Raw genomic sequence first — 911,462 nt, 5'->3', positions numbered from 1 at the left:
CATTCGCCATCGCATAGCGGAGCGGGTGGTCTTCGATCGGCGGCATGGCCTGAACCTTTGCTAATAACTTTAAGTGTAAACTAGTGTCATTTCGCCGCATGTAAACTAAAATTGTGTTAATTATTAGATACTTACTAGAGTACAACAGTATACCGTAGCTTTGCAGGGATCGTCTAGACGCCACTTGCGCCCCACGTTAGGCAGGGTCATGGCACGTGTCATCCTTTTCAATAAACCATTTGGTGTGCTGTCGCAGTTCACAGACGCCAAAAGCCCAACACCCCGGCCGACACTGTCAGCGTTCATTGATGTACCGGGCGTCTATCCTGCTGGTCGGTTAGACCGCGACAGCGAGGGGCTGTTGGTGTTGACCGATGATGGAAAGTTGCAGGCGCGCATTGCGGCCCCCAAAAACAAGATGAGTAAAACCTATTTTGTGCAGGTCGAGGGCGAGCCGACCGAGAAAGACCTCAGCTTGCTGCGCGACGGTGTGACACTCAAAGACGGCCCCACCCGGCCCGCAAAGTTACGGTTGATTGATCCGCCACAGCTATGGGACCGTGATCCGCCCGTGCGGTTTCGCAAATCAGTCCCCGATACGTGGATCGAGATAACGATCAGCGAAGGGCGCAATCGGCAGGTGCGGCGTATGACAGCGCATATAGGGTTTCCGACCCTCAGGCTTGTCCGCTGGCGGATTGGGAATTGGACATTGGACGGGATTGAAAGCGGGACCTGGATTGAGACCTGACGCTACGGTCATGTCGATCTGCATGTCAGAAAGTTCTGGTGCGGTCGGGGGGACTCGAACCCCCACGAGTGTTACCTCACAGCGACCTCAACGCTGCGCGTCTACCAATTCCGCCACGACCGCGTGTCCAAGGCTGGTAAGTGCGGCACTCATAGACGAGCGGATTTGCGATGCCAAGAGAGAAATCACCCCCTTTTCATTGCGCAAACGCAAGGGTACGCCAACATCATGGTGGAATGGATCACAACTGACGGCCTGACCGACTATGATGAAGCGCTGGCTTTCATGGACGCTCGTGTTGCCGGGATCATCGACGGTACGGCGGATGAGTGCATTTGGCTGCTTGAACACCCGCCCCTTTATACGTCTGGCACATCGGCGAAACCTGACGATCTTGTCGATCCTGATCGCTTTCCCGTCTACGAGGCACGGCGCGGTGGCGAATATACCTATCATGGGCCGGGCCAGCGGGTGGTTTATATTATGCTCAATGTGGGCAAACGCGGGCGTGATGTGCGCCAGTTTGTTAAAGACCTTGAGACTTGGGTGATAGCGACCCTGGATACGTTCAACGTCAAAGGCGAAATCCGCGTCGGGCGTGTGGGCGTATGGGTGGAGCGCCCTGACAAGCCTTTGAGCCCGGACGGTTCGCTTGCCGAAGACAAGATCGCCGCCCTGGGTATCCGCCTGCGCAAATGGGTATCGTTTCACGGGCTATCGATTAACGTAGAACCGGACCTTAGCCATTTTGACGGGATCGTCCCTTGCGGTATCCGCGACCACGGCGTCACGTCACTGGTCGATCTAGGATTGCCAGTAACGATGGGTGATCTGGACGTGGCGTTGCAGGCTGCGTTCGACACGACGATGAGTAGTATGGATTAGGTCGCTCCAACCCATTTGCCGCCCAAGTCATATTTGCCAATGCGGGCACGCGATCACGCAGATCAAGAACCCCAAAATCAGCAAGTGCGGCGCATACCGTTGCAGCGGCACCGGCTTTGTCGACTTGGGTGTATAAGACTGATTATCTTATTGTTTTTTTTGAAACATCATCATCTTCGCTGAGGATGTCTGAGCTTTGTTCAGCACTGTTGACCCAAAGATTTAACCCTTCAGCAACCGAATAAAAGAAAGAGAAAAGAAGTTCCAACACGCTTCAAGAATAACCCGATGATTTCACCGCTGTTATTGTTAGATAATAACCGTGGCTGATTTTTCAAGATAATAGGGGTTCAACGGACGCTCACGATATACTGGGTTTTGGGGCCGATGCCGCGATAAAACTGGACGGCGACACCTTCGAGGTAGACGGGCATAGCAACACCTTGGAACAATCTAAAATTGCACTCGGTTTAAGGGATAAGTCCACCCAATGAAACCGTTGCGATGTCTGCGCCGACTATCGACCGATGCAGTTTGCGGTTACAAATCAGCGCCGAAATCGGCCACCAATGATGCCACGACGGCTTTCAGCGCTTCTTTCTCGCTTGCCCCGCCATCCATGGCCGCGGCGTAGACTTTGCGCTGTTGGTCCGCGCTTGTGCCGTTCGTCAGAATATCGCGGGCGGCGTTTACCTCGGCCACGCAATACAGTGCTTTGGCGTCTTCGCTAATCAGTTCAATGATCTCATCCACCGCCTGAGAAAACGGGATCAGTTCTTTGCGTCCGAAATCTATCAGCCCCTCGGACACACCATATCGTTGGGCCCGCCACCGGTTTTCGCCCACCATAAAGTTTTGCACAACGCGCCAGCCGTCCCCTTCGGTCGATTTGCGCCACAACATCCGTGTGAGGCATTGGGTCAAGGCGGCCAGTGTCAATGTGACTTCCATTCGGGGCGTCACGTCACAAATACGCGATTCAATTGTTGGGTATTTTGATGATGGCCGCAGATCCCACCAGATTTTTGAGGCGTCCTCGATCAAACCAAGATTAACAAGCGTTTCGACAGTAGACGAAAACTGTGCCCAGTCGTCCATCAGGGGCGGCAATCCAGTGCGCGGCAGGTTGTCAAACACTGTCAGGCGATAGGAATTCATCCCGGTGTCTTCGCCCTGCCAATACGGCGATGACGTTGAAAGCGCATGAAGATGCGGCAGGAAGTATTTGAGTTGATTAACTAATTTAATCCGCATTTCTTCATCAGGAATGCCGACATGCACATGCATCCCACAAATCAGCATACGCCGCGCGACCCCGGCCAGATCGCGGCGCAGTTGATGATAGCGTTCTTTATCCGTGTGGGTCTGGTCCTTCCAATCCGCAATGGGATGGCAAGAGGCGGCAATCGGTGCCAGCCCGTATTCTGCGGCATGGCGGGCCACGGTGCGCCGCAGATGGGCCAAATCTTCGCGGGCCTCGCTGATTGTATGACAAACGCCTGTCCCGATCTCAATCTGGCATTGCAGGAATTCTGGACTGACCTTGCTGGCGAGGTCTTTCTTACAGGCATCAATCAAAGCGTCAGGCGCATGGGCCAGCGCGTAGGTTTCCTGATCAACCAGCAGATATTCTTCTTCGATGCCGATCGTGAATTCTGGTGCCTGTGATGCCATTGCTACCCCCACTCTGAAACTTCAACCTAGACCGGATGTTGCGTCACGGCGAGGGGATTAGTAATAAAAAGAGGTTACAGGGCCTTTTCACGGTGTGATTTGTCGCCACTCAGTACCAATACAACAATGGTCGCAAGAACCGCGATACAGATAGCGGCAACCAACAAAAAACTGTACACGCCGTCGTCCAGCAACCAGATGCCCTGCGCGCTTAACACCGCCATACTGACCCCGAGACACCATCGCAGCCCTTTGGCATGTTGCCTGACACGCTTAAAAAACAAACTGATCGCGACCAATGCAGTAACCGACGGCAGCATTTGCAAAATGATGGTTACGATATTTCGCATATCCGCGTCGCCACGCAGTAGCACAAAGATTGTGAACACAAATATCAACAACATGATCATCAAGCAAAAGCTGACGCAGGTGCCTGCAATCACCAATAATCCTTGCAGCGCCACATATCGCGACCGTCGCCATAGTAAAAACAGCCCAGTGCCAATGCCAGCCAATCCTGACAGGAATATACCATCGCGGATCATCGCCCGGACCGGGTGCCGCACGCTGAAATAGAAATCACGGTTGCTGGAAAAACCAACGTAGTCAGACCAAATCGTGATTTGCATGTGCGCAACGGTGACAAGGACCAACAGCAGGCAAACAACAAAGCCGCACCACAACAGGTCAAATCGGGCTTTGGCGTCTGTCATCAGAGTGTTCGCTTTCGTTCTGGATCATGTGCCAACACATCGCCCATGATTGTTCAATTGCACAGGCCAATCTTGGTATTTTTTGTGCAAAGCCAGCTTTTTGACTGCGCCAATATAACCCAATGCAAAGGCGTATCGCTTATTGCTCCTTAAACCCCAACTCTTTAGAACGATGCCAAACGATTGCCGTGCAACGACTCGGCGGTGTTCAAAGTAGCCAATACGAGGAGAGCCAAATGGCAGACGCAGCCATCCACGGCGACACACACGAAGACGAGCGTGGTTTCTTTACCCGCTGGTTTATGTCCACAAACCATAAAGATATCGGCATTTTGTACCTGTTCACAGCAGGTATCCTTGGCTTTATCTCGGTCGCCTTTACCGTTTACATGCGCATGGAGCTGATGGAGCCCGGCGTGCAATACATGTGTCTTGAAGGCGCACGTTTGTTCGCAGCCGAGGCCGGAACATGTACGCCGAACGGCCACCTTTGGAACGTTTTGATCACCTACCACGGTATCTTGATGATGTTCTTTGTGGTTATTCCAGCCCTCTTTGGCGGCTTTGGTAACTATTTCATGCCATTGCAAATCGGTGCGCCGGATATGGCATTCCCACGTCTGAACAACCTGTCTTACTGGATGTTCGTGGCCGGTGCATCTCTTGGTGTGGCGTCCATGCTGGCCCCCGGTGGCAATGGTCAGGCCGGTTCTGGCGTTGGCTGGGTGATGTATGCGCCGCTGTCCACGTCCGAGACTGGCATGTCGATGGACCTCGCGATCTTTGCGGTGCACTTATCAGGTGCGTCATCAATCCTTGGTGCGATCAACATGATCACGACGTTCCTGAACATGCGCGCACCCGGCATGACGCTGCACAAGGTGCCGCTGTTTGCCTGGTCGATCTTTGTCACCGCTTGGTTGATCCTTCTCGCCCTGCCTGTTTTGGCCGGTGCGATTACCATGCTGCTGACTGACCGGAACTTTGGCACAACATTCTTCCAACCAGAGGGTGGTGGTGACCCGGTTCTTTATCAGCACATTTTGTGGTTCTTCGGGCACCCGGAAGTATACATCATCATCATTCCTGGTTTTGGTATCATCAGCCACATCATCGCAACCTTCAGCCGCAAGCCTATCTTTGGCTATCTGCCGATGGTTTACGCGATGGTTGCCATCGGTGTTCTGGGCTTTGTCGTTTGGGCACACCACATGTACACAGTGGGTATGTCGTTGACGCAGCAGTCCTACTTTATGCTGGCAACCATGGTCATCGCAGTGCCGACAGGTGTGAAGATCTTTAGCTGGATCGCGACCATGTGGGGCGGTTCTGTTGAATTTAAAACACCAATGCTTTGGGCAATGGGCTTTCTGTTCCTGTTCACTTTGGGCGGTGTCACAGGCATCGTGTTGTCACAGGCCGGTGTGGACCGTGTGTATCACGACACCTACTATGTTGTGGCCCACTTCCACTATGTGATGAGCCTTGGTGCGGTCTTCTCGATCTTTGCGGGTATCTACTTTTACCTGCCGAAAATGTCGGGCCGCATGTATCCTGAATGGGCAGGCAAGCTGCACTTCTGGGCGATGTTCATTGGTGCAAACCTGACGTTCTTCCCACAGCACTTTCTGGGCCGTCAGGGGATGCCACGCCGCTACATCGACTACCCAGAAGCATTTGCATATTGGAACTACATCTCAAGCTGGGGTGCATTCCTGTCATTCGCTTCGTTCCTGTTCTTCATCGGCGTGATGGTCTGGACCCTGACCAAGGGCAAGCGCGTGACCGAGAACAACCCTTGGAACGAATATGCAGATACGCTGGAGTGGACACTGCCGTCCCCACCACCAGAGCACACGTTCGAAACGCTACCAAAGCAGTCTGACTGGGATAAGCAGCATTCGCACTGACGGTTGTTGAGTATTGAATAGAAAAGGCCCTGCCAATTTGGCGGGGCCTTTTTCATTTGCGCCTAGGTTTCAACGCCAACGTCGTAGTCGCAAAACTGGGTGTATTGCAGGACAACTTTGTCGTTCTCAATCAGCAAAACGCCTAGTTGTGGGGCCTCTTTGGCCAGAACAAAACTGTCCCAATGCCAAGCTGGTTGGGGTGCTGGCGCCTGAAACGACAAGGCCCCGATCGTTGCAAATGGAATGCCTTTCACCGTCCCTGCCGTTGGGCGATGCACATGCCCCATGAACAAGTGTTTGACGTTGTTGTGTGCGCTGACGATATCCAGAAATGCGTCACTATCTTCCAGCATGATTTCATCTTGCGGTGGCAACCCCAAATTAAGCGGCGGATGGTGCATGAAGATATAGGCAGGCTTTAGCGGGTCTTTGGCAAGCACCTGATCCAGCCACGCTTGGCGCGCGCTGCAAAACTGCCCCGCATGCGATCCTACTTTATGTGTATCAAGGCAGATAAATGTCTGATCCGGGGTATCCACGACGTACTGTATGAAATCAGGCATCCCATCAGCGGGCAGCGGTAAATGCGCACGAAAGCTTTCACGTTCATCATTGTTACCCATCAGGGGGTAAATCGAAACCTGAGATTTCGCCAGGTATTCGGCAATGCCGGTGTAGTCTTCGACAATGTCGTCCCCCACCAAATCGCCCGTCAGCACCGCAAAATCAGCATCAGTGTAATGAGTATTGAGATACGTAATGGCGGCCTTCAACCGCACACGTGGATCCAACCCATCTATGGTACCGGTCATTTGGAAATGCGGATCTGACATCCAGATAATCTTTGTCATTGCGCGCCTGTTCTATGTCGATTGCTTACCCCACCAAGCTTGGCGTACACCCATCCGGATCGCAATGTTCCGCAGAAGCGACTGTCTGCCACGGTTGATCCTGACGCTGACCACGATAAAACCAATTTATGCCTTACGAATGGACCCCAGAACCACCATACGAAAAAGTCGAATGGCAACTTAGCCTTTGGCCCTATCGGTCATTGCTGCGTAAGGATTTTGTTCTGTTCATCGGCGGCACCGCAGCACTGGTATCGTTGCCTTTACTGACGCTGATCGGACAAGCTGTGATGTGGGGGCTGCTGCCGTTCTTTGGGCTAATGATCGCGGGCGTCTGGTATGCGCTGCATGTCAGCTACCGTCGTGGTGAGGTATTGGAAGAACTCACAGTGGATGAAGCGCGCGCGCAACTTACCCGGCACAATCCCAAAGGCGACACACAGGAATGGGAAGCGAACCGCTATTGGGTGACTGTGCATCTGCACCCGAAAGGCGGGCCGGTTGAGAACTATATCACGCTACGCGGCGGCGACCGCGAGGTTGAGATTGGTGCGTTTCTGGATGCCGAAGAACGGCTGGCACTCTACGATGAACTCAAAAGCGCGCTACGCCCTTAAGACGGACAATACCACCTATTCTATCCCAAGCGATCCTTGACCATCGGACCCGCTTTGCCGAAATCCATCCGACCAGTGTATTTGCCCTTCAGTACACCCATCACCTTGCCCATGTCCCGGATACTCTGTGCACCAACTTCGGCAATGGCCGCGTCAACGGCCCTGGTGGCTTCGGCTTCGCTCAGTTGCTTGGGCAGAAATTCCTCGATGATCTTGATCTCGGACAATTCCTTCTCAGCCAGCTCAAGCCGCCCGCCTTCTTCATAGGCGCGCGCGCTTTCTTGGCGCTGTTTGACCATCCGGCCCATAATCGCAAGGATATCGTCGTTACTGACCCCGGCCTCATCGTCGCCGGATCCGCGGGCGGCGATATCTTTGTCTTTAATCGCCGCATTGATTAGCCGTAGCGTTGAAAGGCGATCTGCTTCTTTCGAACGCATTGCATCCTTAAGGGCCGCATTGACCCGGTCGCGCATGTCCATAAATGTGTCCCGTACATTTTCGTCAAACGAATAGCCAACATAGTGGGCGCAGGGCCCGGTGACAAGGTCCATCGCCGCGACGTCACCCCTTGTTTGCAAGGCCGCAATCCGCCCTTGACCAAGGCCCCCGGCCTGCGTACACCCGGCACAATTTGACATCTGGGGAGATTGATTATGGCGCAGAAACCAACGGCTTGTCTGGCCCTCGCGGATGGAACCATCTTCTACGGTATGGGTTTTGGCGCGACCGGTGAAACCGTCGCAGAGCTTTGTTTTAACACAGCGATGACCGGTTATCAGGAAATCATGACGGACCCGTCTTATGCGGGCCAGGTTGTCACTTTCACGTTCCCCCACATTGGCAACACTGGTGTAAACCCCGAAGACGATGAAACTGCTGACCCGGTTGCCGAAGGCATGGTTGTGAAATGGGACCCCACCCAATCATCAAACTGGCGCGCGACCGAGGAGCTAACGACATGGCTGGCCAAGCGTAACCGTATCGGGATGGGCGGTGTGGACACCCGCCGTCTGACACGGGCGATCCGACAGCAAGGCGCGCCGCATGTGGCGCTGGCCCATAATCCTGACGGGCATTTTGATATTGAGGCGCTTGTCCAGAAAGCGCGGGCTTTCCAAGGGCTTGAGGGGCTTGACCTGGCCAAAGATGTAACCTGCGCACAGTCCTACACATGGAATGAAATGCGGTGGGCGTGGCCAGAGGGCTATTCACCGCAGACCGACCCTCAACACAAGGTTGTCGCGATTGATTTTGGCGCAAAGCGCAATATTTTGCGCTGCCTTGCCAGTGCAGGGTGCGATGTGACTGTATTGCCTGCAACAGCAACCGCCGAAGATGTATTGGCATTAAACCCCGACGGCGTGTTCCTGTCCAACGGTCCGGGCGATCCGGCGGCGACGGGGAAATACGCGGTGCCGATGATCAAAGGTGTTTTGGACGCGGACCTGCCCGTCTTTGGCATCTGCCTTGGCCACCAGATGCTGGCCCTCGCTGTCGGGGCAAAGACGATCAAGATGAACCACGGTCATCATGGGGCGAACCACCCGGTAAAAGACATGGAAACCGGCAAGGTCGAGATCACGTCGATGAACCATGGCTTCACCGTCGATAGCCAGACCCTGCCCGACGGCGTAGAGGAAACCCATGTGTCACTGTTTGATGGCAGTAATTGCGGGATTCGCATCGCCAACCGCCCGGTCTTCAGCGTGCAATATCACCCAGAGGCAAGTCCCGGCCCGCAGGACAGCTATTATTTGTTCGAAAGATTTGTAAAAGCAATGAGCGCTTAACCATCCATTAACCCATTTAGGTCAAATTGCACCCACGAAGTAGTTAGTTGTGTGTCGACGTGTTTAGGTTTGCTTCGTGCACTTTTCTAAGTGGGCTGCAGTAGGGCTATTCTGCAGCTTCCACAGCTTCTGCATCCAGTTTCAGGCGAGTCACAAACGCCTCTGATATGTGGTCGCGCAATGCCTGATAAGCGGCGTCCCCATCCCCGGCCTCAATCGCACTGACGATTGCTGCATGTTCTTGCAGCGTTTCATCCCCCCGGCCTTCTGCTGCGATGGATGTTGTTGCCAAAAGCGCCATAGATCGATGTACCAAATCCAACTGCTGGACCAAAAAACGGTTGTGTGACGCAAGATGTATTTGCTTGTGAAACCGTCTGTTGGCCCGACTTAACGCTTTTGGATCACCAACCAGCTTTTGATCATCATCAAGCATGTCGCGCAGCACCTTCACCTCTTCGGGGGTGGCGTGACGGGCCGCGAGCCGGGCGGCCAACCCTTCCAGTTCGCCGCGCACAACGTAAAGTTCTGATAGCTGGGAATGATCCAGTGACGCCACAATCAATGACCGCCCGTCGCGCGTCAGCAACGACTGCGTTTCCAGACGCTGCAATGCTTCTCGGATCGGTGTGCGCGATACGCCAAACCGTTCGGCCAGTTCACTTTCGACCAGCCGATCGCCGGGTTTATAAACATGGCTGTCAATCGCTTCGAGGATCAGGGCATAGGCGTCTTTCTGGGACGCGCGTTGGTCGTGCATGGGGTGGTACCTTTCGTGCTGTACCAAGCATACGCCCCTGCCCGCCCCGCAATCAAGCCAAAGCGATTGCGGTCGCCAACGACGCCGCATAATCTGCACCAATGGTAGCCAAACATTTTGCCCATGTGGACACATGGGTTTTTGATCTCGACAATACGCTTTACCCCCCATCGGCCGATCTTTTTGGCCAGATGGACGGGCGGTTTTCGGCATATGTGGAACGATTGACCGGGCTGGATCAGGCCGGCGCGCTAAAGCTGTGCCACGATTACTGGACCGCATATGGGTCGACCCTTACCGGGCTGATGGCGCATTATGACGTTGATCCGCATCACTTTCTGGCTGATGTGCACGACATCGACATCTCGCATCTGGAAGAAGATCAAGCACTGTCGCAGGCCATCAAAGCGCTGCCGGGACGCAAAATCGTGTTTACAAATGGCTCTCATAATCACGCCAAACGCGTACTGGCCGCCCGTGGTCTGACCGTACAGTTTGATGCGGTTTATGGGGTGGAACATGCTGATTTCAAACCGAAACCAACACAATATGCATTCTCTGCCGTTTTCGCCAAAGATGGGGTAACGCCCACAAAAGCAGCTATGTTCGAGGATGAGGCACGCAACCTCGCGGTGCCGCATGCCTTGGGGATGCGCACGGTTCATGTGCACGACGACCCGCAAGATGCTGACCACATTCACCATCATACGAACCATTTGCCGGATTTCTTGTCGCAGCTTGTGCGCTAACCCTTTCCGCCCCAAGGCCAAGGACCTATGTTATAGGCATGAAACGCCATTCAACTGATATCGTCATTGCCGGCGGCGGGGTCGCCGGGCTAACCGCTGCTGCGGCTTTTGGAACCGCCGGTTTCAACGTGACGATTATTGATCCGACCCCCCCCGTCACCACCGGCGACGCCGCAGGGTCTGATCTGCGCACAACTGCGTTTCTGCAACCTGCACAACAGTTTTTAGAAGCCGCCGGACTGTGGAACCACCTTGCCGCATTTGCCACCCCGCTACAGGTGATGCGCATTGTTGATATCGGAACAGAGGCGCACGTGACCCGCAACTTTAACGCCGCCGATATCTCAGAGTTGCCGTTTGGATGGAATCTGCCCAACTGGCTCTTGCGGCGGGAAATGGTTGCACGGCTGGCCGATCTGCCCAACGTTGACTTCCGCCCCGGTATTGGTTTCACCCAGATGCTGGCGCGCAGTGATGAGGCAATTGTCACACTATCCGATGGCAGCCAAGTAGCCACCAAGCTGTTGATCGGCGCGGATGGCCGCGGATCACCCGTGCGTCAAAGCGCGGGGATTGACGTAAAAACGATGCGCTACGGGCAAAAAGCACTGACTTTTGCTGTGACCCATGATGCCCCGCACGACAATGTCTCGACCGAAATTCACCGCTCTGGCGGGCCATTCACACTGGTGCCCCTGCCCGATCACGATGGCAAGCCGTGTTCTGCCGTGGTCTGGATGGAACAGGGGGCCGAGGTGAACAGGCTGGCCGCACTTGATGACGATGCGTTTGAGACGGCAGCAAACGACCGATCCGCATTTCTTTATGGCCCGCTTAAGCTGGTCAGCAGGCGCAGCGTTTGGCCGATCATCAGTCAGATCGCGCATGATCTGACCGCACCGCGCACAGCGCTGGTGGCTGAAGCGGCCCATGTTATGCCCCCCATTGGCGCGCAGGGGCTGAATATGTCATTGCGCGATTTGTCATGCTTGCTGGATCTTGCTGTGGCACAGCCCGATCAGCTTGGCGCGCCTGCGATGCTGGACGCCTACGCGCGTAAACGTCACCCTGATATCAAACTGCGCGTCACAGGTATTGATGCACTCAACCGCGCTTCGATTGCTGGCAGTCCTGCGATGCAGACCCTGCGCACCAAAGGGATCGAGGCGCTTTACGGCGTCGCACCTGTGCGTAAATCCTTGATGCAATTGGGGCTTGGCGCCGGTTAAAGCACTTTGTTCAGGACCGGCACCAAACGCGCGAGCGTTGCATCGACATCATACAGTTTATCCAATCCAAACAGTCCCAATCGGAACGTCCGGAAATCATCCGGCTCATCACATTGTAACGGAACACCGGCAGCAATCTGCATCCCTTCGGCTGCGAATTTGGATCCGTTCTGAATATCAGGATCGTCGGTATAGCTGACAACAACACCCGGCGCGCCAAAACCATCAGCCGCAACAGACCGAACCCCTTTCTCCTTCAACGCCTTGCGGACGCCATCACCCAAGGCCCATTGCGCCTGCTTCAGCTTTTCAAATCCGAATGCACGTGTTTCCAACATCGTATCGCGGAATGCCCGCAACCCATCTGTGGGCATCGTGGCGTGATAGGCATAGCCGCCATTCAGATAGGCCTGCATGATGCTGTGCCATTTCTTAAGGTCCACAGTGAAGGAATTTGACGTCGTCTCAGCCATGCGCGCTGTGGCGCGGTCGGACATCATCACCAGACCGGCACAAGGTGTGGACGACCACCCCTTTTGCGGGGCTGAGATCAGGACATCAACACCCGTCGCTTTCATATCGACCCAGGCACAGCCAGAGGCGATGCAATCCAGCACCATCAGCGCACCCACCTCATGTGCGGCATCGGCCAGTGCCTTGATATAGTCGTCCGGCAGGATGATCCCGGCAGACGTTTCCACATGCGGGGCGAAGACAACGTCTGGTTTCGCGTCTTTAATCGCGGCGGTCACGTCATCAATCGGGGCCGGGGCAAAGGGCGCGCGCGTGTCATTGCCTGCTTGACGGGCCTTCATCACGGTTGTTTTAGCAGTAAAATTACCCGCTTCAAAAATCTGGCTCCACCGGTAGGAAAACCAACCGTTGCGCACAACAAACGCATGCGCATCAGCACCAAACTGCCGTGCGACAGCTTCCATGCCATAGGTGCCACCACCGGGGATCAGGGCGATGTGATCGGCGTTATACACCTCGCACAACATGGATGAGATATCGGTCATGACGTCCTGAAACACCTGCGACATGTGGTTCAAAGACCGGTCAGTAAAAACGACCGAAAATTCCATCAGCCCATCTGGGTCAACTTGTGAATGCGCTCCGTCCATCGCCATCTCCTTCGCGTTTGCCTATGGCTAGTACCTGACGCGCGGCAACGCAAAGCCTATTTCGGTATACAACACATTGGTTCAGGCCACCGCATTTTCTTTATCCACTGATTTCAACGGCGCAAAGACGGTGCGGTTTCGACCATTTGCCTTGGCCTGATAAAGCGCCTGATCCGCCTGCTGAATAGCAAATTCCACATCTTTAAGACGTTCCTTGAGCGAACCGCCGATTGAAACGGTGACACTCAGGTTGTGACCGTCGAACTCGATCACCTCTTCCGCAATTGCTTCACGCATGCGTTCAGCAATAGCAAACCCATCAGCCTTGTCTTGTTGGTGCAGGAAGATCACGAACTCTTCGCCGCCAAAACGGCAGACAATGTCATCAGGACGGGTGTTTTCATACAGTATTTCGGCGACCCTGCTAATGACCTTGTCACCGGCGATATGCCCAAACGTGTCATTCACAACCTTGAAGAAATCAATATCAACCATCAGGGAAATACCGTAAGCATTGGGGTCACCACGCATACGCGCAAAGAAGAAATCGCGCGTCGCCACATCCGTTAACCTGTCGCGGTCAACAATTCTTTGCAGTTCAAAACTCAGTTGAATATTACTACGCACCTGCGACCAGATGAAGAACGTAACAGGAAAAGCGATAACAACTGAAATGACCGGCGCCAATCTAAGGGCCGCGTGCAGATCGTTACCTTGGAACAGAAAATAAACCATCAAGACCGACACGCAGATGCTTGCCAGCGTCGTTAAGGTCGCTGCGGCAAAAACGCCTCGCCAACTGCTCAAAAACTCTTTCATTTGTGCTGATCCGCATTCATGGCGCAGACCCTGAACCAAAAGCATCAGCAAATCGTAAATACCGGCAGATTAAATCGGGCCCGGCCTGCGCTCTTCTGACAAAAGCACATTTGCCTCAACATCGCCGACCCCCGGCATCGTCATAATGCGGCGGCGCAGGACGCGTTCAAAATCTGCAAGATCGCGGGCGACAACGCGTAAACGGTAATCATACAGGCCCAGCACATGATCAACGGTCTGCACTTCGGGAATGGCGCCAATGGCACGTTCAAAATCCTCAAGGCTGACGCGACCCTTTGTGGCAAGTTTGACCCCCAGAAAAACCGTGACACCAAAGCCAACCTTCTCGGCGTCCAACTCTAACCTGCGCCCCGCAATAACACCTGCATCCTGCAAACGCTTGATACGCCGCCATGTCGCAGGCTGGCTCAGCCCCAGTTTTTGACCCAATTGTTTCGTCGATTGATCAGCATTGGCTGATAACGCACGCAAAATTGCGAAATCCAGATCATCAGGCGTCATAACGGCAGGCTTTCGTCTGATTTGACCGAAGCCACAGTCATCAGCGCCTCAATATCCGCGATGTGCGGCAAGGTCAGCACCTGTTCACGGTAAATCCGCTGATAATCCGGCAGGTCTTTGGCGATGAGCGATAGGCGCACATCAATACGGCCCAAGAAGGTTTGAATCTCAATCACTTCAGGCACTTGGCGGGCCGCTGTGATAAACTCATCAAAGGCGCGCGAAACAGTTTTGTCCAACGTAATGCGCAGGCTAACAGAGACCGCATAACCTAAGGCCGCCCAATTGATAACGGCATGACTGCTTTTCAAAATGCGGTCTTCACGCAACCGGTCCAGACGGCGCGTGATCCGTGCGGGTGTCAGCCCTGTCGCGTCCGCCAAATCAGGCACGCCACGGGTCGGGTCCGCCTGTAAAAGGCGCAATAAACGGCGATCAACATCATCAAGCATAAAAATACTGTTAAAATGTTATATAGCGCATAACAATCACTATCTGAGCGAATAAATATATAATGTAACACTCCCACCATACAAAACAGTGGCTATAACGTTCTTCAGAAACCAACCAAAGGAATGCCAACATGCGCGTTTATTATGATCGCGATTGCGATGTGAATCTGATCAAAGACAAAAAAGTCGCCATCCTCGGCTACGGCTCTCAAGGCCACGCTCACGCGCTGAACCTGCGTGACAGCGGTGCAAAAAACCTTGTTGTGGCGCTGCGTGAAGGCTCCCCCTCTGCGGCCAAAGCCGAAGGCGAAGGCCTGAAGGTTATGGGCATCGCTGAAGCGGCTGCTTGGTGTGATGTGATCATGTTTACAATGCCCGATGAACTGCAGGCCGAAACCTATAAGAAATACGTCCATGACAACATCAAGGAAGGCTCCGCGATTGCCTTCGCTCACGGCCTGAACGTGCACTTCGGCCTGATCGAACCAAAGCCCGGCGTTGATGTGATCATGATGGCGCCCAAGGGCCCCGGTCACACCGTGCGCGGTGAATACACCAAGGGCGGCGGCGTGCCGTGCCTGGTGGCTGTGGATCGTGACGAAAGCGGCAAGGCGATGGAAATCGGCCTGTCCTATTGTTCGGCCATTGGCGGCGGGCGGTCCGGCATCATTGAAACCAACTTCCGTCAGGAATGCGAAACCGACCTCTTTGGTGAGCAGGCAGTTCTGTGCGGTGGTATCGTTGAACTGATCCGCATGGGTTTTGAAACGCTGGTCGAGGCCGGTTACGAGCCTGAAATGGCCTATTTCGAATGCCTGCACGAAACCAAGCTGATCGTGGACCTGATCTATGAAGGTGGGATCGCGAACATGAACTACTCCATTTCGAACACAGCCGAGTATGGTGAATATGTCTCTGGTCCGCGTATTCTGCCATATGACGAGACCAAGAAGCGGATGAAAGACGTGCTGACCGACATTCAGACCGGTAAGTTCGTGCGTGACTTCATGCAGGAAAATGCTGTTGGTCAGCCTTACTTCAAGGCGACACGCCGGATCAACGACGAGCATGAGATTGAGCAGGTTGGCGAGAAACTACGCGCCATGATGCCGTGGATTTCGGCCGGTAAAATGGTTGATAAGGCGAAAAACTGATCGACATGTAGGGTGGATCATGATCCACCTTACACCTCACAAAGGCCCGGGGCGTGCCCCGGGCCTTTTGCCTGCAAGGAAACTTGAATGACGTCGGCACCCACATCAGCCAATTGGCTGTCCATCGCGGCACTCGGCTTGATCTGGGGGGCGACCTTCATGGTGGTTACCATCGCGTTGGAAGGATACGGGCCGCTGACCGTCGCTTGCGCTCGCACCACATTGGGGGCTGCGGCACTGCTTGGGCTCATGGCCGTACTCAAACGCCCCTTGCCGGAATTTACGCCAACGATGCGCCGTTACCTTATCGTGATTGGATTGCTGAACACCGCTTTGCCCTTTGCGCTGCTTAGCTGGGGACAGCAATATGTGCCATCGGCCTTCGCCGGCATTTCAATGGCGGCATTGCCCTTATTTGTTTTACCGCTTGCGCATATCTTTACCGACGAAAAGATGAGTATCCGTAATACTTTGGGTGTGATCTTGGGCTTCATTGGTGCCGCCGTTCTGATTGGCCCCGGTGTAATGCGTCTTGGCACTGGATGGGAACCGCTGGGCCAATTGGCCTGCATCGGTGCGTCAATCGCTTATGCAGTGTCCAGCATCATGACGCGGCGCTGCCCGCCAATTGACCCGATCACAATGGCTGCACTTTTGCTGACCGTTGGGGCCGTTGCGCTGATCCCCGCGATGCTGATTGTCGAAGGCGTCCCTCGCGTGGGCGACATGCGTCCTACCGTTGCTATTATTGTGCTGGGGTTCATTCCAACGGCTCTTGCCGCATTGATCCGCGTTGCGACGATCCGGTCGGCGGGTGCCATTTTCATGACCTTGGTCAACTATCAAGTCCCGCTGTGGTCGATGATATTTGGCGCATGGGTACTGAGCGAGGTGCTGCCACTGCGCTTTTTCGTGGCACTTGGACTGATCCTTCTTGGTCTGGCCATCAGCCAGTGGAGCAATCTTAAAAGGCTTTTTGCGCGTTAAACGGCAGCTTCCACTTCGGCGACAATACCGTCAACGACTTGCGCCAAAAGCGCATCATCTTCGCATTCTGCCATAACGCGGATCAAAGGCTCTGTGCCGGATTTGCGGATCAGCAAACGGCCTTTGCCCACCAATTTGCTTTCGCCATCAGCGATGGATTTCTGAACCAGTTCCGCGCCAAGCGGATCCTGCCCTGCGGCGTAGCGCACGTTCTTAAGCATCTGCGGCACGGTTTCAAAGCTTTTGGTCAGCGCACTGGCAGGCTGACCCGTCTCAATCATCGCCGCCAGAAACTGCAAACCTGCCAAAAGACCATCGCCGGTAGTTGCAAAATCCGTCATCACAATGTGACCGGACTGTTCGCCCCCAAGGTTCCATCCGTTTGCACGCATCGCCTCTACCACATAGCGGTCACCGACCGCCGTGCGCGTAAGATGCAAACCACGCCCGTCCAGATAACGCTCTAACCCCAGGTTCGACATGACCGTCGCAACCAAAGTACCGCCGTTCAAGCGATCTTGGTCAGCCCAGCGCCCCGCCATCAGGGCCATCAGCTGATCCCCATCAGCGACTTGCCCTTTTTCATCAAGGATCATCACCCGATCAGCGTCACCATCAAGACAGATACCCACATGCGCACCCTCTTCAAGGATCGCTTTTGAGGCCGCTGCGGTGCTGGTCGAGCCACATCCATCGTTGATGTTGAAACCATCAGGACTGACCCCCACAGGGATCACAGTCGCGCCCAATTCCCACAGCACTTCGGGGGCCACGCGGTATGCCGCCCCATTGGCACAATCAATGACGACCTTTAGCCCATCAAGGCGCATCCCCGCAGGGAATGTCGATTTGATACGTTCCGCATAGCGGAAGCGGCCATCGTCAATCCGTTTGGCCCGGCCAATATTCTGTGCTTTCGCGGGTTCAATCTCGCTTGCGATCAGCGTCTCGATTTCGGTCTCTGCCTCATCGGACAGTTTGAAACCGTCCGGGCCAAAGAACTTGATGCCGTTGTCATGGTGGGGATTGTGACTGGCAGAAATCATGATGCCCACATCGGCGCGCATGGATGTGGTCAGCAAACCCACCGCGGGTGTTGGCACAGGCCCCAACAGCAGCACATTCATACCAGTGCTGGTCAAACCCGCCGTCAAAGCGTTTTCAAACATATATCCGGACAGACGCGTATCTTTCCCGATCACCACCCGGTGCCCGTTTGAGCCATCATTACGAAAGTATCGTCCAGCCGCCGCACCGATCTTAAGCGCCATATCAGCTGTCATCGGATGTGTATTCGCTTTGCCGCGCACACCGTCGGTCCCAAAGAATTTGCGTGTCATGTCATTGCTGCCCCGCCGATTGCCCATTCCAAGTCTAAAGCTTGTTTCGTGGCGAATATATCGTGAACCCGCAGGATTTGCACGCCCTGCCTTGCCGCAAAAAGGGCGACAGACACAGAACCGCCGACACGGTCGCGCGCGTCCGTACCGCCACCGATCGTGCCGATAAAGCGTTTACGTGAGGCACCCAACAGAATGGGACAGCCAAGTGCGTGAAAAATCGCAATGCCGCGCAACAGGATCAGGTTGTGTTCCAATGTCTTGCCAAAGCCAATGCCGGGATCGACCACGATCTGATCGTGTGGGATACCGGCCGCCACAGCCGCTTCGACCCTGTCACTCAAGAAATCATAAACGTCCAACAAAACATCGTCATAGCTGGGATCATCCTGCATCGTCTGTGGGGAACCTTGTGCATGCATCACGCAAACGGGCGTCCCGGCTTTTGCGGCAACTGACGCCAGTTCGGGATCAAAGGTGAAAGCTGCGACATCATTCACCAGCGTGGCACCAGCGGCCAATGCGGCGCGTCCTACCTCAGCTTTGCGGGTGTCTATCGAAATCGGCACATCGCTTTGGGCGCGGATTGCTGCAATCACAGGGGCGGTCCGCGCAATTTCGTCTTTGGTTTGTACTTCAGCCGCACCTGGGCGCGTGCTTTCACCACCGACATCAATAATCTCTGCCCCGTCAGACCGCATGGCAATGGCGTGTTCCAATGCGCGTTCTGGCGCGTTAAATTGTCCGCCATCGGAAAAGCTGTCCGGGGTCACATTCAAGATACCCATCAGGCGTGGGCCGGTCATCACCATCCCGGCTATTGGCGCACGTGCACGGACGATATTGTCCAATATATCAGCGGGCACCTCACCAGCTGGCACAGGCTGCATACCACCACCACGTTCGTGGGCCACGACCGTGTCAAACCAGCACAAGCCGCCAGCAAGGGGAAAGCTGCGCGGCGTTGGTACGTCGCCAAAGCGTGCAATGGGGCGGTAATATAAGGTCATATCAGGTCTTTTGTGTCTGAGGTGATCGCCCGCGCGGACACATCAGTTTGGGGTGCAGTATCGCCAATCACCAAAAGCTCTTTCGCCATCATGTCGCTGGCGAACCATGCAACCAATGCCACAGCATCGCGCGGGCTGGCCGAAGGGCCATCAACCGCATCCAAAACGATTTTCGAAGGGGCCCAGATGCAAATCTGGTCGTTCTTCATCGCCCAATCCAGTTCGGTGCGTGTGCCCACCACCATGCAACGCCGATTGCGGGCGGCCAGTGCCCAAGCGTTTTGTTCAATCGCCAGAAGGTCAATCCGGCGTTGCGCCAATGCATTGCCGGCTTTCGGGGCTGCCACATCAGGGGCACCGACACAGATGATCAAAGGCGCATCCATTTGCGCCAGTTGATCAATCCAATCCTTTAAATGCGCGCTCTGGATTGCCGCATTCGACAGATAGACTATACGCGGATGCGGTGCCTCAATATGTTCTTGTCCGGCGAGGCTGACACCATCACGCGAACGGACAATTTCAACCCCCAAGGAAAACGGTCCACGATCAAGTTTTTCAATCCGCACAAAAACGCGCTCGGCTTGTGGCTCAAGCAGGATACGCTCGGCCACGCGCCCGGCAAGGGTTTCAAGCAAGTTGATGCGCTCTGCCTCCAACTCAACGCTGATGGCTTCGGTCACTTTGTCGTATGATAAAATGCGGTCCACATCATCGTCGATGGGCCCGCTTAGCGGTAACACCTCAACCACCACGTTAAAGCGGACCCGCTGCAACGTACCGCGCTCTTGTTGGAATGCGCCGATTTCGACCTCAACGATGTAGTCGCGCAGGGATATCCGGTCGCAGGGTGTTTGGCTGCTGGCCTCTGCCCGTTCGCTTGGGTGGGCAAAGGCAAGGCGAATGTCATCGGTCATGGGGCATCCATCACAAAAAAATACCCCTCGTGAGATACAAGGGGTATTCAAAACCGGCAAGCGTCAGTGACGACACCTGCCCTTGTTCATGCGACCTTAGTTTGACGCGGTGCGCACTGGTTGGCGGTAAAAGTAGTGAAAACCAATCTCGGCAACGCGCGGATAGCGCTGCGCCCAAGATGGGTTCACGGCTTTCGTGTGATAATGCGTGGCACCACCTGTCAAAGCGCGCGGCGCACCGTCAATCAGGATGCGGGCCACTTTGCCAACACGTTCCCAAGAGCGTGGTTCGCCGATTGTCTCTGGTCTGCCATCGCAGGTGTATGTGAACTGGCAAGCATACTTGCGCCCTGTGCCTTGGTTGATCACGGCGCACAAGGTGTCAGGGTAAGCATTGCTATCAACGCGGTTCAGGATCACCTCACCAACAGCAAACATACCACGTACGCTTTCGCCACGCGCTTCGAAGTAAAGCGCTTCGGCCAGGCACTGCCAGTTTTCGCCGCCATCGGCCACAGGCAGCGCCGATAGAAAATCACGATTGTAAACAATACCGCTGCGCGTCACCACGTCGCTTTCTTGCGCCGGTGGCAAGCTGGTCAGCGTATTCGCGCGGCTTTCCGGCACGGCCGACAATGCGTCACGTTCCTGGCCCAAAATGGCACCCAAACGGTTCGCCAAAAGTTCATCAGCGGCAGCCGAGGTTGCCGCAATACAAAAAGTTGCCGCAAAAATAGCGGCATAAATTGCCTTCATAACAGTCATTTTTTCCCACCCAGGAAATGACGCGGGATTGCTCCGCGCTAGCGCGGCTGTCCTTAAGGGAAACCTGCCAAAAGGTCTACCCCTCGGCCTGAACTGTTCTGAATGGCGCAACACACTTGGCTTGAGCGGCAGGACTATTTCCCAAAATGCGGAATCCTGCGGCATATATGCCACAACATCTGGTATTGCGTCAGAGTGACACCCGGTCGGCCAATGCCAGCTGCGCGGCAGTGAGTCGCGCAACAGGCACGCGGAACGGTGAACACGAGATATAATCGAACTGTTGCGCACGACAGAACGCAATAGCAGACCGATCGCCGCCATGTTCCCCGCAAAGCGACAACACAACGTCCGGGCGGCCCAGGCGCCCGCGCGCCGCGCCCAGCGAAATCAATTCGCCAACACCTTCAAGATCAAGGGTATGGAACGGATCTTCGGCATAGACGCCCTGCTGCACATAGGACGACATAAAGCGACCTGCATCATCGCGCGACAAACCATAGGTCATCTGGGTCAGGTCATTCGTGCCAAAAGACAGAAACTCCGCATGTTCAGCGATATCCTGCGCGCGCAAGGCCGCGCGCGGCGTTTCGACCATGACGCCAAGGCGGTAATCCACCCCGTATTTATGCTTGGCCTGCACGGCATTCGCGACACCACCGATACGGGCCTTTTGCAATTCAACCTCGCGCATGGCACTGACCAACGGGATCATAATCTCTACGTTGATCGAGATACCCTTCTGGCCGACCGCGACCATCGCTTCAAAAATGGCCCGGGCCTGCATGTCATAAATTTCCGGTATCGCGATACCAAGGCGGACACCCCGCATGCCAAGCATGGGGTTGTATTCTGCCAACGCATCGACCCGTTCGATCACCTCTGGCAATGGCAACGCGACTTGCTCTGCCAAGTCACGCATACCTGCTTTGTCGGATGGCAGGAATTCATGCAAGGGTGGGTCAAAAAGGCGCACGCAAACCGTTTTGCCTGCCATAATCTCGAACAGCGCTTGAAAATCGGCGCGTTGCATTGGCAGTAGGCGATCCAGAACAGCGCTTCGGTCTTTGCTTTCTTCGGCAAAAATCATCTCGCGCATCACGCCCAAACGGTCGCCATCAAAGAACATATGCTCTGTGCGACAAAGACCGATCCCTTCGGCGGCAAAATTCTGCGCTGTCTGGGCATCCGCAGGGGTATCTGCATTGGCGCGCACGCCGATATCACGGAATTCGTCGGCCCATTCAAGCAACGTCTGAAACGCACTATCAAGGGCGGCTTCCAGCATGGGGGGCTGGCCTGCCAAAACCTGACCAGTGCTGCCATCAACCGTAATCATGTCACCGGCTTTGAACTTGCGGCCATCAACGCCGACGATCTGGGCATTCTTGCGATCAATCGTCAGATCCGACGCGCCAACGACACACGGCAAACCAATGCCGCGCCCGATCACGGCGGCGTGGCTTGTGACACCACCGCGCATGGTCAGGACAGCGCTGGCAGCATGCATGCCGCGAATGTCTTCTGGTGTGGTTTCACGCCGGACCAGCACACAAGGTTCACCGCGTGCGGCACTGGCTTGTGCCTCATGCGCGGTTAACACGATCCGGCCGGATGCAGCACCGGGGCTGGCGGCGATACCACCTACGATCACATCGCGGGCCGCATCCGGATCAACCTGTCTGTGCAATAGTTCTGACAGGGCAGACGGTTTGACCCGCATCACGGCTTCTTCGCGCGGGATCACGCCATCTTCGGCCAAAGCCACCGCGATTTTGACGGATGCACGCGAGGTCCGCTGTACCCGCACGGCATCCAAAATCTGGACACCACCGTCTTGCAGGGTGAATTTCACTTCCATTTCTTCGCGCAAGCGACGGCGGCAGATATCACCGTAGGATACCAATTGCGCGTATTGGTCCGGGCAGATGTCTTCAAGCGCGGGGCCACGCGGGTCGCGCGTCAGATATATCGCACCTTCAGTATCGGGCGACACTTCAGCGCCTTGGCCTTTGCTTTCACTCAGGTAACGGCCCACAACCTTGGGCTGACCTGTTGCAGTGTCGACAAACTGGATCACACCTTGCCCACATTCGCCCTGCCCGGCACCCAAAGCCATCGCCTGCACCACAAGGCCAAGCCCGGCGTTCGCAGGCGCGCCTTTCGCCTGCCGCAGCAAGCGGGCCGTTGTGCCATCCCATGCGCGGGCCATGGACCGCAGCACCTCGGCCAATTGCACGGCAGGGTTTTGGGGAAAGGTTTCATCCGTTTCCAATTCGAACGTATCCAGCATCGTCTTAAGGCTGGCGGCGTCGGCAACATCGGGCAGGTAAAACTCATCCGGGTCCAGACGGGCCACGTGGATTGCGTAGGACTGAACGAACCGCAGATAAAGCTTGGTTGCCGCCTCAGCCCCGATCCGCTGGGTCAGTTCGGCCAGACGCGCATCATTCATGCCCACGTTCAGAATTGCACTTGGCCCACCCCAATCGGGGTCCTGGCTAGAGGGGCGCACTGACAAAAGCGGGGCATCACCGAAAGGTGCCAAGAGCGCTTGCATATCAGGCAGATTGCCAATCGCCGCTTCGTGGACGGCGTCAAACGACAGGGCAACAGTCAAAGGCACTGGCAGATCCAGACGCACCAAACGCTGCAAGCACTTCGCACGCCCACCATGCACCGATGCCTTCATGGCGGCGGTGGGTGTGATCAGCGTCAATGGCCCATATGTCGTCTGTTGCTGCACTGCGGCACCGATTATTGTTCAAGTGCAGCATAGAAGACGAGACAGCGATCTGTATACCTAAGTTTACAGTTTTTATGTCTAGCCTTCGATTTTGGTCAGATCCGCCACGCTGAGGCAGATATTTCTGATCCGGGACAGCAGGTTAAGCCTGTTGCGGCGTAGAATCTCACTCTCGGCGTTGACCTGCACATCGGTGAAAAATGCATCAATCGGTGCGCGAAGTGCTGCCATAGCGGTCATCGCGGTGCTGAAATCTTCGGCTTTCATGGCTGGCGCGATCTTTGCATCCGCAGCATCAAGGGCTGCGAAAAGGGCCTTTTCAGCTTCGTCTTCCGCGAATTTGATGTCGGCACCGTAGGAATATTCCACCCCATCCTTTTCTTCGGCCTGGGTCAGGATGTTGTTGGCGCGCTTAAAGCCTTGGATCAGGTTTTCACCGTCGTCGGTGGCAAGGGTCGCGGCCAGCGCCTCGGCCCGTTTGACCAGCAGGGTGAGGTCGTCGTTACCCGGCATCGCGATACAGGCGTCGATTATATCGTGGCGGATGCCTTTGTCTTTGAGGAAGACTTTGAGGCGGTCGTGGAAGAAGGAGAGGAGGTCACGACTCAGATTTAAGGTTGGATGAGCCAAGTCATAGACAGGACTTGAGGAGTGCTGTGTTGTTGGATCAGTAATGAGAACTTTCTCGTGAGCTAAGGCTGCATTGACTGCATCTTTTCCAAGAAACCGATCTTCACCGTCGACTCCCTCAAAGAAATCGGTAACGCCCTTCTCATTTTGAGGATCAAGATATCGTCTCAATCGGTACTGCTTTGCCCACGCTAACGCATGTTCTTGATAGGCGGTTACAACAAGATCCCCAATTACGCAGCGATGACCATTCTCCAAAACCAACCGAATGACCCCCAACGCTGCTCTCCGCAGCGCAAATGGGTCCTTACTCCCGGTCGGCTTCTCGTCAATCGCCCAGAACCCGGTCAGCGTGTCGATCTTATCAGCCAGCGCGACGGCAACCGACACAGGCGCTGTCGGCACATCGTCCGATGGCCCCAGCGGGGAGTAGTGTTCTTCGCAGGCCGCCGCGACCTGCGCATCCAAGCCCGCCTCAGCCGCATAATACCGTCCCATCAGCCCCTGCAATTCGGGGAATTCATAGACCATTTCGGACGACAGATCGGCCTTGGCGACCTTTGCCGCCTGCGCGGCCAGATCAGGATCAGCCCCCACACTTGGCGCAATCTCGCGTGCCAAGGCGGCAATCCGTTCAATCCGGTCTTTCTGGCTGCCCAATTTGTTGTGGAAGGTGACATTCGCAAGGCTATCCAGCCACGGCTGCATGCCCGCTTTGGCCACGCGCAAATCGTTTTCCCAAAAGAACTTAGCATCCGCCAGACGCGCTGACAGCACCTTTTGGTTGCCTGCTAGAATGGTCGTGCCATTATCGGCGGTCTCCATGTTGGCAACGGTCACGAAACGCTCAATCCGCTCCGTCTTGGGGTTGCGCACGGAGAAGAATTTCTGATGCTCTTTCATCGAGGTTTGCAGCACTTCGGGCGGCAGCCCTAGAAAGGCGTCGTCAATCTGCCCCAGCAGCACGACAGGCCATTCGACCAGCCCGGCCACTTCAGCCAGCAACCCGCGGTCTTCGACCACGTCCAGACCCAGCGCAAAGGCCTGGGTTGTGGCCTCGGCCCAGATCGCCTCGGCCCGCTCGTCAGCGCGCAGCACGACATTGGCACGCTTGAGCTTCGCCTCGTAATCATCGAAATTTGCGACAGTAAATGCATCTGGTGCAAGAAAACGGTGCCCCTGCGTCGTATTCCCCGATTTGATGCCATCCACCTCTAGCGGCACAACCTCTGTCCCGGCTTCATCGCTGAGGATGCATAGGATCGCATGCAGTGGGCGCACCCATTTCAGGTTGCCGTTGCCCCAGCGCATCGACTTGGGCCACGGGAAGTTCCGCACGGTTTTTTCCAGCACTTCAGCGATGATATCCGCCGCCATCCGCCCCGGTTTTTCGATCACGGCGAAATAGACCTGCCCATTTTTGTCGTCGCGCACTTCAAGGTCTTCGCGCGCCACGCCTGCCCCTCGCAAGAACCCTTCAATGGCCTTGTCAGGTGCCCCAACCTTTGGCCCCTTGCGTTCTTCGCGTACCGCTTTGCTTTCTGCCGTCAGCCCCTCAACCGACAGCGCTAAACGGCGCGGCGTCGAAAACGCGGCCGCACCGGCGTAAGTCAATCCCGCCTCAACCAAGCCATCCGTGACCAGCTTGCGCAGATCATCCGCGGCACGGGTTTGCATCCGCGCAGGGATTTCTTCGGAGAAAAGTTCAATCAGAAGATCAGGCATTTACTGTGTGCTTTCAGGAAGGGGTGGGCAGTCTTCGGGAGGGCGGTTGCCATCAAAAACAACCTCGCCGCATGCGTTGATTTGGTGCCATGCATAGCCGCGCCCATCTGGGTAGACGGCGACGACCCGGTCAATGCCGTATTCGATATTCTCGACCCCCATAAAGGCGACCGCTTCGGTTCTCAGGTCCGCGCCAATCTGGACCGCATCAAAGCAATCGAACCAACCCGGTGCAACGCGTGGTTCGGCGTTATCCAAGATGAGAAATGTTTCAGTCAACGTCGCAAGGCTAAGAGAGACATCAAAGCAGGCGCGATAGCGCAAAGGGCTGCTGATCGCATCAATGCCTTGGAAATTCTGCACGACAACAGGTTCCGCTGTGCCGGTACTGACCGAGGTCAGCATCACCGCATCTGCGTTCGCCTGCACCTCATCGTAATAGGCATAGACCTGCTGGTAATAAAGGACACCACCAAGAACCGCCGCTGAGAGAAGCATCGCCACAATAATCACCCGTGCCATCAGGCCGCTGCCCCACCCGCTTTGGTTTGTACGAACGCATCGGCGCAGGCTTTCGCCAACGCGCGCACGCGTCCGATATAGGCTTGCCGTTCGGTGACCGAAATCACACCGCGCGCGTCCAGCAGGTTAAAGACATGCGATGCCTTGATACATTGATCATAAGCCGGATGCGCCATGATGATTTTGCGCCCTGTTTTGGGGTCATCTGCGGGCGCGTCTAGAATACGCTGGCATTCGGCCTCAGCATCCACGAAGTGCTGCAACAGCACCTCTGTTTCCGCGATATCGAAGTTCCAGCGCGAATACTCCTGTTCGGTCTGTTTGAAGATATCACCATAGGTCAGCGGGATCGGCGTTTGCGGGTCGTTAAAGGGCATATCCATCACGTGATCGACGCCCAAGATGTAGATCGCCAAACGCTCTAACCCATAGGTCAACTCACCCGACACAGGTTTGCAGTCATGCCCGCCGACTTGCTGAAAATAAGTGAATTGGCTGACTTCCATGCCGTCGCACCAGACCTCCCAGCCTAGCCCCCAAGCGCCCAAGGTCGGGCTTTCCCAGTCGTCTTCGACAAAACGGATGTCGTGGGCGGATGCATCAACGCCGATGGCTTCCAGTGATCCCAGATAAAGGTCCTGCATGTCGGGTGGTGATGGCTTCATCAACACCTGATACTGATAATAGTGCTGCAATCGGTTTGGGTTCTCACCATAGCGCCCATCGGTGGGTCGCCGACACGGCTGCACATAGGCCGCTGCCCAAGGCTTGCTGCCCAGCGCGCGCAAGGTTGTGGCAGGGTGGAACGTTCCTGCGCCCACTTCCATGTCATAGGGTTGCAGGATCGCACAGCCCTTGGCGGCCCAATATGTCTGGAGCCGCAGGATGATGTCCTGAAAACTGCGTGGTTTATCCGCCATCTTAAACCCTTCAAGTGCTTTGGCCGTTCAATAGGGTGCGCGGCGGACAGGGTCAATTGGGCAACGGGTGGCGATTATTTCGGCGATGCCCCTACGTTTCACATTCGTTTGACTTGCACTGCACTGTCTACGCCGCCAACAAAACAGCAACACACGCTTTTTTACCGAGGTTTTCGATGTTCAGAGCCCTGATTGCTGCCGTTCTTTTGTGTTTCTCTGTCACGCAGGCCCACGCCCAAGATCGTTTTTGGGTGCAGATCGAGGCACATCCAACCTTAAGCGAAGCGACTGAACGTGCCCGCGTTTATGCCCGTCGTTTTGATGACGTGCAGGGGTATTATCTGGGGCGCGGTTTTTATGGTATCGTTCTGGGGCCTTACACTGAAACCGTTGCAAGGCAAGAATTGCGCGAACTGCTGCGCGACCGGCAGATTCCTTCAGACAGCTATTTGCAGAATGGTCGCCGTTTTGAGCAGCAATTTTGGCCAATTGGTGGCGGGACAGCCACCCCGCGCAACGCGCCAGAGATCGACAACACCCCAGTGCCAGAGCTGAGCGCATTGCCACAAGCACCCTTAACTGCCCCGTTTGAGACATTACGCGAGGCCCGGGCCTCTGAGGCGGCTTTGCTGCGAACCGAACGAGAAGAGTTGCAAAAAGCGCTGCAATGGGCCGGTTTTTATGATGCGGCGATCGATGGCGCGTTTGGGCGCGGCACACGGCGCGCGATGGAAGCGTGGCAAGTGGCCTATGCACAAGATCCTACAGGAGTTTTAACAGCGCGCCAGCGTGAACAGCTTTTGCTGCAATTCAACGCTGTTTTGATTGACTTAGATATGCAGATGGTGCGCGATGCTGACGCCGGTATTCAAATGCAAATTCCCACCGCAGCGGTCGCGTTTTCCGGATACCAACCGCCCTTTGCAAAGTTTGACGGTCAGGGTTCTGTTCCAGACGCGCAAGTCCTGATGATGTCCCAACCGGGCGATGCCGGACGTCTGACCGGCCTTTTTGAAGTGCTGCAAGTGCTTGATCTGATGCCACCCGAAGGCCCGCGCCAGTTGCGCGGCAACAGTTTTTTTATCGAAGGCGCTGATGATGAACGCCACTCTTTTGCTACTGCGTCTTTGCAGGATGGCGAAATCAAAGGGTTTGTTCTTGTTTGGCCGGCAGGCGACAATCGGCGGCGCGCCCGTATTCTGGACGTGATGCAATCCAGCTTTGAACGTCTGGACGGCACGCTTGACCCCAATCTGATCCCACCAAGTGATGATCAGGCGATTGATATGGTTGCGGGGCTGGCTGTGCGGCAACCCAAGCTGTCCCGCTCTGGCTTTTATGTTACTGGCGACGGCATTGTTGTGACCACGCCAGAGGCGGTTGACGGCTGTAGCCGTATCACATTTGATCGTGCAACCAATGCAGAGGTCATCGAAACGAACCTTGATCTGGGTGTGGCCATATTGCGCCCTATTTCGCCGCTGACACCCATCGACGTGGCAACCTTTCAATCAGACACTCCGCGTTTGAAAGACCGCGTTGCAGTCGCGGGTTATCCGTTCAACGGTGTGCTGACGTCCCCGACGCTGACCTTCGGCACGCTGGAGGATATTCGCGATCTGCAAGGTGATGACCGTCTGAAACGTCTTTCGCTGCTTGCCCAAGCCAGCAATGCTGGTGGCCCTGTTCTGGACGCCAGTGGCGCGGTCCTTGGCATGCTGTTGCCCCAACAAGGCGCATCAAACCAAGCGCTGCCGGGCGATGTGCAATTCTCGCTTGATGCGGCACAGATTGCGTCTTTGTTGCAAGAACAAGGCATCGTCGCGGCACAAACGAGTGCAGGCCCCGCAATTTCGCAGGTGGCGCTGTCACGCAAAGCCGCTGACGTCGCAGTCTTGGTTAGCTGTTGGTAAGCGCGATATCGGATTTGATGCGAATGACGGTCGGGCCTTTGGTCTGCAAGGCCGTCTGAATGGCTGACTTGAACTGGTCCAGATCGGTGGGCTCAGCAGCGGCAGCCCCATAAGCCTCGGCCAATTTCAGGAAATCCGGATTGCGTTGAATGACAGCATTCGGCGCGATCTGGGCGCGGACCATGCTGTCCTCAATCTCGCCCAGTTTGCCGTTGTCCCAGATGATGATGGGCAAAGTCAGTTCCATCTCAACCGCCACGGCAAGTTCCTGCACGGTGTATTGGAAACCATAATCACCAAGGATGGCGATGACAGGTTGGTCACCCACCCCGATTTTGCCGCCAATGGCCGCGGGCAGCGCATAACCCAAGGTGCCAAAGCCGTAAGGATGATGCCAATGACCGGGGCGGTCCATCGGGTAGACCTCTTTCGCGGCATAGGCGAATTGGGTCATGTCGGAGTAGAACATGGTGTTCGCAGGCGCGGCTTCTTTCAGGGCATCGGCGACAGGCAAAATACCGGGGCGTTCTGTATTGATTTCCATATGCCAGCGCGCACGCGCCTCGGCCACTTCTTTCGTAGTCCAGGTTGTTTGCTTTTCGTCAGGAATAGCGGTCAAGCTTTCTGTCAGATGCGCGCTGGCATCGGCCAGTATCCGGGTTTCTGGACGATGCCGGTCTGATAGGGTTTCGTGATCAAGATCGATGCGGACCATTGGCGCTTTGTGCCCGAGATGATCGCGCCAAAGATCAACCTCACTCAACCTCGTGCCAACTGCGACGACCAAGTCAGCGGACGCAATCACATCAGCGCTGCCTGCCCGCGCGAGGGTCGCACCGAAGTGCAACGGACTGTCGTCGGGAATGATCCCGCGCCCTGCATAGGTTGTGAAGGATGCCGCATTCATCCGCAAAAAATGCGGCAGCCAGCGGGACACATTGCGCGATGCGCCACCACCGAAGATGAACAAGGGCCGCTTTGCTGCATTCAGTTGCTCTGTCAATGTGGTGCAGTGCAAGGGCGCAGGTTCTGGGCATACCGGCCAATCAACCGGGCGTGATGCGGCTGCGTCTGCGCGTGCTTCCAACTGCGCAATGGGTACTTGGATATGCTTTGGCGATGGGACGCCTGTTTCCATCTGCATCAAGGCCCGATCAATCAACTGATAACTTGCCTCAGCCGTTCGCGCCGTCACCGACCAGTCACAAACAGCCGCCGCTGCCCCTTCCTGATCCTTCATCTGGTGCAACTGTCCGCGCTTGGCCTCTGTCTCGTCCAATACCGACGATATCACCAGCATCGGCACGCTGTCCGAATAGGCCTGCCCCATCGGTGTCATGATATTGCACAGCCCCGGCCCCGAAATCACGTAAGCCACCCCCGGTTTCCCCGTCGCGCGGGCATAGCCGTCGGCCATAAACCCGGCCCCCTGTTCGTGGCGCGCCAGCACATGGATGATCCCGGCCTCTTCGATACCACGATACATCTCTTGGTTATGCACGCCGGGGATGCCGAAAATCACATCCACCCCGCGATCTTTCAGCATGTGCGAGATTTGGGCACCAAGGGGTCGGGTCGTCATCGTCAGTTTCTCCAGAATTTGACCGATAGGATCGTCAGGACCACCATGATTTCCAAACGGCCCACGAACATCGCAATCGCCAAGATCCATTTGGCCGTATCGTTGATATTGGCGTAATTCCCAGCAGGCCCAATTTCCAGGCCCAGACCCGGACCAATATTTGCAATAGCAGCCGCGGCACCGGAAACAGAGGTGATAAAATCCAGCCCCGTCAGACCAAGTAAAACCGCAGTGACACCCAACGACAGAATAAACGCGACCAGAAACGCAATGACCGAGTTCAGGACATCCTCACTGATCGGTCGCCCGTCATAGCGCGGGGTAAACACGCCATGGGGCGAATGGATTTGCCTGATCTGGCTTTTGATAGCGGCAAAGACCAATTGGTAACGAAAAACCTTGACCGAGCAGGATGTCGACCCCGCACAGCCCCCAATCAAGCCGATCAGAAAAAACAGGACAACCGGAAACGTGCCCCATGCCATGTAGTTTGCATTTGCATATCCGGTGCCGGTCATAATTGACGTGACATTAAAAAGTGCTTCACGAAACCCATATTCGGTCATGGCCCCGCCACGCCCCCAAAGCCAAGAGGTCATCAGCAAAACACAAAAGGTCACGATCATTAAGAACGCTTTGATTTGGCCATCCTTGAATAGCGGCTGTGCAGTGCCCGCCATCAACTGCACGAAGCGCACGAACGGCAATGCAGCAAGGATCATGAATACGACCGCAACATAATGCACCCCTGCCCCAAAGGCCGCAAATGACGCGTCGTAATTGGCCATACCACCAGTAGACACAGTGGTCATGGCATGCACGATTGCATCAAACCCCCCCATCCCCGTTGCGGAATAGGCGACAATGCAAGCAATAGTCAGGCCCACATAGATGAAGGAAATACTGGTCGCGATTTCACCTGCACGAGGCAGGATTTTGCCACTGGTATCAAACCCTTCCGAGCGGAAAATCTGCATGCCACCGACACGCAGCTCGGGCAAAAACACCATGGCCACAACAATAATACCGACGCCACCCAACCACTGTAGCACACCGCGCCACAGCTTTAGACCGTCTGGCAGCTCCTCCAGACCGTCAATGGCCGTCGCACCTGTTGTGGTCAGGCCTGACATCGCCTCAAAAAATGCGTCAGTGAAATTGGCTTCGGTGGCGCCCAAAACAAAGGGGATGGCGCCAAAGACCGGCAAGGTAAGCCACACCAACGAGGTCAGCAAGAATGTTTGCCGCAGCGACAGCCCCTTCGTCACCCCGTTTGACGATGCCAATGCAATCAAACCGCCGGTGACAATAGTGATCACGGCGCTTTCAAAGAAAACAAACCAATGGTCATTGCCCGCAAGCAAATCAGCCGCCAACGGGCCGAGCATGGTAATCCCAAGCGACGCCACAAGCAGACCGATCACATATCCCACTGGGCGTAAATCTATCATGGTGTCAGCGTTGTCTTGACCATCCGCCAGTGTCAAGAACAGCGCGTCCAGAATTGGACCGAACTGTCGCTTGAAAGCCCGTGTCGCTGAATTAGCTCAACCCTTATGTTTGAACCTACCTATACCGCCGGCCTTGAACGGCTCGCCGCCTTTGTCCCGCATGCTGGGCGCGACTATGCCAGCAAGCGCAACTATGACAATCTGGCGCATGTATCTGCCCTGTCGCCCTATATTCGCCACCGGATCATCACCGAAGAGGATGTGCTGAAAGCCACCCTTGCCCGCCACAGCCCGCAAACGGCAGAGAAGTTTATCCAAGAGGTTTATTGGCGGACCTATTGGAAAGGCTGGTTGGAAATGCGGCCCAGTGTCTGGGCGATGTATAGGTCAGACTTGCAGGCCGCGCTGAACCGGGTCCAGACCGAAAGCGGTTTGCGACAAGAATGGGAGGCGGCTTGCAAAGGTGACACCGGCATTGACTGCTTTGACCATTGGGCCAAGCAACTGGCCGACACTGGCTATCTGCATAATCATGCCCGCATGTGGTTTGCGTCAATCTGGATTTTCACGCTGCGCCTGCCATGGACCTTGGGGGCTGATTTTTTCATGCGGCATTTGCTGGATGGCGATGCTGCGTCAAACACGCTGTCATGGCGCTGGGTCGGTGGGCTTCAGACCATCGGCAAAACCTATCTGGCCCGGCCGGACAACATTACAAAATACACCGAAGGGCGGTTCCATCCAACGGGTTTGGCCACATTTGCTGCCCCGCTGGACGGTGCCCCACACCCTGCGCGCGGGCCTTTGCCTATCACTGACACGATTGACCCAAACCTGCGGACGGGTCTGTTGATCACCGAAGATGATCTGTCGCCCGGCTGGCTGCTTGATCAGGTAAAGCCCAGCGCCACCGCGATTGTCCAAACCACCCCAGCGCGCAGCCCACTGGCCGTCAGCGATCCAGTTTCGGGTTTTGTGACAAGCGCGCTGTCAGATTGTGCCGCCCGCTTTGAAGAACAGTTAGGGCCAATGACAGAATGCGCGCCCGACGCCTTGAACACATGGATGCAATCGCATGATCTAGAGCAGGTTGTTACATCGTATCTGCCGGCCGGTCCGACACGCGATGCGTTGCAAGGCGCGCCGCTTGCACAAATCATCCGCCCCTACGATATGTCCGCTTGGCCGCATGCGACTCACGGGTTCTTTCGGTTCAAGGACAAGATACCGAAACTGCTGGGACAGGTGCAAAACCACGCGGTATAGGCCCGGAACGTTATCCGGTTTTGCGCAAACCACGCGCGGCCCAGTTGCGGCATGCTTCGCCGAAACCTTCGAACAAGGGGCGCGATACAGGGTCCGCTTCGGCGTTCCATTCAGGGTGCCATTGGACTGACAGGGTGAAACCTGGCGCATCTTTCACATAAATCGCCTCTGGCGTGCCATCAGGCGCGTGGCCGTCAATAACAATCCGTGGACCGGGTTGTTTGATGCCTTGCCCATGCAGCGTGTTGGTCATCACTTTATCACTGCCAAACAGGCGGTGAAATGGGCCGCCTTCGGTCAGTGTCACTTCGTGGCGCAATTCAAATTTTTCTTCCAACGTCCCATCTGGGGGCATGCGGTGGTTATCACGCCCCGGCAAATCGCGAATTTCGGGGTAAAGCGTGCCACCCATCGCGACATTCATTTCCTGAAACCCAAGGCAGACACCCATCACCGGCTGCCCACGGGCCACACAGGCACGGATCAACGGCAAGGTTATACGGTCGCGATTACGTTCGAACGTGCCGTGCGCTTCGGTTTCTTCTTCGCCGTATTCTTCGGGATGCACATTGGGACGACCGCCGGGGAAGAAAAAACCATCGCAGTGGGTCATCAGTTCTTCAACCCGATGCACGTCCGGGTCCGAGGGAATGATCAATGGCGCAACATCAGAAACATTGGAAAGCGCATTTACGTTCATCGCGCCAGCACCTTGCACCAGGTATTCCTCGTTGATCAGATGAGAATTTGAAATAATGCCAACAACAGGGCGTGCCATCAGTGATCCTTTTTACGGTTTCACCTTACCTAGCGCCCAAAATGGATGTTTTAAAGGCAGTGTGGCGCGCAACCGTGCCAACCAAGGCGCACATGCCCGTTTTTGACCGGCATATGCGCTTTTTCGTCAGGATTCGCCCGTCAAACCAGCGGCCTCGATCCCGGCTATGGCTGCAATCACATCATTTTCGGATGTATCGCCTGTCACACCAACCGCCCCGATCACATTGCCGCGCTTGTCATGAACCAAGACGCCACCCGGCACAGGGACAACCTGACCACCGTAGACGCCGTTAACAGCCGCCATAAAATAGGCTTGGCTTTCGGCTCGCGCCATCTGCGCTGTACCGGCCATGCCCAGCATGATTGACCCATAGGCCTTGCCATGTGCAATGGCAAAGCGGCCCGGTGCGGCGCCGTCTGATCGCTCAAACGCCTTCACGTGCCCGCCGGCATCCAAAATCACCACTGACAGGGGCTTGAACCCCATCTCATCGCCTTTCGCCAATGTCTTGCGAATAATCGTGCGGGCTTTGTTTGCTGAGATTTCAGCCATGCGTGTCTCTCCCTTCGGACGTTAGTGATTGCGCTGCGCTTTCAACTCCAACCGGCGCTGATGCAAGACAGGTTCTGTATACCCAGACGGTTGAATGCGGCCCTTGAACACCAGATCGCAGGCTGCCTGAAATGCGATGCCGGTGAAATCAGGTGCCATAGGGCGATAGGATGGATCATGCGCGTTTTGTGCGTCCACAACAGCGGCCATTTTGCGCATGGCGTCCATCACCTGTTCTTCGCTGACGACTTCATGGTGCAGCCAATTGGCCAGCGCTTGGCTGGAAATCCGGCAGGTGGCGCGGTCTTCCATCAGGCCGACATCGTTGATGTCCGGCACCTTTGAACAGCCAACACCTTGGTCAATCCAGCGCACCACGTAGCCAAGAATACCCTGGGCGTTGTTTTCGACCTCTTTGATCTTTTGCGCATCCGTCCAGCGCTGATATTGGGCCAGTGGAATATCCAAGATTGATGACACATAGGCGCGCCGCCCGCCTTTAAGCAGCTTGGCCTGCACCGCCATCACATCAACCTTGTGGTAATGCAGCGCATGCAACGTTGCCGCTGTCGGGCTGGGCACCCAAGCGCAATTTGCACCTGACTGCGGGTGGCCGATTTTCTGTTCCAGCATCGCTGCCATCATGTCCGGCATCGCCCACATGCCCTTGCCGATCTGGGCTTTGCCGGAAAAACCACACTCAAGCCCGATGTCTACGTTCTGATCCTCGTAAGCGCCAATCCACTGCTTGCGCTTGATGAAATCCTTACGGCTGAATGGTCCTGCCTCCATTGAGGTGTGGATTTCATCACCTGTCCGGTCCAGAAACCCGGTATTGATAAAGGCCACCCGCGATTTTGCCGCGCGGATACATTCCTTAAGGTTCACGGTCGTGCGCCGCTCTTCATCCATAATACCGATTTTGACAGTGTTGCGAGGCAAACCCAGCGCATCCTCGACCATGGCGAAGATATCGCTTGTCAGGGCGACCTCATCAGGGCCATGCATCTTTGGTTTGACCACATAAATTGACCTAAGCGCGGAATTGCCACCATCACGTTTAAGATCATGCATGGCGATCAGCACTGTGATCATCGCGTCCATCAGCCCCTCGAACACCTCATCACCGTTGGCATCAAGGATCGCCGGGTTCGTCATCAAATGACCCACGTTGCGGATCCACAACAGCGCACGGCCCTTCAACGTCAGATCACTGCCGTCGGGTGCAACATAAGTGATATCGTCGGCCAAACGACGGGTCACTGTTTGCCCGCCCTTTTGAAACGCGGACGTCAGGTTGCCCTGCATCAGGCCCAACCAGTTTTCGTAGGCTGCGACCTTGTCCTCAGCATCCACGCAGGCGACACTGTCTTCGCAATCCATGATAGCCGATACAGCACTTTCAAGACGCACATCCGCCAGCAACGCCTGATCACGGCTGCCGATGGGATGCGCACGATCAAAGACCAATTCCACATGCAATCCGTTGTTGCGCAGAAGGACCGCATCGGGTGCTTTGGGATTGCCACGGTAGCCCGCGAATTTTTCTGGTTGGCGCAAAGGCTGATCATCAATAAGCAGCGCACCATCATGGACGTAGTAGCGGGACACATCCGCATGGCTGGTTCCTTCGATCGGAAACGCCTCGTCAAGGAATACCCGCGCACGTGCCACAACACGCGATCCGTGACCACGATCATAGCCGCCCTTTGGCGGCAGTTCGCCCATCGCATCGGTGCCATAGAAGGCATCGTAAAGGCTGCCCCAACGTGCGTTTGCCGCATTCAGCGCAAAACGCGCATTGGTGATCGGCACAACCAACTGCGGGCCAGGGACCGTCGCGATTTCGGGGTCAACGTTTGTCGTGTCGATGGTAAAATCGTCGCTTTCAGGCACAAGATAGCCAATCTCGCGCAGAAACGCCTCGTAGGCTGTCCGGTCCAGCGCCTGACCGCGGCGTTCCACATGCCACGCGTCTATCATCGACTGCATCTCTTCACGTGTGGCAAGGGCCGCGCGATTGCGGGGGGTTATCTGGGTGACAAGATCGGCAAAGCCGGTCCAGAACGTATCGCTGTCAATCCCGGTCCCATCCAAGGCCCGGGTATCAATGAAATCTGCAAGTTCTTTTGCGACCTTCAAACCTTGCTTTTCAATGCGATCTGTCATGACACACCCTTTCCTGAATTTCTGCATACCGCGGCACACGATTGCCGCGCTCGCAAACGAGGTAGTGCGAAAATTTCCGATAGGCAACTCGGCTCTGCCGGATTTGTTGTGCTTTGGTTCGTCGGCTATGCGTTGCGCTGCGATTTACAGCGGTCCGAGCAATAACGCACTTCATCCCAGACTTTGGCCCACTTCTTGCGCCATGTGAAAGGACGGCCACAGGTGGCACAGGTCTTTTGAGGCAGATCAGCTTTGCGACGCATCTTGGGCATACGTCCTTAAATGTAGCGGAGACAGCGTTTTTCAAAAACTTTATAAGATTTCAGCACCCGGTCGAATGATAGTGGCACATCGCCAAAGCGCGTCTTACCTTATCTATAACCAACCAAGGATCGCCTTATGAAAGACGCAGCCCCGCAAACGATTTACCTGTCCGACTACACACCGCCTGCCTATCTGGTCGACGAGGTGCACCTGACGTTCAAATTGGGGGCCACGGATACGCGCGTGATATCGCGCATCACGTTTCGGCCAAACCCGGATGCAAAGGACACAGATTTTTTTCTGCATGGCGATGATCTGAAACTGATCAATGCCGCCATTGATGGGCAAACGGTCCGACCGGACATCAGCAGCGATGGTCTGCGATGCGCTGTTCCCAACGCCCCGTTCGTCTTTGAAGCCGAGGTTGGGATTAGCCCCGCAACCAATACCGCCCTAGAAGGTCTTTATATGTCGAACGGCATGTATTGCACCCAATGCGAGGCCGAAGGGTTTCGCAAGATCACCTTCTACCCCGACCGCCCCGATGTGATGGCTGTGTTTACAGTGCGGATCGAAGCGGACCTGCCTGTCTTGTTGTCAAACGGTAACCCCACTGCGTCAGGTGTTGGTTGGGCGGAATGGCATGACCCATGGCCCAAACCCGCCTATCTTTTTGCGTTGGTTGCCGGCGATCTGGTTGCCCATTCCGATACATTTATCACCCAAACCGGTCGCCATGTTGACCTGAATATCTGGGTTCGCCCCGGCAGGGATGAGGCAAAATGCGCCTTCGGTATGGAGGCGCTGAAAAAGTCCATGACATGGGACGAAAAGGTTTATGGCCGCGTATACGACCTTGATCTTTTTAACATCGTGGCCGTTGACGACTTTAACGCAGGTGCGATGGAAAATAAGGGGCTCAATATCTTTAATGCCTCTGCGGTGCTTGCGTCGCCAGAAACCGCCACTGATGCGGATTTTGAACGGATCGAAGCGATCATCGCCCATGAATACTTCCACAATTGGACCGGCAACCGGATCACGTGCCGCGATTGGTTTCAGCTATGCCTGAAAGAGGGGCTGACCGTTTTTCGTGACCAGCAATTCACCGGCGATATGCGCAGCCATGCCGTCAAACGCATTGATGATGCAATGGTCCTGCGGGCCTATCAATTCCGCGAAGACAGTGGCCCCCTGGCGCATCCCGTAAGACCCGAAAGCTTTGTCGAGATCAACAATTTCTATACCGCGACGGTCTATGAAAAGGGGGCCGAAGTCATTGGAATGCTCAAGCTTTTGGTAGGTGATGACGCTTACGCCAAAGCGCTCGACCTCTATTTTACACGACACGATGGTGATGCCGCCACGATTGAAGACTGGCTGCAGGTGTTTGAGGACACGACCGGGCGGGACCTGTCGCAATTCAAAAGATGGTATTCGCAAGCGGGCACACCGCGCCTGACGTCAAGTGACACCTACGCGGATGGCATCTATCAATTGCACCTGCGGCAAGAGACCCCGGCGACACCCGGTCAGACCCAAAAAGAACCGCTTGTCATCCCTGTTGCTGTGGGCCTGTTGCATGAAAATGGCACGGAAGTTCTGCCAACAACCGTGCTAGAGATGACAAAGGCAGAACAAACCTTCACCTTTGATGGCCTGTCTAGCAAACCCGTACCGTCGATCTTGCGCAACTTTTCGGCCCCCGTGATCGTATCTCATGAAACGACAAACGCGCAGCGTGCCTTTTTACTGGCGCATGACACGGATCCGTTCAACCGATGGGATGCAGGCCGCACATTAGCGCAAGATTTACTGGTCCGCATGGTGCGTGACGACGCGACGCCTGACGCCGCCTTCTTGGATGGGATCGCGGCGGTGTTGCGGGATGATACGCTCGACCCGGCATTCCGTGCGCTGGTGTTGCGCTTGCCGAGCGAGGAAGACACAGCGCAGACGCTGTTTGACGCAAGCCACACGCCCGATCCCACGGTGATCAATCAGGCGCATGAGACGCTGAAACTGCATATCGCACAACATCTGCAAGATACCCTGCCGCGCGTTTATGCAGATATGATCATCACCGGTCCTTATACATCGGATGCAGGCCCTGCGGGACAACGCGCTTTGGGGAACGCAGTGCTGGCACTGATCAGCAAACTGGACGCAGGCAAACAGGCGTCGCAACAGTTTGCGGGTGCCGACAATATGACCCAGCAATTGGGCGCATTGCGCGCATTACTTCAAATTTCAAAGGGTGCGGACGAACTGGCAGCGTTTGAAGCGCAATGGCAGCATGACAGGCTGGTCATGGACAAATGGTTTGCCTTGCAGGTCAGCCTTGCTGCGCCACAGGCGGCTGCAACGACTGCGGCCCGTCTGACCAAACACCCCGCCTTTGACATCAAAAACCCCAATCGGTTCCGGGCTGTTTTTGGCGGTTTAAAGGCAAATACGGCAGGTTTTCATCATCCGCCTTATGCCGCTTACGATCTGCTGGCTGATTGGCTGATCAAACTGGATCCGCTGAACCCGCAAACCACGGCCCGGATGACGACCGCATTTGATACCTGGAAACGCTATGATGCTGATCGCCAGACAAAAATGCGGGCCGCCCTTACCCGTATTGCGAAAACGCCCGGGCTTTCGCGAGACACGGAAGAGATCGTGACCCGCATTTTGGGCTAATCCTTGCCTAAGAATTATGCGTTTTTTGCAAGCTTTTGCCGCCAGAAGGCCGTGACCGTTTTGTCGTGGAACCGTTACACAAGACTGCGCATTCATTGCGCATGGAACATCGCATTGACCCGCTGATCGCTGAACGCGCGCCGTGGCTTTACAGTGATCGGCCCGGAACCCAACTGGCCAAAAGGTGCCTGCATCGCCTGTTGGGATATGACACCACTGTGGATATTGCCAAGGCGCTGAAAGATGCGCCTTCGGACCTGATCATGCAGGCAATGTCGTTGCGGTTGGCAAAGATGGTGCAGGCCAATGGGTTGGGGCATATCCCGGCACATGGTTCCGCGCTTATCGTGGCGAACCATCCAACGGGGATCGCTGACGGCATCATCCTGAACGGGCTGATCAGTGCAGCGCGACCCGATGCATATTTCTTCGCCAATCGCGATATCCTACGGATTTTTCCGCAGATGCAGACCATGATCGCCCCGGTCGAGTGGCGCAAAAACCAGCGCAGCCTTGCCAAAGCGCGCGAGACAATGATGTATGTGCGCAAGGCAACTGACACCGGTCGCCTTGGTGTGATCTTTCCTTCGGGCCGTTTGGCCAAACGCCGGGGTCTGCGACTTTATGAACGCCCTTGGATGGCCTCTGCTGCGATGCTGGCACGCAAGTTCGATCTGCCGGTCATCCCGGTCAATATTCAGGCGCGAAATTCGGCTCTGTTTTATCTGTTCGATCTGATCCATCCAACATTGCGCGATATCACCCTGTTTCATGAAACGCTGAATAAGGCGCGACAACCTTTCAAAGTTACGGTTGGAGAGCCGATTTCAGCCGCCTCGATCCCAACCAAACCTGAGGACGGGATCGCCATGCTTCGCAAAGCGACGCTGGCTTTGGGTGGGAAAGACGCGCCGACCGTGAACCTTGTTGCCACCTCGCGGGCGTTTGCGCGGCCAGCGATTGGTGAATAGGACAATCATGTTCTCTTGAAGCTGACGGTCCCTTCTTTTAAACGAAGGCCAACGCAGTCAAAGGAAGCGCCACATGCTTGACCTCCAGTATACAGCCCCTGCCCCCAAAACCATCGCCGGTGCAACCAGCGACTGGGAGCTCGTGATCGGCCTTGAGGTGCATGCGCAGGTGGCAACCAATGCCAAGCTGTTTTCTGGCGCCTCCACCCTTTTTGGCGCAGAACCCAACAGTAACGTGGCCTTTGTGGATGCAGGCATGCCCGGTATGCTGCCTGTCATCAACGAAGGTTGTGTTGCGCAGGCGGTGAAAACCGGGCTGGGCCTGAACGCTGAGATCAACCTGTTCTCTGCCTTTGATCGCAAAAACTATTTCTACCCTGATTTGCCGCAGGGCTATCAGATTTCGCAGCTTTACCACCCCATCGTTGGCGAAGGCGAAGTGCTTGTCGAGATGGGCAATGGTGAGGCGCGCAATGTGCGCATCGAACGCATCCACCTTGAACAGGACGCGGGCAAATCCATTCACGACATGGACCCCACAATGTCATTCGTGGACCTGAACCGGACCGGCGTCGCCCTGATGGAGATTGTAAGCCGCCCTGACATTCGCGGGCCAGAGGAAGCCGCAGCCTATGTGCTGAAACTGCGCCAGATCCTGCGCTATCTGGGCACATGCGATGGCAATATGCAAAATGGCAACCTGCGGGCAGATGTGAACGTGTCGGTGTGCAAGCCTGGCGATTATGAGAAGTATTGGGAAACCCAAGACTTCAGCCATCTTGGCACCCGTTGCGAAATCAAGAACATGAACTCCATGCGGTTCATTCAGATGGCAATTGATTTTGAGGCACGCCGCCAGATCGCCTTGATCGAGGACGGTAGAGAGGTCGTGCAGGAAACGCGGCTTTATGACCCGGACAAGAACGAAACCCGTTCGATGCGATCCAAAGAAGAAGCGCATGATTACCGCTACTTCCCCGATCCTGATCTGCTGCCGCTGGAGATTGAGCAGGCTTGGGTAGACGACATCAAAGCGTCTTTGCCTGAATTGCCCGACCAGAAAAAGGCGCGGTTTATCAGCGACTTTGGCCTGTCAGACTATGACGCGTCCGTCTTGACCGCCGAAGTAGTCAATGCCGCGTATTTCGAAAAAGTTGCCGAAGGCCGCGACGGTAAGCTGGCTGCGAACTGGGTGATCAATGAGCTGTTTGGGCGCTTGAAGAAAGAGGACCACAGCATCGAAGACAGCCCTGTGTCCGCCGCCCAATTGGGTGAATTGATCGGCTTGATCAAAGCAGGTGATATCAATGGCAAGATTGCCAAAGATGTTTTTGAGATCAGCTATACGACAGGCCGTAACCCGGCAGAGATTGTTGAAACCGAAGGCATGAAACAGGTCACGGACACCGGCGCTATTGAAACAGCCGTGGATGAAATCATTGCGGCCAACCCTGCGCAGGTTGAAAAGGCCCAAGCCAACCCCAAATTAATCGGATGGTTCGTTGGTCAGGTGATGAAGGCAACGGGTGGCAAGGCCAACCCTGCGGCCGTTAACCAGATCGTTTCGGCCAAGCTAGGCCTGTAACGGCAAGGCGCATTGGCACGACGCGCGGGTTTTGATAGACCTGCTTGGGTGGAATGATAGGTGAAGTGATGAGCTACGAATATAAAGTCGTACCCGCGCCCGCGCGCGGATTGAAAGCGAAGGGCATTAAAACTGCCGAACATCGCTTTGCCCATGCGCTGGAGACAGCGATGAATGAACTGGCTGGCGACGGCTGGGAGTATTTGCGCGCCGACACATTGCCATGCGAACAACGCGAAGGATTGATGAGCAAGACGACCGTCTATCAGAACATGCTGGTTTTTCGGCGCACCAAGGTGCAGGCAAAACCCGCCATCGCAGCACCCAAACCGGCGATTGCACCGCCGCAGCCGCAACCAGAGCTGACCGAAGAGAAAAAGCTGATCGCGACGCGAAAAACTGATGACAACGCCGAAACCCAGCCAGACACAGCAACTGATGCTGGCAAAAAGTCCGGTTCTTCTGCTGATGTTGCCGCCGAATAATTATTGAATATCAATCGCTAAGGCGTGAATTCGTCCAATAATATCTTTACCAAGGGCTGCATGTACGGCGCGGTGGCGCGCAATACGCGACATATCGTCCAATGAAGCGGCCTTGATCACCACCCGCCAATGGCTTTCCCCTGATCCATCATCACCCGAATGGCCTGCATGCAAGGCGCTTTCGTTGATGACATCGACGTGCTGTGGCGAAAGGCTGCCCAATGCGTCACGAATTTCTGTTTCAAGTGCCATTATTTTCTGCCAGCCCTCTTCAATCTTCCGCTGCAAGGTTTATTGTATCTGCTCCGAACAGAAAAGGTAACGCGCCTCATGAAGAAAGATGACCCCTTTGGTTTCGACATGTCTGTGTCGAGTTCGAAGAAAAAGAACCCGCGCGGGCGGCGTGGGATGTCTGGTGCATCCGAGACATCAACGCGTATTTGCGATCATGAGGGCTGCCAAGAGGCGGGCAAGTACCGCGCGCCCAAGTCACCCGATGTGTTGGATGATTTCTTTTGGTTTTGCCAACAGCACGTGCGTGAATACAACCTGAAATGGAACTTCTTTGATAGCACATCCGAGGCCGAACTTGCGGCCCAAATGGATAGCGACCGTGTTTGGGAACGTCCAACCAAACCGTTCAAGCGCACAGTGGAAGAAGCAGCATGGGCACGGCTGGGTGTCGATGACGCGCATCAGGTGCTGGGCGAAAACGCGACCCGCAATCCGGGCCGCGGTGCGGCAACAGGGCGCAAACTGCCGCCAACCGAACGCCGCGCAGTCGAGATTTTGGAAGCCAAGGACAACATGTCCAAGCAGGAAATCCGCAAAGCCTATAAAGCGCTGATCAAGGTGCTGCACCCGGATATGAACGGTGGCGACCGCAGCCAGGAAGAGCAGCTTTCAGAGGTTGTCTGGGCCTGGGACCAGATCAAAGTCAGCCGCAATTTTCGCGATAAAGATTAAAGGCACCCAAGGGTACCTTTAACCAATTGCTTGGCACGTTAGATTTAGTCGCGGTGGTACAACTGTGCGCGTGACAACGTGCTCAATTGCGATGTTGCGCTGCGATGCGCCTCGCGACCGATACCAAAAGCACGCTCTTCTTCCACGATGGACATCAAATAATGCGCACCGAATGTCGCCGCCAGCCAAATCGCGGCCAACCACGGTTTCGCAATAAAGGCCGATAGCATCATCAGTGGTGCATAAAGCGTACCCTCAAACGGTACGGTCAAGCTGCCGGCCACAACTGCCGCGATCAAAGTTGCAATAACAATACCAACCATTGCACGCGCAATGCCCATCATGCCAAGGTTACCCATCCAGCCCCGCGCAAGGTACAGACCAACGCCAGCGCTGATCGCGCCGGAAATCGCGACCCAATAGACAAAGTTGGTAGGTTCAATAACCAAAGTATAAGGCGCGGCTAAACCAGCCATCACCACCAGCGCCACAATTGGCGCTACAAGAATGACAACAAGATAGCCAAGCAAATAAGCTTTTTCGCCTCTTGTCAGATAGAATTTCTTTGTAAAACGCTCAAACATAGCGTTCACCCCCATTTACTCTTTATCTCAAACGACTTTTACGCAGTAGCGTCGGTTGCTCTTGTGCAAACACCACGAGGCCACCGGCTCTATAGGCAAGAAATTGCCACAATTGAGCGCCTTATTCAAGGTAAATTCGGCGAATACTTGCCTATACCTAAACAACTATGTGTAATTCCTGATACTTTTTCCACCAACGAAACGTAACGCAGGTGGTACATGCGGCCTGTCAACAGCCAATTTAGCTAAGAATAGCAAGAATTTCAAATGCAGGCGAGCGTATAGCGCGCTTTGCAATCAGGGCGCGATTAGAATCGTTGGCACGCAATGATGGCTTTAGGCGCGAAACACGAGGCTTACGCCGTTCAGACAATGCCGTTTGCCAGTGGGTGCCGGCCCATCATCAAAAATATGACCCAGGTGGCTTCCGCATCGGCGGCAGTGCACCTCAGTTCGGACCCGCAACAGTTTGCGGTCCGGCTTTGTGCCAACCGCATTTGGCAGACTATCGTAAAAGCTGGGCCACCCGGTGCCGCTGTCATACTTGGTGGACGATGGATAGATAGCCAGGTCACAGCCACGGCAATGGTACGTACCCTCTGCATAGTTTTTATCCAAAGGTGAGCTTCCCGCCCGCTCCGTCCCTTCTTCACGCATCACCCGGTATTGCGCGTCCGTCAGCATCGCACGCCATTCGGCTTCTGTGCGGGTAATTTCAAAGTTTTGGGCGCGCAGTGCCGCAGGTGCGACAGCGCTCGCCAGCGTTGCGAGTGTGAAAGTGCGACGGTTCATCATAGTATAATCCTTTGTGTTGCAGATAACATAGGCCCCCAATCACACTGCCGCCTAGCAAAATGGCGCAAAACCACGGGCATGTGATCGGCTGTCATAAGGCGTGTGCCCTATCAGAAATGCGCCCTTTCCCTTGCAGCGCCGCGCGTTATGTTGCATCCCCGAACCAAAGACGGTTTGACGATGAAAAAAGGCACTCACGATGGCGGACGGTATGACTGACATGCAAGCAAAACCAACCGAAGAGATTTCGGTCCGCGAAGTGTTTGGCATCGACAGCGATATGAAGATCAAAGGTTTCGCTGATCGCTCTGACCGCGTGCCTGAAATTGACGGCACCTACAAATTTGATCCTGATACGACTTTGGCAATCCTTGCGGGTTTTGGCTATAATCGCCGTGTCATGATCCAAGGGTATCACGGCACGGGTAAATCCACGCATATCGAACAGGTTGCGGCCCGTCTGAACTGGCCGTGTGTGCGTGTGAACCTTGACAGCCACATCAGCCGGATCGACCTGATCGGGAAAGACGCGATTAAACTGCGCGACGGTGTGCAGGTTACCGAATTCCATGAAGGCATTTTGCCTTGGGCCCTGCGAAACCCCGTTGCGATTGTGTTTGATGAATATGATGCAGGCCGTGCCGATGTGATGTTTGTGATCCAGCGCGTGTTGGAAACTGACGGTAAGCTGACGCTGATGGACCAGAACGAAATTATTACGCCAAACACATATTTCCGCCTTTTTGCGACGGCGAACACGGTTGGATTGGGCGACACGACAGGCCTGTATCACGGCACGCAGCAGATCAACCAGGCGCAGATGGACCGTTGGTCGCTTGTCGCGACGCTGAACTACCTTAGCCATGATGCAGAGACAGCGATTATCCTGTCTAAGTCCCCTCACTTCAATACCGAGAAGGGGCGCAAGACCATCAGCCAGATGGTGACAGTCGCCGATCTGACGCGCACCGCATTTATGAATGGCGACCTGTCCACCGTTATGTCGCCGCGCACCGTGCTGGCATGGGCCGAAAACGCACGCATTTTCCAAGACGTCGGCTATGCCTTCCGCCTGTCATTCCTGAACAAATGTGATGAGCTGGAGCGGCAGACTGTGGCCGAGTTCTATCAGCGCTGCTTTGATGAAGAGCTACCTGAAAGTGCGGCAAGTCTGAGCTTGGGTTAAGCTAAGGTGGGTTAGAACCCACCTTACAAAAACAAAGCGTTTCCAAAATGCCTGATTGATAGACACAAAATTTACCGTCATGCTTTATGTATGGGCGGAATGAAAATCCTTGGCCATCACCTTACGCTATGCCTCGCGTTGCTTTGCGCCCCCAAAGCAGACGCGCAATCCATTGATACGGAACAACAACTACGCACATTCGCGACCTGCGCAGGCCGATTGTCCGCTGTGATGGAACACCAGTGGATATTTGATGGCCCAGCGTCAGAGCACACCAAAATTCAGCGCGCCGCTGTCATTGATCTGGTCGAAGCGATTATGCCAACCGACCGTGGGCGCGAGGTGTTGCATTGGCGCATCTCGGCCAAACTGGCACAATCAGCCCTTCTGACACGCGCGACGTTCAACGATGATGAACGCGATGCCGCTTGGGCGCACGAACGGGCGCAACGGCTGAGACAGGACTGTACAGGATTACTTCTGAGCTGATTTCAACAAGTTTGAAGAAAACACAGGGTTGTCTTAATGCGGTCGCTTTTCTACCCATGATGTTGAAAAATATCTGAACCGGAGCAGACCCATGAAAATGAAGATCGGCACACCGCTGCCTGCTGATTACGTGGTTAGCCACGAAGATTTGGCCGAAACGGCATCAACCTTGATTGCCCATGCGCTGTTGCCGCTGTTTGCAGAAAACATGAGCGAAGAAATGGCCAAAGCTAATGTTGAAGGCATTGTGACCGAACTGGCGTATCTGTTTGATGACGGCGAGATTGAGCTGGGCGGAAAAATCTTCCGACCCCGTTTGGCATTTATTGATGAAACCGGTGCCATTCTGCCAGGTGCAGCGCAATTGAACACACTGCACCAGCTTGCCGATGCCCCTTTTGAAATTGCGCCCGAAGCGGGCATCACTTTTGAAGAGCCGGAATTTGTCGACGAGTAGTTTCCGGCCTTCGGGGACTGGTCATTACCCCTTGTGAGTTCTAGTTTATGGCGGAGTAAAGGACCCCGCCATGAACAAACCATCCGACAACCCAGCCGATCCTTTTAAAAAGGCGTTGGCGGAAGCGACCAAAGTCATGGCGGATGACCCTGAATTGGCGGTCACCTATTCGGTTGATCCTGCGGGGCAAACCGCCGACACGATCCGCCTGCCCCAAGTGTCCCGTCGCATGACACGCGACGAGGTTTTGTTGGCGCGCGGCACTGCGGATGCCTTTGCTTTGCGTCATAAATTCCACGACCCCAAAGTTTCTGCCCGTTATATGCCGCAAGGCCAGATGGCGCAGGATCTTTACGAAGCGATGGAAACCGCCCGGATTGAAGCCGTGGGCGCGGAATATATGCCCGGCACAGCAGGCAATATCGACGCCAAGATTGGCACGGAAGCGATGCGCAAAGGCTATGATCAGATCAGCCAAGCCTCTGACGCGCCTTTGGCCGTCGCTGCGGGCTATTTGATCCGCCATATGGCGACAGGCCGTGATCTGCCCAAAGGTGCCGAAAACGTCATGGAACTGTGGCGCGGGTTCATCGAAGATCACTGCGGCGGCACGCTTGAAAACCTTGCCGACACGCTGAACGATCAACAGGCCTTTGCAAAATTTGCGCGCCAGTTGATCAGCGACATGGGCTATGGCGATCAGTTGGGGGATGATCCCGACACCCTTGATGATGATCAGGACGATGAAGCCGAAGAAGGGTCTGATGACGATCAGGACGAACCCGATAGCACCGGTGATGATGACAGCGAAGGCGACGAAGCTGAAGGCACGCCAGAGCAATCGCAGGAAGACCAACAAGACGCCAGCCAAGCGCAAGTCAGCATGGATGATCAGGCTGATGCGGAAATGGGCGAAGAGGCCGAGATGCCAGAAGGCGAGGCCCCATTAGAGCCACCTGCCCCGCAGCCTGTGTCGGATGCCGATCCTGACTACAAAGTTTCGACCGTTGAGTTTGACGAGGAGATATCGGCAGAGGATTTGGCCGAACCTGTCGAATTGGAACGCCTGCGCGCGTATTTGGATCAGCAGTTAGAGCCGCTTAAAGGGGCCGTGTCCCGGCTGGCAAATAAATTGCAGCGTCGATTGCAGGCCCAGCAAAACCGATCTTGGGAGTTTGATCGCGAAGAAGGGATTTTGGATGCCGGGCGTTTGGCGCGCGTTGTCGCTTCGCCGACCACGCCTTTGTCATTCAAAGTCGAGAAAGATACTGACTTTCGCGATACTGTCGTAACACTACTTCTCGATAACTCTGGCTCGATGCGTGGCCGCCCCATTTCCATTGCGGCGATTTGTGCGGACGTTATGGCGCGCACATTGGAACGTTGCGATGTGAAGGTCGAGATTTTGGGTTTTACCACGAAAGCATGGAAAGGCGGGCAAAGCCGCGAAAAGTGGCTGGCCGAGGGACGTGAAGCCACGCCCGGCCGTCTGAACGATTTGCGCCATATCATCTATAAGTCAGCAGATGCGCCATGGCGGCGGACGCGCCCGAATTTGGGGCTGATGATGAAAGAGGGCCTCTTGAAGGAAAATATCGACGGGGAGGCGCTGGAATGGGCGCACCGCCGCATTACGGGGCGCCAAGAGCAGCGTAAGATTCTGATGGTCATCTCAGATGGTGCGCCGGTGGACGACTCAACTTTGTCCGTTAACCCCGCGAATTACTTGGAAAAACATCTGCGTGACGTCATTGCAATGGTCGAGAAACGCGAAGCGGTTGAATTGGTCGCGATCGGTATCGGACATGATGTGACCCGGTATTATGAGCGTGCGGTGACAATCACGGATGTGGAACAGTTGGCCGGTGCGATGACCGAACAATTGGCAAGCCTGTTCGACAGCGATCCACGTAAACGTGCGCGCGTTTTGGGAATGCGCAAGGCAGGGTAGGTTCCATGTATGTTGCTGGCATCTGATGTCTGCAGCCGACATAAGATAGCCCGTAGAAAGAAAGCTGGTTTTACCTATGTTTCAGACGTTTGAGGCGCAAACTTCACCTGATCAAGGACCACCGCGGCTGGTGGCACTGCGCGCCTTGATGGCACAAAAGGGCTTTGATGCGTTTCTGGTACCCCGCGCCGATGCACATCAAGGCGAATACGTCGCACCGCGTGATGCGCGGTTGGAATGGTTGACTGGGTTTTCGGGGTCGGCTGGGTTTTGTGCGGTATTGGTTGATATTGCGGGCGTGTTCATTGATGGGCGCTACCGCGTGCAAGTCCGTGCACAGGTTGCTGATGTTTACACACCAGTGCATTGGCCCGAAATTCAGTTAAGCGATTGGCTGTTGGAACAAATGCCGCAAGGCGGGACATTGGCCTATGACCCCTGGCTTCACACCGCATCAGAGATTGCGGGGCTGCGTGAAAAGCTGACTGGATTTAAATTGGTCCCGACCACCAATCTGATTGATGAAATCTGGGATGATCAACCCGCACCCCCTGCCGCGCCGTTCACCGCGCATGCGCTGGAACATGCGGGCGAAACACATGATGCCAAGCGCGCGCGACTGGCAGTGGATATGAAGGAAAGCGCTGCTGCACTGACATTACCGGACAGCATTGCGTGGCTTTTGAACATTCGCGGCACTGACATCGCCCGCAACCCTGTGCCGCAAGCCTTTGCAATTTTGCATAATGACGGTCGCGTCGATCTTTTTGCAGGGCCGGGCAAAGCCGCTAACATTGCAGATCATCTTGGCGCTGATGTCACAGTCCATGACGTGGCTGACTTTCTTACCGCGCTTTCCGGGCTTGAAGCCAAGGTGCTGGTCGACAAACGCAGTTGCCCTGACAAAGTGGTCACTGCACTGAAAGAGGCCAATTGCGACGTGGTAAAAGGCCAAGACCCATGCGTCTTGCCCAAAGCCTGCAAGAACCAGACCGAGATTGCCGGTGCAAAAACAGCCCATGAACGTGACGCCATCGCAATGGTGCGGTTTCTGGCCTGGCTTGATGCAGAAACCCCCAAGGGTGAGCTGACCGAAATTGACGTGGTCAAGGCGCTTGAAGGGTTCCGCATGCAAACCAATGCACTGCGCGATATCAGTTTTGAAACGATCTGTGGTGCAGGGCCAAACGGTGCAATTGTCCATTACCGCGTCAGCAAAGACACGAACCGCCCGGTTGCGGAAGGTGATCTGTTGCTTGTCGACAGCGGGGGCCAATATGTGGATGGCACAACCGATATCACCCGCACAATGGCGATTGGCATGCCAACGGATGAACACAAGGCCTGCTACACGCGTGTTTTGCAAGGTATGATCGCAGTCAGCCGCATACGTTTTCCCAAAGGCGTGGGTGGGCAGCACCTGGATGCGCTGGCGCGGGCACCCTTGTGGATGGCAGGGCAGGACTATGACCACGGCACAGGTCATGGTGTCGGCAGCTATCTAAGCGTGCATGAAGGGCCGCAAGGGATTTCGCGGCGTTCTGAAGTGGCTTTGCAAAAAGGGATGATCCTGTCGAACGAGCCGGGTTACTACCGCGAAGGCGCGTTTGGCATTCGGATCGAAAACCTGATTGTTGTGATTGACGCGCCTGCCCTAAATGGCGCGGATGATCGCGCGATGTTGTCTTTCGATACACTGACCTATGTACCTTTTGACCGACGGTTGATCGACACCGCACGACTGACAAATGCAGAACGGGACTGGATTGATCGCTATCATGCCGATACATTGATGCTTCTTGCCCCCCGATTGGATGCACAGACGCGCGATTGGCTGACCAAAGCCTGCGCGCCGCTCTGACATCAGGCGAATAGCGTATTTTGACGTTGGTCCCGTCTGCCGGTCACTAACAATTTTGACGAAAAGGAAATCACCATGGCTGATCATATCAAAATCCGTCCTGCCACAGGCACGTGGGTTGTGCGTGCCGCAGGCGCCGTTATCGGCGAAAGCACCAATGCGCTGGAACTGGTAGAAGGTGATTATCCGCCCGTGATTTACTTTCCACGGGGTGATCTTGCGATGGCATTTCTGGAACCGACAGACGTGACCTCAAAATGCCCGTATAAGGGCGAAGCAAGCTATTTCACAATCGAAGCCAAAAGTGGGCCAATTGCAAATGCGGCCTGGTCCTATGAAACGCCGCTTGAGGCAGTGTCAGCCATCAAAGACCATATCGCGTTTTATTCTGAAAAAGTCGCGGTTGAGGAAGTCTAGGAATGTTCCTCAGCGGCGGTTTCTGACAAAGCGCGGTTCATGGCCCGCAACGCGTCAACCTGAAACAATGCGCCCCATAACTCTGGCGGGGCATCTTCACCGCCCAATGTCACAACGGGGATAAACCGGTGGCCTGCCCCTTCGAAGATCGGCATCGCCTGTTCCAACGTGGCGTTACCATCGACATAAACACCGTCGCGGATAAGATCCCAGCAGTCGTCCTCTGACGCTGCATTCTTGGCGTCCATCTGACGCATAACGGATGACACTTTGAAGGTGGCAAGCAGATAAGCCTGTGGACCCGCCGCAAGGTGCACGTTGCGACGTTCCAACTGGGTCAGAAAGAAGGACCGATCGACAAGGCGCGATGACAGGGCTGTGGAAAGCGACACAGCGACCATCACAGCAAGACCGGTCTGCCAGTCGCCCGTCAGCTCAAATACAATCAGGGTTGTGGAAATCGGCGCGCCCAGCACGGCCGCGGCAACCGCCCCCATGCCCGCCAATGCATAAAGCGTCTCACTACCGGATACAGTTGGGAAGATCGGGGTCGCGATCAGCCCAAAAGCTAAACCTGTCAGCGCCCCTACCATGAGGGATGGTGAAAAGACGCCACCACCCATACGACCCCCCATGGTGATTGCAACCGCTGCAACCTTGAGAATGACAAAGACAATCGCCTCATACAGCACTAACTCTCCGGTCAGCGCGGCAGATGTTGTTTCATAGCCAACGCCGATGATATGAGGCCACCAGATTGCCATAGCGCCCAACAGCGCACCCGCAATCGCAGGCCGCAGATAACGCGGGATGCCTGTTTCGCGTTGGATGTAGTTACCAAAATCCTCAGCCCAAAAGATCGCCTTCATCAGCGCGACGGCGACAAAGCCGCAAACAAGGCCAAGGATCAGGAACGCGGGCAGTTCCACGTAAAAACCTAAAGCATTTTGAACCGGCAAGGCGAACTCTGTCACGTCGCCAAAAACAAGGCGATTGATGACTGTACCAACAGCCGAGGCGATCACAATGGGTGCAAAAGCGTGAACCGCGAAATGGCGCAGGACGACTTCCAACGCAAAAAGGGCACCTGCGATGGGCGCGTTAAAACTGGCCGAAACAGCAGCAGCCACCGCACAGCCCAGCAAATCACGGCCGGTGATGCCGTTCGCATTGATCCATCGGCAAATACCGGTTGAGATTACAGCGGCCAGATGCACAACCGGCCCTTCACGACCGGATGATCCCCCGGTCGATAATGTAATCATCGAAGCCGCAGCAGACGCCAGACCGCGCCTGACCTCGACCCGTCCTTCAGAAAGGGCTGCCCCTTCGATCACATCCGCCACCGACCGCACGCGACCATCGTCGGTAAACCGATCCAAGATAAGGCCAACAACCAGCCCGCCGCAGATCGGGATGAGTAATATTTGGTACCATGCCAGCCCGGCAGCAAACGAATGCAGCGTCAGAACATCGTCGGTCCCGTAAGCCGTTGTCTGGATCGCATAGATACCAAGACGGAACAGTACGGCTGCAAAGCCTGCGGCGATCCCAATAGCCAAAGCAATAAACCAGAACTGAATTTGGTTGGGGCCGTGGGTTTTCATAACCTGCGCGGCATCACGGCAGGCCAGCGACGCATCAGCAATCCCTTGCTGCAGCAACGCTTTCACTGGCTTCCCCATGCGGTTTGCTTTCTTACGGACGGCTTAGCGCTGTCGAAAATTCACGGAGGGCGCAAACCCTGACGCCCTTTACACCTACTTGATGGGAAAGTCGCTTCCAAGAAAAAGTTCGCCTCGTCCAGCAACCGGATAATCCAGGCGCGAAACTGTGTTGTTCGTGCTGTTAGATACCTTTTTATACAATCCTTGCGTGTACATCGCAAAATTTTGACGTTGCGTCATGCAGATCGCCCACCGGGCGCTGCTGACTTAACCCCGGAAGGAAATCCGTCTGTTTCAAAGGATATCTGCATCATTTTCTTAGAAAATACAGGCGATTTGCAGGATTTGAGAAAGGCTTATTAATCAACTCTCGATAGTTATGTCAGGAATAGTGACATACTTTGGTACAGGTTGCCGACCACCTTTTGTCTTTGTATTTTCATTTTACGAGGTGTGTATTGCCTCAAAGGTTAGTGAGTGAATGAGAGTGCTGACCTGCTTTTTTCGCAACCAGTACTTGATGTTATCGGAAGGCCGCTTGTTTGGCCCTCCACAAATGAACGACGTGTATCGCGGAGGTGAGTGGCCGAGGTGCACTGGTATGAGTGGGATTGGTAACCGGTAAAAGTTCAGGGCGTCGCAGTTTTGCGGCGCCCACTTCTTTTCTAGGCATTCATCAGGGCGCGCGCTGCATCTCTTGCTGCGTCGGTAATGGTGTCGCCTGACAACATTCGCGCAATTTCATCCACGCGTGCACCCGTATCAAGTGCAACGACCGTTGATCGCGTCGCGTCTTTGGTCTGCTGTTTTTCAACGCGCCAGTGATGTCCCGCCAATGCCGCAACCTGTGGTGAGTGTGTCACCACCAAAACCTGTCCATCGCCCGCCAGTTCAGCTAAACGACGCCCAACCGCGTCCGCCGTCGCCCCGCCAACGCCGCGGTCAATCTCGTCAAAGATCATGGTCAATCCGCTGGCACCTGCTGTCAGGCAGACCTTCAGCGCCAAAAGAAAACGGCTCAATTCCCCACCCGACGCGATCTTGTTAAGCGGGCCTGCTGGTGCGCCCGGGTTTGTTGCAACGGTAAAGGCCACAACGTCGGTTCCGTCCGGCCCGGGTTGGTCGGCATCTGTTATTTGCGTCGCGAACACAGCCCGCTCCATCTTTAGCGGAGCCAGTTCTTTTGCCATGGCCGCATCCAGACGTTTCGCAGCTTTCACGCGTTTGTCGCGCAGCCCTGCGGCAGCGGCATCATAACTGGCCTGTGCTGCCTGAACCGCTGTGGTCAATTCCGCTAAATCGCGCGCGCCATCATCCAGTACAGCCAGACGCCGACGCAGATCATCAGCAAAACTGCGTAAATCATCTGGCAGCACATTGTGTTTGCGTGCGAGACCACGAATAGCGAACAACCGCTCTTCGGCGTCTTCAAGTTCAGACGTATTGAAAGACAATGCATCCAGACATTCGGCAACGCCGCGCTGTGCGTCATCCAAACCGGAAAGAACCCGTTCTAATGCTTCCAGTGGCGCATCAACGCGCCCTTCCGCTTCTGCCGCTACGCCTTGCAACCACCGCGAGGCATCACCGATCATGCCCTCTGCCCCCTGCAAGCCCAAAGCATCTGCGGCCTTAATGATATCAGTGCGAATCTTTTCAGCGGCCTGCATCAGGCGCCGCTGCGCGTCCAAGGTTGCTTCCTCACCGACCTCGGGCGCCAACGCATCTAATTCGGCAACAGCGTGACGCAAATAATCCTCTTCTACCCGTGCCTCGGCTATTTTGGTCTCAGCTGACTGCAAGTCGCGCTGTGACGCACTAAGCGCACGCCAACTGGTGCGTGTCTTATCGACAGCGCCCTCTAATGCAGCATAGCTGTCCAGCATCTGACGGTGACCACGTGGGTTCAGAAGACCGCGATCATCATGCTGGCCATGCAGTTCCACCAAGGTTTCCGACAGTGCGCGCAGGACCTCACCACTGACACGGCGGTCGTTGATCCATGCCGTCTTACGGCCATCTCGTGTGTTCACGCGGCGCAAGATCAGTTCATCGTCGGCACCAATGCCCGCTTCTTCAAGAACCGCAAAGCCCGGATGCCCGGGTGGCAATTCGAACCACGCGGTAACTTCGCCTTGTTCTGCCCCTTGCCGCACCAGTTCCGCACGACCGCGCCACCCCAGAACAAAACCCAAAGCATCCAATAAAATCGACTTACCTGCGCCTGTTTCACCTGTCAGCACGTTTAGACCGGGTTGAAACGCAAGTTCCAACCGATCAATAATCAGCATGTCCCTGATGTCTAATCCACGAAGCATATCATGGCCCAAAGGGCGGGGACGCCCCCATCATCATTACAACCACTCACCGCGCAGCACCTGGCGGTAAATCGACGAAAGCCAGTTGTCGCCAGCCACATCAGCCGACAGCCCCTGCCCCGTCAACAGCGCAAAGCTGGATTCGTACCATTCACTGGATTGATAATTATACCCCAGAATCGCCCCAGCTGTCTGTGCTTCTTCAAGCAGCCCCAGCGACAGATAGCTTTCGACCAAACGATGCAGCGCCTCTGGCGTATGTGATGTGGTTTGAAAATCTTCGACCACCGTACGGAACCGGTTGGACGCCGCGATATAGTTCCCGCGTTTCAGGTAAAAGCGCCCGATTTCCATTTCCTTGGCCGCAAGATGATCAAAGGCCAGATCAAACTTTAGCACTGACGTGCTGGCGTATTCGCTATCGGGATACTGTTCGATCACAAGGCGCAAGGATTGGAGCGCCTGAAATGTTAACCCCTGATCGCGACCAACCTCATCAATCTGGTCGTAGTAAGAGAGTGCAAGAAGATAGGCTGCATATGCTGCGTCTTCTTCGGCTGGATAAAAGTCGAGATATCGCTGCGCAGAGGCCCGGCTGTTTGGATAGTCTTCGTCACGATGATAGGCGAAGGCCTGCATAATCAAGGCGCGCTGTGCGAATTCAGAGTATGGGTAAAGCCGTTCAATCTCACCAAAGGTAAAGGCCGCATCATCGGGGTTACCCCGTTCAATCTGCCGCTCACCCCGTTCAAAGATCTGTTGCGCTGTCAGATCATCCAGCGGCTCACCGCCACGATCATTACCACTGCAAGCTGCCAGAACGGCCAAGCTGACAGCTGCGCCAAAACGGAACATCCAACGGCTGGCCTGGCCCTTTTTGACTGACATTCTTGCGTCCTCACTCACACGTGTTTGCTTGGCAACAGCACTCAACAGCTGCGGCTTCAGGTCGGTCTAACATAGAAAAATGGGGGGCAAAATGCCCTTTTGAACGCAATACGATCAACTGTCAGTGGGTAGAAATCAGGCGACAGCATCCAAGTCAGCCATGCTGACGCCAACACCGGGTAAACGTGCTGCAATTTTCGCATCACACTGCACAAAACGCCATGCGTCCGGCTGCGCAAATAAGGCGCGTAACAGCTTGTTTGTCATCGCATGACCAGCACGTGAACCTGTATAACGACCAAGGATCGGCGCGCCGGCGGTATAAAGATCACCCAGTGCATCCAACATCTTATGGCGCACGGCCTCATCCGCGTGGCGCAGCCCGCCGGGTGTCAGCACGTCTGCACCATCGACAACGACGGCGTTATCAACCGTGCCACCCAGTGCCAGACCATTGGCGCGCATCGCATCAACATCAGCAGATCGGCAGAATGTGCGGCTGTCGCAAAGTTCGCGCACAAACGCGCCATTCGCCATATTCAAAGTCTTCTTCTGGCGGCCAATCGCTGCATCAGCGAATTCAATCTCAAAATCAATCTGGAGCGTTGTGGCAGGCGCCAACGTCGCGGTGGCCCCGCCTTCGGATACAGACACTTCGCGCAAAATCTCGATCGCTTGTAACGGCGCGGAAAGGCGTGTCAGCCCCGCTTCTACAATACCGCGCACGAAAGTGGCGGCACTGCCATCCAAGATCGGCACTTCGGGGCCGTCGATATCAACCAAAACATTGTGCACACCACAACCAGCGAGCGCGGCCATCAGATGTTCGATCGTTGAAACCGTCACACCGTCCGCATTGCTTAACCGCGTGTTCAAGGGGGATACGATGACATCACGGAAATCGGCCCGCATGGTCGGGCGACCAGCCACATCGGTGCGACGAAACACGATCCCGCTGTTTGCAGCGGCAGGGTGCAGAACAACGCGCACATCTTCACCCGAGTGCAGACCAGTGCCCTCAAAGGTGACGTCAGTTTTCAATGTCGTTTGCACGTGTATTTCGCCCTTGCAGCATTTTTGGTGTTAAACTGAATTAGGCTGCAATAGCCGTAGCCTCAACTCACTCTTTGCGACGGTCTGAAACACTTGTGGCAGGAACTGTGGCAAGACTAAGGCACGCCCTGCAAGTTGTTCAAAACAAAAGAAAAAGGCCGCAAGATTGCGGCCTTTCCATTCTATGCTACGTCACGTCAGTGCAACAGTTATTTCAGATCAATTGGCCTGGCGGCGCAGGAACGCAGGGATTTCGATCTTTTCCTGGTCATCTGACTGCTCTGGTTCTTGATGCAACGCTGTCACCTGCGGCTGTGCGCGCGCTGGTTGTTGCGGGGCTCCTTCCGCTTGCGCACCCGTCATGCGGTTGATCAGGGAATTGATACCGAACCGTGGTTTGTCCGCTTCGGTGGGTGCCGCTGCCGCAGCTGGTTGTTGCGGCGCTTCCGCATTTGGTACACGGCTCACGGCGGCCTGCAAACGCGCCAATGCTTCCGGTGACGGTGTACCGGGTGTCCCGGCACGTGGGGCGACGAAAGTATCCGCCGCTGTCAGCGCCGGTTCTGGACGCGGTGTGTAAGCAGGCGGTGGCAGATCATCCGATGCCACCTGTTGCGGTGCAGGTGCGGCCTCTGGCGCAGGTGCAGGCTGATAAGCCGCAGCAGCAGCAGGTTCAGCAGGCGCATCCAGATTTTCAAACAAGGTACGTTCCTGCGCAACGGGTTGCGGTTCAGGCGCAGCTACGGCAGCGACAGCCGCGGGGGCCTCTGGCTGTGGTTCCGCGACTTCGGCGATTGGGGCCAATGGCGCTGCCATAGACCGGCGTGGCACGGGTGCTTCGGATTCTTTGGCAATCGCATCAATACCTGTTGCAACAACAGACACACGCATTTTGCCTTCCATGCCGGTATCCAGCGTCGAGCCCACGATGATGTTTGCATCACCGTCAACTTTTTCGCGGATTTTGTTGGCAGCTTCATCCAGCTCAAACAGTGTCAAGTCATAACCACCGGTGATGTTGATCAGCACACCCTTGGCACCCTCAAGTGAAATTTCATCCAAAAGCGGGTTGGCGATGGCTTTCTCGGCCGCCTGAATAGCGCGGTTTTCGCCGTCAGCCTCGCCAGTGCCCATCATGGCTTTGCCCATCTCATCCATCACGGCCCGGACATCTGCAAAGTCGAGGTTGATCAGACCGGGACGCACCATCAGATCCGTCACACCTTTGACGCCTTGATAAAGAACATCATCAGCCAATGCGAAAGCTTCTGTAAATGTCGTATTTTCATTGGCCAGACGGAACAGGTTCTGGTTTGGAATAATGATCAGCGTATCGACAACTTTCTGAAGGGCTTCAACACCTTCTTCGGCTTGCTTCATGCGCTTGGCACCTTCGAACTGGAAGGGTTTGGTCACAACACCAACGGTCAGAACACCCAATTCACGGGCGGCCTGCGCGATGATTGGCGCGGCCCCTGTCCCGGTGCCGCCGCCCATGCCCGCAGTGATAAAACACATATGCGCGCCAGCAAGATGATCAACGATTTGTTCGATGCTTTCTTCAGCGGCAGCCGCACCAACGGTTGCGCGTGCGCCAGCGCCCAACCCTTCGGTCACCTTTAAACCCATCTGGATTTTCGCACCTGCGCGCGATTGTTGCAGCGCCTGCGCGTCAGTGTTCGCCACGACAAACTCGGTCCCATCAAGCTCTTGCTCGATCATATTGTTTACGGCGTTACCGCCAGCACCACCCACACCGAATACGGTGATACGTGGCTTCAGTTCTTCGTGCCCTGGAAGGGAGAGATTCAATGTCATAACGCGTTCCGCCTGTTTTTTATTTGCCCGTGCCCGCGGGCGATTACTGCTTATTAAGACTCACATTAACGAAGTGATGCTGAAAGGTCACGACAAAAACACAAAATCGCCACCAAATCTGGACAAAAACCTGTGCCTACCCCCGGCATTTCGGCAGATGAGCAAGATATTGCGCATCACCAGTTGTCCTTAAACCATTTTACCGCCCGTTTGAGTGATCTTGCCGGGTAGTTTTCGGCAGGAATTTCAAAGTCCCACCATTCGTCTTGGGGATTTGCTGCGAACAACGTCAGCCCAACAGCGCTTGAAAAGGCCGGGCCAATCGCGGCCTGAGGCAGGCCCTGCACACGCAACGGACGGCCAAGACGGACCTGTTGGCCGAGGATCTTGCTCGCCAGCCCATCCAATCCGGGAATTTGGCTACCACCACCGGTCAACACAATCTGCTGCCCTGGCAGATGTTCAAACCCTGCCGCATCCAGACGTTCGCGGACTTCTTCCAAAATCTCTTCGACACGGGGGCGCATAATGCCGATCAGTTCGGCGCGGCTTACCGTGCGTCGGTCATGTTCCCAATCGCCGGTATCGCCACCAATCTCGATCATTTCGCGGTCGTCCATACCGGTTGCCATAACGCCGCCGTAAAACGTCTTGATCCGCTCTGCGGTTGAGGCCGGAATTTGCAGACCCATTGAAATGTCAGAGGTTACATGTTCGCCACCCATCCGCACGGAATCGGCATAAATCATATGCTTTTTCATAAAGACGGACAGACCGGTGGTGCCACCCCCAAGGTCGATACAAGCAGCGCCAAGCTCTTGTTCGTCCTCAACCAGCGACGACATGCCAGACACATACGCCGAAGATGCAATCCCGGCCAGTTCCAGATCACACCGTTTGATACAGTAAAAGATGTTGTGAACCGCCGTCGCATCAACCGTCAACATATGCATATCGGTCTTCAACTCATTGCCGATCTGGCCACGCGGGTCTGACAGACCAGAGCGGTGATCCAGCGCAAAATTGACAGGCTGTGCATGCAGCACTTCACGGTCAGCGCCATAATCCGGCACATCGCAGGACGCCATGACCTGGCTGATATCCTGTTCTGTGATCATCGCGCCTGACACGTTCAACGTGCCATCCAGACCATAAGAGCGTGGTCGCGCACCGGACAAACAGGCAATCACGTGATCAACACGGACATTGGCCATTTTCTGCGCGGCCTGCACCGCAGTACGGATTGCGCGTTCCGTTTCCTGCATCGCGTCGACTTCGCCAAACCGGACGCCACGTGACCGGGTTGTGGCGGCACCAATGACGCGAAACTGCGATTGCCCGGCAAGCGAGCCGACACCATCAGTGCGAAATTGTTCGGGCCCATCAAAGCGCAACACAAGGCAGGCGATCTTGGACGTACCGATGTCCAAAATGGCGACAACACCCCGCTGCATCGCCGCTTTGCGCATCTGCCGCATGGCCCGTTGGCTGTCGTAAAGATCGCCCATCAGTTATCTGCCCCATCATCTATTGTATTATTCACCCGGCGCAGTGCATCTGCTGCCTCTTCATTCATTCGCAGCGTCGGCCGATTGGTGTTGCGCATATCCACAATCGCCACATCACGGCTCAGCATGTCTTGCGCATCATTCAAGGCGATCACGCGATCAAGTGCTGCCGCCGGATTATCGCCAGGTAAAAGGATGCGTTGATCGCGATCCAGCACCATGTCCCAGCGCCGTTCGCCCATACGCACAAGGCCGCGCACCCGGTCAATCAACGGACCAGCCGCATCAAACAGTGTCAGTGCTTCGGCAATGTTATATTCCGCGCCGTCGCCTGCGATGAGCGGCAGATCAAGGCGTTCGGCACGTGCACCGATCTGGCCCGATTGCACACCATCGGCATCAATCAACCGCAGCGTTGCGCCATCACGCCAAAGTGCGACAGGAACGCGCGGGTTCAACGCGATCTCTAACGCACCGCCCTGCCCGACACGCACGCTTGCGGATTTGATCGGATCAAGCGCTTCGATATCAGCCCGGATTTTTTCTAGGTCGATATCAAACGAAGAGAATGGAAATTGGGTCGGCAGACGTGCAGTGACTTCGGCCAACGCAATTGCGTCACCGCCGGTTACATTCATGGTCTGCACCATGAATTGCGGGCGTTGCTGAAAGCTTTGCTTGGTGTCTTCGATTTTTGCTGCAAGCTCTGCCCGGTTTTCGGGTTGTGAATACCAAGACCCGAAAATTGCCACGATCAGCAAAAGTGGTACGCCAATACGGACAGTTCCGCGAAATCCCGGTGTCAGCATAAGGCGCTGGTAGCGATACCCTAGCTTTGATGGTGCGGGATCACGCGGTGCAGCGGCAGGTGCAGGGCGGCGGGTCAACGATCGCATGATGCGTCCTCCACCAACCAGCGGCAGAATTCCGGGAACGCGATGCCGACATGCGCCGCCTGTTCAGGCGTCAGCGAAGTTGGCGTCATTCCGGGCTGCGTGTTCGTTTCCAGCAGGATCAATCCATCAAGGCCCCGCGCCTCGTCCCAACGGAAATCCGTGCGGCTGACACCACGGCACCCAAGGGCATCATGGGCGCGCAAGGCGTAGTCCATACAAGCATCAAAAATGTCGACTGGAATGTCGGCTGGCAATTCATGGCGGGACCCGCCGGGGGCATATTTGGCATGATAGTCGTACCAGCCATCCGTGATGATGTCGGTAACGGTCAAAGCACGATCACCCATCACGGTGGTCGTCAACTCACGACCGGGAGCGAACGCCTCAACCATCACTTCATCTGGCATGTCATCGGCCAGTTGCGGCGGTCCGTTGGCGCCTTCATTTACGATATAAATGCCAACGCTTGATCCTTCGTTGTAAGGCTTCACCACGTAGGGCGGCGGCATCACATGCGCTGCGCGCACCGCATCAGCAGAGGCTAAAATGCTGTCCACAACGGGAAGCCCGACCTTACGATACACATCTTTGGTGCGTTGTTTGTCGAGCGTTAGCGCAGAGGCCAGTACGCCAGAATGCGTATAAGGAATTTGGAGCCATTCCAACACACCCTGAATGGCGCCATCTTCGCCCCAACGACCGTGGAGCGCGTTGAACACAACATCAGGTGCAATTTCGATCAGGCGCGCAGCAACGTCCGGGCCGGCATCGACCTCGATCACATTACATTCCGCGTCCCGTAAAGCCGCCGCACATTCACGGCCCGTACTTAGCGAAACGTCACGTTCCGCAGATGGGCCGCCCATAAGGACAACAACTTTCGGGTTTGTCCTGCTCGACATACCCTACCGCCTTTACGCGGGCCTTTTGCGGCCCGTCATTTATTGCGACCTTTGCCTAAGGTCATGACCATTTTGGTCTGTTATTTCACGGTATCTTCACCCAGACGATGACCGACCCGCTTGATTTCCCATTGTAGCTCAATCCCTTGGGAAGCGTAAACCTTTTTCCGCACCAGTTCGCCCAAATCCTCAAGGTCGGCAGCGGTTGCATCGCCTGCATTGGTCAGAAAGTTGGAATGCATCGCGTTCATCACAGCCCCGCCAATACGCGCCCCGCGCATGCCAGCGTCGTCAATAACCTTCCAAGCCTTCAAATCGTGCACGTCATCCGCATGCCCCGTTGAGGAAAAACCAGCCGGATTACGAAAGGTTGACCCAGCCGTGCGATCCTTGGTGGGTTGGGTTTCATCGCGCTTGGCCAGTTGATCCGCCATGCGCTGATGCAGCGTTGCAGGATCACCCTTCGGCGGTGACAGCCGCGTCGACACGATAACAGCGCCATCAGGCAACGCGCTTTGACGATAGGCCAATTGCAGCGCATCGGCGGCCATTTCAGTGATTGTGCCATCACGCAAAACAACAGTCACGGATTGCAACACGTCTGCGGTATAAGTGCCGTAACATCCGGCATTCATCCGCACCGCACCGCCAATGGTGCCGGGAATGGTACGCAGGAATGTCAGATCAAAACCGGCATCCGCCGCTTTGCGCGCCACATGCGCATCCAAGGCAGCCGCCCCTGCCGTGACCGTATCTTCACCAATCTCAATCCCGTTAAAGCCACGACCCAGACGGATCACAACACCGCTGATCCCGCCGTCGCGGACAATCAGGTTACTGCCAACGCCCATGGGAAACACAGGCGTTGCAGGATCAAGGGCTGCCAGAAAGTCAGAAAGGTCTTGCACGTCGGCGGGCTGAAACAGCACTTCTGCCGGGCCGCCAACGCGCATCCATGTCAGATCAGCGAGAGGTCGGTGCGGTGTCAGTGTGCCCCGCACGAGAGGAAGGTTGTTCATCTTGTTCTTTACTACCCTTTGCCCAACCCACGAGGGCGCCGACCAAACCACCAACCCCAACCGGAGCGCTGACCCCGATAAGAGCGGCGGCATAGCCAAGAACATCCCATCCGCTGGCGTTGTACATTCCAAAAAACGCGATGCCTGTAAAGGCAGCCCACATCACGCCTATAATCGACAGGCCCAGCTTGTTGCGGCGCTTACTAAAAAAGAACGAAAGCGATAGTGCGGCAAGAAAGGCCACGCCTACTACCGCAAATAATATGATTTCTTCACTAATCATGATTCTACTCCATTTTTGAACATAGTTCATGATTAGAGTAAATATGAACAGCGTTCAAGCATTATCTTTTGAGATGAATTTACTTAAATCTTGTGGTCATCTTGCCTGCGCAACAGCCAGCCCAACAGTGCCCCTGCTGTTCCGCCCAACAGTGCTGGTACACAGGCCAACAGCGCCACCGTCATGGCGAAAACCGGATCAACACCAAAGGGCCGCCCGCTGGCATAGATAAAGATCGCCAAAGTCGCGCCAATCACCGAAAGGATGGTCCACGCCAATCCGGTTTGCCCTTCACGCATCAGTTTGGTCAGCAACATAAACGGCAATCCCGCACAGGTCAGCATCACGCCAAGGACCAACACTTGTGTCATGTCACTTCACCCCTAGTTTTTGCTTCACGCGCTGCCACAGGAAATAGACCGGCCAGCGCAATATCGACCCGCCCGCCAGCAAGGCCAGTGCACCCATCAGAAACCCATCGTTCCAGAAAATCCAGATAACAAGAGGCATACCAACCGCAATCAGCACATAGGCCCGCCGCCAATGATTGTCGTTTGATGGTATCGCGGCCATGACGAAGGCCAGCACAACCCAAAGCCCGATTAGGATCAGCGGGTTGGTCACCCCTTCAGGCGGGCTGGCAATTCATTCGCCCAAGCACTGATCGTACCGGCTCCAAGGCAGACCACCATATCACCTGATTTGGCCTGTTCGCGCACTAGACGTTCCAGATCGTCCTCGGATTCGACCGTGCGTGCGTGGCGATGTCCGTGGCGGATCAGCCCGGCAACCAGATCGCGATGACTTGCGCCATCAATCGGCTCCTCCCCGGCAGAAAAAACCTCTGAGATGCCGACAACATCGGCGTCGTTGAAGCAGGCGCAAAACTCATCGAAATGGTGTGATAGACGGCTGAACCGGTGTGGCTGATGCACAGCAATGACACGACCTTCGGTCGATTGACGCGCTGCTTTCAATACCGCCGCAATTTCGACCGGGTGATGACCGTAGTCATCAATGATTGCCACACCGTCAATTTCGCCCACTTTGGTAAAGCGACGATTGACCCCTTTGAAGCCCGCAAGGGCCGCGCGGATTTCATCTTTTTTCATCCCCAAATGACGGGCCACAGCCACAGCAGACAGCGCATTCGAAACGTTGTGATCACCAGGCATTGGCAATGCGCAACCTTCGATTACCGCATCCTCTGCCTGCAAGGCGATATCAAAATGGGCAACACCCGCCTTGTAGTGCAAGTTCACGGCGCGAATGTCAGCTTGCGCATTGAAGCCATAGGTCACAACACGGCGGTCGGTGATCTTACCGACCAGCGACTGCACATCCGGGTCATCAGTGCAGCAGACTGCCAAACCGTAAAAAGGAATATTGGATACAAAGTCATAAAAGCCCTGATGCAGCGCTTCTTCTGTTCCCCAATGCTCCATATGCTCTGGGTCGATATTTGTCACAATCGCAATGGTTGCGGGCAGACGGTTGAACGTCCCATCGCTTTCATCGGCTTCAACCACCATCCACTCACCTTGCCCCATGCGGGCGTTGGACCCATAGGCGTGAATGATGCCACCGTTGATGACAGTTGGATCAATCCCGCCTTCATCCAGCAAAGCGGCAACCATCGTTGTCGTCGTGGTTTTGCCGTGCGTGCCCGCAACAGCAACATTCGACTTCAGGCGCATCAACTCTGCCAACATCTCGGCCCGGCGTACAACGGGCATACCTTTGGCCCGTGCTGCGTCCAGCTCTGGATTACCCGGCTTGATCGCGGAAGAAATCACGATAACTTCTGCTCCCTCAAGGTTCTCGGCACGCTGTCCTTCAAAGATGATCGCGCCCAAAGACTTCAGTCGATCGGTGATCTTAGAGGCTTTCAGATCAGACCCTTGCACCGTGTAGCCGTGGTTCAGCAACACTTCGGCAATGCCGGACATTCCAATCCCGCCAATACCCACAAAATGGATCGGGCCCACATCAAGGGGCAGTTTCGTTGCTGCATTCATTCTAGGGTCCCCATCCATCATGTCTTGCCCGCCTCTGCCAGATCATCAACCAATTCCACAAGGCGCTCTGTCGCGTCCGGTACACCGCAGGCCGCTGCCGCCTGCGCCATTTTCAGCATCCCGCGCTCGTCCGACAGCAATTCGGTCAGCTTAGCAGTCAGGGGTGCCACTTCAAAATCCGCCTCTTGCATCAATGTCGCAGCACCGGCCTCGACCAACTGCCGCGCGTTCGCCGTCTGCTCATCGCGGATCGCACCGGCATAAGGTACCCAGATTGCCGGGCGACCGATGACGCTGACATCGGCAACAGTAGATGCACCCGAACGTGAAATCACCAATTGCGCCTCGACCATCCGGCGGGGCACATCATCAAAAAAGGTCTGTACATCCGCCTGGATCAGCTCGCTTTCATAGTATTCGGTGACGCGTGCCAAATCCTCTGGCCGCGCCTGATGGCTGACCCTGATGTTGCGGCGTATTTCTTCTGGCAAAGCCGCAATCGCAGGAGGGACCACATCAGACATGATCCGCGCCCCTTGCGAACCGCCCATGACAAGGATCGACATCGGATAATCACCCGGTGGGATATATGGGGCATTGGTATGCGCCAAAACCGCTGCGCGCACCGGGTTGCCAGTATGCACACCTTCAATCTCGCCGGGCAGGTCGGTCGGCCAAGTCCCGCAAGCAATCTGATCGACGCGTTTGGCAAACAACTGGTTCACGCGGCCCAGAACACCGTTCTGTTCATGGATCATCCGCGGAATACGCAACGCCCAGGCCGCCGACATCGCCGGGATCGCCGGATAGCCGCCAAAGCCCACCACAACGGTCGGGCGGTCCCGAAACATGCGCCATTTGGCAGCACCAATACCGCCCAAGATCCGAAATGGCACCATCAGCTTGTGCGCGATACCGCCACGGGCAAAAGTTGCACTACCAACAATATTCACCTCAACCGCATCGGGAAAGCCGCTGGTATACCGGGCACCGCGCGCGTCTGTCGACAACTTCACCCGCCAGCCTTTCGCCAGCATCGCTTCGGCCAGGGCCTGCGCGGGGAACATATGGCCGCCCGTGCCACCGGCGGCGATAATCAAAAGCGGTGCGGTCATCGGTTTGCCCGGCGCAACAAAATATCCTCCATCGCACCCTGCGGCCGGCTGCGGGTGAAGGCCAACAGCATGCCAACGGCGATGCCGCCTGCGATCAGTGACGATCCACCGTAAGACACAAACGGCAAGGTCATGCCCTTCGCGGGCAGCAGGCGGACGGCGACGCCCATGTTAATCATTGCCTGTACGCCAAAGATGCAAACAAGCCCGGTCCCGGCGAGACGGATGAAAACATCCCGCTCCTTCATCAAACGCAAGAGCGAGCGAACAACGATCACCGCATAAAGCGCAATGATCACCAGCACACAGATTAGCCCGTATTCTTCCGCCGCCACGGCAATAATGAAATCGGTATGTGCATCCGGCAGCGACCACTTCACCTGCCCTTCGCCGACACCCACGCCGAAAAAACCGCCTTCGCGGATTGCGTTGGTGGCATAGCCAAGTTGGGTCGTGGGATCGACATCGGGGGACAGGAACCCATCAATCCGACGGGCGAAATGCTCAGAATTCGCATAGGCGATAGTCCCGCCAAAAACGACAAGCCCGGCGAGAATAATCAGCAAAATCATCGGCGCACCGGCCACAAAATACATCACACCCCACGCAAACAGGATCAATGCAGCTTGGCCAAAGTCGGGCTGCATCGCCAGCATCAGCACAATAATCATGGTCAGCACAAAGGAATAAGCTTTTCCCGGCGGACCACCCAACTGCTGGGACGCCGCCAATAACCACGCAGCCATGACAACAAAGCCCGGCTTAAGAAACTCAGACGGCTGGACCGACGCGAAACCCAGCGAATACCAGCGCGTCGCCCCTTTACCGAAATCCGTGCCAAACACCGGCAAAAACGCCAACGCCACAAAAGCACATAAAAAACCCAGTACAGCCAAACGGCGCACTAGCGTCGGCGACATCATTGACACGACAAACATCACCGTCATCGCCATCCCGCCAAAGATTGCCTGACGCGTTACGTAATGAAACGGCTCCAGTCCATTTTTGGCAGCCAAGGGCGGCGAAGATGCCAGCCCCAATAGCAAACCGATCCCGAACAACAACAGGATGCAAGACATCGTCCATTTATCAATTGTCCGCCACCACCGTGGCAGAACCGGGTCGCCGGATTGCACCGGGACCGTCCCATAGACCATTTCCGTCATGGATCACCGCTCTTTGCCTACATCGCCCGTTTGCCGGGTCTGCATGCATCTTAACCGTCAATTGACTACGATTCCACTGAAAAACCGCGGTCTTCCACTTTCTTCGCCCAATCAAACTTTCGTCGAAGGCATCACCAAAGCTGCAAAATTTGATCTCCCCCACAGCTTGCGCCATATGGGCCGCCATGAATGTAGAAACTCTGATCATCGGTGCGGGGGCCGCAGGCATGATGTGCGCGGCCCACGCAGGCCCCGGCGTGCTGATCGTGGATCACGCCAAGGCGCCGGGCGAAAAGATCAGAATTTCTGGTGGCGGGCGATGCAATTTCACCAACATGCACGCGAGCCCACGGAATTTCATCAGCCAGAACAAGCACTTCTGCAAATCCGCCTTGGGGCGCTATACCCAGTGGGATTTTATTGATCTGGTCGACAGATACGGCATCGCTTGGCATGAAAAGACCCTTGGCCAGCTTTTCTGCGACAATAGCGCCAAAGACATCATCGCGATGCTTCGGGCCGAGATGGAAAAGGCGGGCGCGCAGCTTTGGCTGCAAACCGAGGTCGGAGAGATTAGCCATGATGGCAGCCTGTTCACGGTTGAATTGACACGCGGAGGGCGCAAGCGAACCATTACAACACGCAATCTTGTCGTGGCCTGCGGTGGCAAATCCATCCCCAAAATGGGCGCGACCGGGCTTGGCTATCAAATCGCCGCGCAATTTGATCTGCCCATTATCACCCCGCGCCCCGGTCTTGTGCCGCTCACCTTTTCGGACGAAAAGTTCAAACCACTTGCAGGCGTTGCAGCCCCCGCACGCGTTTCGGCGGGAGACGCCAGCTTTGACGAAGCGATCCTTTTTACCCACCGGGGTCTGTCGGGACCTGCAGTCTTGCAAGCATCATCGTATTGGCATGAAGGCGAAGCGGTTAGCATCAACCTGATCCCCACAGATAATCTGCTGGCCAAACTACAGAACCAACGGCAAAGCGGCGGGCGCAAAGCGCTGACGACAGTGCTGTCACAACATCTGCCCGCCCGGCTTGTCGATCACCTGAGTGCAGAGCTGAAACTTAGCGGGAACATCGCTGACCAAAGCGATGCCAAACTGAACCAACTTTGCGAAAATCTGTCAGATTGGACGCTGACACCCGCCGGATCAGAAGGCTATCGCACTGCTGAAGTGACACTCGGCGGCGTCGATACGGGCGCTTTATCGTCGAAAACGATGGGAGCAAAAACCTTTCCAAGCCTCTACTTCATCGGCGAATGTGTGGATGTGACCGGCTGGTTGGGCGGATACAACTTTCAATGGGCTTGGTCATCTGGTTGGGCCGCCGGGCAGGCCATTGCCAATACGTCAGGTGGATCTTGATCCACCTTATCTTAACAGCGCTTTCACATTTTGAATGAAATCATCGCCCCGCGCCTCAAAGCTGTCATACTGATCAAACGATGCCGCCGCCGGGGCCAGTAACACAACCTCACCCGCCTGCGCATCTGCTGCAGCCTGTGAGACAGCGACATCCATTGTCCCGCACACCTCAGCCTCCGCGCCCATCAACTGACGCGCAAAATCTTCCGCTTCGCGCCCAATCACATAAGCCTTCGCGACATGATCCAGATGCGGCAATAGCCCGTCCAGCCCACCTTCTTTCTGCAACCCCCCGCAAATCCAGCGGACCTTGGGGAAGGCCTGCAAAGCCTTGGCAGCACTGTCCACATTCGTGGCCTTGCTGTCGTTCACAAAGGTCACGCCATCGCGCTCTGCTACGACTTGGCTCCGATGCGGCAGGCCCGGATAGCTTTGCATCGCCGCTTCAATTCCTTTCGGGCCCAACCCCAAAGTCCGGCAAGCGGCATAGGCGGCACAGGCATTTTGATGGTTATGCGCACCGGGCAAACCCGTGATCACGCGCAAATCAATCGACCCGACTTGCCGCCCTTTGCGGTGCTCTGACAAGAACCCTTTACGCGCAAAAACCGTCCAACCTTGCCCTGCCAGTTTCTGCCCAGAGGACACGCGGATCACCCGGTCATCCCCCGGACCTTCGATCAATTGATTGGCGATATAGCGCCCTTCGGCTTCATCCACACCAATCACGGCACGGTCAGGGCCACCTTCGGCAAACAGACGGCGTTTGGCCGCAAAATACCCGCCCACGCCTGCATGGCGATCCAGATGATCCGGACTGAGGTTGGTAAACACGGCCACATCCGGCGTCATACTGCGCGCAAGGTCGGTTTGGTATGAGGACAATTCTAACACCACCACCTCACCATCGTGGGCAGGCTCAATATCCAGCACCCCGCGCCCAATGTTGCCTGCCAATTGCGCGGGGCGACCGTTCTCGACCAAGATATGGTGGATCAGCGCTGCGGTGGTGGATTTACCGTTCGACCCGGTCACGGCAATCACCCGTGGCTGCGTATCAAAATCGTCCCAGCTGGCGGTCGCGAACGACCGAAAAAATAACCCAATGTCGTTATCGACAGGCACTTCCGCGTCCCATGCCGCCGCAATCACCGGGTTTGGTACTGGGTATAGATGCGGAATACCAGGGCTGACGATCAGACAGGCGATATCTTCAAATGCGCCTAATTTGGTCAAATCACGCAGGTTCAGGCCGACATCATCTGCGGCCTCGCGCGCCACAGCGCTATCATCCCACACAACAGGATGCGCGCCGCCAGCCTCAAGCGCCACTGCCGCCGCACGTCCAGACCGACCCAGCCCCAGAACTGCAACTGTTTTGCCTTCATACCCCTGAACCGCGATCATCCCGTTCTCCCTTTGTGCAGTGAACAGGTGCCATCAAAACAGGGGAAGTAGCAAGCCTACCTGATGTGCAAAGCGCGTTTGATGTCGCTGATCGCATCAATTTGCGCGTGGCTTAACTCATCCGAAACAAGACCGGTCAACACATCCTGTAAAAGATCCCAAGATACGTCGCCATTGATTTTGTATAACCGACGCGACAAGCGGCTGACGGCAGCATCTGGCGTCTGGCATTGCCCGACAAGCCAGCGGCCCAGAACCTCCATCTCTTCGGTGTCTTTTGCACTCAGCCGCATCTTTGCGCGCAATAAAACAGTGAGCTGCTTGCGCTGATCCAACGTGGGCAAATCGTCCAGCTCAAGAAAGGCCTGTGCCAACGCGCATATGGCGATATTGGGATCATCGATGCCTTCAACGGGGTGCGCGTTATGCTGGCGACGAAAGGCTAGCTTGCGCGGCGCATTCCGTGCGGTAGTCACCGCGTCTTGGGCCACGTGTACGGCATCGCGAGGGTTTTGGCGTATCCACCAATAAAGCGCACCACCAAGGGCACCTAAAATCAGAATAATAATCGGCATCTTTCATTTTCTCTTCGTTTTGCAGGCAGTATCAGCCGCAACAATGGCGAGAATATGAAAGGCCTTTGATGCGCATGGTCAACGTACCTTCAGCGTCGCCAACCCGATCATCGCGAGGATCAGCGAGATGATCCAGAACCGGATCACGATCTGCGGTTCGGCCCAGCCCTTTTTCTCATAATGATGGTGGATCGGGGCCATGAGGAAAACGCGTTTACCCGTGCGCTTGAAATAGAGGACCTGAATAATCACTGACAACGCCTCAAGCACAAATAAACCGCCTACAATCGCCAGCACGATCTCGTGCTTTGTGGCCACGGCAATCGCGCCCAACGCGCCACCCAAAGCCAACGACCCGGTATCACCCATAAAGACGGCTGCCGGTGGTGCATTATACCACAAAAAACCCAGTCCGCCCCCGATCAAGCCTGCTGCAAAGATCAAAATTTCGCCGGTCTGCGGCACATAGTGCACGTCAAGATATTCGGTAAAGTCGACCCGCCCGACAGCATAGGCAATAATCCCAAATGTGCCCGCGGCAATCATTACGGGCATGATCGCCAGCCCGTCCAGACCATCGGTCAGGTTCACCGCATTGGCCGCCCCCACAATCACAATCACCGCGAAGGGCACAAATAATATGCCAAGGTTGATCAGCGTGTCCTTGAAGATCGGCAAGGCCAGTTGATTGCTCAAATCATCAGGGTGGTAAGCCGCGGCCCAATAGCCAGCGATCGCTGCAATCAAAATGCCCAGCAAAATGCGTACCTTGCCAGACACCCCAGCGGTGTTTTGTTTGGACACTTTGGAATAGTCATCAGCAAAGCCGATGGCAGCAAATGACAGCGTCACAAATAACACCATCCAGATGAACGGGTTATCCAGCCGCGCCCACAGCAGGGTCGAAAACGTCAGCGCGCCCACGATCAGCAAACCACCCATGGTCGGTGTACCCGCCTTGACGAAATGCCCCTCTGGCCCGTCATCGCGGATCGGCTGACCCTTGCCTTGCTTGCGGCGCAGCACGTTGATCAACGGTGGTCCAAAGATGAACCCAAACAATAGCGCCGTCATAAAGGCCCCACCTGCCCGGAACGTGATGTAGCGGAAGAGGTTGAAAAAATCGCCACCATCCGAAAGCGCTGTAAGCCAGTATAACATGCCAGATACCTTATTGTTGTTGCGGACGGCGATGCCCGAGTTTTCGAATGGCGTCAACGACAAGGCTGACTTTGCTGCCTTTGGACCCCTTCACAAGCACCACGTCGCCTGCATCCACAAGGCGCGGGGCCTGTAGTACCAGTTCAGCCGCCGTTTCCGCCCAGTGTCCGCGCTGTTCTTCGGGCAAAGCCTGCCAGAGGTGCAGCATCAAAGGCCCGGCACAATGCACCAGATCAAGGGATTGCAGATGGCTGTTGCCCGCCATCTCGCGATGCATCTCCTGCTCGGCATCGCCAAGCTCCAACATATCGCCAAGGATCGCCACGCGCCGTCCTTTGACAATGCGGCCCACATTGTCGGTCGGCGTTGCGGCGGCGAGCACTTCAAGCGCGGCCACCAGTGATGTCGGATTGGCGTTGAACGCGTCATCAAGCAACTCAAGACTTTCGCCATCGTTGGCCATATCTGTCACGATCACCTCGCGCGTGCCGCGTCCTGCTGGTGGCACCCATGCCCCGATGTCCAGTGCAGCGGCCACAGGATCTGCGCCCAATGCCTCTGCCACGGCCAGCACACCGACCGCGTTCATGGCAAAGTGGCGACCGGGAACGGAAAGCTTGAAAAGATAGTTTTCACCGCCGCCCGACGCAGAGATCACTGTCACATCGTCTGTGATACGTACGTCTTTGACCACCCAGTCAGGCGCGGTTTCGCCAAACAGAACCTGCCTGGCACCCAGTTTCGCGGCGTGATCCTGCAATATCCCGCTAGTCTCAATATCACCGTTCAGCACCGCAACCCCGCCCGGTTCCAACCCATCCATGATACTGGCCTTTTCAACCGCAATCCCGGCAAGGTTGTCGAAAGACGCCAAATGCGCCGCCGCCACTGTCGTGAGCATCGCAACGTGCGGCTGCGTCATTTGCGAAAGCGGTGTAATCTCACCGGGGTTACTCATCCCAATTTCGATGACGGCATAATCCGCATCTGCGGGCATTCGCGCGAGCGTCAGCGGCACACCCCAGTGGTTATTGTAAGACGCTTCAGCCGCATGGCATTTGCCCTGCTTTTCCAGAACAGCGCGCAGCATTTCTTTGGTCGATGTTTTGCCAACCGAACCTGTGATGGCTGCAATCTTGGCCCCTGTTCGCGCACGTGCGGCGCGGCCCAGATCGCCCAGCGCCGCCAGAACATCCGGCACGATCAATAGCGGTGCATCTGCGGGTACATCCGCTGGCCTATGGGTCACAAGTGCCGCAGCAGCGCCTTGATCAAGCGCCTGCGCGACAAATTCATGGCCATCGCGCACATCCTTCAGTGCGACGAAAAGGTCGCCCTGCGCAATCGTGCGGGTATCAATCGAAACACCCTGCGCGTCCCATTCTTGTGTCGTGTGGCCACCGGTTGCAGCTGCCGCATCTGCCGATGTCCAAAGTGCGGTCATATCCAGCCCTCAAGGGCCGCAACAGCAACGCTTGCCTGCTCAACATCATCAAACGGCAGCACAGCATCGCCGACAACCTGCCCGGTTTCATGGCCTTTGCCTGCAATCAACAACGCATCACCTGCGCCCAGCATATCAATGCCGCGCAAGATTGCTTCGGCACGGTCGCCCACTTCGGTGATGCTATCGGACCCGCCAGCATCAACAGCGCCCGCCATGACGGCAGCGCGGATGGCAGCGGGGTCTTCGGACCGCGGATTGTCATCCGTCACAATCACGATATCAGCGTGCTGTGCCGCCGCGGCCCCCATCAATGGGCGTTTACCTGCGTCACGATCACCGCCCGCACCGACAATCACGATGATCCGGCCCATCACATGCGGACGCATGGCCCGCAGCGCCGTTTCAACCGCGTCCGGTGTATGGGCATAATCGACAAACACCGCCGCACCGCTTTGGCGCGTTGCGGCCAATTCCATGCGCCCGCGCACCGTTGTCAGATACTGCAAGGTGTCAAACACCTCATCCGGGTCCGCGCCAGCGGCGATCACCAATCCAGAGGCCAGCAAGACATTCTCGGCCTGAAACCCGCCGATCAGTTCCAACCGCGCCTGTCGCGCCCGGCCCTGCCATTCAAAAAGCAGATCTTGCCCTGTCGCATCAAACCGCTGCCCCGTCAGACGCAGGCGGGCATCCGTGTGACGGCCAACGCCGATCACCTCTTGCCCGCGCGCGGTACAAATCGCCGCGACTTCTTTCCCTTTGGGATCATCAAGGTTGATCACGGCAACGCCATCTTCGGACAGCACGCGCTGAAACAGCCCCATCTTGGCGTCGAAATACGCCTCAAACGTCTCATGATAGTCCAAATGGTCCTGGCTAAAGTTCGAAAACCCGGCAGCTGCTAGAATGACACCGTCCAAACGGCGCTGATCTAACCCGTGCGAAGATGCCTCCATCGCGACATGGGTGATCCCATTTTGCGCGGCTTCTGCCATGACGCGGTGCAGTGTAATCGGCTCTGGCGTGGTGTGTTTAAGCGGGTGGTTCCAAGCCCCCTCAACCCCCGTCGTGCCAAGGTTCACACCCGGCAAATCCAGCTCTTCCCAAATCTGACGGCAAAAGGTGGAAACAGATGTTTTGCCATTCGTTCCCGTCACCGCGATAACTGTTTTAGGATGTGCACCGAACCAAAGTGACGCCGTCTGCGCCAGCGCCTGACGCGGGTCTTGGGCCACAATGACAGCCGCATCAGAGGCTGCCAGTTCATCGGCCGCAATCTCGGCGCCCTTAGCATCCGTCAGAATGGCACCGGCCTTCATGCGCAGCGCATATTGGATAAATTCACCGCCATGCACACGCGCACCCGGCAATGCCGCAAACAAGAACCCCGGCTTCACATCACGGCTATCCACAGCCAACCCGGTGATCTGCGCCTCGCGCCCGCCCCGCGCTGTCAGCCCTAGTTCTGCCAGTGATTTCATTGCCCGCCCTCGCTTAGTTTGAGGTCAGTGTTACACCGACCTGTTGAGGCGTGTCCACTTGCGGACGCAAGCCCAAAAGTGGTGCTGTCCGGCGGATCATTTCAGCCGCCACAGGAACAGCCGTCCAGCCTGCCGTGCGACGCGGTTCATCGCCTGAATTTTCCGATGGTTCGTCCAAAGTGACGATCAAAACATATTGCGGGTCATTGGCGGGAAAGACGGTCGCGAAGGTCGAAATCACCTTGTCTTCATAGTATCCGCCACCTGCCGCGCGTGGTTTGTCCGCCGTCCCCGTCTTGCCACCAACCTCGTACCCCGGCACTTCGCCAAAAGACGCGGTGCCGCGGACCACGACCTGCCGCAGCATTTGACGTGACCGCGCGCTGACCGCTTCACTGACAATGCGCGGACCAACCTCTACGGCGTCGCGGCGCAGCAACGTCGGCTCAACCTTTGTGCCACCGTTCAACAACGACGCATAGCCCGCAGCCAGATGCACAGGCGACGACGAAAGCCCGTGCCCATAAGAAATCGTCATCGTCGAAATCTCGGACCAATTCGGCGGCAAGAGCGGCCGTCCGGTCGGCGCTTCAACCATCTCAAGCGGTGTGGGCTCCAAGAAACCAAGCGACGCGAGGAACGCGCGCTGCCGTTCGCCCCCGATTTGCATCGCGATGCGTGCAGTGCCGATGTTAGAGGATTTCACAATCACATCGGTTGTGCTCAACTCAGGTCCATAATCACGGAAATCACGAATACGGAAACGACCCCACGTCAGCGGCCCTTGGGTGTCGATCATCGTATTGGGGTTCACAAGCCCCAGTTCCATCGCCTGCGCGGTCGTGAAAATCTTGAACACGGACCCCAGTTCATACACACCCTGCACCGCACGGTTAAACAACGGGCTGTCGGACTGATCACCGGTCGTTTGTACCCGGGGGCGATTATTGGGGTCAAAATCAGGCAAAGAGACCATCGAGATAACCTCGCCTGTATGAATATCCATCAACACAGAGGTCGCGCCCTTGGCATTCATTATCGACATGCCGCCGGCCAAAACCTGCTCGGCCGCGGCTTGCACGGTCAGGTCCAGCGATAACGCCAATGGTGCGCCCTCATTGGCGGGATCCCGCAGATAGGCATCGAATTGGCGTTCAACGCCGGCCACCCCGATAACCTCAGCGCTGGCAACACCTTCACGGCCATAGCTGGCGCCGCCAAGGACATGCGCCGCGATTGGGCCGTTGGGATAAAGTCGCATCTCGCGCGGGCCAAACAGCAGGCCGGGCGACCCGATATCATGCACGGCCTGCATTTGTTCAGGGCTAATCTGGCGACGCACCCACAAAAACCGGCGGTCGCCTTCGAAATCCTCCAATAACTCGGCTTCGTCCAGTTCCGGAAAAATCATGGCCAGTTCTTTGGCGACATGTGCCGGGTCAATCATGTCGCGCGGATGGGCGTAAAGCGAATGCGTTTGTAGATTGGTCGCAAGGATACGCCCGTTTCTGTCAACAATGTCAGAGCGCTGGCCGATAATCGGATTACCAATCGCCGACGCCTGCGGCTCTTCGCGGACATCAGCGGCTAAAGCACCCATGCGCAGGCCAATCAGGCCAAAAGCGCAAAAGAATGCCAGACCAAGAACCAGCAGACGCCCTTCGGCGCGCTGGCGCTGCTTATCGGCCATGGCCTCATGACGGCGGGCACGGTTTTCAGCCTCTATCGTATCTGGGTTTTCACCCCGCGCGCGCGCTTTGAGGATGCGCGCCAGCGGGCGTAGCGGTGCGCGGCTCATAAGTCATTCTCCATCTGCTGAAGCTCATCAAAGGACAGCTCAATAGGATTTGTGATGGGCAAAATCGGCGGTAGCGGATAGATAATCTGGTCGACTGCACCAAAAGCATCGGGCATTAAAGGCAGCAACCCCAAGCGGTCAAAATTCAGATCGGCAAGATCGGCCAAACGGTCGGGACGGTTCAGATAGGCCCATTCCGCGCGCAACATGCCCAGACGCTCATGCGCTGCACCGATTTCACCGTGCAAGCCGCGTACCTCTGCAATGGCAGACTGGGTTTTATAGTTTTCCTGATAGGCCCAAAACGCGAGCCCCATAACGGCCAAAGCCGTCAATACGTAAAACAGACCACGCACCTTACCGGCCCCCCTTTTTCTTTTTCATCGGCATGCCGAGCTTCGCCGGATCAATCGGTTCAGCCGGCGCATCCGTGCGGCTCGCCACGCGCAGCTTGGCTGAACGCGAACGCGGGTTTTCGGCCAATTCCGCCTCATCTGGCCCAATCGCCTTGCGCTTTTCAATGCGCCAGGCGGGTGTCACCTGTTCAATCTCGGGCGCATAACGGTTCGCATTCGCCGTATTGCCCGACCGTGCCTGCAAGAAACGTTTCACCATCCGATCCTCGACCGAATGGAAAGTCACAACGGCCAACTGCCCGTCGGGCTTCAATGCACGTTCTGCGGCCATCAAGCCTTCGGCCAATTCGCCATATTCGTTGTTCACCGCGATACGCAGCGCTTGGAATGTGCGTGTTGCGGGATGTGATTGACCGGGCTTTGATCGGGGCAAACAGCCCTCAACGATTTTCGCCAATTGCAACGTGGTCGTCAGCGGACGCGCGTCCACAATGGCCTTTGCAATCCGGCGCGATGCACGCTCTTCCCCGTAAAGGTAGATGATATCAGCCAGTTCAGCCTCATCCGCGTCATTGCAAAGATCAGCGGCCGACGGCCCGTCTTGGCTCATCCGCATATCAAGCGGGCCATCGCGCATGAACGAAAAACCACGCTCAGCCAGATCAAGTTGCATCGAACTAACGCCAAGGTCCAACACCACACCGTCCAGATCAGCGCCATATTCGTCTAGTTTAGAAAATACGCCAGCCACCGTTTTGATCCGGTCGCCATAGTCGCCAATCCAATCGGCGGCCATTTCAAACGCCAGCGGATCACGGTCCACGCCAATCACCTTATCCGCCCCAGCGGCTAGCAATGCGCGCGTATATCCACCGTTCCCGAACGTCCCATCCAACCAGACCCCAGAAACGGGCGAGACCGCTGCGATGAGCGGTCTAATCAAAACAGGAATATGAGGTGAGGTTTCAGCGGCAGCAGACATCGTTAGCCATCCAACAGGATAAGCGGATCATAGCCATCCTCCTGTTCATCGAGCCAGCCGGAAAGGTCATCCGCGACCTCTTTATGAAATGTCTCGGCTTTCCAAATCTCAAAATGGTCACCCAGCCCGCTGAACGTCAGCTCACCATCTTTCAGCCCCAGCTTTTGACGCTGCTTGATCGGCATGACCGTGCGCCCGTCCTTATCAACGTCCAGCTTGATGGACTGACCAATGATCAAACGCGACAGTTTCTTCTTATCGGCAGACCCGCGCGGCAGCGCGTTGATCTGGGCCACAACCGCATTGAATTCATCGACCGTATAGCCATGCAGTTGGTTTTTCAGATGATCACCGTAAAGAAGGTACATGCGCGGGGATAGGCCTGTGGTCCATTCAGGGTCACCAGATTCGAGCACGCGACGAAAATCGGCAGGGATCGACATGCGCCCCTTACCGTCCACCTTTTGGGTGTGTTCGCCTGTAAAACTCAGAACCACTGTCCCTCGGTCCTCAACCTGCCCCCGGAAATTTGCCTTAGATGTGAGAACGGCGGATTGATCTGCTGCCACTGATCAATCCGCCGCCTCGTCCCATCGCTGGGAAGTCCGACTGCGCGTGCCACCTGGGGGGATGTCTGCTCGCTCACGCGCCGGATCTAATTGGGTAATGGCGAAGCCTGTATGAAACCTGCTTTTGCCGGTTGGGGTTCTTAAGTTGCCCCGTTTGAAAGTCTGTCCGTCATTACCGTGAGACCGTTGTGACAGCACATGCGCCACCAAGCAACAACTTTTTGGGAATTCATGGTACTTGATGGCTACTCGGAAGACATAGTGGAGCATATTCATGATGATCAACTGTAGTTTTCACAATAATTGTGGGGTTTATATAGTCATGTACTACTACATGTAGTAAGTGTTCGTTTTGCGCCTATGGCACATAAAATTCCCAATTATTTTGTAGAAAATGGGCTTTCGTCTGCTCAAAACAGCTTTTAGCGCCAAACTTTATATATAACGACCCGAATCGAATATTGATTCCATGAATTCCCGGTACTGTACCTCATTTACCAAAAAGGCAGCGGTCACGGCCTTAAAGCCGTCGATACATCACATAAGCATCCACAGGCCCAAGCTGCGGATGTGCAAAGGCATCCGGAATCGTGCCAATCGTCTGAAATCCCAACCGATGCCAAAGGCGCACAGCCCCATCGTTACTGGACAGTACAAAATTGTATTGCATTGCCTGATACCCCAAACGGCGGGCTTCATCTTGGCTGTGCGCGCAAAGTGTCGCCGCAATCCCCTGCCCGCGCGCCGACGGGCTGACGATATAACCACAGTTACAGATATGCGCCCCGCCACCAGGTTGATTGGTCTTGATATAGTAAGTGCCGACGATCCCATCGACAGTTTCAGCAACATAGGTCGCGCGCGCCTGCGCCATCCAATAAGCGCGCGCCTCTGCTTTGCTGATGTCAGGATCCACCGCGTAGGTATCGCCTGCACGAAACACATCGCGCAGCAATGGCCAGATCAGATCGAAATCGTCAGGCTTCGCTGCGCGGATATCAATCAAGCAATGCCACCTTCAATAAAGCGTCGCGCCATGGCACGGTACGCATCTGCCATAGGGCTATCGCCCGCTGCAATCGGCGTACCACTGTCACCCGCAAGGCGTGTCTCCAGATCAATCGGCAAAGCACCCAGAAACGGCACGCCGATCTTTTCGGCCTCAGCCGCAACACCACCCTGCCCAAAGATGTGCGATTCCGTCCCGCAGGTCGGACACACGAAAGTCGACATGTTCTCGATCATGCCCAGCACGGGCGTGTTTAATGAATTGAACATATCCAGTGCCTTGCGCGCGTCCAGCAATGCAACGTCTTGCGGGGTGCTGACAATCACCGCCCCTGTCAGTTCAGTCTTCTGGCAAAGCGTCAACTGCACATCACCGGTACCGGGCGGCAAATCAACGATCAGCACGTCCAATTCACCCCATTGCACCTGACCCAGCATCTGCTGCAAAGCCCCCATCAACATTGGGCCACGCCACACAACAGCTTTACCTTCTTCCATCATCAGACCGATCGACATCATAGTGACGCCATGCGCCTGCAACGGAATAATCGTTTTCCCATCAGGACTGCCGGGGCGTTTGTTCACGCCCATCATGCGGGGCTGGGACGGGCCATAAATATCTGCATCCAAAAGACCAACACGGCGCCCTTCACGGGCCAAGGCCACCGCAAGGTTTGAGGAAACGGTTGATTTGCCCACACCGCCTTTGCCTGAACCTATCGCCAATATGCGATCAACCCCCGAAACCTTTGCCGGTCCAGCCTGTGGCGTCGGGTGGCGCCCAATTTTCAACGATGGCGGCTCTGGTGCTTTGGGGGCCGGACCATGGGCGGTTAAAACAACAGTCGCACTTTCCACCCCTGGCAGACGGCGCACGATATCTTCGGCGGCCCGGCGGACACCATCCATCTTGGACGCTTCACCCGGATCCGCAGCCTCAATCACAAAACGAACCGTACCACCCTCTATATTTAAAGCGCGGACCATGTCACGCGACACCAGATCATCGCCGCCGGGCAAAGTGAGTCGCGACAGCGCGCCTAAAATTTCATCGCGTGTAACAGCCATATTGAGACCTCAAGTTTCAAAAGTGTCTAAATTCTATCCATCATCTGGCACGTTTTGGGCAAAGCACAAGGGCTTGGAAACAGATGCACAAAATTACGACAGATTGATGACAATAGGTCAGCAATGTTTATGCACTTTCTGCATGGCAGCATTGCGCAAAAGGTTATTGTGCAGCCGCAGCATAATCATACATCCTAGTCACAACAGCACGGCACAAGCCGCTGCATTCTAAATAATACTGAGTAGTAATATGACCGCACACACAGAAACATTCCTTGCTGGCACTTCCTTGTCCATGCGCTTCGCCGCCTTTCGCGCGCAGCTTGCTGACAACGCCGCAAAACGCAAAACCTACCGGACAACATTGTCCGAGCTGGAAACACTTTCCACACGCGACCTTGCCGATTTGGGCATTTCGCGCAGCATGATCAAAGCCATCGCCCATGAGGCGGCCTACGGCAAGTAATTCAAGCATTCGGATCTGCCGCCTCGTCCCTTTAGGCAGATCTGGACACGGCCCAACGCCTCACCTCCTCCCGAGGTTTTGGGTCTTCAATAAGGTGGCGGCATCCACCTCCTCCCGGATGTCGCCGCTTTATGAAACCAGTTTCGGAACCGCCCACCTCCTCCCGGGTTGGAACCGATCATACCGCTAGCCGCGCTCACCTCCTCCCGAGCAACGCCAGCGAGGACGCGTTTGCCCTCCTCCTCCCTTTTTGGGCGGGCGCTGATCAATAAGAACGGTCATGCCCACCTCCTCCCGGGCATGGCCGTTTTTTGTTGAGAAGGTCGGACAGGGCTTTATCGTACCTTATTAAGAACAATGTCTTCCGCACAAAGTCCGGTCTGAGCCTATAGTGATCAATGCTGCGTATTGCATGAACAACTGCCATTACATGGACATAGGCAGGAAATCCCACCCGACCGGGAACAGCTTTCACTCCTCTCGCAATAAGAATTCATTCGTGTACCAGTCAGACACATCAGGCATCACGTCAAGCGGGCGCCCGTCTTCGGCCCGCATGATCCCTGCCTCAAACAGGAATTGCGTAATATCGGCGATCATGCCGTCATCAATCAGCCCCACAGGTTCCCCTGCGTCTTGCAAATATCCGCCCGTAATCAGCGCTTGCATAGACGCGCGCACCAAGTCGGGGTTTGTGAGCATGCCTGCTGTTTCCGCGATCAGGATATCGGCGGCCTCGTCCGGGTTGTTTGCCGCAAAGGCATAGCCACGCTGTGCCGCTTGGACAAAGGCTGTGGCCATTTCAGGGTTTTCCGCCAACCATGTGGCGTTGGCACCCAGAAACGTGGTGTGCTGGTCGGGCACGCCATAGTCGGCATAGCGGAAGGCACGTTGTGGCCGGTTCAGCAGAACTGAATTAACGCCTTCCCATGTACTGACCTCTAGCGTGAAATCGACCCGGCCGTTTGCCAAGGCCTCGTAAGCTGAAGTGCCAAGTGTGACTGTGTCAAATTCGCCCGTACCCCCGTCATTGCGGATGATGGTTGAGATCAGCGCGTCTTCCCAGGCGCTGCCGAAGCCCGCATAGATCATCCCGTCCAGATCAGCGGGCCGCTGGATGTCGTCGCGTTCGCCGTTAAAGACCAAGCGCCCGGTTTCGTGCTGCACAACCGCCATCACGGCGGTTATATCCGCCCCCGTTGCGCGCTGTGTGTAAAAGCCTACCGCACTCAAAATGCCGAACTCTGCCACGCCCGCAGCGATCAAAGTGACCGACGATGTGTCTGTGTAAGGCAGGATATCGACGTCCAGCCCGGCCTCAGCAAACCAGCCTTTGGCTTGCGCCACATACAGCCCCACGTGGTTGGTGTTGGACGTCCAGTCCAGCGCGACGCTGAGTTTTTCCTGTGCTGTTGCAGGCAGTGCCAAGGCGATGAATGCAGCGGTGATGATGTGTTTCATGATCTTTCTCCGGTTTGGTGAAGCAGGATTTCAAGAAGTTGGGTTTCGATGTCGTGGGCTTGGGTGCTGGGTGGTCGTCCCAATCGCGGGCGCGGGATGGGCACGATGATTTCAGCAATCACACGCGCAGGGCGTTGCGACAGGACATAAATGCGGTCAGACAGTGCCACAGCCTCGCGCACGTCATGGGTGACCAGCAGGGTTGTCCAGCGTGCGGCGCGCCATCTATCCTCGAACCAAGTTTGCATCTGGGTGCGCGTCAGCGCGTCAAGCGCACCGAAGGGTTCATCCAGCAGTTGGATAGATCGCCCTTGGACGATTGTCCGTAAGAGGGCAGCGCGTTGGCGCATGCCGCCTGACAGTTGCGCAGGGAAATGGGTGGTAAAATCGGCCAGCCCGAAATCGGCCAGCAACGGCATGACCTGCGTGCGGGCATCTTTGCGCGCGACACCCTGCACCTCTAACCCCAGCGTCAGGTTATCAATGATCCTGCGCCATGGCATGAGCGCGTCGCGTTGGGGCATGAAGGCAAAGCTGTCTTCGTGACTAGCACAAGAAATTGTCCCAGTTTGCAGCGGCACCGCCCCGGTCAACAACCGAAAGATCGTGGATTTACCCGCGCCCGAAGGGCCTAGAATTGAGACAAACTCACCCTGTTTCACATGCAGGTTAATGCTTTCCAAGACAGGTGTATCGCCAAGCATAATGCTGACGTCTTTGAGCGAAAGGGCCGTCACCGATCCCCCTCCACATCGCGCCAGCGCAGCACAGTTTTTTGCAGCAGGGCAGTGGCGGCGAACAGCGCAAGCGTGAGCAAGGAACTGATCACGACAGCGGCCAGCACGATGTCGGGGCGAAAACTGTTTTTGGCGTTCAGGATTACGATCCCCAGCCCTGCACGCGCGCCGACATATTCCGCAAAGATCGCGGCGACGACGGCATAGGTGATCGAAATGCGCAGGCCTGCAAAGAAATATGGCATGGCCGAAGGGAAGCGTGCGGCGCGGAAGATTTGTCCACGCGTGGCCCCCATGGACCGCATCAGATCTTCAATTTCCGGGTCGGTCGATGCATAGCCGTCCACCAAAGCGACCAGCATCGGAAAGAAAGTAACCAAAGCGACCAACAGTACTTTGGGCGTCAGGTCGAACCCGAACCACAGCACTACCAGGGGGGCAATGGCAACCAGCGGCAAGGTCTGGCTGACCACAAAGATCGGAAACAGCGCGCGGCGCACATGCGGCATGAAGTCCAACATGATCGACAGACCAAAGGCTACGGTCAGCGACAGGGCAAACCCTGCAAATGTGGCTGTCAGTGTTGGCAAGGTGTTGTCCCACAGCAAGACACGGTTCTGCACCATCTGATCCAGCACGCGCGTGGGCGCAGGTAGCATCAGTGGTGAAATGCCCGACAAGCGGACATAGATTTCCCAGATCACAAAGGCACTGACCACGCTGAGAACGGCAGGAACGCCGCGGGCCAACTCTCTGCCAGTTTGGCGAGGTACGGGGCGCTGCATCGGATCAGCGCTTGGATGGGCTGTTGGCAGAAACCGTCAGATCAACCGTGACATGGCCATTTGGCGGGCCAAACTGGCAAAACGCCTGTTGCAGGGTGGCAAAAACCGGACCTGCATCGCCGGTCAGACGGGTGCAGAAGTTCTTGGACCGATCAAAGGTGCCGCTTTGTTTCAGAAAGTCGATACATCCCATGATCTCGGCCATGTGATCGCCTGCGCCCATCACGTATAGCGAAAATTGGGCATCAGCGATCTGCCCTCTTTCCGGGGTCGCCGCAATGGCGGCCAAAGCAGCCGCTTGGCGCTGAGTTAGCGGTTCTGATGGGTTCGCCAAAGCCCCAGTCTGGCAAATCGGATCATCCGGTTCGCCGGGGCAACCGCGCGACAGCGTGCAGCGCAAAACAACATGAGCCCCGGATGCAGCCGCGCTAACGTAAAGATCGCGCAAGGCGGGAAACAGCACCTCGGGCGGGCCAACAATGAGAGTTGAGATTTCATCCGTTTCAATCCGCAGCCGGTCGCGCCACGGATCAAGCGCGCTGAGCGATGATAAAATCACGTCAACGAACCCGTCGGTCATCGGATAAAGGGATACTTGTGCGCCTGCAAACATCTATATGTCCTCCTTGCTACGCTGGCATTATCCAGATCAGCTTTGAGGGTCCGAAGGCTTGCGCCCTCATCTCAGCCGCGGCATGACGCGGCTCCCCTGTGGTGACTTTTGTTTCGCAAACGCAGACACAGGTAGCAAGAGGAAATATTTTACTGCGTCACTTAGATGCGCCACCTGCGTTGAAAGCAGGTCATGGCCACACGACAATGACCGGAGAAAAATTCACCCTTGAGAACAATCAATCAGTTGGTCCACATCGACGGCGGCTTGGTGCCACGCAGAGCGGCAATTCAAGCGATAGACCTTTCGTTCACCCCCGCACATCCTTTGGCGTCCCCATCACCATATAGCTCGTGATTGACCGCACATGCGGCACCGTTCCCAATATCTCGGTATGAAAGGCCTTATAGGCAGGTAAATCAGCCACTTCGACCCGCAGCATGTATTCGAACGCCCCCGCCACGTTGTGACACTCGGCCACCTCGTCCGCGCCTGCCATGGCCTGCTCAAACCCGGTTTGGGCCGCTTTGGTATGTTCCGACAAACCGACTGCAACATAGACAACATACGCCCGCCCTGTCTGTGCGGGATCAAGCCGCGCGCGGTATCCCCTGATAACGCCGGTCCGTTCCAATTCTTGTACACGGCGTAAGCAGGCAGAGGGTGACAGGCCAACGTGATCGGCCAACTGTAAGTTACTCATCCGCCCATCGCGCGAAAGCGCACGCAATATTTTGTCGTTTATGGGATCAATGCTCATTATAAACTGCAGTTATAGTGTAATTTATCACAATTTGGCAATTTCATTGCGCTCTTTGCCGTCTAATGTTGCGCAATGACATATGAAATTCTCATCGCCCTGATCGGGTTTGCCTTTGCCAGCTCTGTGACGCCCGGGCCAAACAATTTGATGCTGATGGCGTCGGGCGCCAATTATGGGCTGCGGCGCACCGTACCGCATATGTTGGGCATATCGCTGGGGCATGCCTTTATGGTGACAATGGTCGGCGTCGTCTTGTTGCAGGTTTTTGACACCTATCCGGTGCTAAACATCATCCTCAAAGTGCTAAGTGCTGCTTATATGATTTGGTTGGCGTGGAAAATCGCCAACGCTGTGCCACCTGAAGCGAAAGAGGTGACTGGCAAGCCATTTACGTTCCTGCAAGCCGCGGCATTCCAGTGGGTAAACCCCAAAGCATGGTTCATGGCGATCACCGCCATCAGCGCCTACGCTCCGCAGGATCAGGGCATTGTGGTCGGCTCTGTTATCGTCGCACTGGTGTTTGCCGCCGTGAATTTGCCATCGGTCACGATCTGGGCATGGATGGGCGTGCAGGTGCGACGCTGGTTGGGTACGGCCAAGCGGTTGCGGGTCTTTAACGTATCTATGGCGGTACTGCTTGTGGTGTCACTTTATCCGATGCTGACGCATTAAAACGGCACATCATCGGCCTTGTCCGCACTGACAATGAATCGCGCGACCACATGCTTGGACCCGGCTTTGTCGAATTCAATCACCAGCTTGTCGCCTTCAATACCCATCACCTCGCCATACCCGAACTTTTGGTGAAATACTCGCTCGCCCTCGGTGAACGCACTAACGGCATCCATATCAATCGTCATATTACGTGCCTCGGATGGCATCGACATGCCGCGGTTTTGGCTACGCGATTGCAGGCGCTTCCAGCCGGGCGAATTATAGACATCCGCCTTATGCGCCTTTTCATGCAAGTCCGATCCGACCATCCCCGCCATGGCAGGCGAGGCCGAGGCGGACATGCCAGCAGCCCCATAACCCCCACCGTAAAGGCCGGGCGGCGTCAGCACCTCAACGTGATCCTGCGGCAGTTCGTCAATAAACCGTGACGGCATGGCTGACTGCCATTGGCCATAAACACGACGGTTTGCAGCAAAAGACACCGTGCAAATTTCTTCCGCACGCGTGATGCCGACATATGCGAGGCGGCGCTCTTCTTCGAGGCCCTTCATCCCGCTTTCATCCATAGACCGCTGCGACGGAAACAACCCATCCTCCCAACCCGGCAGGAACACGGCGGGAAACTCAAGCCCCTTGGCGGCGTGCAGTGTCATGATGCTGACCTTTTCGCCCTGCTCTTCGGTCTCATTGTCCATGATCAGGCTGACATGTTCGAGGAAGCCTTGCAGGTTCTCAAAATTCTCCAACGCTTTGACCAGTTCCTTGAGGTTCTCCAACCGCCCCGGCGCCTCTGGCGTCTTGTCGTTCTGCCAAAACCCGGTGTAGCCGCTTTCATCAAGGATCATCTCGGCCAGCTCCACATGGGTATCCGCCTCAGCGCGTACCTGTCCATGCCAGCGATCCAGACCGGCAACCAAAATCGTTAATTCCTTCAGGCCCCTGCCACCGAGCAGCTTGCCCTGACACACCAACCGCGCGCCCTCAACCAACGACACGCCATTGCTGCGCGCTGTCCGCTGGATCGTCTGCACCGCCTTGTCACCCAAGCCGCGCTTGGGCGTATTCACAATCCGCTCGAACGCCAGATCATCCTCTGGGCTCACGGCCAGCCGGAAATAGGCCATCACATCCCTGATCTCCATACGCTCATAAAAACGAGGGCCGCCAATCACGCGGTAGGGCAGACCGATGGTCAGAAACCGATCTTCAAAGGCCCGCATCTGATGCGACGCACGCACAAGGATCGCCATGTCATCAAGACCGATGGGGGACATGCCCCGCGTCCCGCGCTGCATCGCCTCAACCTCTTCACCGATCCAGCGGGCCTCTTCTTCGCCATCCCAATGGCCAATCAGGCGGACCTTTTCGCCATCCGTCCGCGAGGTGAAAAGCGTCTTGCCCAACCGCCCCTTATTGGCGGCAATCACGCCAGAGGCCGCAGCCAGAATATGCGGGGTTGAGCGGTAATTCTCCTCCAACCGCACCACATGCGCGCCGGGGAAATCTTTCTCAAAGCGCAGGATATTACCCACCTCGGCGCCACGCCAGCCATAGATGGACTGGTCGTCGTCGCCTACGCAGCAGATATTTTTGTGGCCGTCTGCAAGCAGGCGCAGCCATAAATACTGAGCAACGTTGGTATCTTGGTACTCGTCTACGAGGATGTACTTGAACGTTCTGCGCCATCGTTCCAGAACATCAGCATTCTCTTGGAAAATCGTAACGGTATGTAGCAAAATATCACCAAAATCGACTGCATTAAGAACTCTTAACCGTCGTTGATACTCCGCGTATAATTCGACACCTTTATGGTCGAAAGCACCACTCTCAGCGACAGGCACGTTGCTTGGAGTAAATGCCCTATTTTTCCAATCGTCAATAATGCCCGCAAGCATCCGCGCGGGCCACCTTTTTATATCAATTTCCGCAGCCTCAATAATCTGCTTTAACAACCTAATTTGATCGTCTGTATCCAGAATTGTAAAACTGGACTTCAAGCCGATCAGTTCAGCATGATGTCTCAACACTCTCGCACTAATAGAGTGAAAAGTGCCTAACCATTTCACCCCGGCTATTGGCCAAGGCATCATTGATCGAACTCGTTTCGCCATCTCACGAGCTGCTTTGTTTGTGAAAGTAACGGCCAGAATATCGTTCTCACCCGCTCTTCGCATGCTTTGAAGGTGAGCAATTCTCGCGGTCAAGGCCTTTGTTTTACCGGTACCTGCACCGGCCAGCATTAGGACAGGTCCATCCAAGGTCTCAACCGCCTCACGCTGTGGAGAATTGAGATCTTTAAGATATTCCATATCAGGCCGCGCCATCGCCTGCTGGCTTAACGGCACTGCGGCGGCTTCAAAGGCATCATCTTCGGAAAAACTGCTCATTTCCCAGACATAGCGCTATCAGCCCCGCGTGAAAACCCTTGTTCTACTTCCGTTCTACCCTTCTCATGTTCTTAAATACCTCCGCCGGAGGCTCCGACGCATTGCCAAACGCGCCATTCCGGTCATAGTTTGCACCCCATGACCTTGCACAGCCACTATCCCGCCATCGCTGATCTGAAAGCGCGCGCGCGTCGCCGCATCCCGCATTTTGTGTGGGAATACCTCGATAGTGCCACCGGGGTTGAAGCCACGCAAAGGCGCAACCGTGATCAGCTGGATCAGGTACTGCTGAATCCATCCATCCTGCACGGTGAATTTGACCCCGATCTATCCACTACCTTGCTCGGTCAAACCCACCCGCTGCCCATCGGCATCGCACCCGTTGGTATGTCAGGTTTGATCTGGCCCGGTGCGGAACAGATGCTGGCACGCACAGCCGCGCGCGAAAACATCCCCTTTACCCTTTCAACCGTGGCAAGTCAGTTGCCTGAAGACGTCGGCCCCCATGCTGGTGCGCACGCGTGGTTCCAGCTCTACCCGCCCCGCGACCCCGGTATCCGCGATGACATCCTGAAACGCGCCAAGGACAGCGGCTTTCACACGCTTGTGCTGACCGTCGATGTTCCTGTCGCCTCGCGCCGTGAACGGCAGACACGCGGCGGCCTGACCCAACCACCCAGACTGACACCGCGTTTGGCTATGCAGGCGGCGCAATGCCCCGCTTGGCTGAACGGCATTCGCAAAACGGGCATGCCGCGCCTGCGCCTGATGGAAAGCTATTCAGACGTGAAAGGCACCCTGCCCTCTAACGAACACGTGGGTTATTTGCTGCGCACGTCGCCCGACTGGGACTATTTCAAGTCTTTGCGTGATGTTTGGGATGGGCCGTTGATTGTCAAAGGCATCGGTAACGCCGATGACGCCGCGCGCCTGACCGACGAAGGGGCGGACGCGATCTGGGTCAGCAACCATGCCGGGCGTCAGTTCGACGGCGGTCCTGCCACCATTGAAACCCTGCCTTTGGTGCGCGCAGCAACGCACCTACCAGTTATCTTTGACAGCGGCGTCGAAGGCGGGCTGGATGTCCTGCGCGCTATCGCCCTTGGGGCAGATTTTGTCATGCTGGGCCGCGCGTTTCATTATGGGCTGGCTGCTTTGGGTGAACCCGGTGCAGCCCATGTCCTTGATATCCTGCGAAAAGACATGATCAGCAACATGGGGCAAATCGGCGCACGAAAGCTGGCCGATCTGCCCGGTTGTTTGCGCCGCTAGCGTAACGTCATACCGCCATCGACCATATATTCTGATCCGCTGACGTAGGATGCATCGTCTGACAGCAAAAAGCATGTGACAGCCGCGACTTCATCTGGCTTCCCCATACGGCCTAGCGGAACGGCCTCCGCGATCTGCTTTTTCATATCCTCGGCTTCATCGCCGCCTTTGCCCAACGCATCGAAAAAGTTTGTTTCAATGGGGCCCGGTGCCACCGCATTGACCCGAATGTTGCGCGGCGCCAAATCCTTGGACCAGCTGCGCGCCATGGCAAGGCAAGACGCTTTTGAAGCGGCGTAGATCGCACCCTTTGCCCCGCCCAGATATGGTGCAACCGACGATGTCACCAAAACGGCACCACCATCCTTGATCAGGGGCTTCAGTGCTGCCATCTGCAGCGCCACGCCACGCACGTTGACGTCCATCATCGCGTCAAATCCGTCGGCATCCACATCTTCGGTCGCCATGTTTTTACCGAAGCCTGCGTTCAGATACGCGCCATCAATCTGGCCCATCTGATCTTTGATCTTTTCTGCCAAATCCTTGGCCGCCTCTGGATCAGAGGCATCGTTTCGCAACACCAGACTGCCTGATGGCAAATCGCGCCCCGCCTCGTCCAAGTGGTCTTGGGTCACGCCGGTCACGGCAACCTCGCCACCTTCGGCGACGATACGCTTGGCAGTGGCCAGCCCGATACCGCTGGTTCCACCTGTAATCAAAATGCGTTTGTCCTTGAAACGTGTCATATCACTCTCCTTTTGGGGTCTTGGACCAACATCACGCCAACCAAATCGTTCCACCAAGGTTCAAGGTTTCCTGTCACTACCCGTTTACCTGCTTTCAGAAACGTCCTACCAATGCTGCAACTGCGAAAGGACGTGCCATGACCGACTTTACCAAAATCCTGATTGCCAACCGCGGCGAAATCGCCATCCGCATTATGCGGGCCGCTAATGAGATGGGGAAAAAGACGGTCGCGGTCTTTGCAGAAGAAGACAAACTAGGCCTGCACCGCTTTAAGGCCGATGAAGCCTATCGCATCGGCGAAGACCTTGGTCCTGTTGCTGCCTATCTGTCGATTGATGAAATCATCCGTGTCGCCAAAATGTCCGGCGCCGACGCGATCCACCCCGGCTATGGCCTGCTGTCCGAAAACCCTGATTTCGTGGATGCATGTGCCGCTAACGGCATCACCTTCATTGGCCCAAAGGCCGAAACCATGCGCGCCTTGGGCGACAAAGCCAGCGCGCGGCGCGTGGCGATTGAAGCAGGCGTGCCCGTTATCCCGGCGACCGAGGTCCTGGGCGATGACATGAAAGCGATTAAGAAAGAGGCCGCCGAAGTTGGTTATCCGCTGATGCTGAAAGCCTCATGGGGTGGCGGCGGTCGTGGCATGCGCCCGATCATGTCAGAGGATGAGCTGGAAGAAAAAGTCCTCGAAGGTCGCCGCGAGGCTGAGGCGGCATTCGGTAACGGCGAAGGTTATCTGGAAAAGATGATCATGCGCGCCCGCCACGTTGAGGTGCAAATCCTTGGCGACAGCCATGGCCAAATTTACCACCTGTGGGAACGCGATTGTTCCGTCCAACGCCGCAATCAAAAGGTGGTGGAACGCGCCCCTGCCCCGTATCTAAGCGGCACCCAGCGCGAACAGCTGTGTAATTTGGGCAAGAAAATCTGCCAGCACGTGAACTATGAATGCGCGGGCACTGTCGAATTCCTCATGGATATGGACAGCGGTGAATTCTACTTCATCGAAGTGAACCCGCGTGTGCAGGTTGAGCACACGGTGACAGAAGAGGTCACCGGCATCGACATCGTGCGCGCCCAAATCCTGATCGCCGAGGGCAAATCACTGGTCGAGGCAACGGGCTGCGCGTCGCAATATGATGTCAAACTGGACGGTCATGCACTGCAATGCCGGGTCACGACCGAGGACCCGCAAAACAACTTTATCCCCGATTATGGCCGTATTCAGATGTACCGCTCGGCTACCGGCCCGGGCATCCGGTTGGACGGCGGCACCGCATATTCGGGCGCTGTCATTACCCGTTACTACGACAGTCTGCTGACCAAAGTGACCGCCCGCGCGCCGACACCTGAAATGGCGATTGCCCGGATGGATCGCGCCTTGCGCGAATTCCGTATTCGCGGTGTTTCAACCAACATCGCCTTCGTCGAAAATCTGCTGAAACACCCCGTGTTCCTGAACAACGAATACCATACCAAGTTCATTGACGAGACACCGGATCTTTTCAACTTTACCAAACGACGCGACCGGGCCACGAAAATCCTGACCTATATCGCGGATATCACTGTGAACGGGCATCCCGAAACAGCGGGTCGTCCGCGCCCTGCGGCGGACGTGAAACCACCGCGTCCACCCGTCAAGCCCACGACTGACGTTACCCCCGGTACCCGCAATATCCTTGACCAATTCGGGCCCGAGGCCGTCGCCGACTGGATGCGCGACCAAAAGCAACTGCTGATCACCGACACGACAATGCGCGACGGGCACCAATCGCTGCTGGCCACGCGGATGCGGTCCATTGATATGATTAACGCGGCACCTGCCTACGCGGCCAAGATGCATCAGTTGTTCAGCGTGGAATGCTGGGGCGGTGCCACGTTTGATGTGGCCTATCGTTTCTTGCAGGAATGCCCATGGCAGCGCCTGCGCGATATCCGCGCCGTGATGCCCAATATCATGACGCAAATGTTGCTGCGCGCCTCAAATGGCGTCGGTTACACCAATTATCCCGACAACGTGGTGCAAAGCTTTGTGGCGCAGGCCGCCAATTCTGGCGTTGACGTCTTCCGCGTCTTTGACAGCCTCAATTGGGTTGAAAACATGCGCGTTGCGATGGACGCGGTGATCAAGGCCGAAAAGGTCTGCGAAGGCACGATCTGCTACACGGGTGACCTGATGGACCCGAACCGGTCAAAGTACGATCTGAAGTACTATGTCGACATGGCCAAAGAGCTTGAGGCGGCAGGCGCGCACGTTCTGGGCCTAAAGGATATGGCAGGGTTGATGAAACCCGCTGCTGCAACTGCGTTGGTCAAGGCCTTGAAGGAAGAGACAAATCTACCGATCCATTTCCACACCCATGATACATCCGGGGCTGCGATTGCGACAGTCCTCGCAGCCTCTGCTGCCGGGGTCGATTGCGTGGATAGCGCGATGGACGCGCTGTCTGGCAATACGTCACAGCCCACTTTGGGGTCTATCGTCGAAGCGCTGCGCGGTGACGCCCGTGACACCGGGCTGGACATCGCGGCGATCCGCGAGATCAGCAATTACTTTGAACAGGTGCGCGCCCATTACGCAGCTTTCGAATCCGGTCTTCAAGCGCCAGCATCAGAGGTCTACCTGCACGAAATGCCCGGCGGGCAATTCACCAACCTCAAAGCGCAGGCAAGATCACTGGGTCTGGAAGAACGCTGGCACGAGGTCGCGCAAACCTATGCCGACGTGAACGCCATGTTCGGCGATATCGTCAAGGTCACGCCATCATCCAAAGTTGTCGGCGATATGGCCTTGATGATGGTCAGTCAAAACCTCACCCGTGCCCAGGTCGAAGACCCAAAGGTTGACGTGGTCTTTCCCGACAGCGTGATCGACATGATGCATGGCGACTTGGGCCAACCACCCGGCGGTTGGCCAAAAGCAATCCAGAAGAAAATCCTCAAGGGTGAAAAGCCAAAAACAGACCGGCCTGGCAAGCATCTGGCGGCTGTCGATCTGGAAGCGGCGCGCGCTGATCTATCCGCGCAACTGGACGGCAAAACAATTGATGACGAAGATCTTAACGGCTACCTGATGTATCCTAAAGTCTTCCTTGATTATGCGGGGCGGCACCGGACCTATGGTCCTGTGCGCACGCTGCCCACACGGACATTCTTTTATGGAATGGAGCCGGGTGAAGAGATTGTCGCCGAAATTGACCCCGGCAAAACGCTGGAAATTCGCATGCAGGCCGTTGCCGATATGAACGAAGATGGCGAGGTCAAAGTCTTCTTTGAACTCAATGGTCAACCGCGCACAATTCGCGTGATGAACCGGTTGGCTGCTGCCGAAAAAATCTCGCGTCCCAAGGCGGAAGACGGCAACGCCAGCCATATCGGCGCACCCATGCCGGGTGTCGTGGCCACGGTTGCGGCGATGGCAGGCAAAGAGGTGAAAGAAGGCGACTTGCTGCTGACCATCGAAGCAATGAAGATGGAAACAGGCATCCACGCCGAACGCGATGCTGTGGTAAAGGCCGTGCATGTGCAAGCCGGTGGCCAGATCGACGCCAAGGACCTGCTGGTCGAGTTGGAGTGACACAGCACCTTGCCTTGATCGCTATTGTGGTTCCGGATTACGACGCCGGAATCGCATTTTTTGTGGGTCAAATGGGGTTCACGCTGTTTGAGGATACCGCACTGGAGAATGGCAAGCGTTGGGTCCGCGTGGGTCCGCCGGGCGCACAAACGGCGTTCTTGCTCGCCAAGGCAGTTGGCACCGAACAGGTTGCAGCGATTGGTCAACAAGGCGGTGGTCGTGTTTGGCTGTTTTTGCAAACTGATGATTTCGCACGCGATTATGCGGCGATGACGGCAAAGGGTGTCACCTTTGAAGAAGCGCCGCGCGACGAACCTTATGGTACAGTGGCCGTATTCCGTGATCCTTTCGGAAACAGGTGGGATCTGATCCAGTTCAGGAATTGACGTGACGCAGAGGACGATCTGCCGTTTGTGCCTCCAAATTTGCACAAAGGGTAAAAGAACCCCTGCGCTGGATTTCTCCGTCTATTCCTTTAGGGCTCTCACCATCGCGATAACCGCGCACCCCGATGCTGCTATCGCGGTACAGTGCTTGATCGGCGCAACGATCATGGCAACTTATTGGGCTTACATACACATGTATCAAACCATGTCGGCCAATACTACGGCGCGCCATTGATCGCCTTCAAGCCTCTTGCCACCAAGGCATTGTGAACCTGATCAACAAACTTTGGGGCTTCCGACAAAACACCGAGCCTCTATAGATTGAGCCCACTTGCATAAGGGTCGCCGATTATGCGCAACACTAATGTGCGTGTCGGCGTTCGGGTTGCACGCGAATACAGAACCCCCACTGTAACGGCCATCACGTCAAAATAGAAAAACGCGCGTTCAAGCGATTTTGGTCTTGCAGAACAGCACAACTCTTTATAGATCACGGCTCACGAATTGGCGCGCGGGCGTAGCTCAGGGGTAGAGCGAAACCTTGCCAAGGTTTAGGTCGTGAGTTCGAATCTCATCGCCCGCTCCAATTCAAAAAACCAAAAGGCCGCAGCGATCGCTGCGGCCTTTTGGTTTTTTGCATGGCGCCCAATCGCTGCGCACCGTGAACGGTTTGGCAAGATCGCCCCTAACCAGCTTTTGCTGCAAAAGACTGCGGCGGCTGCACCTGCTGGGGCGGGATGGGTCTACGGAACAAGGCCGCAACTTCGGCACTCACAGCATCTTCAACATGTTCCAGCATCACGTCTTTGGTCAGTGTCGCAGCATCGCCATCACGGATAACGTCCGCCACCCTTTCAAGCGTAATTCGGTTATCAGCCGCCGCAATTTCCGCCATTGCAGGCGCGGCAAATGACACATCAGCAAAACAAGGCACGCCACTATCGCTGTCATCGTCAGGGGGTGACATATCATTTGCGGCCAGGATCAGGGTATCCATTTCAACAGGTTCCATATCCTCTGCCGCGTCAGCGGCGGTGTTCTGTGCCACCCGGGCCGACGTCACCTCAATACTACTGACAGCTGATAGGGCCAACTTGCCCAATAAATCAGGCGCCGTATCGGCACCCGCCAACCCATAAAGACACGGGATCAGATCATACAGATCATCAGTTTCATCCGCCCCCCGATCGGTCAGCAAAATCGCACTGAGGTAAGGGTTTTTCCGCTCACCTGACAGCGCTATGGCATGGGTCAGTTGCCCTTCAATCCGTTCGTCCATCACCAACAGATCAATCGTATCCACCCGGATCAGCGCATGCGCCACCGCTTGGGTATCGACCGACAGGATCTGAAACCCCTTGTCGATCAACGCACGGGCGGTTTTGACGGATGCATTGGCATCGGCGCGTAGAATAAGGGCTTTCATCGGATTCTCCTGATTATGGGCAGCTTGGGGCCACCATAAGAATCAACTCCTTAAATTTTGTTGAAAATGTCACAGGCTGTTTTCGAGAGGCTTGGCCCCTGCCCCGGTTCCCCCTATAGAGCGGGGGCAACACCAAGGGACGCCGGACAAATGCGGACATCGACGATCACACGCAAAACAGCCGAGACGGATATCACCGTCACCATCAACCTTGATGGCACCGGCACCTACGACAACCAAACCGGCGTGGGGTTCTTTGACCACATGCTGGATCAACTGTCGCGCCATGCGCTGATTGACATGACAATCCGTGCGGCGGGTGACCTGCACATCGATGATCACCACACGGTCGAGGATGTGGGTATAGCACTGGGTCAGGCCTTGACCGAAGCGTTGGGCGACAAGCGCGGTATCCGCCGCTACGGTAGCTGCCACTTGGCCATGGATGACGCCCAAGTGCGTTGCGCGCTCGACCTGTCAGCGCGCCCTTACCTGATCTGCAACCTTGATCTGCCCTTCGGCAAGATCGGGACGTTTGACACCGAACTGGTACGCGAGTTCTTTCAAGCGCTCAGCACCCATGGCGGCATCACGTTGCACATCGACAAACTGCATGGCTTTAACGCGCACCACATTGCCGAGGCTGCGTTCAAAGCGGTCGCGCGTGCCTTGCGTGAAGCGGTCGAAACCGATCCGCGCAAGGCTGACGAGATCCCATCGACCAAAGGCAGCCTATGACTACGGTTCTTGTCGATTACGACAGCGGCAACTTGCATTCGGCGCAAAAAGCGTTTGAGCGGATGGCCGCAGAGGTGGGATCAGGGTCCATCATCGTGACCTCTGACCCTGATGTCGTGTCCAAGGCCGACCGGATCGTGCTGCCTGGCGACGGAGCCTTTCCGCATTGCCGGGCTGAACTGTTCGCGCGCACAGGCTTAGCCGAGGCGATTGTTGAGGCTGTGACGACCCGCGCACGGCCCTTCTTTGGAATATGCGTGGGTATGCAGATGATGGCGACCACCGGGCATGAATACGAAGAAACGCCGGGATTTGATTGGGTTGCTGGCGATATACGCAAAATCGCGCCCTCTGACCCGGCGATGAAAGTGCCCCACATGGGCTGGAATGATCTGGTGATCGATAACCCGCACCCTGTATTGGACGGGGTTGGCACAGGCGACCACGCCTACTTCGTCCACTCTTACGCGATGGACGTGACCAACCCTGCCGAACGCTTGGCGCATGTCGACTATGGTGGCGAGGTGACCGCGATCATCGGGCGCGACACCATGATTGGCACACAGTTCCACCCTGAAAAAAGCCAGGATGCCGGATTGCGTATGATCGGCAACTTCTTGCGCTGGACACCTTAAACCCGCAAGCCGCTGATATTGAATAGCAAAGCAGGTCCGGCAATTGTCAATCTAGCGTCAGCGATGCATTGATCCCATCGGTCATCTGGTCAGACTTGGCCAAGAGTGTTTCTATGCTGGCATAACAACAAAACGTCACCGCGCCACGCAAGAGCGCCACGAGAGAGCAGAAACCATGTTGAACCGTCGCCACTTCCTTATTGTCGCCGCAGGTGCACTCGCCGCCTGTGGACGCCGCCGTGATACGCCAACCGCCAGCCGCCGCACCTCCGATATCCCGCTTTACCCTAACGAAACGCCTGAACTACGCCGCCTGATCAACAAATATGCCGATGTGCATGGGATCCCTGTCACCTTGCTGCACCGCGTTATCATCCGCGAAAGCACGCACCGGCCGGGCGCACGCAACGGCCCCTATTATGGGCTGATGCAAATCCTGCCTGAAACGGCGCGGACGATGGGGTATCGCGGTTCACCCGAAGGGTTACTGGATGCAGAAACAAACCTGACTTACGCAGGACGATATCTGCGCGGGGCTTGGCTGATTTCTGATGGTGATGAACAAACGGCTGTAAACTGGTATGCGCGCGGGTACTATTTTGAAGCAAAACGGCGCGGGATGCTGGTTGAAACAGGATTGCGATCTGGCTGAAGCCCGCGTCTGCGGTGCGATGGTGTCACTGGTGTGGCACGGACTTGCACCAGTACCTATCCGCGATATTCTGGCGTGAAAAGGAGCCCTGACCAGTGTTCAGCGACAAACGGACAACGATCGCAATTGTCGTTACCTTGCTGTTCCTGGTCCTTGGCTTGGTGACAGTATTCAACGAGCCTTTGCAATCGCGACTTGTTGCCGTCTTCGTTGCTGAGTTGGGAGCTTTCAGATCAACTGTCGCGGTGTTCTTAGGTGCCGCCATCCTTGGAATAGTCATTGTCAGCTTGCCCGATAAAAGCAAGACACCGCCAAACGTGCCGCCTTGGCCCCATGCATATTCCCAAGGTGGTGACCTCGGCGGCGCAAAGAACGCTCAGGGCCAGCGTGATATCAAAACGACATCATCGGCCAGAGATACTGGTATTTCAACAACAGGCGATGGTGGGGCCGGTGGTAACGACGGCGGTGACAGCTGAACCTGTGCGTTGTCACTCAATAGAACACTGTCAGTAACTGAAAACTGACCTTTATTCTTTTTGCCGCAAAACGTCTGCCGCCATATCATCGCACAGGCGACACAACCTGATTAAGGGCAGCTTTCACCGCTACAGTCGAACAAAGCGGCGTTGACCCGGATCGCGCCCATATTGGGAACTTCCATGATGTAAGACCCATCTTCGACACCGACCAACTTGCCTTCTATCGCCGTCGCACCATTAGTCAGCACAACATCACCACCGAACTGGGATTGCGATCCGGTCAACGGGCATCCGTCGCCTGAACAGATTGCACCATCCACGTTCAAACGCAATTCACCAAGATTGGTCGCAAGGACATATTGATCATTGGCAATTTCAATCAATTGGCCTGTCACGGCGACCGAACCATCCGTAGTGGTGAAGGTCAGCTGTGGGCCGGTCGAAACAAACCGCATTGCGGCCGGGCAGGCCTGACCGATGCATGACAGACCTTCAACAGGAATTGTGACCAGCCCAACGGAACCTTTCAGCAAAACGACCTGATCATTTGCTTCGATAAGTTCACCGCTGATACCGTCGCCATCATCATACTTAAGCGTAACCATACGCGCTTCTTGTGCCACAGCAGACCCAGCGATGGTGACAAGCATGGCCACCACAAAGCAGCACTGACGGGCGAACCGCAGCCCCAGAGTAGCGACGCGATGAGGCTGCGGTGCGAATTGCATGATATTTTCCATAACTTAAATCGAACGCGATGTGGGCAGAAAGGCTACGCGGCTCACCAAAGGTGCAATGCTGCGGCGTCTGACCTCTCGCCGTACTTTTATATAAATCAAGACACCCATCCGACGGGTCAGATGGGTGTCCCAGTGGTCATGCAAGACTTTACAGGTTTGCCTTGCGGAACTCTGTCATGTGACGACGCACGGTCTGAAACCACACACCCGAAGCTTTGATGTTTTCCAAACCGTTGTTGACCGTATCAAGAATGGCTTCGTTACGCGGATGTGTTTTGGCGATAACGGCGTGCAAAACGTCAACAAAGGTCAGTGCTTCGTGCATCTGAACGTTTGATGCAGCGTTCAATGCGCTGATCCGACCGTCCGCGACGTCAACGGCAACCAATGCAATGTCAGCTTGACCGTCAATCAGATAGTCGATGCAGTCAGCCGCAGTCGGCGCACGCACGATAGTGATTGCCGGGGCCACAAGCTCAACCTCTTCAAGAGGGGCCAGTGTAAACGCCTCTGCGCGACAAATGCTTTTGCCGATCAGTTCTGCGTGGTCGGCAAAAACCGGATCGCTGGACAGGCTGTAATAGCCCAGCACTTCTTCATAAAGCGGCGCACTGAAGTCGAGGTTGTTGCAGCGGAACTGGGATTCGTCTTCCAGCTTGTCGATGATATCGCAGTTTGGCTGGCTCCAACCGATGCTGATGTCATAGGCGTGATCCACGATCAGCGGGTTCAGGTGCGCACCATCGTCATTGATAAAGTCGATCTGGTACGCAGGATTTCCATCAGCGTTTTCCAACGCGAGGTTGATAATCTCGGTCAGCAGACCGCCCTGCGCCTGATCTTCATTCATGAAGGGGGCCCAGCCTGTGGCCGTCAGAACGCGGATCGGCTTATCTTCGGCAGGCGCGGGCAATTGTTCTGTGGTCTGCACAGTGCGGATTACTGCGGTATTCGCAGCGGATTGTCCCAGATCACCATCAAGGCACGGGATAAACAGCACATCGCCCACGTTAATCAGGCCGGGGTTCGGGCCGATGACGTCTGCATTGGCGCTATAGATCAGGTTAAAGCTGCCCGTGTTGCCATATGCCGCGAGTGCAATGCTTGACAAAAAATCACCCGATTGCACGGTATAATCCTGCCCGCAGCTGATGCTTTGTGCCGAGGCAGCCGCCGCCGTAAGGCAGAGGCCAGTTGATAGGACGTAGGTTTGCAGATTGCGCATTGTATTCTATTGCCTTGCATTAATTGACTTGATGCTATTTTGGCTAAGATCGCTTTGTGGCAGAAGTGGGGAGCTTCATTGGCATTGACCTGACGTCGTCAACTTTGCGAAAATTCTATAGAAAGATTGTGCGACACATTTTTTCGGAACCCATACTATTCAGTAACAGCCAGATAGTGCGGACCCGAAAAAAAACGGCGGCATAGGAAAGTCACACATAAGAAAGGCCCCTGCATCGCAGAGGCCCTCTTTTTATATCTTGGAACGTGGGCTTTTACCCGACGCGCACCCAGTTCTGGCTGGAACATAACAGGCCGCCAGCAACACAGCCACGCAGGCGCAAAGCGTTCCCGCTCACATCCATCTTACCGATGTAGATTTTGTTATTGGACGGACGCCAGACTGATCCTTCGTATGCACCGCCACCTTGGGGCACCATGTCGATTACCAGTGTCTTACCGATATTTTCGGACTGGAATTCGCCATCAGCGTTGAAGGTGCGGCTGATCACGCCGCAAACCGCCGCGCCACATGGGGCGATTGTGATATGGGCATAGGCGCCGTCATCTACTTCGGTCTGCCACACACCAAGCGCTGCGTCCTGTGCAGAAGCCACCGTTGCAAAGGCAAACAACGATGCCGCCAAAATCAGAAATCGTTTCATACTCATTTCCTCCCTGAGTTCCTCGGGCAGAGCATGCGCGCCCGATGTGCCCGCAATCAAGTAAGACGTTGGGTCAAAGCCCCGCGTTGCAATCCGATACGCACCATGCATAAACGCAGAGAAACGCAAAAGGTGCCTGCCCCATGATCCTCTATCCTGCCATTGATCTTAAAGACGGAAACGCAGTGCGATTGGTACATGGCGACATGGATCAGACGACTGTTTTTAATGATGATCCGGCAGCACAAGCAAAAGACTTCGTCGCGGCGGGTTGCGAATGGTTGCACCTTGTGGACCTCAACGGTGCCTTCGCCGGCGCGCCCGTGAACGCCGCCCCGGTTGAAGCGATCCTCAAGGCCTGCCCCGTGCCAGCACAACTTGGCGGTGGTATCCGCGATATGGCCACGATTGAGCAGTGGTTGGACAAAGGCCTTGCCCGCGTCATCCTTGGCACGGTCGCGGTTGAAGACCCCGATCTGGTGCGCGCGGCGGCCAAGGCTTTTCCCGGTCAGGTGGCCGTGGGCCTGGATGCGCGTAACGGGCGCGTCGCAACGCGCGGCTGGGCTGAGGAAACCGATGTGATGGTCACCGATCTGGCAAAGTCGTTCGAGGACGCAGGGATCGCCGCCATTATTTATACCGACATCCTGCGCGACGGGGCGATGAAGGGGCCGAATATTGATGCGACCGCTGATTTGGCCCGCGCGGTGGATATCCCTGTCATTGCCTCTGGTGGGGTATCGTCAATGGATGATCTAACAGCGCTCCAGCAAACCGGTGTTATCTCTGGTGTAATCTCTGGCCGTGCGCTTTATGACGGGGCCATTGATCTGGCGGCAGCACTGGCGCAACTGAAGGGGTAAGCTTTGGGCAATCCGGTTAGTAAAATCACGCTTCCCATGGCCAGTGCCTTGCACAATCAGCGCGTAGCGGGTGATTTTTTGGATTGCTACAGCGTGGCTTCTGATTTGCCACCGCGGCGCGCTGCGGAAATCATCACAGCCTTTCCCGGATGGGCACAATTTCTGCTGGTGATCCGCCAAATCGTGACAGCGCCTTTCGGGCTTAGCCAAGACGGACCAGAGGCCGCAGACAAACTGGGCCCCTTCCCTGTGCAATCAGAAACAGAAACCGAAGTGATCGCAGGGTTCGACGACAAACATCTGAACTTTCTGGTGTCAGTCTTGTCGCATGAGGGGCAAATCAGTCTGGCGACATGGGTCGCCCCTCATAATGTCGGCGGCCGGATCTATCTGGCCGCGATCATGCCGTTTCACATCGCGATTGCGCGCAATGCGTTGGCAAGGGTGGCGCGCGCCTAGTTCGCGCTCATCGCCTTGTCGGTCAGCATATTCAGCGCGCCATTGATCTTGCCGATCACCTCGGCATCCGGCGCGATATCCAGCCCCTCCAACAACTCTTCTGCGGGGGTCCATGTCATCTGCGTATTGCCGTCTGCGTCTGTGTACGCCAGCACCTGCAAAGGCAGGACAAGACCAGCGCGAATATCCTGCTCCATCGCAAGGGTTCCCAAGGCGGGGTTTCCAAAGATCAGCAATGTGGCATCCGGGATCGACTTGTCAACACTTTGCGCACCGGCTGCGTGATCCACGCGGGCAAAGACCGTGGCACCTGCCCCGTTCACCGCGGCCTCAAGACCATCGATTGTTGCAGCGACAGAAAGCGGCGAGCGTTTCATCATATTTTCGGCCCATAAGGGTGCGGCGCAAAGCCCGATCAAGGCGGCAGTAATGGCAAGTTTCATTTGATAGCTCCCATGTTTCCAGTGGCCCCAGCTAACGACGATCTGCGCGCACGCACCACCCCACCCCTTCCCATTTCTCGTGATTCCGCCTAGAGATCACGCCATGTTGAAGACACGGATCATTCCCTGCCTTGATGTCGCTGAAGGGCGCGTCGTGAAAGGCGTGAATTTTGTCGATCTGATTGATGCAGGCGACCCGGTCGATGCGGCCATCGCATACAATGCAGCAGGCGCTGATGAGCTGTGTTTTCTGGACATCATGGCGACGCAGGAAAACCGCGGCACAATGTTCGATCTGGCCACGCGGACGGCTGAGCAATGCTTTATGCCGCTGACCATCGGTGGTGGGGTACGCACGCACCACGACGTGCGCGATTTGCTGTTGGCTGGGGCAGATAAGGTCAGCTTCAACTCTGCCGCTGTGGCGAACCCCGATGTTGTGGCAGAGGCCGCAATGCGCTTTGGTTCGCAATGCATCGTCGTGGCAATTGACGCGAAAACCGTGGCCCCCGGCAAATGGGAAATTTTTACCCACGGCGGGCGGCGCGAAACTGGCATTGACGCTGTGGATTTCGCCAAGACGGTTGTGGCAAAAGGGGCCGGTGAAATCCTGCTGACCTCTATGGACCGCGATGGGACCAAGGCAGGCTTTAATCTGCCACTGACCCGTGCGATCTCAGACGCGGTTGATGTGCCGGTGATCGCCTCTGGCGGTGTTGGCACCTTGGATCACTTGGTCGAAGGCGTCACCGAAGGCGGGGCATCCGCCGTCCTTGCCGCTTCAATCTTTCACTTTGGCACCTACACCATCGGCGAAGCCAAAGCGCACATGGCCGCCGCCGGTATTCCCGTGAGGATGACATGACCCTGAACGAGCTGGCCAAGACCATTGCGTCCCGCAAAAATGCTGATCCTGAAAGCAGTTGGACGGCAAAGCTATTGTCGCAAGGGCCTGAAAAATGCGCCGAAAAATTCGGGGAAGAGGCGATTGAGGCCATTATCGAAGCAGTCAAAGGCGACAAGGAACGGCTGACCGGTGAAGCGGCGGATGTGCTGTATCATCTACTTGTGATGTTGGCGGCGCGGGACGTTGCGCTGGATGATGTGCTCAAAACCCTTGAGGCGCGTCAAGGCATATCCGGCATCGCGGAAAAAGCCGGGCGCGCCTAATCCGGCTTTGCGCCTTTCACCCAGCCTAGAATACGAGACGAGCGCACGTCCTCTTTTTGTTTGCGCTGCCGCTCTGCCTCCAAGGCCGCATGTTTTGCCAACCTTGCCTGCTTGGCCAGCCGCGCCTCTTCCGCGCGGCGGGCTGCCTCTTGGGCGGCAGCCCGCTCTGCTTCGCGGCGCTTGCGCTCTGCTACCTCAACAGTCTCACGATTAAATTCCTCAACCCACTCTGGACGATAGCGTTCTGAACGCTGCGGGGCTGAGGTTTTGGGCGCGACAACCGGTTCCGCTGATATCACCGGGGTCACGTGTTTGTTTGTTTCCTCGATCAGTTCGCTGATCGTTTTTGTAAGGTGCTTATTTTCGGGAAACTGAACCTTCTTGGGTTTCTTGCTTTCTTGTGCAATCAGCGCCAGCCAGTCTTTGGCGGATTGAATCCGATCTTTGGGTGGAACGCTCATCGCTTTGTCGATGGCCTCCAGGAATGCCGGTTCATATTGCGGAAAATTCCCGGACAACGGCTCATACGGGTCATCATTCAGATCTGCGAGGGCAGCAACACGGGTCTGGCTGACCGGTGGTGCCTTGCCAGAAATCAAATGATACATCGTGGCCGCCAGCGCATACAGATCGCTGCATGGGCCCTGAATGCCGCCAGAAACATAAAATTCGTGCGGAGAATACCCGTCTTTCACCACAAGCATGGTCGACACGGCGCCGGTCTTTTGACTTGCATCTTCACGTGCAGCACCAAAATCAATCAGCGCCGGTGTGCCCCACTTATCCAGCAGGATGTTATCGGGTGAAATATCGCGGTGCAGCAGGTCATTGCTGTGTACCAGATCAATCGCATCCAACACCTTCAGCAGAATATCGCGGATCTGATCAGGCTTGAGTGTGTCATTATCATCTTCAATCGCATCCAGCAGATCACGACCTTCGAACAGGTCCAAAACCATATAGGCGGTGCCGTTCTCTTCGAACGCCTGATGAACGCTGACAATATTGGGGTGGCGCAAGCGGGCAAGGCTGCGGGCCTCGCGCATGAACATGTCAACAATTTTGCGATACTGCGCCTCATGGCTGGGCGCATTTACGGTGACGCGATTGCCAAAGCGCATGCAAATCGATTCAGGAAAACATTCCTTGATGACGACAGCGCGCTCAAGAAACGTATCTTGGGCGATATAGGTGATCCCGAATCCACCAGCACCGATCTGACGATCGATTTTGAACTTGCCACCAAGCAACTCCAAATTCGCGGGCAACCCCTGACCTTGCTGGTCATAGGTTTGCGAAGCGTCGATAATACGTGTCTCTTGCATTGATTATCCATGGTTGAGCGAACAACGGGGAAAACAAACACTGTTACGGGAACCTGTAATTATACATATGGTTACGTTTACAAAGTCAAATGCCAAGCGTCTTCAATTTGATACGTATGGAATCGGTTTGTGCAGCAACAATTCATGAATGTGCGACAATTGTGCCTTTGTTGTGGCACGCCGCCATTTTTTTATGAACAGCGCAGCTAAGGTGCTAATTTCGAAGATATAATCCCGGTCGCAAAGCCGCCCATGCGCAATTCCGAAAATAGCCGCTGGTATTCGATTTTGGGACATCGATCCTGAATGACATCAACACCCCGCGCCTCTGCCTGCGCTTCTGCTGCAGCATTCATGACGCCAATTTGCATCCAGATTGTCTGCAATTTAGGCCATCGGGCCAAAGCGGCAGTCACAATCGGCGGTACCGCCTCTGAACGGCGAAAGATATCGACCATATCGACATCATCAGGGATGTCGCTGACATCACCATAGACAGTTTCGCCAAGCAGTATCTGCCCCGCCAAACCGGGGTTGACCGGGATCACGCGATATCCTTTTAGCCCCAGATAACGGGCCACAAAATAGCTGGGCCGGATTTGATTGGCTGACACACCCACAATCGCAACTGTTTTGGTGCGTTCAAGAATGGTGCGAAGATGGTTATCTGAATACTGCATGACGCAACCCTACCCCGCAAATCACCGATAAAAAAGCGCCCGGTCAACCCGGGCGCCAGTTGCGGAACTGAGGGACAGTGAGTAAGCGCGCAGGTTCCGAAACGCGCGCTTATGAAGTTTATGTAAGAAGGCAGACGGGGTGCAAAAAGACATCTCAGCAAAACGTGAAGGCATGTGTCCTGAGCATCAAAGACCTTCAGCAGCTTGCGTTTGACCAATGGGTATCAGCTTGAGCCACGTATCGGGCTGGATCGCCTTTCCATGCCGTCATAGCATAGACTGATCGCGCTAAATATAAGCGCCCCTCATGGATCGCCCATGCCTCTGGCACGGTTTCGGATATGCCACCGCGTGCCATCGTGACCGCACAAAATCCGCCGTATCGTGGGGCATATCGGTGGGGATTGCGTTCAAAAGCAGCCATCGTATCAGGCGATGCAAAACGCCAGATCGCATTGCGCCAGCCCAAAAGATGACGGTCAATGCCGGCGATGGGTTCGCCTTCGGCAAAATAGCTGACCGGATCAACACCATGAATAGCCACGCCCCCGCTGCCAAATATACAAGGTTGCTTGGCCACGGCAGGTGCCGCCATAAAAGGCACGATAGCCAGACCGCCGACAAAAGCGCGACGGTTCAGCATGACAGGGTGAAAAGAGTATAAATCATGCAGCACAATCTGCGTGCAAGCGGCGTGCTTGCCTACCCCCCTCGCACAGGCGTGAAGGGCAGTGATGCAGCGCTAGTCGAAAATCTCTTCCACGACATCTTCGACAACATCCCAAATTTCGGACATCACGCGGCGACCAAAACCCTTGGATTTCTTGCGCTTTTTAGGGCGTTCCTTGCGATACTCGGGGTATTTTTCAACGCGCTTACGCTTGGTTGGGCGGGCTGGCGTCGCGTCAGGCACATGTGCACGTCCGGGTTGTTTTGGTAACATTTTCAAGGCGCGCAACGGCGCACCACAGTTACTACACGCCAGTTCATGCTTGTCTTTGCCACGCAGAACAAGTGCTGCTTTGGTGCCGCAATAACAGCAGGTCGCGATTTTTGTGGCACCCATGGGTCTTGTCCTAAAATTCAGCCTTTAACAGCATATAGGGCAACTGCGGCCGCATTTGAGACGTTGAGCGAACCAAATCCAGCCGCCGCGTCGATTTTGACCAATTCATTGCAAGTTTCGCGGGTCTTTTCACGCAAGCCAGGCCCCTCGGCCCCCATGACCAAGGCTACGGGACGGTCCCGTTTGCCTTCAACAGCCGCTTCAACTGTAAGGTCTGCCTCGCCATCCAAGCCCAGCACCAGATACCCCATGCCTTTCAACGCTTCCATTGCATCCGCAAGATTGCGCACGCGCAAATAAGGCTGACGCTCCAACGCGCCACTTGCGGTTTTTGCCAAAGCACCGGTTTCGGGCGCGGAATGACGCTGCACAGCCACAACAGCGCGTGCGCCAAAAACCTCAGCGGAGCGCAGGATCGCACCTACGTTGTGCGGATCGGTCACACGGTCCAGCAATACGATGCGCGGCGGCATCGGCCCGTCGCCCAGTGCAACATCTTCAAGGCTACCCCAATCCAGCGGTTTCACCTCCAAGGCGGCCCCTTGGTGCACAGATTGCGGATCAAGGGGGGCTGCAAACTTGCGCGGATCAGAAATCTCGGGTTCCATCCCGCTTTGTGCCACCGCATCCCCCAATCGTTCCAACGCGTTGCGGGTTACAACCAAACGCAGCTTTTGGCGGGCCGGGTTTTCCAGCGCATCACGCACCGCATGCAGACCAAACAACCAGACAGTTTCCTGCGCCGCCTGCCGCTTCGCTTGCTCTTTCGCGATCACCCACTTTGGCTTTTTCATCTGCGTTCCAACCTTTGCTGTCCTGCAGGCGATACCCGACAATTCGCAAGGTGTGAAGTGCTGCACATGATTGGCCATTTTTGCAGTTGACGCACCCTTGCACCGCGGGTAGTCAACCCGTCAGTGGGCGACAGGCCGCAAGGTGTGGCAGGGGACTGTAACTCCCTCGAGGCGACTCACGCCTGGTTCGATTCCAGGGTCGCCCACCATTCTACTTTACATACTGTTTTATGGTCTTGGGGTGCTACAGCGCATTAAGCGCCAAAGGGCCATGGTGAGCCTGCCCTTTCTTGCGTCCGACCCGGCTGCGCGTTTACAACGCTACAACTGGTTTTTGATCGGAACACCCATGGCTGCGTCGGCACCCAAGACACCGCATTTCAACATCATGATCGTTGGCCAAGGTGGACGGTTGGAATATGAGGCACTGTTGTTTGCGGCCTCTTTGCGGGCCTATGCCCCCAAGTTTCGCGGTCAACTATATGTGGCAGAGCCCCAGCCCGGCCCCCTGTGGGAGAATGATCCAACCATGTCTGTGCAGGTGAAAGACCACCTTGCCAGCTTGGGTGCGCAAGTGGTTCCGTTTGAAACAAAGCATTTCGGCAGCACGTACCCGCAAGGCAACAAGATCGAAGGGCTGCAAATCCTTCCCGAAAACGAACCCTTTGTGTTCTTTGACACCGACACCCTGATTACCGATGAGCTTGCTGATGTTCCTTTCGACTTCAACCACCCTGCTGCGTCAATGCAGCGAGAGGGCACGTGGCCTGTAGAAGAGCTGTATTGGCCTGGCTACACCGCAATTTGGAAATCACTTTATGACAAGTTCGGGCTGACGTTTGAAACCTCGCTCGATATGTCGCAACCGGATGAATACTGGGAGCGCTACCTGTATTTTAACGCGGGCTGGTTCTGCGGGGCGGACCCGGCAGCCTTTGGCGCGCGCTTTACGGAATACGCCGTCGGCATACGGGATGATCCACCAAAAGAACTCGTGATCCAACCCCTTAACCCGTGGCTAGATCAAGTTGCCTTGCCGCTGGTTATTCATGGGTTGGGCGGCGGGCGGCCTGCAACCGGGTTAGGGCTTGATGGCGCGGTTAGCTATCACTACCGCATGCTGCCACTGTTTTATGCAACGGCCACAGATGCCCAAGTGGCCAAGTTGGAAGATGTCACCGCGCCCAACAAACTGAAAAAATTGCTTAAGCTGCATGAGCCCTTCAAACGCATGGTTTATCAAGGACGCGGACACAAAGTGCGCGCGCTTTTTGATCGTGATAATCTGCCCCGCCATGAACGGGCGATCAGAAACAAAATTAAATCAGCCGGGTTCTGGATGCGATAAGCTTATAGACAGACGACATTCCAGCGGCACCGTCAGACGGAACCTGCTTTGCCCCAAGACCAAGTGATATTTTCCGTGCGAACGTCTAACGCCGCCAGGCGGTGTCTTACCAAAATTTCCACCACGCGTTTTTCGAAATTTTGAACCGCATGATTGGAATATTCGCCGGATCGCACACCCAGTCGTCAGGGTGCCCTTCAAACTGAAAACCCAAAGTGGCAAGAAGCGCCTCTTCTGACAGTTCCAGGGGGTGAAATGGCAATGGATATGGCGCGTCATCTTCAAACGCGTCTTCAATGGCGCGGGCGCCATCCCAAAATGGCACTTCAAAAGGTAGCTTGGCGCCAACATCTTCCTGAATGCCCCCATCGGGCGAAACACTTAGCGCGCGCGCTAACTCTCCATCTTTCCACAATGCAAAGGCGCACCAATCGACAGCCGAATGGGTGGCATGAACATAGGTTTTTGACCCAAAATCAGGGTTGCGCCAGTGTCCGCCGACCTTGGACGGATAATCACCGCTAAGATCGTCATGCGCAACAATTTTAAGATCGCCATAGACCCCGACAAATATCTCTTTTTTGTCAGGGTTCAGGAAATCCAAAGTTCCATCAGCCGCTTCTTCTAAATTCACGTCCGGCAGGACCTTATGTGCCAGCGCAATAGACGCATCCCGGTCAAGCTGTGGGGCATTTGCCAACGTATCTTTCGGGTCGTTATCGTAATAAGCGGCAAACCATGCTTTTGCTCCCATCAGGGCGTCTCCATATGCTGGCGTTGGGTTATCGGCGTAATCTGGTTCGCGCGCTATCCGCTGTCAATGCGAACCCTGTTCGGACATGCGCCTTTAAGTCGTGGCGAACACCCCGCTGATATCCGCATACCCTTTCACCTCAATCGGGTTTCCCGAAGGATCACGGAAAAACATTGTCCATTGTTCGCCCGGTTCACCCTTGAAGCGCACAGAGGGCGCGATGATGAAATCAGTTTGCCGCTCTTCCAGCCGCCCGGCCAATGCTGTCCAATCATCCAGCGGCAGCACGATACCAAAATGGGGCATCGGCACCATGTGATCGCCAACCTTACCGGTCGGTTCGTTGGCAAACGGTGTGCCAAGATGCAAGCTCAATTGATGCCCAAAGAAGTCAAAGTCCACCCATGTGTCGGTTGACCGCCCTTCGGACGCGCCCAGCGCACCGGCATAAAATTCGCGGGCTTCATCAAGGTCCGTGACATGAAAGGCAAGATGGAAGGGAACCGGCATGGTAATGTCCTTTATCAAAGCAGGGCTGCATCACAGTTTCTAACCCTGTGCCATTCAAATTCAATGGCCACGACCCTGACAAAAGAAAAGAGGCCGCAGCTTTCGCCAGCGGCCTCTCTCACTTTATGCAAGACGGATCAGTGTTTGAACTTCTTGATCTCACCTGACTTCAGGCGTGATGCGTAAGAATTCAATTCTTTGCGCACCACCTTCATCAGGAAATACAGGCAGAAGATGTTGACCACCGCCATCGCAAAGATCGCCGCATCAGAGAAATCGATGACAGGACCAAGGCTGGCCGCCGCACCGATCACAATGAAGATGCAAAAGATGATCTTGAAGATCAGCTCGGTCGTTTTGCCTTCGCCAAACAGATACGTCCAGGCCTTCAGCCCGTAATACGACCAAGAGATCATGGTCGAGAAGGCAAACAGGATCACCGCGATGGCCAATACAAACGGGAACCAGCTGATCGCTGATCCAAACGCCGCCGATGTCAAAGCAACACCACCAGTATCGCCCACCGTTGCGATGGCCGTGCCTGCGTCGTTCAGCATGTAAAGGCCAGTTGCTTCGTCGATGATCAACTGTTGCGAGATGATGATGACCAAAGCGGTCATCGTGCAGATCACAACTGTGTCGATCAATGGTTCGAGCAAGGACACAAACCCTTCGGTGATCGGCTCTTTCGTTTTCACGGCAGAGTGTGCAATCGCCGCAGACCCCACGCCTGCTTCGTTCGAAAATGCCGCACGCTTGAACCCTTGGATCAGCGCACCAACGAAACCGCCAGCGACACCCAGCCCAGTGAAAGCACCGGCAAAGATTTGACCAAAGGCCCACCCAATCATGTCGTAGTTCACGATCAGAACGACAATCGCTGCACCAACGTAAAGGATGCCCATGAATGGCACGATCTTTTCAGTCACCTTGGCGATGGATTTGATACCGCCGACGATGACCAAAAACACGACAGCGGCAAACACAAGGCCCGTAATCCAGCCCGGAAAATCACCCGTGATCTGCGTGATCTGCGCATGCGCCTGATTGGCTTGGAACATGTTCCCACCGCCCAGCGCACCAAGAATACAGAAGATCGAGAACATGACAGCAAGGATCTTGCCGCCCGGCAAACCCAGCTCATCAAACCCTTTTGAGATATAGTACATCGGACCACCGGACACGGTGCCATCAGGGTATTCATTGCGATACTTCACACCCAGCGTACATTCGGTGAACTTGGACGCCATGCCCAGCAGACCTGCAAGGATCATCCAGAATGTAGCCCCTGGTCCGCCAATCCCGACCGCCACGGCAACACCTGCGATGTTACCAAGACCAACGGTGCCTGACAGGGCCGTTGCAAGCGCCTGAAAATGGCTGACCTCGCCCGCATCGTTCGGGTCGGAATAGTCACCTTTGACCAAGCTGACCGCATGCCCGAAAAACCGGAACTGGACCGCGGCAAAATAGATGGTGAAAACGGTGGCACCAATCACCAGCCACATCACGATCCAAGGAAAGCTTGTGCCCGGAATGGCCATAAAGATGAAGTTGACGAACCAACCTGTAGCATTTGCGAATATTTCGTTCACGCGTGCGTCCAAAGACGCGGCAACCTCTTGCGCCTGCGCCGGCATTGCCAAGGCAAGATAGGCGATGATCGCCAAAAATATGGAGTGTAACTTTTTCATATGACCCGCTCCTTATGCGACAACAGTGACAGGAACGCGGGCGTTCATGACAAGGTTTGCGGTTGAACTGCCAAACAGGCGCGACGTCAGGCCGCCAGCACTTGAACGGGCAACAACGATCTGCGACGCCCCTTCGGCATGGGCAATCTCATCAATCGTGTCGGCGACATCGCCATGCCGCACAATTGCGCGCGCGGAAAGTCCGGCTTCTTTGAGCGACGTCACGGCTGGGTCAACGACCCGCTCCATTGCGACGGCGATTTCTTCTTCGCGCCGCTTATGGCGCTGCGCATTCTCCTCTGCCGTCTGGAAAGAAAACGGCGACCATTCGATCACATAAACGACGATCAGCTCACAGGTTTCGCTGTGCGACGCTATGCTCTTGGCAAATTCAAGGGCTTTTTCCCCCGAACCATGGCCATCAAGTCCGATAACTAGTTTCATGATTTCGTCCCTATTGTTTTAGTCTTTTGACTATTTTTTGGTAATCAACAGGCGCTTGAACGCGTCTTTCTTAGACAACCTGAGATTACGCTAGCGAAGGAAATTGCACCGGTCCAATGGTTTGTCTGATCGGAAAAAGGCCAAAATCCGCTGGGTTTGACCGTCTTTGCTTGGCGGAATTGCAAGAAATTTGCACAGTTGCTGTGAAAAGCGCCTTATGCATTGAAGCAAGCTTTCGTTGATTTTCACATGTTCCGACCCATGCTTTTCATCATCCACAGGAGAGGATTTTCAATAATGACAAGATTTTCGTATATTTCGTTTGCACTTTCAGTTGGTCTTGCAGGACCTTTGGTGGCGCAACAGGCGGCAGATACTGTCGCGCCCGAAGCGGAAAGCAACCTGTCCGCTTTTGCCACAGTATCCCAGGCTGCACAGGCCGCGTTGGCCGCCAAACAGGCAGGCACGCCCGTCACAGCGGAAAACTGGATGGTCGCTGCCGCAAACCCAGTGGCTGTTGAGGCCGGTGCAGCCGTGCTGCGTGAAGGCGGCACAGCGGCAGACGCAATGGTCGCAGTGCAGGCGGTGCTGGGTTTGGTCGAACCGCAATCCTCTGGTCTGGGCGGTGGCGCGTTTCTGGTCTGGTATGATGCGACATCAGGCGAAGTGACCACGTTGGATGGCCGCGAAACCGCACCTTTGGCGGTCACGCCAACGCTGTTTCAAACTGAAGAAGGTGAACCGATGGGGTTCTGGGATGCCGTTGTCGGGGGCCGATCAGTTGGCACCCCAGGCACACCGATGTTGATGGAAGAGGCGCACGCGCGCTGGGGTCTTGCGGAATGGGGTGGTTTGTTCACCCCCGCAATTTCTTTGGCCGAAGATGGGTTCACGGTATCAGAGCGCCTTGCCAGTTCCATCGCAGGGGGCGCGGAGCGGCTGCAAACCTTTTCACGCACCGCCGACTATTTCTTTCCCGGCGGCGAAGCGCTGCAAGCCGGCGACACGCTGGTGAACGCCGATTACGCCAATACGCTGCGTCTGATTGCAGCGCATGGTAGCGACGCCTTCTACGAAGGGCCGATTGCTGATGATATCGTCGCCACTGTCCGCACAGCAGCAGGCAACCCCGGCGTACTGACTGCGACCGATCTGGAAATCTACGAGGTGATTGAACGCGACCCGGTCTGCGTCCCTTACAGAACGATGGAGGTTTGTGGGATGGGCCCGCCCTCTTCTGGCGCGCTGACCGTTGGACAAATCCTTGGCATGCTGGACCGCTACGACCTTGCCGAAATGGGACCCGAGAATGCTGACACTTGGCGGTTGATCGGCGATGCCTCGCGTTTGGCCTTTGCCGACCGGGGGCGTTACATGGCGGATAGTGATTTCGTCCCAATGCCAACCGAAGGGTTAACAGCCAGCACCTATCTTGATGAGCGCGCAGCGTTGCTTAACACTGATGCAGCGTTGGCAGAAGTCGCACCGGGATCGCCCGAATGGGATCATGCAATGCTTCTCGCCGATGACATCTCGCTGGAATTGCCATCGACATCTCATATCTCGATCGTTGACCAGTACGGAAACGCGCTGTCGATGACCACAACCATCGAAAACGGCTTTGGATCGCGTTTGATGGTGCGTGGGTTCCTTCTGAATAATGAGTTAACCGATTTCTCATTCCGCACCCACACCGATGGCATTCCAATCGCCAATCGGATCGAACCCGGCAAACGCCCGCGGTCATCCATGTCGCCCACAATCGTGCTTGAAGATGGCGCACCCAGCCTTGTTATCGGCTCCCCCGGTGGCAGCCGGATTATTGGCTATGTGGCACAGGCCATCGTGGCCCATGTGGATTGGGGCATAGATGTGCAACAAGCCGTGTCGATGCCGCATCTGGTGAACCGCTTTGGCACCTATGATCTGGAAGAAGGCACTGACGCCACCGGCTTTGAGGGGGCGCTGACAGAACTGGGGTTTGAAGTGAACGTGCGCGGTCTGAACTCTGGCCTTCACGCCATTGCGATTGGCGACACGCTGAGCGGCGGGGCCGATCCGCGGCGCGAAGGCATTGCCTTGGGCGAGTAACAAACCGCGACAGCACTGCATCCGCAGTGCTGTCGCCACCAGTCACCTATTTCCCCCTCGCCCGTTGAGTACTTATGCGTTTGCGCCTAAACCATGCGACAACACATTCCAAAGGGAGACCAGACATGACCGACGGCCCAAGTTACGGCTTTGACACGCTGCAAATTCACGCAGGCGCACGCCCAGATCCAGCAACAGGCGCGCGGCAGGTTCCGATCTATCAAACCACCGCTTACGTGTTCCGCGATGCCGATCACGCCGCCGCTTTGTTCAACCTACAAGAGGTCGGCTATATCTATTCGCGTCTGACCAACCCCACGGTCGCCGCCTTGCAAGAACGCATCGCGACACTTGAGGGCGGTGTCGGCGGTGTCTGCTGCTCATCCGGTCACGCAGCCCAGATTATGGCGCTGTTCCCGCTGATGCAGCCGGGGCGTAATATCGTAGCATCAAGCCGTCTTTATGGTGGTACGGTCACGCAATTCAGCCAGACGATCAAACGGTTCGGCTGGTCTGCCAAATTCGTCGACTTCGACGACCATGATGCAGTGAAAGCCGCGATTGATAATGACACCCGCGCGGTGTTTTGCGAAGCCATCGCAAACCCCGGTGGGCATATCACTGATCTGGATGCGATCTCTGCCATCTCGGACGCCGCTGGCATTCCGCTGATTGTCGATAACACATCAGCCACACCGTACCTGTGCCGCCCGATTGAACATGGCGCGACGCTTGTGGTGCATTCCACCACCAAATACTTGACCGGCAACGGCACCGTGACCGGGGGTTGTGTGGTCGATAGCGGCAAGTTTGACTGGACAGCCAACGACAAATTTCCCAGCCTGAGCGAACCAGAGCAGGCTTATCACGGCCTCAAGTTCGCGGAAACGTTCGGGCCCCTTGCCTTTACTTTCCACGGCATCGCCATTGGTCTGCGTGATCTGGGCATGACGATGAACCCGCAGGCGGCACATTATACGCTAATGGGGATCGAAACTTTGTCTTTGCGCATGGAACGCCATGTCGAAAACGCAATGAAAATCGCCAAATGGCTCGAAGATGATCCGCGCACGGATTATGTGACCTATGCCGGGTTGGAAAGTTCGCCCTATTCCAAACTGATCCCCAAGATATGCCCCAAAGGTGCGGGTGCATTGTTCACGGTCGCGGTGAAGGGCGGTTATGACGCCTGCATCAAGCTGGTGGATAACCTTGAGATTTTCAGCCACGTCGCCAACCTTGGCGATGCGCGCAGCCTGATCATTCACTCGGCCTCAACCACGCACCGCCAGTTGACCGCAGAACAGCAAGAAGCTGCAGGCGCAGGCCCCGGCATCGTGCGACTGTCCATTGGGATTGAAGATGCCGAAGATTTGATCGCTGATTTGGATCAAGCGTTAACCAAAGCAACGGCATAAGCCGATCAAACCCGTCCTTGCCCTTGGCGTGGGCGGGTTTCTGCTATAGGGTTCGCACAGGGTGGCAAAACGCGTTTTGCCTGTGGGACCAACATGATAGAGCGTGATGATGATCACCAATTTTGCGCTATCCCTTTCGTTTGACGGCATAGAGTTGCTGCACCGGGTGCCGCGCGGCTGGCGACGCGTTGGGCGCGCTGATGTCGGCAGTGAAACGCTGGGCGATGATCTGAAAGTTCTACGCGAAAAAGCCCTGACGATCGAACCTGATGGGCTGCGCACAAAGATTGTGATCCCCCTTGATCAGATCAAATATGTTGCCCTCAACGGCACGATGACGACAGATGATGATATTCACGCAGCCCTTGAAGGGGCGACACCCTACGCGCTGGATGAATTGGTTATCGACAGCGAAAAATTCGGCGGGCGCACGCATATCGCGGCTGTAGCCCGCGAAACGCTGCGCGAGGCTGAAACCTTTGCCGCTGGTCACGGCTTTCAACCTGTTGCTTTCGTGGCCGTCCCAGAACCGTTTACTTTCCAAAAAGAGGTTTTCTTTGGTCCCACAGACATGGCCCGCAGTGTGGTTGGCCCTGACGCGCTGATCACGCGGGACGATCTACCGGTGATGATCGTCGGCACCCGCATTAAATCGCGGCTCTTGGTTTTTGATTTGCCTGAAGAAGTGAAAGAAGACGTCTATAAAGATGATCTGGCAGCCCTTTTGTCAGGGCAGACCACAACTTCGGCTGATGTTGATGATGTGACCGATAAGATGTCGGACGACGAACTGACACCAAAGGCTGAGGCTGAGGCTGAGGCTGAGGCTGAGGCTGAGGCTGAGGCTGAGGCTGAGGCTGAGGCTGTTGAAGATCCAACGCCAATGCAAGCCATTTGGGTGGACCACATCCCGGCAGAATATCACGCGCCAGTCATCACAGTGGCGGAACCAGAGCCAGTCAAAGACCCGCTCATTCCCGAAAACCCGGTCTTTGCCACCATCGCGCATCTGGACAGCATCATCGCAGAATATCATCCTGGACAACCCAGATCCGGAAAGCCAACTTTGGTCGCAGTGGCTGGCAGCGGGCCGGTGACAGCACCTAAACTTGGCGCTGCTGCTGATCGTAAACCGGCACCACGATCGACAAAAAACACAAACAAGCCAGCACTTATCGCTGCATCCATCGCCGCTGGTGTGCTGCTTATTGGCGGATTGATCTGGTCACAGCAGGACACAGCAGAAACGGCGGCCGTGCCAGTCCCGACCACGCAAGAGACTGCAACTGTTACACCACAGGCACCTGCCCCAACCGTTGCTGCATCGACCCCGACGCCCGAAACGGTTTTGGAAGCCGCGCCAATCACGCCAAACGTCGAAGTTGCCGGGTTTGGCGCCGCGGGTGACCAGCCTTCTGATCTACCGGAGTTGACCGCTGAAACGGCAGCACCCATCGTTCTTCAGCCTGCTCAAACTGTTGCTCAGGCCGCTGACCCGGCGATGGAACCAATGCAAAACCCACCTGCCCCGCAGTCACCTGAAACCGCACAGGCCAGTGTTGGTGCGCCGGTACTACGCGGTCAGGTTCTTAGCCCTGACGAGGCTTTGCGCATTTATCAGGCAACTGGCGTGTGGTTGCGTGCACCACGCTTTATTGACGTGCCTACAGGAACGATCCTACTTGCCTTCCAGCCGCCTGCGGTCAGCACACCGCCCGAACGTATTTTGCAGCCCGAGGTTCCCCCCCTGACGGGTCTGGATACGGACCTAAGCTTCATCGCACCGGCCAATCCGCCAGCCCCTGAAATCGTCTTTGCGCTGGATGAGGACGGCTTTATTCTGGCGACCGAAGAGGGCACGGTAACGCCCGAAGGTGCCGTTGTTTTCGCAGGCCTGCCCGATCAGACGATCACCCCCCGCCCTACATTGGACCAAGCTGATCTGGACCGGATGGCGTTGCTGGCACCAGCCCCCGAAGGCGTGATCATCATCGCTGGACGCCCGGACTATGCCACACCACTGCGCCCTGCGAACGCGCAATTACCCGAAGCCGAAGAAGAAAGCCCTACTGAAGCAGATTCTGTTGAAGCAGCGCTTGCAGAAGCTGTGCCAGATGGCGACGCCACACCAACACCCGGCAGCGTCGGTATAGCCGGGCTTGAGTTGCAAAATACTGGTGCCATTGCGTTGGATTCTGAAACCGTCGAAGACGGTGCCATCGTTGATCTGCGCCCGCGTCTACGCCCGCAAGGCATGTCACCGAATGTTGACCCCGGCACACCTGATATCACCGATATTATCGCTGGGATTGAGACAGACGACGCAACCCTGCGCTTTGATAACAGCACCGCGTTGGCGGTGGTCTTGTCCGTAAGACCAGATGCGCGGCCTTCAAATTTTGGCACTGTTGTGGCTGCCGCACAGGCCCGCCAGCAAACGCGTACCGTGGCACCAGCCGCTCCCGTTACCGCCGCAGCACCCGTTCCACCACAGAACTTTGCTCCTGTTCCCGGCGGCGTGGCCCGTGCCGCAACCCAAGAAGATGCCATTCGGCTGCGCGAAATCAATCTGATCGGTGTTTACGGACGCGCCAACGCACGCCGCGCGTTGGTCCGGCTAAGCAACGGACGCTATGTGCGTGTCGAGGTCGGCAGCGCCCTTGATGGCGGGCAGGTCACCGCCATTGGTGAAGACGCACTGAACTATGTCAAACGCGGGCGCACCTATGCTTTGGAAGTGCCGGAAGGATGATACGGTGACATGTCAGTGGTGTGTACCCAACTGTTCTTGGATGCACTCACCCGCCGCAACGTAATACAACCCTTTCACCCTTTCAAAGAAACAGATCACCGTTAAACTGATCAAAGCGACTTTAACCGATTAACAAGTGCACAAGCACCGGTTTTGGGCAGGCGGAGCGGCATGGAAACTTTTCTGTTTCAGGCGACAATCTATCTTGGGGCTGCGGTCATCGCCGTGCCATTGGCGGCGCGTCTGGGATTGGGCTCTGTGCTTGGGTATTTGCTCGCAGGCATCGTAATTGGGCCTTTGACCGGGCTGGTCGGGTCTGAAACCCAGGATTTGCAGCATTTTGCGGAATTCGGCGTCGTCATGATGCTGTTCCTGATCGGGCTAGAGCTGGACCCCCGTGCGCTATGGAACATGCGCCAGCGGCTGCTGGGTCTGGGGGGTATGCAAATCCTGCTGACGATGGCTGCAATCACGGCTGGCAGCATGGCGATGGGTTATCCGCTGTCCACTGCAACGGCAATCGGGATGATCTTTGCGCTGTCATCCACGGCTATCGTCTTGCAGACACTGACCGAAAAAGGGCTGATGCAGACCAGCGGCGGACGGTCAACATTTTCGGTTCTTCTGGCGCAAGACATCGCGGTGATCCCGATGCTGGCGCTGCTGCCCTTGCTGGCTGTTCCGGTTGTCGCATCCCTTGCCACAGATGGGTCTGTCACCCTTGCACCGCATGATGATGACCATCACACAACCCTGAGCCTTGTCGAAGGGCTGCCCGGTTGGGGTGTCACGCTGGTCACCCTTGGCGCGGTCGCGGTTGTTATTCTGGCCGGTGTTTTTCTAACCCGCCCGCTGTTTCGCTATATCCACCACGCGCGCCTACGCGAGATGTATACCGCCCTCGCCCTGCTCATGGTTGTGGCGACCGCCGTGCTAATGACAATGGTCGGCCTGTCCCCGGCCTTGGGCACATTTCTGGCCGGTGTCGTCCTTGCGAACTCTGAATTTCGGCACGAGTTGGAAAGCGACCTTGCCCCGTTCAAAGGCCTATTGCTGGGCCTGTTTTTTATCACTGTGGGCGCTGGCATTGATTTCGCCCTTCTTTTTGGCGATCCCGCGCGGATCATCGCACTTGCCGTCGCGGTGATGGTGATCAAAGGCGTGATCCTTTTTGGGCTCGCCTTTCTTTTCAAACTCCACAAAAAAGATCGCTGGCTTTTTACCCTTGGCCTTGCACAGGCCGGTGAATTTGGCTTTGTCCTGATTTCCTTTTCGCTGCAACAAGGCGTCTTGGGTGGCGATCTTGCCGGTCAGCTTTTGCTGATCATCGCCATGTCGATGCTGATCACGCCGTTGATGTTCATCACCTACGAACTGATCAGCAAACGCATGGGCGATCCGGATGAAACTGAACATGATGAAGTTGATGAACAAGGCACCGTGATTATCGCAGGCATTGGGCGCTTTGGGCAGATCGTAAACCGCTTGGTGCAAACTGCGGGGTTTGCAACCGTGGTTGTCGACAATGATCTGAGCACCGTGCAGATGATGCGTAAATTCGGGTTTCGCGGGTTCTTTGGTGACCCGACGCGGCCCGATCTTCTGAATGCCGCAGGGCTTGAGGATGCACGCGTGCTGGTCGTTGCCGCCGATGACCGCGAGGCGTGTAACAAGCTCGTCCGCTATGCACGCAAGGCCCGTCCTGATCTGCATATCATCGCCCGCGCCCGCGACCGGGTGCATGTGCACGAACTTTATGATGCCGGCGCCAATGACATCGTGCGCGAAATGTTTGACAGTTCTTTACGGGCGGGCCGTTACGCGTTGGAAAACCTTGGCTTGTCAGAATTTGAGGCGGCGGAACTGGAACAGGCGTTCTATCAACATGACCGCGCCGCTTTGCGTGAATTGGCCCAGCTTTGGCGCCCCGGCGTGCCGATCACGGATGTGCCGGAATACGTCGCACGCGCGCGCGAATTGAACAGCGCGTTAGAGATGGAATTGACCGCCCGCCAACAAGCCAGCGAGCGGAAAAAGAACGCGTCTTAGGCGTCGCTAACCCCGGCCTCTGCAAAAGTAGCCATGCCCGAATGGCAGGCAATCGCCCCTTTAAGGACCCCTATCGCAAGAGCGGCACCAGAGCCTTCGCCCAGACGCAAACCAAGCTGCAACAACGGTTCTTTGTCCAAAGCATCCAGCATACGCTGATGCGCACCTTCGGCGCTAAGGTGCCCCGCAACCGTATGATCCAGCGCACCGGGGGCGGCCTTGTGCAAGGCGGCGGCGGCAGCGCAACAAATAAACCCATCCAGGATCACGGGGATGCGGTGGTGGCGCGCTGCTGCAATCGCCCCCGCCATCGCCGCCAATTCGCGCCCACCAAGGCAGCGCAGCGCCTCTAACGGGTCAGACGTGGCATGTAACGCCAAACCGCGTGCGACAACATCGGTTTTACGTGCCAGTCCCGCGTCATCCACACCTGTGCCGCGCCCTGTCCAATTTGCGGCCTCACCGCCAAGAACGGCGGCGGCAACAGCGGCGGCGGATGTGGTGTTCCCGATCCCCATCTCACCGGTGACCAAAAGGTCGGCGTCTGGGTCAACGGCGGTCCAGCCTGTCTGCAAGGCTTCGACAAATGCGGCCTCAGTCATTGCAGGGGTTACGGTGAAGTCCGCGGTTGGTGTGTCCAGTGCCAGCGGATAAACATCCAGCTTCGCACCAAATGCTTTGGACAGTTGATTGATCGCCGCCCCGCCATGTTCGAAATTCGCGACCATTTGCGTCGTCACCTCTGGCGGAAAGGCCGAGACACCTTGCGCGCAAACGCCGTGATTGCCTGCAAAAATAATCACCTGCGGCGCGTTGATCTGCGGCTGCGCATCGCCGCGCCAACCTGCATACCAGATCGCCAGATCCTCTAACCGGCCCAGCGCGCCGGGGGGTTTTGTCAGCTGCCCATTGCGATCCTGCGCGCCGGTGGTGGCGGCAGCATCTGGTCCGGGGGCAGCTGTCAAAGCATCGCGGAATGTGGAAAGGCTGGTAAATGGCGCTTGCATCGCGTCCTCTCTGCGGTCAAATCTTGGTCTTGTTTAACGCAAGGGGCCGCGATGGAAAGGCCCCGAGGGACGCATTTTGTACAAACACGACAATGCTTTGATTGATCGGGTTGATCTGCCAGCCGCACTTGGTTTGCTGACAAGACTGCCAATTGTTGTCGACAGTGGGCGCGCTATGGAACGTGGGGCGGCAGCAGCTTGGGCGTATCCGCTTGTAGGTGTCGTCGTCGGCGTGATCCTGGCCGCGGCCACGGCGCTGATGCTGGCGATAAGCATTCCTACAGGGATCGTTGCAGGCTTGGTCCTTGCCGGATCGGTCGTCATGACCGGTGCGATGCACGAAGATGGGTTGGCCGATAGCGCGGATGGTCTGTGGGGCGGCTGGGAAAAGGCACACCGCTTGGCGATCATGAAGGATAGCCATATCGGCGTTTACGGCGTTTGCGCGATTGCGCTGTCGCTGCTGATCCGTTGGCTGGCCTTGGTGGTGATCGTTTCGATGGGGGCCTATTGGGTTGCCTTTATGACGACAGGTGCGCTCAGCCGGGCCAGTATGGTCGGTGTAATGGCTGTTTTACCCAACGCGCGCGATGGAGGCTTGAGCCGCACTGTGGGGCGCCCCGCATCTGGGACGGTGTGGTTGGCGGCGGGTATAGCTATTGGGTTTGCGCTGCTCTGCGGCTACCCTTGGGCCATATTGATCGCGCTGATCTCGGTTCTTTGCTGTACGCTGATCGCCCGCGCCAAGATCGGCGGCCAGACCGGCGACATCTTGGGGGCAACCCAGCAGATCACTGAAATCGCAGTTCTTATCGCAATTGTCGTGACGATCACCTAGGGCAGTATCCGACAGGCCAGTGCTGTTGTGAACGAGCCGCGGTCGATATGCGTGCCAATCGCGCGGGTTTGCAGCTGACCATCTGTTAAGGTTGTCGCCATCACTGTCGTCCAGTCCGCACTTGCCGTGATCATTTCGGGCCCCTGCCCGCAATCGCGGATACCGCCACCGATATCACGTTCGCCAATCCGGTGATTTGTCAGGCCGGGCAGGTCTGCGACAGGTTCCAACGCGCCATCAACGAAACGCCACACACGCAAGGTTTTTGCCAAATGCGGGCGGTCGATATAGGCGATTTCAACAAAGCCATCACCATCCAGATCAGCAACACCAATGGGGGCAAGCCATCTGTTCGTGCGCCCGATATGCGGGGTCGCGGCGATCTTGCCGGTTTCATCGTAAATCGCCAATTGCGCGCCTGCACTGTTAAGGGTCTCAACAACAATGACCTCAGGCGTTCCATCGCTATCAACATCGGCAAGCCGAGGGGAGACGTCTTCAAAAACCCGATCTGGCGATAGCACAAAACGACGCAGGCCGGTGTCTGTTGTGACCTCAAGCGTCCCCCACTCAATCGCATCACCCAGAATACCGTGGGCGTAGCGATCTGTAGGCATGCTGTATTCCGCCGATACAATCGTTTCGGCGCAGGCAGAGGTGGCCATCACAGCCACCAAAGCAAAGCTACGGATCAAATCTGTTTTTCCGGCATTTGCACGCGCAGCCCGTCCAGATCATTAGTCACTTTCAACTGGCAGGTCAGGCGCGATTTTGCGGGGTCAGGTTCATACGCGAAATCAAGCATGTCTTCTTCCATCGCGTCTTTGGCGGGCAGTTTTTCCACCCAAGCATCATCGACATAGACGTGGCAGGTCGAACAGGCACAGGCGCCGCCGCAATCGGCCTCGATCCCCGGAATGCCGTTGTCGCGCGCGCCTTCCATGACGGTCAGCCCGTTGGCAACATCGACTACATGTTCTTTGCCGCCATGTTCAACGTAGGTAATCTTGGCCATTCTTGTCTATCCCTTCCGAAAACAATTTGTCAAAAACTAACTAATGCACGTTTTTCATGCTCGCCACCCCAAATGTCGCGATCTGAAGCGGTAACAAGGTTGTGCACTGTGGACTCTGGCGTGTGAATGCCTACTTTCGCGTTACGTAGGGGCTGAGAGGCCCAACAATAGGGAGAAATCTATGCACTATTTATCCAAGGCCGTACTTGCGGCCAGCATTGCTGTGACAGCGCCAATGGCACAGGCCCAAGACGCTGAAGAGGCCAGCTATATCCTTGCGACAGCATCGACAGGCGGTACGTATTATCCCGTGGGCGTGGCCCTTTCGACGCTGGTGAAAGTGAAACTGGAACCAAGCCAAAGCATTGGTATGTCCGCCATCAGTTCCGCCGGATCTGGTGAGAATGTGCGCCTGATCCGCGAAGGCGAGGCACAGTTTGGTATTCTGCAAGGTCTTTTTGGATTTTATGCGGCGACAGGCACTGGCCCGGTTGACGAACCGCAAGACCACCTGCGCTCGGTCACGATGCTGTGGCAAAACGTGGAACAGTTTGTTGTGGCCTCTGATGTGGCAACTACCGGCACCATTGATGATATGCTTGCGCTGACAGGCGAAGGCATGGCCTTGGGTCGCCAGAATTCCGGCACGATCGGGTCCAATGCCACCATCATGGCGGGCTTCGGCATTGATATTGAGACTGACTATGAACTGGTCTTTGCAGGCTATGGCCCATCGGCCGAAGCGCTGCAAAACGGTCAGGTCAAAGGCATCAGCACACCTGCGGGCGTACCAACCGGTGCGGTCAGCCAGTTGATGGCAGCCGCCGGTGATGGCGTCACCATGCTCGACTTTACGGATGAGCAGTTGGCGATGGCCGATGGTGATCGCGGGTTGTGGACGCGTTATGTGATCGAGGCTGGCACCTATCCGGGCCAGACCGAAGATATCAACACGATTGCGCAGCCAAACTTCTTGGCTACGCATGCCGATCTGCCAGAGGAAAATGTCTATCAGATTACCAAGACGATCTATGAGAACCTGCCATTCTTGCAGGCGATCCACCCCGCAACCAAAGCGATGGCGCTAGAGGCCGCGATTGCAGGCCTGCCAGTGCCACTGCACCCTGGTGCGGCGCGGTTCTATCAAGAGCAGGGGATTGAAATTCCCGAGCGTCTGATCGCAAACTAAATTACCTGCGGCCCGCGCCATAATGGTGCGGGCCGTTTTGTATCTAAGGGGATGCCCATGTCTGATGAAACCCCCGTTGAGGCCGCAGCACAGCGTGACTTCACCGGCTTGACCAACACGGCGCTTTCCATTCTTTGCTTTCTGATTGCGGTTGGGCACATCTACGTTGCCTTTGACCCGGTCATTTCCGAATTCCAGCGCAACGCCTATCACTTCGCCGGGTTTGCGTTTCTGGCAGCGGTTCTGAACCCACTGATCAAAGGGCAGACGCGCAGCAAACCAATACTCGCCTTTGATCTGACACTGGGTGTGCTGGTGGCTGCAGCTGCGATTTATATGCCCTTTGCTGAACAAGGCATTTACGACCGTGGCGTCAAATTTTCGCCCCTTGATTGGATCGCAGCTGTGATCTGCATCATCGGCGCGATTGAGTTAACGCGCAGATTGACCGGTTGGGTCATCCCCGCCCTGATCATCATCGCGATTTCTTACGTTGGATGGTGGGGTCAGATGATCGGCGGGGTCTTTTCGTTCCCCGGTCTTAGTTGGGAATCCATCGCCTTTCGGTCGATCTTTGGCGATGACGCGATGTTCGGCACGATCGCGCGAATCTCATCAACCTTTGTGTTTTTGTTCATCATCTTTGGCGCATTTCTGCTGCGCTCTGGTGCCGGTGACTTTGTCATCAATATCGCCCGCGCGATTGCCGGGCGTTTGGTGGGTGGGCCAGGTATTGTGGCGGTCATCGCCTCTGGTTTGACCGGCACGATTTCGGGGTCTGCTGTGGCCAACACGGCATCGACGGGCGTCATCACAATCCCGCTAATGAAAAAGGCAGGATTCCCATCCAAATTTGCAGGCGGGGTTGAGGCCGCGTCTTCTACCGGTGGCCAGTTGATGCCCCCGATCATGGGGGCCGGCGCCTTTGTTATGGCAAGCTTCACACAGATCCCTTACGAAACCATTGTCGCCGTGGCGGCGTTGCCTGCCTTGCTCTATTTCCTGTCAGTCGTGTTCTTTGTCCGGATCGAGGCCCGTCGTTTACGCCTGCAACCGATGGAGAACGATGGTGAGACTGTGGGTTCAGCCTTCAAGAAAGGTGGCGCGAGCTTCGTCATCCCAATCGGCGGCCTTATCGCGATGCTCGTGTCAGGCTTTACGCCCGCTTACGCCGCGGTCTTTGGTATTTTGGCGGTGATCGCATCAAGCTGGCTGACACAAAATCCGATGGGCCCGCGCGCGGTGTTTGAGGCGTTGGTGATGGGCACCAAAGGCATGATTATGACTGCTGTGCTGCTATGTGCCGTGGGGCTTGTGGTCAACGTGATCGCGACGGCTGGCATCGGCAACACCTTCAGCCTGATGATCGCGGACTGGGCCGGTGGCAACCTGTTGATCGCCATTGTCATGGTTGCAATCGCAAGCCTTGTGCTGGGCATGGGTCTGCCTGTGACGGCCGCCTATATCGTGCTGGCAACGCTGTCGGCCCCTGCCCTTGCGGGCATGATTTCGGACCGGTTCGTGATTGAGGCTTTGGCGGCGGGCACATTGGGCGACGCAGGCAATGCGGTGCTGATGTTCGGCGTGCCAGATCCATCTGTACTGGTCGGGCCGCTGACGACAGAAGATGCAACGGCGATTATTCGCGCCCTACCTCTTGAAGTCGCGGCCCCCTTGCGCGACTTAGTGGTGCCACAAGAGGTTGCGGTGGCAGCCATTCTTTCCGCACATATGATCATCTTCTGGCTTAGTCAGGACAGCAACGTAACACCACCTGTCGCGTTGGCAGCTTTTACTGCGGCGGCCATTGCAAAGGCACCTGCGATGGCAACTGGCTTTGCGAGTTGGAAGCTCGCCAAGGGCCTATATATCGTGCCGCTGATGATGGCCTATACACCGTTTCTGTCGGGCGACTGGGGGGCCATGCTGGTGATCTTTGCCTTTGGCGTGATCGGTATCTACGGGCTTGCTGGCGCGTTGCAAGGCTGTATGGAAGCCCCGCTTAACCCGGTAACCCGCATCATTGCCGGGCTTGGCGGGGCGGCCTGCATTTGGCCTGCGCCGATTATGGTGCATGTTGGTGGGGCGGCTGTTGTGATCCTTTTGCTTGCTGTCAATGCGCGCCAACTCCGCCAAACTGCCGCGGTATAAGGAATTAGGCGGCTAGGTCACAACGACCACTAACCTTTTACGACAATGGATATGAAAAAGGCGGTCCAAACGGACCGCCTTTCTAACGCTATAGGGTGGGGACGCTTTATTCTTCCAGCACCAGTGCCACAAAGCGTGGATCGCCACCGCGACGCACCAGCAGCAAAAGCGACTTGCGCCCGGCCTCTGTCGCCGCTTCGATCCGTTCTTCCAGATCAGAGATCGTTGCGACAGCTTCCTGACCCGCTTCGGTGATCACATCACCTTCCAACAGCCCTTTGGAGGCCGCTTCGGAATCAGGGTTGATGCCGGTGATCACCAAACCGCTCTCGACGCTCAAAGAGAACTGATCGATAAGCTCTGGTGTGATCTCGGACAGAGCGAGGCCAAGGATTTCAGACTGCTCTGGTTCTTCTCCTTCGGTGGAGGCCGGGAAAGCGACCGCCTCTGATGTTTCGCGGCGACCCAGAATGACCGTCAGGTCTTCCATATCGCCATCGCGCAGAACAGCCACTGGCACTTCTTTACCGACCGGCGAATTGCCGACGATGCGAACCAGCTCACGTGTGTCCTCAATCGCGACACCATCAAAGTCCAAGATCACGTCACCCGCCAGCATACCTGCATTTTCAGCAGGGCCCGCAGGCACATCTGTGACCAGCGCACCGCGTGCCAGATCAAGACCTTCGATGGCATCAACCATATCAGGTGTCACGTCCTGAATGCGAACACCCAACCAACCACGGCGTGTTTCACCAAACTCTTTCAACTGATCGACAACATTGGTCACAACAGCCGAAGACATTGCGAAGCCGATCCCGATTGACCCGCCATTAGGTGACAGGATCGCTGTGTTTACACCAATAACTTCGCCGTCCATGTTAAAAAGCGGCCCACCAGAGTTACCACGGTTAATGGCCGCATCTGTCTGAATATAGTCATCATAGGTGCCTGACAGCGCACGGTTGCGCGCCGATACGATACCGGCAGATACCGAAAAGCCCTGACCCAGCGGGTTGCCCATTGCCATGACCCAATCACCCACGCGGGCGCCTTCGGCACTGCTATCGCCGAATTCGACGAATGGCAGCCCCTCAAGGTCAACCTTAAGCACGGCGATATCGGTGTTGGGGTCTGTGCCGATCAGCTCGGCCGGGACACCCGGTTCGCCACCGGGAAAGAATTCGATCAGGATCTCATCTGCGCCTTCAATCACGTGGTTGTTGGTGACAATAAACCCATCTTGGGAAATCACGAAGCCAGAGCCCAAAGCGGAAGACCGCCGCGTGCCTTCACCCGGGCCACGATCCAGATCGTTGAAAAAATCCTCAAAAGGTGATCCTTCCGGCACAAGGCCTTGTGGTCCGGTGCGGCCAGCGACCGTTGTGCTGGTCGTGATATTCACAACTGACGGGCTTACCTGTTCTGCCAGATCGGCGAATGTTGCGGGGCGCGATTGCGCGTTGGCCAGCGTGACCTGTGCCAGAACCATCGCAAAGGCGACAGCAAGCGTCGTCACGAAAGCCATGATCAGGCGGCGCGCCCGCAGTTGGTCTTGTTGAATTGCGATTGCCTTGGATTTCACGGGCAAATCTCCTTTGTCTTGAACATGGGGGCGTGGATCAGCACGCACCTATAATACGATGATGTTCTATGTAGTGCGCCGATTGTGCAACGCAAACTTCGGTACCGAACACTCAATAGGATGTGATGGGCCGTGTATACCTTGCAATATTTCTCTACTTGGACACCACGTAAGGTCGCAGCGATCACAGTTTGCAAATCGCAGGCGGCGATTTCACAGGCTATATCATCGGATGCAGACACCAGTGACCCCAAACGCAAAAGGGCCAACCCGTAGGCTGGCCCTTCGTTTGTTTTCACACAATGCGCTTACTCTGCCGCACGCCCCTGATCAGATTTCAGGAAGTTGAAGAACTCATTATCGGGCGACAACACCATTGTTGAATTCCCTGGACGCAATGACCGCTGATAGGCTGTCATCGAACGGTAGAATTCAAAGAACTCTGGATCGCGGCCAAAGGCCCCGGCGAAAATCTCGTTGCGCTGTGCGTCAGCCTCACCCTGTACGATCTGGCTTTCGCGTTCGGCCTCGGACACCAGTTCAATCACGGTACGATCGGCTTGCGCACGAATACGCTGCGCGGCTTCGTTACCGCGCGCACGTTCGTCAGCGGCTTCACGGTCACGTTCGGCCTTCATACGTTCGTAGGTAGCGTTGAGGTTTTCCGGTGGCAGGTCCGTCCGCTTCAAACGCACGTCAATGACTTGCAAGCCCAGCGCACGCGCTTGGGTAATCGCCTCGTTCCGGATGCGCAGCATCAGCGCTGCACGATCAACCGACAAGATATCGTTGGATGAGACAGAACCCAGCACCTCACGCGTTTCAGCACGCAGGATACTGTCCAGACGACGGGCCGCTGCCTCTTCTCCGCCGGCACCTACAGCGCGGCGGAACTGTTCAACATCAGAAATACGATACCGTGCAAACGCGTCAACAACCAAACGACGGTCATCCGATGGCGTCACTTCAAGCGGTTCTAGATCACGGCTGAGGATACGGTCGTCATAGCGCACGACCTCTTGGATCAGCGGGATTTTGAAACCCAGACCAGGTTCTTCCTGAACCTTCACAATCTGTCCAAATTGCAGAACAAGTGCTTTTTCACGTTCGTCCACGATAAACACCGAAGACAAGGCACCAATCACGACAACCGCAATTGCGGGTAGAAGAAATGCTGACTTACGCATTAGTTAGTCCCCTCGGATGTATTGCGGCGCAGATCATTGAGCGGCAGATATGGTACGACACCTTGCCCACTCCCGTTACCTTCATCCAACAAGATAATGTCAACGCCACCGAAGACGCTTTCCATCGTTTCAAGATAAAGACGCTTACGTGTCACCTCGGGCGCTTGTTCATATTCGCCCAAAACAGCAAGGAAACGGCTGGCTTCACCGGTGGCTTCGTTCACCACGCGGGCGCGGTAACCTTCAGCCTGTTCCAAGATTTGTGCGGCCTGACCACGCGCTTCGGCAACCACTTGGTTGGCATAGGCGTCAGCCACATTTTGCACCCTGTCACGTTCCTGTTCCGCATCCTGAACGGCACGGAAAGACGCGATAACAGGTTCTGGCGGATCGGCCTTGTCAAAGTTGACACGGATAATGTTCACGCCGGAATTATAGCTGTCCAGCGTTGTCTGGATTAGGTCACGCAGACGATCAGCAATCGCGCCACGATCCCGGTTCAGGATCGGGGCCAGATCAGACTGTGAAATAATTTCGCGCATCGCAGATTCAGCTGTTGCTTCAATCGTCTGCGGTGGATTGGCGAGGTTGAACAAATATGTCTGTGGATCGGTGATGTTCCAGACAACCTGAAAATCGATGTCCACGATGTTTTCGTCACCGGTCAACATCAACCCAGCATCCATACCGGACCGGCTGGTGCCAATGTCGATGTTGCGTTCCGTTGTCACCGCCAACACTTCGCGTGTTACTACGGGCCAAGGGGCAAAGTTCAGACCGGGTTCGCCCACGGCCAGAAAATCACCCAAGAACAGCTCGACTGATTTTTCTTCAGGACGCACAGTATAAAAAGAGGCTGCACTCCACGCGATCACTGCTGCAATCAGACCAAGGCCAATCATGCCGCGCGTGATCTGCGGTCCACCGCCACCGCCGCCAGCAGACCTGCCGCCGCCATCACCGCCGCCGCCCATCAGCACGCGCAATTGTTCGCGGCCTTTGTTTACCAGTTCATCGATCTCGGGAATATTCGGGCCATCATTATTTGGCTTCCGACCACCGCTATCGCGGTCATCATCATTCCTGCCGCCAGAGCCGTTGTTTCCACCGCCGCCCCAAGGGCCACCGTTATTTCCTGCCATTGTTTCCTATGCTTCCTTTCAGCGATACCCCACCATCGCGGGCTGTCCTCATGCCATGTGTGGCTTGATTTGTCGAAATCAAGCGGTGCGCATGGGTTCCTTCATTGTCACCAGTTCTTCGGCCATTGTAGGGTGAACTGCAACGGTCCGATCAAAGTCTTCTTTTGTGGCCCCCATCTTGACTGCAATTCCAGCCAATTGGATCATTTCACCCGCGTGATCCGCGACGATGTGACAGCCCAGAACCTTGCGTGTTTCGACACTGACCACAAGTTTCATCAACACTCTGTCATCGCGGCCCGCAAAAGCGTGGTTCATGGGTTTGAACGAGGTGCAATAAATCTCGACCGGTTCGATGTCGCGCGCTTCTTCTTCGGTCAGCCCGACCGTGCCCAGTTCAGGCTGCGTGAAAACCGCTGATGGGATCAGTTCGTGATCAACGGGCGTTGGGTTCCCTTTGAAGACTGTCTCAACAAAAGCCATGCCTTCGCGGATCGCAACGGGCGTCAGTTGTACCCGGTTGGTCACGTCGCCGATAGCGTAGATCGACGGCACAGCTGTCTGGCTGTATTCATCGACCACAATTTCGCCCCTGCGTCCCACTTCGACGCCAGCGGCCTGCAACCCCATGTCGTCAGTGTTTGGCGCGCGCCCCGTCGCAAACATCACATGGTCAAAAATCCGTTCCGTCCCATTGGTGGCCTTGACCCAAATCCCTTTGCCGTTTCCCGACCCTGCCATAGCAACCGGGCGTCCACCCTCCATCGGGACACCCTGCGATGCGCCTTCAAGATCGGCATCCGTTGCTTCGCGCATTTCGACGATGTTGGTGCCCAAATGCAGATCGACGCCTTTCGCACGCATGCCTTCGGCGACCAGACCGCGCGCTTCGTCATCAAAGCCGCGCAAGATCTGCGCACCACGATAGAATTGGGTCACTTTGACCCCCAGCCCATTCAGGATGCCTGCAAATTCAGACGCAATATAACCGCCACCAATGATCAGGATCGACTTTGGCATATTTTTGAGCTGAAAGATATCATTCGAAGTGATGCCCAGTTCCGCCCCCGGCATATCCGGTACAACGGGCCGCCCACCAGTCGCTACAAGGATGTGCTTGGCTGTGACGTCTTTGCCAGTCGACAACGTGACCGTGTGCGGATCTTTCACCTTGGCGCGGGCGTCAATAATCGCCACGTTGGAGCCGTCCAATAGCTGGCGGTAAATGCCTTCAAGCCGGTCAAGTTCAGTGTTCATTTTGGTACTGAACTTGGACCAGTCAAATGGGCCATCCTGCACATCCCAGCCATAGGCGCGGGCGTCGTCAAACATTTCCGAATAACCGGACGCGAAAACCATCAGCTTTTTGGGTACACAGCCCCGGATCACACAAGTCCCGCCCATGCGGTATTCTTCGGCCAGTGCCACTTTGGCGCCGTTGGCCGACGCCACACGCGCCGCCCGCACACCGCCAGAGCCGCCGCCGATGACGAAAAGGTCGTAGTCAAAAGTCATGTGGTGGCTCCGTTATTGGCGGCCTCAGGTGGGCCCGATGGTAGGTTTGGGCGCGCGGCATGCACTGCCGCCACAATTGCATCAATGGCATCTGGTGTCAGCGTCTTGCGACTGCAAGCCACGTAACGATCCTTCACGTCACTTTGATGCCGATACGCAAAGACCAGCGCGCGCCGGTCTTCGCCCATGCTGGCCCATTGCAGTTCATCCCATTTGAACGACACGGCCCGAAACGGGCGTTGCAAAGTCAGCCCATCGTCGTGAAGTTCGCCCAGATTTTGGGTGCGCAGATAGTTATAGGCAATTGTCGCCGCCCATGCGGCGCAAATCACGCCAAGGACCTTTTCCAACACACTGTCAGAAATGATAAAATCATACCACAGCCATGACAGCATCAGAAACGTCAGGATGATGAAAAAGTGCTGGCGCTGGGTGCGTTTGAATTCCATTGGTCAGGGGTCAATCTGCAACGTCAGAAAAGATATTATCATCATCAAGCACATCGAAGCGCACGACATTCGCAGTGTTATTGGTGATATCCCGCGTTGTGACCCGCCCATCACCATGGCCGACAATGACCACATCGCAAATGTCGATAAACAACCCGTTTTCAACCACACCCGGGATCTGATTGATCACAAGACTCAGCTGGCGCGGATTACCGATGCGCTTGAGGTGCAGATCAAGGATAAAATTGCCTTCGTCCGTCACAAAGGGCGCATCGCCCTTCATCCGCTGTGTAACCTCGCGCCCCAGCACATCCATGCCGATCAGCGTTTCTTCGATCAGCCCTTGGGTGACCGGCAATCCAAAAGGGATCACCTCAATCGGAAGAGGGAACGCCCCCAGCGTTTCGACCTTTTTGCTGGCGTCAGCGATCACGATCATGCGCTCGCTGGCGGTGGCGACCACTTTTTCGCGCAGATGCGCGCCGCCGCCGCCTTTAATCAGGGTCAGGTCACTGTCATATTCATCCGTGCCATCAATGGTCACATCAAGCCATTTCGCCTCTTCCAGCGTGATCACATCAATGCCGACCTTTTTTGCCAGAAGCCCTGTGCGTTTGGATGTCGGCACGCCTTTGATCTTAAGCCCCTCTTCACGGACCATTTCACCAAGACATTGCACCAGCCATTCGGCCGTTGACCCCGTGCCGAGGCCCACTTTCATACCGCTTTCGACAAATTCCGTTGCTTGCTTGGCGGCAACGAATTTTGCCTTTTCGACCGGGGACATTTCACTGGACATCAAACGCACTCCAAAAACTCGTTTTGCGGGTTTATATGCAAGATTGACGCAGGGTGCGAGACCTCAATTCAGGATCGGACCCCCGCAATTGATCAGGCGCGTTTTTCGAATTGAATGGTCGCATTTAGCAAGCAGGTCATGCGCCTGATGCGCTAGGTATCGGCCATGACCAAAGACTTGCGCCTTTACTATGCCCCGGACAACGCATCGCTGTGCGTGCGGCTGGCATTAGAAGAGTTAGGCTTGCCCTATGACACCACCCTTGTGGACCGGTCGGTCAAAGCACAAAAATCAGACGCCTATCTGGCGCTGAACCCCAATGGCTTGATCCCGGTTCTGGACACGCCACACGGCCCGCTTTTTGAAACTGCGGCAATCCTACTGTGGTTGGCGGAAACGCAGGGCCGGTTGATGCCACAGATTGGGACGCCTGCCCGCATGCATGCGGTGCAATGGATGGTTTGGCTGGCCAATACGCTGCATCCCAGCCTGCAGATAATGTTTTATCCCGCCCAATACGCCGATGGTGATCCCGATCCAACGCACCATATGGCCACGCGCAGGGTGACGGCGCATCTGGATGTCCTGTCTGCGGCACAAACGGCAGACTGGTTAGATAGCGGCGAACCCAGTGTTCACGCCTGCTATCTGGCCCCGATGCTGCGGTGGGCCGCCCTTTATGGCGGCGGCGATCAATGGTTTGATTTGACTCGCTGGCCCCGTCTGCATGAATTTGCAAAACGCTTTGAAGCGCGCGACAGTGCCTGCAAGGCCGCCTCTGCGGAAGGGTTAGGCGAGACGCCGTTTTCAAACCCCTCTGCCTGTCACCCACCCGAAGGATCAGCGCTTTAATGTTTCTCTCTGTCTTCGATATGTTCAAGGTGGGCGTTGGCCCGTCATCGTCGCACACCATTGGCCCGATGGTGGCTGCCGCCCGGTTTCTGGACCACTTGCGCGCACAACCCTTTGCGGTTGCAGGCGTACAGGCATCGCTGCATGGCAGTCTTGCCTTTACAGGCGTGGGCCACGCCACAGATCGCGCGGTTATTCTGGGTCTCGCGGGGATGCGTGCGGATGACTATGACGCCGAAAAAGCTGAGGCCGAGATGGCGCGCATCGCAGACGAGCATAATGTTGCGCCCAATGGTCTGGGCAAGCTGAAGTTTCACCCCAAAGATGACCTGATCTTTGACTATGGCCCCGCCCTGCCCGGCCATGCCAATGGGATGATCCTACGCGGGACAGACGCGCAAGGTGATGTCATCACGCAGGTGACCTATTATTCAATTGGCGGCGGCTTTGTCTTGACCGAAGCGGAACTGGCCGCAGGCAAGGACAGCGACACTGGCGCACCTGTGCCGTTTCCGTTTCATTCCGCCCAAGAGATGCTGGATATGGCCGATATGTCGGGTAAAAGCATTGCCGCGATGAAGCGCACCAATGAGTTGTCACGCATGCCCGGTGCTGATCTGGACAACGGGCTGGCCCGGATCTGGGAGGTGATGAACAATTGCATTGATCGGGGGTTGGCAACAGACGGGATTTTGCCCGGCGGCCTGCATGTCCGCCGCCGCGCCAAGGGAATCTATGATGCGTTGCAGGCCGAGCGGGGCATGAACCTGACGGCCCCCCATACGATCAACGACTTTATGTCGACCTATGCGATGGCAGTGAACGAAGAGAACGCCGCAGGTGGTCAGGTTGTGACCGCCCCCACGAATGGGGCTGCGGGCGTAATTCCCGCAACAATTCGCTATTGGCTGGATCACGTGCCCGGGGCGACCGCGACCCGCGTGCCGGAATTTCTGCTGACGGCTGCCGCGATTGGCGGGTTGATCAAATATAACGCCTCAATCTCTGGCGCTGAATGTGGCTGTCAGGCCGAGGTTGGCAGTGCCGCTGCGATGGCCGCAGCCGGCCTTGCGGCCGTTCTTGGCGGGACGCCGGAACAAATTGAAAATGCAGCGGAAATCGCGCTGGAGCATCATTTAGGCATGACCTGTGATCCGGTGAAAGGATTGGTGCAGGTGCCGTGTATTGAACGTAATGGCTTGGGGGCGATCAAGGCAGTGTCAGCCGCGTCGCTGGCATTACGCGGCGATGGGGTGCATCTGGTATCGCTTGATGTGGCGATTGAGACGATGCGCCAGACTGGTGTGGATATGAGCGAGAAGTACAAAGAGACCGCCTTGGGTGGCCTGGCAGTGAATGTGCCCAATTGCTAGATCAAACCTGTGCCCGATTTGATGCCGCCTGCCGGAATTTTCCGGTCAAGATGAGACATGTTTGGCAGTGATTGCCGCCTGCGTCCCGTGCGCTTAAGGTAACATCATGACAACGGATCGTCCCTTTCTTGGTGTGATGCTGATGCTGGCCTTTTGCGTGCTGGCCCCGTTGGGTGACAGCATTGCAAAATTACTGGGCGGTGTGGTGGCCTTGAGCGTGTTAATCTTTGTGCGCTTTGGTGTGCAGGCGGTGATCTTGCTGCCACTTGTGGCCTTGAGCGGTGCAGGGTTTCGTTTGCCCCCCGGTGTTCTGGCATGGACGCTTGTGCGGACCGTTTTGCATATTCTGGGGATCGGGTTGATGTTCAGTGCCTTGCGGTATCTGCCGCTAGCCGATGCGCTGGCGATTGCCTTTGTGATGCCGTTTATCATGCTGCTTCTGAGCCATTTCGCGATGGGAGAGCATGTGGGCATGCACCGTATGGTGGCGTGCACCGTTGGATTTATTGGCACGCTTTTGGTTATTCAGCCGAATTTCGTAGAGGTCGGTTATCCCGCCTTGCTGCCCCTTGGCGTGGCGGTGGTTTTTGCGCTGTTCATGATGGTCACGCGCAAGGTGGCCCGCGCGCTGGATCCGATCAAACTGCAAGCGATCAGTGGGGTGCAGGCGACTGTGATGCTGGTCGCTGTCATCGCGCTGCTGCCGACGACCTTTGGCACCGTGTCGTTTCAATTTGATGCATGGACCTGGGGGCTGTTGGGTGCCCTTGGGGTGATTGGTACGTTTGCGCATCTGTTTATGACATGGAGTCTGCGGTTCGCCCCTGCGTCCACACTCGCCCCGATGCAATACCTGGAAATTCCGTTTGGTACGGCGATTGGCTGGTTGATTTTTGCGGATTTACCCAATGGGCTGGCTGCCGTGGGTATCTGCATCACGGTGGGTGCCGGTCTTTACATTATTTTGCGCGAACGGCGGCTTGCAAGGCTGTCTGCAAATGCGCCCGCGGCAGTGTAATCAGCACCGGGCCATCTGTTTCCATCGTGACCGGACCGCCGGATGCCGCGTTTGAGGGGCTGGTAAAGCTGTCCGGTGTCATGCGCTGTGCATCAAAGGGCCATTGCACCCCGGCCACCGTGACCGTTGCCGTGCCCACAGGCATGATTGAGATGCGGGTGTCTTTGTCTGCCTGAAAGGTTGTGCGTCCCAAGGGCGCAATAAAACTGACATCTTCGGCGTCCAGCAAGATCACCGCCTTTTGCACATGCCGGGCCATGACGTTCAGCACCGAAAGCGTGTGATCAAGCCGCCCGCCCGTAAACCCAAGCCCAAGCATGCACGGCGCTTGCACGCGGATCAGCGCCTTTTCAAAATCTGTCGTCGATTGTTCCGCAACTTTGTGCAAACAGGCGCCAAATGTGGCACGGGCCTGATCCGACAGACTGTCAAGATCGCCAATAACTGCGGCGGGTGTCACATGGCCCGCCAAAAGATGATCCGCACCACCATCAACGCCAATAAAGGCGCTTACATGGGATAAAACCGCCGAAATCGCCCCTTCTTCAATCGGGGCTCCCCCCACAAGGCAGACTGTTTTATCACTTGAAACAATGATCTTATTTGGCAATGATTGCACCTCTATTCACAAACATTCCCCAAAAGGGTCACATTATGATCCTCAATGGAACGTCTTGTTGTTTTCAGTTAAGAACCAATGTGTGTCCAGCGCCAGCTGCTGATCAATGAAAGAAAGCGTTTATTCATGGATGAAAATAATCAAGTGCTTGATGTGACCTATGGCAACTTCTCTTGCCGGCTGGAAGGTTTTGACGATTCTGTCGAAACCATGAAGGTGGTCGTGTCATTCTTTCATGATTTGGCCGGGCATGACCGGTTCATGGATACTGAGCCACTTGCCCCTGATATGGATACGTTGGCACGCCTGGCAGAAGAACACACCGGACAGCCCGTCGAAGTCGAAGGGTATGACAATAAAGTCAGCCTGCGTGCGCAGCCCAGTGTGATACTGGATAACGTCGCAGAGCATGACACCGATGAAGACATGGCGGGCGATGTGTTGGCTGAAGAACCAGTCATCCAAGAGCCCGAGGAAGAAATCGAAGCAGAAGATGTTGCCGATGATCTGTCCAGTGTCGCCGACAAGTTGCAGCGTATGCGCGCCGCAGCCGCGCGCAAGACGCCCACGGCCAGCGATGATTACTCTGAAGATTTAAGCGAAGTTGCTGCAGTGCCGGCCGCGAACCCGCTCTCACAGCGTCTCAGCGAATTGGTGCAGCGCACAACGCAGGCTGAAGAAGAAACAGAACAAGTCGCGGCTACAATCGAAGATACCGCCGCCGCTGAGGATGACTTGAGCGACGATGATACGGTCGCACAGGCGCAGGTTTCCAAAGACGATACAACACATGGCGATGAGATGAATGTGTTTAGCGATCTGGGCGCTGACACAACAGAAGAGCCCGCCTCTGAAGATACGTTCCTATTGAATGATCCCATCGAAGAATCTGCCGATGACGTCGAAGAAATACAGGTCGCTGCCGCTGAGGCAACGACATCCGAGGACGAAATCAGTGACGAGATGCCGGACGATAAAGTTACGGCAACCCTATCCGACGACGATATGATCTTTGTAGACGACGCGTCAGAAGACACAGTGGATGATGAACTGTACGCCGACGACGACGCACCACATCACGATGCATTCGCCGCCATGGATGGCGCAGTGGGCACGGAAGACGATGTAGCGCCAGAAGCAGAAATCTATGATGCTGACGAAGGTGCTGATGATGTCGCAGATGCCGCTCAGACGGACGAGGCACCTTTGGTTCTGACATCTGCGGATGAAGCCAGCGACGCAGAGCCGCAAGAAGACCACGACGATTACAACGATGATGATGAATTCGATCTTGAAGCAGAAGTTGCCAAGGTCGAGGCCGAAATTGCGGCACGTCAGGGGACTGATCTGGCAAGCCGCGGCCTGCCCCGCCACGTTGAAGATGCCATGAGCCGGATCATGTCGCAGACCGATCAGCACCTTAATCAACCTGAAAACCGCCGTCACCGCGATGCCTTTGCACAGCTAAAGGCCGCCGTTGCCGCAACCGAAGCTGCACGCCAGCTAGGCGACAAGGGCACTGACAAGCGCGACCCTGATGAGGTTTATAAAGATGATCTTGGTGCGCACGGTGATAAAGATAAAGGTGAACGGAACCTCTCGACACCATTGAAGCTGGTCAAGTCGCAGGAAATACAACCTGCCGAAGAAACATCGCAGACAGATGCTGCAGCGTCGGACACCGCAACGCCTGTAGAAACGGATCAGACAGCGCCTGCATCGGCGCGGCTGCGTCAAATTGCGACGATGAAAGAAGCAGAAGTCACCGAAGACGGCGATGATTTCGCAGCCTTTGTCGCCTCTCACGGGGCGACCGATTTAGCAGACCAATTGGAAGCTGCTGGTGCCTATATCTGTTTTGTTGAAGGGGATGCTGACTTTTCCCGCCCGCAAGTGATGAAGCTGGTGCAGTCCGCATCAAGCGCTGAGATTTCACGCGAAGATGGTTTGCGCAGCTTTGGCCGCTTGTTGCGTCAGGCGCGCTTGATCAAGCTTGCCAATGGTCGTTTTCAGGTGGCGGACAACACGCAATTCCGGCCGGATGACAGCCAGGCTGCGCAGGGCTGATCAAACCCGAAACGCACGAATAAATCAGGCGGGGTATTCCCCGCCTTTTTCATTGTTGTTGTGGTGGTTCATCGGGGTCAGGTTGCCCGATACCCTTAAAGACCCACTTAAGCGGAAAAGCCCAGCCGATGCCCAAAGCCACGTAGATGAAAAATTCAACCACAAGCGGGAAACGTACCTCTTGTGTCATCATGTAGCTCATGATTGTGGCCGCCACGATGATGTAGATGGGTAACCCAACCACCAAAACAAAAAGTGCCAGTTTTTTGCGTGCTTTATAGGTCATCTATCCTCAATCCGCGAAGGGGTCTGTCACCAGAATGGTGTCATCTCTTTCAGGTGAGGTGGAAACTAGGGCGACGGGGCATTGGATCAACTCTTCGATCCGGCGCACGTATTTGATCGCTTGCGCCGGCAGATCCGCCCAAGATCGCGCGCCTTCGGTGGATTGCGCCCAGCCTTCGATTTCTTCGTAAACCGGCTTGCAACGCGCCTGTTGGTCAGCCGCAGTTGGCAAATAATCAAGGGTTTCCCCATCAAGATCATACCCAACACAAATCTTGAGCGTCTCAAATCCATCCAGAACATCCAGCTTGGTCAATGAGATACCGGTCACACCTGATGTCGCACACGTTTGCCGCACCAGTGCCGCATCAAACCAACCACACCGACGCTTGCGCCCTGTAACTGTACCAAATTCATGCCCTCTGGTGCCAAGACGGTGACCGTCTTCATCGTTCAATTCGGTTGGAAACGGCCCTTCGCCCACACGCGTTGTATAGGCTTTGACGATGCCCAGCACATAGTCGATGGCGTTTGGACCAACACCAACACCAGTCGCCGCTTGGCCAGCGATCACGTTAGAGGAGGTGACGAACGGGTATGTGCCAAAGTCGATATCAAGCAGCGCACCTTGTGCACCTTCAAAAAGGATGCGCTTGCCTGCCTTGCGCTTTTCATTCAGCACTTTCCAGACAGGGGCCGCGTAGGGCAAAATTTCGGCGGCGATCTCTTTAAGTTGCGCAACCAATGCGTCACGATCAACCGGTTCAATGCCAAGCCCTTTGCGTAAGGGATCATGGTGCTGCAAGGCACGATCAACGCGGGCTTCCAATGTGGCCTCATCCGCCAGATCCGCCACACGCACCGACCGACGCCCTACCTTATCTTCATAAGCCGGACCAATGCCGCGACCTGTTGTACCGATCTTGGTGCCCTTGCTGGCCGCCTCTTCGCGGGCGCGGTCCAATTCACCATGGATCGGCAGGATCAACGGTGTGTTTTCAGCAATCATCAGCGTGCTTGGATCAATCACAACACCCTGCTTGCGGATCGACGCGATTTCGTTGATCAGATGCCAAGGGTCCAGCACAACACCATTGCCGATAATCGAAAGCTTGCCACCGCGCACCACGCCAGAGGGCAGCGCGTTCAGCTTAAAAACCTCACCATCAATCACCAGCGTATGGCCTGCATTATGCCCGCCTTGGAAGCGTGCGATCACATCGGCCCGTTCAGAAAGCCAGTCAACGATCTTGCCTTTGCCTTCATCGCCCCACTGGGCACCGACGACCACAACATTTGCCATAAGATTCTTTTCCCTCAAAGATTGCGTGCCCCCTATATCGGCAGGGGTGCCCTTGGGAAACCGCAAAATGGCCGACTGGACAGCACGCCCATGACACCGCATTGTCTGCGCACAAAAAGAAGTGAGGCATATCATGGGTTTCGTTATTCGCTGGATCTTTGCATTCGTGCTGCTGACAGCGACTTATAATCCGACTGAATGGAATTATGTGCGCTGGAGCATGGCAAACTATGAAACCAGCCTGTCGCTCACGGTGCTCTTCGGACTTGTCTTGTTGATCGGCTACATCATCTATTTGCGCGCTACGCTGCGATCCATCGGCATTTTTGGCATGATCCTGATACTGGCGGTTGTCGGGACAATTCTATGGGTGCTGTTTGATCAGGGCGTGATGAGTTTTGAGGACCCGTCGATCAACACATGGATCGGTATCTTCGCGCTATCGCTCGTTTTGGCGATTGGTTTGTCTTGGTCCATTGTCCGCCGCAAGCTGACTGGCCAAGCGGATATGGATGATGTTGACGAATAAGCTTGGTTCAGGGGTTGCGGGAAAGCCTCGCAGCTTTTAGATACCGCGTGTTCGCGAACGCCCTGAAAGGCCTGAAATGGAAAACGTCGTCCTTATCATTCACCTGATCCTCGCGCTTGCGCTGATCGGCACCGTGCTTTTGCAACGGTCCGAGGGTGGTGGTCTTGGCATGGGCGGTGGTGGTGGCGGCGCGACCGGCTCGCGCCCTGCGGCAACCGCGATGAGCAAGTTTACATGGGCCTTGGCCGCAGCATTTATCTGTACGTCGATTTCCCTAACACTAATCGCGGCCAGCAACACGGCTGGTTCGTCTGTCGTGGACCAGTTGGGAATTGACCCCGGCAGTGATGCCCCTTTGCTTCCTGACTTTGGCGACAGCTTGCTGCCCCCGTCGTTGGATGGCGATGATCCTCTGGTTCCTGCCAGCGAATAACCACTAGCGGTTGCCCCGCTGCGACGCTGGGCAACATGATGTTGGGTCGGTGGTTGCCAATCGCGCCCGAATCCACTACACGTCAAATCCCGTGATGATGCGTATTCTCAGATGCGCTTTCCCACAGATTTTGGATGTTTTCACGGGGGTCTCCTGCCAATGGCGCGTTTCATTTTTATTACCGGCGGCGTTGTGTCCTCTCTTGGAAAGGGCCTTGCATCGGCCGCTTTGGGTGCATTGCTGCAAGCCCGCGGCTATTCCGTGCGCCTGCGCAAATTGGATCCTTATCTAAACGTCGATCCCGGTACGATGTCGCCATTTGAACATGGTGAGGTATTTGTCACCGATGACGGCGCCGAAACGGATTTGGACCTTGGCCATTATGAACGTTTCACCGGGGTCCCTGCCCGCAACACGGATTCGGTCAGTTCTGGCCGTATTTATTCGACCGTCTTGGAAAAAGAGCGCCGCGGCGATTATCTGGGCAAGACCATTCAAGTCGTCCCGCACGTGACCAACCAGATCAAAGAATTTCTGGCCATCGGCGAAGACGAAGTTGATTTTATGCTGTGTGAAATCGGCGGCACCGTGGGCGACATCGAAGGCCTGCCTTTCTTCGAAGCAATCCGCCAGTTCGCCCATGATAAACCGCGCGGGCAGTGCATCTTCATGCATCTGACGTTGCTGCCCTATCTGGCGGCCTCGGGTGAGTTGAAGACGAAGCCAACCCAGCACTCGGTCAAGGAATTGCAATCCATTGGTATCGCCCCTGATATTCTGGTTTGCCGGTCCGAACATCCGATCCCCGAAAAAGAGCGTGAAAAGATCGCGTTGTTCTGCAACGTGCGCAAACAGTGTGTCGTGGCGGCCTATGATCTGAAATCCATCTATGAAGCACCGCTGGCCTATCACGAACAGGGCCTTGATCAGGCCGTATTGGATGCCTTTGGCATTTCCCCCGCCCCACAGCCCAAGCTGGATGTCTGGCACGATGTCTACGACCGCATCCACAACCCCGAAGGCAAAGTGAAGATCGCCATCGTCGGTAAATATACCCAGCTAGAGGATGCCTATAAATCAATCGCAGAGGCGCTGACACACGGCGGTATGGCCAACCGTGTGAAGGTCAAGATCGAATGGGTCGATGCAGAGCTGTTCGATAATGATGACGCAACGCCTTACTTGCAGGGTTTTCATGCAATTCTGGTGCCCGGTGGCTTTGGCGAACGCGGCACCGAAGGCAAGATCAAAGCGGCCCAATTCGCCCGCGAAAAGAAAATCCCCTATCTTGGCATCTGCCTTGGCATGCAAATGGCCGTGATCGAGGCCGCACGGAACGTAGCGGGAATGGCCAAGGCGGGGTCTGAGGAGTTTGACCACGAAGCTGGTAAAAAGCGGTTTGAGCCTGTGGTTTATCACCTCAAGGAATGGGTGCAGGGCAATCACAAGGTCGCGCGCAAGGCCGATGACGATAAAGGCGGCACCATGCGCCTTGGTGCCTACGACGCAACGCTGATCGAAGGATCAAAAGTCGCCGAGGTTTATGGCGGCACGGCAATCGAAGAACGTCACCGCCACCGTTATGAGGTGGATATCAAATATCGTGATACGCTTGAAAAAGCAGGGCTTAAGTTCTCTGGTATGTCACCCGACGGCAAGCTACCCGAGATTGTGGAATGGACAGATCATCCATGGTTTATTGGGGTGCAGTTCCATCCAGAACTAAAGTCCAAGCCATTTGCGCCCCATCCATTGTTCGCTGATTTTGTGCGGGCCGCGGTAGACATGTCGCGTTTGGTATGATGGTCAGCCGCTAGAATCCGAACGTGATCCGCCGTGTCAAAACGATACTGGCACTGATCTGATCATCTGATTGTGTGATAGGGCTGTCAGCGGCGTCTTCCAGCAGCTGTTCGTATTCCACGGTGCCAACCACTTCCCAATCGTTGTTGATTGCATAAGTTGCTTCGGCTTTTGCGCCCGCGCTCATCAGACCGCCGCCCGCATCGAACGCATCAAACCTACTGGCGGCACCTTCTGTAGCTGAGACGCCAAAATAGGTTTGCGCATAATCATCATCACCCAGCAAGATACGCGGACCTGCCTTGAACGTCAGTTGGTCGCTGGGGCGGTACAGGATGTCAGAGCCAAGTTCGGCTACAAAAGCCTCGTGTCCAAAGGCACCATAGCGCAATTTGGCAAAAACTTCGTAGTCCGGCGTGCGGAAAGCCAAGCCACCGCCGACCTCTAGGGTGGGATCAATGTCGTCCAAACCGCTGAGTTCATCAAAATCATCCGCATCGCGCGCGCCGACAAAGCGCACCGAAGGCGCAAATCGCAGTCCGGTCGCGCGATCACCGCGGTCCCGTGAAATATCGCCAAACTGAAAACGCTCAAGGCGGAATTTCACGCCGACACCGGGATCAAAATCTTCGTCGCCAAAGTATCCCGGCTTTAACGCGGGCCCGACACCAAAGCGGAATTCAATGCCATTGGCCTGCTCTTGCGCCGTCGCCACCAAAGGCGATGTGATCAACAAAGCAGAGAGGATGGCGCGGTGTAGCATGTCTTGGTCCTTTTCAACGTCTTGATGAGGATAGCGCACCCAAGGGGCCAAGCAACCCTTGGGACCAATAGACAGCGCCGTCCTGCTGCTCTAAGCCCATTCTTGAGGATCAAAGGAGCTGGCATGCTATCTTATCAACATATTTACCATGCCGGAAATTTGGCTGATGTGCACAAGCATAGTTTGCTGGCGTGGGCGTTGGCTTACATGACCCGCAAAGATAAACCTCTGTCCTATCTGGAAACCCACGCAGGTCGCGGGCTTTATGATTTGCAAGATGACGCTGCACGTAAAACCGGCGAAGCTGCCAAAGGGATTGCCTTGGCGCAGGATTGGTTTGCCGCAGATCACCCCTATGCGCAGGTCTTGCACCGTATCCGGTCCAAACATGGGGCCGATGCCTACCCCGGATCGCCCTTGATTGCCGCCGAAAGCCTGCGTCCTGTCGATACAATTCACCTGTCCGAATTGCACCCGCAAGAATTTGCGGCCCTGCAAGAAAATATGACCCCCTATGGCGGTATCTTTCGTCAAAAGGACGGGTGGGAAATGGCGATGTCGCTTTGCCCGCCGGACCCCCGCCGTGGTTTGCTGCTGATTGATCCATCCTTTGAGGTGAAATCGGATTACGACACGATCCCTGACACGATCGCCAAGTTGCACCGCAAATGGGGCGTCGGGGTGATCATGCTGTGGTATCCGATACTTACCGACGGGCCGCATAAACCGATGATTAGGGCGTTACAGGCCGCAATCCCTGACGCCATAACCCATGAGGTCAGCTTTCCCCCGGCCCGCCCCGGGCACCGTATGATTGGTTCGGGCCTTTTCGTCGTGAATGCCCCTTACGGTTTTGCGCAAGAAGGTGCGCGACTGACTGCCCTCTTTCAAGATAGGCTGTCTCGTCCTATGTAAGACACATGTTTCAAGATTTACTCCGGCGTCTGACCGCCCCCGACCCTTCACAATTGCCCGAAATCGACTGCCGTCTGGCGCTGGGTGCCTTACTGGTGCGGATCGCCCGCACGGACGGCGATTATGCCGATGTCGAAGTCGCGCAAATCGACAAGGCACTGATGGCACGCTACAGCATGTCCCCGTTTGAGGCCGCAGCTTTGCGCAAAGAATGCGAAGTGCTTGAGGCCGAAGCCCCTGACACCGTGCGCTTTACCCGCGCGATCAAAGACGCCGTATCCTACGATGATCGCCTTGGCGTGATCGAGGCGCTGTGGTCCGTCGTTATGGCCGATGGTGTGCGTGACGACGAAGAAGACAGTATGATGCGCATGACCGCATCATTGCTGGGTGTGACGGATCAGGACAGCCACCGCGCGCGCCTGAAAGTCAGCGCTGGATGATTGCAAGTCTGCCGATGTATGCGCGCCCGTCCAACCGGGCGGCGCATGATGCTTTGTGGGCGCTGATCCGGGATGGCTTACGGCACCGCGGGATCGCAGCACCTGATCAGTTGGACCAAGATACCGACCATATGGAGGGTTGGGCGCGTGACGATCTGGTCTTGGGCCAAATCTGCAATTTGCCGTATCGCGCGCTTTTCAAAGACAAAGTCACCTTCATCGGTGCGGCAGATTACGAACTGGATGGTTGCCCGCCCGGATACTACCGCAGCGTCTTTGTTGTTCGAAAAGACAGCACCGCCACAACACCAAAAGACATGGCCATACAGCGATTTGCGTTGAACGAACCGCTGTCGCAATCAGGCTATGGTGCCCCACAGCTTTGGGCGCAGGCGCGTGGGTTTCAGTTTCAAGACATTCCCAAAACGAGCAGTCACCGGGGCAGTATCGCCGCTGTCGCGGAGGGCCGTGCTGATATTGCGGCAATTGACGCCCATACGTGGTGGATCGAACAGGCAGAGAACCCGCAGACCCATCAACTCAAAGTGATCGGTCACACGGATGCGACCCCCGGCATGAGCTTTATTACCCGCAAGGGCCAAAACCCAGCACTCTATTTCGATGCAATCGCAGCAGCTATTGCCGCCCTGTCACTGGACGCCTCGGCCATCCTTGGCCTCAAAGGCATCATTGCATTGCCCCAAACCGCCTATGATCTGCCATTTCCGCCAAAGCAGGCAGCAATCCCCGTTTAACGCAGGGTCAACACATCACTTGCCGTTGCAAACCTGCGCAAAATCGGCACAACTTGGCGCCGGAACTATGAAAAGCTGCCAAACGTGACAAACGCCGCCCCTGTTATCGAAATTCGTGACCTGCACAAAGCCTATGGCGATCTTGAGGTGCTCAAGGGCGTCGATATCGTGGCCCCTGCGGGCCATGTTGTGTCGCTGATCGGGTCATCAGGATCGGGCAAATCGACGCTTTTGCGCTGTGCCAATCTGCTGGAAGACAGCCAGCAAGGTGACGTCCTGTTCTGCGGTGAACCGGTCAGTTGGAAGGGGATGGGCGCCAATCGTCATCCTAGCGATCACGCCCAGATGATCCGCATCCGCACAAACTTGTCGATGGTGTTTCAGCAGTTCAACCTTTGGGCGCATATGACGATTTTGCAAAACGTCATGGAAGCCCCCGTTACCGTGTTGAAACGCGACAAGGCCGAGGTTGAGGCCGCGGCGCGTGAATACCTTGCCAAAGTTGGCATCGGTGACAAATGCGATGTCTACCCCGCCCAACTGTCTGGCGGGCAACAACAACGGGCCGCTATTGCGCGCGCCTTATGCATGGAACCCAAAGCGCTGTTGTTTGATGAACCGACAAGCGCTTTGGACCCTGAACTTGAACAGGAAGTTGTGAAGGTGATCAAAGATCTGGCCGCCGAAGGGCGCACTATGATCATCGTCACCCATGACATGCGACTGGCCGCTGATGTCAGCGATCACGTCATCTTTCTGCACCAAGGCAAAGTCGAAGAGGAAGGACCACCATCCGATCTTTTCAATAACCCAAAAACCGAACGGCTGCAGGGCTTCCTGTCAGCCACGGTTTCATAAAAACATCAACTCGGGAGAATACTGATGAAAAATCTTATCCTTACAACCGTGGCACTTGCCGTCGCAGGCTCCATGACATTCGCGGACGGTCACTCTGTTGTCCGTCTGGGCACTGAGGGCGCCTACCCTCCGTTCAACTTCCTGAACGATGACGGCGAAGTCGACGGGTTCGAGCGTGAAGTCGGTGACGAAATTTGCGCGCGCGCCGAACTGACCTGTGAATGGGTCACGAACGATTGGGACAGCATTATCCCGAACCTCGTGTCCGGCAACTACGACGTGATCATCGCAGGCATGTCCATCACGGACGAGCGCGACGAAGTCATCGATTTCTCAGACAATTACACACAACCGGACCCGTCCGCGTATCTGGCGACATCCTCTGACGTTGATCTGGAAAATGCCGTTCTCGCAGCCCAGACTGGCACCATTCAGGCCGCGTTCATTGCCGGCACAGGTGCCACACTGTTGGAATTTGCAACACCTGACGAAACCGTTGCGGCTGTTAAAGCAGGCGAAGCAGACGCCGTTCTGGCCGACAAATCGTTCTTGCAGCCGATTGCGGATTCAGATGGCGAAGTCATGCTGCTAGAGCAAGAAGAGTTGATCGGCGGCGGTGTTGGCCTTGGTGTGCGTGAAAGCGACGGCGAATTGCTGGCGACGCTGGATGCGGCGATCACATCGATGAAAGAAGATGGTTCGCTGAACGAGCTAATCGCAAAATGGGGCGTTGGCGAGCAGTTCTAAGCTGCCAATACCATTGAGATTGAAAGGGCTGCCAGAAATGGCGGCCCTTTTTTATGGGGCTGAAAACCGGTCTGGCCGATAAGGCGCAAGCATAGCGGCATCCGTGTTGTTCAGTCGTCCCGCTATGTCTTTGGCCACAAGTTCTGCAATGATTTGCCCCAATGTGATCCCTGAATGTAGCACGGCGACATAGGCGCCGTTAGCGACGGGTCCAATGATGGGGAAATCGTCCTGCGGCACTGGTCACATCTGTTCCGCCTACGCGGACGATTTGGACGGTATGGCCCGCCTTTGCCAACCGCAGCGCTGTTACAGCCCCGATGATTCCAGCGCCTATGACAATGACTGACTGTACCATTTTTGACATTCCCACCTGAAAACGGGCTGCGTTAACGCCCCGAATGTGACCGCAACGCGTTGACTCGCAACTGCAATTGTTGGACGGATGAGAGGACCAGCGCAACAAGGCGATTGATGTTCAGTTTCTGTACCGACCCGGCGGCATTGGAAGGGTTCCAATGGTTTAGCTGCTACCTGACCACCGGCAAGCATATGTCGATGTATTGGGCGGTAGGGACCGTGCTTTTGTTGCTGTCGATTACCGCCCCAACGGCACTTGCGTTTGGGTTTGCGGGGGCCTCTGCCGCGCGCAGTAATGTGGCCCCACTGCGGTGGATCGGAAAAACCTACATTGCTGTTGTGCGCGGCATTCCTGACATTGCGTTCTTTTTGTTCTTCGTGATCGCATTGGATCAGGCGTTTGAATACATCCGTCATCGGATCAAATGCCCCGACTGGGATGAACCCGTGCGCCAAGGCAACGACTTTATCGTTTGCACGGCGGCCAAGCTGCCCTTGGGCAATGCGCCCCAATGGGTGCATGAAACCTATGGCTTCCTGCTCGCGGTGCTGACCTTTGCGATTGTGTTTGGGGCCTTTGCGGCGAACGTGTTGTTCGGCGCGATGCGTGCTGTGCCAAAAGGTCAGCTCGAAACGGCAGAGGCTTATGGGATGAGCCGCCGCCAGACGTTTTGGCGCGTTCTGGTCCCGCAAATGTGGGTTTATGCCCTGCCCGGCCTGTCGAACCTGTGGATGGTGTTGATCAAAGCGACGCCACTTCTGTTCTTGCTGGGTGTTGAGGATATCGTCTATTGGGCGCGTGAATTGGGCGGGGCCAAGCAACCGCAGTTTACCGACTATCCGCACCCGGACTGGCGCATGTGGTATTTCGCAGCCTTGCTGGTGTTCTACCTGTGCTTCACGAAAGTGTCCGAGGTTGTGCTGGACAAGATCATGGCCAAACTGACCCACGGCCAAGCCACAGCGGCGGGCGAAGCCCAACGAAAGGCCGCAGCGTGAGTTGTTGGGAAACGATTGCGGACTACGCCCTACGCAGCCAAGGGATTGGTGAGCGCTTGCTGCCGCGTACAGACTTTACACTGTGCCAGCAGTTCACGCTGATCGGCTCTGGCATGATCTGGAATATCTATTTTGGGATCGTGGCGCTGTGTTCGGGCTTCTTCCTTGCCACCGCAGTGGCAATGGGTAAGGCGGCGCGCAACCCTTGGGTCCGTAAACCGGCAGAGTGGTTTATTTTTGTGTTCCGCGGCTCGCCTTTGTTTATCCAGTTCTTCTTTGCATATTTCGTCTTCCTCAGCCTCAAGGACGTCAGCAGCTTTTTTGATCCGCTAACCTCCGCTTGGGCTGGCGCCTTGGTCGTGCTGTTTCTGAACACTGCCGCCTATTCGGGCGAGATTTTCTATGGCGCCCTGCAATCCATTCCCAAAGGCGATACCGAAGCGGCAGACGCTTACGGCCTGTCCGGTTGGTCACGCTTTCGGCGGGTGATCTGGCCCACCATGCTGCGGCTGGCGTGGCCCGCCTATACCAATGAAGCGATTTTTCTGTTTCACGCCACAACGCTGGTATTTTTCTCGGGCTTTCCGGCAACGCAGCAACGGGGTGACGCGCTATACTACGCCAACTACTTTGCCGATAAGACATTCAACCCGTTCATCCCCTACCCGATCCTTGCGGGCTATTTCATTGTGCTGACCTTGGTCGTAATCGGTATCTTTGGATTGGTGAACAACCGTCTGAACCGTCATCTGCCACAGGATGCACGGCGAAAAATTAAGGTGAGGCCGCAGATTATTCGATGAGCTGGCTTGATGATCATCCCGAAATTCGCAACCTGCGCTGCGGTGCCGCTGACCTGAACGGGCAAGCGCGGGGCAAACGTGTGCCGCGCCGCTTTGCCGAAAAGCTGGAAAAAGATGGCACGCGCTTTCCGCTATCCGTTCTGAACCTCGATATTTGGGGGGAAGATATCGACGACAGCCCGCTGGTTTTCGAAACGGGTGACGCAGATGGCCTGCTGCTGCCGACCGAGCGTGGCTATGTGCCGATGCCTTGGCTCAGTTCGCCGACGGCCCTGCTTCCGCTGTGGTCGTTCACGGATGACGGCGTGCCCTTCTCTGGCGACCCCCGCCATGCTTTGGCCCGCGTGTTAGAGCAGTATAAAGAACGCGGGCTGACCCCGGTTGCCGCCACCGAGATGGAATTCTATCTGGTCGATGACAGCGGCCGCGAAATCCGCCAGCCAAAGTCGCCGCGATCCGGCAAGCGCCGCGCCGGGGCCGAGATATTGTCGCTGCGCGCCTTGGATACGTTCGATGCGTTTTTCAACGAACTGTATGATGCCTGCGACGCGATGAATATTCCCGCCGAAGCTGCTATTTCTGAAGGTGGCGAAGGTCAGTTTGAAGTGAACCTTGAACATGTACCGGACGCATTGAAGGCCGCCGATGATGCATGGCTTTTCAAAATGCTGGTTCGCGGTCTGGCGCGCAACCACGGGATGGCGGCCAGCTTTATGGCGAAGCCTTATGAGGATTATGCGGGCAATGGGCTGCACACGCATTTTTCGGTCTTGGATGAAGACGGCAACAACGCATTCGCCAATGATACGTTTGAAGGAACGACACTGTTGCAGCACGCGATTGCAGGATGTCTGGCCGGGATCCCTGACCTGGCCCTGATCTTTGCACCACACGGCAACAGTTATGAACGGCTGGTGCCCGGGGCCCATGCGCCGACCAGCATTTGCTGGGCCTATGACAACCGAACCGCATCGGTCCGCGTGCCCGGCGGCAGTTTTGCCGCCAGACGCATTGAGCATCGACTGGCCGGTGGCGATGTGAATCCTTACCTGTTCCTCGCAGCGGTACTGGGGTCCGCTTTGGTTGGCATTGAGGATCGCAAAACACCGCCTTTGCCGATCACAGGCAACGCCTATGATCAAGAACTGCCGCAAGTGCCCAGCACGTGGGAAGACGCAATAGAGGCCTTTGAACAAAGCCATCTGGCGCGCCGCATCTTTGATTCACAACTGGTTGATAATCTGATCCGCACCAAACGACAGGAAATGGCGCATTTTGCAGAGATGACACCGGAAGAACAGATCGACCATTATCTTGATCTTGTTTAGCCTCGGGGCTGGTGGTTTTATCCGTCCGCTTATCTTGATCGTAAATATTCAAAAGTGAGACAGCCCATGAAGATCGGCATCCTACAAACCGGCCACGCGCCCGAGCAGCTTTTGCAGACAACGGGCGATTATGATGTGCTGTTCGAACGGCTTTTGGCGGGTAACGGGTTCAACTTCAGCACATATAACGTGGTGGATATGGAGTTTCCCAAGGATATCAGCACCTGTGACGGTTGGCTGATCACCGGGTCGCGGCATGGTGTCTATGAGGACCACGCTTTCATTCCCCCACTCGAAACATTTATCCGCGATGTCTATGCCGCTGATATTCCGCTGGTTGGGATTTGCTTTGGCCATCAGATCATCGCGCAAGCGCTGGGTGGCACCGTCGTGAAATTCGCCGAAGGCTGGGCTGTTGGTCGCCAAACCTATGCTTGGGAAGGTGAGGAAATGGCGCTGAATGCATGGCATCAGGATCAGGTTGTCGTGCTGCCAAAGGATGCCACGGTCATTGCCAGCAACGCCTTCTGCACCAATGCCGCGCTGATCTATGGCAAACGCGTCTTTAGCACACAGCCACACCCCGAATTTGGCATTGAATATATGAGCAGCCTGGTCACATTCCGGGGCAAGGGGGTGGTGCCTGACGACTTGCTTGCCAAAGCCACTGACAGTCTGGAAGAACCCGTCGACAACGCACGCATCGCTGATCAGATTGCGCGGTTTTTCAAAGAGCGCGTCGTTGTCTAAATCAGATACGCGATAAACCCGCTTTACCGTAACGATCGTTCTGGCGAATTCCCGGAAAGCTGATGTATCGCGTCCGCTCCCCACGAAGGCCCACAGTTTACAGGTCGACGGCGTTCCACGAGTGGCAATCCCCATGCATTTTAGGTCTATGGTTGTTTGTGTCGTTCCTCACAATTCCCGCTGGGCATCGGACTTCGTGATGGAGGCGAAAGCAATTTCGGCATCGCTTGGTAAGAACCAGATTGCAATCCACCACATAGGGAGCACCGCAATCGCGGGTATCCTTGCCAAACCAATTATCGACCTGCTTGGCGTAGTCTCTGATCTTGATTTATTTGATGCCCGGTCAAACATGATACACGCGCTTGGCTATGAGGCTATGGGGTCATATGGCATTGAAGGTAGGCGGTACTTTCGTAAAAGCGATCCTACCGGGCGACGCACCCATCATCTTCATATATTCGCCGAAGGTTCCACTCATATTGAACGGCATCTCGCTTTTCGGGATTACCTCAGATGCCATGAAGAGGTCGCAACTGCATACTCGGCCCTGAAAGCGGCACTTACAGATGTGCAGTCGCCGCATCAGAACAGCTATATAGATGGCAAAGGCCCGTTCATTTCAGCAGTCGAAAAAGATGCCTTAAATTGGTATCGTCACAAGCGGTTAAAGTAACAGGACAATAGCACAAACTCTGCCTATTTACCCATCTTTGACAGCTTTTCCTGTAACGCGGCAAGTTGGTCTTTAATCTCGCCCAGATCGCCGTTTTCTTTGTTTTCGTCAGAATCTGATGCTGTGCCACCGGCCATCATACCGCCGGTCATGGCCTTGAAAAATGCTTCCTGCTGGGCGCGCATCGCGTCGAAACCAGGCATGTTTGCCATTGGGTTGGCTTTGCCCATGTTCTCCATCGCCTTCGACTGGCCCTCGCGCAGCATGTCAAAACTGGCTTGCAGGAACTGCGGCACAACGGATGCAGCCTGGCTGGTATAGCTGCGGACCAGATCGGTCAGTACATCAACAGGCAACACACTTTCGCCGCGGCTTTCGTGTTCTGCGATAATTTGCAACAAATATTGGCGGGTCAGATCATCACCGGATTTCAGGTCAACAATCTGCACCTCGCGGCCTTCACGGATGAAGGTCGCGATATCTTCAAGTGTCACATAATCGCTCGTCTCGGTGTTATAGAGACGGCGGCTCGCGTAGCGCTTGATCAGCAGCGGTTTGTCAGTCTTGGCCACGGGCGTCCCTCCCAAGGATGTTGCGGTGCAGAGAAGCCTATGCCGCGCCTGCTAAAAAAGAAAGCCTTTGCACAAAACAAAAGACGGCCCGCTTGCGCAAACCGTCTTTCAAATCAAACCCTGAGGGAGGTCAGGGCGATTTCGCTTTGCTTACTTTGCAGCAGCAGTTGCCTTCTTGGCAGCAGCTGTCAGCTCTGTCTGTGCTTTCTTGGCAGCAGCGTTCATGTCCTCGGACATGTCTTTGCCTGCAGCCATAACCAGCTCCATTGTTTGTGTCTGAACTTTTTTCGCGATTTCAGCGAAAGCAGACATGTGCTCGGCAGCGGATTCAGCAGATGCAGATGCGAAATCTGTCATTGCTTTTGCATAGTCAGCAGGCTCTGCCTTTGCTTTGGACATTGCTTCTACTTTCGCAAGTGTGTCCTGTGTCCACTTTGCGGACAGCTCAGCAGATTTGCCAGCAGCGTCGATTGCAACTGCAGACATTTTCTCGGCCAGGGCAGTCTGGTTCTTGAACTGCTCTTCCATTGCTTTTGTGTCTACAGGGAACGCGCCTGTCATGTCTTTGAAGATCGCGGTGAAGTCTTGTGCTTTAGCAGCCATGGTATCAACCTTTCAGTTATTCATCTGTGCGGGGGACACCCGCTGTTATCGTCTGACACCAATATGCATGCTGCAGCGCAGCATTTCAAGGGTTTTTTCTGCACTGCAGCATATTTTTTCTATACTTTCGATTTATCGTGAAATTTCCGCTATTTACCAATCACGTAGGTGCCGGGTGCCGATGCTAAAACAGGGTGATTGTCATCTCCCGGCGCGCGCGCCGTGACTTTTTTACCTGATTTTTTGGATAGCCACGCGTCCCAACGTGGCCACCACGACCCCTCATGCTTGTCCGCCGCATCCAGCCAATCATCGGCCGTCAGCCCAAGTTCAGGGTTCGTATAGTGCCCATATTTCTTCTTTGCAGGCGGATTAATAATACCCGCGATATGGCCGCTTTCTGACAGGATAAATGTCTTATCCTTCGCACCCATTTTGGCGACACCGGTATAGCTGCTTTTCCATGCAGCGATGTGATCTGTTTCGCAGGCAATGGCACAGACCGGCACGGTCACATCCTTGATGTGTACGGTCTCACCCGCGATTTCAAAACCTTTGGTCGCAAATTCATCGTTCTGACATAGCCCGCGCAGATATTCGACAGACATGCCCGCAGGCAAATTCGTCCCATCCCCGTTCCAATAAAGCAGATCAAAGGCCGGTGGTGCCTTGCCCATCATATAGCTTTTGATCGCTGGGCCGTAGATCAGATCATTGGACCGCAGGTAAGAGAAAGTGCGCGACATGAAGAACGAATCCAGCACGCCGTTTTCCTGAACCTCAGCCTCAATTCCATCAACAAAATCGTCGTCAAGAAATACGCCCACTTCGCCCCGGTCCGAGAAATCAGTGAGTGTGGTGAAGAATGTCGCGCTATTGATGGATTTGTCTTTGCGCTTTTTCATCAGTGCCAGCGTCAGCGACAGCGTCGTGCCTGCGATGCAATACCCCACAGCGTTCACCTTTTTCACGCCGCAGATGTCTTTGACCTCTTTAATCGCTGTCAGGTATCCATCTTCGACATAGTCGGTCATCGACGTGTCGCGATAGCCCGCGTCGGGGTTCACCCATGAGACAACGAATACCGTGTAGCCTTGTGCCACAGCCCATTTGATCAGGCTATTTTGGGGCTTGAGGTCCAAAATATAGAATTTGTTGATCCACGGTGGAAAGATGATCAGCGGGGTCTCGTACACCTTTTCGGTGCTTGGCGCATATTGGATCAGCTCGAACATGTGGTTGCGATAGACCACCGAACCGGGTGTTGTGGCCAGGTTTTCACCCAGCGTGAAGGCGTCCTTATCAGCCAGCGTGACAACCAGATCACCATCATTGGCTTCCAGATCAGCGATCATATTTTCTAGCCCTGCCACAAGGCTTTCGCCTTCGGTCTCTGCCGCCAAGGCCAAAGCCTCGGGGTTTGTGGGCAGAAAATTGGTCGGGCTGATCATATCGACCATTTGCTGGCTGAAATAGCGCAGACGCTTCTTTTCCTCAGAATCAAGCGTGTCGATATCTTCTACCGCCTGCTGCACTGCAGAAGCGTTCATCAGATACTGTTGCTTGATAAAATTGAAGTAAGGGTTTGTATCCCAAAGCTCGTGACTAAAGCGGCGATCTTTGGGCGTGTCGTCTGTTGGGGTCTCAAGCTTGCCTTGCGCCAGCAGGTGCTGTGCCTCAACGTAATGCTTTACTGATTTGCCCCAGAATTCCAGTTGATGCTCAATCAGTTTGGCCGGATTGTGCATCATTTCAGTCATATAGGCCGTCGCAGCCTTCATATAAAGTTCTTGGCTCGGCCCTTGTAGTGACGGCGCCACCGTACGGCCCTGCCCCATCACATTCAACAAACGTTGGGTCAGTTCTTCGACCCGCGCAAGGTTGGCCTCTAGTTTTGCGACATTCTGGCCGACACTCTCTTGCGCGTCTAAATCGTTTGTTGTCATTTTAACGTTCCTATGCGTATGCTGCAGGTGCAGCATATCGTCTGCGCCCGCCATCGGAGACTAAGTACATGAAGTATATGATGACCTACGACCTGATGGAAAGCATGCGTAACACCAATCAGTGGCTTGGGGCGACCGCAAATGCGTTTGCATCTTACCCGATGATGTCATGGGGGGCGAACCCTGCGATGGATTGGCTCAAGGCTTGGGGCGAAGTGACAGAGCGTACTTTTTCGCGGATGGTCATGAAGCCGGATTGGAATATTCCACCGGTGACAGGCGAAAAGGGCAAGGATTATCCTGTTGTCGTTGAAACCGTGGTTGAAAAGCCTTTTGGCGATCTGATCCACTTTACAATGCCGGGACGCAAACACAGCAAGCGCCGGGTTATGTTGGTCGCGCCTATGTCCGGTCACTATGCGACGTTGCTGCGCAAAACCGTGATCAGCCTTTTGCCGGATGCCGATGTTTACATCACCGACTGGCACAATGCCCGCGACATTCCAGTCAGCGCTGGCAAGTTCGATATTGAGGATTACACCCTTTATCTGATGGAATTCATGCGCGCACTTGGCCCTGACATTCACGTCATCGCTGTGTGCCAACCTGTGCCGCTTGCGCTGGCCGCAACAGCCTATCTGGCAGAACTTGATCCTGACGCCCAGCCACGGTCGCTGACCTTGATCGGTGGTCCCGTTGACCCCGAGGCGAACCATACCGAGGTGACAGACTTTGGCCGGTCCGTTACCATGGGCCAGCTTGAAGAAACGATGATCCAGCGGGTTGGTTTCAAATATTCCGGTGTGGGCCGCATGGTTTACCCCGGTCTTTTGCAACTGGCCTCTTTCATTTCGATGAATTCGGAAACGCACACCAATGCGTTCCGTGATGAGATTATTCGCGTCGCAAAAGGCGAAGCATCCGAGCATGACCGCCATAACGACTTTTATGACGAATACCTTGCCGTGATGGACATGACGGCAGAATTTTATCTTTCCACGGTTGAGCGTATCTTCAAAGGTAGCGAAATCGCACAGAACGAATTTGTGGTCGCAGGCCACAAGGTCGATTTCAGCAAGATTACAACCGTTGCCGTAAAAATCGTTGAGGGCGAGGATGATGATATTTCCGCGCCGGGCCAGTGTTTGGCCGCGTTGGGTTTACTAACCGGTCTGCCTGACGACAAAAAGGCGGCACATCTGGAACCGGGTGCCGGTCACTACGGTATCTTCGCGGGCCGTAGCTGGCGCAACAATATCCGGCCATTGGTGCTGGATTTTATTGATGCGAACGCTGATGCACCCAAGCGCAAATCGGCAAAAGTCGTCGCGATCAAGTAATCTGACGGGTTTAAAGGCGTAGCATCATCGGCTGCTTCATCCAACGTTGCAGCGCGTCTGTCGTGGCCTCTGGGGCCTCTAACGTTGGCAGATAGCCTGCCCCTTCGATGATTTCAAACTGTGCATAGGGGATCAGTTCAGCCAGAAATTCATGCCGTTTTAGCTGGTATTGCCCGTCATGGCGGCCGCAAATTACGGCCGTCGGCAGTTGGATCTGGCGCAGCATCGCCTGCTGATCTTTGCGGCGCTGCATTGCGCGGGCTTGTTTGACATAAACCTCAGGCCCAAGCTCGCGCCCCATTTCTGTCAGGACGCGCACCAACTCTACCTTATCAGTCGCAGACGCCATCCAGGTGGAGTTTATTTCATGTTGTAAAACATCGTCCCAGCGACCGGCCCGCGCTGCAATGATATGCGGCTCACGGGCGGCTGCGGCTTCTGGCGTATCCGCCAATGGGCTGGTGCTGACCAAAGCGATCCGGGTGATCCTTTCAGGCGCGCGGCGCATGATCTCCATCGCGACCATCCCGCCAAGGCCCATCCCGCACAGTGCAAATTTTGACGGTGCCCAGGACAGTATCTGACTGGCGATTTCCTCGATCCGTTCACCACATGTGGGCGGGGCCACCATCACGGCATGAGCCTGCGACATGACTTGAACCTGATGCGCAAACACACGCGCGTCAGATAAAATAGGTGGAATCATCACCAGCGTTTCACGCGGCATTTTGAAATAGCCCTAACAAACTGCTCAACCTCTTTGGGTCTTTGTAAACACCTTGACGTGGAAAACGCGTTGCCGCAAGTGTTTCAGCGCGCGGGCAATCCTTGCACCCAAGCGATCATCTGCTGAGCCAGTGGCAAAGTCTGGCCGGGTGAAAAAACGTCACCAGCCATCACATGCCCCATGTTATCGTCCTTTGGTGTCTGTTTAATCGCGATCGTATCAACCTGTGCGCGCCAGCGTGCGATAACTTTACGGGTGTCGTCGGGATGCACCACTTGATCGGCATCGTTGAAGCAAAACAATGCAGGTGTGTTGATCACGGACAGGTCCGCAGCACGCACCGCCCGCACGGCATCTGCCATCACATGCACAGCCGTCGTCGGGTATTTTACCGTCCAATAGGCCGCGTGCGTTTCACTGATCGGCGCAAACGACCGCGACGATCCAGCCACGTATTTCGACCAATGCCGTGATCCCGGCAAATCCAGCAAGGTCTGCACGGCCCGGTGCCGCAGTCCAAAGTTGGGTGAAACATGGATCATCGCCTTTGCCCGCGCGCCGCCCGCCAACGCCAGCGTCGCCAAGGTACACCCGGTTGAGCACCCCATGATAACCACATCATCACCGATGGTTTCTGCAACCATCACGGCCTCGGCCACATCACGCTGCCAATCCGCAAGCGTCGCCCGCCCCATCGCATCGCCGTCCTGACCATGCCCGGTCAAGCGCGTGAAATGGATGTTTGCACCCAAGGCTTGTGCGACAAGATCGGGCAATGGTCGCAGTTCTTCACCCGTGGCCGAAAACCCATGGATATACAGCAGGCAAACAGGCGTCTTGGTGGCTGGTGTATCGGCCCAGATGATCCGCTTTTCGCAGCCTTTGCGCAGGTGCGGCACCTGTGCTTCTGCGGCGGCGAGGGCCGCTTCTATGTTTGCCAGATCACGCAAGGGCGCGCCGTGCCATTGGCCGATAAATCAGGGTCAACCCAAAGATCGCAACCACCAGAATACCCGCCGGGATCAGCGTGATGGACAGCTGCAAGGTACTAAGCGCGGCATCCGATTGCGCCACCACCCCGTCTGTTGTTTCCTGCCATCCGGCCGCCGCCAGCGTGAGGCCCAGCACTGCGGGGGCGACCGCATTCGCCAGTTTCTGACCGAAAAGCCAGATCGCCGAAAACGCCCCCTCGATCGCCATGCCTGTGTCGCGCCGTGTCACATCCATCAGATCAGGGTAAATTGCCCACGGGATCTGCTGGTAAGCCCCGTTGGTCATACCTGCCAACACGAACATACCGGCAATGGCAGTGACGTTGACCGACGGCAGCATAGTGTAAAGCGCGTAAAGCAACACCACATAAAGGCTAAGACCCAAGATCAGCGCGCCCACTTTGCCCAGCCGGTTTGACAGCAGAACCCAGATCGCTTGGCTGAGGATTGATCCGACCACGAAAGTCGCGAACATCAAGCTTAGGGTGCTAAGCGCTTGGGCAGCACCCGACAGCATGGTGTCCCCGCTATCGACGATCAAATAAAGTGCCGCAAAGGGCAGCCCTACCGTGATCATCGCAATGGCGAGGGTCATAACACCATAGATCAGCACCAGCACGACAAAGGCTTTGTTTGAAAAGACCAACCCGAACATCCCCGACAAACTGACCGTTGCAGGCTGCGCAATACGTGGTGCGTTACGTGTGGACCACAATGACAACCACACAGCGCCTACCATCAAAGGTGTCACCGCCAAGGCCGCCAACGCATATCCGATGGATCCCGCCAGACCGGGCAACACTGCACCCCCAATCAGAATACCGATGCTGGCAAAGGCCATACGAAACCCTGTCATCGCCGACCGTTCTTTGGGATCTTGGGTGATTTCACCCGATTGCGCACCATAGGGGATCGCCACCATGGTAAAACCGATGGTCGCCAACACAAAGAACGCCACCACCCAGCCAAGGTTTGCGTTCATACCCATACCCGGCGGTACGGAAAACAGCCCCACCATGCCCGCAGACATCACCAGCACACCCAGAAACATCCAAGGGGCGCGGCGTCCAAAGCGGCTTTGCGTGCGGTCGCTGAAATAGCCGATCAGCGGATCGGTGATCATGTCAAAGATCAGGACAGCGGTCGTCACGAACCCCGCAATCCCGACCGGCACCCCTAAAAATGCAGTCATATAGGTCAGGATCAACAGTTGTTTGACGATGACAAAGACAACGATGCCCATATCCGCCAAGCCCCAGCCCGCCTTCTGCCCCAGTGATAGTGCCATGCGTCCTCTCCCAAGGATTTTGCGCACCTAAGCAGCGTGATGTTCGATCCCAAAGCGGAACGTTACGTAGGATGGGTGATTTCACCCATCTGCCGCGCGCAAGACCTCCTCAACCGAGGTGGCGATCAGATCCAAGCATGGCTCGGTTGAAAAGCGATGGTCGGCCCCATCCACCAGCGTCAATCGCATATCAGGGCTTTCGGCATGATCAAGCAGGCGTAAAGCGACCGACATATCAACATCGGCATCGGCGGTGCCCTGCAACGACCGCACCGGAAATGGCAGGAAGAGCGGATCGCGCAGCACCAAACGTTCTCGGCCCTCTTCAATCAGGCGGCGGGTGATGATGTAGGGTTCACCATACTCCGACGGCAAGGCCACCTGCCCGGCCATCAGTTCAACTTTCTGCGCGTCGTCGAATCCCATCCACATGCTGTCTTCGGTGAAATCGGGCGCAGCGGCGATTGTGACCAGGCCCGCCACGCGTTCCGGCATCACGCGCGCGACCAGCAAGGAAACCCAACCACCCATGCTAGAGCCGACCAAGATAACCTTGCCCGCAAGCAACCCTATTGCGGCACAGGCATCTTCAAACCAATCACCGATACAGCCGTCCGTAAATGCCGCGCTGCTTTCACCATGGCCAGAGTAGTCGAACCGCAAGAAGGCACGCCCCGAATCGCGCGCCCATTTTTCCAGATGCACGGCCTTTGTGCCGCCCATATCGGACTTGAAACCGCCTAAGAAGACGACAGCAGGGCCGGTTCCATCGGTCAAATGATAGGCAATCCGGCGCCCTTGCGGCGTGACAAAAGACGGGGTTTCACTAATGTTTTCCATAGGCTTACAGCACCACACCCGATAGCCAGCTGCAAGTATTTTTAAGTGACTCTATTGTCACGTGACTATTTGGTAACCTATAAGGTTTCTCATGGATGCGATTTTTAAAGCCTTGAACGACCCCGCCCGCCGCGACCTGCTCGACAGTTTGCGCAAGCGCGATGGCCAATCCCTCAGCGACCTGGAAGAGGTACTGGAGATGTCCCGTTTTGGCGTGATGAAGCATCTGAAGGTCTTAGAAGAGGCCAACCTGATCGTCACCCGCCGCGATGGCCGGTTCAAATACCACTATCTGAATGCCTTGCCCTTGCAGGACGTGATGGACAGATGGGCCGCCCCTTTTTTGCAACGCCAAGCGCGCGCGGTGACGGAATTGAAAGTCAAACTGGAAAGAGACACCGATATGGGAAAACCCGATTTCATGATGCAAACATTCATCCGTTGTAGCCAAGACGCGCTATGGGCGGCCCTGACAGAGGCTGACCAGATGGCTGCCTATCACTTTGCCTGCAATGTCGTCGAAGGCAACGCGGCAATCGATCAAAACACGGCCTTTATCCGCCCCGATGGCAGCGCGATGCTGAACCAGACCACCACAGCGATGGACCCAAAGACACGGATTGCAATGACGTTTGAGCCGCTGTTTATGGGCCCCGACGCGCCTGCCAGCCACATGGTCTATTTGATCGAACCGCAAGGCGAACAGTGCAAACTGACGATTGAGCATTATGACATGGCCCCCGGTCAGGAGGGTTTCGCCGAAGGCTGGGCGCGTCTGGCGTCATCGCTGAAAAGCTATCTGGAAACCGGCACAGCCCTCAAAGCGGCAATGTAAGGAGACAGCCCATGGAAAACTTTCCAACCGAACTTGGTATCCTGACATGCCTTGCCATCCTCGCCGCCTCTCTGTGGATCCCATATATCGTCGGCGTGAACACGGCACCCGAAGGCTCCCTACCCGCCGATGCGCCCGATGGTTTCACGCGTATTCCCAACCCGCGCCTGCATCGGCCATGGGTGCAGCGGGCGTACCGCGCGCATTTGAACCTGCTGGAACAACTGGTCCCGTTTGCATTGCTGGTGTTCCTCGTTGACCGGGTCGATGGTTTCACCGCAGTCACCTACTGGACCGCCATCGCGTTCTTCTGGCTGCGGGTGGCCCATGCTGTGGGCTATATCACCGGAAAAGCAACCTTCCCCCTGCGCCCGATCATCTTCACCGCAGGCTGGGTGTGCTGCCTGATCATGGCCTATGCAGTCTTCGCAGCGCGGTTCTGACAAAAAAGCACACAGCGGTCTATCGCTGTGTGCACATTTAGGCCGTCAGGGGATCACGTTTTAGCCCCCGACGTAAACAGCCTTTTTGGGACGATAAAATATCTTCTGATCATGCAGCCGCCCCAGCAGTTCTTCATTCTGGCGCTGATCCTGTTCAACCACCCGGATCGATTCCAGATGTGCTGGGTTATCGTCTTTCAATGCCAACCGCATACCGGACAGTTCGCGACCACGGGCGCGTAGGGCCTCTTCGATCATGTCCACGTCATTGATGCTCAGATCAAACGTCCGGTTGTAGCTTGGCATGCGTCACCCCCTATATCTGGGTTTCTGATTGGAAACACCGTCGCTTTTAACCGGTGGGATGTCGCAGTCAACGTATATCTAGGTATACAAAACTGTACCAAACTACTGCTCTGTATATATCGCGCCCTGCACCGCAATTGCGCTGCCACCGGTAGGTGTTGCCGTTCCCGATACTACACCCGAGAAGAACTCGACATTTGGTCCCGAAAAATTGCCCGCTAGTGTAGTACTGACATCCATCGCCCCAGCTGCAAATGTCACATTGCCATTCACGTTGCCAGTAACGACATTACCTAGGGCATCGACAACAAAACCGTTTTCGATTGAGACACTTCCTGCTGCCGCATTACCAGACAGGTCATAAAAATTATTCGCGCCTCCGGTAACCAGATCGGTGCCAAAATCGACATTTACCTGCGCCTGTCCAATCACCCCATCTGCACTGCCGTCCTGCAAAAGAAAGGTCATTGCGCCATCATATGTGGCACCACCCGTGTCCGGAATGGCATCTGCGGGGCTCGGACCAGCTGAAACAATCTTGTTGATGATACTGGTATTCGTAGTGTTCAGCTCTGCAAAGCTTAGCACGGGCGTTGGGTTGGCGTCGCTACTTGACGTCGTTTCGCAGGCCGCCGTCGCAATAAGGGCAAGGTAAGGTATCAGTTTAAATGTGTGCATGAATTCGCTCTCAGTTAGTCGTGAAATTGGGGAACAAAAATCACTCGCACATCCGATACGATACATCGCGCCGCAAACTTTGAAATCTGCAAACTTGACAGTATTTGCGCCACAGGCGAAACACCGCCACACACATAACCCGCAACCGGGCGTTTTGTAGGCGCCAAACAGACGAGGAGCTTGCCCTAAGATGGCACAGATTTCCCTAACTTTTCCCGATGGTAACAGCCGCTCTTACGAAGCTGGCGTAACAGCCGCTGATGTGGCCGCTGATATATCATCCTCCTTACGCAAAAAAGCGATCAGTGCGACCGTGGATGGTCAGCACTGGGACCTGCAATGGCCGATTGAGGCTGACAGCGCCATCGGCATCAACACCATGAAAGACCAAGAGCCTGCACTTGAACTGGTCCGCCATGACCTCGCCCACATCATGGCCCGCGCGGTGCAAGAGATTTGGCCAGATACACAGGTGACGATCGGCCCTGTCATCAAGGACGGCTGGTACTACGACTTTGACCGCAAGGAACCCTTCACGCCAGAAGACCTGTCCACCATCGAAAAGAAGATGAAAGAGATCATCAACAAGCGTGATGAGGTCCGCACCGAGATTTGGGAACGCAATGTCGCGATCCAATACTATAAGGACAGGGGCGAACCTTATAAGGTCGAATTGATCGAAAGCATCCCCGGTGAAGAACCCCTGCGCATGTATTGGCATGGCGATTGGCAGGACCTGTGTCGTGGACCGCATTTGCAGCACACAGGCCAGGTGCCTGCCGATGGCTTCAAACTGATGTCCATCGCCGGCGCATACTGGCGCGGCGACAGCGACCGCGCGATGTTGCAGCGGATTTATGGGACTGCCTTCACCAACAAAGAAGGGCTGAAAGCGCACCTGCATATGTTGGAAGAGGCAGCCAAACGCGACCACCGCAAGCTAGGCCGCGAAATGAACCTGTTCCATATGCAGGAAGAAGCCCCCGGTCAGGTGTTCTGGCATCCTAATGGTTGGACTGTTTATACTGAACTACAGGACTATGTGCGCCGCAAACAGCGGGCAGGCGACTATCGGGAAATCAACACTCCACAGGTGGTTGATCGCAAACTCTGGGAGGCCTCCGGCCACTGGGACAAATACCACGAGCATATGTTCGTCGTCGAAGTCGAAGAAGAGCACGCCAAGGAAAAAGCGATCAACGCGCTGAAGCCGATGAACTGCCCCTGCCATGTGCAGGTGTTCAATCAGGGACTGAAATCCTATCGTGATCTGCCGCTGCGTTTGGCAGAGTTCGGATCTTGCGCGCGGTATGAGCCGTCGGGCGCGCTGCACGGGATCATGCGCGTGCGTGGGTTCACCCAAGATGACGGTCACATCTTCTGTACCGAAGAACAGATCGAGACCGAATGCGCTCGCTTTATCAACTTTTTGGCGGACATCTATAAGGACCTTGGGTTTGAGGACTTTGAAATCGCCTTTGCGACACGGCCTGAAAAGCGCGTTGGGTCCGACGAAAGCTGGGATCACGTTGAAGGTGCGCTTGAGGCCGCGATTAAGTCCACCGGACGCGATTTCAGGCTGGAACCGGGTGATGGTGCGTTTTATGGGCCGAAGCTTGATTTCTATCTGACCGATGCACTTGGGCGGACATGGCAATGCGGTACATTCCAGGTTGATCCAAACCTGCCAGAGCGGTTGGGTGCGACCTATATTGGGCAGGATGGCAGCAAGCATCGGCCTTTTATGCTGCACCGCGCAACGCTTGGATCATTTGAACGGTTCATCGGTATCCTGATCGAAGAACACGCAGGCAAGCTACCGTTCTGGCTGGCCCCGCGTCAGGTGGTTGTCGCGACCATCGTGTCGGATGCGGATGACTATGCAATGGAAGTAGTCAACGCCCTCAAAGCAGTGGGTGTCCGCGCGGAGGCTGATCTGCGTAATGAGAAGATCAACTTCAAGGTCCGTGAACATTCGGTCGGCAAGGTGCCGGTAATTTTGGCTTTGGGTGCGCGTGAGGTGGAAGAAAAGACCGTGACCGCCCGCCGCTTGGGCGAAAACAAAACATCTGTAACATCTCTGACGGAAATTGTTGCAGAGCTGGGTCGGGCATCCACGCCCCCCGACCTTCTGTAACATTCCAGCGCTGGAAGCTGTAACAAACCCGCCGTTGCTTGCATCGGCGGGTTCTTTGTTTTTTAAGGTAAAATTCAGGTGCGGCAGGCCGCCGCAGTCCGCCTATCGCTCACATCACCTCACGGGAACGCGATGCACGGGCCTGTGAATGGCGCATGGACAACCGGGGCGGTTAGGGTTTGGGCATCGCCGGAACACGGTGACGATCAAATCTGACCTAACTTAAAGGAAAACTCGATGTCCAACGCTACAAAAACTCTCGTCCTCGCATCTGCTGTTGCATCTGCTGTTGCAGGCCTGTCCACAACGGCTGTTGCGCAAGAAAACGTCAAGTGCTTCGGTGTTTCACTCGCCGGTGAAAACGACTGTGCAGCTGGCCCCGGAACAACATGTGCAGGCACATCTACCGTTGATTATCAAGGCAACGCATGGACATTTGTTGCTGCCGGCACATGCGAAGGCATGGAACTGCCAGCAATGGCTGACGGCTCTGAGCGTATGGGTTCATTGGAAGAGCTGGATCGCGACCTGCCAGCATAAGCTGATTTATGGTAAGGTGGATCATGATCCACCTTACCTGCCCTCTACCCAAAGGCCTCTGACATGCTTGACGCGACACAAAACCACTCTCTGCCCGCGCGTCCCGGCGTTGGATATAAAGCCCAGCACTACAGCGACATCATGGAAAATCCCGGCCCTTTGGGGTGGTTGGAAATCCATGCCGAAAATTACATGGGCGATGGTGGCCGCCCGCTTGCGCAACTCCGTCACCTTGCAGAACGCTTCCCCATCTCGGTTCATGGCGTTGGCCTGTCCATTGGTGGTGAAGGCGATCTTGACGCCGACCACCTTGCCCGCCTCAAGCACCTTATCGGCTGGCTGAACCCGGCCAGCTTTTCCGAGCATTTGGCGTGGTCCACCCACGATAGCCACTTCTTTAATGATCTCCTCCCCCTGCCCTATACTGAACAGACGCTGGCCCGGGTCGCCACTCACATCAATCAAGTCCAAGACACGGTCGGTCGGCAAATGCTGCTGGAGAACCCTTCCAGCTATCTGGCCTTTGCCGAAAGCACGATGTCCGAAACAGATTTCCTGCGCGAATTGACCCAGCGTACCGGTTGTGGCCTGCTGCTGGACGTCAACAACGTCTTTGTCAGCGCAACAAACCTGAAAACGTCGCCTCAGGCCTATATTGACGACTTCCCGCTGGAAGCTGTGGGTGAGGTTCACCTTGGTGGCCATGATGAGGATGAGGACGAAACCGGCGCGCCCCTGCTAATTGACAGCCATGGCAAGGCCGTGGTTGATCCGGTTTGGGCGCTTTTGGATTATACGTTGGCCAAATCCGGCCCCAAACCTTTGTTGATTGAATGGGATACAGATGTTCCCCCATGGCCTATTTTGGCCGATGAAATCACACGTGCTGACCGCGCCCTTACGCTGATCACGTCATGACCGTTACGCAGTCCGCTTTTAAAGCTGCAGTGCTGGATCCTGCAGCGACCGTCCCGACCGGGATCGTGAACCCGGACGGGGCTGCGGCCAGCAAACGCTTTGATGTTTATCGTAACAATGTGGCTGTCAGCCTGTCTGATGCACTGGAATCTGCTTTTCCTGTTGTGCGCAAGCTGGTCGGCGACGAATTTTTCCGCGCCATGGCCGGTGTTTACCTGCGCAAGCATCCCCCGAAAACGCCGCTCATGATGTTTTATGGCGACGCGATGCCGCAATTCCTGCGCCGGTTTGAGCCGACAAAGTCCATCGGGTATTTGCCTGCAATCGCAAGGATCGAACTGGCGATGCGCCACGCCTACCATGCCAAGGATGTCGCGCCCGCCGATGCACAAGCGCTGACAACCCTCGCCTCTGACGCGTTGATGAGCACCAAATTGAGCATCGCGCCTGCAACACAAACCGTAACGTCCGATTTCCCAATCCACGCCATCTATCTTGCAAATACGCAAGCGGACGCCCCCAAACCGGTGATGCAGCCACAAGCGGTGGTGATCACGCGCGCTGGCTTTGATCCGCAAATCCATCTTGTCAACGCAGCCGCAGCCACCTGCATCGAGGCCCTTAAAAAAGGTCAGTCCTTGGGTCAGGCGATAGCGACAGCAGACGATACTCTTGATCTGGGTACGGTGCTGGGCCTGCTTTTGGCCCAAGGTGCCGTAACTGAAATTTACTGAAAGGCCATCCCTCATGACCACTTCCCCTTTGGCCGAGATGGCCCACCCTATCAACCGCGCTGGCGACGAAATTTTGCCAATCTTGGCACGCCTTGTCTTTGCCGGGGTGCTGACGCTGTATTACTGGAATTCCGGCCTGACCAAGCTGGGCGATGGGATATTCGGTATCTTTTCACCCTCGATCGGTGCCTATGGGCAGATTTTCCCCAAAGCATTGGAGGCGGTCGGTTATGATATCTCGCAACTGACTATCTTTCACTGGGCGGTTGTGACCGCTGGCACGATTGCAGAATTTGTCCTGCCCGTTTTGATCATCATTGGCCTGTTAACCAGATTGGCAGCCTTTGGCATGATCGGGTTTATTATTGTGCAGTCACTGACCGACCTTTTTGGTCACGGCGGCATTGCGCATGACGGCACGCTTGGCGCTTGGTTTGACCGCATGCCAGACGCGCTGATCCTTGATCAACGTGCGTTTTGGGTGCTGTGCCTGCTGATCCTTGTGTTCAAGGGCGCAGGTACACTGTCCATTGATCGCGGCCTGTTCAGAAATGGGCCTTAGGCTCGTCTGGTTGGCCAGCAGCAATTGCAAGGATACCGCCCAGCGCGACAAAACCAATCGGGAACATGGTGCCGACATTAAAGCCAAACGCCGCGTAAAAGCAAAAGGCGCTGACCAGCATCAAGATGCCACCCCACAAAGCGCGTGACTTGGCCATTGCACCACCGGCAATGGCCAATAAAGGCGCTATGAAGCTTGCAAAACGGATGAAACTTGGGTTCTCAAGAAGACCGAAAAGTTCACCCACTTCGGCATGGCGCTCTGATAGCTCCGCGTATCCGTAGCCAAACAGGCCAACGATGATACCGATCAAGCCACCGATCACTCCAAGCATACTTGCGGCGTTGCGCATGGGTCTTCTCCTTACTGCTCTTAATGTCACATAAGCAGTCGGGCGTCAGTCGCCAAGGTACTTTGCCTGTACGTCAGCCTTCCAGCCAATCGTCCACTGCCCATCCGCATCAATCACCGGACGTTTCATCAAGGTCGGATGTGTAGCCAGCAGCGTGGTGGGATCAGCCGCCTTTTCATCGTCAGACAGGCCCCGCCATGTCGTGGACGCCCTGTTGATTGCAGCCTCACCAAAGGTCGCAACAATAGTGGCAAGGTCGTTATCCCCAATGCCATCCGCGCGCACGTCAATGACGTTTGGCGTATGACCGGAAGCAGTCAGGGACTTGAACGCCTTACGGCATGTATCGCATGATTTTAGGCCAAAAAATCGCATTTTCGCCTCCTTCTTAGGCAGAAATTATCCAATATCGCTAATGCGACGACGTGTCATTTGCCTTTTTCGTAAATCAGATAATTCTAAAGATATGAAGGCCAAGGGAAGTCCGTTTGTCGCGGGGCCCAAGACCTGCCTAGCCCTGCGGGGTGCGAATATTATAGGAGAACGGACCATGCCAAACGGCACCGTAAAATGGTTTAATACAACAAAAGGTTATGGGTTTATTGCGCCCGATGACGGCGGCGCGGACATCTTTGTACATATCTCGGCGGTCGAACAATCGGGCCTGACCGGCCTTGCTGATGATCAAAAAGTGACGTTCGATTTGATCGAAGGGCGTGATGGCCGCCAGATGGCAGGTAATATCGCCAAGGTGGAATAACCTCTGTCATATGTCATTGGCGGGCCGCTCTGGCCTGTCGCTAACGGTTTTTTTGCTGCATTCTGCTGCGGATCAATTCCATGACGTCTTCTGACTGGACTTGTTTTTCAACCGGCTTCGACGCTGACATGGTTTCAAGATGAGCATCCATGGACATATCAAACGCATTTTGCTGATCTGAGAATTCTTCGGCTTGGTTCATATAGGCCAGCACACCGCCTGCGCTTTGCAAGCTGAACGCCCAGATGTAGAACAGCAGGCAAAGGCCAACAAAGGCCCATGTTTCCCAGCCGATAAGTTCAAGCGTGCCAACACTTGGCCGTGCTTCGAGCTGTGCAAGCTCATCAGTGATCGCGTCACCAAAACCGGCCAGATAGCTGACGGTCAGGGCGATGGGCACGGTGAATGTGGATAGAATATAGGAAATCGCCACAACGATCAGCAAAGAACCGAATTCGCTGCCGAACCCAAAAAACGGTGTATGGGGACGCCCGCTGGGGTCCATACCGATTGACGCGCCGGCCAATGGCATCAGCAAGGCGGCCCGTAAACCAATGATCAAAACACTGCCGACCCACAGGATCGACAAGGTGATCACGGGGTTTACAGAGGCGAGTTGCGCGAACACTAGTTCCGGCTCCATGTCGGTCAGCCGGGTCAATTCTTCCAGCGTCAGCGGTGTTGCAAACAGATAAATCCCAACGCCTGCGCCGATGATCAACAGCACGCAGAACGCTTCGAATATGCCGTATCCAATAGCCGGGAGCATCAGGCCGAAATAGCTGTTGCGCATGCTGGATTGCTTGGCCTGCAGGCCCAGACGCGCGCCCACAATCACGGGTAAAACACTGGCCCCAACGGCAAATGCAATGATCATGACGCCCGCCACGAGGGGCGAGATGAACGACATAATGATCACGAAAATCGTGGCAATAAAGCCAAAAACAAAGATCGCTATTAGCATGAAAGGAAACACGATGGCCAAGCGCCACAGGACGTTAAGCGAAAATGGGATCGCACGCAAAAGGGTCACGGGACAGGATCCTCCGACAGGTTTATTTGGCGCGAGTATGCCTGCGGTGCGGGGCACATGGAATGACTTTGTTGCATCGCGCGGGCCAAGTGTGACTTTGCTGCGATGGTGGGGCGCGCAACGTGCGGTGGGGTGTTTTGCGCCGCGCGCCGCAGTGGCGCTGCATTATGGTTAATCGGCAGGGAAATATGGGTTTTGGGGCGGTATGTTTCCCGTACACAAGGCGTACACAACCTGTACATACGGGTGTACGTGCCAAAGCCGGTTAACGGACCGCGCGGGCGAAAATGTTGCGCAAAGGTTAACCTGCGCTACGGGATCAGACCCTTGCCGCAACATCGGCGCGGCGGGTCATGATCACCTGATGGACAAAACGGGTCGCGATCGGGGCGTCGCGCTGGATGATGCAACGGCGGTCGGCCTCGGTGGTCAGACGATCAATCAGGTCGGACGGGATGTCCGAAAAACGGGTCGTGTCCCGCGTGGTGTGGCATGAAACGTCAATACGATATGTCGGCATGATACCCCCCGGCAGTTGTGCGACTGTGACCGTGCTAGCGCAAACAAGGTATCTGTGACGAGAGGAACCCCACGTCGGTTTTCCCCCAGTGACGTTGGGTTACTTTGATGCGCGCTGTTGCGATTGCCTTAACCAAGTCGCGCGATGATGGCCCCATGTCGCGATATCGCCGCCCCAAATGCCCCGGTGCGACCGTGTTCTTTACGGTGAATTTGGCGGATCGGTCGTCGGGGGTGTTGGTGGAGCAGGTTGATGTGTTGCGTGAGGCGGTGCGGCAGACGCGGGCCGCGCGGCCGTTTGTGATTGATGCGTGGGGTGCGCGCCGTCTTGGAAACGATCCGGGGGATCGTTTCAGGTACGCACGGGCGGAGCCCCGGATGTGTTGCCGGATCACATGCATTGCGTGTGGACATTGCCCGAAGGGGATGCGGATTACGCCAAGCGCATGGGTGCCATCAAAGGCAGGTTCACGCAGATGGTCCGTAGGTCGGGGTTCTCCCCGACTCTATCCGTGAACAACAGGCACGGTGTAATCGGTGGCAGGACAAGAGTCGGGGAGAACCTCGACCTACGTGCCGAAGCGTCTGCTTTTTCAAGTCCCTCTTATCCCGAACTCATGCCATAAAGCAGGGTGCACGCGAACTTGATAGTGCTCTTTGAAATAACTCTCACCACGATGTGCCCAGAAATAGTTTCCCGCCTCAGGCTGGAACCCTCCAACAACACCTAAAAGAAAAAGCTCATCGAACAACTTATCCTCATTTACACCAACGTCAGGCATACGACTTAAAAATTCATCCTTAGAAGTAAACGTTTTCTTCTGAATGGTTTTCTTTAACGCTGGTAGAATTCTTTTACCATGCGTAACACTTAACTCATCAATAAGCTCTTTTGTCGAAGTTCTGGAGTACTCATCCAAACCCGATTTAAACTCTTTTTCGCCCATTCTAGTAGCATTGGGACTGCCCTTAGCAACGCTGTTTAGAAGTCGTACTAAATCCCTAGGTCGACCCCAGGTATTTGTTTTAACAAATTCGTCCAGTGAATTCGCAATATTACCAAATTTTACAGTCTTGGCGGCAAATGCATCATAGTCTATTTTAGTTGAACTTTGAGATATATTGGAATGTTCAATCTTTTTCCTTAACACTTCTATCAAAAGAGGGCTGGCATCACTTCCTGTACTATACCAGTTGATACTAACATCCTTACCATCAACGATCTTACCAATCTCAGAATCAAATTCATTCATAATATTTCTAATTTCGGGACGAAGAGAACAAACAAAATGAATATCCAAATCTTCCTTGACAGAAAGTGCATTCAGCTCTCGCGCGGCTTTAATTATGTCACGAACCATTGCGGCTTTGATAGTGATTTGATCCGCATTAGCATCTAACCTTGAAAAAACCAATTCATCAATAAAGAAGTACATCTTTAGGTTTTTGCAGCATTGCGACAAAAGAACCCTTGCTATCCTATTAAAGTCACCAATTGATATCTCCCCATGAGAGCCGCCATCACCAACTTCCAGTCCAAGTCCCACAGCAATACCAAACGCATCACCACTTACCTTTATGCTTAGGTTCTTTGTTAACCCAGAGAATATATTTGCCAATTTATTCTTTTGAGGCAAAACAAACTTAGTGAAGTCATTTTCCTCTCCCGCATTGATCAGCGCTTCAGCTATCTTATTTACTATTATTCTTTCCCAAACATCTCTAAAGTCATAATTCAAAAACAGATTACGGTCATTAGATGAACTCACATATGCGATATGGCTTTGGGTTCTTGAAAGCTGCGTAAAATCTCCAGCTCGCATATCCTCTGCAAACCTAAAAAATACTGTCTTATAGCCATCCTTAATTAACTGGTTTGAGAAATACATCTGTAGCGCAGTCTTGCCAACGCCTTTGCGACCAACAATGATAAATTTTCTATTTTTTCTTAAAGTGGAAATACTAATTGAGTCAGGGATGACAAATGTATTTGAGAAATATTCTACTTCATTGTTAGCTTCGTCAAATGCTTCGAGCTCGCCAAAATATAGATCCGATAGCTTATACATCTAGATTACCTCTCCAGTATTGGCCACCATTGCTTACTCACCCAATAACCCCTTCAAACTCCCGCCATTCGCCTTTGGACATCCCAGAGGTCTCTTGCGTGACCTCTTCACCTTTAAGCATACGTCGCACGCAGTCAATCGCCTTAGACGAGAGTGTGGCCCCGCCCATGCGGTAGTCTTCGAATGCGCCGTAGGCTGCGGGCACCCAGTCGGCGACGACTTTGCAGATTTCATCGGCGTAGACCCGGATTTCGTATTGTGCGTGGCTGTCCGCCCGCAGCCGCAGGAAGTGGAAGAGGTTGTGCAGATCGACCTTCCAGTACCATTGGGTGTAGATGTTGGCGGGCAGGTTCATGCGGGCCAGTTCGCGGGCGAGGCCTTGTTGGCCGTCGTCCGAGATCATTTCCGCATAGTGGTCGTAGCAGCGCGCGGCGTCGCCTTTGAGGTATTCCAGCACGCGCGCGGCCTCTTCGCCGGTCAGTGCTTCGCCCCTACCCTGGTTGTTGATCACCGATTGGGCGGCGAGTTTATCAGGCTCGGGGATGTAGAATTCGCGGTCGAGGATCGAGTAGCGCGCGGAGTATTCGTTGACGTTGGCTGTCCGGTGCCGGATCCATTGCCGGGCCACAAAGACGGGCAGTTTGACGTGCAGTTTGATCTCGCACATCTCAAACGGGGTGGAGTGCCAGTGGCGCATCAGGTAGCGGATCAGCCCTTCGTCGTTTTGCACAGACTTGGTGCCTTTGCCGTAGGACACGCGCGCCGCCTGACAGATCGCCGCGTCGTCCCCCATATAGTCGATGACCCGGATAAAGCCGTGGTCGAGCACGTCGTAGGCTTTGTAAAGGTGCCCTTCCATGCCTTCGGCAACCGCCCGCAGCGTTGGTTTGGGGTTGCTGCGCAGCTCGTCGATTTCGGCCTGCTGGTCTGGGGTGATGGGCATCTGCGGTCTCCGGGGCTGTGCGTTGAGTCGCGCCACTATAGAAAATGGGAGGCTGTGATAAAACAACATATAGTGGTTGTGGTGTCGATTATATCAATGGATGTGTGTTGACTTCGGTTGGACGGGCCGTGACGTTGCCCTTTCAAAGGCTCGTTCAGGGCTGTCTATCGAGGGTCGATATGCGTCGTTTTCAGGTACTTGCCGTCGTGATAGCCCTGTGGGGTGCGGGTGCCGCCGCCCAAGAAACTACCGCGGTGCCGCTGGATCAGGCGGGCCAGATTGCCGCACAGGCGTTGCTCGCGGGTGAGGTGGAACTGGCATTGCAGATCGCCGAGGCGGTTTTGGCCCAGCTTCCTGACGATCGCGATGCGCTGATCGTCGTCGCAGCGGCGGCCCCACGTGTCGGTGATCCCGCGCGTGGTCGCAGTGCCGGTACGCAAGCCTGGAGGGTGTCAGAAACCGACGCCCAGAAATACGAAGCCGCCCGGTTGACAGCGCTGGCGGCGGCCAACGAAGAGCGGTTTACGCTTTCGACTTTCTGGCTGCGCCGTGCGTTGACTGTGGCGCCGAACGAAGAACAGCGCGCCCAGACGATCCGTGATGCGCGCAGTGTGACCCGCCGCAATCCATGGTCGACACGGTTATCGTTTTCGCTTGTCCCTTCCAATAATGTGAATGGCGGCGCTGATAGCGACGATTGCACCGATGCCGGAATTTTCAACTGCAGTCTGTCGGAAGATGCCGTGGCGCTTGCAGGCTGGCGCGCATCGCTGGGGTTCAGCGCGCAGTATCGCCTGCAAGAGGCGCAGGACAGCCGTACGTTTGTTGGCCTGCAATATCAGACAACGCGCGTGCGGATTACCGATGACGTTGATGTCCCTGACGAGGCTTTCACGACATCAAACTATACCCTATCACTGCGCCACGACCGCGCGCTGACAAACGGCACTTTGGGATTGAACGCTTCGCGCGGACGATTTGAGTATCGCAGCTTGATCAGCAGCACGAACACAACCGAAGCCGAAGAATACGACATCTGGCGGTTGGGCATTGATCGCCGCATCCCGATCAATGACAGGACGCTGCTTTCAGGATCGCTGGGGCGCGAATGGCTGGAGTACAGCGTCAGTGGTATCGGCGAGGTTGACCGACGACGCGCAAGCATCGGCCTGACCTATGCTTTGGACAGCCGGGACCGTCTGAGCGGGTCAATTGCGGTATCTGACAGTGTTGGCGAAACAAACAAGAACTACACCTCGCAAGACATTACAATAAGCGCCACCTACAGCTGGGCAGAGCCTATCGGCCCGATTAGCCTGTCATTGGGTGGTGGTCTACGATGGAATGAATTCCCCGAGTATCGCATTGGCTTTACCCCCGCTGACAAGCGAAACGACAGAACGATGTTTGTGAACGCCAATATCGGTTTTCCCCGCGTGTCCTATGCAGGATTTACGCCAAGCCTGCGCATTGATGCGTCCCAAACGGAAAGCGACGTCAGCCGTTTTGACCGCACAACATTGTCGGCTGGCTTCACGATCAGTTCGCAATTCTGAGAAATCCCGATGGTGCTGTGAGGGAGGATTGAACTCCCGACCTCACCCTTACCAAGGGTGTGCTCTACCACTGAGCTACCACAGCATCCGGTGAGGCCGGGAATTAGACGCAATCGCCCTTTGGTGCAAGCCCTCTCTGGACGGTTTTTGCCGCTATTGATAAGACCGCTACCATGAGCGACAAAGACAGCACGAGCAAAACAGGCAAGACCGCCGAAACCCGCGAAGATCGGTTGAAGGCGGCGTTGAAGGCCAATATGGCCAAACGCAAGGCGCAGGCGCGTGCACGCAAGCCTGATGCCCAAAAAGAAAAGAAAGAGTAGGCAGGCATGGATTCTATTGTGGTCACGGGTGGCACACCCCTGAACGGTCAGATTGCGATTGCGGGGGCAAAGAACGCAGCGCTGACCTTGATGCCTGCGACGCTGTTGTCGGAAGAGCCTTTGACGCTGACCAATGCGCCGCGTTTGTCCGATATCGCAACGATGACGGCGCTGTTGCAATCGCTGGGTGTTGAAGTGACCTCCATGCAGGATGGCAAGGTACAGGTGTTGTCGTCGCATGCCATGACATCGACCACTGCGGATTATGAGATTGTGCGCAAGATGCGTGCCTCGAACCTTGTTTTGGGTCCCCTGCTTGCCCGTCATCACAGGGCGGTCGTGTCCCTGCCCGGCGGCTGTGCCATTGGTGCCCGCCCGATGGATATTCACGTCACAGCGCTTGAGGCGATGGGCGCCGAGATCGAACTGAAAGACGGCTATCTGCATGCGAAGGCCCCCGGTGGGCTGAAAGGTGCAAAAGTCCCATTGCGCTTTGCATCTGTGGGGGCGACCGAGAATGTGCTGATGGCCGCGACCCTCGCCAAGGGGACGACTGTGATCGAGAACGCGGCGCGTGAGCCAGAGATCGTTGATCTGGCGAAATGCCTGCGCAGCATGGGCGCGCAGATTGAAGGCGAAGGCACCGCGACGGTGACTATTCAAGGTGTCGATCATCTGGGGGCTGCGACCCATCCCGTTGTCACCGACCGGATTGAACTTGGCACCTATATGCTGGCCCCTGTCTTTGCGGGTGGTGAGGTTGAATGTCTGGGCGGTCGCCTTGATCTGGTTGGGTCGTTTGTTGAAAAGCTGGATGCGGCGGGTGTTGATGTGACGGAAACCAAGGACGGTTTGAAGGTGAAACGTCGCACGGATCGCGCCAAGGCCGTTGATGTGACCACCGAGGTTTTCCCCGGCTTCCCCACGGATTTGCAGGCGCAAATGATGGCGATGCTATGCACCGCTGACGGCACATCGGTGCTGGAAGAGAAGATTTTCGAGAACCGCTTTATGCATGCCCCCGAACTGATCCGCATGGGTGCCGATATCGAGGTGCAAGGCGGCATGGCCACTGTGCGCGGTGTTGAGCGCCTGAAAGGTGCGCCTGTGATGGCGACTGATTTGCGCGCATCCGTGTCCTTGATCCTTGCCGGTTTGGCCGCCGAGGGTGAAACCAAGGTCAGCCGTATTTACCACCTTGATCGCGGGTATGAGCATATAGAAGAAAAGCTGAGCGGTGTTGGCGCAAAAATTGAACGGATTTCCGAATGACACAAGACGCAAGCTTTGAAGATGGCCGCGAAGCACCGCTGCGGTTGAAGGCATTGGATGCTGAGGATTTGTCAGTGATGGCCGCCCTTGTGCAGGATGCGGTGTTTCCCGCGGCTGAGATGCGATGGGACCGCAAGGCCCGACGCTTTGCCATTCTGCTGAACCGCTTTCGCTGGGAAGATGCACCCAACGCACAGGCACGCAAGCGCAGCTATGAACGTGTTCAGGCGGTTTTGGCAATTGAGGACGTGATGAAGGTGCAAAGCCAAGGCGTTGATAAATCCGACCCCGATATGGTGTTTTCCCTGCTGGCGATGGCCTTTGTGCCGGGTGAGGATGGCGCGGGCCGTTTGGAACTGACCCTTGCGGGTGACGGTGTGATTGCGCTGGAGGTTGAAGCGCTGGAGGTCATTTTGCAGGATGTGACGCGGCCTTATGTGGCGCCGTCTAACAAGGCGCCCTCGCATCCCGCATAAATCACGGGCCGACACCATTGAAGCACCCTGCCCGCCCCGCTATGTCGTGGCCCTGCAAGGAGCGCTATGATGCCACAGTTTCTATCCACCACTGACGCCGATTTTGAGACCCGCTTTGCGGCCCTTTTGGGTGCCAAACGCGAGGATAGCCCGGATGTGGATCATGTCGTGGCCGGGATTATTGCCGATGTACGCGCCCGGGGTGATGCGGCGGTGCTGGAACTGACGGCCAAGTTTGATCGGTTGGACCTGACGGCTGAAACCATGCGCTTTAGCGCGGCCGAGATTGAGGCCGAGTGCGCCAAGGTCGATGATGCGGATCGCGCGGCGTTGGAGATGGCGGCGGACCGTATCCGCGCCTATCACGCGCGCCAGATGCCTGATGATGCCTCTTGGACCGATGAGACGGGTGCGACGTTAGGCTGGCGCTGGACGCCGGTGTCTGCTGCGGGTCTTTATGTGCCCGGTGGGTTGGCGTCTTATCCGTCTTCCGTTTTGATGAATGCCATTCCCGCAAAGGTCGCCGGTGTTGGCCGCTTGGCAATCGTCGTGCCGACGCCAGATGGGGTGACCAATCCGCTGGTTTTGATGGCCGCTAGGATTGCTGGGGTGGATGAGGTTTACCGTATTGGTGGGGCGCAGGCCGTGGCGGCGTTGGCCTATGGGACCGAAACGATTGCGCCGGTGGATAAGATCACCGGACCGGGGAACGCCTTTGTGGCTGCTGCCAAGCGCCGTGTCTTTGGCAAGGTTGGCATTGATATGATCGCCGGGCCGTCCGAGATTTTGGTGATTGCCGATAAGGACAATGACCCCGACTGGATCGCGCTTGATCTGCTGTCCCAAGCGGAACATGACGAAAGCGCGCAGTCTTTGCTGATCACTGACGATGCTGCCTTTGGGCAGGCTGTGGCGGACGCGGTTGCGAAGCGGCTGGAAACGCTGGAACGCCGTGCCATCGCGGGCGCGAGCTGGCGTGATTTTGGGGCCGTGATCACAGTGAAAGATTTCGATGAAGCCGTGTTCCTATCGGATCGTATTGCACCCGAGCATTTGGAGTTGTGCACCGCTGATGCGGACGCTCTTTCAGAGAACATTACCCATGCAGGTGCGATCTTCATTGGGGGTTGGACACCCGAGGCGATTGGTGACTACATTGGCGGTCCCAACCATGTTTTGCCCACCGCGCGGTCGGCACGGTTTTCGAGTGGATTGTCAGTGATGGACTTTATCAAACGCACGACATTGTCACGCATGACACCTGATGCTTTGGCGGCCATTGGGCCTGCGGCTGAGCGCCTTGCGATTTCCGAAAGCCTTGAGGCGCATGGCCTATCTGTGCGCGCCCGTTTGGACCGGCTGAACAGAGGTGAGTTATGAGCAAGATCACCCATATCGAGATTGATGATCGGAACCTGCCGCCACCCACACCTGAGATTGATCAGGAACGCAAAGTGGCGATGTTTGATCTGTTGGAAGACAACAGCTTTGTCATGCCCGCGCGCGACGGACGGGATGTGCCGGAAGGCCCCTATAAGCTGAACCTGTCGATTAAAGAGCGTCGGCTGGTGTTTGATCTGAAGCTGGAAGACGACAATCCGGCAGGTGAATTTCACCTGTCGCTGGGGCCGTTCCGGCAGGTGGTGAAGGATTATTTTCAGATCTGCGAAAGCTACTTTGACGCTGTCAAATCCCTGCCCCCCAGCCAGATCGAAACGATTGATATGGCCCGCCGCGGCATCCACAACGAAGGGGCGCGGATCTTGCAGGAACGGCTGGAAGGCAAAGCTGACGTCGATATTGATACCGCACGCCGCCTGTTTACGCTGATTTGCGTCTTGCACTTTGGGGGCTGAAAACATGGCGGAGGGGGACAAATATCAGGACCTTCCGCAGTCAGTGCTGTTTTGTTGCGATCATAACTCTGTCCGGTCGCCGATGGCCGAAGGGATCATGAAAAAGCTGTATGGGACCGAATGTTATATTCAATCGGTCGGTGTCAAAAATGATCTTGAGATTGATGGGTTTTCCATCGCGGTTTGCGCCGAGATCGGGGTGGAACTGTCGCGCCACAGGTCGCGGTCTTTCGACGAGATGGAGGACTGGGGTGATGATCTATCGTCCTTTGATCTGGTGCTGGCATTGTCGCCTGCCAGCCAACGGCGCGCCCTTGATCTGACGCAGTTTTATCACCTTGAGGTGGAATATTGGCCTATCCTTGACCCCACTGGGCTGGGGGATAATCGCGATGCGCGGTTGGCGCTTTATCGTCAAGCACGGGATCAGATCAAAGACCGGTTAATCGCGCGTTGGGGGCCCGGGGTTGAAGGGCGCGTAAAGTAGCGGTGCCAGGGTATTGTGTTCAAAGGTAGCAACCCCGAAACTGCGGGCATGGCCAACGACATAGAATTCTCTTTCAATGCACTATCGGGGTCAGCGCGACGGCATATTCGGGTGTTTCAGATACACCAGTTTCTGGATCGCTTTGCCATGGGTCTGACGGTGGCCGTGGTAGCGCTGGCGTTGACAGATCGCGGCATGGATCTTTTCCAGATTTCGCTTCTGTTCGGGGTCTATTCGATCACAACGATTGCGATGGAACTCCCATTCGGCGGCTTAGCCGATAATATTGGGCGCAAACCTGTCTTTCTTGCTGCAGTTGTTGCCAGTTTGATCTCATTAGCGCTTTTCCTTTCAGCTAGCGATTTCTATGTTTTGGCTCTTTCGTTTGCCTTCATCGGGTTTGGACGCGCCCTGCGGTCAGGCACGCTTGATGCGTGGTTTGTTGAGACGTTCAAGGCCTCCGCGCCCAATGTGGATGTCCAACCCGCACTTGCCAAAGCGCAGTGGGCCAATGCGATGGGCCTTGCTATTGGTGCCATTGTGGGAGGCATCTTGCCCGATGCATTCGGTTCGGTCGCACAAAGGCATGGCATCAGCATCTATGATGTGTCTTACGCCGCAAGCTTTGCCGTGATGGTCGGCGTGCTGATTTACACCGTGTTCGCCATTACTGAGGAACCGCGCCCCCTTGATCCGGGTGCCCTCATAAAAGGGTTCACCAACGTCCCATCGGTGATCAAGGAGGCCAGTCGTCTTGCGTTGAAACATCCCACGCTTTCACTCCTTTTGACGGCTCTCGCATTTTTCCTCATGGCAACCAATCCGGTTGAGGTGATCTGGCCGACATACGCCAAACCCATGCTGGATCAGGGCTACGCAAATACTGCTATTGGCGCTTTGACGGCCGGTTACTTTTTCTCAATCGCGTTTGGTGCATCGTTGTCGCCCCGCATCAGCAGGATATTCAAGCGTCGCCACGCGGTCACACTTGCAGCAATTTTTGCGTGTCTCGCCGTTGTTCAGGTGGCGCTTGCGATGCAAGGCGAAATCGTCGGGTTTGTCGGCATTTTTATTTTGTATTCCGTCCTTCTTGGCGCAAGCGAGACGCCTGCGAGCAGCATCCTGCATAAGTGCGTGGAGGATCGCCAGAGGTCTACCATGCTGTCTCTGCGCTCTCTCATACAGCAGCTGGGGGCGGCACTCGGATTGGTCTTGGTAGGCGCCGTGGCGGAGGTTTACTCTACGCCTGTTGCATGGATTTTTGGGGCGGGTTTTCTGGGCCTGGCAGTGATCTTGATAAGCGTACTGGCGATGCGGCTAGGGGCAAAGCCAGAATAGCTAAAATTCGTGCGCGGCGCTGCATCATGAAATATGGGGTCGAAGCGGACCATTGGCGACATCATGCAGCACGTTTTTGACTAAGAATCTGCGCAGCCTTGAGAGGGACGGCTATTTGACACGGGAGGTAGACCCGGGACCACCCATAGCCGTCCGCTATACTTTGACAGACATAGGTGAAGAGCTGCTACCGCTGCTTAAGGCATTGACAGTCTGGGCGGCAAGTCGCCACAGCGATATCGCAAGATCACGCAAGGCGTTCGATGAAGCAAAGTAAGATAGGGTTCATAAATTATGCGCAACAAAGCTGCCGATCAGATAGGCCTGTTGCGTGGTTGCTTTCCGTTCTCCTTCAACGCGGCTTCTTGCCATTCCCTTAAAATTGGGGACAATTGTGTCAACCTTCATAACTTGAAGGATTCTAATCAGGGGAAATCGAATGAAGCCAACATCAGCTTTAACACTTGCCGCCGTATTAATGGCCACAGCCGCACCGCTTAGTGCGGAAACGCTACGTTGGGCACGCTCGGGCGACGCGCTCACACTTGATCCACATGCCCAAAATGAGGGACCGACACACACCATCCGCCACCAGATGTATGAGCCGCTGATCATCCGCGACGTGACTGGTGCGTTTGAACCTGCATTGGCCACGGATTGGGCACCATCTGCGGATGATCCCAATGTTTGGGTCTTCAATCTGCGCGAAGGTGCCACCTTTCATGATGGCGCGGCCTTTACCGCCGAAGACGTTGTTTTCAGTTTTGAACGCGCCCAACAGCCCAATTCCGATATGAAAGAATTGATCGGATCCATCACCGAGGTCCGCGCTGTTGATGATCTCACGGTTGAAATTGTGACAGACGGACCAAACCCGATCCTGCCGTCCAACCTGACCAACCTGTTCATCATGGACAAGGACTGGACCGAGGCGAATAACACCGTTTCCGTGCAGGATTTCGAAGGCGGCGAGATCACGTTCGCCACAACCAACGTCAATGGTACAGGGCCTTATGTGCTGCAAAGCCGCGAACCTGACGTCAAAACCGTCATGGTCCGCAATGAAAACTATTGGGGCATCGACCAATTCCCCATGGACGTGACCGAGATTGTCTATACCCCCATCCAGAACCCCGCCACCCGCGTGGCTGCGATGCTGTCGGGCGAGGTTGATTTCTTGCAGGATATGCCTGTGCAGGATCTGGAGCGGGTCAATGCCGCTGATGGTCTGGTGGTCAAGCAAGCACCGCAGAACCGCGTCATCTTTTTTGGTATGAACCAGGGTGCGGATGATGTCGAAGCGGATAACGTCGACGGGGCCAACCCGCTTGCCGATGTCCGCGTGCGCCGTGCCATGTCGATGGCAATCAACCGTGATGCGATCCGTCAGATTGTCATGCGTGGCCAGAGTGAGCCTGCGGGCATGATCGCACCGCCATTCGTGAACGGCTGGACGGCCGAGATGGACGCGGAATCCACCACAGATGTCGAAGGCGCAAAGGCGCTGTTGGCCGAGGCTGGCTATGCCGATGGTTTCTCTATCCGGCTGGATTGCCCCAACGACCGTTACGTGAATGACGAAGGCATCTGTCAGGCTGCTGTCGGCATGTTGGGTCAAATCGGTGTGACCGTGAATTTGGATGCCAAACCAAAGGCGCAGCACTTCCCGCTGATCAGCGATGGCCAGACCGATTTCTACATGCTGGGTTGGGGTGTGCCAACCTATGACAGCGAATACATCTTCAACTTCCTTGTGCACGGACGCGAAAGCGATATCGGCACATGGAACGGCACTGGCTATGATAATGACGATCTGGATGCGATGATTGCCTCTTTGTCCTCCAATACTGATCTTGAGGCACGCAACGCGGATATCGCCAGCATTTGGCGGGTTGTTCAGGACGAACAGCTTTATATCCCGATCCATCACCAAGTGCTGAATTGGGGCATGTCAGAAAGCGTGGGTATTGAGGTTGATCCAGAAGATCAGCCAAAGATCAAATACTTCACAATGAACTGATCTCAAATTGTGACGCGCCTTTACAACTGGCGCGTCACACCGCCCCTAAACGGGGCCCTTTAGGACAATCACACCATGCTGGCCTATACTATTCGCCGTGTCGCACAGTCTGCGCTCGTCCTGCTGATTGTTGGGCTTGTGGCATTTTCGATGTTTCGTTTTGTCGGCGATCCGATTGAAAACATGCTGGGCCAGGAACGCACGGTCGAAGATATCGAACGCCTGCGCGATCAGCTTGGCCTGAACCAATCGTTTGCCGTCCAATATTTCAAGTTCCTGGAAGGTGCCGTGCAAGGCAACTTTGGCGTCAGCTACAGGCAAGGGCGCCCCGTCGCCGAAATTCTGATGGAACGCGCGCCCGCGACACTGGAACTGGCAGCTGTGTCAGCCGTGTTCGCCATTATTCTGGGGATCGCATTTGGTGTGCTTACAGCGATCCGTCGTGACGGATTTGTTGCCAATTTCATCATGTCCGCATCCCTGATCGGGGTGTCGCTGCCGACATTCCTGATCGGGATACTTCTGATTTATATTTTCTCGGTCGAATTGGGGTGGCTGCCCAGTTTCGGTCGCGGTGAGACCGTGCAGATTGGCAATTGGTCGACTGGTTTCCTGACGACGTCAGGCCTGCAGGCGTTGATCCTGCCGTCCATCACCCTTGGGCTTTACCAGATGACGCTGATCATGCGGCTTGTCCGCTCTGAAATGCTGGAAGTGCTGCGGCAGGACTATATCCGCTTTGCCCGCGCGCGCGGATTGAAAAGCCGCGCGATCAACTTTCGCCATGCGCTAAAGAATACGATGGTGCCTGTGATCACCGTGATTGGCCTTCAACTGGGGGCGATCATCGCTTTTGCAATCATTACTGAAACAGTATTCCAGTGGCCGGGCGTTGGCCTGCTGTTTATCAACGCGATCCAGTTTGTCGATATCCCTGTGATGGCCGCCTATCTGATGCTGATTTCGGTGATGTTTGTCGCGATCAACCTGATTGTTGATATGCTTTATTTCCTCATCGACCCGCGTTTGCGTGTTGACCGGGCGGGAGGCCACTGATGACCGATCTTTCAGATCAAAAGATTGCACCAAAGGTTGCGCAAAAATCGCGCCTGCGCGTGTTTCTGGATAGCGATATCTACTATACATTTCGGCGGTCGCCGATTGCGGTCATCTCGACCATTGTGGTTACGATCCTGGTTCTATCCGCCATATTCGCCCCGCTGATTGCACCCACAAATCCGTTCAACCCGGCATCACTGAACCTGATGAATGGTTTTACACCACCAATGGCGCCCAACGCGTTTACCGGCGAAAGCTTTATTCTGGGGACGGATGATCAAGGGCGTGATGTCTTTTCGACCATCCTGTACGGTATGCGGATATCATTGTTTGTTGGTGTTGCTGCGGTTTTGTTTGCGATGGTGCTGGGGATCACACTGGGGCTGATCTCGGGCTATGTGGGCGGTTGGACCGAGACCATCATCATGCGCATCGCTGACGTACAACTGACGTTTCCGTCCATTCTTGTGGCGATGCTGATTTTTGGGATCGCCAAAGGCGTGACACCCATTGAATACCGCGACCAGATGGCGATTTGGGTTTTGATTATCGCTATCGGGCTCAGCGATTGGGTGCAATTCGCCCGTGTCGTGCGCGGGGCCACACTGGTCGAAAAGCGCAAAGAATATGTCGAGGCCGCGCGCCTGATCGGGCGCAAACCCTATGCCGTCATGTTGCGGCATATTCTGCCGAATGTGCTGTCGCCCGTCCTTGTCATCGCCACGATATCACTGGCGCTAGCGATCATTGCCGAAGCGACGCTTAGCTTTTTGGGGGTGGGTGCGCCACCCACGCAACCCAGCCTTGGCACCTTGATCCGTATCGGGCAGGGTTTCCTGTTTTCAGGCGAATGGTGGATTTTGCTGTTTCCGGCACTTACCCTTCTTACGTTGGCGCTGAGTGTGAATTTGCTGGGTGACTGGCTGCGCGACGCGCTGAACCCGAGGTTGCGCTGATGTCAGATGCCGTTTTGTCGATCCGGAACCTGTCTGTCGAAATCCCCACGCGCAGCGGTGTTGTCAAGCCAGTTGACGGTGTCAGCTATGACATATCCGCCGGTGAAATTCTGGGCGTTGTCGGCGAAAGCGGCGCGGGTAAATCCATGGCGGGCAATGCCGTCATTGGTCTGCTTAATCCACCTGCGCATATTGCGCAGGGCGAAATCTGGCTGAACGGCACCCGCATTGACGCGCTGAAGGGCGAAGCAATGCGCCGTCTGCGCGGCAAGGAAATCGGGATGGTGTTTCAGGACCCGCTGACATCGCTGAACCCGCTTTTGTCCATCGGGGATCAACTGACTGAAACGATGCTGACCCATCTGCCAATTAGTCGGGCAGAGGCGGGTAAGCGCGCAGTTGCAGCATTGGAAGAGGTTGGTATTCCCGGCGCTGCCGAACGGATTGACAGCTACCCCCATGAGTTTAGCGGCGGAATGCGCCAGCGTGTGGTCATCGCATTGGCGCTGTGCGCCGAACCATCGCTGATCATCGCGGATGAGCCGACAACGGCTTTGGACGTCTCTGTACAGGCGCAGATCATCGCCTTGCTCAAACGGCTTTGCCGTGACCGGGGCACCGCTGTCATGCTGATCACCCATGATATGGGCGTGATCGCGGAAGCGGCTGACCGTGTCGCTGTGATGTATGCCGGGCGTTTGGCTGAACTGGGCCGGGTCCGTGATGTGCTAACCCAACCACAGCACCCTTACACTGGGGGGTTGATGGCATCGACGCCATTGGCCTCGGCTGGCAAAGCGCGATTGCACCAGATCGAAGGGGCGATGCCCCGACTGGACAACGTGCCTGATGGTTGCCCTTTTCACCCACGCTGCACATACGCTGAAAGCAAATGCCGCGCGGCCCCAGCCCCGCAAATATCACAAAACCACGCCGCATGCTGGTTTCCGCTGATGGCCCAGAAAGTATCGTAATGGCGCTGATTTCCGTAAAGAACCTGACACGCGTGTTTGACGTGTCAAAACCTTGGCTGAACCGGGTGATTGAACGGCGCGGCAAAGCGTTGCTGACCGCCGTATCAGACGTTGATTTTGAGGTGGCGGAACGCAGCACCTATGGTCTGGTTGGCGAAAGCGGGTCTGGCAAATCCACCATTGGCCGTATGTTGGTGGGCTTGCTTACACCATCTGACGGCACGGTCGAAATCGGCGGCGTAAACCTGGCCGCAGAAACGAATGCGGGTAAAGTAGACGCCGTGCGTTCTGACATTCAGATGATCTTTCAAGATCCGTTTGCGTCGCTTAACCCGCGCTGGCGGGTACGCGATATTGTCGTCGAGCCGGTCGTGGCGCGTGGGGGTGATGCAACCGGGTTGGCTGAAAAACTGTTGGAACAAGTGGGGCTATCGGCGGCGGACGCGGGCAAGTTTCCGCATGAATTTTCCGGCGGACAAAGGCAGCGCATTTGCATTGCGCGCGCGTTGTCATCCGAGCCAAAACTGATCGTGTGCGATGAGCCGACATCGGCGCTGGATGTGTCGGTACAGGCGCAGGTGCTTAACCTGATGAGCGACCTGAAAGATAATTTTGGCCTGACCTATGTGCTGATCAGTCACGATCTGACGGTTGTACAGCATATGTCGGACGTCATCGGCGTGCTTTATCTGGGCCGACTGGTTGAAGAGGCGACACCGGATGAGCTGTTTAACAATACAAAACACCCCTACACGAAAATGCTGCTAGAGGCGGCCCCGCTGATGGATGGCTTTGGTCGCGAAGCTGCATTGCCCGAAGGTGAGATCCCAGATCCGATCAACCCGCCAAGCGGCTGCGCATTTCACCCACGCTGCCCGATTGCCGAAGATATCTGCAGGCAAGAACGGCCTCTACTGCGTCTAGTAGACAACGCACGGGTCGCCTGCCATTTAGCACAGTAGTGATAAATGCGCGCGGACGAAAAGGTGATCGCGTATCTTTAGGCGTGTGCGAAAGAATGCAGTGAAATCTGACTAGGAATGCAAGAAAAAACCGGACCTGCGCTGTAAGCAAACGAATAAGCAAGTTGAGCTCATGGCACCCATTCGCGGCTAGACCGCTTTGTCTGTTTCCAGCTGTTTCCCAATCGGAACCGCGACTGCCATCTGTCTTTCACCTGCAAAACACCCATGAACACGGATTAACCCTTGAAAATCCGCGCATTCAGGCGCATGTAAGCGCCGTCTGCAACAAGCAGATCACAAATATAGGAGATCACATGGCCAAGGAAGAACTGCTCGAATTCCCAGGTGTCGTGAAAGAACTTCTGCCAAACGCGACGTTTCGGGTCGAGCTGGAAAACGGCCATGAGATCATCGCGCATACGGCAGGCAAGATGCGCAAGAACCGCATCCGGGTTCTGGCTGGCGACAAGGTGCAGGTTGAAATGACACCTTATGATCTGACCAAAGGTCGGATTAACTATCGTTTCAAATAAGGGTGGCAAGGGTCTGCCATGACCACCCTGCCCCCGAACCGTGAATTGAAACTTGTTCTCGGCTCCGGCTCACCCCGGCGGCTGGAACTGTTAGCGCAGCTTGGGCTGACGCCAAGTGCTGTGCGCGCGCCTGATATTGATGAAGACGTGCGCAAAGGCGAATTGCCGCGTGATTACGTCAAACGGATTGCGGCGGAAAAGGTGGCGGCCGTTGACGCGGCAGAGGATGAGGTTGTTCTGTGTGCCGACACCACCGTAGCCCTTGGCCGTCGGATTATGGGCAAGCCTGCGGATGCCGCTGAGGCCGCGCAGTTTTTGTTTGCCCTGTCTGGTCGTCGCCATAAGGTGATCACCGCTTTGGCTGTGAAACGAGGCACGCAGGTCTGGACCAAGGATGTGCAAAGCACGGTCGCTTTCAAACAACTGTCGGACGCAGAGGTAAACACCTATCTTGCCTCGGATGATTGGCGCGGCAAAGCGGGTGGCTATGCCATCCAAGGGCCAGCGGGTGCCTTCATCCCATGGATCAATGGATCATATACAGGCATCGTTGGCTTGCCCCTGACCGAAACGGCCGGCCTGCTGACGGCAGCGGGCGTTGTCCTTTACGGAGATGCATCATGAAGGGCCGCACGATTGTTCTGGACCATATTGGCAAGGTCGAGGTAGCCGCGTATCTGGTTGACGGCAAACTGGATGACATCCTGATTGATCATGATGATGCCCAGCGCCCCGGTGCAATTTTCCGGGCAATCTGTGATCGCCCGATCAAAGGCCAAGGCGGGATGATGATGCGCCTGCCTGAGGGTGAGACAGCGTTTCTGCGACAGGGCAAAGGGCTACGCCCCGGTCAGCCGCTTTTGGTGCAGGTCACTGGGATCGCTGAGGATGGCAAGGCTGTCCCGGTCACGGACCGCGTTTTGTTCAAAAGCCGCTATGCGATTGTCACACCGGGCAAGCCGGGGTTGAATATCTCGCGCCAGATCACGGATGAAGACGTGCGGGATGGCTTGCTGGCCATCGCGCATGAGGTGTTTGACAGCCCGCATGGGTTGATCATGCGATCCTCTTGTGAAGGCGCTGATAAGGCAGAGGTCGCGGAGGATATTGTTGCGATGCTGTCGTTGGCGGATGCGGTATTAGACGACGCCGCAGGCACGACACCAGAGGCGCTAACCGAAGGTGATGGACCGCATGCTGTTGCCTGGCGGGAATGGACGGGGGCGGCAGACGTTGTGACCGAGGCGGGCGCTTTTGAGGGCTTGGGCGTGCTGGATCAGCTTGATGCGCTGGCGCAGCCACGTGTCGCGCTGGGTGAGGGGCATATGTATGTCGAACCCACACGCGCGCTGGTCGCCGTTGATGTGAATACAGGCAACGACACCTCGCCTGCTGCTGCGTTAAAGGCCAATCTTGCTGCCGCGCGCGCCCTACCCCGCGCCTTGCGCTTGCGTGGCTTGGCCGGTCAGATCACGGTTGATTTCGTGTCCATGTCCAAGGCGCACCGCAAGCAGGTCGAACAATCGCTGCGGGCCTCATTCAGGGCCGATCCAATTGAGACATCGCTGGTGGGCTGGACCCCAATGGGCCTGTTTGAGATGCAGCGCAAACGCGAACGCCCCCCTTTTCCTAAGCACCTTTTGAAGGACATCTGATGGCCTGCCCGATTTGTGATAAACCAACCGAAACTGCGTTTCGCCCTTTCTGCTCAAAGCGTTGCGCCGATGTTGATCTGGCCAAGTGGTTCACCGGTGGATATGCCATTCCGGCGGATGATCCTGAGGACGCGGAAGACCTGGAAAACCAGTTGCAACAGGCCGATACGCAGAAACCACACTAAGCTTTGGTTTTTCAAGAAGTTCCCTCTGGACACCCCCATCCCTCGCGTCTAAAACCGCGCTACCCAAGGTGGGATGCTCTTTGCACCCCGCTCCCGATGCCCGGGTAGCTCAGGGGTAGAGCAGTGGATTGAAAATCCTCGTGTCGGTGGTTCGATTCCGCCCCCGGGCACCATAAAATCAAAGAGTTAGCTGATGTGATGAATTATAAGGCTCTGAATAGGCTCAATAACCGGTACGTGCTTGGTATTCGCGCTTTAGTTACTTGTAGAGAAACCGCAAAAAAATCATCGTCTGACCGCGAGCGGAGCATATCTGACCTTTTTGGGTTTTAGTGGCACAAGTAGTTTATTGTAATGTAGCGACTTGGCGACCAGTCTGTACTAAGATAGGCTTCCTTAAGAAATGAACTTGCCGTTTAACAATTCTCCATTGAGGACGTTTTAATGCGGGAGCAGAATAGGTGGAAATTTGCAGGGCTGGCAGGGAACGTTTGATTCGCTCAAGCGAGGTTTTGCTTTCGCATTCATTGGGGTCATAATCTGGACTCTTGGATTGCTAGTCGCGTTGGACGAGATCAACGTCGAGAAAGTCAACCTACTTACTGAAGCTTTTAAAGTGCTAGACACTAGGGTGATATTTCCAACTGCATTCAACTTGGGATTTCTAATTTTATGGCTTCAGTTTGCAGCACCGAGGCGAGTTGGCTCAGGTCAACTCCGTGGATTTGCTTTCTTTTCGGGGGTTTGCCTCTTCGGACTAACGACCTACTTGATGGGTCGAACTCAGACTGCCAACGGGTTTGAGCTGGAACCGCTCAGACCGCTTTGGCAGTCCATGAAGTGGCATATCGTCCTAGCTCTCCCAGCCGCACTTTACTTTTTCCGAGGGAGGGTCTTGCCCTCCCTGGAAGGGGAAACACCCGACCTTGAAACGGACGCATCCGAAAGTGTTCACCTCAGCTTCCTGTATCAGATTTTTGCGCCATCGGTCTTGTTTTGCATGTCGCTCTTCTCGATGGGTGTTTTTGCAGCGGCCAGTTTGGGCTATGAAGCTGAGCTGAACACCTCGTTGATTATGTTAGGATTAGGTACGCTCTCATTTGCGCTGCTTTATTGGTTCGCAGGTCGGAGAGGGCAAGGCGTAGCGCTGTATGTGCCATTCGTTGCGATTGGATTGCTCGTTTCATTTTCCGCTTCCGTGATTGCAGATGCCACATGGGCGAAGCTTCTGACAATCTCGATTGCTCTAACTTTTGCACTCGGGGTGGCAGAGGTCAGCAAACGATACAGTCAGATCGCTTCTGGTACGCTTTGGCAGTATAAAACTACCGACGCCGAATACTTTCTTCTGGGTGCAAACTGGTCCGCAGCAGTGTTTCCAGCGTTCACACTTGTAATGATTTCAACTTTCAGAGATTTTGGATTTATCCTCACTGGGCTCATTGTAGCTGTCTTTGTAGTTTCTTGGCTGCATATGGCCACAGGTAGCAAACAATCGAAGTTTGGGGAACGGTTTGCCGTTGCTTATGGTTTATTACTTCCTGTTTCGGTAGGAACTGGAATTGTTTGGGGCGGGCCAGTAAACGACTGGTTTGGCAGTGAGGTGCAGATATCCGATGTGATACTAGCGTTGCTCGCACAAGTGGCATTTGCGGTTGGTCTACTTCGTTTGGCAAAAGACACTATCGGCGTTCCACTGGACGGTTTCTTTGCGAACCTGTGGTCACCCAAAAACTATCTATACAGACCACATTGCCTTTTCTTGCTTCTAACGGTCAACGCTCTCATAGTGATCCTGCTACTATTGCTCTTTGTCGTTGTTGTCATGTTCCCAGCATTCGCCACGTCAGAGGTGTCGATTACTTCACTCGGCAAACAGCTTGCAAACTCTGGGTTTTTTGTAACTTTCATCTCGTTACTAGCCCTAATGGGAACTTTTGCAACGCCGAGTAGTGTGTCTCGACTTCGAGAAGAACGTACCAGCAGTAAAGATCATCCTAATCACCCAGATAAAATGCCTTCCACAAGTGGTCCTATGTTGGAGTACTTTTCACTTTTTCTTGCAAGCGGTCGGCCAGGTATAAGCTGGATCGCCGGAACGGCCGCAACAGCATCTGCATTTGCCGCCTCGATTGGATCCAACATCGAACTCTTTTCGATCTTTGTTATCATGACACTTCTTACAATGTTTGGATTTGTCGTGAATGACGTATCCGATCTTGAAAAAGACAAAACTGCTGGAAAGTTGCGACCTATAACCTCAGGAGCTCTGCCTACCGATGTCGCAACGTGCTTAGCGGCGGGCGCTTTGAGCATAGCAATTCTTCTTTCCTGGCAGTTTGGCCTCTTGGCGCTATCCGCAACTTTGGTCATTGCGACAGCGCTAATTCTTTATTCTCCGTTCTCGTCTTCTTTTCCTCTTTGCAAGGGGCCGTATACAGCAGCGCTTTGTGTTTCACCGTTCTTATTTGCGGGAGCGGCGACTGGCATTGCTATAAGTGCTTTGACGTTAATTATTGTATTTCTTTTCGTTGTATTCAGAGAAGTTGTTTTAGACGCTGAAGACGCGGAAGGTGACAAAGCGTTCGATCTTTTCACCGTGGCACATCTCCTAGGACCTGAGCGTGCTAGAGTAATTGGTTGGACAGGTATGTTCGCAACATTGGTCCTCGGCCAAATTGCATTTGACAATCCGTTCTCTGTAGTAATTCTGTGCCTTGCGGCTGCCAACCTAGTACTAGCCCGATGGATATATAACGCTCAAGCGGGACTTGGGCTTAAGATTACTCGAGTCTCAATGCTGCTAGGCGTTTGCGCAGCTGCTCTCGGATAATGTTCTCTATAATCAAAACCCCGCTGGCACTACTAACTATATTGCTGAGCCTGGACGCACTCACGTTTTTGGGTCTGCTTCCTTCCAAAACGATACTTTTTGCATCGCTTTCAGAATGGCTAGCAGGATCCGGCCTTGCGTTTGTGCTACTCGTTTCATTCATCGAAAATATTCCCATTTTAAATGTTTATTTCCCCGGTTCCATCACAATCCTTGCAGCCATGGCTGGAACATCGGGTGATCCACTTAAGGTCTTTGCTGTATGGGGCGTGGTCTCACTTGGAGCGGTGGCTGGGCAATTCCTACTCTTTGCAGTCGGAATGAGATTTATCAAACGTTCTCAAGCACTTAATCAGCCTCACCAACGTGTCGAAAAGATGAACTATAAAGGCCCAATCTTACTTGGTTTGACCAGCTTTTGGCATCCGCACTTAGCCTCCATGGCCTGCCTTGCAATGATCGAAGCTAATGTGAAGTTCAAACGTTTTGCTACTATCTCCATCGTTTGGACATGCACTTGGAATATTTTCTGGACTTTCTTTGTACTGCTGTTTGGGAATATTTTTTCGGAGGGTTTCTTAGGCTTCCTGTTGGTGTACCTGTTTTTGGTCATTTGGATAGTTTTTCTACTCACCAAGAAGCCTGTCGCTAAGGCGCCAAGCTAGTTCTGTTGGACGAAACCACTAGATATCATCTTGCAGATGTACGGTATCTGTTTCGATGTATCCAGCGAGTCTACGCAGTCTTGGACTATCCGGCAGTCCAATGTGATGGTTTCTCTATGCATGATCTTCGTGGTTATCTGGTAAGTGCTCGACCGTGTTTCATTGTATTTGTTTGACCAAATGGTACTAGCAGTCACTATATAATAAAGGAGATAAATAAACTCATGGATATAGACATGCCCTTTTTGTACTTCACCATACAAGCGCCGGTGACACAGGCCGCAACTGATAAGACGTCGATATCGATGGTTGTGGACGACGTGCTTTTTGTGGTGCCGATCTTTCTTCAGGGCCTGAACACGATCAAAAAGCGCTTTCGTGATAATTGGTTCATGTATCCCACTATACATGCGGTTGGTGCGTTTCAGATAAATGGTGCCATAATAAAAACGGTTACTAAGTATGTTTTCTACACCATATTTTGTGACGGGTTTCCCATGACGGTTGCGCAGACCGCGTCTTTCAAGCTCACTGACGAGGCCTCGCAATGAGAATTGCTGGCTGGCGTATAGTTCAAAGGCTTGCCGAACAAATGGTGCACGCATCGGATCGTGCTTCTTTGGTTGACCTGGCCCAGTGTTGAGGTAGCCGATAGGTGCGCCAAACGGAAACAACCCCTGCTTCAAACGTCCCTCTATTCCTTTGAGTGTTTCCTCACGCAGGTTTCGAACATAGTCTGCTGCTATCACCGCCTGAATGTCAGCGGTCAACCGTCCACCACGAGATCGCAGATCAAGACTTTCGTGAGCGAAGTGAACGTCAATGCCGCTGTCAACAAGCTCACCGATACGCGCCCAATCCGAAAAGTTACGCGCAGAACGATCAATCTTATGAGCAATCAGCCCGACCGCATTCCCTGCCTGCAAGGACTGCACTACCGCATCAAAAACCGGGCGGCCGCGCTTAGCGGCGGTTTCTTTTTCTTCAAACCATTCAATGACGGTGAGGTTATTACGTTGCGCGAATATCGTAATTGCTTCGCGCTGCGCTTCCAAAGAAACACCATCACCTTGTTTGACGGTTGATACTCTCGTGTATGCGAAACAAGTCTTAGTTGTCATAGGCTAGGTATCTTCCGACTCTAACAAATCCTCGGAATTTGGCGAATCGTCGGGCCATGGCCAAACGCCGCTTTGCAGCATCTCCAGATAAATCTCATGACAGACACGCAAATACTCTTCGAAGGCTTCTTCAGACATATGCGGCGCAAATGGATCAAATCGTTGCATATTCATATTTTATGACAAAGAAGAGTCTGACCTAGCACCCACCGCATCACCCAGCCTGATATGGTGGATACATCGAGGCTGAAAACGGTGCCAGCCGCTCTCCATGGCGCATCACCTGCACGGCGGCGCGATGGTTGGGCTGGTTTTGCAGATCATGGGTGGTGAAGGGTTGCATTACACGCTGGATGATCGGTGCGTCTTTCGGACCAACGCGGAATGCCATCAAGTTGCCTACGTTTCCAAAAATCGCGTCTGATACATCATTGTCCGTCTGGGAGAGGTGCTGATGCGCCAACACCAGCCCCAAGCGATACTTCCGTGCCTCCGAGAGCATGCCTGCAAAGCTTTTGGTGGTGAGATTAGGAAACTCATCAACGTAGAGAAAAAACGGCCGTCTGGCGGCTTCTGGCAGGCCATGCCGGGTTGTTGCAGCATGCATCAGTGATGATGTGATGAGCCCGCCTAAGATGTTGGTGATATCAGACCCCAGACGACCTTTGGCCAAGTTCACCACAAGGATCTGCCCGGTATCCATGATGCCTCGAAACCGCAGCGGTTGCTTTGGTTCACATAGCGCTGTGCGGACAGCTGGCTGCGCCAGAAACCCACCCAGCTTATTGGCAATTGGCGTGATCCCGTCAGCGCTGCCTTGGTAGTTCAATGATGGGAACTCAGTTTTCCAGAAAAACCGCACCTGTTCGTCGGTAATCTGATCAACCACTTGCCGCCGATACCCTTTGTATGTGAGCAGGCGCAGCACATCGCGCAGATCGGCATCTTGCGTCTCAAGCAGTGCGAGCAAGGCAAAGCGCAAGATATGCTCCATACGCGCACCCCAAGCATCTGGCCATTGCTTTTTGAGGGTCTCAATGAGACCAGATGCAACCAGTGGCCGATGGATGGCTGAGACTTTCGAGAGCGGATTATATCCCAGCGGACAGTCAGGATCGCTGACGTCCCAATAATGATGCGGAACAATGAGGTCACGGCGCAGTGCTTCGGCCAGATCGCCATGAGGATCAATCAAACAAAACCCCGTGCCTTGCCTTGCGTCTTGCTGTGTGAGGTTGAGAAGCAAGGTAGATTTGCCGGTCCCCGTCTGGCCGATAATATACAAATGCTGCAACCGGTCAGTGGCCATGATGGCAAAGGGTTGGGGTGACTTATAGCGTTGATAAGCGAGCCCGAGGACGGCTTGGTGTTTGGTATACATGCCTAGATTGTCGGCGCTGCATCCATTTTGCGATAGCAGGCCGATTATCACCACCCGTGATATAGTGACTGCTTTGTATGCAAGAGACGATCAAGCATCATTAGACCCAGATCAGTTCCTTTCCGGTTTCATCCTTCGACCAGGCGCGCCTGAGCAATCCCGCTTGGACCCGCCTGATTGAAAGGTGATACTCATGGAAACCACACAAACAGCCGCGCCAGAAGCCATCAACTCTGTGCCAATATGCCGAACCTGCGCCTCCGAGCATGTCGTTAGAGATGCTTGGGCTTGCTTCAACCGCATGAGTGGCCTCTGGGAGCTGGAACATGTCTTTGATGCTGCGCATTGTCATCAATGTCAGGGCACAACCAAACTCGATTGGGTGCCGAGCCAAGCGTTGCAAAACCGGCGCGTACGGGCCCTCAATGATCGGTTCCGCACCAAGGGTCTTGGCAACGGCACCGTCACGCTCACCCAAGGCGTTCAAGAGGCTGGTCAAGCTTTTATCTTGGCCACAATATACGCCGTGCGGACCTTCAGTGACTTCTCTGAGGATAATGATCCTTGGGGTGAACATGACTTTGGCGCGGTAGAGATCGACGGTCAGAAAGTGTTCTGGAAGCTGGATTATTATGATCCATCGCTTGAACAAGGATCAGAGAATCCAGCCAATGATGCACTTACCCACCGCGTGCTGACCATCATGCTCGCCAGTGAATACTAAGTATGGCGGAGGAATATGAGACCTTCACGCTTGTCTGGGCTGATCGCACAATTGCGGTCAGCCATCAGACGAACTGGCTGGGTTCTGGTCATTGGCATATTGAGTTGCGCTGTGATCAACGGCTGCCCATCACAACAACGGGCTATCGGTCGATCTTTGTGCCGCAAGCGGCGTTTGCAGATGACGCAGAGATTGAAGCATTCGTTGTGGCACTGCTAGATGAGGCAGCGCAGTCGAAAAATTGGCTGGCCTATCTTGAAGACAGCAAACAGCTCAAGTTCTTTTGAAAAACGCCGCTCCTGATGGGAGTGGTGTTTTTTAGACAGATTTTGGAACAACGGGCAAAGTTAGCCTTCGCCGCGACCGCTCCAATGGCTGCTTTTGATTACCTTCGGTTCTTTTACAAGTCGCAAAACCGGACTTTCCTTGCCTCAGATAAAACCAGACCTTAATCTATAAATATGTTGAACCCTACGCGCCCTGATCAGCAACCTGAGGTGATCCTTGAGAAGAACCGGCGTAAGCGGTTCTTAATGCACCGTGGAAGAACGCCTCGAAATGATTTGGAACTTCAAAAATTTGACGAGGAAATGCGGATTGAAGCGGAGCGGCTAGATGCACTGATCACAGCGGAGAACGAAAAGGAGCGTGAGCAACTTCGTCAAAATAAAAGAGAGCGTGATGCACAGCAGCTTCGGAGATTAAGGACACGCTATGGTGAAATTGATGAAGATCAGCGTGTTGAATCGATAGATATTCTGAAGACTGGTCTTCAGAATGGAAGGGCAAATTTTTCCGGCATAAAACTCGTGGAGCTCACTGAAGACCAAACAACCCACATCGAAATAGCATCCTTGGATGCTTCAAATGTAAACATGAAGAATGGAACGTTTTCTAATCTGCGCTTTGGCAGCGGGTCGAATCTTTCCAAAGTTGATTTTTCAGGTAGCATATTCAGAGACGTAATTTTTGATGATGGTTCAAGTGTTGAAGGCTGCAATTTTACTGACACCAAGTTTTACAATACCTCATTTCGAGATGGCTCCGTTGTCACCAACGCAGATTTCAAAAGAGCATTTCTAGACGAAAATTGTTCTCTAGAATTTGACGCTAACTTTGTTTCTCAAGCCAACTTTGAAATGAGACCTAACACGTGGCAGCGCTTGATGAGAGCCTATACTGGAGTAACACAATTCCTAAATATTGTATTGGGGTTTCTGTATTTTGGTCCGCTTATCTTTAAGATATCATTTCTTGGTTTCATAAGCGGCTTGCAAAAATTGGAAGGTGTTCAGGATACATCAACCGTTTGGCTCGTAGTAATGGGAGGACAAGACTTTAATTTACGCGTTTTTTCCCTCGGTTTAGCGATCCTTGTTTATCAAGGATTGCGCGTTAGAGCGACTATGAGCTTAAGTCCACTGATCGACGCGTACAATGCCGGAGGGAGATCTCCAAGTATAGAAGAGTATCAACCGGCCTCAGTGCGACAGCGTTACATCAATGCTTTCGGCTATGTTGTGTTCGCGATGTTCCTCTATGATCTGTTTGTAGCAGCAACCGCGGAAATTTGTATTCCGCTCACCTCATGCTTTTAATGAATACACAATCGCTTCAAAGCCGACACTCGTTCGTCTTGCTGCAAGGGTCATTTTGCTTGCAACGCGATCATTCATCAATTTTGCTCCTAGCCTTGCCCGTGTTTTTGTCGTGCAACCGTTCTGGGCTGAAAGCCCACACTGATATTTCCGTCAAAACGTAGACAGCATGGGGTGGTTCAGCCGCTTATCCCTCTGTTGTACAGCATCAGTCGCACCTGCTGCACAGCCGATCAGATAGTAATGTAAGGATAAACACTTTCACTTTGGGTTGCTATGTGCGTTTGTTGCCGGAACACGCCAGATGTTCCGGTCCCGGAACGTCGCATATCAATGCAATGTGCGTCTCCTTCATGGAAAGCACTCACCGTATCATCCACCATGATATCCTGCCTGCTAGGATGTCGTTGTCTCTCACCATAGACTGAAGCTCTAAACGTTTAATCAATAAGTAATAGTCTATGAGAACCCAATTCTCCGCTGATCTGCGTCTTGCGCGCAGAAAGGCGGGTTATACCCAAGCGGATGTTGCCGCCCTGCTTTGTGACCACCAGTCAGTGGTCTCAGATTTAGAAAGCGGATCACAACGTCCCACGCTTGACCAAATTATTACCCTATCGCTGATCTATGGGCGGTCATTTGAGGCCTTCTTTGCAGAGGTGATGGAAGATTGCATCAGGCGGCTTAAACGCCGATTGAAGCATTTGCGACCGCAGACCCGTGAAACTGCCCATACGTTTAATCGCCAATCATCGCTCAAAGCCCTGCATGAGCGTCTGTCTAACCCCATACACCATGACTGCGCTTAGTGTGCTAGCGGTTGCGGTGGCCTCAGGCAAGGTGGGCTACGTGTATCTCTCTGGCGGTCGCCTGCAAGACTGGGGCATCACCCTCAAAGCCACCCGTTCGGCCAATGATCTGGTTGGCTTCGTGCAAGAGCTGATCAATGAGCTGAAGCCTGATGTGGTCGTGACCGAAAAGCGTACCACCGGGTGCCGCAAGGGACAGCGTACTAAGGCGCTGATACAAGCCATTGCAGAGCTTGCCAGCCATAATTCAGTGCTGGATGTGTCGGTACAACGGCCACGTGGCTTTCCCTCCAAGTATGAAGAGGCGCAGGCCTTGGCCATGGAGTACCCAGAAATTGAAGGATATTTACCGCGCCAACGCCGTCGCATCTTTGATTTTGAACCACGTAGTATGGTGTTGTTTGAAGCACTGGCATTGGCCGATGCGGTGATCAAAGAGCCGCCGACACGATTGGCTGCTGCGATGGGATAAAGTCGCCCGTTACGGTATCAAAGCCACCCTCAGTAGGGTGGCTTTTGTATGCTCTATACAAAGACAAAGTCACTTTCTGTAAGCTGACTCGCGGCAATGCCTGCAATGGTTACCGTCATGTCTCCGGCCCATTGCACAATAGCGCCGGTCGTACCATCAAAAATCATCAGATCGTCGTAAGTGAAGGATACGGCCTCAAACTCAATCATATCCAACCCGTCCTGAAAATCGGTGATGTAATCATGGCCTTGCTCCTCTCTGAAGACAAATACGTCCGCGTCGTTGGAGCCAGAGTCGCCGCGCATCGTGTCATTACCTGAGCCGCTGTCTATCCGGTCTGAACCAGCGCCCCCCCAAATGTGATCGCGGTCACTACCGCCGCTCAGAACGTCATCGCCACTCCCACCAAATAAGTTGTCTTCGCCGGAACCGCCAAAGATCGCGTCAACGCCACCGCGCCCTTCTAGTCTATTGTCATCCGCCGACCCGACAATGGTGTTTGCACCAGATGATCCAATAATGTTCTCAACGTTAACGATTAGCTCAAAGCCACCGGTAGATGGCCAGTCGATCCGGCCCGAGCTAAGATCAATGACATTGTCCTCACTAGAGTAGCTGAAATCGACAGTATCGACCCCTTCGCCACCATCAAACGAGTCCGCATAGCCGCTGCCGGTTAATAGGTCGTCGCCCGCACCGCCAAACAGCAGATCATCGCCGTTTCCACCTTCCAATACATCATCGCCATCACCGCCAAATAGGCTATCGTCGCCATCACCGCCTTTCAATGTGTCGTCGCCATCACCACCATACAGATGGTCATTTCCAGCCCTGCCTTCAATTGTATCGTCTCCACCCAAACCATAGATGTTATCATGAGAAATACTCCCATAAAGATTGTTGGCTGACGCGTCACCGGTTGTCTTTGCGTTTTGAATAATGTCATCGGTTGTCCAGATTTCACCGTCCGCAAATACGATACTCTCCAATCCAGATCCCTCATCCAAGGACGCAAACTGATTTTTGACCTCTAACAGATCAAACCGCTGGTCAACATCTGTGAAATTCGACTGATCAAGGAGGTGCGCTGCATCTGCGGCAACACCGAGAATACCACTTTGCAGGATATTGACGCGTTGATCGGCCGTATCCGGGCCTTGGACAAATACATTGAGAGTGCTCGAAGACGTACGCTCAAAGTAATTTACCTGAATGGTGTGTTGGCCCTGCTCTAAGTATACTGACCCTGATCGTTCTCTGTATTTGTGGGCCCCATCATTATCAATCAATTCTGTGCCGTCGATCCAAAGTACTGACCCATCGTCTGAACCGCTGGTAAATGTATAATAACCAGCTGTTGTAACTTCAACAACGCTCGCCAGCCTCAAACCATAGTTATCATAGCTTCCACTATGATTTTTCTTGATATCTGCTGGACGTGTCGAAAATGTAATTCCACTTCCATCTGCATTAGCGTCAGCTACGCTGCGTGCAGAGCCGGGATTTCCATCATAGTATTCGTAAAGAAATGACCCGAATGTTGATTGTTCGTTTTGCTGACCAGTTTCGCGAATGACAAATAGATCATCTCCGTGTGACATTCTTTTGAGTGTAATAGAGTCCGAACCAACATCCTGAAATAGCAACACATCGGTTTCATCGCTTTTGTTTTCAAGAATAATATCACTATCGTCGCCAACTGACCAGACGTAGGTGTCATTGCCGCTACCGCCTTTGAGCGTGTCATTTCCATCACCACCAACTAACGTGTCATCGCCAGCGCTGCCGTTGATCGTATCGTTTCCGGTCAGTCCATAAATGTTGTCATCATATGCAGTGCCGTCGACCAAGCCACTCTCGTTCAGATCTTCTACGACAGTAGCACCTCTAATTTCATCAAGCGTCCACACCACGCCGTCATCAAACTCGATGATTTCAATACCACGACCGTTGTTTGAGTCGCTGTAACGATTTTGGATCTCAATCATTTCGCCAGTGCTGAGTATTGTGATCTCAAGATGAGCACTGCCTTCTTGACGTCTTAGTTTCACGTCATCCGATGAGATATCGGTCAGGATCAATCGGTCAATTTCAGATGTATTGCTTTCATTGTCGCGAATGCTGTCATTGCCATCGCCTGCCAACCATTCGTAGGTGTCGTTCCCGGCTCCGCCTCGCATAATATCGCCGCCAGAGCCGCCAATAAGCAGGTCATCTCCACCATGCCCTTCGAGCGTGTCATTCCCGCCCAGACCAATCAGCGTATCCTCAAGGCCCCACCCATGCAGTGTGTTTGCCGCTTCGGTTCCCGTCGTGATGACTTCGGCCAATGCGCCGCCCAACACCTCAACAAAGACCCCATCGCTGAATCGAACAAATTCGACACCGTCGCCATCTCCAGTTTGTCCGACATCAAAACGATCTCGTACCGTGATCGTTTCATTGGTAGCAGTGATTGTCACGATCAGGTCATCGCTCACTTTACTAAGATCGGCTCCAGTAGAAGCAATGTCGCTTAACAGAAGAGTATCGGTCTCTGCATCTGTTGCACTGGTATCGATGATCAGATCATTACCGTCACCTTCTTCGTAGATATAAGTGTCGTTGCCACTGTCGCCGTAAAGTGTGTCGTTATCTTTGCCGCCGTAGAGCCAGTCGTCGCCTGACCCAGCATCCAGAACATCATTTCCAAGCAATCCATAAAGGTTGTCGCGCACACGGGATCCGTTGATCTCGGCGATACCAGTGTCGTTGTCATTTGTACCCTCAAGCCGTGTACGGCTCAGAATGTCTTCCCTGTCCCAAACCACGCCATCCGCAAATTCGACGTACTCAAGTCCTTCACCATTCGTTTTAAACTGGTCCCAAACAGAGATTTGTTCTTCACCGTTAACACTCAGCCTAAGATCGTTACGGTGTTCATCGTTGAACGTATTTTTCCGAGTAAGTTCAACTTCAGCGGAGTTCACATCTGTCAAAATGAGGCGATCAGTTTGAGTCCTATCCGATTGACCCTCTTCGTCAATAGTATCGTTGCCATGGCCTCGCGACCAGATATAAGTGTCGCTGCCGGAACCGCCTTCGAGATGATCGTTCCCAGAATCGCCAATTAGAACGTCATCGCCGTAACCTCCTTTAAGAATGTCATTGCCGTCATAACCCCTTAGAGTATTATCGCTGCCCAGTCCTGTAATGGTATCGCTGCTTTCTGTTCCCGCCATACTAGTGAGATCAATTATGTCCTGACGGTTCAGCACTATATCATCAAGAACTAGCAGTTCGATCCCTTCGCCTGATGCACCAAACTGATCCCAAACCCTTATAAATTTGTCATCCGACCAATCATCCGTCCAAATTATAAGGTCGTCTTTGACCTCGTTTTTATAGTGCCAGCTTTGCAGATTTATGTCGTTTAGGCTGATCCCCTTTAAAATCAAGGTATCAACGTCAGAGTCCCGATCCGGACCATCGTTCGAAAGCTCATTAATAATATCGTTACCATCACCAATGGACCAGACGTAGGTATCATCACCTGCACCACCTTTGAGTGTGTCATTGCCAGTGCCGCCCACCAAAGTATCATCACCAGCCTTAGCATCAATTGTATCGTCACCAGCAAGTCCATAGATGTGGTTGTTATTTGCGCCATTGTCTCCAAAAAGAGTGTCGCTGCCTGCCGTGCCAGTTTCGGTTGCGTGGTTAAAAATGTCCTCTAAGCCCCAGATCACACCATCGCTGAACGCAATGCTTTCCAAGCCGTAGCCGTCTGTTTCGGATTCATACTGCCGCTTGACGGTGATTTGCTCGCTAGTCTCGACAATCGTAATGACGAGGTTGAGGCTGCCGGGTGCATTTGTCAGCGTGACGCCATCGGATGCAACATCCTCAAACACCAGCCGATCCATATGGATGAGCGAAGTGCCGTTATCCTCAATAGAGTCGTTTCCGTCGCCCTTTTTCCAAAGGTAGATGTCAGAACCATGATAGCCACCAACGGTATCGTCCCCAGTTCCGCCGACAATGGTATCACTGCCTTCTTTGCCCCAAAGCGTATCGTCGCCTGCCAAACCAAGGATTTTATCTTGTCCGGATACTCCGGTGATCGTGTCGTCACCCGTAGAGCCAGTTGTTTCTGTCACAGTTGGCAGATTTGTCGCCGTATGGTTGTAGCCATCCAACTGGTTTTCTGTGCTCTGGGCTAGGGATGCGATGAACTGTCCGTTTGTGATGGCATCAGCAGACAGCAGGCTCTCCCAGATTTGTAATTCTTGAGCTGATGGCGCGCGGCCCGCCGCGTTTTGATATCCCTGTTCAACCAATGCTGAACCCGAAAGTCCTTTCAGACTATTGGCAGGCACATCTTGGATCAGACGGTCACTCCAAGACAGCATTTGGTCGACAACATCGCTTGCACTGTCAGTTCCGGTTAGCAACCGTTCGGAGAAATACGAAACTTCCTGCACGGTTGCATCACGGTCATAGAGCACATCAAAGATGTCCTTTATGACGGATTCAACATCAGCTCTGTCCAAACTCCGCTCAAACACGGCGGGGTTCATGATTACGTCAAAGTTATTGGTCCGCATGTGCTGATTGCCGACCACCAGATGCTCGGCTGAGACCGCAAGCTCCAGCGCAATATCTTCGCGCGTATATACGCCAGACTTTAGGCCATTCATATCCTGTGCAAGCTCGGTCATACTCGGCGCACGGCCAAAACTGTTCAGGTACATCTGCGTGACAAACTCTGCGTTGGTCATCGTACCGGTGGTTGTATCGCCATAACGCGTGCTGAATTCGCCGGAAGCGATCAGCTCGGTGACAAGCGCTGCCTGATCAAGCTGGCCATCGTTCATGTGCTCGATTAGCGTTTCCAGCTCAATGGTATCCAACCCGCGATCCAGCACGGTATCGTAGATTTGTGCGGCTTCATCCAACAATTGCTGTTTGGCTGCCGCATCAAGACGTACTTCCGTGGTTGTGGTGCTTGTTCCGGTCGTGGACGTCACGCTCCAGGTTTCAATGCCAAGCGCATCAAAGCTATGGGATGTTTTGGTTTGCCCATGGCTACCTTCAGCAATGCCATTATCCCATTCATAGCTGCCATTATCTAGGACGGACCGGGTTGTCGTCTGCACATTGCCCTGACGCAAAACGGTCGTGGTCAGCCCATCCGCGCTGGTGGTGGTGATAAACGTATTGCCCCGGTGGCCCACCACATCAAATGAACTGGTGACATCAACGGTTGATCCATCAGCGGCAATCGTTGTCTCGGAGATTCTGTCCGCAATCCTGTTGCCATCATAGTCCAACTCACGGGTCGTTGTGCGTCCATCCGCGCTCACCGTTTCCGAGACGCTGGAATGCAACTCTCCGTCAGCATAGGTGGTTTCTGTTTGGGTGCTGCGGCTGCCATCGCTGTGCAGTGTTGTGACGGAGGATGTCCTCCCATCAATGTCGCCATCACCGTCGGCATCAAAAGTCATCGTGTAGGACAACCCGTCGGCTGCGCTTATGGTCGTCTGTTGATAGCCAATCGTTCCGGCACCAAAACTCTCGGTTAAGGTCGAGACCATTGCGCCATCGTCGTCGTATGACGTCTCAGTGCTGCGGGTGATATCAACCGCGCCATCACCATCGACATCGATCGAGAAGACTGAGCTCGTGCCGTTAGCGGCTTCGGTCATGGTGACCTCACTGCTCACGAAGCCGTTGATCTCGACATCCGCATAGGTCGTCGTCGTATTGCCGCTCAGATCGATGGTCGCCTCGACGCGCTGATCGACAAAGCCATCGCCATCACGGTCAAGTGTCTGTGTGCTGTGACGCCCATCGGCACTGACCACTTGCGTTGCGGTCTGCTGCAAGTCATAGCCCGCGCCATACTGCTGTTCAGTACTGGCAAAACCACCGTCAGCACCACGCTCAACAGTTGTCACCCGATCCACGCTGCCGTTACCAGAGTAATCGGCTATGATGCTTGTATTGAGACCATCACCACTAGTAACAGTCGTGATCTCAGACAAGGCATTAGCTGTAATGTCTCGGGTCACCTGCGTTTGGATGACATCGCCATTGTCAGCATACTCCATCTCCACTTCCGTAATGAAGTCGAAGACATCATCGCCATCCAGATCAAGGAAGGATTGCGAGACCATCCCGTCATCGCTGATCACATACGCCTCGCGCCCCTCCAGCACATGATGCGGGCCGCGATGTTCCACAGTTTGGTTTACGGTGCCATCAACACCGACTGCGGTTGTCTCAACGGTGCGCAGATCAATCTCGCCATCCGCATTGCGATCTGTCAGGCGTGTCATGGTCCGCCCATCACCACTGATCGTGACCTCATAAGTGCTTTCAACAACGCCGCCAGAAGAGAGGAATTCTGTCGCTGTGGTTGTCGCACCATTGTCACCAATGGTCTGCGTCATGCGCACATCATCAAAACCGTTACCGTCAACGTCATTGTTGCTGGTGATCATGCGCCCATCTGCGCTGGTTTCAACTTGCAGAACACCAATTGTGCTGCCGTCCGCTGCTGTCCGTGTGGTCGTCTGTGTTTGAACGCCGGATGCAGATAAATCGGTTTCTGAAACGACCGTCATATCAACGACGCCATCTGCATCATAATCATTGATCCGGGTTACAGTGCGCCCGTCGTCGCTCGTCGTCACCGTTGAGGTGCTGTAAACATCACCATCCCTATCGCGGTCCGACATGATCTCGGTCAGGGAGCCATCTCCATTCAGCGTCGTCTCTTCCGTCATGATCAGATCGGCAGTACCATCACCATCCCGATCTTCCGTCCTGCTTGTACTGAGACCATTGGCACTGATAGCCGTCTCAGAAGACGATTGAAGCATGCCATCGGCTGCCACCTGCGACGTGGTCGACGTTACAGTGCCATCATCCGCCTCAATGGTCGCGCTGATCTGATCGGCATTGCCGTCCCCATTGGTATCGACCGACCGTGTCACCTTACGAGCGTTGTCCGAGGCTGTCGTGGTAGAACCACTCCGCAAAGCACCAGTCGCGTCACGCACCTCGTTCACCATTGTGGTGCCGCCATCCGCCTCCAGCGTTGTTGTCGTCTCGCTGATCAGATCATAGATGCCATTGCCATCCGCATCTGTCGCCTGTGTGACCACCAATCCATCATCACTGGTTTCCGTCAGGCTCTGCGACAGCAGATCACCATTTGCAGCCTTGCTTTGCGCAAGGGTTGATGTAGTTCCGTCTGCGAGTAATGAGGTCACAGAAGACCCGCTGGCTTCAAAGACACCGTTACCATCCGCATCACTCTGTGTCGTGACTGTCAGACCATCGCCACTTATGTTGGTGATCGACTGGCTCCGTAAGCTGTCATCGTTGTTGCGCAATTGTGCTGTTGTCGTGCGACCTCCATCACTGTCCAAGGTCGTGACGGAGCTTGATTTGGTTTCCGCGACACCATCACCGTCAGCATCTGTTTCCGCCGTTGTCTCAAGCTCATCTGCACTGACAAAGCTAGTCTGCTGGCTGGCCATCGTGCCATCCGCGTGGACGCTGGTTTCCTCAACAATGCGGGAGCCGTCCAGCGCCTGTTTGGAGGCAATGATCCTATCGGTTGCACCGTCGCCGTTCGCATCAACCGTCGTGGTGGTTTCCCGACGGTCAGCACTTTGCTTTGAAACGCTTTGGGAAAGAACTGTAACACCATCGCCTGCGAATGCGGTTTCTGTTTGTAGAATGCCTGCATCAGACTCTACAGAGTAAGAACCATCGGTCGATGTATAATAGGTGATGGTTTTAAGAGTTTCTACTGTAGTAACTGATTTACCATCCGCGACACCATCACCGTTTGTATCAATGGTCGTCGTGGTCTTGAGACCATCGGCACTGGCCTTGGATTCAGTAACGGAGCGTGTTGTCCCATCCTGATTGGTCGTCGTGACCGTGCGGACGGCTTCGCCTGATCCATTCACGACGGTCTGATCGATGATCTTGGTATCAAAGGCTGCCGGTGTATCCACCACGCCGTCACCGTCGGCATCACTGTCACCATCAGCGTCGATGGTTGTAGTGCGCAGTAAACCGTCAGCACTGGTCACTGACGTCGTTACACTGTTGATCGACCCATCCGCGTTGCGGTCCCAGGTCGTTGCGCTACGATCTCCGGTGGCCGCATCAACGCCCACAGAACGGACAAGATCCGTTGCTTCAAAAAGACCGTTCTGGTTGAGGTCGATATGTGTTTCTGAGCTAACTTTATCCGCGCCAAGCGTGACCTCTCGCAAGCTGCGCACGCTTCCATCAGCATTGGTCACAGACACCGTTGTCTTGCGACTGTCATCCGGATTGATCACGGTGTCTTCAACCGTGGTCACATCAACGATTCCATCACCGTCCAAATCCAAAACCGTCGTGCTTGTTAGCGCGTCATCCGACTGCGTGACCGTCGTCGAGGTCCGCGCAGACCCGTCACTATTGGTCACATCGATGGTCGAGGTCGTGCCGCTCGCCGACGTTGTGATATCCGTGTCCTCGACCGTATCAACGCTGCCATCGCCATCAACATCGCTTGCGATGGTTTTGGTCTGGCCGTCCGCACTGACCGTCTCTGTCACAACAGAGCGAACCGAACCGTCAGGATTGGTCACCGTCGTTGTCTCCGCGCGGCTGCCATCGGCATTGACAACAATCACATGGGTCATAGTAATGTCCGCAATGCCATCACCATCATTGTCGATAGCTTCCGTGCGGGTCAGCCCATCAGCGGACACAGCCTCATCAACGCTGCGGATCGTGGTGCCGTCCTTGCCAACATCCGTTGTGACAATCGTCATGCTGCCATCGGTGGCCGTCGTCCGCACTTCTATCTGATCAAACCAACCACCGCCGGTCGAGTCGCGTTCAATCGTGACCGTGTTCCCATCAGCGCTGGTCGTCGTCACGGTCTGGTTCAACAGAATGGCTGTAGCCACAGTGGCGCCCAGACTGTTCGTGACCGTCTTGGTTGTGGAGGCATCCGGGTTGGTCACGATGGTGATCGTCTGCAAGCGATCCACGACGCCGTCGCCATTGTCGTCATAGGTGTTCGATGTCTGGGTACCATCTGCCGACACAACAGTTGTGTTCTCAAAAGCGATAGAGCCATCCGCGTTATAGCCCGTCGTCACCTCGGAGCGCTGGCCATCCGGCGCGAATGTCTCAACCTGCTCAATACGGTGGCCATTCGCCTCCGCAATCAGCGTCACATCACCCGCGGTGCCCGTCGAGCCATCATCATAGGTAAAGGTGGTCTGGCCGGTAATGACAGAGCCATCGGGCAGCTCGATATTGGTCGTATCAACCGTCAGATCAATCGAGGTGATGCCAAGCTCCGCAAAGGTTTTGGCCACCAAAGAGCCATCGTCCTGCGTCACCATCAGTTTGAAGTCGAGCCAGGCATCATCATTGGCGTCAAAGACACCGTCACCATTGCTATCAAAGACCGAGGCCAGCGCCTCAAAATCCGAGTTCGCCGTGGGGTCCCACTCGGTAAAGATATACTGACGGGCCTCGGTAATTTTCCCGTCACCGTTGATGTCATAAAACAACACCGCATCGCCAGCACCCGCCCAGGCCGTGCGGTTCTGCAGGCCGTCGCCCGTGGCATCCATGTAGATGGAGGAGTTGGAGAGTTCGGTGATCTGAATGCCGTCGCCGGTCAGGTCGAAGAGAATGGGAAATGGTCCCGGCTTGTCATAATCCTCTACAGGCGGCGCGTTGCCGCCGGAACCACCAGTGCCATTCCCAGTTCCACCAGATGGGTCAATTGGTGAATTAGGGCCCGATACGTCTGGGCTGCTGCCTCCGCCGGAAGAAGACCCGGTCGGTGGCGCGGGTGGGCCAATGAAGCCGCCGCCAGTGCTCCCGGAGCCACTGCTGCCAGATGGTGAAAACGGATCGTCATCGTCATTATCGCCGCCCCAAATGGGGCCGATGCCACCCGGCCCGGTGTTTGTAGGATTGTTACTCGAGTGCCGCGGATCGTTGGGGGACAGTCGCCAGTCGTTGTCGTTGGTCGGGTCGCCGTCACCAAAACTATAGGGAGGGGTTCCTGGCGCTCGGTGCTGGGCCGCAGGACTCGTCAGCTCATTAACTGAGTTAGTAAGCTGACCAGTTTCGGCCATCACATCAAGTGCATTTAGCTCGTCGCCTGCACGCAAGCCTCGTCCGTCATCAAATCGCCCGCCATAGCCGGGAAGTCGTGCACTTCCCGGCGATTGGGCAACAGTGCCTGATCCACCAGCAGGGTCCGGTACGGGCTGTTGCCAAAGATCATGTTTCAGTTCTCCCGAAATTGTTGTCCAGATGGGACTTACGCTTGCCAGTGCGTGTGCACCGTCCGCTGTCGAGACTTCAGCAATTACTTCGCCACCAAATTTAAGCCCAAAAAGTTCGGCACTTCCTCCTAGTCCAACTCCCGCACCGAGATTGGTATCCTCAAAGGCGATGATTCCAGTAATGCCAGACTCGAGTGGATTGTGGATAGCAATAACCGTTTCGCCAAAAAGTCCAAGGCCGAGACCAGCTGAAATGTTAACCGAGTCCTCATCATAGCCACCTCTAAGATGACCGCGAAGAGGTCCCAATTTTATCGCACCACCTGCAACTGTAAAATCACCTTGGTTAATTCCCATCAGGCTTGCTGGTAAATCTTCGATCGTGGCATCAATGCTCCCGCTGATTTGATTGGTCAAATCGCCTTGCCAAAGATGAACAGATGTTCCGTCAGATGCCGTCGAACCTCGAGCCATATCAGTTTACTTCCTAGTTTGGTTTAGAAAACGGTCGATATCAAATCCGACCAGTAATAGTAGAGACCTAAAAGCAAAAAAAATTGCCAGACTTACTATAAGAAATGGAGTCGCCACAATTGCCTGCAAGACAGACCAGTTAAAAAATTCGGACTTGTTTGCGTCGACCAAGAGAACTGGTAATGCCACAATAAAGTATACGACGAAGTATCCAATCAAAAACCTGACAGGGTATTTGCCTGCTAAGCTCCAAAGTAATTGAATCTTAGACATGAGAATTCTTCCTAAATAGGTCACGAAAGACAAGAGATTGCGATACCCGTGCAATGCAACTACACAAAGGCGAAACTATCATAACGCTTAACGATGGAGCCAAACCAGAAGGACGTTTAGCCTTCATTACTTCGCCATTCGGGGCAAATGTGTCAACGTACTCAATCCGGTGACCATCCGCCTCGGCAATCAGGGTTACATCGCCCGCAGTGCCATCATCATAGGTAAAGGTGGTCTGGCCGACAATGACAAAGCCAGCGGAAAATTCAATCATTTCCAGGCAAACATCACAGCCTCTAAATACTGAGATTAGCTTAGCCCCTACCGTAGAACTGGCTAATCCAGAAAAGACAAATATTGAATAAAGTGTTGCTCTTTTGGGAGCACCGAAATCGTACAAATTTAATCCCCAGAAATGTAATCAATTAGCCTGCGACAGCTACCGCAAGTTGCATAAGCATCCGATACGTTTCCTTGATCCATGTCAAGTTGGAAACGAATTGATTGTGGATCGACAGATCAGTCCTTAAGCAAAAAAACCATCGTCAGCACCGAGGGTTCAGATCACCTCAACCTTTGGGGGCTTCATATCCTCACCAACGGAGTCGTCCGATGTACTCTCGGCACTTGCGTTTTGCACCGTCTCATCGTCCTTGGACACCACATCGCCGGACGCATCATCTTCCTCACTAACATCATCCGGTTTTCGATCACTGACGCCTGCCTCGCTGCCATACCGTTTCGTCCCCAACAGGCGGCAGTATTGGCGGCTGCAAACCTTCCTGCATGTACAGAGTTTTGGCAATGCGGTGCAACGCGATGCTGTCAATACCAACATCCAGCAGAGCCATAATCAGATCATCATGTGACGGTGAGAGTGCCTGGGCCCGCTTGTATAGCGCTTCGGTCCGCTCTCTGGCCTCCCGGCGAAGTTTCTCCGGCAAGTAAATATTATATGCGTAATACAAGCCTCCACCGCCAATGAGCGCGATCGGAGCTACAACCATCCCAATAAACATAATTGCCACCGCCACCATCATAAAGATGATGACGAGGCCAATGAGATTGCCAAACAGTTCAGCAAACTCATCCATTAGAGCTCAAAGCTCGCGGTTTCCTTTTCAACCTCGACATTGCCCACAATCCAGTCTTTAAGCGTGACAAGTCCAGCTTTGAGCACCTCCTCATACTCCTTGGCTTCCACTGGTTTAGCGAAGTGATAGAGATCTGGGCCTTTCATCAGTTTGTTCACTGTGAGATCAAAGTTGTTAGCATCGGCCCCGCTGACGGCTGCGGTGAGCAACCTACGCCCAAGGCCACGGCTGGCATGCTTTTCTATTGCCATGTCCGACATATCCGCCGGGTACCCTCGCTCCAAAATGATGTCGCCTGCCAGATTGCGTTCTTGAATCACCGCCAATTCTTCCGCGTTGAACTGCACGTGTACGGCCACGCCGTGGAAGGTAGACGTTGAAGCTTACGCTGATTGGCTGACAGATTGACAAATTGCGCCAAAGCCTTCTCCCTTTTCGGAATCAACTTGAGCGTCTTCTTGTTCTTTTTGGCTGCCGTCGGTTAGATGATCGCGACTGCGATGCCCACGCATTTGGGCCGCAGTGCCGCGCTTAGTTGAAATGTCTGGAAACTGGCCAGATCAAGCGCGCATGCAGATTTCTAAACCCGATCTTGCCCCGAAGGCGCCAGGAAAGACCTGCATGTCTTGCGAGGGGCGATGTTATCTTTGTAGCGTAAATAGCTTTGGGCGCCCGAAGGGCACGATTGTACTTCAAACTTGCAAAGTACTCAGTAGCATTGCTGGGCGTGGCGACACGCATAAGGCACTCGTCACGTTGCAACGCGGATACTGGCATTGCCTCAATAGCGCGGACAACATCTTTGGGAATCTTATCGGTAAAAGCATCAAGGATTGCCAACCCTATCTTGCTAAAACAATGCAGCTGGTACCTTTCGGTTAAGGTAAAAAACATTTGCCAGTCAATTTCGGCGCCGCGCTGATTGATCAACCAAAGGGCGTCCACCACCCACCGAATTGGAGAAACAACATTCGCACATAATCCGTGCTCAAACGCTTCTAGCAAAAGCCAAGTCGGGTTTGCGTAACTTGTGTCTTGGCTGCCCCCCTGCTCAAATATCCAGTTCATTGCTAAGGGATCGAAGGTAAATGGCAAACGCGGCATCCAGCACACATCGAGGTGAATGCCGCCGTCGATTTCCCAACTCATCTCGCTTCCGTGATAGCGCGCATTCCGCGCCACAACCCCCTGCCCCAACTTATACGTCCAACCACGTTTTGCAGCCAAATCTTCCAATGCGGCAAGGCTTTCCCAAGGGACCAATGCATCAAGGTCGCTGGACGGTCGCAAATGATGCTTTGGATATAGTTCATTCGCGAGTGCCGTACCCTTGGTCCACATGAATGGAATTCCCGCATCGTGTAGCAATACCTCAACAGAGGTCTGCGCTTCTCTTAGTTTCGTGCTGTGCGTCTCATCACAATCTGTGCTGAGGTTGAACCAACTCTGATTGTCCGCCTGATGCAGCTGGTCGCCGAGGTGATAGGCGACAATCGGGAAAAGTCTTATCTCTCCGGCGTCGGGGAATGTGTACCGGCTTTCGTAAGCATAGGCGTTCCACTCATCCAGAGCGTCGGTCTTATTGGTCGCTGCGTGGACAAGATGTGATAGCCGCCGACATGGTATAACACCGCTTTTGGCCCCATGCAGGATTTGCTTCAACTCTTTGGGCATTGAAAATACTTCATCTGACAGCGGCATATTTACCAATGAAACCTCTTGCAGATCAAAGCCTTATCAGAAACACTGCCCTCGCCGCTTATTTAGGCGCTATGTCTTGTGTGCCTTTTAGATATGATGTGATGAAACCCTAACTTTAACTAAGGTTTGTAACGATGCCTTCTTATTCAATCAACAGCAAAGACTTTGTTATCGAGTCCTTCGACTCTGACTTCATTTTCCTCGATCAACGCGACGGCAAATACTATGAGGCCGCTGAAAAAGTCGCAGATCTTTTTCGGGCGCTCAGCACTCGCATTTGCCCGATGACATTGCTCAACACTTTGGCCGAACGCGACAAGAACATCGCCAAAGAGGTGAGCGAAGTCATGACGAAGATGCAGGTTCTTGGCGTGATTAGTCTTGCCGAAGATCAAGAAGGGATCGTCGAAGATATTGATATGGTCGCCGCGACCATGCTTGGCGAAGGTGACTTTGTTCTGGAAGGGTTTGCTGAACTATCATCTTTCATGCTTGCTGACCCTGTCCATGACATCGACGCGACGACCGGGCGATTTGTTTGGGGCGAACAGGTCGCGGATTAATACACCCAGATGAAGTTTTTTCGTGAGCTGTGCCGTGAGATTATCCAATCAACGCAAGCAGAGTCCGGCCCAAGCCTAGGGTGCTATTGCGTCGGAACGGCAACGTTTAACTTATACGAAGCAGAGCCTACGCTTGCCCCGGCCGTTGCTGAACATTTTCCAGTTGCCAAACCAAACGCAGAAACAGCGAACGTCTATTTGCGCTATGACGGTGCGTTCATGGCACAGGTTGTTGACGCGTTGGACGGGCGGTGGTTTCAACAGATCGAACAGCTGTTTCAGGACTGCGGCCTTTATGGCTATCTCAACACAGAGACAGAGCAGTTTGAGTTCTTTGACCCATCTTCGCGGACCGCCATCCGCATTCTGCCGTCAGTCGAACATATACCCATTTGGGAGCGTTCATCCCCCATCAGTGTGATTGCAGGTTGGCTTAATCAGGCACATGGCAATGTGATGCTCCATTCGGGGACACTCGAGATTGATGGAACCGGTGCAATTCTTTGCGGGCCTTCGGGCAGCGGGAAATCACTGTTGACGTTGGCGGGCATTCGCACAGGCATGCGATCGGTCGGTGATGACTACATCATTGCCGAAAAAATTGCAGGGTCAGACTGTTATCAAGCCTATCCTTTTTCGCGCATGGCCAAGCAATCCCCGGCTGGATTGAAGTATTTATGGCGGGAAGACCCCCTCGCCAGACAGCGTCCCTTGAATTGGCAGGGCAAAGTTGTTTTTCCGCTTGGGGTAACATACGACGCGCCGCTTTCAGTCAACTGTGTGATCTCGCCTTTCATTGGCAAAACTGCCCGGTTGGAGCCCACAAACGCACGTGACACGGCGCGAAAACTGGCCGAAAGTACTATTTACCAACTGCCGGGCTCTCCAAGGCAGATCCTGCAATTTGCCAGTCAGATGGTGCGTGATCTTCCAGTCTATCAGTTTGAGATGGGCCCGGATGTCACAGCAAATGCCCAGATTCTGTTTGCGTTTCTAAAGGACGAGTTCAAATGATTAGCATCTTGATGCCCGCATTTAATGCAGAAACATTCATTCGGTGCGCCATTCAATCGATCTTGGATCAAGCTGTCGAGATGCCGATGGAGCTGATCGTTGTTGATGACGGGTCAACAGATGCAACGCCTGACATTGTTCGGGAAATGAGCCAAGACAGACAGTTTATTCGGCTGATTCAGACTGAAAACCAAGGTGTTTCCGCTGCGCGAAACCGTCTCTTGCAAGAGTTTAGCACGGCTAGCAAGTTTGTGGCCTTTCTCGATTCAGATGATGCAATGCCACCCAACCGGCTTAGTCGTGACTTGGCATTGTTGCAGGCGGACCCGGGTTTGGAATTCATCTATGGAAAGCAAGCACTTTTGACGTCTGAGGCGGCGGACATGATGCCGGAATTCACACCCCGGACCCCTACCATTCGCGGCGTTAGTGTGAATGTCGCAACCTTCAGGGCGCAGACAATCCGCGATCACGTGCCATTTAATACCACCTTCACGCACGGCGAAGACGCCGATTACCTCATGAAATTATTTGAGCGCAAACCAAAGGTACATTTTCTTGACGACGCATCACTCATCTACCGCCAACGCGCCGGTAGCTTGTGCCGCGACACCGCTGCGCTGAACAGAGGGGTGATGCGCGCGGCATTGGAAAGCTCGCGGCGGCGGCGCAAAGATCCCACACTTCACAGTATTGAAGGTATCTTTGAGAACGAAAATATCGGCGAACTGTTGTACCAAAGCAGGGCGCAAGCCCAGATGCGTAAGGGGCTGCCGGACTATTCGGTCATCATCCCCAGCCATAATGCAGCCGAGTTCTTGCCAGAGGCAATCGCATCAATCAAAGATCAAACTCATCCATCTTCACAAATCATTGTTGTGGACGACGGTTCAACCGACAATACCCAAGATGTTCTTAGCAAGCTCTTTCCCGACGTTGAACTTATCGCCCAACCACAAAGCGGACCGGGTGTCGCGACGAACACCGGAATCGCTGCCGCAAGACATGATATACTGGCGTTCCTCGATGCTGATGATCTGTGGCAGCCCGACAAAATGGAACGCCAGATTTGCCTGCTTTGTTTAGAGCCTTCAATAGATCTTGTTTTTAGCACTGTGGAGTCGTTTCAGCATGGCGATTGCCAATTGGCTGTTGACGACGAGGTCTCTGGCTTCTGTCGGACAAGCCTGTGCGCGCGAAAGTCCGCTTTCGATAAGGTTGGAAAGGTGACCGACTATGGGACGCGAGCCGGTGAAATGATTGATTGGTTCACACGTGCTGCCGAACAGGGATTGGTGACAAAGCTTATCGAGCTACCATTGGCAAGGCGGCGACTTCACAACAACAGCATGACCGCCAAAAAGAAAGATCATATCGCAGAAGATTATCTAGATGTTGTCAAAGATGCCATCCGCCGCAAACGCGCCCTGCGAAAGGCTCAGAAGTGATCCGCGGTCTGCGTTGGCAATCCGAAACTGATTGGCGGCTCTGCGCGGCAGCCTTGGCAAATAACGATACGCGCGCCCTACAATATGCCACAGCGTGGTTTGCCGAAACACCGATTGAAGACATCCAGTATCATCATCACCGGTTTGTCGCCGCTATAGGCCGCAGGTTTCCCAAGGCGCAAGAATTAGCAATGTTTCGCCCCACGATTGCGAATGTTTCAAAGCAACTTTGGATCAGAGCAACAGATAACCTGCGCAGCATAAGATGGATCACCGATTACCTGACTAAGGTTAACGTTCCATGGGCTTTTGTTGGTAATCTTACCTGGCAAGATCAAGAAGACGGGTTATTCAAAGATTGCGACTGCCCTGAACTGATGATCGCCTCGGAAGCTTTTTCTCATGTCGTCGTCAATCTTTGGCGCAATGAATGGGCCCCACCTGAAGGGACAGACATATACGATACTCACAAGCCTGTCGTTTTTTGGGGACCTAACCACAAAAGCATTCAAATCTGGAGCGACGCGGGTTTGCGTCAGCCAACGCGGACTTGTCGAACGGTGCACCATTGGGAGACAAGACAAACGCGCCGCATCTTCCATCATGACTATCCAGTTCTGGACTTACCATTCCTGATGCAACACACCCTATTGCGTGATACGCTTGACCTGCAGTGGCTTATCGATCTCAAGATGATATCCGATGCGAATATTACGTCTGAAATTACAGGTCCCTGGACACCGGGTGCACACTTTTTGAAACGCCGGATATTTCACAGACTGATAAACGCCTGATGTGTTTTTTGCTTGTATAAATATCACTGATTGAAAGGATTTATACCCAATGCGATTTAAGCCGTTTCGCAGTAAAGCCCCAGACAAAGAAGGGCTCTTTCATCAGCATCAGGCATGTTTTGGTCACTTGGACGGGTGGTTGGCGCCACCAGCCGCAGCCACGATGACCTTCCTTCTTGAACGTCAAAAAATGTTAAATATTCACGGAAACCTGATGGAACTAGGTGTCTACCAAGGTTTAGCCGCGACACTGATCTCGCTGCACGCAAGACAAGGTGAGATGTCGGTCTTTGGCGATTATCATCTCCCAACGGATGTGCGCGAGGTCATTGATAAAGCAAATGCCGGGAAGATTATCTTTCTCGAAAAAAGTACTGCGCTGATCAAGCCTGCAGAAGATTTTCCTAATAAAGATCGGAGTTTTCGCTTCATCCATATTGATGCGGGTCACGCTGGAACCGAGCTTATGATGGATTTGCGCCTTGCCGAAACGCTTCTTTCTGAAGATGGTATAATCTGTGTGGATGATTTCTTTAACGCGTTGTACCCGCAGATTTCTGACGCTGTGTTTCGCTATATCGCAAACAACCCGTATCAGCTCAGCCTGTTCATGTGTGGAGCTTCCAAAGCTTTTCTTGGCAGACCTCGCTTTGTCAGGCCTTATATGGAAGCGATCGCAAACGATCTACCAAGCTACTTGCAAGAGGTTGGACTAGAAAAATTTATTGTCGCAAAGTCGACAGTCCCAGATGAGCTGAATTGCTTTAGCGTTGTCGGGAATCCTGAAAAAAATAGCGATCGTAGGCGCGGTCCAGACTGGGCCAGAGATACGTTTCCATACTGAAGCTCGACATTTGCTCAGTATAGAAAGACGTGGGCGTGCAATTTGTTCAAAAGCGGCAGGAATGATCCGCCGATGCCTTTTCATGGAGATCAGTGGTCTATTGGTGTTCGATATTCTGTTTTTACTGGCGCATTTCTCAGCGTATGCCATCACTCTCGCCCCTCGCTTCAGTGCGTGATAAAGACGTCGTATGACCCTTAGACAGTTTCAGATTTTCACAGTTTTGGCCGAGGAATTGCATTTTGGCAGGGCCGCCGAAAAACTGCATTTGGCCCAGCCGGCCTTGTCCAATCATATCAAAGCGCTTGAATATGACCTTGGGGTAACGCTGTTTCATCGCACCACCCGCCGCGTGCGCCTGACGGCCGCAGGCGAGGCCTTTTTGCCCGAGGCGCTTGCCACCATTGCGCAAGCCGAAGCCGCCGTGCGGATTACCCGTGCCATGGGCGAAACGGGCGCGGATACACTTAAACTGGGGGGGGTCGATTCTGCGACGGCCGGTCTGTTGCCAAGTGTGATCCGGTCGTTCCGGCTGGCCCGGCCGGAGGTCGCGCTCAAGGTGTTTGAAATGCTGTCGGGGCCAGCGTTCAACATGCTTGAAAGCCAAGCGCTCGACATTGCCTTTGTGCGTAAACCGCCCCATGTGGATCACTTGTCATCGCGGCACCTGATGTCCGAACCCGTCATGGTCGCGCTGCCCGCCCAGCATCCCAAAGCCCGGCAACACAGCATTTCCACCGCAGATATCCGTGAAGAACAGCTGGTGATGTCCAGCCGGGCCAGTCGCCCAATCCTTTTCGATGTTATTATGGACTATTTGCGCAATAGAGATGTCACGCCGAACATCCTTCAGGAAGCTACGGAACGGCACATGATCATCGCCATGGTGGCCTCTGGCTTGGGGATTTCGCTTGTGCCGAAATGGGTCAGCAACTTTCGGCGTGAGGATGTTGTGTTCTTACCGCTTGATGATGGTGGCCCAGCCGTTGAGGTGCATGCGGTTTGGCGCACTGGCGAACAGTTGCAAACAGTGCATGACTTTCTTTCATTTCTGCCCAGCGTCACACAGCCATAACTGCCGCGCGCCCTGCATCATTTAAGGCGTTATGGAAAAAGTCGCGGAATGCAGCGATCACCTCTTCGGGCCGTTCTTCTGCCAGATAGTGACCGCCATCCAACGCCCAGCCTCGCACATCTTTGGCCCGTTCGCGCCACAAGGCAAGGCAATCAAAGTGCCGCTCGATTGCACCGTGACGGCCCCAAAGCGCCAAGACGGGAATGTCCAATGGCCCTGTTTCGGCGGCATCATGGCGGGCATCAACGGTAATCGCTGCGCGGTAATCCTCGCACGAGCCATGAATTACGGCAGGGTTACGAAAATAAGTCAGATATTCTGCAAGCGCCTGATGTGAAAACGGCGTCAGCCCAGCTGATCCTGACCCACATTTCTTAAGCCAATAAGCATCGCTTTCAGCCTCGATCAGGAACTCGGGAAAGGGGTGCGCCTGTGTCAGCCAGTACCAATGCCAATATGTCTGCGCGAACTGGCTGTCGCCATCGCGGTACATTTCTTGTGTTGGTGCAATATCAAGTGTCGCCAATGCCACAACCCGGTCACGGTGATCCGCCGCCAGTCGGTGCGCCACCCGCGCGCCCCGGTCATGCGCCCCGATGCAAAATCGGTTATGCCCGAGCGCTTGCATCAGCTGAACCATGTCTTGCGCTGTGGCCCGTTTGGAATAGGGCGTATGATCTGCATCCGTAACAGGTTTATGCGATCGCCCATAGCCCCGCAAATCGGCACATACCACCGTAAATTTTTGCGCCAGAACAGGGGCCACGCGATGCCACATGGCCGACGTTTGCGGATAGCCGTGTAGCAACAAAAGCGGTGGCCCATCCCCGGCGTGACGGCAAAAGATCGCACCCTCTTCAACCTCGATGGTGTCTTCGACGAAGCCTGTGAAAAAATCTTTGGCATGTGGGGCCGCCGAAAGAGCGGCGGTGGCATCAAGAAGCATTTGGATCCTGCCCATTTATCAGTTTCGGCGCAGCATACGTCAGCTGCGACCCGCAATTGATAGTAAAATATATATAAATCTTTCGCGCTAAATTCTTTGCCCAGTTCGCCCATAAAACTTGTCAAAGACAAGGGAGGACCTAACATGAAAACACTAAATAGACGCCAATTTGGCCAAACTTTGATCGCCACAGGCGCTGCGGCTTCAATGCCGGGCATCGTGCGCGCGCAAAGCTTTCCAAGCCGCGCCATCAATTACATTATTCCGTTCAATCCGGGTGGCGAAAGCGATGTGACAGCCCGCTTTCAGCAACCTTTTTTTGAACAGATCACCGGTCAAAGCGTCGTGATCCAATCCAAGCCGGGTGCCGGTGGCGCGACAGCCTGGGCCCAGCTTAACGGGTTTGAACCCGACGGCCATACGATCATGAACACAATTGTTCCGCACACTGTCCTGCAACCGGCGATGAAAGACGTGGGTTATCAGACAGCCGACATCAACAACGTCTTTTTCTTTCACTACACACCCGATGCGGTGGTTGTGAATGTCGATAGCCCCTACCAAACACTGCAAGACCTGATTGACGATGCCAAAGCCAATCCCGGCAGCGTTACTTTCGGCGGGTCTGGCACAAATACCGCCAACCACCTCGCCTCTGAAATCTTTGCGGATATGACCGACACGATTACGACCTATATTCCGTTCAAAGGCTCTGCGCCTGCGATGACTGCCGTTCTGGGTGGCCAGATTGCCGCCGCAATGAGCTATACGACACAGGGTGTAAAGGCCGGTGAACAGGTCCGCACGCTGGCCGTGGCGACCGAAGAGCGTGTGGCTGCCCTGCCTGATGCACCCACATTCAAAGAGCTGGGTTTCGATCATGTAGGCGGCGCGTATCGCGGTGTAGCCGTGCCTGCAGGCACACCGACCGAGATACAGCAAAACCTGTCCGACATCTTGCAGCAGATCAATGCGAACCCTGAATTCCAAGCGCAGATGACAGCCGCTGGGTATGAGGTGATTGATGTGCCATTGGGTGACATCCCGGCCTTCATTGAAGAACGCAAGACCGCCTATGGTCCTGCCATTGATCGTCTGAAGTCAGCTTAACGCTATCCCGTTCGACCTTGCGCGGCGCTTTGACGCGGCGCAAGGTCACTTTCCCCCAAAGGTTCCAATGCTCGAAGCCCTTCTCTCGGCGGCAACACCATTTAATCTGATGCTCGCTCTGATCGGGGTGGTGCTTGGAACAATCATTGGTGCCTTACCCGGTCTATCGGCGACCATGGCCGTTGCGGTGTTGGTGCCGTTCACATTCACCATGGACCCGGCGTCAGGCCTGATTGCGCTAGGCGCGGTTTATACAGGTGCGATCTATGGCGGCGCCTATGCCGCGATCCTAGTGAATACCCCCGGCACCCCGGCGGCCATTGCCACAGCGCTTGACGGTTTTCCCATGGCCAAACGTGGGGACGGCGACCTTGCCGTCACAATTTCATGCTTTGCGTCTGCCTTTGGGGGGCTGGTTGGTGCTTTGGCGCTTTTGATCGTGGCCCCGCCGCTTGCAACGATTGCGCTGAAATTTGGCCCGGTCGAATATTTCTGGCTTGCTATTTTTGGCCTGTCGCTGATTGCGGTGCTGTCCAAGGGGGCGACACTCAAGGGCTTGATCGGTGGCTTTCTGGGCCTTGGCCTGTCCACCATCGGATCTGCTGTTGTGGGCGGTGATGTGCGCTATACGTTCGGCAATCCGGTGTTGCTGGGCGGCATCCATATTATTCCCGCGCTTATCGGGCTTTATTGCGTGCCGGTCCTGCTGAACATGGTCGCCACGCAAGACCCCCATATTGAACGCGCCGCGACCGGCCGTGGCACCCGCGTTGGCGAGGCTTTGACGTTGATGTGGCGTTCGAAGTTCAATCTGGTGCGCAGTTCAGTTGTCGGGACAGTTGTTGGCATTCTGCCCGCCGCTGGCGGTGCCGTTGCAGGCCTTGTGGCCTATTCCGAAGCGCGCCGCACGTCCAAGCACAAAGACCAGTTCGGTAAAGGGGCTGTTGATGGGGTGATCGCGTCGGAATCCGCCAACTCTGCCACAGTTGGTGGCGGGTTTGTTCCAACACTGGTTCTTGGCATTCCAGGTACGCCGCCTGATGCGATTATTCTGGGTGCGTTGATGGTGCAGGGTATCCGCGTTGGCCCGCAATTGTTCGTCGAACAGGCCAGCACGGTCTATACCTTCATCTTTGGCCTGCTGTTTGCAACAGTGCTGATGATCCCTGTGGGTCTGCTGATCGGACGCACTGCTTTTCGCGCGATATCGTCGATCCCCAAGGCGGTGCTGGCCCCGTCAATTGGCGTACTGATCATGATCGGTGCTTTTGCGGTCGAACAGAACCCGACCCATGTGGTGATGATGGTCGCTTTGGGCGCTTTCGCCTGGATTTTGCTGAAATTCGGGTTTGAGGCCTCACCCATTGTATTGGGTCTGATCCTTGGCCCAATCGCCGAACAAGGCTTTGTGCAGGGTTACCTGATCGGCAATGCGGGCGGCAATATTTGGGGCGAATTCTTTGGGCGTCCAATCTCGCTTGCGATCATCGCGTTTACGTTGCTGACCCTGCTTTGGCCGCTTTGGTCCGACCGTAAAACCCGCATGCGCCTGAAGGGGGCCCCGGAATGACACGATTTATGCACCGCGATATCGCCGCAGCATTGGGCCTGCTGATTGTCGGAGCTTACGCACTGTGGGAGGCCCGCGAGATGTCGGTCTTTGGCGCGATCTTTCCGCAATTGGCTGGCGCGGGCATGGTTCTGGGTGCAATCCTGCTGGCCTTGCGTGCCGCCATTTGGATACCGGATGTGCCGCAGAACGATGGCGCGATATTGCGTCCGTTGTTGATGCTGGCGGCGCTGGCCAGTTGGGCAGTGCTGCTGCCGATTTTGGGTTTTGTGCCGACGTCCCTGATCGGCGCGGGGGCTTGCATGTTGATCGCCCAACAAGACCCCCTGCCCCTGCGCACCCGTGCGCTTCATTTTGCCGGATTGGCCACGCTTGTTGTCTCAGTAGCGTTTCTATTCGGGTATCTGCTTAATGTCCGTTTGCCCTAGTATGACCATGCCCAAAACACTTTATGAAAAGCTGATAGATCAGCACTGCGTCACCCGTATTGATGCCGATCATGTCCTGCTTTACGTCGATTTTCACATCATGAATGAATACACCAGCCCGCAAGCTTTTGCAGGGCTGCATAGCGCCGCTCGGCCCGTGCGCCGCGCGGGTGCGCATCTGGCTGTGATTGATCATGTGAACCCGACCCGTCCGATCACCGACCTGTCGCAAATCGCAGATAGCGGCGGCCGGCTGCAGATTGAGACACTTGGCCAGAACTGCGCGCGCCACGGTATCGAACTGTTCGACCTCTTTGATCCGCGCCAAGGCATCGAACATGTTGTCGTGCCCGAAAACGGTTTTGCATGGCCCGGTATGGTCATCGCCTGCGGCGACAGTCACACCACCACCTACGGCGCATTTGGCGCACTGGCCTACGGCATCGGCACCTCTGAGATTGAACACGTGCTTGCTACCCAGACGCTGGTTTACCGGGTCCTTGCCCCTATGCAGGTGCGCATTGATGGCGCGTTGCCTTTGGGCGTGTCGGCCAAGGATATCGTCATGGCCTTTGTCAAAGATGTCGGGGCCGCCGGTGCGTCTGGCTATGCGGTTGAATTCACCGGCAGCACTGTCGCAGCCCTTAGCGTTGAGGCCCGCATGACCCTGTGCAACATGGCGGTCGAAGCGGGGGCGCGCGCCGCCTTAATCGCGCCCGACGCCACAGTTTTCAACTATCTTCAGGGCCGTCCCCATGCGCCGAAAGGGGCAGATTGGGAGGCCGCGTGCGTTGATTGGCAAACGCTTCAGTCAGACCCGGACGCCCGCTTTGCAAAGACCGTGACCATTGATGCAAGCACGATTGCACCCTTGGTCACATGGGGCACAAGCCCGGATCAAAGCGTCCCGATCACCGGCTGCGTGCCTGAACAGGCTGATGCGCGCGCGCTGGATTATATGGGGTTGCATGCAGGCCAGCAGCTGACCGACATCACCATTGACCGCGCCTTTATCGGGTCTTGTACCAACGCCCGCATCGAAGACCTGCGCCGCGCCGCCACCATCCTGCGGGGTCGCCGCGTCGCGGGCGGGGTCACCGCATTGGTGGTGCCCGGATCAAAACAGGTCCGTGCCATGGCCGAAGACGAGGGGCTGGACCGCATCTTTAAAGACGCAGGGTTTGAATGGCGCGGGGCCGGATGCTCAATGTGTTTGGCCATGAATGATGATGTCATCCCCGAAGGTGAACGCTGCGCATCTTCGACCAACCGCAATTTCGAAGGGCGTCAGGGCCGCGGCGCCCGCACCCATTTGATGAGCCCAGAAATGGTCGCCGCGGCCGCGGTCACCGGCACTCTGACCGATGTACGCACGATGATGGACCCTGCCCCATGACCCCTTTTCAAACTGTAAGCGGCGTGGCCGCCCCGCTGCCGATGGCCAATATCGACACCGACGTCATCATGCCCAAACAGTTTCTTAAACGCATTGATCGTGAAGGGCTTGCCATTGGTGCTTTCCACGACCTGCGCTTTGATGAAACCGGAAAACCGCGTCCGGATTTCATCCTCAACAAACTGCCCTATAACGCTGCCAAATTTCTGATCTGCGGCGATAATTTCGGTTGCGGTTCTAGCCGTGAATATGCGGTCTGGGGGCTTCAGCAGCTGGGTATCCGCGCTATTATTGCGCCCTCAATCGCTGGCATCTTTTTCGGAAATTGTGAAAAAAACGGCCTGCTGGCGCTGACCTTACCGCAGCCCGACATCGACCACCTGATGCATTGCGCCATGTCTGGCGACACTTGTATGATGGTCATTGATCTGAACGCGCAGATCATTCACACCGCAAGCAAACGCATTTCGTTCGACATTCCCGATGCACGCAAACAACTATTGCTGTCGGGCGCCGATCATGTCCAGCAGACGCTGGATCAAACGGATCTCATCGCTACCTTTGAGGCCGATCAAGCCGACCGCCGCCCGTGGCTGTGGTCACGCGGTTGATTTGCCTCACCAACAGAAACGGACCATCTTATGAGCACAATTTATCGCATCGCCAGTATTCCCGGTGATGGTATCGGCACCGAAGTCATCCCGCACGGGCAAGCGGTGGCAGATGCTGCCGCAGCAAAGCACGGTTTCGCGATTGAATGGGGCACTTTTGATTGGTCCTGCGCGCGCTATCTGGAAACCGGGCAGATGATGCCCGATGACGGTATTGCACAGCTTAAAGCATATGATGCGATCTATCTTGGGGCCGTTGGTTGGCCCAGTGTGCCCGACCACGTTTCGCTTTGGGGGCTTTTGCTGCCGATCCGTCGTGAAATGAACCAATACGCGAATGTGCGCCATGTGCGTCTGCTTGAGGGTATCACGTCGCCGCTGGCAGGTCGTACCTCGGCGGATATTAATTTCGTGGTGGTGCGCGAAAATGTCGAAGGCGAATATTCCGAACTAGGCGGCCGGATGTATGCAGGCACCGAAGACGAATTCGCGGTGCAGGAGGCTGTTTTCACGCGCAAGGGGACAGATCGTATCATGCGATACGCCTTTGAACTGGCGCAGACGCGCGCCCGTAAACACGTCACGTCTGCCACCAAATCAAACGGGATCAAGCATTCGATGCCGTTCTGGGACGAACGATTTGCCGAAATGTCCAAAGCCTATCCGGATGTCAGCACTGCACAGTTCCACATTGACATCCTGACTGCGCATTTCGTGCGCAACCCCGATTGGTTTGACGTTGTGGTCGCGTCTAACCTTTTTGGTGATATCCTGTCGGACCTTGGCCCTGCGATTGCCGGGTCAATTGGCATCGCACCTTCAGCCAATATCAACCCAGAAGGCGAATTCCCCTCGATGTTTGAACCGGTTCATGGCTCTGCCCCTGATATTGCAGGCAAAGGCGTCGCCAATCCGGTGGCGGCCATATGGACTGCTGCGACCATGTTGCGCCACATTGGTGAAGATGCCGCCTCCGACACTATTGAAACCGCGATGCAGGCGTCGCTGCTTGATGATGCAACCCGCACCGCTGATTTGGGTGGCACGGCGACCACACAGTCCTGCGCGCAAGCTGTTCTTGCAGCGATCTAGGGGGCGTGAATATTCGGGATGCCGTGCCATGCATCGGCATCCCTGAATTATCAGGCGAACAGCAAACCATAGATGAACACAGGGGTTCCAAAAAAGAACCCAAGCCAAGCCATGCTGCGTAAAGGGTTTAACCCCAGCATATAGAACGGCACATAAAGGATACGGCCAACGATCATCGCGACTGACGCCCAATAGGTGAAACTGTTTGACGTGTCGGTTTGCAACGCGACAAGAACAAGTGGCATCCAGACAGCCGCCCCTTCGGTTTGATTGCGGACAGCGCGGGCCAAACGTTCGCCAATGACCCCCTCTTTCGGGGGCGGATCATCACGGCTGGACAGCGCGTATCCAACGCCAGACGTCAGATCCATGTAAGTGGCTTGTATTGCGATTGTCACAAACAGCATGCCACCGACGGCAAAAAGTGACCAAAGTTCCATAGACATAGTTGTTTCCTTTTCAGTGTTGATATGAGGAGAGTTTATTGGGGGCCAAACCAGGCGGCAGCTTTGTCGGGATGCAGCTTATCCGTTTCGGCGTAGTGTTTGAGGTCTTCCAGCGTATCATTGATCGCCTTCTGAAACTGTTGCCGTATCAGGGTGACGTTTGGCATCTTACGCTTTTATCTTCGTACCATTTTCAACCATTATATAACGAGTGTTATAAAATGATTAGCACTGGAAATTTTCTAAGGCAAGAGTAATATAACGCTTGTTATGAAATTATTGTGAGATAGCACATGGCCCGCCCCAGATCTTTTGACGAAGCAGAGGTGATTGACCGCGCGATGCGCACATTTTGGCAGCACGGCTATGATGCAACCGCCATTGGAGAGCTGGAAAAAACGACCGGTATCTCACGGATCAGTATCTACAATGCGTTTGGCGACAAGGAAGGCTTGTTCATTGCAGCGCTTGACCGATATCATCGCCAAGCCGTTGAGATATATGATGAAACAGTCGCAAAAGGATCCCTGAAAGAGGTTGTTGGCCTTTTTCAGATGATGTCAGCAGAGGCCCCCGAAGGATCCCCTGCGCATGCGGGTTGTCTGATGGTGAACACGGTTCTTGATGTGCGTCGGATGTCGGACCCGATCCGGGAACGCGTCATGGGATACCGCGAAATGCTGGTGCGGTCGTTCCGTTCAGCGCTTGCAAATGCCCGCGACGCTGGCGAAATCGAAGGGTCAGATGAGGTTATTGCGCAGCGCGCAGAGTTCCTTGTTGGTGTTTTGTGGGGCGCCCTGTCCACGATCCGCGTGAACTGCGCGACAACATCAGCGGCAGCAATTGCCCGCGAAGTCGCGCAAACGGTCAAGCAATGGACGCGACGCGAAACATGACATTACGCAGAACAAATTTCGAAATTTTCGGGGTCTGGATCGCCGCGGTTTAATCCCGTTTTGAATACGCGTTTGTGCCCTGTTACGCGAGAATGGATCGCGTCGCGGCCGCAATAGCACGGTGCAACAAATCAGCCGCCCGCCACCTATCAAACCTGACAAGGCTTTAGGGGTCAAACTGATCGATCACATCGACCTGAATGTTTCCTTGCACCGGTCCTGTCCATTGACTTGTCCGCCAGATACGCCCCGTGCCCGCATCCAGATAATGGATGTTATTCACGGTGTCGCCAGTGTCTGTTGTACACATTTCAATCACCTCAACAACGCTGCGGTTGGCACTGACAACATCAATGACCAGATCTCGACCCACTTGATTGCGGCACGTCATCGTCGTTTGCGCAAATTGCGTGCCCCGCTGTGACAGATGATAGGTTCGCGTAACCTGGTCAGGCCAAGTTCCTGCCCGTGCCTCCGTCACCAGCGGATCATTGCTTTGCGTCGTTACCGCTTGCAGGTTCGTGCCAAGGCCAAGGGTGGCATAGATCAGCCCGCCTTCAAGCGTGACACCACGATTATCGTTTGAGCTATAATTGATCCGGTCTTCACGCATCTGGATCGCAATACCGACGGTGCCCACACCGATGGTTGGGCTTAGCATCAACACAGCGGCAAGGTCAGCTTGCTCAATCGCGGCCCGATTGACCCGTGGGATCGTCATTTCGACCTCAGGATCGGGGTTCAGGATCGCGTCGCGAATTTGCGTAAGCTGACCCAGACACCCCGAAAGGGCCATGATCGCACCGGCAGAGAGAATACCCTTGATCAATTCCAGAACTCCCCAAAGCCATCCTCAATACGTCGTTTGTCTGACGCCCGCAGCTCATTATAAAGCAGCCCGGTCCCGCTGACACGAGAGCCAAAGTCACCCGACTGGCCGCCGACCGACAGGTTGGTTGTGCCGGTGCCGCCATCTGCTGATGTCCACGACAGTGGTATTGATATTTCGGCCCCGAACTTGAGCGCACTATCGCGTTCCTCGCTCCATCCTGTGGACGCCGCGATCCGCCAGCCGTTGCGGTAATTCCGGCCCACTGTCAGCCCAACTGCGAAATCTTCGGCAAGATGTTGACCGGCATCGACAATAACAAAATTCCCGTTCTGCCCAATATTGGCGTAAACGCTCCCGATCAGCGTGGTTGCATCCGCATCCTCGAACCCGAACCATCCTTCATAGGCGCGTTTGTGCACGTATGTTGCTTCAAGCCCCAAAGCAAAGTTCTGTGCGGGGTCCCGCCAGATCATTTCTCCGCTGATGCCGCCATAGGCCCGTTCAAAGTAGCCGGCAGATACCCGGCCGAAAACTTCTGGCGCAACCTGAAAGCGGTGTCGCACGTTCAAGGACTGCAAGAAAGCAATGTCAGGTTCATAAGACGTAAAGTCCGACCGGATGCCCGGTTCGGCTGGTGGATCTTGTTGGTCCCATTGATTAAGGAACCGATATCCTATTGTGCCAGCCACGAAGGTTTGCGGCGAAAACGTATAACGCGCATTGGCGTTCAGCGTACCTGTCAGCTCTAACGTGTCCGACGTGATAAAATCGGCTTTGAATGTCGGTGAAAACCCGTAGGTGAACCGCGGTTCAAATGCGCTCTCGCCCAGTGCCGCAGGCCGATTGAGCGGGCTGGGCGCAAAAGATGTCGCATCCCACGCCAGTTCAGCTGCGTTAGGTTTGCCAACCGCCCGGTCCAGCCCGGCACGATCCAGAACCACAACATTGCTGTCAAAGGCACCGGTGTTCTGTGTCACGCGAAATGTCGTGATGTTTGCCGGTGCAACCGCCGACAAAACCCGCGCCACACGGCCCACGATCCGGGCAAAGACCGCATCTGTGTTTGATGATGCGGTCACATCAATCGTGTTGCCCCGCATGGAAAAGCGGCTGATCTGAATGTTTTCTTTTTCCAGACGTTCGGTCAGGACTGCAAAAACCTGCGCTTCGGTTGGTTGAGGCTGACCTGCACGCGCAGGCCTATTTTCCACATAAGGGTGCGGCCCCCGCCCGATGTCAGTTTGCACGAAGGGCAGTCGTGGGTTTGCAGCAAATTCAAGCCGCAAACCAGTACTGCCTTGGTTGTTGACCAATCCGGTCACGCGCAGCCCTTCGATCAATTCATAAGACAGGCTGGCGGCAAAGGTATCGTCGGCTTCTGGACCGGCAACACCGCTGTATTCCGCCGCAGCGATCAGGCTGTTAACGCCCGTATCCCAAACGAAATTCGCAAATGGTTCTGTATCGCCTTCAAACAAATGATCGGTGCGAAAGACGCCGTCATCCTCGCCTCTGTCAACCACGGTTTGGTCGGCATACCGCCCCCAGCCCAGACCACCGGAAATCTGCGCCGGACCAAGGGATTTGCTGGCCAAAAGGTATTCGCCGGTACCACGATCATCGTTTCCCAGACCAACCACACCAACCGTCAAAGACGGAAAATAAGCACTTTCGTCCAAAAACCGCAGTCCAAAGCTTAATTCGTTGCCGCTCGAACTGCCGGTGCCCTCATCATATGTTGGAAAACTGATCCCGATTTCAAAGCGATCGCTGGGCTGGATGGCAAAAGACAAGGCGCGATAATCTTCGCGGTAATCAAAGATAATTGTCAGATCATCTGCCACACCACTTATCGCTCGCGGTGTGTCGATCGCTTGGGACAACCCACCGATCCCTTCGGCCATAAGACCAGACGCCAAACTGGTCGTAAGCAAAGCGGTGCAAGCAATCCCTTGGGCGGTTCTTTTCATCTGGTACTTTCCACCCGTTGGGCAACTGGTCCTTAATTGTGCCGTCAACCTAACGAAGGTCTCGACCGATTGTCGAGAGTATTACGCGGATTTCGGCCCCCATCGGCCCAAGAGAATTCTGGCGTTGGATTGTCTTTAAAAAACCTTTGGCGATTTACCCGAAATTAAGTGGCGCGGTTCATATCGGTAGCGACACCCATAGAAGCGTTTCCTCTGACAATGAGAGTGACCAAAAAATGAGCAACCGGATGGATTGCAAAACCGTTCGATGACGACGCTATATCCTCTGTGATCTGCCGTTTGGCGGGAACCCGATTGATGACGGACTCAGCCATTCTTGATGCATTGTTTAAAAAGTGCGCCGATCTTTTGGTCGCCTTATCCGATGGTCCTGACGATTTGCGCGAAAGCCGCGCTGACAGTGAAACTGTCATGCAGTATTCCGTGCCGTTCATTCCATCAAAGGCGCTACGAGTGCATTCTCTTTGGATGTACGCAACTTCACATTGAAAAAATTTGACCCGCCGGGTTCAGTTTACGCCAACAACTGGCGCTGCACGTCAGCTCCAGATTGCTGGTGAAGCACCAGTTGTTGTCCCGGACAAGAAAACTGCGCCGCAGCCAGATATCACATTGTTTTAGCAGATGAGGGTCGCGATCAGCCGATTGCTTGCAAGCGCTTGAGCAGTGACGATGTATCCCAACGGCCCCCGCCCAGTTTTTGGACATCCTTGTAAAACTGATCAACCAAGGCTGTCACTGGTAAGCTAGCCCCGTTTTCATCTGCCGTATCCAGACAAATACCAAGGTCCTTGCGCATCCAATCTACAGCAAAGCCATGCTCCCATTCGTCTGCCAGCATGGTTTGATAGCGGTTGGACATTTGCCAGCTTCCCGCCGCCCCTTGACTGATCACTTCGACCACGGCTTCACCATCAAGACCGGCCTTTTGTGCAAAATGCAGCGCCTCTGACAGGCCTTGCACCAAACCTGCGATCGCAATCTGATTGCACATCTTGGTCATCTGCCCCGCCCCGCTGTCGCCAATCCGGCGGCACAGCTTTGCATAGGCAGCGATGACAGCTTCTGCGGCCGCATAGCTGTCGTTTGCACCGCCACACATGACCGACAAGGCACCATTTTCCGCACCCGCCTGCCCGCCCGAAACAGGGGCATCAACAAAGGCGATCCCTTTTTCAGCAGCCAGATCGTGCAATTCACGCGTGACCGCCGCAGAAACCGTTGTGTGATCTACAAAGATTGATCCGGCAGCCATACCCGCGAAAGCGCCATCTTCGCCCAGACAGACCGAACGCAGATCATTGTCGTTGCCGACGCAGGCCATCACCATATCTGCGCCCTGCGCCGCAGCGCCCGGTGTTTGACCCATCGCACCGCCGTGCTGTGTGACCCATTTTTCCGCTTTTGCGGTGGTCCGGTTGTACACCGTCACATCATGGCCCGCCGCCTGAAGGTGGCCCGCCATCGGATATCCCATGACCCCCAAACCCAAGAATGCAAGTTTTGTCATCGCAACTGTCCCTTATTGCTGTGCTTGGTCATTCAACTAGTCCGCTAATTCCCATGGAATAGTATAGGCGTTCAACGCCTTGCCAATGTCAGCATCCGACGCATCACCGGTTTTACCAATACGTGCCACCAACCCGCGTTTCTTGTCTTCGCTCACTTCGCGTACTTCAGCAGCGGTTTCAGTCAGAGCAGCGTTATAAATTCGTGTAATCGCCCGCTTGCGCAGATCAGGTTTAAAGATTTTGCCAACGGCCGTTTTTGGCAGTTCATCCAACACTTCCAGATGCTTGGGGTGTGCCGCACGTTCGTGAATACGCTCTTTGGCATAAGCCATCAGATCATCCTGCGTCACTTCGGCCCCATCTACCAATTCGACATAGACGCACGGCACTTCGCCAGCGTGCTGATCAGGCTGACCAATGGCGCCCGCAAAGGCCACGGCATCATGCCCGGCCAAGGCTTCTTCGATTTCGGCAGGGTCGATGTTATGACCACCACGAATAATCAGGTCTTTCGCGCGCCCTGTGATCCAAAGATAACCATCAGCATCCACACGTCCCAAATCGCCAGTCCGCAGGTATTGATGGTCTGATTGTTTACCGGGGTAGAATAGGTCCTTGTTTTTATCGGCTTCGGTATATGTCTGACCGTCAAAGACACCTGGGTTCGATACACAGATTTCGCCGATTTCGTCGGTGTCCATAATTTCACCGTCCGCTGGGTTGACGATTTTGACGTCCGTATAAGGAAACGGCAAACCGATCGAGCCGACACGTTTTTCCCCCGCTGGTGGATTGATCGACACCAGACAGGTGGCTTCGGTCAAACCGTAACCTTCGCAAATGGTCACGCCTGCGGCCTGTTCGAACCGCCGATAAAGTTCCAGTGGCAGGGGCGCAGATCCGCAAAAAGCCAACCGCAGGGTTGAAATATCTGCGTCCACCTTGCGTTGCATCAGCGCGGACATGGCCGTGGGCACCGTGATCATAAAAGTGACCTTGTGCTTTTCCACCAGCTTCCAAAAATTGTCGAACACGCCTTCGCCGCGATAGCCCTGCGGCGTGGGAAAGACGATTTGCGCACCTGATCCCAGTGATGCGCCAAGCGATACGATGGTCGCGAATACATGGAACAAAGGCAGCGGGCAAATTTGCACATCTTCTTCGGTAAACAGCAGCCGATCCCCAAGCCATGCGTTATAAACAATGCCGGAATAGCGGTGTTGGACAACCTTTGGCATGCCGGTTGTGCCGCCGGTGTGGAAATAGGCCGCAACACGGTCAACCTTGCTGTCTTCAAAGCTGAGCGTTTTAGGCTGCTTATTCAGTTCGGCATTGAAATCCAGCACTTTGGCCGTGTGGGACACCGGGTTTTTAGGCCGGATAAGCGGTACGATCAAACGCTTGAGACCGGTGAGGTAACGGTGCAAATCCACTTCAAGCACATGGGTCACATTTGGGGCAAGGCGCACAGCCTCTGCCGCTTTTTGGGCCACATCAGTTTTGGGAAAGGCTTTGAGCGTGACCAGCACTTTCGCGTTTGTCTCGCGCAGGATCGAAGCGATTTGCTCGGCGTCCAAAAGCGGGTTGATCGGGTTCACAATGCCCGCCACCTGCCCGCCCAGATATGTCAAAATCGTCTCGGTCGCATTGGGCATCAGGTAGGCGACAACATCCTTTTCACCGATACCAAGGTTGCGGAACATATTTGCCGCCTGCCCGGTTTTGTCCCGCAATTCAGCCCAGTTCAGCGTTTCGCATTTGGCATTGGGATCAGAAAGAAGGCTGAAACTGGCAGCCTTGCGGCCCCCGTATTTGGATGCGGTCTGGCTTAGCAACGCGTAGGTGGTCGTCGGCGTATCGCGCGCCTCCCACGGCTTTTCGTTTTCGATGGCGTCCCGGTCTGCGACACTTGCAAAAGCCATGTCGTCTCCTCCCTTATGTTGTTACCTCGCAGCGCTGCGCGGCCTCCCTGACCTGACAGGTTGGGCAAAAATGAGCATAATCACAAGCCTTACGCTGCGAAAAAGCGTGGCTATTCCGCGGCAACGCCTTCGGTGAACTGCAAACGCGCGAGCCGGGCATAAAGCCCACCCTGCGCCACCAGCGCATCATGGGTGCCTTGGGCCACGATTTTGCCGTCTTCCAACACCACGATCCGATCTGCTTTTTTGACCGTGGCCAACCGATGCGCGACAATCAATGTGGTTCGCGTGCGCGCCAGTTCCTCAACCGCGCGCTGCACGGCGTATTCGCTTTCGGCATCCAGCGCACTTGTCGCCTCATCCAGCAGCAGGATCGGGGCGTCGCGCAAAATCGCGCGGGCAATCGCAATCCGTTGCTTTTGCCCCCCCGACAGCATGACACCACGTTCGCCGACATAGCTGTCAAATCCGTCAGGCAGCGCTTTGAGAAAATCATAAGCCGCAGCAGCTTTGGCGGCTTCTTCAACTTCAGCGTCCGTCGCTGTGGGTCTGCCAAAGCGAATATTCTCGCGCGCTGTGTCGGCAAAGATGACAGGGTCTTGCGGGACAAGCGCAATGTGCTTGCGAAAATCGGATCGGTCCAGATCACGCAGGTCTATGCCATCAATGCGCACTGCGCCATCCTGCGGGTCATAAAAGCGCTGTACCATCTGGATTATTGTGCTTTTGCCTGCCCCCGATGGCCCGACAAGTGCCACCGTTTCCCCCGGCGCGATATCAAGATCAATGCCGTCAAGCGCCGAAATCTGCGGCCGTGACGGGTAGTGAAACTGCACATTGTCAAAGTGCAGCGCACCTTTCACCGGCTTGGGCAACACCCCCGGTTGGGTGGGATCCTGAACCGTATCTTCGGCCGTCAGCAACTCGACCAACCGCTCGGTCGCGCCAGCGGCACGTTGCAGTTCGCCCCAAACCTCGGACAGGGCGGCAACAGCGCCACCGACCATGATGGTATAGATCATGAACTGTACAAGGCCGCCTTCTGTAATCTCACCGGCGACGACATCTTGCGACCCCATTTGCAAGAACAGCACAATCGCCGCGAACACCATGAAAATCACGATCGCTGTCAACGCCGCTCGGGTCATGATCCGGCGACGGGCCGAATGATAGCTTTGCTCGGTGACCTCATCAAACTTTGCGCGGCTCAGCTCTTCGTGGGTGAAGGCTTGTACGGTTTGCGCCGACAACAACTGCTCGGACGCGTCACCACTACTTTCCGCGATCAGATCCTGATTTTCCTTGGACAGGCTGCGCACGCGGCGGCCCAAGAACAGGATCGGAAACAAAACCACAGGGATGGGCCAAAGCACCATGATGCTCATCTTCACAGAGGTCAGAAGCATCAGAATGACACCACCGATGAAGATCAGGATATTTCGCAATGCGATTGAGACCGAACTGCCGATGACAGATAAGATCAGCGTGGTGTCTGTGGTAATGCGGCTCAGCACCTCGCCTGTCATGATGCGTTCGTAGAACGCCGGGCTCATGCTGATCATGCGGTTGAAGACGGCCTTGCGAATATCAGCCACCACGCGTTCACCCAGCCGTGTCACCAGATAGTATCGCAGCGCTGTCCCAAACGCGAGCAGCACGGCAATCGCCAGCATCGTAGTAAAATGCTGGCTGATCTCACCGCTGGCCAAACCAAATGTATCGACCACCTGCCCTGCTGCAATCGGCAGGCTCAACGACACCATTGCGGTAAACACCAGCGCAAAACTCGCGCCGATCATGTTCAGGCGGTATGGCTTCATAAATGGCCAAAGCGCCTTAAGTGCGCCGACACGTTTACCGACAGGCCGGTCCTCTGGTTTGGGCTTTTGGGTCTCGGCCATTCGCGGTCCTTTATTACGTTGACAGGGACATAAAACTGAACCGAGCGTTTCACAAGGCGACCAAATGCATCAGATGAAATTTGCTGGGAAAAATATGTGGAGCGGGCGAGGGGAATCGAACCCCTATCATCAGATTGGAAATCTGAGGTCTTACCATTACACAACGCCCGCGTAAGTGGTGGCGTGGTATTTGACCTTTCAGGTAAGGTCAAGACTTCCCTCAAACTAACGCAGCATCAACATTTCTGACGTCAGCACCGATAGACCCAGCAAGGGTCATTTGCGAAAAGAGGTCGAAAATTTGCGCAATGGAACAATCAATGTAAGGTGAACCGATCCAGGTAGGGAGTTTCTTTGATCGCATCCTTCAGTGCCCATATCGACAAGGTCGCACAAACGGTTGAATCCAGTGCTGCTGCGGCCCGGTCTTGGCTGGCGGCGTCGTGGCGGCGTTCGATGATCAACCACGGGCTTGATCCGGCGCGGCAACGGGCGGCTGAATACCTGCCAGATGCGGATATCGCCCAGCGCAGACAAGCGCTGGGGCGTGTTGCGGCCATTGCGCAGCCCAAGCTTGATCAACTTTTTTCACTGGTGGGCAGTTCAGGCTGCGGCGTTGTGCTGACCGACAATCAAGGTGTCGTCATTGACCACCGTTTCGAAGATGCCGACACGCATATCTTTCAAAATTGGGGGCTTGGTGCCGGGGCCGATTGGAGCGAGGCCGCCCAAGGCACCAACGGCATTGGCACCTGCCTGACAGAACGGCGCGAGGTCGTGATACACCGCGATCAGCACTTCATGGCCAGCAACATCGCAATGAGCTGCATTGACGCGCCGGTATACGGTGCAGAGGGTGAAATCGTGGCGGCACTTGATGTGTCGTCAGCGCGTGTCGACCAGACCGAGACGATGAATGGTATGATCTCGGCGCTCGTGCGGCAGGCGGCGCGCAGCATCGAGGCGGACAATTTCCAGGACAAATTCAGCAGCGCACGCGTGATGATGATCAACGACCCTTCCGACGGGGTTTCACTGTTGGCGACGAATTCTGATGACATCGTTATAGGTGCGACCCGCGCGGCGCGGCGGGCTTTTGACTTGCGGTCAGAGGGGAACCTGAAACCTGTCCCCCTTGGCGATTTGATCGGACGCGACAATAAATCAAAAGGCTTTGAGCGGGCACAAAGAGCCGCGGTTATGCGCGCTTTGGTCAGGGCCGAACAGAATGTCAGCCTTGCGGCGCGCGAACTTGGGGTTTCACGCGCAACGCTTTACCGACGCATGAAAAGCCTGAGAATAAGTGATTAGGTGCCGCTTGTCGCAGATTTGAGACAGACGACACAACTGATTGCGCGCCACTGTCTTCACACACGCCGCTATTCTTGCTGAACTGCCTGAACGATCAAACGGGGATATCCATGAACCTAGCCGACGCCAGGGACATCGCAGCGCCACGCACAGCCGTCTGGGCCGCCATCCTTGATCCAGAGGTTCTTAAGGCCTGCATTCCAGGCTGCAAAGAATTGGCCGGAACGGTCGATGAAGGTTTCGAAGCGGTCGTAGTACAAAAGGTGGGTCCAGTGAAAGCCACCTTCAAAGGCCAGGTCGACGTATCCGATATTGTTGAAGGCCAAAGCCTGACACTGACTGGCCAAGGCAAAGGCGGTCCTGCCGGTTTTGCCAAAGGGGCGGCCAAAGTCAGCTTTGCCGACACAGCCGAGGGCGGTACCCTGCTTACCTATGATGTAGAGGCCAAGGTTGGTGGCAAACTGGCCCAATTGGGCAGCCGTATCATTGACGGTTTCACCAAGAAACTTGCTGATCAGTTTTTTGAACGGTTTCAGGACGGGTTGGAGGACCCAACTGATGCCGATGACGTGGAAGAAGATGAAGAGAAACCAAAAAAGGGCTGGATCGGGCGCATGCTAGGCTGACACCCCAATCCGGCATTCTTAAGGGAGGAAGATATGCCAACAATAACCATGAATGTGAACGGAACAGCCGTTTCGGCAAACGTGGAGAACCGAACGGTTCTATCGGCTGCGCTGCGCGAAGAGTTGGGCCTGACCGGCACCCATATCGGTTGTGACACCAGCCAATGCGGCGCTTGCGTTGTGCATGTGAACGGCAAAGCCGTGAAAGCCTGCACCATGTTTGCGGTTGAGGCCAATGGCGCGGACGTAGACACCATCGAAGGTCAAGCCCATGTCGACGGATCGCTGAACGTTATCCAACAGGCGTTTCAGGATCATCACGGGCTGCAATGTGGGTTCTGCACACCAGGCATGATCATGAGTGCCGCAGCCCTTTTGAAAGAAAACCCAAAACCGACTGAAGCCGAAGTGCGCGATTATCTAGAAGGCAATATCTGCCGCTGCACCGGTTATCAGGGCATCGTTAACGCAATCATGGCAGCAAGCGGGCAAACCCCCGCCATTGCAGCCGAATAGGGAGGACAAGGATATGGCAGCAGACGGAGGAATGGGTCACGCGACCAAACGCCGTGAAGACGTGCGTTTCCTGACAGGACGTGGCAAATACACGGACGATTATACACCCGCCAAGACCACCTATTGCGCCTTTGCGCGCTCAACTGTGGCCAATGGCAAGATCAACAGCATCGACACAAAAGATGCCGCCGGCATGCCCGGCGTCGTGACTGTTTTCACCGGCGAGGATTTTGCCGAGGTTGGCGGAAACCCCGCAGGCTGGCTGATCAACAGCCGCGATGGCGAGCCGATGAAAGAACCCAAGCGGCCCGTACTGGCCCACGGCAAAGTCCGCCATGTGGGCGACGCTTATGCCGCTGTGATCGCGGAAACGTTGGAACAGGCGATGGACGCGGTTGAGGCAATTGACGCTGATATTGATGAGTTGGACGCCGTCGTCAACATGGTCGACGCTTTGGCCAATAGCACGACGCTGGTTCATGATGAAATCGGCACCAACCAGTGTTTCGACTGGGGCTGGATCGAAGATAATCGCGCCGCTACAGATGAGGCGATCAAGAATGCGCCGCATGTCACAACGCTGGAACTGGTCAACAACCGTTTGGTCCCTAATGCGATGGAACCACGTTGTTCAATCGGCGAATACGACCCCGGCACGGGCGACTATAAGCTGACCACAACCTCGCAAAACCCGCACCTGACGCGGCTTTTGATCAGCGCTTTCGTGATGGGCATTCCTGAAAACAAGCTGACGGTCCATGCGCCCGATGTAGGTGGCGGTTTTGGGTCGAAAATCTATCACTATGGTGAGGAAGCTTTGGTGCTGGCCGCCGCGAAAAAGCTGAACCGCCCGGTGAAATGGACCTCTACGCGGACCGAGGCGTTCCTCAGCGACGCGCACGGCCGCGACCACGTCACCAAGATCGAATTGGCTTGCGAAAGGGACGGCACCTTTATCGCCTTCCGAACTGAAACGATGGCCAATGTTGGGGCGTACCTGTCGAACTTCTCAACCGCGACGCCGACGTTCCTGCACGGCACGCTAATGGCGGGGAACTACACGGTGCCTAACGTCTATGTGAACGTGAAGGCCGTGTTCACAAACACGGCCCCCGTTGACGCATATCGGGGCGCAGGCAGGCCAGAGGCGACGTTTAGTCTTGAGCGTGTGATCGACAAGGCCGCGCGCGAATTGGGGATGGACCCCATTGCCTTACGGCGCAAAAACTTCATCAAGCCCGATCAGTACCCCTATGCGTCTGCGGCAGGTCTTGAATACGACAGCGGCAACTATGATGCATTGATGGACGGGCTGGAGGCCGCGGCTGATCTGGCCGGGTTCGAGGCACGGCGCGCAGAAAGCGCAAAGAACGGCAAACTGCGTGGCCTTGGAATCAACAGCTATATTGAGGCTTGCGGCATTGCGCCATCAAACCTCGTCGGTGTCCTCGGCTCTCGCGTGGGCCTTTATGATGCAGCTACGGTGCGGGTGAACGCCACCGGCAATATCTCGGTCATGGTGGGTGCACATAGCCACGGGCAAGGGCATGAAACCGCCTTTCCGCAAGTGGTGGCTGACATGCTGGGCGTTGATCCCATGTCGATTGAAATCGTGCATGGTGACACCTCGAAAATCCCCTTCGGGATGGGTACTTACGGATCACGCAGCCTTGCCGTCTGCGGCTCTGCCGTGTTCCGAGCGACGGAAAAGATCATCAAGAAAGCCACGCTGATTGCGGCGCATATGATGGAGGATAAACCTGAAAACGTCGATTTTGAAGACGGTGACTTCTCGGTCAAAGGCACCAACAAGAAGGTCAGCTTTGGGGACGTAGCGCTGAAAGCCTATATCCCGCATGATTTCCCGCTTGAGGATATCGAACCGGGGCTTGAGGAAACGGCCTTCTACGATCCGGCGAACTTTACCTATCCTTCAGGCGCATATGCCTGCGAGGTCGAGGTCGATCCAGACACTGGCAAGGTCGACATCTGTTCGATGATCGCGATGGATGACTTTGGCAATGTTGTGAACCCGATGATCGTCACCGGTCAGGTCCAAGGCGGATTGGCCCAAGGCATTGGGCAAGCGCTGCTGGAACACGGGATCTATGATGAGAACGGGCAGCTTTTGTCCGGGTCACTGATGGATTACGCCATGCCGCGTGCCGATGATCTGCCCAACTTTGTGGTCGATCACAGCCATGCCACCCGCTGCACACACAACCCCATCGGGGTGAAGGGCTGTGGCGAGGCAGGTGCCATCGGATCGCCCCCCACTGTGGTCAACGCCGTGGTCGACGCGTTGCAGCGCGGCGGACATGACGTGGAACACATCGACATGCCGGTCTCGCCCGCGCGTGTCTGGGAAGCGATGAACGGATGATCTGGACAGCGGTGTGGCAGCTTTGCCCCCGCCCCGCCCACCAGAGAGGAGAGATAGATGTACAATTTTGAATTTGCAAAACCCAAGACAGTGGAAGAAGCCGCCAGTGCGATGGCCGCAGAAGGTGCACAAGCACTGGGTGGCGGGCAGACCTTGCTGCCAACGATGAAACAGCGCCTTGCCTCGCCTGAGGTGCTGGTCAGTATGACCGGTATTGAAAGCATGGTTGGGGTCGCCGTGCGTGGTGACACGTTGACCATCGGCGGCGCAACAACCCATGCGCAGGTTGCAGCAGATGCCGCGGATCTTTACCCCGGTTTGGCCGCTTTGGCTGCCAATATTGGTGACCCGGCGGTGCGCAATCGCGGCACGATCGGCGGTTCGCTGGCCAACAACGACCCGGCCGCGTGCTATCCTGCGGGGGCACTTGGATCAGGGGCGACGATCACGACCAACACGCGTGACATCGCGGCGGATGATTATTTTCAGGGTATGTTTGAAACGGCGTTGGACGAGGACGAAATCATCACCTCGGTCAGTTTCCCGATCCCCGAAAAGGCCAACTATCAAAAGTTTGATCAACCGGCATCCCGATTTGCTCTGGTGGGTGTTTTTGTGGCCAAAACGGCAGATGGTGTGCGGGTTGCCGTCACTGGTGCATCGAACGAAGGGGTTTACCGCTGGACAGAGGCCGAAACCGCGCTGAGTGCCAGCTTTTCGGAAGGCGCGCTTGAGAGTATGTCTGGCAACCTCGATGATATGATCGCGGATTTGCACGGATCGGCGTCCTATCGGGCGCATCTGGTCGGGGTTTTGACCCGCCGCGCTGTCGCAGCCTGCGGCTAGATCTCACCATAGAAATTGACCGCGACGGCGTTTTCGTCGTGGTCTGCATCCGCCCATTGACGGCCTGACGCGCGCCGGGCAGGAACCACATTCATGAATACAGCCTTTCATCCGTCACCAACCGGGGGCGACCCGATCCGTGCCATCCTTGATGCGCCGGGGCCATGCGTGCTTGCCGTGATCGCAGGGGTGGAAGGGCCGTCTTATCGCCCGCTGGGGGCGATGATGGCGGTCATGACAGATGGCAGCCGGATTGGCACATTGTCATCAGGTTGTATCGAGGCCGACATTGCCCTGCACGCGGGTGAAGCATTGGCCGCGAAAACGCCACGGCTGATCCGCTACGGCATGGGGTCACCATTTGCAGACATCGAACTGCCATGCGGTGGGGGGCTTGATATTCTGCTGGTCCCTCACCCAGACAAAGACGCATTGGATCAGGTCGCACAGCTTACTGCGTCGCGCGCGACGTGCTGCATGCAAATTGATATCGAAAGCGGTGTCATCATTGTGCAAGATCAAGGTACGACGGCCCGTGATGGGCAAAAACTCATGGTGCGTTTTGATCCCGCGATCCGCTTTTTGATCTTTGGAAAAGGTCCAGAGGCCAGCACTTTTGCGGCGCTTGTCCAATCGGCGGGCTATCCCAACCTGCTGCTGTCGCCCGACACAGAAACCTTGCAAGCCGGTAACGCAGCCAGTTGCCAAACGCGACACATGACCCAACAAGGTTTTCCCGAAGATCTGCAAGCGGATGACCGCACCGCAATCGTGCTGTTTTTTCATGACCACGACTGGGAACCGCCGATCATGCAAGGTGCGTTGCAAACCGACGCGTTCTATATCGGATCACAAGGCAGCCAGCGCGCCCGCGACAATCGGATTGCCACGCTCAAGGCGATGGGTGTCTCTGCCGCAGATATCGCGCGGTTACGCGGCCCGGTCGGCCTTATCCCTTCGGCACGCGACGCAGGCACACTTGCGGTTTCGGTGCTCGCCGAGGTCCTTGCTGTGGCGATGCAGATGCCTAGAACATAACGGCCTGTATCATTCCGCCGCTTGTGCATAGTCCGCCATCGGGGGACAGGTGCAGGTCAGGTTGCGGTCGCCCCAGACATTGTCAACACGGTTGACCGGTGGCCAGTATTTATCGACGCGGAAGGCACCTGCCGGAAAACACCCCACCTCGCGGCTGTAAGGACGATCCCAGTCCTTGACGAGGTCTTCCATGGTATGTGGCGCGTTTTTAAGCGGGTTATTGTCGGGGTCCATGACCCCGTCTTCAATGGCCGCGATCTCTGCGCGAATGCCAAGCATCGCGTCGCAAAACCGGTCCAGCTCTGCCTTGGTTTCAGATTCGGTCGGTTCAACCATCAAGGTGCCCGCAACAGGCCATGACATCGTTGGCGCATGAAACCCACAATCAGACAACCGTTTGGCGATATCATCAACTGTGACATGCGCACTTTCAGCAAAGGGTCGGGTGTCAATAATGCATTCATGCGCGACACGGCCCGTTGGCCCCTTGTAAAGGACGTTGAACGCCCCTTCGAGGCGCTTGGCGATATAGTTCGCATTCAGGATCGCCACGCGTGTCGCCTGCGTCAGACCTTCGCCCCCCATCATCAGACAATACGCCCACGAAATTGGCAGCAGCGAGGGCGAGCCATAGGGGGCCGCGCTGACCGCGCCTTCACCGTCGTTCGGATCGCCGGGCAGATGCGCAATCAGATGATCCTTCACGCCAATTGGGCCCATGCCGGGGCCGCCACCGCCATGCGGGATGCAGAACGTCTTGTGCAGGTTCAGGTGGCTGACATCACCGCCCAGATCACCAGGGCGGCTCAGGCCGACCATCGCATTCATATTGGCCCCGTCAATGTACACCTGACCGCCCGCATCATGGGTGATCTGGCACACCTCTATCACCGTTTCCTCGAACACCCCGTGGGTGGATGGATATGTGATCATACAGGCGGCCAGGTTATCCTTGTGCTGTGCAACTTTGGCTTTGAAATCGGCCAGATCAATGTCGCCATTCTCGTCCGATTTCACCGGCACAACCTTCCATCCGACCATCTGCGCGGAGGCTGGATTGGTGCCATGGGCATTCATCGGGATCAGGCATATATTGCGTTGCCCTTCGCCGTTGGCGCGATGGTAACCGGCAATCGTCAAAAGCCCTGCATATTCCCCCTGCGCACCCGAATTGGGCTGCATTGAGATTGCATCGTAACCCGTGACGTCACACAGTTTTGCTGACAGATCTGCGATCATCTCGGCATAGCCTTCTGCCTGATCCTTGGGACAGAACGGATGCAGCAAAGAAAACTCGCGCCAACTGACGGGCATCATCTCGGCCGCTGAATTCAGCTTCATTGTGCAAGACCCCAGCGGGATCATCGCGCGATCCAGCGCAAGATCCCGGTCCGCCAACCTGCGCATGTAACGCATCATTTCCGTTTCGGCCCGGTTCATGTGGAACACCGGGTGCGTCAGAAAATTGCTGGTGCGGATCAGCTTTTCGGGCATGTTGTAGTGCGGGGTGTAATCCTTATCTGCGCGTTCAATGCCAAAGGCGCGCCAGACCTTTTCAATCGTGGCCGGGCGGGTGCGTTCATCCAACGTGATACCGATTGATGTTTTACCAACAGCACGCAGGTTCACCCCTTCATCCACAGCCGATTTCATCACCGCAGATTGCAACGGCCCCACATCAATCGTGATCGTATCAAAGAAGGTGGCGGGGCGCACATCGAAACCGCCCTGTTTCAACCCTTCTGCCAAACGCGCGGTTTTGCGGTGGATGCGTTGGGCAATTGCCTTAAGGCCCTCTGGCCCATGAAAGACGGCATAAAACCCCGCCATCACCGCCAGTAAAGCCTGCGCAGTGCAGACATTCGACGTCGCCTTTTCGCGGCGAATATGTTGTTCACGGGTTTGCAGCGACAAACGGTAGGCACGGTTGCCGTGACTGTCGATGGATACGCCCACAATGCGTCCGGGCATATTGCGCGCATATGCGGCCTTGGTCGCCATATATGCGGCATGGGGACCGCCATATCCGATGGGGACACCAAAGCGCTGGGTTGTCCCAACCGCAATATCAGCGCCCATCGCGCCGGGTTCTTTCAACAGTGTCAGCGACAATGGGTCGGCGGAAATAATTCCAATCGCCTTGTTTTCATGTAACTTCGCGATCTCATCCGTGAAATCGCGTAAATGGCCATAGGTGCCCGGATATTGAAAGATCGCACCAAACACGGCACTGGCATCCAGGTCATCCGGGCTGCCCACGATAACCTCGATCCCCAGTGGCTGCGCGCGGGTCCGCATTACAGCAATATTTTGCGGATGGCAGTTTTCGTCGACAAAGAACCCTGTCACCTTTGATTTGCTGATGCGCTGCGCCATGGTCATTGCCTCTGCGCAGGCTGTCGCCTCGTCCAGCAAAGACGCGTTTGCAATCTCCAGCCCAGTCAGGTCGGACACCATCGTCTGAAAGTTCAGCAGTGCTTCAAGCCGACCCTGACTGATTTCGGGCTGATAAGGGGTATAAGCGGTATACCATGCCGGGTTTTCAAGGATGTTCCGCTGGATCGCAGGCGGCGTGACCGTGCCGTGATACCCCTGCCCGATCAGCGAGGTCAGCACCTTATTTTTCGATGCTGTGACACGCATATGATGGAGCAGTTCACTTTCTGATTTGGGCTTACCAAAATCCAATGGCTGCTTTTGCCGGATTTTCGCAGGCAGCGTATCGTCGATCAGCGCATCAAGGTCTTTCGCGCCCACAACGTGCAACATTTCGTCCATTTCAGCAGGCGATGGGCCGATGTGGCGGCGGTTAGCAAAATCATAGGGCAGATAATCGGTCGGCGTGAAGGTCATGGGTCAGGTTCCTTAGCCAATCATCGCGTTATAGGCAGCTTCGTCCATCATATCGTCCAGTTGTGACGGATCCGACGGTTTGATCTTGAAAAACCACCCCGCGCCAACTGCATCGCTATTGGCAAGGCTTGGATCATCGGCAAGGGCGGTGTTCACCTCGATAATCTCGCCATCGACGGGGGCCATGATATCGGATGCGGCCTTTACACTTTCGATCACGACGATCTCATCATCTTTGCTGACGGTGGCGCCAACTTCGGGCAGTTCAACAAAGACCAGATCGCCCAGTTGGGTGGTCGCGTGTTCTGTGATCCCAACAACATAGACATCACCGTCGGCGCGCAGCCATTCGTGTTCTTCAGTGTATTTCATCGTCATCTTCCCTGTTATCGTTTGAAATTGGCCGGTGTGAACGGCAGTTTGGTCACGGTCAAAGGCTGGCGCTTGCCACGCAATTCACCGTAAATCCGGGTGCCAATACCGGCATAATCAGCGGCAACATAGCCCATCGCCATCGGCCCACCGATCGTCGGGCCAAACCCGCCAGAGGTAATGGCACCAAGGGGATCAGTTGCATCCTTATCAGCGAAAAGGACAACACCTTCGCGCATCGGCGCACGACCGTCGGGCAGCAACCCGACACGTTTGCGGGTCGGTCCGTTCTTTATGTCATCCAAGATGTGGTCAGCACCGGGAAACCCACCAGCGCGTTCACCGCCGGCGCGCCGCACTTTTTGAATGGCCCACGTCAGTGCAGCCTCTACCGGGGATGTCGTGGTATCAATGTCGTGACCGTATAAGCACAGCCCGGCTTCCAGTCGCAGGCTGTCACGGGCACCAAGTCCGACAGGTTCCACATCCGCATGATCAAGCAAGGCCTGTGCGACGCGTGCCGCGTCAGTGGCCGGTATGGAAATTTCATAGCCATCTTCGCCGGTATAGCCCGACCGCGATACCCATGCGGTCACGCCCGCCAGTTCCAGTGTCGCGACATCCATAAACGCCATGTCAGATGCACGCGCATCCAATGCTGTCAGTACCGCCTCGGCTGCCGGGCCCTGCAATGCCAGCAGCGCCCGGTCGGTGATTTCGGTGACGGTCAGTTCCGGCTTTAGGGATGCTTTCATATCGGCGATATCAGCAGCTTTGCAGGCCGCGTTCACAACCATAAAAATGTGATCACCACGGTTTGCCAACATCAGGTCATCTGTGATCCCGCCTGCGTCATTGGTAAAAAAGCCATAGCGCTGACGCCCCGGTGCAAGCCCCAGAATATCAACCGGGATCAGTTGTTCCAAACCTGCGGCGGCATCAGCATAAGTCGCACCCTGCACAATGACCTGCCCCATGTGGCTGACATCAAACAGGCCTGCCTTGGCACGTGTGTGCAAATGTTCTTTCATCACGCCAAGGGGGTACTGCACAGGCATGTCATACCCCGCAAAAGGGACCATCTTGGCACCCAATGACACATGCAATGCGTGAAGCGGTGTTTTGTGCAAATCAGCCATGTCGCGCGCGCCTTCTTTTGGCCGCCAAGACTTGCATCAAATCAAGCGGCACCTGCTTTACGCAGGACATGCCCTGCGCAATGGTGCCTCCTCTGTCCACTTGCCTGAGATCGCTATCCCTTCGGCGGGTGCATGCGCACCACTCTCCAGAGTGTTCATGTCCTGACGCTGGTCCTGTGGCCTGAGAGTTTCCGAGGCAGTTGCTCCTTCGGCACCAGTGAACTGGTTCTCCCAACGTCAAGCTGTGGGCATTTCGTATCGGAAACCAACAGGGCGTGGCAAGCGCTAACTGCGCCGCCGCCCCTGTCGTTCCGCGATAATGTTGTGACGGGCATTTACTGTTGCGCCTGAACGGCTAGGCTATCGGCCAAAGCAACCTGACAGGAGTAGCCAGATGTCCCTTAAATACCTGCACACGATGGTGCGTGTGAAAAACCTTGAAAAATCCATGGCCTTCTACGCACTTCTTGGCCTGAAAGAAACGCGGCGCTTTGATCATGAAGGCGGGCGGTTTACGCTTGTTTTCATGGCGCCGCCCGGCCAGGAAGAATGCCCGGTTGAGCTGACCTATAATTGGGATGGCGACGATGCGCTGCCTGATGACAGCCGTCATTTCGGGCACCTCGCCTACCGGGTGTCAAATATCTATGAGACCTGCCAGCACCTGATGGACAATGGTGTAACGATCAACCGCCCGCCCCGTGATGGGCATATGGCCTTTGTCCGTTCCCCCGACAACATCTCGGTCGAGTTGTTGCAGGAAGGGGATGACCTGCCACCGGCGGAGCCTTGGGCCAGTATGGAAAACACCGGCCATTGGTAAGAACGACGCTCTTATCTTGTCTATGCCTTGCGGCAGCCCCGGTCGAGGCCTGCCGCTTGGCGCTTATCCTTGCTGTTGATGTGTCATCATCCGTTGATGCCGACGAATACATTTTGCAGCGCAATGGATTGGCAAACGCCCTGCGCACGCCAGAGGTTGAGGCGGCTTTTTTCGCCAGCCCACAGCCTGTCGCGCTGCAGATTTTTGAATGGAGCGGGCGCGGGCATCAGACCGATTTGCTGGACTGGACGCTGATCAATACGCCTGCCGATTTACGCCGCGTGGCTGCCACACTGACCCGCACAACGCGCAGCACTGATGGTTTGCCAACTGCGATGGGCCATGCACTGGGCTATGCCGCGATCAAACTGCAAAACGCCCCGGCATGCCTGTTTCAAACAATTGATCTGGCTGGTGACGGCACAAATAACGAAAGCTTTGGGCCGCGCAGCGTTTATGCGACATTTCCCTTCGACGGGGTTGTCGTGAACGGGCTGGCCATCACCGGGACCGAAACAGCGCTTGAGAATTACTTTGAGACGCAGGTCATACGCGGCCCCACAGCCTTTGTCGAAGTGGCCCAGGGTTTTCAAGATTTTGAAAACGCAATGCGGCGCAAGCTGGTTCGCGAACTATCTGCGCAAATCATCGGCCGGGCAGCGACGCGGCAAGAGGTGCAAGGATGATCCGGTTATGCCTTTTGATCCTCCTGTTACCGACCATGGTGCAGGCAACCTGCCGGCAGGCGATATCGCTGGGGCTGGATGTGTCCAGTTCTGTGGATCAATCCGAATACACCCTGCAATTGGAAGGGGTCGTTGCGGCCCTGAATGCGCCGGTGGTGATAGATATCCTGTTTTTGCAGCCTGACGCGCCAGTTCGCATTCACGTCTTTGAGTGGAGCGGGCCAGTCAACCAAACCATCATCGTGCCATGGACAACGCTGAACACGCCAGCGGACTTGGCCACGGTCACCGCACGCCTGCGCGGGCATCAACGCGGTGTGCCTGCACCGACCACTGCGGTGGGGTCTGCGTTGCTGGCAGGGTTCGCTTATCTTGAACAACATCCGGAATGCTGGATTCGCACACTGGATCTGTCTGGTGACGGCGAAACAAATACCGGGCCCCTGCCCGAGGACATTCCCCTGACCCAGACCCCCGCGGGTGTTACCGTGAACGGGCTTGTCGTGGGTTCGGGTAATTTCTTTGGCGATCAGATCAGCCAGAATGCACTGGCTGATTTAGAGGTCTACTACCGCGAAAACGTCATTCGCGGGCCGGTGGCCTTTGTTGAGGTCGCCAAAAATTATGATGATTACGCCGCAGCGATGGAGCGCAAGCTTTTACGCGAACTATCAGCATTGGCTGTTGGACAGATTGAAACGCCGAACGGTTCGGATGGCTGATACGCTATGCCACCATCTTTCTGTTTCTACCCTATTGATAGACGCTGCCTGCCGACATGCCATGATTTTCAAAATGGAAAGTCATCAGCCCGAAAAACGAAATGGGCTGGCACTCCAGCGTACCAGCCCACTCAAACCGTTATCCTCGTTACCAACGTCTTTGTCTCTACTAAACTTTTGCGCGTTTTCCTACTGCGCAATGCAAGTAAAAACAATTTTTCTTACTTTAAAGTAAATCAGTAGATATAGCGTATTTGCTCTGTCCAATACCGCTCAACCCGTTTTAGTGCGGCAGTGATATCTTCCACCCCTTCCTGATCCAAAATGCCACGATCCATCAATCCTTCGGAATGGGTCCGAAACAGCCGGGTGACCAAGACATGGACGCCACGCCCCTTTTCGGTCAGGCGGACCCGCACGGAACGGCGATCAATCTCGCTGCGTTCGTGGTGCATGTAACCTGATTCGACCAATTTCTTAAGGTTATAGGACACGTTCGATCCCTGATAATAACCGCGCGATTTCAATTCGCCCGCCGTCACTTCGTTGTCACCGACGTTGAAAAGTAAAAGGGCCTGTACCGCGTTGATTTCCAGCAATCCCACGCGTTCGAATTCATCCTTGATGACATCAAGCAAAAGCCGGTGAAGCCGTTCCACCAGATTGAGCGCATCAAGATAGCTGTCCATGAACGCCGCACTGCGTGCTGGCGAAACATCAGACATGTCTGGCTGTTCCAGTTCCGGGTGAATGCTCATTCTTTCCTTGCTCCATTTTTTGTCCGCACTTGGGGATAAAACGAAACAAAGAAGAATCAGTTAAGCGCGATATTTTCGCTAAATCAGTCGGGTCGTGTGACCCCTTCAGCGCCTTTGGCGATTTGCGTGACAAGATCCAGATACTGTGCTGGCGTTGGGAATTGCCCACCAACCCAGCCATAAATGTCGTGATCATTTTCCGACAACAGTTGGTCATAAAGTACCAGATCTTCGTCTGAAAATGCATCAAGATGCGCATCCGCAAAGGCTTGCAGGATCAAATCCATTTCCTTGATACCCCGCCGCATGGATCGCATCCGCAGGCGTTTGATCATCGTGTCACGGCGCTCGGTCATCTTAGTCTTTCAGGGCAGTGCGCAAACGTTTTTCCAGCCGGCCCAGCTTTTCGCCGGATTGTGCAATTTGCCCGCGCAAAGCGCGCATTTCGGCTAGCAAATCCACAAGGTCATTACTCATCGGGCCATCATCATCGGGGGCTTCGGGGCCGTCACCTTCGCCGGTCAACAGCCAGCTCATTGATACACCCACAATGCCAGATACCATTTGCAAACGGTTCGCACGCGGTTCTTTCAGGTCCTCTTCCCAAGCCTGAATGACGGCAGGTTTTACGCCCAGCTTTTCGGCCAATCCCTTTTGATCCAGGCCTGCGGCCTCACGCGCACCGGCCAAGCGATCGCCAAATGTGGCGGTTTCCGCACTGTACCAATCTTGATCTTGCCCCATGATGCCATCCTTCAAATGCTTGCCATTCAACCTGTGCGCGTTCTATGTCACAAGCATTGCCTCTTTACCATTGGATCACCTGATGACCTTTCTTTCTGCGACACTCAACCGCGTCAAACCGTCCCCGACAATCGCTGTTACGACAAAAGCGGCAGAGCTTAAGGCCGCCGGGCGCGATGTCATTGGCCTTGGCGCGGGCGAGCCTGACTTTGACACCCCGCAGAACATTAAGGACGCGGCCGTGGCAGCGATTGCAGCCGGTAAGACGAAATATACCGCCGTTGATGGTATTCCAGAATTGAAAGAGGCGATCTGCGCCAAGTTCAAGCGCGACAACGATCTGGCCTACACGCCCGCTCAGGTCACCGTCGGGACAGGTGGCAAGCAGGTGCTTTACAATGCCTTTATGGCAACCCTGAACCCCGGTGATGAGGTCATCATTCCTGCCCCCTATTGGGTCAGCTATCCTGATATGGTGCTGCTGGCTGGCGGCACACCTATCACTGTCGAAGCTTCTTTGGACGCGAACTTTAAGATCACGGCGGCGCAACTAGAGGCCGCGATTACACCGAACACCAAGTGGTTCCTTTTCAATTCACCGTCAAACCCCACAGGTGCGGGCTATAGCTGGTCCGAACTCAAGGAACTGACCGATGTGTTGCTGCGTCATCCACACGTCTGGATCATGACAGATGACATGTACGAACATCTTGCCTATGGCAATTTCAAATTCTGCACGCCAGCACAGGTCGAACCGCAGCTTTATGACCGTACGCTGACCGTGAATGGTGTCTCCAAGGCTTACGCGATGACCGGCTGGCGGATTGGCTATGCCGCCGGACCAGAGATGTTGATCAAGGCGATGCGCAAGGTGCAGTCGCAATCAACCTCCAATCCCTGTTCCGTCAGCCAGAACGCCGCAGTCGAAGCATTGAACGGCACGCAAGCCTTTCTTGCGCCGAACAACACTGTGTTTGAGCGGCGGCGCGATCTGGTCGTTTCCATGTTGAACAAAGCGCCCGGTATCATTTGCCCAAAGCCCGAAGGCGCATTCTACGTCTATCCATCCATTGCGGGCTGCATCGGCAAAACCTCAGCGGCAGGGACGTTGATCGACAATGATGAAACCTTCGCCACAGCGCTGTTGGAGGAAACCGGTGTCGCCATCGTCTTTGGCGCGGCCTTTGGTCTAAGCCCCAATTTCCGGGTCAGCTATGCGACGTCAGACGCGGCGCTAAAAGAAGCGTGCGAGCGGATCATCACTTTTTGCGAAGGGCTGACATGACGGACCTACCAGAGCTATACTTTCGCGTCCGCGACAATGGCGCGGCTGTTTTTCGGATCAATACCGAAAACCGCGAGCGGCGGATCGAAATGGATCAGATCGCAGTTGTGAATACCAATCGCGGCGACTTCAAAGCGCAAGGCGATCACAAACTCAGCCCTGACGACGAGACGGTGATCAATGACTGGATGCAAGCGCGTCTGGCGGTTTTGGCCGCGCGGGACGTCGATGATATCCACCGCGCCATTGATCACCTGAACCTGACCGCCCAATGGGCGCAGGCCAAAGCCAGTGATGATCAGCTTGAACAGATCACGGATGATTTGTTGATGGCGATGCATGATTTGCGCAGCGTGTTGGTACGCAAGAAAGCGGACCGCCTAAGCAAAGGCTAGATATGGTTTAAAAAAGGTGGGAAAGCATTTGCTTCCCCACCCATTCAGCATCTGATTGCTATGTCGTGGTCCGGCTTAGTGATTGCTATGGTCCATCCCGCCATGACCACCCATTTTGCGTTCTTCAACGTTGAAGGTCACATCCAAACGGCCGGCATTTTCAAAGACCAGCGTGGCAGGCACTTTTTCGTCCACTTCAAATGGATCACCGCCAAGGCCCATGAACATCACATGAAATCCGCCCGGTTCCAGCGTCACGCTTTCGCCCGCAGGAACGACAATCCCGTCTTCCAGTTGCATCATACGGGCCACATCGCCATCCATTTCTGTGGTGTGGATTTCAACGCGAGGGAAATCTGCCTCGACTGCGACAAGCCGGTCATCGGCGTTGCCAGTATTGGTGATGGTCATGAACCCACCGGCAGTCTGCGCGGTTTGCGCTGTTTCAAAAGCCATCGGGTGATCGACAACAACATCACTCACTTTGTATTCATGTGCGATGGCTGCGGTCGCAAAGGTGCAAAAAGCAGCAACCGCTGCGTAAGATATACGTTTCATTTTCGGGTCTCCGGTGTGCGCCCACGGCGGGGTCGCTTGTGTTTGATCAATTCCGTTTCAAAAAGATCAAACAACCGGCGGTGCACGGACCGGGCAGGCAGGGTTTGCGACCTGCCCAATAGGGGCAACGGATGCGACAACAGGGGCGTCCACCACTGTGGCGTCGATTTCAGAAAGCACAGTTGCATGGCTGGTTGGAACGGCGGCCCCATCCACCAGACGACAGGCATCACAAGTTTCACCGCCGCCAGCACCAACGCCACCCTGACCACACAGATCATCAAGCGTACCGCCAGCGGCCACATAAGCCAGCAGGCTTTCGTCCATATCAGCGGGTGCCACGCGATGCGCAAAGCCAGATCCTGTCATCGCCACAGCAACGGCGAAAACGACAAGAAGGCGTGTAAGTGGGGTCATCAAACGGTGCATTTCATGTGCCGATATAAACCGACCAGTGCATGCCGACCAGACCCAAATTTCGGGGCCGCGTATCGTCCCGTTTGAAAACGTCTTAGTTGATATCAAACGATGGCAAAGCATCGAATGACGCAGCATAATTACAGCTTTTGCTAAAGATCGGTGTCGTAACACCATCTTGCATGACAACCAAACTTCGTCTCAAAACGTCGTAAGTACCTCCAACCGTATCGCGCGCACTTGAAGCAATGTAAGTGTACGCGCCGTTTTCGAATACAATCTCATCCAACCGACCTTGGTATTCAGGGCCCGGAATAAACACGATCTGAACTTGCTCTGGATTGCGGTCCAGAACGAGATCGGGTTCGCCAGAAAGCGGGCCATAGGTGTAGCGAAACCCAGCGCTGTCATGTGTAATTGTCATTGCATGCGGATCGTCCCCCTCGTCGACCACACAGTAAAAAATCGTGTTGTCCGGAACGTAATTTATACTGGGAAAGGCTTCTAACGCTGCCCCGCGATCCTCAGCTTCTGTCTTGTTGTAAATGTCGCAATAGTAAGCAATCAGGTCCGCATCTTGTCTTTGTCGGTCAATAAATGCGCCGTTTGGATCCATCCTCTCGGCGAACGGACCCCGGCCCAAAACACGGCAAGTATCCTGAGCGTCTATATCGAAAACAGGCCATATTTGTTCATTTGAAAACGCGTAGAACCGAAAATATGCCCGTGATCCATTTTTGCTTTGTGCGACCAAATAACTGTTATAGCGGGTGTTATCATGCGCGATATGATTGCCATACAAAGTGCCCGCATGGGCATAGCTGTTACGGTCAAGATCATAGAGAAAAATATCGAAATCGCCATTGGTTCCCCCGATTTCATTAAATGTCACAAGATCGGCGGAACCATCATAGTTCACATCCACAATGTCCGGTGGGCTTTGCGATATTAAAGTATAACCGGTCGGCGGCGAAAAACGCAGCGATGGCGCCTCAAAATCGTTCTCATAATACCGCCATGTGATCGTTCTGAGTGCGCCATGCTCAACCCAACTTAGCTTACAGCCGCGGCGAAGATCGTGATACCTTTGCTCACTGTATCCTTGGCCGACCGCGGTAGACGGCGAAAGCTCTGCACAGGTTGGCAAGCCACCATCATTGGCCAATGCCCTGGACGGTGTGTGAAATGAAAGCGCGATCACTAAAAAAAAGAAAGCGGACCGTGACGCAAGAGACAACGTGTTAATCAAAAATTTTCCAGCCATATTAATTTGAGTTCCGTTAGATTGCACAAAGAGGCTTCAGCGTAAAAAACCTGTAAAAACAAATAGTAGCAGCACAATAAGCAAAGATCAAAATGCGAAAATGACCCGTTGCTTTACGCTAGCAGGGACCCTTTGCCCAAAATCAGGGAAGCCAAATATCGCCTAGCACGGCACCATACGTGGGATCGGTCTGTCGACACGACATAGATCGCAAATCCGCACGGCCTCTGTGATCCCCATCAGTGCCAATTGCTGGAAGCTGGGCAGCACAAATGGATCGGCACTGGTATAATCAACCTCATAGCCAAGATCCTCAAACGATGCGACAGACATACGGCTAAGCGGACGGTCTGCACCGGATAAAAACCCTGTCAGCAGTTCATCGCCAAAGATCAATTCGCGCCAGTGCCCTTCGCGCGTCCCCGCCCCGCCTGTATTGGCGATGGGCACGAACGGGCCGTCATCAGGCAAAAGCGCCGCAAATTCACGCGCAGCAGCAGCGCCAATAAAGCGCGGATCATTCGTGCCACTGGCCGCGATCAAACCATTAAGCGACCACAATGTGCCAAAGCCAAGCACATGGGCCATCTCGTGCAGGATCACATCAGCAAAGCTGCCCTCAGCCTCAAGTCGTGTGATGTCTGCGTCATCAAACTGCATAACACCTTTGACAGGCAGCCCGGTGTCTTCACGTAACGCGGTGGGACCGGCCTGACCTAACACGCCTGCGGCGCCGTCAATCGGTTCAATGCTGGCTTCAATCACAAGCCCGGTCAGCGTATCACCATCAACGTCCAAAGGATCAAAGCCTGTGTTCACCACACCATCCCATCGCTGGGCAGAGGCCTCAAACACCGCACGCCGGGCGGCGGACATATTACCTGTGAAATCAAGCGTAATCATGCAACTGCTCCTTTGCCTCTTAAACTAGACGCAAACACCGTTACTCATCAAAATTCCACTGTCTGGGTGACCCCCGCGCAAGTTCTTGCCAGAACGCTAGACCGCCTGCGGCAAAGGCCTGCCTTCGTCCCATGCGATAATATTATCCAGCGCCATCTGGCCCATCGCCTCGCGCACTTCAAGCGCTGCCGTGCCCAAATGCGGCAGCAGGACGACGTTTTCCAAGGCCCGAAATGCATCAGGCACATGCGGTTCATGCGCAAAGACATCCAGCCCAGCCCCTGCGATCTGCTGGGTTTCAAGCGCCTTGATCAAAGCACCCTCATCCACCACATCACCGCGCGCGATATTGACGAAAATCCCGGAATGTTTCATCGCCGCCAGTGCATCTGCATCAATCAGATGCGTATTAGACCCACCACCAGGCACGGTCACAACAATGATATCGCAAGCGCCCATCAGTTCTGCCAGCGAACTTACTTGTTCGGCAGGAAAATCAACGGTCTTGGCAGAGCGATTAAAGAATTTAACCGGCATCTCAAACCCGTAATGACAGCGCCGCGCAACGGCCTGTCCGATACGGCCCATGCCGACAATGCCCACTGTTTTACCTGTCACATGAGTGCCCAGCATCTGTGTTGGCCCCCACCCACCCCATTTATCAGCACGCACCAGCCGCTCACCCTCGCCGGTGCGGCGGCAGGCAGATAGGATCAGCGCCAGACCAATATCGGCGGTCGCATCGGTCACCACATCGGGCGTGTTCGACACAAGGACACCGGCCATCCCGGCGGCTTCCACATCAATATGGTTATACCCAACACCAAAATTGGCCAGCACCCCACAGCGCAGATCACCGATAAAGGCTTCTGCGGTAAACTGATCGCCCAAGGTGGGCAGGATAGCATCATAGTCAGCCAAGGCCTGCGCAGCCTCTGCCATGGTCAACCCGTCAGCCTTTTCGCGGACTGTGACATCGAAACGCGCACGCGCTGCGGCCAAATTTGCGTCTGGCAGCAGACGGGTAATCAACAGCTGTTTCAATGCAAACGCCCCCCAACAGGCACGGTCTGGTCAGGGCCGACCAAAACGACCTCGCCATTTTCATCCGGCATACCAAGAACAAGCACCTCGGACATGAATTTACCAATCTGGCGGGGTGGAAAATTGACCACAGCCATCACCTGGCGGCCCACAAGGGTTTCCGGCTGATAATGTGCAGTGATTTGGGCCGATGTCTTTTTCTCGCCAATCTCGTCACCGAAATCGATCCACAGCTTGATCGCAGGTTTGCGCGCCTCAGGGTACGGCTCTGCGCGCAGCACGGTACCAACGCGGACATCGACCTTGAGGAAATCATTAAAGCTGATCTCACTCATTGGCCAACTCACGCGAACGGTTTGCCGCAGCCGCGACGGCCCGGCGCAAAAGCGGCGGAAAACCAGTTTCAAAATCCATCAAAACCTCAAGAGCCGCTTGGGTCGTGCCATTGGGTGAGGTGACGTTGGTGCGCAGCTGGGCGGGGTTCACATCGTCTTGCTCGGCCAGTTCACCCGCACCGGCAACGGTTGCCTTGGCCAGTTGCATGGCCAGTTCAGCAGGCAGCCCTTCTGCCATACCTGCGGCGGCAAGGGTTTCGATTAAATGAAACACGTAGGCCGGGCCAGAACCAGACACAGCGGTGACCACATCCATCTGATCCTCGCCATCAAGGCGAACAACATCACCAACAGACAAAAGCAGCGCCTCGGCCAGGTCCATTTGGTCGGACGACACTTTGTCATTGCCCACCATAGCAGTAATCCCGCGCCCAATTGCGGCTGGCGTGTTCGGCATGGCGCGCACAATGGGTGTTTCTTCGCCCAGAACATCCGCAAAAGTCGCGATCGAAGTGCCCGCCGCGATTGAAATCACAAGTGTCTTGCCGTTGCCCAGCGCTTTGATGTCCGGCAAGGCTTTGTCCATCATCTGTGGTTTAACCGCGATAATGACAACGGCCGGGTTCTTAGGCAGCTTGCCGCCAATCTGGACACCCTGCTCTTTCAACCAGGCAGAGGGCTTGGGATCAATCACCAAGACTGACAATGGCGGCAGCCCTGTACGCAGCCACCCTTCCAGCATGGCAGACCCCATTTTGCCGCATCCCAGCAAAACAAGCCCGCGCTTTTCAACTTCCGTCATATTCATTAAAATTCGCCTCTTAAATAACCTGCAACAGGTTAGCTAAAGGACGCAGCAGGGGGAAGATGTGATTTGATGAAACGGCGCTTTGGCCTTGGGCCAAGCTGCTATGTCGCATGCCGCTATGTTAGGTCAACGCGATGGCTTGACGCAGAAAACTGTTGCAAGTCTTCGCAGTAATATCGTGCAGCGCGCGCAATTTGATATGACGTCTGAATTTACCTTTACCCTCAAGCACCGCTTGCGGATCATCAAACAGCACACCCTTGGCAAATTCCAGCGATACGTGACCTGTATAGATAAAGACACCACCAACGCGGCTGTTGGGGTTGTCCGGTTCTAATTCAAAAAATAATACCGTCGTACATCGGGCACAGATTGACTGTAGGTACCAAAGCCAGCAGCATCTTCTGCAATTGATTGGCGATATTGGCCTTGCAAGTGTCATCCATGCTAGGATGCCTGCGCAATGGGCGAGGCGATCTCGACAATGCAACCATTCAGATCACGGACATACGACACGGTCTGCCCCCAAGGTTTCTGGCTTGGCGCGCTGACCGGGCTGCACCCATGCGATACCGCACGCGTGTAGGCGGCTGACACATCACCCGTGACAAAGCAAACCTCCCACCCTGCGGCTGGCCCTGTGGGATCGTTAGGTAAGATCGCCAACCCATTCATTTCCGCCGCTTCGTTCCCCGCGAACGCGAGGATCGTTTCACCGGTCTCCATCTCAGCATAAAGATTGCTGTCATGGATAAAACGCTGCGACAGGCCAAAGGCGGCCTCGTAAAATGCAACCGTTTCGGGCACATCGGCGACATAGATAATGGTATATCCGAGTTTCATAAACTTGCTTTAACGCAAGTTGCGCGCAAACGCTTGAAGAAATCGGACCTATTGCGCAAAAAGCTGCGGCAGTGTCAAACGGGGCGGCAGTTTCGACGGGACAAAACCGCCAAACCGCCTGAAGGCGCGGGTCATATGCGCGTGATCGGCATAGCCCCCTTCCAACGCAGCATCCGTGATCGGGACCCTCCCGCGTGTGATAAGGTTCAGCGTGCGGTGAAACTGTACCAATTGCGCATATGTCTTGGTGCCAAGCCCGGTATGACCCCGAAACAAACGGTTCAAATGCCGGGGCGAGCAGGCCGCAAAACGGGCCAGCTGCGCAACCCGGATACGCCCGCCAGAGGCATGCAAGATATCCAACGCGTGGGTCAGCCGTGTATCTATGAACGGAGCAGCAAGCGCCAGACCGGCTAGCCGATCAAGCATCAGATCACAATACTGATGGGTGGCAAGTGCTGGGACCAGATCAATTGCGTCTTGCCCGCGCAAGACTGTATCGACGGCATGCTCCAGATCACCGCGCCACAAAGCGACAGCACTTTCGGGGCGTAGGCGCAGGCCAAACCACGTATCCCCCACATCATATGTCACCGTATAGGCGCGGGTCGCGGGGCCGGTGATAACGGGCATCAGCACATCGGGCGCGTTCCTGTTACGGCGGATGATAATATCACAGCGCCCATCAGGCAGCACGATACTTTGACCCGGCGCATCGGCCACAAAGGACCATCGCGCCTCAACCCGCCGTGCGGCCTGCGGTGTAATAATTGTTTCGTGATATCCGGCAGGTATGGGGATAAGCGCGCATCCGTGATCAACAGTCTGCGAACAATCGTAGCTGATCGTACAGGTCAGGCCAGCGCAAAAGCTGCCCCAACCAAATGCACAACGGCATCAAGCGCGCCCGTAGGCACCACCAATGGCAACCTGCACCGCTTCGTCAGGTGTGCGGTCAGCCCAAGTGACCAACTGGATTGCCGGGTAATACTGCTCACAAGCAGCAACAGCGGCACCAATCATCGTATCAATCTGGTCTGGGCCAGCCACCTGATCGCCGGTCAGCATCAAACCATAGCGATACACCATCAACTGCTGTTCGTCCCACCAAGTGAACGCCCCAGCCCAGCATCGGTCGTTGATCACATTCAGCGTCTCATAAAGGGCGGGCATCCGTTCAGCTGGCGGCTCCATGTCGAATGTACATATCAGGCGCAAAGTCTCGTCATAGGCGGACCACGCCAGCGTAATGGAATACGTGCGCCACTGGCCTTCAACGGCCATTGCAATTTGGTCATCATGGATACGGTCAAATTCCCATGCGTGGTGTTCTGCGATGTGTTCCACCAGATCGATCGGGTGAAGGTCATCCGCCTCAAGGTAATGTTCGGACAATGCCATATGCTCGGCCTCACTGCGTTGGCGCATGGGTCATGGCAGTGCCCAAGCGCTAGGTGCCTGCTCTAGGGGCGGTGTTGTTCACCTTTATCCCCTACCAGATATCGTGGCCAATCGCGGCGCACCTGTAAAGCAATTTCTTGGGGATAACTGCGCAAGTGCAGAAATTTTATCTGGATAATTGCCTTCCGACAGCGCGCAGCCCAAGCTGTGGGCAACAAAGGAGTATCCGTCATGAACACTGACCTGCTTAAACGGCTTTGCGAAATGCCCGGCGTGCCCGGCCACGAAGAACGGGTCCGCGATTTGATTGCATCCGAGGTCAAGGGGCTATTCGATTCGATCGAAACTGATCCCATGGGCACCCTGCTCTGCCGTCGCGACGCGACCAAGGAAGGCGCGCCGAAAATCATGCTGCTGTGTCATATGGACGAGATCGGTTTTCTAGTCAGCCATATCGACAAGAACGGCTTTCTTTACGTTCTGCCTGTGGGCGGCTTTGACCCCCGCAACCTTTTTTCCCGCCGCGTGCTGGTGTGTACGGATGACGGCGATTTCAAAGGCGTGATGAACCCTGGCGGCAAGCCTGTGCACATCTCATCCCCCGAAGACCGCAAGAAAATCCCCGAAGTGGGCGAATTCTTTATCGACCTCGGCCTTGGCAAGGCGGCCAAGGATATCGTCAAGGTTGGCGATTATGTGGTTATGGACGAACCCTTTCTTGAGATGGGGGATAAATTCGTCTCCAAAGCGCTGGATAATCGCATCGCCTGCTGGCTGGGGATCGAGGCGATACGGCATTTGGGCAAGAAAGGGCGCGGCGCCGAAATCCACGTAGCCTTCACCACACAGGAAGAGGTCGGCCTGCGCGGTGCGCGCACCTCGGCCTATGCAATCAAACCCGACATCGGGCTGGGCATCGACGTGACGCTATCCTGCGACACCCCCGGCATCCCCGACAAGGACGCCACAACGCATCAAGGCAAAGGGTTTGGGCTGCACGTGCGCGACAGTTCATTCATCGCCGACAAGAAGCTGGTCAGCGAAATCGAAGCCCTCGCGATCAAGAAAAAGATCCCCTACCAGCGGACAATGCTGGCCTCCGGCGGGCAAGACGGGGCGGCAGCGCAACAGGCCGCGGCGGGTGCGAGGGCCGTTGGGATCGTGGTGGGAACGCGGTATATCCACACGGTGACCGAGATGATTGAGCGGGATGACCTGCAAGCAGCACTGGATATTCTGGTGGCGTATTTGGGGGAGTTTTGATTGCAGGTGTTCAAGCTGTACACGTCGGATGGCTACGCGTTTGTGAACTACTCTGAAACTGCTGACTACGAAATTTCTTGGACTCTCAATGACCGTAAACTGGGTGATACCTGGCGCGTCCCGAACGTTACGACCGTTTATGAGAATGAAGAAGATCGCCGGTTTGCCAGTTACAAAACGTCGGATTCACTGGGGATGGGCCAATGCATTTTTTCACAGAAAGCCGTCGACATTCTGGGAACGGCGCTGGAGCCTCATGGAGAACTCTTGCCGCTCAATAACGCGAATGGTCCTGAGTGCTACTTGTTCTTGGCAAACAAGATAGACGCTCTCGATTTGGATCGCTCTGACGTCAAGTACTTCCCCAGTGCACCTTCCCGTATTATGGCAATTCGCAAGCATGTGTTTCTGGAAGATGCCATAGGCGGTTGTTTGGCTTTTCGGTTGAACGGCGGGCCAATGGTTAACTTCTTCACAAAGCCGGTTGCTGATCTTGTATCGCAATCAGATTTGGCGGGCTTTTCGTTTCAATTGCTTTGGGAAAGCACTTAGGGTCAGCGGCCCGCCATTGGCGCGATGGCAGTGTAAATGGCTTTGATACACCCCTCGAAAAAAAGCCGGGGAGAACCCCGGCCTACATCGGTTTTGAGACGTAGGGCGGGGTTCTCCCCGCCGCTCTCTTACGCCTGACCCTTAAACTTCGCGATCATCTCGTCCAGATCAATTCCGAGGCTGTCGAGCATCGACAGATCGATGCCCTTTTCCTCGATCATCGCCTTCACGCCCTCAATATCGAGGTCTTCCAGCATTGCAGGGTCAATCCCCAACTCTTCCATCTTCGCGCCAAGGTCAAAGTCACCGCCGCCCATCAGGCCGGCCGCTTTGCCCATCATGTCACCTAGTCCCATTGTCACTCTCCCTGTTTGATGTGTCGTTGCATAGAGGGTCGCAAATGAAAGGTGCGGCGTCTAGGGGATGTTGCGGGTGGTTTTCCCCGTGGCGCGAAAAGCCGTCAAGAACGCGCCATGTAGGGCGGGGGCTGCCCCGCCGTTGCGCTATCGTCGGGGCAGGCCCCGACCTACTTTTCCAACGCCGCGATCCGTGCCGCCAGCGCTTCATTCTCTTCACGCGCTTTCTGCGCCATGGCGCGCACCGCGTCGAACTCTTCGCGGGTCACGAAATCGCGGTCGGCCAGCCAGCGGTCCATCATGGATTTCATCGCGGTGTTGGCTTCGTCTTTCGCCCCTTGGGCCACGCCCATGGCGTTGGTCATCAATTGGCTGATGTCATCGAGGATCTTGTTGTTGCTCTGCATCGTGCTCTCCATCTGTGCTTGGTCTTTATATGGGCTTTTGGCCGCCCCGCTACAACCCAAGGCAAGAGCGGTTGACTTTGCCGCACCCGCAGACAAGGAATAGCGCCATGTTTGCAGCCATCCCTTTCCCCGATATCTCGCCCGAGATTTTCTCATTCACCATCGCCGGACGCGAGATCGCGCTGCGCTGGTACGCGATGGCCTATATTGTGGGGATCGCGATTGGATGGCAGATCATCAAACTGGCGCTGAACCGCCCCGGTTTGTGGCGCAATGGCCCACCGATGAAGGTCAGCCAACTCGAAGACCTGCTGACGTATATTGTGGTCGGTGTCATTGGCGGCGGGCGTCTGGGCTATGTGTTTTTCTACAAACCGGCTGACTTTCTGGCAGCCCCCCTTGATATTTTGAAAATCTGGGAAGGTGGGCTGTCGTTTCACGGCGGGTTCCTCGGCGTCGTCGTTGCGGTCTATCTGTTCAGCCGTCGCCACAAAGTGCCCCTGCCCGACCTCGCCGATATCATTGCGGTTGCCGCTACGCCTGCGGTCCTGTTGGTGCGCATCGCGAATTTTATCAATGCAGAACTGTGGGGGCGCCAGACCGATCTGCCGTGGGGCGTGATCTTTCCCGGCCAAGCCGCACAGGCCTGCGGCACCTTGCTGGAACCTTGCGTGCGCCACCCATCCCAACTTTATGAAGCGGGCCTTGAAGGGCTGCTGCTGGGCACCATCCTGATCCTGCTGGCCTTCCGCTTTGGCGCGCTCAAGAAACCATGGCTCCTTTCGGGGGTCTTTTTTATGGGCTACGGCATCGCGCGGTTCTTAGTCGAATTCGTGCGCCAACCGGATGCGCAATTCGTCAGCGTTGGCAATGAACTGGGACTGGCCTTCCATATCAATGGCTACGGGCTGACTATGGGGCAAACGTTGACCTTGCCGATGATCCTTGTGGGCCTGACCGTTGTGATCATGGCCGTGCGCAGATGACCGCCTTGGGTGATCTCTTGATCGCCCGGATCGCGCGGACCGGCCCGATCAGTCTGGCGGACTATATGGCCGATTGTCTGATGCATCCTGAGCATGGGTACTACGCAACGCGTGATCCCTTTGGGGCGGCGGGCGATTTTACCACAGCACCAGAGATCAGCCAGATGTTCGGCGAACTGATCGGTCTTTCGCTTGCGCAGGCGTGGATTGACCAAGGCTGCCCTGCCCCGTTCACATTGGCAGAGCTTGGCCCCGGACGTGGCACGTTGATGGCCGATGCACTGCGCGCGACCAAAGCTGTGCCGGGCTTTCATGATGCCCTTACCGTCCATTTGGTCGAAACCTCGCCTGTTTTACGCGCGGCCCAAGCCAAACTGATCCCCGATGCCACGTGGCACGACAGTGTCGATCATCTTCCCGATGCGCCCCTTTTCCTTATCGCAAACGAATTTTTCGATGCGCTGCCTATTCGCCAGTTTACACGCGACGGCGACGCATGGCGCGAAAAGATGGTCGGGGTCACGGATGGCAAGCTTGGCTTTGGTCTGTCAGCGGCCGCGCCCATCGCGCTGCTTGAAGACCGGCTGGCCGACACAAAAGACGGCGATCTGGTCGAACATTGCCTTGCTTTGCCGTCCATTGTGTCAACCATCAGTGCCAAAATCGAAATGCACGGTGGTTGCGCGGTGATCATCGACTATGGCGACTGGCAATCGCAGGGTGACACGCTACAGGCACTCAAGTCACAAGATCACGCTGATCCGCTTGCGACCCCCGGTGATGCAGACCTGACCGCCCATGTGGATTTCGCCGCTATCGCCGCCAACACCGGCCTTGCCAAATTCAGCCGTCTGACACCGCAAGGCGTCTTCCTTGAACGGTTGGGTATCACACAGCGCGCGCAAGCGTTGGCGACAAAACTATCGGGCGATGCGCTCACGTCCCATATTGCCGCACATCGGCGCTTGACCCATCCGGCGGAAATGGGCGACCTTTTCAAAGTGATCAGTATCCATCCATCCAATGCAAATCCTCCGCCGGGGCTAGAGGCATGACACTCGAGATCATTACAGACCCACTGCTAGAAGGCGTACCGCACGGATTTTTCACGCGCAAAGGCGGTGCATCATCTGGTGTGTTTGCAGGGTTGAACTGTGGATACGGCAGTTCTGACCAAAAAGACATCGTGGCCATCAACCGGTCACGGGTCGCTGGTATTCTGGGCGTCGAAGCAGATCACTTGATGGGTGTGCATCAGGTGCATTCATCCGATGCAATCACCGTGGACGCACCCGGCACACCCGCACATAAAGCCGACGCACTGGTGACAGCCCGCGATGGGATCGCGTTGTCCATCCTCACGGCAGACTGCCAGCCAGTGCTGTTTGCAGATACCAAGGCGCGCGTGATCGGGGCGGCGCATGCAGGATGGAAAGGCGCGCTGAACGGTGTGCTTGAGGCAACGGTTGCGCAAATGGAAAATTTGGGCGCATCGCGTCAGAATATCGCAGCAGTGATCGGCCCCGCAATCAGCCAACCTAATTATGAAGTCGGGCCAGAATTTCGAGATAGCTTTGTCGATACCGACGCCGGGTATGAACGCTTCTTTCTGCAAGGAAAAGACGACCGGTTCCATTTTGATCTTCCAGGCTTTGGTTTGTTCCAACTGAAGCAAAGCGGCATTCAGTCGGCATCGTGGACGCACCACTGCACCTACGCCGATCCCGAACGATTCTTCAGCTACCGCCGATCAGTTCACGAAAAACAGGCGGATTACGGACGGCTTATCGCAGCAATTCGGCTTTGACGGCGCGATGTTTAACTAAATGAGGCAGGCCTTGCCTCGGTTTGTTAACCTATTCGCTATTATGGCATCTTCAAAATCAATTATTATGAAACTTACTCAATCACTTACGTGGCGATGCAAAAGTTAACGACATTGTCTCAGTGTTTCTTTGAAATCGCCAAAATCTCGCCAGTTTGATCCAGCAATCTGAATTCAATCGCAGCCAACAATGGGTGCACCTGAATAAAGAGGTATCACAATGAAAAGCCGCTGGCAGAAGTCCCTTGAAGCCGCCGTCGCCGCCTATGACACACCAATGCCTTGGGCACGTGGTGATATTCGCAAAGCGATGATTAGCCGCCGCGAAATGAAAGCGAACGACGATCAACAACCGCATCCTGCGGTCGCACGTCGCGCCTGATCCGACCGGCACGGTCGGTCAATCCAAGACGGTGTTTCCATGGCACAAAGCTGTTCCTTTTGTCGGATCAGAATTTGGGCGCATCAATCTGCACAGCCTTGGCGCTGCGCATTCAACAGTAAATAAAATTATTGTTCAGTTGTTGTTGGTGGGGCAGCAAATGACGTCAGACCCAAAGAGGCTTTCGCATGGATCCGTCACTTTCATCTGCCCCATCCCAAGCAGTTGATATATTTAGTCAGCAAATCAAACAAACGCCGGCCCAGCGCCAGCATGCCAAGACCCAAAGTGTCGAAGTCGCACAACGCAAATACGAGGTGATGTACCTTGATGCGCAGGGTCGCTTTAACGAATTCAATACCATCGCCCGCGCACACCCCGCATTCGAAGATGCTTTTGCGGCCCTTGGACACAGCGCAATCGTCCAAACCCAAAATGGACATATGTCTGTCGAAGATGTGCTGCCCGGCGATGAGGTCCGCTTGTCCGATGGCAGTTATGAAACACTGCAATGGCGCGGCCGCATCACACTGGGCCCCGTCGCCAACACCGCAAACGTCAAGCAAACGATAATGACACGGATCACAGCTGACGCGCTTGGTGATAATCGCCCTTCGCAAGATCTGGTTCTAGGACCATCTGCCCGCCTGCTCCACCGTGCGACAGGTATTCGCAAGGTCACAGGCACTGACGCTGCTTTTATCCCTGCCGCAGACTTTATCGACGGCAACACCGTGCTGGGTTTACAGCCCGCCGCATCTATCAGCGTTTTTCAATTTGGGTTTGCCGCACAGCGCTGTCTGATGGTGAACGGGCTTGAGATCGAAACACTGCACCCTGGATCGGCCTTCAATCTTGGTCTGCGGGGCGATGCGTTGCGCGAATACCTGTCGCTGTTCCCACATAAGCGCGGGTTTGAAGACTTTGGCCTGATGAACCATCCGCGCCTACGCATGCGCGATCTAGACCTGTTGCGCTGACCCTTGCGGGGCGATCTTCACGGACCGCCCCCAGAACCGCCAGAGCAGCAGCACAGCCGCAATCGCAAGACCCACAACAAGACCCAACCACAACCCAACCCCGCCTAGCCCAAGGGTAAAGGCCAACAGATAGCTGGCGGGCAATCCGATCACCCAATAGCTGATCGTGGCCATGACCATTGGTACGGTCGTGTCCTGCACGCCACGCAATAGGCCAAGCGCCAGCACCTGCAACCCATCCACCAACTGAAACAAGGCTGCGACCATCACGAGGCTTGCACCAATACGCAGAAGATTTGCGCGCTCAGGCTCATTCGGGTCCAAAAACAGCGAAATCAGCGTCTCGGGGATCGACAGAAAAATCAGTGATGTAATCACCGCATAGACGGCTGACATGCCAATGGCAGTGGCGCCGCCGCGACGTAAAGATACCTCGTCATGCCGCCCAAGCGCCCGGCCAGCGCGCACCGTTGCCGCTTGGCTGAACCCAATATGCACCATGAATGTCGTTGCCGCCAATTGCAGTGCAATCCCATGTGCGGCCAATTCCAGCGGCCCGATCCAACCCATCATGATCGTCGATGCCGTAAACAACCCGCTTTCCGCAAGCGAGGTCAGACCAATCGGCCAACCCAGCATGAAAACCCGCTTCATGATCTCGCCATCGCTGCGCCAAAAATTGCGGAACAGCTGGAACTGCGGCAGAACCCGCAAGATATAGACGACAAGTATCAGCACCGTCACCAGATTGACCGTAAGCGATGCAATCGCTGCCCCCTGAATGCCCAGTTCTGGCATGCCCCAGTTGCCAAAAATCAGGGCGTAGTTGACGAAACCGTTCAACACAGCCGTGCCAATCGTCGCCCACAGGATGATGGCGGTATGTTCCATCGCCGCCAAAAACGCCTTGAGCGTCATAACGATCAGCGCCGGGATCATCTGCCAGATGATGATTTGTAGATAGATATGCGCCTCTGCCGCGACGGTCGCGTCTTGACCGATGGCAAGCAGAATGTCTTCGGCCCAGAAGAACGGCAATATGACAACCAGCCCATAGATGATCGACAACCAAAGGCCCATGCGCGTCACACGGCGGACCTGCACATCGTCATCCTCTTCGGCGGCGGCGGCAACCAATGGCGTCACGGCCTGCGAAAACCCCGCCCCGACAATGAAGATGGTAAAGAACAGCGTGCCAGCGATGGTGGCAGCAGCCAAAGCGGTGACGCTGTACCAGCCCAACATCACCGTATCGGTGATATGGATCGCAAACTGTGCCAGGTTGCTAAGGATCAGTGGCATCCCCAGCTTCCAGACCGCATGGCTGTGCTCTTGGTATGTTTGTGCGACGCGTTCCATATGTTCAGGCTTAGGCCCGATCCAGCCTTCGGTAAAGCACTATCAGATGCTGCGCAGCACCAATTGACTGGCAAGGATCAGCACGATCCCACCGGCCAAAATCTCGGCCCATGCCAGCGTGCGGGCGACGGCACTGTTGTTGACCAACTGCAACGCGCTTTCGCGAAAACCCACAGCGGCAAATGCGACCAATACGGTGATGCTTGCCGTGCCAAGGCCCATGATCAACGCCCCAATGATCCCGGCCCAATCGATATCCAACCGCCACGTCAGGATTAGCAAAAACAGCGCGCCCGTGCAGGGCCGGACCGCAATTGTGCCAATCACAACCAACGCATCACGCCAGCTACGTACGGTCTGCGCCTGTTCCAAAGTCGGCCCATGAGCATGACCGCAAGAGGAACAGACGTCGCTATCGCCATGATGGTCATGGTCATGTGCGGGGCGCAGATGGCGCACACCGCGGATAAGCAACCATAGGCCGACAAGGCCGATGAGTGCATAACTCAGCGGCGCCAAGACATCATCTGCGACGCCAGTCATCTGCTGACGGCCCCAGCCAAAAACGAACACAGCCGCATAGACCAGCAAAACCGCTGTAAGCGCCTGCGCCAATGACGCCCCCAGCGCCAAACCAGCAAGCCGTCGTGCGGGCACCCGCGTACCTGCACCGTAGCCGCCAATCACCAGTTTGCCATGCCCCGGCCCAGCGGCATGCACAAACCCATAGGCAAAGCAAAGGCCCCAAAGGGTCGCCAACGCCCCCGGCTGACCGGCGCGCAACCCGCGCAAAGCGGCGGCCATCGCGTTTTGGACGTCACGCTGCGCATCCACCGCATACCACATAATTTGATCGGCCCCGCCCAAAGCCCAAAGCCACAGCGCAGCTGCGCCCAAGACGGCAAGGATCAAAGCAGGCCAGCGCATGTCACAACAATCGTATCGGCAAAGGCATCGCCAATTGCAGGGAAATAGTCATCAGGACCAACAGCATTGGGATCACGCCCATCCAGCAGGCGTTCTGCCAAAGCATATGCCGCATCGACGTCAGCCGGGATAACCTCAGCAGCGCAATCATCACGCCCCTCAATCAGTACAGGGCGGCGCAGATCGTAGGCCGTGTAAAATGACGGGTCATAAACACGGATTTGGATCGGCGCACCCGGATCAACCAAGTCAGGCACAGGGCGCAAATGCGCCTCGTGAAACAGCCCCTCCTCATAAGTCATGCTGTGATTTTGCTTTTCGGCCAAGCCTAGCAACGCATCACCCTGAGATACCTCCAGATCACCTTCATAGTCCGGCGGCCACGCGGTGATCTGCTCATCCAACAGCTGCTGTTCGGCAGATGTCAGGATCAGGTCGCCATCCATATCAATCCCCAGATCCGTCGTGACCAACAGCGAAAACAGATCATCATAGAACCAATCAAGCTTGATCCCCAGCGCACCATCCTCGGCAAAGACGACAGTCACCTGTGCCTCCACAAAAACATGCGGATGTGCTTGGGTTACGGTTGGTGAAACCATCGCCGCCAAAAAAGGAAGTGTCAGACGCATAGCAGGTATTTAGGACGCCATGCCAAGGGGTGCAATGGAGCGTGCATGCGCGTCGGCGGCACTTTACCCATCGGGTATCAGCCACCCTTGATAATGGACCATCAAAGCGCCTGTCAGCGGCGCCTTCAAAGCGACATCGAAATGGAAACGCCCATCCGCCTCATATTCATGCGCAGTGCTGACCGGCAATAAAACACGCGGAAACGGGATCGGGCCGAAACGGCCAGAGGTGACGGGAAAATGCAACTGCCCATCCGCGACATGCAGACCCAGCGTAAAGGTGAACGGGCCAAACCGTTCTGTCATATGCCCGTCTTTCATCTTGAGAAACGACCAGAAACGCTTATCGCCAAACTGCCTTTCCCATAATTCCCCTCCATCCTGCGGGGTCATGGTCACGGTCACATGGGTGTCGTCGCTAGCTGGCGGAAATCCAAAGACACCCGCAATCAACCGCGCCCAAAGCGACGGCCCACGCGTCACCTTTGCCCGCCCTGCCCACCGGCGGGCTGCGGGCACGTCATGCAGCTGCCGCACCGGCGCGGGCAGTGCGGCATAATCATCGCCCAAAAATGCCTCAAAAAGTGGTGTGATGTCTTCCGCCGTCTGATCCGTTTGCACAGCCAAATCTGCCATTCCTTCTTCCAATACGGCCAGCGACACCTGCGCCACCGCCGGGCGCGCGCCCGGAACAATCTGCACATGATCGCGCAAGATCATACGGGCCGGAACTGCCGGGATAAACGGCCCATCCCCATCGCGCACGATCATGCGCCACGTCTTACGCTGCCAACCATCTATAAGGCGGACGGTCACGGCAACAAACATTCCGCCTTCGTCTGTTCCAAAGGGCCGCAGAAATTTGGACACCCACAAGACGCAAGACACAAGCCACCCCGGCACACCAAAACCAAATCGGGCGCGCAGGACCGAAAACACAGCAAGTGCCCGGTTCATCACACCCAATTCCAACCCCGCACGAAACGCCACGGTCCGCGCGCCAAAAGCGTCAGGAAACAAGGCTTGATCGGGCACCGCAATGATCCAGGCATCACGGTGCAACCCCTGCCCCAGATCAAAGCGTTCCGGCTGTGACCAATTCCGCTGTTGCACCACTTGACCGTCGACAGGCACATCCATCGGTTGCCCACATTGATGAAAGATACTGTGCACCACGGATGCCCCACGCGGCGCGCGATTGCCCGGCAAGATTGCAGAACTGATCGTGTCAATGCTCTCGGCACCCTCGCTTAGCGCGACCACGGCAGCAGAAGAAATCGCCGGTACGCTGGAGACACCTGATAGCACAAAGACACCTGCCGCGCGCGCCTGCATATCCAGACAGGTAATGCCCGCGCAAAAGGCCGGGTCATCAGCCAAATCAAGGTAATGAACGCCTTGGGCGATACAGGCCCGCGCCAGATAATACGGGTCATCACCATACGCATGAAACGGCCCCGCAGCATCAACGACGGCATCAGGTGGCAGGGCCCAAAGCGGTGATAAATCTGCGCTGCGATCCAACGCGAGGGCCGCAGCCCCAATTTGGTCTGCCGCGGCCTGCGCAGAGGGCAAGCTGCGGCCAATAATGATCACATCATGCCCATCGCGCACCAAAAGACGCGCCAATCGTGACCCGAACACACCCGACCCGCCGATAACGCCAACCTTCATGGTAACAACCGCGCCCGAAACGCCGGATCAGGCAGCGCGCACATATCGCCGCGCCCAAACATCGCATAGCGGTTGCGCGCGATCCGCTGATAAAGCCAGTCACGCAAGCGGCGCGGCAAGATTTTCAACGCCATAAACACGTGGCCCAGCCCACCTGATCGCTGTCCCACCCGGATCAGTGCATCAAAGTCACGCCACACGGTCCCATCCTCGATAAAAAGCCACGTGTCAGGGTCAACCGGGTCCAGCCCATGCGCGCGCATCAGTGCCGCACCTGTTTCAGACTGGATCGGCGCAATCTTGACCTCGCCTGAACGGTCCAGACGGTGAATCATCCTTGCGCCCCAACTGCATAAGGCGCAGGTGGCATCCATGACAGCGACAGGGTGGTCCGGTGTGGTCATCGTGCAGGTCCTTCTTGGTATTGCAGAACCTAGTTCAGCCGCGCTCAAACACCAGTCGCCTGAAACTTCCCCATCAGATAAGGGCCAGATCGGACAGCCGGATAAGCACCAGACCCATCCAGCGGCACAATCTGCGCGTCCCAATCCGGCTGATGAAAGAACGCAAGCGGCTGGCGCGCAGGCTGGTCCGGTTTAGCCACAACACGGTGCAGCGTGCTGACCCAACGATCCGCTGTCCAGCGCGCCATCAGATCACCGATGTTGATCACAAAAGCCCCCTCAGGCGCGGGCACATCAACCCAATCGCCCCCCTGTTTGACCTGCAACCCCTGACTGCCGGGTTGCGGCAACAAAATGGTCAGCGATCCATAATCGGTATGCGCGCCCGCGCGTTGCTGTTTATCTAACAGCAAATCGACGGTTGCAGGATAATGCAGGGCGCGCAGGGCTGAAATTGGGTTGGCGATGAAGGGATCAAAGTGATCAGCTGGCAACCCCAAGGCAGCGGCAAATGCGCGCATGATACGCGCCGCCAAATCCTCCATCGCTGCATAATAGGCCTGCCATGCGGCGCGAAACCCTTGCAGGTCCGGCCATAGCGTTGGCTGATAACAGAAATCCATCGCATCCGCTGGCGCATCCATCGGCACGCGCAAAGGCCCGCCGTTGAAGCTTTCTTTCAGATCCGGCGGTGTGTCTTCGCCCTTGGACCGGGCCAAAGCCTCGGCATCCGGTCCCAGATAGCCGTAGGGATAGCCCTGATAGGGCGGTGCCACCGATTGCTTTACCGGTTGCGTTTGCGCAAAAAATGCCTCGGCGGCTGCCCATACATCGGCAATCACCTGCCGGGGCACCCCATGCCCGTCCAACACCAGAAAACCGGTATCGCGGCATATTGTATCCAACTGACGCGCCAGATCGTGGCGTGCATCTTGATGCGCGGTCTCAAACGCGGCCAGATCGAACCGCGGAAACATCAGCCCAGCACATCCCGCCAGGAATGTTTGGGCGCAAAGCCCACCATCTGCTTGGCTTTGTCATTGGCATAAAACGTCTCATCAGGGCGCATCTGGCGCTTGACAGGTACATCTTTGTAAAATCGCGCAATCACCTCATCTGACGATATACCAACCGACATGTCATCGTTTGAGACGTTGAACACCTCATACCCCAAGCCATCCGTCTTAAGACAGCAGTCCACCATATGGCCCAAATCGCGGGCATCAATATAGGCAAAGATATTACGGCGGCGCAGGCTTGGGTCATCTATGAACGCGGGGAATTGTTCGGCATATTCATGCGGTTCAATCACGTTATTGATACGCAAACCATAGATATCTATCCCCGTGCGCGCCTGAAACGACCGCCCTGTCGCCTCGTTACACACCTTCGACATGGCATAACTGTCATGCGGGATCGTGGGGTGCGCTTCATCAATTGGGACATAGTTGGGTTTTAACTCTCCATCGGCAAAGCAGACAGCATAAGTGGTCTCTGAACTGGCAAAAATCACCTTGGGGATACCCAACTTTACTGCCGCTTCAATCACATTATAGGTGCTCAGCGTGTTCTGGCGAAAACACTCGCCATCAGTGCCGATCATGACGCGTGGCACAGCGGCAAAATGGACCACCGCATCGTATTTCGGCACACCCGTTCCCGGCTCCAGCTCATGAAAATCGGCATATTGCGACATAGCGCCAATCACCTGACCCGCATCGCAAAGGTCAATCAGCAACTCCGACACATCAAGCCCCGAAGGGACCCGATCCGCGTTCACCACCGTATGTCCCTGCTGTTGTAAATAAGTGATCGCATGCCGGCCCGCCTTGCCGCTGCCACCTGTGAAAAAAACGCGCATAATATTCCTCCTGTTGAGGCAGATTAATCCGCATGAGATGGACTGCAATGACTATTCATTCCCCGCGTTGACCTATACGTTAAACACACCACTCACCTACCACCGCAGGAGCATCCTATGCGCACGATGACCGCAGCCCTTGGCCTATTGGCCGCCACGGCGGTTCACGCCGAAAACCGTATTGATTTAGTGCGTCCCGACGCGCCCGAACTGGCCGCGTTTGGCGATCATAAGATCGGCGTGACGACCATGACTTTTACCAATCTTGATCAAATAGACATTGTAAATACAGACGAAACCGGCGAACCGCCGCGCTATGACCGTGATATCACAGTCGAAATCTGGTATCCTGCAACAGATGAGACCGAACAGAGTGGCACTTACACCACACTTATCCGTGACGGCGTAACCGAAGCCACCCTTGTCGGCCAAGCCGCCCGCGATGCGGTCCCTGATACGGATGAAACCTTCCCCCTTGTCATCATCTCGCACGGCTATCCGGGCAATCGGTTTCTGCTGTCACCTTTGGCTGAAAACCTGGCCTCAAAAGGGTATGTTGTCGCAGCGATCGACCATCCCGACAGCACCTATGACGACCAAACCGCCTTTGGGTCCACTTTGGTTAACCGCCCTTGGGATCAACGCTTTATCATCGACAGCATGACAGCACTTGAGAGCGATCTGGGCCAAATCATACAAGACGATAACGTCGCCATCATCGGCTATTCCATGGGCGGCTATGGCGCGCTGATCTATGCAGGCGCTGGTGTCACCCTTCTTAGCACCACTTACGAATGGGGCGCACCTCAGGGCCTGTTAGAGCGCAACCTGATGGGCACCGAAAGCCATGCAGCATTGGCCGACGACCGCGTCAAAGCCATCGTTGCCTTCGGGCCATGGGGCAATAACACAGGGTTCTGGGACGCAGAAAGCTGGGCCGGGATTGAAACACCGCTGATGCTGATCGCAGGCGAGGTTGACGACGTATCGCAATATTCAGCCATGCGCGGCATCTTTGATGACACCATGAATACAACGCGGCACCTGCTGACCTTTGCCCAAGCCAACCACAACGCAGGCGCCCCCATGCCCGCCCCCGCCGAAAGCTATGCCGTGTCAGAGGAACTTGGATATGCCCCCTTTGAACATTACGCCGATCCGGTGTGGGACACCGTGCGGATGAACAACATCAGCCAGCACTTTGTGACCGGCTATCTGGATCTACACCTCAAGGGCGATACCGAAAAGGCCGCCTTCTTTGATCTCACGCCAGTCGCAACCGATGGCGTCTGGTCCGTAGACGAAGACGGAAACGAGACCGAAGATCACAGCTATTGGACGGGCTTTCCGAACCGAACGGCGGCCGGGCTACGGTTTGAGACCAAACAGGCGGGAGAGTAAGCGCTTGGGTCGTTCCGGCATCTTGACTCTACCCCACACTCAACAGAATGCGCACCAGTGCGGTTTGCGCATTCACCCCGGTCTTGTCGTAGATCCGGGATAGATGTGTGCGGACCGTGTTGATACTGATGCCAAGGTTATCGGCAGCGGCACTCAGGTTGTCGCCGCTGACAATGCACGCAGCCAAGGCCAGTTGCCCGTCCGAGAGACCGTAAATTGCTTTCGCCATAGCCAGCCTATTGGCAAGATCGCCATCGCTTTGCGTTTCAACAAAGGTCATCTCATCGCGCACAAAAAGCGTACAAAAGGCCACGCCACCAGTGTCGGTTTCACCCAGCACAATCGGCAACCTGAATGTCTGACCACTTTGCGCAGAATAGCGGTATTGCTGAAAATAGCGGTGCTGTTCGGCCGCACAGGCAAAGCCCGCCTGAAGCAGTTTATCCCAATCGGGCTTGGCTGCGCGCAAACGGCCATTTGAAATCTGCAAGCTTGGATGCGCTTTCAGCGATGCAAGGGCCGCGGGCGGCGCGTGCAACACCATACCGTCCGCATCGACAGCCAAACGATGCGCATCTTCACGCTGGTGTCCGCGCACCAAAAAGGACGAATATACGATGCGCCAACGGCCTTGTGCCTTTTCCAGAACGCGTGTTTCATAGGTCCGCTCGACTTGGCCATCCGCTTGGGCCGAGCGGCCATCAAAAACCACCCAAGCCACGTTACCGATCATGTTGATCAGGACATTCTCGCGCTGAAAATCCACGATATTGCAGCCGGACCCGCTGTCGAAAACCTCGCGCATGTACTGCGCAATTGCGGGCCACCCTTCTAAAACAGTGGCACCCGTTGTTGATGAAATACACAATTGGCGCGTGCGGTCGTCCTGCACCCAGCAGGCGGCCCATGCAGCAAAATCACCCCCGGCGAATGTCTGGGTTTCAAGTGCGATCACCTGCATAATATCTGTGTGATCGATGTCGGTTTGGGGCAAATGCGTCATACCTTCCTAACTCTGATTGGCAGGCGCAGGCCTTGTGCCCTGCCATCACCGCGCACGGTACCGCCCAAGCTGTGCATCACGCGCTTTATGGCATGGAGCCATGCACAACTGTGCTGCGCATAAAACGCATCCTCTGCTTTGCGCATCGACAGATGATAGTCTGAAAGTGTTTTCATGTGTAGCGGGTCCATTTTCGGGCCTCCTATCGGGATGTCCAGTGATGACCACTTTGACACAACGGCAGCCCCGCGATTGTCACCCGAACTGACCACACCGACATCTTTTCTTTAAGCAGGCAGCGCCCTGCCCAGATCAGCCTTCCCCCACCCCGCGCGCTCTGTCATATTGCAGCAAACAAGAATTGAGGTGAGCAGCCCATGCCGAACGATCTTTTGTCCAACAAAGGCCCCGACGACTATAACGCCGACAGCATCGAGGTGCTTGAGGGGCTGGAGCCTGTGCGCAAACGCCCCGGCATGTATATCGGCGGCACGGACGAACGCGCGCTGCATCACCTTGTGGCGGAAGTGCTGGACAATTCCATGGACGAGGCCGTCGCAGGTCACGCCAACCGGATCGAGGTGGAACTGCACGCCGATTATTCGGTGACCATCAAAGACAACGGGCGCGGCATTCCCATCGACCCGCACCCCAAGTTTCCTGACAAATCCGCCCTCGAAGTCATCCTTTGCACCCTGCACGCAGGCGGCAAATTCTCAGGCAAAGCCTATCAGACCTCGGGCGGTCTACACGGCGTTGGCGCATCTGTGGTCAACGCGCTGTCAGACAGCCTTGTGGTCCAAGTCGCCCGCAACAAAGAAATCTACGAACAACGCTTTTCGCGCGGCATCCCATTGGGCCCGGTCGAGAAAGTCGGCAGCGCACCCAACAGGCGGGGCACGACATTTACCTTCCACGCGGATGCCGAAATCTTTGGCAGCCATCGCTTCAAACCCGCGCGCTTGTTCAAATCCATCCGGTCGAAAGCCTACCTCTTTTCCGGCGTCGAAATCCGCTGGAAATCCGAAATTGACGACGGTGAAACCCCGACAGAGGCCACCTTTCACTTCCCCGGCGGCCTGTCCGACTACCTCAAGGAAACGCTGGGCACGGCCACGACCTACGCCGACAAACCCTTTGCAGGCACGGTGGATTTTCAGGAAAAATTTGGTGAACCCGGCAAGGTCGAATGGGCGATCAACTGGACGCCCGTGCGCGACGGTTTCATCCAATCCTACTGTAACACCGTGCCCACGCCCGAAGGCGGCACGCATGTCAGCGGCTTTTGGGCGGCGATCCTGAAGGGGATCAAGGCCTATGGCGAACTGTCCGGAAATAAAAAAGCCGGGCAAATCACCCGCGATGATCTGATGTCAGGCGGTTGCGCGCTGGTGTCCTGCTTCATCCGCGATCCCGCTTTTGTGGGGCAGACCAAAGACCGCCTATCCTCTGAAATCGCTGCAAAAATGACCGAAGGGGCGGTGCGCGACCACTTCGACAACTGGCTGGCGAACGACACGAAGTCCGCAGGTGCGATCCTTGATTTCCTTGTGCTGCGGGCCGAAGAACGCCTGCGCCGCCGCCAAGAAAAGGAAACCGCGCGCAAGTCGGCCACCAAGAAACTGCGCCTGCCCGGTAAGCTGACCGATTGCACGTCCAAAGATCGCGTCGGAACCGAGCTGTTCATCGTCGAGGGCGATAGCGCCGGTGGATCAGGCAAAGGCGCACGCGACCGCAAAACCCAAGCGCTACTACCGCTGAAAGGCAAGATCCTCAACGTGCTGGGGGCCGCGTCATCCAAGCTGACGACGAACGCCGAAATCAACGACCTGTGCGAAGCGCTCGGCGTTGGCATGGGCACCAAATTCAACGTCGATGACCTGCGCTATGACAAGATCATCATCATGACCGATGCGGACGTCGACGGCGCACATATCGCCTCACTTCTGATGACATTCTTCTTCACACAAATGCGGCCCCTGATCGACCAAGGGCATCTCTACCTCGCCTGCCCGCCGCTTTACCGGCTAACGCAAGGGGCGAAACGGGTCTATGTGGCCGATGACGCCGAAAAAGACGCGGTGATGGCCAAGGGCTTGGGCGGAAAAGGTAAAATCGACCTACAGCGCTTCAAAGGCTTGGGCGAAATGGACGCCAAAGACCTGAAAGAAACCACAATGGACCCCGCCACGCGCAAACTGATCCGCGTGACCGTGCACGACGACGAGCCGGGGGATACAGCAGATCTGGTGGAACGTCTGATGGGGAAAAAGCCAGAGCTGCGGTTCCAGTACATTCAAGAAAACGCGCGGTTTGTGGAGGAATTGGATGTTTGAGGGACGTCGATAGTGTTTACATGGGATAATTTTGACCCCGCCGACTCAAAAATTGCGAAACGCTCTTTGCTTGCATTCTCAATTGGTACTCTAATGCTGGGGAACATCACGATAGTATCGGAAGAGTTTTCAATTCTGGGATTGGTCGTAGAAGTCTCTCAACCTCGTCTTATTGCATTGGGACAACTCTTGAGCTTCTTCTTCTTGATTTTATACATCCTAAAAGAAGCTCCAAACCTATTCATTTCCTTTCAACTTTGGGCAATCAGTCGATTGAAGACTAAACAGTCATCGCAGCGGCGCGACCTAGCTGATAGCTGGGGATTTGATAACTTTGGCCCATACGAAGATAGCCCCGATGGTGAGTTCAAAGAGTTAGAAGACAAACACAAATGGGAGCACGATGAGGTCGAAAGACGATTTGGAATGGTAATCTCTTGGGCAAAGTTCATCGCTGAAACCGCAACCAAATATTTCATCCCAGTTACAGCGGGAATTCTTGCGATCTTTTATCCATCGTCTCTTGATCAATTCACATCATATGTCGTCGCGAACATCCCGTAGGTAAACGGTAGGGTGCGCATTCATTGCGCACATCTCTACCAACTTCTCCAAACAACGGTGCGCATAAATGCGCACCCTACACCTGCCAACCCGTTCGCAAACACCCGTAGGTCGGGGTCAGCCCCGACACACACCTGTACATACGCCATGTGTACAGCTTGTGTACGCAAATCATACGCCGCTTTTCCTCCGTCCCAAAGCCAAGCACCGCTTCATGGAACCTTAATCCGCCTGGGTGATATTCCGATATGGCCCAAACAAACCCCTCTTTCGTCAATGTCCGTTTTACGGTCATCTTCGCTTATCCGGAGCATCCGTTTTGTGACGCTGAAATGACGGTCACGCGTCGCAAGGTCCCTGCCGCTTGCTTTGCAAAGCCGCTGCGGGACAAGCGGCATACTGTTCCCATCAGGCCAAGTGACCGTCACACACCCATCACTGCTGGTATCTTGGCAAAAGTCGAGATGCTTGCGGATGATTGGGTACGCGTGCGTTGCAGCGAAACACCCGCAGGTTTTGCCACGCCCCCGCTTTGGCACGCTTGATTTACAGCCCAAAAACCGTGCACCATCAAAAGGGTATCGTAGGCGCGCCGTAAAATGGGCGCCAGTATCCATTCTACAGCCGCCACCACGCAGGCCGTGGCCTGCCCCGGTGCACTGCGTATGCGCCGCTTATGCACGCAAAACACACACCCCTTTCCATCCAATACCCACATCGCGTTTGCGGGCCGTTGCAACACAACCGCGGCAAACCGTCCGCTGGATCACCAAGCCATATCTGACGTCATCACCCGGCAAAAACCCTTCCAAAAGCCGCTCAAACGCTGCGCATAATTTGCGGCTGCGCCCTTCATCCATTCTTGGTTGACCCAACTTCACTGTCCAAAAGGCCATGTTGAGACCTGCCTTTACAATCCATAGTTACTGTCACGGGTGGCGGCGTTGTAATGAGTGACGCAAGGAAAAACTGCATGTTATTGAACGGGTGTATTGCCGCCCATTGATGCGAGGGCCGCGCCCTTTCCCACAGTTTGACCAAACGAAAAGGGCGGGCAATCGCACCTCACGCGGCTTTACGTGCAACTGCGCAGGCGAACCGCCACGCGCCGCATTGAAGCACCCGAATGACTGCATCATGCGCGTCGACTAAACCGAGAGATGTCTGAAGATATGACGAACACACAGCTCCTCGCCGCACTTGTTATTGCGGCTTCGCCAACAGCACTGGTCGCTGATCAACCGTTTGACTGGTCGGGCACATATGGCGGGTTCAATCTTGATCTGGCTGATCCAATCCTGTCGGGCATTCAGGATTGTTGTGCAGATGATCCAGGTGATGATCCGGGCAATCTTGACCCCAGCGCTGTCGCACTTGGTGGACATTTTGGGTTTAACATCGTGCAAAACCAGTGGGTCTATGGCGTTGAAGGCGCCTTTTTCTACGGTGGCCTGGTCGACAGCCAGCTAAGCCAGTCTGAACCCATTGCCAACGAAAGCGACATTGACATCAATGGCATAGGCAGTCTGCGCGGCCGGATCGGGCGCATAGCAGGCGACGCTATGGTTTTTGGCATCCTCGGTGCCAGTTATGCCGATGCCACCTATACAATGCGCGACCCCGACGCGGCGAACTCCAAAGGCAGTGCAGATCTTTCCGGCTGGGGCTATATGATCGGCGCCGGGATCGACTTGCCGTTGACAGAAAATACCAGCGCGCGCGTGAGCTATGAACGGCACATCTTTGATACCCGTGTTGCAACTGATGATCTGACAACCGACTCTAACGAGGAAGACTTTGTAAAACTCGAAAACGTCGATGTGTTGCATTTCGGGATATCAATGCACTTCTGATCTGTGACGCGAACCTGCGTTTTGCAGGGGATGTGCGCCCTTTCCGGACTGTAGTTTCGTCCTACTTCGATCTTATGCGCCACTTCATCTTCGCCTTACTCCTCGCCACCCCACTCGCCGCACAAGAGGTTGAAACCGACCTTGAACTTGTCCTGCTTGCCGATGCTTCGGGTTCTATCGACGCGGACGAGCTGCTGTTCCAACGCCAATCCTACGCCATCGCAATCACCGATCCCGCTGTTGTCTCGGCGATCGAAAACACACTTTATGGGTCCATCGCGGTCACCTATGTAGAGTGGGCGCAGACCCAAGCTACGGTCGTCGATTGGACCATTATCGCGGATATGGAAAGTGCGACCCGCTTTGCCGAGGCCCTGATCGGCCCACCCCGGCAGGCCACCGGGCGCAACGCCATCGGATCTGCGTTGCTATACGGCAAAGACCAGATAGAAAATAATGATATCAGAGGCTTCCGCCGCGTGATCGACTTTTCTGGCGATACGATGGGCAACAGCTATGGCCCGCCCATCACGGTCGCACGCGATCAGGTTGTGGCCGCTGGCATCACGATCAACGCGCTGCCCATTCTGCGCAACGAAAGCTTTCAGAACTTCGACCTGCCCGCCGCTTATGAGGCTAATATCATCGGCGGGCCCAACGCTTTTGTCATGCCCGCCCAGTCAGGGCCAGAGTTCACCGACGCCGTGCGCCGCAAGCTGATCCTTGAGATCGCGGGCACCACACCGCAAACAGAATTCGCCTCACTCCTCTTGGATACTCTCAAGATAAGCGATTAGGTCAACAATCGGCTGCGAGGTCATGATCGGTTGACCGGTTTCCGCCTTGATCGCCGCATCTGTGCCTTCGAAGAAATCGCCATAAACAGGCATCGTACTGCCATGACTGACCAAGGGATCGCGCCCGTCAATCCGCATCACAACGCGGGTGGTGGGGAAGACCCCGGCGTTGCGTGTTGCCAATGTGGTCAGGTTTGCCGGGGCTACCACCAAGGATGGTGACATAGGCCCTTTACCGGTCGCTGCATTGCCGTGGCAGGTGGCGCAGTAAAAGCCAAAAAGCGCTTCGCCCTGCACGGTATCCTGCGCCAACGCTGGCGTTGCGAGGCCTAGCGCCATCACCAAAGGAATAAGTCGCATCATGTCCTCCTTCTTGCTGTCAAAACCAGCTTAGAAGGACAGTCCCCGCAATGCGTTGATGCAAATCAACACTAGCGCAGGGCCAAGTTACCAATCGCCGCACGGATCATCGTATCAGTATCGTCGCTGTCACCGGACACGGCCAAGCCGACCAAAGCACTCTTTTCACCACCAAAGGCGCGGGCATAGTCTGCTGCCAAATCAACGCTTTCGCTGAAAGACCCGGTACCGGCCTGCCGCAAGGCAATCGTCACACCCTGCCCCTGCGGGCCATAAGGCGACTGGATGACCTGACCGCGCGCATGGTTACCGCCCCAAGCGTACTGCATGATACGCACATCACCATTACCCATAAGGCTGCGGATATTGGCCCCTTCAAGGCTAGGTGCCACGCTTTCGGGCACAAAGACAAAATAAAGCGAAATATTGCGATCATCGCCGCCTTTTTGGCTTAAATCCGTTGCCGGAACTGATTGATCGACGCTCCAGCTCCAGGATGCGCCGCTTGATCCCCAGTTGTTACGGCCAACCCTGCTCCATGCAATGGAAACCGATCCATCCGATACCAATCCAAGGTTCTGACCGAATGTGTAATCGTTAGAACTGAAAAGCGATAAACGTTGTTCCTGCCATCCGTTGCTGAAATTGACAGGCCCCGCGGTTGCGGTGACCGGGGTCGTAAGGGCCAGGACGGTGGAAAACAATAGACGCATGAGATCAGTACCTTTGTGTGTGAACACCAAAGACTTACCGCAAGAAAGCCGTGCGGCCACCTTTGCGCGGTCCATCTCACGCGAATGTCAGCTTTGGTTACTGTTGGATGCTTTCCAGATATTCGGTCAACACCAGCAATTTCATCGGCACGGGTGTGCCAAGCCCTTCTTCCTCGACGATCACGGTGTCACCCAGATCGCCTGCGCCAAATTCCGGCATAGCCGCACTGAAATGCGCGCCACGGTCCAGCCCGTCAATTGTGCTCATCACCTGATTGGTCGGGAAAACACCCCCATTACGGGCCGCAATCGTCGTCAGATCAGGGGGGGCCACAGCCAAGTCGCGCGCCGCCGCACCGCCACCCATGCCATTTGGACCATGACAGCTGGCGCAGTTTTCCAGATAGGCCGTGCGCCCATCGACGGGTTCTTCAACGCACGCCGCCAAACCCATTGCTGCCAGAAAGATAAAGTACCGCATATCTCGTCTCCTGTTTTGGTCAGAGTGTAACAAATCCATGCGGCCCGCCACTATGATCTATGTCATTCCACATCTAAACTTGCCGCACATCAGCAAAGGATCGCCCATGCCGCATCATATTGTCATCATGCTCGCCGCTGGCATCGGGATACCGGTGCTGGCCGCTTTGAATGCCGCATTGGGCCGCTATATCGGATCACCGGCTGTCGCTGCGGCAGTGCTTTTTGTTGTTGCCTTTGCTGTATCAGCCCTAGTTGCGTTGGCCACGCATCCGCAGGCGGTCACCAAACTTGCCACCGCGCCGAAACATCTGTTTCTGGCCGGCACATTGGTGGCTTTTTACGTGTTGGCGATCACATGGATTGCACCAACGATGGGTGTTGGCAATGCCGTGTTCTTTGTGCTGTTGGGGCAGCTCATTTCAGCCGCTGTGATTGACCACTTTGGGCTGTTTACCGCACAAACGTCACCGCTGACGCTGACGCGCACGGCCGGAATTGCCCTGATGGCGATCGGCGTTTTCGTTACGCAGAAAGCTTAAGCACCAAGTCCCAAAGCGCATCGGGCACATCGACCTGCGTCATGACATGCCGGTCCGCACCGGGAATGCGCGCACCTTCCTGCGCCGCCACAGCCTCTGCCACACGCGCAACACGCGCGCCGAAATCGGCGTGATAGGTGCCCGGATCCATGAGGATGTAAAACTGGCCCAGATCATGCGGTTTGCCTTCCGGCACCTTCAGCCCGGCGACATCCAGCGAATTGACCGATCCGGTCATGCCAGCTGCCAAAAATTCAGCCATCAGACCAAAACCCCAGCCCTTGTAACCGCCTGCGCTGACCAAGGCGCCGTTCAACGCCGCCTCTGGGTGAGTCGTCGGTTCACCATTCTTATCAACGGCCCAGCCGAGCGGGATATTTTCGCCTGCTGCCTTCGCCATTGTGATCTTGCCCAACGCCACGGCAGAGGTCGAAAAGTCAAAATGCATCGCGGGTTTGCCATCACCCGGCACGGTCATTGCAACGGGGTTCGTGCCAATCACCCGTTTGTTGCCGCCCGGAGGTGCAACAACGGGCGATGCGTTTGTCATGCCAATGCCTATCAGCCCGGCTGCTGCGATCTGCTCGGTAAAGAAACCCAACGATGTGCAGGTATGCGCATGGGCGACCGCAAGGGTTGCAACACCGTTTTCCAAGGCCGCCGCAACTGCCTCTGGCAACGCGGCAGCAAAGGCTGGTTGCGCGAAACCAAATCTGGCATCCGCCAGTATCGCAGCCGGGCGCGGGCGCGTCACCACGGGTTCAACCGTGCCATTAACCCGGCCTGATTGCAGCTGCGTGCAGTAGCTTTCCAAGTAATAAAGCCCGCAGATCACGTTCCCCAAGGCTTCGGCCCGTGCGACCGCTTTCGCCACCGCCGCTGCCTGTGTCGTTCCTGCGCCATGCGCCAGCAAGGCTGCACGGCTTTGCGTTTCAATCTGGGTTACGGATACTTTCATGAGGTTTCCAATACGCCGCCGTTCAGACGCACCTGCCGGTCCATGCGGGCCGCAAGATCAAGGTTGTGCGTGGCAATCACGGCAGCCAGCCCTGTGTCACGCACCAGCGCCATCAGCGCATCGAACACACGGTCTGACGTATCGGGATCAAGGTTGCCTGTGGGTTCATCCGCCAGCAGCAAAGACGGCTCATTCGCCAAAGCCCGGCAAAAGGCGACACGCTGTTGTTCGCCACCCGAAAGGGCCGCCGGCCGATGTGCGGCGCGCGCGCCAATCCCAACACGATCAAGCAGCGCCATTGCGCGTGTCTCAGCGGCTTTGTCAGCCACACCATTGGCCAGCTGCGGCAAGACGATATTCTCAAGTGCCGTGAACTCCGGCAGCAAATGATGGAACTGATAGATAAACCCGACGGTCGAACGTCGCACCGCCGTGCGCTTGCGATCTGACAGGCGCGACATATCCGTGCCCTCGATCTGTACGCTGCCTTTGTCCGGTATATCAAGCAGCCCTGCAATATGCAGCAAGGTAGACTTGCCAGCACCCGATGGGGCGACCAAAGCCACCACCTCGCCCGGTTTCACATCCAGCGACACGCCTTGCAGCACACGTACTTCGTTGGGTTTGCCCGCGTTGTAGGATTTGGTCAGGTCAGCGACGCGCAAGGTATGTTCACTCATAACGCAGCGCCTCAACCGGATTCATACGGGCGGCACGGCGCGCGGGGAAAATTGTGATGATCCATGACAGACCAAGCGACAGTGACATCGCCTTGATCACATCAATCAGGCGCAGTTCAGCAGGAATATTGTAAATCCCCCGGATTGACGGATCCCAAACGCCGCCCCCGGCGACGTAGTTCACCAAGCTAAAGATCGTATCAATGTAGATCGCAAACAGACACCCAAGGATCACGCCCAGCGCCGTCCCGATCGTCCCGATCCCTGCGCCACAGATAAAGAAAATCCGCAGAATCGACCCTTCGGTCAGCCCCATCGTGCGCAAGATGCCGACATCACGACCTTTGTTTTTGACCAGCATGATCAGCCCACTAATAATGTTCATCGACGCCACCAGCACAAGGATCGACAGGATGATGAACATCACGTTGTCCTCAATCGTCAGCGCCCGCAGAAAGCGCCCGACGCGGTCTTGCCAACTGTACGCCCAAAAGCCGGGACCGGCGGCATTGGCGATGTCTTGTTTCAGCACCTCGGATTGGTTCAGGTCATCCAACCTGATCTCGAGCTCATCCGCCACACCGTCGCGATTAAAGACCAGTTGCGCCACATCAAACGGCAGATATGCACGCACCTCATCAATCTGAAAACGCCCGGTGGAGAAAATAAAGACAACCTCATAGGCATTGCGCCGGGTCGCCTGGCCCATCGGCGTGGCGGCCCCTGACCGGGTTGTGATCTCAATCCGGTCGCCAATCGTCAGGCCCAGGTTATTGGCAAGCGCAGACCCTATCGCGATCCCATTGGGCAGGTCATCAATATTGCCAATTGTACGCTCGCTTTGCACAATCGCGTCGGATGCTTTGAGGTCCTCCAGCCGAATACCATAGATATCAGCCAACCCGATGCGGCCAGAACCAGAGGCCATTGCCTGCCCGCGCACCAACGGGGCCACAGACTGCACCCCTTCAACGGCGCGGACACGGTCCGCCACATCCTCAAAATCCTGAATGACCGCGCGTGGCATCACCACGGAAACATGCGCATTTGCACCCGCGATTGTATCAATAAACTCTGCCCGGAAACCGGACCGCACGGCCAGCGTGGCGATCAAAGCAAAGACCGCGAGTGTCACGCCAATCAGGCTGATCCACGTCATGACGCTGACGCCGCCCTCGGCGCGTTTGGCGCGGATGTAACGCCATGCGATCATCCACTCGAATTTTGCAAAGGGACGTGTCGTCCTGACCTCGGCCATGAATGCTCCTGCTTGGCGTTTGCCGCAACGTGGTGCGCGCGGGCGAAATGGTCAAGGTGGTCGGTGCCTATCTTTGCACGCCGGCCAATCTGGGACGGTTGCCTTGGGTGCCCGCGACAAGTGTTGGGCGGGTCAAAGGCGGGTCAGATTTGATAGATGGGGGTTTGCGTTTTTGTTGCATAGGCTGCGATGCCTTCTTGCGGAACGGTAACGCGAACGCACCAAGCAAGGCTGCAAACGCCATCCAGCCACCCAGAAATCCGGTTCCCGCAGCGGCAGCACCTGCCACACTAAGCGGCATCGCTGGCGAAAAATCATCCCATACAGCCTGAACTGTCGCCGTGTCCGCCATACGGTGCGGCATCATCAGCCGTTCCATCGGTGAGGCATCGCGCAGGATCATCAGGTTCTCACTCAAACGTGCATGGCGCGCGAAGGTGCGCCGCCACATCGGTTCTTGGCTGGCAACCAAAGGTGTTTCGGCCATCGCCTGCAACATCTCTTCACGGCCCATGCCGTCAGCCAAGGCGGTTTGGTCAAAGTCCACAACCTGCCGTGTCAATTCATCCACTTGGCCCCCAAGGCGCTGCATGTATTGCTGCGAGAATTCAGGAAATTGCGACAGGCCCGCCGCACCGGTCAGGCCACCAATCAAACACAAGACCCTGATCATATCAGGAATCCTTTAAAGGAAATCATCGTCATCTGCTGCCTCGTGACGTTTTGTTTTGCCGCAACTTAGCAGGTTTTGGCGCAGGTGTTAACGCCGCATACGCCTATGCGCGTTCTTCCGCGTTATTGCGCAGCCATGCGATCACGTTCGCTGCGTCCTGATCGGGCGGAAAGACGGGGTAGAATGTCTTGGCGATCACACCGTCTTTGACGATCATCGTCAGCCGCTTATGCAGATGCTCACCTTCAACTTTGATCCCCGGCAAATTCAGTGCTTTACCCAGCACGTGATCGGCGTCTGAAAGCAAGGGAAATGGCAGGTGCAAACGCTCTGCCGCTTCTTTTTGATAGGCTGACGTCTGGGTTGAGATGCCGTAAAGACCGGTAACGCCCCATTCACGCAACTCCGCATAGTGATCGCGAAAGGCGCAGGACTGCGGCGTACACCCGCGGGCACCGGGAATTTGGTCCCAGCCATCGGGTAGGTCCCGATCCGGGCGGCCTGTCATCGGGTAGATGTAAAAAACAACCAGCCCGCGCAAATCAGGTAAAGTAACCGCCGGGCCATCCGTGGCTTGCAAGGTCACATCAGGCAGCGATAGCCCTTCCAGATGCGCCGCCTTGCCATCATCGGCGGGTGCCGGGATCAGCGACCAATCGACCTTTGTCAGGCTCATGCAATGCCTTCGTAGATTTTCGCGATTTTGGCGACAGCATCTTCGGGCGGCATCTCTTCGCTTTCACCAGTACGGCGGCAAGTGACTTCTACAACGCCGTTTTTCAGCCCGCGGGGACCAACCGTAATGCGCCAGGGCAGGCCGATCATATCCATTGTGCCAAACTTCGCCCCTGCCCGCTCGTCCCGGTCATCATAAAGCGGCTCTAGGCCCAGCGCTGTTAGCGACGCATAAAGCGCCTCGCAGGCGGCATCTGCGGCGGCGTCACCGGAACGCATGTTCAAGATACCACAGTGGAAAGGCGTCACACCTTCCGGCCAGATGATACCCTTATCATCATGGCTGGCCTCAATAATTGCGCCCAGCAGACGTGACACGCCGATCCCATGGCTGCCCATGTGGACCGGTACTTTACCGCCCTGCCCGTCATCGACCAACGCGCCCATGCTTTCAGAATACTTTGTACCAAAATAGAAAATCTGGCCAACCTCAATGCCGCGTGCGGTCCGTTTACGCTCCTCTGGGATCGCGTCGAACAGCGCTTCGTCGTGGGTTTCATCGGTCCGCGCATAGCGGCTGGTGAATTCTTCCAACACAGCCTGACATGCGGCTTTGTCATCATAATCAATCTGACGATCGCCGAACTTCAGATCAGTGATTTCGCTGTCATAGAATACCTCGCTCTCGCCTGTCTCGGCCAACACAAGAAACTCGTGCGTGTCATCGCCGCCAATCGGGCCACTGTCAGCGCGCATTGGAATGGCTTGCAGGCCCATACGTTCATACGTGCGCAGATAACTTACCAGATGGCGATTATAGGCATGCAGCGCGTCTTCTTTGGTCAGGTCAAAGTTATAGCCGTCTTTCATATAGAATTCGCGGCCCCGCATCACGCCAAAGCGAGGGCGGACTTCATCGCGGAACTTCCACTGAATTTGGTACAGGGTCAGCGGCAGGTCTTTGTAGCTGTTTACATGCGCGCGGAAAATGTCTGTGACTAGTTCCTCAGCCGTTGGTGTGAACAGCATATCGCGCCCACCGCGGTCCTTGATGCGCAGCATTTCTTCGCCGTAGGCATCATAGCGGCCACTTTCGCGCCAAAGGTCCGCGGATTGGATCGTTGGCATCTGAATGGCGATGTGTCCGGCACGCGCTTGTTCTTCGTGCACGATATTTTCGATCTTGCGCAGCACTTTAAAGCCCAGCGGCAGCCACGAATAGATGCCCGCACTGGCCTGTTTGATCATCCCCGCCTGCAACATATAACGGTGGCTGACGATCTGCGCCTCGCGGGGCGTTTCTTTGAGAACGGGCAGGAAATAGCGGCTCAGGCGCATGGGTGTGACCTTTTTGGATAAACGTGTTGGGATCGGTGTAATCGCCCGCGTGTGCGCTCGCAACCTGTCTCATCAACATAGGCGCCCATGTTTTCTGCGCAGCGGCCCTTGCGTCATCTTGCTGCACATCGCATCTATGAGACACGCAATTACGGATGATCCATGGCACTTCCTGTCGGACAACAAGCAAAATACTGGGGCGTTGCCACGGCTTTCTTTCTGGTCGTCTTATGGTTTTTGGGAGATGTGATCCTGCCGTTCGTCTTGGGTGGGGCAATTGCCTATTGCCTGGACCCAATTGCGGACCGGCTGGAAAAGGCGGGATGTTCGCGGATGGCAGCGGTTGCGATCATCACAATTGTGACCATCCTGATCTTTGTTTTATTGTTCTTACTGGTGATCCCGACACTGGTGCAGCAAACGGCCTCTTTGATTGATACCGCGCCTGAGCTTTTTGATCGGCTGCGTACCGGCCTGACCGAACGGTTTCCACAGCTGATGGACAACCAAAGCGTGGCATATCAACAGCTACTTGCCGTGGGTGAGACGATCCAATCCAAAGGCGGTGAGCTGGTGAACGGGCTTGTGTCGTCCGCACTTGGGTTGATCAACATCCTTGTGCTGCTCGTGATCGTTCCTGTTGTTGCCGTTTACATGTTGCTTGATTGGGACAACATGACCGCGAAAATCGACGATATGCTACCCCGCGACCACGTCGACACGATCCGGCAACTGGCACGCGATATTGACGCGACGCTGGCGTCATTCATTCGTGGGCAAGGCACGGTCTGTCTGGTGCTGGGCACATATTATGCTGTGGCCCTGATGTTGGCTGGTCTGAACTTTGGCTTGATTGTGGGGTTCATCGCCGGGTTGATCACCTTTATTCCGTATATTGGCGCGCTAGTCGGCGGCGTTTTGGCGGTTGGCCTTGCGCTTTTTCAGTTTTGGGGCAGTGTCGAGGTCGTCGATGGCGATACGATTTCCTACACCACCAATTGGCTGCGGATCGGCATTGTCGCAGGGATATTTGGGCTGGGTCAGTTCCTTGAAGGTAATATTCTGACGCCGAAACTGGTTGGCGGGTCGGTTGGTCTGCACCCTGTCTGGCTACTTTTTGCGCTGTCCGTTTTCGGTACCCTTTTCGGGTTTGTCGGGATGCTGGTTGCTGTTCCAATCGCCGCGATGATCGGTGTTGTCGCGCGTTGGGGGCTTGGCCAGTACAAGCACAGCATGCTGTATCGCGGGCAGTCCGAGGGCGACTAGATGTCAAACCAGCTTGCATTTGACTGGCCAACAGGGGTTGCGCTGGGGCCGGATGATTTCTTTGTCTCAGATGCAAACGCGCAAGCCTTTGCGATGCTCAGCACGCCCGAAGCATGGCCTGAACAAAAACTGGCCCTGATCGGACCAAGTGGTTGTGGTAAAAGCCATCTGTCACGGGTCTTTCAGGCGCAAAGTGACGCGTTTCTGATTGTCGCCAGCGAAATATCAGCGACATTCCAGACAGACGCATCAACGGTCATTATTGAAGATATGGAAACCTTGCCATCCGCCGCCGAGGAAGCAGTGTTTCACCTGCACAATAACTTGCGAAATGCAGGCGGGTCGCTTTTGTTGACGTCAGACCACCCGCCAAGCCGCTGGCCCATCACTTTGCCGGATTTGGCGTCACGGATGCAGGCCACGACAGTTGTGCAAATCGACAACCCGGATGACGCATTGCTGTCGGCCTTGATCATGAAACTTTTCGCAGACCGCCAGATCAACCCCCAGCCTGCTTTGGTACAATATCTATCAACGCGGATCGAACGCTCTTTCGCGGCGGCGGCAGACATTGTCGCGCGGCTGGATGCAGCGGCGCTGGCACAAGGACGCAAAATCAACAAATCACTTGCGGCCGAGTTGCTGGACAACCCCGGCTGAGGTCGCGATACTTGTCATAGAACCGCAACACATGCGGGACACAAAGGCCCCATGACGAACGCAAACTTTCTTGAAGGGGATTATCCATCCCCCACAACGCTTGATATCGACCTGACCGCGCCTGCGCGTTTCGTCAATCGCGAGCTGAGTTGGCTAAGCTTTAACTGGCGCGTGCTGGAAGAGGCCGAAAACCCGCGCGTGCCTTTGCTGGAACGGTTGCGGTTCTTGTCGATCTCGGCCACCAACCTTGATGAATTTTATACTGTGCGTGTCGCAGGTCTGCGCGAACTTGCAAACGAAGGCAACGTGACCCCCGGCCTTGATGGGCTGACCCCGGCAGAGCAATTAGTGGTGATTGATAAAGATGCGCGCGCGCTGATGTCGCGCCAGCAAACCGTGTTCACCGATCTGCAAACACTGATGGCCGCACAAGACATTCATATCCTTGATCGCGCAGCGCTGAGTGAGGATGACATCGCCTATCTGGAAAACGTGTTCATCGAACAGGTCTTTCCGGTCCTATCCCCCCTTGCCATTGACCCCGCGCATCCGTTCCCCTTCCTGCCGAACGAAGGTTTCGCCCTTGCACTGCAACTGGAACGGCCCAGCGACAAACGTCAGCTACGCTCGCTTTTGCCAGTGCCTGCGCAGATTGATCGTTTTGTGGCCCTGCCCGCCGACAGCGGACATCGGTTCCTGCCGCTGGAAGAGCTGTTGTTGCTGCATATCGGGCGGCTGTTCCCGGGGTATCGGATCAAGGGAAGCTGCGCCTTCAAAGTTCTTCGCGACAGCGATCTGGAACTGGAAGATGAAGCCGAAGATCTGGTGCGCGAATTTGAAACCGCACTGAAACGCAGGCGGCGTGGTGAGGTGGTGCGCCTTAAGATTTCCGAAGGCGCGCCCAGCGCATTGAAAACACTGATCATGTCCGAATTGCATGTGACCGAAGAAACGGTGGTCGAAGTGGATGGCCTGATCGGCATCGCCGATCTGGGCGAACTGGTACTGGAAAACCGTCCAGACTTGCTATGGCCCACTTTTGCGCCGCGCGTGCCCGAACGCGTGCAGGATCACGACGGCGATATGTTCGCCGCGATCCGCCAAAAGGACATGCTGCTGCACCACCCCTATGAAACCTTCGACATGGTTGTTCGCTTTCTGACCCAAGCGGCCCGCGACCCCAATGTCGTGGCGATCAAACAAACGCTCTACCGCACCTCTAAACGCTCACCCATCGTCGAGGCACTTTGCGAAGCCGCAGAAGACGGCAAATCCGTGACTGCGCTTGTCGAACTCAAAGCCCGCTTTGACGAGGCCGCCAATATCCGCCAGTCGCGACGGCTAGAGCGGGCGGGTGCGCATGTCGTTTACGGTTTCCTGAACTACAAAACCCACGCCAAGATCAGTACGGTTGTGCGCCGCGAAGGCGACAAGCTGGTCACCTATACCCATTTTGGCACTGGCAACTATCACCCGATCACGGCACGTATTTATACCGACCTCAGCCTCTTTACTTGCGACGCGAAACTGGGACGTGACGCGACAAAGGTGTTCAATTACCTATCCGGCTATGCCCAACCGGACGGGTTGGAAAATCTGTCGATCTCGCCCTTGACGCTGAAACAAACCTTACTGGACCGTATCGCCGCCGAGGCCAAGAACGCACGCGATGGCAAACCCGCCATGATCTGGGCCAAGATGAACTCGCTGATCGAAAGCGACGTGATTGATGCGCTTTATGCGGCCAGTCAGGCAGGGGTCAAAATCAGTCTTGTTGTGCGCGGTATCTGCGGCTTGCGCCCCGGCGTGGCGGGGCTATCTGAAAACATCCGGGTCAAATCCGTTGTCGGGCGGTTTCTGGAACACTCGCGCATCGTGTGCTTTGGCAACGGCAGTAACTTGCCCTCCAAAAAGGCCAAGGTTTATATCAGTTCGGCCGATTGGATGGGCCGCAACCTGAACCGCCGGGTTGAGACATTGGTCGAAATCAAGAACGCCACCGTCAAAGCCCAGATCGTGAGCCAGATCATGGCCGCCAATATGGCCGATATCGCGCAAAGCTGGGTCATGTCTGCCGACGGCAGCTTTACCCGGGCCATCATTGAAGAAGGCACCTTCGCCTTCAACTGCCACCGGTTCTTTATGGAAAACCCGTCGCTGTCAGGACGTGGATCTGCGGGGGCATCAGACGTGCCACAGCTGACGCATACGGATGACTAATCGAAACCCAACGCATTTTCCGTACGCACAAAGTCGTCAAAACCACTGAGCCGCGTCGATGATTTGCATAGGAACGTAGATTCCTCCTCATCCATTTTGGTCAATAACCGCGCAAGATCAGCATACTCTGAGGCGCCGCCAGGGTGCTGGCCATCCGCAATCGCCTGTGCAATTCGACGATAAACTTGACCATTAAACTTGAAGTGGCAAAGTGGTAGTAGCGCATGTCGATTGGTTTTGAGACGTACCTGATGCGACGTTTCAAAAACTGCCTCTTCGGTACCGCGTATCAGGATTGGCTTGTAAACCGCATTGTACCGTACCGGTTTCAGCCCCAACCCGTGCCCCAGCCGTTGAAGTTTAGACCCCGCCTTTGGGTTCAGTCCATGCGCGCCCAACAATCGAGCACGACTGCCGCCATAAGTTACTTTTGGTGATTTGTCCTCACGCAAGCTTAAGTGCTGTAAACCATCGAAATACCATGCAGCACCTAAATCAAAACTGTCTTGCGCGTCCATGTCCCGCAGGTCACAGATTGATGCCGGATACATATCTAACATGACAGACCAAACTGCATGCGCTTCGGCATCTTTACGTGCAAGGGCATCGGAAACCTCTGCAATACTCATGCCGTCGGGCAAATGCAAAAACTCGTCCACGTCCACATGCAAAGACCATTGATTCAAAGCGAAAAACTGAATTAACTGTGTGCGCCACAACAGATCCATTCTGCGATGTTCCAGCTTATAGGCCGCCGCCACATCGTTACCAACACGATCACCAAATTTGTAAGGGCTATTAAGAACAATGACATCAGCTTGCTCTGCGAGGAAAGCAGATGTGCCATCATCAGACCTGTCATCTATGAAAACGAACCGCGCAACACCAAGCTTGCGATAGTGCGTTAGAAACGCCGGCAAAAAATACATCTCATTGCGCACAAGACCCGTCAATGTGAAGCCCTGCAAACGGTCGGGATCACCGCTGACAACGGTCAAATCGTCAAAACTGCTGCGCGAGTCTTTCATCATTTGGTGCCGGGTCCTTTGTCTAAAACTGAGTGCGTTGCATTTTAGACAAAAAGGCTCTCAAACAACACTGGCGAATACGCAGGCAGATAATGCAGCCAGTCCACGACCCTTTGGTTGACGCATCAGCACGATTGATGAATACCTTTTTGCGGGGATATCGACCGGGGTTTTCAATGACACAAGCGCCTGTAGAGGACACAATCGACTGGGGCCCGTTCGGTCGCCCCTTGTTTGAAGACGCAGCCGCCAAAAGGCTGAGCCGGGTGGGCGTGATTGATGTGGGCTCAAACTCTGTCCGACTGGTGGTTTTTGATGGGGCCGCCCGTTCGCCTGCCTATTTCTATAACGAAAAAATCATGTGTGCCTTGGGTGCGGGCCTTTCGCAAACGGGGCATCTGAACCCCGAAGGGCGCGTCCGCGCGATTTCCGCGATCCGCCGCTTTGCCGCGCTGGCCGAAGGAATGGGTATTCCCCCATTGACGGCCGTGGCGACGGCGGCGGTGCGCGAAGCGACAGACGGTGGTGACTTTCAGGCCGACGTGTTGCGCGAAACGGGTATTAAGCTGTGGGTGATCGACGGTAAGGAAGAGGCACGCCTTTCGGCACAGGGTGTCTTGCTGGGCTGGCCCGGCAGCTATGGATTGGTATGTGACATTGGCGGGTCATCAATGGAATTGGCTGATCTGGCCGACGGCCGCGTCGGGCGCCGCCTAACATCCGCGCTTGGACCGCTGAAACTGCGCGAAATCAAAGGCGGGCGCAAAGCCGTCAAAGCCTACGTGCGTGAAACCATGCAACAGCTTCATGATGAAATGGGCAATGTCACCGGTATGCGCCTGTTTCTGGTCGGTGGGTCGTGGCGGGCTATTGCCCGGGTTGACATGGAACGGCGGGATTATCCGCTGACGGTTTTGCATGAATACCGCATGAGTTCCCGCCAGATCACCAAGACCGCAGACTATATTCGTAAATCAGACCTGCAAGAACTGCGCGGTCGCTGCAATATCTCGGACAGCCGGATGTCGCTGGTGCCGCTGGCCTCAATCGTGCTGAAAGAACTGATGCGCACATTCAAACCCAAGGATGTGGCGATTTCATCCTACGGTATCCGCGAAGGCATGCTGTACGAACAAATGCCACGCGCCCTGCGCGAACGCGACCCGCTGATCGAGGCCTGCCGCTTTGCCGAAGCCAAGGATGCCCGCCTGCCGGGGTTTGGCCGTGTGCTTTACGATTTCATCAAACCGCTATTTCCCCGTGCCAATTGGCAGCGCAAGCGGATCATCAAGGCGGCCTGCCTACTGCATGATGTCAGCTGGCGTGCACACCCTGATTACCGCGCCGAAGTGACCTTTGATAACGCAACCCGCGCCAATCTGGGCGGCCTGAAGCATTATGAACGTGTCCTGCTGGGTCTTGCGCTGATGAACCGCTACACCAGCAAAAGCGCGAACGCCCGCTATGATCCGCTTTTTGCGATGCTGGATGATGCCCAAATCAAAGAGGCCGAAGTTCTTGGCAAAGCGATGCGCCTTGGTGCGATGCTTTGGCTGACAGCGGATGAAGAACCGGGAACTTTGCGCTGGAAACCCCAAAAACGTGAACTCACCCTGCGGTTGACGGAACACGCGCGCCCACTTTTTGGTGAAGTCGCACAGTCCAGATTTGATGGGCTTGTCACCGCGATGAATGCAACCGGGACGGTAAATTTCGTAAAACGATTCTCAAAAAAGTGAGCTTAATACGGTAGATTCGTGCGCGAAAGTGACCTTACGGCAAAATCGCGCTATGGTTGTAGTATCCAAATAATCAACAATTAATACAAATGCATAAAACTGTTTTCGTTACGGGCCGCAAAATTAGCATATAAATGAACCAAAAGTGAACAAAAGCACTTTTGACATCCAAAAGACCGATTTTTTGCCTTATTTGGCTCGCTTTTTACACCTGTTCGAGAGAAGTTGTGTTTATAGGCTCTCGTATTTGTATGAGTGAAGTATGCCCCTCGGGGGTGACAGTTAAATTTGAATGGTGAACGTGTTGAACAAAGCAGTCAGGTTCGATGTTGCGACAGCGGCAATCAAAGGTGGACGGGATTATCAAGAAGATAGTCTGATCGCCAATTTCCCTCAGGGACAAGAAACAGGTTTTGCGGTTTTGGCCGATGGCATGGGCGGGCATCTGTCCGGCGATGTTGCCAGCGCTATCGTGATGTCAGAGGTGTTTGGCGATATCAAACGCAAGGAAATGTCGCTCGACAAACAGATCACTGATGTGTCGGCGCTATTGTGCAGCACGGCGGCCGCTGCGAATGCCTGTGTGGCCCAGTACATTGATGAAACGCCAGACAGCTATGGTATGGGTGCAACCTTGCTGGCCTGTGTCATTCGTGGCGATGATCTTTACTGGGTTTCTGTGGGGGATTCGCCCTTGTTTCTGTTCCGTGACGGCGAACTGCGCCAATTGAACCAAGATCATTCAATGGCGCCGCAGATCGACATGATGGTCAAAGTGGGCGCCATGGACCCAGAGGTTGGGCGCAACCACCCTGATCGCAATACGCTTACCTCTGCGATTGCCGGTGTCGAAATTGCCAAGATCGATTGCCCGGACACACCGACGACAATCTTGCCGGGGGATATCATTCTTGTCGCAAGCGATGGTTTGCAGTTCCTGTCTAACGATGCAATCGCTGATATCTTGCAAAAGACACAAGATGCCCGCAGCGCGGACATCACCGAAGCTTTGCTATCTGCAATCAACGACCTTGCCGACCCAGAGCAGGACAACGCGGCCTTTAGCGTCATCAAACTAGGTGCACGTGATCAAGTAAACATGCCGAAACCGGCGGATGCCACATCTGCGCTTGTGCAATTGCGTGCTGATCTGGGCCATAGCCCGGCCGCTGCTACCGAAAACGAAGAAGAGATTGCCGCTGACACCGTTACCGAAGAACCAACCGAGGCTCGTGAACCAATCGATATTCCGACTAAGCGCGTTATTCGTCTGGTGACGTCGCAAGCGTTGAGCTTTGACAGGCCCGCGGTCGCGGCTAAAGAAGGCGCTGCCTCGGCTGAGAAAACAAACCCTCAAGGCGGGCATGGCAGTTGGTATCGGCGGCAGCGGTCGTCAAACGATTAAGCGCTAAAGCTCAATTTCTGATCCTTCAAATTCGGGTTTCCAGATCGGGGCGTCAGGGCTGCGGCGCATGATGATATCGCCGTTGGGCAAAAACTCTGGCGCGTCATAGTTGCGCAAATCGTCCACCTGTTCCAACAGGTCCGCAAAGGCGGGACCGACCGACTGCGCAAATTCTCCAAAAGCGGGCCCCATATCTTCAAAGCTGTCGCGCAGCGCGTTGATTGTTGGTTCCATCTCATCCATCAGGCCACGCATCAACATGCGTGCGCCTTCTTCCATAAGATCGAAACCTTCATCCGTCTCGGGCGTCGTGGTGTCTTGCGCCATGGCCGGTGTCCACAAAAGGCCCGCGGCAAGTGTAAATGCAATAATCCGTTTCATACCACCAAAGGTAAGAACGACTGCGCGCAATTTCAAATCACAAATCAATGTCCAGAACGACAGGAAAGTGATCCGAGGCGGCCAAAAGCCCATCCCGCAAAACAACATCTGCATAACACGCAGGGTGATCAAACGGATGCCAGATTTGCCATATGGGGGCTTTCTGGCGCAATCCCTGTGACACCATAACATAATCTAGCAACGCTTGCAGATAAGGCTCACCCTTGCGCTTGAAACGCGCGGTCGACGGGGATGCACCAAAGCGACGCGACAGCACCATCTGCGCATGGGGATCGAAAAGCTGCTCTTCGGCTCCCTCGCCCAGCACAATTTCTATCCCAGACCGCCCAAACAGCTTTTCATATTCATCCAGTCCCGGACCATCGTTAAAATCACCCAGCACGATCAGGTGTTCACCGGCTGCAAGGTGCTGTTCCACGCGCTTGCGCAGCCAGACACATTGCGCCAGTTGCTTGCGCCTGTTCTGGATTGAAATACGGGTTGCCTCGGCGTCGTTGCGCGCACCATGTGGGGCTTTTGATTTGGCATGCACACCGATCAAGCGCACCGGGCCACTGCCTGTTGTCAAAGCAATCTCTAGCGGCGGTTTCGACCATGTGATCGGGTCGGGATGCGCATCAACATCCACGTCCATATGAAACTGGCCGTCGAATTGCGGTGCATCTGCAGCATTTTGCGGGTCATGGACCGCGTCCAGCACATCAGGATCGTAAAGAAGTACGATTTCCTGCTGCGTGTCATTGGTAAACCCTGTCACAGCCTCGCGCGCACGCAAATCAAAGCGCGCTGCGAAATGCGCAAGCGCCTTGCGCGCATCACGGTGCGGGCTGGTATCAGGTGCCTCAATAATCATGACAACATCTGCGTCCAGCGCACCAAACACAACGCCCAAGCCAGCAGTTTGCTGCGCCTTAGTCACATCCCAGCGCGACGACCAACTGTCGTCGTCGATCAGCGCGCCAGTATTATCAAAAAGACTGTTGAACCATTCCACATTGTAAGTGGCGATCCTCACCCGCGCGCGCCTTGGATTTCTTCCCAGGCGCGATTGATCGCAACCATCCGCCGTTCGGCCAGTTTGACAGCCTCTTCCGGGACACCGCGCGCCATCATCTGATCAGGGTGGGTTTCGCGTACCAATTTGCGCCACGCAGCACGGACATCTTCCATTGAGGCGGTCGGATCTACGCCCAGAATGTCATAAGGATCGCGTTCAGCCTCGGCGACGAACTGGCCGCGAATGCCGCGGAACCGGCGTTCGTCAAAGCCAAATATTTTCGCAACGTTATGCAAAAAATCATCCTCTTTGGGATGATAAAAACCATCAGCCATTGCGATATGAAACAGCCCCTCCAACAGGTCACAAAGCGGGCGGTCATCGTCGCCATACATCGCCTTGATCCGGCGGGCATAGGTGTCGTACCCCGCCACATCCTGCCGGGCGAGGTTGAACACGCGTGCCGCATTCGCCTCTTCCTCCGGCGGGATCAGGAACACTTCGCGGAACGCCACAACTTCATCCTTGGTGACTAAACCATCCGCTTTGGCCATCTTTGCGCCCAACGCGATCACAGCAATGGCAAAGGCCACCGTGCGATCAGGCGATGCGCGCAGCTTTTCAAAAACAGCTGACAGCCCTTCGCCCTTGGTCAGGGCGGCAATTGCTTCGGCCATCCGTGACCAAATCGACATGAAATCTGTCCTTTAAAGGCGTTTCTGCATCAAAACGAGGTCTATCCAACGCCCAAACTTGAACCCCACTTCGGGCAGCGTTGCAACCTTTTGAAAGCCCAACTTTGCATGGAATGCGACCGCACCTGCGTTTTCAGCGCTGCATCCGGCAAACATCGTGTGTTTATCGGCCGTCTTTGCATCGGCAAAAAGCGCGTCCATCAACTGCTTGCCGCCGCCTTTTCCGTGGCCATCACCATGCAGCATAATCGTATGTTCGACCGTGAACCGATAGCCTTCGCCGCCCCGAAACGGGAAATAGCGCGCAAAGCCCAGCACCTGCCCATCCTCATCCCAAACCAGACAGTCCTGCGCGCAAAGCGTTGCGACTTCATCTTCGGATTTTTCAACCGGGTTGAAGGTGATCGTTGTCTCACGGATCGCGTGGTTCCAGATTGCCGCGATCTGCGGCGCGTCGGCGGCGGTCGCGGCACGGATCATTCCAGCGTTCTCAATCCGTGAGGTGTATTAAAGGTGGCGCGCATACCGAATGGCCCTGCCTTTAGAGTGACGCGATCATCCTCAAGCTCCATCATCTGGCTAAGGTGATCAGCATCGGGGTGGCTGACCTCAAAGGTCAACAGTGTCACACCACTTTGCGGCAACCGGTCCGCTGGATGATGCGTGCCTTCCGCCCACTCGATCAGGGTTGGAAATGCCCCGTTGTAAGGCAAACTGCCATCATCAGGTACAGTGATCTGCCATTTCAGATCAGCCCGCGTAAGGGCGCGCGGCGTGCCGACCTCTGCCGGTGCTTTTGCAAGCGCCCTTACCAGATCGTCCGTCTGACAAATCCAATTTCCAAGACGCGCGGGACCTGTGAAATCATCCAGACCAAACCATGCATGCCCCGCATCAGGAACAGCACCCGGCTCTTTTGCAATCACCTCCAGATACAGCCCATCGGCCAGCCCCAGCAGCGTATTATGCGTGCCAAAGCGCGCATGTTGCCCGCCGGGTTGCAATGTCACGCCAAGCTGTTCCTCAACCCATGCCGTCCCTTCGACAAGGTTGGTGCAGGCTACGGCCAGGTGATCAAGTTTCAACATGGATCAACCGCGCGTTTCGCGAATGATATCCAGAATATCCTGCGCTGCCTTGGGGATATTCGTGCCCGGCCCAAAGATCGCCTTGACCCCGCTATCATAAAGGAACTGGTAATCCTGCTGCGGAATGACGCCACCGCAGATGACGATGATATCCTCGGCCCCGGCCTCTTTCAGCGCGGCCACCAGTTTGGGTGCAAGCGTCTTGTGCCCCGCCGCTTGGCTACTGATCCCAATGACATGCACATCGTTGTCGATGGCATCCTGTGCTGCCTCGGCAGGTGTCTGAAACAATGGTCCGACATCCACATCAAAGCCGATATCCGCAAAGGCCGTCGCGATCACCTTTGCGCCCCGGTCATGCCCGTCTTGGCCCATCTTCACGACTAACATACGCGGGCGGCGCCCTTCGTCCTCGGCAAACTTTTCAACTGAAGACTGTATTGCCGCAAACCCTTCGTCGCCTTCATAAGCGGCACCATAAACGCCTGCCAAAGTTTTCACCTCGGCGCGGTGCCGTCCGAATGCTTTTTCCATTGCCATGCTAATCTCTCCGACTGTGGCGCGGGCGCGTGATGCCTCGACCGCCGCTTCCAGCAAATTGCCGCCTTCGTTGGCGCGGCGGGTGAGTTCGGTGAGGGCTGCTTCGCAAGCCGCATCATCGCGCGCCGCTTTCGTGGCCTCAATCCGCGCAATTTGTGACAAGCGCACCGCATCGTTATCGATATCCAGAATGTCGATCGGGTCTTCATTGTCCTTGCGGTATTTGTTCACACCGACAACCACCTCGGTGCCACGATCAATGCCCGCCTGCCGCTTGGCCGCTGTTTCTTCAATCCGCAGCTTCGGCATTCCAGAGGCGACCGCTTTGGTCATACCGCCCATTTCTTCGACTTCTTCAATCAGCGCCCAAGCCGCCTCGGCCAGTTCATGGGTCAGGTTTTCGACATAGTAAGAGCCTGCCAGCGGATCGACCACATTGGTCACACCGGTTTCTTCCTGCAAAATCAACTGGGTGTTGCGGGCAATCCGCGCGCTGAACTCAGTCGGCAATGCAATCGCCTCATCCAGCGCATTGGTGTGCAACGACTGTGTGCCGCCCAACACCGCGCTCATCGCCTCGTAAGCTGTGCGGATCACATTGTTATACGGGTCCTGTTCCTGCAGTGACACGCCGGAGGTCTGGCAATGGGTGCGCAGCATGGACGACTTGGGGTTCTTGGGTTCAAATTCCGCCATGATCCGCGACCACAGCAGGCGGGCGGCGCGCAGTTTGGCAGCCTCCATGAAGAAATTCATGCCAATGGCAAAAAAGAACGACAGCCGCCCTGCGAACTGATCCACGTCCATGCCGCGTGCAATCGCGGTGCGCACATATTCACGCCCATCAGCCAGCGTATAGGCCAGCTCTTGCACCAAATTCGCACCTGCCTCTTGCATGTGGTAGCCCGAGATCGAGATCGAGTTGAACTTCGGCATCTCATTGGTCGTATATTCGATAATATCCGCAATGATCCGCATCGACGGTTCCGGCGGATAAACATAAGTATTCCGCACCATAAATTCTTTCAGAATGTCGTTCTGAATGGTGCCGGACAGTACATTGCGCGGATGCCCCTGCTCTTCCCCGGCCACGATGAAGTTCGCCAGAATAGGGATGACCGCGCCGTTCATCGTCATCGACACCGAAACCTTATCGAGCGGGATGCCATCAAACAGGATTTTCATATCCTCAACGCTATCAATCGCCACACCCGCCTTGCCGACATCACCTTCAACGCGTGGGTGGTCACTGTCATAACCACGGTGCGTCGCCAGATCGAAGGCGACAGACACACCCTGCTGACCCGCCTCAAGCGCTTTGCGGTAGAATGCGTTCGATTCCTCAGCTGTTGAGAACCCCGCATATTGCCGGATCGTCCACGGGCGGCCTGCGTACATCGTGGCCTTTACACCGCGCGTAAAGGGGGCCTCGCCCGGAATACCGCCCATATGCGGCAATCCATCCGTATCATCAGCGGTGTAAAGCGGCCGGACCGGAATGCCTTCCAAAGTATCCCACGTCAGCGCCTCCAAAGGCTTGCCACGCAGCTCTTTGCGGGCAATCTCTTCCCATGTTTTCTTGTCAGACATTGGCACCTCCGAAAGGGGTTGGTTCAGGTAACACGCATTTGTTTTCACCAAAATGCAGTTGCCCCTTAGCTTTTGGCGCAAGCGCCTCTATATCCATGTTTATGAAGTTATTGACGAACATCGCGCTTGCCGCACTCATCGCCCTGCCTGCAACGGCACAAGAACAAACCGTCCTTGAACGCTGGGAAGAAGACCGCACCCAAGTCTTTGACGGGGCGGAAATTACGTTGGATGACCTGAACTGGGTTGCGCGTCCATTGGTGGTCTTTGCAGACACACCCAACGATCCGCGCTTCCAGCAGCAAATGGATTTGCTGTTGGCGGATGTCGAACGGCTTGCTGAACGCGACGTCATTCTGATCACTGACACTGATCGCGCCACAATGTCGGATCTGCGGATCGAATTGCGGCCACGCGGGTTCATGATGGCTTTGGTTAGCAAAGATGGCCGCGTGGCCCTACGCAAGCCAAGCCCATACAGCGTGCGCGAACTGTCACGATCCATCGACAAAATGCCCCTGCGCCAGCAAGAGATTTCAGATCGCCGGATGGTGGGGCAATAGCCGCGTGATGAAGTGGCGATGGTGATCATTCAAACTCCATAATCACTTCGTCAACGGCAAGGCTATCGCCCGCACCCGCTTTGATCTTTTTCACAGTGCCCTTCTTTTCGGCCCGCAGGATGTTTTCCATCTTCATCGCCTCAACGGTGCAAAGCGCCTGACCTTCCTGCACCTCATCACCTTCGGCCACATCAACCTTTACGATCAGGCCGGGCATAGGGCACAGCAGATATTTCGACGTATCAGGAGCCACCTTTTCAGGCATCAGCGCTGCAAGTTCGGCCTGACGCGGGGTGCGCACATGCACTTTCAAATCCGCCCCACGATAGCGGACGCGGAAGCCACCAGAGATTTTGCCGATCTTCAAAACCAAAGGTGATCCATCCACGCTCAGGCGCGCCAGTGGATCGCCCGGTGTCCAATCGCTTTCCACCCGCAGGGACCGGTCGCCAATCGCAACATCCGCACCGGTTTTGTCTGCGCTGATTTTCACGTCATGCGCGTGGCCTTGCAGTTTAACTACCCAATCTTCGCCCACGTGGCGTTCGTGATTATCCATGCGGCCAGAAATGCGCGTACGGCGAATTTCAGCGACCCGGTGCATCGCGGCGGCAGCGGCAGCAACACGTTCGCAGGTGTCCTTATCCAATGTCACCCCTTCAAAACCGTCGGGGTATTCTTCTTCGATAAAGGCGGTTGTCATATTCCCGCTGGTGAACTTTGGATGGTCATACACCGCCGCGAGGAACGGCAGGTTATGCCCGATCCCTTCCAATTCGAACCCATCAAGCGCAAGCCGCATCTCCTCAATCGCGGTGGCACGGTCAGGGGCCCAAGTGCACAGCTTGGCGATCATCGGGTCATAGTACATGCTGATCTCGCCGCCCTCGAACACACCAGTGTCATTGCGGACAGCACGGGTTTCCGTGGCCTCTTCAACAGGGGGGCGATAGCGAGTTAGACGCCCGATCGACGGCAGAAACCCACGATACGGGTCTTCGGCATAAAGACGGCTTTCCATTGCCCAGCCGTTGATCTTGAGGTTCTTCTGCGTAAAAGGCAGTTTTTCCCCAGCGGCCACGCGGATCATCTGTTCAACCAGATCAACGCCTGTGATCAATTCAGTCACAGGGTGTTCCACCTGCAAGCGGGTGTTCATTTCAAGGAAATAGAAATTGCGGTCACCATCAACGATGAATTCAACCGTACCGGCGCTGGTATAACCAACAGCCTGCGCCAATGCGACGGATTGTTCGCCCATCGCCTTACGGGTGGCTTCATCCAAGAAAGGACTTGGGGCTTCCTCAATCACTTTCTGGTTTCGGCGCTGGATCGAACATTCACGCTCGTGCAGATACACCGCATTGCCGTGCCCATCGCAAAGCACCTGAATTTCGATGTGGCGCGGTTGGGTCACGAATTTCTCGATAAAGATACGGTCGTCGCCAAAGCTGTTGGCGGCCTCGTTCTTGGACGACTGGAAACCTTCGCGCGCCTCGTCATCGTTCCACGCAATCCGCATGCCCTTACCGCCACCACCGGCAGAGGCTTTGATCATCACGGGATAGCCAACTTGGTTAGAGATTTTGACAGCCTCTTCGGCGTCTTCGATCAACCCCATGTAGCCGGGTACGGTGGACACATCTGCATCCTGCGCGATTTTCTTGGATGTAATCTTATCGCCCATCTTCTCAATCGCGCCTTTTGGCGGGCCGATAAAGGTAACGCCAGCGGCATCAAGCGCATCGGCGAATTTAGGGTTCTCTGACAAAAAACCATAACCGGGATGCACAGCTTCAGCACCGGTTTGTTTGATCGCATCCATGACCTTGTCGATGACAATATAGGATTCGTTGGCGGGGGGCGGGCCAATGTGCACCGCTTCATCAGCCATTTTCACATGCAGCGCATTGCGGTCGGCGTCCGAATAAATCGCAACTGTCTGAATGCCCATCTTGCGGGCGGTCTTGATAACACGACAGGCAATTTCACCACGGTTTGCGATCAGGATTTTTTTGAACATTGTCTTCACGTCCCCAAAAACGAAAAAACCGCCGCAGGGACGTGGCCCCAGCGACGGTCTTTATGCATTGCACGCCCGCAATGGGCGCGATTGTTTAACTTAGCGGCAGCCGTTGATGCCTGCGTCGTCACACAGAACGCCGGCTGCTGCACCTGCCAGGATTGTCCCTGTGCGGTCCGTACCCAGTACTTCTGCAGCCACAAGGCCAGCGCCTGCACCTGCGACGCCACGTTCCACGTCGCCCTCAAGGCAACCTGCCAAACCAAATACTGCCACTGTCGCGAGGATGATTGATGTCTTTTGCATAATCTTAAACCTATCATTGTGATATCGACCGCCCCACGATTGGTGCGGTCTGCGCCACGATGAATAGCAATTTCACAATGATATCCAATATCACCCGTCATTTTTGCGCTATACAGGCGGAAAACCGTTATCGGCCCGCTTGGTGAGTAAGCGGGCCGATCAGGGGAAGGGTAACGGTATAGAGAATTTGCAGCAGAACAAATTCTGGAACGTCCTGCTACACCATTGACTGTGACCAAAGAATGGCGATCTGAATAGCATTGTTTCGCGGGCCCGGCGGAATAAGCGAATTCCCGCTTAGATTGTTTCGGCAAATTATCGTTCACGTTCAACTGTCCTCCACGATCTCGGGGAATGTCTGACGCGCAACATTCACATCAATCCGCAGCATCGCTTCATAGCTGGCGGGATCAAATGGGTCTTCGGCTGGGATTACCTCGCGCCCGAAAAGCCAGCTCAGACGTCCAGCATCAAGATTGCCGCGCACAAACGGGTCTTCACCAAAGTGTTCCCATAGGGCCTGCATAAAACCCGCGTCCGCGCGCTTGTCTGGTGGGCGCCGGTCGGGATAGCGGATGCGTTCGGTCAGTGGTGTTGCACCGCCTTTGTTTGCGCGGCGCAGCACGAACTGAAAATCGGTTCCCGGCAATCGCCCGGGGAACCCGCGATGTTTGTCCATATAGGGAAGATTAGCCATGCGCCCCTCCGGTCAAAAAGGGGGCGGGATGGACGGGCCCCAAAGCCCGTCCAAAACTGTGCGCTTTAGTAACCCAACCGGTCGTAATCGACCTGTTGTTGTGCTGCTGCATCCGAGGTGAATTGCAGCGGCGCGCGGTCTTGGCTGCCAGATACGGCAACAATCGCCATGAGCGCTGCGACCGAAAACGCAATAAGTCCTTGTAGCATTTTATTTGCCTGCCTCTGTTTGTGCAGGGCTGCCAGTGATCTTCGCCACCTTTGCCCCACGAGAACGCGATATCAATTTCACGTGCTGGCAACTTAGGCAAAAACACTGTGCTCTCAAACGCCTTCAAAGCGAACTGCGCGTAATGTTGCAGCGCAAACTCAAACAATAGGCGGGGCTTTGTCACGCGATCTATATTTCGGACACGGGCCAGAAACAACGCCAGATATGGTACCCTACAGGCGGCGCTGAACGGCATATTCCTGCCAATGCCCGCCACCGGGGACGCGCGTAGCGCGGGGTTATGCTGACAGCGTTGAATCACAGCGGAATGTTGTCATGTTTTTTCCACGGGGTTTGCACTTGCTTCGTGCGCAGCGATGCAAAAGCCCGGCAGACCCGTTTGCGTGTGGCGTGCGGCATGATGACCTCATCAATGACACCTTTTTCGGCGGCGACAAAGGGGTTCGCAAAGCGGTCTTCATAATCCTGCGTGTGCTTGGCAAGCTTTTCAGGATCGTTCAGGTCAGCACGATGAATTATCTCGGTTGCGCCTTTGGCCCCCATCACCGCAATCTCTGACGTGGGCCAAGCATAGTTGAAATCGCCATTCAGGTGCTTGGATGACATCACCACGTAGGCACCGCCATAGGCCTTGCGGGTGATCACCGTAACCTTCGGAACCGTCGCTTCGCCATAGGCAAAAAGCAATTTTGCCCCGTGTTTGATCACGCCTGCATATTCTTGGCTGGTCCCCGGCAAAAAACCCGGCACATCAACAAGCGACAGGATCGGGATATCAAACGCATCACAGAAACGGACAAATCGCGCCGCTTTGCGGGATGCGTCAATGTCCAGACACCCGGCAAGCACCATCGGCTGGTTGGCGACAACGCCAACGCTCGAACCTTCAAGCCGAATAAATCCCGTCAGGATATTCTTGGCGAACTCTTCTTGGATTTCGTAAAAGTCGCCCTCATCCGCCAGCTTTGTGATCAACTCTTTCATGTCATACGGCATGTTAGGATTATCAGGTACCAGCGTATCAAGGCTGGCTTCCATGCGGTTCACATTATCAAAGAACGGACGGACAGGTGCCTTGTCGCGGTTGTGCAGCGGCAGGAAATCAACAAGGCGACGCACCTCTGCGATTGCCTCGACATCATTTTCAAAGGCCGCATCAGCAACCGAGGATTTCTTTGTGTGTGTCCCAGCGCCACCCAGTTCTTCTGCCGTCACTTGTTCGTTGGTCACTGTCTTGACTACATCAGGGCCCGTGACAAACATGTAAGAGCTGTCTTTGACCATAAAGATAAAGTCAGTCATCGCGGGCGAATACACCGCACCACCCGCCGTTGGCCCCATGATCAGACTGATCTGCGGAACCACGCCAGAGGCGGTAATATTGCGCTGAAACACCTCGCCGTAAGCGGCAAGGCTGGCGACACCTTCCTGAATGCGCGCGCCACCGGAATCGTTGATCCCAATGATCGGCGCGCCATTCTGCACGGCCATATCCATAATCTTGCAGATTTTCTGACCATGCGTTTCGGACACGGATCCACCCATTACGGTAAAGTCCTGACTGAACACATAAACCAAACGCCCGTTGATCGTTCCCCAGCCCGTAACAACCCCATCACCTGCGGGGCGGTCATTTTCCATGCCAAAGTCGGTGCAGCGGTGGGCGACGAACATATCAAACTCTTCGAAGGACCCGTCATCCAGCAACAGTTCAATCCGCTCGCGCGCGGTCAGCTTGCCTTTGCTGTGCTGTGCGGCGATGCGGTTTTCACCGCCACCCAAGCGGGCCGCTTGCCGCCGCGTTTCCAGTTCCTGCAATACGTCCATTGGATCGTTCCCCACCGTTTGATGATCTATCTTAACGCGCAGCACAGGATGGGAGAAGGGCGAATAGGCATATTTGCAAATATTTGAATTAGCATCGTTTCAATTTTGTAAACTTGCAAATAACGCAATGATGGACAAGATCCTGTCAGCGGAATACACCTGTGATATGACCACCCTACCCACGATCCGCTTTCTGGATCGCACCACACCACCACATATCCTGACCCTCGTGTTGATCACCGGTATGGCCGCGCTCAGCATGTCGATCTTCCTGCCGTCACTGTCGGCGATGACAACGTATTTTGATACAGAATACGCGATCATGCAGATTGCGCTGTCAGGGTATTTGGCGGCAACGGCAGTGTTGCAGGTTTTCATCGGCCCTATTTCTGATCGCTATGGCCGCCGCGTAATGGTGCTGGGCTCGCTTATGGTTTTTGTCGTCGCCTCGATTGGGGCTCTTTTTGCGACCACGGTTGAAGTGTTCCTTTTCTTTCGCATCATGCAAGCTGCCGTTGCGACATCCATGGCGCTTGGCCGGGCAATTGTACGCGACATCGTGCCCCAGAATGAAGCCGCATCCATGATTGGCTACGTCACTATGGGCATGGCGCTGGTGCCGATGGTCGGCCCGATGATTGGTGGCGGGTTAGAGCAAGCCTTTGGCTGGCAAGCGACCTTTGTGTTTCTTTCGATCGCAGGGCTTGCAACGCTTGCGCTGGTTTATGCCGATCTGGGTGAGACAGTGAAAGGTGAAGGCACCAAATTTCGTGACCAGCTTAAGACATACCCCGAGCTTTTCCGCTCACCACGTTTTTGGGGCTATGTATTATGCGCGGCTTTCGGCTCTGGTGCTTTCTTTGCCCTTCTGGGCGGTACGTCTTTTGTCGCCAGTGATATCTTTGGGCTGTCGCCACTGTGGAGCGGCATCGCCCTGGGCGCGCCCGCTATTGGATATGCGTTGGGTAACTTTTTCTCCGGGCGCTTTTCGATCAGTGTTGGCATCAACCGCATGGCGATAATCGGCACGCTGATCACTATTTTTGGCCTCGGGCTGTCTGCGATCCTGACGCTATCTGGTGTCAATCATCCGCTGAACTTCTTTGGGTTTTGCACCTTCCTGGGGCTTGGCAACGGGGTGATGCTGCCCAATGTCATGGCAGGCTCTATCTCTGTGCGTCCGCATTTGGCCGGGACAGCCAGCGGATTGGCCGGTGCAATCATGATCGGTGGCGGTGCCGCACTATCGCAATTTGCAGGCAGTATTCTGACGATTGAAACCGGGACGATGCCTTTGCAACTGATCATGCTGGGCACCTCGGTTTTGGCGCTTTTATCTGTACTTTTCGTGGTCTGGCGGGAAAAGCGGATCGCTTGACGCCTTCTTTGCAGCAGCTAATGTGACACAGCAAATCTGCAAAGGTGGGATATGGCGGTTCAGAAACTTTATGCTGGCGCAAAGCTGCGCGAGTTACGCGGGCGGCTGGAGCTGACGCAAAAGGCGTTTGCTGAAAGGCTGGGCGTATCGCTGCCTTACCTTAACCAGATGGAAAACAATAACCGGCCTGTGTCGACAGCGGTGGTGTTGGGGCTTGCGCAGGAATTCGGGTTTGATGTGACCGAACTGCAGTCAGGTGATGAAGCCCGGCTTGTGGGTGACATGCGCGAAGCGCTTGCCGATCCGGTATTCATTGGCCCAGCCCCTGCCCTTGCCGATATGCGGCTTGCCGCAGCCAATGCGCCCGCCCTTGCACGTGCTTTTCTGGATCTGCACGCGGCCTACCGCCAAACCCATGAACGGCTGGCGTCATTGGACGAGGCATTGGGCCGCGAAGACGCACGCTTGCAGCCCAGCCCTTGGGAAGAGGTGCGCGACTTTTTTCACTATTGCGACAACTATATTGATGCGGTGGACCGCGCGGCCGAACGTTTTGCCAGCCGCACCAGTCCGGGTGAGGCGATGGCCGATGCCGCTGTGCGGATGTTGGACAGTCATGGCATCAAAACAGTGTTTCGCGATGCCACGGATCTGCGCCACTACGATGCAGAAACCAAAACCCTGACGATTTCGCAGTTTGCCAGTGGCGCGACCCAGACATTCCAGCTTCTGTTGCAATTGGCGCTTATCGCCCAGGAACCGCTGCTAGAGGCGACGCTGGACCTTGCGCGCTTTCAATCCGATGAAGCGCGCAGCATCGCAAAAGTGGGGCTTGCCAACTATTTCGCTGGTGCCGCGCTAATGCCTTATGCGGCTTTTCTGTCCGCGGCACAGGCCACCCGCCATGATCTTGAAATTCTATCTGCGCGCTTTGGTGCATCGCTGGAACAGGTCGCGCATCGCTTGTCGACATTGCAAAGGCCCGGCGCAAAAGGCATTCCTTTCTTCTTTGTCCGTGTTGATCAGGCAGGCACGATCACAAAACGCCATTCTGCCACAACCCTTCAATTCGCACGCTATGGCGGGGCATGCCCATTGTGGAATGTGCATCAGGCCTTCGAATTGCCGGGGCAATTCCTGCGCCAATTGGCCGAAACACCCGATGGCGCGCGGTACTTCTGTCTGGCGCGTGACGTGAGTAAATCAGGCGGCGCGTTCAATGTGCCCACCCGCCGCTATGCGATTGGGTTGGGCTGCGAGGTGAAACACGCCCCTGCCCTGGTTTACGCAGATCATATGGATTTGGGTGCGGCAGAGGCCTATGCGCCAATCGGCATTTCCTGTCGGATTTGCGAACGGCGCAACTGCCACCAGCGATCAGTGCCACCGCTTGAACGGCAGCTGCGGGTTGATCCTGATCGCCGGGGCATCTTGCCCTATCAGTTGGATTAGGCCCGCAACGCTGCCGCGATCTGATCTTTCAACACCATGCGTTGTTTACGCATTTCACCCATATGCAGATCATCGGTCGGCTCTACATCGGTTTCGGCGCGGTGAATGGCCCGGTTGATGACGTGGTATTCATCATAAAGCTTGGCGAAATGGGCATCGTTTTCCTTCAGCGTATGCATCGCATCGACTTGGTCGGGGAATTCTTCAATAAGCTCATGCGGGGTATGCGACATTAAGATGCTCCTTTGGGTGTTGTTCAACGGCAGCTTAGCGTCATTACAAGATGGTCACTTTGATCGGGATCAAATGCGCGCGCTATCGCCGGGCTGCGCGCCATCCAGCCGCTTCGGCCGCTGCGCGCGAACAGAACCAGCGTTCGCCGTTGGCCGGGTTAATCCGGGTACGGCCATAGTGTTCCTGTCCCGGCACATGATAGATACGTCCACCGGATGAGATATTGCCTTTGATCGCACAGCTTTGGTTCGGTGCGGGATCATCGGCAACCCGTGCAGCGCGATAATCGGATGGCATCTGAACCTCGACGGCCCAAAGCCCGCGCGCAGCGATAGCGGCGGATTTTTCATCCAGATCGTACGTTTCGGAGTATCGGCGGAACGCCCACGCCATCCCCGAATAGACAATCAACTGGCCCATATCTTGACCGTCAACGCTGCATTGCGCCACAACCCGACCGTACCGATCTGTGTCGCGGTATTGGCAGCGGGCATAGGTGCCTTCGAAACGATTGCGCACCGCATCGCGCGTCCAAGCCCCGCAATCCCATTCGCGCCCATCTGCCCGGCAAGGCTGCCCCATTTCCGGTGCGTCGATACCAAACAAGCGCACGCGCGTGCCGCCAACATCAATGGTGTCCGCATCAATCACGCGAACCGTATCATTTGGCGCGGCCAACAAAGGCGTGCCAAGAAGAACAATCAAAAGTGAAAGTATGCGAACCATACTTTGAATTAGGGGGGTACGGTCCGCAGCGACAAGCCAATTCGTTAAGAAAGGTTAAAAATGTGTTAACGTGGTGACAGCCGTTTATCTTTGCTTCGTTTCCCATTCAGGGTGTATCCACGGCTGATCGTTTGATGGTGGCAGTGGATTACGTTGCAGAATGTGATCCGCCGCTTTTTCACCAACCATGATGGATGGCCCGTTGGTATTGCCATTGGTGACACGCGGAAAGATTGAACTGTCAGCGACGCGCAGCCCCTTCACCCCGATGACGCGGGTTTCGGGGTCGACAACCGCCATTGGATCGCCCGGATCACCCATCTTGCAGGTGCCGCAGGGGTGATAAGCGCTTTCTGCATGGTCGCGGATGATCGCATCAAGATCGGCGTCGCTTTGCGCTGCCTCACCGGGTTGGATTTCGCGACCGCGGAAGTCATCGAAGGCAGGTTGCGCGAAAATCTCGCGGGTCAGGCGGATACAGGTGCGGAAATCTTCCCAGTCTTGCGGGTGTGACATGTAGTTGAACGCGATTTTCGGGTGGTCATCGGGATCGGCAGAACGAAGCGTAACCTGCCCGCGTGACTGGGACCGCATCGGGCCGACATGTGCTTGATAGCCGTGGCCATCGGGGATGATCTTGCCATCATAGCTGACTGCGATGGGCAGGAAATGGTATTGGATGTCGGGGTATTTAATGCCTGCGCGTGAACGGATGAAGCCCGCACTTTCAAATTGGTTGGAACTGCCAAGGCCGGTTTTCCATAGCAACCACTCCAGCCCGATCTTCGCTTTGCCCCGAATGTTCCAATACGAGAAAAGCGAGACCGGTTTGGTGGCGGACTGCTGGATATAAAGCTCTAGGTGGTCTTGCAGGTTTTGACCCACACCGGGGCGGTCTGCAACGACGTTGATCCCATGGTGTTGCAGGTGCGCAGCCGGACCGATGCCCGACAGCATGAGCAGCTTGGGCGAATTCAACGATGAGGCTGCAACGATGACTTCCTCGTTCGCGGTGATAAACTCAATCTTGCTACCACGGCTGACCTCAACCCCGGTGGCATGCCCATCTTCAATAACAATTCTACGCGCGAAGGCGCGGGTGATGTTGCAGTTAGGGCGCTTGAGCGCAGGGCGCAAATAGGCCGTCGCCGCAGACCAGCGTATTCCTTTGTAGATGGTTGCGTCAAAGGGGCCAAACCCCTCTTGTTGTTCACCGTTGTAATCGTCGGTGACCGGGTAGCCTGCCTGCCGCCCTGCTTCGACAAAAGCGCGGGTCAGGGGGTTCTTTCGCGGGCCGCGTGTGACGTGCAGTGGTCCGTCTGTGCCGCGCCAATCGGGGTTGCCGCCGTGGCCACCGTCGTGCCAATGTTCCATCCGTTTGAAGTAGGGTAACACGTCCGCGTAGGACCAGCCACGCGCGCCGCTTTCTGCCCAATAATCATAGTCGCAGGCGTGGCCGCGCACATAGATCATACCGTTGATCGAGGATGATCCACCGATAACCTTGCCGCGCGGCGTGACGAGTTGACGTCCGCCTAAATGCGGTTCCGGTTCTGATTTCATGCCCCAATCGTAGCGTTTCATGTTCATCGGGTAGGACAGTGCAGCAGGCATTTGGATGAATGGACCAGCGTCTGTACCACCATGTTCGATCACAAGCACTTGTTTGCCCGCTTCCGCAAGCCGGTAGGCGATAGCACAACCCGCAGAGCCTGCGCCGATGATGACATAGTCAGCTTGCATATTCGTATTCAGCCTTTGGGTTTGTGAACCTCACCGCAGCCTTGGGCGGGAGTTTTTAGTCAAGATGATCAGCGTTATTCGCCGCGCGGGAAGCGTTGGTTTTCTTCAAGAACATTCAGGTCCATGTGGTTGCGCATGTATCGCTCGGACGCTTTTTGCAGCGGCTGATAATCCCATGGGAAATAGCTGCCGTTGCGTAGCGCCTCGTAGACCACCCAGCGGCAGGCTTGCGATTGACGCACGGCGGCGTCGAATTGGGCAAGGTCCCAGCGTGCTTCGGATTTGGCGCGCAATTGGGTGAGCGTGCCTTGGTGGGCGGGTTCAGCGGCAAGGTTTGTCAATTCGTGCGGATCTGCCTCCAGATCAAAAAGTTGATCAGGGTCAAGCGTGCAGCGGGTGTATTTCCATTTGCCGTAACGCAGGGACACCAGTGGCGCATAACTGCCTTCGGCTGCGTATTCCATTGCAACTGGCGTGTCGCGGGTGCCGCCTTGGCCCAAGTGCACGAGGCTTTCGCCAGTTGTCCAAGGTTCGACTTCGGATATATCAATCCCTGCCAGATCACACAGTGTCGGGGCCACGTCGATGTTGCTGACCGGGGTGGTATTCAAACCCGGTTCCATCTGATCACTGGCGATCATCAGGGGCACGCGTACGGATCCTTCATAGAACGACATTTTGAACCACAGCCCGCGTTCGCCCAGCATATCGCCGTGGTCTGACACAAACAGGATTGTGGCCTCTTGCCGCGTGTCTTCGAGCGTTTGCAGCACGTCACCGATTTTATCGTCGATGTAGGAGATATTTGCGAAATAGGCCCGGCGCGCGCGTTTGATGTGATCTTCGGTGATGTTGAAATTATCGCGGTCATTGGCGTCGAGGATGCGTTGAGAATGCGCGTCTTGGTCATCGTAAGGGATTGGGCCGACCTCTGGCAGCAGATGGTCGCAATCCGCGTAGATGTCCCAGTATTTCTTACGCGCCACGTAGGGATCATGCGGGTGTGTGAAGCTAACCGTCAGACACCAAGGCCGATCATCATGACCGCGCGAGAGGTCATAAAGCTTACGGGTCGCGTGATAGCAAACCTCATCGTCATACTCCATTTGGTTGGTGATCTCGGCCACCCCTGCCCCGGTCACAGACCCCATATTGTGATACCACCAATCGATCCGTTCGCCCGGTTTGCGATAGTCCGGCGTCCAGCCGAAATCCGGGGGATAGACGTCTGTGGTCAAACGTTCCTCAAACCCGTGCATCTGGTCAGGGCCGACAAAGTGCATCTTACCTGAAAGGCAGGTCTGGTAGCCCGCGCGCCGCAGATGGTGGGCATAGGTTGGGATGGATGAGGCGAATTCAGCGGCGTTGTCGTAGACGCCCGTGCGCGATGGCAGCAGCCCGGACATAAATGATGCACGCCCCGGCGCGCACAAAGGTGATGCAGTATAAGCGTTGGCGAAACGTGTGGACCTGGCGGCAAGCCTTCTGAGGTTTGGCGCATGTAGCCAATCCGCAGGCCCGTCGGGGAACAGCGTGCCGTTCAACTGGTCAACCATGATGATCAGGATGTTTGGCTTGCTCATTGGGTCCGCCCTTCGAGTTCGATATGAAGTAAGCCCAGCGCCTGCCTTGTGGCGTCTGATTGTTCCGTATTGGCCCGCGACAGACCTTGGCGCAGGTAAAGCCCGTCGATCAACCCGGCAATTCGGGAGGCCGCACCATCAGCGCGTGCGCCAATTAAAGGGCGCAGGTCATGCAACAGATTGCTGTGCAACCGGCGCTGGTAGATGCCCAGCAGATCATGCGCAGGTGCAGATGTCTGGGCCAGCACATAGAAGTTGAGCCAAGCGGCAATCACCTCTGGCTGAAAATTCGACGACGCGAATCCCGCCCGGATGATCGCTTCTAACCGTGCCTTGTGGCCTGTGGCCCCACGCAGTGCGCCACGCACCTCACCGGCATAAAGCGCCAGAGTGTGCCGCATAGCCGCGAGGAAAATCTGTTCCTTGCCGCCAAAGTAATGATGCGCCAGCGCCGAGGACATACCCGCACGTTTGGCAATATTACTGACCGTTACATCCAAATTGCCGACCGCCCCGATTTCATCAATCGCGGCTTTCACTAACGCGGCGCGGCGGATAGGCTCCATTCCAAGCTTGGGCATGATCTTCCTCATTCAGGGGCAGCCCGAGCAGATAAATCGTTCTTTATTGACCCGTCAATCAAGAAAAATCTGGGAGAAAGAAATGAAACTGAAATCAACGCTATCGGTCCTGGCTGTTTGTGCCGCAGTTCCTGCCTTTGCCGACTGTGATCTGGTCCGCTTTTCTGACGTCGGCTGGACAGACATTACAGCCACAACCGCCACCACATCCATCGTGCTGGAAGCACTGGGATACGAGACCACAACAGATATCCTTTCTGTGCCGATCACATATGCATCCATGGCACAGGGCGATATCGATGTGTTTTTGGGCAATTGGATGCCCACAATGGAAGGTGATATTGCCAGCTACCGCGAAGCGGGCACTGTGGACACCGTGCGCACCAATCTTGAAGGCGCGAAATATACGCTGGCGACAAACGCCGCCGGAGTTGCCGCTGGGATCACGGATTTTGCATCAATCGCAACGGCCATGGATGCGCTTGATGGCAAAATCTATGGCATTGAGGCCGGCAATGACGGCAACCGCCTGATCCAAGATATGATTGATGCCGATGCTTTTGGCCTGAACGGGTTCGAGGTTGTTGAAAGTTCCGAACAAGGCATGCTGGCACAAGTTGAGCGGTCAGATGACCGCGATGAGGCAATTGTGTTCTTAGGCTGGGAACCGCACCCTATGAATGCCAATTTCGACATGACGTATTTGCCGGGTGGTGACGATTATTTCGGTCCAGACCTTGGTGGTGCGACGGTGGCCACCAACACGCGCGCGGGTTACGTGGATGAATGCCCCAACACAGGCAAACTGCTGCAAAACCTTGAATTCTCGCTTGCGATGGAAAACGAAATCATGGGCGCGATCCTGAATGATGATATGGACCCCGATGATGCAGCAAAAGCATGGCTCGCCGCAAATCCCGACGCATGGGCCGCTTGGCTTGACGGTGTGACGACCAAAGATGGCGGTGATGCCGTTGCAGCCGTTACTGCCGCACTCGCAAACTAAACACGAAAAGAGGAGCGCGTTTCGCGCTCCTCTTTTTTTGGACGATAGGGACAGTCATGAGCTGGCTAACAGACAATAAAATACCGGTCGGCGACTGGTCCGAGAACGCGGTTGATTGGCTTAAGGAAAATGGCCGACCGGCCTTTGACGCCGTCAGCGACGGGCTGGATTTCATGATCGACGGGATTGTATGGATCTTGCAAACCCCGCCCGAAGCAGTGGTCATCGCGGCCTTTATCTTGCTCACATGGGTCTTGCAGCGGTCCTGGAAAGTATGTCTGCTTGTGTTCGCTTGTCTGCTGTTTGTTCTTAATCAGGGCTATTGGGACGAAACAACGGATAGCTTGGCGCTGGTGCTGTCATCCTGCGTGGTGTGTATGGGACTTGGCGTGCCGATTGGTATCTTTTTGGCCCACCGCCCGCGGGCATATCAAGCGGTCAGTCCTGTCCTTGACCTGATGCAAACTTTGCCTGCCTTTGTTTACCTGATCCCGGCCATTGTCTTTTTTGGGCTTGGCATGGTGCCCGGTCTTTTCGCGACCGTCATCTTTGTACTGCCAGCGCCAATCCGGTTGACATATCTGGGTGTGTCCAACACGCCGACATCATTGCTGGAAGCCGCCGAAGCCTTTGGGGCCACGCCCGCGCAGCGGTTGTGGAAAGTCGAACTGCCCTATGCCGTTCCGCAGATCATGGCGGGCCTGAACCAGGTCATTATGCTGTCATTGTCGATGGTCGTTATCTCGGCCTATGTGGGTGCCAACGGGTTGGGCAAACCGGTCGTGCAGGCGCTTGGGCGTAACGACCCGGGGCTGGGCTTTGAATCTGGTTTGGTCATTGTGGCCGTCGCCATCATGCTTGACCGGATGTTGCGGGTGAAATCAAAATGAATGCCGTTGAATTTGATAATGTCTCGATTGTGTTTGGGGCCAAGCCGGAAACTGCACTTCCCCTGATGGACGAAGGGCTGGAACGCCCTGAAATCCGCGACAAGACCGATCAGATTCTAGGCGTGCACAACTGTTCGCTTAACGTTGAGATGGGTGAAATTCTGGTGCTGATGGGCTTGTCGGGTTCCGGTAAGTCCACCCTGTTGCGCGCCGTTAATGGCCTGAACCCGGTGATCCGCGGCGAGGTGCGCATCCACGATGGCGATTGGAGCTGTAGCGTCGGCAAAAGCTCAGCCAATGATCTGCGCCGGGTGCGTCGCGAATGCGTGTCGATGGTGTTCCAGCAATTTGGCCTGCTGCCGTGGCGTACAGTGCGCGATAATGTCGGCTTGGGTTTGGAACTGGGCGGCATGGAAAAGGCCGCACGGATCAAACGGGTCGATCAGGAATTGGAAATGGTGGGTCTTGCCGACCGCGCCGATGCGCTGGTCGGTGAACTGTCTGGCGGCATGCAACAACGTGTCGGTCTGGCCCGTGCCTTTGCGACTGACGCGCCGATCCTGCTAATGGACGAACCCTTCTCGGCGCTGGATCCACTGATCCGCACCCGCTTGCAGGACGAACTTCTCGAATTGCAAAAAGAACGCGGGCGCACAATCATCTTTGTCAGCCATGATCTGGACGAAGCCTTCAAAATCGGCAATCGCATCGCGATCATGGAGGGCGGTCGGATTGTCCAATGCGGCACACCGCGTGATATTTTCACCAATCCTGCCAATGAATATGTGGCGGAATTTGTGGCGCATATGAACCCGCTTGGCGTACTGACCGCCCGCGATGTGATGACGGATGGGCCCGCTGAGGGCCCTGTCATAGACATCGAAACACCCGTGCAAGAGATTATGAACCAGATTAACGGCGCGACCTTGCAGGTCCATGAGAACGGTCAACCAGTCGGTATTATCACGCAAGGCTCGATCCTCGCGCGTCTTGCCCCTTCTCATGTTTGAAAATACCTCCGCCGGAGGCATAAAAGTTCTAACCTAAACTTTCGTTGCAGGTGCGGCTGGCGTTACATTGCGCCGCGCTACGGCCTCGCGCCACGTGATAAAACTGACCGACGCCATAATCACCGCGCCGCCGAATATAACCCATCCATCGACGGCTTCACCGAACACGATTGCGCCCAAAAGCACCGCCCAGACCAGCTGTAAGAACGTCACCGGCTGCGTGACAGTTAATGGGGCGGCGGCAAAGGCCAAGGTCATGGAATAATGTCCGGCTGTCGCAAAACAGGCCACCAGAAACAACCATCCCAACTGCGGCAAGGTTGGTGTCACCCACACCGCCCACGCGAAAGGGGCCAAGCCGACCGTTACAGTGATCGACAGCATCCCAACAACGACCGGGGCGGACACTTCGCCAGAAAGCTGTTTCGCGATCAGATAGCCTGCGGCGAAACACACGGCCGTGCCAAGCATCGCGATATGCCCCAGCTCTACCTCTTTCACGCCCGGTCGCAGGATAATCATCGCGCCGATCAGCGCTATGATCACCGCCGCCAAGCGGCGCGGCGGCAGGCGTTCACCCAAGAACAAAGCCGCACCGAGCGAAACATAGACTGGCGAAAGGTAGTTCATCGCCGTCACCTCAGCGATCGGAATGCGCGCCATGGCAAAGAACCACAAGATCACCGCAAGCGTGTGAACCAACCCGCGCGCCCAAAAGAGTTTCTTTTGTCGCCCCGTCAGATGCGCGGCCAAGATCGGTTTGATCATTGGTATCAGAAACACCAATCCCAACACGTAGCGCAGGAACGCCGCCTGCGCCGCGGGTACATCATCACCTACATGTTTGACCACGGCGGTCACGGCCACAAACATCAAACCTGTGAAAAGCATCCAAAGAATGCCAACAATCGGCCGGGAGTGTGATTGTGCTTTCATGCGCCATCCGTCGCACCAAGCCCGCCCAAGTGCAAGCGCGCAAAAACCGCTGGATGAATAGGCCGACACCCCGTAACAACGCTGACATGAAGATACTCTTTCTTGGCGATGTCATGGGCCGCGCGGGGCGTGCTGCGATTACCACCCACCTGCCCCGTCTGCGCGAGGCGTGGAAGCTTGATTTTGTCGTGGTGAACGGCGAAAATGCGACATCAGGGATGGGCCTGTCAGGTGATCACGCAAATATCTTGCTTGATGCAGGTGCTGATGTTGTCACCCTTGGCGATCATGCTTTTGATCAAAAGGACATGCTGACCTTTATCGAGAAAGAACAGCGTATTATCCGTCCGATAAACTATTCCAAGGCAGCACCCGGCGTTGGTGCGCGGGTCTTCAATGCCCCCGGCGGGCGCAAGGTGCTGGTGGCACAGGTCTTGGGCCAAGTCTTTATGAAGCGCCCTTTCGACGATCCATTCTCTGCCCTTGATGCGGTTTTACGCCAATATCCAATGGGTGGTCAGGTTGCGGCCAGCTTAATCGACATCCATTGCGAGGCGACCTCCGAAAAAATGGCCACTGGCCATTTCTGCGATGGCCGGGCGAGCATTGTCGTTGGCACGCACACCCATGTGCCCACCGGTGACGCGATAATCCTGTCCAGTGGCACCGCCTACATGACCGATGCCGGTATGTGCGGCGACTATAATTCTGTCATTGGCATGGAAAAAACTGAACCTATGCGCCGGTTTATCACTGGCATGCCCAAATCTCGCTTCACGCCAGCGACGGATGAAGCCACGCTGTCGGGTCTTTACGTTGAGACAGACAATCTGACCGGCAAGGCGATCAAAGTTGCGATGGTCCGCCAAGGCGGGCGCTTGTCGCAAACGGGGCCTGCATGAGTGCGGAACGGATGCGGCTGACAGGGTTCCTGTTGCTGCTCGGGTGCGGTTGGGGGCTGACGCAACCGCTGATCAAGATCACGGTAAGCGCAGGCTATCAGCCCTTTGGCATTATCTTTTGGCAAATGCTGATTGGTGCTGTGCTGCTTGGCGTGATGCGTTGGCGCCAGATGCGGCGCATGCCGTTCACTATAAAAACCCTTGCTGTCTGGCTGATGGTCGCAACCATCGGCACGCTGATTCCTGGTGCAACCAGTTTTCGGGCCGCATTTCATCTGCCGTCGGGCATCATGTCTATTGTCATCGCGACCATCCCGATGATGGCTTTTCCGATTGCATTGGCACTGGGCAATGACCGGTTTTCGTTTCGCCGTTTGGGTGGTCTTTGCCTTGGTCTGATCGGCGTTGGCTTGATTGCCCTGCCAGAGGCCAGCCTACCAGAACGGGCCATGATCGCATTTCTGCCTTTGGCGCTGATCGCCCCTTTTTGCTATGCCTGTGAAGGAAATATCGTGGCGCGCTGGGGTACGGCAGGGCTTGATCCGTTTCAGGTGCTTTTTGGTGCTTCCGCCATCGGAACGCTTTTTGCACTTCCCTTGGCTGTTGGATCGGGACAATTCTTTCTGCCGCAACGGCCTTTTATTCTGGCCGATTTTACCATGCTGCTTAGCTCCATCATTCATGTATTGGTCTACGCAGGCTATGTTTGGTTGATCGCGCGGGCAGGTTCGGTTTTTGCAGGCCAAGTCAGCTACATCGTCACCGGGTCGGGCGTATTTTGGGCCATGTTGCTGTTGGGCGAAACCTACAGCCTTTGGATTTGGGCGGCACTGGCATGCATGGCCGTAGGTCTTAGCCTTGTCCAACCACGGGTTGCTGATCCGCAGCCGCTGAGCGACACTCGCGCATATGGATAGTTTTCTTTCCCTGACCCAAACGCAAAGCGCCATCATGACCATGGCGGTTGTGGTGGGCATGTTCCTGATGTTCCTACGCGAGGTCTATCCGACCGAGGTGGTCGCGATGATCGGTGTGTCAATCTTGCTGGCCACGGGTGTGTTGCCATATGAGGCAGCGGTTATGGCACTTGCCAACCCTGCCCCGTGGACGATTGCGGCGATGTTTATCATTGTGGGCGCTTTGGTGCGCACCGGCGCGCTGAATGCAATGACGCAAATCGCAGAACGACAGGCCAAAGTCAGCCCGGCGCGGGCCATCGGTGGCGGGCTGGTCTTTGTGGCCTTTGCCAGCGCGATTATGAACAACACGCCGTTGGTTGTCGTGATGATCCCGGTGTTTGTGCAATTGGCGCGTACTTTGGGCACATCGGCCTCCAAACTGCTGATCCCACTCAGCTATGCCGCGATTGTTGGCGGTACGATGACGCTGCTTGGCACCTCGACCAACCTGCTGGTGGATGGGGTTGCCCGATCATCAGGATTAGAGCCTTTTGGGATTTTAGAGATTTTCCCGATTGGCGTTGTCGTGGTCTTGTGGACATTTACCTACCTGTATTTTATGGCCCCGCGCCTGCTGCCAGACCGGCAAAGTATGGCGACGATGTTGTCAGACCGGTCCAAGAAGAAGTTTTTTTCCGAAGCTGTCGTACCACCCGAAAGCAACCTGATTGGGCGCGAAGTGACCAGCGTGCAGCTGTTCAAGCGCGACGGTGTGCGCCTGATTGATGTGATACGCGGGGATACATCGCTGCGGCGCAACCTCAAGGACGTGGTGTTGCAGGTTGGCGACCGGGTTATCCTGCGCACGGAAATGACCGAGCTTTTGTCGTTGCAGGCTAATAAGGAACTGCGCCGGGTTGACCAGCTTTCAGCGGTTGAAACCACCACCGTTGAGGTGTTGATCACACCCAATTGCAAGATGGTCAGCCGCCGTCTGGGGTCCATGCGGTTGCGGCGGCGCTATGCGGTCTATCCGTTGGCACTGCACCGGCGGGATGCAAATATCAGCGCACAGATTGATGATATCACGGTGCGCGTTGGCGACACGCTGTTGTTGGAGGGTGCGCCAGAAGATATTCAGCGGTTGGCTGAGGATATGAACCTTGGTGATGTGTCAGAGGCGTCTCAGCGCGCATATCGCCGCGGACATGCGCCTGTGGCGATAGGCGTTTTGCTGGGCGTTGTGACGCTTGCGGCGCTGGGTGTGGCACCCATCCTGATGCTGGCAATGATTGGCGTAACGATTGTGTTGATGACCGGCTGCATTGACGCGGATGAGGCGTTTTCTTATGTGGACGGCCGTTTGCTCGCGCTGATCTTTGCGATGCTTGGTGTGGGGTCTGCCTTGCAATCATCCGGCGCTGTCGGGATCATTGCGGATACGCTGTCGCCTGTCATGCTGGTACTGCCGCCGTTCTTTATCGTGCTGGCAGTGTATCTGTTGTCCAGCATCCTAACGGAACTGGTATCCAACAATGCTGTTGCTGTGGTCATGACCCCGATCGCGATTGGTTTGGCCAGCGCCCTTGGTGTCGATCCGCGCCCTTTGGTCGTGGCGGTCATGATTGCGGCCAGTGCAAGTTTTGCGACGCCGATTGGCTATCAAACCAATACGCTGGTCTATGGTCCTGGTGGTTATCGGTTCTCGGATTTCTTGAAGTTTGGCATTCCGCTAAATCTGTCACTTGCCCCTGTTGTTTCCTTCGTGATCCCCTTTATCTGGCCGCTTTAGCGCGGGGTTGCGGGTGCTGGGCCGCTTGCCGTATAGAGACGCAGATTAAAGCTATAAAAGACGAGGTTTTCCAATGGCTGGCCACTCCAAATGGGCAAATATTCAGCACCGCAAGGGGCGACAGGATAAACTGCGTTCCAAGCTGTTTTCCAAGCTGGCCAAGGAAATTACAGTGGCCGCCAAAATGGGCGATCCGGATCCCGATAAGAACCCACGTTTGCGTCTGGCTGTGAAAGAGGCCAAGTCGAGCTCTGTCCCTAAGGATGTGATCGACCGCGCGATCAAGAAATCACAGGGTGGCGACGCGGAAAATTATGATGAAATCCGCTATGAAGGCTATGGTCCGAACGGTGTGGCTGTGATCGTGGAGGCGATGACGGATAACCGCAATCGGACCGCATCGACCGTGCGCTCTACCTTCTCAAAAAATGGCGGCAATCTGGGCGAAACCGGTTCTGTCGGCTTCATGTTCGACCGCAAGGGCGAAGTGGTTTACCCGGCCGATGTAGCTGATGCCGACACGGTCATGATGGCCGCAATTGAAGCCGGTGCTGAGGATGTGCAAAGCGATGACGACAATCACGTGATCTATTGCGCGGACACCGATCTGAACGAGGTTTCGACGGCGCTTGAGGCGGAATTAGGCGAGTCGGAATCGACCAAGCTGATCTGGAAACCCAATATGACAACCGAATTGGATGTCGAAGGGCTGACCAAGCTGATGAAGCTTCTGGATACGCTGGAAGAGGATGACGACGTGCAGCGTGTAACGTCGAATTTTGAAGCCTCTGATGCGGTGATGGCAGCGTTTGCGGAAGAGTAGCATATGGGGGCGCTGCCCCCGGCCTGCGGCCTCCCCCGAGGTATTTTTGAACATGAGAAGATGATTACGGTGTGATGATACCGTTTTCGGTCACGATCAGGTCAATGGGTTGGTCGGTGGGTGCAAGCGGCAGATTTTCGTCTTCTTGGGCCTGATATGCAAATCCGATGGCCATCGTGGGCTGCACCGCGCGCAATTTTTCGAGCGTTCTGTCGTAGAAACCACCGCCATACCCCAACCGCCCGCCGTTGCGATCAAAGGCAACCAAAGGCACAATCACGATTTGCGGGGTCATCCAGTCGCCTATTTCAGGGATCATCGCGCCGAACTCACCCTTTATCAGCGCGCAATCAGGCTCCCATCTGCGAAACCTGAGCGGCTGCCCTGCCCCGATAATCACCGGTACGCCAACTGGGCCATGCGCTGCCGCCTCTTCCATTGCAGGGGTCGGATTGATTTCGGTCCGCATCGCCATGTAGCCTGCCAACGGCACGCCGCGATGACCAGCCAGCACTTCGCTCAGATAACCTGCGGTCGCCGCATATGGGCGATGGGCTGCTTTGCGTCGCGCGAACGCAGCGGTACGCGCGGCAGATTTATCCATTTACAAAAGCCATATGGCTGCCAACCCCAGGAAGGCGAAAAAGCCCACCACATCGGTCACTGTTGTCACAAAAGCACCTGACGCAAGGGCCGGGTCGACGCCCATTCTTTCAAGGATGACGGGGATCACCGTTCCAGCAAGGCCAGCAACCACCATATTGATCACCATCGCCACCGCGATCACCGCGCCCAGCATCGGTGACCCGAACCAGACCACGCCCACGACACCCATGACGACGGCAAAGATCAAACCATTGATCAAGCCCACCAATACCTCGCGTTTGATTACCCGCCAGACGTTCGCGGTTGTCAGATCACGCGTGGCCAAGGCGCGCACGGCGACGGTCAATGATTGCGTTCCTGCGTTACCACCCATCGAGGCCACGATGGGCATCAACACCGCAAGGGCGACCAGCCCAGCAATGGTTTCTTCAAAGAGGGAAATCACCATTGATGCAAAGATAGCTGTCACAAGGTTCACTGCCAGCCACGGAAAGCGGCGTTTCGTGGTGGCGATCACCCTGTCAGAAAGGCTGCCCTCACCGACACCGGCGAGCCGCAGAATGTCTTCTTCGGCTTCTTCTTCGAGGAATGCCATCGCATCATCGATCGTAATAACACCGACAATCCGGTCGTCGTCATCCACCACCGGGGCTGTGATCATGTGATAGTGATTGATCGCTTGCGCCACTTCTTCGACGTCCTGGGCGACGTGGAAGGTGCGGAACGTATCTTCGGTCAGATCCCGTAGTGGCGTTTCTCGCGGGTGGCTTAGGATACGGCCAAGCGTGACATAGCCTGTCGCCTTAAGCCGCGGATCGACCAGAATGATATGATAAAACTGCTCTGGCAGCACCACGTCAGAGCGCAGATAATCAATCGCTTCGCCCACCGTCCAATGTTCTGGCGCGCGCACTAGTTCGGACTGCATATGGCGGCCGGCAGATTCTTCGGGGTATGTCAGCGCCTGTTCAACAACAACCCGGTCGCTGGCATCAAGCGCGCCAAGAACGGCCTCTTGTTGTGCATCATCAAGGTATTCGACAAGGTCGACAACATCGTCGCTTTCCAGATCGCGCACCGCATCGGCCAGTTCCGACGGGGCAAGCTGTTCGATAACCTCTTCGCGCAACTCTTCATCGAGTTCTGAAAGAATCTCACCTTCCAGCCCACCAGGCCAGGTGATCAGCAGCGCGCGCCTGTCACGGGCATCGACCTGTTCCAGCAAATGCGCCACATCCGCAGGGTGCATCGGGTCAAGCGCTTCGCTAAGGAAGGCTCCATCACCACGCCCGACAGCGTTAAGCACATCACTGACCAGACGGTCGGTGATGCCAAATGCGCCGTCTTCGCTGGTTTCAGGTTCGGCCATATCTTTTCCTCAAGGTTGCAGTCACCATAATCGTTCAGAGCGGTGGCACAACGCGGATTTCTGCGATTTACCCTATTGTTGCAGACACATATGCTGAAGTTATGACAAAGCACTTACTTCTTGGGCAAACCCTTGGGTTTTCTGGCAATCCCCTGCTGGGGGATTTGGCGGATTCTGTAGATTTTGACAGCGCCGGTGGCGTGCTGGTCGAGGATGATCGGATTATCGCGACGGGAAATGGCGCCATATTGCGCGCAGATCACCCCGATGCAGACATCACCGACTATGGCGATGCTTTGATCAGCGCGGGGTTTGTGGACGCGCATATGCATTATCCCCAAACCGGAATTATCGCCAGCTGGGGCAAGCAGCTGATTGATTGGCTCAATACCTATACGTTTCCAGAAGAAGCGCGTTTCAGTGACCGCGCCTATGCTGATGAGGTGGCCGGCCGTACACTCGACCTGGCACTCGCCCATGGCACCACAACGCTGACCAGCTTTTGCACGATCCACCCTCAAAGCGTGGACGCATTTTTCGAAGCCGCAGCGGCCCGCAATATGGCCGTGATTGCTGGCAAGACCTGCATGGACCGTAATGCGCCCGATAACCTGCGCGATACCGCCCAAACAGCCTATGATGACAGTAAGGCCTTGCTTGAAAAGTGGCATGGCGTTGGCCGGGCCAACTATGCGATCACACCGCGCTTTTCGCCGACATCAACGCCAGATCAACTTGCTGCGCTTGGCGCGTTGTGGGCGGAGTACCCAGATTGTTTGATGCAGACGCATCTGAGTGAACAGCTTCCTGAAATTGCTTGGGTTAAAGAGCTGTTTCCGCAAGCACGCGATTACCTTGATACTTATGAGATGTTCGGCCTGCTGGGAAAGCGCGGCCTTTATGGGCATGCTGTTCACCTGCAAGACCGCGAAGTCGCACGACTGGCCGAGGTGGGTGCCGCGGTGGTGCATTGCCCGACCTCGAATACGTTTATCGGATCTGGGCTATTTGATTTGATGGGGCTGGCTAAAGCATCGCTGACCGTTGGCTTGGCCACGGACACCGGCGGGGGGTCTTCCTTTTCGATGCTACGCACGATGGCCGCCGCTTATGAAATCGGACAACTGCGAGGCCAAGCTTTGCATCCGGCACAGCTGATGTGGCTTGCAACAGAAGGGTCGGCAGCAGCTTTGAAAATGTCAGGCCAGATCGGTCATCTGGGCAAGGGTGCCGTCGCGGATATGACTGTGATTGATCTGCAATCGACACCTGCGATCGAACAACGTAGTGCCCACACCCACGATATTTGGGACGCGGTCTTTCCCACCATCATGATGGGCGATGATCGGGCTATCAAAGATGTCTGGATCGCTGGCAAGCCGCAGCGCGTTTAGCACTGCGCCGAAAGTTTCAGCACCCAAATGTTGCCAGACCGCCCCAGCCCATACTGTGTATAGCTGCGACCTAACATGTTGCGACGGTGCCCTGCGGAATTTTCCCACGTTTCAAACACGGCCCGTTCGGTGCGCTGGCCTGTTGCGATGTTTTCAGCACCAGAACGCATCGCGCATCCGCCTGACCTTGCGCGCGCTCTGAAGTTATCGCCGTTTGGTCCACCAACAGAGGTGTGCGAGAAATAACCGCGGCGCGCCATATCGTTGGCGTGTGCTTGGGCCGCGCGGGTCAGTGCCGCATTGGGTTGAAGCGGACCAAGGCCCTGACTGGCGCGAAAAACGTTAATATCGCCGGTAAAGCCTGTCGCCACGCCCGTCGGGGCGGATGACACCTGCGCCGGCGTCGGCTGAGACGTGGGTGAGACGGTGCATGCGGCCAACATCGTCAGGATGCAAAGGGTGAGCAGTCGTTTCATAGCCAGTGGTCTTTGTGAGTGGGATTGGAAACCGTAATATCTGTTAGTCCCGCTGAACTATGGCCAAAATGTGTCGGCAACTAGGCATCAGCAAGGAGCCGCGCAAGCGTATTTTGCCTCTGGATGATTTTCGGAAGGTCGACAAACGTCATCTGCCCATCTGATACAATCTGTCTGCCTTCGACAAATAAGGCATCCACTTTGGTCGGACCGGCCAAAAGCAGCGCGGCAGGGTCCCATGACCCGGCGTTTTCAATCGCCGTCGCATCCCAAATCGCCAGGTCCGCGCGCTTGCCAACGGCGATCTGCCCGCAATCGTTCCGCCCCAGCACCGCCGCCCCGCCCCGCGTCGCAATTTCAAGCGCTTCGCGGGCCGACATCGCGTCAGCACCGTTTTGAACCCGCTGCAAAAGCATGGCCTGCCGCGCTTCGCTGACAATATTACCGATGTCATTACTTGCCGATCCATCGACGCCTAAACCAACGGGCACTCCTGCGTCTCGCATTTGCCGGACGGGGGCAATTCCTGATCCAAGCCTGCAATTCGAACATGGGCAATGCGCCACACCTGTGCGGCTGCGTGCAAAAAGATCAATCTCTTGTGTGTCCAGCTTGACGCAATGTGCATGCCAGACATCATCACCGGTCCAACCAAGGTCCTCGGCATATTGGCCGGGTCGACAGCCGAATTTTTCCAGTGAATACGCGATATCTTCGTCGTTCTCGGCCAGATGGGTGTGCATCATCACACCTTTGTCGCGCGCCAGAATGGCCGCATCGCGCATCAGGTCGCGCGTTACTGAAAACGGACTACAGGGGGCCACGCCAACGCGCACCATGGCACCCGGGTTTGGATCATGAAACGCATCTATGACACGAATACTATCTTCAAGAATAGCGCGTTCTTCTTCGACCAAAGCATCCGGCGGCAAGCCACCGTCGCTTTCACCGATGCTCATCGCGCCACGCGTGGCGTGAAACCGCAAGCCGATATCCTGTGCGGCGGCGATTGTGTCATCCAGGCGGGCACCGCCCGGATAAAGATACAGATGGTCAGATGTCAGCGTGCAACCCGACAATGCCAGCTCTGCCAAGCCGACTTGTGCCGAGATGTACATCTCTTCCGGGCCAAAACGCGCCCAGATGGGATAAAGGCGCTGCAACCATCCAAAGAGCAGCGCATCTTGTGCCCCTGGCACTGCGCGGGTCAATGTTTGATAAAGGTGATGATGGGTGTTCACCAAACCGGGAGTGACAATTTTGCCTTGTGCAGAAAACACCTGTGCTGCATCTGATGATAGGTTTTCACCGATCTGCACGATAGCACCGTCGCGCAGTAGAATGTCCGCGCCGGATAATTCGCGCCGCGCGTCATCCATTGTGATGATGACGTCCGCCCCTTTGATCAGGGTCTCAGCCAAAGGGCATGTCCTTAATAATCGCCAACGCCTCAGCGTGAATTTCGGGGTTTGCCGCGGCAATTACCCGCCCCCCTTCATGCGCCGGACCACCTAACCAGTCGGTCACCATACCGCCCGCCGCTTGGATCACCGCAATAGGCGCCTGAATGTCATAGGCGTTCAACCCTGCCTCAATCACAAGATCAACCTGACCTGCGGCCAACAATGCATAGCCATAACAATCCATACCGTAACGGGTCAGCTGTGCGCGATTTGCGACGGCATGAAAGGCCGCACCTTCTTGTGCGGTGCCGACTTCGGGAAAGGTTGTCAGGACAGTGGCCTGCGCCAAAGGACGCGCGCTGCGGCATTGCAAAGCAAGGTGTCCGATCGGGCCATGCAATTCAGACACCCCAAAACCACCGGCAAATCGTTCCCCGATATAGGGTTGATCAATCAGGCCGAACAGCGGCCCCTGCGCATCAGCGACCGAGATGAGAACACCCCAGGTCGGCGTGCCGCTGATATAGCCACGCGTCCCATCAATTGGATCAAGGACCCATGTCAGGCCTGTTGTGCCACTTTGGTGACCGAATTCTTCACCCAAGATGGCATCATCGGGACGCGCATCAGCCAGCACCGCACGCATCGCCTTTTCAGCGCCACGATCTGCGGCCGTAACCGGGTCGAACCCGCCAGTGTCTTTGTTGTCAGCGACCAAAGCGGATGCCCGGAAATGCGCCAAAGTCACCGGCCGAGCGGCGTCCGCGAGTGCGTGCGCCACCCGGATAAGTTCCGTTTGGGTTGTTTGAGAGACCGTCATGGAGTTGAGTCCTTCATCTGCGCCGCGTTAGCAAAAGCGGTAACGCGGCGCATCATGACAGGTCAAGTCGTAGTGGGCTAAGCAGCCTCACTCAGAACACGCGCCAGGTCAAAAAGACGCCGACGCTGGTTTTCCGGGATCGCATAGTAAGAGCGCAGCAAATCGAGCGCTTCTTTATCTGTCAGGATATCCCCGGGCATATCCGAGTTATTTGCATCAAGGTCAGTCTGAGCGTCCAATCCTTCAAAGAAGAAAGAAACGTTTACGCCCAGCACCTTAGCGATATCCCAAAGGCGTGATGCACTGACCCGGTTCATGCCGGTTTCATATTTCTGGATTTGCTGGAACTTAATTCCAACTGCTTCAGCAAGCTGCTGTTGCGTCGTGCCGTTCATCCAGCGCCTATGACGGATACGCTTGCCGACATGTATGTCAACGGGATGTTTCATTGTCTTACCTCACTCTCAAAGAACCATCTTGGCGTTCTGCCGTGGTTCTTCTGCATGTATTTTCGGCGATGCTTTTCTTTGCGCCGCCAGTTACTGCAACTTGCAAAATAGCATTAACACAAAACACGCAACGGTTGCAGCCCAAGACCTTACCTTAAGGATAGGCAAATCACCGGTTTCACACCTAAAAGTGGTCAAAATTTCACCATTTTACAAATTACACCATGTTCCCGATAAGGGTGCGCAGGGAAAAAATCTGAAGGATTCGACGGCAATGCGCGCATTTCAAGTCACCTCTTTTGAGGAGAAACCCAAGCTGATCGACCTCCCTGATCCGACACCCGGACCAGGGGACGTACTGCTTGAGATCGCAGCCTGTGGCCTGAACTTTGCCGATCTGCTGATGGCGAATGGCACGTATCAAGATACGCCAAAGCCTCCGTTCACCTTGGGTATGGAGGTTTGCGGCAAAATCATTGTCCACGGCCCCGGTGTTGAGGGACCTGCCATTGGCACCCGCGTCGCTGTGTTTGGTGGCCAAGGCGGGCTTGCCGAAAAAGGCGTCTTTCCAGCGGCCCTGTGCAGACCTGTTCCCGACACGATGCCAGATCAGATCGCGGCAGGTTTTATGGTCGCCTACGGCACGTCACATCTGGCGCTTGTCAGGCGGGCGCAGCTGCAAGCAGGTGAAACGCTTTTGGTCTTGGGTGCTGCGGGTGGTGTTGGCCTGACGGCTGTTGAGATCGGCAAGGCCATGGGGGCTACTGTGATCGCTGTGGCGCGCGGTGCTGACAAGCTGGCAGTGGCCAAAGCAGCGGGTGCAGATCACCTGATTGATAGCGATACCGACGATATCAAGGCTGCCGTAAAAACCTTGGGTGGGGCGGATGTTGTTTATGATCCTGTCGGTGGTGATGCATTCAAAGCGGCATTGGGTGCGTGCAAACGCGAAGCGCGCGTCATCGTGATTGGTTTTGCCAGCGGTGATGTGCCGCAAATTCCCGCCAATATCCTTTTGGTCAAGAACATCACGGTGATTGGGTTCTATTGGGGCGGCTACCTTGCGTTCAATGCGCAAGCGCTCACCGATAGCCTGGCCGAATTGATGGCTTGGCACGCCGATGGCAGGCTGAAACCACATGTCAGCCATGCGCTGCCTCTTGATCAAGCCGCCGATGCGCTGGACCTGATGCGCACCCGCAAATCGACAGGTAAGGTTGTCGTTACGCCCTGACCAACTGTGGTTTCGGGCGCGGTGCTGCATAGCATTGTTGCACAATCTCGGCCATCGCCAGACTGGCGGGATCTTCGGATTTCAGCACGTAAAGATTGATGTTTTGTGGCTTAAGCGTTGGCAGCAAACCACCGTGATCAATAAGCTGGGTATGTGGTGGCAACGTGCCTTCTAGCGCCACATAAACCCCAAGATCAGCACTGACCGCGGCCTCGACCGCGTTGTCGAGCTCTGCATCGACCGCCATCGTCCAATCGATATCAGCATCGTTCAAGACCTGCAAAACGCTGCTTCGGAAGATACAGTTCCTGCAAAATGCAACTGGTAAAGGTCGCTTGCGCCACGCAACCCCATCCTGTGCGCCGATCCATAACAGCGGCAATTCGACCAGCACCTGACCACCCGGGCCACAGATTTCTTCGGTCGTCAGGATCAAATCAACTCCACCCCGCCCGAACATATCCAACAGTTTTCGCGTCGGTGCCGAAATCAGCCGTACCTGCATGCGCGGGAAATCAGCGGCAAAGCGTTTCAGCACCGCGGGGATCGCCGGATAAATGATGTCATGCGGCACACCTAACTTCAGCTCGCCTTCGAATTCATTGGCCGTCAGACGCGTCAAAGCTTCGTCATTGATCTTAAGCATGGATCGGGCATAGCCCAAAAGCTGCTCGCCCGCGGGCGTGAGCGCAATGGTTCGCGCTGACCGGTCCAGCAAAGACACGTCCAGCGATTCCTCCAAACGTTTAAGCTGCATGGATACGGCCGATTGTGTGAGGTTCAGCATACCGGCTGCCCGCGTGACACCGCCTGCGTCTGACACAGTTACGAAAGACCTCAAAGCAGTCAGATCAAGATTTCGCGCCATATCACAAATCCTTATGTTTGAATTCAAAAGTATTCATTTTCATTATGCGCATCCGTGCCCCATATATCAAGTATCGAAATATAAAAGAGACAAAGCATCACGATAGGAAATGATATGAACACCTTAGCAAACCATACATCCTGCTGTGCAAACAGCACTGCCCGGCCCCGTTCTTTTTGGGCGAAACTCGGTGCCATGTTCGCCGTAAACCGGCAGCGACGCCGCCTTCTTGATCTTGATGATCATATGCTGAACGATATCGGGGTTAGCCGCAGTGAGGCACTGAAAGAAAGCCGTCAAACACCGTGGAATGCCCCTGACCACTGGCGCATTTAATGCCTGTTTTCTGGCCACCTGCGACATTCCCGCCCAAAAAGATCAGAAATCCGCAAAACGGCCTTGTATAGCCTTGAAAAAAGACCGGCACCTGCCAATATCGTGCGCAAGGATGCCGTTTTGCGGCGCCGCTGTTTATTTTGGAGGTCAAAAATGGCTCAAGAACAACTTATCAGAACGGTCGGCGGGGTCCGCGCGGCTGAAATCGACGAGGGCCTGCGCGCCCATATGAATAAAGTCTACGGCACAATGTCCGTAGGCATGCTGATCACATTTGCTGTAGCATGGGCCGTTGGTACGTCCCCTGCATTGCTGGGTGTGTTCCGCGACCCGGTTACACTGTCACCAAATATCCTTGGCTGGATCGTGATGTTCGCACCGCTCGCCATGGTGTTTGGTTTTGGGGCGATGATCAATCGCTTCTCTGCCGCTGCAGCGCAGACGTTCTTTTACGCCTTTGCGGCTGTGATGGGTCTGTCGATGGCATGGATCTTTGTGGCCTTCACCGGCCTGTCCATCGCCAACGTCTTTTTGATCACATCAATCGCCTTCGCGGGTCTCAGCCTTTACGGCTATACCACGAAGAAAGACATCTCTGGTTGGGGCACATTCCTGATCATGGGCGTTATTGGTCTGATCGTGGCGATGGTCGTCAACATCTTCCTACAGTCGCCAGCAATCATGTTTGCGATTTCCATTCTGGGTGTGCTGATCTTTGCGGGTCTGACAGCCTATGATACGCAGAAGATCAAGAATGACTACATCGCACACGCCGCACACGGCGATCAGGAATGGTTGGCGAAATCTGCGATTATGGGTGCATTGAACCTGTATCTGGACTTTATCAACATGTTCATGTTCCTGCTGCAACTCTTTGGCAGCCGCGAATAAGTCTTGAACACATCGTAAGTTTAAGGGCTGATGGCAACATCAGCCCTTTTTATTTGCGCGCAGGTCAAGTCATGGTTTTCCTTCCCATCACGTCAATTTCGGCCTTTCTGGGCGGCGTCATCATTCTTTTGCTGACCATAAAGGTTATTCAGCTGCGCCGAAAAGGTGGTGTCGTGCTGGGGGACAATGATGATCGCGCGCTGACAAAAGCGATACGGGGTCATGCAAATGCGGTCGAACAGCTGCCGGTCGCGTTGATTTTGATGGGGCTGGCAGAGCTGCAGAATGGAAATACCATTCTGCTGGGTCTGGGCGCAGGTGCCCTGATTATCGGACGCACACTGCATGGGATATACTTTGCCCACCACGGCACAGACTGGCGCCTGCGAATGATCGGGATGAGCCTGACACTCACCGCGCAAATCGTTCTACTCATCGCTTTGCTTTTCGCGCTGATATTCTGATGCCCATTATCCGCAAAGCAGATGTTCCGATTGAAAAGCCTGAAACACCCGATGCGCTTGGGTCTTATACGGCAGCCTTATACAGCGATGCTGGCGGCCTTACGCAATTCGGGGCGTTCACCGAAACATTGCCACCCGGATCGCGGTCATCGCTTAAGCACTGGCATGTTGAAGAAGATGAATTCATCTATGTCATCGCTGGCACCGTTCTGGTGCACGAAGGGGATACCGTCACGCAGATCAGTGCAGGTGATGCAGCCTGTTTTCCCGCCAATGATCCGGCTGGGCATTGTCTTGAAAATGCCAGTGATGCGGATGTGACCTATTTGGTTGTGGGGACACGCAGCCCGCGTGATGTCGTGACCTACCCCGATCATGATCGCAGACTGACGTTTGATCGCGAAGCCGGGACGCGCGTTTATCATACGTTGAACGGAACACCGGCTGATCCGCCGCTGGGTTGAGGTCTGGCCATGAAAAAAGCCGCCCTCAAAGAGTGCGGCTTTATCAATCTGCAGTCAGGCGATCACTTACTTGATCTTGCCTTCCTTGTATTCGACGTGCTTGCGCACGACGGGGTCGTACTTTTTAATGACCATCTTTTCGGTCATTGTACGTGCGTTTTTCTTCGTGACGTAGAAATGCCCGGTCCCCGCGGTGGAGTTCAGGCGGATCTTGATGGTGGTAGGCTTCGCCATATCTCGTATCCTCTGATTGCGGGCCGTGGTCGGCACATCGCGTAAATCTCGTTGAAGCTGCCTTTTACCCGCGCCAAGGCCCGAGTCAACCGCAAAGCAACGTCGATGCGGGATATAACGCAAGTGAGACACATCAAGCATCCGTTTGCCTGATGACATTTTAGGTTGGCGTAATCGGAGGGTGGTACAAGCGCCCGATCTCAACCCTTGGTGACAAAGACTGCACCATGTTCGTCGGCCGACTATTACCAGTCTGCGGCGTCCCATGCCCGATATTGGTCTGTAGCCGCCTTCATGTCAGCCCAGAGCCAAACCATGCGATCACAAAACCATAGCTTGGCAAGCGTCGCAGCATGCCAAGCCGTGAATGCCAGCCAAAAATCGTGCATCAAGAAAGCTGCAACGACGATCAACATGAAAAAACCTGCAAGACCAGACGTAACGGACGCGGCAAACCTATGATGCATGGGAATGGGAACCGCAGCGCGATTCATGAAAGCACGTTCTCCCAACACCCCTTGGGTGGCCCAGGTATCGGTATGTTTTGGTGCAGCAAACATGCGCGGATTAATCCGGACCCAGAGGACCGCTGCCAAAATCGCTAGAACGCCCCAATAGCCGATCCAGAATGGGCTCCAAAGAGCAACAAATACGAGGCTGCCGCCGATTACCCTGCTGTATACACTCCAAGGGTTGGCATGCTTAGCCCATGCCGCATCGCTCATGGCCATCAGTTTTTCAGAGGCTTTAAAGATATCAAATTTTGCCATGTAAGAGAGTAAGACCTCAAGACCATGGAATGTCTAGGATACGATCGACGCCAGTCGATACCATCCAAAATTATCAGTTTGGTATGCGCGGATGGCCTATAAGCCGGATTCTGTCCTTTGTGGTTGCCCACAAATGGATGACCATTCATCTGGGGCGCCTGTTGCCAGACGCCCTCTAGCTGCCAACCCGGACCATCTGGGGTTCAAGCATCCCCGTCTTGCGACGCGAGGTCCCTATTTGGCATTGCTCCCGGTGGGGCTTGCCGTGCCGCTTGCGTTGCCGCTTGCGCGGTGGGCTCTTACCCCACCGTTTCACCTTTTCCTGATCGAAATCAGGTAGTCTGTTCTCTGTGGCGCTTTCCCTGGGGTTACCCCCGCCGGGCGTTACCCGGCACCGTGCTTTTTGGAGTCCGGACTTTCCTCGACATTGCTGCCGCAGTCATCCAGCCATCCGCGTAGATGGGGGTTAGGCCCATGCGGCATTCACGTCAACGGGGAAACGACGTGCAAGGTCAGTGATCATGGCCAAGTCTGTTGCGTCCAGCGGGCCATCCCAGCCGAGACGAAAGCGCAGGCGAAAGCTCTTGAGCAGGAGTTCAGGGTCCGTCGTCGTCGAATAACCGAAAGCTGCCATCAACGCCGCAAACCGCACGTCATCGGCTTCTTGTGTGCCCTTTTCCGAAGAATGCAAACAAGCGTTTGATGAGGGCCAGACTGACAATCCTTCAAATGCCAACCTGCGCCAATCAAAACGCACGCCAGGGTCAATCTTGCGCCCCGGTGCCATGTCAGAATGTCCGATCACGCGCTCAGGGCGGATATCCCAGCGGGTTTTGATCCCTTTCAGCAAATCAGTCAGCGCATCAATCTGCGCCGCCGCAAAAGGTGTGGACCCTGTGTTCGCCAACTCAATCCCGATAGAACGACTGTTCACATCCGTAACCCCGCCCCATGCGCCCGCCCCGGCGTGCCACGCGCGTAACGCCTCTGGCACAAGCGAGATAACCTCGCCGTCTTCCGCGATCAGGTAATGCGCCGAAACTTGGGTATCAGGGTTGCACAGCGTGTCCGCTGCGGCAGACGCAGACGCCATCGCCGTGTAGTGAAGGACAACAATATCCGGTGTCACCCCGTCGCGTCGCGGCCCACAGTTGGGCGATTGTCGCGTGGTCAGCCTCAGTTGCGCACGGCCTGAATAAACGGCGCCGGATCCCATCCGCAGGCAAAGCCGTCGCCATCTGGATCAATCCCGCGCCGATCCCGCTCTGGCCCGCCGCGCGCAAGGAAGTCGCGCTGCGCATCGTCAGGCGTTGCATAGGTCGCGCAGTTGCGGCGAAACCGGCCATCCGTCGACAACAACGACCGGCTATACCATTCCTGCCCTTTGACGTTTGGCGCATTCAGCGCGTATTCAACAATGTTTGGCCCGGTATTCGAGGGGCGCTGCGGCACCTCTGTGGGTGCAATTTGTGTTCTCGCTGCGGCTTGTGCCGCACGGCGTTGCGCATCGCTTTCAATGGTCTCACGCCCCGAAACTGCGTCGAAATTCTGCTCATCCGACAGACTTGTGCCGGAATTGGCCAATGCTGGCGCCGGATTGCTGGGCGAGGCTTGAAGACCTTGGGTCCGCAATGGATCCGATCCCAGGTTTGGCGCGGATGCTGCCGGCGCTTGTGTCCCAATTCCGGCTTGGGCCAGTGCACTAGACGGAATGCCCTGCGTCTGATTGAGCGGTTGTCCTGACGGGATCGTGTTGATCTGCGGCGGTGGCACAATAGTCCCGCGTGGTGCGGACAGCTGCGCCTCGCGTCGTGCGCGTTCCAGTTCGAAATTGGAAAACTCATCAAAACCCACACCGCGTTCCGTGGGCACAACACGCGGCGTACAGGCCGCAAGCCCGATCAACGTCACTGCAATAAGAATACGTGGTTTCATAAAGTGATACCTGTCAGCCTGCGTTTTGTTTCGCAAAAGATTACCACCACTTCGCCGGTTTGGCCACAAAACCTGCGGATTGTTCAAGACTGTATGCCACATTCAGCAACTCGCCCTCTTCCCAAGGTCGCCCGATGAGCTGTAAGCCAAGCGGCAAACCCTGCTTGTCCTGCCCGGTCGGCACCGCTATGCCCGGCAATCCGGCAAGGTTCACCGTTACCGTGAACACGTCATTGAGATACATCTGGATCGGGTCCGCATCCGCCATTTCGCCCAGCCCAAAGGCCGCAGAGGGCGTTGCGGGCGTCAAGATTGCATCGACCCCATCGGCAAAGACGGTGTCGAAGTCCTGCTTGATCAGCGCACGCACACGGCGGGCCCGGTTGTAATAGGCGTCGTAGAATCCGGCGGACAGCACATAGGTGCCCACCATCACACGACGCTGCACTTCCGGCCCAAACCCTTCGGCGCGGGTCTTTTCATACATTTCGGTAATGCCATCACCCTGTGCCAGCTTGGCCCGGTGCCCAAAGCGCACGCCGTCATAGCGGGCAAGGTTCGACGATGCCTCGGCTGGGGCAATGACGTAGTAAGCAGGCAAAGCGTATTTCGTGTGCGGCAGGGTGATATCGACGATTTTGGCACCGGCATCCTTGAGCATCGCAGTGCCATCGGCCCAAAGCTGTTCGATCTCCGCAGGCATGCCGTCCATGCGGTATTCCTTGGGAATGCCGATCGTCTTGCCGCGAATATCGCCTGTCAGTGCGGCTTCAAAATCAGGCACAGGCAGATCGGCGCTGGTGCTGTCCAGCGGGTCATGCCCGGACATCGCACTCAGCATGATGGCAGCATCACGCACGTCTTTGGTCATCGGGCCCGCCTGATCAAGCGACGATGCAAAGGCCACGATACCCCAACGTGAAACACGCCCATAAGTCGGCTTCATGCCGGTGATACCGACGAATGCGGCAGGCTGGCGGATGGAACCACCTGTATCCGTCCCGGTTGCGGCAAGGCACAGATCAGCCGCCACGGCACTTGCAGACCCACCAGAGGAACCACCTGGTGTCAGTTCCACGCTGTCACCGTCACGCTTCCACGGGTTGACCGCATTGCCGTAAACGGACGTCTCATTCGACGATCCCATCGCGAATTCATCCATGTTAAGCTTGCCCAACATGACAGCGCCTGCGTCAAATAACTGACTTGTAATAGTGCTTTCATATTCCGGCTTGAAGCCTTCAAGAATGCGGCTGGCAGCCTGCGATGGCACACCCTTGGTACAAAACAGATCTTTGATGCCAAGCGGGATGCCACACATGTCAGGCGCATCACCGGCCTTGATGCGCGTATCAGCGGCAGCGGCCTGCGCCTGCGCGATGTCAGGTGTATGGTGCACGAAAGCGCCCAGCGCGTCTGCACCTGCGATGGCCGCCAAGCAGGCGGATGTAATCTCAGCACTTGAGGTTTCGCCTTTGCGCATCGCGTCGCGGGCCTGGGCGATGGTCAGTTTGGTCAGATCGGACATTATTCCACCACCTTCGGCACAGCAAAGAATCCTTCGCGGGCATCGGGCGCGTTCTTCAACACAGCCTCTTGTTGGCCACCATCCGTCACCACATCATCGCGACGCTTCAGACGCTGCGGCGTCACGGATGTCATCGGCGCGACGCCTTCCACATCAACTTCATTGAGCTGCTCAATGAACCCGAGGATCGCGCTGAACTCGGACGCCAGTGCAGGCAATGCGTCATCTTCCACCTTGATGCGGGCCAGCTTGGCCACGCGGCGGGCGGTTTCGGTGTCAATCGACATGAACAAACTCTCCGATGAATCTTTGACCAGCGTTTAGCGCTCTGCGGGGCCGGTCGCAAGCATATGACGCGTGTAAACATGGATCATCCAGCCCAGCATGATGCCGTTGAGGATGTGCCAGAGGAAATGCGTTCCAAAGGGAATGGTATCGCACAGACTTTCATCGACGGACCGGACGCTGATCGACAGGCTCAGAATGGCTGCGCCAATAAGAAAACCCGACGCGATACCTGGCCTGTCGCGCAACCCCACCGCATAGATGCAAAGCAAGAGCGGCACAGTCCAATAGAAGTTCGAAATATGAAAGAACGGTAGCTGGTTCGTCACCCAGACGACCAGCCACGCATATGGAAAGAACAGGGTCGTCGCCAAAAGCGCCTTCCAGCCGGCCATCGGTACAATGTCCCGGTTGACCGCAAAGAGGTATACCAGAATGAAGATGCCAATCGGGATCATATCAATAGTGACCGCCCAGATCGTGGCATGGGTATGAAAGAGATAGCTGCCAATCCCAATCGCGACCAGAATGACCAACAAGACACGCGCCAGTGGCACACCACTGCCCCGACGCCACAGGATGAGGGCAGCGATGATGAAGGCAAGGTTGGTCACTGCATTCAGCGGCTCGGACCAATAGCTGAAATCCGTCCGCTCGCAATAGCCGTCTATCTGTTCAAACCAGTCCATCCGCGTTTCTACCGTCGTCCTGCAAAAAAGTCCTTTAAAAGAGCCTCTGACGCCTTTGCGCCAATCCCATCATAAACCTCTGGCACATGATGGCATTGTGCATGGCTGAACACGCGCGGCCCCTGGGCCACCCCGCCTGATTTGGGGTCCGCCGCCCCGTAATAGAGCCGCGCAATCCGCGCATTGCTGATGGCAGCAGCACACATTGGACAAGGCTCTAGTGTGACATAGAGGTCGCATCTTATCAGGCGTTCCTGCCCCAACGCCGCACAAGCGGCCCGGATCGCCAGCACTTCGGCATGCGCGGTCGGGTCGCTGCGTTCCCGCGTCTGATTGCCCGCTTGGGCCACAACACCATCCGGTCCGACGATCACGGCACCCACTGGTACTTCGCCGCGCGCGCCAGCTACGCGGGCCTCATCCAAGGCAACATTCATGTAGGTCCGAAAATCCATATCCTTTGCATGCACTGCTGCGGCTATCGCTGGCAAGGGGCGATCAAAGCCGTTATGGGGCGGGGATGAGTAATGAAACCCCACCACCCGGCGACCGCATCGCCAAAGTTTTATCCCGCGCAGGCATCGCCAGCCGCCGCGAGGCTGAACGCATGATCGAAGATGGCCGCGTCAGCGTAAATGGCAAGACCATCACCAGCCCAGCCCTGAACGTGACTGCTGACGACCGCATCGTCGTGGATGGCAAGCAAGTGGGTGAGCCTGAGCCGCCACGCATCTGGCTGTATCACAAACCTGCGGGATTGGTGACAACTGAGCGTGACGAGAAAGATCGCCCGACTGTTTTCGCATCATTACCAGAGACCATGCCGCGTGTGATGTCGGTCGGCAGGCTCGATCTGAACTCCGAAGGACTGTTACTTCTGACCAACGACGGTGAGGTCAAGCGCAAGCTGGAGCTGCCATCCACCGGTTGGCTGCGCCGCTACCGCGTGCGCATCAACGGGTCGGTCAGTGAAGCCAAACTGGATGAATTGCGCGAAGGGATCACTGTCGAAGGTATCCAGTATCAGCCCATGGTCGTCACCTTTGATCGCCAGCAAGGTGCGAACGCTTGGCTGACCGTTAGTCTGCGCGAAGGCAAAAACCGCGAAATTCGGCGTGCGATGGGTGAAATCGGCGTCACTGTGAACAGGCTGATCCGTGTCAGCTATGGTCCCTTCCAACTGGCCGCCTTGAAACAGGGCGAAGTAGAGGAGCTGAAACAGCGCGTCGTGCGTGATCAGCTAGGAATTTCGGGTAAACCAACGCCAAAACGGGTTCGAAAACCTGTGAATCGCCCCACAAGGGGGAAAAAGCGATCCAGTTGAACCTTGTTCTGCTTCATGCGTTGTGCATGGTGGTGTGAATAAAAATTCTCCCGGGGGACTATGCTTTGGCTGACCTGCTAACGCTCGAAAACGCTGTAAACCTGATCATGCTGTGCTTTTTGCAAGCTGTTTTGGGCTTCGACAACCTTCTATATATCTCAATTGAGAGTAAACGCGCGCCCGTTGCACAACAAAAGGCGGTGCGCACATGGGGCATCATCATCGCGGTTGCACTGCGGGTTGTGCTGCTTTTTACCATGATCCAGCTGATTGATATGCTGTCAGAGCCGTTCTTTATCATGGATTGGGAAGGTGTGATCGAAGGTGGCGTTAACTTTGCCACAATTGTCTTTGTGTTTGGTGGCGCGTTCATCATGTATACGGCCGTCAAGGAAATCGGGCATATGCTGTCGATGGATGACCTTGGCCATGATGTTGAGGGCAAAGGCGCCAAATCAGCAACGCAGGTCGTGGTGCTGATTGTTGTCATGAACCTGATCTTTTCGTTCGATTCGGTTTTGTCCGCGCTTGCCATCACTGATGTCTTCCCGATCCTTGCCTTTGCGATCATCCTGTCCGGTCTGGCGATGCTATTGCTGGCGGACGGCGTGACCCGGTTCTTGGAAAAGAACCGCATGTACGAGGTGCTTGGTCTTTTCATCCTGCTGATCGTTGGTGTGGTTTTGTTGGGCGAAGCTGGCCCTGCTGCGGCCCATGCCATGCATGATGATAGCCTGCAAATCATGGTCTTTGGCCACGACATTATCCCGATGTCAAAGTCGACGTTCTACTTCTCTGTGGTGGTGCTGGTTGCGGTAGAAATCATTCAATCCGGATATACCCGCAAACTGAATGCCGAACGGGCAGCCTTGCAGAAACACTCGTAAATCAGTCACTTCCACCCTATCTGGAAGTTTGAAGAAACTGGCGGAGTAACGCGAAAATGGTGCGATTGATCCTTGTTGTAGCCTTTGTAGCCGTGGTTGCGATTGCAATCATTGCGATGCTGGGAACAATGCTGGCCGTCGCCCGACCAAGTGTGGGAAAGGATGTTGACGATATGCCTGCAAAATTCCGACGGATCACCTATGTCCTGCTGGTCGTGCTGCTCTTTGGGGTCACAACGGGCTGGCTGGGGGGCGTGTAGATGGCCAAGCGCTTTGGCGGCAAATACAGCCCTGATGGGCAGGCTACGACCGGACCGCGCGATACGGTGCAAAGCGACCAGCGGGTTGCCGTGTCCAGTGGCCGGGTCAAACTGCTTTATGTGCCAGCCATTATTCTGGCCGCTACATCACTGAACGAAGGGGCGGTCACGCTGGTGACAGCACTTGTCGGTGCCGGTATCCTTACCCTTGCTGCCTGGCTGTTACAGGAAGGGTTGGAAGCAGAAGCTGCCTACAACGCCCGCAAAGTCGCCCGCCGCCCTGCCTTGCCGCGCAAAATGCTGGCCACGGTATTGACCGGCGTTGGCGTCGCAATTGCCGCATTTACTGGTGATAGCGGCACCATTGGATCGGTTCTTTATGGGATTGCGGCTGCTGGATTGCATACCGCCACTTTCGGCATTGATCCGATGGCTGATAAGCGCATGGAAGGCGTTGATACCTTTCAGCAAGACCGCGTTGCCCGTGTGGTGGACGAAGCCGAAGCGCATCTTGATGTGATGAAGTCCCAGATCGAAGCGGTATCCGACCGCCGTTTGACAGAGCGGGTCGAAGATTTTCAGATCATCGCCCGCCGGATGATCCGCACGGTTGAAGAGGACCCCCGGGATTTAAGCGGCGCACGGAAGTTTTTGGGTGTTTATTTGATGGGTGCACGCGACGCGACCACCAAATTCGTCGATCTTTACACCCGGAAAAAAGATGCCGATGTACGTGCCGACTATGAGGCGCTGCTTGATGATCTGGAACAGAACTTTGCCGCCCGTACCGACAAAATGCTGCTGGATGACCGCAGCGACATGGATATTGAAATCAACGTGCTCCGCGACCGCCTGAAACGCGAAGGTGTGAGCCTAAAAACGAAAGGGAACGATTAATGTCAGAAACCGTCCGCGAAAAGGCCCAAGCTGCACTTGCCGAAGTTGAAAAAGTGACCGCAGTTGTACTGCCAGAGCCGAAAGGCGAACTTATCACACTTGAGGCCGCTGACCCGCCCACAAGTGCCGAGATTGAAAAGCGCGTCGCCGAGATCAATATCGAAGACACCAATTCTATTGTGTCTTTCGGATCATCCGCCCAAGCGGAATTGCAAGAAATCAGCCAATCCATGCTGGCTGGTGTTCGCAACAAGGATGTCGGTCCAGCGGGCGACAGCTTGCGCAATATCGTGACAACGATCCGCGGATTTTCCATCTCGGAACTGGACGTGCGCCGTGAACGCAGCTGGTGGGAAAAACTGCTGGGACGCGCGGCCCCGATGGCAAAGTTTGCCGCCAAATTCGAAGAAGTCCAAGGCCAGATTGATCACATCACCGATGATCTTCTCAAGCACGAACACGTGCTGCTGAAAGATATCGAGAGCCTTGATGTGCTTTATGACAAGACCTTGCAGTTCTACGATGAACTGGGGCTTTATATCGCCGCTGGTGAAGCCAAGATCGCCGATCTTGACGCGAATACGATCCCCGCAAAGGAAGCCGAAGTACAGGCCGCCGCCGAAGATCAGGCCGTAATGAAAGCGCAGGAATTGCGCGATATCCGGTCTGCCCGGGATGATCTGGAACGCCGTGTGCATGACCTGAAACTGACCCGTCAGGTAACAATGCAATCCCTGCCATCGATCCGTCTGGTGCAGGAAAACGACAAATCGCTGGTCACCAAGATTAATTCAACCTTGGTTAACACCGTTCCCCTTTGGGAAACCCAACTGGCACAAGCCGTCACCATCCAACGCTCGACCGAAGCCGCGGCAGCCGTTCGCGATGCCAACGATCTGACGAACGAGTTGCTGAAAGCCAACGCCGAAAACCTGCGGCAGGCCAATCGCACCATCCGCGAGGAAATGGAACGCGGTGTGTTCGACATCAATGCGGTGAAAGAGGCGAACGCCAACCTGATCGCCACAATCAACGAAAGCCTAGAGATTGCCGATGAAGGCAAGCGCAAGCGTGCCGAGGCCGAGGTTGAATTGCAGAGGATGGAGCAGGAGCTAAAGGACACCCTTGCCTCTGCCAAGGCGCGTGGTACCGGCACTGGTGATACAATCGGCACGGCTGCCGGCGCTGAGTAAATGATAACGATTGGGGGCAACACAAAACGTATCCTGATGCTCGTCCTTGCGACGGGTCTGATGGGATGTGATGTGTTGATGCCCCCGGTCGCGCCGCCTGCCCCGCCACCGGTTGAAGTGCCAGAACCACCTGCTGACCGAATAGTCACGCCGCCAAGTCAGGCCAGCCGCGACCTTGCAACCTATTATACGCGGTTGCAAAACGATCTATTGACCCAAGGTTTGTTGCGTGGCGATGGTGGTGGCCCCGACACGCCATTCACTGACACGCAATTGGCCCGCAACTTTGTGCGCATCGCACTGTTTAACGAATACCGCGATGACAGTGATTTCCAGCGCCCGCAGGCCACGGTATCCAAACTGCGCCGCTGGACCGGCCCGATCCGCATGTCCGTAGAATTCGGTGATACGGTCCCCCTTGCCCAGCGCGACGCAGATCTGGCCAGCGTCAGCGCCTACGCCGCCCGACTTAGCAGAGCGACCGGCGTGCCGATCCGTATAACCGACCAAAACCCCAACTTTCAGGTGTTGTTCTTGGGTGAGGATGACCGCCGTGCCTATGGACCGCGTTTGCGCGCACTAATCCCCAGCATTTCAGACGCCACGGTGCGCACTTTTGTGAACCTGCCCCGCGACCAACTCTGTGTCGTGATCGGGACGTTTGCGCCGGGGCAATCCAACTACGTCAAAGCCGTCGCGATGATCCGCGCCGAACACCCCAATCTGATGCGTAGTGCGTGCATTCACGAAGAACTGGCCCAAGGCATGGGCCTTGCCAACGACAGCCCCAGCGCGCGTCCTTCGATCTTTAATGATGACGAAGAATTTGCGCTGCTGACCACACATGACGAACTTCTGCTCAGGATGCTTTATGATCCACGCCTGCAAACCGGGATGGAACCTTCTGTTGCCGCGCCAATCGCGCGGCTGATCGCACGAGAGTATCTTGCGGCGGGGTCGACCTAGTGCACAGTTTCACATCGCCTGCGCCCAAAAGGCCAGCCTACGGAGCGGTATCATAATCTTGGCAAAGGCAATGGGTGTTGTGTGCCGCGGTTCTGGCACTCTATAAATCAAACTGATCCTGCCCGCAGTGTCGATGGCCCATCCCGGGTGGAACTGATCAATTTAGGTGAAGCCCAATGCCGCAATATCCTTTTGAATACTGCATTCATTGCAAACGCAATTCGGCGGCACGCTGGTCTTTTCTTGTTGATAATCTGGGTGATGATCTGCTGATCATCCTCGTTGCTTTTGCACTGGTACTGGAAGCACCCGTTTGGGGTGTCGTCGGTATTTCTTTGCTGCATATCTCTTTTTGGATGATCTATGAGGTCGGCTATTACGAGAACGATCTGATCTCTGCCACAGTAGAAACCGAAAGCAGGACGCCTCCGGGATTTGCCGCGTTTCGTGACACGTTTTCTGAACCGGTCTCGTGGGTGTATGCTGCCGTTTTTGGCGCTGCAGGTATCTGGGCGATCAGCCAATCGGTTGATTGGCACTTTATGGGGATGCAGACCACAGGTGTCGCGATGGCGGCCGTCATTTGGGTGGTCGTGCTGATCACGCTTCGGCTGACATATTGGGCCTATAGCCGTATTGATAAGGTGTCGCGTGTGTTTTTGTATCTTCCGCTGCAAGTGCTTAAATACGGGTTTCCCATCGGGTTTGTCACGCTAACCCCGGCAGGTGCCGCGTTGCTTCTTGCGCAAATCCTGCGGCGTTGGGTGCCCTATATCGTTTATCGCTACACAGGCGTCCTGCACAGTGGGTTGCCTATTCGCGCCTTGCGTCTTGTTATCTTTGTGACGGGGTGGGTATTGCTACTGCCATCAAACTTTGCGGATCCCGCGCATTACATTCTAGGTTTCGTTGCCACAGTGTTATTGTCACTGCGCGCATTCACGCAGTTCAGTACCGTCATCAACAGTGCCAAAAGCGTCCGGTCGGATACTTGGGCATCGAAGAATAGTTGAACAGACACCCTTTCAGGGTTGATCCGAGACGTGTACAAACATGGGCAAATACGTCAATCTTGCGAACCACGCCACCTAACAGCACATCTGCCATAAAACCTTGAGAGAAGTAGTAAACATGGGCATTTTCGATTTTCTGACCGGTGAATTCATCGATGTCATCCATTGGACCGACAAAACCCGCGACACGATGGTCTGGCGGTTTGAGCGTGAGGGGCACGAGATCAAATATGGCGCCAAGCTGACCGTGCGCGAAGGTCAGGCGGCTGTGTTTGTGCATGAAGGCCAGTTGGCCGATGTTTTCACCCCCGGCCTGTACATGCTGGAAACCAACAACATGCCGATCATGACGACCCTGCAACACTGGGACCATGGTTTCCAAAGCCCGTTCAAGTCCGAAATTTACTATGTGAACACCACGCGGTTCTCGAACCTTAAATGGGGCACGAAAAATCCCATTATGGTCCGTGATCCCGAATTTGGGCCAACAAGGCTGCGCGCCTTTGGCACTTATACGGTCAAGGTCGCAGACCCGGCGATGTTCCTGCGCGAAATCGTTGGCACCGATGGCGAATTCACCATGGATGAAATCAGCTATCAGATCCGAAACATCATCGTGCAGGAATTCAGCCGCGTGATCGCGCAGTCCGGCATTCCGGTGCTGGATATGGCCGCGAACACGGCTGATCTGGGCAAGCTGATTGCGTCGGCTATCGACCCCACAATGAAGCAATATGGCTTGAGCATTCCAGAACTTTATATCGAAAACATCAGCTTGCCGCCCGCGGTAGAGGATGCCTTGGATAAGCGCACCTCTATGGGCTTGGCAGGCGACTTGGGCAAGTTCACACAATATTCCGCAGCAGAGGCAATGACCTCGGCCGCCAATAACCCGGCGGGCGGCGGCATGGCCGCAGGCCTTGGTGCGGGTATGGGCATGGCGATGGCTGGTCAAATGGCACAAGGCGGGCCTTGGGGTGCTGCCCCCGCAGCAGCCGCACCTCCGCCGCCCCCGGTTGAGCATGTCTGGCATATCGCAGCTGGCGGCGAAGTCACCGGCCCGTTTTCAAAGGCTGCAATGGGCCGGATGGTCACTGAAAATAAGCTGAACCGCGACAGCATGGTCTGGACGCAAGGTCAGGACGGCTGGATAGCAGCAGGTGAGGTTACCGAACTTGCCCAGCTCTTTACCATTATGCCGCCACCACCCCCGGGCGTATGACACAACGCAGGCTGACAATTCTGCTACACTGGTCGACGCTGATGTTAGTGCTGGTCATGGTCAAAGGCGGCACGTCAGAGGCATGGGTCCGCTGGGCCTTTGTGCTGGGTGGCGCGGTCTGGATCGCGATGGCCATTGTCAAAGGCATGATGTGCAAACCGGGACCAAAGCTGACAGGCACGTTACGCGCGGTGTATCCTTGGATGCATCGCGGTATGTATGCGGTTCTGGCTGTGACCGTGGCACTGAATGCTGCAGCCCTGATAGGCTGGATGCCGCATGATACCGGGTGGGTGGCGCTCTTGGTGCTTTTGGCGGCAGGGGCCATGCATGGGCTCTTTCACTTTTGGCGGCACAATGTCCTTTTTGACGGCGCACTGCGGGTGATGATGCCGCGTTTTATGCATAAGATACTTTAAATGGCAGACGGACAACGTACCGATAACGAACACCGCTTTCCGTGCGATACCTGCGGGTCAGACCTGCGGTTTGATCCCGGCGATCATCAGCTAACCTGCGATCACTGCGGGAATGTGCAGCCGATCGAAAGTGCAGGCCCATGGGCGGGCAGCATCGTTGAACTGGATTTTCAGCGCGCGGTACAAGATAGGCTGGCTGAAGCGGACATCGAAGAAACCCGCGTCAACGCTTGTCCCAACTGTGGCGCGCAGACAGAATTTGACCCCGATATCCACGCCGCCGAATGCCCGTTTTGTGCCACCCCGGTGGTCACCGGCACGGGCACGCACCGCCACATCAAACCGCGCGGGTTACTGCCTTTTGAGTTGGAAGAAGGCCAAGCCCGCAAGGCGCTGATCGACTGGCTGGGCAGTTTGTGGTTCGCGCCCAATGGGCTGACCGACTATGCCCGTAAGGGACGGAAAATGAACGGCATCTATGTGCCCTACTGGACCTTCGATGCGGATACCAAAAGCCAATATACAGGCCAGCGCGGCACACATTATTATGTGACCAAAACCGTCGTGCGCGATGGCAAGCGACGCAATGTGCGTGTGCGCAAAACCCGTTGGCGCGCGGCATCTGGCCGGGTGGCGCGCTTTTTTGACGATGTGCTTGTGCTGGCCTCGCGGTCGCTGCCAAAGAAATACACCGATGGGCTAGAGCCTTGGGATTTATCTGCGCTGGAACCTTACAACCCTGAATACCTTGCCGGGTTTCGCGCCGAGGGGTATCAGGTGGAACTGGCTGACGGGTTCACCGAAGCCCGCGCCTATATGGACCGGATGATCCATCGCGATGTGAAATATGATATCGGTGGCGACGCCCAGCGCGTGCACTCCGTCAAGACTGCCGTAAAGGACGTGACCTTTAAACATGTGCTGCTGCCTGTCTGGCTGGCCGCTTATAAATACCGTGGGCAAACCTATCGTTTTGTCGTGAATGGGCGCACAGGCCGGGTACAAGGTGAACGGCCCTATTCGGCTTGGAAGATCGCTTTTGCGGTGGTCATTGGACTAATTCTTGCACTTGGCGTTGGATTTGTTATCGCTAACAGCCAATAAAAACCGAAAGGTACTCTGATGATCCTGTGCTGTGGTGAAGCCCTGATTGATATGCTGCCGCGTGAAACAACCGCTGGCGAAAATGCATTTGCACCGCATGCCGGCGGGTCCGTGTTTAATACTGCCGTTGCTTTGGGGCGACTAGGTGCGCCGGTGCAATTTTTCTCGGGCCTGTCGTCTGATCTTTTTGGTGACATGCTGCGGGCCCAACTGGCAGCCTCCGATGTGGACAGTGGTCCCGCCGCAATTTCGGATCGTCCGACAACATTGGCATTTGTGACCCTGACCGATGGGCATGCATCTTACGCGTTTTACGACGAAAACACCGCAGGGCGCATGCTGTCAGAGGGCGATTTACCGGATACTGACGCGGACGCATTATTCTTTGGCGGTATCAGCCTTGTCGTGGAACCCTGTGGTGCAGCCTATGAGGCGATGATGGTCCGTGAAGCATCGACGCGGCTTACGATGATTGACCCCAATATCCGTCCCTCATTCATCACCGATGAAGCCGCGTACCGCACGCGCCTGACCCGCATGATGGGTGTGGCCGATATCATCAAAACATCAGACGAAGATTTGGAATGGATCGTTGGGGATGCCGACGCAAACGCGCTGCTGACCAGCACTGGCGCACAGGTGATCCTGCTGACCCGTGGCGGCGATGGGGTCAGTATCGTGACCGCAAACGGTACGTATGATGTTGCGGCTGAGAAGGCCGACGTTGTGGATACTGTCGGCGCTGGCGACACCTTTAGCGCCGGTTTCATGGCGCAATTGCACAAGAGCGGTCACCTGACAAAAGGCGGCATTAAACACGCAACCGAAACCGACCTACGCGCAGCCGCGGCATTTGGTGCCAAGGTCGCAGCGATCACCGTTAGCCGGGCTGGGGCGAACCCGCCTTGGGCGTCTGAGCTGTGAGAGCACTTATTCAGCGAGTCACCGACGCGGCGGTGCGGGTGGATGGTGATGTGATTGGGGAAATCGGCAAAGGCCTTTTGATCCTTGTTTGCGCGATGGAGGGCGATGACGCCGCGACATCCAAAACGCTGGCCACGAAAATCAGCAAATTGCGGATTTTTGCTGATGATGGCGGCAAAATGAACAAGTCTTTGGTCGATGTGGGCGGCGCGGCCTTGATTGTCAGCCAGTTCACGTTGGCGGCAGATACATCACGCGGCAATCGCCCCGGGTTTTCCACGGCTGCAAAACCGGATGTCGGACGTACGCTTTACGCGCAGTTCGTCAATGATGTTTCGGATTTGGGTATTCAAACAGCCACTGGATCGTTCGGCGCTGACATGGCTGTCAGCCTGACAAACGACGGGCCAGTGACGATTTGGATCGACGTCCTAGACTAGCACTGTTTGCCGACAACCAGCACCCAATACGGGCCTTTATCGGTCTGGCTGATCCCGATACCAAACTCTTCGATACGCGGATGCAGCATGTTGCGGCGGTGACCGGGGGAATTCATCCAACCGTTCACAATCTGTTCAGACCGGGGGTAACCCCAGGCAAGATTTTCGGCGACAATACAGTCGTTATATCCCGCGCTTTGCACGCGCGTTTGCGGACGTGACCCATCTGTTCCACGGTGATCAAAGAAATCGTTCACACCCATATCACAGGCATGAACCATGGCAGCCTGCCCCAGCCTACGATTAAACCGCAGCGGCGCTTCACCGTTTGCACGACGGCTTTGGTTCAGTCCTGCTGCAATCTCGGTTGCGAGCTGATTGACGTTCGCGGGTGCCACACATGTGGCCGCAGCCGCAGTTGTCCCAACAAAAGAAAGGGCTGTTACAGCCACAAAGCTTGCGAAGCGATTCATTTGATTTGTCCCGTCGTTGAGTGCGTTCTACCTATGGTTCGCAAATGATCAGGGCAACGCTATGGCGGCGCCGGGGCAGCGCGGCGGCAATTACATGCCGAGCAATTAGATTGGGCGATAAAACGCAACAATAGCAAAAACTGTTGCCCAAACGGACCCAATCATGCAGGCCGTTATCAATGTGATAGTCCAGCAGACCCTATCATGTTCGCGCCGCCAAAGCGTAAGGTGGATCATGATCCACCTTACATCAAAAATCCGTCGGTGCTCCGCCCTCGGCTTTGCGCTTTGCGACAAAGGCGGTCAATTCTTCCTTCACGGCCACGTCCATGGGCGGCTCCTCAAACTGTGCGATGATGTCCTTAAAGGTCCGGTGCGCCCGTTCCGCCGTCCAGATACCGCCCGCAACTTCCCACGCTTCAAAGTTCCGCCAATCTGACACGAACGGCTGGTGGAACGCGTTCTCGTAGCGGTCTTGCGTGTGTTCGATCCCAAAGAAGTGGCCATTTGGACCCACCTCTTTAATTGCATCAATCGCAATGTCATCCGGCGATGTCGCCACGATCTGCGGTTCCATATAGCGTTGAATCAACTGGATCACTTCGCAATCCATGACAAATTTTTCCGGGCTGGCGATCAGCCCGCCTTCAAGCCAACCTGCTGCATGATAAACGATGTTGGTCCCTGATTGCACCGCTGACCAAAGCGAATTCGATGTCTCCCACATCGCCTGCCCGTCAGGCACGTTGGCCGCACATACGCCAGATCCCCGCATCGGCAGTCCGTAAAACCGGGCCATTTGTCCAGTGATCTGGGTCGCGCGCATGTACTCTGGCGTGCCAAAGGCCGGTGCGCCGGATTTCATATCAACGTTGCTGGTAAAAGTGCCGATAACGCATGGTGCGCCGGGGCGGACATATTGAAACAAGGCAATTGCGCTGATCGCCTCTGCGATCGACAGCGTGACGGCCCCTGTCATGGTCACAGGAGCCATCGCCCCAGCCAACGTAAAGGGTGTCACGATCACCGCCTGTCCCCGCCGCACGCAACGCAGGCAACCGTCGATCATTGGCACATCATGCTTCAAAGGCGAGGTCGAGTTGATGTTGGTGTACATATGCGGTTTAGCGACAAACTCTTCCTCGCTTAGCCTACCTGCGATCTTGACCATTTCCATCACATCTTCGACCCGCTCTTTGCCAAGCGAATAAGCGTGGGCCACTTTATCTGTCAGGATCATCTTGTCATAGACCACGTCCAGATGTCTGACTGAGGCGTGCACATCAACCGGTTCCACCGGATATCCGCCCGCGAAGTGAATGCAATTGAAGTATTGGGTCAGGCGCAAAAGGTTCGCACATTGCGCGCGGCTGCCAGAGACCTTTTTGCCAATCTCAAGATCAAAATAATTCGGCGGGGATGAAACGTTTCCAAACAGGATATGCTTACCGCCGATGGTGATTTTCTTGTTGGGGTTGCGCGGTGTGATATCAAACTGCGCTGGCGCATGACCCAGCATCTCCATCACCCAATCGCGATCCATGCGCACATTGGTGCCGTTGACCATGCACCCGGCCTCTTTAAAAAGCGCCAGTGCGTCTTCATTAAGAAACTCGATCCCCACCTCTTCAAGAATACGCATCGCCCCGTCGTGGATCGCCTGCACGCCCTCTTCGCCCAAAGGCTCTGTCGGACGGTCTGTGTTGACGGGCACCCGCCAAGCCATCTGTTCAATCGTTGCTGTGCCGCGGCGGGTTGCGGCCCCGGCCCGTCCGCCGCCGCGCCGCCTGGATTTGCTTGTTTGTACCACGGGTCTGGTCCCTCGTTATCTGAGGGTCAGCATTGCAAAGGTCAGCCCATAGCGATGACGGGAAACCGACAGATGGTGTCGGAATCAGAGTGCGATCAGATTTTCTGATTTAAGCCAGCCCGGAATTGCCCCGATATCTGGCAAAACGATGTCTGCAAAAGGCGCGAGTTCCGCATGTGGCGAAGGTCCGGTCAGAACACCGACCGTCCGCATCCCTGCCGCCTGACCTGCGTGCAGATCATGGGTGCTGTCGCCGACCATCAGGCAGTTTGTGGCGTCCAGCCCGGTATGTGCGCAAAAGGCATGTAGCTGTCCCGGCGCTGGTTTACCGCCATGTCCGCTGTCATAGCCTGCGATGAACTCAAAATGCCCGGTCACCCCGGCGCGATCCAGATGCGCGCGTGCTGGTGCTTCGGCATCGTTGGTTGCGATGCCAAGGCGCAAACCCAAAGCAGCCAATCCACTGAAGTAATCGGCAAGCGGCACTGCTTCAACTTGTGTCACCTGCGCTGTGGCAGCGTTCATACGCGCCAACAATGCGTCTTTATCCTTGTCAGGGATTGCGCTGAGAATGCAGTCAGCTGTCTCATCCACGGTTGCTGCAATCACAATGCTATCAGGCCGAAATTGATTTGCGTCGACATCAAAGCCCATCGCATCGGCAAGCGCATCAAAAACCGCGGGATCACCCTTTGCTTCTGCCTCAAGCATCCCGCGCGTCCATGTACCCCACGTCGCATTGAAATCAAACAACGTGCCGTCCTTGTCGAAAATGATGCCTTTGATCACGCGTCACCTGTCCCTTCGTGCATTGACACCGGACCCCGCCCGCAAGACGGTGTCAATCAACATGTTGAAATTCCGATCTTATCGTGACCGCCCTGTCCACCTCGGCCCTTTTCCGCTTGAAAGCCTGCGCCGGGTGCAATCGGTGGATGTGTCCAATCTACCGCCGATGCAGGGCCTTTCCTTTCGCAGGCCCGAAAACCCCAAGAGCATTATCGGCGCGATGCAGGACTATCAGGCGATGCTGGACGCCACCCGTGACGGGATGGTCAAGCGCGAGATGGCCGAGATACCTAATAATCTGACAGAGCGGGCCAATCACCTTAAGGCCTTTGGCTATTACTGCGACGCCAGTATGGTTGGTGTTTGCGCGATCCCTGGTCAGGCTTGGCTCGCAAAACCTATTGCCAACCCTGATGTTGATCGACTTGCCGACAAACTGCGTAAGGTGCAGCCCAAATCACTTGCGGCCGGGATTGACGTGATCATGGCTGGACTGCGCGACAGCATGGCGATGCCACCGGTCGATTGTCGTCACCATACCCATGCGCTGGTGTTTCTGTATGATCATCCGCGCGCGCCCAAGACAGGTGAACAAGGCACCGATTGGATCAAGGATGCACTGCCCCAGCGCGCCTGTCTGCGCGGCATGGAAACGGCGGTCACTTTGGCCAGTTATATACGTACATTGGGATATGATGCGCGGGCGCATTCGATGGCGGCGTCTGACGTGCATCTGGATGCCCTTGCGGCCCTTGCAGGCCTTGTTGCGCTGGAAGATGGCACCTTGTCCAATCCGTTCACAGGCGACCGCTATGGGCTGGCGGCGGTCACAACCACGCTTGATATGACGCCGGACCAACCCATCGCGCCGGGGCAAAATCCACCACATAGCTATCAAACCGGGCGCGGCACGCATGCCAAAACAGCCCGCACCCGCGATGCGTTTGCCAATCGCGACTTTGCCCTTGGGCCGCATCCGTTTGAGACGCTGAAGCGTGTGCATGAACCGACAACCTATATCGACCGCCCCAATGTTGCCCGCGTGCCCAAACGCGCAAATCTGTTCGTGCGCGGCTTGTTTGGCGATATGGGCAAGCATGTGCAAGAGGCCACAAAGAACGGCAACTACGTGCGCAAATCCGCCGCTGCCTATGCGTTTCGTCCTTCGCTGGGGGCCTTTGTGCTGTTGCAGGATGGCGAGGCGGTCGGAGAACCAACCGAAGATACCCCAGACAATAACGCCGCCAATATCAAGGCCGCGCTTTATTTCTTGGGCGTTGATGCTGTGGGCCTGTCCGCCTGCCCAGACTGGGCATATTACAGCCACGACACAACCGGCGCGCCGATCACACCCTACCACGACAATGCCATCTCGATGATCATTGACCAAGGACATGAGACGATGGAAGGCGCATCTGGCGATGATTGGATCGCCTGCGCACAATCCATGCGGGCCTATTTGCGGTTTTCGCTATTGGGTGGGGTTTTGGCACAGCATCTGCGCAACCTCGGGTACACCGCCCGCGTTCATTCTGTGATGGATGAAGAAGTGCTGCATCCGCCCCTTTTGCTGCTTTCTGGCTTGGGCGAGGTCAGCCGCATTGGTGAGGTGATCCTCAACCCCTTTCTTGGCCCCCGCCTAAAGTCTGGTGTTGTCACGACCAATATGCCGATGACCTATGACAAACCGATCGATTTTGGTCTGCAAAAGTTCTGCGATGCCTGCAACAAATGCGCGCGCGAATGCCCGTCCGGGGCGATCACTGCCGGCCCGAAGCTGATGTTCAACGGCTATGAGATTTGGAAATCCGACAGCCAGAAATGCACCACCTACCGTGTGAGCCAGAAAAATGGCGCAATGTGTGGGCGCTGCATGAAAACCTGCCCATGGAACCTGGAAGGACTGTTTGCAGAGGCCCCTTTCCGCAAGCTGGCGATGACTGTGCCACAAGCGGCCAAAGCGCTGGCAAAACTGGACGATAAACTGGGCAAAGGGTCGATCAACCCGGTCAAAAAATGGTGGTGGGATCTGGAGATGGAGGATGACGGTGCCTACCGCCCATCCCGCCATCCGGTGAACGCGCGCAGTCTGCAAACGGATCTTGATCTGAAATACACCGATCAAACGCTAGCCGTTTACCCTGCCCCCCTTGCGCCACCACCCTACCCTTGGCCAGCACCCATGGACCGTGAGGCTGGGATTGCAGCCTATGAAGCCATGATCTCGGCTGATGAGCATCGCAAGCGGCGCGCGGCAGGAATGCTGCCTGAACACATTTATGCACCCATTCAAGGCGACACCCCCGTGATTGAGGTTGTCATCAGCAAGGCCATCAAGATGACCGATGCTGTGACAAAATACGAATTCTCGCGACCAGATGGCAGCGATCTGCCGCCCGCCACTGCGGGCGCGCATATTGATGTCGTCGTGGCCCCGGAATTTTTCCGTCAATATTCGCTAAGCGGTGATCCGGCCAACCGCAGCCAGTATCAAATTGCTGTGCTGCGCGAAGATGACGGGCGCGGCGGATCAAAGCTGATGCACCGCATTTTTGAGGAAGGGCGGCGGGTCTATATTTCGCCGCCTATCAACCATTTCCCGTTGGTTGAGGAGGCATCCAAGACGCTTTTGGTGGGAGGTGGCATCGGTATCACCCCGATGATCGCCATGGCGCACCGCTTGCACACGATTGGCGCTGATTTCGCCTTGCACTACAGCATGCACAGCCGCAGTGATGCGGGTTTCCTTACTGATCTGGCGCAAGTGCCTTGGACGGACAAAGTACATCTGCATGTATCAGAGGAAGGGTCGCGTGCCGATCTGGCAAAGCTGACATTGTATCAAGGCGGGGCGCATATCTATACCTGCGGACCAGATGCCTACATGGCCGCTGTGATGGATGCAGCAAAGGCCAATGGCTTTCCCGATGACGCGTGGCACCTGGAATATTTTGCTGTGCCAGAGCAACCAGAGTACGAAAACCATCCTTTCACGGTGGTTCTGATCGACGGCCGCGAAATCGCCGTTTCATCCGATGAAACGGCTGCTGACGCGTTGAATGCGGCAGGCGTTCATGTTGATGTGAAATGCTCTGACGGGCTGTGCGGTGTTTGCAAATGTGGGTTGCGCGAAGGTACCGTTGAGCATCGCGACTTTGTCTTGTCCAAAGCCCAGCGCGAAACCGAAATCATTCTTTGTCAAAGTCGCGCGTCGGAACCGGGGGGCACGATCAAGATTAACCTTTAGGTCCAGTGTACGCTTTCAGCGCCCGGCAGGGCATATCGCGCGCGCAATGGCTGGTCATAGCCCAACCCCACAGTGTCACAAAACAACACGACCCAGGCGTCGTCCATGGTAATGAACTCCAGCACCGCCGCCAGAAACGCGGGGTCTGTGGCCCGCTCGCGCAGGTCATCCACTGATGCACCGGACGCGCCTAGAAAGAGCGGACACAGCTCATCATTTGCTGCCAGCCACGCCAACCCTTGCAAGGCAATCACTTCGGCTCGTTCTTGTTGCATTTACTTTCCCTATACCGATGGAAACCGTTTTTTAACCATTAACACCGAATCTCAGGACAAGGAATCGAGCCGATGGCTCTGAGATAGGGGCAAGAAATGCCGGGTCGGATACTGATCATAGACACTGTTGCGACAAACAGGATCGTGTTGAAAGTAAAAATGTTGGCAGCCCGCTTCGTGGTGGATGCCTGCGTAAGCAAACAAGAGGCGATGACCATCATTGCCGAAAACCGACCTGACCTGATCTTGATGAACCTTTCAGATGCGGTCGACGATCAACACAGCCTATGCCATGAGTTACGTCGCACTCCCGAAACCGCTGCAATCTCGATCATCGCAGTGGGCGTCGCAGACACGTCTCAGGCCCGATTTGCCGCCCTTGATGCGGGGGCAGATGACGTACTGCCCCACCCGGTTAATGATGCGCTGCTGTTGGCACGGATTCGCAGTATGTTGCGGGTGCACAGCACGCATGAAGAACTGCAATTGCGTGAAGGCACAAGCCGCGCTTTGGGTTTTGAAGAGAACAAAAATGGCTTTGACGGTGCCACAAAAGTTGCCGTTCTGTCGGTGCGTGGACCTATGGAAACGGCAGTTACATTGAATTTGCGTAAATATTTGCGCGGTGTCATCCATAGCATAGAACCCTATGCCGTTTTGCAACTGGACGATGCGCAAGCAGCGCACGACCTATTTGTGATCAATGCCACGACAGTCGATGCAGGCCGAAGCGGTTTGTTTGGGCTGGTGTCCGACCTGCGCGCACGCGCGCAAACCCGGCAGGCAATGCAGCTTGTCATGGTTCCCAAGGACAAACCGGAAATCGCTGCGATGTTCCTTGATTTAGGGGCCGATGATGTTGTGCCTGAAACCAGCGATGCCGCAGAAATTGCCCTGCGCGCCAAGCGCCTGATTGCCCGCAAACGTAAACACGATAAATTGCGCGACACGCTGCGCAATGGGCTGAACGCGGCCGTCACTGACCCGCTGACGGGGCTTTTCAATCGCCGCTATGTTGAACCGCATCTGGCGCGTCTGGCTGACCAGTCGCGCAAATCGGGGCGGGAACTGGCGGTGATGATGATTGATATTGATCACTTCAAAGCCGTGAATGACACGCATGGTCACGCCGCGGGCGACCAGGTGCTGATCGAATTGGCGGATCGGCTGCGCGAAAATCTGCGGGCCATTGATCTGGTTGCCCGTATGGGCGGCGAAGAATTTCTGGTCGCAATGCCCGGTACGTCTGTTACGGATGCGCGTTTGGCGGCAGATCGACTGCGCGCCTTGGTGAACACAATGCCCTTTGAACTGGGAAGTGACCTTCCCGACATTAAGGTTACCGTGTCGATTGGTTTGGCTGTCAGTGGACAGATCAAACCAGAAACTGCGGCAATCAACAAAATTTGCGCCCAAGCCGATAAGGCCCTCTATGCCGCAAAATCAGGTGGTCGCGATCAGGTCGCGATGAGCAAGTCAGCCGCCTGAGTTGCGCAATCGCGGGGCTCTGATCCGTGAAAGCTCTTCGGCGACCTGATCGGCAAAAGCACGTCTGCGGTCCGGTGTCATCGCAATGATTTGTTCCAAGGTCGCATCTTGTGCCTTGGCTTGCAGCCCTGCGACATTTGCCGCCTGATCTGCCATTAATGCACGTAATGCTTCTGGGTCAAACGGCTGCGCGCGCAGCGTTTCAACCATATCAGCGGCACGACCTCGCAAATCCAAAGAACGCAAAGCCCGGTCCTGCCTTAAACTGCGCCCGATCGCCTGTCTCTCCTGAGGCTCAAGCGCGCGCGCAATTGGCCCGATCCCCAGATCAAAACTCCGTGGTGGCCCATCACCCGCACGCCCTGACACAATCGCACCCACGATGATCCCGACCACCGCCAGATTAAGCGCGAGCGACACCACAAGAACAATCCGCCACAGGCGGCTAGGTCGTGTGGTTGGTCGTTTGTCTTCAACCATCAAAAAGTACCTCTTCTTCAAACAGCAGGTCGGTCGAGAACAAGGTCACACTGACCTGATCACCAAGCAGGTTTGCGGTCATATCTTCAACCGATGATGGTGGCGCAACACCAACCCAAATGCCAACAACCGTCGCAGTGGCCAAACTGCCGACAGCGGGCCAGCCACCAAGCGTATCCAGCATCCGGGCCCACAAGCCCATCTGCGGCGTCGCAACCGCCGTAGATTGTGGCTGCATGGCATCTGCATCGGCCAGCACGCGTGCCGTCAAATCATCACTCGGCGCAGCCGTCGTCTTGCGCGCTTGGGCGAAAAGACCGTCTAGCATATCATCATTCGGGTTCGTCATCGTCATACCCCAGTTCTGCCTTTCGCCCCGCCATGATATCGGCAAGGGCCCGTTTGCCGCGTGCTGTTAAGCTTTCCACGGACCGCACGCTGATGTCCATGATTTGCGCAATTTCGGGGTTCGCTAACCCTTCAAGGTGCCGCAGCGACACCGCCTGCGCCTGCCTTTCCGGCAATTGCGCCAAAGCATCCGATAGGGCGGTCATCCGCGCTTGCGTCTGCATCTGTGCTGTCACGCTGGGCGCCGCATCCAAAGGCTCTGCCACCTGATCCAAAGATACGCCCCGCCGCTTGCGCAACCGGTCTGTACACAGGTTTGCCACCACACGGTAAAGCCATGTGCTGACCTGCGCCTCGCCATGCCGCCAGTCGGGTGCGATTTTCCATAAACGCATCATTGCGTCCTGCGCCACGTCTTCGGCCTCGGTCTGATTGCCCAGCATCCGCGTGGCCTGTGCCAAGACCCGCGGCAAAAGACGCGCTGTCAGAGACCGCGCCGCCTGCCCATCGCCATTGGCGTATGCGACCAAAAGTGCGGCGTCTGGCGCGCCTACAAAAGGATCTGGCGATGCGTTCATCTGCAAAAGAGCTAGCCAACTTAAACCCGTGTGGCAATTGGCAGAGGTAGGAGGCACCCCTGCCAAGCCACCATCAGCCCCGGTTCTTGCGGCCGGGACCGCGGCGTTCACCACGGCGTTCGCGGGCTTCCTCAAACTCATCGGCTGAGATTGCGCCGTCTTCATCCGCATCCACCCTGTCAAACATCTGCGCCGCACGCCGTTCTTCGCGTGTTGGCATCTCATCCAGCTGCAACAGCCCGTCACCATTTTGGTCAAAGCGTGCGATCATGCTTGCTGCGCGATCAGACGCACGTGTGGACAATTCCTGTGCCGACAATGCGCCGTCACCGTTGGTATCCTGCGCCGCAAAGCGCGCTTCGCCTTGCGCCTGCAATTCGTCCAACGTCAATGCGCCGTCGCCATTCAGATCAAGCGTTGCAAAATCAGGGCGCTCATTTGGCCCTTGGGCCTGCGCGGCGCCCGCAGTCATCACGAGGCCTGAAAGAAGGGCTGCTATCAAAATCTTCGTTTTCATTTTCGTTTCCTTTTATCGGTTCATCGCAGCGGTTCTGCGCCGCTGACCCTTCTTCAACGCGGCAGCCTGAACGTTCCGTCGCATGTTTTTCGAATTTCTTGCATAGCCGCTATTCCGCGCACCCCCTTCCCAAATCAGTTCTGATGCTTCATGTCAGATAAATTGGATGGAGTTGCCAAATGTCCGACGCAGATTTTCAGATTGACGACCGCCCAACGAAGCCCGCCATCATGCGCGGCCTGCGTTGCAAATGCCCCAATTGCGGTGTGGGCCAGCTTTTTGCAAAGTACCTCAAGGTCACGGATACCTGCCCGTCTTGCGAAGAAGAGCTGTTTCATCACCGCGCTGACGATGGACCAGCCTATCTGACAATCCTTATTGTCGGTCACATCCTTGGGTTTGTAATCCACTTTATGTGGGTGCAGTTTCGGCCAGAGCCTTGGGTTATGGCGACGTCACTTACCATTGGTGCTGTCGCCCTCTCGCTCTTTCTTTTGCCGCGTATGAAGGGCATGGTTGTGGCCATTCAATGGGCGCGCCGGATGCATGGGTTCGGCCACAACGGCTAAGGTGGGTCACATCGACAAATCGGCGATCAGAGACGCATCCACCATCATTGTGCTGCGCGATGCCGCGACAAAACCTTCGGTTCTGATGGGACAGCGCGGCGCAAGTGCTGCGTTCATGCCGGGCAAGTTTGTCTTTCCAGGTGGTGCGGTCGATGCCAATGATGGGATGGTGCCCGCGACTGCGCTTGGCGCATTGGATGAGGCCCGATTGGCGAGTGAGAGCGCTTTATCACCTACGGCACTCGCCGCTGCTGCAATTCGTGAACTTTGGGAAGAAACCGGACAGGTTCTTGGCCACCCCAGCCCTTGGTCTGACGCCCCGCAGGGATGGCGCGGGTTTTCTGCGACAGGCCATGTTCCGAATGCTGCCGCTTTGCAGTTTTTCTTTCGCGCGGTCACACCCGCAGGCCGCCCCCGCCGCTTTGATGCGCGGTTTTTTCTGGCGGATGTCGCGCAGCTACAGACCGATCCCGACGATTTTTCAAATGCAGAGGATGAGTTGGCGCATTTGCAATGGGTGCCTTTGGCCGATGCGCGCCAGTTCGATCTGCCCTTTATCACGCAAATCGTGCTGGCTGAATTGCTCAGCCACATCAAACGCGGTGGCCCGACCGCCAGCGTGCCGTTCTTTCGCAATGATGACGAGGCGCATCTGGTCAGCCGTTTGGATGGGCGTAGCCCGCTTTAAAGCAGCAACACCAGCATAATGATGCTGGCGGTCAACAAGCCCAAACCTTGCCATTCGCGCGCCGTGACCTTTTCGCCAAACACGAATGCCCCGACCATCAGTGAGAATAGCAATTCAATCTGGCCGACAGCGTTGACGTAGGCTGCGTTCTGCAAGGTGAAGGCCGTAAACCAGCAGATCGATCCAATCATACTGGTGATCCCGACCAGCCCAGCAACGCGCCAAGACGCCAGGACCCGCCCGATCTCACCCCGTTCGCGCCATACCAGCCACAGCGCCATGGCAAGCGTTTGGAATGCTGTCACCAAGGCAAGCGTGATAATCGCCCGGTAGAACACATCACCATCACCATCACCCAATGACAGCGACGCGCCGCGATATCCGTTGCCGGAAATACCAAACAGCACCCCGGCCCCAAGGCCCAGCGCCGTGGCCCGGTTGAAGATACGCTGGTGCCAAGGGCCGACACCACCGGGCGGATCCGAAAGCAAAAGCACACCAGCGAGGCCAATCAGCATAGCAAGGATCGTGAGCGTCGTGAATGTGTCGCCCAAGATTAGAAAACCAAAGAATGCACTCAGCAAAACTTCGGTCTTTTTGAACGTGATCCCCACCGCAAAATTGCGATGGCTGAAAAGTGCGACAACACACATGGTGGCCAAAATCTGCGATGTGCCGCCCGCCAAGGCATACGGCCAGAATGCGGCAGGAATATCGGGTGCCCCCTGCCCCGATGTCACAGCATAAACACACGCGATCACCGCGACCAATGGCGATGAATAGATGAACCGCGCAAACGTCGCCCCCGCCGTCGACAGTGCCATCCCCTTTAGCCGTTTTTGCAACATAAAGCGCAAGGTTTGCGCGGTTGCAGCGCCGATGGTGATGGGGATCCAGAGTTCCATCTGTTCCCTATGCCCGCAATCGGCTACCGCCGCCAGAGCGGGTGCACGACAGGATCTTTGGCTTTCCAGAAATAGGTGCAGATCACTTCGCGGTAAGAGGCGAAATAATATCCACCGTTGCGCCGCAAATAGTGATCCTTGCGCGACCGATAAAGCGCAGGCAAATCATACCACGCCACGCGCGGATGCATGTGGTGGACGACGTGCAGGTTGTTGTTAAGAAACAGGAAAGCGAAAATACCCCCTTTCTCGACAATCACGCTGCGTCCGCTGGCCCGTTCATGTGCTTGGTGTTCTAGAAATGTGCGCAATTTCAGGATCGACATGCCAATATATGCCGCGATCAGGTAGGCCCAAAGCGGCATCGGTGATGTTATCACGACAATTAGTACGGCAATAACAGCGGGCAGATGGATCAGCCAGCCGCGCAGTACTTCAGCGTCACGCTTGCGCCATTCACAGGTGGCAAATGCGATTGTGCCGATCAGTGGTCCCAGCGTCAGACGTCCGGCCACTGTGTTGTTCATCAACAGAATAGTTTGCAGTGATCGTGGCAGATGTTCCCACTTTCCAGCATCCAGATAGTTGCTTTCAGGATCATCAAATGGATCCGTGATCACCTCATCATGGTGATGTGCAAGATGGGTTTGCTTGTACCTGATGTATGGAATGAACAGCACCAGCGGCGGCCAGATGATCAGATCATTAAGCCAGACACGGCTGAACGGGTGCCCATGAATAACCTCATGCTGCAAAGACGCATGCAGCGCGATGGTCAAAGCCGCCGTCGGAATGCCAGCCCAAAGCGGCAGTACCCAAAGCGCCAGTGCCCACACGACGTAACACGCAATAATAAGTAAAACCGTTGGCCACTCAGTCTTGGTGAGTGATCCGTCTTTTTTCTGTCCCATAATGCTGAAACTACGCAACCCGGCCGATTTCCGCCATCCTGACACTAGTTCACAAATCCATCAGAATATGATTATAATCCTATATGTTGATAATTATGGACAAAAGAGAACGCGCAGCAGTTTTTCGCGCGCGTTTGCAGGCTGGCATGAAGCAGGCGGGGATCACGCAAAGCGCGCTGGCCCGCCAAGCGCAGGTGGATCGGTCAACCCTATCGCAACTGATCAAGGACGATGGCGCACGTTTGCCAAACGGGCAATTGGTGGCAGCGTGTGCAGCCGTGCTCGGCGTCAGCGCTGATTGGCTGCTTGGGTTGTCCGACCTTCCAGAGCAAGCGCAGGACCTTGTGGCAAATGCCATTTCCATGACCCAAGCCCAACGCGCGCTGGTTGATGAAAAAATCTTTGCATGGCACCAAGAGGCCGAAGGGTACAAAATTCGTCACGTGCCTGCCGCATTGCCGGATATGCTGAAAACCGATGATATCCTGCGGTGGGAATACGCGCCATCGCTTGGGAAAACGACAGAGCAGGCGATGGGGGCCAGCAATGACCGGCTGGAGTGGATGCGCAGCGCGCGATCCGATTATGAAATCGCAATTCCATTGGCCGAAGTCGAAAGCTTTGCGCGTGGTGATGGATATTACCGCGATCTGTCGCCAGCCCTGCGTCGGCCTCAGCTAGAAAAAATTCGCGACCTTCATGCGCAGCTTTATCCAACGCTTCGGTTGCATTTCTTTGATCAACGCAAGCTTTACTCTGCCCCTGTGACCATCTTTGGCCCCCTGCTGGCGGTGATTTACATCGGCCAAAACTATCTGGTCTTCCGCGATACAGAGCGTGTCGCCGCCATCACCGCCCATTTTGACGAACTGGTGCGCGCCGCCAGCATCAGCCAACGCGATATTGGAACTTACTTTGACCAACTGATCGCCAAGATGGGCTAGCGCCGCACGCCAACCGCATTTCCGGCGCCTTTGGGCGCAGGTAAGGCCGCATGGGCATCCGCGACTTTGATCAGTGTTGTCGCCAAATGCGGGGCCGGATCTGATGCTTTGCGTGTTTCAAGGCTTACGTGGATCAGCATATGTTCACCTGTGGCCAATTCACGGTCCCCTTCAAACATACGGTGGAAGAGGTGCATTTTCTTACCTGCCCCATTCAGCACCTGCGTTTCGACCCGAATGACAGCACCGGCATGGACCTCATCCAGGTGGCGGATATGCGTTTCAGCGGTAAAATAACTGCCGCCTGTCGCGATATAGTCCGCATCGCAACCGATAAGCAGCATCATCCGGTCGGTGGCGTCGCCAAAGGCCTGCAAATACCGCGCCTCGTTCATGTGGCCATTATAGTCGGTCCAGTCCAGCGGCACAGCACGGTGCAGGGTTACAATCGGCTGGCTGATGTCATCTGGTAAGGCGACCGTGCCTTCGATCCGTCGGTCTTGTGCGTTCAGCAGCTGACCCGCGCCCCAATCCTGCGCTTTCAGCCCACGCAGGATGGACACAAGGTTATCATCGCGTGCACGCTCCAGCTCGCGGATCGTGTACCGCCCGGATTGTGCATCGGATTGATCGGCGACCGCGTCAATCAGTTCATCGGTCAGATCCGGCACGTCCATCAGCTTGGTCCATGGCCATTCAAGGCACGGACCGAACTGTTCGATAAAGTGGCGCATCCCCGCTTCGCCGCCGGCAATGCGATAGGTTTCAAACAGCCCCATCTGCGCCCAGCGCAGACCAAAGCCATAGCGGATGGCGTTGTCGATCTCTTCAGTTGTGGCGATGCCGTCTTTGATCAGCCAAAGGGACTCGCGCCAGACAGCCTCTAAAAAGCGGTCAGCGATATGCGCATCAATTTCGGCGCGGACATGAAGGGGATGCATGCCAAGCTGCGTCAGGATAGTTTTTGCGCGGTTCAGGATTTCAGGATCGGTCTTGTCGCTTGGTACCAGTTCAACAAGCGGCAGTAGATAGACAGGATTAAATGGGTGGGCGACAACAATCTGCGAAGGCCGGGTTGCGCAACCTTGCAGTTCGGATGGCTTAAAGCCGCTGGTCGATGAACCGATCACCGCATCATGCGGGCAGTGTTCTTGCAGCGTCTGATAGACTTTGCGCTTCAACTCCAACCGCTCTGGCACGCTTTCCTGTATCCAGCTGGCATCAGCGACGGCATCGGACATGTTTTCATGAAAGCTCAGGCGCCCCTCAGGTGGCAACGCCACATCCGATAGTCCGGGCAAGGATCTGCGGGCATTCGCCAGCACCTCGTTGATTTTGCGCGCGGCCTCTGGATCAGGATCAAAGACGCGCACGTCCCAGCCCATCAGCAGAAAACGCGCAGCCCAGCCACCACCGATCACGCCACCGCCAATGATGGCTGCGGTTTGCCCCGTCATACCTTAGCCTGCGGGCTTGGCAGCAGGGTGGTCGAACTCATCCGCCGGTACAGGTGTGCGTCGGATCGACGGATCACATGCGACCATCGCCGTGTTGCTATCACGAATGATCAAGCCACCACGAGCACGACAATCTTCAAAGGACATACGCCCCCCGATTACCATGAACTCGCGCATACCGCCGCCGGTGTTCATGCCACCACCTTCACATGCAGCCAAAGCCACAACACTGCTTAAAATCAAACGTCTCATCATTAAAACTCCTTCAGTCGGCTAAGATCATAACCGTTGAATTGCAAAACATCACGCGCGGCCTCTAACCGGTCGGCACGAATATCCGGGGTACGATTTAATATCCACCCTGATCGCCCGTTTGGCGCACCAACAACAGCCGTGCGGTAATCCTCATCAGTCCACAGCACCCAATAGTCTGCCGCGACGAAAGGCACCGACGGAAAGCGAACCTTCAACCGGCCTGGCCCTACAATTTCGGCGGTCCCTGCAATGCGCGACGTTTCCCGCCCTGCCGCATCTCGACAAATGTTCAGCACCGACAATAAACCATCATCGCGCAATCCGTATTCCGCTGTCACCCCAACGCAACCAGCCTGAAACGGGACCGGGTATCGGGCAACCTCGTGCCAGACACCCAAATAGCGTTCGGGCTGAAACACGGCCTTGGATGCAATCGGGACATCGGTGTCGCGGTAGACAGAGAATAGGCCCCCACTGCCGCATGTCGTGCAACCAGCCAAAAGCAGGATCAGCGCGAGCGCCCTCACGCTGCCACCGGGGCGCGTTTGGTCAGACCCAGCTTTGCACGCACCTGTTCTGGTCCAATCACCTTGGCGCCAAGGTTTTCGACAATGCCCACCGCACGTTCAACCAGTTGTGCGTTGGTTGTCAAAACACCACGATCCAGCATCAGGTTATCTTCCAGACCAACCCGCACATTACCGCCCGCAAGAACAGAGGCCGCGACATAGGGCATTTGGCTGCGCCCCAAACCAAAGGCCGAGAATGTCCAGTCATCCGGCACGTTGTTAACCATCGCCATAAAGGTATTAAGATCATCTGGTGCCCCCCAAGGCACACCCATGCAAAGCTGAACGAGCGCGGGACTATCCAGCACACCGTCTTTGACCAATTGCTTGGCGTACCACAGGTGTCCGGTGTCAAAGGCTTCAATTTCGGGCTTCACGCCCAGATCGGTCATCATCTGCCCCATTGCAACCAGCATACCGGGCGTGTTTGTCATCACATAGTCTGCTTCAGCAAAGTTCATCGTACCGCAATCCAGCGTACAAATTTCGGGCAGGCATGCGGCGACATGCGCGACACGTTCCGTCGCACCGACCATATCGGTCCCTTCGACTGTGGGCAGTGGCGCTTCAGTACCGCCAAAAACAATGTCACCGCCCATACCAGCGGTCAGGTTCAGCACAACATCAACCTCTGCATCGCGAATACGCTCTGTCACTTCGCGGTAAAGGGCCAGATCGCGCGAGGGGACACCGGTTTCCGGATCACGCACATGGCAATGCACCACAGCCGCCCCAGCCTTGGCCGCATCAATCGCGCTATCGGCAATCTGTTTTGGGGAACGGGGCACATGTGGGCTGCGGTCCTGCGTGGACCCAGAGCCCGTTACCGCACAGGTGATAAAGACCTCGCGGTTCATCTCAAGCGGCATCTGCGTTCTCTCCTGCGCTGCTGTTTGACCGGACATTTGCTGAAATCGCCGCACCACACAAGGTGGAATTCTTGACATAGGGTGGCGCTTGCTGGCATCCAAACGGTCATGAACAGGACGCCACAGAACACAGCGGTCTATTTTACCAGCGCCATATAACGGCGGCTGGGCTTTTTTGACGACATCTGAAAACAACTACCGCCCGCAAGGGTGATTGGTTTGGTGTGCGTCCTTGCGGGTCAAGCGCGAGGACAGAACGATGCATAAAATTACTGAAGTGACACCCAAGGATATCCCAGATCTTTTGGGGATGATCCGACAGCTTTGCGCCTTTCATGGCGATACCTGCCTGATGGGGCTGGCCGACACACAAGAGAAATTCATAAACGGGCCTTTGAAAGGATTCATAGCCCGCCATAACGGTGATGCCATCGGCTATGCTGTGCTTGAATCGCACTGGCGGCCAATGCACCGTGGTGATCTTTATGACATCGCGCATCTTTTTATTGTCGGGCCTGCACGCGGCAAAGGTGTTGGAAAGACCTTGATTGCGGCCTGTCAGGCCTTTGCGCAGAGCCAAGGTGCTTGCAGGTTGGTCATCGGGACATCGCCCGATAATCCGGGGGCTGCTGCAGCGTATCGCGCCATGGGCCTGGAAGAGATTACAACTGCGCCCGGACCTCGGTTCAAGATCGCTTTGTGTGCAGCGGGTAAGGTGGATTGAAGTCCACCTTACCTAGTAGGGCATTGGGTGATCACGATGCACCGCATCGATCTCGGCAATCAATGCGTCTGACAACATCACGTCCTTGCCCGCCAATATCTGTGTCAACTGATCCGATGTTGTGGCCCCAAAGATGGCTGACACCGCAAAAGGCCGGGTCCGTTGCCATGCCATCGCCATATGCACCGGGTCGATCCCATGTTTGGCCGCCAGATCAAGGTATGCCTGCACCGTTGGCCAAAGCCGGTCCGTGACCCGCCCGCCCAGATCGCCGTTGATCGACAACCGGCTGCCCTCTGGCACCGCACCATTCTGGTATTTGCCGGTCAGCAAACCACAGGCCAGCGGTGAAAAGGACAACAGCGTCACATCTTCATTCACTGCCATTTCCGCCATGTCGGTGTCATAGAGACGGCACAGCAAAGAATACTCGTTCTGCACCGATGCCATCCGCGGCAGGCCTGCCGACTCGGCCTGATCAATCCATTTGGTCATGCCCCACGCGCTTTCGTTTGACATGCCAATGGCCCGGATTTTGCCCACTTTGACCATATCGCCCAGCGCCTCAAGAACATCCATCATATGGTCCATCGTCTGCTGACGGTTCTGCCCAGAGGGATCATAAGTCCAATTCTGCCGGAACATATACGATCCGCGGATCGGCCAATGCATTTGATAGACGTCAATCACATCCGTTTGCAGCCGCTTGAGCGAAGTATCAACGGCTTCGCGGATCACTGCGCCATCGTAACCGCGCCCTTCACGCACCCAGCCGGGATTATTGCCAGATACTTTGGTGGCCACGACAATCTCATCCCGGCGGCCCGTCTTGGCGATCCAGTTTCCGATCACCTGCTCTGACAGGCCCACCGTTTCTGCCCGGATCGGGTTAACCGGATACATCTCGGCAGTATCAAGAAAATTAATGCCTGCATCCAGCGACATATCAATCTGGTTGTGCGCGTCATCCTCTGACGTCTGATTGCCAAAGGTCATGGTACCCAGACACCATTCACTGACCATGATGTCGGTGCGACCAAGGGGAAGCTGCTTCATTTGTTTTGCCTCAACTTTGTGTTCGCGCAGACCCTAATGTGCCAGCGCCCAAGGGCAAGGGTGCAAAGACGACATATCATTGTCGATTATGGCCTAGTATCTGTGGGCAGGCAGGCGCATAGGTCGCATTATGCAGATGATCATCTCCTTTGCTGCCTTGTTTTTGTCAGTTGCATTGTTGCAGCTGTCATCCGGCGGCGTTGGGCCACTTGATGCTTTGACGGGGTTATCACTGGGGTTTTCGCAGGCCCAGGTGGGCTTTTTGGGGTCCGCCCATTTTGTCGGCTTCTTCATTGGTTGCTGGTGGGCACCGCGTTTGATGGGCAGTGTCGGTCATAGCCGGGCTTTTGCCACTTTTACAGCAATGGGTGCGATTGGATTGGCGGCCCATGTGGTCACAACGGACCCATATATGTGGGCCTTTTTTCGCATCGGATCAGGCATTTGTGTTGCGGGCTGTTATACCGTGATCGAGGCATGGTTGCAGGCCAAAGTCACCAATGAAACGCGTGGCCGTGCCATGGCCAGCTACCGGATTGCGGACACCGGGGCGTCTTTCGTGGCGCAATTCATGATTGGCGCTTTGGCGGACCTTGAAACCTATATCGCATATAATATTCTGACGATCCTGTGTTGCGCGTCGCTTTTGCCGCTGGCGTTGACCCGTGTTCCGCAACCCGAAACACCCAAGGCGACCCGGCTGCGCCCCGCCCTTGCCTGGGCGTGTTCGCCATTGGCTGTTGCGGCCGTTTTGGTGGCTGCCCTTTCAAGCGCGTCGTTCCGGATGGTTGGTCCGATTTATGGGCAAGAGGTTGGATTGACCGCCAACCAAATCGGTTCGTTTCTTGCAGCTTTTGTGGCGGGCGGTGCGATTGCGCAGTATCCGGTGGGATGGCTTGCGGATAAATATGATCGCCGCTGGGTGATGATCTGGCTCTCTATTGCGGCGATCCTGTCGTGTGCATTTACGGTCACGACAGCAGGACAAGGGACCGTGTTGATCCTTACCGCATCCTTCCTGTTTGGTTTGACGACCTTTCCGATCTATTCGGTTGCAACCGCCCACGCCCACGACTTTGCCACTTCGGACCAACGTGTCGAACTATCCGCCGCGCTGATGTTCTTTTTCGCCGTTGGCGCGATTGCGGCCCCCTACACCACGTCAACCCTGATTGGATATTTCGGGCCTGCCGCACTGTTCTATTTCATATCGGTCGGTCACGTTCTGCTGGTTGTCTTTGGCCTGTCACGCATGCGGGTGCGCAAAGCCCCCGAGGACAGGACACGTTACATCTATGCCCCCCGCACAAGTTTCGGGATCGGGCGTTTGTTGGGTCGCAGCCGCGAACGCTAGAAATTATAAAGGACCGCAATGCGTGTCGTTGTGACGGCATCTGTAAAGATGTTGTCCATAAAATCACGGATCAATTCACCCCGGACAGTCAGGTTTGGTGACACTTCACGCTCGGCCCCAAGGCCAAAGTTAAACCCGCCTGCATTGTCATCCTCAAAATAATACTCGGTCACACCACCGGCAAAACGGAAGGTGTAATCGGCCCAATCGCGGCTGACCCAAACGCGCACACGGGCGGTATCATAGTCATTGTCGCCTGCAACCCGCAGACCATATTCTGCCTCTGCACCGATGCCGAAAAGCCCTGTATCAAAGCCCAGCCCTGCGATGCCTGACGTGACGGTCTGTGCATCACCGGAATGTGGAAAGTGATAATCGACACCAGCCCCGACATAGGCCTCTTGAGCAAAAGCGGCAGAGCCAAGTGTTGCTGCGATGATGACCGGGATCAGACGTTTCATGGGATGTCTCCTCAATACGTGGTGCGCTACGTCAGATGTAGCCTTGTGCGGCCATAAAGGCCAGTCCGTCAGCAACATCTGGCATCTGACCCAAACCCCCGCTAGATAGGCTGCAAATCTGCAAGGAACTGCGCTATGGCCCGCCATCTGATCACATCTGCTATTCCGTATATCAACGGGATCAAGCATCTTGGAAACTTGGTGGGCAGCCAATTGCCTGCTGACCTTTATGCCCGCTATCTGCGCCAGCGCGGACACGAGGTTCTGTTTCTTTGCGCAACAGACGAACATGGCACCCCCGCTGAATTGGCCGCCGCAAAAGCAAGCAAGCCAGTGGCAGAGTATTGCGCCGAGATGCACGGAATACAGGCCAAGATCGCCGATGGGTTCCGCCTGTCTTTCGATCACTTTGGCCGATCGTCAAGCCCGCAGAACCACAAACTGACCCAAGCCTTTGCCATGCGGCTGGCCGATGTTGGATTGATCAAGGAAGTGACCGAAGAACAGGTTTATTCCGTGGCCGATGGGCGTTTCCTGCCTGATCGTTATATCGAAGGCACCTGCCCCAACTGCGGGTTTGAAAGCGCACGCGGCGATCAATGCGACAACTGCACCAAGCAGTTGGACCCAGCCGATCTGATTGATGCGCATTCCACGATCTCTGGCTCGACTGAGTTGGAAGTGCGAGAGACGAAACACCTCTACCTGCGCCAGTCTGAATTGAAGGACGATCTGGCCGCGTGGATCGACAGCAAGACAGATTGGCCGATCCTAACGACCTCCATCGCCAAGAAGTGGCTGACCGACGGGGATGGCCTGCAAGACCGCGGCATCACCCGTGATCTGGACTGGGGTATTCCGGTCAAACAGGGCGACCAGACATGGCCCGGTATGGAAGGCAAGGTTTTCTACGTCTGGTTCGACGCCCCCATCGAATACATCGCCTGCGCGCAGGAGTGGGAAGACGCGGGCAAGGGCACCGACTGGGCGCGCTGGTGGCGGACAGACAAAGGCGCGGATGACGTGACCTACACCCAGTTCATGGGCAAAGATAATGTGCCGTTCCATACGCTGTCCTTCCCGGCGACTATTCTGGGCAGTCAAGAACCGTGGAAACTGGTCGATTACATTAAGTCGTTCAACTACCTCAACTATGATGGCGGCCAATTCAGCACGTCGCGCGGGCGCGGTGTGTTCATGGACCAAGCGCTAGAGCTCTTGCCCGCAGACTATTGGCGTTGGTGGCTTTTATCGCATGCGCCTGAGTCTTCGGACGCCGAATTCACGTGGGAAAACTTTCAAACGGACGTGAATAAGGACTTGGCCGATGTTTTGGGCAATTTTGTTAGCCGTATCACTAAGTTTTGCCGCTCAAAGTTCAGTGAAGCAGTACCAGAAGGCGGGGCATATGGCCCGGCTGAAGAACAGTTGATCGCAGACCTGACCACCCGCATCCGCGCCTATGAAGGCCATATGGACGCAATGGAGGTCCGCAAATCTGCTGCCGAGTTGCGCGCGATTTGGGTGTTGGGCAACGAATACCTGCAAGCCAACGCGCCCTGGACGACCTTCAAGACCGATCCGGAGACAGCGGCAATGCAGGTCCGCCTCGCGCTGAACCTGATCCGGATTTACGCTGTGCTGTCCGCCGCCTTTATCCCTGACGCATCCAAGACCATGATCGACGCGATGCAAACGGATGATGATAGTTGGCCGATTGATGTGGCTGCGGCAATCGCAGCACTGCCTGCGGGTCACGCATTCAGCGTGCCAGAAAACCTGTTCCGCAAGATCACCGACGACGAACGCGAAGAATGGGCGGCACGTTTCGCAGGCACCCGCGACGCAGGCTAGCGATGGGAAAATCACCACTTCAGAACGCACCAGAAGTTGTGGTCGAAACCTGTGCAGCCTTGCGTGACTGGCTGGTCGAAAATCACAACACCTCTGGCGGGGTCTGGGTCGTCGCCTTCAAAAAGGTGGATCCGGCACGCTATCTGCCGCTGAGTGAGGTCGTCGATGAAGCCCTGTGTTTCGGTTGGGTCGACAGCCTGCCACGGGCCAAAGATGACCTGCGAACGATGCTTTATCTCAGCCCGCGCAAAGCTGGATCGAACTGGAGCCGGGTCAACAAGGACAAAGTGACGAGGTTGATCGCCGAAGGTCGTATGGCGCCTGCCGGGCAAGCGGCCATCGACCGTGCCAAGGCAGACGGCAGTTGGACGGCATTGGACGATGTTGAAAACCTTGTGATCCCTGCAGACTTACAAGCCGCTTTTGACAAGGTCCCGGGCGCACAGGATCATTGGGATGCCTTTCCAAGATCGGTAAAGCGCGGAGCATTGGAAATTCTGTTGAACGCCAAACGCGCAACGACGCGGGCAGCCAAGATCGACACCATCGTGACCGAAAGTGCCGCGAATATACGCCCGTTCCAATGGCGCGGGCGCAAGTCTTGACCCGCCACTTGCCTTGGGTCACATCTCAACAGGCGACAACGGGAGATTTCTTATGATTATCGGACATATCGGCGCGCGGGCAGGCAGCAAAGGTGTGCCGAACAAGAACTTTCGTATGCTACATGGTAAACACCTGATTGATTGGTCCTTGGACCAGCTGATTGCATCCGACCGGGTCGACCATGTCGTTGTCTCGACAGACTCGCCGGAGATGTATGAACACGGTCTTAAGCAGGGTTGTCTTGATATCGGGCTGCGCCCTGCGGCACTGGCGACGGATACCGCCGCAAAATGGGATGTCTGGCAACATGCATTGCGCGAAGTTGAAAAACAGACCGGACCCGCAGACGCGTTTCTTGATCTTGACTGCACATCGCCGCTGCGTCTGCCCGAAGATATCAATGCAGGTTTAGATCTTTTTGAAGCCGAAGTGCCCGATATGGTGATGTCCTGCTGCGAAAGCCGCAAGAACCCCTATTTCAACATGCTGGAAACGGATGCGCACGGCGCGTTGCAGGTGTCAAAACCACTGCCGCACGGTGTTGTGGCCCGCCAGCAGGCGCCGATGGTTTATGATCACGTGGGCCTCGTCTATGTGGTCAAGCCGTCTTACCTGCGGACGGCAAAGCGACTGTTTGAGGGCCACGTCATCCCGTTAATCGTACCCAATGAACGCGGGCTTGACGTGGACAGTCCGTTTGACTGGGACGTGATTGAGTATTTGCTGGGCAAGCAAATTGCGGATGGCGTACGTGACCCGGCCTAGCGCCAGCCTTGCCATGGTTTAAGCGCCGCTTGCTTGGCCGCAAAGCTTTCGGTCAAGGCCTTGGCATCATACTCGGTCTTGATCCAATCCTGAATGGCAATCGGGCTTTCGGCGTTGCGCGCCTCGTAAACGTCAAGAAAGTGGTCCAAAATCCCGGTCGAAGATCGCCGGATATGTAAGTAGCGAAAGCTAAGTTGCTTGCGCGCTTCGGCCACACTTTGCCCTTCTTTAGTCATCAAATACAAGGCAGCAACCAGACCGGTCCGATCCGCGCCAGACTTGCAGTGCATAAGGAACGGACGCTCCATCGTGTCAAAGGCGTTCATGACGTCGATCAGCTTCTCTTTACGCGGCGCATCCCTGGCTGACATATGTATGGTGACAAGTTTTAGGCTCAAGCGTTCGCAGCTTTCGGCCTCGAACAAATAATGTGGCTGCCTGTGCACGCCACGCAAATTCAGCACGGTTTTGATACCCATCGCAGCATAGGCCGCGAACCGTTTGTGATCAGGATGGTTTGAGCGGTAGACCCCGTCACTGATCTGCGCGAAGTTGTGCCAGAACGTCCGCAATATGCCGTGGTCCAGCCACCGCACATGCTGGTAAGATCGCTTGCGTTCAACCGGGTCGGTGATGTCGTGACCGAACGACTGACGCAGTTCGCGTTCTTTGCGGTCCAATGCTCTGAATATCTTGCGGATCATCGTAGGCTCGGTTGTTGGTCTGGCTTTGTCACTTGGACCATGCAGGTGCGCATTGCAATGGGACCGACCCAATTGCCCCTTCGATTGAAACCTCATAGACACGTGCCAAACATACAGACGGGAGACCCGACATGGATATCGCTGGCCGCAAGATAGGACCCGAATACCCGCCTTTGGTGATTGCCGAGATCGGGATCAACCATGGTGGTGATCTGGATGTCGCCAAGGAAATGGTGCGTCTGGCGGCAGGTGCCGGATGCGAGATGATCAAGCACCAGACCCACATCATCGAAGACGAAATGACCGAAGAGGCCAAGCAGATCTTTCCGCCCAACGCAGATGTGTCGATCTGGGATGTGATGGCGGCATGTGCCCTGTCGCTGGAGGATGAGGCAGAGCTAAAGCGCTATACCGAAAGCCTTGGGATGATCTGGATATCGACCCCGTTTTCACGTGCGGCGGCTGATTTTCTGAATGATCTTGATGTACCCGCCTTTAAAATCGGATCGGGTGAGGCTGATAACCTGCCCCTCATCCGCCATATCGCGCGCATGGGCAAACCAGTGCTGATGTCCACAGGCATGCAAAGCATCGAGACAATTCGCGCCTCTGTGGCGATCTTGGATGATGCGGGGATTGAATATGCCCTTCTGGAATGCACGAACCTTTACCCCTCACCGCCCGAGATCGTATCGCTGCAGGGTGTCACTGACCTTAAAGAAGCATTTCCAAACGCCGTTGTTGGCTTTTCCGACCATTCCATCGGCCCAGAGATGGCGCTGGCCTCTGTTGCACTTGGGGCATGCATCCTGGAGCGCCACTACACCGACACCCGCTATCGCAAGGGTCCCGATATCATCAACTCTATGGACCCTTCGGAATTGCGCCATATCATCGACCGTTCCCGCGAAATCCACACCGCACTGCATAACCCCAAACAGCGGACCAGCGCCGAAGAAGACGTCTATCGTTTCGCCCGCGCATCCGTCGTGGCCGACCGTGACCTGCCCGCAGGCCATGTGATTACTGAGGCTGACATTTGGGCACGCAGACCAGGATCAGGCGAAATTGCGGGTTATGATTTTGACAAGGTTTTGGGCAAGACACTAAAGGCGGCAGTGACGCGGAACACCCAGTTGAAGTGGACGGATCTGGATGGTTAGGGGCCATACCCGCGCTGATCTGGGTGTCTGGCTGATCAACTTGGATCGCGACGCCGACCGATTGCAGCACATGGAAGACCAGTTACGTCCGCTTGACCTGCCTTGCCAGCGCTTCCCTGCTATTGATGGAAAGCAGCAGGTCGACACACTTAGCAAAAGGGCCGATGCGGCGGCCTATGCCCGGAATATGGGAAGCCCTATTTTGCCGGGTAAGATGGGCTGTTACGCCAGCCATATCGCCGTTTGGGAAGCGTTTCTGGCGTCGGATAGTGATGTGGCACTCATCCTTGAAGACGATGTTGTATTTCACGATGATTTTTTGCAAAGCCTAGATTTGGCGCTTGAGGCTTCGGATCATTGGGACACAGTCCGGTTCAATTGTATTCGCGCCAAATTGCCAGTGCGTCAGGGATATGTTGGTGACTACAGCCTGAACGCCTATGTCGGTCCGTTTACCGGTAACGCAGCCTATTTGATAAAACGCGATGTGGCGCAGCGCGTGCTGCCCAACCTCTGGCCGCAAACACGGGCGTTTGATCACGAATTGAACCGCTTTTTTCTGCATGACTTTCGCCAATGCGGGCTTGAGCCGTTTTCAACGCATGTGGACGATGGCAACGAAAGTTCAATCACAGGCAGCAACTTTGCGCTGGTCAAAAAATTCAAATGGTATCAGCGCTTGCCTCACTATCGGCTCAAGGCTGCGAACTACTTTCGCAGAGCAGGCTGGCTGGCCCGGCGTGGCCGTTTGTGGCGCAGCAATCGCAAGCTGGTCTGAGGCAGCGAATGACCCAACTGCAAAGTACAGTACATCAGCTCGCTTCGGTTTCAGCCACGGCTTTTGGTCTAGGGAAACGCGGCCTTCCAAAGGGCGCAGAAGTCCTTAATCCGATCTTTTGGCGCCAATACGACGACGATACGCTCATCTATGATACGGTCTGGTCGGCGGAACGGCAGCAATTGCAGGTTTTCTGCCCCAAATGGTTCGATTTCAAAGGAATACTGCAAAACGCACGCTGGACAGTCGGCGATCAGCCCCGCAAAGCGGGCCGCCTCACTCAATTCAGTGTGTATGATACTGTAACCATCCCCTGTGCAGCGCCGCCTGTCGCGCTTGAACTTTCCACAGGTACAAACAGTCTTAGTATCCCCTTCAGCCAAGCTGACCCGGAGCGTTATCGCGGCCGCAACGTTCTTTATGCGCAAAATAAGGACAACGATCTGTCATGGGTTTGCGACTGGGTGACGGCCCATCAGCGCAATCACGGTGTCGATGCTGTCTTGCTCAGTAACAACAACAGCGAAACCTACAGCAGCGAAGATTTGCGGCAAGCGCTTGCACAGATTCCCGGTATCGCGGTCGCTGATGTGTTGGATGTCCCTTTGCGATATGGACCAAACCCTGCAACGGTAACGCCAGTGGGCGCTTTGAAGTTTCTGCAACGCGCCCTGCTGAACATTGTGCGCGAAAGGTGGCTGCAAAAGGCGCGTGGCGTTCTGATCTGCGATATTGATGAACTGGTCGTCTCTCGCTCTGGTCAAAGCATCTTTGACGCGACTGCAAAATCCATCTTTAAATATACATCTTTTGACGGTGAATGGCGGTATCGCGCACCAAGTGCCAACAAAGTGCAACACGCCGATCATATCTACACCGCCGACCCGCCTGCGCGCTGCGTAAATAAATACTGTGTTGTGCCAGACAGCTTTTTGGGTCGTATGCCTTGGGGTGTGCATGCGTTAGAGCGGGTCAATCGCAGAATTTTTCCGGCATCACGCGCGTTTTCACTTTATCATTGTCGGTCAATTTCTACGTTATGGAAGAACGCGCGCAAGCAGCCACCGATGGAAAAACTGCATCAAGATAAAGCCACCAAAGACTTCATGCAAAAGAGCTTTCCTACGACTGAGACACCTTCGCATGCGTCAGACAAAGAATAAGACTTGCCCAGCACTGAATGAGAACATAACATGAACAAATGGCCCGTCTTGATCTTTCACAAAAGCTCGCAATTCTCAGTGATGCGGCCCGCTATGATGCCTCTTGTGCGTCCAGCGGGACGACCCGCCGTGACAGTCGTGATGGCAAAGGACTAGGGTCGACCGAAGGGTCGGGTATCTGCCATGCCTATGCCCCCGACGGGCGCTGCATTAGTTTGCTTAAAATACTGATGACGAATTTCTGCATCTACGATTGCGCCTATTGCATCAACCGGGTGTCCTCGAACGTGCAACGCGCGCGGTTTTCCGTGGATGAGGTCGTACAGCTGACGATTGAGTTTTATCGGCGCAATTATATCGAAGGTCTTTTCCTGTCCTCCGGCATCATCCAATCCCCTGACAAGACAATGGAAGACATGCTGCGCATCGCCAAGCGCCTGCGCGAGGTCGAGAATTTTCGCGGCTATATTCACCTCAAAACTATTCCCGACGCAGCACCTGAATTGATCGAAGAAGCGGGACTATATGCGGATCGTTTGTCGATCAACGTCGAATTGCCCACCGACAATAGCGTCAAAGCCTATGCGCCCGAAAAGAACCCTGTAACCATTCGCAAGGCGATGGGTGATGTAAAGTCGCGCAAGGATATGGCGGGTGAGCGCAGCTATACCGGCAAACGCGGCAAGCGCTTTGTGCCCGCAGGCCAATCAACCCAGATGATTGTCGGGGCCGATGGGTCAACAGATGCAACAATCCTTGGGCAGTCGACCCAGCTTTATGGCGATTACAAACTGAAGCGGGTGTATTATTCAGCCTTCTCGCCCATTCCAGATGCGACGGCCAAGCTGCCCTTGATCAAGCCGCCGTTGGTGCGTGAACACAGGCTTTACCAAGCTGACTGGCTTTTGCGTTTTTATGGCTTTGGCGTTGATGAAATTACTGCGGCCCGTCCCGATGGCAACCTTGATCTGGAGGTTGATCCAAAGCTGGCGTGGGCCCTGCAAAATCGCGCGCAATTTCCGGTAGACGTGAACAAAGCCAGTAAGGAAATGCTGTTGCGCATCCCCGGGTTTGGCACGCGCACTGTGGGGCGCATTTTGTCCACGCGGCGGCACCGCCGCTTGCGATACGAGGATCTGTTGCGCATGGGTGCATCGCTGAAAAAGGCGCAGGCGTTTATCACCGCGCTGGATTGGTCGCCCGGCGGTTTGACCGACAGCATCAATCTGCGCGCACGCTTTGCCCCGCCACCAGAACAGTTGAGCCTGTTTTGATGTACACTGTCCCGCTGCCCCGGATTGGCACGGATATTGCATGGCGCGATGCAGCCAAGCGGCTGATTGGTGCAGGTGTTTCGCCCGATGACGTTTTGTGGGATTTCGACAATGAGATGGGGGAACTCTTTGCCACTGCGGCCGCTTTACCGCCCCTCACACGACGGATCAAAGCCCCGCAAAGCTTTGTGCAGATGGCTGATTGGGTTGTGTGGCACAAAGATCCACAACGCTTTGCACGGCTCTACGCGTTGCTTTGGCGCCTGCGGCATCAACCCGGGTTGATGCAGGATCGGGCTGACCCCGATTTGGCCAAGCTGCGGCATATGGAAAAGGGTGTGCATCGTTGCAAACATAAGATGAAAGCCTTTGTCCGGTTTCGTGACCTGCGCCAAGGCGGCGCGCGGCGCAGCTTTGCTGCCTGGTTTGAACCCACGCATCACACGGTTGAACCGACCGCCCCCTTCTTTGCCCGCCGCTTTGCCGATATGGATTGGATGATTGCCACGCCGGATGTGACCGCGCAGTTTGTCGACGGCAATCTTTCGTTTCACCCCGGTCAACCCAAGCCCGACTTGCCCGAGGACGCGGCAGAGGCGCTGTGGGGGACCTATTTTTGTAATATCTTTAACCCTGCGCGCCTGAAGGTCAGCGCGATGACATCAGAGATGCCCAAGAAATATTGGAAGAACCTGCCAGAGGCGCAGCATATCCAAGGTTTGATCGCCGGGGCCGAGGCAAAGGTACAACAAATGCGGGATAACGCGCCGACCTTGCCGCCGGAACGGGCGGCGAAAATCAAACGACAGCTACGCGATGATCAGGAATAGGGCAGCGTTGCAGTTTGACATGATCTCAGCTTAAGTGGCTTCACACGCACATCGTGCGACCAAAGGGAGCCCCCCGTGACAATCACCGTTTTTCTAGCCGTCATCGGGGCCGCCGTTTTGCATGCGGCGTGGAATGCGCTTGTCAAAAACGGCGCGGACAAATTGGTGTCGCTGACGGCCGTGATGTTCGGGCACACACCTTTTGCGATTGTGGCTATTCTGGTGGCACCTCCGCTTGGGGCTGACGCCCTGCCTTATCTGGCCGCTGGCATATTGTTGCACTTGGGCTACCAGCTTTTTCTGCTTTATTCCTACAGCGCGGGCGACCTGACCCAAGTGTATCCGATTGCGCGCGGATCTGCCCCGTTGATCGTGGCTTTTGTATCAATCACGATGCTTGGGGTGACTTTGAAAGGCACAGAGCTTCTTGCCGTTCTTATCATCGGGGTCGGCATTGTCAGCCTCGCGCTCGTGCGTCGCGCTGATGGGTTGCGCAATGGCAAGGCGGCGGTGTTTGCACTGATTACGGGCTGCTTTATCGCCGGTTATTCCATTGTCGACGGGATGGGTGCGCGTGCTGGCGGCACGTCACTGGCATATTTTGGATGGCTGGCTATTGGCAACAACATCGCACTCGTGGCCATCGTTGCGGTACGTGCACCGCAGACATATGGCAAACTTTGGCAAACCGGTCACAAGCTGTTCTGGATCGGCGGCGGGGCATCGTTCATCGCATATGCGATTGTGACATGGGCCTTTACACAAGCCCCTATCGCGTTGGTCACGGCCTTGCGGGAAACCAGCATCGTCTTTGCCCTGCTGATCGGCGTCTTCTTTTTGAAAGAACGGTTGGACCTGATGAAGGTCTTTTCAACAATGACCGTGCTTATCGGCGCCGCATTGCTGCGCCTGGCAAAACCTTAGGCGTCACGCAGCCAGCGCGCGAATTCAGCTTCAGGCACAGTGTCGTCGGCAAGACCTTCCATCATGCGCACCGCCTCAACCTGATCCGGTAGAAAATTGACCTTGTTCAAGCGCAAAAAGGTAATAGCAGCCACAAGGGCTGTGCGCTTATTGCCGTCAATAAACCCATGCGCCTTTGCAATGCCAAAAGCATAGCCTGCCGCCATATCATACAGATCAGGCTTGCCGTAAGCCCAAAAGTTCAAGGGCCTCGCACATCCCATTTCAATAAGCGCTTTATCCCGAATGCCAGGTGTGCCGCCATGGCGGGTAATTTGGCGATCATGAACAACGTAGACGACTTCAATCGGCAGCCAGACCGGATCAGTCATGCCAGCGCCTGTAAGGCTTTCCTGTTCTCATCCATCACATCTTCTGCTGCACGCATCGCATCGGCAAAATCATCCTCATGCCTGCGCAATGCCAAACTGCCGTCATCGGTACGCACCAGATAGATCGTGTCGCCTTCAGCGGCATCCAAGACGGCCAAAGCCTCTTTCGACAATGTCAGAACAGCTGAATTTCCGACTTTACGAATCTTAGTCTCAAACATGGGGCATCTCCTTTATTTACAGTATATACAAACGTATATTCCAAAAATCAAGAAGGCCTTATGTATTGAACAGGAAATGCATCACATCGCCGTCTTTGACGATATAAGCCTTGCCTTCGGCGCGCATCTTGCCCGCTTCCTTGGCAGGTTGTTCGCCGCCCAGCGTCACAAAGTCATCATAGGCAATCGTTTCGGCCCGGATAAAGCCCCGCTCAAAATCGCCATGAATGACACCCGCCGCTTGCGGCGCTGAGGTGCCTTCCTTGATGGTCCATGCGCGCGCCTCTTTCGGGCCCACGGTAAAGTAGGTCTGTAGATGCAGCAATTCGTAACCTGCGCGGATCAGACGATCGAGACCGGCTTCTTCAAGACCCATTTCTTCAAGAAACATCTCGGCCTCTTCAGCCTCTAACTGGCTGATCTCTTCCTCGATCCGCGCTGAAATCACGACGTGGGAATTGCCCTGTGCAGCCGCCATTTCTGCGACACGCGCTGATTGGCTGTTACCGGACCCGGCACTGTCTTCTTCAACATTGCAGACGTAAAGAACGGGCTTTGTGGTTAGCAGTTGCAGCATTTTCCATGCTTTTGCGTCGTCGTCATCCACCTCAACAGTGCGGGCTGGTTTGCCATTTTCCAATGCCGCCTGCGCCAGCTCCAACAACTTGACCTGCTGTACTGCTTCTTTGTCGCCACCACGTACCTTGCGCACCAGGTTCTGGAGCCGCTTTTCGATGCTTTCCAAATCAGCCAGCATCAGTTCGGTTTCGATCACTTCGGCATCTTCAACAGGGTCAACGCGGCCTTCGACATGGGTAATATCATCATCCTCAAAACAGCGCAGCACATGGGCAATCGCATCGCATTCGCGGATATTCGCCAGAAACTGGTTGCCCAGCCCTTCGCCTTTGCTGGCACCCTTCACAAGGCCGGCAATATCGACAAAGGTCATCCGCGTCGGAATGATCTGCTTGGACGACGCAATCGCCGCCAGTTTATCAAGCCGCGCATCCGGCACGGCAACATCACCGACATTGGGTTCGATGGTGCAAAACGGAAAGTTCGCCGCTTGCGCCGCGGCCGTCTTGGTCAGCGCGTTAAACAGCGTCGATTTGCCCACGTTTGGCAAACCCACAATACCCATCTTGAAACCCATCACAGCTCTCCTTTGATCCTGAACGCGCTTCTAGGGCGCGCAGACGACAGGCGCAAGCGCATGGGAGGCGCACTCTGCCATTGATTTTCCGTCTACCTTCAAGCACACCACAGCAAGTTTGCAGACCGGGGACAAAAATGAGCAGAATCGACGCAAAATTTGCGCAGTTGCGTAGCGAGGCGAAGAAAGCTTTTGTGGCTTACGTCATGGCGGGTGATCCCGACTATGACAAAGGTCTTGAAATCGTCAAAGGCCTGCCCGCCGCCGGCGTAGATATCATCGAGTTGGGAATGCCGTTTACGGACCCGATGGCGGACGGTGCGACGATTCAATTGGCCGGTCAGCGCGCATTGGAATCCGGGCAGGATCTGGAAAAGACGCTGCAATACGCCCGCGAGCTGCGCAAAGAAGACGACACCACGCCGATTGTGATGATGGGCTATTACAACCCGATCTATTCGCGCGGGGTCGATGCATTTCTGGTTGATGCCAAAGAGGCCGGTATTGACGGTTTGATCATCGTCGACCTGCCCCCCGAAGAAGATGACGAACTATGTATCCCCGCGCAGAAAGCAGGCATCAACTTTATCCGCCTTGCCACCCCAACCACCGATGACAAGCGATTGCCGACTGTACTGCAAAATACGTCAGGCTTTGTTTATTATGTGTCTGTCACGGGCATCACCGGCACTGCCGAAGCGCAGGCAGGTGACGTCGGCCCAGAGGTTGCACGCATCAAGGCACAGACCGATCTGCCCGTAATCGTTGGCTTTGGGATCAAGACACCGGATGCCGCCGAAGCGATTGCCAGGATTGCTGATGGCGCTGTTGTCGGCTCTGCCATTGTGGAAAAGATCGGCGCAGACGAAAGCGTGGCGGACGTACTGGCATTTGTGAAATCTTTGGCTGACGGCACGCACAGGGGCTAGTACCCCCCATTGATCCACATCAAAGCAGGCTCTTGCACAAACCCCTTAAATCGGTAACAAATAATTACCAATTCAAGGAAGTCGCCATGCCTGTCATCACAACAATTGCTGATCTAAAGCGGCTTCATAAGCGTCGCACGCCCAAGATGTTCTACGACTACGCCGAAAGTGGCAGTTGGACCGAACAGACATTCCGCGAGAATACCTCTGATTTTGATTTGATCCGTCTGCGCCAGCGCATCGCGGTTGATATGACAAACCGGACCACGGCCAGCCAGATGATCGGACAGGATGTGTCCATGCCTGTGGCACTCGCCCCTGTCGGTCTGACAGGCATGCAATGCGCCGATGGCGAAATCAAGGCAGCACGGGCGGCCGAAAAGTTCGGTGTTCCTTTTACACTGTCTACCATGTCGATCTGCTCGATCGAAGATGTGGCGGCCAAAACCAACAAACCGTTTTGGTTTCAGGTCTATACCCTGAAGGACAATGATTTCATGCAGCGCCTGTTTGACCGGGCGCGCGATGCGTGGTGTTCGGCGATGGTCATCACCCTTGATCTGCAAATCATGGGGCAGCGACACAAAGATCTGAAAAACGGGCTATCTGCGCCGCCAAAATTTACGCTTGCAAGCATGGCTGACCTTGCAACGAAATGGTCATGGGGGCTTGAAATGCTGGGCACACCCCGCCGTTTCTTTGGCAATATCGTGGGGCACGCCAAAGGCGTATCCGATCCTTCTTCGCTGGCATCTTGGACGGCCGAGGCGTTTGATCCTGCGTTGGATTGGAACCGGGTCGCAGAACTGATGAAGATGTGGGGCGGTCCGGTGATCCTGAAAGGCATATTGGATGTAGAAGATGCCAAGAAGGCTGCCGAATTGGGTGCCGACGCGATCATCGTTTCAAATCATGGTGGTCGTCAGCTTGATGGCGCGTTGTCTTCAATCCGTGCCTTGCCGGCCATTATGGATGCGGTTGGTGACAAGGTTGAGGTCCACCTCGACAGTGGCATCAGGTCCGGCCAGGATGTTCTGAAAGCACTCGCTATGGGTGCGAAGGGCACATATATCGGACGGGCGTTCGTCAATGGGTTGGGGGCGATGGGGGAAAAGGGTGTGAAGACCGCCCTTGAGGTTATCCACAAAGAACTGGATACGACCATGGCGCTTTGCGGGCGGCGTGACGTCAAAGAACTGGACCGCGATATCCTGCTCGTACCCGAGAATTTTGAGGGGCGATGGCAGTAAAAATGCGCAAGTCATTCCCGGGCCAAGTCGCGAATACATAATCTTCAAATGCCTTGTCCGTGCGTCATAAGCGAGCGCAATTCGTTACGACCAAGAGTTGCTTGTTTCTACGCAGCGTCAAATCCAGCTCCGCAGCTTAGTATCGCTCAATGCAATAAAGCATTGACGTTTTCGTAACTTGTGTGATTTTGCGCCCATCAAAGCGACATTTATTAGAAGACGAAACAACGATTAAGGAAACATCACATGTTTATCAAAGCAACAGCCTATGCTGCCGCTATCGCCATCTGCGCAACATCCACCTTTGCCGGCGGTCTGGCCGATGAGATCGTCGAAGCGCCTGTGATGGAAGCAGAAATGGCACCGGCTCCTAACTCCTCCGTGAACCCAACATACATCGTGGTCGGCGTTCTTGCAGCCCTATTGATTGCTGCGGCAGTCAATGACGACGATGATGATGACCCAACCCCGACTGACAACGGTGGGCCGCAAGGCCAGCGCTAATCGCTGATTGTAAAACGACGCTTCTACCCAAGGGCAGCACCAGTATGGTTGCTGCCCTTTTTTATGCGGCGTGAGCCATTAAAACCTTGCGATGCGCCGCACGACAACAGCCAAAGGCAATACGCTTAGCAGCAACAAGGCCACAGCCAGAAATGCCACCCTCAGGCCAAATGCCTCGGACAGCAGCCCCATCAGCATGGGTGCAAAAAAGAATCCCGAAAAGCCAATAACGGCGGTCCGGCTGATCGCCTCTGTGCGCAGATGCGGCGCGACCAGTTTCCCAACCAGCGCCAGTCCGATGGGCCCGATCACAGAGACACCCAAACCAAGAATACCAAACCCAAGGTACGCCAGCAGTGGTGACGGTGCCAAAGCCGCAATCACCGCCCCCGTCGCAGAAATTATTGAAGCCCCTATGACAAGGGGCACATCACGCAGACGTTCGGCGACAGCCTGACCCGAAAAGCGCCCGACAGCCATGGTGATCCCCAACATGGCCGGGCCCAGTGCACCCTCGGCTGCACCACCACCCAAGGTCCGCTCAACATGCAAGGCAGACCAAGCTTCGACCGTGGCCTCTGACATGAAAGCAACCAGCACGATGGCGCCGCAAAGCACAATCGGCCAAAGTGGGTATTTCCCGGCATAGCCTGCCTCTGCATCAACATAGGTGACGTCCATCCGCATCAAAGGCAATGCAAGCAAGGCAATAACACCAAAGCCCGCGAAAACTGGCGTGGGCGGCAAACCAGCCTCGCGCGTGAACCCGACGATCAGGGCACCGACCGCATAAGCCACAGAAAACATCGCATGATTGGCGTTCATCAAAGGGCGCGCATGTTTCGCCTCCAACTCACTGACCCGCGCGTTCATCACGACGTCCAGCAGGCCGGACGCCAATCCGACAAACGCCATCGTTGCGGCAAAGACCAGCGGCACAGTCACCTGTCCTGGCAACAGCCACGCCAACGCCAACATTGCCGCCCCCACCTGCATACCGCGCGCACCCAGTATGCGATCTGCCCGCGGGGCCAGCCACATTGCCGAAACGAGCCCTGTCGCAGACCCCAGCAAAAGTGTGCCGAACAAGGCGTCGGAAGCGCCCAGCTGGTCTTTGATGACCGGGACATAGGCGGCGAAACACCCCCAAAACATACCGACAACAACAAAGGCGGCGGCAGGACGGCGGGACAAGGAAAGTGCGTTCAAAACTGACATGTTCGCAGGCGTGCATGCCATTTTTTCCCAAAGCAAGTTCCAAATCATCAAGTGGCGATAAAACCTCTTTTCAAACTGACACAATGCCCCTATACGGCGGGCTTCATCGGGCTCGGACACCCTTGGAGGCGGGCCCCTACATTAAGGAATTATACTATGGCTGGAAAGATCCCAGATCTGAACGCCAAGGTACGCGCGGGGACAGGCAAGGGGGCCGCCCGCCAAGCTCGCCGTGACGGCGACGTACCTGGCATTGTTTATGGTGGCGGCGCAGATCCGCAATCCATTATCATCCCATTCAACTACCTTCTCACGAAACTGCGCAAGGGTGGCTTTATGTCCACGCTGCACAACCTCAAGATTGAGGGCGAAGAAGATGTCCGTGTGATCTGTCGTGGCGTTCAGCGCGACGTGGTCAAGGACCTGCCAACACACATCGACCTGATGCGTCTTAAGCGTACAAGCCGTGTGAACATCTTTATCCCGGTTGAGTTCCTGAATGCGGAAACATGCCCCGGTGTGAAGAAGGGCGGCGTTCTGACCGTGGTCCGGAATGAAGTTGAATTGAACGTGCTGGCTGGCGACATCCCTGAGCACATTGAGATTGATCTGACTGAAGTCGAAATCGGCGACACCATTTCCATCAGCGATGTTACGCTGCCCGAAGGTGCGACACCTGCGATCACCGACCGCGACTTTGTCATCGCCAACGTACAGGCGCCACGCGCTTTGCTGGCTGACGATGATGAGGAAGACGGCGAAGAGGTTGCAGCAGACGAAGTGCCAACAACTGGCGACGAAGAAGAAGATTCCCAAGAATAATCAACGCTGCGGCTTTGATTTCGAAAGGGCATCCCGGATTGGGGTGCCCTTTTCCAGTGGAAATGTCGGTTAGCTGCGCATCAGATCAAAACCGGGATCATAGGGTGACGGCGCAATTACCTTTGCGCCAACCAAATCCCCCAGCAGGTCCAATTGCATCGTACTGCCGACCGCGGCCAATTCTGGTTTCACAAAGGCATAGGCGAGGTTCATTCCAACCCGATGCCCCCAGTCTCCAGATGTGATCGTGCCAACAACGTTGCCATCCAACATCAAGGACCCACCGCCATAGGCAGGTGCATGGGTCGCGTCGATCTGCAACGTCACGAGCTTTTTACGCAACCCTTGGGCATGCTGTTTGGCCAATGCATTCTTGCCGATGAAATTCGCTTTATCTGCACGCACGAAGCGATCCAAACCCGTCTCATAAGGCGTAAACTCGGTGATCAGGTCCGCCTTCCAATGCAAGAACCCTTTCTCCATGCGCATCGCATCAACAGCGCGCGCACCGAACAGCCGCAAACCATGGTCTTTACCCGCCTCGCGTAATGCCAGATAGACCGCATAAAGCGATGCGTTCGGCACGTGGATTTCATAAGCCAACTCACCACTGAAACTGACACCCAACACCGTCGCAGGCGCGAACCCAATGAAGCATTCGCGCACCGATAGCCAAGGAAAGGCCTCTTTTGACCAATCGCCGCGACTGACCGCCTGCAATACATCGCGCGACTTTGGCCCTGCCAGCACAAGGATCGTCTGATCATTGGTCAGGCTTTTGATTTGCACGTCCTCATCCGCCGCAACATGCGCCTTCAGCCAATCCATGTCGTGGTATTCAGACGCTGCGGCAGAGCCATACCAAACCCGCGCCGGGCCGCGGTCTGATGCAGGCAGGTTCGCGATGGTCGCTTCGCCTTTGATCATGCCATGATCGTTCAGCAGATAGCCAAGGCCAACGCGACCATCACGTTTGGTCACAGCACCACAGAACATGCGGTCAAGAAATTGATGACGATCAGCACCGGTAATTTCGAACCGATTAAAGCCGTTTACCTCACACAAACCCACATTTTCTTGTACATTTCGAACCTCAGCCGCGATGACATCAAAGCTCTCATCAAAATGGAAATCCAACGCAGGATGGAAGTCCGGCGCGGGCTTAATGTAATCCATCCGCTCCCATCCGTTTACGACGGTAAATTCCGCACCTTCCGCCGCCAGAATGGGCGTCAAAGGCGTTGTCTTCGCAGGCCGTCCCGCAGGCCGGTTTTCGTGTGGAAAGTGAAAGCGGAATTCGTTTTGGTAATCCTCAATCGCCTTCAGCGCCGTCATCTCAACGTTTGCGTGCCCCGTAAAGCGCCTTGGATCAATACACCATGTGTCATAGCACGCCTCGCCATGCACGATTTGCTGGGCCAGCAACCAACCGTGCCCCCCGCCCTCGCCCAGACCAGCCCGCAGGCCGATGATGCAGAACGCATTCCGCTTGCCGGGAATGGGCCCGACCAACGGCGCACCATCAATCGTGTAGGTAATCGGCCCGTTCACGACCGTATGAATACCTGTTTCCATCAACGCGGGCATACGCGCAAACGCCCCTTCCAGCACATCTGTCACGCGATCCAGATCATCCGGGCACAGCGCATTCACAAAGTTCGGGTCGATCCCATCCATACCCCATGTTTTGCAATCCTGCTCATAGAACCCCAAAAGCAACCCGTTCTTTTCCTGACGGCAATAGTAGTCACTGATCGGGCAACGCAGCAGCGGCATGCGGTGGCCTGCCTCTTTGATGGCGGGGATCTCCTCGGTCAGGAAATACTGGTGTTCCATTGACACAACAGGATGCTGCACGCCCATCATCGTACCCACTTCGTTCACGCGATATCCACCTGCGTTCACCACCACATCGCAATCAATATCGCCATGCTCGGTATGTACGGTCCAGGTATCATCCTTGTGTTGGGTCAGCCCTGTCACCGGCGTATTGCGGTAAACCTCGGCCCCCGCCTTGCGCGCGCGGCGGGCAAGCGCCTGACACAGTTGGGCTGGGTCAATGTCGCCATCCATCGGATCCCATAGACCGCCCAAAAGGTTATCAGTAGAAATCAGCGGATGACGCCGCGCGCATTCGGCGGCGTCGATGACTTCAAATTCCACATCCATGCCACGCGCCATGGACGCAAAATGCCGATAGCCCTGCATCTGCGCGTCTGTATTAGCCAGGCGGATACCGCCATCACCATGATGATAGTTGATGGGATAGTCCGGATCGTCCGCAAGTTCCTTATAAAGCGCAATCGAATGCGTCTTCAGCCCCACCATCGTCTGGTTCATACCAAAGTTGGTGACCTGCGCCGCCGAATGCCAAGTTGTACCAGAGGTCAGCTCGTTCCGTTCCACCAGCACCACGTCGGTCCAGCCTTCTTGGGTCAGGTGATAAATAGTTGAACAGCCCGCAATGCCGCCCCCGATCACAACGGCCTTGGTCCGCGTTTTCATGCCGTTTTCCTTTGTTCGAAAATGAAGGCTATCGCTTCATTTTCATGCATTTCACCAAACAAGCAAGCCTGCATCATCGTCATCTGTTGCAACCAGGGTGTGATCCTCAAAAATCACGCTCTGGCGCTGCACTGCGGCATAAGATAGGTTGCCCTCATGAAATTACTTGTTGGCCTTGGAAATCCCGGCGCAAAATATGCGCAGAACCGTCACAACATCGGCTATATGGCACTGGACCGGATCGCAGCGGACCATGGGTTCAGCGGCTGGCGATCCAAGTTTCAGGGACAAACCTGCGATGGGCGCTTTGGGTCAGAGCGGGTGACACTGCTGAAACCTGAAACCTTTATGAACCTGTCTGGTCAGTCCGTCGGCGAAGCGATGCGCTATCTCAAACTCGCGTCCGACGACATCATTGTGTTCCATGACGAAATTGATCTGGCCCCCGGCAAAGTGCGCCTGAAAACTGGCGGCGGACATGCAGGACACAACGGTCTGCGGTCGATCCACGGACATATCGGGCCGGACTATGACCGCGTGCGCATGGGCGTCGGGCATCCGGGACATAAAGATGCCGTGCCGGGTTATGTTCTGCGCGATTTCCCCAAAGCCGATGCAGAATGGCTGGATGACGCACTACGCGGGATCAGCGACGGCATTGCCGATCTGATCGCAGGCGATGGTGGCAAATTTCTTAATGCAATCGCGTTGCGTGTGGCCCCGCCGCGTTCATCCAAGTCAGCGCCAAAACCAAAAGCAACGCCACCTGCGCCAGAACCGGAACCGGATACACGTTCTGCCGTTCAAAAGCTTGTGGACAGGTTCCGTTGACGCCCCCTGCAATTCAAGAGGCGTTTCTTTACCAATCCAAGGCCTGCGCCAATCTGGGCTCGCCCTTCATGGAACGGCTGATGGCGCTTTGTGGCACAATGGAATGGCCGGAAGGGTCGGTCAGGGATCGCATCTTTGCGTGGCAAGGGGACATCAGCCCTGCCGGGCAATCTGTGCCTTTGCGGCTGGCTGGTGCGCTACATGCGCTTCATCTGTTAGGGCACGTGGGGCTTAGGCAGGTGTACCCGCCCAATATCGTCAGCGACACACAGCTTTGGAATGCCGTCAGCAGGGCGCTTGTGGCTGACGCTGATCATATCAACGCATGGTTGGACAGCGCGCCGCAAACCAACGAAGTACGGCGGTCAGCCGCGTTGATCCCTGTAGGGCATTTGCTGGCGGATCGCTTTGGGCTGCCCCTGCGCACATCAGAACTGGGGGCCAGCGGTGGCCTCAACCTGCATTGGGATGCTTACGCCCTGCAATTGGGGGATACGACCCGTGGTGCCAGTGATCCTGCCCTGACGCTGGCGCCAGACTGGACCGGACCATACCCGCCAGATACAGCGGTGACGATCGCATCACGCGGCGGGGTGGACCTGAACCCCTTGAACCCTGCACACCCCGATCAGGCCTTGCGCCTGCAAGCCTATCTTTGGCCGGATCAACCAGAACGGCTGACCTTGACCCGCGCGGCCATTGCAACTGCGCAGACGCCAGTGGATCAAGGTGACGCAATTGACTGGATCAAACCGCGTTTGACGCATGTGAAGGGGCAGACCCATTTGATCTACAGCACCGTCGCATGGCAGTACTTTCCCGCAGCAAAGCAGGCCGAAGGCACAGCCTTGATCGAAGAGGCCGGCAAGTCAGCAACGGCAGATACGCCGTTGGCATGGTTTGGTATGGAAAATGACAACAGCGGGCACGGGGCGGCGTTGACCTTGCGGCTTTGGCCGGGGAACGTGACGCTTGATCTGGGTCGGGCGGATTTTCACGGGCGATGGATTGCATGGGCTGATCGCGGCGCTGCCTAAGGTCAGGCGTGGCAATTTTATCTGACAAACCTACATTCATTGCAAACAAGGAAAGGCGCGTATCTGATGGAAAAAGACCCTTCATTCAATGTGCTTGGCAGTGCGCTGGCTGACTGCTCAACCGCCCCTATGACCGGGTTCTTCCGCAATGGCGCCTGTGACACATGCGCGGCGGACCAGGGCAGTCATACGGTGTGCGCGGTAATGACCGACGAATTCCTCGCCTTTTCAAAATATGTTGGCAATGACCTCAGCACACCGCGGCCCGAATACGGATTTCCCGGGTTAAAAGCGGGTGATGGCTGGTGCCTTTGCGCAAGTCGCTTTCTGCAAGCGCATGAGGAAGGATGCGCGCCACAGGTCAATTTGCATGCCACCCATGTACGTGCGCTGGAAATCGTCTCAATTGATATTCTACGGGAATATGCGGTGGGCACATCAGCTGGTTGACGACGCTTCCATCAGATCATCAATAAAAAGGCTCAGTAGCTGTGTGCGCCCGGACACGTCCGCTTTGCGATAAATCGCGTTGGTCTGCGCCTTGATCGTGCCTTCGCTGACTTCGCGCAGTGCTGCAATCTCTTGTGTGGACATGCCCTTGATCGCAAACAGTGCGACATCGCGTTCAGCCGGTGTAAGCGCCCATGCTGCAAACCGTTCCTCCAGCACATCCATAAAAGCACCAGAGGCCAGCCTCAGCTGGTCTTCGATCACGACATTTCGGGCCATTGTCCGGCGTAGAACGACCCAACCAAAGCCCACACCCAGCAAAAGCCCAAGCGCTGCGCCCAATTCGACCAGTTCATAAAGTTGCCAACTGATCGGTGCGACACCCAATATTGATCCGATGATCTGGGATACGAAAAAGACGGCGCATAAAAGCTGCACCGCGACGATCAATGCGACAGTCCATTGACCTTTCAACAATCGGCCCCTTTTTGATCAGACCGGATCAATCATCGTCCCCATCGTCGTCATCGTCGTCGTCATCGTCATCATCGTCATCGTCATCATCGTCATCGTCGTCATCATCGTCATCATCGTCGTCATCATCATCGTCGTCATCATCATCGTCATCATCGTCGTCATCATCGTCGTCATCGTCATCGTCGTCGTTATCCGATGATCCTCCCCCGGGGTTAAAGATGCGGGGTGCATCTTTTTTCCGGTCATCATCGGCATCAGTCGTTCGCCAATAGTCCCGAAGGATTTCCCCAGTCTGTGGGTTGAAAACCAATTCACGTTGCAAATCATCACGACGCGCAACCACGCGAACGCGGCCCAGCCATGTGCGCTGTAATGTGATCCTGAAAAGCTTGCCTTGCAGCTGGTCACAATTTGATCTGCACGGATGGGCCGCCGCAAACTGCGGCGTCCCTATGAGTGCGAAACATATGGCGGCCCTCTTTAGCATCACAAGGCCGTCAGCACACGCTTAGTCTTCATCATCATCGTCATCGTCATCATCATCGTCATCACCGTCATCATCATCATCGTCGTCGTCATCATCATCATCGTCGTCGTCATCATCATCGTCGCCGCCATCATCGTCGTCGTCGTCATCGTCATCATCGTCGTCGTCTTCGTCTTCGTCGTCTTCGTCGTCGTCGTCGAAATCAACGAAGTCATCGTCGTCGTCTTCGATGGTTACGCCCGGTTCGATGTCATCATCATCGTCATCATCATCATCAAGAGACCCAACTTCTTGTTCAAGAATTGCACCGGTCGCCCGATCATAAACCGCTTCTAGCTTGCGGTTATCACGGACCGCTTCGACTTTGACCTGCGTTGGGCCGTTTGTCACTTCGATGCTTTCATACCCTTCTGCCTGAAGTGCCGAGATCACTTGCTCAGCGATAGATTGCGCGTGTGCGGCACCTGTCGTCAACGCAAACACGGCTGTAGTCGATAATAAAATATTCTTCATTGGTCATTGCTCCTAAGGTAATCAGCACACACCGTGTGTACCGTTCACCCGGATCAAACGCCGAAGCATAACCTAACGCTATCCACAATGCGTTTATTGTGGATGACATAAACCCGATAAAGAAGGACCTAAACTTTAGTTTAGGTCCTTCTCGGCTAGGTTTTCATGTCAAAGCCAAGGTGCTTGGCCACAGTAAAGATGTCTTTGTCGCCGCGCCCACACATATTCATGACAAGCAGATGATCCTTAGGCAGCTCGGGCGCGATCTTCATCACATGCGCCAAAGCATGCGATGGTTCTAGCGCAGGTATGATCCCTTCTTGCGCACAGCAAAGCTGAAACGCCTCCAATGCCTCTACATCGGTGATCGCAACATATTGTGCGCGTCCAATGTCATGCAGCCACGCATGTTCCGGCCCAATACCGGGGTAATCAAGACCCGCCGAAATGCTGAACCCCTCAAGGATCTGGCCTACATCATCCTGCAACAAATACGTGCGATTACCATGCAGCACCCCGGGACGACCGCCCGTAAGTGACGCGCAATGTTCCATCTTGGCGTTCACACCTTTGCCGCCGGCCTCTACCCCGATGATGTTGACGTCTTTATCGTCCAGAAATGGGTAAAAAAGGCCCATGGCATTTGACCCACCACCAATCGCGGCGATCAGTGTGTCGGGCAAACGGCCTTCGGCAGCCTGCATTTGTTCCTTGGTTTCCTTGCCGATAATGGCCTGAAAATCGCGGACCATGGCAGGATATGGGTGCGGCCCAGCAACGGTGCCAATGCAGTAGAACGTGTCGCGCACATTGGTCACCCAGTCGCGCAACGCGTCGTTCATCGCATCCTTCAACGTACCACGACCAGAGGTGACAGCGACCACTTCGGCCCCCAGCAGACGCATCCGAAACACATTCGGGGCCTGCCGTTCAACATCATGCGCGCCCATATAAACGATGCACTTGAGCCCAAACTTTGCACAGACCGTTGCGGTTGCCACACCATGCTGCCCTGCACCAGTTTCAGCAATAATACGCGTCTTGCCCATCCGGCGGGCAAGGATGATCTGCCCCAGCACATTATTGATCTTATGGGCGCCAGTGTGGTTCAGCTCATCACGCTTCAGGTAAATCTTGGCACCGCCCAAATGCTCTGTCAGGCGCTCCGCGTAATATAGCGGGCTGGGACGACCAACATAGTGCGTCCATAGATCGTGCATTTCGGCCCAGAATGTTTCATCCGTCTTGGCGTGTTCATATTGCTCTTCCAGCTCAAGGATCAGTGGCATCAATGTTTCAGACACAAAACGCCCGCCAAAGTCGCCGAAGCGGCCCTTTTCATCGGGACCGGTCATGAAGCTGTTAAAGAGATCGTTGGCCATGAGACACCTGCTGTTTTTGTGCCTGTCAGACCTAGCTAATCCAGCCAGAATGGTAAAGCAGCCATCCGGTCGCAGACGGAAACTGCACTGGTTCAATCCGGGTCTGAATGCGCCGCCGCACAAAACGCAGCAATACGTTCTGCATCCTTGACCCCAGGTGCCGCCTCAACCCCAGAGGATACATCGACCTGCGTCGCACCTGTGCGTGCAATCGCTTCGCGCACATTGTCAGGCGTTAAACCACCTGCCAGCATCCACGGCACAGGCCAGCGGCGACCAGCAATCAAACGCCAGTCAAATGACAAACCGTTACCACCCGGCAGATCAGCATCCTTGGGTGGTTTGGCATCGACCAAAATCTGGTCTGCCACCGCCGCGTAAGTATCGAGTGCGGCCAGATCATCCTCATCCGCCACACCAACCGCTTTCATGACGGGCAGCCCATAGCGCGCGCGAATTTCACGCACACGCGCCGGTGTCTCGTGACCATGCAGTTGCAGGATATCCAGTGGAACCTGCGCAGTGATCGCGTCCAGCAAAGCGTCATCTGCGTCGACGACCAAGGCAACTTTGGCCACACCCGGCGGCGTGGCCTGTGCGATAACGGCCGCCTCCGCGATACTGACGTTGCGAGGTGATTTGGGAAAAAAGACAAGTCCAACATAATTGGCCCCTGCCCCGACAGCAGCGTCCAGCGCGGCCACATCACGCAGCCCGCATATCTTCACCCGTGTTTCGGAAGGCATTAGCCGGTCTTTTCAAGCAATGCCAAAACGTCATCATCGCTTTTGGCACCCGCAGCCGCACCGCGCAGTTGGTCCACCTCGCGGCGCAGGCTTTCCACCTCACGCGCTTTGCTGCGGGCGTCTGCGCGTATGCGATGCTCGCGCACCCATTCCCACAAAAACCCGATCATCAGACCAGCACCAACGCCAATAAAAATGACCACAAACAAAGGCAGCTGCACGTCAGGCGACAGTCCAAGAAGGTCGCCCAAGGCTTCGGGCATGGCGCGCACCGTGACAATATCCCGGTTTGCAAGGCCAATCAGGATCAAACAAAGGCCCACAACGGCCCAAAAAGCATAGCGTATCGTTTTCATAAGCTGATCCTACCGCAGTTCGTCCATACGGTGAACCGCTTTTACAGATTTAAGTCAGTGTGACTGACGCGCGGCCTTCCGCCTAACTACCGTTCAAACGATCGCGCAGCAATTTGCCTGTCTTAAAAAACGGCACATGCTTTTCGTCAACTTCAACCGCTTCGCCCGTCCGCGGGTTGCGGCCAATACGCTGATCGCGTTTCTTAACAGAAAAGGCACCAAAGCCGCGCAGTTCCACCCGGTCACCACGTGCCATAGCTTCTATAATTTCTTCAAAAATCGTGTTCACGATACGCTCAACATCGCGCTGATAAAGATGGGGGTTTTCGTCGGCGAGTTTCTGGATCAGTTCAGAACGGATCATAATTTGGCCTCCCAACCAGCAAGCAAATACATATTGCAGGTTTGTTCCCGCTTATCAAAAGACTATAGGCATTTTTGAGCCTCGGCGAAATAGCAGGTTTCTACCGTTTTTCGACAAAAAACGGTCTTTCACGACATCAATCTTTAGAAAATCGTAGCATTAACCCGCGAAATGATCAGCTGATGCCCCTTTATGCGCAGTCAAAAGATGACGATTCGGCGTCATACTTTTTCCTAAGAAAATAGCTGGGTCGTATGTCGTATGGCTTCCAGCTTTGGTGCCGATCCAACCGTCAACGCGGCCCACGTCATTAACGTGCAGACGGCAGTTACCACATCGCTCTGGCGACCAGCATGTTAGCTTTCACCTTCTGACATGAAAAAGCCCCGCCGCAGATATCTGCGGCGGGGCTTTCTTTTTCAAAGCATCAGGTCAGACTTAGTCGTCGCCCTTCAGCGCCGCACCAAGGATATCACCCAAGGACGCACCGGAATCGCTGGAGCCATACTGCTCAACCGCTTCCTTCTCTTCTGCAATCTCGCGTGCCTTGATCGACAGACCCAGTTTGCGTGTTTTGCTGTCGATGTTGGTGACGCGCACGTCGACTTTATCGCCAACGCCGAAACGCTCTGGGCGCTGCTCGGCACGGTCACGGGACAGATCGGAACGACGGATGAAGGATTTGGCACCTTCATAGTCAACTTCGATGCCGCCATCTTCGATCTTGGTCACTTCAACAGTGATGATCGAACCGCGCTTCACGCCGCCAACGGCTTCTGCGAATGGGTCACCGTCAAGCGCCTTGATGGACAGCGAAATGCGTTCCTTCTCAACGTCGACTTCAGCAACTTTGGCCTGAACCACGTCACCTTTGCGGAAATCACCGATGACGTCTTCGCCGCGGCCTTCCCATGTCAGGTCAGACAGGTGAACCATGCCGTCGATGTCGCCTTCAAGGCCAACAAACAGACCGAATTCGGTGATGTTCTTGACTTCGCCTTCGACCTCAGTGCCCTCAGGGAACTGCTCTGCAAAGACTTCCCATGGGTTGCGCTGTGTCTGCTTCAGGCCAAGGGAAACACGACGCTTGGCGCTGTCAATTTCCAAAACCATGACTTCGACTTCCTGCGAAGTAGACACGATCTTGCCGGGGTGGACGTTCTTCTTTGTCCAGGACATTTCAGACACGTGCACCAGACCTTCAACACCGGCTTCCAGCTCAACAAACGCACCATAGTCGGTGATGTTTGTGACGCGACCCTGATGGACGGAACCGAGGCTGAACTTGGCTTCAACAGCATCCCAAGGATCGTCCTGCAGCTGCTTCATGCCAAGGCTGATACGGTGAGTTTCTTTGTTGATCTTGATGACCTGCACCTTGATCGTTTCACCAATGGTCAGGATCTCGGATGGGTGATTCACACGGCGCCATGCCATGTCAGTGACGTGCAACAGACCGTCAACACCGCCCAAGTCAACAAACGCACCGTATTCGGTGATGTTCTTGACAACGCCGTCAACTTCCTGGCCTTCGGTCAGGTTGCCGATGACTTCGGCGCGCTGTTCGGCACGTGATTCTTCAAGGATGGCACGACGGGACACAACGATGTTGCCACGACGACGGTCCATTTTCAAAATCTGGAATGGCTGCTTGAGACCCATCAAGGGGCCGGCATCACGTACGGGGCGGACGTCCACTTGCGAGCCCGGCAAGAACGCAACAGCGCCGCCAAGATCCACAGTGAAACCACCTTTGACGCGGCCAAAGATTGCGCCATCGACGCGCTCTTCGTCAGCATATGCTTTTTCCAGACGATCCCATGCTTCTTCACGGCGCGCCATCTCACGAGAGATAACAGCTTCGCCGCGGGCGTTTTCAACTTGGCGCAGGAACACTTCAACAGTGTCACCAACGGCCAGTTCAGCCTCTTCACCGGGATTTGCGAATTCTTTGATATCTACGCGGCCTTCCATCTTGTAGCCCACGTCGATGATGGCTTGGCCCGCTTCGATTGCGATAACCTTGCCTTTGACAACTGACCCTTCAGCGGGTGTGTCCATTTCGAAGCTTTCATTCAGGAGTGCTTCAAACTCTTCCATTGTGTTAGCCATGTGGCGTCGTTTTCCTAACGTTTGGTTTTATACGGGCCGAGCGGTTGTGTCCGCCGGTCTTTGTGGTTTCGGTTTGGTCGCAAGTGCTCTCGCGGAACATAAAACAACAGGGCCGGTTGCTCACCGACCCCGCTCAAGTCTCACGTCCGCGCCTGTCTCGACACTTCGACAGCCGCGCGTATAGGGGGGATTCACCAATGATGCAAGGGGTTTTGCTACGTCAAAGAGGTTGGGATCAACGCTACGAATACGCAGATCATGTACGTGTCAAGACTAGCACGAGGTACGTATTATTCGCAGTAAAATGGGCCGCATTGCGTGTCTGCTGGTTCAACCGCTGATCAAGTCGCGCCCGTTTTCGCGCACTGATCAAGCGACGCATGATCCAGTGGGCGATGCCGCGCACGCGTGGCCGACGCGCGCTAAGCTCCGCATCAATGCGCTTGCCCGCATACCCGATCACATTGAACAACCCCTGCTCAAGATCAATAGAAGGGGCAACTTCGTGGGTGATATCAACCTCTTGACTGACATGTAGACCGGTAGACTGCACAAGATCACGGAATGCCGCAATCGGGTGCCCGCCTCCTACCGTTGCCTGAACTGCATCTGACGCAAAAGTTTCACTGCGAAAACAATCTGCAATGACGATGCGACCATCTGGTTTCAGCAAGGACAGGCACTTTGCAACCCCCTGATCCAGCGGAATGTATTGAAAGCTTTCTGAAAACAGGCACACATCAAACGGGCCTGACAGCTGTGCGTCTTGAAACGTCGTCTCGTGAACAACAGCCTCTGGTGCATTCGCGCGGCAGCGTTCAGCAAGAAAAGCGCTGGGTATCACAATCTCAACCTGATGGCCCAAGGCAATCAATTTGCGCGCCGTTTCTCCCGCACCGCCACCAATATCAAGGATGCGGCATGGCGCTTGCGGCAGGCGCTGAAACACCAAATCCGTATAGGCAACCTGCGCCGCACCAAAATTTGCGGCACAAACCTCAAGCCCCGGCCAGTAGCCATAATGCAGGTTCTCTGCACCCGTCAGCCATTTTGAGAAATTCAGACCAACATCCAGTCCGAGACTTCGTGTATCTATCTTTTTGTGCGCCATTTCTTTTCGGTAATCGAAAGAACGCAGTTACGAAAGAAAAAAGCTGCCAGACGGGGCGCAGTCAGCACCGGCGTTCAAATTTCTGCCAGCGCCTGCTGTACCGCGTCAAAATACGCGCCGACCTGCGCACCATCCACCAGCGCATGATGCACCTCTAGCGTCATCGCCATGTCCCAGCGCCCGTTCCGTTCGACAATCTTGCCCCAACTTACCCGAGGGATGCAGTCATCCGGCCCGGGTAAAGCATTGTTGATAGCGGTATAATCCAGCCAAGGCATGCAAGACAGATACGCCAGATCATCACGCTCTCCGCTGTTGGCCTGCAACACGCCACCTTTGGCGACGTCTGTGATCAGTGATTTGGCTTGCGCATCAAACTTGGCAAATTCTGGCACATAGGGGACATAAGCGTAGCCAAAGGTGCCCGCTTCTGTCGGGACAGTCATCGACAACGTAATCATATCATGCGCAACAACCACATTGTCGCGAAAGCGCATGCAAAGCTCTGGCACTTTGTGGATGCCTGCACCAATCGCATAAAGACAGGCGCGATACGGCGACACACCCGCTGACTTACGCGCCATCAGGTGGGTTACATCCAATCGTGTCGTCGTCGCATAATGCGGCTGCTGATACGTGCGGAAAAAGTGAAACTGCGCCGCGCGCGGCCATGTTTCCAAGTCAACGGTTTTGTATGTCATAAAACCAGTGGTGTCAGATTTCTTCGCCTTGCTCCAGCAGTCTTTCGATCAATTCGCGTTGCAGATCACTGCTATCGCCTGTGCCAAACTGCCCTGCCCCACTGGTGTAAAGCGAGCCATAGGTTTTGGCCACATTGACCGTCTGCGCCACGCCCGAAATAAACTGATCGCGCTCCAGTTCTTTGAACGGATGCAGGAAGACACCCCAAAGCTGGCCCCGGGCAACTGCATAACGCGCATCAAGCGCGCTGTCGAAATTGGCCTGCATCACGCGCTGCATCTCCTCTGCCGTCATTGTTTCGGCTGAACGGATCGGGACCATCGCACGCATCCGGTTGGCGCGCACATCGGTGACAATCAAAACCGGGATATCATCAATGGTCAGCGAAAAACCGGCCCCTGACAATTGCGCATCAGGGTCCAGCGCCAGTACGATTTCAGCCATGCGCGGTAAGGTCATATGCGGTTCAGCCTCTTGGGCAGATGCAGAGGCAGGCAACAAAAATGCGACAAGCGCGAGAATACGGATCATAGGCAACTCCTTATGGTGTCAGCCTAGGACGGCGGATCACAGTTGCGCAAAGCAAGCTTTGGTGAGGCGTTGCAACATGCAGCAAACTTAACTGCGGGCTGCATCCACCACCTTGATGGCTGCGGCTATAGCCTCGGCAGCAGATAAATCCGACGTATCAATGACAATGGAATCATCGGCAGGCACTAGAGGCGCTGTTTTCCGATTGCGATCACGCGCATCCCGTTCTTTGACATCCGCCAGAACGGTGTCCAACGTCATATCCATCCCCTTGCCCACCAACTCTTGAAAGCGGCGTTCAGCACGGCATGCGGCACTGGCGGTCACAAACAGCTTCACATGGGCATCAGGGCAAATCACTGTCCCGATATCACGACCATCCAGAACTGCGCCGCCATCCCGCCCAGCAAAGCTGCGCTGAAACGCGATCAATGCCGCGCGTACCTGCGGGATGACCGCAACCTCGCTGGCGGCTTGTGCCACCTGCGGCGTGCGCAAACTGTCATTTTCCAGATCAGTTGTTTCCAGTGCTTGAGCTGCGGCAATCGGCGCTGCCCCAGCGATCACTTTCGCGCCCACCGCGCGATAAAGAAGGCCCGTATCCAAATGCGCAAACCCAAAATGCGCCGCGACCGCCTTGGAGATTGTCCCTTTCCCCGCCGCCGCAGGGCCATCAATGGCAACGGTGAAGCTCATGAATTGGTCCGCACGATCTGGGCGCCCAACCCTGCCATCAAGTCCTCAAAAATCGGGAAAGAGGTCGCAATCGGGCTGCCATCATCCACACTCATCGGTTTTTGCGTGGCCATGCCCATCACCATAAATGCCATCGCAATCCGGTGGTCAAGCTGGCTGGCGACGGTCGCACCACCCGGCACATTACCGTGGCCCAACCCTGTCACTTTCCACCAATCGGGGCCCTCATCCACGCTTACGCCTGCTGCACGCAACCCCTTGGCCATCGCATCAATCCGGTCGCTTTCTTTAACACGCAACTCCTTGACGCCCTGCATATCGGTCACGCCTAGCGCGAAAGCGGCGACAACAGACAGCACCGGGTATTCATCAATCATACTGGCCGCCCGCGCTGGCGGGACAGCAATGCCTTTCAGGTCAGGCGAAAACTTTGCGCGCAGATCCGCGACAGGCTCACCGCCCTCTTCGCGCATGTTCTCGTAAACCAGATCTGCGCCCATGTCCTGCAATGTGGTGAACAGACCCGCGCGTGTCGGGTTTAGCCCGATATTGGGGACCAGCACGTCAGATCCCGGCGTAATAATCGCCGCACATACAGGAAACGCCGCAGAGGATGGGTCACGGGGCACAACAATGGTTTGCGGGGTCAGTTCCGGCTGGCCATCAAGCGTAATCACACGGCCTTCATCGGTTTGCTCAACCGTCAATGTGGCCCCAAACCCTTGCAACATACGTTCCGTATGATCGCGGGTCGCCTCTTTCTCGATAACAACGGTCTGGCCGGGGGCGTTCAGCCCCGCCAAAAGCACCGCAGATTTGACCTGCGCGGACGGGACAGGAACAACATAGCGCACCGGCACCGGATCAACCGCGCCAACCAACGTCATCGGCAAACGGCCACCTTGGCGCCCGACAGCCTGTGTACCAAACAGCGCCAAAGGATCCGTGACGCGGCCCATCGGGCGGCCATTCAGTGATGCATCGCCCGTAAAGGTCACGGTAATCGGACAGGTCGCCATGGCCCCCATGATCAAACGCACACCCGTGCCCGAATTGCCGCAATCAATCACCTGCTCAGGCTCTGCAAAACCACCGACACCAACGCCAGTTACAGTCCATTCCCCATCACCATGGTTGGTTACGGTGGCGCCAAAGGCCTCCATCGCGCGCCCGGTATCCAGCACATCTTCGCCTTCAAGCAGACCAGTGATACGGGTCTGGCCCACACACATCGCGCCAAGGATCAGGGATCGGTGCGAAATCGACTTATCGCCGGGCACATGGGCCTCACCCGACAAGGGGCCGCAAGGGCGCGACATCATAGGGATCGGGGTGCCGTGACCGGACATGCAGTATTCCTTTTAAACTCGTGGTGTTGATAACCCAGGCCAGTAACGGGGTCCATTGCCCCTCACTATCTTGCCTTCAAAACTCCCGGCGAAAGGTCAGATAATGGGGCGTACGCCCCTCTCGCAAGGCCTTTTGTTCATAGCGGGTCGAGAGCCAATCGGTCCAAGGATCACGCCAATCCGCAGGACGCTCGGCCAGCCATTCAAAACCATGGGCGGGCACCTGCTCTAACGTTTGGCGGACATAATCCTTGATATCGGTGGCCACACGCAACTCAGCGCCGGGTTTCATCACACGGTGCAAGGGGCCCAGATGCTCTGGCGTGACAAAGCGGCGGCGGTGATGGCGTTTCTTGGGCCATGGGTCGGGGTAATTCAGAAAGACTTTGGATAAAGTCGCGTCAGGCAGCACATCAAAAAGATCGCGCACATCGCCGGGATGCACACGCAGATTATCAACATCCGCCTTGCGAATTTTACCCAACAGCATTGCGACACCATTGATAAACGGCTCACACCCAATCAGGCCGACATCGCGATAGGTTTCGGCCATATGGATCAGGTGTTCGCCGCCGCCAAAACCAATCTCGAGCCAAATTTCCTTGCCGCCAAAGACCTTCGTCAGATCAAGCGGCGTACGCTCCGGGTTCTCGTCCCACCCAATAGGGCCAGGGGACAATGGGGCGAGATCGTTTTCAAGGTAGTCGTGCTGGGATGCACGGATCGTCTTGCCTTTGAAACGGCCATAGAAGTTGCGCCATGGGGCACCGGAGGGATGATTGGTCTTGCTCATGCGGCGGGCTTTAGCAAGCGCAGGTCACATGCGCAATCAGGTGAGGCGGGTCTGGCCCACCCCACCAATCAAACAGCGCGTTTGAGCGCCTCAACCAGATCGGTCCGTTCCCAGCTGAACCCACCATCAGCGTCCGGTGCGCGACCAAAGTGACCGTAGGCGGCGGTGCGTTCATAAATGGGCTTGTTCAAGGCAAGATGCTCGCGGATGCCACGCGGCGTCAGGTCCATTACCTGTGCGATGGCGCGTTCGATATCGGCAGGCGCAACCTCACCCGTGCCATGCGTATCGGCATAAATCGACAATGGCTTGGCCACACCAATCGCATAGCTAAGCTGAATGGTGCAACGTTCCGCCATACCAGCGGCAACCACGTTCTTGGCCAGATAGCGCGCGACGTAGGCTGCGGAACGGTCCACCTTGGTTGGGTCCTTACCCGAGAATGCACCACCGCCATGCGGGGCGGCACCACCATAGGTATCAACAATAATCTTGCGCCCGGTCAGGCCCGCATCGCCATCCGGGCCACCAATGACAAACGTCCCCGTCGGGTTTACCCACCATTCGGTTTGTGGCGTAATCAGACCCTCTGGCAGAACCTCACGGATGTAAGGTTCGACAATGGCGCGGATATCAGCACTGCTTTGGCTTTCATCACGGTGCTGGGTCGACAATACAATTGATGTCGCCTCAACCGGCTTGCCATCAACATAACGCAGGGAAATTTGGCTTTTGGCGTCAGGGCGCAATGTCGGCTCTTCACCGGATTTGCGCACTTCGGCCAAGCGGCGCAAGATCGCGTGGGCGTATTGGATCGGTGCTGGCATCAGTTCAGCGGTTTCTGTTGTCGCGTAGCCGAACATGATCCCTTGATCACCGGCACCTTCGTCCTTGCCTTCGGACGCATCTACACCTTGGGCTATATGGGCCGATTGCTGGTGCAGCAGGTTGGTAATCTCGCAAGTCGCGTGGTGGAACTCATCCTGCTCATAGCCGATATCCTTGATACAGGCGCGCGCGATGTCTTCGATCCGATCCATGTAATCATTCAGCTTGGATTGGTCAGACAATCCAACTTCACCCCCGATGACAACGCGGTTTGTCGTGGCAAAGGTTTCACAAGCGACCCGCGCTTCAGGTTCCTCTGTCAGAAGGGCATCAAGGATCGAATCTGAGATACGGTCGCAGACCTTATCAGGGTGACCTTCGGATACAGATTCCGAGGTGAAAATATAGTTATTACGCGCCATGGGGATGTGCTCCATTAAAAATCTCTGCCACGTCAGGAAGCCGTTGTGACAGAATTGGAGACCCGCATAGGGTGCGCCAACAGGAAGGTCAATCGCTATCGCGTTTTGCCCCTAGATATGCCCCAAAGGTTAACAACAAAAGCAGCATAGTCACCGGCAAATCACCCCAGCGGCTATAAAGCGTTGCAGGCAAGGCCGGTGGCAGGGGGACATCAATGGCCCCGTCGACGCCCAACGGCAAGGACGCCGAAATCCGGCCCTTGGCATCTATCATTGCGCTGATGCCTGTGTTCGCAACGCGCACCATCGGCAACCCCTGTTCAATCGCACGCAGGCGCGCTTGCGCAAGGTGTTGATGTGGGCCCGCCGCCTGCCCGAACCAGGCATCATTGGTGATCAAAAGCAGCAACCGCGGTCGTGTGTCGCCATAGGTGATTTCTTCGGCAAAAATACCCTCGTAGCAAATCAATGGCACGGCGGCCCCAATGCCCGGCAACTGCACCGGCCCGGGTGTCGTACCCGGCGTGAACCCGACACCAAGATTGCGCGCAAGCCCCGTCGCACCTATCCGGCCCAGCAGCCGCGCGCCGGGCATGTATTCACCAAAGGGGACCAGGTGTTGCTTGTCGTAGATGCTTTGCACATCGCCACCCGGTCCCATAACGACAAGACTGTTATATGCGCGGGCCTGCGCATCGCGGCGTTGGATGCCAAAGACCAGCGGCGCGCCGCGGGCTGCGTCAGACAGAAGGCGCAGATCGTCTTCAATATGGTTCAACAGATAGGCGATCGCCGTCTCGGGCCAGACCACAAGATCAGGAAGATCACCTTCGCCGCTCAGCCGCAGTAACCGGTTAAGAAAGATATCCGCATAGGCAGGGTCCCATTTTTGATGTTGCGGCGCGTTGGGCTGGACAAGGCGCACCACGGGATCGTCGCCTGTGCGTTCCGGCTCTGGACCGGATCGCACAACAAAAGCCATCGCCAGAACAAGACCAAGTGTTACCAGCCCGGCAATAAGATTGCGCCTTGCCAGCATCGCCACAGCCACACCACAAACTACCGTCAAAAGGGTCAGTAGATGCGGTCCGCCAAAGGCTGCCACCTGCGCCAACCATGTCGTGACCCAGACATGGCCCAGCAAAGCCCACGGAAACCCTGTCAGGATCAAAGAGCGCAGCACCTCTGCCCCGACTAATAACAAACCCAGCATGCCAATGCGCCCCGGTGCCAAGCGTGAGGCCAACCATGCGGCCAGCGCCCAAAATAATGCGGCACCCGCGCCCATCAGCAGCAAAGCAAATGGCGCCATCCAGCCATGGCGCGCGATATCCACCAAAAACGGTTCAACGATCCAGCGCAGGCTACAGGCGAAATAACCAAACCCAAAAGCCCAGACATGCAAAGCCGCCTGCCTGGCATTTTGAATGACAGGATAAAGAATAAACAGTGCAGCCAGCGCCAGAATAGTCGCAGGCCAAAAATCAAACGGGGCCTGCCCCAAACCGGCCATAGCCCCCAACACGGCAAGCGAACCCAACCGCACCCATGCAGGTTGGGCTGCAAATTGCGTCATACTGTCAGCCATTGCTTGCAGCGGACAGGCGCACGCGCAAACGCTTTACCCGGCGTGGATCAGCATCGACAACCTCGAACTCCGGACCTTCGGGGTGAACGATCACTTCGCCCCGCGCTGGCAGATGCCCGGCCAGCATGGTGACTAAACCGCCCAGCGTGTCGATCTCTTCTTCATCGACCTCTTCGGGGTGGGTCAGCGTCATTCCGATCTCAGCCTCGAAATCATGCAAATCAGTACGGGCCTGAGCAAGATAGCAGCCAGGCTTTTCCATGACCCAGCTTTTGGCCTCTTCGATGTCATGTTCATCCTCGATCTCACCGACAACCTGTTCAATAAGATCTTCAATAGTCACCAGACCATCCGTGCCGCCATATTCATCAATGACCAACGCCATATGGATACGTTCGGCCTGCATCTTTTGCAGCAACACACCCAGCGGCATTGAGGGCGGTACATAGATCAAGGGGCGCGCCATCGCGCGCAGGTCCATTGACGGGCTTTTGCCATTAAAGCCATGACGCAACGCAAAATCCTTGAGGTTCGCAATACCGATGGGCGTATCCAACGTACCATCATACACTGGCAGGCGGGTCAGGCCGCTGTCCCGAAACACCTCAACCAATTCATCCTTTGTGATGGTGACAGGCACCGCCACGATATCAGGCTTGGGGACCGACACGTCCTCAACCCGCATCCGGCGCAGATTAAGCATGCCCAGAACAGAACCTGCGGATTTGAGCATCGGCTGCGGCTCCTCCTCATGCACCTCTGGCGGGGTGGGCGGGCGAAACGCATTGCGCAAGCGGGTCAAAAGCCCCGGTGAAGTAGTGGTTTGATCCGGCTGCGCGCTTTGCGCAGCGCTAGACGGTACGTCGCCTGTATCGGCCATTTTATCCTTACCTATGTGGGTCTATTGCCCCGTTTCATCTCTATATGGGTCAGGAATACCCAGTTTGCCAAGTATCTCTGTCTCTAACCCTTCCATCAAGGTGGCATCGCGGTCACGTTCATGATCGAAACCCAACAGATGCAGCGTGCCATGCACAAGTAAATGGATCGTATGATCTTGCATGGTTTTGCCTGCCTCCGCAGCTTCGCGGGTGCAGGTATCAAAGGCAATGGCGATATCACCAAGTTCATTGTCAGGACCGGGCCGGGGTGCAAGCGGCATTTCGCCATCTATTGCGGCCGCACGCTCATCTGACGGCCAGCTTAGCACATTCGTAGGCTTCGGTTTACCCCGGAACCCTTCGTTCAGCACAGCAATTCGCGCGTCATCGCAGGCCAAGACACTGATTTCGAAAACAGAGGATTCTAGACCAAGCCGTTCCAAAGCAGCATCTGTCGCGATCTGTGCCAGAGCATTGATATCGCCCCAGCGCGGGTCTTCAACCACGCAGTCGACGGTCACTTGGGATCATCCGCCTCATAGGCTTCGATAATGGCGGCAACCAATGGGTGACGGACAACATCCTTGGACGTGAAGTAATTAAAGCTGATCTTGTTGATATTCTTGAGCAACCGTTCCGCATCCCACAGCCCCGAATTTACACCACGCGGCAGATCGATCTGGGTGCGGTCGCCTGTGATCACCATGCGGCTACCTTCGCCCAGACGGGTCAGGAACATCTTCATCTGCATTGTGGTCGCATTCTGCGCCTCATCCAGCACAACAAAGGCATTGGACAGGGTACGGCCACGCATAAAGGCCAAAGGTGCAATCTCGATCACCTTTTCCTCCATCATCTTGGCCGATTGCTTGCCCGGCAGAAAATCATTCAGCGCATCATAAAGCGGCTGCATGTAAGGATCGACCTTGTCCTTCATATCGCCGGGCAGATACCCCAGCTTTTCGCCCGCCTCGACAGCCGGACGGGACAGGATAATCTTATCAACATGGCCGGAAATCAGCATGTTCACGCCAACAGCAACGGCCAGATAGGTCTTACCCGTCCCCGCGGGGCCAATGCCGAAAGCCAATTCATTGGCAAAAAGCGATTTAACATAGGCCTTTTGCGCATCGGTGCGCGGTTCAATCAGCTTTTTGCGGGTCTTGATTTCAACCCGTTCGGTTTCGCCTTTAAAAAGCTCAATCTGGTCGCCATCACGGGCCGGATCAAACATCGGCTCGGCACCCATGCGTAATTCGCGGTCCAGATCACCGGGTTCCAGCGTGCGACCGGCCTCAAGGCGGCTATAGAGCGCGCCCAATACCTGCGTGGCCTCCAGCCGGGCGTCCGCCTCGCCTATCACGGCCAGTTGGTTGCCACGACGCAGAATTTGCACGCCAAGTTTGTCTTCGATGGTGGTCAGGTTGCGATCGTATTCGCCGCAAAGGTCGATCAGCAAAAAGTTGTCGGGAAACTCCAGCAAGGCTTCTGTCGCAGCTTCGCTGGGTGGGGTCAGGGCACCGGTGGCCAATCAGCTCTCCTCTTCATCTATATATGGCTATGGTGGCGCGTCGAAACGCAAGGTGCAAGGTCTGACAGGCGATTGTCACAGGTTTGCGACGGAATTCTTTATAAAGTGCTTAACGCGTGATCAGGTAAGGTGGATCACGATCCACCTTACATCAACGCACCTCGTAATGAATTTGGACTGTCCTGCACAACCTTTACGCGCCGCACCTGCCCAATCACATCAGCCGGGGCATCCGCATAAACCGCATGCAGATACTCAGACTTGCCGATCATCTGCCCCGGTTCGCGTCCCGCTTTTTCAAACAACACCTTCACTTCGCGGCCCACCATTGCGGCCTGTGTCGCTTGTTGCTGTTCACGAAGAAGTGCCTGCAAGCGCTGCAACCTGTCGTTCATCACGTCCTCGGGCAGTTGTGGCTTTTCCGCCGCTGGCGTGCCCGGGCGGGTTGAATATTTAAACGAATAGGCCTGCCCATAGTGCACGTCGCGTACCAACTGCATGGTGTCTTCAAAATCCTGATCCGTCTCACCGGGGAAGCCCACAATAAAATCACCGGACAGCAGCAAATCAGGACGCGCCTGACGAATGCGCGCGATCAAACGCACATAGCTTTCGCCCGTATGTTTGCGGTTCATCGCCTTGAGAATACGGTCGGATCCGGACTGCACTGGCAAATGCAGATAGGGCATCAGCTTATCGCAGCGTCCGTGCGCTTCAATCAGCGCATCGTCCATATCGTTGGGATGGGATGTGGTAAAACGAATACGCTCTAACCCATCAACCTTGTCCAAGGCCCAGATCAGCCCGGCCAAACCACCCGCATGCCCATGATAGGCATTCACGTTCTGGCCCAATAGCGTGATTTCCTTCACGCCACTTTCGACCAATTCCTGCGCCTCACGGATGATGCGATCAGCGGGGCGCGATACTTCGGCGCCGCGCGTATATGGCACCACACAGAAAGCGCAGAATTTATCGCAGCCTTCCTGCACCGTCAAAAATGCCGTCGGGCCACGCTTGGCTTTGGTCCGTGTTTTGAGCGTTTCAAACTTGTCATCATCTGGAAAATCAGTGTCGAGCGCTTTCGCACCCGTCTGAATGGCATCATCCATCGCAGGCAATCGGTGATAGCTTTGGGGGCCAACCACCAAATCCACCATCGGCTGGCGTTTGATGATTTCCTCACCCTCAGCCTGAGCGACACATCCTGCAACGCCAATTTTCAGATCAGGGTTCTCAGCTTTCAATCTCTTGAAACGGCCCAGCTCAGAATACACCTTCTCTGCCGCTTTTTCGCGAATATGGCAGGTGTTCAGCAGAATCATATCCGCGTCGTCAGGCGTCTGCGTTTCGACATAACCTTTGCCGCCCAGCGCCTCGGCCATGCGTTCGCTGTCATAGACGTTCATCTGACAGCCATAGGTCTTGATATAAAGCTTCTTGGGCGCGGACATGGGGCAAGCTCTTGGATTGGGGCAACCTGCGCCTTCTAGCGATTTGGCGGAACGCTTGCAATGCGGCCAGATATCGCCGATTTTGCACCGGTTCCCCCGCGACGCGAGACCACATGCACTATCCATCACTTGCAGCCTTGGCCAATGACGCCCGACGCACCCTGCCCGACGGGCCGGTGGCACTGATCCTGATCGAAGACGATGTAGAGGTCGCAAGCACCATCACCCATCACGCGAATGCAGGTTTCGCGCATTTGATAGCCTTTTGTGCCCCTGAACACGCCCTTCCCGCAGAGGTACCAGACAAGCTGCATCGCGTCGACTTTGATGTCAGCGCCGAAGATGCATTGCAGACAATCGCCAATGCGATGATCAAGGCGCTGCCGGACCAATGGCTCTATTATTGCTACAACGCCGAATACCTGCTCTATCCGTTTTGCGAACACCGCAGCGTAGGTGAGATGCTGACCTTCATGCGCGAAGAACGGCGCGACACGGTCATGAGCTATATCGTCGATCTTTACGCAAAAGACCTTACCGTGCATGCCAACGGTGTAGATCGCGACAGCGCATATTTTGACAAGTCAGGCTACTATGCTTTGGCCCGCGAAGATGCAGCAGGCGAAACGCTGGACCGGCAGATCAATATCTTTGGCGGCCTGCGGTGGCGTTTCGAAGAACATATTCCAAAGGCGCGCCAACGCACTGATCGCATTTCATTTTTCCGGGCACAGCCGGGATTGCAGATGTTGGCCGATCGGTCATTCAATCTGGCCGAATACAACACATATTCCTGTCCGTGGCATAACAACCTGTCAGCGGCGATTTGTTCGTTTCGCACGGCCAAGGCGCTGCGGCGTAACCCGGGCAGTCGCGCCGTAATCAATACCTTCCACTGGCCACAGTCGGCGCAGTTCAGCTGGCAATCGCAGCAATTGATGGACCTGGGCCTGATGGAGCCGGGGCAGTGGTTTTAAGCCTGCGCGACGTGTGATGCAGTGAACAATAAGGCCAATCGCTGGGCTTTTTCACAAGACCCTCGTGAATAGGCGCAGATCGGATCAAATGCATATGCAGCGCCAGATCATCATTATCCCGGATCAGATGTTCCCAAAACCTGCGTTGCCAAATGCCTTTTTCACCACGTCTGCGATGGCTTTCAGGAATGTGATGCGGTGCGGGGGCGTGGCGCGAAAAGCTTGATTTGATCATCCGCCACCGCTTTGAAAAGTCATCGTCACCTTCAGGCAAGGTCCAGATCATATGCAATTTACTGGGAAGTATGACCGCAGCATCAATTGCAAAAGGCCAGCGTTTCTTGCAAAGCCGCGTCGCATCGCGCAACAGATCAACATGAGAGATCAACAAATCAGAGCGCTGATCCTGCAAACGCACAGTGAAAAAGTAGGTGCCACCGGGCACGCGAAGACGGCGATAATTGGACATACCGATAGCGTGGCGCGGTAAGGTTAATTAATGGTGAAACGTTTCAAAAAGTAAGGTGGATCATGATCCACCATACATTCTCAGGTCCGTCGCAACCTGATAACCACATCCACCGATGCAATTTCTGCCCCTTCGGGCGCATCGGGCAAATTACAAATTTCCAACTGGTCCGCAGGCGCATCAGTCAGCTTTGCTGTGTCTTCCCAGTAAAAATGGGGGTGATCGGTCATATTCGTGTCAAAGTAGCTCTTCGATCCGTCCACAGTAATCTCGCGCATCAGACCTGCATCGCAAAAGGCGCGCAGCGTGTTATAGACGGTTGCCAACGACACTTTTTCATCCGCATTGGACGCCGCCGCAAACAGGCTCTCTGCCGTCACATGCCGATCCTGTCCATCACCAACAAGCAATGACGCCAATGTCATGCGTTGCCGTGTCGGACGAAGCCCTGCTCCAGCCAACCAATTCGTACTGCGCTGTGTTGCTATGTCTGACATAATCGCTCTTTTTGACATCTATTCTCAATCTATATGGGAAGAATATCCCCCGGATCAAATGAAAACAGTCAGAAAAAGCACAGACTTGCCCTTATAAACCGCAGAGTGCTACAGGTCACTGGACGCAGTAAATAAGAATGAGACCAGCGAGATGGCCGATTATCCTACATCTTTCGACAAAGACGACCTGCTGAAATGTTCGCGCGGCGAACTGTTTGGCGAAGGAAATGCACAGCTCCCTGCCCCGCCGATGCTGATGATGGATCGGATCACCGATATCTCGGGCGATGCCGGTGAGCATGGCAAAGGCCATGTCGTCGCTGAATTTGATATCACGCCTGACCTTTGGTTCTTTGATTGTCATTTCCCGAACAATCCGATCATGCCCGGTTGCCTTGGCCTCGATGGTCTGTGGCAGCTGACCGGTTTCAACCTGGGCTGGCGCGGCTGGCAGGGGCGCGGTTACGCGCTGGGTGTCGGCGAAGTGAAACTGACCGGCATGGTCCGCCCTGACCGTAAGATGCTGACCTATAAGGTTGATTTCACCAAGGCGATCCAAACCCGCCGTCTGACCATGGGTGTCGCCAACGGCATCGTAGAGGCGGATGGTGAGGTTATCTATCAAGTCACCGACATGAAAGTCGCCCTGTCCGAAAGCTAAATCCGAGAGCTAAGCCTCTAACCCCATCGAAAAAGGAGAGGTGCCCATGCGCCGTGTTGTTGTTACAGGTCTCGGGATCGTATCGCCGATCGGGAATAATGCAGATGAGGTGCTTGCCGCGCTGAAGGCGGGTAAATCCGGCATCGAAGCCTCGCCCGAGATGGCCGAGCACGGCTTTCGCAGCCAGATTGCTGGCACGCTCAAGATTGACATCAAGGAACACGTCGACAAGCGCACCCTGCGCTTTATGGGCCCTGGTGCAGCATACGCGCACATCGCGATGGGTCAGGCGATTGCGGATGCAGGATTGGGCGAAGATCAGGTCGTGAACCCGATGACAGGTCTGATTGCAGGGTCCGGCGGGCCGTCGACCTCTGCCATTCTGGCAGCGCATGAGGTTGTAAAGAACACAGGTGCGACCAAGCGGATCGGCCCCTTTGCCGTGCCAAAGGCCATGTCCTCGACCGTCAGCGCCAACCTTGCGACGGCTTATCAAATCAAGGGGATGAATTTTTCGATCACCTCCGCCTGCTCGACATCCTTGCACTGCATTGGAATGGCGGCACAGCAGGTCGCGTTGGGCAATCAGGATATCATGTTCGCGGGCGGTGGCGAGGAATTGGATTGGACCCTGTCTTGCCTCTTTGACGCAATGGGTGCGATGTCGTCCAAGTATAACGACACACCGGAACGCGCGAGCCGTGCATTCGACGCCGACCGTGATGGTTTCGTGATTGCTGGCGGCGGCGCGATGGTCGTTCTGGAAAGCCTTGAGAACGCGCAGGCACGTGGTGCCAAAATCTATGCCGAAGTCACCGGGTTCTCAGCCACCTCCGATGGCGCCGATATGGTCGCCCCTTCCGGCGAAGGTGGCGAACGTGCGATGCGCAGTGCGCTGAAAACCCTGCCTGATGATCGCAAGATCAGCTATATCAACGCACATGGCACATCGACGCCTGTGGGCGACGTGGGCGAAGTTGAAGCGGTTCGCCGCGTCTTTGGCCAAGGCACCACACCACCAATCAGTTCGACCAAATCCATGACGGGCCACAGTCAAGGGGCCACGGGTGCGCAAGAGGCCGTCTATTGTCTGCTGATGCTGGAAAACGATTTTATCGCGCCGTCGATCAACGTCGAAAATCTGGACCCGGCTTTAGACCCTGCAGAGATCGCCACATCGCTGGTGGAAAACGCAGGGCTCGACACGGTGATGACCAACTCTTTCGGGTTCGGCGGCACCAACGGTTCAATGCTTTTGTCCAAGTTCAAAGGGTAATCTGATGACAATCTCAATGCAGGGCAAACGCGGATTGATCATGGGCGTGGCCAATGAACGGTCCATTGCGTGGGGCATCGCCAAGGCAATGGCGGACGCAGGCGCAAAACTGGCATTCACCTATCAAGGCGAGGCGTTTGGCAAGCGGCTGGAACCTTTGGCGCAATCGGTCGGCTCTGACATCATGGTCGATGTGGATGTGACCGATGACACCAGCATGGACCTTGCGTTTCAGACGCTGAAAGACCGCTGGGGTACGCTTAATTTCGTGGTCCACGCCATCGCGTTTTCGGATAAGAATGAGCTGACCGGGCGGTTCATCAACACCAGCCGCGACAACTTTAAGAACTCACTGGCAATCTCTTGCTATTCCTTCATCGACGTGGCCAACCGCGCATCGCAGATGATGCCAGACGGCGGCACATTGTTGACGCTGACCTACCAAGGGTCTAACCGCGTCACCCCATTTTACAACGTCATGGGCGTGGCAAAGGCGGCGCTGGAATCAGCGACGCGTTACTTGGCCAATGACCTTGGACCCCAAGGCATCCGCGTGAACGCGATCAGCCCCGGCCCGATGAAAACCCTTGCAGGGGCAGCGATTGGTGGGGCGCGCAAAACGTATAAGCATACCGAGCAAAACACGCCCATGCGGTCCAACGCAACGCTCGAGGCCGTAGGCGGCACCGCCGTCTATCTGGCGTCAGATGCGGGGGCGTGTACGACAGGGGAAATTATCCGCGTGGATGGTGGGTTCCACGTATTGGGCATGCCGCAGCCCGATCATTTGGTATAGCCCGCCTTTTTGATGGTTCTGCTCACCCATCCGACGTAGGATGAGAACAACTGCGACAGACATTCGGGGACGGACACTATGGATTTTCAGGTTTGGCTGGCATTTGTTGCAGCATCGACCGCGCTTCTTTTGATACCTGGTCCGACGGTTCTGCTGGTGTTGAGCTATGCCATCAGCCAAGGCAAGCGCGTGGCCCTTGCCACTGTCGGTGGTGTGGCGCTTGGTGACTTTATCGCCATGTCCGCTTCATTGGCTGGGCTTGGTGCGCTGGTTCTGGCCTCTGCCACTCTCTTTACGGTGTTGAAATGGGTCGGGGCGATTTATCTTGTTTATCTGGGGATCAAGCTTTTCCGCAGCGCCGCAACAGCGTCGCTTGATGATCTTGAAAAAGTGATCGAAACGCGGGCTTCAAGCGTGTTTGGCCATGCAACAGCCGTAACAGCGCTGAACCCCAAATCAATCGTGTTTTTCATCGCATTCGTCCCGCAATTCATCGTGGTTGAAAGCCCGCTCTTACCCCAATTTGCGATATTGATCGCAACCTTTGTTGGCCTCGCCGCTTTGAACGCGCTGGCCTATGCGCTGCTGGCAGACAAGCTGCGTAGCAAGATCGCTCAACCCACCGTGTTGGCGTGGTTCGCGCGTCTGGGCGGAAGTGCATTAATTGCAATGGGTGTCGCAACAGCCGCATTTAAAAGGGCGCAATAGGACTTTAGCCTAAACGATGCCAACTACCCCGCATCAATCCCCACAATCTCGATCGCAAAGTTCAGGTCCTGCCCCGCCAACGGATGGTTGGCATCCAACGTCACCTCGGTCTCTGTCACTTCCGCCACCGTCACTGGCACCACTTGGCCCTGTGGTGTTTGCATCTGCAATTGCGTACCAACCTCGCAAGGGATCTCGGCTGGGATTTGGTCGCGTGGCACCGCTTGGCGTGCGTCGGGGTTCGCCTGCCCGTAGGCCAGATCACAAGGCACGGCGACGTCCTTTTTATCGCCCACACCCATGCCAGGGATCGCGCTATCAAGCCCTTTGATCACCTGACCGGACCCTACAACAAATTCCAGCGGGTCGCGCCCTTCGGAACTGTCGAACACCTTGCCGTCGTTTAAGGTACCAACATAGGTAATGCGTACGGTATCGCCTGCTTTTGCTTGGCTCATGGGGGTGTTGCTTTCTGCTAAGGAAATTGGTCGACCGTACGCTATGCGCTGGGACCGGGCTTTGCAAACGCATTGCCTCTTTCCGGCCAGACCTTGCCGTGACACGATACGCCTGACTTTGGGAGATGATGATGCCGATCACGACAGTTGTGTTTGATGCCTACGGGACCCTGTTCGATGTAAATGCGGCTGCGATGCAAGCCGCCAAAGACCCGGCACATACCGACTTGGCCGCGGTCTGGCCCGCCGTCGCCCGCGATTGGCGGCTTAAGCAGTTGCAATACACATGGCTGCGTGCTGTGGCTGGACAGCACTGCGATTTCTGGCAAGTAACTCAAGACGGGTTGGATTGGGCACTGGAGGCGAACAGCCTGAGCAATGATGCCACTCGCACCCGCCTGCTTGAGCTGTATTGGGAACTCGCCGCCTATCCAGAGGTGCCTGCCATGCTGCAAACGCTCAAGGCGCGCGGCAAGGCAACCGCTATTTTGTCGAACGGATCGCCGGACATGCTGAATGGTGCCGTGTCATCTGCAGGCATCGGTGATCTGCTGAATGCAATACTCAGCGTTGAGGACGTGGGCGTTTTTAAACCACATGATCGCGTCTATGACCTTGTTGGCGCGCATTTTGACTGTGCAAAGGACGATGTGCTTTTCGTGTCGTCAAACGGATGGGACGCCGCGGGGGCCGCGAGTTACGGTTTCCAAACGGCCTGGGTGAACCGCGCGGGCGACCCAATGGACAGGCTCTATGCCAAACCCCACCATGTGCTGCACGACCTGACCAAAATACCGGAGCTTGCCTGATGCCCAGCTATCAATCTGCCGACGGGCTAAACCTGCATTACACCGACGAAGGCGATGGCATTCCCGTCATCGCGCTGGCAGGTCTGACCCGGAACGGCGCCGACTTTGACCATGTCGCCCCGCATCTGCCCGTCCGCCTGATCCGCCCTGATTATCGGGGGCGCGGGCAATCGGATTGGGCTGACCCCGAAACCTATACAATCCCGCAAGAGGCCGCGGATGTGCTGGCCTTGATGGATCATTTGGGGCTTGAGAAAGCAGCGATCCTTGGCACCTCGCGCGGCGGACTGATTGCGATGGTGTTGGCCGCGACAGCAAAAGATCGGTTATTAGGCGCAGCCCTGAACGACATCGGCCCAGAGATTGCGGATAAAGGGCTTGCGGTGATCAAGGACTACATCGGCCGTAACCCGGCGCAGAAAACTTACGCCGAAGCAGCCGCAGCGCGAGCGAAACTTTGGACCCACTTCAAAAACGTTCCCATGACCCGTTGGCTGGCCGAGGTGAAAGCGCATTATCAAGAGACTGACGAGGGTTTGATCATTCGATATGACCCAAAGCTAAGGGATGCCGTGCTCGCGGCTGGCGCGCAGCCAGCGCCTGATCTTTGGCCGCTGTTCGATGCGCTGGCTGATCTGCCACTCGCGCTTATCCGTGGTGCCAACTCGGACTTGCTCACCAGCGACACAGCCGATGAAATGATGCGACGTCGCCCTGATATGATCCGCGCCGATATCGCCGGGCGTGGCCATGTCCCATTTCTAGATGAACCTGATGCGCTGGACGCGCTGCACCTTTGGTTGGAGAAACTGCAATGAATATCGACATGATACGCGCCGCCGCAGACCGCATCAAAGGGCATGCACGGCGTACACCGATCCTGACTTCACCGTTCCTGGATGACATCGCCGGACGGCGGGTTTTTGTGAAAGCAGAATGCCTGCAACACACAGGATCGTTCAAATTTCGCGGTGGGCGTGCCGCGGTATCGGCACTTGGCGACAGCGCGCTCAAAACCGGCGTCATCGCGTTTTCAAGCGGGAACCACGCCCAAGGGGTCGCCCTCGCGGCGCGCGCGTTCGGTGCCCCTGCGGTTATCGTGATGCCCAGTGATGCGCCGACCATCAAGATCGAAAACACACGGGCACTGGGTGCCGATGTCGTGCTTTATGATCGCGAAACCGAAAACCGCGATGAAATTGGCGCGCGCCTGTCACAAGAACGCGGTCTGACCCTGATCAAACCGTTTGATGAACCGCAGGTCATTGCAGGCCAAGGCACCACCGGGCTTGAAATCGCGGAACAGATGAACGCCATGGGTGTGACCAACGCTGATGTTATGGTGTGTTGTGGTGGCGGCGGGCTAACGTCTGGTATCGCGCTTGCCTTGGCGGCCGATGCGCCGGGGCTGCGGGTCCGCCCTGTTGAGCCGGAAGAGTTTGATGATGTCACCCGGTCATTGATCAGCGGCAAGATCGAAAGCAATGTGCGGCTGGGTGGTTCACTTTGTGACGCGATCATCACGGAAAAACCCGGTGATCTGACTTTTCCGATCATGCAAGAACACTGTGGCCCGGGTGTCGTGGTAAGCGAAGAAGACTGCATGCGCGCCGTTGGCCTTGCCTTTGATCGGCTGCGGATCGTTGTCGAACCGGGCGGCGCTGCGGCTCTTGCCGCGGCTCTTTTCCATCCTGATACATCCGAAGGGGATGCCGTGATCGCAGTGGCTACCGGCGGCAATGTCGATCCGGATGTCTTTGCCAAAGCACTGGAGACCCTGAAATGAGCCGCTTTACGATTGCCAGCTTTAACGTCAAAAATCTGATCGAAGCCGAAGAAGAATATTACCGGTTTGAGGAATATACGCCCGAAGAATACGCTTGGAAACGGGCGTGGTTGGCGGACCAGTTACTGACGATGAACGCCGATGTCGTTTGCTTTCAGGAAATCTTTTCCGAAGCAGCGCTGCGCGATGTTGTCATCGAAACGGATGGGTTGGGACAGGCCGCGAATGAGGCCGTCATACCGCATCGGTCCAAAGGTTACGCCCGCAAGGCGATCTTTCGCAAACTGGCCTATGAGCCTTATACCGAAGCCGGTTTGGCGTTCGCACCCAACAGCTTTGATGGCGGCCCGGGCCAGCGCCGCCCCGGCATTGCGGTGCTGTCGCGGTTTGGATTTGTCGGGGAACCTGAGATCATACAGGACTTGCCAAAACCGCTGACAGTGCCTTTCAGCGATTTGGATGGCAGTGACGGCGGCCAATATCAAATCAAGCGCCTCAGCCGTCCGATCCTTAAGGTACGTATCCCGGTGGGTGACGCGGTGATCACAGTTTTTAACTGCCACCTGAAATCAAAACTGGGCGAACTGCCCCGCCCCGAAGGTGCCGCCTTCCCGCCTGCCGCTAATCTTGTGAACTATGATCCGGCAACACGCGCGATGGGTTCGCTGCGGTCTGCCCTGCGCCGGATGGCCGAGGCTTGGGTGCTGCGCAAGGCCGTGCTGGAAGAGCTGGAAGCAGGCAATCCGGTGATGGTCTTGGGCGATTTCAACGACAACGAACATGCAGTGTCATCCGAGATTATCAGCGGTGAGACCCCATTCAAAAACTACGCATGGATGCGCAGGCACGATGCACAAACGCGCCGGGATCGTTATTCGGACGCAGAAAATGAGATCATTCAGGAAAAAATCAGCAAGGTGCGGCTTTATTCAGCAGAGAAGCTTTTTGTTAAAAAATCCCTGCGCGACATGGTCTATACTTCTGCCTTCGGCGGTGTTTTTGAGAGTATCGACCAGATCCTGATGTCGCGGCATTTTTTGCCGGAATTCGCCGGCAAGATCGGCGAGATGGAGTATTTCAGCGTCCTCAACGACCACCTGACCGACGGATCACACCCCGAAGCGCCTTACAACAAACTGGCCTCTGACCACGGGCAGATCATGGCGCATATGGTGCTGGGCGATCCAGATGGCTGAGGTAACACGCGATGGCGTGACGCTGTATTATGAACACGAAGGGCCTGTGGGTGGGCCGACAGTGGTCTTTTCCAATTCACTCGGTACAACCCTGCACCTTTGGGATCCGATCCTGCCCTATCTGCCCAAAGGATTGCGAATTCTACGCTACGATATGCGCGGGCATGGCAAGTCAGATGTGCCGGACGGACCCTATACAATGGGCCAATTGATCAGTGATGCCGAAGCTGTCTGTGATGCGTGTGAAGTCCGCGATGCGATCTTCGTCGGCCTGTCTGTGGGCGGCATGGTCGGCCAGGGTCTGGCAGTCAAACGCCCTGATCTGATACGGGGGTTGGTCCTATCGTGCACCGCCGCCAAAATCGGCAACTCTGCATTCTGGCAGGACCGCATCGCCCTGATCCACCACGGTGGCATGACAGCCGCGTCGAACCAGATCATGGAACGCTGGTTTGGCCGCGATTTTTATAACAGCCCCGCCTTGGCCCCATGGCAGGCGATGTTTGAGGCGGTCGATGTAATAGGCTATACGGGCGTTTGTGCCGCTATCGCAGGCACGGATTTCTACACATCCACCAGCGGGCTGCGTATCCCGACATTGGGTATCGCCGGAACCGAAGACGGCTCAACCCCGCCTGATCTGGTGCGCGAGACGGTTGATCTGATCCCGGGATCACAACTTGCGCTGATGCGACGGGTGGGACATTTACCCTGCGTGGAGCAACCCGAAACCTATGCGGGTCATCTGACAGGATTTCTGCAAAGCGTCGGGCATATCTGAGCAGTGGGGTGGATTGTATCCACCTTACGTCACCGGCACTCTGCGCTTGCAAACTGAACCCATCAGTTTAACCCTGCGCTGATGAACAAACGCCTTGCCGTTACTTTTATCCTGATCTCGGTCATGCTGGACAGCATGGGAATTGGGCTGATCATGCCCGTGATGCCCGATCTGATCCAAGAGGTCGAAGGACAAGGGCTGGGTGCCGCTGCGGTCTGGGGCGGCATTCTGGCGACTGTTTTTGCCGCGATGCAGTTTTTGTTCGGCCCCACACTGGGGAGCCTGTCTGACCGGTATGGGCGCAGGCCCATCCTGATCATATCCTTGGTGATCATGGCGTTTGATTATGTGTTGATGGCGCTGGCGCACACGATCTGGCTGTTGGTCATCGCGCGCATCATCGGTGGGATCACGGCCGCAACGCAATCGACCTCTGCTGCTTATATGGCCGACATTTCCAAGCCTGATGAAAAAGCGGCCAACTTTGGTCTGATCGGGGCGGCCTTTGGTTTGGGTTTCGTTCTTGGCCCATTGATCGGCGGTGTATTGGCCGAATACGGCACGCGCGCACCGTTTTGGGCTGCGGCTTGCCTTGCTGCGGCGAACGCCATCTTTGGCTATTTCGTTCTGCCCGAAACAGTGACTGACCGCATCCGACGACCCTTTGAATGGCGGCGGGCAAATCCATTGGGCGCTTTCAAGAACATCGGATCACTGCCCGGCCTAAAACGGCTATTACTGATCACTTTTTTCTATACGATCGCGTTTTTCGTCTATCCCGGCGTCTGGGCCTATTTCGGGGCCGAACGCTTCGACTGGGGCCCGGGGATGATTGGCCTGTCACTTGGCCTTTTCGGGATTGGGATTGCCATAGTGCAAGGATTGTTGATCCGGCCGATCCTGAACCGGATCGGGGAACGCAAAGCGGTAATCCTGGGGCTATCAGTCGATGTACTGGCGTTTGTTGCCCTTGGCTTTGTGACAAATGGCTGGGTTGCACTGGCGCTGACACCGCTTACAGCTTTCGGGTCCATTGCAGGGCCAGCTTTGCAAGGGATCATGTCCCGCACGGCATCTGATGATCAGCAGGGCGAATTGCAAGGGACGGTTACATCCATCAACGCAGTTGCGACGATCATCGCCCCCTTGATGGTCACGCAGACCTTTTGGTTCTTTACCTCTGCCAATGCGCCCTTCTATCTGCCCGGTGCACCCTTCCTGTTATCGGCCCTGCTGACCATTGGCTGCATCATTGTTTTCATGCAAACGCCAAGGCCAAAGCGCGCGCGCGTCACCTGAACGCCGTTTTCTGACTTGCACGCGCCGCCAACCCACCGCAGGGTCGCCGATAAGACACGCACCAAGGACAACCCCATGAGACATATCAAAGCCGCCGTCTGCCGTGAATTCGGCGCCCCTCTGACCATTGAGACGGTGACACTTGCCGCGCCAGACATAGGCGAGGTCGAAGTCACTTTGAAAGCCTGCGCGATCTGCCATTCCGACATTTCCTATATGGACGGGGCATGGGGTGGCATATTGCCAGCAGTTTACGGCCATGAAGCGGCCGGGCACATCACCGCGGTTGGCGATGGTGTGCGTGGTGTCACGGTGGGCGATCCGGTGGTTGTGACGCTGATCCGGGCTTGCGGCACCTGCCCATCTTGTGCGGGTGGCAGCCCGGTTGCATGCGAGAGCGATATGGCAAGCGGTCCGATCAAAGGCAAGAACGGTGAGGCAATGCATCAGGCGATGCACACAGGCGGCTTTGCCGAGCGGGTTGTGGTCGACCAAAGCCAAGTAGTGAAGCTTTCCGACAGAATATCCATGGAGGCTGCGTCGCTTTTGGCTTGCGGTGTGATCACCGGGGTTGGTGCCGTGGTTAACGCAGCACATCTGCGCGCCGGACAGGATGTGGTGGTGATTGGCGCGGGTGGTGTGGGACTGAACGCAATTCAAGGGGCGCGGATCGCGGGGGCACGCCGTATTATTGCGGTAGATATGTCTGAAGAAAAGCTTGCGATTGCCAAGGAATTTGGCGCAACCGATGGTGTGCTGACCACCGCAGAGAAACCATGGCGGCTTGCCAAAAAGGCCATGGGGCGCGGGGCCGATGCGGTCTTTGTCACCGTCGGCGCGATCCCGGCCTATGATATGGCGCCGCAGTATCTGGCAAACGGTGGCAAGGTGATCATGGTCGGCATGCCGCATTCGGGCGCGCGGTCATCTTATGAGCCGGTGATGCTGGCCGCGACCGGGCAAGGTATGGTCGGGTCCAAAATGGGCGATGTGGTCATTGCGCGAGATATTCCGTGGATGGTGGACCTTTACGAACAGGGGCGTTTGAAGCTGGATGAATTGATTTCGGGACGCTGGTCGCTGGATCAAATCAACGAAGCGATTGCGGATACGAAAACCGGATCAGCCAAGCGCAATGTGATTGTGTTTGACTGACTGACCCGCTGATAAGGTGGATCATGATCCACCTTACGCGTCCATTGCATCCTTCCAGTCATAAACGACAACGCCTTGGACCGCTCTTGCATCCAATGACTGGTAAAGCGCACGGGCAGGCGCATTGCTTTCCTCCGTTGCCAGCCAAATTGCATCGCACCCGCGCGCGCGGGCAACATCGCAAAGCCTGACACACATCCGCTTAGCAATACCCTGCCGCAAATAGGCATCCCGTACCCCCACCTCGGCGATAAAGAACGCAGGCGCTTTGTCTGGATGCAGCATCACCTGCCCGCTGGCCATCCCCACAACTTCGGCTTTATCGAACGCCAAGACGATCTCATGCAGGGGATCGGCCAAGAATGCCTCTGCCTGATCAGGTCGTATCGCGTGATCGAAAAGCCCCTCTTTGACGCCAAGAAGGATCTTCAGATCTGCTGGACCCAAGTGGCGAAGCGTGATTGTCTCGGCCATATAAATGCCCCCTGTTGGAAGATCACATTCATGAAACTCGCCGATCTTGATATCATTGTCACGGCCCCACCCGCCCCCGGCTGGGGTGGGCGTTATTGGATCATCCCAAAAGTGACGACAGATACCGGTATCGTGGGCTACGGCGAATGCTATGCCTCTTCCATCGGGCCAGAGGCGATGAAGGCCGTGATCACTGATGTATTCGCACGCCATATGGCTGGCGAGAACCCCGAAAACATCGAATTGATGTTCCGCCGGGTCTATTCTGCGGGTTTCACGCAGCGCCCCGACCTGACAGTCATCGGCGCATGGTCCGGGCTGGAAATGGCGTGTTGGGACATTTTGGGCAAAGACCGTGACCGACCCGTGCACGCCCTGATCGGCGGGCGCATGAATGATCGCATCCGCGCCTATACCTACCTTTACCCCCGCCCGACACATCCACTGCCAGACTTCTGGGCAAGCCCCGATATGGCGGCAGAAGTGGCGCTTGATATGGTCGAGAAAGGCTATACCGCCGTCAAATTCGACCCCGCCGGCCCCTACACCATCCGCGGCGGGCATATGCCGTCGATGCATGATATTTCGCTATCGGTTGCCTTCTGCAAAACGATCCGCGAGGCGGTGGGCGACCGGACCGATCTGCTGTTTGGCACCCATGGGCAGTTCAGTACGGGCGGTGCCATCCGGCTGGGTAAAGCGCTGGAGCCCTACAGCCCGCTTTGGTACGAAGAACCGATCCCGCCCGACAACGTGGCTGAAATGGCCAAGGTGGCGAGGGCGGTGAATATTCCCGTCGCCACCGGCGAACGGCTAACAACCAAGGCCGAATTCGCGCCGGTCCTGCGGTCAGGTGCGGCCACGATCCTGCAACCTGCGCTGGGACGGTCCGGTGGCATCTGGGAAACCAAAAAAATCGCGGCATTGGCCGAGGTCTATAACGCACAGATAGCCCCACACCTTTATGCAGGCCCGGTGGAATGGGCGGCAAACATTCAGCTTGCGGCCTCTATCCCCAACATCCTGATGGCCGAGACGATTGAAACGCCGTTCCACAACGATCTGATCAAAGGCAGTCTGCGTGTAGAGAACGGCTATATCCCCGTCCCAACCGCCCCCGGTCTTGGGATCGACGTTGACGAAGACCTCGCACGCGCGCACCCGTACGAGGGGGATGGGCTGCACCTGCAAATGCAGGAGGAGCCAATCGGATACCATGGTGTGAACAGTTTTGCGGGTGGTGCTCCGGTGAAAAGGTAGGCAGACGGTACGAAGTTCGACCGTATCCGGCTTAGGCATATGGAAGGCAGCTTTGAGCCCACACCGGAAGTGCTTAAATCTTCCTGCGTGCGCTCGCAGCATGAAAAATGCCGCGCGCGCGAGAAGCAGTATGCTGTATCGCGGCAAAGAAACCCGTCATTCGAGGAAATCACAGCGCGGTTTGGTCAGGCTCTAAGGCCGCTAACAGACGTGTCCTTTTCGGCAAGTCGGTTCAGCGCTAAACGTACTTCAGCGCATCCAATCGTGCAGTCAGCAACTTCTTAACCGTCAAACCGACCAACGCACCGGTATCGACCAGTTGCTGCTGCGCAATATCGGCGTTGGTGTTGATCTTCTCGAATCCTGCGCGGAGCGCTGTGGTGTGCGCCTCAAATTTTGGATTTCTGTCAATATGGGGCACTTCAAACTGGGATCCAATGCGGAATAGTGGCGCGCCCTTTGAGTCCAAAATTGTAAAGATAAACAAGAAGTTGTCGAACTGTTCACCAGACTTTCGATAATTGCGGATAAGCACTTGGCTGTCGCGATTTGCCATCAAGTCGCCAGCAATAGTCTTTCGCACATGCTTTTGGGTATTCGGACCTTGCAAGAACCGGCAATTCTTTCCCAGAGCTTCAGTCGGACCAAAGCCTGTCATGCGATAGAACGGGCTATTGGCTAGGATGAGTGAATCTTCTGGCAAGTTTGGGTCGCTGAGTGCCAAAGGAATCTGTGACGCTTCAAAAAAGTCATGAATGACCTGTGGGACATCGATTGAAGACATAAATTACTACCTGCCGTGGAAAATGCAGGCATGGTTTGCCCGCATCTCCTTTACGTGTATTTCGGCTTAGATGCTAAGTGTTTTCTCAACATTTTTAACCTGAACGCGGGCCATGCCTAAGTTAGCAGCTTTCTTGTCAAGTGCGACATACAAGAAGACCGTTGGAGTTTTTTCCATTGGACGGATCAGGTGAAACTGCTTGCCCAGTGTGATCAGGATGTCGTCAATGCTGTCATTCAAGCCAAGCATTTCGATTGCGTTCAGTTTTGCCTTCACAACTTCGGTGTTTGCGGCACCTGCTGCTTCGAGGTCCAGCTTGCCGCCGCCCTCAGAGGCCATCATCAGCCCAGTTTCACTATCTACCAAGCATGCCCCGATGAAGCCGCCAATGGCGCTGAGGCCAGAGATATCAATTGCCATGTGTTCGTCCTTACTTACTTCAATTTTATTGTCAATTTCGTTTTCGACTGATGCAGTCTTCGGCTGAGGTTCTTCTTCATCCTTCTGAAGCCAGATAGCACCAAGCGCCTTTTGCAAAATCTTCAACTTCTTGCTCCACTTGCGTAAGCACCCTCGCATAATCGAGACTGTCTGAACCGTTTACCGACAAACACGATGCCAAGACCTCAGCATGCGCATCATCAAGTTGTTGATCGTGCAATAATACGTCCCGAACTTGGCCAACTGTGGCCAAAACTATGTCTTTCGAGATCGGTTGCCTAATTTGTGATACCGCCGCACTAAGACTAGCTGCAATGCTCTGCGCGGAGGCGGTTTTCACATATGCTTCCCGCGCCTCATCCGGTACATCTTTTGGCCTTTGGTCAGTTGCAGTGTTAGTGGCTTCAACTGGAGGCGCAACAGCTTCACGGGTGTCCCAGATCTGCTGTGCAACATTGATTGATGATTTGATCGCAGCCAACAGTGTTTCACCGCCACTTGCATTCCAACTGGCAGGGTCAGTGACCTGTCCCATTTCGGCGGCGTCCATGGCACGATGTGATGCAATTGGACACATTGCGTTGAACAAGCCAGTGGTTTCAGTCACCAAGCGTTTGGTAACTTTATCAAGGTCGGTTGAAGATGCCAGTTGGTCAGCCCGTGTAATGGCCAAAATGCTATTATCACGCAGCCGTTTGGGCAGAGATTTCCACGCAGATTTTTCCGATTGTCGCCACGCTTGATTTGCAGCAGTGCACCAGATCGCAAAATCCATAAACTCTGCGATGAATTTCAACGATCCTGCTGCAAGCCTTGGATCAGAAATCCCTGGCGTATCAATGACGTCGCAATACTGTAGCATCGGCGCATCCAAGGTCATACGAACAACGAGGTATTGATCCCATAAGTCCACATCGGGCTTTGTACTATCAAGCTCGTGTAATTGCCCTTCCTGGGTAAGGCCCTCGCATGCAGACAATGCACCAAAGGTCATCCAAATCACCGGCAATTTAGTGACTGTCACTTTGGCGGGCAAAACCGGGCGGCCAATCAGCATATTCAGCAGCGTAGATTTGCCAGAGCTGAACTCGCCCATCAGCGCGAAACTTGGACGTTGGCTATGCCATGCCGCCATGTGCTGCTTGGCGATATCGCTTACTTGATTTGCCTTCCGCATCGTCAGCCAGTGGTCTCAATATCTGGGATTATTGAAGGACCGTTCACTAGCGCAGCTTCAATTTCGGCAATCTCCAACAACCGGCTATTTACTTCGGCATCGACGCCCAGCTTCTGACGCATTGCCGATTTCTGCTTGTCACCATCAAGCACTGACAATCCTTGCAAAGTCTGCATGTGGCTTGCAAGAAAGTCATGCAGTTGTAAGCGAGCAACCTTGATGAAATCTACAATGTAGATTTCGCGCATATCGTGGATTGTAGTCCGCATATCGTCGGACACGATATCTGCCATACGCTTGGCAAATGCTGACTTATTCAGCTTCTTCGTAAACCAAGTTTCTAGCCAACCTGTTGTTATATCAATCGTCATCGATTGCATCAGCGAAGTTGGCATACGTGCCTCATTCGCTGTGGGAGGCGTTACTGAGAACAACTGGCTATCGTCGTCCAGGATACTGGCATAAAAACTTTCAACTTTTGCTGCCGATGTGGCAAAAATTTCCTGCACCGACATTTGCCCATTCTTACTGAAATCCTGATAAGTTTTGTTAAGCGCACGTCTTAGACCATCAGTATCAGCATCCCAATCACCCGTTGTTCCACCGCTACTCAAAACGGCCTCAAGGGCTTTTGTCTCGTTCGAGATGAAATTGCGGTAGATTGCCGACATATCGAACAACATCTTTTCAGAGCATTTTTTTGTCACGCGGGTACATTCGGTGTCCAGTTCTGACAGCAAACCATCCATCTGATCAACAAGCTTGTTGACGTCCAGATCCTTGCGGATTGGCGTTGCATTATTGAGTGCTTGTCGCATCAATACCGAAGACTGTTGGCAGAGGTCAAAGGCTTGCGTGCGTAGCTTTTGAAGGAAAGGTTCTCCAAAAGCTTTGACTGCCTTGGTCTCAATCACATGTTGGAGCTCGGCCAAACCAGATAGATCATGGGTCTTGGTGCTATTCGTCTCAGACATTCCAGCTGGTCGCGTTGAGGGACCATCCTTTTCCAAACGATCATCAACCAATTTTTCTAAGGTGCCGATGCTGTTGCCAAGGACATCTTTCGTGACCCCAAAGGATGCAGCATTTGCCCAGAGCGCACTCCCGAAAACAATTGGCAAATCTTCAGGAAGCCCCTGTTGAATTAAAGTATGGCGAACGTAAGCATCAATTTCAGAAATTTGACGATCTGGATCATTCAGTTCGTCAATGCGGTTGATAAATAGAACAATCTGATCGTGCTGAAGCGCCAGCAGGATACGCATCAAAGCGATATCAACGGTTGTAAAAGTCTGATGTGCGCTTAGCACAATGACGCAAATATCCGAGTCTGCAAGATTATCAAGCGTCACGGTTTCGCGAACCAGAAACGGGTCATTCACCCCAGGTGTATCACGGATCACCGTTGGTAATGCATAGTGAGGATCATCAATGAACAAGTCGGCCGACTTGGTTACATCTGCAAAACGTCCCTCCGTGTCGCCTTCGTCATCTCCAAGGCAAACGTATTTTTTGATCAGTTCGGGGTGAAACCCTGTAAAGTTGTGCGTGCTCCCCAGAAGATACTTGAAGTTCTTGCCCAAACGACGCTCCGCGGCTGTCTGCATTGCCGTGATTTGCTCTTGGACCTCCGCAAACTCTTCATCAAAGTTTGCCCGTTGTGCAACCTCGCCCAAGCGTCCGCCGCCCGTCACCATTTCACTCCACTCATCCTGCGAAAAGAATGTGAAAACCGCACGGTGATCTCGGGGTTTGGGAGTGTTGATATGAACGGATGTGACAACGGACGTCCAAGGGTTCACGTCGGACGGTAACATCTCGGGCTTGCCGATAAGGCTATTTGTCAGCGCAGTTTTCCCAGCTTTCACCTGCCCAACGAGAGAAATGCGGACTTGAAATTTTTTTATAAGCTGCTGCATATCGGTGATGCGCGCCATTGCGTCGGGCACAGCACAATCCTGCAAACGAGACAGCAGCGAATCCAGCCACTCTAACCCCGCACGAAGATTGGCACCGTCAGATCTTTCAGACGATTGCAGCAACTGCAAATGTATGTCGATTGGTTTTTCTTCAGACACGCCGCAACTCATACATATAGTAACACTATTTTGCTGGTCTTTAGGTGATTTATGTGACCGAAGTATGGCTAGTTTACATCATAACAAGCTACGTAGCGTCACCGAACCTTCGGTGTCAATCTTGCCTTCGCATTGAAGCGTCCGGTCAGCGTTATAGCCTTTGAATGAAACCCCTACCCCACCTAGGTTTCTGGCTGCAGCACTTGAGGCTAATTGCATAACAGCACGGAGCTGGTCAAGGTGCGCGCCGGGCGGCATCGCTGCCGGCCAGCAGCCTCGCTTCGCCGACCAGTTATCTTCATCATTACCCTTCTGGCCGACCAAAGCACCGATAATGTCCGCAATAGTGCTGGGTTGCGGTGGCGGCTGTCCATCACTCAGCTTGTAGCGCAACTGCTGCCCTGACTTTGCTCCAGCACGCAACACATCCACAAATTCCTCGAAATCGGCAGCGCCCGCCATGATTTGAACGCCAGATGCATCAGCGCTGCAAACAATCTCATTCTGACCGATTTCAAAACGCAGTTGACGTGGCGTCTCGCAGCGGGCAATGCGCTCCAAGACCCGCCAAATGAATAGATTACCATTGTCCAAAGAATCAGGCTCTTCGACCGATGCCGTCGGTGCTGCGAATGGGAAATCACCCAAGGACCTAAATAGCAGCCCAAGATTGATGTACCTACGTCCATGAAATGCGAGCGAACCGTGCCCGGATACCGCATAGACTTGGTCATCGACTTGCAAAACAAGATGGTTGACCGCGAAAGGCACGGCGATCGTCCGCCAGATTGCTATGCAATCAGAAATGACGCTGGCGTCATAGGCATCACGGCTATCGTCATGCTGATAGATACAGTCGATCATATCGTCTGAAAACGCGGACGCGGACGCAATCTGCGATGCTTGTACAGCAGGCCAATACTCGATGTTCAAATGTTTGTTCACTCTGGGACCGACTTAAAGATTGCAAAATGCACTAACTACTTGCCACAGAACTTACCAGTGTTGTTGGTCAGATTTCGGTTTCACGACTCTTACCTGCCGTTGTTTGTAGAAAAACAGCTTCCAGAAGCCAGTATCATACCCATGCCGTACCCCAAGTCTTCTACGAGCCATCCGCAGACCAGCACCTCTGAGTGAGTCAAGAGTGCACATTGATTTTGAGTGTCGCTCTTTTGGAAAAACGAATGCAATAGACTGGACAGCATGTATTCAAAGTTGGCCGTTTTAAATGACCGGTTCGATGATCCGGCTATATTGTCGTATGATTGACGCTGCGCTGGCGAAATCTTTCTGCGTGAGCAAACGCCGCACGTGCACAAGTCCGGTTTGTCCGCATAGCGGACGATCACCCATGATCCATATTTTCGTCAAACGTCCCGAACACCTTTCCAACCCAGCCAACCTCTCCTATCATTGAACTGCGTTCATTGAAATGAGGATGACATGGCGACAAAAACCGAAATCCGGCGGCAGGAACTACGCGACAAGCTGATCCTCATTGCCGAACGAACGATTGCGCACGACGGCCTCAGCGCCCTGCGTGCCCGTGATCTGGCCAAAGATGCAGGCTGTGCCGTCGGCGCCATCTACAATGTCTTCGGCGATCTGACCGATCTGGCACTGGCTGTAAATGCGCGGACATTTCACCGGCTTGGGGCCGATGTGGCCGAGGCGTTGGCCGATGCCCCCGAGGACCCCGTCGAGCAGCTGATTGTGATGGCGCAAGCCTATCACGCGTTTGCGGCGGGTAACCATCTGAGCTGGCGCGCCCTTTTTGATATTGAACGCGCGCCGGGTGAAGCGGCCCCCGATTGGTATCTGCAAGAGATGGGACAGCTTTTCACTTATATCTCTGATCCGTTGGCGGTGATTTTCCCCGGCCGGGATGCCGAAGAACTCGCCTTACTGACCCGCGCGCTGTTCTCTTCTGTGCATGGCATCGTGCTTTTGGGGCTGGATGAGGCCAGCGCCGGTGTCTCAACAGAATATATCGACCGGATGATCGCCCTTGTTTTAAGGCAGTTTGCAGCCTCTCCGTAGTTATTTGAACAATGTTCAATATTTTTCTTGCAATAAGAAATCAGATTCGCTATCTCTATTTCATGAACATTGTTCAAGCACTAAAATGAAACGGAGAGACCCATGTTTAAGACACTTGCCACACTGATCAACGGTCAGAACGCCCGCGCCGAAGACCGCGTGCGTGATGCCTTTGCAATCGAGTTGATCGACCAGAAAATCCGCGAAAGCGAAAACAGCCTGCGCGCCGCAAAAGCGACCCTTGCCAGCCTGATCCAGCGTCAGCGGTCCGAGGAAAAGCAGCATGCCGCCCTGAAGACCCGTATCAGCGACCTGACCAAACGCGCCAAAGAAGCGCTGGACAATGACCGCGAAGATATGGCCGAAGAGGCCGCCCGCGCCATTGCCAACATGGAAAATGAACTCACCGTCCGCAGTGAGACGCTTGACCGCTTGGACCAAAAAGTCATGCGCTTGCGCACATCGATCGAAAGCGGCCATCGCCGGATTATCGACCTCAAACAAGGTGCCATTCAGGCCCGTGCCGTGCGCCGTGAGCAAAATATTCAGGTGCAGATGGTCAAAACTGGCGTGACACACGGCAGCGTCGAAGAAGCTGAAGAACTGATCAGCCGTGTGCTGGGCAAGGATGACCCGTTTGAGCGGACCGAGATCCTGGCCGAGATCAACAGCGATCTGGATGGCGACAGCCTGACCGACCGCATGGCCGACGCAGGTTTTGGCAGCGCGACCCGCGCCACAGCCGATGATGTGCTGGCCCGCCTGAAATCAAACAAGAAATAAACCCTCTACACATCCCCCCTCTTGAAAGGAAAATCCAATGTTTAACAATAAATCCGACAACGGCCTGATCATGTTCGTCAACCTGCTGGGTGTAGGTGTCGCCTACGCGATGCTCGGTATCTCGCTCTGGCTGTCAACCGATGTGCCACTGTCAACCAAAGGGTTCTGGGCCATCTCCGTTATGATGCTGACCCTGTCACTGGTGAACTTCGTCAAATACCGCTTCGATGAGCGTATGTCAGAAGATCGCATTCAGCGCTTGGAGGCCGCCAAGAACGAAAAACTGCTAGAGGATTATGTCGGCGAACCCCTCTGATCACCGACATAATTGCCCTGCCCCTTTCCCCGGGGGCGGGGCTTTTTGCTTTTCAATTGTCCCTCCCTTCGCCAAAGTTGGTTCCATGAAATTCTTGCGTCAGTTTGCAGCCCGGATCGTTGGGCAATCCATCCGTATCTTCGCCCGCGCCATTACGGCGGTGCGCGCCGACTGGAAAGGGATCGAACCGGTCCCGCGCCAACGCGTCTATTTCGCCAACCACACCAGCAACGCCGATATGCCGATGATCTGGTCGGTCCTGCCGCCATCCATGCGGCGCACGGTCCGCCCGGTGGCGGCGGCGGATTACTGGCTGAAAAACAAGATACGCGCATTTGTCGGCCCCGAGGTTTTTAACTGTGTCCTGGTCGACCGCCGACCAGAGGTGAAAGACAAACCGATGGATAAGATTATTGCGGCGCTCGACGAAGGGTCATCGCTGATCATCTTTCCCGAAGGCAACCGCAATATGACCGATGATCCGTTACTGCCGTTCAAAGCAGGGCTTTATAACATGGGGGTCGCCCGGCCAGAGGTTGATCTGGTCCCCACATGGGTCGCCAACCTGACCGAGATTATGCCCAAAGGCGAAATCATTCCCCTACCCTTGATTTGCACGGTCACCTTCGGCGAACCGATCCATGTGCGCGACGACGAAAGCAAGGATGACTTTCTTAAACGTGCGTCCGACGCCCTATTGGCCCAGCGCCCAGAGGTGCGGACATGACCGACACGATGACAGACATCCTGCTGCTAACCATCGGCAGTTTCGGTATCCTGATTGCGCTGACGTTTCTGGGCGAAGTGCTGCGCGCCCGTGAAGACCCCGGTTTCAACAATCCTGTCCTAGATACCTACATGACCCGCGTGCAAAGCTGGTGGGGCATGGTGGCGTTTGTGGGTTTTGCCCTGCTGATGGGCCGGATCGGGGTGATGGTGCTTTTCGCCTTTGCGTCCTTCGCCGCGTTGCGCGAATTCCTGACACTGACCACCAAAGCACAGGCGGATCACCTGTCGCTGGCCCTTGGGTTTTTTGCAGTTTTGCCACTGCAATATGTTTTTGTCGGTCTTGGCTGGGATGGGCTCTATTCCATTTTCATCCCGGTCTACGCCTTCCTGCTCTTGCCGATTGTGTCTGCCCTACGCGGCAATCCTGATCGCTTTCTGATGCGGGTCGCCGAAACGCAATGGGCGCTGATGATTGCAGTATTCTGTGTCAGCCATGTGCCTGCACTGATGAACCTTGATATCAGTGGATATGGTGACCGTTCGCTACTACTGGTCGCGTTCCTTGTCATGGTCGTGCAGTTTGGCGACCTGCTGGAATACTTTTTTGGTCGCCGGGTAGGGCGCACGCAAATTGCACCGGGTCTGTCGCCTAAAACATGGGAAGGTGTGCTTTGCGGCGTTGGGTCTGCGATGCTGGTTGGCGCGCTGCTGAACTGGATCACACCCTTTGGCGTCTTCGGGGCCATGGCCATGGCAGGCACGGCGTCATTGGTGGGCATGTTCGGCAGTCTGGTCGTCGCATCAATCAAGCGCGACCGGGGGGTCAAAGACTGGTCGCATCTGATCCCCGGTCAGGGCGGCTTTGTTGACCAGCTTGACAGTGTGATCTTTGCTGCCCCAATTTTCTACCACCTGACCAAGTATTTCTATACGTAGCGGGTGAACTGCGTCCATAACGCCAAGGATTTTTAACATGATATATCGCACTCTTTCTCTGGTCGGGGCAGTCGTCTTTTCGACTGGTGCCATGGCGCAAACTACCGAAAGTTATGATGCCGCTTTGGCTGTCTTGCTTGCGAATACGGATGCGTCTGACATCTATGACGACGCTGATGGATCAGGTGAAATAACCTATGAATACAAAGAAGAAGACACCTGCACGCTAGGGTCTGTCACCAACACGACACTTGCGCTGACCGCAGGCAATGTACACGCCATTGGGGGCAGCACCATTGCACTGCGCGATGCAGATCCTGATGCGATCACCATCGGACAAACGGATGCGTGGGGCAGCTTTGTCGATATCCACACGCGCTTTTCGGCGAACACCGTGCGCCATGTGACCCATGCCCGCGATACCTGTACCGCTTACTGTAACAGCGGCGAAACCCGCATCAGCAAGTTTCATATACAAACCGACAAACCTGATGAGGTTGCAGCAGCCGTCAGAACACTGGCACTTGCCTGCGCGGCAAGTGAATAACAGTTTTTGCTGACAAAACGGATAGGCTGACGCCGGATCAAACTGTCCGAAACTGCCCTAGCTTGGACAGGTTTTTCGCCACCAGCGTACCAACGCCCCCAACGCCATGTCGCCGGATCGCGCGGTAATCTTCGCGGCTTTTGCGGATCATGTGGGCGAATGACCGGTTACTGACACCGCCCATTTTCATTTGGACCATCACCTGCGGGATATAGCCCAAACGCACTTTGCCTGAGGTCAGAAAGCGCAACATCGCTTCATAGTCGCCAGCAATCCGGTAGCTCGTGTCATAAAGACCAGAGCGCGCAAATACCTCGCGCCGCAGATAAAGTGTAGGGTGCGGCGGCATCCAACCCCGTTTTAAATGGGCCGCAGAGTAAGGACCTGCTGTCCAATTACGGATCACGCGGGACGCATCATCGCGGGCCACATACTGCAAATCACCGTAAACGCCGTCTATTTCTGGGTTGGCCAGCGCATCAGCCACTTGCGCCAACACATCGGGCGCGGCCAAGGTATCATCGGCATGCAACAGCCCCACAATGTCGCCCGTCGCACGGCGAATACCCTGATTTATGGCATCATAGATACCGCTGTCCGGGCTGGATTGCAGCACCATGTTGGGATGCCCTTCTGCATGCAGATATGCCAGCGTGCTATCGGTTGAACCACCATCCTGCACCACATGTTCCACGTCGACATATGTTTGCGTCCGCAAACTATCCAACATAGCAGGCAAGGTGTCGCGGCCATTCATCACCGCAGTGACAACTGAAATTTTCATGCAGCAGGCTCCTTTATTGATTGCGCGGTTGGGATCACGTCAACGCCAAGCACGTCGCGGATCGCATCCACTGGCGCAGCACCTGTCACGGTCATGTGCCGCCGCACTTCGGCTAGTTTTGCATCAACCAGATAGCGATACCAAAACCCCTGAAGCACATGAAACACGCGTGCCTGCGAACCGTCGCGAAAACCACCGCGCAAAACGTACCGATAGAAAAAATATGCTCCCGCACGCAGCCCTGCGGGCAAGCGCGCATAAATATGGCGCTTGATCCAGCGCTTGATCGCGGCACCGCCTTTCCCCGGCAGCGCTTGTGATGCGGGCAAAAACCCATATTGGGTATTCAGAATGTCCACAACTTCGCGGCTGGCGTACCCATTATGCTTGGCCACCCACCAATCAAGCGGGTTGCGATTATCATCAATAACCTGCCCGCGCAGATGAACCGTAGGGCCCGGCGCAACGATATGTTCATCCATCCAGCGCTGCTCGCATCGCGCACGGCCATTGCGAAACAAGCGCAGTGTTGGCACCGGAAACACACCACCATGGCGTACAGCTTGACCCATAAATATGATGCCCCGGCCTACATAGCAGCCATCCACATCAGGGAGCCCTGCCGCAATTTCTGTGGCAAGCGTATCAGTGATCACCTCATCTGCGTCCAGCCGCAGCACCCATCCGGGTGCCCCCGCGATCTGATCCAACGCCCAATTGAACTGTGCCGCGTGATTGGTCCAAGGGTTGTGCAGTACCTGCGCGCCCAGATCGGTGGCGATCCGCACGGTGGCATCTGTTGAACAGCTATCGACAACCAGAATACGTGTTGCAACACACTGCACCGACGCGATCGCGCGCGCGATATGCTTGGCCTCGTTGTAGGTCAGGATGATCACAGTCAAATGTGTCATGCGACAGCCTCTTGGCGGTTGTGGGACACCAGCCCGCGATAAAGCGTCTCGAACCCATCAACCATCGCGGTTGTCGAAAAATCACGGCGCACCCATGCACGCCCACGTTGCCCCATATCTATCAGGTCAAGCGCCGCGAGCCGCGCAATTTCAGCGGCCAGATCACTGTGTCGTAAGTCGATGCAACGCCCGCATCCATACCGGTCAAGGCCCTGCCAAGGGGTCGTTTGCGTCGTAAGGACCGGGACGGCATGGGCCAAAGCTTCGGCCACCACGATGCCAAAATTTTCAGAGTGTGAGGGAAGTATAAAAAGATCGGCGCGCGCAAAAGCACCCGCTTTTGCTGCACCTTCAACATGGCCGTGTAGGCGAATGCGCCCGTTTGACAGCCGCGCACGCATCTTCAGCGTCCGCACGTAGGACGCATCACCCGTGCCATAAATGTCGAGTGTAAAGGCCGCCGGCAAATGCGCCATTGCATCAAAAAGCGCCTCAAGCCCCTTTTTAGGGTGCAAACGGCTGAGGAACATCAAACGGCGGCGCGCGCCTGCTATGGGCTGGCGTGCCTCTACGGCGGGCACATCAACGGCATTGGGAATAACCACATGCGCCATCGCCCCAAGCCTGCGCAGGCTTTGCCGCGCCTCTTGTTGGGCGGTGACGTGCAGCACGGCGTTGCGTGGACGTAGAATATTTGCGACACGCTCAAACCCGCGTTTGATGCCCAGATGCGGCGCATCCGGCCAATCTTCGGTTGCTTGCAACGCGCCACGCGGGGACCAGACCAAAGGCTTGCCCAACGCGCGCGCCAACATAAACGCAGGCAGCGTCGGCATGTTGTAGGTGCCTGTAACATGCACGATATCCGCCCATTGGAGTGCACCAGGCAAGCGCGCCAGTAAATCCGGCGCAATGCAGTGGCCCGCGACACGGCGCGCATAATGTACAGGATACGGCAACGCGGCTGGGGTGACGCGGCTGTTGATCGCAGGGCCCGCCGCGTCTGACGTCAGCACGCGCAGATCAACATCCGCTAATCCCGAAATCCCATCACAAATCGCCTTTGTCGACCAGATCGGCCCACCCCAATAAGTTGCTGGATAGAACGTGGGAACCACATGCAGAACTTTCATGCCGCCGCCTCGCAATCATCGCGGTGACCAATCACGCGCGCGGGGTTACCTGCCACAATCGCACCTGCTGGCACATCACGGGTCACAATCGCCCCAGCGCCAATCACCGCATACGCACCAATTTCACAGCAAGACGGCAGTATCATCGCGCGCATCCCGATCCACGCACCACGCCCGATTATCTTTGGTACAGGATGGGGTGGTGCGTGTGGATCATGGCCATGATCATGGGTCGAAATTACCGCAAATTCAGACACCAAAACATCATCGGCCAACGTCAAACTGCCCACCGTATCCAGATGCGCAAAGCGGTTCACCTGCACCCGATCCCCGATCTTAAGCGATGCACAGTTACCTTCAGCGGACGCCCCAACACCGTGCCAAAAATAGCAGTTCGCCCCGATCTCGACCGTTTTGGGGCGGTCAAATCGCACACCGGCCTGAAACCGTGTGCCTGCACCAACGTGAGCCAGACTGGCGCGGTGCAGCCGTGTGGCAAACCATGTTCCTACGCGCCGCCGTAAGGCTGCGAGCCCGCGTAAACCCCAGAACCCCAGCTTAAACATACGCGGCCTTTCTGGGACTACGCCGACCAACAGGTCTGACGTCATAACGGGGGACGAAAAGCGCGATCATTGCAAAGATCAAAGCCGCCTGCGCTGACGCCCCAACGATGAAACCGCTGAACGATGAATGCAGGGTCGCCTGAACAAATGGGTAAAGGATAAGCGGATAAAGATAAAAACTTGCATAGCGCAGGCTAAGCCGCGCGGACAAGACCAGCACTTCGGCGCGGCGATAAATCCAGCCCAGCACAAAACCAATGCATGCGCCTGCCCAGCCAAAGTTCATGAAAGCCTCGCCCGGTCCCGTCACATTGAATGCGCCGCCCGTCGTCACCCCCATCACATCCCGCTTAAGGAAAACGCCCAGATCAATCGCCGGTTTTTCCACCCAGATCGCCCGTGGCACCCAGCCAAATGTCCACCAGCCATAGGTTTCACCCAGCAGATAGTTTGCAGGTTTAACCTGATCTGTGACCATAACAGCCGCATTGATATCCAGAAAATAAGTGGACCCAACAATCTGATGCAGCAGTCCGGCCTCGGTGCCGCGCAGGGCCGTCATATAGGCGCTTAACCACAAGACCACGCCCGCCACCGCAGTCATGGACGCAACGGCGCGCAAACCAACCGGGCCGCCAAGCATCAGGTAGGTGGCGCTGCCAAAAACCAGCAGTTCCACCAACTCAAACCGATCACCAGAAATCAGCGCGATGACCACCAACAAGATCGCCAGAATAAAGGCCTGCATCAAAAGCCATCCTGCGCGCTGCACCAACCCTTGCGCCAGCAAAAGCACAAAAGCGAATTTAGGCACGACAAACAGTGTTTTGATCCCGGCCAGCGTCGCGCCGACCCCATCACTGTTCACATTAATCTGCTTGTCCTGATTGAACGCCGATAGCAAATCCGCCGACAACAGCGATATGCCCCGGGCCTGTAAGAGCAGCGCAAAGGTTAGCCCGGCTACCGCAAACGCCGCCGCAAAAAGCCATCCCTGGCGCGCCAAACCCGCAGCGATCATCTGTGCCTCTTGCACGGCAGCGCCCGGATCCATCGGACGCACCGCACAGCGATACCCCAAGCACATCAACAAAATGAAACCTGCCAGGTAAATCGCACCGGTCTGCATGGCACCGGGCGTATCGATATAGCGGCTGTAAAACGCATATTCAGGCTTGGCGGCATAAACCGTAACCTTCACCAGAAAGCCAAAGGCGCAGAAGTAGCCCAACAGATGCATGGGCGACACAAGGCGTAACAGACCATACCGGCCGCCCATCCAAAAAGGGACGACAGTGCAGACCAGCGCCAGTGCCACCATCAAGAGGTTTTCCAAGCCCACCTCCGCATATTCAGCAGAACAAAGGCAGAGGTATCGACACCCAAATGGCGCCAGACGGCCCACCACAAGGCCACACAACCCAAGCTTAGCGCCCCGACATAGCCCACGGCATTGGTGGTCGCTGTCAGATCGGCACCCCAGAAAGCAAACCAAAGAAGATACAGCACAACCATTCCCAGCCGTGCCATCATCGCGTAACGCGGGACGTTGCATAAAGTCGCCACACCAAAGCTGGAGGCGAAAACAACCTGCCCCAGCGCGCCCAGCAAAAGAATTGCAAAGATCAACGTCAGACCGTCGTCGGCATATTCCGGCAATAGAAGCGGCAGCAACGGCATCGCCAGCATCGCAATCGCAAAAAGCACCAATCCTGGCCACATCGCGATCTGGCTACCCTGCGCGCTTGCACTGGCGAGCGACCTTGCGTCGCCTTTGCCATGCGCGGCTGAAATTACTGGCGCACTGACCCATGTCGCCACCGTCACCGGCAGCGCAACCAAATTGGCCACCCGCCGCAGCACAGCATAAACGCCCAATTGTTCGGCGGAAATCACCGCGCCACCGATGATCAGATCAACCTGTGCAACAACCATTCCCAAAACGGATGACGCCCATAGCGACGCGCTCCAATACGGTCGCCAGATGGTTGAAAGCACACCGGACATATCTTTATGGCGACACACCCATATTAAACCACAAAGGGCCAACGCAGACATCGTCAGCGCAGCGCTGGCCACAATCGTATCCGCAGCAGCATGCGGCCCCAACACACCCGCCAGTCCCAAAGCAACCTGTGGTCCTGCGTCGCGCAGTGCCATTGAGGCCTGCACGCTGCCCAGCGCGCGCATGACGCTTGCCAAACAAGCCAGCACGTTCGCCGCGAACCCCGCGCCAAGGATCGCACCCCAAGACCATGTCGGCGCAAGATTGATCGCGCAAGCATAGATAAGCAGGGCCAATATAGCGGGATAAACCAAAGTAATGGTGCATATGTCGCGGGCACGCATGCCCTTTCCATCCGTTAATAATCGCAGCAAAATCACCGGACCACCAAGTGAAAGAACTGTTCCGGCCACCAGTGCCGCGCCCCAAAGCGCTGCAAGACGGCCAAACACTTCAAACCCCAACAGGCCAGCCAGCCCCAGCATCACCGCGAAATTGATACCAACAACCCCTGCCCGCAGGCCAAGGGTCTGTATGGCACTTTGTCTTGCCAACTTTGCGAATTTTGATCTTAACATCACACGACAACCATTTGTGCGCGCCGTTAACCAATGGGCACGCCTGCTTCAGTCCTCATTCATTGTGATTAATTAAAGGTTAACTCCTTTATGGTGTTTTGGGGGTGATGGATCAGAACACCCAAGGCTCGGTTTGACATGACGCAATACGATAAAATGACTGGGCCGGGGGCGCGCGACGGCTTGATTACCGGGGCAGATCATATTCCCACCCTCGCCATCGGCGCAATGCTCAAGGCTGTGTGGCATGGCAAATGGCTGATCTTCTGGGTCACGGTGCTGATGATCACTTTATCCGGGTACTACAGCTTCCGGGTGGCATCCCCGCAATATGTGGCCACAGCAACGCTGCAACTGGACACGGCTGCCGAACCCGGAGGCAGCTTGCAACAACAGCCAACCGTGGATGAAGCGGCGCTGAACACCAAGGTCGCGTTGGTAACATCTGACGCCGTATTAACACAGGTTATCGCAGAGCTGGATTTGCTATCGGACCCTGAACTGAACCGCTATCTGACCGCGCAATCGCCCCTGTCCTTGCGAAACTTACGCACACAAGTACGCCATCTTCTGGCTGGCACCACGACACAAACACCAGATCAAGCTGCTGTTCACGACAAGACAATCCAGAACCTGCGCGCAAAACTTATGGTTTCACGCAGACCCAATACCTACATTTTACACATAGTGGTGCGCAGCAGTGATCCCGAAAAAGCGGCCTTGCTGGCGAATACGACAGCAGCAAGCTATCTCGCGCATACGCAAACCCTCGATGCCCAAGCGCGGGATGAGGCGCAAGTCTGGCTGCAATCGCGCGTCACCACCTTGCGCAGCCAGCTTGAAACGCAAGAGATGCAAATCGCAGCGCTCATCGCGACCGCCCAACTGCAACAAGACCGCGGTTTAGATACGCTTAGCGCGCAGGTGCTTGGTGCGGATCAGAACCTTACCGAAGCACGTAACACGCTCGCCCTGCTGGAAATTGCCTCTGACAGTGGATCAGCCCGGAACCGCGCCGAAATTGCACAGATGCACAACAAAATCAGCGATATTGCATCACTCAAGGAACGGCTCAGCGCACAATTGTCAGCGCAGTCTGCCGGCTTGGCCCAATTGCACCAACTGCAATTGCAAACGGACGCAACCCGCCAGCTTTATCAGATGTTTCTGGGGCGACTACACGAGAACCGGATGCAACAAGGGCTGGGTACGCCGCAGTCACTGCGCGTTGCACCCGCCACACACGGGGTCTACATTGGTCCGCGCAAGACATTGATCCTGACAATCGCGGCACTCTTGGGAATCGCCATCGGCGTCATGGTGATTGTCGTGCGTCACAATACGCGCAAGGGGATCATAGATGCCCGTGACCTGCGCGACGCCACCGGCCTGCCTGTTCTGGCGCAATTCTCGACAGGTGCACTCAGGACGCTACGCAAGGGACGACAGGCGTTCGCCCGACTGCCAAAATCGGAACTGTCGCATGCCGCACATGGGCTTTATACCGCCCTTACCCTGACAACGCGGGCAACGTCAGCACAAGTGATCCTGTCAACCTCCAGCATGCAATCTGAAGGAAAAACGGAACATGCGCTGCTGTTGGCGCAGGCCATCGCCCACACCGGAAAACGCGTCCTCATCCTTGGTGCGGATGGATATGACAAGCAATTAAGGACATATCTGGCAAGTGACGTACTGCAAGCGGCCAAAGCAGGTTGGAACAATAGCGCAGAAAATGCGCATATCGCGGCTTTTGGATCCGATGTCCTGATGATCGAAGACGCGCAAGGACCACTGACCGCAGACAATCTTGCAGCACGGCTTGATATCCTTAGACAACGCTATGACCACATCATCATAGACGGACCGCCAATTCTGCATGGTCCATTGGCGCGATTGCTTGCAAGCCATGTTGATGCGATTATTTACGCAGTCCACTGGTCCAAGACCCCAAAAGAACTTGTAGAGCGTGGGTTGGAGGCATTGGAAGATATCGGTCGCCCAGCGACAGGGCTGATCCTGTCAAAAGTCAATCTGCGCAAGATGCGAAAGCTGTCGAATGACCCCTGCGTCAGCATCCTGCAGACCACATCTGCTGTTTAACGGGGGCCGCCAAAGCAGCCCCCGCCATTAGATCAATTCACGACTGACAAAACGTGACGATTGTAGAAATGTACAATGTCGCCACTTTGTAAGGTCAGTTCGCCCTTCGGGCTGGCACAGATATAGGCCTTGGCGGGCCAATCTGTAGAACCGCTTGCGGTGCGCCCATCAATATTGGGCAAAACAAACGCATCAAACTTATCCAACCGGTTGCCATCGACAGGCAATGCACCTGCTTCATGACCATAGACAAAATCAACCACAGGCGTGCTGCCGCTTAACCCAAGCCTTTGTACCATTGGAAAATCAACCTGATCATCCACCTGCCCGGTATAATCCGACAGCGTGACAACCGTGCCCGACCCAGCGGTCAGCGTATCAACCACCGTCGATGCGGTCTCACTTTCCCAGCGCACAAAGGGCAACATACCCACGTAAAGCCACTCCACATTCATAGAGGCCACGGTCACATCGACCTGCATGCTGTGATGAATACTGCCCGGCGTGATATTGCGGCTGGTTTGACAATTGGCCAGCGGGCCACTGCCGCCGGTTTGCCATGTGGTCGCTTCGACAATTGAAATCTGCTTGCCAACAGTCAGGCCATTGCCCGCCATCTCAGGCACCCACGGAACACCATCTACAGCAATCACTTGGGACACCAAGGCGTCATGACCGTGCGTCTGGCCACCTACCTCGATCACATCACCGCCAACATCAAGACGGGTGGCGTATTCGCGTTCAGAGGCATAATCGATGATCGTGAATTCCGGATATGTCGGGCGGTTGTCCGCACGCCAATCCATGGCACCATCAGAACCAATTCCGCTGACATGGGTTGGACCAGTCGCGCCACTGGTAGCATTGGCGCGGGCAGCGTAATACATGCCACCAAACTCCACCTCATCACCCATTTGATAAGACCGGTTGGGCTGCCAGACAGGCGGCAGGATATGCGGGTCTTCAAGTGATCCGCTAATGGTCACAGCCTCAACCATAATTGCACCGCCGCCGGGGGTCGCAGCGCCACCAAAGCGTAAACGCACATCGTGCTCGCCGGTCAGCCCGCTGGCCACTTTGATCGTTTGTCGGCGCGTCAGATCAGTCGGTGCATAACTAGAAAAGGCCTTGAAACCCAGTCCAGCCGGATCAGTGATTTCGTTGACCAAAGTCTGCGTGCCATCAATCTCGACCTTGACGTATCCGCCACTGGTGCGACCGGTATAGTTGATCCACAGATCATAGGGCCGATCGCGGTTGACCTGCACAGTGGCGCTTGCACCGGCTGATCCGGTACTGATCGCACGATTGCCGGTATAGCTGGCCGCGCGGCCCGACCCGGACGTTTGCAATTGCGACCAACTACCGGTCAGGCTCATGGCACCGACCGGATAGACATTGCGCAATTCTGTCAGCTGCGTTTCACGCCACGACAACCGGGTGCCGGCATCCTGCTGGTCAAGACGCAGCCGGGCGGCATGATGCGGCCCGACTTCCGTCCAGATCGTCAAACCACCATCAAGACCGGGGGCAAGGGCCACAGAACGCCCCCCGCCATATCCAAAGAAAGATGCCAGCGGGCGGGGCACAGGCGCACGGCCCGCCCCCACCCCCGGCGAAAGCTCAAAACCAATCATGCTTAGTACCACGCAACCAATTGCGCGGTTGTGCCCGTCGCCATCACGCGGGTCGGACGGATTGACAAAATGCTGCCAGCCGCCAAGTCATATGTGACGGCTTCGCCATCATTGTCTTGCAATACAGCTGTGCCCGCCGCATTCACATAAATCGCCCGTGGGCGAACCGGCAAATCGGCGCCATCGGACGGGACAATCATATAGTGGGCTACAGCGGGCGACGTCAGGTTTACATAGTCGGTGTCAAAGGGATCAGGCATTCTGGGTCTCCAGTTAGGAATGATCCCACATCCTTAAAAGCCAGAACTTACCAACCACTTTGGCAACAGTGCGTCAGACCACGCAACACCGGCGCACAAAGCAATACCCTAACGGCCTTTGCGCGCCAGGATCACGCACAGTGTTCGCCAGGCAATCCATAAATCAAACCGAAAACTCGCATGCATCTCATAGTGAAGGTCCGCGGCAACCTTGCGCTTCACACCCTCCCTGCCATCCACATAACCGACTTCAGTCTGCGCGTAGCCGCTGATGCCAGGCATCATCTGCTGACGTGCCGCATATCCCGGCACCGTGTCCAGATACACGCAGGCATGATCATATAAATCAGGACGTGGGCCAATAATGCTCATCTCACGGCGTAAGACATTGATAATCTGTGGCAGTTCATCAATGCGCAACCGGCGCAACACACGGCCCATGCGGGAAATACGATCCTGCTCCAACGCATCATACGCCCCTCGGGCTAAAGCCATCGCTGGCTTCATGGTGCGAAACTTAAACGCGCGAAAAGGTGCACCACCGCGGCCCATACGGCGCTGATAGTACATTAACGAACCACGGTTGAAAAAAGGATTGATCATCAAAAGGACGAGCGCCGCTAAAGCCAGAACTGGCAGCAGCAAGGCTGAAATTGCAACATCAAAGAACCGCTTTGAAAATGGGACGCCTATGCCTTCAGGACGACCGCCGCAGTTTCGCGCGCGGGCCTCATCAAGCCCGAAAGTGTTTTCATCAAAATGCAACAAGGTGGCAAGCAATCCCAAAGCAACGGCCCGACCTTGGGTCCGCCTTCAGGGCTCACTGTGGTGCGTATCAGTTAATGTCGAATTAATGACGATCAGTCATTCAAGAAAAACGCCAAAGAGCGCGCTGAAAACTAAAAAATTGACCGTTTGCGGCGACATACAATCGAAGGAAGCGATCTGACATCTCGACCTACCTATCCCATGCCGCGATGAGGAAAGGTAAGATGATAACATCATTGGGTGTGTCGCGGCTCGTGATGTGTGACAAAGGATGTGCTGCACGTGCAAAAGCGAAGCGCCTGTATCGTCAAAGCCGACCTTCGTGCAAAGTGCAACAAAATCGAGGGCTAGATGACTGGGTTGCGGACCAATCCCGACCTTGGATTTTCGGCCTTCGCTGACGCAGCATGTCTTCGCATCTGCAGCATGCTGGTTGTCGCATCGCGGCGCAGGTCGCCAATCCGGTCATTCGCGGGTGATGATTTTGCGTGAACTGAGACTGCACTTTCGCCGCAAGCCGGTCAAACCAACGAGTCGCGGGACAAAGCCGCCAACCATCGTATCAGGTTGAATGTCCGCCATTCGATTTGCGTCAACATTCTCTAACTTGGAATACCTGAACAATCAGACATGGCGCAGCGAACCCGCCTTAATAATAACAGTATCTTACGATATCTAAACTGCTTTAAGAAACAGGCGATTCACGCGGGAGTAGTATAATTGGCAATTCGTTCATTCACCGGCTATCTGCTTTCAGAGCTTGGAACAAACACGCAAGCACCAAATACGGGCGAGACCTTCAACATCGGCGGGGCGGGCGTCAATCCACTCAATATCGTGATTCAAGACGATGACGCGGATACAAACATTGGCGGTGATACAACGAACGAGGCGAGCAGTGACGCCAACCAGTTCATTTTTGCTGAACAGGGGGGCGCACTTCTTTCCGGCGGTGCGCTGAATGGCGAACAGTTCTATCTGGAAGCGACTTTTACTTTCACAATCGCTGGTGATCCTACGGTCTATACAGGATATTCTTTTGAAGGTGACACCAGCGGTGTCGATTTCATTATCCTGCCACCAGATGTTCCACCAGGTTTAGCAACGGTCACGGGACGCGATTTTAACCCCGATCCCAACAGCGTCGACTACGATGCACTTGCATCGGGTGATGAGACGGTTTCCGAAGCAACGCCATCTGGTCTCGACCTCAGTGGTGATGACCTGATCATCGCAGGTGCTGGCGAGGACACGATCAATGCCGGGGGCGGCGCAGACGAGGTTGATGCGGGTAGCGGAAACGACACCGTCGAAGGTGGTGACGGCAACGACCAGATCGTTGGCAATGCTGGCAGCGATACACTGAACGGTGGCGACGGTGATGACATTATCCGTGGTGACAGCGTGCCCCAAAGTTCTGACTTTGCGTCGCTTCCTGACCCGAGCGGTGATGGATCAGCTATCGATGATGGTGATGATCTCAGCGGTGGTGTGTCCTACACGTCAGGTGGTGTGCAAGTCGACATCACGTTTGAAGATGACGGCCAATCGACCGGATTTGACTATAACAACAGCGACGCACAAAACTCTAGCGGTCTGAATGACGGTCAAGACGTCAGCGACAATGCGATCCTTTTAGGTGGTTCGGGCGGTGGTAACACGTCAACAACGACAATCGATTTCAGTTCCAGCGATGCTGGCTTTGAGGGCGAGGTTACAAATGTAAACTTCAAACTAAACGATATCGACGAAGCGACTGGATCTTGGCGCGACACTGTTACGATCACAGCATTTGATGCAGATGGCAACCCGGTTGAAGTTACGCTCACCGGTGGTGCAAACCATACCCTCACGGACACCGATGGCGTTGCTGGCAATGACACGGCAACAGCGAATTTGGGGACAGGGAACCAATTACCCAGCACTGATGCTGCGTCGTTGCTTGTCGAAGTTGCGGGCCCCGTTTCGTCAATTGTAATTAACTATGGGAACCTTGGGTCCGGTGGTCAGCGGATTGATCTCACTGAAATTCACTACGACACGGTTCCAGTCGAAGATACGGCCGACGGCTCAAATGATATTATTGATGGTGGAGCTGGCAACGATATTATCTACGGCGATCGCGGCGATGACGATATCGAGGGTGGTAGCGGCAACGACGACATTGACGGTGGTACTGGCAATGATGAGATTGAGGGCGGTATTGGCGACGATAGCATCGATGGCGGCGCTGGTGATGACGTTTTGGATGGTGGTGCAGGTGTAGATACCGTTGAGGGTGGTTCTGGCGACGATGAAATTAGGATCAGTGCGGGCACCGATACAATTTCTGGCGGAGCTGGCACAGACACCTTCACTGCGGAAGATGGCACGTCCCTGACCGGCGAAACGATTGAGGTCGCTGTCGATGGTACTGGGACAGGTACCATCGACAAAACCAATGATGGCACGACCGATACCGTTGAAGATGTCGAAGTGTTCATCGCCGATGAAGATCCTGCAGAAGCTGACCGTTTCACATACACCGGCACGGACCTAACCCGCAGCGACATCACTGGAATTGATGACGCAGCTATCGGCACATTCACGCCTGATGGTGGTGGCGCACCCGTTGCATTTGGGGGGCCGGGACAACCGACACTTAGCCAGCTTGTATCCGGTACATTTGATCCGGGCACGGGGGTCATCAAGCCCGTTGGTGACTTTGTAATCACTGGCGGCGTTGAAGACGGTACGCTAGGTGGCATAGAGTTCCAAAACTTCGAAACTATCGAATTCTCAACTGTAGTTTGTTTTGCTGAAGGCACGTTGATCAAAACGGATCAAGGCCTACGCCCGATTGAGTATCTACAAGTTGGTGATCTTGTTGCAACTCTTGACAATGGCGCTCAACCAATCCGTTGGATTGGTCGGCGTTTTGTGACGGTGGCCAATCTAGAAGCAAAACCTAACTTGCAGCCAATCCGGATCAAAGCGGGCACGCTTGCTGACGGTGTGCCATCGAAGGACCTGATCGTATCGCCTCAACACCGTATCTTTGTGAAATCAAAGATTGCGATCAGGATGTTTGACACAGACGAGGTATTTGTACCAGCCAAACACCTGCTGGGTCTTGATGGGGTCGAGGTTGCTACCGACCTCAAGACAGTCACTTATATCCATGTGATGTGTGACGATCATGAGATCATCAAAGCAGATGGTGCATACGCCGAGACGCTGTACACGGGAACAGAGGCCATGAAAGCGATGTCTCTAGCAGCCAGACAAGAGATTGATGAGATATTTGGCGATCTAGCGTACATCAACCGTCCCCTCGCGCGAATGACACCTAAAGGGAAAATGGCGAAGAAACTTGTCGAACGACATGTGAAGAACAACAAGCAACTGTGCTAAGCTCTACAACGCTAAGGGTGTTGAGCGCCAAAGCTGGTGGATTCGGACGGCGGCGGCGTAGCACCTTACAACATTCACTCAACAGATAAGCAGTCATTCGTGCAAATTGCAGCATCTAGCACTTTGGGCTCAAGTCAGCCTTCGCCGCGCGGATCACGGGTGACCGGTTTGAGTAACAGACCCGTTCGCTGCGCGGCGCATGAATTGGTAAGATGCGGACAGAGCAGACCTTTACTCGAAGACCATTTCGACAATGTGTTTCACGATTTTTTGCCCGCCTTGATTGGATGGTTCGATTGGCGACACCACCGAAAAGTCGTTAGGCTCCGTGCACACTTCTTGCAAATGAAGCACCGGAATACCCTGAGCACTTGCTTCTGCCACAATGACCTCGTTGAATTTACCGATAGCGAGCGGTGCAAACTGCCGCCAAACGGGATCTTCAAACGGTACCGCCGTGTAAATTGTGCACACATATACCTTCAGACCGGTTGCCTTCGCAGCATCGAGCATAAGCTTATAGTCCGACGTGAATTCAGCCAGTGGAACGGAAAGGAGGGCGTCTAAGTCATTGACATGCTTTATTTTCGAAAGAAGCGCGGAATGAAAACGCGCGTCGTTACCACCAACACTCACGATCAGGTCAGTTGCGTTCGAAGGTAAGTCGACGATTTGGTCTTTAACATGCCTAATACAATCACCATCGACGGCGACTTTGGATGCCGAGCAAGCCGCTGGCAGTGTACAGCGCAATTGTTCAATCACGCCAGCTTCACCCAAAACGTAACCGTCGTTGTCAAAAATTGAGTCTCCGGCCAGAACTAAATGCTTGGATACCATGTCGACGTCCTCCTAAGGGCTACTGGCTGGAACAAAATGCGCCGCAAAGCCCAATGGAGAAAATCGTTGGGAAGGTCAATCTGGGCTCAAACCGGACATCTGACGCTTTCGGTCGGGTTCACCGCATCCAAAAGTGGCACCAACGACAGCTAAGCGGGACAAACTCGGCCTTATGTATCAAACGCACCAACAACATACCTTATAAAAACAAGGCTGTGAATCCATAATGCGGATATGCAGAACACCATACACGGACTAATCAAAAAACGCGGCGAGATAGCGGGCCAGCACAAGGTTGCGCTAAAGGCCGCTGACGCTCTCAAAGCCGATCTGGACGCCATAGACCGCGCTCTGGTGCTGTGTGGCTATCAGAACGACCCTAAGGGGATAGCGCCGCGTGGGAAGTACAAACAGCTATTCGGGCGGAATGAGTTGAAGCTAATGACACGCGACAGGCTTCGGCAAGGTGCGGCGGATGATGAAGCCATCGCTGCCGCTATAATCGATTGTAAGGGCTGGGATGCTGAAAATGCATTGCGGGCTGACGTTCTAAAGCGGGTACGTGATGCGCTGCAACGCCAGCAGAAAGACGGGCACGTGGTGCAGGATTTTGGGCCCGATGGGTGTCTGTGGAGGCTGACCCAATGATGGGCCAGCACCATCCTATTCGGCAGCGTCTTTTTTTGGCAGCAAGTAAGGTAGATACTCAAGCGCCTTTGGGTCTTTCCCTTGAAAGTAGTTGAGCGCCTTGCTGGGGAGCCAAACCTCAAAGAAATGCGCCCTAAACGCCGGAAGTAGATCATTAGGATAAGCTTTCGGGTATACTACCCGCCCATCTTCAAAGTCATGGCGGTACGTTGGCAATGAGTCCGTGTCTACGTGTAGGTCATCACGCAAAAACTTGCAGAACATCTTACCTTCCGAAATGTCAGGTAACAGATTTTCCGGCAAGACATAGCCGCGAGACTCCATTGGCCCGATTAGCCCAATCATCATCTCCTGAAGCATTGACCAGTGGCCATATGGTACGTTTTGCATGTTGGTTGTGTAGCGCTTTAGGTGATAGCTGTACCCGCTTTGCGTACCTTGCCCACTCAGCCAATCGTACACCCACTTGCTCACCTTTACGGCAAATTCAGGTGATAGCCATTGAGCCAAGTGTATGGCCACTTGCGGATGTACCCAAGTCCCCTGAACGCGCGGGTCGCCACCTTTTACAGACTTCACCAATTCCGATATCGGAATTCCGATATCGCTCTCTAAAGCCAACAGGAACGCCTTGTTTCCCGCATTTTCGCGATAGTGACCCCACATTTTACCAGCAATGCGGCACATTGCAGTGGCATTGATATAGCCATCTGTAGCCCGTTGCTGAACAGGCGAACCCTGCACCTCATGTTCAATAAGCTTCATTGCGTACTGCATCGATACGTCCTTTCCGGACCCTGTGCGCTGCAATACAGCCTTGACGGCCCTTGATTCTAAGGGCTATCAACAAGTACCGTGAGTGGTGGTCGCGTAGCAGCGCGATTTAAGAAAAAGCCGGGGTGGGTTTTACTAGAACCCATCCGGCCACTCACGTATCAACTACTAGCGGAATTCTGCCCATAACGCGAGTCCTTCTTTGTTCTTCCGCATGCGTGCCTTAATTTTGACGCATTCTTGACTTTCTGCAATTAAGCCGCCCGCTGCCAATAACCTTTCCAGTTGCGGCTTACAGGCGCGCCCATCGCGTCAGACGCAACGATATGTGCCAATGTGCCGTTGTCAGTGCGGCGGTTGTCTTCCAGCCATGCGGAGTGGTTTGCATACTGGTGCAGGTACTTGGGGCTAACGCCGTGGTGCTGGCCTTCGATCATGTTGCGCAGGCGGCTAAAGAAGCTTTCCACCATGTTGGTGTGCTTGCCGTGGTCGCTGTAAATCTCGCTGTGGTTCACACGATTAACCATCCAGCCATCATGCAGCGTATCCCAATGGGACGCTTCATCGGCTGACATAGTGGCTGTGCGGCTGACGTTCTCTACAGCCAGTGCAACGCCTTCACCCTCGCCCATAGCGACGAATGGTAGTGTGCGGCCCTGACGCTCACGCATTGCAACCACAACGCGGCGCTTGCCTGTCTGATTGCGCTTAAGGCGACGGTCTACGCGGTCAGCCTTGGCGTTGGCGGGGCGGATGTGACCGCCGAAGTATGCGCCATCAATCTCAACATGACCGTCCAGCACTTCGCCAGTGTGAACCTCAGTTGCCATAGCTTCGCGTAGTTTGTGCGCCAGAACGAAAGCCGTTTTGTATTGGCAATCCAGATCACGCGACAACTGCACCATGCTCATGCCCTTGGATGCGTTCACGATCAGGAAAATCGCGGCCAGCAGGTCTACAAAGTCCATCTTGCGCGACGCAAAGATTGTGCCGGACGTGACGCTAAACTGGTGCGCACATGCCTTGCACTTAAACTTGCGGCGCGTAGTGATGTTGTATGTCTCGTCATGGCCGCACTGTGGGCAAACAGCTTCGCCATCTGTCTCAGGCCACCGCATTTCGCAGAACGTCGCATGCGCTGCATCTTCGCCAGCTTTGTAGATGCTGCGAAGGCTAAGTGTGCGTGATGCCGCTGAGAGAAGAAAGTGCTGTGCCATTGTATCTACCGTGATTACTTATATCACATATATAGTACATACAGGTACGGTTTACAATATAAAATATCACGAATATAGTGCATTTATCATTTCTGGAGTGACAAATGCCTGAGCAGAACGAATGGGAAACCAAAGCGGCCAACATCCTAAAGGCCGAACTAAAGTTGAAAGGCGTTAGCTATGCACAACTTGCAGAGTTAATCGGTGACAAAGAACCCAACGTTCGCAACAAATTGAGTCGTGGAAAATTCAGTGCGGCATACATGTTGCAGTGCATGTCTGCGATTGAAGCTACTGAGGTGAGACTTTAGATTCCTCAATCCGCTTTTCACGCTCCCATTGATATACCAAGTTAATGATTGACCCGCCGAGGTCCCTTACCCCACGCGGGTTCTTGGCACGAATGTACGGTTCAACAGCAGCTATGTACCGGGTCGAGATTTCGAAGAATAGGTCTTCGTCTACCATTATCTGCGGGCTAGGTATGCCATCTTCTGGTGCCATATTTCTTTCCGAAAGATACATTAAAAGCGCGTAAAATCCTGAGAAGGACTCTTGCCCGATTGTAGAGAAGCCATCTTCAACTTCATCCTTTCGGGCAATATCGCCAGCTATCAAAATCTTGATGCGGTGTATCTCGCTCTCCAAGAATGCCCAATCAATTTCTTTTTCTGAATCGCCCATTCGAGCCGAAACTTTTTGCCCCCAATAGTGAATCCATATTCCGGCACCAAGGCCCATAGCCAAGGTTAACACGGCAGTATTTTCCGACACCCAGTTCATAACTGGCCCCGCCAATGTTTCCGTATCCCACCCCAAGCGATCAAATAAGGCTTCATAGAACGGCTCACCGAACATTGCGGTGAACGGGGCAAGAAATAGGAATACACCAATGATGCGGAGATATGACATGGCTTCCAAAGTTGCACGGGACTATGCGGTTGTGGAGTCCTAATCATCCCTCACACCCTGCTTGGTGCGTTTGATACATAAGGCCGGACAAACTGTACATTCACTGCATTTACACTAATGACCGCTTTGGCATTTTATGCCACAGAGACTAATTGTGGAATGGGTGAAGATCACTTCAAGGGCCGCTATGGACAATCTTAGCAGTCCAAACGGTCTTGATGTTAGGGCCAGGTTCGTTTTCAAGGTCTTCACAGCTTCCGTAGGTGGCGATTTGGCGGGCCGTACTGATGACTTCGCCAGTCAACTGCGGAGTGGTAAAGTGAAATCGAACGTGATTTTCGCCTGTGCTGACTTCGGTCAACGAAACGGGGCCAACGCGACCTCGCTCGGCCAAAGACTTCAATACAGTGAGGTCAGCAACTTGGGCGGGCGGCGATAGGTGGGATGCGCCACGATACTTTGGCAGGTATGGAACACCGTTTGTGGCGGCATCAATCAAATGTACCGCATCGCTGACGCCGACCCGTCCGTATTTATGCAGTTGCGGAAACACGAGGACGCTGGCGGACAAACGGCATCCGCCAAGATGGGTAATTTCCCAGACTGAAACGCGGCTGTCGGCAGCGGTAGCGAGCGCTTTGTAGCTGGCAAACCCAAACTTGGCACAACAGCGGTCGTGTTTTCCGTGGGTGCAGCAGGTTATGACGGGTTTGGTTAAGGGGTGCGGTGCCAGTTCAACGGTATTCCCAGAGGCAATGTCACGGATCAGACGAGGCAAATCATCGGGTGAAACATCAAAGGCGACCGCATCTGGAAACAGGTAGACCCACAGTGTTTCGCCCGAATAGGGTTTGCGGTCGATCAGGTTCACCCGCCATCCCAGTTCGACGCTTTCGTCGATTGCGACGATCAGATCATCGGACATACCAGCCGCGGTGCGCAATGAGTGTTTCCAATGGCGTTTGGGCCACTGGATTAGAATGTTGCGGACTTGATGCGCACCCCAACCTGCCAAGGGTTCGCCTTCCGCACGGCGAAATCCGTGCAGAAAACGTGTTTGTTCGACTGCTTCGTCATTGCACCGCAGCGACGCTTGGGCGGCCACCAACATGCGTGACCATGTAGTAAATCTGACGCTGCAAGCTGCCAAAGTCCGTGCCTGTGGAATGTTCACGTGGCAATACAATGTAGCGGCCCTCGGCGTAGGATGTCAGCACATCGCACCACGTTGGGAAAATGCCGTTAAGCTTTTCTATGGCACTGCTCGGTTGATCCAGATACGCGACCGAGAACGTATCGATGATCTAGTCGGCCTGAAGTTGCGGCAACACTTCGGCGCTGACTTCTTCACCCCAAATGACGCCACGGTCCACTTGGTCTTGTGCGAACGCCGTGCGCACCATGCCCAGTTCTTCAAGGGTCTGTGTCAGACCACCGTAGCCTGCAAAGACGTTGAGTGTTCCATCATAGCCCTGAATTTTGGAATAGGTCGCGCCCTGAAGCTGCGGCAACCAAGCACGGGCCTGTTCGACCAGCGCATTGTGGCGGGCGAGTTCAAATTCGAAAGTGTCAGTGCGACCGACAGCTTCGGCTAAGGCGCGGTAGCCCACAAAAGGTTCGTTGGTGCGAGGCAGAAGAACAATAGGGCCAACCAGTTCAAGCTTTTCGATATGATCGGCTTCGGCGTCTTCCCAAGCGATGATCAGGTCGGGGTTCAGCCCCGCCATCGCCTCATAATCCCATGCATTCCATTGGCCGATAGAGGTGATGCCAGAGTTTTCAAAGTCGAGGCCATAGAACAAATCCACCGCCCGCATATAAAGGTTTCCGTCGTCATCAGTATGGCTCATCGAGCCGACGACGGGGGCATCAAGTTCCAGCAGCAACAGCGTTACGGACTGGTCGTGCATCCCGATAATGCGTTCGGCCTGCATTCGGATTTCCACTGTGCGGCCCGCCGCATCGGTAATCGTGCGCATGTCCTGCGCGGTTGCATGTGTGCCAAGCAGAGCGAGGCAAATAGTTAAGATAAGTCTCATTGGTTTTCCTTTCAGTATTAATCAGCAAGCGGCACAAACGTGCGCCCACCAAGGATGGTGCGCAGCGTGTAGGCGGTTTGGATCAGGGCGGCGTATGAGGTTGCGGCGGCCTCGGCGCGGGACAGGAAATACATCTGGTCATTGCGGCAGGCGTGCAGCACATCACAATACCCCGGCAAAACGCCCTCAAAATAGCCACGCACAGCGTCCGGGGTGTAACCCGCTGACGAGCGGTATGTGGTGATGATGAAATCCCCGTCAAACTCGGGCATAAGCTCTGCGCTGAATTCTTCGATCACGTTTTGCTTGGCGTTTTCGATCAAATCAGGGCGATCAAACCCGGCATCAATCAGGACCTTCCCGATGGTGCCGTAAGGGTTGTATGCAAACAACTGCCCCTCATAGGCATGGATCGTCGAAATGGTCATGGCTCCAGTGTTAATCTCGTCTCGGATGGCATCAATGTGGATTTGGTAACGCCGTTTGAGAAGTTCCAAGGAGGCGTCAGTGCCCGTGAGGTCGGCCAAAAGGTCGAAGACGCTCCATTCATCGCGGGTACTGATGTCGACCACGAATGTGGGGGCAATCAGACGTAGTTGTTCCACATCGGCGGGTTGCCATGCCGTTGTGATAATCAGGTCAAGGTTCTGGGCCGCGATGCGTTCGACCTCAATCGGGCGGTTGCCAACCCATTCGATATCAGAATTGTCAAAGTCCACGCCCGTCAGAGGGGCGGAGCCGCGAATGAACGCCTCTTCGAGTGTTTCACCGCGCCCGTGACTGCCGACGGGGAATACACCCAATTCGATCATCGGAATGGTGATGACAAGGTCATGGCCGGAAATAATCCGCTGTGGATTGACGGGGATCGTGACCTCAACCCCCGTGTCATCAACGATCGTGCGGGTGTCTTGCGCCCTTGCCTGCACTGTCAGGATCAGAGCCATCACAATGGCGGCAAGGATGAGTTTCAGGGTGGCAAACCCCGGCGTGTGTTTTGGATTGAATCGATTCATTGAAAGGTCCTCCCGGCTGTCAGAAGAATGAGGCCATAATGCTCTCATTGAGGGACTTGATTGAATAACCCGCCCAAATATCGCGCTCATACCAAAACGCATTGCCAGTCTGGGCCGCAGAAAGACTGCGCCAGATATCATTGCCGGCAGACATCCAGCCATTGGTCAATTTAGGGATGGTTTGCCCAAAACGAGGGGCGTAACTGATCAACACAATATCACCGTCAAATGCGGCTATATTCTCAACGCTCATCCCCGTGATATTTTCGATGGCAGCAGTTTGCAATTCTGGCCGCGCAAAGCCCGCGTCGCTCAAGACTTGTTCAAGCGCACCCCAGTTGGGATAGAACCATATCCCGTCGGCATCGATATCAAGCCGCGAAACAGTAATTTCAGATGGGTCCCCTACGATGTCGCGCAGATCTTCTATCCGTCTTTCGTATGTGGTTATGCGACCTGTATAGGCATCTGACATGCCAGCCGCATCAGCGAGAAAGCCGAGGTGTTCGAGGTAGGCAAGGTTTGCGGGCACCGTGATTGTTGGCGCAAGCGCCCATACTGGCGTGTTGATATGTGCGGCCGATCATGAAATCGGCTCGGAAACAAGAATTGGCATCTAATCATTTCCGGAGACTTGATCCAGCTGGTCACGGTTTCTCGCGTATTTTCAGCCAATTCAAACTGTACAGGCTTATTCGTTTTATTTTGAACCACAGACACTCTTTCTCGCACCCGGTCATCCCTGATTAAATCCGAGATCTTGAGTGAGATTAGGTCGCAACCTCGCAACTTGCTGTCGATTTCGACATTAAACAAAGCTAGATCGCGAAGATTTCCCGCGAGTTCTAGACGCGCGCGGATGGCCCAAACCTGCTTGGGAAGTAATGGGCGCTTTTGCCCGACCAGGCGCCCCTTGTTCCAAGCTCTGCGTTTCTGGGTGACTGCGGGAAGTTGGACTCTTGGCATAATTTGCCCTCCATCCAACCCTCCAGCCCAAACATCAACATAGCGCTGACGACGTATAGTAGCCTGAAAACTGAGGTCGGGTTCGCCGCTGAAGCATCATCACGTGTTTCTGCGAAAGCAAAAGGCAGCTGCGAGCCCATACCTCCCAAATGTTGCATCGCAATCATGTCGACAGTGAACGCCCTTCACTTAGTTGATAATACGTTGTTTCAGAAGTATCGTGTGCGCATGAAACCGAACCCCAAAACACTTGTTGAGAGCTTCTACGCCAACATTTGGAACAGACGCGACTTTGACGTCGCGCACAACATAATAGCTGCTGACTTCAGATTCAGAGGGTCTCTTGGGCCAGAGAAGAAGGGCATTGACGGTTTTCTCGAATATGTGGACGCCGTCCACACTGCTCTTGGCAACTACACATGCATTATCGACAACCTAGTACTCACAGATGACCGTGTTGCAGCGCGGATGACTTTCCGAGGTACTCATCAGGCCGAGTTTTTTGGTGTTGCGGCAACCAAAAAAGAGATTGAATGGGCGGGTGCAGCGTTTTTCGCAGTATCAGGCGATAAGTTATCACACCTTTGGGTGCTTGGTGATGTGGATGCTGTGAAGCAACAATTAGGCGCATCTTCTGTCGGCCAGTTCTGAATTTAGATGTCGGCTTTGTCCCGCATAGCGGGCATTGGCTGCCGCTTCCGATCACTCTCAATGCGCCTCAGCCCAGTTCGCGCCCTGCCCTGCATCCACCGCCAGCTTCACATCCAGTTTCACCGCAGGGTCGCTCGCGTTTTCCATCACATCGCGGGCGGCGGTGATCAGGTCGTCGACAGCACCTTCTTCAACCTCAAAGATTAGTTCGTCGTGAACCTGTAGCAGCATCTTTGCAGGCAGCCCCGCAATCGCATCCGGCATCCGGATCATCGCCCGCCGGATCACATCTGCCGCCGTGCCTTGAATCGGCGCGTTGATCGCGGCCCGTTTTGCGAACCCCGCATGAGGACCCTTCGCATTAATCTCAGGCGTATTGATCTTGCGTCCGAAAAGCGTCTGCACGTAGCTGTTCTCTTTGGCGAACGCGACGGTGTCATCCATATATTTGCGAATACCGGGGAAGCGTTCGAAATACCGGTCAATGAACCCCTGCGCCTCACCACGTGGAATGCGCAGGTTGCGCGCAAGACCAAAGCCGGAAATGCCATAGATCACACCAAAGTTGATCGCTTTCGCCTGCCGCCGCACATCCGGCGTCATTTCATCCAGCGGCACATCAAACATTTCTGACGCGGTCATCGCGTGAATGTCGATCCCGTCAAGAAACGCCTGTTTCAGCGCATCAATGCCCGCGATATGCGCCAAAATACGCAGTTCAATCTGGGAATAATCAAGGCTGACAATGACCTTACCGTCCTCGGCCACAAAGGCTTCGCGAATACGCCGCCCTTCTTCGGACCGCACTGGAATATTCTGCAAATTCGGGTCGGTTGAGGCCAGACGCCCGGTGTTCGCACCAGCGATGGAGTATGACGTATGCACCCGCCCCGTCTCAGCATTGATATGTTCTTGCAGCGCATCGGTATAGGTCGATTTCAGCTTCGACAGTTGCCGCCAATCCAGAATACGGCGCGGCATGTCATGCAAGGTGGCAAGGTCTTCCAACACATCCGCCCCGGTGGAATAGGCCCCGGTTTTGCCGGTCGAGGGTTTCTTGCCATCGGGCATTTCCAGACCCATCTCATCAAACAGGATTTCACCCAATTGCTTGGGCGAACCTACGTTGAAAGGCCGACCAGCCATTTCCTGTATCTCATCCTCCAGACCCGCCATTTTCTGAGCAAAGGCATTCGACATCCGGCTAAGTGTGTCGCGGTCCACCTTGATCCCGTGCCGCTCCATCTGCGCCAGTACCGGCACCAACGGACGCTCCATCGTTTCGTAAACGGTCGTCACCCTGTTCATATGCAATTGCGGCTTGAACTGTTGCCACAGGCGCAGGGTGATATCGGCATCCTCAGCGGCATATTTCACGGCATCATCAACCGGCACCCGATCAAAAGTGATCGCGGATTTCCCACTGCCCAGCAATGGCTTAATAGGAATGGGCGTATGCCCCAGATAGCGTTCTGATAACGTATCCATGCCATGATTATGCTTGCCCGCATTCATGGCGTAGGACATCAGCATCGTGTCATCAATCGGCGCCACGTCAATATCCAGACGCGCGAAAATCTTGGCATCATACTTCATGTTCTGACCGATTTTGATAACCGCAGGATCCTGCAAAACCGGTTTGAGCATCGCCAGACATTCGTCAAAATCCATTTGCCCCTCGGCCATCTCATCCGATCCGAATAGATCATCTGATGCGGCAGATTTATGGGTCAGGGGAATATAGCACGCCTGCCCCGCTTCAACACAAAGCGAGATGCCGACCAGTTCGGCAATCATCTCGTTCAGGCCCGTTGTTTCGGTATCAACCGCCACGTAGCCGCGCGCGCGAATACGGTCGATCCAAACCTGCAAGGCGGCGGCATCACGCACACATTCGTAAGCGTCAGGGTCAAACGCGACCGCCTCAGGTGTCGCAACCTCCGTCGCAGCGGGTGCTGCTGCTTCAACGACAGGGGCCTCCAAACCCAGCTTGTCGGCAATGCGTTTTGTAACGGTGCGGAATTCCATTTCGGTCAGGAACCCCATCAAGACCTCCGGATCAGGGTCTTTCACCTCCAGATCATCCAGTCCGAACGCCAGCGTCATCTCGCAATCCAGCTGCACCAGCTTCTTGGACAACTCAATCTGTTCGCGGTTCTCAATCAGCGTTTCGCGGCGCTTGGGTTGTTTGATCTCTTCGGCCCGGTCCAGCAGGCTTTCCAAATCGCCATACTCGTTGATCAGCAAGGCCGCCGTCTTGATCCCGATCCCCGGTGCGCCCGGCACATTGTCAACGCTGTCGCCAGCAAGCGCCTGCACATCGACCACACGGTTTGGCCCGACGCCAAACTTCTCAACCACACCGTCGCTATCAATCCGCTTGTTCTTCATCGGATCAAGCATCTCGACCCCATCGCCCACCAACTGCATCAAATCCTTGTCCGACGACACAATCGTCACACGGCCACCGGCATCACGCGCCTGATGGGACAGGGTTGCGATAATATCATCCGCCTCGAACCCTTCCATCTCTTCACAGGCGATATTGAACGCCTTCGTCGCCGTGCGCGTCAGCGGGATCTGCGGGCGCAAATCCTCTGGCATCGCGTCGCGGTTGGCCTTGTATTGATCATACATATCGTTGCGAAACGTATGGCTGCCTTTGTCAAAAATCACCGCAACATGGGTCGCCGCATCGGCCCCATTATTCCCCTCAACATAGCGCTGCAGCATGTTCACAAATCCGCTTACGGCCCCTACTGGCAGGCCATCGGACTTGCGCGTCAGGGGCGGAAGCGCATGATAGGCGCGAAAGATAAACGCCGAGCCGTCAATCAGATGCAGGTGACAGCCTTTGCCGAATTTCGTTTCCATCTGAAGTCATCCCCACATTGCTTGAGAAAGGTTTTGCCATGATCCGCCTGATCGTTCCAGTGACCATCTGCCTTGCAGCACCACTTGACGCAGAAACCTGCGAAAACGTGCCCTACAGCCAGTCGAATTGCGTGCGCGTTCTGGCCTGCGTCGGGGATCAGGGCCTGTATTTTGATGGGGAAGCACGCGGTTGGGATACGGGGCCAGTCACTGGTAAAATCTCAAACGGGATTACCTGCGACGGTACTTGGACAGCGGATGGACCGTTTGGTGCAGGCATGGGGCAGATGACCTGCGAAAACGGTGTGGATATCGGGGTGATCTATCACACCCAAGACAATGAAACCGGCACAGTGATCGGCAATGGCAGTGACAGTCTGGGGCAGCCGATCCAAATCTGGTCTGGCGAAAACGTGCTGGAGTTCTTGACACCCGACGGGTCGGTCAGCCCGCGCCTGCCCTGCATGAGCGGACCCATCCCGATGAGCTGATCGGCTGGCCATGTGCCGTTTAGGGCAGCGACCAAGTAAACGGTGTCCAAATACCAACCCGAATGCCAGCCTGTCTGAGCATATCGCCAACCCAGACATTACAGGTGCGAAACAGATGAAACCGTCCCTTGGCAGGATAGAACAGATCACTGCCGTTCAAACCGGGATGATCCAACGGCGGCAACGAGGTATTTTCAAAATCAAACAGTACGGCGCGCGTGAGGGCATCCAACTGATCAAGCGACACATTCACCCATGTAATCGCAACAGGATCCGTAATCTCGCCACCGACAAAGACGCGCATGACCGCATCATCACCACTGATCGCGCGCCAGACCGGGCCGGGCCTGAGGTCGGCATAGCTTCCGGTTGTCATGTAAAACTCGCGGGCGCCCCAGCCTGCCACGATCCACGCGACGTCGGGGTGGGTTACGGGCAACCCACCTTCCTGCAAAAAGCCAAACGCCGTTCTGATTTCAGGGATGGCAGGCAGCAACAGATCTGTATGGATAGGGCCCCGCAGCAAACCAATCCGAAACTCCGAGGTTTGAACCGACGGATCGCCTGTTTTAATAAGACCGCCAACCGTCCCGGCAAAAAGATACAACAAGATCGGCAAGCAAAGCGCGAAAAGAATGCGACGGATCAGACTTTGCCCTCGAATTCCTTATGCACCAGTTTGGCATCGCAATAGGGGCATTCGACCCAGCCATGATCTTGCGGAATTTGCAGCCAGACACGGGGGTGGCCCAACGCGCCTTCGCCACCATCACAGGCCACACGCCAATCATGAACAATGCGGATCTCGGGTGCAGGTGTGGACATGATTACTCTCATCTGGTTGCCGCGGACCGTTGCCCGCCTTAAGTCTGCAACAGACATACCGCAGACGCGGGTAAGGGGAAAGACGGCATGAGCGACAACGCCATAGAAATTCAAGGGCTGAAAAAGACATATGCCGCCACAGGGCGCAGCCCCGCGAAAGAGGCGCTGAAGGGCGTTGACCTGACCATTCCGCGCGGATCCATCTTTGGGCTTTTGGGGCCGAATGGTGCAGGCAAATCCACGTTGATCAATATCTTGGCCGGTCTGGTCGTCAAATCTGCGGGCAGTGTGAAAATCTGGGGTTTTGACCAAGATAAAAACCCGCGCCAATCCCGTGCTGCTATTGGGATCATGCCGCAAGAACCACATCTTGATCCGTTCTTTACGCCTGCCGGATCGCTGGACGTGCAAGCGGGCCTTTACGGTGTGCCCAAAAGCCAACGCAAAACCGCAGAAATCCTTGATCTGATTGGACTGACCGACAAGGCTGATGCTTATGCGCGCTCCCTCTCGGGTGGTATGCGACGCAGATTGCTATTGGGAAAAGCACTCGTTCATTCACCGCAGATCCTTGTGCTGGATGAACCAACTGCAGGCGTGGATATCGAATTACGCAACATGCTGTGGCAAAACGTGCGCAGGCTGAACGAACAAGGCATGACGATCATCCTGACCACACACTACCTCGAAGAGGCCGAGGAAATGTGCGATGACATCGCCATCATCAACCACGGCGAGGTGATCATCAAAGACAGCACCGCCAATCTGCTGGGGCGGCTGGACAGCAAGACGCTTGTCATCACGCCGGAAACCGATGCTGATCTGCCCGCGTTGCCCGACAAAATCACAGGCCAGAAGCATGCCAATGGCACACTGACGTTTACCTACCAAAGTGGCACGACACCTGCCGACCAAATCCTGTCATTGGTCCGCGACGCCGGGATCACGATTAAGGACGTCAAAACCGAAGAAGCCGATCTTGAAGATGTGTTCCTGTCGCTCACCTCGTCGCGCAACGGCTAGACATTCTTTGTCCAATCAATGCGGCAACATCCGCCCCAACTGACGTCCGCCCAAAATATGCATGTGATAGTGCGGCACGTCTTGCACGCCGTGGGTACGGGTATTTGCGATGCTGCGGAAACCGTCCTTCACATCCGTGATACGGCAAACTTCGGCAACGGCCTGCATAAAGCCTGCCTGTTCTTGCGGTGATGCATCGCGCGCGAAATGATCCAAACTGACATAGGGCCCCTTGGGGATGATCAGGACATGGACAGGCGCTTGCGGGGCGATATCCTCAAACGCGAGCGCATGGTCATTTTCAAAGACAGTCTTATTCGGGATTTCACCACGCAGGATTTTGGCAAAGATATTCTGGTCGTCGTAAGCGTATTCCATAGGGGTCCTCAATCAACAAAGAGATAGGGTGTTTCAGCAAGGGTGCGGGCCACCTCGGGTGACACGCTCAAGAACTGCGCGATAGCATGGGCATTCTCGTCACATGTGGCGGTTTCCTTGATGCGGCTTGTATGTATAAACTTGGCATCCCGGATGGCATCACGTTCGTAAATCATATCATGGCGTATCGTCGGCAATAGACGCTCCAACGTGGCTTCGCTGGTTTGTGGGCCGGCCAATCCGACACGCATGGCATGGCCCACCAGATAGTCATCATCAAAACTGCACTCGATCTCAAGCATCCGCACTGTTGCACGATCAGCAAAAAAATCAGTCATCAGATCAAGGCTAGAAGTATCAAGGCAGATCACCAGCCGGTCGCTATCATAATGTTCAAACAGCATCCGCATTAACGCCCGCCTATGGCGCCCCCGCTTTTGCAGCGAACTTTCGATGCCGCCCAGATCAGGCATATCAGTATCATCTTCATTAAAGACGTATTCGATCGCTGGCACATTTGTATGATGCTGAATAGCCGCAACCAGCCGCTTGGCCACATGCCATTTCTTGCATGCAATGATCATCAGCTCACGACTGCGACCAAGCGTCGTTTCATTTTCCCAGAACCGCGGGGCAAAGCGGCGTCCGATACGCCCGCGCCCGGTGAGGAACTGAAACAGATTGCGACCTTCGTCCGAGATCACGAAATCCATGCGATCACTGGCATAAAGCGCGCCCAGCCGTTCCCTTAAATCTGCTGCCTCTGCACTGATTTTACGGGCAAAAAGCGACCCCTGGCCCAAAAGCAGATCATAGTGGTCATTATAAAACGTCACTGGCATCCCGTAATCTGTGAACATCAAAAACGTGAGCGTCCGGTTCTCAATCTCACGCGCCGGGACAAGGTGACGAACCAAAGTTTGAAAGAACGTTTCATCCGGGATCCACGTAGTGCGGAAAAACCGCATCACATCGCGGCGCGCATAGGCAAATTCAAGCACCGCTTCGACCGTCTGACGGCGCAGGCACCACCATTGGCTGCCAATCATGATCTGCAAATCGTCTGGGATCTTGCGTGTCATCTTGAAGCGCTTTTGCAGCTCCAGTGCTGTATAAAACCGGCGCTTTTGCGTGCGTTCGTTGAAGAAGTGGCGATAGATTAGACGTTCTTCGCGGAAACCTGTTTTGATCCAGTTACTTTCAAAGAAGTCATGACTTTCGATATAATCAACATCGTTTTCGTCCAGCAAACGATGCGCGAAACCGGCCGATTTAATCGGCATGCAGTCGCCTGAGACCATGTAAAAATGGGTGGCACGCGGGAAGGCCGTCACCGCTGCCTCAACCGCGTGCAGCGTCGCTTGCACAAGGCTCCACTCGCCCCAACCGCATTTCACGCGGCTTTTGGCAAAGGCCACATTGGGATTGTCCCCCAGTGTTGTCAAAAGCGTCTGGTAATCCGCCGCTGAAGCCGAGGCATCAAAATGGATCGCGATGTAATCACCAGCCGCAGTCAATTGTTCGGCCTGCTGGATGATCACAGCCGGATTTTTATGACAAAGCAGAATAAAGGCGACACGTGCCATAGGTTTCAAGCGATCTTAGTTGTGTTCTAAGCTGTCATAACGCGAACAGACATTGAAGTGACAGGCTTTCTTTGCTTTGAAGGTGGCGACAATTGGGCAGGAGCGTAAAGGTGGCAAATTTTCCCGGAACATGGATGACCCAAAGCGAAAGCGTGGTCTATCGTGTCGTGCCGAAATGCGCCTGTTCCAGCATCGGTCAGATTATGTATTATTCGGACCATGGGCAGTTCTTCGATGGTGACATCCACGATGCCAAAACGGGCATTCATAAATGGGCGCTTGATGACAGCAGGCCGCTGATAGAAGCCAATGTCAAAGCACACCAAAGCTATGCGTTTACCTGTGTGCGCAATCCCTATACCCGGATTTTGTCATCATTCTTTGACAAAATCTGTGGTGTGCAGCGCAACGGCAAATACTACCGCGGCAACCTTGTTCCGCTCCTGATTCAGAAATACGGGATCGAAGTGGGTGATCCTGAAAGCGGTTTTGAATTCGACCAGATCAAAAGCTTTCGTCGCTTTTTGCTATTCGCCCGCGACACCATCCGTTGGCGGCGTCCGATGGAGCCTGATATCCATTGGTCTGCGATGTCTGGTCATATTTCAACGTTCATTGCGAATGGGGGGCGTTATGACAACATCTTTTGGACCGAGAAGTTTGACGAGGGCATGCAAAGCGTATTGAACGGGATCAAGACCACACACCCCATCGATCTGTCCAGCATCCCGCGTTTCAACGAAAGCGAAGGGCATGGGCCCAAGCGCGCGCATCCTGTTGCGGATTACTTTGACGATCTATCGATGCATATTGTGTATGAAATCTACAAACGCGACTTTCGGATTTTCAAATACGATTTCGAAAACCCCGCAAACAAAATGCCTGTTAGCGACATTGACCTTGATGAAGTGCACGCCAAACTTGGCTAGGTGTCGCACCTGTGGCGCCGTTGCAAAGGGGGCTGTCTGCCCCCTCGGCCTGCGGCCTCACCCCCGAAGGTATTTTTCAACATGAGAAGATAAGGGTCGACAGTTTCACGGATCACCCTAAGTGCCTGATCGAAAAGGCAAAGGAAATCTTGACGTGTCTGTCGTTCTTATCCTTGGCAGTGGCCCGAACGTTGTGGCCTGCCGCGATTGGCCTCGTGATCCCTTTGAACGGATTGTCGCGATTAATAACGCGTGGGCGGTGCGTTCTGATTGGGATGACTTGATTCACCCGGATGATTTTCCGGTGGAACGGATGCCCGTGGATATCGCCGCACACCAGCGCATCATTCGCGCGGCCGATTATGTGCCTTTGCAAAACACACTTGGCGGCTTTGTCTATGCCGGCGGGACGATGGCGTTTACAGCCAGCTATTGGGCGCTGGCCGCACTTAAGCCACGTGTGATTGCCGTGCTTGGATGTGACATGGTTTATTCCAGCACAACGACCCATTTCTATGGCACCGGAACTGCAGACCCGTTACGCGAGGACGTGACACTGCGGTCGCTTGAGGCAAAGTCTGCCCGGCTGATGGCCATTGCAGCAAGGCAGAACTGCGCGATGGTGAATATGTCATCAGATGAAAGCCGATTGGTGTTTCCCAGATCAACGCCAGCAGATGCGGCGAATGCGCAACCGCTGGCATTGAACAAAGACATTGTTCAGGCCGCCCTGGCAGAAGAAACTCGGCTTAATTATTACGTCCCGTCCGGTAAATACTGGAAGGAAGAGGACCGCTTTGATCCCACCGCTATTGATGCCCTCGACGCGCTTTGGCTTAAATCAGTCCCTGCTGCTTAAAAAGCGCCGTCAGGTTCGCTTCGGGCCGCGCACCAATATGGCTGATCACCTCAGAAGCTGCCACATTGCCCATTTTGGCACATGTTTCCAGATCATGACCATTTGTAAGCCCCCACAGGAAAGCACCCGCAAAGAGGTCGCCAGCACCGGTTGCATCTACAATATCCGTGGGCACCGCAGGCACATGCCAGCGCTGCCCATCAGCAAGCACATGCACGCCATTTTCGCTGTCAGTACATGCCACCATCGCAACTTCGGAGGCCGCCTGCGCAAGTGCGGCATCAAAATCGTCGGTCTGATACATTGACCCCATTTCAGCGCGATTACAAAACAGCAAATCAACATGATCCCGCACCATATCGCGAAAGGCATCACGATGCCGCTCAATACAGAATGGGTCAGAGAGCGTCAGCGATACGCGTCCCCCTGCCCCATGACATGCGGCAATGGCCTTGGCGAACGCGGCGTGGCTGTCGGGGCCGTCAAAACGATACCCTTCAAGATAGATCCATTCGGCATCTGCCATTTGTGTTTCGTCGATATCATCAGGTGATAGAAACTCGGTCACGCCCAGATAGGTATTCATCGACCGCTCACCATCGGGTGTCACAATCACAATGCAACGTCCCGTTTCGGCATCTTCGGTCTTTGGCGCCATCCTTGTTTCATAGCCTGCACCTTGCGCACGCAGGTCATGCGCAAAGATCGCCCCCAGCTGATCATCCTTGACCTTACCCACATAGGCCGTCTGCCCGCCCAGATGCGCAATGCCAGCAATTGTATTGGCTGCTGATCCGCCGCTGACCTCTTGCGCTGGACCGACGCGGGAATAAAGATCAACAGCACGCTCCATGTCGATCAGTTGCATGATGCCTTTCTCGACCCCGGCCTCGGCCAGAAACGCATCTTCAGCACGCGCCAAGACATCAACCATCGCATTGCCAATGCCGACAACCTGATATTTTTTCATAGATTTTTATCCTCAAACATACATAGATCGCGGATCAGACAAGCCGCGCATTTAGGTTTTCGCGCCACGCAGACGTAGCGACCATGCAGGATCATCCAGTGATGGGCATGGAGTTGGAAATCAGCGGGAATATGATCTTCAATAGCGCGTTCGACGGCGTCGACATCCTTACCCGGTGCGACACCACTGCGATTACCAAAGCGAAAAATATGGGTATCAACGGCCTGCGCAGGCTGACCCCACCACATATTCAGCACCACGTTGGCGGTCTTGCGGCCCACACCGGGCAGCGATTGCAGGGCAGCCCGCGAATTCGGGACAACGCCACCATATTCATCAACCAGAATTTGGCTCATCTTGATGACGTTTTTGGCCTTGTTACGATAAAGGCCAATTGTCCTGATATGTTCGGTCACGCCGTCGAGCCCCAGATCAAGCATCTTCTGCGGTGTATCGGCGATTTTGAACAGCGCTCGCGTCGCCTTGTTCACGCCAGCGTCCGTGGCCTGCGCCGAAAGGGCAACCGCGACGACCAGCGTATAGACGTTCACATGCTCAAGCTCGCCCTTGGGTTCGGGTTCTGCCGCATGGAACCGCTCAAAAATGTTGCGGATAGTGTGGTAATCAAGCTGTTTTGCCATGCAGACCCGTATGCCTTGAAGCCCCAAAGGGGGCAAGCGCCAGATGCGCAATTTCCGGGTCGCTTCGCGGGTCGGTTGCCCCTAATTTGAAAGACATGGAACAGACAGAGACATATCACTATCAAATTATGCGCCGTGCGATCGAAGCTATTGATGCAGCTGGCGATGAACCCCAAACGCTGGCCGATCTGGCCGCCGACATGAATATGAGCCCTGCACATTTTCAGCGGCTGTTTTCGTCATGGGTTGGTGTATCACCCAAACGCTATCAGCAATATCTGACATTGGCCCATGCCAAGACGCTGCTGCGTGACCGGTTCACGACACTGGAAACCGCATATGCGGTCGGGTTATCGGGCAGCGGGCGACTGCACGACCTTTTTGTGCGATGGGAAGCAATGAGCCCCGGTGACTATGCCCGCGACGGGGCCGACCTTACGATTTTCTGGGGGTGGTTTGAAAGCCACTTTGGCCCTGCTTTGGTTATGGGCACGGATAGAGGGATTTGTGGTCTGGCATTTGCTGCAGAAGCGGGACCAGAACCTGCCATGGCTGATCTTAAGTCGCGCTGGCCCAAGGCAGTTTTCGTTGAAGACCCCAGTTTCCTGCGCCCATGGGCAGAAGCGGCACTTGGGATGAATGGCGAAACCAAATTGCATATGATCGGCGCGCCCTTCCAGCTAAAGGTTTGGGAGGCGTTGTTGACCATCCCATCGGGTCATGTGACCACATATTCGGAAATCGCCCAATCCATCGGCAAACCCAAAGCGGTGCGCGCCGTCGGCACAGCGGTCGGGCGCAACCCGGTCAGTTGGCTGATCCCTTGTCACCGCGCCTTGCGCAAATCCGGCGCGCTGGGGGGGTATCATTGGGGGTTACCTGTGAAACGCGCGATGCTTGCTTGGGAATCTGCCAGAGCAGACGCGCAACACGAGCAAGCGTAAATCGGCAAAAGCCTGCTGGTATAGGCTGCGTTATTGGATATCATGGGAGAAATGGGCATAAGCTGTCCCATCAAACAGGCGCAATTGCCGCGCTCATACAAAATGGAACCATGACCATGACATTTACGAAGTTTCCCCTCGTGCTCGCTACTGCATCATTTACTTTTGTTGCTGCATGTGACCCCGCAGGCCCGAACCAGAACCAAAACACACAACAGGGCGCTTTGATCGGTGCTGGCGCTGGTGCTGTGCTTGGTGCTTTGACAAACAACGACGGTTCCGTCCGCGAACGCAATCAGGCCGCCCTTATCGGTGCAGCACTGGGTGCAGGCGTTGGTGCAGGCGTCGGTAACTCGCTTGATCGCCAGGCAGAAGACCTGCGTCGCCAGTTGCGCAACGATGTTGGCGTATCCAACAACGGTCGCGACCTTCGCGTTGTGCTAAGCGAGGATCTGCTTTTTGCAACCAACAGCACACAGTTGTCCGGCACCGCGCAACGCGAGCTGCGGATCGTGGCAAATTCACTGCAGCAGTATCCTGATTCAACTGTGAACGTGATCGGCCACACAGACAATGTCGGTGAAGCATCGTTCAACCAAGGTCTGTCAGAGCGTCGCGCTTCTGCCGTATCATCTGTCTTGGTCGGCGGTGGTGTTTCGCGAAACCGCATCAGAACAATTGGTGCGGGCGAAAACAACCCGGTTGCGTCCAACCTCAACGCTGCTGGCCGTCAGGCGAACCGCCGGGTCGAGATTGTGATCACGCCTAACTAAGCGCGTTCCATCATCAAACGCTTGGAAGGGGTTGCGGAAACGCGACCCCTTTCTTGTTGTGATATGCCCAATTTGGTCATATCATTTGACCAATATAAAGTGATTGATCCCATGCCCTTTGAACCCGTCCATCAAGAAAAACTGTCCCATGGCGTCATCCGCCAGATCGAAGGATTGATCTTGCGCGGCATCCTGCGCCCCGGTGAAAGGCTGCCCTCTGAACGGGAACTGAGCGAACGGATGAGCGTGTCGCGACCATCCTTGCGAGAGGCCCTGGCGGACCTACAGGACCGTGGCTTGCTGGCGTCCAAAGCAGGGGCTGGCGTTTATGTCGCCGATGTCCTTGGTTCTGCTTTTGCCCCGGCATTGGTCACGCTCTTTGCGACGCATGACGAAGCTGTCTTTGACTATATCAGCTTTCGTAGGGACATGGAGGGGCTGGCCGCAGAACGCGCCGCACGTCTTGCCAGCGACACCGACCTGAAGGTGATCAATACCATTTTCAACAAGATGGAAGCCGCCCACCAAAAGCGGAACCCCGCGGATGAGGCCCATCTAGACGCCGATTTTCATCTGTCGATCATCGAGGCCAGCCATAACGTCATCATGCTGCATATGATGCGGTCTATGTACGAATTGCTGCGCGAAGGCGTGTTCTACAATCGTACAGTCATGTTCAAACAACGGATGACGCGCGACACGTTGCTGGACCAGCACCGGGTGATCAACGACGCGCTGCAAAACCGTGACCCGATGGGCGCACGAAAAGCGGTTGAGGCCCATTTGAGCTTTGTGGAAAGCGCACTGTCAGATCAGCAAAAATCTGACCGCAACGAAGCTTTCGCGCAAAAGCGGTTAGAGCACGAAACCGGGCGTTAGCGCAGGCGCGATGCGCGCAGAAACTGGACCCAAAGCCATACAGAAATAACGGCCTGAATTGCGATCCCGATCAATACATAAGGATGCAGCACGCCCACCACCTGGCCCAGAATAACAGCGATATTCCAAAGCCAATGCCAGATGATCAGTGGCCATAGATTCCCGACACGCAAGGCAAGTGGTGCAAGAAAGACGCCTACGAAGACTGCAAAAATGACTTGCAAAGATGTGTCACCTGCCTCCTGACCCAACAGCGCATTGATGGCATGCAGCGCACCAAAGGATATCGCGCTTAGCAACATTGCCACCGGCACAGCCAATCTGGACATGGCGCCGCGTAGTAAAATGCCCCGAAAAATCACTTCTTCACCAAAGGCGATGCAGAACGTAACAATAACAAGCATCGCGATGCCCAAAGCACCAAACCCACGCCAAAGGGCTGGGGTAGCAGCCTGCGAAATGTCCAGAAACATGAAAACCAGAACCGTGCACGCCGGCAAAAACCAAAGCAGCCCAACCCACCTGATCCGCCCGAACCCGGCACCGACCCAACCAAAATATCGGGTCACAGCAAAGTAGCAGAAAAAGGCACCAACCAGCTGCACAGGAAGCAGTCTGAGCAGGGCTGTCGCAATATCAGCATTTTCAGCAAATGCACCAAGGGACAAAACGGCGCCAAGACCCACAATCGCGACATAGACAACCGCCGCCATGATCCCAGACCTGAGGCTAGGCATTGTCAAAACTCCTGCTCTTCGCCCCATATTATAGTCTCAAAGACCGCCCCGCCCCTGTCAACGAAAAAGCCCGGCTACGCATCACGCACCCGGGCTTTCGAAACAAATATCGTGATGAACTTAGTGCAGTTTCTCAGCAACCGTCGCGATAGAGTCGTCGATCAGCGCACCGGCAGACTTTGCATCCATCTGCTTGGCGATCACATCTTTGGCGGCGCCAACGGCCACAGCAATTGCTTGGTCGCGAACCTCTTTCACAGCGGATGCTTCGGCGCTTGCAATCTGTTCCTCAGCGGCGGCAAGACGACGGGTAATCGACTTGGCGATATCATCCTTTGCAGCGGTTGCCGCATTGGTCGCCTCTTCTTTGGCCGCAGCAACGATCCGCGCGGATTGCTCCTGCACTTCCTTTTGCTTGCGCTCATAACTAGCCAACAAAGACTGCGCTTCTTCGCGCAGTGCTTTTGCTTCGTCCAACTCAGCCTTGATGCTGTCGGCACGCTTGTCCAGCATACCACCCACAAGGCCGGGAACCTTGAAGTAAAGCAGGATGCCGATGAAGATCACGAACGCGATCAGAACGACAAAGTCAGTGTTTGCCAGTGAAAAGAAAGGCTTGTCACCAGCCGCCAAAGCGGGGCTTGCAACAATAGCTAAAAGGGTGGTGAGTGTCAGTCTCATGGTCTACCCTTTCATCCGCGCGTTCACTGCAGCAGTGATCGCTTTTGCATCAGCAGTGCCACCCATGGCAGCAACCAATTCCTTGGCTGTGTCCTTGGCAACGGCGGTCACGCTTTTTACCGCGCCTTCGCGAATTTCGCCAATGGCGGCTTCGCTTTCGGCTGTCTTTGCAGCGATCTGCGCGTCGGCTTTCTGTAGCTCGACATCCAGTTCTGCCTGAATTTCTGCTTTCGCTTCGGCCACAATCTTTTGGGCTTCGCTGCGGGCATCCAGAAGGGCTTGGTCGTAAGCAGCTTCAGCTTCAGCTGCTTTGTTCTTCAGCTCTTCGGCTGCCGCGATATCATTTGTGATGGTGCCCGAACGTTCTGCCAGAACCGCAGAAATGCGGGGCAAAGCGATGCGTGACATCACAAAGTAAAGTGTGATCAGCGTGACCAGTAGCCAGAAAATCTGGTTGGGCATCCAATCGGCGCAAAGCTGCGGCATGCCAAGGGCAGAACCCCCTGCATCTACGCATACGCCTGCGGCGTCTGTTGTTTCTGTTGCCATGATGGCCCCCGAATACCTTGATGTTTTACCGACCGACGCGAAGTCCCGCGTCAGTCAGCCGTAAGGATATGGGTCGTGTTCTTAAACAGCGAACATCAGCAGAAGCGACACGAGGAACGCGAAGATCCCCAAAGCTTCGGCAAATGCCAGACCGATGAACAATGTTGCTGTTTGACCAGCAGCAGCAGATGGGTTGCGCAATGCGCCTGCAAGATAGTTACCTGCAACTGTACCAACACCGATTGCGGCAGCGCCGGAACCGATTGCAGCCAGACCAGCGCCGATGTGTGCGAGTTCGCCTTCCATGTGAATTCTCCTTACGATTGGAAGTTGAGTAGATTGGCGGGACCCCCCGCCGTTGTTAGTGTGCCGGGTGAAGCGCGTCTTTCAGATAAACGCACGTCAGAATGGTGAAAACATAAGCTTGAATGCCGCAAACCAGCACCTCAAGACCGTAGATCGCGACGATGCCAAAGACAGCAACCGGGCTGACCAGTGTGAGTGCAGCAAAGCCCGCAAACACTTTTAAAACCGCGTGCCCCGCCATGATGTTACCAGCCAGACGGATGGAGTGGCTAACCGGGCGAACGAAGTAAGAAATCACTTCGATCACCGCAATAATCGGGCGCAGGACCGCTGGCGCATCAGACATCCAGAACAAACCAAGAAATGCAGGACCGTTTTTGACAAAGCCAAGGATCGTGACCGCAAAGAAAACGCCAAAACCAAGAACTGCGGTCACCGCAATCATGGAAGTTGGCGAATAAGACATCGGGATCAGCGCGAGGTAATTCGAGAAAAGGATGAACAGGAACAGCGTCATGATGTAAGGGAAATATTTCACCCCATCCTTACCGCAAACATCCTCAACCATCTTGTAAATAAAGCCGTAGATCAGCTCACCAATAGACTGCAAACGTGTTGGGATCACCGCACGACCGCGGCTGCCCAAAACGAAAACCGCGACAATCGCCAGCAATGCAATCGCCATCCAGAGTGTCAGGTTTGTGACCGTGTACCAGTGCACAGGACCGTCGCCAAACAGCGGCTTTACGATAAACTGATCCAGCGGGTGAAAGACCAAGCCACCTTCTTTTTCTTCAGCCACGTGCGTCGCCCTCTTCTTTTGCAGCCTCAAGCTGCTTTCTTTGCACCTCTTTGGCGGATCGCATCATGGTCAGAACACCGGCTGCGAGGCCAAAAAATACGAATAGCACCAGAAAAATCGGGGTTGTGCCCAAAAGGGTATCGATCCCGTATCCAATGCCAAAGCCAATCCCAAGACCGGCTACAAGCTCTATCACCATCCGCCAAGCAAGCTGCGCTTGAGAATAGTGTTCTTCTGAATGGTGCTTGACGACTTCCGGCTCTTTGAGCGCCGCAATCTTTGCTTCCAGTGCCTTGAGGCGGTCAGCGTCATGCGGTTCAGACATCGGTTTGCACCCTTCACAAGGTTGCGAAGGGTCTATGATCTGCCTCTCATAGAGTCAAGCGCGTGGTATAGTCGTATTTATGATTTTATATCAATATCTTAAAAGATGCATGGCTCACCAAAATTGCGACGCATAGCCTACGGAACGCTTAATCAGACGTTCAACCAAATGGTTGACTAACGCTTGATGGACCGCAGACCCGCACTTTGATCAAGCAGCCATTCCCGGAACAACCGCACCGCGCTGCGCCGCATCACGCCCTCGGCGGAAACCAAGTGATAACTGCCCATACGAAACCCAATATCAGAGCATCGGATCAGCCGACCAGAGGCGGCGTCAACTTCTGCGATCTCACTTGAGACAAGCAAAACGCCATGACCGGCCAAAGCCGTTTCATAAGCCAGCCGCGCCCGCATTCGCCAGTCCGATGGGGCGCCTGCCGGTGGCGGGCATCCGACCAATCCAGCCCATTTGCGCCATGTATCTGCGTGGCGATCGCGCAGCAGTGGCAACAACAATATCTCTTCCGGCGGCATCAGGCCTGACACGACAGTTGGCGCTGCAAAAGGATAAAGTGGCGCATTACTTAGCAGCGGTGCATCCTGTCCTTCGGGGCCTGCGTGAAAGAAACGCAAGGCAAGATCCGCTTCATAACGGCCCAGATCTGCGATGGCGCTGTTCGCCTGCAAGCGCAGCTCAATATCAGGGTAGCGTTGATAGAAATCGCCCAATCGCGGGATCAGCCATTTCATCGCAAAAAGGGGTTCGGCATCCACTGTCACTTGCCCTGCCGGCCGCTGATCAAACACCTCGGAAGCCTCAGCGATGCGGTCAAATGACGGGCTGAGTGCTGCAAGATACCGCGCGCCTGCCTGAGTCAGCGCGACACCACGCGGCAGATCGCGGAACAACTGGGCACCCAACCGATCCTCCAGCCCGCGCACATGTCTGCTGATGGCAGAATGGCTCACGCCAAGTTCCTGGGCCGCACCGGAAAAGCTTTGATGGCGGCCGGCGGCTTCAAAGGCACGCAAGGCATTCAATGGGGGCAAGGCACGAGGCATGTGCAAAGCGTGCCTTTTTCGCACATGTCATGTCAAGGAATTGACTTTGATATCAAGCAGACCTTCCCGCATCATCAACCTCAATATTTCAAACCATAGGTAGGAAATACCATGAAAATAATGACTGCACTGGCAGGCATCTGGTTGCGCCTTGCCAAATGGATGCGGCACGATCGCAGGAAACTGCCAAAATCAATCAGTGATCATGCGGCACGTGATATCGGTATGACCAAAGCAGAATTGGAGCGGCATCGCTTTGTCTGGCCGTCGGAATCCAACGACCGTCCGCTGCTATGAAATGCTGGTATGGTGGGCCATTGATTGCTAGGACGTGGCCGCATGACCCAAGCGCTTGATACCATTTTTGCAGCCCTCGCCGACCCAACCCGGCGCGCCATCCTTGCGATGCTGCTTGAGGATGACATGGCCGTCACCGACGTGGCGGAACCGTTTGAGATGTCATTGGCAGCGATTTCCAAGCACTTGGGTGTGCTGACTGCCGCTGGCCTGATCAGTCAGGAAAAACGGGGGCGGGTAAAATGGTGCAAGCTAGAGCCGGATATGCTGCGCGAAGCTTCGGTCTGGATGCAGGGCTTTGGCCAGATGGACGCGATAGATCTGGATGCGTTTGAAAGTTTTCTGGCGCAAGAGTTGAACACGTAAGGTGGATCATGATCCACCTTACATCACTCCTCGCGCAGCAGCAGAGCCAACGCCACAATCGTCAACAGCAACCCTGCTAAAACCAACGCAGGCGGCGGCGTGCCCCCCAACGCCAAAGCCCACACAATCACCCATGACGGCGTGAGATAGGTATAAGCCATCACCTTTGAACTTGGCAGTCGCAGCGTTGCAAATTGCAACAAGACAAAGGTCGCGGCGCTGGCGAAGACAGCCGTATAAAGGATTGTCACCCAAACAATCCCCGGCAGCGCACCCCAATCTGTAGCCATCAGGTCGCCCCACCCCCAGACGGTCAGCAACACCGACCCCGCCAGCAAAACACCAAACGAAAACACCACAGCCGTTTCGCCCCGGTTCAGCTTGCGCACCAGCGGCGTATAGATCGCGTGTGCGATGCAGCCGCAGAAATAGATGAACTCGCCCCGCCCCAGCTCAAACCGCAGGATCGCAGCAACATCAGCGCGAAAGATCACCCAGATCGCGCCTAGCGCGCCAATCAGCAACGCAAGGGCAATACGCGGCGTCAGCACCTGACGCAACAAGAGCCAGCCAAACCCCGCCGCCAGAATTGGCGTAAGCGTAAAGACTGCCGCAGCACTGACGGCCGGCGCGGTCTTGAGCCCCTCGAACATCAGCACAAAATAGGTGGTAAAAAGGGCCGCCAAGACCACATAGCGCCAAGGTGCTGCCACAGCCGCGCGCGAAAATCCTGTCGTTGATAAGGCAACGCCCCCTATAATCACGGTCGCGATCCAAAACCTTACCGCGTTCAGCGCACTTGGCGATATCTCATTGGCCGCAAGTGACCCCAGCGCAAAGGACCCCGCCACCAGCAAGGAAAAAAGCAGCATCGCCAGATGGCCAGCACGTTGGCCGGTCATCAGCACTCAAGCGTCTTGATGCGGTCTTTGAGGAAGCGCAGGAACGATTGCACCTTCGCCGTGCGATGCAAATCAACGTGGGTGACAATCCACAGTGGTGCCGACCACGTCTCTTGCCGCGGGATCACTTCGGTCAGTTCCGGATGCATGCGCAGCTCTTGCGCCAGCACGAAACCAATCCCTGCCCCCGCAACAATCGCGTCCTGCATATTCCGGTTGTCAGTGGCGCGGTAAACGAACCGGTCTTCGCTGACCATGTCGCGCAGCCAACGGGTAAAGGGCGCGCGGGACTTGTCATTGTCATGCGTCACGAAGACGTGGTTCTTCAGATCATCTTCATCTTTGGGTCGCCCATGTCGCGCGATATAAGCTTCTGATGCAACCAAGGCCATTTGCTGTTGCAGAAAGGGCTGTACCACATTGTCAGGTTCTTCCGGCATCGTGCCCGCCCGGATCGCCACATGGGCCTCACCATATTCCAATCGAAACACCCGGTCGCCCGTTCGGTACCGCACGCGGACCTCTGGGTGTTCCGCCTGAAAATTAACCAAAATTGGTGTCAGCATCCGTGATGCCATGCCTAAAGACGTCACCACCAAATCGCCAGAAACCCCTTCACCCTGCCCTTTGATACGGCCAGCCAATTGGGTGAACTGATCGTCCGTCGCCTGTGCCACCTGCAACAGGTCCTGCCCTGCCTCAGTTGCGGTATACCCCCGGGCGTGCCGCTGAAAGAGCTTTACGCCCAAGCGCTGCTCCAACGCGTCAATATGGCGAATGACAGTGGCATGGTGCACGCCAAGCTGATCGGCAGCACCACTTACAGTCCCCTTGCGCGCAACCTGAAAAGCGGTTCTGATTTCGTCCCAGTTATCCATCGGCAATCCTGTGCGCTGGCAAACATGTCCTGTTGAAAATCGGCTATATTGTTCGCTAATGCAAGAGGCTATTTTCCCTGCACGCCAACTATAGGAGCACTCACATGACTACCGTTCTTCACATCAATGCATCCGGCACACGCACAGGGTCGGTCAGTCGTGCCGCCACCAATACTCTGCTGCAAGAGCTTGCACCAACCAACGTCATCACCCGCGATCTGGCTGAAACACCGTTACCGCAAATCGACGATACATGGATCACCACCCGGCTGATCCCGGACGCTGATCTGACGGACGCCGACCGCGATGTTCTTTCACTCTCAGATGCGTTGATTGATGAAATCAAGGCCGCCGATGTCATACTCATCGGGATGCCGATGTATAACTTCGGCATGCCAGCTGCCCTCAAAGCATGGGTTGATCTGATCGCGCGACCCAAGGTGACCTTTGCTTATACAGAGAATGGTCCGGTTGGCCTTTTGGAAGGAAAAAAGGCTATCGTCACCGTCGCCTCTGGTGGCGTCCCCGTCGGTGCGCCTATGGATTTTGCGACCCCGCATATCGAACAAATCCTCAAATTTATCGGGATCACCGATATCACCGTTCACACCGCCAAGGATGTAGTTGCCAAAGATGCAGCCTGAACTGGACATTATGCCCAGCGCACTATGTCGCTGGGCATGACAAAGACATCCCCCTTCATGACTGGCCTGCGCGCCGTTCTTACGTTGGCCTTCCTGTATTTTGGTCTGCGCAAACTGGGAAGTTTCAGCACTGACGTCGCGATTTATGAGGCGATCGGATTTGGCCAATTTCCCCGTTATATCACGGGGTCCATCGAAGTAATCGGCGCAAGCCTGCTTTGGGTGCGCGACTGGGAAGGTCCCGCTGGGCTTTTGCTGCTGGGTACGATGATCGTGGGGTTAAGCGCTTTGTTGATCTGGGTTGGACCGCCCTACTGGCATATGCTGATGTTGATGGTCGGCACGACAACTGTGGCTTATGTGTATCGCGACCAGATCGTTGGGTTGATCCGCTAAAGGCCCATCCCTAACGTGACGACATGAAAATAGTTCACAACACGTCAGATCAGTTAATCCTTCGTTCAGTTCCCTGGTTTGTTGCCATTATGCTCAGTGCCGTGCTGCTTGGCGTCGTAGCCTTTGGTCTGAATGCTTTGTTTGAGGGTAATGTTGCAGATACTTTCTGGGGTCTTTTTGCGATCCCGTTATTCGTCTCAATCTTTCTCATTGTCTTTGTGCGCCGCGACGATCTGATCCTTGACCGCAGCCGCAATCTTTTGGAACTGCAGCATTCGACGTTTCGCGGCCGCACCAAGGTGCAGCACAAACTGGAACATCTGCAGCGCGCCAAGCTGCAAAGCAGCCGCACCAGCAAAGGTGGCACAACCTATCGTATCGCCTTAGTTCTGGACGGTGGGATGGATGCAGGCACGCACCCGGTCACGCCGGTGTATGCCAGTGGCAACAGCGCCAAGCATGGGGTAGAGACAATCAACGCGTGGCTGGCGCAAGATGTTGACTCAGCCCAAGCACAGGCGTAAACGCCATTTAACACCCGGATAGCATCAGCTTTCCGGTCTCCGATATCAGGGGATCGCCCTCCGTCAGCGCGTCGCGCCCACGGGGGCGCTACTGCTTTTTGCGGCGCATATGACTATATGCAAGGCAACCGAAACGATGACGAGGGCCTTGGCCAATGTTTGAAAATCTATCCGAACGCCTATCCGGTGTCTTTGACAAGCTGACCAAGCAAGGTGCGCTGACGGATGATGACGTCAAAACCGCCCTGCGCGAAGTGCGCGTGGCCCTGCTTGAGGCCGATGTGTCACTGCCCGTGGCGCGTGATTTCATCAAGGCCGTACAGGAAAAGGCGACCGGTCAGGCAGTGACCAAGTCGATCACGCCGGGCCAGCAGGTCGTCAAGATCGTGCATGATGAATTGCAGCATGTGCTGACAGGCGATGAAGACCCTGGCGCGCTGAAAATCGACAACCCGCCTGCCCCGATCCTGATGGTGGGTTTGCAAGGCTCTGGTAAAACAACCACAACAGCCAAGCTAGCAAAACGCCTGAAAGAAAAAGAAGGCAAGCGGGTATTGATGGCCTCGCTTGATACAAACCGCCCTGCCGCGATGGAACAGTTGGCGATTTTGGGCGGGCAGATTGGCGTGGACACATTGCCAATTGTGCAGGGCGAAGATCCTGTCAAAATCGCCAAACGCGCCAAGACGCAAGCCAGCCTTGGTGGATATGACGTCTATATGCTCGACACCGCGGGCCGTTTGCACATTGATCAGGAGTTGATCGCGCAAGCCGCTGCCGTGCGCGACGTGGCCAACCCACGTGAAACGCTGCTGGTGGTTGATGGTCTGACCGGCCAAGACGCGGTGAATGTCGCCCAAGAATTTGACGACAAGATCGGTGTCTCTGGCGTGGTCCTGACCCGGATGGACGGCGACGGGCGCGGTGGTGCGGCGCTGTCGATGCGCGCGATTACTGGCAAGCCGATCCGCTTTGTGGGTCTTGGCGAAAAGATGGACGCGATTGAAACGTTTGAGCCTGAACGGATCGCAGGCCGCATCCTCGGCATGGGCGATATCGTGGCCTTGGTCGAAAAGGCGCAGGAAACCATCGAGGCCGAACAAGCCGAACGCATGATGAAGCGCTTCCAGAAAGGCCGCTTCAACATGAACGATCTGAAGATGCAGCTTGAGCAGATGATGAAAATGGGCGGCATGGAAGGCATGATGGGCATGATGCCCGGTGCGGCCAAGATGGGAAAACAGATGGCCGCTGCCGGTATGGATGACAGCATCCTGAAACGGCAGATCGCGCTGATCAATTCCATGACCAAGAAAGAACGCGCAAACCCTGATCTGCTGGCGGCCTCACGCAAAAGGCGGATTGCGAAGGGGGCTGGCCTTGAAGTGTCCGAACTCAACAAACTGGTCAAACAGCACCGCCAAATGGCCGATATGATGAAAAAGATGGGCAAAGGTGGCATGCTGAAACAGGCCATGAAAGGCATGTTCGGCAAAGGCGGTGGCATGCCAGAAGGCGGCATGCCCGATATGAACGACCCCAAGGCGATGGCGGAAGCCGCCAAAGCGCTACAGGGCAAAATGCCCCCCGGCGGCTTGCCTGGTCTGGGCGGGGGCATGCAACTGCCCCCCGGCCTCTCTGGCTTCGGGAAAAAGAAGTAACTAATGACACCCGCCCCCACCCTGACTACAGCGCGGCTTGTCCTGCGCGGCCCGCAGAAACGGGACCTTGCGGCATTTACCGCATGGGTCACTGGCTCTGCGCGGATGGCGGCTGTGGGTGGATCAGGGTCAGAGCGGGAAGCGTGGTACGGGTTTATCTCTGGCATTGGGCATTGGAACTGGCACGGCTACGGCTTTTTTACTGTCACGGAACGGGACAGTGGGATTGCCGTTGGGCGTGTGGGGATCATCAATCACGTGGGATGGCCGCAACCTGAAATGGCGTGGCATATGTTTGACGGGTTCGAAGGACGTTCTTTTGCGTTTGAGGCGGCTTGCGCCGTACGTGATTGGGCGGGGCGGACGTTGGGGCTTGAGCCGCTGATCTCGCTTATCGCACCGGAGAATACACGATCTATCGCACTGGCCATGCGGTTGGGCGCTGTCGAAGAACGCCGCGATGTGGTCGATGACGAAGACTGCATCGTGTTCCGGCACCTAAGCTATGACGACAGCCGTGCCGTAACGCAGGCAGCGGGGGCGATTGCATGATCCCGACTTTGCAGACGGAGCGCTTAACATTGCGCGCACCACGCTGGGACGATTTCGAGGCTTACGCCGTGTTTCGTGCCTCGCCGCGGATGGTTACAACTGGCGGACCCTTCACACGAGATCAGGCATTCGCCCAGCTGTCGGCGATCCTTGGTCATTGGGTCTTGCGCGGGTACGGACGCTGGATGGTGGCTGATCGTGAACGTGACGCGCCGTTGGGCATCGTGGGGCTGTATTTTCCCGAAGGATGGCCAGAGCCGGAACTTGCATGGTCCCTGTTCGACACCGCCGAGGGACGTGGGATTGCACATGAGGCTGCCGTGGCAGCACGGCAATATGCCTATGACGCACTTGAGTGGACCACCCTGATCAGCGCAGTCGACCCCAACAACACCCGATCAGTGGCCCTTGCCAAACGGATGGGGTGCGTGCAGGAAGACTCTTTCCAGCACGAAACCTATGGCGTGCTTCATATCTGGCGGCACCCCGCACCAGAGGTGCCTGCATGATCCCGACTTTGCAGACGGAACGCCTTTCCCTGCGGCCCTACCAACGCAGTGACTTTGACACCTATGCAGCGTTCATGGCAAGCGATCGCGCCGTTCATATGGACGGACCGCTGGACCGCGACACGGCATGGACCTGGTTTACCAATGATGTGGCAACTTGGGCGCTTTACGGATTTGGAACACTTGCTGTCGAAATGGACGGCAAGCTGGCGGGTGGCGTGGGCCTTGTGCATCCGCCTCACTACCCAGAACCGGAATGCGGATGGTTCATCTATGACGGGTTTAACGGCATGGGCTTGGCCGCCGAAGCCGGCCGCGCAATCATTGATCATACATTTGCCACGACCAACCTTGCGAGCATCGTCAGCTATATCGGAGAACGTAACGCGGCCTCTATCCGCGTGGCGGAAAGCCTTGGCGCTCGCTTGGACCCGGACGCGCCAGCGCCCGAAGAGGAAGGCACCCTTGTCTATCGCCACACCCGCAATTCCGCACAAGGAGATGTCGCATGACCGACACAACCACCCGTGCCGCTGAAATCCTCAAAGGACATCGCGAAAGTATCGACCGGCTTGATGCCATCCTCGTCTACACATTGGGCGAGCGGTTCAAGCACACACAGGCTGTGGGCCGTCTTAAGGCTGAACACGACCTGCCCCCATCCGACCCCGCGCGTGAAGAAACACAAATCGCGCGGCTCACCGACCTTGCAAACCGGGCCAATCTGGACCCGGAATTTGCCAAGAAATTCCTCAATTTCATTATTGAGGAAGTCATCCAACACCACAAACAACATCAATCGTAAGGTGGATCATGATCCACCTTACATACATCATCTTTAAGGAGACTATCTGATGGCTATGAAAATCCGTTTGGCCCGTGGCGGCTCAAAGAAGCGTCCATTTTATGCAATCGTGGCGGCCGACAGCCGTATGCCGCGCGATGGCCGTTTCATCGAAAAGCTGGGCACATATAACCCGATGCTGCCCAAAGACAGCGAAGAGCGCGTGAAAATGAATATGGAGCGCATCAAGTACTGGTTGGGCGAAGGCGCACAGCCAACTGACCGTATTTCCCGCATGCTGGAAGCTGCTGGCGAATTGCCAAAGAAAGACCGCAGCAACCCCAAAAAGGGTACACCGGGCAAAGCGGCACAAGCGCGCGCTGAAGAAAAAGCGGCCAAAGCTGCCGCTGCTGAAGAAGCTGCAAACGCTCCTGCAGAAGAAGCACCTGCAGAAGAAGAAGCCAAAGCGGAAGAGTAAATTTCTGATTGTCGCCCCGGCTTTGACCGGGGCGATTACCTTTCCCATTCGGGACCACATCCATGTTTCGCTTGTTGCGCACGATCATTCTGGTGATGTTTGCTTTTATTGCAGGCATGCTGTTTGAACGTCAGGGCAGCCAAGACATCTGCGAAAGCGGTGGCGGGCTATGGGTCGAAAATATCTGCGTCGGACCGGAGTTGAATTGATGAGCGATCGTGTGATTGTGGGTGCCATTGGCGGCGCATTTGGCGTTCAGGGCGAAGTGCGTCTGAAGTCCTATTGTGCCGACCCCCAAGCGATTGCCGACTATACCCCGCTTTACACCGAGGACGGACGTGCGTTTGCGCAGATCGTTCTGACCGGGCAGCTGAAAAACGGGTTCACTGCGCGAATAGATGGGGTTATCACCAAAGAAGACGCCGATGCGCTACGCAATGTGAACCTTTATGCACCGCGCGATATCATGCCGTCCTTGCCGGATGACGAATACTACTATGCCGATCTGATCGGCCTGACGGTTGTGGATACTGGCGGTGCGACCTTGGGAACCGTGAAGAACGTGATGGACCATGGCGCCGGCGATTTGCTTGAAATTATTGTGCCCGGCGCATCTGACACCATCCTGTTGCCATTCACACAGGCCGCCGTGCCGACCGTCGATCTGACTGCCAAACGTATCGTCGCCGACCCGCCCGACGGGTTGTTTCCGTCCGATGACTAAGAAACCACCAAAATCAGCGGGCCGCATTGCGGTGCGTCCAACGCTGAAACCGCGTGAGTTGATGACGGACACCCCTGATATCGCGGGGTCTTGGACAGCGCAGATTATCACCTTGTTTCCACAGGCTTTTCCTGGTGTGCTGGGTGAAAGCCTGACCGGCAAGGCCCTGCAAGATGGGCTTTGGCAGCTGCAAACCTATGATCTGCGCGACTATGGCATCGGCAAGCACCGCAATGTCGATGACACACCTGCGGGGGGCGGGGCCGGGATGGTTTTACGTGCGGATGTGCTGGAAAAAGCAATCAGCGACGCACGACGCGGCACCAAAGGGACAGCGCCGCTGATCTATCTTTCGCCGCGTGGTCGCCGCTTTGATCAGGCGATGGCGCGCGACTGGGCGCGGATGGATGGTGTGACGATGCTGTGCGGGCGCTTTGAAGGTGTGGATGAACGCATCTTGCATCACTTTGGCATTCAGGAAGTCAGCCTTGGGGACTTCGTGATGACCGGGGGTGAAATTGCCGCGCAAGCGATGATTGATGCGACCGTACGTTTGCTGCCTGGTGTGTTGGGCAACGCAGAAAGCGCTGTCGACGAAAGCTTTTCTGCGGGGTTGTTAGAGCACCCGCAGTTTACCAAGCCCGCAGAGTGGCAAGGCCTGCCAATCCCAGAGGTGCTGTTGTCCGGCAATCACGCCAAGATTGCGGAATGGCGGCGCAAGATGGCCGAAAAGATCACGCAGGATCGCAGGCCGGATATGTGGGAAAAGCGCCAAAAGAAATAGGACACTTCTCTTGACTGCGCCTTACCTCGCAGTTTGCATACATATGATAAGACAATGGGCGAAACCCCTTGATCCGCAGGGCTTGCCCGCTTATACGGCAGCATTCCCGGTTAGCCTGGCTGATTCCGGGTGTTGGTTTATGGGACCATCTGGATCATGAGCGTACCTTCGTTGGTACGGCACTCACCAGACAGGCCGGACGACCACAACAAAGAAATGATGACGCACCTCTGGCGGGCAGGCAACTGGACCCGGGAACGACACAGAGCTCTGAGCCACGCAAATCAACATTGCGGATAACCGCAAGTGACATGAAGGAGCGTTTCAGATGGACCTGATCGCAGAACTCGAAGCGGAACAAGTCGCCGCACTTGGGGCCACGATCCCCGATTTTAAGGCCGGTGACACCGTCCGCGTCGGTTACAATGTGACCGAAGGCACACGCAGCCGTGTGCAGAACTACGAAGGCGTGTGCATCGCCCGCAAGAACGGCAAAGGCATTGCCGGGTCTTTCACAGTGCGCAAGATTTCCTTTGGCGAAGGTGTGGAGCGTGTTTTCCCGCTGCATTCCACCAACATCGACAGCATCACCGTGGTCCGCCGTGGTCGCGTGCGTCGCGCCAAGCTTTACTATCTGCGTTCACGTCGCGGTAAGTCCGCACGTATCGCAGAAGTCACCAACTACAAAGCGCCTAAGGGCGCAGAAGCGTAAGGATCGCCATCATGAAAAAAAATACGCATCCCGATTATCACATCATCGACGTCAAAATGACCGATGGCACAGTGGTGCAGATGAAATCCACATGGGGCAAAGAAGGGGATACGATGTCGCTTGATATTGACCCATCCGTACACCCCGCATGGAACGGTGGTTCAACGCGCCTGATGGACGCCGGTGGCCGTGTGTCCAAGTTTAAGAACAAATACGCAGGTCTTGGTTTCTAAAGACCCTTATCCTGTGGATAAAATATAAACGCCGCCCTTTATATTGGGCGGCGTTTTTCGTTGTTTGAATGGTAGGCCTGCGGGGGAAAGCTATCGTTATCCTTCGCTGCGGCGTGTCCGCTTCCGCCGCGTGTCAGATCAGCATTTTAAGATTGACTAATTGAAAGCAGGACGCCCCGATAGTGTTATTCTGGGATGCGGGCGACCACCTTTATTTCGAAATCAAAACCGGCAAGCCAGTTTACACCAATAGCCGTCCAATTTGGATAAGGCGCGCTTGGGAACACATTAGCTTTGACATCCATAATCGTCTCGAACTGTGCTTCGGGATCGGTGTGAAACGTCGTTACGTCCACAATGTCGCTTAATGTGCATCCGCCAGCTTTCAGTGTCTCTGTAAGGTTAGCAAAGGCTTGCTCGACCTGTGCCTTAAATTCTGGCTGAGGACTTCCATCTTCGCGGGTGCCCACCTGACCAGATACAAATAGCAAATCACCGGACTTGATCGCGGCGGAATAGCCGTGTTGTTCGTAAAGGGCATGGCGGGCAGCAGGGAAAATGGCTTCGGGTTTTGTCATGGTTTATCCTTTTGATTAAGGTCGCAGCCTGGGCTGTACAATAATACGCAAATTCGCATACGGTATGTATGTGATAATATGTATACGCCACGTATGTCAATTGAGGTACGCACCGTATGTGAAGGAAAACTACGATGAATACACGTGCCGAGCAAATGGAAGTGACCCGATCAAAACTGTTGGCTGCCGCAAAAGTGGCATTCGCTAGTCACGGGTATGCTGGCGCGTCGATGGATGATTTATGTGCTGCTGCGGGTGTTACACGCGGCGCGCTATATCACAATTTCGGAGACAAAAAGGGGCTGCTAATGGCGGTCGTCCAGCAGATGGATGCTGATATAGCTGCACGGGCGGACGCGACTGTTTGCAGCATAGCTGACGACTGGGATCGATTTGTCGCCGCCGGAATTGCCTATATACAGTTGGCGCAAGAGTCCGATGTACAGCGAATTGTTCTGCTGGACGGACCGGCAGTGCTGGGGGACCCATCCGCATGGCCCAGCCAAAATGCCTGCTTGCGCGCAACAACAGAAACCATACGGGCGTTACAGCAAGCAGAACGCGTTCGTCCGGTTGATCCTGAAGCTGCGGCGCGATTGTTATGTGGTGCCGCTTTTGATACGGCGCTATGGGTCGCAGCAAGCCATAATAAAGACGCGGTTATGGCAAAAGCTATGCATGCATTTCAGGTGCTTGCCGAAGGATTACTGGCCCAGACCAGCTGACCAGCAAAACAATCTGTTCGAGGCGACAGTCAACCGCTGAAAACAAAGTGCCACCTGAAAACATCAGGTAGCACTTCGCAATACGTAGGAGTTTCTAAGCCGATCTATGCCGCTGATGCGTTGCGCGACCGGCCACCACCGCCGCCGCCGCGACGCCGCCCGCCGGGTTTGCCCTGACCTCCGCCTGGCTTGCCGCCGGCCCGTTGTCCGCCACCGCGGTTCCCACCGCCACCCCGACGTCCGCCACCGCCGCCGTTAGGTCGCTTTTTCTGGCCCGGTTGAATTTCCCATTCACGACCAGAGGCCACTGGAATGGTTTCCTTCATCGCTTTTTCGATGTCTTTCAACTCGATCATCTCGTCCGGTGCGACGAGGGCAACTGCCGATCCATCGGCGCCCGCACGCGCTGTTCGCCCGATGCGGTGCACATAGTTTTCAGCGACATTTGGCAGATCATAGTTGTAGACAAACCGCACGTCCGGGATGTCAAGGCCACGGGCCGCCACGTCAGTTGCTACCAAAACGCGGGTCTTGCCTGACTTAAAGGCCTCCAGCGCGCGTTGACGCTGCCCTTGCGATTTGTTGCCGTGGATGGAAGCCGCAGCAAAACCCTTTTTCTCAAGCACTTTATACAGCTTCTCGCAGCCATGTTTGGTCCGGCCAAAAACAATCGCCAGCTCGTCACGGTGCTTGTCCAACAGCTCAATCAGCAGATCGGTCTTGGCGGCTTGCGCCACAAAATGCACCGACTGGTTGATCTTTTTCACGGCCTGTCCCGGCGGGTTCACCTGCACGCGTACCGCATCGGTCAGGTATGTTCCCGCCAATTCACCCATCAGTTTCGGCATCGTGGCCGAGAACATCATCGTTTGACGATCTTTCGCCAAAAGCGGTGCGATGCGGCGCAGCGCGTGAATAAAGCCCATGTCGAGCATCTGGTCGGCCTCATCCAGAACCAGATAAATGGTTTCATCCAACCGCACCGCGCGGCGGTCCAACAGGTCAATCAAACGGCCCGGTGTCGCGACCAACAGGTCAACACCGCCAGCCAGACGCTTGGTCTGGGCGACGATCCCTGCCCCGCCAACAACCAGCGCCACTTTCAGGTGGCTGCCTTTGGTATAGGCGGTCAAGTTATCGGCGATCTGTTTGGCCAATTCGCGCGTGGGCGCAAGGATCAGACCGCGCGATGTCTTGGGGTTCGGCTTCACACCCGCCTTCATCAGCGCATGGATCATAGGCAGACCAAAGGCTGCGGTCTTACCACTACCGGTTTGCGCCAGACCCATTACATCGCGGCCATTCATGGCGTGGGGGATGGCTTGGGTTTGAATAGGGGTGGGATCAGTGATCCCTTGTTCTTTGAGTACGTTTACCAATCGGGGCGCAAGGCCCAGCATGTCGAAATCCATAAAGGAATATCCTAATTTCTAAGCGAGCCTACGGCCCGCGCATATCATTTGGCCCACCGCCAAATGCGATGAACCCGTGCAAGGTTGCGCCACTATGCTGACAGCCAAGACCGCATTGTCCGGGCGCCGATAAGGGCGCGGGACCCCTGCGTGATGTGGGAACCTGAAGTTTAAGCGACGCCTTGCGGATAGACTCTATGGTCTCGCTCTGCTCACGCGGCAGCTTGCGTCGGTTGATTGGCACATGATGGTTTGGGCGGCATCTGTCAAGGGTTGCTGAAAATGTGGCGACACGTGTTGCATGTGCTTCCCCTCTTATCAGCCACATCATATAGAGGTGCAAAGCACAAAACGGCGGGGAATCGGTTAGTGGCGCATATTATCGTGGTCGGCAACGAAAAGGGCGGCGCAGGCAAATCGACCGTGTCGATGCATGTCGCAACGGCCCTTGCCCGGATGGGGCACAAAGTCGGAACGCTCGACCTTGATCTGCGTCAGAAAACACTGGGGCGCTATATACTGAACCGACAGGCATTTCTGCAAAAGAAGGGGTTGGAGCTGCCAACTCCGTCCTATCACGAACTACCGGATATTGACCAAGACCTGCTAAAGCCCGGTGAAAATGCATTTGATCATCGTTTATCTATGGCTGTTGCACGCATGGAGGCCGACGCCGATTTCATTCTAATTGATTGTCCCGGGTCGCATACGCGGCTAAGCCAAGTCGCCCATTCATTAGCCGATACGCTGATTACGCCGCTCAATGACAGCTTTATCGACTTTGATCTGCTGGCGCATGTCGACAGCGATGGCGAAGATATCACCGGGCCGTCGGTTTATTCTGAAATGGTCTGGAACGCGCGCCAATTGCGCAGCCAGGCAGGGCTGAAACCCATCGACTGGATCGTGGTACGCAACCGGCTGGGCGCGCAGGCGATGTTGAACAAGCTCAAGATGGAGCGTGCGATCGCAAAGCTGGCATCACGCATTGGGTTTCGTACCGCACCCGGCTTTAATGAGCGGGTGATCTTTCGAGAGCTGTTTCCTCGCGGTCTGACCTTGCTGGATCTGCGCGATATTGGCGTGAAGGGGATGAATATCTCGAATGTAGCAGCACGCCAAGAACTGCGTGAATTGATCAAAGCGCTGGACCTGCCGGGGGTGCGGGCCGACTTCTGATCGGGTCATTTACATTTTGTGATGAAAACTTCAGCACATCAGCCTTTCGTTAATGAATTGAGCGGCCTAGTCTACCCTCAAATAGGGAGGGTATCTTGTGCGTGAACTGATCTCGTTGCAGCGCTACGCAACGTTCGTTTTTGTTGGCCTTATGGCCGTTGTGACATTTATCGCAGGGTTTTGGGCACCGTGGGTGTTTCTGCTTTTCATTGTTTTTGCCGCGCTGACAGCCTTGGGCATCAGGGACGTGAACCAAACCAGTCACGCCATTGTCCGTAACTACCCTGTGTTGGGTCACATCCGGTTTCTATTTGAAAAAATCCGGCCAGAAATCCGCCAATATCTGATTGAGGGCGATCAGGAAGAACAACCCTTTAGCCGTGAACAACGCTCGCTTGTTTATCAGCGGGCCAAGGGGGCTGAAGACAAGCGTCCGTTCGGCAGTCATGAACGGGTTTACGAGGCTGGCTATTCTTGGTTGACGCATTCGGTTGAACCCACACATTTCGACGACACGGACTTTCGTGTGATGATAGGTGGCGACAAATGTAAGCAACCTTACAATGCTTCGCTTTATAATATCTCTGCGATGAGCTTTGGTTCATTGTCGGCAAATGCGATTTCGGCGCTGAACAAAGGTGCCAAACAGGGCGGTTTTGCGCATGACACCGGCGAAGGTGGCATCAGTCGCTATCACCGCGAAGGCGGCGGTGATCTGATCTACGAAGTTGGATCTGGGTACTTTGGCTGCCGCAACGATGATGGCACGTTCAACCCCGACAAATTCGCCAAACAAGCTGCCGATGATCAGGTCAAGATGATCGAGATTAAGCTAAGCCAAGGGGCCAAACCTGGCCATGGCGGAATGCTGCCCGCCGCAAAGATTACCCCCGAAATTGCCGAAGCGCGCGATATTCCAATGGGTGTCGACTGTGTGTCACCCGCTGGCCATAGCGCCTTTTCCGGCCCGTTGGAATTGATGCAATTTGTCGGGCAATTGCGCGAACTGTCAGGTGGCAAACCTGTCGGTTTTAAGCTGTGTATCGGGCACCGGCGCGAATTTATGTGTATGGTGAAGGCCATGCTGGAAACGGGAAATATCCCGGATTTCATCGTTGTAGACGGCACCGAAGGCGGCACAGGTGCGGCCCCGCTAGAATTTGCAAACCACGTCGGCATGCCGATGATCGAAGGGCTGACCTTTGTGCATAACACGCTGCGTGGTGCGGGTATACGCGATCAGGTCAAAATCGGGGCGGCGGGCAAGGTCGTCAGCGCCTTTGATATCGCCCGTGCGCTGTCGATTGGTGCGGATTGGTGCAATTCGGCCCGCGGTTATATGTTCGCGATTGGTTGCATTCAGGCGCAGGCTTGCCATACCAACCATTGCCCCGTCGGTGTGACGACCCAAGACCCGGTCCGCCAAGCCGCGCTGAACGTGAATGACAAAAGCAAACGTGTTGCGCGCTTCCACGCGAATACGTTGAAGGCACTGGGTGAAATGGCGGGTGCTGCTGGTTTGGAAAACCCCTGCGGTTTTCTGCCCTACCATTTCATGACCCGCAAAGCTGACGGTCAAATGACAGAGGCTGCTGACGTCTATACCTATTTACGCGAAGGCTTTTTGCTGGATGATGGTGACGATAATCCAATCTATCGCGAGCGTTGGAACCGTGCAAACGCACATAGTTTCGCACCACCAGAGGCTGTCGCCTAAGGATCATCAGGGCGCGGCGGGGTCTTTCCGGCCGCGCGCATGAATAGAGAGACCCGCGGCGTCGTGCCTGTTTCCGAACGCGACCGCGTGCGCAACACTGGCGTGTTTTCGGAATTGCCACTTTTGCTTTCGCGCAGCACGATATACATGCCGCTCGCAATAATGACCCCTGCCCCGATCGCTGTGGCCTGATCAATCGTTTCCCCGAAAAAGATGAACCCGAAAATCGTGGCCCAGATAATCTGGCTGTATTGCATTGGCGCAATGATTGCAGCCTCACCCGATTGATAAGCTGCAATCACAAGGCGGCTGGCAATCCACGCAAAGGTCGCGATGATACCCAGCAGCCCCAGATGCTCTATCGGCATTGGCTGGTAGACAAATGGCAAAGCACAGGCCATGACAATGAAGTTCACCATCATCGGGTAAAGCAACATGACCACGGGTCGTTCTTCGGACCCGATTTTCCGCACGATGATCGAGGCGACAGAGCCACCAATCGCCGCGGCAAGAGCGGCCAGATGCCCAAGCGACAGGTCGGTTTCACCGGGGCGCAAGACCACCAGAACACCACCAAGCCCGACAAGCACGGCCATCCAACGACGCAGGCGCACCGTTTCACCCAGCACCGGGATCGCAAGAATCGTGATCAGCAAGGGGGCTGCAAACAAGATGGCATAGGTTTGCGCCAGCGGCAGAACCGAAAACGCATAAAACGCCGACACGCCCGTCACCACCGCTGCGACAGTCCGCAGCGCCAGCCACCACGGATGCACCGGCACCAACGTGCCCGGCGTGACGTCCCGCATCAGCATGACCATCGCAAGCGGGAAACTGAGCAGGACGCTGAAGAACACAATTTGGATAGGTGAATAGAGACCACCTAGAATTTTGACGACGACGTCATGGGTCGAGAAGATACCAAAGGCCAATAGCGCCAGCAGCGCACCTTTGGCATTCCCCGACATCAGAGGCTCGCGTCAAGTGCGGCGAGGATAACATCGCCCATCTCTGTTGTGCTTAGCGGTGTGCCACCCTCTGGTCCCATCAAATCACCGGTGCGTGCGCCGTCTGACAGCACCTTTTCGATGGCCGCTTCCAGACGATCAGCTTCTGCGCCTTCGTCGAAAGAATAGCGCAGCGCCATGGCGAAGCTGAGGATGCATGCAATTGGGTTTGCCTTGCCTTGACCGGTGATGTCGGGTGCAGATCCGTGAACCGGTTCATACATCGCCTTGGGGCGCCCGTTTGCCATCGGTAGGCCAAGCGACGCGGACGGCAACATGCCAAGGCTGCCGGTCAGCATTGCGGCACAATCAGACAGGATATCGCCAAAAAGGTTATCGGTCAGGATGACGTCAAATTGCTTGGGCGCACGAACCAGCTGCATCGCACCATTGTCGGCATACATATGGCTAAGTTCGACCTCTGGATAATCGGCGTGCACTTCGGTCACCACATCGCGCCACAAGATACCGCTTTCCATCACATTGGCCTTTTCCATCGAGCAGACTTTTTTGCCGCGCTTCATCGCCAGATCAAAGGCGGCACGTGCCGCGCGCTCAATCTCGGCCTCGGTATAGCGCTGCGTGTTCACACCAACGCGCATATTATCCTCAATGTGGATACCGCGCGGTTCGCCAAAGTAGACGCCTGATGTCAGCTCGCGCACGATCATGATATCAAGGCCCGCGATCAGGTCTTTCTTCAGCGAGGAGAAATCAGCCAGCGCGTCAAAGCACTGTGCCGGGCGCAGATTGGCGAACAGGTCCATTTCCTTGCGCAGACGCAACAACCCGCGCTCTGGCTTTACGCTGAAATCAAGATCATCGTATTTGGGTCCACCAACAGCACCCAACAGAACGGCGTCCACCTCTTGCGCTTTGGCCATCGTGTCATCATGCAACGGCACACCGTGCGCGTCATAGGCGGCACCACCAACAAGGTCTTCGGACACATCAAAGGTCAGGTCGCGCTTGTCGCCAAACCAGCCGATAATCCGCTTCACTTCGTCCATAACTTCGGGGCCGATGCCGTCACCGGCGAGGATCAAAAGGGAAGGGTTTGCCATGTGTCACGTCCTTGCTTGAATACGTTGCCAAGGCCCTAGCGCGAAGGGCGTCGGGGTTCAAGATACCAAGGGCTTAAGACCTTCTGCCAAAAGCTCCCATACACGCCGGACGCGGGGTGTTTGGCGCATCGCCTCATGTGCTGTCAGCCAGATCGGCAGCGTCGGCATTGACACCCCAAGGTCAATTTCCGCAATCTGTGGGTCGCGCCGCCCGATATCGGCCTGCGCAAAGCCGATACCACAGCCCGCGCGCACCAATTCCCAATACGCGATATTATCATCGCAGCGGGTCTTAAAAAAATCACGATCCACCTTTGTGCCTGTCGCGGCAAACCCTTCGATGATCGCGGTGTTACTGTCGTAGCCCACGAAGTCATGGTTTGGGAGGTCGGCAATGACCTTGGGCATACCGCGTTCAGCCAAATAGGATCGGGCGGCAAAAACACCCAAAGGGATTTCGCCAATATGTTGGGTAATCAGGTCAAGCTGGGTGGGGCGGTACATACGCACTGCGATGTCTGCTTCGCGGTACAGCAGATTGCGGGTGTCGTCGCCGGGGACCAGTTCAATCGCGATCTGCGGTTCCAGTTTGCGGATCTTGGCAATGATCGGCGGTAGATGCATGGCAGAGGTCGCAACGCTGGCGGTGATCCGCACAGTGCCTTCAAGCCGCGCTTGTTGCCCGGCTGCTGTAAGCGCAATTTGCCGAACGGCATCGCGCATTGTCTTTGCAGGCCTGACCAGATCAGCGCCCGTTTGCGTCAGGGCAAATCCGCGGGGTCGGCGGTGGAAAAGTTCCGCACCCAACTGCGCTTCAATCGCTTTGATCTGGCGGCCCAATGTGGGCTGGCTGGTACCAAGATTGCGCGCAGCCGCAGACAGGCTGCCGGTTTCAGCAACGGCCAAGAAGGCCTGAACAAGCGACCAATCAAGAGAGCTAAGCGTTTTATCCATTCATTAGTGAATACATGATGTGCTAATTTTGACAATTCTTTTTCCAATATGAATAGCAGATAGTGCATCAAGCAACCGCATTGGAGACATAGACATGAAACAGACAGTTCTTATTTTGGGTGGCTCCGGCAAGATCGGCAGCTGCGCGGCAGACGCATTCTGGGATGCCGGTTGGGAAGTGCGACACTATGATCGCAAGACAGGCGATATGGTTGGCGCCGCCGCTGGCGCTGATGTTATTGTCAATGGTTTGAACCCGCCCGCTTACCATGACTGGGAACGGACCATTCCTGAAATCACAGCTCAGGTGATTGCAGCGGCGAAAGCCAGCGGGGCAACGGTAATCATTCCTGGCAATATCTATAACTACGGCGATCAGCCCGGCGTTCTGGATGAAAACACGCCGCAGATCGCAACAACAAAAAAGGGCCGTGTCCGCATTAAGATGGAAGAAAGCTATCGCGCCTCTAGTGTACAGACCATCGTGCTGCGCGCGGGCAACTTTATTGATCCCGCTGGTAATGGTGACATCATGAGCATGCTGATCATGCGCGATATCAAGAAAGGCAAGATTACAGCAGCGGCTGATCCCGATATACTACAAACCTATGCCTACGTCCCAGATTGGGCGCGCGCCGCGGTAAAGCTGGCCGAGACCCGCAAAACACTGGCGATGTTTGAAGACATCCCCTTCCCCGGTCAAGCATTCACGACCGCAGACCTGCAACGCTGCGTATCCGATCACGTGCGCCGCGACCTCAAGATCAACCGCTTCCCATGGTGGATTATGACCCTTCTTAGCCCGGTCTGGGAACTTGCCCGCGAAATGCGTGAAATGCGCTATCTCTACGCGATGCCGCATCGGATTGGGGCAGAGAAGTTCAACAGGCTCTTGCCGGGGTTTGAACCCACTGATCTGGAAGACGTCATGCTGGCAGGGCTACCACCTGGTGATATCGACCCAAACGATGCGGTGCGGCCCAGCGGCCAGACCATCGTCGCCAATTAGCGCCCGGTCGGGGTCATCCGGCGCAGGCCAGAAAACGCCCGCACCACTGACCGTCCAATCGGCAGAGGGCAGGACATAGCTGACGCGTAAGTCGCCGGGTCCATCCTCTGGCCAATCAGCGGTCGCCTGACCGGGCAATGCGTCCTGCAGCAAAGGGTTTTGCAGAAAGGCGGTCATCGCATCAGAGAACCCGTCACCATCCTGTGGATCCAGATTGGCATTGCCCGCGACCACAAAACTGTCTGGTGCAGGGCCATATGCGCCAGACAGTACGACTTCCCACAACCGCAGTTCATCACGATTGCGCAGACCGTTCATGTCCTCAGGGCCATCAAACACAGGCGGCGTGGCGGAAAAGGCCATGACAGACAACGGCGCACCATCTGGCAATGCGATAGGCACGATCCAATGTGCTGTGGACGAAAGGCGCAGGACGTCTTGTGCGGCAGGATCTAAAAAAGACACGCCATCCATTTGCGGCAATGTTGCACCGGGCAAATCCCGCCATAAGGTCATCGAAATGTCGGTAACCTGATCATCCAACACCGCAAAGCGCGACATAATCGCCATGCCGCCATCACCGGCAAAGCGACCGTATCCCTGCGCGTCGCGTGCATCACCCAAGCGGCCATTGCCATCAAGATCAAGACCAGTCGCAAGTCCCGCATTGGGGCGCAGGGCGAAAAGATGCGGGTAACCGGGATTAAAGCGATCGGCAAAAGCGCGCAGCGCAATCAGGTCTTGGTCATAATCAAAATCTGTCAGGATCAAGACATCAGGATCGAGATGCGTAATAACATCCGTAATCGCCGCAATCTGCGGATCATCCCCGCGCTGTAGGTCGCGCAGCAAAAGCCCCGGTCCATCACGGCTTAGCGGGGCGGCAAAAGTAGCGATGCGGTACGTATCGGCCTGCACAATTGCGCCGACAAGACAAAGTGCTGCGCCTAATAGGTAGCGCTGTGCGTTGGCCCGGTGCGGTCGTAGGCCTTGCGCCGCTGCAGTTCGATCATCTGTGCAACCCGGCTGAGGGCGACACCGCGCATCAAAATGCTGGCTGGCAAGAATGCCCATGCAGAGACCGTCCAAATCAAGGTTTGTGGGTTATCAAGGTTAATTGGGGTGCCCAAGGCCGCCACCAATTTGACAACTGCTGGCACCAAGAAAGGCAACAAGAACCCTAATATAATGTTAACGCGTCCATCCCTTTGAAGGCGTTTCACCACATCACCGCCAGCGGTTGGGTCAAATGTGGGCAGATTGATCCAGACATTAAAGGCGCCCGCGCGGCGCGGCCAGCGGTATAGGCGCAGCAGAACGACAAACCAAATGACCGAAAACACGGAAACCAGATAGCTCAGCCCTGCTGCGTCACGCAAATGCTGGATCACCAACGGATCGGTCCCGTCAGGCATCATGATGACCATCAGACGTACCGGCGAATACGGAAAATCAATGGTTTCTCCGATCACACTCCCGCTGTTCTGAAAGTATTCAGAGATCACTGTAGGGGAATCCACACCTTTAAAGATCATTGACAGACAAAACACAGTGGCAAACAAAGCCGAAAACCTGACCCGATTGAACGGGGGGGCATCGCGAAACTCGACCAGGCTGGGGCTGCTGGAGCTATATTCGACAATCGTGAAAAGTGCGCCAAAGATCGCAACCAGAACGATAATCTGCGCGTTGTCCGTCCCAGAATTGGGCAACAGTGCATAAGGCATGATGATCAACATCACGACCATCACGGCTCTTACCAATGCTGAAGGCAATCGCGCTAGCACTACACTTTTCCTCTACTCGGCCATCGCATGCCTTGCGCATAAGTTCCGGGTGGCACGCACAACATACCCAGATGATATTATTATTGGGATAATCCTGAACAAATCCAGCCCTTTGCATCAACCAATGCGCGCGTGAAACCGGCTATATACTTCACATTGGCAGCAAAGTGGTGCGCGAAAGCCACCGAACCGCAGCATTTGTGCAGTAGGTCCGGAATGCAAAAGGGCCGCTTCGTGACAAAGCAGCCCTGATTGAAATGTTTATGAATGCCGTTACACCCACGGACGCGCGGTGCTGGCCGCAGCCTCATAGCTGTCAATCGACGCGGCCTTTTCCATGGTCAGGCCAATGTCGTCGAGGCCGTTTATCAAGCAATGCTTTTTGAAGGCATCAACCTCAAAACTAAAGGTTTCACCATCCGAAGACGTGACCGTCTGCGCCTCAAGATCAACCTCGATCCGCGCGTTGGACCCTTTTTCGGCGTCCTTCATCAGAACATCAACCTGCTCTTGCGGCAGCGCGATAGGCAGGATCCCGTTTTTGAAACAGTTGTTGTAGAAGATATCGGCATAGGACGGTGCGATCACGCAAGTGATCCCAAAATCGGCGATAGCCCATGGCGCGTGTTCGCGCGAAGACCCGCAACCAAAGTTTTCACCGGCAACAATGATTTGCGCTTCGCGATATTGGGGTTTGTTCAAGACGAAATCAGGAATTTCGTTGCCGTCATCGTCATAGCGCATCTCATCAAACAGGTTCACACCAAGGCCGGACCGTTTGATCGTTTTCAGGAACTGCTTGGGAATGATCATATCGGTGTCGATGTTGACCAATGGCAGTGGGGCGGCGATGCCGCTGAGTTTTGTGAATTTCTGCATTACATCATCTCCCGCACATCGGTCAGTTTGCCTGTGATCGCCGCCGCGGCAGCCATCTGCGGTGACATCAGGTGGGTGCGTCCGCCCCGCCCTTGCCGCCCTTCGAAGTTGCGGTTGGATGTGGCTGCACAGCGTTCACCCGGTGCCAGTTGATCGGGGTTCATCGCCAGACACATGGAACAACCGGCAAGGCGCCATTCAAACCCGGCGTCCTTAAAAATATCCGCCAGCCCTTCTTCCTCGGCCTGCGCACGCACAAGACCGGACCCCGGCACAACCATCGCCCGCAGCCCGTCTTTCTTTTTCTTGCCCTTAAGAATGGCAGCTGCTGCCCGCAGGTCTTCAATGCGTCCATTTGTGCAAGATCCGATAAAGACCGTGTCGATTTCGATGTCAGACAAAGGCGTGCCCGGCTTGAGGTCCATATAGTCGAGCGAACGTTGGGCCGCGCCAACTTTACCACCTTCGAAATCATCCGCCGCAGGCACGGCAGCCGTGATCGGCAAAACATCCTCGGGTGACGTCCCCCAAGTCACGACAGGCGCGATATCTTCGCCTTTCAGCGTGATCACCTTGTCGAAATGCGCGCTTTCGTCGGTATAAAGCGTGCGCCAATACGCCTCTGCCGCTTCCCATGCTGCACCCTTTGGTGCGTGCGGGCGCTCTTTGCAGTATGCGTAGGTTTTCTCGTCCGGTGCGATCAGACCAGCACGCGCGCCACCTTCAATCGCCATGTTGCAGACCGTCATGCGCCCTTCCATCGACAAATCGCGGATCGCTTCGCCACAATATTCGATCACATAGCCAGTGCCGCCAGCCGTGCCGGTCGCGCCGATGACGGACAGGGTGATGTCCTTGGCCGTCACACCGGGGCGTAGTTTGCCTGTAATCTCGACCTTCATGTTCTTGGATTTCTTCTGGATCAGCGTTTGCGTCGCCAGAACATGCTCAACCTCGGACGTGCCGATGCCGTGGGCCAGCGCGCCAAAGGCACCGTGGGTTGCCGTGTGGCTGTCACCGCATACAACGGTCATGCCCGGCAACGTCCAGCCCTGCTCTGGTCCGACGATATGCACGATGCCCTGACGGACGTCAGAAACTGGATAGTAGTGGATGCCGAATTCCTTGGCATTGCTATCCAATGCAGCGACCTGAATGGCACTATCCTCGGTCATGTTCTTGGGGTCATCGCGTCCAGCCGTTGTCGGCACATTGTGGTCTGGCACAGCGATGGTTTTTTCGGGCGCGCGCACCTTGCGGCCCGCCATACGCAGCCCTTCAAAGGCCTGCGGGCTGGTCACTTCGTGGACCAGATGGCGATCAATATAAAGCAGGCAGGTGCCATCATCGGCTTCATGGGCGACATGCGCATCCCAGATTTTATCATAGAGCGTTTTGGGGGACATTGTCCTCTCCCGTCATAAAATGTCAGTGGTCGTCAGGTTTACGGAAAGCAGGCGGGCGTTATCCCCGCGCGAGGATTGTGCCACGTGCACCAAAGAACCGCCAAGGCAGCCGTGCGCGATCATCCATATCAAAAACCTTTTTCATGAAAGATCAGATACACGCGCTGACCCCTGCTCGCAAGGGTGATCGCATAGCTGCATCCCGCATTGGGACCGGCGTAGTGACGCGTCTTTCAGTGTCAGACAGGGACAGGCGGATTGTCAGGGATCTGACTGTTGATCGCATTGATCGTTGTCTCTGGGTCGACGTAATCATTGTCTGCCGCATCGGTGAACACAACTTCGATATCGTAGTTGTCTTGAACAAAGGTTTGCAGATCATCACTTGTCGTATTGGCTTCACCTCTGAAGAACGCAGATGATTCCTCAAACTCGGCATCCGGGAAATCGTCAGGGTTCAGCAGTTTTGCCGTGATCAGGAAACCATTAACGGTTTCATCGCCCTCTTCAATCGTGCTTAGCGTCGCCTCAAATCCAACTTGCGGCGTTGCGGCTGCACCATCCAAATCAATATCGACAGTCAGGATCATCCGATGCTCTGATTCATCGAATTCGGTGATAATGGCAAAAGTTTCTTCATCATTTTCGATGTTCGCCAAGGCAAAGAAATCGGTTGTGCCTTCTGAGTCTTCCAAGCGCCCTTCGCCCGTGACAAGAACAAGCACGTCTTTTTCATCACCCGTACCGGGATCATCAGAATTCTGCCCGCCAACAGCCAGACCGCCGCCGCCCCAAAGGTAGATTTCATCCTCACCGCCTTCGCCGCGAAGTGTATCGGTGCGGTCAGTTGCATTATTCAGTTCACCATCCAGCAAACGGGCACCAAACCCGCCGAAAATCTCGTCAGCGCCGCGACCGCCGCGAATGATATCGCTACCAAAGCCGCCGTTGATGTCATCATCGCCGGCACCGCCCAAAATCGTATCGTTGCCATCATCCCCGTTCAGAATGTCATCACCGGCACGTCCTTCGATCACATCACGGCCATCGCCACCATTCACCGTGTCATTGCCCAGCCCGGCGTTTATGAAATCAAGTCCGGCACCACCATTGATGGTGTCGTTCCCATCAAATCCAAGGATCAGGTCGTCGCCATCCGTACCGTCCAGCGGAATATCATCTTCCAATGTCCCGCGAACTTCGTTTTTGTCACTCTCATCGTCATCATCCTCACTCAGGAGCGGGATCAAAAGCACACCAGAGGCAGCCAACAACAACAATATGGTCATGTCCATAATAGGAACTCCAACGCTATCTTTCATAAAATCGTAGCGGTTTCATCATGCCCTCACAAGGATACAAACGATTTGCGTCAGCGTCATTTACGCACTGATGCATAAGCGTTGCTTGCTTGCACGCTATCTGCATGCAACCTTATCAAAACAGATGCACTGATCAGGAATCCGATGGCTGCGCACGACGGAATAAACGACCCGGTATTGGTAGAAGAACCGCTTGAGGAGGTCCTCGAAATTGGCGGTGATCTGTTGATTCAAGGGCAACAGTTCATCGAAAGCATGTTCCGAACCTGGAACCTGTATCAAATCCTGATTGCGATTGGTATTTTTGCCGCAGCGCATATTCTGCGCGCGATTCTGGGGCCGCGCATTCGTGCATGGATGGGATCGCGCGAAAATTGGCCAAAGTGGCGGATGCGCATCCTTGTTGTTGTGCATCAACGCTTGCGGGCAATCTTTTTCGTCGCACTGATCTGGATCGTCATCTTTGCCATGCGCGAATTGACCTGGAACAGCCGCAGCTATCTGTTGGGCGTGATCGGCACGCTGGCATTGGCATGGCTGCTGATCGTTTTCGCCACCCGCCTGATCAAAAGCCCGACACTGCGCAAATTCGTACGCTACGGCGCGTGGATATGGGCCACCTTGCAAATCCTTGGGCTTTTGGATGTGGCCGAGCGGTTACTGGACAGTGTCGGGTTCAATATAGGTGAAATCAGGTTCTCGCTGCTGTTGCTTATTCAGGGCCTTGTGATTTTGGGCGTGCTCATCACCGCGGCGCGGTTCTTTACAACAACGACAGCAAGTCGGATCCGATCAAACGAAGATATCAGCCCATCCATGCAGGTGCTGATCGTCAAAGGCGTGCAAATTGCGTTCTATGGTGCTGCATTCTTTGTTGGCGTGCGTGCGCTGGGGATCGACCTGACAGGGCTTGCAGTACTTTCGGGTGCGATTGGTGTGGGCCTTGGTTTTGGTCTGCAAAAGGTCGTGTCCAACCTTGTTTCCGGTGTGATCATCCTGCTGGATAAGTCGATTAAACCCGGCGATGTCATCAGCCTTGGCGATACCTTTGGTTGGATCAATTCGCTGGGTGCGCGTTATGTATCGGTCGTCACCCGCGACGGGCGCGAATACCTGATACCAAACGAAGACCTGATCACCGGTCAGGTCGTCAACTGGTCACATTCCAACGATTTCGTTCGCCTTGATATCAACTTTGGCACCGCCTATCACGACAACCCGCACGAAGTGCGGCGCATTGCGATTGAGGCCGCGCAGGGTGTTGATCGTGTGCTCAGCAACAGGCCAACGGTGTGTCATATCGTGGGCTTTGGTGACAGTTCGGTCGACTATCTGCTGCGGTTCTGGATCAGGGACCCCACAGGCGGTCTGACCAACATTCGTGGCAATGTTTATCTGGCACTCTGGGACGCGTTTGAGGAACACGACATTAGTATTCCGTTCCCGCAGCGTGAAGTAAAAATGTTGGAAAACAAGCCTGCAACCGGGTGAAGGCTGCTACGGGCTGAATTCAATTGCTTTGCGCACCTATTCGGAACATTGTGTGAACATTCATTCGCTTCGAAAGGTCGCGCCATGCAAGATATCTCTGTTTACCTTCCCGGAATTCTACTTGCCTATTCTGCATTTCTTTTGGGTATTGCCAGCCCCGGCCCGAATGTTCTGGCCGTGATGGGCACATCAATGAGCGTGGGTCGCCCATCGGGCATCGCTTTGGCGATGGGGGTCGCGATCGGCTCTTTCACATGGGCGGTTCTAACAGCATTTGGACTGTCGGCACTTCTGGCGACCTATGCTTCGGCACTTTTGCTTATTAAGCTTTTTGGCGGCGCTTATTTGCTGTGGCTGGCCTATAAAGCCTTCAAATCCGCAGCGTCCCCACATGATATTGAAGCCAGCGAGCTGAAAGGCGGGCGCCGCACTGCATTAGGATATTTGCGACGTGGCTATATCATTCAAATGACAAACCCCAAGGCCGCGCTGTCTTGGATCGCGATCATCTCGCTTGGGTTGCAAAACGACGCGCCGTTCTGGGTTGCGGCCGTGATCGTTGTGGGCACGTTTATTCTGTCGATCATTTGCCATCTGCTTTACGCGCTCGCGTTTTCGACCCCCGTCATGGTGCGCATTTACGGCAAGGCACGCCGGGTTATTCAGGGCATCCTTGGCACATTCTTTGCGCTGGCAGGGCTGAAACTGCTGACCAGCCGCACGTGATGCTAACAAGAAATGCCGCGCAGAAATCTGCGCGGCCTTTTCTGTTTATGGCACATGCATCAGCCCCGGTTCATCCGGTTCTCGATCAGATCATCGACAACGGACGGATCAGCCAGCGTAGATGTATCGCCCAGCGCACCGAAATCATCCTCAGCAATCTTGCGCAGGATGCGCCGCATAATCTTGCCCGACCGTGTTTTCGGCAGCCCCGGTGCCCATTGCAGCAAATCAGGCTTGGCAATCGGGCCAATCTCGGAGCGGACCCAGACCTCTAGCTCTTTGCGCAACGCGTCCGATGGCTCTTGGCCGTTCATCAAGGTGACATAGGCATAGATACCCTGCCCCTTGATGTCATGCGGATAACCCACAACGGCAGCTTCAGCGACTTTTGCATGTGCGACCAAGGCGCTTTCAACTTCGGCCGTGCCCATCCGGTGGCCTGAGACGTTGATCACATCATCCACGCGGCCGGTGATCCAATAGTACCCGTCTTCATCGCGCTTACAGCCATCACCGGTGAAATAGTAATTCTTGTAATCCGCAAAATACGTCTTCTCGAACCGCTCATGATCGCCCCAGACGGTGCGCATCTGGGCAGGCCAACTGTCTTTGATGCACAGCACGCCCTCTGCGGCGGTATCGTGAATTTCCTCGCCCGACGTTGGTTCCAGAATGACAGGCTGAATGCCAAAGAAGGGCAAAGTGGCAGAGCCGGGTTTGGTCGCTGTTGCACCGGGCAGCGGTGTCAGCAAATGCCCCCCGGTTTCGGTCTGCCACCACGTATCGACGATGGGCGCTTTGCCTTTACCGACAATGTCGTTGTACCAGTTCCAAGCTTCGGGGTTGATCGGTTCGCCAACGGTGCCAAGTACCTTGATATCAGACAGATCATACTTTTCAACGTATTCATTGCCTTGCGCCATCAGCGCGCGAATCGCCGTTGGCGCTGTATAAAACTGATTGACCTTGTGTTTTTGGCAGACCGCCCAGAACCGACCGGCATCGGGATATGTAGGGACACCCTCAAACATGATCGTGGTCGCGCCGTTCGCCAATGGCCCATAAACAATATAGCTATGCCCTGTGACCCAGCCCACGTCAGCGGTGCACCAAAAGATATCACCGTCGTGATAGTCAAACGTGTACTGCTGCGTCATCGCCGCATAGACAAGGTAGCCACCGCTGGAATGCACAACGCCCTTAGGCTGGCCGGTGGAACCAGACGTATAAAGAATGAACAGCGGATCTTCGGCGTTCACTTCAGTCGGCGGACAGTCGGCGCTGACTTTTTCTTCCATCTCGTGCAGCCAGTAATCCAGCCCGTCGCGCCACGCGACCTGTTGGCCAGTACGTTTGACAAGAAGGCATTTCACCTCGTCAAAATCATTCAAGAGCGCCTGATTCACACTGTCTTTGAGGTTTGTCACCCGGCCCCCCCGCGGTGCACCATCAGCGGTAATCACAACCTTTGCATCACAGGCGTTGATCCGTGCGCCCAGCGCTTCGGCAGAGAATCCTGCGAAGACAATCGAATGGATCGCGCCGATCCGCGCGCAGGCAAGCATCGCATAAGCGGCCTCGGGGATCATGGGCAGATAAAGAACGACGCGGTCGCCTTTACCAACACCCATGTCCTTTAGAACATTCGCCATCAGCGATGTCTTTTTGTGCAGCATTTTGTAGGTGATATGTACGGCATCATCATCGGGGCTGTCAGGCTCCCAAATAATGGCGGTCTGATCGCCCCGTGTCGCCAAATGACGGTCGATACAGTTGGCGCTGACATTCAGCGTACCATCTTCGTACCACTTGATATCGACATTGCCGGGGGCAAAGCTGGTATTCTTGACACGTGTATAAGGTTTGATCCAGTCAAGCCGCTTGCCATGTTCGCCCCAGAACGTCTCTGGGTCTTCAATGGATGCAGCGTACATCTTTTCGTAGGTGGTTTGATCGGCATGGGCATTGGCAGCCATGTCGGCTGACGGCGCATAGGCTCCGGCTGGTTGATTGGTCACGATGGTTCCCCCCTGATGTGTCTGGTCAGCCTATATCATGCCGAAAACGCAGCCGAATCCAAGCCTTGACCGGTCCGGGCTTTACAATTTGTAAAACAGCAGCGGCCCGGTGCTTTGACATAGGTAAAGGGATTTACGCTGGAAGAGCCACGGATGTGACGCAACCTAGCCGTCGTGACGAAACGCCAGACTGACAATATCAGCGCGTTTCATACCGCGCGCTTTCAGCTCATCATCAGATATCGCCGCTAATTCGCGCGCTGTCTGGGCGCGTGCTGTGTTGGTTGCGATGTCGTGAAGTGCGGTACCCATCGCGCGAAAAGGTGTTGCAAGCAATTCAAGCAACATTTCACGGTTGGAAATCAGGGTATTATCGGGACGGAGTGACATTTTGAGCCTCGTAAGTTGAATATTCGTCCTCCCACCCCCGAAATAGTTCAGCGGCGGCCCAGCAACAACGCTCACAAATGCAAACCCACCATGCAAGTCGCGCATGATGGGTGCTGTTTCATATTGTGATGGGGTGTATTCGGACGGTTAGGACGGTGCCTTGCCATCCCATGGCGTATCGGCAACGGTGATTGGTTTGCCACGCTTCGTTGTCTTGGCCGGTGTCGGCGTCGCTGACTTAGCTTTTGACTTTGTTTGAGGCTGGCCAGGTGCCTTTGCTGCGGCTGGCTTGGCCTGCGTGACAACCTTCTTAGGCGCGGGCTTGGCTGTCTCTGCTTTCGCAGTGGCTTTCTTCAGTGTCGCAGCCTTGGCTGGTGTTTTCGATTTCGCAATTACTGGCTTTGTCACGGCAGGCGACTTCGCAACAACTTCAGCTTTAGCAGGCTTGGTTACCGGAGCTTTAGCTTTCACCGGCGGTTTTGCCTTGGTGACTTTCGACGATGCCTCCGTCGCCTTCGACGCTGGTTTTGCAGCAACAGGTTTTTGAGCGACCGCTGGCTTCGGCTTCGCGGCGACAGCCTCTTTCGCCTTGGATGCAGTTTTTGCTACCACCGCAATCTTTGGCTTTTTTGCTTTTGGTGCCGCAGCCTTCTTGACCGGTTTCTGCCTAGCGGCAGGTGCGGGCTTTGTTTTGGGCGTCGGCGTGCCATAATAAGGAGACATCAACGCGCGCTGCGCGGCAGACGTCTGTTCGATCAGCGCATCTGCAAACCGCATTTGCTGGCCGATGACTGCGCTTGCAACCTGCAAACTCTGCGCGGTGAGTGATAGAGTGAGTGCGGGCGTCATGTTGTTCCCCTGACATTAAATTCAACTACAGGGGCAATTATAGACGGTTTATGTCGGCAATGCAGCATTTTTCTGCACTGCAGCATAAGTGCTTGGTCTCACTACAAAAGGCGTGCCGTAACACGCCAAAGGGCACCCCATAAGGGTGCCCTTCAGTCTTACAAAGCAAACCGCGTTAGTCGGTTTGATCCATCCGAACAACATAGCGGACCTGACCTTTAACAGGCACGCTCCAATTCAAATGCACATCGCGCAAACTGCTGCCTTGTTCGCCCTCAGACCAAGGCAGGTCATACACGTTATTGCCGCCAGTGTTAGTCACAGCACCGGTAGGCATAACACCTTCGACGCTCAATGCGCGCCCGCCAAATGGCAGCACTTTGCGTGTCTGCATGAACCATGTCGATGCTTCGGTTGCCTGCACATGCGTCAAAGATGCGGGGTTCGAAACGGAATCGTTGACGTTGTGAAAGGTGTTAGCCGTGAATTCGAAATCGCGTGTCCGGCTGAAATCAAGGTCGGCAAAGGTTGTATCGACGTCTTCAACCCTGTCGATCCTGCCATTCAACGAACGGAAAACATTGCCAGTCACCGAAAAACCGTTGATGAAATGATCAGGGCCGAACGGTTTGATCACAATGAAATTGAACGCGTCCGTCACATCATTGACCGTGAACATATTGCCTGTGATCGTCAGCCCTCCAAAGGAAAACTGGGTGCCAAGGGCCGGTGTGGCATCATGTTCATTCGTCCACTCGATAAAGTTGTTATCGACATAGTTGCCGGTAAAAATGCTCTTGGGGTTAGGCAAGGTCAGAATAACACCACCCAAGCGCAATCCATTGGTCTGATCATCGCCCTGAAACCAGTGGTTGCCAACGATCAGGTTACCGGACCCCGCCAGCACGCAAAAATGCCGGAACCGGCTAACCCGGTTGTCCCTGATTTTCACGTCATTTGCGTTGGCATTAAACCCAACGCTGACCCGGTTCTGAACAGGAACATTTTGTTCATCTGAAATCATCTGACACCGGTCGATCATCATGCCCTGACAACCACGTCCCGGCGATGTAATCCCGCGATCCTTGGGTCTGTTCACAAAGCTATCACGCACATGGAAGGTGAAACCATCGGGGGCCATCATAATGCCGCTGGCAACACCGCGCCCCTGAAACTCGATATCATCCAGAATGAACTGGCTGAGTTTTTCATAGCCCGAAAAATCGAGCATGTACTGAAAGCGCAAAAAGGTGAACACTTGCGTGCCCTCTGCATCGAACAGCGGACGGCTCAACTCCAGCGTCTGCGCACTTTCATTGACCGAAGTGACATAGATCTCGCGCCCAACGCCACTCCCCTCAACCAATGACCCGACCGCGATTGATGCGATATTCGTGACATTTGTCAGGCGATTGTCATCATTCGCAGCATAAGTTGCTTGCGACGTCACTTCGACTGTGTCCCAAGCGGCACCATCGGCGGGCTGAAACTGACCGTTGCGAATAACGCGGCGAGTTTCAAAGCGCGTGCGGCTTGGGTCGGCCGCCTGCATGTCAACCGGTTCAGTCAACAGAACACGACGACCGCAAAGATCCAAAGAATCGTGATCAGCGAAATTGATAAGCGCCTGATAGGCCTTTTTGAACGCCAACTCTTCGTTCTGAAATGCAGACAAATAGCTGTCGTAATCATAGTCCTGTTGCAGAATAAAGCGAAACGCGGGCTCTTGCACGATACGCCCGACAAAGCGCACCGGATTGTCCATCGTAACATTGCCTTCCAGCAAATAATCGCCTTCCGGCACCATAACAGTACGACCATTTGCCGCCGCATCAGCGGCATTGAAAGCCGCACTATCGTCAGTGACACCATCACCCTTTGCGCCATAATCGCGGACATCAACCAGCCCTGACAGGTCACCCTGAAAGGCAGAGGACACATCGGTGATCGTGATATCGTCAAGGCGCACAACGCCACCGGTCGGTCCCGTCAGATCAATACCAAAGTGACCGTAGGCAGCCCCCGTCCAGACCAGATCAACACCGCCCCGGTCCGCGGTCGCCACAATCGCCGTCACCTCAACGACTTCGCCATAGGTGGTCAGTTGCACCGAAGGCCCCACCTCTGTCACGCCGGGCAACTGAATGCCGCCCCCCGCCCCGGCCCAGCCTGCAATACGCACTGCAGGCAACGCACCTGCAACAGCTTTGACCCGTGCTTTGATTTGCAGATAGCAGCCGGGCACAATCGGCGTCTCACCTTTATACCGCACGCGCTGGGTCGCATCGACTTTCAGCAGTTCCAGACAGCCCGCAAAATCCTGATCGGCGGCCACAAAAACACCCGATCCGCTGCCAGCATAGGTATCGGACCCCGGCGTACCATCGGTGCTGGACCACAGCGAAAGGCCTGCGGAAAACGGCAATGGGTCGAAAACAAGTCCGTCGGTGATAGCTTTATTCATGAAAAGAGCCCCTGAAGCTTTGAAAAACGCAAAAGGCCCAGCGCGCAGCCGGGCCACCTGCCAAAGGGGTATCTTTTCGGTCTAAAGAGGGGCTGACAGCACCGTGACGGTCAGTGCCGCAACGCTTCAGGCACCAACATCCGGCGCAGGCAGCAATTGCACGCCATTGATCTGCCATCCATCAGCCGTTTCAATCATCTGATAATCTAGAATGTGCAAACCACCTTGGGCATCGCGCACCATGACCTTTTGCCAAAGATTGCCTGCCACATCACGCAAGTCCAGAAATCGTACATCTGCATTATCCCAAACCATTGGATAACCCTGTTGGACCATCATGCCAAAGTTATCTGGGCTACCAAACAAGCGTTTGATGTTCGGGCTGGCGTATTGCCAAGCCTCTGAAACATCGCGGTTATTGAAGGCTTCCAACTGATTGCCAATCACCCCTTCGATCGCATCCGCGTCTTGCGCAAACACAGACGTCGCCGCCATCCACAACCCAAATACCGCTGCCAAAATCCGCATGATCAATGCCCCCTGTCAGATCCATCATAATGGATACGGACAAGAACACCGAATAGTTTCAATTCTTTTGGGCGTGGTGCTTAGGCCGCCAGCTGCTGTTCTATCAGGGCAATGGTTTCCTCGACGCCATAAAGCGCGATGAAACCACCAAAACGCGGCCCTTGTGACGCACCCAAAAGCACCTCGTAAAGTGCCGTGAACCACGCACGCAGCGGATCAAACCCATGGTCTTTACCAACAGCGAAAACCATTGTTTGCAGCTCTTCGGCATCCAGACCACCGTCCCATGCTTTCAGCCGCTCAACCAAATCACCAAGTGCCGCGCGTTCCTGATCCGTTGGCTGGCGATACACCTTCGTCGGCTTCACAAAGTCATTGTAATATCGCACGGCAAACCCTGCCGCCTGATCCATCTGCGGGTTCCTTTCGGCCGATGCATCAGGCGCATAGCGCTGGATGAAACCCCAAAGCGTGTCTTTGTCCTCGGCCCCGGAAACAGAGGCAAGGTTCAACAACATCGCAAAAGGCACAACCATATCAGACGCAGGCACATTGTGACCGTGAATATGGAACACAGGGTTATTGGCCCGGCCTGCATCATCTTGATCCGCATAAGCACGTAACTGCTGGTGATACTCATCCACCGCCTTGGGAATCACGTCAAAATGCATCCGCTTGGCCGTCTTCGGCTTAAGATACATGAAGTACGACAGGCTCTCGGTCGAAGCGTAGGTCAGCCATTCATCAATCGAAATCCCGTTCCCGGACGACTTTGAAATCTTCTGACCTTTCTCATCCAAAAACAGCTCATAAGAAAAGTGGTTCGGCTTCTTGCCGCCCAATATCTCGCAAATCCGGTCATAGATCGCTGTGTTGGTGGCGTGTTCCTTGCCATACATCTCAAAATCCACGTCCAGCGCAGCCCAGCGCGCCCCAAAATCCGGCTTCCATTGCAATTTTACATTGCCACCTGTCACAGGCAGCGTCCATTCGCGGCCGTCAGGATCATCAAAGGTGACCTCACCCTTTTCGCCATCCACATGCTTCATCGGCACATACAGCACGCGCCCGGTCTCAGGATGGATCGGCAGAAAAATCGAATAAGTCCCCTGACGCTCTTCGCGCAACGACTTCAGCATGACGGCCATGATATCGTCATAGCGGGCGGCGGCGCGCAGCAAGATCTCATCAAACTGTCCTGTCTTGTAAAACTCACGGGCCGAGTAAAATTCATACTCAAACCCAAAAGTATCCAAAAACCGGCGCAACATCGCGTTGTTATGGTGGCCAAAGCTTTCATGCGTGCCAAACGGATCGGGCACCGATGTCAGCGGCTTGTGCATGTGTTCAGCCAGCATGTCTTGCTGCGGCACATTGCCCGGCACCTTGCGCATGCCGTCCAGATCATCAGAAAAACAGATCAATTTAGTGGGAATATCCGAAATTACCTCAAACGCACGGCGGATCATCGTTGTGCGCAACACCTCACCAAATGTCCCGATATGCGGCAGACCAGACGGACCATACCCCGTTTCAAACAAAACATACCCTTTCTCAGGCGCCTTGTTTTCATAGCGTTTAAGCAATGCGCGCGCTTCCACAAAGGGCCAGGCCTTCGACGTCATCGCTGCTTCACGCATGTTGCTCATGGTACTCTCACTTCATTTGGGGGCCATCATTGTGATCGCCGCAACGCGCACTCCCTATTGCGAGACAGGCAAGGCGTCAATAAATGTACCCTGCAACCTGAAGGAATTGATGATGCTCGAAGATGCCCCAATGACCGCGCAAGATGCGCTTGCCGCCCTGATGATCGCGGTCTCCGCATCGGATGAGAATATCCGCACCGCCGAGCTTGTAAAAATGAGCAATGCAATCAATAACTTGCCTGTTTTTGACGGTTACGATGCTGAACGGCTGCCGCGCACGTCAAAAATGGTGTTTGATTTGTTCGAACAGGAAGACGGGCTTGAAGCGCTGTTTGGTTTGATCCGTGATGCCTTGCCAGAGCATTTATATGAAACGGCTTATGCGCTATCTTGTGACGTGGCCGCCGCCGACGGACGTATTGTCGGCCCCGAAGCACGCATGCTGGAAGAGATTCGCGAAGAATTGGAACTCGACCGTTTGCATGCCGCCGCCATTGAACGCGGGGCACGTGCACGGCACATGACGCTCTGATCAGGTTAACCTGAACGCCAGGTGCTTTAGGATATCTTGCTGTACCCTGCGCGCCCTGCGGTTCCAACCACGTGCGCCGGGCGGGCTTTCGGCACCGGTCAGCTTGCCGGCCTCGCGCGCCTCCAGATCTGACGCAAAAAATGCAAACGCCAGATCCCGGCCGCTTTTGGTGCGGATGTACCCCGCAAGGGATGAGACAAAGTTCAATGTTCCGGTCTTGGCCTTGACCGACACAGCCGGATCACTGATCACCTGCTGATCGTCGCCAACCAAGCGAATATCGCGCATAATTGGCCTAAGTGTTTGTATTACGTCAGGCGCGCCAAGCAATCGCACCATATCCGCAGGCGATACGCGCGACTGATCGCCCAGCCCAGAATGATCAACAAAAGACGGCGTAATGCTGCCCGCACGCGCGTTCGCCCAACGCGCCATCCCCAAAGCAGAGGTTCGCAAACCACGCGGCGTACCCGCACGTGCAGCAGTCGCTGCCATACCCGCAGCTTCTGCGGTAAGGTTTGTTGAAAACCGCAGCATACCGCGCATCATCTGGCGCAAGGGCGCGCTTTCAAGACTTGCAAGTGTCATACCGGTCGGTGCAACGGCGGTCTCTTTGGGTGCCTTCAGCAAAATCCCATGGCTTCGCGCAAATGTCGCAAAAACCTCTCCGGCATAAAGCGCGGGATGGCGCACCGGCAACCACCGCGATCCTTCTTTGTTCAGTGCTGATCCAGCCACCGTCCATTGATCCACATCGCCGATGTCACTGTACGTAAAAACAGGCGAACTTCGATCAACAACCGATATGCGGGCGGTCGTTACTGCGGGCCGATAGTTTTCGCTGCGGGCATCCAGTGTAGTGACATAATCCTCGCCATCCAGCTTCCACTCAAAGTGCACACGGTTGTAATTCAGGTTCAAACCCGTGATCGTCGGATTATAACCAAGGTAATCAAATTGGCTCTCATCAATCTCTTCTTGATTGATCAGTGCGTTATCCCAGACAAGAAAGTCACCTTTGACTTCGCGCAGACCAGTATCCTTCAGTCGCTGCGCCAAATCGGCAATCTGATCCGTCACCAAATTAGGATCGCCACCACCAGCCAAAATCAAATTACCACTTAAAATACCGTTTTCTATAATTCCATCAGCAAATATACGTGTTGCAAAGGTGTGCCCCGCGCCCAATGCTTCTATCGCATAAAGGGCGGTAAAAGCCTTTGTCACACTTGCTGGCGGCTGCGCCTTCGCACTTTGGATATCTTCCAGAACTTCGCCCGTTTGCAGGTCAGCAACCAAAACACCAAAGTCGCCAGAGAACCCCCTTCCCGCAACCATACTGTCAACCGCATCTTTGGCAGGTGTCCGCGCGATGGGGCGCAAGGACGTCATTGGGGCGTCTGCAAAAGCCGCCGATGCAACTGTTGAAGCGGCCCCCATCAGGACCGCGCGACGTGATAAGCGCATCACCATTCCCCCCGTTTGCGAATGGCTGTCGAAGACTGATCTGACATCGGCAGATTAACGAAAGCCCAGGCAGGCGCATCCACCCGGCCCAGAATGTGCGCAGCACGCCCCGGCAAGCGCGCCTGTGCATAAACCTTGGCCGCTTTCGACATGCGCGCAGAAATCCTGTCACCCGGTCTGGCCAATACGCCAATCGGCACGGTTTCCATGATCCAGCGCCAATCCTGCCAACGGTGAAACTGCGCAAGGTTGTCCGCACCCATCAGCCAAACAAACCGCACACCCGGATATCGTCGGCGCAAGGCGGCAAGCGTTTGCGCGGTGTAGCGGGTGCCAATCTTGGCTTCGATATCCGTCACGGTCACACGCGGATGCTGCATCATGGCACGCGCCGCCTGCATGCGGTCTGCCAAAGGGGCGGGACCATTTGCCTTCAATGGGTTGCCCGGCGACACCAACCACCACAGGCGGTCCAATCCAAAACGTTTCAACGCTGCTTTTGAAATATGTACATGGCCTTTATGCGGCGGATCGAAAGATCCGCCCAGCAAACCGATCACCTGACCGGGCTTTGCAACCGGAATATCGCCCATCATAAGACGACACCCTTGTAGCAAAATGAAGAAAAAGACAGCATCCGTACTCTGTGATCGCAGGTTAATTTTGACTAGGCCGTAGTAGCCATTCCAATGCCAAGACTGTCAATGCATCGGGCCATCATTTCGCGCGCAGACGATACCGGGTTGCCGTCAACCGATCAGAAAAAGCCTCTCGGCAGCGTGCCGCCTCTGCCCGACCCATCACACCCTCCTCGTGTCTGGACGCCTTTTCATCATATCACAGGCGTGCCAAACTTCGAAAATGACTGATTTGACAACACGCAGCGGCGCACCGCTTTCCAAGCTTACCTTTGGCACCATGCAGTTTGGCGGCAAAGCTGACAAGGCGGCGAGCAAGGCCATGTTTGAGGCCGCTTATGAAAGTGGCATCAATCACTTTGATACCGCCTATATCTACACCGAAGGCGCATCAGAAACGATTCTTGGGCCGCTGATCAAACCCACACGCGATGACATCTATCTGGCCACCAAGGCCGGATACACCAACGGTGCATCGCGCACGCATATCCTTGAGCATTTCGATATCTCGCGCAAGCGAATGAACGAAGACGCGGTCGATCTGCTGTATATGCACCGTTTTGATGATGACACACCGCTGGAAGAAACCTTTAGCACCTTGGCAGACCTGCAATCACAGGGTCTGATCAGGCACATCGGTGTGTCAAACTATGCCGCGTGGCAAGTGATGAAAGCACAGGCGGTCGCCAAATCCCTAGGCACCAAAATCGACGTCATTCAGCCAATGTACAACCTTGTAAAACGCCAAAGCGAGGTTGAAATTTTCCCAATGGCTGCTGATCAAGGTATCACCGTTGTGCCATATTCGCCCTTGGGTGGCGGGCTTTTGACTGGCAAATACGCCCAAGGCGAAACCGGTCGCTTAACCGAAGATTCCCGTTACAAGGCGCGCTACGATCAGACATGGATGCACGACACTGCGCGCAAACTGTCGGAACTAGGGGCCGATATGGGCGTAACCCCTGCAACGCTGGCTGTTGCTTGGGCTGCGGGGCATAGCGTGAAACCGTTGCCTATCATCTCAGCAAGGTCGCCCGCGCAGTTACGTCCATCACTTGATGCTATGTCATTCGAGATGAGCGCTGCATTATATGATCAAATCACAGCACTCAGTATATCACCCCCGCCAGCGACCGACCGGCTTGAAGAAGGATGATTGACTTTTTGATCATCGGTGGCGGCATTGCCGGGGTATCGGCGGCAGCACGGCTTTCAGCACTTGGCAGCGTCACGCTGCTTGAGGGCGAAGATGCGCTGGCCTATCACACATCCGGCAGGTCAGCCGCAATGTTTGAACAGAACTATGGTAAGCCTTCGACGATCCCACTCAACAAAGCCAGCCATGCGTTTCACGATCAGGCCGATGTTCTCAGCCCACGGGGCCTTTTGCTGGTCGGAAACGCCGACACCGCTGATGCATTCGCAACGGACGCCCGGCAAATGCAGCTTGCGCAGATCAGTATGCAAGAGGCAAAGGATATGGTGCCCATCCTTGATGATGCAGCCGTTGATCGCACCGCCTATCACGAGGCTGCGTGGGATATTGATACAGACAAGCTGATCCAGTGCTTTGCTAGGACCGCCCGCGAAAATGGCGCGGCCATCCACACCAAGACGCATGTCGATGACATCAAAAGGAACAGCAAAGGGTGGGTTGTCAGCGCAGGCACGGTCACCTTTGAAGCACAGAATTTGGTGAATGCGGCAGGGGCTTGGGTCGATCAGATCGCAACACTTGCAGGCATCGCACCCCTTGGCTTTACACCACTGCGGCGATCTATGGCGCGGATACCCGCACCGGGTGGTCACGACGTCAGCACATGGCCGATGATGTTCGGGCCTGGTGAAAACTGGTACGCGAAAGCCGATGCAGGCGCGCTAATCGTTTCTCCGGCCGAGGAAGACGCCACAACACCGCACGATGCTTACGCCGACGACATGGTGTTGGCCGAAGGATTGGCACGCTACGAGGCCAATGTGACGGAACCCGTGACACGCCTACTCAGCTCTTGGGCGGGGTTGCGCACGTTTTCACCGGACCGAACCCTTGTGTTGGGGCCAGATGCACAGGATCCCAACTTTATCTGGTGCGCGGGACAAGGCGGATACGGCATGCAATCGGCGCCGGCGGCCAGCCAACTGCTTGCGGATTTGATCAGCGGTGGACCCTCGGACTTACCGGTTGATGCCATCACTGCACTTTCGCCGCAGAGGTTCACATGATCGCACGCGTAAATGCGCATGGGCAGCCCATCGGCGATCCGGTGCCCGATTGGACAGGATGCGCGCCCATCCCGAACACCCCGATGCATGGACGCACCTGCAATATTGTACCTTTGCAAAGCCAGCACAGCGCTGACCTGTATGCCGCATTTTCGCAAGACGATACTGGAACGCTCTGGACTTACATGCCGACCGGTCCATTCCAATCGCAAGCAGATTATACCAACTGGGTGGATAGTGTCGTGGACAGCAAAGATCCGCTGTTTTTCACCGTTATTGACAAGTCAAACGGCAAGCCAGTGGGCGTCGCAAGCTTTCTGCGTATCCAGCCCGCGCACGGCGTCGCCGAGGTTGGATTTATCACGTTTTCACCGGCCCTGCAGCGGACGGTCATGGCAACAGAGGCGATGTATCTCATGATGAAACGCGTGCTGGGTGATCTGGGCTATCGGCGCTATGAATGGAAATGTGATGCGCTGAATGCACCATCGCGACAAGCTGCGGCGCGACTGGGGTTTCAGTACGATGGGCTGTTCAGACAAGCGCTGGTCTACAAGGGGCGCAACCGCGACACCGCTTGGTTCTCGGTCCTCGACCAAGATTGGCCGCGCGTGCAGGCAGGATTTGAGGCGTGGTTGGACCCTGCGAATTTTGACGACGATGGACGCCAAAAATCGCCGCTTAGGTATGCTAACGCGTAAAGTGGGTTTAAACCCACCTTACGGGCAGCATCTGTCAACCATCCACGCGGATTGTGGTGTTCTTGGGGTCGTAAGGACTATCCTCAACAATCTCGGCATTCCAAAGCTGATCCAGCATTTTGACCTGCAACTTGGTGCCCACTTCAGCCAGCTCCGGTTTCACGTAACCTATACCGATGGATTTCTCGAATGCCACCGAATACCCACCCGAGGTCAAACGCCCAACGCGTGTACCGTCCGTCGCATACAGCGCCTCGCGCCCCCACGGATCAGCATCCGCGGGCCCATCAATCAACAAGGTGACACATTTTGAACGGATGCCCTTGGCCTGCATCGCGGCCTTCCCGTTAAAGTCCTTGGACAAATCCACAAAGCGCGGCAGGTCAGCCTCCAACGGTGTCGCATCACGGCCCAATTCGGTCCCAAACGCACGGTAAGATTTTTCCTGCCGCAACCAGTTTTGCGCGCGTGCGCCCACCAGCTTCATCCCATGTGGTTCACCCGCCTTTTCGAGCAGATCAAAAAGATAGTTCTGCATTTCAATCGGATGATGCAATTCCCAGCCCAGCTCACCGGTATAGGCCACCCGGATCGCGTTAACGGGACACATGCCCAGTTCAATTTGCTTGGCGGACAACCATGGAAAGCGTTTGTTTGATAGGGCCGTCGCCGGGTCTGCATCATTGATGACGGCGTTCAACACATCGCGCGACTTTGGGCCGGCAATTGCAAAGACACCCCATTGTGTCGTCACATCCTGTTCGTTGATGCGCCCGAATTCTTCCTCTTTTTCCATGATCAGCTTGTAAAGGTAATCCTGATCATAGGCGTGCCAGCCACCGGCAGACACAAGGTAATAGTCATCCTCGGCAAGCCGCACGATGGTGAATTCCGTACGGGTGGTTCCGTGGCTGGTCAGCGCATAGGTCAGGTTAATCCGGCCGACGCGCGGCAGTTTGTTGGTCGTGAACCATTCCAGGAACGCCGTCGCACCCGGCCCGCTGATCCGGTGCTTAGCAAAGGCGGTCGCGTCAATCAGGCCAACACCTTCCCGGATCGCCTTGGCCTCGTCCACAGCGTATTGCCACCAACCGCCACGGCGGAAAGACCGGCTGTCATGGTCGTTGAAACCTACGGGCGCAAAGTAATTCGGCCGCTCCCATCCATTTACAAATCCAAACTGCGCACCGCGCGCTGCCTGACGATCATAGGCAGGTGATGTGCGCAACGGGCGACAGGCCGGACGCTCTTCATCCGGATGATGCAGCACATAAACGTGGTCATAACATTCTTCGTTTTTGCGCGCCGCAAATTCGGTCGTCATCCAGTCGCCATAGCGCTTGGGATCCAGCGATGCCATGTCGATCTCGGCCTCGCCATCGACCATCATCTGCGCAAGATAGTATCCGGTGCCACCCGCCGCCGTGATCCCGAACGAGAATCCTTCCGCCAGCCACATATTGCGCAGCCCCGGTGCAGGACCAACAAGCGGGTTACCATCCGGCGTATAACAAATCGGGCCGTTAAAATCGTCCTTCAGCCCGCTTTCTTCGCAAGACGGCAGACGGTGGATCATGGCCATATATTGATCTTCAATCCGCTCCAGATCGAGCGGGAACAGATCAGCCCGGAAACTGTCAGGCACGCCGTGTTCAAAAACCGCAGGCGCGCCTTTTTCATAGACACCCAAAATCCACCCACCACGTTCTTCACGCACATAGGATTGCGCATCTGCATCGCGAATGACCGGATGCTCAACATTGCCTTCAGCGCGGAACTTCACAAGCTCCGGGTCTTGGTCCATCACGATAAATTGGTGTTCAACCGGGATCGCCGGCATCTTGATCCCCAGCTTCTTGGCGGTTGTCTGCGCGTGGTTGCCAGAAGCCGTGACAACATGCTCGGCTGTAATGACAATCTGCTCGTCCGAGGCGACAAGATTGCCCCCTTTTTCAACCATTTTGGTACAGGTGACATCCCACGCTTCGCCATTCCACTCAAACGCATCCGCCTGCCACTTGCGTTCAATCACTGCGCCGTGCTGACGGGCCCCTTTGGCCATCGCTTGGGTCACATCGGCAGGGTTAATATAGCCATCCGTGTGGTGATAAAGCGCGCCTTTCAGATCCTCAGTGCGGATCAATGGCCACTTTGTCTTGATCTCATCCGGTGTCATCCAGACATAAGGCACGTCGCAAGTCTCAGCGGTGGAGGCATAGAGCATATACTCATCCATCCGTTCTTGGGTCTGCGCCATACGCAGGTTGCCAACAACGGCAAAACCGGCATTCAGGCCGGTTTCTGCCTCAAGTGATTTATAAAAATCGACCGAGTATTTATGGATATGGGTCGTCGCAAAGGACATGTTGAACAAGGGCAGCAATCCAGCCGCGTGCCAAGTGGACCCAGAGGTCAACTCGTCCCGCTCCAACAACATCACGTCGTCCCAGCCTGCCTTGGCCAAGTGATAGGCAATCGACGTGCCGACAGCGCCGCCACCGACAACCAATGCTTTGACCTGCGTTTTCATGATGACGACTCCCTTGGCACCTTTGGCATTAATTTGCGCGAAACAGCTGGGACGCGACAGAACCAGCCGACCGGATACAGCGCAAAACCGACAAGGGTCAGGGTTTCCCGACTAGGCAGAATGGGCCAATCGTGTTTGGCTACGGCTATTTAGGGGTAACACGATGACGATTTATAAATTGAAAGATGCCGCAACCTTGGCCGATGCCAGCTATAAAGCGGGCCGTATTGTCAGCCCACGTGTCATCAAATCCTTGGACCACGGCGATGTGCAGGCCCATCTGCTGGAAGGCAATATCCTGCTATTACCGGGGTCAAATTCCGTCAGAGACTACGTTAAATTCAACCTACGCCCACTGCGACTGGGCAACCAACGTTTGGTGCTCAAAGATGCAACAGCAAGCGAAAAAGGTGCATCCGGCACAAAATGGCACCAAGGTTTCCTAAGATATTCGATCGAAATTTTCGAATGGCTGAAACGGAAAAATGTGACGCCAAATTACATCATCGGTCATTCATTGGGTGCCGCCGCGGCGCAAATCCTGTCCAAGACCTACAATGCTCCTGCTATCGGCTTTGCGGCCCCGCGCCCAAAATGGAGCAAACATGGGGTGGTTCAGGATGGGCGCTGTCTATTGGTAAACCGCACCGATGATCCGGTCCCGAAAGTGCCCGCGGCCTATCACCATATGGGGCAGGCGAAGCTATTTGAATCAGTGAAGCACAAAGGTTTTCTGGCGCATTCGATGATGCATTACATCAACATCATCGACGAAGATGATCAGTTCAAAGTTCTACCTGAAACCTGGGCCGGTTAAAGCATGGCGGGGACGACCAAATCAGGCGGTCTGTGACCGTCCGCAAAGGTCTTGATATTCACGATCACCTTCTCACCCATCTCGATCCGACCTTCGAGGGTGGCCGAACCCATATGTGGCAGCAAAATCGCATTTGGCAGGGCTTGCAGGCGCGGATTAATCTCGTATCCGCGTTCAAACACGTCCAGACCGGCACCCGCAATCTCACCTGCGCGCAACATGCGTGTCAGCGCATTTTCGTCGATAACCTCTCCGCGTGATGTGTTCACGATGACAGCATCCGGTTTCATCAGCTTCAAGCGCCGCGCATTCATCAAATGGAACGTCGATGGGGTATGCGGACAATTGATCGACAGGATATCGACTCGGGCGACCATCTGATCAAGGCTTTCCCAGTAAGTCGCGTCGAGTTCTTCTTCGATTTCCGGGCGCAGTCGTTTGCGGTTGTGATAATGCACCTGCATGCCAAAGGCCGCCGCACGCCGCGCCACGGCCTGACCAATCCGGCCCATGCCCAAAATGCCCAGGCGGCGGCCTTTGATCCGGCCACCCAGCATCGCCGTTGGCGCCCAACCGCCCCAGCTGTCTGACTGTGCGACACGCAACCCTTCAGCCATGCGGCGTGTCACACCCAGGATCAGCGCCATGACCATATCGGCGGTATCCTCTGTCACGACGCCCGGGGTATTCGATACGTGAATGCCACGCTGACGGGCGGTCGCTACATCAATGTGGTCCACACCCGCACCAAAATTCGCAATCAGTTTCAACTGATCCCCGGCACGGCCCAACAGCTTTGCATCAATCTGATCGGTGATCGTGCAAACCAAAACATCGGCCCGACCCATCGCTTCGGCCAGCTGGTCTGCCGTCATCTGCGTGTCATCTTCGCGCAATTCAACGTCAAAAAGTTCTTTCAGCCGGGTTTCCACAACCTCGGGCAACCGTCGCGTCACGACAACACTTAGATGCTTACCTGGCATGCAATGCCCTCCCACGGGTTTTCAAATCGGCCTTGTCATGTCAGGTTGCGCGAAAGGGACGCGCAGCACAAGAACCGCGCGCCGCAAAAAGAGCAGTAAAGGTAAACAATGGGTATGATCGCGCATTGGGTCCGCGTATGTCAGATCGCCATCTTTGCGGTCGTGCTTGGGGCAAGCAGCGCTTATGCGCAGCAAGGCAACGCAGGCCCCGCCATTGGTCCCGAGACAAATCTGCCGCTCCCGCGCTATGTGTCGCTTCGTGCGAGCGAGGCAAATGTGCGTCGTGGCCCCTCTCTTTCGCATCGCATCGATTGGGTCTTTCAACGCCAAAGCATGCCGCTGCAAGTGATTGCTGAATACGGTCACTGGCGGCGGGTCATTGACCGCGATGGCCAAGGTGGCTGGGTACATTACAGAATGTTGTCAGGCGCGCGCACCGTTGTGATCGAAGAACCCAACACCGTCTTGCGCACCCGTCCTGAACCGGGTGCGCTGGAAAATGCAGTGCTTGAAACTGGCGTTGTCGCACGATTGGGCGACTGCAATCCAGAATGGTGCCGGTTGACCGCTGGCGGCTACCGCGGCTGGGCCCGGAAAGCAGCACTTTGGGGTGTCGCCGACGCGGAAATCCGCGACTAGGCCGCTTTGTCCAGTCCGCGCCCTTTCAACAAAGCCTCAACACCTGGCAGACGTCCGCGGAAAGCCGTGTAAAGATCAGCCGCATCGACAGAGCCACCCGAGGACAGAACCGTTTCTTCCAGTCGCTTGGCCGTTTCCGCATCAAACGGATCGCCGGTCTCTTCAAAGGCGGCAAAGGCATCCGCGTCCATCACTTCGGACCACATATAGCTGTAATATCCGCTGGAATACCCGTCACCCGCAAAGACATGCGCAAAATGCGGGGTCGCGTGGCGCATGCGAATGGCGTGCGGCATCCCGATCTCTTCCAAGATTTCCGCCTGTCGCTGCATCGGATCAGCAGGTGCCGGACCATCATGAAAGCCCAGATCAACCAAGGCCGAGGCAACATATTCGACGGTCTGGAACCCCATGTCATAGGTCGCAGCCCCCAACATCCGGTTCAACAAATCCTCTGGCATCGGCTCACCGGTCTCAGCATGCGTCGCAAATTCAGCCAGGACTTCTGGCACCTCCAACCAGTGTTCATAAAGCTGGCTTGGCAGTTCCACAAAATCACGGGCCACCGACGTGCCAGAGATACTTTCATAGGTCACATCAGACAGCATTTGGTGCAGCGCATGGCCAAATTCGTGAAACAGCGTGCGTGCGTCATCATAAGACAACAACGCTGGTTTCCCCGCCTCTGGCTTGGCAAAGTTGCAGACGTTGACGACATGGGGGCGAATATCACCGCTCAACCGCTGTTGTGATCGCATCGCCGAACACCACGCGCCAGAGCGTTTGGAACCACGGGCAAAGTAGTCGCCCATAAACACAGCGACATGTTCGCCATCGCGCGTCACGTCCCACAACCGCACGTCAGGGTGATAAACCGGGGCTTCAATCGCCTTAAATTCCAGCCCGAACAGCCGGTTGGCGCACGCAAATGACGCCTCAATCATGCGATCCAATTGCAGATACGGCTTCAACTCTGCCTCATCGAGGTCGTGCAATTCCTTGCGTCGCTTTTCCGAATAAAAGCGCCAGTCCCACGGCTCCAACGGACCATCAAAGCCGTCAGAATGCAGCAATCGTTCCAGCACCTTCGCATCATTCTCTGCCGCCGCTTTGGCAGGTTCCCAAACCTTCATCAAAAGATCGCGCACAGCACCCGGCGTACCCGCCATTTCGGTTTCAAGTTTGAAGTCGGCAAACGTGTCATACCCCAACAGGTTGGCGCGTTCTTCCCGCAGTTTCAGCGTCTCGGCCGCGATACCACGATTATCCGTTTCACCACCGTTGGCACCACGCGCACCCCATGCTTCATACGCTTTCTGGCGCAGATCACGACGTTCCGAAAATTGCAGGAACGGCACGATCAATGACCGGGATAGGGTCACAACCGGCCCGCCTGCATCTTTTTCGTCCCCGGCGGCCTTAGCTGTCGCAACGACAAAGTCAGGCAGACCGATCAAATCGTCTTTATCCAATTTCATGAACCAGTCACGCTCGTCCGCCAGCAGGTTTTGCATAAAGTCAGTACCCAAAACCGACAGGCGCGATTTGACCGCGCGCAATTCCTCAGCCGCTTTACCTTCCAATTGCGCACCAGAGCGCACAAAACCACGACGCGTCAGCATCAAAACGCGTTGTTGCTCATCAGTCAGGTCCAGCTCATCACGCTTTTCCCAAACGGCCTCGACCCGGGCGAAAAGCGCCTTGTTCTCTGACACCTCAGACCCATACGCGCTCAACAATGGCGCAAATTCGCGCTGCAAAGCTTCGCGTTTAGGATTACTGTCAGCGCCCGCTACGTTGTAAAACGCACCCAAAACACGGCCCAGCATTTCATCTGCACGCTCCAACGCCTCAATCGTGTTCGCGAAATCGGGGGCGTCTGGATTTTCCGCAATAGCGGCAATGTTGGCACGCGATTCTGTCAAAGCGGCATCGACAGCAGGTGCGAAATCATCGTCCGAGATCAGATCAAAGGGCGGCAGCCCAAATGGTGTGTTCCAATCGGCAAGCAGCGGGTTTGTCATGGGAAATCTCCTTTGAACTTTAGGTAGTGTGCTGCGCCCAAAACACCAGAGGTCTAGGTTGCAGTCAGGCCTTTGCCTTTGCAAACCTTGCAATCCGGCTCTGGTTTCACAGCAATCGTTCGGGTTTGGGCATAAAGCGCATCATAAATCAGCAAACGCCCGCCAAGGCTCTCGCCAGCACCCGTAATCAGTTTCATCGCTTCAACGGCCATCATCGACCCGATCACACCCGGCAACGGGCCAATAACACCCGCCTCGGCACAGCTTGGGACCAACGCAGGATCAGGCGGTTTGGGAAAGACGCAGGCATAGCAGGGCGTGCCCTTGGCCGGTTCATAAACGCTGATCTGGCCTTCCCATTGGGTAAGCGCTGCGGCAATCAAAGGCTTGTCTGCCGCGACCGCTGTTTCATTCACCAAATAGCGGGTCACAAAGTTATCGCTGCCATCAAGGATCAAGTCATAATCAGAAAACAGATCCGCCGCAATTTCAGCGTCGAGCCTGCGGGCATAAGGGCGCACTGTCACAAAAGGGTTTTGCGCTGTCATCGCCTCAGCCGCAGAGTGCACTTTCGGTATACCGATGTTGCGATCAAGATGAATGACCTGTCGGTGCAGGTTTGCATTCTCAACCACATCGTCATCAATCACACCAATCGTTCCAACACCGGCGGCAGCAAGATATTCCAGTGCAGGCGCACCAAGGCCCCCTGCCCCCACAACCAAAACTTTCGCATCGCGCAACGCCTTCTGCCCCGGGCCACCGACCTCTCGCAGGATGATATGGCGGGCATAACGATCCAGTTCAGTGGGTGAAAAGCTATCGGTCTTTAACGCTGCTGTCTCAGGCCGTTTGACCCGCGCCTTCAGCCCACCCAAAAACTTGCTATACACCCAAACCAGCACACCAAAGCCAAAGAAGATCGCCCACAGCCGCGCGTCACCGCCTGTCGCCAAGCGCAATGGATGACCATCTGGCAAAATCACATGGATCATCATGACGCCAACTAAAAGCATCGCCATCATGTTCAAGCGCACCGCGTAAGGCGCCTTCATCGCCCAGCCAATCACCCAAAGGGTGATTGCCATTGTACCGACCATAATCATTGGCCGGTGGACCCAAAACCACCCGCACCCCGGCTGGTTTCATCTAGTTCTAAAACGGTTTCAAACCGTGTCTGCACCACAGGAACGACGACCATCTGTGCAATCCGCATGCCGTGTGTCACTGCAAAATCCGCGCTGCCAAGATTCATCACAATCACACCCAATGGCCCCCGATAATCGCTGTCAATCGTGCCGGGTGTATTCAGCAAGGTGATGCCATGTTTCAAGGCAAGGCCAGATCGCGGGCGGACCTGCACCTCATACCCCGTGGGGATAGCCATCCGCAAACCTGTGGGAACCAGCGCACGACCACCCGGCGCAACTGTGATATCCCCGCGATCATGCATATTCGCACGCAAATCCGCACCGGCGGCCCCGGCTGTTTCATAGGCAGGTAAACCAAAACTCTGGTCAGCCCCGTCTTCCCACTGAAATTGGACTGTTACGCTCACGCAAGTGCCTCTGCAATACGGTCAGCAAGGGTTGCCGCAACCGCATCTTTCGACATGCGCGGCCAGCTTTCAGCGCCATCAGCAGAGATCAGCGTGACAGCGTTCTCGGACCCGCCCATGATGCCGGTTTCCGGCGATACATCATTGGCAACGATCCAGTCGCATTGCTTGCGCTTACGTTTGGCCGTCGCATTGGCAATCACGTCATCCGTCTCAGCGGCAAAACCCACTACCAATTTCGGGCGCCCCTTTGTCATCTGCGAAACAGTCGCCAAAATATCGGGGTTTTCGGCAAATTCGAGCTTTGGCAACCCCGATCCATCTTTCTTGATCTTACTGTCACCGGCGTTTGCCACGTGCCAATCAGCCACCGCCGCAGCAAAAACCGCAGCATCCACGTTGCCTGCCGCCTTCACAGCCTTCAGCATTTCCGCGGCGGTCTGAACCTTCACGACGGTCACGTCCATTGGCGGCGGCACATCCGCCGGACCTGTTACAAAGGTCACATCAGCACCAAGTGCGGCCAGAGCCTTGGCAATTGCCGTGCCTTGCGCGCCAGACGACCGGTTGGCGATGTAGCGCACCGGATCAATCGGCTCGTGCGTCGGGCCAGACGTCACCAGAACATGTTTGCCCTTCAGCGGCCCATCCGCCAGCGCACCATCAATTGCCGCGATAATTTCGGGCACTTCCGCCATGCGGCCAGGACCATATTCGCCGCAAGCCATATCACCCTCGTTTGGACCAATCACCAAAATGCCATCATTGCGCAAAGTTGCCAAATTGCGTTGGGTCGCTGGATGTTCCCACATCCGTACATTCATCGACGGCGCAATCAAAACGCGTTTATCGGTCGCCAAAAGCAGGGTAGAGGCCAAATCATTCGCATGCCCCCCTGCCATCTTCGCCATCACATCAGCGGTCGCAGGGGCCACAACAATCAGATCAGCCGCGCGGGACAATTCGATATGTCCCATCTCAGCCTCATCGGTAAGATTAAACAGGTCTTGGTACACTTTAGACGCAGACAGGGCCGAAAGGCTTAGCGGGGTCACAAACTCTGCGCCTGCTTTGGTCAACACCGGTGTCACCCGTGCGCCCTGTTCGCGCAAACGGCGGACAAGGTCCAAAGATTTGAAGGCGGCAATGCCGCCTCCAACAATTAAGAGAATATGCTTGTTTGCCAGCATGGCATGTCTCCCGCATCCGTGGCCCGACACTAGGTCAGATCAGACCGGAAAGACAATGTCGGGGTTCATACGAAAAATGCATGCACCTCAGAACTTTGGGACTCAAGACTTTTGCGCATCTTGCCAAAAGCTGCGGCTTCCAACTGGCGTACCCGTTCTTTTGACAAACCCAGCTCTGTACCAAGACTTTCCAGCGTGCGTGGGTCTTCACGCAGCTTGCGTTCGCGCACGATGAACTGTTCGCGATCATTCAGGTTCGACAGGGCAGTCAACAACCACTGACGCAAAGTATCATTGTCATGCGTATGCTCAACAGTTTCTGCGGCTTGCGGGCCATCATCCTCAAGCGCATCAATCCACTCGCGGCCTTCGTCCTCTACTGACTGGGTTGCATTCAACGAAAAGTCTGACCCCGACAAGCGACCTTCCATCATTTCAACATCATGCAGTGGAACACCTACTTCAATCGCGATCAATTCGCGCATTTCCTGCTTATCCATCACGCGACCTTCGGCTGCCGCTTCACGCTCCAACCGGGCTTGCACGCGGCGCATGTTGAAGAACAAAGACTTTTGGGACGATGTAGAACCGGTTCGCACCATGGACCAGTTGCGCATCACATAGTCCTGAATAGACGCTTTGATCCACCAAACAGCGTAGGTCGAAAAGCGCACACCGCGATCAGGGTCAAACTTGTCAGCGGCTTTCATCAGACCAACCGATGCTTCCTGAATAAGGTCGTTCATTGGCGCACCGTAGCGTTTGAACTTGGACGCCATTGAAATGGCCAAACGCATGTACGCGGTGATAAGGCGATGCAGAGCTTTCTCGTCACGCTCATCGCGCCAGGCGTAAGCAAGGGCAAGTTCGGTCTCGGCGTCAAGCAGTTCCGCTTTCATCGCCGTCCGAGACAAAGTTTGATCAGAAAAACCGGTAGCGCCCATTGTATTTCTCCCAGATAGCATTGTGATGCATTAACTTTGTTGTCTGAAATGATTACGTAGGGTTGAATAAGATGGATCACAAAAAGTTACGCTTATGCCATTGCCGAAACTCACTCTGATCCTAGGCGGGGCAGCCTCGGGAAAGTCTGCATTCGCAGAAAGCCTTGTTTTACAAAGGGCAAAGGATAATCCTGTCTATATCGCGACCGCACAGGTCTTCGATAAAGAAATGGCAGAAAAAGTTGCGAAACATCGCGACATGCGCGGCACGGGATGGCACACGATTGAAGTACCGCTTGATTTGACGACCGCTCTGGCCACAGTCCGGTCTGGACAACCAACCTTGATCGATTGCGCCACACTTTGGCTGACCAACGTCATTTTGGGCGAACATGATGTTGATGCACACACTGATGCACTTGTCCAAGCCCTTGCTGCTTGCAAAGGTCCTGTGACCATCGTTTCAAACGAAGTCGGCCAAGGCATTGTTCCCGACAACGCGCTGTCGCGCAAATTTCGCAACGCCCAGGGTCGCCTTAACCAACGGTTGGCAGCTGAGGCTGATCTGGTCGTGGCGGTTATGGCGGGGCTACCGCTTGCGCTGAAAGGTACATTGCCGTGACCAGGCTGTGGATGGTGCGCCATGGCCCGACACATGCCAAATCCATGGTGGGTTGGTCAGATATTCCTGCCGATCTATCCGACAAGGACGCCATTGGCAGATTGCGCGCCTTCCTGCCTGACGCGCCTGTTGTTTCATCTGATCTGATCCGGGCGTCGGCCACCGCAGATATATTGACCCCCGCCATCCGCCTGCCGCATGACAAAAACCTGCGTGAAATCAATTTCGGCAATTGGGAATTGCGCACATTCAGCGAGGTCGAGGCCGAAGATCCCGTCCGTATCCGTGCCTATTGGGAAACCCCCGGCCACATTGCGCCACCCAACGGCGAAAGCTGGAATGCGGTCCGCCGCCGCGTCGACGATGCAATTGACGGGTATTTGGGCGAAGGGCACACCGATCTGATCGTCGTTGCGCATTTCGGGGTGATCCTGACACAGGTACAACGCGCCTTGGGGATCGGCGCTTATGAGGCGTTCAGCCACCGGATCGATAACCTTTCAGTCACGGTTCTTGATACCGGCGACACCAATTGGACGGCAGAACACATCAATCACAATCCGTGATGGGCCGCGTCACATATGAACGTTGGTATGAAACTACCCTCATCAACTATGCCTATCACTATGACGTATGAACTTTATATTGGTGATCGCACCTTCAGCAGTTGGTCTTTGCGCGGCTGGCTGATGTTGGAAAAATTCGGACTGCCTTATCAGGCACATATGGTCGGGCTTTATACCGGCACGATGCAAGCCGATTTGGCCCATCTTACGCCCGCCCGCACCGTTCCTGTGATGCGCACAGCCGAAGGTTACGTGTTAACCGATAGCCTCGCCATGGCTGAAACGCTGGCCGAAAACCATCCAAACGCAAACCTCTATCCGCCCGACCCTGCCGCGCGCGCACTGGCACGTTCCATCACGGCTGAAATGCACAGTGGCTTTCATGCGTTGCGTAGCGCCTGCCCCATGATGCTCAATTTCTGTTGGCAGGAATTCGAGGTGTCCCAAGCTGTCCAACAAGATCTGCACCGGATCGAAGAATTGTGGTCTTTGGCCCGTACACGACATGGCTCAGATGGTCCTTGGCTGTTTGGGGCTTACTCTCTTGCGGATGTGTTCTATGCCCCGGTCGCCATGCGCATGACCGCTTATGGCTTGCCTGTCAGCGATGCATCGCGTGCCTATGTTGATGCGCATCTTAACGATGCCGCGTTTCTGGCATGGCGCAAAGCCGCGATGAAAGAGGTTCATGAACCTTTCCCATATCAACTTCCGCTCGAACGCAAGCCGTGGCCCGGTGATAGAAATTAACCTTTCTTAAAGACCCTCGCCCTACCCGTTAACCATAAACGGGGGAACGCAATGGTTGCGCTGGCGTACACAGTGGCATTTGAAGGGATCGAGGCGCGTTTGGTAGAAGTCCAATGCGCGGTGACACCGGGGATTCCGGCATTCTCTATCGTCGGGCTTCCGGACAAGGCCGTATCTGAAGCACGCGAAAGAGTGCGCGCGGCGCTGACGGCAATGGCCATCGCGCTGCCGTCCAAACGGATAACAGTGAACTTGTCACCTGCGGACTTGCCAAAAGAGGGGTCGCACTTCGACCTGCCCATCGCTTTGGCGCTTCTTGCAGCGCTTGATATCATCCCACGCGATGATGCCGCGCAGACGGTGGCATTGGGTGAGCTGTCTTTGGACGGAACCCTCGTGCCGGTGGTGGGTGCCTTGCCCGCGGCCATGGCCGCAGCACAAGAAGATCGCACGCTGCTTTGCCCGCACGCCTGCGGCGCAGAGGCCGCATGGGTTGGGGCCGTCAATGTTATCGCGCCACGCACATTGGCCGATATGGTGCGGCATTTTTCCGGGCAATCGGTTCTGCAACCCGCAGAACCAGGCGAAGTCTTGGGCCAAACAGGCGCGCGCGACCTGTCAGAAGTCAAAGGGCAGGAACGGGCAAAACGGGCGCTGGAAATCGCAGCCGCCGGGCGACACCATCTGCTTTTGGTTGGCTCGCCGGGGTCTGGCAAATCCATGCTGGCCGCGCGCATCCCCGGTATCATGCCACAACTCACGCCTGCAGAAGCGCTGGAAACGTCCATGATCCATTCGCTTTCAGGGCTGTTGGATGAAGGCGGGATCAATCGTGAAAGACCATTCCGCGAACCGCACCATACCGCTTCCATGGCCGCAATCGTGGGTGGTGGGCGCAATGCGAAACCCGGCGAGATCAGTCTCGCCCACAATGGCGTGCTTTTCATGGACGAATTTCCAGAGTTCCCACGCACCGTCCTTGAAACATTGCGGCAACCGATTGAGACAGGCGAAGTCGTCGTTGCGCGCGCCAATGCGCACGTCCGCTATCCTTGTCGTTTTATGCTGGTTGCGGCCGCAAACCCCTGCAAATGCGGATACCTTGCCGATCCGGCAAGAGCCTGCGCCCGCGTACCCATCTGCGGAGAAGAATATATGGGGCGCATATCCGGGCCTCTGATGGATAGGTTCGATCTGCGGGTCGAAGTGCCGCCTGTGGCCTTCACCGATCTTGATCTGCCCGAAACCGGTGAAAGCTCTGCCGATGTGGCCGCGCGTGTGCACAAGGCGCGCGACACGCAAACAGCGCGCTTTGCCGATCACGCACAAACCCGCGTGAATGCGGACATGGAAGGCCACCTTCTGGAAGAAATCGCGACACCTGACGCCGAAGGGCGCGCGCTGTTGATCAAAGTGGCCGAACGCTTTGGCCTGTCTGCACGGGGCTATCACCGCGTGCTACGTGTCGCGCGCACTATCGCGGATCTTGAAGGCGCGACTGAAGTGCGCCATCCGCATGTTGCCGAAGCGGTCAGCTATCGGCTGGCCATGTCAAAAGAAGTCTAGCGTTTGGCTTCGATTGCCTGCCATATCTTCTCGGCGATATTGACGTTATCAAAGCGTTCAAGTTCTTGAATGCCCGTTGGTGAGGTAACGTTGATTTCGGTCAACCAATCGCCAATCACGTCAATACCAACAAATATCTGGCCTTTTTCGCGCAATAGCGGGCCGATCCGCGCGCAAATCTCGCGGTCCCGATCCGTCAGATCAACCTTCTCCGGGCGACCGCCCACATGCATGTTCGAACGGGTTTCGCCCGCCGCGGGGACCCGGTTGATCGCACCGACAGGTGCGCCATCCACAAGGATGACGCGTTTGTCGCCCTTGGCCACATCCGGCAAAAACTGCTGCATAATCAATGGCTCACGGTTGATACCAGCAAAAAGCTCATGCAAAGACGCCAGATTGCTATCACCTTGTTTGAGCTTGAACACACCTGCACCGCCGTTACCATAAAGCGGTTTGAGGATGACATCGCCATGCGTTTCCCGGAACGTCTTGAGCGTCTCCAGATCGCGCGCAATCATTGTGGGCGGTGTCAGATCGGGGAAATCCAACACCAACAGCTTCTCAGGATAGTTGCGCACCCAAAACGGATCGTTCACGACCAACGTATCGGGATGTACCATATCAAGAATATGGGTTGTCGTGATATAACTCATGTCAAAAGGCGGGTCTTGGCGCAGCCAGATAACATCATAATCAGATAGGTCGACGACCTGTTCGTCACCAAGTGCGAAATGATCGCCCTTCACCCGCTTAACGGTCAGCGGCCAACCCTTGGCCGTCACGCGACCCTGATCATAGGCCAGCTTATCAGGTGTATAGTAGAACAGTTGATGCCCACGCGCCTGCGCTTCTTCGGCAATCCGAAACGTGCTGTCGGCATCAATGTCAATCGGACCAATCGGGTCCATCTGGAAAGCAATCTTGAGCGACATAGCAAATCCCTTGCGTGCAACAGTTCGCTTCTAGATGGCCCAGCGTGAGGTTATGTGCAATGGGCCGTCATTGCTCCATAAAAGCGTTTTCGATCACATTCAGGCCACCAAGACCATTCACAACTGCCAGATCAAAGCGCACATCCGTCAACTGACCACGCGGTTCACCCGCCAAAAACTCAGTTGCAGTCGCCAGAATTCGTTCCATCTGCCTGCGCCCCAAACGCGCGGCAGCCGTTGCAAAACTGCGGCTTTTCTTCACTTCGATGAAAATGACGGTATCGCCTTGGCGCGCGATCAGATCAATTTCACCGGCCTGTCCACGCCATCGGCGCGCGGCCACCACATGATCACGTCTGGTATAATCATTGGCCACGATCTCTTCCGCGGCCAATCCTGCATGATATCCAACTGATCCGCTCAATCATCGTCTCCCATGTTCAGCGCCGTCTGATAGACTTGCCTGCGCGGCAAACCCAATGCACCCGCAACAACAGTTGCCGCGTCTTTCACACGCATCGTCTTCATCGCCTCGCGCAAGGCGGCATCCACATCATCGTCAGCGATATCAACCGCACCTGCACGCCCAACAAGAACGACAAGTTCGCCCTTAACGGATCGCCCTTCAAACGCATCGGCCAATTCCATCAGCGGTCCGCGTGTCACTTCTTCAAACTTCTTCGTCAGCTCGCGACAAACCACAGCTTCCCGCGCGCCTCCCAAGACATCGCGCAAATTACCTAACATTTCGCCAACGCGTTTCGGGCTTTCATAAAAGACCAACGTAAAAGGTATATCGCGTAGCGCTGCAATTTCGGTTTCGCGTTGTTTCTTTGCCGCCGGCAGGAAGCCCACAAACGCAAAACGATCCGTCGGCAAGCCAGAGACCGTCAATGCCGCCAATACCGCTGACGCGCCCGGTGCCGAGGTGACTGCGACCCCGTCTGCAATGGCCGCGCGGCCCAACTCGTACCCCGGATCTGCAACAAGCGGTGTGCCTGCCTCGGACACATATGCCACTGATTTCCCGGCCTTCATGTCTGCGATCAACCGCGAAACCGCTGCATCACCGCTGTGATCATGGAATGCCACCACCTTGCGCCCGTTCAACGCCACACCATGGATTTCCATCAGTTTGCGGGCCGTTCGCGTGTCCTCTGCCGCTATCAGATCGGCAGAGGCAAGGATATCAAGGCCACGCAATGTCATGTCTCGCGCTGATCCAATGGGCGTGGCCACGAAATACAGACCAGCAGAGAGTGGCTTGGTTATCAAATTCATCTCTGGACCCGCCAGCCCCCTGCTTTATGATGATCTCCAAAGTCGCGGACTGTTATCTGGCCTATGCCAGCTGCATGCACCCGCGAAACAGGAGGAATACCACGTATGTTTGCTTGTTTCAGCAACGCCCGCAAGCCAATGGCTCGCTTTTTCGCATTTACCGCACTGCTTTGGCTTGCCGCGTGTGATGTGACGCTCGCACCGGATGCCAATGTTGGCCGCCAGATTGACCCAAGCGAACCAATCGAGGTGGCATTGCTTGTCCCCGGCGGTTCTGCGCAAGCGACGGATAACTTGCTGGCCCAGAATTTCGAAAATGCGGCACGGCTGGCGATTGCTGATCTGGAAGGTGCGACCATTGACCTGCGGGTTTATAACACCGCCGGTGGCAACCCACAGCAAGCGGCGATTGCAGCAACGCAAGCTGTAAACGAAGGTGCCAAGATCATCATTGGCCCGCTTTATGGCGAGGCAGCAAATGCCGCCGGGGTCGCGATTGCCGGACGCAACGTGAACGTTCTGGCTTTCTCCAACAACCGCGCCATTGCGGGTGGCAACGTCTTTGTTTTGGGATCAACATTCGACAATACGGCCCAGCGCCTTGTTCAATTTGGCACGCGTCAGGGGGTAAGCCGCTATATCGTTGTCCATGGTGATAACTTAGCTGGCCGTGTGGGGCGTGATGCCATTACCACTGCCGTTCAGGGTAACGGTGGCGAAGTTGTGGGCGTCGAAAGCTATCCGGTGTCCCAGCAGGGTATTTTCACTTCGACCCGTCGGATCGTATCAAGTGTGCGAAACTCTGGGGCGCAAGGGGTGTTCACCACCGCAGGGGCCAATGCCGATTTGCCGATCATCGCAACAGCGCTGCCCGATGCCGGCATGGACACCGATCGCAGCCGCTTCATCGGGTTGACCCGTTGGGACACGCTGCCGCAACTGGCTGCACTTCCGGGGCTTGAAGGCGGGCTTTTCGCCCTGCCAGACCCCAGCACAGCCGCACTTTTCGCCAACCGCTACGCTGCAACATATGGCGATACACCGCATCCATTGGCCGGATTGGCCTATGACGGTATTGCGGCCATCGGTGCGTTGGCTGCCGCAGGCAATACTGAGGCGGTGACAAAATCCGCATTGACGCAATCGCAAGGTTTCCGTGGGACAGCGGGCGTGTTTCGCCTGTTACCAAACGGTCTGAACCAACGCGGACTGGCGGTTGCCACTATTCAAAACAATCAGGTTGTGATCCTTGAACAAGCCCCAAGAAGCTTTGGCGGCCCCGGCCTCTGACCCTTTTTCACTGCTGGATGATAGCGCGCCGGACAGTTTGATCTGTCCGGCGCCCACTATTTTTGACGCCGCAGCTGTGGCCGCACAAGTTGACGCAGCCGTGGGCAAAGCCACCTCTGAAAAAGCTGTCAGGGCGGCCACCGTCAAAGCGTTGTCTCAGGCGCGCAAAGCGGGCATGCAGCAGATCGCTTCGGCCTTTCAAGCGCAACCTTTTGCATCGCGCCCCACGACACGTGCGTATAGCTGGCTGACCGATCAGATTGTGAAGACTGTTCTGCACGTCGCGACAACGCACCTGCACCCCCTTCCCAATCCTACCGAAAGCGAGCGGCTTTCACTGATTGCGGTTGGTGGCTATGGGCGCGGGGAAATGGCGCCGCATTCGGACGTCGATTTACTGTTTCTGACGCCTTACAAGATCACACCTTGGGCTGAAAGCGTGATCGAATCCATGCTTTATATGCTGTGGGACCTGAAACTGAAGGTTGGGCACGCAAGTCGCACGGTGAAGGATTGCCTGCGGTTGGCCAAGGAAGACTACACAATTCGGACGTCGCTGGTTGAATACCGGCCTTTGGCTGGTGACGCTGCACTGGCGAATGAGCTTGGCGAACGGCTGTGGTCGGACCTTTTCAAATCAACGGCAAGCGAATTCATCGAGGCTAAACTCGAAGAACGCGCAACCCGCCACCGCAAACAAGGCGGGCAAAGATATGTGGTCGAACCCAATGTCAAAGAAGGCAAAGGCGGGCTGCGCGACCTGCAATCGCTTTTCTGGATCAGCAAATACGTCAATGGCGTAAAAGACGCCGCTGAACTGGTCGATCTGGGTGTCTTCAAAGCCGAGGAATTCGAAACCTTCGTCACCGCCGAAGACTTCTTATGGGCGGTCCGCTGCCATTTGCATCTTATCGCAGCCAGACCCACCGATCAGCTGACCTTCGATATGCAAGTCGAGGTGGCAACAGCCATGGGCTACAAAGACCACGGCGGCAGGCGCGGGGTCGAGCATTTCATGCAAGCTTATTTCCGGCAAGCCACCCATGTCGGTGAACTGACACGCATCTTCCTGACCGCGTTGGAAGCAAACCATACCAAGCAAGACCCAATGCTGGTGCGGCTGCTTAAAAGGCGCAAGAAGGCCAAACCGCCCTATGCCATCAAGCAAAACCGACTGACCGTTGGCAACGAAAAGGCGTTCTTGGAAGATAAGCTCAATATTCTGCGTTTGTTTGAAGAAGCATTGCGAACGGGAACCCTTTTGCACCCTGATGCGATGCGGCTCATTTCGGCAAATCTTGATCAGATCGACGCCGATATGCGCGACAACAAAGAGGCGCGACGGATCTTCCTTGATCTGATGCTCAAGCATGGCAACCCCGAACGGGCGCTGCGACGCATGAATGAATTGGGCGTGCTGGCCGCCTTCATTCCCGAATTCGCGCCAATTGTCGCGATGATGCAGTTCAATATGTACCATCACTACACAGTCGATGAACATACGATCCAATGCATCAGCAACCTTGCACAGATCGAACGCAAGGAACTGATCGAAGAACTGCCTGTTGTGTCCGGCATTCTGGAACGCGGCGTAAACCGTAAAGTGCTTTATGTGGCATTGCTGTTGCATGACATCGGCAAAGGCCGTCCAGAGGATCATTCGATCCTTGGCGCACAAATCGCACGAAAAGTCGCGCCGCGGTTGGGCCTGAACAAAAAAGAATGCGAAACGGTCGAGTGGCTGATCCGTTATCACCTGTTGCTGTCTGACGTCGCCCAAAAACGCGACATCGCAGAGCCCCGCACGGTGCGCGGCTTTGCCAAGGCGGTCAAGTCTGTGGAACGGCTGGACTTGCTGACCGCTCTGACGGTCTGTGACATTCGCGGGGTTGGACCGGGGACGTGGAACAACTGGAAGGCAGTGCTGATCCGCAATCTTTATAAGGCCACGAAATCAGCGTTGGAGACGGGCCTAGAAGACCTCAACCGCGACACCCGCGAGGCAGAGGCCAAGCGCGCGCTGCGTAGCGCACTTTCTGATTGGGATAAAAAGACACTCAAGACAGAGATGAGCCGACACTATGGCCCTTACTGGCAAGGCCTGCCGCTTGCCGCGCAAAAAGTTTTTGCCAAACTCCTGCGCGAAATCGCAGATGATGAAATCAAGATTGACCTGATGTTGGACGAAGACCGTGACGCGACCCGCGCTTGCTTTGCCATGGTTGATCATCCGGGGCTTTTCAGCCGCATGACCGGGGCATTAGCACTGGTCGGCGCGAATGTGGTTGATGCGCGGACCTACACATCAAACGACGGCTACGCCACGGCTGTGTTTTGGGTGCAGGACAATGACGGCAACCCTTACGAGGCCGCGCGCCTGCCGCGCCTGCGCAAGATGATCGAACGTACCTTGCGCGGTGAAGTCGTGGCCAAAGACGCGCTTAAGGACAAAGACAAGATCAAGAAACGCGAACGCGCCTTCAAGGTCCCGACCAACATCAGTTTCGACAACGACGGGTCCGAAATTTACACCATCATTGAGGTCGATACACGCGACCGTACCGGACTTCTTTACGATTTGACCCGAACTCTTGCGAATAACCATGTCTATATCGCCTCAGCAGTCATCGCGACCTATGGAGAGCAGGTGGTGGATACATTCTACGTCAAAGATATCGTCGGGCTGAAATACCACTCAGAGGCCAAGCGCGCAGGGCTGGAACGCAAACTGCGCGAAGCGATTGCCCAAGGCGCCGAACGCGCAGTCGCAGGATAATGGCCATGCAAGGCACCGTTTTTCCCATAAAAGACAGACCAGAGTTTCGCGAAACTTTGGGGCGCGGCACATGAAACCGATCCGCCTGATGTCAGGCTTTTTTACCGTTGGCATCTGGACGCTGCTCAGCCGTGTGATGGGCTTTGTACGCGACATCATGATTGCGGCGTTTTTGGGCACTGGCCCTGTGGCCGAAGCTTTCCTCATCGCCTTTTCCCTGCCTAATCTGTTCCGCCGTTTCTTTGCCGAAGGTGCTTTTAACATGGCCTTTGTGCCAATGTTTTCAAAGAAAGTGGAAGGCGGTGATGACGCGCATCGTTTCGCGCAGGACGCCTTTGTTGGGCTGGGCGGTATTTTGACTATTTTTACCGTGCTTGGTGTCGTCTTCATGCCCGCCCTTGTCACCTTGATGGCCAGCGGTTTTCTGGGAACAGAGCGGTTTGACCTGGCCGTTTATTATGGCCGGATCGCCTTTCCGTATATCCTGTTCATATCACTGACGGCATTGCTGTCCGGCGTGCTGAACGCCACCGGGCGCTTCACCGCCGCGGCAGCGGCCCCAATCTTGCTGAATATCATTTTTGTATTGGCCCTGATCGTCACCGGGTTTGTGTGTGATTGCACCGGGGCGGACGGACAAACCACTATCGGTCAATCGTTGGCATACGCTGTACCCATCGCAGGCATTGCGCAATTGGCAGTGGTCTGGGTTGCGGCCAAACGGGCAGGCTATGCGCTGCGCATCGGCATGCCGAAGATCACGCCGGAACTCAAAAGGCTGGCGATCATTGCCGCCCCTGCCGCGCTCGCGGGTGGTGTGGTGCAAGTGAACCTTTTGGTCGGCCGACAGGTGGCCAGCTTTTTTGACGGTGCGGTCGCATGGCTAAGCTATGCGGATCGATTGTATCAGCTTCCACTTGGTGTGGTTGGCATTGCCATTGGCGTCGTATTGCTGCCGGATCTTTCGCGTCGCTTGCGGGCAGGCGACGCAGCGGGCGGGCGCGATGCCTTTAACCGCGCATCCGAGATCAGCCTCGCGCTGACCATTCCTGCGTCGGTGGCCCTGATGGCCATTCCGTTGCCCCTTGTCAGTGTCTTGTTCGAACGGGGCGCATTCACCAGCGATGATACTGCCGCAACGGCGTTGGCGGTTGCGATTTACGGGCTGGGCCTGCCTGCTTTCGTGCTGCAAAAGACACTTCAACCACTGTTCTTCGCCCGCGAAGACACCAAACGCCCGTTTTATTATGCCGTGATGGCGATGGTGTTGAACGCAGCGCTGGCAATAGGCCTTGCACCCGTTATTGGCTTTGCCGCCGCGGCGATTGGCACCTCGCTGACGGGATGGGCCATGGTTCTACTATTGATGCGCGGCGCACGCACCATGGGTGATGCTGGCAAATTCGATAATCGCTTCAAGCAACGGCTTGGACGGATCGTTGTCGCATCAGGTGCTATGGGATTGATCCTTGTCGTTACTGCGACGACCATGACACCATTCTTTGGCGCAGGTGCCCTTCGCTATCTGGCTTTGCTTATTCTGGTGACAATCGGCATCGTCAGCTACTTCGGGATCGGGCATCTGATCGGCGCGTTCAAACTGTCCGAGTTCCGCCACAACCTGCGTCGCTAAGACCGTTGACGCATCCGCGCCACAAGGCTGTTCCACCCGCCGGGCGCAAGAAGTGTGGATAGCAAGAAGCCTGTAAAAAAACCTGTCAGCTCTGCTATCCACTGATTGTTGCCACCAAAGATCAGCCCAAAGATCAACTGCAACATCAGCAAAAATCCAATCAGGCGAAACGCCAAAATCTGGTTCTCACCCGCTGCACCCAGACGCAACCAAAGCGCATAGGTATAGGCACCAATCAACCCATAGACCGGGGTAAATGCACCTATCAGAGGATAGCGGCTTTCAACGAACAGCCCAAAAACGACGGCCCCCGCAATGCTGGTCACAACATAAAGGATGACCACCTTAAGCGAGCCATAGTATTCGGCTGTAAACTTGCCCAAAGCGAGAACCAACGCCGCACAAAAAGCGACCTGTACCAGTTGGCCATTGATGAAGGTATAGGTCACAAACCGCTTGAGCATATCAAAGGAATAGTCACCGTTGACCAGCACACGGTCCAGAATGGCGGACGAATACCCATATTCATTGATCGCCGAAATACGCCAACCAACGCCGCGCGGCCCACCAATGACCCCGTAATTTGCCAGTTGAAAGATCGCTTCAATCCCGACAATCGCAAGTGCCAGCACAACCACTACAGGCGGTAACGTATTAAACGGGCTTTCTGGCTTCATCTTGGTCTCGCTGGGGTAGTTAAAGTTGACGCATCGCTCGGACATGGGTATGCGACCCCTGCCCCGAAAGCCACCCCGGACATTGCATCATGAACCAGACATCTTTCACACCGCGCGTTTTCTCAGGGATCAAACCCTCTGGCGGGTTAACGCTTGGCAACTATCTGGGGGCGATCAAACGCTTTGTCGGCATGCAAGGGCAGATGGAAACCGTTTATTGCGTGGTCGATATGCACGCGATCACGGTGTGGCAGGACCCCAAGGAACTGGCCAATATGACCCGCGAAGTGGCGGCAGGCTATTTGGCAGCGGGCCTCGACCCCAGTAAATCCATCCTGTTCAACCAAAGTCAGGTTGCGGCCCATGCCGAGTTGGGCTGGATCTTCAACTGCGTCGCCCGTGTCGGCTGGATGAACCGCATGACACAGTTCAAGGACAAGGCAGGCAGCAATGCTGAAAAAGTGTCGCTGGGCCTTTATGCGTATCCGGCGCTAATGGCCGCTGACATTCTTCTGTATCACGCGACCCACGTACCTGTGGGCGACGACCAAAAGCAGCACGTGGAACTGACGCGCGATATCGCGGCCAAGTTCAACCACGACTTCAAGACCGATTTCTTCCCGCTGACAGAACCGGTCATCGAAGGCCCCGCGATGCGCATCATGAACCTGCGTGACGGCACCAAAAAGATGTCAAAGTCTGGCGAAAGCGACATGGAACGCATCAACATGACCGATGATGCAGACAAAATCGCCAAGAAGTTCCGCAAGGCCAAGACAGACCCGGAACCGCTGCCGGAAACCCTGGACGGTCTGGCAGACCGCCCCGAGGCGCGCAACTTGGTCGATATTTACGCAGCACTCGCCGATATGACACCAGAGGCTGTGATCGCTGAATATCCCGGCGCGCAATGGGGTACGTTCAAACCAGCACTTGCTGATCTGGCTGTTGCAAAGCTTGCTCCAATTTCCACGGAAATGGCACGCTTTATGGCGGACCCTGCAGAAATTGATCGTATCTTAGGGGCGGGTGCCGAAAAGGCACGCGCCATCGCCAACCCGATCTTGCGCGACACTTATGACATTGTTGGCATGCTGCGCTCTTAATATTTTATGTGAGTGAGCGCACACCAGCCATGCGCTGGTCGGTGTTGTGTGCGTAGCAGTGATTTGTCATTTTTCGGATATAACTTTTGAAAGATATATCCCATGTCCACATCAACCACACCCCGCGTCGGTCACGTTCACTTGCGCGTCTCTGACCTTGATCGATCTATCGCATTTTATGCTGATATTCTTGGGTTTGCGGTGACACTGCGCTACGGCGGCAGTGCTGCTTTTCTGGCGGCGGGCGATTACCACCATCATATTGGGCTGAACACATGGGAAAGCCTTGACGCAACACCGCCGCCTACAGGGCATACAGGTCTTTATCACACAGCATTCCTATACCCTGATAGACAAGCATTGGCAGTGGTGATGGCACGTGTCGTGGCGGCTGGCATTCCGTTTGATGGCGCCGCAGATCATGGCGTCAGTGAGGCCGTGTATCTGCGTGACCCGGATGAAAACGGTGTTGAACTTTATGTCGACAAGCCAATGACCCAATGGCCCCGCAATGACGTGGGCGCGTTGCAAATGGTCAACGACCGGCTTGATGTCGCCGGGCTCCTTGCCCTTGCACGGTCACCGTCACAAAACTGAAACGCGGCGATAGCACACTCTGGCAGGGCTGTTCAGATTCGCTCTAACCGCCCGCCACAGTGCTGCATACGTCCCACTCAACACTCTGGCACACTCTGGCGTCCGATGTTCCCCGGCATTGGACGCCGCTCCCACTTTACCTTGTTCAAACCCGCGCCTAGGGTTCGCGGGAAAAGGAGTATCGTTATGGCGACCGGCACCAATATCCGTACATATTTCGAAGGCACCTGGCACGAGGGCGATGTGCCCGTGATGCGCGCGGCCGATCACGGATCTTGGCTTGGCACCACAGTTTTTGATGGGGCCCGGTGTGTGAATGGGCTTATACCTGACCTTGATTTGCATTGCGCACGCGTGAACCGGTCAGCAGAAGCGTTGATGATCAAACCAACGGTCAGCACCGAAGACATGATCAACATAACCAAAGACGGGCTGGCGAAGTACCCGCAAGATGCAGCCGTTTACATTCGCCCGATGTACTGGGCGATCCACGGTGACCCAACAGCGATCGTGCCCAGCCCCACAGAAACCGGTTTTTCGATCTGTCTTGAGGAAATTCCGTTTGCACCGGAAACAGCCACAACCACTTTGGGTCTGACGAAATTCCGCCGCCCCGTTATCGACGATGCGGTGGTCAACGCCAAGGCAGGCTGCCTTTACCCAAACAATGCGCGCATGCTGGCTGAGGTCCGCAGCCGCGGATTTGGCAATGCGCTGGTCGCCGATGCGATGGGCAACGTGGCCGAAAGTGCGACAGCAAACGTCTTTATGGTCAAGGACGGAGAGGTCTTCACCCCGATCCCGAATGGTACCTTCCTGTCAGGGATTACGCGGGCACGCCATATCGCAAACCTCAAATCCGATGGTGTAAGCGTGCATGAGACGGTCCTGACCTTCGACGATTTTCGCGGCGCGGATGAGGTGTTTCTGTCAGGCAATATGTCCAAGGTAACGCCGGTCACGGCGTTCGAGGACCACCAATATCAGGTCGGCCCAGTCACCCGAAAACTGCGCGAGATGTATTGGGATTGGGCCGCCAGCACTGCCTGACAACTGCGCTTATAAAACGCGGTAATCTGTCGTTGCCACTGCCCCATTGATGCGCCACACTTACCCACAAGAGGGAGGCCGATATGCGTAAGTTCATGGTCGTTTTGGATGACAGCCGCGAATGCCTGAATGCAATGCGCTTTGCCGCGATGCGGGCGTCGCACACCGGTGGCGGTGTTGCTGTTCTTTCCATCATTCCGCCGGATGAATTTAACCACTGGATTGGTGTGGGCGAAATCATGCGTGCCGAAGCACGAGAACGTATTGAAGTGCACTTCGAAGTGTTCGCCAAATGGATGCGCGACAAGCAAAATGTCGATCCCGAATTAATCATTCGCGAAGGTGAACCGCTGAATGAGATTATCGCCCATGTGAAAGAGGACCCTGAAATCGGTGTTCTTGTTCTGGGCGCGGGCGACGATGGCAAAGGACCAGGGCCTTTGGTCACACAGCTCAGCAAACAATCGGGTAGCTTGCCCATTCCGATCACGATCGTACCGGGTGATTTGTCGAAAGAGCGGCTTGAGGCGATCACTTAGATAGCCTTTCCGCAGTTTAGAATCATTCCAAACCCTTGACAGTGGGACGTGGCAGGCGCATATCTAAAGCCTGACAAAAAAGGTTGGCCCCATGTTCATCCAGACTGAATCAACACCAAACCCCGCAACGCTCAAGTTTCTGCCCGGCCAGAATGTGTTGGAGGTTGGAACAGCAGATTTCCCAAGCGCAGAAGCTGCTGAAAACTCACCTTTGGCAAAGCGCATCTTTGATGCAGGCGGCGTGACAGGCGTGTTCTTTGGCATCGACTTTGTAACAGTCACAAAGGCCGACGATGTTGAATGGGATCATATCAAGCCCGGTATCCTAGGTGCGATCATGGAACATTATCAGTCCGGTCAATCCGTGATGGCAGAAGATCATAAACCGGTCAGCGGCCATGCCGAACACACTGGCGAAGACGGTGAAATCGTGGGTCAGATCAAAGAACTGCTTGATACGCGGGTGCGCCCAGCCGTGGCACAGGACGGTGGCGACATTACATTCCACGGGTTTGAACGCGGTATTGTTTATCTGCATATGCAAGGCGCATGCGCCGGCTGCCCGTCATCCACTTTGACGCTGAAAATGGGCATCGAAAACCTGCTGCGCCACTACATCCCCGAGGTGGTCGAGGTCCGGCCCGTTGCGGCCTAACCTCACAGTTCTGGCATTTGATACATCGGCGGCGCATTGCGCCGCCGCTTTGCTGTTGGGCGACCGGATTGTAACCCGTGTTGATGAAATGGCCAAAGGGCAGGCAGAGCATCTGATGCCCATGTTGGAAGAAATGCTGACCGCCGAAAACCTGACATGGGCTGATCTGGACGGGATTGGCGTTGGCGTTGGCCCCGGTAACTTTACGGGCATCCGCATCTCGCTAGCGGCTGCACGCGGTCTGGCCTTGGGACTTGGAAAGCCTGCGATAGGCGTGAATGGCTTTGACGCACGCGCATTTCAAGAACCACTCCCCTATACCGCAACAATTCCAGCTCCGCGCAACCAGTCCTACATACAGACTTATGCGCCTGACGGTATGGGTTCGTGCGCGCAATTAGACAGACCAGCAGGTGTACAAAAACCAGCAGCGGCCCTGATTGCAAATATCGCACAGATCACAGCGGCACGACTGAACAACAACAATCCACGCCCCACGCCACTCTATATCCGCAGCGCAGACGCCGCCCCGCCGCGTGATCCCGCCCCTGTATTGTTGCCATGACACCGTCGGCCTGTGCAAAATTGCATGCCGCAGCGTTCAGCGCATCGCGGGCATGGTCAGAAAAGGAATTTGCGGACCTTCTTACGCAGCCCGGCACATTCGTGCTGGGCGACATGCGCAGCTTTATCATGATCCGCACAGTTCTTGATGAAGCCGAAGTCCTGACATTGGCCACAGATCCTGAAAAACGCCGGCAAGGCCTTGCCAAAGCGACGTTGCATCAAGGTGAACGCCAAGCAGCAGCGCAAGGGGCAACAACAGTGTTTCTTGAAGTCGCCGAAGACAACACCCCAGCCATCGCGCTTTACACCGCGTCTGGATACCGCCAGATCGGGCGGCGTCCGGGCTATTATGTGCCCAAAGATGGGGCACCTGTTGCCGCATTGGTCTTACGCAAATCGCTGACCACAACCTAACCCTGCGTCAGGCTGTGGATAACACCGCTTTTTGATCCGAAACCGGGTCTTTATCCTTAAAAAGCAGTTGATCTTCCCCCCAAGGCAAGGCCTTATCAATTGATGACCGACATCAGATCGGCTCAGCCATTAACTGAGGGGGCGTGTGACGCCTGCAAAAAACCTCGCGTAACGACCTGGGAGAATTATTCATGACACTTATGCAAAAAATGCTTGGCGCATCTGCTGCACTGGCACTGACTGCTGGTACTGCCGCGGCAGACCCTGCCATCCTGTTCGATCTTGGTGGCAAGTTCGATAAATCATTCAACGAAAGCGCCTATAACGGTGCAGAGCGTTGGGCAGCCGAAACTGGCGGCTCTTATGCGGAAGTCGAAATTCAATCTGACGCACAGCGTGAACAGGCCATTCGTCGTTTCGCTGAAAGCGGCGCAAACCCCATCGTCATGGCTGGCTTTTCATGGGCCACACCATTGGCAGAGGTCGCTGCTGATTACCCAGACACTAAGTTCGCAATCATCGACATGGTTGTTGACGCGCCAAACGTCCGCTCTGTTGTGTTCAACGAACATGAAGGATCTTACCTTGTCGGCATGATGGCGGCGATGGCCTCTGAAACTGGCACCGTATCCTTTGTGGGCGGCATGGATATCCCGCTGATCCGCAAGTTCGCTTGCGGCTACGCACAAGGCGCCAAGGCTGTGAACGCAGACATCAACGTGATCGCCAATATGACGGGCACAACACCTGCCGCGTGGAACGACCCGGTGAAGGGGTCAGAACTGACATTGGCACAGATGAGCCAAGGATCTGACGTTGTCTTTGCTGCCGCTGGCGGCACTGGCGTTGGCGTTCTGCAAACAGCAGCTGATGAAGGTATGCTCTCTATCGGTGTTGATGCGAACCAAAACTACCTGCACCCCGGTCAGGTTCTGACATCCATGCTAAAGCGCGTTGATAACGCGGTTTATGATGCGATGATGGCAGGCACGGATTTGGAAACCGGCTTTAACGTGATGAGCGTTGCAAACCGCGGTGTTGGCTTTGCAATGGACGCGAATAACGAACCAATCGTGTCTTACGAAATGCTGGAAGCCACATATGGTGCGGCTGCGGATATGGCGTCTGGTGAACTTGCCGTTCACGACTACACATCTGACGAAAGCTGCCCCGCGCTTGATTTCTAAGTCGACGCTCAGGCCAATATGATAAAGGGCCGCGCTGAGAAATCCGCGCGGCCCTTTGCGTTTAAAAGAACAGGTGCCCCAATGACCGACCAAGCCCCAGCTATTGAGTTGAAAGGCATTTCCAAAGCCTTTGGCCCTGTTCAAGCGAACAAAGATATCTCCATCCGCGTCATGCCGGGCACGATCCATGGGATCATCGGGGAAAACGGCGCGGGCAAATCGACGCTGATGTCGATTTTGTATGGGTTTTATAAGGCTGACGCCGGTGAAATCTATATTTCTGGTCAGAAAACAGCAATTCCTGACAGCCAGGCCGCCATCGCCGCAGGCATCGGAATGGTGTTTCAGCACTTTAAACTGGTTGAAAATTTCACGGTTCTTGAAAACGTCGTGCTTGGCGCGGAAGACAGCGGGCTGTTGCGGCCATCACTGTCGCGGGCGCGGCGCGAACTGAAGAACCTCGCGGAAGAATACGAACTGAACGTCGATCCCGACGCCTTGATCGAAGAGGTCGGTGTCGGCATGCAGCAGCGTGTTGAAATCCTCAAAGCGCTCTATCGCAAGGCTGACATTTTAATCTTGGACGAACCGACCGGCGTGTTGACCCCAGCCGAAGCCGACCACCTGTTCCGTATCCTTGAAAACCTGAAACGCGAAGGCAAGACGATCATTCTGATCACGCACAAACTGCGCGAGATCATGGAAATCACCGATACCGTCAGCGTGATGCGGCGCGGAGAAATGACCGCGACCGTGAAGACATCAGAGACAAGTCCACCCAAACTTGCCGAACTGATGGTGGGCCGCAAGGTACTTTTACGCGTTGACAAAGCACCCGCGCAGATTGGTAAGAAAATCCTAGAAGTCAAAGACTTGAACGTAACGGACGACAAAGGCGTACATCGTCTGAAAGGAGTCAGCTTTGATGTCCATGCAGGCGAAATCCTTGGTATCGCCGGTGTCGCAGGGAACGGACAGTCCGAATTGCTTGAGGTTTTGGGTGGCTACGAAAAGGCGACCGGCTCCATCAAGCTGAATGGCGAAGAGATTGATCTGACGGGCGCGAAATCAGACGGTCAAAGCAGGCGAACCCGCGGGATCAGCCATGTACCAGAGGACCGCCAGCGCGAGGGCCTGATCATGGACTTCCAGGCATGGGAAAACACCGCCTTCGGCTACCATCATGATACCGAATATCAGCGGTCCAAACTGTTTATGAACAATGCGGCCATTCGCAAAGACACTGAAGAAAAAATGGCCCGTTTCGACGTGCGCCCCCCGGATCCAAGCCTTGCCGCCAAAAGCTTTTCTGGCGGCAACCAGCAAAAAATCGTGCTGGCACGCGAGATTGAACAGAACCCTGATTTGCTGCTGATCGGCCAACCCACACGCGGTGTAGACATCGGCGCCATCGAATTTATTCACCAGCAAATTGTTGCACTTAGGGATCAGGGCAAAGCTATTTTGCTGGTTTCAGTCGAGTTGGAAGAGATTTTGTCGCTCTCTGACCGCATCGCCGTTATGTTTGACGGAAAAATGATGGGCGAGCGGATGCCTCAAGAAACGGACGAAAAAGAACTCGGGCTCCTGATGGCAGGGATGACCACCGAACCGCGTGGTCCGGTCCACGAAGCTGTCGAAGAACAGCTTGCGACCGCTGGCAGCACTGCGGCCAAGGAGGTCTGAGGCATGGATGTGATGCCAAAGTGGGCCGATGTGATCCTGATCCCGCTGATCTCGATCCTGCTTGCGGCAATCCTTTCGGCGCTTGTGATCCTGGCGATTGGCGAAAATCCTTGGGAAGCGCTGAAACTGATGGTTGATGGCGCTTTGGGCTCCACCTACGGATGGGGTTACACGCTTTATTATGCGACCAACTTTATTTTCACCGGTCTCGCGGTCTCTATCGCCTTTCATGCTCGTTTGTTCAACATCGGCGGCGAAGGCCAAGCCCTGATTGGTGGCCTTGGCGTTGCTATCATCTGCCTCTTTATCCCTTGGCCCCATTGGTCCCTTGCCTTGCTCGGTGCCGCGATTGGTGCGGCGATCTTTGGCGCGGCATGGGCCGCGATCCCCGCCTTTCTGCAAGCCAAACGCGGCAGCCATATCGTGATCACCACGATCATGTTCAACTTTATCGCGGCGGCTGTGCTGAATTACTTCCTGATCGGCGCGCTCAAGGCCCCCGGCATGGAACCCGCCACTGCAAAATTCCCGGAAGCGACGCATCTGCCGTCCTTTCAAGATATGTTCAATTTCGGCGAAACCACATTCTTCCGTGGCGCACCTGCGAACATCACCTTCTTTGTCGCACTCGCCGCTTGTGTCGCCCTTTGGGCGCTGATCTGGAAAACGCGGCTTGGCTATGAAATCCGGTCCTTCGGGCACTCGGAATCAGCTGCAAAATATGCGGGCATCAGCCCGACCAAAATTATCATGGTTGCCATGCTTATCTCAGGCGCTCTTGCCGGCATGATGGCCATCAACAATGTCCAGGGCGAGGCCGAACGGCTGGTCCTGAACGCAGTGGAGGGGGCGGGCTTTATTGGCATCGCCGTCGCACTGATGGGGCGCAGCCATCCTTTCGGGGTATTGCTGGCAGCCCTTCTTTTCGGCTTTCTATATCAAGGCGGCGCAGAACTCGCCCTATGGACGTCGATCCCCCGTGAGTTGATCATCGTAATACAGGCATTGGTGATCCTCTTTACGGGTGCACTAGACAATATGGTGCGCATGCCGCTCGAGCGGCTATTCCTATCAATGAGGAGAGCAAAAAATGGCAGGACCGTTTAAAGTGGGTGTCGAAGATGACACCGGCGCAGACTTGGGCTTTGTGCTCAGTTGTCTCGCATTAGGTATGATCACAATGGAAGAATTGCACCAATGGGTGCACCATGTGATCGACCAAACCCCGGCAGCCGATGTACCGCCGCACCTTGTGGCGTTGCTGGCACTGCAAAAACCAGTCAGCGTGCTAATGCCCGCCGAAAATGTGATGTCGCGGGTCCCACATGACCCTTTCATCACCGATGACCGGTTTGACGCGATGCTGGGCCTACAGTTTTTCCTGCGTAACGATCGTACGCAGGCTGTGGATATCACCCAAGCAGAGGCCGAAGCGGCCCTGAACCGCAATCCAGAGGTTGCAGATCGCTTCTTTACCCTCTTCCCATTCCTGATGGAGAAAGCCGCTTAATGGACTTTGCGACCCTCTTGCAGATGCTGGACGCAACCTTGCGTCTGGCAACCCCGCTTCTTCTGGCTTGTCTCGCAGGCCTGTTTTCAGAGCGGGCCGGTATCTTTGATATCGGGCTAGAGGGTAAGATGTTGGCGGCAGCCTTTCTGTCAGCGGCCATCGCTGCGGTATCCGGCAGCGTCTGGCTGGGACTGTTAGCTGGCATCGGCGCGTCGGTGCTTTTGTCAGCTGTGCATGGGCTGGCATCCATCACATTCCGGGGCAATCAGTTGATCTCGGGGGTGGCAATTAACTTTCTGGCGGCGGGTTTGACCGTCGTTATTGCGCAAAGCTGGTTCGCCCAAGGCGGGCGGACCCCGCAATTAACGGGTGACGCACGGTTCAATCCGATTGATTTGCCTTTTGCGGAAGCGCTGCGAGACGTGCCCATCTTTGGGCCGATCTATTACGAACTCATTTCCGGCCACACGATCCTTGTCTATGTTGCCCTTCTGATGGTGCCGCTGACATGGTGGATCCTGTTCCGCACGCGCTTTGGCCTGCGCTTGCGTGCGGTGGGTGAAAACCCGGCCGCAGTCGATACCGCTGGCGTATCCGTCATCTGGCTGCGGTTCGCCGCCGTTGGTATCTGTGGCATCCTTTGCGGTATCGCGGGTGCCTACCTTGCAACCGCCCTGCAAGCTGGTTTCGTCAAAGACATGAGCGCTGGTCGCGGCTTTATCGCCCTCGCCGCACTGATCTTTGCCAAATGGCGGCCTTGGTATGCGCTTTATGCCTGCCTGCTGTTCGGCTTTTTGCAGGCCATGTCACTTCGGTCGGATGTGATTGAAAACGTCATCGGTTTTCAGGTGAACGGCCAGTTCCTCGATGTGCTACCCTATATCCTGACTGTCGTGATCCTCGCCGGTTTCGTCGGCAAGGCGATCCCGCCACGCGCCGGGGGCGAACCTTATGTCAAAGAACGCTAAAGACCTCGCTGCACAGATCAAAGCAATCGCTGGCGATGCACCTGTCCGCATTGGTCTGATCCTTGGTTCCGGCCTTGGGCATATCGCGAACGAAGTGGACGGGGTCGCTGTCCCCTACGGCGACCTTCCCGGCTTTCCACATGCGGGTGTGTCTGGCCACAACCCCAACCTTGTGATCGGAAACCTTGAAGGCGTCCGCGTCGCTGTTTTCGGTGGCCGCGCACATTACTACGAAAGCGGGCGCGGAGATGTGATGCGCTTGCCACTGGAAGTACTTAAGGAACTCGACGCAGACACGATGATCGCGACGAATGCGGCGGGCTCAATGCGCGCCGATATGCCCACCGGTTCAATCATGTGCCTGTCAGATCACATCAACTTTTCAGGCCTGAACCCATTGATCGGCGAACCCACCGATGCGCGATTTGTGCCGATGAAAGACGCCTACGACCCAGCGATCCGCAAAGACCTGCGCGCCGCCGCAAACGCCACCAATGTCGATATGGCTGATGGCGTCTATGCTTGGTACTCTGGCCCATCGTTCGAGACCCCAGCCGAGATCAGAGCGATCAAAATGCTTGGCGCAGACGCCGTCGGCATGTCGACGGTCCCCGAAGTCATCCTCGCGCGTTTTCTGGGCCTCAAGGCCGCGGCCATCTCGACTATCACAAATATGGCCGCAGGGCTAAGCGATGAATCAATCAGCCACGAACACACCAAAGCGATGGCCCCCATCGGTGCGGCCAAGCTGGAAAAGGTCTTGCGCGGTTATTTGCGTTCAATTTCGTAGGTCCAAACACCTCGCACCCATAAGTCCACGTGGCGGAAATGCTGCGTTCGCAGCATAATTCCCCTCACTTCATTTGACATGAACGCCTTATAGGTTTTTGGTGCACGCACTGGCACAAGCGCCCGGATTTAGTTCATGCAGATTTACCTTCCCATCGCCGAGGTTTCGGTGAACATCTTCCTTTTGTTGGGACTGGGTGGAATTGTGGGCGTGCTTTCGGGCATGTTTGGCGTTGGTGGTGGCTTTCTGATGACACCGCTTTTGTTCTTTATTGGCATTCCCCCAGCGGTCGCTGTTGCGACAGAGGCGAACCAAATCGTTGCCTCGTCCTTTTCTGGCGTGTTGGCGCACCTCAAACGCAAAACCGTGGACCTGCGAATGGGTACCGTGTTGCTGATTGGGGGTCTGATCGGGTCTGGTCTAGGCATTATCCTGTTTAACTACCTTAAGGCGCTGGGTCAGGTCGAATTGCTGGTGCAGCTTTGTTACGTCGTTTTCCTTGGCATGATCGGCTCTCTCATGTTCATCGAGAGCCTGAACGCGATTCGCAAATCATCCAAACCCGGTGGGGCCGTTCCGAAACGGCGCAAGCACAACTGGGTGCACAACCTACCCTTCAAAATGAAGTTCCGGGTGTCCGGCCTGTATATCTCGGTCATTCCACCTTTGCTGGTGGGTGTCCTTGTCGGTGTTCTGGCGGCAATCATGGGGGTCGGCGGCGGCTTTATCATGGTGCCTGCGATGATCTATCTGCTGGGGATGCCGACAAAAGTGGTTGTAGGGACATCGCTGTTCCAGATTATTTTTGTAACGGCTTTTACCACGATGCTGCACGCAACCACCAACTTCACCGTGGACGTAGTGCTTGCGGTTCTACTGCTGGTGGGCGGCGTTATCGGCGCACAAATCGGCACACGTATCGGGGTCAAAATGAAGGCCGAACAGCTGCGTATCTGGCTGGCCATCATGGTGCTGGCCGTGTGCGGTAAACTGGCCTTTGATCTGCTGGTCATGCCGTCCGAACTTTATTCGCTAGGCACAGGAGGTCACTCATGATCCGCCTGATTACGCTGTTCCTGCTGCTGGCACTTCCGGCAAAGGCCGAAGAAATCGTCCTTGGCCTTAGCCGCGATCAGGTTTCTATCACTGCGACATTTGAAGGGTCCGAGATCCTGATCTTTGGGGCAATCAAGCGCGATGGACCGGTTGAGAACGAAGGCGACCTAGGTGTTATCGTCACGGTCGCGGGACCAGACCGCCCTGTCACGGTACGCAAAAAGGACCGCCGTTTTGGCATTTGGGTCAATACTGAAGCTGTCGACGTTGATGTCGCGCCAACGTTTTATGCAGTGGCGACAAACCGTCCCCTCGAAGAAATCTTGACCTTCACCGAAGATCTGAACACCCGCATCAGCACCATGCGTGCGATCCGGTCAGTCGGGGCGACGGTTGATAGCGCGCAAAGCTTTACCGATGCGCTGATCCGTATTCGCGAAGACCAAGGGCTGTATCAAACCCTTCCAACCGGTGTGTCAGTCGTGGAAGAGGCGCTGTTTCGCACACTGATCCCTCTGCCTGCAAACCTGACCGAAGGGGACTACAAGGCCGAGATTTATCTGACACGCGGGCGTGAAATCATTGATTTCTATGTCACCGACATTCCAGTGCAAAAAGTTGGGTTGGAACGCTGGCTATATAACCTCGCCCATGACAACCCGTTTCTTTACGGGCTGATGTCACTCTCAATCGCGATCGCGGCGGGCTGGGGCGCGTCGGCGGCGTTCAGCGTCTTGCGCCGCTAACCACGGCCGATATGCGGCATCTTGGTTGCCATCACCATCATTGATTGCACATTCGCCTCTGGCGGAAGTGTTGCCATGTGAAAGACAGACCGCGCGACATCTTCAACGGCCATACTTGGCAGCGGGTCCAATCCCTGCGCCGTGCGGGTCTTTTCCAACCCAACCACCAGATCTGTCCGCGCATTACCGATATCAATCTGCCCGCAGGCAATGTCAAAGGGGCGGCCATCCAGTGACAACGTCTTCGTCAAGCCGCTAACGCCGTGTTTGGTAGTCGTATAACAAACCGATCCCTCGCGAGGGGTGTAGGCTGAAATCGAACCATTGTTGATGATCCGCCCACCTTGCGGCGTCTGCGCACGCATCTGGCGAAAGGCGGCACGGGCACACAGGAACATACCGGTGAGGTTCACATCCACAACCTGTTTCCACTCATCCAATGCGATTTCATCAATCGTTGTTTGGGGCCCGAACATGCCCGCATTGTTGAACAGGACATCAAGGTGACCAAAATCAGCAAAAGCCGCATCAATGGCCGCCTCATCCGTCACATCACATGGCATTAGCACCGCGTTGTCATGCACAACCTCGGCCAAGGCATCCGCACGCCGCGCAATCAGACCAACGCGCCAACCCTGCGCCAGAAAATGCTCTGCCGTGACCCGGCCAATGCCGCTACTTGCGCCGGTGATCATGATTGATTTCATATCTCTTCGCTTTTCAGTTCCAGTGGGGCCGCAGGAACCTCAAGATCATCTACACGCAAAGACCCTTGCGGGCGTGCCAAACGGTTCCTGACCACCCAACGCAGCTGCGTTTCAGCCCGCGTGATCGCCACATAGGCCAGCCGTTTCCACAGCGGCTGCCCCGCCTCAACCCGGCCCATCCGCGACGCGGCATAGATATCCGGCGCAAAGACCTGCACCGTGTCCCACTGCGAACCTTGCGCTTTGTGAATGGTCACGGCGGCACCATGCAGAAAGGTCGCCCCCATACGGGCAGCAAAGGGAATGAAAGGCTCTTCATCGCCCTCTTGTTCAATCTTCACAATGCTCGCTGCACTCACCTGCGGGTCCTCTGCCCCCATCACATGAAGCCGCGAAAAGCCGGGTTTGCGTCCCGGTCCAAGGTAAATCACCTGCGCACCCTTGATCAATCCGCGCGCTTCCAGATCAAGGCGTTTCTTGCGGTGTTTCAGCGGCAATTCAATGCCGTCACAGATCAACGGCTCACCCGCCAACAGCTCATCCCCCGGCGCATCAAAAGCTGCCCGAAACGCGTGGATCAAACGAATGCGCGTCGCGTTGCGCCAGACCAGACAGGGTGACCGGGCCATCAAATCGGCCTCAACCCGTTGCGCCATGACGACGCGTTCATCGGTATTTGCGGCCTCTTCAACCATCCGCTCGAACGCTTGGAAATCCAATTGCGGATCGGCCAACGCATGGGCCAGATCAAGGATCGGGTTACCTGCATCTTGTCGGTGAATACGGTTAAGTTGCAAGACACGCGGCGCAGGCAGCGTTTCAAAAACCATCCCGCCAGAGGATTGCACCGGCGGCAATTGTGCCGGATCACCGAACAACAGCAACGTTGGAAAAATCTCTTTAAGATCTTCAAACTGCTTTTCATCCAGCATCGAACTTTCATCAACAAACCCGATATCCAGCGCCTCTTCCCGGCGCTTCCATCCGGTGATGAAATCACTGCCACGCAGACCCGCAGCAGCCAGTGCCGCAGGAACAGATTTATTCGCCTGATAAGATGCAAAAGCGCGGTCCAAAGCGATATCGGTCAAGCCTTCAATCTCGGGCTTTTCACCCTGCCCGGCCAGCCATTCGGCCACCTTTTCATATTCAGGATCATAGACAGGTGTGTAAAGAATACGGTGGATTGTCGTCGCGGGTACACCGTGATTGCGCAGCACACTCGCGGCCTTGTTGGTGGGTGCCAAAATCGCCAAAGTCCGCCGATCCTTGCGCTTGCGCCCTTCCCAGTCACCCGAAATCACATCAACACCAGCGTCATCTAGCGCATGATAAAGCTTGGCCAACAACATTGTCTTGCCGGATCCAGCCTTGCCAATCACAGCCATCACAGAGGTCGTATCAGACTGCGGCGGCTGTAGCAGGTTGTCATCAAGATCAATACCGGATTGGCGCAACGCCACCGTAACATTATCCCATGCTTCGGCCTGATCTTCAGAAAACGTGATGGTGGGCGCGTTCATGCAACAACTGTATCTGGACGCTGCAACAGCCGCTAGCGCATTCGACAAAGGATAGCTGTCAGGTTCGGCGGCTTAAACCCATTTTCCCCGGCACTGAAAGCAGTGGGTCATACTCTCCTACCTGTTTTGGTGAAGCCGTATCAGGATGGGATGCAATCTCAACCTCGGCGACAAGGCCTGCTTCTTCAAGCTGAGCAGACAGGAGAGGCAAATCATTATCGCGCGCAAACCTGCGCAGATCAGCCAGCACATCGATGATCCAGTTTCGTCCCATGCGCCACCGTCCCCAGAATTCGTTAAGGAAATATTAACAACCTATACGTGTATTACGTGATTGCTACTTTGACGCAACAAAAAAAGGGCGCGGCTGCAAGCAACCACGCCCAGCCTGGGAATATAGTGACTTAACGATCGCGAGATGCCTCCAAAGTGTCCTCGAACGTTCGCAAACCCATCTTTGGTGCCTGCACCAGCACAGACATATTGCCTGGCTTATGCTCGTTCTTGCGCATCTTAGTGTGGGCTGCGGGAACGGCACTCCACTCAAAACACTCTGACATGCATGGATCCAGTCGCTGTTCCAGCATCAGCTTATTGGCGGCACTCGCTTGGGCAAGATGGGCAAAGTGACTGCCTTGCAGACGTTTTTGGTGCATCCACATATAGCGAACATCGAATGTACAGTTAAATCCGGTTGTGCCTGCGCAGATCACAACCATGCCACCCTTTTTGCAGACCAGTGAAGACACAGGAAAGGTTGCTTCGCCGGGGTGTTCGAACACCATATCGACGTTCACACCCTTGCCCGTAATCTCCCAGATGGCTTTGCCGAACTTGCGGGCCTCTTTCAGCCAGGTGTTATATTCGGGCGTGTTCACCGTGGGCAGTTGGCCCCAGCAATGAAAATCGTTGCGGTTGATCACACCTTTCGCGCCCAGCGACATCACAAACTCGCGCTTGCTTTCGTCGCTGATAACACCAATCGCGTTGGCACCCGCAGTATTGATAAGTTGGATCGCATAGGACCCCAGACCACCGGAAGCCCCCCAAACCAGAACGTTCTGCCCCGGCTTCAGGTCATGCGGTTCGTGACCAAAAAGCATCCGGTAAGCGGTGGCAAGCGTCAGCGTGTAACACGCGCTTTCTTCCCAGGTCAGATGCTGGGGACGGTGCATCAACTGCTGTGATTGTACGCAAGTGAACTGCGCAAAAGACCCGTCAGGTGTCTCATAACCCCAAATCCGCTGGCTTTCCGAATACATCGGATCGCCGCCATTGCAGTGCTCATCATCGCCATCGTCCTGATTGCAGTGAATGACAACCTCATCCCCCACCTTCCAGCGCTTGACCTTGTCACCTACGGCCCAAACGATCCCGGCGGCATCAGAACCGGCAATATGGAAATCGGCCTTATGCACGTCAAACGGACTGATCGGGATACCCAAGCCTGCCCAGACGCCATTATAGTTCACCCCAGCAGCCATGACGAGCACGAGCACCTCATTGCTGTCCGGTTTTGGTACATCAACAACTTCTAACTGAAAGGCCTTATCAGGTTCACCATGACGTTCGCGGCGGATCGCCCACGCGTGCATCTGCGCTGGGACATGGCCCATGGGTGGCATTTCGCCAACCTCATAGAGGTCTTTCTCAGGTGCGGTGTACGCAGTTTGGTCAAGGGCCATCTCAGTCTCCATCACTCAGGTTCCAGTGTTGCCGCACCGCAGAATCGGTGACGTTGGCATATGAATAAGCGATCACGAAGCAATTTTGCAACCCAATGAAGTCTACTTTTGTAATTTAATTACTCTGCAACCGCAGAAAAATCGTCTGAATTTGCTGCATTTGCATTAAAATGGTGCGCGATTGAGTTGGCGTAAAAGGTCAAAATGTCTTGGCCTGATGCAGTCACCGTTATGCCCGCATCAGATTCGGCAATCAGATTGCGGCCCCGCAACCGGCTTAAGGCATCATCGACCATGTCATGCGCCGACCGATTGGGTGTCGGCAATTTGCGATCTTTCAAAAGGGCAAGGGACCGCGACACCGATGCCTCAAGGTCTGATACTTGCACCGGGGCTGATTGCAGCAAATGGCGCGACACCAAAGGCACGCCGACCACAGGCGTGACATCGGCGATACGCTGCATCAGTTCATTGGCGATCTGCTCTGTTGGATCATCGGTGCTGTTGGCATGGAATTTCGACAACTCAAGCGGTTCACCAAAGCTGACAGACGCAACGCCAAAACCCCGAAAACGCCTTGTGATCCGCAACCCGATATGCCGGGCCACCCGCCACAGCACGCCGGTCAAAGGCGGTTTGAACTTACGCGTGCCTGATTTATCAGCCGCGATCAGGATCGTGTCTTCCAACACCCGGTCATAATTCACGGCGACGGGCACAAAGATTACTTCGCGCACATCCGGGTCGAAATCCTCAACGACATAATTTAGCAAACCCATTCGTGGCGGGGCAAGCAAACCATTCAGGCTCAACCCACCTTCGGGGAACACTGCCTGGCTGACCCCACCACGCGTCGCCATTTGCACATAGCGGGCAAGAACCTTGCGATAAAGCGCGCCGCGCGATTTACGGCGGATAAAATACGCACCCATCGCCCGGATAATTGCTGACAGCGGCCAGACGCGTGCCCACTCACCAACCGCATAAGATAAGGCGCCCGCATTTGCAGCCAGATAAGTGACCAATACATAATCCATGTTACTACGGTGGTTGATGACAAAGACGACAGCCGCGTCAGGATCAATCTCTTCCAGCCTTTTGCGATCAAATGTCCCCAGCTTGATCCGATAAAGCGACTTGGACAGCCACCGCGCCAAACGAATACCCACGCTGAAATAGGCCGTTGCCGAAAACCCCGGCACGATTTCACGCGCGTAACGGCGCGCTTTTTCAAACGCCACATTTTCGGGGATCTTTTCCTTGCGGGCATGTTCCACAATCGCCTGCGTTACCTCGGGATCATAGATCAGGCGTTGGATCATGTCATAACGACGGGCAAGCTTGAACGGCTCAATAGGACGCTGCAATCTTTCATTAACCCGCGCAATCACCCGCTCTGCGCGTTTGCGGAAAAACCAGCGCACAGAGGGGAACAGGAAATGCGACGCAAAGGTCACTGCGGCGAACAGAACCATCAGAACGAACACCCAGATCGGCATTGATATCGTTTGCGTCATACCGGCGAAGGTGACAGGGAACGGCGCAGACGTAAATCCCATCATGCCGCAACGCAGCGAATTGACAGCGCCATAAAATGTCCGATAAACAGCAACTGGTGTAATTTAATTACGTAAGCTGATTCAGGAGACCGCTAAATGCCGCAACCGCAGAAAGATCGCCCTTGGCTGTTTCGGACATATGCCGGTCACTCGACCGCCGCGGCATCAAATGCGCTTTATCGTGGCAACCTTGCCAAAGGACAGACCGGGCTTTCGGTGGCTTTCGATCTACCCACGCAGACGGGTTACGATAGCGATCATGTGCTGGCCAAAGGCGAAGTCGGCAAAGTCGGCGTGCCGGTAAGTCACTTGGGCGACATGCGCGCACTGTTCAACAATATCCCATTGGATCAGATGAACACATCCATGACGATCAACGCCACAGCGCCTTGGTTGTTGTCGCTTTATATCGCGGTCGCTGAAGAACAAGGCGCCGATATCAGTGCCCTACAAGGCACCGTGCAAAACGACATCATCAAAGAATACCTTTCACGCGGTACCTACATCTGCCCGCCAGAACCATCGCTGCGGATGATTACGGATGTGGCGGCCTACACCCGCGAACATCTGCCCAAATGGAACCCGATGAACGTCTGCTCCTACCATTTGCAAGAGGTAGGGGCGACGCCAGAAGAAGAGCTGGCCTTCGCCTTGGCAACAGCCACGGCCGTGTTGGACGACCTGAAAGACAAAGTACCGGCTGCGCATTTCCCCGCAATGGTCGGGCGCATTTCATTTTTCGTCAACGCCGGTATTCGCTTCGTAACCGAACTGTGCAAAATGCGGGCCTTTGTCGAATTATGGGACGAAATTTGCGCCAATCGATACGGCGTCGAAGATGCCAAATACCGGCGTTTCCGCTACGGTGTTCAAGTCAATTCCCTCGGCCTGACCGAACAGCAACCCGAAAACAACGTCTACCGTATTTTATTGGAAACACTCGCCGTCACCCTTTCCAAAAACGCCCGCGCCCGTGCGGTACAATTACCCGCATGGAACGAAGCGCTTGGCCTGCCGCGTCCATGGGACCAGCAATGGTCACTGCGGATGCAACAAATTTTGGCCTATGAAACGGATCTTTTGGAATTCGACGATCTGTTTGATGGTAACCCGGCAATTGACCGCAAGGTAAACGAACTTAAAGACGGCGCGCGCGCCGAATTGGCGCAAATTGATGGGATGGGCGGGGCGGTCGGCGCAATCGCCTATATGAAATCACGGCTTGTCGAAAGTAATGCGGCGCGTATTGGTGGCATTGAAAAGGGCGACACCACGGTCGTTGGTGTAAACAAATGGCAAGCGGGCGAACCTTCGCCGCTGACCGCCGGTGACGATGCCATTATGGTATCCGATCCAAAGGCTGAAGCAGATCAGCTGCGCCGTCTCAAAGCGTGGAAAGCAAACCGCGATGACGCGGCGGTGAAAGACGCGCTGACCGCGCTGCACAACGCCGCCAAAGACGGCAGTAATATCATGCCGCCTTCTATTGAATGCGCGCGGGCTGGTGTCACAACGGGCGAATGGTCTGACGTAATCCGCAGCGTATTCGGGCAATACCGTGCGCCAACGGGTGTCAGCAGCAATCCATCCAACCGGACCGAAGGGTTGGAAGACCTGCGCGAACAGGTTGATTTGGTCAGCACCGCACTTGGCCGCCGCCTAAAATTCTTGGTCGGAAAGCCGGGGCTGGACGGGCATTCAAATGGGGCCGAACAAATCGCGGCACGCGCGCGCGACTGCGGTATGGACATTGATTACGAAGGTATTCGCCTGACGCCCGAAGAAATCGTGACAGCAGCGCAAAACGGCGATGTGCATGTGATTGGTCTGTCCATTCTTTCAGGTTCGCATATTCCATTGGTCCGGGATGTTATGACCCGGCTACGGGCAGAAGGCATGACACATATTCCGGTAATTGCTGGTGGCATCATTCCAGATGAAGACGCCGATGAATTACGTGCCATGGGTGTCGCGCGTGTTTATACGCCAAAAGATTTTGAATTGAACAAAATCATGGATGATATCGTTACATTGGTCGATCCACGCTCAGTCGCGGCTGAATAACCGGCAATTTCCTACGCTTTTGTATAGCACCGCATTGATTGCGGATGCAGTCTTGTTTTCAATCATGTATAGGTCGGCCAAATTGAACCGGAGCGACCAATATGAAACCTGATCTGAAATCCATGACACGCAAAGAGCTGGAAAAGCTTAAAGCCAATGTTGAAAAAGCGTTGGTCAAAATGGCCGAGAAAGATAAAAAATCCGCACTCATCGCTGCTGAAAAAGCGGCCGCATCTCATGGGTTTTCCTTGGCAGAACTTACCGGTGATGCGACTGCAAAGCCTGCACGCAAGCGCAAGGCCGGTCCAAAAACCGTGTCGGTCCCAAAGTACAAAAACCCCGCCAACAGCGACCAAACCTGGACGGGCAAAGGGCGGCAACCGGATTGGTTCAAAGCTGCGATCAAGGCCGGAACATCCCCGGACGCGATGGAAATCTAGCTTTCACCTCTGATCGACTGCGCTTAGGCTGGGCCAAAATATAGGAAGGCCCAGTCATGACAATCCACATCGGTGCTGAAAAAAGCGATATCGCCCCAACCGTGCTGATGCCCGGCGATCCCTATCGCGCGAAATGGGCCGCCGAGACATTTTTGACCGATGCGCGTTGCATCAACGAAGTGCGTGGTATGCTGGGCTTTACAGGCACATGGAACGGACATCCTGTGACGATCCAGGGGTCCGGCATGGGCATGCCGTCACTGTCAATCTATGCCAACGAGCTGATCAAGGATTACGATGTTCAGACGTTGATCCGTATTGGCTCTTGTGGGGGCATGCAAAAAAATGTCGGTATCCGCGATGTGATCCTTGCCATGACAGCCTCAACGCTTTCAACGCCATCGCGGGGGATCTTCAAAGAACTGAATTTCGCCCCCTGCGCCGACTATGTTCTGCTGGCAGCTGCACATCAGGCCGCAAAATCAAAGGGTGTGCCGACCCATGTGGGCGGCATTTATTCGTCGGATGTATTCTATGATGAACGCCCTGACCTGAATGAACAGATGGTCCGACACGGGATTTTAGGGGTCGAGATGGAGGCAGCCGAACTCTATAATCTCGCTGCGCGCTATGGGCGGCGCGCCTTGGCCGTCCTAACCGTCAGCGACCACCTGATCACGCATGAAGCGCTGCCAGCAGAAGACCGCGAACGGTCGTTCGGTGATATGGTTGAAATCGCGCTTGCGGCAGCCTTTGCATAGGGGGTTTACCCCCGGCCACGTTTCAGGTCCCTCTCAGGAGATTTATGGACCAATAATAGACAAGGGCCCGCCAACAAAGACGAGCCCTTCCGGTCATTACCGGCCACGGTCATCAGCATCCCTGCCTGTACCGCCCGATAAGCATCACTGATCTGGGTTAATGCCTCGTTATTATTGGCCCATAAATATCCTCGGGGGACGTGTAAGCGGGGGGCAGACAGCCCCCTTCGACGTTGCAGCCGAAAACAACAGTCAGCGTTAAACGACCCGTTCGACCATCATGCCTTTGATATGCGCAATCGCCTTGGCTGGGTTAAGCCCCTTTGGACATGTCTTGGCGCAGTTCATAATTGTATGGCAGCGATAAAGCTTGAACGGATCTTCCAGTTCATCCAAACGCTCGCCCGTCGCCTCATCGCGGCTGTCGATGATCCAGCGGTAAGCGTGCAACAGAGCGGCAGGACCCAGATACCGATCACCGTTCCACCAGTAGGATGGGCAAGACGTTGAACAACATGCGCACATCACGCATTCATACAGACCATCCAGCTTTTTGCGGTCGTCAATCGATTGCTTCCACTCTTTGGCAGGGCGGTTCGTCTTCGTCTCAAGCCATGGCATGACAGAGGCATGCTGCGCGTAAAAATGCGTCAAATCAGGGATCAAATCCTTGATCACCGGCATGTGCGGCAACGGATAGATTTTCACATCGCCCTTGATTTCATCCATGCCGTAAATACAGGCCAGCGTATTGATCCCGTCGATATTCATCGCGCAAGATCCACAAATGCCCTCGCGGCATGACCGGCGGAATGTCAGTGTCGGATCAATCTCGTTCTTTATCTTGATCAGCGCATCCAGAACCATCGGACCGCAGTCATCCATATCGATAAAGTACGTATCAAGCTGCGGGGTTTTGCCATCATCCGGGTTCCAGCGGTAAACCTGCACTTTGCGCAGGTTGGTCGCACCTTCCGGCTTAGGCCACGTTTTACCCACAGTCATGCGGGAATTCTTGGGAAGTGTCAGTTGTACCATCTTGTCGTTCCTTCCGTCTAAGGCAGGGCCCTAAATCTTATCGTGCACGCAGGCGGACTGGCCGGATCGGCGGCTCACCTGTCAAATTCAAAACACAGCTTTCGTAGACCGCGATTGGGTCAAGGCCGCGTATCGCATCTGCGCTTATGCTAATGTCCGCGCTTGCGGACGCGCCAGTGTCGCTATTGACGCCAACGTTCAGCCCAACTTCGGGGCCTTGCGCTGCACGCGCGCGGTCTTCGCAGCGGTCTGCTGCGCGTTCTGGCGTGATCGGCGCGCAAGCACTTATCAACATCACTCCACCAATAACTGCAAATCGCATCATAGGTTCAGCCCCAAAGAACTATTTACCGTACACCGCACAGTTTCTGGCCGTTCCGCGATTTTCACAATCAGGTCCGTTGTCGCCGCATTTGCACCGACAAGTGCACCTTCAGCAATCTGCAAAATCTCAGGGGTTGAGGCGTTGTCGATGATGCAATCGGTCAATGGCCGCGCATCAACGCCCGGAAAACGGGTCTGGACTGCGGTATTCACCACACCCTTTGCCGCGTCGCGCGCAAATACATCGCCCGTCGGACCAAGGTCTTGGATACATCCCGCAAGCATCATGGGTACTGCAATCAAAGAAGCCAGAATACGCATCAAAATGTCCGCTCTTTCGGGGCGATTTTCGCTTTGGAAATCCCGCCCTCAGCCTCAGTCGTCAGACCTTCAGTGATCACTGGGCGATAGCTAAGCTTCACTTTGGCTGCATCAACATGGCTTAGCGTATGCACCCGCCATTTTTCGTCATCACGCGTTGCATAATCTTCATGCGCATGCGCGCCACGGCTTTCCTTGCGCGCCTCGGCACCCACGATTGTGGCCAGCGCATTGGGCATCAGGTTGGTTAATTCCAGCGTTTCCATCAGGTCGCTGTTCCAGACAAGACTGCGGTCAGTGACATAAAGATCGTCCATCTTTTCCGCAATCGCCGTCATCTTCTCCACACCTTCGCCCAGCGTTTTGTCGGTACGGAACACGGCCGCATCTGCCTGCATCGCCTTTTGCATTTCAAGACGCAGTTCAGCAGTGCCAACAGTGCCTTTGGCATGGCGCAGCCCGTCAAAACGGTCAAAGCACGCATCAACCGACGCTTGGTTCAGCGTTGGATTAGGTGCATCCCGGTCCACAACCTCACCCGCACGGATTGCAGCGGCGCGGCCAAAGACCACAAGGTCGATCAGGCTGTTTGAGCCCAAGCGGTTCGCCCCATGCACGGACGCACAGCCCGCTTCACCCACAGCCATCAGACCCGGCACAACAGCAGTTGGGTCCTTCTTCGTCGGGTTCAGAACCTCACCGTGATAGTTTGTTGGGATACCGCCCATGTTGTAGTGTACGGTCGGTAGCACAGGGATCGCTTCCTTAGTCACGTCAACACCCGCAAAGATGCGTGCGCTTTCCGAAATACCCGGCAGGCGTTCGGCCAAAGCTTCTTTCGGCAAGTGGTTCAGATTCAGGCTGATGTGGTCGCCATTCGCCCCCACGCCGCGCCCTTCGCGGATTTCCATCGTCATACAGCGGCTAACGTAATCGCGGGGGGCAAGGTCTTTGTAGTTCGGGGCATAGCGCTCCATAAACCGCTCACCTTCAGAGTTGGTCAGATAACCACCCTCGCCGCGCGCGCCTTCGGTAATCAAGCAACCCGCACCATAAATCCCGGTTGGATGGAACTGCACAAACTCCATATCCTGCAATGGCAGCCCCTGACGGGCGACCATACCGCCGCCATCACCTGTACAGGTGTGGGCAGATGTCGCGCTGAAATACGCACGGCCATAGCCGCCTGTGGCCAGCACAACAGTCTTGGCGTTGAACACATGCATGGTGCCGTCGTCCAGCTTCCATGCGATCACACCCTGGCAGATGCCATCATCTGACATGATCAGATCAAGGGCGAAATATTCGATGTAAAACTCGGCCTGCTGTTTCAGCGATTGGCCATAAAGCGTATGCAAAATCGCGTGGCCAGTCCGGTCGGCGGCAGCACAGGTACGTTGCACAGGCGGGCCTTCACCAAACTCGGTCGTGTGACCCCCAAAGGGACGCTGGTAGATCTTGCCCTCTTCGGTCCGCGAAAACGGTACGCCGTAGTGTTCCAGCTCATAAACCGCTTTGGGCGCTTCACGGGCCAAATACTCCATCGCGTCGGTATCACCCAACCAGTCCGATCCTTTGACGGTGTCATACATATGCCACTGCCAGCTATCGGGGCCCATGTTGCCAAGGGAGGCGGCGATACCGCCCTGTGCGGCGACAGTGTGCGACCGGGTCGGGAACACCTTGGTGATACATGCGGTCCGTAGACCCTGTTCGGCTAGACCCAATGTAGCCCGCAGGCCAGCGCCACCGGCCCCTACAACAATCGCGTCATAGGTATGTGTTTCGTATTCGTAGGCTGCCATCTTGAGGTTGCTCCGAAAGTATTAAAGGGCGATGCGGATGATTGCGAAAATCGCAAAAGCCGCCGCTGCATAGGACAGGCAGATCATGCCAATGATTGCGGCCTTGCGGGCGAAACCATGGACATAATCCTCGATCAGGGTTTGGACACCCAACCGGTAATGAAAAAAGCCAACCAACAAAGTCAGGATCGCCACAACAGCCGGGAATGGACGTTGGTAATAGGCAATCACCTCTTCATAAGGTGCCCCAAGGATCCAGCCGAAGGTGAAGATAAACATTGGGATCAGGATCAATAGCGCCACGGATGTGACCATCATCTGCCAATGATGCTCTGTCCCGGTCTTTGCAGACCCCATGCCAGAGGCGCGCTTACGATCAGTCAAAAAAGCCATATCAGCGCCCCTTTACACAACAACGATGGTAAAGATTGTCAGCAAAACTGACAGCACAACCATCATCTGCGCGGCAAGCTCTGACTTATCAACATCCAGCATGCGTCCGCTGTCCCACACCAAATGGCGCAAACCGCCCAGCAGGTGATACCAAAGACCCAATACCGAAAGGGTCATGATCAGATCGCCAAACCAGCTGGTCACGAACCCATTGGCAGTTGCGAATGCATCTGGCCCCGCCGCCGCCGCCACAAACCACCACACGATCATCAGCGCGGCGACAATCAGCGCATTGCCGGTAATCCGAACCAGAATTGAGGACATTGACGTCCATTGCGGACGATAGATCGTCAAATGCGGTGAAAGCGGGCGATTGCCCCGGTTCACGTCAGCCATAACAGTTCCCTTCGTTGGCATGTGTCGTCCGGCAAGACGACGCCTTTGATAGTCTTATTGCACCATTCCATCAGGAGAGTCACGCCAACTGACAGGCTAATAGCGTGAAAAATGGTCGCGTCTGATTAAGTTTTTATTACTTGTGATCACACTCGAAAAATCTGTGATCACAAAATGCTGCAATCCTGCCAGCGACTTGGTCAACTCACGCAGCAGCTTGCGCACGACGCCACACCAGCGGCGATGCTGGGTCGCGCAAATCACAACTACTGTATCAGGCTGGCATCAAGGCCCAGTAATCCAGATCAAGCAGCACGTCCGGATGATATTTGCCGTCGTCCCCGCGCAAAACCCCTGCATCGCCTTTGGTCGCCACCAAGCGCAACCGGATCGCACCGACACCCGGCGTGTCTGTCTCTGCCCTATCCAGCACCTCTGACCACGCGCGCACCGTATCACCCGCAAAACAAGGGTTCGCGTGTGCACCTGCATTTAACGCCACGATCATCTGCGCATTGGCCAATCCATTGAAGGACAGCGCCCGCGCCAGCGAGATTACATGGCCGCCATAGATCAACCGCTTCCCATCCGGGCGGTTTTTCGCATCAAAGTGCACCTTCGCCGTGTTCTGCCACAGGCGGGTGGCCAGCATATGTTCAGCCTCTTCAATCGTCACACCATCGACATGGTCGATAATCTCACCCACCGCATAATCCGACATACGATGCGGCTCTCCGGCAAGGGCAAAATCATACGCCGCAAAGGTCAGGCCGTCAGGCACAACGATATCAGACGCGGCGACCGCAGCCGCCAATTCCGGGATGACTGGATGCGGCGCAGGTGTTGTCTTGTATTTACGCACCATCACCCAGCGCACGTAGTTCAGAACCTCTTCACCATGCTGATTGCGCCCGGTGGTACGGACCCACACGACACCAGATTTCCCGTTGGAGTTCTGCTTTATCCCAATCACTTCGGACTGCGACACCAGCGTGTCGCCGGGATAAACCGGACGCAGCCAGCGCCCCTCGGCATAGCCAAGGTTGGCCACCGCGTTCAACGACACATCCGGAACGGTCTTGCCGAAAACGGTATGAAACGTGATCAGATCATCGACAGGTGAAGCGGGCAATCCACAGGCGCGTGCGAACTCATCCGAAGAATAAAGCGCCCCACGTGCGGGATAAAGCGCATGATACATCGCCCGCTCGCCCCCGGAAATCGTGCGGGGCACCGCGTGGGTGATCACATCACCCACGGCGTAGTCCTCAAAAAAACGGCCTGTGTTCGTCTTGATCATTGCTGCCCCAACTTCATATCTGTGGAATAGGGTGTGTCGACATCTTTCGTCACCGCCTGCCCGCAGCGCATCACACCATTGGCATGGTCAAAGGCATAGGTCGGGTCGCCATAAAGCTCCCATCCTTTTGACAGTGCCTCGGACACTTTATGGCAAAAGGCCGACGTGTCATCCTCAGTCAGCAGTCTGTAGATTTTCATCGCACTACCCCCATGGCGTCACGCCCAGCGCATAGTGAATTCCCATCACGACAACCGTAACAACAATTGTCACAACGATTGCCACGATTTCCTTTTTGACCGGCGCACGGTCAGGGGTCTGCCAAGGCCCCTCTTGCGCATTGATCAGCAGGATTTCCACAATAGCCCAAACCAGAAGCCCACCGAACAAGATGAACGACGGTGTATCGCCATTCACCAGCAAATGCGCCACAGCCCAAATCGAAAACCCGGTCAGTTGCGGATGACGCACCTTGGTACCCAACCAGATTTTCGCATCTTTCGCCGCACTTGCGGCATAAAAATAAAACGCCAAGATCATCAGCAGATTATTAATCCCGACCCACATGGGATCGCGGCCCCAATACACGGCCCCATCGGCGGCACGATACCCCAGCACCATCAGCACAATGCTGACCACAATCAGAACCTTCACAAGCCCCTTGCCCGGCTCACCCAGTTTTGCACGCGGCCCCGGGGCCACGCGTTTGAACAAATGCGCCGCCCACCAAAGGGCAACACCTGCGATCAATAATGTCATGTGGTCTCCAATGCGGCGATGGCGTCAGCTTTCGCCAAGGTCGCGCGGGCGGTCACGATATGCAAGTTCTCAACGATGCGGCCATCAACCACGGCAACACCCTGCCCCTCGGCTTCCGCCTGCTCAAAGGCTGCAATCTGACGGCGCGCCAAATCAATCTCGTCCTCTGTCGGACCAAAGGCGGCGTTAGCGATCCCAACCTGTGCCGGGTGGATCAGCGTTTTGCCATCAAAGCCCATGTCGCGACCTTCTTCACATTCGGCGCGCAACCCGTCCTCATCCTTGAACGCATTGTAGACGCCATCTAATGCCACGATTCCGGCAGCCTTTGCAGCCAGCATACAAAGCTGCAAGGATGTCATCAGCGCTGCGCGGGTCCGTGAATTCAGATCTTTCGCCAGATCATTTGTGCCCAGCACAAACCCCGCAATCCGTGGATGTTTGGCAATGCTTTCGGCATTTAAAATGCCCTGCGGCGTCTCCATCATCGCCCAGATCGGCAAATCCGGGACCAAAGCAGCCAACGCATCGACATCTTCGGGACTATTCACTTTGGGCAGCAGAACCGCATCGCAATTCATCGCCGCGACAGCAGCCGCATCCGCCGCGCCCCATTCCGTATCCAGCCCATTGATGCGCACAATCTTGAGCCGCGCACCATATCCACCGTCCGCCAATGCCGCATAAAGCGTATCGCGCGCCGCGATCTTGGCGTCTGGCGCGACGGCATCTTCCAAATCAAACAGGATTACATCGACAGGCAAACCCCGCGCCTTGTCCAGCGCCCGGTCTTTGGACCCCGGAATATAAAGTGCTGATCGGTAAGGGCGGTCATGCATCGAATCTTCCTCGTAATAATGTTGCGCAAAGAACGCCAGATTTGAGCGGATCATTCAAGGCGAAATTGCCGCAACGCAGCGCAATGGCGTCGTTACGGTGTGTTAACCAATTTAGCGCAAGTTGACCGCAGAATTTGATCCACTTGGGACACTGCGCCAGTGCTGCGGTGACCTTTCGCAATAAAGGGGAACAAAGATGAGACGTACATTTTTTCTGATGTCATTCGGCATTGGTGCCGCACTGCTTGCCGCGCACCCGGTCAGTGCGCAAACCGGTCATTGCGCAGACCACGCGACAGTGGTCGAACGGCTGGGCGAACGGTATGGCGAAAGCCGCCAGTCTATCGGTTTGGGCAGTGATAACGCTGTGGTTGAGGTTTTTGCGTCAATGGACACCGGATCATGGACCATCACGGTCACCCGCCCCGGCGGGCCAACCTGTCTTGTCGCCGCAGGCCAAGCCTATCAATATGTGAACGAACCTTTGGCAAACTTCGACAGCCAAAGCTGATATCAGGGTCCGGCTTATGCCAATGCAATCGCGATAAGCCGGACGCCCGTGAACACGAGCAAAACATAAGTGATGCCAAAGAAAAGCCGCTCTGGCACCAAATGATGCGCCTTCAAGCCAATCCACGCACCCAGCAAAGCAAATGGCGCCAAGACCAAGCTACCCATTATCGTATCCCAGCTGAAGATACCCAAGAAGGCATAAGGCACAGCCTTCATCCAGTTGATCGCCCAAAATGTCACCACCGTTGTGGCTTGATACGCTGTCTTGCTTAGTCCTTGCGAAAGCAGGAACACCGCGGCGGGCGGCCCGCCTGCGTGGCTGACAAAGCTCGTGAAACCGCTCACCGTGCCCGCAAACCGTGCAAGAGGCGCAGAAAACGGCATCTGCTTCACGGTCAGCCAACCCATCGCACGTGACCACTGGAACGCCACGAAAGCCAGACAGATCACACCGATCAACAACCGAAACACATCCGCATCAACAATCGTGTAAAGCCAAGCTGCAATGATGCAGCCCGGGATCGCGCCCAGCATCAAACCCTTGGCAGATGGCCAATGCCATTTGCCCCAATAGGGTTTCAGCGTCGCCGCATCGACCAGCATAAACAGCGGCAGCACAATGCCCAAAGCAACACTTGGCGGCACAACAAGCGCCAGAATCGCACCAGCGACAAATGCGGCACCAGACCCGAAACCACCCTTGGAAATGCCCCCAAAGATGATCGCAGGGATGCCAGCCGCAAAAAATTGCCATCCAAAGTCAATCACGTAAGCGGTCCGATTTGTCCTTCATTCACGTCTCGTTAGCGGTTTGGCATCATCTTGACCACACAACTTTGGCCGATGCCGCGATGCAGCACACTTGCGCGCGCGGCTGCAAACCCTTACCCAAAGCGCCGAAAGCCAAATCACCAAAGGACCTGTTTCAATGGCCAGACCCAAGATTGCCCTTATCGGCGCCGGACAAATCGGCGGCACGCTCGCGCACCTCGCAGCTGTCAAAGAACTCGGCGATGTTGTGCTCTTCGATATTGCCGAAGGCATCCCTCAAGGTAAGGCGCTTGATATCGCCGAAAGCGGCCCTGCCGCAAAATTTGACGGCAGCTTCAAAGGTGCCAACAGCTATGAAGATATCGCTGGCGCTGACGTCTGCATCGTGACCGCCGGTGTGGCGCGCAAGCCCGGCATGTCCCGCGATGACCTGTTGGGCATCAACCTGAAAGTCATGAAATCCGTGGGCGAAGGCATTGCAGCCCATGCGCCAAACGCCTTCGTAATCTGCATCACCAACCCGCTGGATGCGATGGTTTGGGCGCTGCGCGAATTTTCCGGCCTGCCGCACCACATGGTCTGCGGCATGGCGGGTGTTCTGGATAGTGCACGCTTCCGTCACTTCCTTGCCGAAGAATTCGACGTCTCCATGCGCGATGTCACAGCCTTTGTGCTTGGCGGCCATGGCGACACGATGGTTCCACTGACCCGCTATTCCACCGTCGCAGGTATCCCCCTGCCAGATCTGGTGGACATGGGTTGGACCACACAAGAAAAACTTGATGCGATCGTGCAGCGCACGCGCGACGGTGGCGCGGAAATCGTTGGCCTGCTGAAAACCGGCTCTGCATTCTATGCGCCAGCCACATCCGGCATCGAAATGGCTGAAGCCTACCTCAAAGATCAAAAGCGCCTGCTGCCATGCGCGGCCCATGTTGATGGCGCCTATGGCCTTGATGGGTTCTACGTTGGCGTCCCAACCGTCATTGGCGCTGGCGGGATCGAGCGCGTGGTCGAGATCAAGATGAACAAAGATGAGCAAGCGATGTTCGACAAATCCGTCGACGCCGTAAAGGGCCTGGTTGAGGCCTGCAAAGGCATCGACGACAGCCTGTCCTAAACCAACGGAAGTAGAGCGCCATCCGAGCGCTCTACTTTTTACCTCTTGAATGAACATTGTTCATGATCTATGTTCAAATTATAGAAAAGGAGTATTCCCATGCGTATCGCCGCCACCATCGCCTTGGCCAGCTTAACACTCGCCACCACAGCCAACGCCGAAACCGACTATTCCGCGATGATTGCCCAAAACGGTCTTGCCACAACCGAGGCCAACTTGTCAGCGCTTCCAAACCCAACCGCATCCGACCAATTCGCACTCGGCGGCGTCCGCTTTCTGGGCGCCGTCGAAGGCGCGCTGCAAACGCTTTACGCCACGCAAATCAACCGCGAGATGGCGGAAATGAGCGACCTACCCTTTCTGCGCCTGCCGTTGCCGCCAAACCCGGATGCCGTGCCGTTCCAGCCCGAAGTGATCGCCAGCACATTCGCCGCAGCACTTGATGATCTCAAAGGCAGCCTCGCGGCACTCGACACGATCACAGACACCGACGATGTCGGCGTAACCATCAACACCGCTGATCTGTGGTTCGATATTAACGCAAACAGCACGCGCGACGCGGGCGAAGGCGTGCTTGAAGTGGCGGCTTCACAACTCAACCGCCGCCTTGATGATACATTAACCCCGCCGGTTGTGCGCTTTGATACCTCAGATGCTGCATGGCTGTCGGCCTATGCGCACCTGTTGTCGGGCGTAAGCGAGACTGTTCTGGCCCTTGATCCCACCTCTGCCATTACCCGCGTGACGGAAAGTGCCGCCGCCATGGATGCCTTTAACGATGGCGGACGACAAATGGTCTTTATGCCAGATGAAGACAACTGGATCGACGTCGTCGCGATGTTTATCCACGCCATTGAAGGCCGCCCTGATGTGGAACGCAGCCGCGCCGCACACGCCCATTTTCTGGGAATGATTGCGGATAACCAAACCTTTTGGTCACGCGTTGCCGCAGAAACCGACAATAAACTGGAATGGATCCCCAACCCCAACCAGACCAGCGCCCTCCCGCTGGAATTCCCCGCAGACGTGGGCAGCCAATGGCGCATGGTTCTGGCCGAGGCAGAGGCAGTCCTGAAAGGTGATCTGCTGATCCCGCATTGGCGATTGGGTGATGGCGCTGGCATCAACCTTGCCAAAGCCATGCAAAACCCGCCCGAGATCGACATCATCGCGATCATTCAGGGTGAAGGCGTACTGCCTTACCTGGAAGAAGGCACCCGCATGTCTGGCCGCAGCCTTACACAGTTCCAGCGGATGCTGGGGGGCGACGCCGGACTTTACATGATTGTGTTGAACTAAAGCGCGGTCGCATGGCTTTACTTGCCATGCAAATAAGACAGCACCCTTGCCTTCTTGCGTCGCAGCCATGCATCAATGGACTGCGGCGCAAGATCAATCGCAGTATCAGGAAAATAACGTGATAACGCATCGCTCGGGTTAAACGCCTGCGCGACGTAAAGGTCACGGGACTTCAACACATCAAGCACCGCATCATCAGGGCATTTCAATCGCTGATACAGCAAGGACCCAGCTTTGGGTTCAGCAATCAGCGCATCCGCCTGTTTACGACGATGATCCGAAGGTGGCATGCCATCACGTTCGGCCAAGGCGTGTATCATCCGCGACAATTTATAAATCCAATAGGTCGGCGTTAAACCTTCGAAATGCAGCAATTCAAGCGTATCCGCTGCGGCGCGTTGCATGGAAATGTCCTGATCGTTGTGTGCCGGACGGGGCCGATGGATCGACATTTGCAAGGGCCTTCCACCGCGAACAAAGGTCTTGCCTTGCGCATGCCCGGTCAATCCCTTGTAGGTCAGGTCGTAATCAGGCCCGAACAGCTTGCGCCCTTTGGCAGCCCGATCACGAAAAGGCCGACGGAACGCACCTTCAAAAATCGTGGCTACCGGCGCGCCCTTCAGATGCATCCGTTCTGCAACAGGGACAACAAGGCAATCAGTGTCCTGTGTCACATCCCCAAGAACGTCTGACACCGAAACACCAGCGCGCAAGAATTCATCGGCATCGCAATGCAATAACCATTCCGCCTGCATCCGCGCATAAGCATCACGCGCATTGCGCACCTGACGGACCTGATGGCGGCGCGGGCGGCTTTTGCCAACCCTTAGCCAATGCGCCTCGTCACAGATAACAGTTGTCACCTGCGGCAGATGCCCAAGCATGTCTTGCAAAGGATCATCCGGCCGGTCGCAGTAGACAAAGACCTGCGCTGCACCCAATGACAGATGCCATGCGACAAACGCCTGCACCAGCGCAGGTGGTTCATCTACTGTCGCAACAACAGCCCAAGTTGGATTATCCTTCACCATAACAACTTTGCTACCATTATAGCGAATCTTTAAAAACAGAATAAACTTGATCAGAATCAAGACACATAGCAATTTGTGATCACAGCAAAAAAACCTGTGATCACAAATGTGCGAATTTCGGCTGATTCAGCACTTTTCCCTTATAATCCCCGATTTTTCCATGTTTAGCTGCGGCCAACCGTAGCCAAATTGGAATTGTCCCCATGAACATTCACGAATATCAGGCCAAAGCTTTGTTGCGCAGCTATGGCGCGCCCGTTTCCGACGGTCGCCCTGTCACCCGCGCCGAAGACGCCAAAACAGCCGCTGGCGAAATGGACGGGCCACTTTGGGTCGTCAAAGCACAAATCCATGCAGGCGGACGCGGCAAAGGCAAGTTTAAAGAGGCCGACGCGGGCGAAGCAGGCGGTGTGCGTCTGGCTAAATCCGTGGAAGAAGCAGCCCAAGAAGCCAAGAAAATGCTGGGCCGCACATTGGTCACGCACCAGACGGGTCCTGCAGGCAAGCAGGTCAACCGCATCTACATCGAAGACGGCTCTGGCATTGAAACAGAAATGTACCTCGCCTTGCTCGTTGACCGCGCCACCAGCCGCATTGGTTTCGTCTGCTCCACCGAAGGCGGCATGGACATCGAGGAAGTGGCTGAAAACACGCCAGAGAAAATCCTCAACTTCACCGTCGATCCCGCAACAGGCTATCAGGCGTTCCACGGACGCCGCGTCGCCTTCGCGCTGGGCCTCACCGGCAATCAGGTCAAACAATGCGTCGCCCTGATGGGCAACCTCTACAAAGCCTTCGTTGAGAAGGACATGGAGATGCTGGAAATCAACCCGCTGATCGTCACCGACGGCGGCGACCTGAAAGTGCTGGATGCAAAAGTCGCCTTCGACGGCAACGCTGTCTACCGCCACGCTGATGTCGCCGCCCTGCGGGACGAGACAGAAGAAGATCCCAAAGAACTCGCCGCCTCCAAGTTCGACCTCAACTATATCGCGCTCGACGGCGAAATCGGCTGCATGGTCAACGGCGCAGGTCTTGCCATGGCGACGATGGACATCATCAAACTCTACGGGGCCGAGCCTGCCAACTTCCTCGACGTCGGCGGCGGTGCGACCAAAGAAAAAGTCACCGAGGCGTTCAAAATCATCACCTCTGACCCGCAGGTCAAAGGCATCCTCGTGAACATCTTCGGCGGCATCATGCGCTGCGACGTGATCGCCGAGGGCGTTGTTTCAGCCGTCAAAGAAGTCGGGCTGCAAGTCCCACTTGTCGTGCGCCTAGAAGGCACAAACGTCGAAGAAGGCAAGCGGATCATCAACGAAAGCGACGTCGATGTGATCGCAGCGGATGATTTGAAGGATGGCGCTGAGAAGATCGTGAAGGCGGTGAAGGGGTGATGTCGAAGTCTATACTAGGAAAAATTGCACCATTGGTCGCAGCAGCTACTTTAGTGAGCGCTTGCGAAAGTGCCTCTGGGCCATCCCAAGCAGAGGTCATTCGCGCTCTGCCTGTTACGTCTTTGGATGATGGTTTAAGGGAATTCGAAGCGGTTTGCCTTGATGGAAAAACAGATGCTCCTGATGATCCATTTCTTTTCAACATTGACCAAACTTCGGAAGGTCTGACGGTTTGCTCCATGCGCGCGCGGGCTCCGGAAAACGTGAATGTTTCCTCAACTCTTGGACAACGTTTTGGACCTATGCGATCAGCTGGGATTGCATCACGCCTAGTGGGCTATCCACGCGGCAACCTCCTCTTACAACTGGGTGTAGTGAACGGCGCTGGTGCTGGCACATATCAACTTGGAATCGTTCGCGGTTGACGCGAACGAAAACATTGAGAAGCAAATTGACTTTGCGTACAGAAATTTAGACGAAGGACCAAAAATGGCCATTCTCGTAAACGAAAACACACGCGTCATCTGCCAAGGCCTTACCGGGTCGCAGGGGACATTTCACTCTGAACAGGCCATCGCCTATGGCACCAAAATGGTCGGCGGCGTGACCCCCGGCAAAGGCGGTCAGACGCATCTGGACCTGCCGATCTTCAACTCGGTCCACGAGGCGATGGCCAAGACCGAGGCCAACGCCTCTGTCATCTACGTGCCCCCACCCTTCGCGGCTGACAGTATCCTCGAGGCGATCGACGCCGAAATGGAACTGATCATCTGCATCACCGAAGGCATCCCTGTTCTGGATATGATGCGGGTCAAGCGCGCGCTCGAAGGCTCAACATCCCGCCTGATCGGCCCCAACTGTCCCGGCGTGATTACACCCGACGCCTGTAAAATTGGCATCATGCCCGGCCACATCCACAAACGCGGATCGGTCGGTGTTGTGTCCCGCTCCGGCACGCTGACATATGAGGCGGTCAAGCAGACATCCGACAGCGGGCTGGGCCAGTCCACCGCTGTGGGCATCGGCGGCGATCCCATCAAAGGGACCGAACATATCGACGTGCTGGACATGTTTCTAGACGACGATGAAACCCATTCCATGATCATGATTGGCGAAATCGGCGGGTCCGCCGAAGAAGAAGCCGCCGAATTCCTGACCGCCCAAAAGAAAAAAGGGCGCTGGAAGCCAACAGCCGGCTTTATCGCCGGGCGCACCGCCCCTCCCGGCCGCCGCATGGGCCACGCCGGCGCGATTGTCGCAGGCGGCAAGGGTGACGCAGAAAGCAAGATCGAAGCGATGAAGTCCGCGGGCATCGTGGTAGCCGACAGCCCCGCAACGCTGGGCGAGGCTGTGCTGGAAGCGATTGGGTAATTGTTAAGGGCGGCCATCATTTGCGCCTCTTTTGCTAGTCAGGCGACTGCTGAACCACCTTCTGCGTGTATTGAGGCCCGAAGCTTTGAAGAGGCGTTGGTATCGCTTGAAAACGATGGTTGGCACCAGGTAAGTGTTTTATCTGGTGCTCAGGCACGCAACATGAGTTGGGCTCTTTTGGACAAGAGCAAAAGCGCTTGGTCCGCATCACAGCTCAATCCTCAGTGGTTTGCGAACCAAGCATCAAGTGTGTCAAGCCGCCTCACTCAACTCGATAGCGCCCACAACGAAGCAGTGCGTACGTTCGAACGCGGCAGAGATACTTTGATGCTCAGGAAAAGCGTACCGGGAAACGATGACGGTTACATCTTTTACTGCGCGGCGGCCTTGTCTGAGCAGTCAGTCGAAACAGCGTCACCTGAGATTATCTCTGACACTCAAAGAACTGAACTCTCTGACGGTTGGTATGACAAAAACAATCTGGATTCAGCAAAGTTAAGTGAGTTGGTCGATAGCATAGTTGACGTGTCTGTCGTCTACAGCTCGACCCGCTTCATATCTTCAACATCGTCTGCCCAGGAGGCATCGAAATGAACGACCAATCCCCCAACGACGTCTTCCATGCCTCATCCTTCCTGCAAGGGCACAACGCAGAGTATGTGGAGCAACTCTACGCCCGTTACGCCGACAACCCCGGTGCCGTTGATGAAAGCTGGCAGGCGTTCTTCCGGTCTTTGGGCGATGCCCCTGCCGATGCCAAGGCCGAAGCCACCGGTCCATCATGGGCGCGCACCGATTGGCCCCCTGCCCCGGCCGATGATCTGACCGCAGCCCTTGATGGTCAGTGGCCAGCCGAACCGGAAGCCGCAGGTAAAAAGATCAAAGACAAAGCCACCGAAAAAGGCGTGTCACTCTCCGAAGAACAGGTCCGCGCCGCCGTCCTTGATAGTATCCGCGCGCTGATGATCATCCGCGCCTACCGTATTCGCGGCCACCTGATTGCCGATCTTGACCCGCTGGGCATGCGCGATCAGAAACCGCATCCTGAACTGGACCCGGCCTCTTACGGCTTCACCGCCGCCGACATGGACCGCCCGATTTTCATCGACAACGTCCTCGGCCTCGAAGTGGCGACGATGAACGACATCATCGCCATCGTGCAACGTACCTATTGCGGCACATTCGCCCTGCAATACATGCACATTTCCAACCCCGAAGAAGCCGGGTGGCTGAAGGAACGGATCGAAGGCTACGGCAAGGAAATCGCCTTTACCAAAAACGGACGCAAGGCGATCCTGAATAGCCTTGTTGAGGCTGAAGGTTTCGAAAAATTCCTGCACGTCAAATACATGGGTACTAAACGTTTTGGCCTTGATGGCGGCGAAAGCCTGATCCCCGCGATGGAGCAGATCATCAAGCGCGGCGGGCAGCTGGGCCTTGATGAGATTATAATCGGCATGCCGCACCGTGGCCGTCTATCCGTTCTGGCGAATGTGATGGAAAAGCCTTACCGCGCGATTTTCAACGAATTCCAGGGCGGGTCGTTCAAACCTGAAGACGTCGACGGATCAGGTGACGTAAAATACCACCTGGGCGCATCGTCAGACCGCAGCTTTGATGACAACACCGTCCACCTGTCGCTAACAGCAAACCCAAGCCACCTCGAAGCTGTGAACCCGGTTGTGTTGGGCAAGGTCCGCGCCAAACAGGACCAGAAGAAAGACACCGACCGCACCCGCGTCATGGGCGTATTGCTACACGGCGACGCGGCCTTTGCAGGTCAAGGCGTTGTGGCCGAAGGGTTCGGTCTGTCCGGCCTCAAAGGGCACAGAACCGGCGGCACCATGCATATCGTCGTGAACAACCAGATCGGTTTCACCACAGCCCCGCATTTCAGCCGCTCCAGCCCCTACCCCACAGATATCGCGCTGATGGTTGAAGCCCCGATTTTCCACGTGAACGGCGACGATCCAGAGGCGGTCGTGCACGCCGCCCGTGTCGCCACCGAATTCCGCCAGAAATTCCACAAGGATGTGGTGCTGGATATCATCTGCTACCGCCGCTTTGGTCACAACGAAGGCGATGAGCCGATGTTCACCAACCCGGTGATGTACAAGAAGATCAAGAAGCAGAAGACAACGCTGACGCTTTATACCGAACGGCTGGTTAGTGACGGTTTGATCCCCGAAGGCGAAATCGAAGACATGAAGGCCGCCTTTCAGGCGCACCTAAATGAAGAATTCGAAGCCGGTAAGAACTTCAAACCCAACAAAGCTGACTGGCTGGATGGCAAGTGGTCACACCTTGATCGCAAGGACGAGGATTATCAACGCGGTGTCACCGCGATTGAGGATGCGACGTTTAATGCCGTGGGTGAGGCGCTGTCGAAAGCGCCGGACAACTTTCCGCTACACAAAACAGTCGGCCGTCTACTCGATGCAAAGGCGAAAATGTTCGATACCGGCGAAGGCATCGACTGGGCCACCGGCGAAGCGCTGGCTTTCGGCTCTTTGCTGACTGAGGGTTATCCGGTGCGCCTGTCCGGTCAGGACAGTACGCGCGGCACGTTTAGCCACCGTCATTCCGCGCTGATCGACCAGAACACCGAAGAACGCTACTACCCGCTCAATCACATCCGCGAGGGTCAGGCGAACTACGAAGTCATCGACTCGATGCTGTCTGAATATGCGGTGCTGGGTTTCGAATACGGCTATTCGCTGGCCGAACCCAATGCACTGACGCTATGGGAGGCGCAGTTCGGCGACTTCGCCAATGGCGCGCAGATCATGTTCGACCAGTTTATCAGCTCAGGCGAAAGCAAGTGGTTGCGCATGTCCGGCCTCGTCTGCCTGCTGCCGCACGGATACGAAGGGCAAGGCCCCGAACACTCATCCGCGCGTCTGGAACGGTTCCTGACCATGTGCGGCGGCGATAACTGGATCGTGGCCAATTGCACGACGCCTGCAAACTACTTTCACCTGCTGCGCCGTCAGTTGCACCGAACCTTCCGCAAACCGCTGATCCTGATGACGCCAAAATCGCTGTTGCGGCACAAAATGGCGGTGTCCAAGCGCGAAGAATTTACCACCGGATCATCCTTCCACCGCGTCCTTTGGGACGATGCGCAACAGGGCAACTCTGACACCAAACTGGCCGCCGACGACAAAATCAAACGTGTCGTCATGTGTTCCGGCAAAGTCTACTACGACCTGCTGGAAGAACGCGACGCGCGCGGCATCAAAGACGTCTACATCATGCGCTACGAACAGTTCTATCCGTTCCCCGCGCAATCGGCGGTCAACGAACTGACCCGGTTCAAAAACGCTGAAATGGTCTGGTGCCAGGAAGAACCCAAAAACCAAGGTGCGTGGTCATTCATGGAACCCAATATCGAATGGGTCCTGACACGCATCAAAGCCAAACACACACGGCCCGTCTATGCCGGGCGCGCCGCTGCGGCCAGCCCTGCCACGGGCCTTGCCAGCCAGCACAAAGCACAACAAGCAGCCCTCGTCGATGATGCGCTGACCATCAAAGGAACAAAGTAATGAGCACCGAAGTCCGCGTCCCAACCCTTGGCGAATCCGTGACAGAGGCCACAGTCGCCACATGGTTCAAACAGCCCGGCGATAGCGTCGCTGTCGATGAAATGCTGTGCGAACTGGAAACCGATAAGGTGACGGTTGAGGTGCCAAGCCCAATCGCTGGCACGTTGTCAGAAATCGTAGCCGCCGAAGGCGAAACGGTCGGCGTTGATGCATTGCTGGCCCAAATCGCCGAAGGTGACGCCGCGCCAGCGCCTGCAAAGAAAAGCGAAGAGGCCCCAAAGGCCGATGAGCAACCCGCCGATACCGCCGAAAAAGACGTCGAAGACGCCCCATCAGCGAAGAAACTGATGGCCGAGAATGACCTGAAAGATGTCGAAGGCACCGGCAAGGACGGCCGCGTGATGAAAGAGGATGTGCTCAACGCGCTCTCATCAGCCGCTCCCGCGCCTTCTTCGGCGCCAGCCCCGCGCGCGCCCGTCGCCGCAGATCAGGCGGAACGCGAAGAGCGGGTCAAGATGACACGCCTGCGCCAGACCATCGCCAAGCGTCTGAAAGACAGCCAGAACACCGCCGCCATGCTGACCACCTATAACGAGGTCGACATGACCGAGGTGATGGCCCTGCGCACCGAGTACAAAGACCTGTTCCTGAAAAAACATGGCGTCAAACTGGGCTTCATGTCCTTCTTCACCAAGGCCTGCGTGCACGCCCTGAACGAAGTGCCAGAGGTGAACGCCGAAATCGACGGGACGGACGTGGTCTACAAAAACTACGTCAACATGGGCATCGCCGCAGGCACGCCAACAGGCCTGGTGGTGCCGGTGATCAACGACGCTGACCAGATGTCGTTTGCGACCATCGAGAAAAGCATCGCCGAAATGGGCGCCAAAGCGCGCGACGGCAAGCTGAGCATGGCGGAAATGCAAGGTGGCACCTTCACCATCTCGAACGGCGGCGTCTATGGCTCGCTCATGTCATCCCCCATCCTGAACCCGCCACAGTCCGGCATCCTTGGCATGCATAAAATCCAGGACCGCCCGATGGCGATTAACGGAGAAGTCGTGATCCGGCCCATGATGTACCTGGCCCTGTCCTACGACCACCGGATCGTGGACGGCAAAGGGGCGGTGACGTTCCTTGTGCGTGTGAAAGAAGCGCTTGAGGACCCACGGCGGTTGTTGATGGATTTGTGAATGCCCCGCGCTGTGTCCGATCTAAATGAACTGGTTAAATTTGCTTTGTTTGACCATGCCCGAACGATGACTGGCTCGGAATTGCTGTATAGGTGTGGCTTGAATAGTTCCGTTGTCGATGAACGTTGCTTCTCGGCGATGCTGTATGAGTTTAATGTTGCTCGCACCCTTTCAAGTAAAGGCAAATTGGCACTACGGGACAATCTGCAAAAGCTTTCAAGCCTCAAACGATCCGGTCATTCTTGGCAGGAGTTATTCGAGATTACTCACTATAAAAAAGGGGAGTTTGCGATCAGAGGTTCAAATGGCGCCTTTGTATCAGGGCTGACCAAAGTCCTTTGGTTTGCGGGAGGTCACAACGAGCCGATGTTTGATAAATTTACCGCCAAAGCAGTCAGAGCTAAAGGCAGCTCACAAACTAACAAAGCTATCAACTTTTACCATCGACTCTCATCCGATGATTGGGGCTACCACGATGTTTGCTCATCTATTCTAGAGACTCCAAATTTACCCAAGTATTTTGCTGTTGAGAGACTAATCGACAAGCTGCTTCTTTTTCGAGGCATAGAATTGGACAACGGCGACCATCTCTATAGTCGTTCTTCAACTAAATCACAGTATTTCAAAAGCATCAGTGAAGCCGGTTCCTTAATGCAGCTAGCGGAAAACTTTACCCGCCGTATAAAAGACTCAAGTTTTGCAATGGCATTACTCAAATGACCCCCGAACTCACCGTCCTCGCCCTCGCCGCCCTTCTCCAAGGCGTCCAGTTTACCCTCATGGCCATCCCGACCAACATCGAAGTGGGTGTCGGCAAAACCATGTCGCCGCGCGATAACAGCCGTCTTGGAAAACCGCTGCTGGAACAGGTCAGCGACAAAACCGGTCGCCTCATCCGCGCGATGAACAACCATTTTGAGGCGCTGATCCTGTTCACCATCGCCGTCGTTGTCATCACCCTTGGCGACAAAGGCACCGGGTTCAGCGCCATCTGCGCTTGGACCTATCTGGGTGCCCGCATCCTTTACATCCCCGCCTATTATTTCGGCCTCGCCCCATGGCGTTCGCTGATCTGGTTTGTGGGGTTCCTCTCAACCATGCTGATGATACTGTCAGCCCTAATATGACCAACGTATGTACAGGGTGTGCACAGCATGTGTACGCGTTGTGCCACCCAAGGAGACGACCATGTCCAGCTATGATGTCATCGTAATCGGCGCCGGCCCCGGCGGCTATGTCTGTGCAATCCGCTGCGCCCAATTGGGTATGAAAGTGGCCTGCGTCGAAGGGCGCGAAACGCTGGGCGGCACCTGCCTGAACGTAGGCTGCATTCCATCCAAAGCGATGCTGCACGCCACCCATATGCTGCATGAGGCAGAGCATAATTTTGCAACCATGGGCCTAAAGGGCAAAGCACCTTCCGTCGATTGGAAGCAGATGCTGACTTACAAGGATGAAACGATTGCCCAAAACACCGGCGGCATCGAATTTCTGTTCAAAAAGAACAAGATAGACTGGCTGAAAGGCTGGGGATCAATCCCCGAGGCAGGCAAAGTCAAAGTGGGTGATGAAGTCCATGAGGCCAAGCATATCGTGATCGCATCAGGGTCCGAGGCATCCTCCCTGCCCGGCGTTGAAGTGGACGAAAAGACAGTTGTCACCTCCACAGGCGCGCTTGAACTGGGCAAAGTGCCCAAAAAGCTCGCTGTCATCGGCGCAGGCGTCATCGGGCTGGAGCTGGGTTCTGTCTATGCCCGCCTTGGTGCCGAGGTTGAGGTCATCGAATTCCTCGACGCCATCACCCCCGGCATGGACGCCGAGATCGCGCGTCAGTTCCAGAAAATGCTGACGAAGCAAAGACTTAAGTTCACCCTCGGCGCCGCCGTCCAAGGCGTGACCGTTAAAGGAAACAAAGCCACGGTCACCTACAAAATGCGCAAAGACGACAGCGAACACACGCTGCAAGCTGACACTGTACTGGTCGCCACAGGGCGCAAACCTTTCACAGACGGCCTTGGCCTCGATGCGCTTGGTGTTGAAATGTCAGACCGTGGTCAGATCAAAACCAACGACCGTTATGCGACCAATGTCAAAGGCATTTACGCCATCGGCGACACCATCGCTGGCCCCATGCTGGCGCATAAAGCCGAAGACGAAGGCATGGCCGTGGCCGAAGGCATCGCAGGCCAGCACCCGCATGTGAATTATGGCGTGATCCCCGGCGTGATCTATACCCACCCAGAGGTCGCCAATGTAGGCGAAACCGAAGAAACCCTGAAAGAACAGGGCCGTAAGTACAAAGTCGGCAAATTCCCCTTCATGGGCAACGCCCGCGCAAAGGCCAATTTTGCAGGCGACGGGTTTGTCAAAATTCTGGTCGATGCCAGCACTGACCGCATTCTTGGCGCGCATATCATCGGTCCCATGGCGGGTGATCTGATCCACGAAATTTGCGTCGCGATGGAATTCGGCGCCGCCGCAGAAGACCTCGCGCGGACGTGCCACGCGCATCCGACCTATTCCGAGGCCGTGCGCGAAGCCGCACTTGCCTGTGGCGATGGTGCTATTCACGCCTAAGCACAGCTTTACGGCCATCATTCACAGCCTGTCAGACATGACAGGCTGGCGACGTTTTGCGGCACGCAAGGAACACTTGTAGCAAAAACAACACATTGCCGGGCCTAATACTTGCCTTTTTCGCTATCAGAAGCGGATAAAACCATAGTTGCGCCACGATTGTGCGTATTTTTGGCCGCACCGTTAATTAAACAAGTTCGAGAAACCCGCATGAAGCGTTTCATTGTTGCCCTCTTGATGAGTGTACTGGCCTGTGGTCCGGCACAGGCGTTTACCGCGAATTCGGGAATGTTCACCAACCTTGAATATGTCGCAGATACTGAGATTACAGCCCCCAACGGCGCGCAATTGTCTCTGTGCCATCAAACGCGCGACCTGCGCATTCTTGGATACCCGATCTCCAGTAATATCGTTGGCTATGTGCTGGCCGTTGATCGATGTGCCGGCGAAGCAGAGCGGCCCTTCAGCCCGCAACAGATGGAAACGGCGCAATCCCTGAACCTGATTGACGCAAGCCTGCCGTCCGAGGCGCGCAATAGCCTGCAACGCACCATCCAGAACTATGGTATCTGGGTTGCACTATGTCTGGCGCTGTTCGCTGTGATCCTGCGGCGGGTCAAATCGTTGTTGGGTCTGGACCCGTCATCCCCGATGCGCAAAAAGGCCACCCAGCGCATTTTGACGGCCATGTGTTATATGGCCAAATGTGACGGCATCGTCGCGTCCAATGAAATCACGCTGATCACAAAAGCGGCCAGCCGGCTGACCCGCCAGAACATCGTATCGACAGAGGTTGTGCGGATCGCCGATCATATCGATATGAACCTGACACCGCAGGATTTCCTTGATTTTGGCAAAGGTCTGCGGGACTCAGAAAAAGATGCAATGATGCGTGGGGCATTTTTTGTTGCACTGGCCAGCGGTCGGATCATCCCGCCCGAGTATGATTTCCTGACCAATCTTGCCCATGGCATCGGCATGCCCGGTGAGGATTTTCGCCGCGTGATGTCAATGTCGCTGGAAGATCTGGATATCTATCAGCCTAGCCTTTGAGCATCCGCAAGCCCTGTGTGGCGTCGGCCCGGACCGCCAAACGCAATCCCGGCTCATCCCCCGCTTTGAGCGCGGATAGGATCAGCTTGTGATGATACGGCGGTTCTGTCCGATTTAACCGACCATAAAGCGCGCGCATTGTAGGCCCCAGTTGGAGCCATACCGTTTCAGCCATCGCCAACATCGCCGGTGCCTGCGCACGCAAATAGAGGGTCCGGTGAAATTCCAGGTTCATGCGAATATACCCCGTCGCATCGTGGCGGGCGATCACCTGATTGACCCCTTGGTTGATCGTTTCCAACCGTTCGATCAACGCAAAGTGGGCCCGCGGCAGGGCGCGCGATGCAAGTTCCGGTTCCAGCAATGCACGCAGCGTCGCCAGTTCTTCAATCCGCTCGTTTGACAACGCGGGTGTCGATACCCTGCCAGATGATGACAAGAATAACGCGCCCTCAGCCACCAACCGTCGGACGGCCTCTCGCGCGGGTGTCATGGACACATCATACGTCTTGCCGATGCCCCGCAGTGTAAGCGCCTCACCCGGGCCAATTTCACCATGCATGATCTTTGTACGCATCGCCCGATAGACGCGTTCATGCGCAGCGGTGGTGCTATCTTGGGGGCGCGGTTGGATCATCATAGGTCATTTGTGATCACGAAAGACCTGATGGTCAATCATCGAAGATCACACGATGCAGCTGATCACCCTCTTCACGCAGCCAGCGGCGGTAGATTTCATAGTCGGGACACAAACGCGCGACAACGGCCCAGAATGCCGGCTGGTGGTTCATTTCTACCAAATGCGCCACTTCATGTGCGGCCACATAATCCAGCACCTTTGGAGGGGCCATAATCAGTCGCCAGGAATACATCAGCACACCTTGACTGGAACACGACCCCCAGCGCGATCGGGTATCCCGGATCGAAAGGCGCGTGTAGGATTGACCCAACTGCAAAGCATATCGGTCAGAGGCGGCAGCAAGGGCATCGCGGGCTTGATGGCGCATCAGCGCTTTGACCTGCGGACCAACAGGTGCCCCCCCAGCCACCTCAATCTGGTCGTCCGCCACGCGCGCACGCTTACCAGCGCCTGCCACGATCGGCGCGAAAACACCGCGATAAGGGATGCAATGCCCGATCGCAGCAATCGTTGCCGGCTTCATTTCTTGCAGATGGCTGCGCAACCAAGGCTCTTTTGTGCGCAAAAAGGCGATTCCCTCTTGCTGGGGTGCCCGTTGCGGCATCGTCAACGTCACCCGGCCATCCAAACGCGAGATTCGCAGCGACAACCGCTTGGCCCGCGCGGAATGGCGCAAAGTCACGTCGATCGGGGGGTTGCCTTCAAGCGTATGACGGCCCATATCCAACTTCTTATCATTCATGTGCCAAAGGCTTTGACACGCCCTTCTGCTTATGGCAGTTGGCACCGATCACCCGCAAGGGAAGACTAGGATTTTGAAGGGATAGCCTATGCCTAAGGAAGAGTGGGGCACAAAGCGCCTTTGCCCCGAAACCGGCAAACGCTTTTACGACCTGAACGCGACACCAATTATCAGCCCCTATACCGGCAATGAGGTGGCTGTGGACACATCCAAGACCCGCACAATGGTCGCGGATGCCGAAGACGCGCAGACAACCAAGGCCAAGGAAAGCACCGAAGAAGAAGATCTGGTGCTCGATGATGATGACGACGACAGCGATGACGTTGATCTGGGCGATGATGTTCTGGAAGATGATGACGACGACGATACAGTGTCGCTTGACGAATTGGCGGATGTACCGGCAAACGACGACGACTAAAACAAAACAGTTGGGCGCGATTTCTACTTGATCTCGCCCAGCGTGCTGCATAGACAGCCAATGCACAGCAAAACGCTGTCAGGATGGGGCCTTAGCTCAGTTGGGAGAGCGCTTGCATGGCATGCAAGAGGTCAGGGGTTCGACTCCCCTAGGCTCCACCATTCAATCCGCTAACCGCTGGAAAACCTTAAACATACATAATTTCAATGCGTTGCATCCTTTGCTGTGGTCACATTTGTGGTATACACGAGGGATGAAAGACGTGTCGAACAAACAGTATTTAACGCGGCGCGGTGAGGTCTGGCATTATCATCGCAGAGTGCCAGTTCATCTTGTTAAGATCGTTGGCAAGACCTTTATCAAAAAGTCGTTGAACGTAGCTGACCTTAAGTCTGCCATGCGATTGCGGAATGCGTATACCATCCAAGTCGACGCTATGTTTGCAAAGGCAGAGGAGCAACTGGCACAGCTACAAGACGGTAAACAGATGCCCTCCGAGGCGTCGCTAGGTGAACTGACCGAATACCTTCGCCAACACCTTTCTGGCCTAGATGATCGCGCAGTTGCTCAATTGTTATCTGAGCCGCCAGACGATGAAGATCAGCGCAAGCAAATGAAGATGGAAACTGAAATTGCGATGCAAACCCTCAAGAACAGAGACGATCCTAACGGCGCAGTATGGATCGAGAGCATTCGCGATACGGTGACAAAAGCCCAAGACGTAGCTCTACAAGACAGGCAGTTGATTGTTGAATTCAGCGAACTGGTAAGGCGTGGCCTAATCGAACTGCAAACGCTTCAACGAGACCGTCTTGATCACAAATATGACCGCGCATTTCACGACCCACTTTTTGATCCCAGACAGAAAACCAAACTGACCTTTGGAGAAGTTATCAAACGGTTTTGGGCCGAGCGTGAAGAAGAATACACTCTCAATAGCGTCAGCAAGAAGCGCTATGACAAGGTGCAGGCAGAGTTGTCTTTTTTGCTGGATGCGATTGGCTCCGATACACCTTTATCCAACATCACAGATGATACAGTTCAAGAAGTCCGTAGCCTGCTTTCGCGGCTACCTGCCAACCGCAAGAAAATCTATCCGAACCTGAGTGTCACTGAGGCGGTAGAGAGAGCCGCCAAAGATGGACAGAGGGTTCTCGATCCTGTCACGCAAGCACAATACCTGCGCACGTTAAAGGACGTACTTGCAGTTGCGGTAAGAAAAGGGCTGATGGGTCACAACCCTGCGGCAGGCGTCAAGCCATTAAAGAAATCCGATATGAGCGCTGTGGAGAAAAGATTTCCATGGACAGATCAACAGATCGTCGATTTCTTTACTGGCAGTTTCTATCAGAGTTGCCGTGTTGATGCCGCGAAGTCATACAAAAGTGAAGACCGCGCGTGGCGCTTCTGGGTCCCGCTGCTGATGTTGTTCACTGGGGCGAGACCAAACGAGATTTGCCAGCTCTACGTCGAGGACGTCAAGCAAACCGAACAAGGGACATGGTATCTAGACCTTGCCGAAAAAGCTGACAGGAATGACCATTCGCTCAAAACGGCCTCCAGTCGTCGCCGTGTGCCACTGCATCCACAACTCATCAAACTGGGTTTTTCGAATTTAGTGAAAGTGAGCCCATCCAAAAGTCTAAAGAAAGCAAAACAGATTTTTACAACTTTGAAGCCCGACCAATACGGCAACTATGCCACTTATGCGACCAAGCGTTTTCGCGACAAATTTATAGCAGAAGAGATTACACTAAATGATCGGCAAGCACTCTACAGTTTGCGCCATAACGTACGTGACGCACTGCGGACCGTTGGGGCACCACCCGAAACACTGTTAGCTGTGACGGGCTGGTCACCAGCAGGTCGGGCAGCCAGTGACAACTACGGTTATCTTGCTGCATAGCGGGTGGGCCAATGAAAGCACAAAGATGGGGCTGTGGCGGGTGACCCGTCGCAAGCAACCTCAACCAGAGGAACGGCGGGCAATCTATCATGCGCTTGGACAGACCGAAGACGTTGCGCGCAAGTTCCCAAGGGTGGTGGCCTATGTGACGGCCGTGCCAGAGGCAGCCGCTGCACCGCCCGTGAAACCCAACAAACCGCGCCCGCCAGGTTGGGCACAACGGGCCGGACAACTTGAGCGGATTGCCGAAGCGCGGCGTCTGTTGTCGCCTAAATCCAAAGTAGCACTGGCAAAGCTGAAATCGGGGCAGACGGCCCTGACCGGGACTGATAGGAATGCGATGAAGCATTTGATTGCTCAGTTGAAAAAGACCGGTTTTGACGTGGATGGTTTTTTAGCTGCCAAAGACACTGATCAAGACCAAACGCCACAAGATGGTTGCAGCCAAGAACAGAAACGGGGGCCATGATGGCGAAAAAGGGCAAGCTGGAACTGACATGGGTGGGCAAGGATGACCGCCCCCGCCTTGAGCCGCGCATTCTGATCGAAGACCCTGAGAAAAGCTATCACGCACAGGAGCGGAAGTCTGAGGGCGATATTTTCGATAATGTGCTGATAAAGGGTGATAATTTACTCGCGCTAAAAGCACTGGAGCAAGATTACTCCGGCCTTGTGAAATGTGTTTACATTGACCCACCCTTCAACACAGGGAACGCGTTTGAACACTATGATGACGGAGTTGAGCACTCGATTTGGCTGAATTTGATGAGAGAGCGGCTTGAAATCTTGAGGCGGCTATTGCGTCGAGATGGTTTTTTGTGTGCACACATCGACGATAGCGAAGGGCACTACCTGAAGGTCTTACTAGATGAAGTTTTCGGTAGAGAAAATTACCAAACAACTATTTACCTTCAGGTTCGCTATCCTCAGAAAACTTTGAAGCAAGACATGAGCTATCACAAGCAGATTGAGATGATCCACATCTATAGAAATAGTTTCGACGCCAAGCCGTGGCTTACCCCAAAATCGTCAGGATTAGACAAATTCAATTTCTATGTTTCGACCCAAGGTGAAGGCAAAGAAATTGAGTTGGGAGGCAAGAAAACGATTGTTTTTGAGCCAGGCAATTACAAAATCGAAAAAGGAGAGCCTTCAGTTGATGGGCGCAAAGAAATATGGGCGACTGGTAGTATCCTCGATGGTAACTCATCTGGCCGCTTCTTCCGAGATTACCTAGATGGAAGAGTTAAAGAAGACGGGTTAGGCGCTCTATACAAGGTTTACGGGATTGGTGATGATAAGTTTGATCATCGCTTTTTCACGGGTCCGAAAAAGGCAACCGCTACAAAGGGAAAGTATTTCCAGGGTGTTCCGACATCCAAACTGGAAAATGCAAATTCTGGCAACCAGCCAATAGAAAATTTTCTAGACCTAGCTGGTGCATTTGGGAATTGCCGCCATGAAGGTGGCGTGGAGTTCCGTAGTGGAAAGAAACCCGAAGTATTATTGCAGAAAATCCTCACACATTTCTCCGATGAAAACGACTTAATATTGGATTCCTTCGCTGGATCAGGCACGACAGCTGCTGTTGCTCACAAAATGAAACGGAAATGGATAACTGTTGAAATTGGGGAGCATTGCGAGACACATGTCATGCCGCGACTTGCAGGAATAATCGATGGCACCGACATGACAGGCGCAAGCGAAAACCTTGACTGGAAAGGCGGCGGCGGCTTCCGCTACTACACTCTTGCCCCTTCCCTTATCGAAACCGACCGTTTCGGCATGTCCATCATCTCAAAAGAGTACAACGCCGCGATGTTGGCAGAGGCGATGTGCAAGCATATGGGCTTTACCTACGCACCCAGCACAACCGACTATTGGAACCACGGATATTCGACCGAAACCGATTTTATCTATGTTACAACTCAAAGCCTGACCCACGACACGTTGCGCAAGATCAGTGCGGATGTGGGCAAGGACCGGACACTGCTTGTCTGTTGCAAAGCCTATAGCGGTGGTGAGAACCTCGACAATCTGACGATCCACAAAATCCCTTCGATTGTGTTGGACAAGTGTGAATGGGGGCGCGACGACTACTCGCTTAACGTCGCAAACCTGCCGATGGCCGAAGTAGACCCAGACGCCGACCTGCCCTTGTTTACCGAAGGAGGGTCTGACGATGAGTGATGCAAAATTGCTGCGCCAGATCACTCAACGCCTATCGCTGCGCACCCCGCAAGAAGAGGCATTGGCGATCCTTGCTGATGTGCTCGATCAAATGGATTTTGATGGCGACACAGACATGGCACGCCTTTTGGGTGTGATCAAAGATGCCTATCCATCGGTTGAAGCCTTTGAACGCGCATTCCCCACGCTGTGTTTTTCGCTGGCAACTGGCGTCGGGAAAACCCGCCTGATGGGTGCTTTCATCAGCTATATGTACGTCAGCGGTACTTCGAAAAACTTCTTTGTTTTGGCCCCAAATACGACCATTTACCAAAAGCTGGTCGAAGACTTTTCACGCCAATCGTCGCCCAAATATGTGTTTCGCGGGATATCGCAATTTGCACAAACTCCGCCCATTATTGTCACGGGCGACACATGGGAAGAGGGCCGTGGTATCCGGGGCGCTGACCTGTTTGGCGATGAAGCGATCATCAACATTTTCAATGTCGATAAGATCAACAAGGAAAAAGGCCGCATTCGCGGGTTTCGGGAAACTTTAGGCGAGAGTTATTTTGACTATCTCGCAAGCCATGACGATCTTGTCATGCTGATGGATGAAGCCCATAGGTACCGCGCCAAGGCTGCCGCAAAGTCGATCTATGAATTAAAGCCCAAGCTGGGCATAGAGTTGACCGCAACACCCAAGACCGTCGGGGCATCCCCCAAGCCATTTCGGAACGTCATTTATGATTACGGCCTCGGGAATGCGATGCATGACGGCTATGTCAAAGAGCCTGCCGTCGCCACCAGAACTGACTTTGATCCGAAGAAATACCCCCGCGATCAGCTTGAAGATATCATGCTCAAGGATGGCGTATTTTATCACGAATATGTCCGGACAGAATTGGAGCTATATGCCAAGCAGAACTGCAAAGAGCAGGTACATCCTTTCATGCTAGTCGTTGCACAAGACACGACCCATGCACGCGCACTACGCGAGCAAATTGAAAGTGATCGGTTCTATGAAGGCGCTTACAAAGGGAAAGTTGCAGAAGTTCATTCAAAGCAAACAGGCGAAGAGAGCGATGAAGCCATGCAACGGCTTGTTGAGCTAGAGACGTCGTCGAACACTGAAATCGTCATCCACGTCAACAAGCTGAAAGAAGGTTGGGATGTTACCAATCTTTACACGATTGTCCCATTACGTGCGTCCGCATCGGAAATCTTGACAGAACAAACCCTCGGGCGCGGTTTGCGTTTGTCCTATGGACGTAGAACGGGCCACCCGACGGTGGATACCTTGACAGTCATCGCACACGACCGCTTTGAGGACGTCATCTCGAAGGCTAAGGAAGATGGTTCGGTCGTCAAAATGAAAGCGATCACACTTGGAAACGGTGGAGATGTGTCGGACGAGAAGCGCAAAGTTGTGACAGTCGTCCCGCAATATGAGCAAGTCCTGACAGGTCAATTGAGCGGACAGGGTATGGCTGATGCGAGAGCCACCTTTACCCCGCAAAGCGAGGCTGAAAGACAGATCGCTACGAAAACGATGGAGTTGGTTCGGACGCGATATCAAGCCAAGGTAAAAACATCGATCAATGAGTTGTCAGATGACACGACAATCGCAAACATAGTTCGAGATATCGAAGCAGAGGCTACAAGCGATCAGGGAACCATGGACCTTGGCGAGGCAAAGCCTGATACAAAGAGGATCGTCCGTCAGGTAACTGACGCGATCATTAGAAACACCATCGAAATCCCAGAAATTGTCGTAATCCCTGAGAGGGAAGTTCATTTTTGGTTTGAAGATTTCGACCTTCAACGACTTAATGAAATCAAAAACCGGCCTGTGGATGGGGACATCCTTGTGCAGGCACTCGGCAGTGATTTCAGAAAACGGATTCAGCGTATTGAAGGTGCTGCGCAAGAAATTCGATTAGAAAACTACCTTGTGAGGCGAATGATAGCTGAGCCCGAGGTGGACTATGACAGCGCATCGGATCTGTTGTTTAAACTGGCAGGTCAGATGGTGCAGCACCTACAGTCGTACTTAACGTCGGACGCAGAAGTGGAAAACGTTCTGCTGTCACAAGGTGATCAACTAACGAACTTTATCATGCAGCAGATGAGAGATCATATAGGCAAAACTGATACGGCTTTTCAGGTCAAGCTGAACCATGCCTTCACACCACTTGCCCCGCAGCAAATTGTCGAAATTGAAGGCAAGGTTATCCCGCTTAATCAACAAGCATCGCCTCTCTCAGCAACAAAGCAATTCGTTTTCGTGGGAGGTGAAAAGTCTCCGTTCAAGAAGCACAAATTTGATAGTGACCCAGAAAGACGCTTTGCGTACCTTTTGGACCGCGCCGACGAACCTACGGTTTTATCATGGCTAAAGCCAGCATTGGGCCAGTTTCAGATCGAATACGCCAGCGGCAAGAACTACAATCCCGACTTCGTTGTTGAGACTTCGACAGAACTACTCATCGTGGAAGTAAAGGCAGACAATGATCTGACGGATACTGACGTTATCGCCAAAGCAAAATCAGCAGAAGTCTGGGTTGAAAATGCAAACAAGTTGCTAGCGACTTTAGGGAAGAAAGAGTGGCGCTATGTACTATTACCTGCATCGAGAATTAGCGAGAACGCTACTTTTCAGGGTACGACAAGTTAGGCAACATGCTAGGCAAGCACAAAACTTCTGGTGAATCCTGACGCAAATCAGACTTCGCCTAAGTAACCGCATCGCAATACGCACGGATTTTGGCAGGAAATTTTTGGTACCGACCAATCCTTTGGATCAGCCATGTGCGATATTCAAATCAAAAGCCAAGGGCAAGGCGTCAACCAAAGCATAAGTATCGCCTAACGCCTCAAGGGTATTCCCAATTGGCTATTCGTTCGGCCTGATCTGCGCACCACAGCTTTCCAGATAATCGGTCAGAACACGATTAAAGCCTTCGGGGTTCTCTAGGTGGATTGCATGGGCAACATTCGGCAAAACGCAAAGACTGGTTTGCGGTATAGTTCTCCACAGTGTCTCAATCTGTTCCCATGGATAGGTGCGATCCTTGTCGCCCCAAACGAGCAATGTCTTCGCGCGTATGTTAGCGAGCGCAGCTTCGCCGGCCCAGCCTTCCATAGCGCTTAACCCTGCAAGGATCGCATCAAGGCTGGCTTGCTCAGCGATGCTAGCACAGCTTTCAAACGCTGTTGCGGCGGTGCCCTTCAAAAACCAGCTTTCAGCGATGCGCCGCGCGGTGACCTTTGGCCCATCTGCAAGCGTGCGCGCTTTACTTTGGGCGATCGTTTCAAATCGCCCGGGCAAGACGCCAATCGCCCCTGTTGAATAAAGGATAAGCCTTTCGATCTGATCAGGGATACGCGACGCGATCTCTTGGGCGATCATGCCTCCCATTGAATGACCCAGAAGGCTAAAGTGACCAATGTTGCGAGCGCTTAGTTGCGCAATCACCCATTCAGCAAACCCGCCGATTGTGTTGATCGGAGTTAGGTTGGCATTCAAACCAAAGCCCGGAAGATCAAGGGCAATCACATCATATCTATCCGCCAAGGTAGCCTTCTGCATGTCCCACTGACCGCTCCCGCCCATGAAACCATGGATCATAACAAGGTGTTTCATTTGCGTTGCCCTTGCACGATGCGGTCAAGGATCATGGCACAGAACAAAATGGCGAAACCTGCCAAAATGCCTTGCCCGACGTTGGCGTATTGCAATGCTTCCAGAACATCCTCGCCCAGCCCCTTGGCCCCAATGAGTGATGCGACCACGACCATTGCGAGTGAAAGCATGATTGTCTGATTGATCCCCGCCCGTATTGAGGGGCTTGCCAAAGGCAGATCAACACGTGTCAAAAGATACCATTTGTTAGCACCAAAAGAGATGGCCGCCTCGCGCACGCTTTCAGGCACACCGCGCAACCCAAGCACGGTCAAGCGTACCACCGGCGTCCCACCAAAGATCATTGTGGTGACAACAGCGGCAGGTTTGCCCGTACCAAAGAAGGCGATCACGGGGATCATAAACACGAATGCGGGCATGGTTTGCATGAAGTCCATAATCGGCTGGATAGCCGCGTAGAACCGTGGCCTGCGTGCGGCAAACATGCCAAGTGGAATACCGATCAGGATGGATAAGCAAGCGGCCGTGCCAAGCAACGCCAGCGTTGTCATCGCTTTTTCCCAGAACCCCAATAGCCCCATATAAGACAGAAACGCGGCTGAGTAGATCGCCATGCGTGCACCCGCCGTCAGCCATGTGAGCAGAATAATAAGCGACGCAATAACGATCCAAGGTGTGCTGACAAACACGATCTCGAGTGCGTCCAGAACAAGTCGGATCACAAAAGTAATTGCGTCAAAAAGCGCGTCACCGTTCAGCACGGCCCAATTGAAAAAATTCTCGACCCAGTCAATGCTGGTCAGGCGAATATCGGGATCGGTTGGAAAGTCACCAAGTAGTTCAAAGCGACCGGGCACACTGTAATGCAACATCGCAGCCATGACGATCAGGACCATGAAGATCGCACTGAACACGATTTGCGACACAGGCATCCCTGAACGGATCGTTCTGTCAGAAACCCAATCCGAAAACCGTGCCTCTAATGCCCAGTTCGCCACGCTGGCTTGGGCTGCTTTGATCAATAGCAAAAGAAACACGCCGATCATCGCGATCTGCGGCCCCTGCGCGGCAAGTGCGGCGGCCTCTTCGCGGATGCCACCGATATTTTGTTCCAGACCCTCCACGGCGCGCCGGAACGCATCCACCCTGTCAGACCCGTTCTCAACCGCGGCGGTCAGTTGCTGACGCCGCAGCTCTAGTGTGCCTTCAATCGAGGTTATCCGGGCCATCGCATCGGCACCAAGATCACCAAACAAACCGCGCGCAATTTGTACAAAAGCCAAGGCCTCAATAATCAAAAATGGCAGCGCCCAAGACCAAAGTCCGCGTGCGCCAAACCAGATCGGCCCGAACAGCCCTGCCATCATGTTTAGCGTCGGTGTAAACCGTGAAGATGCGCCTATCTTGTTAAAGTTCTTGATGTAATAATCAGTGCTGGTGCGCACAAATACGCGTATGTTGTCGTTTCTCTCTTCAGCATATGCGATGGCAGCTTCGCTGTTTGGGTCGTCAAGCGGGTTCACATTAGTGTCCATCATGATACCTCCGTACCTTCAATCACCGTACGCAGCAGGTCCGCACGGGTGATGATGCCAATGTCTTGGCCAGCGGATTTGACAAGGATTGGGTTTTCGTCGTCGATAGCAAGATTGATCAAATTACTAAGCGTTTCGGACCCGGCAACACGTGTTGCATCCGCCGCAGGCGGGCCCTTGGCCGCGATATAAGCGTCAATCGGTTGCATGACGGCGTGGGCATGTACAACTTTCAGACGTGAAATCCCAGCAACAAAATCCGCGACATAGTCGTCTGCCGGGTTCATCACAATGTCTTCGGCGGTCCCCATTTGGACCACTTTGCCGTCGCGCATAATCGCGATTCGGTCACCGATGCGTACCGCCTCATCAAGGTCATGGGTGATAAAGATCGTTGTTTTCTTCAGTATCTTGGACAGTCGGATGAATTCATCCTGCAATTGGCGACGGATCAAAGGATCAAGCGCTGAAAACGGTTCGTCCATAAGCAAGACATCTGGATTGGCGGCCAGCGCACGCGCCAAACCGACCCGCTGCTGCATTCCGCCTGACAATTCATGCGCAAACTTCGCGCCCCATGCCCCCAGTTCAACAATATCAAGGATCGCTGCCGCTTGGCGCATACGTTCATTCTTGGCAACCTGCCGGATTTCGAGCGGCATTGCGACATTGTCGAGCACTGATCGGTGCGGCATCAGCGCAAAGTTCTGAAAAACCATACCGATCTTGCGATTGCGAAAGGTTTGAAGCTCTTTCGGGGCAAGAGCCATCACATCGGTGCCTTCGATTTCGATTTTGCCCGCCGTCGGTTCCAAAAGCCGGTTAAAATGGCGAACCAAGGTGGATTTACCGCTACCCGATAGACCCATGATGCAAAAAATTTCACCCCTGTTGACCGATAAACTGACGTCGGCAACACCGACGACGGCGTTATATTCTGCAAGTACCTCAGCTTTGGAAAGCCCGCGTTCCTGTATCGCTTGAAGTGCCACTTGAGGGCGCGCCCCGAAGATCTTCCAGACATTTGAAATTTCTATGACGCGGTCATCACTGGTCATCGTCGCCTCGCCCACCCAAAGGAACGCCGGCACGAACGATCTGTGCCGGCAGATTTTGCTGCTATTTCGGTCTAGAGACCCAGCATTGCATCGACGCGATCGGAATTGGCTTCGACCCAATCCTTGGCAACCTCCGCAGGCTCGCGGCCATTCGCGCTAATTTCAAACGCAAGGCTGCTGACATCGTCTGCTGTCATCGCGAAGTTCGCAAAGAATTCTGCAATCGCGGGCGAGCGGCTTTCCAAAGAATTCGACCAAGCAATTTGCACCTGCTTGAGGTCGTCTTTAGTGGCAACCATGGAATTTTCGTACCAATCCGCATCATCGGACGGCTGGAGCATGATGTACTGTTCGGGATCAAAGGCTGGCTCTGTCAGCATCACGACATCAAACATATACCACACTGCATGTGGTTCGTAGCAATAGAAGGCATAGCCTTCGCCTTTGGCGATACTGTCTTTGATACGCGCTGTTTTGACAGCTTCCTCTGCGCGGATCGGTTCAATGAAATCAAGCAATCCATAATCGCGGACCTTCACTTCGTTTACATTGGCAGAGGCCCAACCGGGCGCACCGATCCACATTTCACCAAGCCCGTTTCCATCACTATCCATCAAAGCAGCCACATCAGGACGGCCAAGATCGGCAATATCAGTAATGTTATTTGCCGCCGCAAAATCCTGCGAGACGCAAAAGCCCTGATTGCCCTGATAGGGGTTGGACGATAACGTTACGGTTCCGGCCTCATCCACATATTGTTTTGTGAAGCTTTCCTGATTGGGCAGCCAGACATCGGGATGCACGTCGATATCCCCTTCGCCTTGATCCATTGCTTGAAAGATCGTGGCGTTGTTGCCGGGCACATATTCAACCGTACCGCCAATACGCGTCGTGACGACTTCACCCAAAACATAGGCAATTGCCTGAGCACCGGTCCATGTCGGCACACCGATGCTCACGTCTTCGGCAAACGCAGGAACACTGAGCACGCTAACAAGCGCTGCGGCCATCAGATTGTTTTTGACTGTCATAGTGTAAGTCTCCTTGTTGGTCGTTTTGTTATTTCTCGTCTGCGTCATAGCCAGGCAAATCAAAGGTTTCCGGATATCCAAACAAAGCGGCACTTCCGCCCGTGTGCAGGAAGACGATGTTTTGCATGCCTTCGAAATGTCCTTTGCCTATCAGGTCGATCAAGCCATCAAGGCCCTTGCCCGAATAGACCGGATCAAAAAGCAGCCCCTCGGTCTCTGCCAACAGCTTGACTGCGGCGACCATACCTTCTGTTGGAATGCCGTAGCCCCCGCCGATATAGTCGCAATTCGCCCTCACATCAGACCGCGCAACTTCAACGTCCACGCCAAGATGCGACAGTGTCTGTTGCGCAAGATCGTATACCATCCGCTCTTGTTTTTCTTGAGGCGCCCTGACCCCGACACCCAATAGATGGATGTCGCTTTGGATCGCTGCGAACCCGGCCACCAGTCCGGCCTGCGTGCCGGAACTGCCGGTGGCATGCACCAGCGCGTCTATGCGCAAACCCATACCGTTGGCCTGTTCGACCAACTCTCTTGCGCAATTTACGTAACCAAGCGCGCCAATTGGGTTCGAACCGCCGCCCGGAATGATGTAAGGTGTTTTGCCGTCTTGGCGTAGCTGGTCAGCCAAAGCGCCCATTTCTGCATTCATATCGGCCCCGCCGCTGCGCTTTGAAACAGTCGCACCATGCAACCGGTCCAGCAGGACGTTACCGCTCATGATATAGCTTTGGTCGTTCGATCCGGTTCGGTCTTCCAGCAGAATATGACAAGCCATGCCCAACTTTGCCGCAGCGGCTGCTGTCTGGCGGGCATGATTTGACTGGGTCGCACCTTGCGTGATGATCGTATCGGCACCCTGTGCCTGCGCATCAGCCATCAAAAATTCGAGCTTGCGTGTCTTATTCCCACCAGATGAGAGACCAGTGCAATCATCGCGCTTAACCCAAAGTCGGGGACCGCCAAGGCGTTCACTTAAGCGATCCATCGGCTCTAGGGGCGTGGGCAAATGCCCCAAGGCCACGCGCGGAAACTTTGCCAACTGAATTGCCAGATCTTTACACCGGCTTTTCGTCAGATCCGTCGCACCCTGTTCGTTTTGACCCTCGAATTGTTCAGCTACAGCCACATCAGCCCCCATTGATTACGATTGGTCAAAGGATCATCTGGACCAAAACAAAAAAACAGTGCTTTTTCTTATGACTGCCCATACATTTACTTTGAGCACGAAAGGTAATTCATGCATTTGCAATGGCTCGATGATGTTCTCGTTCTGTTGGAAGAAGGCAATTTGTCCCGCGCAGCAGCACGGCGAAACATAACGCAACCAGCATTTTCACGGCGCATCAGCGGGTTTGAAAACTGGCTTGGCGTCACTGTGCTTGAGAGAGGCACGAACCGCGTTGAGATCAGCCCGTCCCTCTTGGCTAATGAAGAGGAAATCCGCGCTTTAATTGCACGATTACGCGAGCTACGCACAAGAATTGGACATTTTGACGCCTCACGAGCCACTGTGGAAATCGCGGCACAACATGCCGCGACCTGTTCGACATTTCCTGACATGGCGTTACGGGCCAAATCCCAATATCCCGGCGTTCAATTTCGTATCCGGGCAGGCAACCTGCATGATTGTGTATCGATGTTCTTACGCGGCGATACGAGCATGCTTTTGTGCTATGAGGCAGAGAGTGCCGGAACACTGCAGTTTGGCCCCGATATTCGCCGCGGTTTATGGGGTCACGATTATCTGGTTCCTGTGGTGGGTGGCGCGTTGCGCTATAAAGTCCGGGACAATGGTGATGTGCCTATGGATACGCCTGCTATTGTTTATCCCGCCGATAGCTACTTTGGCCAAGTTCTGCAGAAAGGCCAGCGACCCTTTGGAACAGCTGGATCAGACGCAAATCCGTTCAGCGTAACAGCGTTTTCAAGCGGTACCCGAGAGATGGTTCTCAAGGGACTTGGCGTTGGATGGCTTCCGTTCAGTATGGTGTACCAAGAAATCGAAAGTGGTGCTTTGATCTCGCTTGCAAATCAATATGGTCAGGAACGTTTACAGGTTGCGATTTATGCTGATTGCAGGGTTGAAATGGCCAAAACCCTGATGGACTTGTGGGTAACGCAGACCTGAAACATATGCCGATCATTTTCAGAGCATTGCTGCGGTGCAGCGACGAATTGAGTGGCCAACAGCCCCCGAAAACGATCAGATACAAACACTGAGTCCCGCTCAACGAAGTGGGCCTGCGGCGAAGCCGTTTGTTTCTAGGGAGTTAAATCATGATCAAGACACATCTTTTGGGTGCCGCCGCGTTGGCCGCCCTTTCTATTGCAGCCACACCTGTCGCAGCCCAGGACTGCCCGCGCGGTGATCTCGACACGCGATATTGCGACACGGACGGCGACCTTATTGCGGATATCCCGACTGACGCTGCTGATCAGATTGACCCTGACACGCTTATTTTTGCCTATACGCCCGTTGAAGACCCCGCCGTTTATGAAACCGCTTGGGCAGACTTTCTGACATATCTGGAAGAACAGACCGGCAAAGACGTCGTTTTCTTTCCCGTCCAGAATAACGCAGCCCAGATCGAGGCGATGCGGTCCGGCCGTTTGCATATTGCGGGCTTTAACACGGGATCAAACCCGCTGGCTGTCAACTGCGCAGGCTTCCGCCCTTTCACGATCATGGCCGCTGAGGACGGATCGTTCGGATACGAGATGGAGATCCTGACGCACCCAGAATCAGGCATCGAAAGTGTCGAAGACATCCGCGGCAACCAATTGGCCTTTACGTCCGAGACGTCAAACTCGGGTTTCAAGGCACCGTCTGCGATCCTTGCATCAGAATTTGACATGACCGCAGGCGAAGATTTTGAGCCGGTGTTTTCGGGCAAGCATGACAACTCGATCCTTGGGGTGGCCAATCAGGACTATCCCGCCGCTGCAATCGCCAATTCGGTTCTGGGTCGGATGTTAGAGCGCGACGTGGTTTCACAAGATCAGCTGATTTCGATCTACAAATCCCAAACATTCCCCACAACCGGTTACGGCACCGCGTACAACCTGACGCCCGAACTGCAAGAAAGCATTCGTGATGCGTTCTTTTCGTTTGAATGGGAAGGCACGTCGCTTGAGGAAGAGTTTGAAAAGAACGGCGAAGCGCAGTTCCTTGAGATGACGTATCAGGACTTCTGGTCTGTGATCCGTCAGATCGACGCTGCGAACGGCGTGTCGTACTCCTGTTCATAAGCCACAATCGCCGGGCAATGTTTCGGCCAAAAACGCAGGCGTGCGGCGGATCTTTCCGCTGCACGCCAATCATATTGAGGTAGACTAAATGCTGCGACTGGACGCGCTGACCAAAACCTACAAGACGGGCGATCAAGCGCTCAAAGCCGTCACATTGGATGTTCCTGCGGGCCAAGTGCTTGCCCTGATTGGTCCATCTGGCGCAGGGAAATCCACCTTGATCCGCTGCATCAACCGGCTGGTGCCGCCAACGTCTGGCACGGTCACTTTGGCCGATGTGGATATCACCGGCCTTGGGGCGGGTGCGTTGCGACGTGAACGGCGCCGTATGGGCATGATCTTTCAGGAATACGCGCTGGTTGAACGGCTGACCGTGATGGAAAACGTGCTTTCGGGGCGTTTGGGCTATGTGGGGTTTTGGCGTGCGCTGACCCGCCGTTTCCCGCAAAAAGATGTGGACGAGGCGTTTCGCCTGCTGGACCGTGTCGGTTTGCTCCACATGGCTGATAAACGCGCTGATCAGCTGTCGGGCGGGCAGCGCCAGCGCGTCGGTATTTGTCGCGCCCTTATTCAGGACCCTGCCCTGTTGCTTGTGGATGAACCCACCGCATCGCTTGATCCCAAAACATCCCGCCAGATCATGCGCCTGATCTGCGAACTTTGCGCCGAACGGGGCCTTGCCGCGATTATCAACATTCACGATGTGGCCTTGGCCCAGATGTTCGTGGCGCGGGTGATTGGCCTGCGCTTTGGCGAAATCGTCTATGACGGCGCACCAGATGGGCTGACGCCCGAAACCCTGAACGAGATTTACGGCGAAGAGGACTGGGAAGCGACGATTGAAAAGGTCGACGAAGACGGCACCGCAGAGGCCGCCGAATGAACGCCTATGCCACCGGTGAAACGCACCCCACACTGAATGAAATGCTGGGAACCCGCTGGCGACGCCCACCATTGGTCCAACGCGCTTGGCTGCGTTGGGTACTGGTGATCGGGGGCATCGCTTACCTGATCGCTGCTTTTCTGTCGGTCGAGGTCAACTGGACCCGTGTTTATGAAGGGTTGGACCGGGGCGGCGCGTTTATCATGGCCTTCACGCAACCTAATTTTGTCAGTCGCGCCGATGCGATCTGGGACGGGATGTTGGAAAGCATCGTCATGACCGTCGCGTCATCGGTCGTGGGCATCTTGGTTTCGATTCCCATTGCGCTGGGGGCGGCACGCAATATTGCTCCCTTACCCATTTATCTGATTTGTCGCGGGATCATCGCCGTCTCGCGCGCCCTGCAAGAAATTATCGTCGCTATTTTGCTGGTTGCGATCTTTGGATTTGGCCCCTTTGCGGGTTTCGTCACCCTTAGTTTTGCGACAATCGGGTTTCTGTCCAAACTGCTTGCCGAAGATATCGAAAGCATGGACAGATCACAGGCAGAGGCCGTGCGCGCCACCGGTGCCCGTTGGTCACAGTGGATCGACTATGGCGTAAAACCACAGGTCATTCCGCGCCTGATCGGGTTGTCGATCTACCGCGTTGATATCAACTTCCGCGAAAGCGCGATCCTGGGTCTTGTTGGTGCAGGTGGCATTGGTGCCACGCTGAACACCGCCTTTGACCGGTACGAATACGACACCGCCGCCGCGATCCTGTTAATCATCATCGGCATTGTGATGGCCCTTGAATATATCAGCGGCATTGTCCGCGCACGGGTGCAATAAGATGCCGGTTATTGAAAGTTCAGAAGGCCCGGTCTGGCGCCTGCGCAATCGCAACGAAACGCTGACACGCTGGTTCGTCTGGCTGCTGGGGATTGCGATATTCCTGTGGTGCTGGCAACAGATCTCGGACGCGACAACGTGGTTCTTTGTGTGGGATGCACCCAATATCGCAGGCGATATTCTGGGGCGCGCAACCCCGCCGCGCTGGTCCTATATGGATAACCTGTGGTGGCCGATCTGGGACACATTGAACATCGCGACACTGGGCACCATCGGCGCGCTGATCCTTGCGGTGCCCATCGCGTTTCTTGCGGCCCGCAACACAACACCATCAACCCTGTTTATTCGGCCTATCGCGTTGCTGATCATCGTTGCCACCCGGTCAATCAATTCGCTGATCTGGGCCTTGTTGCTGATCGCAATCATCGGGCCCGGTGTCTTTGCCGGGATTATTGCCATCGCGATCCGGTCCATCGGGTTTTGCGCTAAACTGCTGTATGAAGCGATCGAAGAAATTGACCAAAGCCAGGTTGAGGCCGTGACCGCCACAGGCGCGTCCCGCTGGCAGGTCATGGTCTATGGGATCGTGCCGCAGATCATGCCCGCCTTTGCAGGCATTGCCGTGTTTCGTTGGGATATCAACATCCGCGAATCTACTGTTCTTGGGCTTGTGGGTGCAGGCGGGATCGGGCTGCAATTGCAGGCCTCGCTGAACACGCTGGCGTGGCCGCAAGTCTCGCTGATTTTGTTGGTCATCCTTGCGGCTGTCGTCATTTCCGAATGGGTCTCTGCCAAAGTACGCGGAGCCATCATCTGACCCACGGACCGATCTTTGACGCTTACGAGGCGGTACGCCAAAGGCTGCCTGCCGCAGGCCCGGGTGGGGCCTGCACGCATGCACGCGATTTATCGGATATTGCCGATCTTTATGATGTGTTCCTGCTGGATGCGTTCGGTGTTCTGAATATCGGGGAAACCGCGATCACCGGCGCGCCTGAACGCATTGCTGATCTGCAGGCGGCAGGCAAGCGCGTGCTTGTGGTGTCCAATGCTGCCGGATTTCCGCATCACTTGTTGATGGAAAAATATGCACGCCTCGGGTTTGATTTCGCACCGGATGACGTGATCACCAGCCGCAAGGCGCTGCTTGCGGCCCTGACTGGGACGACAGACCATTGGGGGGTGATGGCCAACCCCGCACTGGGGCGCGAGGACCTTGAAACACTGGCGCTCGATTTTCTTGAAGACGACCCTGCCACATACGACAAAGCCGCCGGATTTCTGCTCATCGGCAGTGGTATCTGGACGGAACACCGCCAAGGCCTGCTTGAAGCGTCACTGCGGAACAATCCGCGCCCTGTTCACGTTGGCAACCCCGATATCGCGGCGCCCCGCGAAGCAGGTCCATCACAGGAACCGGGGCATTGGGCACATCAGCTTGCCGATAACACCGGGGTTGAACCTGTCTTTCACGGCAAACCCTATCGCAGCATTTACGATCTGGCCTTTGCGCAGCTTGGCAACACGCCGGGAACCCGCGCCGTGATGGTGGGTGACAGTCTGCACACCGATATTCTGGGCGGGCAAACCGGCGGCACAGCTACAGCGCTGATCGTGTCGCATGGGTTGTTGCGCGATGCAGAGCCCGCGTCTGCCATCGCAGCCAGCGGTATAAAACCTGATCATGTGCTGGTGACAACCTAACGCGCAATTCATTTGTAGCAGTGCCTTGTCATCCGTGGCCCTTTGCCCAAAACTGCGCACAACAGGTTCAGTAGGGGAAATAACGATGAAATTGAAAACACTTGCGCTATCGGCGGCGCTGATGGCTTTGGCGGGCGGCGCGTCTGCTGACGGGCATGGCGTCAAGGTTGGGATGATCACCACGCTATCTGGCGGTGGCGCTGGACTGGGCATTGATGTGCGCGACGGCTTTATGCTGGCCATTGCGCAATCCGGACGTGACGATATCGAGGTCATCATCGAAGACGACCAGCGCAAACCTGATGTCGCTGTACAATTGGCTGATAAGATGATCCAAGCCGAAAACGTCGATGTCATGACCGGGATCATCTGGTCCAACCTTGCCATGGCAGTGGTGCCAAGTGCCACAGCACAAGGGAAGTTCTATCTGTCACCCAATGCGGGCCCATCCGCTTTGGCGGGTGCCGGATGTCATGAGAATTATTTCAACGTGGCGTGGCAGAACGACAACCTGCACGAAGCCGCTGGTGCGCATGCAACAAGTGCGGGATACACGAATAGCTTTATCCTCGCGCCGAACTATCCCGCAGGGCAAGACGCGCTCACAGGCTATAAACGGACCTATGAAGGCGCGCTCGCAGGTGAGATTTTCACGCAACTGGGCCAGACGGACTATGCCGCTGAAATCGCGCAGATCCGTGCGTCTGACGCTGATAGTGTCTTTTTCTTCCTGCCCGGCGGCATGGGGATTTCGTTCCTGAAGCAATACGCCGACAGCGGCATCGACCTGCCTGTCGTCGGCCCTGCGTTTTCGTTTGATCAAGGGATTTTGCAGGCCGTGGGCGATGCAGCCCTAGGCGTGGTAAACACCAGCCAATGGAACAAAGACATCGACAACCCGACCAACGCGGCCTTTGTTGAAACCTTTCAGGCGGAATACGACCGCTTGCCCTCGCTCTACGCAAGCCAGGGGTTTGACACGGCAAACCTGTTAATTTCGGCCTTGGAAACCGCATCACCAAGCGATGCCGACGCATTCCGCGCAGCATTGCAAGCTGCTGATTTCGACAGCACCCGTGGCGACTTTGCCTTTGGTCCAAACCATCACCCGATCCAAGACATCTACGCCCGTGAGGTGATCAAGGAAGGCGATATCTACACGAACAAGATCATCGGCGTTGCTTTGGAAAATCACGGCGACGCCTACGCCGGTGATTGTTCATTCTAAGATGGCAGATCATTCGGGCCGGCACCGGCTGGCCCGAACATAGGCCGGGCAGACCATGACGACACTTTTGATCATTGAGCAGGTCCTGAACGGCCTGCAATTCGGCATCATGCTGTTTTTGATGGCGGCCGGGCTGACGCTAATTTTTGGCGTGATGGGGCTGATCAACCTGGCGCACGGGTCGCTTTATATGGTCGGCGCCTTTGCAGCGGCGGCGGTGGCGGGACTGACGGGATCGTTTGTGCTGGCTTTGATGGCGGCAATGGCAGCTGCGGCGATTGCGGGTGTGCTGGTGGAAACGGTTGTGATCCGCAGACTTTATGCCGCAGACCATCTTGATCAAGTGCTTGCGACCTTTGCACTGATCCTGATCTTTTCCGAAGGAACGCGTTGGGTGTTCGGATCATTCCCGCTGTTTCTAAACATACCGGCTTATTTGTCTGGCCCCATCACATTGCCCGGCGGGATTGAATACCCGCTTTATCGGCTTTTCCTGATCGGGATCGGCTTGCTGGTTGCCGCAGGTTTGGGCCTTTTAATCACACGCACGCGTATCGGTATTCAAATCCGCGCTGGCGAAAACGACCGCGAGATGATCGCGGCCCTTGGTGTCGATATCTCGCGGCTTTATACATTGGTCTTTGCACTTGGGGCCGCACTTGCGGGTCTTGCCGGGGCGTTGGTGGGGGCAATCCAATCTGTGCAAGTGGGCATGGGGGAACCGGTGCTGATCCTCGCCTTTGTGGTTATCGTCATCGGGGGGATCGGGTCGATCAAAGGGGCATTGATCGGGTCCATATTGGTCGGGCTGACCGACACTCTGGGCGGAATTTTCCTGCCGCAACTTTTCAAACTGTTTATGGAACCGGCAACGGCACAAACATCAGGATCAGCGCTGGCATCAATGGCCATCTATATCCTGATGGCAGCAGTGCTGATCTGGCGACCCACTGGGTTGTTCGGGGCCCGCGCATGATCCGCGAAAGCTATCTTAATACGTTTGTGTTGGCTTTGCTGATCGCTGTGCCCGCTTGGGCGGTTGTGGCCAATGAACCCTTCACAATCACGCTGGCCACACGTGCAGTTATCTTTGCGCTGGCCGCGACTGGTCTGAACATCGCCTTGGGGCTTGGCGGTATGGTCAGCCTTGGGCACGCGGTGTTTTTTGGCATTGGTGGTTATGCAATGGGCATCTTGGCGCACCACGCACAGACCTACACACCCTTGATGGACGGTCTATTCCTGATCGAAGGGACCAAGTCGATGCCCGTCATCTGGCTTGTGGCGATGGTGACATCGGGCATTGCGGCCCTTCTGATCGGGCTGGTGTCGTTGCGGACCGGTGGGGTTTACTTCATCATGATCACCTTGGCCTTCGGGCAAATGTTCTATTATTTTTCTATCAGTTGGGCGACCTATGGCGGCGAAGATGGGTTATCCATCTACCTGCGCAACGACTTTCCGGGGCTTAATACGCTGGTGCCCATAAACTTCTTTGCGATCTGTTTCACGATCCTACTGATCGTCCTGCTCCTCAACGCACTCATCGCGAAATCCCCATTTGGGCTGGCCCTGAATGCCGCACGTCAGGTCCCACAAAGGGCCGAGGCGGTAGGGCTGAACCCGCAACGCCTGAAACTGGTGGCCTTTGTCATCTCGGGCGTCATTACAGGCCTCGCAGGGGCGCTTTTTGCTGATCTGAACCGGTTTGTCAGCCCGACGATGTTCAGTTGGCAGACATCGGGCGAGATTATGATCTTTATCATCCTTGGCGGTGTCGCCCGGTTATGTGGGCCTGTTGTTGGCGCGGTTGTCTTTGTGATGCTGGAACATGTCTTGGGCGATCTTAGCGATTATTGGCATATCTACCTTGGCGTCCTGCTTTTGCTGGTTGTGATGTTCGTGCGTGGCGGGATAGTCGGGTTGATCGCGGGAAAGCATGTGGCCCATGACTGACCCCGTGCTTGCAACCTACAACCTGAACAAATCATTCGGTGCGCTCAAGGCGACAGATGATGTGTCCATCGACGTTCGACCGCGTGAAATACACGCGATCATCGGCCCCAACGGGGCGGGCAAATCCACATTGATCGGCCAGATCTGCGGCGGGCTTGCGTCTGACAGCGGGCGTGTCACCTTGGCGGGGCAGGACCTGACCGGCACGGGCACAGCCGTGCGCGCAAAGGCAGGCATCGGACGTACCTTCCAGATATCGCAACTGGCGATGGACGATACGGTCCTGCAAAATGTGATGCTGGGCGCGCTTAATATATCAAGCTCACCCTGGCGCTTTTTTCGGCCTGCGTTGGCTGATCGTGATCTGCGCGACAAAGCCGAAGCCGCCCTTGCCCGCGTTGGCATCGCCGATCTTGACCATATGCAGGTCGCTGAACTGAGCCATGGACAAAGGCGACTATTGGAAACCGCCGTTGCCTTGACGCGCGCACCCAAGGTTTTTGTGATGGACGAACCCATGGCGGGCCTTGGCGCGGACGGATCGAAGGCGCTGACAACCCTTCTTGACGGTCTTCGGCAAGAAGCGCCGATCCTGTTGGTGGAACATGATATGGACGCGGTTTTTGCTTTGGCCGACCGGATCAGCGTTTTGGTTTACGGAAAAATCATCGCAACAGGGACCACCGCACAAATCAGGGCAAGCCAAGCAGTGCGCGACGCCTACCTTGGGGATGAGGCATGACACTGCTTCACCTGCAAAATGTCACGGCACATTACGGTGCATCCCAAGCCTTGTTTGGCGTTGATCTGTCGGTGTCAGCGGGCGAGGTCGTCGCATTGATGGGCCGCAATGGCATGGGCAAAAGCACAACGGTCAAATCCATATTCCGCATGGTGCCAAGCACCGGAAACATCGTTTTTGATGGCCACGACCTGCATAAACTTGCCATCCACCAAGCAGCGCGTCTGGGTATCGGCCTTGTGCCGGAAGGCCGGCGTTGTTTTGCCAGCCTCACGGTGCACGAAAACCTGATCGCCGCCGCACGGCCGGGCCATTGGGATGTACACCGTGTCACACAGCTTTTCCCGCGACTGGCCGAACGCAAAACGCAGCTTGCGCAAACACTGTCCGGCGGCGAACAGCAAATGCTTGCCATAGGTCGCGCACTGATGACAAATCCGCGTTTACTGGTGTTGGATGAAGCGACCGAAGGCCTTGCGCCCATGATCCGGCAAGAAATCTGGACAGCGATTGCACAGCTTAAAACCGAAACCGGGCTGGCCATTATCATTGTTGATAAATCGCTCTCACAGCTCAAACAAATCTGCGATCACGCTGTGATTTTGGAACGTGGGCGGTCAGCTTGGACAGGTCAGATCAACGATGTCACGCCCGATGTCGCGACGCGACTTATCGGGGTGTAGTGAGATAATTCCTTTTGGTCCGATACAACGGAATTGTCGGCCCCAGTCAGTGTGACCGATATCACAAAGCTATTGGGCTGTTGCGATCAATAGGGCCGCCTGAGATGCAATAAAACCGCACCGTATCCAAACCGTTCCTACCTTTCTCAAAAGGTTCGGGGCATGATCGACTTCGTGAGATCGAGGATGAAACCCAAAACCAGCCGTGCTTTTGTGCTGTCCAAAGATCAGCCAACAGCCGATAAAATCACATCCTAAGACGCCACAGCCAAACCCGCGTTGGTGTTCAGCAAGAACCCTGAAAGGATTGGTCCGCACGCAGCCCCCACTGCTCTCGCGTTTCCGCCAATGCTGCCGCTTTCGATACGGGGCGGAAGCAAGCCGCGTGTATCTTGATTGGCCATGTAACGCCGTACACGCGCGACCAGTTCTTCGCGCACTTCTGGGGGAAAAGCGCCGTCGATTAAAACAGCCTCAAAATCAATGACCGAACATGTGGCAAGGCACGCTTTGGCAAGTTCCTGTGCTGTCTGTCCCAGCCATAAATCGACATAGCGAGCAATCTCGGTCCAGTCCTGAGGGGTCTGCCACAGCAACGAAGGATCAACATCGACCTCGGCCAATCGCGCCTCAAGCAGGTGAATGGATGCCATATCTACCAGTTGTTTGCTTTCACCCAAAGGGCTGACACTGGGCAGTGACCCAAGCGCACCTGCATTGCCTTGCCGCCCTTCGAAAACAGAGTGGTTCAGCACGATGCCCCCACCAATAAATGCCCCCACAAAGAAATAGGCATAATCGCGAAATTCCTTGCCGCGGCCAAAAATATGTTCGGCTTGGCAGGCTGCGGTTGCGTCATTGACAAGTGACACAGGCAATGCGCTAAATTTGCTGATTTCAACATGGATGTTGATATCTTTCCATCCTGCGAACTCTGGCGCACTGGCGGCGTTGGGTTCTTTCCAGTTCCACATTTCAAACGGGGCGGCCACGCCAATGCCGCAAATGCGGTTTGCGATATGTGGGGGAAGTTCTGCCATGACCGCAGCCATGCCATCTGACACAAATGCAAACACATCCTTCGCAACCGGCAGATCGTATTTGAACTGCTTTTGATGACGAACGGCACCGGTAATATCCATCAGCAACAGATCGGCTGAGCGGCGTCCGATTTTCAACCCAAACGCCAACACACCATCAGGCGAAAGCATCATTGGAACCGACGGTTTGCCGACCTTCCCGCGTTGCGGATCACCGCGCCCCAATAGGCCATCACCTTCGAGACGCTTAAGAATAGCAGACACCGCAGGGGCAGACAGACCAGACAAACGCGCAAGGTCGCTTGCAGGCATGTTCCCATGTCGTTGCAGCAGCGTCAAAAGCAACCGTTCATTGTGGTTGCTGACACCTTTCTGGCTCAGCCCAGCGCTGATTGATCTGACAACTGTCTTTGGCATTTCGGCGTCCATAAGCACCTTACATATGAAAAACTCTAGCGGCTGTTAATTAATAAAGAAAGTTAATTAATTAATTGACAGGTGAGGGGGAATCAGTTTCCCTTAGGGCATCTATGCCGCCTTGTGCGGCAGAAACCTTGGGGGTGGGTGGCCCTCGGATACTTGATTTTCTGGGAGGAAAACATGAAAAAACTTCTTATCGGCACAACACTTGCCGCAATCACGACGGCTGGAACGGCGATAGCAGATGCCCATGGCACATCCGCTTGTCTGATCACAAAAACCGACACAAACCCGTTTTTTGTGAAAATGCGTGAAGGCGCAGAAGCCGCGGCAGAGGCCGCCGGAATGACATTGCGTTCTTACGCCGGTAAGGTTGATGGCGACCACGAAACCCAAGTTGCCGCGATTGAAACATGCATCGCTGATGGTGCGTCCGGTATCTTGCTGACGGCTTCTGACACATCATCAATCGTTGGTGCCGTGACCCAGGCCCGTGATGCTGGCCTGCTGGTTATTGCCTTGGATACACCGCTTGAACCGATTGACGCCGCTGATGCGACTTTCGCGACCGACAACTTTCTTGCCGGTGAATTGATCGGGCAATGGGCCGCGGCAACGCTGGGCGATGATGCAGCAAATGCAAAAATCGCGATGCTTGATCTTGCGGTTAGCCAGCCAAGTGTTGGTGTGCTGCGCGACCAAGGTTTCTTGCAAGGCTTCGGCATTGATCTTGCTGATCCAAACGTAAACGGCGACGAAGATGATCCGCGTATCGTTGGTAACGATGTGACTGCCGGTAACGAAGAAGGTGGGCGGCGTGCGATGGAAAACCTGCTTGCCGTCGATCCAGAGATCAATGTCGTCTACACGATCAACGAACCGGCTGCGGCGGGTGCGTATGAGGCGCTCAAATCCATCGGGCGCGAAAATGACGTGCTGATCGTGTCTGTCGATGGCGGTTGCCCGGGCGTGCAGAACATCACGGACGGGGTGATTGGCGCGACATCACAGCAGTACCCGCTGTTGATGGCCTCAAAGGGGATCGAAGCGATTGCCGCCTTTGCGGCAGACGGCACGATGCCTGAAAATACTCCCGGCAAAGATTTCTTTGATACAGGCGTTGCATTGGTCACAGACCAGCCTGCCGATGGTGTGGACAGCATTTCGGTTGCCGAAGGCACCGACCTTTGCTGGGGCTAAGTCCCAGTTACCTTTCCCGATGAAACGGAAAGGGGGCAACGCAAGTTGCCCTTTTTCACCCTAGGCTGTGCTAGCATGCCACAGTGACGCAACAAGGGGGCCCTGATGCCAAACGATTCCGACAATTACGAGGCCGCGGCCCAAACCAACCGCACCGAAGCGGTCGCCGAATTTGCCGACGAACGCAAAGGGTTCCTTGCGCATTTGCAACATGCTTTGCACGTCAATCCCGCATTGGTGCCACTGTTTGTTCTGGTCGCATCCATTGCCGTCTTTGGGCTGTTGCTGGGCTCAAAGTTCTTCTCGCCTTTTGCGCTGACGCTTATTCTGCAACAGGTGCAGATCGTCGGCATTGTCGCCGCAGCACAAAGCCTTGTGATCCTGACCGCCGGCATTGACCTTAGCGTGGGTGCTATCGCGGTCTTGTCCAGCGTCATCATGGGGCAATTTACATTTCGCTACGGTATGCCCGTCGAAGCAGCCGTCGCACTGGGCCTGGCCTTTGGCACATTGATCGGGTCAATCAACGGATGGTTGGTGGCGGTCATGAAACTGCCACCCTTTATTGTGACCCTTGGTATGTGGCAAATCGTGCTGGCCGCTAATTTTCTATACTCTGCCAACGAAACAATCCGCAGTCAGGATATTGAGGCAGAGGCCCCACTTTTGCAGCTGCTTGGCACAACATTTAAAATCGGGGCTGATGCCGATGGGCGCGGCGGTGCCACGTTTACCTACGGCGTGATCGCCATGGTGCTGATCTTTGCCGTTCTTGCTTATGTCCTAAGCCAGACCGCGTGGGGGCGACATGTCTACGCCGTTGGCGATGATCCCGAGGCAGCGCAGCTGTCGGGTGTTAACGTGCGCTCCACTTTAATCTCTGTCTATGCTGTCACGGGTTTTATATGCGCGATTGCAGGCTGGGCTTTGATTGGCCGCATTGGATCGGTCAGCCCAACGTCAGGGCAGCTTTTGAATATTGAAAGCATCACAGCCGTGGTGATCGGTGGCATTTCGCTTTTTGGGGGACGTGGTTCCATCCTCGGCCCACTCTTTGGGGCGCTTATTGTGGGGGTGTTTACCCTTGGTCTACGCCTTGCGGGTGCTGACGCGCAGTGGACCTTCCTGTTGATCGGCGTGTTGATTATTGGCGCTGTAACGGTGGACCAGTGGATCAGAAAGGTATCAGCATAATGGAACCGATTTTGAAAGGTCGTGGGCTGGTAAAGCGTTATGGCAAAGTCACGGCATTGGACCATTGTGATTTTGATCTTTATCCGGGCGAAATACTGGCCGTCATTGGTGACAACGGGGCGGGTAAATCATCCCTGATCAAGGCTGTTTCGGGGGCTGTAATCCCCGACGAAGGCGAGGTCTTTCTTGAAGGACGCAAAGTGAAATTCACCTCGCCCACCGATGCCCGCGACGAAGGGATCGAGACAGTTTACCAGACCCTCGCAATGTCCCCTGCCCTATCTATTGCAGACAATATGTTCATGGGGCGTGAATTGCGCAAACCCGGGTTTCGCGGCAAATGGTTGCGTCAGTTGGATCGTGCGCGCATGGAAAAGATGGCGCGCGATAAGCTGTCCGAACTGGGGCTGATGACAATTCAAAACATCAATCAGGCCGTTGAAACGCTTTCGGGCGGCCAGCGGCAAGGTGTTGCTGTGGCGCGGGCTGCTGCGTTTGGTTCCAAAGTGATTATTCTGGATGAACCGACCGCGGCACTTGGCGTGAAAGAATCGCGCCGCGTGCTTGAACTGATCCTTGATGTCCGCTCTCGCGGTATTCCGATCATTCTGATCAGTCACAACATGCCACACGTCTTCGAAGTGGCAGACCGCATTCATGTGCATCGCTTGGGCAAACGGCTGTGCGTCGTAGACCCCAAAGACTACACCATGTCAGATGCGGTGGCCTTCATGACTGGTGCGAAAGAAGCACCCCTGCAATAGCATCCCGCGTTGGGATTATTGGACCCTTATACGCCCGTCCGGCTGCGCCACCCCATCAGATTGAGCACCGTAAACAGAATTGCCGCAACGCACACAATCGACGGTCCCGCCGGGGTGTCGAAAATATAAGCACCTTGCAGACCCGCGATTGCAGAAATGGCCCCGATGACAGCCGCGATCCCGGCCATCGCCTCGGGTGTGCGTGCAAGCCCACGCGCCGCAGCCGCCGGGATAATCAGCATGGCCGCAATCAAAAGAACGCCAACAACTTTAATCGCAACAGCCACGGTAATGGCTAGCGCAATGGTCAAGACAAGCTGTTCACGCTTGGGGTTCAGACCGCTTGCGTAGGCCAGTTCTTCGTTCAGCGTTGATGTCAGCAAGGCCGACCAGCGCCAAAGGATCAAGGCAACAACAAGCGCGGCACCGCCCCAGATCACCACCAGATCAGTGCGCGACACCGCAAGAATATCGCCAAACAGATACGCCATCAGGTCAATCCGAATGCCTGACAAGAACGATACCGCCACAAGGCCAAAAGCAAGTGCGGAATGCGCCAATACACCCAGCAGCGTATCCATTGCATAGCCGCGACCGGATAAGAAGGTCACGGTGAGCGCCATAATCAACGCGACAGCCATCGCACCGATGAAGATCGACATCTCAAACGCAAGCGCAAGCGCGATCCCAAGGATTGCTGCATGTGCCGTCGCATCGCCAAAATAGGCCATGCGGCGCCAGACCACGAAACAGCCCAAAGGCGCAGCGGCCAGCGCAACACCGACCCCGGCAAGCATGGCGCGGGTCATAAAGTCATCAAGCATTATTCAGCGGCCTCGTGGGTATGACCATGATCATGGTCATGATTGTGGTCGTGATCATGACGATAAAGCGCCAGCGCCCCACCGGTGCCAGTGCCAAAAAGCGCGCGATACTCTGGCGCAGAAGCAACAACCGCAGGCGTCCCTTCGCAACAGACGTGGCCGTTCAAACAGATCACGCGGTCTGAGGCGCTCATCACCACATGCAGTTCGTGGCTGATCATCAAAACAGCGCAACCCGTTTCGCGGCGGACCTGTTCAATTTGATGATAAAACGCAGCAGAACCCCGTTGGTCGAGCCCTTGTGTCGCTTCATCCAATAGCAAAACATCAGGTTCGTTGATCAAGGCACGTGCCAGCATGACACGCTGGAACTGGCCGCCAGAAAGCTGTGACATCTGCCGATTAAGCAGATCCGGCACGCCCGCTGCTTCCAATGCCGCGCTACATACCGATTTGGAAACCTTGTTGGTCAAGCGCATGAAACGCGCGACAGTAATCGGCAGGGTTGGGTCGATGTGCAGGCGTTGCGGCACGTAGCCAATCTTCAGGCCAGGTTTTAAGGCGATGTCGCCTTTTGTTACGCCAGTCGCGCCAATGATCGCGCGCAGCAAACTTGTCTTGCCGGACCCGTTGGGACCCACGATGGTCACGATTTCACCCGGTTCAATATGCAACGCAACATTGCGCAGGACTGTGTTGGCGCCGTAGGCGACGTGCAGGTCAGTAACGGTGATCAGGCTCATGCGTCGGCCTTATCCACACAGGCGGGGCACACGCCCTCTGCCTCGACAACTGTCTTTTCGATCTGAAATCCAGCAGCCCTTGCCGCATCGCCCAACGCGCCTTTTGCGGGTGTGGAATGTGCTTCGGCCACGGCATCACAAAGACGGCAAATCATAAAGGCGGGTGAATGGTTTTCATTTGGATGGGCGCATGCAACGAACGCATTCAAGCGTTCGATCTTGTGGACGAACCCATGTTCGGCCAGAAAATCAAGCGCCCGATAGGCCACGGGCGGCTGCGACCCAAAACCTGCATCCCGCAAAAGATCAAGAATTGCATAGGCCCCAAGTGCGCGATGTTCCCGCAACAAAAGCTCTAACACTTTCTGCCTGACAGGTGTCAGACGCAGCCCCTCTGCAGCGCAGCGCGCCTCAGCTGCGGCCAATGCCCCTACGACGCAAGCCTTGTGATCGTGCTTTTCAAACCCCAGCGGGGTCGCATTTTCGCCAGACATGCTTTGCGCCTCTCTTGTAATGTTATTGTATATCATCTAAATAATGCGTAACGTTATAAAATCACATAGAGGTCCCAATGTCCACAAAGCGCGCTTCACTCTCTTTAATTGCCATTTTGATGGGTGGAACAGCCATGGCCGATGTGCCGAATGTGGCTGTTGATATCGCACCGGTGCATTCACTTGTCGCCCGAGTCATGGACGGCGTGGGTGAACCCAGCCTTATTCTGCCACCCGGCGCATCCCCGCACGAATACAGCCTGCGCCCGTCAGAGGCCGGGGCCCTGCAAGACGCTGATATGGTTGTCTGGATGGGCGAAGATCTGGCACCGTGGATGGAAGATGCGATCGATACGCTGACGACGGATGCGACAATTCTCACCCTGCTTGAAGCGGATGAAACCACACTTCTTGATTTCCGCGAGGACGCTTTGTTTGAGGCGCACGAACATGGCGAAGCGCATGATGATCACGCGGATCACGACCATGACGCGCATGGCCACGACGATCATGCCGAAGACGCGCATAATCATGACGAACATGACCACGACGATCACGGACATGACGATCACGCTGAAGGCGATGCACATGATGACCATGACCACGCAGATCATGCGAAAGCCGATGGGCATGAAGGGCATGATCACGGCGCACATGATCCACATGCGTGGCTATCACCGACTAATGCAACAGCTTGGCTGGACATGATCGCGGCAGAACTATCATCGGCAGATCCCGAAAACGCAGGCGCTTACTTTGCCAACGCCGCTGCCGCAAAGACCGAGATGGAAGCCCTTTCTGCTGAAGTTAATGAGATACTCGCACCGGTACGCGGCCAAAGTTTTGTCGCCTTCCATGATGCCTATCAGTATTTCGAAACAGATTTCGATTTCCCGGCGTCCGGCGCAATCTCGCTCAGTGATGCTACGGATCCCAGCCCGGCACGGGTTGCCGAAATTCAAGGGCGCGTGCGTGATGAAGGAATTGCCTGCGTACTGGCAGAGCCGCAGTTTAACGCGGGGCTGGTTAACACAGTTCTTGATGGAACAGAGGCGAACACCGGCGTGATTGACCCGCTGGGCGCTGATCTGGAACCCGGACCAACACTTTATCCGCAACTGATCCGGAACATGGCTACAACACTGGCCGATTGCCTGTAGGTTAACCGCAGCTTCGCTAAATCTTACAATCAGCTTTGTCGAAGCTGCTGCAATGCCTGCGCGATCACCTTTGGATACGCATAAATCGCCAAAAGAAATTGAGCCCGACACAACATGTGCCGGGCCCTTTTGGTGCTGAAATAACTCTCTAAAATCTCTCGTCACGTCCCCTTCCACCTACGATCCGATCGTCTGGACCGCCTGAAAAGGCCCACCTATATATCTCACTCTTTAACCAATCAGATGCCCGCCCTAACACACAAATAGCGGCACCCGTCACTGTGATGACTGGGTCTGAACCGGGACTGTTCAGACCCATGGAGAATACGAATGCGACCAAACGGCACCAAGGTGCACTCACGAACCCCACACAGGTATGCTTGCGGCTAACCTGACATGTGACGGCGCCATCTGGCTGTTTCGACCACCACTCTTAAACAACTCACCGAATACTAATGGTGATCTCTCCTCTCATCATTGCAGTCGCTTTGCGGGTCTTGGACGATTTGACTGGAAGAAGTCATCGTCTGGATCATCACCCGCTCAGCTAAGCAGTGACCTAACGTTAACTTTTGTGTGCCCTGAAAGTCCTGAAGGTTTTCCTGAAATTTTCTGAAAATTTCTGAACGCTTCATCACGGCTCGCGGCCGGCGGCTTGTACCATTTGTCTTGCACGACAGGCGATCCACGGTAAATTGTCCTTGGGAATTAAATACTTCGCCTTCAGTTGCGGCCTGAAGCGCGTCGTGGGGAGATACCATTGACACGTGAAGTAAAGGTGCGGTTAGGCCTTTTTACGTATGACACTGGGCTGGATTGCCTTTTGGATGAGGCTGGCAATCAAGTCAGCCTGCGGCCGCAGTCCGCGCAGGTTTTGTCACTTTTGGTTGATAATATCGGCCAAACAGTCACGAAAGATGATTTGATTTCAACGGTTTGGCAGGATGTCAGCGTAACTGACGACAGCCTGACGCAATGCATCGCCGATGTCAGGCGCGCCTTGGGCGATACAGACCGCCGTATTCTGAAAACACGGCCCAAGGTCGGGTATCAACTTAGCCCGACGCATCAGGACACAGACCAGCCAGAGACCGCTTTGATGGGCGGTCAAAGCAGTGGCGCGAATGCAGTTTCGGCGTTGGTCTGCATCCAACCCGCGCATCCAAAGGTCCAGCTTGCCCTCACAACCATAAAAAACGAAGCGGCCAGTCTAGGCGCGGGCACCCATATCCCGACAAAAGATGACACCGTTCTTTTTTCGTTTCCCGATGTGATGGCCGCAGTGCGTTTCGCCCTCCGGCTCAGCGCGTCGTCCAATGGTCAGAACTGTGGGATCGGCGTCGATCTGATACCGGCAGGGCAAACAAGCAAAGCGGCGTATGATGGCGCACGCGTCGCAGGACTGGCAGGCATCGCACAAGAAGCACAAGTCGTTGTGTCAGTAGAGGCGCGTGATCAGTGCCACGCCGAACTTGATTTCGATTTTGAAGACCTCGGCCAGCAGATACTTCGGACGACAAATGAAGACATACGCGCGTTTCGCGTGCATGCAAACACAAGCGGCGCGCGGCTAATGCCCGATATTGCGGCCGAGGATCTGTTGCCAACCATCGCAGTTTTGCCGTTGCGTGCGCGGATTGCCTCGGCAGACACCAACGTAATCGGTGAAATCATGGCCGACGACCTGATTGCGACACTCTCGCGGTCTGCGGATGTCAATGTGATTTCACGCCTCTCTACGACAGCTTTTCGCGCGCAAGAGGCAAGTCTGGACAAAATCGGCGACATGCTGGGCGCCGATTTTGTTTTGTCAGGTACGATCCTGACACATGACACCCATGTCGGCATGATGCTTCAATTATCCGAGGTCAGCACAAACAAGGTCTTGTGGGCCGAACGTGTCGCTGTCGAGGTTACCGACATTCTGAATGGTATAGAGGCGGTTGAAGAAATCGTTGCAAAGGTGCGCAAAGCGATTGCACTCAACGAAATTGATCGGGTGCGCTCCAGGCCGATCTCAACACTTCGGAATTACTCGCTGTTGATCGGGGCTGTCGGGTTGATGTACCGGTTCGCGCCTGTCGATTTCAATTTAGCGGGCGAGATGCTGCGCACCCTTATTGAACGTGTACCAAATCATCCAGCCGCACTTGCGTGGATGGCAAGATGGTACGTGCTGCGCGTACAGCAAGGGTGGTCAGGAAACCCACAAGAAGCAGCACAGCAAGCGCTTGGATTTTCGAGGAAGGCTTTAGACATTGATCCCGAAAATGCACTCGCGTTAATTAGTGAAGGCAATGTGCTGACCCACCTTTTGCACCAGCTTGATGAGGCTGAAGAACGCTATGATACGGCACTCGACATCAATCCCAATGATGCGAGCGGCAGAGTATTGCGAGGGGCATTGTTCGCTTTCCAAGGCAAAGGCGAAGAGGCCAAGCGCGACTGTGAACATGCGCTGCATCTTGCGCCGCTTGATCCGCACCGGTTTTTCTTTTTGTCACTGGCATCGACGGCAAGTATCGCAGCAGAAGACTACGAACGTGCAATCGCGCTGGCAAAGGCATCTATTCGCTTGAACAGGACACATACGTCCACATTACGCGTCAAAGCAGTGGCCCAAATGCGGCTTGGTGATGAAGAGGCTGCACGCAGGACCATACAAGAACTGTTACGCCTACAACCAAATCTAAGTGTCAGTGCTTGGCTAAAGAACTCTCCTAGTGCTAACTTCGAGTTGGGGCGCAACTTTGCAGCAACTTTGCGTGAGATTGGCGTGCCCGAATAAAAAGACGAAATGTATTTTAAAAGAGGATTTTGAATATGACATATGGTGGTGGACCCGAGTCCGGGCTTTCTGGGTTATCAGGGCTTTCTGGGTTGTCAGGATTGTCTGGTTTGTCGGGGCTTTCCGGCCTGTCGGGATTGTCCGGGCTTTCCGGTTTGGCTGGAACAGAGGGGCCGTTAGGGGCAGAATCGCTCTTAACAACGCGCGATGGCATTGTTGGTGCGCCCTTGGATCTGGATCCAAACATCGTCCAGGGTTGTTGTGAGTACCCGCCCAACCTGAAGCGTCTTTCACCATACGTGCGCGCACGTGTGTTTGATTCTGAACTCGGCACACGCGTTACTTACTCGTCTAGCTGCGATGAAACCGCGACCGCGTACTTGTGGCGCTTGGACTCAAAACCTAACCAACCACCCAAAGTCCAAGCTCGACCACTTGTCGAAATGACAGCTCCTACGATTGAGCAGTTCAAGGACCAGATGGGCTTTCTGTCGGGTTATGCTGATATACGACAGGATCGCGGTGCTGAAATTCTTGCTCAACTCGCCTCACCTGTACCGTTTCTAGCATCAATCGCATTCATTGATCCCGCCCGTACTCCGTTTACAATAGAGTTATTGGATACGGCCTTACGCTTTGCCAATTACAATCACATGCGCATCAAATACACCCTTGCCGCCAAGCGCCCCATCGAGTTTTCGCCGCAGGTGCAGCCGATGATTCAGACCCCGACGCATGGGTCTTTGCCCAGCGGCCATGCGACCGAGGCTTTCATCGCTGCACGTTTGCTATGGAAGCTGCTGCGCGCATCGGGCACGCCGCAATACCAACAAGATAGCGTCTGGGGCGAAATGATGATGCGTCTCGCATCACGGATTGCAATTAACAGAACAGTGGCTGGCGTGCATTTCCCTATGGATAGCGTTGCTGGGTCACTTCTGGGCCTGACATTGGCAGAGTTTATTCACGAACACTGCGATCCAACCGCGCAAGACAGCACAAGCGCAAAATTCGATGGCACACGCTTTGATGCCGCCGATGACTTTGACTGGCATCAACTATACGGGGCGCAAGATGATCTTCAGCCCGCGAAATCAGGACCGAACAATAAACCATGGGCAACAACCACGCGAAAACCGTCGAAAAACGAAGTGCACTCCGCCCCGCTGGCATGGTTGTGGGGCAAGGCCGTCGCCGAATGGCAGGACCTGCCATGCGATTAAAGGGCAAGGACGGATCACCAAAACGCCCATCGGGGCTAAAGTGGCAGGGGGTCGCTGAACGGGGGGCCGCCAGCAATACAGTGGATTTCCGGTTAGGGCAGCAAAAGAACTTTGTTGCACGGTCTGACCGGGAAAAAGACGATAGCGATGCGACGATCTGGTGGTCCGCATTGCTTGATTTGCGCGACACAAGCATTGCTGCCTTCATGCAAGGCCTTGGTAAAGGTCTGCGCGGTCAGATTCATATTCCGACCGACTACACCCCTAAAGATCGGGAAATCAGCTTTGACAGCAAACTTGTTGTCGTCTTTGCGACCACGAATTTGTTGACCGATCTGAACCTATCCGGTGATAAATTCAACGTCGCAGCGGTGATCCTTGGTGCAATTATCGATCCGGATTTCATCAATCTGGAGGCCAAGAGCCAAAGCACATCGCTACCTATTATCAAGGTGCCCAACGGATCAGTGATCACAGCGGTCATTGACGACGGAATTGCCTTTGGCAACGATGTCTTCCGCGACAGCCTGACATCGACGCGCGTTCATTACGCAACCCTTCTGCCAACAATGCCCGGGACAGCGCCCGGACAGGCCTCGGTCGGTGTCGAACTGGACAAGGCACAGATTGACGCGTTGCTGGTGGCCAATACATCATCCATGTTGCTGGATGAGGATCGCTTTTATCAACAAGCGGGCCTGATCGACTATGCCGATGGAACGTTTTCACCAACGTCTTTGCGGCGATCGCATGGCACACATATCACCGCGTTGGCGGCGGGCTATCCCATGGATGCCGCCCCGGATGACCGACCCATACTCTGTGCCATATTGCCAACGCGCGTGACCGAAGACGTCTCTGGCGGTAGCATTCTACCCAGCCTTGTTCTGGCACTGCTGCGATTGACGCGACAAGCGGCACGGTTCCGCTGCAAAGACGGCTCGCGCCCGCCTGCTGTTTTCAACTTCAGCTACGGTAACTTCGGCGGCCCACATGACGGCACCAGCCCGATTGCACGTGTGATCGAGGATTATTTTGGCCCGGAATGCGATGCTGATCAGGAACTGCGGCTTGTCTTGCCTGCTGGTAACGGCAATCTGTCACGCACCCACGCGATGCTGGCATTTGATGCGGGCGGCAGCCGCCCGGCAAAGGTGCTTGATTTCGTGGCGATGCCCGATGACCGTACAGCGAGCGAAGTGCAGTTATGGATGCCCTACAGCGCGTCCAGCCCGCTACCTAACTTTGTCACCGTGCGCGCAACAACGCCGGACGGGTTACAAAGTGGGCCTGTGGATATCGCCGCCGGGTCATATCAATCCTTGATAAACCAAGACGGCATAGAGGTCGCGCGCCTGTCTTTTGCGTTCACCCCATTGCCAACAGCACGCGGTGTCATCACCCTTAGCCTGAATCCGACGGCAAGCCTGACACCGGCCCCATTGGCCCCATCAGGCCGCTGGGAAATCGAGGTCACGCCAGATCAAATCGCCGCAGACGAAAGTGTGCAGGTCTGGATTGAACGTGATGATACATTGCCCGGGTTCCGCACAGGTGGCCGCCAGCCCTATTTCAACAATGGCGACTATCAGCGCTTTAACAAATTTGGCGCACCGCTTGCTGTTGATCCACCGGGCACCGACAGCCCGATCAGACGGGCCGGAACGCTCAGTGGGTTTGCCTGTGGACCGTCACCGCTGGTCATTGGTGGACTGACGCAAAGCAACGGCAAGATGTCTGACTACTCTGCCGCCGGGCCAATCACCCCACCCAGAGGTGAAGCAATACCCTATCGCGATGGCCCTGATGCATCGGCGCGGGCGGACGACAGCCTTGTTTTACAAGGCGTGATCAGCGCAGGATCCCGTAGCGGATCTATGGTGCGCCAGAACGGCACCAGCGTTTCAGCGCCACGTGTCGCACGTTTCACCGTTAATGAAATGGCAGGTGGTGCGGATGGCGACCGTGCTTGGCTACATATCCAAGCCGGGCTGCAAGATGCCAATTTCCCGCCACCTAAGCCCATAGCAACACGAACCGGCAGCGGTCGGATGAATATTTCTGTGAATGAAATCAGCCCTGGCGCGTAAAGTAGATAAGGCATCTACAGCCGGGCACAGTCACAGTAAAGAAAGTTGACCATTGCGCGACAAAAAGGCTCTCTTTAGTCCGAGAGCCGTCGCGCAGTGGAAAAAAAGAAATATGCGCGCAAACGATCTTTCCGCCATTCAGGCCGGTCACAATCTGGGTTTGTTGCAGCAAGTGGCGGAAGATACGCAATTATCTGGCCGCGAAATTACTCTACGCGGGCGCAAGCTGCTGAACTTTGCGTCCTGCAGCTATCTGGGCCTTGAAATGGAACCGGCGCTGATTGACGGCGCTATTGCTGCCACCCGTGCGTTTGGGACCCAGTTTTCCGCGTCCCGCGCGTTTATCTCTGCCCCGCCCTACCAAGAGGCCGAGGCGCTTTTGGGTCAAATCACCGGCAGGCCGACGCTGCTGGTCCCATCAACCTCTTTGGGTCATCAGGCCGCTTTGCCTGTCTTGGTCGGGCCAGAGGATTTGATCCTGATTGATGTACAGGCCCATGCCAGTTTGAAAGTCGCGGCAGACCTGTTGAAAGGTCAAGGACGCAAGGTTCAGACCGTCAGCCATTCAGATACCCACCAAATCGCGCGCAAGATGCGTGCCTCGGATGCGCCGCGCATTTGGCTATTGATCGACGGCGTCTATTCCATGATCGGGGACATTGCCCCATTCGATGCGCTTGATGCGCTTTTGCGCGAAGACCCGCGGCTGATGCTTTATGTCGATGACGCCCATGCTGTCAGTTGGCACGGGCACCAAGGCAAGGGAATGGCCTTGGAAAAATGGCCGGACCATCCGCGTGTCATTGTGGCACTTTCATTGAACAAAGGGTTTGCCTGTGCAGGTGGTGCGCTGGCGTTTACCAATGCGGATCAGGCCAACGCCGTGCGCGCCTTTGGCCCTGCCATGACATTCTCTGGGCCAGTTCAGCCGCCGATGCTGGGTGCGATTACAGCCGCGGCAAAGCTGCATCTTGGGCCTGATTTAGCACCGCGCCAACAAACACTGCGCGACCGCATAGTGCAATTCAATAAGGGCACACTGGGTTTAGGCCTTGATCTTGCCTGTGCGGCAATCACACCCATGCGCTACATTCGTATCGGCGATCTGCACGCCACAGGCATGGCCGCAAGTGCACTGCAGGCTGCGGGTATTTTCGTGGCGACTGTTGCACCCCCAGCCGTTTCGCGGCGCGACGTGGGGCTGCGCATGACCCTGACAACGCACCATACGCAAGAAGATGTCACCTATCTGCTTGCGGCGCTGTCACGCGTAACACAAATCTCTGTCCGCGCTGCGGCCGAATAGATGCGCATCAGGCTGACCCCGGCCGAAGCGATCTTGCATCGTACCGGCCCCAACAACATTACGGCACTCTTTCATGCGCCCGGCGGATTTGACCCAAGACGCGCTTTCTTTGGCGTAAAATCCATGGTGCAGGCATCTGAAAGGTTCCAAAGGTGCATCAATGGCAACGCGTTCACAGATAAAGTCCAGGTTAATTGGCCAGATCACGTCGCAATCTTAGACGACCCATCAGTAACCCAGCCGGAAAAGATGTTACATCTGGCACGGCATTTGGCGTTTCCGCAGGACCGGCCACCTTGGCGCGTGATCCTCGTCAACCCCGGCGGGGCTGGATGGTCCGGCCTGATCCTGCACTTTGATCATGCGATTGCAGATGGCACGCGGATGGCGCGTCTGATCGTGACCAAAGTGCTGCCGACGAAAGGGGATGCGGCAGCGGTTGATAGCCTGCCACGGCTTTCCCTTCATCAACTCAAAAAAATGATTGATCCCCACCAGCAGTCTGCCCCTATCGCACTGTGCCGTGTCCCTTTTGATGGTTTGCGGGCGCGCGTACCGCAGGCCATGGGAAATAGTGAGGCGCTGTTGCATCTCACACGCGAGGCCCTTGATACATGCGCAGCATTTGACACAGCGAGCATGAAGCGGAAAAACCATGCTGCTGGTGCCGGATATGCCACAACAAGGGTTCGCCGCGCGATTGGTTGATGACTTGCAAAGCACCTTTTCGCTGCCCGTTCCCACGTCTTTGTTAAACGGGCCCGACACGATCCGCGCCGAAGTGTCACAAATCAAAGAACGGCTGGATGCGGCGGGTGTTGGTGATATCGCCACGGTCACCGGCTATTCCTTTCTGGCCGCGACGCAGATGCCTGTCCTTGTGGATGGTCTGCGCATGTCTTTTTATATCGCAATCAGTGTCATGACGGTACTGATCGCCTTGATCTTACGCTCCGTGCCGATCGCTTTGGTCACATTGGTGCCCAATCTTTTGCCAATCCTTGGGATCGAGGCATGGATGGTTCTGACCAGTCAGACGGTGACACTCACGGGTGCTGTCGCACTTTTGGTGGCCTTTGGCATCGCGGTCGATAACACAATTCATATCGTCAATCGCGTGCGGCTGTTGCAATGTGAAAACGCAACATCGCAGCAAGTGGTTGAACAGGCACTCGCGGCGCTGGTGTCACCTATCATGACGACCAGTCTTCTTTTGATTGTCGGCTTTGCATTGACGGCATTCAGCGCACTACCCGCCGTCAGCCTGTTCGGGATGCTGACGGCGATGGCCATTATCATCGCACTTCTTGCAGACCTCTTTGTTTTTCCTAGTCTGGTGCTGGTCCTATTACGAAAGGGTTGGATGTGATGCGGGTTTTCATGGCGGTGTGCTTCAGCGTCCTTTCTCATGGTGCTTTTGCGCAAGATGCCTTGTTTGATCTGGCTGGAAACTGGTCCGGCGCAGGGGTATTTCTGGACCGCAACATCGAAGAAGATATTCGCTGTCGGATCACCGTGACCTCGGATGACAAAACGACCGATATCATCGGGGTATGCGCCAGCGCGCGCCGCAACGAAAACGTGGATTTCAGCATCATACGCAATGCAGATGGTAGTCTGATATCCCGGCTGGGGAACGAAAATAGCGGGCGCAGACCTGTTGTGCTTGCAGGGGGTCTGGAAGAAGACGGGCTGCAACTGTCAGGGCAGCAAGGCGCAGAACAGACACGCATCACAATGCAGCTGACTGAACCGGACACAATGGAAATGACAGTTATCATATCGACCGAAGCCAGAACGCAAATGACGAAGCTGCTGTTTACAAAGCGCTAAAAGCACATGACCCATGTGTTTTCAGGCGGTTTATCACCGCGCGCAGTGGTTGCAAGGCACAGCATGAGCGCTATGGTTGAATTAACTAAAAATTTGGAGAGATGAAGTGTCAGACACGCTAAAAAGCTTACTCGCGAGCCACCCTGAAACAGCACCTGCCATTGGCGCGCCGGATCGCGACTGGCTTAGATATGGTGGCCTGCGCACGCTTGGCGATACGATAACCAAGACACTGCATGCTGCTGGCATCGGACGGGGTGATCGTGTGGCGATTGTTTTGCCCAATGGCCCCGAAATGGCGGCTGCGTTTATCACCATCGCGCAGACGGCTGTGACTGCACCATTGAACCCAGCTTACCGCGAAGACGAATTTGCGTTCTACATTGACGATCTGAAAGCCAAGGCTGTTGTGCTGATGGCCGATGACGACGGCCCAGCGCATGCGGCAGCCCAGAAACTGGGCGTGACAATCCTGCGCCTGTCCGTGGATCCAGATGCGCCAGCGGGCAGCTTCAGCTTGCAGACGGATGCGACTGGCAGTTGCGATACAGCAGCACCCGACGCCAGTGATGTGGCGTTGATCCTGCATACTTCAGGCACCACATCGCGGCCCAAGATCGTCCCGCTTTTACAGTCGAACGTTGCGGCCTCGGCCCAGAATATTGCGACATCGCTGGCGCTGACCTCTGACGACCGCTGCATGAACGTGATGCCACTCTTTCATATCCACGGGCTGTTGGCGGCTGTGTCTGCCACGCTGGCCACAGGTGGTCAGGTCTGGTGCGCGCCCGGCTTTGATGCGCTGCGCTTCTTCGGGTGGCTGCGCGATTGTGATCCAACATGGTACACCGCCGTGCCGACGATGCATCAGGCAATCCTGTCACGTGCCCCGCGCAATGCAGATATCATTGAGGCGGCACGCCTGCGCTTCTTGCGGTCATCATCGGCATCCCTGCCCGGACCGGTTATGGAAAAACTGTTTGAAACCTTTGGCGCGCCGGTCATCGAAGGCTACGGCATGACCGAAGCGGCGCATCAGATGTGTTCGAACCCGCTAACACCCGGCGCACAGAAACCCGGGGCTGTTGGCGTGCCGGCCGGCCCCGAGGTGCGTATCGCGCATGAGGTTGAGCCAACCCTGACCGACGGCGGCGTGGGCGAGGTTGTGATCTCTGGTCCCAACGTCACACCCGGATATGAAAGCAACCCCGAAGCAAATGAAAAGAACTTCTTTGATGCTGACGGCAAACGCTGGTTCCGCACCGGCGATCAAGGCACATTTGATGCCGATGGATACCTGACCCTGACAGGTCGCCTGAAAGAGATCATCAACCGCGGTGGTGAAAAAGTCAGCCCGCTTGAGGTGGACGGCGTGCTGTCAGCGCATCCAGCCATTGCACAGGTCGTCACCTTCGCTCTGCCCCACCCGAAATTGGGTGAAGAAGTTGCCGCCGCCGTGGTCTTGCGCGAAGGCGAAGACATCAGTGACCGCGACGTGCGCGATTTTGCTTCGGAACGGCTGGCCGATTTCAAGGTGCCGCGCAAAGTGATCATTTTGGACGAAATCCCCAAAGGGGCGACAGGTAAAATGCAACGCATCGGATTGGCCGAAAAGCTGGGCTTTGTGGATACCGCATCATGAAGATTTGTATTTTCGGTGCAGGCGCCATCGGTGGCTATATGGGTGCAAAACTGGCAGAGGCCGGGGCGGATGTCAGCCTTGTTGCACGCGGGCCGCATCTGGCAGCGCTGCGTGAAAACGGTCTGACACTGATCGAAGGTGGCGAAACGCGCACGATGCCGGTTACGGTGTCCGATGATCCCGCTGATCTGGGTCCGCAAGATTACGTCATTGTGACTCTCAAGGCGCATTCGGTGCCGCCTGTCGTCGATAAAATGAAACCGCTAATTGGCCCGGACACAACTATTGTATCCGGCGTGAACGGTGTGCCTTGGTGGTATTTCCACCAGATCGGCACTGATCTGGAAGGCACACGGCTGGCAAGCGTCGATCCGGGTGATGCACAATGGAACGGCTTTGGCCCTGACAGTGTGCTGGGCTGTGTGGTCTACCCTGCGGCTGAGGTGATTGAGCCGGGGGTGATCAAACATATCGAAGGCAATCGTTTCTCTTTGGGCGAACCGTCCGGGGAAAAGTCAGACCGCGCGATGCGTCTGTCAAAAGCGCTAAGTGCGGCTGGCCTGAAAGCACCCGTGCGCCCCAAAATCCGCGATGAGATCTGGATCAAGCTTTGGGGGAACCTGTCGTTCAATCCCATTTCCGCGTTAACTCATGCGACGCTTGACGTGCTGTGTACGGACCCGGGCACCCGCGAAGTCGCGCGCAATATGATGCTTGAGGCGCAAACGATTGCGGAAAAGCTGGGCGTAAAATTCCCTATTGATGTGGATCGCCGCATTCAAGGTGGCGCCGATGTGGGCGCGCACCGCACCTCTATGTTGCAAGACCTTGATATGGGTCGCCCGATGGAAATCGACGCGCTGGTGGGGTCCGTGCAAGAACTGGGCCGGGTTACTGACACACCAACGCCAACCATTGATACGGTGCTTGCACTGGTGCAACTGCGTGCAAGGACGGCTGGCCTATACAGCTAAGCTTTCTGGCGAATGGACCGTAAAAAGCCAGCGTTACTACGACGCTGGCTTTTTTCTTTTGCCCATCTGGCGGCGTATCACTTTAACCAAAGGCATGAAGATCAGGATCAAAGCAATAACCGTAATCGGCCCCGCAACAGGCCGTGTGAAAAAGATGGATGGATCGCCCGACGACAACAGCAACGATTGGCGCAATGTCGGTTCTGCGATCGGCCCCAGCACAATCGCCAACACGGCAGGCGCCAGCGGGTAGTCGAACTTGCGCATAAAGAACGCACCGATCCCAAAGCCGACAATCAGCCAGATATCGAACATGTCGCGCGTCGCGGCATAACCGCCGGTGATCGAAAGAACGAAAATCATCGGCGCGAGGATCGTAAAAGGCATTCGCAGCATCCAGATAAATACCGGAATGAAGGCAAGGTTGATCAAAAGGGCTGCGACATTCGAGATATAGAACGACCCGATCAGCCCCCAGACGAACTCTTGCTCATCAACAAACAAGCGCGGGCCGGGGACAAGGCCCCAGATGACCATACCACCCAGCAAGATCGCCGTGGTCGGTGATCCGGGGATGCCTAATGTCAGCATCGGCAGCATGGACCCCGTCGAAGCCGAGTTGTTGGCGGCCTCAGGTGCGGCCACACCATCGGGAGAGCCTTTGCCGAATTCATCAGGATTGCGCGACACCATCTTTGCCACGCCATAGGACATCAGCGATCCCGGCGTTGCCCCTGCGGCCGGCAAGACACCCACGAAAAAGCCAAGGAACGATCCGATCATCGTGCCTTTCCAACCACGTTTGGCCGCTTCTTTGGTGTCAGAGGCCATGCCTTTGACCGTCATTTTTGGCGTCGTCGCGGTAACGTCGCCACGCGTCTGATCAATGGTCCACAGCATCTCTCCGATACCGTAGACACCAATGGCCAGAACAAGAAAACCGATGCCTTGCAAGAACCCATTGTAGTCAAACAGCACAAGCCGGGGCGCGCCCGAGATTTGGTCAAACCCAACCGCACCAAGGACAAGACCAAAGCAGATCGAAAAGATGGTTTTGGGAATATCATCGCCGCCAAGACCCACAAAGGTCGCAAAAGCCAAAAGCATCAGGGCAAAAACTTCGGGCGGTCCGAAAGACAAGGCAACGGATGCCAGCAACGGCGCGAAAAGCGTGAAAAGAACGTTCGCCACAGTGCCGCCAATGAAAGACGCAAGGGCCGCCGTAACCAGTGCAAGGCTGGCGCGGCCTTGTTTTGCCAGTGGTCTGCCATCAAAGGTGGTGGCCACCGCCGTCGACGCACCGGGAATGCCCAGCGTGATCGAGGACACAGCGCCCCCGTACATGGCCCCATAGTAAATGGCGGCAAGAAAGATAATCGCCGATCCTGGCGGGACCAAAAAGGTCACAGGCAGCAAGATCGCAACCCCATTGACTGACCCCAGACCGGGCATCGCGCCGATGAACAGGCCCAAGGTGACCCCAATCAGGATCATCATCAGGTTCAGGGGCTGTAGCGACAACAGCATGCCATCACCAAGCAGAAGTAGGACGTCCATGGTCAGAAGCTTTCTTCGCGGCGGCGTGCCATTGCCTTAGTAAATGATCTCATACAGGAAGTTGAAAACCGGATCGGTAAACGGCAGACCAGAGGGCATCGTGATCTGCATCGCCCCTTCAAAAAAGAAAAACAGCGCGACCGGCGTGATGAGTGAGATGGACAGGCTGAGGATCAGACCGTGCCGCCCCAGAAACCAGACATAATAGAACAGGAAGACTGCAATCGCGCCATACATCGAGATAATGCTGACCAAGGCGACAAAGGCAATGATCCCGCCACCAACGAAAATAAGCGACCGCCAGCCGTGACTATCAAGAACAGGTTCTTCGGATTGTGAAGGGGGGCTGGTGCCGCGCCACCAGTTGAAGGCGACACAAACGCAGCACACCAACATGATCGCAGATAGCCAAAAAGGCCAAGCACCACCGCCCGGACCGGTCCCGGCGATGTATCCAATGGGCAGCTCAGTGCTTTTCCACATCAGATACAACGAAAGAAGGGCCAGAAATCCCGCGGTTAGAAGTTCGCCAACGCGCATCTGGCCCTCCTTATTGTTCAAATCCCCTTGCGGGGCTTTATCTCGGACTTAACAGGGCTTATTCGCCCAGTGCGGCCAGCAGGCTTTGGTGGTTTTCAACCTGCAGCGCCCAATAGTCACGCTGTTCGCCAGCATCCATCCAAAGCGGTGACAGGCTTTCGGAGGTCAGATAACCCTGCCACTGTTCGCTTTCGTAGATCTGTGTGAACAAATCTTGGTAATAGGCAGCCGCTTCATCAGACATACCCGGCGCGCCGACAATAGCCCGCTGGTTGTAGTATGAAAAATCATGGCCCATTTCCTTGATCGTTGGCACATCAGGATAGGCTGGCATCCGTTCGTCTGAAAACGCCAAAAGCGGGACAAAATCGCCAGCTTCATAAAACCCCTTGGCTTCTGCCGGGTTGTTCACAGTTGCCATGATCTGCTGACCGGCAAGGTCTTTGGCAACAGCACCACCGCCATCGTATGGGATGTATTTGATGTCCAGATCATACGCGCCAGACATATATGCAATCACGATGCTGTCTTCCTGACCGGCACCGGTGCCACCCATGACGAACTCACCATCCATCTCTTTGACTTTGGCGACATATTCATCAAACGTCGTGATCCCGCTGTCCTTATGGACCCACAACACGAACGGATCGACGCCCATCATAGCCACAGGCGTGAAGGTCTGGATATCAATGCCAAGGTTTTCCTGACGCAGCGGCGTGGTGAAGAACGAATTCAGCGTCACAAGAATCGTGTGATCAGGGTCGCTGGCTGTGCTGACGTGGATCAGCGCTTCAGCACCAGAACCGCCGCCTTTGTTGTTTGGAACCAATGGCCGTGTGGTCAGGTCTTCCTGCTCTGCAACGGCCTGAATAAAGCGTGCAATCTGGTCCGCACCCCCACCGGCACCCGCCATAATCACAAAGTCAATCGGCTTGCGTGGTTGCCAATCTTGTGCAGCAGCTTGCATAGGTGCGACAGCCATCAGCGCAGCACCAGCCATACCCAACAACGTACGTTTCGTCATTTTCATCGAAGAATTCCCCTAGTATTTATTATGAGCGTCAGAACGGATGCGTTTGAATACAACCGATAAATGTACTCGGAAAAATATTTTCATCTTTAATATAATTGAAACTATCTTCTTGAAATTACATTTCAAGTAAAACTTTGTTGCGCGGCGAAAGCATACGTTAGTGCACGAAGATAACCGGCGTTTCTGCCTTATCGACCACGACCTGCGTATTCCCGCCAAACAACGTCTCACGTTCATGGTTTTGGCCATAGGCCCCCATGATCAAAAGACTGCCACCCAGTTCATTGGTTTTTGTCAACAATTCTTCTCCGGGGTTGCGCCCATCAAACCGGTGAACTTTGGCGACAACCCCATGCATCTGGTAATACCGAACCAGTTCATCCGCCGTTGTGCCCTGTGTCTCTCCGCCACCGCCGCTGAGGATCGTCACAGCCTTTGCGGACCCGGCCAGATCCAGGGTCATCGCAACAGCGCGGGACGCCTCAAGCGATCCGTTCCAGGCCACCATGATATGCTGTCCAAAATCAGCCGGGACAGGGCGGTTCTGGGCGCACATCATCACTGGGCGACCGGTGCGAAACAGCGCTGATTTGAGTGAATTCGCACCTAGATTACGATCCCTGTCAGGTTTGGCCACGACAACAAGATCCGCAAGACGCCCGTTCCGTTTGATGACATCAGCCATCAGACCATTTTCTTCGGTAAAGTCGATCGTCGCCATGTCGCGCTGCGATCCATCCGCCTCTGTCAGCCCATGCGATGCAGTTAGGGATTGCACTTGCTCTCGCACGCCTTGTTCTTCCTGATCGGCAAGTTTGCGGGCCTGTTCTGCCAATGTTTCGCGCGCAAAAGCCGGCAGTTGAACACCATAGGGCATCAAATCTTCGGTTCTTGCGCGGCAATGGGCAACTGCAATATGCGCGTTGTGGCGTGCGGCAAGCGCTGCTGCGTGACCCAGTACCGTTTCGATCATGCCGTCGCCCCGCACAGGGACAAAAATCTTTCTAAGCATGGATAACGTTCCTTTTTACCGCCGCCTGCCAAGACGGGTTTTTCAATCAAGCCATCGCCCGACTTTCGCCAAATCCGTGGAGAAAACGGCAAAACCTGAGATTGAGTGTAGTGCGGAGGCCAGACATTTCCCAAAAGAAAATATCGACGACCCATTGCCAGCCGATAATCGAGCGCCACCGCGTGGCGACCAACACCTTCGTGAAAACCAATCTCGACAAAGCGGCCTGATGATGAAAACGTTCTCTTCTTCATCGCCGGGGGCGCAGCGTGCACTTATCAATCCAGACACACTTAAGATACGCGGCACCCCTACCTTGCAGCCTGCTTTTGCAGATAGAAGCCGCGCAAGGCGCGGGACAGATTATTAAGCAGAACGCGTTGCACAGCGAAAGCCCCGTAACATGGAACGTCATTGCGGGCGAAGACGGCATCGGGCAACGACGGTGGGGCGACGTCGCAGATATCTTTGACTGCATCTACACCGCCCAAGTGCGGATTGATCGGCCTATGGCTGCACTGTCTTCGCTGCAAGCCAGCCATATTACCGCACTATCCGCAGACGTCACCCCATACCTGATGCCATCGCGATACTGCCATCCAGAGGCGTTTTTTACCTTTGTACCCATGCAGTTTGGCGACGCATCAGGTGGTGCGCTTATCGCGCAAATGGCTGATTGGATTGGCGGGCATTTCGCCTACGACAACACAGCTAGCACGGCAACCACAACCGCCACAGACAGTTTTCATGCGATGGCCGGTGTCTGCCGCGACTATGCCCATGTGCTGATCGCGATGGCCCGGTCCGTTGGGATACCTGCGCGGATGGCCAGCGTTTATGCACCTGATGTCACGCCGCAGGATTTTCATGCGGTGGCCCAAGTCTATCTTGATGGGGCTTGGCATCTGATCGACCCAACAGGCATGGCCCGGCCTGATCAAATGGCAGTCATCGGCGTTGGCCGGGATGCCGCCGATGTTTCATTCATGACCTCATATGGGCAAATGGACCTGTTAGAGCAGACAGTTGATGTGCAGATAGCCAAGTAAACGACCCCATTTCGCTATCACCTTGTAACTATATCAATAAACGCTAGCATCGCGGGATGACTTTAGATCGACAGTACTTTGATGAGATGCTTTCCGGCGCGGACGATGTACGCGGACCCTACGCCGAATATGACAAATGGTTTGCGCAAGAAGATGCCGTGCGCCTTTCCAAGAAATCAAAAGAAGCGGAATCTTTTTTTCGCAGGACCGGCATCACCTTCAACGTCTATGGGCAGTCCGCGGCCCAAGAACGGCTGATCCCCTTTGATCTGATCCCGCGCATCATCGCAAACCGGGAATGGACGAAACTGTCAAAAGGGATTGAACAGCGGGTGCGCGGCATCAACGCATTTTTGCATGACATTTACCACCGGCAAGAAATCCTGCGCGCAGGCATAGTTCCGGTTGAACTGATCGCCCAAAACGAAGCATTCCTGCCGCAGATGATTGGTGTATCGCCCCCCGGTGGCATCTACACCCATATCGTTGGCACTGACATCGTGCGCACCGGCGAAGATGATTTCTTTGTTCTCGAAGACAATGCGCGCACGCCCTCTGGCGTGTCCTATATGCTTGAGAACCGCGAAACGATGCTGCACATGTTCCCAGAGCTTTTCAGCCAGATCAAAGTGCAGCCGGTCAGCGACTATCCCAAGAACCTGCGGCGTTCACTCGCGGCCTGTGCCCCACGCAATTGCGATGGCAGACCGACGGTCGCGGTATTGACGCCGGGCATTCACAATTCCGCCTATTACGAACACTCGTTCCTGGCCGATCAGATGGGTGTTGAACTGGTCGAAGGTCACGACCTGCAAGTGGTCGACGGCCGGATCGCCATGCGCACAACCGAAGGCTATCAAGCGATTGATGTGCTTTATCGTCGTGTGGATGATGACTTCCTCGATCCGCTGAACTTTAACCCATCTTCCATGTTGGGTGTGCCGGGCATCATGGATGTCTACCGTGCAGGGAACATCACCATCGCCAATGCACCGGGAACCGGGATTGCCGACGATAAGGCGATTTATTCCTATATGCCTGATATCATTGAATTCTACACAGGCGAAAAAGCGATTTTGAAGAACGTTGAAACCTATCGCTGTTCTGACCCTGATAGCCTGAAATATGTGCTCGATAACCTGTCGGAACTGGTGGTGAAAGAAGTACACGGTTCTGGCGGATACGGCATGCTGGTTGGCCCTGCCGCCAGCAAAAAAGAACTGGCAGCCTTTGCCGCCAAATTGCGCAGATCGCCTGCGAACTATATCGCCCAACCGACGCTTTCACTGTCGACCGTGCCGATCTTTACCAAAAAGGGGCTCTCGCCCCGGCATGTTGATTTGCGCCCCTTTGCGCTGGTTTCACCTAAAGAGATGCATATTACACCCGGCGGTCTGACACGGGTGGCCTTGAAAGCAGGCTCGCTGGTCGTGAATTCCAGCCAAGGCGGCGGCACCAAAGACACTTGGGTCTTGGAGGACTAGGGGCATGCTTGGAAAAACTGCAGGTGGCATTTATTGGATGTTCCGCTTTCTGGAACGCAGCGAAAACACCGCGCGTTTAATCGAAGCCGGGTCCCGGATCGCGCTGACACGATCAAAAGATCCTGTATCGGAATGGAAATCTGTCCTGACAACCGCAGGCGTGCGCAATAACTATGACCAAAAATACGACAGCTACACCGCACCCAACGCTTTGGATTTTCTGCTGCGCGATACCGACAACCCATCCAGCGTCATCTCGTCAATCGAGAATGCGCGCACAAATGCCCGGATGGTGCGCACAGCACTGACCACCGAAGTGTGGGAGGCCGTGAATGAAAGCTGGATGGCCCTGAAAGCCGCGCTGAAAACACCTGTCACCGAAACGAAATTACCGGCCGTGTTGGGTGAAATACGCCGCCACACCGCACTGGTGCGGGGTGCGGTACACGGCACCATGTTGCGCAACGATATTTTTGATTTCACGCAGCTTGGCATCGCCTTGGAACGTGCGGATAACACCGCGCGGATTATCGACGTCAAATATTACACGTTGCTGCCATCGGCCAGCTATGTGGGGTCAACGCTTGATAACGTGCAATGGGAAACGATTTTGCGGTCTGTTTCGGCGCACCGGTCGTTCCGATGGCTGAATGATCACGATATCTCGCCTGCCAGCATCGCCGAATTTCTGATCTTTGACAGCCGCTTTCCGCGGTCACTGTCGTTTTGCAGCAGGTTGATAGAAGATAACCTTGGGTATCTGGCAAAAGACTATCAAAGCCGCCTGCCCTGTCATGACATGATCGACGCGCAGCGCGATATGCTGCGAGGGCAGGATATTACATCTGTCTTTGATGAAGGGCTGCACGATTTCATCACGTCCTTTATCCGCCAGAATAACGCGCTGGGACTACAGATCGAACAAGACTACCGGTTCGTGGGGTAAGGGGTAAGACGATGAAACTGCGCATTCAACACACCACAAAATACACCTATGACGCGCCCGTGTCATACGGCTTGCAACAGGTGCGCCTGACCCCTGCCAACACAAAGCACCAGTCGGTGCACAACTGGAATGTCGCGATTTCAGGTGGCCAGACAGAGCTGGAATTCGAAGACCAGTATCAGAACAAAACGTTGCTGGTGAAAGCCGACGCAGGCACCACAGAAGTATCGGTAGAGGTTGCCGGAGAGGTCGAAACACATTCCTCTGACGGGGTGTTTGGCAAAGTCTATGGCACAGCACCATTGTGGCATTTCCGGCAAGATACGCTGCGCACACACGCAGGGCGCGGCATCAAAAAGCTTGCCAAAACCATCGGCAAGACTGCCAACACGCTGGATGGGCTACATGCTCTATCGGCGGCGATCATTGATGCAGCCCCCTACAGCAAAACCGGTACCGAAGCGGGGACAACCGCAGAAGACGCGCTTCATGCCGGTGGCGGCGTCTGTCAGGACCATGCGCAAATATTCGTGGCGGCGGCCCGTGTTGCAGGCATTCCAGCCCGCTATATCAGCGGCTATCTGATGATGAACGACCGGGTCGACCAAGACGCCAGCCACGCCTGGGCCGAAGCGCATTTGGATGGATTAGGCTGGGTCGGTTTCGACGTCTCGAACCGCATTTGCCCGGATGAACGCTATGTCAGGATTGCAACTGGCCTCGATTCGCGTGATGCATCGCCTATAACAGGTGTCCGTCTGGGGTCTGCAACCGAAGCGATGATTGTATCATTACAGGTTCAGCAATAGACACGCACCGAACCGTTTCTGCACTGGAAAGATAAATGACTTACTGCGTTGGACTGCGCCTGAACAAAGGTCTCGTCTTTATGTCCGACACGCGCACAAATGCCGGTGTCGACAACTTTTCGGTCACGCGCAAGATGTTCACATGGGACGTGCCAGGTGAACGCGTCATCACCGTGATGACCGCAGGCAATCTGGCAACCACCCAAGCGTTGATCAGCCTGCTTGACGAACGCTCCAAGATTATATCCGAACGCAACCCAACCATTCTGGAATTGCCGACCATGTTTCAGGTCGCCCGCGTTGTGGGTGAAACACTGCGCGAAGTGATCGAGGACAGCGGGTCCGGGGGGCAAAAAGCCGCGTCAAAGTTCAAAGCTTCGGTCGTTCTTGGCGGGCAGATCAAAGGCGGCAAGCCGACAGTTTTCCTGATCTATCCAGAAGGGAACTTCATCGAAGTCACAGACGACAGCCCGTTCTTTCAAATCGGTGAAACAAAGTACGGCAAGCCAATTCTGGTGCGGGCCTATGACCCCGAGATGAGCTTTGAGGACGCGATCAAGCTGTTGCTGGTATCTTTCGATTCCACGATCAAAGCGAACCTATCTGTCGGATTGCCGCTGGATTTACAGACCTATACGACAGATAGCTTCGCAGTGTCGGACAAACCGCGGATTGAGGCAGATGATCCCTATTACCAGACCGTATCGAACAACTGGGGGGAAGCGCTGCGGAATGCATTGACGCAGCTGCCAAGCTATCAGGCGGATTGAGCAAAGCACCCGCAATGTTTTTCGCGTGGCGGCTTTGCGGACGGAGCTGCCGTTGGCCCAAGTTGTGCAAATGGCTGCTTTCGTCTAATCTTTTACGTGAAAGCGTGCTGCACTGTTTGCTGCAAAAGCATTCTGGAAGAAAGCAGTTCTATTGGAGAGTGTGCCCCATTGTCGAAGAAACTGGTCCGTCCCACAATTACGATAACCGCTCTCACTTTGGCCCTGTTTTTTTCTTATATTGTCCGGGAAAAAATAGCTTCATCGAAATACACGCTATCCGATGAAGGACAGGACTATGTGCTGGCATGCCAAGATGTTTTTGCGGCCTCTTGGAGAGAGGATGACGACTTAATCAGTCATCTAAGATTTATGCATTATTCAATGTCGTTACGGGGATGCAGTTGTGCGGCAGCCCAAATCGCAAAGACTCAGCCAGATGACTTGGAAGCAGCCCGTATCATCTTTGTTGGTCTGAACATGTCGACAGCTGATACTCCCGATAACCTATTGTTGTACGCACGAACGCTTGGCGATCAGCTAGGAATTTCAGAAGCTAGATTGACTGGACTTGTCAACGCAAACGTCGACGCGTTTAGGAGATGTTCCTAAGGCTCGTATCAATGGCTGCTGCGTCACTCTAGGCTTTTGTCGGGCACTGATTTTCGACAACGCTCGCAGAAAAATGCATCTTCATTCCCAAAAGCTGTCGTTCAGCAAACTTGCAGCATTTTGAAGAATGAGCTCAAAGCAGACATTCCCTCAAACAAAAAAGGCCCCCGCAAAGCGAGGGCCTTTCTGAATTTCTAAAATCCGTCGCTTATGCGTCGTCGCTTTCCGGTGTTTCAACCGGATCAGCGAACACCTGATCATCGGCTGACGTATCCGCCATCTCCATCGGGGCAGCAAGGCGCGCGGCCTCTTCTGCCTCTTCGCGGCGTGCTTCGATGACAACGTTGTCGCGGTCTGCAGCAACACGACGCACCTGCTGAGTAGCCCCACCTGTACCGGCCGGGATCAGACGGCCCACGATGACGTTCTCTTTCAGACCGATCAGCTTGTCGCGCTTACCTTGCACGGATGCTTCGGTCAGAACGCGTGTCGTTTCTTGGAACGACGCGGCAGAGATGAACGAACGGGTCTGCAAAGACGCTTTGGTGATACCAAGCAAGATCGGCTCACCTTGCGCAGGGCGATCGCCCCGTGCAAGCGCTTTGGCGTTGGCTTCATCAAACTCGGCCTTATCGACGTTTTCACCTTTCAGCAGAACGGTGTCACCACTGTCCTGAATCTCCCATTTCTGGAGCATCTGACGCACGATGACTTCGATATGCTTGTCGTTGATCTTCACACCCTGCAGGCGATACACGTCCTGCACTTCGTCGATCATATAGTCCGCAAGCGCCTCGACCCCCATAACCGCAAGAATATCGTGCGGGGCTGGGTTACCATCCATGATGTAGTCGCCCTTCTGGACAAAATCACCTTCCGCAACCGGAATGTGCTTACCCTTCGGCACCATGTATTCGACCTTCACCTCTGCATCATCAGAGGATTCAATCGAGATGCGACGCTTGTTCTTATAGTCCTTACCAAAGCGCACGTAGCCATCAATCTCAGCAATGATCGCGTGATCTTTCGGACGACGGGCTTCAAAGAGTTCCGCCACACGTGGCAGACCACCGGTAATGTCTTTTGTCTTCGCACCCTCACGTGGGATACGTGCGACAACATCACCCGCTTTGATCTCTTCACCGTCTTCAACAGACAGAACCGCATCCACGGACATCGGATAAGCAACGGGGTTACCGTCTTCCTTAACCATGGCTTCGCCATCAGTACCCAAAACGATGATCTTTGGTGCAAGCTCATTGCCCTTAGGTGCCGCGCGCCAGTCAGACACGATGCGCTGGGTCATACCCGTTGCATCATCTGTGTCTTCGCGGACTGCGATACCGTTGACCAGATCGACGTATTTCGCCGTACCTGATTTTTCAGCAATGATCGGCAGGGTGTATGGATCCCATTCGAACATTTTATCGCCGCGCAGAATGTCCTGACCATCTTTGACAAAGACTTTGGAACCGTAACCTACCTTATGGCTGGCAAGTTCATTCTCGTCTGCGTCCATGATGGACAGGGTCATGTTGCGACCCATGACAACCATCTCACCGGATGCGTTTTCCAGCAGATTTTCGTTGTCGAAACGGACCTTACCGGGCTGTGATGCCTCTTGGAACGACTGCTGGCCACCTTGGGCAACGCCACCAATGTGGAATGTCCGCATGGTCAGCTGCGTACCGGGTTCACCAATGGACTGCGCCGCGATGATGCCGACGGCCTCACCAATATTGACGCGTGTGCCGCGTGCAAGGTCACGGCCATAGCACATCGCGCAGACGCCATCTTCGCTTTCACATGTCAGCGGTGAACGGATACGCATCTTGGCGATACCCGCCACTTCGATCATGTCAGCCTTACGTTCGTCGATCAGCTCACCTGCTTCGACGATCACTTCGTCTGTGCCCGGCTTGATGACATCATCAGCAGACACACGGCCCAGCACACGCTCTGCCAAGGAAGACACAACTTCACCGTCGTTCACCGCAGCCTCAGCCGTGATCGCACGCTCTGTCCCGCAATCGACCTCGCGGACGATACAGTCTTGGGCAACGTCCACCAGACGACGTGTCAGGTAACCAGAGTTCGCCGTTTTCAACGCCGTATCCGACAGACCCTTACGGGCACCGTGGGTCGAGTTGAAGTATTCAAGAACGGTCAGACCTTCCTTAAAGTTCGAGATGATCGGCGTTTCGATGATCTCGCCGTTCGGCTTGGCCATCAGACCACGCATACCGCCCAGCTGTTTCATCTGCGTGACCGAACCACGCGCACCGGAGTGGGCCATCATGTAAACCGAGTTTGGTTCACCCTGCGATCCATCTTCCATAGTTGGCGTTGTACCAATCGTGGCCATCATCGCGTCGGTGACTTTGTCGTTCGACTTTGACCAGGCATCGACAACTTTGTTGTACTTTTCGCCCTGTGTGATCAGACCGTCCATGTACTGCTGTTCAAAGTCTTTCACCTGATCACGGGTCTCATTCACCAGATCCCACTTGGTATCCGGCACAACCATGTCGTCCTTACCGAACGAAATGCCCGCCTTGAACGCTTCGCGGAAACCCATGGTCATGATCTGGTCACAGAATATGACAGATTCTTTCTGACCACAGTAACGATAGACCGTGTCGATGACCTGCTGCACTTCTTTCTTGCGCAGCAAACGGTTGACCAAAGCAAACGGCGCTTTGGTGTTCAATGGCAACAACGCACCAAGGCGCAAACGGCCCGGCGTGGTTTCAAAGCGCACATGCACTTCGTTACCTTCGTCGTCGATCTGCGTCATACGCGCGTTGATCTTGGCGTGCAGGTGTACTTCACCAGCGGTCAGGGCGTGTTCAACTTCTTCAATATCCGAGAAGTTCATGCCCTCACCCTTCATGCCATCACGCATGATGGTGGTGTAGTAGAGACCCAAAATCATATCCTGCGATGGCACAATAATTGGCGCACCGTTGGATGGTGACAACACGTTGTTCGTGGACATCATCAGAACGCGGGCTTCCAACTGGGCCTCAAGGCTCAGCGGGACGTGAACCGCCATCTGGTCACCGTCGAAGTCGGCGTTAAACGCAGAACAGACCAGCGGGTGCAGCTGAATAGCCTTGCCTTCAATCAACACAGGTTCAAACGCCTGAATGCCCAAACGGTGCAGCGTTGGCGCACGGTTCAGCATGACGGGGTGTTCGCGGATCACCTCATCTAGAATATCCCAAACTTCAGGACGCTCTTTTTCGACCAGTTTCTTGGCTTGCTTGACCGTCGAAGACAGACCTTTGGCTTCAAGGCGCGAATAGATGAACGGCTTGAACAGCTCGAGCGCCATCTTCTTAGGCAAACCACATTGGTGCAGCTTCAGCTCTGGACCAGTCACAATGACCGAACGACCGGAAAAGTCGACGCGTTTCCCCAAAAGGTTCTGACGGAAGCGACCCTGCTTACCCTTCAGCATATCAGACAGCGACTTCAGCGGACGCTTATTCGCACCCGTGATCACACGACCACGACGGCCGTTGTCGAACAGCGCATCCACAGATTCCTGCAACATCCGCTTTTCGTTGCGGACAATGATGTCAGGTGCGCGCAACTCAATCAGACGCTTAAGACGGTTGTTGCGGTTGATCACACGACGATACAAATCGTTCAGGTCGGACGTCGCGAAACGGCCACCATCCAGTGGAACCAGCGGGCGCAGCTCTGGCGGGATCACAGGGATCACGGTCAGCACCATCCACTCTGGACGGTTACCTGATTCAAGGAAGCTTTCAACGATCTTCAAACGCTTGATGATCTTCTTTGGCTTCAATTCGCCAGTGGCCTCTTTCAGGTCAGCGCGCAGTTGCTCAGCTTCAGACTCAAGATCAATCTGGGACAGCATCTCGCGGATCGCTTCGGCACCGATGTTGGCCTGGAATGCGTCCATGCCATACAGGTCCTGCGCGTCGTTGAACTCTTCCTCTGTCATCAACTGACCGTAGGTCAGATCAGTCAGGCCGGGTTCGATCACAACGTAGTTTTCGAAATACAGGATGCGCTCAAGATCGCGCAGTGTCATGTCCAGCATCAGGCCGATGCGGGATGGCAACGACTTGAGGAACCAGATGTGCGCAACGGGGGCTGCCAGCTCGATGTGGCCCATCCGCTCGCGGCGGACCTTTTGCAGCGTGACTTCTACACCGCATTTTTCGCAGACAACGCCGCGATACTTCATACGCTTATACTTACCGCACAGGCATTCGTAATCTTTGATCGGGCCAAAGATACGCGCACAGAACAGGCCGTCCCGCTCTGGCTTGAAGGTACGGTAGTTGATGGTTTCTGGCTTCTTAATCTCGCCAAAAGACCATGACAAGATGCGCTCTGGCGAGGCCAGAGAAACCTTGATTTCGTCAAACGTTTTCGCCGGTGTGAGCGGGTTAAACGGGTTGTTTGTCAGTTCCTGGTTCATCTTCAATTCCTTGAATTGGGGTGCGTTAGATGGGGTCGCGAAGGCGGGGAGAACCCCGCCCTACGTAGGTCGGGGTTATCCCCGACGAACTTCGCTTATTCCTCATCCTCCGCATCCAGGAGTTCCATGTTGAGGCCGAGGCCCCGGACTTCTTTCACAAGCACGTTGAACGACTCTGGCACGCCGGCCTCAAAGTTGTCCTCGCCTTTGACGATGCTTTCATAGACTTTCGTCCGCCCTGCCACGTCATCCGACTTGACAGTCAGCATTTCCTGCAAGGTGTAAGCCGCGCCATACGCTTCCAATGCCCAGACTTCCATTTCCCCGAAACGCTGGCCACCAAACTGGGCTTTACCACCCAATGGCTGCTGCGTGACAAGGCTGTAAGGCCCGGTGGAACGTGCGTGGATTTTGTCATCGACAAGGTGGTGCAGTTTCAGCAGGTATTTCACGCCCACTGTCACCTTACGGCTAAACTGCTCACCGGTACGGCCATCGAACAAGACAGACTGACCAGAGGTATCGAAACCGGCACGTGTCAACGCGTCGTTCACGTCAGCCTCTTTCGCTCCATCAAAGACAGGTGTCGCAATCGGCACACCGCCAGTGACGTTACCAGCCGCTTCGACCAGTTCATCCTCGTCCATGCCAGCGATGCCTTCGTCATAGACGTTGTCACCATAGACGATCTTCATCGCGTCACGCACAGGTGTCAGATCACCGGAACGGCGGTATTCACCCAGCGCTTCGTCAATCTGAATACCCAGACCGCGTGCGGCCCAGCCCATGTGTGTTTCCAAAATCTGACCGACATTCATCCGTGACGGCACGCCAAGCGGGTTCAGACAGAAGTCGACAGGTGTTCCATCCGCAAGGAATGGCATGTCTTCCATCGGTACAACCTTGGAAATAACACCTTTGTTGCCGTGACGGCCGGCCATCTTATCGCCGGGCTGCAGCTTGCGCTTCACAGCCACAAAGACTTTGACCATCTTCATCACACCCGGTGGCAGATCATCGCCGCGGCGCACTTTCTCGACCTTATCCTCGAAACGGGCGTCCATCGCGCGCTTCTGGATTTCGTACTGTTCGTTCAGTGCTTCCACGATCTTGGCGTCATCTTCATCCGCCATCGCCAACTGCCACCACTGACCGCGTGTCAGTTCAGAAACGCTTTCCTCGGTAACAACAGAACCAGACTTAAAGCCTTTGGGGCCTTTCGCTGCTTTCTTGCCACCGATGATGTCCCACAAACGCGCATAGATGTTGCGGTCAAGGATGACCATTTCATCGTCGCGGTCGCGGGCAAGGCGTTCAACCTCTTCACGCTCGATCTGCAAGGCACGTTCGTCTTTTTCCACGCCATGGCGGTTAAAGACGCGAACCTCTACGACCGTACCAAAGTCACCCGGTGGCAGACGCAAGGATGTGTCACGCACGTCGGACGCTTTCTCACCAAAGATGGCGCGCAGAAGCTTTTCTTCTGGCGTCATCGGGCTTTCGCCTTTTGGTGTGATCTTACCCACAAGGATATCTGCGGGGCCAACTTCGGCACCGATATACACGATCCCGGCTTCGTCGAGGTTGCGCAACGCTTCCTCGCCGACGTTTGGAATATCGCGTGTGATTTCCTCAGGCCCAAGCTTGGTGTCACGGGCAGCGACTTCAAATTCCTCGATGTGGATCGAGGTAAAGACGTCGTCGCGCACGATACGCTCGGAAATCAGGATACTGTCTTCGTAGTTGTAGCCATTCCAAGGCATAAACGCGACGACCACGTTCTTACCAAGGGCCAATTCACCGATATCGGTGGATGGACCATCAGCCACAACCTGACCCTTTTGAACCTTGTCACCCACCTTCACCAGCGGACGCTGGTTGATGCAGGTGTTCTGGTTGGAGCGCTGGAATTTGCGCATGCGATAGATATCAACGCCTGCGTCGCCCAGCTCCAGATCTTCGGTTGCACGGATAACGATACGCTGGGCATCGACCTGGTCGATGATACCCGCACGTTTCGCCATGATCGCAGCACCTGAATCGCGTGCCACAACTTCCTCAATACCGGTACCCACCAATGGGGCCTCGGCCTGAAGTAGGGGAACCGCCTGACGTTGCATGTTCGACCCCATCAACGCCCGGTTCGCATCGTCGTTTTCAAGGAACGGGATCAAAGACGCCGCGACTGACACCAGCTGCTTTGGCGACACGTCAATCAGGTCCACGTTTTCACGTGGGCTCAGTGTGTAGTCACCGTTCTTACGTGTGGAAACGAGTTCGTTGTTGAACGACCCCTCCTCATTCACGTTCGCGTTGGCCTGCGCCACGGTGTGACGCATTTCTTCGGTCGCGGACATGTAGGACACTTCGTCAGTGACCTTACCGTCTGTGACCTTGCGGTATGGTGTTTCGATGAAACCGTATTTGTTCACGCGTGCGAACGTGGCCAAGCTGTTAATCAAACCAATGTTCGGCCCTTCCGGTGTCTCAATCGGGCACATACGACCGTAGTGCGTTGGATGCACGTCGCGCACCTCAAAACCCGCGCGTTCGCGTGTCAGACCGCCGGGTCCAAGCGCTGAAAGGCGGCGCTTGTGCGTGACCTCAGACAACGGATTTGTTTGGTCCATGAACTGGGACAACTGGCTGGAACCAAAGAATTCACGCACAGCTGCGGCAGCAGGCTTAGCGTTGATCAGGTCCTGCGGCATCACAGTGTCGATTTCGACAGACGACATACGCTCTTTGATCGCGCGCTCCATGCGCAGCAGACCGACGCGGTACTGGTTTTCCATCAGCTCGCCCACGGAACGGACACGACGGTTACCAAGGTGGTCAATATCGTCGACGTCACCACGGCCATCGCGCAGTTCAACCAGCGCTTTGATGCAGGATACGATATCTTCCTTGCGCAGGGTGCGCATGGTGTCTTCGGCATCCAGATCAAGGCGCATGTTCATCTTCACGCGGCCAACAGCGGACAGGTCATAACGCTCACTGTCAAAGAACAGCGTGTCGAACAGCGCAGAGGCGCTATCAACGGTCGGTGGCTCACCCGGACGCATGACGCGGTAAATATCCATGAGCGCGGTTTCGCGGTTCATGTTCTTATCGGCAGCCATGGTGTTGCGCATATAGGCGCCCACTGTGACGTTATCGATATCCAGCACGGGGATCGTCTTAACACCAGCCGCAACCAATTCGGTCAGCGTACCACCAGTGACTTCACCCGCCTTATCGACTTCAACAGTTAACTCATCACCGGCTTCGACGTAAATCGCACCGGTTTCTTCGTTGATGATATCCTCAGACACGAATTTGCCGACGATGTTGTCATAAGGAACCAACAGTTCGGTGACTTCGCCAGCGTCGATCAGTTTCTTGACCGAACGCGGGGTAACCTTCTCACCGGCTTTGGCGATCACTTCACCGGTTTTGGCATCAACCAGATCATGGGCAGGGCGTGTGCCGCGCACACGCTCAGGGAAGAACTTGGTCGTCCAAGCGGCACCCTTTTTGTCCAGCTTATAATCAACTGTGTTGTAGTAGGCATTCATGATGCCTTCCTGATCAAAGCCCAGCGCATAAAGCAGGGTTGTGACAGGCAGTTTACGACGACGGTCAATCCGGCAGAACACAAGGTCCTTGGCGTCAAATTCAAAATCAAGCCAGCTACCGCGATATGGGATAATGCGGCAAGCAAACAAGAGTTTACCAGAAGAGTGGGTTTTGCCTTTGTCATGGTCAAAGAATACACCGGGGGAACGGTGCATCTGGGATACGATCACACGCTCGGTGCCGTTGACGACAAATGTGCCGTTCGGCGTCATCAAAGGCATATCGCCCATGAATACGTCTTGTTCTTTGATGTCTTTGACAGACTTGGCACCTGTGTCTTCGTCTACTTCAAAGACGATCAGACGCAGGGTGACCTTCAGCGGGGCGCTATACGTCATATCGCGCTGCTGACATTCCTCAACATCGTACTTTGGTTTTTCCAGCTCATACTTGACGAATTCAAGCACGGCGGTTTCATTGAAATCCTTGATCGGGAACACCGACTGGAAGACACCTTTGATGCCCTCACCGTCAAGCGGTGTATCACTGTCGCCAGAGCGCAGGAACAAATCATAAGAGGATTTCTGAACCTCAATAAGGTTCGGCATTTCAAGTACTTCGCGGATTTTACCGTAGTACTTACGCAGACGTTTCTGACCAAGGAAGGTTGAAGCCATGTTTGCCGGGTCTCCATAATGTCGTAAACGCGCTTTGGCTGGGATACCAAAACGCGTCCGATTTACGGTAGGGTCATTTCAATACCTGAGGTGTATCCCAAACACCTCTCCCGAAACGACCAACTTACCTGTCAAAACGCGCAACGAGGGCGCTTTGAAAGATAAGTTTCAAATGAGTAAGTTTTGCTATTGTCCGAATGCTGCGCCGACCAGAACCGACCACCTATGAGAGATTCGGGCAAAGTTCAAGGGTTTTAAGGAAAATCAATGGGGTTTTTGAGGGGGTGGGGTTGGGTGATACTTCGTAACAGAGCGAGCGTGGGTGTCATTGGGTCAAAACTGCGACCTGACTGGATGGTGTCTGCTGTTGGTGGACCACAATTCAAATCACCTACACCGCCGTCTGACGCCGAGCTTGATCGTGCCACAGTGACGACGCAGCAGACTCTTGATATTTAGACGTCATCCCGATCAGGTAGAGATTAGCCTCATCTGGTCTGTTTTCGTCAGTTCCTTCGTACCAGGCAAAGGCTAGAATTCCAAACAACCCAAATAGTATGAAAATTATAATACGCTTCGTCCAGATAAATACTCTTTCTCCTGCCTTCACTCTTTTCCATTCAAATTTAAGCAACTCTTTCGCCGCGGCGGTGAACCCGTTCTCGATATCCCTAATTTTCTCTGGTGTAAGCGAAACGTTCTCTTGAGCAATAACTTCAAATTCAGCCATCAAAATTAGCAGTTTCTTAGCTGTTTCCTCCACTTCGTTGACGCGAAGAGTTATGCCATGACTCGCTTGATTCAATGTCTTGTAGTTAGCAAGCAGTAGAGCGTTGTTATCACCTTCTCCAGCTTGTTTAAGTCTTATAATGTCACAAATTGCGTTTATGCTAACTAGGTAGTCCACGATGCATTGTCGCAGTTCGTTGATCCAGGCTTGTCGGAATTCAGAAATTTTTTGCTCTTTGCCGATGATCAGCCCAAGCATCGAAACAAGACCAGCAATTACGGCGGTACAAATTGCGACAACGCTGATTTCGTTCATTTGCATTCCCTCTGTGGGCTTCTTATCCCAGTTATTGATTAACACACGAATTTAGTTGCCTTATCAAGCGAAAGTAACAACTATAGATTGCATTATGTCTTTGAAAAACACTAAGAAGGAAGAATGCTGATGTCAGAGAAGCTAACATTCCATTTTGAAGGGGCACTTGCTGACGAACATCGCATGAACTTCTACGAGTCGGCCCGATTTCAGTACGCCGCATCCCGCCTTTTGGTTAAGCTCTCGCAGTTCAGGAATGCTGGCAAATTTAAGCAAAAAATATCGCACAAGTCGAACTTTGATGTACGGCTTGCAAGTCAAACTGATGGTTCATTTAATATCAACGTGGAGGACAAAGGCCATGGTGCGTTGGCAGACCCCTTCATGAATGTATCGTTAGGTGATTTAGTTGCATATGTTAGTGAACGAGTTATCGAAAAACTAAGTGAAGAAGCTTTGCAGGACGCTTCGCAAGCAGACAGCTTAGCCGAAGAGCAACCTACAATTGACCAAGCTGCTGAAGGTATAATTTCTTCAGCGCAGATTCTGAAAGATTTGCCCGAAGATGCTCGCGATCTTGTCAGACGCAGAGTCGCCGAGATTTCAAGAGAGACACGTTTAAGCGAAAACTCTGATGCAATCGCTAAAATCGACTTCGCACGAAGTGAAAAACTCATTGCAATGGCGGCACCGTTGATCAGCGAAATGGCGACAGCTTTACGACGTAGCGCCGACACTCTAGAAGTTTCATCTTCGAAGTCTGGAAAATCAAAGCCAGTGCTATTTCTTGATCAAGATATGGCTTCTGAAATTGTGACATCTGTAGTGGACAAGGAGATCACTGCGATACTTTGCGATGTCATTCAATTCAACAAGGATAACGGGTGGGGTAAAGTTAGGATCGAGAATGGAGCGCTGACTGTGAGTTTTAGCATCCCATCAGATATCTTACCGAGAATTAAACAAACACTAATTGATACGATGAAACAGGATCAAGTATACCTACAAACCTATTTCGTTCGCGATAGAGCAGGCGATGTTATCAGGTTAATTATTGCTGGTATCCTTCCAACCCCAATGACCTAGCGAACACACCTTCCGGCGTCCGAGTCCGCCAAATGATGCGACGCAGATAAGTAATGCTTCTCTGTGGGACAACGCTGCCTAGGGGGCCAAAAAGAATCCTTAACCCCTTCCCCGCACGCACCTTTAACCCACCCAATCCCGTACACCTGTACATACAGCTTGTGTACGCATTATGTACGCCATGTGCACAGCACCAAACCACGCAAAAGCAGGCTGTTAAGGTGTTTCGCGCGGACGTCTCCCAAATCACCGCGACACCCCCGCCGACCGTTGCGTGCCCCATCCATCAGACACAAAAAAACCGGGCCGCTTGCGCGACCCGGTCTCTTTGATCAAATTGAAATGACTTAGGCCAGTTCAACCTCTGCGCCAGCTGCTTCCAGCTTGCTCTTGATCTCTTCAGCTTCGTCCTTGGACGCGCCTTCTTTGATCTTGCCACCAGCTTCGACAAGGTCTTTGGCTTCTTTCAGGCCAAGACCTGTGATGCCGCGAACTTCTTTGATGACGTTGATTTTGGATGCGCCAGCGTTCTTGAGAACGACGTCGAATTCTGTCTTCTCTGCTGCTGCTTCACCACCAGCGTCGCCGCCAGATGCCATCATCACTGCGCCGCCAGCTGCGGGCTCGATGCCATACTCATCCTTCAGGATGGTTTTCAGTTCTTGTGCTTCGAGCAATGTCAGTGCGACAATCTCTTCAGCCATTTTCTTCAGATCAGCCATTTTATGCTTTCCGTTTCAGTTAGGTGTGTTCCAACGTGAGGGTGACCCCCCAAGTCAATTCAGATGCTTTATGCAGCTTTCTCTTCGATGGTTGAGAGAACGCTTGCGATGTTCGAAGCAGGCGCGCCAATGGCCCCGGCGATGTTGCTGCCTGGTGCCCCGATGCAGCCCACGATAGAAGCAATAAGCTCCTCGCGTGATGGCATCCCGGCAACGGCTTTCACACCAGCGACGTCCAATGCTGTATCACCCATAGCACCGCCGAGGATGACCAGCTTGTCATTCTCTTTGGCGTACTTGTCGACAACCTTCGCCGCAGCGACGGGGTCTTCCGAGTAAGCGAGTACAGTCATGCCTTCGAGGTATTCAGCGATGTTTGCACATGGCTTACCCTCAAGGGCGATTTTGGCGAGCTTGTTCTTGGCAACGCGTACGGAACCGCCCGCTTCACGCATGTGCGCGCGCAGGTCCTGCATTTCAGCAACTGTCATGCCTTCGTAGTGGGCAACCACTACGACGCCAGAGCTTTCAAAGATCTGGCCGAGATCGTCGACCAGCTGTTCTTTTTGTGCTCTATCCACAGTTTTACTCCAAGTTTGGGGTTTCCCCCGGCTCAATTTTGTCAAACGGTCAGGCCGCCCAACAGTCTACAGTCCTTCGTAAACGGGGCATGCCAGAACGGTTTGAGGCGAGCCTCAGGAATTCTGGTTTATCCCATCTCAGGCAGGAATTAATGGTCTGGGACCAACCCACCGTCTCGGACGAATAAAGGCCCAGACGAATCAAACGCACGGGCCTGCTGCAGCATTAGTGTGCCAAACGTCAAAAGCCAAGGCCCGTTTGGGTTTTTTGCATCGATAGCCTGATTGCGGGTGATGCCGCTAACGCCTTGTTGAGGGTTGGCAGGCTAAACCAAGCCATGGCAAATCTGGATTCCAATAACTTCCGTAAGCTTGAAGATTTTGCCGAAATTGCATCGGATTGGTTTTGGGAATCAGATGCAGAACACCGAATGAGTTATCTTTCAGGACGGATTGAATCCGTTCTAAAGATCAAAATCGCTGATATTATGGGCGCGTCACGCGCAAAGCTACCGGGGGTTTTGTCCTCATCCGGACTTTGGAAAGCACATTTTGCCGATCTTGAAGCAAGGCGGCCGTTTAAGAATTTTGAATATTCCTTTATCCGGCCAACCGACAACCAGGAACTTTGGTTGCGGGTTTCCGGAAAGCCCATCTTTGATGCGGCAGGCACATTCAAGGGCTATCGCGGCATTGGCCACGACGTTACCGAAGAACGCGAAACCGTGCAGCGCCTTATCGCAAGCAATGCGGCCTTGGCCGAACGAAACAAAGAAATGTCCGAGGTCCGGCGCGAACTTGAACGACGTGTAAACGAAGACAGCTTAACAGGTCTTCTCAATCGACGCGCATTTGAACGCGACACACAAGAAGCTTTGGGTGTTGCCGGTAATGTTATTGTCCTGCTGCACATTGATCTGGACCGCTTTAAGTGGGTCAACGATACCCTCGGCCATCCGGCAGGAGACATTGTACTTAAAACAGCCGCAGACCGGTTGCGACGCATCGCAAGTGGTATAGGCCCGGTTTACCGCATGGGTGGGGATGAATTCCTCATCGTGCTTGCCGACAACGCAGAGATTGAAACAGCGCGTTGGATGGCCGACGCGATACTTGATGTCATGGAGAAACCGATTGCGGTGGACCGACAAGTAACATCGGTCAGTGCGAGCATCGGAATTGCCTCTGGCATCAGCGGGAAAACCTCGCTCCAGCAACTTGTCGCAGATGCTGATATTGCCCTTTATGAGGCAAAGAAAACCGGGCGCGGTTGCACACGCGAACTGACGCCAGAAATGCTGGGCCTGATTGCCGCACGGCGTAAGCTTGCAAGTGAAATCAGTGCCGCCATTCGCAATGATGAGGTTATCCCGTTTTTCCAGCCACAAATCCACGATGATACCAATATGATCATCGGTGCAGAGGCTTTGGCGCGATGGCAGCATCCTGAACTGGGGCTGCTTGACCCAGACGCATTTCTTGATGTTGCAGCCGAAGTTGGCGTTGTTGCCGACATTGACCGCTGCATGATGCACAAAGCACTGTACTTTGTTGATCGCGCAAAAGGCGTTGGGCTATATCTGAAATCAGTCTCAATCAACCTAAGCACCGGACGCCTGAGAGATCCCAATCTTGTCGATGATGTGCGCGAATGCTGGCTCAACCGCGATTGTCAGCTCAAATTTGAACTCTTGGAAACGATCAGCTTTGATGAATTACTCAGAGAGCCCGTCGTTATTGAAAACCTTAAACATCTTCGCGCGATGGGTGTTCAGATTGAAGCCGATGATTTTGGCAGCGGCCACGCATCTATCACCAGTTTGCTTGAAGTGCGGCCTGACCGCATCAAAATAGATCGCCACCTTGTACAAGCGGCCATCAACGATCCAGTACAACGAAAGGTGGTTTCTGCTATTTTGGAAATTGCCCGGGCCCTAGAGATAGAGGCGTTGGCCGAAGGGGTTGAGACCAAAACTGATGTCGCCATTTTGCGGGACCTTGGCTGCGAACTGTTTCAAGGCTTTGTTTATGCAAAACCGATGCCGGCCGGCGCATTCCTAGATTATCTGCGCGATCAACAAGCTGCCTATCAAACGCAAACGGCAGACCCGAAGGGCCTGCCGAAATCTGCTTAGTCGAAAAGCTGCGTTTTAGTCGTTGCCAGTCGCCGAGGCCACGTCGATCGAAACGCCTGGACCCATAGTTGAGCTGACAGCGATCTTCTTCATGTACGTCCCTTTGGCACCTGTTGGCTTGGCTTTGCTAACCGCATCAACAAAGGCTTTCATGTTCTCTTCGATCTGCTGCGCAGAGAAAGAGGCCTTGCCGATACCGGCGTGAACCACACCCGCTTTTTCCGCCTTGAACTGTACCTGGCCGCCCTTTGCTGCTTCCACAGCTTCCTTGACGTCCATGGTCACTGTGCCAACGCGTGGGTTTGGCATCAGGTTACGTGGACCCAGAACCTTACCCAGACGGCCAACAACGGCCATCATGTCAGGTGTTGCGATGCAGCGATCAAAATCAATCGTGCCGCCCTGAACGGTTTCCATCAGGTCTTCGGCACCGACGATGTCTGCACCAGCTGCCTTTGCTTCTTCAGCCTTGTCGCCACGGGCGAAGACAGCAACGCGGACAGTCTTACCTGTGCCGTGTGGCAAGGACACCGTGCCGCGCACCATCTGGTCTGCGTGACGTGGGTCAACGCCCAATGTCATTGCGATTTCGATGCTTTCATCAAACTTCGCCTTGGCGTTGTCTTTGACCATAGATGCAGCTTCGCTAACGGATACGTTATGCTTGCCTTCGAATGCGGCGCGTGCCGCAGTTGTACGCTTACCGAACTTTGCCATTACTTCACCTCGATGCCCATAGAGCGAGCAGAGCCCGCGATGATCAACATTGCGCCTTCGATGTCGTTGGCGTTGAGGTCTTTCATCTTCGCTTCGGCGATTTCACGCACCTGCTTACCAGTGATAGAACCCGCAACCGATTTACCAGGTGTCTGGCTGCCGGACTTTAGCTTGGCGGCTTTCTTGATGTAGTAAGACGCAGGTGGCGTCTTGATTTCCATCGAGAACGACTTGTCCTGATAGTATGTGATCACGGTCGGGCAAGGTGCGCCATTTTCCATGTCAGCTGTCTTGGCGTTGAACGCTTTACAGAATTCCATGATGTTGATGCCGCGCTGACCCAGCGCTGGACCGACAGGTGGGGACGGGTTTGCTGCACCTGCAGGAACCTGCAGTTTGAGCGTACCCACAATTTTCTTGGCCATGAGCCTTTTCCTTTTGCAACGCCCTTTGGTCGCGACCGCAGGGCTTTTCGTTGTGTGGTCCGGTCTGATACACGCGTGCACCTCGCCTCCCACATGGATGCCAGTGTTTGCACCGACCTGCGGGCAATTAGGGGTGAATCAATCCTATTGCAAGGGTTTTCCACCGGACGCGGACATAATGCGCAAAGCGCAACCAACAGGTTTTTGCTCAGTGTCTGAAATGCGGACTTTGCTGCCGTTCGCTGCATCTAGCTTCAACGGCTGGTATCAGGTAGTTTCAAATAAGGGCGACTGGTCAGCCCTTGAACCTTACTCGTAGAAGGGGCGAAGTTTTGCTTGAGGGAATGTGCCACTGCGGGGCTTCGGGCTGGACTTTCAATGGCGTTCCATGCGCAACAACGGCGTGCAACTGTACCATTTGCAGGCGCTACGGTGCCCTATGGATTTATGGTTGGGAAACCGAAGTCATCACCGTTTACGGCTCCAATACAGCTTATTCTCGAGGTGATAGTATATCTTTCCATTTCTGCCCTACATGCGGATGCCTTACTTATTACAAGGCGCTCAGGCCGAACGATGAAGGGCGGATCAAAGTTGCGGCAAATCTGCGTATGATCAGTTCTCCAGAAAATGTCGAAACCTTGCCGGTCGAGCATTTTGACGGGCTTCATAGCTTTGACGACCTCCCGGAAGATAATCGCCGCGTTGCCGATATGTGGTTCTAGGCCAACCCTCACTGCAGCGAGGGCTAAAGTTGGCAGTGCGGACATTTATGCTCAGCGCAGCATCGGACAATAAGGACTCAAACCATACCTATGCGACAAAAAAGAGAGCGCGCGGCGCTCCCTCCTGGCGTCTGCCCACGGTGGATTTACTGCTTGGACACCTGCGTGAATTCCAGTTCGACCGGCGTTGCGCGTCCAAAGATGGATACAGTCACCTTCAGGCGCTGGTTCTCATCGTCAACTTCTTCGACCATGCCGTCAAAGTCTTCAAACGGACCGTCGTTGACCTTGACCTTCTCACCGATCTCAAAGTGGATCAGGGTGCGTGGCGCGTCTTCGCCCTCTTGTACACGGCCAAGGATGGCCTGCACTTCGGCGTCGCGCATTGGCATTGGGCGGCCTTGCGGGCCCAGGAAACCTGTAACGCGATTGATTGAATTGATCAGGTGATAACCTTCGTCCGACATTTCCATGTGGACCAGAACGTAACCAGGCATAAAGCGGCGCTCGGCGGTTACTTTCTTGTTGCGACGAATTTCGATGACTTCCTCGGTTGGCACCAACACTTCGTCGATCTGATCCGACAGACCTTGCTCGTCCGCCTTCTGGCGGATCGCCTCTGCGATCTTCTTCTCAAAGTTTGAGAGAACGCTTACCGAATACCACCGTTTGGCCATCTGTCAGAGCACCTTGTCGTCATTGGTCCGATGTGGACCGCAATTGCATTGTTTTGGCAGTGCGAACTGCCAGTCTCGAAAATAAAAGCGGCGTGCAACTTGATTCGCAGCACGCCATTTTCGGGAAGTTGTTGGCTATTACCGTTGCCTTACCCGGTTTTCAAGACCTGTGCGGAAAATCCGGTGCGATTAGCTGCCAAAGTAAGTCAGCACACCGTTCAGCCCGGTGCGGATCAACAAATCAACCAGCGCAAAGAACACGGCAGTCAGCGCGGCCATGATAAAGACCATCACAGTGGTCATCAGCACCTCGCGGCGGGTGGGCCAAACGACCTTGGAAACCTCTGCACGGACTTCCTGAATGAACTTCATTGGATTGGCGATGGCCATGGCGCTTTTGTCCTTTTTCGAAACAAGACGGACTTACGGACTCTGCTGCGCAAATTCAAGCCCGTTTGAATGCGACACCCATCAAGATGACGTCAAGGGGACGGACGGCACAACAGGGTCACACCTTGCATGGCCGCAATGCTGGCAAGCTGGCGCGCGTAGGCCGCATCACCAATCGCGTGTTCTTCTGGGGCAAAGCCGTCAAACGGGTCATGGCCGTCTTCGATCGGGAACATCTGCCGTGCCGCCTGGGCAACTTTTGGTGCGGTGGCCCCACCCTCATCAGCCAAAACCTGTGCAACCGCCGCAGTAGACAAGCCGCGATTGATGCGACGTGGTCGAGGGGCAACGCAATCCGCGGCCTCTGCCCCCACAAGGCCAGCGATGATCTGTGGAAAAACGGCGCCATAATCTTCGTATTTCCAGACCGTAAGGGTCCCCACGCCGGGTGCCGCCCGCAGGCGCGTGACCAGATCAACCCAGTCGACACTGCTTAGCGGATTACGCCGTTGAAAAACCGCCACCGGCTGCACGCGCCCGCCCAGTAGCATCTGGCAATAGGCCGAATTGATAAACGCTGTCGGGCGGCGGACGGCCAAAAAAACATCTACGTCCTGACCAACCGCCGTCGACAGTTCAGTCAGCCGATCACCAGCGGCCTTGTAACGATGGCGCATCCCGCGCCCATGTGGCTGGTTCAGCGGGCCAATAAAATTCTCTTCACTCAGCACAATCCGGTGGCCATCCTTTTGCAGCATGGCCAGTTGCGTATTCGCCGGGCGTATCGGCTTATCTGCCTCTACCCCCGGCTGAAACGCAAAGAGCGCCTGAATGCTGTTGCCGGGCAGTCGAAAATGATCCGGGCCATAGTATTGCACGCCCTGCGCGCCCAATGCGTCCCGCGCGCGCATCAGCGAACGCTGTAGATGGGACGTGGCCGTCTTATGCGCTCCAATATGGAAAGCAATGCGAAGGGTGCGGTCTGTCATGAGGTTGGTCTGATCCTCCGGCGACATTTGCCTGCGATCTGGTCTGGCAGGGGCACCAGGACTTGAACCCGGGACCTACGGTTTTGGAGACCGCCGCTCTACCAACTGAGCTATACCCCTACGACCGGGTGTCGGGTTAGTCCGAAACCAACGCGGGATCAAGAGGGATAAGTGCGGCACACTTGTGTTCACACCCAGAAATGCGACAACAAGGGCGCAATCGGCAACCAAAGGCCCGTCATCCGATGTCCCTGCGCAAACGCATTGAACAGTCCACGCTTCTTGCTTCTGGCGTTGCAGGTGTTGCAGGGGCTTATCTGGCGCTATGCAATCGCACGACAACGTGGCAGGTCGAAGGGCTTGAGGATCTGAAGACAGACCTTGCCAACGGCCCGGTCTTATTGGTGATGTGGCACAGCCGGTCCATTATGGGGGCGTTTCACTGGCCTGTGGGTGACGGCCCTCTCTCAAGCCTTTATGATCGTTCACCTATTGGGCGGGTGTCTGGCGCACTGCAAAGACGTGCGGGGCTGCAACCGATGGAAATGTCGCGCAAGCTGTCGAACCGGGCGGCATCTCGTACGGTGCTGAAACGCGTCAAAGATGGCGTAAGCATCGGCATGACCGGCGATGGACCATTGGGTCCGGCATTGGCCGTCAAAGACGCACCACTGGATTGGGCGCGGGTCACGGGTGTGCCGGTCTATTGCTACGCGTTTTCAACAACCAAAGGGCAGCGGCTGCAATCATGGGATCAGATGCTGGTGCCCAGACCCTTTGGCAAAGGCGCCTATGTCTTTCAAAGCTGCGATCATGCCGTTGCGCGCAAACCAAGCGAAGCCGAGGTTACCGCCCTGCGTGCTGCGCTGCAAAAGACGTTGACCAACGCCGCACATCGCGCCGATGCTTTGGCAGGATTGCCGCCCGGACCTTAAGTCTTGGCGGCCCGGATCAACGCCTCAAGATCGGCCCCGACGATAGCCGCTTCGTTCTTTAGGATCTTTGCGATGTCCCAATCCCACCAGGCAATCTTATTCAGGGTCGCTATCGTCGCGTCATCAAACCGCATCCGCTGCACAGTGGCGCGATTGCCGGCGACAATCGCATAGTCCGGTATGGCGCCGCTAACCACGGCACCGGCCCCCACAATCACACCATTGCCAATCTGCGCCCCCGCCATGATGCGCGCACCCGTCCCGATCCAAACATCATGGCCGATCCGAATGTCGCGACCCGGTCGTAAAGTTGACGGATAAGTCATGAACCGATCAGGTTCGTGTATGGCGAAAGGAAATGTCGAAAAACCCTCGCGCGCGTGATTCGCCCCGTCGGTGATAAACTGGATACCGTGGGCAAATTGGCCGAATTTTCCGATAACAATGCGGTCCTGTGCACCTGGAAATAGATAAGGGGCCAAACGCGCGACCCAAGCTTCTGAATCGTCAGGCGGATCAAAATCACTGGCATAGGTATAGTCACCTATGTCCCAATTAGGGTGTTTGATCGCATTATTAAGAAACACGTTGCCTTTGTGGACAGTGCCATCGGGAAAGGTGACGGGGTGTAGCGTATCGGGGGGTGGAAAAGGCATGTGCACTCCGGGGTTTTGTAGCTTCAGTACCAGTATCATCGCGCTGTCGCTATGGAACACTGTGGCGTCAAAAAGCAAAAGGCCGCTTCGTTTCCGAAGCGGCCTTTGCTGTAAGGTGGATCATGATCCATCTTACATATTTGTCAGTTGTGCTTACTCAACGATCTTCGACACAACGCCCGCGCCAACAGTCCGGCCGCCTTCGCGGATGGCGAAGCGCAGGCCGTCTTCCATTGCGATCGGTGCGATCAGCTCGACGTTGAACTTCAGGTTGTCGCCCGGCATCACCATTTCTGTGCCCGCTGGCAGCTCAACCGTGCCGGTCACGTCAGTTGTACGGAAGTAGAACTGTGGGCGGTAGTTGGCGAAGAACGGCGTGTGACGGCCACCCTCTTCCTTGGTCAGGATGTAGGCTTCGGCTTCGAACTTGGTGTGTGGCTTCACGGAACCCGGCTTGCACAGGATCTGACCACGCTCAACGCCTTCACGGTCTACACCGCGCAGCAGCGCACCGATGTTGTCGCCAGCTTCGCCGCTGTCCAGCAGCTTGCGGAACATTTCAACGCCAGTACAGGTCGTCTTCGTGGTGTCGCGGATACCAACGATTTCGATCTCGTCGCCCACGTTGATCACGCCACGCTCAACACGGCCCGTCACAACAGTACCACGGCCAGAGATCGAGAACACGTCCTCGATCGGCATCAGGAACGGCAGGTCAACCGCACGGGCCGGTGTCGGGATATACTCATCCACAGCCGCCATCAGCGCACGGATGGAGTTTTCACCGATTTCCGGATCACGCTCTTCCATTGCGGCCAAAGCCGAACCCGGGATCACAGGAATGTCGTCGCCAGGGTACTCGTATGAGGACAGCAGCTCGCGGATTTCCATCTCAACCAGCTCAAGCAGCTCGTCGTCGTCAACCTGATCAACCTTGTTCATGTAGACAACCATGTAGGGGATGCCCACCTGACGGCCCAGCAGGATATGCTCGCGGGTCTGTGGCATCGGGCCGTCAGCGGCGTTCACAACCAGGATCGCGCCGTCCATCTGGGCGGCACCGGTGATCATGTTCTTGACGTAGTCGGCGTGACCCGGGCAGTCGACGTGGGCGTAGTGACGCGCGTCAGTCTCATACTCAACGTGGGCTGTGGAAATGGTGATACCACGCGCTTTTTCTTCGGGCGCGCCGTCGATCTGATCATACGCCTGAAAGTCACCAAAATACTTGGTGATCGCAGCGGTCAATGTGGTCTTGCCGTGGTCAACGTGGCCGATTGTGCCAATGTTTACGTGCGGCTTATTACGTTCAAACTTTGCCTTTGCCATTTTGCAGGGCCCTTATAATTGCGGGGCCAAAACCGGCCCGGTCCAACATCGCGGGCGATGTATTGGGAAACGCCGGGGAAATCAAGTCTTGGGTTGAGGCAACATGACTGTGAGCCCGTTTTTTTAATATGACATTATGAGGATGCGTGTGCTGAGTGCCGGTGCGGTCGGCGCAAGGCTGGCAAATCCCACGCGATGGTGACGCTGTGATCAGCCCTTTTTGCGGGGGGCTTGAGGGGAATATGCTGCCATTCAATCGCAGATGGGATCAGTGTATTTAGAAACTTGATACATGCGATATACGCGCGTGATCTGCAAAGATGCTTGAAAATCCAAGCATCGCCTTTGTCAGCGAAGCAGATGAGCGCCCCATCGGCCTTGCGATCTTTGCGATCTTTGTGATCATTGTGATCATTGTGATCATTGTGATCATTGACCCAGATGGGCACCCAATTTTTGGTGGATCAACACCGCCAGAGTGTTGGGGCAGACCGAAATGGCCTGCCCCAACGACATTTAACCAACTGGCAAATTGTCGTCTCGTTTGACCGCCACAATCGACGATCTTGGCAACTTACCCTCTCCGTCAGGGAACGGCGCTGCAGGATGCTGTATGCCCACAAACATCGTTCGTTTGTCCGCAGACCATGTCAGACCCGTGACCTCGGATCCGTTCGGACCCGTCAGGAACCGCTCAATCTGGCCCGTGGCCGGATCACCGGCCAGCATCTGGTTATTGCCCATGCCCGCAAAGTCGCCTGCGTTGTCATCATCACCGTCTGTCTGAATCCAAAGCAGGCCTGTGCTGTCAAACATCATGCCATCAGGCGAATTGAACAGGTTGCCGGCGTTGATGTTGGACGACCCACCATAGACGTCGTCATGCACGGTCGGGTTGCCAGCCATGACATAAAGGTCCCATGTAAAGGTGTCAGCGCCATGATCATCATTACTGGGATACCAGCGCACGATCTGGCCATAGTGGTTTTCAGCACGCGGGTTCGGGCCGTTCACCGGTGTGTCATCCCCGCCTGCGTTCGGCTTGACCCCGCGATTGCGATTGTTGGTCAGACAGCAATACGCTTCTGCCGCAACCGTGTTGACCGCCACCCATTCAGGACGATCCATGGTGGTTGCACCGACTTTCGATGCAGCCATGCGGGTGAAAATCGCGATTTCAGCTTCATCCATGCCGGTGGTTTCGGATGTCAGGGCCACCCATTGTCCGGTCAGATCGTTGTTGAACTTGGCCACATAGAGCTGACCATCATCAAGCAGTGCCGACGTCGGACCGCCCGGTGTATAGACGCCGTTCGAGACATATTTATACAAGAACTCACCGCGTTCATCATCCCCCATATAGACGACAACACGGCCATCGGGGGCAATCGTGGCCGCTGCATTCTCGTGCTTGAAACGGCCAAGTGCCGTGTGCTTGATCGGGGTTGATGTCGGATCGGTTGGGTCGATTTCCACGATATAGCCAAAGCGGTGCGGTTCATTCGGGTTTTGACTGACGTCGAAACGGGCGTCGAATTTTTCGTAAGCATAGCGCCCCTCAAGGCCGATGCCGTAACGAACATAATCCGCGGGGCGTTCAAATTCCGGATCGGTGGACCCAAAGTAGCCATTAAAGTTCTCTTCGCAGGTCAGATATGTACCCCAAGGCGTTTTGCCCGCACCGCAGTTGTTCATGGTGCCCAACACAGTTGTACCAAAAGGGTCTGCCGCAGTCCGTAGTAGCGGATGCCCTGCTGCTGGCCCTTTGATTACCATCGGTGTGTTCTGGGTGATGCGGCGGTTCAGGTCACTGTCCACAACAATCGTCCAGCCATCAGCGCCCTCGGCCACCTCCATGACGGTCACACCTTGCATGTTTTGCAAGGTCAGCACGTCATCGGCGCTGGTCACAGCACCGTCTTCGTTCATCGGCAGATTGACTTTGGTGTTCACATATTCATGGTTCACTGCAATGACCTGACGGCCGTCAACCACAAAGGCCTCCATGCCGTCGGTATTTTCACCAAACACACGATCAGAGCTTGCCACGCCAATCGCCGTTTGCTGGCTCAGTTCCTCAGCATCCGAAAACAACGGCTCACCCCAGCGCGCGACAGGGTGCCATGAATAACCTTCTGGCACATGCACGGTCCCATCTGTCTGAATAGGGATCGGCGTGAAACCAAACCGGCTCGCACCCATTGCCTCAGCGGCGGTGCTGGACAGCAGCCCGGTGCCCATCACGGCAGCACCAGACCCATAGGCCAACACGCCGCCTAGAAAGCCGCGGCGTGAAATCGCAGCTTCGACCACATCGTCAAAGTCGGATTTGTCGGGCGCGGGGCGCTGCAGCTCGTCCCATTCATCCCAAGAGAGATCATAAGTATCGTTGTCTTTCATCGCACTAGCTCCTTGCTGGTTTCGGCAACAGCGCGACGATCAGGGCGATGCGATTCAAATGCGTAACGGCGGCGTAACCATCTGATGACAGCCGCTCATTTTCCGTGAATTTTTGGTGACAAACGGTGCTAGCTGAACCGGTTATTCTTAGGGAAGCCATAGGGTGGGCGTTTGCCAACCCCAGCGCGTGCGCCTTTCCAGTCGGTCATGTCAGGCTCTGTTCGGGTTTTGCCGCCACCCATGGCCCATGACAGCCCATCGTCCCATGTAAAGGTCGTGATGTCGGACAAGCCGCCATCCAGTTCCAACATGCCCTGACGGCCAGAGGCTTTTTTGTATTTCTGGATACGCACGCCTTTGCCGCGATTCATTTCGGGCAGTTCGCCAACTTCAAAGACAAGGAATTTCGCATTCTCCGACACCACGGCAACATGGTCACCCACGACGCGGTGACAGACCTTGGCGATGGTGTCTTTGACGTTCAAAACCTGCTTACCGCTCCGGGTTTGTGCGACAACTTCTTCTTCGGGCACGACAAAACCATTGCCTTCTGCGGATGCGACCAACAGTTTTTCGCCGGGCTTGTGGATTAGAAAATCGACAATCTCCACATCATTGGGCAGATCAATCATCAGGCGCAGCGGTTCGCCCATTCCGCGCCCGCCGGGCAGATTCGCGGCACCTACCGTGTAGAAACGGCCATTGGCACCAAAGACCAACAGTTTGTCGGTCGTCTCTGCATGGAAGATGAAACGTGGGCCGTCCCCGTCCTTGAATTTCAATTCGCGGGTCAGATCAATATGGCCCGTCATCGCCCGGACCCATCCCATCTGGGAACAGACAACCGTAATCGGTTCGCGCTCGATCATCGCCTCAAGTGGGACTTCGACCACCTCAGCGGCTTCGGCAAACTGCGTGCGTCGCGCGCCGCCTTCGCTGTCGCGGCCAAAAATCTTGCGGGTTTCGCGCAGCTGCTCGGCGATTTTAGCCCATTGCAGGTCGTCGCTTTCAAGCAAATCCTCGATCCCGGCGCGTTCCTCCATCAGCGCGTCACGTTCGGCAATCAGTTCCAGCTCTTCCAGACGGCGCAGGGACCGTAAGCGCATGTTCAGGATTGCCTCGGCCTGCACCTCAGACAGTGAGACCTCTGGATCGGCCCCTGGCACGATAGGCGACCGATAATCTGCCTCGGATGTGGCGCGGACGTGATCCTGCGCCCAGTCTTCAATCATCAGGGCCTTTTTGGGGTCGTCGTCGTAGCGGATAATGTCGATCACGCGGTCCAGATGCAGGAAGGCGATAATAAAGCCCTCAAGCACCTCAAGCCGGTGGTCGATCTTTTCCAACCGGTACTTGCTGCGGCGCACCAGAACATCGCGGCGGTGTTCAAGAAACGCGCGCAATACTTCTTTGAGCGAACAAACCTTCGGCGTCAGCCCATCAATCAGCACGTTCATATTCAAACTAAACCGCGTTTCCAGATCGGAATTACGGAACAGCATGCCCATCATGACCTCTGGATCGACGGTCTTTGCGCGCGGCTCCAGCACAACGCGGATGTCATCAGCGCTTTCATCGCGGACATCGGCCAGCAGCGGCACTTTCTTAAGCTGGATCACCTCGGCCAGTTTCTCGATCAGCTTGGATTTCTGCACCTGATACGGGATTTCGGTCACAACGATCTGCCATGTGCCACGGCCCAGATCCTCGACCTCCCATTTCGCGCGCAAACGGAATGATCCGCGCCCGGTGCGGTAAGCTTCTGCGATATTTTCGGCCGGTTCAACAATTGTGCCACCGGTCGGGAAATCCGGACCGGGAATATAGTTCAGCAACGTATCATCACGTGCATCAGGCGTTTTGATCAGGTGCAAACAGGCGTCGATCAATTCATGCAAGTTATGGGGCGGAATATTCGTCGCCATCCCCACAGCAATCCCGCTGGACCCATTGGCAAGCAGGTTGGGGAATGTGGCCGGCAAGACTGCCGGTTCGGTCAGGCGCCCATCGTAATTGTCGCGGAAATCAACGCTGTCCTCAGACAAGCCTTCCAAAAGCGCTTCTGCCGCCGCTGTCATGCGCGCCTCGGTATACCGGGACGCGGCGGGGTTATCGCCGTCGATGTTGCCAAAATTCCCCTGACCATCGACCAACGGATAACGGACGTTAAAGTCCTGCGCCAAACGCGCCATGGCATCATAAATCGCAGCATCACCATGCGGGTGGAAATCACCCATTGTATCGCCGCTGATCTTGGCAGATTTCAGAAACCCACCAGAAGGCGACAGGCGCAAGCGCGACATCGCATAAAGGATACGGCGATGCACAGGTTTTAACCCATCACGCGCATCAGGCAGCGCACGGTGCATGATCGTGGACAACGCATATGTCAGATAACGATCACCAATCGCACGCCGCAGCGTTTCAGTTACGTCATTGGGGCCAAGACCGGTATCGCTGTCATCACTCATAAGCACTGGTGTAGCGGGACAGGATTCTGGCGTAAAGCCGCGATTACATGACGTTGCAAAACCCGCATATCTGACAATAGCGCCAGCGTGTCATTTGGGTTTGCGGATAACGAAATCACAGGTCTGCAAGTGATGTCATAGCAAGGCTTTTTTACATGCCGTGGGAACCAAGGCGCAGGTCAAAGGGTTCTTATCACAACTGTTAAGCGCCGATTGGGGATGTTATGACTAGATTTTTAACTGCGTCGACTTTGCTACTTTTTTGGGTGTTTTTTGAGATGTCTGGCGGCATGGATTTTGTGCCAAAGTCAGAACGCGAAACTCAAAGAATGGCAAAAGCCCATACCTCTGACTGGGCCGATCATTATGTGCCATTTGACCAACCCATCATTACGTCGCCAGCGCCAGTACAGGTTGCGCAGGCACCTTCTGCCGCTGAAACAAGTCATGTGATACAGGCGTCTTTGACTGAAGTTTCCACGTTTGACACCCAAATGACCGGTGAACCGGCTGTCATTAAAACGGTTGCACCTCAGTTCGATGCAACTGACGAAACAGGCGATACACCCGAACCGCGACGCGATATTCGGATCATTGCAGGTGATTGGGTCAATATGCGCCAAGGGCCCGGTACGGACTTTGGCGTAGTCACGACATTGCCCCGCGGCACCGAAGCCGAAATCATTGATGAAACCGCCGATCAATGGGCGCGCATTCGCCTGTTGGAAACTGGTCAAGTGGGCTGGATGGCGTCGTGGTTACTCAGCGACTGATAAGCCGCCTTGTCATTGCGCGCGAAAACGTTGCAAACACGGGTGATGACACAGAAATCAATACTGATTACCGGCTGCTCCTCTGGCATCGGATATGACGCGGCACACGGATTGCGAAACGCAGGCTGGCGGGTCTTTGCCAGCTGCCGCAAGCTAGAAGATTGTGAAAGACTGCGGTCCGAAGGATTTGAAAGCCCGCACATTGACTACACCGACGCCGATAGCATTGTCACAGGGCTGGCAGAAACGCTTGAGGCCACAGGCGGTACGTTGGATGCGCTATATAACAACGGGGCCTACGCCTGCCCTGGTGCGGTCGAGGACCTACCTACAGGCGCATTGCGCGAAATATTTGAGACAAACCTTTTTGGCTGGCATGAATTGACCCGGCTGGTCATCCCGGTGATGCGGGCACAAGGACATGGCCGGATCATCAATTGTTCATCGGTGCTGGGATTTGTCACAATGCGCTGGCGCGGCGCTTATGCTGCGACAAAATATGCGCTTGAAGGCCTGACAGATACGCTCCGCCTGGAAATGAGCGATACGCCCATCAAAGTGATCATGATAGAACCGGGCCCGATCACTGCAAAAATCCGCGAAAACGCGATCCCGCACTTTGAGAAATGGATTGATTGGCAATCGTCGGCGCGTGCCGCGCAATATGATGAGCTTAGACAGCGGCTTTATGAAAAACGGGAACCGGACCAGTTTGAACTGCCTCCCTCTGCGGTGACCAAAAAGATTTTGCATGCGCTCACCTCCTCCAAACCAAAGCCGCGCTATTATGTGACCAAGCCAACCTATCTGATGGGGTTTTTGCGGCGCATCCTTCCGACCCGACTCTTGGATGCGGTGATTTTGAGGGTCTAAAGGGTTTCCTTCCCCGGCCCGCCTGCTACATCGCAAGGCATACGAACAAAGGACAAGAAACGATGGCGGACGATCCCCTTTTTTGGTTGATGTCACTGTCAGTACTGATTGTGCTTGGCATTTTGATGTGGGGCATGGGCAGCTTTGGCAAAGGTGGCGAATATAACCGCAAGCACGCCAACAAGATTATGCGCTGGCGGATCGGCGCCCAATTGTTGGCCGTCGTGATGATCCTTATTTTTGTCTATCTACGTGGCGAAGGAAGCTGACCTATGGTTGTTCTCAACAAAATTTACACAAAAACCGGTGATGCGGGCGAAACGGCACTGGGCAATGGCAGCCGCGTGGCAAAGCACTCCTTACGGGTGACATCCTACGGCACGGTCGATGAAACAAACGCCACCGTCGGTCTTGCCCGGCTGCATGCAACCGGTGACATGGATGCGCAATTGGCGATGATCCAGAATGATCTGTTTGATCTGGGCGCGGACCTGTGCCGCCCCGATATGGAAAAGGATGGCGAAGCTGAATACCCTGTTCTACGCATGACTGATGCGCAGGTGGAACGTTTGGAAGGCCAGATTGATGAGATGACCAAACAGGTCGAACCATTGCGCAGTTTCATCCTGCCCGGTGGTTCGGCTTTGGCCGCACAGCTGCACCTTTGCCGGACAGTCTCGCGGCGGGCCGAGCGTTTGACGGTTGAACTGGCCACGATGGAATCGGTGAACCCAGCAGCGGTGAAATACCTGAACCGGCTGTCGGACTGGTGTTTTCAAGCGTCCCGGATCGCCAATGACAACGGCAAAAACGACGTACTTTGGGTGCCGGGTGCCAACCGGTAGGATGGATGGATCGTAATCCACCTTACGCTGAGCAACTGACGTGCACGTCAAGAACGTGGCGTCGGTAGCCCTTGGCGCGTCGATTTTGCACTGTTTTCCCAGCCACGCGCACGATAACAACATCCTGAGAACGTAAATGATCAGATTCTTAGGAGAGTAACGCAGATGAAGGTCCTCGTATCCGTCAAGCGCGTGATCGATTACAACGTGAAGGTTCGTGTCAAAGCGGATGGTTCCGGTGTTGATCTCGCCAACGTCAAAATGTCGATGAACCCATTCGATGAAATCGCCGTGGAAGAAGCCATCCGCCTGCGCGAAGCAGGCAAGGTTGATGAAGTGGTCGCCGTGTCCATTGGCGTTAAGCAAAGCCAGGAAACACTGCGTACTGCCCTTGCGATGGGTGCCGATCGTGCAATCCTGGTTGTCGCAACTGATGACGTACACACGGATATCGAACCACTTGCCGTTGCGAAAATCCTTGCCGCCATCGTGAAAGAAGAAGAACCCGGTCTGGTCCTTTGCGGCAAGCAAGCCATCGACAACGATATGAACGCCACAGGCCAGATGCTGTCCGCTCTGCTCGGTTGGTCCCAGGCGACCTTCGCATCCGAAGTTGATATAGACGGCGACAGCGCCACTGTGACCCGCGAGGTCGACGGTGGCCTGCAAACGATCAAGGTGAAAATGCCGACAATCGTAACCGTTGACCTGCGCCTCAACGAACCACGTTATGCGTCGCTGCCCAACATCATGAAGGCCAAGAAAAAGCCCTTGGATGAAAAGACGCCAGCCGATTACGGCGTCGATGTCGCACCGCGCCTGAGCATTGTCAGCACAACCGAACCAGAAGCACGCAAAGCGGGTATCATGGTTGGTTCCGTTGATGAACTTGTCGAAAAACTCAAAGAAGCGGGGGCTGTGTAATGGCTGTTCTTCTCATTGGTGAAGTCACTGACGGCGCATTGGCCGTTGATGCGACTGCAAAAGCTGTGTCCGCAGCACAGGCTTTGGGCGATGTCACTGTGCTTTGCGCCGGTGCATCTGCAAAAGCGGCGGCAGACGAAGCTGCGACCATTCAAGGTGTTTCCAAAGTGCTTTGCGCCGAAGATGCAGCCCTTGGTCACCGTTTGGCAGAACCGACTGCTGACCTGATCGTGTCGTTGGCTGGCGACTATACCCATATCGCCGCACCCGGCACGACTGACGCCAAGAACGTCATGCCACGTGTCGCGGCACTGTTGGATGCGATGGTGATCTCTGAAGTCACAGCCATCGTTGACGCTGACACGTTCGAGCGCCCGATCTACGCAGGCAACGCGATTCAAACGGTAAAGTCTTCGGATGCCAAAAAGGTCATGACAATTCGGACAGCAGGCTTTGACGCCGCTGCGATGGGTGGGACTGCTGCTGTCGAAAGCATTGGTGCCGCTGGTGATCCGGGTCTGTCCGAATGGGTGGAAGACAAGGTTGCGGCCTCTGACCGCCCTGAACTGACGTCCGCTGGTGTTGTTGTGTCAGGCGGTCGCGGTGTGGGGTCGGAAGAAGACTTTGCCCTGATCGAAACGCTGGCCGACAAACTGAACGCTGCTGTGGGTGCATCCCGCGCTGCGGTCGACAGCGGCTATGCGCCAAACGACTGGCAAGTCGGCCAAACAGGTAAGGTGGTCGCACCTGACCTGTATGTTGCTGTTGGCATTTCAGGTGCGATCCAGCACCTGGCCGGTATGAAAGACAGCAAGATCATTGTCGCAATCAACAAAGACGAAGAAGCACCGATCTTTCAAGTGGCCGACTATGGTCTGGTTGCCGACCTTTTTGATGCGGTGCCAGAGCTGACAAGCAAGCTCTAACCCCAACTGCATTTGTTTGAATAGGGCCTGCGCAAAATGCGCGGGCCCTTTTTATATTGAATAAAGCTGGTCGCGGATTTTAGGAATCAAAGCAGCACTTGCCTCAACATGACAATCAACGCCCAGCATCTCTGATGCGGCCTTGGCTTGTGACGCTGGAAAGAACATGCCGCGTGATCCCTGGGACACTGCCCGCTCTGTCGGGTTTGCCACAACCACGTCTTTCACCATCGGTCGCAATTCATCAATCATTGAGGCGGTGATGAACAAAGGATCCACCTGCAACTGCCCGGGGCGTTCGGACCAATGTTCATCGGTCATCAGATCTTCTGAAAACCACATCAGGATGACGCGGTCACCAATCTGGCCAAGCATGTTGCGCATTCGCGCTGTCCATGCCTCTCGCAATTCATTCACCACCGTATCAAAGCGTTCGATCGACTTTGTATGCAGTGCGCCCAACATATGCCGGGTAAAAGAAAATTCCGAGAAATCAACATCCTGATAGATCGCCTGCAAAACAGTCGAGGCACGCAAAAACCGGTCATTGCGGCGCGGATGCACAGAATAAAAGCGGTTGGACAAATAGTTGGCGCCCATCACCTGCACGACCGTCAAATCCGCCTCTGAGCAGATACCCATGACCGTTGGATCGTTGACAAAGGCGTCAATCCCGCCGTTCACGCAGCCAAAATTGACGCACGTCTGGCGCATGGCTTTTTCAACTAGGTGTGGGAACGGTTTTTCAATAAATTTTCCATAGGTTTCGGTCCCGCCAATAAAGGCGATGTAGGGTAGATCAAGCCGTTTGCGTGGCCCCCGAAACAACATACGAGAAGCCCCATATCGGCACGGCGAATAGGACAGATCACCGTTTTCAATCTTTTCATGTTTCATGGCTTCGACCCCTTTTCTTTATCACCCGAGAAACAGATTCGTCGAAATCCTTTGCGATTTTGCTAATAGAGGCATTCGATGAAACTTTTACGCTTTCTGCCGCCTTGAAGCTGCCCCCCGCTGGGGCCTATGGTGCGCTGAACCCGCAAAGGATTGATCATGGCAATTGAACAGGTAGGCATTGTTGGCGCAGGACAGATGGGCAACGGCATCGCGCATGTCTTTGCCTTGGCCGACTACGAGGTGTTGCTGACCGATATCAGTGAAGACGCGCTGACCGATGCTGTCGCTTTGATTGACCGCAACCTTGAACGGCAGGTCAGCAAAGACCTGATCACGGCTGCCAAAAAAGCGGACGCGATGAAACGGATCGGAACAACCCCAACCCTGACAGATTTGGGTAAAACCGACCTGATCATCGAAGCCGCGACCGAACGTGAAACCATCAAGACCGCTATTTTCGAAGACTTGGTTCCACATCTAAAGCCCGACACGATCCTGACATCAAACACGTCCTCCATTTCCATCACCCGCCTTGCGTCCCGCACTGACCGGCCAGAAAAATTCATGGGGTTTCACTTTATGAACCCTGTACCGATCATGCAGCTTGTCGAACTAATCCGCGGGATCGCAACGGATGAGCCGACATTCAAAGCCTGCCATGGCGTGGTTGAGCGTTTGGGCAAAACCTCTGCCACAGCCGAAGATTTCCCCGCCTTTATCGTCAACCGTATCCTGATGCCGATGATCAACGAAGCGATCTATACGCTTTACGAAGGTGTCGGTTCTGTCCAGTCTATTGATACATCACTGAAACTTGGCGCGAACCACCCCATGGGGCCACTGGAACTTGCCGATTTTATCGGCCTGGATACATGCCTTGCAATCATGAATGTGCTGCATGACGGGCTGGCAGATACAAAGTACCGCCCCTGCCCGCTGCTGACAAAATACGTCGAGGCCGGATGGTTGGGGCGCAAATCGCAACGCGGTTTTTATGACTATCGGGGGGATACACCGGTGCCGACACGGTAGAAGATGTGTTGCAGATTTGAGGCCAATTTATAGATGCTGCGCCTGATACGTATAGCAGCTTTGGGCTTCAGATAGATCGTGATCACTCCACGGTCGATACGCCCATCCAGATACGCACAGTGTCAAGCCAAAGGCCGTATGGACGACCACAGATGAGCATAATTATGGCAGCTCCGATGATACCAGAAACTAGCGTCGCGCCGGCCGCTCCACCAAGCCATATAATCATCGCGTAAATTGGTACCTGAAAGCTGAACAAAGCAAGCGTATCGAAGAAGAATAGTTTGGCTCGACCGCTTTGCAGCGCGTTTGATTTCAATAGTACCCAGTCTCGCCAAATGCCATAAGGCCGCGCCGTCAGGATCATAAGTGGCGCACCAATCAGTCTAGCAACAAGAACCTCATCCCATTCCATCCCGGCGATGAACCGTTCGTTGAGAACACCCGTGAGCGTGAAGAAACTCAGAAGAGCGATGTTGTCGGCGAGCCAAACTCGCGTTCCATATGGAATCATATGCGTCATGCACATAAATCTATGCTATTGCTCTGTATGTGCAACGCATATATTTTCGGTATTATGAACCAACGTGATACAAACGCGATTTCAGCCCTATGCCTACATTTTGCCGATGAACTCGGGCACGCTGTTGCCGTATTCGCGCCGCGAAACGAACCTGCACAGGCCATTGCGTATATCGGGCGTGCGCCATCACTTAGCATCAGGCATCTCAGCGGATTGCTAGGTTTGTCTCATGCCGCCACAGTTCGATTGGTCGATAGGATGTGTGCTGACGGTATCGCCAAGCGCAGCCCATCAAAAGAGGACGGACGTGCGGTTGGTCTGACCCTTACGACCTTGGGACGAGTTCGTTATGACGAGATGCTGAACGCCCAAAGCACTGTCGCCCAAAGCATGCTGAGTGTCCTGAATAAAAAGGATCGGGCGGCCTTCGTCCAGTTGGCGCACAAGTTCCTGTCATCGCGCACCTATTCCGAGGACGATGCGACCCGAGGATGCCGCTTCTGTGATGTGGAAGCGTGCCATAGCTGTCCCGTCAGGACAGATGCTTAAAGCAGCTATTGGTGTGGTGTCAGCGAAAGCGCGCTTCACCTCACAAAACGCATATCCCACGTCTGCTCTACTCTTTCAGCTTTAACGTTTCTTCCCGCATCCAGTCCATACAGGCGCGCTGGTCTTGCAGGCGTTCTTTTACTTCTTGGTCGTCAAACGGATGGCCAACGACCGGCTTTTGTGGTTTCCCGCAGGCATTCACGATCTCATGGATCAGCAGGCTTTGGCGTAGGGTCGCCGACACTTGGTTCGCCATCTGATACCACCGCGAATTCGCACCCGGAAAGAACAAAGGTACGACGCGGGCCCCGGACATACGGATCATTTTGGCAGTAAACAGGTTCCATTCGTCCTCGACCATGGGTCCGAACATTGAATTGGACGACGCGACCACGCCGGATGGGAAGACAGCGATCACGCCGCCTTCTTTCAGATATGCCATTGCCTGCTTGCGCATCTCGACCATCTTGGCCTGTGCGCCTTCTTCATGCGGAAACGGAACCGGGATCAGAAAATTACCGGCATCTTCGTCAATATCCGTCAAAAAGGCGCGCGTCAGGATGCGGTAGTCTGTCCGCACACGCCCAATCAACTCCGCAAAAACCAAGCCATCAACCAAGCCATGCGGATGATTGGCAACAATCACAACAGGGCCAGTTTTAGGGATGCGGTCAAGCTGTTCCTGCGGGGTGATCACGTCAATGCCCATCACATCCAGCGCGCCGCGCCAGAACGCCTGCCCGTGCAGTTTGCCGCGTTTTTCAAACTTGCGGATCATGCGGACGATATGAAGCTTACCTGTGAACCACTCGATCGTTTTGATGATGTTGCGTTTGATGGGGCTGTCGAACGTGTTTGAGTACGTCAGCGCACCACGATCATAGACGCGGGGTGGCGTTTCGGACATTACCGGCCGGGCAGAGGCTTTGGGGGTCGTGTCGGTCAATGTGCTTGTCCTATGCGATCCACGTGTCAGTCAGTCGTCTTCACCGAATTTATCAGCGACAAGGTTCTCAATCGCCGCTGCGAGCTCTTTTGCTTGCGGTCCACGGGTTTCAACTTCAATAAAGGTTCCGATAGAAGCTGCCAACATCAAAAGACCCATGATGCTGTCGCCCCCAGTGCTTTCACCGTCTTTGGTAACGGTCGCATCCGCATCAAAGCTTTCGACCACTTCAACCAGCTTGGCCGACGCGCGCGCATGCAGCCCTTTGATATTCTGAATTTCAAGACGCATTTGGGTCATTGTGGCAGCCCACCGTTATGGCTGTTGATATACTTGTGGGCTGCTGTGATCGCCGCCTCGACCGCGTCTGGCACGGTGGCGTTACGCGACTTGGCCAATTTGATCAGCATGGGCAGGTTGGCCCCATAAAGGATACGGCGATTATCAGGGCTACAGGCCCGCAATGACAGATTAGTGGGCGATCCCCCGAACATATCTGTGACGATGACCACCCCATCCCCGGTATCGACACCATCAGCGGCGTTGCAAATCTCGTCTTGCTTGATGCCGCGATCATCTTCGGGACCTATGGCGATGCTAACCATGCCCGGCTGTGGCCCCACGACATGCTCAACCGCAGCGTGGTATTCTTGCGCCAACCCCCCGTGCGCGACGATAACAATCCCGATCAAACCGCGTTTTCCTTAATACCCTCGGCCGCGCGCCGCTCTAACTCGCGGTGTCGTTTAGACACATGCCATCCGTCTTGTGCAAGGGCTTCTGCCAGTTTCTCGGTCATTGCGACGGAACGGTGTTTGCCACCTGTGCAGCCAAACCCGATAGACAGATGCGCCTTGCCCTCATCACGGTGCGCAGGCAGCAACAAATCAGCAAGCCCCTTTACCTGATCAAAGAACGCCGGAAACCGGGGATCAGCGGCGACATATTTGGCGACATCCGGATCACGACCGTCCAGATCACGCAGCGTTTCGACCCAATGTGGGTTTTGCAGAAAGCGGCAATCCATGATGATATCCATGCCACGTGGCAGACCACGCTTGTAGGAAAACGAATGGAGCGTCACACCCAGCTTGCGCCCATCGCCAGTCTCAAACCACTTTTCCACCTCTGCCTTTGCGTCATGGGGTGATAACCCGGTGGTATCAATCAACACGTCCGCACGCGCGCGGATCGGGATCAGCAATTCACGCTCGGCTGCGATGCCCTGCAACGGTGAACCAGCCGGTGCCAGCGGGTGCCGTCGCCGCGTTTCAGAATATCTGCGGACAAGCTCCTCTTCCGCGGCATCCATATAGAGCACTTGCGCCGTCAATTTGCCCTTACCGGTCAGCCGATCAATAGTATCAATCAAGGCCGATGTGCTGAAATCACGGTTACGCACGTCAACCCCCAATGCCAGCGGGCGCGTAGGTGGTGGACCCTCTAGCAAACGCGGCAAAAGCGAAAGTGGCAGATTGTCGATCACCTCATAACCCAAATCTTCAAGCGCTCTGATCGCGGTGGACCGACCAGCACCGGATGGGCCTGTCACCAGCACAACTGCTGGCGCGGCCGTCATTGGGTCCTGACCTGTTTTGGTCATCTATCGCTCCAACCAGACTTGAGAATCTGCAATATCGCAGGTGCAAAGTGTGGTGCATCAATCCGGCAGATCAAGGGCAGATCGTATCCCAAATACGTGAAGATACCCGGCTGTGGCAATCGTTCTACTGCGACGCGATCCAGATCGACCACCAACGCGACGCGGGCCGTCGGTTGCGTGGTTGCATTCAGGATGCCGACGCCGCGCGCTTCAATAAGACCTTGGATATTGGGGTGGGTTGCAGCCATGACCGCACCGTCTTGGACTGACAATTGCACACGGTCATCCGCAACCAGGGTGCACCCCAGCGCCATCAGGGTCAACGCCAGCGCAGATTTACCAGCGCCAGCTGCCCCCATGATAACAACAGCCCGACCCTCCCAAGCCACACAAGATGCATGTAGGGTGTCGGGTGCAGGCATCGTTAGATCGGCAGACCAACAACAAAGCGCGCGCCCAGGGGTTCAGACGTTGGATCCGCATCGGTTGGGCGAATATTTTCCGCCCAGATCGCACCGGCATGCGCCTCTACAATCTGCTTTGAAATCGCCAGACCCAACCCAGAGTTATTGCCAAACTGACCCTCGGGCCGTTCGGAATAGAAGCGCTGGAAAATCTTGGTCAGTGCATCGTCAGGAATACCCGGGCCCGTATCTTCGACCACAATCAAGACGCGGTTCTGACGGGTGCGGGCCCAGACGCGGATAGCATCACCCTTGTCACAGAATGAAATCCCATTGGTGATCAGATTAACAAAGACCTGTGCCAGGCGCCCTTCCAGACCTTGCACCATAATCTCACCCTCGGGCAGATCAGCCACAAAATCAACGCCGCGCAATTTGGCATCCTTGCCCAAAAACTCTGTGATGTTGCCAAGCATGTTGATCAGGTCAAAGGTTTCCTCTTCTTCCTTGACCAGTTCACTGTCCAGACGCGACGCGTTCGAGATGTCACTGACCAAGCGGTCGAGCCGCTTCACATCATGTTCAATGACCTCAAGCAGGCGTTCGCGCTGATCATCACGGGTCGCCACACGCATTGTACCAACCGCCGATCGCAAGGACGCCAGCGGATTTTTGATTTCATGCGCAACATCTGCCGCAAATTGTTCATTACCCTCGATGCGTTCGTAAAGCGCGGACACCATGCTACGCAAAGCAGCCGACAAACGCCCAATTTCATCGGGGCGTCCGCTCAAATCAGGGATACGCACCCGACCCGGAGACATCTTGCGTGCGTTCTTTTCTTGGCTTGCCTCCGCAGCGGTCGCCAATTGCGCCAATGGATTGGCGATGGTGGACGCCAGAACAAGGCTCAAACCGATACTAACCAACACACCCACGAAGAAAAGTCGCAGGAACTGTTCGCGTTCACGGCGCACAAGGCTATCGACCTCACCCGCGGCTGTCGTAACGGCAATCACGCCCACTGCCACATCATTACGCATGATCGGCGTGGTCACAATGAAACTGGTAGCGCCGTCAATTTCCGAAGCCTCCAGTTGCGTCCCGTTTTCAATTGCCAGTCGGACATTTTCCTGTGAAAGCTGAATAATGGATTGTTCCTGATCAATTGGCTCTTCAGCAAACGATCCCAAACTCACCATGCCGTCCCACAGTGAGACCAAAAAATCCAAAACGAAGGTGCCACCAGCCTGCGCCTCAAGCTCTGCGATTTGGTCTGTGTTCAAACTACCGGTTGCACGCGCGACCAAGGTCGTATCGGGGGCAAAAACAGACACCTCAACACCACCGCGCAGGTTCAGACCCTCCAGCGTGGCTGTCGGATTGATGCCGTCCGCTGTAACCAAATTGACAGGTGCGATAGATGGCAACTGCCCTTCAAACACATCCGCAATCAGCTGCGCTTCGTTGATCAGGCCGTTGGCGCGCTGAAACGCCAGACTGTCACGCGAGGGGCTGAGGTAAAGCACACCGGAGATCAGCAGGATCAATGCGATTAAGTTGAAGGTGATAATCTTACGCGCAATCGGCGAACGCCGCAGCGCAAACAGACGACCACCGGGGATCTCATCCACTTCGATATCTTCGGTGACAAGATCGGGATCAACCCAATCATCACCCAACACAAGATCGGGCGTGCGCGCAGCGGCGCGCACGGACTTCAGGTCGCGTACGTCAATTTTCGGCGCTGCCGTCATGACTTACTCTTCGTTGTAGCGATATCCGATGCCATAAAGGGTCTCGATCGCAGAGAACTCATTGTCCGTGTTACGCATCTTTTTGCGCAGGCGTTTGATGTGGCTGTCGATCGTACGATCGTCCACATAGACTTGGTCATCATAGGCGACATCCATCAGCTGATCGCGGCTTTTGACAAAGCCGGGTCGCTGGGCCAACGCCTGCAACAACAAAAATTCCGTTACCGTCAGGGATACGTCTTTCCCTTTCCATTTCACCGCGTGACGGAGTGGATCCATCACCAACTCACCGCGGACCATAACCTTGGTGTCCTCGGTTTCCTCAATCTCTTCGCCCGCGATCGCATCTTGCCTGCGCAACAACGCGCGGATTCGTTCCACAAGTAAACGCTGCGAAAATGGCTTTTTTACGTAATCGTCAGCGCCCATGCGCAGACCAAGGACTTCGTCGATTTCATCATCCTTGGATGTCAGAAAAATAACCGGCATGGATGTCTTCTGGCGCAGCCTTTGCAACAAATCCATCCCGTCCATCCGTGGCATTTTGATGTCCAGAACAGCCATGTCGGGCATGCGCTTGTTGAAAGCCTCAAGCGCCGAAAGACCGTCATTATATGTTTCAACCTCAAAGCCTTCGGCCTCAAGGGTCATGGACACAGACGTGAGGATGTTCCTGTCATCATCTACAAGTGCAATTCGTGACATAGTGGAAACCCTTCATTAGATATGCGCGGCGCGCGTTTCATGCGCTGCCTCAGACTTTTCACTGTTTTACATAGCCGAATCAACAGTTAACTCAATCAATGCCACACATTTGCCTTATTTGGGTTACTTTTACCAAAATTCCCTCTGCCGCTCCTCCTGTTTTCCGCCGAGCGACCTTTGGTTGCGCTAACATCAGAATGGTTGCGCTAACGATGTGAAACTAGGGTATCGGCGCTTGAAAACTTGGTGCTATGGAGGGGACATCGCTGACCATTTTGGTCATATCATAAAGGAGCGAACCCATGGACCACGGCACGGTCAACCCGTCGATGAAACTTGAAGATCAAGGCATCACAGGGCTGGGTTACATCTACTACAACCGCTCTGAGCAAGAACTGCACGATGCCGCCGTCGCTGCTGGCGAAGGTGTCACCGGTAAAGGTGGCACATTCCTGGTCTCAACCGGCAAGCACACAGGCCGGTCACCAAAAGACAAATTTGTCGTCAAAACCGATAATGTCGCCGATACGATCTGGTGGGAAAACAACCCGCCGATGGACCCCGCGCATTTTGATGTGCTCTACGCCGATATGCTGGAGCACATGAAAGGCGGCACTTACAACGTTCAAGACCTGTTTGGTGGTGCCGACCCCGCACACCGATTGGACGTGCGTGTGGTAACAGAACTGACATGGCACGGCCTGTTTATCCGTCATATGCTGCGGCGCCCAGAGGCGTCAGAGCTTAAGACATTTGCGCCAGACTTTACCGTCATCAACTGCCCCACGTTCAAAGCGGATCCCGCCAAACATGGCTGCCGGTCTGAAACCGTGATCGCGATGAACTTTGAAAAGAAGCTGATCCTGATCGGCGGTACCGAATACGCTGGCGAAAACAAGAAATCCGTCTTTACCTTGCTGAACTACCTGCTGCCTGAAAAAGGCATCATGCCGATGCACTGTTCGGCCAACCATGCGCCGGGCAACCCGGTTGATACGGCGGTTTTCTTTGGGCTGTCCGGCACGGGTAAAACAACGCTCTCTGCTGATCCAACCCGTGTGCTGATCGGGGATGATGAACACGGCTGGTCAGACCGCGGCACCTTCAACTTTGAAGGGGGTTGTTACGCCAAGACCATCGGTCTGGACCCCGAAGCAGAACCCGAAATTTACGCGACCTGTTCCATGCCGCACACGGTGATCGAGAATATGGTGTTTGACCCCGACACGTTTGAGTTGGATTTCGAAGACGACAGCCTGACTGCGAACATGCGCTGCGCCTACCCGCTCAACTACATCTCCAATGCATCTGAAAACGCATTGGGTGGGCATCCCAAGAATATTATCATGCTGACCTGTGATGCATTCGGCGTGCTGCCCCCTATCGCGCGGCTGACACCGGCGCAGGCGATGTATCACTTCCTGTCTGGCTTTACGTCCAAGGTCGCTGGCACAGAACGCGGCGTGACCGAACCAGAACCGACATTCAGCACATGCTTTGGTGCACCCTTCATGCCGCGGCGGCCAGAGGTTTATGGCAATCTGCTGCGCAGCAAAATCGCCAGCCATGGCGCGACCTGCTGGTTGGTGAACACCGGTTGGACCGGTGGTGCCTATGGCACAGGGTCACGGATGCCGATCAAGGCGACGCGTGCGCTGCTATCGGCGGCATTGGACGGCACTTTGATCGAAAGCACGTTCCGCAAGGATGTGCATTTTGGTTTCGAAGTGCCGGTTTCGGTGGATGGTGTTGACGATGGTTTGCTAAATCCACGCGACACTTGGGCTGACAAGGCTGGCTATGATGCGCAGGCCGAAAAGCTGGTGATGATGTTCAGTGACAACTTTGAAAAATACGTGCCTTTCATTGATGACGATGTGAAAGCAGCCGCGATCGGGTGAGTTTGGGTAAGGTGGATCATGATCCACCTTACTTTTGGCAACCGACGATATTTGCGGCAAGATGTGCGTGCGCTGCCTAATATTTCCGCAACTTAGGGACTTATGCGCCCAGCAGATTGGAAACACTGCCTTTCAATCGCAAAATATGCGCAATCTCTGAGCACTCTTTAAAGTCTCGGAGCTTAAGATCGACCTGCCACGCCATAAAAGCTTTGCCAAAGCGCGCCCCGCGCAGCCCCGTGCTATTGGCGAGGGTGTGTTAACTGTTGCCTGCCGCCAGAAAGGACGCACACAGATCATGCACCTGCGTCAGGCTGGATCAACAAAACTGGTCTTTCCACAAAGCTACGGACCTGCCCTTGAAGGGATTATTGTGAACACCGCTGGCGGAATTACCGGGGGTGATGCATTCACATTGGACGTTACCGCCAAAACCGATACGCGGCTGACGCTGACAACTCAGGCGGCCGAACGTGCCTATCGCGCCCAGATCGGTGAGGTTAGCCGTGTGACGACGCATTTAACCGTTGAAACCGGTGCGCGGTTAAACTGGCTGCCGCAGGAATTGATCCTTTTTGATCGTTGCGCCTTGCGCCGCAGGCTTTCGATTGACGTAGCTATTGGCGCGCAACTTTTGATGGTGGAGCCCATTGCATTTGGACGCGCCGCGATGTCCGAAAACCTGCACCATATCCAATTTCGCGATCGCATCAGGGTCATGCGGGACAGCAAGCCTTTGTATCTTGATGGCATGGATATCACCGGCGATGCCGCAGCCCACATGGCACGCGCCGCAACCGCGAATGGTGCCGGGGCAATGGCCAGTTTGGTGTTTATTGCCCCTGATGCAGCGTCCCAACTGGGCACATTGCGCAAAATGCTGCCCTCTACCGCAGGGGCCAGCCTGATTGCGGAAGATGTCCTTGTCATGCGCCACCTTGCAGCGGACGGTTTCGAACTGCGCCGCACCCTGATCCCGATCCTTGATCATCTGACAAACAATTCCCTGCCCATTTCATGGAGGCTTTGACCCATGCAACTCACCCCGCGCGAAAAAGACAAACTACTGGTCGCGATGGCCGCCGAGGTGGCGCGCAAGCGGCTGGCCCGTGGCGTCAAGCTCAACCATCCAGAGGCGATTGCCCTGATAACCGACGCCGTTGTCGAAGGTGCCCGCGATGGCCGGTCCGTCGCCGATATGATGGAGGCTGGCGGTCAAATCATCACCCGCGATCAATGTATGGATGGCATCGCTGAGATGATCGTTGAGGTGCAGGTCGAGGCCACTTTCCCTGATGGCACCAAACTCGTCACCGTTCACAACCCCATCAGATAAGAGGCAAAACCATGATCCCCGGAGAAGTCTTTCCTGCTGACGGCAATCTGACGCTGAACGCAGACGCCGAAGCCATCACCCTGATGGTCGCCAACACCGGCGACCGCCCCATCCAAGTTGGCAGCCATTACCATTTCGCCGAAACCAATCCCGCGCTGGATTTCGACCGTGATACTGCGCGCGGCATGCGCCTTGATATCGCATCGGGCACCGCCGTCCGGTTCGAACCGGGCCAACGCCGCGAGGTGCAGCTGATCCCCATCGGTGGCGCGCGCCGCATCTTCGGCTTCAACCAACAAATCATGGGAGACCTATAGATGCCCCGCGAGATTTCCCGCGCCCATTACGCGGCGATGTATGGCCCCACAACCGGCGACAAACTGCGCTTGGCTGACACCGATCTGATCATCGAGGTCGAACGTGATCTCACCACCTATGGCGAAGAGGTGAAGTTTGGCGGCGGAAAAGTGATCCGCGATGGTATGGGCCAATCCCAGGTCACCCGCGCCGGCGGGGCCGTCGATACCATTATCACCAACGCGCTGATCGTGGATCATGCAGGCATCTATAAAGCCGATGTCGCGCTGAAAGATGGGCTGATCCACGCCATCGGCAAAGCGGGCAATCCTGACACCCAATCCGGTGTGGATATCATCGTCGGTCCGGGGACCGAGGTGATTGCAGGCGAAGGCCGCATCCTGACGGCGGGGGGCATGGACAGCCACATCCACTTTATCTGCCCCCAGCAGATGGAAGATTCGCTGCATTCGGGTGTGACCACTTGTTTTGGCGGCGGCACCGGGCCTGCGCATGGCACGCTTGCCACGACATGCACGCCAGGACCCTGGCATATCGGGCGGATGTTGCAGTCTTTCGACGGCATCCCGATGAACATTGGGTTGTCCGGCAAAGGCAATGCCAGCCAGCCAGACGCTTTGGTCGAAATGGTCAAAGGCGGGGCCTGTGCGCTGAAACTGCACGAGGATTGGGGTACCACACCCGGCGCAATTGATTGCTGCCTATCCGTCGCCGACGACATGGACGTGCAGGTGATGATCCACACCGATACGCTCAATGAATCCGGTTTTGTCGAACACACGGTCAGCGCCATGAAAGGCCGTACCATCCACGCTTTCCACACCGAAGGTGCAGGCGGCGGGCACGCCCCGGACATCATTAAAATCTGCGGCGACGCGAACGTCCTGCCGTCCTCAACCAACCCAACGCGGCCTTTCACGGTGAACACACTCGAAGAGCATCTGGATATGCTGATGGTCTGTCATCACCTTGATAAATCTATCCCCGAAGACATCGCCTTTGCCGAAAGCCGCATCCGCCGCGAGACGATTGCAGCAGAAGACATCCTGCACGACATGGGCGCGTTTTCGATCATCGCGTCGGACAGTCAGGCGATGGGGCGCGTGGGTGAGGTGATCATCCGCACGTGGCAAACAGCCGATAAGATGAAAAAACAACGCGGGCGTCTGGACATAGAGACGGGTGAGAACGACAACATGCGCGTCCGTCGCTACATCGCCAAATACACGATCAACCCCGCCATCGCCCAGGGTGTTAGCCATGTTCTGGGTGATATCAGCGTTGGCAAACGCGCCGATCTGGTGCTTTGGAGTCCGGCATTCTTTGGCGTGAAACCTGAGATGGTTTTGATGGGTGGTTCGATTGTCGTGGCGCAAATGGGTGACCCTAATGCATCCATTCCGACGCCACAGCCTGTTTATACTCGGCCTATGTTCGGGGCCTACGGCGGGTCACTGACAAATTCCTCGGTCAGCTTTGTGTCCGGTGCGGCCCAATCGGCAGGTTTGCGTGATGAATTGGGGTTGGCCAAACAAACGATCGCCATCAAAAACACCCGTAAGATCAGCAAAGCGGACATGGTCATGAACGCCGCCTTGCCCGAAATCGAAGTGCACCCCGAAACCTACGAGGTGCGCGCCGATGGCGTGTTGCTGACCTGCGAACCCGCCGAGGTCCTGCCGATGGCGCAACGCTATTTCATGTTCTGAGGTCCGAAATGTCATCACTTCCTATCGCACAAATCGTACGCAAAGCCGGAGACTGGTCGGGGCCCGCCGAGGTTTGCGCACTGGACTATGCGGCGCGGTTTTTGCGGCGCAAACGGTTGGAAACCGCTGGGGGCAAACCATTCCTTGTTGATCTGGCGCATACGACGTCACTTGATCATGGGGACGCTCTTGAACTCAGCGATGGCAGTTTGGTTGAAGTGAAAGCGGCAGAAGAGAACCTGTATAAGGTGACAGGACACGATCTTGTCCGGCTCGCATGGCATGTCGGCAACCGGCACACGCCTTGCCAGATCAACGCCGACCATCTGCTGATTCAGGCGGATTCCGTGATTGGGCATATGCTGGAACACCTCGGCGCGACTGTGACCCCGATCACGGCCCCTTTCACCCCCGAAGGCGGCGCTTATGGTCATGGCCGCACCCATAGCCACGAGCATGTTGCGACCGCACATGAGCACTGATCGCGATATCCTGACGCTGGCGCAATGGTTGTCGCCTGCCTTTCCAGTCGGCGCTTTCGCCTATTCACATGGGTTGGAGGCTGCCATCCAGTCTGACGCGATCACATCAGGTCAGGACCTTAAAGACTGGCTAACGGATATCATCATCCATGGCAGCGGACGCAACGATTGTATCTTGTTGCGCGCGGCCCACGCCTGCGCTGACAATGCATCGCTGGACATCGTCAATGACACCGCACTTGCTTTCGCCGCATCGGCAGAGCGGCAACTTGAACAAACCCTGCAAGGTGCGGCCTTCTGCAAGACCACCGCCGCAATTTGGGGCGGCACTGGCCACGGTTACGTCTATCCTGTCGCCGTCGGTCAGGCAGCTGCGCGGCAGAATATCGACGTATCACTGACTGCTGCGATGTATCTACAAGCCATAAGCAGCAACCTGATCAGCGCGGCCATGCGGTTAATGGCACTGGGCCAAACCGAAGGGCAAAACATCCTTGCCTCACTGACAATACTTTGCGACGAAACAGCAAAGGCAACGACCGGCACCAAGCTGGATGACCTGCAAAGCACCGCTTTCATGGTTGATATCGCTGCGATGCACCACGAAACACTTCAACCAAGGATATTCCGCACATGACCGCGATGAATGGCCCCTTGCGTATTGGGATCGGTGGTCCCGTTGGCGCGGGCAAAACAACGCTGACAGCCGCCATCGCCAAGGCACTGCACCCACAATACTCTGTCGGGGTGATCACCAATGACATCTACACGCAAGAGGACGCCGAGGCCCTTATGCGGATGCAAATCTTGCCACAGGACCGGGTGATCGGGGTCGAAACCGGGGGCTGCCCGCACACAGCAATCCGCGAGGATGCGTCGATCAACCTTGCCGCAGTTGCGGAAATGCAAAGGCGGCATGATGATCTTGATCTGGTGCTGATCGAAAGCGGCGGCGACAACCTGTCAGCGACGTTCAGCCCTGAGTTGGCTGATATCACGATCTATGTCATCGACGTGGCCGCAGGCGAAGAAATCCCCCGCAAAGGCGGACCGGCCATCACCCGATCAGACCTACTTGTGATAAACAAGACCGATCTGGCACCATATGTTGGTGCTTCTTTGGATGTGATGAAGCGCGATAGCACACAGATGCGCGGCAACCGCCCCTTTGCATTTTGCGCACTCAAGCACGGCAAAGGGGTGGATGACGTTGTTCAATTTGTCATCGAAATGGGTGGGCTGGCGGCCACAGAAAACGACCTTGCAAAAAGCGTCGGGCGCTAGCGCGGCCGCACGCTTGGGTTGGCCCGGCGCTGTGCGCGCAGTTGGCTAGGGCGTCTTGGAGTGACGGTACATTGCGGTGCTGCATCTTCCAAACCATCCCGCGGCGATTGCTTTGACACAACAGCAGCGATAAACGCCGCGACATCAAATTCGCTTTCGTCCGCGGCGCGCGCAAGCGCCTTTTTCAAAGCACGGTTTGAAAGCGCAGCGGTCAATTGAATGGCGAGGGCACGTCGCAAATGATCATCTGATTCTGATGATACATTTTCTGCGTCCCACTGCTCTGCATCAGAAAGCTCGAACCCGGCTTCTTCAAGAAACAGTCGTACAATCGGCGGGGCGGATGTCACCACATTTGTGGTTTTAGGGTCGCGAAAAAAAGCGACAACTGTATTCGAACGGGCGTGGCCTTGGCTGGTCATCCCTTTATCAATACCCATCCCGGTTGCGCAGTGCGCATTGCCGACCGGGTACATTTCAAAATCATAACGCAACATGGATTCTTCTAAACTCTTGATACTTATTAACGCCAGATTAACAAATGTGGCGAGAATGAGCAAAGACTTTGTCCCAATAACGTCCACTTTTTGTCAAAAAGTTATGTCCAATCTACACACACAATGGTTGATAGAGTGTTAACAACTACAATCTATGCGGGACCAAGGGTATCTCTGAGTACAATTCTGGTCGCCAGCTCCACCGGCTTGATCGGCTCTCCATCCCTTAAAAGCCTGCCCAGCGCTTGCCCTGCCCTGCGCCCCATTTCCCGATGTGGGACATGAACGGTCGTCAGTGCCGGATAGGCGACCTGCGCCAATTCGATATCGTCAAAGCCCAAAACAGAAACATCCTGCGGCACCGAAAGACCAAGCGCACGCGCGCTGCGCAATGCGCCGACAGCCAGCACATCATTGCCGCAAAATACGGCAGTGGGGCGGTCAGGCATCGCCATCAGCCGGTCAAATGCAGCCGCCCCTTGATCAATACCATAGGTTGTTTCCTCGAAACGCAGCTGTGTCCCATCCAATCCGGCGGCCGCCATAGCACGCAAGATCCCGTCCCGGCGGGCAGCGGCACGATCATTCGGGCCGGTATCTGCGGAAATCAACGCCAGCCTGCGATGGCCCAGCGCAATGACCTTTGCTGCCAGACCCTGCATCGCCGCGCGGTTATCAAACCCAACAGACGGGCGCGGCGACTGAGGGTCGAACGCCCATGTCAACAGCACTGGAATACGCTGAGCATCCAAAAAGCGGTAAATTTCGGGCGCCCGTTGATACCCTATCAACAACAGCGCGTCGGCACCGCGCGCAACCAACGACCTGATCTGCTCTTCTTCGATCTGAGGCTGATAGGCCGTACTGGCAACCAACATCGTAAAACCATGTCGGCGCAACTCTTCCTGAAACGCCTCTAATCCGCGGGCAAAGATGGCGTTTTCCATCGTCGGAATAATGGCACCGATCGTATTCGTCCGCCGCGCCGCCATAACGCGCGCGCCGAAGTTCGGCGAATACCCAAGCAGCGCGATCGCATCCTGCACCTTCTGGCGCGTCTCAGGCGCCACCTTGTCTGGAAAATTCAGACAGCGTGATACCGTGGCGGTCGATACTTTGGCCGCTTCGGCCACGTCATGCAGCGTTGGTGTGGGATCAGAATTGATCGGTCATCTCCTTGAAAACGCAATGTTCCGCGCTGTTTTAGCCGGGCATGCGCCATCAAGATAGTCAAACTTACCCTGCGTTAACTTAAGCCCTTGCATTACTGCAATGTAAACGCTTACATAGCGCCAGAATCAAAGACGTCATCTGGGGGGAGGTTGCGTATGTTCATGAAATGCACAAGCAGACCAAGCTCTTGCCCGCACAACGACAAGACCGTCGGTGTTAGGCCCTGCTCACGTCCCCACAGACATTTTCTTTTTCCAAGGTAAGGCAAATCACGCATGGCACTTGAGTACCTCAAAAAAGCGACCCTCACGGCACAGTCCGGCGCATCTGATGTGCATGAACTTGTTCAGGGCATTCTGAACGATATCGAAGAGGGCGGGGACGCAAAGGCGCTGGAATATGCCGCCAAGTTCGACAAATACGACGGCAATGTAATCCTGACTGCGGAAGAGATTGAAGCCGCATCGGCGCTGGTGCCAGAGAAACTGAAAGAAGATATCCAGTTCGCCCATGACAACGTGAAACGCTTTGCCGAGGCACAGAAAGCAACAGTCAGCGATATCGAATATGAAATCGTTCCGGGTCTTATCGCCGGGCAAAAAGCGATCCCGGTTGATGCCGCAGGCTGCTATGTGCCCGGTGGTCGTTACAGCCATATCGCCTCGGCTATCATGACCGTGACAACCGCGAAGGTTGCGGGTTGCAACCACATCGCCGTTGCTTCCCCACCTCGTCCCGAAGTGGGTGTGGCCCCTGCCATCATCTATGCCGCCCACATCTGTGGCGCCGACAAGATCATGGCGATGGGCGGTGTGCAGGGTGTGGCCGCAATGACCTTTGGTTTGTTTAATCTGCCCAAAGCCAACATCCTTGTCGGCCCCGGTAACCAGTTTGTGGCCGAAGCCAAGCGCATCCTGTTTGGCCGCGTCGGCATCGACATGATCGCCGGCCCAACTGACAGCCTGATCCTTGCCGATCAATCCGCCGACCCGCATATTGTGGCGACCGACCTCGTCAGCCAAGCCGAGCATGGCTATAATTCGCCCGTTTGGCTGGTCACTGACAGCCGCGCTTTGGCCGAAGACGTGATGAACCGCGTCCCTGACCTGATCGCAGACCTGCCCGAAGTAAACCGCGACAACGCCGCCGCCGCATGGCGCGACTATGCCGAGGTGATCCTGTGCGCAGACCGCGAAGAAATGGCCGCCTGTTCCGACGACTACGCGCCAGAGCACCTAACGGTACAGGCCGAAGACCTGCCTTGGTGGCTGGATAGGCTTAGCTGCTATGGATCTTTGTTCTTGGGCGAAGAAACCACAGTATCCTACGGCGACAAGGCATCTGGCACGAACCACGTTCTGCCGACATCCGGTGCGGCATCATACACCGGTGGTCTGTCAGTCCACAAATACATGAAGATCGTCACATGGCAGCAAGCCACCCGCGAAGGGTCCAAGCGCGTCGCCGAAGCGACAGCCCGCATTTCCCGCCTTGAGGGCATGGAAGGGCACGCGCGCGCCGCTGATGTGCGTCTGGCGAAATACTTCCCTGGCGAGAACTTTGACCTGACACCACATGGCTGATCCCAGCGATCTCTTTGACCTGACAGGTCGCGTGGCTTGCGTCACTGGCGCAAGTGCGGGGCTTGGGCAAAGGGCCGCGACGGTTTTGGCATCCGCTGGGGCCAAGGTGGTCGGCGTGGCGCGGCGGGAGGAAGCACTGGAGGCCTGGGCGAAAGCCACCGGATCACATGCTGCCATTGTCACTGCCGACCTTTCGGATCGGGACGCGATTGAGGGGACCACCGCGGATATTGCAGCGCCCTTTGGCGCGCCGGATATTCTGGTACATGCCGCAGGCATCAACACACGTGAGACAGCGGATGATGTCACCCCTGCAGGCTGGGACGTGACGATGAACCTGAACCTTGCCGCACCGTTCTTTCTATCACAGGCCTTCGCGCCTGCGATGAAGGCCAAAGGCTGGGGGCGCATCGTCAACTTCGCCTCGCTTCAGACCACGCGCGCGTTTCCCGCTGGCATCAGTTACGGCACATCAAAGGCAGGCATTGGGCAACTGACCCGCGCCATGGCAGAGGCGTGGTCCAAAGACGGGATCACAGCCAATGCAATCGGTCCGGGCTTCTTTCCAACCGAACTAACTGGGCCGGTGTTCGCCGACCCCGAACGCGCAGCGCGCAATGCTGCCAATACATGTGTTGGGCGCAATGGCACGCTTTCGGATATAGATGGCCCGCTTCTCTTTCTCTGCTCTGACGCATCGGCTTATGTCACAGGACAAGTCCTCATGGTGGACGGAGGATATACAGCCAAATGAAAGCGCTTGTTTATGACGATGTGGAAACGCTTGTGTATCGCTATATGGCTGACCCTGTGCCCGCCGCCGGGCAAAGCCTGATCAAGATCGAAGCGTCAGGCATCTGCGGCTCTGACATGCATGCCTATCTTGGGCACGATGAACGCCGCCCTGCCCCGGTTATTCTGGGGCATGAGGCCGCGGGCACTGTCGTTGGCGGTGCACTGGACGGCAAGCGCGTGACGATCAACCCGTTGACCACCTGCGGTTTGTGCAAAGCCTGCAAAGCAGGCCGCGATAACCTGTGCCCCGATCGCATGATCATCTCAATGCCGCCGCGCGAAGGGGCGTTTGGCGAATTGGTGGTTATGGCAGACCGCAATCTTGTTGAAGTGCCCGACAATGTGCCACTGGCAAAAGCTGCATTGGCAGAGCCTTTGGCCTGCGGCTGGCACGCGGTGCGGCTGGGGTCTGAAGCGCTTGACATGCCGCTGACCGACGCCCGCTGTGTGGTTGTTGGTGGCGGTGCTATCGGCGTTGGTGCCGCCCTTTGCCTGCGGGCATTCGGCGCAACTGATATTCAGGTCATCGAACCCAACGCAGTACGCCGCGCGACGTTGGACACAATCGATGGTTTCACCGCAGTTGCACCGGGCACGGTCACAGAAGCCGATTTGGTCATCGACGGCGTCGGCTATGCCGCCACCCGCGCCGATGCCGCTGCAATCACCCGCCCCGGCGGTGTGATCATGCATATCGGCCTGGGCGAGGCAACGGGCGGCTTGGACATCCGCCGCATGACCCTGCAAGAGATTACATTTATCGGGACGTATACCTATACATCCCAAGATTTCCGCGACACGGCCGCTGCTATTTTCGACGGACGCCTTGGTGCGCTAGACTGGACCGAGGAAAGACCCCTTTCCGAAGGCGGGCAGGCCTTTGCTGACATCAGGGCAGGCGTCGTTGCTGCCCCCAAAATCATTTTGCGTCCCTAACGCAGGATCAAAGCTATCAGGAGTTTGCTATGTACAAGAACATCATCGTCCCCATGGCCCTTGACCACGGCATCGCCGACAAAACCATTCAGATCGCGCGCACCTTGCTGTCCGAGGGCGGTCAGATCACAGCACTCCACGTCCACGAAGCGCCGCAGAAAACAGTCAGCGCCTATGTCGATGAAAGCGTGATGCAAAGCGCCTTCGACCGCGCCGAAAAGCAACTGCAAGAGCGCGTGACGTCAATGGATGGCGTGAAAGGCGTCATCGTCAAAGGCCACAGTGGACGCACGATTGTCGACACCGCCACTAGCATGAAGGCAGATTGCATTGTGCTTGGCTCTCATAAGCCCGGGTTGATTGATTATCTGCTCGGCTCTACCGCCGCCCGCGTTGTCCGGCACGCCCCGTGTGCCGTGCATGTGGCGCGCTACTAACCGCTTTCATTTCCATAAACCCCAACGCCCGCTCTTAAGGCGCAATCAGGAGACCCCAGACCTTGAGTATCAGCAGCAAGATCGTGGATGACTTTGTCGCCAACGATGTATCCTTCATCACCACTGTGCCGTGCAAGCAGTTGGCCGGTGTAATCGACGAAGTCGAAGCACGCCCAGAAATCTTTCACATCCCGTCGAACAAAGAAGACGAAGGCATGGGCCTGTGCGCGGGTGCATTCATGGGCGGCAAACGCCCGGCAATCATCATGCAGAACACCGCCATTGGTGTAACCATCAACACGTTGGCGACGCTAACCCAGTATTACCGCATGCCCTTGCCGATGCTGATCAGCTACCGTGGCGAGCTGCGCGAACCTGTGGCCTGTCAGGTCGAAATGGCCGTGCACACCAAAGCACTGTTGAACCAGATGAACATCCCCACATACCACTTCCACAAGGAAGCGGACGCGGATGAGCTGGACGCGATCCTGAAATACACCTTCATGTGCAACAAACCTGTGGCGATCCTGACGGATGCGTCCTTCTGGGGAGGCTACGGCGACCAATGATCCGTTCTGAAATCCTGCGCGAAATCGCGCCAATCCTGCGTGACCAACTGGTCGTTTGCAACATCGGTCTGCCCAGCCAAGAGCTGCACATGATCGACGATAATGCCAAAAACTTCTACATGCTCGGCACCATGGGCCTGTCGTCGTCCATCGGTTTGGGTCTGGCCTTGGCGCAAGACAAGACGGTCATCTCTATCGACGGTGACGGCTCTATCCTGACCAACCTTGGCACGCTGCCCACGATTGCCAACAACGTGGCGGACAACTTCATCCTGTTGATTGTCGACAACGGCTCTTACGGCTCCACCGGTGATCAGCCGACCTATGCGGGCAAAAAAACCAAGCTGGAAAACGTGGCCAAAGCATGTGGCTGCGAGAACGTCGTTGTCTGCCAAGACAAAGACACCGGCAAGGTCCTGCAAGAGGCGATCGACAGCAAGCAAATGACCATCATCGTGACCAAATGCGACAGCGGCAACATCAAGCTGCCGGTCATCACGATGGACCCAGTGGTCATCCGTGATCGCTTCATGAAAGCGGTTGCCAGCTAAATGGCCGCAAAGATTCATTCCAGCGAAGACGCCCGCAGGCTTGCCCGCAAGCGCCTTCCTTGGATGGTCTTTGATTACATCGACGGTGCCGCCGGCGCTGAAACAGGGGCCGCGCGGAACCGTGCGGCCTTTGACAATCTGGAACTGCGCCCGCGTGTTTTGCGCGATGTCAGCGACAGGTCGTTGTCTGTCCCACTATGGGACAAGCCGACAAAAGCGCCCTTCGGGATCAGCCCGATGGGGATGTGCAACCTTTCTGGTCCTGGCGCAGACATGATGCTGGCACGATTGGCGGCGCGTGAAAACGTGCCTTTGGGCGTCTCAACCGTCGCGTCAACCGCAATGGAACCGTTGATCGAAGAGGCCGAAGGCAACGCGTGGTTTCAATTGTATTTCAGCGGCGACGGGTCAGGCACCTTCAAACTGGTCGAACGGGCTAAGGCCGCTGGTTATGACACCATCGTCCTGACGGTCGACGTGGCCGAAGTTGGTCGTCGCCCCCGCGAACTCCGCCACGGCTTCACCATGCCGTTCAAGATCGGCCCCAAGCAATTCATCGACTTCGCTCTGCACCCGCGTTGGTCGCTGACCTCGCTGTTTGCAGGCAAGCCGCAAATGGCGAACTTTGATATGGACGGCTATGATTTCGACCGCACCGAAAGCCGCGCCAAGGCGGATTGGGATACGCTGACCAAACTGCGCGATATGTGGCCCGGCAAGTTGGTCGTGAAAGGTGTGCTGGATGTCGAGGACTCTGTTGCCCTCAAATCAGCAGGCGTTGACGCAATCCAAGTCTCCAGCCACGGTTCACGCCAACTCGACAGCGCACCGGCACCGATCCTGAAACTCGCCGAAATCCGCGACGCCCTCGGCCCCGACTATCCGCTGTTCTACGACACCGGCCTGCGCAGTGGCGAGGATGTGGTCAAAGCCTACGCCCAAGGCGCCAACTTCACCTTCTTCGGGCGCGTCCTGCAATTCGCCATCGCCGCCGGCGGCGAAGAAGGCCTGCGCGAAGTTTGGTCCGTTCTGAAATCGGAAACGAGCATCACGCTTGCCCAGATCAGCAAGCGGTCTCTGGTCGCAGACGGAAACCGCTAGGCGGCTAACGCGCCTTCGCGCGCCCCATCAAACGCCACCCACTTCAGATCGCCATCATACCGCTGATCCATCTGACCATCCGCATTCAGCGTGAACAGGTGCAGCCAGCGATTGTCAAACAGCGCCCGGACATTTAGATGCTTCTCCAAAATCGCAGTAATCGCATCTGACGGGGCCTCAACACAGACCGACAACCGCAGCGGATCGTGGGCATACCCTTTACCGTCGTGGACCGACTGCCACGGCAAACCACCGCGCAACGCGCCGCCGTTGCCTTCGACCACACCGATACCGCCGGTGACGTTGTGGAGCAGCTTATTGCCCGCACCAAAGACGTTGGGTGCCACGACTGAACCATAGTATTGCAGGCTGATCCAGCTGGCGACCACAACAGGGGCCGTCAGGATCAGTTCCAGCACCCCAAACCCATCGTCCTTTTGCCAATCATAGTCATGCAGGAAGGCACGGCCTTCCAGTCCCTTGCCCTTTGTCCGCGCGCGCGGTGCCGCGATAAACGCCTTACAGCCTGCCAAAGCCCACTCTGGCCGGGTTTCCGACCAATCGCGGCTACGCTTACCGATATCATCGCCATTGGCGGCACGCGGCAGGCGCAAGGCACGTTCGGTCCGGGCCAGTTTACCGGAGGCGCTTAGCCAATCCTGCGCGGTCTTCAGGTGGCTTTGATGCTTATGCCCTGCGAAATCAGCGTCATAGATGGTCACATCATCGGTCGTCGTATCATGCAACCCACCGACAAAGAGCGTATCTTCAGGAACGGTGATCCCATTCTCGGCCAGCCCCGCACGCACATCTTTGTCATTCAGAATACCCGCCAAAAGCCGTGCATTCACCTCGCCCGTATACCCACCACATGCACCGCAATGCAGCGCACTGGCATGGGGGTTATTCACCACATTCGCACCATGGCCAAACAACAGAACCAAAGGCGCGAAATTATCAGTCAATGACATCGCACCCAAAATCGAGGTCGCCGCCCCAATCCGGTCGTCCAGACCAAAGCTTTCATCCAGCACCGGCACCTGTTTATCCGGCCCCTTCGCTGCATCGACGCCAAGCGCATCGCGCAGCAGTTTGCCCACATAAATCGGCCCAGATGCCTCTACAAACGCAAAAGACGACACCGCCGCCAGTTTGAACCGTCCCCAGGCGCGCTTTGCCCGTGCGCTGAAACGTGCGGTCTGATCTGCCGCCTCGTCCGTTCCGGCATGGCTGGTCACACCGTGGTTCAGCAGCACGGGCAAACGCTTTTCAGCGACATCAGACGCAAAGCTTTGGTGCGATGCGGTCAAACCAAAAAAGCCCGCAAAGCCCAATGTTTGAATATCAGGATCAACGCTTTCCAATGCGCGACGAAACACTTCAGAGCGCACATCAATACAAAACGCCGCTTGCATCGCGGGCCGCCCCTCTGATGCCGGTTCGGATGGGGCATTCAAGGTTTCGGCCAACGCGCGCTGACCCGCAAATTCAGCGGCAGACTGCAATGCGGCATCAATAAACTGATCCTCAGACGGGGTGACAGGTGTCGCATGCGCCTCGCGCACCTTTGCCCATTTCGCCTCAATCTCGGGCGCGTAACGCTTGTAAAGCGCCTGCTCCCACACCAACCGGATCGTCAAAACATCAACCAGCGTCAGATCCGTGCCACCAGCCAACTCTGCCTGCCAAAGGCGATAGCGGGCCACCTGTGACCACCCGCCCAAGCCCAGCAGCAACTGGTGAAAGTATGTCTCGCTCGCCTCGGCGGTTAACCCCAACACATCAGCCGCATCAACCAGCGCGGTGCGTGTGCGGGCCGCTGTGTTGGCCACCAGACTGCCGAACCCCGAAAGCCCTGCAATTTCAGCCGTCAAATCGCGGCTGGCAAAGTCGCGCCATGCATCAAAGGCCCGGCGCCCCGGCTTGTTCTGCCACAGTGCCTGACCTGCATCAAAATACCCGGCAGCCCAGACGCCAAAGCGTTCTTCCACGATACCCGGCCAATCGATCCCCGAAACTTCTGCGGCAAGGTCCGCCACGGTCGGCAAAGCGGCAGCCGCAGCGGATGCGCCATCAGCCGCGGCCTTGAATGCTGCGATATCCTGCGCCGCACCCGGCACCTGCGCCAATGCAGCCGTCAGATCTGCGTCCGTAATTGTCCCATCGCTGATTTTCGCCTGATACCAATCGCGCGGCATAGTAACCGCCGTGCCTGCAACACGGTCCAACAAGGCTGCGACCTGCGGCAAGTTCTGCTCGGTCTGCCCCAAAAACGGGTTCACGGCGACGGATGAGGACAGCGGCCAAAGCGGTGGAATGGCGCGGCCTGCGGCCTCTGCCTTGGCGATCACTTCCAGATGTGCGCCGGAATAGCCTGCGTATGTTTCCGCCTTCATTGTGCCGCTCCTTTATTGGATGGTGTCCGCTTCCAGCCGCCCAGGATACGGTCAGAAATCGCATTGATATAAAGCCCGTTGGACAGGTGAACGCGCACACCCTGCGCCGCCGGATGGTAAGACCACAAAGGCAGCGTCGCCTGCGCCAGAGCCACCAAACCAAAGCTGATCATGGCCAGCAGGATCAGCGCCCACTCCAAAGCGCCTGCCTGCGGGGTTGCAGGCAAAGTGCCAGCAGTCAGCCATTCGGAGGCGCGTTGCAAAACAAGGTAGCTAACGGTGACGGCCCCGGCGTAGGCGGCGGTACGCAAAGTCAGCGCTTGGGGGGCCTCATCAGCGAAACCTTGGGCCAGCAGGTACGCCACCCCGAAGATCAGGATCGCACCAAGGGCGACAGCCTGTGAGGATTTACCACCAAAGTCGAAGCCCAACCCAAGCACCGCATACACGACGCCATAGATGACCAAGGCCACCAAGAATGCCCTCGTCACAGCCCCCAGATTTGGCACTGCAACCGGCCCCGGCTTGCGGATGGCCGCAACATTCTGCACGGCGTTGCCAGCGGACAGGAAGGCATGCGCCTTATAAAGCGAATGCGCCACGATATGCAGCAATGCCAGCGGGAACAGCGCCAAACCGCATTGCAAAATCATGAAGCCCATCTGCGCGATGGTGGACCATGCCAGCGACGCCTTTACCGTGGGCTGCGTCAGCATGACCAAGCCGCCAAATAGCGCGGTAAAACCGCCTACCATCACCAACCCAGCCAGCACCAATGGCGACAGCAACATCACATCAGCAAAGCGGATCAGCGCAAAACCACCGGCATTCACCACACCTGCGTGCAACAGGGCAGATACCGGCGTTGGTGCTTCCATCACTTCGGTCAGCCAACCATGTGTGGGGAATTGCGCGGATTTCAGGATCGCCGCCAAAGCGATCAAGGCGGCCGCAGCTACACCCATACCGCCACCTTCGCCTTGCGTGGCTTCTGACAGGATCGCAGAAATCTGCGTTGTGCCATATGTGCTGGCCAACAAAAGAGCCGCACCGATAACGGCCACATCGCCAATTCGCGCCATGATGTATTTCTTATGCGCCGCCCGCTGTGCCGCCACCCGCTCTGGATAAAACAGTAACAGCTTGTGCAAACACACGCTTGTCGCGATCCATGCACCAACGAACTGTGTGACGTTGCCGGACTGAATCAGGAATAATACCGCCGAAAGGGTGGCCAACAGCCAGAACGTAAAGGCATTCTGCCGCTCTTCCCCATCAAGATATGTACGCGCGTAACGCACGACGACCCAGCCGATGAAGGTGACCAGCAACAGCATCACGATGCTCACAATATCAAGCCGCACCGAAAACCCGATGCCAAACAGCCCCAACAGGAAGCTGTCCCCGCTGCCGTTCACTGCCAGCACAATCGCCGACAGGACCGCCACGGCGATGGCACCCAAAGTCGCTTGTTCGGCGATCAACGCGCCCTTTTGCGCAGACACCCCTTCCATAAAGCGAGGGGCAAAGGCAGCGACCAGCAAGATCAGCGGTGCCAGTAGGGGTAAGGCGTTGAGCAACATCAGGGTCTCCATCGCGTTGAATAGCTTTACGACTGGGTACGGCATAGGCATCAAGATAAAAAATACATTGTTTGCTACTTATCGTTCACTTAAAACGAATGGTATGGCTGATATGAATTACAATCACCTGCGCTATTTCTGGGCTGTTGCCCATGACGGCAACCTTACGCGGACAGCAGGTAAACTGAACCTGTCGCAATCGGCGCTTTCGGTGCAGATACGAAAACTAGAGGACCGGCTGGGGCATGCGCTTTTTGAACGACGCGGGCGGCAGCTGCACCTGACCGAGGCCGGACGGATCACGCTGGATTATGCAGATACGATCTTTGATGCTGGCAAAGACCTGCTGGGCACACTTAGCCAGCAAGGGCGGCCACGACAGGTTTTGCGTGTTGGTGCGTTGGCCACGCTTTCGCGGAACTTTCAAATCGAATTTCTGCGCCCCCTGCTGGGTCAGGCCGATGTTGAACTGGTGCTCCGCTCTGGCACGCTGGTTGAACTATTGCAAAGCCTTGAAACACTTAGCCTTGATGTGGTTCTGACCAACCGCGCGCCCGCGCATGATGCAATGTCCAACTTTACCTCGCAGCCGATTTCGGACCAGCCTGTCAGCTTGATCGGTCGCCCGTCGCGACTGTCTGGCAACACCCCATTGACCACGCTACTGCGCGACAACCCCATCATCGTACCGACCGAAGACAGCCCTGTACGCGCCGGTTTTGACCGATTTTGTGCACGGGAAGGTATCGAACCTACGCTGGCCGCCGAGGTCGATGACGTTGCCATGATGCGCCTGTTGACGCGCGAAAATATCGGCCTTGGCGTCCTGCCACCCATTGCTGTGCAGAACGAATTGCAATCGGGCATGTTAGTGGAATGCCAGCACCAAATGGGCTTGGCCGAAAGCTTTCACGCAGTAACTGTCGCGCGCAAGTTCCCCAATCCACTACTTGGCCAATTGCTAGAAAGTGACCACTGACAGCACGGCCTACTCAGCCGGGACCAAACCCGGCTCATTCTCAAACCGCTTGGCCCGCCGTTCGCTCAGCATCAGCATGGCTGGAGTAACCAGCAGCGTCAGCACAGTGGCAAAGATCAAACCACCGGCAATCGCGCTGGACAGTTCCGTCCACCACTGCGTGGACGGCGCGCCATAGACGATTTCGCGGGTGAAGAAACTGATGTTCAGACCAATCACCATGGGCATCAGGCCAAGCGCTGTCGTCACCGAGGTCAGCACCACAGGCCGCAAACGCCGTGCACCGGTGCGCAAAGCGGCTTCTAATGATGACAGGCCCTGCGCCTTGAGTTGGTTGAACGTATCAATCAAAACGATGTTGTTGTTCACCACGATACCGGCAAGGGCGATCACACCGATCCCGCCCATCACAACGCCAAAAGGGCGCCCGGTGATCATCAAACCCAGCAAGACACCCGCGATTGAAAATACAATCGCCGACATGACGATAAACGCCTGCCAGAAGCTGTTGAACTGGGTCAGCAGGATCACAAACATCAGACCAATCGCAGACAAGAACGCACCAATCAGGAAAGTCATCGATTCTTCCTGATCTTCTGCTTCGCCACCAAATTCGACCCGTACACCCGCTGGCAGGTCCATTTTCTCAATGGCGTCTTGCAGCGCTACGGTTTGATCATTGGCCAGCACACCGGATGCCACATCCGCCGATATTGTAATGACACGTTCTTGGTCAACGCGTGTGATCACACCACTGCGCGGCGCGGGGTTGAACGACACAAAGTTCGAAATCGGCACAAGGCCCGCATCTGTTGGGACGCGCAAGGCCTCAAGCTCGGCCAAAGTGCGGTCCCCGGCAGGGAAACGGACCACAATGTCGACCTCGCCATCGCCATCTTCGGGGCGGTAATCGGCAACGGTAATGCCGCGTGTGAGCAATTGCACAGCTTGGCCCAGCAAAGCCACGTTCGCGCCACTGCGCGCAGCCTCGGACCGATCAACCGAGATTTGCCATTCCACACCGGGGCTGGGGCGCGTATCGACCACATCAATAAAACCGCCCAAGCGCGTCATCTGCGCAAGGATCAGTTCAACAGCGGCCTCTTGGTCGTCGGGGTTATTGCCAACGACCTCCAGATTGATCGGCTTGCCGCCACCGGGGCCGCCTGAATCCGTCTGAACCTGGACGTCGATGCCGGGGATCTGGGCCATGTCAGCGCGAATATCCTCGGCAATCATGCTGACAGTACGGCGGGTGTCCCAGTCAGCCAATTCCAACTGAAGCCCCCCGATCGTGTCAGTACCATCGTTGCCACCACCTGAACGGGCATAGACGCTTGCGATTTCATCATAAGTCGCCAGACGGGCTTCGACCTGACGGACCAACGCATCCTGTTCATAAACCGAAAAATTGTCCTTCGCGCGCACTTCAACCTGCGCATACTCAGGCTCTACCTCGGGAAAGAAGGTCAAACCATTGCCAAGACTGCCGTAAGCCACGAAAGACGCGACCAAGGCCATCACAGCAAAACTCAGCGTGGTCCAGGGCCGCAGGATCGACCATTCAAGAACCCGCACATAGCCGCCCATAAACCCGGTCATCTTGCGTGGATCACCATGTTCGGCCGCGTAAAGCTGTGCCTTGGCTTTGGCGGACTGGGCCTGCCGTTTGCCAATCAGACCACCCATAACCGGAATAAACACCAGTGCCATGAACAGCGACGCGGCAAGCGTGAAGATGACCGTAATGGGCAGAAACTTCATGAATTCGCCTACAACGCCCGACCAGAAAAGCAGCGGAAAGAACACGCATAGCGTTGTCGCGGTCGACGCGATGATGGGCCACGCCATACGCTTGGCCGCGCGGGCGTAAGCCTCTTTTGGGGGTTGCCCTTCATGCAGGTAACGGTCGGCCAGTTCGGTCGTGACAATCGCCCCGTCCACCAACATGCCCACCACAAGGATCAGTGAAAACAGCACCACGATGTTCATCGTGAACCCCATGAAATAAAGACCCGCAACACCTGTCAGGAACGCACCGGGAATGGCCAGACCAACCAGTAGTGATGACCGCAACCCAAGAGCATAAACCACAACGATCATCACCAGAATAATCGCCGCGATGACGTTTGCTTCCAGATCAGACAGCATCGTCTTGACCGTTTCGCTTTCATCCAGCGTGTAACGGACCTGAACACTGTCCGGCCATCCGGTTTGCTGCGCTTCAATAAGCGCACGCACCTCGTCAGCCGTTTCGATAATATTAGCACCAACACGCTTTTTGATCTCAAGCGCCAGCGCAGGCTGCCCATCAATACGGGCAAAGCCGTTGGGGTCTTCAAACGTGCGGCGAATGGTGGCGACGTCGGCAAAGGTTACAACGGTCTGACCACGCACCAGAACGGGCAGTTCCATCACATCTTCAAGGTTTTCAATCAGGCCCGGCACTTTTAGCACCAACCGCCCTGCTTCGCTTTCAATCGCACCGGCGGCAATCAACTGGTTGTTGTTGGTGATCGAACTGATCAGCTCATTGAACGAGATATTGTAGGTTTCAAACACTGTCGGGTCGATCAGCACTTCCATCAGCTCAGTGCGTTTGCCGGCAACATCAACCTCCAACACACCACCCAGCGATTCAATGTCGTCTTGCAGATCTTCGGCCAAACCGTTCAGCGTGCGTTCGGGCACCGGGCCAGACAGAATGACGGTCAGGATCGGAAACAACGCCGTATTAATCTCAGTCACGATAACGGTGGCATCCGAAGGCAATTCATTCTCGACCCGGTCAGCGCCTTCGCGCACCTTGTCCAATGCCTCATCCGCATCAAAGCCAGGTTCAAAATCCAGTTGGACCGCCCCGCGCCCTTCGCTGGCTGTGGCGGTCATAGATTTCAGACCGGTAAGCGAGGCGAACTCGGTTTCCAAAGGCCGCACTAGAACATCTTCGGAATCTTCGGGTGAAATCCCATCAACAGAGGCTGATACAAAAACAATCGGGATCGGGATCTCTGGGTTGCTTTCTTTCGGGATCGCAATGTAGGACAGCGACCCAACAGCCAACAAGAATATCAGCACCAGTTGCACAACCTTGCTGCGGTTGAAGGCCGCATCAATCAGCGCGTTCATTGCGACACATCCGCCGTCTGGGCGGCCGCTGCCGGACGCGGGTCAACCAGATCGCCCGCATTCACAAAGCCCTGACCCACGGTGATAATTTGCGCACTGTCGGGCAGGCCGGTAATCCAGACGCCATCGGTTTGCGCACGCACGATGGACACTGGCGCAAAAGCAACGGTGTTGTCGTCCTGCACCGTTTTAATCCCCAGATCGCCGTTTGTGCCCAGCGATAGAATCGCAGGTGAAATAAAGTGACCGCGCGCCTGCCCGGTGGGGATCGCAATACGCGCACTCAGGCCCGCGGGCATGACGCTGTCAGGGTTATCAACCGTCACTTCGACCCGGAAGGTGCGGGTCTGCTGGTCGGCATTTGCGCCGATAAAGCTGACAATACCGGGGCGTTGTTCGCCGGTAATAAACTGCACCTCGGCCATTTGATCGTTCTGAATGCGCGACAAGGCCTGTTGCGGCACCTGAATGACAACAGTCAGCGGATCATTATCAAGTACCTCTGCGACAACATTGCCAGCATCGACAAATTCACCTTCGTCCAGAGTCATGTCATTCAACCGACCGGCAAAGGGGACGCTGATAATTGTTTTGTCCAACTGCTCTTGTGCCGCAGTCACCGCGGCATCTGCCGCCGCCTTGGCCGCGCGTGCCGTACTCACCCGGTCCTCTGTTGCGACGCCGCGATCTTGTAGGGCAATGGCGTTATTGAGATCTCTTGTCGCCTGATCAAGCTGCGTCTGGGCCTGCAAAAGTTGCGCCTCAATTGTTTCTGCATCAATCCGGCCAATCTCCTGACCCGCAGCGACAAGATCGCCGCGTGCGGCAGATACTGACACAACCTGCCCGCTCACCTCAGCCTGAATGTTGGTCGCCCGGTCAGGCTGCGACTGACCTTCGGCCGTCAGAACCAGTTGTACATCCTGCGCCTGCGACGGCATGACGGCAACCGCAATCGCGCTTTGCGTGGGCGGTTCCGCGTTCTCGTCCTGGGCAGCTTGGCTGGGAATGATATAGCCGCTGCCCATCCAGCCCACCAAAAGCAGCGCCAAAAATCCGGCAACCCATTTTGAGCGGCCAGCGCCCTTATCCGCATCGAACGTCAGCTTTCCGGCCAAATCCGGTTGATTGTCTTGTGTCATAAACACGTCCCTCAGCGTTACATGCAATTTACGCACAACCGCGAAATACGATTTGAGGTTAGATAGGCGCACATTGTCGCAGTTACCAGATACCGCGCGTGTAATTCTGGTGTGAATGGCGGCTTTTGACTGGTGCTGGGGCCTTGTACCTGCCCATCGACACCCTTCGGCAGACACCGTAAACCCCAAGCTATGACTGATAGCGACAGCCCCCCGGACCTGCTGCCCCTTGGCGTTGATGGCGTTCTTGTGCGCTTTGCGCGGCATATGTCCGAGGATGCCAACGCCCATGCGCTTGGATTTCGCGATCTTGTGCAGGATGCAGCACTGCCCGGGGTCACCGAGGTTGCATCATCACTTGTCTCGGTCCGCGTCGGGTTTGACCCCGAAAAGACCAATCGCAGCACGATCACAGACGCACTTAAATTACTACTGACGCAGCATAAAACAACCAACGACAGCCCTCGCAGGCTCTGGCGCATTCCCGCGGCCTTCGGGACTGATTTCGCCCCGCAACTTGATGAGGTCGCGGCGCTGGCCGGGCTGACGCCGCAGCAGGCCGTTGCGCAAATTGAGGCCACACAGCTGCGCGTCATCGCCATCGGCTTTGCGCCGGGCCAACCTTATCTGGGCATGTTGCCGGATCACTGGAACATCCCGCGCCAGACCGCACTGACCAAAAGCCTGCCGCGTGGGGCACTGATTACCGCCGTGCGGCAACTGATTATCTGGGCGGCTGACGCCCCGACAGGCTGGCGGCACATCGGTCAGACCGCCTTTCGCGTGTACTTGCCAGAAACCTCTACACCTTTCGCCTTTGAACCTGGCGACATGGTACAATTTCAGGCAGTTTCAGACACCGATTTCCGCGCGATCCAGACAAATACTGATACAAATGGCGGTGCCACATGCGAGGTGCTGCGCTAATGGCAATCCTCACTGTTCACACAGCCGGTCCGGGCCTGACGGTGCAAGACCTGGGGCGGCCCGGTTGGAAGGCGCAGGGACTATCTACCGGCGGTGCCGCCGATCCGGTGGCGCTGTTGGAGGGGGCTGCTTTGCTGGGTGTCGCCCCCACGGACGCCGTGATCGAAATGATGGGCTATGGCGGCACATTCAGCGTGGATGAAGGGATGCGCTTTGCACTGACTGGCGCAATGATGCAGGCCGATATTGACGGCGATCCTGTCCTTCACAATACGACGCATTTCCTGCCCGCAGGCGCAAAACTGACCATCCGAAGCGCGCAAAAAGGCGTTTATGGCTATCTGCGCCTTGCAGGCGGCGTGGCGACAGACCCCATCATGGACAGCCGGGCCACCCATTTGACCGCGGGCATCGGTGCACGCCTTCAAACGGGTGATGCATTGCCCGTCGGGCCAGACCCGGACAGGGTGCGCGCGCCGCAGAAACTGACCGCGGCCGACCGTTTCTCAGGCGGCACAATCCGGATCATGCCCGGACCGCAGACAGATTTCTTCAACGCTGAGACGATAGACAGGTTCTGCGCCACGCCATTCAAACGCAGTCAAAGCGGCAACCGTCAGGGTATCCGGCTGGAACACGATGGCGCGCAGTTTGGTATATCCGGCAGCCTGACCCACGTCTCAGACCTGATCGTGCCTGGCGATATCCAGATCGCTGGCGAAGGTGTGCCCTATATTCTGCTGGCCGAATGCCAGACCATCGGCGGCTACCCCCGGATTGGTAGTGTGATCCCTGCAGACCTGCCAAAGATCGTGCAAGCCGCCCCCGGCACGCCACTGCGGTTTCAGTTCATCACCGTTGCCCAAGCCGACACAACAGCCACCTCGCAATATGCGCAACTGCGTGCGCTCACCAAGATGTGCCAGCCTGTGGTGCGCGACCCGCATGACATCGCCGATCTGCTTGGTTACCAATTGATCAGCGGGGCAACCCCCGGCGACGATCTGGAAAGGCCCTGACATGACACGCACTATCGATCTGAATGCTGATATGGGCGAAGGTTTTGGCCCATGGCGCATAGGCGATGATGCAGCCCTGCTGGATATCGTGTCATCCGCCAATATCGCTTGCGGCTTTCACGCAGGCGACCCGGATGTGATGGACAAAACCATGCGACTGGCGGTCGCAAACGGTGTGGGCATCGGTGCGCATCCGGGATTTGCAGACCTCAAAGGGTTCGGACGCAGGCAACTGCCGCTACCCCGTGATGAAATCGCCAACGCCATCGCGTATCAATTGGGTGCCGCTCAGGCGATGGCAAAACGCGCGGGTGGCACAGTACGCCACCTCAAACTGCACGGCGCGCTGTCAAACATGGCATCAGTCGATCACGCTTTGGCGCGCGCCTGCTACCAAGCCGCCCTTGATGTGGACCCCGACACCGTCATCATGGTGCTGGCAGCTACCGCGATGGAAGAGGTCGTGCGCGAATTGGGCTGCAACTGGGCAGGCGAAATTTTCGCCGATCGCGCTTACAACGACGACGCCACACTGGTTGACCGCAGCAAGCCCGGCGCAGTTCTGCATAACGCCGAAACCGCCGCCCCACGCATCCTGAATATGCTCAAGGCCGGGGCGATCATTTCCGACAATGGCAAACACATACCGTGCCAAATCGACACCATTTGTCTGCATGGCGACACCCCCGGCGCGGTTAAGATGGCGCACGGTGTCCGTCAGCATTTGGCCGATGCTGGTATCACAATCGCCAAACTCTAAAGGGCCGACATGGAACTGAACGCTGATTTCACAAAACGGATTTTGATCCAAACGGCGGATATCCCGTGGAAAGCCTCTCCCATACCCGGGGTGGACCGGCGGATGCTGGACCGGATCGGCGACGAGGTGGCGCGCGCCACATCCATCGTCCGCTACGCACCGGGCAGCCAGTTTTCGGCACATACACATACCGGCGGCGAGGAATTTGTCGTGTTGGAAGGCGTCTTTCAGGACGAACACGGCGATTATCCGGCAGGCACTTACGTGCGCAACCCGCCCACAAGCTCGCACACCCCGGGGGCCAAGGAAGGGTGTACGATCTTTGTCAAACTCTGGCAGTTTGATCCCAATGACCGCACGCAATTTCGCAAAAACATGCAGGCTGATATGATAGACTTAGGTAATGGGATCAGCAGTCAGACCCTGCATAAAGACGCGCGCGAAACGGTCCGCTGCATCACACTTGCGCCAGGCGCGACATTGGACGAGACCCCTGCCGGCGGTGCTGAATTGCTCATCATCTCTGGCACGGCAACACAGGAAATGGACACGCTAAACGACGGTGCATGGCTACGCCTGCCATCAGGCGCGCCCTTGCAAATCACAGCCCAAGACAAGGGCGCGACTTTCTGGATCAAAACCGGCCATCTACCCTTCGCCCAAGCACCCCAGGCCTGAACACTCAGAGCCTCTTGATCTTCTCATGTTACAAAAATACCTCGGAGGAGGAGCGCAGCGACGGGGGCAGCGCCCCAACACACGCGGGATTATGCGCGAAATCCCTGTGGTATCCGGTCCTCACCCTCAAGCACCAGTGCCGCCATCACCTCGCCTACCTTTGGGGCCATGCCAAATCCAATCTTGAAGCCGCCGTTGGCGATATACTCACCGTCCCGCGTCGGATGCGCCCCCAAGACGGGCGCACGGCTTTTGCTGCGCGGACGCACACCAGCCCAGCGCTCCAAGACCTCGGCTCCATGCAGAATCGGAAATGCCAGTGTCGCGCGTTCCAGCACATCATCCAGCGCTGCGTCGGTAGCAAAAGGATCATCAAATTCACGCTCTGACGTCGACCCAATGGCAACGGTCCCATCACCGTGCGGGATAATATGCAGCGCATCTGCGAAAAGTTGTGGCTGCCCCGCCGCATCAAACCGCAACAACGCCGCCTGCCCTTTCACGCCTTTGCCGCCAATCTCTTGTATCCCCGGCCAACCCGTTGCCCAGACGATCTTGCCGTGCATGTCCCCTGCGCCGACGACTTCACCACCAAGTGCAATAACAGCATCCGCCAAACCCCGCGTCGCCTGACGCGGATGGATCAAAGCGGACAGCGTATCATGCGCAACCAGACCGGTTGGCGAAGGCGGCATCCAATTGGCATCACCGCTTGAGATCACCTCCCAGCGCGCTTTTCCCTGCCAAAGCTCAGCCGCAGTGCCGGCACGTGCCTTTGCCAGTTCCACTGCACGCGCGTCCGCCAAAGGCTGCAAGCGGCCCGACCGGGCATAGCCCACATCAACACCGGATAAGGCCGCGACATCATGCCAAAACGCCTCGGCCATGATCAGGCTTTCAAACTGAAATGCTTTCTTTTCATTCCAGTTCTCTGGCACATGCGGGGCCAGGGCCCCAACCAGCCCACCACTGGACCCGGACGCAACACCATGCAGATCAATCACCCGCACCGCCGCCCCTTTGCGCGCGCAGGTATAGGCGACCGACAGGCCAAACACGCCCGCCCCCATGACCGTTACATCAGCCGTTGCCATTCGCGATCCTTCTGCTCAAAGATAGCGCATTGGTAAGGCAAGGACGCATGACAGACCAGACAGCAAAACTCGACTGGCGGGATGGCGTGCCGATCGCGACTGCGTTCGATGATCCGTATTATTCGCTGGATGACGGGCTGGCCGAAACAACGCATGTGTTTCTAGCGGGCAATGATCTGCCTGCGCGGTTTGATGGTGACTTTCAGATTGCAGAACTTGGGTTTGGAACCGGCCTTAATCTGTTGGTCACATGGGCCGCATGGGTCGAGGCCGGCAAACCCGGCAATTTGCATTTCACGTCCTTCGAAGCTTTTCCAATGCAGCTGGACGACATGCGCGATGCGCTGGCGCATTTTCCGCAAGTGGCACCCTACGCAGAAACCCTACTGTCTGAATGGTCGCCTAGCGCAGGAAAAATCACACTCACCAACGGCCCAACCCTGCACGTCATCATAGGCGATGCGCGAAAAACTGTCCCTGCGTGGAGCGCTCATGCTGACGCATGGTTTCTCGACGGGTTTTCCCCCGCAAAGAACCCTGAACTGTGGCAACCCGACCTACTACAGGCTGTTGCCGAGTGCACCAAACCGGGCGGTACGGCTGCCACCTATTCTGCCGCGGGCCACGTCCGGCAATCGCTGACCAGCGCCGGTTTCGACGTTGCCCGCACCCCCGGATATGGCCGCAAGCGCCATATGACCCGCGCAAAGATGCCAGATGCAGAATAACCCGCGCCTTGGCATTCTGTTGATGATCTGCACGACCTTCGTCTTTGCGGTGCAGGATGGCATCTCGCGGCATTTGGCGGAAAACTACAACGTCATCATGATCGTGATGATCCGCTACTGGTTTTTCGCAGCATTCGTCATCACCATTGCAACCCGGCAATCGGGATCCATTCGTGCGGCGGCAGCCACGAAACAACCTATTCTGCAAATCACCCGCGGCACGCTGCTCGCGCTGGAAATCTGTGTCATGGTCAGCGCCTTTGTGCTGCTGGGCCTTGTGGAAAGCCACGCTATCTTTGCTTGCTATCCGCTGCTGATCGCGGCCCTCTCTGGCCCCGTGTTGGGCGAAAAAGTCGGCTGGCGCCGCTGGGTTGCCATCGGGATCGGGTTCATCGGGGTGCTCGTGATCCTGCAACCGGGCTACGCCGTCTTTGCGCCTGCTGCGGTCATCCCACTGGCCTCGGCTTTCATGTTCGCACTTTACGGCCTGCTAACGCGTTATGCCGCGCGCAAGGATACAACAGCCACATCATTCTTCTGGACCGGCACATCAGGCGCGGTTGTGATGACCATCGCTGGCGTCTGGTTCTGGGAGCCGATGACAGCAACGGATTGGCAATGGATGGCCGCCTTATGCATCACCGGTGCGGGCGGGCATTGGTTGCTAATCAAAACCTACGAAGTGGCCGAGGCCAGCGAAGTCCAACCCTTTGCCTACCTGCAACTGGTCTTTGCTAGCGCGATTGGACTTTTGCTGTTGGACGAAACGCTTCGCCCGAATGTGGCCATTGGTGCGGCCATCGTTGTGGGAGCGGGCATCTTCACGCTGTGGCGGTCACGACCCACTACATAAAGTCTACGGGCGTGCCACCGGGCGAACCAAAGGCGGCGCAGTCGACGTTGACGTTGCGGGCGGTGTTGCGGCAGGGCGTGCGCGCGGACGGACAATAGGTTTTTCACCGATCAGTAATTCAGTAAACCGCACCGGGCCAGTCTGCCCCGTTAATCGCGCCTGATAAACCGGGATGCTTTCGGTCACGCGCATCACGTAATTGCGGGTTTCACGAAACGGGATATGTTCAATCCAATCCACGACATCCATTTCCAGCAACCGCGGATCGCCGCGTTCATCCATCCAGCGCAACGGACGGCTGGGACCGGCGTTGTAGCCCGCCGCGATCATCACCGGGCTGGGGCCAAATTCTTCTTCAAGATAAGCCAGATACGCCGTGCCAAGCGTCGCATTGTACCGCCAGTCATTCGTCAAACGACCGCGCGCGTAAGGCAGACCAAGATCGCCGGAAACTTCGCGCGCCGTGGCGGGCATCAGCTGCATCAAGCCCAGCGCACCAACAGGGCTGCCAATACCCTCGTTAAACTCGCTTTCGCGGCGCGCGATGGAAAGGGATAATGCAGGGTCCGCAGGTAAATCCATCGCGGCCATATCGTGAATGGGGAAGTAGATCGCGGGGATCAAAATACCCCGCGCGACCGCCGCTTTGCCAAGCAGCACTGTATAGCGATGCTCGTCAATCTCGCTCAAATACGCACCAACTTGAGCCAGCTCTGTCGCGTTCAACGTGCGCCCCAACTGCGCGAAGAACGTAAACGCAGCCCCGCGTTCGCCCGCCGCCAGCAAGATGAAGGCCGCCTGCACAACATCATCTTCAAAAACCGGCGCGCCCTGCCACTGCACCGGCGTTCCGGCAAGGTTTGGGCTCAGCGAACGACCGACCTTTTCAGACGCCAACAGCCCGTAAAAACTGGTCTGATGCGCGGCACCGTTGCTATAGGCATCCGCCGCCAATTCCGCGTTACCCTTTACCTCATGCGTGCGGCCAATCCAGTAATGCATACGCCCCAGCGAAATCGGGCTACCCGACGCACGCAGCGCATTCTGGAAATGGCCCAGCGCCTGTGTCGGATCACCCAGATACGTGAGCGAGATATAACCAGACAACCACTCCAAATCAGCATAGGAACTGCCTTCGGTCAGATAGTGGCGCGAGGCCAGCACATAGGCTTGCTCTGCCCGCCCTTCACGCATTTCCCATCGGGCAAGAACGCGACGCCAGCCGGACCAGCGAAAAGGTTCACCCAGCGCGGCGCCGCTGGTTGAACGATCCAGCAGCATCTTGACCGCATCGGTCCGTTCGCCCCGCCCTGCAAGCCACGCATATCGCGCATAAGCAAATCCCGGATCCTGGCGCAATGCCGCAGGCGTTTTTTCAACCAAAGCAGGCAAGTTCCCCGCGCGAGTGATGTAGCCGATACGCGCAGCGGTCAAAGCGCCTTGCTCTGGTGACAAAAGCGGCACCATCCGCGCGGCGTCCGTGGCCCGGGATCGCCACAGCAATTCATCAACGCGGGCCGCATGAAACGGTTTAAGCTCTTCGGCAAAGGCAGTCACCATCGCCTTTTGGCCCGCTTCGGTCAGGCGGCGTTCAATCCAGGTTGTACGCAGCGTGTTGCGGGCGGCCTCTGCCTGCCCCAATGCAATCTGCGCCTGCGCCAAATGTACCGCACCCGCACCCGTCAGCGGGGTGTTGTCACCAAACCATGCGACCACGGTTTCAGGGGCGATACTGTCGTCAATCAGCAGTTCCGCCTCTGATCGCAAACGATCCAGACCTGGCCAATCAGCACGGCGGGATAGGAAATCCTGATATGCAGCAAACGTGGCTTCACCCGCACGCAGGCGCAGCCACATCACCGTATCAGCAGTGACCGGTCCGACGTCTTGGGCGATCTGACCCGCAACGTCCCAGTCGCTTTGACCGGCATCAATTGCTGCAATACTTTTGGGGTCAACCGTTTGGGCCATGGCGGGAAACGCCACGATACAGGCCATCATCAAGGTTAGATGTCTTACCACGTTCACTACAGGCCCCTTTTAAGCCACAAGGTTAAACTGTGTGACCACAATAACAACTCACAAACACGACAATCAGCGAAAATGGGGCGTCGGAGTGGATGAAACGAAGGGCTTGTAGGACGTGCCGTCTGCGCCTAGTGTCCGCGCGATTTTACCTGTGGCCGATCATGGCCACCGACAATAAGGAAGCGTGCCATGTTTAAGGGATCACTCCCCGCCCTCGTCACGCCGTTTTCGAACGGCCAAGTCGATGTTGACGCGCTGAAAAAACTGGTGAACTGGCACGTGGATCAAGGCTCGCATGGGCTGGTCCCAGTGGGGACAACAGGCGAAAGCCCGACGCTGACACATGCCGAACATGATCTGGTCGTCGAAACGGTTGTCAAAGAAGCCGCCGGGCGTATCCCTGTAATCGCCGGTGCGGGGTCCAACAATACGGCCGAAACCGTCCGCCTTGTCATGGCCGCCAAGACAGCCGGCGCTGATGCGGCTTTGGTCGTGACACCATATTACAATAAGCCGACCCAAGCAGGATTGATCGCCCATTTCACCGCTGCCGCTGACTGCGGTCTGCCCATTATCATCTACAACATCCCGCCCCGTTCTGTGGTCGATATGACACCGGACACAATGGCGGAACTGGCCAAGCACGAAATGATCATTGGTGTGAAAGACGCCACCGCCGATCTGTCACGTGTTCCGGCCCAACGGATGCGCTGCGGGCCTGATTTCATCCAGCTTTCGGGCGAAGACGCAACCGCGTTGGGCTATAACGCACATGGCGGTCACGGCTGTATTTCGGTCACGGCCAACATCGCGCCCAAGCTGATTGCAGAGTTTCAGGAAAGCACGCTGGCCGGTGATTATGCCAAGGCGCTGACCCAGCTTGACCGTTTGATGCCACTGCATGAAGCCGTGTTTACCGAGCCGGGACTGGTTGGCGCGAAATACGGCATGTCCTTGTTGGGAATGTGCAGTGAAGAGGTGCGTTCGCCCTTGGTGGGTCTGACTGACGGGACCAAGGACAAAGTCCGCGCAGCGATGGTACATGCGGGACTGTTGAATTGACGTAAGGTGGGTTTAAACCCACCTTACCCCCAGTTCCTACTGTGTGCTGGCAGGCGACAGCGGTTTGAACCACGCGTTATTCAACTGCCACAACCCAAAGGCCAAGGGGATCGCCGCCAAGCCACCGATGACATAGGCCAAGGGTTCATCATAAAAACTCTCAAACATCTGCGTATAGGCGTGGATGCCAGCAAAGGTCATTGCCGCGTTGAACATACCACGGCGGTTTGACATCGCAGCCCAGACGATCAGCCCCGCCAAAAGCACGGCCCAGACGATGGCATAGATCCCTTCGCTGATGTGCGGCAATGTCGCCCGGTAAACCGCGACTGCATCCCCGTAGGCGCGCCAGTCTTCAAAATCAGCGCGTTCGGGCCCAAACAGGTGACTTGCCACGGTATCGCCCCAGATGCTTCCGACCAGAAAGCACAGGTTCGCAACGATGAACGCCATGATCATCAACACACCCGCCTGCCGGGCCAAAGCGGGGCCTGCACGTCCGACGATCCACAAACATGCGGCAATAAGCGCGCTCATTTGCAAAATGCTCAGTGTCGATTCAGGTGAATAGAAAACATAAGCGGCAGAGAAGTAATATGTCCCCGTATCCAGCATTTGCGCGAATGGCACGATAGCAAGGGCTGTAATGATCCGCAGATCCAGCGTCAGACCCAATGCTGCGATCAAAGCAAAGACATAAAAGTGGATGATGGGCATGGGCCAACCCGCAAGATCATACTCATACGCTGCGCTATAGACGCCGGTCAGATGCATCGCCACAGCCATCACCAATACCGCGCCATAGGCAAAGCGCAATCGCGCAAACCCCGCCCGAAACCGCCAATAGAAGAGTATCGCAAGCACCGCACCGATCGCGGCCATCATCAGGCCAGCTATATCAGGCACTTTGTCGACCAGTTCAAACCCCGTGCCCGATATCAACATGCCGGCACCGATTAGCGCGCTGGCATTGCCAAACATCCGATAAAGCACCGCACCATACCGCAAGATCAACAGCCCAGCGCCCAAAAACAGGCCACCGCAAACCGCAACACTCAGCGCGCTGGCAAGAAAGAACACCAACCCCAACGTGGCAGCCACGATCCCTGCGATCAGCAGGGAATTCACGCAAATCGCGATCATTGCGGCCCGCGCGCGGGTCTGGATTTCATCAGCTTGGGTGGTGTCGATCACACCATCAGCAACAAGCTGGTCTGTTTGGGCAACGTAATACATGCAATTTCCTGACAGTCGTTTCCGTCTGAATATGCTACTTATGAACATTGTTCAATAATTATTTTATTGGGCGGATCCAGTCCGGTGCAAATCGCAGGTCATCGCAGCCGCCAAATTGCGCGGCGCGTGTTAATTCCTTTTGCAACGCCGCTTTGCGACCTGATCCGATGCGCACACCCGCCTCTGGCCAGAATGCGCGGACAGCCAGAACGCCATCCTCTCGCTTCATATCAATCCGGCCAATCAACCGGTCGCCCTCCATGACAGGAAATACGTAATACCCGTATTGACGCTTTGGCGCAGGCACGAAAATTTCGATCCGATAAGAGAACCCAAAAAGCCGCTCCGCCCGCTTACGATCCCGTAACGCTGGATCAAAAGGCGACAGGATACGGATGCGCGGCACAGGCGCTGCAATCGGCGCGTCCATCAAGTCCGGCCAAGCAAAGGACCGACGCAGCTTGCCGTGAACACATGCCACATCAACCTCTATGATCCGCCCTTCTGCCAACGCGGTTGCGCACCATTCCTTGGCCTCGGCTGGCGTCACATGATCCCAAAACGCAGCCAATTCACCACTGGTCGCAAACCCCAAACGATCCAGCGCGCCAGCGCAGCACCATGCAATCGTATCTTCCTCGTGATGGTGGCGGTTCAAATGTTCCGCCGGAATAACGCGTTCAGTCAAATCATAGACCTTGGTAAAGCCATCGCGCCGGACGACCGAAACCTGCCCCGAACGCCACAGATATTCCAAGGCGGTCTTGGACGGGTGCCAGTCCCACCAACCGCCTGACCCCCGACTTTCATCGGTGCCAACCTGACCAGAGGTGCAACAACCGTCATCGGAAATCTGACGCAGCACGTCATCAATCTTGGCCATAAAATCACCGCGCCGCCATTCTTTCCAGCGCTGTTCCATGCGCACGGCATCACGGGCGAAACGCAAGCGCCAGTGGGCGAAACTTTCTATTGGAATAGTGGCGGCATCATGGGTCCAGTGTTCAAAAACCTGCCGGTCGCGGTGCAGCAAATGTTGCAACGCCTTGGGCCGGAACTGCTGGCGACGCGACCATAAGATCAGATCATGCGCACGGGCAAAGGTGTTCACGCTGTCCAGCTGCACAAAGCCCAAGTTATCAATGACACCCTTGAGGTCAGCACCCTTACCCGGCCCGGAGGGGCGCGACGCAAGGCCATGTTTGGCAAGAAACACATGGCGCGCCGCTATGTTGTAAAGAACCGGAACGCTCAACTGTCCGCCTTTGTCATTTGAAGTTGCTGGAGGCGGACCTGCCGCAATGCCTCAACCAACAGTGCCGTGACCAGCCCGATATTCAGCAATCCGTTCGCCGCGGCCATCCCCCCAAGCAAGCGCCATTCAACCGGCAAAAGCACATCGCCAAAGCCCAATGTGGTGAAAGCCACCAGCGCGAAATAAACCGACAGCTCTAACGTATCAAAGATGCCTAGTGCCATCATCGTCAGCGCCCAGGCCCACACACCCGCCGTCATATGCGCCATGATCCAGATCGCCGCGATGCACAGCACCAATATCAGCTTGGGCCGGTGCGGTGCACGCGTCAGCCAAGGGCGATACTTCAAAAGCCATGTCTCCATCAGCCAAAAACTGACCCCTGCGATCAGGATCGAAAGCAGCATCAACACGGTGCCAAGTGCGATTTGAACAAACATCTGTTTTTTCCCAATACGGATGGTGTGGCCTGTGCATCTTGTGTGCGCGACCTGCATCCCCTATCTGATCCCAACTATGGCCAAGAAACCTGAAAACAAAAACTACAAAGTCATCGCCGAAAACCGGCGTGCCCGCTACGACTATGCGATCGAGGATGACCTTGAGGTCGGTATCATCCTGATGGGGTCCGAGGTCAAATCCCTGCGCACCGGCCAGTCAAACATTGCTGACAGTTATGCCAGCGTCGATGATGGCGAACTTTGGCTGACCAATGCCTATATTGCCCCCTATGATCGCGCCATGTTCACACATGAAGAACGCCGCAAGCGCAAGCTTTTGGTCAGCCGGCGGGAACTTGCGCGGCTTTGGAATGCCACCAAGCGTGAAGGGATGACCCTTGTGCCATTGGTCATGTATTTTAACGACCGTGGGCTGGTGAAGCTAAAGATCGCAACGGCCAAGGGTAAGAAAAACCACGACAAACGCGCGACCGAGGCAAAGCGCGACTGGGGCCGTCAAAAACAGCGGCTGCTGCGCCACGGCGATTGACCCTTTGGCGTCCATGGTCAGGGCTGATGCCTCCGGCGGGGGTATTTTGGGGCCAATCATAACAGGGGTTCGGTTCCCGGATTGGGTTGTCTTGCACGGCAGTGCGCGGTAGGTCTGGCCGGGTGAATGTACAAAGGGCGCATGATGTCACCGGCCATGTCTGATGATCCAAAAACGCTGGTCAGTACTGACTGGCTTGCCGCACATATGAAAGACCCCGATCTGCGCATCTTTGATGCGTCGTGGTACATGCCTGACAGCGGGCGGAATGCGAAGGCAGAATATGCCGCTGGCCACATCCCCGGCGCGCGTTTCTTTGATATAGATGAGATCAGCGATGGCCGGTCAGAGCTGCCACATATGGCCCCACCGGTTGAAAAATTCATGTCACGGATGCGCGCGATGGGCGTGGGCGACGGCCATCAGGTGGTGGTCTATGATGGCACAGGGCTATTTTCGGCCGCTCGCGTCTGGTGGCTATTCCGCCTGATGGGGCAAACAAACATCGCCGTTCTGGATGGCGGTCTGCCCAAATGGGTGGCCGATGGGCATAAACTGACCAGTGCCGCGCCGACAATTCGTGACCGTCATATGACCGTGAAAATGGAACCCCACCGTGTGCGTGATGTCACCGATGTGGCGCGGGCCGCAAAGCTTGGCGACTATAGCATTATTGATGCGCGTGCGCCCGGTCGTTTCAAAGGCGAAGACCCAGAGCCGCGCGAAGGCATGCGCTCGGGTCATATTCCCGGTTCGCAGAATGTTTATTATCAGGATCTGCTGAAAGCAAACGGCACAATGAAGCCGCCAACCGCACTGCGTACCGTTTTTCTGGACGCGGGCGTTGACCTGAATAAACCTGCGATCACCACTTGCGGGTCTGGTGTGACCGCCGCCATTCTTTCGCTTGCCCTTGAGCGGATCGGCAAGACCGATCACGCGCTTTATGACGGCTCATGGTCCGAATGGGGCATGTACGCCGACCTTCCCATCGCCACTGGAGCTTAAGACATGCTGGAAAACCTGACCGCGCAACCTGCTGATAAAATCCTGGCCCTCGTCGCCAAATTCAAAGCGGACTCACGCGCCGATAAAGTCGATCTGGGTGTTGGCGTTTATAAGGATGCAACAGGCAACACGCCTGTCATGCGCGCCGTGAAAGAAGCTGAGCGGCGGATTTTGGCAGACCAATCCACCAAAGCTTATACCGGTCTGGCCGGTGATCCTGCTTTCAGTGCTGTCATGAAAGACCTCGTTTTGGGCGACAGTGTGCCAAATGAGCGCGTTGCCGCGGTCGCCACGCCGGGTGGCACAGGTGCCATCCGCCAAGCGCTGGAACTGATCCGCATCGCGGCCCCCACAGCCACTGTTTGGCTGTCTAACCCGACGTGGCCGAACCACCCCTCGATTATCAAATACCTTGGCATGAAGATGGCAGAGTACCGCTATTTCGATAGTGAGACACGCGGCGTCGATTTTGAAGGTATGGCCGCTGACTTGGAAAACGTGGCCCCCGGCGATGTCGTGCTGCTGCACGGATGCTGCCATAACCCCACAGGCGCGAACCTGACCTATGGCCAGATGGAACATGTGATCGGCCTGATACGCACAAAAGGCGCGGTGCCCTTCGTTGACATTGCCTACCAAGGCTTTGGTGATGGTTTGGCAGATGACGCCAAAGCGACACGTCAAATCGCCAGCAGTTTTGAAAACTGCCTGATCGCGGCAAGCTGTTCAAAGAACTTTGGTATCTACCGCGAGCGGACGGGTATCTTGATGGCGGTCTGCAAGGATGCTGACCAGCAGGCGCTGACCCAACAGAACCTCGCCTTTCTGAACCGCCAAAACTATTCCTTCCCGCCAGATCACGGCGCGCGCGTGGTCACCACAATTCTGCAGGACCCGGAATTGCGTGCCGATTGGGAAGCGGAACTGGAAGAAACACGTAACGGTATGTTGGCCTTGCGCCAGCAACTTGCTGATGAGCTGAAACGCCTGACCAACAGTGACCGTTTTGACTTTCTGGCGCATCACCGTGGAATGTTCAGCCGTTTGGGAACGACGCCCGAAATGGTTGAAAAACTACGCGCGGATCACGGCATTTACATGGTGGGTGACAGCCGGATGAATATCGCTGGCTTGAATGCGCAAACCGTGCCGATTTTGGCCAAAGCAATCGTAGACGCCGGTGTCTGATATTGCATCGCAGCATTTCATTGCTGCGACTGCAAATTCACCTTGTGAGTAGGCGCGCAATAATATACCAATCCAGATAACCGCTACGTAATTAAAATATGCCAAGGATCGCCCTATGTCATTCCGCCTGCAACCCACACCCCCTGCCCGTCCCAACCGTTGCCAACTCTTTGGTCCCGGCTCAAACACCAAGCTGTTTGAAAAAATGGCAGCAAGTGCAGCGGATGTGATCAACCTTGATCTGGAAGACAGCGTATCGCCGTCTGACAAGGACACCGCGCGCGCCAACGTCATTCAGGCGATCAATGATGTGGACTGGAACAGCAAATACCTTTCCGTGCGGATCAACGGGTTGGACACACCCTATTGGTACAAGGACGTGGTCGATGTGCTGGAACAGGCAGGCGACCGCATTGATCAGATTATGATCCCCAAGGTCGGGTGCGCGGCAGATGTCTATGCCGTCGACGCATTGGTCACCGCGATTGAGACCGCCAAAGGGCGCAGTAACCCAATCAGCTTTGAGGTGATTATCGAATCCGCCGCAGGCATCGCCCACGTCGAGGACATCGCCGCCAGTTCACCCCGCATGGCGGCGATGAGCCTGGGTGCGGCTGACTTTGCGGCCTCCATGGGCATGCAGACGACGGGTATCGGCGGCACGCAGGAAAACTACTATATGCTGCATGAAGATGCGCGGCATTATTCGGACCCATGGCATTGGGCGCAAACCGCCATCGTCGCGGCGTGCCGCACGCATGGCGTGCTACCGGTGGACGGACCCTTCGGTGACTTTAGCGATGATGAAGGTTACCGCGCACAAGCAAAGCGGTCGGCGACATTAGGCATGGTCGGCAAATGGGCGATCCACCCCAAGCAGATCGCGCTGGCCAATGAGGTGTTCACACCTTCCGCCGAAGCGGTCGCAGAAGCGCGCGAAATCTTGGCGGCAATGGAAGACGCAAAGGCACGCGGCGAAGGGGCGACCGTTTACAAAGGCCGCTTGGTTGATATTGCATCAATCAAGCAAGCCGAAGTGATCGTGCGCCAGTCCGAAATGATCGCGGGCTGACGCACAGCGACTTAATAGTTGCGCAAAGACACAATACCAGCGGCGCAAAAACGGCTGCAGTCCGAAGCATCAGTGCGTATGTTATCCTGCCCAACACCTGATGCCATACCCATGCCTTCAAACCGGGCATCATCACATTCGTTGTCATCCGCAAATTCACCAGAGTCGTCGCCAAAGTCGATGGCTTCGCATTGCGTTGCCTCCAGCGATTCAGTCAGCGACCAAACCTTCAAAACACCCGCGGCTACGCCGGCTTCGCAATCAGTGGCATCACGGCCAACATCTTCGTTGTTCAAAATAGTCGTCATTGATTTGCCAATAAAACGACGGTCGTCGCACTCGTTATTGTTTGCCCAGTCACTGCTATCATCGCCATAGTTGATAGATTGGGCCGCGAGGGGGCTGGAAACAGTCAGCGCCACGGCAGCGGCAAATCCAAGAATACGCATTTGTCTTTCCTTCAGTTTTGATAATCCTAATCGTTTCGCGCGTTTTGGGACAAGTTGCAAACCAATACAGGCGCTTATCCACTGCCGTTGCACTTGACCCACCCTTGAGCCATATATCCATGAACGCATGCAAAAGGTCCGTCGCCATGACCCAATACCTCGACTTTGAAAAACCGCTCGCAGAGATTGAAGGCAAAGCTGAAGAGCTGCGCGCGATGGCCCGCGAAAACCCCGAGATGGACGTCGAAAAAGAGGCTGCAGCGCTGGACAAAAAAGCGTCTGATCTGCTGACGTCGCTTTACGCCGACCTTACGCCATGGCGCAAATGTCAGGTGGCGCGCCATCCTGAGCGTCCGCATTGCCAAGACTATATCAACGCGCTTTTCACCGAATATACACCGCTGGCGGGTGACCGTAACTTTGCCGATGACCTATCCGTTATGGGTGGGATCGCGCGCCTCGACGGCATACCAGTCATGGTCATCGGTCACGAAAAAGGCAACGATACAAAATCCCGGATCGAACGCAATTTCGGCATGGCCCGCCCCGAAGGATACCGCAAAGCGATCCGCCTGATGGCATTGGCCGACCGCTTTGGTCTGCCAGTGATCACACTTGTTGACACCCCCGGCGCCTATCCCGGTAAGGGCGCAGAAGAACGCGGTCAATCCGAAGCGATCGCCCGTTCAACCGAAAAATGCCTTGAACTGAAGGTACCGCTGATCAGCGTTGTCATCGGTGAAGGCGGGTCTGGCGGTGCGGTCGCATTCGCATCGGCCAATCGCGTCGCGATGCTGGAACACTCTATCTATTCGGTGATCAGCCCCGAAGGCTGCGCGTCGATCCTGTGGAAAGACGCCGAAAAGATGCGCGAATCCGCAGAAGCGCTGCGCCTGACCTCCAAAGACCTGCACGAATTGGGTGTTTGCGACCGGATCATTGAAGAACCCGAAGGGGGCGCGCACCGCGACCGCGATGCTGCAATCAAATCGGTTGGTGAAGCACTGATCACCATGGTGAACGAATTGCGCGACCTGTCTGGTGACAAACTGCGCGCAGACCGACGCAACAAATACCTCGCACTCGGTTCAAAAGGGCTAGCGGCGTAAGCTTGCGCATTCTTAAAGGACATTGGCAGCTTTTTCTGCTGACAGCAGCGGTGTTTGCCTTTTGGCAGACGACCGCCCTTGTGCCACTCAAAATACTGATCGTCTTCTTTCACGAAGCCTCACATGCCATCGCAACCGTCTTGACCAGTGGCGAAGTTGTGAGCCTATCGGTATCCGCTGATCAAGGTGGCCTTGTCCTCAGCCGCGGTGGCAGCCGTTTTTGGACGCTGACGGCGGGTTACCTTGGCTCTCTCCTGATTGGTGTGGCTTTGCTGATCGCGGCCACCAAGACCAAACTGGACCGGCAGGTCATGGCGCTAACCGGTGTGATCATCCTGATCATCGCCGGGTTTTATGTGCGTGAGGCCTTTGCGCTTGCCTTCACCACCGCTACCGGGTTGGTAATGATCGCCGCCGCTGTCATTTTGAACCACAACATCAACGACATGATCCTGCGGGTGATCGGCCTGACCAGCATGATCTACGTCCCCTTCGATATCTTCAGCGATACAATCGCGCGGTCCAATCTGCGGTCCGACGCCCGCATGCTGGCCGAGGAATTTGGCGGCACCACTGTCATGTGGGGCGGGTTGTGGCTGGTGATCAGCCTTGTGATTATCGGCTGGTCATTGCGGTATGTGCTGGGGCGCAGCAGCAACCTGACACTGCGCTGACTACCACATTGTCTTGGCCGCACGCGTGGCCCAGTTGGCATCATATTCTGATCCATCAAAGCCTGCTTCCTGCTCTGCCAGCAATGCGCCAATGGTCGGCAAACCCGCACTTTCGTCGTCCGAAGACCACACACGCGCCCGCATCAAGGCGCGGGCACATTGGCTATAGACCTCAGCGATGGTGATCACGACAACACTACGCGGCTGACAGCCCTTTTGTTCGAAACGGTTCAATAGATCAGGGGCCAGCGACACAACACCTGTGCCATTCACCCGGACCACATTGTTGGACCCTGGAACAACAAACATCAGGCTGATACGTCCATCACTGACAATGTTGCGCAGTGTATCCATCCGGTTATTGCCCCGCCAATCAGGCAACAGCAGCGTCTGCGCGTCCAGTTCCTGAACCACGGGGCCGTCATCACCACGCGGGCTGCCATCGGTGCCCTCTGGCCCGACGGTCGAGACAACGCATAATCGCGACGCCATGATCCATTTGCGATAAAGCGGGGTCAACTGCGGGGCGACCTTGATCAAAGAGACTTTGCCGGGCGTCCCATAAAGGGCCTCAAGCGCTGCAACGTCCCTGACCACATGATCAGCCATGAAAACCTGCCTCTTTGTTCAACCGATCCGACGCTGTTTCAATATCATGCTCTAACCGTTTCATGAATTCCTCTACTTCCAGTCCCGGCTCAATCCGGGGAAGAAATTCAAACACGGCGGTGCCTGGTTTGCGCATGACACCGCGTTTGGGCCAAAAGACACCAACATTGGTGGCGACCGGCACAACCGGCTGACCCAATTCGCGGTAAAGCGCACCGGTGCCGATCTTATAGGGGGCCTTCACCCCCGGTGCGATGCGCGTGCCTTGCGGATAAATAATCAACTGCCCGGGACGCGCGCGTCCGGCTTGCACATCGGCGACCATCCGTTTGATGGCCTGCCCACGTTTCCCGCGATCAACAGGAATACACCCGATGCGCAGACCAAACTGACCGATCACAGGGGCGTATTTCAAAATGGCTTTGAAAATGAACTTGCCCCGCGGCATCGCGCCATAAATCATCAGCACGTCCAGAAACGACTGGTGTTTTGGGGCAACCATCACCTCATCCGTAGGCGGCTCACCCCGGATCTCAGATTTCAGCCCGATGATCCACCGCGCACTCCACCGGATATAGCGGCAATAGGCGTGGCACCCGGCCACGGCCCCATCGGCAGACCAGATCGCCGCTGGCAGATAAAGAATGCCGATCACCAGCATCGCCACATACATCTGCGCATTGAAAATCAGCGAGCGGACCCATTGAATTGCGTTGGTCATGTTTGCTCCCTCAGCCTGCGAAACGCCGCTGCACGGGTCGCAAAGAAGGCAACAATCGCAGCCAATAGCGGGATCAGCAAGGGCCAGAGCCATTCTGCACCCGCAAAGCCCACATCCATCAACAAACTACCAGACGCATCACCCTGCGGCATCAGCGCCAGCACCCCGACGCCGAAAACCGCGCCGATAATAGCACCCGCGCCCGCGCGCAGGGTGAACCGGCGCACAAAAGCACGGGCGATATAGGTGTCAGTGGCCCCCACCAGCCGCAAAACACTGATGACCTGCACATTGGCGGCAAGGGCTGCCTGTGCGGCCAGCGTAATCATGGCCGCCACGGTCGCGCCAATCAGCAAGATCACCGTCCAGCCAATCAGACGGACCCGGCTAGCCGCCTGCAGCAGTGGTTCACGCCAAGCTGCATGGTCATCCAGAATGGCGCCGGGCACCTGACCTTCAAGGCGTGCGCGCAGACCGTCCACATCATAACCATCACCATCGGCGACAATCTCGATCAGTTGCGGCATCGGCAGGGCATCCAGGGGCAAATCAGGGCCAAACCAAGGTTCCAGCAAAGCTTGCTGTTCATCCTGCGACAACGCGCGGACCGTACTGACACCCGGTGTCGTTTCCAACACCTCAAGCGCGTACAGCAAAAGCGCATCTGCCGTTGCCGGATCAGCAGGCAAACGCAAAGTGGCTGATTGGGCCAACTCCTCTGCCCAGACGGTCGCCACACGATTGGTCGTTAGTGATACCGCCAAAGCGATCACGGCAAGAAAGGCCATCACAGCGGCAACAAACACGGTCAGCCGCGCGGTCACACCCGTCTGCGGGACAGAGCGGTCTGCCAACGGATCACCGACAATCAAAGCAAGCAGCGCCTTCATAATTCAGCACCTGCCTGCATAAGCTGCCCATCGGTCAGCCGCAGAATACGCGCACTGACGTCTGACTTGGCTGACCGGATCATCGCAAGATCATGGGTCGCAATCAAAATCGTCTTGCCCATCTTATTCAGCTCAATCAGCAGGTTAAGAATGCGCTGTGACATCTCCCAATCGACATTCCCTGTCGGCTCATCCGCGATAATCACATCCGGGGACACAATCACTGCACGGGCCAGGGCTGCGCGCTGGCGCTCACCACCTGATAGCTCGGGCGGAAGTTGGCCTGCTTGCGGCCCCAGACCAACCCAATTCAACAGTTCCTCCAGATCATTTGCCGCTTCACCCGCACGTCCCGAAACAGTCAATGGCAGGGCGATATTCTCGGCGATACTCAGATGATCAAGGAACTGACAATCCTGATGCACCACCCCAATCCGTCGGCGGGACATCGCCACAGCATCACGGTTCAACGCACCTGCGTCTTCGCCAAAAATGCGTACTTTGCCCCGCATCGCGCGTAAATCAGCGTAGCAGAGCCGCAGCAAAGTTGTTTTGCCCGCACCAGAGGGGCCTGTTAAAAAATGAAACGATCCGGGTGCAAGCGTCAGGGATAATTGAGAAAAAAGCGCATTTCCACGGTATCCATAAGACACGTTATCTAGTTCAATCACGGCTCTTCCCCTGCATTCCACCGCACTTCTGCCCAAATCTGCAACAGGTTTCAATGTCTGCAGGGGCGGCCTGCGCAAAACCTTTGCGTTTGGCGCAAGCGTTGATAAATTGACGGCGGTGATAACAAGAAGTTAACTAAAAACGCCGGGCAGAAGGAATTTTATCATGAGGCTGATTTGCCCCAATTGTGATGCGCAATACGAAGTCTCTGATGACGCGATCCCACCCGGTGGACGCGATGTGCAGTGCTCAAATTGTCAGCTGTCCTGGTTTCAGACCGAAAAACCAACGGTCCCGGGCCGTGAAAAGGCACAAGACGACGCTAAACCATCTGACGACGCGACCACAGCAGATGAGGTGGACGCCAAAGACAACACCGATCAGGAGGGCGCCGAAACAGAAACCGAGGACACGTCCGAGCCTGTAAACAACGATACCACATCCGAAGAACCCGAACTTGCCCCGGCACCACAGCGCAGGCCCTTGGATGATGCCGTCGCCAGTATCCTGCGCGAGGAAGCAGCGCTTGGCGCTACTGCATCGGTGGCATCAAGTGCCATCGCCACACCGCCTGCCACGGAAGCTGCGAAACCGCCCGCACCTGTAACGGCCGACGAAACCCGCCAGCGCATCGCACAGATGACGGCAGATGAAGGCGGCACATCAACGGCCGGCACTGCCAAATCAAGTGCGGCTGATGATGCAAGTGCAGATGCCGCACATCTGCGCACGGTCCCGTCGATCAACGAAATCAACGCAACTTTACGCGCACGCGCGCAAGCCAACGACACCTCTGGCCTGACCGAAGCCGAGAAAGAAGAGGCCGTTCAACGCAAAGGTTTCCGCCGCGGTTTCTTTTTCGTTCTGATCATTCTGGCCATTCTTATTCTGCCATACGTCTTTGCAGACATAATCACAGAGAACCTACCGCAAACGACAGGCGTCATGGCGTCTTACGTAACAATGGTTGATCAACTGCGCGTTGCCCTGAACGACATGATCAGCGGGTTCACGGCTGAATAACCCAAGCACGGCAGAAATGATCTAATCTGAGAGCAGGACCAATCGTCAACCTGATGTTGGAAATCCGCGGACAGGATGCGGCGTTGATCAATGCTGGCGGGCTATCCTTTTCGCACCGACTGTTCTTTGATCGCTTAACCGGCGCAAGACGAGTGGCACGTATCTTAGAATTGATCCAGCAGACGTCTCAGGTAATCGCGTTCGACTTCGGGGCGTTGCTGTTCGGCAGAACGACGGCGGATTTCATCAAGCAGTTCCTCGGCGCGCCGATTGATATCGCCGTTGCCCAGTAATTCCTGATCGGTGCCCAACTGTCCGGTGTTGCCCATCTCACGGCCCAGCGGGTCACGCTGGCCGGGGGCGGGTCGGCCTCTTGCCTCGCCTTGCTCTGATCCTTGGCCCGGCTCTGCGTTCTGGTTTTCGGCCAAAGCCTGACCCAATTCGCGCATGCCGTTGCGCAAGGCATCCATTGCCTCGGCTTGCTGATCAATCGCTTCGGCCAGATCACCCTCGCGCAATGCATCTTCGGCCCCTTCCATCGCACCTTCAGCACGATCAAGCGACTGGCGGGCAATATCGCCTATTTCGCCGGGCAGGTTCGGCAGGCCATCGCGCTGGCGTTGCAGTTCTTCACGCAAGGCTTGCTGGCGCTCGGCCAAGCTGCGTTCGTCGCCTTCGCCCCCCGCACCATCACCGCGCTGATCACCGCCTTGGCTGTTCTCGCCCACACCTTGGCCGCGGCCCTGACGGCCACCCTGACCGGGCTCACTGCCTTGGTTGCCTTGCTGGCCTTGCTGTTGGCCGGGTTCCTGACCTTGTTGGCCCTGCTGACCTTGCTGTTGGCCGGGCTGCTGGCCTTGCTGCCCCTGTTGGCCGGGCTGTTGCTGGTCTTGTGGGCCACCGGGGCTGAATTGCTCTTGCAGGTCGCTAAAGCTATCGTCGGACAGTTCTTCCTGCTCGCGCAATGTATCAGCAAGATCTTCCATCGACTGCTCACCGGGGCTTGGTGGCCCGTCACCGCCTTCGCCTTGGGTGACGCGCAGGTTTTCCATCATCTGGTTCAGCTGTTCCATCAGCTCTTGCGCCTCGGCCATGCGACCTTCTTCCATCAACTCTTGGATGCGGTCCATCAATGCTTGCAGTTCGTCCATGCCAAGCTGTTCGCTCTGCTGACCACTGTCGGCCTGATCGGTGCCATCGTTCGGTTCGGCCTCTTCAGCAAGCATGCGCAGGTAATCGTCCGTTGCTTCGCGCAGTTCTTGCATCAGTTCGGCAATTTCCTCGTCCGAGGCACCATTACGCATCGCTTCAGACAGCCGCTCTTGCGCGCGGCGCAACCGCTCACGGGCATCGGCCAAGCGGCCATCTTCCAATTGCACGGCAAGGTCCCAAAGCGCCTCGACAATCTCGGCCTGCACCTCATCCGTCAATCCCACATCGTCAAAGTTATCCAAACGGCGAATGATTGTGCGCAACCGCAGATAGGTTGTTTCATTTGAAAACAATCCTTCGGGACGATGTGACACCGCCCGTAAAATCTGGTTCACGCGCGGCGCGTTGGCCTTCGACCACATCAAATCGCGGCGCTGTTCAATCACTGCGCGGGCAAACGGCTGAAAGAAGCGGCGACCTGGCAGGATCATCGGCTCAGCCGGGGTTGTGCCGGTCTGTTCGGCGGCATCAATCACTTCAAATTGCAGGGTCACAGGCAGGTTCGCCAAAGGATGCTTGCTCAGGTTATCAACCAGAAATTCATCGAAATCGGTCCGATCCCCGGTGAAGGGCATTGGCAAATCCAGCACCAACGGCGCAATCGGATCTGGGTCAATTGTCAAACCATACTTGCGATCTACCTGGGTCAGATCAAGCGCGATAACAGCCGTTCCAAATTCCACGCCATAATCGTCGAAAGCCGTGAACGGCTGGGACAGTTCACCCATTGCGTCAGATTCAATCGGACCTGTCAGATCAACACCCGGTACGGCGTCATCAACAGCCGTTACCTCCCACGTCGTCTCTGTGTCACCGGCGATGGTCAGCGTACCTGTCTGCGTGATATCAAACTGCTGCTGCGCGTCAGAGGCAGAACCAACTTCACCAATCCGCCCCGACACGGTTTCAGCCACAGTCAGTGCACCGACCTCACCATAAAGGCGCAGCGTCACTTGGCTACCTTCCGGCACGCGCAAGGGACCTGCGGGAATATCATTAAGGTAGATTGACGGCTTACCGGTATAAGCAGGCGGTTCAACCCAGCCTTCCCAAACAGGGCCGGTCGCCAATGTCTGTTCGCCACCTGTCACGATTTCACCGACAGACGCGACGCGGAACAGCGACCCAAACATCAAGGCCGCAACAAAGAACAATAACGCAATAAAGCGCAATCCATAGGGGTCGCGATCCGACACCCGCAAATCAGGTTCGACCGGGCGCGCTTCTTTGGTGCGGTCAGCCATCCGCACCATGTGGGCTTTCCAAACCGCCTCTGATGCAGCATCACCGCTGCCTATGGCTTGGGTATCAGCGATCGCCGCAATAGGACGCCCGGGCATGGCCGCGTCGACACGCTCCAACGCCGCAGCAGCGCTTGGCATCCGAAACCAGCGGATACCCCAGCCAAGCGTGACCAGAAACGCAATAACAGCAATGACAGCAGCGGCCCAGAACACCTCAAGCGGTAGCAGGTCCTGCCAGCCCATTATCAACGGGGCGAGGATCAGAAAAACAACGGTCCAAAACGGCCAGAAACAACGCACAAGCTGTTCAGCAACCATCCCGGCACGGGTGGCAGCAACAGGAAAGCGCAAATGGCGCATTGGGTCGTGGCTGTTTTTCAGCGGGCCTCTCCCATTTATCGCGACGCGCGGTGGATATGTTTTAATCTAACCACTCTGGCAGCGTATCGCGTGCAATCATCTCTTCATAGGTAGGGCGTGGGCGGATAACTGCAAATTGATCGCCATCCACCAGAACCTCTGGGATCATGGGGCGCGAGTTATATTCGGACGACATGACCGCGCCATAGGCCCCGGCAGAACGAAACGCGACCAGATCATCGGCCTTCACCGCTGGCATTTCGCGCCCCTTTGCGAAGGTGTCGCCACTTTCGCAAACAGGGCCAACGATATCATATTTGGCAGGCACAGCACCCGGTGCAGGTTCCACCACCGGCACAATGTCATGCCACGCTTCATACATCGCAGGACGGATCAGATCGTTCATCGCGCCATCAAGGATCAGGAATTCACGGTCTTCGCCCGATTTTACATAAATCACCTTGGACACCATCAACCCGGCATTGCCGGAAATCAGACGCCCCGGTTCAATCTCAATCTCGCAGCCCAAATGACCGACAGTCCGCTGGATCAGCGCACCATAGTCTGTGGGCAACGGCGGTGCCTCGTTCGAACGGGCATAAGGAATGCCCAAACCCCCACCCAGATCAAGGCGCTTGATCTCGTGGCCGTCCGCCCGCAATTGTTCGGTCAGTTCAGCGACCTTGTTATAGGCGGCTTCAAACGGGGCAAGCTCTGTCAGTTGCGACCCGATATGCACGTCGATGCCGACAACTTTCAGGCCTGGCATCGCACCCGCCATCGCGTAAACCTCACGCGCACGGCTGATTGGAATGCCAAATTTGTTCTCGGACTTGCCTGTGGCAATCTTGGCATGGGTCTTGGCATCCACATCCGGGTTCACCCGAATGGTGATCGGCACAACGGCATCCAACGACTGCGCCACGCGGTCCAGCACGATCATCTCGGGTTCGCTTTCAACATTGAACTGGCGGATCCCGCCTTCAATAGCGAGGCGCATTTCATCTGCGGTCTTGCCCACACCCGAAAACACAATCCGATCGCCCGGCACGCCGGCCGCCTTGGCGCGCAGGTATTCCCCGCCGGACACCACATCCATGCCAGCACCGGCATTCCCCAACAGCTTGATCACAGCTTGGTTCGACAACGATTTCATCGCAAAACAAACAAGGTGGTCGCCCCAATCCAACGCCTCGTCAAACAAGGTGAAATGACGTTTCAGGGTGGCCGTGGAATATACATAAAACGGGGTGCCGACCGCCGCCGCAATCTCGGCCACGGGGACGTCTTCGGCATACAATGCGCTGTCACGATACAGAAAATGATCCAAGCCTGTGATCCTTGTCCAAAACCAGTTTTGGGACATAGCAGATCAGCGGCAAAGACCAACCCTGATTTGGCGGGGCTTAAACGCGCACGGTGCCAACGTCCGGCAGATACATCACGCGACTGCGTAAGTAGAGGTACAGCGGCAAACCACAGCTGACCCCGATGCAAAACGTTGCCGGGATCGCAATCAGGCTCAGCCAGTTTCGGTTCTTGATCGCCTCAACCAAAATCCAGATGGTCAGGGTCACGGCAGCAATCGTCAGATCCCAAACCAACCCACTGGTCGCTGCACTCACATGCCACGCATCGACCATGGCCATGATATCCCAGCCTTCGGCCCGAAACCATGAGATGAAGTAATACATCGGATGGATCGTGCCCCAAATGGCAAGTAACAGAAAAACGACACGCATCAGAAACCCACACCGACAGAGACCGTGCCATTGGATGCGCCCACGCTGGTGGTTGTGTTCACACCATTACTGCCGACACTCAGACCCACATTCGCATTTGGTGTAAACGGCGCGCCATCGGCACCGCAAGCAGCCAAAGCCGCTACTGTCAAAACCAACGCAATTTGCTTCATTTCAAAACCTCTTTCCAATGTGCCACTTGGGCACGAACCTGCGACGGTGCGGTCCCCCCGAAACTGGTGCGGGACGCGACCGAATTTTCGACCCCCAGCACATCAAACACGCCCTCAAGGATGCCATCGTGAACGGTCTGCATGTCTTCCAGCGTCAGGTCAGGCAAATCACAGCCCTTCGCTTCGGCCATCGCCACCAATGATCCAGTCACATGATGCGCTTCCCGGAAAGGTAGCCCAAGTTCGCGCACCAGCCAATCGGCCAGATCGGTCGCGGTCGAAAACCCGCTTGCGGCAGCCGCTTTCAGGTTGTCATGCTCCGCCGTCATGTCCGCGACCATCCCGGTCATCGCAGCCAAGGCCAGCATCAGGTTATCAGCGGCATCAAAGGTCTGTTCCTTATCTTCCTGCATGTCCTTGGAATAGGTCAGCGGTAGGCCTTTCATCACCGTCATCAGCGCCACATTCGCCCCGAAAATTCGGCCAATCTTGGCGCGGATCAGCTCGGCCGCATCCGGGTTGCGCTTTTGCGGCATGATGGATGATCCGGTCGACCACTTGTCCGACATCTTCACAAACCGGAACTGGGCCGAGGACCAGATCACCAGTTCTTCGGCCAAACGGCTCAGGTGCATGGCGCAAATGCTCGCGGACGCCAGAAACTCCAGCGCGAAATCCCGGTCCGCCACAGCATCCAAAGAATTCGACATTGGGCGGTCAAAACCCAATGCGTCCGCCGTCATCTGACGATCAATCGGAAAAGACGTGCCTGCAAGCGCCGCAGCGCCCAAAGGCGAGGTGTTCATCCGCTTACGCGCATCCGCAAACCGCGACCGATCTCTGGCAAACATCTCCACATAAGCCAACATATGATGGCCCCATGTGACCGGCTGTGCTGTCTGCAAATGGGTAAAGCCGGGCATCACCCAATCGGCCCCGGCTTCGGCCTGACCCAGCAATGATTTTTGCAATGCGGCCAAAGCCTCATCCGCCTGATCACATTGATCACGCACCCAAAGGCGGAAATCGACAGCCACCTGATCATTACGTGACCGAGCAGTGTGTAAACGCCCCGCCGGTTCGCCGATCAAATCGCGCAAACGGGCCTCAACATTCATGTGAATGTCCTCAAGCGCTGTGGAAAACGGAAATTCCCCGGTTTCAATCTCTGACAAAACGGTGAGCAGGCCTTCCCGGATCGCCTCGGCATCGGTATCTGTGATAATACCTGTGGCGGCCAACATGGCGGCATGGGCGCGTGAACCTGCGATGTCCTGCGGTGCAAGACGGCGGTCATACCCGATTGAGGCATTGATCGCCTCCATAATCGCGTCTGGTCCGGCGGCAAAACGCCCGCCCCACATTGTGTTTGCGGATTTGGTCATAAAGGAAGTCGCCCGTGCGTAAATTGATGTCTGCCCTGCTTTATACGGCCCTTATGGGTCTTGCAAATACTGGCCACACGGATGTGGCCGCCGCAGAAGCGATGCGCGAAGGCGATATGCGCAAACTGATCTTCCACAGCGCGCCCATGGCCAGCTCTGACGTGGCCTTCATGGGCGAAGACGGGCAAGACATGACGCTGGCAGATTTCCAAGGCAAACACATCGTCCTGAACTTTTGGGCCACATGGTGTGCGCCTTGCCGGCACGAAATGCCGCATCTGTCAGCACTGCAAGAACAAATGGGCGGTGACCAAATGGAAGTCGTGACCATTGCGACAGGCCGCAACCCCCTGCCCGGCATGCAACGGTTCTTGGCGGAAATTGAGGTCGATAACCTGCCATTGCACACCGACGCACGACAGGCGCTTGCACGCAGCATGGGCGTGCTCGGCCTGCCCGTAACAGTGATCCTTGATCCTGAGGGAAATGAGATCGGGCGCATGCAAGGCGACGCCGATTGGTCGAGCGAGAATGCGATGGCGATTATGCAGACTTTGATTGGGTCTGAGGGTTAGGGCAACTGACTGATATCTTTGATGCAATCAGGACAATCTAGACATATCCTTAAGCACTGCACTTTCATTCGGCAACAATGCGGACGAAGCGGACCTCAACGCAATGTGAAGCATCGGCAACTATGCACACAAATCCGGACTTTGGCCGATTTTGGGTAATGCGCAAACTGTATCATGCGATGTCCAAGCGTTTTGCCAACTCACGCATCAAATAGCTGTTGTTCGGCGTGAAATGTTGACCCAATAGTGTAAATAGTTCTCGCGTATTTTCAGGCTTCACCCATCCAAAGTTCCATCGGGTTTGTTCATCCTCGCCTTGATCAATAGCTCTAAGAAAGCGTTGATGATCCGCAATAATTTCAGCTGGGATACCTAACTCAATGAGAACAACAATGTTGATTTTGCGCCATTCATCTAATGGATCAGAGCTTGTTTTGCGGTAGGACATGCCCAAAAATCTATACACGAAACAGCCACAGTTTCAATCGGCAAGGTTTGTTACAATCCAAGATGATGTTTGAGGAACATAAAGCTCTAATCAATCACTCAAAGTTGACCTTAGCGCGATGTGCAGCATCGGTAACTTTAGGCTCGAAGCAGTCATTCCCAAACCGCAAACCTTTCAAGCCCGCCCCGCCGTCGCAGACAACACTAACGGATCAACCCCCAGCAACTTGAGCGCCGCCGCCCATTTTCCAGCGTTATCCGCCCCAAACAATATCGCGTCATTCGGCGCACAGGTCAGCCAGCCGTTCTGACCAATCTCGTATTCCAACTGTCCCGGTCCCCAGCCAGCATAGCCCAACGCCATCATCGACACGTCTGGCCCTTCACCCTTGGCGAGGTCTTCCAAAACCTGCAATGTCGCGGTCATCCTATAGTTTTCGTCCACATCCAGCGTCCCATTGTCAGACGCATAGTCGTTGGAATGCAGCACAAAACCGCGCTGACCGTCCACCGGTCCGCCATAGTGTACACGTATATCACGGGCGCTGACCGATACCGGAATGTCCATTTGGTCCAACAGCTTGGCGAACTTTACCTCTGGCTGTGGTTTGTTCACGATCAATCCCATGCCGCCCTCTTCGGAATGGGCGCACATGTAGACAACGGTATTGGCAAAGCGCGGGTCGGACATGTCAGGCATCGCGATCAGCAGCTTCCCAACAAGGGTCGAATCTGGAACGTTCATAGTCCTTAAGATGGGAAACGCAGGGCTGTGACGCAAGCACCATCATTGCAAAGCCTATCGCAAACGTGACTTCCCATTGCAGGCCCGATGAATAAATAACCAATCATGCGCAAGAACATGCTGATATCCCTCGCTCTGATGGCTTTGCCGACACTGACAGTCGCGCAAGATTACAGCGATATGGCCCAGTTCGAGATTTTACCGGGTTGGCGCACGGCAGATGGTGATCACATTTCGGCCGTCAAGATTACTTTGAAACCCGGCTGGATCACCTATTGGCGCGCGCCGGGCGAAGCAGGCATTCCACCTCAGTTCAGCTTTTCCAGCGACAGTGCGATCACAAGCATTACGCCCCATTGGCCCGTCCCGGATGTCTTTGATGACGCAGGGCTGCAATCCATCGGCTACTACGATAGCGTCATCTTCCCCCTGACAGTGGATGCCGGTGGGGTCACCGGCGATATCGCGGTTACCGGCCAGCTGACCATTGGCGTCTGTGAAGAAATCTGTATTCCCGTCACCTACACCTTTGACACACTGCTGCCGCAGGCCGGAACGCACGACGCAGCCATTACCGCGGCACTTGCCGATGATCCGCTCACGCGGTCCGAGGCCAATGTCGGCGATGTCACCTGTGCCATTGATCCCATCAGTGACGGTCTGCGCATGACAACGCAAATTGATGTGGCAAAATCAGGCTACGCCGAATTCGTTGTCATCGAACCCAGCGATCCGCGCATCTGGGTGTCGCAAGCGGATGTGACACGCGCCGGTGGCACGCTCAGCGCCACGGTCGAGATGGTGCATCCCAGCGGTCAGCCTTTTGCCTTTGACCGGTCAGGCGTGCGGATCACAGTGTTGGGCAATAATGGCCACGCGATTGATCTGTTAGGATGCAGCGCGGGCTAGCTGCGCGCGCGGCGCAGGCTTTGCCCCAGCAAGGCGATGACATAGATCGCCAGCAAAAGCACCATCAGCCCTATCACGAAAAGGCCAAAAGCAGCCCCCATGCCGCTATTGAGCATCGGTAAGACGGCCGCCACCGCTGGCAAAGGTGCCCCTGTAAACACAACCGGCCCAACCGTCACTGCAAAGAGCATCAAGGCCCCCAAAGCACCCAGCCCTGCAGGCACGAACATCGCCAGCCTGCGCCCGCGTAGCGCACGCTTTGCCGATTGTACCTGCCGATACACATCCGCTTGCATGGCCATGACGGATGGCACGATCAACAGCACAAGCACCATGCCAAAGGCCAAACCAAACACCAGCGTCACCACCGTGGGTTTCAAAAATTCCGCCTGATTAGAACCCTCATAAAGCAGCGGCGTCAGCCCCAGCACCGTCGTCAATGTGGTTAGCATCACAGGCCGCAAACGGTCCACCGTCCCATCAATAATCGCAGGCACCAGACCACGATCCTGCGCATATTCATCCACCGTCGTGACCAGCACGATACTGTCGTTGATGATGATCCCCACCATCCCGATCAGGCCGACGACTGTGAACATGCTCAGCGGAATATCCCAAACGTAATGCCCAAAAATGGTCCCCACCAAGGCAAATGGAATAATCGACATCACGACAACAGGCCGCGTCCAACTGCTGAAAATCCACGACAGCGTCAGGTAAATCCCCAACAGGACCAAAATCAGACCGGTCCGCGCATCATTCAGGAACCGCTGTTCCTGCTCGCTTTGCCCAGACAGTTGCGTTTCAATCCCAAAGTCACTCTCCATACGCGGCAGGATATCGTCGTTGATGATCTGCTGTATTTCCGTGGCCCTTGCCGCATCCTCATCATCCAGATCTCCGATGACGGAAATCAACTGAATGCCATTCTCGCGCCGCACGGTGGAAAAGCCGGTCCGGCTTTGCACGGTCACGACATCGGGGAGGGGCACGTAAACACCTTCAGGCGTTCTGATCTGCGTGCGATCCAGAAAATCCGCCGACAACTCTCCCGCAGGCAATTCCACCCTGATCGTCGCTGATCGCGCGCCATCCGGAAAACTCGCCGCTTCAATCCCGCCCAAACGGTTGCGCAGCACGCGACCCAACCCGTCAATGCTCAGGCCCAGCGCATCGCCTTGTGGTGTCAACTCAAGGATCAACTCTTCCTTGTCATAGGCCAACGTATCCTCAAGTCCCGAAATCTCGGCAAATTGCGCAAGCTCTGTCTTCAGCGCCTCGGCCGCCACCTTCAATGTTTCGCTATCAGCACCAAACATCTGCACATCCAGACTGTCACCGCCGGGGCCAGAGCCCCAACTGCGAAAGCTGACTGTTTCCGCCATCGGATGCTGCACAATCGCGTCCTGCAATGCGGCGACAAAAGCAAAACTGGTGTAAGGGCGGCTATCGGCATCAATTAGTTCAATTGTGATTGCACCCAACTGATCGGCGTCTTTGGTATCAGACCCCGCAATCGCGCGGCCCGAATTACCACCAATCTCGGCTACCACAAATTTTAGCGGGTTTGCGCCATGTTCAGCCTCATATTCCGCGCCCAGCGCTTCGGCTGCGCGCTGCATTTCGCGCATCATCTCGAACGTGTCATCGCGCGTCGCACCGGGGAGCATGGCAAAATTGCCGGTCACCTGGCTTTGCTCTGGGGCGTTAAAGAACCGCCAACTGACGTCGCCCTTGATGAAAAGCGTGATCTGGCTAGCCAACAACACAACCGCCATTGCAAACACCGGATAACGCGCCTTGATCACAAACCCCATAAAAGGCCGAAACAGCGTTTCCTTGAACCAATCAAAGCCACGGTTTACCGTGCGCGAAGGCCAGTCATACCAATGCTCTTTCGCCGAATGCGCGATGGAATGCGCAAGGTGGTTTGGCAAGATCAGGAAACACTCGATCAGACTGGCCGCCAGCACCACAATCACCGTAAACGGAATGTCAGAGATCAGATCGCCAAAGCGGCCGCCGATGATCACCAGCCCAAAGAAGGCGATAATCGTCGTAATCGTGGCCGAAAACACCGGGCTGAACATCCGCTTCGCCGCGCGTTCCGCCGCAACAGTCGGGTCCTCACCCAGTTGCCTGACCCTAAAATCAGCGTGTTCGCCCACAACAATCGCGTCATCCACCACGATCCCCAGCGTGATAATCAGCGCAAAAAGCGAGATCATGTTGATCGTGATCCCCACCGCATACATCAGTGCAATCGCGGCCAGCATTGCGACAGGGATGCCAAAGGCGACCCAGAACGCCGTGCGCGCATTCAGGAACAGGAACAACAGCCCAACCACCAGCATCAGCCCGGTCAGCCCGTTATCCAACAGGATATTCAAACGCCCCTCGATCAGTTCCGCGCGGCCATTGGTCAGCTCAATCGAAACGCCATTGGGCAATGAAGCGGTCAACGCGCGCGCGACCTCCTCGACCGTTTCTTGCATGCCAATTGCATCACCCTGCGGCGTCCGCTGCACACGCACCTTGATCGCCGGATTTTCACCCACAAAATAGGCGCGGTTGCGGTCCGCACCCTCTACCCGTACCGTCGCCACATCATCAATCGTCAGTTGCGACCCATCAGCATTGGACCGCAGCACAATCCCGCCAATGTCTTCAGCCGTGCGCTTGGCCACCCCAGTCCGCACCCGCGCGTTGGCCGATACGTCACCTGCCGGATCAGCCGCAGCTTCTTCGGCAATGCGCGCGGAGATATCCGACAACCCAATGTCGTATTGGATCAGCGACAGCGACGGCACCTCAACAATCGTGGACGGGGCCGCGACACCCTGCACAATGACCTGCGTCACGCCTTCGGCAAACAGCCGCGTCGAAAACTCGTCCGCAAAACGCCCCAACTGATCAACGCCCACAGGCCCCGTGATCACCACGTCGGTGACCCGGTCGCGCCATCCGCCGCGCCGGACAGATGGTTCATCAGCATCCTCTGGCAGGCTCGTTGTGCTATCAACGGCCAGTTGTACATCCTCCGCCGCGCGGTCGATGTCATAGCCCGGGTCAAACTCGATACGGATCGACGCGCGGCCTTCACGCGATGTCGCAGCGGAAGAGGTAACGCCCTCAACCCCCAGCAACACAGGTTCCAGAACCTGCACGATAGCCTCGTCCACGTCCTCCGCACCCGCGCCGGACCACGTGACCGAAACCGTCAGGTCATCGACAACCACATCAGGGAAAAACTGCGCCCGCATATTGGGGAAGGCGAACAAGCCAGCAGTCAGCATCACAACCAGCAGCAAATTTGCCGCCGTCCTGTGCCGCGTGAAATAAGACAGAAGACCGCCTGCGCCTGCGTTCAACCGCTCAGCCCCGGTGACCATCAGCTGCCCATCCGCGCTTCAAGGCGGGTTACGGTATCTGAAGATACTTCATCTTCTTCCAACTGCCCGATAATGCGCGCTTTCACGTCATCGGGCATGCGACCTTCATTGACAAAGGCAATCAGTTTCGCGCGACGTTCGTCATCCAGCGTAATCATCTCAGGCTCTGCTGCGGCCGCGACCCCGCCCGGAACAATCGGGCGCACCTTGATCCCGGCGCCCAATAATGGTGAGCGTTCGGCGACAATTGTCGCCCCGGCTGCATCACCCACACCGATAATCACGTCATCACCCTGACGGCGCAGCAAAGTCACATCAGCCACACTCAACCGGTCCTCATCACCCACAATCAGCACGGTCTGATCGGGCGCGACTGCGGTTGCAGGCACCAGCGCCACGCCTTCCAAGGCAGGCTCATTAATCCGCACGGTCACAAAATCACCGGGGCGGAAACCGGGGGCCGCCTCCAACTGCGCGAATAGCAAACGACCCGTTTGCCCCGCGCCCACGGCGGCACCTTCGCGGGTAATTTGCCCCATCGCGCGTAAGTTCACACCAGATACATCCAACGTCACCGCAATCGGCGCGTTGATCAGGTCACCGGCCTCATCCAACAACCGCGCATACTGCGAGGTGGACACCCGGAAAGACACCTCTAATCGCGTCGGATCAACCAATTGCGCAAAGCGTTCATTCGCGGTGACACGGCCACCCGCACTGACGGTCACATCCGCCAATGTACCATCAAATGCCGCAAAAACCTCGGTATCTGCCACCGCGCGCTCCGCCTCTGCCACACCAATTTCAGCCCGCGCCAACCGTGTTGTCGCCTGATCAATCCGCGCTTGGGCCGAGGCAGAGGCCTGCCTGCGCGTCAATACCGCCGCCTGCGCAGCAGACGCCGCCAATTCCGCCGTTTCAACTGCAGCCGCCGTGCCCACACCACGCGTTTCCAAGTCTTGCGCACGGGCCAAAGCCTGATCCCGCAACACGGCCTGAGACCGCGCTGCGTCCAATTCATCCTCGGCTAAAATCAACGCACGTTCCGCATCACGCACCTCGGCCTGCGCATCTTGTAAATCAGCGCGCACGCGGTCTAACGCCGCCTGCGCCTCAACCGGGTCAATGCGCAACAAAAGCTGGCCTTGCTGAACCGTGCCGCCTTCAACCAACGCATCGCTGGCTTCTACCACGGTCCCACCTGTCGCACTGCGCAAGTCAAGGGTGCGCTGGCTGCGCAGTTCACCAAAAACGGTCAGTTCAGGGACAAGCGTCTGCGGTTCTAACATCACTACATTTACTGCCAGAACCCGTTCACGCTGGGGAAAACTGCGTGGTTCTTCGTTCATGCGCGCCACAACAGCACCACGCACCATTTCACCTGCCCAGGCGATCAGGGCCAGCGTAACCGCCAGCAAGAAAACACCTGTAAGGCTGCGTCGTAGAAACCGCATATTGATATCCCTTCGCCCCATCTAAACCTAGGCGGCGGCGATTTGCTTTCCAGTTTAACGCACGCAGGCGTTACTTCCGTCGCAAGTGTTCATCCAAGCGCGGCATGATTTCCACAAAATTACAGGGACGGTGGCGATAATCGAGCTGTTTGACCAGAATTTCATCCCAAGCATCCTTACAAGCGCCCGGCGATCCCGGCAGGGCAAACAGATACGTCCCTTGGGCCACACCCGCCGTCGCACGACTTTGCACTGCACTGGTGTCGATCTTTTGCATGCTGACGATGGTGAAGATCGTGCCAAACGCATCAATCTCTTTCTCATACACATCGCGGTGCGCCTCCACTGTGACATCGCGCCCGGTCAGGCCTGTCCCACCAGTGGAGATAACCACATCAACCGCATCATCCGCGCACCATGCGCGCAGTTTTTCCGCAATCTGATCCCGTTCGTCCGCGATGATTGTGCGATCCGCCAGCGTATGACCGGCGGCCGCAATCCGATCCACCAAGGTTTGCCCTGATTTATCATTCGCCACTTGCCGCGTGTCGCTGACCGTCATCACGGCAATGCGGACCGGCACAAAGTCCATCGTTTCATCAATACGGCTCATCTGGTCCTCACAGGCACGGGTTGGCAACCGGCAAACGCGGGGTCGCCATCATCCCGCTGATTTCTTCGGCCCCTTCCGGCGAGAAAACACGATCGGCCAGCGTTGTCACCAAATCAAGGTTCGAACAAAACGGGCGCGCCCCTTCGATTTGCGATGAAACGAGGGCGTTGTAGCGCTCTTGCGCCAATTCAGGATCAACAGGCGGGATCACATTCTCGGCATAAAACGCCAAAGCTGCACTGCGATAGGCCGTCTGCGTTTCGACCTGCGCGGCAGGCAGCTCCGCCTCGCACGCCTGCATCGCACTTTCTATCGTGGCCAAGATGCTGACAAAGCACCCCATCGCACCCTGCCCGCCTTCATCAAGGCCTGTATAGCCGCGCGGCAGGCTTTCATCGCGAATCAGCGTGACATCACCGATGCGTAAAAGCGAACGGGTCTCTGAGACATCCATGACGTCCGCGGCCTTATCCGCAAACAGCGCATCATAGTCGATCAGGTCCAGCGGATCAGCCGCCACAGGCCCCGCGCAAAGCGCCGCAATCACTGCCAGTCGTTTCATCAATACTCCTTCTTACCCCCGCAACCGAGCATTCAAATCTAGCAAATCAGCCCAAGCCTCGCGCTTGGCAATCGGGTTGCGCAAAAGATAGGCCGGGTGGAACATCGGCAGGCATGGCTTGCCCAGAACATCGACCCAATTGCCGCGCATCCGCGTGATCCCGGTACGACCAAGCAACGCCTGACAAGGTGTATTGCCCATCAGCACAACAATCTCCGGATCAGCCAAAGCCACATGCCTTTCCAAAAACGGCAACATCATTGCGATTTCATCTTTATCCGGTGTGCGGTTCGACGGCGGACGCCACGGCAGCACATTGGTGATGTACACACTGCGCGCCGCATCATCGGCAGCACGCCCCATCTGAATGGCCTCCAGCATCCGGTCCAGCAACTGCCCGGCACGGCCCACGAAAGGCCGCCCCGCGCGATCCTCTTCACGGCCCGGCGCCTCACCAATGATCATGACCCGCGCTGCCGGGTTGCCATCACAGAACACAAAGCTGCGCGCGCCCTTCTTCAACTCACAATGCTCAAAGGCTTGCATCGCCGATGAGAGCGCATTCAAATCGCCAGCCGTCTCTGCGGCAGTACGCGCCAAAGCGACAGCATCCACCTCCGGCGCTTTGGTCGGGACAGGCGCAGCCGCAGGCTTCTCAGTCGCAGCCGCCACCTTCGGCGCAGGTTTTGCCGCCTCTAGCGCGTAACGGTCCACAGGCGCGTCCAGAATAGCATCCGTCGCCCCCAACTCGACCTGCCACTCCAGCAGCGCACGGTCGTTCCAATATATCTCGCTCGAATCCATCCCGATTATGATAGACGCGATTAGGATCGGTGTGCAGTGCCTGCACGAAAACTAATTGAATGGCACACCGGCGCTGCTTGGTTTGTGCCTAAACCCACAGCATGCACGTTCTATTTCTTATTGCCGCCGTTGTACTGATACCAATCTCCATCGCACCCATGCGCGCTGTTTGGGTTTGGATCAACATTTTGGTCCTGACGTCCGGCTACTGTTGGCTGACACTTCTTCTGGTCCCGGCACCTGACCAAGAATTCGCATGGGCGATAGCTGTCTTATACGTTGCAGGGCTTAACTTTTTGATCCTAATCTCATTTGCAATACGGATATGGGCTTGCCGGTTTACGCGCGAAGCATGGTAGATAAACACCAAACCTCATCTGCTTGAAAGAATACCGCATGTCGCAAACGGAGCCTGTCTTGCGCTTCTTTTGTTTTACAAAGCCTCGGATGTCTTTCAGGGCACTGGTTACGCCTACATCACGCATATCGGCATCATCTGCATTGCCCTTGCCGTTCTATCATTCGCAAAGGCCGGACGGCTTTCAGCCGTTTACAACTGGTCCGTCGCGTGCATGCTAATCTTACTCACTGCGGCAAGCGCCCTTTATCCTGCCGTCATAAACCATTCTGCAAGCATGCAAGCCAATGGCGCCCGTTCTTGCATCTATCTAAACCAAAGTAGACGGTTCGTCGAAGATGCCCGTGATTTGACCTTGCTAACTTTCGGCAAAGGTCGCAGGACCGCGCACGCGACGCTCATCATCGTTGATGACGGTGTGCCGCGATATGGAAACTGGTCATACCGGCAACACAGCTTCATAGTTCCGTGGGATTTAAGGACACGACCAACGACACTGACTTGCCCCCATTGAAGCAGTCCACCCACATCCCTATAAGAGCTTGAACCGCTTTGAAGAGGGCCCTCATGACATTCCGCGCCAAGCATCTTTTGGGCATTGAACCTCTGCATCCTACCGAAATCACGACGCTTTTGGACTTGGCCGACAGCTATGCCGACCATAACCGCCGCGGCGTGGCACACCGTGATGTGCTGGCAGGTCTGACGCAGATCAATATGTTCTTTGAAAACTCTACCCGCACCCAAGCCAGTTTTGAGCTGGCAGGCATGCGTCTGGGTGCCGATGTGATGAACATGGGGATGCAGGCATCATCCATTAAAAAGGGTGAAACGCTGATTGATACGGCGCTGACCCTAAACGCTATGCGCCCCGATCTGCTGGTCGTGCGGCACCCGCATTCGGGGGCGGTCGATCTGCTGGCGCAAAAGGTCAACTGCGCCGTGCTGAACGCGGGCGACGGCAGGCACGAACATCCCACGCAAGCGCTGCTAGACGCACTGACGATCCGGCGCGCCAAAGGCCGCCTGCATCGTCTGTCGATTGCCATCTGCGGCGATATCGCGCACAGCCGCGTGGCCCGGTCAAACATCATGCTTCTGGGCAAGATGGAAAACCGGATCAGGTTGATCGCCCCACCCACATTGATGCCCTCTGGCGTCGCCGATTTCGGTGTTGAGGTTTTCGAGGACATGGAAGAAGGCCTGCAAGACGTCGATGTTGTCATGATGCTCCGCCTGCAAAAGGAACGCATGGACGGGGGGTTCATCCCGTCAGAGAGGGAATATTTCCACCGCTACGGCCTCGATGCGGCCAAACTCGCGCACGCCAAACCAGACGCCATCGTCATGCACCCCGGCCCGATGAACCGTGGCGTTGAAATTGACGGGACGATCGCGGATGACATCAACCGATCCGTCATTCAAGAACAGGTCGAAATGGGCGTTGCCGTGCGCATGGCCGCGATGGACCTTCTGGCACAGAACCTGCGCGCCAGCCGCAAACCGCAAGAGGTAATGGTATGAGCGAAACGTTCCACATCAAAGCGACTGAACGCGGTGTCATCCGCATTTTCATGGCCAATCTGACAACCGAACAAGCGGAAACCTTCACCCAAAGCCCGGATGAAGACACCCCCGCCCCCATTAACCGCGCCTTGGGTGTGTCCAACCTCAACACTGATTTCATCGAACTTTTCCCCCTCAGCAATCTCGCAGGTGTTGGGCTTGCCGGGTATCTTGTCGAAGGGCTGGGCGTGGCCGAAGAAGACGTCAAACCCCATGCATCCCGCCTGAACGCGATGAGCGGGCAAGTCTTGATCGTGCTTTCGCAAGCCTTTGGCGGGTTTGAGACCACCATCACGCCAACTGCGCCGCTCAAATGGATCGGCACCTATACCGAAGAAGGCTCAGCCGTGAAATTCGAACCGCTCCCGTCGGAGGGGGCAGAAGTCACGCCGGGCACGCCCACAGGCAAACCGCCCAAATCCGATGCACGCGTCGGTGGTATGATCGCCATGTATGCGCTGATTGCCATGTTCATCTTTGTCGGTTTGCTTATCTGGGTGGCTGGCTGATGAACCATCCATCCAAAACATCCGGATCACAGCCATGACCGCCACTTTCTTTGCCAACGCCCGCCTGATTGACCCGGTCGCCTTGACCGACGGGCCCGGTGCCATCCTGATCGAAGGCGGCGTGATCAAAGAGGTTTTTGATACAGGCGCAACCCCGCCCAAATCCGCGAACGTGGTGGATTGCAACGGCCAGTGCCTTGCCCCCGGCATCATTGATATTGGCGTCAAAGTCTCTGAACCCGGCGAACGGCACAAGGAAAGTTTCCGTTCTGCTGGTCGCGCGGCGGCCGCAGGTGGTGTGACGACAATTGTCACACGCCCCGACACACTGCCTGCCATCGACACACCCGAAACGCTGGAATTCGTCGAACGGCGCGCGCAGGAAGATGCGCCTGTGCATGTCCTGCCCATGGCCGCCCTGACCAAAGGCCGCGACGGGCGCGAAATGACCGAGATCGGGTTTTTGCAAGACGCAGGGGCCGTCGCCTTTACCGATTGCGACCGGGTTGTCACCAACACCAAGGTTTTCAGCCGTGCGCTGACCTACGCCCGCTCGTTGGGTGCATTGGTTATCGGCCATGTGCAAGAACCGGGGCTATCCGACGGGGCTGCTGTCACATCCGGCAAATTCGCCTCACTGCGTGGCTTGCCCAGTGTCAGCCCCATGGCCGAACGCATGGCGCTGGACCGCGATATCAGCCTGCTGGAAATGACCGGCGCGCGCTATCACGTGGACCAGATTACGACGGCCCGCGCCCTGCCCGCGCTAGAACGGGCCAAGCGCAACGGGTTGCAAATTACCGCAGGCATCGGCGTACATCACCTGACGCTGAACGAACTCGACGTCGCCGACTACCGCACCTTCTTTAAACTCAAGCCACCTTTGCGCAGCGAAGATGACCGGGTTGCGGTCGTGCAAGCTGTCGCCGAAGGGCTGATCGACATTATCAGTTCGATGCACACCCCGCAGGATGAAGAAAGCAAACGTTTGCCATATGAAGAAGCCGCCAGCGGCGCCGTTGGGTTAGAAACCCTTCTGCCCGCCGCCTTGCGCCTTTATCACGCCGAAATGATTGATCTACCGCGTCTTTTCCGTGCGATGTCGCTGAACCCCGCACATCTGCTTGGCCTAAAAGCGGGACGCCTGCAAGCTGATGCGCCCGCTGACCTGACCCTCTTTGATCCGGATGCACCTTTCCAGTTGGACCGCGCCGCACTCTTGTCAAAATCAAAGAATACACCCTTCGATGGCGCACGCATGCAAGGCCGCGTCCTTGGCACATGGGTCAGCGGCGAACGTATTTGGGAGGGCGCATAATGCCTGACTTGGAAAGCACCTATGCCGTTTTGGCACTCTGGGCTGTCATCGGCTACCTTGCGGGTTCCATCCCCAGCGGAATAATCTTTGCGCGGGTGATGAACCTTGGAAACCTGCGCGAGATTGGCTCTGGCAACATCGGGGCCACAAACGTGCTGCGCACAGGCAACAAGAAAGCCGCCGCGCTCACCCTGCTGTTTGATGCAGCAAAGGGGGCCATTGTCGTATTGGCAGCGCGCATATTGGCCGCCGAAGATGCCGCTCAAATCGGGGCCCTCATGGCCTTTATTGGCCACTGCTTCCCCATCTGGCTAAAGTTCAAGGGCGGTAAAGGCGTTGCGACCTATTTTGGCATCCTGCTTGCCGTAAACTGGCAAATCGGCCTGATCGCCTGCGCGATCTGGCTCGTTGTTGCCGCAGTCTCGCGTTACTCATCACTGGCGGCACTGGTAACGGCTGGCTGGACCCCCCTTATCATTGGGTTCATCTCAACCGGGGAAATGTTCTTTCTGTCCGCCGCACTCTGCTTCCTGATCTACGTCCGCCATTGGGGCAACATCATGCGGTTGCGCAAAGGTGAAGAAACGAAGATCGGCGCGAAATAAGTGTTTCGCCTTAGGTACCTAATTACATTTCTGACACTCTGCACTGGACTGGCGGCCTGCAAAGAAGATGCGCCCCAGCTTGATCTGTTTTCACTGGATATGACGGAAAATGTCGGTAATATCCTTGATACCACCTATGACAAAGTACTGCCCGGCATAGACACTGCCATCAACCCCGGCAGTCTGAACCTCAGAGTGGCAAAGATGGACCGGTTCCAGATTGCCGGTGTTTCTTTTCCATTACCGCAGCGCCCCGACGGACCCAGCCTGCGCTTTCTGCTCTACTCAGACGAGGTTATCGCAAGCCTGGGCGCGCGTATTGCAGAAGGCGTAGGCGGCGCCAGCTTCCAGACTTTTGAGCACCTGGAAGACGGCGACATAAACGCGCAAGTCATAGCACGGGGCGCGGACCCACAGATCATCGGGCTGACCGTCGCTTATTTTGGAGAGGGCGCATTCGTTGCCGATGTCGCGGCGGCTGTGGCCGAGCGCCTTGGACCGGGCGCACCCATCGCACATCTTGATCGCGGGCAGTTCTGGAAAGACGGTAAGCGCTACATCGTGATCACGCCTGACTATGGCAGCATACGCATTCTGGCGGCATCACAGGTTTACAAAGGGTGTCTGTTGCTTGGCCCACCTGGCATTGCCGATGTCGGCGGTTGCGATAGAGAGGCTTTTGCCGCAGCGCTTCCGACATCCATCAGAAGCGCCCCTGATCAATAGCTATACTCACTGTAAATCCGCTTCAGATCACCGCCCCAGTCACCATGATAGTGATCCAGCAACTCATCCGCTGGCGTCTTGCCGCTTTCAATCGTTTCATGCAGCGCGTTCAGGAAATGTGTCTCATCCGCGATCAAACCACCGGCCCCCGGCATCGCGCGCGCTTTCAACCCAGCCTCTGAAATCGCGACGACCTCGCGCGCCAGATCATGCATGTTGATCCCGTCAACCTGCGCCTGCAACCCATCGACGGATGCCGCCACCCGCAACGCTTCACGCTGCTCCGCCGTCCAGCCTTTGCACAGGTCCCAAGCCGCATCCAAAGCGGTCTGATCATACATCAGCCCCACCCAGAACGCAGGCAGCGCACACAACCGCCGCCACGGGCCACCGTCTGCACCACGCATCTCGATAAATTGTTTCACACGTGCTTCGGGGAACACTGTCGTCAGGTGGTCCGCCCAATCTGACAACAGCGGCTTTTCACCGGGCAATGCAGGCAGCTCGCCCTTCAGGAAATCCCGAAACGACATGCCCAGCGCATCGATATATTTGCCATCGCGGTAGACAAAATACATCGGCACATCGAGGACCCATTGTACCCAAGCCTCAAACCCGAACCCTTCGTCAAAGACAAAGGGCACCATGCCGGTCCGGTCCGCGTCCAAGTCACGCCAAATCCGCGAACGCCATGATTTATGGCCATTCACTTGGCCTTCAAAGAACGGCGAATTGGCAAACAAAGCGGCCGCCACAGGCTGCAACGCAATCGCCACGCGCATCTTTTGGACCATGTCGGCCTCAGACCCGAAATCAAGGTTCACCTGCACCGTACAGGTCCGGCGCATCATCGCCGTGCCCATCGTGCCGACCTTTTCCATGTAGTTATTCATCAACTTGTAGCGGCCTTTGGGCATCAGCGGCATCTGCTCATGCGTCCACTCTGGCGCAGCACCCAAGCCGATAAATTTGACACCAATCTCATCCGAGACCGATTTCACCTCGGCCAAATGGACATTCACCTCGTCACAGGTCTGGTGGATCGTCTCCAGCGGTGCGCCGGACAATTCCAACGCGCCCCCCGGCTCAAGGCTCACGTTCGCGCCATCCTTGGTCAGGCCAATAATCTTGCCTTCTTCTTCAACGCGGTCCCAGCCAAAGCGGCCTTCCAGCCCTTCCAGCACCGCCTTGATCGACCGTTCGCCGTCATAGGGCAGCGGCAGCAAGCTATCCTGACAAAACCCAAACTTCTCGTGCTCTGTGCCAATACGCCAATCCGCCTTGGGCTTGCAGCCTTTGGACAGCTCTTCGGCCAGTTGATCATGATGTTCGATAGGGCCGCCGCCGGATTGAGGGATAGACATGGGTGCAGCACTCCGCTGTTGAATAAGTGTCACCCGAGACCTGCCCGAAGGGTGCTGTCAATGCAAGAGCGGCTTGACCCTGCTCCAGACGGTAACCCGCGCATCAGGTGTGTGTGAAAGCACATCAAGAACAGTCGTGGTCTTGATGTCCGGCAGGGCGGCAAAGACATCAAACAGATCTTCTGCACCTTTGGCATTGATCGGAATGGTCAAAACCTGACCTTCGATACTGGTCAAAACCCAACTTGGGTCCGGGTGGCTGGTCGGATCAATCTCTAGCCTGCTCAGGTCCGCCACATCCATGATACCGCCATCCAGCGGGCCAAAGTAGGCGAGGCGACGCTCGCGTATCTGGACGACGCCCGGACCGTCGCCATCTTGGGCAAAGCGTGCACGTTGAACCGCCGCAACACCCCACCCAATCCCGATAAGGCAAAAGATATAGCCCAGCCAAACGTTGATCCCGACACCGGTCAGCGCCCACCAGATACCAAGCAGTAGCACGACAAAAGCCAGCAGAACCTCGCGCCAGCGCCAAAAAAACGCGCGCACTTCGGGGCGCAGGAAATTACTCATAGGTCACCTGCGGTTCCTTATAAAAAGGGATGGTATAGCGGCCTCTGCGCTGAAATCCGATGGCGTCATACGCCCTGCAAACTTGCGAAGACGCGGCAAAAAGGATCGCACGCGGATGCCCACCTGCCATGCCATACCGGCGCAAATTTGACAGGGGAAACAGTGATGTCGCGATATGCGTTTTCAAGAACGCCTCAATCGCCGGACGGTCATCAATCATCGCGCGGATCACCTATCGACCTCTTGGTCCAAAGGATGCCACTGACCGTTTTCCGCGTCATCGCGCGGGATGCTATAGGGTGCAGGTTCAAACCGCGGTGTCATCTCGGTAAAGTCGCGGATCAGTTCCAGGTCCATGCCGTGCGTCCGGTAAAGGCGCCCGCCTTGTGTCTCGTAACGATCATAGGCGTCATGCCGCGGCGCTGGGATACCACCCAAAATTCGCTCGCGCAGGGCCTTTGTCAACGGGGCCGGTTTGCCATTGGTCAGGCGCAACCCGGTGCGACAATCCTTGGTGACGTCACCCGCAACCACTTGATGCAGCCCCGCGGCCCGCCCGACGATATCTGACGTATCCGGCGGGTCGAACAACTGAAAATGGACATTGTCCAAAAACCAGCCACCACAGCGCCAAGCACTTTTCTGTGGAAACAGGGCAAGCGCCGTAAACCATGGGGCGCGGGAAATCACGGTATATTGCGGACCAGCCCGTTGATTTGGGTCGGCATTGTCGACCCCATAGATGAAATATTGGCCATTGTGGGATAACGCGCAGTTCTCGGCGCGCACCGATTTGCGCAACCATTGCCCTTCGGTAAATGTATCCGTCGCAAGGTCCCAGCTGATCAGATTGTAAAGCTTCTTTTCTGATCGACGCAGAATAAGCGCTTGGTCATTCTCGGTTGCAAAGAACAGATAAAGTTGCAGCAGCGGGGCGGTTTTCATGTCCAGTCGCCCAGCGCCTGCTGCCAAACTGTCAGGGCGGCGACTGCGGCGGTATCCGCGCGCAGGATACGCGGCCCAAGGCTGACGGGGTGCGCAAAGGGCAATCCGCGCAAACGGTCCCGTTCTGCTGGTGAAAAACCACCCTCTGGCCCGATCAGGATCGCCCAAGGCCCCTCAACCAGTGGTAATCCAACCCGATCACCGATCAAAACTTCGTCACAAAACATCAACTGGCGGTCCTCTGGCCACGCCGCCAAAAGACGGTCCAGTTTCGCCAGATCATCCACAGGCGGCACAAACGTCCCGCCACATTGCTCTGCCGCTTCAATCGCATGGGTTTGCAGCTTGTCTTGGCGAACCCGGTTGGCGCTCTGGGTGAAATCCGTCTGCACGGGACACACCCGCGAAACCCCCATTTCCACGGCCTTTTCCACGATAAACGCTGTGCGTTCCTTGCGAATAGGCGCGAACAACAGCCATACATCAGGGGGCATCTGCAACGGGCCGGTCTGCGCAGAACATTCCAAAATCCCACCCTTCTTACCGGCCTTCACAACGTCGGCATCCCACGCGCCATCGCGGCCATTGATCAGCGATAAAACAGCGCCTTCGGCCAGTCGCATCACCCCAAACAGATAATGCGCCTGTTCACGGCTCAGAGGAACCGATTGCCCTTGCCCCAGAGCGTGATCTACATAAAGCCGAACCTTGGATGCCATGAGGCGAACCATATGACCGAAGATACCCAGACACCAGAGCCGAACGGCACCGTCGCCGACGCCGTAGAAGACAACTGGGTCGACCGCTATGCACCTGCGTTCAGCCGCCCCTACCTGCGGCTTAGCCGGGCGGACAGGCCCATCGGCACATGGCTGCTATATGCGCCCTGCCTGTGGGGGCTGGCGCTCGCGATGCTTGCAACAGATAGCTATGGGCCAAGCGACGCCTGGATCATCATCGGCTGCGGCATCGGGGCTTTCCTGATGCGGGGGGCGGGCTGTACGTGGAATGACATCAGCGACCGTGACATTGATGGATCAGTCGAACGAACGCGGTCCCGCCCCATTCCAGCCGGGCAAGCGACCGTGCGTGGCGCGTTGGTCTGGATGGTCGTGCAAGCGCTGCTTGCCTTCGTCATCCTGATCTCATTTCCGACAACGGCGATCATCCTTGGCATCCTCGCCCTTGTGCCTGTCGCGATTTACCCTTTCGCAAAGCGTTTCACCTGGTGGCCGCAACTGTTCTTGGGGCTTGCCTTTAACTGGGGGGCCTTGTTGGCGTGGGCGGCGCATACAAACAGTATCGGCCCCGTACCCATCGTGCTTTATTGTGCAGGCATCGCATGGACGCTGTTCTATGACACCATCTATGCCCATCAAGACGCCGAAGACGACGCACTGATCGGGGTCAAATCCACAGCACGGCTTTTTGGCGAAAACAGTAGCAAATGGCTGCGCTTCTTTCTGACCATTACAATTGTCCTGTTCGGGCTGGCGGTGTTGCTTGCCGCCTCGGAACGCTCTGTGTTGTCGCTGACCATCGCGATCGGCGGGCCGTGGGCGCTTGGCTGGCACCTGACATGGCAGCTCACGCGGTTTAATCCTGATGACAACGACGGGCTGCTTAAGACATTTCGGTCAAACAGAGACGCCGGGCTTATCCCCCTGCCATTTTTTGCCATCGCCCTTTTGGTGTGATTGAACCCCGCCGCTGGTGGGCCTATGCAGAGGCCAAGTTACAAATCGGATCCCCATGCGCATCTCAGCACTTTTCATACGCCTGATCGTTTTCGCCGCCGCCGCATTCCTGTCGGTCGCTGCGGCGCGAACCACCGTGTCGATAGTTGAAGAACGATCGGTACTGGCAGTGCAGGAAACGCTTGTAGATCAGGGGTATGAATGGGCGGCTGTCCTTGGTGATGGTCTGCAAGTCATCCTTGAAGGCGATGCGCCAACCGAAGCGGTGCGCTTTCGCGCCATCTCTGCTGCGGGTGGGATGGTGGACGCCAGCCGGGTGATCGACAACTTGTCAGTGACCGATTCGGCGGTGATCACGCCACCCGAATTCGCCATCGAGATTTTACGCAACAATGCCGGTGTGTCGATCATCGGGCTGATCCCCGCGACCACCGACCGCAGCGCATTGGCCGCACGCATCACCGATATCGCGGACGGGCAGCCCGTTACCGACTTTTTGGAAGTGGCAGATTATCCAACGCCAGACACATGGCGCGATGCTGTGGGTTATGCGTTGCGCGCGCTTGAGATGCTGAACAAATCGAAAATCTCGGTCAATGCCGACCGGGTGATCGTGAACGCGATTTCCGACAGCCCCGAAGAAAAGCAACGGCTTGAAATCGCGCTGGCGCGGAACACACCCGATGGCGTGCGGCTTGCGGTGGATATCAGCGCGCCACGCCCCGTGATCTCGCCTTTCACCACGCGGTTTATTCTGGACGCAGAGGGTGCGCGCTTTGACGCCTGCACCGCCGACACCGAAGACGCGCGCGATCAGATCCTTACCGCCGCGTCCGAGGCCGGTTTTCAAGAACGCGCCAACTGTATATTGGCGCTTGGCGCACCATCACGCACTTGGGGCGAAGCGGTGGCGCAATCCATCACTGCGGTCGACAACATGGGCGGCGGAACAATCACCATCGCAGATACAGACATCACCCTGATCGCACCGGCAGGTACAGGGCAGGCCACCTTTGACAACATCGTCGGACGGCTGGAAAACTCTTTACCAGAGGCATTCGCACTCAGAGCAGAACTGCCTGAACTGCCATCCAACACAGCCGAGGAACTGCCCCAATTTACCGCCACACTGAGCCCAGAGGGCGCCGTTCAGCTGCGGGGGCGCGTGCCGGATGACATTACCAACACAGTGGTGGAAAACTTTGCCATTGCCCGCTTTTCCCAACGTGACATCACCATGGGCACGCGGATTGCCGATGGGCTGCCATCGGGCTGGACCGTGCGCGTACTTGCCGCGATCGAGGCGCTTTCTGAACTGTCCAACGGTGCCGTGATTGTTGAAGCCGATAAAGTGCAAGTGCGCGGCAATACCGGCAACGAAAATGCCAGCAGCGCAATTTCACGCCTGTTGATCGAAAAGCTGGGGCAAACAGCAGATTTCGAAATTGATGTGACCTACGTCAAAGAGCTTGATCCCATCGCCGGCATTCCAACGCCCGAAGAATGCATCGCCCAGATCACTGCGGCAACCGAAGGGCGCAAAATCACCTTTGATCCGGGCTCTGCTGACCTAACCGCAGATACGCAACCGGTCGTCGATGACATTGCTGATATCCTCAAGGCGTGCGGTGACCTACGGATCAAAGTCTCTGGCTTTACTGACAGCCAAGGGGGCGAGGTGATGAACCAGCAATTGTCACAAGACCGGGCGGATGCGGTGCTGACAGCGCTACGCGCCCGCCGCGTTCCGGTCTCGACCTTCACTTCCATCGGCTTTGGCGAAGAAAATCCGATTGCCGACAATGACACCGAGGAAGGGCGCGAGGCGAACCGCCGGATCGAGTTCAGCCTGATTGTGCCGGAATCCACGGTCGAGGAAACCTCGACACTGGACGAATTGGCCGCAGAACCGCCCACAGAAGACGCAGATGACACTGCAACAGAAAGCGAATAGACCAGCCCCATGAACAGAACTGAATTCATCATCGCGACGGCTGTGATCCTTTTTGTGGCCTTCATGCTGGGCTGGTTTGCCAGCTGGCTGGTCAACCGGTTTACCCGTGTCACGAAGGCTGAAATCGGCGAGCTGGATAAGATGGCGCAAGCGCTGCACGAGGCCGAAGAAACCCGCGATCAGGCGATCACCTACCTGCAACAACGCGAAGCAGAGATTACCAACCAGCTAAGCCAGACCGAAGCAGAATTGCGCGCGGCCATGGACGGTCTGCGCGAAGCACGGCAAGAAGCCGAAGAACTGCGCGGCTATATCGAACGGCAAAACGCGCAATAACCGCTGGCGCGGCAGCAGGCCTTAACCTTTGTGTCGGGTAATTGGCGGAAATGGTAGATCGGGCCTTGGCGCGACATGCGGTGAATGACCGGATTGATCTCACTGTACCAGATGCTGCATACTACACAAATGTTGGCTTGTTCTGTTTCGGTATAAAAAGCGCGATGAGTTGTAAACCGTCATAGGTGTGCATACAGTTCTGTCATGCCAGTAAGTTCTCGCCTTGCCGTTGCCACACATATTCTTACCGTCATGGCGGTGAAGGGGGATGTGCCTATTGGGTCTGAAGACATCGCCAAACGCGCGAGCACAAATGCAGCTGTTGTGCGAAAGATCATCAGCATGTTGGGGCGGGCGGGCATCACGACATCCCAGCCGGGTGCAAAAGGCGGCACACACCTTGCGCGCTCACCTGAGCAGATTACGCTTTTGGATGTTTACCGCGCTGTGGACACGCAAGAGATTTTCGCCAACCCCAATTGCCCACCTGATGCGTCCTGCCCGATTGGCTCAAGAATCGGGCCGGTGCTAGATGAGATAAAGGCCAATGCAACACAGGCGATGGAAGCAGAGCTTGCAGCCGTCTCAATAGCCGGAATAGCGGGCAAACTGAAACCCCTCACAGTGTAACGTGCGCCTTTGATAATCGACGTTGACGTTGGTTATATTAATCTGTAACCATTTCGATTACTAATCCTTACTTCAGAAGGAAATTATTGGTTGATCTATGCAAGAATTGGTGCCGTTCTTTTTGCCCTATGGGGTGTACTGCATCTTGGGGCAACGTGGCAGGTGACATTGCTTGCCGGAATGATTGACGCTGGTGAGGTTCAGGGGCGTCAGGGTCACGCGGGGTGCTGGAAGTACGGTGCCATGAAGCGCCCTTTGTGCTGGAACATGGACAGGTCGTGGGCCGGTTGGTCTATGAGCATATGGCCGCGATGCCAGTGGCGCTCTATGGCCGCGAGATCAAGTCGAATTACCAAGGGCAAGGGTTGAAACTGTCGAAGCATTTTCGGGGGTGACTTTGAAGAATGGTCGAGGGTGCTAACAAAAGCAAACTGGCCGTGTGGTAAAAACCGAAAGCCCGCTTCGAGCCCAAATCAACGGATGTTGCGGTGTGTAGGGAACGACAGCTTTCGCGAAATAACTCAATAGGATCGCTGAAAAATCCTCGACGTATCGACGCTATTTTTGGTGTGGTCTTGCGTCCAAAATTCATAAGGTATGCCATGCTCTGCAAGCGCCAGAAAAACGCGGTGTGGATTGAGACCAGCAGTTTCGCGATCAAAAGTCTGAACACGGCCATCGACAAAGTAAAGCTCAAAGCAATCTTCGATTTTGGTGTACTCGCCATCACTGTCTTTGTTTGTGCGACTGATTTCTAACCGTATTGCTTTGGCAACGTCGACAAGAGCTAAGTCCATCGGCAGATTTTGGGAAGGAATCGCGACATTCCAAACCAATCTGCGTGAAGTAACTGTGGCTCTCCAATCGCCGGGCGTGTTGAGTACGCGCCACGCTTTCCGCCCCTCGCTCAGTGCAATAGCCCCGCTTGCCACAGCACAAAGAGCAAAAATAGCTTTGAAGAACGACCCGATATGATCGGCAGGATAAATTGTGAAGATGTAAAGTAGCGGCCATATCAGCCCGAAGCTGAACCAGAGGATGTGCAAACTGGCAACGCGCAGCTTTGATGATTGTATAACAGTCAGTTCCATCACAGCCGACCTCTTGCACGGAACTGAATCAAAAATATGACAATTCTGGTTGAAACAACGCTACCATTGGTTGAGATGAAAACCGGTCATTCGACATACCGTCTTGGATGGCAACTACGTCTCGCAAAGCGGTCATCTAAAAAATCTTGAACCTACAGCCGAGCCACTATCGCATAAACCGCCGTGCTGCCCGCATGCCCTTTTGCGCTTTCTGCGCCGTTTGCTGCGCCTCTTTTGCCTTTGCGCGCTCTTCCGGCGTCATATCTTCGGGGCGCTTGCCACGGTTTGCCATCATCTGTGTGCCTTTGCGCATCAGCATCCGCAGGCCCATGTTGATCAGTCGGTTCATGTTCATCTGAATTTCCTCTCGCGGTTTGCCTTAAGATAAGGTGCCCGGGTTAATCTTCAAACAACTCGGTCTGGTTTTCATCCTCATCACCGTCTTCAGCCTCGCCCAAAGCGGCCGCGCCTGGTGGGGGTCGGTTTTCCAGCAAACCGGCAGAGCGCAGTTCCTTCAGCCCCGGCAGATCGCGCGCGTTTTCCAATCCGAAGTGATCGAGAAACCCTTGCGTGACCACAAAGGTCACTGGACGGCCCGGCGTCATCTTGCGACGGCCAAAGCGGATCCATTCCAGCTCGATCAGCTGGTCAACCGTGCCACGGCTGACACTGACGCCACGGATCTCTTCGATCTCGGCGCGCGTTACGGGTTGGTGATAGGCCACAATCGCCAGCGTTTCGATCGCGGCACGGCTGAGTTTACGGGTCTCAACCGTTTCCTTTTGCATCAGAAACCCAAGGTCGCCCGCCGTGCGGATCGCCCAGGCATCCCCGACCTTCACGATATTCACACCTCGACCCTCGTAGCGTTTGCGCAGGTTCGCTATTGCCTCGGCAGGGTCGCAGCCGTGCGGCATCCGGCCTGTCAATTCCGTCACCGATACAGGATCTGCCGTCGCAAAAAGGATCGCCTCGACCATGCGTTCCTGTTCGCCCATCGGCGGTGCCTCGAACAGGCTTTCGTTATCGGGGGTGTCTGTCTTACTCATCACCGGGCACTTTCTTGCGGATTTGAATGGGGGCAAAGGTTTCGCCCTGCCGGATTTCGACCTTGCCTTCCTTGGCCAATTCCAGTGAGGCGGCAAAGGTGGCAGCGGTGGTTGACCTGCGGCGTTGCGGGTCCACATCCCAGCCATCAGGCAGATATGTGGCAAAATCGGTCCAATCACCGGCAAACCCGATCAACCCGCGCATCCGCTCCAGCGCCTGTTCCATCGTCATCACATGCTGGCGGTCCATCACGAAAGGGCGGAAATCATCGCGGGTGCGAATCCGGGCATAGCCTTGCATCAGGTCCAGCAAGGTGGCGGTATAGGTCACGCGGCGCACGCGCTGCACATCTTCGGTGATGCCACGGGCAAAGAAATCACGGCCTAACTGGTCACGCGCCATCAGCTTGGCGGCAGAGTTGCGCATCGCCTCAAGCCGTTCCAATTGAAACGCAAGGTGGGCGGCAAGTTCTTCACCTGACGGCCCTTCCTCGGACGGGTCAGGCGGCAATAACAGACGGGATTTCAGGAACGCGAGCCATGCCGCCATCACCAGATAATCCGCCGCCAATTCCAGTCGTAGGCGTTTGGCCTGTTCGACAAAAGCCAAATACTGCTCGGCCAAGGCAAGAATGGAAATCTGGCGCAGATCGACCTTTTGTGTGCGTGACAAGGTCAGCAACAGATCCAGCGGGCCTTCATAGGCACCCACATCCACGATCAAGGCCTCAGCGGCCACACGCTCGCTGACACTTACCGCATCTTCTTGAAAATCTTCGCCCTGCATCTGACCTCAGCCTAAGTGGCGTGCAAGTTCCGCTTCTAGACCGGGGATGTCAATATTTTCAGGGGTTTTTCGCATCGCTAATGCACGATTTGCGCGGATTATTGCGGCCGGGGTCATATCACCAGATGCCGCGGCGACGGCCTGCATTTCTGCGGCGTCACCATTGCAATGCAAAACGATGTCACAGCCCGCCGCAATACTGGCCTGTGCCCGCTCTGCGACCCTGCCCGAAAGCGCCTCCATCGACAGATCATCTGTCATCAAAAGACCATCGAAACCGATACCCTTTCGGATCACTTCCATCATTTTGGCGGATGTTGTGGCAGGCGCGTCAGCATCAATATCAGAAAAGACGATATGTGCTGTCATACCCATCGGGATGTCATTGAGTAATGCAAACGGCGCGAAATCCCACGCATCAAGTTCCGCCCGAGGTGCATCGACACGCGGCAAATGCTGATGGCTATCAACAGACGCGCGGCCATAGCCGGGGATATGTTTGAGGATCGGCAAGACGCCACCGGCAAGGTGCGCGTCAGCACATGTTCGCGAGGCCGCAACAACGGTTTCCACGTCGTATCCATAAAGCCGGTTTTTCAGCACCGGATGCGTTGCATCTTCGGCAATATCAGCCAAGGGCGCGCAATTGGCATCAATGCCAACGTCATGCAATTCGGCGGCGATCAGTCGGTTACGTATCCAATGGGTGCGCAGCGGATCATGCGCTTGCGCCATCTGATCCAAGGCCGGCAGATATTCACGCCAATGGGGGCTGCGCATCCGCTGCACGCGCCCGCCCTCCTGATCGATCAGGATCGGTGCATCGCGCTGCACAGCGTCACGCAGATCATGCGTCAAGCGGCGCAATTGGTCCGGGTTGTCGATATTTCGGGCGAAAAGGATAAAGCCCAGCGGCTGAACCTCGCGAAAAAATCCGCGCTCCCAGTCGGTGATTTCCTGCCCCTTTGGGCCGAAAATCGTCGCGTTCATAGGCACTTAGTTGACCACAACGGCGATGCACTCAGCGCCTTCGGCCTGCAAGGCGGCGCACAAGCGACGGGCCTCGGCACGATCAGCAAAACCACTGGCGCGCAGGCGGTACCATGTGGCACTGCTTTGATTGCTGACCTGAATAACGCGACCGCGTTCAGCCATCAGTTGGCCAAAGCGGGTTTGCAGGCGGTCCCATTCGGCGGCTGCCAAAGCGGGGTTCGGGAAAGCACCCAACTGCACCAGATTGGTGCCCGCAGGAAACGTTGTTGTTGTCACAGCAACTTCATTGTTCACGACCGCAGGCGTGGTACTGGGCGCTGGAATGCGCATATTCGCGGGCCTGATAATCGGGCGCAAAGAGGTCGACACACCGGGGACGCTGGCCGGTATGAGATTTGCAGGAGCGTCTGCATTCTGTTCCGGGGCAGCCGTCGCAAGGCCCGCAAGTTGTGCTGCCAGCGCGCTGGCGTCATCTTGTACAACGACGGTGTCAGCTGCGGGCTCTTCTTCCGTCACGGCATCCGCAACAGCCTCTGCAAGAGGTTGCGCTTGCAAATCTTCGGGGGCCAGGCCTGTCGTGCGTGGCGCAAGAACCAGACGATCCTCGGGGCCACCGGCCTCGCCTACGGCGGCAACTTCGTTGACCGATAGACCGGTATGTGCGGCAAGTCCGCCTGCGGGGTTATCGGGCAAAACACGCATATCGCCTTCCATGGCACGGACGACGGGAATGCCGCTGACGTCACGCACGATCAGTTTGTATCCCCAAAAGCCAACGCCAATGATCAGGGCCAGCGACAACGCGGCCCCTGCAAAATTCACTAAATTGGTAACACGCGGTGCACCCACCGCCGGGGCGAACCCCTCATCGTATACTGCCATCTTCGCCTCTCGCGCGCCCCTTTGCGGGGTCATCGTTTGCTTAGCCCGGCAGCACGTGCGTTAGCGCATCTCTTCCGCCGGAGTGACGCCAAGAATACCCAAACCGTGCAAAATAACAATCGCCACGGCCCGGATAAGCGCAATTTTCGCCTGTGTGGTTTCTGAGTCACCCTCTTGCACGAACCGCAGCGCCTCATCCGCGTTGCCTTGGTGGTAAAGCGCGTGGAAATCTGACGCCAGATCATAGAGGTAGAACGCGATCCTGTGCGGCTCATGGCCCCGCGCTGCGATTTCAACCAACCGCGGCCATTCGGCAAGCTTTCTGATGACGGCCAGTTCGGCCTCATGAGTCAGGCCAGACAGGTCGACGTCGGCCAAGGTCACGTCAGACACATCGGTAAACGCCCCTGCTTTGCCCACGGCAGAGTTTACCCGCGCATAAGCGTAGTTGACGTAGAAAACCGGATTGTCTTTGGACTGCTCCAGCACCTTGTCGAAATCAAAATCCAGCGGCGCATCATTCTTGCGCGTCAGCATATGGAAGCGGGTCACGTTCGCGCCCACCTGATCAACAACATCGCGCAAGGTCACAAAGGTCCCTGCCCGCTTGGACATCTTGAATGGTTCGCCGTTTTTATAAAGCTTCACGAGTTGTGTCAGCTTTACATCCAGTGGTACCTTGCCGTCAGACAGCGCAGAGACCGCCGCCTTCATCCGCTTCACATAACCGCCGTGATCCGCGCCAAAGACGTCGATCAACTGGTCAAAGCCCCGCTGCACCTTGTCGTAATGATAGGCGATATCTGGCGCGAAATAGGTCCAGGACCCGTCAGATTTCTGCACAGGCCGATCCACATCGTCGCCATGCGCGGTGGACTTGAACAGCGTCTGCTCCCGCGGTTCCCAATCCTCTGGCATTTTGCCCTTGGGTGGTTCCAACGTGCCGCGATAGATCAGGCCCTTCTCGTCCAGCTCTGCAATGGCTTTCTCAATCAAACCAGTGCCGTAGAGCGATTTTTCGGAATAAAAGTTATCCATCACGACGCCAAGTTGGGCCAGATCCGCCCGGATCAGATCCATCATCGCTTCGGTCGCAAATTCCCGGATTTCCTCTAGCCAGTACTGCTCACCCTTATCGACATAGGCGTCGCCAACCTTGGCTTTCAATGCTTTGCCAACAGGTTTCAGATAGTCCCCCGGATAAGTCCCATCCGGAAAAGCCACCTCTTGCCCATGTGCCTCCAGATACCGCAGGTAGACCGACCGGGCGAGGACATCGACCTGCGCGCCGCCGTCGTTAATGTAGTATTCCTTGGTGACGTCAAAGCCTGCGTAATCCAACAACCGCGCCAGCGCGTCACCAAAGACAGCACCCCGCGTATGGCCGACGTGCAATGGGCCTGTTGGGTTGGCCGAGACATATTCGACCATCATCTTCTGGCCCTGCCCCAAGTTGGACTGACCATAGGCCGGATCAGACAAAGCCGCTTTCACCACGCCCTGCCAGACCTCTGGCACCAGCCGCATGTTCAAGAAACCCGGACCGGCCACTTCAACCACCGCAATCTGCGGATCAGCCAGCAGCTTGGCCGCCAGCGCATCCGCAATCACCCGCGGGTTCATCTTGGCAGGTTTCGCCAGCACCATCGCCGCATTCGTGGCCATATCACCATGCGATGCATCGCGCGGTGGCTCGACCGAAACAGCAGCGGTGGCAAGGTCAGCGGGCAGCGTGCCTTCGGCGACCATTTGGTCAAGGCAATCCAGCACCCGGGCGCGCATATCAGCAAAAAGGTTCATTGTACTTCCAACAGCGTTGTTTGATTGGGGTTTACCACCCGTACCAAGCAGAGCAAGCAGACTCTTGCCATATCTGCGCGATCAGTTGCCGTCGATCACACCTGCCGGAATATCCTCGCCCCCGATCAGGCGCTTGTGCTCCTGAATGGCAAAGCGGTCGGTCATACCCGCAATGTAATCAGCCACAATCCGCGCCAGCGCCGTCTTATCAGGCGCATCGGCCACATCCTTGCGCCATTGCTTGGGCAATTCAGCGGTGTTTTCCATGAAGAACGGGAACAGATCGTTGACCATCTGCGTGACGACAACCCGCATATCAACAACGGCCGGGGCACGATACATGCGTTGAAACAGGAACTTGCGGATCACCTTCAGGTCTGTCCACAGTTTCGGCGAAAACTGCACCATCATGCGACCCGCATGGCGGATATCGTGCACTGTTGCCGGGGCCAGTTCAGTCAGATTACGGCGGCTGACGGTGATCACATCCTCAACCAGCACGCCAAAGAACCGGCGCAAGGCCTCATGCCTGCGGCGATAGTAATTGAGATCAGGATATTTGGCATCGACCCTGGCAAAGCAGTCAGACAGGATCGGCAGCTCTGCCAATTCATCCGTGCTGAACAACTCCGCCCGCAGCCCGTCGTGCAAATCATGATTATTATAAGCAATGTCATCGGCCAAAGCCGCCGCCTGCGCCTCGGCACTCGCGTGGGTGTGCAGTTCCAGATCGTGGCGCGCATTGTAGGCGGCCAATGCATAAGGGATGTCACCCGTCACCGGGCCGTTATGCTTGGCAATCCCCTCAAGGCTTTCCCACGTCAGGTTCAGGCCATCCCATTCAGCATAATGCCGTTCCAGTGAGGTCACGATATGGAGCGCCTGGGCGTTGTGATCGAAACCACCATAGGGCTGCATCAGCGCATCCAGCGCCTCTTCCCCTGTATGACCAAAGGGCGTGTGACCCAGATCATGGGCCAGCGCCACAGCTTCAGTCAGTTCCACATTCAAATCCAAGGCCGCTGCCACCGTGCGCGCGACCTGTGCCACCTCAATCGAATGGGTCAGGCGGGTCCGAAAATAATCGCCCTCATGTTCAATGAACACCTGCGTTTTATGCTTGAGCCGCCGAAAGGCCGATGCGTGAATGATCCGGTCCCGGTCCCTCTGAAAACGCGACCGAAAGGTGCTTTCTTCTTCTGCATAAAGCCGCCCCCGCGGATTGGCGGGATCGGTTGCATAGGGCGCTGCCATCGTCATTGCCTGTCTTGTCGTGTTTGCCTGCCTTCCCTATATTACAGGTAACACAGAACCGATAGGCCCTGCACATGTTCACTGTTCCACCCAAAGTAACCACACGCGCCTTTGAACGCCTGGCCGAGATCGGCGCATCCGCCCAAGGTAAAGCGCTGCGGATCGCGGTTGAAGGCGGCGGATGTTCCGGCTTTCAGTATGAGATTGACCTTGATGAAGCCAAAGACGACGATCTGCTGCTGTCGGAGAAGGGTGAAACCGTTGTGATCGACAGCGTCTCACTCCCCTTCCTCGCAGACGCAGTCATTGATTTCAGCGAAGAACTGATCGGCGCGCGGTTTGTAATCAACAACCCCAATGCGACGTCTTCTTGCGGGTGCGGGACATCGTTTTCGATGTAATGGCCAGGCCGATGCCTGCTTTTTGCAAATGTCCGGTTTGAGCCTTCTTTGCCGGATGCTGCGTCATGTGCGAATGGCAGCTTTCTTGGAAGCTGAAAAAAGATACATTAGTCAGCAAAGATGATTGGATCGCGATTGTGCCTCGCCGGTATGCTGAGATTTACCCTTCCTCACCGTTGCTTAACAGCTATGAGATGACGCATGTCTCGGCGGCAGCCCTGATGGAAGTGCGGTACTTTCAAGCTGAAGCTGATACCATGCCGGAAGAGATATTTGCTGAACATCATGTGCTTCTGAACCTTCAGGAAACGCCGCACCGTGTGCAAAACAGGCGCGATGGTGAAATGCGGGATTTTACCTTCCACAAAAACGAGATCGTCGTGACGCCCGCGGGTATGCGCTCTGGCTGGCGCTGGTTCGCAAAGTCAGATGTCATTGTGGTTACGCTTGATCCCCAAAGGGTCGAAAAGTTTGCTCAAACTGAGTTGGCGATGCTGCTTGACCCCCAACAGTTTGCCGATCTTCCGCAATTCACTGACCCCGATCTATGTGCAGCCGGAGTGATGTTGCGCGATGCGTTAGAAAATGATGACCTCACGTCTGGCGTGATGTTCGAAGCCATGAGCCGCGTGCTACTCGTGAAATTGTTGGAACGGTACGGTCAGAAACGCCCCGAAGACCTTGCCCTGTCTGCCAGTTTCACCTCGGACCATTATGGGCGCGTGCTAAGCTTTATCCGCGCCAACCTTGACCGCACAATTACGGTTGATGATCTGGCACGCGAGGCTGGTATGTCCCCGTCGCACTTTGGCCGGATGTTCAAGGAAACCGTGGGCGAAACGCCGATGCAGTATGTGCTGGCTTACCGCGTCGAACAGGCTATCGACATAATGAAGGATAGCGCACGCGCCCTTGGCAGCATCGCGCTGGATTGCGGTTTTGCCGATCAAGCGCATTTCTCGCGCAGCTTCAAACAGATCACCGGCCAAACACCGAGGCAGTTTCGCGCCGCGACAACCCAATAGCGCGAATATACAAGAACTGCGTGGTCCAGTTCAATTAATCCAAGCGCACTCCTTCTATCTCTTTTGTCATCGGGCAAGACGCCCACCACACTGATACTGGAGAGAAACGATGAAAAATTTCACCCTCACAACCGCCGCCTTCCTTATGGCATCTACCGCAGCAATCGCTCAGGTTGAAACCCGCACCGTCACCTTTGAAAACGAAGGCGCCACGCTGTCCGGCACGCTTTACTTGCCCGAAGGCCATGACGGCGCAGCATTGCCGACCGTCGTCGTTACCGGCGCGTGGACATCGGTCGAAGAGCAGATGCCTGCCGTCTACGCTGAACAAATGGTTGAGCGCGGCTTTGCCGCCTTCACCTTCGATTTCAGAGGCTGGGGTAAATCCGGCGATCTGCCGCAAAACGTCCGCTTTGTTGAAAGCCCAGAGGCCAAAACATCCGATATCCGCGCAGCCTTCGATTTCGTCGCAATGCTGCCGGAAGTGGACCCGGCTCGTATCAATGGCCTCGGTATCTGTGCTTCGGCCGGCTACATGGTTGATGCCGTCGCCGGGAACGATCTGGTGCAGCGGATCGGTCTTGTTGCGCCATGGCTTCAGAACGAAGAGATTGTGAATGCGGTTTATGGTGGCGAAGAAAGCGTACAAGGGCTGATCGCAATGTCCCGCGAAGCGCAAGCCGCGGGTGGCCAGATCATCCTTGCTGCCGGTCCTGAAGGCGCGACCGGTGTTCTGATGCCGATTGGTGGTTACTATTATGAAGAAGATCGCGGTGCGATCCCAGCTTATGACAACCAATGGAACAATGCAGGCTGGGAAGGCTGGTTGACATACCACCCTGCGGACAATGCAGGTCGTCTGACACAGCCGTTGGCCGTCGTGCATTCGGAAAGCGCTGCAATCCCCCAAGGTGTGCAAGCTTTCCTTGCGGATTACGCCGGTGACGCAACCCTTCAGATGCTCGAAGATGTCACGCAGTTCGACTTCTATGACAATCCCGAAGACGTCACACGCGCTGCTGATACTGTGGCGACCCACTTCGCGGCTGCTCCAGACAGCGACAGCTGATCCAAATGGTAGGGGGCGGGAACGCCCTCTACCCGGCCTGCTGGCCCCACAACTTTACTGATAACCTCACAACACCAAGGAAATGAAATGAAACGCACAGCCCTTGCATTGGCCCTCTTGGCCACACCAGCCCTTGTCTCTCCGGCCGCCGCAGACGACCGCAATGACATCATTGCCCCTATAACGGCTATCGCTGCGGGGGCTGATCGTCATGATTGGGATCGTGTGCGCGCGGCATTTGCTGACGAGGTCACACTTGACTACACCAGCCTCTGGGGCGGTGATCCTGCAACCCAGACCGCCGATGCAGTGGTCGAACAGTGGTCCGGTTTCTTGCCTGGCTTCGAGACAACGCATCACATGGTCACAAACCACACTGTCACCAGTGCAAGTGATGTATCAGCCACCGTTGAGGCAGATTTCACTGCAACACATCGCATCGGTGATGACCTCTGGGTCCTCGGTGGCAGATATGACTACGACCTGATCGAAGTGAACGGCGATTGGAAAGTATCAAGCATGACAATGACCGCTCTTTGGGAGACAGGTGATCGTGGTTTGGTTGGCCAGGCTGCCGAACGCGCCGCGGCCACGCAATAAGTGACATGCAGGCGGCGATGAATGATTTTTTCCTTACGCCGCCTGTGACCGGTTTAGAACTTTAATATGTGACCTGCAACCATCTGCATAGGAAGTGTCGATGGAGCCGGACATTGACGAATGATTGCGAAAGGTAGCAAAGTCCCGCAAAGAAAGCGCTAACGTGCCACTCCAAACGTCCAATCTAAATGAAAAATGCCTGATTTTTATGCCAACCCACGCTACCACAGGTGTAATATCCCAGATTGCACTGCTAGCGCGGCGCGCCGGCCCGCTTTAAACGGTCATTGATCGCACGGCCCAATCCGTGGTCAGGGATGGGAGAGACGGCAATCGCCTTGGCACCCATCGCATCCAGTTCATGCAGACAGGCAAATAAACGCGCGGCGGCCTGTGTCAAATCGCCGGCAGCCGATAGGTTCAGTTCAGCCTCCACCGGACCAAACCCAAGCAGCACCTCGCCCTCTTGCGCGTAAGGTGCGTTCAAACGCACCTTACCTTGCGGCGCGTAATGTGACGCCAGCTGACCCGGCGCTGTCAGCGTATCAGGGTCTTGCGAGGCCACCAAGGGTCGGCCCAGACAAGCCTCCAACACCTCTACCGGGGTCCCGCCTGCGCGCAGCAAACTTGGCGTGCCCACACAACTTACAATCGTTGATTCAACACCAACCAAGCATGCGCCACCGTCAATAACCGCATCTATCCGGTCACCCAGCCCCGCTGCAACATGGGCGGCCATTGTCGGGCTGACATAACCTGATGGGTTGGCAGAAGGCGCTGCAACCGGACCCGCAAAGGCCGACAGCAAAGCCCCCGCCACCGGGTGATCCGGCACACGAATAGCCAGCGTATCCAGCCCGGCAGTGACCAATTTTGATATCCCTGCTTCCGCCTTCACCGGCAGCACCAGCGTCAGCGCACCCGGCCAAAAGGCCTGTGCCAACTGGCGGGCAGTCTCGTTAAAATCACAGTACCGCTCTGCCGCTGCCATATCAGGCACATGCACAATCAACGGATTGAAACTGGGGCGTCCTTTGGCCTCATAAATCCGGGCAACCGCCCGGTCATTGCACGCATCCGCACCTAATCCATACACCGTCTCGGTCGGGAATGAGACCAAGCCGCCGGCCCGAAGAATCTCTGCTGCCTTTTCTAATCCGGCAACATCAGGGCGTAGCATGCGCAATTGTTCAGATTTCATGACGTGGCGTTTTGGTTGATGGGGGGCCGCGCTGCGGTAGGTTGGCCAGATAAGGGGATGCATATCCCCGGTACCCGCATTTGCCAAGCGGCTGCACATTTTGGAGATAGAACAATGCCTTATCGCGCCCCCGTCAGCGATTTCCGGTTCTTGATGGACCATATCGTCGGTTTTGATGAAGTGGCCGCAACGGACAAATTCGCCGATGCGACAGCGGATATGACCCAAGCCATCCTGACCGAAGGTGCCAAAATGTGCGAAGAAATCCTTGCACCTTTGAACCGCGCAGGCGATCTGCATCCCGCCCATCTGGAAAACGGCATCGTGCGTACCTCGCCCGGTTTCGCAGAAGGTTACCAGGCGATCGCAGAGGGCGGTTGGATCGGCATGTCTGCCAGCCAAGAGGTCGGCGGTTTGGGCCTGCCGATGACCCTGACAACCGCACTTAATGATATGATGGCCAGCGCTTGTTTGTCCTTGCAACTCAGCCCGCTAATGACCCAAGGCCAGATCGAGGCACTGGAACACCACGCCTCTGATGCCATCAAAGAGCTTTATATCCCCAAGATGATTTCCGGTGAGTGGAGCGGCACAATGAACCTGACCGAACCGCAAGCCGGGTCAGACGTTGGTGCGCTGCGCAGCAAGGCTGAACCCAATGGCGATGGCACCTATGCGATCACGGGACAGAAAATCTATATCAGCTGGGCCGACAATGATTTCACGCAAAACGTCTGTCACCTTGTCCTTGCCCGCCTGCCCGATGGGGTGCCCGGCACCAAAGGCATCAGCCTGTTCATGGTGCCCAAGCTGATCCCCGATGCCGACGGCAACCCCGGCGCGAAGAATGATCTGCGCGTCGTCAGCCTTGAACATAAGATGGGCCTGCACGGATCACCGACCGCTGTGATGGAATACGCTGGCGCAAAAGGCTGGCTTGTGGGCCGCGAACACGGTGGCATGGCGGCCATGTTCACCATGATGAACAACGCGCGTTTGGGCGTTGGCGTGCAGGGTGTGGGTGCCGCCGAAGGCGCGCTGCAACATGCACTGGCCTACGCCAAAGACCGCAAACAAGGCAAAACATCCGGCATCACTGGCACCATCATCGACCACGCCGATGTACGCCGCATGCTGACCACCATGAAGGCTGACACATACGCCGCCCGTGCCATCACTTTGATGAATGCCGTTGCAATCGACATGGCGCACGCATCGGGCGACGAAGGCTGGAAAGCCCGCGCCGCGTTCCTGACGCCAATCAGCAAGGCATTCGGATCTGATGTGGGCTGCGAAGTCTCTGCCACAGGCATTCAGGTCCATGGCGGTATGGGCTTTGTCGAAGAAACCGGGGCCGCCCAATATGCCCGCGATGTGCGCGTCACCACCATTTATGAAGGCACCAACGGCATTCAGGCGATGGACCTTGTTGCGCGCAAACTGATGGACGGGGGCGAAGCCGCCTTCCGCATCCTTGAAGAGATCGAACAGGGGGCCGAAGCCGCCAAAGCCACGCACCCTGAACTGGCCGAAGCCGTCTGGCAATCTGCAGAAAGCTTGCGCGAAACAACCGAATGGCTGGTCGCCCAGGACGACCTGAACAACCGTTTCGCAGGGGCCGTGCCGTACTTGCGTGCCTTCGCGCGTGTCCTTGGTGCGCATGTCCACTTGGCCAGCGCCATCAAAGGCGATGCCGCCCGCGCGCGTCTTGCAACCTTTTATATCAAGCGTATGTTGCCCGAACATGTGGGTCTTCTGGCGCACGCACGTGAAGGGGCAGACGATCTTATGGCCATATCCGCAGACGACCTCGCCGCCTGATGACAGACGGCCAAAGCGGCATCCGCTACCCCTACCCCGACGCACCCGCCGAGGGTGAGGCGATCACAGTTGCGCCGGGTGTATTGTGGATGCGGTTGCCACTGCCGATGGCGCTGGATCATGTGAATGTCTACGCGCTGGATGACGGTGACAGCTGGACGATCATCGACACCGGTTTCGCCTCCAAGCGCGGACGTGCGATCTGGGGCAAGCTGTTGGAGGGGCCGCTTAAGGGCAAACCTGTATCCCGCATCATCGTCACCCATCACCACCCTGATCATGTGGGCCTTGCTGCCTGGTTCATGGAAAATGGCGCGACGCTTGCGATGCCACGCACAGGTTGGCTGATGGCGCGGATGCTGACGCTGGACGTCCAAGATGTGCCCAACGCCGAGGCGCTGACGTTCTACCAACGCGCAGGTATGGACGCTGCTGTCTTTGACAAACGCAAAACCGAACGCCCCTTCAACTTCGCCGATTGCGTGGCCCCTTTACCCCAAGGCTACACCCGCCTGATCGCAGGCGACACGATTACCATAGGCGGGCGCAGTTGGGATATTCGCATGGGCGACGGCCACGCCCCCGAACACGCAACATTCTGGAGCCGGGATGACAACCTTGTCATTGGCGGCGACCAACTGTTGCCGTCCATCAGCCCCAACCTTGGCGTTTATCCAACAGAACCGGACGCAGATCCGGTCAAGGATTGGTTACGCGCGTGCGAGGCATTTCAGGCCTTCGCCGAACCGGACCAACTTGTCCTTGGCGGGCACAAGCTGCCCTTTACCGGGCTGCCAACGCGCCTAAGGCAATTGATCGAAAACCATCACGGCGCGTTGAAACGGCTTTTGGCCCATTTGGATGAACCACGCGCCGCAGGCGAATGTTTCATACCGCTTTTCAAACGCAATATCAGCGGTGGTGAATACGGACTGGCCTTGGTCGAAGCGGTTGCCCACCTCAATCACCTGCACCAATCAGGGCAAGCAACACGAACGCTGCGTGATGACGGCGCTTGGGTGTTTCAAGCCACCTGATCGGCCATCCGGCCTGCCAAAGGCGTCATCGCCAAACCGGTCGCCGAAAGCGTACACAATGCGTTTTGCGGTATCTGTGTCCACCGTGCAGCCGTACCGCACAAAGGCTCTGACGCTATCGACCGCCCGCCATTGTCCAACACACCCGACGCATAAAGCGACGGCGCCTGGCCAGTGGACGCATGGCGAAAGGCATAAAGCGCGCGCCCGTCCGAAAACACACACGTCAACTTGATCGGACCCGCGTCCCCCGCAGGCCCAATCTGATCCAAAGTCGCACGCATCGCTGATTCCGGATCATCATCCAGCCCGTTTGCAAGCATTGTCAGAAAAATCATCTCGCTATCCGTCGTGCCTTGCATCGCTTCAAACAGGTGATCCGGCAAAGCGGCCAGCATCCGACGCCGGATCGTTTTGAAATGCGGGATTTGGCCGTTATGGCAAAAGGACCACCGACCGAATTTGAAGGGATGACAATTCGCGCGGCTCGTCTCGCCCATTGTGGATGCACGGACATGGGCAATAAACAACCGCGACCGCACCATACGGCATAGGTTCGCTAGGTTATCATCCGCCCAGGCAGGCAAGACATCGCGATACAGCCCGGGCGTTTCGTCTGCGCCATACCAACTGATCCCAAAACCATCACCGTTCACGGCCAGCTTGGCCTCTGTGGCATGCTGGCTTTGCTCTAACAGTGAATGGGCGGGACGGACGACAATATTCTCAAGCGGAATTTCAGGGCCAGTGTAGGCCGCAATACGACACATTCAGTGGCGGCTCTCGATCCGGGTATGAAGGCGCTTTAGAATACGGCTGGCGGTGGTTTCACACAGCGCAGGGATAATCGCATGAACCAAGGCAGCAAAAGCCGCCACACCCAGCCAAAAAGCAAAGCTGAACGCAAAACGCATATGCTGGAAATATGTCTCATCCACTGTCGCCGGGTGATCCAGAAACAGCGTGGCAATCGGGTTCTTGCGTGAAGTGGTGTGCGATGCGTCAGACATAAATGTGTTCCCTTGTTGGCTTTTAGGAACACTATTCACGGACGCAACCACATTGATCCCAAATCTTACTGTCATCGCGTAATATATTGGGATACCATCCCATTCATGACCCATGAACTTGATCATATAGACCGCGCAATCCTGCGTATTCTGCAAACTGACACCACACTGTCGGTCGATGATATCAGCGCCGCCGTGAACCTGTCACGCAACGCCTGCTGGCGACGGATCAAAGTGATGGAGGACATGGGGGTAATCAAAGGCCGCGTCGCCTTGGTCGATCCAGCCAGCGTCGGCGTGCCGCTGACCGTTATGGTTCTGATCAAAACCAGCGCACATGATGCAAACTGGCTGAAACAGTTCCAAGCCGCCTTGCACAGCTTTCCCGAAATCGTTGGTGCCTACCGCATGACAGGTGATCTTGATTATGTGCTGCGGGTGCGCGTGGCTGACGTGCCGGCCTATGACGCTTTTTATAAAAGGCTCAACTCACGCATTTCTGTATCGGATATTTCGGCCAGTTTCGTTATGGAGGAGATCAAGGAAACAACCGCGGTGCCGTTATGACCAAGACAACCATGCAGATTGATACTTCAGCCGAGCTGTTGGAAAACGATATTCTGCCCAAATGCCGCGAGGTGCACACCAACCCCGAAGCACAGCCTGCAACGACGCAGGATATGCCCAAGGCCCTGTCAGAACCGGTCGCCAAGAAAAGCCCGGCACAGTGGGCCTATGAACGGATCATCATGTACATCCAGAACTTTGAAAAGCAGCTCGATAACGACCACGAGGTCGGACTGGGTCTGGCGGGTGGCATGACAGGTGTGATCAAAATCGAAGGTTTGGGGTATTATGACCCTGATATCGTCACCTACTACGGCATGAACGAAAGCGGCGCGCGCACGCAATTGATCCAACACGTCAGCCAGATGAATGTCACCTTGGTGGCCAGCCCCAAACACATCGACCAACCTGAACCGAACCGGATCGGCTTTCGCCTCGCCTCTGCTTTGGACGGCAATGTAGATTGATCAACAGGGGACATCGGTCATGATTGCATACGTCACAGTCGGCGCCGACGACATCGCACAGGCCAAACGATTTTATGCGGCTTTCTTGCCCGCCCTTGGGTACGGACTGAAAGAGGGGCCAGAGGGGCTTAGCTACGCGCTGCCTGTCCCACAGGGCCAGTCTGCCGTTCTGCCGGATTTCTATGTCAAACCAACCTTTGACGGACGCCCTGCCTCGGCTGGGAATGGCGCTATGGTCGCGTTTGAAGCCCGCAATCAAAGCCAAGTACGCGATCTTCACGCCGCAGCACTTGCCGCTGGCGGCACTGACGCAGGGCCGCCGGGCTTTCGTGCCGCCTATGGACCGCATTTTTATGTCGGCTACCTACGCGACCCGCAGGGTAACAAAATCGCGTTGTTCTCCAGCGATCCGACCGAACCCGGACGCGATGAACACAGCGCCTGAAATGGGCAAGCAAGATGTGACCACCTGACCGCGTGACAGCAGCACATGAATCGTCTATGCGCATAACAAATCAGATGACGAAAGGGCCTTACGATGGCTGAACATAAACACGGCGAAATGGATACTTCGGTTCAGGAAAAAACCTTTGACGGTTTCATGAGCATGACAACAAAGGCGACCATCGCCATTATTGTTTTCCTGATCTTCCTTGCATTGATTGCCATATAAAGCCTGATGGATCGCCGCAAATTTCTGATCGGTCTGCCGCTGGCGCTATCGGCGTGTGCAGCACCACAGGTATGGGCGCCCGAAGACGTGGTCGCGCGTGCGATCCACCGCAAACCGGGGCGCAATTATCTAACGCTTTATACCATGAAAAGGGTGAGCACCGACACCGGCGCCCATTCAGCACTGTTGATCAACGCCAGTCAGCGCGTTCTTTTTGACCCCGCAGGATCATTCGAACAAGAAGTCATGCCAGAGCGGAACGATGTCCTTTTTGGCGTGACCCCGCGACTGGAAAACTTTTATGTCAGCTTCCACGCACGTTCCAGCTTTTATGTGGTTGGACAAACAGTCGACGTATCACCAGAAATTGCGGAACAAGCGCTTAATCTTGCGCTGGTGTCTGGCCCGGTTCCGCAAGCCAATTGCGCGCGCGTGACCTCACGTATCCTGCGGCAGTTGCCAGGGTTTGAAAGTATTCGCCAAACGTGGGGCCCAGGCCGGATCGCAGAGGATTTCGGCACATTGCCCGGCGTTACCACGTTGGAATACCGCGAAGACGATGCAGACGACAAAACCCTCGCCCTTGCGGAAATATCTCGGATTCTCAAAGAACGGCCGTAATCCCCATCGCCCCGTAAAGGGTGAGAGCGCCACCCAAAATCGCCCAAAGCACATTGCGGGTCCATACCCCGATCAGCACTGTGGCAAGGGCCGCAAGCAGGCGTATCGGGTCAAACTGACCATCCGTCGCCATCGGCCAAATGACCAAAGGGGCCACCATACCTGGCAGCACCGCGACAGGCGTATACCGCAACAAACGTAGCACAAATGTGGGCATCTGTCGGTCGCCAATCAGCCCAAGGAATGAAAAGCGGATCAGGAACGTCCCCATCCCCATGATGACAATGATCATCCAGATTTCAAAGGCCGAATAGTTCATCGCGCGCGCCTTTCCATCCAGATCTCGACCAGCGCCCCGGTCAGCATCGCCGATGCTGCCGCAATCAAAAGCCCCGTCCCGGCAGGCATATTCACCAAGGCCAATCCAACCGCAACAGACACTGCCGCCGCCGACACATGCGCCAGTGATTTCAGCATCGGGGCGACCATCGCCAGAAACATGATCGGCATAATGAAATCCAGCGCCCAAGCATCGGGAATAGCCTGCCCCACCAAGGCCCCGACCAAAGTCATCCCTATCCAGAACGGCGTAATCGGTGTGGCAACCCCAAGGAAATATGACACACGTTCGCCCACCGTCATCTCAGGTCGGGCCTCGTACCGGGCGATTGAGGTGATATAGGTCTGGTCAAAGTTCAAATATGCAATGAAGGCCCGCTTCCACAGCGGCGCTGCCCCCAGATAAGGCACCAAAGATGCCGAATACATGGCCATCCGCAGGTTCACGGCCAAGGCCGCCAGCAGCACAAAGGCAATGCTCGCATTTTCAACCATCAACTGGATCGCCGCAAACTGTGCCGCCCCTGCGATCACAAGCACCGTAAACCCCATCGCCTGCGCCAGTGTCAGCCCCGCATCGGTCGCGATAACGCCAAACAGAACCGAAAATGGCACCGCCATCAAAATGAACGGCGCACCATCGCGCACGCCCGCCCAATAGGCCGATTTTGCCGGGTTTTTTGGCTGTGTTTTCACAGTAGAAGTCGTCATGGCTTTGCCCTAGCTTGGCGGCGTTGCAACAGCCTTAACCACGCAAGCGGGAAATGACAATTGGCGCGGATCGACGATACCTCTGGCTACCTGATCGCCCCTGATCCCGGCGCGGCACGGCTGACCCGTGCAGTCGGTGGAACAGACCAGAACGGCAAAGCGATCAACATCAGCGTTGTCGAAGAACGCCCCCTGACGATCTACCTGAACGCACAGGAAATCGTCACCGCCATGACCATTGGCGATTACCCCGAATACCTGGCTCTTGGGTTCCTGCGCAACCAAGGGATGCTGCACGCTGGTGACGTTATCAAAGGCGTTGACTATGACGAAGAACTAGAAACCGTGGTTGTGCGGACGGAAAGCCAAACGACCTACGAGGACAAACTCAAAAAGAAAACCCGCACCAGCGGCTGCGCTGTCGGCACTGTTTTCGGCGATATGATGGAAGGGCTCGAAGGGGTCACGCTGCCTGACGTGCAAGTACGCACATCCGACCTTTACACGCTGGCCGCCACGATTAACCGGACGCCCTCTCTCTACCTTGAGGCTGGGGCGATCCACGGCACGATCCTTTGCCAAGGCAACCAGCCGCTGGTCTATATGGAGGATGTGGGCCGCCATAACGCCGTCGATAAAATCGCAGGCTGGATGCTGTCCGAAGGTATCAGTGCGGACGACAAAACCCTTTACACCACAGGCCGCCTGACCTCGGAAATGGTGATCAAAACCGCGATGATGGGCATCCCCGTCCTCGCCTCTCGCTCGGGTTTTACCGCATGGGGGGTCGAAATCGCCGCGCAGGTCGGCCTTACCCTCATCGGACGGATGAAAGGGCAACGCTTCGTCTGTCTGGCCGGGGAAGAACGCCTGATCCGCGACGCCGACCCCACACAAGTCGCCGACGAGCCACGCAAATCAGGACGCAAGGGGGCCGTATGACCTGCATATCACCTAGCCAAATAAACTCCGCCAAAGGCTCCTGCCATCACCACACACGCAGGTGTCGCGTTGAAACGTCCCATCATTACTACTTTGGAAACAAGTCAAATCGCCCGTGTGGGTGATGGCGACAATAAGCTGCTGATGCATAAAGGACCCCAATGACCGAAAGTGATCGCATAACTGTCCAGTATGATGATGCAACCCAAGCGATGCGTGCGTTGGCGCGTATGCGCAAGTTTGGGCTTGGCGCGCCAGCCGACCACCTTGCGGTTGAATTCATTCGCGTCGCTTTCATACTTATCCCGGGTTTTCTGCTTATAATGAATGTTATCATGCCGCGGGATTGTATTGCGTTTTATACCGGATATTTCTTTCTCCGGTGGTTCGACCGATACGCTAAACCCAGAATACTTGCAGCCACCGGCCCAGTGGCATTCCGAAACAGAAAACCCGGCCCGCTGACAATTCAGCTTGACGCAGATGGCGTCAGTTCACAGTCCAACTTTGGCAGTTTGACGCTTGGATGGGCCGATATCCCGCCACCGCGTATTTTCAGCAATGGTGTGCTTATTCGTGTGTACGATGAACAATCGCTCGCGATTGACGCGGACATGCTTCCTGATGGCATGACACCCAGCGCGCTGGGTGAAAAGATCCAGCGCTGGCAAGCGGTAACAGACACATGAAACAACCCCTCGGCGTCATTCTCGCAGGTGGTCAAGCCACGCGTATGGGCGGCGGCGACAAAGGGCTTTTGCCTTTGGGCGGTGGCACCATCCTGTCCCATGTCATCGACCGTCTGGAGCCACAGGTTGCTGCACTCGCGCTGAACGCAAACGGCGATCCGAAACGCTTCAAACATCTCAACCTTCCCGTTATCCCCGATAGCATCACGGGCTTCGCAGGCCCCCTGTCCGGCGTCCTTGCGGGGCTTGACTGGGCCGCATCCCAAGGTGCCAGCCATATCGTCACCGCTGCCGCCGACACACCCTTTTTTCCGTGCGATCTGGTCCCGCACCTTCTGCAAGCTGCCGAACAAGCAAACGCGCAAATCGCGCTCGCCCGCACACCAGACGGGCGGCACCCCACCTTTGGCCTCTGGCCCACCGCCTTGCGCGATGACCTGCGCGCAGCGCTTAACAATGGTCTGCGCAAAGTCGTCCTGTGGACCGACAAACATGGTGGCACCACAGCCCATTTTCCCGATGATGCCGCCTTTTTCAACGTGAACACCCCGGATGATCTGGCCAAAGCGGAAACCATGCTATGAAAATCTACGGCGTCACAGGTTACAAGAACGCTGGCAAAACCGGCCTGATGGAACGGCTGGTCACTGAAATCACGGGGCGCGGTTTTACCGTCTCCACCCTCAAACACGCGCACCACAGTTTTGACGTCGACCACCCCGGCAAGGACAGCTATCGCCACCGGCACGCAGGCGCGCATCAGGTGCTGCTGTCATCACGTGCGCGCTGGGCACTGATGACAGAACTACGCGAAAACGATGAGGTACCGCTGGCGGATCTGCTCAAGCAACTCGACCCCGTCGATCTGATCCTCGTCGAAGGCTACAAACGCGACAAACACCCCAAGATTGAGGCCTACCGCAGCGCAAACAACCACCCCCTCATCGCCCAAGAAGACGAAACCATCCGCGCCATCGCCTCCGATTGCGCCTTGGATGTCACGCAACCCCAATTCGATCTCAACGATACCAAAGCCATCGCCGATTTCATCCTGTCAGAGGTCGGCCTGTGACGTTCGACAAAGTCATCATGGTCGACTGGTCGGGCGGTAATGACCGCGGCCTGCGCCCCGTCAAAGATGCCATCTGGGCCTGCATTGCCACCGCTGGCGTGGCCGAAGACCCTATCTATCTACGCAACCGCCAACTGGCCGAAGATTGGCTGGCAGACACCCTCGCAACACTCCAATCCGCAGGCCACCGTGTGCTTGTGGGCTTCGATCTTTGTTTTGCCTACCCCAGCGGTTTCGCCACTCATTTGATCGGATCAGAAGACACGCTCGCCCTGTGGGACTGGTTCGAGGCCCGCGTGCAGGACAGCCCCAAAGCCAACAATCGTTTCGATCTGGCAGGCGATATCAACGCACGCTTTCCCGGCACGGGCCCCTTCTGGTTCAACGGCCTCGCCCGCGATATCGCGCATCTGCCGCGCAAGGGAAACGACCGCACAGCCGATCACGGTCTGGCCGAAAAACGCGCCGCCGATATCGCCATCCCCGGCAGCTTTTCCCCCTGGCAGCTGGCTGGCGCAGGGGCGGTCGGCGGACAAGTCATCATGGGCCTGCCGGTTCTATCGCGTCTACGCAAACGCTTCGGTCCGTCACTCTCTGTCTGGCCGTTTCAGGCTCCCGATGCCCAAATCGTTCTTGCGGAAACTTACTTCTCACTCCTCCCTGATTTGATCGCAAACGATCCCAACCCAATCAAGGACGCCGCGCAAGTCTCACTCTACGCCCGCGCCTTTTCGGCCCTACCGGCAACCGACTTGGAAATACTCTTTGATATTGAAGGCACGTCAGAAGGCTGGGTCCTTGGCGCCGGACAATCCCAGATGCTGCGCAACGCCCTGACGACCAATCCACCCCCGCTCAAAAATGACTGCTTTGCGATGCCTCAAGGCGCGCATTGGACACCCGTGGACGACGCCCACCAACACCTGCGCGACAAGCTGACCTGCGTGACAGGCACCGAAACTGTGCAGGTGAAAGACGCGGCCAACCGTTTTCTGGCCCAAAACGCTCAGGCCATCCGGTCACACCCGCCTGCCCCGAATGCGGCGGTCGACGGCTATGGCTTTACCGGTCCTGCACCCGCAGGCATCACGCGGTTGAAACTGGTCGATGGCCGCTCCGCCGCCGGTGCGCCTTATGACGGCACTGTCCCACTTGGCCATGCGATCCGCATCCTGACCGGAGCGAACCTGCCCGAAGATGTCGACACCGTCGTTTTGCAAGAGGACGTTAACACCACCGATACTGAGATCAGCTTTCACGGCCCCCTCAAACGCGGGGCAAACGCGCGGGATGCAGGCGAAGACATGCAGGCGGGCGAAACAATCCTGCAAAAGGGGCGCAAGATCACGCCCGCCGACCTTGGGATGCTATCCGCCGCTGGCGTTGGCACCGTCACAGCCCATAAACCCTTGCGCGTTGGCATCCTTTCCACAGGGGACGAACTGCGCGAACCGGGCGACACCACAACCGACGGACAAATCTACGACGCCAACCGCCCCATGCTCTCTGCCTTGGTGGCTAGCTGGGGGTACAAAGTCATCGACCTGGGGCGCGCACCCGACAATCGTGACACACTGCGCACGATCCTCGATGATGCCACCACGAACTGCGACGTCATCCTGTCCTCTGGCGGGGCATCGGCGGGGGACGAAGACCATATGTCAGCACTGCTTGAAGGCACCGGTTCCTTCGCCCTGTGGCGGATCGCCATGAAACCCGGGCGCCCCCTTGCGCTTGGCCTGTGGCGAGATACCCCTGTCTTTGGCCTGCCGGGCAACCCCGTCGCCGCGATGGTGTGCGCGCTGGTTTTTGCTGCACCGTCGCTGGGTGTCATGGCAGGTGGCGCTTGGCAGAACCCCACGCGCTATCAGCTACCTGCCGCCTTCAGCAAATCGAAAAAAGAAGGACGCCGCGAATATCTGCGCGCGCGCGTCGAGGACGGCCAAGTCATCATCTTTCCCTCCGAAGGGTCTGGGCGGGTTTCAGGGCTTAGCTGGGCAACAGGGCTTGTAGAACTTGACGATCCGGCGCAAAAGATCGCTCCCGGTGATTTGGTCACCTACATCCCATTCAACAGCTTTGCGTAATGAAGATCACCGTCGGGATCCCCCAAAAAGACCGCGAAGAGGCGGCGGCGCTCTATTGGAACGCTTTCGGCGAAAAGCTTGGGTTCACCTTGGGGCCAAAGTATCAGGCGCTGATGTTCGTCCGGTCTGTACTGCGGCCAGATCACGGGATTTGCGCGCATGATGACGATGGCAAGCTGCTGGGGATCGCCGGGTTCAAAACGACCCACGGTTCATTGGTGGGCGGCGATTTCAAAGACCTGCGCAAGATCTATGGCTGGACCAGTGCCGCGATCCGCATCTCTCTGCTCGGGCTGCTTGAACGAGATGTTGAGAATGAACGCTTTCTGATGGACGGTCTTTTCGTGGCACCCGAAGCACGGGGTTCTGGCGTCGGAACTGCCCTGCTTGACGCGATCATCGACGAAGCAAAACGGCGCGGCTACACCCAAGTGCGGCTTGACGTGGTCGACACCAACCCGCGCGCCAAAGCACTCTATCGGCATGTCGGGTTTAAAGAGCTTAAGACAGTTAAAATCGGGCTGCTCAAACACATTTTCGGGTTCAGCGCGTCCACCACTATGGTGCGGGACGTCTAAGGCCAAGCCGCCAGTATAAGTTTCTCAGGCACAAGAACACGGCGTATGCAGGCATGCGTCTGCGCCAATTCAATCTCATCACCAAAGCTGATCGTAAAAAAGTGAACCGTTCGGTTCATTTTCATCTTGCAATCTAAACTGAACTGTTTAGTTATTCCTTACGAACCGAAATTCTCAAGAAGGAACCACAGCATGTCCCGTATCTTCTTTGCCCTCACCGCAGCCGCTTTCGTCGGCATCGCAGCCCCTGCCTCGGCCCTTTCGCTTCAGGTCAACTTCCCCACGCTGACCTATCCGCCGCAGCCCACGCCAGACGTCAGCCAAGGGTGTAGCGAAGTGACAAAACTATCCGGCTATACTTGCACCCCCACGACCAAGTAACGCTGGTTTGGCGATGGGGCCCCTCATCCCCCCGGGTCCCATCGCCGCTATCTCCTTGCTGCAAATGAACTGATCGGTTTATAATGCAAACCTCAGGAGGAGCACCCAATATGCCAGATGGCGCAATCGAACCCAAAAAAGGACGGAAATTTGATCAGGTGCTGGAAGGCGCCCGGCAAGTCTTTTTATCTGACGGTTTTGAAGGAGCCTCGGTCGATGATATCGCCAAGGCGGCTGGTGTCTCTAAGGCGACGCTTTACAGCTACTTTCCTGACAAGCGGTTTCTGTTCATGCAAGTGGCTAAAACCGAATGCGCCCGCCAAGCCGACCATGCCATCGAGACAATCAACATGGACGCCCCCGTGCGCGAGGTTCTTTGCGACATCGCAGTGGAAATGGTCGATTTTATAACGTCAGAATTTGGAAAGCGCATCTTTCGCATCTGCGTCGGCGAAAGCGACCGTTTCCCAGAGCTTGGACGCGAATTTTACGAAAGCGGCCCCCTGCTGATCCGTCATCGTTTGGTGGATTTCTTTCATAAAGCGGTGGATCGTGGCGAACTTGAAATTACGGACTATGAGCTGGCCGCCGAACAATTCCACGAACTCTGCAAAGCGGACCTCTTTCCGCGCATGGTCTTCAACATGACCGACGAATTCACCCGCGCGGAAAAAATGCGCGTCGTCAACGGCGCGGTCGAGATGTTCATGGCAAGGTATGCGGTTTAGGGCGAGAGCTAAACACCAAATTCAATATGAAAGCGAGAAGCATTTGGATAATTAGCCAAAAGCACCTCGACTTCCTTGATTGCCCGTTTTGCTAAGCCGCTTCGAACATGAAAGCGAAAAACTGGATCATAGTGATCTACATCACTCTGAGAAAAATCATACCGTGAGTTTTTTTCGCAGGGTTGCCCACACCGTTTCAACGGCATTCATAAAATCATGCCGTTCCAAGGCATTATCTGGGTAAAAAATTATTCGGACCTCAACAGTATCCCTCAAAACTCTACCACAGCCCGAATGGATTTCCCTTCGTGCATCAGATCAAACCCCTTGTTGATGTCATCAAGGCTCAGTTTATGGGTGATCATCGGATCAATCTCGATCTTGCCTTGCATGTACCAATCCACAATCTTCGGCACATCCGTCCGACCTGACGCGCCACCAAAGGCCGTTCCACGCCAGCTTCGCCCTGTGACCAACTGAAAAGGCCGCGTCGAAATCTCGGCGCCCGCAGGGGCCACGCCGATGATGATGCTTTCGCCCCACCCCTTATGCGCGGCCTCCAACGCCGTGCGCATCACGCCCACATTGCCGGTCGCATCAAAGGTGTAATCTGCACCCCCACCCGTCAGCTCAACAAGGTGAGCTACCATGTCACCCTCAACATCCTTGGGGTTCACAAAATCGGTCATGCCGAACTGCGTCGCCATCTCGACCTTGCCGGGGTTTAGGTCGACACCAACAATCTGATCGGCCCCCGCCATACGCAGGCCCTGAATAACATTCAGGCCAATGCCACCCAGACCAAAGACAATCGCAGTCGACCCAATCTCAACCTTAGCGGTGTTAATCACCGCGCCAATACCCGTGGTCACGCCGCAACCGATATAGCAAATCTTATCAAACGGGGCGTCCTCGCGGACCTTGGCCAAAGCAATCTCTGGCAGCACCGTATGGTTCGCAAAAGTCGAACAGCCCATGTAGTGCAAAATCGGTGTGCCATCGAGCATGGAAAACCGCGACGTGCCATCGGGCATCACACCCGCCCCTTGGGTCGACCTGATTTTTTGGCACAGGTTCGTCTTGGGGTTCAGACAGTAATCACACTCGCGACATTCCGGCGTATAAAGCGGGATCACGTGATCACCCGGTTTCAGGCTGGTGACACCTTCACCAACCTCAACAACCACACCGGCACCTTCGTGACCCAGAATGGCCGGGAACATGCCTTCTGGATCAGCGCCAGACAGGGTAAACTCATCCGTGTGACAAATGCCTGTGGCCTTGATCTCAACCAGAACCTCACCGGCTTTGGGGCCTTCAAGGTTCACTTCCATCACCTGCAGCGGTTTACCCGCCTCAAGTGCAACAGCCGCACGTGTCCGCATGTCCAAAACTCCCTCTTCTTCACAAAAGACGATCAGGCAAACGTCGGCAAATTTCAACACCTCTGTGCGGGCATGCTTGCGTTTACAGCGAAAGCAGCAACAATGGCGTCATGAAACGGATTATCGCCCTTATCGCCTTGGCAGGCTGCACTGCCACCGAACCGCCACTACCGCCGCAACTCGACGATACCTGCGGCGCGCGCGACTATGCCGATCTGATCGGTCAAGACGCCACAGCGCTTGAACGCGTGCTGCTGCTTGGCCCCGTCCGCGTGATCCGCCCCGGCGATATGGTGACGATGGATTTTCGGCCTGATCGTGTGAATTTCAAGATCGACGAAAACGAAACAATCCAAGGCGTGGACTGCGGCTAGCTATGTGGGGGAAACGAAGGTCCCCGATGTCACGAACTGGGTGGGGGCTATTGACCGCAACATCGGGGTAGCATTTCGCTATGCCGTTAATGTTGCAATGACTTGTGTTCCCAGTTGGCAGGCGCTGCGGCGTCCAAGTGTTCATTTTACGGCATAAGAATGGCGGCGACAGAAGAGCGCTTGATTTTGCAGGGGTTTGACGCAAGTCTACAGTATGACGTTTCAGCCAACCTCCCCATTTCATGCGCCTGAACAGGTCGCGTTCCACCGCAAAGAGCTTAATGTGATTCTCAGCCTTTATGGGCGCATGGTCGCCGCAGGGGAATGGCGCGACTACGGCATGTCGCATCTCCGCGATGTTGCCATATTCTCGGTGTTTCGGCGGACGGCAGAGAACCCGCTTTACAAGATTGAAAAACGTCCCAAGCTGCGGCTGAAACAAGGGCAATACGCAGTGATCGGGATGGATGGGCAGACCCTGAAACGCGGCAACGACCTGCGGCAGGTCTTGCGGGTGCTGGAACGCAAGCTGATCCGCGCGGTGGATTAAAGCCGTCTTTGCGCAATCACCGGGCCATCGCCCTGTGCTTCAATCCGCAGGATCGCCTGCCCAATTGGTTCATATACCGTTGCCATATGATGTGCATTGGCGTGTAGCAACGTGTCCACATCCACCATCATACCAACGTGCCCATTCCAGAAAATCAGATCGCCGCGCTGATAATCCCCTTCAAAGGGCTGACCCAATTCAGCGCATTGCATGTCACTGTCCGCAGGACACGCGATACCACAGGCCGATAACCCCGCCGCAATGAGACCAGAACAATCAATCCCCAGGGCCGAATTGCCACCCCACAAATAGGGTACACCAAAAAACAGCTGCATGACCGTTGCAGGGTCAGTGAAAGGGCGATCCAGCCCGCGCAAATGCTTCTTGGGCACAAACCCCACATTGGTCTCATAGAACCGGCAGCGTTCATCCAACACAGTGACACGCGCCCCAAAGGGCAGATGATGCAAATCAGGCGATTTGAAATCGTCGCCCTGATACGCATGGGTCGCAATCGTCGCCACCGCATGCGACGGTGCAGCGACCTGACCCAAAACACCACTGCGGACATATCCTACATACTCATCCGCGGCCTGCACAAAGGACCATCCGTCGCGGTCCTCAAACACCGAAACCTCTGCCCCCATCAACAACTGCCGGTCGCGCGATCCATCCGGGCGGGCACACAGGTCCACAACGGGGGAAGCCACCATGGCAGGCTGGCCATCAACATAGCGCTCCGCCTCTACCGATCCGGCCAAATGCATCGCTGCGACGCGGCCGTTGGCAGGTGTCAGGCGGCGGTCGCTCACAGCTTCAACATCTCTGGCAGCGCCTCAAGTATGGCGCGGGCACCCATGCCAACCCCACCGCGGGGGCGGGACGGCGCAGAACTGGGCTGCCAGCCATAAATGTCAAAGTGCATGTAAGGGCTTTCAACAAAGCGGCGCAGGAACAAAGCAGCGGTAATCGACCCCGCAAACCCACCCTTGGGCGCGTTATCCAAATCAGCAATCCCCGGCTCGATCATCGCCTCGTAAGGTTCATGAAACGGCATCCGCCACACCGGATCAGCGACCTTGCGCGCGGCCTTGGCCACCGCATCGGCATGGCCATCATCATCGGTATAAAACGGTGCGATATCGGGGCCAACCGCGACACGCGCAGCCCCCGTCAGCGTCGCCATCGAAATCACCAGCGCCGGATCATCCTCATCCGACAGGGTCAACGCATCGGCCAGCACCAACCGCCCTTCGGCATCTGTGTTGTTAATCTCAACAGTCAGGCCTTTACGCGATGTCAGAATGTCCTGCGGGCGAAAGGCGTTGCCATCAATACTATTCTCGACCGCCGGGATCAGCACACGCAATCGCACCGGTAGTTCCAGCGCCATGATCATATGGGCCAGACCAAGGACAGTGGCCGCGCCGCCCATGTCTTTCTTCATCAGCCCCATCGAACTCCCCGGTTTGATATTCAAACCGCCGGTATCAAAACACACACCCTTGCCCACCAGCGTCAGCTGCGGGCCCGTGTGACCCCATCGGATGTCAATCAGGCGGGGGGCGCGGGTCGATGCACGGCCCACGGTGTGGATCATCGGGAAATTGCTGGTGATCAGGTCATCACCTGTTGTCACATTCACACCGGCATCATGCGTCACTGCCAGCGTGCGCGCCGCTTCCTCCAACTCATCCGGACCCATGTCAGAGGCGGGGGTGTTGATCAACTCGCGGGTCAGCGCCTCGCCATTGGCGATGATGGCAATGCGGGCGGCGTCAACCTGCTCCGGGGCTGCCAACCCGGCAATTAGGTCAGATGGCTTGACGTAGCGGTCATAGCTGTAACCGGCCAAAAGCCACGCAAGGGCGGCCTCCTCTAGATCATCGCCCTTTAATCCGCTGGCGATCTCATAGGTCCCCTCTGGCAGCTTTCGCGCCACTGCACCCATGTGAAACCGATTGCGCGCGCGTTTATCCGGGGTGCCGAAACCGACCAGCACTTGCGCCAGATCGCCCTGCGCGTCTGGCACGGTCAATATCTGGCCCAGCGCGCCCGAAAACCCTTGCGCCTTCGCCCACGCCCGGCCTTCGGCGGTTAGACGGGCAAGTGCCGCATCAACAGCGTCCCCCGCAACAACATGAAGTGGAATGGCGGCGTCGGTCGGTTCGGCAAAAGCCAGCGGCATTGTGTATCCCTTTGGTTTGGTTCAGGTCGCAATCTGAACCAGCCATCCGCTCGCCGCAAGGTGAAGAACGCGTCGCTACAAATCCCGAAACTCCCACACCTCGGACACTGCAACATCGAAACCGCGCTCAAGCCGCGCCATCGTTGCATCCAATCCGATGCCGTCTTCTTGCGCCAGACAGTTCAGCACATGACCCACAGCAACCGCGACCTCGGTCAGGCCCATCTGGTCGGCGATGGCCCCGATACGGCGCGCAGGCCGTTCCATGGTGTCAAAGGTATGTTCAGCCATCGCGCGTTGCAGCATATCCAGCCGCATGGCGATGTCTTCCAACATACGGCACACGATTTCTTCGGCGTCATGCATGCTACGCTCGGCAAAAAGCCGTGACAGGGGCGCCGGATCAAAGTGCATTTGATGATGGCAGGACAGAACCACAACATCTGTTGAAGCATCTGTATCGGAGGCTGGGAACGGTGTGATATTTTTCATGAAAGTGGTTTTAGGAAAACAAGGTTCCCAGAAGGTTGAGACCGGCACGAAAAATCTCTCGAAATTCTCGAAAATGCGACGTATCTGTGCAGAAGCAACGAAAGACACCGCCATGCAGCACGCACGCCCCCTGCCCGCCTATCTGGTTAACCGCTATCACGGCTGGAAAGCGACGATCTATACAGAAAACCGGGGCTGGTATCGCAGGCTGGCCGAAGATGGGCAGCATCCGCGCTCCATGGTCATCTCCTGCTGTGACAGTCGGGTGCATGTCACCTCGATCTTTGGGGCGGATCAGGGCGAGTTTTTCATTCACCGCAACATCGCCAATCTGGTGCCGCCATTTAACCCCGACGGGCATCACCATGGCACGTCGGCGGCTGTTGAATACGCGATCCGCGGCCTGAAGGTGGCGCATCTTATCGTGCTGGGTCATTCCGGCTGCGGCGGTGTTGAAGGGTGCTATAACATGTGTTCCGGCAACGCCCCCGAACTGGAAGAGGCCAGCAGCTTTGTGGGCCGTTGGATGGATATCCTGCGTCCGGGCTTTGCAGATTTGCCCGAAGGCGACGACGCATCGCGCAAACAAGCCCTTGAAAAAGCATCTGTCGTGATCTCATTGGAAAACCTGATGACATTCCCTTTCGTAAAGGATGCCGTAGAAAGCGAAGCGCTGTCCATCCACGGGCTTTGGAATGACATCGGCGAGGGCAGCCTAGAATCCTACGATCCGAAATCGGGCACATTCAAAACGATCTAAGGCGATGCACGCCTGTCAGTTTAGACCGGCAAACATGGGCCGTTCGTGATAATTGTTACAAATTTGTCACGAATACGAATATCACCCTACCTGCACTTGCCCTGCTGAGGGGTCGCATTGTTTATTCACGACAATGTGAACGTAAGTGTGTGCGCTGTTTAAGATTTTTTACAAACACCGAAAAAGCTCAAAGCGCCAAAATCACCTGTAGTTTCATCAGTTCCATCTCAAACATTTTAAACAACAAATGCATAAGCGGCGGCTATGGCCTGCCGCAATAAGTGGAGACCCTCATGCGAAAACCCCTTTTGGCTTTGCCATTTCTGGCCCTTGCGGCCTGTTCTTGGACACCACTCGATGAGTGCAAGCGCGATGTATTCTTCGAAGGGCTCGATCTTGAAAAGCAAGTGCAGGTGACCGAACGCAACCTCCGGCGTGGATATGGGGTGGGCGAAATGAACGCCTCTGAATTCCTTGGCGCTGACGAATTGGCATGGCGCAGCAGATGCCAGAGTGTAGCGCCAGACGGTACAATCGCAGAGTTCAACTGCGAAGTTCTTCTTGGCGCAGGAAATGAAAGAGTGCCGATTTCCATGCGCAGTGAGCGCCGCCTCCGCGAGCGCTTCATCGAACGTCTTGGTGGCGAAACCAGAGCCGACACAGAAGTCTTTGTCGCGCGCGAATTTGCAAAATGTGAACAGGCAAACCCCGGCCTTGTCGGACAAAACGAACATTTCTCCAGAGATGGCGCAAAAGAACTTTCGATACGTCAGTAACAATAACGCTTTCGCTGTTCAGGCAGGCCGCCATGACGCGCTGCTTGCTTGGATGGCGGATAGCGTGATTGCCACACAAATAGACGACAAGGAACAACAATGCGAAACGCCTTACTTTTGCTGCCTATGGCTGTCTTGACCGCCTGCGCCTCCCCTCTGGAGCGGTGCATAGACGACGTGACCTATCTCCATAACCGGGAGACCGCGAAGCTGGATAGATTGGCCAGCGATATTGATCGGGGCTACCGCCTGGAAGACGCCACACGTTACAAACGCAGCAACGAAAATTGCGAAAATATCTTTGCCCGCGAGAATGATCCGTGTTGGGCGTGGATTGAAGAAACCTATGAAAAGAAAGTGCCCGTCAATATCAGCGCAGCCCGACGGGAATTAGCTGCCGGGCGTGCAGAGCAGAACAGGCTACAGCCCATTATAAATCAACGGGTTGCCGCCTGCCGGAGAACACACCCCGAATAGATCGCTGATCGTAGAAACCTCACAAACCAACAGGATAAATAATGACATCTTATCAACATCTTACGTCTATTATGAACCCAACAAAAATACTCCGAAAGCTCCCAATGAAAAAATATCTACTCGCCTCAGCGCTCGTCACTCTTTCTGCATGCGGTCTTGGGAACAAGATTTGTGAATTTACATTCGACAACAATATACAGGGTATGAAAAACGATATCTCATTTGCAGAAAATAACCTCGAACGAGGGTACGCCAGAGGGATCGAAGTCGAGTCCATGCGAAGTCTGAATTTGTCGGAAGTGAATACCGACCCAGAGTTCCGGACCGCACGCTGTATCGCCCCAGATCTGGACGGAAATGATCGCCGTTACCTGTGTTACTACCAGCTTGTTTCACAGGGGGGCGAAAGAATTCGGATTGACCCGGACTTTGAACGACAGGTTATCGCAGATACGACACGCGAATTGGCCGAAAAGCGGGCAAACCGTGCGCAGGAAATACAGACATGCATGGGAAACTAGTCGCACTGTAACCTGTTGACAGAAAACACGACCTGAAAACACATGTAGATGCTGCGCGGGATGTTGGTGATTGGCGTATACCAAAAATTCACCACATACCGCGCAGCATTTTGGACGTTTTTATACTGCGGCAAAACCTATCCGCCTTCGGCCTAAGCTGCCCAATCGGCCGACTGCATTTCGCGCAATCGACTTGCCGTGCGTTCAAACTCAAACGTTCCGGTGCCTTCAACATAAAGCATCTCTGGCGGGGCGGCTGCCGAACAGATCAACTGAACGCGCGCCTCATACAGCGCATCAATCAGCGTCACAAACCGCTTGGCTTCATTAAAATTGTGCCGCGACAGCGCCGGGATATCCTCAAGGATCAGAACGCGTACCGCCTCGGCCAGTGCCAGATAATCGCCAGCCCCCAAAGGCCGCCCGCACAAATCAAAGAACTTTGCCTTGGCCACCCCGTTGTGAAAATCGGGCAATTCGACCTGACGTCCCTTCACATGCAAGACCAAAGGTTCCGATTTTCCGTTGCTCAGGTGTGCCCAGATATCTGCAATCGCCTGCCGCGCGGCCTGATCAACTGGGGTAAAATAGCTTGGTGTGCCGGCCAGCCGATCCTGACGATAGTCAGTGTCGCTTGCCAACTCATGCACGACCATCTTTTCTTTCAAAAGTGCGATGAACGGTGTGAACAGCTGACGGTTCAACCCATCCTTATAAAGATCATCAGGCGGGCGGTTCGAGGTGGTGACCACAACAACGCCACGCGCAAACAAAGCCTCGAACAACCGGCCCACCAGCATCGCATCGGTGATGTCGGAAATCTGCATTTCATCAAACGCCAGAAAACGAACCTCATCAGCCAGTTTTGCTGCCACAGGGGCCAATGCATCATCGACACCACGCTTGCGCGCCTGCGTCATCTCAGCATGAACCCATTGCATGAAGGCATGAAAATGGCGGCGCTGTTTTGGGGCATCAACCAAATCATACAGCAAATCCATCAGCATGGATTTACCACGACCAACCCCTCCCCACATATAAAGGCCGGGAATGGCGTCAGGGGCTTTGCGAAAAAACCCACCACGTTTGACGGGTTCTGCCAAAGCAGCGCGCACGCGCTCCAACTCTGGTAACACGGCAAGCTGCGCATCATCGGCATGAAGTGTGCCTGCCGCGACCGCCTGCTGATATGCCTCTTGTACTGTCATCTGATTGGGATAGCGCGCAGTCTGCGCAATGAAAAGCAGGGCCTGTCAGCCACGCAGTGTTGCACGCAACGCATTAGCCAATTCCTTGCCGTGGGTATAGGGCAAACCATGGTCTGCCCCGGCGATCACTTCTTGACGGGCATCGCGGTTCCACAAACCCAATTCACCCACCGCACGCAAAGGTATGATCGGGTCCGCGCCGCCCCAAATCGCCGTAACCGAAATCCCTTGCCGGAACAGCTTGCGATGGTCGTCTTCCAGATTTTCCGCCAGCATACCCCGGCGGCTGGACAGAATGGCAGGCAGATAACCGCGGCGGTTCAACTCATTACGTTGGGCTTGCAGGACGGCATCAACATCACGGGTTGCACCCTGCGCAGGGATCGCGTTGCGGATGCGTTTATGGCCAAACATCGCATGCGCCCAATCACCCAAACCGGGCACCCGGCGGCAAAACCGCGAAAAGCGGCTTTCGTTGATTTTGACACCAGCGCTGGCAATCAAAATAACCCGATTGACGCTATGGGGATATTCCGTCGCAAAGGCTGTCGCGATGCTGCCGCCCATGGAAAAACCTGCAATCGTCAGTTCTTCTGTCAGCCCATGATAGGCGCAAAGATCGGATAGTTGTCGCAGGAAAAACGCACGATCCTGTTTGCCTGCCGGAGCATCAGACAAACCACGCCCGTAAAGATCATACATCAAAACGCGATAGCCCAGTTTACCCAACCCATCGGCCACCGCCTCCATTGAGATCATGGGCGATGCCACGCCATGCACGACCACAGCCACCGGTCCCCGGGCCGACCCGGCCCACCGGCAATGGGTGACACCCTGCGAAAGCTGAATGAATTCGCCTTTGGCTCCATGACGCTCGGACGGACCAATGGCCGGACGGCTGCGTTCAACGATGAAAGGGCGCGCCGCGACATATGCCGCAACAACAATCGCCACAGGTACCAAGAACCACACCAACAAAAGAAAAGCCTTTCACGCAAACAATTTGCGCCTCTTAGACTGAACCAGACCAGGCTTCCAGTATGTACCTGGCCGTCATCAAATCCAGATGCGCGCCACCGCCGTTCTTAAACAGGGTAATCTCGGCGGGATTATGGCGTTTGAAGCGATTTAGCTGATAGTAATCGGCAACCACGTCATCAGCATCAAATGCGCCTGACGCGATGGGGATTTTCAACTCACCTATATGTCCGATCGTGGTCTCACGACTGTCCACAAAAACACGCGCGCGTTGCAACGCCTTATCATCCACCTCGCGCATGTCCGGGCGATAAGCGCCAATCAGATCCACATGCTGGCCGGGCTGCAACCACGCCCCTTTGATAAGCGGTTCGGTTGTCATCGTGGCCGATGTAATCATATCGGCACCTTTCACCGCCGTTTCCAAATCGTCCGCGATTGCAATATCCGGAAAGGCCGCTTGCAGTGCCTCTGCCCCTGCCTGCGACCGGTTCCAGACCGTAAACTGCACCTGCGGAAAAGCCGCACCATAAGCCTCGCGCAGCGAATGCCCAACGGTCCCGGCCCCCACAATCAGGATATTTTTGCTATCTGGCCGCGCCAAGCGCCGGGCCGCCAACAGACTATCGCCCGCCGTCTTCCACTTGGTCACCAAAGCGAAATCTAAAATCGCCTCCAGCGTCCCATCGCGCCCTGAAAACAGGTTCACAGCCCCGCCAATCGCAGGCTTGCCGGCGGCTTTGTTGCCAGGAAAGATCGTCGCGCATTTCACTGCCAATCCCAGCCCCGCGATCCAGGCCGAACGGTTCAGCAGTGTATTGTCACCCTCATAAAGAAACACATCGGCCACATCCGCCTTGGGCCCGTCATGCCCTGCCGCCAATGCATCTGTCAGCGCCAGCCAATCAAGGTTCCTTTGGCCTTCCTCAAAGGGGATCAGCACGGTCATGCTGCCGCCTCTTTGCCTAGCAACCCTTCGGCCACCAACCTGTCAGCCCAGCCCTGTGGCCCTTCAAACAAATGCGTTTGCCAACCACGCGCAGCCGCCACATGAATATTGTCAATCCGGTCATCGGCAAACAGCAGGCCACCGGGCGGCACCCCGCAATCATCCTCGACCATTTGGTAGATATCAGCCTCCGGCTTGATCACCCCCATATGGCCCGAGATATAACGGCGGTCGAATTCGTCCAAGAACGGATAAACAGGTTCGGCAATTTCAAATGTCTGAATACCAAAATTCGTCAGCGCAAAGACAGGCACACCCGCGCCACGCAACGCCCGCAACAATCGGACTGAATGGTCAATCGCCGGGGCCGCCATCTCGATCCAGCGGTCGTGCCACATCATCACCTCATCATGCCAATCAGGGTTCGCCTTGGCCGCAGCGACAATCGTGTCATGGAAATTCCCGCCGCGATCGACCTCATCATTGATCCCGTGCAGGTCAATGGCGGCAAACATCGCACGGCGGCGGTCTGCGCCGATGACACCATCAAAAAACCGTTCCGGCTGCCATTCGATCAGCACGTTTCCGATATCAAACACAACGGCCTGAATGCCCATAACCACTCCTATCTCTAACTGATCCGAACCCTAACGCCGCAAAGGCCGCTGTAAAGCACCCGGCTTGACCTGCGCCTCGCGCCAGATCGTGAATAGCCCTGCCCCAAGGATCAGCACCATACCCAGATAATCCCATGCATCGGGAAATTCGCCAAAAATCACCATGCCGAAGATAACCGACATCGGCAGCGCCAGATATTCAAACGGCGCTACATAGGATGCCTCGGCGACGCGGTACGCCTGAGAAATCAGATAACCGCCCAGCCCGATCCCCACACCGATAATCAGGAAAACAGGATAATCCGCTACCACAGGCCAGCTCCATGCGCGGAACAGGAACGCCAGCGATGGATCAGACTGATCGCCAAACCGGCCATCGCCCACGATCAAACCAAAGGAAACCCCCACGATGATGAACATCAGTTGGATATAAAACGCCATCGTCGCCGCACTCTCGGTCCCGCCAATCCGGCGGGTGGTGATATGGATCGCCGCATAGAAAAACGCGGCCGCCAATGGTAGAAGCGATGCCACCTGAAATGACGCCGTGCCGGGGCGCATCATCACCAGAACCCCAATGAACCCCACGCCAATCGCGGCCCAGCGCCTTGGCCCCACAACTTCACCCAGAAACAGAACCGAAAACAGCGTGATCACCAGCGGGCTGATAAAGAAAATCGCCACCGCATCGGCCAAAGACATCGCTGCCAACCCCAGAAAGAAGGTCATATTGGCAAAGACAACGCACAGCCCGCGAAACATGTGCATTTTCAGCTTCTTGGTACGCGCCAGCGCCCGGCCTGTCGTCATAGGCGCAATCACACAAACGATAATCAGCAACCCAATGACCGACCGGATCAGCACCACCTGATGCAGCGCATAACCCCCGCTCAGAAACTTGATCGCCACATCATTGATGGCAAAAAAGGTCACTGCAAACGTCGCACAAATCGCGCCAAGCTTGGCGTTGGACATCTGCGTCATAGCTTTGCCGCCGCGCGCACAGCCCGTTCCAGCCCATCCAGAAACCGCGCCCTGTCTGCTTTGCTAAACGGCTTGCCGCCGCCTTGCCGGAACGGATCAGCGGCGCGCATATCGGTCATCAAATCACGGGTCGCCAGCACATTGCCGATATTGGCCTGCGTCAGCGCCTCGCCATTATGTTTCAGCACCAGCGCACCGTTCTCGATGCAGCGCGCGGCCAGCGGGATATCACCCGTGATCACCACATCACCGTTGGTTGCCCGATCTGCAATCCACATATCGGCCACGTCAGGGCCATCGGGCACCACCACAGTTTCCACAAACGGATTGGGCGACGGGCGAATGCCGCCATTCGACACCACAAACATGCGCAGCTTATGCCGCGTGCCAACCCGTTCCACCTCGGCCTTCACCGGGCAGGCATCGGCGTCCACATAGATCACGCGTAAAGCGCCTCTGCATGAAAGGCGACATGATCTTCCATGAAGGTCGCGATAAAGAAATACGAATGGTCATAGCCCTTTTGCAACCGGACTTGGCCTTCCTGCCGCTTGGCAGCCATGGCTTGGGCCAAATGTTCGGTCCCCAACAAATCGCCAAACTGATCATCGGTGCCCGTGTCAATCAACACAGGACCATCAAAGCCTGCGTCCTGCATCAACAAGGTCGCGTCATGCGGACCCCAGTTCGCCTCATCCCCCCAATAGGCGGCAAACTGTTTGCGGCCCCAATCGCTTGCGGTCGGATGACAAATTGGCGCGAAAGCAGACACGGACTTAAACCGCCCCGGCAAAGCCATCGCCATCGTCAGCGCACCATGACCACCCATGGAATGGCCCGCGATGGATTGGCGCGACATATCCAACGGGAAATTCGCGGCCAACAGCGCGGGCAATTCATCGGTCACATAAGTCCACATCTTGAAATGCTGATCCCAAGGGGCCTGCGTCGCATCAATATAAAAACCCGCACCTTGCCCCAGATCATAGGCCTCATCATTTGGCACATCATCGCCCCGCGGCGAGGTATCAGGATACACCAAAGCAATCCCCTGCTCAGCAGCCCAGGCCTGCGCGCCCGCCTTCGTCATCGCGTTCTCATGGGTGCAGGTCAGACCGGACAAAAACCACAGCATAGGGACCGGACCATGGGCGGCCTCTTCGGGTAAAAACACCGCAAAGGTCATATCACAGGAACAAGCCTTTGAGGCATGTTTGTAAACGCCCTGCGTTCCACCGTAACAGCGATTTTCAGATATCGTTTCCATGCGCGCACCCTTTCGTTTCTCCAAGGGCTAGCGCAGGTTCAGAACGTTGTCACCCACGCAATGATCAGCGACACGGTCACGACGCTCGCCGCTGTCGATAGCAAGATCGCGGCAGATACGCGGGTCGGGGCAACGCCATAGTGTTGCGCCAGAATATATACATTGCCCGCCACAGGCAGGGCAGCGGCGGCAATCATCACACCGGCAGCATAAGGATCAACGTCAAAGATAAAAAGCGCTGCAACCGCCACAGCCGCCGGGTGCAGCACCAGTTTGCAAAACGACAACCAGCCCGCAACGGCAACGCGTTCCGCCGATTTGCTGGCCAAAGATGCGCCAATCGCAAACAGCGCCCCGGGGGTCGCCGCAGCGCCCAACAAGGCCAGAAAATCATTCACGGGGCCGGGGATCGTCAGATTATTTGCAGACACAACCAGACCCAGCGAAATCGACACGATCATCGGGTTCTTGATCAGGCCAACGGCCACCGTCCACAAAATCTTGGGCGACATACGGCCATCGCGCGACCCTGTGATCAGGATCACTATCAAGCTGCCAAAGACGATCAGATCGACAGCCAGCACCATCATCACCGGGCCAACAGCGCCTTCGCCCAGCAGCAGCACAAGCATCGGAATACCCAGAAACCCCACGTTGCCGATCACGGCACATTGGCCTTCAACCGCCGCCTCTGTCATCGGCACCAGGCGCCGACGCGCCGCGCGCATGGCGATAAGGTACACAACCGTCGTGGCGCTCAAATACGCCATCACAAACTGCCAATCGAGGATCGCATCCAGCGACAAGTTTGCCGAAAACCGGAATAACATGGCCGACAGCGCAAAATAAAAGACGAACTTCGTCAGATAGGCCGTCGCCTCTTCCGAGAAGAATTTCGTCACGCCAGACCCATAACCCAAAGCAATGATCATGAAGAATGGCAGCGTTTGAAGGAAAATTTCCAACATGGGGCTTAATCAAACGTCCCCGTCGACCGGCCCAGCAACATAAAGGCACGCGCCGTCCGGGTTTCGGCCAGTTCCAGCAAATCAGTATCGGTCGCGTGTTCTTCGAAACTGACCAGCATCTGGTCAAAGCACCGCAGGAAATGATGCACCGAATCCCGAAAGATCGTATCTTCGCGTGTGCGTTTGCTGACCAAAGACAGATAGGCCTGCTCCTTTATCCCGCCCAGACGATCCACCGATTTGCCCCGCGCACCTTTGGCGAAACTGCGCCACAAATCAGCCGGGGCCGGCGGTGGGCGCAAATCATCCATATAGATCCCGTCCTGCGACAATAGGGTCAGCACATCCTGACTGGCCTGCACCAGTTTGCGCGCACCACGATCACGCAAGGCGCGGCGCAGGGCGGCAAACCCTTCGGTGTCATTTTCATCGTCGGGGAAATTCAGAGCCATGATAAAATCAGGGCGGTTGACCGGTGGGGTGGTGTCTTCTGGCGGGGTATCCAATGCAAGGGTCGGTTGGTCCACAGGGGCCTGCGGGGCCGCACGCGGCACGATCAGGCGGGACACCTCGCGCCGGGATGAAAAGCCAGATGGGCTTGCCTCAATGGCGGTCGAACCATTTTGCGGCGGCGAAATTGCTGGGCCCGCCGGGGCCGCCACATTGCTTTGCTGCGTGGCCAAAGCACCGCTCAGGCGTGATACTTCGGCTTGGGTCGCGTATAGATCTTCGCGCAAGTGACGCGCAGTACGGGCCAGCAAGGTCGCTATCCAGATCAAGGCAGCAGGAATAAAAACCGCGATCACCGCCAGCACCCACCGGCCAATGAAAAAACCACCATCGGGGCCAACCTGCGACATCGACCGCCAGAAAAATATGCCGATCACCACCATCCAACCTACCGCAAAGGCAATTGCAATTGCTTCGCCTTGGGTCAGCCCTTCTGCCTCGCGGGCTTTGTTTGTGGTGGGTTGCTGCGCCATCTTTTGCGCACGTCCTATTTATAAGCGATCGACAAAATCTCGTAGCTGCGCACACCACCCGGTGTCCGCACATCCACGCTGTCACCTTCATCCTTCCCGATCAAGGCCCGCGATAAGGGCGATTTCATATTCAGCTTACCGTTTTCGATGTCAGCTTCATACTCGCCCACGATCTGATAGGTCTTTTCCTCGTCCGTATCTTCATCGACCAATGCCACAGTCGCACCAAACTTAATGGTGCCAGACAGCTTGGTCGGATCAATGACATCGGCCAGCGAAATCACGCCTTCCAATTCTTTCACGCGGCCTTCGATGAACGACTGCTTTTCCTTGGCGGAATGGTACTCTGCATTCTCGGACAGATCGCCATGTTCGCGCGCCTCTGCGATCGCGCGGATAATCGCCGGGCGTTCCACCGTTTTCAGGTGCTTAAGCTCCGCATCCAGCTTGTCAAAGCCAGCTTGGGTCAGTGGTATCTTGTCCATCGTCACACCCCTCCGAGGGGAAAAAGTATAAATCCAGCGTTCATAGTCTATTAGAGCCGCGCCAAGTCAAGCCTATCCCGCGATTTGGTGTCGCGTGCGCGCATTTTGACGTTGTGTCTTGATTGCCCCTTAATCCTTGATCAGGTAACGCTTGGCGCGACTGATGAAAAGGGGGCCACCCCCAGAGTTTAGAGGATGCAACATGGCCGAGATTGAACGCGAAGCGATGGAATACGATGTAGTGATCGTTGGTGCAGGCCCCGCAGGTCTGTCTGCTGCGATCCGGCTGAAACAATTGGATGCTGATCTGAACGTCGTGGTCCTTGAAAAAGGGTCAGAAGTGGGCGCGCATATCCTGTCTGGTGCAGTGCTTGATCCTGTTGGCCTGAACAAACTGATCCCGGACTGGAAAGACAAAGGCGCACCGCTGAACGTGCCTGTAAAGGAAGACAATTTTTACATGCTGGGCGAGGCAGGGCAGATCCGCATCCCCAACTTTGTCATGCCGCCGCTGATGAACAACCACGGCAACTACATCGTCTCAATGGGCAATGTCTGCCGCTGGATGGCCGAACAAGCCGAGGAAATGGGCGTTGAAATTTTCCCCGGTATGTCCTGTTCCGAAGTCGTCTATGGCGACAACGGCGAGGTTAAAGGCGTGGTCGCCGGTGAGTTTGGCAAAAACCCTGACGGCACCCCCGGCCCATCCTATGAACCCGGCATGGAACTGCACGGCAAGTACGTCTTCTTGGGCGAAGGCGTGCGCGGGTCGCTCTCCAAACAGGTGATCGCGAAATACGATCTTGCGGCCAAATCCGATGTGCAAAAATACGGCCTTGGCATGAAGGAAATCTGGGAAATCGACCCGGAAAAGCATTCTGAGGGCACCGTGACCCACACCATGGGCTGGCCTTTGGAAGGCAACGCAGGCGGCGGGTCCTTCATCTACCACCTTGAGAATAATCAGGTCTACGTGGGCTTCGTTGTCCACCTGAACTACAAAAACCCGCATGTCTTCCCCTACATGGAATTCCAGCGGTTCAAGCATCACCCACAGGTGGCCGAACTGCTGAAAGGCGGCAAGCGGGTCGCCTACGGCGCGCGCGCCATTTCCGAGGGCGGTTATCAATCCATGCCACAGCTTGAATTCCCCGGCGGTGCTTTGCTGGGCTGTGCGGCTGGCATGGTCAACGTGCCGCGGATCAAGGGCAACCATAATGCCATGCTGTCCGGCATCGCGGCGGCTGAAGTCGCGGTTGACGCCATCAAAATAGGGCTCGGTGGCGACCTGCTGGATGGCTACGACAAGGCCGTGCGCAAAGGCGAGATCGGCGAAGACCTCAAGAAAGTGCGCAATGTCAAACCGCTGTGGTCCAAATACGGGCTGCTGGCGTCGCTTGGCATCGGCGGCATGGACATGTGGATGAACACCTTCGGGATCGGTTTTCTGGGCACATTGGCGCACGGCAAATCCGACGCCGACGCGACCGAAGAGGCCAGCAAGCACAAAGAAATCGACTATCCCAAACCGGACGGCACACTGTCATTCGACCGCCTGACCAACGTATCCTTCAGCTTTACCAATCACGAAGAAAGCCAACCCGCGCACCTGCACCTGATCGACCCATCAGTGCCTGTGGACGTTAACCTGCCAAAATACGCGGGCCCATCCGCACGCTACTGCCCGGCAGGTGTCTACGAATTCGTTGGTGAAGGGGACGACACAAAGTTCCAGATCAATTTCCAGAACTGCGTGCACTGCAAAACCTGCGATATCAAAGACCCCAGCCAGAACATCATCTGGACAGTGCCGCAAGGCGGGGACGGACCAAACTATCCGAATATGTAAGCGGTACAAAAAGGTGCGCCAATGAACCCGCTTTTCGCAGCACTGGACATCGGCGCGCCGGTTCGCATCCTTGATGTGGGCGCAAACCCGTTGATCGAAGGCGAGGTTTCGTACCGAAAACTTCTTGATCAAGGGGCGGCAGAGGTTGTCGGGTTCGAACCGCAACCAGATGCGCTTGCGGCCTTGAACGCGCAAAAATCAGATGCCGAATGCTATCTGCCAAGCGCCCTTGGCGATGGGCAAGAACATATGTTCCACGGGTTCCGGCAACCGGGTTTCAATTCTGTCTTCGCGGCAGATCCCGACAGTGCCGCACACCTTGGCTTTCAAGGCGGGCTGACAGAAACGAGCCGGACGCCTATTGGCACCGAAAAGCTGGATGATCTGGATGCCGTGCCAAAAGTTGATTTCCTCAAAATCGACGTGCAAGGCAGCGAACACAGCATCCTCGAACACGGGCGCAGCAAACTGTCAGAAGCAACGGTCGTCCAGACCGAAGTGCGGATGTTTCCGATTTACAAAGACGAACCACGTTATGGCGCGCTTGAAGCGGAACTTATCAAGCAAGGCTTTGAATTTCTGCGCTTTGCATCGCTCAAGCATGTCTGCCTGGCCCGCCGCTTTCGCAAGCAACTCAGGCGGAACCAGTTCGCGCAAGCGGTTGATGGGGATGCGTTTTTTGTCCGGGATATGCGCAACATCGCCAGTTTCAGTGATGTGCAGCTCAAAAAACTCGCCGTGATCGCCGATGCGATCATGCAAAGTTATGATCTGGCGCTTTATGCACTGGATACACTGGTGGAGCGCGACGTTATTCAAGCTGATCTGGTAGATTGGTACTTTAACCAAGTGCCACAATCAGCGCGCCGGGGATAGCCATGCCAACCCGCAGGTACAGCGCTGTGATCCTGCAATTCTCGTGACGCGACCAAAGCCCTAACGGGCCGTTCCGGCATAAGTGATCCGGCGCAACAAAAGCTCGAACGGGCCCTGCCGGAACCAAAGCCGCCACATCGCAATCATCACAATCAATAGCAAAGTCACCCCGATAGCGATCAAAGTGGCCGTCATCCTGTCCACCTCTTCCCACAGACCAAACCCGTAACCCGAAAAAATGGTCGTCAACAGGATGGATTGACCAAGATAAATACTCAGGCTGGACCCGCCAGCGCGCAGGACGCGCTGCATGACAGGCCCCGGGGGGCGGGCAATCGCAGCGATCAGACCCAGATAACCCAGTGTCGCCAAAGGCGCGATGCTTAAGGTCAGCGCCGCACCAGACAGGGTCGCGCCCCATTGCCACATCGCAGCCCCCAACAAGCTAAGCGCGGCGCCGGGAAGCAAACACACCCGCCGCGCACGCCGCCACAAAGGATGCGCGGCATTGTCGATCATCCCCGATTTGACAGCCGCCAGACCCAGACAAAACCACCCCAAAGCCGAGATCCCCTGAAATATCAGGAAAACAGGCAAAGTGATTGCAAAGCCAAAACTGCGAAAAATCGCAGTATCCAGAAAGCCACCTTCCACCAACACCGTACGCTCAAAATCAAGAAATTCGGCAGGTGTGTCATCGGGTATGAAAACCAGCACCGGGATGATGACAGCCTGCACAACCAGCAAGACGGCACCGAGGCGGACAAGGCGCCGTGCGGACCAATCCCGAAACAGATACAGAATTGATCCTGTGATGGCATAAATCACAAGAATATCGCCGGGAAAGAACAGCAATCCATGTGCCATGCCAAGCAGCAGCAAGCCAAGCATGCGGTTGCGATAAACCTTGCCAAAAGACAGCCCCCGCCTGTCAGCGGCACGCATCAAAAACCCCAACCCCACGCCAAATATGAACGAAAACAACCCATAGGTTTTCAAAAGCGCGAAACCATGCACCAGAAATAATGTAATATCATCGGCAGTGGATTGGGCGACCTGATCCGCGATGCCTGCAAGCGCCGAAAAGGCAATGTATTGGACGTTCACGATCACAATGCCAAAAAGCGCAATCAGGCGCAGATAGTCTGGCAAAAGGGCGCGCTCCATTGCGGCTGGCGTGCGTGTGCCGGGCGGTTCAGCTTCCATGATCTGCGTCATCCTGCGTACACCTTTTTCAGATCACTGTCTGTCCTGCATGTATGGTGGATCATGATCCACCATACGCCATCATATCTGCGCAGCTATCGCAGACAAGACAACCCGACACGTTTGCAGTAGTGCTTGGGCTGTGATCAGATAGGACATCGCTATGACATGGAAGCTTGACCAATCAACCGCGACCTCAGCTGGCACCGTTGCGTGGGGTCAGGCCGGTTCCGGCCCGCCGCTTGTGCTAGCGCACGGCTGGCCGTGGTCATCCTATAGTTGGCATCGGCTGATCCCGACCTTGGCACAAAAATTTACCGTCTATTGGTATGACATGCCGGGGTACGGACAATCCGAAAAAGGGGCGGATCAACGCACAGGCCTTGATGTTCAAGGCGAAACCTTCGCCTTCATGCTGAAACACTGGTCCCTTGATAGCCCACGCGTTATTGCGCACGACTTTGGGGGTGCAACGACACTGCGCGCGCATCTGCTACACGACAGCAACTTTGACCGCCTTGTGCTTATGAATGTCGTGGCGATGCGCCCTTGGGGGTCAGCGTTCTTTGATCACGTCGGGCGGCATGTGGATGCCTTTACCGGCCTGCCCCCGCATATCCATGCCGCCGTGGTGCGGGCCTACATCCAAGGGGCGCTCATCTCTGATATTGCGCCCAAAGATGTTGAGGCGCTGGTCGCCCCTTGGCTGACCGAAGACGGGCGTATCAGTTTTTACCGCCAGTTCGCACAAGCTGATGAACGCTATACCGCAGAGGTCGAACCAGTATTTAGCAAAATGCGCTGCCCCGTACAAATCCTGTGGGGCGCGGATGATCCATGGATTCCTGTCGACCGGGGGCACGCGTTGCATGATCTGATGCCAGACGCCGGGTTTGCGACATTGGCTGGCGTCGGGCATCTTCCACAACTAGAAGCGTCAGATCGCGTACTCAGCGCGCTAGCGGCTTTTCTTGATCACTAAGGCGCTACGGGTCATCGCGATCACAATTCAAATTCGGCAATGCGTTCCAGGCTGTTGGCCATCGCGCTATCCGCACGCGGCATCCGCCATCCGGCTTCTGTGACCAACTTTTCAATCAAACGCATATCGTAGGTCAGTGACGCGTTATAAGTCGCCAGTTCCCTTGTTGAACGGCTGGTAATATCAAACTGAGACCCGATAATAAGAGGCGCCCGATCAGGATGGGTCAGCTTTGTCAAAAGCAGCAAATTCAGAAAACGGCTGCCGTCCTTGCGTTCGTTTGCAATGACAAACTGACCTTGCGCGCGCGCCTCATCTGCCAAAAATGCGCGGATACGGTCCTTTGCAGGACCCGCCCCCGACGCAGGCTGAAGAAACCTGCAATTGCGTCCGATCATCTCTGCGCTGGTGTATCCGGTCATCTTGGAAAAAGCGGGATTGATAATCGTCAAAGGCGAGTCGTCCATTGCAGCATCAGCAACGACCGCTGGCACTTTCAAGTTGTGGATCAATTCTGCCAGGCCCCTTGGGGTGGTGTATTCGGTCAAGTCAGGACGTCCGTATTATCAATTAAGCCCCTATTTATCATGCGAAAACGACAGCATGTCTATCTGACCAAAAGTATATGTCGTCCCTGCCGGGCCATGGGCGACCTGATACAGTTGAACAAAACCTAAAGACGGTGCCGCGCAACCGGAGTGCGCATCCGGGCGTGGCCATGAAAGCCCGCCCAGATGCGCGCTACAGCATCAGCGCAGCACAAATCCATTGGGCCATGTCAGCGTGTAGTCCAGCGTCACCTCTTGCTTTTCGCCCGCGGGGACATCCAGATCCCATTCCAGAATACCGCGCAAGCCATCAGGGTTGCGGCGCGTCACGGCGGGGCTGGCAGTAAACGCTACCTCCAGATCATCTTGCTCTGAATAGGGGACCGCATCACGCAGCTTCACATCCCAATTCTGCCCGGTCAGGTTTTCAACCGTCATGATCGCCTGTTCGGTCAGTTGATTGGCGCTGGTAAAGACACCCACATCACCTGTTGTCTTGTTGGGGATCGCACGTGTCAGGCGCAGACCATCAAGCGGACCAAAGCCCATTTCGGTATCCGCCCCGGCCGCCAAAAGCGGCAGTTGGCTGAAGCCGATCATCGTGCCATCGGCAAAGATCAGCGCCTGACCGGGCAACATTACTTCGCCTGTGTCATTGGTAAACTCGGCCATCCGATAGGCAATCTGGTCACGGCTTGGCACCGCCTCGGCCCAGACGTCTGCCTCAAAATTCAGGGTATCCAGCGGCAAGCGTAAATCCTCGACACCGTTGCGAATATCAACGGGGCCCGGATAGACATAGGTCACCGTCGCGCCACTGAAATCGGCCTGCGCCGTCATGGGCATCGGTGCTTGTGCCACTTCTTCGGCAAAGTCGCTGACCACGGATCGCGACATCGTTCGCATGCTGTCAGACAGCATCGCCGCGCCACGTTCCCGGTCCAACTCTTCTTCCGAGATGATCTGACGCAACGGCGCCCAAACGCCACTTGGCGCAATCTGTTCGCCCGGGCGTGCGGTGGACAAGATCAACTGCACGTCGTTCCAGTCCTGCCCTGTCTGCTGGCTGATCACAACAGCCCGGTCCACGTCCAGCGCCGCATCATCGCCTGTGGTCAAACGCATGTCATAAACAGGCGACCAATTGGCAAACCCTTCGACTGAACTGACATCCACTGTCACCTCACCCGCAGCAGCGACAGCCAGGGTAAAGGTCAGCACAGCACCACCCTCTTCAGGTGCCAACAAAGCCGCCAATGCTTGCTGCGCCTCTTGCAACGCCTCTACATCATCCTGACGGGCCAGTTCGGCCGCCTTTGCTTCTTGCTCAGCCGCAAAAGCTGTCTCGCGCACGGCCAAAGTTTCGGACCCCACCATTTGCGCCAATGCCTGAATATCCGCAATGGATGCAGCACCCAGCGCCTCGCCTGCATTCGCCTGTGACAGGCTTTGCAAAAACGCGACCTGTTCTTCGGCGGCCTGCACACGCAGCCTGATTTGGGCAATCTCGGCAGCACGATCCCGCAAGACGCCTTCCAGCCGTTCCACCTCGTCACGCGCCGCGACAACCTCTGGTGCGCTTTGATCCGGGGTCACCGGCAAACGGTCAAAGGCAAGGTTCACAGCACCCACTTGCGTGCCCGCAGGCGCGGCCAATCGCAGACCCTCTGTGGACAAACCCTCTGGCATCCCCGGCACGATAATTTCGTGCTGGCCTGCGGGTAAATCCAAAGTGACCTGCCGGGTCACAGTGGCAAGCCCGGGATAGATCGTCACGGTATCCACCCGCGCCTCAGCCGTAAAAGTGTCAGCCAAGGATGGGGCGGCAAGCGCAATCAGGCTGGTGGTCAGAAATAGACGAAACATGAATGGTCTCCTGCTAGTATGTCACATCGTTATACAAGCTTTGACGGACGGCAGGACACGATCCTTGGCGGTTGCGAAAATATTTTTTGAACCCATCAAAAAAAAGGCCCCGCGCCTGTCAGGGTTGAAACGCGCAGGGCCCCTCACCGCTAGTTCCAGCGACGAACCCAGCTGCGGCGTTCCTGGCGATCAATACGCGGGGTGTTTTCAATGCCCCTGCGGTCCAGAACGCTTTCCACCCGGTCAATCCGGTCTTCAATGACATCGCGCCGGCCAAGATCAACGCGTTCATCCCGGCGGCTTTCGCGGCGGTCAATGCGATCTTCAACGCGATCAAGGTTGATGTGGCTGTCTGCGACCGCAGGCAGCGTCGTGGCTGGAAGCGCAATGACTGTCGCCAGTGCAAGCATCGTAATAGAACGTTTCATATCCGTGTCCTCCTGTTGTGATCAGATACGAGCGTTCAACGAAAGACAGCGCTGGCTCCGTCGCGACGACACCTCACGAAGAATGACAAACTGAAACATACCCAAGCCGCCATAAATTCCGAACATGCCTCGCGCCAGGCAAGGACCGGTGCCAATGCACCATCCGATTTTAGGTCAGGCTGATCGACCACACATGCGTAAACCGCGGGTTTCTAAAGCTCTTGCAGCAAAGATTTGTTGTTCTTCACATGACGCTCGACCAACTTGCGCGACAACCGGCCTTTTGGGGATGGGCGCGCCAAGGATCGCTCTAGATAAGGGACTTCTCCGAACACTTCGGCAATCTCTGCGCGGGCATCGGGGGTTAACACTTTTATCGCCTCTGTACCGGTGTAAAGCGTTTCGGCATAGGCGCCATCAGCCAAGATAATCTCGTGATCATCGCACATGGCATGCACATAGGTTACCTCTTGCAAATCATCTGCGACTGCAACACCCGGCAGGTCCAACAGGTGTTTGGCATGCACCAACACCTCGGTTTCGTCAAACATGCGCATCGCGATTTTTGAACGCACAAAGATGCGGTGCTGCGGCGACACAAGCAAATCCCGCGCAGGCACGCCTGCGGCGAATGTACCCGCCGCAATGCGGATCGGACGCAAATGCGGGTTTTGCGACAGTTCGGCCGGGTTCAAAGATCGGAGGCCCACCCAGCGGACAGGCTGCAACCCATGATCAAGGGTCATGACCAAATCACCAGCCACCAGCGTTTCAATCGGCACCTCTTGCGTGTCCGTCTGAACCATCGTTCCGGCAGCAAAGCAGATAAAGGATGGATAAGGGGGGGCACCGGCACCGGTTACATTGTTACTTACGCCGGTGATTTCAAAGGTCGTGCCCTCCGGGATCGGCCCGGTCAGCGTATAGGCTGTGGTCGATAGATCACTGTTGCCGTTCCCCGGTGGGTTAAACCGCAGCACGATAATCTGAACAAAGCCACCATCAGGATCAGGAACATCGGTTTGCATAATGAATTCGTTCTGGACCTGTGTTCCAGGCGGATAGGTGAAACCATTGACCGTCAGCGACTCGTTTAGAAACTGATTTTGATTGGTGTTATCCTCGAACACGCCATCATCCTGATCATCGACCACGATCGTCTGGGCGTCCTCGGTGCCAATCGTAAAGGTATCGCCATTTTGCGCATTACCATTGGTTTGGCCTGTGCCAATCGGTGTGCCACCCAGCAGATTGGTGGTCGACCAAATGCCAAACTCAAAAATCGCCATAGGTGAGCCCTCTCAGAAAGCATAAAAGAAATGAAATTGCATTTTGCAGGCAGCATAGCGGGCCACCAACCGCTTGAATACCGTGTCGGCACCAGCAAGCCAACAGATGCAGGGCCTCAACCAGACAAATCTAAACCTGCAAACAAAAAGGACGCCCAAAAGGGCGCCCTTGATTATCTTTTGGCACGATCAGCCCTTTTTCAGGCACTCGCGTCCCAGCAGTTCTGCAATCTGGACCGCGTTCAATGCAGCACCCTTGCGCAGGTTGTCAGACACGCACCACAGGTTCAGACCGTTATCAATCGTGCTGTCCTGACGGATCCGGCTGATGAACGTCGCAAAGTCACCGACACATTCAATAGGGGTGACATACCCCCCATCTTCGCGCTTATCGATCACCATGACACCGGGGGCCTCGCGCAGGATATCGCGCGCTTCATCCTCGTCCAAGAAATCCTCAAACTCGATATTCACGGCCTCAGAGTGGCCGACAAACACCGGCACGCGCACACAAGTGGCGGTCACCTTGATCTTGGGATCAACGATCTTTTTGGTCTCCGCGACCATCTTCCACTCTTCCTTGGTCTCACCGCTGTCCATGAAGGCATCAATATGCGGGATCACGTTAAAAGCGATCTGCTTGGTGAACTGCTTGGGGGGTTTGTCATCGGTGGGGTTATACATCGACTTTGTCTGGTCCCACAGCTCATCAATGCCACCTTTGCCAGCGCCGGAAACAGACTGATACGTGCTGACGACAACACGCTTAACCGTCGCGCGATCATGCAATGGCTTGAGCGCGACAACCATCTGTGCGGTCGAACAATTGGGGTTCGCAATGATGTTTTTCTTGGCATACCCATGGATCGCCTGCGGGTTCACCTCTGGCACGATCAACGGCACATCCACATCATAACGATAAAGCGAAGAGTTATCGATCACGACACACCCAGCTTTCGCGGCCTGCGGTGCGTACTTCTTTGTGGCTTCTGAACCAACAGCAAACAGCGCCATATCCCAGCCCGTGAAATCAAAGGTATCAAGGTCTTTCGTCGTCAATGTTTTCTCGCCAAAGCTGACTTCAGTGCCCAACGATTTCCGGCTGGCCAACACGGCAAGCTCGTCAACCGGGAACGCCCGCTCTTCAAGAATATTCAACATTTCGCGGCCCACGTTTCCAGTGGCACCCACGACGACGATTCGATAGCCCATTTGGCTGCTCCTTGTTTCAGATACGTCCCTTTAGCCTGTGGGTGGATCAAGGGAAAGGGGGCGGGCGTCTATATGGGCGATGGATTGAAACCACGATCAAAAGGCGTGCGGCCGGTTTGCGTAAGAGGTGACAGATGCTACGCTATGCCTGAATGGCAGAAATCGGATGCGTCACTGTTAGACCCTGCTGTCGAATGCCTTGCGTGATCTTGCGACATCGCTGTGGCGACTTGCCGCCCAGGCTGTCAGGGCCTTAAGCAGCGGTAGCAGCTCTTCACCTATGTCTGTCAAAGTATAGCGGACGGCTAGGGGTGGTCCCGGGTCTACCTCCCGTGTCAAATAGCCGTCCCTTTCAAGGCTGCGCAGGTTTTCAGTCAAAACGCGCTGTGTGATGTCACCAATGGTTCGCTTCAACTCACCGAACCTTAGGGTGCCATCTTCAAGGGTCAGCACGATCAGCACCTGCCATTTGCCTGTAACTTTCGACAAAACCTGCCGAACCGGACAGCTTTCGGCCTCTTCTTTCGTCAGTGCGGTTACCTCGAGCATACCTAGTTCCTTAATAGTGCGTAATTGATACCTAGTGCAGATTTGATACTTAAAGAATCACGCATACACAATGGTTGAAAGGAATACCAAAATGACCGCACAGGAACTCGTATTGGCCGCAGTGGCCGCAATCTTTACCGACTTCGATGTCGAAACGGCGCAGGGGCTGCTCGCGCCCGATTACATCCAACACAACGTGGCCGTGCCAACCGGGGCTGATCCCATCCTTGGGTTTATTCCTGTGTTGGAAGAAAGCGGGATCACGCTGACGACACACCGGGTCATCACCGAGGGCGACATGGTTGTGCTGCACAACACCTATGACAATGCGCAGGCCTTAGGGTCCGAGATTTTTGTGGCTTTTGATGTGTTCCGCGTCGCGGACGGTCAAGTGGTCGAACATTGGGATAACCTTCAGGTGCCGCCTGCCAAGACCGTTTCAGGTCGGACCATGACCGATGGCCCAACAGAGGTGGTCGATATTGATTTGACAGCCGACAACAAAGCACTTGTCGAAGGGTTTATCGCGGACGTGTTGCAAGGCGCCGCACCTGATCGGATCACCGACTACATCTCGCCCGACCTCTATCTTCAGCATAATCCGATGGTGGGCGATGGTCTGGATGGTCTTGGGGCCGCTTTGACTGCGATGGCCGAAGCAGGCCAGCCGATGGCCTATGCTGAAACGCATATTGTAGTAGCCGAAGGCAACTTCGTGTTTGCCGCATCCGAAGGGACTATTGGCGAAACACCCACCGCGTTCTTCGATCTGTTCCGCATTGATGGCGGCAAGATCGTTGAACACTGGGATACGGTGTCTGAAATCCCTGCGGAGATGCCGCACGACAACGGTAAATTCTAACAACCGGGCACTCTCTGTCGTAGGACAGAGAGTGCCTTGCTATGAGGAAAGAAGCGTCATGACACGAACACCTGAGACCGACAAAGCCAATGTCATCGCGTTCTATGAGATGATGTTCAATGACTGCCGCCCAGCCGACGCAATCGCGATATATGCAGGCGCGGAGTACATCCAGCACAACCCACACGTGGGCGACGGCAAGGACGCGTTCATCGCCTATTTTGAAAAGATGGCCAAAGACTATCCCTGCAAACGCGTCGACATAAAACGCGCGTTTGCTGATGAACAGCACGTGATCCTGCACTGCCACCAGATTTGGCCCGCAGGACTGGAGTATGCCGGTATCGACATCTTTCGGCTGGATCATGACGGGAAAATCATTGAGCACTGGGATGTGCTGCAAATCCTGCCGGATCACAGTGCGAATGATAACGGTATGTTCTAAAGGTCTGCGCCACCAGCAGCTATTGGCGCAGTCGCAGAGAAAGCTCTGTTCGTCACGCATCCCTGCCTTTCCCGAATAACCTAGACACGCCCCGTCACCCTCTTAAACTCTCGCTATGACGAAACCCGCCTCACCCCAATTTGCCACCCCTGCCCCGCGCGGTCTTTGCACCGATTGCGGTGTCTCGCGCATGGCCGATCCATCGGCCTGTGGCAAAGCCTGCCAATTCATCAAACCCGACTACCCAGCAGCCGAGGCCGCTATCCACGGTCGCCCCGCGCAAAGCGACGGGGATGAACAGTTCTTTGGCGTCACCCAAGCCATGTACCGCGCCGCCCTCATCCCCGCGCGCGACGGCGCACAATGGACCGGGCTGACCACGCGCTTCGCTGAACGCTTGCTGGAAACCGGTGCGGTTGATGCCGTCCTCACAATGGTTCCCGATGACGCCGATAAATGGCGCCCCCGCCCTGCGATCATCACCAAAGCGGCTGATATGAAACACGCGCGCGGCATGCGCATGGGCTATGCGCCCCTGCTCGCCCTGTTGGAACCTGCACACGCAGCCGGTCACCGCAAGATCGCCGTGATCGGCATCCCCTGCCAGATCTACGCCCTGCGCGCGCTGGAAGCGGACCTTGGGTTTGAGCGGATCTACGTCATCGGCACACCCTGTTCTGACAACACGACAACGGAAAACTTCCACAGCTTCCTTGCCCGCCTCACCGACGCCCCCGAAACTGTCACCTACCTTGAATTCCGCGCCGATTATCACGTAGAGTTGCGGTTCACCGACGGCACGCAACGGCTGATCCCCTTCCTGAAACTCCCCCTCTCGGATCTTCCCGCTGACTTCTTTCCAACCACCTGCCGCACCTGCGTGGACTACACCAACCGGCTGGCGGACATCACGGTAGGCTACATGGCAGGCGAAGGCGACCAATGGCTGATCGTGCGCAATGACCGCGGGGCGGAAATGCTGGCAAGCCTTGGCGATGAAGTCACGCTCGCCCCGCCCGGATCGCGGGGAAAAAGGGCAGGATCAGTCAAAGGTTTCGTCGAAAACACAAGGCTCGCCGCAGGCGGATTGCCCTTGCGACGGATGCCCAGCTGGCTTCGCGGGATCATGGGCTGGCTGATGCCCCGGATCGGCCCGCGCGGCGTTGAGTTCGCCCGCGCACGGGTCGAGATGAAAGCAGCAGAAACCATCCTGCATCTGCGGCGGGAAGAGCCCGCAAAGATCAAAAACATGGTGCCAAAACACATCTGGAACCTAGCGCGACCCTATGGGCTGACGCCCGAACCGGACGAGCAGGTTAAAGAGGATTAATTGGAGTCCGCCTGAAACGCGCCGGAAACCTGAATATCGTTCGGCAAATCGTCAATCAAAATGACACCGCCTAACTCATTCGCCTGCGGGCCAAAAAATGTACCCGTTGTAGATGAGGAGGTGCCAGAACCGCCAAGAGACGCGAATACCCCTGTTCCGCTTACGGTACTACCTGCAAAGTCGAAGTTATCGCCACTGATTATCCCGTTATTTAGAACGATCGTACCAACATTTGAGACGTTTGCATCGTCTGAATCTGTACCGGATAGGTTTCTAAAACTACCGTCAATGTCGCCTGTACCACTCCAAGCCACCGTAAAGGTAGCATCGCCTTCAAGGACGAGAACATCATCTTCAAAAATAGCGGTCATTCCGACCCAACCTTGGTTGTAGTTCGTGTTTCCACTGGTCGGCAGGTCGCCATCCTGAATATCCAGACCAACAACACCAAACAAATTGTCACTGCTAATGCGGACAATACGCGAGAATTCCCCATTCGCAGGGTTGATGAAAGCATCGGTATCACTGATGCTCTGCTCTCTCACCAAGCCACCGCTCACCAAGCCATCGCTATAGCGAATGCTGACCCGGTCGCTTTCCCGCAATATTTGTCCATCCAACAAAACATAGGCCATGCCTGCTTCACCCAAAGCACTTGTATCATCTAGCTCGGCTGAAACGCTGCCGGGAAAATTCGCCGCCGGATCATCAGGCCTTGTGCCGTCAGAGGCAGTGTTACCACCACCACCACCACCACCACCGCAGGCGACAAGTCCAGAAGTTATGATTGTAGCGCAAAGGCCACGCAGAAATGTCGCTTGCATTAGATAAAATCCTCGGCAGAGACGATGACACCTTCAATCGTCAAATCAAAATCAACACCAGATGCGTTGAACGAAAAGAAGCTGTTTGTGCCGTTATCGGTCAATGTACCTTGGCTAAAGCCAAAGCCTTGCAGATCAATCTCATCCACACCAATTTCGAAATCAAGAATGCGGTTGTTGCCGCTTGCCCGGCTGAACACGAACGTATCTGCACCACCGCCGCCTTCCAACTCATCATTGCCAGAGCCGGCGATCAGGGTGTCGTTACCAGCGATAAAGCTTCCGCTTGGATCCCCGCGTAGCGTATCGTTGCCGGAACCGCCATTCAGTGTATCATTACCGATACCACCAATCAGCGTATCGTTACCATTGTTGCCGTCAGCATCGATCGCACCAGCACCACCAATGATCGTATCACCGCCGTTACCGCCTTCAATATCATTGTCGCCGCGGGTGTCGACCAACCGGTCGTTGCCCCCGCCCCCAAACAGATGGTCGTTACCGGCACCACCGTAGATGCTGTCGCCGAAATCAGTACCCGTGACGTTATCATTGCCACCTTTTGAGAAGATTACCTGACCCGTATCCACGTTCACCTTCGCAAAACTCACATTATCAACACCGTCGCTGTACTCGCGGTCCCCGTATAGCGTGCCAATACCAGCTATATCACCACTCTGCAGTTCATCGGTCGATAGGATTGGATTCATGTTTTGCAGCGTGCCACCATCGCTCACATTTGGTACATGATCCATACCCAAAGCATGGCCAATTTCATGCAAGGCAACAGCAAAGAAGCTGGTCCCGCTACCACCGTCTACGGCCCAATTCTCGGCCCGATCAAATACAATCTCAACATCGTCAAAAATAGCAAACTCGTCGCCAACGAAAATAGTCTCAAAATCTGTGGGGCGCATGAAACCCAAAACGTTTCCATCAGGCCCACCGTTTCCATCGACAGAATCGCTTCTGATTTCGATATCGGCAGCGCCGCTTACAGCCTGAAAGGTAATGTTTGCCAAGGCTGCCCAAGTTGCAAACGCAAGTTCAATTGCCGATTCAAATGCAGCTAAGGCTGCTCCTGTCAAACCGCCATTCAATCCCGAGATGTTGGATGAGTAGGTTACCGTACCGCCAGAGGCACCAAAACGGTCACCGCCCCATTTAGTGATAGCAGACCCGCCACTGGAAAGTCCTACCTCAATAAATGCAAATGGCGCATCGGCTGTGCCGCCTGTAAAATTTCGATCTCCAGCACCAGCCAACTCCGGCTGACCTTCAAAAGCACTACAGGTTGGTATCCCGCACATCAAACACATTGGCTCTCTACCTTATACTCAAGGCCTGTAAAAGACCGCCCAATCAACAGTGACTATTAGATAGGGATTAAGCCAACATTATGTCAAAGCAGTTTTCCCACATATATTCGCCACCCAGCTATCCCAAACCACTACTGCAATAGCGCCATGTAGCGAAGGTCCTCAAACCGGCAACGCCGTTGTCTGCCTGACCGTTCGTAACGCAAAAGACGACTGCATCTGCGCCACGCCGGGCAATGCCGCCAGATAGCGCCGATGGATGCGCGCGAAATCCTCTGTGTCGCCGGCCACGACCTTCAGCAGATAATCCGCCGTGCCCGCCATCAGATGACACTCCAGCACATCGGGCACCCTTGCCACTGCTTTTTCGAACGCGTCCAGTACCTCATCGGTCTGCCCGCTCAGCGTGATTTCGACAAACACCGTCGTCGGCCGCCCCATTTTACGTGGGTCCAGCAGCGCCACATAATCGCGAATGTATCCATCCTTTTCCAACCGCTGTACGCGCCGATGACAGGCCGACGCAGACAGGTTCGCCAGATCAGAAAGCTCTGCATTCGACATGCGGCCTTTCTTCTGCAAAACCCCAAGGATTCGGCGATCAATACTGTCTAATTCCATTTTGCGCACGATCCTTCGGCAAATATTCTATATCGCGCAAAACCTTACCAAGGTTACCGCAAACATCCAAGAAAAAGCCCGATGAAATTGCACGCGGCGGCGCAGATAGTCGGCGCAATAGCAAGGAGGAACGGGTCATGCATATCGGGTGCCCAACAGAGATTAAACCACAGGAATTCCGCGTCGGCCTGACACCAAACGCCGCGCGCGAGGCGGTTAACCACGGCCATCAGGTCACCATTCAATCCGGCGCAGGCAATGGCGCTGGGTTCACAGACGCAGATTACACCGATGCCGGGGCTGCCATCGTCGGCACGGCCGCCGAAGTCTTCGAAATTGCCGAAATGGTTGTAAAAGTGAAAGAACCACAGGCAGTTGAACGCAAAATGCTGCGTGAAGGGCAGATTTTGTTCACCTATCTGCACCTCGCCCCTGACCCAGAACAGACCACCGACCTTATGGCATCCGGTGCAACTTGCATCGCTTACGAAACCGTCACTGACGACCGGGGCGGTCTGCCGCTGCTGGCCCCCATGTCTGAGGTCGCGGGGCGTCTGGCCCCACAGGTTGGCGCATGGACCTTGCAAAAGGCCAATGGCGGGCGCGGTGTTCTGATGGGTGGCGTGCCGGGCGTCGGCCCTGCCCGTGTTGTTGTCATCGGCGGCGGTGTTGTGGGCACACACGCCGCGCGCATCGCGGCAGGCATGGGTGCCGATGTGACCGTTCTGGACCGGTCCTTGCCACGTCTGCGTTATCTTGATGATACCTTTGGCGGGCAGTTCAAAAACAGCTACGCCAGTGCAGGCAATACCATTGAACTGGCGCGCGCGGCGGACATGATCATCGGCGCAGTCCTGATCCCCGGTGCAGCAGCGCCCAAGCTGATTTCGCGCGCGCAACTGTCCGAGTTGAAACCCGGTGCGGCACTGGTGGATGTGGCCATCGACCAAGGGGGGTGTTTCGAAACCTCAAAGGCGACCACCCACGAAGACCCGATCTATGACGTGGACGGGATCATGCACTATTGCGTGGCGAACATGCCCGGCGCGGTGGCGCGCACATCGACCATCGCATTGGGGAATGCGACCATGCCCTTTATGCTGTCACTGGCCGACAAAGGCTGGCGCACGGCCTGCGAGGACGACCCCCATCTGCTGAACGGGCTGAATGTGCATGCTGGCAAACTGACGTATTATGCGGTGGGCAAAGCGTTGGGCATCGACGTGCTGTCACCTGCGCTGGCCTTGAAAGTGTAATGCTTGCCGTGCTGCGCAGCGCGCGGTAGCGTCCTGTCATCCAGTGATGGGACGCAACTACGATGCCCACAATTGAAATCAACGGACGATCCATCCATTATGTGACCGCCGGGTCCGGGCCTGACACGATCGTCTTTTCGCATGGCTATCTGATGAGCCGGGCGATGTTCGCAGCACAGATTGACAGCTTCAGCGCCACACACCGCGTTATCGCTTTTGACCATCGCGGGCATGGCGATAGCGGGCCGTGTCCGCATCCGTTTGGCATCTATGATCTGGTCGATGATGCCGAAAAACTGATCACGGCCCTTTGCGACGGACCCGTGCATTTTGCGGGTATGTCGACCGGTGGCTATGTCGGTGTGCGCCTGTTGTTAAGGCGTCCGGACCTGATCAAAACAATGATCCTGATGGACACCGGCGCAAATGCAGAAAGCAAGGCAACGCTAAGGCAATATAACCAGTTGCTGTTCTTTGTCCGCCTGATCGGTATTCGCCCCTTACTAGGCAAAGTGCTGCCGCTTCTGTTTGGGGCACACTACCGCAATGACCCGGCACAGCGGGCGGATTTTGCTGCATGGAAATCCTACATCGGCGGGTTGGACCGCACCTCTATCAGGCAATTCGGGCGGGCGATTTTTGATCGCGATGATGTGCAAGACAATCTGCGCGCTTTGAACACACCGCCGCCCACGCTGATTATGGTGGGTCAAGAGGATATACCCACACCACCCACGACAGCCAAAGCATTGCAAGACGTGATTGCAGGATCAGAACTGATCCAAGTACCCCAGGCCGGACATACCTCGCCTTTGGAAAATCCTGCTTTCGTCAATGACGCGATCACGACGTTTCTGATGCGTTAGACGTAAAAAAGGGCCCGCTGTTCCAAGCGAGCCCTTCAGCATAATCGGATTGATCAGGCTTGCGCCTTCAACGCATCCCGGATTTCTGCAAGCAGTTCTTCCGATGTTGGCCCTTTGGGCTCTTCGGCGGCTTCAACCTCAGGTGAGGCTGCGTCTTTGATCTTGTTGACGTAGCGGACCAGCATGAACACCACAAAGGCGATGATCAGAAAGTTGATGATCGCCATGATGAACGCACCATAGGCAAAGATCGACGCCCCCGCCTCGCGCGCAGTTTCAAGTGATGCACCTGGCGGCACGTCACCGGCCAGCACGGCATAGTTGTTGGTGAAATCAATACCACCGGACACAAGGCCGATGATCGGGTTGATTAGATCGCCCACCAGCGATGTGACAATCGCGGTAAAGGCCGCACCAATGATGATACCCACGGCCATGTCCATGACATTGCCCTTGGCGATGAAGGTCTTGAATTCGTTTAGCATAGTTGTCCCCACATATTTAACTTGGCGCGCGGGTCTGATGCCCACTGCGCAACTACGCACATAGTTACCGCTATCAGCTCACAGTTCCATGGGTTTTATTCACGGCTTTTCCCCTTAGCTTGAAAGAACAGAAATTTTTGCAAAGGACTTTGCCACATGGCTGACTTATCCGCATTCCCGATCACCAAACGCTGGCCCGCCAAGGACCCGTCTGTGATCCAGCTTTATTCCTTCCCCACGCCCAATGGTGTCAAAGCCTCTATCGCGCTGGAAGAGATGGGTTTGGCTTATGAACCCCACCTTGTCACGCTCAGCGACGCGGATGTGAAAAGCGACGCATTCCTTTCACTGAACCCCAACAACAAGATTCCGGCGATCATTGATCCAAACGGGCCAGACGGCCCAATCGGGATTTTCGAAAGCGGGGCGATCCTGCTTTATCTTGCTGAAAAATCAGGGAAATTCCTTGGCGCGACAGCGTCAGACAAGGCCAAGATCACACAGTGGTTGATGTTCCAGATGGGCGGGCTTGGGCCAATGCTGGGCCAAATGGGCTTTTTCTACAAATTCGCAGGCAAGGACATCGAAGATCCCCGCCCCCGCGAACGCTACCGCGATGAAGCGATCCGTTTGCTGGCCGTTCTGGAAAAGGAACTGGACGGCAAGGACTGGATCGTGGGGGACTATTCCATCGCTGATATGGCAATTGCACCATGGCTGAACGCGCTGGAGTTTTATGGCACGAAGGACGTCGTTGGTTACAACGACCTCAAAAATGTGCCTGCCTATGTTGAGCGGTTTTTTGCGCGGCCAGCTGTTGCAAAGGCCAAACGCATTCCTGATCCGTCTTGATCAGGCAATCAGGCCGGGGTGTTCCCCCGGCCCAAACGCGGCAGGGCAAGCCCCATCAGCCAGCTGTTCAGGAACGGCATAGCAAAAGCCCACGGCGTTGCCGTCCACTTCGCAAGTCAGCCAGATATCGTCGCTGTCTGCATCAGATAGAAAGCCACCCAGCATGTCCGGCAGCATCTCACTTAGGAAAAGTGCGGTGCCATCCAGGACCTGTTGCAAGGCGGAAATATCGGCATGCGTTGTTGATCTAATATTCATTGATCTTGGTTCTTTCGTTGAATTGCCGTCTGAAACGACCTGCGCAAAGCACATGTCTGGGTCACGTCTTTTGGGTGAGCGTCAGCATATCTACGCGCCATGCAAGCTGCGATTACCGGCGTCACTATGGCGCGGCATGACATACTGCTTCAATATTGTGCCCATCGGGGTCCAGAATAAACGCGCCATAATAATGCGCGTCGTAATGCGGCCGCGGACCGGGTGCGCCGTTGTCTGTGCCGCCAGCGCGCAAGGCAGCCGCATGGAACGCATCAACCGCGGCGTGGCTTTTTGCTCGCAAAGCGATATGAAGCAACCCCTTCGTCGCTTTCTCTTCTGCCAGCCAGAACCACGCACGATCATCACCATAGCCGCACACTTTGACGCCACCCGTATGTTCCAAAGGCACCTCAAACAGCCGTTTCACGCCAAGCGGCGCGAAGGCCTGATCGTAAAAGGCGGTCGAGCGTACAAAATCCGTCACGCCAAAGGTCATGTGATCAATCATTGCTGAACCGTCGCATGTCGGGGCGGGCCCCGACCTAAGGCAGCGTGCCGTTCAGGACATATTGCAGAATTTGTACGACCTGCTGTGGTTCCTCAACAACGGCCAAGGCTGCAGCATCGACCTCTTTCAGCGGGTGCTGATGGTCCGGCCCATGCATCACGATCAGCGATTTGCCAAGGGCCGCAGCATAGCCCGCATCAAACGCAGCGTTCCATTGCTTGTATTTCTCACCAAAGCGCACAACGACGATATCGGCATTTTCAATCCCATGCCGCGTGCGGATCGCGTTCAGGTTGGCGCCTTTATTGTCGTGCCAGAACTTCTTGTCCTCAGCACCCATGATAGCCACACCGCAATCGTCAGAGGCATCGTGATCCGTCACCGGGCTGTCAAAGACGACGTCCAATCCAGAGGCACCGGTTGTAATCTGATCACGCCAGTCGGTGTGAATTTCACCTGAAAGGTAAATCTTGAGGGTCATATGAGGCTCCTTCATTTGAATTTCGGTCCGTTTAAGCGCGCAGCACCCCACCAGTTGCCTTGCTTACCTTTTCGACAATCTTGGCGCTGACCGCCTCGATATCGGCATCCTTCAGCGTTTTATCTGTCGGTTGCAAACGCACGGTGACGGCAAGGGATTTCTTGCCTTCGCCCAATGACCCGCCGATGAATTCGTCAAAGACACGCACATCAGTGATCAGTGCCTTGTCGGCACCTGCGGCGGCATTCACCAGTGCTAATGCTTCGACCTGCGCATCCACCACAAAGGCAAAATCACGTTCAACCGCTTGCAGATCGGTTGCGGCCAGCGCAGGGCGTGTCGCAGATTTCTTCTTGGGCAACGGCACTTCATCTGGCCAGATTGTGAACGCCACCGCTGGTCCTTTGATATCCATCGCGCGCACCACACGCGGGTGCAGTTCGCCAAAGATGCCGAGCACCTTTTTCGGCCCAAGACAGATCTTGCCATGCCGCCCCGGGTGCCACCAGTCATCCGCACCGCGCAGGATTTGCACCTTTGCAGGGGCACCAATCGCGGCCAAAACAGCCTCTGCATCCGCCTTGGCATCATAAAGGTCCACAGGCCGCGACGTGCCGTGCACATCCTTCGGCCCAGTCCGCCCGACCAACACTCCAGACACCAGCATATGCTGCTCACCCGGCTCGCCACCATGAAAGCCAGCGCCAACCTCAAACAGGCCCATATCCATGAAACCGCGCGCTTGGTTACGGGCGGCAGCGCGCAGCAAACCACCCAGCAGGTTGGGCCGCATATGCGACATTTCCGAACTGATCGGGTTCTCCAGCATGGTCGCGTCATCACCGCCACCAAAAAGCTGCGCCGCGTCCTTGTCGATAAAACTATAGGTCACGCATTCATTATAGCCCAGCGCCGCAGCCGTCCGGCGCGCGGCCTGTTGGCGGGTCTGGCTGGGGGTCAGAATAGGCTTGGGCACACCTGCATCAATGCGCGGCAAAGGCTTGCCTTCCAGCTTGGTCAATGAGGCCACGCGCGCGACTTCTTCCACCAGATCAGCCTCACCCTGCACATCAGGACGCCACGACGGGACATGGGCCATGTCCCCTTCCATGGTAAAGCCAAGGGCGGTCAATGTTTCGCGCTGTGTCGCCTCTGGAATGTCCATCCCGACCAACGAGATCACCCGCTTGGCATCCAGTTTACACGCGCGCGATGTATCGGGGACTGCACCCGCCTGGATCAGCTCAGACACCTCACCGCCTGCATGATCCACGATCATACGCACCGCGTATTCCAGCCCTTCGGGCGTGAAAGCCGGGTCAACGCCCCGTTCAAACCGGTATCGCGCGTCAGAGTTAATTTTCAGCGCGCGCCCGGTGTAGGCGATTTGGATCGGGTCCCAATAAGCGCTTTCGACGAAAACATTCACAGTGTCCGCGGTGCAACCCGTCTCAAGCCCGCCCATGACACCCGCGATGCTTTCAGGGCCGTTATCATCCGAAATGACCATCTGACCCGCTTGCAGTGTGTAGTCCTTGTCATCCAAGGCCGTGATCGTCTCACCACCAGCGGCGCGATGCACACGCAGGTTGCCATTGACCTTGTCGGCGTCAAAAACATGCAGCGGGCGGTTCAGGTCATAGGTAAACCAGTTGGTCACATCGACCAGAAAGCTGATAGGGCGCAGACCAATGGCGCGCAGCTGCGCTTGCAGCCAGTCGGGGCTGGGGCCGTTCTTGACGCCTTTGATCAAATAACCACAGAAAATGGGGCATCCATCACGCGTATCGTCATCAATAGATACATTCAGGTCAGCCCTGAAGCTGGCCTTGACTGGATCAACCGTGATCGGCTTTAGCGTACCAAGACCACGCGCGGCCAAATCACGTGCCACACCGCGCACGCCCAGCGCGTCGGGGCGGTTCGGTGTGATGGCGATCTCGATCACCGGATCAACCTTGTCTGGCTTATTCGCGGCCAACCAATCGGTAAAGCGGTCGCCGACCTCGCCCGAGGGTAATTCGATAATGCCGTCATGTTCTTCCGACAGCTCCATCTCGCGCTCGGAACACATCATACCGTAGCTTTCAATGCCACGGATTTTGCCAACGCCAATCGTGGTGTCGATACCGGGCACATAAGTGCCGGGGCTGGCGATCACCACGGTGATGCCCGCACGCGCATTTGGCGCACCACAGATAATCTGGGTCGGGCCATCAGCAGTATCGACCTGACAGACCTTCAGCTTATCCGCATCCGGGTGCTTTTCGGCGGTCAGCACCTTGCCGATGGTGAAATCAGCAAGGCGTTCAATCGGGTTTTCGATCCCCTCAACTTCCAACCCAAGGTCGGTCAAAGCGTATGTGATATCAGCGACCGATGCGTCAGTCTCAAGGTGGTGTTTCAGCCAGGAAAGCGTGAATTTCATGGGTCCGTCCTGCGGGTTAGATGTGTTGGGATGGGCTTACCGGATAACACGCAAAGGGGAAAGGGGCGTCGGGGCTGGCCCCGACCTACGGTTTGCGCTGGTGGGCTGCGGCCCATTTTGACACCAGCCAAGCGGGGATCAGGATCACCGCCCAGCCAGCGGCGTTGATCAGCGTCAGGCGCAAAGCCAGATCGCGCGGCATGTCAGAGGTCCACATCGCGATGTGACCGCCGATGATGAATATGATCAGGATGATAAGCCAGAGGCGTTGCATACCCGATATATAGCGCGGTGCGGGTGTTGGGGAACACCCCGGGTTAAAGCGCGCGTCCGGCCAAATCCTCGACCAGTTCGAAGTGTTCAAACACCAGCATCATTTCGGGGTGAAACCCGCCGTTGCGTTTGAAATAGGCTTTGTGATCCTTGCGCCAGCCCAGCAGTGTGTCGTTCTCACCCTCGGCCAGCGCCATGTCTTCGGTGACATCGCAATAGCGGATTTCCTGCATCTTGGTGGTGCGGATGACCAGCGCGGGCGTACCATCCCAATTCGCCGCGATATCACAGCGGCCCACGACAGGCATCGCCTCAGGCTCGCCTTCGAAATCGGAGAGTGCTGCGCAAGTCGCGGTTTTGCGGCCCTGGCGGACAAGGGCGATCAGGCGCTGGCAAAGCTCCGCACTATCGCCGAACTTAAACGTGCCCGCGCCGGGGTATGTGTCTTGCAGGTCTTCGGTGTCATTGGTCATTTGGGTACTCTAAGCCATTCGCGGCGGTTCTTCTATGCACAACATCAGGGCAGCGCCCGGACCTCGGGGAGGCGCCAAGGCGGTGCGGTTTGGCGAGCGGGAGGCCATGATCACTGACTTTGATACGGATTGCGCCGTTGCAAAAGCGCCCTCCCCATGGGGGAGGTCCGGGCGCTGCCCGGCGAGCCGGGCGGAAACGATTACGGGGTAACGGTTCCGACAATCAGATCAAGCAATCTGTTGGCGTTGGCGATTATTAGTGCTGTTGCCACTGAAACAATTATAGTCGGAACATTATCTCGGATATTCACGAACCATCTTTCAAGAACGGGTTGATCGAAGTCTTCGATATAATTCCATCCGGCTAAAGTAAGCTTCAACAGCCACTCATCACCATCTAACTCCCCTCGTCGGAGCGCGTCGTTATTTCGGCCAGCATCCACAAGTCCGTTTTCAACGGCTAGTGCCATGTAGTCTCTAAACTCGTCTGAACTAAATCTCGGAGAGTTGGGAATCATCCATCTTTTCTTCTTCGACTCGTATGTTTTGCGGGTAAGCATACCTACCGCGGAGTCGTACATATAGCCGTCGAGCCCAGCCTCACCAATGATGCAAAGTGCATGTGCCAGTCTCTCCCGTGATACGTGAGAGATCACCTACTCAACCCACCATGCAACGTCGGCTGATCCAGCGCCGCAAACCCATAGTGCCTTAACCATCGCAGATCACTGTCAAAGAACGCCCGCAGATCGGGTATCCCGTATTTCAGCATCGCGATCCGGTCGATGCCCATGCCGAAGGCGAACCCTTGCCATTCCGCCGGGTCGATCCCGCCCGCTTTCAGCACCTTGGGGTGCACCATGCCGGAGCCTAAAATCTCAAGCCAATCGTCGCCTTCGCCCACTTTCAGGGTGCCGCCCTCCCATGAACAGCGGATGTCGACCTCGGCCGATGGCTCGGTGAACGGAAAGTGCGAGGCGCGGAAGCGGATGTCGACGTGGTCAACCTCGAAATAGCTTTTCACGAACTCTTCCAGCACCCATTTCAGGTTTGCCATGCTGATGTCTTTGTCGATGGCCAGCCCTTCGACCTGATGGAACATCGGCGTGTGCGTCTGGTCGTAATCGGCGCGGTACACGCGACCGGGGCAGATGATGCGGGTTGGCGCGCCTGTGGCCTCCATGGACCGGATTTGGACCGGCGACGTATGCGTGCGCAGCACATGCGGCGGGCGGTCGTCGCCTTGCGCGCGGTGGGTATAGAACGTGTCCATCTCGGCCCGCGCGGGGTGATGGCCGGGGATGTTGAGGGCGTCGAAGTTGTACCAATCGCTTTCAATTTGCGGCCCTTCGGCCACGCGAAAGCCCATATCGGCGAAGATCGCGGTGACCTCCTCGGTCACTTGGCTGATGGGGTGAACGGTGCCTTGCCCGCGCGCGCGGGATGGCAGCGTGACGTCCAACCATTCGTCTTTCAGACGCGCATCAAGGGCGGCATCAGCAAGGCCCGCTTTCTTGGCCGCCAGCGCGCTGTTAATCTCGTCCTTCAACGCATTCAGCGCGGGGCCTGCAACCTGCCGTTCCTCTGGCGTCATCTTGCCCAGTTCGCGCATCTGCAAACTGATCTCGCCCTTTTTGCCAACGGCCCTTACGCGCAGGTCTTCAATTGCGGCCTCATCTGCGGCATCGGCAATCAGGCCAAGGTATTTCTGTTTCAGATCGTCCATGCCGCACCTCTTGCAATCATCCCCGCGGGGTTAGCGAAATGGACGGTTGGTTGCAAGCAACACAAATGGCCCGGCGGCCTTGATAAGGCGGCCCGGCGCTGTGTGCTTTTGATGCATTTACCATAAGATCAAGAGGGGACGGGCCCGTCACAAACGGTTTCTGGAACCGACGGGCGTTTTCGCACCTATCGGAGCAATCGCTGGCCCTGCGTCCATGCGGACGGTCTGTGGACCTAAAGCGAAACCTGATCTTGGTGTGTGCGGCATGATGCGCCCCACACGGGCTGGATATCCGCGGCCAACCCTAAATGGCACGCTTTGCCAAAGGGTGAAGGCACCGTGCGGTGCGTGATTTTTCCAATCGGTAAAATTTTTTTCGCATTGTCGCGAATAGACCCCGACCTCGGCGCGTAGGTGTCGTGTAGCCCCGTGATTGAGCGGGCCGAGGGAAAGGGAATTTTGATGACTTACAAGATAATGAATGCAGCAGCCCCCTGCACGACCATGCCATTTCAAACGCGTGCGATGCGCTGTGCTGTTTCGCCATTGGCGTTGATGCTGGGCCTGCTGGCCTATCAGCCCGCACTGGCGCAAGAGGTCACGATTGCGGCTGGTGAGACCCGGACAGATCAGGTTGTCCTTGATCAGGACGGTGGCAGCCTGACGATTGAAGGTGAAGGCATTGATGACGTGACCGGCGATCCGCTGGCGCCCGGCACCTTGGCTGTTGCGGACAACGACGGCGTGGATGCAAGCGGCGATAACGTCGTGATCCAGAACGAAGGCATTGTTCAGTCCGGCGATGGCAATGATGGTGTCAATTCCTTGGGTGCGAACGCGACGATCACAAATGACGGTGAAATGACAGCGGTCGGAGGCAATAGTGATGGCATCAACTCAAGCGGTGAAGCCGCCACTATTACAAACAACGGTACCATGACCAACGATGGCGCTAGCGGTAGAGCTATCAGCAGCTCAGGTGATGGCGCACAGATTGTGAATGGTGCGACCGGCACAATTACATCATCGGGTACATTCGCTGACGGCATCTTTTCAACGGGTGACGATGCCAACATCCGCAACGAAGGTGAAATCAACGCCGTGGGCGATGGTGATGCCTTTGGTATCAATGCGGGCGGGCAAAACGCCACCGTTGTGAATGAAAATTTGATGTCCGTTGAGACCGAAGAAGGGCATGCCATCAACTCTTTTGGCAATGATGCCACAGTGACCAATCTTGGCACCATAAACGTGAATGAACTTGGACGGTCTGCCATCCAGTCGCGAAATGCAAATGCAGAAGTCACGAATAGTGGCGTCATTAACGTCAACACCGGTTCAGGAGAGATTGCAGAGGGGTTCGGTATTCTCTCATCTGGTACAAACGCAGTCATTCTGAATACCGACGAGATTAACCTCAATCGCGAGGGTGCGATCGCTATTGGGTCAACAGGCGCTGACGCAGACGTCAGAAATGACGACGGGATCAATGCAATTGCGGCAAACACGAAGGGTATCGCGTCTAGCGGTCGAAATGCAGAGATCGCAAACAACGAGATAATTAATCTGGGTGGCAGTAATGCCATTGGGATTGAGTCTTCTGGCGCCGATGCCAATATCGCCAACAATGATACAATCAACCTTGATGGGACCGGTACGATTGGCATTGTTGCCACGGGCGCGAATGCTGAAATAGTGAACATCACGGACGCCGAAATTGAGGGCGGTGCTGACGGGTCAAACGCGGTTCAGATCCTCGGCGCTAATGCGACCTTCACAAACCAGGGTCTTATCGAGACGAGGGGCGCCAATGCAGCGGTCGTTTCGGTGGAAGAAGCCGACGATGTGACCATCATAAATGAAGAGGAAGCGATCACCGAAGGCGACAACAGTAATGTGTTCGACGTTGTTGGCGACCGCGCTGACATCGACAATGCTGCGACAGGCACGATTGACACCTCTGGCGACAACTCTGCCGGTGTCTCTGTCGTGGGCGCGGACGCCGATGTCGATAACGCAGGCCTGATCACCACATTTGGCGCGGGCTCAAACGGGGTTGTGGTCAATGGCGCGAATGGTGCCGTTGACAATGCCGTGGGTGCCATCATCCAAGCCAACGAAGGTGATGCGATCAATGTTGCTGGTGCTGGCACCACGGCGATGAACGCAGGTATCATTTCAGAAACTGCGGACCTGGCCGCAGGCGGCGACAACAACGGTATGGTCGGGGCCGAGGATGTTGAAAGCCTCATCAACGATGGTGAGATCACGCTGACCGGCAATGGCGCAGGCATGATTGCCAATGACATCGAGGGTTTTGAGCGCGCCGCGGACGATCCGCTGATCATGACCAACACCGGCACCATCAACATAGGCGGCGGCAGCGGCAAAGGTATGGTCACCAACGTTAACGGCACGGTTGCAACGAACACGGGTGCCATCATGACAAACGGTGATGGCGCGACTGCAATGCAAGCCCAAGCTGACGATGTTGTTGAAATCAACGAAGGTGAGCTGATTACCCAAGACGACAACAGCAATGGCATCGACGTCGAAGGTGACCGTGCGAATGTCGATAACGCAGCGACAGGTACGATTGATACGCTGGGAGACAACTCTGCCGGTATTTCGGTAACGGGCGACAACGCGGACGTCGAAAATGATGGCCGGATTACCACCAACGGTGTTGGCTCTGCCGGTATTGTTGTCAGCGGTGAAAACGGCTTTGTAAACAACGATGGGTCCATCACGACAAGCGGCAGTGATGCCGACGGCATCAGTGTTTCCGGCGTCGGCATTGCCATTGATAACGATGGTACGATTTCCACAACTCAGGACAACGCAGAAGGCATTGTCATGAACGCAGGCGACGGCGCCGATGCGGGATTAGACCTTTCTGACCTTGATGGCGTGATTTCAAACGGCGGCTTCGTCGAAAACGACGGCAGCATCAGTACACTGGGGGATGGTGCCGAGGGTATCTTGGCTGAAGGCGGCACCATTTTCGTAACAAATGATGATGATGCAAACATCGAAACTCAGGGCACTGATGCATCTGGTATCGTCATTGATGCGGCTGTCGGTCTCGCCTTTAACTTTGGCGATATCACCACCACTGGCGATGGCGCAAAGGGTATCTCTGTCACCACAAGCTTTGACGGTGTTGTCGACGTCAGCGATGGTTTCGGATCTGAAATTATTGCTGGAGCCGTGAATGGAGCAGCCATCACAACATCCGGCACAGACGCTGATGGGATGGTCGTGGACGGCGCAAGCGCGCTCGCATTCAATGTCGGGATAATCGCTACATCAGGGACAGATAGTGACGGCGTTGCTGTAAACGGCGACAATGCCCTGATTATGAATGGGTTTGATCTGGGCGAGGAGGATATTGAGCTTCCCGAAGGCTTTGGCATCACAACGCAGGGCGATGGATCGAACGGGATCTCGCTGACAGGCAACGACGGCATGATCATGAATGATGCCCAAATCACGACCAATGGTTCTTTTTCCAGCGGTATATCGGCTGAGGGGAACGACAACGAGATCATCAACAACGCCGCAATCAACGTAAATGGCGGCGACAACCAAGGGATCGACGCCGGTGGTGAAAACGCCCAGATCATAAATAACGGCGCCGTGACGGTGGCAGGTCTGGAGTCCGTAGGTCTGGTTTCTTCTGGCACAAATGCAATGATTATGAACAACCAAACGGTGTCGGTTTCTGGGGACGCAAGCATTGCAATCGTCAGCTCTGGCGATGCGACGCAAATCGTCAACAACAATTCAATCGATACGACTGGACGTGACGCCATTGGTATCCTGAGCGTCGGCAATGCTTCGGCCGTGATCAATGAAGGCGCGATTGCGCTCGCCGAACAAGGGGGTTTTGGCGTGCAAGCCATTGGCGCCAATGCGGATGTCGACAATATTGGCATGATTGCAACAGAAGGCTTTGCTTCAGCTGGGATCATTTCATCAGGTGCTGACAGCACCATCGACAACACCGGAATGATCGCGACCGCGGGCGAAAACTCTATCGGTATCAACGTATCAGGCGTTGGCAGCAATGTGACCAACACCGCCGCCGTAATGACGACTGGTGAAGACGCTGATGGCATCGCGCTTGCTGGTGGTGGCCTGTTGTCGAACACCGGCAATGTGGTCGTCTCTGGTATCGGGTCGGATGCGGCAGCACTTGACGAAGATGGCACGACACTTGTGAACAGCGGTATGATGCTGACAGCGGGTGATGGCCTTGCAGCTGTTGTCCGTGGCCGGGATGGCGATCAGGATGTGACGATGGCCGCAGGTGCGCAATTCATCGGTATCTTTGATCTGGGTGAAGGCGCAGGCGACAGCTTTGCGCTTGAGCGTGACGTGCTGCCTGACGATATCTCTTGGCGTATCTCCACCTTTGAAACCGAAGAATTTGACGTCGATGCCGCCTATGACGCGCAATTCGTCACCTTTGGCGACAACCAGACCGATATCCTGCGCATCGAAATGACAGCCGCATCGGCCCTGAACGAAGCGACCGGCACATTGGCTGATACAGCCCGCGGGGCGATCAGCAATAACGCTGGGCAATCAGGTGTCTGGGCATCGGTCCTTGGTGGCCAACAAACTTTTGGCGAAAGCGGTACGGCACTGGCCTATACCGCCGATCACGCAGGTGTTGTGGCCGGGTATGAAGGCACGTTTTATGGCCGTGACATTGGCTTTGTGGGTGGCTTTGCCAATGGGCAGATCGCCACGGACGTCAGCGCATCCAGTGTCGACAGCGAAAGCATCTTTGGGGGTGCCTATTTCACTGAACATCGTGAAAACGGGTACTATACCTTCAACGTTCTGGCAGGCACGCAAAGCCATGACAGCAGCCGGGTGGTGTTGGACACCACAATCACCGACGGTCTGGAAACGGCAGAGGCGTCGTTCGACAGCACCTTTATCAGTGCAGGCGTAAGTGCGGCTGGGTTCTTCCGCCAACTGGGCGCGTTTGAACTGCGCCCGTCGGCCGCCCTGAACTATACGCTGGTACAGTTTGATGCGTTCGAGGAAACCGGCACAACAGGGTCCAACCTAAGCGTCGATAGCCGCACCGCACAAACACTGAACGGGCGCCACCAACTGGCGCTGGGCTATAGCAGCGGCGCATTTGACGGCGAATTGCGGGCCGGTGTTGCAGGTCGCCTGTCTTCGGAGGATACGTTTGATGCACAGATCACCCAGACAGGTGCAGGCGGTCCGGTGACCAGCGATCCGTTTTCCTTTGATGCAACCGACAGCGACACCTTCTTTGGCGGTTTTGTCGGGCTTGGGGCAACCTTTGCACAATCGGGCGGGCTGAACCTGACAGGTGATGTGGAATATATGTTCGGTTCTGACGACGCCGAAGCAATCAGCGCAGGGCTCAGCATCCGATACACATTCTAGGCAACGCGAACGGGAGAGAGGCGTCACGCGGTCAGGGACAGCCGAAAGGTGATCGCGTGACGTTCATTTCAGTCGCAGCATAGTCATACCGCATCGGCGGGCAGTACCGGTCGCGTTGGCCGCCAACTCCCTCATCACCAGCGCGACCAAACAGCGGGACGATCTGTTATTCCCGAGATCACCCGCAAAAGTAAAAGGCCGCGCAGTTCACGCGCGGCCTTTTCACGGTGTCAGTTCAGCGCAAGTCAGGGTTCAGTATTTGGCCACCAGATTGATGAACAGACCCTGATCATCCTGCACCAGATCCGTCAGGTCATCCGAAAACTGTCCAAAGTTGTATCCGCCCCCGATTTTCAGGTGATCGCCGACGTGGCGATAAACCGTGGCCAGCACGCCGGTATCAGACGTTTCTGCCTGCACGGCAGTCAGATTGCGCACTTCTGCGGCGATGTCCCAGCGATCCAGCATGTGATATGTCACACCACCAACCGCCAGCCACGCATCGTTTTGCGTGAATGCTGACGCCTCTGTCGCGGCGGTTTCAGATGCCCGGTAGCCAACCTTGCCGCCAATGGACCAGCGTTCGTTCAGATCATAGATCGCATCCACGCTGACAACCTGACTGCGCTGGCGCGGCCCGTCTTCGTCTGCATCATCCACCCGCTGCCCATAAAGATCTTCAAGATAACGATAGCGGGCCAGGATATTCAGTTGTTCATTGTCGATTGGCCGAAAGGCATAACCCAGCACGGCATCGGTATATTCGCCATCAAGGATCGCGCTGGCGTCCGTTTGCGTCCGCGCAAGGTCAAGTGACCCTACGATCCGCTGCGTTTCATCAATTTTGTAGCGCGCATCAAGACTGATCAGCAGTGTATCAGTGTTCAGCTCGTTGCCCGACACAAGCCCCTCTTCGGTCCGGTATTCCACGCGGCCCGCGCTTGTGAACTGCTCTGTGTCGTAGGACAGGCCAAAGGACACCGCCTGCCGCTCAAAGTCGTTTTCGTCGTCGTCCTGCACCGTCGCAACCGTCATGGCCGCGCTGTATTGCAGGGTGTCTGTCGGCTGATAGGTCAGACCGTATGAACTGGCGAGGCTGTTATAGGCACCAAAAACATCATAGGTGTTTTCGCCAAACGCGGTGACATCAGCGCCGATTTTCCGAGTGCCGCCAGCAACAAACCGGCCGCGGTCAGTGCCGTTCAGGGTGACGCCTGCTAACGTGCGTCCGGGTTCCAACGTGTATCCGAAATAGGTTTGGTTGCCCACATCATCTTCGTTGCTCAGGCGGATCGATCCACCAGTGCCAAGGTTGCCGTCCGACACTTCACCACTGATGCGCCAGTTTTCGGTAAACCTATAGTCTGCGCCAATACCGTAGCGGTCATTTCGGTCCAGCCCATCAACATCCAGCGTTTCCTGCCCAAAAACCGAGGCTTCGAATGCATCACTGAACGCATAGGTCAGCCGCACCGCCGCATCAGTGCGTTGCCCTGTTTCGGTGGCATCATCGCGGTCCGTGCTTTCAAGGCCGAATTCCAGCAAAAGAGGATCGGAAATCTGATATCCCAGTTCTGCTCCGGCGGTGCGATCCACGTCGCCAGCGGCGTTTTCATAACTATCAAGGTAGGCGCGATAACTGAGCACATCGTTGGGTTTGCCTGCGATGGCAAAGCCCCATAGGTCTTCATCACCCGTTGTCGCAGACACGGTGTTGTCGAGGTTTGAAAACCCCTCGCTGCGCTGTTCTGCATAGGCGCTGAAGGCCCCTTCTGTTTGCAGGCCGATATCGGCGAATGCTATCTGCGCTTCGATCTTGGTCGCCGTGCCGTTGCCATCTGTCGCGGCGGTTTCATCAAAGATCAATCCACCATTGGCCGAAAAGGTGGTGCCAAAACCAAGTCCTTCGGATTGGGCAACATCGCCGCGAATGAAAGAGGTTTCACCAAGCTGATAAAGCACATCAACACCCGCAAGGGTCTGATCGGCGATACCTGTTTGTTCAACAATGCCGCTGACACCAACGCGCAGCTGATCTGTGGCCCAGCCTTCGACCCGTCCACCGTAGGAAAACCCGTCAAGATCAGTCGCAGTCGGCGTATATTCGTACTGCACAACCAGATTGACGTTGGATGCCTCGCCCGGTGCCGCAATCACGACACCCGGCGAGATACTGTTTTGCAGCGGCTGACGCAGGGTCACGATCCCCTGGATATAGTTGATGTCATAATCGCGACCTGCCGCCAGAGTGACCGTTTCGATCACCCGGTCAGTGCCGGGATCGCGCACCTGAATGCTGATCGTTTCTGACCCGCCGCCGATATCCTGTTTTTCAAGGAAATAAACCGACCCATCGGTGCCGCGGAACACATCACGCTGGGGCAGTTTATCGGGCTGTGCTGCATATAAATCAGCCGCCGCGCGGGGTATTCCTGCGGTCGTGCGTGTGTTGGTGGCGACATGCCCTTGCAGGCCATAAAGCGTGCGTTCGTTGCGCACCAAGGCATTGCCGGTCAGCGTGCTGGTGAAATCACCCCAAAGGACGAAATCATCATCACGGGCGACCCGCAGATAGATTTTGCCAGAGGTGGGGGTGTTGTCCACAGACGTCGAATCGTCGCCATATGTCGGATAAAGATCATCAGGATCGACACGCAACAGGACCGAACGGGGGTCTTTTTCGTCCAGATCGCGAAAGATATCTTCAAGCGGGCCCTCGCCTGTGTCGATGGATGCCGTGACCGCGACCCCGGTTTGCGTGCGTCCATCCACATAGCCCGCAACACGGCCTGTCTGATACGTCTCGGTGCCATCTACATCATCGCCGGTGCGCACGCCAAAGGTCACATCTGCCGTACCAGTATAGAACCACTCTGACGCTGGAACGACGACGCGGCGGGTCAGGTTCACACGCTGCCCGCTGCCATTGACGGCAATGTCGATATCATGTGCGCCCGCAGGCAGGATGCGTTGCAGAATAAAACCACCATCCCTGTCGGGCGTGACAGGGCCGCCAAAGGCCGTCACCCGGCCACCGGGAACAACACCTTGACCGCGCACGGTCACCGCGCCGCCATGTACAGGAATGTTCCGTTCAGCGGTCGCATCGCTGCCATCTTCGGCATCTGCGGAAAGGGTGCGGTCGTCGGGCGTTGTTAGCGACAGCGGAAAGGTTTCATCAAACCGCCCCTGCGCATCATAAACGCGGTGCACGATGGCAAAGTCTTCACCCGCAGGAAGGGTCAGACTGACCTGACCGTTTGGTGTGATCGGTGCTACAGCCACAGTGCGCGGCCCACCCACAGCGGCAAGATCAATGACACGCATTTCAGCGCGGTTGATATAGGCCGGATAGTTCAGGGCAGATTGCAGGGTCACTACATCGCCTGTGGTGTAGGGGGCAGCATCGCCAATCACCTCAAGATCAAGGCGGGGCACGACGCCCAACCCATCGACGACAACCTGAATATCTGCGTCAGCCAGGGCCACATCTGCGCGTCGCGCGATGGTCGACAGGGCCGTGTCAGAGGCGATATCAGCCCCATTCAGCCGCAGTGAAAACCCTTCGTTTGATTGGCCGTGCGCTGTGGCCGCAACCAAGGTCAGGGCCGTTGCACCCATCAGGCGGGCGCATAGGGGTAAACGATTGATCATTGCTACTCTCATATCACTGCACCCTGCTGATTGTGCGTTCAATGGTCAGCGGTGCGCCGGTGCGGCGCTGCCATTGTTGCGTAATCAACCCGGTTACCTGATCCAGCCGGGCATTGATCAGATCGCGGTTTTCGCCATTTTGATAATAGACAAGCCGGACAACCGTCGGCGCTGCGGCTAACTGTGCCACCAGTTGATCCACACCCGTTTGCAAAGCGGTGTTCGGCGTCGCACTGCCGCTGACAAAGGCGCGGCTGGTCAAGTCAAGCTCAACCAGATCCGACAGGGCCGCACCAAAGTTCAGTTCAGCCATCCGCCCCGGTGTGACCCGGATGGAACGGGGGTTTTCTGTCGTGACGTGATAGCCAGTGGGCAAGGTCCGTTCGTCCAGTTTCAGCTGGAAGTTTGACCCGATCCCGGCGGGCAGTTCGGCGCAAGGCACGCTGAAACGTCCATATTCATCCGTCGTGATCAGCGTGCCGGTAACTGTCGACAGGCGCACATTCGGCAGACCCGGTTCATCATCACGCGCGGCCAATTCAGGGGCAAGGCCCAGCTTGCTGCCTTCATAGCTTTGGTCGCTGACGCCGCCTGTGACAATATCAGCGGGACGATCCTGATAGCCATTCAGGTTATGATCATCAAAGACCTTGCCGATGATATCAGCGCAATCAAAGACAGGCTCTGGCCTGCGGATCACCTCGGCGGTTGCCACGTTGGACACGCGTGTGCCGGCGCTGTCTTCGACATAGGCGCGGTTCACGTAAGACCCCGGACCACCGCTGACCAGACGCGCGGCCAGTGTGATGGTAACGGTTTGGTTGGGTGTCAAAGACACATCATCCCAGCGCAATTCCCGCCCGCTGACCGCAGGCGCAGGCGTATCCGACCCGTCAAATGTCGCACTATCAGGCACATAGGCCATGCCCCGCGGCAGGCGATCAATGATGCTCAGGTTACTTTCGGTTGTCGCCAGCCGGTTTTGGAAGGTCAGCGTATAGATCACTGTATCCCCCAAACGCGGGTTGGCCGGGGCGGCAGTTTTGGTGCCAAAGATATCAGCGTCTTCACCAGTCAGAACCGCGGTAGACGCAGATTGCACAGCCGGCAATTGATCAGACCGCACCGCCAACGTGTTCTCACCCACAGGCGAACCGGCAGTGGTATCATAGCGCACGGTCAACAGGATCGTGCCCACGCTGCCCGGCGCCAGTTCAGCCCCATCAGTGACCAGCTGCACATCGGCCACGCCGTCATAATCAGTGTTCGCAGCACCCGTATCAAAACCGGTGACAATCGGCGTGCTGACGTCATCCAATGTGGCAGGGGCCACGAATGCTGTCAGATCGTCTTCGATCACCAGATTGGTCAGTGTCGTGTTGCCATCATTGCTGACCGTCATTTCAAATGTGACTTCGAACAGGTCCGGGGCAATGCGGTCTGGGATGCCTGCGGTTTTGCTCAGTGACATGGCGTTGTTTTGCGGGATCGCGGCAATGGTTGGATCGTCAAAGGTATTTCCGTCGCCGTCATCACCATCATCGGACACATCGGAAAGCGCGGCACCCCCGGGCGTGGTGCCTTCAACGGTTGCCGTGTTGGAAATGCCGCCGGAATCGATATCGTCCTGCGTCAGCGCATAGGTCACGGTGTAGGTAGCCGTGCTGTCAACCGCCAGATCACCGGCCACCAGCCCTGCGACAGTGATCGTCACCGGGGCCAGCGTGTCGCCATCCAGATTGGTCATGGTGTCAACGATGCGAAGCCCGGAAAGCGTGACATTGCCTGTGTTCTCTGCCGTGATTTCAAAGACGACGTCGTCACCGGGTGCAGCACCGATCGCGACCACGGTCTTGGTCACATCCAAGCCGGGTTCGGGCGGGATGATCAGTTCGGTCGGATCGTCGGCAATGTTGCCATCAGTCGGGTCGCCGTCGTCGGACACGTCAGAAACATCCGATCCATCAGGGGCAAGCCCTGCAACCGTAGCCGTGTTGGAAATACCGCCAGCGTCCGCATCAGCCTGTTGCAGGGTATAGCGTACTTCCCAAGTCCAGATTTCGCCCGGCGCAAGCGTTGGATCGCCATTATCATCGGGGTTCGCCGTCCGGGTCGGGCCTGTCGCAAGCCCGCTGATGTCGGTGCCGTCCAGCCGGGTTAGCGTATCGGTGACATCAGCGCCCGTAATTTCGACGTTGCCGGTATTGGCGCCTTGGATTTCAAAGACAACTTCGTCACCAACGGTATAAGGCGGCGGGGGTACGTCTTCGCCGGTATTAGGGTCAATTGTCGGCGCGCGGGCCACAATGACTTTGGTGGTTTGCAGCACGGGCACTGTTTCGATCTCAACAAAGGTCGGATCATCGGTGATGTTACCATCAGCGTCATCGCCATCATCCGACGTATCGTCGACCCGTGTCCCACTAGGGGACTGGCCTGCAACGACAACAGAGTTACTGAACCCGCCTGCGTTGATATCAGGCTGCGTGATTGTGTGTTCTGCGGTGTATAGCCAAACTTCGCCGGGGTTCAGCAGGCTATCTGCATTGATGTCGCCCGACTGGAAATCAAAAGGCGCATCAAGGGTGGTTGTGGTCCCGTCAGGCCGGCTCATCTGATCAAGCGTGGTCAGCAAGCCAAGCGACACGTTGCCGGGGTTTTCGACCCGCAAATCGTAGGTCACGACCGCGCCCAAGGTCGTGGCGGTGACATTGGCAAGCTTGGTCGCCATGATCGCAGGTGCCTCGGCTGGCCCCGCTGTTGTGGCCGTGTCCGTTGCGGTGGCTTCATTGCCAAATGGATCAGTGCCGCGCACGCTGGCGGTGTTCACGATTTCCCCGGTATCAATATCCGTTTGCGTGACAGGCAGGGTCAGCGAACAGGTGGTGCTGACGGCCAAAGGTGCCAATGTGCCAACGTCGCAGGTAAAGGGTGCAACAGCGCCCGGGATCGGGTCGGTGACCGTGATATTGTCAAGCGTGTAGATGCTGGTGTTGGTCACCTCAAACACATAGGTGATGCTGGATCCAACCGGGCCAAATGGTGCGGGTGTGGCCAGTTTGCGCATGGCAAGGGTTGGCACCTCGGACGGGCCATTAATCGTGACACTGGCGGTCGTTTCCGGCGTTGTCGGCACTGCAGTGCCTTGTGGATCAACCCCTGTGACCGAGGCCGCGTTGGTTAGGAACCCGCGGTCGATATCCTCTCGCACAATGGTGTAAGGCACGTCGCAGGACAGCACATCATCGACCGGCAGGCTGGCGGCGTCGCACGTCAAAGCGGGGATCAGCGGGTCGGATACGCTGACATCTGTCAGCGTCTGGTTGCCAGTGTTTGTGACCGTGATCGTGTAGGTCACCACCTGATTAACGGCCGTATAGGCGGCAGGATCAACCGTTTTGGCAATCAGCAAGGCAGGGTCGGTCGCGGCGCGTGCTGTTTCTGTGTCAGCAGGCGACAAAACCGTGGTCGGGATGGACCCGAAGGTGGTGCTTGCAAAGGCTTCGTTGATGACCTCGCCTGCGTCCAGATCATTCTGGTCGATGACATAGATGCCGGTACAGGTTGCTGTCTCACCCGGTGTCAGATCAGGATTGCCACCTGCAACATCCGGGATAAAGCAGTCGATATCGCCTGCGATTAGGTTGTCGGTGATTGTGACGGTATTGGCGAAAGACACCTCGCCAGAGTTGGTGACGGTGAACTGATATTCCAACTGATCACCGACCTCGTCAAAGGTCAGACCGCCACTGTCGCTGTTGTCGGGGTTGAGCGATCTGATCAACTCTTTGTCGACTGTCAGCGCGGGTGTGCCATCATTGGGGATCGTCTCGGACGACACAGGCGACCGGACGGGGCCAGCAACAGCGGTGGCATTGTTGGTGACATTCGCCAAAGCCACATCATCGACTGTAACCACATAAGTAGCTGTCACAACATAGACATCGCCGGGGGCCAGCCCACCTGCGGGAAAGTCGGGATAGTCAAAATCGGCCTGCGGGATCAGCGGATCGTCGATCACAATCGGATCGGTGATCGTCACATTGCCGGTGTTGGTCACGGTAAAGGTGTAGGTTTCTTCGGCACCGACGATGAAATCGACGGCATCAAGCTCATCCGCTTCTTTGACCAAGCCAAGGGCGGGACGCTGGGTGGCCGTGACGGTTTCGTCATCATCAACAGGTGGCGCGGCCCCGGCGGTGGCTGTCGCGGTGTTCAAGACTTCGCCCAGATCAAGATCGTCCTGATCAATGCTATAGTCACCGGTGCAAAGTGCGGATTCGCCCGGTGCGATTGGATCGATCGAACAGGTAATCACACCGCCTGCATCTGTGATCAGCGGGTCTGCCACGCTGAAGGGCGCGGTCAGTGTGACGTTGCCTGCATTGGTGATCTCAAATTCATAACGCAGCACATCGCCCATAGCGGCAAAGCTTGGACCGCTGGCCGCGGCAAGCCGCTTTTCAAAGGTGATCAGGGGGGCTGCGTCAATAGTCAGGACGGTGGGGTCGCTGCCGGGGCCGTCATCATCACTGACATCGGTGATTGTGCCGCCAGATGGTTGCGTGCCTGCTGCTGTTGCGGTGTTTTGAATGCCGCCTGCGTCCAGATCGTCCTGGGTCAGGACATAGCTTGCGGTATAGGTCGCGGTTTCGCCGACTTGCAATGCGCCCTCAGATGAGGCGGCATCAGCCCCCGCGAAGGTCGGGCCGGTGATGGCCAGCACTGTGCCATCAGCGCGCGTCAGCGTGTCAGAGATGATGGCCACGTTGAACAGACTGACGTTGCCTGCGTTTCGCACGGCAATTTCAAATGTGATCGTGTCGTCAACCTCTGCGGATGTTGAGGTGATGGTTTTGACCACTTCCAGCAGTGGCGTCGCGGCAATCGGCAGTCGGGTCGGGTCATCACCGTCGCCTGAACCGTTATCGGACACATCGCTGACGGTTGCCCCATTTGGGGCGTCTGCCGTTGCGGTGACCGTATTGCTGATCCCGCCTGCGTCAATGTCGTCTTGGGTCAGGACATAGGTCACCGTGTAGTTCCACGTTTCATCCACGTCGATCGCGCCCGCTGTGCCGGTATCTGCGCCGTCGAACACTGCTGTTGGTGCAGGTGTGATGGTGCTGCCATCCAAGCGCGAAAGCGTGTCGGCCAAGCTGACGTTGTCCAACGTGACATTGCCTGTGTTTTCAATCGCGACGGCAAAGACAACGGTATCGCCCGCGGCGCTCCCGGTTTGGGATTGGATGGTCTTGATGACCTCTAGCGACGGATCGCTGCTGGCCAGATCAACGCTGGCATTGTCGGTGGCCGTGGGTGGTGTTGTGCCGGCGGGGGCATCGGCGGTTGCGCTGACGATGTTTGTCAGTGGCGCGCCCGCATCAATGTCATCTTGCGTAACAACATATGTCGCGGTCAGCGTGACTGCGGCATCAGGATCAAGCGAGACGATGCGACCGCCACCCAAAATCGGCAGGCTGGCTGTGCCGGATGCGCTGGTGTGCATGTCTGACAGGGCGATATCCGTCAGGGTCACATTGCCTGTGTTGGTCACAAGATAGCTGTAGGTGATCGTCGTGCCTTCGGTCACGTCAGTCGTAGCGGACGATGTCTTTTCAACCGTCAGCCCGGTTGCGCGCGGGATATCGGTGCGTGTCGGGTCGTTTGGCCCTGCACCATCAGCCGGATTGCCACTGTCAGAGGTATCGCTGACAGGCGTATTTGATGGGTCTGCGCCAGTCGCAGTGGCAGAGTTGTCAAAGAAGCCCGCATCAATATCAGGCTGCGTCAGCGCATGGGTGGCTGTCACCGTCGCCGAAGTCATCGGTGCGAGGCTATCAATATCACTGTCGCCATCGGTATCGTCAGCCGTCGTATAGGTGATTGAGCCTGCGTCGGCAGAGGGATCGGCGACTGCAATGTCCGTGATCGTGACATTGCCGGTATTGGTTGTGGTGATCGTATAGGTGATCAAATCGCCGACTGTGGCAACGCCATCCGGGCCAAGATCAAGCACGCCGTCTTTGATAACGGTCAATGCGCCGGCAAAGTCCGGTCCGGGGGATGTCAGCGTGTTTGTGGCGGGCGGCACAGTTGCGGTAGGGTCAGCGGCCACCGCAGTGGCGGTGCCTGTGTTGACGATCTGCCCTGCATCCAGATCATCTTGCGTTGCGGCATAATCAAACAGGCATGTCGTGTCAGTGGTGCCCGGCGCAAGGGGGCCGATGTTGCAGGTGCCTGCAACAAGGCTGTCTGTAACGGCAATACTGCTAAGGGTCATGTTGCCGGTGTTCGACACCCGCATGCGGAAACGCACCACATCATTGACCGCGTCAAAGGCGGGGTCCGCTGCGGGATTTGGGAACAGTTCTTTGATGATGGATACGGCAGGTGCCGCAGGGGCGATGGGGTGATCAACGCTGCCGTTTGCGGGGGTGATCGCAGCGCCTGACGGGTCATTGGCTTGTGCGGTGGCGGTGTTGGTGAACACGGCGGTGGTGGTATCACCGACGGTTTGATTATCCACATCCGCTTGCGTCACGGTATAAGTGCCGGTGCAGGTCAACGCGTCGCTTCGTGCAAGGGTCACGGGGGCCGCAATATCGCAGCTGAGCGCGCCTAAAAGGGGATCGCTGATGGTGACCGTGTTCAGCGTTTGGTTCCCGTTATTCGTCGCGACAATCTGATAAAGAATGTCCTGCCCGACAGCTGCGGGGTTTGGCCCACCTGTCACGGTCTTGGCCACCAGCAAGGACGGCCCGGCATCAACGGCCACGATTTCTATGGCGGGGTTTGATGTGACTTCCTCTGGGTTTGTCGAACCGGGTGCAAAGATGGTGTTGGCTGTCGCTTCGTTGCGGACCTGGCCTGCGTCCAGATCGTCTTGGGTCACTTCATAGGTCGCAAAACAAATATGCGTTTCACCAACGCCCAATGACCCGCCTTCGACGGCAGGATCATAACACAGGATCGGATCTGCGAATTTATCATCGTTGATAAAGATCGGCTCGGACAGGGCCGCGCCCACGATCGGGGCGGCAGGCACGACGTTGGTGATTGTATAGGCATAGGTGATTTCATCGCCGACCTCGGTGGGTGGCACGGTCGCGGGATCGGCCTCTTTCACCAGATTAAGGATTGGTGATGCGCCTACGGGGAATGTCGCCGTATCAGCAGGTGATGTGACATTAGCGCCATTGAACGTGGTGCTTGCGGTCGCTTCGTTGGTTGTGCGGCCAAACGGTTCTTCGGCGGCCGTGATGATATAATTTGCAGTGCAAATAACGGTATTAGTTGGCCCGACAGGGTTTGTGCCTTGGGGCAACAGGCCACCGGCCGGAACCGGATCGCACGTTACGGTCGTAAGGTTGTCTGCGACAATTACAGCATTGGGCAGTGTGACGTTGCCGGTATTTGTGACCTCGTAACGGTAGTTAAGCTGTTGACCACCTTCGAAAACCGTCGGGATCGGGGCGACAATCGTCTTAACAATGGTCAATGCAGGGTTTTGGACCGCCGTAACAGTGGCGAATTGATCGGCGCTGCGTTCACCCAAATCATCTTCGGCAAAGGCGGTATTTGTGACAGAGCCTGCGTTCAGATCCGCTTGCTCTGCAACCCATTCCAGATCGCAAGATGCCGTCGCGCCGGGCAGAAGGTCGCTGGTCAAACAAGCCAGATCAGTGCCGATCTGGTCATCGGTCACGTTAATCGGGGCGACAAGGGTCGTGTTGCCGTTGTTGGTGATCGTATAGGTAAAGTCGATTGTGTCGCCCACGGCTGCAAAGCTGCTGGGCTGGCCGCTTGCCACGGCCTTGGACAAGCTGATCAACGATGTCTGCGTGATCTCTGTGGTTGCCGTGTTCGTCTGCAAAGGCGCTTCTGCGGCTATAAAGCTGGCAGAATTGACGATATCATTGCCGTCATCAATCTGGGCTTGGGTCACATCCAGCGTCGCCAGATAGACCCAGGTTTCACCCACATCAAGAATGTCATCGCCGTCGATATCGCCCGTCAAGTCAGGCCCGGTTGTTAGCGCCGGTGCGGCGGCACCTTGGGCCACGGTATCAGTAAAGGTGACCCCAGTAAGGGACACATTGCCTGTGTTGGTCACGACAACTTCGTAATTCAACGTACCGGGCGCGGTCAGCGTTGCAATGTCAACGGATTTGGCAAAATCAAAGCCAGCCGATTGCGTGATGGTGGTAGGCGTCTGCGCGGATTGATTTGGCAGTTCGTTGCTGGCAACTGTCACGCTGTTGATGATGTCAGCCCCATCATCAATCTGGTCCTGCCCGGCGGCAAAGGTGACCGTGTAAACCCATGTTTCATCCACGCCCAAAGCACCATCACCGTCCGTATCGCCCACAGGCGCGCCCAACCCGGTGGTCAACGTCAACGGTGTGCCATCTTGTGTCAGCGTGTCGGTCGGCGTGACACCAGTCAGCGACGTATTGCCGGTATTATCAAGCGTGATCGTATAGGTGATCAAACCCGGTGCGGTGAGCGTCGCAGTGTCCGAGGTTTTGGTCAGATCAAAGCTTGATACCTGCGCAAAAGTCGTCGTCGCATCAGCCGATTGCGCGGCTGTTTCAGCGGTATCGACCGTTGCGGTGTTCACCAGATTGCGACCATCATCAATGTCGGCTTGTGTCACCTGATAGGTGGCCGCGTAGGTCCAAACCTCGGCGGTATCAATCTCTCCGTCGCCATCAGTATCACCTGAAAGCGTGGGACCACTGGTCAGCGTGCGGGCATCCGGGCCTTGCAGTAGCACATCGGCCAGTGTGACCCCGGTCAGTGAGGTGTTGCCGGTGTTGTCGATCTCAATTTCGTAAGTCAGCAACCCGGGCGCGTTCAGGTTTGCCGTATCTACAGTCTTGGACAAAGTGAAAGCCGGCTGTTGGTCAATGGGCGTAACAGCGGTATCGGTGCGCGGCAGCGCACCCGTTTCGGTTGCAGTGACAGAGGCCGTGTTTGTAAGCGGGACACCGGCATCTATATCATCGGCGGTTACAGTATACGCAATCGTATAGGTCCATGTTTCATTCAGATCCAACTGGCCGGGCACGTTCGTCGCAGCCCCTGTTTCGGTCGGCCCGCTCAGCGTGCCGGATGACCCATCAGGCAAGACATCAGATGGTGAAATCCCGGTCAGAGGGATATCGCCCGTGTTCAAAACCGCGATCTCGTATTGCAGCACATCGCCCGCCGCCGCCGCAGGGTTCGGGCCGGTCACTTGGGTCTTGGTCACATCAAAGCTGATGTCGCCTTCGACGACGATGGTGACAAATGCGGTTGCTATCAGCCCGGCAGGGTCCGTAATCTCGTACTCAAAGACATCCGTCCCGATGAAATTTGTATTCGGAGTGTAGGTAAACGCGCCCGTTGCCGATAAGGTCACCGTGCCGTTTGACGGGCCCGCCAATGGCGTTGGATTGACGGTTAGCGCACCACCATCGGGATCATTGTCGACGCCATTGCCATTCTCAACCAAGACATTACCGGTGACATCCGTATTCAGCGGCGTGACGAAATCATCATCAAACGCGACGGGTGCCAAATTTGGAAAAGGGGCCAGGCTGCAAGAAAAGCCATCGTTGTTCCCGCTTGGGACACCGACGCCAACCTGCGTAAAAACCGGTGAATTGGTATAGTAGTCGGAAACTTCGTACAAAATACCGTTGTTGTTGTTAAAGGTAAAAAGGCGTCCGTTGCTATCTGTCCATGTGGCACCGAACCCCCCGCCTGGCAGACCGGGGAGTGAGATATTTTCTTTCGTTCGGTCCGTAATGTTATAGCGATAAAGCGTGCCGCCACCGGAAAAACCGATCAGATATTCATCACCGCCAAACCGATCATAGGCAACGTCCGCAGGGCCGCCACCGGGCCCCGAAAAATTGATATTTGTAACGGCACCGGTATCCAAATCGATCCGCGCATAACGTCTGTCGTTGCGGCGCAGATAGTAGTTGTTGGAAAAATCGATATCACCTGAATAGCTGCCAAAACCGATATTGAAGACAGTTTCAATCGTGCCGTCAGATGCAATACGGATAATATTGCGGCCCTGTGAAGCGTAGGCGTAGTTGTCTAAAGTGTTATAACCTGTCGCATTATAGCTGTTGTTGGCTGGCCCTACGTTCAAATAAGTGGATGTGATTGGATCAAAAATGCGTAGCTGGCCGGACTGCACCTGATAAATATTGCCGCTACAGGCAAACGCAGGACCAGCTTGCGCCTGAGCGGTGGTTGCACCCGATAGTCCAAGGCCGATCAATCCCAACAAAGAAAGTGTCTTTTTGAACCGATCTGCCAATTTCATCACTACGCGTCCCCCATAAGATGCAGGCAGAATATCGTACAAACGGCAGCAAACAACGTGACGATTGTTTCTAAAGGGAAAATTCCCGCATCCGCATCAATTGCGCAACAATCCTTACGTGAATGGCGTATGAACTGCTCGCTTTTAGCAGCATACGTTGCATGAACTGGGGCAACACCTCATAGACTATCGTATGACCCGCTGGCCCGCAGTGCTGCTGTCAATAGGCTTGCGACAACAAAGGGGGGCATGGATCATCTTGCACCGTTTCGGTCCAGACCGACATTGCATCTGCCACAGTTCAACCAAAGCGGTTGGCAGCTCAAACGATACGCTATCCTGTCGCAAGGGCATACATACAACGATGATGTCACCACCGCTGCGACAGCCAAAGCTATGCGCCTGCTGCCCAAGGCCGGGTCTTTAGTGGATGCTGACGGAAACCACGGTATCGGGTTTCAGATCATCCATTTCGCGCAGGTCGCTGTCGTCTCACCGGTGTTTTATTGGCAGTGGGGCAGCGTGCTGGCCCATGCAGGGCAGGTGCGCGCCAGCTGGGACGAACCAACCCTTTTTCACGACGGGGCGAAAGAGGTGCTTGGCTGCGTCTGGGAAATGGACATCGTGAACTTTGAAGTTAACGTATGGAAAAAGCACATGCTCAGCGATAATAAGACGCCGTCGCAAAATCTGGCCACCTATCTTGATCAGAGCTTTGATAACTGATCGCATCACGCCTTGACGGTCCATCACTCCACCACAACCACCTGACCGGTCAGCGCCCCTTCGACGCATTTCGCATAAGCCAGTCCTACGTCATGGGATAACACCGGCTTGTGCCCGCGAAACCATTCCCTGTAACGCGGCGCAGAAACATCAAGCATACCCGGACTAACGACATTGACCCGCAGTGCGCGCGGCATCTCAATTGCGGCACTTTTGACAAAACCGGCCAGCGCCCCGTTCGCAGTCGCGGCGTTTGTGCCCATGCGGATTGGATCACGGTCCAGCACACCGCTGGTCAATGTGAATGATCCGCCATCCGCGATGATATCCAGCCCGGCAAGAACTAGATTGACCTGCCCCATGACCTTTTGACGAAGACCGACCATGAACGTATCCTGATCAAACGCATCAAGCGGTGCGAACGACGCGTCACCGGCGCATGACACCACCGCATCAAAGGGGCGCACCGCCCTGTACAATGCTTTGACGGCGTCAATATCTGTGACATCAACATGGTGTTCCCCGGTGGTGCGCCCAACGGTGACAACATCGTGCCGCGCAGCAAGTTCCTGATATGCGGCCTGTCCAATATCGCCCGCTGCCCCAACCAAGATAATCTTCATTTGACGATCCTTCAGTTTCTATTCTTTGTCGTCTTATACCCTAGCCAAGAAGCTGGCGCAGGTACGGTCCGCGCGGGCGCGGCGCATCGCGGACCTCAACCTTCACTCCGCGCGCGCCAATAGGTTTGCCAGCGCTTCATAATCGCCCAACAAGGGCCCCGGCGCATCACTTTCGCGACACAGCCGTGGCATGGTCACTTGGGCAAAATGTGCAGCCGAAATGGCCGGCCAGTTTGATTGCTGCCGCGCCATCACATGCATTGCGTCATCAGGCCGGCCCATTCTGTTCAACAGCATCGCGTGACCGGCGAAGGTGTAAGGTGTCTCGAATATCAGCGACGCCTGCTCTTTGGCTTGCAAGGCGCCTTCATCGTCTCCTGCGTTGATCTTAAGCCAGGCAATCCAATTCAAGGTAATCCAACGCATCGGATTATTAGGCGACAGGGCGGCATCGAATGCGACGGTGCGCGCAATAACCGACGGGGGCGGGACAACACAGGTATAAGGCACAACATCGGCCAAAAAACGCGCCAGACCATGGCCCGGGTCAAGGTCAAGCACACGGCGCATCACCACATGGCTTTCACGGATGCGCCCGGCATGCCAATGGGCCTGCGCGACATTGAACATCGCATCAGGGTGAAACGGTTCCAACCGTGTCGCGCGATCAATGTGGGTCAACACCATTTCCTGCGTTTCGGGGGTGTTATAGTCGGGATAAAAATTCGCCAGCTGCGCCAGTTTATCAGCCATCACGGAATGCGCGGTGCCAAGGTCCGGGTTACGGTCCAAGGCAAGCTGCATCAGGGCGATCTTTTGTTCTTCCCATTCCAGCGAATTGGCTGCTTTCGGGCTGGGGACCCATGTTGCCATCAAAAACAACTGCTGGGCTGTCAGGCTTTTGGGGTTACGCCCTTCAAGGAAATCTTTCGATGCCCCCAACAGCCGAAGGTTCAATTCACCGCCGACCTCATCTGACACCCGCTGGGCGATGTCGTCTTCATCCGAAACGCCGACCGACTTTGTCCAGATCACCCGGTCTTCATGCACGTTCAGCAATTCAACACTGACGCGTCTTTCAAACCGGTTCAGGTGGCTGATCAACCCGCGCAAAGCAAAATCAACATCGGCGGTATCACCGGTTCGTTGCGACAGAATGGCGATGGACGGATTGCGGACCAGACTTTCGCGCAGCGCCGCTTCGACCTGTGCCGTCTCTGTCGCCGTACCTTCAAAGCTGTCCATGGCAAGCCTGATACCTGCGGTTGTGCGGGGGGTCGGTTCATCGGCCCGTGGCAACAGCAAAAACGCAGCAACCAGCACCATAGCGGTTAAAATGGCGGACAAGGCCGCGACCGTAAACAGGGTTTTCCTTGTGGGGCGCGCAGCGCTGTCTGTTACCTTGGCCGCGCGCTGGGTGATCTTAGGGCGGTAGCTGCCGGTTGGGATTTCGACAGACAGGGTACAGCGCGCCGCATCGCTGCTTTCAAAGCTTGCCAGCGCCGTGCGCAACCGGCCCATTTCCACCCGCACGCTGCTGTCTATCGCCGGATCAAAGTCGTCAGGTTTGCCCAGCACATCAATGCCGATCGCATAGGCTTTCAACGTATCGCCAGCGCCGCTGTGTTCGGTACGGATCAGATATTCAAGCAGATGCAGGCGGCGTTCACTTTTCCCCAACACTTCAGAGACGGCCACACACTCAAGATACTCTGTAATCTGTTCGTCAGAACCCATTTACTCAAATTCATCTGGTTGTCGTCAAATACACACAGCGCGGGTGCACGAACGGCCTTCGACACACGCGCGTTAAACAAGGTTAACGTGTAGTTTAGCCACTCGTGCTACTTTAGCAATACTTTGCTGCGGCACGCGATTGCGATTTAGGTGTCATGCAGACCGCCCTATATTTTCAATGAAATTCAATGCGTTAACCATTTTGTAACCTGTGACTCACCCTCCGTAGCCTGATTTGGGCGGCAGCGGCGGCGTATCTTCATCCTGCAACCAATCAGTGTTCACAGCCCCGGACAAATTCAGAGGCCATGGTTGCAAGTCATTTGTTAACCAGGAGATACGCATATGAATAAGCTCGCTATACCTCAGTTCGACCAATCAAGGGCGCAAACCGGAACCGTGAAATGGTTCGACGCATACCGCGGCTTTGGCTTTGTGGTCATTGACGGGATTGAGACCGACTTTCTTTTACATCAAAACATTCTGCATGGGTTCGGACGCACCAGTATTGCCGAAGGATCATCAGTTGAATTCGCCTATCAGTCTACGGAAAACGGCTTTAAGATTATCGAAATCTTCGCCATCGCCCCACCATCGCCCAGGGCCGTTCCGGACCCGCAGCTAGAACCTGATGTTGTTTTGGAAGAGCGTATTCCGGTACGGGTGAAATGGTTTGATCCCAGCAAAGGATACGGGTTCGTGAACGCGTTTGGTTGCGCAGAGGACATATTTGTCGGGGCCGCAACGCTGCGCAAATCCATGTTGGGTGATCTGCAATCGGGTGATGCGCTTTGCGTTCAGATCGCGGAAACGGAAGGGCGCAAAAGCGTTTTTTCAGTCCATGATTGGTGCTGAACGCGCCGGCAACTTCGCCTGAAAAGTCACCCCCAATTTGATAGGACACCTGAACAATGACCTATGTTGCCCCAACAGTTCTGCGCCTTTACGACCTTTACCACCTGATGCTTTGGCTGTGCCGTCATCACAGCCACGGCGCAGGCCCCGTGCCGCTAAAAGACCGGATACTAAGCAAACGCCAACGTGATCATCTGAAACTGGTATTGCGCGCGCAATGGCATGGTTTTGATCGCAATGAGACGATTTATCTGCTCAAACTATTCGACGAAACGCAAGCGACAGCACGGGACTAAGCCCTTGGTCGGGCAGCGGTGAACCCGCTAGGCCCTGCCGTACCTGTCTTCAAACCGCTCGATATCATCTTCGCCCAGATAGCTGCCAGATTGCACCTCGATCAGTTCCAACGGGATCTTGCCGGGGTTTTCAAGCGCATGGATTTCGCCCAGCGGAATATAGGTTGATTGGTTTTCCGACAGGACCAGCGTTTCGTCACCACGGGTTACCTTGGCGCAGCCACGCACCACGATCCAATGTTCAGCCCGGTGATGGTGCTTTTGCAACGACAGCTTGGCGCCGGGGTTCACGGTGATCCGCTTGACCTGATACCGATCACCCATATCCACGCTGTCATACATCCCCCAAGGTCGGTAAACGACGCGGTGATGGTCCAGTTCCGGTCGGCCCTCTGCGGTCATCTGTGCAATCAGATCTTTGATCTCTGACACCCTGTCTTTTGGCGCAACAAAGACCGCGTCTTTGGTTTCCACCACAACCGTATCCTGCAAGCCTACCGCGGTCACAAGGCGGCTGCCTGCGTTGATGTAATTGCCTGATCCATGAAGGCTCAGAACATCACCGATTTCGCAATTGCCGTCAGCGTCTTTGTCTGATGCATCCCAAAGTGCGGCCCATGACCCGATATCGCTCCAACTTGGGTCAATCGGCATGACGACAGCGTCACTGGTATATTCCATCACCGCATAATCGATCGACACATCAGGGCAGGCCAGAAACGCATCCGCGTCAAAGCGCAGAAAATCCAGATCACCTGTCTTGCCCGCAAAGGCCGCGCGGCACGCGGTCATAACATCGGGGCGGTGGGTTTCAAGTTCGGCCAAATAGCGGCTGGCACGGAACAGAAATATCCCGCTGTTCCATAAATGCGCACCTGTGGCCAGATAACGCGCGGCTGTCTCTGCGTCGGGTTTTTCAACAAAAGCCGCAACAGCCAGCGCGGGTCCCTGCCCCACCACATCACCTGTGCGGATATAGCCATAACCGGTTTCTGCACGCGACGGGCTGATCCCAAAGGTCACAAGCTGACCCGCCTGCGCAAAAGGGATGGCTGTGCGCACGGCATCGGCGAAAATGGCTGGATCAGCCATTTTGTGATCAGCGGGCATAACCAACATGACCGGATCATCCCCATGCGTCTGCGCCTGCAAAGCGGCCAGGGCAATGGCGGGGGCCGTGTTGCGCCCTGCCGGTTCAAGCAAGATCAACGCCCCATCATGACCGGCCTGACGCATCTGTTCAGCAGCCAAAAACCGTGTCTCTTCGTTACAAATCACCAGCGGGTCCGTGCAGGGCAATTCGGCAATACGCGCGACCGTCGCCTGCAACAGCGTCGTCTCGCCATCAAGGCTTAGATATTGTTTGGCATAATGTTTGCGCGATAACGGCCACAGGCGCGTACCAGACCCGCCAGCAAGGATCACAGGCAGCACGGGTGGCAGCGGGTCGTCTGACGTCTGGGGCATCAATTGCGCTCCTGCAAAGATCGGTCCGCGCGGGGATGCACGCAGCCCTCTCACTTAACATCGCTGGCAGAGACCCGACAAGAGGCGCAAAGCGCGTCAAATTTTACCTACGCAACAGCGCATCCAGTGCCGCGATTTGTGTCTCGGGCCAAACATGGACGTTTGCCTGACGCAAAGCCGCCGTGGTCGCCCCCATGCCCGGTCTGGTGACACCCGAAAATGTGCCGTCATAAATGAATGTCGATCCGCATGATGGCGACCCATCTGTCAGAACCGCATGGCGGCACTCGTACCGTTTGGCGAATGCGACAGTGTCATGTGCGGCCCGAATATAAAGCGCGGATACGTCCCTGCCGATATCCTCGACCACCTGCGCCGTGCCGGCCAGAACATCAGCACCACCGCCATCCATGCCGCAGATCTCGGCTGGGGGGCGCGGTGTTGGAAATCCGACAGCAATTTCGGGGCACAGCGGCACCAGTCGCCCTTCACACCCCCAACGCGCGATAATGTCCGCAGCATCGGTTGTCTTATCTGTCCCATTGTAACGAACAGGGCGACCAACAAGACAGGCGGATATCAAAATACGGTCCATATCAGGACGGTAAACAGTATCGGCACAGAACCCAAGCAGCAGTGCGACACGGCGGGCCTGCACTAAACCGGCACTTGCACCCGCAAGCGCCACCCTTTTTTCCGATTTTTCCACGCACAAATCATAGCTTTTGCTGTCCAACTCCCCTACGATTTCTGGCAATAAATTTAGGATATTGGACGCACGATGCCTTTAAAGAATACCAGCGCCAGTTACGGCTCTTTCACCAAACTTTTCCACTGGATCATCGTTATTCTGTTCGCCTGGCAATACGTCAGCGGCAATATCATGACAGGCATGCAGCGTGGCGATGTTGTCGTTGGGTTGGGCCAGAACGATTATTACAACTGGCACAAATCCATCGGCCTTGTGGCGTTGGCGATTGCCGTATTTCGCCTGTTGAACCGCTATGCCGGGCAATTGCCGGGATGGGCGCCGACCCTGTCCAGCGGCGAGAAAAAGACCATCCACCGCCTTGAACAGGTGCTTTATCTGGCCATGTTCGTGATGCCTGTCAGCGGTTTTATTTACGTCATGGCAGGTGGCTTTGGCGTGCTGCTTTTTGGTGAGTACAAACTGCCCGATCCAATTGGCCGGTCCGAGACCCTCGCGTTTATTGGCAAGTGGGTGCATATCGTGTCGGGCTATGTGCTGGCCGCGGCGGTGGCGGGCCACCTGTTTATCGTGCTGCGACATCAGCTGTTTATGAAAGACGGATTGCTGTACCGGATGCTGCCTGCCCGCCGGAGATAAGCCCGACAGACAGCAGTGATCCCGCATCACGCAAAGCTATGTAACAGCCGTCGCTTCAATCTCGAACAGAAGGCCCGAAATGGCCAACCGGGTCACGCCCAGTAATGTCATGGGTGGCGCGGCCTGAACCGGGCCAAAGCGCATACCCATCAAATCAAAGTTCTTCAGCGCCTCATCCACATCAGTGGCAAAGACACCAAGACGGGTGATATTGGTCAGGTCCATACCGGCCTCTGCCAGCACCGCTTCCAGATTATCCAGCGCCAAAGCAATCTGGGCACGCATGTCGCCGGGATGTTGCGGATTACCTGCGCCATCAACGGCGGTTTGCCCCGCACAGGTCAACTGCCGCGTGGCACCTGAGATAACTTCGCCTTGGTTATAACCCAGCTTCAAAGACCAGTTCCAAGGGTTCACTGCTTTACGTTCCATTTTGATCACGTCCTATTCTGTGTGTCTGAAAATGGTCTAAAACATATTAGTGCCAAATTTTGTCACTATATGTGTTAGACTGGCAAAATGAATATACGCCTTCGCCATGACACCATCGTGCGCAGCCTGCGCCGCACCGGAACATCAACCGTTGACGCACTCGCCCAAGAGGTCGGCGCATCACGCCGCACGGTGTTACGTGATATCTGCGCGCTAAGGGACGCTGGCTTTGTCATCCACTCAGAAACCGGGCCGGGCGGTGGCGTGCAGCTTGACCCGCAATCGGTGCAAACCACAGCACGACTAAACGTGACAGAGGTGTTCGCCTTGCTGATCAGTGTGGCGACAATGCGCGCGGCACAGAACCTGCCTTTTGCTGACCTTGCCGATGCGGGGCTGGCCAAGATCGAAAAAGCCCTGCCATCAGATAAGGTACGTGATCTGCGCCGCTTTCTGGATTGTCTGCATGTCGGGCAGCTGTCGCCGCTTCAGGATATTTCTAACATCGGGCCAATGGACCCTGCCCTGTTGCCGACGTTTGAAGTCGCTTTTCTTGAAAAACTGTATCTGCGGTTCCAATACACCGATGCAAAAGGCGCCCAAACCACGCGCGAGGTTGAACCACAAGCCATGCTGATCCTGCCGCCATTGTGGTATCTGGTGGCTTGGGACCCTGCGCGCAAAGATTTTCGCCACTTCCGCATGGGCCGGATCAGTCAGCCAGAATGCATTCCCGGCAAAACCTTCCGCCACCGTCACGTCCCGTTTGAGGATGATGTTTGCCCGCTAAGCGAAATGAACGGGCCACGCAGCTAAAGCTGCCTGAACGAAAGCCGCGGTCAGTGTGAAACCAGCGGTTTATTCTTCAGACCTGAGCCTCTTTATGCTGAAAACGGCCCCTAAACCTGCGCTTTGTTCAATGTCGCCGCGACCGCATCATGCAGCGCCCCGTTGCTGGCCAGAAATGACCCTGACGACAACACCGGGCGATCTACCCACAATGGGGTGAACCGCCCACCGGCTTCGGTCACGATCAACATGCCCGCGGCAATATCCCAAGGGCCAAGGTTACGTTCCCAATAAGCATCAAACCGGCCTGCCGCCACATAGGCCAGATCAAGGGCCGCCGCCCCCCAGCGCCGCAACCCGGCGGTTTGCGGCATCAACTGTTCAAGATCATCCAGACAATGGGGCAGATAGGTCGTGCGCCCACCCGCTGGGACGCCAGAGGCAACAAGCGCCGCGCCAATAGGCACTGCCGCGCTCACGGTGATTTTGCGCCCATTCAGATAGGCCCCGGCACCTTTTTCGGCGCAAAACATCTCGGCTTTCACGGGATCATAGATCAAGGCGACAAGCGGTTCATCCACCTTGAACAGCGCAATGGACACCGCCCAATGCGGCAATCCTTTGAGAAAATTCGTGGTGCCGTCCAGCGGATCAACGATCCAACGCAACCCGTCCGCCCGGCTGGCCCGTTCTTGGGTTTCCTCACCCAGCCAACCGTAATCGGGAAAGGCCTGCATAAGATGATCAAAGATCACCTTTTCGGCCTGCACATCCGCCTCACTGACGAAATCACCGGCGGTCTTTTCGGTCACCGTCAGCCCCGTCAACCGCTCTGACGCGGCCAGCAAACCTTGCCCCGCCAACAGGGCCGCTTCTGCCATGATGCAAAGCGTGTTTGACGCGGCCTGTGGCAGAAACTGCTGTGCGTCAGTCGTCATAGCGCACACGGTGGCATAGTGTAGCGGGGTCGCGCAGGATCCGGTCGTAAACACCGGGCAGATCACCAAACGTCGTCTCGCCCGAGATCAGGGTATCAAGCGCCGGATCATTCAACAGTGTCAAAGCCTTGGCCAATCTGCGCCCATAATCCCAGCGCGCCGCATGTCCAGCAGGGATGCGGCCCACTTGAGAGCTGATAATCCGCAATCTGCGCTGATGAAACCGCCCGCCCAGTGGCACTTCGGTGCTTTGCGCGCCGTACCAACTGGCCTCAACCACTGTTGCCTCTATCCCCGCCACAGCAATCGCCAGCGCCAGACCCGCCGCACTGGCGGCTGCATGTATCACGACATCAGCGTCCTTTGGTGCGGTATCAGGGCGCGAAAACCCACAACCCAGTGTCGCGGCAAGTGCAGCACGGCCAGGATCAATATCAACCAACGTTACCTCGGTGCCCGGCACCCTTGCGGCCAGATACCCCACCAACGCACCAACCACACCGCAACCCACGACAACAACACGGTCGCCCACACTGACCCCCGCATCCCACATGATGTTCACAGCCGTTTCCATATTCGCTGCCAGCACGGCACGCGCGGCAGGAACATGCGCTGGAAGGGTCAACGCCATATGGGCGGGTACGGCAAAGCTGGTTTGATGGGGAAACAGGCTGAACACAACCTCGCCCCGGCGGGCGCCATTTTGCACCTCGCCTATAGCGGCATAACCGTATTTCACCGGAAAGGTGAAATCACCTTCCTGAAAGGGCGCGCGCATACTGGCGTGTTCGGATGCAGGCACATGGCCCTGATAAACAAGCCGCTCTGTTCCGCGGCTGATACCGGTGAACAGGGTCTTGACCTCTACATCGCCCTCGCCAGCGTGATAAGATGTGTCGCAGGATGCCGCCTGTTGTGCACCCGTGATCCACAGCGCACGCGCGATGGTCATAGGCTGTGGCCCGATTTCAGCGCTTTCACAGACAGATAGTCGTGATTGTGCTGGTTGCGCCCAACGCGCAGGGGCAATTGTTCAACCACGGTGATATCGCTGTCATGAAAGGTCTGCACCTTGGCTGGATTGTTCGTCAAAAGCCGGATCGCAGAGAAACCCAATGTGCGCAGCATCACAGCCGCCACACGGAAATCACGTTCATCATCGTCATACCCCAAACGGTGGTTCGCCTCGACCGTATCAAGGCCCTGCGACTGCAAATCATAGACGCGCATCTTGTTGGCCAACCCGATACCGCGGCCTTCTTGGTTCAGGTAAAGCAGCACGCCTGCGCCTTCCTGCCCCATCCGGGCCATCGCCGCGCGCAGTTGCGGGCCGCAATCGCATTTCAGGCTACCCAGCACATCACCGGTAAAACAGGCGGAATGCACACGCGACAGGACAGGTTGGTTGCGGTCCGGCGTGCCAATTTCAACCGCGTAATGTTCTTTGCTGCCATCGGGGTCACGGAAAATATGTAGACGGCCCAGATCATGCGCTTCCAAAGGCAGCGCCGCCGCAGACACCTGCGCCAGCACGGGCGGGATCAAGAGGGCCTCCAACGCTTCATCCGCGACAAGCGTGGCAAGAGACAGATCATCAATGCGAGCGTCATCGGTCACAGGGAACATCGCAACCGCTGGCAATAGCTCTGCCAGTTTGACCAATTTGATCGACAGGCGGTGCAAAGGTGTTTGGACAGTGCGGATCATATGCAGCGGTCCCGCAAGGCGGCGGCCCGCATCAAACTGCGTATCAGCCAGATCCTTGAACCATGCCAGACCGGCAGGCGCTGGTGGTTGCAAACGCACCACCGGATCGCTGATATCCAGAACGGCGGGCATAATCGCCTGCGCGCGCTGTGCTGTCAGGATCAGCTCTGGCGTGCCCAACCGCTGACACAGGGCATCAAACCGCGGCTGCGACAGCGTTTCCACCGCCACAACAACAGCACGGATGCCCTGATGCCTCAGCAGGCAGGGCAGGCCCATCGCCAGATCGCCACGCGCCCGGGCAAGACGCTCGGGCAGGGTCGGCAAAAGACAGTCAGATGTAATATGCATGGTGGCAGTCTCGTTTCTGGTCAAAGGCCGGAGCCTAGAGGGGTCAACATCGCATTGGTGCAGCGTGTGGCAACGATAGGCAGCACGTCAGCGGGGCTAAGTGCGCAATCAAACAAGACATCGCTGCCAAGGTTGTAGACATCCGTTTTCGGGCGGCGCGCCTCTGCCAGCGTGCCAATCGGTGCGGTCGTCAGGCTTTGTGGCCCGGACCCGATCAGCAAGGGCGCTATCGCCAGATGCAAACGGTTCAACAGATCCGCCTCAAGGAATTGGGTGATCGTGATCCCACCGCCTTCAATCAGGATGCTTTTGAAACCGCGCTCTTGCAGGGCGCCTAGAATATCTTCGGGGGCAATCCATGACGCACGCGACAACGTGATCGCCTCAACCCCGGCTGGGCGTTCCTTGGCGACCGCCTGAATAACAATGCGGCGGGCCGAGGTATCGGTCAGCAGCCGCGCATCGTTGGGCAAACGCCCATCGGGGTCAATCACCACGCGCGCCGGGCTGGTGCCATCGGCCAGACGAACAGTCAGTTGCGGATCATCGTGCAGCGCAGTTTTGACCCCGATCACCACCGCATCGGCCAAGGCGCGCAGCCGGTGCAAATGCGCCAACCCGTCCTCGCCGGATACATCCTGTGCATCGCCTGTTTCGGTCGCGATACGCCCATCCAAAGACTGGCCGATCTGGGCAAACACCTGACAGGTCGCCGTGGGCTGTGCCAAGGCGCCATAAAGGGCCAGCGCCTGCGCCTCGCCCTCGGTCCAATCGCCACAACACAGACAGGCCGCACCCGTTTTCACGTCAAGAATCCTTTCCCATACTTTGTGGGTTACGTCCACGTGCTGCATTTTATTCCCCCAATCCACGCGGTACGGCAAAAATATCGGTATGCCCGATATATCCAGCCGTCTGCGCCACACTCGCCCGGCGGTCTGCGGTCCAGGCCTGCGCTTGCGCAAAGCCCGCCTCTGCCGCCGCCGCGCCAATCCCCATCAGTAATTCGTCGTGCAACGGGGCGGCGGCACCGTTCAGCTGCCATGGGCTGTCGCCCAAATGCACGTCAAAACCATGTTTAGTCAGCACATCGGCCGCCGCCTTTGCTGCCGTTGGCCCCAATGCGGGACCTATGCCTTTATCGGTGCGCTGATGCGCGTTGAACGCATCCGTCACATCTGCATCCGCTTCGTGTGGTGGCGACCAATGCATCTTACCATTGTAATTCAGTGCCGCATAAAACGGGACGCCCGCGCTTTGCAGTTTACGCGCCAGCGCCGTGATCCATGCCAATGGCATCAAATCCAATAACGCAGAGGCCGTGACGAGACCAACATCGTCTAAAGACAGCTTATCAATATCGCGCAGATCAAAAAACACCTGCTCTGACCCCGGATGCTGTGCTTGCGCGATATCCAGCAGCGCCGCATCGCCATCAACAAACCGCCATTTGCAGCCTGCATCGCCAAAGGCGCGCGCGGTTGATCCTGTGCCACTGCCCAGATCAACGACGACCTGACCGCGCGCGCAAGCCACGGCCTGCGCCAGCAGACCTGCATCGCGCGACGCGTGATCCACAGGTTCGCGCAAGGCCAGCCAGTCAGGTGAAAACCCCATCGCTAGATATCCGCCTCGTACCACCCACGGGCGACGTGGCTTTCCTCAAGCGATACTTTGATACGGCACACCCGGCCATTATCACCCAAACCGGTGGTCTTGGCCGTCTCGCGAAGTTGCTGCCAAATATGATGGCACAAAAACTCTGTCGTGGTGATCTTGCCTTTGAAGGCCGGCACCTCGTCAAGGTTGGCGTATTTCAGCGGCTTCAGCGCATCGGCCAAAGCCTCAAGTGCCAGCCCCATATCAACAACCAATCCGTTCTCATCCAGATCTTTGGTATAGAACGCCGCATCCACGACAAAGGTCGCGCCATGCATGCCTTGCGCCGGGCCAAACACAGGCGATGGCAAGGAATGGGCGATCATCACGTGATCACGTACTTCAACTGCAAACATTTATTTCCCCAATCGTATCGATATTTTTGAAGTTAAGACTATCGTTTCTGTGGTCCAGCATCAGGACCCAACCCGCAAAGGCCAGATATTGCCCGATAACCATCAAGAGTTTACCTGCCTCAGCTGGAACATTCACCGCTGCCGCGGCAATGACGGGCGCATTGACCCGGCCCGCACGCTGGCCACCTTGCGCGACGACATGCCGGTGGGCGCGATTGACGCCCTGATCCTGCAAGAGGCCGATGAAGAGGTGCCACCGCACAGCGGCCTGTTGGATATCGCAGCGGTCGAGGCGGCCACCGGGCTGCGCTATCTGCATACTGACCCCGCGCATCGCTGGTCGGATGGCAGCCATGGTTTTCTGGGCACGATCATGTTCACACGCCCCGAGATTGCGGTCGAAAGCATCACCTTGCTTGATCTGCCGGGGCGTTGCCATCGCGGGGCGGTCATCGCTGATCTGACGCGCAACGGCCAAGAGTTCCGCCTTGTCGGTATGCATCTGTCGCTGATGCAAACCTTGCGCTGGGCGCAGCTGCGCACGATCTGTCAGTTCATGTTCCGCAAACCGCGCCAACCCGCCATCCTGATGGGTGATCTGAACGAATGGCGGCCATGGGGCGGTCTGGCTTTGTCGAAACGTTTTCTTGGTGCGGAGCTGCGCGGACCGGCCAAAGCGACCTTTCCGATCAACAGGCCCATGCTGCCGCTTGACCGCGTGCTGACCACAGCACCCGCGCACGTCAGCGCCACGCAGGTGCTTGACGGTCCCGGCATCCGCATGACCTCTGATCACAGGCCGCTGCTCGCGCATATCAGTCTGGGCGGCTGACATCACACCCCCCCATCGCGCGCGCGCGTCCAGCGGTGCAGCCAGACAGGGCTAAGCGGTGTTTCATCCGCCGCACGCACACTCAGCCTGATTTCAGCGACATCCGTATCACCGGGCGCGAACAAAAACGTCACCCGCGTCGCAGTGCCATCCGGCAGTGGAAACGCACTGATCCCCAGCACTTCGGCCCCGTCGCTGGCGGAAATTACAGGCTGCGCGCCGTCATCCACCGTGGCCACATCCACCACAAAACGGCGATGGCCGGGGCGGTCATGTTCACGCCCGCTGCGCCCTTGCACAAAAGGGGCCAGATCGCCCACATCCGGCGCGGACAGCGTCCAGTTTAGCTTATAGGCATAACGATATTCTTTTCCGGCCAGCAGCGGATCCTGCGGTCGCCAGAACGCCACGATATTGTCCAGAAATTCGGTCTGTGTGGGCAGTTCCACCAGCATCACAGCACCGGGGCCCCACGGTTCCAACGGCTCAACAGTGGCCGAAGGACGGTCATGATAACGCGCCTCTGTATCCTGATAATCATCGTAATTGCGGGGCAATTGATAAAGCCCAAACCGCCCCGGTGCGTCATCAACAAAGGCAGAGGTTTCCACATTGCGCGGGTTCGCGATAGGCCGCCAAATCTGCTCGCCCGCACCATTTTCAATCACCAGCACATCGCTGTCATGCACGCGCGGGCGGAAATCATCAGACACCACCGCCAGCATCGGCCCTTTCAGGTACATCGACGTGAGCGGGGCAATCCCGATATCGGCGATATCGACGCGGGGGAAAATCGTCGTTGTGATCTCCATCTGCGTATCCACACCGGGGCGCAACACCATATCCAAATGACCCGTCAACGACGGGCTGTCGATTACGCCTTCAATGCGGACAGTCTCACCCTCCGCCGGGTGCAGGCGCAGGTGCACAAAACGCGGAAACTCTTCTGGTCCATCGCCGCCGGTGCCAAGGGCGATGGTGCGTGCGGACAGCCCATAAACCATCGCCGCGCCAATCGCGCGGAAATAACTGGCCCCTTGCATGACAAGCACTTCGTCCATGCGGCCGGGTGCATTCAGCGGATAACGCAGGCGCATGCCCGAAAACCCCGCACCGGGGCTGGTGTCCGGCACATCATCAAAATAGCGGGTGTCGAAATCAAACAACGCCGGGCTGAACGCGATCTCGCGCAGACCCTCTGGCGTGACCTTGTCCACCTTGATCGGGTCAGGAAAATACAGGCCCGGCGGCAACAGATCGACCGCGAAATGGTCACCATGTGGCAATTGCGCGGACTGCCCCACCAAAGGGCGGATACCGCGATACGCGTTATAATCCAGCCCTGCAAAAGGCGGCGCAAGCGGGGTTGTATTCGGCGTGTAAGGCTGCTGCTGCATGGCTTTTGCCATGTCCAGCAAGCTGCCAACAGGCTGCGCAATCGTGGGCATTGCGACGACCACGGCAAGGACCGCTGTCCCCATCAGCAAATCACGGCGTTTCATGCCGGTTCCCTGTTCAGCAACGGCATCAGCACGGGCGCAATGATCAATGGCACAATGACAGGGGCCAGCCAAAGCGCACTTGTCGTCGGGTTGGCCAATGCGAGGGCAAGGATCACAATACCAACCACTGCTTCGGGCCAGCCCGTGGGCAAGCCGATGCGTGCTTTGCGCCCTGATTTCCAACCGCAGTCTTGCCCCATCAAAATCGCCCCGACAGAGGCCGCGTGGCGCAGTGAAATCAAAGGCCCGACCAAGGTGGATAACGCGAACTCTGACAGCCACGCCCGTATGATCACACGGCGGCGCCACATCGTGCGGGCGCGGGGCAAAAGGTCAATCAAGGCGCACAGTTTGGGCACCAGCAAGACAACGGCGACCAATACGATTGACGCATAATTGCTGACCGAAATCGCCCCAAGGCTAAGCAGTAGCAACACCAACAGCCAGATCGGTGCGGACAGATAGCTGAACGCACCCGTGACCAGATGCAAACGGCTGATCGGGTGCAGGCCCGGTGTGTTCCACACCCGCAGATGCTGTAAATTGCCCTGACACCAGCGGCGGTCGCGGCGAAAGAATGCGTGCAAGGTTTGTGGCGCATCTTCGGCACTGCCGCGCATATCGGGGGCCAGTTCAATGTCCCATCCTGCACGGCGCATCCACGCGGCCTCAACAAAATCATGGCTCAACAGATCACCGCCAAAGGGGGCTTGCCCCGACAGGCGCGGCAATGCCGCCGCCGACCGGAACGCGGCTACGCGCATGATGGCATTATGACCCCAGTAATTACCCGCCTTGCCTGACCACGCGGCAAAACCACGGCCAAACGCAGGCCCCAGCAAGCGCGATGAAATCCGCTGATGCCGACCAAAACGCGTCCGTCCCGGGATCAGCGCAATCGCGGCTTGCAGCAAACCGGTGTCAGGGCGGCTTTCCAATTGCCAGATCAGTTGCTTGATGCTGTCTGGCGTCATCCGGCTATCGGCGTCTTTGACGACCATATAGTCAAAATCACTGCCATGACTGTCCAGCCAATCAGCAATATTACCGGGCTTCTTGTTGGTATTCTCAACCCGGCGGCGATACACGATGCGCCCCTGCGCTATCAGGTCGGCAAGTGCTGCTTCCTCTGCCGCGATCTGCGGGGCGGCGGATGTATCGGACAGCACAAAAACAGTTGTTTCCGAACCCAGACCAACAGCGCCCAAACCACGGGTAAAGTGGTTCAGATATGCGGCCAGCGGCCCCGCATCTTCGCCACATAAGGCAACAAGGACCGCTGTTTTCCCCTTGGGCACCCAATGCTTTGGTGGCGCGGTATGAACGGCGCTGGGCGTAAACAACCCTAGCAAAGCCGTCGCAGCGCCCCCCGAAATCCATAACGCATTCACCAGGATCAACGCAGCAACCACAACAGTAAGCGCTGTCCACTCATCCACAGCGCTTGCAAAGGCCGCAACGATCAAGACAGACATAGCAACGCTCACGCCAATGAATGGCGCAAGGCCTGCACCCGCGATCGGCGTCCCACGCACAGCCCGTCCGCGCCAAAATTGGCCGAACCGCTGCTGCGCATGCGCGATGATTTGAGAGTTCTGAGTAAACACGCTGTCTTGCTTTCCCTGATCTTACGACTTGGGGCCAACAGGTGGCCACATCCGGGAAAAAATCCCATCGCGCCGCACCAGCCCATGATACGCCGCCGCACCTACATGCATCGCGACCAATATGGCAATCGCATACGCACCATAGAAATGCACCGCTTTCGCAAATTCCGCCAAAGCCTCGGATCGCGGCACAAGCGCCGGAATACCCATCGCATCAAGCGCTTCAATCGGGAACCCCCCGGCCCTTACCCTGACATAGCCCGCAAGCGGCATAATCAAGAGCAAGGCATAAAGCCCGAAATGCGTGGCTTTGGCGGCCAATTCCTGCGCTTTGGGCAGGGGCACCGGGGCCAGCACCGGCGGGTTGCGCCACCGATAGATGAGGCGCACAAAGATCAGGATCAACACCAGCACACCAATGTTCTTGTGCGCGATGAACAGGACATTCTGCAAGCTACGGTCCAAGCCTTCACGGACCATCAAAAACCCCACCGGGATCATGCCAAGCACCAAAATAGCCATGGTCCAGTGGATCAGGCGTGCGGGCACACGATATCTTAAAACGCTGTCAGTCATGGGTCGTTCTTTCTTTTTTGCGGGTCTTGCGAATATTACGCCTACCTTGAGCGTATTATTCACAAGAAATATTTTTTAGAGTGCGCCGCATGAGACACCCGACATCAGACAAGCCGATAACGGATCGTCACGCAAAGCCCAAAGGCTTTGGCGCATCACCACTGCACGTGTTCTGCGGGGCCGCTTTGTTGGGCGCTGGTACATTGGTTTTTCTATATGATTTGCTGTTTGGAATGACCGCCGAAACCACGTATTTCGTGGTGATTGGCACGGGTCTATATGTGCTGGCAGCAACTGTGGCGGCTTTTCGCCTAAGCCAAGACTTTCCGCATCAGTCTTTGGGTTTGTGCAACTTGGCAACGCTGGGGCGTCTGGTGCTTGTGGGTGTGCTTTGCATCGTGGTGATGGCGGGGATCGCACCGAATTGGGCGACTTTTGGTATCGCTGCACTGGCACTTGGCCTTGATGGCATTGATGGGTGGTTGGCGCGCAAGCAGGGGCTTTCATCTGATTTTGGCGCACAATTTGATGTTGAGGTCGACGCCATCTTCGCCCTCGTCCTTGCCATTTATGCCGCCACCAATGGCGCCGCCGGCCCTTACGTGATCCTGTTGGGTTTGCCGCATTACCTGTTCTGGATCGCACGTTTGCAACTGCCATGGCTGAACCGGCCACTGCGCCCCAGCTTTGCGCGCAAGGCGGTCTGTGTCTTTCAGATTGGCGCGCTGATCGCCCTGCAAGTCCCGTTCCTTGCTGATGGGCGGCTTGATCTGATTATCGCTGCGGTGACGCTGGCGCTGATCTGGTCTTTCGGGCGCGATATCCTGTGGCTTTGGCAAAAACGAGAGGTGCGCCTTTGACGCTTCGCAGTAGTCTGGCGGTCGTACTGGCAGCGCTGATCCTTGATCTGGTGCTGATCCAACCCAATCATCCTGCGGCAGTGGCTTGGGACGCGCTTTTGCTGTTCCCGCTTGAACTGCCCGCTATTTTATTGGCGGTTCTGGCGCTTGGCACATCGCGGGCCGGGGTCATGCTGCGCGTTATACTTGTCGCGGCATTGACCATCATTGCGGTCCTCAAAACGGCTGATTTCGTCATGTTCACCTCGCTGAACCGCGGGTTCAATCCGGTGGGCGATTTGCCGTTGATCGGGTCTTTCTATGATCTGCTTGTTGGCAATCTTGGGCGCGCCGCTGCCATCGCTGCCGTTATTGGGGCCGGTTTGATCATCGCAGGCCTTGCCGCTGCGCTGTGGTGGGCGATGCGCGTCTGGGCGCGCCTGCCGTTGCCACGCCCGCTGCCTGCCATCGTCGGGGGTGCCGCAGTGCTATGCACGGGGCTTGTGATGACCGATGTCGGGGCCAAGATGGGGCGCTGGGCCACACCTTTTGCTTACCCCGGCACCGCTTTTACCGCGCGTGTGGGTGTTGAACGGGTTGAGACCGCGCAAAAAACCATCGCCGATCTGCGGGTTTTCCGCACGGCGGCACAGAACGATCCGCTCACGGACCAAAGCGGGTTGTTTGATCTGATCGACCGTGACGTAATCGTCGTTTTTGTCGAAAGCTATGGGCGCACCAGCCTTGATACCCCGCTTTATGCTGATCTGCACCGCGACACGCTGCGCGATGCGCAGTCCGAACTTGCGGCACTTGGGCTGTCCATGTCATCCGCCTTGCTGGCCTCGCCCACGCAAGGCGGGCAAAGCTGGCTGGCGCATGCGACCTTTGCCAATGGGCTGTGGATACCCAACCAGACCAGCTATCGCGCGGCCCTGTCAAGCGGGCGTCAAACGCTGTTCCATCTGGCCGGGCAATCAGGGTTTCACACCGCCGCCGTCATGCCGCAGATCACCCTTGATTGGCCCGAAGCACAGTTCATGGGATTTGAAACTGTCCTGGCCGAGGCCGATCTGGGCTATGCCGGAAAACCCTTCAACTGGATCACCATGCCCGATCAGTTCACATTCGCCGCAATGGACCGTCTGCTGCGCGACCAACGACGGGATGATCGACCTTATTTCATCCAAATGGCGCTGGGGTCATCGCATGCGCCTTGGGTGCCGGTCCCTGATCTGATCGACTGGGATGATCTGGGCGACGGCACGGTCTTTGACCCGATCGTTGATGCCGCTGACCCGCCGCGCGTGGTCTGGCAAGACAATGACCGGGTGCGCGCGCAATATGGGCTGGCGGTGGACTATGCCTTGCAGACGGTTTTTGCCTATGCGGCCCTGCATGCAGATGACCCGCCTTTGATGATCATCGTCGGCGACCATCAGGCGGCCGGGTTTATCGCGCTCGATGACCGCCCGCATGTGCCGCTGCATATTGTCGGGCCACCGCCGCTGGTTGATCTTTTGTCCGATGCCGATTTCACGCCCGGTCTGATCCCTGCTGACAGCAGCGATGTCCACCGGATGGATCAGATGCGCGAACACATCATCCGGGCCCTGTCATCACAACTAATCGCAGAGGCCGGCCAATGACCCGGGCGCAGGCATGGCGCGTCGGACAACTGGCTTTTACGGCACTGCTGATCGCACTGCTATGGACCGCCGCCGATGGCCCCGAAATCATGCGCATCCTGTCACAGGCGCAACCCCTTTGGCTGCTGGCCGCTGTTGCGGTGCTGATCTGTCAAACGGTGCTGTCCGCACTGCGCTGGAAACTGACCGCAGCGCATCTGGGCCAGACCCTGCACCTGCCGCATGCGATCAAGGAATACTTTCTGTCTCAGGTGATCAATCAGGCCTTGCCCGGCGCTGTGGTGGGTGACGCCACCCGCGCGGTGCGGGCCAAGGCACAAGCGGGCCTTGCGGTGGCGACCCAGGCGGTTGTGTTTGAACGGCTGGCGGGACAAATCGCGATGTTTGTCACGATGGCCTGCGCCTTTGCCTTCACAAGCATGGCAGTCGGTGGTCTGGACTGGCCGCTTGCCTATGCGGCACCCATTGGGACCGTCATTGCGGTCGGTTGCGCGGTCGGTATCGTCATCACCGCGGGTCAATGGTTTCCAGCCTTGTTGGGACAAAAGCTTTCAGGCTGGATGCGGCCCTTCTACACAGCACTCCTGTCGAAAAAGGCATTGCCTGCACAGATCGGGCTTGGGGCTGTGATCACCCTGTGCAATCTGGCGGCCTTTGGGCTGTGTGCATGGGCTGTGGGGGTGCATCTATCCATCGCCGCACTGCTGGCCATCGTGCCGGTGATCCTGTTTTCGATGCTGATCCCCTTTACCGTCAGCGGCTGGGGCATCCGCGAAGGGGCCGCAGCGGTCCTGTTGCCCCTTGCGGGCACTTCGGCCAGCGCTGGTGTGGCGGCCAGTGTGATGTTTGGCATCGCGATGCTTTTGGCGGTCCTGCCCGGCCTGATTGCGCTGGTGTTGAAATGACCGTCAGGCGCGCCGCTCTTGCCGTTCCCGGTGATCTGACCACGCTGACAGGGGGCTATATCTATGACCGCAGGCTGCTGCATGAATTGCGCGCCCAAGGGGTTGAGGTCAGCCATATCGCCCTGCCCGGCAGTTTCCCTGCGCCGCCCGCCAAAGATATGGACATCGCGTTCAACCAGCTGGCAAAGGTCCCTGTGGAGTGTCCGGTGATCATCGACGGCCTTGCCTTTGGCGCGCTGGATCCGGCCCGTGTGGCGCAGGTTCGCGCGCCCATTATCGCGCTGATCCATCACCCGCTTGCCCTTGAAAACGGGCTTGAGGCGGCCCGCGCGCAAGACCTTTACGCAAGCGAACGCGCCAACCTTGCCCATGCGGCCCAGGTTGTCGTGCCCAGCCCGCATACCGCCGGGCTTTTGGTGTCGGATTACGGCGTGCCAGCGGGCCGCATCCATATCGCCTGCCCCGGCACCGACCGGCCTGCAACGCCGGCGCGCCCGATTGATCCGCCCCTGATCCTGTCGGTGGGTATCCAACTGCCGCGCAAAGGGCATGATGTATTGCTCAGGGCGCTGGCCCAGATCACCGATCTGGATTGGCGGGCCAAAATCGTCGGCGCACCGCTGGACGCGACCTATGCGCAGGACCTGCAAGACCTGCGCCAATCGCTTGGGTTGACCGACCGTGTCACGCTCACAGGGCAGATCGACTATGATGCACTTGGCGCGCTTTTCGGCTCTGCCAGCCTTTTTGCGCTGGCGACCCGGTTCGAAGGCTACGGCATCGTATTTGACGAAGCGCTGGTGCATGGCCTGCCCATCATATCCTGCGCGGCAGGGGCGGTGCCTGATACGGTGCCAGCGGATGCGGGATTGCTGGTGCCGCCTGACGCACCGGATGCTTTTGCCGATGCACTGCGACAGGTGCTTGGCAACGCGGACCTGCGCCAAAACCTTGCCACCGCCGCACAAACCGCCGGGCACGCGCTGCCCAGCTGGCAGGACACGGCCACGATTGTGGCCACCGCCCTTGCCGCCATAACACAACAAGAGACACCCCTGACATGAACGCCATGACCAAAGCGCACCTGCGTGCGATCCACAAATCCCTTGATGTCTATTACCGCGACGCAGACCGCACCGCGCGGATGGACCGGTTGAACGCGCAGTTTGTGCCCGATGGCGGCCTTGCCTTTGATATCGGCGCGCATGTGGGTGACCGTATGGGCAGCTTTCTGCGCTTGGGGGCGACTGTCGTGGCGGCCGAACCACAACCGCATATTTTCCGCGCCTTACGGCTGCTGTATGGCGGCTGCGATCACGCGCATTTGCACCAAACAGCGGTGGGCGCGCAGGCAGGGACGCTGCCGTTGCATGTGAACACCGATAACCCCACGATTACGACCGCCTCATCCGATCTGATCGCATCGGCGCGACGGGCGACACAATGGCAAGGGCAGGTGTGGGATAGCCAAATCACAGTGGATGTCACAACGCTTGATGCCCTGATCCGGCAATACGGGATGCCCGATTTTATAAAGATTGATGTGGAAGGGCACGAACTTGAGGTGCTGCGCGGGCTGACCCATCAACCCCCCGCGCTGTCATTCGAGTTTACAACGATACAAAAACAAGTGGCGCTTGATTGTCTTGATCAGCTTAGCACCCTTGGGGCCTATGAATTCAACGCCAGTCTGGGCGAAGACCACGCGCTGATCAATCCGCAATGGGCCGACGCGCAAAGCCTGCAATCACAGATCATGGGCCTGCCGATGCGGGCCAACTCTGGCGATGTCTTTGCGCGGTTGAAATCGGCCTGACGCAGATGCGCCACGTTCACGCGGCGGCCAATGCATCACCACGCTGGTCTGCCTTGCGTTGACGGTAGATCAATGTGAACGCGGCTGGCGTAAAGAAGAACGAAATCACCGCAGACAGCATGACCCCGCCCGCAATCGCCACAGCAAAGGGCGGCCAAAAACCACCGCCCGCCAGGATCAGGGGCAAAAACCCACCAAAGGTCGTGATAGTGGTCGACGTGATGTGACGGCTTGATCCTGTGACCACGCGCGCAATCGCATCGGTATCACCTGCGGCGGCATCCGGGTCTGCCTTCAGCCCTGTCAGAATGATGATTGCGGCATTGATCGACACACCGATTGAACCGATCACACCAATGATTGCATTGATCCCAAAGGGAAATTGCATCACGGCTAGCGATAGCATCGACAGTCCCGCCGACAAGACGCAAACCACCAGGGCAATCGCCGTCAGGCGGAACGAATTGAATGTTAGCACAATCGTCGCAATCGTCAGCGTCACGATCAGCCCGACAGATGCCAGCAAATTCCCCACGGTGTCTGAGCGCGCATCACTGTCACCGCCCAATTCGATCCGATACCCCAGCGGCACATCAAACCCACGCGCATCCAATGCGGCAAGAACCTCTTGCAAGGCCTCTTCAGGCAAAACACCCGGCACAATATAGGCCTGCACCGTATTGATACGCTCACCATTGCGTCTTGTGATCACGCTTTCAGCGGGTTCAAGCACCGTCGTCGCCAGTTCGGAAAATGGCACCACCGGCAAAGCGCCTGCGCCTGACAAAGTGGCAGCGTTCGGCAACAGAATGGGCAAGTCATTGACCGCTTCAAGATCACCGCGCAGGTCACCACCAAAGCGCACACGCACCGGCAACTGATCTGTGCCTTCCACAAGGCTGCCGCCAGTCACACCGACCAACCCGGCCTCAAGCTGGGCTGCGACGTCGGTCAGGTTCATGCCCAACAGCCGCACCGCAGGTTCATTGATCTCGTAACGCAGTTGCGGCGCGCCACTGACCACACCCGCGCGCACTTGGGTCACCAATGGCAGATCGGCCATAATGGCGCGTGCCTCATTACCAAGATCACGCAACACATCCAGATCAGGACCGACAAGCCGAACCTCGATCGGGGCTGCGACAGGCGGGCCTTGGACCAGATCGCGCACGATAATGCGCGCTTGCGGATAGGCGCGATCAAGTGTGCCTTGCAAATCAGGCACAATGCGCGCGGCATCGTCGGCCGTCAGCGTTTTGACCATGGCTTGCGCATAAGCAGGCTCTGCGGACCGGCCACCGGTGATGTTGTAATAAAACGCAGGGCCGGATTGCCCCAGCGACCAATAGACCCGGTCAACCCCTTGGTCTTCGGCCAAACGCGCATCAATCTCGCGGGCGACGGCGGCGGTTTCTGCAATCGCCGTACCCGGTGGCATGTCAATTTCAACATAGAACTGGTCACGTTCAACCCCCGGAAAGAACTGCGCGGTCAGTGTTGGGAAGGCAGCAAACCCCAAAACCGGCAACACCAGCGCCAGCGCGATTGACCGCACAGGGTTGCGCACCGACAGATTGATCAGCCCAGCAAAGGCACGCCCCAGCACCGGCACTTGCAAGCCCGATGGCTTGCCACCTTTCAGGAACCACCCCGCCAAGGCAGGCGTCACGGTTAGCGCGATGAACAGCGACCAAACCAGCATCAGGACAACCGCAATCGCGATAGACCCCACAAAATCACCCGCAGGGCCGGGCAGCAGGATCATCGGGGTAAACGACAGCGCCGTCGTCACGGTAGAGGCCAGCAAGGGCGCCGCCAGTCGGTTGACCGCATCACCAACCGCCGCGCCCCGGTCCATACCGCGGCCAAGGCGTTGGCGGACCTCATCAACCATCACGATTGCCGCATCAACCAAAAGGCCAAGCGCCACAATCAGGCCGGTCACAGACATCTGATGAATGGGCAGACCGATAAAATTCATGCTGGCCAAAGTGGCCAGTGACACGACAGGCAACACCACAGCCACAATCGCAGCCGCGCGCAAGCCAAGGGTGACAAACAAAACCAGCACCACCAATGTGACACCGATGGCCATGTTGGCACCCACATCGGCCAAACGATCAGCGGTATAGGTACTTTGATCAAACATCAGCGTCTCGGACAGGCCCACTGGCACTGCGGTGGCCCCTGTCTGCAACTCATCACGCACAAAGCCCATCCAACGGTCAATCTGCACACCATCCTGCGCCAAAACACCAACAAGGATCGCGCGTTTGCCATTGGCAATCGCCATATCGCTGACTGGTTCGCGGACGCCGCGGGTGATCGTTGCAATGTCAGCCAGTGCCACAGTTGCCCCATCGGCGTTCTGGCGCAAAACAACATCGCCCAGACGTTCAAGCGTTTCAATGGCGCCGGAAATATTGATGGTCAGATCAACCGCATCGCTTTGCACGCGGCCTGCCTGCACCTTGCCATCGGCAGCGTTAATCAACCGCGATATATCCTGCGCGGTCAGACCAAGATTAGCCGCGGCCTGTGGATCAACCGTCACCAGCACCTCGGTTTCGGGTTCACCAAACAAATCGACAGCGCGCGTTGACGGGATCGTGCGCAAACGATCTGCCAAAGCTTCGGCATGTGCCTCAACAATGGCTTGGGGGACATCTGCGTGGTCGGCAGTCACAGCCACCACCGCAGAATATGCCGATATCCCTTCGGCATTGAAATCGGGCGCCTGCACACCGGCCGGAAAGGTGCGACGCGCGGCTTCGACGGCATCGCGTGCCTCGGACCAGACCTGTTCAATCGTGGCATCATCCAGCGTTTGCAGCAGTTCCACTGACACAATCGACACGCCAGAGCGCGACACAGATGTGATCACATCCACCTCTGCGATAGATTGCAATTCTTCTTCAATCTCGGCGGTGACAAGTGTTTCGACACGCGCAGGATCAGCGCCGGGAAACTGGGTTGTGACCGTCGCAAACAAATTGGTGATGGTCGGGTCTTCTTGGCGGCCCAAAGACAGGAAAGATGACAGGCCCGCAGAGATCAGAACAAGAAGGATCAGCGCGACAAGACGGGGCTGGCGAAAGGTCAGTGTCGTCAACATCCTCAGGCCCCGCTACCGGCAAGTTGCACTTGCTGGCCCGGCACAACACGATGCGCGCCCGTGCTGATCAACTGCGCGCCTTCTGTAAAGCTGCCTTGCACAAAGGCGCGGTTGCTTTGCTGGAACAAAACCTCGACGGCGGCGGTGCGCACGGTCCCTGCGTCAACAACCAGAACCGTCCAAATACTGCCAGACCCTTGCTGCAAGGCATCCAGCGACACCCATGCGCCACGCGCTGGCACTGTCACATCCACCAACAGCGTGGCGGTCTGACCAAAGGTCAGGTTGGCCTGCGTATCCAGTGCAAAAAGGGCGGTCCGTGTCCGCGTTGTCGGGTCGATATCAGGGCGCAGTTGCAGCAGGTCAGCCTGATGTTGCTGGCCTGCCATATCAATGCGGGCATTTTGCAGATCATCTTCGGTTACGCTAAGCGGCAGACCGACGCGCACAATAGGATCATTGGTTTCAATCAGTGTCAGAATCATCTGACCGGGGTTCACCGTCTCAGAGATTTCAACGTCCAGCGCACCAACCCGCCCGTCAAACGGGGCGCGCAATTCAGACTTTTCGATGTTGATGGCAACTGTTGTCAGGCCCGCATCAATTTCAGCGATCCGGCTTGTCAGTTCATCGCGGGTCGCGCGCGCCTGATCAAGTGTTTCCTGGCTAGAAAACCCATCGACCAATAGTTGTTCGGCGCGCTTAAGCCGCGTTTCCGCGAATGTCAGCTGCGCCAGCGTCGCATCTTTTGAGGCCGCAAGCCGCAAGCGCTCTGCCTCCAACAATGCCGTATCAAGGCGCGCAATCACAGCACCTGCGGACACGCTTTCACCTTCGTCCACCATCAACGCGGCCAGACGGCCCGCCAATTCAAAGGATAAAACAGCATCTGCCGTCGCCTCAACCTGCCCCAGAAAACGGCGGGTTGTAATGTAGTGGTCTTCAAACTGAACAGGCGTAACCGCGACAGTGGCCAGCGTGGCAGGTGCCGGTGGCGGTGCAGCTTCGGCGCGTTTGGCAAGGGCGTCTGACCCGAACATGACCGCCGCAACTGCGACCGCAATCGCAAGGGCTGTCCCGATAAGAATACCGGTCCGGCGCAGCATCCGCGATAAAATTCCTTGTGACATGACATACCCTCTCGCAATGTTAGAGACTCTAACATATGTTAGAACTTCTTACTTTGACAAGTATTACGGACCGTGAAATTGATTAGATCATGATAAAAGATAAAAATTCGCAAAAACGCGCATCGTATCACCACGGTGATCTACGATCACAACTGATCGACGCAACGCGGCAACTGGTCGAAGAAAAGGGCCCCGACAACTTTTCAGTATCCGAGGCCTGTCGCCGCGCGGGTGTTTCAACGGCCGCACCTTACAAGCACTTCAAGGACAAAACCGCGATGCTGCGCGAGGTTGCGGCCGCGGGTATGACCCGCCAATCCGAACAGATGCTGACAGAGCTTGCCCCGCATCCCGAAGGCACGCTGGCGCGGATCATTGCCTTGGGGCGCGTGTACATCCGTTTTGCCATCACGGAACCGGGCGTTTTTCGGCTGATGTTCACGTGGTCTGGCGAAACAGAAGAAGACGAAACGCTTTATGCGCTGGGCGATCAGAAATTTTCGGTTGTCCAGCTTGAGGTCGCCAAATGCTTGGGACGCAGCGAAATTACCGATGAAGACCGCCAAAGGGCCTTTATGCTCTGGAGCTTTGTGCATGGCCTGTCTTTCCTCAGCATTGATGGCAAGCTGTCGGACGGCAAGATGCCCGCAGATCTGGAAACCCTGCTCGCAGATATCGCACAACGCGTCGTGCCAGAGGCCGCTTAACGCACTAGCCTGCCTGCTCTGCCATCTGCTCTTCGCGGCGGCGGCGCATGACAGCCCGCTTTGTGGTCAAAGAGGCCGCAATGGTCCCGATGGTGACCAAACCAATCAGGATCGTTGATAACGCGTTAATCTCAGGACTCACGCCCAAACGGATCGAACTGAACACCTTGATCGGCAATGTTGTGGCAGACGGCCCGGCCACAAAGGAGGCAATCACCAGATCATCCAGCGACAGCGTCAGCGCCAACAACCAGCCGGAAATGACCGCAGGTGCGATGATGGGCAGGGTGACAAGGCGAAACGCCTCAAACGGGGTGCAGCCAAGATCAAGGGCTGCTTCTTCAACCGACCGATCAAAACTAACCAGACGCGAACTGACCACCACAGACACGTAGCACATGGAAAATGTCGCATGGGCAAGCACGATCGTGAATAATCCGCGGTCCAGCCCGATAGAGATAAACAGCAACAGCAGCGACAACCCAGTGATCACTTCGGGCATCACCAAAGGCGCATAGATCATCCCTGAAAACAACGTGCGCCCATAAAACCGGCCACCGCGCACCAGCACATAGGCGCCCATCGTACCAAGTATGGTTGCAATGATAGATGAGAAAAAGCCGACCTTGAACGTGACCCACGCGGCATCAAGGAAGGCTTCGTTTTGCAACAGCTCACCATACCATTTGATTGAAAAACCACCCCAGACCGTGACCAGACGGCTTTCATTAAAGCTATAGATGATAACCACGATCATCGGGATATAAAGAAACGCAAACCCCAGCGTCAGTGATGTCGCGTTGAACCATGTCAGCCGCCTCATGTGTCGGCATCCATCATCTTTTGCTCATTGCGCTGATACAGCACGATGGGAATAATCAGGATCAGCAGCAGGATAACGGCGACAGCACCGGCCACAGGCCAATCGCGGTTGGCAAAGAATTCTTCGTACAGCACCTTGCCAATCATCAGCGTCTCGGACCCGCCCAGCAACGATGGGATCACGAATTCGCCCAGCGCGGGGATAAAGACCAGAAAACAGCCCGCGATGATGCCGGCCTTGGACAGGGGCACTGTGATACGCCAGAACGCTTCGGTCCGCGAACAGCCTAAATCTTCTGCCGCTTCCAGCAGTGATCCATCCAGCTTGGTCAGCGTGGCGTAGATGGGCAAGATCATGAACGGGACATAAGTGTAAACGATGCCGATATAGACAGCGATATTGGTGTTCAGGATGGTCAGCGGTGCGTTGATCAGGCCAATCCACATCAGAAACTGGTTCAGCATCCCTTCCTGACTAAGAATACCAATCAGCGAATACACCCGGATCAGAAAGCTGGTCCAGAACGGCAGGATCACCAGCAACATCAAGGTCGGCTGCCATTCGCGCGGCGCGTTCGCCATGCCGTAAGCGATGGGAAAACCAATAGCCAAACAGATTAAGGTAGAGATTAGGGCAATCTGCACGCTGGACAGATAGCTTTTCCAATAAAGATCATCGGTCGCCAGAAATTCGAAGTTTTCAAAGTCGAGTTGCGACAGGAAGTCACGAAACCCCGCCCAGCCTTCGGACAATTCCAGCGTCGGCGTATAAGGCGGGATCGACAAGGCGATGTCAGACAGCGATATCTTAAAAACGATCAGAAACGGGACCAGAAACAGCCCCAGCAGCCAGACATAGGGAACGGCAATCAGGCTGAAACGACGCAGGTTCATCAGCTTTCCAACACGATGCCGGCGGTGTCTGTCCATGACAGCCAAACCTCATCTTCCCATGTAAACGGGCGGCTGGCGCGCCTGCGTGAATTGGCGGTCTGGGCCTTAATCACGATGCCGCTGGGCAATTGCACATGATAAGTCGACAGGTTGCCCAGATAGGCGATGTCGAGAACCTTGCCTTGCACCATGTTATTCCGGTCGGTCGGTTTTTCTGCCGAAATCGCCACCTTTTCAGGCCGGATCGCAAAGCTGACCTTACCGTCGTCCATCGGCTTGGACGGTGTGCCAATGATCGGCGGCTGGCCGTCGGCCCATGCGATTGAAACCGTTTCGCCCTGCGTTGTGGCGTGCCCTGCGATGATGTTCACGTCACCGATAAAATCAGCCACATAAGTACTGTTGGGCGCTTCATAGATGCGGTCGGGCGTATCGACCTGTTTCAGCCTGCCATGATCCATCACCGCGACGCGGGATGCCACCGTCATCGCCTCTTCCTGATCATGGGTGACAACGACAAAGGTGGTGCCGGTCTTTTCCTGAATATCCATCAGCTCAAACTGCGTATCCTGCCGCAGCTTTTTATCAAGCGCCGACAACGGCTCATCCAACAACAGCAGTTTCGGCGCTTTCGCCAAGGATCGGGCCAAGGCCACACGCTGGCGCTGGCCCCCAGAAATCTGCTCAGGCTTGCGTTGGCCAAACTTTTCAATCTGCACAAGGCGCAGCATTTCCTTGACCCGCGCATCAATCTGATCTTTTGGCAGCTTATCGCGCTTCAGGCCAAAAGCGATGTTGTCGTAAACTGTCAAATGCGGGAACAGCGCATAGGACTGGAACATCATGTTCACGCTGCGTTTGTTGGGCGGAATGGGCGATATATCCTGACCATCCAGCATGATCGTCCCACTGGTTGGCGTCTCGAACCCTGCCAACATGCGCATCATCGTCGTCTTGCCACAGCCAGAGGGGCCGAGCAGAGCAAAGAACTCTTTTTCGAAAATATCAATGCTCAGATCATCAATCGCGGTGAAACTGCCAAAACGTTTGGTGACATTGCGAAACTGGATCAGAGGTTTTTCAGCAGGATCATTCCAAGGCGCGAAAACGGTTTCAGGCATAGGGAATGGGCCTCGGGTCTGTGTGCGTCAAAAAGGACCCCGGCCCATCATCGCGGGCCGGGGTTGTCTTTACCTTAGGTGCCGGACTTGATCCGTGTCCACATCCGCGTGACGAAACGTTGCGCACGCGCGTCATAGGGGCTTTTTGTGTACAGGGTTTCAAGCGTGGCTTCGTCTGGATAGATGGCAGTGTCGCCAATCACATCCTCAAGAAGGAATGGCTTGGACGCTTCGTTGCCGTTGGCATAATAAACATAATTCGATGCAGCGGCCATGTTTTCAGCGTCCAGAATGAAATCCAGGAATGCATGCGCACCTTCTGGGTTTGGCGCATCAACCGGGATCGCCATTTGATCAAACCACATCAGCGCACCTTCAACAGGGGCGTTATAGGCAATTTCGACACCGTTATCGGCCTCGAACGCACGATCGCGGGCTTGCAGGACATCACCGGACCAACCGACAGCGACACAGATATCCCCGTTTGCCAAAGCTGTGATGTATTCAGAACTGTGGAATTTCTGGATATAAGGCCGCACCGCCTGCAAAACAGGCTCTGCCAAGGCGATAACATCTTCGTCCTGCGTATCGGGGTCTTCGCCGATGTATTGCAGTGCCGCGGGAATAATCTCGGTCGGGGCATCAAGGAAATAGACGCCACATGCGGCAAGCTTTTCCATATTCGCAGGATCAAAAATAAGCGCGAGCGAATTGATGGGCGCGTCTTCACCTAAAATCTCGGTGACTTTGCCGACGTTCACGCCAATGCCTGTGGTGCCCCACATATAGTTGATCGAATACTGCGCACCAGGGTCAAATGCCTCGGTCCGGCCAAGGATCGTATCCCAAAGGTTATCAATGTTGCTTAACTTTGACTTGTCCAGTTGCTGAAACGCACCCGCCGTAATCTGACGCTGCAAAAAGTCACCGGTCGGCACAACAACATCATAACCAGAACCACCGGCCAGCATCCGTGTTTCCAGCACTTCGTTGCTGTCAAAGACGTCGTAAATCAGCTCGTACCCGGTTTCTTCCTCAAACTTGGTCAGCAAATCTTCGTCAATGTAATCAGACCAGTTGTAAACGCGCACTTCTTCCGCCCAGCCCGCTTGTGCCGTCAGCACAGCCGCCGCAAGCAGCGTGCAAGTTTTCGTCTTGAGCATGTAATCCTCCGTTAATATGTCCCGCAATCGCAGTCAGCTTTGATGAAATTCTGGGCGTTTGCAATGGCAGGACCACGATTTGATCATTTCAGACCTACCAACGCACAAAGGCTGCCCTGCTGTGACTGGCATGATGCACAAATGGCAGGCAAAAATTGAACGCGCTTGGGCGCTGATCACAGACCGCATTTGACTAGGGTCAGAGTTTTGATCAAGGTTGCGTCGAAAGGCCCGTGTGCGGGCAGATTGCGCCTGCGGAGGGCCCCATGTCATCACAACAGAACCCCAACTGGCAAGACAGCCTGTCGGATGAGTTCACGGCCTATGCGAAAGGCGAAAAAATCGACGGTGTGGAATGCATTATCCCTGATCTGGTCGGCACCTCGCGCGGCAAGACGATGCCCACGATCAAGTTCCAACCCGATGCGGAAATGGCGCTGCCGATTTCACTGTTTTACCAGACGATTTCTGGTGAATACGTCGATATGGATATCGAAAACCAATGGCTTGAAAAGGACGTCGTACTGAAACCGGATATGGCGACCGCTTGCGCCATTCCATGGGCCGATGATGTATCGCTTCAGGTGATCTGCGACATGTTCAACCGCGACGGATCACCCCTTGCGCTGGCGCCCCGTACCATCCTTAAAAACGTCATACAGGCCTATGCCGATAAAGGCTGGACACCGATCATCGCACCAGAGTTGGAGTTTTACCTCACAACGCCCAACCTTGATCCAAATGATCCCATCGAAACACCTGTCGGACGCACGGGGCGCAAGGTGCCCAGCAGGCAGGTTTATTCCATGGTCGCGGTTGATGAATACGGCCCCGTCATCGACACGATCTATGATTATGCCGAACATCAGGGCCTTTCCATCGACACGCTGATCCAAGAAGGCGGCGCTGGCCAGATTGAGATTAACCTGATGCATGGCGATCCCCTGCATCTGGCCGATCAAGTGTTCTATTTCAAACGCACGATCCGCGAGGCGGCGTTGAAAAACAATGTCTTCGCCACCTTCATGGCAAAACCCAAGCGCGACGAACCCGGCAGTGCAATGCATGTGCATCAAAGTATCCTGAACACCAAAACCGGTCAGAACATTTTTTCGGGCGCCGAAGGATCAGAAACTGATCTGTTCCGCTGGTTTATTGGTGGGTCGCAAAAGTATCTGATGCAGATCATCCCGTTGCTGGCCCCTTATGTGAATTCCTATCGCCGCATCACCGTTGACGGGCAAAGCGCCCCGGCCAATCTGGAATGGGCCACCGACAACCGGACAACCGGGTTGCGCGTACCCCATTCCGGCCCCGATGCGCGCCGCCTTGAAAACCGCGTGATCGGTATGGATTGCAATCCTTACATCGCCATCGCCGCATCGCTGGCATGTGGCTATCTTGGCATGCTCAACAAGGTTGAACCGCGCGCTGAAGCCACCAAAGAAGTCTGGGAAGCTGAGGTGCCTTTGCCCGCCAGCCTGCGCGAAGCGTTAGAGGATTTCGAAGAAGCCACAGAAATCCGCGCCCTGCTTGGCGACGATTTCTGCCGCCTTTACGAACAAATCAAACTTGCCGAAAACGAAGAGTACCAGCGCGAGATATCGCCTTGGGAACGCCGCCACCTTCTTTTGAACGTCTGAGGTCACTGATGAACATTCTTGCCAACTACCCCCCGACCGAAGAACTGCAAGCGCTGGACGCTGCACACCACCTGCATCCGTTTACGCACGCCAATGCGCTGGCCGACAAGGGATCGCGGGTGATCACCTCTGCCAAAGGTGTCTGGCTGAAGGACAGCGAAGGCGAAGAAATCATCGACGGTATGGCCGGCCTGTGGTGCGTCAACATCGGCTATGGCCGCGATGAATTGGCCGAGGCCGCCTATCGCCAGATGAAAGAACTGCCTTACTACAACACGTTTTTTCAAACGACCCATGTGCCCGCCCTGATGCTGGCCAAAAAGCTGGCAGAGCTTGCGCCCGACGGGATGAACCAAGTGTTCTTTGCCAGCGGCGGGTCAGATGCCAATGACACCAACATCCGCCTTGTGCGCACCTATTGGGCCGAAAAAGGGCAGCCCGAACGCGATGTCATCATCTCGCGCTGGAACGCCTATCACGGCTCAACCATCGGCGGCACATCTTTGGGCGGGATGAAAGGGATGCACGGCCAAGGCAGCCTGCCGATCCCCGGTATTGAATTCATTGATCAGCCGCATTGGTGGGCCGAAGGCGGCGATATGACACCCGAAGAATTCGGGTTGGAACGCGCGCGCCAATTGGAAGACAAGATCAAGGAAATTGGACCAGAAAAGGTCGGCGCTTTCATCGCCGAACCGATCCAAGGCGCTGGTGGTGTGATCGTGCCACCTGAAACCTATTGGCCCGAAATCCAGCGGATCGTGAAGAAATACGGTATCCTGCTGATCGCGGACGAGGTCATCTGCGGCTTTGGGCGCACCGGCAACTGGTTCGGTTCGCAAACCGTCGGGATCGAGCCTGACATCATGACCATCGCCAAGGGTCTCAGCTCTGGCTACATCCCCATCGGCGGGTCGATTGTGTCTGACGAAGTGGCCGCCGTGCTGCGCGAGACTGAATTCAACCACGGCTATACCTATTCGGGGCACCCTGTGGCCTGTGCGGTCGCCTTGGAAAACCTGCGCATTCTGGAAGAGGAAGGCATGGTCGACAACGTGAGCAATGTGACCGGCCCCTACCTGAAAGAAAAATGGGAAGCCTTGGCCGATCATCCGCTTGCGGGTGAGGCCAAGATCGTGGGCATGATGGCATCTGTCGCGCTGACGCCCGACAAGGCAACCCGCGCGGCCTTTCCTGATCCCGGCACCGTTGGCTTTATCTGCCGTGACCGGTGTTTTGCCAACAACGTCATCATGCGCAGCGTGGGGGACCGGATGGTGATCTCACCACCCTTGTCGATGACCTGTGATGAAATCGACATTCTGATGGAACGCGCGCGCAAGTCGCTGGATGAATGCTATGAGATTTTGAAAGCCGATGATCTGCTGAAAGCGGGCTAATGGATCTGCTGACCGCGAACGACCGGCAAGGCAAATACCCCCCGTCCTATTATGCGGATGCAGCCGAACATCTGGACAGATTTCCCGCCGCCGCAGGTGATCTGACTTGCGACGTCTGCGTCGTGGGGGCCGGTTTCACCGGGCTGTCCACCGCATACCACCTTGCCCAGCGCGGCTATGATGTGATGGTGGTCGAGGCGCAGCGCGTGGGCTTTGGTGCCTCTGGTCGCAACGGTGGGCAAGTGGCAACGGGGCAACGGCGCGATCAGGACGAGCTGGAAAATATGGTCGGTGATGCCCATGCGCGTGAGCTTTGGGATATTGGCTGCCAGGCTGTTGATCTGGTCCGCGATCTTTGTGCCAAGGATGAGGTACACACCACCTTTCACCCCGGCATCGTGCACACGGTGCACCGCAAGCGCGATTATCAGCATGGCGCCGCATATGTGGATCATATGCAAAGCAAATACGGCTACGAAAAGATCACCCTGCTGGAGCCAGAGGCCTGCCGCGACATTGTGAATTCACCCGCCTATCACGGTGGCGCGCTCGACATGGGGTCAGGGCATGTACAACCGCTTGAACTGGTTCTGGGGCTGGCGCGACTGGCCGTGAAATCGGGGGCGCGCATATGTGAACAATCCAAAGTGACGGGCATTGATCAAGGCGATCCTGCCACCGTCCGCACCGACGGCGCGACAATCAAGGCGCGTTATGTGGTGCTGGGCTGCAATGGCTATCTGGGCACAATGCAGAAACACGTGGCCGCCCGGGTGATGCCGATCAATAACTTTATTGTTGCGACCAAACCGATGACACCAGAGGCGCAGGAACAAATCATCCGCAACAACTATGCCGTCGCTGACAGCAAATTTGTGGTGAACTATTTTCGGTTTTCCGATGACCACCGCCTGCTGTTCGGTGGCAGCGAATCTTATGGGTACAAATTTCCGAAAGACATTGCAGCCGCGGTGCGCAAACCGATGACCGAAATCTTTCCGCAACTTGCGAACATTGGGATAGACCATGCCTGGGGTGGCACATTGGGCATCACAATGAACCGGATGCCGCATTATGAACGGATTGGCGGGAATATCCTGACAATGTCGGGTTTTTCAGGATCGGGGGTCGCATTGGGCACAATGTCGGGCCAAATCGCCGCCGAAGCCATCGCGGGACAGGCGGAACGTTTCGACGTCATGGCACGGGTGCCAACCACCCCCTTCCCCGGCGGCCCGGCCTTGCGGTCGCCCCTGTTGGTTTTGGCGATGCTGTGGTATGGATTACGCGACAGGTTATAGCGATGATCACATCGCAAGGAGTTGATGGGATAGACCTTGTACTTCGGCGATCAGAGCGATTGAATAAGCAAGAATTTGCTGGAACGCTTAACCCGCGTGACTTTCCAGCACTGAGGTGCGATAACTTGTTAACAATTTTTAACTTTTTAATGCGTTTTGCACTATTTAAACCAAGTATTTGGCCCTATTCCGGCCCTAATTTCACCCGAATGCCTTTTTATCAGGTATAGCAGAGTGGCGTGAAAGGTATGTTATGATGAAGACTGCGACACAATCCATGGACCCGCACGAGGCGGCACAGGCATTTTTTGGACAGGATGATGCGTCATTTGCCGAAATGCTGACCCAACTTACCGCCAACGACCCCCGCCTGACAGCTGTCTTTCAACGCACACGGCAGCGCTTTCTTGATAAGCAAAACGACTAGGGTCAGGACCCCAAAGCAATTCAGCTTCAGGCATGGCTTTGCGATGCTGCTGCTCACAACTGCTTCAAACCGTCCAAAATCATTGAAAACAGCTTGACCTTTCGGCCCCCGACAGGTTGAACGACCTCCATAGTTTTCTAAGGAATACGGGCGGTTTTCAGATGGACGACCAGAACAAGAACCTCATACTGGCGACGGTGCTTAGCTTTGCTGTCATCGTGGCGTGGACAACGCTGTTCCCGCCAGAGGATCTGCCGGTTGATCCGGCCACTGAAACGGCCCAAACGCTTGATGACCCGACGCTGCCAGCGGCAGACCCGGTCAACCCTGCGGCAACAACGCCAACCGAAGCGCCGGAACCCGCCGCAGATGCCCCGCGCGTCGCGATTGAAACCGGTGAATTCAGCGGTTCCATTTCTTTGCAGGGTGGGCGGATCGATGATCTGGCGTTGACCAACTATCGCGAAACGATTGATGAAGATGCCGAAGTTGTGCGCCTGCTGAAACCTGTGGGTGAACCGGGTGCTTATTTTGCGTCCTTTGGCTGGACAGCCACGGATGGCATTGATGCATCTGCTGTGCCCGGCCCCGATACGATCTGGGCTTTGGAAAGCGGTGATACGCTCACCCCGAACAGCCCTGTCACGCTGTCATGGGACAATGGCGCGGGCCAGATTTTCCGCACCGAAATTGCCGTCGATGACGCCTTTATGTTCACCTTTGCGCAAAGCGTTGAAAACGCCACAAGCACCGCGATTTCCGCGCGCCCTTATGGTTTGTTGCGCCGCCATGGCGAACCTGACGACCTGAAGAACTTTTTCATCCTGCACGAAGGTATGGTGCGGATGACCGACGGTGAGCTGGAAGAAACCGGTTATGACGATATCACAGAATACGCCGTTGACCCGCGTGAACGCACACAGGCCGAACGGCTGGACGTCAGCGAAAGCGGCTGGATCGGCTATACCGACCACTATTGGATGACCACGCTGATCCCCGAACAGGGCGTGCCGTTCCGGTCCACGTCCAAGTATTTCGATGTGCGTGATCTGTATCAGGCAGAGGCGGTGATGCCGATTGAAACGGTCGCCGCTGGCGAAACCGCCACCGTCACGACACGCCTGTTTGCCGGTGCAAAAGAATGGGAAGCGATCCGCAATTACGAAAACGAAGGCGGCGTTGGCGGTTTCCTTGATAGCATCGACTGGGGCTGGTTCTTTTTCCTGACCAAGCCGATCTTTGCACTGCTGCACTACCTCAACATCTTTATCGGCAACATGGGTTGGTCGATCCTTGCGCTGACCGTGATCCTGAAAATCATCGTGCTGCCGCTGGCCTATAAATCCTATGTGTCCATGGCCAAGATGAAAGAGCTTCAGCCAGAGATGGAAAAGCTGAAAGAACGCACGGGCGACGATAAGCAAGCCATGCAGCAAGGCATGATGAAGCTTTACAAGGACAACAAGGTAAACCCGGCTGCCGGGTGTCTGCCGATCCTGTTGCAAATTCCGATCTTCTTTTCGCTCTACAAGGTGATCTTTGTGACAATCGAACTGCGGCACGCGCCCTGGATCGGTTGGATCCGGGACCTCAGCGCGCCTGACCCGTCGTCCTTCATCAACCTTTTCGGCCTGCTGCCCTATGCAGCGCCGGAACCCGGTTCGATCTTGGCGCTGATCTTCATCGGTATCCTGCCGATCCTGCTGGGTGTGTCCATGTGGTTACAGCAAAAGCTGAACCCGGCCCCAACAGACCCCACACAGCAGATGATCTTTGCGTGGATGCCATGGGTCTTCATGTTCATGCTGGGCTCTTTCGCGTCTGGTCTGGTGTTGTACTGGATTGCCAACAACGTCATCACGTTCATTCAGCAATACGCCATTATGCGCAGCCATGGGGCGAAACCGGATGTCTTTGGCAACATCAAAGCCAGCCTGAAAAAGAGGGCGGCCGAGGCTGAGGCCGACAAGAAAGAGGGCAAGTAGATGCCACGTGTCGCCGCACTGTGGCGGCACCCCATCAAAAGCCACGGACGCGAGGCGCTGGATCAGGTCACGCTGACAGAAGGGCAGACCATGCCATGGGATCGGGTGTGGGCCGTGATGCACGAGCAGTCTAAATTTGACGCCGAAACACCCGCTTGGGTCAGTTGCCGGAACTTCATGATTGGGGCCAGCACCCCGGGGCTTGCCGGTATCTGGGCACAGTTTGATGCGGTCACGGGTATCATGCACCTGCGCCACGATGCGCTGGGTCAGATCAGCTTTGATCCTGATAACAGCGACGACGCAGCACGCTTTGTTGCATGGGTGCGCCCCGTTTGTCCGCCTGAAAAGTTGCAGCCAACACGGCTTGCAAAAGCACCTGATCGCGGGATGACAGACAGCAACTATCCGACGGTATCCATCATGACCCAAGCCAGCCATAACGCCGTGTCCCAGAAACTGGGCCGCCCGCTTGAGATTGAACGCTGGCGCGGCAACATCTGGCTGGATGGTGCAGGACCTTGGGAAGAACTGGAATGGCTTGGCAAGGACGTGCAGATCGGCGCGGCCATCTTGCACGTTGTTGAACCGATCGAGCGCTGCAAACACACGATGGCCAACCCCCGCACCGGCACACGCGATGCTGACACGCTGGCGGCCCTGCGCGATGGTTGGAACCATCAGGATTTTGGCGTCTATGCCAAGGTGATCAAGGGCGGTAAGGTCGCCCTGAACGACACGGCAAAGGTGGTCTGACATGGAAATGCGCTTTCCCGAGGCGGAAGAGCCTGACGCAGCGGCCCTTGAAAAAGGCCGTTTGCTGTTTGCGGGTGAAACCGATTTCGTCAAAGGCGTCGTCGCGATGGACGGCCTGCCGCCTGCCGACCGGGTTGAGGTGTGCTTTGCCGGGCGATCCAACGTCGGCAAATCATCCCTGATTAACGCCATCACCGGACGCAAAGGCCTCGCCCGCGCCTCCAACACGCCGGGGCGCACGCAAGAGATCAACTTTTTCACCGCAGGCGATATCTATGTCGTCGATCTGCCCGGCTATGGCTTTGCCACTGCACCCGTCGCGGTGGTGGAAAAATGGCAGCGCCTGCTGAAACAATACCTGCAAGGGCGGCAAACCCTGCGCCGTGTCTTCGTGCTGATCGACGCGCGGCACGGGGCCAAAGCGGTGGACGAAGAGATCATGTCCCTGCTCGACAGTTCCGCTGTCACCTTCCAAGTTGTCATGACCAAGGTCGACAAGCTGAAAGGCGAAGCACTGCAAGCCTCGCTCGACAAAACCCGCGCGGCATTGGCCAAACACCCTGCCGCCTTTCCCGAACTGATCCTAACGTCATCGGAAAAAGGCGATGGTATCAAGACGCTCCGCGCCATCATTGCGGGCATCGTATGAAGACAAGGACCCAAGACATGAACCGTGACTGGATCGCCACCGCCCGGACCCTTAGCGAAGCCCTGCCATATATGCAGCGCTATGCCGGTGCGACTGTGGTGATCAAGCTGGGCGGTCACGCAATGGGCAGTGACGCGGCGATGCGCGGCTTTGCCCGTGACGTGGTGCTGATGCGGCAGGTCGGGCTGAATCCTGTTGTCGTGCACGGCGGCGGGCCGATGATCAACGAAATGCTGGATAAGTTGGATATCCAATCGGAATTCGTGAACGGCAAACGGGTAACGGATCAAGCCACGATGGACGTGGTCGAAATGGTCCTGTCCGGTCAGGTGAACAACCGGCTGGTGCAGGCGATCTGCGAAGAAGGCGGAAAGGCCGTGGGCCTATCAGGCAAGGATGCGCGACTGGTGGTGTGCGAACAGGCTAATCCCGCTTTGGGTTTTGTCGGCAAACCTGTCGCCGTTGACCCGACCATCCTGCGCGATCTGCATGCGGCTGATGCGATCCCTGTGATTGCCCCCCTTGGGATGGGCCGCGACGGGCAAACCTTTAATATGAACGGCGACACAGCGGCAGGTGCCATCGCAGGCGCGCTTAAGGCCGACCGCCTGCTGTTGCTGACCGATGTCGAAGGCGTGAAAGACAAATCTGGCGAAGTCCTGACCGAAATCGCCCCCGCCAAAATACCTGAATTGATCGCTGACGGCACCATTGCAGGCGGCATGATCCCCAAGACGGAAACCGCGCTCGCGGCGATGAATGATGGCGTGCGCGCCGTTGTCATTCTGGACGGACGCGCGCCCAATGCCTGTTTGCTGGAACTGTTCACGGATCACGGCGCCGGTTCGCTGATCCGCCGACCAAAGTCGTGATATCCTTACTTTGGCGTCCTGACGCCACCTGCTAGCGTATCGGCAGGAAAGTGGAGGATCGAATGAAACCTGTCATGCCCGCCATCGCCTTTTGCATCGTCACCATCGCACAGCCCGCAAGTGCGACCGTCGAAGACTGCATGGTCGATACCTGGATCGCTGACATGCGTGATGTGGCCGATATGATGGCGCTGCAGATGCAAGGCACCGCGACCCCGGTTAGGGGCGAAATCGCGATGCAGATCGCAGATGACGGCAGCTTCACGTTGCTGGCCGATGATATGATCATCAATGTGCAGGTCCCCAACGTGCCTGCAATGGATGTCAAAGTTGTCGGGTATAGCGCCGGTCAGTTAGATGCGGCTGACAACGTCTTTCTGGCCTCTGTCAGTGACTACAATCTGGTTGGGTCAGCTGACGTTCTGGGTCAGACCATGGAGATTCCGTTTTCATCAGAGACCGGGATGGGCGGTGGTGGCACCGGCTGGTTTGAATGCGCGGGCGATACGCTGCGGTTTGAAGCGACCGTTGACGGCGTGACAAACGCCAACCGGATGCCGCGTCTTTGGCGCAGGCGGTAAGCTCTGGTTTTCCCGCTGGCACTGTCTAAAGTCCTATCCATGACACGCGATGATCTGAGTAACGCTTTATTCCCTTTTGGGTTGCAGCCATTGGGCGACTGCCCTGACGGCGCAGACACCATTACGCTGATCGGCCCGGACGAACCGCGCTTTTGGCCAATCTTTTGCGAAAGCCCGGAATACGGGGATGGCGGCCCTGATCCAATGGATCGGTGGTCCTTTCGTGTCATCACCGGCGTTGCCGATACATTGAACGCGGACCCGCTTTTTCCCTTCGGTGGCCCGCCCTATGCGCCTTTCTTTACATGGGCCACGCAGACAGGGCGGTTCTGGGCATCACCCATTGGCTTTCTGGTGCATGACGAAACAGGGTTGTTTGCGTCTTTCCGCGGTGCGCTGCGTTGGCAAACATCGCCCGATATCGGCGGCAACCCACAACCCTGCCTGACCTGCGCCAAACCCTGCGCGACGGCCTGCCCGGTTGGCGCATTTGACAACAGCTATGACGTGGCCGCCTGCAAAGCCCACGTCGCCTCACCGGCTGGCACCGCCTGCCGCACCGCGGGCTGCCTTGCGCGTCGTGCCTGCCCTGTGGGCCAAGGCACCCGCCTGCCTGCCCAAGCCGCTTTCCATATGGAGGCCTTTTTATGACCCTGCGCCTAATCCTGATCCGCCACGCGAAATCCAGTTGGAGCGATCCTTTCGGCGACGACCACGAAAGAACGCTGAACAAACGCGGGCGGGCCTCGGCCACAGCGATTGGGGAATGGATGGCGCAGGAAGGCTATCTGCCTGATACCGTGCTTTGTTCCGATGCAGCGCGGACGCGGGAAACGGCAGCGCTGATCTTGTCAGCGCTTGATCCCGAACCGCGCCTGCAACTGTCTGGGCGCATCTATCATGCCGCCCCCGATACCATCCTTGAAATGGTGCAAAAACAGACGGATCAGACGATAGCGGTTGTCGGACATAATCCCGGAATTGGCATGTTGGCGAATGGGCTGGTGCGATCAGCACCTGATCACCGCCGGTTCAGCGATTACCCGACCTGTGCCAGCACAGTCATTGATTTCGATATTGGCAAATGGACCGAGGTTCAGCCGCGCACAGGACAATGCAAAGCATTTGTGGTGCCGCGCGATCTGATTGGAACGGCGAACCATGACATTGAATAGGGTTACATCCCCCCTACCGCAGCAAATGCAGTAAGGGCTAAGATGCAGGGCGTTGCAGCAATGGTTGGTCCGTTGTCATGGCCGCAGCCAGTGCATCATCGCGGGGCATTGGCCTGCTGAAGAAGTAACCTTGCGCTTTCCGCGCACCCATTTCGAGAACGATATCCGCCTGCCGCCGCGTTTCGATGCCTTCAACCGTCGCATCCAGCCCCAGATTGCGTGCGATATCAAGCACGGCATCCAGCAAAAAGCGGGATGTGTCCGACGTTTCGATATCCTGAACCAAGGACCGGTCAATCTTGATTTCATCGGCCACGGTGGTGCGCAAATAAGCCAAGGATGAAAAGCCAGCACCAAAATCATCAATTGATACCTTTGCCCCAAGGTCATGAATGGCCGACACAACCTGTTTGGCCTTGCCCCAATCCTGCATTTCGGCCGTTTCCGTAATCTCTATCGTCAGCAGGTCGGGCTGAAGCCCTGAGGCCAGCAACGCATGTTTCACGGTTTCCACGAACTTCAACGAACTGAAATGCAATGTCGAAAAGTTCACGCTGATAGAAAAGCTTGTGCCGTGGCACAGGTTGAAATTTGCAATATCGCGGGTGGCATTTGACAGGATGCTGCAATCGATATCGGCGATCAGGCCGCTTTCCTCTGCGATGCCGATAAAGGCGCTTGGCGGCACGATCACGCCATTCCGCCGCCAGCGCGCAAGCGCTTCAAATCCAAAAACCTCTTCGGTTGTCATGTCCACTTTGGGCTGCAAATAGTAGTCAAGACTGCCATCCGCGATGGCCTGTGGCAGTTCTTCGACCATCGCGCGCCGTTCCAGAAACTGATGTTCAAGAACTTCATCATAGATGGTGAATTGCCTTTTGCCGTTCGACTTTGACGCATAAAGCGCAAAGTCGGCCACGCGGGTCAGGCCATCAACAGTATGGGCGACCTGCCGCCCGATTTGCGTTTTGGTTGCCAAACCGATGCTGGCCTCAACACCCACAGCTTCGCCTTCAAAAACGATTGGATCGGCAATCGCCGCGATCACATCGTCGCATATCTGCGAAAGCAGCGGGATATCTTCACTGATGCAGACAACCGCAAATTCATCCCCGCCAAGGCGCGCGGCAAAACCACCATCTGGCGTGCGATACGGCCCAAGTGCTGCGGCGACATGCCGTAAAATATCGTCGCCAGCTGCATGACCATAGGTGTCATTGATTTGCTTGAACCCGTCCAGATCAACCAGTAACAAGGCCAGTGCGGTCTTTTGCGCCAGCAGTTCTGACAATCGATCCTGAAACTGCACCCTGTTCGGCAAACCTGTTAGGGGGTCAAAGAACGCCAGATGTCGGACCCTTTCTTCGGCCGCCTGGCGCGCCTGCTTTGCCATCACCTCTTTGCGCAATAGGGTCGTTGCAGCGATGCCCAAAACCGACAGCCCCAGCAGTATCACCCAAACAACGGTGCGCTGATTTTCCACCGCAGCGGTTTGACCAAACAACAGATTGTCCTGCAATTGCCGCATCCTGTCGAGATAGATAACTAATGCCTCGCGTGCGATTTGAGTGTGTTCAATCAACGCCGCAGCGTCTGCGTCAAGATCACGAAAATCATTTGCTATCGCGTCATCCGCGACGGCCTGCGCGCGCCGAAGGGCCGCAATGGCGTCATCCGCCTCTTTCAAAAAATCGCCTCTGGACTGTATCCGCCGAAACGTATCCATCCTGACAAACAGAAAATCGGATGCGGCGCGGAAATCAGCCACAGCTTCATCACTCATCTTGCCGCGCACGGCTGCTTCTTGAATGATCAGCACCAGCCGATGCAAATCGCTGATCGCGATATAGCCATTGCGCAGTTGGCGGTCGTTAAGTGATTGATGTGTGGAACGCAGGTTCGTGACAGTAACCTGCACATAATAGCCCGCAACAAAGCAGGTCATCAGAATTGCGATGATGCAAGCCACGACGGTACGGCGTCGCAGGAACAGCGCGCTTATTCTTTCGACTGTACCTTGTGTCCGGGATGTAGCCTGCACGCGAACGACCTATTCCACCTTGATCCGTGCAGCCATCCACACCAGATGTCGTTCGCTCACCACTGGCGATGCGGTATAGCTACCCTTATCGATGATAAACTGAATGGGGCCGCGTTCGCGCCGTGTATGCGCACGGCCATCGACACGCGTGGCAACAAGCACAGGAACGGTGTCCCACAAGGCACGCGGGATCGTGGTGCTGAAATCATTCTCGGCGATGACGTTGATCTCATCCGTCAAATGCAGACCGTTCGCTTCCAGAAGATCAGAGAGTAGTACACCATCAAAATCCACAGGTTCGTCACGCCACGGCGTAGTTGTGCGCACGCGGTAGGTCGGCAATGCCTCTAATGTGGCTGGTGTGTAGGTCTGTGCGGTGCCGTCAGCGGCGATGATGACAAGTTGCGCGTCCGTGTGTTCAATCGGATCCAAGGTAACAGGCTGCGGTGCCTCTGCGGCGACCCCCGTTGCGAAAACGAAGGCCACGATTGTGGCCAGAATGGATTTTGCAGGCATGAAACGCTCCGTTGCTGTGCTTGAACTGGGCGACACACTAGCGATGGTTCGTTAAGTCAGTGTTTCGGAAGACAGCAATAATCCCGCCCTACGACAAAATAGTATGTGCAAATTTAGGGATTTGAGGGCAGCACAGGTTCTTGCTGCGACGCTCAGACCCTATCCAGCAGGCGGGCCAACAGATAAGCTTGTCGTCCAGATATGTTGAATTCTGTTCTTGCGTGACTTTCAGAAGGTCGCCGCGCTCTCTGCTGTTGCCGGCAGGTTTGGTACGGGCCGCCTTAAACGTCCAACTCTTCGATAATCTTTTGCACGTTCGGGCTTTGGTGCAGCGTTGCCGTTTCCTTGGCTGTGAACCAGCCCGCGTCGCTGACATCATCGGCTGCGACAGGCGTTCCGCTGCGGTAGGTACAGACAACCACCGCCAGTAAGTAATGAAAGCGCACCGATCCGTCCTCGGCAAATGTAATTGCATCGACATTCGTCAGATAGCGTTCTGCCGTCCCTACCACACCGGTTTCTTCCGCCAGTTCACGCACTGCGGCCTCTAACGCGGTTTCCCCCAGTTCCACATGCCCACCGGGAAAACCCCAGGTATTGGCGTTGGGTTCATTCTTGCGTTTGACCAACAAAAACCGCCCTGCGTGATGCACAACAGCGATTGCACCAAGTTTCGGCTGCATCATAGCGCTGCGATCTTGGCGGCGATGACCTGGCCGAGGGTGATGTGATCTTCTGCCGCAAAGTGCAGCCCATCCAAGGGGCTGGAATTGATATGCGCGCCCGCATCCAGAAACGCGATCCCCCAGTGATCGGCCAGTTGCGCGATGGCAAAGGGCAGATCGCGCGACTTTTCATGCGCGCCCAGCAGCGTATCGCGATAAGTGCCCTGTTCCAGCACAACGGGCGGCGCGATCAGCAGAATATCGAACCCGTTGTGGCGCAACTGGTAAGGCTCTGACCGGGCGATTGCCAGCAACCCGGCCAAGCCACCCACCACCTGATCAACGGTTGCTGCATGATGCGTTTGCAGGTCATTTGTCCCCAACATGATCACCAGCAGATCAATCGGCCCGCTGCTTTCCAAGGCAATCCGCAGGCCCAACTGCCCATCCATATGCGCGCCCATCACAGGATCCGCACGGCAGGTTGTGCGCCCGGGCAAGCCGTTTTCGACCAGCGCCCAATCGGGGCCAAGGGCCGCTTGCATCACCGTGGGCCAGCGCGTGTCCGGCCCGAACCTGCGGTTTTCACCGCGCGCATGGGCGGGGGGCGTGCCATAGGTATTGCTATCGCCAAATGTCAGGACTGTTTTTGTCATCCTGCCACGCTATGTCCCGTGCTGAGAATGGTAAAGCCGCTTTGCCCCTTGGCCTTGCCGCCCTGAACGCACATATAGGGCGCAATGACAGATGAAGGAGACAGACCATGCTGGAATTGGATGCAAACGCAGGCACCCCCGCTGATCTGATCAAGGACGGCACCGATGCAAGTTTTGCCGCCGATGTGATCGAAGCCTCGAAAGAGGTGCCGGTCATCGTGGATTTCTGGGCGCCGTGGTGCGGCCCCTGCAAAACACTGGGCCCCGCGATTGAGGCGGCAGTGACCAAAGCCAAAGGCCGGGTCAAGCTGGTCAAGATCGACGTGGATGCCAACCAAGCCTACGCAGGTCAGTTGCAGGTGCAGTCCATCCCGACGGTCTATGCCTTCTTCAATGGTCAGCCTGTCGATGGCTTCCAGGGCGCTTTGCCACCGTCCGAAATTGATGCGTTTGTCGAAAAAATCGCAGCCCTTGCTGGCGATCCAGAGGCAGAAGGGCTTAGCGCGGCCATCGAAGCGGCGGATCAGATGCTTGAAGAAGGTGCAGCCGCAGACGCGGCAGAAACCTTTGCGGCGATCTTGCAGGAAGAACCGAACAATGCTGCCGCCTATGCGGGGCTGGTCCGGTCCTATCTGGCGCTGGATGATATTGATCAGGCCGAGGCGGTCTTGAACGGCGCACCGGCCGAAATTTCAACTGATCCCCTGCTTGAAGCGGTTCATGCCCAGATCACACTGGCACGCGAAGCAGCAAACGCTGGTCCGGTCACCGAATTGCAAGCAACGGTCGACGCGGAACCTGACAATCATCAGGCCCGTTTTGACCTGGCCGTCGCACTGCATGCCAGCGGGCAGGTCGAAGATGCGGTGAACACGCTGCTTGAATTGTTCCGCCGTGATCGCGATTGGAATGACGGGGCCGCCAAGACCCAGCTTTTCACTATTTTTGACGCGCATGATGCCAAAGATCCGATTGTTCTGAACGGGCGGCGTAAACTATCGTCGATGATATTTGCCTGATCACAGGTTCGGCCTACTTTGGTATACATGATATCAAAGACCGACCTGCCAGACACAATTCCGGTGTTTCCATTGCCCGGCGCGCTGCTTTTGCCGCGTTCGCGCTTGCCGCTGCATTTGTTTGAACCACGCTATCTGGCGATGCTGGACGACGTGCTGAAAACCTCGTCCCGGCTGATCGGGATGGTGCAGCCTTATGATGCCCCCGGAGGCGGTGGCAAACTGCATACCATCGGCTGTGCCGGCAAGGTCACCGCATTTTCCGAAACCGAAGATGGGCGCTATATGATCACCATGTCAGGCGCATCCCGTTTTCGGATCACCGAAGAGATCGAGGGTTTTACCCCCTACCGCCGTTGCAACGTCAACTGGCAGGGGTTTGACCGTGATCTGGGACCGGTCGAAAAAGACGAAACATTTGACCGCGAAAAGTTCATGGATGCATTGGGCCGTTATCTGGTGGATCAGGGGCTGTCGACAGATTGGGAAAGTCTGGGTGACGCTGAAGATGAACTACTGATCAATTCGCTCTCCATGCTGTGCCCGTTTGAACCCGAAGACAAGCAAGCCTTGCTTGAAGCCCCGTCATTGACCACCCGCCGCGAAACGCTGATGACCTTGATCGAATTTGCCCTGCGCGGCGGATCAGGCGAAGAGATGATGCAATGAGCGAAACAGCATTTGATCCCAAGATGCTAGAGGCGTTGGTCTGCCCCATGACCCAAGACACGCTGACCTATGACGCCGAAAGTCAGGAACTGGTCAGCAAGGCCGGCAAAATGGCCTTTCCCATTCGCAATGGTATCCCTGTGATGCTGGTGGATGAAGCGCGCAAGCTGGACTAGCGCCCCACCACCGCACGGTCCTGTCACGCTTTTGCAAGGGTTACCTTGGTAGTTTCCCGCTTGGATATCCACCCCACGGGGCGCTTTGAACCGCCCCGGTCAAGATCAGGTTTTCGTTGGTCCGCAGACCACCCCCATAAAGGGTGCAGGGCCACAGCAACGCTTCGGCAGGTCAGTGATGACAGGCCGAGAGTGAGAACCGTGCAGGCGGGCCCGCCCCCCTTGATCTTCCTTTCTTTATATAGCCGATTGCCGGGCCGCCCCAGATGGGCCGCCGGGCCATTTGTGCTGCGCTATTCATGCACCTCAAGAATGCGGCGGTGCTTAAGTGCTTCTTTGCGCACATCGGCAAAGGTCTGAAATCCCCGCGCTTCAAGGATGGGCAGCAAAGCCGCGAATGCTTTGGCCGTTGCCATCGCATCGCCCAAGGCGGTATGGCGCAAATCTTCGGGAATGCTGACCTCTAACCGCGCGCAAAGCGCATCCAGCGTATGTTCCGCCGATCCGCCAAAGACGATTGCCGACAGATGCACCGTGTCCATGACCGGGTTCTGAAATATAGCGTCGCTGCGGTTCAGGAACGCCATGTCAAAGGGTGCGTTATGCGCCACCAGAACGGCATTTGCGGCATAGCGTTGGAAGTTGTCGCGCACCACTGTGAAATCGGGCGCACCTGCCACCATATCATCGCTGATACCATGCACTTTCGTGGATTGCGCGGGAATGGGGCGACCGGGGTTGACCAGCGCCTCAAAGGTTTCAGACGCGATGATCCGCCCGTTCACAATGCGCACAGCGCCCAATTGCACAACATCATCCTTTTGCGGGTCAAGCCCGGTGGTTTCGCTGTCGAAGACAACAAAGGTCAGGTCGCGCAGGGCGGTTTCATTGATATCCGTATCGGGCGTCTGATCGAACAGATCAAAGTCGTAAACCAAAGGGCGCGCGGCATCAGGATCCAGCGGTTCAAGCATCACCATATATCCGCTGTCGTCGTCAAAGACGCGGATATGGCCTGAATAAACCGCCTCTGATTTTCCCCTGATCGTAATCGGGCGACGCATCTGACCCTTCTTTTTCATCTTGGCAAGCGTGTCGTGCAGCGTGCCTGCATCCAGATAATCGCAGACAGATGCGTTCAGCCGGGCCGGTGCTTCGTGTTCCATAAGGTCGGCGGCTTGCCCGTCGTAAAGCACGATCTGATCGTCAGGCGTCGCAACAATCACGGCGACCGGAATGTCCGACAGAATGCGCAACAATTGCGCGCGGTGGCGTTCCAGGCGTGCGGTCTTTTGCGCCACTGTTTCGGCTGTCGCTTGTGATGCCGCGCCCAGTTTGTCGCTGATCGCACAGGCAGCAGGGGCAAGGTCACCCAAATATCTGGCGGCTTTGTCGTCCAGTGCCGTATCAATCCCCGTTGCTGCGCGCACGCGGATTTGTGCGGCCAGCGCCTCGATCGGTTTGCTGATGTTTTCGTCGAACAGCCGCCAGACAAAGGTCGCCAGCGCCAGAATGCCAAAACCTGCGGTGATCGCGACCGTTGTGAAGGCCGAAAAGGCCTCTGCATTGCCAAATTGCCGGTAGCCCAGGATCAGGGCGCCCAGCACAACCGCGACCCCGCCCAACCCGATGAGAGAGAAGAAAAGAAACACGCGCAGGCGCAGGCTAAGGGTGGTCATGTCACACCTCCTCGCAGGCGACCTTGAGCAGCGGGTCGGTGGCATCCAGCGGGAACCATGTGGCATCTGTCACCGCCCCATCGTCGCCAAAACTGATCCCATCGACGACGTCGGCGCGCTGGTTCGCAGCGCAATCAAACAGCATCGGCACCTTCGCGGTGCGCGTCCAGCGGCCGTAGAACACCAGATCAACAAGGCGCTGGTCGGGTTGGTTCGGATGCGTCCGCGTGCTTTGCTGATCAACCGCCACATAACGCGAAATGAAAGGCGCGGTATAGGTCCACGGGCGATAGAAGGCTGTTTCCTCAACCGTTTGGGCGACCACCATGCCTTGGGGCATCGTTGCTGTGGTCCGCGCATACCAGCTGTATTCGCTGGAAATTGTCGCAGCCAGCATCGCCGCACCGGCAGACGCCGGGATCAACCATTTTGGCAGCCGCCCTTTCAGCGTTCTGTTCAACGCCCACACCAGCAATGCCGCAACAGCGCCAGCCACAATGGTGCCGATCAATTCGAAAAACATCAGGTCTCCTCCCTGTTGTTTATGTTAGCCTAAAACGCCTCGTCCCTGCATCAAGGCTGATTGCATAGTTTTGATCACCACAAACGCATCACGCAAGTGGCTGCGTTCAAAGGCGGACAGGTCCGCTGGCGGCAGAAAGTTATCTGGCGCTTTACCCTGTTTGATCTGGCGGGCCTGATGGTCCAGCCGGGTTTGTGCGACCAGATCATAGGCATCCAGCAAATCGCGCCCGCCGCTGTCGCTGATCACCTTGCCCGTAATCGCCGCTTGCAACCGCGCGCGGGTGTTCACCGGATCAAGCTGCCCTTGCAGCGCGTACATGCGCCCCAAATCGACAACAGGCACAACGCCGCTGAGTTTCATATCTACGGTGTTGCGGTTTTCGCCCGACCGAATGGTCGCAAGCCCCTTAAGCATCCCCAGCGGTGTGGCATGGGTCAGCGCATTGGTCGCCATATGCGCGGTGAAGATTGAATTGGCCGCCGCCGCTTTCAGCGTTTTGGCCTGCAACCCGTCAAACAGGCTGACATCGCCCCCGATAGGCCGCAGATCAAACATGACTGACGCGAGCATCTGCGCCTCTTTGCTGGGGCTTTTGATCCAGTGCTGGAAATAGTCGTGCCAAACCGACACAGGTTGCCGCCAGCGCGGGTTCGTCGCCATCATATCGCCGGGGCAATAGACGTAACCGCAGGCGTCCAAGCCATCGCTGACGAATTGCGCAAAGGGTTCGAAATAGGCCAGATCGTTTTCGCTCAGATCATCCTCAAGGATCAGGCAATTGTCCTGATCAGATACGCCGGTTTGTTCCTGCCGCCCTTGGCTGCCGCAGGCAAGCCAGACATAGCGCGCCGGGGGTACCCCGTATTTTTTTTCAGCCATCGCCAAAAGGCGCCGGGTCACAACATCGGCGATATCGGTGATCATGCGGGTGACCACGTCATGCCGATTACCCGCCGCGACCAGTTGCACCAGCAGATGCGGGATGCGTTTGGTAACGGTCGCCAGATCATCAACGGTTTTGGCGCGGGCCGCTTCGGACACGAAACCGGCGGTATTGGACGCCTGAAACCGGGTCAGGTCGGTTTGGGTGACGATGCCCACCAGCTTGCCCGCCTCGACAATCGGCAGGTGCCCCAGCCGGTATTCCATCATCATATGCAGCACGTCTGATCCGATGGCAGAAGGCGACAAGACACGCGGATCGGGCGTCATGATGTCGCTGACGGGCGTGTTGGGCGGCAGCCCTTGGGCAAGTGCTTTGCCAGACAAATCGCGCACGGTCAGGATACCCGTCAGTTTTTTCTTTGCGACCACGCACAGGCAGGAAATGCGTTTGTCCTGCATTTTCTTTGCAGCGTCCTGAATGGTCATTGTCGGCGCGCAGGTGACCGGGTTCGGCACCATCAGCGTTGCGACCTGCACGCGTGTCAGGTCAAATCCGCTCAGGGCATCTGTCTTTTCTGTTTCGCGGCTTCGATCAAAGAACCGGCGATAAGCGTCATGATCGGCACGCAGTTTGTGAAACGCTGTTGGCGGAATGCAGATCAGGCGCGTATCTTCTTGTGCATAGGCCGAGGTCACGGCTGTGCCGCCCTTCATCAGCCCGCGTTCACCAAAGGAATTCTCGCGTCCAAGCTGCGAAATCAGGTTGTTGTTTTCGTCGCGAACTGTGACTTGGCCGCTTTCCACGATAAAAAGCCCGTCCATGTCTTCGCCCAGATCATAAATCTTGGCACCAGCGGGATAGGTCCGAAACATCACCTCTTTCCACAACGCATGAAACGCCCGGTCCGGCAGGGCGTCGTAGGGGTGCAGTTGTTTGAGAAAGGACAGGGCGCTGTCGGTCATTCAGATATCTCGGAATAAAAGGAATGGGCCAGCAACAATGGTTGCTGGCCCAATTGGTTTAGTGATCGACGGCACCACCGGCACCGGCTGGGATACGGACGCTTTCGACCAGATCCTTGATCTCTTGCGGGGTATCTTTGGTCATCATCGAGACACCATAGGCAACCGCAAAGTTGATCAAAGCGCCAACCGCACCGATCGCGGTGGACTGGATCCCGAAAAGGGAACCATCAACCGTATCGGGGAACGAATTGGTCCCGGCGATGAACAGCCAACCCTTGTGCAGGAAGATGTAGACCAGTGTGAAGACCAGACCGGACAGCATCCCCGCCACAGCGCCCACGTTGTTCACGCGCTTGGAAAAGATACCCATCATCAAAGCAGGGAAGATCGACGCCGCTGCCAGACCAAAGGCCAAGGCCACGGTTTGCGCCGCAAAGCCGGGGGGATTCAACCCAAGGACTGTTGCCACCGCAATGGCGACGGCCATGGCGATACGGGCTGACATCAGTTCGGCCTTTTCAGACATATTGGGTGTCAACTGACCTTTCAGCAAATCGTGGCTGACCGCAGACGAAATCGCCAGCAGCAGACCCGCCGCTGTCGACAGCGCAGCGGCCAGACCACCCGCAGCCACCAGACCGATCACCCAACCGGGCAGGTTGGCAATTTCCGGGTTCGCCAGCACAAGGATGTCACGGTTGAAGTTCGTCAACTCGTTCCCTTCCCAGCCGTTGGCAGCAGCGGTCGCTGCCATCGCATCGGACTGATCGTTATAGTATTGGATCAGGCCATCGCCGTTCTTGTCTTCCCAATCCAGAAGACCGGTTTTCTGCCATGTTAGCATCCAGTCGTACTCTGGTGCGGTTTCAATCGTTTGGACCGACACAGGGTCACCGGATGTCCCGTTGGGCCACATCAGTTCGGTGATGTTCAGGCGTGCCATGGCACCAACAGCCGGGGCCGTGAGGTACAAGAGTGCGATGAACACCAGCGCCCAACCCGCAGACCACCGTGCGTCAGACACTTTGGGTACGGTGAAGAAACGCATGATGACGTGTGGCAGACCCGCTGTACCGATCATCAGCGACAGGGTGAACAAAACCATGTTCAGGTTGTCTTTATGCGCTTCGGTATAGCTGGCAAACCCAAGGTCAGTGACGATCTGGTCAAGCTTGGTCAGCAGATAAACGCTGCCTTCCGCACCTGTTGATGTGGTTTCACTGAACAGACCCAGTGCCGGGATCGGCGTGCCAGTCAGTTGCAGCGAAATGAACACGGCAGGGATTGTATAGGCCATGATCAACACGACATATTGCGCGACCTGCGTGTAGGTCACACCTTTCATGCCGCCAAACACCGCATAGGCAAAAACCACGGCTGCACCGATCAACAGACCAGCAGTGTTCGAGATTTCCAAGAAACGGCCAAAGGCCACGCCCACACCCGTCATCTGACCGATCACATATGTGACCGAGGCCACGATCAGACAGATCACAGCCACCATGCGCGCGGTAGGCGAATAGAACCGATCACCGATAAATTCGGACACGGTGAACTTGCCGAATTTGCGCAGGTAAGGGGCCAGCAGCAGTGCAAGCAGTACATAACCGCCCGTCCAGCCCATCAGGAAGGTCGAGTTGTCGTAGCCGGTAAAGGCGATCAGACCCGCCATCGAAATGAAAGACGCCGCAGACATCCAGTCTGCCGCGGTGGCCATCCCGTTGGTGACAGGGTGCACACCCCGGCCAGCGGCATAGAATTCTGATGTGGACCCAGCCCGGGCCCAGATTGCGATGCCGATGTAGATCGCGAAACTCGCGCCCACAAACAGCAGGTTAATGGTAAACTGTTCCATCAGATCAGTCCTCCTCTACGCCGTATTCACGGTCGAGTTTGTTCATCCGCCAGGCGTAGAAAAAGATCAGCGCGAGAAAGACAATAATGGACCCTTGCTGGGCAAACCAGAACCCAAGGTCCGTGCCGCCAACGGCGATGCCAGACAGCATGGGGCGCAGCAGAATGCCAAAGCCAAAGGACACCAGCGCCCAGATGACGAGGCTGACAAGAATAATGCGGACATTGGCTTTCCAATAGCCCGCCCCATCCTTGGCTGCCTTTACGTGTGTTGATTGTTCCGCCATGTGGCGCTCCTCCTTGTTTTATTGGCTATTACGTGTGCGGGCGGTTTCGCCCGGACAAATCTTTTAGCGCATGACACTTTCGGTCAGCGTCGCGATGGCCGATTGAATGCCGCCAATCTCTCCCATGGCATCCACCCGGCGCAACACGCCTTTGCCGTCATAGTATGCGATCAATGGTGCTGTTTGTTCATGATATGCATCAAGGCGCGCCATAACAGTTGATGCATTATCATCCGCCCGGCGCGTCATGTTTCGGGCGCCGCAGTTGTCGCAGGTGTCTGCAACTTTGGGTGTTTTGAAAGTGTCGTGATAGCCTTCGCCGCAGTCGCCACAGGTAAAGCGCCCAGCGATACGCACCACCATTTTGACGTCATCCACTTCCAGCAGTACGGCAGCGTCAATCTGTTGGCCGCTGTCAGCCAGCATGTGATCCAGCGCTTCGGCCTGTGCTGTTGTGCGCGGGAATCCATCAAGGATGACGCCGTTGGCGCAGTCAGGTTGGGCAAGTCTGTCGCGCAGAATGGCGATCACGATATCATCGCTGACCAGATCACCGGCTTCCATGACTGCCTTTGCCGCCTTGCCCGCCTTTGATCCAGACGCGACCGCAGCGCGCAGCAGATCACCGGTGGACAGCTGCACCAGACCAAAGCGGTCTTCCAGCATCCGTGCTTGTGTGCCTTTGCCGGCACCCGGTGGCCCCAGCAAAATCAGAACCGGTGGTGTTTGCGGTGTACGAGAGCCATCCATTACGCGTCCTTCCGGTTCATGCGGTTTTCAATCAGATCATCGACCACAGCGGGGTCCGCCAGTGTCGAGGTATCACCCAATGCGCCGAAGTCATCCTCGGCGATCTTGCGCAGGATGCGGCGCATGATTTTACCGGACCGTGTTTTCGGCAGGCCGGGGGACCATTGGATCAGGTCCGGTTTGGCAATTGGGCCGATTTCGGTGCGGACCCAAACCTCAAGTTCTTTGCGCAGGTTTTCGGATGGTTCTTGCCCGTTCATCAAGGTCACGTAGGCGTAGATGCCTTGGCCCTTGATGTTGTGGGGATAGCCGACGACCGCGGCCTCGGCCACTTTCGCATGCGCGACGAGTGCGCTTTCAACCTCTGCCGTGCCCATCCGGTGGCCAGAGACGTTGATCACGTCGTCAACGCGCCCTGTGATCCAATAGTCGCCGTCCGCATCGCGTTTGCAGCCGTCACCGGTGAAGTAATAGCCTTTGTAGTCGCTGAAATAGGTCTTCTCGAACCGCTCATGATCGCCCCAGACGGTACGCATCTGGCCGGGCCAGCTGCTGGCCAGCACCAGCACGCCTTCGGCCTCTGTCGTCGTGATTTCTTCGCCTGATTGCGGGTCAAGCACTTTGGGGACAATCCCGAAGAAAGGCTGCTGGGCAGACCCCGGTTTCAATTCCGTCGCACCCGGTAGTGGCGTCAACAGGTGACCACCGGTTTCGGTCTGCCACCATGTATCGACGATGGGGCAGTTTCCTTTGCCAACGACATCATTGTACCAATTCCAGGCTTCGGGGTTGATCGGTTCACCCACGGTCCCCAGAACCCGCAAATCGGACAGATCGTATTTTTCAACTGGTGCGTTGCCCGCCGCCATAAGCGCGCGGATCGCTGTTGGGGCCGTGTAGAACTGGTTAACAGAGTACTTTTCACACACGGCCCAGAACCGACCCGCATCGGGGTAGGTCGGAACACCTTCAAACATGATTGTGGTCGCGCCATTGGCCAGCGGACCATAGACGATATAGCTGTGGCCGGTGACCCAGCCGACATCCGCCGTGCACCAGAACACATCGCCTTCGTGGTAGTCGAACACCATTTCATGCGTCATCGCCGCATAGGTCAGGTAACCGCCGGATGTATGCACCACGCCTTTGGGCTGACCGGTAGACCCGGAGGTATAGAGGATGAACAGCGGGTCTTCGGCGTTCATTTCGGCGGGCGCGCTGCGATCATCGGCCTCAAGCGCCATTTCGTTATAATCATAGTCGCGGTCGGTCCATGTGGTTTGGCCGCCAGTGCGCTTGACCACCAGACATTTGACGCGATCATCGCAGTGCAGCAAAGCGGCGTCGGTGTTTGATTTGAGCGCGGTCTTGCGGCCGCCGCGTGGGGCCTCGTCTGCGGTGATCACGACCTTGGCGTCACACCCGTTGATCCGTGCGCCCAGCGCGTCGGGCGAAAAGCCGGCAAAGACGATGGAATGGATCGCGCCAATGCGTGCACAGGCCAGCATCGCATAGGCGGCTTCGGGGATCATGGGCAGGTAAATCACGACCCGGTCACCTTTGCGCACGCCGAGCGTTTCGAGAATATTCGCCATTTTGCACACGCTGCGGTGCAGGTCTTTGTAAGTTATGTGGAGCGCTTGATCGTTCGGATCATCAGGTTCCCAGATGATCGCCGTCTGGTCACCGCGCGTTTCCAAGTGACGGTCGATACAGTTGGCCGAGACATTCAGAACACCATCTTCGAACCATTTGATCGACACGTTGCCGAGAGTGAAATCAACGTTCTGCACTTTGGTGAACGGCTTGATCCAATCAAGGCGCTTGCCTTGCTCTGCCCAAAACGTATCGGGATCGCTGACCGATGCCTGATAAAGCGTTTGATACTGCTGCGCGTTCACATGTGGGACACGGTCGGACGTCTGCTGCGGTGTGATGGTATCGGTATTCATGATTGCTCCTCCTTGCGCATGCGATGGAGGGCGTCTTGAGGGGCAAGCGTCCGGCGACATCACATGACTTCGTAAATGTATTCTATTGTATACGGGATACGATCTGCCCAAATATATGAATACGCTTGGTTTTTCTGTAAATTAAGTGACAAATATTAACGCCATACCTGTAAATCAGATTGGTATGCGCCGTAATTTTGCCTTAATCAACAGGGCCTTGGTGCTGATAGATTGTGACTGGATCACAAGACAGGTAGCACGAAAACAACCCTTGCGATGGCGGTGCGCATCATATGTTGTACTGTCCCGGATAGTAGATTGCGCACAAGCAAGGCTGCACAATCAAAGGGCGAGCCTGATGCAGGTCGCTGATTCTATCAGCAGAATAGAAACTGTTTAGCCACGCATCAGCCGCGGCAGATCGCCCGTCAGCCCCGCGGCCTCGCGGATAAAGGTGCGGCGCAAACCCGGTGCTGCATTCACCAGACCCATGCCGATATCGCGTGCGGCGCGCAGGAATGGGTTGTCGTTCGAGAAGAGCCTGTTGAACGTGTCGGTCGCGAGCGCCAGCGTCGCGGTATCGAACCGCCGCCACCGTTGATAGCGAGCAAGCGTTTGCGCGCCGCCGATATCTTCGCCGCGTGCGCGCGCGTTTTCCAACACTTCGGCCAAAGCCGCCACATCGCGCAATCCGGCGTTCAGCCCTTGCCCCGCAATCGGGTGCACGCCGTGGGCGGCGTCACCGATCAGCGCGATCCGGTCCGCGATGAAACTGTTGGCGAGTGTCAGCCCCAAAGGATAGCTGAACCGCTGCCCGGTCAGGCTGATTTGCCCAAGGAAGCTGCCGAAAGCCGGGCGCAAAGCGTCTAAGAAATCATCATCGCTCATGGCAATGAGGGCTTGTGCCTTTGTGTCTGTTTCGCTCCACACAATAGAACTGCGGTTCTTGGTTAATGGCAAGATGGCGAGCGGGCCGCCGGGCATGAAGAACTGATGCGCGATGCCATTATGGGGTTTCGCGTGTTTGACCGCGCAGACAACGGCGGTTTGTCCGTAACCCCAGCCAGTGCGCTTGATCCCGGCTCGTTCGGCGGTGCCGCTTTTGCGTCCGTCCGACCCGATAAGAAGCTTACCGGTGATCTGGGTGTCAGAGGCTAGTGTGACCGTGGCCCCTGCCATATCGACCGATTGCGCCACAACGGTTTCATCCGAAAGCTGCGTGATCCGATCGTCCTTTGCCATCGCATCAAGGAAGGCGCGTCGCAGGTGCCGGTCTTCGACCATAAAGCCCATGGGCCCTTCTTCAATTTCGGCATGGTCAAAGTGCATCATCCAAGGCGACGGCCCTTCGCCTGCGCGCCCGTCGGTAACCTTTATCTCCAGCATGGGCTGGGCGTTATCGCTGATCGCGGGCCAGATGCCGATACCCCGCAGCAGGCGCATCGAGGCATGGGCGAGCGCGTAGGATCGCCCATCGAAGTTCACGCGCTTGCGGGTGTCCAGCGGCAGGCTGTCGATGATTGTCACCGTAAATCCGGCTTGCGCCGCTGCCAGTGCCAAGGCGGGTCCGTTCAGCCCGCCGCCTACGATGATCAGGTCTGTATCCATACGGTGCAATATGCGCGCCCGCGCGGGATTGTCCATGCGCCTGATGGCCGCTACCGTCGCGCACAAGCAGGAGAATGACATGCAAGACTGGCGATGGATGACAGCGGCGGATTTGGGCCGTGCGATTGGGGCGGGGCAGATTGACCCTGTGGCGCTGACAGAGGTCTATCTGGACGCCATCGACGCGCATGAATTCCGGGACCGGATTTATGCGCGGGTGATGCATGACCGCGCGCGGGCTGAGGCGAAAGCGGCGTCTGCACGGGCGAAGGCGGGCATGCGCCGCAGTGCGTTGGATGGCGTGCCGGTGTCGTGGAAGGATTTATTTGATACCGCTGGGGTGGGGACCGAGGCCGGGACGGCGTTGATGGCGGGGCGCGTGCCGGATCAGGACGCGGAAATGTTGAAGGCGGCAACGGCGGCGGGCCTCGTTTGTCTTGGCAAAACCCACATGTCCGAGATCGCGTTTTCCGGGCTGGGGTTGAACCCCATCACCGCGACGCCGCCTTGCGTGAATGACCATGAGGCCGTACCGGGTGGGTCGTCGTCCGGGGCTGCGACCTCGGTCGCGTTTGGCTTGGCGGCGGCTGGCATCGGGTCTGATACGGGTGGATCGGTGCGGATACCGTCAGCGTGGAACGATCTGGTAGGGTTGAAGACAACGCATGGGCGGTTGTCGTTGGAGGGGGTCGTGCCGCTGTGTTTGACCTTTGATACGGTGGGGCCTTTGTGCCGGTCGGTTGAGGATGCAAACCTGTTGTTGGCGGTATTGGAGGGCGGGAAGCCTGCTGATTTGGCTGGCTGCAGTCTGGAGGGTTTGCGGTTCATGGTTCTTGATACCATCGTCTTTGACGAGATTAGGGGCGCCCCTCGCGATGCGTTCGAGGATGCGGTTAACCGGTTGCAAGCCGCTGGAGCCCAGATCGAACACCGTGCGTTTCCCGCGCTGGCGGATGCCTTCGCGCAAGCGGGCAACCTCTATGCCGCTGACAGCTATGGCTGGTGGCGTGATCTGGTCGAGGCACACCCTGAAAAGATGTTCCCCCAGATTTTGGAACGTGTGCGGGGCGGGAAAGCTGTGGGCGGGGCCGATTATTGCGCGGGCTGGAACCTGCTGCGCGACATCCGCAAACAGTACCACGCCGAGACCGCACAGTTTGACGCGGTGATCATGCCCACCGCCCCGATCGTGCCACCCAATGCGGAGCGTTTGTTGGCGGATGATGCCTACTACAAAAGCGAAAACCTGCTCGCGTTGCGTAACACACGGGTCGCGAACCTGATGGATGTGTGTTCGGTGACGCTGCCGACAGGGGTGCCGTCTTGCGGGATTATGCTGAACGGGCAGAACAGGACAGAGGCGGCGTTGTTGAGGGTGGCGGCTGCGGTTGAAGGGGCTTTGAGGTCGGCTTCTAGTGAATATTTGCATTCATGTTTAGACTAGCTTCCCTCTTAGGAGAGCAAATGAAGCATCAGTATCGCAAGGGCTGACTGACGCGAATGTATAGGGCAAATTTCTGTCATGGACTACAAAAACTATTCTGCAAGCGACTTCGAAAGTGCTTGGTTGAAGTACAGAAGATCGGTGGTTGGCAGTTCCGACTGGCTAGCTTGTGAATGGGTGATTGGTGCTGCAATTAAGTGGTCAATCAGTCGACCACACGAACTCTTTAAAGCCATTCTAGGCATCGCAAGGCAAGAACTTACATTAGATGAAACCGAGATGTTGGGCGTTGGCCCTCTCGAAACCCTAATGAATGAAAGCTTTGAAGAATTTGTTGATTTAGTATTCAACGAGGCTGCGCGGAGCGATTTGGTCGCCGATGCAGTTAATTGCATCTATGTCCCCAACGAATTCGAAAAAGAATTCGAACGACGTTTGGCCTTGCTTAATGCAAACTAAAGGCAGTCAGACCACCTCCTAACTGACCAAAAAGCCACAAAAACCCGCCGACGCGCCCCTTCTTCTGGACAGACCCGCCACCGCCGCGCTAGTTTGTAAAAAAGTCGGGCGCAAATGATCCGGCGTATTGAGGCAGTTATGGTATTTCCTGAGCGGTTTTCGGACCTTCCGGCAGCGACGTGGCCACGCTTGCGTGCGCTTCTTGACGTGCCGACACAGGCGTCCGAGACGATCAACATGACGATTGGCGAGCCGCGCCATGCGTTTCCCGGCTTTGTGGGCGACATTCTTGCGGCCAATCTGGCCGGATTTGGGAAGTATCCTGAGAATTATGGGACGTCCGATTTACTGGACGCTATCGGTGGTTTTCTAAAGCGCCGTTACGGTCTTGACGTGCCGCAGACCCAGATTTTGGCGCTGAATGGCACCCGTGAGGGGCTTTATAATGCGGCCATGGCGTTGTGCCCGGAGCAGAAGAATGGCCAGCCGGTTATTCTGACGCCCAATCCATTCTATCAGGTTTATGCGGTCGCCGCCCGGTCTGTTGGAGCAGAGCCTGTTTATGTGCCTGCCACGGTTGAGACCGGCCATTTGCCGGATTTTCATGCGTTGCCAAAAGACATTTTGGATCGCACGGCGATTGCCTATATCTGTTCCCCCGCCAACCCGCAGGGGGCTGTGGCGGATGCTGATTATTGGCGTGACCTGATTGCGCTGGCCGAAAAGCATGATTTCATTATCTTCGCCGATGAATGCTATTCCGAGATTTATCGCGAGGTGCCGCCCCCCGGTGCGCTACAAATTGCCAAGGATATGGGTGCGCATCCTGAGCGGGTCTTGATCTTTCATTCCCTGTCCAAACGGTCGAACCTGCCCGGTCTGCGTTCTGGCTTTTGTGCGGGCGGGCCTGAGTCCATCGCCCGTTTGCGCAGCCTGCGTGCCTTTGCCGGTGCGCCGTTGCCGGAGCCTTTGCAGGCCGTTGCCGCCGCCGTGTGGGATGATGAGGACCATGTGGTTGAAAACCGTGCCCTCTATCATCGCAAATACGCGATCGCGGATGATATACTGGGCCATGTGGATGGCTACCAATCCCCGCAGGCGGGGTTCTTTTTGTGGTTGCCCACGGGTGACGGCGAAACAGCGGCGGTCAAGCTGTGGCAGGAAACCGGCGTGCGCACCCTGCCCGGTGCGTATCTGTCCCAAGACACAAACGGGGCAAACCCCGGCAAGAATTACATTCGGGTCGCCATGGTGGCCCCAACACAAGAAATGCAGCGCGGTCTGACCCTGATCCGCGACTGTTTGTATGGTTGAGGAATAACAGCATGGCATCTTACCAATCCCGGCGGCGCGACCCGCTTTTGGACAGTACAACGCAGGCAGCGATTGAAAAGCGCACCAAGGAACTGGTGGGTCTTGCCCTGATCTTTGTGGGCCTGCTGATTGCCGCGATGGTGGGCAGTTATTCCCCTAATGATCCAAGCTGGATTTCCGCCACCGATGCCCCTGTGCAGAACTGGCTGGGGCATTTTGGGGCCTCGACCGCTGCACCCTTGATGATGGTCATTGGCCTTGGCATTTGGGTTGTGCCGCTGGTTTTGATGATGTGGGGTCTGCGCTTTGTCATGCATCACGGGCAGGAGCGCGCGATTGGCCGTCTGATCTTTGCGCCTGTGGCGATTATTCTGGCGTCGGTCCATGCGGCGACGCTGACCCCCGGTTTTGAATGGCCTGCGAACTTTGGTCTTGGTGGCCTGTTTGGCGATACTGTGCTGGGTGTGATCCTGACGATTGTGCCTGTGGGTACGATCTTTGGGGTCAAGCTGCTGTCACTGCTGACGGGTGTCGCTTTGCTGGCGCTGATGGCCTTTGTGCTGGGCTTTACCAAGCCGGAAATGAAGGTCGCTGGGCGCTTTGTCTTGCTGGGCACTGTCATGCTTTATGCCACGCTGTTGCGCGTGTTGGGCAAGGGCGCCGCGATGTCGGCCCAAGCGGCGCAAGGTATGAACGCAACCGTTCAGGCGCGCCGCGAACAGTTTGCAGAAACCCGTGCAGCCCGTGCGGAAGAGCCCGCGTTGGAGGATCCGTTTTCGGTGCCACCTTTACAGGACGACCCGCGCGTGCGCGCCGCCGCTGTTGTGCGGTCCAACCCTGTTGTGCCCACCGCTGAGCCACCTTTGACAGCGCCCAAAATGCCGCCAGCGCCGCCTTTGTCGGCCCCGGCCCGCACTGCGACAGCGGAACCACAGGGCGGGTTCTTGTCTGGTCTGCTCAAGCGTAACGATCCGATGCCGGAGCCTGAGTTGGTGACGCCTGAACCTGTGGCAGATGCACTGCCCGCCAATACTGACCGTGTGAGCGCGCGGATTGCGGATGCGATCAAAAGCCGTGCGGTGCCGCCCTCACCTACGGGTGTGCGGATTGAGCCGTCTTTGACCGCGGGCCGTGGCCCTGCCCCGTTGGTGTTTGAACCGATGGATGAAGATGAGCCATTGGTCGAAGGCATCGAGGAAGCGCCACGTATGGCCGCACCACATATGCCAATCCCAGAGGCGCATGTGCCAACGCCAGAGCCACGCAGCGTTGTGCAGCACCCGCCGAAACGCGCGCCTGCACCGTCCCGTCAGGCGAAGGCTGAAGCCCAACCTGCGTTGAAGTTTGAAGATAAATATGCGTCTTACGAGCATCCGCCATTGGGTCTGCTGTCCAACCCGATTGATATCCAGCGTCATCATCTGAGCGATGAGGCCTTGGAGGAAAACGCCCGCATGCTGGAAAGCGTGCTGGATGATTACGGCGTGAAGGGTGAGATCGTTTCGGTTCGTCCCGGTCCTGTCGTGACCATGTACGAGCTGGAGCCTGCGCCGGGTTTGAAAGCATCCCGCGTCATCGGTCTATCTGATGATATTGCGCGTTCCATGTCTGCCCTATCGGCGCGTGTGTCTACCGTGCCGGGCCGGTCTGTCATTGGGATCGAATTGCCCAATGAAAACCGCGAGAAGGTGGTTTTGCGCGAAATCCTGTCGCATCGTGATTTCGGTGATGGCAACCAGAAACTGCCATTGGCGCTGGGTAAGGATATTGGCGGTGAGCCGATTATCGCGAACCTTGCCAAGATGCCTCACCTATTGATCGCGGGTACAACCGGTTCGGGTAAATCCGTGGCGATCAATACGATGATCCTGTCACTGCTTTACAAACTGACGCCGGAAGAATGCCGGATGATCATGATTGATCCCAAGATGCTGGAACTTTCCGTTTATGACGGCATCCCGCATTTGCTGTCCCCCGTTGTGACGGACCCCAAAAAAGCGGTTGTCGCCCTGAAATGGGTCGTGGGCGAGATGGAAGAACGCTATCGCAAGATGTCCAAGATGGGCGTGCGCAACATTGATGGCTTCAATGGTCGCGTGAAAGACGCGCTGGCCAAGAATGAAATGTTCAGCCGCACGGTGCAAACCGGGTTTGACGACGAAACCGGCGATCCGGTTTTCGAGACCGAGGAATTTCAGCCGGAAATACTGCCTTATATCGTCGTGATCGTGGATGAGATGGCCGATCTGATGATGGTGGCGGGTAAAGAGATTGAGGCTTGTATTCAGCGTCTGGCGCAGATGGCCCGTGCCTCTGGTATTCACCTGATCATGGCGACACAGCGTCCGTCGGTGGATGTGATTACCGGTACGATCAAGGCGAACTTTCCGACGCGGATTTCCTTTCAGGTGACGTCGAAAATCGACAGCCGCACCATCCTTGGTGAAATGGGGGCCGAACAACTGTTGGGTATGGGTGACATGCTTTATATGGCTGGTGGGTCCAAGATTACCCGTGTGCATGGACCGTTCGTGAGTGACGAAGAGGTTGAAGAGATCGTCAACCACCTTAAAGGGTTCGGCCCGCCTGAATATATGTCCGGTGTGGTCGAAGGGCCTGCGGATGATGCCGAAAGCAGCATTGATCTGGTGCTGGGTCTGGGCGACGGGTCCGACAGCGAAAACGCGCTTTATGACACGGCTGTGGCGATTGTGATCAAAGATCGCAAATGTTCAACGTCCTACATCCAACGCAAACTGGCGATCGGTTATAACAAGGCCGCACGGCTGGTGGAACAGATGGAAGATGAAGGTGTTGTGAGTTCGGCCAACCACGTGGGCAAGCGTGAGATTTTGGTGCCGGAGCAGCACTAGAAACCGGTGACACAGATCAAGGCACACGGGTGATCCGTTTGGTACAATAGGGACAACCATAGAAGGACGTTCCTGATGTACAAAAATATCCTTGTTCCTGTGTCATTCGAAGCTGACCGTAACGCCCAAGGCGCGATGGAAATTGCGCAGGCGCTGCGTGTGCATGGCGGGTCAATCACCTGCCTGCATGTGATGGAGCATCTGCCCAAATACGCCATAGAGTATCTGCCCGAAGGTCATCGCGATGCGGCAAAAGCCGACATCATCGAAGGGCTGAAATCCCTTGTCGAAGGCGTTGATAACGCATCTACGGTTGTGGTTGATGGCCATTCGTCGCGGACCATTCTGGCGCATGCTGACAACAATGACACTGATCTGATTATTGTCGCCAGTCACCAGCCGGGGATGCAGGACTATCTGCTGGGGTCCACTGCGGCCAAGGTCGTGCGTCACGCCAAATGCGCGGTGCATGTGCTGCGCTAGTGCTGGTCTTGCACGCATGGCGCTGATACGCCTGCGCTATGCCTGTCCTGTCAGACAACATGCGCGGTGCGCTTTTTATGGTGTGCGCGATGTGCGCCTATACGTTCAACGATGCCTTCATGAAGGCGTTGTCGGACGAAGTACCGTTGTTTCAGGCAATCTTTTTGCGTGGTATTGGTGCCGTCATCTTTCTGGCGATCATGTGCCGTCTGCTGGGGCAGTTCCGCTTTGGGTTTGCGCTGCGCGACTGGGGGCTTTTGCTGCTGCGCACGGCGGGTGAGTTGGGGGGGACGTTTTTCTTTCTCACCGCCCTTTTCAACATGCCGCTGGCGAATGTAAGCGCGATTTTGCAGGTGCTTCCCCTCAGTGTCAGCCTTGCTGCGGCCCTGATACTGGGCGAGGCGCTGGGCTGGCGCCGCCTCACCGCGATCTTTGTGGGCTTTGTCGGGGTTTTGCTGATCATCCAACCGGGTGGTGCGGATTTCAGCAGTTATAGCATCTATGCGCTTTGTGCTGTTGCCTGCGCGACGATGCGCGATATCGCCATGCGACGTATGTCGCGTGATGTGCCGGCGGTGTTTGTCGCACTGATAGCGGCGGTCGGGGTTATGGGTTTTGGCGCAATTGGGTCACTGTTCACGCCATGGCAGCCGTTAACGACGACCGCTGGTTTGCAGTTGGGCGGGGCAATGACCTTTATGATCTTTGCCTATATCGCATCCGCCAGCGCGATGCGCTTTGGCGAGATCGGGTTTGTGGCCCCGTTTCGGTATACCAGTCTGTTGGTGGCGCTGATCCTTGGTGTCGTGGTGTTTGATGAATGGCCTAATGCGCTGGCCTTGACCGGCGGTGGGATCGTTGTGGCGACCGGCCTGTTTACACTGTACCGCGAAACCAAGCTGCAGATCCGGCACAGGGTTATGCTGGACCGCATCAAGTAAGCTTAGTTACGGCTGCCGTAGAAAACACCTTCGACATCGAAATCAAGGTCCCCTTCGGCCTGCCCGCTGGCCGCGCCATAGACCGCGTCGCCCCGTCCAAAGTCATTGCGGACTTGACCATCAAGGATCAGCAACATTTGTGTGTCGACGTCTGCCCCGTTGTTGTTCACACCTGACAGATTGCCCGAAGCAAAAGCATCAAGCTGGCCAGCCGTTTCCACACCATCCAGAATAAGCCTGCCATCAAGCCGCTGATCGGCAAGTTGGTTGGCGTCAAGTATATTGATGTTGTCGACAGAACCACGAACAGTATTGCTGGCGAAACCGACATCCATGTTCAGATCGCCCAGAATACTGCCGTTCACGTCACCCCTGACGTCGGCACCTAGTTGGCCGGTATAGGTGACGGTGCCTGTGGGCAGATCCCTGAAACTTGTCTGAGGGGCGTTACTGATAAACGCGGCCTCGTTCATTGCATCGCGCACATCGGCGCTACTGACCGTGGGTGCGTTGGGTTTGGGTGATGATGTCCCGCCAACGCTGCAAGCAGACAGGGCAATGAGGGTGATGATGCTGACTGTGGTACGGACCATTGAAGTATCTCCATCATGATTGGTGGCGGACTGAATGCGCCTTGATCTTCAACGTGGGGGCAACCATATCTGCTAAGCAATAAAGCCTGATTGTTATGCAATAGCGGCCTGTATTATCAGCTTGATCATAACGAAGGGACATACCGGGCCTGATGCATCGGGGGGCCGCTGTTGACAGGCATTCCGACTCCTCCTATACGCCGCACATCCGGGCGAAGGGGGAACCTTTCAAAGTCCCGATATCATACCACGTAGTGGCCAAGAACCGAGCATTTTAAGCTTTGTTCCTCTGGAGCTCACCGCACCGAACCTCCGGTAAGGGTTCGACTGCGGAATTTTTGTGCTTTCCGAAGTGAAAGCATTTTTGAAACCTTCGCGTTTGCCGGACGCACCATGTGAATAGATGGGAACATCAAACGATGCCAACGATTCAGCAGCTGATCCGCAAACCGCGCCAGCCAAAAGTCACGAAGTCCAAGTCGCAGCATATGGAAGGCTGCCCACAAAAACGCGGCGTCTGTACGCGCGTTTATACAACGACACCAAAGAAACCGAACTCGGCCATGCGTAAGGTTGCCAAAGTGCGCCTGACAAACGGTTTTGAGGTCATCAGCTACATCCCGGGTGAAAGCCACAACCTGCAGGAACACTCTGTTGTTCTGATCCGTGGCGGCCGTGTCAAAGACCTTCCAGGTGTGCGTTACCACATTCTGCGCGGTGTGCTTGATACACAAGGTGTCAAAGACCGTAAGCAACGCCGTTCGAAGTACGGCGCGAAGCGTCCTAAGTAAGGAAAAGATTAGATGTCACGTCGTCACGCCGCTGAAAAACGCGAAGTCCTGCCAGACGCAAAGTTTGGTGATCTGGTTCTGACAAAGTTCATGAACAACCTGATGGTTGACGGTAAGAAATCCGTCGCCGAACGCATCGTCTATAACGCCTTTGATCGCGTTGAAGACAAGTTGAAGAAATCCCCGGTTGAGGTCTTTCACGAGTGCCTTGATAACATCAAACCATCCGTCGAAGTGCGCTCGCGCCGCGTCGGTGGTGCGACATATCAGGTACCTGTCGAAGTGCGCCCCGAACGTCGCGAAGCATTGGCCATCCGCTGGCTGATTTCTGCTGCGAAAAAGCGCAATGAAAACACAATGGAAGAGCGCCTTGCAGGCGAGCTGATGGATGCGGTCAACGGCCGCGGCACAGCCGTCAAAAAGCGTGAAGACACCCACAAGATGGCCGACGCGAACAAAGCGTTCAGCCACTACCGCTGGTAAAAGGAAGCTATCAAGATGGCACGCGAGTATCCCCTCGAACTTTACCGTAACTTTGGCATCATGGCACATATCGACGCCGGTAAGACCACATGTTCCGAACGTATCCTGTACTATACAGGTAAAGAGCATAACATCGGCGAAGTGCACGATGGCGCTGCAACCATGGACCACATGGAGCAAGAACAAGAGCGCGGCATTACCATTACATCCGCTGCGACAACCACATTCTGGGAACGCACAGAAGATGGTGAAACCGCTGACAGCCCAAAGCACCGCCTGAACATCATCGACACACCCGGCCACGTTGACTTTACCATTGAAGTTGAGCGTTCCTTGGCTGTGCTTGACGGTGCGGTCTGTGTTCTTGACGCCAACGCTGGTGTTGAGCCGCAGACAGAAACTGTTTGGCGTCAGGCTGACCGCTATAAAGTGCCGCGTATGGTTTTCGTCAACAAGATGGACAAAATCGGCGCTGACTTCTTCAAGTGTGTCGAAATGGTCGAAGACCGTACTGGCGCACGCGCACTGCCTATCGCATTCCCGATCGGTGCAGAAACCGAGCTGGAAGGCTTGGTTGACCTTGTCACCATGGAAGAATGGCTGTGGCAGGGTGAAGACCTTGGTGCATCCTGGGTCAAAGCCCCTATTCGTGACAGCCTGAAAGATCAGGCCGCTGAATGGCGCGAAAAGCTGATCGAAGGTGCTGTTGAGCAGGACGACGACGCCATGGAAGCATATCTGGAAGGCAACGAACCAGATGTGCCAAAGCTGCGCGAAATGATCCGCAAAGCAACGCTGAGCATGGCATTTGTGCCTGTTCTGGGTGGGTCTGCGTTTAAAAACAAAGGTGTTCAGCCACTGCTGAACGCGGTTGTTGATTATCTGCCAAGCCCGCTTGATGTGGTTGATTACATGGGCTTTAAGCCCGGCGACGAAGACGAAGTCCGTGACATTGCCCGCCGTGCGGATGATGACATGGCGTTCTCTGCGCTGGCGTTTAAAATCTGGAATGACCCGTTTGTCGGCTCGCTGACATTCACACGGATCTATTCGGGTAAGCTGGAAAAGGGTGATACCTTCCTGAATTCGACCAAAGGCAAAAAAGAACGTGTTGGCCGCATGATGATCATGCACTCCAACGACCGTGATGAAATCTCGGAAGCGTTTTCTGGCGATATCATCGCACTTGGCGGCCTGAAGGACACAACAACAGGTGACACATTGTGTTCTGTTGCTGAACCTGTGGTTCTGGAAACAATGACGTTCCCTGATCCTGTGATCGAGATCGCTGTTGAGCCTAAGACAAAGGGTGACCAGGAAAAGATGGGCCTTGCGTTGCAACGTCTGTCTGCCGAGGATCCATCCTTCCGCGTGGAAACTGATCTGGAATCAGGTCAGACCATCATGAAGGGCATGGGCGAATTGCACCTCGACATTCTGGTCGACCGCATGAAGCGCGAGTTCAAGGTTGAAGCGAACATCGGTGCGCCACAGGTGGCTTACCGTGAAACGATCGGCCACGAAGTTGAGCATACCTATACCCACAAGAAGCAGTCGGGTGGGTCTGGTCAGTTCGGTGAAGTGAAAATGATCATTTCCCCGACAGAGCCGGGCGAAGGTTTCTCATTCGAAAGCCGCGTTGTTGGTGGGTCTGTGCCCAAGGAATACATCCCCGGCGTTGAAAAAGGCATCCGGTCTGTCATGGATAACGGCCCATTGGCTGGCTTCCCCGTGATCGACTTTAAGGTGGCTTTGATCGACGGTAAGTTCCACGACGTTGACTCGTCCATCATGGCGTTTGAGATCGCAGCCCGTATGTGTATGCGTGAAGGCATGCGCAAAGCTGGCGCGAAACTGCTTGAGCCGATCATGAAGGTTGAGGTGATCACGCCTGAGGAACACACCGGTGGTATCATCGGCGACCTGACATCGCGTCGCGGTCAGGTGCAGGGTCAGGACACACGCGGTAACGCCATTGCGATCGACGCGATGGTGCCACTGGCGAACATGTTCGGCTACATCAACACGTTGCGGTCCATGTCGAGCGGTAGAGCCAACTTTTCGATGCAGTTTGACCACTACGAACCAGTGCCAAGCAACATCTCTGAAGAGATCCAAGCGAAATACGCA

The 911,462-nt window shown here is 55.7% G+C and carries 915 protein-coding genes, 8 tRNA genes, 1 other RNA gene, 2 pseudogenes and 3 riboswitches (1 of these 929 running past the window's edge); of the genes and pseudogenes, 449 read left to right on the top strand and 477 right to left on the bottom strand.

Going from position 1 to position 911,462, the window contains the following annotated elements; all coding sequences use genetic code 11:
* Positions 1-46, bottom strand: the 5' end (the start) of a protein-coding gene (locus tag RCCS2_RS11215) for a DUF3422 family protein (RefSeq protein WP_008234254.1). The gene continues 1,235 nt to the left of window position 1, outside the view; only the first 46 of its 1,281 coding nucleotides appear in the window; its start codon is at positions 44-46; its stop codon lies beyond the left edge, outside the window.
* A 162-nt stretch (positions 47-208) separates the two neighbouring features.
* On the opposite strand from RCCS2_RS11215, the gene RCCS2_RS11210 reads away from it, so the two are divergent.
* A complete protein-coding gene (locus RCCS2_RS11210) occupies positions 209-751 on the top strand; it encodes a pseudouridine synthase (protein WP_008234253.1) in 543 nt (180 codons plus the stop codon).
* A gap of 36 nt (positions 752-787) precedes the next feature.
* On the opposite strand, the gene RCCS2_RS11205 is transcribed toward RCCS2_RS11210, so the two are convergent.
* A tRNA-Leu gene (locus tag RCCS2_RS11205) sits at positions 788-874 on the bottom strand.
* Positions 875-979: 105 nt separating this feature from the next.
* On the opposite strand from RCCS2_RS11205, the gene lipB reads away from it, so the two are divergent.
* A complete protein-coding gene (lipB, locus tag RCCS2_RS11200) occupies positions 980-1,636 on the top strand; it encodes a lipoyl(octanoyl) transferase LipB (protein ID WP_008234252.1) in 657 nt (218 codons plus the stop codon).
* Between the two features lie 540 nt (positions 1,637-2,176).
* Here the strand turns inward: lipB and RCCS2_RS11195 are convergent.
* Complete coding sequence (locus RCCS2_RS11195) at positions 2,177-3,310, bottom strand: carboxylate-amine ligase (protein WP_008234251.1); 1,134 nt, start codon at positions 3,308-3,310, stop codon at positions 2,177-2,179.
* 74 nt (positions 3,311-3,384) lie between these two features.
* The gene (locus tag RCCS2_RS11190) at positions 3,385-4,023 is read right to left on the bottom strand and encodes a hypothetical protein (protein ID WP_008234250.1); all 639 of its coding nucleotides are present in this window, start codon (positions 4,021-4,023) and stop codon (positions 3,385-3,387) included.
* Positions 4,024-4,259: 236 nt separating this feature from the next.
* On the opposite strand from RCCS2_RS11190, the gene ctaD reads away from it, so the two are divergent.
* A complete protein-coding gene (ctaD, locus tag RCCS2_RS11185; protein WP_008234249.1) occupies positions 4,260-5,933 on the top strand; it encodes a cytochrome c oxidase subunit I in 1,674 nt (557 codons plus the stop codon).
* A gap of 62 nt (positions 5,934-5,995) precedes the next feature.
* On the opposite strand, the gene RCCS2_RS11180 is transcribed toward ctaD, so the two are convergent.
* Positions 5,996-6,784: a metallophosphoesterase gene (locus RCCS2_RS11180; protein WP_008234247.1), complete on the bottom strand. Its 789-nt coding sequence runs from the start codon at positions 6,782-6,784 to the stop codon at positions 5,996-5,998.
* A gap of 128 nt (positions 6,785-6,912) precedes the next feature.
* On the opposite strand from RCCS2_RS11180, the gene RCCS2_RS11175 reads away from it, so the two are divergent.
* Positions 6,913-7,401: a DUF2244 domain-containing protein gene (locus RCCS2_RS11175; RefSeq protein WP_008234244.1), complete on the top strand. Its 489-nt coding sequence runs from the start codon at positions 6,913-6,915 to the stop codon at positions 7,399-7,401.
* A 20-nt stretch (positions 7,402-7,421) separates the two neighbouring features.
* On the opposite strand, the gene RCCS2_RS11170 is transcribed toward RCCS2_RS11175, so the two are convergent.
* Positions 7,422-7,883, bottom strand: coding sequence for a GatB/YqeY domain-containing protein (locus RCCS2_RS11170; RefSeq protein WP_037294057.1), 462 nt, complete (start codon positions 7,881-7,883; stop codon positions 7,422-7,424).
* Between the two features lie 174 nt (positions 7,884-8,057).
* Here RCCS2_RS11170 and carA point away from each other — a divergent pair, with 174 nt between their 5' ends.
* Positions 8,058-9,194: a glutamine-hydrolyzing carbamoyl-phosphate synthase small subunit gene (gene carA / locus RCCS2_RS11165; protein ID WP_008234240.1), complete on the top strand. Its 1,137-nt coding sequence runs from the start codon at positions 8,058-8,060 to the stop codon at positions 9,192-9,194.
* A 106-nt stretch (positions 9,195-9,300) separates the two neighbouring features.
* Here carA and RCCS2_RS11160 read toward each other — a convergent pair whose 3' ends face one another.
* Entirely contained in the window at positions 9,301-9,954 is a 654-nt protein-coding gene (locus RCCS2_RS11160) for a GntR family transcriptional regulator (RefSeq protein WP_008234239.1), read from the bottom strand.
* 101 nt (positions 9,955-10,055) lie between these two features.
* Between RCCS2_RS11160 and RCCS2_RS11155 the strand changes: the two genes are divergently transcribed.
* Both RCCS2_RS11155 and RCCS2_RS11150 read left to right on the top strand, forming a co-directional pair.
* The gene (locus tag RCCS2_RS11155; protein ID WP_008234238.1) at positions 10,056-10,703 is read left to right on the top strand and encodes a pyrimidine 5'-nucleotidase; all 648 of its coding nucleotides are present in this window, start codon (positions 10,056-10,058) and stop codon (positions 10,701-10,703) included.
* Positions 10,704-10,741: 38 nt separating this feature from the next.
* Positions 10,742-11,932, top strand: coding sequence for a UbiH/UbiF family hydroxylase (locus RCCS2_RS11150; RefSeq protein ID WP_008234236.1), 1,191 nt, complete (start codon positions 10,742-10,744; stop codon positions 11,930-11,932).
* Here the strand turns inward: RCCS2_RS11150 and RCCS2_RS11145 are convergent.
* The 4 genes from RCCS2_RS11145 to RCCS2_RS11130 form a co-directional block, all read right to left on the bottom strand.
* On the bottom strand, positions 11,929-13,056 hold the full coding sequence (locus RCCS2_RS11145) for an aminotransferase class V-fold PLP-dependent enzyme (RefSeq protein WP_008234223.1): 1,128 nt from the start codon (positions 13,054-13,056) through the stop codon (positions 11,929-11,931). The two genes, RCCS2_RS11150 and RCCS2_RS11145, sit on opposite strands and share 4 nt — an antisense overlap.
* 81 nt (positions 13,057-13,137) lie before the next feature.
* Complete coding sequence (locus RCCS2_RS11140) at positions 13,138-13,875, bottom strand: GGDEF domain-containing protein (protein WP_198007034.1); 738 nt, start codon at positions 13,873-13,875, stop codon at positions 13,138-13,140.
* A gap of 69 nt (positions 13,876-13,944) precedes the next feature.
* A complete protein-coding gene (locus tag RCCS2_RS11135; protein ID WP_008234221.1) occupies positions 13,945-14,397 on the bottom strand; it encodes an Lrp/AsnC family transcriptional regulator in 453 nt (150 codons plus the stop codon).
* Positions 14,394-14,849 carry an Lrp/AsnC family transcriptional regulator gene (locus RCCS2_RS11130; protein WP_008234220.1) on the bottom strand — a complete coding sequence of 152 codons (456 nt, stop codon included), beginning with the start codon at positions 14,847-14,849 and terminating at the stop codon, positions 14,394-14,396. The genes RCCS2_RS11135 and RCCS2_RS11130 overlap by 4 nt, the downstream gene beginning before the upstream one ends.
* 131 nt (positions 14,850-14,980) lie before the next feature.
* On the opposite strand from RCCS2_RS11130, the gene ilvC reads away from it, so the two are divergent.
* Together ilvC and RCCS2_RS11120 are read left to right on the top strand one after the other, a co-directional pair.
* Positions 14,981-16,003 (top strand): ketol-acid reductoisomerase, encoded by a 1,023-nt coding sequence (gene ilvC, locus RCCS2_RS11125; RefSeq protein ID WP_008234219.1) that lies wholly within the window; start codon positions 14,981-14,983, stop codon positions 16,001-16,003.
* A gap of 87 nt (positions 16,004-16,090) precedes the next feature.
* The gene (locus RCCS2_RS11120; protein ID WP_008234217.1) at positions 16,091-16,990 is read left to right on the top strand and encodes a DMT family transporter; all 900 of its coding nucleotides are present in this window, start codon (positions 16,091-16,093) and stop codon (positions 16,988-16,990) included.
* Here RCCS2_RS11120 and glmM read toward each other — a convergent pair.
* The 8 genes from glmM to RCCS2_RS11080 all read right to left on the bottom strand — a co-directional run bounded on the left by glmM (position 16,987) and on the right by RCCS2_RS11080 (position 27,565).
* Positions 16,987-18,330: a phosphoglucosamine mutase gene (glmM, locus tag RCCS2_RS11115; RefSeq protein WP_037294056.1), complete on the bottom strand. Its 1,344-nt coding sequence runs from the start codon at positions 18,328-18,330 to the stop codon at positions 16,987-16,989. The genes RCCS2_RS11120 and glmM overlap by 4 nt on opposite strands.
* Positions 18,327-19,340 carry a dihydropteroate synthase gene (gene folP, locus RCCS2_RS11110; RefSeq protein ID WP_008234214.1) on the bottom strand — a complete coding sequence of 338 codons (1,014 nt, stop codon included), beginning with the start codon at positions 19,338-19,340 and terminating at the stop codon, positions 18,327-18,329. Before folP ends, glmM begins: the two co-directional genes overlap by 4 nt.
* Positions 19,337-20,257 carry a dihydroneopterin aldolase gene (locus RCCS2_RS11105; RefSeq protein WP_008234212.1) on the bottom strand — a complete coding sequence of 307 codons (921 nt, stop codon included), beginning with the start codon at positions 20,255-20,257 and terminating at the stop codon, positions 19,337-19,339. Before RCCS2_RS11105 ends, folP begins: the two co-directional genes overlap by 4 nt.
* A gap of 96 nt (positions 20,258-20,353) precedes the next feature.
* Positions 20,354-21,013 (bottom strand): cell wall hydrolase, encoded by a 660-nt coding sequence (locus RCCS2_RS11100; protein WP_008234210.1) that lies wholly within the window; start codon positions 21,011-21,013, stop codon positions 20,354-20,356.
* Positions 21,014-21,212: 199 nt separating this feature from the next.
* On the bottom strand, positions 21,213-23,768 hold the full coding sequence (locus RCCS2_RS11095) for a putative PEP-binding protein (protein ID WP_008234207.1): 2,556 nt from the start codon (positions 23,766-23,768) through the stop codon (positions 21,213-21,215).
* Positions 23,769-23,846: 78 nt separating this feature from the next.
* Positions 23,847-26,123, bottom strand: a complete 2,277-nt coding sequence (gene glyS, locus RCCS2_RS11090) for a glycine--tRNA ligase subunit beta (RefSeq protein WP_008234205.1) — start codon at positions 26,121-26,123, stop codon at positions 23,847-23,849.
* On the bottom strand, positions 26,124-26,645 hold the full coding sequence (locus RCCS2_RS11085; RefSeq protein WP_008234204.1) for a DUF6446 family protein: 522 nt from the start codon (positions 26,643-26,645) through the stop codon (positions 26,124-26,126). It lies immediately after the preceding gene.
* A complete protein-coding gene (locus RCCS2_RS11080) occupies positions 26,645-27,565 on the bottom strand; it encodes a glycine--tRNA ligase subunit alpha (protein WP_008234202.1) in 921 nt (306 codons plus the stop codon). The genes RCCS2_RS11085 and RCCS2_RS11080 overlap by 1 nt, the downstream gene beginning before the upstream one ends.
* Before the next feature lie 176 nt (positions 27,566-27,741).
* Here RCCS2_RS11080 and RCCS2_RS11075 point away from each other — a divergent pair, with 176 nt between their 5' ends.
* Positions 27,742-29,478: a serine protease gene (locus RCCS2_RS11075; protein ID WP_008234201.1), complete on the top strand. Its 1,737-nt coding sequence runs from the start codon at positions 27,742-27,744 to the stop codon at positions 29,476-29,478.
* On the opposite strand, the gene RCCS2_RS11070 is transcribed toward RCCS2_RS11075, so the two are convergent.
* Together RCCS2_RS11070 and RCCS2_RS11065 are read right to left on the bottom strand one after the other, a co-directional pair.
* Positions 29,465-31,024 carry a 5-guanidino-2-oxopentanoate decarboxylase gene (locus tag RCCS2_RS11070; RefSeq protein ID WP_008234199.1) on the bottom strand — a complete coding sequence of 520 codons (1,560 nt, stop codon included), beginning with the start codon at positions 31,022-31,024 and terminating at the stop codon, positions 29,465-29,467. The genes RCCS2_RS11075 and RCCS2_RS11070 overlap by 14 nt on opposite strands.
* Positions 31,025-31,062: 38 nt before the next feature.
* A complete protein-coding gene (locus tag RCCS2_RS11065; RefSeq protein ID WP_037294055.1) occupies positions 31,063-32,511 on the bottom strand; it encodes a TrkH family potassium uptake protein in 1,449 nt (482 codons plus the stop codon).
* Positions 32,512-32,616: 105 nt separating this feature from the next.
* Here RCCS2_RS11065 and RCCS2_RS11060 point away from each other — a divergent pair, with 105 nt between their 5' ends.
* Positions 32,617-33,777 carry an FAD-binding domain-containing protein gene (locus RCCS2_RS11060; protein ID WP_008234195.1) on the top strand — a complete coding sequence of 387 codons (1,161 nt, stop codon included), beginning with the start codon at positions 32,617-32,619 and terminating at the stop codon, positions 33,775-33,777.
* 10 nt (positions 33,778-33,787) lie between these two features.
* Here RCCS2_RS11060 and RCCS2_RS11055 read toward each other — a convergent pair whose 3' ends face one another.
* The 4 genes from RCCS2_RS11055 to RCCS2_RS18165 form a co-directional block, all read right to left on the bottom strand.
* A complete protein-coding gene (locus tag RCCS2_RS11055; protein ID WP_008234193.1) occupies positions 33,788-34,555 on the bottom strand; it encodes a gamma-glutamyl-gamma-aminobutyrate hydrolase family protein in 768 nt (255 codons plus the stop codon).
* 126 nt (positions 34,556-34,681) lie between these two features.
* Positions 34,682-35,110 (bottom strand): GlcG/HbpS family heme-binding protein, encoded by a 429-nt coding sequence (locus RCCS2_RS11050; protein WP_008234191.1) that lies wholly within the window; start codon positions 35,108-35,110, stop codon positions 34,682-34,684.
* A gap of 21 nt (positions 35,111-35,131) precedes the next feature.
* Entirely contained in the window at positions 35,132-37,279 is a 2,148-nt protein-coding gene (locus tag RCCS2_RS11045) for a malate synthase G (RefSeq protein WP_037293878.1), read from the bottom strand.
* A 125-nt stretch (positions 37,280-37,404) separates the two neighbouring features.
* A complete protein-coding gene (locus RCCS2_RS18165) occupies positions 37,405-37,551 on the bottom strand; it encodes a DUF2256 domain-containing protein (RefSeq protein WP_008234187.1) in 147 nt (48 codons plus the stop codon).
* 127 nt (positions 37,552-37,678) lie between these two features.
* Here RCCS2_RS18165 and pepN point away from each other — a divergent pair, with 127 nt between their 5' ends.
* The 4 genes from pepN to RCCS2_RS18690 all read left to right on the top strand — a co-directional run bounded on the left by pepN (position 37,679) and on the right by RCCS2_RS18690 (position 43,272).
* Entirely contained in the window at positions 37,679-40,231 is a 2,553-nt protein-coding gene (gene pepN / locus RCCS2_RS11040; protein WP_008234184.1) for an aminopeptidase N, read from the top strand.
* 101 nt (positions 40,232-40,332) lie between these two features.
* Complete coding sequence (locus RCCS2_RS11035) at positions 40,333-41,202, top strand: 1-acyl-sn-glycerol-3-phosphate acyltransferase (protein ID WP_037294054.1); 870 nt, start codon at positions 40,333-40,335, stop codon at positions 41,200-41,202.
* A gap of 73 nt (positions 41,203-41,275) precedes the next feature.
* Positions 41,276-42,787, top strand: coding sequence for an Asp-tRNA(Asn)/Glu-tRNA(Gln) amidotransferase subunit GatB (gene gatB / locus RCCS2_RS11030; RefSeq protein ID WP_008234180.1), 1,512 nt, complete (start codon positions 41,276-41,278; stop codon positions 42,785-42,787).
* A gap of 68 nt (positions 42,788-42,855) precedes the next feature.
* Positions 42,856-43,272 carry a DUF4177 domain-containing protein gene (locus RCCS2_RS18690; protein WP_008234179.1) on the top strand — a complete coding sequence of 139 codons (417 nt, stop codon included), beginning with the start codon at positions 42,856-42,858 and terminating at the stop codon, positions 43,270-43,272.
* Here RCCS2_RS18690 and RCCS2_RS11020 read toward each other — a convergent pair whose 3' ends face one another.
* A complete protein-coding gene (locus RCCS2_RS11020) occupies positions 43,273-43,524 on the bottom strand; it encodes a BolA family protein (protein WP_050770804.1) in 252 nt (83 codons plus the stop codon).
* A gap of 78 nt (positions 43,525-43,602) precedes the next feature.
* On the opposite strand from RCCS2_RS11020, the gene RCCS2_RS11015 reads away from it, so the two are divergent.
* Positions 43,603-44,238 carry a DnaJ domain-containing protein gene (locus tag RCCS2_RS11015; RefSeq protein ID WP_008234175.1) on the top strand — a complete coding sequence of 212 codons (636 nt, stop codon included), beginning with the start codon at positions 43,603-43,605 and terminating at the stop codon, positions 44,236-44,238.
* 44 nt (positions 44,239-44,282) lie between these two features.
* Here the strand turns inward: RCCS2_RS11015 and RCCS2_RS11010 are convergent, their stop codons facing one another.
* Both RCCS2_RS11010 and msrB read right to left on the bottom strand, forming a co-directional pair.
* On the bottom strand, positions 44,283-44,822 hold the full coding sequence (locus RCCS2_RS11010) for a hypothetical protein (RefSeq protein WP_008234173.1): 540 nt from the start codon (positions 44,820-44,822) through the stop codon (positions 44,283-44,285).
* A gap of 336 nt (positions 44,823-45,158) precedes the next feature.
* The gene (msrB, locus tag RCCS2_RS11005; RefSeq protein ID WP_037294050.1) at positions 45,159-45,614 is read right to left on the bottom strand and encodes a peptide-methionine (R)-S-oxide reductase MsrB; all 456 of its coding nucleotides are present in this window, start codon (positions 45,612-45,614) and stop codon (positions 45,159-45,161) included.
* 202 nt (positions 45,615-45,816) lie between these two features.
* Here msrB and cobS (RCCS2_RS11000) point away from each other — a divergent pair, with 202 nt between their 5' ends.
* The 6 genes from cobS (RCCS2_RS11000) to RCCS2_RS10975 all read left to right on the top strand — a co-directional run bounded on the left by cobS (RCCS2_RS11000) (position 45,817) and on the right by RCCS2_RS10975 (position 51,978).
* Positions 45,817-46,803 carry a cobaltochelatase subunit CobS gene (gene cobS, locus RCCS2_RS11000; protein WP_008234170.1) on the top strand — a complete coding sequence of 329 codons (987 nt, stop codon included), beginning with the start codon at positions 45,817-45,819 and terminating at the stop codon, positions 46,801-46,803.
* Between the two features lie 90 nt (positions 46,804-46,893).
* Positions 46,894-47,292, top strand: a complete 399-nt coding sequence (locus RCCS2_RS10995; RefSeq protein ID WP_156788505.1) for a hypothetical protein — start codon at positions 46,894-46,896, stop codon at positions 47,290-47,292.
* Positions 47,293-47,383: 91 nt separating this feature from the next.
* On the top strand, positions 47,384-47,749 hold the full coding sequence (locus tag RCCS2_RS10990) for a hypothetical protein (RefSeq protein ID WP_008234166.1): 366 nt from the start codon (positions 47,384-47,386) through the stop codon (positions 47,747-47,749).
* 70 nt (positions 47,750-47,819) lie between these two features.
* The gene (cobT, locus tag RCCS2_RS10985) at positions 47,820-49,700 is read left to right on the top strand and encodes a cobaltochelatase subunit CobT (protein ID WP_008234163.1); all 1,881 of its coding nucleotides are present in this window, start codon (positions 47,820-47,822) and stop codon (positions 49,698-49,700) included.
* A 76-nt stretch (positions 49,701-49,776) separates the two neighbouring features.
* The gene (locus tag RCCS2_RS10980) at positions 49,777-51,561 is read left to right on the top strand and encodes an aminopeptidase P family protein (RefSeq protein WP_008234161.1); all 1,785 of its coding nucleotides are present in this window, start codon (positions 49,777-49,779) and stop codon (positions 51,559-51,561) included.
* Positions 51,562-51,636: 75 nt separating this feature from the next.
* Positions 51,637-51,978 carry a DUF427 domain-containing protein gene (locus RCCS2_RS10975; protein ID WP_008234160.1) on the top strand — a complete coding sequence of 114 codons (342 nt, stop codon included), beginning with the start codon at positions 51,637-51,639 and terminating at the stop codon, positions 51,976-51,978.
* Here the strand turns inward: RCCS2_RS10975 and RCCS2_RS10970 are convergent.
* The 15 genes from RCCS2_RS10970 to ftsW form a co-directional block, all read right to left on the bottom strand.
* Positions 51,975-53,585, bottom strand: a complete 1,611-nt coding sequence (locus RCCS2_RS10970) for a chloride channel protein (RefSeq protein WP_232204263.1) — start codon at positions 53,583-53,585, stop codon at positions 51,975-51,977. The genes RCCS2_RS10975 and RCCS2_RS10970 overlap by 4 nt on opposite strands.
* Positions 53,586-54,310: 725 nt before the next feature.
* Positions 54,311-55,963, bottom strand: a complete 1,653-nt coding sequence (gene recN / locus RCCS2_RS10965) for a DNA repair protein RecN (protein ID WP_037293876.1) — start codon at positions 55,961-55,963, stop codon at positions 54,311-54,313.
* A 36-nt stretch (positions 55,964-55,999) separates the two neighbouring features.
* The gene (locus tag RCCS2_RS10960; protein WP_008234148.1) at positions 56,000-56,851 is read right to left on the bottom strand and encodes an outer membrane protein assembly factor BamD; all 852 of its coding nucleotides are present in this window, start codon (positions 56,849-56,851) and stop codon (positions 56,000-56,002) included.
* Between the two features lie 135 nt (positions 56,852-56,986).
* Positions 56,987-57,904, bottom strand: coding sequence for a UDP-3-O-acyl-N-acetylglucosamine deacetylase (gene lpxC, locus RCCS2_RS10955; protein ID WP_008234147.1), 918 nt, complete (start codon positions 57,902-57,904; stop codon positions 56,987-56,989).
* 219 nt (positions 57,905-58,123) lie between these two features.
* Positions 58,124-59,722 (bottom strand): cell division protein FtsZ, encoded by a 1,599-nt coding sequence (gene ftsZ / locus RCCS2_RS10950; protein ID WP_008234146.1) that lies wholly within the window; start codon positions 59,720-59,722, stop codon positions 58,124-58,126.
* Positions 59,723-59,898: 176 nt separating this feature from the next.
* Positions 59,899-61,230 carry a cell division protein FtsA gene (gene ftsA, locus RCCS2_RS10945; RefSeq protein ID WP_008234145.1) on the bottom strand — a complete coding sequence of 444 codons (1,332 nt, stop codon included), beginning with the start codon at positions 61,228-61,230 and terminating at the stop codon, positions 59,899-59,901.
* The gene (locus RCCS2_RS10940; RefSeq protein WP_008234144.1) at positions 61,230-62,126 is read right to left on the bottom strand and encodes a cell division protein FtsQ/DivIB; all 897 of its coding nucleotides are present in this window, start codon (positions 62,124-62,126) and stop codon (positions 61,230-61,232) included. The genes ftsA and RCCS2_RS10940 overlap by 1 nt, the downstream gene beginning before the upstream one ends.
* Entirely contained in the window at positions 62,114-62,992 is an 879-nt protein-coding gene (locus RCCS2_RS10935) for a D-alanine--D-alanine ligase (protein WP_008234143.1), read from the bottom strand. Before RCCS2_RS10935 ends, RCCS2_RS10940 begins: the two co-directional genes overlap by 13 nt.
* A 116-nt stretch (positions 62,993-63,108) precedes the next feature.
* Positions 63,109-64,047, bottom strand: a complete 939-nt coding sequence (murB, locus tag RCCS2_RS10930) for a UDP-N-acetylmuramate dehydrogenase (protein ID WP_037293875.1) — start codon at positions 64,045-64,047, stop codon at positions 63,109-63,111.
* The gene (locus RCCS2_RS10925) at positions 63,992-64,360 is read right to left on the bottom strand and encodes a hypothetical protein (RefSeq protein WP_008234141.1); all 369 of its coding nucleotides are present in this window, start codon (positions 64,358-64,360) and stop codon (positions 63,992-63,994) included. Before RCCS2_RS10925 ends, murB begins: the two co-directional genes overlap by 56 nt.
* Before the next feature lie 53 nt (positions 64,361-64,413).
* On the bottom strand, positions 64,414-64,701 hold the full coding sequence (locus tag RCCS2_RS10920; protein ID WP_008234140.1) for a hypothetical protein: 288 nt from the start codon (positions 64,699-64,701) through the stop codon (positions 64,414-64,416).
* Between the two features lies 1 nt (position 64,702).
* Positions 64,703-64,954: a DUF2484 family protein gene (locus RCCS2_RS10915; protein ID WP_008234139.1), complete on the bottom strand. Its 252-nt coding sequence runs from the start codon at positions 64,952-64,954 to the stop codon at positions 64,703-64,705.
* Positions 64,951-66,348 (bottom strand): UDP-N-acetylmuramate--L-alanine ligase, encoded by a 1,398-nt coding sequence (gene murC, locus RCCS2_RS10910; protein WP_008234138.1) that lies wholly within the window; start codon positions 66,346-66,348, stop codon positions 64,951-64,953. The genes RCCS2_RS10915 and murC overlap by 4 nt, the downstream gene beginning before the upstream one ends.
* A gap of 17 nt (positions 66,349-66,365) precedes the next feature.
* Positions 66,366-67,463, bottom strand: a complete 1,098-nt coding sequence (locus RCCS2_RS10905; RefSeq protein ID WP_008234137.1) for a UDP-N-acetylglucosamine--N-acetylmuramyl-(pentapeptide) pyrophosphoryl-undecaprenol N-acetylglucosamine transferase — start codon at positions 67,461-67,463, stop codon at positions 66,366-66,368.
* Positions 67,460-68,629, bottom strand: a complete 1,170-nt coding sequence (gene ftsW, locus RCCS2_RS10900; RefSeq protein ID WP_008234136.1) for a putative lipid II flippase FtsW — start codon at positions 68,627-68,629, stop codon at positions 67,460-67,462. The genes RCCS2_RS10905 and ftsW overlap by 4 nt, the downstream gene beginning before the upstream one ends.
* A gap of 185 nt (positions 68,630-68,814) precedes the next feature.
* Between ftsW and RCCS2_RS10895 the strand changes: the two genes are divergently transcribed.
* Positions 68,815-70,005 (top strand): NAD(P)/FAD-dependent oxidoreductase, encoded by a 1,191-nt coding sequence (locus RCCS2_RS10895; protein ID WP_008234135.1) that lies wholly within the window; start codon positions 68,815-68,817, stop codon positions 70,003-70,005.
* Between the two features lie 6 nt (positions 70,006-70,011).
* Here the strand turns inward: RCCS2_RS10895 and murD are convergent, their stop codons facing one another.
* The 11 genes from murD to RCCS2_RS10840 form a co-directional block, all read right to left on the bottom strand.
* On the bottom strand, positions 70,012-71,412 hold the full coding sequence (murD, locus tag RCCS2_RS10890) for a UDP-N-acetylmuramoyl-L-alanine--D-glutamate ligase (RefSeq protein WP_008234134.1): 1,401 nt from the start codon (positions 71,410-71,412) through the stop codon (positions 70,012-70,014).
* Between the two features lie 56 nt (positions 71,413-71,468).
* Positions 71,469-71,987, bottom strand: coding sequence for a hypothetical protein (locus RCCS2_RS10885; RefSeq protein ID WP_008234133.1), 519 nt, complete (start codon positions 71,985-71,987; stop codon positions 71,469-71,471).
* 78 nt (positions 71,988-72,065) lie between these two features.
* Positions 72,066-73,148 (bottom strand): phospho-N-acetylmuramoyl-pentapeptide-transferase, encoded by a 1,083-nt coding sequence (gene mraY / locus RCCS2_RS10880; RefSeq protein WP_008234132.1) that lies wholly within the window; start codon positions 73,146-73,148, stop codon positions 72,066-72,068.
* Positions 73,149-73,158: 10 nt separating this feature from the next.
* Positions 73,159-74,592, bottom strand: a complete 1,434-nt coding sequence (locus RCCS2_RS10875; protein ID WP_008234131.1) for a UDP-N-acetylmuramoyl-tripeptide--D-alanyl-D-alanine ligase — start codon at positions 74,590-74,592, stop codon at positions 73,159-73,161.
* Complete coding sequence (locus RCCS2_RS10870; RefSeq protein WP_008234130.1) at positions 74,589-76,076, bottom strand: UDP-N-acetylmuramoyl-L-alanyl-D-glutamate--2,6-diaminopimelate ligase; 1,488 nt, start codon at positions 76,074-76,076, stop codon at positions 74,589-74,591. Before RCCS2_RS10870 ends, RCCS2_RS10875 begins: the two co-directional genes overlap by 4 nt.
* Positions 76,077-76,089: 13 nt before the next feature.
* A complete protein-coding gene (locus tag RCCS2_RS10865; RefSeq protein ID WP_008234129.1) occupies positions 76,090-77,874 on the bottom strand; it encodes a peptidoglycan D,D-transpeptidase FtsI family protein in 1,785 nt (594 codons plus the stop codon).
* A complete protein-coding gene (ftsL, locus tag RCCS2_RS10860) occupies positions 77,871-78,230 on the bottom strand; it encodes a cell division protein FtsL (RefSeq protein WP_037293874.1) in 360 nt (119 codons plus the stop codon). Before ftsL ends, RCCS2_RS10865 begins: the two co-directional genes overlap by 4 nt.
* A gap of 1 nt (position 78,231) precedes the next feature.
* Positions 78,232-79,212 (bottom strand): 16S rRNA (cytosine(1402)-N(4))-methyltransferase RsmH, encoded by a 981-nt coding sequence (gene rsmH / locus RCCS2_RS10855; protein ID WP_037293873.1) that lies wholly within the window; start codon positions 79,210-79,212, stop codon positions 78,232-78,234.
* 2 nt (positions 79,213-79,214) lie between these two features.
* The gene (locus tag RCCS2_RS10850; RefSeq protein WP_332249333.1) at positions 79,215-79,781 is read right to left on the bottom strand and encodes a division/cell wall cluster transcriptional repressor MraZ; all 567 of its coding nucleotides are present in this window, start codon (positions 79,779-79,781) and stop codon (positions 79,215-79,217) included.
* 520 nt (positions 79,782-80,301) lie between these two features.
* Positions 80,302-80,787: a GNAT family N-acetyltransferase gene (locus tag RCCS2_RS10845; RefSeq protein ID WP_008234122.1), complete on the bottom strand. Its 486-nt coding sequence runs from the start codon at positions 80,785-80,787 to the stop codon at positions 80,302-80,304.
* Positions 80,784-81,857 (bottom strand): Mrp/NBP35 family ATP-binding protein, encoded by a 1,074-nt coding sequence (locus RCCS2_RS10840; protein ID WP_008234120.1) that lies wholly within the window; start codon positions 81,855-81,857, stop codon positions 80,784-80,786. The genes RCCS2_RS10845 and RCCS2_RS10840 overlap by 4 nt, the downstream gene beginning before the upstream one ends.
* A gap of 250 nt (positions 81,858-82,107) precedes the next feature.
* Here RCCS2_RS10840 and RCCS2_RS10835 point away from each other — a divergent pair, with 250 nt between their 5' ends.
* A complete protein-coding gene (locus RCCS2_RS10835) occupies positions 82,108-82,323 on the top strand; it encodes a DUF1127 domain-containing protein (protein WP_008234116.1) in 216 nt (71 codons plus the stop codon).
* Positions 82,324-82,794: 471 nt separating this feature from the next.
* On the opposite strand, the gene RCCS2_RS10830 is transcribed toward RCCS2_RS10835, so the two are convergent.
* The 5 genes from RCCS2_RS10830 to RCCS2_RS10810 all read right to left on the bottom strand — a co-directional run bounded on the left by RCCS2_RS10830 (position 82,795) and on the right by RCCS2_RS10810 (position 86,679).
* The gene (locus RCCS2_RS10830; protein WP_008234115.1) at positions 82,795-83,784 is read right to left on the bottom strand and encodes an ABC transporter substrate-binding protein; all 990 of its coding nucleotides are present in this window, start codon (positions 83,782-83,784) and stop codon (positions 82,795-82,797) included.
* Positions 83,781-84,521, bottom strand: a complete 741-nt coding sequence (locus tag RCCS2_RS10825; protein WP_037293871.1) for an ABC transporter ATP-binding protein — start codon at positions 84,519-84,521, stop codon at positions 83,781-83,783. Before RCCS2_RS10825 ends, RCCS2_RS10830 begins: the two co-directional genes overlap by 4 nt.
* Complete coding sequence (locus RCCS2_RS10820; protein ID WP_008234112.1) at positions 84,518-85,270, bottom strand: ABC transporter permease; 753 nt, start codon at positions 85,268-85,270, stop codon at positions 84,518-84,520. The genes RCCS2_RS10825 and RCCS2_RS10820 overlap by 4 nt, the downstream gene beginning before the upstream one ends.
* Before the next feature lie 40 nt (positions 85,271-85,310).
* On the bottom strand, positions 85,311-85,919 hold the full coding sequence (locus RCCS2_RS10815) for a YkoF family thiamine/hydroxymethylpyrimidine-binding protein (RefSeq protein WP_008234111.1): 609 nt from the start codon (positions 85,917-85,919) through the stop codon (positions 85,311-85,313).
* Positions 85,915-86,027, bottom strand: a riboswitch (TPP riboswitch). It overlaps the preceding gene by 5 nt.
* Before the next feature lie 202 nt (positions 86,028-86,229).
* Positions 86,230-86,679 carry an Lrp/AsnC family transcriptional regulator gene (locus tag RCCS2_RS10810; protein ID WP_008234110.1) on the bottom strand — a complete coding sequence of 150 codons (450 nt, stop codon included), beginning with the start codon at positions 86,677-86,679 and terminating at the stop codon, positions 86,230-86,232.
* Positions 86,680-86,754: 75 nt separating this feature from the next.
* Here RCCS2_RS10810 and RCCS2_RS10805 point away from each other — a divergent pair, with 75 nt between their 5' ends.
* Positions 86,755-87,354: a LysE family translocator gene (locus RCCS2_RS10805; RefSeq protein WP_008234109.1), complete on the top strand. Its 600-nt coding sequence runs from the start codon at positions 86,755-86,757 to the stop codon at positions 87,352-87,354.
* Here RCCS2_RS10805 and RCCS2_RS10800 read toward each other — a convergent pair.
* A complete protein-coding gene (locus RCCS2_RS10800; protein ID WP_037293869.1) occupies positions 87,351-89,744 on the bottom strand; it encodes an ATP-dependent helicase in 2,394 nt (797 codons plus the stop codon). The two genes, RCCS2_RS10805 and RCCS2_RS10800, sit on opposite strands and share 4 nt — an antisense overlap.
* 138 nt (positions 89,745-89,882) lie before the next feature.
* On the opposite strand from RCCS2_RS10800, the gene RCCS2_RS10795 reads away from it, so the two are divergent.
* Positions 89,883-91,016, top strand: a complete 1,134-nt coding sequence (locus tag RCCS2_RS10795) for an alpha-hydroxy acid oxidase (RefSeq protein ID WP_008234107.1) — start codon at positions 89,883-89,885, stop codon at positions 91,014-91,016.
* On the opposite strand, the gene RCCS2_RS10790 is transcribed toward RCCS2_RS10795, so the two are convergent.
* On the bottom strand, positions 91,013-91,762 hold the full coding sequence (locus RCCS2_RS10790; protein WP_008234106.1) for an SDR family oxidoreductase: 750 nt from the start codon (positions 91,760-91,762) through the stop codon (positions 91,013-91,015). The genes RCCS2_RS10795 and RCCS2_RS10790 overlap by 4 nt on opposite strands.
* Positions 91,763-91,899: 137 nt before the next feature.
* Here RCCS2_RS10790 and RCCS2_RS10785 point away from each other — a divergent pair, with 137 nt between their 5' ends.
* From RCCS2_RS10785 to RCCS2_RS10770, 3 genes are all read left to right on the top strand, one after another.
* The gene (locus RCCS2_RS10785) at positions 91,900-95,343 is read left to right on the top strand and encodes a pyruvate carboxylase (RefSeq protein WP_008234105.1); all 3,444 of its coding nucleotides are present in this window, start codon (positions 91,900-91,902) and stop codon (positions 95,341-95,343) included.
* On the top strand, positions 95,340-95,729 hold the full coding sequence (locus tag RCCS2_RS10780; RefSeq protein WP_008234104.1) for a VOC family protein: 390 nt from the start codon (positions 95,340-95,342) through the stop codon (positions 95,727-95,729). Before RCCS2_RS10785 ends, RCCS2_RS10780 begins: the two co-directional genes overlap by 4 nt.
* Before the next feature lie 511 nt (positions 95,730-96,240).
* Positions 96,241-96,315: transfer RNA gene (locus RCCS2_RS10770), tRNA-Gly, on the top strand.
* Positions 96,316-96,414: 99 nt separating this feature from the next.
* On the opposite strand, the gene RCCS2_RS10765 is transcribed toward RCCS2_RS10770, so the two are convergent.
* Complete coding sequence (locus RCCS2_RS10765; protein ID WP_008234102.1) at positions 96,415-97,155, bottom strand: hypothetical protein; 741 nt, start codon at positions 97,153-97,155, stop codon at positions 96,415-96,417.
* A 150-nt stretch (positions 97,156-97,305) separates the two neighbouring features.
* Here RCCS2_RS10765 and hisB point away from each other — a divergent pair, with 150 nt between their 5' ends.
* The 4 genes from hisB to RCCS2_RS17930 all read left to right on the top strand — a co-directional run bounded on the left by hisB (position 97,306) and on the right by RCCS2_RS17930 (position 99,659).
* Positions 97,306-97,893, top strand: coding sequence for an imidazoleglycerol-phosphate dehydratase HisB (gene hisB / locus RCCS2_RS10760; protein ID WP_008234101.1), 588 nt, complete (start codon positions 97,306-97,308; stop codon positions 97,891-97,893).
* Positions 97,890-98,528, top strand: a complete 639-nt coding sequence (gene hisH, locus RCCS2_RS10755; RefSeq protein ID WP_008234100.1) for an imidazole glycerol phosphate synthase subunit HisH — start codon at positions 97,890-97,892, stop codon at positions 98,526-98,528. Before hisB ends, hisH begins: the two co-directional genes overlap by 4 nt.
* A gap of 175 nt (positions 98,529-98,703) precedes the next feature.
* The gene (locus RCCS2_RS10750; protein ID WP_008234099.1) at positions 98,704-99,180 is read left to right on the top strand and encodes a lytic transglycosylase domain-containing protein; all 477 of its coding nucleotides are present in this window, start codon (positions 98,704-98,706) and stop codon (positions 99,178-99,180) included.
* A 95-nt stretch (positions 99,181-99,275) separates the two neighbouring features.
* A complete protein-coding gene (locus RCCS2_RS17930; protein WP_008234098.1) occupies positions 99,276-99,659 on the top strand; it encodes a hypothetical protein in 384 nt (127 codons plus the stop codon).
* Positions 99,660-99,769: 110 nt separating this feature from the next.
* Here the strand turns inward: RCCS2_RS17930 and RCCS2_RS10740 are convergent, their stop codons facing one another.
* The 3 genes from RCCS2_RS10740 to RCCS2_RS10730 all read right to left on the bottom strand — a co-directional run bounded on the left by RCCS2_RS10740 (position 99,770) and on the right by RCCS2_RS10730 (position 102,291).
* Positions 99,770-100,390, bottom strand: coding sequence for a hypothetical protein (locus RCCS2_RS10740; RefSeq protein WP_156788502.1), 621 nt, complete (start codon positions 100,388-100,390; stop codon positions 99,770-99,772).
* Between the two features lie 160 nt (positions 100,391-100,550).
* Positions 100,551-101,627, bottom strand: a complete 1,077-nt coding sequence (locus RCCS2_RS10735; protein WP_008234096.1) for a LysM peptidoglycan-binding domain-containing protein — start codon at positions 101,625-101,627, stop codon at positions 100,551-100,553.
* Between the two features lie 274 nt (positions 101,628-101,901).
* Positions 101,902-102,291 (bottom strand): DUF2147 domain-containing protein, encoded by a 390-nt coding sequence (locus RCCS2_RS10730; protein ID WP_050770803.1) that lies wholly within the window; start codon positions 102,289-102,291, stop codon positions 101,902-101,904.
* 143 nt (positions 102,292-102,434) lie between these two features.
* On the opposite strand from RCCS2_RS10730, the gene hisA reads away from it, so the two are divergent.
* Positions 102,435-103,154 (top strand): 1-(5-phosphoribosyl)-5-[(5-phosphoribosylamino)methylideneamino]imidazole-4-carboxamide isomerase, encoded by a 720-nt coding sequence (gene hisA / locus RCCS2_RS10725; RefSeq protein WP_008234094.1) that lies wholly within the window; start codon positions 102,435-102,437, stop codon positions 103,152-103,154.
* A gap of 36 nt (positions 103,155-103,190) precedes the next feature.
* The gene (locus RCCS2_RS10720) at positions 103,191-103,613 is read left to right on the top strand and encodes a DUF2867 domain-containing protein (protein WP_008234093.1); all 423 of its coding nucleotides are present in this window, start codon (positions 103,191-103,193) and stop codon (positions 103,611-103,613) included.
* Here the strand turns inward: RCCS2_RS10720 and RCCS2_RS10715 are convergent.
* The gene (locus RCCS2_RS10715) at positions 103,610-104,056 is read right to left on the bottom strand and encodes a DUF302 domain-containing protein (protein WP_008234092.1); all 447 of its coding nucleotides are present in this window, start codon (positions 104,054-104,056) and stop codon (positions 103,610-103,612) included. The two genes, RCCS2_RS10720 and RCCS2_RS10715, sit on opposite strands and share 4 nt — an antisense overlap.
* Positions 104,057-104,159: 103 nt before the next feature.
* Here RCCS2_RS10715 and hisF point away from each other — a divergent pair, with 103 nt between their 5' ends.
* Together hisF and RCCS2_RS10705 are read left to right on the top strand one after the other, a co-directional pair.
* Positions 104,160-104,921, top strand: coding sequence for an imidazole glycerol phosphate synthase subunit HisF (gene hisF, locus RCCS2_RS10710; RefSeq protein WP_008234091.1), 762 nt, complete (start codon positions 104,160-104,162; stop codon positions 104,919-104,921).
* On the top strand, positions 104,918-105,226 hold the full coding sequence (locus RCCS2_RS10705; RefSeq protein WP_008234089.1) for a phosphoribosyl-ATP diphosphatase: 309 nt from the start codon (positions 104,918-104,920) through the stop codon (positions 105,224-105,226). The genes hisF and RCCS2_RS10705 overlap by 4 nt, the downstream gene beginning before the upstream one ends.
* Here RCCS2_RS10705 and RCCS2_RS10700 read toward each other — a convergent pair.
* The 5 genes from RCCS2_RS10700 to rlmB form a co-directional block, all read right to left on the bottom strand.
* The gene (locus tag RCCS2_RS10700) at positions 105,223-106,551 is read right to left on the bottom strand and encodes a serine/threonine protein kinase (protein ID WP_008234088.1); all 1,329 of its coding nucleotides are present in this window, start codon (positions 106,549-106,551) and stop codon (positions 105,223-105,225) included. The two genes, RCCS2_RS10705 and RCCS2_RS10700, sit on opposite strands and share 4 nt — an antisense overlap.
* A 206-nt stretch (positions 106,552-106,757) precedes the next feature.
* Entirely contained in the window at positions 106,758-107,231 is a 474-nt protein-coding gene (locus RCCS2_RS10695) for a CoA-binding protein (RefSeq protein ID WP_008234087.1), read from the bottom strand.
* Between the two features lie 196 nt (positions 107,232-107,427).
* Complete coding sequence (locus RCCS2_RS10690) at positions 107,428-107,874, bottom strand: YHS domain-containing (seleno)protein (RefSeq protein WP_008234086.1); 447 nt, start codon at positions 107,872-107,874, stop codon at positions 107,428-107,430.
* A gap of 99 nt (positions 107,875-107,973) precedes the next feature.
* Positions 107,974-108,297, bottom strand: coding sequence for a hypothetical protein (locus tag RCCS2_RS10685; protein ID WP_008234085.1), 324 nt, complete (start codon positions 108,295-108,297; stop codon positions 107,974-107,976).
* A 17-nt stretch (positions 108,298-108,314) separates the two neighbouring features.
* Positions 108,315-109,091: a 23S rRNA (guanosine(2251)-2'-O)-methyltransferase RlmB gene (gene rlmB, locus RCCS2_RS10680; RefSeq protein WP_037294043.1), complete on the bottom strand. Its 777-nt coding sequence runs from the start codon at positions 109,089-109,091 to the stop codon at positions 108,315-108,317.
* 125 nt (positions 109,092-109,216) lie between these two features.
* Here rlmB and RCCS2_RS18380 point away from each other — a divergent pair.
* A tRNA-Tyr gene (locus tag RCCS2_RS18380) sits at positions 109,217-109,300 on the top strand.
* Between the two features lie 140 nt (positions 109,301-109,440).
* On the top strand, positions 109,441-110,439 hold the full coding sequence (locus RCCS2_RS10675) for a hypothetical protein (protein ID WP_037294042.1): 999 nt from the start codon (positions 109,441-109,443) through the stop codon (positions 110,437-110,439).
* A gap of 106 nt (positions 110,440-110,545) precedes the next feature.
* Here RCCS2_RS10675 and RCCS2_RS10670 read toward each other — a convergent pair whose 3' ends face one another.
* The 4 genes from RCCS2_RS10670 to RCCS2_RS10655 form a co-directional block, all read right to left on the bottom strand.
* Complete coding sequence (locus RCCS2_RS10670; RefSeq protein WP_008234082.1) at positions 110,546-111,193, bottom strand: DUF6928 family protein; 648 nt, start codon at positions 111,191-111,193, stop codon at positions 110,546-110,548.
* A gap of 93 nt (positions 111,194-111,286) precedes the next feature.
* The gene (locus tag RCCS2_RS10665; protein WP_008234081.1) at positions 111,287-111,703 is read right to left on the bottom strand and encodes a VOC family protein; all 417 of its coding nucleotides are present in this window, start codon (positions 111,701-111,703) and stop codon (positions 111,287-111,289) included.
* Positions 111,704-111,840: 137 nt separating this feature from the next.
* Positions 111,841-113,397 carry an alanine/glycine:cation symporter family protein gene (locus tag RCCS2_RS10660; protein WP_008234080.1) on the bottom strand — a complete coding sequence of 519 codons (1,557 nt, stop codon included), beginning with the start codon at positions 113,395-113,397 and terminating at the stop codon, positions 111,841-111,843.
* A 12-nt stretch (positions 113,398-113,409) separates the two neighbouring features.
* Positions 113,410-113,841: a universal stress protein gene (locus RCCS2_RS10655; protein WP_008234079.1), complete on the bottom strand. Its 432-nt coding sequence runs from the start codon at positions 113,839-113,841 to the stop codon at positions 113,410-113,412.
* Positions 113,842-114,138: 297 nt separating this feature from the next.
* Between RCCS2_RS10655 and ggt the strand changes: the two genes are divergently transcribed.
* The 4 genes from ggt (at position 114,139) to RCCS2_RS10630 (ending at position 122,151) form a co-directional block, all read left to right on the top strand.
* Positions 114,139-115,932 (top strand): gamma-glutamyltransferase, encoded by a 1,794-nt coding sequence (ggt, locus tag RCCS2_RS10645; protein ID WP_008234077.1) that lies wholly within the window; start codon positions 114,139-114,141, stop codon positions 115,930-115,932.
* Between the two features lie 125 nt (positions 115,933-116,057).
* On the top strand, positions 116,058-117,350 hold the full coding sequence (locus RCCS2_RS10640) for an O-acetylhomoserine aminocarboxypropyltransferase/cysteine synthase family protein (protein ID WP_008234076.1): 1,293 nt from the start codon (positions 116,058-116,060) through the stop codon (positions 117,348-117,350).
* A 106-nt stretch (positions 117,351-117,456) separates the two neighbouring features.
* Positions 117,457-120,102 carry a hypothetical protein gene (locus RCCS2_RS10635; protein ID WP_008234075.1) on the top strand — a complete coding sequence of 882 codons (2,646 nt, stop codon included), beginning with the start codon at positions 117,457-117,459 and terminating at the stop codon, positions 120,100-120,102.
* Positions 120,103-120,273: 171 nt separating this feature from the next.
* Positions 120,274-122,151 carry a cation:proton antiporter domain-containing protein gene (locus RCCS2_RS10630; RefSeq protein WP_008234074.1) on the top strand — a complete coding sequence of 626 codons (1,878 nt, stop codon included), beginning with the start codon at positions 120,274-120,276 and terminating at the stop codon, positions 122,149-122,151.
* Here RCCS2_RS10630 and cobT (RCCS2_RS10625) read toward each other — a convergent pair.
* The gene (cobT, locus tag RCCS2_RS10625) at positions 122,148-123,158 is read right to left on the bottom strand and encodes a nicotinate-nucleotide--dimethylbenzimidazole phosphoribosyltransferase (protein ID WP_008234073.1); all 1,011 of its coding nucleotides are present in this window, start codon (positions 123,156-123,158) and stop codon (positions 122,148-122,150) included. The genes RCCS2_RS10630 and cobT (RCCS2_RS10625) overlap by 4 nt on opposite strands.
* Positions 123,159-123,234: 76 nt before the next feature.
* Here cobT (RCCS2_RS10625) and cobS (RCCS2_RS10620) point away from each other — a divergent pair, with 76 nt between their 5' ends.
* Positions 123,235-123,996 carry an adenosylcobinamide-GDP ribazoletransferase gene (gene cobS / locus RCCS2_RS10620; RefSeq protein WP_008234072.1) on the top strand — a complete coding sequence of 254 codons (762 nt, stop codon included), beginning with the start codon at positions 123,235-123,237 and terminating at the stop codon, positions 123,994-123,996.
* Here the strand turns inward: cobS (RCCS2_RS10620) and RCCS2_RS10615 are convergent.
* Positions 123,993-124,691, bottom strand: a complete 699-nt coding sequence (locus RCCS2_RS10615) for an FG-GAP repeat domain-containing protein (RefSeq protein WP_332249325.1) — start codon at positions 124,689-124,691, stop codon at positions 123,993-123,995. The two genes, cobS (RCCS2_RS10620) and RCCS2_RS10615, sit on opposite strands and share 4 nt — an antisense overlap.
* Positions 124,688-125,011: a 2Fe-2S iron-sulfur cluster-binding protein gene (locus RCCS2_RS10610; RefSeq protein ID WP_008234070.1), complete on the bottom strand. Its 324-nt coding sequence runs from the start codon at positions 125,009-125,011 to the stop codon at positions 124,688-124,690. Before RCCS2_RS10610 ends, RCCS2_RS10615 begins: the two co-directional genes overlap by 4 nt.
* A gap of 181 nt (positions 125,012-125,192) precedes the next feature.
* Between RCCS2_RS10610 and RCCS2_RS10605 the strand changes: the two genes are divergently transcribed.
* Together RCCS2_RS10605 and RCCS2_RS10600 are read left to right on the top strand one after the other, a co-directional pair.
* Positions 125,193-126,200 (top strand): TAXI family TRAP transporter solute-binding subunit, encoded by a 1,008-nt coding sequence (locus tag RCCS2_RS10605; protein ID WP_008234069.1) that lies wholly within the window; start codon positions 125,193-125,195, stop codon positions 126,198-126,200.
* Positions 126,201-126,257: 57 nt separating this feature from the next.
* Entirely contained in the window at positions 126,258-128,351 is a 2,094-nt protein-coding gene (locus tag RCCS2_RS10600) for a TRAP transporter permease (RefSeq protein ID WP_008234068.1), read from the top strand.
* A gap of 106 nt (positions 128,352-128,457) precedes the next feature.
* Here the strand turns inward: RCCS2_RS10600 and RCCS2_RS10595 are convergent, their stop codons facing one another.
* The 6 genes from RCCS2_RS10595 to rpiA form a co-directional block, all read right to left on the bottom strand.
* Entirely contained in the window at positions 128,458-129,879 is a 1,422-nt protein-coding gene (locus RCCS2_RS10595) for a Do family serine endopeptidase (RefSeq protein ID WP_050770810.1), read from the bottom strand.
* A gap of 365 nt (positions 129,880-130,244) precedes the next feature.
* Positions 130,245-131,123 (bottom strand): protease modulator HflC, encoded by an 879-nt coding sequence (gene hflC, locus RCCS2_RS10590; protein WP_008234066.1) that lies wholly within the window; start codon positions 131,121-131,123, stop codon positions 130,245-130,247.
* Positions 131,123-132,265 (bottom strand): FtsH protease activity modulator HflK, encoded by a 1,143-nt coding sequence (gene hflK, locus RCCS2_RS10585; protein ID WP_008234059.1) that lies wholly within the window; start codon positions 132,263-132,265, stop codon positions 131,123-131,125. The genes hflC and hflK overlap by 1 nt, the downstream gene beginning before the upstream one ends.
* 78 nt (positions 132,266-132,343) lie before the next feature.
* The gene (locus RCCS2_RS10580; protein ID WP_008234057.1) at positions 132,344-133,780 is read right to left on the bottom strand and encodes an FAD-dependent oxidoreductase; all 1,437 of its coding nucleotides are present in this window, start codon (positions 133,778-133,780) and stop codon (positions 132,344-132,346) included.
* Positions 133,777-134,229, bottom strand: a complete 453-nt coding sequence (locus RCCS2_RS10575; protein WP_008234055.1) for a PH domain-containing protein — start codon at positions 134,227-134,229, stop codon at positions 133,777-133,779. The genes RCCS2_RS10580 and RCCS2_RS10575 overlap by 4 nt, the downstream gene beginning before the upstream one ends.
* 10 nt (positions 134,230-134,239) lie before the next feature.
* On the bottom strand, positions 134,240-135,028 hold the full coding sequence (rpiA, locus tag RCCS2_RS10570; protein WP_008234053.1) for a ribose-5-phosphate isomerase RpiA: 789 nt from the start codon (positions 135,026-135,028) through the stop codon (positions 134,240-134,242).
* Between the two features lie 165 nt (positions 135,029-135,193).
* Here rpiA and RCCS2_RS10565 point away from each other — a divergent pair, with 165 nt between their 5' ends.
* From RCCS2_RS10565 to RCCS2_RS10555, 3 genes are all read left to right on the top strand, one after another.
* Entirely contained in the window at positions 135,194-135,880 is a 687-nt protein-coding gene (locus RCCS2_RS10565) for a glutathione S-transferase family protein (protein ID WP_008234051.1), read from the top strand.
* The gene (locus tag RCCS2_RS10560; protein WP_008234049.1) at positions 135,880-137,253 is read left to right on the top strand and encodes an L-serine ammonia-lyase; all 1,374 of its coding nucleotides are present in this window, start codon (positions 135,880-135,882) and stop codon (positions 137,251-137,253) included. Before RCCS2_RS10565 ends, RCCS2_RS10560 begins: the two co-directional genes overlap by 1 nt.
* Before the next feature lie 106 nt (positions 137,254-137,359).
* On the top strand, positions 137,360-138,271 hold the full coding sequence (locus tag RCCS2_RS10555) for a DMT family transporter (protein ID WP_008234047.1): 912 nt from the start codon (positions 137,360-137,362) through the stop codon (positions 138,269-138,271).
* On the opposite strand, the gene RCCS2_RS10550 is transcribed toward RCCS2_RS10555, so the two are convergent.
* Positions 138,213-138,881: a thiamine diphosphokinase gene (locus RCCS2_RS10550; protein WP_156788500.1), complete on the bottom strand. Its 669-nt coding sequence runs from the start codon at positions 138,879-138,881 to the stop codon at positions 138,213-138,215. The two genes, RCCS2_RS10555 and RCCS2_RS10550, sit on opposite strands and share 59 nt — an antisense overlap.
* 135 nt (positions 138,882-139,016) lie before the next feature.
* Here RCCS2_RS10550 and RCCS2_RS17925 point away from each other — a divergent pair, with 135 nt between their 5' ends.
* Positions 139,017-140,957 (top strand): hypothetical protein, encoded by a 1,941-nt coding sequence (locus RCCS2_RS17925; RefSeq protein WP_083791184.1) that lies wholly within the window; start codon positions 139,017-139,019, stop codon positions 140,955-140,957.
* A 49-nt stretch (positions 140,958-141,006) separates the two neighbouring features.
* Here RCCS2_RS17925 and RCCS2_RS10540 read toward each other — a convergent pair whose 3' ends face one another.
* Both RCCS2_RS10540 and RCCS2_RS10535 read right to left on the bottom strand, forming a co-directional pair.
* Positions 141,007-141,243 carry a DUF2842 domain-containing protein gene (locus tag RCCS2_RS10540; RefSeq protein WP_008234041.1) on the bottom strand — a complete coding sequence of 79 codons (237 nt, stop codon included), beginning with the start codon at positions 141,241-141,243 and terminating at the stop codon, positions 141,007-141,009.
* A 6-nt stretch (positions 141,244-141,249) separates the two neighbouring features.
* Positions 141,250-142,545, bottom strand: a complete 1,296-nt coding sequence (locus tag RCCS2_RS10535) for an adenylosuccinate synthase (RefSeq protein ID WP_008234040.1) — start codon at positions 142,543-142,545, stop codon at positions 141,250-141,252.
* A gap of 133 nt (positions 142,546-142,678) precedes the next feature.
* On the opposite strand from RCCS2_RS10535, the gene RCCS2_RS10530 reads away from it, so the two are divergent.
* From RCCS2_RS10530 to RCCS2_RS10520, 3 genes are all read left to right on the top strand, one after another.
* Positions 142,679-143,074 (top strand): DUF6524 family protein, encoded by a 396-nt coding sequence (locus RCCS2_RS10530; RefSeq protein ID WP_008234039.1) that lies wholly within the window; start codon positions 142,679-142,681, stop codon positions 143,072-143,074.
* A 76-nt stretch (positions 143,075-143,150) separates the two neighbouring features.
* Positions 143,151-143,507: a preprotein translocase subunit SecG gene (gene secG / locus RCCS2_RS10525; protein ID WP_008234038.1), complete on the top strand. Its 357-nt coding sequence runs from the start codon at positions 143,151-143,153 to the stop codon at positions 143,505-143,507.
* A gap of 159 nt (positions 143,508-143,666) precedes the next feature.
* Positions 143,667-145,310 carry a CTP synthase gene (locus tag RCCS2_RS10520; protein WP_008234037.1) on the top strand — a complete coding sequence of 548 codons (1,644 nt, stop codon included), beginning with the start codon at positions 143,667-143,669 and terminating at the stop codon, positions 145,308-145,310.
* Positions 145,311-145,320: 10 nt separating this feature from the next.
* On the opposite strand, the gene RCCS2_RS10515 is transcribed toward RCCS2_RS10520, so the two are convergent.
* Positions 145,321-146,073, bottom strand: coding sequence for a MipA/OmpV family protein (locus RCCS2_RS10515; RefSeq protein ID WP_037293860.1), 753 nt, complete (start codon positions 146,071-146,073; stop codon positions 145,321-145,323).
* Positions 146,074-146,196: 123 nt separating this feature from the next.
* On the opposite strand from RCCS2_RS10515, the gene RCCS2_RS10510 reads away from it, so the two are divergent.
* From RCCS2_RS10510 to RCCS2_RS10460, 10 genes are all read left to right on the top strand, one after another.
* Positions 146,197-146,988 carry a 23S rRNA (adenine(2030)-N(6))-methyltransferase RlmJ gene (locus RCCS2_RS10510; protein ID WP_008234035.1) on the top strand — a complete coding sequence of 264 codons (792 nt, stop codon included), beginning with the start codon at positions 146,197-146,199 and terminating at the stop codon, positions 146,986-146,988.
* Positions 146,989-146,993: 5 nt separating this feature from the next.
* The gene (locus RCCS2_RS10505; protein ID WP_008234033.1) at positions 146,994-147,431 is read left to right on the top strand and encodes a TerB family tellurite resistance protein; all 438 of its coding nucleotides are present in this window, start codon (positions 146,994-146,996) and stop codon (positions 147,429-147,431) included.
* Positions 147,428-148,186, top strand: coding sequence for a phosphate/phosphite/phosphonate ABC transporter substrate-binding protein (locus RCCS2_RS10500; RefSeq protein WP_008234031.1), 759 nt, complete (start codon positions 147,428-147,430; stop codon positions 148,184-148,186). Before RCCS2_RS10505 ends, RCCS2_RS10500 begins: the two co-directional genes overlap by 4 nt.
* Before the next feature lie 84 nt (positions 148,187-148,270).
* Positions 148,271-149,044 carry an ABC transporter ATP-binding protein gene (locus RCCS2_RS10495; RefSeq protein ID WP_008234030.1) on the top strand — a complete coding sequence of 258 codons (774 nt, stop codon included), beginning with the start codon at positions 148,271-148,273 and terminating at the stop codon, positions 149,042-149,044.
* A 24-nt stretch (positions 149,045-149,068) separates the two neighbouring features.
* Positions 149,069-149,791, top strand: a complete 723-nt coding sequence (locus RCCS2_RS10490; protein ID WP_008234027.1) for a transporter substrate-binding domain-containing protein — start codon at positions 149,069-149,071, stop codon at positions 149,789-149,791.
* A gap of 474 nt (positions 149,792-150,265) precedes the next feature.
* Positions 150,266-151,150 carry an ABC transporter permease gene (locus tag RCCS2_RS10480; RefSeq protein ID WP_008234023.1) on the top strand — a complete coding sequence of 295 codons (885 nt, stop codon included), beginning with the start codon at positions 150,266-150,268 and terminating at the stop codon, positions 151,148-151,150.
* Entirely contained in the window at positions 151,147-151,953 is an 807-nt protein-coding gene (locus RCCS2_RS10475; RefSeq protein ID WP_008234022.1) for an ABC transporter permease, read from the top strand. The genes RCCS2_RS10480 and RCCS2_RS10475 overlap by 4 nt, the downstream gene beginning before the upstream one ends.
* Positions 151,950-153,281, top strand: coding sequence for a glutamine synthetase family protein (locus RCCS2_RS10470; protein ID WP_008234020.1), 1,332 nt, complete (start codon positions 151,950-151,952; stop codon positions 153,279-153,281). The genes RCCS2_RS10475 and RCCS2_RS10470 overlap by 4 nt, the downstream gene beginning before the upstream one ends.
* 66 nt (positions 153,282-153,347) lie before the next feature.
* Positions 153,348-154,031 (top strand): type 1 glutamine amidotransferase, encoded by a 684-nt coding sequence (locus tag RCCS2_RS10465; RefSeq protein WP_008234018.1) that lies wholly within the window; start codon positions 153,348-153,350, stop codon positions 154,029-154,031.
* 133 nt (positions 154,032-154,164) lie between these two features.
* Positions 154,165-154,707 carry a GrpB family protein gene (locus tag RCCS2_RS10460; RefSeq protein ID WP_037293859.1) on the top strand — a complete coding sequence of 181 codons (543 nt, stop codon included), beginning with the start codon at positions 154,165-154,167 and terminating at the stop codon, positions 154,705-154,707.
* Positions 154,708-154,730: 23 nt separating this feature from the next.
* Here the strand turns inward: RCCS2_RS10460 and phaR are convergent, their stop codons facing one another.
* From phaR to RCCS2_RS10445, 3 genes are all read right to left on the bottom strand, one after another.
* Positions 154,731-155,279, bottom strand: a complete 549-nt coding sequence (gene phaR, locus RCCS2_RS10455) for a polyhydroxyalkanoate synthesis repressor PhaR (RefSeq protein ID WP_008234013.1) — start codon at positions 155,277-155,279, stop codon at positions 154,731-154,733.
* A 150-nt stretch (positions 155,280-155,429) separates the two neighbouring features.
* Positions 155,430-155,882: a phasin family protein gene (locus tag RCCS2_RS10450; RefSeq protein ID WP_008234010.1), complete on the bottom strand. Its 453-nt coding sequence runs from the start codon at positions 155,880-155,882 to the stop codon at positions 155,430-155,432.
* A 149-nt stretch (positions 155,883-156,031) separates the two neighbouring features.
* Positions 156,032-157,828 (bottom strand): PHA/PHB synthase family protein, encoded by a 1,797-nt coding sequence (locus RCCS2_RS10445; protein WP_037294037.1) that lies wholly within the window; start codon positions 157,826-157,828, stop codon positions 156,032-156,034.
* 68 nt (positions 157,829-157,896) lie between these two features.
* Here RCCS2_RS10445 and phaZ point away from each other — a divergent pair, with 68 nt between their 5' ends.
* A complete protein-coding gene (gene phaZ / locus RCCS2_RS10440) occupies positions 157,897-159,168 on the top strand; it encodes a polyhydroxyalkanoate depolymerase (RefSeq protein WP_008234007.1) in 1,272 nt (423 codons plus the stop codon).
* Positions 159,169-159,178: 10 nt separating this feature from the next.
* Here phaZ and RCCS2_RS10435 read toward each other — a convergent pair whose 3' ends face one another.
* From RCCS2_RS10435 to RCCS2_RS10420, 4 genes are all read right to left on the bottom strand, one after another.
* Complete coding sequence (locus RCCS2_RS10435) at positions 159,179-159,895, bottom strand: alpha/beta fold hydrolase (RefSeq protein WP_008234005.1); 717 nt, start codon at positions 159,893-159,895, stop codon at positions 159,179-159,181.
* Positions 159,896-159,978: 83 nt separating this feature from the next.
* Positions 159,979-160,845 (bottom strand): alpha/beta hydrolase, encoded by an 867-nt coding sequence (locus RCCS2_RS10430; RefSeq protein ID WP_008234003.1) that lies wholly within the window; start codon positions 160,843-160,845, stop codon positions 159,979-159,981.
* Positions 160,838-162,175: an MFS transporter gene (locus RCCS2_RS10425; protein WP_008234001.1), complete on the bottom strand. Its 1,338-nt coding sequence runs from the start codon at positions 162,173-162,175 to the stop codon at positions 160,838-160,840. Before RCCS2_RS10425 ends, RCCS2_RS10430 begins: the two co-directional genes overlap by 8 nt.
* 81 nt (positions 162,176-162,256) lie before the next feature.
* Positions 162,257-163,015 carry an alpha/beta hydrolase gene (locus RCCS2_RS10420; RefSeq protein ID WP_008234000.1) on the bottom strand — a complete coding sequence of 253 codons (759 nt, stop codon included), beginning with the start codon at positions 163,013-163,015 and terminating at the stop codon, positions 162,257-162,259.
* A gap of 91 nt (positions 163,016-163,106) precedes the next feature.
* On the opposite strand from RCCS2_RS10420, the gene RCCS2_RS10415 reads away from it, so the two are divergent.
* A complete protein-coding gene (locus RCCS2_RS10415) occupies positions 163,107-163,850 on the top strand; it encodes an ArsR/SmtB family transcription factor (protein ID WP_008233998.1) in 744 nt (247 codons plus the stop codon).
* An 11-nt stretch (positions 163,851-163,861) separates the two neighbouring features.
* Complete coding sequence (locus RCCS2_RS10410) at positions 163,862-164,293, top strand: MAPEG family protein (protein WP_008233997.1); 432 nt, start codon at positions 163,862-163,864, stop codon at positions 164,291-164,293.
* Positions 164,294-164,353: 60 nt separating this feature from the next.
* Here the strand turns inward: RCCS2_RS10410 and RCCS2_RS10405 are convergent, their stop codons facing one another.
* Together RCCS2_RS10405 and RCCS2_RS10400 are read right to left on the bottom strand one after the other, a co-directional pair.
* A complete protein-coding gene (locus RCCS2_RS10405; protein WP_008233995.1) occupies positions 164,354-164,599 on the bottom strand; it encodes a hypothetical protein in 246 nt (81 codons plus the stop codon).
* A gap of 102 nt (positions 164,600-164,701) precedes the next feature.
* A complete protein-coding gene (locus tag RCCS2_RS10400) occupies positions 164,702-165,343 on the bottom strand; it encodes a hypothetical protein (RefSeq protein WP_232204258.1) in 642 nt (213 codons plus the stop codon).
* 124 nt (positions 165,344-165,467) lie between these two features.
* Between RCCS2_RS10400 and thrS the strand changes: the two genes are divergently transcribed.
* The 5 genes from thrS (at position 165,468) to RCCS2_RS10375 (ending at position 170,168) form a co-directional block, all read left to right on the top strand.
* Positions 165,468-167,414 (top strand): threonine--tRNA ligase, encoded by a 1,947-nt coding sequence (thrS, locus tag RCCS2_RS10395; protein ID WP_008233992.1) that lies wholly within the window; start codon positions 165,468-165,470, stop codon positions 167,412-167,414.
* Positions 167,415-167,651: 237 nt separating this feature from the next.
* The gene (locus tag RCCS2_RS10390) at positions 167,652-167,954 is read left to right on the top strand and encodes a BufA1 family periplasmic bufferin-type metallophore (RefSeq protein ID WP_008233990.1); all 303 of its coding nucleotides are present in this window, start codon (positions 167,652-167,654) and stop codon (positions 167,952-167,954) included.
* 63 nt (positions 167,955-168,017) lie between these two features.
* A complete protein-coding gene (gene bufB / locus RCCS2_RS10385) occupies positions 168,018-168,872 on the top strand; it encodes an MNIO family bufferin maturase (RefSeq protein WP_008233988.1) in 855 nt (284 codons plus the stop codon).
* Positions 168,869-169,606 carry an HvfC/BufC N-terminal domain-containing protein gene (locus RCCS2_RS10380; protein ID WP_008233985.1) on the top strand — a complete coding sequence of 246 codons (738 nt, stop codon included), beginning with the start codon at positions 168,869-168,871 and terminating at the stop codon, positions 169,604-169,606. Before bufB ends, RCCS2_RS10380 begins: the two co-directional genes overlap by 4 nt.
* 13 nt (positions 169,607-169,619) lie before the next feature.
* Positions 169,620-170,168 carry a DoxX family protein gene (locus tag RCCS2_RS10375; protein WP_008233983.1) on the top strand — a complete coding sequence of 183 codons (549 nt, stop codon included), beginning with the start codon at positions 169,620-169,622 and terminating at the stop codon, positions 170,166-170,168.
* Here the strand turns inward: RCCS2_RS10375 and RCCS2_RS10370 are convergent.
* Positions 170,152-170,520, bottom strand: a complete 369-nt coding sequence (locus RCCS2_RS10370) for a hypothetical protein (RefSeq protein ID WP_008233976.1) — start codon at positions 170,518-170,520, stop codon at positions 170,152-170,154. The two genes, RCCS2_RS10375 and RCCS2_RS10370, sit on opposite strands and share 17 nt — an antisense overlap.
* Before the next feature lie 45 nt (positions 170,521-170,565).
* Positions 170,566-170,895 (bottom strand): arsenate reductase family protein, encoded by a 330-nt coding sequence (locus RCCS2_RS10365; RefSeq protein WP_008233975.1) that lies wholly within the window; start codon positions 170,893-170,895, stop codon positions 170,566-170,568.
* Positions 170,896-171,070: 175 nt separating this feature from the next.
* Between RCCS2_RS10365 and RCCS2_RS10360 the strand changes: the two genes are divergently transcribed.
* Positions 171,071-171,280, top strand: coding sequence for a cold-shock protein (locus RCCS2_RS10360; RefSeq protein WP_008233974.1), 210 nt, complete (start codon positions 171,071-171,073; stop codon positions 171,278-171,280).
* A 40-nt stretch (positions 171,281-171,320) separates the two neighbouring features.
* Here RCCS2_RS10360 and RCCS2_RS10355 read toward each other — a convergent pair whose 3' ends face one another.
* The 4 genes from RCCS2_RS10355 to thyX all read right to left on the bottom strand — a co-directional run bounded on the left by RCCS2_RS10355 (position 171,321) and on the right by thyX (position 175,844).
* Entirely contained in the window at positions 171,321-172,313 is a 993-nt protein-coding gene (locus RCCS2_RS10355) for a hypothetical protein (RefSeq protein ID WP_156788499.1), read from the bottom strand.
* Between the two features lie 319 nt (positions 172,314-172,632).
* Positions 172,633-172,833 carry a hypothetical protein gene (locus RCCS2_RS10345; RefSeq protein ID WP_008233971.1) on the bottom strand — a complete coding sequence of 67 codons (201 nt, stop codon included), beginning with the start codon at positions 172,831-172,833 and terminating at the stop codon, positions 172,633-172,635.
* 592 nt (positions 172,834-173,425) lie between these two features.
* Positions 173,426-174,901 carry a P-loop ATPase, Sll1717 family gene (locus RCCS2_RS10340; RefSeq protein ID WP_008233969.1) on the bottom strand — a complete coding sequence of 492 codons (1,476 nt, stop codon included), beginning with the start codon at positions 174,899-174,901 and terminating at the stop codon, positions 173,426-173,428.
* A 37-nt stretch (positions 174,902-174,938) separates the two neighbouring features.
* Positions 174,939-175,844 (bottom strand): FAD-dependent thymidylate synthase, encoded by a 906-nt coding sequence (gene thyX / locus RCCS2_RS10335; protein ID WP_008233968.1) that lies wholly within the window; start codon positions 175,842-175,844, stop codon positions 174,939-174,941.
* Between the two features lie 179 nt (positions 175,845-176,023).
* Between thyX and RCCS2_RS10330 the strand changes: the two genes are divergently transcribed.
* Positions 176,024-177,400 carry a surface lipoprotein assembly modifier gene (locus RCCS2_RS10330; RefSeq protein ID WP_008233967.1) on the top strand — a complete coding sequence of 459 codons (1,377 nt, stop codon included), beginning with the start codon at positions 176,024-176,026 and terminating at the stop codon, positions 177,398-177,400.
* A 10-nt stretch (positions 177,401-177,410) separates the two neighbouring features.
* Here RCCS2_RS10330 and RCCS2_RS10325 read toward each other — a convergent pair.
* Positions 177,411-177,485 (bottom strand) — tRNA-Thr (locus RCCS2_RS10325).
* Positions 177,486-177,573: 88 nt separating this feature from the next.
* On the opposite strand from RCCS2_RS10325, the gene RCCS2_RS18560 reads away from it, so the two are divergent.
* From RCCS2_RS18560 to RCCS2_RS10235, 20 genes are all read left to right on the top strand, one after another.
* Positions 177,574-177,723, top strand: a complete 150-nt coding sequence (locus RCCS2_RS18560; protein WP_008233966.1) for a hypothetical protein — start codon at positions 177,574-177,576, stop codon at positions 177,721-177,723.
* 6 nt (positions 177,724-177,729) lie between these two features.
* Positions 177,730-178,995, top strand: a complete 1,266-nt coding sequence (murA, locus tag RCCS2_RS10320) for a UDP-N-acetylglucosamine 1-carboxyvinyltransferase (protein WP_008233964.1) — start codon at positions 177,730-177,732, stop codon at positions 178,993-178,995.
* Entirely contained in the window at positions 178,992-179,471 is a 480-nt protein-coding gene (locus tag RCCS2_RS10315) for a DUF2948 family protein (protein ID WP_008233963.1), read from the top strand. The genes murA and RCCS2_RS10315 overlap by 4 nt, the downstream gene beginning before the upstream one ends.
* 69 nt (positions 179,472-179,540) lie before the next feature.
* Positions 179,541-180,851, top strand: coding sequence for a histidinol dehydrogenase (hisD, locus tag RCCS2_RS10310; protein ID WP_037293855.1), 1,311 nt, complete (start codon positions 179,541-179,543; stop codon positions 180,849-180,851).
* The gene (locus RCCS2_RS10305) at positions 180,848-181,327 is read left to right on the top strand and encodes a UPF0262 family protein (RefSeq protein WP_008233960.1); all 480 of its coding nucleotides are present in this window, start codon (positions 180,848-180,850) and stop codon (positions 181,325-181,327) included. The genes hisD (RCCS2_RS10310) and RCCS2_RS10305 overlap by 4 nt, the downstream gene beginning before the upstream one ends.
* 4 nt (positions 181,328-181,331) lie before the next feature.
* Entirely contained in the window at positions 181,332-181,814 is a 483-nt protein-coding gene (locus tag RCCS2_RS10300; RefSeq protein WP_008233958.1) for an arsenate-mycothiol transferase ArsC, read from the top strand.
* A gap of 48 nt (positions 181,815-181,862) precedes the next feature.
* A complete protein-coding gene (locus tag RCCS2_RS10295) occupies positions 181,863-183,152 on the top strand; it encodes an MFS transporter (protein WP_037293854.1) in 1,290 nt (429 codons plus the stop codon).
* 52 nt (positions 183,153-183,204) lie between these two features.
* Positions 183,205-183,429, top strand: a complete 225-nt coding sequence (locus tag RCCS2_RS18145; protein ID WP_332249318.1) for a winged helix-turn-helix transcriptional regulator — start codon at positions 183,205-183,207, stop codon at positions 183,427-183,429.
* Positions 183,430-183,591: 162 nt separating this feature from the next.
* Entirely contained in the window at positions 183,592-185,172 is a 1,581-nt protein-coding gene (locus RCCS2_RS10290) for an ABC transporter substrate-binding protein (protein WP_037293852.1), read from the top strand.
* 75 nt (positions 185,173-185,247) lie between these two features.
* Positions 185,248-186,228 carry an ABC transporter permease gene (locus tag RCCS2_RS10285; protein ID WP_008233951.1) on the top strand — a complete coding sequence of 327 codons (981 nt, stop codon included), beginning with the start codon at positions 185,248-185,250 and terminating at the stop codon, positions 186,226-186,228.
* Complete coding sequence (locus tag RCCS2_RS10280; protein ID WP_008233950.1) at positions 186,228-187,187, top strand: ABC transporter permease; 960 nt, start codon at positions 186,228-186,230, stop codon at positions 187,185-187,187. Before RCCS2_RS10285 ends, RCCS2_RS10280 begins: the two co-directional genes overlap by 1 nt.
* Entirely contained in the window at positions 187,187-188,161 is a 975-nt protein-coding gene (locus RCCS2_RS10275; protein ID WP_008233949.1) for an ABC transporter ATP-binding protein, read from the top strand. The genes RCCS2_RS10280 and RCCS2_RS10275 overlap by 1 nt, the downstream gene beginning before the upstream one ends.
* Positions 188,161-189,123 (top strand): ABC transporter ATP-binding protein, encoded by a 963-nt coding sequence (locus RCCS2_RS10270; RefSeq protein WP_008233948.1) that lies wholly within the window; start codon positions 188,161-188,163, stop codon positions 189,121-189,123. The genes RCCS2_RS10275 and RCCS2_RS10270 overlap by 1 nt, the downstream gene beginning before the upstream one ends.
* A 317-nt stretch (positions 189,124-189,440) precedes the next feature.
* Complete coding sequence (gene infA / locus RCCS2_RS10265; RefSeq protein WP_007205486.1) at positions 189,441-189,659, top strand: translation initiation factor IF-1; 219 nt, start codon at positions 189,441-189,443, stop codon at positions 189,657-189,659.
* 18 nt (positions 189,660-189,677) lie between these two features.
* The gene (locus RCCS2_RS10260; protein ID WP_008233940.1) at positions 189,678-190,283 is read left to right on the top strand and encodes a Maf family protein; all 606 of its coding nucleotides are present in this window, start codon (positions 189,678-189,680) and stop codon (positions 190,281-190,283) included.
* Complete coding sequence (locus RCCS2_RS10255; protein ID WP_008233939.1) at positions 190,280-191,314, top strand: ribonuclease E/G; 1,035 nt, start codon at positions 190,280-190,282, stop codon at positions 191,312-191,314. The genes RCCS2_RS10260 and RCCS2_RS10255 overlap by 4 nt, the downstream gene beginning before the upstream one ends.
* Positions 191,314-191,499 (top strand): DNA gyrase inhibitor YacG, encoded by a 186-nt coding sequence (locus RCCS2_RS10250; protein WP_008233938.1) that lies wholly within the window; start codon positions 191,314-191,316, stop codon positions 191,497-191,499. The genes RCCS2_RS10255 and RCCS2_RS10250 overlap by 1 nt, the downstream gene beginning before the upstream one ends.
* Positions 191,500-191,597: 98 nt before the next feature.
* Positions 191,598-191,672 (top strand) — tRNA-Phe (locus RCCS2_RS10245).
* Positions 191,673-192,334: 662 nt separating this feature from the next.
* The gene (locus RCCS2_RS10240; protein WP_198007032.1) at positions 192,335-194,332 is read left to right on the top strand and encodes a UbiA family prenyltransferase; all 1,998 of its coding nucleotides are present in this window, start codon (positions 192,335-192,337) and stop codon (positions 194,330-194,332) included.
* Positions 194,332-194,997: a DedA family protein gene (locus RCCS2_RS10235; protein ID WP_008233936.1), complete on the top strand. Its 666-nt coding sequence runs from the start codon at positions 194,332-194,334 to the stop codon at positions 194,995-194,997. The genes RCCS2_RS10240 and RCCS2_RS10235 overlap by 1 nt, the downstream gene beginning before the upstream one ends.
* Here the strand turns inward: RCCS2_RS10235 and RCCS2_RS18140 are convergent.
* The 3 genes from RCCS2_RS18140 to RCCS2_RS10220 all read right to left on the bottom strand — a co-directional run bounded on the left by RCCS2_RS18140 (position 194,994) and on the right by RCCS2_RS10220 (position 197,499).
* Entirely contained in the window at positions 194,994-196,118 is a 1,125-nt protein-coding gene (locus RCCS2_RS18140; RefSeq protein WP_083791175.1) for a recombinase family protein, read from the bottom strand. The genes RCCS2_RS10235 and RCCS2_RS18140 overlap by 4 nt on opposite strands.
* 3 nt (positions 196,119-196,121) lie before the next feature.
* Positions 196,122-196,256, bottom strand: coding sequence for a hypothetical protein (locus RCCS2_RS18775; protein ID WP_269571774.1), 135 nt, complete (start codon positions 196,254-196,256; stop codon positions 196,122-196,124).
* 76 nt (positions 196,257-196,332) lie between these two features.
* Positions 196,333-197,499, bottom strand: a complete 1,167-nt coding sequence (locus RCCS2_RS10220; RefSeq protein WP_008233932.1) for a type IV secretory system conjugative DNA transfer family protein — start codon at positions 197,497-197,499, stop codon at positions 196,333-196,335.
* Positions 197,500-197,800: 301 nt separating this feature from the next.
* Here RCCS2_RS10220 and RCCS2_RS10215 point away from each other — a divergent pair, with 301 nt between their 5' ends.
* The 5 genes from RCCS2_RS10215 to RCCS2_RS10195 all read left to right on the top strand — a co-directional run bounded on the left by RCCS2_RS10215 (position 197,801) and on the right by RCCS2_RS10195 (position 201,102).
* Positions 197,801-198,223 (top strand): DUF3768 domain-containing protein, encoded by a 423-nt coding sequence (locus RCCS2_RS10215; RefSeq protein WP_008233931.1) that lies wholly within the window; start codon positions 197,801-197,803, stop codon positions 198,221-198,223.
* Positions 198,224-198,225: 2 nt separating this feature from the next.
* Positions 198,226-198,510: a hypothetical protein gene (locus tag RCCS2_RS10210; RefSeq protein ID WP_008233930.1), complete on the top strand. Its 285-nt coding sequence runs from the start codon at positions 198,226-198,228 to the stop codon at positions 198,508-198,510.
* A 174-nt stretch (positions 198,511-198,684) separates the two neighbouring features.
* Positions 198,685-199,821, top strand: coding sequence for a hypothetical protein (locus tag RCCS2_RS10205; RefSeq protein ID WP_008233927.1), 1,137 nt, complete (start codon positions 198,685-198,687; stop codon positions 199,819-199,821).
* Between the two features lie 461 nt (positions 199,822-200,282).
* Positions 200,283-200,630 carry a helix-turn-helix transcriptional regulator gene (locus tag RCCS2_RS10200; protein WP_008233925.1) on the top strand — a complete coding sequence of 116 codons (348 nt, stop codon included), beginning with the start codon at positions 200,283-200,285 and terminating at the stop codon, positions 200,628-200,630.
* Positions 200,617-201,102: a hypothetical protein gene (locus RCCS2_RS10195; RefSeq protein WP_008233923.1), complete on the top strand. Its 486-nt coding sequence runs from the start codon at positions 200,617-200,619 to the stop codon at positions 201,100-201,102. The genes RCCS2_RS10200 and RCCS2_RS10195 overlap by 14 nt, the downstream gene beginning before the upstream one ends.
* A gap of 53 nt (positions 201,103-201,155) precedes the next feature.
* Here the strand turns inward: RCCS2_RS10195 and RCCS2_RS10190 are convergent, their stop codons facing one another.
* The 5 genes from RCCS2_RS10190 to RCCS2_RS10170 all read right to left on the bottom strand — a co-directional run bounded on the left by RCCS2_RS10190 (position 201,156) and on the right by RCCS2_RS10170 (position 214,954).
* Entirely contained in the window at positions 201,156-211,886 is a 10,731-nt protein-coding gene (locus RCCS2_RS10190) for a calcium-binding protein (RefSeq protein ID WP_008233922.1), read from the bottom strand.
* A gap of 265 nt (positions 211,887-212,151) precedes the next feature.
* Positions 212,152-212,559, bottom strand: a complete 408-nt coding sequence (locus tag RCCS2_RS18375; RefSeq protein WP_156788498.1) for a hypothetical protein — start codon at positions 212,557-212,559, stop codon at positions 212,152-212,154.
* A 310-nt stretch (positions 212,560-212,869) separates the two neighbouring features.
* Positions 212,870-213,253, bottom strand: coding sequence for a hypothetical protein (locus RCCS2_RS10180; protein WP_008233914.1), 384 nt, complete (start codon positions 213,251-213,253; stop codon positions 212,870-212,872).
* Complete coding sequence (locus RCCS2_RS10175; protein ID WP_156788496.1) at positions 213,253-213,600, bottom strand: hypothetical protein; 348 nt, start codon at positions 213,598-213,600, stop codon at positions 213,253-213,255. Before RCCS2_RS10175 ends, RCCS2_RS10180 begins: the two co-directional genes overlap by 1 nt.
* Positions 213,601-213,784: 184 nt before the next feature.
* Positions 213,785-214,954, bottom strand: a complete 1,170-nt coding sequence (locus RCCS2_RS10170; RefSeq protein ID WP_008233910.1) for a nucleotidyltransferase family protein — start codon at positions 214,952-214,954, stop codon at positions 213,785-213,787.
* Between the two features lie 134 nt (positions 214,955-215,088).
* Here RCCS2_RS10170 and RCCS2_RS10165 point away from each other — a divergent pair, with 134 nt between their 5' ends.
* The 6 genes from RCCS2_RS10165 to RCCS2_RS10140 all read left to right on the top strand — a co-directional run bounded on the left by RCCS2_RS10165 (position 215,089) and on the right by RCCS2_RS10140 (position 220,692).
* The gene (locus RCCS2_RS10165; protein ID WP_008233908.1) at positions 215,089-215,517 is read left to right on the top strand and encodes a hypothetical protein; all 429 of its coding nucleotides are present in this window, start codon (positions 215,089-215,091) and stop codon (positions 215,515-215,517) included.
* A gap of 9 nt (positions 215,518-215,526) precedes the next feature.
* Entirely contained in the window at positions 215,527-216,531 is a 1,005-nt protein-coding gene (locus tag RCCS2_RS10160; RefSeq protein ID WP_008233900.1) for a hypothetical protein, read from the top strand.
* The gene (locus tag RCCS2_RS17920; RefSeq protein ID WP_008233899.1) at positions 216,528-217,979 is read left to right on the top strand and encodes a glycosyltransferase family 2 protein; all 1,452 of its coding nucleotides are present in this window, start codon (positions 216,528-216,530) and stop codon (positions 217,977-217,979) included. Before RCCS2_RS10160 ends, RCCS2_RS17920 begins: the two co-directional genes overlap by 4 nt.
* Complete coding sequence (locus tag RCCS2_RS10150; RefSeq protein ID WP_008233898.1) at positions 217,976-218,773, top strand: hypothetical protein; 798 nt, start codon at positions 217,976-217,978, stop codon at positions 218,771-218,773. Before RCCS2_RS17920 ends, RCCS2_RS10150 begins: the two co-directional genes overlap by 4 nt.
* 49 nt (positions 218,774-218,822) lie before the next feature.
* On the top strand, positions 218,823-219,617 hold the full coding sequence (locus RCCS2_RS10145; protein ID WP_008233897.1) for a class I SAM-dependent methyltransferase: 795 nt from the start codon (positions 218,823-218,825) through the stop codon (positions 219,615-219,617).
* A gap of 190 nt (positions 219,618-219,807) precedes the next feature.
* Positions 219,808-220,692, top strand: coding sequence for a LysR substrate-binding domain-containing protein (locus tag RCCS2_RS10140; protein WP_008233896.1), 885 nt, complete (start codon positions 219,808-219,810; stop codon positions 220,690-220,692).
* On the opposite strand, the gene RCCS2_RS10135 is transcribed toward RCCS2_RS10140, so the two are convergent.
* A complete protein-coding gene (locus RCCS2_RS10135; RefSeq protein ID WP_156788495.1) occupies positions 220,679-221,638 on the bottom strand; it encodes an alpha/beta fold hydrolase in 960 nt (319 codons plus the stop codon). The two genes, RCCS2_RS10140 and RCCS2_RS10135, sit on opposite strands and share 14 nt — an antisense overlap.
* A 144-nt stretch (positions 221,639-221,782) precedes the next feature.
* On the opposite strand from RCCS2_RS10135, the gene RCCS2_RS10130 reads away from it, so the two are divergent.
* The 6 genes from RCCS2_RS10130 (at position 221,783) to RCCS2_RS10105 (ending at position 227,845) form a co-directional block, all read left to right on the top strand.
* On the top strand, positions 221,783-222,748 hold the full coding sequence (locus tag RCCS2_RS10130; protein ID WP_008233894.1) for a tripartite tricarboxylate transporter substrate binding protein: 966 nt from the start codon (positions 221,783-221,785) through the stop codon (positions 222,746-222,748).
* Positions 222,749-222,815: 67 nt separating this feature from the next.
* Positions 222,816-224,318: a tripartite tricarboxylate transporter permease gene (locus RCCS2_RS10125; protein ID WP_008233893.1), complete on the top strand. Its 1,503-nt coding sequence runs from the start codon at positions 222,816-222,818 to the stop codon at positions 224,316-224,318.
* A complete protein-coding gene (locus RCCS2_RS10120) occupies positions 224,315-224,746 on the top strand; it encodes a tripartite tricarboxylate transporter TctB family protein (RefSeq protein WP_008233890.1) in 432 nt (143 codons plus the stop codon). The genes RCCS2_RS10125 and RCCS2_RS10120 overlap by 4 nt, the downstream gene beginning before the upstream one ends.
* Before the next feature lies 1 nt (position 224,747).
* Positions 224,748-226,142, top strand: a complete 1,395-nt coding sequence (gene leuC, locus RCCS2_RS10115; protein WP_008233889.1) for a 3-isopropylmalate dehydratase large subunit — start codon at positions 224,748-224,750, stop codon at positions 226,140-226,142.
* Positions 226,139-226,753: a 3-isopropylmalate dehydratase small subunit gene (gene leuD / locus RCCS2_RS10110; protein WP_008233888.1), complete on the top strand. Its 615-nt coding sequence runs from the start codon at positions 226,139-226,141 to the stop codon at positions 226,751-226,753. The genes leuC (RCCS2_RS10115) and leuD (RCCS2_RS10110) overlap by 4 nt, the downstream gene beginning before the upstream one ends.
* A 30-nt stretch (positions 226,754-226,783) precedes the next feature.
* The gene (locus tag RCCS2_RS10105) at positions 226,784-227,845 is read left to right on the top strand and encodes a tartrate dehydrogenase (protein ID WP_008233887.1); all 1,062 of its coding nucleotides are present in this window, start codon (positions 226,784-226,786) and stop codon (positions 227,843-227,845) included.
* A gap of 50 nt (positions 227,846-227,895) precedes the next feature.
* Here the strand turns inward: RCCS2_RS10105 and RCCS2_RS10100 are convergent, their stop codons facing one another.
* Positions 227,896-228,291 (bottom strand): MAPEG family protein, encoded by a 396-nt coding sequence (locus RCCS2_RS10100; RefSeq protein WP_008233885.1) that lies wholly within the window; start codon positions 228,289-228,291, stop codon positions 227,896-227,898.
* Between the two features lie 35 nt (positions 228,292-228,326).
* Positions 228,327-228,458 carry a hypothetical protein gene (locus tag RCCS2_RS18770; RefSeq protein ID WP_008233883.1) on the bottom strand — a complete coding sequence of 44 codons (132 nt, stop codon included), beginning with the start codon at positions 228,456-228,458 and terminating at the stop codon, positions 228,327-228,329.
* Positions 228,459-228,584: 126 nt separating this feature from the next.
* Between RCCS2_RS18770 and RCCS2_RS10095 the strand changes: the two genes are divergently transcribed.
* Positions 228,585-229,187 (top strand): TetR/AcrR family transcriptional regulator, encoded by a 603-nt coding sequence (locus RCCS2_RS10095; protein WP_008233882.1) that lies wholly within the window; start codon positions 228,585-228,587, stop codon positions 229,185-229,187.
* 166 nt (positions 229,188-229,353) lie between these two features.
* On the opposite strand, the gene RCCS2_RS10090 is transcribed toward RCCS2_RS10095, so the two are convergent.
* The 7 genes from RCCS2_RS10090 to RCCS2_RS10065 form a co-directional block, all read right to left on the bottom strand.
* Entirely contained in the window at positions 229,354-230,016 is a 663-nt protein-coding gene (locus tag RCCS2_RS10090; protein WP_008233881.1) for a YjbF family lipoprotein, read from the bottom strand.
* Complete coding sequence (locus tag RCCS2_RS10085; RefSeq protein ID WP_008233880.1) at positions 230,013-231,989, bottom strand: YjbH domain-containing protein; 1,977 nt, start codon at positions 231,987-231,989, stop codon at positions 230,013-230,015. Before RCCS2_RS10085 ends, RCCS2_RS10090 begins: the two co-directional genes overlap by 4 nt.
* A gap of 164 nt (positions 231,990-232,153) precedes the next feature.
* Positions 232,154-232,423: a hypothetical protein gene (locus tag RCCS2_RS18555; protein ID WP_198007031.1), complete on the bottom strand. Its 270-nt coding sequence runs from the start codon at positions 232,421-232,423 to the stop codon at positions 232,154-232,156.
* A gap of 224 nt (positions 232,424-232,647) precedes the next feature.
* On the bottom strand, positions 232,648-233,520 hold the full coding sequence (locus tag RCCS2_RS10080) for an NAD(P)-dependent oxidoreductase (RefSeq protein WP_008233879.1): 873 nt from the start codon (positions 233,518-233,520) through the stop codon (positions 232,648-232,650).
* Between the two features lie 36 nt (positions 233,521-233,556).
* Positions 233,557-235,443 (bottom strand): acyl-CoA synthetase, encoded by a 1,887-nt coding sequence (locus RCCS2_RS10075; protein WP_008233878.1) that lies wholly within the window; start codon positions 235,441-235,443, stop codon positions 233,557-233,559.
* 110 nt (positions 235,444-235,553) lie between these two features.
* Positions 235,554-237,344 carry an ABC transporter transmembrane domain-containing protein gene (locus RCCS2_RS10070; RefSeq protein WP_008233876.1) on the bottom strand — a complete coding sequence of 597 codons (1,791 nt, stop codon included), beginning with the start codon at positions 237,342-237,344 and terminating at the stop codon, positions 235,554-235,556.
* Positions 237,345-237,441: 97 nt separating this feature from the next.
* Positions 237,442-237,515: transfer RNA gene (locus RCCS2_RS10065), tRNA-Gly, on the bottom strand.
* A 183-nt stretch (positions 237,516-237,698) separates the two neighbouring features.
* Here RCCS2_RS10065 and RCCS2_RS10060 point away from each other — a divergent pair.
* The 6 genes from RCCS2_RS10060 (at position 237,699) to RCCS2_RS10035 (ending at position 244,064) form a co-directional block, all read left to right on the top strand.
* Positions 237,699-238,655, top strand: coding sequence for a GAF domain-containing protein (locus RCCS2_RS10060; protein WP_008233875.1), 957 nt, complete (start codon positions 237,699-237,701; stop codon positions 238,653-238,655).
* A 110-nt stretch (positions 238,656-238,765) separates the two neighbouring features.
* The gene (locus tag RCCS2_RS10055; protein ID WP_008233874.1) at positions 238,766-239,281 is read left to right on the top strand and encodes a CoxG family protein; all 516 of its coding nucleotides are present in this window, start codon (positions 238,766-238,768) and stop codon (positions 239,279-239,281) included.
* A gap of 33 nt (positions 239,282-239,314) precedes the next feature.
* Positions 239,315-239,797: a (2Fe-2S)-binding protein gene (locus tag RCCS2_RS10050; protein WP_037293847.1), complete on the top strand. Its 483-nt coding sequence runs from the start codon at positions 239,315-239,317 to the stop codon at positions 239,795-239,797.
* Positions 239,798-239,810: 13 nt separating this feature from the next.
* Positions 239,811-242,180, top strand: coding sequence for a xanthine dehydrogenase family protein molybdopterin-binding subunit (locus tag RCCS2_RS10045; protein ID WP_037293846.1), 2,370 nt, complete (start codon positions 239,811-239,813; stop codon positions 242,178-242,180).
* 57 nt (positions 242,181-242,237) lie between these two features.
* Positions 242,238-243,026 (top strand): FAD binding domain-containing protein, encoded by a 789-nt coding sequence (locus RCCS2_RS10040; protein ID WP_008233871.1) that lies wholly within the window; start codon positions 242,238-242,240, stop codon positions 243,024-243,026.
* A gap of 93 nt (positions 243,027-243,119) precedes the next feature.
* The gene (locus RCCS2_RS10035) at positions 243,120-244,064 is read left to right on the top strand and encodes an XdhC family protein (RefSeq protein ID WP_008233863.1); all 945 of its coding nucleotides are present in this window, start codon (positions 243,120-243,122) and stop codon (positions 244,062-244,064) included.
* Positions 244,065-244,073: 9 nt separating this feature from the next.
* Here the strand turns inward: RCCS2_RS10035 and gcvP are convergent, their stop codons facing one another.
* From gcvP to gcvT, 3 genes are read right to left on the bottom strand one after another with little or no spacing between them, the layout of a single operon-like run.
* Positions 244,074-246,917, bottom strand: coding sequence for an aminomethyl-transferring glycine dehydrogenase (gcvP, locus tag RCCS2_RS10030; RefSeq protein ID WP_008233859.1), 2,844 nt, complete (start codon positions 246,915-246,917; stop codon positions 244,074-244,076).
* A 12-nt stretch (positions 246,918-246,929) separates the two neighbouring features.
* Positions 246,930-247,289, bottom strand: a complete 360-nt coding sequence (gene gcvH / locus RCCS2_RS10025) for a glycine cleavage system protein GcvH (RefSeq protein ID WP_037294027.1) — start codon at positions 247,287-247,289, stop codon at positions 246,930-246,932.
* Positions 247,290-247,303: 14 nt separating this feature from the next.
* Positions 247,304-248,428: a glycine cleavage system aminomethyltransferase GcvT gene (gene gcvT, locus RCCS2_RS10020; RefSeq protein WP_008233857.1), complete on the bottom strand. Its 1,125-nt coding sequence runs from the start codon at positions 248,426-248,428 to the stop codon at positions 247,304-247,306.
* A gap of 159 nt (positions 248,429-248,587) precedes the next feature.
* Positions 248,588-248,672: riboswitch (glycine riboswitch) on the bottom strand.
* Between the two features lie 150 nt (positions 248,673-248,822).
* Here gcvT and RCCS2_RS10015 point away from each other — a divergent pair.
* Genes RCCS2_RS10015 through RCCS2_RS10005 form a run of 3 tightly spaced genes read left to right on the top strand, consistent with a single transcriptional unit; the run spans position 248,823 to position 250,659 of the window.
* Positions 248,823-249,251, top strand: a complete 429-nt coding sequence (locus RCCS2_RS10015) for a VOC family protein (RefSeq protein ID WP_008233856.1) — start codon at positions 248,823-248,825, stop codon at positions 249,249-249,251.
* Positions 249,252-249,307: 56 nt separating this feature from the next.
* Positions 249,308-249,937 carry a DUF1194 domain-containing protein gene (locus RCCS2_RS10010; RefSeq protein WP_008233855.1) on the top strand — a complete coding sequence of 210 codons (630 nt, stop codon included), beginning with the start codon at positions 249,308-249,310 and terminating at the stop codon, positions 249,935-249,937.
* Positions 249,934-250,659 carry a DUF1194 domain-containing protein gene (locus RCCS2_RS10005; RefSeq protein ID WP_037293843.1) on the top strand — a complete coding sequence of 242 codons (726 nt, stop codon included), beginning with the start codon at positions 249,934-249,936 and terminating at the stop codon, positions 250,657-250,659. The genes RCCS2_RS10010 and RCCS2_RS10005 overlap by 4 nt, the downstream gene beginning before the upstream one ends.
* A gap of 236 nt (positions 250,660-250,895) precedes the next feature.
* On the opposite strand, the gene RCCS2_RS10000 is transcribed toward RCCS2_RS10005, so the two are convergent.
* The 3 genes from RCCS2_RS10000 to RCCS2_RS09990 form a co-directional block, all read right to left on the bottom strand.
* A complete protein-coding gene (locus tag RCCS2_RS10000) occupies positions 250,896-251,417 on the bottom strand; it encodes a MarR family winged helix-turn-helix transcriptional regulator (RefSeq protein WP_008233851.1) in 522 nt (173 codons plus the stop codon).
* Positions 251,418-251,500: 83 nt separating this feature from the next.
* Complete coding sequence (locus RCCS2_RS09995) at positions 251,501-251,773, bottom strand: succinate dehydrogenase assembly factor 2 (protein WP_008233849.1); 273 nt, start codon at positions 251,771-251,773, stop codon at positions 251,501-251,503.
* 1 nt (position 251,774) lies between these two features.
* Positions 251,775-252,161, bottom strand: coding sequence for a helix-turn-helix domain-containing protein (locus tag RCCS2_RS09990; RefSeq protein ID WP_008233848.1), 387 nt, complete (start codon positions 252,159-252,161; stop codon positions 251,775-251,777).
* Between the two features lie 82 nt (positions 252,162-252,243).
* Between RCCS2_RS09990 and RCCS2_RS09985 the strand changes: the two genes are divergently transcribed.
* Both RCCS2_RS09985 and RCCS2_RS09980 read left to right on the top strand, forming a co-directional pair.
* Positions 252,244-253,446 (top strand): pyridoxal phosphate-dependent aminotransferase, encoded by a 1,203-nt coding sequence (locus tag RCCS2_RS09985; protein WP_008233846.1) that lies wholly within the window; start codon positions 252,244-252,246, stop codon positions 253,444-253,446.
* On the top strand, positions 253,443-253,841 hold the full coding sequence (locus RCCS2_RS09980) for a hypothetical protein (RefSeq protein WP_008233843.1): 399 nt from the start codon (positions 253,443-253,445) through the stop codon (positions 253,839-253,841). Before RCCS2_RS09985 ends, RCCS2_RS09980 begins: the two co-directional genes overlap by 4 nt.
* A gap of 75 nt (positions 253,842-253,916) precedes the next feature.
* On the opposite strand, the gene RCCS2_RS09975 is transcribed toward RCCS2_RS09980, so the two are convergent.
* From RCCS2_RS09975 to RCCS2_RS09925, 11 genes are all read right to left on the bottom strand, one after another.
* Complete coding sequence (locus tag RCCS2_RS09975; protein ID WP_008233842.1) at positions 253,917-254,399, bottom strand: copper chaperone PCu(A)C; 483 nt, start codon at positions 254,397-254,399, stop codon at positions 253,917-253,919.
* A gap of 66 nt (positions 254,400-254,465) precedes the next feature.
* The gene (locus RCCS2_RS09970) at positions 254,466-254,816 is read right to left on the bottom strand and encodes a hypothetical protein (protein ID WP_156788494.1); all 351 of its coding nucleotides are present in this window, start codon (positions 254,814-254,816) and stop codon (positions 254,466-254,468) included.
* A 94-nt stretch (positions 254,817-254,910) separates the two neighbouring features.
* Positions 254,911-256,080: a hypothetical protein gene (locus RCCS2_RS09965; protein WP_008233840.1), complete on the bottom strand. Its 1,170-nt coding sequence runs from the start codon at positions 256,078-256,080 to the stop codon at positions 254,911-254,913.
* Positions 256,081-256,242: 162 nt separating this feature from the next.
* Positions 256,243-256,983, bottom strand: coding sequence for a leishmanolysin-related zinc metalloendopeptidase (locus tag RCCS2_RS09960; RefSeq protein ID WP_008233839.1), 741 nt, complete (start codon positions 256,981-256,983; stop codon positions 256,243-256,245).
* 96 nt (positions 256,984-257,079) lie between these two features.
* Complete coding sequence (locus tag RCCS2_RS09955; protein ID WP_008233838.1) at positions 257,080-258,027, bottom strand: 2-hydroxyacid dehydrogenase; 948 nt, start codon at positions 258,025-258,027, stop codon at positions 257,080-257,082.
* Positions 258,024-258,362: a tRNA-binding protein gene (locus RCCS2_RS09950; RefSeq protein WP_008233837.1), complete on the bottom strand. Its 339-nt coding sequence runs from the start codon at positions 258,360-258,362 to the stop codon at positions 258,024-258,026. Before RCCS2_RS09950 ends, RCCS2_RS09955 begins: the two co-directional genes overlap by 4 nt.
* Positions 258,355-259,170, bottom strand: a complete 816-nt coding sequence (gene proC / locus RCCS2_RS09945; RefSeq protein WP_008233836.1) for a pyrroline-5-carboxylate reductase — start codon at positions 259,168-259,170, stop codon at positions 258,355-258,357. The genes RCCS2_RS09950 and proC overlap by 8 nt, the downstream gene beginning before the upstream one ends.
* A 121-nt stretch (positions 259,171-259,291) precedes the next feature.
* The gene (locus RCCS2_RS18840) at positions 259,292-259,612 is read right to left on the bottom strand and encodes a DUF1801 domain-containing protein (RefSeq protein WP_008233835.1); all 321 of its coding nucleotides are present in this window, start codon (positions 259,610-259,612) and stop codon (positions 259,292-259,294) included.
* 5 nt (positions 259,613-259,617) lie between these two features.
* Positions 259,618-260,013: a VOC family protein gene (locus RCCS2_RS09935; protein WP_008233831.1), complete on the bottom strand. Its 396-nt coding sequence runs from the start codon at positions 260,011-260,013 to the stop codon at positions 259,618-259,620.
* A 48-nt stretch (positions 260,014-260,061) separates the two neighbouring features.
* Complete coding sequence (locus tag RCCS2_RS17915) at positions 260,062-260,781, bottom strand: helix-turn-helix domain-containing protein (RefSeq protein ID WP_442852264.1); 720 nt, start codon at positions 260,779-260,781, stop codon at positions 260,062-260,064.
* A 129-nt stretch (positions 260,782-260,910) separates the two neighbouring features.
* Positions 260,911-261,414: a YbjN domain-containing protein gene (locus RCCS2_RS09925; RefSeq protein ID WP_037294023.1), complete on the bottom strand. Its 504-nt coding sequence runs from the start codon at positions 261,412-261,414 to the stop codon at positions 260,911-260,913.
* A 231-nt stretch (positions 261,415-261,645) separates the two neighbouring features.
* Between RCCS2_RS09925 and RCCS2_RS09920 the strand changes: the two genes are divergently transcribed.
* Positions 261,646-262,677 (top strand): M42 family metallopeptidase, encoded by a 1,032-nt coding sequence (locus RCCS2_RS09920; protein ID WP_008233828.1) that lies wholly within the window; start codon positions 261,646-261,648, stop codon positions 262,675-262,677.
* Positions 262,678-262,683: 6 nt separating this feature from the next.
* Positions 262,684-263,229 carry an imm11 family protein gene (locus tag RCCS2_RS09915; RefSeq protein ID WP_442852263.1) on the top strand — a complete coding sequence of 182 codons (546 nt, stop codon included), beginning with the start codon at positions 262,684-262,686 and terminating at the stop codon, positions 263,227-263,229.
* A gap of 128 nt (positions 263,230-263,357) precedes the next feature.
* On the opposite strand, the gene RCCS2_RS09910 is transcribed toward RCCS2_RS09915, so the two are convergent.
* Positions 263,358-263,585, bottom strand: a complete 228-nt coding sequence (locus tag RCCS2_RS09910; protein WP_008233825.1) for a hypothetical protein — start codon at positions 263,583-263,585, stop codon at positions 263,358-263,360.
* A gap of 170 nt (positions 263,586-263,755) precedes the next feature.
* Positions 263,756-263,992, bottom strand: coding sequence for an accessory factor UbiK family protein (locus RCCS2_RS09905; protein ID WP_037294022.1), 237 nt, complete (start codon positions 263,990-263,992; stop codon positions 263,756-263,758).
* A gap of 107 nt (positions 263,993-264,099) precedes the next feature.
* On the opposite strand from RCCS2_RS09905, the gene lgt reads away from it, so the two are divergent.
* The 5 genes from lgt (at position 264,100) to RCCS2_RS09885 (ending at position 268,165) form a co-directional block, all read left to right on the top strand.
* A complete protein-coding gene (gene lgt, locus RCCS2_RS09900; protein ID WP_008233821.1) occupies positions 264,100-264,978 on the top strand; it encodes a prolipoprotein diacylglyceryl transferase in 879 nt (292 codons plus the stop codon).
* Entirely contained in the window at positions 264,975-266,033 is a 1,059-nt protein-coding gene (locus RCCS2_RS09895; RefSeq protein WP_008233819.1) for a class I SAM-dependent methyltransferase, read from the top strand. The genes lgt and RCCS2_RS09895 overlap by 4 nt, the downstream gene beginning before the upstream one ends.
* On the top strand, positions 266,030-266,785 hold the full coding sequence (gene pgeF, locus RCCS2_RS09890) for a peptidoglycan editing factor PgeF (protein WP_008233816.1): 756 nt from the start codon (positions 266,030-266,032) through the stop codon (positions 266,783-266,785). Before RCCS2_RS09895 ends, pgeF begins: the two co-directional genes overlap by 4 nt.
* A 238-nt stretch (positions 266,786-267,023) precedes the next feature.
* Positions 267,024-267,185, top strand: a complete 162-nt coding sequence (locus RCCS2_RS18355) for a hypothetical protein (protein ID WP_008233815.1) — start codon at positions 267,024-267,026, stop codon at positions 267,183-267,185.
* A 188-nt stretch (positions 267,186-267,373) separates the two neighbouring features.
* On the top strand, positions 267,374-268,165 hold the full coding sequence (locus RCCS2_RS09885; protein WP_008233814.1) for a Hint domain-containing protein: 792 nt from the start codon (positions 267,374-267,376) through the stop codon (positions 268,163-268,165).
* Here the strand turns inward: RCCS2_RS09885 and RCCS2_RS09880 are convergent.
* The 7 genes from RCCS2_RS09880 to RCCS2_RS09850 all read right to left on the bottom strand — a co-directional run bounded on the left by RCCS2_RS09880 (position 268,148) and on the right by RCCS2_RS09850 (position 275,022).
* Positions 268,148-269,524 (bottom strand): MATE family efflux transporter, encoded by a 1,377-nt coding sequence (locus RCCS2_RS09880; RefSeq protein ID WP_008233813.1) that lies wholly within the window; start codon positions 269,522-269,524, stop codon positions 268,148-268,150. The two genes, RCCS2_RS09885 and RCCS2_RS09880, sit on opposite strands and share 18 nt — an antisense overlap.
* A gap of 42 nt (positions 269,525-269,566) precedes the next feature.
* Positions 269,567-270,451, bottom strand: a complete 885-nt coding sequence (locus tag RCCS2_RS09875; RefSeq protein WP_008233812.1) for a nickel/cobalt transporter — start codon at positions 270,449-270,451, stop codon at positions 269,567-269,569.
* On the bottom strand, positions 270,433-271,083 hold the full coding sequence (locus tag RCCS2_RS09870; RefSeq protein ID WP_008233811.1) for a DUF1007 family protein: 651 nt from the start codon (positions 271,081-271,083) through the stop codon (positions 270,433-270,435). Before RCCS2_RS09870 ends, RCCS2_RS09875 begins: the two co-directional genes overlap by 19 nt.
* Positions 271,084-271,146: 63 nt before the next feature.
* Positions 271,147-272,757, bottom strand: coding sequence for an SDR family oxidoreductase (locus tag RCCS2_RS09865; RefSeq protein ID WP_008233810.1), 1,611 nt, complete (start codon positions 272,755-272,757; stop codon positions 271,147-271,149).
* A complete protein-coding gene (locus tag RCCS2_RS09860; RefSeq protein ID WP_008233809.1) occupies positions 272,754-273,161 on the bottom strand; it encodes a thiol-disulfide oxidoreductase DCC family protein in 408 nt (135 codons plus the stop codon). The genes RCCS2_RS09865 and RCCS2_RS09860 overlap by 4 nt, the downstream gene beginning before the upstream one ends.
* A 44-nt stretch (positions 273,162-273,205) precedes the next feature.
* Positions 273,206-274,138, bottom strand: a complete 933-nt coding sequence (locus RCCS2_RS09855; protein ID WP_008233808.1) for an isopenicillin N synthase family dioxygenase — start codon at positions 274,136-274,138, stop codon at positions 273,206-273,208.
* Entirely contained in the window at positions 274,138-275,022 is an 885-nt protein-coding gene (locus tag RCCS2_RS09850) for an NAD-dependent epimerase/dehydratase family protein (protein WP_008233807.1), read from the bottom strand. Before RCCS2_RS09850 ends, RCCS2_RS09855 begins: the two co-directional genes overlap by 1 nt.
* 117 nt (positions 275,023-275,139) lie before the next feature.
* On the opposite strand from RCCS2_RS09850, the gene RCCS2_RS09845 reads away from it, so the two are divergent.
* Entirely contained in the window at positions 275,140-276,423 is a 1,284-nt protein-coding gene (locus RCCS2_RS09845) for an alpha/beta hydrolase family protein (RefSeq protein ID WP_008233806.1), read from the top strand.
* A gap of 28 nt (positions 276,424-276,451) precedes the next feature.
* Here RCCS2_RS09845 and RCCS2_RS09840 read toward each other — a convergent pair whose 3' ends face one another.
* Positions 276,452-277,426 carry a nuclear transport factor 2 family protein gene (locus tag RCCS2_RS09840; protein ID WP_008233805.1) on the bottom strand — a complete coding sequence of 325 codons (975 nt, stop codon included), beginning with the start codon at positions 277,424-277,426 and terminating at the stop codon, positions 276,452-276,454.
* A gap of 377 nt (positions 277,427-277,803) precedes the next feature.
* Between RCCS2_RS09840 and parE the strand changes: the two genes are divergently transcribed.
* The 5 genes from parE (at position 277,804) to RCCS2_RS09805 (ending at position 282,976) form a co-directional block, all read left to right on the top strand.
* Positions 277,804-279,762 carry a DNA topoisomerase IV subunit B gene (gene parE / locus RCCS2_RS09830; protein WP_008233798.1) on the top strand — a complete coding sequence of 653 codons (1,959 nt, stop codon included), beginning with the start codon at positions 277,804-277,806 and terminating at the stop codon, positions 279,760-279,762.
* Positions 279,763-279,774: 12 nt separating this feature from the next.
* On the top strand, positions 279,775-280,326 hold the full coding sequence (locus RCCS2_RS09825) for a hypothetical protein (protein WP_156788493.1): 552 nt from the start codon (positions 279,775-279,777) through the stop codon (positions 280,324-280,326).
* A 248-nt stretch (positions 280,327-280,574) separates the two neighbouring features.
* On the top strand, positions 280,575-280,871 hold the full coding sequence (locus tag RCCS2_RS09820) for a hypothetical protein (RefSeq protein ID WP_008233796.1): 297 nt from the start codon (positions 280,575-280,577) through the stop codon (positions 280,869-280,871).
* Positions 280,872-281,498: 627 nt separating this feature from the next.
* Positions 281,499-282,179, top strand: coding sequence for an outer membrane protein (locus RCCS2_RS09810; protein WP_198007028.1), 681 nt, complete (start codon positions 281,499-281,501; stop codon positions 282,177-282,179).
* Between the two features lie 74 nt (positions 282,180-282,253).
* Positions 282,254-282,976 (top strand): DUF1194 domain-containing protein, encoded by a 723-nt coding sequence (locus tag RCCS2_RS09805; protein ID WP_008233793.1) that lies wholly within the window; start codon positions 282,254-282,256, stop codon positions 282,974-282,976.
* Here the strand turns inward: RCCS2_RS09805 and RCCS2_RS09800 are convergent.
* The 3 genes from RCCS2_RS09800 to RCCS2_RS09790 all read right to left on the bottom strand — a co-directional run bounded on the left by RCCS2_RS09800 (position 282,941) and on the right by RCCS2_RS09790 (position 284,530).
* Positions 282,941-283,339 carry a cytochrome c gene (locus tag RCCS2_RS09800; RefSeq protein WP_008233792.1) on the bottom strand — a complete coding sequence of 133 codons (399 nt, stop codon included), beginning with the start codon at positions 283,337-283,339 and terminating at the stop codon, positions 282,941-282,943. The two genes, RCCS2_RS09805 and RCCS2_RS09800, sit on opposite strands and share 36 nt — an antisense overlap.
* A gap of 68 nt (positions 283,340-283,407) precedes the next feature.
* The gene (locus tag RCCS2_RS09795; RefSeq protein ID WP_037294014.1) at positions 283,408-284,049 is read right to left on the bottom strand and encodes a DUF3047 domain-containing protein; all 642 of its coding nucleotides are present in this window, start codon (positions 284,047-284,049) and stop codon (positions 283,408-283,410) included.
* Between the two features lie 97 nt (positions 284,050-284,146).
* The gene (locus RCCS2_RS09790) at positions 284,147-284,530 is read right to left on the bottom strand and encodes a c-type cytochrome (protein WP_008233790.1); all 384 of its coding nucleotides are present in this window, start codon (positions 284,528-284,530) and stop codon (positions 284,147-284,149) included.
* 106 nt (positions 284,531-284,636) lie between these two features.
* Here RCCS2_RS09790 and RCCS2_RS09785 point away from each other — a divergent pair, with 106 nt between their 5' ends.
* Positions 284,637-285,071, top strand: coding sequence for a DMT family transporter (locus RCCS2_RS09785; protein WP_037294013.1), 435 nt, complete (start codon positions 284,637-284,639; stop codon positions 285,069-285,071).
* On the opposite strand, the gene RCCS2_RS09780 is transcribed toward RCCS2_RS09785, so the two are convergent.
* The 6 genes from RCCS2_RS09780 to proS form a co-directional block, all read right to left on the bottom strand.
* Positions 285,055-286,029 carry an Ldh family oxidoreductase gene (locus RCCS2_RS09780; RefSeq protein WP_008233788.1) on the bottom strand — a complete coding sequence of 325 codons (975 nt, stop codon included), beginning with the start codon at positions 286,027-286,029 and terminating at the stop codon, positions 285,055-285,057. The two genes, RCCS2_RS09785 and RCCS2_RS09780, sit on opposite strands and share 17 nt — an antisense overlap.
* Positions 286,026-286,709, bottom strand: a complete 684-nt coding sequence (locus RCCS2_RS09775) for an ABC transporter ATP-binding protein (protein WP_008233787.1) — start codon at positions 286,707-286,709, stop codon at positions 286,026-286,028. The genes RCCS2_RS09780 and RCCS2_RS09775 overlap by 4 nt, the downstream gene beginning before the upstream one ends.
* Positions 286,702-287,967: an ABC transporter permease gene (locus tag RCCS2_RS09770; protein ID WP_008233786.1), complete on the bottom strand. Its 1,266-nt coding sequence runs from the start codon at positions 287,965-287,967 to the stop codon at positions 286,702-286,704. Before RCCS2_RS09770 ends, RCCS2_RS09775 begins: the two co-directional genes overlap by 8 nt.
* A 67-nt stretch (positions 287,968-288,034) precedes the next feature.
* On the bottom strand, positions 288,035-288,640 hold the full coding sequence (locus RCCS2_RS09765) for a DUF2937 family protein (protein WP_008233785.1): 606 nt from the start codon (positions 288,638-288,640) through the stop codon (positions 288,035-288,037).
* 103 nt (positions 288,641-288,743) lie between these two features.
* Positions 288,744-289,316: a peroxiredoxin gene (locus tag RCCS2_RS09760; protein ID WP_008233775.1), complete on the bottom strand. Its 573-nt coding sequence runs from the start codon at positions 289,314-289,316 to the stop codon at positions 288,744-288,746.
* The gene (proS, locus tag RCCS2_RS09755) at positions 289,313-290,653 is read right to left on the bottom strand and encodes a proline--tRNA ligase (RefSeq protein ID WP_008233774.1); all 1,341 of its coding nucleotides are present in this window, start codon (positions 290,651-290,653) and stop codon (positions 289,313-289,315) included. Before proS ends, RCCS2_RS09760 begins: the two co-directional genes overlap by 4 nt.
* Before the next feature lie 162 nt (positions 290,654-290,815).
* Between proS and RCCS2_RS09750 the strand changes: the two genes are divergently transcribed.
* The 3 genes from RCCS2_RS09750 to RCCS2_RS09740 are packed head-to-tail and all read left to right on the top strand — an operon-like array spanning position 290,816 to position 294,799.
* Positions 290,816-291,919 carry an AI-2E family transporter gene (locus RCCS2_RS09750; protein WP_008233770.1) on the top strand — a complete coding sequence of 368 codons (1,104 nt, stop codon included), beginning with the start codon at positions 290,816-290,818 and terminating at the stop codon, positions 291,917-291,919.
* The gene (locus tag RCCS2_RS09745; protein ID WP_008233768.1) at positions 291,920-292,579 is read left to right on the top strand and encodes a DnaA ATPase domain-containing protein; all 660 of its coding nucleotides are present in this window, start codon (positions 291,920-291,922) and stop codon (positions 292,577-292,579) included. It begins immediately after the preceding gene.
* A 51-nt stretch (positions 292,580-292,630) separates the two neighbouring features.
* Positions 292,631-294,799: an RNA degradosome polyphosphate kinase gene (locus tag RCCS2_RS09740; protein ID WP_008233760.1), complete on the top strand. Its 2,169-nt coding sequence runs from the start codon at positions 292,631-292,633 to the stop codon at positions 294,797-294,799.
* On the opposite strand, the gene RCCS2_RS09735 is transcribed toward RCCS2_RS09740, so the two are convergent.
* Positions 294,796-295,830 carry a glycosyltransferase family 2 protein gene (locus RCCS2_RS09735; RefSeq protein WP_008233758.1) on the bottom strand — a complete coding sequence of 345 codons (1,035 nt, stop codon included), beginning with the start codon at positions 295,828-295,830 and terminating at the stop codon, positions 294,796-294,798. The genes RCCS2_RS09740 and RCCS2_RS09735 overlap by 4 nt on opposite strands.
* 173 nt (positions 295,831-296,003) lie before the next feature.
* Here RCCS2_RS09735 and RCCS2_RS09730 point away from each other — a divergent pair, with 173 nt between their 5' ends.
* Together RCCS2_RS09730 and RCCS2_RS09725 are read left to right on the top strand one after the other, a co-directional pair.
* Positions 296,004-297,566 (top strand): Ppx/GppA family phosphatase, encoded by a 1,563-nt coding sequence (locus tag RCCS2_RS09730; protein ID WP_008233756.1) that lies wholly within the window; start codon positions 296,004-296,006, stop codon positions 297,564-297,566.
* A gap of 301 nt (positions 297,567-297,867) precedes the next feature.
* Positions 297,868-298,971: a PP2C family protein-serine/threonine phosphatase gene (locus RCCS2_RS09725; protein ID WP_442852261.1), complete on the top strand. Its 1,104-nt coding sequence runs from the start codon at positions 297,868-297,870 to the stop codon at positions 298,969-298,971.
* Between the two features lie 3 nt (positions 298,972-298,974).
* Here RCCS2_RS09725 and RCCS2_RS09720 read toward each other — a convergent pair whose 3' ends face one another.
* From RCCS2_RS09720 to scpA, 6 genes are read right to left on the bottom strand one after another with little or no spacing between them, the layout of a single operon-like run.
* Entirely contained in the window at positions 298,975-299,352 is a 378-nt protein-coding gene (locus RCCS2_RS09720) for a hypothetical protein (protein ID WP_037294011.1), read from the bottom strand.
* 37 nt (positions 299,353-299,389) lie between these two features.
* Complete coding sequence (locus RCCS2_RS09715) at positions 299,390-300,388, bottom strand: endonuclease/exonuclease/phosphatase family protein (RefSeq protein WP_008233751.1); 999 nt, start codon at positions 300,386-300,388, stop codon at positions 299,390-299,392.
* The gene (locus RCCS2_RS09710; protein WP_008233748.1) at positions 300,385-301,065 is read right to left on the bottom strand and encodes a molecular chaperone DjiA; all 681 of its coding nucleotides are present in this window, start codon (positions 301,063-301,065) and stop codon (positions 300,385-300,387) included. Before RCCS2_RS09710 ends, RCCS2_RS09715 begins: the two co-directional genes overlap by 4 nt.
* Positions 301,066-301,077: 12 nt before the next feature.
* Positions 301,078-301,545, bottom strand: coding sequence for a GNAT family N-acetyltransferase (locus RCCS2_RS09705; protein WP_008233740.1), 468 nt, complete (start codon positions 301,543-301,545; stop codon positions 301,078-301,080).
* Positions 301,542-302,153 (bottom strand): VOC family protein, encoded by a 612-nt coding sequence (locus tag RCCS2_RS09700; protein ID WP_008233739.1) that lies wholly within the window; start codon positions 302,151-302,153, stop codon positions 301,542-301,544. Before RCCS2_RS09700 ends, RCCS2_RS09705 begins: the two co-directional genes overlap by 4 nt.
* A 3-nt stretch (positions 302,154-302,156) precedes the next feature.
* Positions 302,157-304,283 (bottom strand): methylmalonyl-CoA mutase, encoded by a 2,127-nt coding sequence (scpA, locus tag RCCS2_RS09695; protein WP_008233738.1) that lies wholly within the window; start codon positions 304,281-304,283, stop codon positions 302,157-302,159.
* A 101-nt stretch (positions 304,284-304,384) separates the two neighbouring features.
* On the opposite strand from scpA, the gene RCCS2_RS09690 reads away from it, so the two are divergent.
* Complete coding sequence (locus RCCS2_RS09690; protein WP_037294010.1) at positions 304,385-304,846, top strand: DUF4174 domain-containing protein; 462 nt, start codon at positions 304,385-304,387, stop codon at positions 304,844-304,846.
* A gap of 25 nt (positions 304,847-304,871) precedes the next feature.
* On the opposite strand, the gene RCCS2_RS09685 is transcribed toward RCCS2_RS09690, so the two are convergent.
* The 5 genes from RCCS2_RS09685 to RCCS2_RS09670 all read right to left on the bottom strand — a co-directional run bounded on the left by RCCS2_RS09685 (position 304,872) and on the right by RCCS2_RS09670 (position 309,930).
* A complete protein-coding gene (locus RCCS2_RS09685) occupies positions 304,872-306,869 on the bottom strand; it encodes an acetyl-CoA carboxylase biotin carboxylase subunit (protein ID WP_008233736.1) in 1,998 nt (665 codons plus the stop codon).
* Positions 306,870-306,968: 99 nt separating this feature from the next.
* On the bottom strand, positions 306,969-307,175 hold the full coding sequence (locus RCCS2_RS09680; protein ID WP_008233735.1) for a hypothetical protein: 207 nt from the start codon (positions 307,173-307,175) through the stop codon (positions 306,969-306,971).
* A 328-nt stretch (positions 307,176-307,503) separates the two neighbouring features.
* Positions 307,504-307,854, bottom strand: coding sequence for a hypothetical protein (locus tag RCCS2_RS09675; protein ID WP_008233733.1), 351 nt, complete (start codon positions 307,852-307,854; stop codon positions 307,504-307,506).
* Positions 307,855-307,937: 83 nt separating this feature from the next.
* Positions 307,938-308,081: a hypothetical protein gene (locus RCCS2_RS18350; RefSeq protein WP_156788492.1), complete on the bottom strand. Its 144-nt coding sequence runs from the start codon at positions 308,079-308,081 to the stop codon at positions 307,938-307,940.
* Positions 308,082-308,400: 319 nt separating this feature from the next.
* The gene (locus RCCS2_RS09670) at positions 308,401-309,930 is read right to left on the bottom strand and encodes an acyl-CoA carboxylase subunit beta (RefSeq protein WP_037293837.1); all 1,530 of its coding nucleotides are present in this window, start codon (positions 309,928-309,930) and stop codon (positions 308,401-308,403) included.
* A gap of 166 nt (positions 309,931-310,096) precedes the next feature.
* On the opposite strand from RCCS2_RS09670, the gene RCCS2_RS09665 reads away from it, so the two are divergent.
* Both RCCS2_RS09665 and RCCS2_RS09660 read left to right on the top strand, forming a co-directional pair.
* Positions 310,097-311,308, top strand: coding sequence for a multidrug effflux MFS transporter (locus RCCS2_RS09665; protein WP_037294008.1), 1,212 nt, complete (start codon positions 310,097-310,099; stop codon positions 311,306-311,308).
* Positions 311,309-311,359: 51 nt separating this feature from the next.
* Positions 311,360-312,760, top strand: coding sequence for a helix-turn-helix domain-containing protein (locus tag RCCS2_RS09660; RefSeq protein ID WP_008233729.1), 1,401 nt, complete (start codon positions 311,360-311,362; stop codon positions 312,758-312,760).
* On the opposite strand, the gene RCCS2_RS09655 is transcribed toward RCCS2_RS09660, so the two are convergent.
* The 5 genes from RCCS2_RS09655 to betI form a co-directional block, all read right to left on the bottom strand.
* A complete protein-coding gene (locus RCCS2_RS09655) occupies positions 312,757-312,993 on the bottom strand; it encodes a YdcH family protein (protein WP_008233728.1) in 237 nt (78 codons plus the stop codon). The two genes, RCCS2_RS09660 and RCCS2_RS09655, sit on opposite strands and share 4 nt — an antisense overlap.
* 82 nt (positions 312,994-313,075) lie before the next feature.
* Positions 313,076-313,720: a thermonuclease family protein gene (locus RCCS2_RS09650; protein ID WP_008233727.1), complete on the bottom strand. Its 645-nt coding sequence runs from the start codon at positions 313,718-313,720 to the stop codon at positions 313,076-313,078.
* Positions 313,721-313,804: 84 nt separating this feature from the next.
* On the bottom strand, positions 313,805-315,463 hold the full coding sequence (gene betA / locus RCCS2_RS09645) for a choline dehydrogenase (protein WP_008233724.1): 1,659 nt from the start codon (positions 315,461-315,463) through the stop codon (positions 313,805-313,807).
* Between the two features lie 74 nt (positions 315,464-315,537).
* Positions 315,538-317,046, bottom strand: a complete 1,509-nt coding sequence (betC, locus tag RCCS2_RS09640; RefSeq protein ID WP_008233722.1) for a choline-sulfatase — start codon at positions 317,044-317,046, stop codon at positions 315,538-315,540.
* Positions 317,043-317,627, bottom strand: a complete 585-nt coding sequence (gene betI, locus RCCS2_RS09635) for a choline-binding transcriptional repressor BetI (protein WP_050770802.1) — start codon at positions 317,625-317,627, stop codon at positions 317,043-317,045. Before betI ends, betC begins: the two co-directional genes overlap by 4 nt.
* An 82-nt stretch (positions 317,628-317,709) precedes the next feature.
* Here betI and choX point away from each other — a divergent pair, with 82 nt between their 5' ends.
* The 3 genes from choX to choV are packed head-to-tail and all read left to right on the top strand — an operon-like array spanning position 317,710 to position 320,533.
* Positions 317,710-318,633 (top strand): choline ABC transporter substrate-binding protein, encoded by a 924-nt coding sequence (gene choX / locus RCCS2_RS09630; protein WP_008233719.1) that lies wholly within the window; start codon positions 317,710-317,712, stop codon positions 318,631-318,633.
* Positions 318,634-318,689: 56 nt separating this feature from the next.
* Positions 318,690-319,523 carry a choline ABC transporter permease subunit gene (choW, locus tag RCCS2_RS09625; protein ID WP_008233718.1) on the top strand — a complete coding sequence of 278 codons (834 nt, stop codon included), beginning with the start codon at positions 318,690-318,692 and terminating at the stop codon, positions 319,521-319,523.
* Positions 319,520-320,533 carry a choline ABC transporter ATP-binding protein gene (gene choV, locus RCCS2_RS09620; RefSeq protein ID WP_008233717.1) on the top strand — a complete coding sequence of 338 codons (1,014 nt, stop codon included), beginning with the start codon at positions 319,520-319,522 and terminating at the stop codon, positions 320,531-320,533. Before choW ends, choV begins: the two co-directional genes overlap by 4 nt.
* A gap of 33 nt (positions 320,534-320,566) precedes the next feature.
* Here choV and RCCS2_RS09615 read toward each other — a convergent pair whose 3' ends face one another.
* Positions 320,567-321,469, bottom strand: a complete 903-nt coding sequence (locus RCCS2_RS09615) for a DMT family transporter (RefSeq protein WP_008233716.1) — start codon at positions 321,467-321,469, stop codon at positions 320,567-320,569.
* An 86-nt stretch (positions 321,470-321,555) separates the two neighbouring features.
* Here RCCS2_RS09615 and RCCS2_RS09610 point away from each other — a divergent pair, with 86 nt between their 5' ends.
* The 4 genes from RCCS2_RS09610 (at position 321,556) to RCCS2_RS09595 (ending at position 325,885) form a co-directional block, all read left to right on the top strand.
* A complete protein-coding gene (locus RCCS2_RS09610; protein ID WP_008233715.1) occupies positions 321,556-322,371 on the top strand; it encodes a TIGR00282 family metallophosphoesterase in 816 nt (271 codons plus the stop codon).
* Entirely contained in the window at positions 322,368-323,288 is a 921-nt protein-coding gene (locus RCCS2_RS09605) for a DMT family transporter (RefSeq protein ID WP_008233714.1), read from the top strand. The genes RCCS2_RS09610 and RCCS2_RS09605 overlap by 4 nt, the downstream gene beginning before the upstream one ends.
* Positions 323,281-325,062, top strand: coding sequence for an SLC13 family permease (locus tag RCCS2_RS09600; RefSeq protein WP_008233713.1), 1,782 nt, complete (start codon positions 323,281-323,283; stop codon positions 325,060-325,062). Before RCCS2_RS09605 ends, RCCS2_RS09600 begins: the two co-directional genes overlap by 8 nt.
* Before the next feature lie 73 nt (positions 325,063-325,135).
* Positions 325,136-325,885, top strand: coding sequence for a YebC/PmpR family DNA-binding transcriptional regulator (locus RCCS2_RS09595; RefSeq protein ID WP_008233708.1), 750 nt, complete (start codon positions 325,136-325,138; stop codon positions 325,883-325,885).
* Positions 325,886-325,949: 64 nt separating this feature from the next.
* Here RCCS2_RS09595 and RCCS2_RS09590 read toward each other — a convergent pair whose 3' ends face one another.
* Both RCCS2_RS09590 and mgtE read right to left on the bottom strand, forming a co-directional pair.
* Complete coding sequence (locus RCCS2_RS09590) at positions 325,950-326,489, bottom strand: 5-formyltetrahydrofolate cyclo-ligase (RefSeq protein WP_008233703.1); 540 nt, start codon at positions 326,487-326,489, stop codon at positions 325,950-325,952.
* Positions 326,490-327,860, bottom strand: coding sequence for a magnesium transporter (gene mgtE, locus RCCS2_RS09585; protein ID WP_008233702.1), 1,371 nt, complete (start codon positions 327,858-327,860; stop codon positions 326,490-326,492).
* Positions 327,861-327,961: 101 nt separating this feature from the next.
* Between mgtE and guaD the strand changes: the two genes are divergently transcribed.
* Entirely contained in the window at positions 327,962-329,254 is a 1,293-nt protein-coding gene (gene guaD / locus RCCS2_RS09580; RefSeq protein WP_008233700.1) for a guanine deaminase, read from the top strand.
* On the opposite strand, the gene RCCS2_RS09575 is transcribed toward guaD, so the two are convergent.
* The 4 genes from RCCS2_RS09575 to RCCS2_RS09560 all read right to left on the bottom strand — a co-directional run bounded on the left by RCCS2_RS09575 (position 329,251) and on the right by RCCS2_RS09560 (position 332,402).
* A complete protein-coding gene (locus tag RCCS2_RS09575) occupies positions 329,251-329,730 on the bottom strand; it encodes a CAP domain-containing protein (RefSeq protein ID WP_008233699.1) in 480 nt (159 codons plus the stop codon). The two genes, guaD and RCCS2_RS09575, sit on opposite strands and share 4 nt — an antisense overlap.
* Before the next feature lie 80 nt (positions 329,731-329,810).
* A complete protein-coding gene (locus RCCS2_RS09570; protein WP_008233697.1) occupies positions 329,811-331,151 on the bottom strand; it encodes an 8-oxoguanine deaminase in 1,341 nt (446 codons plus the stop codon).
* Positions 331,144-331,953, bottom strand: a complete 810-nt coding sequence (locus RCCS2_RS09565; protein ID WP_008233696.1) for an inositol monophosphatase family protein — start codon at positions 331,951-331,953, stop codon at positions 331,144-331,146. Before RCCS2_RS09565 ends, RCCS2_RS09570 begins: the two co-directional genes overlap by 8 nt.
* A 77-nt stretch (positions 331,954-332,030) precedes the next feature.
* Complete coding sequence (locus RCCS2_RS09560; RefSeq protein WP_008233693.1) at positions 332,031-332,402, bottom strand: helix-turn-helix domain-containing protein; 372 nt, start codon at positions 332,400-332,402, stop codon at positions 332,031-332,033.
* A 274-nt stretch (positions 332,403-332,676) separates the two neighbouring features.
* On the opposite strand from RCCS2_RS09560, the gene RCCS2_RS09555 reads away from it, so the two are divergent.
* A complete protein-coding gene (locus RCCS2_RS09555) occupies positions 332,677-333,636 on the top strand; it encodes an NADPH:quinone oxidoreductase family protein (RefSeq protein ID WP_037294004.1) in 960 nt (319 codons plus the stop codon).
* Here RCCS2_RS09555 and RCCS2_RS09550 read toward each other — a convergent pair.
* Positions 333,626-334,504 carry a LysR family transcriptional regulator gene (locus RCCS2_RS09550; protein WP_008233691.1) on the bottom strand — a complete coding sequence of 293 codons (879 nt, stop codon included), beginning with the start codon at positions 334,502-334,504 and terminating at the stop codon, positions 333,626-333,628. The genes RCCS2_RS09555 and RCCS2_RS09550 overlap by 11 nt on opposite strands.
* Positions 334,505-334,618: 114 nt before the next feature.
* On the opposite strand from RCCS2_RS09550, the gene RCCS2_RS09545 reads away from it, so the two are divergent.
* The 4 genes from RCCS2_RS09545 to RCCS2_RS09530 all read left to right on the top strand — a co-directional run bounded on the left by RCCS2_RS09545 (position 334,619) and on the right by RCCS2_RS09530 (position 336,659).
* Positions 334,619-334,840, top strand: a complete 222-nt coding sequence (locus RCCS2_RS09545; RefSeq protein ID WP_037293833.1) for a DUF1127 domain-containing protein — start codon at positions 334,619-334,621, stop codon at positions 334,838-334,840.
* Between the two features lie 153 nt (positions 334,841-334,993).
* Positions 334,994-335,731, top strand: coding sequence for a Bax inhibitor-1/YccA family protein (locus RCCS2_RS09540; protein WP_008233687.1), 738 nt, complete (start codon positions 334,994-334,996; stop codon positions 335,729-335,731).
* Between the two features lie 71 nt (positions 335,732-335,802).
* Complete coding sequence (locus RCCS2_RS09535; protein WP_008233684.1) at positions 335,803-336,195, top strand: MAPEG family protein; 393 nt, start codon at positions 335,803-335,805, stop codon at positions 336,193-336,195.
* Positions 336,195-336,659: a cupin domain-containing protein gene (locus RCCS2_RS09530; protein ID WP_008233682.1), complete on the top strand. Its 465-nt coding sequence runs from the start codon at positions 336,195-336,197 to the stop codon at positions 336,657-336,659. Before RCCS2_RS09535 ends, RCCS2_RS09530 begins: the two co-directional genes overlap by 1 nt.
* A 66-nt stretch (positions 336,660-336,725) precedes the next feature.
* Here the strand turns inward: RCCS2_RS09530 and rpmG are convergent, their stop codons facing one another.
* The 9 genes from rpmG to RCCS2_RS09490 form a co-directional block, all read right to left on the bottom strand.
* Complete coding sequence (gene rpmG / locus RCCS2_RS09525) at positions 336,726-336,893, bottom strand: 50S ribosomal protein L33 (RefSeq protein ID WP_008233681.1); 168 nt, start codon at positions 336,891-336,893, stop codon at positions 336,726-336,728.
* A gap of 245 nt (positions 336,894-337,138) precedes the next feature.
* Positions 337,139-337,624 (bottom strand): DUF6653 family protein, encoded by a 486-nt coding sequence (locus tag RCCS2_RS09520; protein ID WP_232204255.1) that lies wholly within the window; start codon positions 337,622-337,624, stop codon positions 337,139-337,141.
* A 122-nt stretch (positions 337,625-337,746) separates the two neighbouring features.
* An RNA gene (gene rnpB, locus RCCS2_RS17940) (RNase P RNA component class A) lies at positions 337,747-338,118 on the bottom strand.
* 11 nt (positions 338,119-338,129) lie between these two features.
* The gene (locus RCCS2_RS09515; protein WP_008233677.1) at positions 338,130-338,879 is read right to left on the bottom strand and encodes an N-acetylmuramoyl-L-alanine amidase; all 750 of its coding nucleotides are present in this window, start codon (positions 338,877-338,879) and stop codon (positions 338,130-338,132) included.
* Positions 338,840-339,598, bottom strand: coding sequence for a hypothetical protein (locus RCCS2_RS09510; protein ID WP_008233672.1), 759 nt, complete (start codon positions 339,596-339,598; stop codon positions 338,840-338,842). The genes RCCS2_RS09515 and RCCS2_RS09510 overlap by 40 nt, the downstream gene beginning before the upstream one ends.
* Before the next feature lie 40 nt (positions 339,599-339,638).
* Positions 339,639-341,126: an Asp-tRNA(Asn)/Glu-tRNA(Gln) amidotransferase subunit GatA gene (gatA, locus tag RCCS2_RS09505; RefSeq protein ID WP_008233670.1), complete on the bottom strand. Its 1,488-nt coding sequence runs from the start codon at positions 341,124-341,126 to the stop codon at positions 339,639-339,641.
* A complete protein-coding gene (gatC, locus tag RCCS2_RS09500; RefSeq protein ID WP_008233668.1) occupies positions 341,126-341,413 on the bottom strand; it encodes an Asp-tRNA(Asn)/Glu-tRNA(Gln) amidotransferase subunit GatC in 288 nt (95 codons plus the stop codon). The genes gatA and gatC overlap by 1 nt, the downstream gene beginning before the upstream one ends.
* A gap of 33 nt (positions 341,414-341,446) precedes the next feature.
* Positions 341,447-342,100, bottom strand: coding sequence for a ceramidase domain-containing protein (locus RCCS2_RS09495; RefSeq protein WP_008233666.1), 654 nt, complete (start codon positions 342,098-342,100; stop codon positions 341,447-341,449).
* Positions 342,101-342,108: 8 nt separating this feature from the next.
* A complete protein-coding gene (locus tag RCCS2_RS09490; RefSeq protein ID WP_008233663.1) occupies positions 342,109-342,555 on the bottom strand; it encodes a nucleoside deaminase in 447 nt (148 codons plus the stop codon).
* A 65-nt stretch (positions 342,556-342,620) separates the two neighbouring features.
* On the opposite strand from RCCS2_RS09490, the gene RCCS2_RS09485 reads away from it, so the two are divergent.
* The 12 genes from RCCS2_RS09485 to dtd all read left to right on the top strand — a co-directional run bounded on the left by RCCS2_RS09485 (position 342,621) and on the right by dtd (position 352,749).
* Positions 342,621-343,424, top strand: coding sequence for a pseudouridine synthase (locus tag RCCS2_RS09485; protein ID WP_008233662.1), 804 nt, complete (start codon positions 342,621-342,623; stop codon positions 343,422-343,424).
* A gap of 65 nt (positions 343,425-343,489) precedes the next feature.
* The gene (locus tag RCCS2_RS09480; protein WP_008233661.1) at positions 343,490-344,311 is read left to right on the top strand and encodes a TerC family protein; all 822 of its coding nucleotides are present in this window, start codon (positions 343,490-343,492) and stop codon (positions 344,309-344,311) included.
* A gap of 56 nt (positions 344,312-344,367) precedes the next feature.
* Entirely contained in the window at positions 344,368-344,571 is a 204-nt protein-coding gene (locus RCCS2_RS09475; protein ID WP_008233660.1) for a hypothetical protein, read from the top strand.
* On the top strand, positions 344,572-345,468 hold the full coding sequence (locus RCCS2_RS09470; RefSeq protein WP_008233659.1) for a 5-bromo-4-chloroindolyl phosphate hydrolysis family protein: 897 nt from the start codon (positions 344,572-344,574) through the stop codon (positions 345,466-345,468).
* The gene (locus RCCS2_RS09465; RefSeq protein WP_008233658.1) at positions 345,468-346,661 is read left to right on the top strand and encodes a toxic anion resistance protein; all 1,194 of its coding nucleotides are present in this window, start codon (positions 345,468-345,470) and stop codon (positions 346,659-346,661) included. Before RCCS2_RS09470 ends, RCCS2_RS09465 begins: the two co-directional genes overlap by 1 nt.
* The gene (locus RCCS2_RS09460) at positions 346,662-347,627 is read left to right on the top strand and encodes a DUF2927 domain-containing protein (RefSeq protein ID WP_008233657.1); all 966 of its coding nucleotides are present in this window, start codon (positions 346,662-346,664) and stop codon (positions 347,625-347,627) included.
* 176 nt (positions 347,628-347,803) lie between these two features.
* Positions 347,804-348,640, top strand: a complete 837-nt coding sequence (locus RCCS2_RS09455; RefSeq protein WP_008233656.1) for a hypothetical protein — start codon at positions 347,804-347,806, stop codon at positions 348,638-348,640.
* A gap of 118 nt (positions 348,641-348,758) precedes the next feature.
* Positions 348,759-349,862, top strand: a complete 1,104-nt coding sequence (locus tag RCCS2_RS09450) for an SPFH domain-containing protein (protein ID WP_008233655.1) — start codon at positions 348,759-348,761, stop codon at positions 349,860-349,862.
* Positions 349,859-350,281: a hypothetical protein gene (locus tag RCCS2_RS09445; RefSeq protein WP_008233654.1), complete on the top strand. Its 423-nt coding sequence runs from the start codon at positions 349,859-349,861 to the stop codon at positions 350,279-350,281. The genes RCCS2_RS09450 and RCCS2_RS09445 overlap by 4 nt, the downstream gene beginning before the upstream one ends.
* Positions 350,282-351,385 carry a TFIIB-type zinc finger domain-containing protein gene (locus tag RCCS2_RS09440; protein WP_008233652.1) on the top strand — a complete coding sequence of 368 codons (1,104 nt, stop codon included), beginning with the start codon at positions 350,282-350,284 and terminating at the stop codon, positions 351,383-351,385.
* An 18-nt stretch (positions 351,386-351,403) separates the two neighbouring features.
* Positions 351,404-352,309: a carbohydrate kinase family protein gene (locus RCCS2_RS09435; RefSeq protein WP_008233650.1), complete on the top strand. Its 906-nt coding sequence runs from the start codon at positions 351,404-351,406 to the stop codon at positions 352,307-352,309.
* Positions 352,306-352,749 (top strand): D-aminoacyl-tRNA deacylase, encoded by a 444-nt coding sequence (gene dtd, locus RCCS2_RS09430; protein ID WP_037293830.1) that lies wholly within the window; start codon positions 352,306-352,308, stop codon positions 352,747-352,749. The genes RCCS2_RS09435 and dtd overlap by 4 nt, the downstream gene beginning before the upstream one ends.
* On the opposite strand, the gene RCCS2_RS09425 is transcribed toward dtd, so the two are convergent.
* The 3 genes from RCCS2_RS09425 to RCCS2_RS09415 all read right to left on the bottom strand — a co-directional run bounded on the left by RCCS2_RS09425 (position 352,746) and on the right by RCCS2_RS09415 (position 355,821).
* Positions 352,746-353,222, bottom strand: a complete 477-nt coding sequence (locus tag RCCS2_RS09425) for a CAP domain-containing protein (RefSeq protein WP_008233647.1) — start codon at positions 353,220-353,222, stop codon at positions 352,746-352,748. The two genes, dtd and RCCS2_RS09425, sit on opposite strands and share 4 nt — an antisense overlap.
* Positions 353,223-353,472: 250 nt before the next feature.
* Positions 353,473-355,032: a trimethylamine methyltransferase family protein gene (locus tag RCCS2_RS09420; RefSeq protein ID WP_008233645.1), complete on the bottom strand. Its 1,560-nt coding sequence runs from the start codon at positions 355,030-355,032 to the stop codon at positions 353,473-353,475.
* An 84-nt stretch (positions 355,033-355,116) separates the two neighbouring features.
* Positions 355,117-355,821 (bottom strand): HAD family hydrolase, encoded by a 705-nt coding sequence (locus tag RCCS2_RS09415; protein WP_008233631.1) that lies wholly within the window; start codon positions 355,819-355,821, stop codon positions 355,117-355,119.
* 61 nt (positions 355,822-355,882) lie between these two features.
* On the opposite strand from RCCS2_RS09415, the gene RCCS2_RS09410 reads away from it, so the two are divergent.
* Positions 355,883-359,068, top strand: coding sequence for a reductive dehalogenase (locus RCCS2_RS09410; RefSeq protein WP_037294000.1), 3,186 nt, complete (start codon positions 355,883-355,885; stop codon positions 359,066-359,068).
* Here RCCS2_RS09410 and RCCS2_RS09405 read toward each other — a convergent pair.
* A complete protein-coding gene (locus RCCS2_RS09405; RefSeq protein ID WP_008233627.1) occupies positions 359,065-359,343 on the bottom strand; it encodes a DUF3572 domain-containing protein in 279 nt (92 codons plus the stop codon). The two genes, RCCS2_RS09410 and RCCS2_RS09405, sit on opposite strands and share 4 nt — an antisense overlap.
* A gap of 96 nt (positions 359,344-359,439) precedes the next feature.
* Here RCCS2_RS09405 and RCCS2_RS09400 point away from each other — a divergent pair, with 96 nt between their 5' ends.
* Positions 359,440-360,831: a diguanylate cyclase gene (locus tag RCCS2_RS09400; RefSeq protein WP_037293828.1), complete on the top strand. Its 1,392-nt coding sequence runs from the start codon at positions 359,440-359,442 to the stop codon at positions 360,829-360,831.
* On the opposite strand, the gene RCCS2_RS09395 is transcribed toward RCCS2_RS09400, so the two are convergent.
* The 4 genes from RCCS2_RS09395 to RCCS2_RS09380 all read right to left on the bottom strand — a co-directional run bounded on the left by RCCS2_RS09395 (position 360,820) and on the right by RCCS2_RS09380 (position 362,754).
* Positions 360,820-361,311: a periplasmic heavy metal sensor gene (locus RCCS2_RS09395; protein WP_008233623.1), complete on the bottom strand. Its 492-nt coding sequence runs from the start codon at positions 361,309-361,311 to the stop codon at positions 360,820-360,822. The genes RCCS2_RS09400 and RCCS2_RS09395 overlap by 12 nt on opposite strands.
* The gene (locus RCCS2_RS09390) at positions 361,304-361,666 is read right to left on the bottom strand and encodes a hypothetical protein (RefSeq protein ID WP_050770801.1); all 363 of its coding nucleotides are present in this window, start codon (positions 361,664-361,666) and stop codon (positions 361,304-361,306) included. Before RCCS2_RS09390 ends, RCCS2_RS09395 begins: the two co-directional genes overlap by 8 nt.
* On the bottom strand, positions 361,644-362,237 hold the full coding sequence (locus tag RCCS2_RS09385) for an RNA polymerase sigma factor (RefSeq protein ID WP_008233617.1): 594 nt from the start codon (positions 362,235-362,237) through the stop codon (positions 361,644-361,646). The genes RCCS2_RS09390 and RCCS2_RS09385 overlap by 23 nt, the downstream gene beginning before the upstream one ends.
* A gap of 73 nt (positions 362,238-362,310) precedes the next feature.
* A complete protein-coding gene (locus RCCS2_RS09380; RefSeq protein WP_037293826.1) occupies positions 362,311-362,754 on the bottom strand; it encodes an EF-hand domain-containing protein in 444 nt (147 codons plus the stop codon).
* A 179-nt stretch (positions 362,755-362,933) separates the two neighbouring features.
* Between RCCS2_RS09380 and RCCS2_RS09375 the strand changes: the two genes are divergently transcribed.
* Complete coding sequence (locus tag RCCS2_RS09375) at positions 362,934-363,323, top strand: DUF983 domain-containing protein (protein WP_008233615.1); 390 nt, start codon at positions 362,934-362,936, stop codon at positions 363,321-363,323.
* Entirely contained in the window at positions 363,301-364,011 is a 711-nt protein-coding gene (locus RCCS2_RS09370) for an NUDIX hydrolase (protein ID WP_008233614.1), read from the top strand. The genes RCCS2_RS09375 and RCCS2_RS09370 overlap by 23 nt, the downstream gene beginning before the upstream one ends.
* Here RCCS2_RS09370 and RCCS2_RS09365 read toward each other — a convergent pair.
* Both RCCS2_RS09365 and RCCS2_RS09360 read right to left on the bottom strand, forming a co-directional pair.
* Positions 364,008-364,916, bottom strand: a complete 909-nt coding sequence (locus RCCS2_RS09365) for a DMT family transporter (protein WP_008233613.1) — start codon at positions 364,914-364,916, stop codon at positions 364,008-364,010. The two genes, RCCS2_RS09370 and RCCS2_RS09365, sit on opposite strands and share 4 nt — an antisense overlap.
* 23 nt (positions 364,917-364,939) lie before the next feature.
* Positions 364,940-365,827, bottom strand: coding sequence for a fatty acid desaturase (locus tag RCCS2_RS09360; RefSeq protein ID WP_037293823.1), 888 nt, complete (start codon positions 365,825-365,827; stop codon positions 364,940-364,942).
* Positions 365,828-365,922: 95 nt separating this feature from the next.
* On the opposite strand from RCCS2_RS09360, the gene RCCS2_RS09355 reads away from it, so the two are divergent.
* Positions 365,923-366,771 carry a helix-turn-helix domain-containing protein gene (locus RCCS2_RS09355; RefSeq protein WP_008233610.1) on the top strand — a complete coding sequence of 283 codons (849 nt, stop codon included), beginning with the start codon at positions 365,923-365,925 and terminating at the stop codon, positions 366,769-366,771.
* Here RCCS2_RS09355 and RCCS2_RS09350 read toward each other — a convergent pair.
* The 4 genes from RCCS2_RS09350 to RCCS2_RS09335 are packed head-to-tail and all read right to left on the bottom strand — an operon-like array spanning position 366,768 to position 369,921.
* Positions 366,768-368,228 (bottom strand): carnitine 3-dehydrogenase, encoded by a 1,461-nt coding sequence (locus tag RCCS2_RS09350; RefSeq protein ID WP_008233609.1) that lies wholly within the window; start codon positions 368,226-368,228, stop codon positions 366,768-366,770. The genes RCCS2_RS09355 and RCCS2_RS09350 overlap by 4 nt on opposite strands.
* A gap of 3 nt (positions 368,229-368,231) precedes the next feature.
* Positions 368,232-368,483 (bottom strand): hypothetical protein, encoded by a 252-nt coding sequence (locus RCCS2_RS09345; RefSeq protein WP_008233608.1) that lies wholly within the window; start codon positions 368,481-368,483, stop codon positions 368,232-368,234.
* Positions 368,483-369,010 (bottom strand): lipocalin family protein, encoded by a 528-nt coding sequence (locus RCCS2_RS09340; protein WP_008233607.1) that lies wholly within the window; start codon positions 369,008-369,010, stop codon positions 368,483-368,485. The genes RCCS2_RS09345 and RCCS2_RS09340 overlap by 1 nt, the downstream gene beginning before the upstream one ends.
* Positions 369,007-369,921 carry a 3-keto-5-aminohexanoate cleavage protein gene (locus RCCS2_RS09335; protein WP_008233606.1) on the bottom strand — a complete coding sequence of 305 codons (915 nt, stop codon included), beginning with the start codon at positions 369,919-369,921 and terminating at the stop codon, positions 369,007-369,009. The genes RCCS2_RS09340 and RCCS2_RS09335 overlap by 4 nt, the downstream gene beginning before the upstream one ends.
* 259 nt (positions 369,922-370,180) lie before the next feature.
* Here RCCS2_RS09335 and RCCS2_RS09330 point away from each other — a divergent pair, with 259 nt between their 5' ends.
* The gene (locus tag RCCS2_RS09330) at positions 370,181-370,645 is read left to right on the top strand and encodes a GNAT family N-acetyltransferase (protein ID WP_008233605.1); all 465 of its coding nucleotides are present in this window, start codon (positions 370,181-370,183) and stop codon (positions 370,643-370,645) included.
* A 12-nt stretch (positions 370,646-370,657) separates the two neighbouring features.
* Here the strand turns inward: RCCS2_RS09330 and RCCS2_RS09325 are convergent, their stop codons facing one another.
* Positions 370,658-371,701 carry an aldo/keto reductase gene (locus tag RCCS2_RS09325; protein WP_008233604.1) on the bottom strand — a complete coding sequence of 348 codons (1,044 nt, stop codon included), beginning with the start codon at positions 371,699-371,701 and terminating at the stop codon, positions 370,658-370,660.
* A gap of 130 nt (positions 371,702-371,831) precedes the next feature.
* Between RCCS2_RS09325 and RCCS2_RS09320 the strand changes: the two genes are divergently transcribed.
* The gene (locus RCCS2_RS09320; RefSeq protein WP_008233603.1) at positions 371,832-373,055 is read left to right on the top strand and encodes an MFS transporter; all 1,224 of its coding nucleotides are present in this window, start codon (positions 371,832-371,834) and stop codon (positions 373,053-373,055) included.
* On the opposite strand, the gene RCCS2_RS09315 is transcribed toward RCCS2_RS09320, so the two are convergent.
* Positions 373,052-373,516 (bottom strand): outer membrane protein, encoded by a 465-nt coding sequence (locus RCCS2_RS09315; protein ID WP_008233602.1) that lies wholly within the window; start codon positions 373,514-373,516, stop codon positions 373,052-373,054. The two genes, RCCS2_RS09320 and RCCS2_RS09315, sit on opposite strands and share 4 nt — an antisense overlap.
* A 135-nt stretch (positions 373,517-373,651) precedes the next feature.
* On the opposite strand from RCCS2_RS09315, the gene metG reads away from it, so the two are divergent.
* The 3 genes from metG to RCCS2_RS09300 are packed head-to-tail and all read left to right on the top strand — an operon-like array spanning position 373,652 to position 376,741.
* On the top strand, positions 373,652-375,370 hold the full coding sequence (metG, locus tag RCCS2_RS09310) for a methionine--tRNA ligase (RefSeq protein WP_008233601.1): 1,719 nt from the start codon (positions 373,652-373,654) through the stop codon (positions 375,368-375,370).
* Positions 375,371-375,372: 2 nt separating this feature from the next.
* The gene (locus RCCS2_RS09305; protein ID WP_008233599.1) at positions 375,373-375,975 is read left to right on the top strand and encodes a YdeI/OmpD-associated family protein; all 603 of its coding nucleotides are present in this window, start codon (positions 375,373-375,375) and stop codon (positions 375,973-375,975) included.
* Between the two features lie 52 nt (positions 375,976-376,027).
* Positions 376,028-376,741, top strand: a complete 714-nt coding sequence (locus RCCS2_RS09300) for an acylneuraminate cytidylyltransferase family protein (protein ID WP_008233597.1) — start codon at positions 376,028-376,030, stop codon at positions 376,739-376,741.
* Here the strand turns inward: RCCS2_RS09300 and RCCS2_RS09295 are convergent.
* Positions 376,738-377,445 carry a fused DSP-PTPase phosphatase/NAD kinase-like protein gene (locus RCCS2_RS09295; protein ID WP_037293815.1) on the bottom strand — a complete coding sequence of 236 codons (708 nt, stop codon included), beginning with the start codon at positions 377,443-377,445 and terminating at the stop codon, positions 376,738-376,740. The genes RCCS2_RS09300 and RCCS2_RS09295 overlap by 4 nt on opposite strands.
* A gap of 131 nt (positions 377,446-377,576) precedes the next feature.
* Between RCCS2_RS09295 and RCCS2_RS09290 the strand changes: the two genes are divergently transcribed.
* From RCCS2_RS09290 to RCCS2_RS09265, 6 genes are all read left to right on the top strand, one after another.
* The gene (locus RCCS2_RS09290) at positions 377,577-378,608 is read left to right on the top strand and encodes an N-acetylneuraminate synthase family protein (RefSeq protein WP_008233594.1); all 1,032 of its coding nucleotides are present in this window, start codon (positions 377,577-377,579) and stop codon (positions 378,606-378,608) included.
* Positions 378,601-379,386 carry a glycosyltransferase family 25 protein gene (locus RCCS2_RS09285; protein WP_008233592.1) on the top strand — a complete coding sequence of 262 codons (786 nt, stop codon included), beginning with the start codon at positions 378,601-378,603 and terminating at the stop codon, positions 379,384-379,386. The genes RCCS2_RS09290 and RCCS2_RS09285 overlap by 8 nt, the downstream gene beginning before the upstream one ends.
* An 8-nt stretch (positions 379,387-379,394) precedes the next feature.
* A complete protein-coding gene (locus RCCS2_RS09280; RefSeq protein ID WP_008233591.1) occupies positions 379,395-380,549 on the top strand; it encodes a hypothetical protein in 1,155 nt (384 codons plus the stop codon).
* Between the two features lie 38 nt (positions 380,550-380,587).
* Complete coding sequence (locus tag RCCS2_RS09275; protein WP_008233590.1) at positions 380,588-381,823, top strand: putative DNA modification/repair radical SAM protein; 1,236 nt, start codon at positions 380,588-380,590, stop codon at positions 381,821-381,823.
* Positions 381,823-382,653 (top strand): TIGR03915 family putative DNA repair protein, encoded by an 831-nt coding sequence (locus RCCS2_RS09270; protein WP_008233589.1) that lies wholly within the window; start codon positions 381,823-381,825, stop codon positions 382,651-382,653. Before RCCS2_RS09275 ends, RCCS2_RS09270 begins: the two co-directional genes overlap by 1 nt.
* A gap of 75 nt (positions 382,654-382,728) precedes the next feature.
* Positions 382,729-383,577, top strand: a complete 849-nt coding sequence (locus RCCS2_RS09265; RefSeq protein ID WP_008233588.1) for a DMT family transporter — start codon at positions 382,729-382,731, stop codon at positions 383,575-383,577.
* Here the strand turns inward: RCCS2_RS09265 and RCCS2_RS09260 are convergent.
* From RCCS2_RS09260 to ychF, 3 genes are read right to left on the bottom strand one after another with little or no spacing between them, the layout of a single operon-like run.
* Positions 383,574-383,948 (bottom strand): type II toxin-antitoxin system death-on-curing family toxin, encoded by a 375-nt coding sequence (locus RCCS2_RS09260; RefSeq protein WP_008233587.1) that lies wholly within the window; start codon positions 383,946-383,948, stop codon positions 383,574-383,576. The genes RCCS2_RS09265 and RCCS2_RS09260 overlap by 4 nt on opposite strands.
* Positions 383,945-384,169, bottom strand: coding sequence for a MazE family transcriptional regulator (locus RCCS2_RS09255; RefSeq protein ID WP_008233586.1), 225 nt, complete (start codon positions 384,167-384,169; stop codon positions 383,945-383,947). Before RCCS2_RS09255 ends, RCCS2_RS09260 begins: the two co-directional genes overlap by 4 nt.
* A gap of 58 nt (positions 384,170-384,227) precedes the next feature.
* Entirely contained in the window at positions 384,228-385,325 is a 1,098-nt protein-coding gene (gene ychF, locus RCCS2_RS09250; protein WP_008233585.1) for a redox-regulated ATPase YchF, read from the bottom strand.
* A gap of 137 nt (positions 385,326-385,462) precedes the next feature.
* Here ychF and trpA point away from each other — a divergent pair, with 137 nt between their 5' ends.
* The 3 genes from trpA (at position 385,463) to RCCS2_RS09235 (ending at position 388,008) form a co-directional block, all read left to right on the top strand.
* Entirely contained in the window at positions 385,463-386,254 is a 792-nt protein-coding gene (gene trpA, locus RCCS2_RS09245; RefSeq protein WP_008233584.1) for a tryptophan synthase subunit alpha, read from the top strand.
* Between the two features lie 86 nt (positions 386,255-386,340).
* Positions 386,341-387,504, top strand: a complete 1,164-nt coding sequence (locus RCCS2_RS09240; RefSeq protein ID WP_008233581.1) for an alpha-hydroxy acid oxidase — start codon at positions 386,341-386,343, stop codon at positions 387,502-387,504.
* A gap of 246 nt (positions 387,505-387,750) precedes the next feature.
* Positions 387,751-388,008, top strand: a complete 258-nt coding sequence (locus RCCS2_RS09235; RefSeq protein ID WP_008233580.1) for a hypothetical protein — start codon at positions 387,751-387,753, stop codon at positions 388,006-388,008.
* Between the two features lie 78 nt (positions 388,009-388,086).
* Here the strand turns inward: RCCS2_RS09235 and RCCS2_RS09230 are convergent, their stop codons facing one another.
* The gene (locus RCCS2_RS09230) at positions 388,087-389,226 is read right to left on the bottom strand and encodes an MFS transporter (RefSeq protein WP_037293990.1); all 1,140 of its coding nucleotides are present in this window, start codon (positions 389,224-389,226) and stop codon (positions 388,087-388,089) included.
* A 156-nt stretch (positions 389,227-389,382) separates the two neighbouring features.
* Here RCCS2_RS09230 and RCCS2_RS09225 point away from each other — a divergent pair, with 156 nt between their 5' ends.
* Positions 389,383-390,048: a 50S ribosomal protein L25/general stress protein Ctc gene (locus RCCS2_RS09225; RefSeq protein ID WP_008233578.1), complete on the top strand. Its 666-nt coding sequence runs from the start codon at positions 389,383-389,385 to the stop codon at positions 390,046-390,048.
* Positions 390,049-390,117: 69 nt separating this feature from the next.
* On the opposite strand, the gene RCCS2_RS09220 is transcribed toward RCCS2_RS09225, so the two are convergent.
* Positions 390,118-392,553, bottom strand: coding sequence for a GcvT family protein (locus RCCS2_RS09220; protein ID WP_008233577.1), 2,436 nt, complete (start codon positions 392,551-392,553; stop codon positions 390,118-390,120).
* 156 nt (positions 392,554-392,709) lie between these two features.
* Here RCCS2_RS09220 and pth point away from each other — a divergent pair, with 156 nt between their 5' ends.
* From pth to RCCS2_RS09205, 3 genes are all read left to right on the top strand, one after another.
* On the top strand, positions 392,710-393,384 hold the full coding sequence (gene pth, locus RCCS2_RS09215; protein WP_008233575.1) for an aminoacyl-tRNA hydrolase: 675 nt from the start codon (positions 392,710-392,712) through the stop codon (positions 393,382-393,384).
* A complete protein-coding gene (locus tag RCCS2_RS09210; protein ID WP_008233574.1) occupies positions 393,381-394,421 on the top strand; it encodes a DUF2332 domain-containing protein in 1,041 nt (346 codons plus the stop codon). Before pth ends, RCCS2_RS09210 begins: the two co-directional genes overlap by 4 nt.
* Positions 394,422-394,487: 66 nt before the next feature.
* Positions 394,488-394,871: a DUF2237 family protein gene (locus RCCS2_RS09205; RefSeq protein WP_008233570.1), complete on the top strand. Its 384-nt coding sequence runs from the start codon at positions 394,488-394,490 to the stop codon at positions 394,869-394,871.
* Here the strand turns inward: RCCS2_RS09205 and RCCS2_RS09200 are convergent.
* From RCCS2_RS09200 to miaB, 20 genes are all read right to left on the bottom strand, one after another.
* Entirely contained in the window at positions 394,860-395,345 is a 486-nt protein-coding gene (locus tag RCCS2_RS09200) for a helix-turn-helix transcriptional regulator (protein ID WP_037293988.1), read from the bottom strand. The genes RCCS2_RS09205 and RCCS2_RS09200 overlap by 12 nt on opposite strands.
* 28 nt (positions 395,346-395,373) lie before the next feature.
* Positions 395,374-395,691, bottom strand: a complete 318-nt coding sequence (locus RCCS2_RS18545; RefSeq protein WP_008233567.1) for a hypothetical protein — start codon at positions 395,689-395,691, stop codon at positions 395,374-395,376.
* 165 nt (positions 395,692-395,856) lie between these two features.
* Complete coding sequence (locus tag RCCS2_RS09190; protein WP_008233566.1) at positions 395,857-396,348, bottom strand: PepSY domain-containing protein; 492 nt, start codon at positions 396,346-396,348, stop codon at positions 395,857-395,859.
* 155 nt (positions 396,349-396,503) lie between these two features.
* Entirely contained in the window at positions 396,504-397,730 is a 1,227-nt protein-coding gene (gene trpB, locus RCCS2_RS09185; protein ID WP_008233564.1) for a tryptophan synthase subunit beta, read from the bottom strand.
* A 92-nt stretch (positions 397,731-397,822) separates the two neighbouring features.
* Positions 397,823-398,476 (bottom strand): phosphoribosylanthranilate isomerase, encoded by a 654-nt coding sequence (locus RCCS2_RS09180; protein WP_008233563.1) that lies wholly within the window; start codon positions 398,474-398,476, stop codon positions 397,823-397,825.
* Positions 398,476-398,832: a lipopolysaccharide assembly protein LapA domain-containing protein gene (locus RCCS2_RS09175; protein ID WP_008233562.1), complete on the bottom strand. Its 357-nt coding sequence runs from the start codon at positions 398,830-398,832 to the stop codon at positions 398,476-398,478. The genes RCCS2_RS09180 and RCCS2_RS09175 overlap by 1 nt, the downstream gene beginning before the upstream one ends.
* 82 nt (positions 398,833-398,914) lie before the next feature.
* Positions 398,915-399,196: an integration host factor subunit beta gene (gene ihfB, locus RCCS2_RS09170; protein WP_008233560.1), complete on the bottom strand. Its 282-nt coding sequence runs from the start codon at positions 399,194-399,196 to the stop codon at positions 398,915-398,917.
* A 438-nt stretch (positions 399,197-399,634) separates the two neighbouring features.
* Entirely contained in the window at positions 399,635-401,308 is a 1,674-nt protein-coding gene (gene rpsA / locus RCCS2_RS09165) for a 30S ribosomal protein S1 (RefSeq protein ID WP_269571768.1), read from the bottom strand.
* 256 nt (positions 401,309-401,564) lie between these two features.
* Entirely contained in the window at positions 401,565-402,419 is an 855-nt protein-coding gene (locus tag RCCS2_RS09160; RefSeq protein WP_008233557.1) for a class I SAM-dependent methyltransferase, read from the bottom strand.
* Positions 402,420-402,493: 74 nt separating this feature from the next.
* Positions 402,494-403,120 (bottom strand): chloramphenicol acetyltransferase, encoded by a 627-nt coding sequence (locus tag RCCS2_RS09155; protein ID WP_008233556.1) that lies wholly within the window; start codon positions 403,118-403,120, stop codon positions 402,494-402,496.
* A 13-nt stretch (positions 403,121-403,133) separates the two neighbouring features.
* A complete protein-coding gene (locus RCCS2_RS09150; protein WP_008233555.1) occupies positions 403,134-403,652 on the bottom strand; it encodes a hypothetical protein in 519 nt (172 codons plus the stop codon).
* An 87-nt stretch (positions 403,653-403,739) separates the two neighbouring features.
* Positions 403,740-404,348 (bottom strand): (d)CMP kinase, encoded by a 609-nt coding sequence (locus tag RCCS2_RS09145; RefSeq protein ID WP_008233554.1) that lies wholly within the window; start codon positions 404,346-404,348, stop codon positions 403,740-403,742.
* Complete coding sequence (aroA, locus tag RCCS2_RS09140; protein WP_037293809.1) at positions 404,345-405,697, bottom strand: 3-phosphoshikimate 1-carboxyvinyltransferase; 1,353 nt, start codon at positions 405,695-405,697, stop codon at positions 404,345-404,347. The genes RCCS2_RS09145 and aroA overlap by 4 nt, the downstream gene beginning before the upstream one ends.
* A 76-nt stretch (positions 405,698-405,773) precedes the next feature.
* Entirely contained in the window at positions 405,774-406,490 is a 717-nt protein-coding gene (trmB, locus tag RCCS2_RS09135; protein WP_008233552.1) for a tRNA (guanosine(46)-N7)-methyltransferase TrmB, read from the bottom strand.
* Between the two features lie 68 nt (positions 406,491-406,558).
* On the bottom strand, positions 406,559-407,740 hold the full coding sequence (metK, locus tag RCCS2_RS09130) for a methionine adenosyltransferase (RefSeq protein WP_008233544.1): 1,182 nt from the start codon (positions 407,738-407,740) through the stop codon (positions 406,559-406,561).
* 7 nt (positions 407,741-407,747) lie between these two features.
* A riboswitch (SAM-SAH riboswitch) is annotated at positions 407,748-407,795 on the bottom strand.
* Positions 407,796-407,828: 33 nt separating this feature from the next.
* Positions 407,829-409,328 (bottom strand): apolipoprotein N-acyltransferase, encoded by a 1,500-nt coding sequence (gene lnt / locus RCCS2_RS09125; protein ID WP_008233542.1) that lies wholly within the window; start codon positions 409,326-409,328, stop codon positions 407,829-407,831.
* Positions 409,321-410,208: a CBS domain-containing protein gene (locus RCCS2_RS09120; protein WP_008233541.1), complete on the bottom strand. Its 888-nt coding sequence runs from the start codon at positions 410,206-410,208 to the stop codon at positions 409,321-409,323. The genes lnt and RCCS2_RS09120 overlap by 8 nt, the downstream gene beginning before the upstream one ends.
* Positions 410,209-410,229: 21 nt before the next feature.
* On the bottom strand, positions 410,230-410,730 hold the full coding sequence (gene ybeY, locus RCCS2_RS09115; protein WP_008233528.1) for an rRNA maturation RNase YbeY: 501 nt from the start codon (positions 410,728-410,730) through the stop codon (positions 410,230-410,232).
* Positions 410,727-411,740: a PhoH family protein gene (locus tag RCCS2_RS09110; RefSeq protein WP_008233526.1), complete on the bottom strand. Its 1,014-nt coding sequence runs from the start codon at positions 411,738-411,740 to the stop codon at positions 410,727-410,729. The genes ybeY and RCCS2_RS09110 overlap by 4 nt, the downstream gene beginning before the upstream one ends.
* Positions 411,741-411,886: 146 nt before the next feature.
* Entirely contained in the window at positions 411,887-413,194 is a 1,308-nt protein-coding gene (gene miaB, locus RCCS2_RS09105) for a tRNA (N6-isopentenyl adenosine(37)-C2)-methylthiotransferase MiaB (protein ID WP_008233524.1), read from the bottom strand.
* A gap of 113 nt (positions 413,195-413,307) precedes the next feature.
* Here miaB and RCCS2_RS09100 point away from each other — a divergent pair, with 113 nt between their 5' ends.
* Positions 413,308-414,171: a hypothetical protein gene (locus tag RCCS2_RS09100; protein ID WP_008233522.1), complete on the top strand. Its 864-nt coding sequence runs from the start codon at positions 413,308-413,310 to the stop codon at positions 414,169-414,171.
* Here the strand turns inward: RCCS2_RS09100 and RCCS2_RS09095 are convergent.
* Both RCCS2_RS09095 and irrA read right to left on the bottom strand, forming a co-directional pair.
* Entirely contained in the window at positions 414,110-414,640 is a 531-nt protein-coding gene (locus RCCS2_RS09095; RefSeq protein ID WP_008233521.1) for an REP-associated tyrosine transposase, read from the bottom strand. The genes RCCS2_RS09100 and RCCS2_RS09095 overlap by 62 nt on opposite strands.
* An 80-nt stretch (positions 414,641-414,720) precedes the next feature.
* Positions 414,721-415,137, bottom strand: a complete 417-nt coding sequence (irrA, locus tag RCCS2_RS09090; RefSeq protein ID WP_037293807.1) for an iron response transcriptional regulator IrrA — start codon at positions 415,135-415,137, stop codon at positions 414,721-414,723.
* Between the two features lie 151 nt (positions 415,138-415,288).
* On the opposite strand from irrA, the gene fabA reads away from it, so the two are divergent.
* The 4 genes from fabA (at position 415,289) to RCCS2_RS09070 (ending at position 418,578) form a co-directional block, all read left to right on the top strand.
* Entirely contained in the window at positions 415,289-415,798 is a 510-nt protein-coding gene (fabA, locus tag RCCS2_RS09085; RefSeq protein WP_008233519.1) for a bifunctional 3-hydroxydecanoyl-ACP dehydratase/trans-2-decenoyl-ACP isomerase, read from the top strand.
* A gap of 46 nt (positions 415,799-415,844) precedes the next feature.
* The gene (gene fabB / locus RCCS2_RS09080) at positions 415,845-417,074 is read left to right on the top strand and encodes a beta-ketoacyl-ACP synthase I (protein WP_008233518.1); all 1,230 of its coding nucleotides are present in this window, start codon (positions 415,845-415,847) and stop codon (positions 417,072-417,074) included.
* 4 nt (positions 417,075-417,078) lie between these two features.
* Complete coding sequence (locus RCCS2_RS09075) at positions 417,079-417,870, top strand: enoyl-ACP reductase FabI (protein WP_008233517.1); 792 nt, start codon at positions 417,079-417,081, stop codon at positions 417,868-417,870.
* 78 nt (positions 417,871-417,948) lie between these two features.
* Complete coding sequence (locus RCCS2_RS09070; RefSeq protein WP_008233516.1) at positions 417,949-418,578, top strand: LysE family translocator; 630 nt, start codon at positions 417,949-417,951, stop codon at positions 418,576-418,578.
* 23 nt (positions 418,579-418,601) lie between these two features.
* Here RCCS2_RS09070 and RCCS2_RS09065 read toward each other — a convergent pair whose 3' ends face one another.
* Positions 418,602-419,036 carry an FKBP-type peptidyl-prolyl cis-trans isomerase gene (locus tag RCCS2_RS09065; RefSeq protein WP_008233509.1) on the bottom strand — a complete coding sequence of 145 codons (435 nt, stop codon included), beginning with the start codon at positions 419,034-419,036 and terminating at the stop codon, positions 418,602-418,604.
* Between the two features lie 131 nt (positions 419,037-419,167).
* Here RCCS2_RS09065 and RCCS2_RS09060 point away from each other — a divergent pair, with 131 nt between their 5' ends.
* From RCCS2_RS09060 to RCCS2_RS09030, 7 genes are all read left to right on the top strand, one after another.
* On the top strand, positions 419,168-419,845 hold the full coding sequence (locus tag RCCS2_RS09060; protein ID WP_037293985.1) for a haloacid dehalogenase type II: 678 nt from the start codon (positions 419,168-419,170) through the stop codon (positions 419,843-419,845).
* On the top strand, positions 419,845-420,663 hold the full coding sequence (locus RCCS2_RS09055) for an alpha/beta fold hydrolase (RefSeq protein WP_008233505.1): 819 nt from the start codon (positions 419,845-419,847) through the stop codon (positions 420,661-420,663). The genes RCCS2_RS09060 and RCCS2_RS09055 overlap by 1 nt, the downstream gene beginning before the upstream one ends.
* The gene (locus RCCS2_RS09050) at positions 420,660-421,631 is read left to right on the top strand and encodes a threonine ammonia-lyase (RefSeq protein WP_008233502.1); all 972 of its coding nucleotides are present in this window, start codon (positions 420,660-420,662) and stop codon (positions 421,629-421,631) included. Before RCCS2_RS09055 ends, RCCS2_RS09050 begins: the two co-directional genes overlap by 4 nt.
* Positions 421,628-422,827, top strand: a complete 1,200-nt coding sequence (locus tag RCCS2_RS09045; RefSeq protein ID WP_008233500.1) for an endonuclease/exonuclease/phosphatase family protein — start codon at positions 421,628-421,630, stop codon at positions 422,825-422,827. The genes RCCS2_RS09050 and RCCS2_RS09045 overlap by 4 nt, the downstream gene beginning before the upstream one ends.
* Entirely contained in the window at positions 422,820-423,608 is a 789-nt protein-coding gene (gene pcaD / locus RCCS2_RS09040; RefSeq protein ID WP_008233497.1) for a 3-oxoadipate enol-lactonase, read from the top strand. Before RCCS2_RS09045 ends, pcaD begins: the two co-directional genes overlap by 8 nt.
* An 81-nt stretch (positions 423,609-423,689) precedes the next feature.
* Positions 423,690-424,907, top strand: a complete 1,218-nt coding sequence (locus RCCS2_RS09035) for a TCR/Tet family MFS transporter (RefSeq protein WP_008233484.1) — start codon at positions 423,690-423,692, stop codon at positions 424,905-424,907.
* A 75-nt stretch (positions 424,908-424,982) separates the two neighbouring features.
* Positions 424,983-426,062 carry a zinc-binding dehydrogenase gene (locus tag RCCS2_RS09030; protein WP_037293800.1) on the top strand — a complete coding sequence of 360 codons (1,080 nt, stop codon included), beginning with the start codon at positions 424,983-424,985 and terminating at the stop codon, positions 426,060-426,062.
* Positions 426,063-426,095: 33 nt separating this feature from the next.
* On the opposite strand, the gene RCCS2_RS09025 is transcribed toward RCCS2_RS09030, so the two are convergent.
* Positions 426,096-426,536, bottom strand: coding sequence for a GNAT family N-acetyltransferase (locus RCCS2_RS09025; RefSeq protein ID WP_008233480.1), 441 nt, complete (start codon positions 426,534-426,536; stop codon positions 426,096-426,098).
* A 30-nt stretch (positions 426,537-426,566) separates the two neighbouring features.
* On the opposite strand from RCCS2_RS09025, the gene RCCS2_RS09020 reads away from it, so the two are divergent.
* Complete coding sequence (locus RCCS2_RS09020) at positions 426,567-427,796, top strand: mandelate racemase/muconate lactonizing enzyme family protein (protein WP_008233478.1); 1,230 nt, start codon at positions 426,567-426,569, stop codon at positions 427,794-427,796.
* A gap of 238 nt (positions 427,797-428,034) precedes the next feature.
* Here the strand turns inward: RCCS2_RS09020 and RCCS2_RS09015 are convergent, their stop codons facing one another.
* From RCCS2_RS09015 to RCCS2_RS08995, 5 genes are all read right to left on the bottom strand, one after another.
* Complete coding sequence (locus tag RCCS2_RS09015) at positions 428,035-428,580, bottom strand: PAS domain-containing protein (protein ID WP_008233475.1); 546 nt, start codon at positions 428,578-428,580, stop codon at positions 428,035-428,037.
* A gap of 66 nt (positions 428,581-428,646) precedes the next feature.
* Positions 428,647-429,126 (bottom strand): roadblock/LC7 domain-containing protein, encoded by a 480-nt coding sequence (locus tag RCCS2_RS09010; protein ID WP_198007026.1) that lies wholly within the window; start codon positions 429,124-429,126, stop codon positions 428,647-428,649.
* Positions 429,077-430,198: a dynamin family protein gene (locus RCCS2_RS17910; RefSeq protein ID WP_008233469.1), complete on the bottom strand. Its 1,122-nt coding sequence runs from the start codon at positions 430,196-430,198 to the stop codon at positions 429,077-429,079. The genes RCCS2_RS09010 and RCCS2_RS17910 overlap by 50 nt, the downstream gene beginning before the upstream one ends.
* A gap of 2 nt (positions 430,199-430,200) precedes the next feature.
* Positions 430,201-432,276: a dynamin family protein gene (locus RCCS2_RS17905; protein WP_198007025.1), complete on the bottom strand. Its 2,076-nt coding sequence runs from the start codon at positions 432,274-432,276 to the stop codon at positions 430,201-430,203.
* A gap of 78 nt (positions 432,277-432,354) precedes the next feature.
* Positions 432,355-433,140, bottom strand: coding sequence for a hypothetical protein (locus RCCS2_RS08995; protein WP_232204254.1), 786 nt, complete (start codon positions 433,138-433,140; stop codon positions 432,355-432,357).
* Positions 433,141-433,722: 582 nt separating this feature from the next.
* Between RCCS2_RS08995 and RCCS2_RS08990 the strand changes: the two genes are divergently transcribed.
* The 6 genes from RCCS2_RS08990 to RCCS2_RS08965 all read left to right on the top strand — a co-directional run bounded on the left by RCCS2_RS08990 (position 433,723) and on the right by RCCS2_RS08965 (position 437,630).
* Positions 433,723-434,319, top strand: a complete 597-nt coding sequence (locus RCCS2_RS08990) for a TetR/AcrR family transcriptional regulator (RefSeq protein WP_008233466.1) — start codon at positions 433,723-433,725, stop codon at positions 434,317-434,319.
* A 102-nt stretch (positions 434,320-434,421) separates the two neighbouring features.
* Positions 434,422-435,102 (top strand): PspA/IM30 family protein, encoded by a 681-nt coding sequence (locus RCCS2_RS08985; protein WP_008233465.1) that lies wholly within the window; start codon positions 434,422-434,424, stop codon positions 435,100-435,102.
* 37 nt (positions 435,103-435,139) lie between these two features.
* The gene (locus RCCS2_RS08980) at positions 435,140-435,418 is read left to right on the top strand and encodes a hypothetical protein (RefSeq protein ID WP_008233464.1); all 279 of its coding nucleotides are present in this window, start codon (positions 435,140-435,142) and stop codon (positions 435,416-435,418) included.
* An 85-nt stretch (positions 435,419-435,503) separates the two neighbouring features.
* On the top strand, positions 435,504-436,145 hold the full coding sequence (locus RCCS2_RS08975) for a lysophospholipid acyltransferase family protein (RefSeq protein ID WP_008233462.1): 642 nt from the start codon (positions 435,504-435,506) through the stop codon (positions 436,143-436,145).
* Positions 436,142-437,083: a phosphatidate cytidylyltransferase gene (locus tag RCCS2_RS08970; protein WP_008233459.1), complete on the top strand. Its 942-nt coding sequence runs from the start codon at positions 436,142-436,144 to the stop codon at positions 437,081-437,083. The genes RCCS2_RS08975 and RCCS2_RS08970 overlap by 4 nt, the downstream gene beginning before the upstream one ends.
* Before the next feature lie 37 nt (positions 437,084-437,120).
* Complete coding sequence (locus tag RCCS2_RS08965) at positions 437,121-437,630, top strand: hypothetical protein (RefSeq protein WP_037293794.1); 510 nt, start codon at positions 437,121-437,123, stop codon at positions 437,628-437,630.
* Positions 437,631-437,667: 37 nt separating this feature from the next.
* On the opposite strand, the gene RCCS2_RS08960 is transcribed toward RCCS2_RS08965, so the two are convergent.
* The 6 genes from RCCS2_RS08960 to RCCS2_RS08935 are packed head-to-tail and all read right to left on the bottom strand — an operon-like array spanning position 437,668 to position 443,586.
* Complete coding sequence (locus RCCS2_RS08960) at positions 437,668-438,414, bottom strand: glycosyltransferase family 2 protein (protein ID WP_008233455.1); 747 nt, start codon at positions 438,412-438,414, stop codon at positions 437,668-437,670.
* Entirely contained in the window at positions 438,411-439,328 is a 918-nt protein-coding gene (locus RCCS2_RS08955; protein WP_008233453.1) for a glycosyltransferase family 2 protein, read from the bottom strand. Before RCCS2_RS08955 ends, RCCS2_RS08960 begins: the two co-directional genes overlap by 4 nt.
* On the bottom strand, positions 439,325-440,461 hold the full coding sequence (locus RCCS2_RS08950; protein WP_008233452.1) for a glycosyltransferase: 1,137 nt from the start codon (positions 440,459-440,461) through the stop codon (positions 439,325-439,327). The genes RCCS2_RS08955 and RCCS2_RS08950 overlap by 4 nt, the downstream gene beginning before the upstream one ends.
* Positions 440,458-441,027, bottom strand: a complete 570-nt coding sequence (locus tag RCCS2_RS18765) for an acyltransferase (RefSeq protein ID WP_008233451.1) — start codon at positions 441,025-441,027, stop codon at positions 440,458-440,460. Before RCCS2_RS18765 ends, RCCS2_RS08950 begins: the two co-directional genes overlap by 4 nt.
* Positions 441,020-442,363, bottom strand: coding sequence for an oligosaccharide repeat unit polymerase (locus tag RCCS2_RS08940; protein ID WP_156788491.1), 1,344 nt, complete (start codon positions 442,361-442,363; stop codon positions 441,020-441,022). Before RCCS2_RS08940 ends, RCCS2_RS18765 begins: the two co-directional genes overlap by 8 nt.
* Complete coding sequence (locus RCCS2_RS08935; RefSeq protein WP_037293976.1) at positions 442,348-443,586, bottom strand: lipopolysaccharide biosynthesis protein; 1,239 nt, start codon at positions 443,584-443,586, stop codon at positions 442,348-442,350. The genes RCCS2_RS08940 and RCCS2_RS08935 overlap by 16 nt, the downstream gene beginning before the upstream one ends.
* 162 nt (positions 443,587-443,748) lie before the next feature.
* On the opposite strand from RCCS2_RS08935, the gene RCCS2_RS08930 reads away from it, so the two are divergent.
* Positions 443,749-445,713 carry a GumC family protein gene (locus tag RCCS2_RS08930; RefSeq protein WP_008233448.1) on the top strand — a complete coding sequence of 655 codons (1,965 nt, stop codon included), beginning with the start codon at positions 443,749-443,751 and terminating at the stop codon, positions 445,711-445,713.
* 32 nt (positions 445,714-445,745) lie between these two features.
* On the opposite strand, the gene RCCS2_RS08925 is transcribed toward RCCS2_RS08930, so the two are convergent.
* From RCCS2_RS08925 to RCCS2_RS08915, 3 genes are all read right to left on the bottom strand, one after another.
* A complete protein-coding gene (locus RCCS2_RS08925; protein ID WP_008233447.1) occupies positions 445,746-447,350 on the bottom strand; it encodes a carbohydrate-binding protein in 1,605 nt (534 codons plus the stop codon).
* A gap of 2 nt (positions 447,351-447,352) precedes the next feature.
* Positions 447,353-447,610 (bottom strand): spike base protein, RCAP_Rcc01079 family, encoded by a 258-nt coding sequence (locus RCCS2_RS08920; RefSeq protein WP_008233446.1) that lies wholly within the window; start codon positions 447,608-447,610, stop codon positions 447,353-447,355.
* Positions 447,611-447,718: 108 nt separating this feature from the next.
* On the bottom strand, positions 447,719-448,375 hold the full coding sequence (locus tag RCCS2_RS08915; RefSeq protein ID WP_156788512.1) for a sugar transferase: 657 nt from the start codon (positions 448,373-448,375) through the stop codon (positions 447,719-447,721).
* Positions 448,376-449,098: 723 nt separating this feature from the next.
* Between RCCS2_RS08915 and RCCS2_RS08910 the strand changes: the two genes are divergently transcribed.
* Positions 449,099-451,771, top strand: coding sequence for a Hint domain-containing protein (locus tag RCCS2_RS08910; protein ID WP_008233443.1), 2,673 nt, complete (start codon positions 449,099-449,101; stop codon positions 451,769-451,771).
* Positions 451,772-452,002: 231 nt separating this feature from the next.
* On the opposite strand, the gene RCCS2_RS08905 is transcribed toward RCCS2_RS08910, so the two are convergent.
* Positions 452,003-452,611 (bottom strand): SGNH/GDSL hydrolase family protein, encoded by a 609-nt coding sequence (locus tag RCCS2_RS08905; protein WP_008233442.1) that lies wholly within the window; start codon positions 452,609-452,611, stop codon positions 452,003-452,005.
* Positions 452,612-452,845: 234 nt separating this feature from the next.
* Here RCCS2_RS08905 and RCCS2_RS08900 point away from each other — a divergent pair, with 234 nt between their 5' ends.
* Positions 452,846-453,259, top strand: coding sequence for a hypothetical protein (locus RCCS2_RS08900; protein ID WP_008233441.1), 414 nt, complete (start codon positions 452,846-452,848; stop codon positions 453,257-453,259).
* A gap of 15 nt (positions 453,260-453,274) precedes the next feature.
* Here RCCS2_RS08900 and RCCS2_RS08895 read toward each other — a convergent pair whose 3' ends face one another.
* Both RCCS2_RS08895 and RCCS2_RS08890 read right to left on the bottom strand, forming a co-directional pair.
* Positions 453,275-454,036: a KilA-N domain-containing protein gene (locus RCCS2_RS08895; protein ID WP_008233440.1), complete on the bottom strand. Its 762-nt coding sequence runs from the start codon at positions 454,034-454,036 to the stop codon at positions 453,275-453,277.
* 251 nt (positions 454,037-454,287) lie between these two features.
* A complete protein-coding gene (locus RCCS2_RS08890) occupies positions 454,288-455,250 on the bottom strand; it encodes an IS1595-like element ISRosp3 family transposase (protein WP_008233439.1) in 963 nt (320 codons plus the stop codon).
* Between the two features lie 104 nt (positions 455,251-455,354).
* Here RCCS2_RS08890 and RCCS2_RS08885 point away from each other — a divergent pair, with 104 nt between their 5' ends.
* The gene (locus tag RCCS2_RS08885; RefSeq protein WP_037293791.1) at positions 455,355-455,561 is read left to right on the top strand and encodes a DUF6471 domain-containing protein; all 207 of its coding nucleotides are present in this window, start codon (positions 455,355-455,357) and stop codon (positions 455,559-455,561) included.
* On the opposite strand, the gene RCCS2_RS08880 is transcribed toward RCCS2_RS08885, so the two are convergent.
* The 6 genes and pseudogenes from RCCS2_RS08880 to RCCS2_RS18675 form a co-directional block, all read right to left on the bottom strand.
* Positions 455,542-456,162 carry a hypothetical protein gene (locus RCCS2_RS08880; RefSeq protein ID WP_008233438.1) on the bottom strand — a complete coding sequence of 207 codons (621 nt, stop codon included), beginning with the start codon at positions 456,160-456,162 and terminating at the stop codon, positions 455,542-455,544. The genes RCCS2_RS08885 and RCCS2_RS08880 overlap by 20 nt on opposite strands.
* A 175-nt stretch (positions 456,163-456,337) precedes the next feature.
* Positions 456,338-457,273 (bottom strand): sucrase ferredoxin, encoded by a 936-nt coding sequence (locus RCCS2_RS08875; protein ID WP_008233437.1) that lies wholly within the window; start codon positions 457,271-457,273, stop codon positions 456,338-456,340.
* A gap of 193 nt (positions 457,274-457,466) precedes the next feature.
* Positions 457,467-458,201: an ABC transporter substrate-binding protein gene (locus RCCS2_RS08870; protein ID WP_037293789.1), complete on the bottom strand. Its 735-nt coding sequence runs from the start codon at positions 458,199-458,201 to the stop codon at positions 457,467-457,469.
* 17 nt (positions 458,202-458,218) lie between these two features.
* Positions 458,219-459,217, bottom strand: coding sequence for an ABC transporter substrate-binding protein (locus tag RCCS2_RS08865; RefSeq protein ID WP_008233434.1), 999 nt, complete (start codon positions 459,215-459,217; stop codon positions 458,219-458,221).
* 19 nt (positions 459,218-459,236) lie between these two features.
* Positions 459,237-459,749, bottom strand: a complete 513-nt coding sequence (locus tag RCCS2_RS17900; RefSeq protein WP_050770800.1) for a hypothetical protein — start codon at positions 459,747-459,749, stop codon at positions 459,237-459,239.
* 14 nt (positions 459,750-459,763) lie between these two features.
* Positions 459,764-460,183: pseudogene (locus RCCS2_RS18675) on the bottom strand (integrase); the annotation flags it as partial.
* A gap of 228 nt (positions 460,184-460,411) precedes the next feature.
* Here RCCS2_RS18675 and RCCS2_RS08850 point away from each other — a divergent pair.
* Positions 460,412-460,834 carry an ester cyclase gene (locus tag RCCS2_RS08850; protein WP_037293968.1) on the top strand — a complete coding sequence of 141 codons (423 nt, stop codon included), beginning with the start codon at positions 460,412-460,414 and terminating at the stop codon, positions 460,832-460,834.
* A 57-nt stretch (positions 460,835-460,891) separates the two neighbouring features.
* Here the strand turns inward: RCCS2_RS08850 and polA are convergent, their stop codons facing one another.
* Complete coding sequence (gene polA / locus RCCS2_RS08845) at positions 460,892-463,708, bottom strand: DNA polymerase I (protein WP_008233430.1); 2,817 nt, start codon at positions 463,706-463,708, stop codon at positions 460,892-460,894.
* 38 nt (positions 463,709-463,746) lie between these two features.
* Between polA and RCCS2_RS08840 the strand changes: the two genes are divergently transcribed.
* Positions 463,747-464,199 (top strand): hypothetical protein, encoded by a 453-nt coding sequence (locus RCCS2_RS08840; protein WP_037293787.1) that lies wholly within the window; start codon positions 463,747-463,749, stop codon positions 464,197-464,199.
* Between the two features lie 19 nt (positions 464,200-464,218).
* Here the strand turns inward: RCCS2_RS08840 and RCCS2_RS08835 are convergent, their stop codons facing one another.
* Positions 464,219-464,818 (bottom strand): TIGR02117 family protein, encoded by a 600-nt coding sequence (locus RCCS2_RS08835; protein ID WP_050770799.1) that lies wholly within the window; start codon positions 464,816-464,818, stop codon positions 464,219-464,221.
* Positions 464,819-464,844: 26 nt separating this feature from the next.
* Entirely contained in the window at positions 464,845-465,024 is a 180-nt protein-coding gene (locus tag RCCS2_RS08830; RefSeq protein WP_008233426.1) for a zinc-finger domain-containing protein, read from the bottom strand.
* A gap of 87 nt (positions 465,025-465,111) precedes the next feature.
* On the opposite strand from RCCS2_RS08830, the gene RCCS2_RS08825 reads away from it, so the two are divergent.
* Positions 465,112-466,047, top strand: a complete 936-nt coding sequence (locus RCCS2_RS08825) for an ABC transporter ATP-binding protein (RefSeq protein WP_008233425.1) — start codon at positions 465,112-465,114, stop codon at positions 466,045-466,047.
* 15 nt (positions 466,048-466,062) lie between these two features.
* On the opposite strand, the gene RCCS2_RS08820 is transcribed toward RCCS2_RS08825, so the two are convergent.
* Positions 466,063-466,425 (bottom strand): HIT domain-containing protein, encoded by a 363-nt coding sequence (locus tag RCCS2_RS08820; protein WP_008233424.1) that lies wholly within the window; start codon positions 466,423-466,425, stop codon positions 466,063-466,065.
* A gap of 8 nt (positions 466,426-466,433) precedes the next feature.
* Positions 466,434-468,011 (bottom strand): DUF5928 domain-containing protein, encoded by a 1,578-nt coding sequence (locus RCCS2_RS08815; protein WP_008233422.1) that lies wholly within the window; start codon positions 468,009-468,011, stop codon positions 466,434-466,436.
* Between the two features lie 134 nt (positions 468,012-468,145).
* Here RCCS2_RS08815 and RCCS2_RS08810 point away from each other — a divergent pair, with 134 nt between their 5' ends.
* Positions 468,146-468,940 carry a sulfotransferase family protein gene (locus RCCS2_RS08810; protein WP_008233412.1) on the top strand — a complete coding sequence of 265 codons (795 nt, stop codon included), beginning with the start codon at positions 468,146-468,148 and terminating at the stop codon, positions 468,938-468,940.
* 154 nt (positions 468,941-469,094) lie between these two features.
* The gene (locus RCCS2_RS08805; RefSeq protein ID WP_037293784.1) at positions 469,095-469,799 is read left to right on the top strand and encodes a hypothetical protein; all 705 of its coding nucleotides are present in this window, start codon (positions 469,095-469,097) and stop codon (positions 469,797-469,799) included.
* Here the strand turns inward: RCCS2_RS08805 and RCCS2_RS08800 are convergent.
* On the bottom strand, positions 469,777-470,769 hold the full coding sequence (locus RCCS2_RS08800; protein ID WP_008233403.1) for an adenosine kinase: 993 nt from the start codon (positions 470,767-470,769) through the stop codon (positions 469,777-469,779). The two genes, RCCS2_RS08805 and RCCS2_RS08800, sit on opposite strands and share 23 nt — an antisense overlap.
* Complete coding sequence (gene nth / locus RCCS2_RS08795) at positions 470,766-471,410, bottom strand: endonuclease III (RefSeq protein ID WP_008233402.1); 645 nt, start codon at positions 471,408-471,410, stop codon at positions 470,766-470,768. The genes RCCS2_RS08800 and nth overlap by 4 nt, the downstream gene beginning before the upstream one ends.
* A 95-nt stretch (positions 471,411-471,505) precedes the next feature.
* On the opposite strand from nth, the gene RCCS2_RS08790 reads away from it, so the two are divergent.
* The 3 genes from RCCS2_RS08790 to RCCS2_RS08780 all read left to right on the top strand — a co-directional run bounded on the left by RCCS2_RS08790 (position 471,506) and on the right by RCCS2_RS08780 (position 474,006).
* Positions 471,506-472,354: a bifunctional helix-turn-helix domain-containing protein/methylated-DNA--[protein]-cysteine S-methyltransferase gene (locus RCCS2_RS08790; protein ID WP_008233401.1), complete on the top strand. Its 849-nt coding sequence runs from the start codon at positions 471,506-471,508 to the stop codon at positions 472,352-472,354.
* Positions 472,355-472,470: 116 nt separating this feature from the next.
* Positions 472,471-473,127 (top strand): OmpA family protein, encoded by a 657-nt coding sequence (locus RCCS2_RS08785; RefSeq protein ID WP_037293964.1) that lies wholly within the window; start codon positions 472,471-472,473, stop codon positions 473,125-473,127.
* Between the two features lie 111 nt (positions 473,128-473,238).
* Positions 473,239-474,006, top strand: a complete 768-nt coding sequence (locus RCCS2_RS08780; protein ID WP_037293963.1) for a FadR/GntR family transcriptional regulator — start codon at positions 473,239-473,241, stop codon at positions 474,004-474,006.
* Here RCCS2_RS08780 and RCCS2_RS08775 read toward each other — a convergent pair.
* The 7 genes from RCCS2_RS08775 to RCCS2_RS08745 form a co-directional block, all read right to left on the bottom strand.
* Positions 474,003-474,743, bottom strand: a complete 741-nt coding sequence (locus RCCS2_RS08775; RefSeq protein WP_198007024.1) for a CPBP family intramembrane glutamic endopeptidase — start codon at positions 474,741-474,743, stop codon at positions 474,003-474,005. The genes RCCS2_RS08780 and RCCS2_RS08775 overlap by 4 nt on opposite strands.
* A gap of 120 nt (positions 474,744-474,863) precedes the next feature.
* Complete coding sequence (locus RCCS2_RS08770) at positions 474,864-475,424, bottom strand: F0F1 ATP synthase subunit B (RefSeq protein ID WP_037293782.1); 561 nt, start codon at positions 475,422-475,424, stop codon at positions 474,864-474,866.
* Positions 475,425-475,427: 3 nt separating this feature from the next.
* Positions 475,428-475,973 carry a F0F1 ATP synthase subunit B' gene (locus tag RCCS2_RS08765; RefSeq protein WP_008233396.1) on the bottom strand — a complete coding sequence of 182 codons (546 nt, stop codon included), beginning with the start codon at positions 475,971-475,973 and terminating at the stop codon, positions 475,428-475,430.
* An 81-nt stretch (positions 475,974-476,054) separates the two neighbouring features.
* Positions 476,055-476,279, bottom strand: a complete 225-nt coding sequence (locus RCCS2_RS08760; protein ID WP_008233394.1) for a F0F1 ATP synthase subunit C — start codon at positions 476,277-476,279, stop codon at positions 476,055-476,057.
* Positions 476,280-476,334: 55 nt separating this feature from the next.
* Positions 476,335-477,081: a F0F1 ATP synthase subunit A gene (locus tag RCCS2_RS08755; protein WP_008233392.1), complete on the bottom strand. Its 747-nt coding sequence runs from the start codon at positions 477,079-477,081 to the stop codon at positions 476,335-476,337.
* The gene (locus RCCS2_RS08750; protein WP_008233390.1) at positions 477,074-477,406 is read right to left on the bottom strand and encodes an AtpZ/AtpI family protein; all 333 of its coding nucleotides are present in this window, start codon (positions 477,404-477,406) and stop codon (positions 477,074-477,076) included. Before RCCS2_RS08750 ends, RCCS2_RS08755 begins: the two co-directional genes overlap by 8 nt.
* A 176-nt stretch (positions 477,407-477,582) precedes the next feature.
* Positions 477,583-478,470, bottom strand: coding sequence for a LysR substrate-binding domain-containing protein (locus RCCS2_RS08745; protein ID WP_008233388.1), 888 nt, complete (start codon positions 478,468-478,470; stop codon positions 477,583-477,585).
* Positions 478,471-478,581: 111 nt separating this feature from the next.
* On the opposite strand from RCCS2_RS08745, the gene RCCS2_RS18335 reads away from it, so the two are divergent.
* A complete protein-coding gene (locus tag RCCS2_RS18335) occupies positions 478,582-478,767 on the top strand; it encodes a hypothetical protein (RefSeq protein ID WP_198007023.1) in 186 nt (61 codons plus the stop codon).
* A 42-nt stretch (positions 478,768-478,809) separates the two neighbouring features.
* Complete coding sequence (locus RCCS2_RS08740; protein ID WP_008233384.1) at positions 478,810-479,133, top strand: ArsR/SmtB family transcription factor; 324 nt, start codon at positions 478,810-478,812, stop codon at positions 479,131-479,133.
* 23 nt (positions 479,134-479,156) lie between these two features.
* On the opposite strand, the gene RCCS2_RS08735 is transcribed toward RCCS2_RS08740, so the two are convergent.
* The gene (locus RCCS2_RS08735; protein ID WP_008233382.1) at positions 479,157-480,035 is read right to left on the bottom strand and encodes a DMT family transporter; all 879 of its coding nucleotides are present in this window, start codon (positions 480,033-480,035) and stop codon (positions 479,157-479,159) included.
* Positions 480,035-480,913, bottom strand: coding sequence for a LysR family transcriptional regulator (locus RCCS2_RS08730; RefSeq protein WP_008233381.1), 879 nt, complete (start codon positions 480,911-480,913; stop codon positions 480,035-480,037). The genes RCCS2_RS08735 and RCCS2_RS08730 overlap by 1 nt, the downstream gene beginning before the upstream one ends.
* 104 nt (positions 480,914-481,017) lie before the next feature.
* Between RCCS2_RS08730 and RCCS2_RS08725 the strand changes: the two genes are divergently transcribed.
* From RCCS2_RS08725 to rpmE, 14 genes are all read left to right on the top strand, one after another.
* Positions 481,018-481,557, top strand: a complete 540-nt coding sequence (locus RCCS2_RS08725) for an FMN-dependent NADH-azoreductase (RefSeq protein WP_008233380.1) — start codon at positions 481,018-481,020, stop codon at positions 481,555-481,557.
* A 36-nt stretch (positions 481,558-481,593) separates the two neighbouring features.
* The gene (locus RCCS2_RS08720; protein ID WP_156788490.1) at positions 481,594-481,953 is read left to right on the top strand and encodes a hypothetical protein; all 360 of its coding nucleotides are present in this window, start codon (positions 481,594-481,596) and stop codon (positions 481,951-481,953) included.
* Positions 481,954-481,976: 23 nt separating this feature from the next.
* Positions 481,977-482,477: a hypothetical protein gene (locus tag RCCS2_RS08715; protein ID WP_037293780.1), complete on the top strand. Its 501-nt coding sequence runs from the start codon at positions 481,977-481,979 to the stop codon at positions 482,475-482,477.
* 155 nt (positions 482,478-482,632) lie between these two features.
* Positions 482,633-484,138: a signal recognition particle protein gene (ffh, locus tag RCCS2_RS08710; protein WP_008233377.1), complete on the top strand. Its 1,506-nt coding sequence runs from the start codon at positions 482,633-482,635 to the stop codon at positions 484,136-484,138.
* Positions 484,139-484,141: 3 nt separating this feature from the next.
* Entirely contained in the window at positions 484,142-484,690 is a 549-nt protein-coding gene (locus tag RCCS2_RS08705) for a GNAT family N-acetyltransferase (protein ID WP_008233375.1), read from the top strand.
* On the top strand, positions 484,687-485,199 hold the full coding sequence (locus RCCS2_RS08700; RefSeq protein ID WP_008233374.1) for a GNAT family N-acetyltransferase: 513 nt from the start codon (positions 484,687-484,689) through the stop codon (positions 485,197-485,199). The genes RCCS2_RS08705 and RCCS2_RS08700 overlap by 4 nt, the downstream gene beginning before the upstream one ends.
* Positions 485,196-485,711 carry a GNAT family N-acetyltransferase gene (locus RCCS2_RS08695; protein WP_008233373.1) on the top strand — a complete coding sequence of 172 codons (516 nt, stop codon included), beginning with the start codon at positions 485,196-485,198 and terminating at the stop codon, positions 485,709-485,711. Before RCCS2_RS08700 ends, RCCS2_RS08695 begins: the two co-directional genes overlap by 4 nt.
* The gene (locus tag RCCS2_RS08690; RefSeq protein ID WP_008233372.1) at positions 485,708-486,004 is read left to right on the top strand and encodes a chorismate mutase; all 297 of its coding nucleotides are present in this window, start codon (positions 485,708-485,710) and stop codon (positions 486,002-486,004) included. The genes RCCS2_RS08695 and RCCS2_RS08690 overlap by 4 nt, the downstream gene beginning before the upstream one ends.
* Before the next feature lie 49 nt (positions 486,005-486,053).
* Positions 486,054-486,461 (top strand): 30S ribosomal protein S16, encoded by a 408-nt coding sequence (rpsP, locus tag RCCS2_RS08685; protein WP_037293778.1) that lies wholly within the window; start codon positions 486,054-486,056, stop codon positions 486,459-486,461.
* Positions 486,462-486,523: 62 nt separating this feature from the next.
* On the top strand, positions 486,524-486,670 hold the full coding sequence (locus RCCS2_RS18540) for a hypothetical protein (RefSeq protein ID WP_008233362.1): 147 nt from the start codon (positions 486,524-486,526) through the stop codon (positions 486,668-486,670).
* Positions 486,670-487,185, top strand: a complete 516-nt coding sequence (gene rimM, locus RCCS2_RS08680) for a ribosome maturation factor RimM (protein WP_008233361.1) — start codon at positions 486,670-486,672, stop codon at positions 487,183-487,185. The genes RCCS2_RS18540 and rimM overlap by 1 nt, the downstream gene beginning before the upstream one ends.
* Positions 487,178-487,969, top strand: a complete 792-nt coding sequence (gene trmD, locus RCCS2_RS08675) for a tRNA (guanosine(37)-N1)-methyltransferase TrmD (protein WP_008233358.1) — start codon at positions 487,178-487,180, stop codon at positions 487,967-487,969. Before rimM ends, trmD begins: the two co-directional genes overlap by 8 nt.
* Before the next feature lie 328 nt (positions 487,970-488,297).
* Entirely contained in the window at positions 488,298-488,681 is a 384-nt protein-coding gene (rplS, locus tag RCCS2_RS08670) for a 50S ribosomal protein L19 (protein WP_008233356.1), read from the top strand.
* Positions 488,682-488,692: 11 nt separating this feature from the next.
* Entirely contained in the window at positions 488,693-488,914 is a 222-nt protein-coding gene (rpmE, locus tag RCCS2_RS08665; protein ID WP_008233354.1) for a 50S ribosomal protein L31, read from the top strand.
* A gap of 185 nt (positions 488,915-489,099) precedes the next feature.
* On the opposite strand, the gene RCCS2_RS08660 is transcribed toward rpmE, so the two are convergent.
* Positions 489,100-489,492, bottom strand: coding sequence for a RidA family protein (locus RCCS2_RS08660; RefSeq protein ID WP_008233353.1), 393 nt, complete (start codon positions 489,490-489,492; stop codon positions 489,100-489,102).
* A gap of 134 nt (positions 489,493-489,626) precedes the next feature.
* Between RCCS2_RS08660 and RCCS2_RS08655 the strand changes: the two genes are divergently transcribed.
* Positions 489,627-490,217, top strand: a complete 591-nt coding sequence (locus RCCS2_RS08655) for a TetR/AcrR family transcriptional regulator (protein WP_008233350.1) — start codon at positions 489,627-489,629, stop codon at positions 490,215-490,217.
* A 104-nt stretch (positions 490,218-490,321) separates the two neighbouring features.
* On the opposite strand, the gene RCCS2_RS08650 is transcribed toward RCCS2_RS08655, so the two are convergent.
* A complete protein-coding gene (locus RCCS2_RS08650) occupies positions 490,322-491,629 on the bottom strand; it encodes a DEAD/DEAH box helicase (RefSeq protein ID WP_008233348.1) in 1,308 nt (435 codons plus the stop codon).
* Positions 491,630-491,998: 369 nt separating this feature from the next.
* Here RCCS2_RS08650 and RCCS2_RS08645 point away from each other — a divergent pair, with 369 nt between their 5' ends.
* On the top strand, positions 491,999-492,808 hold the full coding sequence (locus RCCS2_RS08645; protein ID WP_008233347.1) for a division plane positioning ATPase MipZ: 810 nt from the start codon (positions 491,999-492,001) through the stop codon (positions 492,806-492,808).
* 151 nt (positions 492,809-492,959) lie between these two features.
* Positions 492,960-494,525, top strand: coding sequence for an FMN-binding glutamate synthase family protein (locus RCCS2_RS08640; RefSeq protein ID WP_050770809.1), 1,566 nt, complete (start codon positions 492,960-492,962; stop codon positions 494,523-494,525).
* On the opposite strand, the gene RCCS2_RS08635 is transcribed toward RCCS2_RS08640, so the two are convergent.
* From RCCS2_RS08635 to RCCS2_RS08625, 3 genes are read right to left on the bottom strand one after another with little or no spacing between them, the layout of a single operon-like run.
* Positions 494,522-495,493 (bottom strand): DMT family transporter, encoded by a 972-nt coding sequence (locus RCCS2_RS08635; protein WP_008233345.1) that lies wholly within the window; start codon positions 495,491-495,493, stop codon positions 494,522-494,524. The two genes, RCCS2_RS08640 and RCCS2_RS08635, sit on opposite strands and share 4 nt — an antisense overlap.
* Complete coding sequence (gene leuB / locus RCCS2_RS08630; RefSeq protein WP_008233344.1) at positions 495,493-496,596, bottom strand: 3-isopropylmalate dehydrogenase; 1,104 nt, start codon at positions 496,594-496,596, stop codon at positions 495,493-495,495. Before leuB ends, RCCS2_RS08635 begins: the two co-directional genes overlap by 1 nt.
* Positions 496,597-496,653: 57 nt before the next feature.
* On the bottom strand, positions 496,654-497,550 hold the full coding sequence (locus RCCS2_RS08625) for a LysR family transcriptional regulator (RefSeq protein WP_008233343.1): 897 nt from the start codon (positions 497,548-497,550) through the stop codon (positions 496,654-496,656).
* Positions 497,551-497,644: 94 nt separating this feature from the next.
* Here RCCS2_RS08625 and RCCS2_RS08620 point away from each other — a divergent pair, with 94 nt between their 5' ends.
* Positions 497,645-498,559: an epimerase gene (locus RCCS2_RS08620; protein ID WP_008233341.1), complete on the top strand. Its 915-nt coding sequence runs from the start codon at positions 497,645-497,647 to the stop codon at positions 498,557-498,559.
* Here RCCS2_RS08620 and RCCS2_RS08615 read toward each other — a convergent pair.
* The 5 genes from RCCS2_RS08615 to RCCS2_RS17895 form a co-directional block, all read right to left on the bottom strand.
* On the bottom strand, positions 498,491-499,477 hold the full coding sequence (locus RCCS2_RS08615; protein ID WP_198007042.1) for an endonuclease/exonuclease/phosphatase family protein: 987 nt from the start codon (positions 499,475-499,477) through the stop codon (positions 498,491-498,493). The two genes, RCCS2_RS08620 and RCCS2_RS08615, sit on opposite strands and share 69 nt — an antisense overlap.
* A gap of 29 nt (positions 499,478-499,506) precedes the next feature.
* Positions 499,507-500,286 carry a hypothetical protein gene (locus RCCS2_RS08610; protein ID WP_232204252.1) on the bottom strand — a complete coding sequence of 260 codons (780 nt, stop codon included), beginning with the start codon at positions 500,284-500,286 and terminating at the stop codon, positions 499,507-499,509.
* Between the two features lie 333 nt (positions 500,287-500,619).
* The gene (gene leuD / locus RCCS2_RS08605; protein WP_008233336.1) at positions 500,620-501,225 is read right to left on the bottom strand and encodes a 3-isopropylmalate dehydratase small subunit; all 606 of its coding nucleotides are present in this window, start codon (positions 501,223-501,225) and stop codon (positions 500,620-500,622) included.
* Positions 501,225-502,631: a 3-isopropylmalate dehydratase large subunit gene (leuC, locus tag RCCS2_RS08600; protein ID WP_008233334.1), complete on the bottom strand. Its 1,407-nt coding sequence runs from the start codon at positions 502,629-502,631 to the stop codon at positions 501,225-501,227. Before leuC (RCCS2_RS08600) ends, leuD (RCCS2_RS08605) begins: the two co-directional genes overlap by 1 nt.
* A 239-nt stretch (positions 502,632-502,870) precedes the next feature.
* The gene (locus RCCS2_RS17895) at positions 502,871-503,926 is read right to left on the bottom strand and encodes a calcium-binding protein (RefSeq protein ID WP_008233329.1); all 1,056 of its coding nucleotides are present in this window, start codon (positions 503,924-503,926) and stop codon (positions 502,871-502,873) included.
* A gap of 171 nt (positions 503,927-504,097) precedes the next feature.
* Here RCCS2_RS17895 and RCCS2_RS08590 point away from each other — a divergent pair, with 171 nt between their 5' ends.
* Both RCCS2_RS08590 and RCCS2_RS08585 read left to right on the top strand, forming a co-directional pair.
* On the top strand, positions 504,098-505,444 hold the full coding sequence (locus tag RCCS2_RS08590) for a mechanosensitive ion channel family protein (RefSeq protein ID WP_050770798.1): 1,347 nt from the start codon (positions 504,098-504,100) through the stop codon (positions 505,442-505,444).
* A gap of 84 nt (positions 505,445-505,528) precedes the next feature.
* On the top strand, positions 505,529-506,170 hold the full coding sequence (locus RCCS2_RS08585) for a LysE family translocator (protein WP_008233324.1): 642 nt from the start codon (positions 505,529-505,531) through the stop codon (positions 506,168-506,170).
* A 59-nt stretch (positions 506,171-506,229) separates the two neighbouring features.
* Here RCCS2_RS08585 and acs (RCCS2_RS08580) read toward each other — a convergent pair whose 3' ends face one another.
* The 6 genes from acs (RCCS2_RS08580) to RCCS2_RS08555 form a co-directional block, all read right to left on the bottom strand.
* Positions 506,230-508,188, bottom strand: a complete 1,959-nt coding sequence (acs, locus tag RCCS2_RS08580) for an acetate--CoA ligase (protein WP_037293775.1) — start codon at positions 508,186-508,188, stop codon at positions 506,230-506,232.
* 165 nt (positions 508,189-508,353) lie between these two features.
* The gene (locus tag RCCS2_RS08575) at positions 508,354-508,578 is read right to left on the bottom strand and encodes a hypothetical protein (protein ID WP_008233315.1); all 225 of its coding nucleotides are present in this window, start codon (positions 508,576-508,578) and stop codon (positions 508,354-508,356) included.
* 147 nt (positions 508,579-508,725) lie between these two features.
* A complete protein-coding gene (locus RCCS2_RS08570; RefSeq protein ID WP_156788488.1) occupies positions 508,726-509,427 on the bottom strand; it encodes a hypothetical protein in 702 nt (233 codons plus the stop codon).
* Positions 509,428-509,602: 175 nt separating this feature from the next.
* Complete coding sequence (locus RCCS2_RS08565; RefSeq protein ID WP_008233313.1) at positions 509,603-511,891, bottom strand: glycosyl hydrolase family 28-related protein; 2,289 nt, start codon at positions 511,889-511,891, stop codon at positions 509,603-509,605.
* 126 nt (positions 511,892-512,017) lie between these two features.
* On the bottom strand, positions 512,018-512,419 hold the full coding sequence (locus RCCS2_RS08560) for a DUF4864 domain-containing protein (RefSeq protein ID WP_008233312.1): 402 nt from the start codon (positions 512,417-512,419) through the stop codon (positions 512,018-512,020).
* Positions 512,420-512,499: 80 nt separating this feature from the next.
* Positions 512,500-514,068, bottom strand: a complete 1,569-nt coding sequence (locus RCCS2_RS08555; RefSeq protein ID WP_008233311.1) for a lysine--tRNA ligase — start codon at positions 514,066-514,068, stop codon at positions 512,500-512,502.
* Between the two features lie 112 nt (positions 514,069-514,180).
* On the opposite strand from RCCS2_RS08555, the gene RCCS2_RS08550 reads away from it, so the two are divergent.
* On the top strand, positions 514,181-514,600 hold the full coding sequence (locus RCCS2_RS08550) for a tellurite resistance TerB family protein (RefSeq protein WP_037293955.1): 420 nt from the start codon (positions 514,181-514,183) through the stop codon (positions 514,598-514,600).
* On the opposite strand, the gene dacB is transcribed toward RCCS2_RS08550, so the two are convergent.
* Both dacB and RCCS2_RS08540 read right to left on the bottom strand, forming a co-directional pair.
* On the bottom strand, positions 514,601-516,067 hold the full coding sequence (gene dacB / locus RCCS2_RS08545) for a D-alanyl-D-alanine carboxypeptidase/D-alanyl-D-alanine endopeptidase (protein WP_332249310.1): 1,467 nt from the start codon (positions 516,065-516,067) through the stop codon (positions 514,601-514,603).
* Positions 516,067-516,663, bottom strand: coding sequence for a nicotinate-nucleotide adenylyltransferase (locus tag RCCS2_RS08540; RefSeq protein ID WP_008233306.1), 597 nt, complete (start codon positions 516,661-516,663; stop codon positions 516,067-516,069). The genes dacB and RCCS2_RS08540 overlap by 1 nt, the downstream gene beginning before the upstream one ends.
* A 265-nt stretch (positions 516,664-516,928) precedes the next feature.
* On the opposite strand from RCCS2_RS08540, the gene RCCS2_RS08535 reads away from it, so the two are divergent.
* The 3 genes from RCCS2_RS08535 to RCCS2_RS08525 are packed head-to-tail and all read left to right on the top strand — an operon-like array spanning position 516,929 to position 519,629.
* Entirely contained in the window at positions 516,929-517,861 is a 933-nt protein-coding gene (locus RCCS2_RS08535) for an aldo/keto reductase (protein ID WP_008233304.1), read from the top strand.
* On the top strand, positions 517,858-518,928 hold the full coding sequence (locus tag RCCS2_RS08530) for an NAD(P)/FAD-dependent oxidoreductase (RefSeq protein ID WP_008233303.1): 1,071 nt from the start codon (positions 517,858-517,860) through the stop codon (positions 518,926-518,928). The genes RCCS2_RS08535 and RCCS2_RS08530 overlap by 4 nt, the downstream gene beginning before the upstream one ends.
* Positions 518,925-519,629, top strand: coding sequence for a GNAT family N-acetyltransferase (locus RCCS2_RS08525; protein WP_008233301.1), 705 nt, complete (start codon positions 518,925-518,927; stop codon positions 519,627-519,629). Before RCCS2_RS08530 ends, RCCS2_RS08525 begins: the two co-directional genes overlap by 4 nt.
* 34 nt (positions 519,630-519,663) lie before the next feature.
* On the opposite strand, the gene RCCS2_RS08520 is transcribed toward RCCS2_RS08525, so the two are convergent.
* Positions 519,664-522,159 carry a GcvT family protein gene (locus RCCS2_RS08520; RefSeq protein WP_008233299.1) on the bottom strand — a complete coding sequence of 832 codons (2,496 nt, stop codon included), beginning with the start codon at positions 522,157-522,159 and terminating at the stop codon, positions 519,664-519,666.
* Positions 522,160-522,322: 163 nt separating this feature from the next.
* On the opposite strand from RCCS2_RS08520, the gene RCCS2_RS08515 reads away from it, so the two are divergent.
* A complete protein-coding gene (locus RCCS2_RS08515; RefSeq protein WP_008233296.1) occupies positions 522,323-522,976 on the top strand; it encodes a hypothetical protein in 654 nt (217 codons plus the stop codon).
* Here RCCS2_RS08515 and RCCS2_RS08510 read toward each other — a convergent pair.
* Positions 522,973-523,959 (bottom strand): 2-hydroxyacid dehydrogenase, encoded by a 987-nt coding sequence (locus RCCS2_RS08510; RefSeq protein ID WP_008233295.1) that lies wholly within the window; start codon positions 523,957-523,959, stop codon positions 522,973-522,975. The genes RCCS2_RS08515 and RCCS2_RS08510 overlap by 4 nt on opposite strands.
* 108 nt (positions 523,960-524,067) lie before the next feature.
* On the opposite strand from RCCS2_RS08510, the gene RCCS2_RS08505 reads away from it, so the two are divergent.
* The gene (locus tag RCCS2_RS08505) at positions 524,068-524,598 is read left to right on the top strand and encodes an SH3 domain-containing protein (RefSeq protein ID WP_008233293.1); all 531 of its coding nucleotides are present in this window, start codon (positions 524,068-524,070) and stop codon (positions 524,596-524,598) included.
* Here RCCS2_RS08505 and RCCS2_RS08500 read toward each other — a convergent pair.
* The 5 genes from RCCS2_RS08500 to RCCS2_RS08480 all read right to left on the bottom strand — a co-directional run bounded on the left by RCCS2_RS08500 (position 524,595) and on the right by RCCS2_RS08480 (position 530,314).
* Complete coding sequence (locus RCCS2_RS08500) at positions 524,595-526,622, bottom strand: M3 family metallopeptidase (protein ID WP_008233291.1); 2,028 nt, start codon at positions 526,620-526,622, stop codon at positions 524,595-524,597. The two genes, RCCS2_RS08505 and RCCS2_RS08500, sit on opposite strands and share 4 nt — an antisense overlap.
* A gap of 53 nt (positions 526,623-526,675) precedes the next feature.
* Positions 526,676-527,728, bottom strand: a complete 1,053-nt coding sequence (locus RCCS2_RS08495) for a HesA/MoeB/ThiF family protein (protein WP_008233290.1) — start codon at positions 527,726-527,728, stop codon at positions 526,676-526,678.
* Positions 527,725-528,180, bottom strand: coding sequence for a dUTP diphosphatase (gene dut, locus RCCS2_RS08490; RefSeq protein WP_008233289.1), 456 nt, complete (start codon positions 528,178-528,180; stop codon positions 527,725-527,727). Before dut ends, RCCS2_RS08495 begins: the two co-directional genes overlap by 4 nt.
* Positions 528,177-529,370: a bifunctional phosphopantothenoylcysteine decarboxylase/phosphopantothenate--cysteine ligase CoaBC gene (gene coaBC / locus RCCS2_RS08485; RefSeq protein WP_008233288.1), complete on the bottom strand. Its 1,194-nt coding sequence runs from the start codon at positions 529,368-529,370 to the stop codon at positions 528,177-528,179. Before coaBC ends, dut begins: the two co-directional genes overlap by 4 nt.
* A gap of 65 nt (positions 529,371-529,435) precedes the next feature.
* On the bottom strand, positions 529,436-530,314 hold the full coding sequence (locus tag RCCS2_RS08480; protein ID WP_037293772.1) for an RNA polymerase factor sigma-32: 879 nt from the start codon (positions 530,312-530,314) through the stop codon (positions 529,436-529,438).
* Positions 530,315-530,408: 94 nt separating this feature from the next.
* On the opposite strand from RCCS2_RS08480, the gene cobU reads away from it, so the two are divergent.
* The 4 genes from cobU to RCCS2_RS08460 are packed head-to-tail and all read left to right on the top strand — an operon-like array spanning position 530,409 to position 533,818.
* A complete protein-coding gene (cobU, locus tag RCCS2_RS08475; RefSeq protein WP_008233286.1) occupies positions 530,409-530,936 on the top strand; it encodes a bifunctional adenosylcobinamide kinase/adenosylcobinamide-phosphate guanylyltransferase in 528 nt (175 codons plus the stop codon).
* Positions 530,933-531,502: a histidine phosphatase family protein gene (locus RCCS2_RS08470; protein WP_156788487.1), complete on the top strand. Its 570-nt coding sequence runs from the start codon at positions 530,933-530,935 to the stop codon at positions 531,500-531,502. Before cobU ends, RCCS2_RS08470 begins: the two co-directional genes overlap by 4 nt.
* Positions 531,503-531,562: 60 nt before the next feature.
* A complete protein-coding gene (locus RCCS2_RS08465; RefSeq protein WP_008233282.1) occupies positions 531,563-532,252 on the top strand; it encodes a glutathione S-transferase in 690 nt (229 codons plus the stop codon).
* 51 nt (positions 532,253-532,303) lie between these two features.
* A complete protein-coding gene (locus RCCS2_RS08460; RefSeq protein ID WP_008233280.1) occupies positions 532,304-533,818 on the top strand; it encodes a YifB family Mg chelatase-like AAA ATPase in 1,515 nt (504 codons plus the stop codon).
* Here RCCS2_RS08460 and gshB read toward each other — a convergent pair.
* The 3 genes from gshB to rsmI all read right to left on the bottom strand — a co-directional run bounded on the left by gshB (position 533,815) and on the right by rsmI (position 536,034).
* Complete coding sequence (gshB, locus tag RCCS2_RS08455) at positions 533,815-534,753, bottom strand: glutathione synthase (RefSeq protein WP_008233277.1); 939 nt, start codon at positions 534,751-534,753, stop codon at positions 533,815-533,817. The genes RCCS2_RS08460 and gshB overlap by 4 nt on opposite strands.
* Before the next feature lie 67 nt (positions 534,754-534,820).
* Positions 534,821-535,177 (bottom strand): YraN family protein, encoded by a 357-nt coding sequence (locus tag RCCS2_RS08450; protein ID WP_008233274.1) that lies wholly within the window; start codon positions 535,175-535,177, stop codon positions 534,821-534,823.
* Positions 535,174-536,034, bottom strand: a complete 861-nt coding sequence (gene rsmI / locus RCCS2_RS08445) for a 16S rRNA (cytidine(1402)-2'-O)-methyltransferase (protein ID WP_008233272.1) — start codon at positions 536,032-536,034, stop codon at positions 535,174-535,176. Before rsmI ends, RCCS2_RS08450 begins: the two co-directional genes overlap by 4 nt.
* A gap of 105 nt (positions 536,035-536,139) precedes the next feature.
* Between rsmI and RCCS2_RS08440 the strand changes: the two genes are divergently transcribed.
* The 3 genes from RCCS2_RS08440 (at position 536,140) to murJ (ending at position 541,733) form a co-directional block, all read left to right on the top strand.
* Positions 536,140-537,324 (top strand): penicillin-binding protein activator, encoded by a 1,185-nt coding sequence (locus RCCS2_RS08440; protein ID WP_008233270.1) that lies wholly within the window; start codon positions 536,140-536,142, stop codon positions 537,322-537,324.
* On the top strand, positions 537,305-540,100 hold the full coding sequence (locus RCCS2_RS08435) for a [protein-PII] uridylyltransferase (RefSeq protein WP_008233248.1): 2,796 nt from the start codon (positions 537,305-537,307) through the stop codon (positions 540,098-540,100). The genes RCCS2_RS08440 and RCCS2_RS08435 overlap by 20 nt, the downstream gene beginning before the upstream one ends.
* Positions 540,101-540,170: 70 nt before the next feature.
* Positions 540,171-541,733: a murein biosynthesis integral membrane protein MurJ gene (gene murJ / locus RCCS2_RS08430; protein WP_008233247.1), complete on the top strand. Its 1,563-nt coding sequence runs from the start codon at positions 540,171-540,173 to the stop codon at positions 541,731-541,733.
* Here murJ and RCCS2_RS08425 read toward each other — a convergent pair.
* Entirely contained in the window at positions 541,730-542,455 is a 726-nt protein-coding gene (locus RCCS2_RS08425) for a rhomboid family intramembrane serine protease (RefSeq protein WP_008233246.1), read from the bottom strand. The two genes, murJ and RCCS2_RS08425, sit on opposite strands and share 4 nt — an antisense overlap.
* Before the next feature lie 44 nt (positions 542,456-542,499).
* Here RCCS2_RS08425 and trpS point away from each other — a divergent pair, with 44 nt between their 5' ends.
* The 15 genes from trpS (at position 542,500) to RCCS2_RS08350 (ending at position 555,281) form a co-directional block, all read left to right on the top strand.
* A complete protein-coding gene (gene trpS, locus RCCS2_RS08420) occupies positions 542,500-543,516 on the top strand; it encodes a tryptophan--tRNA ligase (RefSeq protein WP_008233245.1) in 1,017 nt (338 codons plus the stop codon).
* A 102-nt stretch (positions 543,517-543,618) separates the two neighbouring features.
* Positions 543,619-544,113 carry a VOC family protein gene (locus RCCS2_RS08415; RefSeq protein WP_008233244.1) on the top strand — a complete coding sequence of 165 codons (495 nt, stop codon included), beginning with the start codon at positions 543,619-543,621 and terminating at the stop codon, positions 544,111-544,113.
* A gap of 186 nt (positions 544,114-544,299) precedes the next feature.
* Complete coding sequence (locus RCCS2_RS08410; protein ID WP_008233243.1) at positions 544,300-545,163, top strand: branched-chain amino acid aminotransferase; 864 nt, start codon at positions 544,300-544,302, stop codon at positions 545,161-545,163.
* An 83-nt stretch (positions 545,164-545,246) separates the two neighbouring features.
* Positions 545,247-545,702 carry a universal stress protein gene (locus RCCS2_RS08405; RefSeq protein WP_037293767.1) on the top strand — a complete coding sequence of 152 codons (456 nt, stop codon included), beginning with the start codon at positions 545,247-545,249 and terminating at the stop codon, positions 545,700-545,702.
* Between the two features lie 91 nt (positions 545,703-545,793).
* Positions 545,794-546,357 (top strand): NifU family protein, encoded by a 564-nt coding sequence (locus RCCS2_RS08400; RefSeq protein WP_008233241.1) that lies wholly within the window; start codon positions 545,794-545,796, stop codon positions 546,355-546,357.
* Positions 546,347-546,922 carry a tRNA (adenosine(37)-N6)-threonylcarbamoyltransferase complex dimerization subunit type 1 TsaB gene (gene tsaB, locus RCCS2_RS08395; RefSeq protein ID WP_008233240.1) on the top strand — a complete coding sequence of 192 codons (576 nt, stop codon included), beginning with the start codon at positions 546,347-546,349 and terminating at the stop codon, positions 546,920-546,922. Before RCCS2_RS08400 ends, tsaB begins: the two co-directional genes overlap by 11 nt.
* Positions 546,923-546,942: 20 nt before the next feature.
* Positions 546,943-547,338 carry a GNAT family N-acetyltransferase gene (locus tag RCCS2_RS08390; protein WP_332249309.1) on the top strand — a complete coding sequence of 132 codons (396 nt, stop codon included), beginning with the start codon at positions 546,943-546,945 and terminating at the stop codon, positions 547,336-547,338.
* 191 nt (positions 547,339-547,529) lie between these two features.
* On the top strand, positions 547,530-548,525 hold the full coding sequence (locus tag RCCS2_RS08385) for a BMP family lipoprotein (RefSeq protein ID WP_008233231.1): 996 nt from the start codon (positions 547,530-547,532) through the stop codon (positions 548,523-548,525).
* Positions 548,526-548,606: 81 nt separating this feature from the next.
* On the top strand, positions 548,607-550,211 hold the full coding sequence (locus tag RCCS2_RS08380) for an ABC transporter ATP-binding protein (RefSeq protein WP_008233229.1): 1,605 nt from the start codon (positions 548,607-548,609) through the stop codon (positions 550,209-550,211).
* A gap of 3 nt (positions 550,212-550,214) precedes the next feature.
* Positions 550,215-551,318 carry an ABC transporter permease gene (locus tag RCCS2_RS08375; protein ID WP_008233227.1) on the top strand — a complete coding sequence of 368 codons (1,104 nt, stop codon included), beginning with the start codon at positions 550,215-550,217 and terminating at the stop codon, positions 551,316-551,318.
* Complete coding sequence (locus tag RCCS2_RS08370; RefSeq protein WP_008233225.1) at positions 551,302-551,721, top strand: hypothetical protein; 420 nt, start codon at positions 551,302-551,304, stop codon at positions 551,719-551,721. Before RCCS2_RS08375 ends, RCCS2_RS08370 begins: the two co-directional genes overlap by 17 nt.
* Positions 551,721-552,689, top strand: coding sequence for an ABC transporter permease (locus RCCS2_RS08365; protein WP_008233223.1), 969 nt, complete (start codon positions 551,721-551,723; stop codon positions 552,687-552,689). The genes RCCS2_RS08370 and RCCS2_RS08365 overlap by 1 nt, the downstream gene beginning before the upstream one ends.
* Positions 552,673-553,479, top strand: a complete 807-nt coding sequence (locus RCCS2_RS08360; protein ID WP_008233221.1) for a purine-nucleoside phosphorylase — start codon at positions 552,673-552,675, stop codon at positions 553,477-553,479. The genes RCCS2_RS08365 and RCCS2_RS08360 overlap by 17 nt, the downstream gene beginning before the upstream one ends.
* Before the next feature lie 135 nt (positions 553,480-553,614).
* A complete protein-coding gene (locus RCCS2_RS08355) occupies positions 553,615-554,535 on the top strand; it encodes a sulfite exporter TauE/SafE family protein (RefSeq protein WP_008233219.1) in 921 nt (306 codons plus the stop codon).
* Positions 554,532-555,281 (top strand): TIGR02186 family protein, encoded by a 750-nt coding sequence (locus RCCS2_RS08350; protein WP_008233211.1) that lies wholly within the window; start codon positions 554,532-554,534, stop codon positions 555,279-555,281. The genes RCCS2_RS08355 and RCCS2_RS08350 overlap by 4 nt, the downstream gene beginning before the upstream one ends.
* Here the strand turns inward: RCCS2_RS08350 and RCCS2_RS08345 are convergent.
* The 5 genes from RCCS2_RS08345 to RCCS2_RS08325 all read right to left on the bottom strand — a co-directional run bounded on the left by RCCS2_RS08345 (position 555,278) and on the right by RCCS2_RS08325 (position 560,758).
* Positions 555,278-555,988 (bottom strand): SDR family oxidoreductase, encoded by a 711-nt coding sequence (locus RCCS2_RS08345; RefSeq protein WP_008233209.1) that lies wholly within the window; start codon positions 555,986-555,988, stop codon positions 555,278-555,280. The genes RCCS2_RS08350 and RCCS2_RS08345 overlap by 4 nt on opposite strands.
* Positions 555,985-557,511 (bottom strand): ATP-dependent DNA helicase, encoded by a 1,527-nt coding sequence (locus tag RCCS2_RS08340; RefSeq protein WP_008233206.1) that lies wholly within the window; start codon positions 557,509-557,511, stop codon positions 555,985-555,987. Before RCCS2_RS08340 ends, RCCS2_RS08345 begins: the two co-directional genes overlap by 4 nt.
* 58 nt (positions 557,512-557,569) lie before the next feature.
* Positions 557,570-557,785: a hypothetical protein gene (locus tag RCCS2_RS08335; protein ID WP_008233203.1), complete on the bottom strand. Its 216-nt coding sequence runs from the start codon at positions 557,783-557,785 to the stop codon at positions 557,570-557,572.
* 130 nt (positions 557,786-557,915) lie between these two features.
* The gene (gene ccrA, locus RCCS2_RS08330; protein ID WP_008233202.1) at positions 557,916-559,208 is read right to left on the bottom strand and encodes a crotonyl-CoA carboxylase/reductase; all 1,293 of its coding nucleotides are present in this window, start codon (positions 559,206-559,208) and stop codon (positions 557,916-557,918) included.
* Positions 559,209-559,315: 107 nt separating this feature from the next.
* Complete coding sequence (locus RCCS2_RS08325; protein ID WP_008233200.1) at positions 559,316-560,758, bottom strand: 1-acyl-sn-glycerol-3-phosphate acyltransferase; 1,443 nt, start codon at positions 560,756-560,758, stop codon at positions 559,316-559,318.
* A gap of 93 nt (positions 560,759-560,851) precedes the next feature.
* Here RCCS2_RS08325 and RCCS2_RS08320 point away from each other — a divergent pair, with 93 nt between their 5' ends.
* From RCCS2_RS08320 to deoD, 3 genes are all read left to right on the top strand, one after another.
* Positions 560,852-562,819 (top strand): protein meaA, encoded by a 1,968-nt coding sequence (locus tag RCCS2_RS08320; protein ID WP_008233198.1) that lies wholly within the window; start codon positions 560,852-560,854, stop codon positions 562,817-562,819.
* 101 nt (positions 562,820-562,920) lie between these two features.
* A complete protein-coding gene (locus RCCS2_RS08315) occupies positions 562,921-563,259 on the top strand; it encodes an H-NS histone family protein (RefSeq protein ID WP_008233197.1) in 339 nt (112 codons plus the stop codon).
* Positions 563,260-563,315: 56 nt separating this feature from the next.
* Positions 563,316-564,020, top strand: coding sequence for a purine-nucleoside phosphorylase (gene deoD / locus RCCS2_RS08310; protein WP_008233195.1), 705 nt, complete (start codon positions 563,316-563,318; stop codon positions 564,018-564,020).
* Positions 564,021-564,278: 258 nt separating this feature from the next.
* Here the strand turns inward: deoD and RCCS2_RS08305 are convergent, their stop codons facing one another.
* From RCCS2_RS08305 to RCCS2_RS08260, 10 genes are all read right to left on the bottom strand, one after another.
* A complete protein-coding gene (locus RCCS2_RS08305) occupies positions 564,279-565,058 on the bottom strand; it encodes a succinate dehydrogenase iron-sulfur subunit (RefSeq protein WP_008233193.1) in 780 nt (259 codons plus the stop codon).
* A gap of 37 nt (positions 565,059-565,095) precedes the next feature.
* The gene (locus RCCS2_RS08300; protein ID WP_008233191.1) at positions 565,096-565,383 is read right to left on the bottom strand and encodes a hypothetical protein; all 288 of its coding nucleotides are present in this window, start codon (positions 565,381-565,383) and stop codon (positions 565,096-565,098) included.
* On the bottom strand, positions 565,380-565,703 hold the full coding sequence (locus RCCS2_RS08295) for a hypothetical protein (RefSeq protein ID WP_008233189.1): 324 nt from the start codon (positions 565,701-565,703) through the stop codon (positions 565,380-565,382). The genes RCCS2_RS08300 and RCCS2_RS08295 overlap by 4 nt, the downstream gene beginning before the upstream one ends.
* Positions 565,703-567,508 (bottom strand): succinate dehydrogenase flavoprotein subunit, encoded by a 1,806-nt coding sequence (sdhA, locus tag RCCS2_RS08290; RefSeq protein ID WP_008233187.1) that lies wholly within the window; start codon positions 567,506-567,508, stop codon positions 565,703-565,705. Before sdhA ends, RCCS2_RS08295 begins: the two co-directional genes overlap by 1 nt.
* 21 nt (positions 567,509-567,529) lie before the next feature.
* Entirely contained in the window at positions 567,530-567,901 is a 372-nt protein-coding gene (gene sdhD / locus RCCS2_RS08285) for a succinate dehydrogenase, hydrophobic membrane anchor protein (protein WP_008233186.1), read from the bottom strand.
* 12 nt (positions 567,902-567,913) lie between these two features.
* The gene (sdhC, locus tag RCCS2_RS08280) at positions 567,914-568,297 is read right to left on the bottom strand and encodes a succinate dehydrogenase, cytochrome b556 subunit (protein ID WP_008233183.1); all 384 of its coding nucleotides are present in this window, start codon (positions 568,295-568,297) and stop codon (positions 567,914-567,916) included.
* 274 nt (positions 568,298-568,571) lie between these two features.
* Complete coding sequence (locus RCCS2_RS08275) at positions 568,572-569,597, bottom strand: MaoC family dehydratase (RefSeq protein ID WP_008233174.1); 1,026 nt, start codon at positions 569,595-569,597, stop codon at positions 568,572-568,574.
* Positions 569,594-569,797, bottom strand: a complete 204-nt coding sequence (locus tag RCCS2_RS08270; RefSeq protein WP_008233173.1) for a DUF1737 domain-containing protein — start codon at positions 569,795-569,797, stop codon at positions 569,594-569,596. The genes RCCS2_RS08275 and RCCS2_RS08270 overlap by 4 nt, the downstream gene beginning before the upstream one ends.
* 4 nt (positions 569,798-569,801) lie before the next feature.
* On the bottom strand, positions 569,802-570,356 hold the full coding sequence (locus tag RCCS2_RS08265; protein ID WP_008233170.1) for an NnrU family protein: 555 nt from the start codon (positions 570,354-570,356) through the stop codon (positions 569,802-569,804).
* Entirely contained in the window at positions 570,353-571,195 is an 843-nt protein-coding gene (locus RCCS2_RS08260; protein ID WP_037293949.1) for an HpcH/HpaI aldolase/citrate lyase family protein, read from the bottom strand. The genes RCCS2_RS08265 and RCCS2_RS08260 overlap by 4 nt, the downstream gene beginning before the upstream one ends.
* A gap of 196 nt (positions 571,196-571,391) precedes the next feature.
* Between RCCS2_RS08260 and RCCS2_RS08255 the strand changes: the two genes are divergently transcribed.
* Positions 571,392-571,706, top strand: coding sequence for a hypothetical protein (locus RCCS2_RS08255; RefSeq protein ID WP_008233164.1), 315 nt, complete (start codon positions 571,392-571,394; stop codon positions 571,704-571,706).
* A gap of 14 nt (positions 571,707-571,720) precedes the next feature.
* Here the strand turns inward: RCCS2_RS08255 and RCCS2_RS08250 are convergent, their stop codons facing one another.
* On the bottom strand, positions 571,721-572,476 hold the full coding sequence (locus RCCS2_RS08250) for a sulfite exporter TauE/SafE family protein (RefSeq protein WP_008233162.1): 756 nt from the start codon (positions 572,474-572,476) through the stop codon (positions 571,721-571,723).
* A 160-nt stretch (positions 572,477-572,636) separates the two neighbouring features.
* On the opposite strand from RCCS2_RS08250, the gene mdh reads away from it, so the two are divergent.
* Both mdh and RCCS2_RS08240 read left to right on the top strand, forming a co-directional pair.
* Positions 572,637-573,599 carry a malate dehydrogenase gene (mdh, locus tag RCCS2_RS08245; RefSeq protein WP_008233160.1) on the top strand — a complete coding sequence of 321 codons (963 nt, stop codon included), beginning with the start codon at positions 572,637-572,639 and terminating at the stop codon, positions 573,597-573,599.
* A 99-nt stretch (positions 573,600-573,698) separates the two neighbouring features.
* Positions 573,699-574,898 carry a hypothetical protein gene (locus RCCS2_RS08240; protein ID WP_008233159.1) on the top strand — a complete coding sequence of 400 codons (1,200 nt, stop codon included), beginning with the start codon at positions 573,699-573,701 and terminating at the stop codon, positions 574,896-574,898.
* Between the two features lie 17 nt (positions 574,899-574,915).
* Here the strand turns inward: RCCS2_RS08240 and RCCS2_RS17890 are convergent, their stop codons facing one another.
* The gene (locus RCCS2_RS17890) at positions 574,916-575,929 is read right to left on the bottom strand and encodes a glycosyltransferase family 2 protein (RefSeq protein ID WP_156788485.1); all 1,014 of its coding nucleotides are present in this window, start codon (positions 575,927-575,929) and stop codon (positions 574,916-574,918) included.
* Between the two features lie 203 nt (positions 575,930-576,132).
* Here RCCS2_RS17890 and sucC point away from each other — a divergent pair, with 203 nt between their 5' ends.
* The 10 genes from sucC (at position 576,133) to RCCS2_RS08190 (ending at position 587,068) form a co-directional block, all read left to right on the top strand.
* On the top strand, positions 576,133-577,326 hold the full coding sequence (sucC, locus tag RCCS2_RS08230) for an ADP-forming succinate--CoA ligase subunit beta (protein ID WP_008233150.1): 1,194 nt from the start codon (positions 576,133-576,135) through the stop codon (positions 577,324-577,326).
* Positions 577,326-577,751 carry a hypothetical protein gene (locus tag RCCS2_RS18330; RefSeq protein ID WP_156788484.1) on the top strand — a complete coding sequence of 142 codons (426 nt, stop codon included), beginning with the start codon at positions 577,326-577,328 and terminating at the stop codon, positions 577,749-577,751. The genes sucC and RCCS2_RS18330 overlap by 1 nt, the downstream gene beginning before the upstream one ends.
* 64 nt (positions 577,752-577,815) lie before the next feature.
* On the top strand, positions 577,816-578,697 hold the full coding sequence (gene sucD / locus RCCS2_RS08225) for a succinate--CoA ligase subunit alpha (RefSeq protein WP_008233149.1): 882 nt from the start codon (positions 577,816-577,818) through the stop codon (positions 578,695-578,697).
* 96 nt (positions 578,698-578,793) lie between these two features.
* Positions 578,794-579,291 carry a hypothetical protein gene (locus tag RCCS2_RS08220; RefSeq protein ID WP_156788483.1) on the top strand — a complete coding sequence of 166 codons (498 nt, stop codon included), beginning with the start codon at positions 578,794-578,796 and terminating at the stop codon, positions 579,289-579,291.
* Positions 579,288-582,245 carry a 2-oxoglutarate dehydrogenase E1 component gene (locus tag RCCS2_RS08215; protein WP_008233147.1) on the top strand — a complete coding sequence of 986 codons (2,958 nt, stop codon included), beginning with the start codon at positions 579,288-579,290 and terminating at the stop codon, positions 582,243-582,245. Before RCCS2_RS08220 ends, RCCS2_RS08215 begins: the two co-directional genes overlap by 4 nt.
* On the top strand, positions 582,245-583,438 hold the full coding sequence (gene odhB / locus RCCS2_RS08210; protein WP_008233142.1) for a 2-oxoglutarate dehydrogenase complex dihydrolipoyllysine-residue succinyltransferase: 1,194 nt from the start codon (positions 582,245-582,247) through the stop codon (positions 583,436-583,438). Before RCCS2_RS08215 ends, odhB begins: the two co-directional genes overlap by 1 nt.
* Entirely contained in the window at positions 583,439-584,158 is a 720-nt protein-coding gene (locus RCCS2_RS08205; protein ID WP_008233141.1) for a hypothetical protein, read from the top strand.
* Positions 584,155-584,565 (top strand): MAPEG family protein, encoded by a 411-nt coding sequence (locus RCCS2_RS08200; protein ID WP_008233140.1) that lies wholly within the window; start codon positions 584,155-584,157, stop codon positions 584,563-584,565. Before RCCS2_RS08205 ends, RCCS2_RS08200 begins: the two co-directional genes overlap by 4 nt.
* Positions 584,566-584,626: 61 nt before the next feature.
* The gene (gene lpdA / locus RCCS2_RS08195; protein ID WP_008233139.1) at positions 584,627-586,015 is read left to right on the top strand and encodes a dihydrolipoyl dehydrogenase; all 1,389 of its coding nucleotides are present in this window, start codon (positions 584,627-584,629) and stop codon (positions 586,013-586,015) included.
* 210 nt (positions 586,016-586,225) lie between these two features.
* Positions 586,226-587,068, top strand: coding sequence for a TerB family tellurite resistance protein (locus RCCS2_RS08190; protein ID WP_008233138.1), 843 nt, complete (start codon positions 586,226-586,228; stop codon positions 587,066-587,068).
* Here the strand turns inward: RCCS2_RS08190 and RCCS2_RS08185 are convergent.
* Positions 587,058-587,708 (bottom strand): GntR family transcriptional regulator, encoded by a 651-nt coding sequence (locus RCCS2_RS08185; protein WP_008233137.1) that lies wholly within the window; start codon positions 587,706-587,708, stop codon positions 587,058-587,060. The two genes, RCCS2_RS08190 and RCCS2_RS08185, sit on opposite strands and share 11 nt — an antisense overlap.
* Positions 587,709-587,739: 31 nt before the next feature.
* On the bottom strand, positions 587,740-588,450 hold the full coding sequence (locus RCCS2_RS08180; protein ID WP_008233136.1) for a M48 family metallopeptidase: 711 nt from the start codon (positions 588,448-588,450) through the stop codon (positions 587,740-587,742).
* 88 nt (positions 588,451-588,538) lie between these two features.
* Here RCCS2_RS08180 and RCCS2_RS08175 point away from each other — a divergent pair, with 88 nt between their 5' ends.
* The 6 genes from RCCS2_RS08175 (at position 588,539) to RCCS2_RS08150 (ending at position 595,620) form a co-directional block, all read left to right on the top strand.
* Positions 588,539-588,868 (top strand): TIGR02300 family protein, encoded by a 330-nt coding sequence (locus tag RCCS2_RS08175; RefSeq protein WP_008233135.1) that lies wholly within the window; start codon positions 588,539-588,541, stop codon positions 588,866-588,868.
* Positions 588,869-588,953: 85 nt separating this feature from the next.
* Positions 588,954-589,029, top strand: a tRNA-Ala gene (locus tag RCCS2_RS08170).
* 92 nt (positions 589,030-589,121) lie between these two features.
* Positions 589,122-590,774 carry a site-specific integrase gene (locus RCCS2_RS08165; RefSeq protein WP_008233133.1) on the top strand — a complete coding sequence of 551 codons (1,653 nt, stop codon included), beginning with the start codon at positions 589,122-589,124 and terminating at the stop codon, positions 590,772-590,774.
* A complete protein-coding gene (locus RCCS2_RS08160) occupies positions 590,746-591,243 on the top strand; it encodes a hypothetical protein (protein ID WP_156788482.1) in 498 nt (165 codons plus the stop codon). The genes RCCS2_RS08165 and RCCS2_RS08160 overlap by 29 nt, the downstream gene beginning before the upstream one ends.
* A complete protein-coding gene (locus RCCS2_RS08155; RefSeq protein WP_008233131.1) occupies positions 591,240-592,964 on the top strand; it encodes a site-specific DNA-methyltransferase in 1,725 nt (574 codons plus the stop codon). Before RCCS2_RS08160 ends, RCCS2_RS08155 begins: the two co-directional genes overlap by 4 nt.
* Complete coding sequence (locus RCCS2_RS08150; protein WP_008233130.1) at positions 592,957-595,620, top strand: DEAD/DEAH box helicase family protein; 2,664 nt, start codon at positions 592,957-592,959, stop codon at positions 595,618-595,620. The genes RCCS2_RS08155 and RCCS2_RS08150 overlap by 8 nt, the downstream gene beginning before the upstream one ends.
* 219 nt (positions 595,621-595,839) lie before the next feature.
* Here RCCS2_RS08150 and RCCS2_RS08145 read toward each other — a convergent pair whose 3' ends face one another.
* The 5 genes from RCCS2_RS08145 to RCCS2_RS08125 all read right to left on the bottom strand — a co-directional run bounded on the left by RCCS2_RS08145 (position 595,840) and on the right by RCCS2_RS08125 (position 601,264).
* Positions 595,840-596,589 carry an alpha/beta fold hydrolase gene (locus tag RCCS2_RS08145; protein ID WP_008233129.1) on the bottom strand — a complete coding sequence of 250 codons (750 nt, stop codon included), beginning with the start codon at positions 596,587-596,589 and terminating at the stop codon, positions 595,840-595,842.
* Complete coding sequence (locus tag RCCS2_RS08140) at positions 596,586-598,127, bottom strand: ABC transporter permease (RefSeq protein ID WP_037293762.1); 1,542 nt, start codon at positions 598,125-598,127, stop codon at positions 596,586-596,588. Before RCCS2_RS08140 ends, RCCS2_RS08145 begins: the two co-directional genes overlap by 4 nt.
* The gene (locus tag RCCS2_RS08135; RefSeq protein WP_008233126.1) at positions 598,124-599,182 is read right to left on the bottom strand and encodes a quaternary amine ABC transporter ATP-binding protein; all 1,059 of its coding nucleotides are present in this window, start codon (positions 599,180-599,182) and stop codon (positions 598,124-598,126) included. The genes RCCS2_RS08140 and RCCS2_RS08135 overlap by 4 nt, the downstream gene beginning before the upstream one ends.
* 71 nt (positions 599,183-599,253) lie before the next feature.
* Positions 599,254-600,213 carry an ABC transporter substrate-binding protein gene (locus RCCS2_RS08130; protein WP_008233124.1) on the bottom strand — a complete coding sequence of 320 codons (960 nt, stop codon included), beginning with the start codon at positions 600,211-600,213 and terminating at the stop codon, positions 599,254-599,256.
* A gap of 28 nt (positions 600,214-600,241) precedes the next feature.
* Positions 600,242-601,264 carry a D-cysteine desulfhydrase gene (locus tag RCCS2_RS08125; protein WP_037293945.1) on the bottom strand — a complete coding sequence of 341 codons (1,023 nt, stop codon included), beginning with the start codon at positions 601,262-601,264 and terminating at the stop codon, positions 600,242-600,244.
* Between the two features lie 192 nt (positions 601,265-601,456).
* Here RCCS2_RS08125 and RCCS2_RS08120 point away from each other — a divergent pair, with 192 nt between their 5' ends.
* From RCCS2_RS08120 to RCCS2_RS08070, 11 genes are all read left to right on the top strand, one after another.
* The gene (locus RCCS2_RS08120) at positions 601,457-602,347 is read left to right on the top strand and encodes a LysR family transcriptional regulator (RefSeq protein ID WP_008233105.1); all 891 of its coding nucleotides are present in this window, start codon (positions 601,457-601,459) and stop codon (positions 602,345-602,347) included.
* A 149-nt stretch (positions 602,348-602,496) separates the two neighbouring features.
* Positions 602,497-603,468, top strand: a complete 972-nt coding sequence (gene phnD / locus RCCS2_RS08115) for a phosphate/phosphite/phosphonate ABC transporter substrate-binding protein (protein ID WP_008233100.1) — start codon at positions 602,497-602,499, stop codon at positions 603,466-603,468.
* Positions 603,469-603,556: 88 nt separating this feature from the next.
* Positions 603,557-604,351, top strand: a complete 795-nt coding sequence (phnC, locus tag RCCS2_RS08110) for a phosphonate ABC transporter ATP-binding protein (protein ID WP_008233095.1) — start codon at positions 603,557-603,559, stop codon at positions 604,349-604,351.
* A complete protein-coding gene (gene phnE / locus RCCS2_RS08105; RefSeq protein WP_008233094.1) occupies positions 604,348-605,184 on the top strand; it encodes a phosphonate ABC transporter, permease protein PhnE in 837 nt (278 codons plus the stop codon). The genes phnC and phnE (RCCS2_RS08105) overlap by 4 nt, the downstream gene beginning before the upstream one ends.
* A gap of 1 nt (position 605,185) precedes the next feature.
* The gene (phnE, locus tag RCCS2_RS08100; RefSeq protein WP_008233093.1) at positions 605,186-606,001 is read left to right on the top strand and encodes a phosphonate ABC transporter, permease protein PhnE; all 816 of its coding nucleotides are present in this window, start codon (positions 605,186-605,188) and stop codon (positions 605,999-606,001) included.
* On the top strand, positions 605,965-606,888 hold the full coding sequence (locus RCCS2_RS08095) for an HAD-IIA family hydrolase (protein WP_008233092.1): 924 nt from the start codon (positions 605,965-605,967) through the stop codon (positions 606,886-606,888). The genes phnE (RCCS2_RS08100) and RCCS2_RS08095 overlap by 37 nt, the downstream gene beginning before the upstream one ends.
* 85 nt (positions 606,889-606,973) lie before the next feature.
* Positions 606,974-608,116 (top strand): ABC transporter substrate-binding protein, encoded by a 1,143-nt coding sequence (locus RCCS2_RS08090; protein WP_008233091.1) that lies wholly within the window; start codon positions 606,974-606,976, stop codon positions 608,114-608,116.
* A gap of 55 nt (positions 608,117-608,171) precedes the next feature.
* The gene (locus RCCS2_RS08085) at positions 608,172-609,092 is read left to right on the top strand and encodes a branched-chain amino acid ABC transporter permease (protein ID WP_008233090.1); all 921 of its coding nucleotides are present in this window, start codon (positions 608,172-608,174) and stop codon (positions 609,090-609,092) included.
* Positions 609,089-610,072 (top strand): branched-chain amino acid ABC transporter permease, encoded by a 984-nt coding sequence (locus tag RCCS2_RS08080; protein ID WP_008233075.1) that lies wholly within the window; start codon positions 609,089-609,091, stop codon positions 610,070-610,072. The genes RCCS2_RS08085 and RCCS2_RS08080 overlap by 4 nt, the downstream gene beginning before the upstream one ends.
* Entirely contained in the window at positions 610,065-610,814 is a 750-nt protein-coding gene (locus RCCS2_RS08075; protein WP_037293758.1) for an ABC transporter ATP-binding protein, read from the top strand. Before RCCS2_RS08080 ends, RCCS2_RS08075 begins: the two co-directional genes overlap by 8 nt.
* Entirely contained in the window at positions 610,811-611,497 is a 687-nt protein-coding gene (locus RCCS2_RS08070) for an ABC transporter ATP-binding protein (protein WP_008233072.1), read from the top strand. Before RCCS2_RS08075 ends, RCCS2_RS08070 begins: the two co-directional genes overlap by 4 nt.
* Before the next feature lie 254 nt (positions 611,498-611,751).
* Here RCCS2_RS08070 and RCCS2_RS08065 read toward each other — a convergent pair whose 3' ends face one another.
* Positions 611,752-612,954, bottom strand: a complete 1,203-nt coding sequence (locus tag RCCS2_RS08065) for an ROK family transcriptional regulator (RefSeq protein WP_037293942.1) — start codon at positions 612,952-612,954, stop codon at positions 611,752-611,754.
* 183 nt (positions 612,955-613,137) lie between these two features.
* Here RCCS2_RS08065 and RCCS2_RS08060 point away from each other — a divergent pair, with 183 nt between their 5' ends.
* The 3 genes from RCCS2_RS08060 to RCCS2_RS08050 all read left to right on the top strand — a co-directional run bounded on the left by RCCS2_RS08060 (position 613,138) and on the right by RCCS2_RS08050 (position 616,115).
* Positions 613,138-614,157 (top strand): sugar ABC transporter substrate-binding protein, encoded by a 1,020-nt coding sequence (locus RCCS2_RS08060; RefSeq protein ID WP_008233066.1) that lies wholly within the window; start codon positions 613,138-613,140, stop codon positions 614,155-614,157.
* A 105-nt stretch (positions 614,158-614,262) separates the two neighbouring features.
* Positions 614,263-615,351, top strand: coding sequence for an ABC transporter permease (locus tag RCCS2_RS08055; RefSeq protein ID WP_008233065.1), 1,089 nt, complete (start codon positions 614,263-614,265; stop codon positions 615,349-615,351).
* Positions 615,351-616,115, top strand: coding sequence for an ATP-binding cassette domain-containing protein (locus RCCS2_RS08050; protein WP_008233064.1), 765 nt, complete (start codon positions 615,351-615,353; stop codon positions 616,113-616,115). Before RCCS2_RS08055 ends, RCCS2_RS08050 begins: the two co-directional genes overlap by 1 nt.
* 26 nt (positions 616,116-616,141) lie before the next feature.
* On the opposite strand, the gene RCCS2_RS08045 is transcribed toward RCCS2_RS08050, so the two are convergent.
* Genes RCCS2_RS08045 through RCCS2_RS08035 form a run of 3 tightly spaced genes read right to left on the bottom strand, consistent with a single transcriptional unit; the run spans position 616,142 to position 618,176 of the window.
* Positions 616,142-616,939 (bottom strand): iron chelate uptake ABC transporter family permease subunit, encoded by a 798-nt coding sequence (locus RCCS2_RS08045; protein WP_008233063.1) that lies wholly within the window; start codon positions 616,937-616,939, stop codon positions 616,142-616,144.
* Positions 616,939-617,682: an ATP-binding cassette domain-containing protein gene (locus RCCS2_RS08040; protein WP_008233062.1), complete on the bottom strand. Its 744-nt coding sequence runs from the start codon at positions 617,680-617,682 to the stop codon at positions 616,939-616,941. Before RCCS2_RS08040 ends, RCCS2_RS08045 begins: the two co-directional genes overlap by 1 nt.
* Positions 617,679-618,176, bottom strand: coding sequence for a transcriptional repressor (locus RCCS2_RS08035; protein WP_008233061.1), 498 nt, complete (start codon positions 618,174-618,176; stop codon positions 617,679-617,681). The genes RCCS2_RS08040 and RCCS2_RS08035 overlap by 4 nt, the downstream gene beginning before the upstream one ends.
* 77 nt (positions 618,177-618,253) lie before the next feature.
* On the opposite strand from RCCS2_RS08035, the gene RCCS2_RS08030 reads away from it, so the two are divergent.
* From RCCS2_RS08030 to RCCS2_RS07980, 10 genes are all read left to right on the top strand, one after another.
* The gene (locus RCCS2_RS08030; RefSeq protein ID WP_037293754.1) at positions 618,254-619,336 is read left to right on the top strand and encodes a zinc ABC transporter substrate-binding protein; all 1,083 of its coding nucleotides are present in this window, start codon (positions 618,254-618,256) and stop codon (positions 619,334-619,336) included.
* Between the two features lie 760 nt (positions 619,337-620,096).
* Positions 620,097-622,124: a winged helix-turn-helix domain-containing tetratricopeptide repeat protein gene (locus RCCS2_RS08020; RefSeq protein ID WP_008233058.1), complete on the top strand. Its 2,028-nt coding sequence runs from the start codon at positions 620,097-620,099 to the stop codon at positions 622,122-622,124.
* A gap of 443 nt (positions 622,125-622,567) precedes the next feature.
* The gene (locus tag RCCS2_RS08015; protein ID WP_156788481.1) at positions 622,568-623,347 is read left to right on the top strand and encodes a phosphatase PAP2 family protein; all 780 of its coding nucleotides are present in this window, start codon (positions 622,568-622,570) and stop codon (positions 623,345-623,347) included.
* A complete protein-coding gene (locus RCCS2_RS08010) occupies positions 623,323-625,437 on the top strand; it encodes a S8 family serine peptidase (RefSeq protein WP_008233056.1) in 2,115 nt (704 codons plus the stop codon). The genes RCCS2_RS08015 and RCCS2_RS08010 overlap by 25 nt, the downstream gene beginning before the upstream one ends.
* Before the next feature lie 112 nt (positions 625,438-625,549).
* Complete coding sequence (locus tag RCCS2_RS08005) at positions 625,550-626,743, top strand: aminotransferase class I/II-fold pyridoxal phosphate-dependent enzyme (RefSeq protein WP_008233055.1); 1,194 nt, start codon at positions 625,550-625,552, stop codon at positions 626,741-626,743.
* The gene (locus RCCS2_RS08000; RefSeq protein ID WP_008233054.1) at positions 626,744-627,451 is read left to right on the top strand and encodes a hypothetical protein; all 708 of its coding nucleotides are present in this window, start codon (positions 626,744-626,746) and stop codon (positions 627,449-627,451) included.
* Positions 627,399-628,112: an MMPL family transporter gene (locus RCCS2_RS07995; protein WP_008233053.1), complete on the top strand. Its 714-nt coding sequence runs from the start codon at positions 627,399-627,401 to the stop codon at positions 628,110-628,112. Before RCCS2_RS08000 ends, RCCS2_RS07995 begins: the two co-directional genes overlap by 53 nt.
* Positions 628,112-628,576, top strand: a complete 465-nt coding sequence (locus tag RCCS2_RS07990; RefSeq protein ID WP_008233052.1) for a hypothetical protein — start codon at positions 628,112-628,114, stop codon at positions 628,574-628,576. The genes RCCS2_RS07995 and RCCS2_RS07990 overlap by 1 nt, the downstream gene beginning before the upstream one ends.
* A gap of 106 nt (positions 628,577-628,682) precedes the next feature.
* Complete coding sequence (locus tag RCCS2_RS07985; RefSeq protein WP_008233051.1) at positions 628,683-630,218, top strand: acyl--CoA ligase; 1,536 nt, start codon at positions 628,683-628,685, stop codon at positions 630,216-630,218.
* Positions 630,215-631,192: a 2-dehydropantoate 2-reductase gene (locus RCCS2_RS07980; RefSeq protein ID WP_008233050.1), complete on the top strand. Its 978-nt coding sequence runs from the start codon at positions 630,215-630,217 to the stop codon at positions 631,190-631,192. The genes RCCS2_RS07985 and RCCS2_RS07980 overlap by 4 nt, the downstream gene beginning before the upstream one ends.
* A gap of 36 nt (positions 631,193-631,228) precedes the next feature.
* Here RCCS2_RS07980 and RCCS2_RS07975 read toward each other — a convergent pair whose 3' ends face one another.
* From RCCS2_RS07975 to RCCS2_RS18325, 5 genes are all read right to left on the bottom strand, one after another.
* On the bottom strand, positions 631,229-632,749 hold the full coding sequence (locus tag RCCS2_RS07975; protein WP_008233049.1) for a tripartite tricarboxylate transporter permease: 1,521 nt from the start codon (positions 632,747-632,749) through the stop codon (positions 631,229-631,231).
* A 36-nt stretch (positions 632,750-632,785) separates the two neighbouring features.
* Entirely contained in the window at positions 632,786-633,289 is a 504-nt protein-coding gene (locus RCCS2_RS07970; RefSeq protein WP_008233048.1) for a tripartite tricarboxylate transporter TctB family protein, read from the bottom strand.
* Positions 633,290-633,347: 58 nt separating this feature from the next.
* Positions 633,348-634,319, bottom strand: coding sequence for a Bug family tripartite tricarboxylate transporter substrate binding protein (locus tag RCCS2_RS07965; RefSeq protein ID WP_008233046.1), 972 nt, complete (start codon positions 634,317-634,319; stop codon positions 633,348-633,350).
* A 160-nt stretch (positions 634,320-634,479) separates the two neighbouring features.
* Entirely contained in the window at positions 634,480-635,334 is an 855-nt protein-coding gene (locus RCCS2_RS07960; protein ID WP_008233044.1) for a universal stress protein, read from the bottom strand.
* Positions 635,292-635,588, bottom strand: coding sequence for a hypothetical protein (locus tag RCCS2_RS18325; RefSeq protein ID WP_156788479.1), 297 nt, complete (start codon positions 635,586-635,588; stop codon positions 635,292-635,294). The genes RCCS2_RS07960 and RCCS2_RS18325 overlap by 43 nt, the downstream gene beginning before the upstream one ends.
* A gap of 75 nt (positions 635,589-635,663) precedes the next feature.
* Here RCCS2_RS18325 and RCCS2_RS07955 point away from each other — a divergent pair, with 75 nt between their 5' ends.
* The 5 genes from RCCS2_RS07955 to RCCS2_RS07935 are packed head-to-tail and all read left to right on the top strand — an operon-like array spanning position 635,664 to position 640,392.
* The gene (locus RCCS2_RS07955; protein ID WP_008233042.1) at positions 635,664-636,383 is read left to right on the top strand and encodes a transglutaminase-like domain-containing protein; all 720 of its coding nucleotides are present in this window, start codon (positions 635,664-635,666) and stop codon (positions 636,381-636,383) included.
* 56 nt (positions 636,384-636,439) lie between these two features.
* Positions 636,440-637,867 (top strand): circularly permuted type 2 ATP-grasp protein, encoded by a 1,428-nt coding sequence (locus RCCS2_RS07950; RefSeq protein ID WP_037293749.1) that lies wholly within the window; start codon positions 636,440-636,442, stop codon positions 637,865-637,867.
* A gap of 4 nt (positions 637,868-637,871) precedes the next feature.
* A complete protein-coding gene (locus RCCS2_RS07945) occupies positions 637,872-638,813 on the top strand; it encodes an alpha-E domain-containing protein (RefSeq protein WP_008233038.1) in 942 nt (313 codons plus the stop codon).
* An 11-nt stretch (positions 638,814-638,824) separates the two neighbouring features.
* On the top strand, positions 638,825-639,622 hold the full coding sequence (locus RCCS2_RS07940) for a transglutaminase family protein (protein WP_008233036.1): 798 nt from the start codon (positions 638,825-638,827) through the stop codon (positions 639,620-639,622).
* A 35-nt stretch (positions 639,623-639,657) separates the two neighbouring features.
* Positions 639,658-640,392 (top strand): proteasome-type protease, encoded by a 735-nt coding sequence (locus RCCS2_RS07935; RefSeq protein ID WP_008233035.1) that lies wholly within the window; start codon positions 639,658-639,660, stop codon positions 640,390-640,392.
* Between the two features lie 817 nt (positions 640,393-641,209).
* Here RCCS2_RS07935 and rpoC read toward each other — a convergent pair.
* The 3 genes from rpoC to RCCS2_RS07915 all read right to left on the bottom strand — a co-directional run bounded on the left by rpoC (position 641,210) and on the right by RCCS2_RS07915 (position 650,740).
* Positions 641,210-645,460 carry a DNA-directed RNA polymerase subunit beta' gene (rpoC, locus tag RCCS2_RS07925; protein ID WP_008233034.1) on the bottom strand — a complete coding sequence of 1,417 codons (4,251 nt, stop codon included), beginning with the start codon at positions 645,458-645,460 and terminating at the stop codon, positions 641,210-641,212.
* 95 nt (positions 645,461-645,555) lie between these two features.
* On the bottom strand, positions 645,556-649,695 hold the full coding sequence (gene rpoB / locus RCCS2_RS07920) for a DNA-directed RNA polymerase subunit beta (protein WP_008233031.1): 4,140 nt from the start codon (positions 649,693-649,695) through the stop codon (positions 645,556-645,558).
* Positions 649,696-650,086: 391 nt separating this feature from the next.
* Positions 650,087-650,740: a hypothetical protein gene (locus RCCS2_RS07915; protein WP_156788478.1), complete on the bottom strand. Its 654-nt coding sequence runs from the start codon at positions 650,738-650,740 to the stop codon at positions 650,087-650,089.
* A 129-nt stretch (positions 650,741-650,869) separates the two neighbouring features.
* On the opposite strand from RCCS2_RS07915, the gene RCCS2_RS07910 reads away from it, so the two are divergent.
* Complete coding sequence (locus RCCS2_RS07910; RefSeq protein WP_156788477.1) at positions 650,870-651,826, top strand: hypothetical protein; 957 nt, start codon at positions 650,870-650,872, stop codon at positions 651,824-651,826.
* Positions 651,827-652,173: 347 nt separating this feature from the next.
* Here RCCS2_RS07910 and rplL read toward each other — a convergent pair whose 3' ends face one another.
* Both rplL and rplJ read right to left on the bottom strand, forming a co-directional pair.
* Positions 652,174-652,548 (bottom strand): 50S ribosomal protein L7/L12, encoded by a 375-nt coding sequence (rplL, locus tag RCCS2_RS07905; protein ID WP_008233022.1) that lies wholly within the window; start codon positions 652,546-652,548, stop codon positions 652,174-652,176.
* A 68-nt stretch (positions 652,549-652,616) separates the two neighbouring features.
* Positions 652,617-653,129, bottom strand: coding sequence for a 50S ribosomal protein L10 (rplJ, locus tag RCCS2_RS07900; RefSeq protein WP_008233020.1), 513 nt, complete (start codon positions 653,127-653,129; stop codon positions 652,617-652,619).
* Between the two features lie 338 nt (positions 653,130-653,467).
* Between rplJ and RCCS2_RS07895 the strand changes: the two genes are divergently transcribed.
* Entirely contained in the window at positions 653,468-655,264 is a 1,797-nt protein-coding gene (locus RCCS2_RS07895) for a sensor domain-containing protein (protein ID WP_008233018.1), read from the top strand.
* A gap of 15 nt (positions 655,265-655,279) precedes the next feature.
* Here the strand turns inward: RCCS2_RS07895 and rplA are convergent, their stop codons facing one another.
* Both rplA and rplK read right to left on the bottom strand, forming a co-directional pair.
* A complete protein-coding gene (rplA, locus tag RCCS2_RS07890; RefSeq protein ID WP_008233016.1) occupies positions 655,280-655,981 on the bottom strand; it encodes a 50S ribosomal protein L1 in 702 nt (233 codons plus the stop codon).
* Positions 655,981-656,406: a 50S ribosomal protein L11 gene (gene rplK, locus RCCS2_RS07885; RefSeq protein ID WP_008233014.1), complete on the bottom strand. Its 426-nt coding sequence runs from the start codon at positions 656,404-656,406 to the stop codon at positions 655,981-655,983. Before rplK ends, rplA begins: the two co-directional genes overlap by 1 nt.
* Positions 656,407-656,750: 344 nt before the next feature.
* Here rplK and RCCS2_RS07880 point away from each other — a divergent pair, with 344 nt between their 5' ends.
* Positions 656,751-657,131 (top strand): GFA family protein, encoded by a 381-nt coding sequence (locus RCCS2_RS07880; protein ID WP_198007037.1) that lies wholly within the window; start codon positions 656,751-656,753, stop codon positions 657,129-657,131.
* Positions 657,132-657,277: 146 nt separating this feature from the next.
* On the opposite strand, the gene nusG is transcribed toward RCCS2_RS07880, so the two are convergent.
* The 4 genes from nusG to RCCS2_RS07860 all read right to left on the bottom strand — a co-directional run bounded on the left by nusG (position 657,278) and on the right by RCCS2_RS07860 (position 659,307).
* Entirely contained in the window at positions 657,278-657,808 is a 531-nt protein-coding gene (gene nusG, locus RCCS2_RS07875; RefSeq protein ID WP_008233009.1) for a transcription termination/antitermination protein NusG, read from the bottom strand.
* Between the two features lie 189 nt (positions 657,809-657,997).
* Positions 657,998-658,198 carry a preprotein translocase subunit SecE gene (secE, locus tag RCCS2_RS07870; protein ID WP_008233007.1) on the bottom strand — a complete coding sequence of 67 codons (201 nt, stop codon included), beginning with the start codon at positions 658,196-658,198 and terminating at the stop codon, positions 657,998-658,000.
* A 92-nt stretch (positions 658,199-658,290) separates the two neighbouring features.
* Entirely contained in the window at positions 658,291-659,187 is an 897-nt protein-coding gene (locus RCCS2_RS07865) for a hypothetical protein (RefSeq protein ID WP_037293938.1), read from the bottom strand.
* Between the two features lie 44 nt (positions 659,188-659,231).
* Positions 659,232-659,307 (bottom strand) — tRNA-Trp (locus tag RCCS2_RS07860).
* Between the two features lie 125 nt (positions 659,308-659,432).
* Here RCCS2_RS07860 and RCCS2_RS07855 point away from each other — a divergent pair.
* On the top strand, positions 659,433-660,122 hold the full coding sequence (locus RCCS2_RS07855; RefSeq protein WP_037293744.1) for a lysophospholipid acyltransferase family protein: 690 nt from the start codon (positions 659,433-659,435) through the stop codon (positions 660,120-660,122).
* Here RCCS2_RS07855 and RCCS2_RS07850 read toward each other — a convergent pair.
* Both RCCS2_RS07850 and tuf read right to left on the bottom strand, forming a co-directional pair.
* Positions 660,119-660,778: a CatB-related O-acetyltransferase gene (locus tag RCCS2_RS07850; protein ID WP_037293742.1), complete on the bottom strand. Its 660-nt coding sequence runs from the start codon at positions 660,776-660,778 to the stop codon at positions 660,119-660,121. The two genes, RCCS2_RS07855 and RCCS2_RS07850, sit on opposite strands and share 4 nt — an antisense overlap.
* Positions 660,779-660,931: 153 nt before the next feature.
* Positions 660,932-662,107, bottom strand: coding sequence for an elongation factor Tu (tuf, locus tag RCCS2_RS07845; RefSeq protein ID WP_008233003.1), 1,176 nt, complete (start codon positions 662,105-662,107; stop codon positions 660,932-660,934).
* 320 nt (positions 662,108-662,427) lie between these two features.
* Between tuf and RCCS2_RS07840 the strand changes: the two genes are divergently transcribed.
* Entirely contained in the window at positions 662,428-662,655 is a 228-nt protein-coding gene (locus tag RCCS2_RS07840) for a hypothetical protein (protein WP_008233002.1), read from the top strand.
* On the opposite strand, the gene RCCS2_RS07835 is transcribed toward RCCS2_RS07840, so the two are convergent.
* Positions 662,624-664,507: a PhoX family protein gene (locus RCCS2_RS07835; RefSeq protein WP_008233001.1), complete on the bottom strand. Its 1,884-nt coding sequence runs from the start codon at positions 664,505-664,507 to the stop codon at positions 662,624-662,626. The two genes, RCCS2_RS07840 and RCCS2_RS07835, sit on opposite strands and share 32 nt — an antisense overlap.
* A 128-nt stretch (positions 664,508-664,635) precedes the next feature.
* Complete coding sequence (locus tag RCCS2_RS07830; RefSeq protein ID WP_008233000.1) at positions 664,636-666,978, bottom strand: DNA topoisomerase IV subunit A; 2,343 nt, start codon at positions 666,976-666,978, stop codon at positions 664,636-664,638.
* Between the two features lie 329 nt (positions 666,979-667,307).
* Here RCCS2_RS07830 and RCCS2_RS07825 point away from each other — a divergent pair, with 329 nt between their 5' ends.
* The 6 genes from RCCS2_RS07825 (at position 667,308) to RCCS2_RS07800 (ending at position 671,319) form a co-directional block, all read left to right on the top strand.
* A complete protein-coding gene (locus RCCS2_RS07825) occupies positions 667,308-667,751 on the top strand; it encodes an SH3 domain-containing protein (protein ID WP_037293741.1) in 444 nt (147 codons plus the stop codon).
* A 45-nt stretch (positions 667,752-667,796) separates the two neighbouring features.
* Complete coding sequence (locus tag RCCS2_RS07820) at positions 667,797-668,624, top strand: SDR family oxidoreductase (RefSeq protein ID WP_008232998.1); 828 nt, start codon at positions 667,797-667,799, stop codon at positions 668,622-668,624.
* 62 nt (positions 668,625-668,686) lie between these two features.
* Entirely contained in the window at positions 668,687-668,893 is a 207-nt protein-coding gene (locus RCCS2_RS07815; RefSeq protein WP_008232997.1) for a twin transmembrane helix small protein, read from the top strand.
* A 3-nt stretch (positions 668,894-668,896) separates the two neighbouring features.
* The gene (locus tag RCCS2_RS07810) at positions 668,897-669,469 is read left to right on the top strand and encodes a cob(I)yrinic acid a,c-diamide adenosyltransferase (RefSeq protein WP_008232996.1); all 573 of its coding nucleotides are present in this window, start codon (positions 668,897-668,899) and stop codon (positions 669,467-669,469) included.
* A 165-nt stretch (positions 669,470-669,634) separates the two neighbouring features.
* Positions 669,635-670,393: an electron transfer flavoprotein subunit beta/FixA family protein gene (locus RCCS2_RS07805; protein WP_008232995.1), complete on the top strand. Its 759-nt coding sequence runs from the start codon at positions 669,635-669,637 to the stop codon at positions 670,391-670,393.
* Positions 670,393-671,319 (top strand): electron transfer flavoprotein subunit alpha/FixB family protein, encoded by a 927-nt coding sequence (locus tag RCCS2_RS07800; RefSeq protein WP_008232994.1) that lies wholly within the window; start codon positions 670,393-670,395, stop codon positions 671,317-671,319. The genes RCCS2_RS07805 and RCCS2_RS07800 overlap by 1 nt, the downstream gene beginning before the upstream one ends.
* A gap of 51 nt (positions 671,320-671,370) precedes the next feature.
* On the opposite strand, the gene RCCS2_RS07795 is transcribed toward RCCS2_RS07800, so the two are convergent.
* Complete coding sequence (locus tag RCCS2_RS07795; RefSeq protein WP_008232993.1) at positions 671,371-672,216, bottom strand: DUF6473 family protein; 846 nt, start codon at positions 672,214-672,216, stop codon at positions 671,371-671,373.
* Between the two features lie 159 nt (positions 672,217-672,375).
* On the opposite strand from RCCS2_RS07795, the gene RCCS2_RS07790 reads away from it, so the two are divergent.
* A complete protein-coding gene (locus tag RCCS2_RS07790) occupies positions 672,376-673,251 on the top strand; it encodes a 3-hydroxybutyryl-CoA dehydrogenase (RefSeq protein WP_008232992.1) in 876 nt (291 codons plus the stop codon).
* An 82-nt stretch (positions 673,252-673,333) separates the two neighbouring features.
* On the opposite strand, the gene alaE is transcribed toward RCCS2_RS07790, so the two are convergent.
* Positions 673,334-673,774, bottom strand: coding sequence for an L-alanine exporter AlaE (gene alaE, locus RCCS2_RS07785; protein WP_008232991.1), 441 nt, complete (start codon positions 673,772-673,774; stop codon positions 673,334-673,336).
* Positions 673,775-673,828: 54 nt separating this feature from the next.
* Between alaE and RCCS2_RS17885 the strand changes: the two genes are divergently transcribed.
* A complete protein-coding gene (locus tag RCCS2_RS17885) occupies positions 673,829-674,323 on the top strand; it encodes a MarR family winged helix-turn-helix transcriptional regulator (RefSeq protein WP_008232990.1) in 495 nt (164 codons plus the stop codon).
* 67 nt (positions 674,324-674,390) lie between these two features.
* Here the strand turns inward: RCCS2_RS17885 and RCCS2_RS07775 are convergent, their stop codons facing one another.
* The 7 genes from RCCS2_RS07775 to RCCS2_RS07745 all read right to left on the bottom strand — a co-directional run bounded on the left by RCCS2_RS07775 (position 674,391) and on the right by RCCS2_RS07745 (position 679,738).
* Positions 674,391-675,230, bottom strand: a complete 840-nt coding sequence (locus RCCS2_RS07775; RefSeq protein WP_008232983.1) for a lysophospholipid acyltransferase family protein — start codon at positions 675,228-675,230, stop codon at positions 674,391-674,393.
* A 69-nt stretch (positions 675,231-675,299) separates the two neighbouring features.
* Positions 675,300-675,569, bottom strand: a complete 270-nt coding sequence (locus RCCS2_RS07770) for an HPr family phosphocarrier protein (RefSeq protein WP_008232980.1) — start codon at positions 675,567-675,569, stop codon at positions 675,300-675,302.
* Positions 675,566-675,961, bottom strand: coding sequence for a PTS sugar transporter subunit IIA (locus RCCS2_RS07765; protein ID WP_008232978.1), 396 nt, complete (start codon positions 675,959-675,961; stop codon positions 675,566-675,568). The genes RCCS2_RS07770 and RCCS2_RS07765 overlap by 4 nt, the downstream gene beginning before the upstream one ends.
* Positions 675,958-676,872: an RNase adapter RapZ gene (rapZ, locus tag RCCS2_RS07760; RefSeq protein ID WP_008232976.1), complete on the bottom strand. Its 915-nt coding sequence runs from the start codon at positions 676,870-676,872 to the stop codon at positions 675,958-675,960. The genes RCCS2_RS07765 and rapZ overlap by 4 nt, the downstream gene beginning before the upstream one ends.
* Positions 676,869-677,294: an HPr kinase/phosphorylase gene (locus RCCS2_RS07755; protein WP_008232975.1), complete on the bottom strand. Its 426-nt coding sequence runs from the start codon at positions 677,292-677,294 to the stop codon at positions 676,869-676,871. Before RCCS2_RS07755 ends, rapZ begins: the two co-directional genes overlap by 4 nt.
* A gap of 2 nt (positions 677,295-677,296) precedes the next feature.
* The gene (locus RCCS2_RS07750; RefSeq protein ID WP_008232973.1) at positions 677,297-679,033 is read right to left on the bottom strand and encodes a sensor histidine kinase; all 1,737 of its coding nucleotides are present in this window, start codon (positions 679,031-679,033) and stop codon (positions 677,297-677,299) included.
* A gap of 3 nt (positions 679,034-679,036) precedes the next feature.
* Entirely contained in the window at positions 679,037-679,738 is a 702-nt protein-coding gene (locus tag RCCS2_RS07745; protein WP_008232971.1) for a response regulator transcription factor, read from the bottom strand.
* Between the two features lie 302 nt (positions 679,739-680,040).
* On the opposite strand from RCCS2_RS07745, the gene RCCS2_RS07740 reads away from it, so the two are divergent.
* The 8 genes from RCCS2_RS07740 to ureG all read left to right on the top strand — a co-directional run bounded on the left by RCCS2_RS07740 (position 680,041) and on the right by ureG (position 686,768).
* Positions 680,041-681,639, top strand: a complete 1,599-nt coding sequence (locus RCCS2_RS07740; protein WP_008232970.1) for a phosphoenolpyruvate carboxykinase — start codon at positions 680,041-680,043, stop codon at positions 681,637-681,639.
* 298 nt (positions 681,640-681,937) lie between these two features.
* Entirely contained in the window at positions 681,938-682,669 is a 732-nt protein-coding gene (locus tag RCCS2_RS07735) for an urease accessory protein UreD (protein ID WP_008232969.1), read from the top strand.
* A gap of 3 nt (positions 682,670-682,672) precedes the next feature.
* Complete coding sequence (locus tag RCCS2_RS07730) at positions 682,673-682,975, top strand: urease subunit gamma (RefSeq protein WP_008232968.1); 303 nt, start codon at positions 682,673-682,675, stop codon at positions 682,973-682,975.
* Between the two features lie 11 nt (positions 682,976-682,986).
* Positions 682,987-683,292 carry an urease subunit beta gene (locus RCCS2_RS07725; RefSeq protein ID WP_008232967.1) on the top strand — a complete coding sequence of 102 codons (306 nt, stop codon included), beginning with the start codon at positions 682,987-682,989 and terminating at the stop codon, positions 683,290-683,292.
* On the top strand, positions 683,293-685,002 hold the full coding sequence (gene ureC, locus RCCS2_RS07720) for an urease subunit alpha (RefSeq protein WP_008232966.1): 1,710 nt from the start codon (positions 683,293-683,295) through the stop codon (positions 685,000-685,002).
* Between the two features lie 8 nt (positions 685,003-685,010).
* A complete protein-coding gene (locus tag RCCS2_RS07715) occupies positions 685,011-685,484 on the top strand; it encodes an urease accessory protein UreE (protein WP_008232965.1) in 474 nt (157 codons plus the stop codon).
* Positions 685,474-686,121, top strand: coding sequence for an urease accessory protein UreF (locus RCCS2_RS07710; protein WP_008232963.1), 648 nt, complete (start codon positions 685,474-685,476; stop codon positions 686,119-686,121). Before RCCS2_RS07715 ends, RCCS2_RS07710 begins: the two co-directional genes overlap by 11 nt.
* The gene (ureG, locus tag RCCS2_RS07705; protein ID WP_008232962.1) at positions 686,118-686,768 is read left to right on the top strand and encodes an urease accessory protein UreG; all 651 of its coding nucleotides are present in this window, start codon (positions 686,118-686,120) and stop codon (positions 686,766-686,768) included. Before RCCS2_RS07710 ends, ureG begins: the two co-directional genes overlap by 4 nt.
* Here ureG and RCCS2_RS07700 read toward each other — a convergent pair.
* A complete protein-coding gene (locus RCCS2_RS07700) occupies positions 686,765-687,265 on the bottom strand; it encodes a hypothetical protein (protein ID WP_008232960.1) in 501 nt (166 codons plus the stop codon). The genes ureG and RCCS2_RS07700 overlap by 4 nt on opposite strands.
* A 152-nt stretch (positions 687,266-687,417) precedes the next feature.
* Positions 687,418-688,398: a LacI family DNA-binding transcriptional regulator gene (locus RCCS2_RS07695; RefSeq protein WP_008232958.1), complete on the bottom strand. Its 981-nt coding sequence runs from the start codon at positions 688,396-688,398 to the stop codon at positions 687,418-687,420.
* Positions 688,399-688,713: 315 nt separating this feature from the next.
* Here RCCS2_RS07695 and hisD (RCCS2_RS07690) point away from each other — a divergent pair, with 315 nt between their 5' ends.
* The 7 genes from hisD (RCCS2_RS07690) to RCCS2_RS07660 all read left to right on the top strand — a co-directional run bounded on the left by hisD (RCCS2_RS07690) (position 688,714) and on the right by RCCS2_RS07660 (position 694,410).
* Positions 688,714-690,021 (top strand): histidinol dehydrogenase, encoded by a 1,308-nt coding sequence (hisD, locus tag RCCS2_RS07690; protein WP_008232956.1) that lies wholly within the window; start codon positions 688,714-688,716, stop codon positions 690,019-690,021.
* Positions 690,014-690,775: an SDR family NAD(P)-dependent oxidoreductase gene (locus RCCS2_RS07685; RefSeq protein WP_008232953.1), complete on the top strand. Its 762-nt coding sequence runs from the start codon at positions 690,014-690,016 to the stop codon at positions 690,773-690,775. The genes hisD (RCCS2_RS07690) and RCCS2_RS07685 overlap by 8 nt, the downstream gene beginning before the upstream one ends.
* Entirely contained in the window at positions 690,772-691,752 is a 981-nt protein-coding gene (locus tag RCCS2_RS07680; protein WP_008232952.1) for an alcohol dehydrogenase catalytic domain-containing protein, read from the top strand. The genes RCCS2_RS07685 and RCCS2_RS07680 overlap by 4 nt, the downstream gene beginning before the upstream one ends.
* A gap of 29 nt (positions 691,753-691,781) precedes the next feature.
* Complete coding sequence (locus RCCS2_RS07675) at positions 691,782-692,189, top strand: universal stress protein (protein WP_008232951.1); 408 nt, start codon at positions 691,782-691,784, stop codon at positions 692,187-692,189.
* Positions 692,190-692,251: 62 nt separating this feature from the next.
* The gene (comD, locus tag RCCS2_RS07670) at positions 692,252-692,758 is read left to right on the top strand and encodes a sulfopyruvate decarboxylase subunit alpha (protein WP_008232950.1); all 507 of its coding nucleotides are present in this window, start codon (positions 692,252-692,254) and stop codon (positions 692,756-692,758) included.
* Complete coding sequence (gene comE, locus RCCS2_RS07665; protein ID WP_008232949.1) at positions 692,755-693,309, top strand: sulfopyruvate decarboxylase subunit beta; 555 nt, start codon at positions 692,755-692,757, stop codon at positions 693,307-693,309. The genes comD and comE overlap by 4 nt, the downstream gene beginning before the upstream one ends.
* A complete protein-coding gene (locus RCCS2_RS07660) occupies positions 693,310-694,410 on the top strand; it encodes an alpha-hydroxy acid oxidase (RefSeq protein ID WP_008232948.1) in 1,101 nt (366 codons plus the stop codon).
* On the opposite strand, the gene RCCS2_RS07655 is transcribed toward RCCS2_RS07660, so the two are convergent.
* Positions 694,407-696,806: a YbcC family protein gene (locus RCCS2_RS07655; protein WP_008232946.1), complete on the bottom strand. Its 2,400-nt coding sequence runs from the start codon at positions 696,804-696,806 to the stop codon at positions 694,407-694,409. The genes RCCS2_RS07660 and RCCS2_RS07655 overlap by 4 nt on opposite strands.
* Complete coding sequence (locus tag RCCS2_RS07650; protein ID WP_037293934.1) at positions 696,803-698,389, bottom strand: proton-conducting transporter transmembrane domain-containing protein; 1,587 nt, start codon at positions 698,387-698,389, stop codon at positions 696,803-696,805. The genes RCCS2_RS07655 and RCCS2_RS07650 overlap by 4 nt, the downstream gene beginning before the upstream one ends.
* Before the next feature lie 103 nt (positions 698,390-698,492).
* Between RCCS2_RS07650 and RCCS2_RS07645 the strand changes: the two genes are divergently transcribed.
* On the top strand, positions 698,493-699,368 hold the full coding sequence (locus RCCS2_RS07645; RefSeq protein ID WP_008232942.1) for a LysR family transcriptional regulator: 876 nt from the start codon (positions 698,493-698,495) through the stop codon (positions 699,366-699,368).
* A 9-nt stretch (positions 699,369-699,377) separates the two neighbouring features.
* Here the strand turns inward: RCCS2_RS07645 and RCCS2_RS07640 are convergent, their stop codons facing one another.
* Together RCCS2_RS07640 and RCCS2_RS07635 are read right to left on the bottom strand one after the other, a co-directional pair.
* Entirely contained in the window at positions 699,378-702,497 is a 3,120-nt protein-coding gene (locus tag RCCS2_RS07640; protein WP_008232940.1) for an efflux RND transporter permease subunit, read from the bottom strand.
* Positions 702,494-703,639 carry an efflux RND transporter periplasmic adaptor subunit gene (locus tag RCCS2_RS07635; RefSeq protein ID WP_008232938.1) on the bottom strand — a complete coding sequence of 382 codons (1,146 nt, stop codon included), beginning with the start codon at positions 703,637-703,639 and terminating at the stop codon, positions 702,494-702,496. Before RCCS2_RS07635 ends, RCCS2_RS07640 begins: the two co-directional genes overlap by 4 nt.
* Positions 703,640-703,831: 192 nt before the next feature.
* Between RCCS2_RS07635 and RCCS2_RS07630 the strand changes: the two genes are divergently transcribed.
* Genes RCCS2_RS07630 through RCCS2_RS07615 form a run of 4 tightly spaced genes read left to right on the top strand, consistent with a single transcriptional unit; the run spans position 703,832 to position 707,023 of the window.
* On the top strand, positions 703,832-704,566 hold the full coding sequence (locus tag RCCS2_RS07630) for a 5-oxoprolinase subunit B family protein (RefSeq protein ID WP_008232936.1): 735 nt from the start codon (positions 703,832-703,834) through the stop codon (positions 704,564-704,566).
* Positions 704,566-705,585 carry a biotin-dependent carboxyltransferase family protein gene (locus tag RCCS2_RS07625; protein WP_008232934.1) on the top strand — a complete coding sequence of 340 codons (1,020 nt, stop codon included), beginning with the start codon at positions 704,566-704,568 and terminating at the stop codon, positions 705,583-705,585. Before RCCS2_RS07630 ends, RCCS2_RS07625 begins: the two co-directional genes overlap by 1 nt.
* Before the next feature lies 1 nt (position 705,586).
* A complete protein-coding gene (locus tag RCCS2_RS07620) occupies positions 705,587-706,345 on the top strand; it encodes a LamB/YcsF family protein (RefSeq protein ID WP_008232930.1) in 759 nt (252 codons plus the stop codon).
* 9 nt (positions 706,346-706,354) lie between these two features.
* Positions 706,355-707,023 carry a cupin domain-containing protein gene (locus RCCS2_RS07615; RefSeq protein WP_008232929.1) on the top strand — a complete coding sequence of 223 codons (669 nt, stop codon included), beginning with the start codon at positions 706,355-706,357 and terminating at the stop codon, positions 707,021-707,023.
* An 89-nt stretch (positions 707,024-707,112) separates the two neighbouring features.
* On the opposite strand, the gene RCCS2_RS07610 is transcribed toward RCCS2_RS07615, so the two are convergent.
* Positions 707,113-708,117: an NAD(P)/FAD-dependent oxidoreductase gene (locus RCCS2_RS07610; protein WP_008232927.1), complete on the bottom strand. Its 1,005-nt coding sequence runs from the start codon at positions 708,115-708,117 to the stop codon at positions 707,113-707,115.
* Between the two features lie 47 nt (positions 708,118-708,164).
* On the opposite strand from RCCS2_RS07610, the gene mnmD reads away from it, so the two are divergent.
* Positions 708,165-708,845, top strand: coding sequence for a tRNA (5-methylaminomethyl-2-thiouridine)(34)-methyltransferase MnmD (gene mnmD / locus RCCS2_RS07605; protein ID WP_008232925.1), 681 nt, complete (start codon positions 708,165-708,167; stop codon positions 708,843-708,845).
* Positions 708,835-709,698 carry a DMT family transporter gene (locus RCCS2_RS07600; RefSeq protein ID WP_008232924.1) on the top strand — a complete coding sequence of 288 codons (864 nt, stop codon included), beginning with the start codon at positions 708,835-708,837 and terminating at the stop codon, positions 709,696-709,698. Before mnmD ends, RCCS2_RS07600 begins: the two co-directional genes overlap by 11 nt.
* Before the next feature lie 3 nt (positions 709,699-709,701).
* On the opposite strand, the gene RCCS2_RS07595 is transcribed toward RCCS2_RS07600, so the two are convergent.
* A complete protein-coding gene (locus RCCS2_RS07595) occupies positions 709,702-711,726 on the bottom strand; it encodes a lytic transglycosylase domain-containing protein (protein WP_232204250.1) in 2,025 nt (674 codons plus the stop codon).
* Between the two features lie 189 nt (positions 711,727-711,915).
* Here RCCS2_RS07595 and dapA point away from each other — a divergent pair, with 189 nt between their 5' ends.
* Positions 711,916-712,788, top strand: coding sequence for a 4-hydroxy-tetrahydrodipicolinate synthase (gene dapA, locus RCCS2_RS07590; RefSeq protein ID WP_008232920.1), 873 nt, complete (start codon positions 711,916-711,918; stop codon positions 712,786-712,788).
* 36 nt (positions 712,789-712,824) lie between these two features.
* Here dapA and RCCS2_RS07585 read toward each other — a convergent pair whose 3' ends face one another.
* Genes RCCS2_RS07585 through RCCS2_RS07575 form a run of 3 tightly spaced genes read right to left on the bottom strand, consistent with a single transcriptional unit; the run spans position 712,825 to position 715,719 of the window.
* Positions 712,825-714,024: a hypothetical protein gene (locus tag RCCS2_RS07585; RefSeq protein ID WP_008232906.1), complete on the bottom strand. Its 1,200-nt coding sequence runs from the start codon at positions 714,022-714,024 to the stop codon at positions 712,825-712,827.
* A 58-nt stretch (positions 714,025-714,082) separates the two neighbouring features.
* On the bottom strand, positions 714,083-715,279 hold the full coding sequence (locus RCCS2_RS07580; protein WP_008232904.1) for a winged helix-turn-helix domain-containing protein: 1,197 nt from the start codon (positions 715,277-715,279) through the stop codon (positions 714,083-714,085).
* Positions 715,276-715,719, bottom strand: a complete 444-nt coding sequence (locus RCCS2_RS07575; RefSeq protein WP_037293729.1) for an ion channel — start codon at positions 715,717-715,719, stop codon at positions 715,276-715,278. The genes RCCS2_RS07580 and RCCS2_RS07575 overlap by 4 nt, the downstream gene beginning before the upstream one ends.
* Before the next feature lie 76 nt (positions 715,720-715,795).
* Between RCCS2_RS07575 and smpB the strand changes: the two genes are divergently transcribed.
* From smpB to RCCS2_RS07555, 4 genes are all read left to right on the top strand, one after another.
* The gene (smpB, locus tag RCCS2_RS07570) at positions 715,796-716,269 is read left to right on the top strand and encodes an SsrA-binding protein SmpB (protein ID WP_008232902.1); all 474 of its coding nucleotides are present in this window, start codon (positions 715,796-715,798) and stop codon (positions 716,267-716,269) included.
* 156 nt (positions 716,270-716,425) lie between these two features.
* Positions 716,426-717,277: a 3-mercaptopyruvate sulfurtransferase gene (gene sseA, locus RCCS2_RS07565; RefSeq protein ID WP_037293931.1), complete on the top strand. Its 852-nt coding sequence runs from the start codon at positions 716,426-716,428 to the stop codon at positions 717,275-717,277.
* 3 nt (positions 717,278-717,280) lie between these two features.
* Positions 717,281-718,465, top strand: coding sequence for an amino acid aminotransferase (locus RCCS2_RS07560; protein WP_008232900.1), 1,185 nt, complete (start codon positions 717,281-717,283; stop codon positions 718,463-718,465).
* 115 nt (positions 718,466-718,580) lie between these two features.
* Positions 718,581-719,537 (top strand): L-malyl-CoA/beta-methylmalyl-CoA lyase, encoded by a 957-nt coding sequence (locus RCCS2_RS07555; protein WP_008232899.1) that lies wholly within the window; start codon positions 718,581-718,583, stop codon positions 719,535-719,537.
* Between the two features lie 11 nt (positions 719,538-719,548).
* Here RCCS2_RS07555 and RCCS2_RS07550 read toward each other — a convergent pair whose 3' ends face one another.
* Entirely contained in the window at positions 719,549-719,986 is a 438-nt protein-coding gene (locus RCCS2_RS07550; RefSeq protein WP_050770796.1) for a hypothetical protein, read from the bottom strand.
* A 146-nt stretch (positions 719,987-720,132) separates the two neighbouring features.
* Between RCCS2_RS07550 and RCCS2_RS07545 the strand changes: the two genes are divergently transcribed.
* Positions 720,133-721,095, top strand: a complete 963-nt coding sequence (locus RCCS2_RS07545; protein WP_037293727.1) for an acetyl-CoA carboxylase carboxyltransferase subunit alpha — start codon at positions 720,133-720,135, stop codon at positions 721,093-721,095.
* A 2-nt stretch (positions 721,096-721,097) separates the two neighbouring features.
* Positions 721,098-721,769 carry a M50 family metallopeptidase gene (locus tag RCCS2_RS07540; protein ID WP_008232896.1) on the top strand — a complete coding sequence of 224 codons (672 nt, stop codon included), beginning with the start codon at positions 721,098-721,100 and terminating at the stop codon, positions 721,767-721,769.
* Here the strand turns inward: RCCS2_RS07540 and RCCS2_RS07535 are convergent, their stop codons facing one another.
* From RCCS2_RS07535 to RCCS2_RS07520, 4 genes are read right to left on the bottom strand one after another with little or no spacing between them, the layout of a single operon-like run.
* Positions 721,770-722,378: a pyridoxamine 5'-phosphate oxidase family protein gene (locus RCCS2_RS07535; RefSeq protein WP_008232895.1), complete on the bottom strand. Its 609-nt coding sequence runs from the start codon at positions 722,376-722,378 to the stop codon at positions 721,770-721,772.
* Entirely contained in the window at positions 722,371-723,099 is a 729-nt protein-coding gene (locus RCCS2_RS07530) for a lysophospholipid acyltransferase family protein (protein WP_008232894.1), read from the bottom strand. Before RCCS2_RS07530 ends, RCCS2_RS07535 begins: the two co-directional genes overlap by 8 nt.
* Positions 723,096-723,989 carry a cell division protein FtsX gene (locus RCCS2_RS07525; RefSeq protein WP_008232893.1) on the bottom strand — a complete coding sequence of 298 codons (894 nt, stop codon included), beginning with the start codon at positions 723,987-723,989 and terminating at the stop codon, positions 723,096-723,098. Before RCCS2_RS07525 ends, RCCS2_RS07530 begins: the two co-directional genes overlap by 4 nt.
* The gene (locus tag RCCS2_RS07520; RefSeq protein ID WP_008232892.1) at positions 723,986-724,660 is read right to left on the bottom strand and encodes a cell division ATP-binding protein FtsE; all 675 of its coding nucleotides are present in this window, start codon (positions 724,658-724,660) and stop codon (positions 723,986-723,988) included. Before RCCS2_RS07520 ends, RCCS2_RS07525 begins: the two co-directional genes overlap by 4 nt.
* 166 nt (positions 724,661-724,826) lie before the next feature.
* On the opposite strand from RCCS2_RS07520, the gene RCCS2_RS07515 reads away from it, so the two are divergent.
* Positions 724,827-725,684 (top strand): zinc-ribbon domain-containing protein, encoded by an 858-nt coding sequence (locus tag RCCS2_RS07515; RefSeq protein WP_008232891.1) that lies wholly within the window; start codon positions 724,827-724,829, stop codon positions 725,682-725,684.
* Between the two features lie 164 nt (positions 725,685-725,848).
* Here the strand turns inward: RCCS2_RS07515 and RCCS2_RS07510 are convergent, their stop codons facing one another.
* From RCCS2_RS07510 to argH, 5 genes are all read right to left on the bottom strand, one after another.
* Positions 725,849-728,500 carry a DUF4175 domain-containing protein gene (locus RCCS2_RS07510; RefSeq protein ID WP_008232890.1) on the bottom strand — a complete coding sequence of 884 codons (2,652 nt, stop codon included), beginning with the start codon at positions 728,498-728,500 and terminating at the stop codon, positions 725,849-725,851.
* A gap of 61 nt (positions 728,501-728,561) precedes the next feature.
* The gene (gene lysA, locus RCCS2_RS07505; protein ID WP_008232889.1) at positions 728,562-729,830 is read right to left on the bottom strand and encodes a diaminopimelate decarboxylase; all 1,269 of its coding nucleotides are present in this window, start codon (positions 729,828-729,830) and stop codon (positions 728,562-728,564) included.
* 76 nt (positions 729,831-729,906) lie between these two features.
* The gene (locus RCCS2_RS07500; protein WP_008232888.1) at positions 729,907-730,242 is read right to left on the bottom strand and encodes a DUF2834 domain-containing protein; all 336 of its coding nucleotides are present in this window, start codon (positions 730,240-730,242) and stop codon (positions 729,907-729,909) included.
* The gene (locus tag RCCS2_RS18535) at positions 730,242-730,415 is read right to left on the bottom strand and encodes a hypothetical protein (protein WP_008232887.1); all 174 of its coding nucleotides are present in this window, start codon (positions 730,413-730,415) and stop codon (positions 730,242-730,244) included. The genes RCCS2_RS07500 and RCCS2_RS18535 overlap by 1 nt, the downstream gene beginning before the upstream one ends.
* The gene (gene argH / locus RCCS2_RS07495) at positions 730,412-731,800 is read right to left on the bottom strand and encodes an argininosuccinate lyase (protein WP_008232886.1); all 1,389 of its coding nucleotides are present in this window, start codon (positions 731,798-731,800) and stop codon (positions 730,412-730,414) included. The genes RCCS2_RS18535 and argH overlap by 4 nt, the downstream gene beginning before the upstream one ends.
* 14 nt (positions 731,801-731,814) lie before the next feature.
* On the opposite strand from argH, the gene RCCS2_RS07490 reads away from it, so the two are divergent.
* Entirely contained in the window at positions 731,815-732,375 is a 561-nt protein-coding gene (locus RCCS2_RS07490) for a TlpA disulfide reductase family protein (RefSeq protein ID WP_037293725.1), read from the top strand.
* Positions 732,376-732,547: 172 nt separating this feature from the next.
* Here the strand turns inward: RCCS2_RS07490 and RCCS2_RS07485 are convergent, their stop codons facing one another.
* Positions 732,548-732,823, bottom strand: coding sequence for a hypothetical protein (locus tag RCCS2_RS07485; protein WP_008232884.1), 276 nt, complete (start codon positions 732,821-732,823; stop codon positions 732,548-732,550).
* Positions 732,824-732,997: 174 nt separating this feature from the next.
* Positions 732,998-733,567 carry a YqgE/AlgH family protein gene (locus tag RCCS2_RS07480; protein ID WP_008232883.1) on the bottom strand — a complete coding sequence of 190 codons (570 nt, stop codon included), beginning with the start codon at positions 733,565-733,567 and terminating at the stop codon, positions 732,998-733,000.
* A 105-nt stretch (positions 733,568-733,672) separates the two neighbouring features.
* Between RCCS2_RS07480 and RCCS2_RS07475 the strand changes: the two genes are divergently transcribed.
* On the top strand, positions 733,673-734,476 hold the full coding sequence (locus RCCS2_RS07475; protein WP_008232882.1) for a protein-disulfide reductase DsbD domain-containing protein: 804 nt from the start codon (positions 733,673-733,675) through the stop codon (positions 734,474-734,476).
* On the opposite strand, the gene RCCS2_RS07470 is transcribed toward RCCS2_RS07475, so the two are convergent.
* The 5 genes from RCCS2_RS07470 to RCCS2_RS07450 form a co-directional block, all read right to left on the bottom strand.
* A complete protein-coding gene (locus tag RCCS2_RS07470; RefSeq protein ID WP_008232880.1) occupies positions 734,473-737,868 on the bottom strand; it encodes an efflux RND transporter permease subunit in 3,396 nt (1,131 codons plus the stop codon). The genes RCCS2_RS07475 and RCCS2_RS07470 overlap by 4 nt on opposite strands.
* On the bottom strand, positions 737,868-739,322 hold the full coding sequence (locus RCCS2_RS07465; protein WP_008232879.1) for an efflux RND transporter periplasmic adaptor subunit: 1,455 nt from the start codon (positions 739,320-739,322) through the stop codon (positions 737,868-737,870). The genes RCCS2_RS07470 and RCCS2_RS07465 overlap by 1 nt, the downstream gene beginning before the upstream one ends.
* A 70-nt stretch (positions 739,323-739,392) precedes the next feature.
* Positions 739,393-739,935, bottom strand: coding sequence for a molybdenum cofactor biosynthesis protein B (moaB, locus tag RCCS2_RS07460; protein ID WP_008232878.1), 543 nt, complete (start codon positions 739,933-739,935; stop codon positions 739,393-739,395).
* Between the two features lie 7 nt (positions 739,936-739,942).
* Complete coding sequence (locus tag RCCS2_RS07455) at positions 739,943-740,497, bottom strand: hypothetical protein (RefSeq protein WP_008232877.1); 555 nt, start codon at positions 740,495-740,497, stop codon at positions 739,943-739,945.
* 12 nt (positions 740,498-740,509) lie between these two features.
* On the bottom strand, positions 740,510-741,301 hold the full coding sequence (locus tag RCCS2_RS07450; protein ID WP_008232875.1) for a uracil-DNA glycosylase: 792 nt from the start codon (positions 741,299-741,301) through the stop codon (positions 740,510-740,512).
* 925 nt (positions 741,302-742,226) lie between these two features.
* On the opposite strand from RCCS2_RS07450, the gene RCCS2_RS07440 reads away from it, so the two are divergent.
* Genes RCCS2_RS07440 through RCCS2_RS07420 form a run of 5 tightly spaced genes read left to right on the top strand, consistent with a single transcriptional unit; the run spans position 742,227 to position 746,383 of the window.
* Positions 742,227-743,183 (top strand): aspartate carbamoyltransferase catalytic subunit, encoded by a 957-nt coding sequence (locus tag RCCS2_RS07440; RefSeq protein WP_008232873.1) that lies wholly within the window; start codon positions 742,227-742,229, stop codon positions 743,181-743,183.
* Positions 743,180-743,734: a hypothetical protein gene (locus RCCS2_RS07435; RefSeq protein WP_008232872.1), complete on the top strand. Its 555-nt coding sequence runs from the start codon at positions 743,180-743,182 to the stop codon at positions 743,732-743,734. Before RCCS2_RS07440 ends, RCCS2_RS07435 begins: the two co-directional genes overlap by 4 nt.
* A 34-nt stretch (positions 743,735-743,768) precedes the next feature.
* Complete coding sequence (gene pyrC / locus RCCS2_RS07430) at positions 743,769-745,052, top strand: dihydroorotase (protein WP_037293719.1); 1,284 nt, start codon at positions 743,769-743,771, stop codon at positions 745,050-745,052.
* On the top strand, positions 745,052-745,657 hold the full coding sequence (gene plsY, locus RCCS2_RS07425) for a glycerol-3-phosphate 1-O-acyltransferase PlsY (protein ID WP_008232869.1): 606 nt from the start codon (positions 745,052-745,054) through the stop codon (positions 745,655-745,657). The genes pyrC and plsY overlap by 1 nt, the downstream gene beginning before the upstream one ends.
* Positions 745,658-746,383, top strand: a complete 726-nt coding sequence (locus RCCS2_RS07420) for a hypothetical protein (protein ID WP_008232867.1) — start codon at positions 745,658-745,660, stop codon at positions 746,381-746,383.
* On the opposite strand, the gene RCCS2_RS07415 is transcribed toward RCCS2_RS07420, so the two are convergent.
* Genes RCCS2_RS07415 through RCCS2_RS07395 form a run of 5 tightly spaced genes read right to left on the bottom strand, consistent with a single transcriptional unit; the run spans position 746,377 to position 749,987 of the window.
* On the bottom strand, positions 746,377-747,747 hold the full coding sequence (locus tag RCCS2_RS07415) for a glutamate--cysteine ligase (protein WP_008232865.1): 1,371 nt from the start codon (positions 747,745-747,747) through the stop codon (positions 746,377-746,379). The genes RCCS2_RS07420 and RCCS2_RS07415 overlap by 7 nt on opposite strands.
* A gap of 57 nt (positions 747,748-747,804) precedes the next feature.
* Positions 747,805-748,323 (bottom strand): hypothetical protein, encoded by a 519-nt coding sequence (locus tag RCCS2_RS07410; protein WP_008232863.1) that lies wholly within the window; start codon positions 748,321-748,323, stop codon positions 747,805-747,807.
* The gene (locus tag RCCS2_RS07405) at positions 748,316-748,555 is read right to left on the bottom strand and encodes a hypothetical protein (RefSeq protein ID WP_008232861.1); all 240 of its coding nucleotides are present in this window, start codon (positions 748,553-748,555) and stop codon (positions 748,316-748,318) included. Before RCCS2_RS07405 ends, RCCS2_RS07410 begins: the two co-directional genes overlap by 8 nt.
* Positions 748,552-749,268: a hypothetical protein gene (locus RCCS2_RS17880; protein ID WP_008232858.1), complete on the bottom strand. Its 717-nt coding sequence runs from the start codon at positions 749,266-749,268 to the stop codon at positions 748,552-748,554. The genes RCCS2_RS07405 and RCCS2_RS17880 overlap by 4 nt, the downstream gene beginning before the upstream one ends.
* On the bottom strand, positions 749,265-749,987 hold the full coding sequence (locus tag RCCS2_RS07395; RefSeq protein WP_037293716.1) for a 16S rRNA (uracil(1498)-N(3))-methyltransferase: 723 nt from the start codon (positions 749,985-749,987) through the stop codon (positions 749,265-749,267). Before RCCS2_RS07395 ends, RCCS2_RS17880 begins: the two co-directional genes overlap by 4 nt.
* Before the next feature lie 12 nt (positions 749,988-749,999).
* On the opposite strand from RCCS2_RS07395, the gene ubiA reads away from it, so the two are divergent.
* From ubiA to RCCS2_RS18120, 5 genes and pseudogenes are all read left to right on the top strand, one after another.
* Positions 750,000-750,965, top strand: a complete 966-nt coding sequence (ubiA, locus tag RCCS2_RS07390; protein ID WP_008232854.1) for a 4-hydroxybenzoate octaprenyltransferase — start codon at positions 750,000-750,002, stop codon at positions 750,963-750,965.
* Between the two features lie 55 nt (positions 750,966-751,020).
* Positions 751,021-752,919 carry an OmpA family protein gene (locus RCCS2_RS07385; protein WP_008232850.1) on the top strand — a complete coding sequence of 633 codons (1,899 nt, stop codon included), beginning with the start codon at positions 751,021-751,023 and terminating at the stop codon, positions 752,917-752,919.
* Between the two features lie 9 nt (positions 752,920-752,928).
* Complete coding sequence (locus RCCS2_RS07380) at positions 752,929-753,255, top strand: hypothetical protein (protein WP_008232848.1); 327 nt, start codon at positions 752,929-752,931, stop codon at positions 753,253-753,255.
* 204 nt (positions 753,256-753,459) lie between these two features.
* Positions 753,460-753,885 (top strand): Rrf2 family transcriptional regulator, encoded by a 426-nt coding sequence (locus RCCS2_RS07375; protein ID WP_037293713.1) that lies wholly within the window; start codon positions 753,460-753,462, stop codon positions 753,883-753,885.
* Positions 753,886-754,085: 200 nt separating this feature from the next.
* Positions 754,086-754,280, top strand: a pseudogene (locus RCCS2_RS18120) (2'-deoxycytidine 5'-triphosphate deaminase); the annotation flags it as partial.
* A gap of 126 nt (positions 754,281-754,406) precedes the next feature.
* Here the strand turns inward: RCCS2_RS18120 and RCCS2_RS07370 are convergent.
* From RCCS2_RS07370 to RCCS2_RS07335, 8 genes are all read right to left on the bottom strand, one after another.
* Positions 754,407-754,976 (bottom strand): hypothetical protein, encoded by a 570-nt coding sequence (locus tag RCCS2_RS07370; RefSeq protein WP_008232840.1) that lies wholly within the window; start codon positions 754,974-754,976, stop codon positions 754,407-754,409.
* Positions 754,977-755,142: 166 nt separating this feature from the next.
* A complete protein-coding gene (locus RCCS2_RS07365; RefSeq protein WP_008232838.1) occupies positions 755,143-755,331 on the bottom strand; it encodes a hypothetical protein in 189 nt (62 codons plus the stop codon).
* Positions 755,332-755,374: 43 nt separating this feature from the next.
* A complete protein-coding gene (gene scpB / locus RCCS2_RS07360) occupies positions 755,375-756,025 on the bottom strand; it encodes an SMC-Scp complex subunit ScpB (RefSeq protein ID WP_008232836.1) in 651 nt (216 codons plus the stop codon).
* A complete protein-coding gene (locus RCCS2_RS07355) occupies positions 756,018-756,812 on the bottom strand; it encodes a segregation and condensation protein A (protein ID WP_008232835.1) in 795 nt (264 codons plus the stop codon). Before RCCS2_RS07355 ends, scpB begins: the two co-directional genes overlap by 8 nt.
* Before the next feature lie 6 nt (positions 756,813-756,818).
* On the bottom strand, positions 756,819-757,802 hold the full coding sequence (locus tag RCCS2_RS07350; RefSeq protein ID WP_008232834.1) for a glycoside hydrolase family 3 N-terminal domain-containing protein: 984 nt from the start codon (positions 757,800-757,802) through the stop codon (positions 756,819-756,821).
* A gap of 6 nt (positions 757,803-757,808) precedes the next feature.
* Positions 757,809-758,720 carry an SPOR domain-containing protein gene (locus RCCS2_RS07345; RefSeq protein ID WP_232204249.1) on the bottom strand — a complete coding sequence of 304 codons (912 nt, stop codon included), beginning with the start codon at positions 758,718-758,720 and terminating at the stop codon, positions 757,809-757,811.
* Between the two features lie 27 nt (positions 758,721-758,747).
* Positions 758,748-760,487 carry an arginine--tRNA ligase gene (argS, locus tag RCCS2_RS07340; protein ID WP_008232832.1) on the bottom strand — a complete coding sequence of 580 codons (1,740 nt, stop codon included), beginning with the start codon at positions 760,485-760,487 and terminating at the stop codon, positions 758,748-758,750.
* 81 nt (positions 760,488-760,568) lie between these two features.
* On the bottom strand, positions 760,569-761,741 hold the full coding sequence (locus tag RCCS2_RS07335) for a deoxyguanosinetriphosphate triphosphohydrolase (RefSeq protein WP_037293918.1): 1,173 nt from the start codon (positions 761,739-761,741) through the stop codon (positions 760,569-760,571).
* 74 nt (positions 761,742-761,815) lie between these two features.
* Between RCCS2_RS07335 and RCCS2_RS07330 the strand changes: the two genes are divergently transcribed.
* The 4 genes from RCCS2_RS07330 to RCCS2_RS07315 all read left to right on the top strand — a co-directional run bounded on the left by RCCS2_RS07330 (position 761,816) and on the right by RCCS2_RS07315 (position 764,836).
* Positions 761,816-762,142: a HesB/IscA family protein gene (locus RCCS2_RS07330; RefSeq protein WP_008232824.1), complete on the top strand. Its 327-nt coding sequence runs from the start codon at positions 761,816-761,818 to the stop codon at positions 762,140-762,142.
* A gap of 137 nt (positions 762,143-762,279) precedes the next feature.
* Positions 762,280-763,167 carry a helix-turn-helix domain-containing protein gene (locus RCCS2_RS07325; protein WP_037293917.1) on the top strand — a complete coding sequence of 296 codons (888 nt, stop codon included), beginning with the start codon at positions 762,280-762,282 and terminating at the stop codon, positions 763,165-763,167.
* 109 nt (positions 763,168-763,276) lie between these two features.
* Positions 763,277-764,236 (top strand): alpha/beta hydrolase, encoded by a 960-nt coding sequence (locus RCCS2_RS07320; RefSeq protein WP_008232814.1) that lies wholly within the window; start codon positions 763,277-763,279, stop codon positions 764,234-764,236.
* A gap of 87 nt (positions 764,237-764,323) precedes the next feature.
* Complete coding sequence (locus RCCS2_RS07315) at positions 764,324-764,836, top strand: nuclear transport factor 2 family protein (protein ID WP_008232812.1); 513 nt, start codon at positions 764,324-764,326, stop codon at positions 764,834-764,836.
* Between the two features lie 253 nt (positions 764,837-765,089).
* On the opposite strand, the gene RCCS2_RS07310 is transcribed toward RCCS2_RS07315, so the two are convergent.
* Positions 765,090-766,037 (bottom strand): L-threonylcarbamoyladenylate synthase, encoded by a 948-nt coding sequence (locus tag RCCS2_RS07310; RefSeq protein WP_037293915.1) that lies wholly within the window; start codon positions 766,035-766,037, stop codon positions 765,090-765,092.
* A gap of 114 nt (positions 766,038-766,151) precedes the next feature.
* On the opposite strand from RCCS2_RS07310, the gene RCCS2_RS07305 reads away from it, so the two are divergent.
* Together RCCS2_RS07305 and RCCS2_RS07300 are read left to right on the top strand one after the other, a co-directional pair.
* A complete protein-coding gene (locus tag RCCS2_RS07305; RefSeq protein ID WP_008232810.1) occupies positions 766,152-767,858 on the top strand; it encodes an acyl-CoA dehydrogenase in 1,707 nt (568 codons plus the stop codon).
* On the top strand, positions 767,858-768,895 hold the full coding sequence (locus RCCS2_RS07300; RefSeq protein WP_008232809.1) for an MBL fold metallo-hydrolase: 1,038 nt from the start codon (positions 767,858-767,860) through the stop codon (positions 768,893-768,895). Before RCCS2_RS07305 ends, RCCS2_RS07300 begins: the two co-directional genes overlap by 1 nt.
* Here RCCS2_RS07300 and RCCS2_RS07295 read toward each other — a convergent pair.
* Together RCCS2_RS07295 and RCCS2_RS07290 are read right to left on the bottom strand one after the other, a co-directional pair.
* Complete coding sequence (locus RCCS2_RS07295) at positions 768,883-769,665, bottom strand: class II glutamine amidotransferase (protein WP_008232808.1); 783 nt, start codon at positions 769,663-769,665, stop codon at positions 768,883-768,885. The genes RCCS2_RS07300 and RCCS2_RS07295 overlap by 13 nt on opposite strands.
* Positions 769,666-769,905, bottom strand: a complete 240-nt coding sequence (locus RCCS2_RS07290) for a DUF6356 family protein (RefSeq protein ID WP_008232807.1) — start codon at positions 769,903-769,905, stop codon at positions 769,666-769,668.
* 105 nt (positions 769,906-770,010) lie between these two features.
* Between RCCS2_RS07290 and RCCS2_RS07285 the strand changes: the two genes are divergently transcribed.
* The 5 genes from RCCS2_RS07285 (at position 770,011) to RCCS2_RS07265 (ending at position 772,233) form a co-directional block, all read left to right on the top strand.
* Positions 770,011-770,472, top strand: a complete 462-nt coding sequence (locus RCCS2_RS07285; protein WP_008232806.1) for an Lrp/AsnC family transcriptional regulator — start codon at positions 770,011-770,013, stop codon at positions 770,470-770,472.
* Complete coding sequence (locus RCCS2_RS07280; protein ID WP_008232805.1) at positions 770,469-770,939, top strand: DUF6173 family protein; 471 nt, start codon at positions 770,469-770,471, stop codon at positions 770,937-770,939. Before RCCS2_RS07285 ends, RCCS2_RS07280 begins: the two co-directional genes overlap by 4 nt.
* Before the next feature lie 19 nt (positions 770,940-770,958).
* Positions 770,959-771,384 (top strand): VOC family protein, encoded by a 426-nt coding sequence (locus RCCS2_RS07275; protein ID WP_008232803.1) that lies wholly within the window; start codon positions 770,959-770,961, stop codon positions 771,382-771,384.
* Positions 771,385-771,477: 93 nt separating this feature from the next.
* Complete coding sequence (locus tag RCCS2_RS07270) at positions 771,478-771,612, top strand: aa3-type cytochrome c oxidase subunit IV (protein ID WP_008232802.1); 135 nt, start codon at positions 771,478-771,480, stop codon at positions 771,610-771,612.
* A gap of 6 nt (positions 771,613-771,618) precedes the next feature.
* Positions 771,619-772,233: a hypothetical protein gene (locus tag RCCS2_RS07265; protein WP_008232801.1), complete on the top strand. Its 615-nt coding sequence runs from the start codon at positions 771,619-771,621 to the stop codon at positions 772,231-772,233.
* Here RCCS2_RS07265 and RCCS2_RS07260 read toward each other — a convergent pair.
* Positions 772,217-772,552 (bottom strand): AzlD domain-containing protein, encoded by a 336-nt coding sequence (locus tag RCCS2_RS07260; protein ID WP_008232800.1) that lies wholly within the window; start codon positions 772,550-772,552, stop codon positions 772,217-772,219. The genes RCCS2_RS07265 and RCCS2_RS07260 overlap by 17 nt on opposite strands.
* On the bottom strand, positions 772,549-773,283 hold the full coding sequence (locus tag RCCS2_RS07255) for an AzlC family ABC transporter permease (RefSeq protein ID WP_008232799.1): 735 nt from the start codon (positions 773,281-773,283) through the stop codon (positions 772,549-772,551). The genes RCCS2_RS07260 and RCCS2_RS07255 overlap by 4 nt, the downstream gene beginning before the upstream one ends.
* Positions 773,284-773,343: 60 nt before the next feature.
* Between RCCS2_RS07255 and RCCS2_RS07250 the strand changes: the two genes are divergently transcribed.
* The 8 genes from RCCS2_RS07250 (at position 773,344) to RCCS2_RS07215 (ending at position 779,760) form a co-directional block, all read left to right on the top strand.
* A complete protein-coding gene (locus tag RCCS2_RS07250) occupies positions 773,344-774,225 on the top strand; it encodes a formate dehydrogenase accessory sulfurtransferase FdhD (RefSeq protein WP_008232798.1) in 882 nt (293 codons plus the stop codon).
* 161 nt (positions 774,226-774,386) lie between these two features.
* Complete coding sequence (locus RCCS2_RS07245; RefSeq protein WP_008232796.1) at positions 774,387-774,914, top strand: hypothetical protein; 528 nt, start codon at positions 774,387-774,389, stop codon at positions 774,912-774,914.
* Positions 774,911-775,498, top strand: a complete 588-nt coding sequence (gene mobA, locus RCCS2_RS07240; protein WP_008232795.1) for a molybdenum cofactor guanylyltransferase MobA — start codon at positions 774,911-774,913, stop codon at positions 775,496-775,498. Before RCCS2_RS07245 ends, mobA begins: the two co-directional genes overlap by 4 nt.
* A complete protein-coding gene (gene mobB / locus RCCS2_RS07235) occupies positions 775,495-775,986 on the top strand; it encodes a molybdopterin-guanine dinucleotide biosynthesis protein B (protein ID WP_008232792.1) in 492 nt (163 codons plus the stop codon). The genes mobA and mobB overlap by 4 nt, the downstream gene beginning before the upstream one ends.
* A complete protein-coding gene (locus tag RCCS2_RS07230; RefSeq protein WP_008232790.1) occupies positions 775,983-778,073 on the top strand; it encodes a molybdenum cofactor synthesis domain-containing protein in 2,091 nt (696 codons plus the stop codon). The genes mobB and RCCS2_RS07230 overlap by 4 nt, the downstream gene beginning before the upstream one ends.
* A complete protein-coding gene (locus RCCS2_RS07225) occupies positions 778,073-778,651 on the top strand; it encodes a GNAT family N-acetyltransferase (RefSeq protein ID WP_008232789.1) in 579 nt (192 codons plus the stop codon). Before RCCS2_RS07230 ends, RCCS2_RS07225 begins: the two co-directional genes overlap by 1 nt.
* 192 nt (positions 778,652-778,843) lie before the next feature.
* Positions 778,844-779,032 carry a hypothetical protein gene (locus RCCS2_RS07220; protein WP_008232784.1) on the top strand — a complete coding sequence of 63 codons (189 nt, stop codon included), beginning with the start codon at positions 778,844-778,846 and terminating at the stop codon, positions 779,030-779,032.
* A gap of 110 nt (positions 779,033-779,142) precedes the next feature.
* On the top strand, positions 779,143-779,760 hold the full coding sequence (locus RCCS2_RS07215; RefSeq protein WP_008232782.1) for a TetR/AcrR family transcriptional regulator: 618 nt from the start codon (positions 779,143-779,145) through the stop codon (positions 779,758-779,760).
* A 272-nt stretch (positions 779,761-780,032) separates the two neighbouring features.
* Here RCCS2_RS07215 and RCCS2_RS07210 read toward each other — a convergent pair whose 3' ends face one another.
* Positions 780,033-781,145: an S-(hydroxymethyl)glutathione dehydrogenase/class III alcohol dehydrogenase gene (locus RCCS2_RS07210; RefSeq protein ID WP_008232780.1), complete on the bottom strand. Its 1,113-nt coding sequence runs from the start codon at positions 781,143-781,145 to the stop codon at positions 780,033-780,035.
* Between the two features lie 110 nt (positions 781,146-781,255).
* Between RCCS2_RS07210 and RCCS2_RS07205 the strand changes: the two genes are divergently transcribed.
* Both RCCS2_RS07205 and RCCS2_RS07200 read left to right on the top strand, forming a co-directional pair.
* Positions 781,256-781,519 carry an I78 family peptidase inhibitor gene (locus tag RCCS2_RS07205; RefSeq protein ID WP_008232778.1) on the top strand — a complete coding sequence of 88 codons (264 nt, stop codon included), beginning with the start codon at positions 781,256-781,258 and terminating at the stop codon, positions 781,517-781,519.
* A gap of 214 nt (positions 781,520-781,733) precedes the next feature.
* Positions 781,734-782,069, top strand: a complete 336-nt coding sequence (locus tag RCCS2_RS07200) for a DUF2794 domain-containing protein (protein WP_008232777.1) — start codon at positions 781,734-781,736, stop codon at positions 782,067-782,069.
* Here RCCS2_RS07200 and RCCS2_RS07195 read toward each other — a convergent pair.
* From RCCS2_RS07195 to RCCS2_RS07185, 3 genes are all read right to left on the bottom strand, one after another.
* Complete coding sequence (locus RCCS2_RS07195; RefSeq protein ID WP_008232775.1) at positions 782,066-782,881, bottom strand: C40 family peptidase; 816 nt, start codon at positions 782,879-782,881, stop codon at positions 782,066-782,068. The genes RCCS2_RS07200 and RCCS2_RS07195 overlap by 4 nt on opposite strands.
* Positions 782,878-784,257 carry a leucyl aminopeptidase family protein gene (locus RCCS2_RS07190; protein WP_008232773.1) on the bottom strand — a complete coding sequence of 460 codons (1,380 nt, stop codon included), beginning with the start codon at positions 784,255-784,257 and terminating at the stop codon, positions 782,878-782,880. The genes RCCS2_RS07195 and RCCS2_RS07190 overlap by 4 nt, the downstream gene beginning before the upstream one ends.
* Before the next feature lie 75 nt (positions 784,258-784,332).
* Positions 784,333-784,749, bottom strand: a complete 417-nt coding sequence (locus RCCS2_RS07185; RefSeq protein ID WP_008232770.1) for a hypothetical protein — start codon at positions 784,747-784,749, stop codon at positions 784,333-784,335.
* Between the two features lie 112 nt (positions 784,750-784,861).
* Here RCCS2_RS07185 and RCCS2_RS07180 point away from each other — a divergent pair, with 112 nt between their 5' ends.
* The 4 genes from RCCS2_RS07180 to RCCS2_RS07165 all read left to right on the top strand — a co-directional run bounded on the left by RCCS2_RS07180 (position 784,862) and on the right by RCCS2_RS07165 (position 787,283).
* Complete coding sequence (locus RCCS2_RS07180) at positions 784,862-785,509, top strand: carbonic anhydrase (RefSeq protein ID WP_037293704.1); 648 nt, start codon at positions 784,862-784,864, stop codon at positions 785,507-785,509.
* A 293-nt stretch (positions 785,510-785,802) separates the two neighbouring features.
* Positions 785,803-786,285, top strand: coding sequence for a hypothetical protein (locus tag RCCS2_RS07175; RefSeq protein ID WP_008232760.1), 483 nt, complete (start codon positions 785,803-785,805; stop codon positions 786,283-786,285).
* A gap of 99 nt (positions 786,286-786,384) precedes the next feature.
* Positions 786,385-786,762, top strand: a complete 378-nt coding sequence (locus RCCS2_RS07170; protein ID WP_037293702.1) for a hypothetical protein — start codon at positions 786,385-786,387, stop codon at positions 786,760-786,762.
* Positions 786,763-786,866: 104 nt separating this feature from the next.
* The gene (locus tag RCCS2_RS07165) at positions 786,867-787,283 is read left to right on the top strand and encodes a hypothetical protein (RefSeq protein WP_008232755.1); all 417 of its coding nucleotides are present in this window, start codon (positions 786,867-786,869) and stop codon (positions 787,281-787,283) included.
* A 152-nt stretch (positions 787,284-787,435) separates the two neighbouring features.
* On the opposite strand, the gene zapE is transcribed toward RCCS2_RS07165, so the two are convergent.
* From zapE to greA, 10 genes are read right to left on the bottom strand one after another with little or no spacing between them, the layout of a single operon-like run.
* Positions 787,436-788,491, bottom strand: coding sequence for a cell division protein ZapE (zapE, locus tag RCCS2_RS07160; RefSeq protein ID WP_008232752.1), 1,056 nt, complete (start codon positions 788,489-788,491; stop codon positions 787,436-787,438).
* 45 nt (positions 788,492-788,536) lie between these two features.
* On the bottom strand, positions 788,537-789,463 hold the full coding sequence (locus RCCS2_RS07155; RefSeq protein ID WP_156788475.1) for an alpha/beta fold hydrolase: 927 nt from the start codon (positions 789,461-789,463) through the stop codon (positions 788,537-788,539).
* 40 nt (positions 789,464-789,503) lie between these two features.
* Entirely contained in the window at positions 789,504-790,418 is a 915-nt protein-coding gene (locus RCCS2_RS07150) for an ornithine cyclodeaminase family protein (RefSeq protein WP_008232749.1), read from the bottom strand.
* On the bottom strand, positions 790,415-791,035 hold the full coding sequence (locus RCCS2_RS07145; RefSeq protein ID WP_008232748.1) for an HAD family hydrolase: 621 nt from the start codon (positions 791,033-791,035) through the stop codon (positions 790,415-790,417). The genes RCCS2_RS07150 and RCCS2_RS07145 overlap by 4 nt, the downstream gene beginning before the upstream one ends.
* A 30-nt stretch (positions 791,036-791,065) precedes the next feature.
* Complete coding sequence (locus RCCS2_RS07140) at positions 791,066-792,019, bottom strand: DMT family transporter (protein WP_008232747.1); 954 nt, start codon at positions 792,017-792,019, stop codon at positions 791,066-791,068.
* Positions 792,016-792,462, bottom strand: coding sequence for a YaiI/YqxD family protein (locus tag RCCS2_RS07135; RefSeq protein ID WP_008232746.1), 447 nt, complete (start codon positions 792,460-792,462; stop codon positions 792,016-792,018). Before RCCS2_RS07135 ends, RCCS2_RS07140 begins: the two co-directional genes overlap by 4 nt.
* Complete coding sequence (gene fghA, locus RCCS2_RS07130) at positions 792,459-793,286, bottom strand: S-formylglutathione hydrolase (RefSeq protein ID WP_008232745.1); 828 nt, start codon at positions 793,284-793,286, stop codon at positions 792,459-792,461. Before fghA ends, RCCS2_RS07135 begins: the two co-directional genes overlap by 4 nt.
* A gap of 38 nt (positions 793,287-793,324) precedes the next feature.
* On the bottom strand, positions 793,325-794,254 hold the full coding sequence (locus RCCS2_RS07125; RefSeq protein WP_008232744.1) for an AEC family transporter: 930 nt from the start codon (positions 794,252-794,254) through the stop codon (positions 793,325-793,327).
* A 5-nt stretch (positions 794,255-794,259) separates the two neighbouring features.
* Entirely contained in the window at positions 794,260-795,237 is a 978-nt protein-coding gene (locus tag RCCS2_RS07120; RefSeq protein ID WP_008232743.1) for a hypothetical protein, read from the bottom strand.
* Positions 795,238-795,251: 14 nt separating this feature from the next.
* Complete coding sequence (gene greA / locus RCCS2_RS07115; RefSeq protein WP_008232742.1) at positions 795,252-795,722, bottom strand: transcription elongation factor GreA; 471 nt, start codon at positions 795,720-795,722, stop codon at positions 795,252-795,254.
* A 202-nt stretch (positions 795,723-795,924) separates the two neighbouring features.
* Between greA and RCCS2_RS07110 the strand changes: the two genes are divergently transcribed.
* Together RCCS2_RS07110 and RCCS2_RS07105 are read left to right on the top strand one after the other, a co-directional pair.
* Positions 795,925-797,571 (top strand): electron transfer flavoprotein-ubiquinone oxidoreductase, encoded by a 1,647-nt coding sequence (locus tag RCCS2_RS07110; protein ID WP_008232741.1) that lies wholly within the window; start codon positions 795,925-795,927, stop codon positions 797,569-797,571.
* Positions 797,572-797,592: 21 nt separating this feature from the next.
* Positions 797,593-798,447: an FkbM family methyltransferase gene (locus RCCS2_RS07105; protein WP_008232740.1), complete on the top strand. Its 855-nt coding sequence runs from the start codon at positions 797,593-797,595 to the stop codon at positions 798,445-798,447.
* Between the two features lie 60 nt (positions 798,448-798,507).
* On the opposite strand, the gene RCCS2_RS07100 is transcribed toward RCCS2_RS07105, so the two are convergent.
* Positions 798,508-799,665: a DUF418 domain-containing protein gene (locus tag RCCS2_RS07100; protein WP_008232739.1), complete on the bottom strand. Its 1,158-nt coding sequence runs from the start codon at positions 799,663-799,665 to the stop codon at positions 798,508-798,510.
* 151 nt (positions 799,666-799,816) lie between these two features.
* Here RCCS2_RS07100 and RCCS2_RS07095 point away from each other — a divergent pair, with 151 nt between their 5' ends.
* On the top strand, positions 799,817-800,635 hold the full coding sequence (locus tag RCCS2_RS07095; protein ID WP_008232738.1) for an alpha/beta fold hydrolase: 819 nt from the start codon (positions 799,817-799,819) through the stop codon (positions 800,633-800,635).
* Between the two features lie 20 nt (positions 800,636-800,655).
* Here the strand turns inward: RCCS2_RS07095 and RCCS2_RS07090 are convergent, their stop codons facing one another.
* The 6 genes from RCCS2_RS07090 to RCCS2_RS07065 all read right to left on the bottom strand — a co-directional run bounded on the left by RCCS2_RS07090 (position 800,656) and on the right by RCCS2_RS07065 (position 806,527).
* Entirely contained in the window at positions 800,656-801,147 is a 492-nt protein-coding gene (locus RCCS2_RS07090; protein ID WP_037293699.1) for a PAS domain-containing protein, read from the bottom strand.
* A 237-nt stretch (positions 801,148-801,384) separates the two neighbouring features.
* Entirely contained in the window at positions 801,385-803,049 is a 1,665-nt protein-coding gene (locus RCCS2_RS07085; RefSeq protein ID WP_008232736.1) for a DUF4139 domain-containing protein, read from the bottom strand.
* A 149-nt stretch (positions 803,050-803,198) separates the two neighbouring features.
* Positions 803,199-803,477, bottom strand: a complete 279-nt coding sequence (locus tag RCCS2_RS07080; RefSeq protein WP_008232735.1) for a hypothetical protein — start codon at positions 803,475-803,477, stop codon at positions 803,199-803,201.
* Positions 803,478-803,689: 212 nt separating this feature from the next.
* Positions 803,690-804,766, bottom strand: coding sequence for a Hint domain-containing protein (locus tag RCCS2_RS07075; RefSeq protein WP_008232734.1), 1,077 nt, complete (start codon positions 804,764-804,766; stop codon positions 803,690-803,692).
* 189 nt (positions 804,767-804,955) lie between these two features.
* Positions 804,956-805,978 (bottom strand): aspartate-semialdehyde dehydrogenase, encoded by a 1,023-nt coding sequence (locus RCCS2_RS07070; protein ID WP_008232733.1) that lies wholly within the window; start codon positions 805,976-805,978, stop codon positions 804,956-804,958.
* Positions 805,979-806,155: 177 nt separating this feature from the next.
* Positions 806,156-806,527, bottom strand: coding sequence for a winged helix-turn-helix transcriptional regulator (locus tag RCCS2_RS07065; RefSeq protein WP_008232732.1), 372 nt, complete (start codon positions 806,525-806,527; stop codon positions 806,156-806,158).
* A gap of 91 nt (positions 806,528-806,618) precedes the next feature.
* Between RCCS2_RS07065 and RCCS2_RS07060 the strand changes: the two genes are divergently transcribed.
* The 3 genes from RCCS2_RS07060 to RCCS2_RS07050 all read left to right on the top strand — a co-directional run bounded on the left by RCCS2_RS07060 (position 806,619) and on the right by RCCS2_RS07050 (position 809,164).
* Positions 806,619-807,389, top strand: a complete 771-nt coding sequence (locus tag RCCS2_RS07060) for a nuclear transport factor 2 family protein (protein WP_037293694.1) — start codon at positions 806,619-806,621, stop codon at positions 807,387-807,389.
* 58 nt (positions 807,390-807,447) lie between these two features.
* A complete protein-coding gene (locus RCCS2_RS07055) occupies positions 807,448-807,834 on the top strand; it encodes a nuclear transport factor 2 family protein (RefSeq protein ID WP_008232730.1) in 387 nt (128 codons plus the stop codon).
* Positions 807,835-807,949: 115 nt separating this feature from the next.
* Positions 807,950-809,164 (top strand): Coenzyme F420 hydrogenase/dehydrogenase, beta subunit C-terminal domain, encoded by a 1,215-nt coding sequence (locus RCCS2_RS07050; RefSeq protein ID WP_008232729.1) that lies wholly within the window; start codon positions 807,950-807,952, stop codon positions 809,162-809,164.
* Here the strand turns inward: RCCS2_RS07050 and RCCS2_RS07045 are convergent.
* The 3 genes from RCCS2_RS07045 to RCCS2_RS07035 form a co-directional block, all read right to left on the bottom strand.
* Complete coding sequence (locus RCCS2_RS07045) at positions 809,161-809,988, bottom strand: transferrin-binding protein-like solute binding protein (protein WP_008232727.1); 828 nt, start codon at positions 809,986-809,988, stop codon at positions 809,161-809,163. The genes RCCS2_RS07050 and RCCS2_RS07045 overlap by 4 nt on opposite strands.
* Positions 809,988-811,253 (bottom strand): matrixin family metalloprotease, encoded by a 1,266-nt coding sequence (locus RCCS2_RS17875; protein WP_008232725.1) that lies wholly within the window; start codon positions 811,251-811,253, stop codon positions 809,988-809,990. Before RCCS2_RS17875 ends, RCCS2_RS07045 begins: the two co-directional genes overlap by 1 nt.
* Positions 811,254-811,469: 216 nt before the next feature.
* Positions 811,470-811,928, bottom strand: coding sequence for an Lrp/AsnC family transcriptional regulator (locus tag RCCS2_RS07035; RefSeq protein WP_008232717.1), 459 nt, complete (start codon positions 811,926-811,928; stop codon positions 811,470-811,472).
* 137 nt (positions 811,929-812,065) lie between these two features.
* Here RCCS2_RS07035 and ald point away from each other — a divergent pair, with 137 nt between their 5' ends.
* Positions 812,066-813,184 carry an alanine dehydrogenase gene (ald, locus tag RCCS2_RS07030; RefSeq protein WP_008232703.1) on the top strand — a complete coding sequence of 373 codons (1,119 nt, stop codon included), beginning with the start codon at positions 812,066-812,068 and terminating at the stop codon, positions 813,182-813,184.
* 62 nt (positions 813,185-813,246) lie between these two features.
* Entirely contained in the window at positions 813,247-814,050 is an 804-nt protein-coding gene (locus tag RCCS2_RS07025; protein WP_008232702.1) for an alpha/beta fold hydrolase, read from the top strand.
* A gap of 53 nt (positions 814,051-814,103) precedes the next feature.
* On the opposite strand, the gene mscL is transcribed toward RCCS2_RS07025, so the two are convergent.
* Positions 814,104-814,535 carry a large conductance mechanosensitive channel protein MscL gene (gene mscL, locus RCCS2_RS07020; protein ID WP_008232701.1) on the bottom strand — a complete coding sequence of 144 codons (432 nt, stop codon included), beginning with the start codon at positions 814,533-814,535 and terminating at the stop codon, positions 814,104-814,106.
* Between the two features lie 156 nt (positions 814,536-814,691).
* On the opposite strand from mscL, the gene RCCS2_RS07015 reads away from it, so the two are divergent.
* On the top strand, positions 814,692-815,387 hold the full coding sequence (locus RCCS2_RS07015) for a glutathione S-transferase family protein (RefSeq protein WP_008232700.1): 696 nt from the start codon (positions 814,692-814,694) through the stop codon (positions 815,385-815,387).
* Here RCCS2_RS07015 and RCCS2_RS07010 read toward each other — a convergent pair whose 3' ends face one another.
* From RCCS2_RS07010 to pheS, 8 genes are all read right to left on the bottom strand, one after another.
* Entirely contained in the window at positions 815,388-815,645 is a 258-nt protein-coding gene (locus RCCS2_RS07010; protein WP_198007020.1) for a hypothetical protein, read from the bottom strand.
* A 124-nt stretch (positions 815,646-815,769) separates the two neighbouring features.
* Positions 815,770-816,153, bottom strand: coding sequence for a VOC family protein (locus tag RCCS2_RS07005; RefSeq protein WP_008232698.1), 384 nt, complete (start codon positions 816,151-816,153; stop codon positions 815,770-815,772).
* Between the two features lie 34 nt (positions 816,154-816,187).
* Positions 816,188-816,634: a YtoQ family protein gene (locus RCCS2_RS07000; RefSeq protein ID WP_008232696.1), complete on the bottom strand. Its 447-nt coding sequence runs from the start codon at positions 816,632-816,634 to the stop codon at positions 816,188-816,190.
* Between the two features lie 31 nt (positions 816,635-816,665).
* A complete protein-coding gene (gene pheT / locus RCCS2_RS06995) occupies positions 816,666-819,062 on the bottom strand; it encodes a phenylalanine--tRNA ligase subunit beta (protein ID WP_008232695.1) in 2,397 nt (798 codons plus the stop codon).
* Positions 819,063-819,147: 85 nt separating this feature from the next.
* The gene (locus tag RCCS2_RS06990; RefSeq protein ID WP_008232693.1) at positions 819,148-819,336 is read right to left on the bottom strand and encodes a hypothetical protein; all 189 of its coding nucleotides are present in this window, start codon (positions 819,334-819,336) and stop codon (positions 819,148-819,150) included.
* Between the two features lie 43 nt (positions 819,337-819,379).
* A complete protein-coding gene (locus RCCS2_RS06985) occupies positions 819,380-819,808 on the bottom strand; it encodes an ASCH domain-containing protein (RefSeq protein ID WP_008232690.1) in 429 nt (142 codons plus the stop codon).
* A gap of 200 nt (positions 819,809-820,008) precedes the next feature.
* Complete coding sequence (locus RCCS2_RS06980; protein ID WP_008232689.1) at positions 820,009-820,389, bottom strand: hypothetical protein; 381 nt, start codon at positions 820,387-820,389, stop codon at positions 820,009-820,011.
* 71 nt (positions 820,390-820,460) lie between these two features.
* Positions 820,461-821,534, bottom strand: coding sequence for a phenylalanine--tRNA ligase subunit alpha (gene pheS, locus RCCS2_RS06975; RefSeq protein WP_008232687.1), 1,074 nt, complete (start codon positions 821,532-821,534; stop codon positions 820,461-820,463).
* A gap of 462 nt (positions 821,535-821,996) precedes the next feature.
* Between pheS and RCCS2_RS06970 the strand changes: the two genes are divergently transcribed.
* Positions 821,997-826,970 (top strand): beta strand repeat-containing protein, encoded by a 4,974-nt coding sequence (locus RCCS2_RS06970; protein WP_156788474.1) that lies wholly within the window; start codon positions 821,997-821,999, stop codon positions 826,968-826,970.
* Between the two features lie 252 nt (positions 826,971-827,222).
* Here RCCS2_RS06970 and RCCS2_RS06965 read toward each other — a convergent pair whose 3' ends face one another.
* Both RCCS2_RS06965 and RCCS2_RS06960 read right to left on the bottom strand, forming a co-directional pair.
* Positions 827,223-830,624: a TonB-dependent receptor gene (locus tag RCCS2_RS06965; protein WP_008232682.1), complete on the bottom strand. Its 3,402-nt coding sequence runs from the start codon at positions 830,622-830,624 to the stop codon at positions 827,223-827,225.
* A gap of 13 nt (positions 830,625-830,637) precedes the next feature.
* Positions 830,638-840,951, bottom strand: a complete 10,314-nt coding sequence (locus tag RCCS2_RS06960) for a DUF7507 domain-containing protein (protein WP_008232680.1) — start codon at positions 840,949-840,951, stop codon at positions 830,638-830,640.
* Positions 840,952-841,200: 249 nt separating this feature from the next.
* Here RCCS2_RS06960 and RCCS2_RS06955 point away from each other — a divergent pair, with 249 nt between their 5' ends.
* Positions 841,201-841,677 (top strand): hypothetical protein, encoded by a 477-nt coding sequence (locus RCCS2_RS06955; protein ID WP_008232678.1) that lies wholly within the window; start codon positions 841,201-841,203, stop codon positions 841,675-841,677.
* Between the two features lie 23 nt (positions 841,678-841,700).
* Here the strand turns inward: RCCS2_RS06955 and RCCS2_RS06950 are convergent, their stop codons facing one another.
* Together RCCS2_RS06950 and RCCS2_RS06945 are read right to left on the bottom strand one after the other, a co-directional pair.
* Positions 841,701-842,300 (bottom strand): short chain dehydrogenase, encoded by a 600-nt coding sequence (locus tag RCCS2_RS06950; protein ID WP_008232677.1) that lies wholly within the window; start codon positions 842,298-842,300, stop codon positions 841,701-841,703.
* Positions 842,301-842,402: 102 nt separating this feature from the next.
* Entirely contained in the window at positions 842,403-844,037 is a 1,635-nt protein-coding gene (locus RCCS2_RS06945) for a tetratricopeptide repeat protein (RefSeq protein ID WP_008232675.1), read from the bottom strand.
* Between the two features lie 345 nt (positions 844,038-844,382).
* Here RCCS2_RS06945 and RCCS2_RS06940 point away from each other — a divergent pair, with 345 nt between their 5' ends.
* Both RCCS2_RS06940 and RCCS2_RS06935 read left to right on the top strand, forming a co-directional pair.
* On the top strand, positions 844,383-844,892 hold the full coding sequence (locus RCCS2_RS06940) for a cold shock domain-containing protein (RefSeq protein WP_083791164.1): 510 nt from the start codon (positions 844,383-844,385) through the stop codon (positions 844,890-844,892).
* 56 nt (positions 844,893-844,948) lie between these two features.
* Positions 844,949-845,188 (top strand): hypothetical protein, encoded by a 240-nt coding sequence (locus tag RCCS2_RS06935; protein ID WP_008232671.1) that lies wholly within the window; start codon positions 844,949-844,951, stop codon positions 845,186-845,188.
* 27 nt (positions 845,189-845,215) lie between these two features.
* Here the strand turns inward: RCCS2_RS06935 and RCCS2_RS06930 are convergent, their stop codons facing one another.
* Both RCCS2_RS06930 and RCCS2_RS06925 read right to left on the bottom strand, forming a co-directional pair.
* Complete coding sequence (locus tag RCCS2_RS06930) at positions 845,216-846,655, bottom strand: mannose-1-phosphate guanylyltransferase/mannose-6-phosphate isomerase (protein WP_008232669.1); 1,440 nt, start codon at positions 846,653-846,655, stop codon at positions 845,216-845,218.
* 103 nt (positions 846,656-846,758) lie between these two features.
* On the bottom strand, positions 846,759-847,364 hold the full coding sequence (locus tag RCCS2_RS06925; protein ID WP_232204247.1) for a DUF523 domain-containing protein: 606 nt from the start codon (positions 847,362-847,364) through the stop codon (positions 846,759-846,761).
* Between the two features lie 72 nt (positions 847,365-847,436).
* Between RCCS2_RS06925 and RCCS2_RS06920 the strand changes: the two genes are divergently transcribed.
* Positions 847,437-848,003, top strand: a complete 567-nt coding sequence (locus RCCS2_RS06920; protein WP_008232667.1) for a cytochrome b — start codon at positions 847,437-847,439, stop codon at positions 848,001-848,003.
* Between the two features lie 36 nt (positions 848,004-848,039).
* Here RCCS2_RS06920 and RCCS2_RS06915 read toward each other — a convergent pair whose 3' ends face one another.
* Positions 848,040-848,435, bottom strand: coding sequence for a RidA family protein (locus tag RCCS2_RS06915; protein WP_008232666.1), 396 nt, complete (start codon positions 848,433-848,435; stop codon positions 848,040-848,042).
* An 87-nt stretch (positions 848,436-848,522) separates the two neighbouring features.
* Here RCCS2_RS06915 and RCCS2_RS06910 point away from each other — a divergent pair, with 87 nt between their 5' ends.
* Complete coding sequence (locus RCCS2_RS06910) at positions 848,523-849,251, top strand: helix-turn-helix transcriptional regulator (RefSeq protein ID WP_008232665.1); 729 nt, start codon at positions 848,523-848,525, stop codon at positions 849,249-849,251.
* 83 nt (positions 849,252-849,334) lie between these two features.
* On the opposite strand, the gene RCCS2_RS06905 is transcribed toward RCCS2_RS06910, so the two are convergent.
* The 6 genes from RCCS2_RS06905 to RCCS2_RS06880 are packed head-to-tail and all read right to left on the bottom strand — an operon-like array spanning position 849,335 to position 854,235.
* A complete protein-coding gene (locus RCCS2_RS06905) occupies positions 849,335-850,162 on the bottom strand; it encodes an inositol monophosphatase family protein (RefSeq protein ID WP_008232664.1) in 828 nt (275 codons plus the stop codon).
* Positions 850,152-851,114: a zinc-dependent alcohol dehydrogenase gene (locus RCCS2_RS06900; protein ID WP_008232663.1), complete on the bottom strand. Its 963-nt coding sequence runs from the start codon at positions 851,112-851,114 to the stop codon at positions 850,152-850,154. The genes RCCS2_RS06905 and RCCS2_RS06900 overlap by 11 nt, the downstream gene beginning before the upstream one ends.
* Positions 851,111-852,220 (bottom strand): GTP cyclohydrolase II, encoded by a 1,110-nt coding sequence (gene ribA, locus RCCS2_RS06895; RefSeq protein ID WP_008232661.1) that lies wholly within the window; start codon positions 852,218-852,220, stop codon positions 851,111-851,113. The genes RCCS2_RS06900 and ribA overlap by 4 nt, the downstream gene beginning before the upstream one ends.
* 20 nt (positions 852,221-852,240) lie before the next feature.
* Positions 852,241-853,026, bottom strand: a complete 786-nt coding sequence (locus RCCS2_RS06890; RefSeq protein ID WP_232204246.1) for a RibD family protein — start codon at positions 853,024-853,026, stop codon at positions 852,241-852,243.
* A gap of 49 nt (positions 853,027-853,075) precedes the next feature.
* Positions 853,076-853,837, bottom strand: a complete 762-nt coding sequence (locus RCCS2_RS06885) for a class I SAM-dependent methyltransferase (protein WP_008232657.1) — start codon at positions 853,835-853,837, stop codon at positions 853,076-853,078.
* 2 nt (positions 853,838-853,839) lie between these two features.
* Positions 853,840-854,235: a 6-pyruvoyl trahydropterin synthase family protein gene (locus RCCS2_RS06880; RefSeq protein WP_008232656.1), complete on the bottom strand. Its 396-nt coding sequence runs from the start codon at positions 854,233-854,235 to the stop codon at positions 853,840-853,842.
* Positions 854,236-854,323: 88 nt separating this feature from the next.
* On the opposite strand from RCCS2_RS06880, the gene RCCS2_RS06875 reads away from it, so the two are divergent.
* Entirely contained in the window at positions 854,324-855,067 is a 744-nt protein-coding gene (locus tag RCCS2_RS06875; protein ID WP_156788473.1) for an endonuclease/exonuclease/phosphatase family protein, read from the top strand.
* A gap of 2 nt (positions 855,068-855,069) precedes the next feature.
* On the opposite strand, the gene RCCS2_RS06870 is transcribed toward RCCS2_RS06875, so the two are convergent.
* From RCCS2_RS06870 to RCCS2_RS06860, 3 genes are all read right to left on the bottom strand, one after another.
* Positions 855,070-856,569 (bottom strand): glucan biosynthesis protein, encoded by a 1,500-nt coding sequence (locus RCCS2_RS06870; RefSeq protein WP_008232653.1) that lies wholly within the window; start codon positions 856,567-856,569, stop codon positions 855,070-855,072.
* Positions 856,566-858,044 carry a glucans biosynthesis glucosyltransferase MdoH gene (mdoH, locus tag RCCS2_RS06865; RefSeq protein ID WP_156788472.1) on the bottom strand — a complete coding sequence of 493 codons (1,479 nt, stop codon included), beginning with the start codon at positions 858,042-858,044 and terminating at the stop codon, positions 856,566-856,568. Before mdoH ends, RCCS2_RS06870 begins: the two co-directional genes overlap by 4 nt.
* Before the next feature lie 153 nt (positions 858,045-858,197).
* A complete protein-coding gene (locus RCCS2_RS06860; protein WP_008232648.1) occupies positions 858,198-858,752 on the bottom strand; it encodes a cytochrome b in 555 nt (184 codons plus the stop codon).
* Between the two features lie 89 nt (positions 858,753-858,841).
* Here RCCS2_RS06860 and RCCS2_RS06855 point away from each other — a divergent pair, with 89 nt between their 5' ends.
* Genes RCCS2_RS06855 through RCCS2_RS06835 form a run of 5 tightly spaced genes read left to right on the top strand, consistent with a single transcriptional unit; the run spans position 858,842 to position 863,961 of the window.
* Positions 858,842-859,612, top strand: a complete 771-nt coding sequence (locus tag RCCS2_RS06855) for a CDP-alcohol phosphatidyltransferase family protein (protein WP_008232646.1) — start codon at positions 858,842-858,844, stop codon at positions 859,610-859,612.
* Positions 859,609-861,240: a sulfatase-like hydrolase/transferase gene (locus tag RCCS2_RS06850; RefSeq protein WP_008232645.1), complete on the top strand. Its 1,632-nt coding sequence runs from the start codon at positions 859,609-859,611 to the stop codon at positions 861,238-861,240. The genes RCCS2_RS06855 and RCCS2_RS06850 overlap by 4 nt, the downstream gene beginning before the upstream one ends.
* The gene (locus RCCS2_RS06845; RefSeq protein ID WP_008232643.1) at positions 861,237-862,145 is read left to right on the top strand and encodes a lysylphosphatidylglycerol synthase transmembrane domain-containing protein; all 909 of its coding nucleotides are present in this window, start codon (positions 861,237-861,239) and stop codon (positions 862,143-862,145) included. Before RCCS2_RS06850 ends, RCCS2_RS06845 begins: the two co-directional genes overlap by 4 nt.
* Positions 862,142-863,209, top strand: a complete 1,068-nt coding sequence (locus RCCS2_RS06840; protein ID WP_008232641.1) for a glycosyltransferase family 4 protein — start codon at positions 862,142-862,144, stop codon at positions 863,207-863,209. Before RCCS2_RS06845 ends, RCCS2_RS06840 begins: the two co-directional genes overlap by 4 nt.
* Complete coding sequence (locus RCCS2_RS06835) at positions 863,206-863,961, top strand: FkbM family methyltransferase (RefSeq protein WP_008232639.1); 756 nt, start codon at positions 863,206-863,208, stop codon at positions 863,959-863,961. Before RCCS2_RS06840 ends, RCCS2_RS06835 begins: the two co-directional genes overlap by 4 nt.
* Positions 863,962-863,977: 16 nt before the next feature.
* On the opposite strand, the gene RCCS2_RS06830 is transcribed toward RCCS2_RS06835, so the two are convergent.
* Positions 863,978-867,076: an efflux RND transporter permease subunit gene (locus tag RCCS2_RS06830; RefSeq protein ID WP_008232637.1), complete on the bottom strand. Its 3,099-nt coding sequence runs from the start codon at positions 867,074-867,076 to the stop codon at positions 863,978-863,980.
* Between the two features lie 2 nt (positions 867,077-867,078).
* Positions 867,079-868,206, bottom strand: coding sequence for an efflux RND transporter periplasmic adaptor subunit (locus tag RCCS2_RS06825; RefSeq protein WP_037293684.1), 1,128 nt, complete (start codon positions 868,204-868,206; stop codon positions 867,079-867,081).
* An 89-nt stretch (positions 868,207-868,295) separates the two neighbouring features.
* Here RCCS2_RS06825 and RCCS2_RS06820 point away from each other — a divergent pair, with 89 nt between their 5' ends.
* The gene (locus RCCS2_RS06820) at positions 868,296-868,913 is read left to right on the top strand and encodes a TetR/AcrR family transcriptional regulator (protein WP_008232627.1); all 618 of its coding nucleotides are present in this window, start codon (positions 868,296-868,298) and stop codon (positions 868,911-868,913) included.
* A gap of 4 nt (positions 868,914-868,917) precedes the next feature.
* Here RCCS2_RS06820 and RCCS2_RS06815 read toward each other — a convergent pair whose 3' ends face one another.
* The 4 genes from RCCS2_RS06815 to RCCS2_RS06800 all read right to left on the bottom strand — a co-directional run bounded on the left by RCCS2_RS06815 (position 868,918) and on the right by RCCS2_RS06800 (position 872,913).
* Positions 868,918-869,736, bottom strand: a complete 819-nt coding sequence (locus RCCS2_RS06815; protein ID WP_008232625.1) for an ABC transporter permease — start codon at positions 869,734-869,736, stop codon at positions 868,918-868,920.
* Positions 869,733-870,623 (bottom strand): ABC transporter permease subunit, encoded by an 891-nt coding sequence (locus tag RCCS2_RS06810; protein ID WP_037293893.1) that lies wholly within the window; start codon positions 870,621-870,623, stop codon positions 869,733-869,735. Before RCCS2_RS06810 ends, RCCS2_RS06815 begins: the two co-directional genes overlap by 4 nt.
* Before the next feature lie 5 nt (positions 870,624-870,628).
* Entirely contained in the window at positions 870,629-871,750 is a 1,122-nt protein-coding gene (locus RCCS2_RS06805) for an ABC transporter ATP-binding protein (protein ID WP_008232620.1), read from the bottom strand.
* Between the two features lie 74 nt (positions 871,751-871,824).
* Positions 871,825-872,913: a polyamine ABC transporter substrate-binding protein gene (locus tag RCCS2_RS06800; RefSeq protein ID WP_008232618.1), complete on the bottom strand. Its 1,089-nt coding sequence runs from the start codon at positions 872,911-872,913 to the stop codon at positions 871,825-871,827.
* Between the two features lie 266 nt (positions 872,914-873,179).
* Between RCCS2_RS06800 and RCCS2_RS06795 the strand changes: the two genes are divergently transcribed.
* The 11 genes from RCCS2_RS06795 (at position 873,180) to RCCS2_RS06750 (ending at position 883,702) form a co-directional block, all read left to right on the top strand.
* Positions 873,180-874,556, top strand: a complete 1,377-nt coding sequence (locus tag RCCS2_RS06795; RefSeq protein WP_037293890.1) for a glutamine synthetase family protein — start codon at positions 873,180-873,182, stop codon at positions 874,554-874,556.
* Positions 874,557-874,564: 8 nt separating this feature from the next.
* Positions 874,565-875,956 (top strand): aspartate aminotransferase family protein, encoded by a 1,392-nt coding sequence (locus RCCS2_RS06790; protein WP_008232613.1) that lies wholly within the window; start codon positions 874,565-874,567, stop codon positions 875,954-875,956.
* The gene (locus RCCS2_RS06785) at positions 875,956-877,257 is read left to right on the top strand and encodes an NAD(P)/FAD-dependent oxidoreductase (protein ID WP_008232612.1); all 1,302 of its coding nucleotides are present in this window, start codon (positions 875,956-875,958) and stop codon (positions 877,255-877,257) included. Before RCCS2_RS06790 ends, RCCS2_RS06785 begins: the two co-directional genes overlap by 1 nt.
* 253 nt (positions 877,258-877,510) lie before the next feature.
* A complete protein-coding gene (locus tag RCCS2_RS18320; protein ID WP_008232611.1) occupies positions 877,511-877,684 on the top strand; it encodes a hypothetical protein in 174 nt (57 codons plus the stop codon).
* Between the two features lie 161 nt (positions 877,685-877,845).
* A complete protein-coding gene (gene yidC, locus RCCS2_RS06780; RefSeq protein ID WP_008232610.1) occupies positions 877,846-879,669 on the top strand; it encodes a membrane protein insertase YidC in 1,824 nt (607 codons plus the stop codon).
* Positions 879,670-880,425: an MOSC domain-containing protein gene (locus RCCS2_RS06775; RefSeq protein WP_008232609.1), complete on the top strand. Its 756-nt coding sequence runs from the start codon at positions 879,670-879,672 to the stop codon at positions 880,423-880,425.
* A gap of 1 nt (position 880,426) precedes the next feature.
* On the top strand, positions 880,427-881,074 hold the full coding sequence (gene yihA, locus RCCS2_RS06770) for a ribosome biogenesis GTP-binding protein YihA/YsxC (protein ID WP_008232608.1): 648 nt from the start codon (positions 880,427-880,429) through the stop codon (positions 881,072-881,074).
* Between the two features lie 17 nt (positions 881,075-881,091).
* Positions 881,092-881,946: an acetylglutamate kinase gene (argB, locus tag RCCS2_RS06765; protein ID WP_008232606.1), complete on the top strand. Its 855-nt coding sequence runs from the start codon at positions 881,092-881,094 to the stop codon at positions 881,944-881,946.
* A 62-nt stretch (positions 881,947-882,008) separates the two neighbouring features.
* Positions 882,009-882,527, top strand: a complete 519-nt coding sequence (locus RCCS2_RS06760) for a hypothetical protein (protein ID WP_008232604.1) — start codon at positions 882,009-882,011, stop codon at positions 882,525-882,527.
* 39 nt (positions 882,528-882,566) lie between these two features.
* Complete coding sequence (locus RCCS2_RS06755; RefSeq protein WP_008232602.1) at positions 882,567-883,178, top strand: hypothetical protein; 612 nt, start codon at positions 882,567-882,569, stop codon at positions 883,176-883,178.
* Positions 883,175-883,702: a SixA phosphatase family protein gene (locus tag RCCS2_RS06750; RefSeq protein WP_008232601.1), complete on the top strand. Its 528-nt coding sequence runs from the start codon at positions 883,175-883,177 to the stop codon at positions 883,700-883,702. The genes RCCS2_RS06755 and RCCS2_RS06750 overlap by 4 nt, the downstream gene beginning before the upstream one ends.
* A gap of 37 nt (positions 883,703-883,739) precedes the next feature.
* On the opposite strand, the gene RCCS2_RS06745 is transcribed toward RCCS2_RS06750, so the two are convergent.
* The 4 genes from RCCS2_RS06745 to RCCS2_RS06730 form a co-directional block, all read right to left on the bottom strand.
* Positions 883,740-885,743 (bottom strand): putative bifunctional diguanylate cyclase/phosphodiesterase, encoded by a 2,004-nt coding sequence (locus RCCS2_RS06745; protein WP_156788470.1) that lies wholly within the window; start codon positions 885,741-885,743, stop codon positions 883,740-883,742.
* Positions 885,744-885,752: 9 nt separating this feature from the next.
* Entirely contained in the window at positions 885,753-886,259 is a 507-nt protein-coding gene (locus tag RCCS2_RS17870) for a hypothetical protein (RefSeq protein ID WP_008232599.1), read from the bottom strand.
* A 281-nt stretch (positions 886,260-886,540) separates the two neighbouring features.
* Positions 886,541-886,945 (bottom strand): NUDIX hydrolase, encoded by a 405-nt coding sequence (locus RCCS2_RS06735; RefSeq protein WP_008232598.1) that lies wholly within the window; start codon positions 886,943-886,945, stop codon positions 886,541-886,543.
* Entirely contained in the window at positions 886,942-887,580 is a 639-nt protein-coding gene (locus RCCS2_RS06730; protein ID WP_008232597.1) for a GDSL-type esterase/lipase family protein, read from the bottom strand. The genes RCCS2_RS06735 and RCCS2_RS06730 overlap by 4 nt, the downstream gene beginning before the upstream one ends.
* 107 nt (positions 887,581-887,687) lie before the next feature.
* On the opposite strand from RCCS2_RS06730, the gene RCCS2_RS06725 reads away from it, so the two are divergent.
* From RCCS2_RS06725 to RCCS2_RS06715, 3 genes are read left to right on the top strand one after another with little or no spacing between them, the layout of a single operon-like run.
* Positions 887,688-888,599, top strand: coding sequence for a thioredoxin family protein (locus RCCS2_RS06725; protein WP_008232596.1), 912 nt, complete (start codon positions 887,688-887,690; stop codon positions 888,597-888,599).
* A 27-nt stretch (positions 888,600-888,626) separates the two neighbouring features.
* Positions 888,627-889,268 carry an LON peptidase substrate-binding domain-containing protein gene (locus RCCS2_RS06720; protein WP_008232594.1) on the top strand — a complete coding sequence of 214 codons (642 nt, stop codon included), beginning with the start codon at positions 888,627-888,629 and terminating at the stop codon, positions 889,266-889,268.
* Entirely contained in the window at positions 889,265-889,444 is a 180-nt protein-coding gene (locus tag RCCS2_RS06715; RefSeq protein WP_008232592.1) for a Trm112 family protein, read from the top strand. The genes RCCS2_RS06720 and RCCS2_RS06715 overlap by 4 nt, the downstream gene beginning before the upstream one ends.
* Before the next feature lie 293 nt (positions 889,445-889,737).
* On the opposite strand, the gene RCCS2_RS06710 is transcribed toward RCCS2_RS06715, so the two are convergent.
* The 8 genes from RCCS2_RS06710 to RCCS2_RS06675 form a co-directional block, all read right to left on the bottom strand.
* Positions 889,738-891,123 (bottom strand): 3'-5' exonuclease, encoded by a 1,386-nt coding sequence (locus tag RCCS2_RS06710; protein ID WP_008232591.1) that lies wholly within the window; start codon positions 891,121-891,123, stop codon positions 889,738-889,740.
* A 1-nt stretch (position 891,124) separates the two neighbouring features.
* On the bottom strand, positions 891,125-891,646 hold the full coding sequence (locus RCCS2_RS06705; RefSeq protein ID WP_008232590.1) for a hypothetical protein: 522 nt from the start codon (positions 891,644-891,646) through the stop codon (positions 891,125-891,127).
* A gap of 24 nt (positions 891,647-891,670) precedes the next feature.
* On the bottom strand, positions 891,671-893,497 hold the full coding sequence (locus tag RCCS2_RS06700; RefSeq protein ID WP_008232589.1) for a DUF294 nucleotidyltransferase-like domain-containing protein: 1,827 nt from the start codon (positions 893,495-893,497) through the stop codon (positions 891,671-891,673).
* 58 nt (positions 893,498-893,555) lie between these two features.
* On the bottom strand, positions 893,556-895,355 hold the full coding sequence (locus RCCS2_RS06695; RefSeq protein WP_008232588.1) for a sodium:solute symporter family protein: 1,800 nt from the start codon (positions 895,353-895,355) through the stop codon (positions 893,556-893,558).
* A 4-nt stretch (positions 895,356-895,359) separates the two neighbouring features.
* On the bottom strand, positions 895,360-895,641 hold the full coding sequence (locus tag RCCS2_RS06690) for a DUF4212 domain-containing protein (protein ID WP_008232587.1): 282 nt from the start codon (positions 895,639-895,641) through the stop codon (positions 895,360-895,362).
* A 63-nt stretch (positions 895,642-895,704) separates the two neighbouring features.
* Entirely contained in the window at positions 895,705-896,391 is a 687-nt protein-coding gene (locus RCCS2_RS06685) for an adenylate kinase (RefSeq protein ID WP_008232586.1), read from the bottom strand.
* Positions 896,391-898,343 carry an acetate--CoA ligase gene (gene acs / locus RCCS2_RS06680; RefSeq protein ID WP_008232585.1) on the bottom strand — a complete coding sequence of 651 codons (1,953 nt, stop codon included), beginning with the start codon at positions 898,341-898,343 and terminating at the stop codon, positions 896,391-896,393. The genes RCCS2_RS06685 and acs (RCCS2_RS06680) overlap by 1 nt, the downstream gene beginning before the upstream one ends.
* A gap of 396 nt (positions 898,344-898,739) precedes the next feature.
* A complete protein-coding gene (locus tag RCCS2_RS06675) occupies positions 898,740-899,987 on the bottom strand; it encodes a UbiH/UbiF/VisC/COQ6 family ubiquinone biosynthesis hydroxylase (RefSeq protein WP_008232584.1) in 1,248 nt (415 codons plus the stop codon).
* A gap of 43 nt (positions 899,988-900,030) precedes the next feature.
* On the opposite strand from RCCS2_RS06675, the gene RCCS2_RS06670 reads away from it, so the two are divergent.
* The 6 genes from RCCS2_RS06670 (at position 900,031) to RCCS2_RS06645 (ending at position 907,465) form a co-directional block, all read left to right on the top strand.
* Positions 900,031-901,395 (top strand): amidase, encoded by a 1,365-nt coding sequence (locus tag RCCS2_RS06670; RefSeq protein WP_050770806.1) that lies wholly within the window; start codon positions 900,031-900,033, stop codon positions 901,393-901,395.
* Positions 901,396-901,473: 78 nt separating this feature from the next.
* Positions 901,474-901,854 (top strand): DUF6869 domain-containing protein, encoded by a 381-nt coding sequence (locus RCCS2_RS06665; protein WP_008232582.1) that lies wholly within the window; start codon positions 901,474-901,476, stop codon positions 901,852-901,854.
* Positions 901,855-901,992: 138 nt separating this feature from the next.
* Entirely contained in the window at positions 901,993-903,168 is a 1,176-nt protein-coding gene (locus RCCS2_RS06660) for an aminotransferase class I/II-fold pyridoxal phosphate-dependent enzyme (protein WP_037293885.1), read from the top strand.
* Between the two features lie 11 nt (positions 903,169-903,179).
* Positions 903,180-906,041: a DNA translocase FtsK gene (locus tag RCCS2_RS06655; RefSeq protein ID WP_008232580.1), complete on the top strand. Its 2,862-nt coding sequence runs from the start codon at positions 903,180-903,182 to the stop codon at positions 906,039-906,041.
* Positions 906,042-906,116: 75 nt separating this feature from the next.
* Complete coding sequence (locus tag RCCS2_RS06650; protein WP_008232579.1) at positions 906,117-906,524, top strand: universal stress protein; 408 nt, start codon at positions 906,117-906,119, stop codon at positions 906,522-906,524.
* A 38-nt stretch (positions 906,525-906,562) separates the two neighbouring features.
* On the top strand, positions 906,563-907,465 hold the full coding sequence (locus tag RCCS2_RS06645) for a DMT family transporter (protein WP_008232578.1): 903 nt from the start codon (positions 906,563-906,565) through the stop codon (positions 907,463-907,465).
* A gap of 2 nt (positions 907,466-907,467) precedes the next feature.
* Here the strand turns inward: RCCS2_RS06645 and RCCS2_RS06640 are convergent, their stop codons facing one another.
* Positions 907,468-908,058: a hypothetical protein gene (locus tag RCCS2_RS06640; RefSeq protein ID WP_008232577.1), complete on the bottom strand. Its 591-nt coding sequence runs from the start codon at positions 908,056-908,058 to the stop codon at positions 907,468-907,470.
* Positions 908,059-908,477: 419 nt separating this feature from the next.
* On the opposite strand from RCCS2_RS06640, the gene rpsL reads away from it, so the two are divergent.
* The 3 genes from rpsL to fusA form a co-directional block, all read left to right on the top strand.
* Positions 908,478-908,849, top strand: a complete 372-nt coding sequence (gene rpsL / locus RCCS2_RS06635) for a 30S ribosomal protein S12 (RefSeq protein WP_008232574.1) — start codon at positions 908,478-908,480, stop codon at positions 908,847-908,849.
* 12 nt (positions 908,850-908,861) lie between these two features.
* Positions 908,862-909,332: a 30S ribosomal protein S7 gene (rpsG, locus tag RCCS2_RS06630; RefSeq protein WP_008232573.1), complete on the top strand. Its 471-nt coding sequence runs from the start codon at positions 908,862-908,864 to the stop codon at positions 909,330-909,332.
* 15 nt (positions 909,333-909,347) lie between these two features.
* Positions 909,348-911,462: elongation factor G (gene fusA, locus RCCS2_RS06625; protein ID WP_008232572.1), on the top strand; the 2,115-nt coding region annotated here is incomplete at its 3' end.

Source organism: Roseobacter sp. CCS2 (assembly GCF_000169435.1).
GTDB lineage: Bacteria > Pseudomonadota > Alphaproteobacteria > Rhodobacterales > Rhodobacteraceae > Yoonia.
Note: the sequence above shows the minus strand (reverse complement) of the source record. Positions and strands in the feature narration are given on the sequence as shown.

What these genes read in the sequence shown, in the direction of transcription:
- RCCS2_RS10365 (WP_008233975.1), bottom strand. Translation starts at nt 170,895, where the DNA reads ATGCGATTTTTTGGCCTAAAATCATGCGATACATGCCGTAAGGCGTTC.
- lpdA (WP_008233139.1), top strand. Translation starts at nt 584,627, where the DNA reads ATGTCCAGCTATGATGTCATCGTAATCGGCGCCGGCCCCGGCGGCTAT.
- tuf (WP_008233003.1), bottom strand. Translation starts at nt 662,107, where the DNA reads ATGGCAAAGGCAAAGTTTGAACGTAATAAGCCGCACGTAAACATTGGC.
- RCCS2_RS07475 (WP_008232882.1), top strand. Translation starts at nt 733,673, where the DNA reads ATGCGCAAGAACATGCTGATATCCCTCGCTCTGATGGCTTTGCCGACA.
- secE (WP_008233007.1), bottom strand. Translation starts at nt 658,198, where the DNA reads ATGGCCATCGCCAATCCAATGAAGTTCATTCAGGAAGTCCGTGCAGAG.
- RCCS2_RS06715 (WP_008232592.1), top strand. Translation starts at nt 889,265, where the DNA reads ATGAGCGAAACAGCATTTGATCCCAAGATGCTAGAGGCGTTGGTCTGC.
- RCCS2_RS17910 (WP_008233469.1), bottom strand. Translation starts at nt 430,198, where the DNA reads ATGCGGAAGGCAAATCAAGTAAGCGATATCGCCAAGCAGCACATGGCG.
- RCCS2_RS07940 (WP_008233036.1), top strand. Translation starts at nt 638,825, where the DNA reads ATGAAACTGCGCATTCAACACACCACAAAATACACCTATGACGCGCCC.
- RCCS2_RS09475 (WP_008233660.1), top strand. Translation starts at nt 344,368, where the DNA reads ATGGTGCGATTGATCCTTGTTGTAGCCTTTGTAGCCGTGGTTGCGATT.
- RCCS2_RS08890 (WP_008233439.1), bottom strand. Translation starts at nt 455,250, where the DNA reads ATGGCACAGCACTTTCTTCTCTCAGCGGCATCACGCACACTTAGCCTT.
- RCCS2_RS11080 (WP_008234202.1), bottom strand. Translation starts at nt 27,565, where the DNA reads ATGGCGGATAAACCACGCAGTTTTCAGGACATCATCCTGCGGCTCCAG.
- RCCS2_RS06985 (WP_008232690.1), bottom strand. Translation starts at nt 819,808, where the DNA reads ATGACCAATGACACCGAAGACCTGCAAGACACATACCCCGGCGCGGGC.
- mobA (WP_008232795.1), top strand. Translation starts at nt 774,911, where the DNA reads ATGAAACAACCCCTCGGCGTCATTCTCGCAGGTGGTCAAGCCACGCGT.
- RCCS2_RS07795 (WP_008232993.1), bottom strand. Translation starts at nt 672,216, where the DNA reads ATGAAACATGAAAAGATTGAAAACGGTGATCTGTCCTATTCGCCGTGC.
- RCCS2_RS08810 (WP_008233412.1), top strand. Translation starts at nt 468,146, where the DNA reads ATGACCCAAAGCGAAAGCGTGGTCTATCGTGTCGTGCCGAAATGCGCC.
- glyS (WP_008234205.1), bottom strand. Translation starts at nt 26,123, where the DNA reads ATGCCTGATCTTCTGATTGAACTTTTCTCCGAAGAAATCCCTGCGCGG.
- ilvC (WP_008234219.1), top strand. Translation starts at nt 14,981, where the DNA reads ATGCGCGTTTATTATGATCGCGATTGCGATGTGAATCTGATCAAAGAC.
- cobT (WP_008234073.1), bottom strand. Translation starts at nt 123,158, where the DNA reads ATGCAAGCGCCATTTACCAGCCTTTCCACATTCCGCGATGCTTTGACA.
- RCCS2_RS10895 (WP_008234135.1), top strand. Translation starts at nt 68,815, where the DNA reads ATGAATGTAGAAACTCTGATCATCGGTGCGGGGGCCGCAGGCATGATG.
- RCCS2_RS07245 (WP_008232796.1), top strand. Translation starts at nt 774,387, where the DNA reads ATGACCGAAAGTGATCGCATAACTGTCCAGTATGATGATGCAACCCAA.
- RCCS2_RS10050 (WP_037293847.1), top strand. Translation starts at nt 239,315, where the DNA reads ATGCCAACAATAACCATGAATGTGAACGGAACAGCCGTTTCGGCAAAC.
- RCCS2_RS10270 (WP_008233948.1), top strand. Translation starts at nt 188,161, where the DNA reads ATGGCGCTGATTTCCGTAAAGAACCTGACACGCGTGTTTGACGTGTCA.
- RCCS2_RS08010 (WP_008233056.1), top strand. Translation starts at nt 623,323, where the DNA reads ATGGCAGGACCTGCCATGCGATTAAAGGGCAAGGACGGATCACCAAAA.
- RCCS2_RS08565 (WP_008233313.1), bottom strand. Translation starts at nt 511,891, where the DNA reads ATGAATAAAGCTATCACCGACGGACTTGTTTTCGACCCATTGCCGTTT.
- RCCS2_RS10380 (WP_008233985.1), top strand. Translation starts at nt 168,869, where the DNA reads ATGACCGTTACGCAGTCCGCTTTTAAAGCTGCAGTGCTGGATCCTGCA.
- cobS (WP_008234170.1), top strand. Translation starts at nt 45,817, where the DNA reads ATGGCGGACGGTATGACTGACATGCAAGCAAAACCAACCGAAGAGATT.
- nth (WP_008233402.1), bottom strand. Translation starts at nt 471,410, where the DNA reads ATGGCAAAACAGCTTGATTACCACACTATCCGCAACATTTTTGAGCGG.
- RCCS2_RS07005 (WP_008232698.1), bottom strand. Translation starts at nt 816,153, where the DNA reads ATGATTGATCACATGACCTTTGGCGTGACGGATTTTGTACGCTCGACC.
- RCCS2_RS08970 (WP_008233459.1), top strand. Translation starts at nt 436,142, where the DNA reads ATGACCGACACGATGACAGACATCCTGCTGCTAACCATCGGCAGTTTC.
- RCCS2_RS11135 (WP_008234221.1), bottom strand. Translation starts at nt 14,397, where the DNA reads ATGACGCCTGATGATCTGGATTTCGCAATTTTGCGTGCGTTATCAGCC.
- RCCS2_RS08885 (WP_037293791.1), top strand. Translation starts at nt 455,355, where the DNA reads ATGCCTGAGCAGAACGAATGGGAAACCAAAGCGGCCAACATCCTAAAG.
- RCCS2_RS09590 (WP_008233703.1), bottom strand. Translation starts at nt 326,489, where the DNA reads ATGGATAAATCTGCCGCGCGTACCGCTGCGTTCGCGCGACGCAAAGCA.
- RCCS2_RS06725 (WP_008232596.1), top strand. Translation starts at nt 887,688, where the DNA reads ATGCTGGAATTGGATGCAAACGCAGGCACCCCCGCTGATCTGATCAAG.
- RCCS2_RS08415 (WP_008233244.1), top strand. Translation starts at nt 543,619, where the DNA reads ATGTCCACATCAACCACACCCCGCGTCGGTCACGTTCACTTGCGCGTC.
- coaBC (WP_008233288.1), bottom strand. Translation starts at nt 529,370, where the DNA reads ATGCTGGCAAACAAGCATATTCTCTTAATTGTTGGAGGCGGCATTGCC.
- RCCS2_RS08205 (WP_008233141.1), top strand. Translation starts at nt 583,439, where the DNA reads ATGCCCCGCGCTGTGTCCGATCTAAATGAACTGGTTAAATTTGCTTTG.
- metK (WP_008233544.1), bottom strand. Translation starts at nt 407,740, where the DNA reads ATGGCGCGTAATAACTATATTTTCACCTCGGAATCTGTATCCGAAGGT.
- RCCS2_RS08040 (WP_008233062.1), bottom strand. Translation starts at nt 617,682, where the DNA reads ATGAGCCTGATCACCGTTACTGACCTGCACGTCGCCTACGGCGCCAAC.
- RCCS2_RS06930 (WP_008232669.1), bottom strand. Translation starts at nt 846,655, where the DNA reads ATGCCCCAGACGTCAGACGACCCGCTGCCACCCGTGCTGCCTGTGATC.
- RCCS2_RS09280 (WP_008233591.1), top strand. Translation starts at nt 379,395, where the DNA reads ATGACCCAACTGCAAAGTACAGTACATCAGCTCGCTTCGGTTTCAGCC.
- RCCS2_RS10715 (WP_008234092.1), bottom strand. Translation starts at nt 104,056, where the DNA reads ATGAAACTTGCCATTACTGCCGCCTTGATCGGGCTTTGCGCCGCACCC.
- hisD (WP_037293855.1), top strand. Translation starts at nt 179,541, where the DNA reads ATGCCACAGTTTCTATCCACCACTGACGCCGATTTTGAGACCCGCTTT.
- RCCS2_RS07320 (WP_008232814.1), top strand. Translation starts at nt 763,277, where the DNA reads ATGAAAAATTTCACCCTCACAACCGCCGCCTTCCTTATGGCATCTACC.
- RCCS2_RS08480 (WP_037293772.1), bottom strand. Translation starts at nt 530,314, where the DNA reads ATGGGCGCTACCGGTTTTTCTGATCAAACTTTGTCTCGGACGGCGATG.
- RCCS2_RS08720 (WP_156788490.1), top strand. Translation starts at nt 481,594, where the DNA reads ATGACAAAGACATCCCCCTTCATGACTGGCCTGCGCGCCGTTCTTACG.
- RCCS2_RS09960 (WP_008233839.1), bottom strand. Translation starts at nt 256,983, where the DNA reads ATGATTACGCTTGATTTCACAGGTAATATGTCCGCCGCCCGGCGTGCG.
- RCCS2_RS10595 (WP_050770810.1), bottom strand. Translation starts at nt 129,879, where the DNA reads ATGGCTTTCGTGACGACGCTTGCTGTCGCCTTTGCGATGGTTCTGGCA.
- RCCS2_RS10690 (WP_008234086.1), bottom strand. Translation starts at nt 107,874, where the DNA reads ATGCTGAACCGTCGCGCTTTTGTCGGCGGTCTGGCTATCGTGCCTTTT.
- RCCS2_RS10520 (WP_008234037.1), top strand. Translation starts at nt 143,667, where the DNA reads ATGGCGCGTTTCATTTTTATTACCGGCGGCGTTGTGTCCTCTCTTGGA.
- RCCS2_RS10875 (WP_008234131.1), bottom strand. Translation starts at nt 74,592, where the DNA reads ATGACCGCACTTTGGACATCGGCAGATGCGGCAGCTGCAACCGGTGGC.
- dacB (WP_332249310.1), bottom strand. Translation starts at nt 516,067, where the DNA reads ATGCGCTTATCACGTCGCGCGGTCCTGATGGGGGCCGCTTCAACAGTT.
- RCCS2_RS10255 (WP_008233939.1), top strand. Translation starts at nt 190,280, where the DNA reads ATGAAGGGCCGCACGATTGTTCTGGACCATATTGGCAAGGTCGAGGTA.
- RCCS2_RS08065 (WP_037293942.1), bottom strand. Translation starts at nt 612,954, where the DNA reads ATGCCAAAGACAGTTGTCAGATCAATCAGCGCTGGGCTGAGCCAGAAA.
- RCCS2_RS09870 (WP_008233811.1), bottom strand. Translation starts at nt 271,083, where the DNA reads ATGCGTCTGACACTTCCTTTTTTGGCGGCGATGGTTTCACCAACCGTA.
- RCCS2_RS18775 (WP_269571774.1), bottom strand. Translation starts at nt 196,256, where the DNA reads ATGTCTGAAGAAGCCTTCGAAGAGTATTTGCGTGTCTGTCATGAGATT.
- RCCS2_RS09765 (WP_008233785.1), bottom strand. Translation starts at nt 288,640, where the DNA reads ATGATCAGGGTCTTGTGTTTGATTGGTGGCCTGACCGGTGCGGCGGGC.
- RCCS2_RS06735 (WP_008232598.1), bottom strand. Translation starts at nt 886,945, where the DNA reads ATGATGCAGCCGAAACTTGGTGCAATCGCTGTTGTGCATCACGCAGGG.
- pgeF (WP_008233816.1), top strand. Translation starts at nt 266,030, where the DNA reads ATGACACTCGAGATCATTACAGACCCACTGCTAGAAGGCGTACCGCAC.
- RCCS2_RS09660 (WP_008233729.1), top strand. Translation starts at nt 311,360, where the DNA reads ATGGCGGTTCAGAAACTTTATGCTGGCGCAAAGCTGCGCGAGTTACGC.
- parE (WP_008233798.1), top strand. Translation starts at nt 277,804, where the DNA reads ATGCCGAACGATCTTTTGTCCAACAAAGGCCCCGACGACTATAACGCC.
- RCCS2_RS06815 (WP_008232625.1), bottom strand. Translation starts at nt 869,736, where the DNA reads ATGAGGCGGCTGACATGGTTCAACGCGACATCACTGACGCTGGGGTTT.
- RCCS2_RS08315 (WP_008233197.1), top strand. Translation starts at nt 562,921, where the DNA reads ATGAAACCTGATCTGAAATCCATGACACGCAAAGAGCTGGAAAAGCTT.
- proC (WP_008233836.1), bottom strand. Translation starts at nt 259,170, where the DNA reads ATGAATATGACGGAAGTTGAAAAGCGCGGGCTTGTTTTGCTGGGATGC.
- glmM (WP_037294056.1), bottom strand. Translation starts at nt 18,330, where the DNA reads ATGACACGCAAATTCTTTGGGACCGACGGTGTGCGCGGCAAAGCGAAT.
- scpA (WP_008233738.1), bottom strand. Translation starts at nt 304,283, where the DNA reads ATGTCTGACAAGAAAACATGGGAAGAGATTGCCCGCAAAGAGCTGCGT.
- RCCS2_RS08840 (WP_037293787.1), top strand. Translation starts at nt 463,747, where the DNA reads ATGATCCGCCTGATCGTTCCAGTGACCATCTGCCTTGCAGCACCACTT.
- RCCS2_RS06775 (WP_008232609.1), top strand. Translation starts at nt 879,670, where the DNA reads ATGCCACGTGTCGCCGCACTGTGGCGGCACCCCATCAAAAGCCACGGA.
- phnE (WP_008233094.1), top strand. Translation starts at nt 604,348, where the DNA reads ATGAACGCCTATGCCACCGGTGAAACGCACCCCACACTGAATGAAATG.
- RCCS2_RS09535 (WP_008233684.1), top strand. Translation starts at nt 335,803, where the DNA reads ATGGTTTTCCTTCCCATCACGTCAATTTCGGCCTTTCTGGGCGGCGTC.
- RCCS2_RS10450 (WP_008234010.1), bottom strand. Translation starts at nt 155,882, where the DNA reads ATGGCTGCTAAAGCACAAGACTTCACCGCGATCTTCAAAGACATGACA.
- fghA (WP_008232745.1), bottom strand. Translation starts at nt 793,286, where the DNA reads ATGGAAACGATATCTGAAAATCGCTGTTACGGTGGAACGCAGGGCGTT.
- ffh (WP_008233377.1), top strand. Translation starts at nt 482,633, where the DNA reads ATGTTTGAAAATCTATCCGAACGCCTATCCGGTGTCTTTGACAAGCTG.
- RCCS2_RS08135 (WP_008233126.1), bottom strand. Translation starts at nt 599,182, where the DNA reads ATGACCAGTGATGACCGCGTCATAGAAATTTCAAATGTCTGGAAGATC.
- RCCS2_RS08405 (WP_037293767.1), top strand. Translation starts at nt 545,247, where the DNA reads ATGCGTAAGTTCATGGTCGTTTTGGATGACAGCCGCGAATGCCTGAAT.
- RCCS2_RS10315 (WP_008233963.1), top strand. Translation starts at nt 178,992, where the DNA reads ATGACACAAGACGCAAGCTTTGAAGATGGCCGCGAAGCACCGCTGCGG.
- RCCS2_RS09530 (WP_008233682.1), top strand. Translation starts at nt 336,195, where the DNA reads ATGCCCATTATCCGCAAAGCAGATGTTCCGATTGAAAAGCCTGAAACA.
- RCCS2_RS09655 (WP_008233728.1), bottom strand. Translation starts at nt 312,993, where the DNA reads ATGTCGCATACCCCGCATGAGCTTATTGAAGAATTCCCCGACCAAGTC.
- RCCS2_RS09970 (WP_156788494.1), bottom strand. Translation starts at nt 254,816, where the DNA reads ATGACCCCACTTACACGCCTTCTTGTCGTTTTCGCCGTTGCTGTGGCG.
- RCCS2_RS06950 (WP_008232677.1), bottom strand. Translation starts at nt 842,300, where the DNA reads ATGAAGATTATCTTGGTTGGGGCAGCGGGCGATATTGGACAGGCCGCA.
- RCCS2_RS07185 (WP_008232770.1), bottom strand. Translation starts at nt 784,749, where the DNA reads ATGAAAAATATCACACCGTTCCCAGCCTCCGATACAGATGCTTCAACA.
- aroA (WP_037293809.1), bottom strand. Translation starts at nt 405,697, where the DNA reads ATGTCCGGTCACGGCACCCCGATCCCTATGATGTCGCGCCCTTGCGGC.
- RCCS2_RS09175 (WP_008233562.1), bottom strand. Translation starts at nt 398,832, where the DNA reads ATGAAAACGATACGCTATGCTTTTTGGGCCGTTGTGGGCCTTTGTTTG.
- RCCS2_RS18140 (WP_083791175.1), bottom strand. Translation starts at nt 196,118, where the DNA reads ATGACAACTAAGACTTGTTTCGCATACACGAGAGTATCAACCGTCAAA.
- RCCS2_RS10070 (WP_008233876.1), bottom strand. Translation starts at nt 237,344, where the DNA reads ATGGCCGAGACCCAAAAGCCCAAACCAGAGGACCGGCCTGTCGGTAAA.
- RCCS2_RS09205 (WP_008233570.1), top strand. Translation starts at nt 394,488, where the DNA reads ATGGAAAAAGACCCTTCATTCAATGTGCTTGGCAGTGCGCTGGCTGAC.
- RCCS2_RS06670 (WP_050770806.1), top strand. Translation starts at nt 900,031, where the DNA reads ATGCAAGACTGGCGATGGATGACAGCGGCGGATTTGGGCCGTGCGATT.
- RCCS2_RS07935 (WP_008233035.1), top strand. Translation starts at nt 639,658, where the DNA reads ATGACTTACTGCGTTGGACTGCGCCTGAACAAAGGTCTCGTCTTTATG.
- RCCS2_RS06790 (WP_008232613.1), top strand. Translation starts at nt 874,565, where the DNA reads ATGAACATTCTTGCCAACTACCCCCCGACCGAAGAACTGCAAGCGCTG.
- RCCS2_RS18765 (WP_008233451.1), bottom strand. Translation starts at nt 441,027, where the DNA reads ATGTTTAAGCTGGGGTTCTGGGGTTTACGCGGGCTCGCAGCCTTACGG.
- RCCS2_RS08350 (WP_008233211.1), top strand. Translation starts at nt 554,532, where the DNA reads ATGATCCGCCTGATTACGCTGTTCCTGCTGCTGGCACTTCCGGCAAAG.
- secG (WP_008234038.1), top strand. Translation starts at nt 143,151, where the DNA reads ATGGAAAACGTCGTCCTTATCATTCACCTGATCCTCGCGCTTGCGCTG.
- RCCS2_RS09365 (WP_008233613.1), bottom strand. Translation starts at nt 364,916, where the DNA reads ATGGAACTCTGGATCCCCATCACCATCGGCGCTGCAACCGCGCAAACC.
- scpB (WP_008232836.1), bottom strand. Translation starts at nt 756,025, where the DNA reads ATGAGTAAGACAGACACCCCCGATAACGAAAGCCTGTTCGAGGCACCG.
- RCCS2_RS09795 (WP_037294014.1), bottom strand. Translation starts at nt 284,049, where the DNA reads ATGCGTCTATTGTTTTCCACCGTCCTGGCCCTTACGACCCCGGTCACC.
- RCCS2_RS10410 (WP_008233997.1), top strand. Translation starts at nt 163,862, where the DNA reads ATGGAAAACTTTCCAACCGAACTTGGTATCCTGACATGCCTTGCCATC.
- RCCS2_RS09070 (WP_008233516.1), top strand. Translation starts at nt 417,949, where the DNA reads ATGGATTTTCAGGTTTGGCTGGCATTTGTTGCAGCATCGACCGCGCTT.
- RCCS2_RS07745 (WP_008232971.1), bottom strand. Translation starts at nt 679,738, where the DNA reads ATGTCACGAATTGCACTTGTAGATGATGACAGGAACATCCTCACGTCT.
- RCCS2_RS09730 (WP_008233756.1), top strand. Translation starts at nt 296,004, where the DNA reads ATGACACAAGCGCCTGTAGAGGACACAATCGACTGGGGCCCGTTCGGT.
- RCCS2_RS07180 (WP_037293704.1), top strand. Translation starts at nt 784,862, where the DNA reads ATGCAGCACGCACGCCCCCTGCCCGCCTATCTGGTTAACCGCTATCAC.
- RCCS2_RS08465 (WP_008233282.1), top strand. Translation starts at nt 531,563, where the DNA reads ATGACGTATGAACTTTATATTGGTGATCGCACCTTCAGCAGTTGGTCT.
- leuB (WP_008233344.1), bottom strand. Translation starts at nt 496,596, where the DNA reads ATGGCAAACCCTTCCCTTTTGATCCTCGCCGGTGACGGCATCGGCCCC.
- moaB (WP_008232878.1), bottom strand. Translation starts at nt 739,935, where the DNA reads ATGAGCCGTATTGATGAAACGATGGACTTTGTGCCGGTCCGCATTGCC.
- RCCS2_RS07210 (WP_008232780.1), bottom strand. Translation starts at nt 781,145, where the DNA reads ATGCGGACACGTGCGGCTGTTGCACTTGAGGCGGGTAAACCGCTGCAG.
- RCCS2_RS18690 (WP_008234179.1), top strand. Translation starts at nt 42,856, where the DNA reads ATGAGCTACGAATATAAAGTCGTACCCGCGCCCGCGCGCGGATTGAAA.
- nusG (WP_008233009.1), bottom strand. Translation starts at nt 657,808, where the DNA reads ATGGCCAAACGGTGGTATTCGGTAAGCGTTCTCTCAAACTTTGAGAAG.
- RCCS2_RS09160 (WP_008233557.1), bottom strand. Translation starts at nt 402,419, where the DNA reads ATGGCGCACAAAAAGATAGATACACGAAGTCTCGGACTGGATGTTGGT.
- RCCS2_RS08440 (WP_008233270.1), top strand. Translation starts at nt 536,140, where the DNA reads ATGTTTGCTTGTTTCAGCAACGCCCGCAAGCCAATGGCTCGCTTTTTC.
- RCCS2_RS08625 (WP_008233343.1), bottom strand. Translation starts at nt 497,550, where the DNA reads ATGGATAAAACGCTTAGCTCTCTTGATTGGTCGCTTGTTCAGGCCTTC.
- RCCS2_RS07300 (WP_008232809.1), top strand. Translation starts at nt 767,858, where the DNA reads ATGACAGACGGCCAAAGCGGCATCCGCTACCCCTACCCCGACGCACCC.
- RCCS2_RS07150 (WP_008232749.1), bottom strand. Translation starts at nt 790,418, where the DNA reads ATGACCGTGCTGATCCCCTTTGAGGAAGGCCAAAGGAACCTTGATTGG.
- RCCS2_RS10415 (WP_008233998.1), top strand. Translation starts at nt 163,107, where the DNA reads ATGGATGCGATTTTTAAAGCCTTGAACGACCCCGCCCGCCGCGACCTG.
- RCCS2_RS09995 (WP_008233849.1), bottom strand. Translation starts at nt 251,773, where the DNA reads ATGACCGAGCGCCGTGACACGATGATCAAACGCCTGCGGATGCGATCC.
- RCCS2_RS08075 (WP_037293758.1), top strand. Translation starts at nt 610,065, where the DNA reads ATGACTGACCCCGTGCTTGCAACCTACAACCTGAACAAATCATTCGGT.
- RCCS2_RS09095 (WP_008233521.1), bottom strand. Translation starts at nt 414,640, where the DNA reads ATGTCCAATTATCGCCGTCTTCGCGTGCCCGGTGGCACCTACTTTTTC.
- RCCS2_RS09760 (WP_008233775.1), bottom strand. Translation starts at nt 289,316, where the DNA reads ATGAGCCTGACAAAGGTCGATTGGTCGCTGATCCCGGCACCCGCCGAT.
- RCCS2_RS08735 (WP_008233382.1), bottom strand. Translation starts at nt 480,035, where the DNA reads ATGACCGGCCAACGTGCTGGCCATCTGGCGATGCTGCTTTTTTCCTTG.
- RCCS2_RS06965 (WP_008232682.1), bottom strand. Translation starts at nt 830,624, where the DNA reads ATGATCAATCGTTTACCCCTATGCGCCCGCCTGATGGGTGCAACGGCC.
- RCCS2_RS10510 (WP_008234035.1), top strand. Translation starts at nt 146,197, where the DNA reads ATGCTATCTTATCAACATATTTACCATGCCGGAAATTTGGCTGATGTG.
- RCCS2_RS07175 (WP_008232760.1), top strand. Translation starts at nt 785,803, where the DNA reads ATGCGAAAACCCCTTTTGGCTTTGCCATTTCTGGCCCTTGCGGCCTGT.
- RCCS2_RS07070 (WP_008232733.1), bottom strand. Translation starts at nt 805,978, where the DNA reads ATGGGCTATCGAATCGTCGTCGTGGGTGCCACTGGAAACGTGGGCCGC.
- RCCS2_RS10970 (WP_232204263.1), bottom strand. Translation starts at nt 53,585, where the DNA reads ATGAAAACCCACGGCCCCAACCAAATTCAGTTCTGGTTTATTGCTTTG.
- RCCS2_RS08360 (WP_008233221.1), top strand. Translation starts at nt 552,673, where the DNA reads ATGTCAAAGAACGCTAAAGACCTCGCTGCACAGATCAAAGCAATCGCT.
- RCCS2_RS09680 (WP_008233735.1), bottom strand. Translation starts at nt 307,175, where the DNA reads ATGCAAAAGACATCAATCATCCTCGCGACAGTGGCAGTATTTGGTTTG.
- argS (WP_008232832.1), bottom strand. Translation starts at nt 760,487, where the DNA reads ATGAACCTTTTTGCTGATATGCGCGCCCGGGTGCTGGATTGCCTTGAC.
- RCCS2_RS10815 (WP_008234111.1), bottom strand. Translation starts at nt 85,919, where the DNA reads ATGTTTGCAGGCGCACAAGTATCCCTTTATCCGATGACCGACGGGTTC.
- RCCS2_RS10260 (WP_008233940.1), top strand. Translation starts at nt 189,678, where the DNA reads ATGACCACCCTGCCCCCGAACCGTGAATTGAAACTTGTTCTCGGCTCC.
- phnD (WP_008233100.1), top strand. Translation starts at nt 602,497, where the DNA reads ATGATCAAGACACATCTTTTGGGTGCCGCCGCGTTGGCCGCCCTTTCT.
- RCCS2_RS11155 (WP_008234238.1), top strand. Translation starts at nt 10,056, where the DNA reads ATGGTAGCCAAACATTTTGCCCATGTGGACACATGGGTTTTTGATCTC.
- RCCS2_RS11150 (WP_008234236.1), top strand. Translation starts at nt 10,742, where the DNA reads ATGAAACGCCATTCAACTGATATCGTCATTGCCGGCGGCGGGGTCGCC.
- dapA (WP_008232920.1), top strand. Translation starts at nt 711,916, where the DNA reads ATGTTTAAGGGATCACTCCCCGCCCTCGTCACGCCGTTTTCGAACGGC.
- RCCS2_RS08200 (WP_008233140.1), top strand. Translation starts at nt 584,155, where the DNA reads ATGACCCCCGAACTCACCGTCCTCGCCCTCGCCGCCCTTCTCCAAGGC.
- RCCS2_RS07465 (WP_008232879.1), bottom strand. Translation starts at nt 739,322, where the DNA reads ATGCGGTTTCTACGACGCAGCCTTACAGGTGTTTTCTTGCTGGCGGTT.
- ubiA (WP_008232854.1), top strand. Translation starts at nt 750,000, where the DNA reads ATGACCGAAGATACCCAGACACCAGAGCCGAACGGCACCGTCGCCGAC.
- RCCS2_RS09575 (WP_008233699.1), bottom strand. Translation starts at nt 329,730, where the DNA reads ATGAAACGACTGCTCACCCTTTGCATCCTGACGATGTTGGCCGCATGC.
- RCCS2_RS10960 (WP_008234148.1), bottom strand. Translation starts at nt 56,851, where the DNA reads ATGTCAGTCAAAAAGGGCCAGGCCAGCCGTTGGATGTTCCGTTTTGGC.
- RCCS2_RS08975 (WP_008233462.1), top strand. Translation starts at nt 435,504, where the DNA reads ATGAAATTCTTGCGTCAGTTTGCAGCCCGGATCGTTGGGCAATCCATC.
- RCCS2_RS07545 (WP_037293727.1), top strand. Translation starts at nt 720,133, where the DNA reads ATGACCCAATACCTCGACTTTGAAAAACCGCTCGCAGAGATTGAAGGC.
- RCCS2_RS09985 (WP_008233846.1), top strand. Translation starts at nt 252,244, where the DNA reads ATGACCTTTCTTTCTGCGACACTCAACCGCGTCAAACCGTCCCCGACA.
- RCCS2_RS07550 (WP_050770796.1), bottom strand. Translation starts at nt 719,986, where the DNA reads ATGCGTATTCTTGGATTTGCCGCTGCCGTGGCGCTGACTGTTTCCAGC.
- RCCS2_RS07220 (WP_008232784.1), top strand. Translation starts at nt 778,844, where the DNA reads ATGTCCCGTATCTTCTTTGCCCTCACCGCAGCCGCTTTCGTCGGCATC.
- RCCS2_RS07990 (WP_008233052.1), top strand. Translation starts at nt 628,112, where the DNA reads ATGCGGGTTTTCATGGCGGTGTGCTTCAGCGTCCTTTCTCATGGTGCT.
- choW (WP_008233718.1), top strand. Translation starts at nt 318,690, where the DNA reads ATGAGCTGGCTAACAGACAATAAAATACCGGTCGGCGACTGGTCCGAG.
- recN (WP_037293876.1), bottom strand. Translation starts at nt 55,963, where the DNA reads ATGCTTCGTGGATTAGACATCAGGGACATGCTGATTATTGATCGGTTG.
- RCCS2_RS09555 (WP_037294004.1), top strand. Translation starts at nt 332,677, where the DNA reads ATGCGCGCATTTCAAGTCACCTCTTTTGAGGAGAAACCCAAGCTGATC.
- RCCS2_RS17885 (WP_008232990.1), top strand. Translation starts at nt 673,829, where the DNA reads ATGAACCAACGTGATACAAACGCGATTTCAGCCCTATGCCTACATTTT.
- RCCS2_RS18320 (WP_008232611.1), top strand. Translation starts at nt 877,511, where the DNA reads ATGATGAAGACTGCGACACAATCCATGGACCCGCACGAGGCGGCACAG.
- RCCS2_RS06660 (WP_037293885.1), top strand. Translation starts at nt 901,993, where the DNA reads ATGGTATTTCCTGAGCGGTTTTCGGACCTTCCGGCAGCGACGTGGCCA.
- hisD (WP_008232956.1), top strand. Translation starts at nt 688,714, where the DNA reads ATGGCACTTGAGTACCTCAAAAAAGCGACCCTCACGGCACAGTCCGGC.
- RCCS2_RS06955 (WP_008232678.1), top strand. Translation starts at nt 841,201, where the DNA reads ATGGATCATCTTGCACCGTTTCGGTCCAGACCGACATTGCATCTGCCA.
- RCCS2_RS10665 (WP_008234081.1), bottom strand. Translation starts at nt 111,703, where the DNA reads ATGCCGGTTCCCTTCCATCTTGCCTTTCATGTCACGGACCTTGATGAA.
- RCCS2_RS06690 (WP_008232587.1), bottom strand. Translation starts at nt 895,641, where the DNA reads ATGGCGGAACAATCAACACACGTAAAGGCAGCCAAGGATGGGGCGGGC.
- mgtE (WP_008233702.1), bottom strand. Translation starts at nt 327,860, where the DNA reads ATGGCCGAACCTGAAACCAGCGAAGACGGCGCATTTGGCATCACCGAC.
- lipB (WP_008234252.1), top strand. Translation starts at nt 980, where the DNA reads ATGGTGGAATGGATCACAACTGACGGCCTGACCGACTATGATGAAGCG.
- RCCS2_RS10345 (WP_008233971.1), bottom strand. Translation starts at nt 172,833, where the DNA reads ATGCCGACATATCGTATTGACGTTTCATGCCACACCACGCGGGACACG.
- trmB (WP_008233552.1), bottom strand. Translation starts at nt 406,490, where the DNA reads ATGAGCAAGACCAATCATCCCTCCGGTGCCCCATGGCGCAACTTCTAT.
- RCCS2_RS09910 (WP_008233825.1), bottom strand. Translation starts at nt 263,585, where the DNA reads ATGGGACTAGGTGACATGATGGGCAAAGCGGCCGGCCTGATGGGCGGC.
- greA (WP_008232742.1), bottom strand. Translation starts at nt 795,722, where the DNA reads ATGGACAAGATACCACTGACCCAAGCTGGCTTTGACAAGCTGGATGCG.
- RCCS2_RS08005 (WP_008233055.1), top strand. Translation starts at nt 625,550, where the DNA reads ATGCGCGCAAACGATCTTTCCGCCATTCAGGCCGGTCACAATCTGGGT.
- RCCS2_RS07525 (WP_008232893.1), bottom strand. Translation starts at nt 723,989, where the DNA reads ATGAAGGCGCTGCTTGCTTTGATTGTCGGTGATCCGTTGGCAGACCGC.
- RCCS2_RS07800 (WP_008232994.1), top strand. Translation starts at nt 670,393, where the DNA reads ATGGCTGTTCTTCTCATTGGTGAAGTCACTGACGGCGCATTGGCCGTT.
- RCCS2_RS08090 (WP_008233091.1), top strand. Translation starts at nt 606,974, where the DNA reads ATGAAATTGAAAACACTTGCGCTATCGGCGGCGCTGATGGCTTTGGCG.
- RCCS2_RS07105 (WP_008232740.1), top strand. Translation starts at nt 797,593, where the DNA reads ATGAACCCGCTTTTCGCAGCACTGGACATCGGCGCGCCGGTTCGCATC.
- RCCS2_RS07715 (WP_008232965.1), top strand. Translation starts at nt 685,011, where the DNA reads ATGTCATCACTTCCTATCGCACAAATCGTACGCAAAGCCGGAGACTGG.
- RCCS2_RS10535 (WP_008234040.1), bottom strand. Translation starts at nt 142,545, where the DNA reads ATGGCAAATGTTGTGGTCGTCGGTGCCCAGTGGGGCGATGAAGGCAAA.
- RCCS2_RS07560 (WP_008232900.1), top strand. Translation starts at nt 717,281, where the DNA reads ATGCTGGAAAACCTGACCGCGCAACCTGCTGATAAAATCCTGGCCCTC.
- sdhD (WP_008233186.1), bottom strand. Translation starts at nt 567,901, where the DNA reads ATGGCTTTTTTGACTGATCGTAAGCGCGCCTCTGGCATGGGGTCTGCA.
- RCCS2_RS10360 (WP_008233974.1), top strand. Translation starts at nt 171,071, where the DNA reads ATGCCAAACGGCACCGTAAAATGGTTTAATACAACAAAAGGTTATGGG.
- RCCS2_RS18770 (WP_008233883.1), bottom strand. Translation starts at nt 228,458, where the DNA reads ATGCCAAACGTCACCCTGATACGGCAACAGTTTCAGAAGGCGATCAAT.
- RCCS2_RS08880 (WP_008233438.1), bottom strand. Translation starts at nt 456,162, where the DNA reads ATGTCATATCTCCGCATCATTGGTGTATTCCTATTTCTTGCCCCGTTC.
- RCCS2_RS18335 (WP_198007023.1), top strand. Translation starts at nt 478,582, where the DNA reads ATGAAAATAATGACTGCACTGGCAGGCATCTGGTTGCGCCTTGCCAAA.
- acs (WP_008232585.1), bottom strand. Translation starts at nt 898,343, where the DNA reads ATGAATACCGATACCATCACACCGCAGCAGACGTCCGACCGTGTCCCA.
- RCCS2_RS08085 (WP_008233090.1), top strand. Translation starts at nt 608,172, where the DNA reads ATGACGACACTTTTGATCATTGAGCAGGTCCTGAACGGCCTGCAATTC.
- RCCS2_RS09840 (WP_008233805.1), bottom strand. Translation starts at nt 277,426, where the DNA reads ATGACGCATTTGCCCCAAACCGACATCGATCACACAGATATTATGCAG.
- RCCS2_RS08870 (WP_037293789.1), bottom strand. Translation starts at nt 458,201, where the DNA reads ATGAGACTTATCTTAACTATTTGCCTCGCTCTGCTTGGCACACATGCA.
- RCCS2_RS18165 (WP_008234187.1), bottom strand. Translation starts at nt 37,551, where the DNA reads ATGCCCAAGATGCGTCGCAAAGCTGATCTGCCTCAAAAGACCTGTGCC.
- RCCS2_RS11120 (WP_008234217.1), top strand. Translation starts at nt 16,091, where the DNA reads ATGACGTCGGCACCCACATCAGCCAATTGGCTGTCCATCGCGGCACTC.
- RCCS2_RS07315 (WP_008232812.1), top strand. Translation starts at nt 764,324, where the DNA reads ATGAAACGCACAGCCCTTGCATTGGCCCTCTTGGCCACACCAGCCCTT.
- RCCS2_RS09990 (WP_008233848.1), bottom strand. Translation starts at nt 252,161, where the DNA reads ATGGGGCAAGATCAAGATTGGTACAGTGCGGAAACCGCCACATTTGGC.
- RCCS2_RS09190 (WP_008233566.1), bottom strand. Translation starts at nt 396,348, where the DNA reads ATGAAGAATATTTTATTATCGACTACAGCCGTGTTTGCGTTGACGACA.
- RCCS2_RS08900 (WP_008233441.1), top strand. Translation starts at nt 452,846, where the DNA reads ATGCAGAACACCATACACGGACTAATCAAAAAACGCGGCGAGATAGCG.
- RCCS2_RS09455 (WP_008233656.1), top strand. Translation starts at nt 347,804, where the DNA reads ATGCCGCAATATCCTTTTGAATACTGCATTCATTGCAAACGCAATTCG.
- RCCS2_RS07310 (WP_037293915.1), bottom strand. Translation starts at nt 766,037, where the DNA reads ATGAAATCTGAACAATTGCGCATGCTACGCCCTGATGTTGCCGGATTA.
- RCCS2_RS18540 (WP_008233362.1), top strand. Translation starts at nt 486,524, where the DNA reads ATGTTTCGCTTGTTGCGCACGATCATTCTGGTGATGTTTGCTTTTATT.
- RCCS2_RS07995 (WP_008233053.1), top strand. Translation starts at nt 627,399, where the DNA reads ATGCTGCTGGTGCCGGATATGCCACAACAAGGGTTCGCCGCGCGATTG.
- RCCS2_RS09775 (WP_008233787.1), bottom strand. Translation starts at nt 286,709, where the DNA reads ATGAGTGAACATACCTTGCGCGTCGCTGACCTGACCAAATCCTACAAC.
- RCCS2_RS08700 (WP_008233374.1), top strand. Translation starts at nt 484,687, where the DNA reads ATGATCCCGACTTTGCAGACGGAGCGCTTAACATTGCGCGCACCACGC.
- RCCS2_RS09410 (WP_037294000.1), top strand. Translation starts at nt 355,883, where the DNA reads ATGTTGAAATTCCGATCTTATCGTGACCGCCCTGTCCACCTCGGCCCT.
- RCCS2_RS11175 (WP_008234244.1), top strand. Translation starts at nt 6,913, where the DNA reads ATGCCTTACGAATGGACCCCAGAACCACCATACGAAAAAGTCGAATGG.
- RCCS2_RS07010 (WP_198007020.1), bottom strand. Translation starts at nt 815,645, where the DNA reads ATGAATATTAGATCAACAACGCATGCCGATATTTCCGCCTTGCAACAG.
- RCCS2_RS08980 (WP_008233464.1), top strand. Translation starts at nt 435,140, where the DNA reads ATGTTTAACAATAAATCCGACAACGGCCTGATCATGTTCGTCAACCTG.
- RCCS2_RS10785 (WP_008234105.1), top strand. Translation starts at nt 91,900, where the DNA reads ATGACCGACTTTACCAAAATCCTGATTGCCAACCGCGGCGAAATCGCC.
- RCCS2_RS10735 (WP_008234096.1), bottom strand. Translation starts at nt 101,627, where the DNA reads ATGCGCAATCTGCAAACCTACGTCCTATCAACTGGCCTCTGCCTTACG.
- RCCS2_RS07140 (WP_008232747.1), bottom strand. Translation starts at nt 792,019, where the DNA reads ATGACGCAGATGTCCAACGCCAAGCTTGGCGCGATTTGTGCGACGTTT.
- murD (WP_008234134.1), bottom strand. Translation starts at nt 71,412, where the DNA reads ATGATCGCGGTTCAGGGGTATGAAGGCAAAACAGTTGCAGTTCTGGGG.
- RCCS2_RS10540 (WP_008234041.1), bottom strand. Translation starts at nt 141,243, where the DNA reads ATGACCTATAAAGCACGCAAAAAACTGGCACTTTTTGTTTTGGTGGTT.
- RCCS2_RS08875 (WP_008233437.1), bottom strand. Translation starts at nt 457,273, where the DNA reads ATGTTGGTGGCCGCCCAAGCGTCGCTGCGGTGCAATGACGAAGCAGTC.
- RCCS2_RS09860 (WP_008233809.1), bottom strand. Translation starts at nt 273,161, where the DNA reads ATGACCACACCGGACCACCCTGTCGCTGTCATGGATGCCACCTGCGCC.
- RCCS2_RS06960 (WP_008232680.1), bottom strand. Translation starts at nt 840,951, where the DNA reads ATGAAATTGGCAGATCGGTTCAAAAAGACACTTTCTTTGTTGGGATTG.
- rpmG (WP_008233681.1), bottom strand. Translation starts at nt 336,893, where the DNA reads ATGGCGAAGCCTACCACCATCAAGATCCGCCTGAACTCCACCGCGGGG.
- RCCS2_RS09355 (WP_008233610.1), top strand. Translation starts at nt 365,923, where the DNA reads ATGGACAAAAGAGAACGCGCAGCAGTTTTTCGCGCGCGTTTGCAGGCT.
- RCCS2_RS07970 (WP_008233048.1), bottom strand. Translation starts at nt 633,289, where the DNA reads ATGCGCGTTGGCGAACTTCTAACCGCGGGATTTCTGGCCCTTCTTTCG.
- zapE (WP_008232752.1), bottom strand. Translation starts at nt 788,491, where the DNA reads ATGACAGTACAAGAGGCATATCAGCAGGCGGTCGCGGCAGGCACACTT.
- trmD (WP_008233358.1), top strand. Translation starts at nt 487,178, where the DNA reads ATGACTAAGAAACCACCAAAATCAGCGGGCCGCATTGCGGTGCGTCCA.
- RCCS2_RS08345 (WP_008233209.1), bottom strand. Translation starts at nt 555,988, where the DNA reads ATGAAATCAATCATGATCACCGGCGCAAGTAGCGGCATTGGCCGGGTC.
- RCCS2_RS07370 (WP_008232840.1), bottom strand. Translation starts at nt 754,976, where the DNA reads ATGGAACTGACTGTTATACAATCATCAAAGCTGCGCGTTGCCAGTTTG.
- RCCS2_RS08300 (WP_008233191.1), bottom strand. Translation starts at nt 565,383, where the DNA reads ATGATGCGATTTGCAGTTATTGGTGGAGTGATGTTGATAAGTGCTTGC.
- RCCS2_RS10555 (WP_008234047.1), top strand. Translation starts at nt 137,360, where the DNA reads ATGACAACGGATCGTCCCTTTCTTGGTGTGATGCTGATGCTGGCCTTT.
- rpsP (WP_037293778.1), top strand. Translation starts at nt 486,054, where the DNA reads ATGGCTATGAAAATCCGTTTGGCCCGTGGCGGCTCAAAGAAGCGTCCA.
- RCCS2_RS08920 (WP_008233446.1), bottom strand. Translation starts at nt 447,610, where the DNA reads ATGCCTGATCCCTTTGACACCGACTATGTAAACCTGACGTCGCCCGCT.
- RCCS2_RS10490 (WP_008234027.1), top strand. Translation starts at nt 149,069, where the DNA reads ATGAAAAATCTTATCCTTACAACCGTGGCACTTGCCGTCGCAGGCTCC.
- RCCS2_RS08260 (WP_037293949.1), bottom strand. Translation starts at nt 571,195, where the DNA reads ATGCATGACCGCCCTTACCGATCAGCACTTTATATTCCGGGGTCCAAA.
- RCCS2_RS09950 (WP_008233837.1), bottom strand. Translation starts at nt 258,362, where the DNA reads ATGAGTGAGATCAGCTTTAATGATTTCCTCAAGGTCGATGTCCGCGTT.
- RCCS2_RS07290 (WP_008232807.1), bottom strand. Translation starts at nt 769,905, where the DNA reads ATGTCTGACGCATCGCACACCACTTCACGCAAGAACCCGATTGCCACG.
- RCCS2_RS10240 (WP_198007032.1), top strand. Translation starts at nt 192,335, where the DNA reads ATGAAGTGGCATATCGTCCTAGCTCTCCCAGCCGCACTTTACTTTTTC.
- RCCS2_RS07165 (WP_008232755.1), top strand. Translation starts at nt 786,867, where the DNA reads ATGAAAAAATATCTACTCGCCTCAGCGCTCGTCACTCTTTCTGCATGC.
- RCCS2_RS07700 (WP_008232960.1), bottom strand. Translation starts at nt 687,265, where the DNA reads ATGTTGCGTTATGATTTTGAAATGTACCCGGTCGGCAATGCGCACTGC.
- gcvP (WP_008233859.1), bottom strand. Translation starts at nt 246,917, where the DNA reads ATGACCTTCACGCCGACCGATTATCTGCCCTATGATTTTGCTAACCGC.
- RCCS2_RS06870 (WP_008232653.1), bottom strand. Translation starts at nt 856,569, where the DNA reads ATGAAACGCCGTGATTTGCTGATGGGGACAGCGGTCCTTGCCGTGGTC.
- polA (WP_008233430.1), bottom strand. Translation starts at nt 463,708, where the DNA reads ATGGAAACGAAATTCGGCAAAGGCTGTCACCTGCATCTGATTGACGGC.
- RCCS2_RS07035 (WP_008232717.1), bottom strand. Translation starts at nt 811,928, where the DNA reads ATGGAATTAGACAGTATTGATCGCCGAATCCTTGGGGTTTTGCAGAAG.
- RCCS2_RS09770 (WP_008233786.1), bottom strand. Translation starts at nt 287,967, where the DNA reads ATGGCCGAGGTCAGGACGACACGTCCCTTTGCAAAATTCGAGTGGATG.
- RCCS2_RS06800 (WP_008232618.1), bottom strand. Translation starts at nt 872,913, where the DNA reads ATGCTCAAGACGAAAACTTGCACGCTGCTTGCGGCGGCTGTGCTGACG.
- RCCS2_RS11020 (WP_050770804.1), bottom strand. Translation starts at nt 43,524, where the DNA reads ATGGCACTTGAAACAGAAATTCGTGACGCATTGGGCAGCCTTTCGCCA.
- ychF (WP_008233585.1), bottom strand. Translation starts at nt 385,325, where the DNA reads ATGGGTTTCAAGATGGGTATTGTGGGTTTGCCAAACGTGGGCAAATCG.
- leuC (WP_008233889.1), top strand. Translation starts at nt 224,748, where the DNA reads ATGACCATGCCCAAAACACTTTATGAAAAGCTGATAGATCAGCACTGC.
- RCCS2_RS07410 (WP_008232863.1), bottom strand. Translation starts at nt 748,323, where the DNA reads ATGAGTAATTTCCTGCGCCCCGAAGTGCGCGCGTTTTTTTGGCGCTGG.
- RCCS2_RS09075 (WP_008233517.1), top strand. Translation starts at nt 417,079, where the DNA reads ATGACAATCTCAATGCAGGGCAAACGCGGATTGATCATGGGCGTGGCC.
- RCCS2_RS08400 (WP_008233241.1), top strand. Translation starts at nt 545,794, where the DNA reads ATGTTCATCCAGACTGAATCAACACCAAACCCCGCAACGCTCAAGTTT.
- RCCS2_RS06820 (WP_008232627.1), top strand. Translation starts at nt 868,296, where the DNA reads ATGATAAAAGATAAAAATTCGCAAAAACGCGCATCGTATCACCACGGT.
- RCCS2_RS10205 (WP_008233927.1), top strand. Translation starts at nt 198,685, where the DNA reads ATGTTGAACCCTACGCGCCCTGATCAGCAACCTGAGGTGATCCTTGAG.
- metG (WP_008233601.1), top strand. Translation starts at nt 373,652, where the DNA reads ATGGCCCGCCATCTGATCACATCTGCTATTCCGTATATCAACGGGATC.
- RCCS2_RS09920 (WP_008233828.1), top strand. Translation starts at nt 261,646, where the DNA reads ATGAACACTGACCTGCTTAAACGGCTTTGCGAAATGCCCGGCGTGCCC.
- RCCS2_RS08690 (WP_008233372.1), top strand. Translation starts at nt 485,708, where the DNA reads ATGACCGACACAACCACCCGTGCCGCTGAAATCCTCAAAGGACATCGC.
- RCCS2_RS09965 (WP_008233840.1), bottom strand. Translation starts at nt 256,080, where the DNA reads ATGGCTGGAAAATTTTTGATTAACACGTTGTCTCTTGCGTCACGGTCC.
- RCCS2_RS08775 (WP_198007024.1), bottom strand. Translation starts at nt 474,743, where the DNA reads ATGCCTAGCCTCAGGTCTGGGATCATGGCGGCGGTTGTCTATGTCGCG.
- RCCS2_RS08790 (WP_008233401.1), top strand. Translation starts at nt 471,506, where the DNA reads ATGGAACAGACAGAGACATATCACTATCAAATTATGCGCCGTGCGATC.
- RCCS2_RS09650 (WP_008233727.1), bottom strand. Translation starts at nt 313,720, where the DNA reads ATGGTTCGCATACTTTCACTTTTGATTGTTCTTCTTGGCACGCCTTTG.
- RCCS2_RS07655 (WP_008232946.1), bottom strand. Translation starts at nt 696,806, where the DNA reads ATGAAGGCGGAAACATACGCAGGCTATTCCGGCGCACATCTGGAAGTG.
- RCCS2_RS07645 (WP_008232942.1), top strand. Translation starts at nt 698,493, where the DNA reads ATGGCTGATATGAATTACAATCACCTGCGCTATTTCTGGGCTGTTGCC.
- RCCS2_RS10400 (WP_232204258.1), bottom strand. Translation starts at nt 165,343, where the DNA reads ATGTATCGTATCGGATGTGCGAGTGATTTTTGTTCCCCAATTTCACGA.
- RCCS2_RS07435 (WP_008232872.1), top strand. Translation starts at nt 743,180, where the DNA reads ATGAGCGAAACGTTCCACATCAAAGCGACTGAACGCGGTGTCATCCGC.
- RCCS2_RS08750 (WP_008233390.1), bottom strand. Translation starts at nt 477,406, where the DNA reads ATGTCTGAACCGCATGACGCTGACCGCCTCAAGGCACTGGAAGCAAAG.
- RCCS2_RS08305 (WP_008233193.1), bottom strand. Translation starts at nt 565,058, where the DNA reads ATGGTACAACTGACACTTCCCAAGAATTCCCGCATGACTGTGGGTAAA.
- RCCS2_RS07725 (WP_008232967.1), top strand. Translation starts at nt 682,987, where the DNA reads ATGATCCCCGGAGAAGTCTTTCCTGCTGACGGCAATCTGACGCTGAAC.
- RCCS2_RS18355 (WP_008233815.1), top strand. Translation starts at nt 267,024, where the DNA reads ATGAAAAGCCGCTGGCAGAAGTCCCTTGAAGCCGCCGTCGCCGCCTAT.
- RCCS2_RS11105 (WP_008234212.1), bottom strand. Translation starts at nt 20,257, where the DNA reads ATGACCGATGACATTCGCCTTGCCTTTGCCCACCCAAGCGAACGGGCA.
- RCCS2_RS09735 (WP_008233758.1), bottom strand. Translation starts at nt 295,830, where the DNA reads ATGATGAAAGACTCGCGCAGCAGTTTTGACGATTTGACCGTTGTCAGC.
- RCCS2_RS10180 (WP_008233914.1), bottom strand. Translation starts at nt 213,253, where the DNA reads ATGGATGAGTTTGCTGAACTGTTTGGCAATCTCATTGGCCTCGTCATC.
- RCCS2_RS07910 (WP_156788477.1), top strand. Translation starts at nt 650,870, where the DNA reads ATGTCAGAGAAGCTAACATTCCATTTTGAAGGGGCACTTGCTGACGAA.
- argH (WP_008232886.1), bottom strand. Translation starts at nt 731,800, where the DNA reads ATGACCAAATCCGCAAACACAATGTGGGGCGGGCGTTTTGCCGCCGGA.
- RCCS2_RS10235 (WP_008233936.1), top strand. Translation starts at nt 194,332, where the DNA reads ATGTTCTCTATAATCAAAACCCCGCTGGCACTACTAACTATATTGCTG.
- RCCS2_RS06990 (WP_008232693.1), bottom strand. Translation starts at nt 819,336, where the DNA reads ATGCAACGCCTCTGGCTTATCATCCTGATCATATTCATCATCGGCGGT.
- sucC (WP_008233150.1), top strand. Translation starts at nt 576,133, where the DNA reads ATGAACATTCACGAATATCAGGCCAAAGCTTTGTTGCGCAGCTATGGC.
- RCCS2_RS11190 (WP_008234250.1), bottom strand. Translation starts at nt 4,023, where the DNA reads ATGACAGACGCCAAAGCCCGATTTGACCTGTTGTGGTGCGGCTTTGTT.
- RCCS2_RS08150 (WP_008233130.1), top strand. Translation starts at nt 592,957, where the DNA reads ATGAGTGATGCAAAATTGCTGCGCCAGATCACTCAACGCCTATCGCTG.
- RCCS2_RS07680 (WP_008232952.1), top strand. Translation starts at nt 690,772, where the DNA reads ATGAAAGCGCTTGTTTATGACGATGTGGAAACGCTTGTGTATCGCTAT.
- RCCS2_RS07775 (WP_008232983.1), bottom strand. Translation starts at nt 675,230, where the DNA reads ATGTCCGAAACGCCACCCCGCGTCTATGATCGTGGTGCGCTGACGTAC.
- rpsG (WP_008232573.1), top strand. Translation starts at nt 908,862, where the DNA reads ATGTCACGTCGTCACGCCGCTGAAAAACGCGAAGTCCTGCCAGACGCA.
- yihA (WP_008232608.1), top strand. Translation starts at nt 880,427, where the DNA reads ATGGAAATGCGCTTTCCCGAGGCGGAAGAGCCTGACGCAGCGGCCCTT.
- RCCS2_RS07615 (WP_008232929.1), top strand. Translation starts at nt 706,355, where the DNA reads ATGGAACTGAACGCTGATTTCACAAAACGGATTTTGATCCAAACGGCG.
- RCCS2_RS09440 (WP_008233652.1), top strand. Translation starts at nt 350,282, where the DNA reads ATGGCAGACGGACAACGTACCGATAACGAACACCGCTTTCCGTGCGAT.
- RCCS2_RS08130 (WP_008233124.1), bottom strand. Translation starts at nt 600,213, where the DNA reads ATGACAGTCAAAAACAATCTGATGGCCGCAGCGCTTGTTAGCGTGCTC.
- RCCS2_RS09380 (WP_037293826.1), bottom strand. Translation starts at nt 362,754, where the DNA reads ATGAAAACGAAGATTTTGATAGCAGCCCTTCTTTCAGGCCTCGTGATG.
- RCCS2_RS08780 (WP_037293963.1), top strand. Translation starts at nt 473,239, where the DNA reads ATGCCCTTTGAACCCGTCCATCAAGAAAAACTGTCCCATGGCGTCATC.
- RCCS2_RS09460 (WP_008233657.1), top strand. Translation starts at nt 346,662, where the DNA reads ATGATAACGATTGGGGGCAACACAAAACGTATCCTGATGCTCGTCCTT.
- RCCS2_RS09485 (WP_008233662.1), top strand. Translation starts at nt 342,621, where the DNA reads ATGAGTAATGAAACCCCACCACCCGGCGACCGCATCGCCAAAGTTTTA.
- RCCS2_RS08380 (WP_008233229.1), top strand. Translation starts at nt 548,607, where the DNA reads ATGACCGACCAAGCCCCAGCTATTGAGTTGAAAGGCATTTCCAAAGCC.
- thyX (WP_008233968.1), bottom strand. Translation starts at nt 175,844, where the DNA reads ATGCCCATCACCCCAGACCAGCAGGCCGAAATCGACGAGCTGCGCAGC.
- RCCS2_RS09975 (WP_008233842.1), bottom strand. Translation starts at nt 254,399, where the DNA reads ATGAAACGTATATCTTACGCAGCGGTTGCTGCTTTTTGCACCTTTGCG.
- bufB (WP_008233988.1), top strand. Translation starts at nt 168,018, where the DNA reads ATGCTTGACGCGACACAAAACCACTCTCTGCCCGCGCGTCCCGGCGTT.
- RCCS2_RS07015 (WP_008232700.1), top strand. Translation starts at nt 814,692, where the DNA reads ATGGCTGACTTATCCGCATTCCCGATCACCAAACGCTGGCCCGCCAAG.
- cobU (WP_008233286.1), top strand. Translation starts at nt 530,409, where the DNA reads ATGCCATTGCCGAAACTCACTCTGATCCTAGGCGGGGCAGCCTCGGGA.
- RCCS2_RS08385 (WP_008233231.1), top strand. Translation starts at nt 547,530, where the DNA reads ATGACACTTATGCAAAAAATGCTTGGCGCATCTGCTGCACTGGCACTG.
- RCCS2_RS07675 (WP_008232951.1), top strand. Translation starts at nt 691,782, where the DNA reads ATGTACAAGAACATCATCGTCCCCATGGCCCTTGACCACGGCATCGCC.
- RCCS2_RS06640 (WP_008232577.1), bottom strand. Translation starts at nt 908,058, where the DNA reads ATGGTCCGTACCACAGTCAGCATCATCACCCTCATTGCCCTGTCTGCT.
- hisB (WP_008234101.1), top strand. Translation starts at nt 97,306, where the DNA reads ATGCGGACATCGACGATCACACGCAAAACAGCCGAGACGGATATCACC.
- RCCS2_RS10095 (WP_008233882.1), top strand. Translation starts at nt 228,585, where the DNA reads ATGGCCCGCCCCAGATCTTTTGACGAAGCAGAGGTGATTGACCGCGCG.
- RCCS2_RS11050 (WP_008234191.1), bottom strand. Translation starts at nt 35,110, where the DNA reads ATGGCTGAAATCTCAGCAAACAAAGCCCGCACGATTATTCGCAAGACA.
- RCCS2_RS07620 (WP_008232930.1), top strand. Translation starts at nt 705,587, where the DNA reads ATGACACGCACTATCGATCTGAATGCTGATATGGGCGAAGGTTTTGGC.
- plsY (WP_008232869.1), top strand. Translation starts at nt 745,052, where the DNA reads ATGCCTGACTTGGAAAGCACCTATGCCGTTTTGGCACTCTGGGCTGTC.
- RCCS2_RS07865 (WP_037293938.1), bottom strand. Translation starts at nt 659,187, where the DNA reads ATGACAGACCGCACCCTTCGCATTGCTTTCCATATTGGAGCGCATAAG.
- argB (WP_008232606.1), top strand. Translation starts at nt 881,092, where the DNA reads ATGAACCGTGACTGGATCGCCACCGCCCGGACCCTTAGCGAAGCCCTG.
- fabA (WP_008233519.1), top strand. Translation starts at nt 415,289, where the DNA reads ATGGCCGATTATCCTACATCTTTCGACAAAGACGACCTGCTGAAATGT.
- lgt (WP_008233821.1), top strand. Translation starts at nt 264,100, where the DNA reads ATGTTTGCAGCCATCCCTTTCCCCGATATCTCGCCCGAGATTTTCTCA.
- RCCS2_RS08635 (WP_008233345.1), bottom strand. Translation starts at nt 495,493, where the DNA reads ATGTCGGGGAATGCCAAAGGTGCGCTGCTGGCGCTATTGGCCTTTGGT.
- RCCS2_RS08930 (WP_008233448.1), top strand. Translation starts at nt 443,749, where the DNA reads ATGACGCAATACGATAAAATGACTGGGCCGGGGGCGCGCGACGGCTTG.
- RCCS2_RS08825 (WP_008233425.1), top strand. Translation starts at nt 465,112, where the DNA reads ATGAGCGACAACGCCATAGAAATTCAAGGGCTGAAAAAGACATATGCC.
- RCCS2_RS09255 (WP_008233586.1), bottom strand. Translation starts at nt 384,169, where the DNA reads ATGTTTGAGACTAAGATTCGTAAAGTCGGAAATTCAGCTGTTCTGACA.
- RCCS2_RS09395 (WP_008233623.1), bottom strand. Translation starts at nt 361,311, where the DNA reads ATGGTTGAAGACAAACGACCAACCACACGACCTAGCCGCCTGTGGCGG.
- RCCS2_RS08990 (WP_008233466.1), top strand. Translation starts at nt 433,723, where the DNA reads ATGGCGACAAAAACCGAAATCCGGCGGCAGGAACTACGCGACAAGCTG.
- RCCS2_RS10120 (WP_008233890.1), top strand. Translation starts at nt 224,315, where the DNA reads ATGACACGATTTATGCACCGCGATATCGCCGCAGCATTGGGCCTGCTG.
- RCCS2_RS08510 (WP_008233295.1), bottom strand. Translation starts at nt 523,959, where the DNA reads ATGCCAGGTAAGCATCTAAGTGTTGTCGTGACGCGACGGTTGCCCGAG.
- rsmH (WP_037293873.1), bottom strand. Translation starts at nt 79,212, where the DNA reads ATGTCTGCTGCCGCTGAAACCTCACCTCATATTCCTGTTTTGATTAGA.
- RCCS2_RS09360 (WP_037293823.1), bottom strand. Translation starts at nt 365,827, where the DNA reads ATGGGACAGAAAAAAGACGGATCACTCACCAAGACTGAGTGGCCAACG.
- RCCS2_RS09030 (WP_037293800.1), top strand. Translation starts at nt 424,983, where the DNA reads ATGAGACATATCAAAGCCGCCGTCTGCCGTGAATTCGGCGCCCCTCTG.
- sdhA (WP_008233187.1), bottom strand. Translation starts at nt 567,508, where the DNA reads ATGGCAGCCTACGAATACGAAACACATACCTATGACGCGATTGTTGTA.
- RCCS2_RS10405 (WP_008233995.1), bottom strand. Translation starts at nt 164,599, where the DNA reads ATGCCAAGCTACAACCGGACGTTTGATCTGAGCATCAATGACGTGGAC.
- RCCS2_RS09345 (WP_008233608.1), bottom strand. Translation starts at nt 368,483, where the DNA reads ATGATGAGACGTTTGATTTTAAGCAGTGTTGTGGCTTTGGCTGCATGT.
- RCCS2_RS10835 (WP_008234116.1), top strand. Translation starts at nt 82,108, where the DNA reads ATGACCGCACACACAGAAACATTCCTTGCTGGCACTTCCTTGTCCATG.
- RCCS2_RS11210 (WP_008234253.1), top strand. Translation starts at nt 209, where the DNA reads ATGGCACGTGTCATCCTTTTCAATAAACCATTTGGTGTGCTGTCGCAG.
- RCCS2_RS07225 (WP_008232789.1), top strand. Translation starts at nt 778,073, where the DNA reads ATGAAGATCACCGTCGGGATCCCCCAAAAAGACCGCGAAGAGGCGGCG.
- RCCS2_RS07915 (WP_156788478.1), bottom strand. Translation starts at nt 650,740, where the DNA reads ATGAACGAAATCAGCGTTGTCGCAATTTGTACCGCCGTAATTGCTGGT.
- RCCS2_RS09740 (WP_008233760.1), top strand. Translation starts at nt 292,631, where the DNA reads ATGACGAACGCAAACTTTCTTGAAGGGGATTATCCATCCCCCACAACG.
- rplS (WP_008233356.1), top strand. Translation starts at nt 488,298, where the DNA reads ATGGACCTGATCGCAGAACTCGAAGCGGAACAAGTCGCCGCACTTGGG.
- RCCS2_RS10330 (WP_008233967.1), top strand. Translation starts at nt 176,024, where the DNA reads ATGCGTCGTTTTCAGGTACTTGCCGTCGTGATAGCCCTGTGGGGTGCG.
- RCCS2_RS09445 (WP_008233654.1), top strand. Translation starts at nt 349,859, where the DNA reads ATGACACAACGCAGGCTGACAATTCTGCTACACTGGTCGACGCTGATG.
- RCCS2_RS10800 (WP_037293869.1), bottom strand. Translation starts at nt 89,744, where the DNA reads ATGAGCAGTTTTTCCGAAGATGATGCCTTTGAAGCCGCCGCAGTGCCG.
- RCCS2_RS08815 (WP_008233422.1), bottom strand. Translation starts at nt 468,011, where the DNA reads ATGGCACGTGTCGCCTTTATTCTGCTTTGTCATAAAAATCCGGCTGTG.
- RCCS2_RS09295 (WP_037293815.1), bottom strand. Translation starts at nt 377,445, where the DNA reads ATGATCCGCAAGATATTCAGAGCATTGGACCGCAAAGAACGCGAACTG.
- proS (WP_008233774.1), bottom strand. Translation starts at nt 290,653, where the DNA reads ATGCGCCTGAGCCGCTATTTCCTGCCCGTTCTCAAAGAAACGCCCCGC.
- comE (WP_008232949.1), top strand. Translation starts at nt 692,755, where the DNA reads ATGATCCGTTCTGAAATCCTGCGCGAAATCGCGCCAATCCTGCGTGAC.
- RCCS2_RS08740 (WP_008233384.1), top strand. Translation starts at nt 478,810, where the DNA reads ATGACCCAAGCGCTTGATACCATTTTTGCAGCCCTCGCCGACCCAACC.
- RCCS2_RS09060 (WP_037293985.1), top strand. Translation starts at nt 419,168, where the DNA reads ATGCCGATCACGACAGTTGTGTTTGATGCCTACGGGACCCTGTTCGAT.
- RCCS2_RS07000 (WP_008232696.1), bottom strand. Translation starts at nt 816,634, where the DNA reads ATGACCCTCAAGATTTACCTTTCAGGTGAAATTCACACCGACTGGCGT.
- RCCS2_RS07395 (WP_037293716.1), bottom strand. Translation starts at nt 749,987, where the DNA reads ATGGCATCCAAGGTTCGGCTTTATGTAGATCACGCTCTGGGGCAAGGG.
- RCCS2_RS10210 (WP_008233930.1), top strand. Translation starts at nt 198,226, where the DNA reads ATGGCGGAGGAATATGAGACCTTCACGCTTGTCTGGGCTGATCGCACA.
- RCCS2_RS07805 (WP_008232995.1), top strand. Translation starts at nt 669,635, where the DNA reads ATGAAGGTCCTCGTATCCGTCAAGCGCGTGATCGATTACAACGTGAAG.
- RCCS2_RS09925 (WP_037294023.1), bottom strand. Translation starts at nt 261,414, where the DNA reads ATGGCATTGTCCGAACATTACCTTGAGGCGGATGACCTTCACCCGATC.
- RCCS2_RS07055 (WP_008232730.1), top strand. Translation starts at nt 807,448, where the DNA reads ATGACACGAACACCTGAGACCGACAAAGCCAATGTCATCGCGTTCTAT.
- RCCS2_RS10275 (WP_008233949.1), top strand. Translation starts at nt 187,187, where the DNA reads ATGTCAGATGCCGTTTTGTCGATCCGGAACCTGTCTGTCGAAATCCCC.
- RCCS2_RS08960 (WP_008233455.1), bottom strand. Translation starts at nt 438,414, where the DNA reads ATGAAAATTTCAGTTGTCACTGCGGTGATGAATGGCCGCGACACCTTG.
- RCCS2_RS07625 (WP_008232934.1), top strand. Translation starts at nt 704,566, where the DNA reads ATGGCAATCCTCACTGTTCACACAGCCGGTCCGGGCCTGACGGTGCAA.
- infA (WP_007205486.1), top strand. Translation starts at nt 189,441, where the DNA reads ATGGCCAAGGAAGAACTGCTCGAATTCCCAGGTGTCGTGAAAGAACTT.
- RCCS2_RS10435 (WP_008234005.1), bottom strand. Translation starts at nt 159,895, where the DNA reads ATGCCGCGTGAAACGCTGGTGATGATTCCACCTATTTTATCTGACGCG.
- rpsA (WP_269571768.1), bottom strand. Translation starts at nt 401,308, where the DNA reads ATGGCTAACACAATGGAAGAGTTTGAAGCACTCCTGAATGAAAGCTTC.
- RCCS2_RS18535 (WP_008232887.1), bottom strand. Translation starts at nt 730,415, where the DNA reads ATGAAGCAAATTGCGTTGGTTTTGACAGTAGCGGCTTTGGCTGCTTGC.
- RCCS2_RS06905 (WP_008232664.1), bottom strand. Translation starts at nt 850,162, where the DNA reads ATGACGACTGACGCACAGCAGTTTCTGCCACAGGCCGCGTCAAACACG.
- RCCS2_RS10080 (WP_008233879.1), bottom strand. Translation starts at nt 233,520, where the DNA reads ATGACAAAACTTGCATTCTTGGGTTTGGGGGTCATGGGATATCCGATG.
- RCCS2_RS09560 (WP_008233693.1), bottom strand. Translation starts at nt 332,402, where the DNA reads ATGAAACATCCCGTTGACATACATGTCGGCAAGCGTATCCGTCATAGG.
- RCCS2_RS07355 (WP_008232835.1), bottom strand. Translation starts at nt 756,812, where the DNA reads ATGCAGGGCGAAGATTTTCAAGAAGATGCGGTAAGTGTCAGCGAGCGT.
- RCCS2_RS07640 (WP_008232940.1), bottom strand. Translation starts at nt 702,497, where the DNA reads ATGAACGCGCTGATTGATGCGGCCTTCAACCGCAGCAAGGTTGTGCAA.
- RCCS2_RS09805 (WP_008233793.1), top strand. Translation starts at nt 282,254, where the DNA reads ATGCGCCACTTCATCTTCGCCTTACTCCTCGCCACCCCACTCGCCGCA.
- RCCS2_RS09710 (WP_008233748.1), bottom strand. Translation starts at nt 301,065, where the DNA reads ATGTCGATTTGGTCACGGATGGCCGAAGCAATTGCCGCCCTGACCAAG.
- RCCS2_RS10790 (WP_008234106.1), bottom strand. Translation starts at nt 91,762, where the DNA reads ATGACACGTTTCAAGGACAAACGCATTTTGATTACAGGTGGAACCAGC.
- RCCS2_RS08410 (WP_008233243.1), top strand. Translation starts at nt 544,300, where the DNA reads ATGGCGACCGGCACCAATATCCGTACATATTTCGAAGGCACCTGGCAC.
- RCCS2_RS07850 (WP_037293742.1), bottom strand. Translation starts at nt 660,778, where the DNA reads ATGCCTTTTCCACCCCCCGATACGCTACACCCCGTCACCTTTCCCGAT.
- RCCS2_RS09855 (WP_008233808.1), bottom strand. Translation starts at nt 274,138, where the DNA reads ATGTTTCCGCGGTTCGATCTGGCCGCGTTTGAGACCGCGCATCAAGAT.
- RCCS2_RS10390 (WP_008233990.1), top strand. Translation starts at nt 167,652, where the DNA reads ATGTCCAACGCTACAAAAACTCTCGTCCTCGCATCTGCTGTTGCATCT.
- RCCS2_RS06655 (WP_008232580.1), top strand. Translation starts at nt 903,180, where the DNA reads ATGGCATCTTACCAATCCCGGCGGCGCGACCCGCTTTTGGACAGTACA.
- RCCS2_RS07685 (WP_008232953.1), top strand. Translation starts at nt 690,014, where the DNA reads ATGGCTGATCCCAGCGATCTCTTTGACCTGACAGGTCGCGTGGCTTGC.
- rplL (WP_008233022.1), bottom strand. Translation starts at nt 652,548, where the DNA reads ATGGCTGATCTGAAGAAAATGGCTGAAGAGATTGTCGCACTGACATTG.
- RCCS2_RS10515 (WP_037293860.1), bottom strand. Translation starts at nt 146,073, where the DNA reads ATGCTACACCGCGCCATCCTCTCTGCTTTGTTGATCACATCGCCTTTG.
- rapZ (WP_008232976.1), bottom strand. Translation starts at nt 676,872, where the DNA reads ATGACCAAAACAGGTCAGGACCCAATGACGGCCGCGCCAGCAGTTGTG.
- RCCS2_RS07025 (WP_008232702.1), top strand. Translation starts at nt 813,247, where the DNA reads ATGCCCACAATTGAAATCAACGGACGATCCATCCATTATGTGACCGCC.
- RCCS2_RS09865 (WP_008233810.1), bottom strand. Translation starts at nt 272,757, where the DNA reads ATGAAGGTTGGCGTTATCGGCGGGTCGGGTGTGTTCGGGTCACGATTG.
- gatC (WP_008233668.1), bottom strand. Translation starts at nt 341,413, where the DNA reads ATGTCGATTGACACCGAAACCGCCCGCCGCGTGGCCAAGCTGGCCCGC.
- betI (WP_050770802.1), bottom strand. Translation starts at nt 317,627, where the DNA reads ATGCCCAAGCTTGGAATGGAGCCTATCCGCCGCGCCGCGTTAGTGAAA.
- RCCS2_RS11065 (WP_037294055.1), bottom strand. Translation starts at nt 32,511, where the DNA reads ATGATAGATTTACGCCCAGTGGGATATGTGATCGGTCTGCTTGTGGCG.
- RCCS2_RS18555 (WP_198007031.1), bottom strand. Translation starts at nt 232,423, where the DNA reads ATGACAGTTTCACTGTCAGCGCGGCTTTCGCGCAAATCGTCAGGACCA.
- hisA (WP_008234094.1), top strand. Translation starts at nt 102,435, where the DNA reads ATGATCCTCTATCCTGCCATTGATCTTAAAGACGGAAACGCAGTGCGA.
- RCCS2_RS10655 (WP_008234079.1), bottom strand. Translation starts at nt 113,841, where the DNA reads ATGAAACTAGTTATCGGACTTGATGGCCATGGTTCGGGGGAAAAAGCC.
- RCCS2_RS06695 (WP_008232588.1), bottom strand. Translation starts at nt 895,355, where the DNA reads ATGGAACAGTTTACCATTAACCTGCTGTTTGTGGGCGCGAGTTTCGCG.
- RCCS2_RS09880 (WP_008233813.1), bottom strand. Translation starts at nt 269,524, where the DNA reads ATGGAACGCGTCGCACAAACATACCAAGAGCACAGCCATGCGGTCTGG.
- RCCS2_RS07480 (WP_008232883.1), bottom strand. Translation starts at nt 733,567, where the DNA reads ATGAACGTTCCAGATTCGACCCTTGTTGGGAAGCTGCTGATCGCGATG.
- RCCS2_RS08505 (WP_008233293.1), top strand. Translation starts at nt 524,068, where the DNA reads ATGGGTATGATCGCGCATTGGGTCCGCGTATGTCAGATCGCCATCTTT.
- RCCS2_RS09120 (WP_008233541.1), bottom strand. Translation starts at nt 410,208, where the DNA reads ATGGCCGATACAGGCGACGTACCGTCTAGCGCTGCGCAAAGCGCGCAG.
- hflC (WP_008234066.1), bottom strand. Translation starts at nt 131,123, where the DNA reads ATGCGTAAGTCAGCATTTCTTCTACCCGCAATTGCGGTTGTCGTGATT.
- RCCS2_RS08460 (WP_008233280.1), top strand. Translation starts at nt 532,304, where the DNA reads ATGGTTGCGCTGGCGTACACAGTGGCATTTGAAGGGATCGAGGCGCGT.
- ihfB (WP_008233560.1), bottom strand. Translation starts at nt 399,196, where the DNA reads ATGATCCGTTCTGAACTGATCCAGAAACTCGCCGACGAAAACCCCCAT.
- RCCS2_RS08705 (WP_008233375.1), top strand. Translation starts at nt 484,142, where the DNA reads ATGACACCCGCCCCCACCCTGACTACAGCGCGGCTTGTCCTGCGCGGC.
- RCCS2_RS07610 (WP_008232927.1), bottom strand. Translation starts at nt 708,117, where the DNA reads ATGGCAACGGCTGATGTAACGGTCATGGGGGCGGGCGTGTTTGGCCTG.
- RCCS2_RS07045 (WP_008232727.1), bottom strand. Translation starts at nt 809,988, where the DNA reads ATGCAAGCGACATTTCTGCGTGGCCTTTGCGCTACAATCATAACTTCT.
- ftsW (WP_008234136.1), bottom strand. Translation starts at nt 68,629, where the DNA reads ATGACGGAAATGGTCTATGGGACGGTCCCGGTGCAATCCGGCGACCCG.
- murC (WP_008234138.1), bottom strand. Translation starts at nt 66,348, where the DNA reads ATGAATGCAGCAACGAAACTGCCCCTTGATGTGGGCCCGATCCATTTT.
- RCCS2_RS10085 (WP_008233880.1), bottom strand. Translation starts at nt 231,989, where the DNA reads ATGAAAAGAACCGCCCAAGGGATTGCTTGCACCGCTTTGCTTACGACC.
- RCCS2_RS09435 (WP_008233650.1), top strand. Translation starts at nt 351,404, where the DNA reads ATGATCCTGTGCTGTGGTGAAGCCCTGATTGATATGCTGCCGCGTGAA.
- RCCS2_RS08640 (WP_050770809.1), top strand. Translation starts at nt 492,960, where the DNA reads ATGGCCGTTGTGACATTTATCGCAGGGTTTTGGGCACCGTGGGTGTTT.
- choX (WP_008233719.1), top strand. Translation starts at nt 317,710, where the DNA reads ATGAAACTGAAATCAACGCTATCGGTCCTGGCTGTTTGTGCCGCAGTT.
- RCCS2_RS11160 (WP_008234239.1), bottom strand. Translation starts at nt 9,954, where the DNA reads ATGCACGACCAACGCGCGTCCCAGAAAGACGCCTATGCCCTGATCCTC.
- RCCS2_RS08585 (WP_008233324.1), top strand. Translation starts at nt 505,529, where the DNA reads ATGCAAGATATCTCTGTTTACCTTCCCGGAATTCTACTTGCCTATTCT.
- RCCS2_RS07170 (WP_037293702.1), top strand. Translation starts at nt 786,385, where the DNA reads ATGCGAAACGCCTTACTTTTGCTGCCTATGGCTGTCTTGACCGCCTGC.
- hflK (WP_008234059.1), bottom strand. Translation starts at nt 132,265, where the DNA reads ATGGCAGGAAATAACGGTGGCCCTTGGGGCGGCGGTGGAAACAACGGC.
- RCCS2_RS07975 (WP_008233049.1), bottom strand. Translation starts at nt 632,749, where the DNA reads ATGGACGTCCTACTTCTGCTTGGTGATGGCATGCTGTTGTCGCTACAG.
- rsmI (WP_008233272.1), bottom strand. Translation starts at nt 536,034, where the DNA reads ATGAATTTGATAACCAAGCCACTCTCTGCTGGTCTGTATTTCGTGGCC.
- RCCS2_RS10190 (WP_008233922.1), bottom strand. Translation starts at nt 211,886, where the DNA reads ATGGCTCGAGGTTCGACGGCATCTGACGGAACATCTGTTCATCTTTGG.
- rimM (WP_008233361.1), top strand. Translation starts at nt 486,670, where the DNA reads ATGAGCGATCGTGTGATTGTGGGTGCCATTGGCGGCGCATTTGGCGTT.
- RCCS2_RS09780 (WP_008233788.1), bottom strand. Translation starts at nt 286,029, where the DNA reads ATGAAAGTATCCGTAACCCAGATTGAAACGCAAAGCCGTGCAGCCTTG.
- RCCS2_RS07120 (WP_008232743.1), bottom strand. Translation starts at nt 795,237, where the DNA reads ATGGCGCAGCAACCCACCACAAACAAAGCCCGCGAGGCAGAAGGGCTG.
- RCCS2_RS08950 (WP_008233452.1), bottom strand. Translation starts at nt 440,461, where the DNA reads ATGAAAGTTCTGCATGTGGTTCCCACGTTCTATCCAGCAACTTATTGG.
- RCCS2_RS09035 (WP_008233484.1), top strand. Translation starts at nt 423,690, where the DNA reads ATGAACAAACGCCTTGCCGTTACTTTTATCCTGATCTCGGTCATGCTG.
- RCCS2_RS17870 (WP_008232599.1), bottom strand. Translation starts at nt 886,259, where the DNA reads ATGCCTGCAAAATCCATTCTGGCCACAATCGTGGCCTTCGTTTTCGCA.
- smpB (WP_008232902.1), top strand. Translation starts at nt 715,796, where the DNA reads ATGGCCAAGAAACCTGAAAACAAAAACTACAAAGTCATCGCCGAAAAC.
- RCCS2_RS09050 (WP_008233502.1), top strand. Translation starts at nt 420,660, where the DNA reads ATGAATATCGACATGATACGCGCCGCCGCAGACCGCATCAAAGGGCAT.
- RCCS2_RS09605 (WP_008233714.1), top strand. Translation starts at nt 322,368, where the DNA reads ATGAGTGCGGAACGGATGCGGCTGACAGGGTTCCTGTTGCTGCTCGGG.
- pcaD (WP_008233497.1), top strand. Translation starts at nt 422,820, where the DNA reads ATGGCTGAGGTAACACGCGATGGCGTGACGCTGTATTATGAACACGAA.
- RCCS2_RS09320 (WP_008233603.1), top strand. Translation starts at nt 371,832, where the DNA reads ATGCAGATGATCATCTCCTTTGCTGCCTTGTTTTTGTCAGTTGCATTG.
- RCCS2_RS06805 (WP_008232620.1), bottom strand. Translation starts at nt 871,750, where the DNA reads ATGCCTGAAACCGTTTTCGCGCCTTGGAATGATCCTGCTGAAAAACCT.
- RCCS2_RS06705 (WP_008232590.1), bottom strand. Translation starts at nt 891,646, where the DNA reads ATGTTTTTCGAATTGATCGGCACCATTGTGGCTGGCGCTGTTGCGGCA.
- RCCS2_RS08185 (WP_008233137.1), bottom strand. Translation starts at nt 587,708, where the DNA reads ATGATGATCCAACCGCGCCCCCAAGATAGCACCACCGCTGCGCATGAA.
- carA (WP_008234240.1), top strand. Translation starts at nt 8,058, where the DNA reads ATGGCGCAGAAACCAACGGCTTGTCTGGCCCTCGCGGATGGAACCATC.
- RCCS2_RS10565 (WP_008234051.1), top strand. Translation starts at nt 135,194, where the DNA reads ATGACCAAAGACTTGCGCCTTTACTATGCCCCGGACAACGCATCGCTG.
- RCCS2_RS07350 (WP_008232834.1), bottom strand. Translation starts at nt 757,802, where the DNA reads ATGAACGCGACGATTTTCGGCCCAAAGGGGCAGGAAATCACCGACTGG.
- deoD (WP_008233195.1), top strand. Translation starts at nt 563,316, where the DNA reads ATGACAATCCACATCGGTGCTGAAAAAAGCGATATCGCCCCAACCGTG.
- RCCS2_RS09690 (WP_037294010.1), top strand. Translation starts at nt 304,385, where the DNA reads ATGAAGTTATTGACGAACATCGCGCTTGCCGCACTCATCGCCCTGCCT.
- RCCS2_RS07065 (WP_008232732.1), bottom strand. Translation starts at nt 806,527, where the DNA reads ATGCTCGAGGTAACCGCACTGACGAAAGAAGAGGCCGAAAGCTGTCCG.
- RCCS2_RS09045 (WP_008233500.1), top strand. Translation starts at nt 421,628, where the DNA reads ATGAGCCGCTTTACGATTGCCAGCTTTAACGTCAAAAATCTGATCGAA.
- trpS (WP_008233245.1), top strand. Translation starts at nt 542,500, where the DNA reads ATGAACCAGACATCTTTCACACCGCGCGTTTTCTCAGGGATCAAACCC.
- RCCS2_RS08525 (WP_008233301.1), top strand. Translation starts at nt 518,925, where the DNA reads ATGATCGCACGCGTAAATGCGCATGGGCAGCCCATCGGCGATCCGGTG.
- RCCS2_RS08530 (WP_008233303.1), top strand. Translation starts at nt 517,858, where the DNA reads ATGATTGACTTTTTGATCATCGGTGGCGGCATTGCCGGGGTATCGGCG.
- betC (WP_008233722.1), bottom strand. Translation starts at nt 317,046, where the DNA reads ATGAGCAAGCCAAACATCCTGATCATCATGGTTGACCAGTTGAACGGC.
- RCCS2_RS07280 (WP_008232805.1), top strand. Translation starts at nt 770,469, where the DNA reads ATGACCAAGACAACCATGCAGATTGATACTTCAGCCGAGCTGTTGGAA.
- RCCS2_RS07630 (WP_008232936.1), top strand. Translation starts at nt 703,832, where the DNA reads ATGACTGATAGCGACAGCCCCCCGGACCTGCTGCCCCTTGGCGTTGAT.
- lnt (WP_008233542.1), bottom strand. Translation starts at nt 409,328, where the DNA reads ATGGCTGACAGTATGACGCAATTTGCAGCCCAACCTGCATGGGTGCGG.
- RCCS2_RS10675 (WP_037294042.1), top strand. Translation starts at nt 109,441, where the DNA reads ATGGCTGCGTCGGCACCCAAGACACCGCATTTCAACATCATGATCGTT.
- RCCS2_RS07440 (WP_008232873.1), top strand. Translation starts at nt 742,227, where the DNA reads ATGACATTCCGCGCCAAGCATCTTTTGGGCATTGAACCTCTGCATCCT.
- RCCS2_RS08695 (WP_008233373.1), top strand. Translation starts at nt 485,196, where the DNA reads ATGATCCCGACTTTGCAGACGGAACGCCTTTCCCTGCGGCCCTACCAA.
- RCCS2_RS09225 (WP_008233578.1), top strand. Translation starts at nt 389,383, where the DNA reads ATGGCTGGAAAGATCCCAGATCTGAACGCCAAGGTACGCGCGGGGACA.
- RCCS2_RS11075 (WP_008234201.1), top strand. Translation starts at nt 27,742, where the DNA reads ATGTTCAGAGCCCTGATTGCTGCCGTTCTTTTGTGTTTCTCTGTCACG.
- RCCS2_RS08095 (WP_008233092.1), top strand. Translation starts at nt 605,965, where the DNA reads ATGGGTCTCTGCCAAAGTACGCGGAGCCATCATCTGACCCACGGACCG.
- RCCS2_RS07555 (WP_008232899.1), top strand. Translation starts at nt 718,581, where the DNA reads ATGTCATTCCGCCTGCAACCCACACCCCCTGCCCGTCCCAACCGTTGC.
- RCCS2_RS10500 (WP_008234031.1), top strand. Translation starts at nt 147,428, where the DNA reads ATGATTGCAAGTCTGCCGATGTATGCGCGCCCGTCCAACCGGGCGGCG.
- RCCS2_RS10865 (WP_008234129.1), bottom strand. Translation starts at nt 77,874, where the DNA reads ATGAGCCGCGCACCGCTACGCCCGCTGGCGCGCATCCTCAAAGCGCGC.
- RCCS2_RS09465 (WP_008233658.1), top strand. Translation starts at nt 345,468, where the DNA reads ATGTCAGAAACCGTCCGCGAAAAGGCCCAAGCTGCACTTGCCGAAGTT.
- RCCS2_RS10795 (WP_008234107.1), top strand. Translation starts at nt 89,883, where the DNA reads ATGACCTTGCACAGCCACTATCCCGCCATCGCTGATCTGAAAGCGCGC.
- ctaD (WP_008234249.1), top strand. Translation starts at nt 4,260, where the DNA reads ATGGCAGACGCAGCCATCCACGGCGACACACACGAAGACGAGCGTGGT.
- RCCS2_RS07415 (WP_008232865.1), bottom strand. Translation starts at nt 747,747, where the DNA reads ATGTCTATCCCTCAATCCGGCGGCGGCCCTATCGAACATCATGATCAA.
- RCCS2_RS08560 (WP_008233312.1), bottom strand. Translation starts at nt 512,419, where the DNA reads ATGCGGATTTTGGCAGCGGTATTTGGGTTGTGGATGGCGGCGACGTCT.
- murB (WP_037293875.1), bottom strand. Translation starts at nt 64,047, where the DNA reads ATGAACAACCTTCCTCTCGTGCGGGGCACACTGACACCGCACCGACCT.
- RCCS2_RS07635 (WP_008232938.1), bottom strand. Translation starts at nt 703,639, where the DNA reads ATGACACAAGACAATCAACCGGATTTGGCCGGAAAGCTGACGTTCGAT.
- RCCS2_RS07335 (WP_037293918.1), bottom strand. Translation starts at nt 761,741, where the DNA reads ATGGCAGCGCCCTATGCAACCGATCCCGCCAATCCGCGGGGGCGGCTT.
- rplA (WP_008233016.1), bottom strand. Translation starts at nt 655,981, where the DNA reads ATGGCAAAGTTCGGTAAGCGTACAACTGCGGCACGCGCCGCATTCGAA.
- RCCS2_RS08925 (WP_008233447.1), bottom strand. Translation starts at nt 447,350, where the DNA reads ATGATTGGTTTTGAGCTTTCGCCGGGGGTGGGGGCGGGCCGTGCGCCT.
- RCCS2_RS08570 (WP_156788488.1), bottom strand. Translation starts at nt 509,427, where the DNA reads ATGACGCCCGCACTCACTCTATCACTCACCGCGCAGAGTTTGCAGGTT.
- leuC (WP_008233334.1), bottom strand. Translation starts at nt 502,631, where the DNA reads ATGTCCCCCAAAACGCTCTATGATAAAATCTGGGATGCGCATGTCGCC.
- RCCS2_RS10870 (WP_008234130.1), bottom strand. Translation starts at nt 76,076, where the DNA reads ATGAAATCACTGGCAGAACTAGGGCTGACAGCGCGGGGCGGGCGCGAG.
- gcvH (WP_037294027.1), bottom strand. Translation starts at nt 247,289, where the DNA reads ATGAAATACACTGAAGAACACGAATGGCTGCGCGCCGACGGTGATGTC.
- RCCS2_RS07085 (WP_008232736.1), bottom strand. Translation starts at nt 803,049, where the DNA reads ATGTTTCGTCTATTTCTGACCACCAGCCTGATTGCGCTTGCCGCCCCA.
- RCCS2_RS08540 (WP_008233306.1), bottom strand. Translation starts at nt 516,663, where the DNA reads ATGATGGGCGATATTCCGGTTGCAAAGCCCGGTCAGGTGATCGGTTTG.
- alaE (WP_008232991.1), bottom strand. Translation starts at nt 673,774, where the DNA reads ATGACGCATATGATTCCATATGGAACGCGAGTTTGGCTCGCCGACAAC.
- RCCS2_RS08985 (WP_008233465.1), top strand. Translation starts at nt 434,422, where the DNA reads ATGTTTAAGACACTTGCCACACTGATCAACGGTCAGAACGCCCGCGCC.
- RCCS2_RS07470 (WP_008232880.1), bottom strand. Translation starts at nt 737,868, where the DNA reads ATGGTCACCGGGGCTGAGCGGTTGAACGCAGGCGCAGGCGGTCTTCTG.
- RCCS2_RS08265 (WP_008233170.1), bottom strand. Translation starts at nt 570,356, where the DNA reads ATGACATTATTGATCGCAGGTGTTGCCCTTTGGTGGGCGGCGCATTTG.
- RCCS2_RS08190 (WP_008233138.1), top strand. Translation starts at nt 586,226, where the DNA reads ATGAAGCGTTTCATTGTTGCCCTCTTGATGAGTGTACTGGCCTGTGGT.
- RCCS2_RS09055 (WP_008233505.1), top strand. Translation starts at nt 419,845, where the DNA reads ATGCCCAGCTATCAATCTGCCGACGGGCTAAACCTGCATTACACCGAC.
- RCCS2_RS09305 (WP_008233599.1), top strand. Translation starts at nt 375,373, where the DNA reads ATGGGAAAATCACCACTTCAGAACGCACCAGAAGTTGTGGTCGAAACC.
- RCCS2_RS10425 (WP_008234001.1), bottom strand. Translation starts at nt 162,175, where the DNA reads ATGGCACTATCACTGGGGCAGAAGGCGGGCTGGGGCTTGGCGGATATG.
- RCCS2_RS07830 (WP_008233000.1), bottom strand. Translation starts at nt 666,978, where the DNA reads ATGAGTGATGACAGCGATACCGGTCTTGGCCCCAATGACGTAACTGAA.
- murJ (WP_008233247.1), top strand. Translation starts at nt 540,171, where the DNA reads ATGAAACCGATCCGCCTGATGTCAGGCTTTTTTACCGTTGGCATCTGG.
- ribA (WP_008232661.1), bottom strand. Translation starts at nt 852,220, where the DNA reads ATGCATATTACATCTGACTGTCTTTTGCCGACCCTGCCCGAGCGTCTT.
- RCCS2_RS07260 (WP_008232800.1), bottom strand. Translation starts at nt 772,552, where the DNA reads ATGAACTATTCGGCCTTTGAAATCTGGATGATCATTGTCATCATGGGG.
- RCCS2_RS09325 (WP_008233604.1), bottom strand. Translation starts at nt 371,701, where the DNA reads ATGAAGCAGCTTCCCCTTGGTCGCACCGACATCATGGTCAGTGAATGG.
- RCCS2_RS06760 (WP_008232604.1), top strand. Translation starts at nt 882,009, where the DNA reads ATGAAACCTGTCATGCCCGCCATCGCCTTTTGCATCGTCACCATCGCA.
- pyrC (WP_037293719.1), top strand. Translation starts at nt 743,769, where the DNA reads ATGACCGCCACTTTCTTTGCCAACGCCCGCCTGATTGACCCGGTCGCC.
- hisH (WP_008234100.1), top strand. Translation starts at nt 97,890, where the DNA reads ATGACTACGGTTCTTGTCGATTACGACAGCGGCAACTTGCATTCGGCG.
- RCCS2_RS08715 (WP_037293780.1), top strand. Translation starts at nt 481,977, where the DNA reads ATGAAAATAGTTCACAACACGTCAGATCAGTTAATCCTTCGTTCAGTT.
- RCCS2_RS06785 (WP_008232612.1), top strand. Translation starts at nt 875,956, where the DNA reads ATGGATCTGCTGACCGCGAACGACCGGCAAGGCAAATACCCCCCGTCC.
- RCCS2_RS07710 (WP_008232963.1), top strand. Translation starts at nt 685,474, where the DNA reads ATGAGCACTGATCGCGATATCCTGACGCTGGCGCAATGGTTGTCGCCT.
- phnC (WP_008233095.1), top strand. Translation starts at nt 603,557, where the DNA reads ATGCTGCGACTGGACGCGCTGACCAAAACCTACAAGACGGGCGATCAA.
- rpoB (WP_008233031.1), bottom strand. Translation starts at nt 649,695, where the DNA reads ATGGCTTCAACCTTCCTTGGTCAGAAACGTCTGCGTAAGTACTACGGT.
- RCCS2_RS06945 (WP_008232675.1), bottom strand. Translation starts at nt 844,037, where the DNA reads ATGGGTTCTGACGAACAGATTACAGAGTATCTTGAGTGTGTGGCCGTC.
- RCCS2_RS07050 (WP_008232729.1), top strand. Translation starts at nt 807,950, where the DNA reads ATGACGAAACCCGCCTCACCCCAATTTGCCACCCCTGCCCCGCGCGGT.
- RCCS2_RS10580 (WP_008234057.1), bottom strand. Translation starts at nt 133,780, where the DNA reads ATGACTTTTGACTACGACCTTTTCGTCATCGGCGGCGGCTCTGGCGGT.
- RCCS2_RS09145 (WP_008233554.1), bottom strand. Translation starts at nt 404,348, where the DNA reads ATGAGCTTCACCGTTGCCATTGATGGCCCTGCGGCGGCGGGGAAAGGG.
- RCCS2_RS06885 (WP_008232657.1), bottom strand. Translation starts at nt 853,837, where the DNA reads ATGGGGTTTTCACCTGACTGGCTGGCCTTGCGCGAACCTGTGGATCAC.
- trpB (WP_008233564.1), bottom strand. Translation starts at nt 397,730, where the DNA reads ATGGCCAACGATCTCTTTAACAGCTTCATGACCGGTCCCGATGAAAAG.
- RCCS2_RS07730 (WP_008232968.1), top strand. Translation starts at nt 682,673, where the DNA reads ATGCAACTCACCCCGCGCGAAAAAGACAAACTACTGGTCGCGATGGCC.
- RCCS2_RS10560 (WP_008234049.1), top strand. Translation starts at nt 135,880, where the DNA reads ATGTTTCTCTCTGTCTTCGATATGTTCAAGGTGGGCGTTGGCCCGTCA.
- betA (WP_008233724.1), bottom strand. Translation starts at nt 315,463, where the DNA reads ATGCAAGCTGACTATGTCATCATCGGCGCAGGCTCTGCGGGTTGTGCT.
- RCCS2_RS08035 (WP_008233061.1), bottom strand. Translation starts at nt 618,176, where the DNA reads ATGTCTGGCGAAAATGCGACCCCGCTGGGGTTTGAAAAGCACGATCAC.
- rpmE (WP_008233354.1), top strand. Translation starts at nt 488,693, where the DNA reads ATGAAAAAAAATACGCATCCCGATTATCACATCATCGACGTCAAAATG.
- RCCS2_RS11085 (WP_008234204.1), bottom strand. Translation starts at nt 26,645, where the DNA reads ATGGCACGGGTGATTATTGTGGCGATGCTTCTCTCAGCGGCGGTTCTT.
- RCCS2_RS09150 (WP_008233555.1), bottom strand. Translation starts at nt 403,652, where the DNA reads ATGATCCGTATTCTCGCGCTTGTCGCATTTTTGTTGCCTGCCTCTGCA.
- RCCS2_RS08365 (WP_008233223.1), top strand. Translation starts at nt 551,721, where the DNA reads ATGGACTTTGCGACCCTCTTGCAGATGCTGGACGCAACCTTGCGTCTG.
- RCCS2_RS08120 (WP_008233105.1), top strand. Translation starts at nt 601,457, where the DNA reads ATGCATTTGCAATGGCTCGATGATGTTCTCGTTCTGTTGGAAGAAGGC.
- RCCS2_RS09350 (WP_008233609.1), bottom strand. Translation starts at nt 368,228, where the DNA reads ATGACGGGGCAAACCGCAGCCATCATTGGCGGTGGCGTGATCGGTGGT.
- RCCS2_RS07815 (WP_008232997.1), top strand. Translation starts at nt 668,687, where the DNA reads ATGGCGGACGATCCCCTTTTTTGGTTGATGTCACTGTCAGTACTGATT.
- RCCS2_RS09390 (WP_050770801.1), bottom strand. Translation starts at nt 361,666, where the DNA reads ATGACGATGACGAACCCGAATGATGATATGCTAGACGGTCTTTTCGCC.
- RCCS2_RS08655 (WP_008233350.1), top strand. Translation starts at nt 489,627, where the DNA reads ATGAATACACGTGCCGAGCAAATGGAAGTGACCCGATCAAAACTGTTG.
- RCCS2_RS10250 (WP_008233938.1), top strand. Translation starts at nt 191,314, where the DNA reads ATGGCCTGCCCGATTTGTGATAAACCAACCGAAACTGCGTTTCGCCCT.
- RCCS2_RS10750 (WP_008234099.1), top strand. Translation starts at nt 98,704, where the DNA reads ATGTTGAACCGTCGCCACTTCCTTATTGTCGCCGCAGGTGCACTCGCC.
- RCCS2_RS08070 (WP_008233072.1), top strand. Translation starts at nt 610,811, where the DNA reads ATGACACTGCTTCACCTGCAAAATGTCACGGCACATTACGGTGCATCC.
- pheT (WP_008232695.1), bottom strand. Translation starts at nt 819,062, where the DNA reads ATGAAATTCACGCTTTCCTGGCTGAAACACCACCTTGAGACTGACGCA.
- cobT (WP_008234163.1), top strand. Translation starts at nt 47,820, where the DNA reads ATGAACAAACCATCCGACAACCCAGCCGATCCTTTTAAAAAGGCGTTG.
- RCCS2_RS07345 (WP_232204249.1), bottom strand. Translation starts at nt 758,720, where the DNA reads ATGACCCCGCAAAGGGGCGCGCGAGAGGCGAAGATGGCAGTATACGAT.
- folP (WP_008234214.1), bottom strand. Translation starts at nt 19,340, where the DNA reads ATGACCTTATATTACCGCCCCATTGCACGCTTTGGCGACGTACCAACG.
- RCCS2_RS08295 (WP_008233189.1), bottom strand. Translation starts at nt 565,703, where the DNA reads ATGCGTATTCTGGCTTCTTTGATTGCAGTACCCATGATGCTTGCGGGA.
- RCCS2_RS10370 (WP_008233976.1), bottom strand. Translation starts at nt 170,520, where the DNA reads ATGCGCAACGCCGCAAGTATGCTTGGAGTGATCGGTGGCTTGATCGGT.
- RCCS2_RS09875 (WP_008233812.1), bottom strand. Translation starts at nt 270,451, where the DNA reads ATGCGCTGGCCTGCTTTGATCCTTGCCGTCTTGGGCGCAGCTGCGCTG.
- RCCS2_RS07330 (WP_008232824.1), top strand. Translation starts at nt 761,816, where the DNA reads ATGTTCACTGTTCCACCCAAAGTAACCACACGCGCCTTTGAACGCCTG.
- RCCS2_RS10145 (WP_008233897.1), top strand. Translation starts at nt 218,823, where the DNA reads ATGCGATTTAAGCCGTTTCGCAGTAAAGCCCCAGACAAAGAAGGGCTC.
- RCCS2_RS08325 (WP_008233200.1), bottom strand. Translation starts at nt 560,758, where the DNA reads ATGATGGGATTTACGTCTGCGCCGTTCCCTGTCACCTTCGCCGGTATG.
- sseA (WP_037293931.1), top strand. Translation starts at nt 716,426, where the DNA reads ATGTCTGATGATCCAAAAACGCTGGTCAGTACTGACTGGCTTGCCGCA.
- RCCS2_RS08620 (WP_008233341.1), top strand. Translation starts at nt 497,645, where the DNA reads ATGAAACAGACAGTTCTTATTTTGGGTGGCTCCGGCAAGATCGGCAGC.
- irrA (WP_037293807.1), bottom strand. Translation starts at nt 415,137, where the DNA reads ATGTCAGACATAGCAACACAGCGCAGTACGAATTGGTTGGCTGGAGCA.
- RCCS2_RS10140 (WP_008233896.1), top strand. Translation starts at nt 219,808, where the DNA reads ATGACCCTTAGACAGTTTCAGATTTTCACAGTTTTGGCCGAGGAATTG.
- RCCS2_RS06750 (WP_008232601.1), top strand. Translation starts at nt 883,175, where the DNA reads ATGACCCTGCGCCTAATCCTGATCCGCCACGCGAAATCCAGTTGGAGC.
- pepN (WP_008234184.1), top strand. Translation starts at nt 37,679, where the DNA reads ATGAAAGACGCAGCCCCGCAAACGATTTACCTGTCCGACTACACACCG.
- trpA (WP_008233584.1), top strand. Translation starts at nt 385,463, where the DNA reads ATGAGCAGAATCGACGCAAAATTTGCGCAGTTGCGTAGCGAGGCGAAG.
- rlmB (WP_037294043.1), bottom strand. Translation starts at nt 109,091, where the DNA reads ATGAAAAAGCCAAAGTGGGTGATCGCGAAAGAGCAAGCGAAGCGGCAG.
- RCCS2_RS11195 (WP_008234251.1), bottom strand. Translation starts at nt 3,310, where the DNA reads ATGGCATCACAGGCACCAGAATTCACGATCGGCATCGAAGAAGAATAT.
- pth (WP_008233575.1), top strand. Translation starts at nt 392,710, where the DNA reads ATGAAATTACTTGTTGGCCTTGGAAATCCCGGCGCAAAATATGCGCAG.
- RCCS2_RS09025 (WP_008233480.1), bottom strand. Translation starts at nt 426,536, where the DNA reads ATGGCCGAGACAATCACGCTTCGCCACTTGGGTCCAGCAGATCTGAAG.
- RCCS2_RS09290 (WP_008233594.1), top strand. Translation starts at nt 377,577, where the DNA reads ATGGATATCGCTGGCCGCAAGATAGGACCCGAATACCCGCCTTTGGTG.
- RCCS2_RS09155 (WP_008233556.1), bottom strand. Translation starts at nt 403,120, where the DNA reads ATGACATACAAAACCGTTGACTTGGAAACATGGCCGCGCGCGGCGCAG.
- RCCS2_RS09685 (WP_008233736.1), bottom strand. Translation starts at nt 306,869, where the DNA reads ATGTTCAAAAAAATCCTGATCGCAAACCGTGGTGAAATTGCCTGTCGT.
- RCCS2_RS09315 (WP_008233602.1), bottom strand. Translation starts at nt 373,516, where the DNA reads ATGAAACGTCTGATCCCGGTCATCATCGCAGCAACACTTGGCTCTGCC.
- RCCS2_RS10685 (WP_008234085.1), bottom strand. Translation starts at nt 108,297, where the DNA reads ATGGGTGCCACAAAAATCGCGACCTGCTGTTATTGCGGCACCAAAGCA.
- RCCS2_RS10610 (WP_008234070.1), bottom strand. Translation starts at nt 125,011, where the DNA reads ATGGCCAAGATTACCTACGTTGAACATGGCGGCAAAGAACATGTAGTC.
- RCCS2_RS07075 (WP_008232734.1), bottom strand. Translation starts at nt 804,766, where the DNA reads ATGGCGATTTTTGAGTTTGGCATTTGGTCGACCACCAATCTGCTGGGT.
- RCCS2_RS10420 (WP_008234000.1), bottom strand. Translation starts at nt 163,015, where the DNA reads ATGGAAAACATTAGTGAAACCCCGTCTTTTGTCACGCCGCAAGGGCGC.
- RCCS2_RS10375 (WP_008233983.1), top strand. Translation starts at nt 169,620, where the DNA reads ATGACCACTTCCCCTTTGGCCGAGATGGCCCACCCTATCAACCGCGCT.
- RCCS2_RS06915 (WP_008232666.1), bottom strand. Translation starts at nt 848,435, where the DNA reads ATGGAACGTAAAGCAGTGAACCCTTGGAACTGGTCTTTGAAGCTGGGT.
- RCCS2_RS08165 (WP_008233133.1), top strand. Translation starts at nt 589,122, where the DNA reads ATGAAAGACGTGTCGAACAAACAGTATTTAACGCGGCGCGGTGAGGTC.
- RCCS2_RS09705 (WP_008233740.1), bottom strand. Translation starts at nt 301,545, where the DNA reads ATGATCCGTGCCGCGACCGCCGCCGACGCGCCGCAGATCGCGGCAATC.
- RCCS2_RS11035 (WP_037294054.1), top strand. Translation starts at nt 40,333, where the DNA reads ATGGAACATCGCATTGACCCGCTGATCGCTGAACGCGCGCCGTGGCTT.
- RCCS2_RS08660 (WP_008233353.1), bottom strand. Translation starts at nt 489,492, where the DNA reads ATGACAAAACCCGAAGCCATTTTCCCTGCTGCCCGCCATGCCCTTTAC.
- RCCS2_RS10305 (WP_008233960.1), top strand. Translation starts at nt 180,848, where the DNA reads ATGAGCAAGATCACCCATATCGAGATTGATGATCGGAACCTGCCGCCA.
- RCCS2_RS11170 (WP_037294057.1), bottom strand. Translation starts at nt 7,883, where the DNA reads ATGGACATGCGCGACCGGGTCAATGCGGCCCTTAAGGATGCAATGCGT.
- RCCS2_RS08055 (WP_008233065.1), top strand. Translation starts at nt 614,263, where the DNA reads ATGCCAAACGATTCCGACAATTACGAGGCCGCGGCCCAAACCAACCGC.
- RCCS2_RS07365 (WP_008232838.1), bottom strand. Translation starts at nt 755,331, where the DNA reads ATGAACATGAACCGACTGATCAACATGGGCCTGCGGATGCTGATGCGC.
- RCCS2_RS08370 (WP_008233225.1), top strand. Translation starts at nt 551,302, where the DNA reads ATGGCAGGACCGTTTAAAGTGGGTGTCGAAGATGACACCGGCGCAGAC.
- RCCS2_RS07380 (WP_008232848.1), top strand. Translation starts at nt 752,929, where the DNA reads ATGAACAGAACTGAATTCATCATCGCGACGGCTGTGATCCTTTTTGTG.
- RCCS2_RS07820 (WP_008232998.1), top strand. Translation starts at nt 667,797, where the DNA reads ATGACACAGAAATCAATACTGATTACCGGCTGCTCCTCTGGCATCGGA.
- RCCS2_RS10135 (WP_156788495.1), bottom strand. Translation starts at nt 221,638, where the DNA reads ATGCTTCTTGATGCCACCGCCGCTCTTTCGGCGGCCCCACATGCCAAA.
- RCCS2_RS07750 (WP_008232973.1), bottom strand. Translation starts at nt 679,033, where the DNA reads ATGACGGCAGCGCCGAAAATTGACGTACGCGACCTGAAGTCCGTGCGC.
- RCCS2_RS10035 (WP_008233863.1), top strand. Translation starts at nt 243,120, where the DNA reads ATGAATACAGCCTTTCATCCGTCACCAACCGGGGGCGACCCGATCCGT.
- RCCS2_RS10700 (WP_008234088.1), bottom strand. Translation starts at nt 106,551, where the DNA reads ATGCAAGAGACACGTATTATCGACGCTTCGCAAACCTATGACCAGCAA.
- RCCS2_RS06650 (WP_008232579.1), top strand. Translation starts at nt 906,117, where the DNA reads ATGTACAAAAATATCCTTGTTCCTGTGTCATTCGAAGCTGACCGTAAC.
- RCCS2_RS10460 (WP_037293859.1), top strand. Translation starts at nt 154,165, where the DNA reads ATGCATTTTAGGTCTATGGTTGTTTGTGTCGTTCCTCACAATTCCCGC.
- RCCS2_RS10195 (WP_008233923.1), top strand. Translation starts at nt 200,617, where the DNA reads ATGACTGCGCTTAGTGTGCTAGCGGTTGCGGTGGCCTCAGGCAAGGTG.
- RCCS2_RS18560 (WP_008233966.1), top strand. Translation starts at nt 177,574, where the DNA reads ATGAGCGACAAAGACAGCACGAGCAAAACAGGCAAGACCGCCGAAACC.
- RCCS2_RS09020 (WP_008233478.1), top strand. Translation starts at nt 426,567, where the DNA reads ATGAAACTCGCCGATCTTGATATCATTGTCACGGCCCCACCCGCCCCC.
- RCCS2_RS07880 (WP_198007037.1), top strand. Translation starts at nt 656,751, where the DNA reads ATGTGCCACTGCGGGGCTTCGGGCTGGACTTTCAATGGCGTTCCATGC.
- RCCS2_RS07200 (WP_008232777.1), top strand. Translation starts at nt 781,734, where the DNA reads ATGACGTTTCAGCCAACCTCCCCATTTCATGCGCCTGAACAGGTCGCG.
- RCCS2_RS09610 (WP_008233715.1), top strand. Translation starts at nt 321,556, where the DNA reads ATGAAGATACTCTTTCTTGGCGATGTCATGGGCCGCGCGGGGCGTGCT.
- pheS (WP_008232687.1), bottom strand. Translation starts at nt 821,534, where the DNA reads ATGGACGATCTGAAACAGAAATACCTTGGCCTGATTGCCGATGCCGCA.
- ggt (WP_008234077.1), top strand. Translation starts at nt 114,139, where the DNA reads ATGACAAGATTTTCGTATATTTCGTTTGCACTTTCAGTTGGTCTTGCA.
- RCCS2_RS18350 (WP_156788492.1), bottom strand. Translation starts at nt 308,081, where the DNA reads ATGCTACAAGGACTTATTGCGTTTTCGGTCGCAGCGCTCATGGCGATT.
- gcvT (WP_008233857.1), bottom strand. Translation starts at nt 248,428, where the DNA reads ATGGCTGATTTGCACAAAACACCGCTTCACGCATTGCATGTGTCATTG.
- RCCS2_RS07080 (WP_008232735.1), bottom strand. Translation starts at nt 803,477, where the DNA reads ATGAAACGTTCTATTACGATGCTTGCACTGGCGACAGTCATTGCGCTT.
- RCCS2_RS06920 (WP_008232667.1), top strand. Translation starts at nt 847,437, where the DNA reads ATGCCTTTAAAGAATACCAGCGCCAGTTACGGCTCTTTCACCAAACTT.
- RCCS2_RS07740 (WP_008232970.1), top strand. Translation starts at nt 680,041, where the DNA reads ATGGACCACGGCACGGTCAACCCGTCGATGAAACTTGAAGATCAAGGC.
- mnmD (WP_008232925.1), top strand. Translation starts at nt 708,165, where the DNA reads ATGACAGACCAGACAGCAAAACTCGACTGGCGGGATGGCGTGCCGATC.
- RCCS2_RS09845 (WP_008233806.1), top strand. Translation starts at nt 275,140, where the DNA reads ATGCGCACGATGACCGCAGCCCTTGGCCTATTGGCCGCCACGGCGGTT.
- RCCS2_RS08175 (WP_008233135.1), top strand. Translation starts at nt 588,539, where the DNA reads ATGCCTAAGGAAGAGTGGGGCACAAAGCGCCTTTGCCCCGAAACCGGC.
- RCCS2_RS08180 (WP_008233136.1), bottom strand. Translation starts at nt 588,450, where the DNA reads ATGAATGATAAGAAGTTGGATATGGGCCGTCATACGCTTGAAGGCAAC.
- RCCS2_RS08955 (WP_008233453.1), bottom strand. Translation starts at nt 439,328, where the DNA reads ATGACACATTTGACTGTGATCATCCTGACCTACAACGAGGCCAAGCAT.
- ftsA (WP_008234145.1), bottom strand. Translation starts at nt 61,230, where the DNA reads ATGGGCGATCTTTACGACAGCCAACGGGCCATGCGGCAGATGCGCAAA.
- RCCS2_RS08050 (WP_008233064.1), top strand. Translation starts at nt 615,351, where the DNA reads ATGGAACCGATTTTGAAAGGTCGTGGGCTGGTAAAGCGTTATGGCAAA.
- RCCS2_RS06825 (WP_037293684.1), bottom strand. Translation starts at nt 868,206, where the DNA reads ATGTCACAAGGAATTTTATCGCGGATGCTGCGCCGGACCGGTATTCTT.
- RCCS2_RS08030 (WP_037293754.1), top strand. Translation starts at nt 618,254, where the DNA reads ATGTCCACAAAGCGCGCTTCACTCTCTTTAATTGCCATTTTGATGGGT.
- RCCS2_RS10810 (WP_008234110.1), bottom strand. Translation starts at nt 86,679, where the DNA reads ATGAGCATTGATCCCATAAACGACAAAATATTGCGTGCGCTTTCGCGC.
- RCCS2_RS09220 (WP_008233577.1), bottom strand. Translation starts at nt 392,553, where the DNA reads ATGAAAACGCGGACCAAGGCCGTTGTGATCGGGGGCGGCATTGCGGGC.
- RCCS2_RS08895 (WP_008233440.1), bottom strand. Translation starts at nt 454,036, where the DNA reads ATGCAGTACGCAATGAAGCTTATTGAACATGAGGTGCAGGGTTCGCCT.
- RCCS2_RS07660 (WP_008232948.1), top strand. Translation starts at nt 693,310, where the DNA reads ATGGCCGCAAAGATTCATTCCAGCGAAGACGCCCGCAGGCTTGCCCGC.
- RCCS2_RS09790 (WP_008233790.1), bottom strand. Translation starts at nt 284,530, where the DNA reads ATGCGGTACTTTATCTTTCTGGCAGCAATGGGTTTGGCGGCGTGCGTT.
- RCCS2_RS10705 (WP_008234089.1), top strand. Translation starts at nt 104,918, where the DNA reads ATGACCCTGAACGAGCTGGCCAAGACCATTGCGTCCCGCAAAAATGCT.
- choV (WP_008233717.1), top strand. Translation starts at nt 319,520, where the DNA reads ATGAATGCCGTTGAATTTGATAATGTCTCGATTGTGTTTGGGGCCAAG.
- RCCS2_RS11045 (WP_037293878.1), bottom strand. Translation starts at nt 37,279, where the DNA reads ATGACAGATCGCATTGAAAAGCAAGGTTTGAAGGTCGCAAAAGAACTT.
- ald (WP_008232703.1), top strand. Translation starts at nt 812,066, where the DNA reads ATGCATATCGGGTGCCCAACAGAGATTAAACCACAGGAATTCCGCGTC.
- RCCS2_RS08610 (WP_232204252.1), bottom strand. Translation starts at nt 500,286, where the DNA reads ATGCCTTATGCACTGTTGCCCAATTCTGGGACGGACAACGCGCAGATT.
- RCCS2_RS08575 (WP_008233315.1), bottom strand. Translation starts at nt 508,578, where the DNA reads ATGTCACTCCGTCCCGATAATACCCTGATTTCCAACCGTGAAATGTTG.
- guaD (WP_008233700.1), top strand. Translation starts at nt 327,962, where the DNA reads ATGACAAAGCACTTACTTCTTGGGCAAACCCTTGGGTTTTCTGGCAAT.
- RCCS2_RS07650 (WP_037293934.1), bottom strand. Translation starts at nt 698,389, where the DNA reads ATGTTGCTCAACGCCTTACCCCTACTGGCACCGCTGATCTTGCTGGTC.
- RCCS2_RS09100 (WP_008233522.1), top strand. Translation starts at nt 413,308, where the DNA reads ATGCACTATCCATCACTTGCAGCCTTGGCCAATGACGCCCGACGCACC.
- rpoC (WP_008233034.1), bottom strand. Translation starts at nt 645,460, where the DNA reads ATGAACCAGGAACTGACAAACAACCCGTTTAACCCGCTCACACCGGCG.
- RCCS2_RS09540 (WP_008233687.1), top strand. Translation starts at nt 334,994, where the DNA reads ATGGCTCAAGAACAACTTATCAGAACGGTCGGCGGGGTCCGCGCGGCT.
- RCCS2_RS11180 (WP_008234247.1), bottom strand. Translation starts at nt 6,784, where the DNA reads ATGACAAAGATTATCTGGATGTCAGATCCGCATTTCCAAATGACCGGT.
- RCCS2_RS09520 (WP_232204255.1), bottom strand. Translation starts at nt 337,624, where the DNA reads ATGGCCATGAGCGATGCGGCATGGGCTAAGCATGCCAACCCTTGGAGT.
- RCCS2_RS09670 (WP_037293837.1), bottom strand. Translation starts at nt 309,930, where the DNA reads ATGGACGTATTGCAGGAACTGGAAACGCGGCGGCAAGCGGCCCGCTTG.
- RCCS2_RS10805 (WP_008234109.1), top strand. Translation starts at nt 86,755, where the DNA reads ATGACATATGAAATTCTCATCGCCCTGATCGGGTTTGCCTTTGCCAGC.
- RCCS2_RS09470 (WP_008233659.1), top strand. Translation starts at nt 344,572, where the DNA reads ATGGCCAAGCGCTTTGGCGGCAAATACAGCCCTGATGGGCAGGCTACG.
- RCCS2_RS18840 (WP_008233835.1), bottom strand. Translation starts at nt 259,612, where the DNA reads ATGACACTTGCAAGGCCAATATCGCCAATCAATTGCAGAAGATGCTGC.
- RCCS2_RS09270 (WP_008233589.1), top strand. Translation starts at nt 381,823, where the DNA reads ATGTACACTGTCCCGCTGCCCCGGATTGGCACGGATATTGCATGGCGC.
- RCCS2_RS06795 (WP_037293890.1), top strand. Translation starts at nt 873,180, where the DNA reads ATGTCATCACAACAGAACCCCAACTGGCAAGACAGCCTGTCGGATGAG.
- RCCS2_RS10980 (WP_008234161.1), top strand. Translation starts at nt 49,777, where the DNA reads ATGTTTCAGACGTTTGAGGCGCAAACTTCACCTGATCAAGGACCACCG.
- RCCS2_RS06645 (WP_008232578.1), top strand. Translation starts at nt 906,563, where the DNA reads ATGCCTGTCCTGTCAGACAACATGCGCGGTGCGCTTTTTATGGTGTGC.
- RCCS2_RS08080 (WP_008233075.1), top strand. Translation starts at nt 609,089, where the DNA reads ATGATCCGCGAAAGCTATCTTAATACGTTTGTGTTGGCTTTGCTGATC.
- RCCS2_RS06880 (WP_008232656.1), bottom strand. Translation starts at nt 854,235, where the DNA reads ATGTTTGCAGTTGAAGTACGTGATCACGTGATGATCGCCCATTCCTTG.
- RCCS2_RS11055 (WP_008234193.1), bottom strand. Translation starts at nt 34,555, where the DNA reads ATGGCACGCCCTGTTGTTGGCATTATTTCAAATTCTCATCTGATCAAC.
- RCCS2_RS06675 (WP_008232584.1), bottom strand. Translation starts at nt 899,987, where the DNA reads ATGGACAATCCCGCGCGGGCGCGCATATTGCACCGTATGGATACAGAC.
- RCCS2_RS07190 (WP_008232773.1), bottom strand. Translation starts at nt 784,257, where the DNA reads ATGCCGCTGGCTTTTGCCGAACCGACCGACGCCGCCATTCCACTTCAT.
- RCCS2_RS07145 (WP_008232748.1), bottom strand. Translation starts at nt 791,035, where the DNA reads ATGGGCATTCAGGCCGTTGTGTTTGATATCGGAAACGTGCTGATCGAA.
- rplK (WP_008233014.1), bottom strand. Translation starts at nt 656,406, where the DNA reads ATGGCCAAGAAAATTGTGGGTACGCTCAAACTGCAGGTTCCTGCAGGT.
- RCCS2_RS08550 (WP_037293955.1), top strand. Translation starts at nt 514,181, where the DNA reads ATGCTCGAAGATGCCCCAATGACCGCGCAAGATGCGCTTGCCGCCCTG.
- RCCS2_RS08765 (WP_008233396.1), bottom strand. Translation starts at nt 475,973, where the DNA reads ATGGCAACAGAAACAACAGACGCCGCAGGCGTATGCGTAGATGCAGGG.
- RCCS2_RS07855 (WP_037293744.1), top strand. Translation starts at nt 659,433, where the DNA reads ATGTCCCTGCGCAAACGCATTGAACAGTCCACGCTTCTTGCTTCTGGC.
- RCCS2_RS07285 (WP_008232806.1), top strand. Translation starts at nt 770,011, where the DNA reads ATGACCCATGAACTTGATCATATAGACCGCGCAATCCTGCGTATTCTG.
- RCCS2_RS06935 (WP_008232671.1), top strand. Translation starts at nt 844,949, where the DNA reads ATGACCTATGTTGCCCCAACAGTTCTGCGCCTTTACGACCTTTACCAC.
- RCCS2_RS08800 (WP_008233403.1), bottom strand. Translation starts at nt 470,769, where the DNA reads ATGAAAAAATATCAGGTTGTCGGCATTGGCAATGCGATGGTTGATGTC.
- RCCS2_RS09400 (WP_037293828.1), top strand. Translation starts at nt 359,440, where the DNA reads ATGCCGGGTCGGATACTGATCATAGACACTGTTGCGACAAACAGGATC.
- phaZ (WP_008234007.1), top strand. Translation starts at nt 157,897, where the DNA reads ATGAAGTATATGATGACCTACGACCTGATGGAAAGCATGCGTAACACC.
- RCCS2_RS10215 (WP_008233931.1), top strand. Translation starts at nt 197,801, where the DNA reads ATGAGTGGCCTCTGGGAGCTGGAACATGTCTTTGATGCTGCGCATTGT.
- RCCS2_RS09980 (WP_008233843.1), top strand. Translation starts at nt 253,443, where the DNA reads ATGACGGACCTACCAGAGCTATACTTTCGCGTCCGCGACAATGGCGCG.
- RCCS2_RS10505 (WP_008234033.1), top strand. Translation starts at nt 146,994, where the DNA reads ATGTTTCAAGATTTACTCCGGCGTCTGACCGCCCCCGACCCTTCACAA.
- RCCS2_RS10465 (WP_008234018.1), top strand. Translation starts at nt 153,348, where the DNA reads ATGAAGATCGGCATCCTACAAACCGGCCACGCGCCCGAGCAGCTTTTG.
- RCCS2_RS09260 (WP_008233587.1), bottom strand. Translation starts at nt 383,948, where the DNA reads ATGACTGATCCGGTCTGGCTGCCGATTGAAGTCGTCTACGTTGTTCAT.
- RCCS2_RS10015 (WP_008233856.1), top strand. Translation starts at nt 248,823, where the DNA reads ATGTCCCTTAAATACCTGCACACGATGGTGCGTGTGAAAAACCTTGAA.
- RCCS2_RS06730 (WP_008232597.1), bottom strand. Translation starts at nt 887,580, where the DNA reads ATGACAAAAACAGTCCTGACATTTGGCGATAGCAATACCTATGGCACG.
- RCCS2_RS08590 (WP_050770798.1), top strand. Translation starts at nt 504,098, where the DNA reads ATGGCTGCGCACGACGGAATAAACGACCCGGTATTGGTAGAAGAACCG.
- mdh (WP_008233160.1), top strand. Translation starts at nt 572,637, where the DNA reads ATGGCCAGACCCAAGATTGCCCTTATCGGCGCCGGACAAATCGGCGGC.
- RCCS2_RS10840 (WP_008234120.1), bottom strand. Translation starts at nt 81,857, where the DNA reads ATGGCTGTTACACGCGATGAAATTTTAGGCGCGCTGTCGCGACTCACT.
- RCCS2_RS10905 (WP_008234137.1), bottom strand. Translation starts at nt 67,463, where the DNA reads ATGACCGCACCGCTTTTGATTATCGCCGCCGGTGGCACGGGCGGCCAT.
- RCCS2_RS10575 (WP_008234055.1), bottom strand. Translation starts at nt 134,229, where the DNA reads ATGGAATTCAAACGCACCCAGCGCCAGCACTTTTTCATCATCCTGACG.
- RCCS2_RS08760 (WP_008233394.1), bottom strand. Translation starts at nt 476,279, where the DNA reads ATGGAAGGCGAACTCGCACACATCGGCGCTGGTCTGGCTGCAATCGGT.
- RCCS2_RS09550 (WP_008233691.1), bottom strand. Translation starts at nt 334,504, where the DNA reads ATGGCGCGAAATCTTGATCTGACTGCTTTGAGGTCTTTCGTAACTGTG.
- RCCS2_RS10830 (WP_008234115.1), bottom strand. Translation starts at nt 83,784, where the DNA reads ATGAAACACATCATCACCGCTGCATTCATCGCCTTGGCACTGCCTGCA.
- RCCS2_RS08650 (WP_008233348.1), bottom strand. Translation starts at nt 491,629, where the DNA reads ATGGATTTCGACATGCTGGGCCTTGCGCCCCGATTGGTAAACGTACTC.
- RCCS2_RS09015 (WP_008233475.1), bottom strand. Translation starts at nt 428,580, where the DNA reads ATGTCTTCAATCGATGTCCCACAGGTCATTCATGACTTTTTTGAAGCG.
- RCCS2_RS10740 (WP_156788502.1), bottom strand. Translation starts at nt 100,390, where the DNA reads ATGCAATTCGCACCGCAGCCTCATCGCGTCGCTACTCTGGGGCTGCGG.
- gshB (WP_008233277.1), bottom strand. Translation starts at nt 534,753, where the DNA reads ATGTCGCTCAAGATTGCTTTCCAGATGGACCCGATTGGTCCGATTGAC.
- RCCS2_RS09405 (WP_008233627.1), bottom strand. Translation starts at nt 359,343, where the DNA reads ATGCAACAAGAACGAGCCGAAGTGATTGCCTTGCAAGGGTTGGCGTGG.
- RCCS2_RS08555 (WP_008233311.1), bottom strand. Translation starts at nt 514,068, where the DNA reads ATGAGCAACATGCGTGAAGCAGCGATGACGTCGAAGGCCTGGCCCTTT.
- RCCS2_RS09495 (WP_008233666.1), bottom strand. Translation starts at nt 342,100, where the DNA reads ATGGACTGGTTTGAACAGATAGACGGCTATTGCGAGCGGACGGATTTC.
- RCCS2_RS11060 (WP_008234195.1), top strand. Translation starts at nt 32,617, where the DNA reads ATGTTTGAACCTACCTATACCGCCGGCCTTGAACGGCTCGCCGCCTTT.
- RCCS2_RS07735 (WP_008232969.1), top strand. Translation starts at nt 681,938, where the DNA reads ATGCACCTGCGTCAGGCTGGATCAACAAAACTGGTCTTTCCACAAAGC.
- RCCS2_RS08830 (WP_008233426.1), bottom strand. Translation starts at nt 465,024, where the DNA reads ATGTCCACACCTGCACCCGAGATCCGCATTGTTCATGATTGGCGTGTG.
- RCCS2_RS08995 (WP_232204254.1), bottom strand. Translation starts at nt 433,140, where the DNA reads ATGATCGACTGTATCTATCAGCATGACGATAGCCGTGATGCCTATGAC.
- RCCS2_RS07515 (WP_008232891.1), top strand. Translation starts at nt 724,827, where the DNA reads ATGAGGCTGATTTGCCCCAATTGTGATGCGCAATACGAAGTCTCTGAT.
- RCCS2_RS07500 (WP_008232888.1), bottom strand. Translation starts at nt 730,242, where the DNA reads ATGCGTGTCGTTTTTCTGTTACTTGCCATTTGGGGCACGATCCATCCG.
- RCCS2_RS07215 (WP_008232782.1), top strand. Translation starts at nt 779,143, where the DNA reads ATGCCAGATGGCGCAATCGAACCCAAAAAAGGACGGAAATTTGATCAG.
- RCCS2_RS10340 (WP_008233969.1), bottom strand. Translation starts at nt 174,901, where the DNA reads ATGTATAAGCTATCGGATCTATATTTTGGCGAGCTCGAAGCATTTGAC.
- RCCS2_RS11130 (WP_008234220.1), bottom strand. Translation starts at nt 14,849, where the DNA reads ATGCTTGATGATGTTGATCGCCGTTTATTGCGCCTTTTACAGGCGGAC.
- RCCS2_RS09180 (WP_008233563.1), bottom strand. Translation starts at nt 398,476, where the DNA reads ATGCCTTCCGAAACACGGGTGAAGATATGCGGGCTGCGTGATGTGGCC.
- RCCS2_RS11100 (WP_008234210.1), bottom strand. Translation starts at nt 21,013, where the DNA reads ATGAAGGCAATTTATGCCGCTATTTTTGCGGCAACTTTTTGTATTGCG.
- RCCS2_RS09285 (WP_008233592.1), top strand. Translation starts at nt 378,601, where the DNA reads ATGGTTAGGGGCCATACCCGCGCTGATCTGGGTGTCTGGCTGATCAAC.
- RCCS2_RS17880 (WP_008232858.1), bottom strand. Translation starts at nt 749,268, where the DNA reads ATGAAAACCGCCCCGCTGCTGCAACTTTATCTGTTCTTTGCAACCGAG.
- RCCS2_RS07095 (WP_008232738.1), top strand. Translation starts at nt 799,817, where the DNA reads ATGACATGGAAGCTTGACCAATCAACCGCGACCTCAGCTGGCACCGTT.
- RCCS2_RS08335 (WP_008233203.1), bottom strand. Translation starts at nt 557,785, where the DNA reads ATGGGACGAAACTGGATCATCGATGTGCTGGCTGATCTGCGCAGGTTT.
- RCCS2_RS07060 (WP_037293694.1), top strand. Translation starts at nt 806,619, where the DNA reads ATGACCGCACAGGAACTCGTATTGGCCGCAGTGGCCGCAATCTTTACC.
- gatA (WP_008233670.1), bottom strand. Translation starts at nt 341,126, where the DNA reads ATGTCCGATCTGACCAAACTGACCATCGCCCAGGCCCGCGACGCGATG.
- RCCS2_RS07265 (WP_008232801.1), top strand. Translation starts at nt 771,619, where the DNA reads ATGGATCGCCGCAAATTTCTGATCGGTCTGCCGCTGGCGCTATCGGCG.
- RCCS2_RS09850 (WP_008233807.1), bottom strand. Translation starts at nt 275,022, where the DNA reads ATGCGCGTTTTTTTCACAGGTGGCAGCGGCAAGGCGGGCCGGCATGCG.
- RCCS2_RS07960 (WP_008233044.1), bottom strand. Translation starts at nt 635,334, where the DNA reads ATGCTTAGAAAGATTTTTGTCCCTGTGCGGGGCGACGGCATGATCGAA.
- mscL (WP_008232701.1), bottom strand. Translation starts at nt 814,535, where the DNA reads ATGCTAAACGAATTCAAGACCTTCATCGCCAAGGGCAATGTCATGGAC.
- RCCS2_RS09565 (WP_008233696.1), bottom strand. Translation starts at nt 331,953, where the DNA reads ATGACGGTCTCTCAAACAACCCAAACGGAACTTATCCGGGTGGCGCAC.
- RCCS2_RS08770 (WP_037293782.1), bottom strand. Translation starts at nt 475,424, where the DNA reads ATGAGACTGACACTCACCACCCTTTTAGCTATTGTTGCAAGCCCCGCT.
- RCCS2_RS09785 (WP_037294013.1), top strand. Translation starts at nt 284,637, where the DNA reads ATGCCGCATCATATTGTCATCATGCTCGCCGCTGGCATCGGGATACCG.
- RCCS2_RS10730 (WP_050770803.1), bottom strand. Translation starts at nt 102,291, where the DNA reads ATGAAACGATTTCTGATTTTGGCGGCATCGTTGTTTGCCTTTGCAACG.
- RCCS2_RS07835 (WP_008233001.1), bottom strand. Translation starts at nt 664,507, where the DNA reads ATGAAAGACAACGATACTTATGATCTCTCTTGGGATGAATGGGACGAG.
- RCCS2_RS06840 (WP_008232641.1), top strand. Translation starts at nt 862,142, where the DNA reads ATGACCGTCAGGCGCGCCGCTCTTGCCGTTCCCGGTGATCTGACCACG.
- RCCS2_RS06980 (WP_008232689.1), bottom strand. Translation starts at nt 820,389, where the DNA reads ATGTACGACTCCGCGGTAGGTATGCTTACCCGCAAAACATACGAGTCG.
- RCCS2_RS10075 (WP_008233878.1), bottom strand. Translation starts at nt 235,443, where the DNA reads ATGGCTTTTGCAAGTGTCGCAGACCGGGACGCCATCGAAAACGAAAAG.
- RCCS2_RS10975 (WP_008234160.1), top strand. Translation starts at nt 51,637, where the DNA reads ATGGCTGATCATATCAAAATCCGTCCTGCCACAGGCACGTGGGTTGTG.
- RCCS2_RS11010 (WP_008234173.1), bottom strand. Translation starts at nt 44,822, where the DNA reads ATGTTTGAGCGTTTTACAAAGAAATTCTATCTGACAAGAGGCGAAAAA.
- RCCS2_RS09385 (WP_008233617.1), bottom strand. Translation starts at nt 362,237, where the DNA reads ATGAACGCATCGCCAGATCCTTTTGTAGGCGCGCCAGACGCCGCACTT.
- RCCS2_RS08865 (WP_008233434.1), bottom strand. Translation starts at nt 459,217, where the DNA reads ATGAATCGATTCAATCCAAAACACACGCCGGGGTTTGCCACCCTGAAA.
- RCCS2_RS07375 (WP_037293713.1), top strand. Translation starts at nt 753,460, where the DNA reads ATGCCAGTAAGTTCTCGCCTTGCCGTTGCCACACATATTCTTACCGTC.
- RCCS2_RS10990 (WP_008234166.1), top strand. Translation starts at nt 47,384, where the DNA reads ATGAAAATGAAGATCGGCACACCGCTGCCTGCTGATTACGTGGTTAGC.
- RCCS2_RS07450 (WP_008232875.1), bottom strand. Translation starts at nt 741,301, where the DNA reads ATGGATTCGAGCGAGATATATTGGAACGACCGTGCGCTGCTGGAGTGG.
- RCCS2_RS10445 (WP_037294037.1), bottom strand. Translation starts at nt 157,828, where the DNA reads ATGACAACAAACGATTTAGACGCGCAAGAGAGTGTCGGCCAGAATGTC.
- mobB (WP_008232792.1), top strand. Translation starts at nt 775,495, where the DNA reads ATGAAAATCTACGGCGTCACAGGTTACAAGAACGCTGGCAAAACCGGC.
- RCCS2_RS08850 (WP_037293968.1), top strand. Translation starts at nt 460,412, where the DNA reads ATGAAACCGAACCCCAAAACACTTGTTGAGAGCTTCTACGCCAACATT.
- RCCS2_RS06720 (WP_008232594.1), top strand. Translation starts at nt 888,627, where the DNA reads ATGATATCAAAGACCGACCTGCCAGACACAATTCCGGTGTTTCCATTG.
- RCCS2_RS09820 (WP_008233796.1), top strand. Translation starts at nt 280,575, where the DNA reads ATGGCCCAAACAAACCCCTCTTTCGTCAATGTCCGTTTTACGGTCATC.
- RCCS2_RS07275 (WP_008232803.1), top strand. Translation starts at nt 770,959, where the DNA reads ATGATTGCATACGTCACAGTCGGCGCCGACGACATCGCACAGGCCAAA.
- RCCS2_RS07945 (WP_008233038.1), top strand. Translation starts at nt 637,872, where the DNA reads ATGCTTGGAAAAACTGCAGGTGGCATTTATTGGATGTTCCGCTTTCTG.
- RCCS2_RS06700 (WP_008232589.1), bottom strand. Translation starts at nt 893,497, where the DNA reads ATGACCGACAGCGCCCTGTCCTTTCTCAAACAACTGCACCCCTACGAC.
- RCCS2_RS10920 (WP_008234140.1), bottom strand. Translation starts at nt 64,701, where the DNA reads ATGACACAAGTGTTGGTCCTTGGCGTGATGCTGACCTGTGCGGGATTG.
- RCCS2_RS08140 (WP_037293762.1), bottom strand. Translation starts at nt 598,127, where the DNA reads ATGATGGACACTAATGTGAACCCGCTTGACGACCCAAACAGCGAAGCT.
- sucD (WP_008233149.1), top strand. Translation starts at nt 577,816, where the DNA reads ATGGCCATTCTCGTAAACGAAAACACACGCGTCATCTGCCAAGGCCTT.
- RCCS2_RS09700 (WP_008233739.1), bottom strand. Translation starts at nt 302,153, where the DNA reads ATGTTGAAACTTGATCACCTGGCCGTAGCCTGCACCAACCTTGTCGAA.
- RCCS2_RS09240 (WP_008233581.1), top strand. Translation starts at nt 386,341, where the DNA reads ATGCCTGTCATCACAACAATTGCTGATCTAAAGCGGCTTCATAAGCGT.
- RCCS2_RS07295 (WP_008232808.1), bottom strand. Translation starts at nt 769,665, where the DNA reads ATGTGTCGTATTGCGGCCTACACTGGCCCTGAAATTCCGCTTGAGAAT.
- RCCS2_RS10630 (WP_008234074.1), top strand. Translation starts at nt 120,274, where the DNA reads ATGGAAACTTTTCTGTTTCAGGCGACAATCTATCTTGGGGCTGCGGTC.
- RCCS2_RS08965 (WP_037293794.1), top strand. Translation starts at nt 437,121, where the DNA reads ATGATATATCGCACTCTTTCTCTGGTCGGGGCAGTCGTCTTTTCGACT.
- RCCS2_RS07600 (WP_008232924.1), top strand. Translation starts at nt 708,835, where the DNA reads ATGCAGAATAACCCGCGCCTTGGCATTCTGTTGATGATCTGCACGACC.
- RCCS2_RS07100 (WP_008232739.1), bottom strand. Translation starts at nt 799,665, where the DNA reads ATGACGCAGATCATGGAAGCTGAACCGCCCGGCACACGCACGCCAGCC.
- RCCS2_RS10530 (WP_008234039.1), top strand. Translation starts at nt 142,679, where the DNA reads ATGGGTTTCGTTATTCGCTGGATCTTTGCATTCGTGCTGCTGACAGCG.
- RCCS2_RS11015 (WP_008234175.1), top strand. Translation starts at nt 43,603, where the DNA reads ATGAAGAAAGATGACCCCTTTGGTTTCGACATGTCTGTGTCGAGTTCG.
- hisF (WP_008234091.1), top strand. Translation starts at nt 104,160, where the DNA reads ATGTTGAAGACACGGATCATTCCCTGCCTTGATGTCGCTGAAGGGCGC.
- RCCS2_RS09230 (WP_037293990.1), bottom strand. Translation starts at nt 389,226, where the DNA reads ATGTCAGTTTTGAACGCACTTTCCTTGTCCCGCCGTCCTGCCGCCGCC.
- ccrA (WP_008233202.1), bottom strand. Translation starts at nt 559,208, where the DNA reads ATGGAGACTGAGATGGCCCTTGACCAAACTGCGTACACCGCACCTGAG.
- thrS (WP_008233992.1), top strand. Translation starts at nt 165,468, where the DNA reads ATGGCACAGATTTCCCTAACTTTTCCCGATGGTAACAGCCGCTCTTAC.
- ureC (WP_008232966.1), top strand. Translation starts at nt 683,293, where the DNA reads ATGCCCCGCGAGATTTCCCGCGCCCATTACGCGGCGATGTATGGCCCC.
- RCCS2_RS10290 (WP_037293852.1), top strand. Translation starts at nt 183,592, where the DNA reads ATGAAGCCAACATCAGCTTTAACACTTGCCGCCGTATTAATGGCCACA.
- RCCS2_RS07790 (WP_008232992.1), top strand. Translation starts at nt 672,376, where the DNA reads ATGGCAATTGAACAGGTAGGCATTGTTGGCGCAGGACAGATGGGCAAC.
- RCCS2_RS07810 (WP_008232996.1), top strand. Translation starts at nt 668,897, where the DNA reads ATGGTTGTTCTCAACAAAATTTACACAAAAACCGGTGATGCGGGCGAA.
- RCCS2_RS09330 (WP_008233605.1), top strand. Translation starts at nt 370,181, where the DNA reads ATGCATAAAATTACTGAAGTGACACCCAAGGATATCCCAGATCTTTTG.
- RCCS2_RS10200 (WP_008233925.1), top strand. Translation starts at nt 200,283, where the DNA reads ATGAGAACCCAATTCTCCGCTGATCTGCGTCTTGCGCGCAGAAAGGCG.
- gatB (WP_008234180.1), top strand. Translation starts at nt 41,276, where the DNA reads ATGCTTGACCTCCAGTATACAGCCCCTGCCCCCAAAACCATCGCCGGT.
- RCCS2_RS09745 (WP_008233768.1), top strand. Translation starts at nt 291,920, where the DNA reads ATGTCAAACCAGCTTGCATTTGACTGGCCAACAGGGGTTGCGCTGGGG.
- RCCS2_RS07895 (WP_008233018.1), top strand. Translation starts at nt 653,468, where the DNA reads ATGGCAAATCTGGATTCCAATAACTTCCGTAAGCTTGAAGATTTTGCC.
- RCCS2_RS07535 (WP_008232895.1), bottom strand. Translation starts at nt 722,378, where the DNA reads ATGGCTGATCATGTGGTCAGGGACGTTGCAGCGCTTGAGGCCCTTTAT.
- RCCS2_RS10995 (WP_156788505.1), top strand. Translation starts at nt 46,894, where the DNA reads ATGGGCGGAATGAAAATCCTTGGCCATCACCTTACGCTATGCCTCGCG.
- RCCS2_RS10605 (WP_008234069.1), top strand. Translation starts at nt 125,193, where the DNA reads ATGCACTATTTATCCAAGGCCGTACTTGCGGCCAGCATTGCTGTGACA.
- RCCS2_RS08730 (WP_008233381.1), bottom strand. Translation starts at nt 480,913, where the DNA reads ATGGATAACTGGGACGAAATCAGAACCGCTTTTCAGGTTGCGCGCAAG.
- RCCS2_RS09300 (WP_008233597.1), top strand. Translation starts at nt 376,028, where the DNA reads ATGATTATCGGACATATCGGCGCGCGGGCAGGCAGCAAAGGTGTGCCG.
- RCCS2_RS10480 (WP_008234023.1), top strand. Translation starts at nt 150,266, where the DNA reads ATGTTCAGTTTCTGTACCGACCCGGCGGCATTGGAAGGGTTCCAATGG.
- RCCS2_RS10130 (WP_008233894.1), top strand. Translation starts at nt 221,783, where the DNA reads ATGAAAACACTAAATAGACGCCAATTTGGCCAAACTTTGATCGCCACA.
- RCCS2_RS08240 (WP_008233159.1), top strand. Translation starts at nt 573,699, where the DNA reads ATGCGTATCGCCGCCACCATCGCCTTGGCCAGCTTAACACTCGCCACC.
- RCCS2_RS07510 (WP_008232890.1), bottom strand. Translation starts at nt 728,500, where the DNA reads ATGCGCCATTTGCGCTTTCCTGTTGCTGCCACCCGTGCCGGGATGGTT.
- RCCS2_RS08745 (WP_008233388.1), bottom strand. Translation starts at nt 478,470, where the DNA reads ATGCCTCGTGCCTTGCCCCCATTGAATGCCTTGCGTGCCTTTGAAGCC.
- RCCS2_RS10660 (WP_008234080.1), bottom strand. Translation starts at nt 113,397, where the DNA reads ATGAAAAAGTTACACTCCATATTTTTGGCGATCATCGCCTATCTTGCC.
- RCCS2_RS09935 (WP_008233831.1), bottom strand. Translation starts at nt 260,013, where the DNA reads ATGAAACTCGGATATACCATTATCTATGTCGCCGATGTGCCCGAAACG.
- mdoH (WP_156788472.1), bottom strand. Translation starts at nt 858,044, where the DNA reads ATGTCTGTCTTGATCGTTGCGGCCTTTGCAAGCGCTGTGGATGAGTGG.
- RCCS2_RS06835 (WP_008232639.1), top strand. Translation starts at nt 863,206, where the DNA reads ATGAACGCCATGACCAAAGCGCACCTGCGTGCGATCCACAAATCCCTT.
- ftsZ (WP_008234146.1), bottom strand. Translation starts at nt 59,722, where the DNA reads ATGACATTGAATCTCTCCCTTCCAGGGCACGAAGAACTGAAGCCACGT.
- RCCS2_RS10295 (WP_037293854.1), top strand. Translation starts at nt 181,863, where the DNA reads ATGGCCAACGACATAGAATTCTCTTTCAATGCACTATCGGGGTCAGCG.
- RCCS2_RS09425 (WP_008233647.1), bottom strand. Translation starts at nt 353,222, where the DNA reads ATGAATCGCTTCGCAAGCTTTGTGGCTGTAACAGCCCTTTCTTTTGTT.
- RCCS2_RS09750 (WP_008233770.1), top strand. Translation starts at nt 290,816, where the DNA reads ATGGCACTTCCTGTCGGACAACAAGCAAAATACTGGGGCGTTGCCACG.
- RCCS2_RS08060 (WP_008233066.1), top strand. Translation starts at nt 613,138, where the DNA reads ATGAAAAAACTTCTTATCGGCACAACACTTGCCGCAATCACGACGGCT.
- RCCS2_RS08425 (WP_008233246.1), bottom strand. Translation starts at nt 542,455, where the DNA reads ATGTCCGAGCGATGCGTCAACTTTAACTACCCCAGCGAGACCAAGATG.
- RCCS2_RS10105 (WP_008233887.1), top strand. Translation starts at nt 226,784, where the DNA reads ATGAGCACAATTTATCGCATCGCCAGTATTCCCGGTGATGGTATCGGC.
- RCCS2_RS06830 (WP_008232637.1), bottom strand. Translation starts at nt 867,076, where the DNA reads ATGTTGACGACACTGACCTTTCGCCAGCCCCGTCTTGTCGCGCTGATC.
- RCCS2_RS08515 (WP_008233296.1), top strand. Translation starts at nt 522,323, where the DNA reads ATGACGATTTATAAATTGAAAGATGCCGCAACCTTGGCCGATGCCAGC.
- RCCS2_RS09905 (WP_037294022.1), bottom strand. Translation starts at nt 263,992, where the DNA reads ATGCAGAGCAACAACAAGATCCTCGATGACATCAGCCAATTGATGACC.
- RCCS2_RS10765 (WP_008234102.1), bottom strand. Translation starts at nt 97,155, where the DNA reads ATGAAAGCCCTTATTCTACGCGCCGATGCCAATGCATCCGTCAAAACC.
- RCCS2_RS10100 (WP_008233885.1), bottom strand. Translation starts at nt 228,291, where the DNA reads ATGTCTATGGAACTTTGGTCACTTTTTGCCGTCGGTGGCATGCTGTTT.
- rpiA (WP_008234053.1), bottom strand. Translation starts at nt 135,028, where the DNA reads ATGTCCAGTGAAATGTCCCCGGTCGAAAAGGCAAAATTCGTTGCCGCC.
- RCCS2_RS06970 (WP_156788474.1), top strand. Translation starts at nt 821,997, where the DNA reads ATGACTTACAAGATAATGAATGCAGCAGCCCCCTGCACGACCATGCCA.
- RCCS2_RS08520 (WP_008233299.1), bottom strand. Translation starts at nt 522,159, where the DNA reads ATGAAAACGCAGGTCAAAGCATTGGTTGTCGGTGGCGGCGCTGTCGGC.
- RCCS2_RS08495 (WP_008233290.1), bottom strand. Translation starts at nt 527,728, where the DNA reads ATGATTATGGTCGGTACAATGGCAATCACCCTTTGGGTGATTGGCTGG.
- RCCS2_RS07110 (WP_008232741.1), top strand. Translation starts at nt 795,925, where the DNA reads ATGGCCGAGATTGAACGCGAAGCGATGGAATACGATGTAGTGATCGTT.
- RCCS2_RS09450 (WP_008233655.1), top strand. Translation starts at nt 348,759, where the DNA reads ATGGGCATTTTCGATTTTCTGACCGGTGAATTCATCGATGTCATCCAT.
- RCCS2_RS10600 (WP_008234068.1), top strand. Translation starts at nt 126,258, where the DNA reads ATGTCTGATGAAACCCCCGTTGAGGCCGCAGCACAGCGTGACTTCACC.
- fabB (WP_008233518.1), top strand. Translation starts at nt 415,845, where the DNA reads ATGCGCCGTGTTGTTGTTACAGGTCTCGGGATCGTATCGCCGATCGGG.
- sdhC (WP_008233183.1), bottom strand. Translation starts at nt 568,297, where the DNA reads ATGGCTGACGTGAACCGGGGCAATCGCCCGCTTTCACCGCATTTGACG.
- RCCS2_RS09810 (WP_198007028.1), top strand. Translation starts at nt 281,499, where the DNA reads ATGACGAACACACAGCTCCTCGCCGCACTTGTTATTGCGGCTTCGCCA.
- RCCS2_RS08320 (WP_008233198.1), top strand. Translation starts at nt 560,852, where the DNA reads ATGCCGCAACCGCAGAAAGATCGCCCTTGGCTGTTTCGGACATATGCC.
- RCCS2_RS10695 (WP_008234087.1), bottom strand. Translation starts at nt 107,231, where the DNA reads ATGCAGTATTCAGATAACCATCTTCGCACCATTCTTGAACGCACCAAA.
- RCCS2_RS07270 (WP_008232802.1), top strand. Translation starts at nt 771,478, where the DNA reads ATGGCTGAACATAAACACGGCGAAATGGATACTTCGGTTCAGGAAAAA.
- RCCS2_RS10040 (WP_008233871.1), top strand. Translation starts at nt 242,238, where the DNA reads ATGTACAATTTTGAATTTGCAAAACCCAAGACAGTGGAAGAAGCCGCC.
- RCCS2_RS10940 (WP_008234144.1), bottom strand. Translation starts at nt 62,126, where the DNA reads ATGCGATCGTTGACCCGCCGCCCTGCACCTGCCGCTGCACCGCGTGAT.
- leuD (WP_008233336.1), bottom strand. Translation starts at nt 501,225, where the DNA reads ATGCAGAAATTCACAAAACTCAGCGGCATCGCCGCCCCACTGCCATTG.
- RCCS2_RS06860 (WP_008232648.1), bottom strand. Translation starts at nt 858,752, where the DNA reads ATGACTGACAGCGTTTTAAGATATCGTGTGCCCGCACGCCTGATCCAC.
- RCCS2_RS10720 (WP_008234093.1), top strand. Translation starts at nt 103,191, where the DNA reads ATGGCCAGTGCCTTGCACAATCAGCGCGTAGCGGGTGATTTTTTGGAT.
- RCCS2_RS07205 (WP_008232778.1), top strand. Translation starts at nt 781,256, where the DNA reads ATGAAACGGATTATCGCCCTTATCGCCTTGGCAGGCTGCACTGCCACC.
- RCCS2_RS10640 (WP_008234076.1), top strand. Translation starts at nt 116,058, where the DNA reads ATGACCGACGGCCCAAGTTACGGCTTTGACACGCTGCAAATTCACGCA.
- RCCS2_RS08155 (WP_008233131.1), top strand. Translation starts at nt 591,240, where the DNA reads ATGATGGCGAAAAAGGGCAAGCTGGAACTGACATGGGTGGGCAAGGAT.
- RCCS2_RS10285 (WP_008233951.1), top strand. Translation starts at nt 185,248, where the DNA reads ATGCTGGCCTATACTATTCGCCGTGTCGCACAGTCTGCGCTCGTCCTG.
- RCCS2_RS10470 (WP_008234020.1), top strand. Translation starts at nt 151,950, where the DNA reads ATGAGCTGGCTTGATGATCATCCCGAAATTCGCAACCTGCGCTGCGGT.
- RCCS2_RS09615 (WP_008233716.1), bottom strand. Translation starts at nt 321,469, where the DNA reads ATGAAAGCACAATCACACTCCCGGCCGATTGTTGGCATTCTTTGGATG.
- RCCS2_RS08355 (WP_008233219.1), top strand. Translation starts at nt 553,615, where the DNA reads ATGCAGATTTACCTTCCCATCGCCGAGGTTTCGGTGAACATCTTCCTT.
- RCCS2_RS08905 (WP_008233442.1), bottom strand. Translation starts at nt 452,611, where the DNA reads ATGGTATCCAAGCATTTAGTTCTGGCCGGAGACTCAATTTTTGACAAC.
- RCCS2_RS07485 (WP_008232884.1), bottom strand. Translation starts at nt 732,823, where the DNA reads ATGTCCTACCGCAAAACAAGCTCTGATCCATTAGATGAATGGCGCAAA.
- RCCS2_RS09335 (WP_008233606.1), bottom strand. Translation starts at nt 369,921, where the DNA reads ATGCCGCTTGAGATGAACCGCGAGGTCTTTATCACCTGTGCGGTAACG.
- RCCS2_RS10280 (WP_008233950.1), top strand. Translation starts at nt 186,228, where the DNA reads ATGACCGATCTTTCAGATCAAAAGATTGCACCAAAGGTTGCGCAAAAA.
- RCCS2_RS06940 (WP_083791164.1), top strand. Translation starts at nt 844,383, where the DNA reads ATGAATAAGCTCGCTATACCTCAGTTCGACCAATCAAGGGCGCAAACC.
- rpsL (WP_008232574.1), top strand. Translation starts at nt 908,478, where the DNA reads ATGCCAACGATTCAGCAGCTGATCCGCAAACCGCGCCAGCCAAAAGTC.
- RCCS2_RS08785 (WP_037293964.1), top strand. Translation starts at nt 472,471, where the DNA reads ATGACATTTACGAAGTTTCCCCTCGTGCTCGCTACTGCATCATTTACT.
- RCCS2_RS09600 (WP_008233713.1), top strand. Translation starts at nt 323,281, where the DNA reads ATGGATAGTTTTCTTTCCCTGACCCAAACGCAAAGCGCCATCATGACC.
- RCCS2_RS18325 (WP_156788479.1), bottom strand. Translation starts at nt 635,588, where the DNA reads ATGAAGAAGAGAACGTTTTCATCATCAGGCCGCTTTGTCGAGATTGGT.
- RCCS2_RS09490 (WP_008233663.1), bottom strand. Translation starts at nt 342,555, where the DNA reads ATGGATTTTCGGACCTACATGAATGTTGCCTTGGATGAGGCCCGCGTA.
- RCCS2_RS10635 (WP_008234075.1), top strand. Translation starts at nt 117,457, where the DNA reads ATGATGATCACCAATTTTGCGCTATCCCTTTCGTTTGACGGCATAGAG.
- RCCS2_RS09065 (WP_008233509.1), bottom strand. Translation starts at nt 419,036, where the DNA reads ATGAGCCAAGCAAAAGCAGGCGATACCGTACGCATTACCTATGTTGGT.
- RCCS2_RS17925 (WP_083791184.1), top strand. Translation starts at nt 139,017, where the DNA reads ATGGATGAAAATAATCAAGTGCTTGATGTGACCTATGGCAACTTCTCT.
- RCCS2_RS10045 (WP_037293846.1), top strand. Translation starts at nt 239,811, where the DNA reads ATGGCAGCAGACGGAGGAATGGGTCACGCGACCAAACGCCGTGAAGAC.
- odhB (WP_008233142.1), top strand. Translation starts at nt 582,245, where the DNA reads ATGAGCACCGAAGTCCGCGTCCCAACCCTTGGCGAATCCGTGACAGAG.
- RCCS2_RS06900 (WP_008232663.1), bottom strand. Translation starts at nt 851,114, where the DNA reads ATGACCATCGCGCGTGCGCTGTGGATCACGGGTGCACAACAGGCGGCA.
- RCCS2_RS09675 (WP_008233733.1), bottom strand. Translation starts at nt 307,854, where the DNA reads ATGGACAAACATCGCGGGTTCCCCGGGCGATTGCCGGGAACCGATTTT.
- RCCS2_RS08145 (WP_008233129.1), bottom strand. Translation starts at nt 596,589, where the DNA reads ATGAAACACCTTGTTATGATCCATGGTTTCATGGGCGGGAGCGGTCAG.
- RCCS2_RS08535 (WP_008233304.1), top strand. Translation starts at nt 516,929, where the DNA reads ATGACTGATTTGACAACACGCAGCGGCGCACCGCTTTCCAAGCTTACC.
- RCCS2_RS08270 (WP_008233173.1), bottom strand. Translation starts at nt 569,797, where the DNA reads ATGAAAATCTACAGACTGCTGACTGAGGATGACACGTCGGCCTTTTGC.
- RCCS2_RS08500 (WP_008233291.1), bottom strand. Translation starts at nt 526,622, where the DNA reads ATGACAAACCCGCTGCTTGCCGATTGGAACACACCATTTGGGCTGCCG.
- RCCS2_RS09720 (WP_037294011.1), bottom strand. Translation starts at nt 299,352, where the DNA reads ATGAAACGGATTATTGCATTTACACTTGCCGCGGGCCTTTTGTGGACA.
- RCCS2_RS07125 (WP_008232744.1), bottom strand. Translation starts at nt 794,254, where the DNA reads ATGTTGGAAATTTTCCTTCAAACGCTGCCATTCTTCATGATCATTGCT.
- RCCS2_RS07575 (WP_037293729.1), bottom strand. Translation starts at nt 715,719, where the DNA reads ATGTTTGTTCAAATCGCACTTGGCACCGTGTTGATGCTGCTTTCGATC.
- RCCS2_RS08045 (WP_008233063.1), bottom strand. Translation starts at nt 616,939, where the DNA reads ATGCTTGATGACTTTATGACCCGCGCCATGCTTGCCGGGGTCGGTGTT.
- RCCS2_RS07825 (WP_037293741.1), top strand. Translation starts at nt 667,308, where the DNA reads ATGGCAAAAGCCCATACCTCTGACTGGGCCGATCATTATGTGCCATTT.
- RCCS2_RS11145 (WP_008234223.1), bottom strand. Translation starts at nt 13,056, where the DNA reads ATGGACGGAGCGCATTCACAAGTTGACCCAGATGGGCTGATGGAATTT.
- RCCS2_RS09800 (WP_008233792.1), bottom strand. Translation starts at nt 283,339, where the DNA reads ATGATGCGACTTATTCCTTTGGTGATGGCGCTAGGCCTCGCAACGCCA.
- RCCS2_RS10670 (WP_008234082.1), bottom strand. Translation starts at nt 111,193, where the DNA reads ATGGGAGCAAAAGCATGGTTTGCCGCTTATTACGATAACGACCCGAAA.
- RCCS2_RS08375 (WP_008233227.1), top strand. Translation starts at nt 550,215, where the DNA reads ATGGATGTGATGCCAAAGTGGGCCGATGTGATCCTGATCCCGCTGATC.
- miaB (WP_008233524.1), bottom strand. Translation starts at nt 413,194, where the DNA reads ATGTCCGCGCCCAAGAAGCTTTATATCAAGACCTATGGCTGTCAGATG.
- RCCS2_RS07950 (WP_037293749.1), top strand. Translation starts at nt 636,440, where the DNA reads ATGACTTTAGATCGACAGTACTTTGATGAGATGCTTTCCGGCGCGGAC.
- RCCS2_RS07840 (WP_008233002.1), top strand. Translation starts at nt 662,428, where the DNA reads ATGCTTGAAAATCCAAGCATCGCCTTTGTCAGCGAAGCAGATGAGCGC.
- RCCS2_RS10885 (WP_008234133.1), bottom strand. Translation starts at nt 71,987, where the DNA reads ATGCCGATTATTATTCTGATTTTAGGTGCCCTTGGTGGTGCGCTTTAT.
- murA (WP_008233964.1), top strand. Translation starts at nt 177,730, where the DNA reads ATGGATTCTATTGTGGTCACGGGTGGCACACCCCTGAACGGTCAGATT.
- leuD (WP_008233888.1), top strand. Translation starts at nt 226,139, where the DNA reads ATGACCCCTTTTCAAACTGTAAGCGGCGTGGCCGCCCCGCTGCCGATG.
- RCCS2_RS10170 (WP_008233910.1), bottom strand. Translation starts at nt 214,954, where the DNA reads ATGCCGCTGTCAGATGAAGTATTTTCAATGCCCAAAGAGTTGAAGCAA.
- RCCS2_RS10300 (WP_008233958.1), top strand. Translation starts at nt 181,332, where the DNA reads ATGGCGGAGGGGGACAAATATCAGGACCTTCCGCAGTCAGTGCTGTTT.
- RCCS2_RS08275 (WP_008233174.1), bottom strand. Translation starts at nt 569,597, where the DNA reads ATGATCAAGACGAACACAGGCCGTTTTTTTGAGGACTACGCCGTGGGT.
- mraY (WP_008234132.1), bottom strand. Translation starts at nt 73,148, where the DNA reads ATGTTATACTGGCTTACAGCGCTTTCGGATGGTGGCGATTTTTTCAAC.
- RCCS2_RS07980 (WP_008233050.1), top strand. Translation starts at nt 630,215, where the DNA reads ATGAAGATTTGTATTTTCGGTGCAGGCGCCATCGGTGGCTATATGGGT.
- RCCS2_RS17895 (WP_008233329.1), bottom strand. Translation starts at nt 503,926, where the DNA reads ATGGACATGACCATATTGTTGTTGTTGGCTGCCTCTGGTGTGCTTTTG.
- RCCS2_RS09375 (WP_008233615.1), top strand. Translation starts at nt 362,934, where the DNA reads ATGTCCGACGCAGATTTTCAGATTGACGACCGCCCAACGAAGCCCGCC.
- RCCS2_RS09510 (WP_008233672.1), bottom strand. Translation starts at nt 339,598, where the DNA reads ATGAAACCACGTATTCTTATTGCAGTGACGTTGATCGGGCTTGCGGCC.
- RCCS2_RS10935 (WP_008234143.1), bottom strand. Translation starts at nt 62,992, where the DNA reads ATGGGCGGCCCATCTGCGGAACGTGACGTTTCGCTAAGTACGGGCCGT.
- RCCS2_RS06755 (WP_008232602.1), top strand. Translation starts at nt 882,567, where the DNA reads ATGACACGCGATGATCTGAGTAACGCTTTATTCCCTTTTGGGTTGCAG.
- RCCS2_RS11140 (WP_198007034.1), bottom strand. Translation starts at nt 13,875, where the DNA reads ATGAAAGAGTTTTTGAGCAGTTGGCGAGGCGTTTTTGCCGCAGCGACC.
- RCCS2_RS18330 (WP_156788484.1), top strand. Translation starts at nt 577,326, where the DNA reads ATGTCGAAGTCTATACTAGGAAAAATTGCACCATTGGTCGCAGCAGCT.
- RCCS2_RS17920 (WP_008233899.1), top strand. Translation starts at nt 216,528, where the DNA reads ATGATTAGCATCTTGATGCCCGCATTTAATGCAGAAACATTCATTCGG.
- ureG (WP_008232962.1), top strand. Translation starts at nt 686,118, where the DNA reads ATGACCGCGATGAATGGCCCCTTGCGTATTGGGATCGGTGGTCCCGTT.
- RCCS2_RS07530 (WP_008232894.1), bottom strand. Translation starts at nt 723,099, where the DNA reads ATGACCAACGCAATTCAATGGGTCCGCTCGCTGATTTTCAATGCGCAG.
- RCCS2_RS06685 (WP_008232586.1), bottom strand. Translation starts at nt 896,391, where the DNA reads ATGGATGGCTCTCGTACACCGCAAACACCACCGGTTCTGATTTTGCTG.
- RCCS2_RS08000 (WP_008233054.1), top strand. Translation starts at nt 626,744, where the DNA reads ATGCGCATCAGGCTGACCCCGGCCGAAGCGATCTTGCATCGTACCGGC.
- RCCS2_RS09370 (WP_008233614.1), top strand. Translation starts at nt 363,301, where the DNA reads ATGGGTTCGGCCACAACGGCTAAGGTGGGTCACATCGACAAATCGGCG.
- RCCS2_RS08820 (WP_008233424.1), bottom strand. Translation starts at nt 466,425, where the DNA reads ATGGAATACGCTTACGACGACCAGAATATCTTTGCCAAAATCCTGCGT.
- RCCS2_RS06910 (WP_008232665.1), top strand. Translation starts at nt 848,523, where the DNA reads ATGAATATACGCCTTCGCCATGACACCATCGTGCGCAGCCTGCGCCGC.
- RCCS2_RS09885 (WP_008233814.1), top strand. Translation starts at nt 267,374, where the DNA reads ATGGATCCGTCACTTTCATCTGCCCCATCCCAAGCAGTTGATATATTT.
- RCCS2_RS06665 (WP_008232582.1), top strand. Translation starts at nt 901,474, where the DNA reads ATGGACTACAAAAACTATTCTGCAAGCGACTTCGAAAGTGCTTGGTTG.
- RCCS2_RS10005 (WP_037293843.1), top strand. Translation starts at nt 249,934, where the DNA reads ATGATCCGGTTATGCCTTTTGATCCTCCTGTTACCGACCATGGTGCAG.
- RCCS2_RS07770 (WP_008232980.1), bottom strand. Translation starts at nt 675,569, where the DNA reads ATGACCCAAATGCGTCTTGAAATTCAGAATATCAAAGGGCTGCATGCG.
- RCCS2_RS09665 (WP_037294008.1), top strand. Translation starts at nt 310,097, where the DNA reads ATGACCACCCTACCCACGATCCGCTTTCTGGATCGCACCACACCACCA.
- RCCS2_RS10220 (WP_008233932.1), bottom strand. Translation starts at nt 197,499, where the DNA reads ATGTATACCAAACACCAAGCCGTCCTCGGGCTCGCTTATCAACGCTAT.
- RCCS2_RS08340 (WP_008233206.1), bottom strand. Translation starts at nt 557,511, where the DNA reads ATGAACGCGCCCACCATCACGTTTTCTGAAGATCAGGCCGAAGCATGG.
- RCCS2_RS07255 (WP_008232799.1), bottom strand. Translation starts at nt 773,283, where the DNA reads ATGACGACTTCTACTGTGAAAACACAGCCAAAAAACCCGGCAAAATCG.
- RCCS2_RS06855 (WP_008232646.1), top strand. Translation starts at nt 858,842, where the DNA reads ATGAGACACCCGACATCAGACAAGCCGATAACGGATCGTCACGCAAAG.
- msrB (WP_037294050.1), bottom strand. Translation starts at nt 45,614, where the DNA reads ATGAACCGTCGCACTTTCACACTCGCAACGCTGGCGAGCGCTGTCGCA.
- RCCS2_RS07455 (WP_008232877.1), bottom strand. Translation starts at nt 740,497, where the DNA reads ATGAAACGACTGGCAGTGATTGCGGCGCTTTGCGCGGGGCCTGTGGCG.
- RCCS2_RS07755 (WP_008232975.1), bottom strand. Translation starts at nt 677,294, where the DNA reads ATGCCTGCACCCGACACCCTACATGCATCTTGTGTGGCTTGGGAGGGT.
- RCCS2_RS09275 (WP_008233590.1), top strand. Translation starts at nt 380,588, where the DNA reads ATGGCCCGTCTTGATCTTTCACAAAAGCTCGCAATTCTCAGTGATGCG.
- RCCS2_RS09895 (WP_008233819.1), top strand. Translation starts at nt 264,975, where the DNA reads ATGACCGCCTTGGGTGATCTCTTGATCGCCCGGATCGCGCGGACCGGC.
- RCCS2_RS10000 (WP_008233851.1), bottom strand. Translation starts at nt 251,417, where the DNA reads ATGAGCATTCACCCGGAACTGGAACAGCCAGACATGTCTGATGTTTCG.
- RCCS2_RS09545 (WP_037293833.1), top strand. Translation starts at nt 334,619, where the DNA reads ATGAACACCTTAGCAAACCATACATCCTGCTGTGCAAACAGCACTGCC.
- RCCS2_RS06710 (WP_008232591.1), bottom strand. Translation starts at nt 891,123, where the DNA reads ATGACCACCCTTAGCCTGCGCCTGCGCGTGTTTCTTTTCTTCTCTCTC.
- RCCS2_RS07585 (WP_008232906.1), bottom strand. Translation starts at nt 714,024, where the DNA reads ATGTATTACGTTGCCCAAACAGACCAGCTTGTTGCTGATGGTGTGATC.
- RCCS2_RS07965 (WP_008233046.1), bottom strand. Translation starts at nt 634,319, where the DNA reads ATGAAAATGACGAAACGTACGTTGTTGGGTATGGCTGGTGCTGCGCTG.
- yidC (WP_008232610.1), top strand. Translation starts at nt 877,846, where the DNA reads ATGGACGACCAGAACAAGAACCTCATACTGGCGACGGTGCTTAGCTTT.
- RCCS2_RS10055 (WP_008233874.1), top strand. Translation starts at nt 238,766, where the DNA reads ATGAACCTAGCCGACGCCAGGGACATCGCAGCGCCACGCACAGCCGTC.
- RCCS2_RS08215 (WP_008233147.1), top strand. Translation starts at nt 579,288, where the DNA reads ATGAACGACCAATCCCCCAACGACGTCTTCCATGCCTCATCCTTCCTG.
- RCCS2_RS09515 (WP_008233677.1), bottom strand. Translation starts at nt 338,879, where the DNA reads ATGGGATCCGGCGCCGTTTATTCAGGCCGTGCGCAACTGAGGCTGACC.
- RCCS2_RS07385 (WP_008232850.1), top strand. Translation starts at nt 751,021, where the DNA reads ATGCGCATCTCAGCACTTTTCATACGCCTGATCGTTTTCGCCGCCGCC.
- RCCS2_RS08015 (WP_156788481.1), top strand. Translation starts at nt 622,568, where the DNA reads ATGACAGCTCCTACGATTGAGCAGTTCAAGGACCAGATGGGCTTTCTG.
- RCCS2_RS09235 (WP_008233580.1), top strand. Translation starts at nt 387,751, where the DNA reads ATGTTTATCAAAGCAACAGCCTATGCTGCCGCTATCGCCATCTGCGCA.
- RCCS2_RS08255 (WP_008233164.1), top strand. Translation starts at nt 571,392, where the DNA reads ATGAGACGTACATTTTTTCTGATGTCATTCGGCATTGGTGCCGCACTG.
- RCCS2_RS11070 (WP_008234199.1), bottom strand. Translation starts at nt 31,024, where the DNA reads ATGCTGAAAGATCGCGGGGTGGATGTGATTTTCGGCATCCCCGGCGTG.
- RCCS2_RS10125 (WP_008233893.1), top strand. Translation starts at nt 222,816, where the DNA reads ATGCTCGAAGCCCTTCTCTCGGCGGCAACACCATTTAATCTGATGCTC.
- RCCS2_RS10925 (WP_008234141.1), bottom strand. Translation starts at nt 64,360, where the DNA reads ATGAACTATGTTCAAAAATGGAGTAGAATCATGATTAGTGAAGAAATC.
- RCCS2_RS10160 (WP_008233900.1), top strand. Translation starts at nt 215,527, where the DNA reads ATGAAGTTTTTTCGTGAGCTGTGCCGTGAGATTATCCAATCAACGCAA.
- RCCS2_RS06845 (WP_008232643.1), top strand. Translation starts at nt 861,237, where the DNA reads ATGACCCGGGCGCAGGCATGGCGCGTCGGACAACTGGCTTTTACGGCA.
- RCCS2_RS08725 (WP_008233380.1), top strand. Translation starts at nt 481,018, where the DNA reads ATGACTACCGTTCTTCACATCAATGCATCCGGCACACGCACAGGGTCG.
- RCCS2_RS17890 (WP_156788485.1), bottom strand. Translation starts at nt 575,929, where the DNA reads ATGGTGAAGGATAATCCAACTTGGGCTGTTGTTGCGACAGTAGATGAA.
- RCCS2_RS07305 (WP_008232810.1), top strand. Translation starts at nt 766,152, where the DNA reads ATGCCTTATCGCGCCCCCGTCAGCGATTTCCGGTTCTTGATGGACCAT.
- RCCS2_RS10165 (WP_008233908.1), top strand. Translation starts at nt 215,089, where the DNA reads ATGCCTTCTTATTCAATCAACAGCAAAGACTTTGTTATCGAGTCCTTC.
- phnE (WP_008233093.1), top strand. Translation starts at nt 605,186, where the DNA reads ATGCCGGTTATTGAAAGTTCAGAAGGCCCGGTCTGGCGCCTGCGCAAT.
- RCCS2_RS09595 (WP_008233708.1), top strand. Translation starts at nt 325,136, where the DNA reads ATGGCTGGCCACTCCAAATGGGCAAATATTCAGCACCGCAAGGGGCGA.